This window comes from Marinobacter maritimus (genome assembly GCF_007671675.1).
GTDB classification, from domain to species: Bacteria; Pseudomonadota; Gammaproteobacteria; order Pseudomonadales; family Oleiphilaceae; genus Marinobacter; species Marinobacter maritimus.
This window is the reverse complement of record NZ_VCGW01000002.1, coordinates 343865-1081963: the sequence shown is the minus strand read 5'-3', so window position 1 is coordinate 1081963 and position 738099 is coordinate 343865. Positions and strand designations below refer to the sequence as shown.

The 738099-nt window shown below is 55.0% G+C and carries 698 protein-coding genes, 2 tRNA genes, 2 other RNA genes and 2 pseudogenes (1 of these 704 running past the window's edge); 351 read left to right on the top strand and 353 right to left on the bottom strand.

Annotation, left to right across the window (positions count from 1 at the left end; all coding sequences use genetic code 11):
• Nucleotides 1-135: 135 nt before the first annotated feature.
• The 3 genes and pseudogenes from FFI90_RS12195 to FFI90_RS12185 all read right to left on the bottom strand — a co-directional run.
• Nucleotides 136-456, bottom strand: a pseudogene (locus FFI90_RS12195) (DUF3010 family protein); the annotation flags it as partial.
• A 20-nt stretch (nt 457-476) separates the two neighbouring features.
• Entirely contained in the window at nt 477-821 is a 345-nt protein-coding gene (locus FFI90_RS12190; protein ID WP_144778258.1) for a PBPRA1643 family SWIM/SEC-C metal-binding motif protein, read from the bottom strand.
• Nucleotides 822-943: 122 nt separating this feature from the next.
• Nucleotides 944-1540: a pyridoxamine 5'-phosphate oxidase family protein gene (locus tag FFI90_RS12185; RefSeq protein WP_144778257.1), complete on the bottom strand. Its 597-nt coding sequence runs from the start codon at nt 1538-1540 to the stop codon at nt 944-946.
• Between the two features lie 92 nt (nt 1541-1632).
• On the opposite strand from FFI90_RS12185, the gene pdxR reads away from it, so the two are divergent.
• Together pdxR and FFI90_RS12175 are read left to right on the top strand one after the other, a co-directional pair.
• Complete coding sequence (gene pdxR, locus FFI90_RS12180) at nt 1633-3060, top strand: MocR-like pyridoxine biosynthesis transcription factor PdxR (protein ID WP_144778256.1); 1428 nt, start codon at nt 1633-1635, stop codon at nt 3058-3060.
• Between the two features lie 138 nt (nt 3061-3198).
• Nucleotides 3199-4341, top strand: a complete 1143-nt coding sequence (locus FFI90_RS12175) for a cytochrome P450 (RefSeq protein WP_144778255.1) — start codon at nt 3199-3201, stop codon at nt 4339-4341.
• Here the strand turns inward: FFI90_RS12175 and FFI90_RS12170 are convergent.
• The 3 genes from FFI90_RS12170 to FFI90_RS12160 all read right to left on the bottom strand — a co-directional run bounded on the left by FFI90_RS12170 (nt 4333) and on the right by FFI90_RS12160 (nt 7259).
• Nucleotides 4333-4701 carry a hypothetical protein gene (locus FFI90_RS12170; RefSeq protein WP_144778254.1) on the bottom strand — a complete coding sequence of 123 codons (369 nt, stop codon included), beginning with the start codon at nt 4699-4701 and terminating at the stop codon, nt 4333-4335. The two genes, FFI90_RS12175 and FFI90_RS12170, sit on opposite strands and share 9 nt — an antisense overlap.
• Before the next feature lie 16 nt (nt 4702-4717).
• Nucleotides 4718-5596: an alpha/beta fold hydrolase gene (locus tag FFI90_RS12165; RefSeq protein WP_144778253.1), complete on the bottom strand. Its 879-nt coding sequence runs from the start codon at nt 5594-5596 to the stop codon at nt 4718-4720.
• A gap of 190 nt (nt 5597-5786) precedes the next feature.
• Nucleotides 5787-7259, bottom strand: coding sequence for a DASS family sodium-coupled anion symporter (locus FFI90_RS12160; protein WP_246123518.1), 1473 nt, complete (start codon nt 7257-7259; stop codon nt 5787-5789).
• Between the two features lie 205 nt (nt 7260-7464).
• Between FFI90_RS12160 and FFI90_RS12155 the strand changes: the two genes are divergently transcribed.
• The 4 genes from FFI90_RS12155 (at nt 7465) to FFI90_RS12140 (ending at nt 12055) form a co-directional block, all read left to right on the top strand.
• Nucleotides 7465-8961 carry a M17 family metallopeptidase gene (locus FFI90_RS12155; protein WP_144778252.1) on the top strand — a complete coding sequence of 499 codons (1497 nt, stop codon included), beginning with the start codon at nt 7465-7467 and terminating at the stop codon, nt 8959-8961.
• A gap of 82 nt (nt 8962-9043) precedes the next feature.
• Nucleotides 9044-10051, top strand: coding sequence for a zinc-dependent alcohol dehydrogenase family protein (locus FFI90_RS12150; RefSeq protein ID WP_144778251.1), 1008 nt, complete (start codon nt 9044-9046; stop codon nt 10049-10051).
• Between the two features lie 119 nt (nt 10052-10170).
• Nucleotides 10171-10791 (top strand): flavin reductase family protein, encoded by a 621-nt coding sequence (locus FFI90_RS12145; protein ID WP_144778250.1) that lies wholly within the window; start codon nt 10171-10173, stop codon nt 10789-10791.
• A gap of 55 nt (nt 10792-10846) precedes the next feature.
• Nucleotides 10847-12055 carry an MFS transporter gene (locus tag FFI90_RS12140; protein WP_144778249.1) on the top strand — a complete coding sequence of 403 codons (1209 nt, stop codon included), beginning with the start codon at nt 10847-10849 and terminating at the stop codon, nt 12053-12055.
• Nucleotides 12056-12082: 27 nt separating this feature from the next.
• Here the strand turns inward: FFI90_RS12140 and FFI90_RS12135 are convergent, their stop codons facing one another.
• From FFI90_RS12135 to FFI90_RS12125, 3 genes are all read right to left on the bottom strand, one after another.
• On the bottom strand, nt 12083-13966 hold the full coding sequence (locus tag FFI90_RS12135; protein ID WP_144778248.1) for a monovalent cation:proton antiporter-2 (CPA2) family protein: 1884 nt from the start codon (nt 13964-13966) through the stop codon (nt 12083-12085).
• A gap of 5 nt (nt 13967-13971) precedes the next feature.
• Entirely contained in the window at nt 13972-14175 is a 204-nt protein-coding gene (locus FFI90_RS12130) for a hypothetical protein (RefSeq protein WP_144778247.1), read from the bottom strand.
• Between the two features lie 63 nt (nt 14176-14238).
• Nucleotides 14239-15339 carry a mandelate racemase/muconate lactonizing enzyme family protein gene (locus FFI90_RS12125; protein ID WP_144778246.1) on the bottom strand — a complete coding sequence of 367 codons (1101 nt, stop codon included), beginning with the start codon at nt 15337-15339 and terminating at the stop codon, nt 14239-14241.
• A 180-nt stretch (nt 15340-15519) separates the two neighbouring features.
• Between FFI90_RS12125 and FFI90_RS12120 the strand changes: the two genes are divergently transcribed.
• The 3 genes from FFI90_RS12120 to FFI90_RS12110 all read left to right on the top strand — a co-directional run bounded on the left by FFI90_RS12120 (nt 15520) and on the right by FFI90_RS12110 (nt 19538).
• Entirely contained in the window at nt 15520-16737 is a 1218-nt protein-coding gene (locus FFI90_RS12120; RefSeq protein WP_144778245.1) for a polyhydroxyalkanoate depolymerase, read from the top strand.
• A 155-nt stretch (nt 16738-16892) separates the two neighbouring features.
• A complete protein-coding gene (gene fabG / locus FFI90_RS12115; RefSeq protein ID WP_144778244.1) occupies nt 16893-17636 on the top strand; it encodes a 3-oxoacyl-[acyl-carrier-protein] reductase in 744 nt (247 codons plus the stop codon).
• Between the two features lie 93 nt (nt 17637-17729).
• The gene (locus tag FFI90_RS12110; RefSeq protein WP_144778243.1) at nt 17730-19538 is read left to right on the top strand and encodes a PHA/PHB synthase family protein; all 1809 of its coding nucleotides are present in this window, start codon (nt 17730-17732) and stop codon (nt 19536-19538) included.
• A 4-nt stretch (nt 19539-19542) separates the two neighbouring features.
• Here the strand turns inward: FFI90_RS12110 and FFI90_RS12105 are convergent, their stop codons facing one another.
• The 6 genes from FFI90_RS12105 to zapE form a co-directional block, all read right to left on the bottom strand.
• Nucleotides 19543-20805, bottom strand: a complete 1263-nt coding sequence (locus FFI90_RS12105) for a diguanylate cyclase domain-containing protein (RefSeq protein ID WP_144778242.1) — start codon at nt 20803-20805, stop codon at nt 19543-19545.
• Between the two features lie 40 nt (nt 20806-20845).
• Nucleotides 20846-21703 carry an ABC transporter permease gene (locus FFI90_RS12100; RefSeq protein ID WP_144778241.1) on the bottom strand — a complete coding sequence of 286 codons (858 nt, stop codon included), beginning with the start codon at nt 21701-21703 and terminating at the stop codon, nt 20846-20848.
• A complete protein-coding gene (locus FFI90_RS12095) occupies nt 21700-22581 on the bottom strand; it encodes an ABC transporter permease (RefSeq protein WP_144778240.1) in 882 nt (293 codons plus the stop codon). The genes FFI90_RS12100 and FFI90_RS12095 overlap by 4 nt, the downstream gene beginning before the upstream one ends.
• Nucleotides 22578-23729, bottom strand: coding sequence for an ABC transporter ATP-binding protein (locus tag FFI90_RS12090; RefSeq protein WP_144778239.1), 1152 nt, complete (start codon nt 23727-23729; stop codon nt 22578-22580). The genes FFI90_RS12095 and FFI90_RS12090 overlap by 4 nt, the downstream gene beginning before the upstream one ends.
• Before the next feature lie 33 nt (nt 23730-23762).
• Nucleotides 23763-24836 (bottom strand): extracellular solute-binding protein, encoded by a 1074-nt coding sequence (locus FFI90_RS12085; RefSeq protein ID WP_144778238.1) that lies wholly within the window; start codon nt 24834-24836, stop codon nt 23763-23765.
• A 102-nt stretch (nt 24837-24938) separates the two neighbouring features.
• The gene (gene zapE / locus FFI90_RS12080; protein ID WP_144778237.1) at nt 24939-26066 is read right to left on the bottom strand and encodes a cell division protein ZapE; all 1128 of its coding nucleotides are present in this window, start codon (nt 26064-26066) and stop codon (nt 24939-24941) included.
• Between the two features lie 301 nt (nt 26067-26367).
• On the opposite strand from zapE, the gene FFI90_RS20515 reads away from it, so the two are divergent.
• Both FFI90_RS20515 and FFI90_RS20200 read left to right on the top strand, forming a co-directional pair.
• Entirely contained in the window at nt 26368-26475 is a 108-nt protein-coding gene (locus FFI90_RS20515; protein WP_425463095.1) for a hypothetical protein, read from the top strand.
• Nucleotides 26476-26500: 25 nt separating this feature from the next.
• A complete protein-coding gene (locus FFI90_RS20200) occupies nt 26501-26896 on the top strand; it encodes a KUP/HAK/KT family potassium transporter (RefSeq protein WP_222120513.1) in 396 nt (131 codons plus the stop codon).
• Nucleotides 26897-26941: 45 nt separating this feature from the next.
• Here the strand turns inward: FFI90_RS20200 and FFI90_RS12070 are convergent, their stop codons facing one another.
• Nucleotides 26942-28822 (bottom strand): methyl-accepting chemotaxis protein, encoded by a 1881-nt coding sequence (locus FFI90_RS12070; RefSeq protein ID WP_246123516.1) that lies wholly within the window; start codon nt 28820-28822, stop codon nt 26942-26944.
• Between the two features lie 380 nt (nt 28823-29202).
• On the opposite strand from FFI90_RS12070, the gene FFI90_RS12065 reads away from it, so the two are divergent.
• Nucleotides 29203-31635 (top strand): response regulator, encoded by a 2433-nt coding sequence (locus FFI90_RS12065; protein WP_186317971.1) that lies wholly within the window; start codon nt 29203-29205, stop codon nt 31633-31635.
• A gap of 141 nt (nt 31636-31776) precedes the next feature.
• On the opposite strand, the gene FFI90_RS12060 is transcribed toward FFI90_RS12065, so the two are convergent.
• The 3 genes from FFI90_RS12060 to FFI90_RS12050 form a co-directional block, all read right to left on the bottom strand.
• Entirely contained in the window at nt 31777-32784 is a 1008-nt protein-coding gene (locus FFI90_RS12060; RefSeq protein WP_144778235.1) for a zinc-dependent alcohol dehydrogenase family protein, read from the bottom strand.
• A gap of 124 nt (nt 32785-32908) precedes the next feature.
• Nucleotides 32909-34123, bottom strand: a complete 1215-nt coding sequence (locus FFI90_RS12055) for a serine hydrolase domain-containing protein (RefSeq protein ID WP_144778234.1) — start codon at nt 34121-34123, stop codon at nt 32909-32911.
• 29 nt (nt 34124-34152) lie between these two features.
• Nucleotides 34153-34812 (bottom strand): DsbA family oxidoreductase, encoded by a 660-nt coding sequence (locus FFI90_RS12050; protein ID WP_144778233.1) that lies wholly within the window; start codon nt 34810-34812, stop codon nt 34153-34155.
• A 383-nt stretch (nt 34813-35195) separates the two neighbouring features.
• Between FFI90_RS12050 and FFI90_RS12045 the strand changes: the two genes are divergently transcribed.
• Both FFI90_RS12045 and FFI90_RS12040 read left to right on the top strand, forming a co-directional pair.
• Entirely contained in the window at nt 35196-35864 is a 669-nt protein-coding gene (locus tag FFI90_RS12045) for a glutathione S-transferase (RefSeq protein WP_144778232.1), read from the top strand.
• Between the two features lie 330 nt (nt 35865-36194).
• Nucleotides 36195-36692: a DUF2780 domain-containing protein gene (locus FFI90_RS12040; RefSeq protein WP_144778231.1), complete on the top strand. Its 498-nt coding sequence runs from the start codon at nt 36195-36197 to the stop codon at nt 36690-36692.
• Nucleotides 36693-36726: 34 nt separating this feature from the next.
• On the opposite strand, the gene FFI90_RS12035 is transcribed toward FFI90_RS12040, so the two are convergent.
• Nucleotides 36727-37332, bottom strand: coding sequence for a M15 family metallopeptidase (locus tag FFI90_RS12035; protein WP_144778230.1), 606 nt, complete (start codon nt 37330-37332; stop codon nt 36727-36729).
• Between the two features lie 146 nt (nt 37333-37478).
• On the opposite strand from FFI90_RS12035, the gene FFI90_RS12030 reads away from it, so the two are divergent.
• Both FFI90_RS12030 and FFI90_RS12025 read left to right on the top strand, forming a co-directional pair.
• Nucleotides 37479-38369 carry a haloalkane dehalogenase gene (locus tag FFI90_RS12030; protein ID WP_144778229.1) on the top strand — a complete coding sequence of 297 codons (891 nt, stop codon included), beginning with the start codon at nt 37479-37481 and terminating at the stop codon, nt 38367-38369.
• A 161-nt stretch (nt 38370-38530) separates the two neighbouring features.
• Complete coding sequence (locus FFI90_RS12025) at nt 38531-38728, top strand: hypothetical protein (RefSeq protein WP_144778228.1); 198 nt, start codon at nt 38531-38533, stop codon at nt 38726-38728.
• A gap of 20 nt (nt 38729-38748) precedes the next feature.
• Here the strand turns inward: FFI90_RS12025 and FFI90_RS12020 are convergent, their stop codons facing one another.
• Both FFI90_RS12020 and FFI90_RS12015 read right to left on the bottom strand, forming a co-directional pair.
• The gene (locus tag FFI90_RS12020; protein WP_144778227.1) at nt 38749-39204 is read right to left on the bottom strand and encodes a DUF4112 domain-containing protein; all 456 of its coding nucleotides are present in this window, start codon (nt 39202-39204) and stop codon (nt 38749-38751) included.
• A 33-nt stretch (nt 39205-39237) separates the two neighbouring features.
• Nucleotides 39238-39690: a GatB/YqeY domain-containing protein gene (locus FFI90_RS12015; RefSeq protein ID WP_144778226.1), complete on the bottom strand. Its 453-nt coding sequence runs from the start codon at nt 39688-39690 to the stop codon at nt 39238-39240.
• A gap of 112 nt (nt 39691-39802) precedes the next feature.
• Here FFI90_RS12015 and FFI90_RS12010 point away from each other — a divergent pair, with 112 nt between their 5' ends.
• The 3 genes from FFI90_RS12010 (at nt 39803) to FFI90_RS12000 (ending at nt 43335) form a co-directional block, all read left to right on the top strand.
• Nucleotides 39803-40384 carry an NUDIX hydrolase gene (locus tag FFI90_RS12010; protein ID WP_246123514.1) on the top strand — a complete coding sequence of 194 codons (582 nt, stop codon included), beginning with the start codon at nt 39803-39805 and terminating at the stop codon, nt 40382-40384.
• A gap of 128 nt (nt 40385-40512) precedes the next feature.
• Nucleotides 40513-41232 carry a substrate-binding periplasmic protein gene (locus FFI90_RS12005; RefSeq protein WP_144778225.1) on the top strand — a complete coding sequence of 240 codons (720 nt, stop codon included), beginning with the start codon at nt 40513-40515 and terminating at the stop codon, nt 41230-41232.
• 111 nt (nt 41233-41343) lie between these two features.
• On the top strand, nt 41344-43335 hold the full coding sequence (locus FFI90_RS12000) for a hypothetical protein (protein WP_144778224.1): 1992 nt from the start codon (nt 41344-41346) through the stop codon (nt 43333-43335).
• 73 nt (nt 43336-43408) lie between these two features.
• On the opposite strand, the gene FFI90_RS11995 is transcribed toward FFI90_RS12000, so the two are convergent.
• Together FFI90_RS11995 and FFI90_RS11990 are read right to left on the bottom strand one after the other, a co-directional pair.
• The gene (locus FFI90_RS11995; protein ID WP_246123513.1) at nt 43409-45910 is read right to left on the bottom strand and encodes a bifunctional diguanylate cyclase/phosphodiesterase; all 2502 of its coding nucleotides are present in this window, start codon (nt 45908-45910) and stop codon (nt 43409-43411) included.
• Complete coding sequence (locus tag FFI90_RS11990) at nt 45846-46688, bottom strand: tetratricopeptide repeat protein (RefSeq protein WP_186317970.1); 843 nt, start codon at nt 46686-46688, stop codon at nt 45846-45848. The genes FFI90_RS11995 and FFI90_RS11990 overlap by 65 nt, the downstream gene beginning before the upstream one ends.
• Nucleotides 46689-46965: 277 nt before the next feature.
• On the opposite strand from FFI90_RS11990, the gene FFI90_RS11985 reads away from it, so the two are divergent.
• Complete coding sequence (locus tag FFI90_RS11985) at nt 46966-47523, top strand: cytochrome b (RefSeq protein ID WP_144778222.1); 558 nt, start codon at nt 46966-46968, stop codon at nt 47521-47523.
• A 271-nt stretch (nt 47524-47794) separates the two neighbouring features.
• Complete coding sequence (locus FFI90_RS11980; RefSeq protein WP_144778221.1) at nt 47795-49888, top strand: TerB family tellurite resistance protein; 2094 nt, start codon at nt 47795-47797, stop codon at nt 49886-49888.
• Nucleotides 49889-49949: 61 nt separating this feature from the next.
• On the opposite strand, the gene FFI90_RS11975 is transcribed toward FFI90_RS11980, so the two are convergent.
• From FFI90_RS11975 to FFI90_RS11965, 3 genes are all read right to left on the bottom strand, one after another.
• On the bottom strand, nt 49950-51092 hold the full coding sequence (locus FFI90_RS11975) for an iron-containing alcohol dehydrogenase (protein WP_144778220.1): 1143 nt from the start codon (nt 51090-51092) through the stop codon (nt 49950-49952).
• Nucleotides 51093-51188: 96 nt separating this feature from the next.
• The gene (locus tag FFI90_RS11970) at nt 51189-51701 is read right to left on the bottom strand and encodes a hypothetical protein (RefSeq protein ID WP_144778219.1); all 513 of its coding nucleotides are present in this window, start codon (nt 51699-51701) and stop codon (nt 51189-51191) included.
• A 719-nt stretch (nt 51702-52420) separates the two neighbouring features.
• The gene (locus FFI90_RS11965) at nt 52421-54115 is read right to left on the bottom strand and encodes an Ig-like domain-containing domain (RefSeq protein ID WP_144778218.1); all 1695 of its coding nucleotides are present in this window, start codon (nt 54113-54115) and stop codon (nt 52421-52423) included.
• Nucleotides 54116-54579: 464 nt separating this feature from the next.
• Here FFI90_RS11965 and FFI90_RS11960 point away from each other — a divergent pair, with 464 nt between their 5' ends.
• The gene (locus FFI90_RS11960; RefSeq protein ID WP_144778217.1) at nt 54580-55020 is read left to right on the top strand and encodes a CopD family protein; all 441 of its coding nucleotides are present in this window, start codon (nt 54580-54582) and stop codon (nt 55018-55020) included.
• A gap of 32 nt (nt 55021-55052) precedes the next feature.
• Here the strand turns inward: FFI90_RS11960 and FFI90_RS11955 are convergent, their stop codons facing one another.
• The gene (locus FFI90_RS11955) at nt 55053-55532 is read right to left on the bottom strand and encodes a DUF2231 domain-containing protein (protein ID WP_144778216.1); all 480 of its coding nucleotides are present in this window, start codon (nt 55530-55532) and stop codon (nt 55053-55055) included.
• Between the two features lie 123 nt (nt 55533-55655).
• Here FFI90_RS11955 and coxB point away from each other — a divergent pair, with 123 nt between their 5' ends.
• The 5 genes from coxB to FFI90_RS11930 all read left to right on the top strand — a co-directional run bounded on the left by coxB (nt 55656) and on the right by FFI90_RS11930 (nt 60991).
• Nucleotides 55656-56285, top strand: coding sequence for a cytochrome c oxidase subunit II (gene coxB, locus FFI90_RS11950; RefSeq protein ID WP_246123511.1), 630 nt, complete (start codon nt 55656-55658; stop codon nt 56283-56285).
• On the top strand, nt 56278-58791 hold the full coding sequence (gene ctaD / locus FFI90_RS11945; RefSeq protein ID WP_144778214.1) for a cytochrome c oxidase subunit I: 2514 nt from the start codon (nt 56278-56280) through the stop codon (nt 58789-58791). The genes coxB and ctaD overlap by 8 nt, the downstream gene beginning before the upstream one ends.
• Nucleotides 58791-59147 carry a hypothetical protein gene (locus FFI90_RS11940; RefSeq protein WP_144778213.1) on the top strand — a complete coding sequence of 119 codons (357 nt, stop codon included), beginning with the start codon at nt 58791-58793 and terminating at the stop codon, nt 59145-59147. The genes ctaD and FFI90_RS11940 overlap by 1 nt, the downstream gene beginning before the upstream one ends.
• On the top strand, nt 59138-59947 hold the full coding sequence (locus FFI90_RS11935) for a cytochrome c oxidase assembly protein (RefSeq protein WP_144778212.1): 810 nt from the start codon (nt 59138-59140) through the stop codon (nt 59945-59947). The genes FFI90_RS11940 and FFI90_RS11935 overlap by 10 nt, the downstream gene beginning before the upstream one ends.
• A gap of 231 nt (nt 59948-60178) precedes the next feature.
• Nucleotides 60179-60991: an MOSC N-terminal beta barrel domain-containing protein gene (locus FFI90_RS11930; protein ID WP_186317969.1), complete on the top strand. Its 813-nt coding sequence runs from the start codon at nt 60179-60181 to the stop codon at nt 60989-60991.
• Here FFI90_RS11930 and FFI90_RS11925 read toward each other — a convergent pair.
• The 3 genes from FFI90_RS11925 to FFI90_RS11915 all read right to left on the bottom strand — a co-directional run bounded on the left by FFI90_RS11925 (nt 60889) and on the right by FFI90_RS11915 (nt 64188).
• A complete protein-coding gene (locus FFI90_RS11925) occupies nt 60889-61839 on the bottom strand; it encodes an adenosine deaminase (protein ID WP_144778349.1) in 951 nt (316 codons plus the stop codon). The two genes, FFI90_RS11930 and FFI90_RS11925, sit on opposite strands and share 103 nt — an antisense overlap.
• Before the next feature lie 110 nt (nt 61840-61949).
• The gene (radD, locus tag FFI90_RS11920) at nt 61950-63737 is read right to left on the bottom strand and encodes a DNA repair helicase RadD (RefSeq protein ID WP_144778210.1); all 1788 of its coding nucleotides are present in this window, start codon (nt 63735-63737) and stop codon (nt 61950-61952) included.
• A gap of 16 nt (nt 63738-63753) precedes the next feature.
• Entirely contained in the window at nt 63754-64188 is a 435-nt protein-coding gene (locus FFI90_RS11915) for a hypothetical protein (RefSeq protein ID WP_144778209.1), read from the bottom strand.
• Between the two features lie 685 nt (nt 64189-64873).
• Between FFI90_RS11915 and FFI90_RS11905 the strand changes: the two genes are divergently transcribed.
• Nucleotides 64874-65713: a type IV pili methyl-accepting chemotaxis transducer N-terminal domain-containing protein gene (locus FFI90_RS11905; RefSeq protein ID WP_186317968.1), complete on the top strand. Its 840-nt coding sequence runs from the start codon at nt 64874-64876 to the stop codon at nt 65711-65713.
• Nucleotides 65714-65765: 52 nt separating this feature from the next.
• Here the strand turns inward: FFI90_RS11905 and FFI90_RS11900 are convergent, their stop codons facing one another.
• Together FFI90_RS11900 and FFI90_RS11895 are read right to left on the bottom strand one after the other, a co-directional pair.
• Entirely contained in the window at nt 65766-66245 is a 480-nt protein-coding gene (locus FFI90_RS11900; RefSeq protein WP_144778206.1) for an FKBP-type peptidyl-prolyl cis-trans isomerase, read from the bottom strand.
• 84 nt (nt 66246-66329) lie between these two features.
• Nucleotides 66330-66608 (bottom strand): hypothetical protein, encoded by a 279-nt coding sequence (locus FFI90_RS11895; protein ID WP_144778205.1) that lies wholly within the window; start codon nt 66606-66608, stop codon nt 66330-66332.
• A 22-nt stretch (nt 66609-66630) separates the two neighbouring features.
• Between FFI90_RS11895 and FFI90_RS11890 the strand changes: the two genes are divergently transcribed.
• The 9 genes from FFI90_RS11890 (at nt 66631) to FFI90_RS11850 (ending at nt 73747) form a co-directional block, all read left to right on the top strand.
• A complete protein-coding gene (locus tag FFI90_RS11890) occupies nt 66631-66831 on the top strand; it encodes a hypothetical protein (protein WP_144778204.1) in 201 nt (66 codons plus the stop codon).
• Nucleotides 66832-66847: 16 nt separating this feature from the next.
• Entirely contained in the window at nt 66848-67132 is a 285-nt protein-coding gene (locus FFI90_RS11885; RefSeq protein ID WP_144778203.1) for a hypothetical protein, read from the top strand.
• A gap of 357 nt (nt 67133-67489) precedes the next feature.
• Nucleotides 67490-68464, top strand: a complete 975-nt coding sequence (locus FFI90_RS11880) for a TRAP transporter substrate-binding protein (RefSeq protein ID WP_144778202.1) — start codon at nt 67490-67492, stop codon at nt 68462-68464.
• A 72-nt stretch (nt 68465-68536) separates the two neighbouring features.
• On the top strand, nt 68537-69082 hold the full coding sequence (locus FFI90_RS11875; RefSeq protein WP_144778201.1) for a TRAP transporter small permease: 546 nt from the start codon (nt 68537-68539) through the stop codon (nt 69080-69082).
• Nucleotides 69079-70338 (top strand): TRAP transporter large permease, encoded by a 1260-nt coding sequence (locus FFI90_RS11870; RefSeq protein ID WP_144778200.1) that lies wholly within the window; start codon nt 69079-69081, stop codon nt 70336-70338. Before FFI90_RS11875 ends, FFI90_RS11870 begins: the two co-directional genes overlap by 4 nt.
• A gap of 10 nt (nt 70339-70348) precedes the next feature.
• A complete protein-coding gene (locus FFI90_RS11865) occupies nt 70349-71317 on the top strand; it encodes an asparaginase (protein WP_144778199.1) in 969 nt (322 codons plus the stop codon).
• An 84-nt stretch (nt 71318-71401) separates the two neighbouring features.
• Nucleotides 71402-72451: a tartrate dehydrogenase gene (locus FFI90_RS11860; RefSeq protein ID WP_144778198.1), complete on the top strand. Its 1050-nt coding sequence runs from the start codon at nt 71402-71404 to the stop codon at nt 72449-72451.
• Between the two features lie 87 nt (nt 72452-72538).
• Nucleotides 72539-73204, top strand: coding sequence for a FadR/GntR family transcriptional regulator (locus tag FFI90_RS11855; RefSeq protein WP_144778197.1), 666 nt, complete (start codon nt 72539-72541; stop codon nt 73202-73204).
• Between the two features lie 42 nt (nt 73205-73246).
• Nucleotides 73247-73747 (top strand): ureidoglycolate lyase, encoded by a 501-nt coding sequence (locus FFI90_RS11850; protein WP_144778196.1) that lies wholly within the window; start codon nt 73247-73249, stop codon nt 73745-73747.
• Between the two features lie 28 nt (nt 73748-73775).
• On the opposite strand, the gene FFI90_RS11845 is transcribed toward FFI90_RS11850, so the two are convergent.
• Nucleotides 73776-74417, bottom strand: coding sequence for a DUF1294 domain-containing protein (locus FFI90_RS11845; protein WP_144778195.1), 642 nt, complete (start codon nt 74415-74417; stop codon nt 73776-73778).
• Nucleotides 74418-74742: 325 nt separating this feature from the next.
• On the opposite strand from FFI90_RS11845, the gene FFI90_RS11840 reads away from it, so the two are divergent.
• Nucleotides 74743-75546 carry a DUF3750 domain-containing protein gene (locus FFI90_RS11840; protein ID WP_144778194.1) on the top strand — a complete coding sequence of 268 codons (804 nt, stop codon included), beginning with the start codon at nt 74743-74745 and terminating at the stop codon, nt 75544-75546.
• A gap of 142 nt (nt 75547-75688) precedes the next feature.
• Here the strand turns inward: FFI90_RS11840 and FFI90_RS11835 are convergent, their stop codons facing one another.
• Together FFI90_RS11835 and thpR are read right to left on the bottom strand one after the other, a co-directional pair.
• Nucleotides 75689-76021, bottom strand: coding sequence for a winged helix-turn-helix domain-containing protein (locus tag FFI90_RS11835; protein ID WP_246123509.1), 333 nt, complete (start codon nt 76019-76021; stop codon nt 75689-75691).
• A gap of 79 nt (nt 76022-76100) precedes the next feature.
• Nucleotides 76101-76604 carry an RNA 2',3'-cyclic phosphodiesterase gene (gene thpR / locus FFI90_RS11830; protein WP_246123506.1) on the bottom strand — a complete coding sequence of 168 codons (504 nt, stop codon included), beginning with the start codon at nt 76602-76604 and terminating at the stop codon, nt 76101-76103.
• Between the two features lie 205 nt (nt 76605-76809).
• Between thpR and FFI90_RS11825 the strand changes: the two genes are divergently transcribed.
• The 4 genes from FFI90_RS11825 to FFI90_RS20130 all read left to right on the top strand — a co-directional run bounded on the left by FFI90_RS11825 (nt 76810) and on the right by FFI90_RS20130 (nt 78554).
• A complete protein-coding gene (locus FFI90_RS11825; protein WP_144778193.1) occupies nt 76810-77361 on the top strand; it encodes a hypothetical protein in 552 nt (183 codons plus the stop codon).
• A 36-nt stretch (nt 77362-77397) separates the two neighbouring features.
• Nucleotides 77398-78012: a PEGA domain-containing protein gene (locus FFI90_RS11820; RefSeq protein WP_144778192.1), complete on the top strand. Its 615-nt coding sequence runs from the start codon at nt 77398-77400 to the stop codon at nt 78010-78012.
• Nucleotides 78013-78138: 126 nt separating this feature from the next.
• Nucleotides 78139-78285: a hypothetical protein gene (locus FFI90_RS20135; RefSeq protein ID WP_186317967.1), complete on the top strand. Its 147-nt coding sequence runs from the start codon at nt 78139-78141 to the stop codon at nt 78283-78285.
• Nucleotides 78286-78290: 5 nt separating this feature from the next.
• Nucleotides 78291-78554: a hypothetical protein gene (locus FFI90_RS20130; protein ID WP_186317966.1), complete on the top strand. Its 264-nt coding sequence runs from the start codon at nt 78291-78293 to the stop codon at nt 78552-78554.
• A gap of 4 nt (nt 78555-78558) precedes the next feature.
• On the opposite strand, the gene FFI90_RS11810 is transcribed toward FFI90_RS20130, so the two are convergent.
• Complete coding sequence (locus FFI90_RS11810; protein WP_144778191.1) at nt 78559-78807, bottom strand: hypothetical protein; 249 nt, start codon at nt 78805-78807, stop codon at nt 78559-78561.
• A gap of 108 nt (nt 78808-78915) precedes the next feature.
• On the opposite strand from FFI90_RS11810, the gene FFI90_RS11805 reads away from it, so the two are divergent.
• The 4 genes from FFI90_RS11805 (at nt 78916) to FFI90_RS11785 (ending at nt 81412) form a co-directional block, all read left to right on the top strand.
• Nucleotides 78916-79473, top strand: coding sequence for a hypothetical protein (locus tag FFI90_RS11805; protein WP_144778190.1), 558 nt, complete (start codon nt 78916-78918; stop codon nt 79471-79473).
• A 126-nt stretch (nt 79474-79599) separates the two neighbouring features.
• Complete coding sequence (locus tag FFI90_RS11800) at nt 79600-79986, top strand: nucleoside 2-deoxyribosyltransferase (protein WP_246123504.1); 387 nt, start codon at nt 79600-79602, stop codon at nt 79984-79986.
• Between the two features lie 296 nt (nt 79987-80282).
• Nucleotides 80283-81014, top strand: a complete 732-nt coding sequence (locus FFI90_RS11790; RefSeq protein WP_186317965.1) for a substrate-binding periplasmic protein — start codon at nt 80283-80285, stop codon at nt 81012-81014.
• 74 nt (nt 81015-81088) lie between these two features.
• Entirely contained in the window at nt 81089-81412 is a 324-nt protein-coding gene (locus tag FFI90_RS11785; protein WP_144778188.1) for a thioredoxin family protein, read from the top strand.
• Nucleotides 81413-81437: 25 nt separating this feature from the next.
• Here FFI90_RS11785 and FFI90_RS11780 read toward each other — a convergent pair whose 3' ends face one another.
• From FFI90_RS11780 to FFI90_RS11765, 4 genes are read right to left on the bottom strand one after another with little or no spacing between them, the layout of a single operon-like run.
• Complete coding sequence (locus tag FFI90_RS11780; protein ID WP_144778187.1) at nt 81438-81671, bottom strand: hypothetical protein; 234 nt, start codon at nt 81669-81671, stop codon at nt 81438-81440.
• 37 nt (nt 81672-81708) lie between these two features.
• Nucleotides 81709-82131: a DUF4174 domain-containing protein gene (locus tag FFI90_RS11775; RefSeq protein ID WP_246123501.1), complete on the bottom strand. Its 423-nt coding sequence runs from the start codon at nt 82129-82131 to the stop codon at nt 81709-81711.
• 47 nt (nt 82132-82178) lie between these two features.
• The gene (locus tag FFI90_RS11770; protein WP_222120511.1) at nt 82179-82490 is read right to left on the bottom strand and encodes a helix-turn-helix domain-containing protein; all 312 of its coding nucleotides are present in this window, start codon (nt 82488-82490) and stop codon (nt 82179-82181) included.
• Nucleotides 82491-82512: 22 nt separating this feature from the next.
• Nucleotides 82513-83205, bottom strand: coding sequence for a transposase (locus tag FFI90_RS11765; protein ID WP_144778184.1), 693 nt, complete (start codon nt 83203-83205; stop codon nt 82513-82515).
• 268 nt (nt 83206-83473) lie between these two features.
• Here FFI90_RS11765 and FFI90_RS11760 point away from each other — a divergent pair, with 268 nt between their 5' ends.
• Together FFI90_RS11760 and FFI90_RS11755 are read left to right on the top strand one after the other, a co-directional pair.
• Entirely contained in the window at nt 83474-83797 is a 324-nt protein-coding gene (locus tag FFI90_RS11760) for a type II toxin-antitoxin system RelE/ParE family toxin (protein WP_144778183.1), read from the top strand.
• On the top strand, nt 83794-84084 hold the full coding sequence (locus FFI90_RS11755; protein ID WP_144778182.1) for a helix-turn-helix domain-containing protein: 291 nt from the start codon (nt 83794-83796) through the stop codon (nt 84082-84084). The genes FFI90_RS11760 and FFI90_RS11755 overlap by 4 nt, the downstream gene beginning before the upstream one ends.
• 49 nt (nt 84085-84133) lie before the next feature.
• Here FFI90_RS11755 and FFI90_RS11750 read toward each other — a convergent pair whose 3' ends face one another.
• On the bottom strand, nt 84134-84298 hold the full coding sequence (locus FFI90_RS11750) for a metallophosphoesterase family protein (protein ID WP_425463103.1): 165 nt from the start codon (nt 84296-84298) through the stop codon (nt 84134-84136).
• A 66-nt stretch (nt 84299-84364) separates the two neighbouring features.
• On the opposite strand from FFI90_RS11750, the gene FFI90_RS11745 reads away from it, so the two are divergent.
• The gene (locus FFI90_RS11745; protein WP_144778181.1) at nt 84365-84652 is read left to right on the top strand and encodes a type II toxin-antitoxin system ParD family antitoxin; all 288 of its coding nucleotides are present in this window, start codon (nt 84365-84367) and stop codon (nt 84650-84652) included.
• A 316-nt stretch (nt 84653-84968) separates the two neighbouring features.
• Here FFI90_RS11745 and FFI90_RS11740 read toward each other — a convergent pair whose 3' ends face one another.
• Together FFI90_RS11740 and rho are read right to left on the bottom strand one after the other, a co-directional pair.
• A complete protein-coding gene (locus tag FFI90_RS11740; protein WP_144778180.1) occupies nt 84969-85274 on the bottom strand; it encodes a hypothetical protein in 306 nt (101 codons plus the stop codon).
• Between the two features lie 157 nt (nt 85275-85431).
• Nucleotides 85432-86592: a transcription termination factor Rho gene (gene rho / locus FFI90_RS11735; RefSeq protein ID WP_246123499.1), complete on the bottom strand. Its 1161-nt coding sequence runs from the start codon at nt 86590-86592 to the stop codon at nt 85432-85434.
• Nucleotides 86593-86604: 12 nt separating this feature from the next.
• Between rho and FFI90_RS11730 the strand changes: the two genes are divergently transcribed.
• On the top strand, nt 86605-87036 hold the full coding sequence (locus FFI90_RS11730; RefSeq protein WP_144778179.1) for a tautomerase family protein: 432 nt from the start codon (nt 86605-86607) through the stop codon (nt 87034-87036).
• A 78-nt stretch (nt 87037-87114) separates the two neighbouring features.
• Nucleotides 87115-87438: a thioredoxin family protein gene (locus tag FFI90_RS11725; protein WP_144778178.1), complete on the top strand. Its 324-nt coding sequence runs from the start codon at nt 87115-87117 to the stop codon at nt 87436-87438.
• Between the two features lie 83 nt (nt 87439-87521).
• Here FFI90_RS11725 and FFI90_RS11720 read toward each other — a convergent pair whose 3' ends face one another.
• From FFI90_RS11720 to urtE, 12 genes are all read right to left on the bottom strand, one after another.
• Nucleotides 87522-89156, bottom strand: coding sequence for a trypsin-like peptidase domain-containing protein (locus FFI90_RS11720; RefSeq protein ID WP_144778177.1), 1635 nt, complete (start codon nt 89154-89156; stop codon nt 87522-87524).
• Nucleotides 89157-89919: 763 nt separating this feature from the next.
• Nucleotides 89920-90081, bottom strand: coding sequence for a hypothetical protein (locus tag FFI90_RS20125; protein WP_186317964.1), 162 nt, complete (start codon nt 90079-90081; stop codon nt 89920-89922).
• Nucleotides 90082-90242: 161 nt separating this feature from the next.
• Nucleotides 90243-92780, bottom strand: a complete 2538-nt coding sequence (locus FFI90_RS11715) for a toll/interleukin-1 receptor domain-containing protein (RefSeq protein WP_144778176.1) — start codon at nt 92778-92780, stop codon at nt 90243-90245.
• A 169-nt stretch (nt 92781-92949) separates the two neighbouring features.
• Nucleotides 92950-93528, bottom strand: a complete 579-nt coding sequence (locus FFI90_RS11710; RefSeq protein WP_144778175.1) for a HupE/UreJ family protein — start codon at nt 93526-93528, stop codon at nt 92950-92952.
• 58 nt (nt 93529-93586) lie between these two features.
• Nucleotides 93587-94225 (bottom strand): urease accessory protein UreG, encoded by a 639-nt coding sequence (ureG, locus tag FFI90_RS11705; RefSeq protein ID WP_144778174.1) that lies wholly within the window; start codon nt 94223-94225, stop codon nt 93587-93589.
• Between the two features lie 39 nt (nt 94226-94264).
• The gene (locus FFI90_RS11700) at nt 94265-94966 is read right to left on the bottom strand and encodes an urease accessory protein UreF (protein ID WP_144778173.1); all 702 of its coding nucleotides are present in this window, start codon (nt 94964-94966) and stop codon (nt 94265-94267) included.
• A complete protein-coding gene (gene ureE / locus FFI90_RS11695; RefSeq protein WP_144778172.1) occupies nt 94950-95450 on the bottom strand; it encodes an urease accessory protein UreE in 501 nt (166 codons plus the stop codon). Before ureE ends, FFI90_RS11700 begins: the two co-directional genes overlap by 17 nt.
• A 20-nt stretch (nt 95451-95470) precedes the next feature.
• Nucleotides 95471-97174, bottom strand: a complete 1704-nt coding sequence (gene ureC, locus FFI90_RS11690; protein ID WP_144778171.1) for an urease subunit alpha — start codon at nt 97172-97174, stop codon at nt 95471-95473.
• Complete coding sequence (locus FFI90_RS11685) at nt 97171-97488, bottom strand: urease subunit beta (protein ID WP_144778170.1); 318 nt, start codon at nt 97486-97488, stop codon at nt 97171-97173. Before FFI90_RS11685 ends, ureC begins: the two co-directional genes overlap by 4 nt.
• 10 nt (nt 97489-97498) lie before the next feature.
• On the bottom strand, nt 97499-97801 hold the full coding sequence (ureA, locus tag FFI90_RS11680) for an urease subunit gamma (protein WP_144778169.1): 303 nt from the start codon (nt 97799-97801) through the stop codon (nt 97499-97501).
• A gap of 41 nt (nt 97802-97842) precedes the next feature.
• Nucleotides 97843-98778, bottom strand: a complete 936-nt coding sequence (locus tag FFI90_RS11675; RefSeq protein ID WP_144778168.1) for an urease accessory protein UreD — start codon at nt 98776-98778, stop codon at nt 97843-97845.
• A complete protein-coding gene (gene urtE, locus FFI90_RS11670) occupies nt 98775-99473 on the bottom strand; it encodes an urea ABC transporter ATP-binding subunit UrtE (protein ID WP_144778167.1) in 699 nt (232 codons plus the stop codon). The genes FFI90_RS11675 and urtE overlap by 4 nt, the downstream gene beginning before the upstream one ends.
• Nucleotides 99474-99879: 406 nt before the next feature.
• Here urtE and FFI90_RS11665 point away from each other — a divergent pair, with 406 nt between their 5' ends.
• From FFI90_RS11665 to FFI90_RS11640, 6 genes are all read left to right on the top strand, one after another.
• Nucleotides 99880-100461, top strand: a complete 582-nt coding sequence (locus FFI90_RS11665; protein WP_425463102.1) for a LemA family protein — start codon at nt 99880-99882, stop codon at nt 100459-100461.
• Complete coding sequence (locus FFI90_RS11660; RefSeq protein WP_144778165.1) at nt 100462-101247, top strand: TPM domain-containing protein; 786 nt, start codon at nt 100462-100464, stop codon at nt 101245-101247.
• Nucleotides 101248-101302: 55 nt separating this feature from the next.
• Nucleotides 101303-101920 carry a TPM domain-containing protein gene (locus tag FFI90_RS11655; protein WP_144778164.1) on the top strand — a complete coding sequence of 206 codons (618 nt, stop codon included), beginning with the start codon at nt 101303-101305 and terminating at the stop codon, nt 101918-101920.
• 191 nt (nt 101921-102111) lie between these two features.
• Entirely contained in the window at nt 102112-103107 is a 996-nt protein-coding gene (locus FFI90_RS11650) for a TRAP transporter substrate-binding protein (RefSeq protein ID WP_144778163.1), read from the top strand.
• Nucleotides 103108-103626 carry a TRAP transporter small permease gene (locus FFI90_RS11645; RefSeq protein WP_144778162.1) on the top strand — a complete coding sequence of 173 codons (519 nt, stop codon included), beginning with the start codon at nt 103108-103110 and terminating at the stop codon, nt 103624-103626.
• Nucleotides 103623-104885, top strand: a complete 1263-nt coding sequence (locus FFI90_RS11640) for a TRAP transporter large permease (protein ID WP_144778161.1) — start codon at nt 103623-103625, stop codon at nt 104883-104885. The genes FFI90_RS11645 and FFI90_RS11640 overlap by 4 nt, the downstream gene beginning before the upstream one ends.
• Nucleotides 104886-104934: 49 nt before the next feature.
• Here FFI90_RS11640 and FFI90_RS11635 read toward each other — a convergent pair whose 3' ends face one another.
• The 5 genes from FFI90_RS11635 to FFI90_RS11615 form a co-directional block, all read right to left on the bottom strand.
• Nucleotides 104935-105153: a VF530 family protein gene (locus FFI90_RS11635; protein WP_144778160.1), complete on the bottom strand. Its 219-nt coding sequence runs from the start codon at nt 105151-105153 to the stop codon at nt 104935-104937.
• 61 nt (nt 105154-105214) lie between these two features.
• Nucleotides 105215-106159, bottom strand: coding sequence for an aldo/keto reductase (locus tag FFI90_RS11630; RefSeq protein ID WP_144778159.1), 945 nt, complete (start codon nt 106157-106159; stop codon nt 105215-105217).
• Nucleotides 106156-107484, bottom strand: coding sequence for an NTP/NDP exchange transporter (locus FFI90_RS11625; protein ID WP_144778158.1), 1329 nt, complete (start codon nt 107482-107484; stop codon nt 106156-106158). Before FFI90_RS11625 ends, FFI90_RS11630 begins: the two co-directional genes overlap by 4 nt.
• 80 nt (nt 107485-107564) lie before the next feature.
• Nucleotides 107565-107885 carry an antibiotic biosynthesis monooxygenase family protein gene (locus tag FFI90_RS11620; RefSeq protein WP_144778157.1) on the bottom strand — a complete coding sequence of 107 codons (321 nt, stop codon included), beginning with the start codon at nt 107883-107885 and terminating at the stop codon, nt 107565-107567.
• 30 nt (nt 107886-107915) lie between these two features.
• Nucleotides 107916-108359, bottom strand: coding sequence for a YHS domain-containing (seleno)protein (locus FFI90_RS11615; protein WP_144778156.1), 444 nt, complete (start codon nt 108357-108359; stop codon nt 107916-107918).
• A 241-nt stretch (nt 108360-108600) separates the two neighbouring features.
• On the opposite strand from FFI90_RS11615, the gene FFI90_RS11610 reads away from it, so the two are divergent.
• From FFI90_RS11610 to FFI90_RS11575, 8 genes are all read left to right on the top strand, one after another.
• The gene (locus FFI90_RS11610; protein WP_144778155.1) at nt 108601-108804 is read left to right on the top strand and encodes a PLDc N-terminal domain-containing protein; all 204 of its coding nucleotides are present in this window, start codon (nt 108601-108603) and stop codon (nt 108802-108804) included.
• 19 nt (nt 108805-108823) lie between these two features.
• The gene (locus FFI90_RS11605) at nt 108824-109678 is read left to right on the top strand and encodes a YihY/virulence factor BrkB family protein (protein ID WP_144778154.1); all 855 of its coding nucleotides are present in this window, start codon (nt 108824-108826) and stop codon (nt 109676-109678) included.
• Nucleotides 109679-109755: 77 nt separating this feature from the next.
• The gene (locus FFI90_RS11600) at nt 109756-110493 is read left to right on the top strand and encodes a glutathione peroxidase (RefSeq protein ID WP_144778153.1); all 738 of its coding nucleotides are present in this window, start codon (nt 109756-109758) and stop codon (nt 110491-110493) included.
• A 228-nt stretch (nt 110494-110721) separates the two neighbouring features.
• Nucleotides 110722-111624: a hypothetical protein gene (locus FFI90_RS11595; RefSeq protein ID WP_144778152.1), complete on the top strand. Its 903-nt coding sequence runs from the start codon at nt 110722-110724 to the stop codon at nt 111622-111624.
• Nucleotides 111625-111802: 178 nt separating this feature from the next.
• Nucleotides 111803-112534: a DUF3348 family protein gene (locus FFI90_RS11590; RefSeq protein ID WP_246123497.1), complete on the top strand. Its 732-nt coding sequence runs from the start codon at nt 111803-111805 to the stop codon at nt 112532-112534.
• Entirely contained in the window at nt 112531-114237 is a 1707-nt protein-coding gene (locus FFI90_RS11585; protein ID WP_144778151.1) for a hypothetical protein, read from the top strand. Before FFI90_RS11590 ends, FFI90_RS11585 begins: the two co-directional genes overlap by 4 nt.
• A complete protein-coding gene (locus tag FFI90_RS11580; protein ID WP_144778150.1) occupies nt 114237-114884 on the top strand; it encodes an OmpA family protein in 648 nt (215 codons plus the stop codon). The genes FFI90_RS11585 and FFI90_RS11580 overlap by 1 nt, the downstream gene beginning before the upstream one ends.
• Complete coding sequence (locus tag FFI90_RS11575) at nt 114884-115504, top strand: DUF2894 domain-containing protein (protein ID WP_144778149.1); 621 nt, start codon at nt 114884-114886, stop codon at nt 115502-115504. Before FFI90_RS11580 ends, FFI90_RS11575 begins: the two co-directional genes overlap by 1 nt.
• Nucleotides 115505-115529: 25 nt before the next feature.
• On the opposite strand, the gene FFI90_RS11570 is transcribed toward FFI90_RS11575, so the two are convergent.
• Nucleotides 115530-116534 (bottom strand): GlxA family transcriptional regulator, encoded by a 1005-nt coding sequence (locus tag FFI90_RS11570; protein ID WP_144778148.1) that lies wholly within the window; start codon nt 116532-116534, stop codon nt 115530-115532.
• Between the two features lie 110 nt (nt 116535-116644).
• Here FFI90_RS11570 and FFI90_RS11565 point away from each other — a divergent pair, with 110 nt between their 5' ends.
• The gene (locus tag FFI90_RS11565) at nt 116645-117532 is read left to right on the top strand and encodes an alpha/beta hydrolase (RefSeq protein ID WP_144778147.1); all 888 of its coding nucleotides are present in this window, start codon (nt 116645-116647) and stop codon (nt 117530-117532) included.
• 13 nt (nt 117533-117545) lie between these two features.
• Nucleotides 117546-118499 (top strand): AAA family ATPase, encoded by a 954-nt coding sequence (locus tag FFI90_RS11560; RefSeq protein ID WP_246123547.1) that lies wholly within the window; start codon nt 117546-117548, stop codon nt 118497-118499.
• Nucleotides 118500-118603: 104 nt separating this feature from the next.
• Here the strand turns inward: FFI90_RS11560 and FFI90_RS11555 are convergent, their stop codons facing one another.
• The 4 genes from FFI90_RS11555 to FFI90_RS11540 form a co-directional block, all read right to left on the bottom strand.
• The gene (locus FFI90_RS11555; RefSeq protein ID WP_144778146.1) at nt 118604-119428 is read right to left on the bottom strand and encodes a sulfite exporter TauE/SafE family protein; all 825 of its coding nucleotides are present in this window, start codon (nt 119426-119428) and stop codon (nt 118604-118606) included.
• A gap of 114 nt (nt 119429-119542) precedes the next feature.
• On the bottom strand, nt 119543-121069 hold the full coding sequence (locus tag FFI90_RS11550) for a tripartite tricarboxylate transporter permease (protein ID WP_144778145.1): 1527 nt from the start codon (nt 121067-121069) through the stop codon (nt 119543-119545).
• Between the two features lie 2 nt (nt 121070-121071).
• A complete protein-coding gene (locus FFI90_RS11545) occupies nt 121072-121518 on the bottom strand; it encodes a tripartite tricarboxylate transporter TctB family protein (protein WP_144778144.1) in 447 nt (148 codons plus the stop codon).
• Entirely contained in the window at nt 121515-122492 is a 978-nt protein-coding gene (locus tag FFI90_RS11540; RefSeq protein WP_144778143.1) for a Bug family tripartite tricarboxylate transporter substrate binding protein, read from the bottom strand. Before FFI90_RS11540 ends, FFI90_RS11545 begins: the two co-directional genes overlap by 4 nt.
• A 183-nt stretch (nt 122493-122675) precedes the next feature.
• Between FFI90_RS11540 and FFI90_RS11535 the strand changes: the two genes are divergently transcribed.
• Together FFI90_RS11535 and FFI90_RS11530 are read left to right on the top strand one after the other, a co-directional pair.
• Nucleotides 122676-124304, top strand: coding sequence for an ATP-binding protein (locus FFI90_RS11535; protein WP_144778142.1), 1629 nt, complete (start codon nt 122676-122678; stop codon nt 124302-124304).
• The gene (locus FFI90_RS11530) at nt 124301-124996 is read left to right on the top strand and encodes a response regulator (RefSeq protein WP_144778141.1); all 696 of its coding nucleotides are present in this window, start codon (nt 124301-124303) and stop codon (nt 124994-124996) included. The genes FFI90_RS11535 and FFI90_RS11530 overlap by 4 nt, the downstream gene beginning before the upstream one ends.
• A 162-nt stretch (nt 124997-125158) precedes the next feature.
• Here the strand turns inward: FFI90_RS11530 and FFI90_RS11525 are convergent, their stop codons facing one another.
• On the bottom strand, nt 125159-125869 hold the full coding sequence (locus tag FFI90_RS11525) for a FadR/GntR family transcriptional regulator (protein WP_222120510.1): 711 nt from the start codon (nt 125867-125869) through the stop codon (nt 125159-125161).
• A 339-nt stretch (nt 125870-126208) separates the two neighbouring features.
• Here FFI90_RS11525 and FFI90_RS11520 point away from each other — a divergent pair, with 339 nt between their 5' ends.
• The 5 genes from FFI90_RS11520 (at nt 126209) to FFI90_RS11500 (ending at nt 131759) form a co-directional block, all read left to right on the top strand.
• Nucleotides 126209-126931 (top strand): ribonuclease activity regulator RraA, encoded by a 723-nt coding sequence (locus tag FFI90_RS11520; protein ID WP_144778140.1) that lies wholly within the window; start codon nt 126209-126211, stop codon nt 126929-126931.
• 120 nt (nt 126932-127051) lie between these two features.
• Nucleotides 127052-128017 carry a Bug family tripartite tricarboxylate transporter substrate binding protein gene (locus tag FFI90_RS11515; RefSeq protein ID WP_144778139.1) on the top strand — a complete coding sequence of 322 codons (966 nt, stop codon included), beginning with the start codon at nt 127052-127054 and terminating at the stop codon, nt 128015-128017.
• Nucleotides 128018-128077: 60 nt separating this feature from the next.
• Nucleotides 128078-128536, top strand: a complete 459-nt coding sequence (locus FFI90_RS11510) for a tripartite tricarboxylate transporter TctB family protein (RefSeq protein WP_144778138.1) — start codon at nt 128078-128080, stop codon at nt 128534-128536.
• Between the two features lie 3 nt (nt 128537-128539).
• Nucleotides 128540-130069, top strand: coding sequence for a tripartite tricarboxylate transporter permease (locus tag FFI90_RS11505; protein WP_144778137.1), 1530 nt, complete (start codon nt 128540-128542; stop codon nt 130067-130069).
• Between the two features lie 112 nt (nt 130070-130181).
• A complete protein-coding gene (locus tag FFI90_RS11500; protein ID WP_144778136.1) occupies nt 130182-131759 on the top strand; it encodes an aldehyde dehydrogenase (NADP(+)) in 1578 nt (525 codons plus the stop codon).
• Nucleotides 131760-131941: 182 nt separating this feature from the next.
• Here the strand turns inward: FFI90_RS11500 and FFI90_RS11495 are convergent, their stop codons facing one another.
• Nucleotides 131942-132730, bottom strand: a complete 789-nt coding sequence (locus FFI90_RS11495) for a hypothetical protein (RefSeq protein WP_246123493.1) — start codon at nt 132728-132730, stop codon at nt 131942-131944.
• Nucleotides 132731-132757: 27 nt separating this feature from the next.
• Nucleotides 132758-133519: a metallophosphoesterase gene (locus FFI90_RS11490; RefSeq protein WP_144778135.1), complete on the bottom strand. Its 762-nt coding sequence runs from the start codon at nt 133517-133519 to the stop codon at nt 132758-132760.
• A gap of 174 nt (nt 133520-133693) precedes the next feature.
• On the opposite strand from FFI90_RS11490, the gene FFI90_RS11485 reads away from it, so the two are divergent.
• Together FFI90_RS11485 and yddG are read left to right on the top strand one after the other, a co-directional pair.
• A complete protein-coding gene (locus tag FFI90_RS11485; RefSeq protein WP_144778134.1) occupies nt 133694-134425 on the top strand; it encodes an AraC family transcriptional regulator in 732 nt (243 codons plus the stop codon).
• Between the two features lie 90 nt (nt 134426-134515).
• Nucleotides 134516-135421: an aromatic amino acid exporter YddG gene (yddG, locus tag FFI90_RS11480; RefSeq protein ID WP_144778133.1), complete on the top strand. Its 906-nt coding sequence runs from the start codon at nt 134516-134518 to the stop codon at nt 135419-135421.
• Here the strand turns inward: yddG and FFI90_RS11475 are convergent.
• The 4 genes from FFI90_RS11475 to FFI90_RS11460 all read right to left on the bottom strand — a co-directional run bounded on the left by FFI90_RS11475 (nt 135418) and on the right by FFI90_RS11460 (nt 138368).
• A complete protein-coding gene (locus tag FFI90_RS11475) occupies nt 135418-136341 on the bottom strand; it encodes a M14 family metallopeptidase (protein ID WP_144778132.1) in 924 nt (307 codons plus the stop codon). The genes yddG and FFI90_RS11475 overlap by 4 nt on opposite strands.
• Before the next feature lie 67 nt (nt 136342-136408).
• Nucleotides 136409-136768, bottom strand: coding sequence for a VOC family protein (locus FFI90_RS11470; RefSeq protein ID WP_186317963.1), 360 nt, complete (start codon nt 136766-136768; stop codon nt 136409-136411).
• A gap of 189 nt (nt 136769-136957) precedes the next feature.
• Nucleotides 136958-137356, bottom strand: a complete 399-nt coding sequence (locus tag FFI90_RS11465) for an ACT domain-containing protein (protein WP_144778130.1) — start codon at nt 137354-137356, stop codon at nt 136958-136960.
• Between the two features lie 307 nt (nt 137357-137663).
• A complete protein-coding gene (locus FFI90_RS11460) occupies nt 137664-138368 on the bottom strand; it encodes a winged helix-turn-helix transcriptional regulator (RefSeq protein WP_144778129.1) in 705 nt (234 codons plus the stop codon).
• 172 nt (nt 138369-138540) lie between these two features.
• On the opposite strand from FFI90_RS11460, the gene FFI90_RS11455 reads away from it, so the two are divergent.
• Nucleotides 138541-139122, top strand: a complete 582-nt coding sequence (locus FFI90_RS11455) for an OsmC family protein (protein WP_144778128.1) — start codon at nt 138541-138543, stop codon at nt 139120-139122.
• A 91-nt stretch (nt 139123-139213) separates the two neighbouring features.
• Here the strand turns inward: FFI90_RS11455 and FFI90_RS11450 are convergent, their stop codons facing one another.
• From FFI90_RS11450 to FFI90_RS11430, 5 genes are all read right to left on the bottom strand, one after another.
• Nucleotides 139214-140044 (bottom strand): alpha/beta fold hydrolase, encoded by an 831-nt coding sequence (locus tag FFI90_RS11450; RefSeq protein WP_186317962.1) that lies wholly within the window; start codon nt 140042-140044, stop codon nt 139214-139216.
• A gap of 141 nt (nt 140045-140185) precedes the next feature.
• On the bottom strand, nt 140186-141745 hold the full coding sequence (locus FFI90_RS11445; RefSeq protein ID WP_144778126.1) for a winged helix-turn-helix domain-containing tetratricopeptide repeat protein: 1560 nt from the start codon (nt 141743-141745) through the stop codon (nt 140186-140188).
• Nucleotides 141746-141960: 215 nt separating this feature from the next.
• A complete protein-coding gene (locus tag FFI90_RS20510) occupies nt 141961-142380 on the bottom strand; it encodes a GFA family protein (protein WP_144778125.1) in 420 nt (139 codons plus the stop codon).
• Between the two features lie 241 nt (nt 142381-142621).
• Nucleotides 142622-142996: a VOC family protein gene (locus FFI90_RS11435; RefSeq protein ID WP_144778124.1), complete on the bottom strand. Its 375-nt coding sequence runs from the start codon at nt 142994-142996 to the stop codon at nt 142622-142624.
• 178 nt (nt 142997-143174) lie between these two features.
• Nucleotides 143175-143618 (bottom strand): Spy/CpxP family protein refolding chaperone, encoded by a 444-nt coding sequence (locus tag FFI90_RS11430; protein ID WP_144778123.1) that lies wholly within the window; start codon nt 143616-143618, stop codon nt 143175-143177.
• Between the two features lie 214 nt (nt 143619-143832).
• Between FFI90_RS11430 and FFI90_RS11425 the strand changes: the two genes are divergently transcribed.
• Nucleotides 143833-144534 carry a response regulator transcription factor gene (locus tag FFI90_RS11425; protein ID WP_144778122.1) on the top strand — a complete coding sequence of 234 codons (702 nt, stop codon included), beginning with the start codon at nt 143833-143835 and terminating at the stop codon, nt 144532-144534.
• Nucleotides 144531-145868, top strand: coding sequence for a HAMP domain-containing sensor histidine kinase (locus FFI90_RS11420; protein ID WP_144778121.1), 1338 nt, complete (start codon nt 144531-144533; stop codon nt 145866-145868). Before FFI90_RS11425 ends, FFI90_RS11420 begins: the two co-directional genes overlap by 4 nt.
• Nucleotides 145869-146056: 188 nt before the next feature.
• Here FFI90_RS11420 and FFI90_RS11415 read toward each other — a convergent pair whose 3' ends face one another.
• The 7 genes from FFI90_RS11415 to FFI90_RS11385 form a co-directional block, all read right to left on the bottom strand.
• A complete protein-coding gene (locus FFI90_RS11415) occupies nt 146057-146359 on the bottom strand; it encodes a type II toxin-antitoxin system RelE/ParE family toxin (RefSeq protein ID WP_144778120.1) in 303 nt (100 codons plus the stop codon).
• Nucleotides 146347-146604, bottom strand: coding sequence for a type II toxin-antitoxin system Phd/YefM family antitoxin (locus FFI90_RS11410; protein WP_144778119.1), 258 nt, complete (start codon nt 146602-146604; stop codon nt 146347-146349). Before FFI90_RS11410 ends, FFI90_RS11415 begins: the two co-directional genes overlap by 13 nt.
• A gap of 316 nt (nt 146605-146920) precedes the next feature.
• Nucleotides 146921-147289, bottom strand: coding sequence for a DUF3703 domain-containing protein (locus tag FFI90_RS11400; RefSeq protein WP_144778118.1), 369 nt, complete (start codon nt 147287-147289; stop codon nt 146921-146923).
• 83 nt (nt 147290-147372) lie between these two features.
• Entirely contained in the window at nt 147373-147774 is a 402-nt protein-coding gene (locus tag FFI90_RS11395; RefSeq protein ID WP_144778117.1) for a hypothetical protein, read from the bottom strand.
• A 24-nt stretch (nt 147775-147798) separates the two neighbouring features.
• The gene (locus tag FFI90_RS20120; RefSeq protein ID WP_186317961.1) at nt 147799-147969 is read right to left on the bottom strand and encodes a hypothetical protein; all 171 of its coding nucleotides are present in this window, start codon (nt 147967-147969) and stop codon (nt 147799-147801) included.
• Nucleotides 147970-148062: 93 nt separating this feature from the next.
• Nucleotides 148063-150807, bottom strand: a complete 2745-nt coding sequence (locus tag FFI90_RS11390; protein WP_144778116.1) for an AAA domain-containing protein — start codon at nt 150805-150807, stop codon at nt 148063-148065.
• A 13-nt stretch (nt 150808-150820) separates the two neighbouring features.
• A complete protein-coding gene (locus FFI90_RS11385) occupies nt 150821-151159 on the bottom strand; it encodes a hypothetical protein (protein ID WP_144778115.1) in 339 nt (112 codons plus the stop codon).
• A gap of 84 nt (nt 151160-151243) precedes the next feature.
• Here FFI90_RS11385 and FFI90_RS11380 point away from each other — a divergent pair, with 84 nt between their 5' ends.
• Complete coding sequence (locus tag FFI90_RS11380; RefSeq protein ID WP_144778114.1) at nt 151244-151771, top strand: retropepsin-like aspartic protease family protein; 528 nt, start codon at nt 151244-151246, stop codon at nt 151769-151771.
• A gap of 128 nt (nt 151772-151899) precedes the next feature.
• On the opposite strand, the gene FFI90_RS11375 is transcribed toward FFI90_RS11380, so the two are convergent.
• The 10 genes from FFI90_RS11375 to tkt form a co-directional block, all read right to left on the bottom strand.
• Entirely contained in the window at nt 151900-152235 is a 336-nt protein-coding gene (locus tag FFI90_RS11375; RefSeq protein WP_144778113.1) for a hypothetical protein, read from the bottom strand.
• A gap of 136 nt (nt 152236-152371) precedes the next feature.
• Nucleotides 152372-153022 (bottom strand): Thoeris type III anti-phage system protein ThcA, encoded by a 651-nt coding sequence (locus FFI90_RS11370; protein WP_144778112.1) that lies wholly within the window; start codon nt 153020-153022, stop codon nt 152372-152374.
• A 2-nt stretch (nt 153023-153024) separates the two neighbouring features.
• On the bottom strand, nt 153025-154185 hold the full coding sequence (locus tag FFI90_RS11365) for a Thoeris type III anti-phage system protein ThcB4 (RefSeq protein ID WP_144778111.1): 1161 nt from the start codon (nt 154183-154185) through the stop codon (nt 153025-153027).
• A gap of 4 nt (nt 154186-154189) precedes the next feature.
• Nucleotides 154190-154678 carry a TIR domain-containing protein gene (locus tag FFI90_RS11360; protein ID WP_144778110.1) on the bottom strand — a complete coding sequence of 163 codons (489 nt, stop codon included), beginning with the start codon at nt 154676-154678 and terminating at the stop codon, nt 154190-154192.
• 552 nt (nt 154679-155230) lie between these two features.
• On the bottom strand, nt 155231-156220 hold the full coding sequence (locus FFI90_RS11355) for a GGDEF domain-containing protein (protein WP_144778109.1): 990 nt from the start codon (nt 156218-156220) through the stop codon (nt 155231-155233).
• Nucleotides 156217-157266, bottom strand: a complete 1050-nt coding sequence (gene dctP / locus FFI90_RS11350; protein WP_144778108.1) for a TRAP transporter substrate-binding protein DctP — start codon at nt 157264-157266, stop codon at nt 156217-156219. The genes FFI90_RS11355 and dctP (FFI90_RS11350) overlap by 4 nt, the downstream gene beginning before the upstream one ends.
• A gap of 133 nt (nt 157267-157399) precedes the next feature.
• Nucleotides 157400-158464 (bottom strand): class II fructose-bisphosphate aldolase, encoded by a 1065-nt coding sequence (fba, locus tag FFI90_RS11345; protein WP_144778107.1) that lies wholly within the window; start codon nt 158462-158464, stop codon nt 157400-157402.
• A gap of 62 nt (nt 158465-158526) precedes the next feature.
• Nucleotides 158527-159687, bottom strand: coding sequence for a phosphoglycerate kinase (locus tag FFI90_RS11340; protein WP_144778106.1), 1161 nt, complete (start codon nt 159685-159687; stop codon nt 158527-158529).
• A 51-nt stretch (nt 159688-159738) separates the two neighbouring features.
• A complete protein-coding gene (locus FFI90_RS11335; protein WP_144778105.1) occupies nt 159739-160770 on the bottom strand; it encodes a type I glyceraldehyde-3-phosphate dehydrogenase in 1032 nt (343 codons plus the stop codon).
• Nucleotides 160770-162770 (bottom strand): transketolase, encoded by a 2001-nt coding sequence (gene tkt / locus FFI90_RS11330; RefSeq protein WP_144778104.1) that lies wholly within the window; start codon nt 162768-162770, stop codon nt 160770-160772. Before tkt ends, FFI90_RS11335 begins: the two co-directional genes overlap by 1 nt.
• Nucleotides 162771-163027: 257 nt before the next feature.
• On the opposite strand from tkt, the gene FFI90_RS11325 reads away from it, so the two are divergent.
• The 7 genes from FFI90_RS11325 (at nt 163028) to FFI90_RS11295 (ending at nt 170091) form a co-directional block, all read left to right on the top strand.
• Nucleotides 163028-164035, top strand: coding sequence for an ArsR/SmtB family transcription factor (locus FFI90_RS11325; protein WP_144778103.1), 1008 nt, complete (start codon nt 163028-163030; stop codon nt 164033-164035).
• Between the two features lie 116 nt (nt 164036-164151).
• On the top strand, nt 164152-165342 hold the full coding sequence (gene metK, locus FFI90_RS11320) for a methionine adenosyltransferase (protein ID WP_144778102.1): 1191 nt from the start codon (nt 164152-164154) through the stop codon (nt 165340-165342).
• A 62-nt stretch (nt 165343-165404) separates the two neighbouring features.
• Nucleotides 165405-166778 (top strand): adenosylhomocysteinase, encoded by a 1374-nt coding sequence (ahcY, locus tag FFI90_RS11315; protein WP_144778101.1) that lies wholly within the window; start codon nt 165405-165407, stop codon nt 166776-166778.
• A 13-nt stretch (nt 166779-166791) separates the two neighbouring features.
• Nucleotides 166792-167661 carry a methylenetetrahydrofolate reductase [NAD(P)H] gene (gene metF / locus FFI90_RS11310; RefSeq protein WP_144778100.1) on the top strand — a complete coding sequence of 290 codons (870 nt, stop codon included), beginning with the start codon at nt 166792-166794 and terminating at the stop codon, nt 167659-167661.
• Between the two features lie 145 nt (nt 167662-167806).
• Nucleotides 167807-168565, top strand: coding sequence for a transporter substrate-binding domain-containing protein (locus tag FFI90_RS11305; protein WP_144778099.1), 759 nt, complete (start codon nt 167807-167809; stop codon nt 168563-168565).
• Nucleotides 168566-168659: 94 nt separating this feature from the next.
• A complete protein-coding gene (locus FFI90_RS11300) occupies nt 168660-169331 on the top strand; it encodes an amino acid ABC transporter permease (protein WP_144778098.1) in 672 nt (223 codons plus the stop codon).
• A gap of 13 nt (nt 169332-169344) precedes the next feature.
• The gene (locus tag FFI90_RS11295; protein WP_144778097.1) at nt 169345-170091 is read left to right on the top strand and encodes an amino acid ABC transporter ATP-binding protein; all 747 of its coding nucleotides are present in this window, start codon (nt 169345-169347) and stop codon (nt 170089-170091) included.
• A gap of 541 nt (nt 170092-170632) precedes the next feature.
• On the opposite strand, the gene FFI90_RS11285 is transcribed toward FFI90_RS11295, so the two are convergent.
• The 3 genes from FFI90_RS11285 to FFI90_RS11275 all read right to left on the bottom strand — a co-directional run bounded on the left by FFI90_RS11285 (nt 170633) and on the right by FFI90_RS11275 (nt 172369).
• Nucleotides 170633-170923 (bottom strand): type VI secretion system PAAR protein, encoded by a 291-nt coding sequence (locus FFI90_RS11285; protein WP_144778095.1) that lies wholly within the window; start codon nt 170921-170923, stop codon nt 170633-170635.
• 228 nt (nt 170924-171151) lie between these two features.
• Complete coding sequence (locus FFI90_RS11280) at nt 171152-171640, bottom strand: DUF6632 domain-containing protein (RefSeq protein ID WP_342779371.1); 489 nt, start codon at nt 171638-171640, stop codon at nt 171152-171154.
• A gap of 129 nt (nt 171641-171769) precedes the next feature.
• Nucleotides 171770-172369 (bottom strand): LuxR C-terminal-related transcriptional regulator, encoded by a 600-nt coding sequence (locus FFI90_RS11275; RefSeq protein ID WP_246123491.1) that lies wholly within the window; start codon nt 172367-172369, stop codon nt 171770-171772.
• A gap of 311 nt (nt 172370-172680) precedes the next feature.
• Here FFI90_RS11275 and FFI90_RS11270 point away from each other — a divergent pair, with 311 nt between their 5' ends.
• The 4 genes from FFI90_RS11270 (at nt 172681) to FFI90_RS11255 (ending at nt 177268) form a co-directional block, all read left to right on the top strand.
• Complete coding sequence (locus FFI90_RS11270) at nt 172681-174030, top strand: adenosylmethionine--8-amino-7-oxononanoate transaminase (protein WP_144778094.1); 1350 nt, start codon at nt 172681-172683, stop codon at nt 174028-174030.
• A gap of 15 nt (nt 174031-174045) precedes the next feature.
• Nucleotides 174046-174780 carry a 16S rRNA (uracil(1498)-N(3))-methyltransferase gene (locus tag FFI90_RS11265; protein WP_144778093.1) on the top strand — a complete coding sequence of 245 codons (735 nt, stop codon included), beginning with the start codon at nt 174046-174048 and terminating at the stop codon, nt 174778-174780.
• A 104-nt stretch (nt 174781-174884) separates the two neighbouring features.
• On the top strand, nt 174885-176114 hold the full coding sequence (locus tag FFI90_RS11260) for a hypothetical protein (RefSeq protein ID WP_144778092.1): 1230 nt from the start codon (nt 174885-174887) through the stop codon (nt 176112-176114).
• Nucleotides 176115-176224: 110 nt separating this feature from the next.
• On the top strand, nt 176225-177268 hold the full coding sequence (locus FFI90_RS11255; RefSeq protein WP_144778091.1) for an HDOD domain-containing protein: 1044 nt from the start codon (nt 176225-176227) through the stop codon (nt 177266-177268).
• Here FFI90_RS11255 and FFI90_RS11250 read toward each other — a convergent pair.
• The 7 genes from FFI90_RS11250 to FFI90_RS11220 all read right to left on the bottom strand — a co-directional run bounded on the left by FFI90_RS11250 (nt 177246) and on the right by FFI90_RS11220 (nt 185320).
• Nucleotides 177246-178580, bottom strand: coding sequence for a YihY/virulence factor BrkB family protein (locus FFI90_RS11250; RefSeq protein ID WP_144778090.1), 1335 nt, complete (start codon nt 178578-178580; stop codon nt 177246-177248). The genes FFI90_RS11255 and FFI90_RS11250 overlap by 23 nt on opposite strands.
• A gap of 298 nt (nt 178581-178878) precedes the next feature.
• Nucleotides 178879-180144: a CsgG/HfaB family protein gene (locus FFI90_RS11245; protein ID WP_144778089.1), complete on the bottom strand. Its 1266-nt coding sequence runs from the start codon at nt 180142-180144 to the stop codon at nt 178879-178881.
• Nucleotides 180144-181550 (bottom strand): DUF6844 domain-containing protein, encoded by a 1407-nt coding sequence (locus FFI90_RS11240; RefSeq protein WP_144778088.1) that lies wholly within the window; start codon nt 181548-181550, stop codon nt 180144-180146. Before FFI90_RS11240 ends, FFI90_RS11245 begins: the two co-directional genes overlap by 1 nt.
• Before the next feature lie 20 nt (nt 181551-181570).
• The gene (lpoB, locus tag FFI90_RS11235; protein ID WP_144778087.1) at nt 181571-182173 is read right to left on the bottom strand and encodes a penicillin-binding protein activator LpoB; all 603 of its coding nucleotides are present in this window, start codon (nt 182171-182173) and stop codon (nt 181571-181573) included.
• Nucleotides 182174-182185: 12 nt separating this feature from the next.
• Nucleotides 182186-182578 (bottom strand): YcfL family putative periplasmic lipoprotein, encoded by a 393-nt coding sequence (locus tag FFI90_RS11230; protein ID WP_144778086.1) that lies wholly within the window; start codon nt 182576-182578, stop codon nt 182186-182188.
• A gap of 42 nt (nt 182579-182620) precedes the next feature.
• Nucleotides 182621-184129 (bottom strand): COG3014 family protein, encoded by a 1509-nt coding sequence (locus FFI90_RS11225; RefSeq protein WP_144778085.1) that lies wholly within the window; start codon nt 184127-184129, stop codon nt 182621-182623.
• 255 nt (nt 184130-184384) lie between these two features.
• Complete coding sequence (locus FFI90_RS11220; RefSeq protein WP_144778084.1) at nt 184385-185320, bottom strand: D-2-hydroxyacid dehydrogenase; 936 nt, start codon at nt 185318-185320, stop codon at nt 184385-184387.
• A 74-nt stretch (nt 185321-185394) separates the two neighbouring features.
• Here FFI90_RS11220 and tmpT point away from each other — a divergent pair, with 74 nt between their 5' ends.
• From tmpT to FFI90_RS11200, 4 genes are all read left to right on the top strand, one after another.
• Nucleotides 185395-186048 (top strand): thiopurine S-methyltransferase, encoded by a 654-nt coding sequence (gene tmpT / locus FFI90_RS11215; protein ID WP_144778083.1) that lies wholly within the window; start codon nt 185395-185397, stop codon nt 186046-186048.
• A gap of 263 nt (nt 186049-186311) precedes the next feature.
• Nucleotides 186312-188234 (top strand): PrkA family serine protein kinase, encoded by a 1923-nt coding sequence (locus tag FFI90_RS11210; protein ID WP_144778082.1) that lies wholly within the window; start codon nt 186312-186314, stop codon nt 188232-188234.
• Between the two features lie 73 nt (nt 188235-188307).
• Nucleotides 188308-189597: a YeaH/YhbH family protein gene (locus tag FFI90_RS11205; RefSeq protein ID WP_246123544.1), complete on the top strand. Its 1290-nt coding sequence runs from the start codon at nt 188308-188310 to the stop codon at nt 189595-189597.
• Entirely contained in the window at nt 189594-191153 is a 1560-nt protein-coding gene (locus FFI90_RS11200) for a SpoVR family protein (RefSeq protein ID WP_144778080.1), read from the top strand. The genes FFI90_RS11205 and FFI90_RS11200 overlap by 4 nt, the downstream gene beginning before the upstream one ends.
• 45 nt (nt 191154-191198) lie before the next feature.
• Here the strand turns inward: FFI90_RS11200 and FFI90_RS11195 are convergent, their stop codons facing one another.
• From FFI90_RS11195 to FFI90_RS11185, 3 genes are read right to left on the bottom strand one after another with little or no spacing between them, the layout of a single operon-like run.
• Nucleotides 191199-191930: an LrgB family protein gene (locus FFI90_RS11195; protein ID WP_144778079.1), complete on the bottom strand. Its 732-nt coding sequence runs from the start codon at nt 191928-191930 to the stop codon at nt 191199-191201.
• Nucleotides 191923-192297, bottom strand: coding sequence for a CidA/LrgA family protein (locus FFI90_RS11190; protein ID WP_144778078.1), 375 nt, complete (start codon nt 192295-192297; stop codon nt 191923-191925). Before FFI90_RS11190 ends, FFI90_RS11195 begins: the two co-directional genes overlap by 8 nt.
• Nucleotides 192298-192312: 15 nt before the next feature.
• Complete coding sequence (locus FFI90_RS11185) at nt 192313-193194, bottom strand: bile acid:sodium symporter family protein (RefSeq protein WP_144778077.1); 882 nt, start codon at nt 193192-193194, stop codon at nt 192313-192315.
• A gap of 174 nt (nt 193195-193368) precedes the next feature.
• On the opposite strand from FFI90_RS11185, the gene FFI90_RS11180 reads away from it, so the two are divergent.
• Entirely contained in the window at nt 193369-194823 is a 1455-nt protein-coding gene (locus tag FFI90_RS11180; protein ID WP_144778076.1) for a WS/DGAT/MGAT family O-acyltransferase, read from the top strand.
• Between the two features lie 17 nt (nt 194824-194840).
• On the opposite strand, the gene FFI90_RS11175 is transcribed toward FFI90_RS11180, so the two are convergent.
• A complete protein-coding gene (locus tag FFI90_RS11175; protein WP_144778075.1) occupies nt 194841-195470 on the bottom strand; it encodes a TetR family transcriptional regulator in 630 nt (209 codons plus the stop codon).
• A gap of 195 nt (nt 195471-195665) precedes the next feature.
• On the opposite strand from FFI90_RS11175, the gene FFI90_RS11170 reads away from it, so the two are divergent.
• Both FFI90_RS11170 and FFI90_RS11165 read left to right on the top strand, forming a co-directional pair.
• A complete protein-coding gene (locus FFI90_RS11170; protein WP_144778074.1) occupies nt 195666-196781 on the top strand; it encodes a ferredoxin reductase in 1116 nt (371 codons plus the stop codon).
• A 10-nt stretch (nt 196782-196791) separates the two neighbouring features.
• Nucleotides 196792-197871 (top strand): fatty acid desaturase family protein, encoded by a 1080-nt coding sequence (locus tag FFI90_RS11165; RefSeq protein ID WP_144778073.1) that lies wholly within the window; start codon nt 196792-196794, stop codon nt 197869-197871.
• 23 nt (nt 197872-197894) lie between these two features.
• On the opposite strand, the gene FFI90_RS11160 is transcribed toward FFI90_RS11165, so the two are convergent.
• Genes FFI90_RS11160 through FFI90_RS11150 form a run of 3 tightly spaced genes read right to left on the bottom strand, consistent with a single transcriptional unit; the run spans nt 197895 to nt 198993 of the window.
• Nucleotides 197895-198332 (bottom strand): RrF2 family transcriptional regulator, encoded by a 438-nt coding sequence (locus FFI90_RS11160; RefSeq protein WP_144778072.1) that lies wholly within the window; start codon nt 198330-198332, stop codon nt 197895-197897.
• Nucleotides 198333-198361: 29 nt separating this feature from the next.
• Nucleotides 198362-198730 (bottom strand): YbaN family protein, encoded by a 369-nt coding sequence (locus FFI90_RS11155; protein WP_144778071.1) that lies wholly within the window; start codon nt 198728-198730, stop codon nt 198362-198364.
• Nucleotides 198731-198777: 47 nt separating this feature from the next.
• Nucleotides 198778-198993 (bottom strand): hypothetical protein, encoded by a 216-nt coding sequence (locus FFI90_RS11150; RefSeq protein WP_144778070.1) that lies wholly within the window; start codon nt 198991-198993, stop codon nt 198778-198780.
• Nucleotides 198994-199241: 248 nt separating this feature from the next.
• On the opposite strand from FFI90_RS11150, the gene moaA reads away from it, so the two are divergent.
• The 3 genes from moaA (at nt 199242) to FFI90_RS11135 (ending at nt 203776) form a co-directional block, all read left to right on the top strand.
• The gene (gene moaA / locus FFI90_RS11145) at nt 199242-200234 is read left to right on the top strand and encodes a GTP 3',8-cyclase MoaA (protein ID WP_144778069.1); all 993 of its coding nucleotides are present in this window, start codon (nt 199242-199244) and stop codon (nt 200232-200234) included.
• Nucleotides 200235-200343: 109 nt separating this feature from the next.
• Nucleotides 200344-201972 (top strand): FAD-binding dehydrogenase, encoded by a 1629-nt coding sequence (locus FFI90_RS11140; RefSeq protein ID WP_144778068.1) that lies wholly within the window; start codon nt 200344-200346, stop codon nt 201970-201972.
• Nucleotides 201973-202045: 73 nt separating this feature from the next.
• Nucleotides 202046-203776, top strand: a complete 1731-nt coding sequence (locus tag FFI90_RS11135) for a thiamine pyrophosphate-binding protein (protein ID WP_144778067.1) — start codon at nt 202046-202048, stop codon at nt 203774-203776.
• On the opposite strand, the gene FFI90_RS11130 is transcribed toward FFI90_RS11135, so the two are convergent.
• The 14 genes from FFI90_RS11130 to FFI90_RS11065 form a co-directional block, all read right to left on the bottom strand.
• The gene (locus FFI90_RS11130) at nt 203773-204315 is read right to left on the bottom strand and encodes a nitrous oxide reductase accessory protein NosL (RefSeq protein WP_144778066.1); all 543 of its coding nucleotides are present in this window, start codon (nt 204313-204315) and stop codon (nt 203773-203775) included. The genes FFI90_RS11135 and FFI90_RS11130 overlap by 4 nt on opposite strands.
• Nucleotides 204316-204359: 44 nt before the next feature.
• Complete coding sequence (locus tag FFI90_RS11125; RefSeq protein WP_144778065.1) at nt 204360-205190, bottom strand: ABC transporter permease; 831 nt, start codon at nt 205188-205190, stop codon at nt 204360-204362.
• On the bottom strand, nt 205187-206119 hold the full coding sequence (locus tag FFI90_RS11120; protein WP_144778064.1) for an ABC transporter ATP-binding protein: 933 nt from the start codon (nt 206117-206119) through the stop codon (nt 205187-205189). The genes FFI90_RS11125 and FFI90_RS11120 overlap by 4 nt, the downstream gene beginning before the upstream one ends.
• Entirely contained in the window at nt 206119-207393 is a 1275-nt protein-coding gene (locus tag FFI90_RS11115) for a nitrous oxide reductase family maturation protein NosD (RefSeq protein ID WP_144778342.1), read from the bottom strand. The genes FFI90_RS11120 and FFI90_RS11115 overlap by 1 nt, the downstream gene beginning before the upstream one ends.
• Nucleotides 207394-207602: 209 nt before the next feature.
• A complete protein-coding gene (gene nosZ, locus FFI90_RS11110; protein WP_144778063.1) occupies nt 207603-209498 on the bottom strand; it encodes a TAT-dependent nitrous-oxide reductase in 1896 nt (631 codons plus the stop codon).
• 61 nt (nt 209499-209559) lie between these two features.
• Nucleotides 209560-211710, bottom strand: a complete 2151-nt coding sequence (gene nosR, locus FFI90_RS11105) for a transcriptional regulator NosR (protein WP_144778062.1) — start codon at nt 211708-211710, stop codon at nt 209560-209562.
• Nucleotides 211711-211835: 125 nt separating this feature from the next.
• Complete coding sequence (locus FFI90_RS11100; protein ID WP_144778061.1) at nt 211836-212237, bottom strand: ribonucleotide reductase subunit alpha; 402 nt, start codon at nt 212235-212237, stop codon at nt 211836-211838.
• A gap of 44 nt (nt 212238-212281) precedes the next feature.
• The gene (locus FFI90_RS11095) at nt 212282-213058 is read right to left on the bottom strand and encodes a Crp/Fnr family transcriptional regulator (RefSeq protein WP_246123489.1); all 777 of its coding nucleotides are present in this window, start codon (nt 213056-213058) and stop codon (nt 212282-212284) included.
• A 156-nt stretch (nt 213059-213214) separates the two neighbouring features.
• Entirely contained in the window at nt 213215-214021 is an 807-nt protein-coding gene (locus FFI90_RS11090; RefSeq protein WP_144778060.1) for a peptidylprolyl isomerase, read from the bottom strand.
• A 62-nt stretch (nt 214022-214083) separates the two neighbouring features.
• Complete coding sequence (narI, locus tag FFI90_RS11085) at nt 214084-214761, bottom strand: respiratory nitrate reductase subunit gamma (protein ID WP_144778340.1); 678 nt, start codon at nt 214759-214761, stop codon at nt 214084-214086.
• A 23-nt stretch (nt 214762-214784) separates the two neighbouring features.
• A complete protein-coding gene (gene narJ, locus FFI90_RS11080; protein WP_144778059.1) occupies nt 214785-215537 on the bottom strand; it encodes a nitrate reductase molybdenum cofactor assembly chaperone in 753 nt (250 codons plus the stop codon).
• A 10-nt stretch (nt 215538-215547) separates the two neighbouring features.
• Entirely contained in the window at nt 215548-217119 is a 1572-nt protein-coding gene (gene narH, locus FFI90_RS11075; RefSeq protein ID WP_144778058.1) for a nitrate reductase subunit beta, read from the bottom strand.
• A complete protein-coding gene (locus FFI90_RS11070) occupies nt 217116-220859 on the bottom strand; it encodes a nitrate reductase subunit alpha (protein WP_144778057.1) in 3744 nt (1247 codons plus the stop codon). The genes narH and FFI90_RS11070 overlap by 4 nt, the downstream gene beginning before the upstream one ends.
• A 129-nt stretch (nt 220860-220988) precedes the next feature.
• On the bottom strand, nt 220989-222257 hold the full coding sequence (locus tag FFI90_RS11065) for an MFS transporter (protein WP_144778056.1): 1269 nt from the start codon (nt 222255-222257) through the stop codon (nt 220989-220991).
• Between the two features lie 155 nt (nt 222258-222412).
• On the opposite strand from FFI90_RS11065, the gene FFI90_RS11060 reads away from it, so the two are divergent.
• The 4 genes from FFI90_RS11060 to FFI90_RS11045 all read left to right on the top strand — a co-directional run bounded on the left by FFI90_RS11060 (nt 222413) and on the right by FFI90_RS11045 (nt 226106).
• Nucleotides 222413-224272, top strand: coding sequence for a histidine kinase (locus FFI90_RS11060; protein ID WP_144778055.1), 1860 nt, complete (start codon nt 222413-222415; stop codon nt 224270-224272).
• Between the two features lie 19 nt (nt 224273-224291).
• The gene (gene narL, locus FFI90_RS11055; RefSeq protein ID WP_144778054.1) at nt 224292-224963 is read left to right on the top strand and encodes a two-component system response regulator NarL; all 672 of its coding nucleotides are present in this window, start codon (nt 224292-224294) and stop codon (nt 224961-224963) included.
• A gap of 70 nt (nt 224964-225033) precedes the next feature.
• The gene (gene ubiT / locus FFI90_RS11050) at nt 225034-225528 is read left to right on the top strand and encodes a ubiquinone anaerobic biosynthesis accessory factor UbiT (protein ID WP_144778053.1); all 495 of its coding nucleotides are present in this window, start codon (nt 225034-225036) and stop codon (nt 225526-225528) included.
• A 134-nt stretch (nt 225529-225662) separates the two neighbouring features.
• A complete protein-coding gene (locus FFI90_RS11045; protein WP_144778052.1) occupies nt 225663-226106 on the top strand; it encodes a hypothetical protein in 444 nt (147 codons plus the stop codon).
• Nucleotides 226107-226328: 222 nt separating this feature from the next.
• Here FFI90_RS11045 and FFI90_RS11035 read toward each other — a convergent pair whose 3' ends face one another.
• The 3 genes from FFI90_RS11035 to ubiU all read right to left on the bottom strand — a co-directional run bounded on the left by FFI90_RS11035 (nt 226329) and on the right by ubiU (nt 229479).
• Nucleotides 226329-227480 (bottom strand): methyl-accepting chemotaxis protein, encoded by a 1152-nt coding sequence (locus FFI90_RS11035; protein ID WP_144778051.1) that lies wholly within the window; start codon nt 227478-227480, stop codon nt 226329-226331.
• Nucleotides 227481-227570: 90 nt separating this feature from the next.
• Nucleotides 227571-228470 carry a U32 family peptidase gene (locus tag FFI90_RS11030; RefSeq protein ID WP_144778050.1) on the bottom strand — a complete coding sequence of 300 codons (900 nt, stop codon included), beginning with the start codon at nt 228468-228470 and terminating at the stop codon, nt 227571-227573.
• A 13-nt stretch (nt 228471-228483) separates the two neighbouring features.
• Entirely contained in the window at nt 228484-229479 is a 996-nt protein-coding gene (ubiU, locus tag FFI90_RS11025) for a ubiquinone anaerobic biosynthesis protein UbiU (RefSeq protein WP_144778049.1), read from the bottom strand.
• A 293-nt stretch (nt 229480-229772) separates the two neighbouring features.
• Between ubiU and FFI90_RS11020 the strand changes: the two genes are divergently transcribed.
• Nucleotides 229773-231800, top strand: coding sequence for a methyl-accepting chemotaxis protein (locus tag FFI90_RS11020; protein ID WP_246123488.1), 2028 nt, complete (start codon nt 229773-229775; stop codon nt 231798-231800).
• Between the two features lie 69 nt (nt 231801-231869).
• Here FFI90_RS11020 and hemN read toward each other — a convergent pair whose 3' ends face one another.
• The gene (gene hemN, locus FFI90_RS11015) at nt 231870-233288 is read right to left on the bottom strand and encodes an oxygen-independent coproporphyrinogen III oxidase (RefSeq protein WP_144778048.1); all 1419 of its coding nucleotides are present in this window, start codon (nt 233286-233288) and stop codon (nt 231870-231872) included.
• A 243-nt stretch (nt 233289-233531) separates the two neighbouring features.
• Here hemN and FFI90_RS11010 point away from each other — a divergent pair, with 243 nt between their 5' ends.
• Complete coding sequence (locus FFI90_RS11010; protein ID WP_144778047.1) at nt 233532-235064, top strand: cryptochrome/photolyase family protein; 1533 nt, start codon at nt 233532-233534, stop codon at nt 235062-235064.
• Between the two features lie 9 nt (nt 235065-235073).
• Here the strand turns inward: FFI90_RS11010 and FFI90_RS11005 are convergent, their stop codons facing one another.
• The 3 genes from FFI90_RS11005 to FFI90_RS10995 form a co-directional block, all read right to left on the bottom strand.
• A complete protein-coding gene (locus tag FFI90_RS11005; RefSeq protein WP_144778046.1) occupies nt 235074-236762 on the bottom strand; it encodes an HAD family hydrolase in 1689 nt (562 codons plus the stop codon).
• 259 nt (nt 236763-237021) lie between these two features.
• The gene (locus tag FFI90_RS11000) at nt 237022-237489 is read right to left on the bottom strand and encodes a universal stress protein (protein ID WP_144778045.1); all 468 of its coding nucleotides are present in this window, start codon (nt 237487-237489) and stop codon (nt 237022-237024) included.
• Nucleotides 237479-239080 carry a BCCT family transporter gene (locus tag FFI90_RS10995; protein ID WP_144778044.1) on the bottom strand — a complete coding sequence of 534 codons (1602 nt, stop codon included), beginning with the start codon at nt 239078-239080 and terminating at the stop codon, nt 237479-237481. Before FFI90_RS10995 ends, FFI90_RS11000 begins: the two co-directional genes overlap by 11 nt.
• Nucleotides 239081-239191: 111 nt before the next feature.
• Between FFI90_RS10995 and cadR the strand changes: the two genes are divergently transcribed.
• A complete protein-coding gene (gene cadR, locus FFI90_RS10990; protein WP_144778043.1) occupies nt 239192-239656 on the top strand; it encodes a Cd(II)/Pb(II)-responsive transcriptional regulator in 465 nt (154 codons plus the stop codon).
• Nucleotides 239657-239741: 85 nt separating this feature from the next.
• Nucleotides 239742-240389 carry a cation efflux transmembrane domain-containing protein gene (locus FFI90_RS10985; protein WP_144778042.1) on the top strand — a complete coding sequence of 216 codons (648 nt, stop codon included), beginning with the start codon at nt 239742-239744 and terminating at the stop codon, nt 240387-240389.
• Here FFI90_RS10985 and FFI90_RS10980 read toward each other — a convergent pair.
• On the bottom strand, nt 240358-241275 hold the full coding sequence (locus tag FFI90_RS10980) for an AEC family transporter (RefSeq protein WP_144778041.1): 918 nt from the start codon (nt 241273-241275) through the stop codon (nt 240358-240360). The two genes, FFI90_RS10985 and FFI90_RS10980, sit on opposite strands and share 32 nt — an antisense overlap.
• Nucleotides 241276-241465: 190 nt before the next feature.
• Here FFI90_RS10980 and FFI90_RS10975 point away from each other — a divergent pair, with 190 nt between their 5' ends.
• The 6 genes from FFI90_RS10975 to FFI90_RS10950 all read left to right on the top strand — a co-directional run bounded on the left by FFI90_RS10975 (nt 241466) and on the right by FFI90_RS10950 (nt 247063).
• The gene (locus FFI90_RS10975; protein ID WP_144778040.1) at nt 241466-241915 is read left to right on the top strand and encodes a c-type cytochrome; all 450 of its coding nucleotides are present in this window, start codon (nt 241466-241468) and stop codon (nt 241913-241915) included.
• Nucleotides 241916-241925: 10 nt separating this feature from the next.
• On the top strand, nt 241926-243341 hold the full coding sequence (locus FFI90_RS10970) for a cbb3-type cytochrome c oxidase subunit I (RefSeq protein WP_144778039.1): 1416 nt from the start codon (nt 241926-241928) through the stop codon (nt 243339-243341).
• 65 nt (nt 243342-243406) lie between these two features.
• Complete coding sequence (locus tag FFI90_RS10965; protein WP_144778038.1) at nt 243407-244375, top strand: 4Fe-4S binding protein; 969 nt, start codon at nt 243407-243409, stop codon at nt 244373-244375.
• Between the two features lie 11 nt (nt 244376-244386).
• Complete coding sequence (locus FFI90_RS10960) at nt 244387-246210, top strand: nitric oxide reductase activation protein NorD (protein ID WP_144778037.1); 1824 nt, start codon at nt 244387-244389, stop codon at nt 246208-246210.
• A gap of 1 nt (nt 246211) precedes the next feature.
• Nucleotides 246212-246811: a cytochrome c oxidase subunit 3 gene (locus tag FFI90_RS10955; RefSeq protein ID WP_246123487.1), complete on the top strand. Its 600-nt coding sequence runs from the start codon at nt 246212-246214 to the stop codon at nt 246809-246811.
• A gap of 12 nt (nt 246812-246823) precedes the next feature.
• Complete coding sequence (locus FFI90_RS10950; protein WP_144778036.1) at nt 246824-247063, top strand: cytochrome C oxidase subunit IV family protein; 240 nt, start codon at nt 246824-246826, stop codon at nt 247061-247063.
• Between the two features lie 75 nt (nt 247064-247138).
• Here FFI90_RS10950 and FFI90_RS10945 read toward each other — a convergent pair whose 3' ends face one another.
• The 6 genes from FFI90_RS10945 to FFI90_RS10920 all read right to left on the bottom strand — a co-directional run bounded on the left by FFI90_RS10945 (nt 247139) and on the right by FFI90_RS10920 (nt 251112).
• Nucleotides 247139-247471 (bottom strand): pentapeptide MXKDX repeat protein, encoded by a 333-nt coding sequence (locus FFI90_RS10945; protein WP_144778035.1) that lies wholly within the window; start codon nt 247469-247471, stop codon nt 247139-247141.
• 128 nt (nt 247472-247599) lie between these two features.
• On the bottom strand, nt 247600-247974 hold the full coding sequence (locus tag FFI90_RS10940; RefSeq protein ID WP_144778034.1) for a hypothetical protein: 375 nt from the start codon (nt 247972-247974) through the stop codon (nt 247600-247602).
• Entirely contained in the window at nt 247940-248728 is a 789-nt protein-coding gene (locus FFI90_RS10935) for a CbbQ/NirQ/NorQ/GpvN family protein (RefSeq protein WP_144778033.1), read from the bottom strand. Before FFI90_RS10935 ends, FFI90_RS10940 begins: the two co-directional genes overlap by 35 nt.
• A gap of 16 nt (nt 248729-248744) precedes the next feature.
• Complete coding sequence (locus FFI90_RS10930) at nt 248745-249434, bottom strand: PhnD/SsuA/transferrin family substrate-binding protein (protein ID WP_186317960.1); 690 nt, start codon at nt 249432-249434, stop codon at nt 248745-248747.
• Nucleotides 249435-249474: 40 nt separating this feature from the next.
• Nucleotides 249475-250722 carry a cytochrome D1 domain-containing protein gene (locus tag FFI90_RS10925; RefSeq protein WP_186317959.1) on the bottom strand — a complete coding sequence of 416 codons (1248 nt, stop codon included), beginning with the start codon at nt 250720-250722 and terminating at the stop codon, nt 249475-249477.
• A gap of 24 nt (nt 250723-250746) precedes the next feature.
• The gene (locus FFI90_RS10920; RefSeq protein ID WP_246123485.1) at nt 250747-251112 is read right to left on the bottom strand and encodes a c-type cytochrome; all 366 of its coding nucleotides are present in this window, start codon (nt 251110-251112) and stop codon (nt 250747-250749) included.
• A 225-nt stretch (nt 251113-251337) separates the two neighbouring features.
• Here FFI90_RS10920 and FFI90_RS10915 point away from each other — a divergent pair, with 225 nt between their 5' ends.
• The 11 genes from FFI90_RS10915 to FFI90_RS10865 all read left to right on the top strand — a co-directional run bounded on the left by FFI90_RS10915 (nt 251338) and on the right by FFI90_RS10865 (nt 260457).
• The gene (locus FFI90_RS10915; protein WP_144778031.1) at nt 251338-253062 is read left to right on the top strand and encodes a nitrite reductase; all 1725 of its coding nucleotides are present in this window, start codon (nt 251338-251340) and stop codon (nt 253060-253062) included.
• Nucleotides 253063-253099: 37 nt separating this feature from the next.
• Nucleotides 253100-253564, top strand: a complete 465-nt coding sequence (locus tag FFI90_RS10910; protein ID WP_144778030.1) for an Lrp/AsnC family transcriptional regulator — start codon at nt 253100-253102, stop codon at nt 253562-253564.
• Nucleotides 253561-254106 carry a siroheme decarboxylase subunit beta gene (gene ahbB / locus FFI90_RS10905; protein ID WP_144778029.1) on the top strand — a complete coding sequence of 182 codons (546 nt, stop codon included), beginning with the start codon at nt 253561-253563 and terminating at the stop codon, nt 254104-254106. Before FFI90_RS10910 ends, ahbB (FFI90_RS10905) begins: the two co-directional genes overlap by 4 nt.
• Before the next feature lie 28 nt (nt 254107-254134).
• Nucleotides 254135-254578, top strand: a complete 444-nt coding sequence (locus FFI90_RS10900) for an Lrp/AsnC family transcriptional regulator (protein ID WP_246123540.1) — start codon at nt 254135-254137, stop codon at nt 254576-254578.
• A 25-nt stretch (nt 254579-254603) separates the two neighbouring features.
• Complete coding sequence (gene ahbB / locus FFI90_RS10895; RefSeq protein ID WP_246123538.1) at nt 254604-255077, top strand: siroheme decarboxylase subunit beta; 474 nt, start codon at nt 254604-254606, stop codon at nt 255075-255077.
• 16 nt (nt 255078-255093) lie between these two features.
• Entirely contained in the window at nt 255094-256290 is a 1197-nt protein-coding gene (nirJ, locus tag FFI90_RS10890) for a heme d1 biosynthesis radical SAM protein NirJ (protein ID WP_144778026.1), read from the top strand.
• A 10-nt stretch (nt 256291-256300) separates the two neighbouring features.
• On the top strand, nt 256301-257164 hold the full coding sequence (cobA, locus tag FFI90_RS10885) for a uroporphyrinogen-III C-methyltransferase (protein WP_144778025.1): 864 nt from the start codon (nt 256301-256303) through the stop codon (nt 257162-257164).
• 47 nt (nt 257165-257211) lie between these two features.
• Entirely contained in the window at nt 257212-258705 is a 1494-nt protein-coding gene (locus tag FFI90_RS10880; protein WP_144778024.1) for a nitrite reductase, read from the top strand.
• Nucleotides 258706-258805: 100 nt separating this feature from the next.
• Complete coding sequence (locus tag FFI90_RS10875) at nt 258806-259507, top strand: Crp/Fnr family transcriptional regulator (protein ID WP_144778023.1); 702 nt, start codon at nt 258806-258808, stop codon at nt 259505-259507.
• A 91-nt stretch (nt 259508-259598) separates the two neighbouring features.
• Entirely contained in the window at nt 259599-259778 is a 180-nt protein-coding gene (locus FFI90_RS10870; RefSeq protein WP_246123483.1) for a hypothetical protein, read from the top strand.
• A 181-nt stretch (nt 259779-259959) separates the two neighbouring features.
• The gene (locus tag FFI90_RS10865; RefSeq protein WP_144778022.1) at nt 259960-260457 is read left to right on the top strand and encodes an acyl-CoA thioesterase; all 498 of its coding nucleotides are present in this window, start codon (nt 259960-259962) and stop codon (nt 260455-260457) included.
• Nucleotides 260458-260473: 16 nt separating this feature from the next.
• Here FFI90_RS10865 and FFI90_RS10860 read toward each other — a convergent pair whose 3' ends face one another.
• The gene (locus FFI90_RS10860; protein WP_144778021.1) at nt 260474-261037 is read right to left on the bottom strand and encodes a Yip1 family protein; all 564 of its coding nucleotides are present in this window, start codon (nt 261035-261037) and stop codon (nt 260474-260476) included.
• A gap of 118 nt (nt 261038-261155) precedes the next feature.
• Here FFI90_RS10860 and FFI90_RS10855 point away from each other — a divergent pair, with 118 nt between their 5' ends.
• Both FFI90_RS10855 and FFI90_RS10850 read left to right on the top strand, forming a co-directional pair.
• Nucleotides 261156-262316 carry an NnrS family protein gene (locus FFI90_RS10855; protein ID WP_144778020.1) on the top strand — a complete coding sequence of 387 codons (1161 nt, stop codon included), beginning with the start codon at nt 261156-261158 and terminating at the stop codon, nt 262314-262316.
• Nucleotides 262317-262572: 256 nt separating this feature from the next.
• A complete protein-coding gene (locus FFI90_RS10850) occupies nt 262573-264165 on the top strand; it encodes an MFS transporter (protein ID WP_144778019.1) in 1593 nt (530 codons plus the stop codon).
• A gap of 457 nt (nt 264166-264622) precedes the next feature.
• Here FFI90_RS10850 and FFI90_RS10845 read toward each other — a convergent pair whose 3' ends face one another.
• Together FFI90_RS10845 and FFI90_RS10840 are read right to left on the bottom strand one after the other, a co-directional pair.
• Entirely contained in the window at nt 264623-266128 is a 1506-nt protein-coding gene (locus tag FFI90_RS10845) for an MFS transporter (RefSeq protein WP_144778018.1), read from the bottom strand.
• Between the two features lie 43 nt (nt 266129-266171).
• The gene (locus FFI90_RS10840) at nt 266172-266633 is read right to left on the bottom strand and encodes a universal stress protein (RefSeq protein WP_144778017.1); all 462 of its coding nucleotides are present in this window, start codon (nt 266631-266633) and stop codon (nt 266172-266174) included.
• Between the two features lie 293 nt (nt 266634-266926).
• Between FFI90_RS10840 and FFI90_RS10835 the strand changes: the two genes are divergently transcribed.
• Nucleotides 266927-268249: an MFS transporter gene (locus FFI90_RS10835; RefSeq protein ID WP_144778016.1), complete on the top strand. Its 1323-nt coding sequence runs from the start codon at nt 266927-266929 to the stop codon at nt 268247-268249.
• Nucleotides 268250-268305: 56 nt separating this feature from the next.
• On the opposite strand, the gene FFI90_RS10830 is transcribed toward FFI90_RS10835, so the two are convergent.
• On the bottom strand, nt 268306-269658 hold the full coding sequence (locus FFI90_RS10830) for a hypothetical protein (protein ID WP_144778015.1): 1353 nt from the start codon (nt 269656-269658) through the stop codon (nt 268306-268308).
• Between the two features lie 225 nt (nt 269659-269883).
• Between FFI90_RS10830 and FFI90_RS10825 the strand changes: the two genes are divergently transcribed.
• A complete protein-coding gene (locus FFI90_RS10825) occupies nt 269884-270738 on the top strand; it encodes an ion transporter (protein WP_144778014.1) in 855 nt (284 codons plus the stop codon).
• On the opposite strand, the gene FFI90_RS10820 is transcribed toward FFI90_RS10825, so the two are convergent.
• Nucleotides 270694-271071, bottom strand: coding sequence for a SirB2 family protein (locus tag FFI90_RS10820; RefSeq protein WP_144778013.1), 378 nt, complete (start codon nt 271069-271071; stop codon nt 270694-270696). The genes FFI90_RS10825 and FFI90_RS10820 overlap by 45 nt on opposite strands.
• 126 nt (nt 271072-271197) lie before the next feature.
• On the opposite strand from FFI90_RS10820, the gene FFI90_RS10815 reads away from it, so the two are divergent.
• The 3 genes from FFI90_RS10815 to fabB all read left to right on the top strand — a co-directional run bounded on the left by FFI90_RS10815 (nt 271198) and on the right by fabB (nt 274338).
• A complete protein-coding gene (locus FFI90_RS10815) occupies nt 271198-272382 on the top strand; it encodes an NnrS family protein (protein ID WP_144778012.1) in 1185 nt (394 codons plus the stop codon).
• Nucleotides 272383-272605: 223 nt separating this feature from the next.
• On the top strand, nt 272606-273115 hold the full coding sequence (fabA, locus tag FFI90_RS10810) for a bifunctional 3-hydroxydecanoyl-ACP dehydratase/trans-2-decenoyl-ACP isomerase (protein WP_144778011.1): 510 nt from the start codon (nt 272606-272608) through the stop codon (nt 273113-273115).
• An 11-nt stretch (nt 273116-273126) separates the two neighbouring features.
• Nucleotides 273127-274338 (top strand): beta-ketoacyl-ACP synthase I, encoded by a 1212-nt coding sequence (gene fabB, locus FFI90_RS10805; RefSeq protein WP_144778010.1) that lies wholly within the window; start codon nt 273127-273129, stop codon nt 274336-274338.
• Here fabB and FFI90_RS10800 read toward each other — a convergent pair whose 3' ends face one another.
• Entirely contained in the window at nt 274339-274695 is a 357-nt protein-coding gene (locus tag FFI90_RS10800; RefSeq protein WP_144778009.1) for a helix-turn-helix transcriptional regulator, read from the bottom strand.
• A 160-nt stretch (nt 274696-274855) separates the two neighbouring features.
• On the opposite strand from FFI90_RS10800, the gene trhP reads away from it, so the two are divergent.
• The 8 genes from trhP (at nt 274856) to FFI90_RS10760 (ending at nt 282682) form a co-directional block, all read left to right on the top strand.
• The gene (gene trhP, locus FFI90_RS10795) at nt 274856-276175 is read left to right on the top strand and encodes a prephenate-dependent tRNA uridine(34) hydroxylase TrhP (protein ID WP_144778008.1); all 1320 of its coding nucleotides are present in this window, start codon (nt 274856-274858) and stop codon (nt 276173-276175) included.
• Between the two features lie 243 nt (nt 276176-276418).
• Nucleotides 276419-277867 (top strand): Fe-S cluster assembly protein SufB, encoded by a 1449-nt coding sequence (sufB, locus tag FFI90_RS10790; protein ID WP_144778007.1) that lies wholly within the window; start codon nt 276419-276421, stop codon nt 277865-277867.
• A 70-nt stretch (nt 277868-277937) separates the two neighbouring features.
• Entirely contained in the window at nt 277938-278711 is a 774-nt protein-coding gene (gene sufC, locus FFI90_RS10785) for a Fe-S cluster assembly ATPase SufC (protein ID WP_144778006.1), read from the top strand.
• A 12-nt stretch (nt 278712-278723) separates the two neighbouring features.
• Nucleotides 278724-280013, top strand: coding sequence for a Fe-S cluster assembly protein SufD (gene sufD, locus FFI90_RS10780; protein WP_144778005.1), 1290 nt, complete (start codon nt 278724-278726; stop codon nt 280011-280013).
• Between the two features lie 5 nt (nt 280014-280018).
• On the top strand, nt 280019-281272 hold the full coding sequence (locus tag FFI90_RS10775) for an aminotransferase class V-fold PLP-dependent enzyme (protein WP_144778004.1): 1254 nt from the start codon (nt 280019-280021) through the stop codon (nt 281270-281272).
• Between the two features lie 13 nt (nt 281273-281285).
• The gene (locus tag FFI90_RS10770; protein ID WP_144778003.1) at nt 281286-281639 is read left to right on the top strand and encodes a HesB/IscA family protein; all 354 of its coding nucleotides are present in this window, start codon (nt 281286-281288) and stop codon (nt 281637-281639) included.
• A 38-nt stretch (nt 281640-281677) separates the two neighbouring features.
• On the top strand, nt 281678-282220 hold the full coding sequence (sufT, locus tag FFI90_RS10765; RefSeq protein ID WP_144778002.1) for a putative Fe-S cluster assembly protein SufT: 543 nt from the start codon (nt 281678-281680) through the stop codon (nt 282218-282220).
• Entirely contained in the window at nt 282221-282682 is a 462-nt protein-coding gene (locus tag FFI90_RS10760) for a SufE family protein (protein ID WP_144778001.1), read from the top strand.
• 25 nt (nt 282683-282707) lie between these two features.
• Here the strand turns inward: FFI90_RS10760 and FFI90_RS10755 are convergent, their stop codons facing one another.
• Together FFI90_RS10755 and FFI90_RS10750 are read right to left on the bottom strand one after the other, a co-directional pair.
• Nucleotides 282708-283877 carry a flagellar assembly protein T N-terminal domain-containing protein gene (locus FFI90_RS10755; RefSeq protein ID WP_246123536.1) on the bottom strand — a complete coding sequence of 390 codons (1170 nt, stop codon included), beginning with the start codon at nt 283875-283877 and terminating at the stop codon, nt 282708-282710.
• Between the two features lie 91 nt (nt 283878-283968).
• Entirely contained in the window at nt 283969-284517 is a 549-nt protein-coding gene (locus tag FFI90_RS10750; RefSeq protein ID WP_144777999.1) for an LPP20 family lipoprotein, read from the bottom strand.
• Between the two features lie 263 nt (nt 284518-284780).
• On the opposite strand from FFI90_RS10750, the gene FFI90_RS10745 reads away from it, so the two are divergent.
• The 5 genes from FFI90_RS10745 (at nt 284781) to trmL (ending at nt 289832) form a co-directional block, all read left to right on the top strand.
• Nucleotides 284781-286034, top strand: coding sequence for a conjugal transfer protein TraF (locus FFI90_RS10745; protein ID WP_144777998.1), 1254 nt, complete (start codon nt 284781-284783; stop codon nt 286032-286034).
• A gap of 118 nt (nt 286035-286152) precedes the next feature.
• Nucleotides 286153-287274 carry a tRNA nucleotidyltransferase/poly(A) polymerase-related protein gene (locus FFI90_RS10740; RefSeq protein WP_144777997.1) on the top strand — a complete coding sequence of 374 codons (1122 nt, stop codon included), beginning with the start codon at nt 286153-286155 and terminating at the stop codon, nt 287272-287274.
• Between the two features lie 9 nt (nt 287275-287283).
• Nucleotides 287284-288030: a pteridine reductase gene (locus FFI90_RS10735; protein WP_144777996.1), complete on the top strand. Its 747-nt coding sequence runs from the start codon at nt 287284-287286 to the stop codon at nt 288028-288030.
• A 130-nt stretch (nt 288031-288160) separates the two neighbouring features.
• Entirely contained in the window at nt 288161-289339 is a 1179-nt protein-coding gene (locus tag FFI90_RS10730; protein ID WP_144777995.1) for an acetyl-CoA C-acetyltransferase, read from the top strand.
• Between the two features lie 7 nt (nt 289340-289346).
• Complete coding sequence (gene trmL, locus FFI90_RS10725) at nt 289347-289832, top strand: tRNA (uridine(34)/cytosine(34)/5-carboxymethylaminomethyluridine(34)-2'-O)-methyltransferase TrmL (RefSeq protein ID WP_144778335.1); 486 nt, start codon at nt 289347-289349, stop codon at nt 289830-289832.
• On the opposite strand, the gene FFI90_RS10720 is transcribed toward trmL, so the two are convergent.
• The 8 genes from FFI90_RS10720 to FFI90_RS10685 all read right to left on the bottom strand — a co-directional run bounded on the left by FFI90_RS10720 (nt 289769) and on the right by FFI90_RS10685 (nt 298005).
• Entirely contained in the window at nt 289769-290614 is an 846-nt protein-coding gene (locus tag FFI90_RS10720) for a heme ABC transporter ATP-binding protein (protein WP_144777994.1), read from the bottom strand. The two genes, trmL and FFI90_RS10720, sit on opposite strands and share 64 nt — an antisense overlap.
• Nucleotides 290614-291648, bottom strand: a complete 1035-nt coding sequence (locus FFI90_RS10715) for a FecCD family ABC transporter permease (RefSeq protein ID WP_144778334.1) — start codon at nt 291646-291648, stop codon at nt 290614-290616. The genes FFI90_RS10720 and FFI90_RS10715 overlap by 1 nt, the downstream gene beginning before the upstream one ends.
• Nucleotides 291638-292486, bottom strand: a complete 849-nt coding sequence (locus FFI90_RS10710; protein WP_144777993.1) for a heme/hemin ABC transporter substrate-binding protein — start codon at nt 292484-292486, stop codon at nt 291638-291640. The genes FFI90_RS10715 and FFI90_RS10710 overlap by 11 nt, the downstream gene beginning before the upstream one ends.
• Nucleotides 292477-293553 carry a hemin-degrading factor gene (locus FFI90_RS10705; protein WP_144777992.1) on the bottom strand — a complete coding sequence of 359 codons (1077 nt, stop codon included), beginning with the start codon at nt 293551-293553 and terminating at the stop codon, nt 292477-292479. Before FFI90_RS10705 ends, FFI90_RS10710 begins: the two co-directional genes overlap by 10 nt.
• A gap of 1 nt (nt 293554) precedes the next feature.
• Nucleotides 293555-294697, bottom strand: a complete 1143-nt coding sequence (locus tag FFI90_RS10700) for an HmuY family protein (protein ID WP_144777991.1) — start codon at nt 294695-294697, stop codon at nt 293555-293557.
• Between the two features lie 35 nt (nt 294698-294732).
• Nucleotides 294733-296742 (bottom strand): TonB-dependent receptor plug domain-containing protein, encoded by a 2010-nt coding sequence (locus FFI90_RS10695; RefSeq protein WP_246123479.1) that lies wholly within the window; start codon nt 296740-296742, stop codon nt 294733-294735.
• Nucleotides 296743-296933: 191 nt separating this feature from the next.
• Complete coding sequence (gene secB / locus FFI90_RS10690) at nt 296934-297437, bottom strand: protein-export chaperone SecB (protein WP_144777989.1); 504 nt, start codon at nt 297435-297437, stop codon at nt 296934-296936.
• 151 nt (nt 297438-297588) lie between these two features.
• Nucleotides 297589-298005: a rhodanese-like domain-containing protein gene (locus tag FFI90_RS10685; RefSeq protein ID WP_144777988.1), complete on the bottom strand. Its 417-nt coding sequence runs from the start codon at nt 298003-298005 to the stop codon at nt 297589-297591.
• A gap of 159 nt (nt 298006-298164) precedes the next feature.
• On the opposite strand from FFI90_RS10685, the gene gpmI reads away from it, so the two are divergent.
• The 4 genes from gpmI to FFI90_RS10665 all read left to right on the top strand — a co-directional run bounded on the left by gpmI (nt 298165) and on the right by FFI90_RS10665 (nt 303208).
• Nucleotides 298165-299712: a 2,3-bisphosphoglycerate-independent phosphoglycerate mutase gene (gene gpmI / locus FFI90_RS10680; protein WP_144778332.1), complete on the top strand. Its 1548-nt coding sequence runs from the start codon at nt 298165-298167 to the stop codon at nt 299710-299712.
• 20 nt (nt 299713-299732) lie between these two features.
• Nucleotides 299733-300872: a murein hydrolase activator EnvC family protein gene (locus FFI90_RS10675; protein ID WP_144778333.1), complete on the top strand. Its 1140-nt coding sequence runs from the start codon at nt 299733-299735 to the stop codon at nt 300870-300872.
• Nucleotides 300873-300980: 108 nt separating this feature from the next.
• Nucleotides 300981-302378: a S41 family peptidase gene (locus FFI90_RS10670; RefSeq protein ID WP_144777987.1), complete on the top strand. Its 1398-nt coding sequence runs from the start codon at nt 300981-300983 to the stop codon at nt 302376-302378.
• Nucleotides 302379-302392: 14 nt separating this feature from the next.
• Complete coding sequence (locus tag FFI90_RS10665; protein WP_144778331.1) at nt 302393-303208, top strand: divergent polysaccharide deacetylase family protein; 816 nt, start codon at nt 302393-302395, stop codon at nt 303206-303208.
• On the opposite strand, the gene hisF is transcribed toward FFI90_RS10665, so the two are convergent.
• The 5 genes from hisF to FFI90_RS10640 all read right to left on the bottom strand — a co-directional run bounded on the left by hisF (nt 303205) and on the right by FFI90_RS10640 (nt 306606).
• Nucleotides 303205-303978, bottom strand: a complete 774-nt coding sequence (gene hisF / locus FFI90_RS10660; RefSeq protein WP_144777986.1) for an imidazole glycerol phosphate synthase subunit HisF — start codon at nt 303976-303978, stop codon at nt 303205-303207. The two genes, FFI90_RS10665 and hisF, sit on opposite strands and share 4 nt — an antisense overlap.
• A gap of 14 nt (nt 303979-303992) precedes the next feature.
• The gene (hisA, locus tag FFI90_RS10655) at nt 303993-304730 is read right to left on the bottom strand and encodes a 1-(5-phosphoribosyl)-5-[(5-phosphoribosylamino)methylideneamino]imidazole-4-carboxamide isomerase (protein ID WP_144777985.1); all 738 of its coding nucleotides are present in this window, start codon (nt 304728-304730) and stop codon (nt 303993-303995) included.
• Nucleotides 304724-305365, bottom strand: coding sequence for an imidazole glycerol phosphate synthase subunit HisH (hisH, locus tag FFI90_RS10650; protein ID WP_144777984.1), 642 nt, complete (start codon nt 305363-305365; stop codon nt 304724-304726). Before hisH ends, hisA begins: the two co-directional genes overlap by 7 nt.
• A 58-nt stretch (nt 305366-305423) precedes the next feature.
• The gene (gene hisB / locus FFI90_RS10645) at nt 305424-306017 is read right to left on the bottom strand and encodes an imidazoleglycerol-phosphate dehydratase HisB (protein ID WP_144777983.1); all 594 of its coding nucleotides are present in this window, start codon (nt 306015-306017) and stop codon (nt 305424-305426) included.
• 127 nt (nt 306018-306144) lie between these two features.
• A complete protein-coding gene (locus FFI90_RS10640; RefSeq protein WP_144777982.1) occupies nt 306145-306606 on the bottom strand; it encodes an SRPBCC family protein in 462 nt (153 codons plus the stop codon).
• Between the two features lie 213 nt (nt 306607-306819).
• On the opposite strand from FFI90_RS10640, the gene FFI90_RS10635 reads away from it, so the two are divergent.
• From FFI90_RS10635 to FFI90_RS10585, 11 genes are all read left to right on the top strand, one after another.
• A complete protein-coding gene (locus FFI90_RS10635; RefSeq protein WP_144777981.1) occupies nt 306820-309036 on the top strand; it encodes an AsmA family protein in 2217 nt (738 codons plus the stop codon).
• Nucleotides 309036-310100 (top strand): A/G-specific adenine glycosylase, encoded by a 1065-nt coding sequence (gene mutY / locus FFI90_RS10630; RefSeq protein WP_144778330.1) that lies wholly within the window; start codon nt 309036-309038, stop codon nt 310098-310100. Before FFI90_RS10635 ends, mutY begins: the two co-directional genes overlap by 1 nt.
• 89 nt (nt 310101-310189) lie before the next feature.
• Nucleotides 310190-310462: an oxidative damage protection protein gene (locus FFI90_RS10625; protein ID WP_144777980.1), complete on the top strand. Its 273-nt coding sequence runs from the start codon at nt 310190-310192 to the stop codon at nt 310460-310462.
• 120 nt (nt 310463-310582) lie between these two features.
• Nucleotides 310583-310658 (top strand) — tRNA-Phe (locus FFI90_RS10620).
• Nucleotides 310659-310777: 119 nt separating this feature from the next.
• A complete protein-coding gene (locus FFI90_RS10615) occupies nt 310778-312028 on the top strand; it encodes a tyrosine-type recombinase/integrase (protein ID WP_144777979.1) in 1251 nt (416 codons plus the stop codon).
• 247 nt (nt 312029-312275) lie between these two features.
• Nucleotides 312276-314018 (top strand): type I restriction-modification system subunit M, encoded by a 1743-nt coding sequence (locus tag FFI90_RS10610; protein WP_144777978.1) that lies wholly within the window; start codon nt 312276-312278, stop codon nt 314016-314018.
• Nucleotides 314011-315270 (top strand): restriction endonuclease subunit S, encoded by a 1260-nt coding sequence (locus tag FFI90_RS10605; protein WP_144777977.1) that lies wholly within the window; start codon nt 314011-314013, stop codon nt 315268-315270. The genes FFI90_RS10610 and FFI90_RS10605 overlap by 8 nt, the downstream gene beginning before the upstream one ends.
• Nucleotides 315271-315288: 18 nt before the next feature.
• Nucleotides 315289-318429: a type I restriction endonuclease subunit R gene (locus FFI90_RS10600; RefSeq protein WP_144777976.1), complete on the top strand. Its 3141-nt coding sequence runs from the start codon at nt 315289-315291 to the stop codon at nt 318427-318429.
• Nucleotides 318430-318433: 4 nt separating this feature from the next.
• A complete protein-coding gene (locus tag FFI90_RS10595; protein WP_246123478.1) occupies nt 318434-319159 on the top strand; it encodes a M48 family metallopeptidase in 726 nt (241 codons plus the stop codon).
• A 36-nt stretch (nt 319160-319195) separates the two neighbouring features.
• Nucleotides 319196-319996 carry a HipA family kinase gene (locus FFI90_RS10590; protein ID WP_144777975.1) on the top strand — a complete coding sequence of 267 codons (801 nt, stop codon included), beginning with the start codon at nt 319196-319198 and terminating at the stop codon, nt 319994-319996.
• Nucleotides 319996-320820: a DUF3037 domain-containing protein gene (locus FFI90_RS10585; RefSeq protein WP_144777974.1), complete on the top strand. Its 825-nt coding sequence runs from the start codon at nt 319996-319998 to the stop codon at nt 320818-320820. Before FFI90_RS10590 ends, FFI90_RS10585 begins: the two co-directional genes overlap by 1 nt.
• A 138-nt stretch (nt 320821-320958) precedes the next feature.
• On the opposite strand, the gene FFI90_RS10580 is transcribed toward FFI90_RS10585, so the two are convergent.
• Nucleotides 320959-321240, bottom strand: coding sequence for a helix-turn-helix domain-containing protein (locus tag FFI90_RS10580; RefSeq protein ID WP_222120509.1), 282 nt, complete (start codon nt 321238-321240; stop codon nt 320959-320961).
• Nucleotides 321241-321377: 137 nt separating this feature from the next.
• On the opposite strand from FFI90_RS10580, the gene FFI90_RS10575 reads away from it, so the two are divergent.
• Nucleotides 321378-321728, top strand: coding sequence for a hypothetical protein (locus FFI90_RS10575; RefSeq protein ID WP_144777973.1), 351 nt, complete (start codon nt 321378-321380; stop codon nt 321726-321728).
• Nucleotides 321729-321803: 75 nt separating this feature from the next.
• Here FFI90_RS10575 and FFI90_RS10570 read toward each other — a convergent pair whose 3' ends face one another.
• The 3 genes from FFI90_RS10570 to FFI90_RS10560 are packed head-to-tail and all read right to left on the bottom strand — an operon-like array spanning nt 321804 to nt 323466.
• Nucleotides 321804-322355 carry a hypothetical protein gene (locus tag FFI90_RS10570; protein WP_144777972.1) on the bottom strand — a complete coding sequence of 184 codons (552 nt, stop codon included), beginning with the start codon at nt 322353-322355 and terminating at the stop codon, nt 321804-321806.
• Between the two features lie 31 nt (nt 322356-322386).
• Nucleotides 322387-322857: a RadC family protein gene (gene radC, locus FFI90_RS10565; RefSeq protein WP_144777971.1), complete on the bottom strand. Its 471-nt coding sequence runs from the start codon at nt 322855-322857 to the stop codon at nt 322387-322389.
• Nucleotides 322858-322914: 57 nt separating this feature from the next.
• Complete coding sequence (locus tag FFI90_RS10560; protein ID WP_144777970.1) at nt 322915-323466, bottom strand: recombinase family protein; 552 nt, start codon at nt 323464-323466, stop codon at nt 322915-322917.
• 353 nt (nt 323467-323819) lie between these two features.
• On the opposite strand from FFI90_RS10560, the gene FFI90_RS10555 reads away from it, so the two are divergent.
• From FFI90_RS10555 to FFI90_RS10535, 5 genes are all read left to right on the top strand, one after another.
• Complete coding sequence (locus FFI90_RS10555; protein WP_144777969.1) at nt 323820-326204, top strand: DEAD/DEAH box helicase family protein; 2385 nt, start codon at nt 323820-323822, stop codon at nt 326202-326204.
• A gap of 166 nt (nt 326205-326370) precedes the next feature.
• On the top strand, nt 326371-326757 hold the full coding sequence (locus tag FFI90_RS10550) for a hypothetical protein (RefSeq protein ID WP_144777968.1): 387 nt from the start codon (nt 326371-326373) through the stop codon (nt 326755-326757).
• 9 nt (nt 326758-326766) lie between these two features.
• Complete coding sequence (locus tag FFI90_RS10545) at nt 326767-327135, top strand: hypothetical protein (protein ID WP_144777967.1); 369 nt, start codon at nt 326767-326769, stop codon at nt 327133-327135.
• Nucleotides 327136-327193: 58 nt separating this feature from the next.
• Entirely contained in the window at nt 327194-327430 is a 237-nt protein-coding gene (locus FFI90_RS10540; RefSeq protein ID WP_144777966.1) for a hypothetical protein, read from the top strand.
• Between the two features lie 9 nt (nt 327431-327439).
• Nucleotides 327440-327622 carry a hypothetical protein gene (locus FFI90_RS10535; RefSeq protein ID WP_144777965.1) on the top strand — a complete coding sequence of 61 codons (183 nt, stop codon included), beginning with the start codon at nt 327440-327442 and terminating at the stop codon, nt 327620-327622.
• Between the two features lie 378 nt (nt 327623-328000).
• On the opposite strand, the gene FFI90_RS20115 is transcribed toward FFI90_RS10535, so the two are convergent.
• The 10 genes from FFI90_RS20115 to FFI90_RS10490 all read right to left on the bottom strand — a co-directional run bounded on the left by FFI90_RS20115 (nt 328001) and on the right by FFI90_RS10490 (nt 336007).
• Entirely contained in the window at nt 328001-328156 is a 156-nt protein-coding gene (locus FFI90_RS20115) for a hypothetical protein (protein WP_186317958.1), read from the bottom strand.
• Between the two features lie 113 nt (nt 328157-328269).
• The gene (locus FFI90_RS10530) at nt 328270-329223 is read right to left on the bottom strand and encodes a DMT family transporter (RefSeq protein ID WP_144777964.1); all 954 of its coding nucleotides are present in this window, start codon (nt 329221-329223) and stop codon (nt 328270-328272) included.
• Between the two features lie 2 nt (nt 329224-329225).
• Nucleotides 329226-330029, bottom strand: coding sequence for an ABC transporter permease (locus FFI90_RS10525; protein ID WP_144777963.1), 804 nt, complete (start codon nt 330027-330029; stop codon nt 329226-329228).
• Entirely contained in the window at nt 330029-330898 is an 870-nt protein-coding gene (locus FFI90_RS10520) for an ABC transporter ATP-binding protein (RefSeq protein ID WP_144777962.1), read from the bottom strand. Before FFI90_RS10520 ends, FFI90_RS10525 begins: the two co-directional genes overlap by 1 nt.
• 66 nt (nt 330899-330964) lie before the next feature.
• Nucleotides 330965-331960, bottom strand: a complete 996-nt coding sequence (locus FFI90_RS10515; RefSeq protein WP_144777961.1) for an ABC transporter substrate-binding protein — start codon at nt 331958-331960, stop codon at nt 330965-330967.
• Between the two features lie 291 nt (nt 331961-332251).
• Nucleotides 332252-332905 carry an NAD(P)H:quinone oxidoreductase gene (gene wrbA / locus FFI90_RS10510; protein ID WP_144777960.1) on the bottom strand — a complete coding sequence of 218 codons (654 nt, stop codon included), beginning with the start codon at nt 332903-332905 and terminating at the stop codon, nt 332252-332254.
• 7 nt (nt 332906-332912) lie between these two features.
• Nucleotides 332913-333377: a nucleoside deaminase gene (locus FFI90_RS10505; RefSeq protein ID WP_425463101.1), complete on the bottom strand. Its 465-nt coding sequence runs from the start codon at nt 333375-333377 to the stop codon at nt 332913-332915.
• Between the two features lie 68 nt (nt 333378-333445).
• Nucleotides 333446-334231, bottom strand: coding sequence for an ABC transporter permease (locus tag FFI90_RS10500; RefSeq protein WP_144777959.1), 786 nt, complete (start codon nt 334229-334231; stop codon nt 333446-333448).
• Nucleotides 334212-335000 (bottom strand): ABC transporter ATP-binding protein, encoded by a 789-nt coding sequence (locus FFI90_RS10495; RefSeq protein WP_186317957.1) that lies wholly within the window; start codon nt 334998-335000, stop codon nt 334212-334214. Before FFI90_RS10495 ends, FFI90_RS10500 begins: the two co-directional genes overlap by 20 nt.
• 2 nt (nt 335001-335002) lie before the next feature.
• Nucleotides 335003-336007: an ABC transporter substrate-binding protein gene (locus FFI90_RS10490; RefSeq protein WP_144777958.1), complete on the bottom strand. Its 1005-nt coding sequence runs from the start codon at nt 336005-336007 to the stop codon at nt 335003-335005.
• A gap of 430 nt (nt 336008-336437) precedes the next feature.
• On the opposite strand from FFI90_RS10490, the gene FFI90_RS10485 reads away from it, so the two are divergent.
• A complete protein-coding gene (locus tag FFI90_RS10485; protein WP_425463100.1) occupies nt 336438-337394 on the top strand; it encodes an isopenicillin N synthase family dioxygenase in 957 nt (318 codons plus the stop codon).
• Nucleotides 337387-338136 carry an alpha/beta fold hydrolase gene (locus tag FFI90_RS10480; protein ID WP_144777956.1) on the top strand — a complete coding sequence of 250 codons (750 nt, stop codon included), beginning with the start codon at nt 337387-337389 and terminating at the stop codon, nt 338134-338136. The genes FFI90_RS10485 and FFI90_RS10480 overlap by 8 nt, the downstream gene beginning before the upstream one ends.
• Before the next feature lie 55 nt (nt 338137-338191).
• Here FFI90_RS10480 and FFI90_RS10475 read toward each other — a convergent pair whose 3' ends face one another.
• Both FFI90_RS10475 and FFI90_RS10470 read right to left on the bottom strand, forming a co-directional pair.
• On the bottom strand, nt 338192-339178 hold the full coding sequence (locus tag FFI90_RS10475; protein ID WP_144777955.1) for an ABC transporter substrate-binding protein: 987 nt from the start codon (nt 339176-339178) through the stop codon (nt 338192-338194).
• On the bottom strand, nt 339175-340149 hold the full coding sequence (locus FFI90_RS10470; protein WP_144777954.1) for an isopenicillin N synthase family dioxygenase: 975 nt from the start codon (nt 340147-340149) through the stop codon (nt 339175-339177). Before FFI90_RS10470 ends, FFI90_RS10475 begins: the two co-directional genes overlap by 4 nt.
• A gap of 238 nt (nt 340150-340387) precedes the next feature.
• Here FFI90_RS10470 and FFI90_RS10465 point away from each other — a divergent pair, with 238 nt between their 5' ends.
• Nucleotides 340388-341752 carry an 8-oxoguanine deaminase gene (locus FFI90_RS10465; RefSeq protein WP_144777953.1) on the top strand — a complete coding sequence of 455 codons (1365 nt, stop codon included), beginning with the start codon at nt 340388-340390 and terminating at the stop codon, nt 341750-341752.
• A 57-nt stretch (nt 341753-341809) separates the two neighbouring features.
• On the opposite strand, the gene FFI90_RS10460 is transcribed toward FFI90_RS10465, so the two are convergent.
• Both FFI90_RS10460 and FFI90_RS10455 read right to left on the bottom strand, forming a co-directional pair.
• Nucleotides 341810-342805 carry a formamidase gene (locus tag FFI90_RS10460; protein WP_144777952.1) on the bottom strand — a complete coding sequence of 332 codons (996 nt, stop codon included), beginning with the start codon at nt 342803-342805 and terminating at the stop codon, nt 341810-341812.
• An 82-nt stretch (nt 342806-342887) separates the two neighbouring features.
• Entirely contained in the window at nt 342888-343577 is a 690-nt protein-coding gene (locus FFI90_RS10455; protein ID WP_144777951.1) for a GntR family transcriptional regulator, read from the bottom strand.
• 269 nt (nt 343578-343846) lie between these two features.
• Between FFI90_RS10455 and FFI90_RS10450 the strand changes: the two genes are divergently transcribed.
• From FFI90_RS10450 to hpxZ, 8 genes are read left to right on the top strand one after another with little or no spacing between them, the layout of a single operon-like run.
• Nucleotides 343847-345415, top strand: a complete 1569-nt coding sequence (locus FFI90_RS10450) for an ABC transporter ATP-binding protein (protein WP_144777950.1) — start codon at nt 343847-343849, stop codon at nt 345413-345415.
• On the top strand, nt 345412-346470 hold the full coding sequence (locus tag FFI90_RS10445) for an ABC transporter permease (protein WP_144777949.1): 1059 nt from the start codon (nt 345412-345414) through the stop codon (nt 346468-346470). Before FFI90_RS10450 ends, FFI90_RS10445 begins: the two co-directional genes overlap by 4 nt.
• Nucleotides 346471-346507: 37 nt before the next feature.
• Nucleotides 346508-347440 (top strand): ABC transporter permease, encoded by a 933-nt coding sequence (locus tag FFI90_RS10440; protein WP_144777948.1) that lies wholly within the window; start codon nt 346508-346510, stop codon nt 347438-347440.
• A 31-nt stretch (nt 347441-347471) separates the two neighbouring features.
• Nucleotides 347472-348533, top strand: a complete 1062-nt coding sequence (locus FFI90_RS10435) for a BMP family ABC transporter substrate-binding protein (protein ID WP_144777947.1) — start codon at nt 347472-347474, stop codon at nt 348531-348533.
• A complete protein-coding gene (locus FFI90_RS10430; protein WP_222120507.1) occupies nt 348530-349234 on the top strand; it encodes a cysteine hydrolase family protein in 705 nt (234 codons plus the stop codon). Before FFI90_RS10435 ends, FFI90_RS10430 begins: the two co-directional genes overlap by 4 nt.
• A 21-nt stretch (nt 349235-349255) precedes the next feature.
• Complete coding sequence (gene biuH, locus FFI90_RS10425; RefSeq protein ID WP_144777946.1) at nt 349256-349942, top strand: biuret amidohydrolase; 687 nt, start codon at nt 349256-349258, stop codon at nt 349940-349942.
• Nucleotides 349939-351789: an allophanate hydrolase gene (atzF, locus tag FFI90_RS10420; RefSeq protein WP_144777945.1), complete on the top strand. Its 1851-nt coding sequence runs from the start codon at nt 349939-349941 to the stop codon at nt 351787-351789. The genes biuH and atzF overlap by 4 nt, the downstream gene beginning before the upstream one ends.
• The gene (gene hpxZ, locus FFI90_RS10415; protein ID WP_222120506.1) at nt 351782-352177 is read left to right on the top strand and encodes an oxalurate catabolism protein HpxZ; all 396 of its coding nucleotides are present in this window, start codon (nt 351782-351784) and stop codon (nt 352175-352177) included. The genes atzF and hpxZ overlap by 8 nt, the downstream gene beginning before the upstream one ends.
• 236 nt (nt 352178-352413) lie before the next feature.
• On the opposite strand, the gene FFI90_RS10410 is transcribed toward hpxZ, so the two are convergent.
• The 11 genes and pseudogenes from FFI90_RS10410 to FFI90_RS10360 all read right to left on the bottom strand — a co-directional run bounded on the left by FFI90_RS10410 (nt 352414) and on the right by FFI90_RS10360 (nt 363642).
• Nucleotides 352414-352959 carry a (2Fe-2S)-binding protein gene (locus FFI90_RS10410; RefSeq protein WP_144777944.1) on the bottom strand — a complete coding sequence of 182 codons (546 nt, stop codon included), beginning with the start codon at nt 352957-352959 and terminating at the stop codon, nt 352414-352416.
• Nucleotides 352956-355259 (bottom strand): xanthine dehydrogenase family protein molybdopterin-binding subunit, encoded by a 2304-nt coding sequence (locus tag FFI90_RS10405; protein WP_144777943.1) that lies wholly within the window; start codon nt 355257-355259, stop codon nt 352956-352958. Before FFI90_RS10405 ends, FFI90_RS10410 begins: the two co-directional genes overlap by 4 nt.
• Nucleotides 355249-356073, bottom strand: a complete 825-nt coding sequence (locus FFI90_RS10400; RefSeq protein ID WP_144777942.1) for an FAD binding domain-containing protein — start codon at nt 356071-356073, stop codon at nt 355249-355251. The genes FFI90_RS10405 and FFI90_RS10400 overlap by 11 nt, the downstream gene beginning before the upstream one ends.
• 296 nt (nt 356074-356369) lie before the next feature.
• Nucleotides 356370-356531, bottom strand: a pseudogene (locus tag FFI90_RS20335) (ureidoglycolate lyase); the annotation flags it as partial.
• Nucleotides 356528-357550, bottom strand: coding sequence for an allantoicase (gene alc, locus FFI90_RS10390; protein WP_144777940.1), 1023 nt, complete (start codon nt 357548-357550; stop codon nt 356528-356530). The gene alc and the pseudogene FFI90_RS20335, both read right to left, overlap by 4 nt.
• Entirely contained in the window at nt 357547-358497 is a 951-nt protein-coding gene (gene puuE / locus FFI90_RS10385) for an allantoinase PuuE (RefSeq protein ID WP_144777939.1), read from the bottom strand. The genes alc and puuE overlap by 4 nt, the downstream gene beginning before the upstream one ends.
• Nucleotides 358494-359183, bottom strand: a complete 690-nt coding sequence (locus FFI90_RS10380; RefSeq protein WP_144777938.1) for a TetR/AcrR family transcriptional regulator — start codon at nt 359181-359183, stop codon at nt 358494-358496. Before FFI90_RS10380 ends, puuE begins: the two co-directional genes overlap by 4 nt.
• A 69-nt stretch (nt 359184-359252) precedes the next feature.
• Nucleotides 359253-360029: an outer membrane protein OmpK gene (locus FFI90_RS10375; RefSeq protein WP_144777937.1), complete on the bottom strand. Its 777-nt coding sequence runs from the start codon at nt 360027-360029 to the stop codon at nt 359253-359255.
• A gap of 62 nt (nt 360030-360091) precedes the next feature.
• Nucleotides 360092-361012 (bottom strand): ABC transporter permease, encoded by a 921-nt coding sequence (locus FFI90_RS10370; RefSeq protein ID WP_144777936.1) that lies wholly within the window; start codon nt 361010-361012, stop codon nt 360092-360094.
• Nucleotide 361013: 1 nt separating this feature from the next.
• Complete coding sequence (locus FFI90_RS10365) at nt 361014-362120, bottom strand: ABC transporter permease (protein ID WP_144777935.1); 1107 nt, start codon at nt 362118-362120, stop codon at nt 361014-361016.
• Entirely contained in the window at nt 362107-363642 is a 1536-nt protein-coding gene (locus FFI90_RS10360) for an ABC transporter ATP-binding protein (protein WP_144777934.1), read from the bottom strand. The genes FFI90_RS10365 and FFI90_RS10360 overlap by 14 nt, the downstream gene beginning before the upstream one ends.
• A gap of 237 nt (nt 363643-363879) precedes the next feature.
• On the opposite strand from FFI90_RS10360, the gene xdhA reads away from it, so the two are divergent.
• Genes xdhA through FFI90_RS10325 form a run of 7 tightly spaced genes read left to right on the top strand, consistent with a single transcriptional unit; the run spans nt 363880 to nt 371985 of the window.
• Nucleotides 363880-365343, top strand: a complete 1464-nt coding sequence (gene xdhA / locus FFI90_RS10355; RefSeq protein WP_144777933.1) for a xanthine dehydrogenase small subunit — start codon at nt 363880-363882, stop codon at nt 365341-365343.
• The gene (xdhB, locus tag FFI90_RS10350; protein ID WP_144777932.1) at nt 365336-367690 is read left to right on the top strand and encodes a xanthine dehydrogenase molybdopterin binding subunit; all 2355 of its coding nucleotides are present in this window, start codon (nt 365336-365338) and stop codon (nt 367688-367690) included. The genes xdhA and xdhB overlap by 8 nt, the downstream gene beginning before the upstream one ends.
• Complete coding sequence (gene xdhC, locus FFI90_RS10345) at nt 367690-368553, top strand: xanthine dehydrogenase accessory protein XdhC (protein ID WP_144777931.1); 864 nt, start codon at nt 367690-367692, stop codon at nt 368551-368553. The genes xdhB and xdhC overlap by 1 nt, the downstream gene beginning before the upstream one ends.
• The gene (uraD, locus tag FFI90_RS10340; protein WP_144777930.1) at nt 368550-369050 is read left to right on the top strand and encodes a 2-oxo-4-hydroxy-4-carboxy-5-ureidoimidazoline decarboxylase; all 501 of its coding nucleotides are present in this window, start codon (nt 368550-368552) and stop codon (nt 369048-369050) included. Before xdhC ends, uraD begins: the two co-directional genes overlap by 4 nt.
• Nucleotides 369047-369391, top strand: coding sequence for a hydroxyisourate hydrolase (gene uraH, locus FFI90_RS10335; RefSeq protein ID WP_144777929.1), 345 nt, complete (start codon nt 369047-369049; stop codon nt 369389-369391). Before uraD ends, uraH begins: the two co-directional genes overlap by 4 nt.
• Before the next feature lie 23 nt (nt 369392-369414).
• On the top strand, nt 369415-370779 hold the full coding sequence (guaD, locus tag FFI90_RS10330) for a guanine deaminase (protein WP_144778323.1): 1365 nt from the start codon (nt 369415-369417) through the stop codon (nt 370777-370779).
• Nucleotides 370780-370782: 3 nt separating this feature from the next.
• Nucleotides 370783-371985 carry a urate hydroxylase PuuD gene (locus tag FFI90_RS10325; RefSeq protein ID WP_144777928.1) on the top strand — a complete coding sequence of 401 codons (1203 nt, stop codon included), beginning with the start codon at nt 370783-370785 and terminating at the stop codon, nt 371983-371985.
• Nucleotides 371986-372046: 61 nt separating this feature from the next.
• Here the strand turns inward: FFI90_RS10325 and FFI90_RS10320 are convergent, their stop codons facing one another.
• Nucleotides 372047-373084: an isopenicillin N synthase family dioxygenase gene (locus FFI90_RS10320; RefSeq protein ID WP_144777927.1), complete on the bottom strand. Its 1038-nt coding sequence runs from the start codon at nt 373082-373084 to the stop codon at nt 372047-372049.
• A 537-nt stretch (nt 373085-373621) separates the two neighbouring features.
• On the opposite strand from FFI90_RS10320, the gene FFI90_RS10315 reads away from it, so the two are divergent.
• Nucleotides 373622-374983, top strand: a complete 1362-nt coding sequence (locus tag FFI90_RS10315) for an amidohydrolase family protein (RefSeq protein ID WP_144777926.1) — start codon at nt 373622-373624, stop codon at nt 374981-374983.
• Nucleotides 374984-375050: 67 nt separating this feature from the next.
• On the opposite strand, the gene FFI90_RS10310 is transcribed toward FFI90_RS10315, so the two are convergent.
• A complete protein-coding gene (locus tag FFI90_RS10310) occupies nt 375051-376118 on the bottom strand; it encodes a BMP family ABC transporter substrate-binding protein (RefSeq protein WP_144777925.1) in 1068 nt (355 codons plus the stop codon).
• A gap of 504 nt (nt 376119-376622) precedes the next feature.
• On the opposite strand from FFI90_RS10310, the gene FFI90_RS10305 reads away from it, so the two are divergent.
• Entirely contained in the window at nt 376623-378362 is a 1740-nt protein-coding gene (locus tag FFI90_RS10305) for a SulP family inorganic anion transporter (RefSeq protein ID WP_144777924.1), read from the top strand.
• A 1-nt stretch (nt 378363) separates the two neighbouring features.
• Here the strand turns inward: FFI90_RS10305 and FFI90_RS10300 are convergent, their stop codons facing one another.
• The 9 genes from FFI90_RS10300 to dctP (FFI90_RS10260) form a co-directional block, all read right to left on the bottom strand.
• The gene (locus tag FFI90_RS10300; RefSeq protein WP_281288116.1) at nt 378364-379566 is read right to left on the bottom strand and encodes a Bcr/CflA family efflux MFS transporter; all 1203 of its coding nucleotides are present in this window, start codon (nt 379564-379566) and stop codon (nt 378364-378366) included.
• Nucleotides 379567-379649: 83 nt separating this feature from the next.
• Nucleotides 379650-380093 carry a DUF4124 domain-containing protein gene (locus tag FFI90_RS10295; protein ID WP_144777923.1) on the bottom strand — a complete coding sequence of 148 codons (444 nt, stop codon included), beginning with the start codon at nt 380091-380093 and terminating at the stop codon, nt 379650-379652.
• A gap of 85 nt (nt 380094-380178) precedes the next feature.
• Complete coding sequence (gene glcF, locus FFI90_RS10290) at nt 380179-381387, bottom strand: glycolate oxidase subunit GlcF (RefSeq protein WP_144777922.1); 1209 nt, start codon at nt 381385-381387, stop codon at nt 380179-380181.
• 18 nt (nt 381388-381405) lie between these two features.
• Nucleotides 381406-382473, bottom strand: a complete 1068-nt coding sequence (gene glcE, locus FFI90_RS10285) for a glycolate oxidase subunit GlcE (protein WP_144777921.1) — start codon at nt 382471-382473, stop codon at nt 381406-381408.
• Nucleotides 382466-383938: an FAD-linked oxidase C-terminal domain-containing protein gene (locus tag FFI90_RS10280; RefSeq protein WP_144777920.1), complete on the bottom strand. Its 1473-nt coding sequence runs from the start codon at nt 383936-383938 to the stop codon at nt 382466-382468. The genes glcE and FFI90_RS10280 overlap by 8 nt, the downstream gene beginning before the upstream one ends.
• 24 nt (nt 383939-383962) lie before the next feature.
• Entirely contained in the window at nt 383963-384388 is a 426-nt protein-coding gene (locus FFI90_RS10275; protein WP_144777919.1) for a GlcG/HbpS family heme-binding protein, read from the bottom strand.
• Between the two features lie 20 nt (nt 384389-384408).
• Nucleotides 384409-385944 (bottom strand): TRAP transporter large permease, encoded by a 1536-nt coding sequence (locus tag FFI90_RS10270; RefSeq protein ID WP_144777918.1) that lies wholly within the window; start codon nt 385942-385944, stop codon nt 384409-384411.
• Nucleotides 385941-386645: a TRAP transporter small permease subunit gene (locus FFI90_RS10265; RefSeq protein WP_144777917.1), complete on the bottom strand. Its 705-nt coding sequence runs from the start codon at nt 386643-386645 to the stop codon at nt 385941-385943. Before FFI90_RS10265 ends, FFI90_RS10270 begins: the two co-directional genes overlap by 4 nt.
• A 105-nt stretch (nt 386646-386750) precedes the next feature.
• Nucleotides 386751-387887 carry a TRAP transporter substrate-binding protein DctP gene (gene dctP / locus FFI90_RS10260; RefSeq protein WP_144777916.1) on the bottom strand — a complete coding sequence of 379 codons (1137 nt, stop codon included), beginning with the start codon at nt 387885-387887 and terminating at the stop codon, nt 386751-386753.
• 270 nt (nt 387888-388157) lie between these two features.
• Between dctP (FFI90_RS10260) and FFI90_RS10255 the strand changes: the two genes are divergently transcribed.
• The 6 genes from FFI90_RS10255 to FFI90_RS10230 all read left to right on the top strand — a co-directional run bounded on the left by FFI90_RS10255 (nt 388158) and on the right by FFI90_RS10230 (nt 393393).
• The gene (locus tag FFI90_RS10255; protein WP_144778321.1) at nt 388158-388916 is read left to right on the top strand and encodes an FCD domain-containing protein; all 759 of its coding nucleotides are present in this window, start codon (nt 388158-388160) and stop codon (nt 388914-388916) included.
• Between the two features lie 155 nt (nt 388917-389071).
• The gene (locus FFI90_RS10250; protein ID WP_144777915.1) at nt 389072-389842 is read left to right on the top strand and encodes an ABC transporter ATP-binding protein; all 771 of its coding nucleotides are present in this window, start codon (nt 389072-389074) and stop codon (nt 389840-389842) included.
• Nucleotides 389843-389927: 85 nt separating this feature from the next.
• Entirely contained in the window at nt 389928-390704 is a 777-nt protein-coding gene (locus tag FFI90_RS10245; protein WP_144777914.1) for a transporter substrate-binding domain-containing protein, read from the top strand.
• 55 nt (nt 390705-390759) lie between these two features.
• Complete coding sequence (locus FFI90_RS10240; RefSeq protein ID WP_144777913.1) at nt 390760-391464, top strand: ABC transporter permease; 705 nt, start codon at nt 390760-390762, stop codon at nt 391462-391464.
• Nucleotides 391464-392192 (top strand): ABC transporter permease, encoded by a 729-nt coding sequence (locus FFI90_RS10235; RefSeq protein WP_246123475.1) that lies wholly within the window; start codon nt 391464-391466, stop codon nt 392190-392192. Before FFI90_RS10240 ends, FFI90_RS10235 begins: the two co-directional genes overlap by 1 nt.
• Before the next feature lie 163 nt (nt 392193-392355).
• Entirely contained in the window at nt 392356-393393 is a 1038-nt protein-coding gene (locus FFI90_RS10230; protein WP_246123474.1) for a succinylglutamate desuccinylase, read from the top strand.
• Nucleotides 393394-393406: 13 nt separating this feature from the next.
• Here FFI90_RS10230 and FFI90_RS10225 read toward each other — a convergent pair whose 3' ends face one another.
• Both FFI90_RS10225 and FFI90_RS10220 read right to left on the bottom strand, forming a co-directional pair.
• Nucleotides 393407-396433, bottom strand: coding sequence for an efflux RND transporter permease subunit (locus FFI90_RS10225; RefSeq protein ID WP_144777912.1), 3027 nt, complete (start codon nt 396431-396433; stop codon nt 393407-393409).
• Nucleotides 396433-397512: an efflux RND transporter periplasmic adaptor subunit gene (locus tag FFI90_RS10220; RefSeq protein ID WP_144777911.1), complete on the bottom strand. Its 1080-nt coding sequence runs from the start codon at nt 397510-397512 to the stop codon at nt 396433-396435. Before FFI90_RS10220 ends, FFI90_RS10225 begins: the two co-directional genes overlap by 1 nt.
• Nucleotides 397513-397674: 162 nt before the next feature.
• On the opposite strand from FFI90_RS10220, the gene FFI90_RS10215 reads away from it, so the two are divergent.
• A complete protein-coding gene (locus FFI90_RS10215) occupies nt 397675-398316 on the top strand; it encodes a TetR/AcrR family transcriptional regulator (protein ID WP_144777910.1) in 642 nt (213 codons plus the stop codon).
• A 15-nt stretch (nt 398317-398331) separates the two neighbouring features.
• Here FFI90_RS10215 and astB read toward each other — a convergent pair whose 3' ends face one another.
• From astB to FFI90_RS10185, 6 genes are all read right to left on the bottom strand, one after another.
• Nucleotides 398332-399672: an N-succinylarginine dihydrolase gene (gene astB, locus FFI90_RS10210; RefSeq protein WP_144777909.1), complete on the bottom strand. Its 1341-nt coding sequence runs from the start codon at nt 399670-399672 to the stop codon at nt 398332-398334.
• A 53-nt stretch (nt 399673-399725) separates the two neighbouring features.
• On the bottom strand, nt 399726-401204 hold the full coding sequence (astD, locus tag FFI90_RS10205) for a succinylglutamate-semialdehyde dehydrogenase (RefSeq protein ID WP_144778318.1): 1479 nt from the start codon (nt 401202-401204) through the stop codon (nt 399726-399728).
• Nucleotides 401205-401241: 37 nt separating this feature from the next.
• Nucleotides 401242-402294: an arginine N-succinyltransferase gene (gene astA / locus FFI90_RS10200; protein ID WP_144777908.1), complete on the bottom strand. Its 1053-nt coding sequence runs from the start codon at nt 402292-402294 to the stop codon at nt 401242-401244.
• Entirely contained in the window at nt 402288-403316 is a 1029-nt protein-coding gene (locus FFI90_RS10195) for an arginine N-succinyltransferase (protein WP_144777907.1), read from the bottom strand. Before FFI90_RS10195 ends, astA begins: the two co-directional genes overlap by 7 nt.
• 8 nt (nt 403317-403324) lie before the next feature.
• Entirely contained in the window at nt 403325-404539 is a 1215-nt protein-coding gene (locus FFI90_RS10190; RefSeq protein ID WP_144777906.1) for an aspartate aminotransferase family protein, read from the bottom strand.
• A 99-nt stretch (nt 404540-404638) separates the two neighbouring features.
• Entirely contained in the window at nt 404639-406090 is a 1452-nt protein-coding gene (locus FFI90_RS10185; protein ID WP_144777905.1) for an exonuclease domain-containing protein, read from the bottom strand.
• Between the two features lie 170 nt (nt 406091-406260).
• Here FFI90_RS10185 and FFI90_RS10180 point away from each other — a divergent pair, with 170 nt between their 5' ends.
• Complete coding sequence (locus tag FFI90_RS10180; RefSeq protein WP_144777904.1) at nt 406261-407388, top strand: DcaP family trimeric outer membrane transporter; 1128 nt, start codon at nt 406261-406263, stop codon at nt 407386-407388.
• Nucleotides 407389-407449: 61 nt separating this feature from the next.
• On the opposite strand, the gene FFI90_RS10175 is transcribed toward FFI90_RS10180, so the two are convergent.
• The 3 genes from FFI90_RS10175 to aceE all read right to left on the bottom strand — a co-directional run bounded on the left by FFI90_RS10175 (nt 407450) and on the right by aceE (nt 412493).
• Complete coding sequence (locus FFI90_RS10175) at nt 407450-407971, bottom strand: DUF2478 domain-containing protein (RefSeq protein ID WP_144777903.1); 522 nt, start codon at nt 407969-407971, stop codon at nt 407450-407452.
• Nucleotides 407972-408130: 159 nt separating this feature from the next.
• Nucleotides 408131-409816, bottom strand: coding sequence for a dihydrolipoyllysine-residue acetyltransferase (gene aceF / locus FFI90_RS10170; RefSeq protein ID WP_144777902.1), 1686 nt, complete (start codon nt 409814-409816; stop codon nt 408131-408133).
• 10 nt (nt 409817-409826) lie between these two features.
• Nucleotides 409827-412493 carry a pyruvate dehydrogenase (acetyl-transferring), homodimeric type gene (gene aceE, locus FFI90_RS10165; protein ID WP_144777901.1) on the bottom strand — a complete coding sequence of 889 codons (2667 nt, stop codon included), beginning with the start codon at nt 412491-412493 and terminating at the stop codon, nt 409827-409829.
• A gap of 640 nt (nt 412494-413133) precedes the next feature.
• Here aceE and FFI90_RS10160 point away from each other — a divergent pair.
• Nucleotides 413134-414498, top strand: coding sequence for a KamA family radical SAM protein (locus FFI90_RS10160; protein WP_144777900.1), 1365 nt, complete (start codon nt 413134-413136; stop codon nt 414496-414498).
• A 327-nt stretch (nt 414499-414825) separates the two neighbouring features.
• Nucleotides 414826-416808, top strand: a complete 1983-nt coding sequence (locus FFI90_RS10155) for a hypothetical protein (protein ID WP_144777899.1) — start codon at nt 414826-414828, stop codon at nt 416806-416808.
• A gap of 46 nt (nt 416809-416854) precedes the next feature.
• Here the strand turns inward: FFI90_RS10155 and FFI90_RS10150 are convergent, their stop codons facing one another.
• Together FFI90_RS10150 and trxA are read right to left on the bottom strand one after the other, a co-directional pair.
• On the bottom strand, nt 416855-418012 hold the full coding sequence (locus tag FFI90_RS10150) for a helix-turn-helix transcriptional regulator (RefSeq protein ID WP_144777898.1): 1158 nt from the start codon (nt 418010-418012) through the stop codon (nt 416855-416857).
• A gap of 163 nt (nt 418013-418175) precedes the next feature.
• Entirely contained in the window at nt 418176-419039 is an 864-nt protein-coding gene (gene trxA / locus FFI90_RS10145; protein WP_144777897.1) for a thioredoxin, read from the bottom strand.
• 165 nt (nt 419040-419204) lie between these two features.
• Here trxA and lon point away from each other — a divergent pair, with 165 nt between their 5' ends.
• Complete coding sequence (gene lon / locus FFI90_RS10140) at nt 419205-421655, top strand: endopeptidase La (RefSeq protein WP_144777896.1); 2451 nt, start codon at nt 419205-419207, stop codon at nt 421653-421655.
• A 19-nt stretch (nt 421656-421674) separates the two neighbouring features.
• On the opposite strand, the gene FFI90_RS10135 is transcribed toward lon, so the two are convergent.
• Nucleotides 421675-422169, bottom strand: a complete 495-nt coding sequence (locus FFI90_RS10135) for a MarR family winged helix-turn-helix transcriptional regulator (protein ID WP_144777895.1) — start codon at nt 422167-422169, stop codon at nt 421675-421677.
• 333 nt (nt 422170-422502) lie between these two features.
• Here FFI90_RS10135 and FFI90_RS10130 point away from each other — a divergent pair, with 333 nt between their 5' ends.
• The 8 genes from FFI90_RS10130 to FFI90_RS10095 all read left to right on the top strand — a co-directional run bounded on the left by FFI90_RS10130 (nt 422503) and on the right by FFI90_RS10095 (nt 430979).
• A complete protein-coding gene (locus FFI90_RS10130) occupies nt 422503-423615 on the top strand; it encodes a branched-chain amino acid ABC transporter substrate-binding protein (protein WP_144777894.1) in 1113 nt (370 codons plus the stop codon).
• 161 nt (nt 423616-423776) lie between these two features.
• A complete protein-coding gene (gene livH / locus FFI90_RS10125) occupies nt 423777-424700 on the top strand; it encodes a high-affinity branched-chain amino acid ABC transporter permease LivH (RefSeq protein WP_144777893.1) in 924 nt (307 codons plus the stop codon).
• Nucleotides 424700-425971: a high-affinity branched-chain amino acid ABC transporter permease LivM gene (locus FFI90_RS10120; protein WP_144777892.1), complete on the top strand. Its 1272-nt coding sequence runs from the start codon at nt 424700-424702 to the stop codon at nt 425969-425971. Before livH ends, FFI90_RS10120 begins: the two co-directional genes overlap by 1 nt.
• Nucleotides 425972-425977: 6 nt before the next feature.
• Entirely contained in the window at nt 425978-426733 is a 756-nt protein-coding gene (gene livG / locus FFI90_RS10115; protein WP_144777891.1) for a high-affinity branched-chain amino acid ABC transporter ATP-binding protein LivG, read from the top strand.
• 8 nt (nt 426734-426741) lie between these two features.
• Nucleotides 426742-427443 (top strand): ABC transporter ATP-binding protein, encoded by a 702-nt coding sequence (locus tag FFI90_RS10110; RefSeq protein WP_144778317.1) that lies wholly within the window; start codon nt 426742-426744, stop codon nt 427441-427443.
• 273 nt (nt 427444-427716) lie between these two features.
• Nucleotides 427717-428181 carry a DUF3015 domain-containing protein gene (locus FFI90_RS10105; RefSeq protein ID WP_144777890.1) on the top strand — a complete coding sequence of 155 codons (465 nt, stop codon included), beginning with the start codon at nt 427717-427719 and terminating at the stop codon, nt 428179-428181.
• Nucleotides 428182-428265: 84 nt separating this feature from the next.
• Nucleotides 428266-430131: an Lnb N-terminal periplasmic domain-containing protein gene (locus FFI90_RS10100; RefSeq protein WP_144777889.1), complete on the top strand. Its 1866-nt coding sequence runs from the start codon at nt 428266-428268 to the stop codon at nt 430129-430131.
• Nucleotides 430101-430979: an alpha/beta hydrolase gene (locus tag FFI90_RS10095; RefSeq protein ID WP_144777888.1), complete on the top strand. Its 879-nt coding sequence runs from the start codon at nt 430101-430103 to the stop codon at nt 430977-430979. Before FFI90_RS10100 ends, FFI90_RS10095 begins: the two co-directional genes overlap by 31 nt.
• Before the next feature lie 197 nt (nt 430980-431176).
• On the opposite strand, the gene pnp is transcribed toward FFI90_RS10095, so the two are convergent.
• From pnp to ftsH, 13 genes are all read right to left on the bottom strand, one after another.
• The gene (gene pnp / locus FFI90_RS10090; RefSeq protein ID WP_246123530.1) at nt 431177-433291 is read right to left on the bottom strand and encodes a polyribonucleotide nucleotidyltransferase; all 2115 of its coding nucleotides are present in this window, start codon (nt 433289-433291) and stop codon (nt 431177-431179) included.
• A 305-nt stretch (nt 433292-433596) separates the two neighbouring features.
• Nucleotides 433597-433866: a 30S ribosomal protein S15 gene (gene rpsO, locus FFI90_RS10085; protein WP_144777886.1), complete on the bottom strand. Its 270-nt coding sequence runs from the start codon at nt 433864-433866 to the stop codon at nt 433597-433599.
• A gap of 77 nt (nt 433867-433943) precedes the next feature.
• Nucleotides 433944-434873: a tRNA pseudouridine(55) synthase TruB gene (truB, locus tag FFI90_RS10080; RefSeq protein WP_144777885.1), complete on the bottom strand. Its 930-nt coding sequence runs from the start codon at nt 434871-434873 to the stop codon at nt 433944-433946.
• Nucleotides 434870-435316, bottom strand: coding sequence for a 30S ribosome-binding factor RbfA (rbfA, locus tag FFI90_RS10075; protein ID WP_144777884.1), 447 nt, complete (start codon nt 435314-435316; stop codon nt 434870-434872). The genes truB and rbfA overlap by 4 nt, the downstream gene beginning before the upstream one ends.
• Complete coding sequence (infB, locus tag FFI90_RS10070; protein ID WP_144777883.1) at nt 435316-437877, bottom strand: translation initiation factor IF-2; 2562 nt, start codon at nt 437875-437877, stop codon at nt 435316-435318. Before infB ends, rbfA begins: the two co-directional genes overlap by 1 nt.
• Nucleotides 437878-437894: 17 nt before the next feature.
• Nucleotides 437895-439388, bottom strand: a complete 1494-nt coding sequence (gene nusA, locus FFI90_RS10065) for a transcription termination factor NusA (protein WP_144777882.1) — start codon at nt 439386-439388, stop codon at nt 437895-437897.
• A gap of 54 nt (nt 439389-439442) precedes the next feature.
• A complete protein-coding gene (gene rimP, locus FFI90_RS10060; protein ID WP_144777881.1) occupies nt 439443-439904 on the bottom strand; it encodes a ribosome maturation factor RimP in 462 nt (153 codons plus the stop codon).
• Nucleotides 439905-440224: 320 nt separating this feature from the next.
• Nucleotides 440225-440309 (bottom strand) — tRNA-Leu (locus FFI90_RS10055).
• A 7-nt stretch (nt 440310-440316) separates the two neighbouring features.
• Nucleotides 440317-440694 carry a preprotein translocase subunit SecG gene (secG, locus tag FFI90_RS10050; RefSeq protein ID WP_144777880.1) on the bottom strand — a complete coding sequence of 126 codons (378 nt, stop codon included), beginning with the start codon at nt 440692-440694 and terminating at the stop codon, nt 440317-440319.
• 24 nt (nt 440695-440718) lie between these two features.
• Nucleotides 440719-441477, bottom strand: a complete 759-nt coding sequence (gene tpiA / locus FFI90_RS10045; RefSeq protein ID WP_144777879.1) for a triose-phosphate isomerase — start codon at nt 441475-441477, stop codon at nt 440719-440721.
• A gap of 76 nt (nt 441478-441553) precedes the next feature.
• Nucleotides 441554-442897 (bottom strand): phosphoglucosamine mutase, encoded by a 1344-nt coding sequence (gene glmM / locus FFI90_RS10040; RefSeq protein WP_144777878.1) that lies wholly within the window; start codon nt 442895-442897, stop codon nt 441554-441556.
• Entirely contained in the window at nt 442897-443727 is an 831-nt protein-coding gene (gene folP, locus FFI90_RS10035) for a dihydropteroate synthase (protein WP_144777877.1), read from the bottom strand. The genes glmM and folP overlap by 1 nt, the downstream gene beginning before the upstream one ends.
• A 116-nt stretch (nt 443728-443843) precedes the next feature.
• Nucleotides 443844-445787, bottom strand: a complete 1944-nt coding sequence (ftsH, locus tag FFI90_RS10030) for an ATP-dependent zinc metalloprotease FtsH (protein WP_222120504.1) — start codon at nt 445785-445787, stop codon at nt 443844-443846.
• 321 nt (nt 445788-446108) lie between these two features.
• Here ftsH and yhbY point away from each other — a divergent pair, with 321 nt between their 5' ends.
• Entirely contained in the window at nt 446109-446420 is a 312-nt protein-coding gene (yhbY, locus tag FFI90_RS10025; protein ID WP_144777876.1) for a ribosome assembly RNA-binding protein YhbY, read from the top strand.
• Between the two features lie 93 nt (nt 446421-446513).
• Here yhbY and greA read toward each other — a convergent pair whose 3' ends face one another.
• From greA to grpE, 7 genes are all read right to left on the bottom strand, one after another.
• A complete protein-coding gene (greA, locus tag FFI90_RS10020) occupies nt 446514-446993 on the bottom strand; it encodes a transcription elongation factor GreA (protein ID WP_144777875.1) in 480 nt (159 codons plus the stop codon).
• 4 nt (nt 446994-446997) lie between these two features.
• Nucleotides 446998-450216 (bottom strand): carbamoyl-phosphate synthase large subunit, encoded by a 3219-nt coding sequence (gene carB / locus FFI90_RS10015; RefSeq protein ID WP_144777874.1) that lies wholly within the window; start codon nt 450214-450216, stop codon nt 446998-447000.
• A gap of 89 nt (nt 450217-450305) precedes the next feature.
• The gene (gene carA, locus FFI90_RS10010) at nt 450306-451436 is read right to left on the bottom strand and encodes a glutamine-hydrolyzing carbamoyl-phosphate synthase small subunit (RefSeq protein WP_144777873.1); all 1131 of its coding nucleotides are present in this window, start codon (nt 451434-451436) and stop codon (nt 450306-450308) included.
• 439 nt (nt 451437-451875) lie between these two features.
• Nucleotides 451876-452676, bottom strand: a complete 801-nt coding sequence (gene dapB, locus FFI90_RS10005) for a 4-hydroxy-tetrahydrodipicolinate reductase (RefSeq protein WP_144777872.1) — start codon at nt 452674-452676, stop codon at nt 451876-451878.
• Nucleotides 452677-452700: 24 nt separating this feature from the next.
• Entirely contained in the window at nt 452701-453828 is a 1128-nt protein-coding gene (dnaJ, locus tag FFI90_RS10000) for a molecular chaperone DnaJ (protein ID WP_144777871.1), read from the bottom strand.
• 77 nt (nt 453829-453905) lie between these two features.
• Nucleotides 453906-455831 carry a molecular chaperone DnaK gene (gene dnaK, locus FFI90_RS09995; RefSeq protein WP_144777870.1) on the bottom strand — a complete coding sequence of 642 codons (1926 nt, stop codon included), beginning with the start codon at nt 455829-455831 and terminating at the stop codon, nt 453906-453908.
• A 103-nt stretch (nt 455832-455934) separates the two neighbouring features.
• Nucleotides 455935-456531, bottom strand: a complete 597-nt coding sequence (grpE, locus tag FFI90_RS09990; protein ID WP_144777869.1) for a nucleotide exchange factor GrpE — start codon at nt 456529-456531, stop codon at nt 455935-455937.
• Between the two features lie 245 nt (nt 456532-456776).
• On the opposite strand from grpE, the gene recN reads away from it, so the two are divergent.
• Complete coding sequence (recN, locus tag FFI90_RS09985; RefSeq protein ID WP_144777868.1) at nt 456777-458456, top strand: DNA repair protein RecN; 1680 nt, start codon at nt 456777-456779, stop codon at nt 458454-458456.
• A 95-nt stretch (nt 458457-458551) separates the two neighbouring features.
• On the opposite strand, the gene fur is transcribed toward recN, so the two are convergent.
• Nucleotides 458552-458962, bottom strand: a complete 411-nt coding sequence (fur, locus tag FFI90_RS09980) for a ferric iron uptake transcriptional regulator (RefSeq protein ID WP_144777867.1) — start codon at nt 458960-458962, stop codon at nt 458552-458554.
• 122 nt (nt 458963-459084) lie between these two features.
• Between fur and FFI90_RS09975 the strand changes: the two genes are divergently transcribed.
• Complete coding sequence (locus FFI90_RS09975) at nt 459085-459411, top strand: outer membrane protein assembly factor BamE (RefSeq protein WP_144777866.1); 327 nt, start codon at nt 459085-459087, stop codon at nt 459409-459411.
• Here FFI90_RS09975 and FFI90_RS09970 read toward each other — a convergent pair.
• From FFI90_RS09970 to FFI90_RS09960, 3 genes are all read right to left on the bottom strand, one after another.
• Nucleotides 459405-459698 (bottom strand): RnfH family protein, encoded by a 294-nt coding sequence (locus FFI90_RS09970; RefSeq protein ID WP_144777865.1) that lies wholly within the window; start codon nt 459696-459698, stop codon nt 459405-459407. The two genes, FFI90_RS09975 and FFI90_RS09970, sit on opposite strands and share 7 nt — an antisense overlap.
• Nucleotides 459698-460141, bottom strand: coding sequence for a type II toxin-antitoxin system RatA family toxin (locus FFI90_RS09965; protein ID WP_144777864.1), 444 nt, complete (start codon nt 460139-460141; stop codon nt 459698-459700). Before FFI90_RS09965 ends, FFI90_RS09970 begins: the two co-directional genes overlap by 1 nt.
• Before the next feature lie 74 nt (nt 460142-460215).
• On the bottom strand, nt 460216-461841 hold the full coding sequence (locus FFI90_RS09960; RefSeq protein WP_144777863.1) for a sodium-dependent transporter: 1626 nt from the start codon (nt 461839-461841) through the stop codon (nt 460216-460218).
• Nucleotides 461842-462019: 178 nt separating this feature from the next.
• Here FFI90_RS09960 and smpB point away from each other — a divergent pair, with 178 nt between their 5' ends.
• From smpB to FFI90_RS09940, 4 genes are all read left to right on the top strand, one after another.
• Nucleotides 462020-462499 carry an SsrA-binding protein SmpB gene (gene smpB, locus FFI90_RS09955; RefSeq protein ID WP_144777862.1) on the top strand — a complete coding sequence of 160 codons (480 nt, stop codon included), beginning with the start codon at nt 462020-462022 and terminating at the stop codon, nt 462497-462499.
• Between the two features lie 139 nt (nt 462500-462638).
• Nucleotides 462639-464057 carry a WS/DGAT/MGAT family O-acyltransferase gene (locus FFI90_RS09950; protein ID WP_144777861.1) on the top strand — a complete coding sequence of 473 codons (1419 nt, stop codon included), beginning with the start codon at nt 462639-462641 and terminating at the stop codon, nt 464055-464057.
• Between the two features lie 87 nt (nt 464058-464144).
• Nucleotides 464145-464507: a transfer-messenger RNA gene (gene ssrA / locus FFI90_RS09945) on the top strand.
• Nucleotides 464508-464606: 99 nt separating this feature from the next.
• Complete coding sequence (locus FFI90_RS09940; protein ID WP_144777860.1) at nt 464607-465263, top strand: SDR family NAD(P)-dependent oxidoreductase; 657 nt, start codon at nt 464607-464609, stop codon at nt 465261-465263.
• A 17-nt stretch (nt 465264-465280) separates the two neighbouring features.
• Here FFI90_RS09940 and FFI90_RS09935 read toward each other — a convergent pair whose 3' ends face one another.
• The gene (locus FFI90_RS09935) at nt 465281-466162 is read right to left on the bottom strand and encodes a LysR family transcriptional regulator (RefSeq protein WP_144777859.1); all 882 of its coding nucleotides are present in this window, start codon (nt 466160-466162) and stop codon (nt 465281-465283) included.
• 105 nt (nt 466163-466267) lie between these two features.
• On the opposite strand from FFI90_RS09935, the gene FFI90_RS09930 reads away from it, so the two are divergent.
• The 7 genes from FFI90_RS09930 (at nt 466268) to FFI90_RS09900 (ending at nt 474321) form a co-directional block, all read left to right on the top strand.
• A complete protein-coding gene (locus tag FFI90_RS09930; protein WP_144777858.1) occupies nt 466268-467707 on the top strand; it encodes an aldehyde dehydrogenase family protein in 1440 nt (479 codons plus the stop codon).
• A gap of 16 nt (nt 467708-467723) precedes the next feature.
• Nucleotides 467724-468701, top strand: coding sequence for a dipeptidase (locus tag FFI90_RS09925; protein WP_144777857.1), 978 nt, complete (start codon nt 467724-467726; stop codon nt 468699-468701).
• A 75-nt stretch (nt 468702-468776) separates the two neighbouring features.
• Nucleotides 468777-470333, top strand: a complete 1557-nt coding sequence (locus FFI90_RS09920; protein ID WP_144777856.1) for a BCCT family transporter — start codon at nt 468777-468779, stop codon at nt 470331-470333.
• 54 nt (nt 470334-470387) lie between these two features.
• The gene (locus FFI90_RS09915; RefSeq protein ID WP_144777855.1) at nt 470388-472139 is read left to right on the top strand and encodes a hypothetical protein; all 1752 of its coding nucleotides are present in this window, start codon (nt 470388-470390) and stop codon (nt 472137-472139) included.
• On the top strand, nt 472136-472903 hold the full coding sequence (locus FFI90_RS09910) for a DUF3726 domain-containing protein (RefSeq protein WP_144777854.1): 768 nt from the start codon (nt 472136-472138) through the stop codon (nt 472901-472903). The genes FFI90_RS09915 and FFI90_RS09910 overlap by 4 nt, the downstream gene beginning before the upstream one ends.
• 10 nt (nt 472904-472913) lie before the next feature.
• Nucleotides 472914-473315, top strand: a complete 402-nt coding sequence (locus FFI90_RS09905) for a RidA family protein (protein WP_144778315.1) — start codon at nt 472914-472916, stop codon at nt 473313-473315.
• Between the two features lie 118 nt (nt 473316-473433).
• Nucleotides 473434-474321 carry a chemotaxis protein gene (locus FFI90_RS09900; protein ID WP_144777853.1) on the top strand — a complete coding sequence of 296 codons (888 nt, stop codon included), beginning with the start codon at nt 473434-473436 and terminating at the stop codon, nt 474319-474321.
• A gap of 21 nt (nt 474322-474342) precedes the next feature.
• Here FFI90_RS09900 and FFI90_RS09895 read toward each other — a convergent pair whose 3' ends face one another.
• From FFI90_RS09895 to mqo, 3 genes are all read right to left on the bottom strand, one after another.
• Nucleotides 474343-476367 carry a hypothetical protein gene (locus tag FFI90_RS09895; protein WP_144777852.1) on the bottom strand — a complete coding sequence of 675 codons (2025 nt, stop codon included), beginning with the start codon at nt 476365-476367 and terminating at the stop codon, nt 474343-474345.
• 54 nt (nt 476368-476421) lie between these two features.
• Nucleotides 476422-477654, bottom strand: a complete 1233-nt coding sequence (locus FFI90_RS09890; protein ID WP_144777851.1) for an ATP-grasp domain-containing protein — start codon at nt 477652-477654, stop codon at nt 476422-476424.
• Between the two features lie 73 nt (nt 477655-477727).
• Nucleotides 477728-479221, bottom strand: coding sequence for a malate dehydrogenase (quinone) (mqo, locus tag FFI90_RS09885; RefSeq protein WP_281288115.1), 1494 nt, complete (start codon nt 479219-479221; stop codon nt 477728-477730).
• A gap of 470 nt (nt 479222-479691) precedes the next feature.
• Between mqo and FFI90_RS09880 the strand changes: the two genes are divergently transcribed.
• On the top strand, nt 479692-480675 hold the full coding sequence (locus FFI90_RS09880) for a calcium/sodium antiporter (RefSeq protein ID WP_186317956.1): 984 nt from the start codon (nt 479692-479694) through the stop codon (nt 480673-480675).
• Nucleotides 480676-480693: 18 nt separating this feature from the next.
• On the opposite strand, the gene msrB is transcribed toward FFI90_RS09880, so the two are convergent.
• The gene (gene msrB, locus FFI90_RS09875; RefSeq protein WP_144777849.1) at nt 480694-481119 is read right to left on the bottom strand and encodes a peptide-methionine (R)-S-oxide reductase MsrB; all 426 of its coding nucleotides are present in this window, start codon (nt 481117-481119) and stop codon (nt 480694-480696) included.
• A gap of 11 nt (nt 481120-481130) precedes the next feature.
• On the bottom strand, nt 481131-481805 hold the full coding sequence (msrA, locus tag FFI90_RS09870) for a peptide-methionine (S)-S-oxide reductase MsrA (protein WP_144777848.1): 675 nt from the start codon (nt 481803-481805) through the stop codon (nt 481131-481133).
• A gap of 256 nt (nt 481806-482061) precedes the next feature.
• Here msrA and FFI90_RS09865 point away from each other — a divergent pair, with 256 nt between their 5' ends.
• The gene (locus FFI90_RS09865) at nt 482062-483039 is read left to right on the top strand and encodes a metallophosphoesterase (protein WP_144777847.1); all 978 of its coding nucleotides are present in this window, start codon (nt 482062-482064) and stop codon (nt 483037-483039) included.
• On the opposite strand, the gene FFI90_RS09860 is transcribed toward FFI90_RS09865, so the two are convergent.
• The 4 genes from FFI90_RS09860 to FFI90_RS09845 all read right to left on the bottom strand — a co-directional run bounded on the left by FFI90_RS09860 (nt 483033) and on the right by FFI90_RS09845 (nt 488046).
• On the bottom strand, nt 483033-483515 hold the full coding sequence (locus tag FFI90_RS09860; RefSeq protein ID WP_144777846.1) for a CDP-archaeol synthase: 483 nt from the start codon (nt 483513-483515) through the stop codon (nt 483033-483035). The genes FFI90_RS09865 and FFI90_RS09860 overlap by 7 nt on opposite strands.
• A 26-nt stretch (nt 483516-483541) precedes the next feature.
• Entirely contained in the window at nt 483542-484945 is a 1404-nt protein-coding gene (locus FFI90_RS09855; protein ID WP_246123473.1) for a class II fumarate hydratase, read from the bottom strand.
• A 95-nt stretch (nt 484946-485040) separates the two neighbouring features.
• Nucleotides 485041-486561 (bottom strand): acetaldehyde dehydrogenase ExaC, encoded by a 1521-nt coding sequence (gene exaC, locus FFI90_RS09850; RefSeq protein ID WP_144777845.1) that lies wholly within the window; start codon nt 486559-486561, stop codon nt 485041-485043.
• Between the two features lie 69 nt (nt 486562-486630).
• Nucleotides 486631-488046 carry a WS/DGAT domain-containing protein gene (locus FFI90_RS09845; RefSeq protein WP_246123472.1) on the bottom strand — a complete coding sequence of 472 codons (1416 nt, stop codon included), beginning with the start codon at nt 488044-488046 and terminating at the stop codon, nt 486631-486633.
• Between the two features lie 330 nt (nt 488047-488376).
• On the opposite strand from FFI90_RS09845, the gene FFI90_RS09840 reads away from it, so the two are divergent.
• Nucleotides 488377-489300, top strand: a complete 924-nt coding sequence (locus tag FFI90_RS09840) for an alpha/beta hydrolase (RefSeq protein WP_144777844.1) — start codon at nt 488377-488379, stop codon at nt 489298-489300.
• A gap of 88 nt (nt 489301-489388) precedes the next feature.
• A complete protein-coding gene (locus FFI90_RS09835) occupies nt 489389-490138 on the top strand; it encodes a DUF8198 family protein (protein ID WP_144777843.1) in 750 nt (249 codons plus the stop codon).
• 32 nt (nt 490139-490170) lie between these two features.
• Here the strand turns inward: FFI90_RS09835 and FFI90_RS09830 are convergent, their stop codons facing one another.
• A complete protein-coding gene (locus FFI90_RS09830) occupies nt 490171-490449 on the bottom strand; it encodes a polyhydroxyalkanoic acid system family protein (RefSeq protein WP_144777842.1) in 279 nt (92 codons plus the stop codon).
• Nucleotides 490450-490575: 126 nt separating this feature from the next.
• Here FFI90_RS09830 and ubiE point away from each other — a divergent pair, with 126 nt between their 5' ends.
• The 15 genes from ubiE to FFI90_RS09755 all read left to right on the top strand — a co-directional run bounded on the left by ubiE (nt 490576) and on the right by FFI90_RS09755 (nt 500579).
• On the top strand, nt 490576-491358 hold the full coding sequence (gene ubiE / locus FFI90_RS09825) for a bifunctional demethylmenaquinone methyltransferase/2-methoxy-6-polyprenyl-1,4-benzoquinol methylase UbiE (protein ID WP_144777841.1): 783 nt from the start codon (nt 490576-490578) through the stop codon (nt 491356-491358).
• Entirely contained in the window at nt 491358-491999 is a 642-nt protein-coding gene (locus tag FFI90_RS09820; protein ID WP_144777840.1) for a ubiquinone biosynthesis accessory factor UbiJ, read from the top strand. Before ubiE ends, FFI90_RS09820 begins: the two co-directional genes overlap by 1 nt.
• Complete coding sequence (ubiB, locus tag FFI90_RS09815; RefSeq protein WP_144777839.1) at nt 491996-493639, top strand: ubiquinone biosynthesis regulatory protein kinase UbiB; 1644 nt, start codon at nt 491996-491998, stop codon at nt 493637-493639. Before FFI90_RS09820 ends, ubiB begins: the two co-directional genes overlap by 4 nt.
• 345 nt (nt 493640-493984) lie before the next feature.
• Nucleotides 493985-494230, top strand: coding sequence for a type II toxin-antitoxin system CcdA family antitoxin (locus FFI90_RS09810; RefSeq protein ID WP_144777838.1), 246 nt, complete (start codon nt 493985-493987; stop codon nt 494228-494230).
• Nucleotides 494230-494529, top strand: coding sequence for a CcdB family protein (locus FFI90_RS09805; RefSeq protein WP_144777837.1), 300 nt, complete (start codon nt 494230-494232; stop codon nt 494527-494529). The genes FFI90_RS09810 and FFI90_RS09805 overlap by 1 nt, the downstream gene beginning before the upstream one ends.
• A 117-nt stretch (nt 494530-494646) precedes the next feature.
• Nucleotides 494647-495120, top strand: coding sequence for a hypothetical protein (locus FFI90_RS09800; protein ID WP_144777836.1), 474 nt, complete (start codon nt 494647-494649; stop codon nt 495118-495120).
• Between the two features lie 114 nt (nt 495121-495234).
• Complete coding sequence (locus FFI90_RS09795; protein WP_144777835.1) at nt 495235-496521, top strand: PQQ-dependent sugar dehydrogenase; 1287 nt, start codon at nt 495235-495237, stop codon at nt 496519-496521.
• 63 nt (nt 496522-496584) lie between these two features.
• A complete protein-coding gene (locus FFI90_RS09790; RefSeq protein WP_144777834.1) occupies nt 496585-496896 on the top strand; it encodes a c-type cytochrome in 312 nt (103 codons plus the stop codon).
• Between the two features lie 104 nt (nt 496897-497000).
• The gene (locus FFI90_RS09785; RefSeq protein WP_071265697.1) at nt 497001-497333 is read left to right on the top strand and encodes a YnfA family protein; all 333 of its coding nucleotides are present in this window, start codon (nt 497001-497003) and stop codon (nt 497331-497333) included.
• A gap of 215 nt (nt 497334-497548) precedes the next feature.
• Nucleotides 497549-497965: a phosphoribosyl-AMP cyclohydrolase gene (hisI, locus tag FFI90_RS09780; protein WP_144777833.1), complete on the top strand. Its 417-nt coding sequence runs from the start codon at nt 497549-497551 to the stop codon at nt 497963-497965.
• Nucleotides 497966-497977: 12 nt separating this feature from the next.
• Nucleotides 497978-498307: a phosphoribosyl-ATP diphosphatase gene (locus tag FFI90_RS09775; RefSeq protein WP_144777832.1), complete on the top strand. Its 330-nt coding sequence runs from the start codon at nt 497978-497980 to the stop codon at nt 498305-498307.
• 91 nt (nt 498308-498398) lie between these two features.
• Nucleotides 498399-498632 carry a Sec-independent protein translocase subunit TatA gene (gene tatA / locus FFI90_RS09770; RefSeq protein ID WP_144777831.1) on the top strand — a complete coding sequence of 78 codons (234 nt, stop codon included), beginning with the start codon at nt 498399-498401 and terminating at the stop codon, nt 498630-498632.
• 11 nt (nt 498633-498643) lie between these two features.
• On the top strand, nt 498644-499066 hold the full coding sequence (gene tatB, locus FFI90_RS09765) for a Sec-independent protein translocase protein TatB (protein WP_144777830.1): 423 nt from the start codon (nt 498644-498646) through the stop codon (nt 499064-499066).
• Entirely contained in the window at nt 499063-499863 is an 801-nt protein-coding gene (gene tatC, locus FFI90_RS09760) for a twin-arginine translocase subunit TatC (protein WP_144777829.1), read from the top strand. The genes tatB and tatC overlap by 4 nt, the downstream gene beginning before the upstream one ends.
• Nucleotides 499860-500579, top strand: coding sequence for a 16S rRNA (uracil(1498)-N(3))-methyltransferase (locus FFI90_RS09755; RefSeq protein ID WP_144777828.1), 720 nt, complete (start codon nt 499860-499862; stop codon nt 500577-500579). Before tatC ends, FFI90_RS09755 begins: the two co-directional genes overlap by 4 nt.
• Nucleotides 500580-500586: 7 nt before the next feature.
• Here FFI90_RS09755 and FFI90_RS09750 read toward each other — a convergent pair whose 3' ends face one another.
• From FFI90_RS09750 to FFI90_RS09730, 5 genes are read right to left on the bottom strand one after another with little or no spacing between them, the layout of a single operon-like run.
• A complete protein-coding gene (locus FFI90_RS09750; RefSeq protein WP_144777827.1) occupies nt 500587-501507 on the bottom strand; it encodes a DUF808 domain-containing protein in 921 nt (306 codons plus the stop codon).
• A gap of 29 nt (nt 501508-501536) precedes the next feature.
• Nucleotides 501537-502760 carry an FAD-dependent monooxygenase gene (locus FFI90_RS09745; protein ID WP_144777826.1) on the bottom strand — a complete coding sequence of 408 codons (1224 nt, stop codon included), beginning with the start codon at nt 502758-502760 and terminating at the stop codon, nt 501537-501539.
• Nucleotides 502753-504051: a 2-octaprenyl-6-methoxyphenyl hydroxylase gene (gene ubiH, locus FFI90_RS09740; RefSeq protein WP_144777825.1), complete on the bottom strand. Its 1299-nt coding sequence runs from the start codon at nt 504049-504051 to the stop codon at nt 502753-502755. Before ubiH ends, FFI90_RS09745 begins: the two co-directional genes overlap by 8 nt.
• Before the next feature lie 4 nt (nt 504052-504055).
• The gene (pepP, locus tag FFI90_RS09735) at nt 504056-505375 is read right to left on the bottom strand and encodes a Xaa-Pro aminopeptidase (RefSeq protein WP_144777824.1); all 1320 of its coding nucleotides are present in this window, start codon (nt 505373-505375) and stop codon (nt 504056-504058) included.
• A gap of 26 nt (nt 505376-505401) precedes the next feature.
• Nucleotides 505402-506001, bottom strand: coding sequence for a UPF0149 family protein (locus FFI90_RS09730; protein ID WP_144777823.1), 600 nt, complete (start codon nt 505999-506001; stop codon nt 505402-505404).
• A gap of 171 nt (nt 506002-506172) precedes the next feature.
• Between FFI90_RS09730 and FFI90_RS09725 the strand changes: the two genes are divergently transcribed.
• Nucleotides 506173-506715, top strand: coding sequence for a ZrgA family zinc uptake protein (locus FFI90_RS09725; RefSeq protein WP_144777822.1), 543 nt, complete (start codon nt 506173-506175; stop codon nt 506713-506715).
• A gap of 2 nt (nt 506716-506717) precedes the next feature.
• Here FFI90_RS09725 and FFI90_RS09720 read toward each other — a convergent pair whose 3' ends face one another.
• Nucleotides 506718-507164 carry a DUF3299 domain-containing protein gene (locus FFI90_RS09720; RefSeq protein WP_144777821.1) on the bottom strand — a complete coding sequence of 149 codons (447 nt, stop codon included), beginning with the start codon at nt 507162-507164 and terminating at the stop codon, nt 506718-506720.
• 159 nt (nt 507165-507323) lie between these two features.
• Between FFI90_RS09720 and FFI90_RS09715 the strand changes: the two genes are divergently transcribed.
• The 6 genes from FFI90_RS09715 (at nt 507324) to FFI90_RS09690 (ending at nt 510816) form a co-directional block, all read left to right on the top strand.
• Entirely contained in the window at nt 507324-508040 is a 717-nt protein-coding gene (locus tag FFI90_RS09715; protein ID WP_144777820.1) for an ABC transporter ATP-binding protein, read from the top strand.
• Nucleotides 508037-509311, top strand: a complete 1275-nt coding sequence (locus tag FFI90_RS09710) for an ABC transporter permease (protein WP_144777819.1) — start codon at nt 508037-508039, stop codon at nt 509309-509311. Before FFI90_RS09715 ends, FFI90_RS09710 begins: the two co-directional genes overlap by 4 nt.
• A 124-nt stretch (nt 509312-509435) precedes the next feature.
• Nucleotides 509436-509642: a TIGR02449 family protein gene (locus tag FFI90_RS09705; RefSeq protein WP_144777818.1), complete on the top strand. Its 207-nt coding sequence runs from the start codon at nt 509436-509438 to the stop codon at nt 509640-509642.
• Nucleotides 509642-509938 carry a cell division protein ZapA gene (locus FFI90_RS09700; protein WP_144777817.1) on the top strand — a complete coding sequence of 99 codons (297 nt, stop codon included), beginning with the start codon at nt 509642-509644 and terminating at the stop codon, nt 509936-509938. The genes FFI90_RS09705 and FFI90_RS09700 overlap by 1 nt, the downstream gene beginning before the upstream one ends.
• 61 nt (nt 509939-509999) lie before the next feature.
• Nucleotides 510000-510179: non-coding RNA, 6S RNA (ssrS, locus tag FFI90_RS09695), on the top strand.
• A 4-nt stretch (nt 510180-510183) separates the two neighbouring features.
• The gene (locus FFI90_RS09690) at nt 510184-510816 is read left to right on the top strand and encodes a 5-formyltetrahydrofolate cyclo-ligase (RefSeq protein WP_246123471.1); all 633 of its coding nucleotides are present in this window, start codon (nt 510184-510186) and stop codon (nt 510814-510816) included.
• Nucleotides 510817-510829: 13 nt separating this feature from the next.
• On the opposite strand, the gene FFI90_RS20110 is transcribed toward FFI90_RS09690, so the two are convergent.
• Together FFI90_RS20110 and ilvA are read right to left on the bottom strand one after the other, a co-directional pair.
• Nucleotides 510830-511003 (bottom strand): hypothetical protein, encoded by a 174-nt coding sequence (locus FFI90_RS20110; RefSeq protein WP_186317954.1) that lies wholly within the window; start codon nt 511001-511003, stop codon nt 510830-510832.
• Between the two features lie 211 nt (nt 511004-511214).
• A complete protein-coding gene (ilvA, locus tag FFI90_RS09685) occupies nt 511215-512750 on the bottom strand; it encodes a threonine ammonia-lyase, biosynthetic (protein WP_144777816.1) in 1536 nt (511 codons plus the stop codon).
• 135 nt (nt 512751-512885) lie between these two features.
• Here ilvA and rpiA point away from each other — a divergent pair, with 135 nt between their 5' ends.
• From rpiA to ppa, 3 genes are all read left to right on the top strand, one after another.
• Nucleotides 512886-513566, top strand: a complete 681-nt coding sequence (gene rpiA / locus FFI90_RS09680; RefSeq protein WP_144777815.1) for a ribose-5-phosphate isomerase RpiA — start codon at nt 512886-512888, stop codon at nt 513564-513566.
• Nucleotides 513567-513700: 134 nt separating this feature from the next.
• Nucleotides 513701-514840 (top strand): acyl-CoA dehydrogenase family protein, encoded by a 1140-nt coding sequence (locus tag FFI90_RS09675; protein WP_144777814.1) that lies wholly within the window; start codon nt 513701-513703, stop codon nt 514838-514840.
• Nucleotides 514841-514962: 122 nt separating this feature from the next.
• Nucleotides 514963-515490 (top strand): inorganic diphosphatase, encoded by a 528-nt coding sequence (ppa, locus tag FFI90_RS09670; RefSeq protein WP_144777813.1) that lies wholly within the window; start codon nt 514963-514965, stop codon nt 515488-515490.
• Nucleotides 515491-515562: 72 nt separating this feature from the next.
• On the opposite strand, the gene FFI90_RS09665 is transcribed toward ppa, so the two are convergent.
• A complete protein-coding gene (locus tag FFI90_RS09665; RefSeq protein ID WP_144777812.1) occupies nt 515563-516615 on the bottom strand; it encodes a DUF2333 family protein in 1053 nt (350 codons plus the stop codon).
• Nucleotides 516616-516837: 222 nt separating this feature from the next.
• Between FFI90_RS09665 and FFI90_RS09660 the strand changes: the two genes are divergently transcribed.
• From FFI90_RS09660 to FFI90_RS09605, 12 genes are all read left to right on the top strand, one after another.
• Complete coding sequence (locus FFI90_RS09660; protein WP_144777811.1) at nt 516838-518451, top strand: GGDEF domain-containing response regulator; 1614 nt, start codon at nt 516838-516840, stop codon at nt 518449-518451.
• Between the two features lie 266 nt (nt 518452-518717).
• On the top strand, nt 518718-519158 hold the full coding sequence (aroQ, locus tag FFI90_RS09655; protein ID WP_144777810.1) for a type II 3-dehydroquinate dehydratase: 441 nt from the start codon (nt 518718-518720) through the stop codon (nt 519156-519158).
• 27 nt (nt 519159-519185) lie between these two features.
• A complete protein-coding gene (gene accB, locus FFI90_RS09650; RefSeq protein ID WP_144777809.1) occupies nt 519186-519647 on the top strand; it encodes an acetyl-CoA carboxylase biotin carboxyl carrier protein in 462 nt (153 codons plus the stop codon).
• A gap of 18 nt (nt 519648-519665) precedes the next feature.
• The gene (accC, locus tag FFI90_RS09645; RefSeq protein WP_144777808.1) at nt 519666-521012 is read left to right on the top strand and encodes an acetyl-CoA carboxylase biotin carboxylase subunit; all 1347 of its coding nucleotides are present in this window, start codon (nt 519666-519668) and stop codon (nt 521010-521012) included.
• Nucleotides 521013-521040: 28 nt separating this feature from the next.
• Nucleotides 521041-521937 (top strand): 50S ribosomal protein L11 methyltransferase, encoded by an 897-nt coding sequence (prmA, locus tag FFI90_RS09640; RefSeq protein WP_144777807.1) that lies wholly within the window; start codon nt 521041-521043, stop codon nt 521935-521937.
• 62 nt (nt 521938-521999) lie between these two features.
• Entirely contained in the window at nt 522000-523310 is a 1311-nt protein-coding gene (locus tag FFI90_RS09635; RefSeq protein ID WP_144777806.1) for a DUF3426 domain-containing protein, read from the top strand.
• Nucleotides 523311-523537: 227 nt separating this feature from the next.
• On the top strand, nt 523538-524533 hold the full coding sequence (dusB, locus tag FFI90_RS09630; RefSeq protein ID WP_186317978.1) for a tRNA dihydrouridine synthase DusB: 996 nt from the start codon (nt 523538-523540) through the stop codon (nt 524531-524533).
• Entirely contained in the window at nt 524530-524847 is a 318-nt protein-coding gene (gene fis, locus FFI90_RS09625) for a DNA-binding transcriptional regulator Fis (protein WP_144777804.1), read from the top strand. The genes dusB and fis overlap by 4 nt, the downstream gene beginning before the upstream one ends.
• 85 nt (nt 524848-524932) lie before the next feature.
• Nucleotides 524933-526513, top strand: a complete 1581-nt coding sequence (gene purH / locus FFI90_RS09620; protein WP_144777803.1) for a bifunctional phosphoribosylaminoimidazolecarboxamide formyltransferase/IMP cyclohydrolase — start codon at nt 524933-524935, stop codon at nt 526511-526513.
• A 34-nt stretch (nt 526514-526547) separates the two neighbouring features.
• The gene (gene purD / locus FFI90_RS09615) at nt 526548-527834 is read left to right on the top strand and encodes a phosphoribosylamine--glycine ligase (RefSeq protein ID WP_144777802.1); all 1287 of its coding nucleotides are present in this window, start codon (nt 526548-526550) and stop codon (nt 527832-527834) included.
• A 107-nt stretch (nt 527835-527941) separates the two neighbouring features.
• Nucleotides 527942-528889 carry an alpha/beta fold hydrolase gene (locus tag FFI90_RS09610; RefSeq protein WP_144777801.1) on the top strand — a complete coding sequence of 316 codons (948 nt, stop codon included), beginning with the start codon at nt 527942-527944 and terminating at the stop codon, nt 528887-528889.
• Nucleotides 528890-528990: 101 nt separating this feature from the next.
• Nucleotides 528991-530571 (top strand): cation:proton antiporter family protein, encoded by a 1581-nt coding sequence (locus FFI90_RS09605; protein ID WP_144777800.1) that lies wholly within the window; start codon nt 528991-528993, stop codon nt 530569-530571.
• Between the two features lie 2 nt (nt 530572-530573).
• Here the strand turns inward: FFI90_RS09605 and senA are convergent, their stop codons facing one another.
• Together senA and FFI90_RS09595 are read right to left on the bottom strand one after the other, a co-directional pair.
• The gene (gene senA / locus FFI90_RS09600) at nt 530574-531926 is read right to left on the bottom strand and encodes a selenoneine synthase SenA (protein ID WP_144777799.1); all 1353 of its coding nucleotides are present in this window, start codon (nt 531924-531926) and stop codon (nt 530574-530576) included.
• A gap of 49 nt (nt 531927-531975) precedes the next feature.
• A complete protein-coding gene (locus FFI90_RS09595) occupies nt 531976-533829 on the bottom strand; it encodes an SLC13 family permease (protein ID WP_144777798.1) in 1854 nt (617 codons plus the stop codon).
• 358 nt (nt 533830-534187) lie between these two features.
• Between FFI90_RS09595 and FFI90_RS09590 the strand changes: the two genes are divergently transcribed.
• Both FFI90_RS09590 and FFI90_RS09585 read left to right on the top strand, forming a co-directional pair.
• Complete coding sequence (locus tag FFI90_RS09590; RefSeq protein ID WP_144777797.1) at nt 534188-535579, top strand: sigma-54-dependent transcriptional regulator; 1392 nt, start codon at nt 534188-534190, stop codon at nt 535577-535579.
• Nucleotides 535576-536637, top strand: coding sequence for a transporter (locus tag FFI90_RS09585; RefSeq protein ID WP_144777796.1), 1062 nt, complete (start codon nt 535576-535578; stop codon nt 536635-536637). The genes FFI90_RS09590 and FFI90_RS09585 overlap by 4 nt, the downstream gene beginning before the upstream one ends.
• A 28-nt stretch (nt 536638-536665) precedes the next feature.
• Here FFI90_RS09585 and FFI90_RS09580 read toward each other — a convergent pair whose 3' ends face one another.
• The 7 genes from FFI90_RS09580 to dauA form a co-directional block, all read right to left on the bottom strand.
• Nucleotides 536666-537097, bottom strand: a complete 432-nt coding sequence (locus tag FFI90_RS09580) for a hypothetical protein (protein WP_144777795.1) — start codon at nt 537095-537097, stop codon at nt 536666-536668.
• 64 nt (nt 537098-537161) lie between these two features.
• Complete coding sequence (locus FFI90_RS09575) at nt 537162-537854, bottom strand: C39 family peptidase (protein ID WP_246123470.1); 693 nt, start codon at nt 537852-537854, stop codon at nt 537162-537164.
• Nucleotides 537855-537867: 13 nt separating this feature from the next.
• On the bottom strand, nt 537868-538218 hold the full coding sequence (locus FFI90_RS09570) for a hypothetical protein (RefSeq protein ID WP_144777794.1): 351 nt from the start codon (nt 538216-538218) through the stop codon (nt 537868-537870).
• A 53-nt stretch (nt 538219-538271) separates the two neighbouring features.
• Nucleotides 538272-539288: a hypothetical protein gene (locus tag FFI90_RS09565; RefSeq protein WP_144777793.1), complete on the bottom strand. Its 1017-nt coding sequence runs from the start codon at nt 539286-539288 to the stop codon at nt 538272-538274.
• A 380-nt stretch (nt 539289-539668) separates the two neighbouring features.
• The gene (locus tag FFI90_RS09560; RefSeq protein WP_144777792.1) at nt 539669-541261 is read right to left on the bottom strand and encodes an isocitrate lyase; all 1593 of its coding nucleotides are present in this window, start codon (nt 541259-541261) and stop codon (nt 539669-539671) included.
• A 203-nt stretch (nt 541262-541464) separates the two neighbouring features.
• A complete protein-coding gene (locus FFI90_RS09555; protein ID WP_144778309.1) occupies nt 541465-543411 on the bottom strand; it encodes a CASTOR/POLLUX-related putative ion channel in 1947 nt (648 codons plus the stop codon).
• 14 nt (nt 543412-543425) lie between these two features.
• Nucleotides 543426-545195: a C4-dicarboxylic acid transporter DauA gene (gene dauA, locus FFI90_RS09550; RefSeq protein WP_144777791.1), complete on the bottom strand. Its 1770-nt coding sequence runs from the start codon at nt 545193-545195 to the stop codon at nt 543426-543428.
• A 62-nt stretch (nt 545196-545257) separates the two neighbouring features.
• Between dauA and FFI90_RS09545 the strand changes: the two genes are divergently transcribed.
• Nucleotides 545258-546277, top strand: a complete 1020-nt coding sequence (locus tag FFI90_RS09545; protein WP_186317953.1) for a ChaN family lipoprotein — start codon at nt 545258-545260, stop codon at nt 546275-546277.
• On the top strand, nt 546274-546984 hold the full coding sequence (locus FFI90_RS09540; protein WP_144777790.1) for an SIMPL domain-containing protein: 711 nt from the start codon (nt 546274-546276) through the stop codon (nt 546982-546984). Before FFI90_RS09545 ends, FFI90_RS09540 begins: the two co-directional genes overlap by 4 nt.
• Before the next feature lie 36 nt (nt 546985-547020).
• On the opposite strand, the gene FFI90_RS09535 is transcribed toward FFI90_RS09540, so the two are convergent.
• Nucleotides 547021-548088, bottom strand: a complete 1068-nt coding sequence (locus tag FFI90_RS09535) for a beta-N-acetylglucosaminidase domain-containing protein (protein ID WP_144777789.1) — start codon at nt 548086-548088, stop codon at nt 547021-547023.
• 128 nt (nt 548089-548216) lie between these two features.
• Between FFI90_RS09535 and FFI90_RS09530 the strand changes: the two genes are divergently transcribed.
• From FFI90_RS09530 to FFI90_RS09505, 6 genes are all read left to right on the top strand, one after another.
• Nucleotides 548217-549263, top strand: coding sequence for an acyltransferase family protein (locus tag FFI90_RS09530; protein ID WP_144777788.1), 1047 nt, complete (start codon nt 548217-548219; stop codon nt 549261-549263).
• Nucleotides 549264-549448: 185 nt separating this feature from the next.
• A complete protein-coding gene (locus FFI90_RS09525) occupies nt 549449-550525 on the top strand; it encodes a TRAP transporter substrate-binding protein (protein ID WP_144777787.1) in 1077 nt (358 codons plus the stop codon).
• A 101-nt stretch (nt 550526-550626) separates the two neighbouring features.
• Entirely contained in the window at nt 550627-551172 is a 546-nt protein-coding gene (locus tag FFI90_RS09520; protein ID WP_144777786.1) for a TRAP transporter small permease subunit, read from the top strand.
• Nucleotides 551169-552464, top strand: a complete 1296-nt coding sequence (locus FFI90_RS09515; protein WP_144777785.1) for a TRAP transporter large permease — start codon at nt 551169-551171, stop codon at nt 552462-552464. The genes FFI90_RS09520 and FFI90_RS09515 overlap by 4 nt, the downstream gene beginning before the upstream one ends.
• A gap of 238 nt (nt 552465-552702) precedes the next feature.
• Nucleotides 552703-554028, top strand: a complete 1326-nt coding sequence (locus FFI90_RS09510) for an SAM-dependent methyltransferase (RefSeq protein WP_144777784.1) — start codon at nt 552703-552705, stop codon at nt 554026-554028.
• A gap of 11 nt (nt 554029-554039) precedes the next feature.
• Nucleotides 554040-555164, top strand: coding sequence for an NAD(P)/FAD-dependent oxidoreductase (locus FFI90_RS09505; protein ID WP_144777783.1), 1125 nt, complete (start codon nt 554040-554042; stop codon nt 555162-555164).
• 64 nt (nt 555165-555228) lie between these two features.
• On the opposite strand, the gene FFI90_RS09500 is transcribed toward FFI90_RS09505, so the two are convergent.
• Together FFI90_RS09500 and FFI90_RS09495 are read right to left on the bottom strand one after the other, a co-directional pair.
• Nucleotides 555229-555702 (bottom strand): Dps family protein, encoded by a 474-nt coding sequence (locus FFI90_RS09500; RefSeq protein WP_144777782.1) that lies wholly within the window; start codon nt 555700-555702, stop codon nt 555229-555231.
• Nucleotides 555703-555823: 121 nt separating this feature from the next.
• On the bottom strand, nt 555824-557266 hold the full coding sequence (locus tag FFI90_RS09495) for a dihydrolipoyl dehydrogenase (RefSeq protein ID WP_144777781.1): 1443 nt from the start codon (nt 557264-557266) through the stop codon (nt 555824-555826).
• 239 nt (nt 557267-557505) lie between these two features.
• On the opposite strand from FFI90_RS09495, the gene FFI90_RS09490 reads away from it, so the two are divergent.
• Nucleotides 557506-558177: a LysE family transporter gene (locus FFI90_RS09490; RefSeq protein WP_144777780.1), complete on the top strand. Its 672-nt coding sequence runs from the start codon at nt 557506-557508 to the stop codon at nt 558175-558177.
• Here the strand turns inward: FFI90_RS09490 and FFI90_RS09485 are convergent.
• Nucleotides 558122-559174: a 3-deoxy-7-phosphoheptulonate synthase gene (locus FFI90_RS09485; RefSeq protein WP_144777779.1), complete on the bottom strand. Its 1053-nt coding sequence runs from the start codon at nt 559172-559174 to the stop codon at nt 558122-558124. The genes FFI90_RS09490 and FFI90_RS09485 overlap by 56 nt on opposite strands.
• A 363-nt stretch (nt 559175-559537) precedes the next feature.
• On the opposite strand from FFI90_RS09485, the gene FFI90_RS09480 reads away from it, so the two are divergent.
• Nucleotides 559538-560326 (top strand): type II and III secretion system protein, encoded by a 789-nt coding sequence (locus FFI90_RS09480; protein WP_144777778.1) that lies wholly within the window; start codon nt 559538-559540, stop codon nt 560324-560326.
• Between the two features lie 3 nt (nt 560327-560329).
• Here the strand turns inward: FFI90_RS09480 and FFI90_RS09475 are convergent, their stop codons facing one another.
• Nucleotides 560330-560827, bottom strand: coding sequence for a J domain-containing protein (locus FFI90_RS09475; RefSeq protein WP_144777777.1), 498 nt, complete (start codon nt 560825-560827; stop codon nt 560330-560332).
• A 253-nt stretch (nt 560828-561080) separates the two neighbouring features.
• Here FFI90_RS09475 and FFI90_RS09470 point away from each other — a divergent pair, with 253 nt between their 5' ends.
• Nucleotides 561081-562196: an efflux RND transporter periplasmic adaptor subunit gene (locus FFI90_RS09470; RefSeq protein ID WP_144777776.1), complete on the top strand. Its 1116-nt coding sequence runs from the start codon at nt 561081-561083 to the stop codon at nt 562194-562196.
• Nucleotides 562196-565270, top strand: a complete 3075-nt coding sequence (locus FFI90_RS09465; RefSeq protein WP_144777775.1) for an efflux RND transporter permease subunit — start codon at nt 562196-562198, stop codon at nt 565268-565270. Before FFI90_RS09470 ends, FFI90_RS09465 begins: the two co-directional genes overlap by 1 nt.
• Before the next feature lie 62 nt (nt 565271-565332).
• On the opposite strand, the gene FFI90_RS09460 is transcribed toward FFI90_RS09465, so the two are convergent.
• Nucleotides 565333-566313, bottom strand: coding sequence for a helix-turn-helix domain-containing protein (locus FFI90_RS09460; RefSeq protein ID WP_144777774.1), 981 nt, complete (start codon nt 566311-566313; stop codon nt 565333-565335).
• Between the two features lie 153 nt (nt 566314-566466).
• On the bottom strand, nt 566467-568143 hold the full coding sequence (locus FFI90_RS09455) for a putative bifunctional diguanylate cyclase/phosphodiesterase (protein WP_144777773.1): 1677 nt from the start codon (nt 568141-568143) through the stop codon (nt 566467-566469).
• A gap of 279 nt (nt 568144-568422) precedes the next feature.
• Between FFI90_RS09455 and FFI90_RS09450 the strand changes: the two genes are divergently transcribed.
• The 5 genes from FFI90_RS09450 (at nt 568423) to FFI90_RS09430 (ending at nt 574218) form a co-directional block, all read left to right on the top strand.
• Nucleotides 568423-570039, top strand: coding sequence for a methyl-accepting chemotaxis protein (locus FFI90_RS09450; protein ID WP_144777772.1), 1617 nt, complete (start codon nt 568423-568425; stop codon nt 570037-570039).
• A gap of 85 nt (nt 570040-570124) precedes the next feature.
• Nucleotides 570125-570439 (top strand): DUF3301 domain-containing protein, encoded by a 315-nt coding sequence (locus tag FFI90_RS09445; protein ID WP_144777771.1) that lies wholly within the window; start codon nt 570125-570127, stop codon nt 570437-570439.
• A gap of 114 nt (nt 570440-570553) precedes the next feature.
• Complete coding sequence (locus FFI90_RS09440; protein WP_246123469.1) at nt 570554-571900, top strand: substrate-binding domain-containing protein; 1347 nt, start codon at nt 570554-570556, stop codon at nt 571898-571900.
• A 142-nt stretch (nt 571901-572042) separates the two neighbouring features.
• Nucleotides 572043-573338 (top strand): pyridoxal phosphate-dependent aminotransferase, encoded by a 1296-nt coding sequence (locus FFI90_RS09435; RefSeq protein WP_144777770.1) that lies wholly within the window; start codon nt 572043-572045, stop codon nt 573336-573338.
• 55 nt (nt 573339-573393) lie between these two features.
• Entirely contained in the window at nt 573394-574218 is an 825-nt protein-coding gene (locus tag FFI90_RS09430; protein ID WP_144777769.1) for an inositol monophosphatase family protein, read from the top strand.
• A gap of 424 nt (nt 574219-574642) precedes the next feature.
• On the opposite strand, the gene slmA is transcribed toward FFI90_RS09430, so the two are convergent.
• The 9 genes from slmA to FFI90_RS09385 form a co-directional block, all read right to left on the bottom strand.
• Nucleotides 574643-575230, bottom strand: a complete 588-nt coding sequence (gene slmA, locus FFI90_RS09425; protein WP_144778306.1) for a nucleoid occlusion factor SlmA — start codon at nt 575228-575230, stop codon at nt 574643-574645.
• Nucleotides 575231-575264: 34 nt separating this feature from the next.
• Nucleotides 575265-576074, bottom strand: a complete 810-nt coding sequence (locus tag FFI90_RS09420; RefSeq protein WP_144777768.1) for a thiazole synthase — start codon at nt 576072-576074, stop codon at nt 575265-575267.
• A gap of 84 nt (nt 576075-576158) precedes the next feature.
• Complete coding sequence (gene thiS, locus FFI90_RS09415) at nt 576159-576359, bottom strand: sulfur carrier protein ThiS (RefSeq protein ID WP_144777767.1); 201 nt, start codon at nt 576357-576359, stop codon at nt 576159-576161.
• Nucleotides 576360-576366: 7 nt separating this feature from the next.
• Nucleotides 576367-576756: a DUF423 domain-containing protein gene (locus FFI90_RS09410; RefSeq protein WP_144778305.1), complete on the bottom strand. Its 390-nt coding sequence runs from the start codon at nt 576754-576756 to the stop codon at nt 576367-576369.
• A 28-nt stretch (nt 576757-576784) separates the two neighbouring features.
• The gene (locus tag FFI90_RS09405; protein ID WP_144777766.1) at nt 576785-577585 is read right to left on the bottom strand and encodes a symmetrical bis(5'-nucleosyl)-tetraphosphatase; all 801 of its coding nucleotides are present in this window, start codon (nt 577583-577585) and stop codon (nt 576785-576787) included.
• Complete coding sequence (rsmA, locus tag FFI90_RS09400) at nt 577578-578441, bottom strand: 16S rRNA (adenine(1518)-N(6)/adenine(1519)-N(6))-dimethyltransferase RsmA (RefSeq protein ID WP_144777765.1); 864 nt, start codon at nt 578439-578441, stop codon at nt 577578-577580. Before rsmA ends, FFI90_RS09405 begins: the two co-directional genes overlap by 8 nt.
• Nucleotides 578442-579449 carry a 4-hydroxythreonine-4-phosphate dehydrogenase PdxA gene (gene pdxA, locus FFI90_RS09395; RefSeq protein WP_144777764.1) on the bottom strand — a complete coding sequence of 336 codons (1008 nt, stop codon included), beginning with the start codon at nt 579447-579449 and terminating at the stop codon, nt 578442-578444.
• Complete coding sequence (locus tag FFI90_RS09390; protein WP_144777763.1) at nt 579449-580804, bottom strand: peptidylprolyl isomerase; 1356 nt, start codon at nt 580802-580804, stop codon at nt 579449-579451. Before FFI90_RS09390 ends, pdxA begins: the two co-directional genes overlap by 1 nt.
• Nucleotides 580805-580904: 100 nt before the next feature.
• Complete coding sequence (locus tag FFI90_RS09385) at nt 580905-583283, bottom strand: LPS-assembly protein LptD (protein WP_144778304.1); 2379 nt, start codon at nt 583281-583283, stop codon at nt 580905-580907.
• 231 nt (nt 583284-583514) lie between these two features.
• Between FFI90_RS09385 and FFI90_RS09380 the strand changes: the two genes are divergently transcribed.
• The 3 genes from FFI90_RS09380 to FFI90_RS09370 are packed head-to-tail and all read left to right on the top strand — an operon-like array spanning nt 583515 to nt 586022.
• Complete coding sequence (locus FFI90_RS09380) at nt 583515-584561, top strand: aminoglycoside phosphotransferase family protein (protein WP_144777762.1); 1047 nt, start codon at nt 583515-583517, stop codon at nt 584559-584561.
• The gene (gene murU, locus FFI90_RS09375; protein ID WP_144777761.1) at nt 584558-585265 is read left to right on the top strand and encodes an N-acetylmuramate alpha-1-phosphate uridylyltransferase MurU; all 708 of its coding nucleotides are present in this window, start codon (nt 584558-584560) and stop codon (nt 585263-585265) included. Before FFI90_RS09380 ends, murU begins: the two co-directional genes overlap by 4 nt.
• Before the next feature lie 4 nt (nt 585266-585269).
• Nucleotides 585270-586022, top strand: coding sequence for a co-chaperone DjlA (locus tag FFI90_RS09370; RefSeq protein ID WP_144777760.1), 753 nt, complete (start codon nt 585270-585272; stop codon nt 586020-586022).
• Between the two features lie 13 nt (nt 586023-586035).
• Here the strand turns inward: FFI90_RS09370 and FFI90_RS09365 are convergent, their stop codons facing one another.
• Complete coding sequence (locus FFI90_RS09365; RefSeq protein WP_186317952.1) at nt 586036-586974, bottom strand: DUF3530 family protein; 939 nt, start codon at nt 586972-586974, stop codon at nt 586036-586038.
• Between the two features lie 90 nt (nt 586975-587064).
• Here FFI90_RS09365 and rpe point away from each other — a divergent pair, with 90 nt between their 5' ends.
• The 6 genes from rpe to trpC all read left to right on the top strand — a co-directional run bounded on the left by rpe (nt 587065) and on the right by trpC (nt 592628).
• Nucleotides 587065-587766, top strand: coding sequence for a ribulose-phosphate 3-epimerase (rpe, locus tag FFI90_RS09360; protein WP_144777758.1), 702 nt, complete (start codon nt 587065-587067; stop codon nt 587764-587766).
• Complete coding sequence (locus FFI90_RS09355; RefSeq protein WP_144777757.1) at nt 587763-588452, top strand: phosphoglycolate phosphatase; 690 nt, start codon at nt 587763-587765, stop codon at nt 588450-588452. The genes rpe and FFI90_RS09355 overlap by 4 nt, the downstream gene beginning before the upstream one ends.
• 196 nt (nt 588453-588648) lie before the next feature.
• Nucleotides 588649-590157, top strand: a complete 1509-nt coding sequence (trpE, locus tag FFI90_RS09350; protein ID WP_144777756.1) for an anthranilate synthase component I — start codon at nt 588649-588651, stop codon at nt 590155-590157.
• 15 nt (nt 590158-590172) lie between these two features.
• On the top strand, nt 590173-590751 hold the full coding sequence (locus FFI90_RS09345; RefSeq protein WP_144777755.1) for an anthranilate synthase component II: 579 nt from the start codon (nt 590173-590175) through the stop codon (nt 590749-590751).
• Between the two features lie 16 nt (nt 590752-590767).
• Complete coding sequence (trpD, locus tag FFI90_RS09340; RefSeq protein WP_144777754.1) at nt 590768-591796, top strand: anthranilate phosphoribosyltransferase; 1029 nt, start codon at nt 590768-590770, stop codon at nt 591794-591796.
• A 16-nt stretch (nt 591797-591812) separates the two neighbouring features.
• Nucleotides 591813-592628, top strand: a complete 816-nt coding sequence (gene trpC / locus FFI90_RS09335) for an indole-3-glycerol phosphate synthase TrpC (RefSeq protein ID WP_144777753.1) — start codon at nt 591813-591815, stop codon at nt 592626-592628.
• 29 nt (nt 592629-592657) lie between these two features.
• On the opposite strand, the gene FFI90_RS09330 is transcribed toward trpC, so the two are convergent.
• A complete protein-coding gene (locus FFI90_RS09330; protein ID WP_144777752.1) occupies nt 592658-593266 on the bottom strand; it encodes a DUF4202 domain-containing protein in 609 nt (202 codons plus the stop codon).
• Between the two features lie 63 nt (nt 593267-593329).
• Here FFI90_RS09330 and FFI90_RS09325 point away from each other — a divergent pair, with 63 nt between their 5' ends.
• Nucleotides 593330-594541 (top strand): GGDEF domain-containing protein, encoded by a 1212-nt coding sequence (locus tag FFI90_RS09325; RefSeq protein WP_246123464.1) that lies wholly within the window; start codon nt 593330-593332, stop codon nt 594539-594541.
• Here FFI90_RS09325 and FFI90_RS09320 read toward each other — a convergent pair.
• Complete coding sequence (locus FFI90_RS09320) at nt 594513-595130, bottom strand: glutathione S-transferase family protein (protein ID WP_144777751.1); 618 nt, start codon at nt 595128-595130, stop codon at nt 594513-594515. The genes FFI90_RS09325 and FFI90_RS09320 overlap by 29 nt on opposite strands.
• Before the next feature lie 343 nt (nt 595131-595473).
• Here FFI90_RS09320 and FFI90_RS09315 point away from each other — a divergent pair, with 343 nt between their 5' ends.
• From FFI90_RS09315 to FFI90_RS09300, 4 genes are all read left to right on the top strand, one after another.
• Nucleotides 595474-596442, top strand: coding sequence for an ABC transporter substrate-binding protein (locus FFI90_RS09315; protein WP_144777750.1), 969 nt, complete (start codon nt 595474-595476; stop codon nt 596440-596442).
• Between the two features lie 119 nt (nt 596443-596561).
• On the top strand, nt 596562-597596 hold the full coding sequence (locus FFI90_RS09310; protein ID WP_144777749.1) for an ABC transporter permease: 1035 nt from the start codon (nt 596562-596564) through the stop codon (nt 597594-597596).
• Nucleotides 597597-597605: 9 nt separating this feature from the next.
• Nucleotides 597606-598664 (top strand): ATP-binding cassette domain-containing protein, encoded by a 1059-nt coding sequence (locus tag FFI90_RS09305; protein WP_144777748.1) that lies wholly within the window; start codon nt 597606-597608, stop codon nt 598662-598664.
• A gap of 95 nt (nt 598665-598759) precedes the next feature.
• Nucleotides 598760-599599 (top strand): substrate-binding periplasmic protein, encoded by an 840-nt coding sequence (locus FFI90_RS09300; protein WP_144777747.1) that lies wholly within the window; start codon nt 598760-598762, stop codon nt 599597-599599.
• Here the strand turns inward: FFI90_RS09300 and FFI90_RS09295 are convergent.
• Nucleotides 599569-600546 carry an META domain-containing protein gene (locus FFI90_RS09295; protein ID WP_186317951.1) on the bottom strand — a complete coding sequence of 326 codons (978 nt, stop codon included), beginning with the start codon at nt 600544-600546 and terminating at the stop codon, nt 599569-599571. The two genes, FFI90_RS09300 and FFI90_RS09295, sit on opposite strands and share 31 nt — an antisense overlap.
• A gap of 175 nt (nt 600547-600721) precedes the next feature.
• Between FFI90_RS09295 and FFI90_RS09290 the strand changes: the two genes are divergently transcribed.
• The 7 genes from FFI90_RS09290 to FFI90_RS09260 all read left to right on the top strand — a co-directional run bounded on the left by FFI90_RS09290 (nt 600722) and on the right by FFI90_RS09260 (nt 607015).
• Nucleotides 600722-601462, top strand: a complete 741-nt coding sequence (locus FFI90_RS09290) for a glutathione S-transferase family protein (RefSeq protein WP_144777746.1) — start codon at nt 600722-600724, stop codon at nt 601460-601462.
• Nucleotides 601463-601561: 99 nt separating this feature from the next.
• A complete protein-coding gene (locus FFI90_RS09285) occupies nt 601562-602539 on the top strand; it encodes a sterol desaturase family protein (RefSeq protein ID WP_144777745.1) in 978 nt (325 codons plus the stop codon).
• Nucleotides 602502-603419, top strand: a complete 918-nt coding sequence (locus tag FFI90_RS09280) for an alpha/beta hydrolase (protein WP_144777744.1) — start codon at nt 602502-602504, stop codon at nt 603417-603419. The genes FFI90_RS09285 and FFI90_RS09280 overlap by 38 nt, the downstream gene beginning before the upstream one ends.
• Nucleotides 603403-604263 (top strand): molybdate ABC transporter substrate-binding protein, encoded by an 861-nt coding sequence (gene modA, locus FFI90_RS09275; protein WP_425463094.1) that lies wholly within the window; start codon nt 603403-603405, stop codon nt 604261-604263. Before FFI90_RS09280 ends, modA begins: the two co-directional genes overlap by 17 nt.
• Before the next feature lie 20 nt (nt 604264-604283).
• On the top strand, nt 604284-604961 hold the full coding sequence (gene modB / locus FFI90_RS09270; RefSeq protein ID WP_144777743.1) for a molybdate ABC transporter permease subunit: 678 nt from the start codon (nt 604284-604286) through the stop codon (nt 604959-604961).
• Nucleotides 604961-606040: a molybdenum ABC transporter ATP-binding protein gene (gene modC / locus FFI90_RS09265; protein WP_144778300.1), complete on the top strand. Its 1080-nt coding sequence runs from the start codon at nt 604961-604963 to the stop codon at nt 606038-606040. Before modB ends, modC begins: the two co-directional genes overlap by 1 nt.
• A 102-nt stretch (nt 606041-606142) precedes the next feature.
• Nucleotides 606143-607015, top strand: coding sequence for an alpha/beta fold hydrolase (locus FFI90_RS09260; protein WP_144777742.1), 873 nt, complete (start codon nt 606143-606145; stop codon nt 607013-607015).
• Here the strand turns inward: FFI90_RS09260 and crp are convergent.
• Nucleotides 607012-607653: a cAMP-activated global transcriptional regulator CRP gene (crp, locus tag FFI90_RS09255; RefSeq protein WP_096783948.1), complete on the bottom strand. Its 642-nt coding sequence runs from the start codon at nt 607651-607653 to the stop codon at nt 607012-607014. The genes FFI90_RS09260 and crp overlap by 4 nt on opposite strands.
• A 266-nt stretch (nt 607654-607919) precedes the next feature.
• On the opposite strand from crp, the gene FFI90_RS09250 reads away from it, so the two are divergent.
• Entirely contained in the window at nt 607920-608342 is a 423-nt protein-coding gene (locus FFI90_RS09250) for an OsmC family protein (RefSeq protein WP_144777741.1), read from the top strand.
• 170 nt (nt 608343-608512) lie between these two features.
• On the top strand, nt 608513-609307 hold the full coding sequence (gene speD / locus FFI90_RS09245; RefSeq protein WP_144777740.1) for an adenosylmethionine decarboxylase: 795 nt from the start codon (nt 608513-608515) through the stop codon (nt 609305-609307).
• Between the two features lie 15 nt (nt 609308-609322).
• Here the strand turns inward: speD and FFI90_RS09240 are convergent, their stop codons facing one another.
• On the bottom strand, nt 609323-610189 hold the full coding sequence (locus FFI90_RS09240) for a phosphoribulokinase (RefSeq protein ID WP_144777739.1): 867 nt from the start codon (nt 610187-610189) through the stop codon (nt 609323-609325).
• Between the two features lie 63 nt (nt 610190-610252).
• On the bottom strand, nt 610253-614005 hold the full coding sequence (locus FFI90_RS09235) for a DUF1631 family protein (protein WP_144777738.1): 3753 nt from the start codon (nt 614003-614005) through the stop codon (nt 610253-610255).
• Nucleotides 614006-614197: 192 nt separating this feature from the next.
• Here FFI90_RS09235 and FFI90_RS09230 point away from each other — a divergent pair, with 192 nt between their 5' ends.
• Entirely contained in the window at nt 614198-615301 is a 1104-nt protein-coding gene (locus FFI90_RS09230; RefSeq protein WP_144777737.1) for an aminopeptidase, read from the top strand.
• On the opposite strand, the gene argA is transcribed toward FFI90_RS09230, so the two are convergent.
• The 7 genes from argA to coaBC form a co-directional block, all read right to left on the bottom strand.
• On the bottom strand, nt 615275-616582 hold the full coding sequence (argA, locus tag FFI90_RS09225) for an amino-acid N-acetyltransferase (protein ID WP_144777736.1): 1308 nt from the start codon (nt 616580-616582) through the stop codon (nt 615275-615277). The two genes, FFI90_RS09230 and argA, sit on opposite strands and share 27 nt — an antisense overlap.
• Nucleotides 616583-616770: 188 nt before the next feature.
• The gene (gene argE, locus FFI90_RS09220) at nt 616771-617967 is read right to left on the bottom strand and encodes an acetylornithine deacetylase (protein ID WP_144777735.1); all 1197 of its coding nucleotides are present in this window, start codon (nt 617965-617967) and stop codon (nt 616771-616773) included.
• 25 nt (nt 617968-617992) lie between these two features.
• On the bottom strand, nt 617993-619246 hold the full coding sequence (locus FFI90_RS09215; RefSeq protein ID WP_144777734.1) for an acetylornithine deacetylase: 1254 nt from the start codon (nt 619244-619246) through the stop codon (nt 617993-617995).
• A gap of 41 nt (nt 619247-619287) precedes the next feature.
• Nucleotides 619288-620184, bottom strand: coding sequence for an acetylglutamate kinase (gene argB / locus FFI90_RS09210; protein ID WP_144777733.1), 897 nt, complete (start codon nt 620182-620184; stop codon nt 619288-619290).
• A 61-nt stretch (nt 620185-620245) separates the two neighbouring features.
• A complete protein-coding gene (locus FFI90_RS20410) occupies nt 620246-622906 on the bottom strand; it encodes a phosphomannomutase/phosphoglucomutase (protein WP_144777732.1) in 2661 nt (886 codons plus the stop codon).
• 91 nt (nt 622907-622997) lie between these two features.
• Nucleotides 622998-623459: a dUTP diphosphatase gene (dut, locus tag FFI90_RS09200; protein WP_144777731.1), complete on the bottom strand. Its 462-nt coding sequence runs from the start codon at nt 623457-623459 to the stop codon at nt 622998-623000.
• Between the two features lies 1 nt (nt 623460).
• On the bottom strand, nt 623461-624660 hold the full coding sequence (gene coaBC, locus FFI90_RS09195; protein ID WP_144777730.1) for a bifunctional phosphopantothenoylcysteine decarboxylase/phosphopantothenate--cysteine ligase CoaBC: 1200 nt from the start codon (nt 624658-624660) through the stop codon (nt 623461-623463).
• 173 nt (nt 624661-624833) lie between these two features.
• On the opposite strand from coaBC, the gene radC (FFI90_RS09190) reads away from it, so the two are divergent.
• From radC (FFI90_RS09190) to rpmG, 3 genes are all read left to right on the top strand, one after another.
• Complete coding sequence (radC, locus tag FFI90_RS09190) at nt 624834-625508, top strand: RadC family protein (RefSeq protein WP_144777729.1); 675 nt, start codon at nt 624834-624836, stop codon at nt 625506-625508.
• A gap of 217 nt (nt 625509-625725) precedes the next feature.
• Complete coding sequence (gene rpmB / locus FFI90_RS09185; RefSeq protein ID WP_071263340.1) at nt 625726-625962, top strand: 50S ribosomal protein L28; 237 nt, start codon at nt 625726-625728, stop codon at nt 625960-625962.
• Between the two features lie 11 nt (nt 625963-625973).
• A complete protein-coding gene (rpmG, locus tag FFI90_RS09180) occupies nt 625974-626129 on the top strand; it encodes a 50S ribosomal protein L33 (RefSeq protein ID WP_071263342.1) in 156 nt (51 codons plus the stop codon).
• A gap of 64 nt (nt 626130-626193) precedes the next feature.
• Here the strand turns inward: rpmG and FFI90_RS09175 are convergent, their stop codons facing one another.
• The 3 genes from FFI90_RS09175 to FFI90_RS09165 all read right to left on the bottom strand — a co-directional run bounded on the left by FFI90_RS09175 (nt 626194) and on the right by FFI90_RS09165 (nt 628501).
• Nucleotides 626194-627042 carry an endonuclease/exonuclease/phosphatase family protein gene (locus FFI90_RS09175; RefSeq protein WP_144777728.1) on the bottom strand — a complete coding sequence of 283 codons (849 nt, stop codon included), beginning with the start codon at nt 627040-627042 and terminating at the stop codon, nt 626194-626196.
• A 53-nt stretch (nt 627043-627095) separates the two neighbouring features.
• Nucleotides 627096-627731 carry a thiol:disulfide interchange protein DsbA/DsbL gene (locus FFI90_RS09170; protein WP_144777727.1) on the bottom strand — a complete coding sequence of 212 codons (636 nt, stop codon included), beginning with the start codon at nt 627729-627731 and terminating at the stop codon, nt 627096-627098.
• A gap of 161 nt (nt 627732-627892) precedes the next feature.
• The gene (locus tag FFI90_RS09165) at nt 627893-628501 is read right to left on the bottom strand and encodes a c-type cytochrome (protein ID WP_144777726.1); all 609 of its coding nucleotides are present in this window, start codon (nt 628499-628501) and stop codon (nt 627893-627895) included.
• 172 nt (nt 628502-628673) lie between these two features.
• On the opposite strand from FFI90_RS09165, the gene yihA reads away from it, so the two are divergent.
• A complete protein-coding gene (gene yihA, locus FFI90_RS09160) occupies nt 628674-629309 on the top strand; it encodes a ribosome biogenesis GTP-binding protein YihA/YsxC (protein WP_144777725.1) in 636 nt (211 codons plus the stop codon).
• Nucleotides 629310-629502: 193 nt separating this feature from the next.
• On the opposite strand, the gene FFI90_RS09155 is transcribed toward yihA, so the two are convergent.
• Nucleotides 629503-630183 carry a TetR/AcrR family transcriptional regulator gene (locus FFI90_RS09155; RefSeq protein ID WP_144777724.1) on the bottom strand — a complete coding sequence of 227 codons (681 nt, stop codon included), beginning with the start codon at nt 630181-630183 and terminating at the stop codon, nt 629503-629505.
• 188 nt (nt 630184-630371) lie between these two features.
• Between FFI90_RS09155 and FFI90_RS09150 the strand changes: the two genes are divergently transcribed.
• From FFI90_RS09150 to coaD, 4 genes are read left to right on the top strand one after another with little or no spacing between them, the layout of a single operon-like run.
• Nucleotides 630372-631817, top strand: coding sequence for a coniferyl aldehyde dehydrogenase (locus FFI90_RS09150; protein ID WP_144777723.1), 1446 nt, complete (start codon nt 630372-630374; stop codon nt 631815-631817).
• Nucleotides 631818-631828: 11 nt separating this feature from the next.
• Nucleotides 631829-632464, top strand: a complete 636-nt coding sequence (locus tag FFI90_RS09145) for a hypothetical protein (RefSeq protein ID WP_144777722.1) — start codon at nt 631829-631831, stop codon at nt 632462-632464.
• Between the two features lie 56 nt (nt 632465-632520).
• Nucleotides 632521-634113, top strand: a complete 1593-nt coding sequence (locus FFI90_RS09140; RefSeq protein WP_144777721.1) for a GMC family oxidoreductase — start codon at nt 632521-632523, stop codon at nt 634111-634113.
• Between the two features lie 45 nt (nt 634114-634158).
• Nucleotides 634159-634641, top strand: coding sequence for a pantetheine-phosphate adenylyltransferase (gene coaD, locus FFI90_RS09135; RefSeq protein ID WP_144777720.1), 483 nt, complete (start codon nt 634159-634161; stop codon nt 634639-634641).
• A gap of 54 nt (nt 634642-634695) precedes the next feature.
• Here the strand turns inward: coaD and FFI90_RS09130 are convergent, their stop codons facing one another.
• The 5 genes from FFI90_RS09130 to FFI90_RS09110 all read right to left on the bottom strand — a co-directional run bounded on the left by FFI90_RS09130 (nt 634696) and on the right by FFI90_RS09110 (nt 640842).
• Nucleotides 634696-635982, bottom strand: coding sequence for a DUF945 family protein (locus FFI90_RS09130; RefSeq protein WP_144777719.1), 1287 nt, complete (start codon nt 635980-635982; stop codon nt 634696-634698).
• 22 nt (nt 635983-636004) lie between these two features.
• Nucleotides 636005-638146 (bottom strand): polyphosphate kinase 1, encoded by a 2142-nt coding sequence (gene ppk1 / locus FFI90_RS09125; RefSeq protein WP_144777718.1) that lies wholly within the window; start codon nt 638144-638146, stop codon nt 636005-636007.
• 65 nt (nt 638147-638211) lie between these two features.
• Nucleotides 638212-639228 (bottom strand): porphobilinogen synthase, encoded by a 1017-nt coding sequence (hemB, locus tag FFI90_RS09120; protein ID WP_144777717.1) that lies wholly within the window; start codon nt 639226-639228, stop codon nt 638212-638214.
• A gap of 183 nt (nt 639229-639411) precedes the next feature.
• A complete protein-coding gene (locus FFI90_RS09115; RefSeq protein WP_246123462.1) occupies nt 639412-640437 on the bottom strand; it encodes a lipase secretion chaperone in 1026 nt (341 codons plus the stop codon).
• A gap of 174 nt (nt 640438-640611) precedes the next feature.
• The gene (locus FFI90_RS09110; RefSeq protein ID WP_144777716.1) at nt 640612-640842 is read right to left on the bottom strand and encodes a hypothetical protein; all 231 of its coding nucleotides are present in this window, start codon (nt 640840-640842) and stop codon (nt 640612-640614) included.
• Between the two features lie 267 nt (nt 640843-641109).
• Here FFI90_RS09110 and FFI90_RS09105 point away from each other — a divergent pair, with 267 nt between their 5' ends.
• The 4 genes from FFI90_RS09105 (at nt 641110) to panP (ending at nt 645830) form a co-directional block, all read left to right on the top strand.
• The gene (locus FFI90_RS09105; RefSeq protein WP_144777715.1) at nt 641110-641742 is read left to right on the top strand and encodes a TetR/AcrR family transcriptional regulator; all 633 of its coding nucleotides are present in this window, start codon (nt 641110-641112) and stop codon (nt 641740-641742) included.
• Nucleotides 641743-641744: 2 nt separating this feature from the next.
• On the top strand, nt 641745-643439 hold the full coding sequence (locus tag FFI90_RS09100) for an isovaleryl-CoA dehydrogenase (RefSeq protein ID WP_144777714.1): 1695 nt from the start codon (nt 641745-641747) through the stop codon (nt 643437-643439).
• Between the two features lie 195 nt (nt 643440-643634).
• Nucleotides 643635-643982, top strand: a complete 348-nt coding sequence (locus FFI90_RS09095; protein WP_144777713.1) for a DUF503 domain-containing protein — start codon at nt 643635-643637, stop codon at nt 643980-643982.
• Between the two features lie 171 nt (nt 643983-644153).
• On the top strand, nt 644154-645830 hold the full coding sequence (panP, locus tag FFI90_RS09090; RefSeq protein ID WP_144778298.1) for a pyridoxal-dependent aspartate 1-decarboxylase PanP: 1677 nt from the start codon (nt 644154-644156) through the stop codon (nt 645828-645830).
• A 65-nt stretch (nt 645831-645895) separates the two neighbouring features.
• On the opposite strand, the gene FFI90_RS09085 is transcribed toward panP, so the two are convergent.
• The gene (locus tag FFI90_RS09085; RefSeq protein ID WP_144777712.1) at nt 645896-646165 is read right to left on the bottom strand and encodes a hypothetical protein; all 270 of its coding nucleotides are present in this window, start codon (nt 646163-646165) and stop codon (nt 645896-645898) included.
• Between the two features lie 97 nt (nt 646166-646262).
• Nucleotides 646263-647822: an inorganic phosphate transporter gene (locus tag FFI90_RS09080; RefSeq protein WP_144777711.1), complete on the bottom strand. Its 1560-nt coding sequence runs from the start codon at nt 647820-647822 to the stop codon at nt 646263-646265.
• Nucleotides 647823-648037: 215 nt separating this feature from the next.
• Between FFI90_RS09080 and FFI90_RS09075 the strand changes: the two genes are divergently transcribed.
• The 3 genes from FFI90_RS09075 (at nt 648038) to FFI90_RS09065 (ending at nt 652300) form a co-directional block, all read left to right on the top strand.
• Nucleotides 648038-649126: a GGDEF domain-containing protein gene (locus tag FFI90_RS09075; protein WP_144777710.1), complete on the top strand. Its 1089-nt coding sequence runs from the start codon at nt 648038-648040 to the stop codon at nt 649124-649126.
• Nucleotides 649127-649216: 90 nt separating this feature from the next.
• Nucleotides 649217-649669, top strand: a complete 453-nt coding sequence (locus FFI90_RS09070; protein ID WP_144777709.1) for a flavodoxin — start codon at nt 649217-649219, stop codon at nt 649667-649669.
• 69 nt (nt 649670-649738) lie between these two features.
• The gene (locus FFI90_RS09065; protein WP_144777708.1) at nt 649739-652300 is read left to right on the top strand and encodes an EAL domain-containing protein; all 2562 of its coding nucleotides are present in this window, start codon (nt 649739-649741) and stop codon (nt 652298-652300) included.
• Nucleotides 652301-652306: 6 nt separating this feature from the next.
• On the opposite strand, the gene FFI90_RS09060 is transcribed toward FFI90_RS09065, so the two are convergent.
• The 3 genes from FFI90_RS09060 to FFI90_RS09050 form a co-directional block, all read right to left on the bottom strand.
• Entirely contained in the window at nt 652307-653161 is an 855-nt protein-coding gene (locus tag FFI90_RS09060; RefSeq protein ID WP_144777707.1) for an acyl-CoA thioesterase, read from the bottom strand.
• Between the two features lie 153 nt (nt 653162-653314).
• Nucleotides 653315-654469 carry an NAD(P)/FAD-dependent oxidoreductase gene (locus FFI90_RS09055; protein ID WP_144777706.1) on the bottom strand — a complete coding sequence of 385 codons (1155 nt, stop codon included), beginning with the start codon at nt 654467-654469 and terminating at the stop codon, nt 653315-653317.
• Between the two features lie 18 nt (nt 654470-654487).
• Nucleotides 654488-654655, bottom strand: a complete 168-nt coding sequence (locus FFI90_RS09050; RefSeq protein ID WP_144777705.1) for a rubredoxin — start codon at nt 654653-654655, stop codon at nt 654488-654490.
• A gap of 271 nt (nt 654656-654926) precedes the next feature.
• Here FFI90_RS09050 and FFI90_RS09045 point away from each other — a divergent pair, with 271 nt between their 5' ends.
• The 5 genes from FFI90_RS09045 (at nt 654927) to phoR (ending at nt 659198) form a co-directional block, all read left to right on the top strand.
• Nucleotides 654927-655484, top strand: coding sequence for a hypoxanthine-guanine phosphoribosyltransferase (locus FFI90_RS09045; protein WP_144777704.1), 558 nt, complete (start codon nt 654927-654929; stop codon nt 655482-655484).
• 28 nt (nt 655485-655512) lie between these two features.
• Complete coding sequence (locus FFI90_RS09040) at nt 655513-656052, top strand: chorismate--pyruvate lyase family protein (protein WP_246123524.1); 540 nt, start codon at nt 655513-655515, stop codon at nt 656050-656052.
• A 111-nt stretch (nt 656053-656163) separates the two neighbouring features.
• Entirely contained in the window at nt 656164-657051 is an 888-nt protein-coding gene (ubiA, locus tag FFI90_RS09035; protein ID WP_144777702.1) for a 4-hydroxybenzoate octaprenyltransferase, read from the top strand.
• A gap of 80 nt (nt 657052-657131) precedes the next feature.
• Complete coding sequence (gene phoB, locus FFI90_RS09030; protein ID WP_144777701.1) at nt 657132-657824, top strand: phosphate regulon transcriptional regulator PhoB; 693 nt, start codon at nt 657132-657134, stop codon at nt 657822-657824.
• Nucleotides 657825-657866: 42 nt separating this feature from the next.
• Nucleotides 657867-659198, top strand: coding sequence for a phosphate regulon sensor histidine kinase PhoR (gene phoR, locus FFI90_RS09025; protein ID WP_144777700.1), 1332 nt, complete (start codon nt 657867-657869; stop codon nt 659196-659198).
• On the opposite strand, the gene FFI90_RS09020 is transcribed toward phoR, so the two are convergent.
• Nucleotides 659195-660070, bottom strand: a complete 876-nt coding sequence (locus FFI90_RS09020) for a response regulator (RefSeq protein WP_144777699.1) — start codon at nt 660068-660070, stop codon at nt 659195-659197. The genes phoR and FFI90_RS09020 overlap by 4 nt on opposite strands.
• 286 nt (nt 660071-660356) lie before the next feature.
• Between FFI90_RS09020 and FFI90_RS09015 the strand changes: the two genes are divergently transcribed.
• From FFI90_RS09015 to rsuA, 4 genes are all read left to right on the top strand, one after another.
• Nucleotides 660357-661574: a lytic murein transglycosylase gene (locus tag FFI90_RS09015; RefSeq protein ID WP_144778297.1), complete on the top strand. Its 1218-nt coding sequence runs from the start codon at nt 660357-660359 to the stop codon at nt 661572-661574.
• 158 nt (nt 661575-661732) lie between these two features.
• The gene (locus FFI90_RS09010; RefSeq protein ID WP_186317950.1) at nt 661733-662449 is read left to right on the top strand and encodes a THxN family PEP-CTERM protein; all 717 of its coding nucleotides are present in this window, start codon (nt 661733-661735) and stop codon (nt 662447-662449) included.
• A 191-nt stretch (nt 662450-662640) separates the two neighbouring features.
• Entirely contained in the window at nt 662641-663669 is a 1029-nt protein-coding gene (locus FFI90_RS09005) for a metal-dependent hydrolase (protein WP_144777698.1), read from the top strand.
• Nucleotides 663670-663673: 4 nt separating this feature from the next.
• Nucleotides 663674-664366 carry a 16S rRNA pseudouridine(516) synthase RsuA gene (gene rsuA / locus FFI90_RS09000; RefSeq protein ID WP_144777697.1) on the top strand — a complete coding sequence of 231 codons (693 nt, stop codon included), beginning with the start codon at nt 663674-663676 and terminating at the stop codon, nt 664364-664366.
• 2 nt (nt 664367-664368) lie between these two features.
• Here rsuA and FFI90_RS08995 read toward each other — a convergent pair whose 3' ends face one another.
• Genes FFI90_RS08995 through ilvD form a run of 3 tightly spaced genes read right to left on the bottom strand, consistent with a single transcriptional unit; the run spans nt 664369 to nt 667574 of the window.
• Complete coding sequence (locus FFI90_RS08995) at nt 664369-664848, bottom strand: asparaginase domain-containing protein (protein WP_144777696.1); 480 nt, start codon at nt 664846-664848, stop codon at nt 664369-664371.
• Nucleotides 664849-664903: 55 nt separating this feature from the next.
• Nucleotides 664904-665851, bottom strand: a complete 948-nt coding sequence (gene pbpG, locus FFI90_RS08990; protein ID WP_246123460.1) for a D-alanyl-D-alanine endopeptidase — start codon at nt 665849-665851, stop codon at nt 664904-664906.
• A gap of 46 nt (nt 665852-665897) precedes the next feature.
• Nucleotides 665898-667574, bottom strand: a complete 1677-nt coding sequence (ilvD, locus tag FFI90_RS08985; protein ID WP_144777695.1) for a dihydroxy-acid dehydratase — start codon at nt 667572-667574, stop codon at nt 665898-665900.
• 133 nt (nt 667575-667707) lie between these two features.
• On the opposite strand from ilvD, the gene FFI90_RS08980 reads away from it, so the two are divergent.
• On the top strand, nt 667708-670107 hold the full coding sequence (locus FFI90_RS08980; protein ID WP_144777694.1) for a phosphoketolase family protein: 2400 nt from the start codon (nt 667708-667710) through the stop codon (nt 670105-670107).
• Nucleotides 670108-670110: 3 nt separating this feature from the next.
• Here FFI90_RS08980 and FFI90_RS08975 read toward each other — a convergent pair whose 3' ends face one another.
• The 7 genes from FFI90_RS08975 to cysZ all read right to left on the bottom strand — a co-directional run bounded on the left by FFI90_RS08975 (nt 670111) and on the right by cysZ (nt 679911).
• Complete coding sequence (locus FFI90_RS08975) at nt 670111-671853, bottom strand: alkaline phosphatase D family protein (protein WP_144777693.1); 1743 nt, start codon at nt 671851-671853, stop codon at nt 670111-670113.
• A 263-nt stretch (nt 671854-672116) separates the two neighbouring features.
• Nucleotides 672117-672692 (bottom strand): glutathione S-transferase family protein, encoded by a 576-nt coding sequence (locus tag FFI90_RS08970; protein ID WP_144777692.1) that lies wholly within the window; start codon nt 672690-672692, stop codon nt 672117-672119.
• 151 nt (nt 672693-672843) lie between these two features.
• Nucleotides 672844-673050, bottom strand: a complete 207-nt coding sequence (locus FFI90_RS08965; RefSeq protein ID WP_071265711.1) for a cold-shock protein — start codon at nt 673048-673050, stop codon at nt 672844-672846.
• A 235-nt stretch (nt 673051-673285) separates the two neighbouring features.
• Complete coding sequence (gene crcB / locus FFI90_RS08960) at nt 673286-673666, bottom strand: fluoride efflux transporter CrcB (protein ID WP_144777691.1); 381 nt, start codon at nt 673664-673666, stop codon at nt 673286-673288.
• 17 nt (nt 673667-673683) lie between these two features.
• Nucleotides 673684-676134, bottom strand: coding sequence for an acyl-CoA dehydrogenase (locus tag FFI90_RS08955; protein WP_144777690.1), 2451 nt, complete (start codon nt 676132-676134; stop codon nt 673684-673686).
• 125 nt (nt 676135-676259) lie between these two features.
• Nucleotides 676260-679145 (bottom strand): RNA polymerase-associated protein RapA, encoded by a 2886-nt coding sequence (rapA, locus tag FFI90_RS08950; RefSeq protein ID WP_144777689.1) that lies wholly within the window; start codon nt 679143-679145, stop codon nt 676260-676262.
• 16 nt (nt 679146-679161) lie between these two features.
• Nucleotides 679162-679911 carry a sulfate transporter CysZ gene (gene cysZ, locus FFI90_RS08945; RefSeq protein ID WP_144777688.1) on the bottom strand — a complete coding sequence of 250 codons (750 nt, stop codon included), beginning with the start codon at nt 679909-679911 and terminating at the stop codon, nt 679162-679164.
• A 97-nt stretch (nt 679912-680008) separates the two neighbouring features.
• Here cysZ and FFI90_RS08940 point away from each other — a divergent pair, with 97 nt between their 5' ends.
• The 6 genes from FFI90_RS08940 to FFI90_RS08915 all read left to right on the top strand — a co-directional run bounded on the left by FFI90_RS08940 (nt 680009) and on the right by FFI90_RS08915 (nt 685527).
• Nucleotides 680009-680413: a VanZ family protein gene (locus FFI90_RS08940; RefSeq protein WP_144777687.1), complete on the top strand. Its 405-nt coding sequence runs from the start codon at nt 680009-680011 to the stop codon at nt 680411-680413.
• A 524-nt stretch (nt 680414-680937) separates the two neighbouring features.
• Nucleotides 680938-682041 (top strand): tRNA 2-selenouridine(34) synthase MnmH, encoded by a 1104-nt coding sequence (mnmH, locus tag FFI90_RS08935; protein ID WP_144777686.1) that lies wholly within the window; start codon nt 680938-680940, stop codon nt 682039-682041.
• A gap of 137 nt (nt 682042-682178) precedes the next feature.
• Complete coding sequence (locus FFI90_RS08930; RefSeq protein ID WP_144777685.1) at nt 682179-683012, top strand: mechanosensitive ion channel family protein; 834 nt, start codon at nt 682179-682181, stop codon at nt 683010-683012.
• 171 nt (nt 683013-683183) lie between these two features.
• Entirely contained in the window at nt 683184-683738 is a 555-nt protein-coding gene (locus FFI90_RS08925) for an aminoacyl-tRNA deacylase (RefSeq protein ID WP_144777684.1), read from the top strand.
• Between the two features lie 85 nt (nt 683739-683823).
• Complete coding sequence (locus FFI90_RS08920; RefSeq protein WP_144777683.1) at nt 683824-685119, top strand: FAD-dependent monooxygenase; 1296 nt, start codon at nt 683824-683826, stop codon at nt 685117-685119.
• Nucleotides 685120-685161: 42 nt separating this feature from the next.
• Complete coding sequence (locus FFI90_RS08915) at nt 685162-685527, top strand: histidine triad nucleotide-binding protein (RefSeq protein WP_144777682.1); 366 nt, start codon at nt 685162-685164, stop codon at nt 685525-685527.
• A gap of 28 nt (nt 685528-685555) precedes the next feature.
• Here FFI90_RS08915 and phoU read toward each other — a convergent pair whose 3' ends face one another.
• From phoU to FFI90_RS08890, 5 genes are all read right to left on the bottom strand, one after another.
• Nucleotides 685556-686278: a phosphate signaling complex protein PhoU gene (phoU, locus tag FFI90_RS08910; RefSeq protein WP_144777681.1), complete on the bottom strand. Its 723-nt coding sequence runs from the start codon at nt 686276-686278 to the stop codon at nt 685556-685558.
• 32 nt (nt 686279-686310) lie between these two features.
• On the bottom strand, nt 686311-687159 hold the full coding sequence (pstB, locus tag FFI90_RS08905) for a phosphate ABC transporter ATP-binding protein PstB (RefSeq protein ID WP_246123457.1): 849 nt from the start codon (nt 687157-687159) through the stop codon (nt 686311-686313).
• Between the two features lie 64 nt (nt 687160-687223).
• Nucleotides 687224-688501, bottom strand: coding sequence for a phosphate ABC transporter permease PstA (gene pstA, locus FFI90_RS08900; RefSeq protein ID WP_144777679.1), 1278 nt, complete (start codon nt 688499-688501; stop codon nt 687224-687226).
• Nucleotides 688494-689882, bottom strand: a complete 1389-nt coding sequence (pstC, locus tag FFI90_RS08895) for a phosphate ABC transporter permease subunit PstC (protein WP_144777678.1) — start codon at nt 689880-689882, stop codon at nt 688494-688496. Before pstC ends, pstA begins: the two co-directional genes overlap by 8 nt.
• A 46-nt stretch (nt 689883-689928) precedes the next feature.
• Complete coding sequence (locus FFI90_RS08890; RefSeq protein WP_425463093.1) at nt 689929-690978, bottom strand: substrate-binding domain-containing protein; 1050 nt, start codon at nt 690976-690978, stop codon at nt 689929-689931.
• A gap of 195 nt (nt 690979-691173) precedes the next feature.
• On the opposite strand from FFI90_RS08890, the gene FFI90_RS08885 reads away from it, so the two are divergent.
• Entirely contained in the window at nt 691174-691578 is a 405-nt protein-coding gene (locus tag FFI90_RS08885) for an acyl-CoA thioesterase (RefSeq protein ID WP_144777677.1), read from the top strand.
• On the opposite strand, the gene FFI90_RS08880 is transcribed toward FFI90_RS08885, so the two are convergent.
• The 6 genes from FFI90_RS08880 to FFI90_RS08855 form a co-directional block, all read right to left on the bottom strand.
• Nucleotides 691579-692376, bottom strand: coding sequence for an ABC transporter permease (locus FFI90_RS08880; RefSeq protein ID WP_144778293.1), 798 nt, complete (start codon nt 692374-692376; stop codon nt 691579-691581).
• Nucleotides 692363-692971 carry an ABC transporter ATP-binding protein gene (locus FFI90_RS08875; protein WP_144777676.1) on the bottom strand — a complete coding sequence of 203 codons (609 nt, stop codon included), beginning with the start codon at nt 692969-692971 and terminating at the stop codon, nt 692363-692365. Before FFI90_RS08875 ends, FFI90_RS08880 begins: the two co-directional genes overlap by 14 nt.
• Nucleotides 692972-692978: 7 nt before the next feature.
• The gene (locus tag FFI90_RS08870; RefSeq protein WP_144778292.1) at nt 692979-693650 is read right to left on the bottom strand and encodes an SDR family oxidoreductase; all 672 of its coding nucleotides are present in this window, start codon (nt 693648-693650) and stop codon (nt 692979-692981) included.
• Between the two features lie 273 nt (nt 693651-693923).
• Complete coding sequence (arsJ, locus tag FFI90_RS08865) at nt 693924-695117, bottom strand: organoarsenical effux MFS transporter ArsJ (protein ID WP_144777675.1); 1194 nt, start codon at nt 695115-695117, stop codon at nt 693924-693926.
• A 1-nt stretch (nt 695118) separates the two neighbouring features.
• Nucleotides 695119-696123 (bottom strand): ArsJ-associated glyceraldehyde-3-phosphate dehydrogenase, encoded by a 1005-nt coding sequence (locus FFI90_RS08860; protein ID WP_144777674.1) that lies wholly within the window; start codon nt 696121-696123, stop codon nt 695119-695121.
• 45 nt (nt 696124-696168) lie between these two features.
• The gene (locus tag FFI90_RS08855; RefSeq protein WP_144777673.1) at nt 696169-696558 is read right to left on the bottom strand and encodes a metalloregulator ArsR/SmtB family transcription factor; all 390 of its coding nucleotides are present in this window, start codon (nt 696556-696558) and stop codon (nt 696169-696171) included.
• 166 nt (nt 696559-696724) lie between these two features.
• On the opposite strand from FFI90_RS08855, the gene arsB reads away from it, so the two are divergent.
• Together arsB and FFI90_RS08845 are read left to right on the top strand one after the other, a co-directional pair.
• Nucleotides 696725-697795, top strand: coding sequence for an ACR3 family arsenite efflux transporter (gene arsB / locus FFI90_RS08850; RefSeq protein ID WP_144777672.1), 1071 nt, complete (start codon nt 696725-696727; stop codon nt 697793-697795).
• A 117-nt stretch (nt 697796-697912) separates the two neighbouring features.
• Nucleotides 697913-698710: an undecaprenyl-diphosphate phosphatase gene (locus FFI90_RS08845; RefSeq protein ID WP_144777671.1), complete on the top strand. Its 798-nt coding sequence runs from the start codon at nt 697913-697915 to the stop codon at nt 698708-698710.
• 56 nt (nt 698711-698766) lie between these two features.
• On the opposite strand, the gene FFI90_RS08840 is transcribed toward FFI90_RS08845, so the two are convergent.
• From FFI90_RS08840 to FFI90_RS08820, 5 genes are all read right to left on the bottom strand, one after another.
• A complete protein-coding gene (locus FFI90_RS08840) occupies nt 698767-699168 on the bottom strand; it encodes an ArsR/SmtB family transcription factor (protein ID WP_186317949.1) in 402 nt (133 codons plus the stop codon).
• A gap of 78 nt (nt 699169-699246) precedes the next feature.
• Nucleotides 699247-700020: a type 1 glutamine amidotransferase gene (locus FFI90_RS08835; RefSeq protein ID WP_144777670.1), complete on the bottom strand. Its 774-nt coding sequence runs from the start codon at nt 700018-700020 to the stop codon at nt 699247-699249.
• Nucleotides 700007-701029, bottom strand: coding sequence for a permease (locus FFI90_RS08830; protein ID WP_144777669.1), 1023 nt, complete (start codon nt 701027-701029; stop codon nt 700007-700009). The genes FFI90_RS08835 and FFI90_RS08830 overlap by 14 nt, the downstream gene beginning before the upstream one ends.
• A 241-nt stretch (nt 701030-701270) precedes the next feature.
• Nucleotides 701271-703436, bottom strand: coding sequence for a DNA helicase II (gene uvrD, locus FFI90_RS08825; RefSeq protein ID WP_144777668.1), 2166 nt, complete (start codon nt 703434-703436; stop codon nt 701271-701273).
• A 132-nt stretch (nt 703437-703568) separates the two neighbouring features.
• Nucleotides 703569-705023, bottom strand: a complete 1455-nt coding sequence (locus FFI90_RS08820) for an NAD-dependent succinate-semialdehyde dehydrogenase (RefSeq protein WP_144777667.1) — start codon at nt 705021-705023, stop codon at nt 703569-703571.
• A 206-nt stretch (nt 705024-705229) separates the two neighbouring features.
• Between FFI90_RS08820 and FFI90_RS08815 the strand changes: the two genes are divergently transcribed.
• Entirely contained in the window at nt 705230-706243 is a 1014-nt protein-coding gene (locus FFI90_RS08815) for a histone deacetylase family protein (protein WP_144777666.1), read from the top strand.
• Between the two features lie 4 nt (nt 706244-706247).
• Here the strand turns inward: FFI90_RS08815 and thiI are convergent, their stop codons facing one another.
• A complete protein-coding gene (thiI, locus tag FFI90_RS08810; RefSeq protein WP_144777665.1) occupies nt 706248-707702 on the bottom strand; it encodes a tRNA uracil 4-sulfurtransferase ThiI in 1455 nt (484 codons plus the stop codon).
• 110 nt (nt 707703-707812) lie between these two features.
• On the opposite strand from thiI, the gene ppnN reads away from it, so the two are divergent.
• The gene (gene ppnN, locus FFI90_RS08805) at nt 707813-709195 is read left to right on the top strand and encodes a nucleotide 5'-monophosphate nucleosidase PpnN (protein WP_144777664.1); all 1383 of its coding nucleotides are present in this window, start codon (nt 707813-707815) and stop codon (nt 709193-709195) included.
• 25 nt (nt 709196-709220) lie between these two features.
• Here the strand turns inward: ppnN and FFI90_RS08800 are convergent, their stop codons facing one another.
• Complete coding sequence (locus FFI90_RS08800; RefSeq protein WP_144777663.1) at nt 709221-709556, bottom strand: c-type cytochrome; 336 nt, start codon at nt 709554-709556, stop codon at nt 709221-709223.
• Between the two features lie 218 nt (nt 709557-709774).
• Between FFI90_RS08800 and FFI90_RS08795 the strand changes: the two genes are divergently transcribed.
• Nucleotides 709775-710890 carry an enoyl-CoA hydratase/isomerase family protein gene (locus FFI90_RS08795; protein WP_144777662.1) on the top strand — a complete coding sequence of 372 codons (1116 nt, stop codon included), beginning with the start codon at nt 709775-709777 and terminating at the stop codon, nt 710888-710890.
• Between the two features lie 19 nt (nt 710891-710909).
• Here FFI90_RS08795 and FFI90_RS08790 read toward each other — a convergent pair whose 3' ends face one another.
• The 3 genes from FFI90_RS08790 to FFI90_RS08780 all read right to left on the bottom strand — a co-directional run bounded on the left by FFI90_RS08790 (nt 710910) and on the right by FFI90_RS08780 (nt 714221).
• Nucleotides 710910-711617 (bottom strand): ankyrin repeat domain-containing protein, encoded by a 708-nt coding sequence (locus FFI90_RS08790; RefSeq protein WP_144777661.1) that lies wholly within the window; start codon nt 711615-711617, stop codon nt 710910-710912.
• A 70-nt stretch (nt 711618-711687) separates the two neighbouring features.
• Entirely contained in the window at nt 711688-713844 is a 2157-nt protein-coding gene (locus FFI90_RS08785; RefSeq protein ID WP_144777660.1) for a tRNA(Met) cytidine acetyltransferase TmcA, read from the bottom strand.
• Nucleotides 713844-714221, bottom strand: a complete 378-nt coding sequence (locus tag FFI90_RS08780; protein ID WP_144777659.1) for a DUF2237 family protein — start codon at nt 714219-714221, stop codon at nt 713844-713846. Before FFI90_RS08780 ends, FFI90_RS08785 begins: the two co-directional genes overlap by 1 nt.
• A gap of 225 nt (nt 714222-714446) precedes the next feature.
• Between FFI90_RS08780 and FFI90_RS08775 the strand changes: the two genes are divergently transcribed.
• From FFI90_RS08775 to FFI90_RS08765, 3 genes are all read left to right on the top strand, one after another.
• A complete protein-coding gene (locus FFI90_RS08775) occupies nt 714447-716738 on the top strand; it encodes an ATP-dependent helicase (RefSeq protein ID WP_144777658.1) in 2292 nt (763 codons plus the stop codon).
• A 170-nt stretch (nt 716739-716908) separates the two neighbouring features.
• Nucleotides 716909-718114 (top strand): OmpA family protein, encoded by a 1206-nt coding sequence (locus FFI90_RS08770; protein ID WP_144777657.1) that lies wholly within the window; start codon nt 716909-716911, stop codon nt 718112-718114.
• A 95-nt stretch (nt 718115-718209) separates the two neighbouring features.
• On the top strand, nt 718210-718701 hold the full coding sequence (locus tag FFI90_RS08765) for a DUF4124 domain-containing protein (protein WP_144777656.1): 492 nt from the start codon (nt 718210-718212) through the stop codon (nt 718699-718701).
• Here the strand turns inward: FFI90_RS08765 and FFI90_RS08760 are convergent.
• A complete protein-coding gene (locus FFI90_RS08760; RefSeq protein ID WP_144777655.1) occupies nt 718658-719926 on the bottom strand; it encodes a methyltransferase in 1269 nt (422 codons plus the stop codon). The two genes, FFI90_RS08765 and FFI90_RS08760, sit on opposite strands and share 44 nt — an antisense overlap.
• On the bottom strand, nt 719923-721194 hold the full coding sequence (locus tag FFI90_RS08755; protein ID WP_144777654.1) for a D-amino acid dehydrogenase: 1272 nt from the start codon (nt 721192-721194) through the stop codon (nt 719923-719925). Before FFI90_RS08755 ends, FFI90_RS08760 begins: the two co-directional genes overlap by 4 nt.
• Nucleotides 721195-721373: 179 nt before the next feature.
• Between FFI90_RS08755 and FFI90_RS08750 the strand changes: the two genes are divergently transcribed.
• From FFI90_RS08750 to FFI90_RS08745, 3 genes are read left to right on the top strand one after another with little or no spacing between them, the layout of a single operon-like run.
• Nucleotides 721374-722183, top strand: coding sequence for a TatD family hydrolase (locus tag FFI90_RS08750; RefSeq protein WP_144777653.1), 810 nt, complete (start codon nt 721374-721376; stop codon nt 722181-722183).
• The gene (locus FFI90_RS20325) at nt 722180-722377 is read left to right on the top strand and encodes a DUF3391 domain-containing protein (RefSeq protein WP_246123454.1); all 198 of its coding nucleotides are present in this window, start codon (nt 722180-722182) and stop codon (nt 722375-722377) included. Before FFI90_RS08750 ends, FFI90_RS20325 begins: the two co-directional genes overlap by 4 nt.
• 14 nt (nt 722378-722391) lie before the next feature.
• Nucleotides 722392-722976 carry an HD-GYP domain-containing protein gene (locus tag FFI90_RS08745; RefSeq protein WP_246123453.1) on the top strand — a complete coding sequence of 195 codons (585 nt, stop codon included), beginning with the start codon at nt 722392-722394 and terminating at the stop codon, nt 722974-722976.
• A gap of 6 nt (nt 722977-722982) precedes the next feature.
• On the opposite strand, the gene FFI90_RS08740 is transcribed toward FFI90_RS08745, so the two are convergent.
• From FFI90_RS08740 to FFI90_RS08720, 5 genes are read right to left on the bottom strand one after another with little or no spacing between them, the layout of a single operon-like run.
• A complete protein-coding gene (locus FFI90_RS08740; protein WP_144777652.1) occupies nt 722983-723894 on the bottom strand; it encodes a LysO family transporter in 912 nt (303 codons plus the stop codon).
• Nucleotides 723894-724211 (bottom strand): DUF2288 domain-containing protein, encoded by a 318-nt coding sequence (locus FFI90_RS08735; RefSeq protein ID WP_144777651.1) that lies wholly within the window; start codon nt 724209-724211, stop codon nt 723894-723896. Before FFI90_RS08735 ends, FFI90_RS08740 begins: the two co-directional genes overlap by 1 nt.
• 41 nt (nt 724212-724252) lie before the next feature.
• Nucleotides 724253-724651: a response regulator gene (locus tag FFI90_RS08730; protein WP_144777650.1), complete on the bottom strand. Its 399-nt coding sequence runs from the start codon at nt 724649-724651 to the stop codon at nt 724253-724255.
• Nucleotides 724641-725792: a response regulator gene (locus FFI90_RS08725; RefSeq protein WP_186317948.1), complete on the bottom strand. Its 1152-nt coding sequence runs from the start codon at nt 725790-725792 to the stop codon at nt 724641-724643. The genes FFI90_RS08730 and FFI90_RS08725 overlap by 11 nt, the downstream gene beginning before the upstream one ends.
• A gap of 34 nt (nt 725793-725826) precedes the next feature.
• Nucleotides 725827-727479 (bottom strand): diguanylate cyclase, encoded by a 1653-nt coding sequence (locus FFI90_RS08720; protein WP_144777648.1) that lies wholly within the window; start codon nt 727477-727479, stop codon nt 725827-725829.
• A 102-nt stretch (nt 727480-727581) separates the two neighbouring features.
• On the opposite strand from FFI90_RS08720, the gene FFI90_RS08715 reads away from it, so the two are divergent.
• Both FFI90_RS08715 and FFI90_RS08710 read left to right on the top strand, forming a co-directional pair.
• Nucleotides 727582-729378 carry a sensor histidine kinase gene (locus FFI90_RS08715; protein ID WP_246123451.1) on the top strand — a complete coding sequence of 599 codons (1797 nt, stop codon included), beginning with the start codon at nt 727582-727584 and terminating at the stop codon, nt 729376-729378.
• Nucleotides 729365-731362 carry an ATP-binding protein gene (locus FFI90_RS08710; protein WP_144777647.1) on the top strand — a complete coding sequence of 666 codons (1998 nt, stop codon included), beginning with the start codon at nt 729365-729367 and terminating at the stop codon, nt 731360-731362. Before FFI90_RS08715 ends, FFI90_RS08710 begins: the two co-directional genes overlap by 14 nt.
• 55 nt (nt 731363-731417) lie before the next feature.
• Here the strand turns inward: FFI90_RS08710 and acnA are convergent, their stop codons facing one another.
• Nucleotides 731418-734186, bottom strand: a complete 2769-nt coding sequence (gene acnA / locus FFI90_RS08705) for an aconitate hydratase AcnA (RefSeq protein ID WP_144777646.1) — start codon at nt 734184-734186, stop codon at nt 731418-731420.
• Between the two features lie 292 nt (nt 734187-734478).
• On the opposite strand from acnA, the gene FFI90_RS08700 reads away from it, so the two are divergent.
• Nucleotides 734479-735933 carry a tetratricopeptide repeat protein gene (locus tag FFI90_RS08700; RefSeq protein ID WP_144777645.1) on the top strand — a complete coding sequence of 485 codons (1455 nt, stop codon included), beginning with the start codon at nt 734479-734481 and terminating at the stop codon, nt 735931-735933.
• A 211-nt stretch (nt 735934-736144) separates the two neighbouring features.
• On the opposite strand, the gene FFI90_RS08695 is transcribed toward FFI90_RS08700, so the two are convergent.
• A complete protein-coding gene (locus FFI90_RS08695) occupies nt 736145-737593 on the bottom strand; it encodes a rhomboid family intramembrane serine protease (protein ID WP_144777644.1) in 1449 nt (482 codons plus the stop codon).
• 193 nt (nt 737594-737786) lie between these two features.
• Between FFI90_RS08695 and FFI90_RS08690 the strand changes: the two genes are divergently transcribed.
• On the top strand, nt 737787-738099 hold the 5' portion of the coding sequence (locus FFI90_RS08690) for an OmpA family protein (protein WP_144777643.1). Its footprint extends 128 nt past the window's final position; 313 of the gene's 441 nt are visible here — the first part of the coding sequence; its start codon is at nt 737787-737789; its stop codon lies off the right edge, out of view.

Here is a 738099-nt window from a genome sequence, read left to right as displayed (position 1 = left end):
TAATCGGCTATTACAGTGCGCTGCGACCGCACAAATACAACGGCGGATTGCCGCCGAACGTGGCCGAACAGGCCTACTGGAAAACTCAAAAGATGGTGGCCTAAAACACTTGACCACTACAGCAAGTGTCGATTTGATGGTCGCAGGTGAGAGCAGAGAAACCTCTACATCCGCTACCGACATCAACTGAATAGCTGCCTCCAGCTTGAAGCTGATCGCACCACCGGCAAACTTGCCTTTGGGCATGCGTTCTTTGATCGCAACCTTCTTAACGCCGTTTTCCATCACAAACTCTGCAAACGACGCCTGAAACTGCTGCAGGTCTTCACGCGTATGATTTTTCTTGAGCGTAATTTTACGAATCTTGCTGGCCGGCAGGCTGAACTGCCCCGTGCCCTTGTTCAGAAGACACACAACGGCATCACTGCCACTCAACTCAACACCACAAATAAGCATGGGCATTCCTTTTCTGTGGATCAGCCACAGCACTTCTTGAATTTCAGACCACTGCCGCAGCTGCAAGGGTCGTTTCTTGAAGGCGTTTTGGCCTGAGTAATGGTTCCGCCCTTATTCAGAATAGCGGTAAGCTCTGCAACAGACTCGACGGCGCCCTCTCGGATATCAAGTGTGATATCCGCATGCAATTGAGCCTCTGCCACCAGCGCCTCAACCTCTTGCTGGCGGGCCTCGCTGGTCACTACAAGTTTCAAGGGGTGCTTTTTACTACCACTTTTTTGACTGGCGTTGGTCTGGAAGCCGCCATAGGCCGTGTGATGCTGGCGTGCATCCTGCCGGCCTTTAAAGAAAAATTTATCAGACATGCTGGAATCCTGACGAATTAATAGAGGGGCCGGCTGTTTGTAAACATGCACGCCACCCGGACGGCCATCTTTTAGCATGCTTGCGAGATTCGTTATATAGCGGATTGGAGAAATACTCTAACCTAGACCGCTTGCGTGCCATGCCACACAGGTATCGCCATATCTTCAGGCTCTTCACTGGGGCCACCGGTGCGGCTCTTGAACGCACCCTCTTCAATCGGCACACGGAACAAGGCCGTCGCTTTACGCTCTTTGGCGTTGGGCGAGCGAACCTGATCCCACCGCCCCGGCGCGAGCTGGTTAATAATAGATTTGAAGGCCTCGTCGAAGGCGACCTCATCCACCACTCGCTGGGCCTTCCCGAACAGCACTAGCGATGAGTAGTTTGCGCTGTGATGGTACGCGGACTTACTCATAACCCATTCTTCTGTCACTGCAAACGAGATACACAGGTGTGTACCGGATTCCAGTTGCTTGCACAACCGACCTCCGCTCAAGGCATGCAGATAAAGATCATCCCCCAAGCGCCAGGCTGTAAGAGGAATAATTCTGGGCTCACCGTCTTCCACAAACGCCACATGGCCCGTCTTTAACCGGTCAATCAAGGCGTAGGCCTCCGCGCGCTCATAGCTCGCACGTTGAGCGGCACGCTTCACCCGACTGCGGGGGCAACACGTAAGTGGAGATGCGGCGACAAGATCGGTTTCCTTGTTGGCCATAACAGGCTCCTTTAATAATGTAACCGCTATTAAAGAAAACATCTGATACCATCAAAAGATCCAGATCATGATTTCTTGTAGGGCCAGTTAAGGTGATTGACGATATCCGGCTGGATTCAGCCACACCCCTGCAACAGCAACTCTACCGGCAACTGTCGCAAAGGATCATCGACCAGCGTTATTTACCCGGCAGTCAACTGCCCTCGAGCCGACAGCTTGCAGCAGATCTTGGCGTGAGCAGGAATACGGTCAATGCTGTGTACGACCAGCTGAAAGCGGAGGGCTTTCTGCAAAGCCGCGCTGGTAAAGGTGTCTTCATAAATGAGGATATTTGCGCCGCCCTGAACCAGCCGACACAAGCGTTCACGCGCACTCCAGGCAACACTGCGCCTTTACCGCCCCTGCCTGTGGTGCCCCGACATAATCTGCGGCTCAGCGAGGACGCCAACCTGCCCTTCCAACCTGGGCTACCAGACCTCGACGCTTTTCCTATTCGTAGCTGGAACCGAATCCTGCATCATCAGGAAAGCCGCAGACTGCTCAGAGGGTACGACTGCATTCAGGGCTATCAGCCGCTTAGGCAAGCCATCGCAGGCTATGTGCAAGCCTCCCGCGGCGTGCGCTGTAAAGAGCACCAGATCATTATCACCAACGGGGCCCAACAGGCCTTGTCTCTGATTGCAGACGTTCTCCTGCAACCTGGCGACCGGATATTCTGTGAGAACCCGGGTTACCGGGGTGCCCGTTATGCGTTGAGCCGCCACGGCAATCCTCTGCTGCCAATACCACTGAGAGGCCAGGTGCTGGATGTAGACGTACTCGCCGATATGGGCCCCGCCAAACTGCTTTTCTGCACACCCACGCATCAGTACCCCATGGGCGGCATCCTCGACATTGCCCAACGCATGGCGCTGGTTCAGTGGGCACAGCGCAATCAGACCTGGATTATCGAAGACGATTACGACAGCGAGTTTCATTTCCACAACAAACCCTTCGCCGCCATTCAGGGGTTGTTCGACAACACGCCCGTTCTGTACGTTGGAAGCTTCAGCAAAACTCTGCTTCCCGGGCTCAGGATCGGTTATCTGATTGTGCCTGAACCCATGGTGGAGGCGTTCCTGTGGGCGAAGCGAGTTACCGGTGGGGAAACGCCGTTGCTTCCCCAGGCGACCATATCCGAATTCATCGAGAGCGGTCAGTTTGCCCGCCACCTGCGCCGCATGAGACAGCTCTACCGGGAGAAATGGACGTATTTCCAGAAGCTCGTATTGGAAGAATTGGGCGGGCTGGTCACACCCGTGGCAGAGAGTGCGGGCATGCACCTGGTTCTTGAGGGCGACTTCGACGATCTCGACCTCAGCCAACAACTCAGGGCCAAGGGCTTTGGCAGCACGCCGTTGAGCGCACATTTCATCGGCGAGACAACCCGAACCGGACTGGTGATGGGTTTTGCCAGTGCCAGCGAGCCTCAGATAGCAGCGGGGGTCTCGGCACTAAAGTCACTCCTGCTGAGAAACTGACTATATATGGCTACCGACCCCACCCCGACCTGCTATGGATAGCGCAAATCCCGGTCAATCTTGTTCTTTCGCAATGTTGATTTGAGCAGCTCCAGTTATGCTACGCAGGCAACGTATTGTGATGGCAAAGGAGTCAACATGACAGACCACATGCCGGATGACCTGTCCGCAGCCGGCCGTGACTTGAGGGCTTACACCGATGAGCTGCGCCCGAAACATCCTGTCGTGCGAAATACCAAGGGGGAATGGGTGCTGCTCCGGCACGCTGACGTTCTTGCCGCAGCGCAGGATCACGAGCGGTTCTCGAGCCAGGTCTCTCGCCACCTGCACGTACCTAACGGTCTCGATGGCGAAGAGCATACCCGTTTCCGGGAAGTAATCGAGCGACATCTCAGCTCCGACGCGCTGGAGCCGTTTATACCCGTCTTCAAGCAAGTCTCTGCTCAGCTGGTGGCGGAGCTGCCAAAAGGCGTGGTGCTGGACGCGGTAAATGACATCGGCGCTGTGTTTGCGGTGCGTGCCCAATGCGCATGGCTGGGCTGGCCAACCGAACTGGAATCGCAGCTGTTGGCCTGGATGAAACAGAACCACGTCGCCACGCGCTCCGGTGACCCCGCCCGGACAGCGGAGGTAGCCGCACAGTTCGATGAGATCATCCATTCGGTTATACAACCGCGACTGGCAGCCGGCAACAAGGCGCCCGACGATCTGACCACAAGACTGTGCCGGGAGACGGTGAATGGCCGCCAACTCTCGGAGCCCGAGGTGGTTTCCATACTGCGCAACTGGACCGGCGGCGACCTGGGGTCTATTGCACTATGTGTTGGCGTACTCATAGCCCATGTAGCTCAGCAGCCGGGGCTTGTGGAGCAACTGAGAGCAGCCGCTGATAATGAGGTGGAAGCGATCATTGATGAAGTGCTGCGCATGGACAACCCGTTTGTTTCCAACCGACGCGTCACCACCTGCCCCGTTCTTATTGCTGGCCGGGATATTCCGACTGGTGCCCGCATCAAACTGAACTGGACCTCCGCAAACCGCGACGAGAGCGTCTTCGGCAACAACGGCCTCGATCCTGAGCGAAATGCCGCAAACAACCTCGTTTACGGAACGGGAAAACATGTTTGCCCAGGCAGACTGCTGGCCACATGGGAGTTGCGAATCGCGCTACAGACCTTGCTGGCCTCGGTAAAAGCCATTGAGCTGGTGCCGGGCCAACCGCCAGAGCGGGAGGTGGCACCAGTCGGTGGGTATCATCGGGTGCCCGTGGTGCTAGCCTAGCGCGTTCGGCACAAGACAATTAATCAACGTAATCGAAACATCCCGAAAAACCGCATCCGAGGCCACAACGCTCGGAAAGCGGTCATACACTCCGCGCCGACAAGTTGAAGTGCGCGCTTCTGCGCTCTTGACGCAGCTGGAATGGGCCTCGGCACCCACTGCCTGGCCGGTAGCTTGTTCACAAAGCGAGGGCACTTGCGTAATCACCCAGTCCACGGTTGTACTCAGCGTTGCGGGATTCGACTTCAGGTTGGTAAACCGGCTTGCGTCCACCGCCTGCGGCTGTTCGCGGGTTTGATCCCATAGCACGAACAGCAGTGCAGCTGAAACCAGAGTGACAGTAACTATGGGAAATTTCATTCGAGTTATTGACACCCTATTTCACCGCCGGATCAGATTGAAAAAAGCCATTGATATGCCCGGCCACCTCTTCCGGCATCTCCTCATGCACAAAATGTCCCGCTTTCACCTGAACTACCTGAATATTCTCAAAGCAATCCTCAATGTGGTTCAGGTATTCAGGGATGATCACATGGTCCCGGTTGCCATAAATGTAGATACTCGGCATAGACCAAACGTGTTCGGCGAGGGTCGTCCAGCGTTTGGCATCATTGTTGAAAGTGCGATAATAATTGGCTGCTGAGGCCGGCGTGTCAGGGATGGAATACATACGCACGTATTCAGCAATGGCATCTTCCGGAACAGGGCGCACTGCACCTCTCAAAAAGTACCGGAGCCAGATTTCTTCATTTCCGGGGATCATCGCTTCGGCCATTCCGGGCGCTTGTTGGAAATGTTGGTACCAGTATGTGGCCCCGCCGCTCGATCGCACCTTTTCAGCAACCTCCATGTTACCTTTCAGGTTGTTGATCACTGCAATGTTCATGATCCCCAACCGGGTAACCCGCGCCGGGATCGCCAGAGCAACTTCCTGTGCAACGATACCACCCCAGTCGTGCCCCACTAGCTGAAATCGTTCTATACCAAGAGCATCCAGCATGCTGATAACATCCTGCGCAAGCTCTGCTTTGTGATAGTGCTTCTTACCGACCGTACGCTCGCTGTCTCCCAGCCCGCGTAGGTCCGGCGCTATGATGTGGAAGCCAGCGCCCAGATAACGACTGACATGTTCCCAGGAGTAGGAGCTTTCTGGCCAGCCATGAATCATTACCAGTGGAGTTCCACCAGCACCGGTGTCCCGGTAGGTAAAACAACCTCGGGACGTAGACAGTTCTCGGGGGGCGCTTAAAATCATAGAGCTGGTGATTCCTTGTTATCATTGTCAGGAGGCTGAGTGCCAGCGGCATACTGTGGACCAACCAGCCCACAGGTGCCTGACAGTAGGATAAACTACGGCTGAATCTGCTCAAAGTAACCCGTTAAGCGGTAATTGTTGGCAGCCGCAGTTTCCAGCACGTCAACGCATGCTCGACTGCAAGCACAACTCACCAGTAGCCCAATAGCTTCCACCAGAGACCACCCACCACAATCCAGATGATCAGATTAACAAGGCTCATCACAAACCCGGCTTTCCACCATTCACTCAGGCTCACGTAACCGGAGCCGAAGATAACCGGCGATGTGCCAGTGGCGTAATGGGTCAGCGTCATCATGATGGAGGACGTGGCGGCCATCATCAGCACAAAGGCCATGGGCGGTGCGCCAAGGCCCAGGCCAACCACAAGAAAGGCCCCCATCATCGCTGTGATGTGGGCCGTGGTGCTGGCAAAGAAGTAGTGCGAATACAGAAACACCAGAACAAGGAGTGCGGTCGAGGCGGGCCAAGCCAGGCCGGTGCTGACTATCCCCTCCTGAATGGCGCCAGAGAACCAGTCAATCACGCCCAGTTCGTTCAACTGGGTTGCCATCATCACCAGTGCACCGAACCAGACCAGCGTATCCCAGGCGCTTTTCTCGGATAGCGCATCCTTCCAGGTCAATACGCCGGTGACCAACAGAATCGACAGCCCGACAAAAGCAGTGGTAGTTGCATTCAACTTGTACGAGGCCCCGAAAATCCAGGCCGGTATGTCCGCCCAAAGCAGCAGCAGAACCACGAACACTCCCAGCATGATGCCTTCATCACGGGTCAGTTTGCCCAGCCGTTCCAGACGCTCACGGGCAAAACTGACGGCATCAGGTGTGGCCTTGATCTCTGGTGGATACATTAAATAGATCATCAGTGGCATCAGCGCGATGGCAACAAGTCCAGGCAGCAACATGGCAAGAGCCCAGGTCGTCCAGCTCAAGCTGATCGCAGAACCGGTGGCATCGGCAATCAGTTTGACCGTCAGTGGGTTGGGCGCAGTGGCCGTAATAAACATTGCGGAAGTGATAGGGTTGGCGTGGTAATTCACCAGGGCCAGATATTTGCCAATTTTGTTCGTATTCTCATTATCTGGAGTACAGCCATAGCTCTGGGCGATGGACAGCATGATAGGATGAATAATTGCGCCACCACGAGCAGTGTTACTGGGAGTAACCGGTGCAATCACCAGTTCCGAAAGAGCCAGACCATAACCAATACCAATGGTTCTTTTGCCAAAGATTGCGATAAAGTAGTAGCCAATGCGCTCGCCCAATCCGGTTTTTATTAACCCTCGGGAAATCATGATCGCTATCGCTATCAGCCAGATCAGCGAATTATTAAAACTGCCCAACGCATCGCGAATGGCCGTGCCGGGGTTGTCGCTGGTAACGCCGCTAACGGCTACCACTGTAATCGCAACAATCGAAATAGCGCCAATTGGCATAGCCTTGCCAATGATGGCAGCAATCGTTGCCACGAATATGGCCAGCATCAGCCAGCCCTGGGCAGAAACACCTTCCGGCGTGGGGATAAACCAGATTGCAATCCCTATGGCAATCGCAACAAGTGCAGGCAACAGATTGAAATCAGATTTGGAAGAGGGCTTCACGAACGTTCCTTGGGTGATGTTTGAAAATGACTCCATTCCTGTCAGGCGAAGGGTCCGGATAGAGCCGAAAGGAGTCATCACAGGCTAATCCCATATGTGCACCTCTGCAAACAATCCAGGTTCAGAACCGAAAGATGCCATTGCCCAGACTTAAAACAGCTATCCTTGGCCAAGTGCGTAATTAAATCCTTTTGGAGTACGCTCGATGATAAAACCTGAACTCCCGAAATTTCCGACGCTAAAACTGGATGTGAACCAGCGCATACCGGCCTCCTGGGACTTCGACATCGGAGTGAGCCTTATACTTTTGGTGCCTGAAGCAGACCACAGTGTCCTGACCAAGTCTCCCTGGGCGGACTTCCTTAAGTACCGTCTTGCCGATTTTCCGGCGGAATCCAATCCCATAGTAATTTCAGGCCCCAAAGGAACTCACACTGCTATAGCCTTTGTGAAGGAGGATGTCAGCGGATTCAAAGCTCTGAGCCAGGCGCGCAAACTGGTCGCCCCCCTGTTGGCTGAACGCACCCGGGGGATCAATGTAATATCGCTGCTTGGCAAGGCAAAGGTAGCCTGCGTTATGGCAGAAGCCTTGGTATCCGCAGCCTTTGCAGCACTTTTTCAACTTCCGAAAATTTCTGACGAAACCGCTGACAAACCTCTGCTGGCAGCCATGAACTTCTTCGGCGCATTCGATGGGGCTGACTTTCGCTACGCCAAGGCCACTGCTGAAGGCAATAACCTGGCCCGCTGGCTGACCCACCTGCCGGGGAATTACCTGACACCCGCGATTTATCGCGATTTCGCCGAAGCACTGGCTGCTGCCGAAGGCTGGGAAGTCGAGTTTTACGATCTGGGCCGGCTGGAACAACTCAAAGCGGGGGCTTTTTTATCCGTAGTTGAAGCCAGCCCTACCCGTGACGCCGGCATACTGCGGCTGAGTTACCGGCCCAAGGGTTCCGTAGAACAGCCGCTGGCCCTGGTCGGCAAAGGCATATGCTTCGACACAGGCGGTAGCAATCTCAAGGTAAGCGGCAGCATGTTGGGCATGCACGGCGACATGCAAGGCAGCGCTGTGGCGCTTGGGACTATGCTCGCCCTGACACGCCTCTCATTTCCCCATCCTGTGGACTGCTGGATGGCTCTGGCGGAAAACCATATCGGCCCCAAGGCGGTCAAGTGCAATGACGTCATTACCGCGCTGAATGGCACCACAATTGAGTTGATAAACACCGATGCCGAAGGTCGCATGGTGCTGGCCGACACCCTGGCCCTGGCCTGCCGCGAAAAGCCAAGAGCCATCCTCGATTACGCCACCCTGACCGGTGCCGTAATCTCGGCTTTGGGCCAGCGTATGGCCGGCGCAATCACCAACCGGCGACAGTGGGTGGAACCTATCATCCAGGCCGGGGAGCACTGCGGGGAGCGGGTCTGGCCCTTCCCCTATGAAGACGATTACGACGAAGATCTCAAATCTGATGTTGCTGATACGCTCCAATGTCGGACAGCAGGAGCAGGCGATCACATCTATGCGGCGCGTTTTCTTGGCAGTTTCGTGGAAAAGGACATTGACTGGGTTCACGTAGACATGGCCTCGAGCGGAACCCACAAAGGTGGCCTCGCGCACATTCCCACCGATCTTCAGGGCTTCGGCGTGCGCTTTGGCGTCGAATGGCTAAGCCGTATTGCCCAGGAGTCTCGGTAAACCCACAGGTCGGCTTGCCCTGCAACAACGTAATCTGTATGAAAATTCCATACAGAGACTGAGATAACTGGAGGCCATTGAAATGAAGCGCATTACTCTTTCCAAACCGGGCGGACTGGACCAACTGCACCTGGATGACGCCTCGCCGCCAGGCGAGCCGGGACCGGGGGAGATGCGCGTGCGCATCCATGCCTGCTCCCTTAACTTCCACGACTACGCGGTAGTTGCCGGAGCCATCCCGACTGAAAACAACCGCATCCCCATGGCCGATGGCGCCGGTGTTGTGGAAGCCGTCGGCCATGGCGTCACCGAATTCAGGGTTGGTGATCGCGTAGTGTCAACCTTCTTTCCCCAGTGGCTGAATGGGCCCGCGCCCATTGATAATTTCACTACCACTCCTGGCGATGGACAGGATGGTTACGCACGTGAGCAGGTGATCCGACCGACAAACTGGTTTACCCACGCGCCGAAGGGCTACAACCACGCCGAAGCTTCCACACTCACCACCGCCGGCCTGACTGCCTGGCGTGCATTGGTCATCAACGGAGGCCTGAAAGCCGGCGATACCGTCCTGACCTTGGGTACCGGTGGCGTGTCCATCTTTGCACTGCAATTTGCAAAAATGATGGGCGCACAAGTGATTTCCACTTCGTCCTCGGACCAGAAGCTGGAACGGCTCAGAGAGCTGGGTGCAGACCACACCATCAACTACAAAACGACACCGGCTTGGGGCGAGAAGGTCCAAAAACTGACCAATGGACAGGGGGTCGACCATGTCATTGAGGTTGGTGGCCCCGGCACACTGCCAGAATCCATTGATGCCGTGCGCATTGGTGGTCACATCTCGCTGATAGGCGTTCTTACCGGTCGGGCTGGCGATGTGCCAACCGCAAAACTGATGGCCAAACAGGCCCGCCTGCAGGGCCTGATTGTAGGCAGCCGGGCTCACCAGCAAGAGATGATTCGGGCGATCGAAGCCAACAACATGCACCCGATCCTTGATCGGTCCTTTGCACTGGAAGATATTGCTGATGCTTTCCGGCATGAGGAATCCGGCAAGCACTTCGGCAAAATCTACCTGGAGTTCTGACCCGGGCCAGCGAGAACAAACCCCGATGCTGTCACCACCTACCGTACAGCCGTTGGGCCAACGGGTTTATGGATTAAAAAACTCAATTAATGCCTTTGCAGCCACTTAAAGAGCGCTTTATGCCAGAAGATATCCATTTTTACGAACCCGCCAATGGCCACGGGCTGGCCCATGACCCATTCAACGCCCTGGTGGCGCCGCGCCCGATTGGGTGGATATCATCCAGAAGCCGTGACGGTGTGCTTAACCTGGCACCTTACAGCTTCTTCAATGCCTTCAATTACCATCCTCCCATCGTCGGATTCTCCAGCATTGGCTACAAGGACTCTGTCCGCAATGCCGAAGATACCGGTGAGTTCTGCTGGAACCTGGTGACGCGCTCACTCAGTGAGGCTATGAACAAAACCTGCGCCGCGGTAGGGCCGGAAGTTGATGAGTTCGCCCTCTCAGGCCTTACGCCAAAGCCCTCCCGGGTTATCTCGGTGCCGCACGTAGCGGAAAGCCCGGTAACCCTGGAGTGCCGGGTTACCCAGGTGCTCCAGCTTGCGGGCGCCGATGGGCAGAAAGTGGACACCTGGATGGTATTTGGTGAGGTGGTCGGTGTGCATATCGCGCAACACCTGCTTATAGATGGAATCTACGATACTGCTGCGGCAGAACCGGTAATGCGAGGCGGCGGACCAGCCGATTACTTTACAGTGGACGGATCACAAAAATTTCAGATGTATCGACCTGGTTAGATCCATGTAAACCAGAGACGGGCAAAGTAAGCCGGGAGACCTTAACCAGACCATCATGCACTCATCAACTAGCCACATAGATCCTCGCAGTCTATCAACAGTTCTGGCTTTTCTCGGCGCTGCCTTCGCGTTCAGCGTGGTGATGATCGGTACTACCATGCCGACTCCGCTCTACCCGATTTATCAGGATGCCTTCGGGTTTTCCCAGTTAATGATCACTATTATCTTCGCGGCGTACGCGTTCGGTGTAATTGCCGCACTGGTGACCACCGGGCGCTGGTCCGATCAGCTGGGCCGCAGGCCGCTGCTACTGGGTGGCCTGATGTGTTCGATTATCAGTGATCTGGTGTTCTGGCAAGCCGATGGGCTGGCGATGATACTTGCAGGCCGTGTACTTTCCGGCCTCTCCGCCGGCATTTTTACCGGTACCGCGACCGTGGCGGTGTTGGAGCTGGCTCCGCCACACTGGCGTGAGCGGGCAACGTTTATTGCCACCGCCGTGAATATGGGTGGGCTCGGCCTTGGGCCTATGCTGGCGGGTGCCCTTTCGCAATACCTGCCCTCGCCGCTGGCACTAACCTATTTGATACACATCGCGCTTGCCACGCTGGCTCTCATCTGTGTTTGGTGGGCACCAGAAACCGTAAAAAAGCCAACGCATCCCAAGCTTTCACTACAGCGCCTGAATGTGCCCGCCGAAGTTCGTGGCGTGTTTGTGCCCGCTGCCATTGCGGGTTTCGCGGGTTTTGCGGTGTGTGGTTTTTTCACCTCGATTGCGCCGGCAATGATGGGCAACGTGCTGGGTTATGATAATCGGCTACTGATCGGTTTTGTCGCAGGCAGCATCTTTATTGCCTCGACACTCGGCCAGCTTTTGCAGGGCAAATTGCCACTGCACCTGCGTTTACCAATAGGGTGCGCTACGCTCGTTGCTGGCGTTACGCCGGTAGCGCTCGGTATCCATGTGCAGTCGCTCGCCCTGTTCATGGCGGGCGCGGTTATCGCAGGCATGGGTCAGGGCATTGCCTTTCGCGCTGGCATGGGCGCCATTGCTGCGGCCAGCCCGCCAGCAGAGCGCGCGGCTGTCACCTCAACCTTTTTTACTGTGGCCTACATCGCCATCTCAGTACCGGTGATTGGCATCGGCTTAATGGCCAGCATGCTTAGCCTTAAAACAACCGGCGTGATCTTCTCCGTCTTCGTAGGCCTTATGGCAGCGCTGGCACTGTTTATTCTGCTAAGGCGTGGCCGCCATACAGATTGATCAAAAGATAAGCGCCTGCGGTGTTATTCATTTAGTGGGCGGCGTCCACACCGGGACATCCTCAGGCCTTGGCTCTTCCCAGTTCCGATGCATAGTGCTGCTTAGCGCCTCTTCAAGCTTCATGAACAGCTCGCCATAGCGCGGGCTGAAGTTAATGCCTTCCTCTATTTCTTTCCACGCCTCAAATAACTGCTCCTCGTGAGCCCGCTCATTTTCAACAAACGCCCAGGTCATCTGTTTCGCCCGCATCGGGTGCACGCCCACAGCCGTGAGAGCATGGCCACCAAGCTCCAGAGCAGAATGATAGGTCTCGCTCATCACATCGTCAGCACCCGCTTCCCGAAGCTGGTAGCCATGGCCACGGTCGAAGGCACGCGCCAGCACCCAGACACTCGGGAAGAAATGCTTTACATGTTTTACCATCTTTACGGCGCGATCCCGGTCATCAATCGCCACGACCAACAAGCGCGCCTGTTCAATACCGGCTTTTTCCAGCAGATCGGGGCGACTGGCATCCCCGAAGAAACTCTTGATGTTGATCCGACGAACGTTTTCAATCTGTTCGAGTTCGTGGTCGAGCACCACAATGGGAACGTTGTTGGCCCGCAACAAGCGGCAGACGATCTGTCCGAACCGCCCCACCCCGGCCACAATCACCGGTGCCTGTTCATCAATGGTGTCGGCCCCCCGGTCATCGTTGCTGGAACGTCGGTACCGTGGCAACACGATACGGTCGTACACAATAAACAACAGGGGCGTGAGGAACATGGATAGCGCAACAACCAGTGATAAAATCTGAGAGATGTCTGACGGAATCACATGGTTTTGCGCGCTATAGGTGAGTAACACGAAACCGAACTCACCCGCCTGCGCCAACCCCAGCGTAAACAACCAGCCGTTGCTGCTGCGAATCCCGAATACCTGTGCAAGGATAAGCAGAATCAGTGCCTTGACTACTATTACAGCCACGCCCAGAGAGACGACGGTGTCCCACTCCGCCACCAACACCTCGAAGTTGATTCCGGCACCCACGGTTATAAAGAATAGACCCAGCAACAGACCTTTGAACGGTTCGATGTTGGCTTCCAGCTCGTGGCGGAACTCACTGTTGGCTAACACTACACCTGCCAGGAAGGCGCCGAGGGCCGGCGAGAGATTTACCAGGCTCATGAGCGCGGCAATACCAATAACCAGCATCAGCGCCGTGGCGGTGAAAACCTCCCGCAGCCCGGACTTCACTACATAACGGAACAACGGACGGCTCAGGTAATAGCCGCCTACAATCACTGCAGCGATTGCGCCCACGACGACCAGAGCATGAGCCCAACCCGGCAGCCCGACAACCAGGCTCAAGCCCAAGTCATCACTGGGTATAGAACTAGAACTACCTTTCAAGCCCGGCAACGCCAACAGCGGAATCAGGGCAAGCATGGGGATAACAGCGATATCCTGAAACAGCAAAACTGCAAATGTATTGCGCCCGCCTTCCGTCTTCGACAACCCTTTTTCATCCAGAGTTTGCAGCACAATCGCGGTAGACGACAGCGCGAAAATAAGACCGACCGTAAGCGCCGTCTGCCACTGAAGCCCGAGCCACCAAGCCACCGCCATTCCGGCTGCCGCCGTCAGCGTTACCTGTAAACCGCCGAGCCCCAATAGACGAACCCTCATAGCCCATAGCGCCTTCGGGTCGATTTCCATACCGATCAGGAACAACATCATGACAACACCAAATTCGGCAAAATGCTGAATCGTGGTGGTTTCCTGCCCCACGAGGCCCATAACCGGCCCGATCACCACTCCGGCCACCAGATAACCCAGCACCGAACCCAGGCCAAAGCGTTTTGCTAATGGCACTGCGATTACGGCAGCCAAAAGATAAATAAACGCCTGGATGAAATAGGTTGTCATGCGGATCAGAGCTCCAGGAATCTGGGGGTGAGCATAAGTACAATACCCACAGCCACCAAAGCAAGCGTATTCGTTACCAGATACGGGTACAGAATCAGGGCAATACCACAATACCGGGCGACCAGATTTGACTGCCGCCTCCCGTAGATAAAATAACCGATGCCAATGGAGCTGAAAATCAGCCCCCAAATCAGGTTAGCAGTTTGCATAGCGTAAAAGTCTCCGGCGGAAAAAACCCAGCCGCTTCAACAGTGGTGTCAAAACTGGCCAACTTACTCATACACATCAAGCAGCGTCAGCTTCTCAAAATCCGGAACCACACCTAACCCTGGGCGATCACTCAGCATCATCCGGCCGGAAGAAACCTCAGGCGCTCCGGTTGCCAACTGGGAGGTATTGTAATTGTGGAGATCCGTTGTAGTCAGCAATGCTTTGGCCGGGGTGCTAGCCGCCAAGTGCGCGTATGCTGCCGTGGCTATACCGCTGCCCCAAGCATCTTCAATAGTCATGGCTATGCCGGCATCCACGCACACATCCCGGATGATCCGTGATGGCGTCAGACCTCCGGCCCTGCTGACCTTCAGGGCCATGGCGTCCATGGCATCGTCGCGCAAGGCACGTTGCACATCCGACAGGGAGTTCAGGATTTCGTCCAGTTTGACTGGGTGGCGGATTCGACGGCGAACCGACAGACACTCTTCATAACTGTAGCAGGGCTGCTCAAGATAAATCTCCAGGTCCTCAAGCGCCCGTGAAAACCGCACAGCTTCATCCTGCCGCCAGGCCCGGTTTATGTCGCACATCCAGATCTCGTCTGCCTGTTTGACCTTACCCAGAGTACGCACGAGATTGATATCTTCCTCAACACTGTGCCCAAGCTTGATCTGAATTCGGCGAAACCCTTCGGATCGAAACTGCCGTAGAGACTCTTCCATCTCTTCAGGTTCCGCCAATGGAACGTTCCGGTGCAGCGGCATCGACGGAGATAGCAGTCCGCCGAGCAAGGCATAAACCGGCAACCCGGCTTGCTTGCCCAACAAATCCCAGCAGGCAATATCAATGGCCGCCTTGGCAACCGCATGCCCTGTCAGAGCCTGATCCATGCACTCGTGGATGCGCGCGGTATGGGTGGGATCCTCACCTATCACACTGGGCGCCAGCAACGACAGGCAAGAGGGAACACCCTCAGAGAACGCCGCCATATAGTTGGGGCCGCAGGGGCAGACTTCTCCATAGCCCACCAACCCCGTGCTCGTGGTCACCTCCACCACTGTGCTGGTGAACACCCGGTGCGATCTTCCTCCGGCAAAGGCATACGCCTTACCTGTATAGGTTAAATCTGCGCTATACACCGCGATACTCTCGATACGCATGACGCACTTCCTTGATCAGCAACGCTCAGTATCTCTTGAGCATAGCCGTCGCAGGCTGGTGGCGCCGATATTTACAGCCACCCATTTCGACTTTCCGAAATCGTGTTAATGTAACAACAACGGTTTCCCTAAGGCCTACTGGGACGACGCCGCAACCCAGAACCCAAGCAGGACAATGCCATGATGTATTTTGCCCACGAGATAGGCCGCGCTGCGCTGAAACCAATGCGCATGCTGACCAGCGCCCAGAGCACCCTGCTCCAGCACCGCTTGAGCCCTCTATCCCGCATTCCCGGGGCACGCAGTATTGCGTCGGCCTACGGGGTGTTCAGAGACCTCACCCAGCGTTACCCTAAGCCTGCGTTCAATCTGCACACAACCACCTGTGATAGTGAGCAAGTTGACGTTCAGGAAGAAATTGTCTTGCGTAAACCCTTTGCGCAGCTAAAACACTTCAAGCGCAGCGTGACGCGGCCGGACGACCCGAAGCTGTTGATCATTGCGCCACTATCTGGCCACTTTGCCTCGCTGCTACGAGGTACCGTGGAAGCCATGCTGCCGGAACACGACGTGTACATAACCGACTGGCGTGATGCCTGCAAGGTTCCGTTGTCACAAGGCGACTTTGGCCTCGATGATTACATCGACTATGTCATGGAATTTGTCGATCACCTGGGGCCCGACACCCACGTTCTGGCTGTTTGTCAGCCCGTGGTGGCCGCCCTCGCCGCCACTGCTATCATGGCGGAGGATGGCCACCCTGCAGCACCTCGTTCCCTGACACTGATGAGCGGCCCCATAGACGGCCGCGTAGACCCCACCGCGCCGTGCAAACTGGCCACCAAACACAAGTTGTCCTGGTTCAAGCGCAACCTCGTGCACCCGGTGCCCGCGCCTTACCCCGGGGCCATGCGCAAGGTTTATCCCGGATTCCTGCAGCTGACCGGTTTTGTGAACATGAACCTCGGGCGCCACATCAAGGCCTACCGTGAGCTGTTCAGATCCATCCGCGATGATGAGACCGACAAGGTTAGCCGGCACCGCGACTTCTACGACGAATATCTGGCCGTAATGGATCTTCCGGCGACCTATTATCTGGACACCATCGAGCGTGTTTTCCAGGAGTTTCACCTTGCGCGGGGTTGCTTCAAGCACCGCGGACGCCTGGTGAACCCGGCCGCTATCCACAACACTGCCCTGATGACGATCGAAGGTGAAAAGGACGACATTTCCAGCCCAGGCCAGACGCGGGCGGCTCAGGATCTGTGCATCAATGTGCCGGACTCCCGCCGGTTGCATCACCTGCAGCCGGGTGTTGGCCATTACGGTGTATTCAACGGAAGCCAATGGCGTGAAAGCATTGCGCCTCGGTTACGGGACTTCATCCGTGCCGCATGACCGGTTTTTTACTTGCCGCCTTGAGATGTCGCGGGGCCTCTGCTAGCTTCAAATTAGGCCTGTCTATCAGCAGTCCCGCGCTCAGATGTGATGTTTTCGACGGACAACAATAATTAGACAAATTGAAGTATCAACATCATCCCAAGGAGAGTGTCATGCAAGACCTAAAAGGCAAGGTAGCCATCGTTACCGGTGGATCTCGTGGTATCGGCCGGCACATCGCACTTCAGCTCGCCCAACGCGGCGCCGACGTCGCAATCAACTACCGCTCACGGCAGTCCGATGCAGATGAAACCCTTAAGGAAATTGAAGCGAGCGGCGTTCGGGCAATAGCTATCAAAGCGGATCTCTCGAAGATGCCTGAGGCCCGCAGTATGATTAAGGAGGTTCACGAAAAGTGGGGCCGCATCGACATACTGGTGAACAATGCCGGTATCACCAAAGACAAATCCATGAAAAAGCTCACCGACGATGATTGGAACGACGTCCTCGATACCAATCTGGGGAGCGTTTACGCAACCTGCTCCGAAGTGCTGAACATCATGCTGGAGCAGAAATTCGGGCGCATCATCAATATTACCTCCTTCGTCGGTCAGGCCGGCAACTTTGGCCAGGCCAACTACGCCGCGAGCAAGGGTGGCATTATCGCGTTCACCAAAACCATGGCACTGGAAGTGGCGAAGCACAACATTACCGTCAACGCCATTGCCCCGGGTTTTACCGAAACCGAAATGCTGGCGCAGGTGCCTGAGAACATCCGCGAAAAGATCATTGCACGAGTGCCTATGGGCCGCTTTGGCCAACCCGAGGAAATTGCCCGCGCAGTCGTATTTTTGGCAGCGGAAGGAGACTACATCACGGGCCAGCAAATTAACGTGAATGGCGGCGTGTATATGTAATACCGGGCCACTGTAGGCGCAGCGAACAGCTGCGTCCGTTGCCGTTTCTAACAGACCCGCGACCAAGACGGCCGCGGAGTGGAGACAGTGAACATGTCAGAAAAGCCAATCAAAATCACGTCCCCTCCTGAACCCGAACCCAACTCAGTATCCCGTTCACTGATGCGTGCAAGCTTGCATGGTGGCAGCCTGCTAAAACGCTCGATTATGCGTCGATTGCGCCCCAACCCGCCCAACCCGGTCAGCGTCAAAAGCATGGCCAAACCCTTTGTTTCCCTTACCGGAAAGCTCGCAACGCAGCCGGACACTGTGATCCTCGCGCAGATGCGGCTTGTGAGAGACAGCACGCGACTCGGATGGGGCTTGCTAACCAGCAGCCTGAGCAGGAAGCCGTTGGCTGTGATTGAACCGGAGCGAGGCGATGGTCGCTTTCGCGACCAGAGCTGGGACGAAGTGATGGCGTTCAACGTCATCAAGCAGACGTACTTGCTCTCGAATCGCTGGATCATGGACACCATTGACGACGTGCGCGGCATGGACAAGCACACCCGGCGCAAAGTGCGGTTTTTCACTAGCCAGATAACCGATGCCCTGGCACCAAGCAACTTTATTCTCAGTAATCCTCAGGTACTGCGCGCGACAATCGAGTCCCGTGGCACGAACCTGTTAAAAGGCATGGCTAACCTGCTTCGTGATCTGGACGAGGGCGAAGGACCCTTGCCCTTTCGCATGTCCGACCCGGATGCCTTCAAGATTGGCGAGAACCTGGCCAATACCCCTGGCGATGTGGTTTACCAGAACGAGCTGATTCAGCTGATTCAGTACAAGCCCACCACAGACACCGTGCACCGTCGGCCTCTGCTGGTCGTTCCGCCCTGGATCAACAAGTACTACATCCTGGATCTGGGTGAAAAAAAGTCGTTCATCCGGTATTGGGTAGAACACGGCCACACGGTGTTCGTCATCTCCTGGATTAACCCGGGGCCGGAACTGGCGCACAAAAGTTTTGAAGATTACATGCTCGAAGGCCCTATCGCCGCCATGGATGCCATTGAGCAGACCACCGGCGAGCGTGAGATCAACACCGTTGGCTACTGCATTGGCGGCACATTGCTAGGTTGTACCCTGGCCTGGTTGGCGGCTCGCGAAGACGACCGAGTCAAAAGCGCGACATTTCTCAACAGCATGATGGACTTCTCGGACGTTGGCGATCTGGAGGTGTTCATTGATGAAGACGCCGTCAGCAAGCTCGAGAAGGCCATGAACAAGCAGGGCTATCTTGAGGGTGCCTCTATGGCAACCGCCTTCAACATGTTGAGGGCCAACAGCCTGATATGGTCATTCTTCGTTAACAACTATTTGCTGGGGCGCGATACCGCACCCTTTGACCTGCTGTACTGGAACTCGGACGCAACCCGCATGCCTGCAGCGATGCACAGTTTCTATCTGCGCAACATGTACATGCATAACCGACTGCGTGAGCCCGGCGGTATTGAGCTGGCGGGCACCCCGATTGATCTGGGAAAGGTCAAGGTGCCGAGTTATTTCGCATCCGCCATCGAAGACCATATTGCGCCTTGGGTTTCCTGTTACGAGGGTGCCCGCCGACTGGCCGGCCCGGTACGTTTCATACTCGGAGGCTCGGGGCACATCGCCGGCATCATCAATCCTCCAGACCGAAAGAAATACGGCTACCGCGTTAACGATGACAGCAGCCTCAAACCTGATGCCTGGCTAGCCGGCGCCAAAGAGTTCGAAGGTTCCTGGTGGCCAGACTGGGTCGCCTGGGCTGAAAAGTTTGGCGGTGGCGAAGTGAAAGCCCGCACGGCCAAGGAAGGGAAGTTGCCAGTGATCGAGCCGGCTCCTGGAGCCTACGTGCAGGGTCTGCAAGGGGCAAGCTAGTCAGTCAAGACGCAAGGCTCTCAGTGGAGTAAAAACGAACACTGTTCGTACCTGAGCTTTTGGCGGCATACATTGCCGTATCAGCATTTCGGATCAAATTAACGGAAGTGTGTCCATCGGCGGGGAACATGGCAATGCCGATGGACACTCCAACCTGGAGCACTTCGCCAAGAACCTCTACTGGCTCATTTATCGAGCTGACAATACGGTTCGCCACGCTGGTGATTTCATCTTGTCCCTGCGGATCGTTGAGGATGAATATAAACTCGTCGCCGCCCACACGGGCCACCGTATCTGACCCTCGCACCAACGCCTGCAAACGTCTCGCCACATCTTTTAACAGGTCATCCCCAACGTTATGGCCCAACTGATCATTTACGAGCTTGAACCCATCAAGATCCAGAAACATCAGTGCAAATTGGCTCTGTTCACGTTCGGAATGCAGAAGCTTCTGATCAATCCGGTCCATCAGTAACGTACGATTAGGCAGGTCGGTCAGGGCATCGTGAAACGCCAGATGCTTGATGTGCTCATCTTTACGCCAGAGCGCCGTAATGTCGCTGAATACCGAGACATAACGCATGGGTTTGCCGTCATCGTCAGGCACCATGCTTATGGTCATGCGTTGTAAATATAGTTCTCCGTCGTTGCGACGGTTCCATATCTCGCCATACCAGCGACCATTGGCTTTGATCTCCTCCCACATCGAGACATAGAACGCTTGGTCGTGTTGCCTGGACTGCAAAATACGGGGCGTTTGCCCGACAGCCTCGGCTGCCGTGTAACCTGTGATTTCAGTGAATCCCGGGTTTACAGACAAGATAGTTCCATCAACATCCGTGATCAGAACGCCATCGAGCGTGTTATCAAAAACGCACGCCGCCAGCTTGAGTTTCGCTTCGATTTCCTTGAGAAGCGTCACATCGTTGGCCTGAATGGAAAACCCGATAACCGCCCCATTGGCATCAATATCAGGAATGTAATGGCCGATAATATGCCCAAAACTTCCATCGGCTTTTTTCAGCGTACGCTCAAAGCGCTGTGGTACGCCATCCAGGGCTGCGCGAATATGGGGCTCATTCAGAGCAAACAACTGCTCGCTTACCAGATCCTGAAACCGGATTCCGATGATCTGTTCGGGCGGCATCCCGAACCACTCGCTGTATGCGGCGTTCGCATAGCGACAACGTAAATCTCTACCCCAATAGCCCATCATGTTTGGCGCGCTATCAATAATGGTTCTTATGAAGTGCTCGCCGTTGCTCATAATAAAGGCCCGCGACCAAACTGATAACAGCAAGTATGCATCACTGCTTAACCGGGCGCTGCGTAAACAAAGAAACCAGCGCCAGGCACGCAGACCCCACCATCAGCAGCACCGAAACCGCATTCAATACCGGCGTTGAACCTTCCCGCAGCCGATCAAACATGGCTATGGTAAGCGGAGCGTCGGAACCTACCAGCATCAGGGTGGTGTTAAAGTTTTCAAACGACATCAAAAATGCCACCACACCTGCCCCAAACAGAGCCGGCTTCAGAAATGGAAGAGTCACGGTTGCGATGGCCGTCAACCGGCTGGCGCCAAGGTTCATAGCAGCCTCCTCCTGGGTAATGTCGAATTTGCGCAGGCGTGCGGAAATCACCAGGGTAGCAATGGTGGTGATGAAGGCAAACTGGCCGAGAGTGACTAACACCAAGCCCGGCCGCAGAGCTTCGAAATCATAGTCAAACTGCACCTCAAACCAGTTAGCCACGGTACTGCTGAACACCAGAATAGAGACACCAAGTATCACCCCTGGCACTACCAGCGGCATCAGCATGAGCACATAGAGAAAGTTCTTGGCCGGGAACTGCTCTCGTTCGAACAAAAATGCATTGCAGGTCGCCAGCGCCAAGCTCGCCAGCGTGGTCACAATCGCCACCTGAACACTAACGCCAATGCTCTCAAGCAGCGCGTCATCATGGAACAAACCCAGCTTGGGCGCATTCTCACCCAGATACCAATCCAAGGTAAAGCCATTCCACGGCAACGACGGGAACAATGAATCATTGAACGAGAATGCCGCCACAACCAGCAATGGCGTGATCAGAAAGATAAAAAACAGTACCACGTAACACAGGTAAGACACCCGATAAAAACGGCTACTGGAAATAGAGGGAATCATGACATCACCCGTGTAAACGACTGCCTGGTGATTTTCAGACCCAGCCAGACAATAAGCGACGACAGTATCAGCAGCAAAATACCGAAGGCGGCACCCTGCTCCCAGTTAAAACGGGTAATGAACTGGGTGTAGATTTGCTCGGTAAACCACAAGCTGTCCTTGCCCCCCAGAAGCGTCGGAGTCAGGTAATTTCCGAGCGTCAGCATAAACACCACAATACAGCCGCTCATGATGCCGGGCATGGCATGGGGAATCACAATGCTCCTCATCACGTGCCAGCTGCTTCCGCCAAGGTCATAACCCGCTTCTATCAGGCTGTTATCAAGGCTGTCGAGTGTGGTGACGAGGGGTACCACCATGAACAGCATGGAGGTGTATATCAGCCCCACCATAATGGCGACATCGTTATACAGCATTTCAACAGGCTGATCGACGAGCCCCAGCCACTGGAGCGCGCCACTGATCAGCCCGGTTTCACGAAGTAGGATCATCCAGCCGTAGGTTCGTACCAGTTCGCTTACCCAGAACGGAATCAGGCACAAGATAAACAGAGCTATTTTGGGCCTGCCGGTAAGCACCTTCGCAATATAAAACGATACCGGAAAGGCAATAATCAACGTGAGCACAGTGGCAAGAATGGACATGACCGCAGTTCGAACAAAAGTATTCCAGTACAGCGGCTCGGTAAAAAATGCGGTGTAGTTGCTGAAGCTGAATTCGTATTGCCGTGATGCAATACGCTCCCGCAGAGACACCAGCACCATATCGATATGCGGCAGGATAATCAGCAAACCTAGCCAGAGTACAATAGGCGCCAGCAGCAACCAAAAACCAAGTCGGTATTGCGTGCGGTTGGCGTTGCTGGGCTCGGCGCTCATTGCACAGCCTCTGGCTGGGTCTCCGTTGCGACAGGGAAACAAAGGCACTGGCTGGCCTGCCAGCTCACATACACCGAACGGCCGGGCTCAAGGGCCTGATAGTCAGCGGTTTGTGGGAGTGCAACCGTGAGTACGGCACCTTCGGACGTTTCTACCTGAAGCTGGCTGCGAGCGCCATCAAACAACATGCGCAGAATGGTAACCTGCAGGCAGTTATCTTGCTCAGCCTCCGGTCTGGATGTGCTGATTTGCATCACCTCCGGCCGAATGAACAGAGTAACGGGCGAACCCAACGGCATTGGCTGCCCGCCGTGGCTCAATAGCCGCACGCCATGCTCGGTCACGATGGTAATGAGTTGGCCTGATTGCTCCTTCACTGTGCCCGCGTATTGATTGCTATCGCCAACAAAGCTCGCCACAAAGGCCGTTTTTGGCTGGTAGTAAAGCTCTTGCGGCGTACCTACCTGTTCAAACCGGCCTTTGTTCATCACCGCTACATGATCAGACATCACCAGTGCCTCGGACTGATCATGAGTGATGTACACAAACGTGGTTTTGAACTCCCGCTGCAGTCGTTTGAGCTCGATTTTCATTTGTTCCCGCAGCTTCAGATCCAGCGCGCCCAAAGGCTCATCCAGCAGCAGCACGGCCGGGTTCAGCACCAGACAGCGGGCTATTGCGACGCGCTGTTTCTGTCCGCCGGAGAGTTGATCAATACGCTTATCGCCATAGCCCGGCAGCTGAACCTTGGCCAGCACATCATCAATCAGGGTAGCGTGCTCGCGCTTGGGAACACCTTTGCGCTTCAGCCCGTAGGCAATGTTCTGGGCAACGGACATGGTGGGGAACAGCGCCAGATGCTGAAACACCATGTTAACCGGGCGCTTGTTCGGCGGCGTATGCAGTACGGAGCTGCCCTTGATGAGAATATCGCCGGAATCCGGTTGCTGGAACCCGGCCAGCATTCGCAACAGTGTTGTTTTACCGCAACCAGAGGGGCCAAGAATGGAAAAAAACGCGCCGCGGGGGATGCTGAACGACACCTCATCAACAGCAGCAAACTCACCAAAATGTTTGCTCAGCAGGGTGCAGGCAAGATCTTCCTGCACCCCCGCTCCGGCATCCAAAGCGAATGCTTGATCCGACATAGATAGCAACCCGTTGTGGAAAAACCGCCCTGCTCAGTTAGAGGCTTTTACCCGATCAAGTACCTTGCCTTCCATCTCTTCCAGGCCTGCTGGAACGGGCGGATACCAATTGATGTTATCGAGATCAGCTTGTGGGAAGCTCGCCTTGAACTGCGCCTTCAGGGTGTCATTGACGAATTCATCACTGCCTTTCGCGGCCGTAAAGTTACCCGCAGACTCAGTGATGCGGGCAGCAATTTCTGGCTGCATCACGAAGTTAATCCACTGGTAAGCGGCCTCTTCCGCCTTGGTTTTACGAGGCAGAACAAAGGTGTCGATCCAACCCAGAGCGCCGGACGTTGGCGCTACAAAAGTGATATCCGGGTTTTCCGCATTAAGCTTCCATCCGCCGGCATCCCACGCCATCGCCGCAGATACTTCACCAGAACGCATGAGGTTCAGCAATGCATCGCCGCCAGACCAGTAGGCCTTCACATTGCTTTTGCAGGCAATCAATTTTTCTTCCACCTTATCCAGGATGGCCTGGTATTTTTCTGTGTCGCCATAGGCTGCGAATGGGTCTTCACCAAGGGCAAAGGCAAAACCAATCAGCGTGGGCCGTTTAAGGCGATACGAAACGGACCCACTCAGCGAATCATCACAAAGGTCGGTATAATCCTTTACCGTGCCAGCCGCCTCGCGATTAACAATCAGCCCGCTGGTGCCCCAAACGTGAGGAACGCCGTACACCTCGCCCTCAAATTCCGTGTTCTTCCTGGTCGCGGCCATCATGGACGGGATAATCTTGTCCGCATCGATTTTGCTCAAATCCATCGGCTTGTAAATGTCAAAATCGGCTTGGGCACTCACGATTCGATCCTGGCTTGGCTGGGCCAGATCGAAGCCGGCGCCCCGCGTGGCGCGCAACTTCGAGATCATGTCTTCGTTATTGGAGAGGGTAATTTCAACTTCAATGCCCGTTTCTTTCTCAAACTGCTCGACCACATCCTGTGGCGCATAACCGCCCCACGTGAGCAGCCGAAGCGTTTCAGCCTGAGCCGAAACCGAAAACACCGCAGTTGCAGCAGTAACCATTGTCAGGTACTTGGATTGACGGAAAGATCTCATGTTATGGCCTGTCCTTGTGAGCGACGAGAAGCAATCTCGGGGAATTCATGACCTTAAATGTAGTGCGTTACAGATTTTTGACAAGGTACTGCATCGTTTCGCTCACTGACCAAAGCGCTGTAACTGCATTTCCCGCAAGCGACTCTGAGTGCGGCGGAATGGAAAGGCCAGTGCGCCCGTGCTGTAAAGCTCATCCAGCGGAACCGAAGCCTCCAGATACATCGGAATGCCCCGGTCGTAACACTCGTCCACCAAAGCAATAAACCGGCGTACACCGTCGTCCTGATGGGTTAACGCGGGCAGCTGCCGATCTCCCGCTTCAACCTGTGCTACGCCATCTTCGGTACCGCGAGCAATAGCCGCTTGTTGCCTGCCGCCCGTGAGCTGAGGCACCTCGCTTAAAAACACGTGCGAGAATCGGTCACAAAGCTCGATAAAATCCGGCGCTGCCAGTTTCTGCTCGCACAGATCGTCATAGCGACACCACAAAACGTGTGAGCTGCGCCGCACTACTGTAATTTCCCGATGCCCAAGCAACACGGGTTCACTAAGAATCTGCTCGCCCTCATTGAGCAATTCGTTAAACGCTGCTTTCAGAGCCCGGCGCTGGTTAACCCAATAGCGTTGTTTCCGTTCTCCCGGATGCAGGCGGTGATCCTGACCGCCATCCACACAGACTACCTGCATGTGTTGTTTGAGTGCCGCGATGGCTGGCAACAGGCGTTCACGGTTGAAACCACCCTCGTAAAGATCGTCGGGTGGCTGATTAGATGTGGCCACCAATACCAGGCCTTGCGCAATCAGTTGCTGAAACAAACCACTCAACAACACCGCATCGCCGATATCGCTGACATACAGCTCGTCCAGGCAAAGAACCCGCGCCTCAGCCGCCAACTCCTGCGCGAGTACGCAAAGCGGATCTTCCTGCCCGGTCAACTGAAACAGGCGCTGGTGTACCCAGCGCATGAAGTGGTGAAAGTGCTGCCTTCGTGCAGGCACGGTTAAAGCCTGATGGAAACGGTCCATCAGCCAGGTTTTTCCACGCCCCACCGGTCCCCAAAGATACACGCCTTGCGTGTCAGGCTGGCCTGCCTGCAATTGTTTATAGCAACGCTGCAAGCACAGGACCCCCTGATGTTGGGCGGGGTCATCTTTAAAGCTGGAAGTCAGTGCCTGCTGATAGGCTTGGTACGGGGAAAGCGCTGTTACCGTTGAACTGCAAGGCTTCATATTGCGGCTTTTCCTTCCAAAATAGCCATCTTGTTCCCCACATCCCATAGATGGACGAAAAGCACATCAAGAGAGTTAGTCGAACGGGGCGATCCAAAAAACTGAAAGCCATGCCCCAACGACTAAACTATTCTATAGAGAGTACCTGAATTCGAGAAGAAGGACGGGACATGTCTGAATCTGAAGCGGCATCGAAACCTGGTCGCTCTGTGGTCGGCCTGGCAGTACTGGGCATCGTTTACGCGATATAGGCACCAGCCCGATCTGCGCCTTGCGTGAGTGTTTTCGCGGGATCAGTCCCGTGCCCATCACCGAGGCTAACATTCTTGGCATCCTGCCCTCGATCTACTGGGCGCTTATCATCGTCATCTCGCTGAAATACACGTTTTTTTATTCTCCGTGCCAATAACCATGGCGAGGGTTGCATCTTCGCGTTGCCGGCCCTGTTGCTGAACTATTTTGGCCAAGGCGAGTGTTTTTCTGCTGATATTTCTGACAGTGGATCTGGCGCTTCTCAACACCATGCGGAAACCATCCCACGTGGTGGCTGGTTTCCCGTGGCCATGGGGGCCATTATCTTCACCGTAATTGCGACCTGGCGCCGTGGTACCGAGCTTCTGCTACAGTCCTACGAAGCCGATGCCATTACCATTGGAACCCTGCTCGGGCGCCCTGAACACAATCGACCCCAGCGCATGCAAGTCAAGGCATTCGGTCAAGGCCTGTATGAGCTCAAACTCAACTACGGCTTCATGCAGGGATTCAACATCCCATCGGATCTGCCCTATTGCATTGAACATCGCTTTACCGGATTCCTTCTCGCAGGGTGATTGAAATCGGGCTACCGTTGGGTATTTAATTGGCGCCAGTGCCAGTCAGACATTGAAGCGCCGTGTGCTTTCTGTAATCACGCTGGCCTGCTCAGACAAGCGCTGGTTCTGCATGCCAAGCTCTGCACCAATGGCCTGTGTTTCGGCACTTTGCCCGCGAATCTCTTCCATTTTTTTCGCGATGTCTTCCGTGGTGACGGAAATTTCCTCAACGGCGACCACGACCTGATCCATTTCTGAGTTTAGTGTATTGATGGATTGGGTCACCCCACCCATGGCGTCCGCAATCTGCGACGCGTGGTGTTCACCTTCTTTGGCAATCTCAAGCCCGTTATTCACCAAGGTGTCCATGCTGGCAGTTTGCAAGTTGAGCTCGTCGATAATAGATACAATATTGGTGGTGGCGGCAACGGTTTTTTGCGCCAGGGTGCGTACCTCGTCGGCCACCACTGAAAATCCGCGTCCGGCTTCACCAGCCCGAGCGGCTTCAATAGCGGCATTCAGCGCCAGCAGGTTGGTTTGATCGGCCAAGCTGTTAATGACGCCGATAATCCCGCTAACTTTGGAGCTGGCCTGATTGAGCAGTTTGACATGGCCATGGGTATCCTGAATAAGGCCCGACAACAGGCGCATGGAAGTCACGCTGTCTTCAACCACGCGAGCGCCGGATTGGGCCGAGTCGTTGGCAGATTGCGTAGACACCCCCACCTGCGAGGTGCGTTCGGCAACATCGTTCAAGGTGACGGATATTTGCTGACTGGCTGTGGCTGCCAGAATCGTCTGGGACTCAACCATTTCGCTGTTCTGCGCCAGTCGAACCATGGTTTTTTCAAGCTCGCCATGAACCTCGATCAAATCGTTTGTACCGGCAATAGACTCCCGCATAAGCATGCCTATGTTATCGATCATCTGATTGGTGGCACTGCCCAGAATGTTGAATTCATCGTTAGGGTTATCGCCGAGTGCCAGCTTCTTGGTAAGGTCACCTTCCGACACCCGCGACAGTAACTCACCCACCCGGTTGAGCTGGCTAACCAGAGCCCGTGAGATGAGGAACAAAACCAAAGCCAGCAAGGGTGCAAACAACAAAATGGAACCAACACTGACCACCTTGGCCGACGATTCGGCGTCTTCAGCGCTCTGGATGGTACGGGCAATGAGGCCAGACTGCAGGGCTTCACTTTGCGCGATGACATTCTGCTGCAGGCTTTTGCCGGCTTGCGCTGCGCTGCCTGAAGCGGCTGCGATTTGCCTCAGAATTGCATCAGTTTGGCTGAATACATCACGGTACCGCCTCGTAGTTTCGCCAACCACATTTTCCTGCCAATCGAATTGTATGACAACGTCTTCCAGCACCGTAATGGCTTGGCTTGCGCGTTCCGCCAGCGCAACATCGCGACTGTTAATGTAAGCATAGTTGCTGCTGTCGATTTCACGGATAGCGTCATCAACCAAGCTCAATGACAGTTCCCGGAGTTCTACCATAGCTTTAGCGAGTTCCTGGCGAACTCCCACGGCTTCTGACAGGCCGAGTGCATTCATCTGCTGGAGCCATTCCCGACGCATTGCCACATAGCGTTCGGTATCCGCCTTAATGGACTCGGCGAAGCGGATACTGTCGGGGTCGCCCAGCAGGTTGGCTTGGCGTTGCAGCGTTTCAGCATCTGACGCCAGGCTCTCCAGCTTTGCCAGAAGTTCGCTCTGATTATCTTCGGAGAGGTTGATAAGGTGGTTTTCTACAGCGTTCCATTTGGTGGCAAGATTCCCGGCCCTGTTTTCGTAACGGGATACCTCATAGATAGACTGGTAGGAAGATGAAACAGTTTCCAGCCCCCAGAAAACGGCGCCGGCAACAATTGTCAGCCCAATGAATGTTCCGATAGTGAGCATAAGGAACTTCTGACGCCAGGAAAGATTGAGCTTCACGGAAGAGTCTCCATTGTTATTAGTGAGTAAGCGTCAAGAACACGACATATAACCCAACGTTCCGATCCGGACAAATACTGAAATCGCCCTTGGGGCAAAAAGATATCGGCATCGTGAAGAATAACTTGAGCTTCTCCAACGACCTTGCTGACGTTTCGACGCTTTTCTGGACACGGATATTTCTGCGTCAGAAAAGGTAAGCCCAGTTTTCTCCGGAATAGAACGCAGTATGTTCAGGAAGCGAGCCGGATTATTGGCTCGGGGTAACTAAAAGGGGAAATTTGAGATACGCTTTATAATCTCCTGTCGGGCAAATGCGGCCATTTAATTATTGCCTAGACAACTCAAGGAGCAACTCGCGATATTCAAGAGGTGTAGTAATGGCTGAAGCCAACCCTGGGCAGAAGCTCCAGGAACTCAGAAGCAGGTACATTGCCGGCCTTCCCGATCGCGTGGGAGAACTCAGAGATTCCTGGAACCGACTCCTGCACGTCAGCTGGAATTCGAAGGCGCTGGAATTCATGTATCAAAGCGCCCACAAGCTGACCGGCAGTGGTGCCACCTTTCAATTTCCCGAGATCAGCAATACAGCACGGATACTTGAAGAACAGCTACAGGCGTTACTGGCGAAATCCGATGCCACCTCCACGGAGCGTCAGCACATAGAAAACTCACTGAAAGCGCTCGAACGAGCCACTGAAGAGGCCTCTCGCGCCGCACCCAACACGGAGATGACCGCATTTGCCTCGAAAGCCGATGTAGGGAGTCGTCAAACCTACCACATCGCCGTTATTGAAGACGATGAAAATCAGGCCGCTTACCTGAAGAACTGGCTGGAACAACAAGGTTATTGCGCCGAAACATTTGAGGACCCGGACACCTACACCCGGCGAACCGACGGTCAGTTTCATCATCTGATTCTACTGGACATCAGCTTTCCCCAAGGCGCTCTGGAAGGTATCGGCTGGCTGGAGCGCATGAAATACCAGGCGGGCAGCAATACCCCGGTGATTATAATGTCTGCCAGGAGCGACATGGTCGCCCGCATGCGGGCACTCCGGGCCGGTGCAGATATCTACCTGACCAAACCTGTCGACATGGGAGTACTCAAAAAGCGCATCCACCAATTGCTGGAGAACACCCCCTTAACACGGCCAAGGGTGCTCTGGGTGGACGACGATACCGACCTTCTCGGCTACTACGAAACCATGCTATCCGAGGAAGGCTATGAGGTAGAAGGTCTGAGCCAACCTGTGCGGGTCCTGGAACGCATCGAACAATTCCAGCCGGATGCCATTGTACTGGATCACGACATGCCTGGTTGCCAAGGCATAGAGCTGGCAAAAGTACTCAGGCAGGACGCCAACTACATGGCTATCCCGATTCTTTTCGTATCGGCCTCAACAGAAGCACGGGAGCTGCTCGAACAGCATAGCATTGCGGGCAACGATTTCTTCCGGAAGCCGCTGAATAATGAACGGTTCCTGAACTCACTGCACCGTCACCTGATAAACGCCAAACTTATTGCGGCACGCATCAACCTGGTCAGCCAACGCAAGGAATCCCGCAGTCTGCACAACCACGACTACTTCCTGACGGAACTTGTGGACCTGCTGGCCGGAATCGAAAGCGGCCGGGAAGATCAGGCGCACTACCTGGTGCAGGCAAATATAGACCGGCAGGAGTATCTACTGGCCCAGCATGGCGCCCGCGCCATGGCGAACCTGAGCGCACGGATGGAAAAACATTTCGCGCATCAACTCGCTGTTGGGGATTCGGGTTGTGCGCTTGGGAACGGCAGCTTCCTGTTTCGGGTGGCTGCGCCTGCTGCCGATGATGGCAGAGTCTTCCTTGAACGTTTTCATCACACCTTGAATAACCCAGCCTGGGCCATCGAGAATACCGCTGACGCAGTTACCCTGAGTCTCGGCGCGCTGACCCTGAATCATGCCCTGGACGAAGACAAGGCACTGATCGAGGTAAAAAAAGCCTGCAACAAGGCCCTGCAGTCCGGCAGCAATAAACTGATCTGGCAACAGGCGCCGGAACGGCCACCCGAGTCCAGATTGGATGATCGTATCAAAGAACTGATAGCGGCGCAGGCGTTCAAGCTTCACTACCAACCCATCGTCAACATGGAAACGGGCGACACCCTTTTTGAAGCACTGGTGCGACTGGTAGACGAAAACAACGCGGTGTATTTGCCCGGGCAATTCCTGCCGTGGTTACCTGGAGGCAATCGGGACCCATTCTACGCGCTGGATCGCTGGGTGATTCAGCACGCTGTAGAAGGCCTCACACATCTGGAAGGCAAAGCCTCCGCCAGCTATTCGGTATGCGTAAAACTGTCGTCCCCCATGGTTGATGTGGAACATCTGCTGACGGTGCTCAGTAGCGCGATACGCGAAAATCGCATTAAGGGCAATCGCCGCATCTACCTGGCGTTGTCGAGCCCGACCGTATTAAAAGATGTGCCGCGGGCCAAAAAGATAGCCAAACTGGTTCAAGCCATGGGCTGTGGACTAGTCATCGAACACGTTGCCACGGACACAGCCTCGGTAGACCTGATAAAGGAACTGGATTCGGTAGATCTCGTGAAGCTGGCGCCAACACTCGGCGCCAGCGCCCAACAAACTCCAGCGCTGAAGGACCTCTTGGGTCAACTCAAGGCCGCCCTCAGCTCCAGCCGGAAAATTGTAGTAACCGGCGTAGAGGATGCCAAAGCGCTGTCCTGGTTCTGGGAGCAAGGTATTCGCAACTTCCAGGGGTACTTCATCCAGGAACCGAAGGGGGCCATGAGTTACGAGCTATAGTTCGTTGTGGGCAAGGGCTTTTCCCTGCCGTAGCTTTGTCATCGCCAATCTGAATGTGCAGACCCGTCACGAGAAGCTCGATAACGCCGATGCCATATTAATGCTGGTAACGGGACTGACAGGAGGCGCTGAAATGGCCTCCTAGAACTCCAGACAGATCTTGCCAAAGTGCGCACCAGATTCTTCATAGCGGAACGCATCGGCAATTTCATCCAGAGTGAACGAGCGGTCAATCACCGGGTGCATCTTGTTGGCTTCAATGGCACGAATCATTTCCTGCTGCTGCGCCCTGCTGCCGACAATCAGGCCTTCCAGGCGCGCCTGTTTGGCCAATAGTTTAAGAGTGGGAACATCACCCGCAACACCAGTAAGAATACCAATCAGCGAGATATGGCCACCAATACGTACGGCCTCAATGGATTCCGGCAAGGTGCCTGGGCCACCCACCTCGATAACGTGATCGGCTCCCTGACCACCGGTCAACTCGAGCACACGCCGGCCCCAGGCAGGTGTGGTTTTGTAATTGATGGTGTCATCGGCACCCAAAGCCTTCAGGCGTTCGAGTTTTGCATCGGATGATGAAGTAGCAATCACTCGGGCGCCCATCATCTTTGCAAACTGCACGGCGAAAATGGAAACGCCGCCGGTGCCCAGGGTAAGAACTGTATCACCAGCTTTCAGATTACCGTTTACCACCAGTGCCCGCCACGCGGTAAGCCCGGCGGTCGTAAGCGTCGCAGCTTCTGCATGGCTATAGCCCTTCGGGGCATGGGTAAAACCCTGAGCCGGACCGACCACCTGTTCCCGGGCATAGCCGTCGACCCCATCGCCTGGCGTGGTGCTGAAATTATCAATCGGTGCTGGCCCGTCGAGCCAGTGGGGGAAGAAGGTTGAGACCACATGATCACCCACAGAAAACTCGCTCACACCTTCGCCGACCGCCTCAACCACGCCCGCTCCATCCGCCATCGGGATGCGGTTGTTCTCGGTTGGCAGGGCTCCGACAACCACCGCATAGTCGTGATAGTTCAGTGAGTTGGCGTGGATCCGCACCCGGAGTTCGCCAGGGCCTGGTTCGCCAGGCTCTTTGCCTTCGGTTACTGTGAGTTGGTCCAGTCCGAATGGACGAGATACCGTTGCGCGCTTCATGAGCTGGCCTCTGTTGCTGATTGGATACGCAAGGGTCTGGACATAGCGCGACCCTCTGGATGAGTATCTTTCAAGCTTTAATCAACGGGCTGCATGATGCAATGGTACTTGAGTACCCCTTAGGTCACACCAACGCTCCATTAACGATGGCCCGCAACTCCTGACGGATCGGATAAGACGACGAGGGGATCAATTGCGTCATGAAAATCACCACCAACTCTTCAACCGGATCAATAAAAAAGTTGGTGCTCGCCAGACCGCCCCAGCCGTATTCGCCAACAGATCCGTTGGTCTGGGATTTGGCAACGTCTGTCTTCACGGAAAAGCCGAGTCCGAAACCACTTCCGGCATAGGGTGTCTCGCTGAACGCACCCACGGAGAGGCCCGGCAAATCCTGATTACCAGGCAGGTGGTTGCTGCGCATGAATTCCAGGGTTTTGCGACCAATGATCCGCCGCCCCTTAAACTCTCCCCCCTGACATAGTGCCTGGGCAAAATGGAAATAGTCGTCGATGGTGGAAACCAATCCGCCGCCTCCAGACAAAAATCTTCCCTGGCGCCGGAAAGGTGAAGTCTCCGGATCGTCCTGAAGTTCGAACTGATCACCAGGCGCGTACTGATAACAGGCAGCGAAGCGATCAAGCTGATCATCACGGACGTAGAACCCGGTGTCGCGCATGTCCAAGGGGTCGAAAATGTGCTCGCGCAGATACTCATCGAAAGGCTGATCCGCCAGTAACTGCACAAGATACCCCAACACATCCGTGCTGACGGAATAGTTCCAGGCCGTGCCCGGTGAGAACTCAAGCGGCAATTCCGCCAGCTGATTGACCAGCGTCTCCAACGTCAGATTCCGGCTGCCATCAAGTCCCAATTCCCGATAAGCAGCATCAACGTTGGTGCGGTTCATAAACCCATAGGTCAGGCCAGACATGTGAGTGAACAGGTCACGAATGGTCATGGCACTGGTCGCAGGCGTGGTCATGAAATCCGGATAGACGCCGCTTTTATACACCCGCTTGTTTTTCCACGATGGAATGTACTTGTGCACAGGATCATCCAGCAAAAAACGCCCTTGCTCATAAAGCTGCATCATGGCGATAGAGGTGATCGGCTTGGTCATCGAGTAAATGCGAAAAACCGTATCCCGGCGAACCGGCTTATTGCGTTCCACATCCATCAGCCCCTGGGCGCTTACATAGGTAATCTCCCCTCGCCGAGCCACCAGTGTCAGTGCGCCCGGCAATTTCCCAGGCTGGATGTAGCGACGGTCAATGTGGTTTTCAATATTGAGAAGCTGGTCCGATGAGAGGCCAGCAACCTGATTGGAATCCGTCATAGGGGGCACCTTCCTGTGTTATTTTGACATTACTGCGTTTTCTGGTTCGATTCGTCGCCAATCTCTCGAAGCGCCTGAACCAGGGTTTCAGGTTCCTGAGCTCCGGAGATGAGATACTTGCCATTAATGATATATGCCGGCACCCCAGTAACACCCGCCTGCTGATATCTGGCTTCGTCTTCTCGCACCTCAGCCGCGTACTGGTCAGACTCCAGCACATCTTTGGCTTTAGCTGCGTCCAATCCCAGCGACTCAACGTATTTGAGCAAAACCTCGTGGTCGGAGACCTTCTCTGCCCTGCCGAAATAGGCGGCAAACAGCGCTTGTTTCATGCCTGTCTGCTGGCCTTGCTCGCCGGCCCATTTGACCAACCGGTGAGCATCGAAGGTATTACAGGTTAATCGCTCCTGCAGCTTCTCGAAGTTAAGGCCTAGCCCCTTCGCGATGATCATCATCTGATTCTGGGTTGCACGCGCCTCTTCCTCGCTCTTCCCATACTTTCGAGCCAAAGCGGGCAAAATAGCCTCACCCTCACCGCTGTGATCCGGGTTCAGTTCAAACGCATGCCATTCAATGCTGAACTCATACTCTGGCGCCAGCTGTTCCATGGCCAGCTCCAGCCGTGCATAGCCAATGGCGCACCAGGGGCAGGCAATGTCGGAAACAATATCGATATGTATCTTGTTCATAATAGATCCTGTCAGCTTTCTGAACGATTCTGCAAGCGGGCACCCTAAGGCGGCGCATGCCCACAACCTGATTGAGCTTCATGCGAAAAGAAACAACACTCTAACGATAAACCTATGACGACTGCGAGCAGCACCTTGAATGAATTCGCTGATGACCGATGCCCACAACTGAATCGTTACGCCTTCGGCTCCCCGGCAGAGTTCATCCTTTCCATTTGCGCAACGGATATCAAAACTGGCAAGCAGCTCAAGGAGGGAGCCCCACCTTTTAATGACCGAGCCAAAACAGCAGCGTCAACAAACACCGAGATGGTGAACCAAAACCTCATTTGCAGACTACTCTCTTAACCTGCCCACTCTTTTGAAACGAACGGAGTCTCTGCATGATCACAGTCCACCACCTGAATAATTCCCGCTCACAACGTATTCTCTGGATGCTGGAAGAGCTTGGAGTCCCGTACGAGATCCAGCGTTACGAGCGTGACCCGAAAACCATGCTGGCGCCGGCAAGCCTCAAGAAAATACACCCGCTGGGCAAATCACCAGTGATCACTGACGGTGATCTGGTAGTGGCGGAGTCCGGCGCTATTATTGAATACCTTGCCCACACCTATGGCAAAGACACCATGCTGCCAGAGGGCGGAGGGCAAGTGTGGCTTGATTACACCTACTGGCTGCATTACGCCGAAGGCTCATTGATGCCGCCGCTGGTTATGCGCCTGGTATTCGAAAAGGTAAAAACCAGCCCGATGCCGTTTTTTATCAAGCCCGTAGCAAAAGGCATTGCAGACAAAACCAATGAAATTTTTATCGGCCCAATGATCAAAACACACCTGGATTTTGTCGAATCCCACCTCGCGAAAAACACCTGGTTTCTGGGGGACAAACTCAGCGCAGCGGATATTCAGATGAGCTTTCCGCTGGAAGCGTCAGTGGCCCGTGGCATCGTCGGCAAAGCCCGGCCTCATATCACAGAGTGGGTAAAACAAGTGCACGCCAGGCCTGCATACCAGAATGCCCTTGAAAAAGGCGGAGAATACGATTTTGCTTGAGTAAAAAAGGGTTGTCGGGGCAAAGTGAAAACGTAACCAACTGATATTAACTCTCTGCTCTGCTCCCCCTGCTATAGTCAAAACTCCAACAATGATACCGGAGCGCGACATGACGCAGAGTATGGAGCTGACCGAGCAGGCTCTGGCCATAGCCTCGCACCTGGGCGAAGCAGCGGCGTGGGTTTGATGTTGTTTCTGGCAACCTCATTGGTGCTGTGAGCAGGCTGAAAGCGATGAAATATCGATCTGTCTCGATTTCCCACACTTTTATTCTGCCCCAAGCCCCCAATATATTAATGTGATTTCCACCACACCCCGCAGGACGTGACAATGAACGCCATTATTAAACAGTTCCTTTTTGTTTCGAGTATCTACCTACTGGCACCGACCGCTGGCGCTTTCAGCCTCAACGATGCCTTATCCGGCGGGGCACAAGCCCTCTCTTCAGCAACAGAAGTCAATGGAGAAGCCCAACAACTTGTCGGCACGCTCCAGGATCAGCTTGGCATCACCGAAACTCAGGCGGTTGGTGGCACTGGTGCATTATTACAGCTGGCGAAAAATGAGCTTGGCTCCAGCGCCATGGGCGCTCTGACCAACAACGCGTCGGGCTTGTCCGGTCTCTTGGGAGGAAACAGCGGTCTGGGAGAAAGCCTGTTCTCCAATATTTCGTCCATGAGTGGTGTGCAGTCAGCGTTCTCGGCGCTGGGCATGGACAGCGCGATGATCCAACAGTTTGTACCGATTATTATGGGCTTCCTGGGAGAACAGGGGGTTGGGTCTTCACTGCTTGGCCAATTACAAGGCCTGTGGGCGCCGGCCGGCTGAACTCCAGTACGCTGCAGTAGCATGCTGAAAAATTTCACGCTACGTAGGCCTCACCCTGCTCAAAGCGCGTCCGCACCCAGGCAATCTGGGTGTAGGCCGTCGCCAGTTGATAGTGCGGCGAATCCTTGAACGAGCGCCAACTGCCACCCCACACCAGCGGTCCGGCCGCGTATTCCGCAACCGCGTCATAATCACTCTGACTCGTTGAGTAGGAACCGCCTTCCCTGAAAATACCAATGTCCCACGCGATGCCAAAGTTATGATTGCTGTGCCCTCCCCGCGCTCGCGTAACGACCGGGCCGGGATTGCCGTAGCGCCCCTGGCGAAAGAGCTGATTCTGCTCGTGGTAAGTGCGGGTTCCGGAAATAATTTTTACGTTCACGCCCCGGCTTAGTGCCCGCGCCATAAACTTACGAGCCTCTTGCTGAGCCCGAATAGACAGAGAGGAAATCTTCTGTTCTGTGCGCCGGTCAAACGTGCCAAGCTCGCCCTTGAGCTTTTCATATTCGGTATCGAAAGCCGTAGAGGCCGCCTCAGAGAGGTGGCCCCATAACCCGTCCAGCGCGCCCCGATAAAAGCCTTCCGACTTCAGCAGTCGCTGAAAAAAGAGCACATCCTCACCAAACAATCTGTCACTCATTCTGAACCTCCCAGGCGATCATTGGTGGAAGCGATGCCCGACCACGAATTACCACTTTCCCTGGGCTGTACAACTTCAGAATAGATCATTTTTCATTCGGGATTGTTACACTCGCGGGAAGAACATCGAATAACAAGGCAACGGCTATGGATTTCGTCAGAACACCGGACACACGCTTTAAACAGCTGCTCGACTATCCTTTCGAGCCGAACTACGTTGATCTCGACAACCTGCGAATGCATTACGTGGATGAAGGGCCCGCGAATGCCAGCCCGATTCTCATGCTGCACGGGGAGCCTTCCTGGTCTTATCTCTATCGCCACATGATTCCCGTATGCGCGGCGGCTGGCCATCGGGTTATTGCGCCGGACCTTATCGGTTTTGGCAAGTCCGACAAGCCAACCTCCATTGAGGATTACAGCTACCAAACGCACATGGAATGGATGCAACAGTTCATCGATAAGCTCGATCTGAACAACATCACTCTGGTATGCCAGGATTGGGGATCACTGCTGGGCTTGCGGCTCGCCGCCGAAAACCCGGAGCGCTTCCGCGCCATTGTGGTCGGCAACGGCATGCTGCCCACCGGAGATCAGAAAACACCACCTGCGTTCAATATCTGGAAAAACTTTGCGCTACACAGCCCCTGGTTCCCCATTGGCCGAATCATCAACGTAGGCTCATTCCGCAAACTGGGTCCGGACGAACTGCGGGCATACGACGCCCCCTTCCCGAGCAAAAAACACAAGGCTGGCGCCCGTGCATTTCCTCGCCTCGTACCAGTGCGCTCAGACGACCCGGCGAGCGAAGCCAACCGCAAAGCCTGGGCCGTCCTTGAGCGCTGGGAAAAACCCTTCCTCACCACCTTCAGCAACGGCGACCCCATTACCCGTGGCGGTGCCGCGTACATGCAAAAACGGATTCCGGGTGCGAAGGATCAGCCCCATGTCACGCTCAAAGGCGGCCACTTCCTCCAGGAAGATTCGCCGGTGCCCTTTGCCCGGGCGATTAATGATCTGCTCGCCACTCTGCCCTGAGGGTCTCGCCTGCATCCCGGCTTTCAAGAGAGAAATGCGGCTCGCAACCTATCGTTCCGGCGCAGCCTGAAGCTGCTGGAGCACGATGACACGATCAACATTGACGGATCGCCCTGCGGCATGCCTGAATGTAAGGTATATCACTGGGCGGAGGAACAGACATGAAGTGGATCGTAGTTATCATTATTGGTGCTGCTCTGGCTTTTTGGCTTTATCAGGGCCGTCGCAGGAACAACATCGAAGATCCTGATATGAAGACATTCGAGAAAAAGGATTACTACCTCACACCGGATGACAACGCATCCGATGATCATTCACCCGGCGAAGACACCTCTGGTGACAATAACCCGCGCCACTGAGTTATTTCTTGGCTAATTTGTCAAAAAAACAGCATCAGACCAGCCGTAATAACTCCAAACAGGATGGACAGCCCGATCAAGGTCTTCCAGGGAAAGGGTGGCGGAGGCGGCTCCACGGCAAGTTGCTCTTCCAGATAGCGCCTCAGCAATCGGGTATTGCGGGTATTGGCTTTGTAAATGGCATCAAAGGCATCTCCCACCACGGGCACCAGGCCACCGACAAAATCGATACCCATATTGCGCAGGATAAGCAGCTTCACATCCTTGCTGGCCCCAGCCCGCTGAGCTTCGACCAACACATAGCCCGACAACACCAGGCCCGCGGCGTCGCCTACCACCGGTACCAAGCCGATAATGGCCTCAGCCCCGACCTGGAACCGAGTGAAGGGAATACCGATACTGCTATCGGTAAAGCGGCTGAACTTATCCAGCCGCTCAAGTATCGCCCGCTGCCGGGCTTCGGTAGGCTTTGCCATAACGTATCCCAATAAAATGCCAACCGTATTCACCTAAGCCAGCGCGGCCCGCACCTTCTTGCCCAAGTGACCCATTTCGACTCGACCAAGTACCTTTGGGCGCAGCTCGTTCATCACACGCCCCATGTCCTGCATGCCCTGCGCGTCGGTTGAGCTGATTGCCTCACGGATCAGACGGTCCAGATCATCCTCGGTAAGAGCTGCGGGCATGAATTCCTCAATAATCACCATTTCCGCCCGCTCTTTGTCGCCCAGTTCCTCCCGCCCGGCATCATCATATTGACGGGCGGAATCGCGACGTTGCTTGAGCATTTTGTCCAGCACCTTCAGCACGTCCTCGTCACTCAAGTCGCGGCGCTCATCAATCTCGATCTGTTTGACCGCTGCCTGAGCCATACGCAGAGTGACAAGCCGCAGTTTGTCCTTCTTGCGCATCGCGTCTTTTACAGCGCTACTCAGTTGTTCTTTTAATGATAATTCCGCCATTATTAGGCTCCTGTTCAGGGGGTTAAGATAACTGATTTCATATTGAGAAAGGTGTTAGGTTTAACGGAAAAGCTGCGCAGGTTCAATCGTGAACAACAAAGGACGACGCTCTGTGACACCCAAACGCTGGCAGCTTAACATGCGCCCCCGTGAGCTACCTTTCCGGCGCCGCCTTGCCCGAGCCTCTGTGGCTTTAATTTACAGACAGTCTGAAGACTGCGGCGTGGAATTGCTGTTTATCCAGCGGGCCCGCCGGGAAGGTGACCCCTGGTCCGGAGACATGGCTTTTCCCGGAGGCCGCATGCAACCAGAGGATGCTTCGCCCCGGGCGGCGGCTGAACGGGAAACCCGCGAAGAAACCGGAGTAGACCTGATTAGCCATGGCCACTTTCAGACCAGACTGTCTGACCTGGTTACCCGCCAACACAGCCGTTGGCTACCTATGGTCATCACACCTTATGTTTACGAGTGGCGTGGACCGCAGGCGGTATCGCCGAATCACGAAGTCGCGCAGATGGTGTGGATTTCCCTCGACTACCTTGCGGCAAAAGAGAACCAGAGCAAACTTCCCTGGCGCACACCTATCGGCACCTTAATGCTCTCCTGTTGCCGATATCAGGACTATTGCATATGGGGGTTGAGTTACAGCATGCTACAGGAGTTGCTGGCGCTGGACCTTGAGCGCGGCCCATGATTGGTAACTGGGTGATTTCCGGGAAACAGGATTTATGAATAGCTGGGGATTGTGGTGTGGTTAGAATAGCTTTGTCGGGAATACTCCTAACCACTACACTTTCATGCTCTTTGGTATGGGCGCAACCAATGAGCGTTGTGACCGAGCACTCCCCTCCAGGTGAGTACCTCGATGCAAACGGCCGTGTCACCGGTCCTACCGCTGAATTTGTACGTGAATTGATGAAGCGTGTTGGCGAGCCCGCTGACATCACTATGCTTCCCTGGGCACGGGGCTACAGGATGGCCCTACAGGGGCCGAAGGTAGCACTGTTTGAAACTGCCCGTTCAGAAATCCGGGAAGACCTGTTCAAATGGGTCGGCCCGATCAAACGCGTTACCGGCGGCTTTTTCGTCCGCAGCCGGGATGTTATTGCGATAGGAACAATGGAAGATGCGCGCAAGCTGGATGGCATCTGTGTCTACCGGGGAGGCGGAGGCGGGCAGGCACTGAAGGAACTGGGTTTTACCAATCTGGAACAACCCACCCGGCCGGCGCAATGTCTGGAGATGTTAATGCACGGTCGCGTTGATGCCTGGATTACCAGCGACATTGGTCGCCTGCCCTTGATAGCCGCAACGGATTACTCAGAGAGCGATGTGGTACTTGCCTATGCTACATCGACAAGGTACCTGTACATTGCCATGTCTCTGGATACACCAGACGCTACCGTTGCCCTCTGGCAAGAAACCCTCGACAAGATGAAACTGGACGGCACCTTTGCAAGATACCATCGGGGCACATACCCCGATGAAATGATCGAAGCGATTAGCCTCCCAGGACACCCCGATCTTCCTTGGACGGACTAGAGTAAAGCTGGCCGCTCCGGGAAGCAGCAAAAGGTACACCAACCTGCAGCCCCCCATGCGCTTTGAAAGGTCAGGTTGACATATCCTGAGGTTAGCTCAAGGATGGGTGATATGACCAACGCCAACCAAGAACCCGAAAACCGGAAAAACGGCGCGCCCGCCGAGTTCGTCAAATCACTTGATGCGGCTATCAACAGCCTTGATGAACTCAACGCCATCCACGGCGTCTCGCCGGTATTCGAGGTGATTGATGCTGCACGGCCCCTGATGTTCAGCCCCGAAGGTCTGGAGGCGCTTTACGAACGCGTGCCGGCCATTGAGTCGGCGAGGTTCTTTGGTGGGAGTGACTGGGACTATCCTCAGACACTGGTGCCTTCCCTGGCCGCACGCACAGTACGCCACGGCGATCCGGCCGCAACCATGGTTGAAAGCCTGAGCCAGATTCGCCTATTGGCGGTGGCCAAAGGCGACTACATCCACGCTTCTATCTCAGCCGAGCACGCCCATCACTTTCTCGCCCAGGTACTGGCGATGAATCTCGATCTGGTGGTTGGTGACCTCCAGGAAGCCGACCGGTTGCGGCCCGATCAGCTCGGCTACGCGGTGCAGAACCTGTATCACTATCTGCTCCGGCATCTGGGCTACGAAAACCTTCTGGAACATCTGGTGGCCGAGGTCTGGCGGATTCTGGCGCAACGGCCTGTCCAGGTAGAGGGTGTTAAACATATGGTGACCCAGATTGCAGTCTGCCTGGAAAAACCGGACGCACTGGGCGGCGACGTTGGCGACGACGCGCTGCAGCTGATCAACGCCGTGTTCAGCCCCACTGAAGGTTGTCGTGAAGACCCCGGCTTCGGTATCTACGCCGAACGACTGACGGAAATGGACGACGCCACTCTGCTGCAGGAGGCCATCGCCTTTGCCCAGGCCATGCACAGCACCGGCCTGGTATCGACCTACATGCCGGTATTCATACGCTACCTGCGCGGCCGCTGGAACGCCCTGATTCCCACGGCTTTGGGGCTGAGCCACACAGGTGCCGACGCCTTTCATTGCTACCCCGCGTTGATTCAAACGCTGATTGACGAGGCTGTGTTTCCCGAGACCAGCCAATGTACCTATGGCCTGGCCATGATGCTCGAGCGGGGTATTCTCTACTCGCCCTCGGTGGCACCTTCCCTGTGGCGCCAAATACGGCTGTCGCTCTGCGACGCTGCGGCGGAAAAAATTGTGGCCGTTTTTGGGAGCAGCCGCTCCCCCGAATGCTTTTTGCTCGCCGACGTGCTCAACGTACTCGGGCGCCCTCTGGGCATAGGACAAGGCAACTACCCCACCTGCCAGTCGACGCGCGCCCTGTCCATGTGGGCTTACAACATGCCGGCAGAGCTGCTTCGGATCCTTGCCTGGGCGGCGCGCGACGATGAAATCGTGATGCGCTTTGAAGGCAACAGTATTTCTTCGCGGGAACTTGGCACCGGAATGGCGGCCGAGCCGCCGGTGGATGTGGATGCAGTATCACTGCTAACCGTACCGCACCTGGATCGCATCTATTTTGAAATGGGCCGGCGCAGTATCGGGCGCGGAGAAGATCCGCACAAATGGGTCAACGCCGAATTCCACGGCGATCATGTCGGCCACGGATTTCGCATAGCCGTGGATGTTTTCACGGGTAGCCTGAAAGACTTCGAAGGGTTTATTCGGGATTTCTATGCGGCTTATCACCCTTTCTATAATGGCAACATTCCTGTCATCAGCCCACAACCGGCAGGTATTGCGGTGACTGACAGCGCCACGCGCTTTCTTGGCTGGCACGCCATCACCATACAACGGCTTGCGTTGGACCCGGACGAGGTTATGCGCGTCTATTTTTTCAACCCCAACAACGACAGCGGGCAAAACTGGGGCCAGGGAATCATCACCTCAACCCAGGGCCACGGCGAGCTTTACGGCGAAGCCTCGTTATCGGTGGCCGAGTTCGCCTCACGGCTGTATGTATTTCACTACGACCCGCTCGAAAAGAGGGAGCCAAGCGATGTCCCAACCGACGACGTCAACCGGGCCATGCAATTGGCCCAAAGCAGTTGGGCTTTGGGGCGCGAGTAATCCACCCAACTCCTGAAATAACGGGATTAAACGCTTCAGAAGAGCAACCCCGTGCCTTACCGGATTGAAGGCATCAGGCAGACCTGTCTTTTCCTGATCCAGTTTGCCCGTCTCGATGCAACAGCTCGGCCGCAGGCATCCCGAAGTACTCACCCTGCGAGAAATCAATGCCCAGCTCCACAACACGTTCCTGCACCGTTTCACTGTGTACAAATTCTGCCACCGTTTTGATACCCATGCTGCGGGCAAATTGCACGATTCCCTTGGTCACAAGAAACGCCGTGTGATCCTGCGCCAGATAGCGAATCAGGCTACCGTCGATCTTGATAAAGTCTACGTTCAACTTGCGCAGATGGGAAAAATTGGAATAGCCGGTGCCAAAATCATCAATGGCTATTCTGCATCCAAAGGCTTTCACTTTGTCGATAAACTGCAAAACGTCGCCGTAATTGCCGATGCCGTCGGATTCGAGAATCTCGAAAATCACCCGCTCACCAACATTGCTCCCCCGCAAATGTTCCAGTATCAGGGCAAGGGTTTCCGGATCTGTGATATCCACGTAGGACAAATTGATGGAAAACTCGTAAGGCTGAGTTGCAAACGCGGCAAACGACTTTTCCACCATGATTCGGGTGATCTGACGGTTAAGCCGGAGCTTATTGGCCACTTCGATGAACTGCCCGGCTGCGATCACGCCATGCTCGGGGTCTTCCATTCTCACCAGGCACTCATACTTGGTAAACGTGCCCTGCATGTTGTCGTGAATCGGCTGGAAGTGGGGGTGCAATGCGTTGGTCTCGATCGCCGCCTTGAGGCGCCGCGCCCAATAGATATTTTTCTCGTAGCCTTTTTCAACTTCCTGGCTTTGGTCATAAAACAGGTACTGGCGCATCTGGTCTCGCGCCTGCAGTACAGCAATGGTTGCCTGGTTAAGCAGGCGGTCCGGTGCGGCATCATCTTTACGCTCTCTCTGAAACGCAATGCCCGCGCTGGTGTCCAGGCTCAGCGCCTGCTGCTGCCAGATAACGCGTTGCGAACAAAGGAAGTCGGTCAATTCACTTGCAAACGTACGCACCCTGGACTCCGCAACACCGGGGCCCAAGAGCGCGAATTCATCACTGGACAGGCGGTACAGTTCGGGAGAACGCCCAAAGGGGTGCGAGTGGGTGCGAACAAACGAGCGTACCTGCTTGCGCATGGCCAAAAGCACGGCATCGCCACACTCATTGCCAAACAGACTGTTTATTTCCTTGAAGCGGTCCAGGTTCAGAAGGATGAGGCAGGCGTCTTGCCGGTCTTTCAGATCTCGCAACAGGCGCACACGATTGGGCAGCCCGGTCAGGGCGTCCGTGTAGGAGGCCTGCAATTCACGCATGAGCTGTATGATCCGATAAAGCAGGTAAAGACTCAGCGCCAGCAAAATCGAGCCTGTGATCAGCAGTATCCGGTAGTTGGTGTCGCGCATGGGTACCAGCACCCGGTCAATCTCATCCTTTGGAACGCCGGCACCATAGACCATACCGGCCGGCGTCGTGGCGTAATACAACTCATAGAGCCGCCCGCTGACCTCAAGCTGCCGTGTGCGCAGACGTTTTTCCGGGGCTTGGCCATCACCTGCCACTGATGGCGTAACCGGATCATTTCCGGAAAGATTCGCTGCCAGGATCGCATCAATAAGCTTTTGCTCCTGAACCGGATCTGCGTTTTGGCTGAGACTGGACAGGTTTCTGTTGTTGCGGTCGTTGAGAAAAGAAAAGCTGTTTTGCGTGACTTCCATGCGGCTGACCAGATCAACAACCTGATCTGAAGCCCAGTCGATGGTTGCAACGCCAATCATCTCCCCCTTGGCGCTAAACACTGGCTGAGCAAGAGTGAGAACCGCACGCCCGGTTGCCATGTCAAAATACACAGGAGACCAGTAGACAGATACACCCGGTTCGGGCTCAAAGGCGCTGTTACTGCCCAGAGTAAGGTCAAACCAGCGAGCCTGTTGGAAGTCGGTCGATTGTGATTGCATTCTGGGCTGGCCAACTCCGGCCTTAACCAGATAAGGAGCGTAGCGTTCACCGGCAGGCGCCACAATTCCCGGCTGGTACCAGAGACCTGCACCAGAAACCTCCGCCTCACTCTCAAGATGGTTCTGCAGGGTTTTTTCAAGCTGGCCCTGTAGTCGGCGCTGGGCGTCTGACGAGCCGGGCTGATTCTGCGATAGTCGGTAAAAGGTTTCGCCGATGGTCGCGAGCGTTGCTACCTGACGCTCCAGCGCAATCTGGCGGGCATCAATCCGGATCAGACCGGTGAAGAACACATCCCGGATCTGATTCCTGCGCAACTCGTACATCGCCTGTTGCGAGTAGCTCAGATTCAAATGAGATAACAGGAACATGCCAATAGCAAACAGCGCGATCAGCAAGAACAGCAGCCCCATGATGGAATGCATCGCGTAGCCGCTTCTCCAGAAGCCCAGATGCGGTCGCGCCCACCCGGACAAGACTGACCACGACAGCTGCTTAATGTGCATTGGATGCCGCAGGGGCTGAGTCCAGATTAGCCAGAGCGCGTTCAGCTTCGGCATGGCCGAGCCCTGCAGCAGCTTTGAACCACTTCACAGCCATATTCTTATCCTGCGCGACACCACGCCCCTGTGCGTACATTTCGCCTAGCAGATAAGCCGCCTGGCCGGATTCAGGCGCGGCCTGCCGTGCCCAGCGATAGGCTGACTCGTGATTACCCAGAGCATTCTCGATCTGGGCCATGCTTGCCTGCGCGCCAACAACGCCACCTTCGGCGGGGCCACGACAGGCCTTCAGGGCGCCACTGAAGTTGCGAATCCGAGTGAGCAGGTAGCAGTCGTTCATCTGGCCCGATACGGCAACTTTTTGAGGCTCGTTATCGCTTACCTCACTGTCATCGCTCAGCGATTCACTGACTGGCTGCCGAGTGGATTTTGGCGACTGCGGCATGGCCTCAAGCCGTGCTTCATAGGCTGCCACGTTCTGCGGACAGGAAAAATCATAGCCAAGACGATACCGCGCCAAGCCGGCTTGGGTAATCTCTCCCGTGTTATAACGCCGGGCAATAGCGGCACAACGGCGTTCACGCTCCTCCCTCACTTGCCCGAGCTGAGCAGTGCGGGCATGGTCACCCGCGTAACGCTGCAAATACTCTGTTAACGGATCAATATAAGGTTGGTCAAAAAGTGGTTGGATTTCCTGGTCAAAATCAGCCGCAGAATCCCTTTTCCCAATTTTGCTCAACGCATCACCGGTACGACTCAGGAAGTCACTGGTCTTTAAATTTCCGCAGCCTGCAATTAGCACTGCACTCATCATGATGACAAGCAGTCGATACATCGAACCCACCATGAGACCCAAAAGATTGCATACCCACATCGGGAAAAAGCCCGATTCAGTGAACTCTAGTTCACCTGTTCTCCGATGTCCTCGTTAAGATTGTAACGTATTGAAACCAGACCTCTTACGTGGCGAGCGTGCGCTTGAAGCGCCTTTTCCGAAAGGGTATAGCGAAAAAATCCGAGACCCAAGGTAGCGTTTTCTGCGGCGTTTTAATCAGCGCGATATCGCTTTAGTGACTAAACTGAATTGAACGGAAGGTTGTCAGGAGCGCCACATGCAAGCATTGGATCGCTATGTCTACCCGCACAGACTACTCCACTGGCTGTTGGCTGGCGCCGTTCTGCTGTCCTTGGCCAGCGGCTTGACGCTGGGTTTTCTGGGGTTTGAAGGCACAGTCGATCTGATGGGAAAAACACTGACCAACGTGCTGTATGGCAGCCATAAAACGCTGGGCGTGTTGATATTACTGCTGATGACGCTGCGTGTTATTACCCGCCTTGCCTTTGCGGTTCCAGACTATGTCCCCCCCTTGAACAGGTTCGAGAGAGTCGTCAGCACCAGTGTTCATCACTTACTCTATTTAGCGCTTATTATCATGCCGTTAATCGGCTGGACAGCCACCGCAAGCGGCGGCTTCCCGGTGGAGTTTTTCGTCTGGCAATTGCCAGGAGTCATTGGCAAGGATGAACAGTTATCAGAACAGCTCTTTATGCTGCATGGATGGCTGGGCTGGACCATTCTGGTTTTGGTGGTACTGCATATGGCGGGCGCGATTTTCCATTGGAAAATCAAGCGGGACAACGTTATGAAACGTATGAGCCTGTTTGATTAGGCAATAAACCTATCCAGTAGCCGCTTTATCGATACCCGCAGGTACGACCAGCAGCGCTGAAAACGAGGTGATTGCGAGCCTGGTCATTTCACGCTCTCCTCTATATTCATCAAGTCTCAGTTCAGTGGGAGAACTGGCGTATCCATATTTCTGGCTACGGGCTCCGCCAATGACGAGACTATCTATGCCTCAGCCGGTATTGGCCATGTCTTCTGGACCAATCTATGTCAGGGAGCTATCTTTATGACATAGGGGACAAAGGACGCGGGCTATGGATGGTTTTGTTTCTTCCAAGGCATTCGAGTTTGCCATTGGCGCGATCTTTGTTGCCTTCCACGCTTATGGTCGCTTCAACACGCCAAACTCCAATCGCAGTTCCACCACCCGCCTGCGTTTTGTTGCCTGTTTTGGACTTTACGCGGCAACCTTATTGGCAATCTATTGGATGGTTACGGTTGTGGCCTGGGTGTCGCCCGAAGTGCTGGAAAAGGTGCTGGTATTACTGGGCGACGCTGCGAGTACCGAATCGGAGGGACGGGATCTTTTTCGCAGTCCTATCACCACGGCTCTTATTTTCACGGCCCTATTGCCCAACTTCCCCATGTTGAAGAAAGCCGACCAACGGCTGCTGCAGATTTTTTGGGATCTGGCGGAAATTCCCGGCCACGCGGTAAAATTGGCGCACCGCATGTATCGCGCGCCCTATCATATCTTCCCGACCAAGTACGACCAGCTCGACCGGGAGGCCAAGTACTACGACATCCATATCAAGAAAGAATGTTTCGACGATCACGCATCGCCTGCATTTGCCTGGGCCACTGCCTGTTCCTTGCTGATGGAAATCAAGCACTGGCAAAGCGCCCACGATGTTCGCTACCAGCGCTTTATCCAGGCGCGCGAAAGTGAATATGAAACCCTGAAAATGCAATTTGCGACCATGAGTGCCCGGGTTTCGGCCTACTATCGCAGGGTGGACGAAATGGGCGGGCAACTGCAGCGTATCGAGCAGGACCTGCGAGAGACTCTGGTCAGTGATGGTCGTGATCTGTTCATAAAAATTTGCCGTTTGATGGCCCACGCTGTGCTCAGCGCCGAAACCGGCAACACTGCCCGGCGCAGAGCCATCGAGATGTTCGGGTTTGAGCTGGCCAGCGACGATGAGGAAAACCTCAGTGCAGCGCAACTGGTGAAGCTCATGAGCTTGATCATGCTGTCGTTCATGACGCTCTCCTTTGTCCGCTACAGCCTTGAGGGTGGTGTCAGCTCGCGGGTGATTGGCGAGATTATCTTCTTCGCATTCTTGATGGGCGCCAACTACGGTGTTTCGGCGTTTATAGGCATCTACCCCAAAGACCACTGGCGATTTGCCGATATTGAAGCAACCCACAGCCGGCCTTGGCTGGGCTATGCTGCATCCGGGTTGATAGCTGCGGGCGCCAGCCTGATAATTATTTCGGCGCTTCGATTTACCCGTTACACGTTTGAGGGGGTGGGATACGAAGTCGCTTTTGACCGACTGCTGATCGATTTATCCTGGTCCTACCCCTACTTGGTGGTGTCGTTTGCGGTGGGTTTTGGTGTCGCCTGGGTGTGTGATTCCGATTGGTGGGGCTCCTCAACTAAACGCAAGCGCCTTGCCGATACCGCATCGATGGGTCTTATCGTATTGGTGGCGACCTACATGGCTTACGCCGCCATGCATGGGTTCTATCCTTTTGAAGGCACCAAGGCACCAGCGTTTCAGAACAAAAGCCTGCAGGGCCTGGTGCACTACATTATCCAGGGCACCGTTGCGGCACTGCTGATCGGCGCATTGGTGCCCCACTGGTTCCGCAACAACCGTTACCACACCCCCACCCAGCGGGTGTCCCGATTTATTTCCCGCTACAGTCATGAGCTCAAAGTGGAATCGGGCAAGCTCGAGCGTGGCACGCTGAAGCAGGCGTTGACGGTAGCGGCGGCCGCGACCGCAATGGCCGATGGTTTACTGGATGACAGCGAACGAGACGTATTCCGAAGCTCGCTGACCAAAATGGCCGAATTCAACATGCTCGATTTTTCCATTGAAAGGGGCATGGAAGACATGATGAATCTGGTGGATCAGTGGCGCGAAGGCGACCGGGCGGAAATCGAAGCCGCCGCGCTAACGGCACTACGACAGTTGCGGGGCAAAGAAAAGCTCGGGGAGTTGATCATTCAGATCTGCGCCGCGATCGGTTACGCCGACGGCGTCTTCCAGGCACCAGAGCAATACATTCTGGAACGCATTGTGGAGGCACTGAATCGCAACCCGATGACCGAACTGACGGCCTGCGGCCTGGTTTACAATAAAATCGAGTCAACACCCCCAAGCGTTACTTCCTAAGCCGGGAGGGCGGTCTGCGTCGTCGGCGCCCAAAGCTGCTTAGGCCCGAAACAAACCTTGATCAAAACGACTGGCGCATGATGTTTTCGATGGTTGCCGTTGGCAACACAACGGGATTTGCTTTCATGGAAGAAGAGCTCGCGGCTGCTAGTGAGGCTGAAACAATGTGATCTTCCGTCACGCCAATCGAAGCCAGTCCGGGTAAGCCATTCCGGGTAATCCATTCACGAAAACGCGGTAATGCCTGGTCGGCAGACGTCTCAAATACTTCAGCAATCCAGCCAATAACATGATCAATACGGGCCTTCTGGTCGGCATTGACCACGCTGTCTCTATTAGCGGCAATACCCGCTGGCAATAGGGCGCCACAGATGGCGCCATGGGGGGCACCACATAATCCGCCCAACGGGCCTGCAATGCCGTGCACGACACCCAGCCCTGAGTTCGCGAGCGCGAGCCCGCCGAAGAGGCTGACCTGAGCCAGAGCGTCACGCGCGTCTTCCGATTCCCCATCCATCAGTCGCTTTAACGCCAGCAGCCCTTTGGGAATTGCTTCATTACACAGCATATCCGTGAACAGATTAGCGCGCGATGAAAGGTAAGGTTCGATGACCTGCGTGATCGCATCCAGCCCGGAGTGCAAGCTGACCTGCCGGGGGCAATTGTCCGTCAGTGCAGGGTCTACCAAGGCAAGATCAGGGAGCAACTGATTATCCCTGAGACTTACCTTACGCTGGGCTTCTGCAATATCGATAACCGCATTTCGAGTGACTTCCGCCCCCGTACCCGAGGTGGTTGGGGCCAGAATCAGCGGTAGGCGCCTGGCCGATAATGGCAGCCCGCTACCCACCACCTCCAAATGGCTCATCAAGTCCGTCTGGCTTGGCAACATGGCAGCAAGTACCTTGGCTGAATCCATAACAGACCCGCCGCCAATCCCGAGCACCAGATCGATGCCCAGTGATTTACCTTGATCAATGGCTGCCATCAGCGCCTTCAGGTCAGGCTCTTTTTCAACGGACAGAGTCTCGACGATATCGACCGTCTTGAGTGACTCGAAAACCTCAGAGAGCCTGTCTGGATTTTTACCGTGCACAATCAACGCGCGCGTACCCAGCTTTGTCGCCCGGTCGTTCAGTTGGGCTATGTGCCCCCGCCCGAACAGGATTTCAGTCGGAGTTACCAAGCCAAATGCGCCTAACATAGGAAATATCGCCCAGAAGATAGAAAGGGATGCCCCCTGTTTAGGGGAGGGAACAAAAAAACCCCGGGGCATGAGAGCCCGGGGTTCTCATGCCGATCAGAAGTTGTAACCGATACCTGCGCTGTATGCGAAGGCGCCATCATCGAAATTGTCGTCGGCGTCACTGGCGCTGTCAAAGAACACCTGATATTCCATCTGAACGGTGATGTAAGTTTTTTCCCGGACATAATACTTCACACCGACCTCGGGGCCGGCAAAGAAAGTTTCATCCACGTCATCACCATAGATACCACCGAGGTTGGCACCGACAAAGGGCTGCCAGCTACCACCGTCAAAGTGGTAATCGACAAAGCCCCGTGAGGCGCCCGACCAACTCGAATTGCTTTCCGAATCCGAAAAACCAAAACTTTGGCGTAAGCCAGCAGCGAGGTTGTCGGAGAAGAACTTGCCCACGTCAAAGCTGACGGCAGCAACGTTGTTATCAAAATCATTGTCACTTGAACCGCTACCGGTCAAAGCAAAAAGGCCATCACCGGACTCGGGTTCAGCCGAAACCAGCGCGGGTGAAAGTGCCAGGCAGATAATTGCCGCAGAGTGCATAAGTTTCATAGATTATTTCCTCGTACATTCCAGCTTTTATTTGAAGTGCTACTGGCTTTTTAAGCGACGGCTTGCGACTGCTCTCGCACTCCCGGTACCAAATGCCAGATCAGTGCCGGGACGAGCATTGCAACTGCGTTATAAAAGCATACGTCACACAGCAGGTTTGCAGAGGCGACAATGTAATTTGTAATAGTTCAGCTGTTTGGCATTAAGAGTAAATTCGATGAATTGAGTAGAGCGAACAGGTTCGGTCTGGCTAACTGGTAAAGACGAATTCGTTATTAAAACCTTCAGTGGTTTATTAAGAACAAACTGTAGTTACTAGTTAATACTGTTGATTATTATTTTTAATATATAATCAAACTCCTAAAATATTGTGACGCTTATAACGACACCAATATATGCCGTTACGACATAAGACCCAAACAGATATAAGTAGCCAAACACTGCCAAGCGGTACATCAGGCAAGGATAAAAAGCCGCCAGACATTAACGAAGATTAATTATCGACGATGGCTGGCCGGTGTACGCCTTGGCATTCCTTGTAAAGATTGCGACTCCCAAACGAACAGGCATGCTCTGACTACACGGTGTAGCTATCTGCGAAAGACCAGCTTGTGGCGCTGATTCTGGACACATTCGACATGATAAAATCGGGGCTACTTTAGCTAACAAGGTGTTATCCAAAAAATAAGTCTGCCCCGATTTTTTCCTTGGCGAGTTATCTAGTCGAAACGTTTGCTATAAATACGGGAATCTGAACCCAAGGGCCGCGTCCAATAAACAATCCCGGTGCCGTCAGAATCAACCGCTACCTGAACCGCGGTTTGGGGCACGGCTTGATCTGACGTAATGATTAAAGGTGCTTTCCAGCCGCTACCGACTGCGTAACGACCAGCGCGAACTTCAGACTTACCGTTTATGTCACGCCGCCACACCGCCAAAGCATTGCCGTCCACATCAAGCGCTAACTGGGGAGATTCCACACTGTCGCTATCGCCCGCACTAATGTTCTCAGGTTGGCTCCAGCTATCGCTTTGTTGCGAATAGCGACTGGCTCGATTCCGGTCGCTCATGCCATTATTTTTACGCCATACCACAAGCGCGTCGCCCTTTGGTGTGACCGCAACCTGCGGGCCCCTGGAAGTACCTTCGCCATCCGACTCAATCATCTGAGCGGTTCCCCACCCCTCGCCTGCCGAATAGCGATTAGCCCAGATATTCGGCGTTGGCCCTGAAGGCTGGTTCCAGACCACGATAGCATTGCCTTCCTCATCCATTCCGATCTGCGGTTCGGAAAGGCAGAGCCCCGGACCGACGATTTCCGCTGCTGTCCAACCGCTTCCTGGTGCATAGCGGCTGGCCTGGATAGCACAGTCGCTGGAACTGATCGCCTGTACCCACGTGGCAAAGGCGCTTCCATCGGCGGTTATCGTGAACTGTGCTTGACGCAATTCGAGCAATCCACTGGACACTATGGGGGTCTCGCCTCCCCAGCTGCCGTCTTGCTTGGAATAACGGTTGACCAGAACCAGAAAACCACCAGGAGGGCTATAGTTTCGCCCGGCACGAATGACCAGTGCATTGCCCTGCTCATCAAACCCAAGCAGAGCTTTCTCATTTTGTTGTAACAAGACAAGGTGTATCGGGGTGGCGCCAATTGTTACCGCTGTACCCCAGCCGCCAGCCTTTGTATAACGGTTAGAGCCAAGGGTATACGATCCGTTGTTGAAGTAGGTCTGCCAGACCGCGATAGCATTGCCTTCGTTATCGATGGCAATCTGCGGGTGTCTTTTACCTGCAGCATAACTGCCGTCGTCAAGATCCGCGGGAAGGCTCCAGCCCTCCTCTGGCGTATAGTGGCTACTGACAGGATTTCCATTATCCGTAACCCAGACGGCGAACGCTTCACCATCCGTACCCGTCGCCACCTGAACATCCTCGCTATTCCTTTCCTGAAAATTGAAGGATGTCGCGGTTTCGCCCCACACACCATCACGTACGGTAAATGACGACGTCACGGGGGAAGACAGCGCATTACCGGATAAATCCGCAATGGCGGCATCCAGAGTGAACTGGTAGTGGCCCAACAAACCAAGCCCCAATACAGGCGTCAGTGTGACAACATTGCTGGCACCATCAAACGTTACACCAGCAGGTACATCGGTACCGTTTCGGGATAAGCGAACGGTACGTTCACTGATACTGGTGCCCAGCATATCTTCGGCAAAAGCAGCTGTAATTTTGGTGTCCGGGCTGACGCCGGCGGCACTGTCAGCAGGCATTACACTGCTGACTTGCGGGTTCTCCGACGACGCTGTGCCGTCATTATTGTTGTCGTTACAACCGGACAACAAAAATAGCCCTGTCACCAGACAAAAAGACTTTAAAAACAGTGACCGATAATCGGACATAGACATTCTCTTCCTTTCTATCCTGAGTTCAGGGATTAGGTACAGCACGAATTGCTTTTAGGGCGGGGCCGTCAGCAACCGCACACAGACCGCCAATGCTTCAGCTCCTGCCAAGGGCTTTAGTATTTGAGAACGCTCTTTCGGCAAGAATTTCCGGACTGTAGAGAGGAAGTACACAAGGGGCAATTCAATTAGGTAACGGAATAGAAAGGTTGTGTTAAAAACAGCAGTCTGCCCGGATTTTTACTGCGCCTTCCGATAGCTACCCTGATAATCCCATGATCAATATGGGCCGTCTTGAGTGACGCGAAAACCTCGACTGGCCCAGGTTTCCAATCACGTAACCAAGTTCACTATGCCACGACACCAACCTGTTTCGTCGCATTTGACTTTGTTCCCCGGCAGGCTCAATGGTAAGGTTTTGAACGGGTTAAAGTAAAAACCACTGCAGCAGAGAGGTAGTCTTCACCTTGAACTGGCTCCTTATTCTTCATATCGCAGCTCTGCTCTTTTGGGCTGCCTTGCTGGTGTACCTTCCGGCGCTGCTGGCCAGAACTGTTTATACCGCCTCAGCTTCAGGTTCAGGAAGTCGAGCTGTGCTCCGAGAACACCTCCCCAGGTTGCTCTTTACCCATATCGCCACACCGGTTGCATTGCTTTCCATCATTGCAGGTACGCTAATATTTGTTGTCCACCACAATATTGGTATTTGGCTGATCGTCAAACTGACGCTGGTAGTGTTTCTGGTTATTAATCACACCCTGCTGGGATTGTTGATCCTGCGGGCAGAGACCGGTAATGGTAAGCACGTGCAACGGTGGTGTCTTGTCTCGGCTACGGTAACCTGCATGCTGATCGCAGCAGTGTTATGGACAGTGCTTGCCAAGCCCGTTTTCGGGAGTGGCGCATAATGTTCGAAAAGCATGCCAGGCTCACCGCCTCATCAAGGGCTGCGTCGGCGCTCCGCCATCTTTTCAGGGGAAACACCAACAGCGTGATCATAGACCAGCTCGCCCCCCAGCAAACTGGTGATGGTTATCAACACACCGGTAAGCAAAGAAAGGTAAAGCCCCCACGGCATAATAAGCTGTTCGGGCTCACCCACCCTGATGAACCAATTAAGAGTCGCAATGGAAAGCAGCATCACGGCCAGCAGCGCGTGACACCATGCAGTAATCAGGCGACGTATCTGTTCAACGATGATGAGATCCAACAACCCGACCGAGCCAGACATCCAACCACCTGCCATACCGATTACTGCAAGCCAGAGTCCTGCGCGAGCCCAGAAGAAATCACCGGTCATGACGTAGCCAATGTCTGTGGCGATGAGCAGCAGCAGAGCGGCCACCGGGAAATGGATCAGCATGGGGTGGATCGGGTGACCCATAATCGACATACGACTGACAATATGTTCCTTGGCCATGGTTGCCCTCAGAGCGTGCAGGTGCGAAACAGGAGTTGTCCTCCGCCAGAAATAAAAAGAGTAGCAGCCTTGAGTGTGGTTGGCACAGGTGGATTGTTGACCGGATGTCAGGGGGAGTTCTCCATGCTTTCTCCCGCAGGCCCTAACGCTCTCTCGGCAGCATGGTTGTGGTGGGGAATGTTTGGCTGGTTCACGTTGGTTCTCGTGGTAGTGATCGCACTTTGGCTTTATGCCATCAGGCGCGCACCGGAGCCCGTCTCGAAAGCCCGAGCCAGGCAGGTCCAGAACCGGTGGATTCTCTGGGGCGGCCTGGTGCTACCGATCACCAGTATGGCGGTGATTCTGGCGTTTGGTGTACCCGCCGGCCATCGAATGCTGCCGCTGCCGCTTGCAGAAGGGAAAGCGCTTCGGATCAACGTTACGGCACACCAATGGTGGTGGGAAGTGCATTATCCGGATTCAGACATTACGCTGAAGGACGAACTGCACGTTCCAGCCGGTGTCCCCCTTGACCTCCACCTTACCAGTGCTGATGTTATTCATTCGTTCTGGGTGCCACGCCTGGGAGGCAAGCTGGATATGCTGCCCGGACGGACCAATGTGCTGCGACTGCAAGCCGATGAACCCGGCACCTATCGTGGCCAGTGTGCCGAGTTCTGCGGCACCCAGCATGCCCATATGAAATTCACGATAACCGCCTACAGTCCCGAAGATTACCAGACATGGCTTCGGCAGGAGGCCGGCAATGAATAATCTGTCGGAGCAGGCCAACCGCGAACGGGAAGCACAACTGGAGCACGTGTGGGGCAATTTGCCAGGCTGGGGCGCTCTGGCGGCAGTCAACCATACGTCCATAGGATTCAGGTTCATGGCCACCGGGATGGCATTTTTCCTGATCGGTGGCGTTTTAGCGATGTTAATCCGCACGCAGCTTGCATTGCCTGAGCAGGACATCATTGGCGCAAGCCTCTATAACCAGATTTTCACCATGCACGGCACAGTGATGATGTTCCTGTTTGCGATCCCTGTACTGGAGGGGGTGGCGATGTACCTCGTGCCCAAGATGATCGGCACGCGGGATCTGGCATTTCCCCGGTTAAGTGCCCTGGGCTACTACTGTTACCTCTTTGGCGGCGTGATTATTCTCTCCAGCCTGGTGCTAGAGGTGGCCCCGGACGCCGGCTGGTTTATGTACACGCCTCTGAGCAGCAACACCTATTCGCCGGGCCCGGGTTCGGACTTCTGGCTGCTGGGCATCACGTTTGTGGAAATCTCTGCAATTTCTGCCGGCGTGGAACTGGTGGTGTCCATTCTGCGAACCCGTGCCAACGGCATGTCGCTCAACAAAATGCCGATCTTCTGCTGGTACATCCTAGCCATGGCACTGATGATCGTTTTTGGATTCCCACCTTTGATTCTTGGCAGTGTGCTGCTGGAACTAGAACGCGCGGCCGGGTTCGTTTTCTTTGAAATCTCCGGTGGTGGTGATCCGTTGCTATGGCAACACCTGTTCTGGATGTTTGGCCACCCGGAGGTCTACATTATCTTCCTGCCCGCAGCGGGGATCGTGTCTACGCTGATTCCGGTATTTGCCCGCCATCCGCTGGTGGGCTATCGCTGGGTTGTGCTGGGCATTATTACGATGGGGTTTATCAGCTTTGGCTTGTGGGTTCACCACATGTTTACGGTAGGCATTCCGCAACTGGCCCAGGCCTTCTTCTCGATCGCCAGCATGCTGGTGGCGATTCCCACGGCTATTCAGATTTTTGCATGGCTGGCCACATTGTGGCAGGGCAAAGTTGTGTTTCACCTACCGATGCTTTGGATCGCTGGATTCCTGATAGTGTTTGTGTGTGGCGGGCTGACAGGCGTGATGCTGGCATTGGTGCCCTTCAATTGGCAGGTTCACGACACGCACTTTGTGGTTGCTCACATGCACTACGTACTGGTCGGGGGCATGCTGTTTCCGCTAATCGCCGGTTTTTACTACTGGCTGCCTCATGTATCTGGCCGTATGCCCTCAGACAAAATGGGGCGCTGGGGGTTTTGGCTATTTTTCGGGGGCTTCAATATCACCTTCCTGCTGATGCATCTTACCGGGCTATTGGGCATGCCCCGGCGGGTCTATACCTATGAAGCGGGTCTGGGCTGGGACTGGCTCAACCTGGTGTCCTCCATCGGTGGCTTCATCATGGCGATCGGTGTAGCAGTGATCATTGTCGATATCGTGCTGCATTTTCGTTTTGGTCGCCGTGCTGAACAGAATCCCTGGGGCGCGGATACTCTGGAATGGGCAATCCCAATGCCGGTGAATGCCTATAATTTTTCCAGCATGCCGGATATCACTACCCGTCACCCAATGTGGGAGCGACCCGAACTGGTAGAAAGCATCGCGGCTGGTGAGCATGATCTGGCGGAAGTGCAGAACCTGCGGCGGGATATATACGGGTCAGACGCCGTCACCGGAAAAGTCAGAGAAGTCATTCACCTGCCCACCAACTCCTGGCTTCCCCTGCTAACTGCGGCTGTTCTGGCGGTGGTATGTGTCAGCTTGCTGGTTAAAGTCTATCTGATTGCTCTGGTAGCCGCTGTAGTAGCTCTGCTGCTGGTGCTTCGCTGGGGCTGGGAGAACGGTGCCCACCCCCGGGCCGCGCCGGTACGTGCCGATGATCCCGTGGACCCACCACTCCATTCCCGTACCTGCGACGGACCCGGGTTATGGGGCATGGTGATTAGTCTGATGGCCAATGGCACCCTCTATGTTTCGTTGTTGTTTGGCTGGTTCTATCTCTGGACGGCTGCGCCGCAGTGGTCGACGCCCGAAACCAGCCCACTGGCGCTAATTCCTCTGGCGGTAAGCGGAGCACTGCTGGCCCTCGCGGTGTCGATCTATCGTATTGCTGTATCAAGACTGCGTAAGGGCAACGATGGCAGCCTGAGCCTGCAACTTTGGGCAGTCTCGGCCATAGGGCTGACTCATTGGTGCTTATTGGGTTGGGTGCTGAAGACGTCATCATTGCAACCCACAGAGCTGGCCCATGATGCGGTGTTGGCGGTGGCGTTATATTACCTGCTGCTGCATAGCGGGCTTGCGGTGATTTTTACAGCACTACAGGCGTTGCGGGTGAAGCTGGGCTATGTTGGCGCCAGAGTGCCTTACGAACCCATCGTGATTCAGGCATTCTGGGTCTATACTCTGGGAGTTTTCTGGCTCAGTTTTGCCATGTTTTTACTACTACCGATGGCATGGGGTGCGTGATGAAACCATCCCCGTTTCATCCGGTAAACCTGGTATTGGGGCTGATCATCTGGGCGCTGTGGTTTGTACTGCTCTATGGTGGGCTGTCAGTCGGTTGTGCCTTTGTCCCGCCGGATACTGAGGCTGGCGCCTGGACCTGGATCAATGCCGCTTCTTTGATCGCTGCGCTCATTGTATCGAGTTATTTATTGGTCTGTGCCTATGGGTGTTGGAAAGCGCCTTCACTGGCACAGGCCACAGACGCGGAGCCCCTCAAAGCTTTTATCAGCAAAACATCCGCTGCTGTCTATCTTGTATCGGCGTTTGCATCGATGATGCTGGCCCTGCCTGGCGCTATCTTGCCACCATGTATCTGAACTGGCGCTGTGGGTCGTGGCTCGGTCTCGCTCTGCTTGGTCTGAGTACGCCGGCCTTTGGCCATAGTCCGATAACCAGTGAAGGTGCAGAGCAACTGACCGCCATGATCGGCTTGATCATCTTCAGTGCGGTCTGGCTGGCCTATCTGATCGGCGCACGACGGGTAGCGCCAAACTGGTCGCAAGCATTTGGCTTTCACAGCACCATGGTAATCAGTTTTCTCGCTCTCTGGGGGCCGCTGGACCACTGGGCTGAAAGCAGCGCTGCGGCCCATATGGTTCAGCACATGATGTTTATGGTGGTGATTGCGCCTTTATGGGTACTGACTCGACCCTTACCTCAACTTGCTGCCGGGAGCGGGCGGCTGCTGACACGGCTGTGGCAGCCCACGCTTAAACTGGTTCAACATCCGGTTTATATGGCGTACCTCCACGCTGTAATGATCTGGTTCTGGCACATTCCCCAATTTTACGTTCTGGCCCTGAAGAACCCTTGGTGGCATCTCATAGAGCACGGGTGTTTTCTGGTCACCGCTGGGCTATTCTGGTGGTCGGTACTTAAAAGCCCTCAGCGCACAGTGGGCTGGGCCTTGTTTGCAGTGTTGTTCACTCTGATGCACACCGGTTTTCTGGGCGCAATGCTCACCTTCGCTCAAAGCCCACTATACGGAGCCGGACGCAGCCTTCAGGACCAGCAACTGGCAGGGTTAATTATGTGGGTTTTGGGAGCTATACCGTACTTGCTTGGTTCCGGTTGGATAGGCTCGCGAATGTACCGGCAATTGCAGCACAGAGTATGAGCAACGCCATTCTCCACGTCAGCGAAGATGGAACCGATGCGCCTCAGTAACGCCCAACCCGACTGGCCTACAACCTCTATTTCTATCGAATGCATTAGACCTCTGGCCTGGAGGGCGTTGCGGGGTGGTTTACGCCAGTCTTCGCTCCCCCGGCTCCTACGTCATCCAACGCATGGACGCCACTGAGCCTCCAGCCTAGATTCTGCTATGGGCTTTCAGAGGGCACGAATCATGGAAAAAATTGGACATCTTGCATCTATTTGGCACTACCCGGTCAAAGGCATGGCCGGATCGGCGCTTTCTGGCGTTTTCATTGACAGTCGCGGAATCGAAGGCGATCGGCTCTGGGCGGTCCGGGACCTCAAACGGCGGGAAATTCAGAGCTGCAAATTCCGCCCGCAACTCCTCCAGTGTCGCGCCAGCTATTCCGGCCCAGAAAAGAAGGCCGTGCAGATCACTTTTCCCAATGGCGAACAAAGCCTGTGTGGTGAGGCCGGCACCGATCAACATATCTCGGAACTGGTGGGACACGATAGCGAACTCAGGACACTTGAACCCGAATCCAATGAGGCGTTCTACCGGCGCTACAAACAAGGCAATAAACACTGGTTGGACGAGCTCAAGAACACCTTTGCAAGAGAACCCGGCGAGCCGCTACCCGATCTCGATAACCTGCCGCCTGAGATGCAGGAGTACGTGTCCCGGCCAGGCACCTTTTTCCTGGTCTCGCCGCTGCATATTCTGACCACCGCCAGCCTGGACCACATGCGAGCCAACAATCCGGGTGCCGACTGGAACCTCGAACGTTTTCGCCCCAACATCGTTATCGAAACCGAGCCCGGTATTTACGGGCTTGCCGAACAAACGTGGCTGGGCCGCACATTGCGCATCGGTGAAACCGCTATCCAATGTCAGGGCCCGGCACCCCGCGCCATACGCCATCACACCAGCCGGGCATCCATACTGTTCTGCGCCAGCCGACGGGCCTGCTCTTCGGTCATCCCCAGGTCATCGCGCAACGCCACGAAGTTCTCCAGCACATAACCGCCGAAATAAGACGGGTCATCGGAATTCACGGTCACCTTCAGGCCGCGCTCCAGCAGCTCCAGAATGTTGTGGTGTGACATGTCAGGGAACACACACAGCTTGATGTTCGACAGCGGACAAACCGTGAGCGGAATCTGCAGTTCGGCCAGCCGGTCGAGCAATTTCGGGTCTTCTGCAGCGCGAACCCCGTGGTCAATCCGGTTCACCTTGAGCAGGTCCAACGCCTGCCAGATGTACTCGGGCGGGCCTTCTTCACCTGCGTGGGCAACCGCCAGGAAGCCCTCAGCCCGCGCCTTGGCAAACACCCGCTCGAACTTACTGGGCGGATGGCCCCGCTCGGAACTGTCCAGGCCCACCGCAAAGAACTGATCCCGGAACGGCATGGCCTGCTCGAGCGTCCGGAAGGCATCATCTTCAGGCAGGTGCCGCAGGAAACTGAGAATTAGCCCGCCGGATACCCCCAACTGCTCGCGGCCGTCGTGCAGGGCACCACAGATTCCATTGAGAGCCACTTCAAAAGGGATGCCACGCTCGGTATGGGTTTGCGGATCGTAGAAGGGTTCAACGTGCACCACGCCCTGGGCCTGGCACTTCTGCAGATAAGCCCAGGTGAGATCATAAAAATCCTGCTCGGTGCGTAGCACGTTGGCGCCTTTATAATACAGGTCCAGAAATTCCTGCAGATTATTGAAGGCATAGGCATGGCGCAGCGCGCCCACATCATCCCACGGCAATTCAATGCCATTACGACGGGCCAACGTAAACATTAGTTCGGGCTCGAGCGCGCCTTCCAGATGAAGGTGCAGCTCCGCTTTGGGCAAAGCTTTCAACCAGGCTTCGTTCATCGCAGTCTCCGGGAGAGATATATTGTAGAGCATCAAATCATCCCGGAAAGACACGCGCTCTTGCAAATGCCACAGTGATCAATGGGAAAACCAGAGCAGGAAGACAAGCTTTACACTTCATTAGCCTTACGATAGGCACCCATATAATCGAAAATCCGCTCCTGCACCTGCCAGTAATGCTTTTGTTTGCGGGCAATGACAAAATCCGGTGCCGGCAACAAGGCTTGTATCTCAAGCACCTCTTCAACCCTGCTGAACGCTTGCGGGGCTTGGCTGTTCGCTAAACGCCGCCCAAACAGTTTGTTAAAAACGTTGCGCTGTGCCGGTTTGCGGAAATCAAAAGACTCGCTGAGTTCTTCCCCGTCTTCAGCGTGATAGGTAATTCTCAGTTTGCTGTGATTGCCGTTCAAGGTGATCCCGGCACAGCGGATCACCATTGCATCTTTGAGCTTCAGAGCATCTTTTAGCTGATCATCCGGGTCGATAATCGCTTTTTTACACTGGTGACAGTTACGTGCCGCGATATCATTCTCGCCACCGCAGTGCGGGCACTCCTTGAAACGAAAACGGTAATCGCACTGCTCAAGGCGTGCGAGCCGCGCCTCTGGCTCACCCTCTTCAGCTGGCTCCAGCAGGCCCTGACAGCGGCGGCCGTAGTGTTCGATAACGTGACCCTCACTATCAGTTTTGCCCCAGAAAATATTGGCAAAACCACAGCCCGGACAGAACACCTGCACCGGCTCACTACCGGGGTTCGGTTTCTTCTCCCCCACTTCGGGGTGATGCAGATTGACACGGTTGCCCGCGTAATCAATCACCAGACAATCCTCTTTACCTTGGTCCAGACGAAGACCGCGGCCCACGATCTGCTGATACAGGCTGACCGACTGGGTAGGACGAAGAATGGCGATAAAGTCCACATGGGGCGCATCAAAGCCCGTGGTGAGTACGGACACATTCACCAGATACTTTAACTGCCGCTGTTTAAAGCGCTGGATCAGCGAATCCCGTTCATTCAAGTCGGTGGCGCCGGTAATCAAGGCTGTTTGGTGTTCCGGCAGATAGCCGGTGATCTCCCTTGCATGATCCACCGTTGCAGCAAAAATCATCACCGCCTTACGCTCAATGGCCAGCTCCATCACTTGCTCGGTAATGGCTCGGGTTACACGCTGATGTTTGCTCAACAGCTGGTTAACATCGTTTTCGGCGTATTCCCCAAAGCGGTTCCGAGGCAGCGCAGAGAAATCGTATTGCGCCACCGCCGCGTTAACCAGCTCAGGTCTGGTGAGATACCCCCTATTAATCATATAACTCAAGGGCAGTTCATAAATGCAGTGCACAAAGGGCTTATCCTGCTCGTCGCTATCATCACTACGGCCACGAACAAAGCCCCGGTAGTGATAGCGATAAATCCAGCCCATAGCCAAACGATAGGGTGTGGCGGTTAGCCCGAGCACTTTAAGAGCGTCATTCTGTTGCCGCAGCAGCTCAATGATTGTTTGGTACTGACTGCTCTCATCACCGCTGACCCGATGGCACTCATCAATGATGATCAATGAGTACTCATCTCTGAACTGGTCGAGATTGGCCGATACCGACTGCACACTGGCGAAGGTCACCTGATACCGGTTTTCCTTACGCTTCAACCCGGCGGAGAAGATGCCGGCGGTTAACCCGTAGCTCTGGTATTTGGCGTGATTCTGCTCAACCAGCTCTTTTACGTGAGTCAGCACCAGAATTTTTCGCTTGGCGATACGGGCCAACTCGGCAATGACCAGACTTTTACCCGCACCGGTCGGCAGCACGATAACGGCAGAATCATCCGATTTGCGAAAGTGTTTCAGCGTGGCATCAACGGCTTCGCGCTGGTAAGGCCGCAGTTTGAAAGGAGCATTCATTATAGGTCAATCAAGTTTAAGCCGGAAACTGCTGCCATCGGCAAAGCCCCAACGCTTGCGCCCTCAGATACTCACAAAACGCCTTCACATCGGGGTTTGTGAACTCACTGGAGATAAATTCACCCGGAATCAGCCCTTCATCCCATCGGGTTGTGACCAAAGTATGGGGGTGCGCTTCATCGTCGCCTGGATAAATCTGCACCACCGCTTGGGTCTGGTGAATATATAGATCGCGGAGTGCCTTGGAACAATGAAGGCTGGTGGGTTCGTAGTTGGTATTGCACTGGTAGCCTACCTCAGCGAAGAAATCGCTGGCGGCGGAGAACAGCGTGTCCGTGTTTAAAGCGGATGACGGCGCGGGATGAATGGATCTGCCAAGGTCGCTGGCGACATTGGTGCAGCCTGCGATTAGCGACAGGGATAGAATCATCAGCGATTTAAAATTTTTCATAACAGTACCTTACCCGATTAATGATACCCACCCGGCCCATGCGTGTGGCCATGCAGGTAGGCGTTCGGTTCACCGCCACGGGAGTTTTAGCGGCCCCAAAGCCACAAGCTCAAACCAGCAACCGCCAAAAAAAACACTATAGAATGTACTGCCAGATTTTTCCGGGTAGTTGGAGCAGGCTTTTGGGCGAAACTGAAGTAATCCCCACCAAAAAGCCCCACACCGCAGCTTTCACAGTAGTTTTTCGAGTAAGAAATCCTGAGCGCAGACGGCTCAAATCTCTTCCGACAGCTGTAACAACTAGGCTTGATCATTCCGGGCTCCAGGCAAAACAGGAGTGGTTGTATGACTTCCCAAGGAGTCAGTTTGGCAAGTTGTCGCCCTGAAAAACGGACAGGTTATGGACATTGCCTCCCGTCCTGGCCGGTGAAACCATGAAAGTGACTCCGTCCCGGTTTCTCACAAGCGCAAGGTAACACCGTTTTCATCGGTATGCTCCTGCCTGGCAGTTCAAGCCCCCTTGCGGCACTTTGAAGTTGGGGCAATCTCACCACGAAGCTGCCAATGATTATCGTCAAAGATGTGCCCCAGCCAGACGTGTAACCTCGTGTTCCCCAAATCCAGAATACAGACGATGCTCCTGGAATTAGAGCTAAGCTCTGCGCCATTCACGAAGGAACACGATATGCAAAGTAACTGTAGGGAGCGCAATCCATTGCCCGAGAACCCGTTACGAGCGATGATTTCGCCCTTCGCGACACTCGCAATAGTGATGATTATGCTTTTCTTGACGCCGACCATCGGCGCAGCAGACACACTGACTATTGACGCTGCAATCAACAAGGCTGGAATGCAACGGATGCTCACCCAGCGCATCGCCAAGTCCTACCTACTGGTTGGCCAGGAGGTGTCTACCGAGACCGCCCTGAAGCAACTGGACGCTAGTGTGGCTCTTTTCGAACAACACCTCGGAGAACTGGAAGACTTTTCACCTACGCAAGAAATTACTGCCTCCCTACAGGATATTCGCCGCTCATGGAATCAATTCCGCCAGTCGGCAATTAGCAAACCAGAGAATAGTCAGGCACTTTCCCTGATCAAACAGGCCTCTCGCTTGCTTGAGCTCTGTGAGAACAACGTTCAGTTGTTTGAAGCGTATTTGGGCAGCCGCAAGGGCGAACTGATTAACCTCTCTGGTCGCCAACGCATGTTGTCACAACGTATCGGTATGTTATACGTCGCGAAGAGTTGGCAAATCGACGACCAGACCGTTGAAGATGCGTTCGCACTGGCGCTGAAGGACTTTGACCATGCGCTGGACCTCCTGACCAAATCTTCCCTCAACACCGATGAAATCAACCAGGCCCTGAGTGACGTTGTGAGCCAATGGAAATTCTCGCGCTCAGGGTTCGAATTGAGCGAAAGCGGCCGCCATGTACCTTTTGTTATTCAAGTGACCACCGAATCCATTCTGAAGAAAATGGACGCGATCACCACTCTGTACGTGTCAATTGACCCGGGCTGAAAGGAAAAACCGGGCTCAAACCCATTTCCCAGATACCCTTGTTGTGCATCCTTCAATGATGCCCACCCGGCCCATGGGCGTGTCCGTGTGCTATCTCTTCCGGATCGGCAGCGCGTACTTCGAGGATTTCGACATCAAAGGTCAGGGTTTTACCTGCCATCGGATGGTTGGTGTCGACATCGGCAAACTTAAGGCCGACCTTGGCGACGATCACGTGGCGCGGGCCATGCTCTGTTTTTACCTGGGCAATCATACCCGGCTTCCAGCGTTTGGCACCCATCAAATGTTTGACCGGCACGCGCTGTATCGCATCAGTCTTACGCGGACCATAGGCTTTTTCCGGAGTGACCGTCACGCTGAACGTATCGCCGGCATCGCGATCTTCCAGGGCTTCTTCGAGCCCCCGGATAACGCCACCGTGGCCATGCAGGTAGGCGTTCGGCTCGCCACCACGGGAGCTTTCAACGACGTTGCCTTGATCATCACTAACGCTGTAGTGAAACAAGACAACGTGATTCTTTTCGATTGGCATAAGATTCTCTGCGACGGTTAAAAGTACGCCATTATAGCCGGCCGCGGCGCTGACTCCAGTTCAGATTGTATGCTGCATCGGAGGTCACGAGTCTGGTTGTGCCTGCGAGTTCGGATACACATGTTGGGCATTGAGCAGCTGGCAGGCGTAATTGAGACTGAGCTGGTATAGGGTTTCGTCACAACCTGCCACCGGCGAATCAATGAGCGTGGTATCCAGATCGAAACCAAAGCGATCGCCGGCGACCACCGACAGGATTTGCTGTGGATTGGCCACCAGCGGTGCTTTCCCGACTCGTCGCTGGTCGTAACGAAAAAAACCGTTTTCACTGATCAGCGTTTGAAAGGTGGCCACATGCGGCATGTGCAAGTTTCACGGATGGACAGTGCCAAAGCAGCGGTGCGAGCAAGCCAATGCTTCGGTAGTCCTGTTGCAGGCCGATCCGCGCCCATTGGATACCCTCAACCCCATCAAGGCCAACATCCAGCACTGGTCGATGCTGGCACGGGACACCCGAACAACGGCGCGTTGGCAAGACAAACTGCCGCTCTGGTTCCGCCCGACTGGCTGGCGATCGCTTCAATGAAGTAATCGATACCCCCATGGGGAAGAACCGGGTCAGTTGGGAAGTCATCAGCCGTTCGGAAGGAAACCATTGGCGCGTACTCGGCACCAATCTCGACAATGATGTCAGGATTGATTTGACCTACCGAGTGAAGAATACCAGCCCAAATACCAGCGAGTTCGAACATACTCTTTCGTACACCATGCCGGACTTCCGCTTGGTACTGGCCAATGTACTGCATTTCAAAGCTGCCATAGAGCAGAAATCGGAGCAGGCCCTGCAACGGCTGAAGACTGCGGCGGAACAACTACCGATAATTTAACATCCCTTTCTACCTTGAAATGCCCCCGAAAATGGCCGCCCGTTACGTCACTTTCATGCTTGGCCTGGGGGCCGACACCCATCGACATATACGGATATTTCCGCACCGCAATACGTATAGCCCGCAAAATCTCGTCTAAAACACTTGTCCGTGCATAGCCGATCAACTAGGATTCCATCTGGTCTGACCGGTTTGACCGGACAGACCAACCAACAGATCAAACCATTGACCGATGTGGCAAAAATTGTAAGCGACACTCTCAAGCCACTGAATTCGATATAAAAGTCAGCTTTCCCCGGCAGTAATTAGAGCAGCTGGTTGATCGCAGATAACGAGACAATCTAATAGGAGCTCTCAATGAAGCACGGATTTATTCCAGTAGTCTCTACTCTTGCCCTTTCTATGGCTCTGTCGTCCAACATGGCGTTTGCGCAGGACTATACACTCCGCCTCAACCACACAGGCGCCCCAAGCCACCACTATCAAACTATTACCGAACAGTTTGCCGCAGAAATCGCGCAAAAAACCGACGGTGCTGTTGAAATCCAGGTATTCCCCTCCGATCAACTTGGAAATCAGCTGGAATCGGTCGAAGGCACCATGATCGGCACCCTGGAAATGACTCTCGCCTCGGATACCGTGCTGTCTAACTGGGTACCCGATATGGGTATGCTCAACCTGCCTTTTCTGTTCGAAGACATGGATGAATACCTTGAGGCGGTTGAAGGCCCCGTTGGCGATATGCTGAGTGCACAGGTAGAAAATCAAGGGGCCGTTATCATCGGTTGGTGGGGAAATGGCATGCGCCATGTCACCAACTCCGTTCGCCCCATCAACAAACCAGAAGACCTTGAAGGCCTGAAGATCCGCGTTCCGGAAGGCAAAGTGTTCGTTGACACTTTCAAGACACTGGGAGCCGGTGCAACGGTGATGTCCTTTGGTGAACTGTATTCCGCGCTGCAACTGGGTGTTGTGGACGGACAGGAAAACCCGCCCGCTCACATCCTGACCCAGAACTTCAATGAGGTTCAGGACTATGTATCGCGTACAGGCCACATCCACATGGGCTCTCCGCTCATCATGAATGCAAACCTCTTCTACAGCATGCCGGAAGACATTCAGAAAACGCTGCTAGAGGTTGGTAGAGAGTATGACCGCAAGCACATTGATTTGATCGCGAACCTTGAAGCCGAGCAGTGGAAGGCCGTCGCAGAGCGTGGCATGAAGATCAATGACGTTGACAAGTCTCTGTTCCGAAAAGCCGTACAGCCTGTCTATGACGACGCCGCTGCCACGTTCAACCAAGACATCCTTAACCAGCTCACTCAGTAACTAACTCAGCAACTAGATCGCCAATAGAACCGTTGCCTAGCGGTTCTATTGGCATGATCGGGACCGGTTTTCATGGACAATACAGATCAACCATCCTCCTCTGGCATTCAAAAATTACTGATCTCACTTTGCGACAAAATTGCGGCCATCTGTCATGTTATTGCAGCCGTCTCTATTGGAGTGATGCTGTCGCTGGTCGTTATTCAGGTCGGATTCAGATATGTACTTAACACGCCAATAGGATGGACGCAGGAGATTTCCGTATTCTCGCTGATGCTTGCCGTCATGTCGGGGATGGCCGTTGCATTCTGGCGCGGCGAACACTTCAAGGTCTCGGTGTTTGTTGACAGCCTGCCCCCGGCACTTGCCAAAGTGGTAACGCTTGCTTCCCGGCTTATTACCATCACTTTTCTCTCCGTGATTGTGTGGTTCAGCTATGCGCTAGCTCTACGAGCCATGGTGCAGGTATCACCCACCACCGGAATACCGATGGGGTACGTCCAGTTTTTCCTGACGGGTGGCTGCCTTGTAGCGGCATTCCTGCTTGTTGTGAAAACACTACTCGGCCACGAAACCCTCAGTGACGAAAGTGCTGTCAGCGCGGAACAAGTATCATGATTGAGATTCTGATTTTCTCTTTTATCGGCTTTTTGATAATAGGATTACCTATTGCGATCGCCTTGGGCGCGGCCAGCACCCTTGCCATTTATTTCGGCAGCCATATTCCACTGCTGGTGGTTGCGCAGAAAATGTTCCAGGGGCTCAATAACTTCTCGTACCTGGCGATTCCGCTTTTCCTTCTAGCCGGCGCACTGATGTATGAAGCCAAACTGTCCGAGCGCCTTGTTGCCATGGCAGGCCGATTGGTAGGAAAGCGACCGGGCGGATTAGCCAATGTGGCGACAACGTCTTCTGCCTTCTTCGGGGCGATCTCCGGATCTGCACCGGCCACCACGGCAGCCGTCGGCACCGTTCTGATTCCCTCCATGAAAAAACTGAACTATACCGCAGCGGGTTCAGGAGCCGTGGTAGCTGCCTCAGGTGCGTTGGGACTGATCATTCCGCCGAGCATCACCATGGTCATCTATGGTGTGATTTCCGGGGTATCCATCGGCGGGTTGTTCATCAACGGAATTATTCCAGGAATATTGCTGACGCTGGCCATCTGTATGCTCAATTGGTGGCGTGGAAGAAAGAGCTTTGATGACATCAGCATTAACGATACGCCTCCCCCGCCAAGCGAGCGCCTCAAGAATCTGGCGGCGCTGTTTATGCCGATCATTATCATTGTGGGGATCTACTCGGGTGCCTTTACGCCAACCGAGTCAGCTGCGGTGGCCTGCATTTACGGGCTGCTCATCGGCATTTTCCTCTATAAAAGCCTGGGCATTACCGAAATAAAGCGTGCTTTCATGAGCACAGCAGCCACAACGGCCGTCATCATGTTCCTGATGGTCTGTGCCAATGCCTTTGCCTTTGTCATTACCACCGAGCGCGTGCCTCAGCTTTTCTCTGCCTGGGTGATGAGCATTACCACTGATCCAACCATGATCATGCTCATGATGCTGGCGTTGCTGATCGTGGTCGGTACCTTCCTGGATAACGTGTCGGCTCTGGTACTGCTGGTACCCACCCTGGTGGCGATTACCTCGGCTGCCGGTATTGACCCGATGTACTTTGGCGTATTCACCATCATTGCATTGGCCGTCGGACAGTTTACGCCCCCTGTAGGGCTCAACCTGTATATCGCGGCGAACATTGCCAATGAAACGGTGGAAAAGATCAGCTATGCGGTATTTCCATTCGTTGCCGTGTACATCGCAGCGCTGCTGATTTTCGTAGCCTTCCCAAGCATTCTCACTATTTTTTCCTGAAGATACAGATATGAAAAATACCGTAATACTGATTTCATTGGGCGGTACGATTGCGAGCCTGCCAAGTAGCTCGGGAAGAGCCATTGCGGGAGCCCTCTCCGGCAAAGAGCTCATGGAGAAGTTGCAGATTGAGAGCGATGGCCCGGTTGAAGTTATCACCCTCTTCCGAAAGCCCAGCAACGCCATCACCACGGCCGACCTGCTGCAGCTGAGAACGCTGTGTATTGGACTGTCGCAACGCGAAGATGTGGCCGGGCTGGTGGTATCCCAGGGCACGGACACTCTTGAGGATACGGCCTACTTTCTTGACACAAGTCTGGCGCTGCCAGACACCGCCGTGGTGGTCACCGGCGCCCAGCGCGTGCCCTACGCCCCCGGCTCAGATGCCGGCCCCAACCTTCGCGATGCACTGAAGGTCGCCGGCTCGCCGCAGGCACGGGGAGCCGGCGCTTTGGTGGTGTTCAATGAGGAAATTCATGCGGCAAATTCGGTTCGCAAACTCAGCAGCTATCAGCTCAACGGCTTTGGCTCACCGGGTATCGGGCCCATGGGCTTTGTCGATGGCGGTGAAGTCAGACTGTGCAAGCAGCTGCAGCGTTCGAACATAATTGTGCCGGGCGAGCAGTTGCCGCGTGTGGACATTCTTCCGGTTGCGGTTGACGCATCGCCCGCCCTGCTGGAAGCGGCGGTGGCCAGCGGTGCCAAGGGGCTGGTCATAGACGCCATCGGCCGCGGCCACATTCCACCAAGCTGGGTAGAACCGCTGAGATCTGCGCTGAACGCTGGCGTTCCCGTGGTAGTAACGTCTTCAACGCACTGGGGCCGGGTCGAAGAGGTGTATGAGTACTCGGGATCACTGGCTGAACAAGTCTCGATGGGCGCGGTCAAGGCCAATCACCTGAATGCCAGAAAGGCCCGGCTGAGGCTTATGTGCGCCTTGTCATGCAAGATGCCAATCGATCAATCGACATTTTCCTGACGATCTGGCTGCGCTACGCGCCCTTTCCTGGGTTGCCGAGGCCACCGTCAGCGTTGTCGAAAAACACAATGTTCAGGAGAGACAATGAATTCTTATGATATTGCAGTCATTCCCGGTGATGGCGTTGGCGTCGAAGTAACAAAGGCAACGCTTGACGTGCTCGAAGCGGCAGCCAGTAAGTTTGGCTTTAAACTGACGCCTACCCATTATGAATGGGGGTGTGAGTATTACCTTGAGCAGGGCCAGATGATGCCCGATGATGGACTGGCCCGCCTTGAGAAAAGCGATGCGATTTTTCTGGGCGCTGTAGGCTGGCCCGAGAAAGTGCCTGACAGCGTTTCACTGCACGGCCTGCTCCTGCCGATTCGCAAACAGTTTGACCAGTTCGTCAACGTGCGCCCGCATCGGCTGCTTAAAGGCGCACAAGGTCCGTTGAGGAAAACAGACTTCGATATCCTGTGCATACGAGAAAATACCGAAGGCGAATATTCCGGAGCCGGAGGCCGCGTGCATATGGGAAATCCGCATGAAGTGGCGGTGGAGACCTCCATATTTACTCGCCACGGGGTTGAGCGCATTCTCCGCTTTGGCTTCGAACAGGCTCAGCTACGCTCTAAAAAGCTGGCATCGGTGACCAAGTCAAATGCGCAAAAATATTCGATGGTATTCTGGGATGAAATCACAGATGAGCTGGCAGCCGAATACCCGGACGTAAAAGTTGAACGCTACCATGTCGATGCTGCGGCCGCTCGTATGATAACGCACCCCGAAAGCTTTGATGTGATCGTTGCTTCCAACCTGTTTGGCGACATTCTCAGCGATATCGGAGCGGCTATTCAAGGCGGCCTGGGGTTCGCGGCTTCTGCAAACATCAACCCTGGGCGGCAATTGCCTTCTATGTTTGAGCCTGTGCATGGCTCAGCGCCGGATATTGCGGGCCAGGGCAAGGCCAACCCGGTGGCTGCGGTTTGGTCCGGGGCGATGATGCTTGAGCATCTTGGCGAACGCCAGGCTGCAAATGCGATCATGACCGCACTGAATGACGTTTTGAGCAACAAGGATTACTGCACGCCCGATATGGGTGGAGCCGCTACCACGGCGGAATTGGCCGATGCTATGGTGAAATCATTGTAGTGGGTCGCATCCCCCGTTAGCACCTTGTTAGACTGGTGAAAATGAAATTACCTTTCCTGTGTTTTTGAGAGGCGTGAATACTTAACTATGCTCAACAATGCTATAGCAAAGCTTCTTCAGACCAAGATATTAAGCGGTGAGTATCCACCTGGAGAAGCGCTGCCAGGGCAGCGAGTACTAGCTGCAGAACTGGGCGTAAGCCGCCCAGCTCTGCGTGAGGCGCTGAGCGTTCTGGAGACACTGGGCCTGATCGACATTCGCCAGGCCCGAGGTGTCTTCGTTCCTGATCCCAAAAACATGGCGACCAGTAGCACCTGCGAAGTAAGCCGTCGCACCCGAGAGGTTTTCCAGTTTCGTTTGGCCGCAGAGCCCTATGCCGCGGCAATGGCCAGCCGGCTTCGCTCGAATGACGATCTGGAGCGCCTGAAAGGAACCTTGTACCGGATGCGCTACGCGCTTGATGAGGGGCAGCTGATTGATGCGGTCCAGGAAGATTTCAACTTCCATCACATCATCTTCTCCATATTGCAGAACTCGATTTTTACCGACACCAGACGGCGCACTGCGACAGACATCCACAGCGCTCAGTGCAAACCCTTGCGCAATAAAGAAGAAGTGATGAAGCCTCTGGAAGAGCATCAGCAAATCATTAACGCCATTCGGGACCAGTCGCCCGAACGCGCAAGTGCGGCCATGGCTTATCACATCCGCGCTGCAGCGATACGTGGTGGTTTGAGCAATGACGATATTTAACCATAAAATGACCGACCTGCGTTCACAAAGCGGAGAGCTCAGATGAGTGAGCAGTTATTGCAATTGACGGCCGAGCCGCTGACACCCGAGGCTTTCGTCGACTTTGGTGAGGTGATCGATCACCGCAGCGCCGATTATTTCATGATCAATAGTGGACGCACCCGGCGCTACCATGATCTGGCTAAGGTCGAGACATCAGGCGAAGAAGCAAGAACGCTGATCAGTATCTTTGTCACCCAGCCCGTAAAAATGCCACTGGAGCTGACCTTTCTTGAGCGTCACCCCCTGGGCAGTCAGGCGTTTGTGCCGTTGCACGGTGAGCGCTTTGTTGTCGTGGTGGCACCCGCAGGAGACGTGATCGACCCAGACCAGGTGCGCGCGTTCGTCACCGATGGCCAACAGGGCGTTAACTACCGCGCCGGAACATGGCATGCCATTCAATCCGTCCTCGATTGCGAGGGCACCTTTCTAGTGGTAGATCGCGGCGGCGCAGGACACAACTGCGAAGAGCATCCGCTGGCACTGCGGGTGACGCTGGGATAACCGGAACAGATCTATTTTCTGTTATCAGCTACCAGATAAGCGGCCGCAAAGAGTTCAACAAATCAAAATCCAATTGCTGTCGCAAAGTGCTCGCTTCCGGCGCCACAAGCAGCCAACCCAGCGCGCCCAGATTGGCGAGGACCGCCAGCCAGAAAACGAACTGATAGCTCCCCTTTCGCGTCTTATGCCGAAAAATCTGCTGGGCCATAAGCGCACCGGGCCAGCCGCAACAAAGCTCAAAGAGGTGCAACGTGTTCTCAGCCGTACGTTGTGCCCCCCGCTGCGCCGCCCGCTTATCGATCCAATACATCACAAACAACACCAGGCTCATCGCGCCATAGGCCGCCGAAATAGAGACCGGCATATAACCTCGCTGGAACAAGCCAGCCAGAGTGGTGAAAAACACCAGCACAACTGCCGCCGCTACCCAGACTCCCGGGGCAATACTGGCACCAACCTTTGCAGCTCCCGCATACTGGAACCGCCCCGCTCTCGGCCGGCCCTGGCTATCCTCCGCGATACTGTAAGTCACCTTGCGATCAGAAACCGGCCGGCCCCGGCCTGCATAACTGCTGATATGAGCAAATACGCGCTCACCGCCGCCCTCAGGAGTAATGAAACCAAACCCCTTGGCATCGTTCCAAACAGTGAGTAGTCCTTTCTGCTTCAATTCACATCCTCCTTGAACCAGGACAACTTGATCAGGCCCGCAATGACGGTAAGAGACAACAGATACCAGAGTGCAGCAATAAAGGGCGGGTAAACCGGGCTCAAATCCATTTCTCAGACATCCTTGTTATGCATCCTTCAATCAATCTGACGTGAAACATAAATCAGTCTTTGATTCGATGCCTTAGGACTTTTGTAACTCCTCGCGGAGCGTGAAAACCGGTTTTCCTGGGTAATGCTTCGCATTGATACTTGAGATTATATGAGTCGTATACTGATTGGGTTTTGACCACCAACCAATGCATGCAGCCCGAGGTACCCTTGAAATGATCAAACCCCTTCGATGGCTCATCAGAACCACAGTATTTTTGTTGGTTCTGCTGGCAGGCCCCGCACTAATTGCAGCCTGCAGCAGTCAATCTGGCCAGAGCTGGCGTGACACCGATCGCTCCAGCGCAGGCATTGCGCCACTACCGGGCGAGACCGAAGAAGCCATTGTGCAGGTTTACGGTGCCCGCGCTTATAATTGGCGCGGAAACTTTGCGGTCCATACCTGGATTGCGACCAAGGTGCGAGGGGCATCCACCTACGAAGTTCACGATGTCACTGGCTGGGGTTATAAGGCGGTGCGGTCCCGCCCCGGTGAGCCGGATACCGCCTGGTATGGCAACCCGCCGATGTTGCTGGCAGATCTACGTGGTGAGAAAGCGGAGGCCGCCATCGCCAATATCCGGACAGCTATCGACGCCTACCCCTTCCCGAATGAATACAAAGCCTGGCCCGGGCCCAACAGCAATACCTTTGTAGCTTGGGTAATCCGGCAGGTACCCGAACTGAATGTTGCACTGCCCAACATTGCCATCGGAAAAGATTATCTCGCTGACGGAGTATTTGCGAAAGCGCCCAGCGGCTCGGGCTACCAGTTCTCCCTCAATGGTTATTTCGGCCTTATGGCGAGTATCCGGGAAGGTGTTGAACTGAACATACTCGGCCTCAACATTGGCGTTGACCCTCTGGCTTTGGCCGTCAAATTACCCGGCATCGGGCACATTGGCCTGCGCGACCCCTGGATGGATCGCTCGACGTGGCACAAAGCTCCGGTTATGGAGCAGGTTTCAGACTCCAACTGAGAGGGACAAGTCGAACCTATTGAACCTCGTTCGCATCTACCGCCTCATGGCGGAGTTTGTGTATCCGGACCAGGTTCTCCAGTGCTTCTTCATTCATTGATGCTTCCTTTCAATAATATGTACTGTCCTTCCAAGACCTTCCTCAAAAAAGGGTTATTGTTAGCTCGACGTTTCTTTGTTCTGGACCGAGCAGTTTGGAGACAAGAGAAGACAACTCCGGAAAAACGGGCGAGTCCGGATTGGCCCTATATCGTTTCTGGCTCCCCTGCAGCTTCACTTGCACCAGGCCGCTATCCACCAGGCGCGCCAGTTCCCGCTGCACAGCCCCCGAACCTGCTTCCGCCTGCTCGATGAGCTCTTTGATCGAAAAGTCCCTTTCCTGACGTGCAAAGAACAGTCGCAGTACCTTTTGGCGGGTTTGTGAGAACAGGGCATCCGCTAACCCCGTGCGGTTCGATGTTGTTACTGCTGGCATGTTAACGGCACCCCCAAAACCCATTCTGGGTAACTACATACCCAAGATGGGCATCTTGAAACTGTTGGAGCCGAACTGCTTAAACCGGCAGCTCGCTCTCAAAACGCACAAACTGATCCACCTCAAACGACCCAAAAACCGTGCCCTCATACTCAGCCAGCAAGCTCTGAACCGAACAGGGCTGGCGCTTGAATCTGGCCAGGGTGATATGGGGACGGAATGCCCTGCTTTCCGTTGTTAATCCGAGGCTTTCCATCTGACTTTTAATCGCACTATGGAGGCTGGCAACGGGAGACACTGGCTGGACGCCTGCCCAGAGATTCCGGGCCGCGCAAGGCTGGCCGAAACTACCTAACCTCGCAACACTCAGCTCAAAAGGGGCCAGGGGAATAGGGTGAGCAACCTCGCACACTGATGATAGACACTCTTCCTTAACGTCACCAAGGAACAGCAAGGTGATGTGCATCTGCTCCACACTTTGCCATTTGGCACCAGACACCCCTGCTCTGACCTTCAACAGGCGAGCCTTGATCTGGGAGGGAATCTCCAACCCGAAGAATAGTCTGCGCATGGGTTTATTCATAATGACTCATCTTACGCACCATACCACTGGGAAACCGGGATAGATTTAATCCGTTTGCTCCCTAACTCCTTTGATTTCACAAAGTTTTACTCCGCCTACCCCCCAGTTTATAGCAAGCTCACCAACGCTCAGCTACCATGGTGCGCCGCTATGAACTCCGGCTCATCGGCAAGGAATATCCAAAATAATCAAGAAGGAATCTACCGTGCGAAACGCAAGGATTTTGGCAGTACTGGCTGCTCTGCTCTACCTCACCGGCTGCGCCTCCGGCGCCAAAATGGGCAACATGGTGTACGAGGGGCCAGTGAAGGCCTACGACACGGCCCTGGAAAACAATGTGACTGTCACCAACGTCTCCGGCGGCAAGGAAACAAACCCCGCATGGACCTCCGAGATCGACAACGATGCCTTTGCGGGCGCCCTGAAGCAAAGCCTGCAGAAACAGGGATTACTCTCTGGCTCCGGCCGGTATCAGCTCGAAGCTCTTCTGCTGGAAGTGGACCAACCCATGTTCGGGCTGGACTTCAAGGTAACCACCCACGTGAGGTACATCCTGACTGACAGCGATAACAACGGCACTGTGGTCCTCAACAAGACGGTTGTCGCCCCCTACACCGCCACCATTGGCGATGCCTTTGCCGCCATCAAGCGCCTGAGGCTGGCCAACGAGGGTTCCGGAAAAGCCAATATTCAGGGTCTGCTGAACAAGCTCAACGAACTACAAATCCAGTCCGGCGAGATCTCCTTCGCGCAATAACCTTTCTGGAATTAAGCACTATTAAATGGAAGAACCATGAAGTACTCGCTACTAGTCACACTGGCCGTCATCGCATTTCTCTCCTCCGGTTGCGCATCGGTCGTCTCCGGAACCGATCAGAAACTCACCTTCAATAGCGAGCCTGAAGAAGCCACCGTAACTGTTTCCGGCCGTGTGCTCGGTAAAACGCCACTTACCGTTCCGGTGGATCGGGGCTCCAACCAGCCCATTACCTTTGAGAAGGAAGGCTACAAGACCTACACCGCTCAGCTTTCCACCACAACCAACCCGTGGTTCTTCGGTAACATCGTGATTGGGGGGCTGTTTGGCTCCACAACCGATGGCGTTTCCGGTGCCATTCATGAGTTCTCCCCGGAACAGTACTTCGTCACCCTGAAGCCCGACACCCTGACGGGAATCTCGACCTCCAAGCCGCGACAGATCAAGGAAATCATCATCGCGTTCAGCGGCGAGTTTCGCCACCAGCTAGCAAGTGGCGGTGGTGAAAAGGTGGATACCATTGTGCAATTGCTGGGTATCGACGCCTCACAGGAAGACACCACCATCCGGGCACTAAACCAGCTTGCACTGGCGAACGAGAATGACCTTGAGCTGGCTAAAACGATTATTGAGGTTTACGACGTTCAGTAAAGGTCCATCCTGAAAACCGGTGCAAACCTTTTGGGGCAGACACAACCGAGCCACAAGAGATCTGTGCCGGTTTTCCGGTTACTCCCGCTACCCTGATCCTTTTTTTGGCGGCCCCCAGGTACGGATGTGCCCGACATCCAGGAACTTTGCCGGGAACACCTGGCACTAACGCTCCCGGATAAAAGCTTGATGCAGGTCTGTGACCGCTGTGTAAACCTTCTTTGCGGCCTGATAGAAGGGCCAGACGAAGAAGGCATCAAAGCGCTTCTGTAGGAAGCATGCAAGGGCACAGCGGGCCTGGAAGTCGCGGCATTGGTGAAACGAAACCTGCGGGACAACCAGGTAATGGGCCGGAGGTATTCACCCGCGCGTTACATCTCAGACTCCTGGGCGGCGATAACGTTCATCGGGGCATGGTGCTTGGAGCGCTATTGGAGCTTATCAGTGATAATGTGGCCACCCGCTGGTTTGATGAGTTAGTAAATTCTGAAGCGATCTACCGGGAGGCTGATGCGCTGTCTGGCTGCAACGGTTCAAAGTGAGCCATTACAGATTGGCTTCCCGCTCGATGAACATCCTGATGTACACCAGGTAACCCGAAAACAAAATAAGTGGCGCCGTATACCAAAGGCACGCCACATCTTTTTCCCTTTTTCTACAAGATTGCCCGGCAGCTCCCAGCGATTGTGCCACCAGATACTCACAAAACGCCTTCACATCAGGGTCCGCAAACTTCTTTTCAATGGACATCACTTTGGCTGCAACTCTATAAAAGAAAGCCACTATAGCTAGCATCAGCGCTGACTCCGGAAGAGAAGCGCGCCAGGCCTGTCCCGGCCATGGGCCTTATGCAATAATGATATAACAGAAAACCAAAAGATAATATTATTAGGAAATGCAAGCATGAAAAGGATGGTAATGTGCACCCTCGTTTCCGTATTGATGGCTGGCTGCGGAGGTGGGGGCAATGGAAGCAATCTGGAATCAGTCAACGAAGATACGGGATCGTCTGGGGAAGGCGAAGATAACGGTACCATAACACCAGGCGATCAGATCACAGCACTTGAGGGCACCTGGAAGAAGCAATGCGGAAACGTTGATGGGGAATCGCACTACGATATCGTAACCGTATCCTTTACCCAAGGCACATTTACCACAAGTATCGAGAACTATATCGATAGCGGTTGCACTACCCCGTTTCAGGAAGCCCCGAACCCTATCTCATCAGGTGTCTTCTCACTGGGTGAAGATGTATTGCTGAGTGAAGGCGTCACCGCTACCGAATTCAACACGCATGTTACTCAGTTCAATGGTGCCGACTTCGAAATTAATGAATACGATATCGTTTACATCAATAACAATGTTCTCTATGCAGGACTAGAATCAGGCAGTTCACCAGAGCTGCGACCAACCAGTCTCAACTATAACCGCCAATTCTATCGGCTGAACCAGGCTTATTGATCTCAACCGGGACAGATCTGTCCCGGTTATATACGACCAGCCTTAAGAGGCCCCTATGGCAAAGCCAAAACCATCCACCTCGCCGGCCCGGAAGTCTTCTTCTCAGCCAGCGAACACCAGTTCATCGTGGCCGAGAAAAAACGCCTCCTTCGGGAATACGGGTTTGAAGGCATAGACCCTCTGGATACCGAGCTGGCGTTTTCAGATGACCAGGCAAAACCTGATCGCGGGCATAGAACTTACAAGGCCAACAGTGAACTGTTGGACAGCTGCGATGCCATCATCGCCAACCTGACACCGTTTCGCGGCATCAGCGCCGACCCGGGTACCGTGTATGAGGTGGGCAACTCTTTGTGGCTGAGCAGCCAGGCGAACATCCGTTTTTCTCTGCAGAGCTTTTCCACTGCTGTGTTCAGGCGCTTACCTGTGCCCTCTCGATATCGGGTCAGGGAAACTAAATCTGTCCCGGTTTTTCCCAAGTCCAGGTCATACCCAAAGCGCGCCCGGCTTTGACAAGCGTTGTGATGGTTACACCAGTGTCCTTGTCATCAAGAAGGCGGTTAACCACCGTACGGCTGGTATGCATTTTTTGGGCAAGTTGAGACTCGCCAGAAAACCGGGACAGATCTATTTTTCTATTTCAGGGCTCCCCCCACCACGTCGGCTTGACGGAGCATCGCTGCCGGTGGCGTTCAACGGCATATCAGGAACGCGAGCGCCATTGCGCGCTCCTGCATCTCGGCTAAACTCTTTAATATTCGGTCTGGTTGCTACCGGCTGATCGTAAACACCTGATGGATGAAGTACGCATGCCTGCGCAACGTATCCGGCTCAGCCGAAGAAGGAACATCGGATTTGCGCTCGCCCTGTGGCTGTTTGTGCCCCTGTTTGCCTGCGCCCATGAGCTTGTTTTTTCATCCATTGAGAAGACGCCTATAACCTTCCTGGCTGAAAGCATGCTCAGCCAGGCCTACGGTGAACTTGGCTACGATATAAAAATGGTGTCCATGCCGTCCCGGCGATCGCTGAACATGGCCAACAGTGGGCGGGTTGACGGCGAGCTGTTCCGAATTGCCGGCATTGAAAAGGCCTTTCCAAACCTGGTTCCCGTGCCCTATCCACTGATGCGGGGACGGCTAATGGCGGTGACGCTGGGGGCTGGCATCACCGACTGGAATCCGCAGCAGTTATCGAACGCGGTGGTGGGCGTCCGCCGGGGCATTATTGTCGCGGAACGGGCCGCTCGTGGACTGAAGGCCATCGTGGTGAATGACTTTGATCAAATGCTGAATTTATTGAAACTCGGGCGGATTGATGTAGGGCTGGTAGCAGAGGTTCAGGGCGTCTCATCCATGAACGCAGAGCAGAGAGCACAGCTCGTTATGCTGGACAGGCCGGTTACCGAGTTCACCCTGTATCATTACCTGAATAACAAGCACCATGGCTTGGTCTTGCCTCTGGCACAGGTCTTCCGGCGGCTGACGGACAACGGTGAATTCGCCGCCATCGTGGAAGCAGCCCGGGATTCCCCGGGAACATAATTCTGTCGAGAAAACCGGGACAGAAAACCGGGACAGATTTATTTTCCAGACGGATAACCCAACAAGGAAACACCATGTCGTACACCAGCCGATATACACCCGAAACCCTGAGCCGTGATGAGCTGGACCAGAGCAAAGGCCTAATGGTGATCGAATTCGGCACCAACTGGTGCGGGATCTGCCAGGGTGCTCAGGCGGATATCAAGGCCGCAATGGACAATCACCCAGACATTCCGCATGTGAAGGCTGAGGATGGCAAAGGCCACAGATTGGGGCGGACGTTTGGCGTTAAGCTCTGGCCAACCCTGATTTTTTTGAAGGATGGTGAAGAAATAGCGCGGGTCGTCCGCCCAGAAGACAGCAGCGACATCGAAGATGCACTGCTGAAAATTCACTAAGGCCGGCGCCGTCAATTGCTGGCCTTTACTGCGTGGCCTGGTCAACCTTTTCCGCCTGCTTGGCCGCCTCATCCTCCATAAACTTCTTCATGTCCTCTTCAAACTTCGGCACATCGCCCGGGTTCGTCGGAACCTTTGGCGGCTTGCCGGTCCCCATTTCCGCGGCCTGTTCAGCGTGTGCTTCCTTACCCTTGTTCAGTTGCTGAGTCACCAACAGACCAACCACCAATACAGCGGCGAGCAAAAGGATCAGTTTCATAACGGTTTCTCATTCAGTGGTTACCGATCAGATTAGCTCAATCTGTGCGCATCTCACGAATGCGCATTGGCATCGAGTCCGTTCGGCGGAAAATAGCGTCAAGATCGAGACTGGGCTCGCGGCTTTTGATACCGCCGTCTTTTCCGATCAGCAGCACCCGCTCGTCAGAACGGACCTTTGCAAGCAGTTCGTTGACGTCGCGCTCAACACCACCGGACACCGTTGCCTGATTTGAAACCAGACCCGACCCGGTGTTCACGAACCAGATAATGTCACGGTCATTGAGTGCGGCACGGGCATCCGTGAGGGTTTCAACAGCGCCCTCCGTTTCAGGCGCTACCTGAACCAGGATCAGTCGGTTTTTCCATTGATAGTCGCCCAGATTGTTCATCTCCGCTCCGTAAGCCGTTAGCGAAATAAGCACGAGCAGCATTGCCAAAAACCGTCGGCCATTGTTCAAATCAGATCCTCCGCGAAGCATCAAAAAATAAATCCTCCCGGTTTTATTTAGGCCGCGCGAGGCGATCCAATATCCTCACCAGCCTGCAAAGTCCAGGTCATACCCAAAGCCCTCCCGGCTTTGACAAGCGTTGTGATGGTTACACCAGTGTCCGTCTCATCAAAAAGACGGTTAACCACTGTGCGGCTGGTGTGCATTTTCTGGGCAAGCTGAGACTTGTTCACGCCAGTCTGTCCCATTGCCTGCTGAATCTGCCACACGCTTACCCGCTTCAGCGCCTCAGCTTCTACTTGCTCAAGTGTGCCGTCAGCTTCAAGCAGATCATCGAGAGAGCTGCCAACGTGTTTGTTCCGGCACAACCGCGGCACAACCGGGACAGATCTATTTTTCCATTGCTGGTCTTCCCGGCTTGCGGGTTTCGATTCTGATACCGATACGGTTTTCAATTTCATCGACAAACTTGTTGCCGCCAGTCAGCTTGTTGCTATTGATCGCCGCGCCAATCAATTCATCTGCGGGAAAACCATTTTCCTCCTCAACAAACTGCCGGTAGGCCTCAAGCCTCATCTGGTGACAGCCTGCCAACGCCCGAAAAGTGCCTGGCTCATCGAGCCAATGGCATGCCGACAGCCCGATACGAGCAGAATAACTCGACCACTCATAAGACTCAGCTTTTTCCACCATGCCAGCTTTGACAGGGTTGAGTTCCACGTAACGACAACAAGCCAGCAGATAGGCGTCAGTATCAATCGGACTAATCTTGTAGCGTCCTTCCCAAAGCGACCCACTCCGTTTTTCCAGGGAATTCACGAAACGGGTCTGCCGACCAGCCAGACGCTTCATCAATTGAGGAATTGCGGTCACGTTGTCGTTGGCTTGAACGACCAGATGAACATGATTCGTCATCAGGCAGTAACTGAACACCTCGAGCTCATAAACCTGCTTCCATTCCTGGAGATTCGCCAGGTAGTACTCAAAATCACGGCGTTCGACGAACACCGGTTGGCGGTTATGACCACGTTGAACAATATGGTGGGGAAAACCGGGCACAATCACCCTGGCCTGTCTTGGCATCAGCTTCTCCTTGCTTTTGAAGCACAGAATCCGTTCTGTGCAGTGGAAGCCGATGTTAACCGAACCAGCGAGGCTGTTGGTAGTGACTCGAGTTGGCTTTCAGACACAGAAGTAGCTTGAAAATAAATCTGTCCCGGTTTTCCCGGTTTTCCTCATCATCGACTTTGAGATTTTCCATCCTCTGCATAAATAAATCCGTCGCGGTTTTTCAGGATATTTCCCATAGCTGGAGTTATCATATATGATAACTAAAAAATACGGAGCACCCATGGACTGGGACATTGAATTCTACAGAAAGGTAGACGAAGAATTGGCCGGGATGCCGCCCAAGATTCAGGCAAGAATGATCCGGCTAATGGAGTTGATGGAAAAGCACGGAGCGAACCTTGGGGAGCCACACACCAAGTCACTTGGTGATGAGTTGTTCGAGATCCGCGCAAAAGCCAAAGAAGGCATCGGGAGAGGTATTTTCTGCTATATGCAGGATAGGAAAATCATCATTCTCCATGTCTTTGTGAAGAAAGATCAAAAAATACCGAAGAAAGACTTAGAGCTAGCAAAAGAGCGTTTGAGGGAGGTCAAAAAGTTATGAGCTTCAAACAGTTTAAGCAGAAGGCACTTGAAAATCCTGAAGTGCGTAAAGAGTACGATGCCCTTCAGGAAGAATTTAGCCTGATCGACCAATTGATCACCATGAGAACGAAAGCGGGCCTTACCCAAGAGGATCTTGCAAAGAAACTGGGAACGAGCAAAAGCAACATCTCCAGACTTGAGCGTGGCCGAGGAAACCCTAGTTGGGGAACGCTCAGCAAGTACGCCGCAGCCTGCGGTTTTCGAGTGAAACTGGAAACCACAGAAAACGACCGAGCGTCCGCATAACCCCCCGGTTGATGCCCCTCAGTGTGTCCGTACTGGTTCTTAAAATTGATCAAACCGGCAGTTCGATAATTTCCCCAACCACACTGTCTTCTTTCACTTCCAGTCGCCCTACCGTAATTGGCAGCGTAAACCGTCGCGGCCCGGCGCCACCGGGATTGAAGTAAAGCACGTCGCCGGTCCACTCATTACGGGGTTTGTGGGAATGGCCGGCTATCGGTCATTTGCAGGCAACACCCCGTTGGCATAATATGCCAATAAGGTCATTTATAGGGTACTTGCCATGGCTACGAGAAACATCGTACTCACCGACCACCAGTCCGAAGTGGTTGACCGTCTGGTTGCTTCAGGCCGTTATCAAAATGCCAGCGAAGTTCTAAGATCAGGTCTCAGGATGGTAGAGGAAGCAGAATCCGCCTACCTCACGAAAATGAATAAGCTAAGGGATGCCATCGATCAGGGGCAGCAAGACGTTGATTCGGGAAAGATCCGCCAATTCACCAGCGATGCGTTTGCGAATTACCTTTCAGACAGGGCTACGCAGATAGCCACAAAAGCCAAGGACGTCTGAACTCGATGCAACCATGGATGGTTACTCTCTCAGATTCAGCTCTCGCAGATATAGATGACATTCTTGAAGCGACTCTGTTGGTGTTCGGCAGTATTCAACTCCAACGCTATTCCGCCCAGTTTCAATTAGCGATTAGAGAACTTGAAGCCGGTGGCCCAGATGCTGCCCTGCTCAAAGATCGGTCAGAGAGGTCATTATTCTCAGGGTGCTGCGCGAGAGAATGGACCCGGCAATCCACCTCTGATGTCGAGGAAAAATAAATCTGCCCCGATTTTCTGATTACTCCTGCGGATAGACCTGTCCCGGTTTCTGAGCGTCAGTATTCATTGAGAATGGAAATACCCTCGATCTCAGTCACTGTTTTGGCATCCGCCCGCTCAATGATTTTCAGAAGGGTGGATTGAATCGCTTCATCCTCCCGGGCGTCACCGCCACTTACAAACGTTTGCTTCTGGGGATCCGCACCCTCTTCCTCGGTAAATGAAATAACAACCGTGGCGGCTGTTTCCGGCGCTTTACCAGAGTCGTCTTTACCAAAATACTCAAGCGAAACTAACGGATAGCCGTGAAAGCCTTTCTTAACCTGCTTGGCAATACGCTTCTTTGCTTTGTCCAAATGCATAATAGGGCCTGTCGCTGCGATTGTTATCTGGGTGCCATATGAACGCCCAGTAGATACCATTCGCCAATTCTATGCCGTTGAATCCATCAAAAAATAGATCTGTCCCGGTTTTTCCGCATAACGACCTAACGAATGAGGTCATCACTCACACGCATCATCATCCTGGCCCGGGGATGTTTTTCAGAAGCTCGGCATTTGTGGGGTACTTCTCAAGCAGCTCAACCAACTTTTTTGTGCCCTCTAGCGGTTTAAGACCGCCAAGCGCCCGGCGCAATGCTCTTATTTTGTCTAAATCTTTTGGATCCAACAGCAGCTCTTCACGGCGTGTACTGCTTTTCGAAATATCCAGCGCGGGAAAGATTCGCTGATTTGCCACATCTCTCGATAAAACCAGCTCCATGTTCCCCGTGCCCTTAAATTCCTCAAAGATAACCTGGTCCATACGGCTGCCGGTATCCACCAAAACGGTTGCCAAAATGGTCAGCGAGCCGCCATTCTCAATGTTTCGTGCAGCGCCAAACAACCTCCGCGGAATCTCCATCGCTCGAGCATCCACCCCGCCAGACATAGTACGACCGCTGCTCTTTCGCTCCGCATTATGCACACGCGAAAGCCTCGTGAGAGAATCAATCACAATCATGACGTTCTCACCCTCGCCCGCTTGTTGGCGGGCGATATCAAGAAGCTCATCGGCAACGCGAACGTGATGAGCATAGCTTTCATCCGAAGAAGAAGCGTGTACCTCAGCCGGGACGCTACGCTTGAAATCGGTGACCTCTTCGGGTCGCTCATCTATCAATAACGCGTAAAGTTTAATCTCGGGATACGCCTTTCCCACCGCCTGGCAAATATGTTTTAAAACCGTCGATTTTCCAGACCCCGGCGGGGCAACTATCAAACCTCGCTGCCCCATTCCAATCGGCGTGATCAAATCCATCGCGCGCACCGTGAGTTTTTCTGAACCTGACTCCAAGCGAATCCCCGGCGTTGGATTGATGGCCACAGCATTTAAAAAACGTTTTTGTGGATCGGCCTCACCTTCCACCTCAACCATAGCTTCGGCTTCCTCAGCCACTGGTTTAGCGTCTTTATTTCGTTTTCGGGTTAAACCTAATGTCTTTCTCGTCATGATTGTTTGATAGCTCTTGTTTGATAGATATTTTTCGAAATGGGCTGATAACGTCAAAAAAACAGTGTGCACAAAATAAGTCTGTCCCGGTTTTTCATGCGCGTGCCCATGATCACAAGCGTTGCTATAGTGAAACAAGCCACCCCACTTTCCATCTTGGCCAGACCCATGCATACATGCAACGCTCATTAGGACTTCCCAATGCCCACTTACACTGTAACGGTCGCGAATCTTTCCCTGTCGCTGCAGCAGAAATCACAGATAGCGGAGGCCATCACAACGGCCCATCACACGCAAACCGGCGCGCCCCGTTTCTTCGCCCAGGTTCTGTTTTTTGCGACCAACGAGGGCGAGCACTTTGTCGGTGGCCGCGAAAACTCGGCGCCCCAGGTGTATGTGCACGGCCTGGTACGCGAGGGCCGCAATACCGAGGTCAAGCAGGCCCTGATGAGCCAGATGCTTGAAAAGGTAGTGCAAATCACGGGCATAACGGCTGAGGACGTCTGGATTTATCTGCAGGACATTCCAGCCACTCAGATGATCGAGTTTGGCCGGTTTCTGCCAGCGCCGGGCGACGAAGCCGAGTGGGAAAAGGAAATGACACCAGAGAAGCGTTCCGGGTTGCCCGATTAAAGGAGCACTAACACTCGACGACCTCAGAAAACCGGGACAGATTTATTTTCCAGACGGATAATCCAACAAGGAGACACCATGTCGTACACCAGCCGATATACACCCGAAACCCTGAGCCGTGATGAGCTGGACCAGAGCACGGGCCCAATGGTGATCGAATTCGGCACCAACTGGTGCGGGATCTGCCAGGGTGCTCAGGCGGACATCAAGGCGGCAATGGACAATCACCCAGACATTCCGCATGTGAAGGCTGAGGATGGCAAAGGCCGCAGATTGGGGCGGACGTTTGGCGTTAAGCTCTGGCCGACCCTGATTTTTTTGAAGGATGGTGAAGAAATAGCGCGGGTCGTCCGCCCAGAAGACAGCACCGACATCGAAGATGCACTGCTAAAAATTCGCTAAGGCCGGCGCCGGCAATTGCTGGCCTGCTAGGAACAATGCGGAAACTGGAAAATAAATCTGTCCCGGTTTTCTGTCCCGGTTTTCTAAGGAAAATGTACTGCCGAGACAAACGCATTTGTACCCTCAAGCTGTACATCCTCTCCATCTTTAGTGACTGAAACTCCCATCGCCGCCATACCGACCACTTGCATATAGACGTTTAACACAGGGCTACCACTACTACCCCCTTGGATAGGTGTATCGACTTCGATGTAACGATGGCTTGAAATATTTAGAGTGTTAATGACTGTACAGGGTGTTATGGCAACAGATTGATGCCCGGGTTGAAGTTGTGGAAACCCCGCGATGGAAACCTTGTACCCCGTATTCGTCTTAAGATTAGGCGCAACTTTCAACACAGGAAAGGAGCCGTCAACATTGATCAATTTTAACTCTGCAATATCAGAATTATTATTAATGTTAACGACCTCAGCGCTATATTTTTTACCAGGCTCATTAACCAAATAGAGTTTGCATTGAACCGGATTTCCAGCTTTGGCAAAGGTATGAGCACTGGTTAAGATTCGTTGGCCTCCGATCATGAATGCAGTACCCTGGACAAGCTCCTGATCCATATCAAGACCTGGGACACCCCCAAAGTCAACGACCCACACACACCTTTGCAAGCGAGCCCTATTTTTATAACTATAGAAATGGAGCTTTTGTTCTAACTCATCTTTTATTTCAGCAGGGCCAATAGGAGATTGGATATCCAGACCCAAATCGTTAAATTTTTGTGAAAGCGTTTGATAAACAGAGCCACCCCTTCCTTTCACCATACCGATGAAGGCTATACGACCATGAACTACATTTTCCAGCCTGCGCTCAGGGTCGCCTCCAACCTTTTCAAAAAACTTCATATTTGCGGACTCAACACCCTGTGACAACGAAAAAAGCATTGCCCTGGTTGTCCTAATATAACGCCTGTCGACATTGACGACTGAATTAACTTTCAATCCAGTAACTACTTGTCGCTGATCATAATACTGAACTCTCGTCTTTCTTATATTAATTAAAAAACCGGCGTTTTCAATAATATCGACCAGCTCAACACTTGGCTTAACAACTCCCTCATCAACGTGAAAAATAATACCATCTGTCTTCTTTTGGAAAGAAAAAGTAATATCATCCGCGTATCTCGAGTAACGTGCTTTATATTTTTTTGCTAACCTGGACAGTTTATGGTCTAAGCTTCGAGCAACCATATTCGATATTAGGGGCGAAGTTGGCGCACCTTGAGGTAGCCTTCCGTTTAAGCAACAAATGTGAGCGATTAGCTTTGCAGTGTCGTCTCTTAAATTATAAGGAGGAGCGACTAAAAGTCCTTTAACTCGTCCAAAGTGAATATAATCAAAAAAAGAATCTAAATCTAGATTGAAAACGCATTCTCTTTTTATATGCCTTTTAGCATTATCAACGATACCTCTTCCAGCAACAAAAGCTGTTGCAGCCGAATGGGGTCTATAAAGCTTTTCCAAATGATTTTTTAGCCGTTTTTGAATAATCTTTAATTTTGGATTTGGAGCCCGAATCTGGCGGCTACTACCATTCTTCTTTTCGATAGTGAACTTTGTATAGGAATATTCTAGGGGAAAGGAATACAGTGTATAATTAAGCTTAGAATGAGTTGTTCCAAGTAAGCTAGCCAAATCCGAAGGTGATGTGGTTGGTTGAATCATAAAAGCCCGGCTCAAGTTTCACATTACGCTTTACTCAAATTTGCCTGCAAAGCTGCTGCTAGCAACGTGCTGAGAGGCGATTTGTGGTAACGTCGTTGTCATTAAGCAGCATTTAAAACCGCCAAGATTAATCACGAGCCGGGTTGCCAGAGGATAGCAATAGTATGCAATGCCTTCAACCATAGTTTCACAGCCAAATACCGTAGCACATGAAATTTCTTAATCCTTCGACATGAGCTGCCCCTCAACTGCGTTTAAGCGCCGCATTTAGCGAGCCGACAAAACGAGCAAAGCGAAGTAGGTTACATTAAGGTCTTTGCCGCCAGTTCGCTTGTTGCTGCTGATCGCAGCCCGAATCAATTGATCTGTAGGCGAACCAGTTTCCTGCCTAACAAACTGTCGACAAGCCTCAACCCGCGGTTGGTGACTGCCTGCCATTGCCCGAAAGGTCTCTGGTTAATCCAGCCAATGGCATGCCGACAACCCTACACGAGCAGAATAACTCGACCACTCATAAGACTCAGGTTCGTTCACCATGTAAGCTTTGACAGGATTGAGTTCCACGCACCGACAACAGGCCATGAGATAGATGTCAAGATCAATCTGGCTAATCTCGCAGCGTCATTCCCCCGCGACCCGTTGCGTTTCTCGAGGGCATTCACGAAACGGGTCTTCCGATCTGCCAGGCGCTTCATCAATTAGGAATTGCGGTCACGTTGTCGTTTGTATGAACAACCAGATGAACATGGTTCGTCATCATGCGCTAACTGAACACCTCCAGCTCATATACCTGCTTCCAATCCTGGAGGTTCGCCAAGTAGTACTCAAAATCACGGTGTTCAACGAACACCGATTGGCGGTTATGACCGCGTTGAACAATGTGATGGGGAAAACTGGGCACGATCACCCTGGTTTGTCGTGGCACCAGTTTCTCCTTGCTTTTGAAGCATAGAATCCGTTCTGAGCTTTGAAGGCTGATGTTAGCCGAACCAGAGAGGCTGTTGGTAGTGACTCGATTCGGCTTTCAGGCACTGGATAAGCTGGAAAAATAAATCTGTCCCGGTGTTCGGTATGGACCTGCAGTTTTCAACCCTTGCCAAGCTTATGTTGGTCTAAGAATCGTTGCCCCTGTATAGAAATTCCTAATTTGGAGGAAAGCTTTTGTTTCTCCTTATAATCCACTGGAAACATATAGATATGCTGAACAACCATCTCTTTAAGAATTCGCACTCCAACTGGATTATCGTGCAAATACGACAAACTCTTAGCAAGAGATTTTACATCTAAAGCCTTATTAAATTGGAGTTCAATTGATTGTCTTATAAGCGTAAACGCTGGAGTCTGCTTTTCTTTTTCAAGAAGGAAATAAATCTCAAGCGCTTCTTTTGATCCAATAGATCCGGCCACCTTTCGAACGACTGAATTTATTACACCGTACGTCAAATGCAAATATGCATTTTCCGCCTGCTTTTCAATTTCACGATCCGAAATACCAGGAGATTCTGAAAGATGGACGGAAATCATTTTAACAATTTCTTTTTTTGCAGAATCGGAAATTTCTATAAAGTACTTCAAAAACCGAAGTCCAGTGCTTACGCCACAATCTGCCAATTCAAACAATGATGATCTAGTTAGTGTGGCGTGACGATTTCTAATAATCTGACCTGCTATCTCGATACCTTTAAATGCCTTATTAATATTTGCAAGTAAGTCATGAGGTTCGCCTTGCTCCACCTCCTCAATACGTTCCAACTTATCAAGATTTTCATTATGCTCATCTCGCTCTTTTTGAATCTCTCGTTGCTCTATGACAAGTTCAGGGATCTTTCTCATGAAATCGTTCATAAAGGCCAACTGTCCGCGTTCAAGTGACGTAGGCACATGAGTATCGAAAAGTTCACGCAACGTGGTTTTTATTTCATCAAGAACCCACGAATCCTTAGTATGGTGAGAGATAAATATCAAGATATTTGCGTAATCTTCTCTATGGAGGTTCTTTAATAAGCTTTCAACCGAACGCTTAACCTCACTAATTTCGGAGTACGACTCTGCAATCTTCTTCCCAACAAAGAAATAATAAAGGTAGGGATATTTAAAAGATAAAACCTGATCACGATCAGTTAAAATAGAGTTTGACCTTAATTTTGAAAAAGCATCATCAAAATCTACTGACAAAAACCTTTTAGAATAAGCATCAACGAAATACTCCACCTTTGCTTCGTCTAACCCGCCATCTTTCTGAAACACTTCCCACGCAAACTCGGTTAATATATTTATATACTTATCAAACTCATTCTTCTTGATACCTGCCTTATCAAAGGCTTGGTATATTAACTGCTGATAGCAATGTCCATAGGATGTCAGATCAAGATTTAGCTGACTATTCGCTTCAAACATCTGAAGAAGCATCAATATATATATTGGCCTTGGAGGAACAATATTTTTTTTAATCACCGTATCTAATCTAGCTTTGAGCTCATCACACTCTGAATACAAAGAGAAATCATCTATACTTTCTTCTTGACCAAGCGCTATCCATTTCCTTACAAGCTCCTCTCGCTTTTTGTTCCCTAATGATAGAACCTCACCATGAACATAGTCATGAAGACCCTTTATTTCACCCTGTACATAGCTAAACGAACTGTGACAGGTCATAACTATAAACCCAAACACAGAATTCAACTCTTCTATAAACTTGCCTGCATATTTGCTATTCAAACCAATTTCATCAATATTATCAATTAAAATAACGGCCTTACCAGAAGCAACTAAATCGCGATACGAATAACTTTCGTACTGCCAACCTAAAGACTTACTAATTACCCCAAACAAATCAGCTTTCTTTATCTCAAGAGCGTTCAAATATACAGGAATAAAATCATCTTCAGAGAACTTTGAGCACAATCGCTTTAAAATCGAGGTCTTACCTTGCTGCTCCTCACCAGACAATAGGTAGAATCCGGAATTTTTAACAACCGACTCAATACCTTTTATAGATACGATTTCTGAATCAGATGACTCATCAAGCTCTATATCCGGCATGACAAAAATGTCTGCCAGAGAAACCTTATCGACCTTTCTGTGAGTAAGCGCTATCTCTGTATCATCTAACCATGCTTTAAATGGAACGCTTGCTCTTACACCACCAGTTATTTCAGGCACATCTTGCTCTATGAATTTCGGCTCGAAATTCTCGATATGGCTTTTTAAACCATTTACAACGTCTAACCAAGCGCTGTCAGAATCGCTCCAGGTTGTTATTGGCTTTGCGTCTTTCGGTACTGCTTGGTACCGTGAAAATTCACAATCGTTCCAGTCACATGGCCTTACGAGAATGGCGATTATTTCGGCGACCCCCTCATCTTTCCTTTCCATGGCTCGCTTAAGCTCTACATCAAAACAATAATCTGATGCCAGAAAGCTCGGACTGATCAGCAACACGACAATATCAGCTTCCTCTAGATTACGATCAATCTCACCCTTCCATTCAGAACCTGGAACAATTCGCCTATCATGCCAGACGTCCACAACACCTCGTCTTTTTAAGACTGAAAGGTGATCTTCGAAATCCTCACGGTGGCTTTCATCTTTATGCGAATAACTAATAAATAGTTTTTTGCCCATCAATAACAACCTTTCCCTGTAAATGCTTTCCGTGCGGCTCTGACGCGCCTGGAGTTCGTCGTTTAGAATAGATCATCTTACTCGTCACTGCCTGTTTTTCGATGCAAAAAAGCTGTACGGTCATCCCGCACAGCTTTTTGTTTTAACTCTGTTTTCTAAGCCAAAGCCATTACGCAGCAGCCAGAAAAGCTCCAGTTGCAGCAACCACACCACCCAGCACCCGGCCAAATCGGTTATCAGCCTTCTGCATCAAAGCACCAAGCCCCCGACCGACAAACGTAAGCGCCAGTGTGGCAATGGAGAAGCCCGCCAGATAAGCCACCAACGCAGCGACAGCCGGCATTTCCGTACCGTGAGCAAAGCCGTGAAACACCATAAAGGCCGCAACCAGTGTGCCGCCTACAGCGGTCGGCAGTTTCGCCATGGTGGCAATCAGAATGCCCGCCAGCAGCACGGAGAGGGCAATGCCGGTTTCCACGCCCGGCAGGCTAAGGCCACTCCAGGCAATGCCGGCACCAAGGATCATACCGCCGATCACGAACAGGGGTGTGCTGTTTTTCAAGGTGGCGGATTGGCGCACGCTCCAGAAGCCGATGGCGGCCATGGCCAGCAGGTGGTCCAGGCCCAGCATGGGGTGTAACAGGCCGCTGGCGAAGCCGGTGCCTGCGTCGTGGCCGGCGTGGGCGGAGGCGGCAGTGGCGGTAACCATCAGGCCGGTGGCTATTAGTAATTGGGCAAATGCTTTCATGATGTTTCCCTATGTCTGGTTCGGGTCTTAATAATTCTGAGTCGTTATCAGTTTTCGCTTAGGCTGTCGCAGCCAGCTTTTCAGGACGTCGCTCCGGCAGCATTCCGCGCTCCAGAATAAAGCTGATAATGGTCTCCAGCCCTACCCCGTCATAAAGGTTGGCAAACACAAACGGCCGCTCGCCGCGCATCTTTTTAGAGTCCCGCGCCATCACGTCCAGCGAGGCATGCACGTATTCGGCGATGTCGATTTTGTTGATGATCAGCAGGTCGGATTTGGTGATGCCGGGGCCGCCTTTGCGGGGGATTTTGTCGCCGGCGGATACGTCGATCACGTACAGGGTGAGGTCACTCAGTTCCGGGCTGAAGGTGGCGGAGAGGTTGTCACCGCCGGATTCGACCATCACCAGTTCCAGGTTCGGGTGTCGGCTTTGCAGGTCGTCGATGGCCGCCAGGTTCATGGAGGCATCTTCGCGGATGGCGGTGTGCGGGCAGCCGCCGGTTTCCACACCGAGAATACGGTCGGCCGGCAGGGCGTCGTGCTTCAGCAGGAAGTCGGCGTCTTCTCTTGTGTAGATGTCGTTGGTGACCACGGCGATGTCGTAGTGGTCTTTCAGGGCTTTGCACAGCTGGCGCAACAGGGCGGTCTTGCCGGAGCCGACGGGGCCACCTACTCCAACTCTCAAACAATGTTTCATGGCGTGTTCTCCCTTTCTCTTGTAATCAGTGTTTGTTCTTCAGCTTCTGAAAAGCCGTGAATACTGGGTTTCGTGTAAGGCGCTGCCGAGGGCCAGGCCGGGCAGTATCGGGCCAAGCTCTTCGTCGTCCCGCTGCAGGGCGGCTTCCACAGCCGTTACCAACAGCGGGCGCATGTGTTCGGTGATGCGTTGCGCCGCGGTGTGGCCAAGGGGCAGCGCTTTGCAGGCAACTGCCAGCTGGTTTTCCAGCCAGGCCCAGGCGAAGCCGAGTAAGGTCTGGCGCTCGGGTACATTCCGGTGATGGGCGACCCAGGCGAACATGGTGATATAACCGGGTTCGTGCGGGATCAGGCTCACATCCGGCAGCAGGCCCAGGTTGCGCAGCAGGGTGACCAGTGCCGCGCCAAGGCGGGTGTCTTCGTCGTTCAGTTCGGCGGTTTCCCGGGTGGCGTGCAGCCAGTCGTTCCACTGTGCAATGGCTTCCGCATCCTGAGCAGCCCAGGCCGTTTGCAAGCGCATCAGCAAAGGCAACTCGCAGCGGCTCAGGCCATCTTCAAGCACGCCTTCCAGCCATTCCTGCAAGTCTGCTTCGTTTTCTACCCAGCCAAGCTCAAAGGCGCTCTCCAACCCCTGCGACCAGGCAAAGGCGCCGATGGGCAGCGCGGGGCTGACCAGTTGCATCAGGCCCAGCAATGCCAGGTCGCCCGATGGGGCGGCCGGGCTGCTAATGGGAGTGAGCATGGTGATGGCCGTGCCCGTGGCTGTGGCCGCTGTCGGCTTGTCCTGTCTGCGCATAGGCGCCCGGTTCGGGATCAAAGGTTGCCGTGTGGCGAACCAGTTCTGCGCCCAGGTGTTCGGCCAGTTCTTCCAGAACATGGTCGGGTGGAAAGCGAATCCAGCTGCCCTGTTTATCTTCACCGATGGCGAGGGATACGTGGCGGTTGCCAAGGTGATAGCACAGGCGGGCCAGCGGCAGGCCGGCTTCTATGCGGGCGGTTACCACGGGCTCTTCCGCTGCGCGGACCCGGATGATCTCGCCGGTTCTGGCTTGCAGCAGGTCGCCGTCTCGCAATACCGGGCCGCGATCCAGAAACAGGCCAACGTCCTGGCTGGTTTCGGTGGTGGTTCGCAACCGGCCCCGCATGCGCAGTTCGTAGGGCAGAGTCAGGTTGTCGTGGATTTCGGAAGTTTCCACATTGGTGATGCGTTTAATCAGTTCGAGCATAAGGTTCTCCGGCATCCGGCTCAGAATAGGTGGTAGCGCTGGGCCAGCGGCAGTTCCGAGGCCGGCTCGCAGGTAAGCAGTTCGCCGTCTGCATGCACTTCGTAGGTTTGCGGGTCTACGGTGATGTGTGGGCAGGCGTCGTTCAGTTTCATGTCGCTTTTGCGGACTTGCCGCACGTTGGTGCAGGCGGAGAGCGTGCTGTCCAGGCCCAGTTCTTTGCCAATGCCGGCTTCCAGCGCGGCCTTGCTGACAAAGGTCAGGCGGGTGGCACTGGCGGCTTTACCAAAGGCACCGAACATGGTGCGGTAGTGCACAGGCTGCGGCGTGGGAATCGAGGCATTGGGATCGCCCATGGGCGCGGCGGCAATCATGCCGCCCTTGATGATGCAGGCGGGTTTTACGCCGAAAAATGCCGGGTTCCACAACACCAGATCCGCCAGCTTGCCTACTTCCACCGAGCCCACATCGTGCGCGATGCCGTGGGTAATGGCAGAGTTGATGGTGTACTTGGCGATGTAGCGTTTGGCGCGGAAGTTGTCGGCGCCCAGGCTTTCATCTTGCGGCAGCAGGCCGCGCTGTACTTTCATCTTGTGCGCGGTTTGCCAGGTGCGACAGATCACCTCCCCTACCCGGCCCATAGCCTGTGAGTCAGAGGAGATCATGGAGATCACACCCATGTCGTGAAGGATGTCTTCTGCCGCTATGGTTTCCCGGCGTATGCGGGAGTCGGCGAAGGCAACGTCTTCCGGAATGTTGGGGTCCAGGTGGTGGCACACCATCAACATGTCCAGGTGCTCGTCGATGGTGTTTACGGTGTAGGGCCGCGTGGGGTTGGTGGAAGATGGCAGCACGTAGTCTTTGGAGCAGGCGGTGATGATATCCGGCGCGTGGCCACCTCCGGCACCTTCGGTGTGAAAGGTGTGAATGCAGCGGCCTTTGAACGCGGCCAGGGTATCTTCCACAAAGCCGGATTCGTTCAGGGTATCGGTATGGATGGCTACCTGTACGTCGTACTGTTCCGCCACTGCAAGGCAGTTGTCGATGCTGGCCGGGGTGGTGCCCCAGTCTTCGTGGAGTTTGAGGCCGATGGCACCTGCTTTTATCTGCAGCTCCAGTGCTTCCGGCAAGCTGGCGTTGCCTTTGCCCAGAAAACCGATGTTCATGGGCAGGCTGTCCACAGCCTGGAGCATTTTACCCATGTGCCAGGCACCGGGTGTGCAGGTGGTTGCGTTGGTGCCGGTTGCAGGGCCAGTGCCGCCGCCAAGCATGGTGGTAATGCCACTCATAAGGGCTTCTTCCACCTGCTGCGGGCAGATGAAGTGGATGTGGGGGTCAACACCGCCGGCGGTGAGGATTTTGCCCTCGCCTGCAATGATTTCGGTGCCCGGGCCTATAACGATATCCACCCCTGGCTGGGTGTCCGGGTTGCCGGCTTTGCCAATGGCGGCGATGCGGCCTTTCTGCAGGCCGACGTCGGCTTTCACAATGCCCCACCAATCCAGAATCAGCGCGTTGGTGATCACTGTGTCCATCACCGCATCGTCGCAACGCTGGCTCTGGCCCATGCCATCGCGGATAACCTTGCCGCCGCCGAATTTCACTTCGTCGCCGTAATGGGTGGCGTCTTTTTCTACTTCAATCCACAGCTCGGTGTCGCCCAGCCTTACACGGTCGCCGACGGTGGGGCCGTACATGTCAGCATAGGCCTGCCTTGAGATCTTCATTTCTGCGCCTCCAGCTTGCCCATTACATCGCCCCGAAAACCGTAAATCTCACGTCCGCCCGCAAAGGGAATCAGCGTGACCTGCCGCGACTGGCCCGGCTCGAAACGGATGGCCGTACCCGCCGCCACGTCCAGGCGGTAGCCTTTTGCCTGGGCACGATCAAACGTCAGGGCCGGATTTGCTTCGGCGAAGTGGTAGTGCGAGCCGATCTGAACCGGGCGATCACCGGTGTTGGCAACGTCCAGCGTGATGCGCGGGCGACCAGCGCAGAGTTCAATGTCGCCGTCTTTGAGTTGGTACTCTCCGGGAATCATGGGGCGCCCCTCATACAATTGGGTTGTGAACGGTGACGAGCTTGGTGCCATCCGGGAAGGTGGCTTCTACCTGCACTTCCGGAATCATGTCTGCGATGCCATCCATTACGTCGTCGCGAGTCAGAATCTCTGCGCCGCTGCTCATCAACTCTGCAACGGACAGCCCTGCTCTGGCGCCTTCCATGATCTCAGCGCTGATCAGAGCAATGGCTTCCGGGTAGTTCAGTTTCAGGCCGCGGGCCTTGCGGCGTTCAGCCAGCAGAGCGGCGGTAAACAGCATCAGTTTGTCTTTGTCTCTGGGCGTTAATTCCATGTCCTGTCACTCCGTTTATCGCTACGCAATTCGAATAGTGTTCAGGTCAGCCAGATGCGGGGAACGCTGGCCGGCTGGCCGGTGAGTCTTGGCCTGAGTAGTTCCCAGGCTTGCTGGCATAACGCCCAGGCTTCGTTTCTTTCCTGCCCCAGGTAGCGCAGCAGCACCACGCCCCGGCGGCGGGTGACGGCCCATCGGTGGTTGGCGGGAAGAGTCGCCCTGAGTTCCTCGATCGCGGCGGCTTCGTCTTCCAGCCCCACAACCCAGAGTGTGGCTTGCACAGTGGCACCGCCCTGCCCCCAGTGGCCTTTGAATCTGGGGTGGTGCGGGTCCATGAGCTGGCGTTCGAACCATAAAGGGCGACCGTTCATCAGAAGACTGAATCGCTGCTCCAGATAGCCGGATACGAATGGCAACTTGCTGGCCGGGCGGCCAAGTGCGAGAACCTCCCAGCCCAGGCATTTGGCACCGGTTTGCAGTTCGATGGATGTGGTCTGTTCGCCCCTGGAGCCGTCGAACGCGAGGGTTTCCTGTGGCAGGTATTCGAGAATGCCGTTGTTCGCGACCTGCAGGCGGGTGTGCTGCCCCCAGGCCACACCGTGGCTGTCAGCCTTATATAGCTTGGCCGCAGCGGGGGTGGTTAGCAGCGCGTGCGCACCTTTAGCCACCGAGGCATCAATACGAAGCTCGTCACCGCTGACCAGCCCGCCGGGCGGGTGCAACAGGTACACGTGGCAGCAGCCGTGGCGCCCTTCCGGGTAGAACGGCCGCTGCACCCTTAACGGGCCATGGTGTTTTCGGCGCGTCAGGCGGGTTACCGGCTTTTCCCTCTCTTCGCCTTTCGGTTTCTCGCTCGCGTCGTGTCTTGCTTCAAAACCCAGAGACAAACTGGCACCCCAGCGCCGCTCCTGATCAAAGCGATGCCCGGAGTCCTGGCCAGGTTTATGGAATGGCTCTATCTGCTGGAAAACCGTCATACCGTAAGGTGCTTCTCAATAAGCTCATCGGTCAGGCCTGCAATGTCACCCTCGGCCACTCGTCGCCCCTGATCAAGGATGGCAAAGCGGTCAGCGTATTTGCGGGCAAAAGGCAGCTTTTGCTCCGCCAGCAACACGGTGAGGCCGTCTTCCTCTATCAGCTTGCGGATAACCTTGCCAATCCGGGCGACGATGTTGGGCTGAAGGCCTTCCGCCGGTTCGTCGAGGATCAGCAGGCGGGGTTCGATCACCAGAGCCTGGCCAATGGCGAGTTGTTGTTGCTGGCCGTCGGAAAGCTCGCTGCCCCGGCGGTGGCGCATTTCCCTCAATTCCGGAAACAGCTCGTAGACTCGCGCGGGGATTATCTTGCTGTCGCTCTGGCGCAGACCCAGGCCGGAACGGAGGTTATCTTCCACGGTCAGCATCGGGAAGATCTGCCGGCCCTGGGGTACGTAGCCAATGCCGAGGCGGGCGCGGTCTTCGATGTTCTTTTGAGTGAGTTCCACGCCTTCGGCAAACGCGAGGGAGCCGCTTTTCACAGGTTCCGCGCCCACGATGCATTTCATCAGCGTGGTTTTCCCCGCCCCATTACGGCCCATCACACAGGTGCACTGTCCCCGGGGTACGTCAAGTTCCAGATTCCAAAGAATGTGGTTCTTGCCGTAATAGTGGTTGAGCCTGTCGATCCTGAGCATCACGCCTCCTCCCCGAGTTACACCTTGATCATGTCCAGGCGGGTTGTGCCGGCGATGATGTCCATCATGGTGGTTTTGCCTGTGCAATTCGTAGTAACACAAGCCACCACTGCACGAGCCGTTCCAGACCTGAATAACTTGCTTTTTATTCAAATGGTTACATCAAAAATCCGAAACACCTTGCGGCCCATAGCAGGCAGCGGTGGACCCAAAAACGTGCAGTCGAATGAGCGGCGCCCCACAATGGCGCAAGCTGGTTGGGGAGAGGATATGGGGCGGGCTGTATTGAAGTGGCTGAGTGTGAGACCCTTTCACACATTCGTGGCTCTTGGCTCAAGAGCCTTGTTCATCTTCAGGGAATCCCGACACCATGAAAACATTGCCAACCCTCACCTCCCTGCGCTCAATGCGGCAACTGGCTGCGCTGCTCATGCTGGCATTTCTTCTGACCGGTTGCGGCATCAACAACATTCCCACCTACGACGAAAAGGTTAAGTCCGCCTGGTCGCAGGTTGAAAACCAGTATCAGCGCCGCGCAGATCTGGTGCCTAACCTGGTTGAAACCGTCAAAGGCTTTGCTGCCCAGGAAAAAGAGACACTGACGGCGGTCATCGAGGCCCGCTCCAAGGCGACCTCCATTCAGGTTGACGAGAGCATTCTGAACAACCCGCAGAAACTCCAGCAGTTTCAACAGGCGCAGGGAGAACTCAGCAGCGCATTGAGCCGATTGATGGCGGTTTCCGAACGTTACCCGGATTTGAAATCGAACCAGAACTTTCTTGCGCTGCAATCACAGCTTGAAGGCACTGAAAACCGGATAGCCGTGGCCCGGCGCGACTTCATTCAATCGGTCGAACGCTACAACACCGAGATCCGCACCTTCCCCGGTAAAATCTGGCACAGCATTCTCTACAGCGATATGGAGCTGCGTGAAAACTTCGAGGCCACCGCAGAAAACGCCGATGAAGCGCCCACGGTGACGTTTTAAATGCAGTTTTCTTCGCGCCAGTCTGCGTTCCGCTCTGCGTTTTATTCCATTGCGGCCCTCCTTGCTCTGATCGTGCTGCCGGTATCAGCGGCCCTGGCTCAGTCCGCCCCGGAGTTCCCGGAACTGAGTGGCCGTGTGGTGGACAAGGCCGGGATGCTGAGCCCGGCCACCGAAACCCGGATTACCCAAATGTTCCAGGCGCACGAACAGGCAACCACGGAACAGGTTGTCGTGGTTACCGTGCCTGATCTTCAGGGCTACGCCATTGAAGATTACGGGTACCAGCTGGGCCGGCATTGGGGCATCGGCCAGAAAGGCGAGGACAACGGCGCTCTGCTGATCGTTGCCAAGCAAGAACGCAAGATTCGGATTGAAGTGGGCTATGGACTGGAGGGCCGTCTCACCGATGCGGCATCAGCCACTATCATCAATCAGATTATTACGCCTGCATTCAAGCAGGGGCAGTTTGAACAGGGTATTAGTGACGGCGCTGCGGCCATGGTGCAGGTTTTGGGTGGCGAGCCCCTGGCGGTACCGAGCCGGACTAACCGCGGGCCTCAGGAAAAGCCGAACCTCTCCCTCGTATCACTGTTTTTCTTCATCATAATGGCCGTGATTTACTTCATTGGCGGTGGCCGGGGGCGTGGCGGGCGTAGTGGCGCTGCGCTACTGGGTGGTGCGTTGCTTGGCGCAAGCATGGGTGGCCGGGGCGGCGGCTTCGGTGGTGGTGGTTTTGGCGGCGGAGGCGGTGGCTTCGGCGGCGGAGGTGCTTCCGGTGGCTGGTAACAGCAAAGCACTCACCGAAAAAACTGCCTACAACTTAATCAAGAAGCGATAACCCATGACATTATTGAACAAGCAAGAACAGGAACAGGTCGCGGCGGCCATCAGCGCGGTCGAGCGGGAAACAGACGCTGAAGTGGTTACTGTGCTGACGGCACAAGCCGATAACTACGCCTATATCCCTCTTCTCTGGGCCGGGCTCATCGCGCTTTTGGTGCCCGGCATCGTCAATTACTTTACCGGCTGGCTGGCCGCAGACATGTTGCTGCTCGGCCAGTGGGGCGTATTTATCCTGCTCAGCCTTGTGTTCCGGATACCCGGCATCAATACGCGGTTGATTCCTCGCTCCGTGCGCTACTGGCGCGCCTCCAACCTGGCCCGTCGCCAGTTTCTGGAGCAGAACCTGCACCACACGGCAGGTGCCACCGGCATGCTGATCTTCGTTTCTGAAGCCGAGCGTTACGTCGAGATTCTGGTGGACCGGGGCATATCCAGCGAAATAGACAATGGCGCCTGGGAAGCCATCGTTGCGACGTTCACGGAGCAGGTGAAACAGGGTGAGACGCTACAGGGCTTTATTACCTGCATCGAAGCCTGTGGCACACACCTGAAAACCAAGGTTCCCGCCACTCGCCAAAAAGATGAACTGCCGAACCATCTGATTGTATTGTCTTAGCAGACCTGAAATGGCGCACCGGGAGCCGGCGACAATTACCATGAGCCAGGCACCCGGCAACCCGTTTCAAGATCACCTTCTGCCAATCGATTTTCTGTTTGAAATCAACTAAGCTCGAAAGTCCCTTCCCTTTTTTAGCGGGAGTGCTTTTTTAGACTGCGTTATCGCCTGATTCATCAAGGAAAATTACAATGAAAAAGCTCACTTTGAATACGCTGACGCTCAGCATTTCGCTGGCTTTGGCCAGCACAGCTTTTGCATCCGACTTTACCGATATGGACCCTGTCACTCTGCGCTTGGCACACGTGGTCAACGAGCAGGATGGCTTCCATATTGCCGCCGTCAAATTTCAGGATTTGGTCGCAGAGCGCACCGAAGGTGCGGTGAGCATTGAGCTTTATCCCAACGCCTCACTGGGTGACGAGCGCACCTTGCTGGAAGGTATGCAGATCGGCACCGTCGATATGGGCGTGATCACCAACGGCCCGGTGGCCAACTTTGTCGAAGAAATGGCGGTTTTCGAGCTGCCGTTTTTGTTTCCTTCACCGCAAGCAGCTTATGCCGTGCTCGACGGGCCTATCGGCCAGGAACTGCTCGACAAGCTCTCCGAAGTTAACCTGAAAGGCCTGGCCTATGCGGAACGCGGCTTTCGCAACCTGACCAACAGCGAGCGGGCGGTCAACACTCCCGAAGATCTGGATGGCCTGCGCATTCGTGTGATGGAAAACCCTGTGTATGTGGACACCTTCCGTGCATTAGGCGCTAACGCCATTCCAATGGCGTGGACAGAAGCCTTGACCGCCATGCAGCAAGGCACCATTGACGGGCAGGAAAATCCGGTCAACGTGGTTCACTCCTTCAAGCTCAATGAGACTCAGAATTATATGACTCTCTCGCGCCATACCTATGCCCCGGCAATCTTTGTTATGGGCATGCCCGCCTGGAACAAGCTTCCGGACGCGGCTCAGGATGTGTTGAAGCAAGCCGCCCAGGAAGCCGCCGAGCATGAGCGCCAGGTAAACGCCGAAATGGAATCCAAGCAACTGGCGGAACTGCGGGCAGCTGGCATGCAGATCAATGATGAACCGAATATGGAAGCTTTCCAGTCTGCAGTAGAGCCGGTGTACGAACAATACGGCAAACAGTTCGGTGATTACCTGCCGCGCATTCAGGAGGCGCTCAAGTAAGTGACGACAGCAACTCAATCGCTGCTGAAGCCGCTAAAGCGTATTGAGCGCGGGCTGGACGCAATCCTCCAGCCCGTGGTTTTCGCTGCCATGGCGGCACTGATCGGGGTAATTACCCTGCAGATTGTCTCCAGGGTTCTGTTCAGCGCGGTCGGTTGGACTGAAGAGGTCAGTCGCTTTTTGCTGGTGTGGATCACCTTTTTGGCAGCCACTCTGGCTTTTCAGCGTGGCCGGCATATCGCCGTAACCTTTGCTGTGGATGCCCTGCCCGTGCGCCTGCGACAAGCCGCGCGCATTCTCGCTACGCTGGCTGTGCTGGCCTTTCTGGTGGCACTGGTGGTGATCGGCTATCGCTATATGCAAGTTCAGAGTTTTCAGAAATCCGCCTCATTGCGACTTTCCATGACCTACGTTTACGCCGTGATTCCGCTCAGCGCGGTCATAATGTGCTGGTATGCCCTGGTAGACGTAGTGGAGCTGATAGTGGACGGCGAACGTGTTGAGGATTCTGCTCCATGACGCTGCTTCTATTCGGCCTGTTCTTCGGGCTCATGCTGCTGGGTGTGCCCATTGCTCTGGCGATAGGTGCCAGCACTATGGTTGCGCTGAGCCAGGCCGGGGTGCCTTTGATGGTGGTCACCCAGCAGATGTTTCAGGGCATCAATTCGTTCGCCTTGGTGGCCATTCCCATGTTCATTCTGGCCGGCGACCTGATGGCCCAAGGCAAAGTAAGCGAAAGGCTGGTCAACTTCGCCGACTCCCTGTTCGGCTTTCTGCGTGGTGGTTTGTCGCTGGTCTCGGTAATGGCGGGAATGTTCTTCGCTGCGATTTCAGGCTCCGGAGCGGCAACTACCGCCGCGGTAGGATCAAGCCTGGTGCCGGAATTGCGCAAGAAAGGCTACGACCCTGCGTCTGCCGCGAGTTTAATTGCCGCAAGCGGCACCCTTGGCGTGGTGATCCCGCCTTCGGTGCCCATGATTATCTATGCAGTGATTGCCCAGCAGTCGGTAACCGAGCTGTTCCTGAACGGCTTTCTGCCGGGGCTGGCTATGGGGCTGGGGTTGATGGCGATTGCCATTACCCAGGCCTATAAGCGCCAATACCCCAAAGGCACACCGCTCTCCCTCGCCACCATCTGGCGTACGCTGAAAAGCGCCAGTTGGGGATTGATGACCCCGGTGATCATTCTGGGGGGTATATTTTCGGGCATCTTCACACCCAGCGAGGCGGCTGTAGTGGCAGTCAATTACGCTCTGCTGGTCTCGCTGTTCATCTATCGCGACCTAAAACTTGGCGATGTGTATCGCATCCTCATTCGCTCAGCCATTACCACCTCAGTGATCATGCTGGTGATCGCCACTTCGGCGGTGCTGAGCTGGACGCTCTCAAGCTGGCAGGTGCCCGGCGCCATTGCGCAAGCCGTGCTCTCTATTTCCACCAACCCTTACGTGATCATGCTCTTGGTCGTGGGGATAATCCTGCTGACTGGCGTGTTCATCGAAACCGCCAGCGCCTTGATCATCCTGACACCCGTTTTGCTGCCGCTGGTACTCCAGCTGGGAATCGACCCGATTCATTTCGGCATTGTCATCGTTGTGGGATTGGCAATCGGCATGATCACCCCGCCGGTGGCAATCAACCTTTACGTGGCCTCCTCAATCACGCAACTGCCTCTGGAGCGCATCACACGAGCAATCGTTCCGTACTTGCTAACCTTGATCAGCGTCCTTTTACTGATCGTGTATGTTCCGATTCTCGTCGGTTGGTCCGGGAGTTAGATACCGAATCCTTGAGTCTGAATATCGTAAACCAACCTGTTCCGGTCTTTTACACAAAGGTTGAGATATACAGAGCTTCAACCTTATCCCGGGCCCACTGGGTTTTACGTAGAAACTTCAACGAAGACTTGATCGACGGGTCGTTTTTAAAACATTTTATGTCGATTCGCTGGGCCAACCCTTCCCAGCCGTAGTGTTCTTGCAGCCTTGTCACAACGCTCTCAAGCGTAATTCCGTGCAATGGATAATTCGGTTGTTCAATACTCATGCGTTTAATACACCACTATGCATAGTTTAGGCCGCGACCGACCAGGAGTGCCGTCAGGATTTTACAGGCTCTCAATATGAGTAACCATACGCCTGCGCAGTTCCTCATCTGGCAGCGCACCCATGGCGGCGCCCATATTGTCGATCATGTGGCGGGCTTTGCTGGTCGCGGGTGTAGCGGCCGTCACCACGGGGTGTGAAAGCACGAATTTCAGGAAGAACTGGGCCCAGGAGTGGGCATCAAATTCTGCCGCCCAATCCGGCAGTTCCTTGCCTTTCACCTTGTCCCACAGGCGTGAACGGCCAAACGGCGCGTATATCAGCACCGCAATGCCTTTGTCTTTGGCAAGGGGCAAAATGCGCTCTTCCATGGCCAGGTTGTCGACGGCGTAATCAACGCCGATGAAATCAATGGGCTCGTTTTTCATCACCTTTTCCAGGCCCTCATATTGGCGCTGGAAAGTGGTCGTCACCCCTATGTAGCGTACCCGGCCGTCGGTCCGAAGCTCCTTTAACAGGCCAAGCTGGTTGGGAATGTCCGCCATGTTGTGCACCTGGATCAGATCAATGGGATTTTTGCCGATCCGCTCAAAGGAAGTTTCTACCTGGGCCCGGGCGTCGTCCATGTTAGCGGTACGGCCACCCCAGCCGGCCACGTTCAGTTTGGTCGCCCAGAATAACTTGTCGACGATGCCCAGTTCGTTGGCGATTTGCCCGGCGACTTCTTCAGACGCGCCGTAGCTCGGTGCCGTGTCAAATACCGAACCACCCTCTTTAACCAGCGCAGCCAGCACTTCCCGCAGGGCCTCAAAATCCTCGCGTCGGGCGGTACTGGAGAAGCTTGCGGAACTGCCCAGGCCGACACCCGGCAGGCGCTCGCCTGTGGAAGGGATGGGGCGGGTGATCAGTTCCAGTTTGCGATCTTCTGCCCACAGCAGGCCAGGTCTTATAGCAAGGCTGGCGCCGGCCGCCATGGCGAGTTTGAGATAGGTGCGACGGGATATCATGATGGCATTCTCCTTTCTTGTTCTGCACTGGTTCGTTCATAAACCAGCGCCTTTTGTTTCTGGGACCGGCCAAGCCAGAAGGCCAGAACCGCCCACATCAGGGCAAGTGGAACCGCAACCGCGGCAATGCCCGCCAGGCCCATTCCCAAACGGGCCAGAAGACCTTCTGTCTGGGCGCCAACCACATCACCGGAGCGATAAACAAAGGTATCGATAAACGCCTTGGCCTTATATTTTTCCTCACGACTGGCAACGGTATACAGGGTTTCCCGGGCAGGACGCATCAGCGCGCGCTGCACAGCCCTGAAGGAGGCCTCGAATACTACCAATGCCGCAAAAGACCCCACCATCGCAAGGCCAACAAAGCCCAGCGCAGCCGTCAGCGGCAGCAACGCCAAGGTCACCGAGACCCCGAGGCGCTTCATCAAATGGCCCGCAACCAGCGCTTGCATCACCAGAGTGGCGATTTGGGTTATCAGATCAATGCGGGCAAACAGTGTGGTGCGCAGGTCGGTACTTTCTCCCATGGCTGCCACCATATGTAGCCGGGTGAAGTAGATGAAGGTGGCCATCACGGCAAGAATCACCACATAGGCGGCAATGCCCATCAGGTAACGGGAACGGCACACCGCCCGCAGCCCCTCCCAGGCACTGCCGCCAATGCGCGCATGCTCGTCCACCGGGAGCGGGTCTTCCGGGCTTTGGCGTTGCGACGGCGAATGAGGCTGCAGGCGGGTAAGAACCAGGGCCGCAACCAGCGCCAGAACCAGAAAGCCGGTGGCCACCAGCAGCAGCGCCGGTGTGCCCAGCGGCTGGGCCAGACGCCCCGCTAACCAGGGCCCGAAAATGGCGCCCAAGGTGCCTCCAACCGCGATCAAACCGAAGAACCGTTTGCCTTGATCAAACGAAAAACGATCCGCCATCAGCGCCCAAAACACCATGGTTACAAACAGATTGAACACGCTGAACCATACGTAAAAAACCTGGCCGGTGGTTACACCGATCACATTGGGCGTCAGCGTCATCAGGCCGTAAAAAACCAGCAGGCTGGCACTGAAAAACAGATAAGTTGCAGAGATGAACATACGCCGGGGCAATCTACTGACCAGCCAGCCAAACACCGGGTTAACGGCCAGAGTAACCACTGCGGTACCAATGAACAGCCAGCGAACCGTGTCGATGCCACCCTGAATGCCAAGCGCCTCCCGGGCGGGGCGCAGCACCATCAGTGCAGTCAGTACACAGAAAAAATACAACACTGCCACAAAAACCGGCAGGACTTCGTGGCGGTGAAGGTTAAAAGCGTTCTGAAACGGGTGGCGCATGGGAGGGATCCTGATATGGGAGGGCAGTAACCTCTTTTTCCACCTTAGACCAAGGAAAACACAGTGCAAATTGTCACGGATTAGTACCGGTAATCTGGCGGGTTAACCACCCATTCCGGATCTTCAAACTCGCCAAGGGGCCGGATTTCACAAAAAGGCGCGGCACTGCGGATAATCGCAGCCACGTCGGGATTGTGCTTTGCCTCCATCGCATCCCGGCTGGTTTTGCTATCCCAGTGGGCAATGGCGATAAGCGTATCCGGATCACCAATCTTGCGGTGCAATTCCGTTCCCTGCGCACCCGGTGCACGCTGGATCAACTCGCTTGCCCGCACCCAGGCATCCGCGTAATCTTCGGCGGCATAGCCCTCCTTGATACGCACTTCGAAAATGTACTTCATGCATGCCTCCTCTATTGGAAACCGGAACTCCTATTCCAGTATCTTTGGCCATTTTTCATTCGCCAGACGAATAAAGCCTTCAGGATCTTCCAACCATTGATCGTGCACTGATTTGCTATAATTCAGGTACAGTCGCCCGTCTCTGACAGACCAGTGTTTCGGGTCGCCTTTGGTCAAGGTGCCCTGACTTATAGCCCAGGCACAATAGCCACCATACGCTGGTGCGTAGCGCTCTGGATCTTCTTTGAAGAGCGCAAGATTTTCGGCGTTCGCGAACCGCCAGGTAGCGCCTTTATACTCGATTGTGTGCCTGGTGGAGCCCTCGGCGGGGCCCTCTGCTTCGAAATAGCTTACCGTGTCGTACCCACCAACGGCGGTGTTGCTTAGCAGCCCGGTGTAAACAGGCGGCTCCGATGCCAGGGCGCTGCTGGTAAAAAGCAGAATGACAGTCACGAGTGCGAAAAGCCTGGCCATGTTGCATTCCTTCCAGTCGAAATGTGAACGATTGGACAGCACGGGTTGGATTTTGTTTCATCCAGCGTTTAAAGCAACACGCTGACCATACCCGCACCGGCCCAGCGCGCGCTCTCCGCATTGTTTGCACAACCCCGGACCCTATGCTTGTATTAACCTGACAGGTCAATTGAATGGCTCAGCCTTTCGCTCTGCTGTCCGCAGCAGGATCACCCGGTTCCGCTTTCGCCAGGAGAATTACATGAATAGTTTGTTCAGCAGTGTAGGCAATGTCTTCGGCGGCCTGCTGAGTCTGATTTGGCTGATCATCGTTATCCTGGCCATCATTAGCGTTACCAAAAGCGGAGCAGGCACGCTTGCCAAAGTGTTCTGGATCATCGTGCTGGTTTTCTTCCCCTTGGTCGGCTTGATCATCTGGTATCTTTTCGGTCCCAGGAGTTCGTAGTTTCGACAAGGTTCACCGAATGACAGGCAAAACCGATAAATCGCAGCCACCTATAGGCCCGGCTCGGCAGCTTCTGCAATTCTCCCACCGGGTTTTACGCAACTTTCTGCGCAATCATGGGGTACTGCTGGCGGGCGGGGTTGGCTACAACGTGCTGCTGTCGGCGGTGCCAATGCTTGCTCTGCTGGCGGTATTGCTTACCCGCGTGGTAAACGAAGAGCAACTGTTGGAAGTCATGGCAGTGCAGGCACAGCACTTTGCCCCGGCCAACGCCGGCCTGCTGCTGGATGCGGTAAGGGCGTTTATGGAATCAAGGGACATCATCGGTATTGTCGGCTTGCCAGTGATGCTGTTCTTCAGTTCGTTTGCTTTCCGTATGCTGGAAGATTCCATTGCGATCATCTTCCACCGGCCAGAAAACCCACGTCGCAGCTTCTGGGTGTCGGCCTTTCTACCCTACGCTTTCATCCTCGTACTGGGCGCCGGCCTGCTGGCCCTGACCCTGCTGTTCAGCGTAATCAACGCACTTTACGAAGCCCCGGGGCTAACTCTGTACCTGATCAGTTTCATTGGTGTGTTTGTTCTGTTCAGCGCTATCTATAAGGTTTTGCCCATTGTGCGCATCTCTCCACGGAGAGCCTTGGTGGGTGGCCTGGTTGCGGCCATTCTCTGGGAAACTACCCGCTTGCTGCTGATGTACTACTTCCTCAATATATCCTTCGTAAACGCAATCTACGGGTCACTGGCCACGATCATTGTGATACTGATCAGCCTGGAAATCGCATCCATTATCCTGTTGCTTGGGGCCCAGGTGATCGCGGAGCTGGAGCGGAGCGAACGGCTGGGCCTGCCCTGGTATGTCTCCCCGGACTGAATACAGTGTCCAGTGAGGTTTGATTGCGATACAGTCTCATGTTCGAAGAGACACCCACGAACTCCAAGGAGTTTAAAATGTTAAGTTCATCGGAAGGTAAGAAAGTCCCTCAGGTTACGTTTCCCATTCGCCGTGATAACGAGTGGAAATCGGTAACCAGCAACGAGTTGTTTACCGATCAAACAGTCGTTGTGTTCGCCTTGCCGGGCGCGTTTACACCTACCTGTTCAAGCACGCATTTACCGCGCTACAACGAGCTGGCGCCGGTTTTCAAAGAGCTGGGTGTAGATCGGGTAATCTGCCTGTCGGTAAACGACCCGTTCGTCATGCAGGCATGGGCTGAAGATCAGCACGCTGACAACATCGAGTTTATTCCTGACGGCAACGGCGATTTTACCCGTGAAATAGGCATGCTGGTCAGCAAGAGCGAAATAGGGTTTGGTGATCGCAGCTGGCGTTATTCAATGCTGGTCAAAAACGGCACCATCGAAAAAATGTTCATTGAACCGGACAAACCTGGCGACCCATTTGAAGTATCCGATGCCGACACAATGCTTCATTACATCAAGCCGGATGTGACCTTACCGGCACGGGTAAGCATATTCACAAAGCCCGGATGCCCGCACTGTACTCGCGCCAAAACGCTGCTACAGAAGAAGGGCTACAAGTATGAAGAGATAACTCTGGGCGCCGGCGGCCTGTCATACAGCACCTTGCAGGCAGTAACTGGCAAAGGCACAACCCCTCAGGTATTTATCGACGGCCAACTGATTGGTGGCGCCGATGAACTTGAAACCGTGATGGCCAAGCGGTGATCGGACAGGCTAGTTAAGCAATCAGCGGCGCTTTCATTAAAGCGCCCTTTTTTTATTCTGAAATATGGTCGGCAACCTTTCCTGCCGGGGTAGTACCCACGAACTGAACTAGTCTCTTAACTGGCACCCAAATTTAGTTGAACACTACACTCTATAAAGGTTTGGGAAATCAAATTTCCAAAGCTACCAATCCCTGCGCTTATGGGTACACGAACAGGATGTAGTCTAATGGATAAGGTCAACGAGAACATTTCTGCCAGAATTCATTTACTCAAAGCGAAGTTCGATAGCGGATCTGTTCAACAAAACCGCCTTCGAAAGCAATCCAAACTTATTCTCGGATTTGTTTGGGTTGCAGCGATTCTGTTAGTTGTAACGTTCACTCAAACCGTTGTATTCGCAATCAGCGAAAACTTTTGCATAACTGACTTCAACCCTCCAGTGTGGGCAGCCAACTTAAGCGAATTCCTTTCTCCGCTGGCCATCATGGTATCGGTACTCATGGCCGCATATTTGGCCTTGAACCAACTTAGTGAAAAGGTTAACAGGGACAAAGTTGAACATGCACACGACCTTTGCTCATCCGCCCCGGATATTAATATCGTTTTCGCCTCAATAGGCCCTCTCAACAATCACTTGGAGGAAGCATACAAAAACTGCCTGGAGGCCTCCCATTCGAAAGAAAGACTGCCGTTAAACGACGATCCATGGGACATCTTTGTCACTAAAATGGAACAAATGGCCGACGATTTCCCGTCTGCTATCAAATCAACTGCGCAGGCTTTATCGGCTGACCACAAAGAAGAAATCTATAAAGTTTTTGAGGCACTCGCTTTCTTTGACAAAACCGCCATCGCTATCTGTGATAAACATGCAGATGATCGAGTATTCTGGTCCCGATATAACCATGCCGGGTTTAGCATCTGGATTTACTCGTTCCCCATTATAATAAGCTGTTGGATCCTGCATATGAATAGCTACTATCTGAGCAACTCGAAGTCATTTGGGGAGCCATTCGAACACTTCGAGGCTTGGCTTCGGTATCACAGTGGCCAAGCCGGCAACGCGGAACTCGATGAGATGATGGATCGACTATCACGTATTCGGAAAAAAGTTCTGGAGGCACAATAACGCGCCGCGACAGATCACAATCTGATTGAGATCCGGAGTGCCATCCCTATCAAAAACTAATTGACGACCAAAGGCGTCTGCTCAAGCTGCCCTGACAACTCAGTCATTATCATTCACACCCCATACCCTTTAGAATAGTTGCCCCTGAAAGCCCGGAATTCTCACTGGTGTCCAACCTGTGCGCGATTATTCGATGACTCAAACACCCTCACACTCTGCCGGGGTTCCGCAGCATAAGTTGCTGCAACTGCTAGCCCAATCCGGAGCGCCACTTGCGGACGGCCCACTGCCTTGTTGCGGTGAACGGCTGGGACGCCTGTTCGGGCTTTCGAACACGCTGACTCTGGATTCGGCAATTGCCTTTCGAACGCGCCAATCCGGCATGAACCAAGGGCCGGCTATTGAACGGGTAACCCAGGAACTGGCCAACACTCGCAGGGCGCTGATACGCAAAATCAGCAGCTACGGTAGCGAAGTTGAGCCCACCGAGAGCGTGGATTTCGAGCCGTATCTGAACGCATGGCTCACCCTGCAGCGCAGAGTTGTCGCCGCCAGCCGCCAGCTTCGAGACAAAACCCGCAAGGTGATGAAAGACCACAACCAGAACCTGGCCCGGCTGGCCGAACTGGATTCCGCGTTTGACCAGGCTATGGCCGGATACTCCAGCCAAAGTTTCGCCCATATTCCGAAAGTGCTGGAGCAGCGATTCCAGGCACTATTCCCGGCACTATCCCAGACACAACAGACACCCTCTGAAGCCTCCCAGGAAACCGGCTGTGCGCCCGGTGACCGGCTCCACCGTTACTGCGAGGAAGCGCAGAATCTTTTACTTGCTGAACTGGATGTTCGGCTGGAGCCGGTGCTGGGGTTGCTTGAGGCCTGCCACAACGAGGTAACGAATTCTCCATGAGCAGACTTTTCTTCATTTTCGCTTTTGCCATAGGCCTGGCCGTAGCGGCATGGATTGGCCAGCGCTTTCTTGGCTCCGACCTTCTGGCCCTGTCCGTTACCGCCATCATTGCCCTGGTGTACGGGTTGGGCTTTGTTGAATTGATGGGGTTCCGCCGCACCACCCGGCAGCTTGCAGAGCGGCTTGATAGTGTTCCGCAGAGCCGTGAACAGCTGGAGGGTTGGCTCTCTGGCCTGCCAGAGCAAGTTCAGTTTGCAGTACAGAAACGGATTGATGGGCATTTTGCCGCGCTGCCCAGCCCGCAGCTAACGCCCTATCTTGTCGGCCTGCTGGTGATGCTCGGTTTACTGGGTACCTTTGCCGGCATGATCGTAACCCTGAGCGGTGCGGCATCTGCATTGGACGGCAGCACCGATCTCAGCGTGATTCGTGGCGCTCTCGCCGCCCCCATTGCCGGGCTAAGCCTTGCGTTTGGCACCTCCATCGCCGGCGTTGCGGCCTCCGCCATGCTGGGATTGGCCTCCACCCTGAGCCGGCGCGAACGGTTACAGGTTTCTCGCAAGCTGGATAAAACCCTGCGCAAGCGGTTGCACCACCTGTCGGCGGACTATCAACGCCAACAGGCATTCAAAGCTCTGGAATCACAAGCCGACGCCCTGCCCCAAATGGCCAGGGCCATGGAATCCATGACTGCCCGCATGGAGCAGCTAGGCCGGCAACTGGAGCAGTCCCTGACCCGCAACCAGCAGGAGTTCCACAGTACCGTTGGTGATCACTACCAGACCCTCGCGGACTCTGTTGCCCAGTCTCTGGGAAAAGCGTTGGAAACCAGCACTCGCCTGAGTTCTGAACGCATAGAGCCGATAGTGACCGAAGCCATGACAACCCTGCAGTCCAGTGCCGGAAAGCTTCATGAAAACTGGTCTGCTACCACCAGGCAGCAACTGGCAGAACTCACCACCCATCAGCAACAAGGCCTGGATTCGCTCATTGCCCGTATCAGCGAGCAACTCACTAAACTTCATGAGCAAGAAGCAACTCGCGGCGAAGCGGCCAATGACCGGCTGGCTCAGCTGGAAACTGCCGTCACCAAACACCTGAATGAACTGGGCTCCAGCCTGGAAGCCCCCATGACCCGCCTGATAGAAACCGCGTCGGAAACCCCGAAAGCCGCGGCAAAGGTGATCTCGCAACTGCAAAGCGAGATGGCCCGCAACAGCGAACGGGAAAACGAATTACTGGAAGAGCGCCAGCGGCTGGTGCAGGAGCTGGACAGCCTTCTCGAATCCCAGCGCAGCAATGCAGACAGCCAGCGCCAGGCCGTGGATTCTCTGATCAGCGGCGCGGGCGATACCCTCACAGGGATCAGCGAACGCTTCAATGTTCTGATTCAGAAGCAAAGCCAGCAGCTCGGCAAACTGGGCGAAAACATCACGGGCAGCAGCCAGGAAGTGGGCGCCCTCAGCGAAGCCTTCCTGGCCGCGGTGGAACTGTTCAGCGCTTCCAATACTCAGCTGCAGGAAAGCCTGACCAACATCCAGAAGGCTCTGGATAGCGCCGGAAACCGCCACGACGAGCAACTGGCCTATTACGTTGCCCAGGCCCGCGAAGTGATCGACCTCTCGGTCACGTCCCAGAAAGACGTAATTGATGCTGCTGCGGCCCTGCGAACCGGCCACGCCGAGACCGGCGGAGCTGGCTGATGGAATACCTGGAAGACGGCGAACAACAGTCCACGCCAATCTGGGCGATTTTCTCAGACCTGATGGCGGCTCTCGTGGGCATTCTGGTGCTGATACTGGTGTGGGTGATCGGCGTTCAGGTGGAACTCAGCCAGTCTCTGGAGGAAGAGAAAGCCAAGCGGGAAGCCGAGCAGCAGCGCCGTATTGCTCTGGAGCAAGCACTGGAAGATCCACTGACCAAAGGTCTGGTGACCTTCCAGAATGGCCGCATCGGCATTAGTGGCAATGTGCTGTTTGAGTTGAACTCGGATCAGCTGCAAGCAGACGGCGAGGAAGTGCTGGAAGCCCTCGTTACCCCGCTACAAACCTACCTGGCCCAGCACGAAGAATTGTTGATGATCAGCGGCTTTACCGATGACCTGCCCATGCACAGCGGCAACCGATACCAGGACAACTGGGGGCTGTCGGCGCAACGGGCACTGACGGTCACCCGAACGCTAATGGAGCTTGGCCTGCCTAACGACCGAGTATTCGCCGCCGCATTTGGCCCGCACCACCCGGCCGTGCCGAATATGGATGCCGAATCCCGGGCCCGGAACCGGCGCGTGGAGATCAGTACCGTGCCCCTGGTTCCCGAAACGCCCGCAAACGCCGGGGCCGAGAACTGATGACCACAACAGTTGAGACTGCCCCCCTGCACCCGCAACTGGAAGAACTCCGAAACTCCGGCGCGGACAAGGCAGACCCGGTTCGCTTCCGCTATCTGGAAGCTCTGGCTTTGCGCCTTCGCGCGAAAGGCCTGCAGCACAGCTGGCATTGGCAGAAGTTGGAGCAGGCTGTCGCCGATTATCAGACAAAATCTGCATCATCAGCCCAGCCCTCGCAAACCATTGAAGCACGCACCCCCTCACCGTTTTCAGATCTGCTGGACAGGCTGAATCAGACACCGGATACACCTTCAACGGAAGCCCGGTCAACACTGGAACAGCTGGTTTTCGGAACGCCCGAGGAAGGCTCAGCCGCTACGCAATACACTGCAACAGCCGGAAGGCTCCAGCCACTGAAAGCCATGGCCAGGGTATACGCCGGCCGGGGCGAGCAAGCGCTGCAGGAGCGTATTCGCCACGCTATCGAACACGCCCCAAAAGATGCCGGCCCCATAAACGCCCACCGACTGGTGAGCCGCGCAATGGCTGAAATGCAGAAGTTGTCACCGGAGTATCTGAACCGGTTTGTGAACTACACGGATACGCTGATGGCTTTGGAGAGGCTGGGGCGGAAGGGGTAGAACACCGCAACGCGCAGGTGAGCAACTAAGCTGCAGAGAGCGATACATAACTGAAGCGCTTGCGGTACTGCTCCATGGTGCAGCCCGCCATCCTTTTGAAAAGGCGCCGGAACGAGCTGGCGTCTTCATAACCCACACTCCAGATAATACGCGCAGTTTGCTCACGGCTGGATTCCAGCAAGTGTTTAGCAGCCTCAATCCGCAGGTGTTGCAGATAACCAATGGGTGTTTCTCCGGTGGCCTCCTTGAAGCGGCGCTTGAACGTACGGGTGCCAAGACCCGCAACGACCGCAACCTCATCAATGGTCACAGGATCGGCATAATGCCCTTCAAGCCAGGTTTGTGCCTTGCGAATGGCCTCATCCTGATGAGCCTTCTGACTGTAAAACGCCATATAGGGTGTCTGTTCCATTCGACGACCATCCAGTACCAACATTTTGCTGCAGGCAAGAGCGACCGAAGGCGAAGCAAACCTTTCCACCAGATGAACACACAGATCCACAAACGCCGAAGCCCCGCCGGCACAGATGATCTGGCCGTTATCCACCAGCAATTGGTCCGCATCCATACGGATGTGTGGATAACGGCTGCGGAACATTGGGGCGGCTCGCCAGTGAGTGGTGACCACCTGATCGTCAAGCAAGCCCGCTTCCGCCAGCACAAAACTGCCTGTGCAAACACTCGCAATCACCGTACCCCGTGCCGCGGCCTCCTTGAGCCAACCGTGCAGAGGGATCGCCGGGGCCAGTGCTTGATCGAGGCGACCTGCACCAACAATCGCTTCCATTGAGGATCCCACCACAATCAAATCTGCCTGAAAGGCGCCGCGCGAAACGGTCGGTGTAACCACAGCACCGCTGTAGCCGCGCACCGGCTCGTCATCCACGGTGATTATCTGGCAATCGAACAGCGGCTGGCGCCGAGCCGCCGGTTTGTTACCAACGAAATTGGCAACAGTAAAGAAATCCATTATTCCGTGCACACCGGAGGCATGACAGTTCGGCAAGGCAACAATCGCGACATGAAACATTAAAATGGCCCTTTTCGCATTTTATATGTCGAATATGACACTCCTGCTGACCGCACGCAAGCCCTAACCTGAAGCTGTAATCAACCAAAGCAGGAAGAAGGACTTTCACTATGAACTCACCACTGAACACCCAACCGTCGACCACTCAACAGCCTTCAGTTCGCCGTGCCGGTCTTTCAGCCACCCGACTGGCATTGCAGCTTTACGCTCGCGTGGCACCGCAGAAAGCAGGTCAACTGATAAATCGCATGGCATTCCGGCCATCACGCCTGCCAATGCCCTCTCGCTATGAATATATGCTGGACAACACAGACGCCTATACCCGGCTCCAACAGGGTGCCCACAGCATTCCGGTGTATTCCTGGGGCAAGGGGCCCGTCATTCTGGGCGTTCATGGCTGGGCCGGCGCAGGCATCCAGTTTGGTGCCTGGGTGAATCCGTTGGTAGAAGCCGGCTATCGCGTGGTGCTGTTCGACGCAACAGCCCATGGGCGTGCCCAGGGCAGCAGTACCGACCTGTTTGAGATGGCCGAGGTCACAGCGAAAGTGGCTGACAATGTCGGCGAGGTTCACGGAATATTGGCGCACTCCATGGGCTGTATAGCGGCTGCAAGAGCAATTAAGGACGGACTTCATGCCCAGCACCTGGTCATGTTGGCGCCCCCGCTCAGCTTAACGGCTGTGATGGACAATCTGGGGCGGCAATGGGGGTTAAGCCAGGACGTTCTCGACGTTCATCTTCGGCTAATGGAGGAGCGTTTCGGGAATTCGGTTTGGGATAAGCTGAATCTGGAAGCGCTATCCCGGTCGCTGACCCAGCGTGGCATGATCGTTATTGACGATGACGATACTTCGATTGCGCCAAATGAAAGCGAACGAATCTCTACTAACTGGCAAGCCGCCCAGGTACTACGCACGAGTGGCCTGGGGCATCACCGGCTGCTGTGGAGCCCACTGGTCATTGAAACCGTTCTTCAGGATCTGGGCCGGGCCGGATAACTTCACCCAAGGCATGAGAGAGGGCTCCGCGCCCGTTCAAGGCTCCGCCAGGAAACAGAACGCCCGCTTGCGATTGGGTTTTGTGGGTGAAGATTTCGGTTACGCCATATCTATGGGGGTGCCCGCGCCGCAGGGATTTGCGGGCTACCAAGACCCCTCCATGTTTCAGTTCGACCCGGAGATAAAGCGTGAATGCATCTGGGCTGGCGATGTTTGCCGGCCCAGCAGCTGCCTGATCGACCGAGTCGGGCCGGTGGTTAAAGTGCGCTCCGGTCAAAAGTGGGTCGTGTATAACGCCCACCTCAATTCTTACGAGAGCATTCTGAACGAAATCAGTGACCCGGTGGCGGTGCCAGAGGTTCATGCCGTTAGACAAACCATCCGTAACTGGCGCTTCTACGATCAGTTCCGAACCGATTCCCAATCTATTATTCGCACACCTCAGATAGGCACACGAACCCCAGTGCTTGATCATGACGGCCATAGCCTGGTTGCAGCACTGCGAACCATATACGAGATTGGCGACCGGCAGGCGCTGTATGGCGCGATAGAGGATGCGTTTCCAGGAGCAACGATTAACTTTACCGCAGATTCCGGCAACCGCTTCGTACTGCAATTTCTGCAGGACGGACTTTTGCGCCCCCTGAACCAGGCAGAGCGTTCAGATGGCACGCTTCGCTACCTGCTGTTGGTGGCGGCGTTGCTCACGCCCAGGCCCCCTTCCCTGCTGGTGCTCAATGAGCCCGAAACCAGCCTGCACCCGGACCTGCTACCAGCCCTCGGGCGCCTGATTATCCGAGCCTCGCGGGAGACCCAGGTTTGGGTGGTTTCCCATGCGCCACGGTTGGTTGCCACGCTGGAGCAAGATGGTGAGTGTAATTCTATTGCGCTGAACAAGGAGCTTGGGGAGACAATCATTCAAGGGCAAGGATTGCTGGATGCACCGCCGTGGCAGTGGGCTGATTGATACAGTTTATTAACTGTTGCCGCAGTGCTGAGCATCAAATCTTTCGCACGGAACTGGCAGAGCTGAGAGCATCAACCGGGCATGAACGCGAGAGCGTGTCGCTGTTAAAGCAACACGCTCACCATACCGGCACTGCTGACCACCAAAAGCACCACGCCCAACATGCGGAAAAACACCGGTGTCTCTGCCTCCAGAATGCGCTCGTGAAAACGCAACCCGATCAGATGCCCTATGGCTGCACAGGGCAGCAACCACAGGTGATGAATCAGCTGCAGGTCGAGCCCGACCCAGATGAATGCCGCCAGCTTGATCATTACCAGAATGAACCAAAGGCCAAACAGTGTATCGCGCAGTTTCTCCCGTGCCACGTGCTGTGCCGCAACGGCAATAATCAGCGGTGCGCCTATCAGCGAGGTGCCGCTGATGTATCCACCGGCCATCAACAGGGCCACATCCACGGTTTTACTACTGCTGCGGAACGGTCGATTAATGATATAGGACACTGAGTAAATCGCGACAATCACGAAGATAATTGCACTCAGCACATTTGGTGGCAGCGTAAACAAGCCAAACACACCAATCAGCTTGGGCACCAGCATAATGCGCAGCATTCGCCACAGATAGGGCCAGTCAACCGTGCCTTCCGGCGCATCTGCGTCGACATCAGGCCCGAAGCCGGTTAGTTTCTGGCCACTTTTACCGGCTTTTTTCTTGTGACTGCGGCGATTGTTCGTCCAGATGGTCAGCGATGAGAACACCAGCAGGTGCACCGCAATAATAGGCAGAAATACCAGCGGATCGTCTTTCACCAGCAATAGAAATGGCAGTGACAGCACCGCCCCGCCAAAGCCCAGCCCGGAGCGCACAAAGCCACTCCAGATGAAAATGAGCGCGATCAGGGCATACTGGAATAGGGAAAGGTCTGACATAAATTCCTGAGCGGTGAGAAAACTCGTTCAAGTTTAACGGGTTTCAAACTAAAAACACCGGGCAAAGCCCGGTGCATATTTTCTATATATGCGCCGAAGCGGCTTACCTGACACTCAATCGCTGACCGGCCCCTCCTTGATGGCATTGCGCATACGCCGGCGCAGCAAAGGCCCGAACACCGTCGGCAACACCAGGCCCAACCCGGCCACCAGCCACAAACCGATGGCCAAAGGGCTTGACCAGAGCGTTGTCCAGTCGCCATCAGAGAGGATCAGCGCGTGGCCCAGATTCTTCTCCATTTCAGGCCCCAACAGCAGGCCCAGAATAATGGGCACCATGGGAATATCCAGCTTTCGCAGAATGAACCCGCCAACCCCGAACACAATCATGAAGTACAGATCAAAGGTGCTGTGGCTAATGGAGTAAATACCCACAAACGCCACCATGGTCACAATTGGCAGCAGATACATCGGCGGCACGGATAACAGCCGCACAAACACTCCGATCATCGGAATGTTCAGCACCAGCAGCAACACGTTACCGATCAACAGCGCAGCGATCACACCCCACACAATGTCGGCGTTCTGGGTGAACATCAGTGGTCCTGGCGTGATGTTCAGGGAAATCAACATGGCCAGCAATACCGCTGTGGTACCACTGCCCGGCACACCCAGAGTCAACATCGGCACCAAAGCGCCAGACGCCGCACCATTGTTCCCCGCTTCCGGCGCCACTACGCCCCGAATATCACCTTCGCCAAAGCGGCCTTTTTTCCCCAACACTGATTTTTCCAGGGTGTAGCTGATGAAGCTGCCTAGCGATGCACCGGCACCCGGCAAGACCCCGGCGATAAAGCCCAGTAAGCCACCACGAAGCTGGGTAGGAAGTGTTGACACAACCTCTTTAAAGGTCAGCGTCAGCTTGCCCATTTCCACTTTGCTGCGGCCTTTGCCCATTCGTGCTTCTACAAAAAACAGCAGCTCGGATATGGCAAACAGACCGACAATCGCCAGAATGAAATCGATACCCTCATACAGCTCCAGCACACCGCCGGTGTAACGCTGGGTGCCAGTGGAAATGTCGATACCCACGGTAGAGATCATAATGCCCAGAGTTGCGGCAATGACCGTCTTCATCGGATTTTTGCCGGTTATGCCACCCAGTGTCGCGAATGCCAGCAAGAACAGTGCGAAGTACTCCGCCGGCCCGAAAGTTAGCGCAAAGCGTGCCAGCACAGGTGCCAGCATGATCAGCCCTATGGTACCGATCAGGCTGCCCGCAAAAGACGCAATCGCTGATATCGCCAAAGCGTCTGCCGCCCGCCCTTTTTGCGCCATGGGATAGCCATCCAGGCAGGTCATCATGGCCGGCTCGTCGCCCGGAATATTCAGCAGAATCGACGAAATCCGACCGCCGTACATCGCACCGGCGTACACCGATGTGAGCAGAATCATCGCGGTTTCAGGCGGCAACCCCAGGGTGAAGGCCAGAGGAATCAGAATGGCAACGCCATTCGCCGGGCCCAGGCCTGGCAGGCAGCCAATCAACGTGCCCACAAAGGCACCGAACAATGCAAACATCAGGTTGTACGGCGTCAACGCCACCGCAAACCCTTCCATCAGAAAGCCAATGGTTTCCATGGTCAAAAGCCTCCCAGCAAGCCATTGGGCAGGCTTAACGACAGCCCATAGTTAAACAACCCAAACACCACAACGGCGCTGATCAGGCCGGTTACAAACGACCCGACGACCGGCGCGCCCATGCGCCAGCTCAAGGCACCAACGGCCAGGGTGGTGGAGATGATAAAGCCCAGCGGCTCCAGCAGCAGCGCATAAACCACCAGAACGATGATTGAAATCACCAGCTCCAGGGCTGGCCTGCCCACAGGCCACTTGGCATCGGCATCTGGCTTGATCATCAGATACAGGCTGCCCACCACAAGCACGATCGCCAGCATGGTGGGGAAAGTTTCCGGCCCTACGCCCTCGGCACCGCCGAAGGGTTCGGGCCATTGTTGCGCTACCCAGCCATAGGCAACCGCCAACACCAGCAGGAACAAACCCAGAATACGATCGCCCATGCCGGTCATTTCAGCAGACCTATTTCCCGGGACAGATCTTCAATTTCCTGAACCTGATTGGTCACAAAACTTTCAAACTCAGCGGCTTTGGGATGGAACGGAATCAGACCGTTACTTTTCATCACCGCTTTCCACTCTTCGCTGGCGTAAAGCGTGTCGATCGATTCAACCCAATACTGCTGCGCTTCTTCAGGAGTATCTTTCGGCATATAAAATCCGCGCCAGTTCGGACCAAGCGCATCAATCCCCTGCTCTCGGGCAGTAGGAATATCGCCAAACTTACCCGGCAGTCGTTCCTCTGAAAGCACCGCCAGTACGCGCAGATCACCGGATTCCATAAAGCCGGTCGCTTCCGATACGTCACCAGTGAAAGCATCCACCTGGCCGCCCACAACCTGGGTCATGGCTTCGCCGCCGTTGTTGTAAGACAGGTAAGGAATGGACGGCAGTTTGTCAGCGCCCGCAGCCTTTGCCGCAATAAGCACTTTCAGGTGATCCCAGCCGCCACGCGCACTGCCGCCAGCGAATTTGACGCCGCGCGGATTCTCTTTTACAGCATCCATTAACTGGTTCAGGTCTTGATACTTCGAATCTTTACCGACTGCGATGATGCCGTAGTCTGCGCCCAGCGCGCCGATCCACTTCACCATGGACGCATCCATACCGGGAAACTGCTTTTGCGCCAACCGGGTGGTGGTGGCAGTCGACGCCGCGACGATCAGCTTGTCGTCGTTTTTACGCTTGCTGACAGTGTGCGCGTAGGCCACGCCACCGCCCGCACCGGCCATATTCACGGTTTGTACCGACCCTTCTACCAGGTCAAGTTGCTGCATAACGTTGCCCACACTGCGGCAGGTAAAGTCCCAGCCGCCGCCCGGATCGGCCGGTGCCAGGCACTCAACTTTGCCGCTGGGCTGCCAGGCCATGGCAGACATACTGAAGGTGGCCGCAGCCGCAAATGCTATTGTTGTTTTGATAAACATATACATTGCCTCTTTGTTGTTTCAGCAAACAGAGTAAAAGGCAATGCGTAGTTGCTGAAGCTTGCGGGCGTAACGCATTTAAAAAAACTACTGCGCATTTTGTGCATAAAGTTCACGGGCAAACTCGACGACGGTGACCTACCCTTTACCCACCCCACCAATGGACAACTTTGATTAAAACCTATGCCTGTAAAACGACGCACAAAGCTCAAAACCCGCATGATTCTCACCCTGGGCCTGGTGAGCGCACTGCAAGCGGGGTTTATCGGCGTATTTGCCGGCTATTACCTTAGCGAATCCCTGTACAGCGAAATTGGGCAGCGCGCGCTGATGGTTGCCAAAACCGTGGCGGCCAGCCCCGCCGTTATCCAGGGTATACAGGAACGGGACATTGACGCTCTCAATGCCCTTACCCGCAAAATGGCCACCACCAACGAAGCCCTATTTATCGTGATTGGCGATCACGACGCTATCCGCCTGGCCCACCCTTCTTCGGACCGCATCGGCTATTCAATGGCAGACGACGATGGCGATTACGGCCGCCGTGCACTGGTGGAGGGTGAAGGTTATGTGGCACGTGCTCTCGGCAATCTGGGCGAGTCCATGCGCGGTAAAGCGCCCGTGTTTGAGCCTGACAGCGGCAACATTATCGGCATTGTGTCGGTGGGCTATAGCCTGCGCCAGGTGGAAGCAACTGTGCAGCGCTATAATTTTGTGCTGTACGGAGTTCTGGGGGTGGTATTGCTGGTTAGCATTCTGGCGGCGGTGGTCATCGCCAGCCGTTTCAAGCGTGCTATTTTCGGCCTGGAACCGGAAGAAATTGCCAGCCTGTTTCAGGAACGCGACGCCACACTGCAATCGGTGCGCGAAGGCATTATTGCAATTAACCGCGACGGAATTATAACCACCGTGAACCGAGCAGCTCTGACCACGCTGGGCCTGAACACCGACACCCCGGTGGCCGGGCGCCCCATTCTGGAGGTGCTCCCGGAAAGCGATCTGATGTCGGTTATGAGCAGCGGCATACCGGATTTCGATCGTGAGGTATGGCTACGCAACCGGCAGATGGTGGTCAACCGGCTGCCCATGCGTCAAGGCGATGACATTATCGGCGTGGTCGCCAGTTTCCGCCTGCGCAACGAGCTGGATCAAGTGAGCCAGCAACTCACCCGCATTCAGCAATACGCCGACACCCTGCGTAGCCAGACCCACGAGTACTCCAACAAACTGCATACCATTGCCGGGCTGATTCAGCTAGGCGCCTATAACGATGCGTTGAAGCTGATCGGTAGTGAAGTCAGCAGCCACCAGGCGCTGATTCACCTGCTACTGGAAGCCGTGCCAGACCCTATTATTGCCGGCTGCTTGCTGGGCAAACACAATCGCGCCCGGGAAATGGGTCTGCAACTTGAAATAGACCCAGGCAGCCAAATGGCCGACCTGCCTGATAACCTGCCCCGTGAACAGCTCGTGAGTGTGCTTGGCAACCTGATTGATAACGCCCTGGAGGCCACCCGCCGCCACACCGGCGCGAACGGCCGGGTTCAACTGTCGATGACCGATCTGGGGCAGGAACTTATCTTCGAAGTAGAAGATCAGGGGCCCGGCATCGCCCCCGAGGTGCAAGACCGGATTTTTGAAAAAGGCGTGACCAGCAAGCCCGGAAATGAGCATGGCTTTGGCCTGCACCTTGTGCGCCAATTTCTGGACACCTGGGGCGGCTCAATTACCGTGGAAAACCTGAGCGATGCGGGTGGCAGCCGCTTCACATTATACTTACCAAAATCATTCACCGGCAGGAGCCAGCCTTGACCCCCATCCGACTGCTGATCGCCGAAGATGACCGTCAGATTGCGGAAATCCAGCGCCGCTTTATTCAGCGCCTGGGTCAGGTGGAGCTATGCGGCATCGCACACACCCTGGCCGACGCACGGGAACAGGCCGATGTGCTGCAACCCGACCTGATACTGCTGGATGTGTACTTTCCCGACGGCAGCGGCCTGGATTTATTGCGCGAGCTGCGCGCTGGCAACAGCAGCAGCGACGTGATTCTGATTACCGCCGCCAAAGAAGTAGACACGCTGCGCACCGCTCTGCGCGGTGGGGTGTTTGATTACATTCTGAAACCACTGGTGTTCGAGCGCCTGGAAGAAGCCATCAACCGCTACAGTGATCACTATGCTCGTTTGTCGGCATTAAAACACCTGGGCCAGGACGAAGTAGACGCCCTGCTCCCGCGCAACGCCGGCGACACGGGCAACGACAGCCAGCACCGGCTGCCAAAGGGCATTGATGTCATTACGTTGGACAAGATTCGCGAATTGATTGCCGACGGCAAGCCCTGGAGTGCAGAGGAGGTGGGCAGCGCCATGGGTGCATCGCGCACCACCGCCAGACGCTACCTGGAATACATGACCGGCACCGGCACTCTGGTGGCCGAGGTCAGCTATGGCAGTATTGGCCGGCCAGAGCGGCGCTACCGAATGCAGCGCCTACCTACCTGAACGCTGCCCCGGTATTCCCAGGGTAGATAGATGGCTTAGTCATGCCGAAATACTCGCCGGAACACTCCGCATGACCAGCTAGCCGCCAGTCAACGAAGTACACTGACCGGCGCCAGGTTAACTGCAGGGCCCTGTTCGACGTGCAAACAAGACATAAACAGGTTAGTCATCGGTTCCCTCAAACATCCTGATCCTGGCGCTATTCAGGTGTTTCTTCATCGCTAATTCTGCGTTCTCGGCATCGCCATCGATGATATATTTCAGAATCGTCTTATGCTCATCCTGAACCAGGGTCATGCGATTAACGTCAGTGGATTGCAGTGATAGCGTACGAGTGATGTTCATCCCCTCTTTAATATTCTCCCGTAACGATTTCATCACCGTCGAGTAATACTGATTATTAGAGGCCTCGGCAATGGCGAGATGAAACTCAAAATCTTCTTCGCTGGCAATTGCATGAAGTCGGTTTGCTTCATCAATTTTTTCTGCGGCTACAACGATGCGATTAAGTTGATCGGCCGTGCGCCGCACAGCAGCGAGACCCGCTGCACTGCCTTCGAGATTCGTGCGAAACTCAAAACACCGCTGAATACCGGAAATACTGGAAATCCTGGAAAATGAAAGGACTGCATCATCCGGGCGCTTAATGACGAAACTACCTGATCCCCGCCGTGACACAATCAGGTTGTCTTCTTTTAGTCGGGTTAACGCCTCCCGCAACACAGGTCGGGAAACGCTGTATTTTTCGCAAAGCTTGGCCTCACTAGGAAGCTTCTCGTTCGCCGGATACTCGCCACTAATAATTGCCACCAGAATTTTCTGGTAAGCCACTGACGAGAGCGACCGACTGATTTCTTGTTTGTGCATCTGCATAGTTATACAACCAAAACAGGGTAGAAAATGCCACAAGAGACAACTTTTAACAGCTCTGGTGACCAATATGGCTAACGATTCATTTACACAGGGACCATAAAATCTTCGTTCACAGTGCCTTTATTATCTATAAAATTGCGCAAACATCGCCGAACATTATCATTTTAAAACATTTTTCCGCAAGACAATTTCCTGAAGACCGCTTTCCTGAAGCCTCCTTCTATCGACTACTGCCTAATAGAATATTACAAAAACAACTAAGTTGTAAAAAGTTGTTTGATTTGTAAAATCCCATAACGTACAGTCAGGGTGTGTTCCATTCAGTCAAGGTAGATATGCATGACAACAAGCACTAAAAATATGCAGGTAAGTCAGAAAGTTATTGACGATCTTCGTCGCGTGTCGACAGCAACTCTGCACACTGCGCTGTTCAAAAGAGGTTTACGCAACACCTACATCCAGGGTGTCAGCCTCATCAACAACCAAAAACTAAAGATGGTCGGCCAGGCGTTCACCCTGCGCTACATCCCGGCTCGTGAAGACGTTGACACCGTTGCGGCATTCAAAAGCCCTGAGCACCCTCAGCGCCTGGCCGTTGAATCCGTCCCGGAAGGCATGGTGCTGGTTTCAGACTGTCGTCAGGACGCAACAGCTGCTTCTGCCGGGAGCATCCTTCTTACTCGATTGGAAGTTCGCAAGTGTGCGGGTTTTGTTTCCGATGCGGGCATCAGAGATTTCAACGATGCATCTGAAATGAACATGCCGATTTTTTGCGCCAAGCCAAGCGCTCCAACCAACCTGACCAAGCACCACGCCGTAGACATACAAGTACCGATCGGCTGCGGCGGTGTGATGGTTAATCCAGGCGATGTGTTAGTCGGCGATGGTGACGGCATCATCGTTATCCCTGTGGAAATTGCACAGGAGGTTTCAGAAGAAGCACTTGCAATGGAGCTCTTCGAAGATTTTGTGCTGGATAAAGTTCGGGCGGGAAGCAAAGTCATTGGGCTGTACCCTCCTAACGCAGAAACTCTGGAGGAGTACAACAACCAAAAGGCATAGTGGTCACCAGACCCATGAGGTGAAAGCAATAATCACAACGATATTCGCGCCTCGCTCTGAATAGATTGTCGTAAGAATTGAGTGCCTATAAATAACAATCAAACAAAAAGAGACATAGCCATGATCTTAAAAAGATTGAAAAACCAACTTGTTTGCGTCATCGGCGCTTGCCTGCTCGCCTCAACTGCAGCGGCGGCTGACTATCCTTCCCGCGATATTCGTCTCATCGTGCCCTGGCCTGCCGGCGGCGGCGCCGACGCCATATCACGAAAGCTCGGCAGTATTGCCGAGCAGCAAATGCCGGTTTCAATTTACATAGAAAACATCGCCGGTGCCGTGACCGCTTCCGGTTTGATGCAAATGACCCGTGCTCGCCCTGACGGTCACACCATCGGTGTGCTGACCTACGACAGCGTGATCACCCTTCCGCGCGGCAAAATGGTTCCAGGCTACTCGCTGGATAACATGACCCCGATTGCTCGAATCACAAGCGAAGCCGACGCTGTAGTGGTGTCGGAAAAGTCTGGCTTTACCGATTTCAAGCAACTGATTGAAGCCGCCAAAGCAAAACCCAATACCGTCCGCGTGGGCGTTGCGCCCAGAGGGTCAGGGCCTTTTCTTGCCGTCCGTCGCCTAGAGAAACAGGCTGGGGTCAAGTTTAACGATATCACCTACCCTGGATCTTCAAGCGCTGAGGCAGAAGCTCTGCTGTCCGGTGAACTGGATGCCGCGATTTCAAGCCTGGGCGACTTCAGCGGGGTCATAGAATCTGGCGATGTGAAAGGCGTGGTGGAGCTGTCATCGATGCAGAATCCATCGTTTCCTGATGTGCCCCCCATTAGCACTCTCGGCTACGATCTGGAGACCGGAAGCTTCATTTTGCTGGCTGCACCGAAGAACACGCCTGACGAATTCATTGCCTCACTCGAAACGTCGTTCAAGGATGCTTTTGAAAGCGACGAGTTTCAAACCTGGGTAAAAGGTGTAGGCGTAACGCCAAACTGGCTGGGCGCCAATGATGTGCAGACGTGGATTGATGACCTGCAATCTGAAACGTTCAAAGTTATGGACGAACTCGGTCTATAACGATGTGGCGCACATCCCCCTGCAGTGCTGACAGGGGGATGATACCCAGAGGTGCATGATATGTTTTATTTTTATAAAAAAATCATCTTTCAGTTTTTAGTTTTTATTGTTTCTGTCGGATATCTCGTCACTGCCTTCAATATTGGAAATCCAATGTTGGACGGCCGACTGCAGCCGTCTTTTTTTCCGCTGATCATCGGCTCACTTGCCGTGTTGTTCAGTGGGATACTCCTTTTTAAAGAATGGCTTCTTGTAAAAAGCGGAGCAGCGGATTCCGGTGATGAAAGCAGCCCATATGCGGCTCCGATCCTTGTTCTTCTGATCTTCATCTACATTCTTGCCTTTTCAGCGATCGGGTATTTCATCCCCTCAGCACTGTTTGTTTTTTCAATGATGCTGTTGTTTTCCGAAAAGAAAAAAATTGCCCAAAAGGCCGTCATTTCAATCGTGATCGCCACTTTGGGGTACCTCGTTTTCGAACTACTTTTCGGAGTTAGACTCCCGACCTTGAGGGGTTAACTTATGGAATTCATTATACTTGTAGCCAGCAGTTTCACGAAGCTGCTCGACCCTGTGGTACTGGCCTACGTAATCGCAGGTTTTATCATCGGCACTATTTTTTCCGCCATTCCGGGGTTGACTGCAACCTTGGCGCTGGCGCTGTTGCTACCGCTGACCTACAGCCTGGATGTCACCATCGCATTGATGGCCTGCGCCAGTATTTATATGGCGGGCATGTGTGGCGGCAGTATTACAGCGACCACCATTAATATCCCCGGGGCGCCCTCATCCATGATGACAGCCCTGGATGGCTACCCACTGCAGAAACAGGGCAAGGGCGCCCTGGCTCTGGGGCACGCCGCCATTGGTTCAATGGCTGGCGGAGCGATAGGCGCTATGCTGCTTATTGGTCTTGCGCCCTTCATTGCAGAGGCATCGTTACTGGTACAGACCACCGGGAAGTTTTCATTGTTAGCGTTTGCCATGGTTGTCATCGTCATAGCGCAACGCGGCAAGGTCATTAAAGCTGCCATGGCCGCATGCATTGGTTTAATGCTGGCGACCATAGGCCTGGATGCTATGGAGCCCGTTACCCGCTTCACCTTCGGATTCAGCAGCCTCACCGCGGGCATCGACCTGATGCCGGTCATTATCGGCACCTTTGCCATCAGTGAAATCCTGATGCAGGCCGGGGCAGCAAAAGAAGACCGCAAAATGACCGAAGCCATGAGCGCGGTTAAGATCAGACGCCGCGACTTCATCCCCCCGCTCTCATCCATTCGTGAAATCGGCCTTGCCTGCTATATCAAGTCGTCATTGATCGGCTACTCGGTCGGAACTCTGCCCGGTGCAGGTGGGTCGATGGGCAGCTTTCTCGCCTACGTTGAAACGGTACGCACTTCACCGAACCCTGAAAGCTACGGCAAGGGCAACCCCAAGGGGATTGCGGCATCCGAAAGCGCCAACAATGCGGTTTGCGGTGGCGCCCTGGTACCTATGTTGACGTTCGGTATCCCGGGTGATCCGATTACCGCCATCATGCTCGGCGTCCTGGTGATCAACGGCATTCAGCCAGGCCCTCAGTTAATGGCAGGGCAAGCTGACCTGATTGCACCGGTGCTCGCATCCCTCCTGTTCAGCGCGGTGGTATTGATTCCTTTAACACTGTTCCTGCTTGGGCCCTATTTCATCAAGATTGTTTCGATCCGCAAGGACATACTCTATGGCTCTATTGCCCTTCTTGCCGTGGTCGGCAGTTACGTAGCCACCTATTCAACTTTTCAGATGATGATGGCGTTGGTATTGGGTGTGCTGGCGTACTACATGAGAAAGAATGATTTCCCGGTGGTCACCATGCTGCTTGGCTTTATTCTTGGCCCCAATCTGGAAGAGTTTTTGCGCCGTTCGCTCGCTCTTTCCAACGGCAACCCGATGACATTCTTTACCAGCCTGGACAGCTTGTTCTTTGTCATTCTCACACTGGTTTTCGTCTACTTTCTCGCAATCAAAAAGCCACTTCAAAAACCGACGGGTGCAGCTCAAAGCGCCTGACGAAGTTATTTAGCCCGCCCTACCCGGCAGCACACTGCCGCCGAGTAGGGCTATTTGTCGATACGTTAGGATCCAATCCTTTTTCTGTTATGTGCAACGTAGGAGCAAGAATATGCACCCCAAAGGTCAGCAATTGATCGGCCAGGATACTTTTTTCGCAACAGGTGCTCCCATTCAGGCAGTCAACCCTGCCACCGGTGAGCGGCTTGAGCCGGCATACCCAAGTAGTGGTGCCGCCGAGGTCGAACGTGCATGTGCGCTAGCCGACTCGGCAAGCGTCGAGTTTCGAACATCCTCACTGCAACAGCGTGCGGCTTTTCTGGACACCATTGCAGATCAGATAGAAGCGCTCGGCGATGAACTGATCCAGCGTGGAATGCTTGAATCCGGCCTTCCAAGGGCACGCCTGGAAGGTGAGCGGGGCCGGACCTGTGGCCAATTACGCCTGTTCGCATCCGTGGTGCGTGAAGGTGAATGGTTGGATGTCCGTATCGATCCGGCTTTGCCAGAGCGTAAGCCCTTACCCCGAGTTGATTTGCGCCAGCAACATATCGCCCTGGGCCCTATTGTGGTGTTCGGTGCCAGCAACTTCCCGCTAGCATTCAGCGTCGCCGGTGGAGACACCGCGTCGGCCCTGGCTGCGGGTTGCCCGGTCATTGTTAAGGGACACTCCGCTCACCCCGGCACCTCCGAGTTGGTCGGCCTCGCGGTGCAAGCCGCAGCCAGGCTGTGCGAAATGCCAGAAGGTGTGTTCTCACTGCTGTTTGGTTCCGGCAACGAGATCGGTCAGGCGTTGGTATCAGACCCGCGGATCAAAGCCATCGGTTTTACCGGCTCACGCCGTGGCGGCATGGCATTGATGGCAACGGCTCAGGCTCGCCCTCAGCCGATACCTGTTTATGCCGAGATGAGCAGTATCAATCCGGTATTTTTATTACCCGAAGCTCTGCAATCACGCAGCCCGGCGCTGGCGGAGGGTTTTGTCGGCTCCCTGGCGATGGGAGCTGGCCAGTTCTGCACCAACCCAGGCCTGGTCATTGCTGTACGCAGCCAGGCACTTGATGAATTCGTGGCAGCAGCCAGCAAAAGCATCTCCGCTGTGGCGGCCCAGACCATGCTGACGCCAGGCATCCATGATGCGTATGTACAGGGCGTTAAAGCGCTGTCTGACAACGACAATGTTCGCTCGCTGGGCAACGGCGAGAATAGCGAAGCGCCAAACCAATGCCAGGCCTTCCTGTTCACCACTTCTGCCGAAGCGTTTATCAGTGACCTGAGCCTTCAGGACGAAGTGTTTGGCGCCTGCTCCGTCGTGATTGAATGCGACGACATAGCACAAGTGAAGCGTGTTGCAGAAAAGCTGGAAGGGCAGCTAACCGCTACCATACAGATGGACGAAGGTGACATTGAGCAGGCCAGGTTCCTGCTTCCCACCCTGGAAGAAAAGGCTGGCCGGGTGATGGCAAATGGCTGGCCGACGGGCGTTGAGGTATGCCACGCAATGGTTCATGGAGGCCCCTTCCCGGCAACTTCAGACTCACGCACCACTTCCGTTGGCAGTGCTGCAATTCATCGCTTCTTGCGCCCGGTTTGCTACCAGAACCTTCCTCAGGCGCTATTACCTGAAGCTCTCCAGGACGGCAATCCACTGAAGGTTTCTCAGCTAGTGGATGGCAAGCGACTAGTTTAAAAGCTTCTGCAGCGAGGCTTATTCTATAGGCCTCGCTTTTTTCAGACTCCCAATGTACACCTGACAAGATAGCCCGACACACCGCCGTATAACGCGGTGTACCCGTGGAAAAATCAATCCCACTTTGTAGGCCTTGATACCCGGAGTCTCTCGATCTGAGTATAGGTACTACGCAGGGGCTATTAATTCGCCCGAACAAAGACCCAGTTGGTCCCGACGTTGTCGCACACGATGACATCACGATCGATGGCTTCACACAGAGACAGGTTTTCCGGCAACTCATCGTGGTAGCGGGCTTTCACCCCCAGCGTTTTTCGATCCTGTTTGAGCAACTCGTAGGTTTGCCCCATACGCTCGGAAAAATCCACGCCGCTGCTTTCAAGGGTGTGAAAGGCGTTGTGGAACGCCGTGAAGCTCATGGTGTTTGCACCAAGGCCAATGGCCAGCATTTTGGGAATGTAGAGATCATAAGCGACCGAAAGATAGGATCGCACGGCTTCATCATCGCTACGTTCGCCATCAAAAGGCGCTATTTCCAGGCGGTTACCCGGTTCCAGCACGCCGTCGTCCAGTGATGCCAGTGTGCGATTGTCTACCAGTTCATAGGCCACTGTCGGGCACTGGATGAACTCGCCCCTCAACTGACAATCCGCCAACCCCAAGGCAACCGAAGGTTCAGAGCCGGATTCATTCGCGGGTCCTCCCGGTAGTGTGGTCGCCTCAGGTTCAGATTCCGGTTCAGGGCTGCCCGAAACCTCGGGTAATGCCAAGTTCAGACGCTTGGCAGGCTGACGTAACAGCAGCGCCTGAACCTTTGGATCATTACGCTTGAAATCCATCATAGAAGGCAGGCTTGCACCTCCACCGCGCTCTACAACCTCGCAGTATAGGCGCTCCAGATCCGACTGGGCTGACGCCAGACAAGCTTCATCGGCGCTGGCGGTCGAAATCCAGCCAGCGGCGAAAATCATGAACAGTTGTTTTGGGTAGGCGATGGCTCAGACCTCAATAATTCTGTCTGCGACAAACAACGGTGGCTCGTATTCTTTCGGATAGGCCCCCGGGTTGGCGAATATCCGGGTGCCCGCCACCTGCAGATCAACAGGCTCATGAACGTGGCCGTGAACCCATAGATCCATCTTCCCCATCAGCGCCCGCAAATCCGAAGCAAAGGCCGGCGACAGCGAATCCCCCTGATACTTTGGCGGAATACACTCTGGTAACGGCGCATGGTGGCTGATCACCACTCGCGGCCCCGGGAAGGGTTCGCTTAGCGCCACTTCAAGCCAGGCTATGGCATCTGCGTGCAGCCTCTGACTCCCTTCAGGGCTGAACACCTCGCCCGCTGGTTGTTCGATAATGCGGAAATCGGGCATAAACGCGAGCGCACGTCGTTCAGTCTGCGACGGATCATACTCGGGGTGGCCATTATACAGGTCAAAATCTGTCCATAATGTGGTGCCATGAAAGCACACGCCGCCAATGTTCACCGTGTCGTTATCAAGCAGGTGGATTCCCAGGCGCCTGGCTTCAGCACGCAATGCTTCCCGGGTGTCGGGCATGTTTGTTCCGTAGAACTCATGATTGCCCGGAACGTAGATAATCTCCTGCCCCGAAAAACGTTCCGCTGCCCATGCAAGGCCTTCCGTTGTGCGGTGAATGTCTCCGGCAAGGATAACCACATCTGCGGCCACATCCGGCAGGTCGCGACCTTCTTTGAAACACTCAACGTGCAAATCCGACAGTACTCGCAAACGCAAAATCACATCTCCTTGATAACCGGGGCAAATCTAACTCTCAGAGCCGGTGTTCCCGGCTCACCCCAAATTAGTGCCGTCAAAACAATACGCTGACCATACCGGCACTGCCAACCACCAACAACACCATTACCAGAAAACGGAAAATCACCGGCGCCATTCGAATATACTCCCTATATGGCCAAATCCGACGTTAGTCTCCATTTGCGAAGTTATGGTGATGAAGGAAAACACCATTCCCATGGGCACCACCAACTGGTGTTGCCTCTGCTGGGCAAATTATCACTGTTTGTAGACCAAACCGAGGGTGCCGTTGAGCGGAACCGGGCCGCTATTATTCCGTCCGGAAGTGACCACGGGTATTCCGCATCCGACCAAAATCGATTTCTGGTCGCTGATGTACCAGAGATTCTTGCCCCTGCATTGGAGCGGCTCCCCTTCTTTGTTGAGCTGGATTCGGCATTGCTTCACTACATCCAGTTTCTGCACTCTCAATTGGTAAACGGGGCAGGCTCATCTCACACAGAGCATCAGATGTTGCTGTTGTTAATTCAGCTTTTGCAGGAGCGCCACGGCGATAAGCTGAACCTGGATAGGAGAGTGTCGACAGCGAAACAGTTCATTGACGATAACTTCCACAAGAAAATTATCACCGCCGAACTCGCGGCTGTCGCCCATCTGAGTATCCGGCAGCTTAATGAGTTATTTCGCAAACAGATTGGCATGACACCTCACCATTATCTGACAGAGCTACGCATGCAGGAGTCCTGGCGGTTATTGGAACAGTCGGATCTAAATATTCAGCGAATTGCTGACTCCGTGGGCTATAGCTCGCTGTCGTCTTTCAGCGATCGCTTTTCCCGACACTTTGGAAAATCGCCCAGTCATTTCCGCCGAAAATCGAAATAATGCTGCCGTAATCAGAAAGCCGGCTACCCTCGACTGATCATAAACTTCGTCTCCTGAAGGTTATGAACTGATTGGTTTCAAGGGGAAGTCATGGCAACTATTATTGCGGCGACGTGGATAGGCTCCATCTCTGTATTTTTGTGGGGAACGCTTGCGCTGTTGACCAAGCTTTCCGGTGGGGAGATTCCGGAATTTCAGCTGATGGCGATGACCTTTGGCATCGCATTTCTGCTGATGTGTGTTCGCTGGTTCCGCGCTGGGCATAGTGGAATCCGGTATTTGCGGCAGCCACTTTTGGCCTGGTGCATCGGGGTTGGTGGTCTGTTCGGTTACCACTTTGCCTATTTCAAGGCCATGACGCTGGCCCCGGCGGTAGAAGTGAGCCTGCTTGCCTACCTCTGGCCGTTGTTTATCGTTCTGATGTCTTCCTTCTTACCTGGCGAGTCCTTGCGAAAACAGCACCTCTTGGGGGCGGTGCTCGCCCTAATGGGATGCTGGTTATTGATTGGAGGCAATAGCAACGGGTTTGCGTTAGGCAATCTCGACGGGTATCTGGTTGCCTTCAGTTGCGCGCTAATCTGGTCGTCATACTCTGTGTTGTCACGGCTGGTAAAAAACGTACCGACAGATGCCGTGGGCTGGTTTTGTGGTGTAACCGCTGTTCTGGCCCTACTGTGCCATCTGGTTTGGGAAACGACGGTGTGGCCAACGGGATGGGTTCAATGGACCGGCGTACTGGGTCTTGGCCTGGGGCCGGTGGGTATCGCCTTTTTCACTTGGGATTATGGCGTTAAGCACGGCAACATCCAGTTGCTTGGCACCCTGGCATACGGCGCTCCGCTCATTTCCGTGGTATTGCTGATCGTCGCGGGCTATGGCGAAGCCACCAGTGCCGTTATCGCCGCCAGTGTTCTGATTGTGCTGGGCTCCCTGATCGCCGGCAGGGCAAAGCGCCAGCCCTTGCCCGAAACTGAAACCGCTTCGTTCAATAGTTAACGATGCGCCAGCGCATAGTCGATTCCGGCACACACCGCAGCAACCTGCGCAGCATTACATTGCTCGGGGGTTGCACGGGGGCTGTCGGGATACACCTCGGTGGTGGTTTTGTAAGGTGCGCTAGTGACACTGGCACACAGGCCCAACTGCTTGAGCGGGTACTGGATAACGCCCCGAGCTGCCATCGGTGAGCCAAGGATCTCCCCGTTTTCGTCAGCCGGAGCGATATGAGTGACCATCTCCACCGCCTCAATCACCGCCAGCTGAAATTCTGAATGCGGGTTCTCACTGTCATCGACCAGATAAAAACCATCGGGAATCTCACACGACTCGAACGACTTGCCGTCGCGTGCCGCCAGCGCAGGGCGAAATTCGCTTTCATCCGTATCGGTGGTTTCGTGCAGATCCATATGCATCAGCGCACGCTCACGAACGGGCGCCACCAATCGCATCAGTGCCGCCGACTCCTCAGCCGCACTGTCATCCCGGAATGAGCGGTTCGGGTCGACCGCGTTCGGGTTCCAGCGATGGATGCGCTCATAGGCCCAAGGGCTGACACAGGGGGCAATCAGCAGGTTGGCGCGGCCTGCGTAATCCTCCGCACGCTGATCGACGAACTGCAATGCGCCATGAACACCACTGGTTTCGTAGCCATGTACCCCGCCCGTTATCAGCACGACCGGAAGATCGTCACGCCAGTCGCGGCTGCGAATTGCCATCAGCGGGTAAGTATCCGGACCATAATCCAGGCGCCCATATTCTTCCACGTCAAAGCGCGGACGCAGGCGCTCGATCACGCTCAACACTTCGGACTCGTAGCTGCGCTGGCGCGCCTGTCGCGACAACCACTCAGCGCGCTCCACGTCGCCCCAGGGAGTGCCTGGCGTACCAATGGGATAGAATGCGGGAGCCGTGTTCATATTGATTTTCTCCGGAATGCTTTCATATCACCTCTCTTTCCCGAAGCCGCCTACGGACCTCCAATTATCATGCATTTAGCTCTGACCAGACGGCGTATTCATTGCCATTCGGGTCGTTGAAGTGAAAACGGCGGCCACCGGGAAACGTGAATATATCCTGAACGATTGTCCCACCAGACAGCTTCACGTTATCGAGCGTGGCTTCCAAATCGGCACTATAGAGAACAACCAGCACACTTCCGTTGCCGGTTGTGGCCACATGGTCTGATTTGAAGAAGCCGCCATCCAGACCAGCGTTCTGAATTGCCACGTACTCAGGGCCGTAGTCGATAAACGACCACCCAAATGCATCACCAAAGAATCTCTTTGTTGCTTCGAGATCTCGTGAAGGCATTTCCACATAGTTGATTTTACCGGTCTCTTTCACAGGCTTCTCCATGATGCATAAAGCTATGAACCTCGGTGGCGTTGAACCAGGCCAAGGACTCAATTGTGACGCGCATGCTCAAGCGCGATTCCGCCAGCCGCTTTGACTCGGTGGAGAAAGCATTGCTTTAGTAGGGATAAGGTATCCCACCAGTGCAAGCTACCTTCCAGATCATTCTACGAACAGCAATTAGCGAGCAAACTCATCAAGAGCATCCATGGCTTTGTGTGCAGATTTGCTCTGAATAAAAATATGATCGTGGTAATAACCTGCCATTACGTTTGCACTAATTCCATGCTCGGCAAGTCTATTTGAGAATGCGGCTGTTAGCCCAACGGCATCAAGGCTTGAGTGAACCTTCAATGTAATGCCCTTAAAGACAGATTCGTAAGCAAGGTTTTTCTCATCAGCCCTGGGTTTCGGGATGACTAATGTAAGCCCTTCAGATTCGCAGATTGCCGCTATTGGTTCCAACTCGGAATAATCTCCGAATCGGGCATCCTGAAATGTGCAAAATACATACTCCCCATCCATTAGCTCGGGAGACATGGATTCGAGTAACTTTTCTAAATTTCTCTCGCCAGTCATGGTTTGTCTCGCTCGTTAACGCTTGCAATTGAGGCAGGTACGGTGACAAGAACAGCAACCCATGATGAGACTGAATCAGCGCTTAATTCAAGTTGAGTTTGAAAGCTCAGCCCCAAGACAATTCCACCGATGACGACCAATGGTAAAAGTAGCCCTGGGGTGAGCCAAAATCCACTTTCTTTTCCTCCATACACACATCCAGCTCGTCCCTATGCGGCTTGGTTGTGCACCATGCAGTGAAGCTCTCACTGAACCCGAATTCAGGGCCGTCAGGCCCGGCGGACTTTCCAGCCAAACAAAACTGTTATTAAACAGCAGCAACCCTCATCAACTCAGGATCACCCGGGCGAATATCACAGAATGGATTAATACCAAGCCAATCCGTCATTGTTTTTGCCAAATGTTTTTTGCCGTGTGCAGTGACGCGTTCGCTTTGCAATGCAGCCTTTAGCGCCAGGTCACCTTCCCATATTTCAACCATGGCACGCAGCGAGCTGCGGATATATAGGTCGACATCCAGGCCGGGATTTTCTGTACAGAGGTCGGCGGTTCCGTCACGCACGATAACCCACCAATTGTTGTATCTTTCTATGTCATTAAAGATGAAACAGAATACTGTCTCACCCTCAGGCAATTTATCGATCTGCAGGCGGCGCTGGATATCCCACATCAGAAATTCAACATCCAGCTCCTCATCACGCAGTTGCCCGCGAGCCCAGCGCATACCCCACACCGCAAGGTTTTCGATCAACGGTGCCAGTTCTTTGCCCGCCGGGGTCAGATAATAATCACGCCCGGTGCGGCCCTGTTTTGATTTGCGCACCACCACGCCCGCCTGCTCAAGTTCCTTGAGCCGCTTGGTTAGCAATGACGGGGAAATTCGTGACAAGCCGCGCTGAATATCACTGTAACGATGTGAACCCAGAAAGAGCTCCCGCAGAATCAGCAACATCCAGCGTTCACCAAGTAACTCGGTCGCCTTCGCAATCGGGCAGAACTGTCCATAGTCCATAAATCCTCACCCCAAGTTATTTTGAATCAAGGACAACCCACAATCAGGTTACTACAGATTTAGTAGCTGTTTACTACATTTTCAGTCGTATCAGTCGAACCCGTGGTTGCATAACCTTTTCATATCGACAGATCGCGTCGATAAACAACCAACCACGTTAGGAGCAATAATCATGACCAATACAGCCATCAAAACTGACCACATCGTAAACGGCATTGATACAGCCCGCATTGTTGAACTCGCGACCAAAATGTCGCAGGACGATAGCTACGGCAACTTCCGTTTCCGGGCTGACAACGAGTGGGTCAACGGGAATTTGAGCCGCACCGCAATCAAGGACTTCTATGCGGGCAACGACGAAAGGACCGAGCGCGCCCATGCACTCATCGTTGCCGCAGACCAGCCCGCGTTTCTGGCGGGAGACAACACCGCCCCCAACGCCGTTGAACACTATCTGAATTCGCTGGTGAGTTGCATTACCACCACTGTCGTTGCCCACGCATCGGTTCAGGGCTTTGCGATCCAGGCGTTCAATGCTTCGGCGGAAGGTGAGATGGATGCACGCGGTTTCTTCGGTGTTTCAGACGATGCCAACCGTGGCTTCAGCAAGGTTCGCGTCAACGTGAAAGCCAAGACGTCTGCCGATGAAGCAACCGTGAGAAAGCTGATGAGCTACTCTCCAGTATATGAGTTGGTATCCAAAGCCATTCCGGTTGACGTCCATATAACGGTAGAGCAATTAACCAGAGCTTGATCTATTCAATGCCTGCCAATCAGACTGAGGGAACACCTAGTGTTCCCTCAGTTTTTTGTTCCGCTGAAGTCAGGTTGACTCCAGCCTATTTTCAACCTCCGCTGGCCGCCAACCTGACCGATTGCGCCTCACTCTCTACCCGCTCAATAACCTCCAGTATGGCGTTGCCGACAATCTCGGAATGCGTCAGTGGCCCCATATGGCCCATGCCGGCCAGTTTCAAAAGTGAAGCCTGGGGGAATTGCAGCGTGAGTATTTCCGACATTCTTTTTGCGTGGGCGTTGGTTTGCTCACCCACGAGTAGATTGACGGGGCCCTGGTAACGGATGGCTGACAGCACATGGGGCTCAACCGAATAGGCTTCTCTGAAATCCTGGTGTACCACAGGAGCCAGCCTGGCCAGCCTGGCTCGGGCGTTATCCGACAACCGTGACCAGGCGTCTGCTTCGTGCCAGAAGTTAATAAAGGACTCCATTCCCACAGCGCCGGAGGTTCCCCGGACAATCTCCGATAATCCCAGGATATCGCCGAGCAAGCTTAGATCCTCCGGTTGGTCCGTGCCTCTCAACAGCGACGGTGACACCGGCTCGAACAGCGTCAGGCTTGTGATTTGGTGTGGAATTCTGGCGACGACCTCAAGAGCCACTGAGCCGCCAAAAGAATGGGCCACCAAGTGGGTTGGTCGCCCGGACTGTTCAATGGCGTCGATGATCGGCCAGGCTCGTTCTTCAAGGGTCGAGAGAGTGTCTGGTTCGGGCGTTTCATCAATGCCATAACCTGTCAGGTCGGGCGCGAACACCGCCCGCCGGGCCATGGATAGTGTCGCAAGCTGACGCCATAGTGATCCCGTACTGGCAGAGCCGTGAATTGCAGTAATGGGTAGCAAATCTTCGCGGTAATCAGAAAGCTGTGGAATGTGCATGATCATCTCCTGAGTCAGTGGCGTAAGGCAAACCATGGTTTGGGTCACCCTCAGGATGTATTACTGCAAAAAGGAAACGGCCAAGCTTGAAGAAAATCGGGGGAATTCTGTAGAACACTGTAGGTTGAACGTTAAAACCCGTCAGAGCCCCAACCGGGTGAGCGAAGACAGGATCAGAGTGCGAATATTGCCGGCGACAAACGGCAAGGCCTTGAAGAAATACTGGCTGTCGATGTCCGGGTGTCGGGCTTTAGCCCGATCGATCCATTTAGCCGCAGCAACAGGGTCCTGGGCCATTTCACAGGTCGACGCCGCGAGGATATCCATCACCACAATGGACTCTGGCTGCAGTGCGGCTTTTTCGGCCCAAAGCCGGGCATTGTCGATGTCTTCATCGGCCAGGTAGGAAAACGCCCTGATGCCATAAAACCCATAGAGAAATGGGTCCAGCGGGCTCAGGGAAATCGCCTGTTCAGAACTGTCATAGCTCCTGAGCTCGTTGCTGGTCATCAAGGACGCCAAGCCATGAGCGTAAAAACCCTGGGCGTAGTTGGGGTTTAGCGCGAGTGCCCGCTCTAACCAGGGCAAACTCGCCTCAGTATTGTCATGGAGCCAGTGGGTCCGGCCCATAGCGAAATTGGCCAAGGGGTCCAACCGGTCGAGTTCGATACTTTTCTCAGCGCTTCTGGTCGCATTCGCGATGGTGTCGTTCCTGTCGACGCCCGGGTAGAGATTGAAGGCGTTCTGAAACTCCGCAGAAGAGAGCCCGGCGTGAGCTCTCGCAAAGCCGGGTTCGAGTGAAACAGCGCGGGTAAAAAGAGCAACGGCCTTGCGATTATCAATCTCAGTGAATCGATACAGGTGAGCAATCCCCAGGTGGTAGGCCTCCCACGCATCCAGATTCTCAGGCGCTTTCAATTGAGCCAACTGAGCCTCGCTATCCGAAATGCGAAGCTCCAGAACACTGATCATTCGCTTGATAATGTCAGATCGCAGATCATGGATGTCATGGGCATTCACGAGAATTCGGTCGGCCCACACCACCGAGCCGCTGAGAATATCGGCAAGCTCAACGCTCAGAATCAGCTGCCGTCTTTCCTGCTCAATAAAACCGGACAGGCAGTAACGCACAGACGTCAATTGGCACAACGCTTCCAGCCCCGTTTTATCGCCGCCCACCCGAAACGAGCTTGATCTGGAAATTACCTTCAGCCACCGCAGCCTTGATAGCCCGGAAATAACATCGTGGGCAAGCCCCTGAGGCACGATTGAAAGCCCCTCATCCACAGGCTGAAAGGGCAGCACGATAATGGACGGGCGGGAATCTCCGGCGGTTTGATAAACGTCTTTTTCTGCGGCGGGTCCGCTGGTTTGAATCGACGGGCTGGAAGGAAAGGCATTCACCTCGCCAACAAACCGGAACCCGATACCGTGAACGGTTTTGATTAAACGCTGGGCGGTGCCATCGTCACCAATCGCCTGGCGTGCACTCTTGATGCGGCTGGAGATAGCCGCATCAGACATGATGCGCCCTCGCCAGATGCGCTCGATCATTTCATCCTTGGAAACAACTCTGTGCCGGTTTTCGATCAGCGTGTGCAGCACCGAGAAGACTTGCGGTTCAACAGCTACCAGTGTGTCACCCTGAAAGAGCTGATAGGTATCCGTATTGAGGCGGTAATTGTCGAAAGCAACAATCATGATGTCGGGCCTGAAAAATTATAGACGCTCTGTAAGGCTCAACCACGCTCGAAATTTACCGAGCTGAGTCATCGACTTCACTTTCCTAGACGATAGCGGATTAGGCCGCCGATTTCGACGTCATAGCCACTTGGACGGCGTCAGCCCCGAGGTCTTTGAACAGGCCTCCGTTTGAGGCTGGGGTGTCATGCTTATCGGAGGGAGTCCAGAACGTACTACAACAATTTGTTAAGTGATTCTAGGCTATCGGGCCCGCCATCCAACCGAACACACCTCTCCGAATCTTGTTCCCAAGGGGCTGCAGAATTTACGTGGAGATGTGCAGAAATACGTGATTCGATCAACTCGTCGAGCAAGCCTGCGGGAACCCAGACCAGATCAGTTCCCCTCAGTTTATTCGGAACCGGACTTCCACAATTCGAACAAATATCGCTTCGAAAGCCGCTGGGCTTTTGGAAAGACCTAATCTCACTCTCGCCTGATACCCAGCGGAAACTGTGCCCCGGTACAAACGTAGCGGTGTTGGCGGCGGCCCCGGTAGCTCGGCGACACAACGAGCAATGGCACTGATAGAGGTTCCGTATTTCGCCCTCAATCTCAAACTTCACCTCTCCGCAGAGACAATCACCGTTCATCGATCATTCCTTTGACAATTAAGCCCGGCTCACGCGCCAGTTTGGAGGCGGGAAGCGGCGGAAAATCGGTCGCTGTGCAGCCGATTGTTAAAGCCTGCCAAGCCAGTACTACAGACGTCGTCGGTCATGGGCAACCGCCAGAACTTGAAAGCCGTCGGGTTTCGCTGCCGGGTGAAAAGAATAGTATATTTGATAAAAGCTCAAGCCTTCCTCATAACATTCTCACCAGACACAGCCTGAACTATGCCATTGTCGAGCCCGGCTGCCATAGCTCGATTGGGTTTCCTTCCGGGTCAAACAGTTTAGCGAACTTGCCAATTGGGCTTTCATCCGTGTTCAGTGTTACTTCAATGCCTGCTTTTTCTAGTTGCGCCACCATTGCCGGTAAATCTTTAACTCTAAAATTTATCATCCAGGACTTGCCTGCATTGCCAAAATATTCGGTCTCTTGTTCGAATGGAGCGTAAACAGTTGGGCCTGCCTCTTGTATCCATGGAAGCTGATCAAAATTCTGCGGAACTGGAGAAACACCTAGATTTTCTTCATACCACTTCGACAGCATTTCTGGATCTTTAGCCCTGAAAAACACACCGCCAATACCTGTTACCTTTTCCATACTTGATTTCTCCTTAGCGCCTACCGCGGAGCACAGCAACGCCAAGTCGGGCGTCCTGCGGCTATCGGTCGCGCACTGGCGCGACTGGTTACAAAACCATTGCACCCTGCATACTCCTGCACGGCAGGCATGAAATGAGGGTCGATAACCTGATAATGCTGCATAACCGGTTCTTGCGTCAGTGTATATAACGATGTCCACGCTCATGACGCTTTTCCAACCATGCCATCAGGGTCTCCTTCTGTTCGGAGGTCAGGCTTGCATGCAGTTCGTTGATTTTTGGCAGGAGCGTTCTGAAGCTGCTATTGATCGCTTGCTGGTGTTGCTCCAGAGCCTCCATTATCCGAGCTTCATCCAATTGGTCGGATTTCAGTTCTTCAACGACCATGGTGTGTGTCGCTTCCCGTTTTTCGCTCATTGAATTGCGAATCTGTTGCAGATCTGCAAGCAGCAGGTTCCACTGATCGTTCTGCTGTTGGTCGAATTTCAGCTCATCGCTGACTTTTTCGGCCAGATAATCCATCCGCCCTTCTTCTCCGTGTCGGCAGGCAGCCAGACTGAGAGCAAACACAATTAATGAGAGCCAGATCAGAGGTTTCTTCAGAGTTGTTGCGCGTTTCATAACGATCTCCTGATAACTGTACCATCAGGCTCGTATTGAGCCAGTGGTACCATCATAGGAGCGACCCGCTTTGGCTTCTTTTCACCGGGGTATCAGACTGTATCAGTTTGTAACACCCTATCCCTTTGATTTCTTATCGTTTCCACGCCAATCCGCACAAACACGTTAATTAAGCCGATATGGACTCGGGATAGGGTCGGGCTATGATGCAGACATGAACGTGCTATTGATCGATGACGATATCAACCTTGCCAGATTGCTCAAGCAATATCTGGACGGCTATCAGTGGCAACTGCAACACAGCGTATTGCCTTCCGATGCCTACAGAAAGATCAGCGAATATCCACCAGACGCCATTATTCTGGATATTATGTTGCCGGAAGAGGATGGCTTTCAGGTATGTCGCCGTATCCGTGAACAATGGGATATCCCCATTATCATGTTGACAGCAAGAGGTGACGTTACAGATCGCGTGGTCGGACTGGAACTGGGCGCTGACGACTACCTCCCCAAACCTTTTGAGCCCCGGGAGCTAGTCGCGCGCATTCAGACCATCGTCCGCCGCCTGGAACGTGCCACAGGCCGCTCAGATCAACCTCAAAGAGGCTATTCGCTGACCTTCAAAGGCATCACGATCTGCCCGGCGACCCAAGAAGTGAACGTAGAGGGACAGGCCGTACAACTCACTACCTCCGAGTTTCGCCTGCTTCTGCTTTTTGCCTCTCACCCAGGCAGAGTGTATTCCCGGGATGACATCATGAACGAGCTTCGGGGGACAGAAGTAGAGCTATTTTCAAGATCCGTGGACATTACCGTTAGCCGCCTCAGACAGAAGCTGAAACAGAAGTCGAAGCGAACGTTTATTACCACCGTATGGGGAAGCGGCTATCGCTTTTCCGGTGAAGCAACAGCATGAAACAACATCAGCAACCCATTGCGGGTAAGCATTTACAACGTAAAGGGCTATACAGTCTCAGCGCCCGACTGACGTTGATATTTTTGCTGACAGGCCTTTTGCTACTTGCGCTGGTGTTGAGCGCATTCCGGTTTTCCGCCGAGGAACGTTCCCAGATACATTGGCGCAATATGCTGGTGGACTATGTTGTCACCATCAGCCAGGAAATCGCCCCGCCCTTTACCGCTGAACAAGCCCGCAAGCTGGCCCAACGCACCATGACAGAGGTCAGTATCCAGTCCGACGATGGCCATTGGGTTCCCTCTCCTCCACCTTTTGCCATGAAAGATGTCCGCTGGAATGACACGCGGGATCCCGAGCTCAAAACTGGACGGTGGCGGGGGTATTTTGCCCTTGCCCGCAAAACCGAGGGAGGCACCATATTAATCTACGACCGCCCCATTCATGGTCTTAACTTTCTGACACCCGGCACGCTGGTTTCCCTTGGCCTGATCATTCTGGTGATCTTTGCCTGCTTCCACTATGTCAAATCCCTATTGCGACCCATACACACCCTGACCGCTGCTGTTGATGCGGTTCGAGACGGCAACCTGAATGTTGAAGTCACGGTTAAACGGCAGGACGAGCTGGGAGTTCTGACGTCGACATTCAATAGCATGTCCCAGCAGATTAAACGCATGCTGGACGCCAAACACCAGCTCCTTATTGCCCTGAGCCATGAACTCCGCTCCCCCCTGACCCGACTGCGCATGGCCGCCGAACTGCTCCCCACATCGGAGAACCAGGAAGGCATGATTAACGATTGTCGCATTATGGAAACACTCATAGCCGATATCATGGAAGGAGAAAGACTTGAGGGTCACCACCGGGCATTGAATTGTGAGGATGTGGTCATATCCGACCTGATTAAAGCAACCATCCCAGATATCACTTCGAACCAAAAGGACAAGATTGCAATCATGCCCGGCCCCGAGATAACCGTTAGCGGTGATCCGGTTCGGCTAAAGCTGGTGCTCCGCAACCTGCTGCAGAACGCTCTGGACTACAGCAACGAAAAACCGGTCACCGTAACATGGGGCCAAACGACCGATAGCGTGGAAATCACCGTCACAGATCAGGGACCGGGGTTTTCAGAAGAGGATTTACAGCACATCGGAGAGCCTTTTTACAGGGCTGATCCGTCTCGCGGACACCATCAGGGTAATGGCATGGGTCTGTACTTGTGCAAATTGATTTGTATCGCCCATGGAGGAGAGTTGGGCGTAAGCAATGACCAGGCAACGGGTACCGATACCCCTACCGGCGCAAAAGTGACTGTGACGTTGCCCATCTGATGACCGATTGCACATAACGGATATCTGGCGGCAACTCGACCTGCCAGCCTTTCGCACAACATCCTCGCCGGACACTGCCTGCACTGAGCTGCTGCCGCGGCTCGGTTTTTCTACTTTAACGCTTTGGCTATGGGGCGTGATCTTGACGTAGCGAAGCGGAGACAAGGGCATCCGAGTAACGCGCCTGGTTAGCTGCTCTCAAGCATGTACGCACGAAGCTGCCGCTCCTCTCGCATAACATAGAGGACAAGAACCCGCTTCTCATCCTCACGGTAAAAAATGCGACACGGTGGAACCACTACTTCCCTGTATACCGAATTAGGAAGCTCTGGTGGAATCCGTCCGGATTGGGGAAAAGCTTCCAAACGCTCGGTTTTATCGAAAATTTCTTGGACCAGATGACTTGCGGCAACAGGATTATCCAGCGCAATGTACTCAGCGATGGCATCCAGTTCTTGAAGGGCGGGCTCCGTCCAGATTACTTCAGCCATTTACTCATTTTATCCCTGGCCTCACTTTGACTGTACGTTCTTCCCTCAAGTACAGCACGCTCTCCTCGTGAGAGCCCCTCAAGCAGCTCAAGCCGACGCTGCATGAACTCGTAATCCTGCACATCAACAAGATAAGCGGATGGCTTGCCATGCTCCGTGATCAATATCGGCTCTTTAGACAAGTGCAGCTCTGCCAGAATCTTTGTGGCTTGGCGCTTGAGATTCGTAACAAGCTCAACTTTCATGGGCTCACCTTAAATCAGACTAAAAGTGACACTATAGTATCACTTTCCAGGTGGGGGCAATTGTAATCCCCCTATAAAGACCGGTGGCGTACTAAAAATGGGGGGATTACCGAGGTTCTTTGCAAGGTAATTCTGCAAGTCTTTCTCGTACGCAAACTCTGGGCTACCTTCCTCTGCCAGCTCTTGAGCCTCTTCCTTTACTGCTTGCTCTGCACTATTCCCTGGATAAATTGGTGCCGGGTCACTCAGGGGTTGATACAAACGAAAATGCTTTGAGTCAACTTGGAAGAACAGGTCATCCGTGCGACTCGAATAGCTATACACCAGCCTTGGCTTTTCGAATCAAAGTGGCCAGTTCCGGCTCAATCGGCATTTTTTTGAATGGGCTGACATTAGTGCCACCAGTATTGCCCTGAGGAACCAAACCAAACGCAGTTTTCGTTGCGGCACCCAGTATCCGAAAACCCTGGCCGAACACTTCTCGGGCTGAGCGGCTTCGAAAAGCCCACCCCAACATCAATACGTGAACCTTAACGTGCCAATACGTTGATTCTTGCCCGATTACGTGCGCCCGCTCCAGATGGGCAAATTCTTGCTGTGCATCACCAGCGGAACCTGCACGCTTGGCTTTCGCCAACTCTGCCTCGACGTAAGGCGCTATTTGCCGTGAAAATTCAGATTGCATAAAGACCTCCTCGAAGGGATCTGGCGCCAACAGTTTGGGTCGCTGACATTAATCACTATAGTAGAACTCCATGGTAAGGCTCTCTACGCCCAACCCCTGAGCTTTGCAGCAATGTACGGTGCTAGAACGGTCGCCGCGAGGACAACAAGCCAGAGATTGCCACCTTCGAATGTGTAGGCCTCTAGCAGCTCCAGCCACGACTTGCCTTGCAGCAGTCCAAAGGAAAACTCGAAAATGAGCGTGAGTGCGAGCCACGCCAAGCCAATACCCCAGACCTGCACCGGTTGGCTTGGGTTCAGCCAAGGTAACGACAAATACGCCACACCAACTATCAAAAACGAGAGTAGCAGGCCACTCAGCATGAGCGCCGCCTGAGCGCCCAGTACAGGAACAAGTAAAAACTCGCGCAGTGATCCATTGGCAATTGCCAGAACGACGATTGCAAACCAGATAACGAGTGCCTTAAATGCGACTGTTATAAACATTGATTGGCCTGAACCCGTTACGAGTTAGTCTTTTTTATCGATCGTTACCTCAATAGTTTTGCTGTTACCCGCGAACCACTTCTGAATATACAAAGTGCCCACGATAGGAGCCGTGCCTTCATCAGGGATCTCCTTATAGCGCACACTGTTTTTTGTTTCCTTCTCGTACTCAAACATGACTATTTTTTTTGACATGAAATGCTCCTAATGGCGAGCGACGAATAGCCTTAAGGGCGCCCATCGATTGTGGCAAGGTTTTGCTAATTTTGTAATCGATGAATGTCCTTTTCAGTCGCTAACTTCCTGTGTATTAACGCGAGTGGTGCCGGTCACTGTAACCAAAAATTTTTCGATCTTTTCTTCAATATGGCTTTCAACTGTTTTCAGGCGAAGCAAAGGCAAGCCCCCTTTATGGAGGATGCTATTCTTGAGCGCATCCCATTGTTTCTGTTGGGGCTTGTCGTGGCCCCCGCCGTCCACCTCAATAACTGCCAGCGGTTTCTTACCTACCTTGAAGTAGAGCACAAAATCACAGGAGCTTCGGCCTTTCATAAACCCGCGCTCTCTGGCGGTCAAAGCTTCATTGCCAAGTGACACCAACTGATTCAAGGCTATCTGTGTATGGAAGGTTACCGCTTGATTCGCAGGCAACGAAAGATGCTTTCGCAGTATCTGAGCTACGATCTGTTCTGACTTAAATTGGGAATCGCTCGCCCTTAAAGACGACCTCAGTTTTCCCAGAGACTGGTCATACTCGGCGTATAACAAATCAAAAGCCGACACCACGGGTGAACGATGGATATTTTCTGTTTCATTCGCGTAATACTCGATATAGCGAATCAAAGCGGCAACAGGGCCATTTGCTGCACTGAATACATCATCACCAGTTACCAACGTAAACCGATTTTTTGCCCTGGACACAGCTACGTTAATCAAATGAGGATCATCCACAAACTTCAGATTTTTCTGGTTGCTGGCCTTCTTGTCCAATACGGTTGAAAACACAATTTCATCACACTCCCTGCCCTGAAACTTGTGGGTAGTATCCTTGACGAAACTGGCAGGCAGGTGCGATTGCGACAGTGCAACCTGTGCATTGTATGGAGCAATAAATCCTCGCTTGGAGGTCTCATCCCACTGGCTGCTTTCGCCCCGACCCAGCACGTGAAGCAACGAATCCAGCTCTCGCTGGTTTTTGTAGAGTCGGGTGTGATTCCCTTTGGCGGTTACGATCAGTTGCAAGGCATCTTCGCCCGCATCCCGTGTCATCGGAATAAGCACGTTGTCATAAAACTGCTGATTACAGAACTGGATGATTCTGGGGTGGCACCGATAATGCTCCTTCAGCAGGGTCACCGGAACGGTGTCGCCAAAGACATTGAGACAAGAGTCCAGCAGGCTGTATTTTTCGCAGTCATACCTTTCATCAGGCGCTGCTTTGCCAACCTTCGCGAAAATTGGGGGCAACTGTTTTCCGTCACCAACAATAACGAGGTTCCGGGCGCAACCCAGCGCAAGTATTCCAGGAATAATGTCCTGCTGGGACGCTTCATCAATGATGGCGTAGTCAAGAACCGTTCCAGGCTTAAGCGAGTTGATGATGGAATGCGTACTGCTGCCGATGATTGGATAGCGCTTCAAAAACGCATCGATCCGATCCCGGTAACCTTCCGAAGTAAAGACTTCCTCAGACCGTTTTCGTTGTTGAAGCTGATCTTTCAGGTAGGCCATCGAGGAAGTTGTTACGCCCGCCAAAAGTGCATCGAAATCACCTTTCCTCAAAGTGTCCTCACAGGAAGCCAGCTCAGCTTCCTTTTCCTGCAATGCCTTATCATAGTAGCCGAGCTGCAAAGAATGAACCGTAGCCTTGCGCTTATCGGAAGTGCTAAAAGGTTTGGTGCGAAAAATCCGGAAATTCAGCCACAGCTCTATTCTGTTCCTTATGCTGACGGGTTTGTCATCCAGCATAGTCAGATAAGCCATCAGGTCTGTGATCTTTTGCCTTGATAACCGATATTTTTCCAATGGGTCTTTTTTGGGCAAGTTCGGGTCAGCTTCCAGATTCTCCTGCCGCCATTGCAGTAGATGTTTCCGCTCTATCTTCAATTCATCGATTTCAGCTTGCAGTTTCGCCACTTCGTTCCGTGCATGCAGAAACTGCTTCAAATGTTCTACATCTGCCTCTATTTCCTGCAATAGCGGCGCAGGCGGGGACTCAGCTGATGGAACCTTGAGTGTGTTGGCAAAGAAATTTTTACGATTCTCACTGTTGCCGAGTTTGGCGACAAGAAATTCCAACCCTTCTTTGCCCAGCTTCTCATAGACGTTTTCAACGGCGGTATTATTATTGGAAAGAATGGCAACGGTTTCGTTCCGCAGCAGAATGTTGGCGAGGATATTCAATATCGTCTGGGTCTTTCCTGTGCCGGGAGGGCCCTTGATGATACTGACCTGCGAGGAGAAAACGCCCGCGACTGCCTCTAGTTGGCTTTCATTGATGCCAAAAGGGGAAATAAGTCTTTCTGCAGCTTCCCTTGGCCGGCTAACTCCTGTGCAGTATGAGTTCAACACAGTCTCTGGATTTGAAGGCAGGGCGTTCAGCTGGCGCAACACATTTTCCGCAATGGCGGCTTCTTCCCTGGGGTTTGCCTTCGCCCTTTCCAGCCTGGACTCGGCCACAGAAACGAAGTAACGGAAGATATCCCCATTCTTGAGCTTGGTTTTTCTAACCAGCCGAATGTTGTCCATATTCATAACGTAGGGTTTAGCGTTCACTGAATATTGGACAACTGCTTGCTTGTTACCATAAACCACCACTTTGTCGACGTGGCCGAACACGCTGCCGTTTTTCTTCACAAGGAGCGCGCCTTCTACTACTTCGGTGGGCGTGATCTCACATTCACTGAGCGGACGGGTATAGGATTTTCCTGAGGGGAAAAAGCAGGTCAGCTCCAGGCCTTGACGAGAATCCCGTATTTTCCAATCATTGATCTGCTTAGTCTTGTCTTGGCCGTTTACATGGATGCTGACCATGGCCCTCTCGATATTATTTGCTCTGAAAAAACTGATTGGAGCGCCTTGCAAGGTATGAAATGAACCAGGCAAGCAGCCATGCAACCACTACCCAAAAGATTACAAGCACAATGTAACCAAAAACAGTCGGGCTACACCAACCCCATCCACAGTGGCCATTATTCTGGAGCAACCAGGGCACTCCTGCACCATCGAGCATGTAAACCGGCATTACCTGGATAAGCCCCAAAACTGCATAGGGTGAGCTCAGCCAAGCCGGCAAATCACCCTGCCCAAGAACATAGGGGAGCCAGACCCCTGCATAGGCTACAGCGATTACCAAAAGCACCTTTACTGTTGTGCGCTCAAACATCTGTAACCTACCTGCCCCTGCTCTTGTGCTCGGAATGGGTTAGACTTCAAACAGCCAGCCGGACGCCCCGATAAAAGGAACAGAATGAGTAAACCTGGCACCATCAGACCCGAAACCCGATACCTTCTTTACTTCGCTGTTTTCTGGATTGTGTTCCTCACCGCTGCAACCTATTTACTCGGTAGCTGGGACTCCCGCAAAACCAACCCCAACCAGCAACTGGTCAGTCATACCCGCGATGGCGCCACCGAAATCAAACTGCAGGCAAACCGCCAGGGCCATTACCTCGCAAATGGCACAATCAACAACCAAAACGTGACCTTCATCCTTGATACCGGCGCGACAACCGTGTCTGTCTCAGAACACATCGCCCAAAAAGCAGGCCTTGTCCGGATGCAACCCAGCCTTGCACGAACCGCGGCTGGTACTGTACGTGTGTGGAATACAACCATTCCAGAACTCCGCATGGGCGATCTCACATTCAATAATGTACCCGGCACTATCAACCCGGAGATGGACCCGGACATGGTCCTGCTAGGCATGAGTGTACTTGGGCAACTCAACTTCTCCCAACAATCGGGCGTTTTGACCCTGAGCCAGGGAACACATTGAGATGGAGGGGAGCCTCTCTATCTCCATAACCTGGCGCCTGTCAGTGTCCGAGCCGTTTCAGAAGATGATGGTGTTCGGTGGAGGCAGCAAGTGCAAAATGAACTACAACTACTGGCTATGTGGTAGGGCTAATGAACACAAGGTTGCAGCGAAAACAAAAATAGCCCAAACCAAACATTACCCAACAATATCTGAAGCTTGATCGCATCCCGAGCAAATGCCGGAATATTTTGATAGCGGTATAAATAACCAATGACTACCCACTGCACTGCCAGCCATATCACAGAGAAATACAAAAAGCCTTTATGGCACTGAGTGTTGGGGGTCGTGTAATAGGCATACCACCAAGCCGATACTGCACCCGTAGCGATTAACACGAGAATCGCACACGACAAAAGATTGCGCCAACGCGGGTACTCCGTGCTTAAAAGCTTGTCCTTCGCTTCAGTCAAATTTTTCGGCATTCAAATCCCTTCATGAACTACCACATAACAGCGTATTATATTTTTTAGAGGCTGAGGTAGTGAAAACAGTCAAGACCACCCGCATTAAATTTTCTATGCCCGAATAAACTACGCCAATTACTCATTGATGATAAAGTCAATCGGGTCTCCAATAACGCTTTTCGATATCCTTTGGTTGAACGTCGGGGCTTAAGAATCTTTCTTCTTTTGCGGAGACCTCTAGTCTCCTATGAAAAAGCCCAACATAGTCTAAGTCGTTTAAAAGATCATCGCCTAGCTCCGCATTAATTTTCTCAGCTACTTTTAATGTGGCTCCACCCGTTGAAAGAACAGGAATAATGTCTTTTCCAGCCTGAAGTTGTGCGAAGAGCTCAAATTCATCGATAATCCCAGCCATCCCACCAATAAAAATAGCGGCTTTAAAATTATTATCAGAAAACATCCGTTCTCTCATGTGACGCAAACTTTTATCGCGGTCATTTTCTATATTCTCTGTGTATATAACATTTCCGAATTTCTCGTTATCTTGAGGAAACTGATCTTTAAAATAGAGTGATTGATAAAGCTTAACCCACTCGCCGTAATCAAGTCCCATTTCTTCCGCGACAAATTTTATCATAGGCGTTATAGCTGGATGCCCTCCCCAAACAAGTACTCTGCGCCCTAAAGTAACATGCACTAACGCTCTGACTGCGGAGGTGATCGCTACTGAATTAGACGTTTCTGCAAACTCGGGGGCACGCTTGGGATCAGGAACACTAGCTGATAAAAAAATTGAATCTTCCATTCTTATACCTCCCAGGCGGCAAGCATCCACCCTGCCTGAGTTATCTTAAGCCCACGAACAGCTTGAATATTATCTTCTAACCATTGCAAGTGTGCAGACCAGGTTTCTCTAATTCCAATATCATCGTAAACAAGTACGGGGATTTCTCTCTGATTAGCTACACGAGCCTTATTTGCAATATCATTTAAAGTCTCTGCTGTAGGCACTCCAACAACTGGATATGCCCAAATAGTTCTATCATCAATAAGCGTTATGGCAATTGCCCGATGAGCACCAATTCCTTTGAAACACGCACCAATTCTCTCAACATCCGCCCGAAGACGACCTGTAATAGACATATACCTAGCTGCAATGCTCCGACTCCGAACACTCTCCACTTTTAATACTATTTCATCCATTTTTTTGGACACAACTGGTCCGCAGTCTTTTTCTAGATCCTCCTTCTTTAAGTAAATGGTCTCAGCCAAGTCTGTCATTTTGTTTGGCTCATGATCAGGCCAAACGACTCGTAACACATGAATTTCCTTGGCACGAGCTCGACCGATTTCTTCACGGGTCCACCTACTTTCAAAATAGGTTGGTGTATCTAGCATCACTAGCACATCGGAGTCACATAGCCTGTGCCAAAGAACATCCTGAAAAGGATCTCCGGGCCGGATGTCATGCGTATCCAGAAAGACATCAAACCCTCTTGAAGTAAGAAGGTCGTGCATCTGCAAAGCAGCTTCGCGTGACTCCGTTCGGCGATAGCTTACAAATACCCGCCTCTGACGACGTAAAAGCCCAACACATTCAAGCATGATCGTCGCCAATTCTTCCATTTCTGGATCTTCTTTTTTGAGGCAGTATCCATTTGTAGCCCGCAAAAAGTCAGGAACAGAAGTAGAAAACTGTTCTAGATTTTCGACCACAGGAATTATCGGAACGCTCTCTGTAAATACCGATGAAGCGGCTTCTAAGTCGGTAGTGACGGCTCCGCCAAAGTAAACTGCTGCAAAAGCGGACGCTCTATTTCGACCAGCCAATGTTTCGGCATCATAGATTTTAACTTCGGCACCTATTGCAAGGCCGAATTCGGATATCATTTTACCAATAGTGTTAGTCAAGCGTTGCCGCTGTTCAGACGAAACATTACCTAGAATAGCAAACTCGTAAATAGACATCGCATTATCGACCTGCTGCCTTCGCAGCTTTTTCTATCCAAGAAGAAAGATTCTTGTATCCATCGTCATTTACCCAGTCGTAGGTTTCATACATTTCGGAGAAATATACTTTACGACCGTTCTTTTCTATGGACCAATAGTCCAGTGGGTTTTTGCCCTGAACATCAGAACCTTTTTGTGGATCTTTAATGCGATGAATATCTATTGCCAGCATGCCTTTTTTTAGCTTATAGCTTCGCTCTATTTCATGGCGCACCCATTTTCTATCATAGGTTTCAGCTCCAAAGAGGATGACAGTAACAGATGTTCCTTTGAGCTGTTGTTCAATCCACTCTTCAATACCACCAGCACGCCTCTTGGCTTCTTCAAACTCAGCTTTGTCGTAGAAAGGCTGCGCTTCTCCCTCTGGTCTGACAACCCAAGAATTCCGCACCTGAACGATTCGTCTAACGTCGCGTTCATAATGAAAACTAAAGAAAACTTTCCTAGCCATATATTCTTCTCCTACCTTTTTAGGTTTAGACTGCTATCTAACAGCCTGTCTGAATCAATTTCTTAATGACACCCTGAGACCGGAAATATAACAGCGTATTAGATAGAGCGCCTCATTATTGCAAAAACGTGACTTCCGCATTTTACGCAACCTGCGCTCTGCAACAGGAAGTTTTTATCTCAAACTATCAATAACTTAAATTCACCAACTTCCCGTACCCCGTAATCGCGTGACGTCTTCATTATTGCAATAACGACGAAGCATCGGCCTCTTGCGGTTTCGGGTAATCGCTCTAAGTTTTCTTCCGAACAGCACCGCATCACCCACAGGCAGAGCTGTGCCTAATAGGCGTAATAAGGAGAAGTATCCAGAATTGAAAAAAAGAGTTTGTATTCGTACTGAAGAGGTCATCGGCCATTGTCCCTGAAAAGCAGTACGTCCATAGCGTACAGCTTCCAACACTAGCCCATCCCCGAACTATTTGCCGTTGTCCTTTGCAATACTTTGTTAATTTGGGTGAAGAATATCGAGAAGGGAACCCGGAAGTGGAAATTACAGCCCCAGGCGTAGATCAGCAACACAAACAGTATTGCGGCCACTGTTCTTAGCTTGATAGAGAGCCTGGTCTGCTCTGTTAACCCAACTATCCAGAAGTTCACCGGGCGAAACTTCCGCGACTCCGAAACTGCAGGTAATGTTCCCGACCTGACCAAAAACCTGTTCAGCAATCGACAGGCGCAGCTTTTCAGCAACTTTTCGCGCTTCTTCAGCATCGCACTGAGGTAACAAGATGATGAACTCCTCCCCTCCCCAGCGCGCAAGAACATCACTGGATCTCAAGTTTTGAAGGGTCAACTCAGTGAGCCGAACCAGAACCTCATCCCCACCGTGGTGACCAAAGCGATCATTGATCTTCTTGAAGTAATCAATATCGAATATTATCAATGAAAGAGGCGTTCCATGACGCACTGTAAGCGAAACCTCCACTTCGGCTCTCTCTTCAAAATGCCGCCGATTGAAAGCTCCTGTAAGGGGATCCGTGGTTGCCAGCTTCGTCAGTGTGAGACTGGACTTCTGCAACTTCCGGTATGCAGACTTGATTTCAGCTATGTAGTTCGAGATCAAAGCGCGACCTACCAGTAGAAACACCACCAGATAAACTGGTAAAAACACGAAAACCAGACCAAGCTCTACCACCCTGATTCCGTATGTCTTGTCGACCGTGACCGAGCCCCCCATGAAAAACAATGCTAGTCGCGCGCACTGGACGACCAACTGCACTATCAGCAAAGTTTTAAGTGAATTCAGGGGAGGCTCACCCGAGCTTCGCTGAAGATGCAACACCATCACCTCCACCAAGGCCCAGCCCGCCAGACAAATAAACAGAATCAATAATAAAAGCTGGTGTTCCCTCTGTATGTCGAGCAAAGACAGAAGATCCAGGCTGAAATTCAGTGCCAGTATCAATGAGCTTAAAGCACCGACCATGCTGAGCGGGAGTTTTGCCCTTTGTAACCAGGGGGTTTGAACCAGCTCTCTCACTGACTAACTCCTGCTTTTCTCATGAGAACGGGTTCTACCAGTTCACGCCATTCGTCGGAGCAACCAGGGTAGAGCTGATCACAATGCTCAGCCCATCCTGGAAAGACGACCTCTTTAAAAGCCTGACGCAGCAATTGATAGTCCTGCTCACTCGGCTCAGCCTCAATCAGATTATAAGACGTGCCCTCACGGCAAGGCTGACCGGTATTGCACGCTGTAAACTGCACATGAAGCTGCTCAACAGACGCCCATACGGAGTCCACATAGGCTTTAAAGGCCTGCTCCAGGCTCTCCTGCTGATGGCTCGACAAGCGATTCCAGAGATTGAGATTAATGACATAGCCATTGATCCCCGCCTGCGTACGCAGGCGGAAAAAGTGGGTTGAGTACTCGGGCCAACCGGCCGCATTAGCCGAAGCTGCGCTACTGACAGCACAATCGATCAGCTCACGGCGCAGGCCCATTTGAACGTCTTCAAACGACATAATGACAGGTGACGCACCAAAATATTCTATAAGAGGCGAGAAGGTTTCATTGCCCACTCGCACCCTCAGCCCCTCAAGATCCTGAAGAGACTCAACCGCAGTTCGGCAGAAAAATACCTGAGGACCAAACGGCCACATACCCAGTAACTTCACATTAAAGCGATCCTGCAGCCGACGGTCGAGTGCCGGGGCATAGGCTTGCATGACCGCGTAGGAGGTCTCAATATCGACCGCTCCGCCGAACAGATCCACGCCGAGCAGTGCGGGTTCAGCCCAGGCATTCTGAAAAAAGCGCAGCGAAACCAGGTCAAGCGCGCCTTCTCTCAACATGATTAGCTGATGAGTGTCTTTGAATCCCAGGGTATCAACGGGCGTATAGCTAATTTCAAGCGGCAGGCCGGTCGTTTCTGCAAGGCCCTCAAAAAACTCTTGTTCCTCCATATGCACACTACCTGATGCATGCTGCTGACCAACAACCTGAACAGGAATACGGTCATATATTTTCCAGGCAATGGAAAAACCGGCAATCAAAATGATCGCTACTAGAACTCGAACCCACATATTACCAATTTCCTCAAAGTGTGCGCTGGCGAATCCTGTTTGCAGCCAAGTAGGCGTGCAGAATATGGAGGAATGAGCTCGGAGGGGAAGTCACAGCCCCGGGCAAGGCGCCCAGGGCTGTTGTACTGCAGTTTTACTTAACTTTCGGGTCCAGCTCACCAGACGCATAGCGCTCAAACATACGATCCAGATTGATCGGCTTGATCTTGCTCGCATTGCCAGCACAACCAAACGCTTCATAGCGCGCGATGCAGATATCGGTCATGGCTACCATGGTGGCTTGCAGGAATTTGCGCGGGTCGAACTCTGCGGGGTTCTGGGCCAGGAAGCGACGTACTGCACCGGTGCTGGCGAGGCGCAGGTCGGTGTCGATGTTTACTTTACGCACACCGTGTTTGATGCCTTCCACGATTTCTTCAACCGGTACACCGTAGGTTTCGGGAATCTCGCCGCCGTATTCGTTGATGACTTTCAGCCATTCCTGGGGTACTGAGCTGGAGCCGTGCATTACCAGGTGGGTGTCGGGAATGCGTTTGTGGATGGCTTTGATCTGCTCAATGGCCAGGATGTCGCCTGTGGGCGGGCGGGTGAACTTGTAAGCGCCGTGGCTGGTGCCGATGGCGATGGCCAGGGCATCTACGTGGGTCTTTTTCACGAAGTCTGCGGCTTCTTCCGGGTCGGTCAGCATCTGGCTCATGTCCAGGGTGCCTTCGGCGCCAATGCCGTCTTCTTCACCGGCTTGGCCGGTTTCGAGGGAGCCCAGGCAACCCAGCTCGCCTTCCACGGATACGCCACAGGCGTGGGCCATTTCTACGGTGCGACGGGTTACGTCTACGTTGTACTCGTAGTCCATGGGCGTTTTACCGTCTTCGCCCAGGGAGCCGTCCATCATGACGGAGCTGAAGCCCAGCTGGATGGAGCGCTGGCAGATGGCCGGGCTGGTGCCGTGATCCTGGTGCATTACCACCGGGATGTGTGGCCACTCTTCAATGGCCGCGAGGATCAGGTGGCGCAGAAAGGGAGCACCGGCGTATTTGCGGGCACCGGCGGAGGCCTGAACAATCACCGGGGAGTCGGTTTTGTCGGCGGCTTCCATGATGGCGCGCATCTGTTCCAGGTTGTTTACGTTAAAGGCTGGCACACCGTAACCATGCTCGGCGGCGTGGTCCAGCATTTGCCGCATCGAAATCAGGGCCATTTGGTTGTCTCCTTGGTTTTAGCTTTTAAAGTTTCAGTTTCAAAATTTTTTGGAACGAATGCTTAGGCGCCGCGTTCTTCCAGTACGGCAACCGCTGGCAGCACTTTACCTTCCACGAACTCCAGGAAGGCACCACCGCCGGTGGAAATATAGGAGATCTTGTCAGCTATGCCGTATTTGTCAACGGCAGCAACTGTGTCACCGCCGCCGGCCAGTGAGAAGGCGTCGCTGTCGGCGATGGCTTCGGCCAGGGTTTTGGTGCCGTTGCCAAACTGCTCGAACTCGAATACGCCTACCGGGCCGTTCCACAAAATGGTTTTAGCACTCTTGAGCAGTTCAGCGAACTGGCCAGCGGTTTCCGGGCCTACGTCGAGGATCATGTCGTCTTCGGTAACGTCGGAGATGTTCCGGATGGTGGCGGTGGCATCTTCTGCGAATTCGCTGGCAACCACTACGTCTACCGGCAGTGGGATGTTAACTCGGGAGGCGATGTCTCTGGCTGTATCCAGCAGGTCGTGTTCGCACAGGGACTTGCCTACCGGATGGCCGGCTGCGGCCAGGAAGGTGTTGGCGATGCCGCCGCCAACGATAATCTGGTCACACACTTTTTCAAGGGCGTTGAGCACGTCGAGCTTGGTGGAGACTTTGGCGCCACCAACAATGGCGACGACAGGCTTGGCCGGGTTATCCAGGGCTTTGCCCAGGGCTTCCAATTCTGCTGCCAGCAGCGGGCCGGCACAGGCTTCCGGTGCCAAACGTGCAACGCCGTGGGTTGAGGCCTGGGCGCGGTGGGCTGTGCCGAAGGCGTCCATCACGTAGATGTCGCACAGGGCCGCGTATTGCTTGGCCAGCGCCTCGTCGTCTTTCTTTTCGCCTTTGTTGAAGCGTACGTTCTCAAACAGCACCACTTCGCCGTCGGCCACTTCAACACCGCCGAGGTAATCCTTAATCAGGCGCACTTCCTGGCCCAGCACTTTGGTGAGGTGCTCAGCTACCGGCTTCATGGAGGAGGCTTCGTCGTACACGCCTTCTTCCGGGCGGCCCAGGTGAGACATCAGCATGACTTTGGCGCCGGCATCTTTGGCTGCCTTAATAGTCGGCAGGGATGCGCGGATACGGGCATCGCTGGAAATCACGCCGTTCTTTACCGGTACGTTGAGGTCTTCGCGAATCAGAACCCGCTTGCCGGCGAGGTTCAGGTCGGTCATTTTTTTGATGGCCATGATCTGGTTTCCGTTGTTTCGGGTTATTGGCAAAGAGTTCGGGGTTCGGCGCTAGCCCACTTTCTGAAGCCAGCTCTGGCTTACATCCAGCATGCGGCTCGCAAATCCCCATTCGTTATCGAACCAGCACAGTACTTTCACCATGGTGCCCCGGGTAACCCGGGTCTGGCCGCCGTCTACTACGCCGGAGTGGGAATCGTGGTTGAAGTCCGAGCTGGCCAACAATTCGTCGGTGTAGCCAAGAATGCCTTTTAACGGGCCATTCGCCGCTTCCTTAATCACACGGTTCACAGACGCCACATCGGTGGCTTGCCGCACATTGAACACCATGTCGATGGCGGACACGTTCATGGTGGGTACGCGCAGGGCTACCGAGCTGAAGCGGCCTTCCATGTGAGGCAGAAGCCGTTCAACGCCGCGCGCCAGCCCGGTATCCACCGGCACTATGTTGTGGAGTGCACTGCGAGTAAGGCGAAGATCCTGATGATGGTAGGAATCGATCACCGGCTGGTCGTTCATGGCGGCGTGAATGGTGGTGGTACTGCCCTGCTCCACACCGAAGGCTTTATCGAGCACGGTAATCACCGGCACCAGGCAGTTGGTTGTGCAGGAACCTGCGGCCACTATCCGGTCTGCTTCCGAAAGCTCGGCCTCGTTAATGCCGAAGACCACTGTGCGGTCGACATCGGATTCTGCTGGCTGGGAAAACAGTAACCGTTTTGCGCCTGCCTGCAGGTGCAGTTCGGCTGTTGCTCTATCCGAGTAGGCGCCAGAGCATTCCAGCACCAGATCGATACCCAGTTCTTTCCACGGCAGTTCTGCCGGGTCTGAATGGCGCAGCACGCGGATAGGATCACCGTTGATGATCAGGTCCCGCCCCTCTACCGCAATGCTTCCGGAGAACCGGCCATGGGTGGAGTCGTAACGGGTCAGGTGTGCAATCGTGTCGATATCGGAAAGCTCGTTAATCGCGACCACCTGCAGGTGATCGCGAAAACCGTTTTCGTACAGAGCACGCAACACGCACTGGCCAATACGGCCATACCCGTTGATAGCGATACGATAGGGCGCGTGGGCTGTCATCAGGCGTCCAGTAGCTCCGAGGCCACTTCCAGCACGTTCTCCACGGTAAAGCCGAACTCTTTGAACAGTTCGCCAGCAGGCGCAGATTCACCGAAGGTGGTCATACCCACAACGCGCCCGTCCAGGCCCACGTACTTGTACCAGTAGTCAGCAATCGCGGCTTCGATGGCAATGCGGTTAGTGACTTCTATTGGCAACACCTGTTGCTTGTACTCAGCGCTCTGGGCATCGAATACGTCAGTAGATGGCATGGATACAACCCGCACCTTGTTGCCCTGCTCTCGCAACTTGGCTGCGGTGTCTTGCGCCAGGCCAACTTCAGAACCGGTGGCAATCAGGATGAGATCTGGCTCACCTTCGCTATCCGTCAGCACGTAGCCACCTTTGGCCACGTCGGCCAACTGCTGCGCATCACGGGTTTGAGCGGGCAGATTCTGACGGGAGAAGACCAGGGCGGTTGGGCCGTCTGTGCGCTCAAGTGCGGACTTCCAGGCCACCGCAGATTCTACTGCGTCGGCCGGGCGCCAGGTGCTCATGTTCGGGGTAGTACGCAAGCTTGCGAGCTGCTCGACCGGCTGGTGAGTCGGGCCGTCTTCGCCAAGGCCGATGGAATCGTGGGTAAACACGAAGATGGAGCGCTGCTTCATCAGTGCGGCCATGCGCACGGCGTTGCGGCAGTATTCCATGAAGATCAGGAAGGTCGCGCCGTACGGCACGAAACCGCCGTGCAGGGCGATGCCGTTCATGATGGCGGCCATGCCGAATTCGCGCACACCGTAATAGATGTAGTTGCCGCTGGCGTCTTCTTTGGTGACGCCTTTGGTGCCGCTCCAGATGGTGAGGTTGGAGCCGGCCAGGTCAGCAGAGCCACCCAGCAGTTCCGGCAGCATCGGGCCATAGGCATTCAGGGAGTTCAGGGAAGCCTTGCGGCTTGCGATGGTCTCGCTCTTGTCCTGACATTCCTGAATGTAAGCCTGGGCTTTCTCAGAGAAGTCGGCGGGCAGATCACCGGCCATGCGGCGCTTCAGTTCGGCAGCCAGTTCCGGCTCGGCTTTTTCATACGCAGCGAAGGTTTCGTTCCAGGCGTTTTCTTCACTGGCGCCTTTTTCTTTGGCATTCCAGGCCTGGTAAATGTCGGTCGGAATCTCAAACGGGCCGTGCGCCCAACCCAGTGCTTTGCGGGTCAGTGCGATTTCATCATCACCCAGCGGTGCGCCGTGGGCAGATTCGCTGCCCTGCTTGTTGGGCGAACCAAAACCAATCACGGTTTTGCAGCAGATCAGCGTTGGCCTGTCAGTGGTGGTGCGAGCCACTTCCAGCGCAGAGCTGATGGCTTGGGCGTCGTGGCCGTCAACGCCGGCAAGCACCTGCCAACCGTAGGCAGCAAAACGCTGCGGGGTGTTGTCGGTGAACCAGCCGTCTACTTTGCCATCAATGGAGATGCCATTGTCATCGTAGATACAGATCAATTTGCCCAGACCCAGAGTACCCGCCAGCGAGGCCACTTCGTGGGAAATACCTTCCATCAGGCAGCCATCGCCTACAAAGGTATAGGTGTAGTGGTCAACAACGTTATGGCCCGGGCGGTTGAACTGAGCTGCCAGGGTTTTCTCAGCCAGTGCAAAACCCACAGCGTTAGCCAGGCCTTGCCCCAGTGGGCCAGTAGTGGTTTCTACGCCCGGGGTGTAGCCGTATTCCGGGTGGCCCGGGGTTTTCGAGTGCAGTTGGCGGAAGTTTTTGATGTCGTCAATGGAAACGTCGTAACCGCTCAGGTGCAGCAGCGAATACTGCAGCATGGAGCCATGGCCGTTGGAGAGCACGAAACGGTCGCGGTTGGCCCACTGTGGATTAGCCGGGTTGTGGCTCAAATACTCATTCCACAGAACCTCGGCGATATCCGCCATGCCCATGGGCGCACCCGGGTGGCCGGATTTGGCTTTCTGAACCGCATCCATGCTCAGCGCGCGAACGGCGTTGGCGAGATCTTTACGAGAGGGCATTGACGTTTCTCCAGTGTCTTTTCAAGGAAATAGGAAGGTAACCGGGCGTTTTTAACGGGCAATAGAAAGCCGCTCAAAAATATGGCGCGTATTTTCGCCGATTAGGGTGTGCCGGGGCAAATCGGCATTCAGCTTCTTTGGGAATATCCTGTCGGGGATTCCCGAAAGAGGTTGATTTCAAAGAATGATAAATCTATATCAAAAAACTTTGATATGGCTATTGATTGAACACCTCAACCCCCTTACACTCCGCAACCATGACAAGTTTGAACGCACACGCTAACCCCATATCCTCCGTGGACGTCCTTGCCCCGATCTTCAAGGCAAGCGGCGACCCGTTGCGCCTGGAGATACTGCGTGTGCTGCGGCGAGATACGTTTGGCGTGCTGGAACTGAGCCAGTTGTTCGACATGCGCCAGTCGGGCATGAGCCATCACTTGAAGGTGATGCACAAGGCCGGGCTGGTAGAGCCGCAACGTGAAGGCAACGCGATTTTTTATCGTCGCCCGCTGCACCTGGATAACGACAAGCCAACGGATCTGACCATTCGCCAGATTTTTGAAGCTGTGGATCGCGCGCCTTTACCCGTGCACCTGCAGGAAAAGATTGAATCCATCCGTAACCAGCGTGCAGATCAGTCGCAAGCGTTTTTCTCCCGGCATTCAGAGCAGTTTCGGGAGCAGCAGGAACTGATTGCGGCCTTCGATTTATACGCGGTGCCCGTGGCAGACATGATCCGCAAACGGACACGCAAGCGTCAGTGGCAAACCACTCTGGAAATTGGCCCCGGCGAGGGCGGCTTTTTGCCGATTCTTTCCGAACTTAGCGAACACGTTGTCGCCCTGGATAACAGCCGGGACATGCTCGCCAAGGCAACGCGCACCTGCATAGACGAGCGCCTTAATAATGTTGATCTGATAGAGGGTGTAACCGACACCTTGCTTGCCCGCGGCGATGCGTTTGACCTTGTGGTGGTCAATATGGTGTTGCACCACGTACCTAGCCCGGCGGACATTTTTCTGGATGCGGCAGCACTGATGAATAACGGAGGCTGCCTGATGGTTAGTGACCTGTGCCGGCACGACCAGAATTGGGCAAAAGAGAATTGCGGCGATCTGTGGCTGGGTTTCGAGCCGGAAGAGCTCACCGCCTGGGCCGCAGCGGCGGGCCTGAAGGCGGGTGAGCAGCTATTTATCGGCTTGCGTAACGGCTTCCAGATTCAGGTTAGGGAGTTCTGGAAAACCCAGTTACCGCTGAGGCAATAGAACCCTGAGATACCAGCCCTTCGCAGGGCATATCAAATAACTTTGATATTGTTGTAGGTAGTATTACTTACACATTAAACGACACGATTTCGAAACGCTCACAGAGGAGCAAACTTATGTCTGACTACAACGTCTTCACCTCCGAATCGGTCTCTGAAGGCCACCCGGACAAACTGGCTGATCAGATCTCCGACGCCGTTCTGGATTCCATCCTGACGGAAGACCCGCACGCCCGTGTGGCTTGCGAAACCATGGTAAAAACCGGGGTTGCCATCGTTGGCGGTGAAATCACCACCAGCGCCTGGGTGGATCTGGAAGATCTGGTTCGCGGTGTGATCAAAGACATTGGCTACACCTCCTCAGACGTGGGCTTCGACGCCGACACCTGCGGCATCATCAACATCATCGGCAAACAATCGGTGGATATCGCCCAAGGCGTTGATCGCCAGAAGCCGGAAGACCAGGGCGCCGGCGACCAAGGTTTGATGTTCGGCTATGCCAGCAACGAAACCGAAGTGCTGATGCCTGCGCCGATCACCTTCGCCCACCGTTTGATGGAACGCCAGGCCGAAGCCCGCAAAAACGGCATACTGCCATGGCTGCGCCCGGACGCGAAAAGCCAGGTAACCTGCCGCTATGAAAACGGCAAGGTTGTGGGTATTGATGCTGTCGTTCTCTCAACCCAGCACGACCCCGACGTTACCCAGGAAGATCTGAAAGAAGCGGTCATGGAACTGGTTGTGAAAAACGTGCTGCCGCCTGAGCTGTTGCACAAAGGCACCCAGTACCACATCAACCCCACCGGCAAATTTGTTATCGGTGGCCCGGTTGGCGACTGTGGCCTCACCGGCCGCAAGATCATCGTGGACACATACGGCGGCATGGCCCGCCACGGCGGCGGCGCCTTCTCCGGCAAAGACCCCTCAAAGGTCGACCGTTCTGCCGCTTACGCCGGCCGCTACGTTGCCAAAAATATTGTCGCTGCCGGCCTGGCCGACAAGTGCGAGATTCAGGTTTCCTACGCCATCGGCGTGGCACAACCAACGTCCATCTCCATAAACACCTTCGGCACCGGCAAAATCGGCGACGACAAGATCGCAGAACTGGTACGCCAGCACTTCGACCTGCGCCCGTATGCGATCACCAACATGCTCGATCTGCTGCACCCGATGTACCGGGCCACAGCAGCCTATGGTCACTTCGGCCGTGAGCCACAAGAGATAACCGTTGGCGGCAAGACCTTCACCACCTTCCCTTGGGAGAAGACTGACCGCGCAGACGCTCTTAAAGACGCCGCAGGCATCTAAATGATTTTCGGGCGTATTGATGATTTCAATCGCCAAAACAGAACTGACTGGAGAACACCAGAATGAGCAATTTCGAAGACTTCAAAGTCCGCGATATTTCCCTGGCAGGCTGGGGTCGCAAAGAAATCAATATTGCTGAAGGCGAGATGCCTGCCCTGATGGCTCTGCGTGACAAGTACAAAACGGAGCAGCCGCTGAAAGGCGCCAACATCATGGGCTGCATCCACATGACCATCCAGACCGCCGTGCTGATCGAAACCCTGATCGAGCTGGGCGCTGATGTTCGCTGGTCATCCTGCAACATCTTCTCGACCCAGGATCAGGCGGCTGCCGCTATCGCTGCCCAGAACATCCCTGTGTTTGCCTGGAAAGGCGAAACCGACGAAGAATACGACTGGTGCCTTGAGCGCACTGTCGGTGCTGACGTGGAAGGCTGGGAACCCAACATGATCCTGGACGACGGCGGCGACCTGACTGCCCTGCTCCACGAGAAGTACCCGGAAATTCTGGCCAACTGCCACGGTGTGACTGAAGAAACCACCACCGGCGTACACCGCCTGCAGGAAATGCTGCGCGACGGCAACCTGAAAGTTCCTGCCATCAATGTGAACGATGCCGTAACCAAGGCAAAGAACGACAACAAATACGGTTGTCGCCACAGCCTTAACGATGCCATCAAGCGCGGTACCGACCACCTGATGGCCGGTAAAAAAGCGTTGGTCATCGGCTATGGCGATGTGGGCAAAGGTTCCGCCGCTTCCCTGCGCCAGGAAGGCATGATCGTAAAAGTAACCGAAGCCGATCCCATCTGCGCCATGCAGGCATGCATGGACGGTTATGAAGTGGTTTCGCCATACCTGAACGGCGTGAATACCGGCACCGAAGCAGCCATAGATAAAGCTCTGCTGCAGAACACAGACATTCTGGTGACCACCACCGGCAACATGAACGTGTGTGATGCAAACATGCTCAAGGCCCTTAAAAACGGCGCGGTTGTGTGCAACATCGGCCACTTCGATAACGAAATCGATACTGCCTACATGCGCAAGAACTGGGAATGGGATGAGGTTAAGCCCCAGGTTCACGTGATCTACCGTGACAAGGCCACTAACGACCACCTGATCCTGCTTTCCGAAGGCCGCCTGGTAAACCTGGGCAACGCCACCGGTCACCCGTCACGGATCATGGACGGCTCTTTTGCCAACCAGGTTCTGGCGCAGATGTACCTGTTTGAGCGCAAGTTCGCAGACCTGCCGGAAGATGCCCGCGCCAAGGGTGTGTATGTTCAGGTTCTGCCGAAGCACCTGGATGAGGAAGTGGCCCGCGCCATGGTGGAAGGTTTTGGTGGCGTGATCACCAAGATGACTCCGGAGCAGGCGCAATACATCGGCGTACCGGTCGAAGGCCCGTACAAGCCAGAAAGCTACAAGTACTGATCGGAAAAACAAGATGCAATCCCAGAAACAGTTCAAACGCCGCTTCAGCTTTGAGTTTTTCCCGCCCAAGACAGACCAGGGCAAGGAAAAACTCCAGGTGGTACGCGATCAGCTAGCCGGGGTGAATCCGGATTTTTTCTCGGTCACCTTCGGCGCGGGCGGTTCCACCCGGGACCGCACCATCGAAACCGTGCTCAACCTGCACCAGCAGGGCATTTCCACAGCCCCACACCTCTCCTGCGTTGGTGGTACGCGGGCGGAGATTGCGGAGCTGCTGGACGTGTATAAAGAGAACGGCATCAACCGGATTGTCGCCCTCCGGGGTGACATGCCCTCCGGTATGGGCGCATCCGGCGAGATGCGTTACGCCAACGAGCTGGTTGCATTCATTCGTGAGCACAGCGGCGATCACTTCAATCTGGAAGTCGCGGCCTACCCGGAGTTTCATCCGCAGGCCCGCAACGCTGAAGAAGATCTTAAGAACTTCGCCCGCAAGGTGGAGGCTGGTGCCAACAGCGCCATTACCCAGTACTTCTTTAATCCGGAGAGTTACTTCTATTTCATCGACCGGCTGGAAAAGCTCGGGGTCACTATTCCGGTGGTGCCGGGCATCATGCCCATCGTGAACTTCTCCAGCCTGGTGCGTTTCTCCGACATGTGCGGAGCGGAAATACCGCGCTGGATTCGCAAGCAGCTTGAAGCCTATGGCGACGACACTGTAAGCATCAAGAAGTTCGGTGAAGAAGTGATCACAGAAATGTGTGAAAAGCTGTTGAAAGCAGGTGCGCCAGGGTTGCACTTTTATACTCTGAACCAGGCTGAGCCAAGTATCAGCATCTGGAAGAATCTCGGGATCAGTGGTCGGGAGAAGATTGCTTTTTGATTTCCTGCGCCCATCTGCGTAATAGTCTAAAGTGTACGTGATGCAGTTCCACTAATGCTCCCCGGGAGTCGCGGTCACCAGCAGTGAACTTCCCGGCCTGCCTTACCGGGCAAATGGAGCCTCATAAGAAAGAAAAGGAGAAAGCATGAGCACGAAATGGCTGAAGACACTGGGAACCGGCCTCGCACTTACCGTTGCGGCGAGCACCATAAGCGCTGAAACCTTGCGAGTGGCTACCGACCCCAGCTTTGTTCCATTCGAGATGTTGGATCAGGAAACCGGTGAAATGATCGGGTTCGACATGGAAATCATCGCCGAAGTCGCTCAGCGCGCGGGCTTTGATTACAAGCTCAACACCATGGACTTCAACGGCATCATCCCGGCCCTGCAAACAGGCAACGTGGATATCGCCATTGCCGGTATTACCATTACCGAAGAGCGTGAAAAAATCGTTGATTTCTCTGACCCGTACTACGATTCCGGTCTGAGAATTCTGGTTCGTAACGACAACAACGACGTTACAGAAGTGTCCAACCTTGAAGGCCTGAAGATCGGCTCCAAGATTGGCAGTACCAGTTACGATTTCCTGAAGAAAAACCTGGATGAGAACGACGGTGTAACCCCGTACCCAGGCAGCTCTGACATGTATATGGCTCTGATGTCCGGCGCAGTAGACGCAGTGTTCTACGATGCTCCGAACGTTGGTTACTTCGCCCGTACCAAGGGTGAAGGCAAAGTCAAAACCGTTGGCAAACTGTACGAAGGTCAGCAGTACGGCATCGCGCTTAAAAACGGCAGTGAGTGGGTTGACGAGGTTAATGAAGCCCTCGCCTCCATGAAAGAAGATGGAACCTATAAAAACATCTACGAAAAATGGTTTGGCCCGATGCCTGAAGGCATGTAAAGGCTGAAGGGGTCGCCAGGCCCTTTCTTTTTTGTAGCGCCGGGGCCTTGCGCCCCGGCGACTTCTGCCCCCAACCCCTGCGGAGACGCACACTGTGGATTCCCAGTTCCAATTTGACTGGCAAGCAGCCATCAACTCCATCCCTTTCCTTATAAAAGGGATACCCTACACACTGATGATTTCTTTTGGCGGCCTGGCTATTGGCTTTGCCTTGGGCATCATTTTTGGTCTGCTGAGCATCAACAAACAATGGTTTCTGAAATGGCCCGCAACGGCCTACATAGAAATCTTTCGTGGCACCCCGATTCTCGTTCAGGTTCTGTTTATTTTTTACGGCCTGCCGGACCTGATCGGAGGCCCCATCGACCCTCTTACCGCGGGTATTGCCGCGATTGCGCTGAACTCGGGCGCTTACATTTCTGAAGTGGTACGTGGTGGTGTTCAGTCCATCGACAAGGGCCAGGCAGAAGCCGGGCTTTCTCTGGGCCTCACTCGCTCTCAGACATTCTGGTCGATTATCTGGCCACAAGCCTTCCGGCGTATGATCCCACCGCTTGGTAACCAGGCCATTGTAAGCATCAAGGACACCTCTTTGTTCTCGGTTATTGGCGTGGGCGAGCTTGTTCGTCAGGGCCAGGTTTACATTGCCAGCACCTTCACTGCCTTTGAGGTGTATTTTGTGGTCGCGATTATGTATCTGGCCATTACGCTCTCACTGTCCCTGATTCTCCGCCTTGTTGAACGGCGCGGACTGGCCTCTGTCTGAAGGAACCTGACCCATGACTCAGATTGTACAAATGAAGGGCATGAACAAGTACTTCGGAAAACTGCATGTCCTTAAAGATATCGATTTATCCGTAGAGCAAGGCGAAGTGGTGGTTATTATCGGTGCCAGTGGTTCCGGTAAATCCACCCTGATCCGCTGCGTGAACGGCCTGGAAGAGTTCGAATCCGGCCGCCTGGAAGTCGACGGCCAGGCACTGGCCCCAAAAGGCGGCAACCAGCAATCCCTTGCGGAAATCCGCAAGGAAGTCGGCATGGTATTCCAGCAGTTCAACCTGTTCCCTCACCTTACGGTGAAAAAGAACATCATGCTGGCGCCCCAGAAAGTCAAAAATACGTCGCAAACCGTTGCGAACGCCACAGCAGAACGCCTGCTGGAGCGGGTTGGTATCGGCAGCCAGGCTGACAAATACCCCAGCCACCTCTCCGGTGGCCAACAGCAACGCGTTGCCATCGCCCGTGCCCTCGCCATGGAACCGCGTCTGATGCTGTTCGATGAGCCCACCTCGGCGCTGGATCCGGAAATGATCGGTGAAGTGCTGGACGTAATGCGCGAACTGGCAAAAGAAGGCATGACCATGATGGTCGTCACCCACGAGATGGGCTTCGCCCGCGAAGTGGCCGACCGTGTGATCTACATCCACGAAGGCCAGATTGTGGAGCAAGGCAAGCCGGACGACGTGTTCGACAACCCCCAGAACGAACGCACCCAAGCGTTTCTCTCTAGGGTGCTGGCGCACTAAGTCATAATGATTAAAGCCCCCGAATCGGGGGCTTTGTTGTTGAGCTAACGATAATCGTCAGGCGATAGCAGGCCCGGCGGAACGGTTCTGTTCTGCTTATCAGAAAGCCACCCCAGCACATCCGCCAAATGCCAGATTGCAGACGTACCTTCATGTAATGGAAGGGGAAAACTGGCCAAGTGAGTCTGAATAAGCTTGCGCATATTCTGGCGAGAGAATTCCAAGAGCCTCACGAGTGAAGTTCAGGCCCAACCGGCCTTGGACAGCCGTTCTTCGATTTCATCCTTAGCAATCGCTTCCGGAATCGCAAAGGTCAGTGAGAAGTCAAAATCACGATTCATGAGCGTCGTCTCCTGCACCATCTCGGCTCCCGGAACAATTATCCACAATGCGACGAGTCTACCGGGCATGACCGCTTCGCATTTCAATCCGCCACCCTTTAAATTCTGCGCAGGGTTGTCATAGGACAACCGTCATAAAAAACGGGGGCTGATCGTTTGATTTCCAGGGATACAACCCCCCAAGCGACTTCGGCGGTGCATCAATTCCCGATAACCACCGATCCCGAACCAATCGCCACGCCCCCACAGGAAATTGCGCTACCGGTCACCGCAGCCGGTATGCCGTTAATCATCACGGTGGCAGATCCGGCAGCAATTGCTCGCGGGTGTGGAGAATGTTTGGGTTTGGAGTGCGGCGCCAATGGGTCACCCACACGGGCTACCGGCTTGCCATCAATCAGCACATCAGGGGAGCCGGCAATTACCGGCGTAGGCGGGAAACCTTCGTGATCGGAGCCCAGGTCTCCGAGAAGCACAACAGCTTTACTCATGTCGCATCCTTTGCGTCAGATTTCGTCCTTGATGAACCATCGCCTTTAATCGAACAATTCTCGCCCCGGCGATGAAAGGCCCATCTTATACCGCCTGCTACTACTGGCCAAATCGTCTGAGCTCACAGTGTGACGCTGTCGAGCAGGCAGAAAGCCTCACCGAATACCGGCCAGGCCTTCACAACGCCATTGTGATCACACAGTCCAGTATCGTTCAGCTAGCAGTTCTCAGCTGGCCGGGGCTCCTTTGGGCATAAGATACCAAAGGATAATCGCTACGAGAAACAACGCAGGAACATCTCCCAACAGGTTTGCCCACTCTGTTTCATCGACGATCGCTTGCACGAACATAACCCCGCCGTGAACAATGCTCGACCAGATTGTGAACCATATCAGGCTCGCATTGGCTAGCGGAGCTTTCGCAGCCCGAATGAGGAAAACACCCAGGGTAGCGTACATCCCCATAATCATCTGTTCGTATTCGGGTTGCTTGGGCGTCCACGCCCAACCGGAAGGCCATACCCACATCATCATCAGATAGATTCCTGCGATGAAAAAAATGCCGATCGTCACAAGGGCTGCTTTCAGATATTTGAGTTTCAGTTCATCATTCATGAGATGCCTCCCTTCTGCTCCACGTGCCAGAGCGCCTTCACATCGGTCTTTCTGGTGAGCTGAAACCAACCGTGGGTCGATGATCGTAGTAGTTGTTTTCATGATCTGACTCCTTCAGTTTGAAGCTTGCGACTTCAAACTACTGCACAACAGAAGCCCAGAGCATGGGGCAGTTGTCCCGGTTGGATGGGAAGGTTTGAGTTTATACGGGACAAAAGTCCCTTATGGCGCTCAGTCTGCGCCAAAACCCTTCTCCCGAGCCTGCACAATCAGTTGTGCACGGGTCGGAATATCGAGATTGCCGCATATTGCGCAGATATGATTGCGTACGGTTTTTGCCGCGATAGACAGGGCCTGGGCGATTTCGGTATTTGACTGCCCTTGGGCCACGAGGTTGAGCACCACTCGCTGGCGACTCGTTAACTTGCCAACCCATGGAGCTGCCCAGCCCTCTTGTGCCTCCAGGCCATCGGCGAGAAAGCGGCGCAATTCACCAATGAATATTGGCCACGAACTGTCTTCAAGCTGCAGTATGTGGTTTGCGCCCTTCAGCGGTAAAAAATGTGCGTCAGGCAGTTGCGATGCCATGCTGCGCCCGAGCTCGAAGGGCACCATGGCATCACCTTCAACATGGGCAACCAGGGCCGGGATATGGATATGCGGGAGTACGTCACGTACGTCGATCTCGTGGAAACCGCGCCACAGTCGGACGGCATTCTCTGGTGAAGCCGTGGTTCTTTGCAGTTCGTCCCACCAGTCGATCTGCTTCAGGTCGTGGCGAGGAGATAAGCGGCGGGCAAACAGCTCACGGAATCCACATGAGTCAGCCAACCCCCGACACGAATGAGCGGAGGGCCGCTACCGGCAACAGCGTACGCAATTCGCACACCGTCCGATGTAGTACAGAAACTGATTCGCTGCCTCATATGCCACCGCCGCACTTTGGGTCAGTCTACGTCATGTGGGAAGCTCTGGTTCCGGGTAGGGCTGTTGTCAGTCTAGCAGACCTGAATACTGTGGCTGACACCCACCCCGGAGGCGTACATAGCACAGTAGTCAGTCGCCGCTGTTAACTGTATTATCGGCGTAGGTTAACAGCCAGAAGTCATCACTGCACAACGATCGTCTTACCGGAGCCCTCTATGCGCAATGCCGACCTCGTCGCCCGCGGCCTCAAATCCGTGTGGCACCCCTGCACCCAGATGAAAGACCACGAAACCCTCCCTCTGGTACCGATAAAAAAGGGCGAAGGCGTCTGGCTTGAGGATTTTGAAAACAACCGGTTTATCGATGCTGTCAGCTCCTGGTGGGTTAACCTCTTTGGCCACGCCAACCCCAGAATCAACGCTGCGATCCAGAAGCAGATCGGCGAGTTGGAGCACGTCATTCTGGCCGGGTTCACCCACGAACCCGTGGTCAACCTGTCCGAGCGGCTCATCGAGGTAACCCCTGAAGGCCTGAATAAGTGCTTCTACGCCGACAACGGCTCGTCTGCAATCGAGGCGGCACTGAAGATGAGCTTTCACTACTGGAAGAACGAGGGCAAACCCGGTAAGAAGAACTTCGTGAACCTGAGTAACAGTTACCACGGCGAAACCTTGGGCGCGCTAGCATTGGGCGATGTCGCTTTATATAAAGACACCTATCAACCATTGCTTATGGAAGTGTTAACCGCACCCTCGCCAGACGCCTACAACAAAGAAGAGGGCGAAACCGACGAGGCCTATGCTCTGCGCCAGTTCGAGGCCATGGAAAAGCTGTTGGCAGAAAAGCACGAGGAAATCTGCGCCGTTGTGGTGGAACCACTGATCCAGTGCGCCGGCGGCATGCGTATGCACCACCCGATTTACCACACCAAACTGCGCGAAGCCTGTGACCGTTACGGCGTGCATCTGATTGCCGATGAAATAGCCGTCGGCTTTGGCCGCACCGGCACCTTGTTCGCCTGCGAGCAGTCTGGAATCACCCCGGATTTCATGTGTCTTTCCAAAGGGCTTACCGCCGGCTATCTGCCGTTATCCGTGGTACTGACTACCGATACTGTTTACAACGCTTTCTATGATGATTATGAAACCCTCAAAGCCTTTCTGCACAGCCACAGCTATACCGGTAACCCCATCGGTTGTGCCGTGGCGCTGGCCACCCTCGATATTTTCCGTGACGACAATGTTATTGAGAACAACCGCCGGCTTTCGGCCTGTATGGCGGAATCTGTCGCTCATCTTTCCGATCACCCCAATGTCGGGGATATCCGCCAGCATGGCATGACTCTCGCTGTGGAAATGGTGAAAAACAAAGCCTCCAAAACGCCGTTTCACTGGCAGGAACGCCGGGGTGTTCGCGTTTATCAGCACTCTCTCACGCGCCAGGCCTTGCTTCGCCCCCTGGGTAATGTGGTTTACTTCATGCCGCCTTACGTCATCACCGAAGATCAGATTCGCCATCTGGCACAGGTCGCGACCGAAGGCATCAACATCGCCGTTCGGGACTGACCAAGGTAAACACGCATGCGCATCCCCAGAATCTACACCGATTCGCCACTGAGCGAAGGATCTCAGGCTGAACTTGACGAAAACGCCGCACAGCACGTTGGCCGGGTATTGCGCATGCAGCCAGGGCAGGAACTGAGGCTGTTCAACGGCGACGGCCAGGACTACCCTGCCACCATTACCGAATCGGGCAAAAAACGCGTGGAAGTGCTTGTAGGCGCCCCCGAAGCCAACCACACGGAAGCGCCGCTGAAAATCACCCTCGGCCAGGCTCTGTCCAAAGGCGACCGCATGGATTACGCCGTGCAGAAAGCCGTGGAAATGGGCGCCACCTGTATAGTGCCGCTCACCACGGAGCGCTGTGAGGTAAAACTCAAAGGCGACCGCGAAGATAAACGGCTGCGCCACTGGCAATCCATCGCGGTGAGTGCTGCAGAACAGTGTGGTCGCGCCCGGGTGCCCGAGATCCTGCCTGTTATGACTGTGGAGCAATGGCTGGAGCACAGCCGCAACTGCGACCTGCGCCTGGTCCTGCACCACCGCACTGAGCAGTCACTGAAATCCATGGCCAAGCCTGGCAACATAGCCCTGATGATTGGCCCGGAAGGCGGCCTGACCGCTGATGAAATTGCCCAGGCGGAGAAGGACGGGTTTTTGCCTGTAGCACTCGGCCCCCGTGTTCTCAGGACTGAAACCGCGCCGGTCGCAGCCATGGCTCTGTGTCACTGGCTGTGGGGAGACATTGGCCGTTAGACCGCGTTGCCGCTTCGAAGGGTCTGGCGAGTCATTGACAGACCCCCGCCTTCCACACATGCTCCATCCCGCAGACATAATCAAAAAAGTGAGTACGAGCCCGGATGACAAGCCTGTTTAGTAACCCAGAATTCTGGCAATACCTCAGCATCCCCGTTATTGCGGCCCTCATTGGCTGGACCACCAACTGGCTCGCCATCAAAATGACTTTCTTCCCGCTGGAGTTCGTTGGCAAGCCGCCGCTGCTGGGCTGGCAGGGCATTATTCCTTCGAAAGCCCGAAAAATGGCTGCCATCAGCGTCGACGCCACCATCTCCAAAATCGGCACCGTGCGGGAAATTTTTCAGCAGATTGACCCCAGAGTACTCGCCACCCACATTGTCCACTCCGTTGACCCTCGTATCGAAGAGTACGTCGACGAACTGATGCTCCGGGAACACCCCACGTTCTGGGAAAACCTACCCGCCTCGGCGCGAAAAATGGTCTATGACCGGGTGCGCAAATCCACACCGCAACTCGTTGATAATCTGGTAGACGATATATCCGACAACGTTGAAGATCTTCTTGATATCAAAAACATGGTGATCGAGCGCCTCGCCGCAGACAAACAACTCCTGAACCGTATCTTCCTGGAATGCGGCGACGCCGAGTTCCGCTTCATCGTGAACTCCGGCCTTTATTTCGGTTTTTTGTTCGGCCTGATTCAAATGACTGTCTGGTACTTTTATCAAAGCTGGTGGGTGCTGCCTTTCTTCGGCCTATTGGTAGGCTGGGCAACCAACTGGATTGCACTGAATGTTATTTTCCGGCCTTTGCACGCGAAAAAGATCGGCCCGCTCCGCATTCAGGGGCTGTTCCTGAAACGGCAGCCGGAAGTCGCCGAGTCCTTCTGCCACATAGTGACCCACGAAATCCTGACCGTTGGCAATATTATCAACGCCATCCTTGAAGGCCCCAAAGGCGACCGGGCCCGTAACATGGTGAAGAAACACATCAAGCCTCTGGTGGATGAAACCGCTGGCATGGGCAAGGCACTGACCCAGATGGCGTTTGGCCCTACCGGCTTTGCCACTCTCAAAAACCAGGTGGGCGAAAAAGCTATCGAGATATCGAAAACGTCGTTCAACAACCCGGTGTTTGAGACCGACCGCGCTCGGGCCGTTGAGTCGATTATGGTAGAGCGGATGATTGCCCTCTCATCCGAAGAGTTCCAGGACCTGCTCCGCCCCTGCTTTCAGGAAGATGAGATCAAGCTGATTCTGGTAGGTGCGGCTCTTGGCTTCGCAGCGGGTGTCTGCCAGCTTGTCTTGGTATTCGGTGGAGCTCTGGCGTAAACAGTTTGCTAGCCGCAAGGTGTTTAACCTGTGCAAGCCAGCGGCCGATCTCTATACTGCGTGGATACGGGTGCGTACTCTTTCACGACTGATTGACCGGGAGGTAGCGGATGTCAGGCTTCTTATCCTGGATTGCAGGTTTTTTCAAAAAAGCGGAACCGCCACCTCCTCCGGTTTCATCAGAAGCCCGGCTGTTTAATCCTGCCAAAACCACCGAGCAAGACAAAGCATCAGAAAACGCGCGGGAGCTTACGCTGCAGCTTGAGGAGAACCTTTTTTGCTGGCTTCTGGACACTGGGCCTTCAAACCTGCGAGCAGAGTTGGACCCGTCGAACGCCGCACTTCAGGAGCTTCATACCCGCCTTACAGAAAGCAAGATGGAAGAGGTGCCGAGGCGGCCCATGACGCTGCCCATGCTAATGAAAGCGCTCTCGGATGAAGGCGTCGACCGCCATAAGCTGACTCAGATTATTCTTGGCGATCCCGCGTTAACGGATCAGATCCTGCAGGTTGCCAACAGCCCCTATTTCCGCACCGGAGATTACACCATTGAGTCTGTGGACCAAGCCGTATTCATTCTCGGCATGGACGGCATCCGGAATGTGATCGCGGCTGCGGTTATGCGCCCGATGATGGCCGCCCGTAACAGCCGGGAAGCGCTGTTTGCCCAGAGGGCCTGGATCTGGGGCCTGACCTGCGCCCGTGCTGCCGAGTTTATAGCCAAGCTTCGCAATGAAGATGCGAGCGCATTTTTTACCGCCGGTTTGCTGCCAGCACTTTCCTATATAACGATTCGCAGGGAACTCCAGCGCATTTGCCGGGCACAGGCAGGGGCCGGAGAACCCGACGCCGCGCTGATTCGCCATGCACTTACACGCTACCAATGGGTTGCCTGCCAGCTGATTGCCAGCGAGTGGAACCTGCCACCCAAGTACCACGCTTACCTCATGATGGCAGAGCGCCCTGCCCCCGAGCAGGAACAGACCACTCTGAGCGACGGTATAGTGGTAGGCAGCCGCGAAGTTTTGCGCCATGCCCATCAGCGAAATCTGCCTGAAGAAGATCTGGGTAAAATCGTGCAGCTTACCCCGGAACAAACCCGTCGCGTGAGAGCGGCCCTGAAGGCGGGCCTCAGTGAGGGAGCCCGGGGTTAACCTCCGAGCTCGCACCGCCTTTCAGTAACGTCGCAAACGTAGTGGATTCGTTTTTGCGCTCGCCCTTGAGCAGTTCGACTGGAAATACCGGCGGCAAGCGGTCAACAACACGATCCTCATCGTGGCGCACCACCTCAAGCACATTACCGACCGTAATCAGATCAAGAGCCCGCCCAGGCACAAGCTGGTCGCCCTGCTTGCCCGCCAATGACAGCAAACCCGCACGAATCAGTTTGTCGCTGACACCGCGTGTTACCTCACCGGGAACCCGCAATGTTTGTTCGAGAGCCTCCTGCTGCGGCGCTTTCGCACCCTCGCTGAACGGGCGCGCTACGAGCCACATCATTGCCAGCGCAACCTTCTCCTGCAGTTCTGGCGATAATTGAACGTGGCTGCGCTTGGCAACAGCACCCGGGTTTTGCAGGTAGAACGCCAGGCTTGCCCCCAGAAGAAGGATCATCCAGTTCAGGTAGATCCAGATCAGCATGATAATGCCGATGGCAAAGCTGGAGTATATAGCTGCGTACTTGGCCGAGCCGGCCACAAAGGACGCAAACAGTATCCCGCCCGCCTGCCAGGAAACCCCGGCAACCAGGCCACCAATGAACGCACACCTGAGCTTGACTCGGGTATTGGGCATAAACACGTAAACAAACGTGAATGCACCCACCACAAGAAAGAACGGCGTAAAGCGGCTGGCCACAAGTATCAACGAACCAAATGGCTCAATGGCGATAAGCGTCTGCACAAAAGCGGACGAGAAAATGGTCGCACTGACACCAATAGCCGAGACCATCAACAGCGGCCCGACCATAATAACACTCAGGTAGTTGCTGAACCTCTGCGCAACGGAGCGCATTTCCGGCACCCGCCAGATCATATTGAACGAGCGCTCGATTTTCTGCACCAGCGACACAACGGTATATACCAGCAAAGCCAATCCAACGGAGCCCAGAACACCCACTTTCATGTTGTCCACAAAGCCCAAGATACGCTCGGCCATTTCGACGCCCTCGGGACCCATGGGCTGGAAGAACTGGAACAGGAACGGCTCCATGCGCTGATGCACACCCAAGGCTTTGAGCACCGAGAAACTCAGAGCCAGCAAAGGCACAATGCTGAGCAGCGTGGTGTAGACCAGACTCATGGCATGCAGCGTTAGCTGGCCGCTGATAACATCCCGTATCAGCGCATAAACGGAGCGCCCAACCTTGTACAGCCAAGTCCATGGCCAGCTACGGGGAGGGTTCGGGTTTGCCAGAATCCAGGTTTCTGCAGCCTGGAGGCGTTCTTTGAATTGGAAGGAAGCCACGTTAAATCCTGTTGTTCCTGTTTTGTTCAGATTATCAGTCAGATATCCGATTTCCACCAAGTATGACTGATTAAGCGCTTTTTGCGAGGCAGCGCTCTCAATACAGCCATATTGATATTCGACGACTTCGTGATTCCGCAATTCGATTGCAACAGTGAGCCTTCGAACGGAAGACTTTGATAAATACCGGAGGCGATCTGCCTAGCAGGAGGGACTTCGACATTCCACGAATGGTTAATGCAGGTGTCGCCTGACCCCCGCATGGCGGGTCAGGCATTCTGACAACTTCCTTTCTACATCAGCATGGATCAACAGGTAGGCATGTGCGCTTTCTGGTGCCACGCACCTTCTCCGCAGCGCTTTCGCTTGCGGACGAATAAGCACTACGACGCAAAACATGCCCGCTTCCCTCGACGCTTCCATCAATGACTTTGGCATACGCCATCTTAGGGGTACTGCGAGTGATTTCGACTGTGGCAATACGTTGTTCTTCCCGCCCAAGCCCACCCCGTGTATGGCTGTTCCGAACCACATCACCGAGCTTGAACACCTCCCAGGTATCGCCAACCGCCATGAGATTCCCGCCCATATTGACGACTAGCTCTCCACCTTGCTGTTTTTCCACTAACGGCGGCCAGACTGCATCAATGACTCTCAAGGCGACTTCACCGCCGATCCGGTCAAAGACCTTCTGAACCGAATGGCGGGTGCCATCGAGCGTCAAACCCAATGTCGTAGCCGTGGCATTCAAAGTCTGACTCCAGACAATTCCCCCCGTTGCTGGAACAACAACGCGAATCTCCAAAACCGCGGATCCGGTCGCGATGGTGCTTTTTTCACCGGTTAGAGTGCTGACTTGCTGCCTGGAACCCAGCGACAAATCCGCTATACGGGTCACTACCAGATATTCTGCACCGAGAGTATTACCCAGCATCGCTTTCTCGGACACCGGCACATCCGTGCCGGCCATGCGGTGGCGCTCGTTAGAGATCGCATCCTCACTATCTCTTGCCAGCACTGCAAAGCGCCGTGACTGGGTCAACGCATCGGAAATTGAGTGGGTAAAACGCCGGGAAACCTCCTCTGCCGATAACGGGGTTCGGTCGACTGTATAACTGCCGTGAGCCGTTTCAACCGGGTGGACTGCCATACGCCAACGGTTGTCTTGTGCAGATGATCCCGGCGCCTTGTACACGGGAACATCCACCTCAAGCCGTGCAAGTTTACCGCTGCCATCACCGGTATTTGTCACGGAAAGAATGCGGTAGCCTGAGATTAATCCGCTTGAAGCCACACGGGTTTCGCTCTTCTGGCCAGAGGACACAGTGGTACTGGACTCGCTACCATCGTTGTTGCGCTGGCTTACTCTTGCGAGTGCGCTGCGCACTTGCCGGCTTGCACTTATCTGCGCCCCACGCACCTGACGAACGGCTTCGCCCAACGCATTGTAAACCGCCTGTTCCCTGTCAATTCCGGTCGCCTCGGCAGCCACCGTGCGGATCTCGGTTGCAGCAAGTGCCGCAACCGGAAAAAGGCTTAACAAAACCAAAAGAAGTCCTTTCATTACCACTCTCCGAAGGAGCCCGTGCTTCGTGTTGTCCGCTTGGTTTCACCCTGGTTTTGACCAGATTCTGACACCGCAGGCTTTGCGGCCGCCTTTTTATTCAGGCCCTGAGCTTTGGCGGAGGTCTGCGGTGACCAGTACTTCACATAGCCAAGATAGGGATGGCCGGTAGCGGGATCAACAGCATTCCATTCGGCAATGGTCTGTACGCCCTGAAGGCGGGCGGTGGCTTCCGACTCAAGAATGTTATTAACCATCTTGCCAATGCCTTGGGTTGTTTTTATTTCGACCCTGCCATCGCCGCGGGTTTCTTTCACTTTCTGGTTCAGCTTGCGCTTAGTCGACTCTTTCTGGCCTTGTACCGTCATCGATGCAAACTGAGCAAGCCAGGCATCGGCCATCAGCTTTGCAGTTTCCTTGGACGCTTCGAGCTCGCTCGTAATCTCAAACTCGTCCATGGTTCCGCGCACCAGCTGGGGGCCCGCCATACCAAACGAAAGCAAACCGTAGCGGCCTTCGGCGTCAACCACGGGTTGGGCGCCGAAATAACCAAGCATGGGCACCCCTTCTTTTAACTGCGGCTTCAAGCGAGCCTGAATATCGTCTACGGGGATAGCCTGCCCGGGAGCAACATCACCCGTACGCAGTTGGCGACCAAACTCGTTAAAACGATTTGCCTTGACCACAACCACGCTCATGCGCCCGTTGTTAACCGGGCCGTCGCCGCCCACCTCTTCAATCACACCAAACACACCCACACCCGACAGCTGCCCCATCGCACGCCAGGTTGTTTCGGTAACGAACTCGTCGTAGATCATGTCTGTGCGTTCAGCAACGGTCATTTCAGGCAGGCTGGAGGGGTCTGTACCCAGCTCTTTCAGCAGAGCGTTCAGGCCTTGCACCGTTAACTCTGCTGCACGGCTCGCCACGGCCTTACCGAGTGCATCGAGGCTGGTGGTGTCGCGGACATCTTCCGGCAGATCATCTTTCAGAAAACGATCTGCCATGGATACGCCCACGGTTACGGCGTCTTGGGACACCAATTCACCCATGGCCTGAAGGAAGGCTTCTTCTGTTGCCAGAATCCGGGCTTCGCTGAAGGATATGCTGGTGGGGTCTGCGCTGATAGCCTGACTTGCGACAACCAGCGTCCCGCCACCCGGATTGTTTGCCGACTCGCCGCGGGCCCAGCCTCGGGCATCCAGAAACTCTTCAACTTTTTCATTGCCGGGATCTACCTCGGATACCGCCATGAACGGTGAAGGAGGTGTCTTTCGGGCGTCTTTTTCAGCAGCTTGAGCTTGCGATGAAAGATTTTCATCAGCAAGTACAGACGTTGAGATTGCGGGGGCAATAGAGACGGTACCGGCAATCAATAGCGACAACAGGGTTTTACGAAATGCCATGGTGATAATGCCTTGTTTTTTTACCAGGAAACGGAGCTATCAGAGCCGCGCTTGATGATGGGCGTTTCGCCTTCCCAGAAGGCCAGGCCAGAAGCAAGATCTGTCAGCGAAAGTTGAATGTAATACTCCACTTGCTGCTCTTTACCGACCCGGTGATTGCGTTGCAGGATTTTTCCGGACAAGCTGAGATCAGGCGCCTGGAGCGTACCTTTACGCTGCACACCAGATTGATCGAATTCCTCGGAATCGCGCAGCTCACGAGCTTTCATGCTCATTTCATCTTCAGCGCCATTGAGGCCGACCGCCGTGGTGGTAACAACTTTGCCTGATCGCAGCAGAGCCACACGGATTTTCTTGGTGAGCTGATCGGTATCAATACGCTGCATTGTGTCGTTAGTAATACGGCTTACAACCATGATGTACCGGCCGCCATTCGGGTTATTCACAGCTCCGCTCGCGAGCATGTCTTCCACGGAGTCAGTCGCCGCTTTTTCAAAATCCCGGTAATCCATGGTCATCGCGACAGGGCCATCGTCAGCAGCTGGATCAATGTAGCGGGTAGGCGCGGCACAGCCAGCAAGAACCGAAAGACTTAAAGAGATTGCAATGGTACGAATGAGCATTGGATTTTCCTTCTATTTAGGTTCGCGAAGATGCAACTGGTAACTGACGACTCGAGCATGGGGAGCTGTTGCCTTGAAGTAACGTGTCTGGCCGGTCAGCAATGAAGCCTTGCGATAACCTTCACCGACACCTTTAACCGTCATGCCAGTGGCATCAAACCAGGTAACTTTCCAGGCAAGCTCTGCATCAGACCTCGCCTCAACCGCAAACTGCACTTGCAGGAGGCTTTCGCCACCGGTCTGAGCCAGGCGCTCTTCAAAGAGCTCGGTCACATTCATGGTGTAGATGATTTCCGGATCTACCTTCAGCTCCTGCCTGTCGATCAACGAACTGGTGGTTTCGGGCTGAGCAGCGCAGCCCGCCAGACCAAGTACCAGCATGCTGGCAAACAATATCCTTTTCATAACGCACGTCCTGTCGTTTTGATGGGTTGTACCGGTTATCGATTATTGAATACCGGAAACCTGGGCGGACTCAGGCTGTTCCGGCAGGCGGGCAAACGCCGCCTTACTCCCACCCTGCAAATCCATTGTAATAACAGTAGCCGGGGCCAGTATTGTAGGCCGTTTTACATACACCAGGGTGAACGGCTGCTCTGGGATTTCCACTTTACCCAGGATCTCACCCCGATTATCCAACAGAGTCAGGCTTCCACTCTCCGGCCGGTCAATACGGGCCGCCTGCCAGTGATCGGGCATTGCCTGCCAGCCCCGCAGATCGGCCTGAGTGGTTGCGACCGCAAGTGCCGCAGCACCTAACTGGCCTAACGCTCCAAACCGCTCTGCTGCCTCATTCTGAATGACTGCTTTGATGACCGCTGAGGTTACCGCCCTGGTAAGTACGCCAGTAAACCGCTCTTTCATTTCGGTTCGAATAACCGTACCCATATCGGAAATCCGCTCAGTCTGGACAATTTCCCCAGTATCATTCACCACTCCGAGGCTTCCGGGCACGACTGCGCGCTGAGCGTACTTTGGCAGCGCAATACCTATATACGCGGGCGCCTGCTGATTCCCATGAAACAGCAACAGCGGAACATCAAAGCGCTCTTCCTGCAGAACCGGCCCCAACCCATTTTCATAAACGACCCAGACTTGGGCAGGCAAACCTGAAGGGCGTTGCTTGCCAGAAGCGAGGTTTATTGCCAACTCTGCATCGGCTTTCAATACAGAGCTTTCAGGGCTCATCTGCGCCACTCGTTTTAGCGAAGTAGCAGCGCGCTCATAATCCGCACCAGTTGTGGCATTAGCAAGGAAGTACATACCGTGAAGGTAGGTGCTTGAGGGAACGATGAATTCGGGGAAAACTGACCAGCTTGAAGCTGCTCCGTAATGATCCGTAATTGCCGCCTGAAACCCCTCACTTTCAAGACTGTCGCGTACCATTGAGGCTTTGCTTTCTTCATCCCGGGCCTCTTTCTCAAGCGCAGCCTGTTGTTCTGAGATTTCTTCACGGAAGTAGTCAACGGCTCGCCGGGTGCGTTCGTTGGCTCGGTTAAACTCAATCCGGGCGTACTCGTTATTGCCCGCCGCAAGGAACGCCAGTCCTTTATAGGTGTTGACCAGAACAGCCTCGGACATCAACGCCTCATAGTCGCGCTGCGAGTCGTTAACCATCACGGCCATAAATCCTTCTGCCGCGCTCTCCAGCACCCCCTCTGTATCCAGGTATTTCATCCCTTCTTCTGCCAGGTCGTATGCCTCGGCCGACTCCTCGTAATGCCCCGTCAGGCGGTACATCTCGCCCTGGTGTAGAAGCTCAAGCAGCCTGCCCTCAGAATCGACAGGCTTGCCTTCACTGACATTAAAACTCACCGCTTTCAAGGCTGATTCGTAATCGCCGGAGGAATAGGCTGTGTTGAATGATGCCATCTGATTGCGGTGTTGGTATGAGGAACACCCGGAAACAAGTGCTACCACTCCGAACGTCAGCACCAAACGTTTAAATGCTTTCACGCAGTTACTCCCTGAAGCTGCTGCTGGCCGGATTTTCCGCAAAGCAGGGCCAAGCCCTTTCTGTGCCAATATCCGCCGAGACATTACCAAATACTTACAGAGCCTTAACCTAAATTGAAAGCATCCTGTTTGATAGGAGTGCACCAATCTTTATTGCAACGTTTTACATTGCCTTCAACAAATCGCTACACGAACTGCAACCAGGAATTATTGACAGTTCGGAAACCGGCCAGATCATGAGGAACTTCTGCCGATTCACGAAATCGACGCGAGATTTTGCGCTGTGATGTCCACAATCCGCTGGCGCGCTTCGCGGCTGGCCCAAGCCGAGTGCGGCGTTATGATCAGGTTCGGAATATCACCCGCAAGCAGAGGGTTGCCATTGCGCGGTGGCTCCTCGGTCAAGACATCAAACCCGGCGCCGCCAATAACGCGGTTACGCAGCGCGTGGGCCAGAGCCTCCTCATCCACCAGACCACCACGGCTGGTGTTTATCACCAGGGCATCCGGCTTCATCATCTGCAACTCCCGGGCACCAATCAGGTTCCGGGTTTCGTCGGTGAGCAGGCAGTGAAGCGAGAGAACATCTACCTTGGGCAGGAGTTCCTCCAACGGGAGCCTGGCATAACCGTCGGTTTCACCTGCTGACTGCCCCGGGCGTGCGCCCAACAGAATATTCATGCCAAATGCCTTGGCCCGCTCGGCAACGCCTTGCCCGAGATCCCCGTAACCAAGAATACCCAGGGTACGGCCTTCCAGCTCCATAATCGGGTGATCCATCAGGCAGAACATGTCGCTTTGCGCCCAGCGCCCTGCCCGCACGTCGCGATCGTAATCCAATAGCCGTGTTGCCAATGCCAGCATCAGCGCCATGGTGTGCTGCGCCACCGTTGAGCGGCCGTAGTTGGTCACATTGAGCACCTGAATGCCATGTTCTCTGGCCGCATCCAGGTCGACATTATTCAACCCGGTAGCCACAACGGAGATGGTTTTCAGCTCCGGGCAGCTTTCAAAGTGCTTTCGCGTAAGCATAACCTTGTTCACCAGCACGGTATCAAAGCCCCGGATCCGCTCCGTCACCTGGGCCGATGTCGTGGCGCCATGCTTCACAACATCACCTGCAACGCGTTCGATAGGCGCCAGATCCACATCATTGCCAAGCGTGCTGGCATCCAGAAATACGGCTCTCATACTATTCTCCCTCATCAATACCGCCAGAGATTAAGGTAGACTGAGCCAAACGTCCAAACAAGAGACTGGAAATCATGGATCACGAATTCTGGCACGAGCGCTGGAGCAAAAAGGAAATCGGCTTCCACGAAGGCTCCGTCAATCAATTTCTTTACGACCACTGGCCAGAGCTCTCCGGCGGTGGCACTGAAGGCGTATTTGTTCCGCTATGCGGTAAAGCCCACGATATGTGGTGGCTGCATGACCGCGGCCACCCGGTTATTGGTGTGGAGCTGAGTGAAATCGCCTGCAAGGACTTCTTTGCCGAGGCTGGCGAAAAAGCCATGGTTCATCCCGGTGAGCCGTTCACTACCTTCCGACATGAAAACCTGGAGCTCTGGGCTGGTGATTTCTTCCAGCTGGTTCCCGATGACCTGAAGGACATCCGCCTGGTATACGACCGCGCCGCTCTGATAGCTCTGCCTGCCCCCATGCGTAAGGCCTACGTGGAACACATCACGGCAATCATTCCCGATGGCACCAGGATCCTGCTCATTACTCTGGACTATAAAACCAGAATTTCTCCACCGCCGTTCAATGTCAGCGACGATGAGGTCCGGGAGCTCTATTCTGCCGACTACGACATCGAGCACATCCTCACCAACACGCTTCCCAACGACCACATGTTTACGAAACGCAAAGGCCTGATCGGCGCAACCGAGAGCGTATTCCGGCTGACTAAACGATAGTGCTGTGTAGGCCGCTGTCGATAGCCCAGGGGCGGCAGCGGTAACATAATTTAATGAACCTTAACCGTTTAATGCCTGTCCAACTTCGTGACCGTGAACTAAGATCAAATTAAACCGACCGAAATCCGACACAGATCGAGAACGGTCGAAACTGTTGATTCCTTTCCATCCACAACTAACCGAACCGCCAGCATGGCGTCCGTAACTGCAACGGGGATATTGCGTGTATTAGAAGCTGAAGACCAGCAAGCGAGGGGCTACCCATGAGCATACTGCAGCAGTTCAAGAACCGGTATGAGAGCACCCAGGAAGAAGAGTACAGCCTCGAGGAATACCTCGAGATCTGCAAAAAAGATCCCACGGCCTATGCCACGGCCGCAGAACGATTATTGATTGCCATCGGCGAACCCGAATTAGTCGATACCTCCCGTGACACCCGCCTGTCGCGCATTTTTTCCAACAAAATCATCAAACGATACCCGGAATTCTCCGAGTTCTACGGCATGGAAGAAGCCGTGGAAAATATTGTGTCGTTCTACCGGCACGCAGCTCAGGGCCTGGAAGAAAAGAAACAGATCCTTTACCTGCTGGGTCCGGTTGGCGGTGGTAAGTCGTCATTGGCAGAGAAGCTCAAGTACCTGATGCAGAAGGTACCCTTCTACGCCATAAAGGATTCGCCGGTTAACGAATCGCCCCTCGGGCTATTCGATCCGGCCGAAGATGCCGGCATTCTGGAGGAGGAGTACGGCATTCCGTCCCGCTACGTGAAAAACATCATGTCGCCTTGGGCCGTCAAGCGCCTGCATGAGTTTGGTGGGGATATCAGCCAGTTCCGTGTGGTGAAAATGTACCCTTCTGTTCTTGATCAGATCGCGGTGTCCAAAACCGAACCGGGGGACGACAACAATCAGGACATTTCTGCGCTGGTAGGCAAGGTAAACATCCGCATGCTGGAAGATTATTCCCAGGATGACCCGGATGCATACAGCTTCAGCGGCGGCCTGTGCAAAGCCAACCAGGGTCTGATGGAGTTTGTGGAAATGTTCAAGGCGCCGATCAAGGTGCTGCACCCGCTGCTGACTGCGACCCAGGAAGGCAACTACAACACCACCGAAGGCATGGGCTCGGTGCCCTTTGACGGCGTTATTCTGGCTCACTCCAACGAATCCGAGTGGCAAACGTTCCGCAATAACAAGCACAACGAGGCCTTCCTTGATCGGGTCTACATCGTCAAGGTGCCCTACTGTGTCCGGGTAACGGAAGAAATCGAAATCTACAAAAAGCTATTGAAAAACAGTTCGCTGGCCGGCGCACCCTGCGCTCCGGATACGCTGGATATGCTCGCTCAGTTTTCCGTGCTTTCGCGCATCAAGGAGCCAGAAAACTCCAGCGTTTTCTCGAAGATGCGAGTCTACGACGGTCAGAACATCAAGGACACGGACCCCAAGGCCAAATCCATTCAGGAATATCGGGATGCAGCAGGCGTTAACGAAGGCATGGATGGCCTCTCTACCCGATTTGCATTCAAGATTCTCTCCAAGGTTTTCAACTTCGATACTACTGAGATCGCAGCCAACCCGGTGCACCTGCTGTATGTGATTGAAAAGCAGATTGAACAGGAGCAGTTCGCGCCAGAAATTCAGGAGCGCTACCTGCGCTTCATAAAAGAATTCCTGGCTCCGCACTACGTTCAGTTTATCGGCAAGGAGATCCAGACCGCCTATCTGGAAAGCTACAGCGAATACGGCCAGAACCTGTTCGACCGCTATGTAACCTATGCCGACCTGTGGATTCAGGATCAGGAATTCCGGGATCCGGAAACCGGTGAGATTCTTGACCGCTCCTCTATCAACGAGGAACTGGAAAAAATCGAAAAGCCGGCTGGCATCAGCAATCCCAAGGATTTCCGCAACGAGGTGGTCAACTTTGTGCTGCGGGCCCGGGCCAACAACCAGGGCCAGAACCCATCCTGGCTCAGCTACGAAAAACTGCGCAGCGTGATCGAGAAGAAGATGTTCTCCAACACCGAAGACCTGCTGCCCGTTATTTCGTTCAACCCCAAAGCCAGCCAGGAAGATCAGAACAAGCACAAACAGTTCGTCGAACGCATGGTCGATCGGGGCTACACGGAGAAGCAGGTGCGCCTGCTGGCAGAGTGGTACCTGCGAGTTCGCAAGTCTCACTAGCAGTGATGGCGGGCTCGCAAAACGAGCCTGCGATCTTTGCCCCGAACGTGCAAGTGGAGTGTGAATTATGGGTATGACCCACATTGTCGACCGACGGCTGAACGGCAAAAACAAGAGCGCGGTAAACCGGGAGCGGTTTTTACGCCGCTACCGGCATCACATCAAAAAGGCCGTTTCTGATGCGGTGCACCGGCGCTCAATCACCGACATTGAACGGGGTGAGAATGTCAGTATTCCCTCGCGGGACACAGACGAGCCCGTGTTCCATCATGGTCAGGGTGGTCACCGCGAAATGGTGCACCCGGGTAACCGGGATTTTGTAGCGGGAGACCGGCTGCCCAAGCCAGAGGGTGAGGACGGTCAAGGCCAGGGGCAAGGCCAGGCCAGCCCCGATGGCGATGGAATGGATGAATTTGCCTTCCAGATCACCCAGGAAGAGTTTCTGAACTTTCTCTTTGATGATCTCGAACTTCCGAACCTTGTGCGCAAAAAACTCAAGGATACTGAAACCTTCAACTACGTGCGCTCCGGGTTCAGCACTCAGGGTGTGCCCGCTAAATTGGATGTGATTCGATCTTTACGCGGCGCTCACGCTCGACGACTGGGTCTGAGCGGCGCCCGCAAGAAAAAAATCCGTGAACTGGAAGCCCAGCTCGCCGAACTCAGAAGCGCTCCCGCCGACCTGGATGCAGCGTTCAGCCATGAAGATCAGATCAAGGCACTGGAGGATGAAATCGCCCGCCTCAAGGCCAATGTAAAGCGGATACCCTTCATTGATGAAATCGACCTGCGCTACCGCCAGCACCTGAAGCAGCCCAAGCCGGCCACCAGCGCCGTCATGTTCTGCCTGATGGACGTATCCGGCTCCATGACCCAGATGCACAAGGACACCGCCAAGCGGTTTTTCATCCTGCTGTATCTGTTCCTGCGAAAAAACTACAAGAAAATCGATGTGGTGTTCATACGCCATCACACCAGCGCCAAGGAAGTGGACGAGGAAGAGTTTTTCTATTCCCGGGAAACCGGCGGCACCATAGTTTCAAGCGCCCTGAAGTTGATGCACAAAATTATCGAATCCCGCTACTCGCCGGCGGAGTGGAACATCTACGCCGCCCAGGCGTCCGACGGCGACAACTGGAATGACGATTCTCCCGTGTGCGGCAAGCTGCTGACCGACCGTATTTTGCCTCTGGTGCAGTATTTCGCTTATGTGGAGATTACGCCCCAGGATCACCAGATGCTGTGGTACGAGTACGAGCGGGTGCAGGAGCGTTTCCCCGAGAGTTTTGCCCAGCAGCAGATTTCCGACCCAAGTGAGATCTACCCGGTCTTCCGCTGGCTTTTTGAGAGGAAAGCGGCATGAGTGATGCCACCGATCGTCCGAACGGGCCGGGCAGTGAGGGCCCGGAAACTCGCACACCGGTTTCCACCGGCTCGGAATGGACTTTCGAGCTTATCGGAAAATACGATGAGGAAATTGCCAAATGCGCCGCCGAGTTCGGCCTGGATACCTACCCAAATCAGGTTGAAGTGATCAGTGCCGAGCAGATGATGGACGCCTACAGCTCCGTTGGCATGCCCGTAGGCTACAATCACTGGTCGTTCGGCAAGCAGTTTCTCAGCACATCCAAAGGTTATCAGCGCGGTCAGATGGGGCTGGCCTATGAGATTGTGATCAACTCCGATCCCTGCATTGCCTACCTGATGGAGGAGAATACTTTGCCCATGCAGGCGTTGGTGATTGCCCATGCCTGTTATGGTCACAACTCTTTTTTCAAGGGTAATTACCTGTTCCGCGCCTGGACAGATGCCAGCGCCATTATCGATTACCTCGTGTTTGCCCGGAACTATGTTTCTGAGTGCGAAGAACGCCATGGCGTAGACGCAGTTGAGCAAATCCTGGATTCCTGCCACGCGTTAATGAACTATGGCGTTGATCGCTACAAGCGGCCTGCGCCTATTTCTGCTGCGAACGAAGTCCTGCGCCAAGAGGAGCGGGAAGAGTACCTGCAGCGCAGGGTGAATGATCTTTGGCGCACTATCCCGAAAATGGACGAGGATGAAGACCCGGTAAAACGCAAAAAGCGCTTCCCGGACGAGCCTCAGGAGAACCTGCTGTACTTCATCGAAAAAAACGCCCCCTTGCTGGAAACCTGGCAACGGGAAATTATCCGGATCGTGCGCAAACTGGCTCAGTATTTCTACCCGCAACGCCAGACTCAGGTTATGAACGAAGGCTGGGCCACCTTCTGGCACTACACCCTGTTGAACCGGATGTACGAGAAGGGCCTGGTAACAGACGGCTTCATGCTGGAGTTCCTGCAAAGCCATACAGCCGTGGTGTACCAGCCCCCGTTCAACAGTCCGTGGTATTCCGGCATCAACCCCTACACCCTTGGCTTTTCCATTTTCATTGACCTGCGGCGGATCTGTGAAGCGCCCACCGATGAGGATCGCGAATGGTTCCCGGACATCGCAGGTACCGACTGGGTGAAAACCCTGCACTTTGCCATGGCCAACTTCAAGGACGAGAGTTTTATCCAGCAGTTCCTCTCGCCCAAAGTCATGCGGGATTTAAAGTTGTTTGCCATTGAAGATAACGACATGGAAGACAGCTACACCGTAACCGCCATCCACGACGAGCCCGGCTACCGCGAACTGCGCGAGAAACTGGCCCGCCAGTACAATCTGAGCTACCGGGAACCCAACATTCAGGTGTGGGGCGTGGATATTCGCGGTGATCGTTCACTGATGCTGCGGCACGTGCCCGTAGACAGGGTGCCACTTGGCAGGGATACAGAAGAGGTTCTACGCCATGCACACAGGCTTTGGGGCTTTGATGTGCATCTGGAAAGCGTGGAAGAAGGCCTTGTGGTGGAAGATTACCATTGCCCCCACGCGCCTCCACCAGACTCCTGATCGCGGCTGCAACAGATGCAGAATAAACTCGCAGTGCCGGTATGATCAGAGCAGCGTCTGAATCCAATCTACCATCCACGGCACCAAAAGCGCTGTCGCGAACGCAGACAGCGCCATTGCCAACCCGGAAAATGCCCCCATTCGATTGCTCACCTGGAACGCTCTCGCGGTTCCTATACCGTGGGCCGCAACGCCCATGGCAATGCCTTTTGCGGTGTCATCTTTCACGCCAATCCACTCAAACAGCTTGGTGCCCAATACCGCCCCGGTGATGCCGGTAATCACCACCAGCACCGCGGTCAGCGAAGGCAAGCCCCCGATCTTCTCGGATATGCCCATGGCCACAGGGGCAGTAGCGGATTTGGGCGCGAGGGACATCTGGATTTCTAACGATCCACCCAATAACCGCGCCAATAAAACAGAGCTGCCCGCCGCGATTCCAACGCCACAAATCAGCGATATCAGAACCGGCAACCACAACTGTCGCAATCTCGAAAACTGCTGATAGAGCGGAACTGCCAACGCCACGGTAGCGGGTCCCAGCAAAAAGTGCACAAACTGTCCGCCGGCAAAATAATCGCTGTAGGAGATACCGGAGACCATCAGCAAAGCGATCAGCATAGCCACCGATGTAACCACAGGATTGGCAAGCGGGCTGGAATTGGTTTTCAGGTAAAAACGGTACGCCAATCCATAGGCTACCAACGTGACTGTAAGCCCCAACAAAGGGGTCGTCGAGAGATAAACCCAAATGTCCTGCAGCCCCGGGTTATTCATCACTGTGCCCTCTCACGGGCTTTGCAAACCAGCGACTTGTTTGTTGCATGATCAACGCCGTGGCCACCATGGTTATAACCGTGCTGAGAAGCAAAGCGAGCGTAATGGGCAGCCATTCATCTGCAATCCGGCCAAAGTGCGTCATCATGCCTACACCCGCAGGAACAAACAGCAAGGACAGATGACTTAACAACGCGGTAGAGGCCTGCTCCACAGATTCCGGAGCCTGGCCACGAATCATCATGGTAACAAACAGCATCACCATACCGAGCACCGGCCCGGGAATAGGTACACCAAGAAGGCGCACAATTATTTCACCTGCCAGCTGATAGACAAGCAGCAGGGTAATACCATTGAGGAAGTGCATTGAGCAGTCCTATCCTTACTTGATGCCAGGGCTGGCACTGGGAATCATGCGCCGCCCATACATGGCCAGCAAGAACCCGATTGGAAACATCAGAACCCCGTATACGGCCGCAGGTATGGACATGGAACTGGATTCCAGCAGCGTCAGCGTCACCATAAGGGCAATCGTACCGTTTTTGACACCCAGTTCTACGGCTACGGCAAGCGACTCTCTCTGTGTCAGCCCAGTGACCCGCCCCGCAAGCAGGCCTATAAAAATACCCGCAGCGTTCAGCAAAATCGTTGCCGGCCCCGCCTGCTTCAGCAGCTCCCAAATCTGATCCCGTACTCCATAAACAAGTGCAAAAATCAGGAGGGCGAGCACAACACCGCCGAACACACTGACAATGCTCTCGGCCTTACGCGCTACCTCGGGTTTGCGGGCACGCACTGCCATGCCTATCGTCACCGGGAAGAGCACGATCCCGATCAGCATGCCGATGGTTTTCCACACCGGCAGCACAATGTTCTCTTCGGTGCCCATATAGAACTGCAGGGCGACGTTGGCAATCAGCGGCAACGTTAGAATGGTGATCAGGCTGGCGCTGACGGTCAGTACAATAGAAAGCGCAATATTACCCCGCGCAAGCAGTACGAAGAGGTTTGAGGTTGTGCCGCCGGGGCAGGCGGCGATGATCACCAGGCCAACCGCAATCGCCGGCGGGACCGACAGCGCAGAGGCCAGAGCAAACGCGACCAGAGGCATCAGAAGAATCTGAGCCACGGTGCCAACAATCATACCTTTGGGATAAACCGCTACCTGACGAAAATCGCGAACAGTCAGCGTCATGCCAATACCGATCATGATAATAAACAGTGCGATCGGCAGTCCTGCCGAGATTAGCGGGCTGGATTCCATAGTGCCTCCGGATGTCTTTGTTTTTATTAACTCATTCTACTGAAAGTAGCACAAGCAGACGGCTTCCATTTTTTTTACATCGAAGATCGTCTGCAAAGGAAGTAACAAGTATACTTGCAGTCAACAATTAAAAGACTTTCTGTCAAGCCCGACTCGGGCAGGGGTGCATAAGGAATGAAACGCCTGGGAACACTGGATGCCTCATGGCTCGCCGTAGAATCTGAAGACACGCCGATGCATGTGGGCAACATGCAGATTTTTTCATTGCCGGAAGGCGCCCCCGATACTTTTCTGCGCGATATGGTCGACAGCATGAAAGCAACCGGGGACATAGCTCCGCCCTGGTGTTACAAGCTGGCATGGTCTGGTTTTCTGGGTCGGCTGTTGGCTCCGTCCTGGAAAGTCGACAAGGATATCGACCTGGATTACCACGTGCGTCATTCTGCATTGCCCAAACCGGGTGGTGAAAGGGAACTCGGTATTCTGGTCTCCAGGCTGCATTCCAACCCTCTCGACTTCGCTCGCCCGCTCTGGGAGTGCCACGTTATTGAGGGGCTTGAGAATAACCGTTTTGCGCTCTATACCAAGATGCATCATTCAATGATTGATGGCATCAGCGGCGTGCGCCTGCTGCAACGGGTGCTTAGCACCGATCCAAAAGAGCGGGACATGTTGCCACCCTGGTCGATGAGGCCAGAACGTCGGCGGGGCAACAAAAGCGATGCGGAAGCGAGCATTCCTGCGGCCTTCTCTCAGGCCCTCGACGCACTCAAATTGCAGGCCGATATGGCCCCGACCCTCTGGCGGGCGGGCACCCGACTCGTGCACTCAGCGCGCCACCCGGAAGATGGCCTGACCCCACCCTTCAAAGGGCCAGTTTCGAAGATCAATCATCGCGTAACCGGCCAGCGCCGATTTGCCACACAGCACTACCAGCTCGACCGCATCAAAGGCCTGGCCCAAGCGTCTGGTTCATCACTGAACGACATTGTGCTTTATTTGTGCGGTACAGCACTGAGGCGCTTTTTGCTTGAGCAGGACGATCTTCCGGATACCCCTCTGACGGCGGGAATTCCAGTCAATATCCGGCCGGCGGATGATGAAGGCACAGGCACCCAGATCAGCTTCATGATCGCCTCTCTTGCAACCAACGAGGCGGACCCCCTTACCCGCCTGCAGAACATCAAATCCTCTACGCGCCGCGCCAAAGAGCACCTGCAGAAACTGCCGAAAAGTGCCCTCAATCAGTACACCATGCTGTTGATGTCGCCTTACATCCTGCAACTTATGTCAGGCCTCGGCGGGCGAATGCGCCCTGTATTCAACGTAACCATTTCCAATGTTCCGGGCCCTCAGGAAACACTTTACTACGAGGGTGCCAGACTGGAGGCCATGTACCCGGTTTCGTTGATTGCCCACGGCGGCGCACTCAACATTACCTGCCTGAGCTATGCGGGATCATTGAATTTCGGATACACCGGCTGCCGGGACACCTTACCCAGCATGCAGAAACTGGCGGTGTATACCGGAGAAGCTCTGGACGACCTGGAGAAGCTGATTCTTCCACCCAAACCCAAGGCCAAACCAAAGCCCAAAAAGGCGGCGGCGAACAAAAACGGTAAGGCCTGAGGCCGGCGGCTCAGCTTTCACGGCCTCCGGTTATCCCAGTGCTGCGCACCGACAAAGATGAGCTGAAGGAAGCGGGTTGTCCGCTTCCTTATTTGCTCTACCTGATACTCGTCATCGGCTGAAACACCCAGCAAATCCGTCAGGCTGAAAGCAACGCTGCGAACCACCAGATCGCAGGTCATCTCCAGATCCCCGTCGGTAAGGTGATCAGCCAGTTTTAGCCGTCTCAAATCGTTCGCCAACTCACTGGCGAAATAGCGCATTTCACTGCGAATACCTTCCTGTATAGCCCGACTCTCGCCGGCAAGCCCCTGCGCCATGAACAGGAAGAAACTGCGGTTGGCCTGAGCGTGGCTGATAAAAATGCCCACAGACTCGTCAATAAGCTTGTCCGCCTGCAGTACGTTCTCGCGTGCCTCTCGCATCATTCGCCGTAAGACCAGCCCGAGTTCGTCAACCAACTGAAGCCCAAGGTCGTCCATATTGCGGAAGTGCCGATAAAATGACGTGGGCACGACGCCCGCCTGGCGAGTCACCTCACGAATGCCCAAGCTGGCAAAATGCCGTCCCTTCCCAACCAGCGTCAGCGGTGCATTCATCAGCTTCTCACGGGTTTCACCGGGTTTGCGTTTTCTTCGTTCCGACATCGCCTGCCCATACCGCATTAATCATTTAAACAGGACTACAAGTGTACACATCCGAAAGGTTTATAGTATCGGATGCTTGTCATTTAATGCCAAAAAAACCATCCCCATTGTGCCTGGAAATGCCCATGTGTACAGTCGTACACAATATGTGCACAAGTGTACACATTTGATCAGGCCGCATAAGGGGAAAACATCATGCTGGCAAAAAACACTCAGACAAAAGCGTTGCACTGGCTTGGAAAGCAGCTTTTCAACCGGAATGATCCTGCTGCGTTCTTCGATCCGCTTCTGGAACAAATAAGCCCCATGTTGGTGCAGGGCCACACGCCCGCGCGCATCGAACAAGTGATTCAGGAAACCCCTGATACGCGAACATTTGTTCTGAAACCTGTTGCACGATGGGCGGGATTTCAAGCGGGGCAGCACATAAACATCAGCGTTGAAGTAAACGGGGTTCTGCGCTCACGCACCTTCAGCCTGTCAAGCTCGCCCGAACTCTGGGCTCAACAGGGGCTGGTCACGCTGACCATCAAGCGACTGCCGGGCGGCCTCGTAACAAACTGGCTGCACGATAAATTGGGTTGTGGCACGGTCATTGGTCTGGGAGAAGCATTCGGTGATTTTTTGCTGCCGCAGCCGCCACACCCTGTGCTCTTTATTGCAGGCGGCAGCGGGATTACGCCCGTTTTGAGCCATTTGGAAACCATGGTCGCCCAGGACTTCCGGGCCCCAGTCACCCTGCTCTATTTCGTGCGCACTCATAAAGACATCATAGCGGCCGAGCAACTAAAGGCCCTTGAAAGCCGCTACGGCGCTCTGACTCTGAGCATCATCGCTACCGATGAAAGCGACAAACCCCGCTATTTGAAAAGCCAGGATCTTGAAGCCGTACCCGGGCTTAAAGCCAGGCAGATCTTCCTGTGCGGTCCAATGGGGCTAATGGATCTGGCCAACGAGCTGTTACGCAAGCAGGGGGTTCGTGAACAGGATATCCACAGCACCTTTTTTTCTACGGCAGCTCCGGCGCTGAGCGCCGATCTGGAAAACCAGGCTCTGGGCGGCAAAGTGCAATTTGAAAAGAGCAATCTGCAAGCCAGCTCCGAGGGCGATGCCAGCTTACTGGAAATAGCTGAGGCGTCGGGCCTTAGGCCACGACACGGCTGCCGCATGGGCATTTGCCATCAATGCAGCTGCCGCAAGACAAGCGGCACAGTGATCAACCGGCTCACCGGCCAAACCTCCGGGCCAGGGGAAGAAAGCGTTCAGCTTTGTATATCCATTCCCCATGGCCCTGTAACCATCGACGTTTAAGGAGCAAAGCATGAAACAGCTGACCGAAGACCAGCTCCAGGAACTGGCGCAAGATCTCAACACCATTCGCGATGACGTTCTTGCAGATCTGGGAGAGCGGGACGCCAATTACATACGCAGGGTAATCCGGTTGCACCGCGCACTTGAAGTGGGAGGTCGGGTCATGATGCCGTTCGGTTTTATCCCTCCGGTTTTTGTAGCAGCAACTTTCTCGCTGGGCCTGTCAAAGATCATAGAGAACATGGAAATTGGCCATAACGTGATGCATGGCCAATATGACTGGATGAACGACCCCAGCCTGCACTCACAGACCTACGAATGGGACACCGCGTGTTCGTCTGATTCCTGGCGCCGCACGCACAATTACGAACACCACACCTACACCAACATCATCGGCAAAGATCGGGACTACGGCTACGCTCTGTTGCGCCTGAGTGATGACGAAAAATGGCACCCGGCCCACATTCTGCAGTTTTTCAACTACATCCTGCTGAGCGTGTTTTTCCAGTGGGGTGTGAGCTTGCATGAGCTGGAGTTCGAGCGGATACGCAGCAGGGAAATCCGCCTGCGTGACAAACTCCCGTTTCTGAGGGATTTCGTGCGCAAAGGTGGGCGCCAGGCGTTCAAAGACTATGTATTCTTCCCGCTTGTCACCCTGCCGGTGGCACCCATCGTGCTGGCAGGGAATCTCAGCGCCAACCTGATGCGCAACCTTTGGTCATCCACGGTAATTTTCTGCGGCCACTTCACTCAGGATGCAGAAACGTTCGAGGCAAAAGACTGCGAGAATGAAAGCAAAGGCCACTGGTATTTGCGCCAGCTAACCGGCTCTTCAAACTTCACCGGCAGCAAATGGGTCCACCTGCTCAGCGGGCATCTGAGTTATCAGATCGAACACCATGTTTTCCCGGACCTGCCCGCACACCGTTACCCGGAGATTTCCGAAAAAGTTCAGGCAGTATGTCGCAAGCACGGCATAGGCTACAACACCGGCAGCTTCAAGCATCAGTACGCGAGTGTGGTGAAAAGAATACTGACCTATTCATTGCCCGACCGGCTGCGCATGAAACTTACGAGTCAACCGGCCTGAGCCAGGCAGGAACATGAAGGCAATCAGGCGATCTGAAGCAGTCTTAATAACTGCGGCTTGTACTGATCCTTCATGACATCTTTCAGGGTGTACTTGTCGAGCACCGCAAGAAACGCGTGCAAGGCTTCACCGAACATGGGCTTGAGCCCACAAACCGGAGTGATTTTGCAGGCGTTTTTGTCGGAGTAACATTCTACGATACTGAGGTCATGCTCTGTTTCGCGCACCAGGATACCCACATTGATACTTTCGGGCTCCATGTGTAGACGCATTCCGCCTTTTTTTCCGCGGACTGTTTCGATATAGCCCTTCTTGTTGAGCTGGTGCACCACCTTCATCAGGTGGTTTTTGGAAATGTCATAGCTGTCGGCGATCTCTTGAATCGTCGTTAACCGATCACCCTGCTGCGCCAGATAGATCAGTACACGCAGCGAGTAATCAGTGTAGCGGGTAATGTGCATTTAACACTCCGGTTGTTCAATCATGGCGGTCAGTACGATGGACGGGTAACGATATAACTTGCGACGCAAACCATAAAAGTGCCCGAAACAGCCAGTACCATTCCTGCGGCGCCCAAAAATAAAAGAAGGCCCCAACTCAGGATCATCATGCTGCATGCCAGCACCTTCGCCGTTAACGGGATAACCCGATTACGACGCCAGTCTCTGATGGCTGGCCCGAACGAAGGATGCCCCTCAAGCCAGCGCGCAAATGCAGGGGAACCTTTGCTGGCAAAAAACGCGGCAAGCAGAACAAATGGCGTCGTTGGCAACAAAGGCAGCACCACACCGATAGCAGCGAGCCCTATGGATATATACGCAAGAATTCTAAAACCGGTTTTACCGGGTTGCGCGGCCATAGCCTGTACCTCAGCGCTGTTCAATCCAGCATTCATTCTACCGCTAATCAGTGAACAGGTCTTCCAAGGCGACTTAAAAACACGAGCCTGGCGACGTAGGAAATCTTGATACCTACCGCAAATAACAGCGTGCCAATATGAGCCAGCACCTGAATCATCATCGGAAAGCGCCCGGCAAGGGGGTACGCCATCAAAATCGTGGCAATCAGTCCAAGTAGCGACCAAACTATCGCACTATTTGCACGAAACAGCAGTTTTTCCATCTTATCCTCCAGTACAACGATCGTAGGATTTATTCTTTCGCCCGATAAGATATATTTTATAGCTATGTTTAGATCAAAAATCAACCACTCTCTGCAAAGTTTTACGAGCCCCTGACAAAAACGGCGACCGCCAAAGAGAATCGCGAGACTTACCCCGCGAGGGGTATCGGATTCACCAGTTGATTCTGCGATACTCGTTTCATTATCAATCCGTAAACGCGCTTTCAGCAGTTACAGGAAAGAAACCGATGTCACAGAGCAAGCTGACAGACCGCTTTGGTCGGACCGTCAATTACGTGCGCCTGTCCGTTACCGATCGCTGCGATTTTCGCTGCGTATACTGCATGGCGGAAGAAATGACGTTCCTGCCCCGGCAACAGGTCCTCACGCTTGAAGAAATCGCCCGGCTAGCCAAAACCTTTGTGTCTCTGGGTACCGAAAAAATTCGTCTTACCGGTGGTGAGCCGCTGGTGCGCAAAGACATTATTGAGCTTGTCCGGGAAATCGGAACCTACGGCTTGCGTGATTTCGCCATGACCACCAATGGTAGCCAGTTGCCCACCATGGCAGAGCCACTGCGCAAAGCTGGCCTGAAACGCCTGAATATCAGCCTCGACTCACTGGACCCAATCAAGTTCGCGAGCATCACCCGTACCGGAAAACTGTCGCGGGTGCTGGAAGGCCTAGATGCTGCCCGTGAAGCCGGGTTTGACGGCATTAAACTGAACACCGTGGTGATGAAAGGCGGGAATGATCACGAAGTTCCGGATCTGATCGAGTTTGCACGGAAGAAAAACGTCGACATTACCTTTATTGAAGAAATGCCTCTGGGTACCATTTCCGCGCACGATCGCGGGCAGGCGCTGTGCACCAGTGATGAAGTGCGTGACATCGTCCGCCAGCACCATGAGCTGATCCCGACACCGGAAGACTCCGGCGGCCCGGCCCGTTACTACCGGATGTCTGACAGCCCTATCAAGGTGGGCTTTATTTCGCCCCACTCCCACAATTTTTGCGCCACCTGCAACCGGGTGCGCGTAACGGTTGAAGGCAGACTGTTGCTTTGCCTTGGGAACGAGCACTCTGTCGATCTTCGGCGGGTTCTGCGCGGCTACCCGGTAAACGATGACAAACTCCGGCAAACCATTATTGACTCCATGGACCTGAAGCCTGAGCGCCATCACTTCTCCACCAATGGCGATGTTCAGATTCTTCGCTTCATGAATATGACCGGGGGCTAACCCCCGGCAATTCTCCAACCTTTGACACCCCTCATGGCACTGGTTTGATTTATCGTTAAGCATTAAGCTCTTGGATCAACTAACAATAAGAATGAGCTGATAACGAGCCATGCATACCTACAACAGTGAAGTCGTCGTGATTGGTGCCGGCCTGGCCGGAATTGCAACGGCACTGGAGTTGCTCGACCTCAACGTGCCGGTTGTGTTGCTGGATGGCGCGCCGGATGGCAAACCCGGGGGCCAGGCTAACGAAGCGTTTGGCGGCATGTTGCTGAGCAACACAGCTGAGCAAGCACGCAACAAGATAAAAGACTCCCCGGAATTACTGCTGACTGACTGGCACAATGCGGCCTGCTTCAGTGACGACGACCATTGGCCCAAACGCTGGGCTGAGCTCTATGCGGAACAGAACCGGCCAATGATCTACGACTGGCTGAAGCAGCGCGGCATCCGCTTTTTTCCTTCCGTGCAGTGGGTTGAGCGTGGCCTTTACGGCAACGGCAACAGTGTGCCCCGATATCATATTGCCTGGGGCTGTGGCCGAGGCGTGGTGCAAACACTATTACAACAATTGGAATCCCACCCGAACCTTGAACAGCTCACCTTTCTCAGCGGCCATCGTGTGAGCACTCTGTGTCTGAGCGATGGAAAGATCACCGGTTGCGAGGGCGTCATTACGGGCAATGACAACGAACCAGGCAGCCGGGCTTTTTCTGTTTCCGCTACTCACACGGTGGTCTGTACCGGAGGGATCAACGGTAACCTGGACAAAGTACGCCAACACTGGGATCCCTGTTACGGCCCGGCCCCTGCAAACCTGCTCAGCGGTTCCAGCCCGGATGCCGACGGTGCTATGCACGATGAAGTTGCCAGAGCCGGCGGCCAGGTCGTCAACCTCAACCAGATGTGGAATTACGCTGCGGGCGTTCGCCACCCGGAGCCCGCCTTTTCTGACCATGGCCTCAGTCTGATACCGCCTCGCTCGGCGCTGTGGCTGGATCAACATGGCCGTCGAATTGGCCCCATGCCGTTGATTACCGGCTTCGATACACACGATCTCTGCAAACAAATCGGAAACCTGCCCGGACAGATTTCCTGGCAGGTTATGAACTACCGGATTGCTGTGCGGGAGCTAGCTGTGTCCGGCACCGATACCAATCCGGACTTCCGTGATGGCAAACTGCTTCGCGTGGTCTGGAACACCTTGCGCGGTGGCGACCCGGCACTTATGGATTGGCTAATAAAACAATGCCCGGATGTTGTCAGTGCAAATACTCCCGAAGAGCTGGCGGCAAAGATGAATGAGGCCGCCGGCAACAACGAGGTCCGCGCCAAAGATATGATTCGCGATATACGTGCCTACGACAGCAACATAGCCCGGGGTAAAAAGCTGCAAAATGACGACCAGATACGACGGCTCGTTCAGCTACGGAACTGGCTGCCGGACCGTTTTCGAACCTGCAACCTGCAGCCCATAATCGACCCGGCCGCAGGCCCACTGATTGCCATTCGTGAACAACTGATCAGTAGAAAAAGTATGGGTGGCATGCAAACAGACACCCAGTCCCGTGTTCTCGACGCGGCTGGTGAGTCCATTCCCGGGCTTTACGCTGCGGGCGAGGCTACCGGGTTTGGTGGTGGAGGCATCTCCGGAATAAGGTCTCTGGAAGGTACATTTTTATCCAATTGTATTCTCAATGGCCGGCGGGCCGCTCAAAGCATCGCCGGCAAGCTTTAAAGCTGCAGCGCAATGAACCACCGCCCTGCAATAATCACCGCACAACCACAATAATAATTTTCAGGATATATCCATGAAGAAGACCGGCGCTACCCTCGTTCGTCACGCACTGGAGCAACTCGGCATACGCCACACGTTTGGCATTCCAGGTGTGCACACCACAGAAATCTATGATGAGCTGAACCGTTCTGAGAGCATCGAGCCGACGCTTGTTACCCATGAGTGTGGTGGTGCATTCATGGCTGATGCAATAAGCCGCACCGGTGCGGAACTGGGCACCCTGCTGATTGTGCCGGCTGCGGGCGTTACTCATGCCGCCAGCGGCATCGGCGAAGCCGGAATCGACGGCATACCCATGCTGATTATTTCCGGCGGGATTCATTCGCAATCCGGGCACCGCTACCAACTCCATGAGATGGATCAGCACACCGTGCTCAAGCCGATCACCAAGAAAACCTGGCGCATTGCCAGCCACCGGGAAATCATTCCGACGCTTTACGAAGCCTATGACCTGGCAATGGCTGGCGAGCCGGGCCCGGTCTTTATTGAAATCCCGGTCAACATCAGCAACTTTCTGGGCGATGTGGACGACATGCCTCTTTACCAGTCACAGCGCGCGCCAAAGCAGCCCGAGCAGTCACTGATTGACGCTGCCGCAGAGGCATTGGTACAGGCAAACCAACCGGGGATTTTTGCGGGCTGGGGTTCAGTTGATGCCCAGGCCGATCTGATTGAACTGGCAGAGCTGCTGGATGCACCTGTGTCAACAACCCTTCAAGGGCTTAGCGCCTTCCCGGGCAATCATCCGCTGCATACAGGAATGGGCATGGGTGACTATGCCGTGCCGGCAGCCAACAATGCCTTTGCCCAGATAGATTGCCTGCTGGCGATCGGAACACGATTCTCGGAAATCCCCACAGGAAGCTATGGCATCAACCCGCCGGAATGTCTGATTCACCTGGACATTAATCCCGAGGTGTTCAGCGCCAACTACCCTGCCAGCCATACCATTGAGGGGGACGCGAGAGTGACCGTGCCAGCGCTCCTGGAAGCGGTAAAAGCGCTCAAACCCTCTGCATCCAATACCGGCATTCGCGAGCAGATTGCCAATGACAAAGCCGCCTACAAAAAAGAATGGCGGGACTACGACAGCGGCGATCGGGTAAACCCGGAACTGTTTTTCAGCCACCTGCGTGAGCGCCTGAACGACGACGCGATTATTGTCGCTGACGATGGCAACCATACGTTTTTGGTGGCCGAGCTCATGCCCATACTGGGTGCCCGGAATTACATGTCTCCCAGTGACTTCAACGCCATGGGGTACTGTGTCCCCGGCGCTATCGGCGCCAAGCTGGCAAACCCCAAGCGTCAGGTAGTAGGCATTGTAGGCGACGGCGCATTGCTGATGACCGGTATGGAACTGGTAACGGCTGCACGCCTGCAAGTCGGGGTGATGATTTTCGTATTCAACGACGGCGAGCTCTCACAGATTGCCCAGGCGCAGCAAATCCCCTACAACCAGAAAACCTGTACTGTGCTTGGCACAGTGGACTATGAGGCTTTTGCCAAGGCCTGTGGCGTTGAGTTCGTTTCCCTTGTCGGGAACCCGAATATTTCTGAGAGCATAGAGATCGCTCTCCAGAAATCGGCGGCCGGCCGGCCCGTGCTGGTAGACGTGCGCATTGATTATTCCAAATCGACACGCTTCACCAAAGGCGTTGTGAAAACAAACCTTGGCCGCATGGCGACTCGGGACAAGGTGCGGATTGTCGGGCGGGCTCTCTGGAGAAAAGTCCGGCCCTAGTGCTGCATACCACCGTGCATATCACCAGCGGGCATCTCGGTATTGAGATGTTCCAGGGTGATTGCGTCATACTGCAAAACCTCGCCACCATGCTCCATCATGAAATCATGGGCAGCCGATTGGGTGGAGAACGATGCCAGTGTCTGGCCCATAGCACCTTTACGCTCTGAGCCAGCCACGTAAACCGCGTCACGGGCGTCAATCAGAGCCGCATCATCCGGGCTGGCCCATTCGGTCTGGCTCATGTCGTGAACGTACAGAGTGTGCTTACGCATGACGTTTTCTGGCTGCAGTGCCCAGGCGAACATATCCCGGGTGGAGCAGAATTTGTGGACGGTCTGCTCTTTCTCGGTAATGACTTCGCCTTTAGGCCCGGGGAAGCGGGTTATCGCCATGCCGCATACGTGGCACTCATCGCCGGATTCGATATGCACCGGTGCGGGCTTTTCGGCAACTTTTTCGGCTTCTCCGGAGCATCCGGCCAGGAATACCGCAAACATCAGCAATGCTGTCAGGAATTTTAAACGAACAGGTTTCATGGAGTTCTCCAGAACAAGATTGACCAGAATGAGACTGGCAAAAGTCAGATACGACGGCGACGGAACAATGCCCAGGCGCCGATTAAGGGAATAACAAACCAAAGCACCAGTGCCAGCCATAGCCCAGTCGGGCCAATGGGCAAGTCTGCACCAAGGCTGAGAACACCGCTTAACTGGCCGCCATCGCTGAAGGCGACAATATTGAGCAAACGGTAGATATCCGTGGGGTTTAGCAGCAGAAGCCAAGGCAGCAAATCCGGATTGAATTCTCCCTGGCTGGCAACCAGCGTGCCCAACAGCAGCAAATCGAAAATCAGCACAAAAAAGAACCAGATGGCCAAGGCCAAACCTGCAGCAACCGGCTTCTCACCCACCCGCACACTGACCACATACGCCAGTGAAATAAAGCTCCAGCCCAACAGCGTTGTGGAGATAATAAAGCGCAGCATGGCAACCGCCAGAGCGCCAACGGCAACGTCTTCTACCAGCAGCGCAATAGCAACGCCTGCCACGCCAAAGCCAATCAGGGTCGCAAGCGCCAATGTCAGCCCGTGACCGAGAAACTTGCCGAACAGCAACTGCGCGCGGCTAAGTGGATAGGTCATCAACAGCAACAGCGTGCCGCCTTCCTCTTCGCCCACAATGGCGTCGTAGGCCAGTAGCAAAGCAATAAGCGGGATCAGGAAGATACCCAGGCTGGCAAGGCTGGCAATCGTCGCCGGCGTGGAAGCATAGCCCACCTGACCGGACGCCGCCGCCCCAAACCAGGCAATGCCTACTGCCAGCGTGGCGAAAACCAGAGCGATGGCAATCAACCAACGGTTACGCAGGCTGTCGCTGAGTTCTTTGCGGGCGATGGTCCAGATACTGTTCATTGGGCACCCCCACGATGAGCAAGGCCACCGGAGCCGATAAAGTGCACGTACACATCTTCCAGTGTCGGCTGATAGATATTCAGATCACGCACCTCGTCAGATGCCAACAGGGTTTTAACCAAGGCCATTTTTTCCGTTGACCGGACATCCACGTGCAGCCGCCCGTTGTCACGCCGCATCATCAGGCCGGCAGAGGCCTGGGCGTTGTTCACAACCGCTTCCAGCGCAGCCACGCTGGTCTCCGGCTCGAGAGAGAGAGTTATCGGCATGTTTGCCTGCCGGCGCAGCGAAGTGAGATCTCCAACGGCTTTCAGGCTGCCATCGGTAAGAATTGCCGCTCTGTCTATGTAGGGTTCCACACCCGGAAGTACATGGGAGCAAAGGACAATGCCGGTGCCCTCATTGCGCAGTGTGCGCAACAAACGGTAAAGATCAGCCGTGGCAACCGGGTCCAGACCAACGGTAGGCTCGTCCAGCATCAAAAGGCGCGGCTTGCCGAGCAAAGCCTGGGCAAGCCCCAGACGCTGGCGCATGCCTTTCGAGTAGGTTTTAACCCGGGTATCCATGGCATCATCCAGCCCTACCTGGCCCAGAAGCTCAGGAACCTGGCGCAGATTTGCGCCCTTCAGACGGGCAAAATGCGCAAGGATTTCACGCCCGGTAAGCTGCGGGTAAAACATCACATTTTCGGGCAGATAACCGATGGACTGGCTGATTTTGGGATCACCTGCTTCACCATCCAACACCGACACCTTGCCCTGAGACGGCGCCATGAGGCCCAGAATCAGTTTGATACTGGTGGTTTTGCCAGCGCCGTTGTGGCCAAACAACCCGAGAACTTCCCCGGGCTCAAGGCGCAGATCAATGCCATTCAATACCAGCGCCTTATCGTACCGGTAGCTCACATTCTCAAGACGAAAACAGCTCATCAGGACTCCGGTTGTAATATTTTGGGTGGACTCATCAACGGGTGCGAATCAGTGACACCCGCAGCCTTGACCACTGGAAACGCCTCCTGGACCCAGCGCAGCGTATCCACTGCCGGGCTGAACATCAGGATCTTGGCTTCCGGATAAGTCCACAACAGACGATCAACGTTATCGTTAGGCTCGTATGGCAGATCACCGACGCCATTCTGATTGCGATCCCAACCCAGATAATCACTCCAGAAGTTACCCTCGCCGTCCTTCGACCACTCCTGAGTGCGCAGCGCCACATACTTCACCTGGCGCTGATTGTTGATAAACGCATTACGGAAAACCTCATTGTCTTCCGAACCGGCGGTCAGATGAATGCCCACACCGCTATCCCGGAACACATTGTTTTCGAAAGTATTGTACAAAGAGTTATAAATAAACACGGCCTTGCCTTCCGCGCCGGAAACCGACACCCCGGCAGTCTGCCCCTGTGACACTCCGAAAACCACGTTCCCCCGCAGCACCGACTGGGTTATGAAGTTCATCAGAATGCCGTAATTCTCATCGTTCTCGGACCGGTTGTTGATCACCGTAAGCCGCTTGCTTTGCATCAACGCATAGCCGGTACGGGTTCCCCGGGTTATATTGCCTTCCAGAAGATTATCCATGGAATACATATAGTGTATGCCGTAACGCAGATCCGTCATGGTGTTGTTGCGGATCTCATTCCCGTTAGCCGTCTCAATATAAATCGCATCTCGCGTCTGGCGAATATCATTCCCCTCAATCAACGCGCCGGTGGTATTGAACAGGTGAATACCATTACCACGATCATTCGGGCGAACAGTCGCATCACCGCGAATGGTATTGTTCAAAACCGTCACACCCGGTGTCGCATCCAGCCAGACACCGAAAGCTGTACCTTGCAAATCATTGTTCTCAACCGTCGCATTAACCGACTCTCGGCTAATGAAAATTCCCGCATTCATCTCATTCAGATCCGTACCCCAGTTTCGGATACGGCACCCGATAAGCGTTACACCTTCTGCAAGAATCTCCACCGCATTTCCCGTGCCGCCACCATCAATGAGCGTTTCCGGACCGCATGCAACAGTTACCCCCGGCACCCGAATGGCCAAAGGCGAAATATTTTCAGAAGGAAGCTCAAAGGTAGCGCCCGGCTCCAGATCATCCAGCTGCCGCTGAATATCGGCCTGCGCGGTCAGCGCGGTCAGCGATAGCAAAGCGACTGTCAGGGCCGCCCCTAAACGCAAAATGTGGTGCATCAAATCGGTTCTCAAACTAGCAGCTACTGCCAAAGTTGGGCAATACACAGGAAGAGCCACTTCCAAAACTGTGCGGAGCCATGGATGGCGGAGCCAAGCTTACATGGAAGTATTCACAGCGTGTTTTGGAAGTGGCTCTTCCTGTGTATTGCTTCTCAAAAGTCAGAAAAACCGGAGCCCCTTACGGAACTCCGGTCGAAACTCCTAAATCAGGCCTTCTCGACCAGCATCCGACCCGTCATCTCCATGTGCAGAGCGTGACAGAACCAGTTGCAGTAGTACCAGTTAACGCCCGGCTTATCCGCAATAAACGTAACCGAAGACGTCTGCTGAGGGCTGATCTCCATGCTCACACCGTGATTTACCATAGAGAAACCATGAGTCACATCCTCAATGGTATCCTGGTTAGTGACGTACACGGTCACCTCATTGCCCTGCTTCACCTTGAATTCTGTCAAGCCGAACATCGGCGCAACCGACGTCATGTAAACGCGAACCTTGTTGCCATCGCGAATTACCTTGTTGTCGGATTCCAGAGTAATGCCATCTTTCTCAGCCTGAGCACGTGCACTGGCAAAGAACGGATCGTCACGAGTATAGAGCTTTTTGGTCTTGATCTGATCACGACGAACCATAATGCAGTCGTGTGGCTCTGCGAAGGCAGGGCCGTCGTGAACCAGCTTCATCTCCTCACCGGAAATATCGATCAACTGATCGTTCTCCGCGTGCAGCGGGCCAACCGGCAGGAAGCGGTCTTTGGAGAACTTGGACAACACAACCAGCCATTTGCCGTCGGCATCACGGGATTCAGTCAGCGACGCATGGTTGTGTCCCGGCTGATAATGCACATCCAGCTTCTGGCGTAGGTAGTTAACCTTTTCACCGTTGTAGTGCTTGATGGCATCCGCAATGTTCCACTTTGCCACCTGGCTGTCGATAAACAGCGTGGTGTACGCGTTGCCACGGCCATCGTAGGTGGTGTGCAGAGGCCCAAGACCCAATTCTGGCTCTGCAACAACCACATCACGAAGCTCGATTTTGTCATCAAACACATCGTCCAGCTTATCGATCGCGATCACCGTACAGGTGGGCGACAGCTTACCGGCAGCAATAAAATACTTGCCGTCCGGTGAGGTGTTCACACCGTGCGGGTTCTTCGGCACCGGAATGTAACGGGTGAGCCTGGATTTGCCACGGCCATCGACCACAGGAACTTTGGAGTCACCCAAGGTTTTAAAGTCACCGTTTTTCACGGCTTCTTCTATACGCTCAACGTTGAACACGACCACCCAGTCGCGGTCGTTGCGCATGGTGCCCGCCAGATCCGAAGCTTTCTCCGAGTTGTAGCAGGTAGAGGCAGCGTACTTACCGGTGTAGTCGGCATCGGTGTTATCCAGGTTACCGTCTACAATCACCTGCCAGGCGACTTCCATGGTTTCCGCATCCAGTGCGTTGAACATGGTGTAGCTGTTCTCCATGGAGAAGTCGCTGCCGTCGTTCGGATGGGGAATCACGTATTCGGCATTGCAGAAGACGTACTTGGTGTGAGGCACTTTCTGCAGACGTAAGCCGTGAATTGCCTGTACGTTCGGAATATGAGTGATTTTGTCACACTTCATGATATCCAGACGGATACGAGCTACACGGGTGTTAGCCTTATCGTTGATGAACAGGTACTTGCCATCGTAACGCCCGTCGGTCATGGAAACGTGGGGGTGGTGACAGTCACCATTCAGAAACTTGTTGTCGTGGCCGAGAACGTCTTTGCTCTCGTTGGTGATACCCCAGCCCGTCGCTGAATCAACGTTGAAAACCGGGATCCGCATCAACTCTCGCATGGATGGAATACCAAGAACGCGCACTTCGCCCTGATGACCACCACTCCAGAAACCGTAGTATTCGTCCAGTTCGCCCGGCCCTACATGAATCTTGTTCTGTGCTTCCTTTGCCGCAGCGGCAAAGGACTCACGGGTCATTACAGCACCACCGAGGCCCGCAGCACCCACGGCGCCAGCCAGAGCCGTGGCGCCCAGGAACCGGCGACGGCTTAAGCCGTTTTCACCGTTTTCCGACATGTCCTTTTCGAACTCATTTGTCTTTTTCATACTGTCCAACTCCGTTATTGGTAATGGCGTTTCTATTTCTCTTTTTTTTGGTTTTGTACTGCTAGGTCACCTGAACCACCGGAATTTCTTCCGGATGGCCCGGTGCGTTGTGACCACGACGCTTGCCCCGCCGCTTGACGATCAGCGGTGGACATTTATGGTCATCGAAATAGGTCATCTGACAGTCCAGGCAATAATGGCATTCCTGATAGTTGATGGTGCCATCAGGATGAATAGCCTGAACTTCACACTCTTTGTCGCACAAGCGGCAAGGGTTGCCACATTCCTTGCGCCGCTTCAGCCAGTCGAAAACACGCAGTTTGGTAGGCAGCGCCAGTGCCGCTCCCAGCGGGCACATGTAGCGGCAGAAGACCTTGCGAGTAAAAACGTTCACTACAAGCAGCAGGACTGCGTAAGTCACAAACGGCCAACTGCGATCAAAGTGCAGTGTTATTGCAGTTTTGAAGGGTTCGATCTCCGCCATTTTTTCGGCGGTTGCGAGGGAGTCCAAAGAGACTCCGAACAGCACTAGCAAGATGATGTACTTCACCGCCCACAAGCGTTCATGGATGGGCCAGGGCACTGTGTATTGGGGCACCTTGAACTTGCGCGCTATCTCGTTGATCAGTTCCTGCAGGGCGCCGAAGGGGCACAACCAACCGCAGTAAACGGCTCGTCCCCAAAGCAGCACAATACCGGCCACAGCGGCCCAGAGCACAAAGATGATCGGATCAATCAGGAAGGTTTCCCAAGTGAAGCCGCTGACAAGGCTGTGGACAAACGCCAAGACGTTAACAATCGACAACTGCCCCAGGGCGTACCAACCAATGAAAAACAACGTGTAGGTAAGAAAAGCGTGGCGAATCCAACGAGTGATTTTCGGCTTCTTCACCAACCAGTCCTGGAAGAACAAAATCAATAGCAGTACACCGATACCAATGCCCAGTACGATCACCTGAAACTGCCGCTGATACCACACCTGGACCCACAGCGGCTGCTCTTCAAGCCACTCCTCTTCCGTCAGTACCGGTTCAGCTCGGGTGTAATATTGCTCAGGAAGTTGGTACTCCAACGGGAAGACCTGGAACTCGCTGTCCAGAGGGCCGGTCTGGCGCTTTACGGTCAATTCCAGCGTCCAGGGCGCGCCCGGGTCAAAGTTGTGCTGTTGCCGAATGATGAAAATCGCCATCTCTTTAAAGCTTGGGATTCCTTCGGCGTACACATCGCTGAGACGGAAAAAGTCGAGATCGCGGAAGTTGAACGTATCGCCGTATTGACGAATCTGGACCCGGTCAAAAATACCACCGCGCACATAGCCGGAACCTTTGAAGGAGTATTCGCCATTGGCCATAACCGCAATGGCTTGCTCTCCTTCCTTTAGTTCAGACATCAGCCAGTCATACTGACTTTCGCCCAACACATTCTGACCAATCGTCGGTGTATCCAGATACGCTGCATAAAGATCAATCAAAGGCTCATCACGTTCATCAGGTGCGGCTGTTTCGATGCCCTCCGCATCGGTGCCTTTAAAGGAATCATCTACCTGGCCCTTGGTGAGCAGCATGCGACGAATGGAGCCGTCGCCGGCCAGCTCCTCCCAAGTACGGGACTGAAAACCATCTTTGACCACATCCGCCGTTGGTGGGCGCTTGGTGCCACTGCCTTCCACCAGCCCGAGCTCCACACCCACGCGATGGGCCGTGCGCATGATAACTTCATTAACAACCATCACCGTTACCGTGGCCCCTGAGAGCCCATCAACGGCAACCTTGCGCTCGGTGGAGGTTCCCCCCACCGTTACGCGCTGATCGGCCTTCAAACCGGCGTACTGATCCGTAAATGCGTGGAGTTTACTCTCCGGGATGCCCACCAGAAGTATGGGCTCATCGTGATGAATCACTTTGGTAAAGCGGATCGAGCCTTCGGTATCCAGCACCACCATGGCGTTCAATGGTTTGCCGGAATAGGCAGGCGTCTGCACGAAATCGAGGGACTGGTAGGCGTAACCTTTCAGCTCGTCCCCGGCGTAAAGCTCCTGTATGGCGCGGTTGCCTTCCCGTGGTTCGAACCGGGTAACTTCCGGGAAGGCTTTCTGGATAACCTGGCGCCCGGCAACCGGCTCATATGCACTGACCGGCTCGGCCTGAACCTGAGGCACAAGTGACAGCAAAAAAGCGAAGAAACAAAACACATTGCGGAAAAAAACGTTCAAAGCAAGCTCCCGACAAAACCCACGAATCACCCGTGTCTTAGCCAAACAGCCTAAGTGATTGGCAGATAAAACAAATACCTCTTCATGGATATGGCTTATCGTAAAAGCCAAAGCGATCGTTTGGCTCAGCCCAGACTGACCGCGTTTCCGCTCTTGTCCAGAGGCAGGTAGTTGCTGACATGCCCCAGGCGAATCGATTCAACCATCATGGTCATTGGCTGCTGAGCTTCATCTGAAGAAGGCGCAGTACCCGCTCTACCAGACATGGCAGCAACAAACACAACATCCCATGACTGACCGGTGCTACGTGATTCTTCAACCAGGGCGGAAAACTCCGTGACGTCGTCCGGGGTCTTGTCGACACAGATAACCGGTGTAAGTGCACCGCCCTCACCCTGTTCAAATGCGGCTTTTTCTTCTGCAGAGGCGTCATCTGGAAGCTCGGCCCGACAGAACACAAACAGCAAACGTTGAGGCTCCTGTTCGGTGCGGGTCGCTTTGATAAGATCACTGTAGCTGCTAATCATTAATGCAATATCCTTTCTGAAAACGGCTTTCTACTGAAGAATAACTACTGGCTGATTTCGATCAATCGTTTGGGATCGGATATGAACAACTTGCTTCGGTTGACCCGCACCAGCCCATTGGATTTAAGATCCGCAAGAATTCGGGAAAAAGTTTCCGGCTGCATCGCAAGCCTGGACGCGACCAGACATTTTGGCAGAGGCAGCTCTACTTCCCCGCCTTCTGCGGCGCCGTTTGGCAGAAGGTCAATCAAATAACGGATCAGTCGATCACGGGCGTTTTGAACCGTCATGATTTCAAGGTCGTGGAACCTGGAAACAGCGCGCTGAGCATAGTGCCGGAGTGCTGCATGCGCGTAGTCCGAGTTTTTGTCCAGCATCTCCTGATAGGCCTTTACCGGAATCATCAGTACTTCACTGGATTTGAGGGCTTCGGCGTAGCAGGCATAGCGAGCTGGATCAGCGTAGATCATGACCTCCGCAAAGCAGTCACCCGGAGCTATGCTGTCGAGCGTACGATCAATCCCTGAGGAATCCAGGCGGTATAGCCGCAAGCGGCCAGACATGACGAAAAAGAAGTGGTGGGCAGGCATATCCTGTCGGTAAAGCAACTGATGATGCCCAAGGCGAAGACGACGAGACTGCAGAATGAGGTTCTGGAAGTCTGAGCCACTGAGCGTGTTAAACAGGGCATGATTACGCAGCGCCTCCAGCCCGCTTTCGTCGCCCGTCAGCTTGTTTGTCGCCACCAGAACCGGTTTGGCGTAGCGGGTTTCCGCAGATTGCATCGCCACCATTGTTATACCCTCTTTAATATCATGCATTCAAAATCATGTTTTATGATAATAGGAGGATGTTCCAGAAAAATCGCTCCCTCCATAGGGGTAGAATCGTGCATATTTCCGGAATATTGACCTAAATCAATAGATCCCTCTGCTACCAATACGCCAGATAAGACGCCCATATCAACGCAAGGTCATTTACTGCATTAAGGGCGAGTCCGGTATCTCAAGATCCACACCTTTTACACCTGTCTCAGCCGCCAACACCTGCAGGTACTGACGGAATGCACGCCGGGTAACACTCTCACTCAGGTACTGACGGATCTTGGGCTTTACATGCTCGTATGGCAGCTGTTCGCCATCAATACGCTGGTCCACGCGCACAATGTGCCAGCCATACCTGCTCTCGACCAACTCCGGGTTGAGGCCCTCTTTGAGCGTCAGAACCGGTCGCTCAAACTCTTCAACCGTCTGGCCCTTGCTGATCTGGCCGAGGCTGCCGCCCTGATGGCGGGACTCACAAACAGAATACTGCTTGGCCAGCGCCGCAAACTGGGCGCGACCTTCCAACAGGGAGGACAATAATTGCCTTCCGACCTCTTCCTGCCGCATGCGCTCTTGCACATCGTCTGGTGCAGCCGCCAGCAATATATGGCTTACAGCCATCAGCGTCTGGCTTCGAAAACGACTGGGGTTGGATGCGTGGAAACGCTCACAATCTTCATCGCTCGGTTGCGGTACATCCAGCTCCTGCTCGAGCACGCGCGCTAAGGTGGCTTCTTCGTCCAGATCTTCCGGCAATTTCAGGGCTTTTGCCTGTTGCAGCAAAAGTTCACGAATAACCAGACTCTTGGCGGCCTCGTGCCATGCCTCAGCAACCTCTTCGGCGGGGTGGTGCTGCATTTCCCGTGCAATATCCTCTTCGGATATCAGGGTTTCACCCACATACACTGGTGGAAACTGGTTTCTGGGCTTTTCGGCTTCACCGGTGGGGATCAGTTGCATGGTAAATCTCCGTAAATGTGTTCAGTGCTCCCCCCTCCCACAGAGGGAGAGGGGACTTTCAATTACGCCCGCTTCCGCACCACCTGGTATTTCCGTCCGAAATACTCCAGCGGCACACTCAGCATGTGCACCAGCCGAGTGAACGGGAAGAGTACAAAGATCGTCAGGCCCAGGAAGATATGGAGCTTGTAGATCCAACCCACGCCCGCCATATACTCGGCTGCGCCGCCCTGAAAGGTGAAGATGCTTTGTGCCCAGCCAGCCAGTAACAACATGGTGCTGCCATCAAGGTGTCCTAGGGTCGGAACTATCGTCGCCAGCCCCAGCAAAACCTGAACCATCAGAATAATGATGACCAGGTTATCGGCAGAGGTGCTGCTGGCGCTGACCCGCGGATCCGTCAGACGGCGGTGGGCCAGCATGACGCCTCCCACCAGGCACATCACCCCGGCAATACCGCCCACCACAATAGCCAGCACCTGTTTGGTGCCTGCAGTCATGAAAGGCTCGTACACAAAGTGCGGTGTCAACAGGCCAACCAGGTGGCCAAAGAAAATCACCAGAATACCCACATGGAACAGCACACTGGCCAGCACCAGGTTTTTCTTGCGCAGTATCTGGCTGGAGTGGGCTTTCCAGGTGAACTGTCCATGGTCGTATCTCGCCCAGGTACCAACAACCAGCACCACCAGGGCGATGTACGGATAAATCCCGAAAATCAGTGTATTAAGGTAAGACATCATCTTGGTCTCCTCCTGCGCCGTCAGGCGTCTCTCGCGGCGGCACGCGCCTGAGCGGGCGTTACATCCGTCATCAGATGATCACTGAGGTGAATGGTCTGTGTCTGTTCCATTTCACGGCGACGCTGGCCTACAACGCCACCGGTGTTGCAGGAGCTGCCCTGGTCATCCACAAACTTCACCATCTCTTCTTCCCAGACCTTGTCCAGAGCCTCGGGCGTATCATCGCGTTCTTCCGAGGCGACAATCTGGGCCAGTTCCTGGCGATCCGTCTTACGGCCAGAAAGCTCCAGCAGAGAGTCCATGGCGACATGGTAAAAGCTCTCGCGCTGGTACAACCGCTCACCCAACAAGCCAAGAATGTGGTGAATGTCTTCCAGCCAGTTCTTGATTTCTTCCCAAGGGCGCGTTGACAGATACTCCAGGAATAGCGGCAGGTAATCCGGCAGTTCTTTGGCGTCGATTTCCAGACCGTTGGCGCGATACTGTTCCATCAGATCAACCATCGCCTGGCCGCGATCACGGGATTCGCCGTGCACGTGCTCAAACAACAGCAGTGAGGTAGCGCGTCCCTTGTCGAAGGTGCCGGTATAGGCCTCTTCAAGGTCCAACAGCTCACCGTCACAAAGGCGCTCGATACACTGGAGCAGTTGCTCCTTGTTTTTTCGTGGCAGCCGGCTGTCCTCGAGGACAACCGCAACCAGGGCGTCTTTGGAGGCCTGAAGCTCCGCGGAGGGATACTCCAGAATCCGAGCCAATACTTTTAAAAGTTTCATAGTGGCCTCTTTATTCCTGCAACTGTTTCGGGTCGACCTGTTTCACCGTGGCCAGCTTTTTCACCATGGAGGTGGTCTGGCTGCGGCCGCCGAACATATTGAACTCGCTGTCGCTACCACTGCACCCGTCACCAAAGCTGAAGCCACAACCACCGCGCTCGCCGTGTGCGTCCGGGAAGGCTTCCTTCGCCAGCTCACGATGGCTGGTAGGAATCACAAAGCGGTCCTCGTAATTAGCAATGGCCAGATAGCGGTACATTTCATCAGCCTGAGCCTTGGTAAGGCCGGCTTCTTCCAGTGCTCGCAAATCTTCAACTCCGTCTACCGTTTCAGCACGCTTGTACAGGCGCATGGCCATGATGCGTTTGAGCGCACGTACAATCGGCTTCTCATCCCCTGCGGTAAGCAGGTTGGCCAGATACTTCACCGGGATCCGCAGGCTTTCAATCTTCGGCAGCACGCCGTCGAACTCAACCTTGCCGGCTTCTGCTGCAGACTGGATCGGGCTCAGAGGCGGCACGTACCAGACCATAGGCAGCGTGCGGTATTCCGGGTGCAGAGGCAGGGCCAGTTTCCAGTCCACCGCCATCTTGTATACCGGGCTGCGCTGAGCCGCTTCAATAACGTTCATCGGCACGCCGTCTTTTTTGGCTTGCTCAATGACTTTTGGATCGTTCGGATCAAGGAAGATTTCCAGCTGCTTCTCGTAAAGCTCGTGCTCACCCGGAGTGCTGGCCACTTCTTCGATGCGGTCGGCGTCGTAAAGCAACACGCCCAGATAGCGGATACGGCCTACGCAGGTCTCGGAGCACACGGTCGGCATACCGGCTTCAATGCGCGGGTAGCAGAAAATGCACTTTTCAGACTTGCCGGTTTTCCAGTTGAAGTAGATTTTCTTGTACGGGCAGCCGGATACACACATCCGCCAACCACGGCACTTTTCCTGATCAATCAGCACGATGCCATCTTCTTCACGCTTGTAGATGGCGCCACTTGGGCACGCCGCTACGCAGGTCGGGTTGAGACAGTGCTCGCACAGCCGCGGCAGGTACATCATGAATGTACTTTCGAACTGGCCGTAAATATCGGCCTGAATCTGGTCGAAGTTTTTATCCTTGCGACGTTTGGCAAATTCGGTGCCCAGAATTTCTTCCCAGTTCGGGCCCCACTCGATTTTCTGCATGCGTTTGCCGGAGATCAGCGAGCGTGGCCGTGCAACCGGCTGATGCTTGCTGTCGCCTGCGGTGTGCAGGTGCTGGTAGTCAAAGTCGAACGGCTCGTAGTAGTCGTCAATTTCCGGCAGATCCGGGTTGCCGAATATGTTCGCCAACACCCGGAACTTACCGCCAATGCGAGGACGGATTTTGCCGCTGGCATCACGCATCCAGCCGCCTTTCCACTTGTCCTGGTTTTCCCATTCTTTGGGGTAACCAATACCGGGCTTGGTTTCGACGTTGTTGAACCAGGCGTATTCCATGCCTTCACGACTGGTCCATACGTTTTTACAAGTCACTGAACAGGTATGGCAACCGATACACTTGTCCAGGTTCAGCACCATGCCTACTTGGGAACGGATCTTCATTTTACAGCCTCCTGAACAGTGTCGTTGCCCTCGCCATCAAGCCAGTCAACATTCTTCATTTTGCGCACCACCACAAACTCGTCGCGGTTGGAACCTACAGTTCCGTAGTAGTTAAAGCCGTAGGAGAACTGCGCGTAGCCACCAATCATATGAGTGGGTTTCGGGCATACCCGGGTAACCGAGTTGTGAATGCCACCACGGCTACCGGTAATCTCCGAGCCGGGAATGTTCACAATCCGTTCCTGGGCGTGGTACATCATCATCATGCCCGGCATAACCCGCTGGCTGACCACGGCCCGCGCCGAAATGGCCCCGTTTGCGTTGAACACTTCTACCCAGTCGTTGTCTTCCACACCTACATCGCGGGCGTCGTCTTCACTCAGCCACACAATGGGCCCGCCGCGAGACAAGGTCAGCATCAGCAGGTTGTCGCTGTAGGTGCTGTGGATACCCCACTTCTGGTGGGGTGTGAGGAAGTTAAGCGCCTTTTCCGGGTTGCCGTTGGGCTTGGCGTTCAGCAGCGGTTCGGCCGCTTTGGTGTTGATGGGTGGGCGATACACAAGAAGGCTCTCACCGAAAGCTCGCATCCACTCGTGATCAAGATAGAACTGCTGGCGACCGGTCAGGGTGCGCCAGGGGATAAGCTCGTGCACGTTGGTGTAGCCGGCGTTGTAAGACACGTGTTCATCTTCCAGTCCAGACCAGGTCGGGCTGGAGATGATCTTGCGCGGCTGCGCCACGATATCCCGGAAGCGGATCTTTTCATCTTCTTTATTCAATGCCAGGTGAGAGTGATCCAGCCCGGTGAATTCCGACAGTGCAGCCCATGCCTTGACGGCGACCTGGCCGTTGGTTTCCGGCGCCAGGGTCAGAATCACTTCCGCCGCATCAATCGCGCTTTCAATCTTCGGCCGGCCTGCGTTAGCGCCATCGATGTGCTTGTAGTTCAGGTCACCCAGAAACGTCACTTCTTTTTCAGTGTTCCAGTTGATGCCCTTGCCGCCGTTACCCAGCTTGTCCATCAGTGGCCCAAGCGCGGTAAAACGAGCGTAGGTGTTCGGGTAATCCCGCTCGACAGTAATAAAGTTCGGTGCTGTTTTGCCCGGAATCAGCTCACACTCGCCTTTCTTCCAGTCTTTTACATCAAATGGCTGACCCAGCTCTGCCGGCGCATCGTGCATCAACGGCAGGGTAACCACGTCTTTCTCGACACCCAGGTGACCTTCGGCCGCCTTTGAGAAGGACTTGGCGATGCCTTTGTAGATTTCCCAGTCACTGCGGGACTCCCACGCCGGATCGGTAGCAGCTGTCAGCGGGTGAATGAACGGGTGCATGTCTGACGTGTTCAGGTCGTTCTTCTCGTACCAGGTAGCGGTCGGCAGTACGATATCTGAATACAGGCAGGTGGTGGACATGCGGAAGTCCAGAGTCACCAGCAGGTCGAGCTTGCCTTCCGGTGCCTCGTCGTGCCACTTCACTTCCTGAGGCTTCAGGCCGCCGTCATGACCAAGGTCTTTGCCTTGCAGACCGCTTTTGGTGCCCAACAGATACTTGAGCATGTATTCGTGGCCCTTGCCTGAGGATCCCAGCAGGTTTGAACGCCAGATAAACATGTTGCGCGGATGGTTCTCCGGCGCTTCCGGATCTTCCGCCGCAAAGGCCAGTGAACCGTCTTTCATGGACTGGGTTACGTAGGCGGGCACGTCCATGCCGGCTTTTTCAGCTTCCGCCGCAATACCCAGCGGGTTGCGGTTCAGCTGCGGTGCTGATGGTAACCAGCCCATGCGCTCGGCGCGCACGTTGTAGTCGATCAGGCTGCCACCGAATTTCGACTTGTCCGCCAGGGGCGACAGGATTTCGTCTACGCCCAGTTTCTCGTAGCGCCACTGGCCAGAGTGCGCGTAGAAGAAGGACGAGCCGTTCATCTGGCGCGGCGGGCGCTGCCAGTCCAGACCAAAGGCCAGCGGCTGCCAACCCGTCTGCGGACGTAATTTTTCCTGGCCTACATAGTGAGCCCAACCACCACCGCTCTGGCCGATACAGCCACACATGATCAACATGTTGATCAGCGCGCGGTAGTTCATGTCCATGTGGTACCAGTGGTTCATACCGGCACCCACAATGATCATGGAACGACCCTTGGTTTTATGGGCGTTCTCGCCAAATTCACGGGCAATGCGAATCACTTTTTCAGCGGGCACGCCGGTGATTTTTTCCTGCCAGGCTGGCGTGTAAGGCTTGACCTGATCGTAGGAAGTTGCGCTGTCATCGTCACCCAGACCACGGCTGATGCCGTAGTTGGCCATCATCAGGTCATAAACAGTAACCACGTGGGCTTCGCCACCATCGGCCAAGTCTACTTTGCGGCTACCCAGCTTATGCGTCAGGGTGTCGCTGATTTCAACCGACTTGAAATGGTCGTGCTTGATACCACCAAAGTACGGGAAGGCAACGTCGACGACTTCATCGTGCTTTTCAACCATCGACAACTGTAGATTCACGTCTTCAGTTTTGGCTGTCTGCTTCAGGTTCCACTTGCCTTTTTCACCCCAGCGATAGCCGATTGAACCGTTAGGCGCGGTCAGCTGATTGGTGGTTTCATCAATGGCAATGGTTTTCCATTCCGGGTTGTTCTCTTCGCCCAGACCGCCCACCAGATCACTGGCGCGCAGGAATCGGCCGGGTACATAACGGCCATCTTCGGTTTTGTCGAGCTTCACCAGGTACGGCATGTCGGTGTAGCGACGTACGTAATCGGTGAAGTATTCGCTGGGATTATCGATGTGGAATTCTTTAAGAATGACATGACCCATGGCCATGCCCAGAGCCGCATCTGTACCCTGCTTGGGGTTCAGCCACTCGTCTGAAAGCTTGGAAACTTCGGCGTAATCCGGGGTAATGGCAACGGTCTTGGTGCCTTTGTAACGCACTTCAGTAAAGAAGTGGGCGTCCGGAGTACGAGTCTGGGGCACGTTGGAGCCCCAGGCAATAATGTAGCCTGAGTTATACCAGTCTGCGGATTCAGGAACGTCGGTCTGCTCACCCCAGGTTTGCGGGGAAGCCGGTGGCAAGTCGCAATACCAGTCGTAGAAGCTCAGGCACACGCCGCCAATCAGTGACAGGTAACGGCTACCGGCCGCGTAGGAAATCATCGACATGGCAGGAATCGGCGAGAAGCCGATGATGCGGTCGGGGCCGTGCTTTTTGGCAGTGTAAACGTTCGCTGCCGCAATCAGCTCGTTCACTTCGTTCCAGTCTGAACGCACAAAGCCGCCCATACCACGGCGAGGCTTGTACTCTGCGGTCTTCTTCGGGTCTTCCACAATGGAGGCCCAGGCATCTACCGGGTCGTTGAACTGGATGCGGGCGGCACGCCAAAGCTGCATGAGGTGCTTGCGCATCAGTGGGTACTTCAGGCGGTTGGCGCTGTACATGTACCAGGAATAGCTGGCGCCACGAGGGCAGCCACGGGGTTCATGGTTAGGCAGATCCGGGCGGGTACGGGGGTAGTCGGTTTGCTGGGTTTCCCAGGTGACCAGACCATTTTTGACGTAGATCTTCCAGCTACAGGAGCCGGTACAGTTTACACCGTGGGTGGAGCGCACAACCTTGTCGTGCTGCCAGCGCTGGCGGTAGCTGTCTTCCCAGTCACGATTCACATCGTGGATTTCGCCGTGGCCGTTCGCGAACGATTCGCGCTTTTTGCTGAAGTAGCTCAGCTTGTCGATCAAATGACTCATGGTCTCTCTCTCCATCTACCCGTCTACCGGATCGTTTTCCGATTTGAGACCATTGTGTGGGAGAACAACCCTGAAATCTGCGTGGTTACTACTACATAACCCACCCCTACCCCTGAGTGGGTACAGAGCCTATATCTCGGGCTGGAGAAGAGTCTGGCGCTCGTGGCGACGGCTGAAGCGGGCAAACATGAACTGGCAGATGCAAAGAAGGAGAAACAGAATCATGAACACGGCACTGCGCACACCCAACCAATGATTCACCGCGCCGAAAATGACGGGCAACAGGAAAGCCACAGAGCAGGCGCTGACCAATAGCAGCCCGGCAACAAAGGCTGCATTGTGGCGACTCTCAATAATAACCATTCTCTGCAAGCTACCCATGGCACACCCGAGCGCCATTCCGAGTACCACCACAAAGACACTCTCAACGTTCATAGGCAAAGCGAATTCGAATTTGATGGTTGTTTCCACCCCTCGAATAAACAATGTCATGGGCGGGTAAGACAGTATCACCAGAGCCACCAGGCCAATAACGAGAGACCGGCCGATGACTCTTGGGCTGCCATAACGATCAGACAATCCTCCACCCAGAATCTGCGCCAGAGCGCCAGGAATGATGAACCACTGTGCAAGCCTGGCGCCGGATTGCACCTGCAGCTCAAACTGCGAGGAAAGATAATCCGGAAGCCACAGCGCGAGAGCAAAAAAACTTCCTGCAATCACACCGAAGTAAGCACCCAGTTGCCAGACGCCTTGGCGCCTGACACGGCGGAACATGACTTTGACCGACGTTTCGGTTTCGAGATCTGCAATGGCATCTTCCGGATCCGTTAGCAGCAGCAGAAGAGCGAGCACAAGCAGGAGCACAATCAGATAGGCAAGCGGTACGCCATGCCAGGAGAAGGCCTCATGAAACAGCGGTACAAGATAGTAGGTAAACCCTGCCCCGGTAACACCCGCACCAAACACACCAAGCACAAGGCCAAGGTGATGGCGCTGGCAGTTGCTGGTTACAAACTGCATTCCAGCACTGTAGAACCCGCCGGCCAAGCCGAGGCCTCCCGCCGCCAGAAGATAGCCAGGGAAAGTATCCGTCGTCAGTAGAATCACCATGCAGACAGCAAGCCCGGCAAGGCAGATAAGCATAATACGGCGAGCACCCAATTTCCGGGCGGCGAGCCCGGCGGGAACGGCCAGCAGAGCACTGACAGCCATGGGCATGGCGAGCAGCAATCCAAACTGCAGATTGCTCAGACTGAGCTCCGCACGAAGATGTATTCCGGCAACCGCGAAAAGCGTCCAGCAACCTGCCGCGATTACAAATCCGGTTACGGCAAGCGGAAGAACCACGGCAAGCGATGCCAGCCGCTCATCTTCCTGATCCGCTTCTGACTCCATCCGTTACCGCCTTTGTGGACTGCTTCCAACACTAACTTTCAGTTTCGGCTTTTGCCCTGACGCAGGTCAAAGACTATGATGGGATACCGACCATTGGGGTAATTGACTATCCTCAAGGAGGTATTTGAGCCCGGCGACTGTAAAGACGAGATTCAATGAAATCCAGAAGCCCACTTGTTAACCGGATTGCTATCGTTGTTTGTGCCGTTGTGTTGACCTCCATTGTCAGCATGACCACAACGCTGACGGTCTCAAAAAGCATTGAAGGGAACGCCACAGCCATCAACCTGGCAGGCGCTCTGCGTATGGGCGCGTTCCGTTTGCTTTCTCACGTTGCCAGCCCGGAAGGGAGCAAGGCCGGCGAAAGCAGTATTCAGGACCTTGCGTCCCAATACGAACTCAGCCTTGAAGACGACAAGCTCACTCGCGCTATTCCGGCTACCGAAGATCACCAACTCGCTAAACAGTACCAATCCATCAGCATGTACTGGAAACAAAGCCTGCGCCCGAGATTGGAGAGCCACCCTCAAGGGGCGCCCATCAGCGCTGAGATGCTCGCAGTTACAGAAAACTATGTAGAGTCCGTGAATCAAATGGTCAGCATGCTAGAACGTCGTACTGAAGCACGAATCGGCCTGCTGCATCTAATTCAGATAATCAGCCTGGCGTTCTCCATCCTGATCATCATTGCCCTGTTCGTTGATCTGAGAAACCGGGTTCTCAAGCCGCTGCGTAAACTGGTCAGTATTGCCATAGCCGTTGGCGAACAGGATTTTTCACGTAAGGCAAACCTGCAGGGAAGTGACGAACTGGCGCAGCTGGGCAGCGCGTTTGACCAGATGAGCAGCGAGCTGGCCCTCACCTACTACGATCTTGAGGAACGTGCCCGCAGCAAAACCGAGGAGCTGGAAAAAAGTCATGCCGCCCTTCAGTTGCTTCATACTGCCAGCCGCAACCTTTTTTCCAATCATGATCTGTGCAGTGGCGCGGTTCCCATGCTGCAGGAACTGGAACAACTTCTGGGCATCGGCCCGATTCTGCTCTACCTCCACGATAAAGAGTCAACAGAACCCGTGCAGGCGGTTACAACAGCCTCGGCAGAACGCCCCTTCTACTGTCGTGACCACCACTGCAACGCTTGCCTGGTAACGTCGGAAGTCTATGACGAGCGCCCCATAGAAGAACACGACGGTCGCAGACTGTTGTTACCCATCCGGACCCCGAGCGGGCTCCTCGGCACTCTGGAGGTGTGGTACCCTGCTGACAAAGGTCTTTCTGACACGGCTCGCCGCCTACTGGAGACGCTCAGTGACCAGCTGGCTACCGCGATTTTCCTCGAACGGCAGATTACCGAACAGCAGCAGCTTACGCTGGCCGAAGAGCGCACGGTAATCGCCCGGGAATTGCACGACTCCCTGGCCCAGTCACTTTCTTACCTGAAAATGCAGGTAGCCCGTATGCGCCGGCTGAACATTGAGGGTGATCAGAAAATCCCTCATGACGCGATACTGGAAGAACTGAGCACGGGATTGAACAGCGCCTACCGTCAACTCCGGGAGTTGCTGGCGACTTTCAGGCTGAAACTGGATACGCCGGACCTGGCGACCGCTCTGCGCAAAACCATCGAGGAATTTTCAGAGCGGCTGGGTAAGTCCGTGGGGCTAAAGTACAACCTGCCGCCCCAGGCACTATCACCCAACGAGGAGATCCACACTCTACAGATTGTGAGGGAAGGTCTCGCCAACGCAGTCAAACATGCTGATGCTACCGAAATTTTTGTAGAGATATTGTTTGAGTCGCCCCAGGTAAAAGCAAAAATACGGGATAATGGCAGAGGCTTGCCCCAGGACGGTCAACCGGTCAATCATTACGGCTTGATTATCATGCAAGACCGCGCACGCACACTGGGCGGCCAGGTTGCCGTGCAGAATCATGAGAAAGGCGGTGTTGAAGTTATTTTGACGTTCGTCCCGAAAAGCCGGCACCTGATCCCAACTGAAACATCAAGCACGTAGACAAAGGAAGCGAAGTACCATGCCTGATAGACCGCCTGAGACACCCGCAAGCATATTGCTGATCGACGACCACCCACTGCTGCGTCAAGGTATCAAACAACTCGTCGAGATGGAGAGTGACATGGTTGTGGCTGGCGAGGCCAGTAATGCGACAGACGGGATTCGACTGGCGACCGAGCTCGAACCCGACCTCATTCTGATGGACCTCAACATGCCGGAAGTCAACGGCATTGATGCACTGAAAAAACTGCGGGAGCTCAACATAAGCTCCCGTATCGTGATGTTTACTGTTTCCGACCAGGAAGACGACGTAGTCGCTGCTTTGCGTGCCGGCGCCGATGGATACCTTCTGAAAGACATGGAACCGGAAGACATGATTGCCCAGCTACATCAGGCTGCAGTGGGCAAGATGGTTATCAGCGACCGGCTGACCACATTGCTTGCTGAGGCCCTGCGCTCCAACAAGCCACAACAGACATCACGACCGGATTTCGACAGCCTGACACCGCGGGAGAAAGATATTCTGCGGCTGATTGCAGAAGGCCTGTCCAACAAAATGATCGGCCGCAAACTGGACATCAGTGATGGCACCGTGAAAGTGCACGTAAAGCACCTGCTTAAAAAGCTCAGCCTGCGCTCACGTGTGGAAGTCGCCGTATGGGCGGTGGAAGAAGGTCTTCACAAGGGCTGAGCTATATCAAATCAAGTATTCACGGTTTTGGTTACTCTGGGCAGACCGAATTCACTGCCCGGAGTTGATTATGGCCTTGCCATCACTTGCCGCCTTCCCATGGCGCACTAACCCCTTGATCAGCGACACTCTGGCGCTGCTTTCTGAATATTTGCCTTCACCCTCTCCTTTGCTCGGAGCTATAGACCGCGCTGTTCCCATGCCTGTAAAACAACTGTTAGCCGAGGAGCCTCTGAACCGGATCTTTGCGGCCGCCATTGCAGATGGTGAATTTGACGATTTTGAAGGGCGTCGTATCCGTCTGGAAGTAAATGGTGGCCAACCGGGGGTCACCTTCGGCTTCTGGGCGGGCCGGCTCCGGGTACTGGAAGGCCCGGGCGAAGCCACCATTCGAGGTTCCCTCGCTGCGCTCAAGACCCTGGCTGAGCGCCAGCAGGACCCTGACCAGCTGTTTTTCCAGCGCCGCCTGGTAATTGAAGGGGATACCGAACTGGGGCTTGGGTTAAAAAACCTGCTGGACAGCCTGGAGTGGGACCTCAAACTGCCAAAATTGCTTTTATTCTGAAGCCTTCTGCCTCTGGAGCCATATAAACACCCTGCGAACCTGTGCGATGGTTTAGCAACAGACAAGCAAAACCTCAAAACAGAATCCTCTACGGATTTACCCAGTGAGCACGCAGAATGGACGGAACTCCAATAATGGCAATGGCTGAAAAACTCTGCCTCACCGCTGCCTTTGTTTTTTTTATGACGGGGCTGTTAACAGGCATCTGGAAATACTGGTGCATGGCAAATAGCCCGAAAGCAGCAGCACCACGGTACGTGGACATTGCCCATCGCAGCTCACTGATGTACAGCTTTGCGGCCTTGCTATTGGGCTGGTTTGCCAGCCACAGCGTGCACCCTGACTGGCTAAATACTCTGGGCGCAGTCTGTGCTCTGGGTTTTTTTGCCCTGGCTATCGGTACCTACATCGTCCATGGCGTGCTCCGCGACACCAGCAATCAGCTACGGAAACCCCATCGTCTGGGGGTCATGACACTACCCTCGTGGACTGTTCACAGTTTTATGGTTGCGCTGATCGTAGCTGAAGTAGGTGGCTCGCTGATTTTGGGAACCGGCGCCATGATGTCAATCTGGTAACTGCATTTGCGGCAAACAGACGATGGAGTTTTTAGATGGCAACCGGCATTGTGATCAGACAACTCAGAATCGGTAACCTGACAAAGCTTGGTGGTACCGACACCCTCACCGGTATTCATAAGCGGGAAATTGACTCGGCTTACCTGGGCGTAAATGGCCTGAACGATGACCAGCAAGGTGACAAGCGCCACCATGGCGGACCAGAAAAAGCCCTGCACCATTTTACCTCAGACCACTATGCGCGATTACGTTGTGAGCTTCAGGAGGGGCGTCGATTTGGCCCTGGCCTGCTGAAACAAGACGACGCAAACGCCCCATAACGTCCAGGTTGTTGGCTTCCATTAACTCCAGAGCTTTTAGAGAATCGTTTGAGCGACCTTCAGTGTGCGCGCACACAGCCTCTTTGGCGTATACATGCACCAGCCGATGAGGCTCTTCAATTGCGCGAAAGTTCATCTGGCCGGCGTACTGCTGGTTGCCGTCGCCTTTGTAATACCATTGCCCCAAACGGCACTCGGTTTCGCTCGGCAGGCTATCTACGGTTCTGTCGGAAAGTCCCGCTAAAATCTGGTACACCGTTAGTTTGATTTCCAGCTCTTCAAGATTGGCCAATTCGATTTCAGACAGCAACGCAGCGTTGCCCAAAGCCTCCGAGGACGCACTGGCCAAATCAATCAGTGTAAGCAGGCGGTCGCGTGCGCTTTCTGCCTCTGTGGACAAACTCTCCATTTCCTCGCTGTTACAACGGCTGGCTCTGGTAACACTTTGGGTTCGTGCCCGAATACGAGCGATGGCTCCTTCAATTTCCTTGGTGGCCTCCCCGGCCCGAGATGCGAGACTTCTGACCTCTGTTGCCACCACGCTGAACCCGCGACCATGTTCACCGGCCCGGGCTGCCTCAATACTCGCATTCAGTGCCAACAACGAGGTTTGGTCCGAAACGCCGTCTATCACATCCACCAGTGATGTGATGCTGCCGGTTTCATTTGCAAGAGATTCCATTTCCTGAGCCGAGCTGGCCGCACTGTTGCGGGCGCCACCCAGCCGTTGTACGAGCGACACCATTTGATCCCTGACTTGCCCGGATTCATCCCGGGTTCTCAGTGCTTCATTGCGACGAGAGCCCAGTAACAGTGACAACTCGCCAAACGACCCTTTGAGCTCGGTTAACGAGTTACCAAATTGGCCTAGCCCCGACATCAATCGTTGTCCAAGTTGCTGCTGAGCCGTAACTTCCTGCAACGCTCTGGTTTCCGCTTCAAGCCGAGCCTCGAGAAGGCGCCTGTCTTCGCCAAGCCTTGCCGCCCCCTCCTTAACCGCAGACAACTCCTGCTCAAGCGCTTCAATTTGTTTTTTGTACCGCCCAAAAAACATATGCGACTCCACCAATCAATTAGATTCATATTATATGAATCTTATAAAAAGAAAGGTGTACGGAAATGTAACAATACGCCCGGCGAGGGGCTATGCCTGGTTGATCACAAGATCCATCCCCGCTTTGCCATACCAGTAGCCATTGCAAGGCGGCGCCTCTACCAACTGCAATGGGTCAGTAGCTGGAACCTTTCCTCGACGCATCTGGTCATAGCGCCGAATGACTTCTTCCATACCCTGGTGCTCCGGGCTCAGGCGCACGGTGGATACGCCCATTTTCTTCATATCCGGCATTTCCCGCATCAGGTCATAACGGGAGCCAGACAAAGTTGAAATGCCATTCAAACGAAACAGCTCCTGAGATTCGCGGGAGCGCAACTCCATACCATCCGGATGCTGCAGGCAGCGGAATTCACAGTTGTCCTTCGGCAGATTGTAGTGCCGGGCCGTAAAGCAACGGGATGACCAGGCCAGCGGCAGAAAGCCCCAGGCGAACACCTCCGCAGGCAAATCCAGCCCGTCTTCGTTTAGTTCACCAATTAGTTTCTGCAAGGTTTCACGGCCCAGCTCTACCGGCAAACTCCACCCTTTCAACCCCTGTTTTGCCAGTAACTTCAGTGTTGCGCTGTTGTAGATGTTCATCGAAGGACCGGTCACGAACGGCAGTTTGTTCTGGGTCGCCAGTTGCAACGCACTTTGGTCGTTGGCCTCAACCAGATACTCCTGCTGGCTGCAGATTTTACGTAGCGCCCGCAAGTCCGCCTCGGATTCAATCAATGTTTGCGTTGAGAGCACGACCTGTTTGCCCGAGTCCTTGAGCACACTGGCAATCTCCAGCCAGTCGTTCAGTTTAAGCTCTCGACGGCGGGAACAAACCGTTTCGCCCAAATACACCACATCGACAGGCCATTCGGCGGCGTTGGCGTAGAAATCAAATACGGTTTGTTTGGACCAGAACCAGAGAATAGGGCCCAGAGAGAGCTTCATCATGGGTTGTTCAGCCTCATTTCCATTTGCGGTGATAGGCGCCGATAGTGGTCAAACCACCTTCAGACAAACCCGCCAGCGTGCTGTTCCAGGTCGGATCCACACGAAAATCCTCTGCGCCTGCGCCCAGCCTGTCCAGCGCCTGGCGCCAAGTGCGAGCAACATCGGCTATATAAGCTGGGCTGCGTTGACGACCTTCGATTTTCACTGCACTGATTCCCAGCTCTTTCAATTCGGGCAACAAATCCAGCGTGTTCAGACTGACGGGTTCCTCAATGGCGTGGTACACACTGCCCTCAACCTCAAAGCGGCCTTTACACAGAGTGGGGTAGCCAGCAGATTCGCCTTTACCATAACGATCAATAAGCACACCGTTCAGGCGGGACTCCAGCCCCTTCGGCGTTTCCTGCCAGCGCACAGCTTTAGCGGGAGAACAGGCGCCACGCGTATTGGGAGATTCATCAGTGAGATAGGACGATAGATAACACCGCCCTTCCGCCATAATGCAAAGACTGCCAAAGGCAAACACCTCCAGCTCTACCGGGCTGTGTTTTGCGACACCGCGCACCTGATCTATGGATAGCACACGGGGCAACACGGCACGACGGATATCAAAGTTGTCCTTATAGAAGCGCAGAGCCTCGTAGCTGGTGGCCGAGCCCTGGACTGAAAGGTGTCGGTGAACCTGCGGGTGCCGGTTGGCCGCGTATTCCAGTAACCCCATGTCCGCCAGAATAATTGCATCCACACCCAAGTCAGCCGCACGATCAACGGCGGTTTTCCAGCTTTCCCAGCCATCTGGCTGTGGATAGGTGTTGATGGCACAGAATACCCGGGCGCCTTTGCTGTGCGCGTACTCAATGCCCTCGCCTGCCCGCTTGTCGTTAAAGTTCAATCCGGCGAACTGGCGGGCATTGGTGCTGTCTTTGAACCCCAGATACACGGCATTGGCTCCGTTATCCACTGCCGCTTTCAGAGCCGGCAAACTACCGGCCGGACAAACAAGTTCCATGGCTGCCTCCACGTAAAAGTTGTACCGACCATACGCGGGGCGATCTTTCAGGGCATTGACCTTTGTCAGCAGAACCGTTGATACCCGGAATACTCCGAGCAGCTACCTATAAAGGAGTAACCCACGCATCATTACGTATAGACCGATAATTGCGTTGAAAAACGGGAGATTAACATTGAATAACAATATGTTACCGACATACATCTACCTCTTCGGGTACCTCGTTCTGTGAATGGTGCAGGCCAATGCGGTTGCCCACAATGAAGTCCATTTACAGATCTTGAGGACTCCCGATGAAAAACGCCATCAACAATCTCTCCATGCGGGGAAAACTCATCACGCTTGTGGTGCCGGCGTTGCTGGTGATCCTCTATTTAGCGGTTGAAAGCATCGCGTTGAGTACCGAGCAGCTAGGTGATATGGGCCAGTTACGATCACTGGTTCAGTTGGCTGATGTCGGCGACCCCCTGATCGAGACATTGCAGAAAGAACGCGGGCGGACTGCCGTGGTGCTGTCCACCGGAGCGGATCGCGATGCGGCGCCACGTGCCGAGCAGGCACTGAATAACCAGCGCCAACAAACCGATACGCGGCTCTCTGAGTACCGCACCCGTATTGGCACTCTCACACAAGAGGCCAATTTCAGCCCTGCCGTCAGTAACAGCATTCACTCTGTGGAGCGGGATCTGGCAACGCTGGGCCAGCTTCGCAGCAAGGTCGACAACCGCTCAATCAATGGCCGTGAGTCTGGCGCTCTTTATACGCAATTGATCACAGGGTTACTTGACCGGATCCCTCTGGTCATTTCGCGCTCTACCGATCCCGAGCTGACCCGTGACATCAACGCCTACTATGCGTTGGCGGAAGCGGCAGAGTCTGCCGGCAAAGAACGCGCAGCGGGGGCGGCTCTGATCAGCAGCGGAGACTTCGACCTACCCTCCATCCAGAAAATCGCCGGGTTTGAGGGTCACCAACAAGCCTTTATCCGCGAAGCTAGCGCCATGCTGCCGCCGGATTCCAGTCTGTTTGCCGCGCTGGAAGACCTGCCAGCCACGACTGAAAGCCGCAATCTGCAGGAAAAGCGCGACACCTTGTTCAGCAGTCCTTCCGGTATGTACGCCCTGGACTCTGCGGAATGGTTCGATATCACCACCGAGCGGCTAGGCAACCTGAACGACCTGCGCCAAGCTCTGCTGGATAACACATCGGGCGCTGCAGACCAAAGCCTCGCGCGCGCTCGCCAGGAGGTGTTTGCGACCTCTGGCATTGCCGGGGCTGCAATCATTATTGTCTTTGCGCTGATTCTGCTCATGGTCAGCGCAATCAACCGACAGATCAACAGCCTGCTCGTTGGTGTGCAGCACGCCATGGACAACAAGGACCTGACACAGCAGGTTCACATTTCCAGCAAAGATGAAGTCGGCACCATCGGACGCGCCATCAACGAACTGTTCGCCCGGTTTGGCGGTGCCCTCAAACACATCGACAGCGCCAGCGTGCAACTGGCAACGGCCACCGAAGAAACCAGCTCTGTCGCTGATCAGAACGCCACTCAAACCAAGACCCAACAGCAGCAAATAGAACAGGTCGCGGCCGCTACTGAGGAGATGTCGTCTACCTCAGAGCAGATTTCCCAAAATACCCAGCAAGTGGCTGATGCCGCTACGACGGTCATGGAGAGAAGCCGCGCGGGTGAAGAAGTCCTGCAAGGCAGCGTGCGCCGCATACGTTCCCTGGCCAGTTCGGTTAAAGATGTTAATGACGTTATTGAAGAACTGGAGAAACGTAGCGGCAGTATCGTGGAAGTTATGGATGTGATACGCAAGGTTGCTGACCAGACCAATCTTCTGGCCTTGAACGCAGCCATTGAAGCCGCCCGGGCCGGTGAACATGGCAGGGGGTTTGCCGTTGTTGCTGACGAGGTTCGTACACTGGCCCGCCAGACCCACGAATCCACTACTCAGATTGAAGACATTATCAATGGTTTTCAGGTGATCACTGAAAATGCCAGCCGTTCGATCATTGCCAGCCACGAACTGGCCAATGAAGCCAGCGCACAGTCTTCTGAGCTTGAGCAAACATTTGCTGCCATCCTTGGAGACGTAAACAGTATCTCTGACATGGCCACCCAGATTGCGGCGGCGTCCGAGCAGCAGGTGGCTGTAACTCGCGAGCTGGCCGCAAATATGGAATCTGTCAGTGAGGTAGCCACACTGACGCTGACCGGCTCCCAGGAGATCTCCCATGTTACGGGCGAACAGGCAAGACTGGCCCGGCAGCTTCAGGATCTGGCCAATGAGTTCAAGGTTTCAGCAGCCTGATCACGCTGCCGCGGGAGAGAGGTATCCGGGGCACGGGACGCCCCGGAGTTTACCCTGGCTGGAAGGAAGTCAGATGATGCGGGAAAACCGCTGGCTGGCACCTTCTTTGCGGTAAAAATCGAAGATCTGGCATATGGCACGGATCAGCAGCCGACCGGCCGGCTCTACTTGCAGCACCTGACCATTATCACCAATCAGCTCATCGGCAATCATCGGCCTGAGGCGAGCAAGTTCGTCCGCAAAGTAACCATCAAAATCTTCCTGCCACTGAGCAGCAAACTGCTGGCGATCCAGGCGGAACTGGCAAATGAGCTGGCCAATCACCCAGCGCCGAATGCGATCATCCCGCGTCAGGTTTACGCCTTTGGTAATGGCCAACTGGCCGGCGTCGATAGAGGCCTCCCAAGCGGGCAGATCGTGGTTATTCTGGAAGTAGGCATCGTCAGTCTGGCCGATCGCCGAGACACCCAGAGAAACCAGATCGCAGTCCGAGTGGGTGGTGTAACCCTGGAAGTTCCTGTGCAGCCGTCCGGCGCGCTGGGCCACGGCCAGGCTATCATCCGGCTTGGCAAAATGATCCATACCGATGTATTCGTAACCCGCCTCAAGCAGGCGGTTGATGGTGTTGTGCAAAATGGTCAGCTTTTGCTGCGGCGATGGCAGCGTGTCATTCTTGATTCGGGTTTGCGGATAAAACCGATCGGGCAGGTGGGCGTAGCTGAAAACAGACAGTCGGTCTGGAGACATTTCGAGCACCGCTTCCAGGGTATCTGCAAAGCTTTCCGGCGTCTGGTGCGGCAAGCCGTAGATCAGGTCAAGGTTGATGGAGCGGAACCCGAGCTGCCGGGCCTCGCTCAAAACCGCTTCCGTCATTTCCCGTGGCTGGATGCGATTAACCGCTTTCTGAACTTCCGGGTTCACATCCTGCACACCCAGGCTGATGCGGTTAAAGCCCAATTGCCAGAGTGTCGGCAGGGTGTCCTGATCCACTTCACGCGGGTCAATCTCCACGCTGTAATCACGCTCATCACCGCTTTGCAGGTTGAACAGCTCGGCGTAGCCGGCCATCAGTTCCTGCATGACATCTTTCGGCAGAAACGTTGGTGTACCGCCGCCCCAATGCAGCTGTTTTACCTGGCGATCCGAGCCAAAAAGCCTGGATTGCATGGCCGCTTCTTTCAGAACACGCTCTACATAAGGCATAGCCTTGTCACGCTTCTTGGTAATTACCTTGTTACAGGCACAGTAGTAACAAAGGTGTGCGCAGAATGGCAGATGGGTATACAGAGAAAGCGGCCGGTTGCTGGCTTTGCTGCGCGCTGCAGCTTCTACCATCTGCTCCACCGGGTAGTTCTGATTAAACTCCACAGCCGTTGGATACGATGTATAGCGCGGCCCGCTGAGATCGTAGCGCTTGATCAGCGCATCATCCCACATGAATTCCGGGAGGGTGGATTCAGCAGTCTGCGGTGCGGGTTTGGAAGCCATAATAAAAACTCTGAGCGTGTGATGTGAAAGATCAGCCGAGGAGCGGGACATTATATGCCAAGCGGGCTGCGCGCATCTTGATGCGAGTCATCCTGACGACCAGCTGTTGACAACTATCCGAATTTTATCATCTTGGGGCCTGAACCACCCTTGCGCACAAGGCGTATTCTGACTACCTACTTTGGGTAATGCCCCGCATGCCCCTCAGAACAAAAATCCGCCAGTCACTGGAGCGAACTCTTCATGGCCAATCTGATTCTGATCCTTGGCGATCAGCTAACAACCGATATCAGCGCTCTGGAAGGCGCCGATCCCAAGCGCGACAGAATTGTGATGGCGGAGGTACATGAGGAGGCGAGCTACACCAACCACCACAAGAAAAAGCTGGTGCTGCTGTTCAGCGCCATGCGCCACTTTGGGCAGCAACTGGAGCAGGATGGCTGGCGGGTTCACTATCAGCACTATCACCCAGACAACGAACATCAGAGTCTTGAAGCCGTTGTATCAACCCTGCTGGAAGATTTAAGCCCGGACACGATCATCACAACCGAGTGCGGCGAATGGCGCTTGCACAACCAGATCAATCAATGGCAAGAGCGCCTTGGTGTGCCAGTAGACACCCGCACCGATACCCGCTTTATCGCCAGCAAACGCGAGTTCGCAGACTGGGCCGAAGACCGCAAGCAACTGCGCATGGAGTTCTTCTACCGTGAAATGCGACGTAAAACCGGCCTGCTAATGACACCGGACGACAAGCCCGAAGGCGGCAGCTGGAACTTCGATGCCGACAACCGGCGCAAATGGAGCGGCAAGCCCCCCGCCCCGGCGCCATTCAGAATAGAGCCAGACACCATCACCCGTGATGTTATTGACTTGGTTGACCAACACTTCCCTGACCACTTTGGCAACACTGACGACTTTCACTTCGCAGTCACCCATGGGGATGCGCAAGAAGCCCTGAACTATTTTATCGAATTTACCCTCCCCTGCTTCGGCGATTATCAGGACGCTATGTCCGACACCGAAGACTGGCTGTTCCACTCGATTCTCTCGCCCTACATCAACTGCGGCCTGCTTGACCCTCTGGCCGTGTGCGAAGCCGCCGCAAGAGCCTGGTACGCCGGGCTGGCGCCCATCAATGCAGTTGAGGGGTTTATCCGTCAGATCCTTGGCTGGCGCGAGTTCGTTCGGGGTATCTACTGGTTGCACATGCCGGGTTACGCCAAGGAGAATCGCCTGGGCAATACTCGTTCCCTGCCCTGGTTCTACTGGACGGGCGAGACAAAGATGCGCTGCATGCACAAGGCCATCGACGCGACCCGGCGCAACGCCTACGCGCATCATATTCAAAGGTTGATGGTTACTGGCAACTTTGCTCTGCTCGCAGGTGTAAAACCGGAGGAAATCTGCGACTGGTATCTGGCCGTATATGCGGATGCTTATGACTGGGTAGAGTTGCCCAACGTGCTGGGCATGGTGATGCATGCCGATGGTGGCTATCTTGGCTCAAAACCCTACGCCGCCAGCGGCAAGTACATCCAGCGTATGTCTGACCACTGCGCCAATTGCCACTATAAAGTCAGCAAAAGCACCGAACCGGACGCCTGCCCGTTTAACTCACTGTACTGGCACTTCATCGACCGGCACCGGGCTGACTTTGAGGGCAATCCACGCATGGGCATGATGTACCGGAACTGGGAAAAGCAAAAGCCGGAAAAGCGCGAAGCCTTGCTCAAACGAGCCAATTACCTGCTTGAGCACCTGGAAGAGCTTTGAGCCAGGGCATCAAGGCGGCCCGACTTCGCAGGCAAGCACCAACGCCCAGAATTCCGAGAAATCATTCACCACCACATCCGGTTTATCCGGATGTTTGTGGGTGCCAGGGAAGATCCGGTTCAGCCACGGCAAGTCCCACTGCGCGCCATTAAAAAATACGGACGTCATGCCCGCGCGCTTGGCGGCAATAACGTCGGTGGTGCTGTCGCCGACGTACCAGACACTCGGGTCAGGCGGATAATCCAGCTTTTGCACCGCCAGCAAGAGCTGATCCGGGTGCGGTTTGCGCAGAGGAGTGTCATCGCCGCAAACGTCCGCATCAAACAACTCCACCCAACCGGTATCTTCAACAGCCGCCAGTTCGTGCTCGAAAAACTCCCGGTCACGATTGGTAATCACACCGACCTGAATGTCCAGGCGTCGCAGGCCTTCGAGCACCGCTCGGACTTTTGCCTCAAAGGCTTTTACGGTGCCGTAGTGATTACGGTAATGGTGATTGAACGCCTTGTGGGCAATCTGTTTTGCTTCCTGATCATCACCGAAGAGCACTTCAAAAATATCCGTGCGCGAGATCTTCCGGTCGGCCTTTACCTTGGGGTGAAGCTTGGCAAACTCACGCACATAAGCCACCAGTCTGGCGTCCTCAGGGGTTTTGCTGTCTTCAGGCGCCACCATTCGCGGCATTAACCCGAGCGTGTGGAAATCCGGGAACATGTCATCCACCGCGTGATACATGGCATCGAGAGTATCCACAAGCGTTGCGTGCCAGTCGAACAGTATCACCTCGGGCCGGATAAGCCGCACCACGGCAGGGTGCCAATCCGGCTCGATGCGTGGCTCGGGGCGGGCTGGCGGTGGAAAAGGGCTGGGACGAACTTCCGCCGGGGAGTGCAGGAATTTCTCCGGCTCATCCCGTTCAATCAGGGCAAGCAGATCCATCAGCTCTTCAAAGCTGTTCAACACCGCCAGAGGTTCATCGCGCCGGGTAAACCAGCTCCGAATACGGTCGGCCTCCCATTGAGCGCCGTTGTAAAAAATACCGGAAACTCCGGCACGGTCTGCGGTAAGCATGTCGACATAACTGTCGCCGATATACCAGGCGCGTTTGTCTGCAGGAAGATCGAGCTTTTCCAGCACCCGGCTGATCACCTGCGGATCAGGCTTGTATTCGGTAACGTCATCGGCGCAGACAGTGACCTCGAACAGGTTCTGCCAACGCCCCTCATCAACGGTTTTCAGCTCCCTGTCGAGAAACTCCCGGTTTCGGTTAGTCGCGACAGCCAGCCGCATACCCATGGACCGAAGCGCGCAGAGGTATTCATAGGCACCCGGCTGAAATGGCCGAACCTGTCCGAAGTAACGCCGGTACGCCTCGTTGTAGGCCTGATGGGCAACCAGCCTGGCTTTTTTGTTGTCGCCAAAAATCGCACTGAAAATGTCGGTTCGTGAGACCCTGCGCTCTGCGAGAATGCGCGGGTGCAAACGCCGAAAAATGCGAATGTAACGGACCAGCCTCGCATCGTCTTCCGTTCGGCACTGATCTTCAGGCAGCAGCTGATCCACCAGCCCAAGCTCCTCCAGTTGCGGCAACATATCTTCCATGGCGCTGAACATGGCGTCGTGGGTATCCACCAGGGTTCCATGCCAGTCGAATATCAGCACCGAGGGCGCAGACAGGCGCTCACTCAAGCGGTCCATAAACAATCCTTTGGCGTTTCGCAGCCGTATAGACGAACGTTATCCATCAGTTAAAACCATATTGGACCAATGCACAAAAAACCGCACCTGTCCGGACCGGCAAACAGGGCCCAGCAGGAGCGATTTGGCGGTGGCACCTACATCGCGCCGGTTCAGCGGCGACCAGGTGAAGGCAGAAGCAAAAAAGCTCCGAACGAAAACCAGCTTTCGCTGTTCGACGATGGCTTAGGATCTGAGCTGTTGAATATCAGACACCCCCTTAGCCCGCCGGGGGAGTGTCTCTGGTTTCTTCCGGCGCTTTCACCAGGGATGGCAAAATAAGTACCGCGCAGCAGGCGTTAACCGCCACATACTCAACCGTCGCCCGGCGCATTGGCCAGCGGCTGCTGGCGCCCTTGGACACCAGAACAAGCAGGTCTGCACCAATATTCACGGCCAACGCCAACAGCTTTTCTCCGGGAGTGCCGGCTATAACGTGCAGGCTGGCGCTGTACTTCATGGGCAGGTACTTGCGCGCCAGCAGGCTGAGGCTTTCCTTTACCTCGTTTTCACGGTCTTCCGGTGCGTCTGTGGTCACATGGGGAAAGAACCCGGCACCACCAGGGTTAAACACCGTGGCCAGGTGCAGTTCGCTGTCCTCACCCATCAGCCTCACACCTTCCTCCAGCGCCCGTTTGCCCTCGCCGTCGTCTTCATAATCTATGGCTAACAGTATTTTACGGTACATTCTGCCCCTCCTCTTTCTGCACTGCAGTGCCCTCCACCTCCGGGAAAACACGCCCCTGCACAAGTTCGCTAACGGAATACCCGCGATGGTCAGCTCTCAACGCCCGGAAAAGCGACACCGCCATAAAAATAAGCAATACACAGAACGGCAGCCCCAAAGAGGTAATGACGTTCTGCAGCGCATCCAGCCCGCCTGCAAGAAGCAGGGTTGCCGCAATCACTCCTTGGGCAACCGCCCAGAAAATCCTCTGACGCACCAGCGACGGCTGATCCTCCCGGCGCGTGAGCATATCGATCACCAGAGACGCAGAATCTGATGAGGTCGTGAAGAAAATAACGATAATGATGATGCTCAGCAACGAGCCCACTTCCGACAGTGGAAAGGCCTCGAGAAAGGCGAAAATGGCCACCGAGGGGTCCTGCTGAACCTGTTCAAACAGGGCTACCTGCCCGTTCATTTCCACGTTGATAGCGGAGAGTCCGAACACCCCAAACCACACCAGGGTAAACACCGTTGGCGCAAATAACACACCGGCGACAAACTCGCGGATAGTGCGGCCCCGGGAAATCCGGGCAATAAAAATACCCACATAAGGCGCCCATGTAATCGTCCAGGCCCAGTAAAACAGCGTCCACTGCCGCTGCCAGTCCGATTCGGTATACGTCTGCGTCCAGAACGCCAGCCATGGCAGTGCATCAAAGTAGTCGCCAACGCTCTGAACCATACCCTCAGCAATGAACACTGTGGGTCCCAGCACCAGCACAAACAGAACCAGCAGTAACGCCAACACAATATTGATCTGGGAAAGACGACGCACGCCCTTGTCCAGCCCCAACGCCACAGATGTGGCGGCAATACTGGTAATCACCGTAATGAGGAGCACCTGAACCCATCCTGTCGAGGGTGTTCCAAACAGGTAGGCCAGGCCACTGTTGAGCTGCAAGGTGCCAAGCCCAAGGGAGGTAGCCACCCCAAACAACGTACCCAGCACGGCAATTACATCCACCGTCCACCCCAGGGGCCCATATATACGGTCGCCAAGCAGCGGGTAGAACAGGCTGCTGATACGCATGGGCAGGTTATGGCGGTAGGCAAAGTAAGCAATCGCCAAACCGGGCATGGCGAATATCGTCCAGGTGTGCAGGCCGAAGTGATAAAGCGCTATGGTCATGGCGTCACTGGCGGCTTGTTCAGAACCGGCTTGAACACCGTCAAAAGGCGGGTTAGAAAAGTGCGATATCGGTTCCGCTACGCCCCAGAACATCAGAATGGTCCCGATACCTGCAGCAAACAGCATGGTGAACCAGGTGAGGTTGGAATAATCCGGCCGGGAATCGTCGGCGCCCAGGCGGATACTGCCATAACGGCTAACCGCCAGCCCCAGCAGGAACAGCAAAAGCGAGGTAACCGAGAGTATGTAGAACCAACCAAGGTTTTGCGCAACCCAGCCGGTCAGGGCGCCGAAAATATCCGCCACGGCCTGATCAAAAGGTATGGCCAAGGCAACAAACAGCGCCGCCACGCCAGCGGAAGTGAAAAACACACCCGGTATTGTCTGCAGTCCAAGCAAGCGTTGCAGGCGCTCCAGCAAGGTGAATCTCCCCGTTAATGTTCACAAGTGATAGGGTGACGTTCTACCATAGCCAAAACAGCCCGGTCCCGACACCGGCCAGATCAATAATAACGAGGAAGTACAGGCACGATGAAAATCGGTGAAATATCCAGGAGTTCGTCTGTGCCCGTGGAAACCATCCGGTACTACGAGAAAATCGGTTTGCTCCCCAAACCGGATCGGGATGCCAGCGGCTACCGCGCCTATCGCAACATGCACCTGGATCGCCTTTTATTTATCAAGCGCTGCCGCAATCTTGATATGGCCCAGGACGAGATTCGTGAACTGATCCGGCTCTCCGAAAGTCCCGAAGCAGACTGCCACGAAGTCGATGCACTTCTGGCCCGCCACCTGAATCACGTGCGTGATCGTTTGAAAGAACTCGCAAACCTCGAAAACACTCTGCAGCAACTACAAAAAGCCTGCTCGGATGCTGGCACGGTTAAGGAGTGCGGCATTCTGGGAGGGCTGAGCTCTGAACTGGAGGATCTGCACAACAAGCACAGCGACCACGAGAATCACGTGCCAGGCACTCACCGGCCAGGTAAAAATTAAGATTCTCTCACGACTGCTTGTTTGGTGTTGACCCTCTAGCAACTACAGGGTTTTTAATACCTACCTGCCTACTCAGGAGGTGTTTATGGCATGCAGTTGCTCTGGACCAGAACTGAAATCCCCTGCCCCGGGTTTTCGCCGCGCACTCTGGATTGCACTTTGGGTAAATCTGGCCATGTTTTTCGTGGAAGGTGTTGCCAGTTTGCAGTCCGGGTCTGTTTCTTTAATGGCAGACGCCATCGATTTCTTTGGTGATAGCGCCAACTACATCCTGTCGCTTTCGGTTCTGTCTATGGGCATGCTTTGGCGGGGCCGCGCGGCTTTGGTCAAAGGCATTACCATGGCCTTGTTCGGCACGGTTGTCTGGGCGCGCGCGCTCTGGGTGATGCAGCAAGGAACCACTCCCGAGCCGTTTACCATGGGATCGATTGGCCTGCTGGCTTTGATCGCGAACCTCTGCGTGGCGTTTTTACTTTTCCGGTTTCGGGACGGCGACTCTGATATGCGCTCGGTTTGGTTATGCAGCCGCAACGACGCCATCAGCAATCTGGCCGTCATGGCGGCCGCTCTGGGCGTCTTTGGTACAGGAAGCGCATGGCCGGACCTGATTGTCGCCGCCATCATGGGCACTTTGGCAATCACGGCCGGCGTCAGCGTAGTGCGCCATGCCCGAGATGATATTGCTGAGGCCAACCACCACCCTAGAACGCTAGCGAAATCATCACAGGGATAAACACCAGCGCAAAGATCGTCGACAGCATAACGGTGCCTGCAGCCTGCCGGGGAGAGGTGTCCAGCAAGGTTGCAATAACGACAGTATTGGCTGCGATGGGCGTAATGGAAATCAGGAAGATGGCCTTGTGCACCGCTGGTTCATAAATACCCAGGATCTGTGAATCCAGCCACCAGAATGCTGTTGCCAATAACGGCCAGGCCACAAACTTGCCGAAAAATGCCAGAGCGGTAAACCGCACGTTGCCCACTAAGCCACGGAAACTGCTGATACTCATACCAATGATCATCATGCCCAGAATGCTGTAGGCACCGCGCAGGTTGTCAAAAAGCGGCATAAACACCTCAGGAATGCCGATACCCGAAAGGTTGAGGGTCACGGCTGCAAGGAATGCATAAACCGAAGGCAGTTTTGCGACTCGCCACAGCGACTCTCTCAAATCATGCCGGCCGCGAGCGGCGAGGTAGAACCCCACCGAACTCTCAAACAGGGTGACGCCCAACATGCACACAATATAAATCGCCAGTCCTTCTTCCCCGAACAGCAGCAACGCGACCGGCACACCAAAATAACCGGTATTACCCGAGCCGACACACAGCGGAACAATGCTGGCACTGCCATCTGTCAGTACCCGCCGCGCGAACCTGAACTGCACAATGGCAAGCACCGACGCAAACCCGAACACCAGGAATGGCAGGAAGATCACTTCCGGTGAAAGCGGTGCCGCCATGACACCTGAAAACACCACCGAAGGCGTAACAATATAAAGCATGATGCCCGCAATGTGCTTACCGCTTGCCTCGAGATAGCGGCCGGCAACCCAGCCGAGTGCAACCGTGACATAGAGCGGAATCAGCTTGATAAACAACGCCAGCGCTGCGGCCATAATGACTCCGGGGCATCAAGATTCAGAGAAAACAAGTCGCGAAGTCTACCATCTACCCCTACGGAGGTAACTCCCCGGCGCAATAGTGTGATTCCCGACAATGCTTGATAATCATCAACAGCATTATGAATACATCTTTATATCCTAGTAGGGCAGTCAGGTATTCCACAACGACCGAGGAGAGAGACCAATGGCCGAACGCTTTACCAAAAGCATGGCCAGAAACATATATCTGGGGGGAAGTACATTCTTCATCCTGCTGTTTCTGGTTCTGACTTTTGATACTCAAGTACGGGCAATGCCCGAACGAGACAACAGGGATCAGCTTACCGAGCAGGTAGTCCGGGGCAAACATGTCTGGGAAAACAACAACTGCGTCGGCTGTCATTCCATTATGGGCGAAGGTGCCTACTTCGCGCCCGAACTCGCCAACGTATTCGACCGCCGTGGCGGTGGCAATAGCGAAGTCTTCAAGGCGTATATGAACGCCTGGATGAACGCCATGCCTACCAACGTGCCCGGCCGCCGGCAAATGCCACAATTTAACCTGACTGACCAGGAAATCGAAGATCTGTCGTCGTTCCTAGAATGGACGTCCAAGATCGACGATAACGGCTGGCCACCCAACATTGAAGGCTAAGGGGGTAGATATGAAATACGAATCTCAACGGGTCGCCATGCCCTACTTTATCTTCGCCCTGATTCTGTTTGCCGGCCAGATTGTGTTCGGGTTGGTTCTGGGCTTGCAATATGTCGTAGGTGATTTTCTGTTTCCGGAAATCCCCTTTAACGTTGCGCGGATGGTTCATACCAACCTGCTCATCGTCTGGCTGCTTTTCGGCTTTATGGGTGCAACCTACTACATGGTGCCTGAAGAAGCGCAAACCGAGCTTTACAGCCCGCTGCTTGCGTGGATTCTGTTCTGGGTCTTTGCCGTTGCCGGCACGCTAACGATTCTGGGTTACCTGTTCGTGGATTACGCCACTCTGGCTGATATCACCATGAACAAATTGTTGCCAACCATGGGCCGCGAGTTCCTGGAACAGCCGACGATTACGAAAATCGGTATAGCTTTGGTGGTGGTCGGATTCCTGTTCAACATTATGATGACCGCTCTGAAAGGCCGCAAAACCGTCGTCAATATTGTGCTGATTACCGGCTTGATCGGCCTGGCCGTGCTCTGGCTGTTCTCTTTCTATAACCCCGGCAACCTGGCCACCGACAAATACTTCTGGTGGTTTGTAGTGCACCTGTGGGTTGAAGGCGTATGGGAACTCATCATGGGCGCCATCCTCGCCTACGTGCTGATCAAAATCACTGGCGTAGACCGGGAGGTTATCGAGAAGTGGCTTTACGTGATCATCGCCATGGCACTGATTACCGGCATTATTGGTACCGGGCACCACTTCTTCTGGATTGGGCCACCTGAGTACTGGCTGTGGCTGGGCTCTATATTCTCGGCCTTGGAACCTCTGCCATTTTTCATGATGGTGCTATTCGCCTTCACCATGATCAACCGGCGTAAGCGCAATCACCCCAACAAGGCCGCTACACTGTGGGCCATGGGTACGGCGGTCATGGCTTTCCTGGGCGCGGGCGTGTGGGGCTTCCTGCATACTCTGGCTCCAGTAAACTATTACACCCACGGTACTCAGCTCACGGCAGCCCACGGCCATATGGCCTTCTACGGCGCCTATGTGATGATCGTGCTTACCATCATTTCCTACGCCGTACCGATCATGCGTGGCCGGCCTTATGGCAACAGCAATACGGCGCAGGTTGTGGAAATGTGGGGCTTCTGGCTGATGACCATTTCCATGGTCTTCATCACGCTGTTCCTGACCGGTGCAGGCATCCTGCAAATCTGGCTGCAACGCATTCCGGAGAGCGGTGAAGCCCTGTCATTCATGGCCACCCAGGACAACATCTCGCTGTTCTACTGGGCACGCATGATTGCCGGCTGCTTCTTCATGGCCGGGCTTGTGGTGTACTTCTGCAGCTTCTTTATCAAGGGCCAGGCGTCTTTCGACGAGGAAGTCCGCGGCGCGGCTATTCAAGACGTATAAGCCGCCGTCGTGAAACTCACCAGGGCCGGAACTCGTTTCCGGCCCTGCCTATCCGGAACTGAACTGTGACCGTGCAGCAAGCAAACCCCAAGGACACACTCCAGAGCAAGCGCCTGATCACTCGCGCTGCGTTCTTTGGGCTGTTCCTGCTGGCACCGGTTTTGAATATTTTTCGCTATGACTTAACGGAAGCCCGATTTGTTGTTCTCGGTTTTCCGCTTTCGTTCAACCTGAATCTCGACTGGGTGGTGCAGAGTTCCCCTGTGGACGTCGCCAGCCAGGTTCTGCTGTGGTTTATTCTCCCCATTCTTGTTCTGGTTCCCCTTGTGCTTTGGGTTGCCTGGAAATGGGGCCGCATCTACTGCGGTTGGCTGTGCCCACATTTTTCTGTGGTGGAAATCATCAACAGCCTGATGACCCGCATTACAGGCCGCCCGACACTATGGGAAGCCCTGAGGAAAGGCCGACGCGGCAAGGTCATTCACTGGGCGGGGCTGACATCCGTGTGCAGCCTGATTGGCTTTTCCTGGGCTCTGGCTATGCTTTCTTACCTGTTGCCACCCATCCCGTTATATACGGACTTGGTCACCGGCAACCTGGCCTTCTACCCAACGGTGTTTCTGGCCATAGCCACCACCGTTTTTACCCTGGACTTCCTGTTTGCACGCCACCTGTTCTGTAAATACGGCTGCGCCTTTGGCGTGGTACAGAGCATTGCCTGGATGACCCACGGCCGTGGCCATCTGGTTACTTTTGATACTACCCGTGCGGCGGCCTGCCGCGACTGCACCAAGGCCTGCGACGAGGCCTGCCCCATGCGGCTGCCCACTCGCAGCCACAAACGTGCAAAGTTTTCCTGCACCCAATGTCTGCAATGCGTGAGCGCTTGCCGTGAAGTGCAGAAAAACAACCCGGAAGGCAGCTTGCTGCACTGGCAACCCGGTGAGCCTAGCCGGCAGACGGTTCTCATCCCAATTCACCTGCTGGATACTAACCACCAGCCTGCCAGCAAACCCGCCCGGCAGCGGGCCTGAAGGAGTTCGAGATGGAAGAGTGGGTCGGCTACAAATGGCATGAATACATTACCCGCCAAGCTCTGGGCGAATTTCCCGAGCACGCCGTTTACCTGAAAGACGAAGCTCGCAGCCTGGGCATTGTGTTCCGCGCCTTCGGGGGCGACCCGGCACTCAGCCTGGTGACCGCAGAACCCCGGCACTTCCGCCTGCGTCGGAAGTTTTTGCACAAACTCGCGGGAACACATCGCAAATTTGAACTGGCCTGGCGGGACGACCAAAACCTGCGTCTGCCGGAGAGAATCGCCCGGTTCCCTTCCAAACAGTTGAACCGGGATCTCTATATCTGGCTTGCTGCTCTCGCGGCTTCGCCGGCTCCATCTGACAGCGACTGGTTCACCGGCAACCAGGCTCTGGTGCAGGGCGTTCTCGCGCGCTGGCCAGGGCTGGAAAAGGTTTACCAGCGCCTGGTCAAGCAAGTTTTGTACTGGCGCCCTGATCCCGAAAGCCTGACTGCTCAGGAAGCGACCCGCGAACAGGCAATCCGACAGGCCCTCATCCATCCGGGCAGTGTTCCTTCCCTGCCCGCCGCCGACAACGATCTATGGCCGGTCATTCTCTGGCTGTACCCCGCTCTGGAGCAAGGCAAAGCCAACGGGCAGGTAACCGGCGATGAGGATACCCAATCCAGCCCCGGCGGTCTTACCAAGAAAAACAAACGCAAACAGGCAGAACGGGTGGAAGCCTTCAATCGCGACCAGGGCCTGATGCTCTTTCGGCTGGAAAGCCTGTTCTCCTGGACCGAGTTCATTCCGGTTGACCGGGCGGGCGACGATACCGACGAAGAAGATGCCGAAGCCGTTGCGAATGATATGGACATAATCTCCGTATCCAACGACCGCAAGGAAACTTCATCGGCCATCAAGTTTGATCTCGACCTGCCCTCGGAGGAGCACGACGACCTGCGCCTTGGTCCGGGCATTCACTTGCCGGAGTGGGATTGGCGCAGCCAGAGTTATCGAGACGCATTCTGCTGCCTGCAGCCCATGCTGGCAAAAGACGCCGTGCCCGCTGAGCTTCCGGAAGCACTACGTCGGCCGGCAAAGCGTCTGCAACGGCAATTCAGCGCTCTGAAGCCTCTGAAGCAATGGCAAAAGCGGCAAATGGACGGCGATGAGCTGGATCTCGACGCCTGCCTTGAGCGGGAAGTTCAAAACCGGCGTGGCCAAGGGATTATTGACCAGAAATTGTTCCGCCGTTGCCAGCAAAGCCAGCGTGATCTCGCCTGTCTGGTACTGGCGGATGTGTCACTCTCGACCGAAACCTATATCAACAACCATCAGCGGGTGATCGACGTTGCCCGGGACGGACTGCAACTGCTCAGCGAAGCCCTGCAGGCCAGCCGCGATCCCTTTGCTCTGTTTGCATTTTCATCGCGACGGCGCGACCACGTGCGATTCCATCATCTGAAAAGCTTTGATGAAGCCTACACCAGCACCATTCGAGGCCGCATACAGGCACTGGAACCAGGGTTCTATACCCGCATGGGCGCCGCTATTCGCCAGGCGACCAAACTGCTACAGGCGCGCCACGAGCATCAGAAGATTCTGCTACTGCTGACCGACGGCAAGCCCAACGACCTCGACATCTACGAAGGCCGATACGGCGTGGAAGACACCCGCATGGCGGTGCAGGAAGCCCAAAAAGCCGGACTGACACCGTTCTGCGTGACTATTGATGACGAAGCGAGCGAATACCTGCCTTATGTGTTCGGCAGCAACAACTTCGTGGTGATTCGCGACCCGGCACAGTTGCCGTTGCAGCTCCCCAAACTCTATCTGAATCTGACGCACTGATATGAGCGATATGACTGACTTGGCTCTTGAGCCCGAACCGGAATCCGGTGCACGCCAGCTACCTGGCGATATCGCGGCATGGATATTCATCTTCGCCGAACTGGCCGTCTTCGGCATTATGTTTATCGGCTTCGCGGTCGCCCGCAGCCTGGATCCAGCCACGTTCCACGCCGGTCGCGAAGTTCTGCACCCGTTGATCGGGCTGCTTAATACGGCCGCACTGATCACCGCCAGCTACCTGGTCGCAACATCGGTTCATCAACTCCGTCACCGACGCTCTGGCGTGCAATGGCGCCTCTGGCTGGCTGTTGCGGTTTCCTGCATTTACACCGTGGGCAAAGTTTATGAGTACGTGAACCTTTATAGCCAGGGCTATAACCTGGGTACAGATACTTTCTTCATGTTCTATTTCTTTCTGACGTTCTTTCACTTCATGCATGTAATTCTTGGGCAGGTCATCCTGATCGTTCTGGCCGTAAAAGTCGGCAACGGTGACTACGATGGTTCGGATATGAACGGCATGGAATCCGGCGCTTCGTACTGGCACATGGTGGACCTGGTGTGGCTGGTGTTGTTTCCGATGATATACGTTCTCGCCTAGGGAGGGCTTACGATGCTGACGGTCTATTTTGCATTGATGATTTGCACCGCCTTGCCAGTGATCGCACTTAAGGCTGGAATTGGCCCTGAATTTCTGGCTTGGTTGGTTTTTGGACTGGTGATTGTGAAAGCTATGCTACTGGTGGACCACTTCATGGAGATGAAGCACGCACCGCGCGGGTGGAGGCTGATTGCCCAGTCATGGGCGCCTGTGGTGATTGTGGCAATTGCAGGGTTTCATACATTTACGTGAGCTATGGTCTGATCAGATCCGCCCGGAGCGCAGCCGGGCGGATGATATGCTTGAAACGCCAGACGACTGCCTATCCTATGATTTCCCCATACCGTCTTTCATGTGCTTATCTTTCTTCATATCGTCATGCATCATGCTGTCATCTTTTTTCATGTCGTCGTGCTTCATGCCATCGTCTTTTTTCATGTTATCTTTCATCATTTCGTCTTTCTTCATTTCATCTTTCTTCATTTCATCTTTCTTCATGTCGTCTTTCTTCATGTCGTCATGCATCATGCCGTCATCTTTCATCGTAGCACTGTGATTCGTGTTGTCGCTTTTACCCATCTCATCAGCATTGGCCAAGCTTACACCCATCCCGGCAACAGTAATCGCTGCCGCAAGAAACATTCGAGTCAGCTTCTTCATACACTTCTCCCGGTATTTGTTATTAGCCAGAGGCATCTGCCCCCGGCTCTAACAACCATCATGCACGTACCGGTTCACAGAGACTTAACGCAGAGCTAAAGAATTTATCCCGAAAAGATCACGTTGAGTCAGAGCCACTTGGTCGGAAAGTATGGCATTTTCTCCGACATCGCTTGCGCCAAGGAAACAATTCCCCAGAGCACAAAGCCCGTATGCAAGGCGATTGCCCAAACCAACGCAAATGTCCCGAAATGTCCCACATCACCGAAGAACATCCAGCTAAGAGCAACACCCGAACTGATCAGCACAAACCCAATCAGTGACATGAACATAGCGGCACGGGTGTGAGCCCGGCGCAGCTCATTGGTTTCGGAACTTTTCATAAACAGCCAGAGTAAAATCACGAAACCGATAACCGGAGTTGCCAACAAATTCAGCAAATACCAGACAACTGGCACTATCGCCCCGCTAGCGGGTTTCTTCCGGGCGCCCGAATACTGCATATACCACCTCCATCAATGAAATAACCGTTGCTTCGTCGTCTGACAATGGCTCGATCATGCCTGCGCGACAGGCTACCTCTGCTGGCAAACCAGCACGTATCAAAAGGGCCGTGTGTATCAATAACCGGGTTGATGCAGCCTCTTCCAGATCGTGATCTTTAAGATTACGCAGCGCTGTCGCAAGACTCACGAGCTGCTTGGCAAGATCACGGTCGCAACCGGATTCTTCCGTCACGATGGTTTGCTCCGCCTCTTCAGAGGGATAATCAAACCGCAGGGATACAAATCTCTGGCGAGTACTGGGCTTCATGCCTTTGAGCAGGCTCTGGTATCCCGGGTTGTAGGAGACCACCAACATAAAACCTGGTGCTGCGATCAGCAGTTCACCGGTGCGTTCTATTGGCAGCTCCCGGCGGTCGTCCGCCAGCGGGTGCAGGACCACGGTTGTATCTTTGCGTGCTTCCACCACCTCATCAAGATAACAAATGCCGCCTTCGCGCACCGCGCGAGTCAGCGGGCCATCTTGCCAATAGGTACCTTCCGGTCCGATCAGATGTCGCCCAACCAGATCGGCTGCGGTCAAGTCGTCGTGGCAGGCTACGGTATAAACCGGCCGATTGAGCTTCTCTGCCATATAACGGACAAACCGGGTTTTACCGCAGCCGGTGGGCCCCTTGATCAGAACCGGCAGGCCATTGTTGGCTGCGGCCTGGAACAGTTCTATTTCATTACCAACTGGCTGGTAAAACGTCATGTATTACAGTCCTCTGTTACTGATCATCAGTTCTGGCAAAGCCATGAACCCATTCTGGAAAAACCTCGAACGCCTGCTTGTCGTCCGCTCGCCTCAGATTACCAAGCGCTTCTTCGCAGGCCAGTGCCTGCTCACTCCACCCATTACCCCGGTACCAGCCTACTGACTTTACCGGGTCGCCGAGCCAGGTGATCACCAGATCCCGGCTTTCAAGAAACTGGCCGGCAAACCCCGCCTCGGAGGCCGCAGCATGAGTGTTGTTATGCAGCAAAAGTCCCAGTGCCGAGCTAAAGTCTCCAGATTCATAGAATCTTGCCGGGGCCGGATAGACACCGGCTGCCTCCAGTGCGGCAAGCGGCAGCGCCGATGCCAGCGGGTCCCGACCCGCAACTGTGGCCAGGTCCCGCTCCGCCAAATCGGAAACCGAACGGACTCCGGCCGTTCTGCGGGTGACCCAGACTGAGCGAGGCCAGTCGCCATCGCGGTTCTTCGCACTCAATACAACCGTGCCCTGACTGTCTTGAGCAGACAAGCTGAACATCAGTGCCGCTGCCTCGGGTTCGCGGTTAAAACGAATCTCGGCCAGGCATCCCTGCCTTGCCAAGTGCTGGCTGAGGCGGTAGCGCGCAACGTCTGTTACGCGAGTGACCGAATCAATAGTCAATACAATTGGCTGAAGCCCTTCGGCCGTTATCGCAGCCGGCATACATAGTAGAAGCGCCGTAAATGCCAGCGCTTGAGTGTGCCTATAACCCAAGTGCATGGGCCCGGCTGGTAAAGAAAATGCCGCTGGGTTTTTGCGCGTCCAGTTCTGCAACGGGTTCCAGAGTCGTTGTGTTGTAAACCGTAACCCGGTTGCTGTCTCTCGACGAGATCCAAACCTCTTCACCTCGGGGGGTAAACTCCATGTGCAGCACCGCTTTGCCAGGCTCCAGTGTGCGGATGATTTTACGGGTCTGGGAGTCGATCACCTGAACCACATCGTTTTTCGGGTGCGCAAAGCTCACCCAGATTCTTCGGTTATCGGGACTGGCCATCACGAAAACCGGCTGGCCTTGTACCGATATTTTGTCCACCAGTGACCAGTCATTCATATCAGCTACCAGCACTTGATGGTGCCCAACTGCCGGCACGAATGCGCGACCATCAGCAACAGTCCACCCCTCAAGGTGAGGCATTTTGTAGACGGGGAGTTGCTGTTCACCTTTGCCGTAATTGGGCAGAATTTCGGTAACTCCGGCATCCGTATCCCAGAGGTCCAGCATTGAAAGACCATCTTCGCCAAACAGGCCAGCAATGTAGTAGCGCCCGTCCGGTGTGATCATGGAATCATAGGGTGCTTTACCGGCCTCGAAACGGGTCACTTCGGGCTTGCTGCCTGCAACGCCATCCGGCATATCAAGAATCCAGATCTGCCCGGCATCAAACAGGCTGAACACAAAACGGTTGCCCGGTGCGTCTACCAGCCCAACGGTTTTGGAACGCGCGGTTTCACCATTTTCACGGATATAGGTAGCAGGGATATCGGCGATCAGCTCAAGAGTCTGGCTGTCAAAGACTTTCACCCCACCTGGCTCGTAGTTGGACACCGCAACGTAGCGGCCATCCTGGGAGATAGCGCCACCAATGCTGTTACCGGACTGGATCACCCTGCCAACAATAGACTGCGTAAGCAGATCCACTTTGGTAAGGCCACCATCACGGCCAAATACGAAGCCGTAACGCGCATCACGGGAATATACAATGGAAGCGTGAGACAGATCCCCCAGCCCTTCAATACGGCGGATCACACTGTGGGTAGTGGTGTTGATAACCAGCAAAGAACCGGTCGCCCGTTCAACAATAAGACCCAGGTCGCCGGTGCCCATCAAGCTGTCAGCCATCGCGTTCTGCGCACTATCATCAGAAACAGAAAGAGCCTGGCAACCGCTCAGCAACACCGAAAACAGTGACAATAACAACACGCGCTTTGCACAGCGGGTTATCCAAAACATCTGGTACATCCTCCGGGCTAATTGTCAGGGCGATACCAGCGTACCGGCCTTTAACTGATGACTGATCCAATCAATATCGGCGGGAGCCAACAAAGGCTTCCAGGGCGGCATTGCGGTGCCCGGGATGCCTTCACGAATTATGGCGGCTATGGCGTCTTCAGGCAGGTGACTCAGGTTTTCAGGCCTTAAGGGCGGGCCAAGCCCACCCTTAAGGGTCAGCCCGTGGCACGAGCCGCAGTCCTGCACAACAAAGTTTTCAAGATCAGCCAGGTGACGCGACGGTTCCAACTGCTCGTTTGCCAACAATGCCGATGGCGCCAAAACCAGCATCAATAACACCATTGTGGCGCTGGCCTGCAGCCTGATCTGACCCCTTTCGGAACGATTCACGACTCGCTTTCTCCCATGGCTCTGCAGCGGGTTTTCACATGGTGGTGCCGCCAGTCAAATTCATCTTTGATATTGGTTAAAAACACCGCCCGCCACAACAACTCTTTGGTTATACCCATGGGTGGGTACTCAGTGGACAAATAACATCTATATGATTTAAATCAATGTTCATCAGGGTAAAGAAGACAAACCTAACAACACTCTTAACTCAAAGGAGAGAACCTGATGAGAGCAACCCATTTATTCCTGAAACCACTGGCGCTTGCCGTGGCTGTCGCGTCGTTCGGCGTGATGACCGCAAGTGCCGCCCCGAAGAACGCCGACCCCGCCGAAACCGCCTATGAGGGCACTTCCAGCCCCATCGCTTCGGAGTCTGCCAAAGTTGTCCGCTCACCGGGCGCGCCAGACCTTACCGATGCAGAGTTTGAAAAATCCAAAAAGATCTTCTTCGAGCGTTGCGCCGGTTGCCATGGCGTGTTGCGCAAAGGCGCCACTGGCAAAGCTCTAACCCCGGACATCACGCAGGAAAGAGGCATTGACTACCTCAAGGCCTTCATCACATACGGCTCCCCCGCCGGCATGCCGAACTGGGGTACCTCAGGTGACCTTACCGAAGCAGAAGTCGAGATGATGGCCAAGTACCTGATGCACGAGCCACCCGCACCCCCCGAGTGGGGTCTGGCCGACATGAAAGAAACCTGGGAAGTGCTCATCGCCCCGGAAGACCGGCCCAACAAACAGATGAACGATCTGGACCTTGAGAACCTGTTCAGCGTTACTTTGCGGGACGCGGGTGAGATTGCCCTGATCGATGGCGAGTCCAAAGAAATCGTGGAAGTCATCAAAACCGGCTATGCCGTCCACATTTCCCGAATGTCCGCCTCCGGCCGCTACCTGTTCGTGATTGGTCGCGATGCGGCAATCAACATGGTTGACTTGTGGATGGAGCATCCAGACACAGTTGCCAAGATCAAGATTGGCCTGGAAGCACGTTCGGTAGAAACCTCCAAATACAAAGGCTATGAGGACAAATACGCGATTGCTGGCGCTTACTGGCCACCGCAGTTTGTGATCATGGATGGCGAAACTCTGGAACCGAAAAAAATCGTCGCTACCCGGGGCATGACCGTAGGTACCCAAGAGTACCATCCGGAGCCACGGGTTGCCGCTATCGTTGCGTCTCACGCGCACCCTGAGTTCATTGTTAACGTGAAAGAAACCGGCAAGATCATGCTGGTCAATTACGAAAACCTGGATAGTCTCAACACTACCACCATTGATGCGGCAAGATTCCTGCACGATGGCGGCTGGGACAGCAGCATGCGGTACTTCCTGACTGCGGCAAACCAGTCCGACAAGATCGCAGTGGTCGACTCCAAAGAGCGTGAACTGGAAGCCCTGGTGGATGTGGGCAAAATCCCTCACCCCGGCCGTGGCGCCAACTTTGTAGACCCGGAGCATGGCCCGGTTTGGGCTACCAGCCACTTGGGCGACCCGACCATCCAGATGATTGGTACCGATCCAAAAGGTCATCCTGACAAAGCCTGGAAAGTCGTTCGCACCCTCAATGGTCAAGGCGGCGGCTCACTGTTCATCAAGACCCATCCAAAGTCCAAAAACCTGTACGTCGATACTGCCCTTAACCCGGCAGAGTCGGTCAGCCAAAGCGTTGCGGTGTATGACATCGACAATCTGGAAGGCGGCTACGAAGTATTGCCAATTGCCGAATGGGCAAATCTGGGCGAAGGCCCCAAACGCGTTGTTCAGCCGGAATACAACGTGGCGGGCGACGAAGTCTGGTTCTCTGTATGGAATGGCAAAGAGCAGAAGTCGGCCATCGTAGTGGTGGACGACAAGACCCGTAAGCTGAAAAAGGTTATCGACGACGAGCGTCTGGTCACTCCGACTGGCAAGTTCAACGTCTACAACACTCAGCACGACGTCTACTAGAGAGCGCTAAGCCGCGCCGACCCGGAGGAGACGAGCGATGAGACTGGATCATACGGACCAGCAACTGATCAATCACTTTCAGCGGCATTTGCCGGTGTGTGAACGGCCTTATCTGGAGATGTCCCGGCAACTGGGCATTTCCGAACAGGAGGTCATTGAACGGTTGCAATCGCTGCAGTCTCGCGATGTCGTCGGCCGGGTCGGGCCGGTGTTTGAACACAGCCAGGCAGGTGCAAGCCTGCTGGCTGCAGTGGCGGCTCCGGACGACCAAATGGACATGGTAGCTGCCCGTATTAACCGTGCTCCGGGGGTGAATCACAACTACGCCCGAGAGCACGCCTACAATCTCTGGTTTGTCATGACCGCGCCGGATAACGAATTACTGGAAGAGCATCTAGACGAACTGGAACAGGAACTGAAATTGCCCATGCTGCGCCTTCCCATGGTGGAGGGTTATCACATTGACCTGGGCTTCGATATCGACTGGGACGCCTTGTCATGAGCCAACCATTTCCGGCAGATTATCTGGCCCCTGATTCCGCATCGCCAGCTTCAAGTGAAGTAAGTGCATGGGGGCTGCTGCGACTCCGGCAACAACTTGAACAGGGATTGCCACTTGCACCCAGACCCTATCTGGCACTTGCCGAGCGTACAGGTCTCACCGAGCAGGAAGTGATAAGTGCCATTACCCAGTGGCAGGAGCAGGGCCTGATAAAGCGCTTTGGGCTTGTGGTGAAACACCGCACCCTGGGCTACACCGCCAACGCCATGGTGGTCTGGAACATCCCTGATGAGCAGGTACAGGCATTGGGGAAATCCATGGCCGGCGTGCCATTTATCACCCTTTGTTACCAACGCCCGAGACGCCTCCCGGACTGGCCTTACAATCTGTTCTGTATGATTCACGGCACGAATCGCGAGCGGGTGCTGGCACAACTGGAGGGTCTGATCGCTGACCACAACCTTCAGCACATACGACATTCCGTACTGTTCAGCAATAAAGCCTACCGGCAGCGCGGAGGTCGCTATGTCAGCCACGATTGAATCCCGCCGCCAGGCCCCCGTTGCGGATCTGAGCCCGGTTGAGAAGGTTCTGATCAACCGCTTACAGCACGGTTTGCCGCTGGTGCCCCACCCTTACGCGGCAGTCGCAGAAGAACTCAATCTCAGCGAGCAACAAGTATTGAGCACGGTTAAAAACCTGCTCGCCGAGGGCGTACTGACACGCTTTGGCCCCATGTTTCACGCCGGCGAATTGGGTGGCGGCCTCACTCTGGCGGCCATGCGCATTCCCGAGGTGGATTTCGAGCGGGTTACCGAACAGGTAAACAGCTTTGATGAAGTCGCCCACAACTACCGTCGCGAGCACGACCTGAACATGTGGTTTGTACTGGCAACCGAAACCCAGGGCGCCATTGAAAATACCATCGGCGCCATTGAAGAAACCACCGGTTACCCGGTTTACAACATGCCAAAGGAGCAGGAGTTCCATGTCCACCTCCACTTCCCTGTCTGATACCGAAACACAAAACGGCTTCGCAATGACAGAGCGCGACCGCGAACTGATTCTTGCCACCCAGGCTGGCCTGCCACTGGTATCCGACCCCTGGGCTGAGCTGGGCAAGCAACTGGACATGAATGCGGCTGAGGTGCTCGCCCGCTTCCAGGCCATGCAGCAAGCCGGTGTGATACGCCGCGTTGCCGCAGTGCCCGATCACTATCGCCTGGGCTATCGCTACAACGGCATGACCGTATGGGACCTGGCTGATGATCGTATTGCAGAGCTTGGCGTCGCCATTGGTGAACTGCCGTTCGTGAGCCACTGTTATCGCCGTCCACGCCACCTGCCCTACTGGTCGTTCAACCTGTTTGCCATGGTTCACGGCACCACCCGGGAAGAGGTAGAAGATAAGGCCGCACAGATTCGTGCCGTGCTGGGCGACGCCTGCCAGCAGCACACCATTCTTTACAGCTCGGCCATCCTGAAGAAAACCGGCCTGCGGCTGCGCAAATAACGCAAGGGGAAGCACCATGTTCAGAATGACGCGCTATATAAAAAGCCTGATGAATCCGTTCCCGGTGAGAGCCATCCCCAAGCCCTCCGGCCCGGTGGTAATCTGGAACCTGATTCGCCGCTGCAACCTCACCTGCAAACACTGCTATTCAATTTCTGCAGATATTGATTTCAAGGGTGAGCTGAGCACTGATGAGGTCTATACCGTGATGGACGACCTCAAAGCTTATGGCGTTCCGGTGCTGATTCTTTCCGGCGGAGAGCCACTGATGCGGCCGGACATTTTCGAGATCTCACGTCGTGCCAAGGACATGGGCTTTTACGTGGGCCTGTCCAGCAATGGCACCCTGATTACTGAGGACAACATTCAGCAGATTGCCGACGCGGGATACGATTACGTGGGCATCAGCATTGACGGCCTGGAAGAAACCCACGACGAATTCCGCCAAAAAAAGGGCGCCTTTGCCGCCTCCATGAAAGCGGTCAAGCTGTGCAAAGATGTCGGTATTAAAGTGGGCCTGCGCTTCACCCTCACACAGGACAACGCAGTGCAACTGCCAGACATGCTTAACCTGCTGGACGAGCATGATATCGACAAGTTCTACCTCTCGCACCTGAACTACTCCGGTCGAGGCGGTCGCAACCGCAAGCGTGACGCCTGGTATGACATGACCCGGGATGCGATGAACCTGTTGTTCAACCATTGCCACGAAGAGCTGAAGCGCGGCATCGAGCGCGAATACGTGACCGGTAATAACGATGCTGATGGGCCTTTCCTGCTTCAGTGGGCCGCAGAACACTATCCGGATCAGGTGCCGGCCCTGGAGCAACGGCTGCTTAACTGGGGTGGCAACTCCTCCGGCCAGAACGTGTCCAACATCGACAACCTGGGCGTCGTCCACCCTGATACTTTCTGGTGGGACTACAACCTGGGAAACGTGCGCGAAAAGCCCTTTTCGCGAATCTGGTCAGAAGCAAATGATGAGCTAATGCAAGGCTTCCGGCAGAAACCACGGCCAGTGAAAGGCCGCTGTGCCCAGTGCCAATATCTGGCCATCTGCAACGGTAACACCCGGGTACGAGCCTACAATGTTTCCAGTGATTATTGGGAAGAAGACCCCGGCTGTTACCTCACCAACGAAGAGATTGGCGTTCTCGACATGCCCAGACGCATCGCCGCCGCGGCGATCGAAATCCCGGTCAACAATCTGTAAGGAACGCAGCATGACAGTCAGTCAGAGAAAGAAGTGTCTGGTGGAATTCCAGTTGGCGGAACAGCCCTTGCGAGCCGGTGAAGTTGCCATTGTAGGCGCAGGCCCCGGTGATCCCGGCCTGCTGACGCTCAGAGCCCTGATGCTGATCCAGCAGGCGGACGCCATCGTTTACGACCGGCTGGTGTCGCCACAGATCATGGAGCTGGTGAACCCGGGCGCCGAGCGAATCCACGTAGGCAAAGCCAGCGGCTGCCATTACGTGGCTCAGGAAGACACCAATGAACTTCTGGTTCAATTAGCGGTAAAGCAGCGTCGCGTGGTGCGGCTGAAAGGCGGAGACCCATATATTTTCGGCCGTGGCGGTGAAGAAGCCGAGTTTCTGGTGGATAACGACATCGATTTTCTGGTGGTGCCCGGCATTACCTCCGCAGCCGGCTGCGCCTCCTACTGCGGCATTCCCCTTACACACCGGGATTACGCACAAAGCGTGACCTTCATAACCGGGCACCGCAAAGCTGACCACTCCCTGGACCTGAACTGGAAAGTGCTGGCAGCGCCAGGCCAGACCTGCGTGTTTTACATGGGCCTGCATAATGCGCCCACCATAGTGCGGGAGCTGATGGCCAACGGCCTGTCCGGCGAATGCCCGGTGGCACTGGTGGAGCGTGGCACAACCCCGCAACAGCATATGGCCGTGACCACACTTGAAAATCTGGAAGAAACCATCCGCATGGAAGGCTTCCAGCCGCCTACCCTGATCATTGTGGGCGAAGTGGTGCAACTGGCAGAAAAACTCGCGCAACCGGCCCAGGCAGGCTGGAACAGTGCATTAATCGGGCCGGCTGCGGCCACGGCGACGCGACGGCCCGCATAAACGAAACAGACCTGAACACATTACCAACGCTCCAAACTGGAAACTCGATGCAACAGCCCCTGAAAATCCTGATGCTGACCGCAGGCCTGCTGGCCTCACCAATTATCGCTGCCAGCACCGATGCACAAACCGAAGCCCTGTATCAGCAGCACTGCGCAAGCTGTCACGGCAGCGACAGGCTCGGCGGCATGGGCCCCGCCTTGCTGCCGGATAACCTCTCGCGCCTGAAAAAAGACCAGGCTGAAGACGCCATTCGTAACGGTCGTCCCGCCACCCAGATGCTCGGCTTTGCCGATACTCTGAACGCCGAATCGATCACCGCCCTGGCGGAATATATCTACCAGCCGCCTGCACAAGAACCGATTTGGGGCAAAAGTGAAATTACCGCCAGCCATCTGTTACCCCACCCGGCAGGCTCACTCCCTGACAAGCCGGCTTATGACGCCGACATGATGAACCTCTTTCTGGTGGTGGAAATTGGCGACCACCACGTAACCTTGTTGGACGGCGACAGCATGGAGCCCATCCACCGCTTCGCCAGCCGCTACGCCCTGCACGGCGGCCCCAAATACAGCCCTGACGGACGCTATGTCTATTTCGGCTCACGGGATGGCTGGATTACCAAATACGACCTCTACAACCTGAAAGTCGTTGCAGAAGTCCGCGCCGGCATCAACATGCGCAACATCGCTGTCTCTGCTGATGGCGAACACGTAATGGCGGCCAATTATCTGCCCCACACGCTGGTATTGTTCGATGCGGAAAACCTCGACCTGCTGGAAATAATCCCCGTTGAAAACGACGCCAAAGAGAGCTCAAGGGTAAGCGCCGTTTATGCCGCTCCGCCCCGGAACAGCTTCATCGCCGCCCTGAAAGACATTCCGGAAGCCTGGGAAATCACTGTAGAAAACGACAAAGCCAAAGTACGCAGAATGCAAACCGACACCTGGCTTGACGACTTCTTCTTCGACCCTGGCTACGAACACCTTATCGGCGCTGCACGCGATGGCAAACACGGCCTGGTGATCAACATGGACACCGGAAAAACCACCGCCGACCTACCCCTGCCCGGCATGCCCCACCTGGGCTCCGGCATCACTTGGGACTACCAGGGCACACGGGTAATGGCCACCCCCCACTTCCGCTCGAACGCCGTTTCCATCATCGACATGGACACCTGGAAAGTGATCAAAACCCTGGAAACAGCCGGACCAGGCTTCTTCATGCGCAGCCACGAAAACTCACGCTACGCTTGGGTAGACGTTTTCTTCGGCCCCAACAAAGACAAAGTCCACGTTATCGACAAACAGACTCTGGAAATCGTAAAAACCCTCCAGCCTGCCCCAGGCAAAGTAGCCGCCCATGTTGAATTCGACCGCTACGGCAAAAAACTGCTACTGAGCATCTGGGACGAAGAAGGCGCCGTAATCGTCTACGACGCCGATACCCTGGAGGAAGAAAAACGAATCCCGATGAACAAGCCTTCGGGCAAATACAACGTGTGGAACAAAATCAACTACGAAGAAGGAACCAGTCACTGAGCCTATATCGAGTAGGTGAAAATGCCTTAATGATTTAAGTCATTTCCGTTAGCGCCTTTCTGTTAGGATAATTGACACATATTTCAACGGCACTAATGCAATGACCCGCACTCTCAAACCCAACGTGTCGTCCTCTCCCTGCATGCTGGGAGAGGACAATCCGGACATCATCCAGCAGGAGCCGGCCCCACAGTCCGTGGCCTTGCTCAACGGTCTGAGCCGTGTCTTCGGGATAAGGCTGAACGAAAAACAGGAGAATCCGGACACAAGGTTTTTGAGTGATCTGACCCGGTTGTTTCATCAACGCCGGGTGGATGCCGAAGCGCAAATGGAAAAACACGACACCCCCTGGGCCAACGTGTACCTGATCCAGCACGGCATTATGCGCCTGTTCCGTGAAGCGCCCAGTGGCAAAGTGGCGGTGCACCACTTCTTTACGGAAGGCGACATGGTCTGGCCGGTGTTCGGGCGCAGCCGCACGGTGCGCAACACGCTTTGCCTCACCGCAGTCACCCCCGCCACCGTTTGGGTTGCCGATTTTGCTGCCTTTCGATCGGCCATTCAGTCCCATGGCGAAGGCCTCTGGCCGCAGTTTGCAATGGCCCTGACCGAAGAGTTGGCGGAGCTGACCAGCATGCGAGAATTTCGCAAGCACACCATGTCGGCGAAAGAGCGTTATCAACTGCTGTGTGAAGAATATCCCGAGCTGGTAAGGCGCGTACCAGATAACCAGCTAGCCTCGTGGCTGGGCGTGGTGCCCGCAACCTTCTCCCGGCTCAAAACCGGTGCAATAAAGTACTGACAAACCGCGCACAATATCGTCACCAGCAGTCATTGCGTACAGGTGTACGCTGAAGTACCGTGTTGCCATAATCAACACGGATCCTTCCACAATGACGACATCACCAACGCCCACCCATCCGACTCACCAGCGAATAGAAGAATGGCTGAACAGCGCTACCCATGGCATCGGCGCACTGCTCAGCGTAATCGGCACCATCGCGTTGATCGTTGGCGGCAGTGCCTGCCATTTCAGCGCCATCTATTTTGGCGTGCTGCCTTACGCTGCATAATTGCAGCAGATACCGGAACGAGCTTTCGAACGCCGGCGACGAAGCCACACAAAAAGCCCTTTTCGAAAGGCTGTTGGCCAAGCACTATGAGCAGGGTAAAGCCAGGTGCAGGGCACGACCGGCGGCGCCCAATGATCGACACCTGGTAGGCACATTATTCTCAAGAACAAGGAAAGCAGCGATGACACAATCACAGGAAGCGCCTGAACAAGAGTACTCGGCTGATCAGCCGTTCAGGTATTTCATGCAGGTTCGGTACAGCGAATGTGATGCCCAACAAGTGGTTTTTAACGCCCGTTATGGGGATTATATCGATCTTGCAGCGACGGAATTTCTGCATCACCTGAGTGCAGACGATCCCTCGTCAGATAACGCTTTCGATTACCAGGTGGTTAAACTGACGATCGAGTGGAAGGCTCCTGCTCGCTATCGCGACAAGCTGGAAATATCAGTCCGCACAACTCACTTGGGCAACACGTCTTTTGCCTTGACCACGGATATCCGTAACGCGACTACTGGGGAGTTTTTGGCTACGGGGGAGATGATTGGTGTGGCTGTCCACCCCAGGACTCTCGGAAAAGTTTCCATACCTGAAGCCATAAAGTACGCCATGAAAAACGGCGGCCAAGGTCAGTCTGTTGATCATGCGGGACTTTTCACGGCCCCACAGACCATCTGACCTCAAACAGCCACAATCAGTATGCCCAAACCATAGCCAGCAGGAGAACCCAGGCGAGCAACGACGCCGCCATAACGGTATAGGTCGCGGACATGGTGAGAACGTCGTCCTGAGTGCGACCGCACACGGATCTCAGGCCTTGGTAAACCAGAGTGCACGACAGCGCCATCGCTGCCAGAACGACGATCACACTGAATGCCACGGAGGGCACGAGCAACGCCAGCGACGACAGCCACAGTGGAAGCGGTGCAATTGCGGCAAGCAGATAGGCGTTATTGTAACTGACTTCGAGTTTGTGACTTTCCGCCACCGCATGAATCAGCCACCCCATCACAAAGAACGTCAGCAGTTCTGCGAGAAAGAGAATGGTGGTAATGAAGCGCCATTCCTTACCTGCGAACCCCGCAATGAAGTCATCACCGTAATGGGTTCCGGCGTAGTAAAGCATCACGGGAGGCAAAAGCGACATGGGTACCACAATGAACCACGCGAGCATGGGTATGGACAGCTGCCTGCGTTGAAGTTCGCCCCAACCTCCATTGCTGGAAAACGGCAGTTTAAGCAAGCTTGAAACGTTCATGATGGATCTCCTTTGTCTCTGGCGGAGACATTTGCCTCACGGGACTGCGTCTGCAATATTATTATGGTTTTCATTTATTCTTTTTAGGCGCCTCACGCCAAACCGTCAATTGACCGGGATGATCTTGAACAAGTCAGACAACAGGCGTAAGCAAAAACCTCAGGCGTTTTGGCTGTTTTTCCCTGCCGCAAGCCTGCTGGCCGCGCTATCGGTTCCGCTTTCTGTGTGGGCAGTGTGGTCCGGAACCGGTTGGCCTGCGGGGCTGCTTGGTGCCGGGCATGGGCACGAATTGATTTTCGGTTTTGCGCTGGCCCTGGTGGCGGGCTACACCCTCGGCCCTCAAACTGCTGCAGTGCTTTATCCGCTGTTTGCCCTCTGGCTGGCAGCACGAGTTAGCTGGATTTTCTTTCCTGATGCTCTTCTGGCCCAGCTTCTGGGCCCTGCATTTGCCCTGCTGCTTGCCTGGCACGTGGTGCCGCGCTTCAACGCCGCAAAAAAATGGCGCAACAAAATGGTAGGCCCTCTCATTCTGTTGATCTGCCTGCTTGCCGTCGCTTTCTGGCTTTCTACGGCAGTGAGTTTGTCGCACACACCTTGGTGGCCTGGCCCATTCAAGCTCATGCATTCAGCCATCTTGGGGCTGCTGTTACTGATGACGTTTATGGGAGGGAGGGTCATTGCGCCGGCGGTCGCGGGTACATTGGAAAAGAAAGGCGTCCCACTGGAGGCACGCGTTCAGCCGCGCATCGAGGGCATGCTGATTGCTGTGTTGGGTTGCCCGGTTTTTCTGGTGGCGTTTCCCGCAACAAACACGATCACCGGCAGCCTGCTGGTGGTCGCGTCAGGGCTGATCATCCTGCGCACCCTGCGCTGGAAACTCTGGCTATGCCCGGAGCGACCGGACTTGCAGGTTTTGGCGGTGGGTTATCTCTGGCTCGCCGTTGGCGCACTTGCCACCGGTATTGCGTTGCTGCGCGGCACTGCGCTGGCCCCTTCGTTGCATCTCATTACCATCGGAGCATTGGGCACCTTATCTACCAGCGTGATGCTTCGTTTGGCCTGGCAACGAAGCCATCGCAAAGCCCCTGTTGCCGCGGAGGTCTTTCCCATCGCAGCACTGGTCCTTGGTGCTGCAACCTCTCGGTTTATGGCCGGCGAATCACCATTCAGCGAACCTGCGTTGCTATGGTTCTCGGCCAGCGTTTGGGTACTGGCCTATTTGTGGGTAGCTCTGAGGCTCTTCGTTCTCGCTAAGCATGCGAAAAACCGCAGGAAATGAGTGGCTACCTCTCCTGCGCCAATCGCCACGACGCTTACCCATTTGGTGATATTCCTTCTATATCTCGTTGAAAAACAGAGATTTAAACACCATGAACCCTTGCTTTCTGAAGGCCCTTTAATACACCCCCATCCCAACAACCTTTTCCTTGATATATGTCATGATTTAACAGGTGCTTCACTTTGCACAATGGCGTCGGGAAGCCCGGAAACCGCGCCCAACGCGGTCCAGGGCACGCTAACCGAGGAGTACTGTCATGGCTAAAACCAACGCCGACATCGAGCACTGGGATGTCGAAAGTGAAGAGTTCTGGGAACGGGAGGGCAAGCGTGTCGCCTCCCGCAACCTGTGGATATCCATTCCCAGCCTGTTAATGGGTTTTGCGGTATGGCTGATGTGGGGAATGATCACCACCCAGATGAAGAACCTGGGATTCGCCTTCAGCATTGAGCAGCTTTTCACACTCTCGGCCATTGCCGGTTTGTCAGGCGCCACGTTGCGGATCCCGGCGTCGTTCATGATCAAAATTGCAGGTGGGCGCAACACCATATTTCTGACCACCGCCCTGCTGATGATTCCTGCTGCCGGCACCGGCATTGCATTGATGAATCCGGATACGCCGTTCATCGTTTTCCAGGCTCTTGCATTGCTCTCCGGTATCGGTGGCGGCAACTTCGCCTGCTCCATGAGCAACATCAGCTCTTTCTATCCTAAAAGCAAACAGGGTTACGGCCTTGGCATGAACGCTGGCCTGGGCAACTTCGGTGTTACCACCATGCAGGTTCTGATACCACTGGTGATGACCATCGGCGTTTTCGGCGCCCTGGCCGGTGGCCCCCTGGAACTGCAGGCCCCCAGTGGCACCCTGATTGGTCGCATCGAAGCCGGCACGGACACCTGGATTCAGAACGCAGGTTTCATCTGGCTGGTTTTCCTGATTCCGCTGGCGTTCGCTGGCTGGTTCGGCATGAACAACCTGAAAGTCGTCACCCCGAACCCGGGCAGTCCGGTTTCGGCTTTCAGCAAAATTCTTGGGCTTTATGGCGTGGGCATGCTCGCGGCCATCGTCGGGGTCTGGGCACTTAGCATCATGAGCATGTGGCTGGCTCTGCCGTTGACCATCGTTCTGACTGTGGTTCTGCTGCGCCTGATCCCTGGCGACATCAAGCCCAACATCAAAAACCAGTTTGCGATCTTCAGCAACAAGCACACCTGGTCCATGACCGTGCTGTACATTCTGACCTTCGGCACCTTCATTGGCTTCTCTGCCGCTCTGCCTTTGTCCATCAGTGTTATTTTCGGCAACATGATGGACGTGGCCGCTGACGGCACCGTTACCCGAGTAGTGAATCCGGATGCACCAAGCGCTCTGACCTGGTCGTGGATCGGACCCTTGGTGGGCGCTCTGATTCGCCCTGTGGGCGGCTGGATTTCCGATAAGGTAGGTGGCTCCATTGTCACCCAGATTATCTCCGCCATCATGGTCGTCGCTTCCGTGGCCACTGGTTATGTGATGATGCTGGCCTACAACTCCACCGACCCCAACAGCCTGTTCGTGGTATTCATGATTCTGTTTGTCGTGATCTTCGCGGCCAGCGGCATCGGCAACGGCTCCACCTTCCGCAGCATTGGCTACATTTTTGACCAGCAGCAGAAAGGCCCCGTACTGGGCTGGACCAGCGCCATCGCCGCCTACGGTGCGTTCATTGCGCCCAAGTTGCTGGGGCAGCAGATTCAGGCAGGTACACCAGAAGTGGCGATGTATGGCTTCGCAGTGTTCTACGCTCTGTGTCTGGTGGTGAACTGGTGGTTCTACCTGCGCAAAGGTGCGTATATCAAGAATCCTTAAACGTTCCTCAAAGACACGCAAGTAAACAAAAAGCCCGCAGGGGGTAACTCCGGCGGGCTTTTGCTATGGGCCTTACTAAACAAGGCCGGCCTACCCGCACCAAGATTACCTGAACGTCTTAACCCCACCACCTCTACCAGAAATGCTCCTGCCTATGACCTTGTGTCTACAGCCTGTGACCGGCAGTCATACGCAGCGCAGGCTCCGCCCCACGGGCCATCCCAGCGGGCATGTAGCAACACCCATACCTCCCTGCACACCGACATGGGAGAGGCTCACACCTCATACCAGGAGCCCCGGATCGAGCCTCAACAATGGCTGCAAACATGTGGACCCACTACAAACAGACATCCAACCCATCAATACAGTCGGCGCAACCGGTACATAAGCACCCACAAAAAAGCCCCGCCGGGATCACTCCCGGCGGGGCTTGGGTTCGAGCTATATTACTTCAGCATCACGCCTTACCGAGTGCTGCCTGGCGCTTACGCTCTTCGTCTTCGATCTGAAGGTCTACAGAAGACACATTATACTCTTCAGCAAAACCGGACTCCGGCTCTTTCAGCCACATCAGGCACAACACCCAGCTGATAAAGGCGCCGCCAGCGATGATGAAGAAGAACTGGTTAGGTGTTACGAAGGTAAAGATAGTCAGATAAACCACCGCACCCACGTTACCGTAAGCGCCCGCCATACCGGAAATCTGCCCGGTCAGGCGACGCTTGATCGACGGGATAATACCGAAGGTTGCGCCTTCTGCGCCCTGCACAAAGAAGGAAGTGAATACAGTGATTGCCACAGCAATAATCAGCGGCCAACTGGAGTTGAGCAGGCCCATCAGTGCGAAACCAACCGCAATACCAAACATGTAACTGAGCATCACGAAGCGGCGGTTACCCATGCGATCGGAAACCATGCCGCCCATGGGGCGGGCAACCAGATTCACGAATGCGAAGGAAGCGGCAACCATACCTGCGGCAGCAGCGCTCAGGCTCCAGGTTTGCTCAAAAAACATCGGCAACATGGAGACCACCGCCAGTTCCGCACCAAAGTTGGCAAAGTAGGTACTGTTCAGCGCAGCAACACTGTTGAACGGATACTTGTCGTCTTCCGGAACACCTTTTTTCAGGATAGGCAGGTTCACCCGAAGAATCTGCGCTATTTGGTAGCACACGATCGCAACGATGACTACGTAGGCAATAATCGCACCGGTCACGCTCAGGTAGCCCATGTTTTCAATGCGCCATACCAGGATTGCCAGAACGCCAATCAGGGGAATGGTCCACAGAATCAGCTTTACCATATCGCCCCAGGTGCTGACCTCCAGCGCGGTCGCTTTACGCGGCTTGCGGTGAACGGTCCCTACCGGGCCGTCGGTAACAGCAAACCAGTAGTAAACGCCGTATAGCGCCATCACGATAGCGCTCTGGGCAATGGCCCAGCGCCAGCCGTCATCGCCGCCGTACATCTGCAGAGCAATGGTAGGCAGAGTCAGTGCCGCCGCTGCGGAACCGAAGTTACCCCAGCCTGCGTAGAAACCCTCGGCAAAGCCGATATCGCGGGGTTTGAACCACATGGCTGTCATGTGGATGCCCACTACAAAGCTGGCGCCGATGGAGCTGAGCACCAGTCGGCTGACCAGCAGCTGGGTCATGGTGTCGCCAAACGCGAAGGTGAGCGCCGGAATGGACATCAACACCATCAATATAGAGAACACCCGGCGCGGGCCAAAGCGGTCAAGAGCCATGCCCACAAGGATGCGCGCGGGGATCGTCAGTGCCACGTTACAGATAGCGAACAGGCGCAGGTCGTCCGGGGTCAGCCAGTCGACACTCTTGAGCATGCTGGACGCCAACGGCGCCATGTTGAACCATACGTAGAATGTGATAAAAAACGCAATCCAGGTCAGGTGCAGGGCCTTGATCTCTGGATTTTTGAAACCGAATACGTCTGCGACTTTCATTTAAGCCTCCGTGGGCTCTCAGCTCTTTCAGTGCCAGCAGCTGTTAGCAGCTGGGCAGGATAAGTAACGGGCACTGGACACGGCGCGCAAGAAACGAGCTGACCTTGCCGAACGTCATGTAATCCAGTTCGTCCACGAAGTAGTTCAGCGAACGGGCGATCAGGCCGCCGTCCACCTCTTCACTGTGGCGAGCGATAACAAGCATGCCGGGCCTGATCTTCTTCTCCGCGGCATAAAGCAGCATCTTGCGGGCATCGCCCTCCAGAAGCAGTGTTTCTGAGGCAACACCCTCTCTCTCGCAAACCACCTGTGCATCAACAAGATGCTGCTTCAACTCGGCCAGCTCCTCCTGGAACATGTCTTCGTTTCCGGCGGTGATGTCTCTCGGGTTTTCTGCTACAGCCACCAGGGCAATCTGCGGTTTCAGTTCGCGAAACATCGTAATCGTCTGGACCAGGGCCAGCTTTGCGTTCCTGGAGCCGTCGTAGGCAATCATAATTTTCATAGCAATCTCCAGTGGCGGTAATGCCACTCAAACGCAGCGCGCCAATTGATATTGGTCAGCATTAGCCCACACTCCACACCCATGCATAATTGATTAAAATCAAAAGGCACAGCAGGTACCCCACCAGTGCAATCAGGGCTGTACTCCCTCCCATAAAATCCCCGCCAACGCCTACCACCAAGCCATCCCGCTAGAGGTACCTCCATTGCCCTCACCCCAAAAAACCGGGTTTTGATATTGTTACAAAGACCATAAACACAGGTCGTTAAATGCAGACAAGGAACGCCACCACAATGATCTTGCCAACCAAACCACAGCAGCATCGAGCACTTGGCCTTTCCACACTGGCGTTCACGCTTTGCTTCGCGGTTTGGACGATTTTTTCCATTATCGGCATCCGCATTGCCGAAGATCTGGGCCTTTCGGACACTCAGCTTGGCCTGCTTATGGCCACTCCCATCCTGACCGGTTCAATCAGCCGGCTGTTCCTTGGTATCTGGACCGATCGTTACGGCGGGCGCTGGGTGTTTGGCATACTCATGCTGACCACTGCAGCCTGTGTTTACCTGCTGACCTTTGCCACTACCTATCCGATGCTTCTCGTGGGAGCCCTTGGCGTTGGCCTGGCCGGAGGCGCCTTTATCGTAGGCGTGGCCTATACCGCCGCCTGGTTTGAACCCGCCCGTCAGGGCACAGCTCTGGGCATCTTCGGCGCAGGCAATGTCGGTTCTGCTGTAACCAATTTCGGCGCGCCCTTTTTGCTGGTGGCACTGGGTTGGGAGGCTACTGCGCAGATTTATGCGTCGGTGCTGGCGGTTATGGGCGTTGTTTTTATCCTGCTGGCTAAAGAAGATCCGGTTTCTGCTGGTCGTAAAGACGACGAGCAGAAACGTTCGTTTATGGAGCAGATGGAGCCGCTGAGGGATCCACGGGTCTGGCGCTTTTCGCTTTACTACTTTTTCGTGTTCGGGGCTTTCGTGGCTATGGCGCTCTGGCTACCACACTATCTGATTGGCGTTTACGGTCTGGACATTCGAACAGCCGGCATGATCGCCGCGCTCTACACCATTCCGGCATCACTGTTCCGGATTCTGGGGGGCTGGATGTCCGACCGCTTTGGCGCGCGGCGTGTGATGTACGGGACATTTATCGCATCGGTTATCTGCACGTTCCTGTTGAGCTATCCGCCTACGGATTACGTGGTACACGGAATAGAAGGCGACGTACGCTTCAAGCTCGAAATGAGCTTGCCAGTGTTCGTGGTGCTGATTTTTACCCTGGGATTTTTCATGTCCCTCGGTAAAGCCGCCGTATACAAACACATACCGGTCTACTACCCAATGCATGTTGGCGCTGTCGGTGGCGTGGTCGGAATGATTGGCGGGCTCGGTGGTTTTATCCTGCCACTGACATTCGGCGCTCTGAATGACTTTACCGGTATCTGGCAGAGCTGCTTTATGCTGATGTTCATCATTGCTGCCGCGGCGCTGGCGTGGATGCATTACGCCATTCGTTCAGCTGAGCGCGTCGAGTGGGCCGCGAATAAGGAGCAGACCGACTTGCCGGAACTGGCGTCACCGCAACTGTTCTACCCGCTCAACCGGAAAAAGCCGTAACCGGATATTGCTCTGCCGCTGGCAGCCCTCTCCTTGACGGGCAGCCAGCCTTCCACTCATTCGTCATGGGGAATAGGATCCGGGTTCCGGTCCCAGCCCACCAGAGCGAGGGTTGCGACTACGCCAATCAACAAGCCTATCCAGGGCTCAAAGAAAGCAAGACAGGCGCCAATCAGAACCACCGTTCCCCTTGAGGTATTGTCCCTTGGAATAGACATGGCAATATAGGCGCAGGCAAAGCCGGTGAGAACCAGCGTCAGTGACAGCGCAATGCCCAGCAGCGGCTTAAGCCCGGTCAGCAGGGGCAGCAGGAAATAAATAAACGGCAAACCCATCAGGTAATAGGACGCCAGGCCGCTGTGCAGGCTATTCATTGCCGTAGGCCCCTGCTTCCAGCGCTGCACCACGATCACATGCACACCTGTCCACACGGCTCCCTGGGTCGGGAAGAAGGGTGCAACAATTCCCATGAGCGCGTTGCGAATCGACAAGGAAAAGTGGGTACGATTGAGATTTATGTCGATGTGCTCGTCTTTACGAGTTTTCAACCCTTCCCTTAACACCTCATTGCCGGTGACAAGGTCGCCGAAAAGTATGATGTAGGCGATCAGCGCCAGGGGAATGCTTTGTATCAGCATCTCGCGGGACGGCCAGCCATTGGCCAGCGGCGAAGCTTTCGCCATGGCCTCACCCAGAGGCGGCACAATAAATCCCCACTGGATATCGAAGTTCACTTCGCCCACCAGGGGCCCGATAACCGCCGCTGCCAGAAAACCGGGCAACAGGCCCAGCGATCCCAACATAAAGAAAAACCGGTTTCGCGCTTTGAGCTTCTGCATGGGAATCGAGAAAGTGAAGATCAGGCAGATACCGCAAGCAAGCGCGGTTGCAATGGGCTGTTCAAGCAGAAAACGCTCTGCATCATCAACGAAGACCCGCTTGAGCGCAGCAATCGCGGCGCCCAGTATAATGCCAGCCTTGAGGGTATCGGGTAACCAGATGACAAAACGACGACCCAGGCCAGTAATACCGAGAACCAGAACAAGCGATGCGAAAACCAGGCTTAGCGCCGTCATTGCCTGGAATCTGCTGGCCGGGTCATCATAGCCGCCGATCACAAAGGCCAGAATCAATGGCAGCGCTGGCGTTATCCATCCGGCGGCGTAGGGTTCACCAAACACGATAACAGCTGAAGCAATCAGAGAAGCATGAATCATCGACAGGGCAACGGCTTCTTCAAAGCTCAGACCGAAGAACGCTGTCATGACCGGAATCAACGCCAGGCCCGTGGCAGCAGAAACAAAAAGCCCCTGTAAAAACTCGGGCCAGCACAACCGCGTATGGTAGAAAGGAACGCGGAACGTGAAAGGCCCCCAGCGCCACCCGGCCAACTCAGGTCTTTCTTTCATGGAATGTCACTCGTTTTTGGAATTGTTATGTGTGCTCCGATTATGGAAAAGCTTGCAGCACCAAACGAATGAATAATTCTGATCCCGCTGCATAAATCATGTTTATTGTGCCCGAGGCGCTGCTTCTGCCACTGACAGCCTCCGGGCACCATTCAAGCTATCCTATTGCAGCGCAGCCCTTTAGAATTCAGCCCTCCCCCGAATGATCTGGAGCCTTTGTCTGCCATGTTGCCCCAACTAAGCCCCACTTCCGGTTTTAACCAGCTACACCGAATTGAGTCCAGTACGCTTTTTCAGGGCGTGGTCATCACGATTATCATTCTTTCCGCTTTAACCATTGGCGCCAAGACCTATGACCTGCCGCCCCTGGTAGAGCAGTCACTGAGCGTGATGGATACCGCTATCACGCTGTTTTTCCTGATCGAGATTCTGTTCCGCTTTGCGGCCAGCCCGGCCAGACGGCGCTTCCTGATGGACGGCTGGAACCTGTTTGACACACTCGTGGTGGTTGGCAGCCTTATCCCTCTCGACAACTCTGAAGCCGTCTTGTTGGGGCGGTTGTTGCGAGTCTTCCGGGTGTTGCGTCTGGTGTCGGTGGTGCCTGAGCTGCGGTTCCTGATCAATTCTCTGCTCAAAGCCATTCCGCGCATGGGTTACATCGCGCTTCTGATGTTTATCATTTTCTATATCTATGCGGCGATGGGCTCGATGTTCTTTGCCAGCGTTGACAATGAGCTTTGGGGCGATGTCGCGATATCGATGCTGACGCTGTTCCGGGTAGCCACGTTCGAGGACTGGACCGATGTGATGTACGCGACCATGGAGCAATACCCACTAAGCTGGATTTACTACCTGACCTTTATTTTTCTGACGGCGTTTGTTTTTCTGAACATGATGATCGGGGCGATTCTGGAGGTTATGAGCGAGGAACAAAACGCTCAGCAGGCCCGGCAGGCTCACGATGAGCGCGATGAAATTACGCGCCAACTTCGAGAGGTGCAGGGCCAACTGGCCGAGCTAATAAGCTACACCAAGTCAGAACAGAACGGGTTTGGTCATCGCAAGGTGAAAGATGAATGACACCTGGAGCAAGGCCAGAACGGCTGCAACAATACGCACGGGGCGTGATACGGTGACTCTCAACGCGAACAGCCCGGCAGCGATGTAGCCCAGCAACAACACGATTTTAGCCAGAATCCAGCCTTGTTCCAGCGGGTTCCAGCCGCCAACAAATAGCAGACTGATAGCTGCGACCAGCAGTACAGTGTCGTTGGCGTGGGGAATCCAGCGCAGCGGCGTCTGGCGCCAACCAGGCCTTCCCACGGCGTCCATCAGCAGTCTCAGCGTGAACAGGATGACCGTCAGGTAGGCTGTGGACATGTGGAGAGTTTTCAGGATCACGTATGTACTCATAAATCATTCCATTGTGAATCAAAACGATAGCGGCATTGTACGCAAAGATACCACCAACCGGGTATGTTATTTCTGGCCACATGCGTTTAACATATAACTAATATATATGTATTAGCAGGAACCAACATGCAGGCTATTCCTACATCCGCTCAGGCCGATTCCGCCAGTGTCAGCCAGCTTTTCGGCTATCCATTCCGCATTTTCTTTCTGTCGATGACGCTGCTGGCGCTGCTGGTCGTTCCTCTATGGGTTTTGCAGGTAACCGGTGTCATCAACCTGCCCCTCGCTATGCCGGGGCTGTTCTGGCACCAGCACGAGATGCTGTTTGGTTTTCTGTCTGCCGCTATCGCCGGTTTTTTGCTGACCGCCGTCTGCGTATGGACTCAGACCGAGCGTACTCACGGCTTCCGGTTGGTGTTGCTGTGGGGTGTATGGCTGGTCGGGCGCCTGCTTCTGGCCTTTGGTGCTGATTTGCCGGACTGGCTGGTTCAAGGTTTTAATCTGGCTTTCCTTCCGCTGGTAATGCTGGATGCCGGATGGCGTGTCTGGCACGCAAAGCAAAAGCGTCAGCTTATGATTCTGGTGGTTCTGGGCTTGCTGTGGCTGATGCAAATAGGCTTTGTTACCCGTCTGGACATGGCCTTCAGCCACGGCGCGTTAATTATGTCTATGGCACTTATCAGTATTGTGGGTGGGCGCATCACCCCCGCGTTCACAACAGGCTGGCTGCGCCAGCATGGGCTGGATGCCGCCGCCGTAAAAACCATTCCGGCGCTGGATATGGCAACGCTCTTCTCGATGATCTTGCTTACCGCATCGCTGGTGACAGGCTGGCAAACTCTCACGGGGATTCTGGCAATCTTAGCCGGCACGCTCATGCTCGTTCGCCTGGTCAACTGGAAAGGCTGGCTTGCTCGCAAGGAACCCCTGCTGTGGGTTCTTCATCTGTCCATTCTCTGGGTGCCGGTTTCTCTGTACCTTCTCGCGGGCACGCTTTTCGCGGGTTGGCCATCCAACGCCTGGAGCCATGCGGCGGGTACCGGCGCTATCAGCTGTCTTATTCTGGGAGTCATCGCCCGAGTGACTCTTGGCCACACTGGCCGGCCTCTGGTGCTGCCAAAAGGCATGGTTATCGCGTTTGTTGCCATTCAGATGGCAGCTTTGATCCGTGTGCTTACCGCGTTTGATTTTATTCCCTGGCATCCAGGGATCGGCAGCAGCAGCCTGCTCTGGATTTTCGCCTACGGCATGTTTCTGGTGCGCTACACCAAAATACTTGCAAGCCCCAGACCTGACGGCCGCCCGGGCTGAGGGGGGGGGGGGGGGCAGCGCAACTTATCTCTGATGCAATTTAAAAAGGGCAGGTTCGTGGAGAGCCTGCCCTTTTTTCTATCCTGAATTCCGCCTTTTGACGAACATTTGGCACTTGCAACTACACCGCTTAAACGTTAATCATCCACTAATGGTCAATAGCGACTCGCGAAATAACAGCTAAAGTGACAATAAATCATTCTGTAACAGAGACTATGGCACTATGAACCCGGATCATTTTGACAAAGAAGACCTGATTAAGTGTGGTCATGGCAAACTTTTCCCGGGCGCCACGCGGCTGCCCATAGATGAGATGCTGATGGTTGACCGCGTCACCCACGTGGGAACCGACGACGGCCTTTACGGAAAAGGCAGCCTGGTGGCAGAGCTGGACATCAATCCGGATCTCTGGTTTTTTAAAGTCCATTTTGTCGACGACCCCGTCATGCCCGGCTGTCTCGGCCTTGATGCCATGTGGCAACTGGTTGGTTTTTACCTAGCGTGGGACGGCAGCGAGGGCAAAGGTCGCGCACTGGGCGCCGGAGAAGTGAAGTTCACCGGCCAGGTTCTGCCCACAAACAAAAAAGTGCGCTACTACCTCGACATCAAGCGCGTGATCAAACGTAAACTCACGCTAGCCATTGCCGACGGACGCATGGAAGTGGATGGCAGAGAAATCTACACGGCTAAAGACCTGCGGGTTGGCGTATTCACTTCCACCGATGATTTTTAGGAGTTAACAAGATGCGGCGTGTTGTTATCACCGGTATGGGGATTGTCTCCAGCCTTGGCACTAACCAGAAAGAAGTAACCCGCTCCCTGAAGGAGTCCATCCCAGGTATCGGCTTCAGCGAAGAAGCCCGTGACAATGGTTTGCGCAGCCATGTATGTGGCCAGATCAATCTGAATTTGCCGGACTTGATCGACCGCAAGCTTCTGCGCTTCATGTGCCCGGCTGCAGGTTACACCTATCTCGCGGCCTGCGAAGCCATTGAACAGGCTGGATTGACCAAAGAGCACCTCACAGCTAACAGCACCGGCGCCGTTTTTGGTACCGGCGGCGCATCAACTGTTGAGCTTCTCGATGCGATCGACACCCACCGCGCCAAAGGCATTCGTCGCGTTGGGCCTTATCGCGTGCCCCGCACTATGGGCAGCTCAATCAACGCTACCATCGCAACGGCATTTGGCATTACTGGTATCAACTACGGCATTACCTCAGCCTGCGCCACCAGCGCACACGCTATTGGCCATGCTGCAGATCAGATTGCTCTGGGGCGTCAGGATGTCATGCTTGCCGGCGGCGGCGAGGACATCCACTGGACCCTGAGCCTGATGTTTGATGCCATGGGTGCGCTTTCAACCAAGTACAACGATACCCCTGAAAAGGCATCCCGCACCTACGACAAAGACCGTGATGGTTTTGTTATCTCCGGAGGCGGTGGCACCGTGGTGCTCGAAGCCTTGGAGCATGCCGAGGCTCGCGGTGCGAATATCATTGCGGAACTGGTTGGTTTTGGCGCTACATCAGACGGTGCCGACATGGTTGCACCCAGCGGCGAAGGCGCCATACGTTGCATGCAGCAGGCCATGAAAAACCTGGACGGCGAGATCAGCTACATTAACACCCACGGCACCAGCACACCGGCCGGCGATGTCACAGAACTGACAGCGCTGAAAACGACCTTTGGCGACAAGATACCGCCGCTAAGCTCAACCAAGCCTCTGTGCGGCCACGCTCTTGGCGCAGCCGGCGTTCATGAAGCCATCTACAGCATGATCATGCAGCGGGAAGGTTTTATAGCACCCTCAGCCAATATCGAGAACCTGGATGAAGGTGCTGAAGGTTATCCGATAGTACGCGAGCGCATGGATAACCAGAACCTGGATCTCGTTATGAGCAACAGTTTTGGCTTCGGCGGCACTAATGCAACCTTGGTGTTCAAGAAGTACTGATCAGGAAAGCCTGACAGAGCGATATTCAGCCGGCGAAGTGCCCATCCAGCGCTTGAATGCCCGGCTGAATGCGCTCAGTTCAGAAAACCCGAGCTGCTCGGCAATCTCCACCAGCGGCTTGGTTTTATCCTGCATGTAAGTCAGCGCCTGCTTACGGCGCACATCTTCCAGCAGACGGGCAAAGGTTAACCCTTCCCGCTTCAGTTTCTTGTGAAGCGTGTACCGGCTCATGTGCAACTGCGATGCCACCACTTCAACACCCACCTTGCCACGGGCAAGCTGAATACTGATCAGTGAACTCACTCTGTTACTCAGTGAAACCCGCACCACCTCTGGGCCCAGAGGCTCTAATCCCATTCTGTGATTCTCCTTATTCATGAATACTGACCCACTCAATCCGGCATACAGCGTACACATGTTAGCCGAAAATAATCAATAAGACGTTTGAGCGGGGTCAAGGGAAAGCGCAATAGCTTGCGGCAAAATAGCCAGCCACCGATTTATCCGGAGCACCCCAATGATCATCCCGGAACTGCTGGCACCCGCTGGCACTCTCGAGCACCTTGAAACCGCGTTCGCCTATGGCGCGGATGCGGTCTATGCCGGCCAGCCGCGCTACTCTCTACGGGTGCGCAATAACAGCTTCAAAGACACCGCGGCGCTGGGCGCAGGCATCCAACGCGCCCACACTCTGGGTAAACAGTTCTATCTGGTCTCGAACATAGCACCCCACAATGACAAGGTGCGCTCCTATCTGAGAGATCTGGAACCGGTGCTCGAATACAAGCCGGACGCTCTGATCATGTCAGACCCTGGCCTGATTATGCTGGTTCGGGAAAAGTGGCCAGACCAACCTATTCACCTGTCGGTTCAGGCCAACGCGGTAAACTGGGCGACGGTGGAATTCTGGCGTCGCCAGGGCATCAGCCGGGTCATTCTGTCCCGGGAGCTCGCCCTCGGTGAAATCCGGGACATCCGTGAGCGGGTTCCGCAAATGGAGCTGGAGGTGTTTGTTCACGGCGCACTGTGCATGGCCTATTCCGGGCGCTGCCTGCTCTCCGGCTATATGAATCACCGAGACGCCAACCAGGGTGCCTGCACCAATGCCTGTCGCTGGGACTACAAGGAAGTGCAGCATACCCACGACCACACCGGCGACCTGATTGCCACGTCAGACACCAGCGATGTGCATAGCTACGAGCCGAAAGAAATCCTTCTGGAGGAGCCCAACCGCCCAGGCAGCTTTATTCCCGCCTACGAGGATGAACACGGCACTTACATCATGAACTCCCGGGATCTGCGCGCAGTGCAGCACGTGGCGGAGCTGGCGGCAATGGGTGTGCACTCACTGAAAATAGAGGGGCGCACCAAAAGCACCTACTACGTGGCCCGCACCACCCAGGTGTATCGCCGCGCCATTGATGAAGCCGCAACAGGCAAGGCATTTGACATGAGCCTGATGAACGAGCTGGAAGCTTTATCCAACCGCGGGTACACCGAAGGGTTTCTGCGCCGCCACATGCCTCAGGAATACCAGACCTACGAAAGGGGCTCGTCCTATCTGGGCACACAGCAAGTGGTTGGCACTATCACCGATGATGACGGCAATTGGCTGACCATCAATGTAAAGAACAAGTTTGCACCTGGCGACCAGCTAGAACTGATCACGCCATCCGGCAATCTGTTGTTCGCGATACCGGTTATGGAAAATTTGAACGGCGTCGTTATGGATTGCGCCCCCGGCAGTGGCCACATTGTTCGCATACCCCGCCCGCCGCACACTCCCGATTCGCTGCAGCACAGCTACCTTACCCGCATTCTGCCACCCGAAGCCTGATACCCCATCAGGCCTGGAACTCCGTATAAACTCATACCCAAGCGCTCTGCGCCCGTCAGGCTTAGCCTCTGACGGGTGTATTGCGATATAATCGATTTTCCCATAATTTAATACCTGACTAATTTACTCTGGTATTGTACAATCCTGTACCAGAAGCATTAAATTAGCCTCCCGCAACCCACTCTGGTTGCCGGCAAACCAAAGGGCCTCAGAGCCCGCGAGAGAGAATACGGAGCGACGATCATGGCGACCACCGACCAAGAGGTGAACGAACTGATCAAACGGGAATACGAACACGGTTTCGTAACAGAAATCGAAGTTGATACGTTCGAGCCCGGTTTGAATGAAGACGTTATCGCCCGCCTTTCTGCCATCAAGAAAGAGCCGGAATTCATGTTGGAGTGGCGCCTCAAGGCCTATCGTCGCTGGCTTGAGATGAAAGAGCCTGACTGGGCGCACGTGGGCTACCCAAAAATCGATTACAACTCAATTTCCTACTACTCCGCTCCCAAGCGCAAAGAGGACATGCCCCAGAGTCTCGACGAAGTAGACCCCGAGCTCCTCAGGACCTACGAAAAACTGGGCATCCCTCTTCACGAGCGTGAGAAGCTCGCGGGCGTGGCCGTGGACGCGGTGTTTGATTCCGTATCCGTAGCCACCACGTTCAAAGAGCCACTGGCGAAAGCCGGTGTTATTTTCTGCTCAATCTCGGAAGCTGTCCGCGACTATCCGGAGCTGGTTCAAAAATACCTCGGTTCCGTAGTACCCCACACCGACAACTACTTTGCCGGGCTGAACGCCGCCGTATTCTCCGACGGAACCTTCGTTTATGTTCCCAAGGGCGTTCGCTGCCCCATGGAGCTATCTACCTACTTCCGCATCAACGCAGCAAATACTGGCCAGTTCGAGCGCACGCTGATCATTGCTGACGAAGGCAGCTACGTTAGCTATCTGGAAGGCTGCACCGCCCCCATGCGCGACGAAAACCAGCTGCACGCAGCGGTGGTAGAGCTGGTCGCACTGGACGACGCTCAGATCAAATACTCGACGGTACAGAACTGGTACCCGGGCGACGAGAACGGCAAAGGTGGCATCTATAACTTCGTCACCAAACGCGCGGCCTGCATCGGCAAAAACTCCAAGGTTTCCTGGACCCAGGTTGAGACGGGCTCGGCAATTACCTGGAAGTACCCAAGCTGCATCCTGCGCGGCGAAAACAGTGTCGGCGAATTCTACTCAGTAGCACTCACCCACAACTACCAGCAGGCTGATACCGGCACCAAGATGATTCATCTGGGTAAAAACACTTCCAGCACGATCATCTCAAAAGGGATTTCTGCCGGCAAAAGCTCCAACGCCTATCGCGGTCTGGTCAAGTTCGGCCCCCGCGCGGAGGGTGCGCGCAACTTCACCCAGTGCGATTCGCTGCTGATTGGCGACCGCTGCGGTGCGCACACGTTCCCGTACATCGAGAGCCTGAATAAATCCGCGATCGTGGAGCACGAGGCCACCACATCCAAGGTTAGCGATGAGCAGATGTTCCTTTGCCGCCAGCGTGGCATCGATCCGGAGCAGGCCGTTTCCATGATTGTGAACGGTTTCTGCAAAGAAGTTTTCAAGGAACTTCCTATGGAGTTTGCGGTTGAAGCCGGCAAGCTTCTTGAGGTGAGCCTCGAAGGGTCCGTCGGCTAAGGCGGCATGAACCCAAAGCATTGCATAAGCAAACAGAATTCAGACGGTTAAAATAGAGAGAAGCCTACAAATGCTGAGCATCAAAAACCTGCACGCCTCCGTTGGGGGGAAAGAGATCCTCAAGGGCATCAACCTGGAAATCAAAGCCGGGGAAGTACATGCCATCATGGGCCCGAACGGGTCAGGCAAAAGTACCCTTTCCCAGGTGCTCGCAGGGAACGACGCATTTGAAGTCACCTCAGGTGAAGTTACTCTGAACGGTGACAACCTGCTTGAGAAAGAAACCGAAGAGCGGGCGCGAGAAGGCGTGTTCCTGGCGTTTCAGTACCCCGTAGAGATTCCGGGCGTCAGTAACCTGCAGTTCATGCGCACATCTGTGAACGCCATGCGCCACCACAGGGGCGAGCCGGAAATGAACGCGGCTGAATTCATGAAGCTGGCGCGGGAAGTTTCAAAGCAGGTAGACCTGGATCCCGCATTCCTCAAGCGCGGCGTAAATGAAGGCTTCTCCGGCGGTGAGAAAAAACGTAACGAAATCATGCAGGCTCTCTTGCTGCAGCCGAAGCTGGCCATTCTGGACGAAACCGACTCGGGGCTGGACATCGACGCCCTCAAGGTAGTTTCAGACGGCGTGAATGCCTTACGCGCAAAAGACCGCGCAATCCTGATGGTGACTCACTACCAGCGCCTGCTAGATCACATCGTACCGGATTACGTGCACGTTCTGGCCGATGGCAAAATCGTGAAATCCGGTGGTCGCGAGCTGGCTCTGGAGCTGGAAGCGCGCGGCTACGCTTGGCTTGGTATCAAGGATGAAGCAACTGCAGCCAGCTCAGCCAACTAAGGAGATCGCGGAATGAAACCAGCACCAACTCTTCTTTCCACCGCGTTCCTGCACCCGGCTGGCCAAGCGCTACCTGGGCCCCTTCTCGCGTTGCGCAAGCAGCGCGGCGCTGCCTTGGTGGATATGCCTCTGCCGACGCGTAAAACCGAAAACTGGAAGTATTCCAGCAAGTACCTGAAGCTGACTGACGAAATGGCTACATCACTGCCAACCGACGGTAAGACCGGCAGCGCACTGGCCGTGCCGGGCTACAAGGTGGTTTTCATCAATGGCGTGATGGTGCCGGAAGCCAGCGAGTATCCGGATCTGAACAATATTCTTATCCAGCGCTTCGGCGACCTGTCCGATGCAGAAGCCAGCGAATTGGCTGAGCGTCTGGACACGACCCTCGACACCAAAGCCGTGCAGTTCGCAGGTCTGAACTCAGCACGCTTTGAAGACGGCCTGGTAATTCGCCTGAAGCCGGATGCCGTTCTTGATCAACCTCTGTTTATCATCCATGAGGTGACCGCAGACGCCAGCGGATCCGCCTTCCCACGCATTTTTGTGGACGCAGGTCGCAACAGCCAAATTACTTTGGTTGAAGAGTATATTTCCAGCGGCCAGGAAGCGGTTTTTGTAAATTCTGTAACCGAGTTTACCCTTGCAGAAGGTGCGAACGTTACCAACATTCGCCTGAGCATGGGCGGCGAGAACGTGCAGCACATCGGCGCCACTGGTGTAACACAGCAACGCAGCTCACGCTTTCAGAGCCACTGCGTAGGATTTGGCGGTCCCCTTCGTCGCCACGACCTGCAAGTGCGATTGGAAGGCGAAGGCGCTGAGTGCAAGCTCAACGGCGTAGTTGTGACCCAGGGCACCCAGCACTACGACAACCACACCACCATTGAGCACATAGCGGCCCATTGCGACAGTGAAGAAACTTATCGCAACATCGCGGCGGACAAGTCTCACGCTGTATTCAATGGCCGAATTCATATTCATCAGGATGCACAGAAATCCAACGCGAATATGAACAACAAAAACCTGCTGCTTTCCACCGGTGCAGAAATCGACACCAAGCCCGAGCTGGAAATCTATGCTGATGACGTAAAATGTGCCCATGGGGCAACCATCGGACAGCTCGACGAAGAGTCGCTTTTTTATCTGGTATCACGTGGCATCAGCCGCAGGGAAGCCAACGTACTGCTGACCATGGCATTCATCAACGAATTGGTAGCCCAGATCCCGGTGGACGCCGTAAAAGACACGGTACAAACCCGGCTTAATCAGTTCTTTGATCAAGCATTTCAGGAGGCCTGACCGGTATGACTGACCTGTCCGTGGTAAACACAGCGACCCTAAAGGCGTTTGATGTACAAACCATCCGCCGTGATTTCCCTATTCTCTCACAACAGGTGAACGGGAAACCGCTTGTGTATCTGGACAATGGTGCGTCGGCGCAAAAGCCACTCGCTGTTCTGGATGCCATGGACCGCTATTACCGGGAAATGCACTCCAATGTACATCGGGGCGCCCACACCCTGGGCGACCGTGCCACAGCGGCATTTGAAGGTGCCCGCGAAACAGTGCGCAGCTTTCTGAATGCACGCAGCACACAGGAAATCATCTGGACAAAGGGCACTACCGAGGCCATTAACCTGGTGGCAAATGGCCTGGCACCGAGACTTAAAGCCGGCGACGAAATTCTGGTAAGCCGCATGGAGCACCATGCCAACATCGTGCCCTGGCAGATGATCGCCGAACGTACCGGCGCAAAAGTGGTGCCGATTCAGGTCTCGCCAGAAGGCGAGCTGGATATGGATTCGTTCACCACCCTTTTGACTGAGCGTACCCGCGTACTGGCCATCACCCATGTTTCCAACGTTCTGGGCACCATCAATCCCGTTACAGCGATGGTGAGTCAGGCCAAGGCTCGCGGCGTCATTACCCTGCTTGATGGCGCGCAGGCAGTACCCCACTTTCAGCCGGACGTGCAAACACTGGATTGCGATTTCTACGTGTTCTCGTCCCACAAGCTGTTTGGCCCAACGGGCATTGGCGTACTTTACGGCAAAGCCGCGCTACTGGAAGAAATGCCTCCGTACCAGGGCGGCGGCGAGATGATTGAACGGGTATCCTTCGAGCGCACCACCTGGAATGTCCTACCCTACAAATTTGAGGCCGGCACACCGGCTATCGCCGAAGCCGTAGGCCTGGGCGCTGCTATCGACTACCTGAGCCACCTCGACAGAGCGGCAATGGAAACGGCCGAAAATGCGCTCCTGCAGCGCGCCAACCAACTGGTTGAAACTGTCCCTGGCATGAGCATTATCGGTACTGCAGCGCACAAAGTGCCTGTAATATCTTTTAAAATCCAGGGCTTGCACCCGAGTGACATAGGGACCCTACTGGACCAGCAAGGCATCGCCATTCGTACCGGCCACCACTGCGCCATGCCGCTGATGGATTTCTACGGAGTTCCCGGTACAGCCCGGGCCTCCTTTGCGTTTTACAATACACTGGATGAGGTGGAACAATTGTTTACCGCCTTACAGAAAGTCCAGCGCCTGTTTGCCTGATGGAGGAGACACCATGACCGCAGAAGTCTTCACACCGACCGTAGGCGTCACCATGACGCCAAGTGCCGTCAAGCACGTGCGCAAGCAACTCGACAAAGCATCGAGCGCCAAAGGAATTCGGTTGGCGATCAGAAAAAGCGGATGCTCCGGCTTCAAATACGAAACCCAATGGGTGGATGAAGCGTCGGACGACGACAGAATATTCCACATTGATGGCGTTGATGTGTTTGTGAAAGAGGAACACCTGTCCTTGGTGAATGGCATCGAGATCGACTTCGTTACCGAAGGCGTGAACTCCATGTTCCAGTTCCGCAATCCAAACGCCACCGCCGAGTGCGGGTGTGGTGAGAGCTTTACCGTAAGCTGATTCCGCCCCTCGCTGCGCCAAAAGAGGTTTAACCAGGCATGCAAGAACGTGAAGTCGTCCTGACCAAACGCGAGGTGGAAGCCCGCCTTGTTCCAACCGGAACGGAAATCATGATTCCGGTAGACAGCTTTGTAACCATCACGCAGTCACTGGGTGGCACTTTTACGGTTGCGGTTAATGGCAACCTCGCCCGCATCGAAGGCCACAACGCCGATGCTCTGGGCAAAAAACCGCTGGAAAGCAGCTTTGAGACGCCGGCAGACGGGTCCATCAACGAAAACCAGGTGTGGGAAGCCATACGCAACTGCTACGACCCGGAAATTCCGGTTAACGTGGTGGATCTGGGTCTGATCTATGAATGCCGGATCGAAAATAATACGGCTGAAGGCAACCATGTTTTCATACTGATGACTCTCACGGCTGCAGGTTGCGGCATGGGACCCGTTATTACTGAAGATGTGAAGGTCAAGGTTGAGCACGTACCCAACGTAGATAAGGTAACCGTTGAGCTTACTTTTGATCCGCCCTGGAACAACGACATGCTTACCGACGAAGCCAAACTCGAACTGGGAATGTTATAAATGCCAGCGACAGAACAGGATTTTATGGACAACCCGCTCGGGGAAAACCCGACGCTTGAGGACGTGCTGGACAGCTTCGAGTTTCTGGACGACTGGGAAGAGCGGTACGCATTTATTATCGACCTTGGCAAACAGCTGCCGGCGTTTCCGGACGATGCGCGAATCGAAGAGAACTATGTTCACGGTTGCCAGAGCCAGGTATGGCTGATTTCCCATTATGACGAAACCAGCGGAAAGCTCTATTTACTCATTGATTCCGATGCGCTGATCGTGCGCGGTCTTGCTGCACTGATCCTGGTTGCGCTTAATGGCAGGCCTCCCAGAGACCTGCTGGCAACGGACATCGACGAGCTGTTCGAACGATTGGACCTGTTCAATCACATATCCCCGACCCGCGGCAACGGTCTGCGCTCCATGGTCGGAAAGATCCGCGATATCGCAGCTGCTGAAGTGGCGGCCTGATCAAGCTCACCGGCCTTACGGTGAGCTACCAGATAATGGCAATGTCGTCGCGCTGAATGTTAACCTGCCCACCAACCTGGGGCATACGGCCGTTACTGAAGTCCGGATGAACATTGTTGAGCGTCACCTTCATCTGGCTGTCACTCAGCTCCGGCGTTCCTCCCAACGAATCAAAATACCGGGCACTGCGATACAGATTCAGTTCATCTCCCGGCCTTAAACCAGCTGTCGCACCTGATGCCAGCGTCACGAGTTGCCCGTCTACCCGGGTAATACGTGTCATAAAGGGCTGGCACGCAAGGGCTTCGGTTGTTGCCTGCGCCATGTCGCCGATAACACCGGCCACGGCCTCTCCGTAGTGTGTTTTCCGGAACCCTTCAGAGCCGAATCCCGCGGCACTGCCGGGGCCTGCATTCCAGTCGGCTGCGGTTTCAAAACGCTGCTGATAGACCGGCGAGCCACTGAAACCATCCAGAACCACCATATCCACCACAAAGCGACGGCGCATATCCGATGCACCGATGCCCCGCTTCATCTTATCGAGAACGGAAGAGCCCCAGGCGGCAGGATCTGCAACACCAACATCCCGGATAACGCCGGCCACTACAAATTGAACCCCCATTTCCCGCGCCACCTGAATCACATTCGTAAGGCGGTTACCGCCCTGCTGTACCGTCGGCGCATTCAGGAGGTCGGAAAACAAGTGCGTGCTGGTGGTCGAAAACACCTGAAGATTGCCGGTTTCCCGCAGGTCTTGCTGAAGCAATTGCGGCAGGATTTCGCCAGCATCATCAATGCGCCCCACCCTGGCCTGATCCGGATACAGCAGTGGGAATCCGGTAACCGCTATCCGCTTCTTCAACCGCCCGGCCTCTCCGCCATCGCAACTTGCCTTCCCGGCGGAGATATCGCCACGCACTGTCACACGAAGCAGATTGCCGCTACGGTGCTCATCAATAACTTTCACATTCCGTGCCCTGGCGCTTGAAGCCAGGCGCATTCTGGACTCTGTCAGAACACCGTTTTCCATGGTGTCGCTAGTGCTTACCTGAGCCTCATACTGCAGGGCAAGATCTCGCATGGCCGCGTTGCGCGCTTCAGCACGGGCAGAGGTAAGATCATCGTCATGGATATTGGCATGACCCACGCCCTCCAGAACAACGGCGTGAGCGCTGCTAGCCAGCATCAGCGGCATCAATGAACACCAAAGTGCCAATCGCACGCACTGCTTTATAAACCCGCGCATCGTTCCCTACCCGTTTGTTCGTTCACTTTGCCGCCCCTCCTCAATCCAGATAGTACAGAGAGTCGACGTTTCTGCTCTGCACATCACCAACACTGTCGTTGTACCGGGGCATGGGTATCGCACAAAGGTCCTGAACCTGATCAGAATCCACCTTGGCCACACAGGCACGGAAGCGTGGCTCCAGCTTTAATTCCATTACCGTCTCAATAACACCGTCGCTGTGCTCATTAACCGCGACCATTTTGGCCCCACGGATGTAGCTGTCCACGTAGGTGCGGAACACGTCATTACGAAGAACGAAATCGTTCACGGTAGCGCTGCCATAGATAACAGTGCCGTAAACCCGCTCTGCAAGGTTTCGGTATGCATCCATCTGCGATGCCCTGCGCGCCATCAGCCGTTTGCGAGTGTTCAGCCGGTCCGCACTGACATCCTCATAAGTACCGAAGCCACTGACTCGCACCGTAACAGGCTCAAACCTTACGTCTGATTGAGCGCTGTTTCCGCCGCTGTCCCGGTGGCCACCTACGGGGGCGCAGGCCGCCAGTGTAAATGCCAGAAAGGGGATTAGTATCCAGCGAATGATCATGCTTTTGTCTCCAGAGATCGTTTCAGCTAACCGTTTCCGGTATCCATGAAAGATTCGCGCCAGTTTTTCTAACACGCTGATTAAAATCGTTTTCTGGGCAAACGGAACAAAGCGGAGTGTGAAACCGGCAATAAACTGCCTCTGTTTACACATCAAAGACAAACCGTTACCGCTTATGTCATGTCCGGGTACCCATATTGCTCTAATCTTTCAAAAGTTTAGAAATCCAGCAATTCATATCTCTTTTTTACCAAGGTACCCAAATGCACCAATATCGCCTGTCCAGACTGTTCATTGCCCTGAGTTTATCCGTGGCCACCACTTCCGCACTTGCCAGCCCTCAGGCATTCATGTCTTCACGCTCATTCGCCATGGGTGGAACCGGCGTAGCTGTTGCTCATCCTTCTTCTGCCACCTCAGCCAACCCGGCCATGATGGCTGCTGACCACCACTCATGGTCAGATGACTTTGGCCTCGCCCTGCCATCCATCAATGTAAGGGTTGCGGATGAAGAAGAAACGATAGATCAGGTTGATGACATTCAACAGACAATTGATGAACTTGAGGCAGCAATCAACACCTCAGATACAACCGATGCCCAACAACTGGCCGGCCAGCTACGTGAGCAATTCGAAGATTTTGATAAGGACACCATGCGTGCCAATGCCGGCCTCGGTCTCGCTCTCGCCATTCCGGGAAAGACACTGTCCGTTGGTGTGTTCAGCAACGGGAACCTCACTGCTACGGTCCGGGGTGAGTACGACCAGAGCGATGACGCAAAACTTCGAGCTATCGAAAATGGAATATTGATACCGGGCGCTACCGACGATCTCCAATCGCGCGGCAGAGTTCTTGCGTCCGCAGTCGTCGAAGCAGGTCTCAGCTTTGCACATGCTTTGGAGCTAAATAACGGCAGAACTCTGCAACTGGGCATTTCACCAAAGTATGTCGAGCTGAGAACTTACCAATACACAGAAACCGTTTCCGGCTTCGAAGATGACGAATTCGACGGTGATCAGTATCAGACCAGCAAGAGTGGCTTTAACCTCGACATAGGTGCGGCTTACGCTTTTGGCGATGAAAAACAATGGAACGCCGGTGTCGCCGTTAAAAACCTGATCCCGATGGAGCTGGATTCCGCGGCAAGCCGCCCATTGCTCGGCGAGCAAGTAAGATCTCTCAAGCTCAACCCAACGGCAACCGTGGGCATCGCGCACAAGAGCCCCTACCACGTTGTTACAGCCGAAATTGACCTGACCAAAAAAGAAGCCTTCGGTTTTGAAGATGACACTCAGTGGCTTGCGCTGGGCGCCGAATTTGATGCCTGGCGCTACGCCCAGCTCCGTGCCGGTGTCCGTCATAACCTGGCCAGCAACGACGATAACGAAGGCATTGAGGAGAAAACCCAGTTTACTGCCGGCCTCGGGCTCAATCTGATGGGCGTACGTTTTGACCTCGGCGCCCTGTTCAGCAGTGCCGATGTAGGTGCGGCTCTGGAGTTGGGCACTTCTTTCTGACCCGGCTCTGAGGGTTATTTCTGGCGTCAGGCAAGCCCTACAGAATAACGGGGTTTGCCTGACCCGCCCAGGCAAAGGATAATTCCCGCACACTTCTTCGAAAGGAACCTGCCCCTTCATGCAAACCTATCTGGTTGGCGGAGCCGTACGCGATGAATTACTGGGCCTGGAAGTCGAAGACCGGGACTGGGTAGTCGTAGGCGCGACCCCGCAGCAGATGCTCGCCCGGGGCTTTACCCAGGTTGGGTCAGACTTCCCCGTATTCCTGCACCCCAAAACCCATGAGGAATACGCCCTCGCCCGCACCGAGCGCAAGCAGGGGCACGGCTATCACGGCTTCAGCGTATACAGCGCGCCGGATGTCACGCTTGAAGAAGATCTGCTGCGCAGAGATCTGACCATCAATGCCATGGCGCGCTCGGAACAAGGCGAACTGACAGACCCCTTTAATGGAAAAAAAGATCTTGAATCGCGAGAGCTGCGCCACGTATCCGAAGCTTTTAAGGAAGACCCGCTTCGGATCCTGAGGACCGCACGTTTTGCGGCGCGCTTTCAGCCTCTTGGCTTTCGCGTTTGCACAGAAACCATGACCCTGATGCACACCATGGTTACCGACGGCGAAGTGGAACATCTTGTGCCCGAACGGGTATGGCAGGAGATCCAGCGGGCCCTGCATGAAAACACCCCCTGCACCTTTTTCCAGGTACTGCGAGACTGCGGCGCACTCGACGTACTGATACCCGAACTGGCATCTGAAGCCGACTTCCACGCTGCAATGAATGCCCTCAACTGCGTTCACGCCAACGACGGTTCTGCAGCAGAGCGCTATGCTGCACTGCTCGGCAGGCTTGATGAGCGCACCTGCGTGGCACGATCGAAGGCGATGAAAGCACCCAATGACTGCCAGCAACTTGCCAGGCTGGCAGCAGCGTTTACGCCAGTGATCAAGCAACTCGACCCAGTCCAGCCGAGCGCAGGCACACTTCTTGAGTTACTGGAAAAGTCCGACGTCTGGCGCCGGCCCGAGCGCTTCTCACAACTGATACAGGTGCTGGGATGCAGCCTTGACCCTGTGGACCGACAACTTCTTGAAGCACTCGAGAAAGCCGTCGTTGCCGCGTCGGACGTTGATCCTCAAACATTAATAAAGCAGGGGTTTTCCGGCAAAGAACTGGGCGAAGCAATCCGGACCGAGCGCCTGGCGCGTATAGCTCAGGCAGCTTCCTGGTCACCAACCTGAGGAAACTCCATGCCCGCAAATACACCCGTTGCCCTGATTACCGGTTCGGCGCATCGCCTTGGCGCCCGCACCGCGCAGTTACTCCACAAACAGGGCTGGAATCTGGTGATCCACTACCGGAGCCGTGACACGCAGGCCCAAAACCTCGCAGAAACCATGAACCACCAGCGCCAGAACTCTGCAATCGCGCTGCAGGCCGACCTGAGCGAACTGGCAGAGACAAAGCGCCTTGGCCATGAGGCAACGTTATACTGGGGGCGACTGGACGCGCTGGTTAACAATGCATCGGTGTTCTATCCGAACCCGACTGAGCAGGTGACTGAAGACGACTGGGACAGCATCATGCACACCAACCTGAAGGCGCCTTTCTTTCTTCTGCAAGCGTGCCTGCCTGCGCTGCGTGAGAGCTCCGGCAGTGTCGTGAACCTCATCGATATCTATAGCGAAAAGCCGCTGGAGGAACATCCACTTTACTGCGCCAGCAAGGCCGGTCTCGCCGCCCTCACCCGCTCCTGGGCCAATGACCTGGCACCCGAAGTGCGAGTAAACGGCGTCTCCCCCGGAGCCATTCTCTGGCCAGAAGGCGACACAGCGGTTAATGCAGACTATCAGCGTAAAATTTTGGCGAAAACGCCCCTGAACCGCACTGGCACACCGGACGACATCGCCCGAACCATTATGTTTTTGCTAACCGAAGCTCCGTTTATTACCGGGCAGATTATTTCTGTGGACGGTGGGCGAAGCCTGAATATGTAACCACCGTGATCGCGCCGAGCTTTTGCCGGCCCCGCCTTTCCGGCTACAATAGGCGCAGTTTTCCATGAGATAAGGGTAAGGCTCTGTCTGCTTTGCCTCCAGCCGCACAACATTTAAACGGAGAAACCCCATGCGTGATGTCGTCATTGTTGCCGCCCGGCGTACTGCCATCGGATCGTTTGGCGGAGGCCTTTCCAGCCTGCGTGCGGATCAGCTTGGCACTGCCGTTATCAAGGCACTGCTGGAAGAGACCGGTGTCGCCGGCGACCAGATCAATGAAGTACTGCTCGGCCAGGTGTTAACTGCAGGCTCTGGCCAGAACCCTGCCCGCCAGTCTGCCATTAATGCCGGCATTCCGGCGTCTGTGCCGGCAATGACCATCAACAAGGTGTGTGGCTCCGGGCTCAAAGCTGTGCATATGGCTGCACAGGCTATCCGCTGCGGCGATGCCGACATGATTATCGCCGGCGGACAAGAAAGCATGAGCCTGGCCCCTCACGTCCTGCCCAACAGCCGCAACGGTCAGCGCATGGGCAACTGGACCATGATCGACACGATGATTACAGACGGCCTCTGGGACGCCTTCAGCGATTACCACATGGGCGTCACGGCTGAGAACATTGTCGAGAAATACGGCATCAGCCGGGAAGAACAGGATAAGTTTGCCGCAGCGTCTCAGCAAAAAGCTGTCGCGGCGCAGGAAGCCGGGCACTTCGAGGGCGAAATCGTGCCGGTATCGATCCCCCAGCGCAAGGGTGACCCGGTCGTTATCAGCAAAGACGAAGGGCCCCGCGCCGGTGTAACCAGCGAAGGCCTGGGCAAGCTTCGCCCGGCCTTCAAGAAAGACGGCACGGTGACCGCTGGCAACGCTTCCTCGCTCAATGATGGTGCAGCGGCCGTCATGGTGTGTAGCGCAGAGAAGGCCAAAGAGCTGGGCCTGACCCCGCTGGTGACCATCAAAGCCTACGCCAACGCCGGCGTAGATCCGACCATCATGGGCACCGGCCCGATTCCCGCCAGCCAGCGCTGCCTGAAACTGGCCGGCTGGGGGGTTGACGATCTCGACCTGATTGAAGCCAACGAAGCATTTGCCGCCCAGGCCATCTCCGTCAATCGCGACCTGGGCTGGGATACCAATAAGGTTAACGTGAACGGCGGCGCCATTGCTCTGGGCCATCCCATCGGTGCGTCTGGCTGCCGTGTTCTGGTGTCGCTGCTGCATGAAATGGTGCGTCGCGATGCGAACAAAGGCCTTGCAACCCTGTGCATCGGCGGCGGCATGGGCGTCGCCCTGGCCGTGGAACGCTGAAAGCCCAATGCTGAATGTGGTGCTGTACGAGCCGGAGATACCGCCTAACACCGGCAATATCATCCGGCTTTGCGCCAACACTGGTTGCCGGCTGCATCTGATTGAGCCTCTGGGCTTTACTCTGGAAGACAAACAGATGCGGCGGGCCGGGCTGGACTACAGCGAATACGCCACAGTAAAGGTCCATAAAAGCTATCAGGCGTTCCTCGACAGCGAGCAGCCCCGGCGCCTGTTTGGCCTCACCACCAAAGGCCAGCGTTACTTCCATCAGGTTGCCTATCAGGACGATGACTACCTGATGTTCGGGCCGGAAACCCGCGGCCTGCCGGAAAGCGTGCGCGAAAGTTTAGCAGCAGGCCACTGCCTGAAAGTACCCATGTGCCCCGAGAGCCGCAGCCTGAACCTGTCGAACACCGCTGCGCTGGTGGTCTATGAAGCCTGGCGACAGCTAGGGTTCAAAGGCGCAAACCTTGAAAGTGAAGGCTCGGCATAAGCCGATACCCGCGCATCATCCTGAGGTATCACCAGCGGATAGCCCTCATCCAACTCCAGAACCCTTGCAGACAACCCATAAACCGCCGCCAGAACCGCCTCGGTGAGTACCGCCGAAGGCTGGCCTGAGATATAGCTCTGCCCCTGGTGGAGCAACATCAACCGGTCTGCAAATCTGGCTGCCAGATTCAGATCGTGGGCAACCGCCAACACTCCAAAACCTCGCTGCTTCGCCAGCCGCCGAAGCAAAGAAAATACCTGTTGTTGGTGCGCAGGATCCAGAGCCGAAGTGCACTCATCGAGCAACAGTAACACTGGGCCAGCTGTACTCCATACCTGCGCCAGTACCCGGGCCAGTTGAACCCGTTGCTGTTCACCGCCGGACAAGCCCGGCGCAAGGCGATGTCGCAGGTGGGTTATGTCCAGCAGTTCCATCAATTCCGAAAGAACAGGCATGCTTTTTGATAGCGGCTCGGGCGGGCGTCCCATACGCACAATTTCCTCTACCGTCAGAGGGAAGTTAACCTCAACCCTTTGGGGCATAACCGCTCTGTGCCTGGCCAGATCGCGGTTCGACCAATTTGACAAAGCCCGCCCGACAAACATCACCTGCCCCGCGCCCATCTTGTGCTCGCCCGCCAACCCTTTAAGCAAAGTAGACTTGCCCGCCCCATTGGGCCCCAAAATGACGAGCATTTCGCCCGCATCCAACTGAAAACCAAGGTCGCGGACGATCGGCTTTCCGGAGAGATGAACACCCAAACCGTCGACGTGCAAAAGCATCACGCTATCCTCGTTCTCAATAGCAGCAATAGAAAAAACGGGCCGCCTATCAACGCCATCATCAATCCTATGGGCAGTTCTGCCGGTGCAACCACAACCCGCGCCAGGCAATCAGCCCCCACCAACAGTGTTCCACCAGCAAGCGCGCTGGCCGGCAATACGATCCGGTGCCCTGCGCCCAGGGTTTGTCGCACAAGATGGGGTACAACCAACCCGACAAAACCAATCAGACCACTAACCGCCACAGCAGCACCCACGCCGAGCCCGGCGATCAGTATGGCTGCGCGCTTGGTCCAATCGGTGTTGTAGCCAAGGTGGCCGACCACCTGTTCACCTAACAGAAAGGCATCCAGCGGCCGTGCCAAAAAAGGCGCTGCACACAACGAAAGCAAAAGCCAGGGTGCGGCCATGGCAACATCATCCCAGGATGCATGACCCAGACTACCCATGGTCCAGAATGTCAGTGAGCGCAGCTCTTCATCAGAGGAATAAAACGTCAGCAAACCCGTACCTGCGCCTGCGATGGCATTGATAGCAATCCCCGCCAGCAGCAAGGTTGCTACCGATGTTTGCCCCGCTCTCCGGGCGATGCGCCAAGCCAGAAGAACCGTACCACTGCCGCCAAAAAAAGCGGCAATAGGCAGTGCCCACACGCCAGCCAGGTCGAGCCAACCTCCCAACCAAGTGCCGCCCAGCACGATAACGGCAATAGCCGCCAGGGACGCCCCTGCCGAGACACCGATAAGCCCGGGGTCTGCCAGCGGATTGCGAAACAGGCCCTGCAGAATCGCGCCCGAAACGGCCAACACTGCGCCCACCAGAAAGCCAAGAACCAAGCGAGGGAGGCGCACATCGAAAAGCACCATGCTGGCAACCTCGTCATCAAGATCACCCATCCATACCGCCAGGATATCGGCTGTAGAAAGCGGATAGGCGCCGCTGCTGACGGAAACCACAGAGACCGCAAAAGCGGCCCCGAGAATCATCAGTAAAGCCGGCCCTTTTGCCAGCCGGCCGGCACCATCAATGACCATTACGGGCAACCCGGCCCACTTTAGCCAATACACCCGCAACCTCTTCCATGGCTTGCGGCAGCCGGGGGCCAAAACCCAGCAACAGCATGCTGTCTCCTACGTAATGCCGGCCCTTCTTCCAGGCATCCAGTGCTGCCAGTTGCGGCCACTCGGCAATATCGAACTGACCGGGGCGGGATTCTGCGATAACAATGGCATCTGGCCAGGAGGCCAACAGTGCCTCACGGTTAGCAGGCTTGTAGCCGCTCACCTCATCCATTGCATTGCTCGCGCCAAGAGCTTGAAGAAGCGCATCAGCTGCAGTATCCCGGCCTGCGATCATGACTCCATGATTCCCCGCCGCCATCAGGAATAGCACCCGCACCGGCGAATTTCCCGCCACTGCACCAATGCGTTCAACTCTTTGTTGCATGTCGGCAACCATAGCCTCCGCCTGTGCGTCTTTGCCAAGAACCCGACCAATCTCACGAATACGCGCCATGGTATCCTCTGGCGAACGGGCTACTGGCAACTGGATGACTTCCACTCCAGACCGCTTAAGTCGCTCCAGCGTTTTATCTGGCGCAGCTTCAACGGTTGTCAGAAGCACATCCGGCCGCAGCGCCAGTACGCCTTCAAAAGGCAACGCACGCAAATAGCCCACTCTTGGCAGCGATCGAACTTCCGGAGGGTAGTTACTGGTCGTATCCACTCCCGCCAGGCTGCCCGCTGCCCCCAAGGCATAAACCGTTTCTGTGATGCTGCCATCGGCGCTGACAATGCGCGGCTCCGCGGCTTCCGCCAGCGTTAGGCCGAAGAAACAAGCCGCGCACACCGCAACCACTACTCTCATGCGCATAAGGTGCGCTCCAGCTTTTCAATTTCACCCTGCCAATGAGTAGATTCGGGGTTGCCTGGTTTGCGATTTCCGAACAGTGTAATCACTATCTCGCCGTCTGCGTTGTAGCCTTCCAGCGACGTAATAGTGCCATCGGTCGACGGCCTGCGAACCACAAACCAGTCTTTGATGCCATCGGTATTCGCGTGCAGATTGAAGCCTTTATCCAGCACATTAATCCACGGGCCCATGCGCTTCACATTATCTACCGTTCCGGAATAGATCTGGACAATACCCGGGTTCCCGACGAAGACCATGATCGAGCAGTTGCTGGATTTTGCCTGCTCCAGAATTCTGTCCAGCGGTGAACGGATTTCCGGGGTGGTGGCTTTCAGGCGAGTAACCCACTCAGTACCAACAAGTTCAATTGCTGTCAGGCGGTCCACTTTGTTGCGCTTGAGCATGGCGTGAAAGTGATGCACATCCTTCAGGCCGGACCAGTGCTTGCGTAGCGCTGCCACATCAATTGTGCCCGCATCTGCGCGCGGCTCCCGCGCCGGCACCTCAGTCAGCTGTGGAGCCGGTAGGGGGTTGTCCAGATAGTTACCCAGCAACACATTCCAGGCGGCGGAATCTGTGGCATCCGTTTTATAGATTTTGTGCAGGGCCAAACCGTAAGCACTAAAGAACTGCAGGCTTTCGCGGATTATTTTGCCCGCGTTCTCAGTTACCAAATATCCGTGGGCCCAATGGTTCAGAAACACCCGGACATCAATGTCGCCCACCGCAAGCCCCATGGCTCCCTTACCTGCTACGGTGAATTTTCTGAATGTAGCGGTTACTTCATGCACCACCTGATCGTTGCGGGTAAGAATCATCACATCGCCCACATTATCCATTGCCGACATTAGTGCGCCAAACGCCGGTTTCAATGGCCGAACGCCGTCTTCGCGACTAAGCAGTAATTCCAGCTCACTAACACCAAGAGCTTCAGCTGCATTGCGAATTCGGAGCTTGGGCTGCTCTTCAAGCAGCCCCTGCCAGCGTTGCGCAAGTGTCATTTCCGGTTCAGTAACGAGTGCTTCCATTTCAGTTCTCCTCGCTTGTGAGAGTGACCTGTTTCCAGCGGATTTCTGGCTGACCACTGTTACCGTCGGCCCCGTAATAGTTGATAATTTGCATCGCATATATGGGGGCAGAGGCATCTTCGGAGTCACTGTCGATCAGATACACACGGAAGTTGGGCCGTAGTTTGTGGGCACCCTGAAGGTTGTAGGCATACCAACTGCTGCCTGCGAACAGACCGCCGGTAGCGTCGGGGACGTAAGCATGCTCAAGAGATTCGCCTGTAGCATTATCGATTGTTGCGCTTGTGTAGGCTGACAACTCTGCCCAGGAAATCGGCCCTAGCGCCCCGCCCTGCCCCGTGCCGGATGGCCCGCTGTTGGTCTTGATGTACCACTCCCGACCAGAAAAACCGATCAGCACATCCCATGCATCCGAGGTGGCACAATCAACAGCTGCGCCTGTATCAAAATCGAAACAGGCATCGCCGCCGTCGTATTCAGCGGGCTCCGTGAAGCTAACCGTTGAACCCGAAAATTGGGTAGTACCCGCTGCCTGAACTTCAAATTCAAGGTTGAAGCTCTCAATACCGCTTCCGGCCCTGGTGGGGAAATCAAAATCCACGACGCGCATGCGTGCATAGCTGTCGCCCTCGCCGGAGCGAACCAGATAGCCTATGTCGGGAACCTCCGAAATAACGCCCCCGGCACCGTATGCCGACCAGCCATCCCCAAATGCATAGACCACACCATCGGACGTCCAGCTTTCCGGCACGGGAAATGAATCCGCAAGATGGTCCAGCTCGCCATCCGCTGTCGCGCCAACAAACTTGTTCAGATCCGGGTCACCGGCGACATCATAAAAATCCGCCTGTTCATCCCCCACCGCGCCCGCAACGCTGCCATTGCCGGAATCCCCCGAGTTAAGCAACACGCTGGTGCGATTGAAGGCCAGGTGCCAGTCCCCATCACTGGCAACCGTCTCTCCTGTAGCCAGGTTCAGATACCGGGTTTCAGCCATGGCATCAATCACTTGCTGACTGTAATCGCTATCCCCTTGCCCCCCTTCGTCCGTTTCTCCAGCTATCTTGTTTTCACTGCCGCCGCCACACGCAGTCATCATCAGGCCAAGAGCGGGAGCCAGATACTTCAGTTTGTGCTGATCCATGTAAGGGTTCCTTATTGTTCAATCGAGGGTGACAGTCATTGGCTGCCAAGAGTCATTGAGAAACCGGTATAGAGAAACCTACCGGCAATGGGCTGGAAGTCGTCAGGGTCGGAAAAATCACGCTGCGCATCGGTAAGATTGTCAATGCCCGCAAACAGCTTCAGCTCAGGGAGAAGCCGGTAATTGAGTTTGAAATCGACAGCGCTGTAAGCGGGGGATTTTCTGCCCAGGGAGGAATCAACATACTCAGAGCTCTGGTTACGGGCTCTTACTGACCAGGACAAGCCGTGCACGCCTGTCAGACCATCTATAGAAGCCTGTAGCTGATGTTGTGGGCGTCGGTTGAGGTCAATACCCGTTGCTACATCTTCCGTTTCGGTCCAGGTATACCCGGCAGATACGCGCCAGCCTTTGGAGATTTCCCAACCTACTGTGGACTCGACGCCCCAGGTGCGGGCCTGATCAATGTTGCTGTAGCGGTAGACCTGAACATTGTCCGTGCGTGCATCCGTTGCCTCTTGGTCTGCAGCGGTCTGAATCAGATCATCGATATCATTGAAAAAACCGTTTACATCAAACCAGATCTTCTTTTCAAAATGACCGCCAATGCCAAGCTGATAGCTAACAGACGATTCAGGTTCAAGTTCCGGGTTACCGTTAACAATGTATCCCAGCTGACTGTGATCAAAACGATAGTGGCGCTCTTTGAGGTTAGGAACACGATAGCCCGAGCCCACGCCAGCGCGAATGAAGCTGTCAAAGCCCTCTCCATCTTCAAAACCGAGACGGGCATTAATCTTCGGCGCCAGGTGATTACCGAAATCAGAATCCCGCTGCCCACGCAGGCCGCTGACGATCTCCAGATTGTCCATTACGAACCAGGTATCCTGAGCCCAAAGTTCATAGCCCTCCCTGGAGAACTCTTCATTGCTGGCAAGCTCTGAGACACCATCCTTGTACTGTTCAAGCGTTTCACGCCTCAGATCTGCCCCAATCTGGACGCTATGCGCATCGCCCACTGCGGATTCGATATGCCCGGAAGCCTGGGAGAGTGAGATATCCGCCTCACGCCGGTCAAAGGTGCCGGCAACGGAAAACTTGGACGTATCATCGCTCAATTGCTCGTGTAGCAATGCCCAGTTCCCACGCAGCCCGTTACCGTTACCATGATCGCCAGACAGGGTGGTTCTGAGACGGCGCACATCTTCGTCTTTACCTTGATTAATGGTGCCGCCTGGAAGTGCGCTAAAGCGAGAACTGGAGCTTTCATCAAAAACCGAGCCAGTCCAGGACAGTTTATTGTTCCCGGCTGGCAACCAGTCCAGACGGACTGTGGCATCGTTGCGATCGTACTCGTCCCCTGGGCGGGCCCAGGTTTCCGGCTCCGGATCAATGCCATCAGAGTGCTGCGATGAACCGGACACCCGCACGCCCCATTGCTCATTGCCAGCAGATACCGCCGCGCGACCGCTGTAGCGGGCAGCATCCCACTTCTCGCCGGAGGGATTCTGGTCACCGTAAGTACCGGCATCTGCGGAGAACATCCCTGTGATTCCCGGCCCCACGCCACGGGTAATCACATTAACAACGCCACCCATAGCCGCACTGCCGTACTGGGCCGAAACAGCGCCTTTTACCACCTCAATCCGCTCAATATCCAGCATCGCAAGCTGGCTCACATCAATGGCCGAACCAGTTGTAGCGCTCAACGGCATGCCATCCACCAGCACCAGTACACGGTCCGCATCGATACCCTGCAACCACACTTCATACCCCGGCTTACCGTGTATTTCCCGCAACTGCAGGCCAGGTACGTTTATGAGAGCTTCTTTCAGATTCCGTGCGTGGGTTTTTTCAATCTCCCTGGCGGTAACAACCTCAGTACGCACCGGAGTATCAAGAACCGTTCGCTCGCTGCGCGTGCCGGTAACAACCAACTCATCCAGATACCCGGCGGCATACAGAGGTGCAGAGGCTACGGCCAATGCAAAGAATGTGAGCGGATACAAACCGGTAAACAGCCAACGATAAGTGGAAGATTTCAAAACAAACCTCTTAATCATAAATGCGAATACGAGTAATTCTTATTCAAGCATTAACTTAAATCAAGATTTTTATGGATGAGATTCATTTTTATTTAAAGCGGGAGACGCGGAGGGCGATAAAACCGAAGGGCCAGAAACGAAACAGCCCGGCGCTTGCCGGGCTGTTCAGGGGTCAGATCAGAGCGAAACGGTCAGTGCGTCTTCTGCTCTTCTCCGGCTTCCCCAGCAGCCTCACTCTGCTTGCGCTGGAGCGCCTGAGCGTAGATGGCATCGAAGTTGACCGGTGCCAGCATCAATGCCGGGAAGCTGCCCTTGTTTACGACACCGTCGATGGCTTCACGGGCATAAGGGAACAGAATAGTCGGGCAGTAAGCGCCCAGCATCTGACCAAGTTGTGGTCCTTCGATGCCGGCCACGAGGAACACACCCGCCTGTTGAATTTCGACAATATAAGCGACCTTCTCGTCGATTTTCGTTGTTACTGTCAGCGACAGAACAACTTCATACTGATTGTCACTGACTTTGGTGTGAGCGGTGTTCAGGTCCAGATTCACCTGCGGCTTCCATTGCTCCTGAAACACCACCGGTGAGTTCGGGGACTCAAACGACAGATCCTTCACGTAAATACGCTGAAGGGCAAACTGGGCCTGGTTCTGGTTATCACTGCCTGCAGCGGCTTGCTGATTCTCAGCCATGTTAAGTCCTTTCCCTTTTGTAGAGTCGATAGAGTGGGCTCAAGACCCATTGTTATGATTACATCTGCCGAAACAGTCTACTGTCTGGCGGCGCTCGGTTATGTGAAACAGTGCGGCAGATCGGTGCTCAGATCAACCTCTGAAGCAGCCTCTACTTCTTCACCAGCGGCAAGTTGCTGGCTTTCCAGTCACTGACTCCGCCATTCAGTCGCACCACATTGGCGTAACCTTCGGCATTGAGCTGCTTAACCGCCATGGCGGAATGCTGTCCCATTTTATCCGCTACGATGATCTGTTTGTCTTTGTGCTTTTTCAATTCAGCAGCACGACTTTTCAGACTGTTCAGTGGAATATTCACAGAGCCGGTAATGCGGCCTTCGCCAAACTCTTTGCGATCACGGATATCAACCACTATGGCCTCATCCCGGTTGATCAGGCTAACGGCGCCCTGGGCAGAGATTTTAGCACCACCGCGCCTGGACTCCAGCACCAGAATAGCGACCAGAAAGGCCACAAACAGCGAGGCGAGAACGTAGTGGTTAACGACAAATTCAAACAACCGATCCATGAGGTTACCCTGAAAATAAGTTTGGGCGGATTATACACAGCCTGCTCGCCGGACAGAAGGTGACCATACAGGTGACGACTGTGGCCTCAAAGTGCAAAAATGGATAAGCTTCACATCGACTTCTGTAAACTTACCGCTTTTCTACTTCCGGACTGAATGATGACAGCACTGCGCAAGCCGACAGCACTGATAATTCTGGACGGCTGGGGCCATCGTGATCCCGCCGAAGACAACGCCATCAGCAACGCCAGTACACCTTTTTGGGACAAACTCTGGAAATCCAGGCCCCGAACTCTCATTAATACTTCCGGTATGTTTGTAGGGCTGCCACAGGGCCAGATGGGCAATTCAGAAGTCGGGCACATGAATCTGGGCGCCGGTCGCGTCGTTTATCAGAGCCTTACGCGCATTGACAAGGATCTCGAAGAAGGCACGTTCAATCAAAACCCGGCCCTGTGTTCCGCGATAGACAAAGCCGTGGGTAATGGCGGCGCCGTTCATCTTATGGGCCTGCTTTCGCCCGGCGGCGTTCACTGCCATGAAAATCATATGTTGGCAGCCGCTGAGCTTGCCGCCTCAAGGGGCGCAAAAGAAGTGTATATTCACGCGTTTCTTGATGGGCGTGATATGCCTCCTCGCAGCGCTCGCCCGTCCCTGGAGAAGGCTGCCGCGAAACTGAAAAGCCTTGGCGTTGGCCGGGTGGCATCCATTGTCGGTCGCTATTTCGCTATGGACAGGGATAACCGCTGGGACAGGGTTGAAGCCGCATACAACCTGATGACTCTGGGTGAATCGGAATTCACGGCCGCCGACCCCGTTTCGGGTCTGGAGCAGGCTTACGAGCGAGGTGAAAACGACGAATTCGTAAAGCCAACCCGTATCCAAAGTGCTGGTGAGCCCGCGGGCAACATTAATGATGGCGATGCAGTTCTGTTCATGAACTTCCGGGCTGATCGTGCACGGGAAATGACCCGCACGTTTGTAGGCGAGGACTTTGACGGATTTGAGCGCAAAAAACACCCCAAGCTCGCCGATTTTGTAATGCTTACAGAGTATGCTGCAGATATTGAAACGTCCTGCGCCTACCCACCTGAGACACTGGTTAACGGCTTGGGCGAGTATATGTCCAACCTTGGCAAAACCCAGTTACGCATTTCTGAAACCGAGAAGTACGCCCACGTAACCTTCTTTTTTAACGGCGGGCAGGAAACACCCTTTGCTGGCGAAGACAGAATTCTGGTGCCCTCACCCAACGTGGCCACCTACGACCTGCAGCCTGAAATGAGCGCACCGGAAGTAACCGACAAGCTGGTAGAAGCCATAAAGAGCGGCAAGTACGACCTGGTGGTTTGCAATTACGCCAACGGCGACATGGTGGGCCACACCGGTAAACTGGACGCCGCCATCAAGGCTGCGGAATGTCTTGACCAGTGCGTGCAGCGCGTGGTCGAAGCGCTGGAAGAGGTCGATGGTCAGGCACTGATAACGGCCGACCACGGCAACTGCGAGCAGATGACAGATCCGAATTCTGGCCAGGTTCATACAGCACACACCATCGGGCCAGTTCCTCTGGTTTACACGGGCAGCCGAGCAGTAAAGCTGAGTGACGACGGCAACCTGAGCGATGTAGCACCTTCCTTGCTCGCGTTGATGGGTCTGGAACAACCGAAAGAAATGACCGGGCATAGCCTGGTCAAAATCGGTTGATTCAGAAGCAGGCCTTGCCATTGCGTCTGACGGCATTACTGGCGTTCGCACTCACGTTTTCACTGGGTGCGGTGCCGGCAGCATCCGAGCAAGAGGTTACTCCAGCCCAGATTGAAGCCCTCAAGGAACGCATAGAGGATATTGATGGCTGGCTGGCCGATGCCGAAAAGGACCGCTCCTCCCTGGAGCGGCAGCTGGCCGATGCCGAACGCAAGATCAGTCGGCTGACACGCGAGCGTCGGTCTCTGCGAGAGCAGGTCAAAAAACAGCAGCAGCGTCTTGCCGGGCTCCAGGGCGAAGAGCGGGAACTGACACAAACCCTGGAACGCCAGCGCGAAAGCCTGAAACAGCAGATCCGCACAGCATGGATGGAAGGTGACGCCTCAGCCGTAAAAGTGCTGCTCAACGAAATCAATCCGGACAACATTGCCCGGACCATGACCTACTACGAATATCTCAGCCGCGACACGGTCGGGCGCCTGGAAGCCTTCCAGAAAAGCCTGCAAGAACTGAAGGTTACTCAAGCTGCCGTTCAGAGTACCCGAGCCGAGCTTGCAAAAACCGAGGCCGGCGTTATCAAGCGCCAACAGGAACTGCAGGCCTCTCGCCAGGAGCGCCAGATAACTCTCGCGGCTCTCAACAAGGACATAAGCAACCGTCGCAGCGAGAAAGATGAACTTGAATCGGATCGTAAGCGATTGCAGAAGCTGCTTTCGGAAGTTCAACAAGCCATTGCCAGTATTCCATCGCCAAACGAGTCACAGCCCTTTCCGTCGCTCAGAAATAAACTGCCCTGGCCTGCAAAGGGCAAGGTCACAAGCCGGTTTGGCGACAAATACGCAGATGGCAAACTAAGCAGAAACGGACTGCTAATTCAGACCAGCGAAGACGCGGAAGTAAAAGCCATTCACTACGGCCGCGTTGTGTTTGCGAACTGGCTCCGGGGCTTTGGACTGATAACAATTATTGATCACGGCGATGGCTACATGACACTCTATGGCCACAGCAGCAGTCTGTTTACCAGCCCCGGCGACTGGGTTGCCGCCGGAGAGGCCATTGCTTTGGCTGGTCGCACCGGGGGCACAGAAAGCCCGGCGCTTTATTTTGAGGTGCGCCATAATGGCAAACCAGACAACCCGGGGCGCTGGCTGGGCAAATGAAGCCCGGCAGCAGGGCTGACAAACGCGCCCGCTGACGCCATACTGTCGGGAACAGGGAATTCTGCTCAGCTTTCCGCTCAACTATCGGAATAACCACGGGATATGTGAATGAAACGGGTCCAAAGCAAACTCCAAGCCTTACCTTTGCGCTCTGCCATACTTGCCGCCTGTTTCTTCACTCTTCCCGGACTGGCGTTCGCACAGGACAAACCGGCAGCGGGCTCCCAGGTTCTGGAAGGCATCCAGGATGGAGAGCGTGTTGAAATCACCCTGCCCGACCCGGAAAAACAATTGCCGCTGGACGATCTGCGCAAGTTCACCGAGGTCTTCAGTCGCATCAAAGCTGCTTACGTTGAAGAAGTAGACGACAGACAGTTACTGGAAAGCGCTATCAAAGGCATGCTCTCCGATCTGGACCCGCATTCCACTTATCTGGCACCGAAAGACTATGAAAAACTGGAAGAGAGCACTTCCGGCGAGTTTGGCGGGCTGGGGATTGAAGTGGGCATGGAGAACGGTTTTGTAAAAGTTATTGCTCCCATTGACGATACGCCCGCCGATCAGGCCGGCGTTCAGGCGGGCGATCTGATCATCAAACTTGATGAGAAACCCGTAAAAGGCATGAGTCTGGAAGAAGCTGTGCAGCTCATGCGGGGCAAGCCCGGCACCATACTTACCCTGACCATCATGCGCGACGGTGAAAGCGCACCCGTTGAGATTGACGTTGAGCGGGCTGTTATCAAGGTCACCAGTGTAAAAAGCCGCATGATCGAAAACGGCTACGGTTATGTGCGGCTGACACAGTTCCAGGCAGAGACCGGCGGACAGTTCACAAAAGCACTGAACAAGCTCAAAGCGGATCATGGCGGCGTGCTTGACGGGCTGGTGCTCGACCTTCGCAACAATCCGGGCGGGGTGCTGCAGGCAGCTGTAGCAACTGCAGACGCACTTCTGGACGAGGGGTTGATTGTTTATACAGAAGGCAGAATCCAGAGCTCTCGCCTTCGTTTCAGCGCCAAAGACGGCGATGTGATGGCAGGAACCCCCATTGTTGTCCTGATCAACGGCGGTTCCGCCTCTGCATCCGAAATCGTTGCAGGGGCTCTGCAAGACCATGAGCGGGCCGTGATCATGGGCACCCAGTCCTTTGGCAAGGGTAGCGTCCAAACGGTTATCCCGCTGGATGAAACCCACGCGATCAAAATGACAACAGCTCGCTATTACACACCCGACGGGCGCTCGATCCAGGCCACAGGCATCAAGCCGGATATTGAAGTGAAGCCCGCAGAACTGAAGGAACTGGATAGCCGCCCATTCTTTACCGAAGCCGATCTGAGCGGCCACCTGATTGGCCAGGATGAGGAAGTGGAAGGTAACAGTAAGCAGCCGACGCCGGAGAATCAGGTCGGCTCAGTAGCCGACCGAGACTACCAGCTGCACTCAGCACTGAATTTGCTGAAAGGGCTACACATTCTCAACCGCAAGGGAGCTGACACAGCACAGTGAAGGCGCTCTCTAATCTGACTCTGGTTAGCCTGGCACTGGCCGCCCTGACTAGCCTTGCCTCTGGCGGCGTCGCGGCAGATCCGGCGAAAAGTGATGTGCCCCCAACCATCGCCATCATTATTGATGATATGGGACATAACCTGCACGAGGGCGAGCGGCTTGCCAACCTGGACCAGCCACTGACCCTGGCGTTCCTGCCCTATCGCCGGCACACAGGTGTGCTTGCCCGCCTGGCGCACAGCCGCGACAAGGAGATCATGCTGCACGCGCCCATGGCCAACACCCGCAACTTTGGCCTTGGCCCTGGCGGGCTAACACCGGATATGGATGAGCAGAGCCTGACAACCACTCTGCGCCGCGCCCTGCAGTCCATTCCCTACGTACGCGGTGTGAACAACCATATGGGCAGCTTGCTGACTCAGCAGCTCAAGCCCATGGACTGGGTGATGAAAGAGCTCTACCGCTACCCGGTGTATTTTGTCGACAGCAGAACCATTGCTTCATCCATTGCAGGCGACGTTGCCGCAGCTTATCAGGTACCCACCCTGACACGGGACGTTTTTCTGGATCACGAGCAAACGGAAGAATTTGTAGACAAGCAATTCAAAGAACTGATTCGGCGGGCAAAAGAGAACGGCAGTGCGGTCGGTATAGGCCACCCACATACCGTGACCGTCGATTACCTCGAAAAACATCTGCCGCTACTTGATGAACAAGGCATTGCCGTTGCCACGGTGAGCGGTCTCTGGGCGATACGTAACAACAACCGCAGGATGTTTGCAGAAGGGGAAAAGCAGACCATTCGGCCTGCTTTCGCTAAAAAAGACTAATCCCGGACTTCAATTCCCTGAGCTTTCATGAAGGCCTTGGCCTCTGGAATCGTGTGCTCGCCAAAGTGAAAGATAGACGCTGCCAGCACGGCATCCGCGCCACCTTTGGTTACGCCATCCGCCAGATGCTGCAGCTCACCCACACCGCCTGAAGCAATTACCGGTACAACGACCGCATCGCTGATTGCACGGGTCAGATCAAGATCAAAACCGATTTTGGTGCCGTCCCTGTCCATGCTTGTGAGCAGAAGCTCGCCGGCACCCATATCTACCATCTTACGGGCCCACTCCACAGCATCCAGACCTGTTGGCTTGCGACCGCCGTGGGTGAAGATCTCCCAGCGCAGTTCCTCACCTTCGGTACTGACTTTCTTGGCATCAATAGCCACGACAATACATTGGCTACCGAAGCGATCAGCAGCTTCACGCACAAACTCCGGGTTGAATACCGCTGCGGTGTTAATGGCCACCTTGTCTGCGCCGGCATTCAGCAGATTGCGTATATCCGCGACAGTGCGAACGCCGCCGCCGACTGTCAGCGGAATGAAGACTTCGGACGCCATGCGCTCCACGGTTTCATAGGTGGTGTCGCGGCTTTCATGGCTTGCCGTAATATCCAGAAAGGTAATCTCGTCGGCGCCCTGCTCGTTATAGCGACGGGCCACTTCCACAGGATCGCCGGCATCCCGAATATCCACAAAGTTGACGCCTTTCACAACGCGCCCTTTGTCCACATCCAGACAGGGAATAATACGCTTCGCCAGTGTCATAAGTTCTACCTTGTTCAGCCTTTCATGGAGTCACAGAACGCCTGGGCCTCTGCAACATCCAGGGTACCTTCGTAAATAGCACGGCCGGTGATAGCACCGATGATGCCCTTGTGAGCGACCGGCGCCAGCCGCTTGAGATCATCCATATTGGTTACGCCACCGGAGGCGATAACCGGAATGCCACCTTCTTCTGCCAGAGCAGCAGTGGCTTCAACGTTTACACCCTGCATCATGCCGTCGCGGTTGATGTCGGTGTAAACAATCGCTTCAACGCCATCGCTGGCAAAGCGTTTTGCCAGATCGGTCGCCATCACTTCGGAGACCTCGGCCCAGCCATCTGTGGCGACGCGGCCGTCTTTGGCATCCAGCCCCACAATAATGTGCCCGGGGAAGCGCTTGCACATTTCAGTCACGAACTCAGGTTCTTTGACCGCTTTGGTTCCGATAATAACCCACTGCACACCGGCTTTGAGATAGGCTTCGATGGTTTCCGCCGAACGGATACCGCCGCCAATCTGTATTGGCAGATCCGGGTACTTGCGTGCAATGGCTTTAACGATTTCTCCGTTAACCGGCTCGCCAGCAAACGCACCGTTCAGATCCACAAGGTGCAAGCGACGGGCACCGGCTTCCACCCAGCGAGTGGCCATATCAACCGGGTCGCCACCGAAAACGGTGGAGTCTTCCATACGGCCCTGGCGCAAGCGTACGCATCGGCCATCTTTCAGATCAATGGCGGGGATAATCAGCATGTTCCATTCCAGTCAGTAAAGTTCTTGAGAAGTTGCAGCCCTGCCCTGGCACTTTTCTCCGGGTGAAACTGCACAGCAAAAATGTTGTCCCGGGCCACCGCAGCCGCAAGATCAACGCCGTAATGGCTGCGCCCGGCGATGTCTGCGTTAGCTTCTGCCTCAGCGTAGTAACTGTGCACAAAGTAGAAGCGATCACCATCTGGAATACCCTGCCAAAGCGGGTGCTCCATGGCGTGATAAACCTCGTTCCACCCCATGTGAGGCACCTTCAGGCGCTCGCCGTTTTCTACCAGGTTCTCGCCAAAAAAACGCACTTCAGAAGGGAACAGGTTGATACAGTCAACGCCACCGTTCTCTTCGCTACGGGACATAAGCGCCTGCATGCCGACACAGATGCCGAGGAATGGCCGATCACGGGACACTTCCCGTACCAGCGTATCCACGCCCAGCCGGCGAATCTCTGCCATGCAATCACGTATGGCGCCGACGCCGGGAAGAATCACCCTGTCGGCTTCGCGGATTTTATCCGCATTGTCGGTTACCAGAACCCTGGTATCCGGGGCTACATGCTCTACCGCCTTACGGGCAGAGTGAAGGTTCCCCATGCCGTAGTCGATGATGGCAACGGTTTTCATGGTTAGTACGGTGTCCTTATGTGACTAGGAGCAGCTGAAAGCGGCTAAGAGCGGTGGTCTACAACAGGCCTTTGGTCGACGGTGTAATACCCGCCATGCGCTCATCCATTTCAATGGCAACACGCAAGGCGCGGCCGAAGGCCTTGAACACGGTTTCGATCTGATGGTGGGTATTCTTGCCCCTCAAAGTATCGATGTGCATCGTCACCAGAGCGTGGTTAATAAAACCACGGAAGAACTCTTCAAACAGGTCCACATCAAATCCGCCCACGGTGCTGCGGGTAAAGGGTACTTCCATAATCAGACCCGGGCGGCCGGAAAGATCAATCACCACGCGGGAGAGCGCTTCATCAAGGGGCACATAGGCATGACCGTAGCGGCGAATACCTGTTTTATCGCCAACCGCCTGCTTAAAGGCCTGGCCCAGGGTAATGCCCACATCTTCTACCGTGTGATGATCGTCAATGTGCAGATCACCTTTGGAAACGATGGTGAGATCGATCAAGCCATGACGGGAAATCTGCTCCATCATGTGCTCAAGGAACGGCACGCCGGTATCAAAGCTCGATTTACCGGTGCCGTCGAGATTGATTTCAACGCTGATCTGGGTTTCAAGGGTATTTCGTTCTACCCGAGCCTTACGTTCGGCCATGGGGACTCCGTAGCAAATTGAGGTGGCACAACGCCGGAAAACTTCATTCCGGGATTATACCTTTTATGCCCTCAGGAGTCCCATAGCGGGGTTAATCGGCACGATAGCCAGTCTGCCTGCAAAAAAATCAGAAAGCCTTCTTCAAATTGTTCATATACGTATCCACCAGACCGTTGAACTCGTGCTTGATAACGGGGCTGATAGCGAGTTTCAGCAAGCCGGGCAATGGCAGTGTCAGTTCGGCGCTGGTCTGGAATTTCGCGGCCGTCGCCTTGTCGCCTTTTGCCGCCAACGTCCAGGATCCACGCACCAGACCGTTACCTTCTCCTTTCACCGGCTCCCAGGTAATTTTTCCAGCCTCCTTGTCCGAATAGTACTTGCTGGCGTATATGGACTGGATTGCGTGCTTGTCGATACCCACCTTTTCCATTTCCCAGCGGTAGATATTGTCGCCCAGATCGGTCAGTTTGTGGACTTTCGGAAAATGACTTGCAGAGCGAGGCACATCCGCCAGCAGCGCAAAAACCTCATCATAGCTACCCGGAATTTCAAGTTCCCGGTTCAGTTCAATCGACACAGTAATAGCCACAGCGAACTCCTTATTATGTTTATGCGAACCACTTTTTATCTTGAAGCGTAACAGTCGAGCCAGAAAACAATGGGTGCATTTTGGCCTAACACTACGGCATTGTCATACTCCCGCCCTGTTAATTTGTTAACCCTGCGTTATCCTTTAGCATATTCGCGCCCGGATTCGCTTTGAATCCTGAAAGCTCCCGCACCAAGAAAGGAAGCCTGAATCATGAAAGCCATACGTTATGCGCTGATCGCCATCGTTGCACTTGTTGTTCTCGCCATCGGCGCGATTGCTATTGCCATGGCCGTTATCAACCCGAACGATTACAAACCGCAAATCGAAAAAGTGGTTGAGGATAAAACCAACCTGGACCTGATTCTGGACGGCGATATCGGATGGTCTTTTATTCCACTCGGGCTTGAGCTGAACGATGTCGAGGCCACCCTGGATGGCGAGCGCCTGATTGCACTGAAACAACTGGTCGCACAGGTCGACTTCTGGTCTTTGATTGCCATGTCGCCGCAGGTCAGCACTTTCGTTCTGGATGGCCTCGACGCGCGCTTGACGGTTAATGAACAGGGTGAAGGCAACTGGACTCGCATCATGCCGGAGCCAGCAGACGGTGTCGCGCAGAAGGACAAACAGGACGTTGCCAGCGAGCCAGAACAACCAGCCACCACGGAAACCGGCGACGGGCAAGGCAGCAGTGAGCCTCTGAATTTCAATATCGAGAACGTCCAGATCAGCAATGCACAGGTACATTACAGCGACCTGCAAACCGGCCAGACGGTGACACTTGAAGATTTCACCGTAAACGCCAGCAACATTACTCTGGGCTCTGAATTCCCGCTTGAAGTTGGCTTTCGCGTAGAAACAACGCAACCACAGTTTTCTGTAGACGGGAGCATCCAGGCCCGCCTGGCGGCCAACGAAGCGCTGAACGACTTTGCCGTTTCCGGCCTGGACGCCGAATTCAAAATGAACGGCGAAGCTTTTGCCGGCAAATCGGTAACGGCCAACCTGGGCGGTTCCGCCAAAGCCAACCTGGAAAACGAAACGGCGACGCTGAGTGACTTCACCGCCAGCCTCGCAAACCTGACACTGGAAACCAATCTTGATGTTAAGGGCTTTGGCGACAAGCCAACCGTGCAAGGCAAAATAGCCATCGCCGAGTTTTCCCTCAAGGACCTGCTCGAAAACCTGGGGCAACCCGCCGTTGAAACGACTGATGAAAATGTATTGCAGGCTCTCGCGTTCTCGACCAGCATTGGCGGCGATGCGGGTAAGCCAGCGTTGTCAGATCTCGTGATCAAACTGGATGACACCACATTCAAAGGCTCCGGCAGCTATAACCTCGACAACGGCGGCATTGTATTTAATCTTCAGGGCGACAAGCTCAACGCAGATCGCTACCTGCCGCCAAAGGTTGAAGGCGAGACGGCTACGGAAAGTGCCAACGATGCTCCCGCACAGACGGCAGGAACGGCTCCGGAGGGCGACCTTCTGCCACTGGAAACCTTGCGCAGCCTGCTGCTGGATATCGATTTCGGGCTGGGCGAACTGACTGTAAGCAACCTGACCATCAACGAAATCAAAGCCAGCACAACTGCCAGCAACGGCTTGCTGAAAGTAGACGAGTTCAGCGGCAAACTTTACGAGGGCAGCTTTGGCGCCAAAGCCACCATTGATGCCCGCAGCGATACCCCGAAGTGGTCAATCAACTCCGATGTAAGCAATGTGCAGACTCTTCCAATGCTGGCTGATGTGGCGGAAGTCACCATGCTGTCTGGTGGTGCCAACCTCAAAATAAACGCCACCACCTCCGGGAACCGTATCTCGGTTCTGCGGGACAAGGCAGATGGGCAGATCAGCTTCAATCTTGCTGAAGGCCAGTTCCGTAATATGAACCTGACCCGCATGGCCTGCCAGGGTATTGCGCTGGTTAATCAGGAGCAGTTGACGACTGATGACTGGGGCGACACGACCCCGTTCAACGACATGCGCGGCACCCTGGAGATCAACGGCAACACTTTCAACAACACGAACCTGATCGCGTCGCTGGCAGGCATGAAGCTCGAAGGTAAGGGCACCGTTGATATGAAGCAGTCTCTGGTTGATTACGAACTGGGCTTGCGGATTGTTGGCGAAATTCATCGCGATAACGCCTGCCGGGTAACCGAATATGTCGAAGACGTTGTTATTCCGGTCGAGTGCCGAGGTGATTTCTCGGACGGCGCAGCCAGCCTGTGCTCCTTTGATGGCTCGCGCTTCCGCGACGCGCTGAAAGACATTGCAGCAAACGCCGCGCGGAAAAAGGCCAACGAAGAAGTGGACAAAGCCAAAGAAAAAGTTGAAGAGAAGGCTCGCGAAAAACTCGAAGAGAAGCTCGGCGAGGGTGCGGGCGACAAGGTAAAAGATGCTCTCAAAGGCCTGTTCAAGTGATAGCAGACAGGTTCGTTGAAAGCCTTCTGGAATGGTACGACCAAAACGGCAGGCATAACCTGCCGTGGCACCACAACCGCAATGCCTACCGGGTTTGGGTTTCCGAGATCATGCTTCAGCAAACCCAGGTTGCAACTGTTATCCCCTATTTCCAGGCCTTCATGGAACGCTTCCCGGATGTGCAGTCCCTTGCAAAGGCGCCGGTCGATGACGTGCTCAGCCACTGGTCCGGGCTGGGCTATTACGCCCGTGCACGCAATCTGCAAAAAGCCGCCGTGTCTGTTGTGGAGGATTTTGGCGGTACTTTCCCCGACACACAGGATGAGCTGGAAAGCCTCACCGGCATCGGCCGCTCCACTGCAGCCGCAATTGTTGCCCAGGCATACGGCAAGCGCGCAGCCATTCTTGATGGCAATGTGAAACGGGTACTGGCCCGCTATCACGCCGTTCCCGGCTGGCCCGGGCAAGCTCCCGTGCTGAAGAAGCTCTGGGAACACGCCGAGGCACATACACCGAACGAACGTGTACGGGACTATACCCAAGGCATCATGGATCTGGGCGCGATGGTATGCACGCGCAGCCGACCGGCCTGCAATGATTGCCCTCTGCAACAAGGCTGCACCGCATACGCCAGAGATGAGACCAGCCTCTACCCCGGCTCCAAACCTAAAAAAGCGAAACCTGAAAAAACCACCTGGATGGTCATACTGGAAGATCACGAAGGCCGGATCCTGCTGGAGCGTCGCCCGCCCAGCGGTATCTGGGGTGGCCTCTGGAGCTTACCGGAACTGGACCCGGCTTATGGTGCGGAGGAGCTCCAGGAAGCCTGTGAACAGAGCCTTGGATTTAACTGCGGAGAACCGGAGCTGATCAGCAGTTTCCGCCATACGTTTTCCCATTATCACCTCCACATCCAGCCGGCCCGGCTGGACGTGACCGGGCAAAATAACGTGAAGGATGATGCGCAGCAAAAATGGCTGCACAGGCACGAAGCACTGACCCTTGGCCTGCCTGCGCCAATCCGCACGCTGCTCACCAATCCGGAACAAACCACCCTGCTCTGATAACTCTGTCCCAATCACCCCGCGCCCACTCGCTCAACCGGCACTATCTGTTATCATCCAGCCACTTATCTATGACAACAGGAGCGATCATGAGCCGCACCGTTTTCTGCCGCAAACACCAGAAAGAGCTGGAAGGCCTGAACTTCCCGCCAATGCCAGGCGCAAAAGGCCAGGACATCTACGAGAACATTTCCAAACAGGCCTGGGAAGAATGGCAGCACGAGCAAACCATGCTGATCAATGAAAAACACCTGAGCCTGATGGACCCCAACACCCGTAAATACCTGCAGGCGCAGATGGAGCGTTTCTTCAATAACGAACCCTTCGACAAAGCCGAAGGCTACGTACCGCCGGAGAAATAAGACCGGTTTGATCAAAGCCTGATCAACCCTGAAAAGATTCAGAAATTTTCCGGGCCGGCCTTGACTCACCACACCGAAACCGGTTTAATAGCGCCCCGTTGCACAGCAGTATGGCAACTTGCCCGGATAGCTCAGTTGGTAGAGCAGAGGATTGAAAATCCTCGTGTCGGTGGTTCGATTCCGCCTCCGGGCACCATTTTTCCTTTAAAATCAATGACTTAGATTTTAAAGGAAAAACCTCAAGTCCTTACACAAGACTTACACACTCGCACACGTTAGAATTGAGCCACCCCTAGGCTATTGGACGTGTGTAAGATGGCATGTGAAACACCCCATCCCCTCGAAAATAAAATCCAGATGTACAAGCGCAACGAGACAGCGAATGTCTGGCAATACCGCTTTTACGTCACCCAACCAAACGGCAAACCATTCGATCACCGAAAATCAGCCCATTGCTCCGATTTTAAACAAGCTTGCATAGTCGCATTTGAGGACTTCCAGCGAGTAAGCGACAAAGTTGAACAGGGCGAACGTGTATCACTCACACCAGAAACTACCGTTCACGACTGCTACCGCTTTGCCCGAACCCAGTATCTGCAAGACATCGCACAAGGGTTTACACAAAAAAGTACATGGGAAACCCTAGAGAACTATTATCTCCGCGAAATTGACCCGTCTCTAGGCTCCAAGCCCATCAAGTCCATCAACCTAGAAACGTGGATGACCTACCGCGCCAAGGTAATTTCTGAAAAACCACATCTAGCACCCCGAACACTGGACTACATCAAAAGCGCGATGCGCATGTGCCTAAATGCTGGGGTGGATATGCAGGTGATTCATGAAGTCCCAGTATTAGAACGACATTCACGAGGCAGGAAACGAAAACCACGTAAACCCCTTGTGTGGTTCAACCTACGCGCACAGAAAATCTTACTGGACGCGCTAGACGAAAATGTTAAGAAAAAATATGAACGTAAACGCAAGAATGAAATTGAGCATGCAGAAAGCTTGCGCGACTACGTTCACCTTGCACTGTCTACCGGACTTCGCACTGAAGAACTGAGCACCCTCACCTTTAATGAAATAGAAAAAATTGAGAGAAACAGGCGGACAAAGGCTAAGCTTGCCATCATCCACCTTCATTCAAAGGACGGACGCAAAACAGATGGGCGTCGCTTTACCGGTGTAGACGGAAGCGGTCAAGTAGTTGAGAGAATCATGAAGCGGCGCGGATTAAACATAAGAGACAACTCCAATTCGCTTGTCTTCCCGTCCGATCACAAAAAAAAGTTCAATGAAATAGTAAAAAAACACAAAATACAGCACGACAAAAACATGAATCGTCGGAGCAGGAGCACGTTACGTCACAGCTTCATCTGTAATCAGATATGTGAAGGAATGAACCTTAATGAAATCGCACTAAAGGCAGGAAACTCCGTAAAAATTATAGAAAATCACTACGCGCGCGTACTTCAAGACACTGATATTGCAGAATACAAAAAGACAAAAGCCTTGATCGAACGAGAAAAAAACAAGGAAAAAGAATTCGATGCAGACTGGATTTAGGACTGTTTAGAGAATCTTTTAACTCCCCCTGCTCTGCCCCCATTGTTCGGCAACCTTGGTTCGCCGTTTACACACTTTTACGTTCAGCTTTTAACTTCTGCGCGACACTGCCTGTCGTTCGCACCCACTAGCCTGATCATTTCCACACATTGCCCGCATATGCCCACACAGCTACACTCAAAGGCATTTTTATCCTCATGGGCACCCACAACCACCCATGATCATTGCAGTAAATGGAACCTATTGAATGAGCCACAACATCACCCTGCAACAGCTAGAATCCTTCCTATGGGAAACCGCCGACATCTTGCGCGGCAACATGGATGCATCCGAATTCAAAGACTACATCTTCGGCATGATGTTCCTTAAGCGCCTGTCAGACGCATTTGATGAAGCCCGTGAAGGCGTGGTTCAGTATTACGTTGGCAAAGGTAAGACTGATGCCCAAGCCCGTGAACTGGCAGACGATGAAGACGAGTACGATAAGACCTTCTATATACCGCCCATTGCCCGTTGGGATGCGATCAAGGACTTGAAACACGACATCGGCGCGGAACTGAATAAAGCCACTGAAGCCATCGAAGAATACAACGCCTCACTGGAAGGCGTGTTGGTATCCATCGACTTCAACATCAAGAATAAACTTTCTGATAAAAAGCTGCGGGACCTACTCAGCCACTTCAGCCGTTACCGCCTGCGCAACGAAGACTTTGAACGCCCGGACCTACTAGGCACGGCATACGAATACCTGATCAAGATGTTCGCGGACAGCGCCGGTAAGAAAGGCGGCGAGTTCTATACACCATCCGAAGTGGTGCAATTGCTGGTGTCGCTGCTCAAACCCGAAGCGGGGATGCGAATATACGACCCCACAGCAGGCTCTGGCGGCATGTTGGTGCAGACCCGGAACTATCTGGCGACCCACGGTGAAAACCCGTCTAACCTGTCCCTGTTCGGTCAGGAGATGAACCTGAACACCTGGGCTATCTGCAAGATGAACATGTTCTTGCACGGGGTCTACAGTGCGGACATTCGCAAAGGTGACACGCTCGGTGATCCGCAGCATACCCATGGCGGTGAGCTGATGACCTTTGACCGGGTGATTGCCAATCCGCCCTTCAGCCTGAAGAAGTGGGGCAAGGAAGAAGCGGACAGTGATTCTTATGGTCGCTTCCCCTACGGCACACCCCCCAAGGATGCCGGTGATCTAGCATTCGTTCAGCACATGATCGCCAGTCTTAATTCTGAAGGCATGATGGGCGTGGTGATGCCCCATGGCGTTCTGTTCCGGGGTGCCAGCGAAAAAGCCATTCGCCAGGGCATTCTGAACGATGACCTGCTGGAAGCCGTGGTTGGCTTGCCCGCCGCCCTGTTCTACGGCACCGGCATTCCCGCCTGCCTGTTGATCATCAACAAAAACAAACCGGCAGAGCGTAAAGGTAAGGTGCTGTTCATCAACAGCGAACTGGAATACGAAGAAGGCAAGAACCAGAACAAGCTCCGCCAGCGGGACATTGAAAAGATCGTCCAGACCTTCGACGACTACGCAGAGATCAAACGCTATTCCAAAGTCGTCACCCTGGCTGAAATTGCCGAAAACGATTACAACCTGAACATCCGCCGCTACGCAGACACCAGCCCGCCCCCGGAAATCTTCGACGTGCGCGCCATCCTGCACGGTGGCATTCCAGTGCGGGAAGTGGAAAGCGAGTACATCCGGGAAGAAATTCTGGAAGACTTCGACGTGTCCACGGTGTTCGTAAAGCGGGATGGAGAGCCTTCAGCGCATGGAGAGTACTACGACTTCAAACCGGAGATCGATACCAAAGACGCCATTCGTAAAGTCGTGGGCGATACCGACGCCAAGGTAATCACCCAGCTGGAACGTTGGTGGGACAAGTACAGCGTGTCATTGAGCGAACTGGATGCACAGGTGGCGGAAGCTGAGCATGCGATGAAGGCGTATCTGAAGGAGCTGGGATATGAGTAATACAGTTCCAAACGACTGGGAAGCAGCGAGCCTTCGAGAACTCTGCAAATTTTCTGGCGGAAGTGCATTCAAAGAAAAATACCAAGGAAGACGAAGAGGCGAGTATCCCTTTATCAAAGTCAGTGATATGAATATTGATGGCAATCATCGTTTCATCACCAACGCAAATCATTGGATTGATCAGGCAACGAAGATTGAGGCTAAGATAAAGTTATTCCCCGCATCTTCGGTCGTATTCGCAAAAGTAGGCGCTGCACTTTTATTAAATCGACGTCGCATACTTACTCGCGAAACAGCTATTGATAACAACATGATGGCTGCAATACCCAACAGCGACGACAATAATTTCCTATATTACGTGCTTCAGGAAGTTGATCTCAGAGAAATCGTTCAAGGGGGTGCCGTACCATCTGTAAACCAAGCACAGATGGAGGATATACCAACTTTAATTCCCCCACTCCCCGAACAACAAAAAATCGCAACCATCCTTTCATCCGTCGATGACGTGATCGAAAAAACACGCGCGCAGATCGACAAGCTGAAAGACTTAAAAACCGGCATGATGCAGGAGTTGTTGACCAAAGGGATCGGGCATACGGAGTTTAAGGATTCGCCGGTGGGGCGGATACCCGAAAGCTGGGCTGTGGTGCCACTCAGCGAAATCGTGCAATCAAAAGTACTTGGGACCACCCTGAGGGGGCAAGGGGACCAGAACGTTTTACTTCTGAAAATGGGCAACCTTTTAAATGGCGAGGTCGTCTACTCAAAGCAAGAGTGGGTTTCATATTCTTCAGAAATCGAACCATTGCTACTTCAACATGGTGACTTATTGTTCAATACACGGAACACCCCCGAGTTGGTTGGAAAAAGTGCGAACTATGTCGGAATGTCAAATTCAGTTACCTATGACAATAACTTACTTCGACTTCGTTTTTACAATTCGATGAATTCGTTTTTCGTAGGCTACTTTCTGAATCTGCCAACGAGTCTTCAATCGTTAGCGCAGTTGGTGTCCGGAACAACAAGTGTTGCCGCTATCTACTGGAAAGATATGGCTAGCCTGCTGATCTCAGTCCCACCAAAAGTCGAGCAAGACCAAATTGTTGCGGCTATTGGGGCTATTTCCGCCAAAATTGATATAACTACAAGAAAATTAGCTGACTTAAGGCAGCTCAAAAAAGCCCTCATGCAAGACCTGTTAACCGGCAAGGTCCGAGTCAAAGTCGATCAAAAGGAGTCAGCGGTTGCCTGATACGGCACCCGCCCCGTTATGTTTCAGGATGAAGTCGAAAAAGTCGAACTGCCCGCCATTGATCAACTAACCCGCCTTGGCTGGACCTACGTGCCCGGTGCAGACCTTGCGCCGGTATTGCCTGTTGATGGCGCACCGGTTGGTGAAAGGGGCTACTACCGAGACGTGGTGCTGTCCAAGCGCCTGGAAGCTGCCGTGGTCCGGCTGAACCCGTGGATCAGTGACGAGAATCTGCGCAAAGTCATTCGCGAATTCACCCACCCCAATCATGCGGGTTTGATGGAATACAACCAGTCCATTTACGACCTGCTGGTGAACTACCTGTCCGTTGAACAGGACCTGGGTGCCGGTCGCAAGGGGCAGACCGTCAAGGTCATCGACTTCGACAATCCTGAGAACAACGAATTCCTGTGCACCAACCAGTTCAAGGTTGAAGGCATCAATCAGAACATCATCCCGGATATTGTCTGCTTCGTGAACGGCTTGCCGCTGGCGGTGATTGAGTGCAAATCGCCGTATGTTGCCGACGCGGTAGCCGAAGGCATTAACCAGTTGCGCCGGTACGCCAACCTGCGCACCCCGGAAGACGACGAAGGTGCCCAGAAGCTGTTCTGGTACAACCAGCTGATGGTGTCTACCTGCCGGGACCAGGCGAAGGTGGGCACCATCAGTTCCAGCGCCCAGCATTACGGCGACTGGAAGGATGCTTACCCGTATACCGATGCGGATATTAGGGCGATGGTGCAACAGCCCGCTACCACCACCCTTAGCAGTCACAAGGTAAGCGATATCCCATCACCTGAGTATCTGGTTGCAGCGGAGAAAATTGCGTCCGGTGTCGATCTTGATCCCGACATCCGTTCCGATGACGTTACCCCTCTGCAGCGATTACTTGCCGGTATGTTCAATCCCGCCAGCTTTCTGGACCTGATCCAGAACTTCGTCCTGTTTGAGCCGGAGGATGGTCGCCTGATCAAGAAGGTGGCGCGGTATCAGCAATACCGGGCAGTGAACAAGGTCATAGAACGCCTTAAGAACGGCACCACACGTAAAGAAAAGTCCGGGGTAGTCTGGCATACCCAAGGCTCCGGAAAGTCCCTGACGATGGTCATGCTGGCGGTGAAGATGCGCCGTGACCCGGAGCTGAAGCAGTACAAGCTGGTGTTCGTCACCGACCGCACCCAGTTGGACGGGCAACTGTCCAAAACCTTCCGCGATGCCCAGAATGAGACCATCTACAACGCTGGCTCCGTGGCTAAGCTGAAGGAACTGCTGTCCAAAGATTCTTCCGACATTGTGACCGCCATGGTGCAGAAGTTTCAGGATGCCGAAGCGGAAGGCGACTTTACCAACCTGAACCCCAGTGACAAGATCATTGTGCTGGCGGACGAAGCCCACCGCACCCAGTTTGGCGGGCTGGCAATGACCATCAATGCCGCCCTGCCCAACGCCCCGAAGATCGGCTTTACCGGCACACCGCTGCTGAAATCCCAGAAGATGGACAAAGCCTTCGGCGGCTACATCGACAAGTACAAGATCAACGAAGCCGTGGATGACGGTGCCACGGTGCGCATCATCTACGAAGGTCGCCAGGTTCAGAGCGATGTGGTGGGTGATTCACTGGACGCGCTGTTTGAAGAGTACTTCAAAGACAAAAGCGACGACGAAAAGCGGGAAATCAAGAAGAAGTATGGTGTGGAGCGCGCGGTACGCGAAGCCCCTGCCCGCATTCACTGGGTGTGTATCGACCTGCTGAAGCATTACCGGGAAAAGATTCAGCCCAACGGCTTCAAAGCCATGATTGTGGTGGGCAGCCGCCATGCTGCCACGGTATTCAAAAAGACCCTGGACGACTTGGAAGCGCCCCCTTCCGAAGTGATTATCTCCGGCACTCATAACGACCCGGCATACCTGAGCCAGTACACCGACAGCGCCCACCAAAAGCAGGTGATCAGGAACTTCACCAAGCCACTGGGTACGGATAAAGAGAAGGAAGACCCCACCAGTTTCCTGATCGTGAAGGATATGCTGCTGACCGGTTTTGACGCCCCCATTGCCCAGGTGATGTACATCGACCGGAGCCTGAAGGACCACACGTTGATGCAGGCAATCGCGCGGGTGAACCGGACCTACAAGGGCAAAGCCTGCGGTTACGTGGTGGATTACTATGGGCTTTCAGATTATCTGACCGACGCTCTGAACCAGTTCAGCAGTGAAGACGTGGAAGGCACCTACCACACGCTGAAGGATGAAATACCGCGCCTGAAGGCGGCTCACACCCGTGTGGCTGCGATCTTTGCCGGTGCTAAGGGCACGGATGTGGATGATTACGTCCTGCACCTGAAGGACGAAGACACCCGTCAGCAGTTCGAACTGGCATTCAAGAAATTCGCCAAGCAGATGGATGTAATTCTGCCGGATACTGCCGCCAAGCCCTTTATCCCGGACCTGAAGTTATGGGGTAAGGTTCAGAATGCGGCACGAAATCGCTACCGTGACCCCGGACTGAACATCAGCGATGCCGGGGCGAAAGTCCGCCAGCTGGTGGATGAGCACATCATCAGCACCGGGGTAGACCCAAAAATTCCACCCGTGGACCTGATGGCAGCGAACTTCAAGGAGACGGTGGAGCAGATCAAATCACCGGAATCCCGCGCCTCGGAAATCGAAAGCGCCATCAAGCACCACATTACCGTGAATCTGGACGAAGACCCCGAATATTATCGATCACTGAGTTTGCGGTTACGGGACATCATTGAAAAAACCAACGGCAAGTGGGATCAACAAGCGGAATTGCTGTTTGAATTCAGAAACAACATCGAAACAGCCCGAACACAAGCCGCTGACGATTTGGGACTGACGGATACGGAGTTCGCCTTCTACAACATTCTGATGTCAGAAGTGACCGCCCACAGTGGCGACGATGCCATCAGTGAAGCCGTACACGATGAAATCAAACAGACCAGCCAAGACTTGGTGGGCATGTTTGATGAAGCTACGCAAATTGTGGATTTCTTCAGCAAACTGGATGAAGTGAAGCGAATGAAGAAAGAAATCAAACGTGCGGTTCTGGATTGTTCGTTTGGTGATAAAGCCATTGTGACCGTGGTGCAGGATCGTTTTATGGAACTGGCACAAACCCGCTTCGGTGCCAAGTGAGCGCATGATAACGATGGCGAGTGATTCTGGTTCTGAATATCGCGACGGCAACGGCTTCATTGCCGAAGTTATCCGCACCAACCGGCGCAAATCGGCGGATATTCGGGTGGAAGAAGGTGCGGTATCCATTGTGGTGCCGGTCAACACCAGTGCGGAAAAAATTGATCAGTTGTTGGTTACCAAGCGCCAATGGATCAAAGAAAAGATTGCACTTCAACGGGAACTGAATCCTGCCAGCACCAAGCAGTATGTTTCGGGTGAGGCGTTTCCATACTTGGGGCGTAACTACCGGCTGAAGGTTGAAACGGGCAACTTCGCCCCCGTGAAGCTGTTGAATGGGCGTTTGGTGGTAACCCTACCCGGCGGCAACGAACAGCCTCATATGATCCGTAACGCCCTTGTGCGTTGGTACAAACGACAGGCTGAACAGAAGCTAACCGAGAAAGTTGAACGCTTCGCTCCGGTGGTTGGGGTGGAACATGCCGGTGTTGGGATACGCACTTTTAAATCCCGTTGGGGTAGCTGCACCGCCAAAGGCAAGCTGGAATTCAACTGGCTGATTATGATGGCACCCAACCGGATGGTGGATTACGTGGTAATTCACGAACTATGCCATCTGATACGCCATGATCACTCACCAGAGTTCTGGCGGGAGATGGCGCGGGTTATGCCTGAATACCAAAAGTGCCGGGAGTGGTTGCGGGATAAAGCGCCCCAGCTTACCATCTAGACCACAACAGCAAACCACAATTAAGGACTTACGGTAATGTCCAAGGAAGCAACGTCAAAAGCAACAGAACAGCACTCTTCAAATGCTGCTAATGCGGCACAAAGACTGCTTTTTCCGGTTGAGCTTACCGAGATATATAGAAATGATATCGGCACCGCTGATTGCCAGACGATTGGGACAGCAACCAACGGCAAGGACTATGCCATTAAAACGGTGAATGAAGGCAATGGACACATACCAAGCTCGGAACTATTTAGTTATGAACTTGCGCGCGAACTCCAGATTGCGACCCCAGAGTACAATATTATAAAAATGCGAGATGAATCCTTGGCTTTCGGGTCTATGTGGGAAGGGGGCGCTTTAGACATAAGAAATCAACAGGTCATTCTTGGGATTTTACAAGGGGAAATTATTGTTCGAGGCTTAAAAAGCTTTTTTAGCAAAGTCTACGCCCTTGATATTTTTATTAACAATATTGACCGACACTTTGGAAACTATTTGTTTCGCGGCGGCTACAATTCTACGATAGCCCTTGCATATGATTATAGTCGGGCTTGGTACGCCTTTGCACCCTTCGACTACCAATCAGCGAGTGATCCGGTTCAGAACACATACCGTTGTCATGTAACGATTAAGAAGTTTGACATGTTTGACAAGATAGTTACACAGAACACTCTTGACGAAATCTCTCGAATTCCAAAAGACACCATCGATCAAATATTATCACTAATTCCAGAACAGTGGCTTAACAGCAACGAAAGAAACGATTTCTTAAATTGGTGGGCTGATGGATCAATGCAGGAAAGGGTTGGCATACTTAAAGGGAGCGTAAACTAATGCATTGGTTTGATTTTACATTAATAAAATATATGCCAAACCCCAAAAGGGGTGAAATACTCAACATTGGCTTGGTGGTCTATCGTCCGACAGGCGTGGACGTTAGAGTCCTCAACGCTCCTGCCAAAGCCCGAATTCTTGATGGAGTGGCTAATTATGAGCACATCCTTGCAGTAAAAGAACTTTATAAGAAAGTGACTTCGGGAATCGAAAACTCTAAGCTGCAACATGAAACCATAAAGTCATTTAATGGGGGCGTATTTATATCAGAAAGATCAGCCTTCTCCATTGATGATATCGGTCAATATGAAAAAAAAGTCTCCGCACTATTTAACAACCTCGTAAAACCATTTTCATCGAGAGAGAAAGGTGAAGTTCAATCAAGGCTTCATACAAAAATAAAAAGCAGATTCAAGACAATGAAGGTTTTAGGAAAAGATCAGAGTGAAATAACAGAACACAAAATAATTCCTAATTACCCGATTGAAGGTGCACCGGGATTCTTTGCTGATTTCATGTTCAAAAATGGCAAGTATCATATATCTGAAGTAATTGACTTTAACGTCAATGACATTACAGCTAAATTTAAAGAAACAGCAATGAAGGTCATGACATTCGTTGAGGGAAAAAAGCGCCTTGGTGACGATACTGGATGTTACTTTGTTTACTCAGCCACATCGAAAAAAGAGTCTGAGATATTGCAGCATCTGAACATGGCTGAAGATTATAGTGATCGAGCCTTTAACCTTAATTCTCGTGAAGATGAGGCAAAATACTTCAGCTTAGTATCAGAGATGGCGGGTCAGCAAATTAGCATCCAATAATCAATTCTATATTGAAGTGGAAGCATCATTCGGATGACGCTTCCACTTCAACTTTCCGTGCCAGTTAAATTAAAAAATACCTAATAATTTATTTCTTAAATCGCGATTAGAAAATGACGATAAAAGCTACCATGCGTTTCAGCCTGAATTTTCATCAAGCCTAGTTCCTTTATTTTTCGAAAGCAGGGTGGGCACGTCCACCCCCAACTGCACAGCGATAGCCTCTACCACACCGAGTGTGACATTTCGCCCGCGACGCTCAATCAAGCTGATGAACGTTCGGTGCATTCCCGCCAGTTCCGCCAGCCTTTCCTGACTAAGCCCTTTTTCTTTTCTGTACCAGCGAATGTTGGTCGCCAGTGTATCCAGCAACTCCGGGCTGCAAGGCTTGTTTTTACTTTGCTGAGCTTCTTTCTGCAACTGTCGTTGACCTCAATCAAGGTGTCGAACAATTGCAACCTTCTGAACACTACTAATCTACAGACTACTATGTACGTTCGGAGTAACCTGCTACAGTTAGCTTGCTGTTTGAGCAGTATTTTCTAATAAGGAACGTCATGAAAAATATGAAAAAAGTCGTCTTGGCTGCTGGGCTGGCATCAACACTCTTGGCATCTGGTTGTTCTGCCAGTGATGCACCCCGAAAGACCGCTGAAGCGTTTTTGGGCGGAATGACCGCTGGCGGGTCTCCAGCGGAAGTCAGCATGTTCAAAAACTCCCCCCACTATAAGAACAGCGTTGAATGCATGACCCAGCATTTAGAGCAGTCAGGTTGGTCGGATGACGACTATGAAAAGTTCATGAAACATACTGATGGCACAGGTCAAGCAGACCGACTTACAGACAGTATGTCTGAAGCAGAAGCAATGCAGTTCATAGCTCCACTGATGCTTAGCCCCTGCATGTAAACGCACTTTTCAATTGAGGAATACGGATTAGGGTAAATTACTCAACGATCCTGTCCACTGCGCAGGTGGACAGGTTTACTGCGGTACGTCCAGTTCTTCCCACTTCGTTTTTGCAGCAACTGCGCATCCCCATTTTCCATTTCGAGTACCCGGCGGCTGGATGATGCGACTGTCCCCAGATAGTGAAAACGGATGACCATCATGATTTACGACTTCTCCGTTTTCATCAAAGAGCGGATTGCTTAGTTTTTTGACTTCCCCAATGGAACGCGGGCTTGTATCAATCAGCTTTCCATCTAACCCACCGGCATGAACAAAAAGGATAGAGTCTTGCTCAAACTCTGCACCCAGCTCACACAGTTTTTGTTCAAGGCAACCAGAATCAGCTATATCAACCACCAATAACAAAACGGCGTCTAGTTCTCTGGCATGATCCGACCCATGGCACTCAATATATGAACCGTTCACCTTCAAGGTGAAGTATCCGAGGTGGCGTAATTTGGCTATCAGCGACAAATTCCGTTTCGCATGGTCTTCTTCAGTATATTTTTCGCACCGTGCAGTGATGATTCCGGAATCGTGAACCTGCATATGCTTCCATGCTTGGTGAAGTGCGCTGTCGTTCATAGCTGTCTCCCTGTTATCAAGCTTTGGTTTACTACATCAACCCCAGTTCAGCAAACGAAGTGATGTCATGACCGACGATCAGGTGATCTAGCACCCTAACATCCACAAGCGACAATGCTTCTTTTAAGCGTTTGGTGAGTTGCTTGTCTGACTCGGATGGGTTGGTGATACCTGAAGGATGGTTATGGGCAAAAATGACAGCAGCTGCATTGTGTCGAAGTGCAGTTTTGACCACTTCGCGCGGATATACAGCTGCTCCATCAATCGTACCGGTAAACATTTCTTCGTAGGCAATGACACCATGGCGGTTGTCCAGAAACAGAACGGCAAATACTTCGTGCTCCAACTCAGAAAGCTTCAAACGTAGAAAGTTACGGGTGTCATTGGGGCTTTTGATGTAACTGGTTGGTTTCTTAATTCTTGAATCCAGAATGTCGAGAGCGTTCTGGATGATTGCACTTTCATGGATGAAGGATTGATTAATCGCGGTATTACTCAGCATAGGCGTCACCTAGTTACAGGAAGGAGTGTTTGCCGGTGATGCTGGATCACCACCTTTTTATGCTTTGGACGCGATTTTATACAAATACCCCCTGCTGACACCCCATCGCTTGGCAAGCTCCACTTTATTTGATGTGGTTTGAAATTCTTGCTGTATCTGCTCCACCTGCGCATCGGTGAACCGCGACTTACGTCCCTTGTACTTCCCCTCAGCTTTGGCGATAGCAACCCCTTCGCGTACACGCTGAACAATCAGTTCGCGCTCAAATTGTGCAATGGCGCTGACCATCGACAACATGAGTTGCTGGAATGGATCGTTGGATTCAGGTTGGAAGGTGAGGTTTTCTTTGTGGAAGCGAATGGTCGCACCGGCACCGGTAATGCGTTCCACAAGTTCCAAAAGGTCTTTTACGTTGCGCGCGAGTCGTGACAGTTCATGTACGTGCACCACATCACCGGCGCGGAGCGTCACCAGCATGGCTTGAAGTTGTGGGCGGTCGGTATGCTTTCCGGTCAGCTTGTCTTCAAATTCTCGGTCGGCTTGAAGTCCTGGCAACTGGCGGTCAGATTTCTGGTCGGTGGTTGAAACACGGCGATAAATGAACTGCATTAGGCATTCCCTATTCGGATGAATTCGCCATGTGTCATTTATAACTTTAGATTCATCGGAGAAGTGTCTACTTTACCCCAGAACAGGGTTTAATGCGACAGGTTTGATTGTGTACTCGCTGACTGTAGTCAACGATGACACCGTTTTCGGCGTACCGAATCGAAACAGATTAGGCGTTTAGCTTCATGTAAAAAGCCGGAAGTTGAATTCAGTCAATTTTAAAGTTGACTGAACTCAATTATAAACATTTGATTTAAAGCGATTTTTCTTTGACTTGCCTGGCATTCTCGGTCATGATTTTTTGACCGCGATAACAGCGGCAACCTAAAAAATAACAACAATAAAGGTGAGAAATGCCACATACAGACAATGTGGTGCGGATAGTATCTGCGCCATGCTCCAGCGGAAAAACCTATTCAACCTGCCAGCACCTGATGCAGCAACGAACACGCTGCAACAGGTTGTATGTTGCCCCCTCAATCAAGCTGTTAAATCAAACCGCGCTCGATTTGGAACAGCACGGCTTGAAGCCAGTTTTGATTACCAGTGAGACGGATAAGCACCATGTAATGGGTGCAATCATGAATCAAATAGCCTGTGCAGAGGAATCCGGCACGGTTTTACTGATCACATGGCAGAGTTATCAGAACCTACCCTTCTTTGAAAACCGGCAAAACTGGCAGGTCATCATTGATGAAGTCCCACAGGTGGATAATTTTTACGCCATCGATCTACGCCAGCACATGGATGAACTGACCCAATACGTCCAGCTGGGTGAAACGGTGAATGAAACACTGGCAACCGTCATCCCTGTTGATCCAGATATGCTCAAACGTCATTTGAACCGCCCGGATGACCTGACCAAAACAATCTATTCGTTCCTGAATGACGTGCTGACGCCCTGTCGGGACGTGTTTGTTGACTTGAAAACGTGGTCAGATTTCAGTGAACGTCGCAAGTTTGGCAAAAAGGGTTCCTGCACACGCATCTACTTTCTTTCGATGCTTAACCCCAAGTTGTTTGAAGGCAACACCCTGCTGGGTGCCAATATTGAAGACTCACTGCTCTACCAGTGGCTATTCAAATATCACGACACTGAATTCAAACGTAATCGCCAGATTTACCAAAACCTTCGATTCACTGAGCACCCACCAGAAACTGGTGAGCGGCTGCGCATCAACTACTTGCTCAAAGGGCGCGGATTCTCAAAGTACCTCGCTGGTAAAGAACTGGGTGAAGGCGGTCGCACGTGGATGGATGGGCTGGACAAAGCGGCACTGGATTACATTGGTGACCGTGAATTTCTGTATGCCATCAATAACGACTATACCGGAAAGCTTCGCGGGCACTCCAATGGAATTCAGATCCCGGTGATCTCTCATGGGTTAAATGAGTACATGAATCACAACCTCATTTATTTCCCAGTTGCTTTGAATCGCGCCCCACGACATCTGTCCATGTTGAATCAGCTAGGGCTGGATGACGAGATGATCAAAGATTCGACAATCCACGAAGTTATCTATCAGGCGCTGATGCGCACAGCCCTTCGTGATCCCAGCTCCAAGCAAGTGATTGAATGTATCGTCCCAGAGTATGCCGCCGCTGAGCGGCTGGCACGTGCCTTCGGCACGGTCTCAATGAAGTGGATAGGTGATCCGGAATTTGAGAAGAAGCAAGCCATAACCGCTCGTCAACTGCATCGGCAAGCCAATGCAGAAAAACGGCTTCGCCGTGTTTTGCCACATTTTGAGGAATTCCCTTTAATTCCTAAGGAATTACGCGAAAAGATGGCAGAACAGGATGCTCGCTCCGCACCGTTGTACGCAGTGACCTTTCATCCGACGATCTATGACACGGATACAGAGCAGTTTACATTGGACTACTTCGAGCCAAACGAGTTTGTGCGATTAATGCGCTCGTTCTCGAAAGATGTGATCAAAGATAAAACATCCAACTTTATGATCAACTCTACCGTTTTTTTGAAGCGGAATGGCGAAGACGAAGGTTTCCGGCAGAAGGTCAATTTTCTGGAATCATCGATGATGATCCTAGATTTCGACAATGGTGAACTTTCCATTGACGACTTCAACGACATATTTTGGAACAAAGCAGGACGCGGGAACAAACGGTCATTTCTGATTTTTAACAGTTTCAGCCGGAGTGAAAAACAGCCCAACCGCTTTCGAGTAATCATGCTGTACAAGCAACCGGCAACCAGTCTGGAAGCTCATCACGCAGTGTACGACTCTATCGTTTATCGTCTTGAACTGAACGGCTTTGATGAGGAAACATCTGGTCTGGATCGTGCCTGTCGCAACGGGGTTCAGTCCTTTTATATTCCATCAACGAATGCTGCGAATCCGGACTGGCACTACTTTAAGGCTTATGGCTGTACTACACGTGACGTAGAACGCCATGCTATCGATCCTGACAAATACTTGCGCACAGCAATCAAACCATCGACACAAGCGAAGGTGGTCAAGCTGGATGCCAAATCAAAAGAAATACACCACAAGTCGATTGAAGCGTGGAAAGCAGAGATTAACGCCATGATCAGTGGGCGTCGTGGTGTCGTATATTCATTCGCGGTCGCGTTGGTAACCCAGCACGGTTGCTCGCCTGATCAAGTGGAAAGCCATTTGTGGAGCTTGGCAACCGGTGACAACAATCTTATCAGCCACATTGAAGGTGCATTGGCAGCACTAGAAAAAGGGGGCTATTCGGCAAAAGCTGCTTAACCATGTGAAGGACGTTGGGACAACCAGTCGCTCAACGTCCGGTCACGTTCTCACAGCGGGTGATGCTTCCGTACTGAACTGAAACCCCAGTTAGGTTATAATGAGACCTGAGTTGCGATACCGGTTGGCAAAGAAATCTGGCAAGCCAACAACCAAAGGTACGCAAATGATTGCTTCTCAATTCCCCGCGATTCTGGTGGAACACGGGTTCACGCCCATCACCTACGATTTTGATTCAACGATTCTTGGTTTTCGCCACGACATCTACAACGCACTAATTTTCCGCAGTCCCGTATTTTCCGAAGATTCAAAAATCACATCACAACGTTTTTCGCCCGGAGCCTTTATTCGGGTCGAATTGCTAATCCATTCTGGTCATCTGGATTTGGATGTCGGAATTTCATTTTTCTTCCGACAGTGGTTCACCGAACTGCGTTATCAGCTTCCCATGTGTGAAATCTTCGACGTGCGCCGTGACGCCCTGACAGCCGATATACGGGTGTTAACGACCAGCGAACACAACGCCATGACATTCCTGTTTTCTATCAAGTGAGGTGCATCTATGAACCGCTTTAAAGCTGAAGAAGCCCGCAAGCGCCAGAAAGCCCGCGCCGGAAAGAATACCTCCGAAATTGAAGCGATTGATCGGGAAGACCGTCTGAAAGCCGAAATCGCTTCACTTGCGAGGAAAATTCATATCGATAAATTTCCGGAAGAATACGATTTTTACAACGATTCAATAGCGTGTGCTGCTGACCGCCGTCGAGGTATTAACCCAATATCAGCCGATCACGTTGCCAAGGTCGCGGAGAAGCGCCGTAACGAGGGTGTAACACCACTTGCCCCGAATGGTATGCCCCAATCTGACGACACTTGGGAAATCGCGTACAGCGAAGCTGAAGCTCGCTTGAATAACAAATCAGGAAGCTGATCAGGGGTAGGACTGACAGGGTGACCATAAATACACGGTCACCCCACGGAGAACACCCATGACACAAGCAAAAACCAAGAATTTAGTTATCACCAACCTCAAAGATGAACACCGGCAAGATTTTCTAGATTGGGCGGATGCCCTTGAACTCACGCGGGACCAGTTCTTTGTGGCACTGATGGTGAATGCTGGATTTGCAGATGGTGGGCTTGAAGCTTTTCTTCCAGATAAGGCTGCTTGTGAGGAATGGCGGGAGTTACTGGCACGACGGATGATTCAACTTGCAAATGCATAAGGAGAGTTTTTGATTAGCTTACTTTCGGTAACAGTTGTATTCATCTGGTTCGCGGTGTCGATGCTGTGTATCAGCAACTTCAATGAACACGTCTACAACAGCTGGGATGAATGGGATGCCCTGCCCATTTGGGTCAAGGGCATGTCCCTACTATTCGGACCGCTGCTATTCATCTGGTGGTGGGTTCGTTGAGTGTCTAATCAAAGATCGATGACCTGAAAGCACCTCAAGGCATTGTTGAATCAGCAAACCTTTGGTAAGGCACAAACAAATTGACGTAAATTAGCCCAAATTTTCCCAGTTATTTCACACAAAACTTACACAAACCCTTACACACACCAACGCTAAATTGTTGTTTTTTATTATAAACACGAGGATTGAAAATCCTCGTGTCGGTGGTTCGATTCCGCCTCCGGGCACCAATAATTCAATGACTTAGCCCGCCTTGTGCGGGTTTTGTTGTTTCTGAACCCTACGTTTTTCGGTTTCGCTTAAAAAGGCAGCAAGCACACGGCACTTGAAGGAATATCGAGGGAAAGCACAAACGAAGGATTTTCGTAAAACGACCTTTCAGGCAGCCTTGCGAAAATCCTCCATCCGTACGCTCTTGTCCCGATTGCGGCGGTATTTGGTTTTGTCTTCGACCACGCGCATCTGATACTTGGCGGTTCTGAGTTCCCGCCGCACAGCGCTGTCCCTGGTGGGCTCTGCCTTCTTTTTCGCCATAGTAATTCTCCACTGAGAGTTGGTTTACACGCTCAGATTATAGCACCTACCAATTTTTCACGAGTGTAAGGAGTAACACCCACTCTTTCACTGATCCTGAGAGCATATTCATATCACCTCAACAACCCAGATACCCTTGCTCTCGCCAGCCGCCAGTCGGTCAGCCCGACAAGGACAATCCCCAGGCCAATCATCAGGAACCCGAACACGTCGTGATAACCCGGCATCTCCCCCAGCAGGATGGCTGAAGAAATAAGCCCCACTGCCGGAACCGCTGCGGAGCTCAGAGACATGGTGACAGCGGGCAAGGATCGGATGGCCCCGATTTGTGCGGCCACACAGACGCCGGAAGCTAGAGCACCGCTGAACAGGATATTAACCAGAAAACCAGGCTCCCAGCGTATGCTGGACGGGTTTTCTATAATCAGGGACAAAGGTACAAGAAAGATCAGGGAGGACAGCAACTGCCAGGGAATAAGCGACAAGACGTTGCCATGCCATTGGTGTTTGCGAACATGTATCAGCCCCGCTGTCCAAACCAGCGTTGCCAGCACAATCAGCGCGCCCCCGAATAAAGTGCCCTCAGAACTCCAGTCAACATCCAGAGGATTAAAGATGGCCATCAGGCCCACCAGGCCAAGAGCCGTTCCGATTACCCTCGGAACCGTGAGCCTTTCGCCCAGAAACACCGCCGCAGCCGGAACCACCCATATTGGCGAGGTGTAAGCCAGTATGGCCGCCCTGCCCGCTGGCATGAATTGCATGCCCATGGTTACCAGCGTGATAAACCCCATGTTCTGGAGGAGGCCAACTGAAAAAACCACGGGGATATCCGCGCGATGCGGCATACGGAGAATGCCCATGGCACCGGCAATCACGAACATGGTAGCTGTTCCAATGAGCATCCGAAGGGTGGTGTACAGGAGCGGCGTGCTGTATTCGAGCCCCATTTTCATAACGGGAAAGTTGATTCCCCAAGTCAGAGCGGTGAAGGCCAGTAGCAGGTATCCGTTACGCCAGGCGTAGCCGGCGCCCGCCATGGGCAAGGATTCGGCGGGGCGCAACATGTTCAGTGTTCTACCTTGAGTGCACTTTCATGCCAGTTACGAAGAGCCCTGTCGGACATCCAGACCATAGCAGCAAATAGAATAATCCCGGTCAACGTGATCAGAATCAGCGCAGCAAACATCTTGGGAATCTGCAGGTTGTAGCCTGATTGCAGGATCATGTAGGCAAGCCCTGCTTTGGCACCACCGGTACCGGCAACAAACTCGGCAACCACAGCACCGATCAGCGCCAGCCCGGAGCTGATTCTCAGGCCACCAAAGAAATACGGCAGTGCACCGGGAATCCGCAAGCGTACCAGTTCCTGCCAGCGACTGGTCCGGTACATACGGAACATGCTCAGCAGGTTGGGATCAACACTGCGCAGCCCCAGCGTGGTATTGGAAATGATCGGAAAGATGGCAACGATCACCGCACAGATGGTCAGCGCCCAGGTAGTGTCATCTACCCAGATGATGATCAGAGGCGCAATGGCCACAACCGGCGTTACCTGCATCAGCACCGCGTATGGGAACAGGCTGACTTCAATCCACTTGCTTTGTACAAACAACAGGGACGCTGCAACACCCGCTATCACGGAAATCACAAAGGCCAGGAAGGTAACTTTCAAAGTCATCATCAAGGCACTGAACAGAGAGCTGAAGTCTGTCACCAGGGATTCAGCAATATCCACAGGGCTGGGCACCAGGTATTTAGGTACATCGAAAGCCATAACACTGATCTGCCAAAGCAGCAGAACCAGAACGCCTACCAGCAAGGGCGCAGCGATCTGGACAAATCGTTCATTCCGTATCAGTGGTGTACTCATTAGCAGTTCTCCTTGCTCTCACCCATTCCACTGGCACGTTCAAGAGCCTGCGATACCTGCCGGCAGTACCCGGCGAATTCCGTTGATATCCGGAAATCCGGAGATCTGGGATAAGGCTTGTCAATCTTGATGTCATCCACAATCCGCCCCGGACGTGCGGCCATCACAACCACCCGACTGGACAGATAAACTGCCTCATAGACGCTATGGGTAACAAATACGATGGTCCATCCGTTCTCTTTTTTGAGTTTCAGGACATCATCATTGAGCTTGTTCCGGGTCATCTCATCAAGAGCGCCAAATGGCTCATCCATCAACAACAAATCAGGCTCGGTGACCATAGCCCGGGCGATGGAAGCGCGCATCTGCATACCGCCGGAAAGTTCCCGCGGAAAGCTTTCGTCAAAGCCTTTCAGTCCCACCATCTCAAGAGCGTCATCGACTTTCTTTTCCGACTCCGAGCTACTCACATGCTCCAGATCCAGTGGTAGGCGCACATTCTTGCGTACCCGTGCCCAAGGCATCAGCGTGGCATTCTGAAAAACAAAAGCCAGCTTGCAGCCTTTGCTGCCAACCACATCATAATCCTGCTCCCACCATTTCACGGTGCCGGTGGTCACTTCACCCAACCCGGCCATGATGCGTAGCAAGGTGCTTTTACCACAGCCTGAAGGGCCAAGCAGGCTGACAAACTCTCCCTGCTTTACTGTAAGGCCTGCCCCTTTCAGAGCTACAGTGCCATTGCCATATATCTTATCAACGCCTTCCACCTGCAGAATCGGGCGGGACGGCGCACCCGCCTCAGCAACACTGGGTTCAGTTTCCGGTTCCGGCACCGGATTCAGCGGTGTAACCTTGGTAGCTGTCATCGTAATTTCTCCGTAGACAGCCGGGCTTGTTTCCGCCCGGCATCAGGGTATAGGGCTAACGGGTGCTTATGGCAGCACCGGCGCCTCAGGCAGGAACTCCAGCGTGTAAACATCGCTCATGTCGAGTTCGGCCGATGCCAGCCCAGCCTCTACCATGAAATTCTTGATCCTGGCCCAGCGCTCGTCAGTCATCACACCAATGCCCTTGGTTTGCGCATCGCCACTGGTAACAAGCTCATACTCCTTCATTTTTTCCAGGCCGTAAGCGAGCTGCTCCGGTGTCATTTCCGGGTTCTCCTGTATGATCAACTCATTACCTTTAGCCGGAGACTCAAGGTAGCTTTTCCAGCCTTCCATACTGGCCTGCACAAAGCGTTTGACCACATCCGGACGCTCCTCGATCATGTCCGTGGTGGTTTCAATGGTCGTTGCATAGGGAGGGTAGCCATAGTCAGACAAAAGAAAGACGTTAGGCTTTACCCCACCCTTCTCGATAGCAAATGGCTCAGAAGACAGATACCCCTGCTGCACAATGTTCTCGTCAGTCAGAAACGGCACTACACTGAAGGTGTATGCGTGAACCACATCATCTTCGAATCCGTACTCAGCTTTCAGCCACGGCCAGAACGTGGAGTGTGCAAAGGTCGCCAGATAGACAGGCAGGCCCTCTTCCTCGATCTGTTCTATAGATTCAACGTGTGGATGCGCAATCAGAGACTGGGGATCGCCCTGCATCGAGGCCGCTACCGTTTTCACAGGCAAGCCCTTCTCAACCGCGTTGATATTGCCGATGGAATACCCCATAAGCAGATCGTAACGCCCGCTCACCAATAGCTGGGTTCCGTTTACCTGCGGCCCTCCCATCTTGATTTCCACATCCAGGCCATAGTTTTTATAAATGCCGGTGGCTAGTGCCTGGTAGAAACCGCCGTGTTCGGCCTGGGCGTACCAGTTGGTTCCAAACACGACCTTGTCCAGTTCCTCAGCGGATACCGGGGAGAAAGCGACCAGGCCAGCTATTAAGAGGGAGCCAGCAGAGGCTGCTTTGAATTTACGCTTCATGGGTAGTCTCCTGAGTTCGAGGACGATATTTATTTAATTGACCACTTGATCAACTTTTTAAAGCAACCCTTATGCCACTCAGGAATTTAAATGAAAACTTTTTGTTTTCAGTAGGTTGAGAAGCCATAAAAGATCTTCAGGCGCACCACATTGGACCTGCTGTCACCCAACTGCTCTAGTTTTGTGCGCGTCAGAACCCGTGCCGCGCCAACGGCCCCGGCAAAAGAAAAACCGCCCGAAGGCGGCAAAGGGACACAGCATAACTCTCAGAATCTTACCGGTGCCTGAGCATCAGACTGAATAGGCAGCAAGCTCTACGGATGCCGGCTCAGGTTTGACCCAGCCAGCCAATCGGGCCACCCGGGCACCAAGAGCCCGAGCTATTGCCAGTTCATTATTATCCACTCCACGCGTGCCATCGAAGCCCGTCACTGTGGTGGCACCATAAGGGGACCCGCCCTTATCGGTATGCACCAACTCTGGAACACTATGTGGTACGCCCGCCAATACCATCCCGTGTTGCAAAAAGGGCAGCAGAAGAGTTAACAAGGTGACCTCGTTACCGGAATGCATGCCGCCACTGGACGTAAACGCCGCACCAACTTTGCCGATCAAGGCTCCCTGTCGCCAAAGTGGTGCCACCTCATCGATAAACGCACGAAGCGGCGTACTCATTAATCCATAGCGGGTGGGTGATCCCCAGACAATCCCCTGGGCCCACTCAAGATCTGCAGCTGAAGCCCGGGGCAGCTCTCTGTATTCCTTCTGGGCGGCAATGAAGTCGGGCCGCTCCACATTCACACTGAACTCCGGCTCGACAATCGCGACCCTGCACAGACGAACCTCAGCACCTTGCGAAACAACGCCATCGGCAATAGCCCGCGCCAGAGCCAGGGTGCTCCCATACCGGGAATCAACAATCACGGTTACACGGCTTTGAGTCATCACGTCTTCATGCTCCGTGGTTCTGCCAAAAGGTTTCGTGCACAGTCGCAGCTTCGTTTTCCAGGACCGGGCCTATGACTTCAACGGACCGCTGACCGGAAGCAAACACCTGTCGACAGGGCAGGTCCAGCGTCGGGTTTTCGGGATGATTACCGGTGATGATTTTCAGCCGATGCTCACTGAGCCCAAAGACCAAACGGCCCAATCCAGCCCAATAGGCCGCGCCGGCACACATACAGCAAGGCTCGGCGGAAACATACATGGTGCAGTTGGCAAGAAAATCCGGGCGCCAGGTTTTGCTCGCCCGGGTCATCAGTACCCGCTCTGCATGCCCGGTCATATCCTGATCTGGCAGGTAGGCATTGCCCTGCTCCATAAGAACATTCCCGTATCTGCCTGCCAGTATGGCAGCGAAGGGGTGAACGCCTTCTGTCGCCAGTTTATCGGCCAGCCCAATCACCTTGCGCATCATAGCCAGGTCGGTATCGTTCAGTTTTTCAAGTTCAGACATATCATTAATCTCGATTTATACCCGGAGCCTTATTTTTTAGGCAGACTCCAGGGGAAGAAAATTTGCTGTGTCCACTGCACAGACTTGAAGAGCAACAGGCTGACTACCGCCAGGAAGAACAAGCCCGCAAACGCCTGGGGAATCCGGAAGAACGAGGTGGAGAACTGAATGAAGTAACCCAGCCCCTCTTCTGCCGCAACGAACTCCGCAACCACTGCACCGATAATCGCAAGAGTGATCGCCACCCTCAGCCCGGTGAAGATGTACGGAATGGCATAAGGGATACGGATTTGCCAGGTCTCGCGGCGAGTAGGTGCGTCCAGTGACCGGCTCAGTTCTATCAATTCCGGCGGCGTCTCGTTAATTCCCGTAGCCGTAGATACCACCAGTGGGAAGAAGGTCAGCAGGCAGGTAATCAACACTCTCGATGGATCGTCCGACCCCATCAGAACGATGATCAACGGCGCTACAGCCACAACAGGTGTGGACTGGATAACCACCAGCAACGGATAGAGAGTGCGGGTCAGCAGTTCTGACCGCATCATGGCTATTGCGATGGGGACTGCAACCAGAATGGAAACCAGGAATCCCATCAAAGCCACTCTCAGGGTCGCCCACAAGTGAGTCATCCAGCGGCTGAACTCAACCTTGAAGAAGGCGTCAACAATAGCTGATGGCGCCGGCAGCACATACTCAGGCAGTGAGAATGCCCGGCACACCAACTCCCACAGCAGGATCAGGGCAACAAAAAACAACCAGGGCGCAGCTGCAAGCACAAGGCGCCTGGTTTTGGGATCAGGCTGCTTCAGGCTCATAAATGTGCTTCCTAAGACGTTCTGTAAGTTCTGCGAACCGAGGTTCGGAAATGGTATGCCTGGTCCGTGGACGGGGCAGATCAACATCCAGCATCTCCAACAGGGTTCCGGGCCGCTTGCTCATCACCAGAACACGGTCTGCCAGTAGCACCGCCTCCGCAATCGAATGAGTAATGAACAGCACGGTTTTGGGGTTTTCCTCCCAGATCCTCAGCAGATCAAAGCCAATCTGTTCCCGGGTCATGGCATCAAGTGCGGAGAAAGGCTCATCCATCAAAAGGATATCCGGGTTGAGCAAAAGCGCCCGGACAATGCCGACCCGCTGCTGCATACCTCCCGACAATTCGTCGGGCATTTTGTCGGCAAAGCTCTCAAGACCCGCCATCTCCAGCAACTCACCCGCCCGCTTCTCATCGTCATGGCTGTAACGGCCGTACTTGTGTTTGAGCGGGAACAGCACGTTCTTGCGAACATTCAGCCAGGGCAGCAACGTAGGCTTCTGGAAGACGATGCCCACATCATCCCTTGGCCCATCAACTGGCCGACCAAATACAGAGACTTCTCCTTCTGTCGGTTTCAGCAAGCCGGAGATCATCCGCAACAGCGTCGACTTTCCGCACCCGGAAGGGCCGACGACCGCTACGAACTCATGCCTCTGAATATCCAGATCGACGCCGGTCACCGCCATTGGCGTCGCCGGGTCCGGGTCGTACCTGTGCCCGACTCCGGAGAGCCTGACAAAAGAGCGGTTGGTGGCGGTTCCGGTCATACTTACAGCGCCTCAAGCAACGTACGATCGATAACGGTTTCCGGGTCCAGAGCATCTCCGGCCAGTTTTTCTGCCTGAGCCACACGACTCCAGGTCAGAGCCACACGTTCTTCTGTAAGTGCTCCCAGCCCATCACGCTCGCTGACATCGTTAACAATCAGCTTCATGGAATCGCCAATCTGGGCAACAGCCACATCAACATCAACCTCGGGCACCATGGTGTGCAGGGCTTCGGCGGCTTTGGTTGGATCGTCATGGGTAAGCTTCAGGGATTTGTCGTAAGCACGCATGAAACGCCGGGCCACGTCCGGACGCTCGCTCAGGAATTTCTCGGCGGCGACAACTGAGGAGGAATACAGTTCCAGCCCGGCATCAGACCAGGGCAAAACAACCAGCTTGTTGCCGGTGGTCTTGGCTTGATTGTCAAAAAGGGCGATATTGGTAACCCAGGCGATAATAGCGTCAGTGCCGCCGTTCATCAGCATTGGGCCAAGGGCACCCGGGTCCGCCTTGGTGAGCTGAACCGCATCTTCCTCCAACCCGTTGTCCTTCAATACCAGCGGCAGAAACGCGTTGGAAGAGGTAAACGGCGAGGTGGCAACCTTCTTACCTTCGATATCGGTCACCTTGCGGATACCACTAGTTTCAAGTGTAAAAAAGGCGTGAGGTGCGCGATTGAAGATGCTGTAGACAGCTTTCACTGGCAAGCTGCCATCCTGCGCTTTGGCGGCCATCAATGAAGCAATATCAGCGCTGCCTATGTCGGCTTGTCCGGTCGCAATTTTGGTGATGGCATCGGTGGAGCCTCGGCCATTTGCAATGCGGACTTCCAGCCCTTCGTCTGCAAAGAATCCTTCCTGCACACCGAGATAAACCGGAGACTTGTCGCCTCCCGGCAGCCAGTCCAACTGGTAAACAACTTTATCAGCAGCCAAAGCAGACTGGCTCAGCAGACCTCCAGCCAATGACGCTGCAATCAGAAACGAACGAGTGATACGTTTATGCATTTGCTTTCCCCTTCTACGGTTTATGCTCTGAATTTTTTGATCATTCGGTCAGGTTTTATTGAACAAAGCAAAGGCCAGGCCAGCTTGCCAACCCAGGCACAACAAACGTGACCAAAATTGGCGTTCACCTCTGAAAAGACTTCAATTAACGGGCCAGCTCAGGCTTTCATGCCGGCATACGAACAGAAGGCAACACCCACGGAAACACCCGCTTACCGAATCAAACTTGCGCCCGAATCCAGTGCAAAAGTGCACGAAGCGCCCTTATTTGAGGCCTTTCGACCGCGACCAACACCTCCCGAAACCCTCGAACATCAGAGCACTCGCGATTTACATGCCATTGAGCCGATACACATCACTGGCACGCTTTGTGAATTGCTGACCATATGGACAATATTATTAAAGAACCTGGAGTGACATCATGAGCGTCATTAACGAATCAGGGGCTTCGCTACCTGTTATCGATCTGTCGTTACTGGCCGGAACCGACCAGCAACGACAACAGTTGGCCCGATTGCTGGCCGACGTCTGCCTGCAGACTGGCTTTTTCTATGTCAGCCACCATGGAATTTCCGAGACATTGATCAGCCGGGTATTCAAGGAATCCCAAGCCCTGTTCAACCTGCCAGACGCGGAAAAAGAAGCCATCAACAAGAGCCTCTCCAAGGCCAACCGGGGATACGAACCTCTAAAAGGCCAGACTCTGGAACCGGGCTCTCCACCAGATCTTAAAGAAGGCTTCTACATTGGCCAGGAACTGGATGATTCAGACCCACGTGTTATGGCCGGTCGCTTTAACCAGGGAGCCAACCAGTGGCCCCATGCCCTGCCTGCGTTCCGCAACACTATGATGGAATACTTCGAGGCTCTGAATGCACTTAGTGGCCGGATCATGGAGGCCCTGGCCCTGTCTCTTGGGCTCGCTCATGATTTCTTCGAGGATTTTTGCCAGCAACCCATCTCCACCTTACGCCTGCTCCACTACCCGCCTCAGCCACCAAATCCGGCACCAGGGGAAAAGGGCTGCGGTGCCCACACAGACTTTGGCGGCATTACTGTGTTGCTGCTGGACGACAAGCCCGGATTGCAGGTCTGGGACGTGAAAGGCGACCGCTGGATCAATGCTGATCCAGTTCCAGGTACTTTTGTCGTCAACCTTGGCGACATGATCGCGCGCTGGACCAACGACCGCTATCGCTCCACCCTGCACCGCGTGGTCAACACCTCCGGTGCCGAGCGTTACTCGGTGCCTTTCTTCTTCAGCGGCAACCCGGACCACCAAGTCAGTTGCCTGCCTACTTGTCTGGCAGAGGGTGACCAACCCCACTACCCATCCACAACCGTGGAAGCTCACTTGATGGATATGTACCGGAGAACTTATGCCTGATACACAAATCACCGCGATTCTGATTCATGGCGCCTGGGCCGGCGGCTGGGTATGGGAGACCATTACACCTTACCTTGAGGAGCGAGGGTTCCGAGCCCTTGCGCCGGACCTGCCCGGATGCGGCGCAAGGCTGGGAAACCCCGCGGAGGCCTCGATTGAGCGGTGTGTAGCGGATCTCGAAAAACAGCTTGAAGAAATTGAAGGCCCACTGCTGCTGGTTGGCCACTCCGGCGGTGGCGCCGTGGCCACCCAGCTTGCTGAATCCATCGCTGAGCGAGTAATCGGCGTTGCTTATCTGGCGGGTATGATGCTGCCCTCAGGTACAGGATTCGGCGAAGTGGTAGGCGAAATGGTGAAAGAATTCCCCGAGGCCTCCGGCATTGGCCCTTTTCTGGAATGGGAGGCCGATGGCCTGGTGTCCCGGGTCCAGCCATCAGCAATCCGGAACATTTTCCTGCAAGATGTCAGCAAACAGGTGGCCGAGCAAGCCATCTGTCGATTTACCGCCCAGGCCGAGGGCAGCCGGGCACTGGTGCCCCGCTGGACGCAGGCCCGTTTCGGACAATTACCACGGCTCTATGTCGAAGCCCTGCAGGATCGTTCCGTAGTGTTGCCGGTTCAACGACGTATGCAGCAACTTGTACCCGGCGCCAAGGTAGTCTCCCTGAATACAGGTCACGTTCCCCAGGTAGCGGCACCCGAACCTGTAGCCGACGCTCTTGCAGAGTTCATATCTGGCTAGACCAACAAAAAAGGGCGACCGTTAAGGCCGCCCTTTTTATCTGTACCGTTATAACTCAGTCTGCATAAACCGCTTCGATAAACGAGGGATCAAACGCCTTCTCCCACTCCAGATCTTCCGGCAGGGTTTCCGCAGCAATCATGTCGTCAAAGAATGCCTTCCAGCGTTCAACGGTCATCATGCCATAGCGCCCACCTTCGGCGGCATCAGAAAGCAGCATGTTTTCTTCCTGCATTTTCGCATAGGTGTATGCGAGCAGTTCATCCTGCATCTCCGGGTTGTCTGCCTTGATCAGCGCATTAGCCGGCTCAGGATTTTCGAAGTAAGCCTTCCAGCCCAGTGCGGTTGCCGTCACCATTTTCTGCACGACTTCCGGGTTTTCCTCAATCATCTCACGAGTAGTATCCAGCGTAGCCGCGTAGGCTTTCCAGCCATAGTTGGCCAGCAACAGGCTCTTGCCTTCAACACCCGCCTGCTCCAGGAAGAACCCATCGTTGGTCACGTAGCCCTGCTGAATAGCCTGTTCGTCTCTGATAAACGGTGCAAAGCTGTAGTCATAAGCCTGAAGCTGTTCATCGCTATAACCGTATTCGGTTTTCAGCCAGGGCCAGTAGGCCACACGACCCGCCGTGGGCACGCGCATGGATTTACCTTTCAGATCCTCCAGTGAGTCGTTCCCTGCACCTTTATGCACCACGAGAGTTTGCGGATCTTTCTGGAAAAAAGCCGCCACTGTGACCAACGGAATATCCTCCTTCACAGCATTAAATGACTGCAGGCTGTACCCCATGATGAAATCCATCTTGCCGCCCATCAGCAACTGCACGTTGTTCACCTGAGGACCACCCATCTTGATGGTGACGTCCAGTCCCTGATCTTCGTAGAGCCCCATGGCTTTGGCCGCATAAAACCCACCGTGCTCCGCCTGGGCATACCAGGTGGTAGACACGGTAACGGGAATGAGGTCTTCCGCATAAGCAACACCGGAGATGGTGCTGAGCGACAAGATGATTCCGGCCACCAGGTTTTTGAGTTTGTTCATAGTGATTCCTCAGTTGCTGGGCTGGACGCCCCATAGGTATTGGTAAGCTTTTCATGCAGGTGCTGACCCGCTGAAATCGGACCGTAGATCGGTGGATTTTCTGCCGTTGCACAGCTATCAATGCAGGCTATTTCCGCCGATTTATTGGGGTGACAGAAAAAGGCGATGGAATACCGGTCTTTGAAACGGTTTTCCGGAGCCACATTCACCCGGTGAGGTGTCGAGCAAAAAACATGGTTGGTCCACCGGTGCATCAGATCACCCGTGTTAACCACAACCGTTCCGGGAATCGGTGTCGCCCTTAGCCACTCTCCACCGCGAGTACGGACTTCCAGTCCGCCTACCGAGTCCTGGAACAACAGAGTGATACTTCCGTAATCGGTATGAGCTCCGGCCCGGCTTTCTCCACCTTCAGGCTCAAACCATTCAGGCAGCGGTGGGTAGTGCAACAATCGCAACGTGTGATCATGCTCGTTGTGGGCTTCCATAAAGAAATCTGCAGGCAGATCCAGAGCAAGGGCAAATGCTTCCAGCACGTTACCTGCGGTCTGAGTACATTCCGCAAGGAACCCGCTCATTACTGCCTCAAACTGAGGCTGACCAGCTGGCCAGAGATTTTTAATCGCTCCCGGGCCTGAACGCTCCGGCGCCAGATTGAAAGCCTCTTTCAGATCCCCCGGGCGAGTGGGGTCCAGCTTCTCCCGCTTGATTCCAACATAGCCCCGGTTGCTCTCGGCATTTTGCCAGGCCACCTGTTGCTTCAGTTCAAGTGGCAGGCCAAAGAACGCCGTTGACGTAACGAATGCCTCCGCCAGCTTTTCTTCCGGCATGCCGCAGCCGGACAAGTAAAAGAAGCCCCACTCCTGGCTGGCCTGCCGCATCTGCGCCGCCACTGCCTTACGATCTGCTTCGGTTCCATTCAGGAACGGAGCGAAATCAATTACAGGTATTTCCAGTCCCTCATCCGCCATGATCTCTCCTGTTGCATTAATAATTAACTACCCATTTGGTCAATATATTTGCAACAGGCGTGCCACATAAAAAAACCTAAAAGCCTTGGCTTAGAAGGGCCTAATAGTCATTTTCTGCATCAAAAAAGTGCAACCTCCCTACTTTATGACCATTTAGTCAACATTTTAGGCAATAAAATAAGGCACCACTATTGCATGTGAACTGACTGCAAACTTTCGCAACGGGAAAATGCCTGCAATGACAGACACACTGTTACTGAAGAACGCTCGAGTCATCGCCACCATGGACGACGAAGAGCGTGAAATTGAAAATGGTTACATACTTGTCAGCGACAACCGGATTGATGCAGTAGGGACTCACGATGAGTGCCCGCAGAATGCCGGCCGCACAATCGATCTTAGTGGCCATGTGGTAATTCCAGGCCTCATCAACACTCACCACCACATGTTCCAGTCCCTGACCCGGGCTTTACCTGCGGCCCAGAACGGGGAACTGTTCGACTGGCTCAGCGCCCTGTTCCCGGTCTGGCGCAACATCACACCGGAAATGCAACGGGCGGCAAGCCGCACCGCCATGGCCGAACTTATGTTGTCCGGGTGCACTACCGCAGCCGACCACGCCTACCTGTATGTGAACGGCATCACTCTGGATGACAGTGTTCAGGCAGCCATTGAGATGGGTATCCGTTTCCACGCTGCAAGAGGCGCCATGAGCCTTGGTCAGAGCCAGGGTGGCCTGCCACCGGATGAACTGGTGGAAGCAGACGAGCACGCGATTCTCAAGGACATGCAACGAGTGGTTGAAACTCACCACGATTACAGCCCCGACGCCATGATCCGGGTAGCGCTGGCACCCTGCTCACCCTTCACCGTCACCAAAGACCTGATGCGCGAAGCGGCCACCATGGCAAGATCACTGAAGGTTGGCCTGCATACCCATACAGCGGAAAACTGGAAAGATCTCGCGTTCAGCATGGAGCGCTACGGCATGACACCTACAGAATTCTCCGAAGATGTAGGCTGGGTGGGTGAGGACGTATGGCACGCGCACTGCGTACATCTTGATGCACCCGGCATTGAATTGTTTGCCCGCACCGGTACCGGAGTCGCCCACTGCCCCTGCTCCAACATGCGACTGGCTTCCGGTATTGCTCCTGTACGGCAAATGCTGGACGCCGGAGTCAAGGTTAGCCTGGGCGTAGACGGCAGCGCGTCTAATGACAGCGGAAATCTTCTCGATGAAGCCCGTCTGGCCATGCTGTCCGCACGGGTAAGGGATCAGCAACCGAGTGCCATGACAGCCCGAGAAGCACTGCGTATAGCCACTCGTGGTGGCGCCGAAGTTCTGGGAAGGGGCAATGTTCTTGGCCGCATTCAGCCAGGTTACTGTGCAGACATAGTCGCCTTCCGCACCGACGACATTGCCATGGCCGGTGGCCAGAGCGACCCGCTCGCCTCTCTGGTTTTCTGCACACCTCCAAGAGTGCACTGGAGCATCATCAACGGCCGTGTGGTGATTGAGGAAGGGCAGCTGTGCACCCGGTCACTGCCCCATATTATTGAGGAACAGAACCGGATGGCGGCACAATTGGTGGGGGCATAACTAACACTGCAAGATCAGGAGGGCGCGCGCCCTCCTGACAATCGTACAAAGCCGGCATCAGTCAGATTGGTATTCCCGCTCAGGTGGCTCGAAGCCAAACCCTCTTCCATCGACCACGCTCACATCGCCATCCCAGGGCAGCCGGTACTGGCCACGCACCATATCCTGCATGAATGTATACGGGCAGTCGCTGGCGCCACCTTTCACAGCCACATAACCACGGTGACCCAGCTGATAAATGTTGTTTTCGACACCCCAATGGATACGAGCTTCATCCACCAGGTCCGGACGCACTTCTGCGGTGATGATCTCGTCGGCAAAGCCATTACCTTCTACCATCGGCTCACCATCAAAGTTGACCACCATACCTTCGCCCATGGAGTTAAAGGTGCCGTCACTGCCCGCCAGGCAAACATTGGCGGTCACCATCAAGTTGCAGAACGCATTGGCTTGATTGGTGATTTTCCAGGCATGCCGAATCGGCGCGGTGTAGCCTGCGGTACGCAGCATGATATTGGCGCCTTTATAGGCACACTCGCGAGCAACTTCCGGGAACATCCCATCATGACAGATAGCCAGCGACAGCCGACTGCCATTCGGGCCGTCGCAGACCGGAATACCAAGGTTACCGGGCTCCCAGGGTTCCACCGGCACCCAGGGATGCAGCTTGCGGTAGAACAGTCGAACTTCGCCGGTGTTATCGATGATTACACCGGTGTTGTAGGGGTTGCCCCCAGGATTGTTCTCCATGATGGAAAAGCACCCCCAGATATCGTGCTCCCGGCAGGCCGCCTGAAACGCAACCATCTCCGGGCCGTCGCGGTCACACATGATGGCCGGGTCGATACTCATGGAGAGGCCGTGCAGGCAATACTCAGGAAACACCACAAGATCCATGGCCGGTGATTGGCGGCGAGCCTTGCCTACCAACTCACACACGCGGCAGGTCTGAGTCGCCAGCTGCTCTGGCGTGGCCACGTCCGGTAGCTGCAGCTGAACCAGACCTATCACAACGCCATTGGGAGATTTATTCAACCCACCTAATCCACTCATACTGCCTCCAGTCTTGTCGGTTTCATTCGGAATGAAAGCTATTGAGCAGGAACCGTGCCATCAGATTGAGCGTCCGCCCGAACTACCCTTCCAATTCCCTCAAACGCCGACGGGTTTCCAACTGAGCCAGAGTCACTTCACGACTCTTGGCCTGACTTTCGTGAATATGAGCTCGCAGCACATTGGTGGCCGCAGACAGGTCGTTGGCAAGGATTCTCTGACAGATCTCATAATGTTCTTCGTAGGTTTTCATCACGCTTTCCGTATCGGGCAGCCCCAGGCGCCGAACAATCCTGATATGGTCATTCACACCCTTCAGGTACTGCACCAGCACCGTATTGCCGCTGAGGCTGGCGAGCCGGATATGAAAAGCCTCTTCGGCATCCTTGAAACATTCCGTTCCTTCGGAACCGTACATCAGCTTCCGCGGGTCCCAGTCGTCCGCAAGCTGTGCTAATTCCCGGTAGGGTACCCGCTGGCTTGTAAGCGCCACCCCTTCCAGCTCAAGCCCAACCCGCACGTCGTAGTATTCCGCGAGTTCAAACACATCGAGTTGGCGAATATAGCAACCGTGCTTGGGGCGAATGGTCAGATACCCTTCCACAGCCAGCCGTTGCAGCGCTTCGCGAACCGGTGTCCGGCTGACACCAAACCGTTGCGCCAACTCCGTCTCTGTGACCCGGCTACCCGGATACAACTCGAGAGTCATAATACCCTGACGCAGGTTGTCGTAGATGCGATCGGTGGTCCACTTCCGTGTTGATACAGTCATGCTTCGCTCCTTCCTTTTGTTGCATACATCATTAACTATAGCCGGATACTATTCAATCAGTTCCACCCCCATATCCACGTCCTCCTTCTGTGCATACCCGGACTTATTGCACCAAAATAAAACATTGTTTCGACCGATTTTCACTGTGGTTCCGGTTAGTTATTGAACGAACCGGAATACAAACATCTCAACCATGCGCCTCTCCTTCATATGGCATGATCCATGCAGTCTTGCATACAACAGAAATAAACGCGCAAGAGTCGTAAGTCATGAATATCCAGCTTTACAACATCACCAAGCGCTTCGGCGACGTTACGGCAAATGACGGAATCTCTCTGGACATTCGCGCCGGAGAGGTGGTTGCACTGCTCGGAGAGAACGGTGCCGGCAAAAGCACGCTCATGAAGATGCTGTTCGGCCTGTATCCTCCGGATGGCGGCGCCATTCTGATTAATGATCGGGAAACCACCATTGAGTCACCCCAGAAAGCAATGTCTCTGGGCATTGGCATGGTGTTCCAACAGTTCAATCTGGTTCCCGCGCTGTCCGTGCTGGACAACCTGCTACTGGCCTACCCGAAATCGCCCTTCTGGACCTTTCGCCGGCTTTTCCGTACATCTCCTCGCAAGGCCGTACTCACCTATCTGCAGGAGCTGGCACCAGGACTGGCACCAGACACGCTGGTGCGCGACCTTTCCGTAGGTCAGCGGCAACTACTTGAACTGGTCAAGGTGCTGAACCTGGATGCAAAGGTTCTGATTCTGGACGAGCCCACATCAGTACTACCGCCCCAGGAAGCAGAACGCCTGTGGGGACTTATCCGCAAACTGGCGGAGGCTGGCCGCAGCGTGGTGCTTATCACCCACAAGATGCAGGACGTGATGGCCTGTGCTCACCGGGTTGTCGTGATGCGGGCCGGTCGGATGGTTCAGACGATAGACCGTAAGCAGTGCACCGAATCCTCTTTGGTCAGCCTGATGATGGGGGACAGCAACCAGCGCTCCGCCATTGAAGTCACGCCTCGTGAAGCCTTCGCCAACCGGCCGCCCCGGATTTCCATCCGGGACCTCCATGCCCGTCACGGAGCACAGTCAGTGGAGAACATCCGACTGGATATTGCGCCCGGCGAAATTCTCGGGGTTGCCGGCGTTTCCGGCAATGGCCAGCACCTATTGGCAGACGCACTGGTGGGCCTGACCCCGCTGGCCAGGGGAGAAGTCATCATCGACGGCTATCTCCTGCAGTCCGCCAGTCGCCCCCCGAGCACCTCAGGCAGGGTTTCCTATATACCGGAACAACCGGCAGTCAATGCGGTCGCGGCGGATCTGTCGCTGACAACCAATGTGGCGCTCTCTCATTTTAGGCATCTCAGCTTTTTCCCCGCCTGGGCACCGGAAGAACAACTGACCCGGAACATTATCCAGCGCTATCAGGTACGCCCCGACAACCCGGCCCTGGCGGCAGGCCAACTGTCTGGCGGCAACCTCCAGAAACTGGTGGTGGGCAGAGAACTGGAGGGAGACAAAGACCTGATCGTCGCCGCCTACCCCACCATGGGGCTGGATGCCGGCGCTGCCCATGACATTTACCAGGCCCTGTTTGCCAAGGCAAACGAAGGCGCTGCGGTGTTGTGGATCTCGGAAGACCTGGACGATCTCATGTCTTACGCCCATCGCATTGCCGTGCTGCAGGGCGGCCGGATTTCCGGGATTTTCGACCCACGGGAATGCGACCGGCTCGACATCGGCCGAGCCATGACTGGCGAACCTCAGCCTGCCAGAACCCAACGACCACCTGAGCAGAAACCCGCCGACCCGCGAGTGAGGGCCGCATCATGACAAATGCAACCCAACTCCCTGTAACACTCGGCCTGCGATTGCTCAGGGGCCCGGCCGGTGCCGTTCTGGTCATGGCAACCATTTTCGTGGTGGCGACCCTGGCATTCTTTGCCATCAACGGCCGTGAAGCGGTTTCCCTGTTCCAGGAAATGGTCATGGGTGCCTTTGGCGACAGTTATTCCTTCAGTGAAACCTTGGTCAAAACCGCCCCTATCCTGCTGACCGCACTGGCAGTCGCTTTACCCGCCCGGCTTGGACTGATCAGTGTAGGTGGCGAAGGGCAACTCTACCTGGGCGCCCTGTTTGGCACCGGGGCCGTGCTGGCCGCGGTGGATCAACCGGGCTGGATATTGATGCCGCTGATGCTGGCCGGGGCGATGGCTGGCGGCGCGCTCTGGGGCGTTATCCCCGGGCTGCTCAAGACCCGTCTCGGAGTCAATGAAACCATATCCACCCTGTTATTGAACTACGTGGGCATCCTCCTGGTCAGCTTTGTGGTTCATGGCCCCTGGAAAAACCCTAACTCTCTTGGATGGCCCGCCACTATTGAGTTTCCGGCCGGGGCGATCATGCCGCAATTCTTCGACACCCGGGTCCACATGGGGCTGGTGTTCGGCATAGTAGCCGCCATCATCCTGCACATACTGGTAACCCGAAGCCGCTGGGGCCTTGGACTTCAAGTCAGCCGCAGCAACCCACGAGTCGGGGCGACCGCCGGCATTTCCTACGAACGCAACGTACTCATTGTCATGGCCGTGGGCGGATTACTGGCTGGCCTCGCCGGTATCGCCGAAGCCTCTGTGATCCAGAACCGTCTGCAGGATGGTCTGGCCAGCGGCTATGGCATGACCGGCTTTCTGGTGGCATGGCTCGCCGGACAGCATTTCCTGCGAATCATTCCTCTATCGGTGTTGATGGGCGGGCTGCTGGCCTCCGCTGACTCTCTGCAACTGTATGCCCAGCTTCCCAAAGCCAGTGCCGACATTCTTCAGGCGCTGCTGTTCATCATCGTGCTCGCCGTGGCAAGCCTGTGGGGCCGGCGTCGTGACATCTGAACGGCCCAAGGCCCGATAGCAATCCAAAGGACCCTGTATGGAATATTTTGCAACCGAACTCCTTACCCTCCTGTTCGCCGCCCTGCGCAGCGCTACACCCGTGCTCGCCGTGGTGCTGGGCGAGGCCATGACCCAGCGCAGCGGTGTGATCAACCTCGGCGTGGAAGGCCAGATGCTGCTGGGCGCAATGACCGGCTTCGCGGTGGCGTCCGTGACCGGCGACCCCTGGCTGGGCGTCATGGCAGCCTGCTTTGCCGGCATCGCACTATCGATGGTGCACGCCATACTTGTACTCGGGTGCGGCGCTAACCAGATTGCCAGCGGTGTTGCCGTGCTGATTCTCGGCGGTGGTCTCAGTGCCTACTATGGCACGCCTTTCGTAGGCGACAAGATTGACACCCTGGGCAACCTGAACCATACGTTCGTCAGCGATATCCCGCTGCTCGGCCAGTTTCTCGGCCCCATCACTCCAACTGTGCTGATCACCCTGCTCGCTATCCCGGCCATCTCCATTTTCCTGTTTCGGACCCGTACCGGCCTGCGCTGGCGCTCCACCGGCGAATCCCAGGACATCACCCGCAACCTCGGGCATAACCCAGTGCACTACCAGTTGGCCGCCATTGCCTTTGGTGGTCTGATGTCAGGTTTTGCAGGTGCCGCACTGGCGGTGGACTACACCGCAAACTGGGTCGAAGGCATGACCGCAGGCCGGGGGCTGGTCGCCGTCGGTCTGGTCATTGTTGCCCGCTGGAACCCATGGTATGCCTTACCTGCGGCCTTACTGTTTGGCGCCTCCGAAGCCCTCAACCTGAAACTGCAGTCGTGGGGCGTGAACATTTCTCCCTACCTGCTGGCAACCCTCCCTTACATGATCCCCTTGAGCGTGCTGATGCTCAGCTATCGCGGCCTCCGGGCAAGCGGTGGCGGCATGCCAGCCGGTCTCAGTGTGGTCTTCCAAAGTGCCCGATAACCAACCAGACATTATCAAACGGAGAATCACCATGAAAAAAGTAATCCGCACTCTACTCGCTACTTCTATCCTGGCAATCAGTGTCCAGGCCGCCGCAGAGACCAAGGTTGGCTTTATTTACGTTGGTCCGAAGTCTGACTACGGCTACAACTATGCTCAGGACCAGGGCCGGCTTTACATGGAAGAGCACATGGACGACGTGGAAACCCTGTACTTCGAGAACATCCCGGAGAACGCGGATGTACAACGCGTCATGGAACGCATGGTCCGTTCCGGTGTGGAAGTGGTTTTCCCGACCAGCTATGGCTATCTTGATCACGCGCTGAAGGTGGCCGAGAAGTATCCCGACGTTCACTTTGCCCACTCCGGTGGCCTCAAGACCTCCGATAACCTGATGACCTACTTTGCCGAGATCGACCAGGCCATGTACCTGGCGGGTGTCGCCGCGGGCCTTACCACCGGGACCAACCAACTTGGCTTTATCGCCGCGCACCCGATCCCGCAAGTACTGCGTAATATCAACGCCTTCACCCGAGGCGCCCAGAGCGTGAACCCGGAAGTCACCACTTCCGTGATCTGGACCTCCAGCTGGTCGGACCCAACCAGGGAAGCTGAAGCGGCAGAAGCCCTGATCAGCGGCGGTGCCGACGTACTGACCGGCCATGTGGACTCCCCCATTAACTATGTCCAGGTAGCAGAGCGCCGGGGTGTCTACTCCGTTGGCTACCATGCCGACGCGAGCCAGTTCGCACCGAAAGGCTGGCTGGTTGGCGCCATCTGGAACTGGGGCCCGATGATGGTAAATATCGTCAATTCCGCCAAAGACGGCAGCTGGAAATCCGAGCATCTGCGCGGCGACCTGCTGACCGAGGCCGCCAAGCTTAGCGACTTCGGCAGCGCCGTCAGTGAAGAGGACCAACAGACCGTACTGGACCGTCGGGAAGCAATCATGAACGAGGAGCTTCAGGTCTGGGCCGGCCCGGTGTTTGGTCAGGATGGGACAGTGATCGTCGAGGAAGGTGACACCATGACCCTTGAAGAAACCGAGAAGATGGACTTCCTGGTGCAAGGCGTCCAGGGGCGGCTTAAGTGAGCGAAGCGGCAACCTTCACGGTAGCAGATGCAAGGCCCTATGCATGGCCTTGCATCGCGCCGGTGGCGCCTCGACGACTGGCGCTGATCGTTATCGATATGCAGAAGGACTTCTGCGCCCCGGGAGGTTACATCGACTCCCAGGGGGTCGATCTGACTCCCGCGAGAGCCACCATCGATCCCATACAGCGCGTGCTGGCAGCGTTTCGCAAGCTGCCTGAGGCGCTGGTCATCCACACCCGTGAAGGCCATCGACCGGAGCTGGTCGACCTGCCCGCGAACAAGCAATGGCGCAGCGAACAGGTCTGTCCCGGCATCGGCAATGCCGGCCCTCTGGGGAGGATTCTGGTGCGTGGTGAACCGGGGTGGGAAATCATTCCGGAGCTGGCGCCAGCCCCTGGCGAAATCGTGATCGACAAACCCGGAAAAGGCGCTTTCTACGCCACCGACCTGGATCACATTCTGCGGCTGCGAGGCATTACTCACCTCATCGTCGTTGGCCTGACCACCGATGTGTGCGTACACACCACCATCCGTGATGCCAACGACCGAGGGCTGGAGACACTGATACTGCGGGACTGCACCGCCGCCACCGAAACCCGGCACCGGGACGCCATATTCACCATGACAGAAATGCAAGGCGGACTGTTCGGGGCCACGGCGACCTCTGAACAACTCCTTGAAGCCCTTTCCACCCTTTGACCGATTCAGGACCAATCAGCCATGACCAACACCCTGAACTCCCGTCCCTATAGCTGGCCTTGGGACAACAACCTGGGCAAGACCAACACCGCCCTGGTCATTATCGATATGCAAACAGACTTCTGCGGCAAGGGCGGCTATGTCGACACCATGGGCTATGACCTCTCCCTTACCCGAGCTCCTATCGAGCCCATCAGTCAGCTTCTTGCCCGCTTTCGTGCTCTGGGCATGCCAGTGATCCATACCCGTGAGGGCCACCGCCCCGACCTCAGCGATCTGCCGGCCAACAAGCGCTGGCGCTCCCGGCAGATCGGCGCAGGGATTGGTGATCCCGGCCCCTGCGGGCGCATTCTTGTTCGGGGCGAGCCTGGCTGGGAGATCATTCCGGAACTGGCTCCCCGCGTAGGCGAACCGATCATCGACAAGCCCGGCAAGGGCTCTTTTTATGCTACCGACCTCGAGCTGATCCTCAAGACCCGGGGTATCCAGAACCTGGTACTGACCGGTATCACCACCGATGTCTGCGTTCACACTACCATGCGCGATGCCAATGACCGGGGCTTCGAGTGTGTGCTGGTGGAAGATTGCTGCGGCGCCACTGACCAGGCAAATCATGATCACGCCATCAAGATGATCCAGATGCAGGGCGGCGTATTCGGTGCCGTTACCGATTCCAATAGCCTGTTCCAACGACTGGAGGCGTTATGAACGAACGATTTACACCACCTGTGAGGCTCGACATTGATCATCTCCAGCACCTGTACCGCTCCGGAGATATGACTCCCAGAGCACTGCTGGCGAAGCTAGACGACTATCAGACGGCTTTCCACGACCGGAACATATGGATTCACTACCTGACTCCGGAAGAGCGCGAACCCTTTCTGCAATTCCTTGATGGCGAATCACCGGAATCACTACCGCTGTACGGCGTACCGTTTGCCATTAAGGACAATATCCACCTGAAGGGGATCCCTACTACGGTGGCGAATCGGCATGTAAACATCCTTCCGGAGGACAGCGCGTTTGTAGTCAAACAGTTATTGGCCGCTGGGGCCATCCCCGTAGGCAAAACCAACCTGGATCAGTTCGCTACCGGGCTCAACGGCACCCGCTCTGACTTCGGACCCTGTGGCAATGCCTTTGATGGAGACTGGGTCTCCGGCGGTTCTTCCGCTGGCTCCTCCGTGGCGGTGGCACTGGGCATCGTCAGCTTCGCGCTGGGTACCGATACGGCAGGCTCTGGTCGGGTACCAGCAGCACTCAACCATATCGCCGGTCTCAAGCCCACCCTGGGAAGGCTGAGCGTTGAAGGCGTTGTACCCGCGTGCCAGACCCTTGATTGCGTATCGATCTTCGCCCGCACCATGGTTCAGGCCAATCAAGTTCTGACTCTGGCGGACAAGCACAACCCCGCCGATCCCTGGCAAAAAAACCACCAACCCCCCAGCCGTCTGATCGGCAAAATATTTACTTTCGGTATACCCCCGGCCGGGCAACTCGCGCTGGAGGAATACCAGGAAGCGAAAGGGCTTTTCGAAGCCGCAGTTGAACATCTCGAGGCCCTTGGCGGGAAAGCCGTGGAAATCGACTTTCGCCCTTTCTCCGAGGCCGCAGAGCTGCTCTATGATGGCCCTTGGGTTACAGAGCGACAACTGGCTATCAGCGAACTCGTAGACAATCCTGCGATGATCAACCCTGTGGTCCGCGATGTCGTGGCCAATGGCGACAAGCTCTCCGCAAGCGACGCATTTCGCGCCCAGTACCGGCTCGCGACACTGAAACAAGAGGCCGACCGTATCCTGGCAACGGTGGACACAATCATTACGCCCACCTGCCCCGGACCCTGCACCATAGCCGACATGATCGCTGATCCCGTGGTGCTCAATGCGCGCCTTGGAGCATTTACCAACTTCATGAACCTGCTGGACTACGCGGCGGTGTCCGTTCCTGCCGGGTTCCTGGCGAATAACATGCCGTGGGGCATCACCCTGTTTGGCCCAGCTTGGAGCGATACCGTGCTGAGCGCCCTGGCCAACGGACTCCACCAACGGGTAACGGAAACTGTTGGTGCCACCACTGACCCACTCCCAAAGGAGAGCCTCTCCCAAACGCCAAACACCCTGGATGTAGCGGTCTGCGGTGCTCATCTGGAAGGATACCCTTTAAACAGCCAGCTGACCGAACGAGGCGCCGTCCTGGTCAGGCAAACTCGCACTGCCCCCCACTACCGCTTCTACGCACTGGCCGGGGGGCCACCGTATCGACCTGGTCTGATCCGATCTGAGGGCACCGGTTTCGTCATTGAGGTGGAAGTATGGCGGGTGCCGGAAGACAGGTTTGGCACTTTTGTGGCCGGTATCTCTCACCCTCTGGGCATCGGCCAGCTAGAGCTTGAAGACGGCACCTGGTGCACCGGCTTTATCTGCGAACCCTGCGGCATGGAGGGTGCCACAGATATCAGTGCGACAGGGGGCTGGCGCCAGTACATGGCTAAGCCTTCCTCCGTACCTGCACCACCCACTACCCCATCATCCCCGGAGATCGATAATGACTGATCTGATCGTCAATGCACCCGACGCAGTAGCCAGCGTCACCTATGCCTTCGAGACCTATGAAAAGGCTCTGCTCGATAACGAGCTGGACGTACTTGACGGCTATTTCTGGAGTTCTGAATTCACGGTCCGCTTTGGCGTTGCCGAAAATCTCTACGGCGCTGACGCTATAGAAGCCTATCGGCGGCAATGCCAGCCAGTAGGGCCGGGACGGACCCTTCATGGCACGGTGGTAACTACCTTTGGTGACACCTTCGCCACCGTCAGCACTCAGTTCCGGGATGGCGAAACAGACAACTTCGGCCGCCAGATGCAGACCTGGGTCCGATTCGCTGAAGGCTGGAAGGTGGTGGCTGCCCACGTCAGTCTGATGCGAACACCCTCCGAATAACTATGTACTCCGGTGATCGACGACTCAGGGTTCACTTCCAGATCGCGTAACGTTCCCTGGCGGGCGGCCTGCCACCTCATCCGTGTCCAGGATGGTGACATTGCCATAGTCCGAGTGGGTACCTGTTTCCCCATCTTCCCGGTCCGTGCTGCCGGCAGTCGGTGGCTAGTGGAGCATTCTCAGAGTCGCAATCGGCAGGGTCAGGAGCCGGCGTTTACTGGCAAAGGCAGTGATCATCATTGTTCTTCCGATAGTGACGCGCCCTGGCCATCCGCTTCATCCGGATAGCCAGGGGCAGAAAGTTGATCAATGGCACGCCGCAGGCCGCCATAACCGGTACAACGACAGAGATTGCCAGCCACAGATTCCGTCAGATCCACCGTACTTCCCTGTCGGCGCTGCCTGATGCCCGCAACCAGAGAGACCGCAAAGCCCGGTGTGCAGTAGCCACACTGCAAGGCACTCTCACTTGCCAGTGCGTCGCGTACAGAGAGAAAATCGGGATCTTTGTTCAACCCCTCCACGGTTTCCACATGATGGCCTGGCAGCTGCCAGGCCATCACCAGACAAGACGGCACAGCACGACCATCCAGCAGTACCTGGCAGGCACCGCATCGACCTACACGGCACCCGGCCCGGGCTGAGGTGATCTGGCCAGATTCGCGCAGGATATCCAGCAAGGTCTCGCCACTCGGCGCTGACCGGGTAACCGCCTCTCCATTCAGCTCGAAACTGATGTTTTCTTGTGCCGGTGTTTCGGGTACCTGATAATGATCACTCATAGGGTTTGTTCCTTTGCAGCCATCGCCACCAGCAAGTCTCCGGGATCTACCGGCAGTCGCCGGACCCTGACACCGGTCGCCGCCTCAATCGCAGCGGTAATAGCCGGTGCTACTGCTTCAATACCCAGCTCACCCACGCCCCTTACCGGGAAAGGATCGTCCTCTGGTGTATCGTCCAGAACATCAACACGCTGGAGGGGGGCATCGTGGAAGGTGGGGATCAGGTACTGGTCCAGGTTGTCCGCCAGGTAGCTGCCGTCACGGGTTGTCATATCTTCGGTCAGCGCCATGCCCTGCCCCATCACAGCGGCACCCTCGATCTGCCCCAGATAACCGGGCGGGTAGATCACACGTCCGGCTGCCGTGACGTGGTGAAGATCCGTCACCCGAACCCGACCGGTGAGACGATCCACCGCAACCCGGGCCACAGTCGCGATCTGCAGTTGCAGATAACGGCCCACGGGTTGTCCACTGTCCGGCGCCACAGGGAAATCCTGACTGGCGCTGGCTGCCATTTCGTCAGGGCTGGCGCTCTCAGCCAGTTCCCGATAGCTCAACACCTGACGACCATTGAAAAATACGCCCCCCGGGCCGAAGGCCAGCCCCTCCTCCGGGTGGCCGCTCACGCGGGAGGCATGCCCACGCACAACATCCATCCAGCGGGGCAGAATACTGGCCAGTACACCGTGCACCAGTACGGTACTGCGAGAGGCACTGGTGGGCCCGGAATCCGGCCCTCGGGAGCTTCCAAGTAAAACTTCCACGTCAGCCTCCCGGCAACCCACCCCGTTACAGACAGACCGGATAATGGACTCAACAATGTTCTGGCCATAATCCGAGAATCCGAATTCCACGCAGATACGACCTGCCGGTGACAGGCTGATACGACCACCACCACTGTCAGGCAAGCCATCTCCCAAACCATTGCCTTGGGCGCCCATAGCCATACCAGTGCCGGTCAGCCAGCGACCAGTGTCCGTGTCAGGGCGGGACCAAAGAGGGGAAGCAACGGCCGCTGCCAGCACTCCAGCGGGCGGCGCAGTCCAGCGAACAGTCTGATTGCGGCTACCGGCGTCGCCCGGGGACCGCAGATTGATCCGGCGGAGGGCCGCGGGCTCAATACCAAGGCCGTGGGCCAGCTCATCCAGCTGTGATTCCACGGCGAAAGTGGCCTGATTGCCGCCAAACCCCCGAAAGGCACCACATACACCGTTATTGGTATAAACCAGGCGGCCGGACACACGATATGCCTCAATCCGGTACAGGGGCGCCGTGGCGTGATCCAGATAGTTTTCCAGCACGGCTGGCCCCAGACTGGCGTAGGCACCGGTGTCCAGAATCGCCTCTGCCTTGTGGGCCAGCAAACGACCTTCGGCATCACACCCGGTGGTCATTTTTACCGACACCGGGTGGCGCTTCATGCCCGTCCGGCAGGACTCGAACCGATCCAGATGGATCATCACCGGGCGCCCGGTTTTCAACGCGAGCAACCCGGCAGCCGGCTGCACTGTGAGTTCATCCTTACCACCGAACGCACCACCGGTGACCGTGGACTCAACTGTCACCTGTTCATGGGCGACACCAAGAATATCCGCCAGTTGTTCCGCATCCCGATGGCCAGACTGGCAGCCTACCCGGAATAATACACCGCCTTTGCCATCAGGGATGGCCACACCGCCTTCGGTTTCCATAAACGCGTGCATCTGGCGAGGGGTCTGATAATGATGTTCAACGATCACAGCACAGCGGGAGAAGGCGTCGTCAAGATCGCCGCATTCAAGTGTTTCCCGGGCCAGCAGGTTGCTGCCACCGTGTTTTTCATGGGAATTGTGGAGAGCAGTCTGCTGCTCGGCTAACGCTGCATCACTGACCACCGGAAGTGGCTGGTAATCCACCTCGATTGCATCCAGCGCTGCCCTGGCCTGCTCTGGAGTGTCCGCTGCCACGGCAGCAATCGCATCCCCTTCGTAACGAACCCGCTCATCACAAAACACCGGCTGGTCCCGGATCACGATGCCGAAGCAATTCAGGCCCGGCACATCATTCGCCTTGATCACCGCGTGCACACCGGGCATTTCCAGAGCCTTGGAGATATCTACCCGGGTGATCAGAGCGTGGGCGCAGGCACTGCGAAGGATGGCACCATACAGCAACCCGGAGAGGTCCCGCTGATCAGTAGCGTACGCCAGACGGCCTTCGATACGCTGAGCCAGATCCATCCCCGAGGTAGCATTACGGATCGAGTCTCCGTCCAGGGTCACCAGATTTCCGACGCCCCCCGGTGAATTTTCATGCGCCACGGGTCACCTCCATCAATCCAGACTCCAGCATCCGTCGCACTGCCAGCCTTAATCGGGTGTCATGCCAGCCCAGCGTTTCCAGCTCACTGTCCACCACTATCGCCAGATCCGTGAGTTCACGAATACCCTCATCTCTCAGCATGGCTTCGGTAACCATCAGCCGCCCGGGGCCTCCTTCACCACACACCGCCAGCTGCACCTGCAGGCCAGCATGGACACAGGCCACGGTCGCGCGGGTAGGACTAAAGCGCTCCCGATAGCCAAGTTTTTCCACAGAGACTCCCCAACCACGGCAGTCCGGCACGGTGACAGACCTGAGCAGGTCGCTGGCCGGCCGATCCTGAAACCAGCGGGCCAAAGGCCGGCGGTTACTCCCTTTGCCCTCCACAACGTCCACTTCAGTGCCCAGGGCAAGCGCGAGCGCTGACAGGTCCCCGCCAGCAAGCAGATTGCCGCCGACCGTGCCCAGATGACGCACACCGGGCCCCGCTACACGATTAATCAAACCGCTCAGTGGAGGAAGGTACAGAGCCGTCAAAGGGTGGCGGGCCAGCTCGTCCAGCGTGGTCAGCGCACCAATGCTGAGACCATCTTCCGTCTCCTGAATGCCGCGAAATCCCGGCCAGTCAGGGTTCAGCGCCACCAGATGCACGGGCCACTGCCGGTCACGTTCACAGGATGGCTGCAGCCAGGTGCCACCAGCGATGTAAGGCGCCCGGAACCGTTTGGCGAAACTGACCGCCTGACGGGGCGACTCCGGGCGCATAACCCGGACCGCCTGCCGTTCGGTAACCTCGTTGTTCACAGGTTCCACTCAAAAGGTTTCCTAAATGACATAGGCCTGCTGCATAACCTGAGGCTGTGCGATGAACGGACCCATCTGGAAGGTATACGGGCGAACCTGTTCATCGGTATAGCCTTACTTCTGCTTCAACCACGGCCAGAATGACTGGTGAGCATCCTGGGACAGCAGGATCGACTTGCCTTAGGTGCCAGTTGGTGCGGAAGATCACCTTCTCAAGGCCGTCCGCCCACACGGAGCTTGGCACTGCCAGTATGGCCAGTCCCGCTGCCACCAACATAGTCGCCACCCGACCGGGGCGTCTTGCCTTCGTCGACAAGCAGCTCCACTGTTGCCAGCGATTGGAACCGCTCGGTGCGGCCCTGGTTGATGGGAAAAGAGTCTGCACCGCCGGTATCAATCACTTCATGAAAGGGGGCAAAGGCCTCCCGTGTAAGAGGTTCCGCGACGATTGTCCGGGAATGATTCATGACGCCGGCTTCCCGAACAGCCTCACCCGGCTGACACCACCATCGGGAATCATATTGAAACGGATATGAGTAATCGCACCCAGATTCTTCAGATCGGTAAACTGGTGGATAGCGTCTGCGGTCAGCGGCTGATCATCCATCAACGTGTGCCAGAACATACTCTGGGTGATGAGTGCCTGGGCAGTACTCTCTCCAGCTTCGACACAGGCCGCCTGTACAGAACAAGCCGCAGGAAAATTACCTTTGAAGTGCGCTGTGTCCACCTCGATGTGTTCGGCAATACCTTTGTGACCCAGGGCCAGAATGCACCAGTCATTACCCGGCTCACGCCGTCGTCGTGTCTCCCAGCCATCACCCATGTTGATACCCCGGCCCGGCCGCAGAAGCTTGCGAGGCTGACCATAGTGGGCGTCACTCCAGGCCACCTGATCACCACCATGCTCCAGAGCAAGCAAATTAACCGGACCACCGTTCAGCAATGCAGACCAGTCACAGAATGGTTTGCCGTATATTCGCAGACGCGCCAGCCCTCCATCGGGAAAAATGTGTACCCGCACATGGCTCCACGGTTGATCCGATGCGATTTCGCAGAAGCGGTGGTCGTTGCCTCGCAATTCGGTTGCGGGCACCAGCGTTTGCCAGTCGCTGTTTTCGCCGGGCTCACCATCCGGACAGTAACACGCCTCCAGTGAGGCTGCGGGAGGGAAGTTTCCGGTAAAGAAACTGGTGTCAAAATCCACACCCATCAAAACGCCAGGTGTCGCCAGACGAATAACACACCAGTCATGTCCGGTAGTACGACGACGGCGGGTCTCCCACCCGTCCATCCATTTGCCATTGTCATCAAAGCGATCAGGGTAAAACATCGGCTGAGCAGGCCTCAGCATGCGCTCCCGGGATGCAAAAAATTCGTCAGTCACCTGCGTCACTTCCGCTCCCAGGCTGCCATCGGCCAGATTCAGTCCTTTACGGGTGAAGTCAGGCCCCTCGACAACAGGCGCCACTATTGCATCAGTCATTCTTTTACTCCGGTGTCAGCTGCCTGAAAGGGGTGTTGCTGTTTCCAGTGGCGGGCAATATCAATACGCCGGCACACCCACACCTGCTCGTGCTGCTGGATATAATCAAGAAATCTCTGTAATGCCCTGAAACGGCCTGGGCGCCCAACAACCCGGCAATGCAGGCCAACGGACATCATCTTCGGGGCGTCAGCACCTTCTTCATACAACACATCAAAACTGTCTTTCAGGTACTGAAAGAACTGTTCTCCCGAGTTAAACCCCTGAGGCGAACTGAAGCGCATATCGTTGGCGTCCAGAGTATAAGGCACAACCAGATGGGGCTTGTGTTCTCCATCACGGGTTTCAACCGTGGTCCAGAAAGGGAGGTCATCGCCGTAGTAATCACTGTCGTATTCCAGGCCGCCATGTTCCACAGCCAGGCGCCGGGTATTCGGACTGTCACGGCCGGCATACCACCCCAGCGCAGGTGCTCCGGTCAACCGGGCATGCTGTTCCAGCGCGAGTTCCATATAGCGGCGTTCCTCCACCTCACTCATATCCTGATAGTGGATCCAGCGCTGGCCGTGACACGCAATCTCGTGGCCATCGTCTATAAATGCCTGCACCACCTCCGGGTTTCTGGAAAGGGCCATAGTCACCCCGAATACTGTCAGGGGTAACTGACGCTTGCGAAACTCACGCAGTATGCGCCAAACACCGGCACGGGACCCATATTCGTAGAGGGACTCCATGCTCATGTGCCGCCCTCTGTATGCTTCGGCACCAATGATGTCGGAGAGAAATGTTTCAGAGTGCTCATCTCCATGAAGCACGCAGTTCTCTCCGCCTTCTTCATAATTCAGTACAAACTGAACAGCTACCCGGGCGTTTCCGGGCCAGCGGGCATGGGGAGGGTTTTCACCATAGCCCCGCATATCTCTCGGGTAGGAGGCATTCTCATTCATTTAGGGCTCTCAAGTCCGCACCCTCGCAAGATCACATCAACCAGGAAGTCAGCCGCATGATCAAAGTCACGCTTCTCATACTCGGCCTTGTTCTCGACCATCAGGATCTGAACGTGGAAGTCGGCATAATGTTGTGTGGATGACCAAATCAGAAAAATCAGCTGTACCGGATCCACCGGCGCCATACGGCCATCGTCTATCCATGACTGCATGACATCCGACCGGCCTCGGACCCACTCACGCATATTGGTGCGCAGATGTTCCATAAGAAATGGGGCACCCTGGATGATCTCCATAGCAAACAGGCGGGAGGATAATGGGTACTTTTGTGACATCTCGACTTTGGTCCGGATGAAAGCAGCCAGTGCCTCGGCCGGGTCATCCTCCGGACGGATTTCTGTGAACACCTTGTTCCAGCGCGCCAGAATGTCATCAAACATGGCGCTGTACATTCGCTTCTTGTTACTGAAATAGTAAAGCACGTTGGACTTTGGCAGCCCGGCCCGCTCGGCAATTTTCTGGATTGTGGCGCCTTTATAACCGTGGAGAGCGAACTCTTCCTCGGCAGCAACCAGGATTTTCTCCCTGTTGCGCACCCATATCCTGCCTTTCCGGTACTTTCTGCCTTTCTCGGCCCCAGCCCCGTTGTCCGAAACGGAGCTGTCTGCAACAGAATTCTTGGTCATGAGCCTCTCACTTGTTATCCATTTATTCAGGAGTCCGACAGTATGATTCTGCCGGACTCCTGCTCAGGATCAAAAGTGGAATTTCACCAGCGCGCTGACAGAGCTCTGGTCGCCGATCAAGTTATCAGCCAGGCCATACTTATTTTTCCAGTACTGGTACTCAACACCTGCGTAAAGAACACCCGGCGCGCCCCAGAAGTTACCCACGTCCATCTTGATCTGCGGGGTGAACTGGAATTCGGATTTATGATCTGATTCAGCAGAAGACCAATCGATATACCCATCGATGAGGAATTTGGTCGCACCAATATCGAACGGATATCCCCAGGTTACCGTTAACTGCTTGTCGTCACTGACCTGATCATTATCAACGTAGTAAACAGAGGTATTAAAATACATGAAACCTGGAAGATCCCATGCGAAACCGATACCGCCCATATAGTTATTTACCTGGGTACCGCCACCAAATTCATACTGAGCAGCCAGGCTTACGTCCTTGATCGGACCAAAGCTGAGGTCTGCACCAGTAAGCCAACTGCCGCTCAGGTTAGGCGCAAATTCGCCGTATACGTTGTCTGATCCTTCAACCGAACCCTGACCCTGGTCACGGTCGATGAAGAAGAAAGTGCTACCCCAGTTATGGGCGGTGGCATTTTCGAAGGTGAAATAAGTCGCCTCATATTCGAAGCCGCCGTCACCGCCGGCATCGAATTCAACACCCTCATACTGGTTGCTGTGCAGAATGGAGATACTGGATCCCCCGAAGAACTTCTCAGCGTGGGCAGCCGGGGCAAAAGAAGCGGCAGCCACACAGCCGGCGATCAGTGTTTTACGAAATGCATTCATGGTTAATCCTCTCAGGTTACATTTTTCAGTTTTTAGAGTTGGCTCAGTACGGATCGTTATTGTTAGGATCCCGGCCGGTATGGCTGGCCGAGGGAAAGTGGGGTATTCAATCGGGTTCGCACCGGGTTCCAGGACAGCAGAACCAGCATCAGGATGGTGACCACGTAGGGCAGCATGGCGAGCAACTCCGTAGAGCTTTTCCAGCCCAGCCCCTGCAGTACCAGGTGCAAAATGCTGGCTGCGCCAAAAAGATAGGCACCCAGAATCAACCGCTCTGGCCGCCAGGTGGCAAAGACCACCAAAGCCAGGGCTATCCAGCCACGTCCGGCTGTCATGTTCTCCGTCCAGAGCGGGGTATAGGCCAAGGACAGGTAAGCACCGGCAAGCCCGGCCATGCCGCCGCCAAACGCAACGGCAAGGTAACGCACAAGCAACACTTTGAGACCGTTGGCGTTAGCTGCCTCCGGATCCTCACCGATGGCCCGCAACAGCAAACCACCACGGCTATTGCGGAGGAAAAGCGCCACGACCGCGAAGGCTATAAAGGAGGTGTATACCAGCGCATCCTGATTAAAAAACACGCGACCCAATACAGGAATATCACTAAGGAGCGGTATGGCCACACGGCTGAAGCCATCGATGGATGAGCCCACGAAGCCGGCGCCGAGAAACGCGCTCAAGCCAGTACCAAATATCGTCAGAGCCAGGCCTGCCGCGTATTGATTCGCTGCCAGGGTCACTGCCATAAATGCAAACAACAACGACATGGCAATACCCGCCATAACGGCTGCAACGACCCCAACAAGCAGGCTCCCGCTGGAAAGGGCTGCCGCAAACCCGGCTACGGCACCCATCAGCATCATCCCCTCCTGACCAAGATTGAGAACCCCGGATCGCTCACAGATCAGTTCTCCAAGTGCCACCAGCAAAAGAGGGGTTCCGGCAACCACAGTCGCAGCCAGAACATTGGTCAACAGTTCCATCTCAAACCTCCTGCGGTGCAGCTGCAACGGCCGCACTCGTTGGTTGCGGAGCCGCTTTCTTCAGTCGAACCCGGTAGTGGATAAAGGCGTCGCAGGTCAGCAGATAAAACAGCAGCAACCCCTGAAACAATGCCGTCACAGCTTTCGGCATCTGCATGGCAATCTGCAGAATTTCTCCGCCAATGAAAGTCAGAGCCAGTAAGGCACTGGCAGCAACAATACCCACGGCATGCATTCGCCCAAGGAACACAACAATGATTGCGGTATAGCCATACCCGGGAGATACCTGCGGCACCAGCTGACCAATGGGGCCGGTTACTTCCGAGGCTCCCGCCAGGCCAGCAGTTGCGCCACCAACAAGAAAAGCGAACCAGGTCAGTTTACGAACGCGAAATCCAGCGAACGCAGCCGCCCGGTGGTCCTGTCCGATAACGTTCAGCTGAAAGCCGATGAAGCTACGGGCAAACAGAACCCAGACGGCCACCGTGGCCAGCAAGCCGAAGGCGAGCCCCAGGTGCAGACGGGTACCCTCAATCAACACCGGCAGCAGTGCCGAGTCGGAGAACATCGCCGACTGAGGAAAGCCGAAACCGTAAGGATCCTTGAGCGGGCCATGTACGGTGTACAACAACAAATTCAATGCGATGTAATTGAGCATGATGGTGGTGAGAATCTCATTACAATGCAGGTGGGTTTTCAGCCCAGCAGCAATAGCAGCCCAGATCATGCCACCCAGCACACCTGTGAGAAGCACCACTGGCAGCACCCAGAATCCATTCACAGCCGAGAGCTGCACCGCCATCACACTGGCGCCCAGAGCACCCATCAAAAAATGACCTTCAGCACCGATGTTCCACAGCTTGGCCTTGTAGCAAACAGTCAGGCCAGCAGCACACAGCAGCAGAGGTGCCATCTTCAGGCCGAGCTCGGCCAACCCGGGCAGGTCGCTGATTGGCGTTATAAAGAAAAATTTGAGGCCTTCTACCGGGTCTTTACCCACCACCATGAACAGAATGAATCCGGTGATAACTGTCAGAACCAGTGCCAGGAGCGGTGACGCCCAGCGCATCACCGACGAAGCAACGGGGCGACGTTCAAGCAACAGCATGAGCGACCTCCGTGGACTCAAATTCTCCAGCCATCCATTGACCCAGCTGCTCTATGTGCAGCTCTGACGTGGGGGCAAGTGGGGACAACCTGCCATCGCAAAGCGCACCCAGACGGTTACACAGCTGGTAGAGCTCATCCAGATCTTCAGAAATCAGCAGGATTGCTGCGCCTTCATCGCGGAGTTTTACGAGAGATTCGTGGATAGCAACGGCTGACCCCACATCAACGCCCCAGGTAGGATGGGAAGCCACTAAAAGACGAGGGTTTTGCAAAGCCTCACGGCCAATAATGTATTTTTGCAGGTTGCCGCCTGACAGGCTTCCTGCGGTGCTGTTTTCACCGGTACAGCGAACGCCAAATCGACGAATCACCTCGCGGGAAAATTCTCGCACCCGGCCAGACCGTATCAGGCCACGCTCAACCAGGCCCTGACCGGACGCAGTCAACAAGGCGTTATCCGCCAGGGACATATCAGGCACCGCGCCCCGGCCGAGACGTTCCTCCGGCACAATCGCCACACCCAGCTTCCTGCGTTGGTCGGGAAACAGGGTTTCGATATTCTGCCCACTCAGGCAGATCGTTCCTGCGTCGGCTCGAATCTCACCGGACAAGGCCTTGAGCAGTTCGTCCTGGCCATTACCAGCAACGCCGGCAATGCCTACGATTTCACCCTTGTGCAAGTCCAGGTTCACATTCCTTAGACTGGTGCCAAATGGATCCTTGCTCTTCCAGCCAAGGCCACTGACTTCCATCAGGGGCTCGCCCGGTTCCGCCGCAGTCACCCGGGTTGAAATCGGAGTGTCATCACCAACCATAAGGCGTGCGATTTCAGAGGCAGAGATTTCTGCAGGCTGACAGTCACCACTGACCCGCCCCTGACGCAACACTGTAGCCGTGTGGCAAAGGCTGCGAACCTCCTCCAGCTTGTGACTGATAAACAGAATGCTGCAGCCTTCCTTCGAGAGCGTCCTCAAGGTCGCAAAGAGGGAGGTAACTTCCTGGGGCGTAAGAACGGATGTTGGTTCATCCAGAATCAACAGAGTTGTTTCCTGAATCAGGCAACGAACAATTTCCACACGCTGTCGTTCCCCCACCGATAAAGTGCTGATATATCGCCTCGGGTCCAACTCCATACCGTATCGCTCGGAGACTTCGTTTATGCGCTGATTCAGTTGACTACGGTTGCGGGCTTCATCCGGCGGCAGGCTGAGTGCAATATTCTCTGCCACTGTCAGGGTCTCGAACAGGGAGAAATGCTGAAACACCATGCCGATACCCATACGGCGGGCCTGAGCGGGGTTATCCACTTGCACTGCATGGCCATTCCAGACAACCCGTCCCTCATCGGGCTGAACCACGCCATAAATCACTTTCATCAAGGTGCTCTTACCGGCGCCATTCTCGCCCAGAAGCGCATGAATCTCCCCTGCTTCCACAGTTAGATCAATGCCGTCATTGGCCCGGCATCCCGGGTATTCCTTGACGATGTTTTCAAGCTTCAGACGTATCGCCGCAGTCATACACAGCCCCATATTCGTTCGAATGCATTTGGCCTTTGAATTAATAAACTGACCAAACAATCAACATTTTGGGTACCAGCAATATACTTGCCAAAAATTAACACTCCATAAAATAGATTCATTAAACCAATTGGTCAGCTTTTTGCAGAAACCCTGCAAGAAACATTGAAGCGCTGGCCTGAAGGCAGGGGCCAGGGTTCCCGGAACACCGCAAATAGCCTGCTAACGGAGAGAGCTGTGATCGAATTTCTCTTAAACGGTCAAATTGAAAAACCTGACCATATCGACCCAAATTTGAGCATTCTGGAATGGTTGCGCACCAAAATGCGTCTTACCGGCACCAAAGAGGGCTGCGCCTCAGGTGACTGTGGCGCCTGCACAGTTATTACCGGCACCCCTGGTGAAAGCGGAGATATCCTCTATCAAGCGATAAACAGCTGCATCACTCCGATGGCCAGTCTGCACGGCAAGGAGCTGGTCACCATCGAGGCCTTTCAACAAGAGCCTGGCCACCCAGTACAAAGCTGCATGGTGGAGCAACATGGAGCCCAATGCGGTTTCTGCACGCCCGGCATCGTTATGTCGCTGACAGCGCTGCACGCCAACCGCAAAGAGGGGGGCACCAGTAACGATCAGATCCTTGAAGCCTTATCCGGCAACCTTTGCCGCTGCACGGGCTACCGCCCCATTGTTGCGGCCAGCCATCAGGCCATGGTGGAGGAATGGCAACCGGAACCGGGGCACCCGGCTGCAGGAATGGCAAACAGAGCTACCACCGCCCCCCTGGCAGGCATCCACCGGAACAGCTTTACACTGAACATGCCAGAAGGCAGCCGTTATGACGCACCGGTGAGTTTGCATGAGCTCCGCGCACTACGCCGCGAAGCCCCTTATTCACGCCTGGTGGCTGGCGGCACTGACCTGATGCTGGAGGTTACTCAACAACTCAACACACTGGACCACCTGATCAGCCTGGAGCGTATACCCGAGTTGCAGGGTTGTGTGTTGGACGACAATGAACTGGTGATCGGCGCGGCCACAACCTATCACCAGCTACGGGGCCCCCTGTGCGAGCTCTGGCCAGCCTTTGATGCCATGCTGGAGCGCCTGGGGTCTCTGCAGATCCGCAACCGCGGTACTCTGGGGGGCAACATCGCCAACGCCTCACCGATTGGTGATATGCCACCGCCTCTGATAGCCCTCGGCGCCACGCTGGTACTGGATGGACCGGAAGGCGAGCGAAAGCTGCCACTGGAAGAATTTTTCCAGGGCTATAAACAGACCAGCCTCCAGCCCGGGGAGTTCGTTCACTCCGTACGGGTGCCGGTACCTGAAGTAAATGAAGCTCTGTACATCTACAAGGTTTCGAAACGCCTGGACGATGATATTTCAGCGGTACTCGGAGCCTTCCACCTGACAGTCGATAACGGCGTGGTGCGTGCATGCCGCCTCGCTTTCGGTGGCATGGCCGCTATTCCTGCCAGAGCCCCCCATGCAGAAGCCGCCCTGACCGGTCAGCCCTGGAACGAAGAATCTCTCCAGGCCGCATTAACAGCTCTTGCGGATGACTTCTCGCCTCTAAGCGATGTCCGCGCCTCCTCCGGCTATCGACTGCAGGTTGCTGGCAACCTGTTACGACGTACCTTACTGGCGTCTACCTCCCTGCCCGGCGAACAACTGATGGTGACCGACTATGCGTAAACTCCCCCTGAACACGCCAGCTCCGGCGCACAGCGCCCGCGGGCTGGCTGGTCACAGCGTCAAGCACGACAGTGCCTGGAAACACGTCAGTGGCCAGGCGCGCTATATTGATGACATGCCCACGCCCGAGGGCATTCTCCACGCAGCTGTGGGCCAAAGCGAACAGGCTCATGCCCGCATAGTGTCCATGGACCTGGACGCGGTTCGCCAATACCCCGGTGTTATTGCAGTCATTACCGCCAAAGACGTACCCGGGCACCTGGATATCGGGCCGGTTTTTCCGGGCGACCCGGTTCTCGCTGATAACATCGTTGAATACATCGGCCAGCCGGTCTTCGCCGTCGCCGCAACTTCCCATGAAGCGGCCCGCAAGGCAGCGAAGCTGGCAAAGGTTGAGTACGAGGCCCTTGATGCCGTCGTAACCGTTACCCAGGCGCTCAACAAAGAATTCTTTGTTCGCCCCAGCCAGACACAACAACGAGGTCAACCTGACCAGGCGCTGGCACAGGCACCTAACCGCCTCAGCGGAGAACAGTTCGTGGGTGGTCAGGAACACTTTTATCTCGAAGGCCAGGCCTCGCTGGCCGAGCCTACCGAAGACCGGGGCATGTTCGTTCATACCTCAAGCCAGCACCCTTCTGAAGTTCAGAAGCTGGTGGCTGAAGTACTGGGGCTGCCCATCCACGAAGTTCATGCTGAGGTTCGCAGAATGGGTGGAGGTTTTGGTGGCAAGGAAACCCAGGCCGCACCTGTGGCCTGTATCGCGGCACTGCTTGCCAATGCCACCAACCGGCCGGTGAAATACCGTTTGTCCCGCCCGGATGACATGATCCAGACCGGCAAACGACACGACTTTTACAACACCTACGACATAGGCTTTGATGACGATGGCCTGATCCTCGGCGCTGACCTTATGGTTGCCGGGCGTTGCGGCAATTCCCCGGACCTGTCTGACGCCATAGTTGACCGGGCCATGTTCCACGCCGACAACGCCTACTACCTGGACCAGGCAAGGGTGACCGGTCACCGCTGCAAAACCCACACGGTATCCAATACTGCATTCCGGGGGTTCGGTGGCCCACAGGGCATGATGATCATTGAGCACGCCATGGACGATATTGCCCGTCATCTCGGCCGGGACCCACTCGACATCCGCAAACTCAACCTTTACCGGCCGGGCCGGGATACGACCCACTACGGCCAGACAATTGAACAACACGTACTCCCGGAACTCCTCGAGAAACTCGAAGCCAGCTCCGACTACCGAAAAAGGCGCAGTGACATTACTGCCTTCAACCAGTCCAGCCCGATACTCAAGCGTGGACTGGCTCTGACGCCGGTTAAATTCGGGATATCGTTCACCGCCAAGCACCTCAACCAGGCGGGCGCTCTGGTAAACATCTACACAGACGGCAGCATCGACGTAAACCACGGCGGTACCGAAATGGGGCAAGGGCTTTACATCAAGATAGCTCAGGTTGTCGCATCGGCTTTCCAGATCGACGTTGAACGCGTCAAGGTATCCGCAACCCGCACAGACAAGGTACCCAACACCTCGCCTACTGCAGCGTCATCCGGCTCAGACCTGAATGGCATGGCGGCGCTGGATGCGTGCGAAAAGATACTGGGCGGCCTGACAGAGTTTGCGTCCAGCCACTGGTCCGTAGCACCGGAAGACGTGACGTTCGCTAATAATCAGGTTCAGATCAACGACCTGAAGATACCTTGGGCAACGTTCATCCAGACGGCATATATGAACCGGATCCCCTTGTCTTCATCGGGCTTTTACGCCACCCCAAAGATCCATTACGACCCCAAGACGGGCACCGGGCATCCGTTTCTTTACTACTCGAATTGCGCAGCCTGTTCCGAAGTGGTGGTGGACACACTGACCGGGGAATACCGCGTACTGCGCACCGACATTCTTTTCGATGCCGGTCGCTCACTGAACCCGGAGATCGATATCGGCCAGATTGAAGGTGGCTTCGTTCAGGGTATGGGCTGGCTGACCACCGAAGAACTGGTGTACAGCGACGGCGGCAAACTGCTGACTACCGGCCCCGCCACCTACAAGATTCCTGCCGTATCCGACTGCCCACCGGATTTGCGCGTCGCCTTGCTAGAAAACAGCCCGAACCGCGAAGCCACTGTATTCCACTCCAAAGCTGTAGGCGAACCCCCTCTGATGCTCGGCATCGCTGTATGGAGCGCCCTTCGTGACGCGATCTCCAGCATCACCAACTATCAGTTCAGCCCCCCGTTGGATACACCTGCGACGCCAGAACGGGTACTGGCGGCGGTTACCGCCAGCCAAGCCTGGCACAACCAGCACAAGGAGACCGCCTGATGGAACGCCGGCTTAACTGGTACCAGGCCGTCGCCCAGTGTGAAGACAGGGGAGAACCCTATGTTCTGGTAACTGTGCTCGGAGTTACAGGCTCAGTACCCCGTGAGCCCGCCAGCAAGATGGTGGTCACAGGCGAGCAAAGCTACGACACCATTGGCGGCGGTCACCTGGAATACCGTATCTGCCAACAGGCCAGAGAACGTCTGGCCAGGCAGGATTTCATCAGCGAAATGGCCAACTTCCCCCTCGGAGCCAGCCTTGGGCAATGCTGTGGCGGCAGCGTATCGGTTCTTCTGGAAGCTCACCCCGGATGCGAACAGGAGTTGGTGATTTTCGGCGCTGGCCACGTGGCCAAGGCCCTGGTGACCGTTCTTGGCGGTTTACCCTGGCGAGTTACCTGGGTGGACGAACGCGCCGACCAATTCCCGGCAGACTGTCCGGGCAACGTCCGCATGCATCACACAGACGACCCGGCAGGCGATGCCCCCACTCTGTGTGCCGGCAAACAGGTACTGATCCTGACCCACAACCACCAGCTGGACTTCGAACTCTGCCGCACCTTGTTGAACTCAGGAGACTGCGCAGGCATTGGCCTTATCGGGTCTGCCACCAAGGCAGAGCGATTCCGTCAACGGCTGGAGCACCGAGGCTTCAGCGCCGCCGACATCAGCAGCATTCGCTGCCCGGTGGGGCGTACCGATGTGCCCGGGAAACGGCCTATGGAAGTCGCCGTTTCCATCAGTGCCGAACTACTGAGCCTGTCCGCCTTGCCTACCCGGACCACATCTGCCCGACGCGGGCTGCCCTGGAAAGAACTCAAGGGGCTGATCAAAAGCACCGAGACGGGAGACCTCTCAAAATGACCGCAAAAACACTCAACACCCTGCCCCGGGAGGAAGCAGAAAAACAGCTTACAAACTGCTGCGCTGCTGAAACCTGGGTAAAGGGCATGCTGGCCGGATTGCCCTATCGCGATCAAACCGCACTGATTACCCAAAGCCGTAACCTTTGGTCAAAGCTGACGAAACAGGACTGGCTTCAGGCCTTCAGCGCTCACCCGAAAATAGGCGATATCGACAGCCTGCGGGCGAAATACGCCAGCACAAAAGCGATGGCCAGCGGTGAGCAGGCAGGAGCCCGCCAGGCTTCGGAAGAACTTTTGAAACGACTCAAGGATGGAAACGACGCTTACCAGAAAAAATTCGGATTTATCTTCATTGTGTGCGCCACCGGCAAGTCCGCAGAAGAGATGCTGGGGCTACTGGAAACACGCCTGACTCATACCCGGGCACAGGAACTAGCCACCGCGGCAGCCGAGCAGGCAAAAATCACAGAACTTAGACTGGAGAAGCTGCTATGAGCCGTAACAGCCCCGTAACCACTCACATTCTTGATCTGGGGAGCGGCAAGCCCGCATCAGGAGTCAGCGTTTCTCTGTACCGCGTCACCGCACAGAGCGAAACATGCATCGCCAGCGGCATTACTGATGATGACGGCCGCGTAATGGACTGGTTCGACACATCTGTTGAAACCGGGCATTACCGTATCCGGTTTGCTACAGGTGAGTGGTACCACGCTCGCGGGCTGGAGACTTTCTTCCCCGAGGTTTGCCTGGACTTTCACATCAGTGATCCCGGCAGCCACTACCACGTCCCTCTGCTGCTGAACCAGTGGGGCTTCTCAACCTACCGGGGAAGCTGATGACTACCACGCTGGACACACAACTGCCCTCAGGCTGCGAAGCACATCGCGGTGCTATGCTTCATTTTCTGGACGACCCCGGAAATGACCCCGAACCCAGGCCAGGCACCTACGAATATTTCGAAGACGGCCTACTTGTCCTGAATCAGGGCAAGGTGCTGGCAAAAGGTCCTGCCAGCGAATGGCTGACCAAACTGCCTTCTGACGCCAAGGTTACCTGCTGGCAAGACGGCCTGATTGTTCCAGGCTTTATCGACACGCACGTCCATATGCCTCAACTCGGCGTCATGGCCAGCTATGGCACCCAGCTTCTGGACTGGCTGGAAACCTACACCTTCCCACACGAGGCCCGCTTCAGTGATGGCGACTGGGCCCGAACGGAAGCCAGAAGGTTCACAAATCTGCTTTTGCAGCACGGCACCACATCTGCACTGGTGTTCTGCACCTCGCATCCCGAGTCGGTAAACGCCTTATTCGAGGCGGCCGAAGAGCACGGCATGGGACTCACCGCCGGTAAGGTGATGATGGACAGGTACGCGCCGGAAAACCTGAAAGACACAACCGCCGAAAGCTATAGCGACAGCCTGGCATTGCTACAGAAGTGGCACCAACGTGGGCGCCAGTGCTACGCCATCACGCCCCGTTTTGCTGCAACGTCTACGCCGGAGCAGCTGACTCTGGCCGGCAAGCTGGCTGCCGAATACCCGGATGCCATGGTTCAGACCCATTGGGCCGAAAATATCGGGGAGATCACCTGGGTTCGTGAACTTTTTCCCGAGCGAACAAGTTACCTCGACATCTACGATCACTACGGGTTACTTGGCGACCATACCGTGCTGGCTCACGGTATCCACATCAATAATGAAGACCGCCAGCGACTGGCAGACACGGGGAGCAGCATTGCTTTCTGCCCCACATCCAACACTTTTCTAGGTAGCGGCTTGTTCGATTTCCGGGCTACCCGCGATGCAGACGTATCCGTTGGCCTTGCGTCGGATGTCGGCGGTGGCACCAGCCTTTCCATGCTTGCCACCATGGCCGAAGCCTACAAGGTCTGCCGTCTCCGCGACCAAACCATGACCCCCTGGCAAGCATTTTACCTGGCCACTCTGGGTAACGCCCGGGTTCTGCACCGGGATGAAGAGTGCGGCAACTTCGAGCGAGGGAAAATCGCAGATTTTGTCGTACTGGATCACCGGGCCTCCCCGATGCTTGCCATGAAGGAGCCCTTCATCAATAACCTTTCGGAAACACTTTTCAACCTGATGATCCTCGGAGATGACCGTGCCATTGCCGCCACCATCGTGGCTAGCCAGGTTCGGTACCAGCGGCCTGCCCTGCCTCAGCCCGATACATTGCCCACCCATTCTCATACTCAAGGAGCCTGACCCATGGAAGCTTATCTGAGCGAATGGCTATCCCTTCTCGTTCGCTGGTTTCATGTTATTGCCGGAGTCGCCTGGATCGGTGCCTCGTTCTACTTTGTCTGGCTGGACAACCATCTCCGGGAACCGCCGGAATGGAAAAAGCAGGAAGGCATCAAAGGTGACCTCTGGGCTATTCATGGAGGCGGCATTTACGAAATTGCCAAGTACAAGCTCAGCCCCAGAGAAATGCCCAAAGAGCTCCATTGGTTCAAATGGGAAGCTTACTCAACACTGCTCAGCGGCCTGGCATTACTGTTCGTGGTCTACTACATGGGCTCACCCGGCTACCTGATTGATCCTTCAAAAGCAGACATCAGTATCGGCACCGCCATTGCTATCGGCCTGAGCACCATTGTCGTGGTGCTGGCCATGTACGAAGCACTGATTCGAAGCCCGCTGGCAGACAACGGCAAGGCTTTTGGGCTGATTCTGTTCGCCATTCTGCTAGTGGCAGACTGGGGCCTGTTTCAGGTATTCACCGGGCGTGGTGCTTACATTCATGTGGGCGCCATTATCGGAACCATCATGGTCGCCAACGTCTTCCTGGGAATCGTTCCTTCCCAGAGAGCACTGGTAAAAGCAATTGAAAAAGGTGGTGATCCGGGCGCGCGGGTTGCCCGCCTGGCCATGCTTGCCAAGCTGCGGTCGACCCACAACAATTACCTGACATTGCCAATTCTGCTGATCATGATCAGTAACCATTACCCGTTACTTTATGGTCATCCCCATGGCTGGGCCGTTCTTGCCGCCATCGGGTTTATTGCCGCTTTTGCCAGGCATTACTTCAATTTGCGACACAGGGACATCAACCAGCCATGGATACTGGTAGTCGCCGCCCTGCTCATTGCAATTCTGATCTGGGCTATCGCCCCGGCACCGCTTACATCCGAGGCTAAGGATGGCCAGGCGGTAAGCGATGAAACAGCAAGCGCGATCATCAGTACACACTGTGTCGCCTGCCATGCCAGCGCCCCCAGCCATCCAGCGTTCCAGTCGCCTCCAGCAGGTTTCATGTTCGAGGAATTGTCACAGCTGAAAAGCCACGCAGGCAAGGTTCGCCAGGTAGCTGTTGACTCCCAATACATGCCGCTGGGAAATGTTACCGGCATGTCTGATGAGGAGCGCCAGCAGCTTGGGCAATGGCTGATGGCTAACCAACAAGAGTAAAAGAGCAAACAAAAAGGCCTCCATCAGGAGGCCTTATCTGGTTGGTGCTTTTACTTCGTGGCTATTGCTGCTTCATCGCTTGCGCTGCTTCCTCTGCCGCATCGAAGTTCGCCTGGATGCGCTGCAAAAGGTAATTGCGAGCTGTAATCGGCGGGTACTTCTTCTCAGGGCCCTGAATGATCTGATCCTTGTTGGCCTGGCAGAAGAACGCCATGCTATAGCGAGGGCCATTGTAGTCACCCGGCTTCGGCATCCGTACCCGGTGCAGCGTGGACTTCAGGCGATCATCACTCCAGCGCATCAGCATGTCGCCGATATTACAGGTAATGCGATCTTCCTTCGGAGTAACGGTAAACCATTCACGCTCATCACCCTTACCTTCAGCATCCTTACCCGGGCTCACCTGCAGGCCTCCCTGGTTCTCCTGCTGGAATACCATGGTCAGGCAGTCAAAATCCGTGTGCGCTCCCGCTCGCCAGATCGACGCATCGGGGGTCGTACCTTCCGGCAGCGGTAGATAATGCAGCAGGCGCAACGTGCTCTGATACTCCTCCGAGCTCCGGTCGTGGGCATGGGAAAAAAACTCACGGTCAAACCCCAGACGATCGGCAAAGCAAGACAACACTTTCATGCCCAGCTGCCAGGCTTTGTGCTCGAAATCCAGCATAACCCGATGAAACTCGGGCACCACTGTCTGATTAGGCCACAGGTCATCCATATGAGGCAGGGTGATCTGGTAAGACTCTTTGTCATCCGCAGTGCCGGTTGAGGGACGTACCTGCGACCTGAACTCCCAACCCGAGTTGAGGCCTTTTTTTAGCGGAAAACGCTGCTTCTCAGATTCGGGCAATGCAAAGAAACGTTCAGACAAACCGAAGGCCTGCCTGATCAACGTCAGATCAAGCCCGTGTTCTGATAGCTGGAAAAATCCGACTTCCGTGGCTGCGTGCCACAACTGCTCGGCGACTTCATCCCGACGTTGCTCGAAATCTGTCAGGTCTATCACAGGGACATCACACTCAATTTCCTTACCCATGCCACCGAAGGTGGTTTCCAGGTTCAGTTCTTTGAGGGCGTACTGTTCTTGAGGGTTGGTCATGGGGCCTCCAGGGCATAGCATCAGTAGATGAGCAGTGTTCGGAGGCAAACCAGCTTGAAAAACGGGCGGTCGGGCAAACTCACAGCCAGCGCCACCAATCACGCCAGTTGCGCATCCGATCAGCGACTGAGCAATGACCCGAAACCCCGTTTCATCAGAGGATCCCTGACAGCTTCTACTCAGGAGGGCAGGCCATCAATCTGTGGCCTGCTCCATGCAGTGAACTCAGCAGAATTCATGCCAGCATCCTTTGACAGAAAACCCTTCTCTTTCCCGCTTCTTCGGATATATCCATTAACGGGCACGCATCAGAAACGAACCAATCCGAGGCAAGGCCCAGATTTTTGCCCCATTTCAGCACCCTGTTGCAAAGAGTTTCTGGCCTTAACCATTGAGCTGACCAAGCGGTCAATAAATGGAAGGGTTCTTGCATTCGCTTCAAGGCTAAACACCAGCAAAAGAGTAGAAGCTGTCAGAGGCGCAGCAGATCAGTGCCAGCCTCGGGACATTGCTCTTGATAAAATGAAGGAGCAAGCATTGAACTACCTCATCCAGAACGCCCGGGCCATAGCGTCCGAAACAGACCAGCACGCCTGCGATATTCGCATTCGTGATGGCTACATTGACGAAATGGGGCGCAACCTGAAGCAAACGCCAGAGGACCCGGAAACCCTGATTGATGCCTCCGGCTGCGTCATCTGGCCTGGTCTGGTCAATACACACCATCACCTTGCCCAGTCCATCATGAAAGGCGTCCCCGAAGGGCTCAACCACAACCTTGGCGAATGGCTAAGCAGCGTGCCATATCGCTTCTGGCCCAAAGTAACACCAGACATCATGTATCACGCCGCACGGCTCGGTCTGTACGAGCTGATCCGGTCCGGCGCCACAACCTGTGCGGACCACCATTATCTCTATCACAGCACCACCACCCCTGAGCTCGAGGAGGCCGTCTGGCAAGCCGCAGAAGAGCTCGGAATCCGGATGGTGCTCTGCCGGGGCAGCGCGACGGAGACAGGATCGCACGAAGGCATGATTGAGCACGGCATAGCGCCGGAGAGCATTGAACAGATCATCGACCGCCTTGATGCGACCCTGAAGAAACATCACCAGCCCGGCCCTGATGCCATGAAAAAGCTGGTGGTAGCCCCCACCAGCCTGATTCATTCGAGTTCACCAGAAGGGCTGAAAGCCCAGGCTCGGTGGGCCAGGGAAAACAACCTGAAAATGCACTCTCATTTACTCGAAGTCGACTTCGACGAGAGCCAGGCCCGCAGCAAATATGGCATGAGTGCTATCGACTACGCTGAGGACTGCGAATGGCTCGGGCCGGATGTCTGGTATGCCCATCTTGTTCACAGTGACCCGCACGCGATCAGGCGCCTTGCGGCCACAGGCACAGGAATTGCCCACTGCCCCACCTCAAACTGTCGACTGGGCAGCGGCATAGCACCAGTCATTGATATGGAAGCGGCCGGCGTACAGATATCTTTGGGCGTCGACGGCTCTGCGTCGGCGGAGTCTGGCTCGATGCTTCAGGAGCTAAACCTGGCCTGGCTGATTCATCGTGCGGTGAAGGGCCCCAGGGCCACCACCCTGGAGCAGGTTCTGCAATGGGGCAGCTACAATGGGGCTGAAATGCTGGGTTTACACGATACTGGCACCCTGGAAGTTGGCAAGGCCGCCGACCTGGTCCTTTATGACATTGACCAACCACGATTCGCCGGTGTTCACAGTCCTCTGATGGCACCATTGATGTGCGGAGAACCCGTGCATGTGCGGGACAGCTTTGTTCAAGGCCGCCAGATCGTGGAAAACGGCGATATCGATGGGCTGGACGAAGCCGAACTGACCCGGAATGTTCAGGACAGTGTTTCGCGGCTACTACGCGAAGCCTGAGAATTTAAACGCAAAAAGCCGGCAGGATTCCCTCCTGCCGGCCCGGTTAACCTATTAAGCAAACAGCTTAATCAGACAAGGTTGCGGTCATACCTTCCACGTACCAATCCATTCCTGCCAGTTCTCCATTGGTCATGGAAACACCTGCAGGAACCCGCAATTCACCTGATTGGTCTTTCAACGGGCCGGTGAATGGATGGAACTCGTCATTTTTCAAGGCATCAATCACCGAATTGACCTTATCTTTCTGCTCACCTGAAAGGCGATCACTCAGGCCAACAATCTCGACGGTGTCCTCTGACATCCCGCCCCAGTAATCTTCAGGCTCCCAGGTGCCATCCATAACCGATTGTACGGTGTCGATATAGTAAGGCCCCCAGTTATTAACAACAGACAGCAGGTGCGCGTCTCCGCCAAATCCACGCATATCCGAGGCCTGACCTACACCCCAGTTACCGCGTTTGTCGGCTGCGATCAAGGGCGCCGGACTATCCGTATGCTGAATAATCACGTCGGCACCCTGATCCATTAATGCGTTGGCCGCATCGGCCTCTTTGGCGGGGTCGAACCATGTGTTCACCCACACAACTTTAAGCTCGATATCCGGGTTCACTTCCTTGGCGCCGAGATATACAGCATTGATATCACGGATGACTTCAGGAATCGGGAAGGATGCAATATAACCAAGGGTATCGGTCTCTGTTACCAGACCTGCAGCGGTGCCCGTCACATAACGCCCCTCATAGGTGACTGACAGATAGGTACCCAGATTCTCATCTCTTTTGTACCCGGTCGCATGCAGGAACGTTATGTCCGGATACTCCTTTGCGACCCGAGCAGTAGGGTTCATAAAACCAAAAGAGGTGGTGAAGATAATGTCGTTACCCGCTTGTGCAAGGCGTCTTATTGTACGCTCCGCATCCGCGCCCTCACTGACATTTTCAACGTAGGTTGTTGCTACCTTTTCCCCGAAATGATCCTCCAGCGCAAGGCGCCCCTGATCATGCTGGTAGCTCCAGCCGTGATCTCCGATCGGACCAACGTAGACAAAGCCAACTTTCATGGGGTCTTCTGCCAGAGCGTTCATAGGCAGAGTCAGTATCGCAGCGAGCAATAAACCAGACCTTAGTGTCATCAAACTTCTCCTTGCTGATTGCATCTCAGATAATTTCTGAAGTGAAAAGACTTCAAAAGGACTTTTGCAAAAAACTGGCCAACTGCTCAATTTTTATTGGGCATCTGATAGCCAGCACTTCCGGTATAGAAAACCAAAAACTTTTTCAGCAAGCACTTAGGTCCGGCAATGAAATGCGCCAATTAAGACGGGTGCCATAGCCGTGACAAATCTTTCGTCGATTTCTACGCTCACTTCATATCGAGCTCAGATGCCACCAAGCCTAAATGGTATTCGTTGTGGTTGGATGCGCTGATGAAAATCGCACGCAGCCACGATCCTGAGTACACAAAGGTTCTTTAAAACGCGTGGAAAGAAGTACTGACTCCGGGAATCGATCTGATCAGGGTGCCAACTGACAAGTTCGCCACACAGAGCGCATCGCCAGCAGCGCTGATACTTCTTGATTCAGTCCTTCTATTTCCACACACTTGCAGACCGGTCCCCAAGCGAAATGCTGCTTTTATGCTCTACAAATTATTGCCTGGTCTGCTTTGGCTGCAGGGATACACGGCTCATACGCTAAGACAGGATGTGGTATCGGGCCTTGTCATTGGCGTTATGCTGATCCCGCAAAGCATGGGCTATGCGGTGCTCGCGGGGCTGCCACCTGAGTTCGGGCTTTACGCCTCGATTTTTCCGCCGCTTTTATACGCGTTGCTGGGAACGTCCAACAAGATTTCGGTTGGGCCGGTGGCGCTGGATGCCATTCTCATACTTTCTGGCCTCAGCGTGCTGGCCAAGCCTGGCTCGGATCAATACCTGCAACTTGCGATCGAGCTGGCTCTGCTGGTGGGCTTGATACAGTTTCTGTTCGGGCTGTTACGGTTCGGGTTTATCGTCAACTTCCTCTCCTACCCGGTTGTTGTTGGCTACACCTCCGCCGCGGCCATTATTATCATCGGAAGTCAGCTCCAGAGCCTGACAGGCGTCCATTTGGATAGCGCCAATGTTCTGGATCTTTCCTGGCAGCTGCTGATGCACATAAACGATTGGCACGTCGTTACGGTGGGGATCGCGGTGACAAGCCTGCTGTTTATCTTTTTCTGCAAACGGCACCTGCCGAAGCTGCCTAACGCTCTGATTCTGCTTGTTGGTACCATGCTGCTATCGGGGCTGTTCCAGGCCGGGCAAGCTGGCGTAGAGGTTATCGACTCGGTACCACGTGGTTTTCCGGCGCTGCAGATGCCGTTTATCGACTTCGCGAGACTAGGTGATTTGTTGCCCGTGGCGTTTACCGTGGCCCTCATGGGGTTCGTGGGCACCATGTCGATATGCAAATCGCAGGAGTCGCCGAAGGACAAGCGCAGCGTACAGCCGAACCAGGAGCTGATAGCGCTTGGCCTGGCCAACGCCCTTGGCGCCATGTTCCGGAGCTTTCCGGTTTCTGCCAGCTTTTCACGCAGCGCCGCGCTGCGCGAGGCCGGCGCGCTGACGCAGGTTTCGGGCGTTGTTTCCTCAGCCCTGATTGCCATTACTGTTGTCTTTCTTACACCTCTGTTTACTGACTTCCCTCTACCCAAAGCGGTTTTGTCCGCAATCATCGTGATGTCGGTATTGGGACTGTTCAAGTACAGGGAGATGAAGATCCTGTTCCGGCAAGACAGAAAGGAGTTTCTGATCTTGCTGGTTACCTTCGTGATCACATTGATGCTTGGTGTTCAGCAGGGATTACTGGTGGGTGTTGCGGTATCACTGATGCTGGTTATTTATAACAGCACTACACCGCACATGACTGAGCTCGGCAAAATCGACGGAGAAGACCTTTATCGAAATATTCACCGCTTCGAAAGCATAAGTGTGCGTAAGGACCTTCTGATCTTCCGCTTCGATGCACCGCTGTATTTCGCGAACAAGGATTTTTTCAAATCGCGATTGTACAGCATGATGAAACGACGCCCCGAGGGTGCCCTGAAAGCCGTCATCATGGACGCGCAAGCTGTAAGCAGTATCGACAGTACCTCACTGATCATGCTTGAAAGCGTGATAGAAAACCTGCGGGAACAGGGTATCCAGTTATATCTGGTCAGCCTTATAGGCCCCGTTCGCGATACCCTCACACACTCTGCGGCTCTGCGCGAGTATGTGTTGGATGAGCATATGTTTCCTCAGATAACGGATGCGGTGCTGTACATTGACCAAGGTATCAGTTCGCGTGCCGCGATCGCCAGGCAGAGCAACGCGGCAAAAACCCGGAGAGGTTAGACTAAGCTCCGTTCGCCCCCTCTACCGCACCCGGCCCACCCGCAGCCAGTATTGCAGCGCCGTATATACAGGCCGCCATAACCAGCACAATAGGCATAAGAGCGCCACCAGCCAGAGTTGTCGAGAGCGCACTTATAGCACCTGCAATAGTGAACTGAGCCGCCCCGAGCATAGCGGCAGCGGTACCACCGAGGTGGGGAAAGAACTCTAGCGCGTTGGCCATGTTATTGGGAATGATGGCGCCCATGAATCCGACGGACAGAATAATGCAGGCAGCGATAACCCAGTATGGTGCTCCGGCCCAGGCACTAACCACCAGCGCGGTAACGGCTATGGCCTGGAGGAATACGCATGCTCGCAGTATCCGCACAGATTCGTAGCGGTTAAGCAGACGCCGATTGAGCAGGTTCAGGCTGGCCATGGCCACTATATTGGCAGCAAACAGCGCCGAGAAGGTGGCGTTTGATAGCTGAAACCACTCCTGATAGATAAACGATGCGTGTGTGATAAACACCAGCATGGCGCTGAAGCATAAGGCCTGCAGCCCGACAAACCTCATGGTTACGCGGTGCCGGAGCACAAACGCATAGTTGGTAATCAGCGTAGACACCGGGGTCGTGTCTTTTTGCCTGGACGGCAAACGGCGAAACAGAACAAAGTGCAGAACGATTGCCAGCAGCGCTCCATAGCCCGCCAGCATCAGGAAGATTGCGTGCCACTCGCTGAAGTAAAGCAACATGGAGCCAATTGACGGGGCTGCTGCCGGCGCTATAAACATCACAAGGCCAATAAGCCCGAACAGGCGAGCAGCATCCTGCCCGTTGGTCTGGTCACGAACGATAGCGGGCACGGATACCGCACAGAAGGCTCCACCAATCCCCTGCACAATCCGCCAGCCCAGCATCTCCGGGAGTGTTTGTGCCTGAGCAATCATAAACGCAGCAAAGGAAAATACCGCTAACCCGGTAAACAGGATCTGCTGCCGCCCGTAGCGATCTGACAAAGGCCCGCCCAGCAATTGAGCAAGTCCCAGGGCGCCGACATAGGCACTCAGCGTTAGCCCTACACCTCCGGGACCCAGGCCCAGCTCATCGGCAATTTCCGGAAACGCTGGCAAGTAGGCGTCAAGCGCCAACGGCCCCAGGGCAACGGTCATGCCCAGAAGAATGGCTAGCTGAAGATGCGATAAGGGTGTCGTTTTCAAACCGGCATCCAGATAAGAGTAACCAGACAGAACATGAAAAACCTTATATCGTTAGGGTGCTCATCACACGGCAGTCTACATCATCAGCGCAAAATACACTCACGGCTTAGTGATTGACTGAGTTTGCGCCGTTTGCGGCGCAGGTTATTCCCTTTGCTATTGCCATAGCCTGACCGGAGCTGAGACTGAACCTGCGCCAGTTTGCGCCGGTAGCTGGTGCAGGTTTTCTCCTGCTTTGCAGCTGCTTTTGCTTTGGACTTACTTCGCGTTGAATCACGCTTGCGGTCAGATACGAGCATACTCTGCACCTGCTCGCGTATCTCTGAAACACGCCGGTGTTGACCAAGATTATCCGCCATTGGCACGGTAACCGGGGCGGCGACTTCAACGGGCCGGTGGTTTTTATCGGGTGGCGGAGTGTCGGTGAAATGAACGACTCCGCTGGGGTCTGTCCAGGTGTAGATTCCGGCAGTAGCCGACGAGGCGAATATTAATAAAAAAACTGCAGTTGCCATAATCCCTGGCATGACTTCCCACTCCCTGTGGTGACGTTAATTGCCAGGGCAGTATAACGATTACCACCGGGAGTGTAAGGCGAGCTTGTGCTTCCGTTTACTGATCGAGCAGTTCAATCCAGTGCTGAACTGGCACTTGGGCTTTTGTTTCAAGGTGCATCTGGCACCCGACGTTGGCCGTTACGATACGATCAGGATTATCCACGGTTAATGCGTTGAGCTTGTTACTCAGCAGTTTCTGACTGAGTTCTGGCTGCAACACCGAATAGGTACCTGCCGAACCACAACACAGATGCTTTTCTTTGGTGACAGCCAGATTGATGCCTGCTTTGGTGAGTACCTGCTCCACGATGCCGTTCTGCTTCATGGCGTGCTGCAATGTGCAGGGGCAATGAAACGCCACTTTGCCAGGGTTGTTTTGCACCTTCAGGTTTTCAAGATCCTGCGCCAGCAAGAACCCGCCAAGGTCCGTGCACAACTGGCTGACTTTTTCAGCCTTCGCGGCATACATCGGGTCGTCTCTCAACAGGTGACCGTAGTCCTGCACCATGGCTCCACAGCCAGATGCCGTCGTCACCACAGCCTCCGCGCCAGACTCGATAGCCGGCCACCAGGCATCAATATTCTGGCGCATGCGATCGAGGCCTTTTTCGTGCTCTGAGAGATGGTAATTCACCGCGCCACAGCACCCGGCTTCCGGAGCTTCAACCATGGTAATTCCGAGCTTGTCCAAAACACGAGCCGCCGCCGCGTTGGTGTTCGGTGTCGCTGACGGCTGAACACAACCGGCCAGCGCCAGAACAATCCGGTTATGACTGGCGGCGGGCCAGGGGCTGGCCTTCTTTTTGGGCGGCACTTTGGCCCGCAGCTTGCCGGGCAAGATGGGGGCGAACGTCTGCCCGAGGCGCAGCAAGAATCCGAACAACACCCGGTTGGGCAGAACCCTCGCCAGCGCCCAGCGCATCCATTTGTCTTTCGGGGCACGGGGCAGCTCTTTGTCAATAAGGCCCCGGCTGATATCCACCAAACGACCGTACTGAACGCCAGAAGGACAGGTAGTTTCGCAACTACGGCAGGTGAGGCAACGATCGAGGTGTTCACGGGTTTTCTCGGTAACTTCGGCGCCTTCAAGGAACATTTTCATGAGGTAGATGCGGCCACGTGGGCCGTCTCGCTCGTCGTTCAGTTCCTGGTAGGTCGGGCAGGTTGCGGTGCAGAAACCACAGTGGACGCAGGCCCGCAGGATGGCTTCCGCTTCCTGTCCTTCCGTTGTGTTGGCAAATTGTTGAACCAGGTTTGTTTGCATGTTTTACCTGCTTTGAACTTACAACCAGCTGTAAAGGCGGCCGGGGTTAAATATTCCATCGGGGTCGAACGAGTTTTTCACTCGGCGCTGGATTGCTTTAAGCGCATTGGGTTGGCTGTGCATTACCTCACCGCTGCGATCGCCGCCCCGGAACAGGCTTACTTGTCCGCCAGCCGCACGTGCTAAAGGCTCCATATCGCCTAGCTCTCCTGCACCCCGGAACCAGCGCTGGGAGCCGGCCCAGTCGATGAACCATTTGCCCTCCATGGCGGGATTCGCAGCCGTGGAGTTCACGGAGAAGCGCCACAGTGGTGAATCGTCGTTGGCGAAGAATTCGTGTTGCATGTCCTGCACAGAGCGCCAGAAAGCCTGACCATTACCCATAACCTCACCGCTCCATTTTGCAGCGGTTGCTTCTACCGCCGATTTGGCACCGGAGAGGCGAAGGTAAACCTTGCCGTCGACCCAGCAGGCGGCGGTAATGGGTTTGGGTTCTGCGGCGCGGCTATTCATGTAGTGCAGCACTTCATCGATTGTCATGTCCTGCACCAGAGTCAGGCTCGCGGCCGGGCCGGGCATCACTTTCATGCTGATTTCGGTAATGACCCCCAAGGTGCCGAGGGCCCCAGCCTGAAGCCGGGAAACATCGTAACCGGCTACGTTTTTCATCACTTCACCGCCAAACCGAAGCTGCTCACCTTTACCATTAAGCAGGCGGATGCCAAGCACCTGATCCCGCACCGATCCGGCCCAGGGCCTGGCGGGGCCAGAGAGATTGCAGGCCAGCGTGCCGCCAATTGTCGAGTCTGGGCCAAAATGAGGCGGCTCACAGTGCATCGCCTGGCCTTGTTCGGCAAGCGCGGCTTCTATGTCACTCAGAGGCGTTCCTGCGCGAACCGTCATCACCAACTCAACAGGGTGATAATCCACGATTCCGGTATGCCCGCCTACGTTCAGAGTGCCGGCATCCGGGCTTGGCTCCCGACCCATAAAGGCTTTGGTACCGCCACCGACAATGTTGAGCTTCTCCCCGCCTGAGCGGGCCTGGAGCACTTGCTCCTGTAGTTGTTGCGAGATATCAGCCATGGGCGGCTTCCGTATGTTCATGCTTGTGTTGTTTGTACTCGAGCGAGCGGTATTCCTGGCAAAACTTCAGCGCGGGTACGCCTTTACCGGGGTTGAGAATGCCCGCCGGATCAAAGGCCGCTTTCACATCGTGAAACTGCTCCAACTCCTGATCACTGAACTGAATCGCCATCTGCCGAATCTTTTCCACGCCCACACCGTGCTCACCGGTAATGCAGCCTCCAACGTCCACGCACATTTTCAGGATGCTGGCCCCAAAGGCCTCTGTGCGCTCGAATTCTCCGGGTACGTTTGCATCAAACAAAATCAGCGGATGCAGATTGCCATCGCCGGCATGAAACACGTTAGCGACACGCAGGCCGAACTCTTCTGACATCTTTTCCATTTCTGCCAATACAAAAGCAATATGACGACGTGGAATCGTACCGTCCATGCAGTAGTAATCCGGGGAAATGCGGCCAACAGCCGGGAACGCGGACTTCCGGCCCAACCAGAGCAGCGCCCGTTCCTGTTCACTTTGTGAGGTGCGAACCGACGTGGCACCCAGTTTGCGAAAAACCGCCTCCGCCTCGGCAATATGCTCGTGCACTTCCTCTTCGGTGCCGTCCACTTCGCAGAGAAGGAGTGCTTTTGCTTCGCGAGGGTAGCCGGCACCGGCAAAGTCGTCGGCGGCCACAATAGCGTAGCCGTCCATCATCTCCAGACCGGCAGGGATAATGCCATGGGAAATAATGCCGCCAACCGCATCACCAGCCTTCTGTACGCTATCAAAACCCGCCATCACCACCTGCGCGACTTCCGGCTTGGGCAGAAGTCTTATCTTCACTTCCGTCACTATCCCAAGCAGGCCTTCCGACCCGGTCAGCAGGGCGAGAAGGTCCATGCCGCAGCCGTCCAGCCCATCGCTTCCAACCGTCACCACATCGCCCTCTGCGGTCACCATCTCCACACTGAGAATGTTGTGCACCGTCAGGCCGTATTTCAGGCAGTGAACACCACCCGAGTTTTCCGCCACGTTGCCACCAATGGTGCAGGCAATCTGCGACGAAGGATCGGGGCCGTAATAGAGGCCGTATTGCGCCGCCTCTTCGCTGATCGCGAGATTGCGAACACCCGGCTGCAAGTTGGCTGTTCTTGCCAGTGGGTCAATGTGCAGAATGCGGTTGAACTTCGCCAGCGAGAGCACCACGCCTTCTTTATTGGGCATGGCGCCCGCGCTGAGGCCTGTTCCCGCCCCCCGGGCAACGACCGGAACCCCATACTCATGACAGATCCGCATAATCCGCTGCACCTGAGTTACGGTTTCCGGTAGCACCACCAGCAACGGCATTTCGCAGTACATCGACATGCCGTCGCATTCGTAGGGCTTCATGGTTTCGTCATCGGTTATAACGAAGTCCGCATCAACAAACGTCCGGAACTGGTCAGCCAGTTCCGCCTTGCTGATTTTCGGTTTGGTTGTCATAAGATCTGCCTCAACCCGCCTGTCTTAGCCACGCTGGGTTTCGAAGTAGTCGATTCCCGCCTGGGCGCAATCCATATCCTGCTGTGGCGTGCCGGAACTCAGCCCGATGCCACCTACCACCTCACCGTCGATGGTCACCGGCAAGCCGCCGCCCACCGAGCTCAATCGCCCACCCACTTCGGTGTGAATACCAAAAGCCAGACTGCCCGGAACGTTGACGGCGTTGTAATCGTGCGTGGCTTTCTTTGCAGCGGCCGCCGTGAACGCTTTGTCCTGGGCAATCGTGACGCTTGTAATTTTTCCGCCATCCATACGCTCAAAGGCGATCAGGTTGCCGGACTCGTCCACAATGGCAATGCACATAGGCACACCAATTTCCCGGGCCTTTTCAGCGGCTCCTGCAATCAGCAGCCGAGCCTCGGGCAGATCCAGTCTTTTAATCGTTAACATATTCTTCATCTCCAAAAAAATCAGCCGTAAACCAACCCCGGCAACCACGTCACAACACCCGGAATAGCGATGCAGACCATCAGACCGAGGGCCTGAATGGCGAGGAACACCAGAGAAGATTTGAAAATAGTGCCCATGGATATTTCCGGCGGGCACACGCCACGTATGTAAAACAGTGCATAGCCAAAGGGTGGACTGAGGAACGACATCTGCATATTGACCAGATACAACACCCCGAACCAGAGTACTACATCATCCCCGTCTACCGGCGGCAAGCCGAAAAGACCTTCAAACGTCAACGCCTTCACGATCGGAATGAAGATTGGAACGGCCAGGAGCAGGATACCAACCCAATCCAGGAACATGCCCAGCACGATCAGCAGCCCCATCAGCAGAAACAGTATGCCGTAGGATGACATGCCAGTGCTGAGAATGGCGTCTGTTACGAATTGCTGGCCGCCCTGAAGAATGTAAAAACCGACAAATACAGAGGCCCCGAACATGATCCATAACACCATGGCAGAGGCTTTCGCAGTGGTTATTGAGGCTTCACGCAAGCCACCGATGCTGAACTTGCCGTGCATCATGGCGACCACAATGGCACCGAACGACCCGATACCCGCAGCTTCAACCGGTGTTGCAATACCACCGAACAGTAAGCCAAGAACCAGCGCCACAAGAATCAGGGGCGCAATCAGCCCTTTGAGCAAAAGCAGCTTTTCCCGTAGGGAAATGCGCTCTTCAATCGGAACAGGAGGCCCAAGACTGGGGTTCAGCCAGCTACGAATCAGAACATACGCGATATACAGGCTCGACAGCATCAACCCGGGTATTACAGACCCCAGATAAAGCTCACCCACGGATTGCTGGGCCACCACCGCATACAAAATAGCAAGGATAGAGGGCGGAATAAGAATGCCCAAAGTACCGCCGGCCATGATGGACCCGATAGCGATCTTGTGATCATAGCCACGCTTCAGCATCGCAGGCAGCGCAATGATGCCCATGGTTACAACCGCTGCACCGATCACCCCGACCATAGCAGCCAGAAGAGTGGAGGCCAGTATGGTTGCCGTCGCCAGGCCGCCGCTAAGGCCGCCCATCCATTTGTAGACCACACTGAACATTTCCTCGATCAGCCCGGCACGTTCCAGCATGGATGCCATGAAAATAAACAGGGGAATGGCCGCCAGATCGGAGTTGGTCATCATCGGGAAGATTCGGCTGGGCACGATGTTCAACATCATCGCGTCACCCACCAGATAAACGAACAGCACCCCAAGGCCGCCCGTCACGAAGGCCAGTGGCAAGCCCATCATAAGAGCCACGAAAAGCGAACCAAACATCAGGTATGTCAGTGGGCCAATTTCGACACTGGCAAGGCTGCCGGCAAACTTGAAGAGGAATTTCTCATCGCTGAACGGATCGTAGAACAGGATGTTGATCATCTCGACACAGATGATAAAACCGAATCCTACGGTGGCCAGGATCATCAGCCAGGTGCCGAGTTTACCCGACATAGTAGGGCCTGAAGCAATCGTTGGGCTGGTGCTCATGCGACACGCTCCTGTCCGAGGCGGATAAACAGAACAATATCCTTGATGAGTTTGGATATGCCTGCGAGCAGCAGCAAGGTAGAGCCCAGCATCATCATGCCTTTAACAGGCCAGTATTGAATGCCCCAGGTCTCAACCGTGGTTTCGTTCATGGAGTAGGAGTTCTCGAAAAAGGTCCAGGACGTGGTCATCAGTACCAGCGCGAATACAAAGAAAAACATCGAGGTAAAAATGTCCATGCCGATCCTGCCACGCACCGGCAAAAGGTTGTAAACCACATCCACGCGCACGTGGGCGCCATGGAGCATTGCAAACGCACCAGCCAGCAGGTATTGCATTCCCAGCAGGAGGAAACTGGCTTCATGCACCCAGACAGTCGGCTGGTTGAACAGATACCGCATGATCACTTCGAAAAAATAGAAAACAACAGCATTCACTGTCCAGAAGGCCACAAACTCGCCCGACTTCTCGCTGGTCCAGTCAACAATGCGGGTAAACCAGTTACCTTCAAACTTCAGGTAAATCAATGGATCATCTTCCTCTGACTGCAGCTCACCAGGCGTCATGCCAGGGTCGGCGGGCTCGCCGCCACGGGCGCGAGACCACCTGTGCCACGCCATCATGATCAGCGGCATCACTGCCAGCCAGCCCCAGTACAACCAGTGCGGCATTACAAATCCGAAGCCTTCTAGGTCAGACATTTTGTTACTACCTCAGCCAAAAAACAGGGAAGGTGGAACTCCTCTTTTCCGGAGCAGTCCCTGCCCTCCCCCACTATGCTTTTATTGTTGTCAGTTAACGCAGGCTTACTTGCCTTCGACGCCTTCCAGATCAGACTCGCTTACATAACCAACGGTGTCGTTCATCATGTACTCAAGCTGCATGTCGAAGATTGCCCGGGCATCCTCATCCTTGTTTGCCCACTTGTACCAGATGGGAATGGCTGCACGGCGGAACTCTGCGAGGTCTGCCTGGCTAAGCCGGGTTACCGTATCGCCGTCTGCCCTGAACTTCTTCATGGCTTCGATGTTGCGCTTCTGAATGGTGAGATAATGAATCTGAGAGTAATTGCGGACCTCATCTTCCACCAGTTTCTGCAGTTTCGGGTCCAGATTGTTCCAGTTCCGCAAGTTGACGGTAAGGTCCATCAAGTCCACCGGCTGGTAGATGGACATAACACCCGGAGGGCCGAACATGATGTAGTCGGTAACCTGGGAGAAACCCAATTCGTAGTTCACCGCAGGACCAACATAGTCCGCCGCATCAATGGTGCCTTTCTCCAAAGCCGGGAAAATATCAGAGCCCGGCAAGCTGACAGTAGACACACCGAACTGCTGGAACACTTCCGCAACCATCCCACCCGGCACGCGAATCTTCATGCCCTTAAGGTCGCCCAGGCTGTTAACCGGCTTTTTGGAGTGAATGATGTTGGAATCGTGCTGGATCGGACCAACGTAAAACAGGCCGAATTTTTTATAGATTTCGCGAGTCTTCTCCAACATTCCCAGAGAGTAGAACATGGTGTCCCACTGGTGCGGTTGATCCGGGCCCGCAGGATAAGAGGACAAAAAGACCGATGCCGGAATTTTTCCGGACCAGTAAAGAGTGAACGGGTTCATGCCTTGCAACACGCCATTACGTACTGCCTCAAACAGCGCGTTGTTATCGGCGGCAACGGCTTTAGCGGGGAAGGGCTTAAAAATCAGCTCTCCACCGCTTTTTTCCTCGATGCTCTCGCACCATTCTTCAAACAGATCATAACCGACGGTACCAGCATCCCAGACCGACTGAATCTTCCAGGTTGTTGCAGCGTGAGCCTGGCCGGCCCCCATCATCAACGCGCCAGCCAAGGCAGTGCCGAGGGCCGCTGTTTTGAGAAAACGCCTGCGCTGCGAAGCCGCGCCGGCTCCGCAATTATTGGTAATGGTCTTGCTCGGTTTCATTGAGACATCTCCGCTGAAATTGTTTTTATGTTTTTGTAGAGCTCAGAGCAACACCGGCATTACACCCGGCATCAGAAAGGATATTCGTAGGCGACACCGGTTTAGTCCAGCAAAGAGCACACTGGTCTGACCAGTTTCTGAATTTGCAAAAATGGACGAATGCTCCCCGATCAGCCATATTCAGAGGGCTTGCATGCAATTGGAAGCGAAGGCCTAATAACAACAATGGCAACAGGCACTGGTCAGACCAGTGAGCGCACAGGCAACAAGATGGCTATTTCACAGGAAATTTCCTACCGGCTGGAAAGGCTAATCCTCGACGGAGGCTTGGCACCGGAGCAAAAAATTCCTTCAGAACGACAGCTTGCGTCACGCCTGCGGGTATCGCGGTCGGTTATCCGTGAAGCGCTCCACGAACTTCAGGGGCGTGGTGTGATCGAAACCCGCCACGGCAAAGGCTCCTTTGTTTCCACCATGGTGCCCGGGTCGGGTGATCTTCGTGAGCAAGGCCCCTTGATGCATCTTTTCGAAGGGCATCCGCGAACGCTTTACGATCTCCTGGAAGTTCGAGAGCAGCTCGAGGGCCAGGCAGCCTGCCTGGCCGCGCAACGGGCGACCAGCCTTGACCGTCACCGGATAACCAAAGCCTTCCGCGCGCTGGAAGAAACAGACCCTCTGAGCAACGCTCGCCCGGACCACGGCTTTCACCAGGCAATTGTGGAGGCATCCCACAACCCGATTCTGGTTCACGTGCTGAACAGCCTCAAAAACATGATGCTTATGACCGTGCAGGCGTCGGTCGCCAATCTCAATCCACGTGCCGAGATGCGCAAAAAAATTGTGCTTCAGCATCGTCAGCTATACGACGCCATTATTTCCGGCAGGCCAGCCAGCGCACAAAAACTGGCTATGGCCCATGTGCGCTTCGTCAGCAAGTCCATGCGAGATCTGGAACAGGAAGGCAGCACATTGATCCGGGTTCCGGTTGAACAGGAGGCTGCTGGCGGCCATCAACACACCCAGGACTGAAACCGGCAAAATGCTTGCATTGAACACTCATTGCGCCACAATAAGCGGCGAAAATCGTCGCTGAAAAACCGTTAAACTGTGTGCACAAGGTATTGATTTCCAGCGCCACAGTCCGTAAAACAATCGCCTTTGAATGACAGCTTCAGGAGCCACGCATGGCGGACCAAGCGCCTTTGATCTGCAGGGACATATACAAAACCTTTGCCCAGCTTGAAGTACTCAAAGGTATCTCGCTGGAGACAAAAAAAGGCGATGTGATTTCACTGATTGGCAGTTCCGGTTCCGGTAAAAGTACCTTCCTGCGCTGCATCAATCTTCTGGAAACACCCACGTCGGGTGACATTATTGTGCACGGCGACCCCATACGGTTTACCAACAACCGCAAGGGTGAGCGGATTCCTGCAGACAACAAACAGGTCGAGCTCATTCGCGCCAAGCTGTCCATGGTGTTTCAGAGCTTTAATCTCTGGTCTCACATGACGGTGCTGGAAAACATTACCGAAGCGCCCATCAACGTTCTCAAGGTTCCCAAAAAAGAAGCCATTGAGCGCGCCGAAGCTTACCTGAACAAAGTCGGCATTTATGAGCGCAAGGATTATTATCCGGCGCAAATGTCCGGCGGCCAGCAGCAGCGGGCGGCCATTGCACGTGCATTGGCCATGGAGCCGGAGGTAATGCTGTTTGATGAGCCGACCTCGGCGCTAGATCCGGAACTGGTCGGAGAAGTACTGAAAGTTATGCAAAGCCTGGCAGAGGAAGGCCGCACCATGATCGTGGTAACTCACGAAATGGCGTTCGCAAAGGATGTGTCGACTCAGGTGCTGTTTTTGCATCAAGGCGTTATTGAGGAACAGGGAACTCCCGAGAAGGTGTTTGACCACCCCGACTCGGAACGCATGAAACAGTTCCTGGCTCCCAAGTTTTGATGTGCAGTGCTATCGTAACGGTTGTTGGATATAGAACTTCCACAAAAAATAACGCCCTCGAGGCGATCCACTGGAGAAGTGACACATGAAAAAACTGATGATTGCAGCAAGTTGTGCTCTCGCCTTTATGACTGGAAGTGTTCAGGCCCAGGACACAAGCATCGGGAGTTCCGACCCGAGAAGCCTGCGCATCGCATTCGACGTGCCTTACGAGCCTTTCGAATACAAAGATGAAAATGGTGAGCTGACCGGTTTCGAAGTCGAACTGGCCGAGGCCATGTGTGAGCAAATGAACGCGACTTGCAAGTTCGTGATCCAGGCATGGGACGGCATGATTCCCGGCCTGCTCGCTCGCAAGTTCGATCTGATCATGTCGTCCATGTCGATCACCCCAGAGCGTGCGGAGCGGGTTCTGTTCTCTGAGCCTTACTACAACACTCCGGGCGGATGGTTTGGTCCTGAAGGCTTCAACGCCGACGTTACCGATATGGACGCCATGAAAGGCAAAACCGTCGGTGTTCAGCGCGGCACCACAATGGACACCTATGTGACCGAGGAAATGAGCGGCGTAGTGACCATCAAACGTTACACCACTGCAGATGACATGGTTCTGGATCTGGAAGGCCAGCGTCTGGATGTGGTCTTTGTAGACTATCCGGTGGGCGAACAGACGGTACTCTCCAAGGAAGGCTTCAAAGAAGTCGGCGAGGCGGTCAAGCTGGGTGAAGGCGTGGGTGTTGCCATGCGCAAGCGCGACGCAGATATTGCCCGGGAAGTGAATTCTGCTCTTCGCACTCTGAAAGAAGATGGCACCTATGACACCATCATGCAGAAGTACTTCGCGTACGACGTAAAGATCTGAACACACAAGCCTCAGGGGTAGTCATCACGGCTACCCCTGATCACCGGACACTCCCATGTTTGATCTGAAAGGCTATGGGCCGGAACTGCTGAGCGGAGCAGTTGTCACCATAGAACTTGCCTTCCTGTCTCTTGCCCTCGCATTAGCCCTCGGGTTGATCGGCGCGGCTGCAAAGCTGTCAAACAGCCGTGTAGCGGTTGGCATCGCCACGGCCTACACCACGCTGATTCGTGGTGTTCCCGATCTGGTGATGATGCTGCTGTTTTACTACGGCGGTCAGGTGGGCGTAAACATGCTCTCCGACTATATTTGGGAAACCTACGAAGTCGATTTCTTCTTCCAGTTTAATCCGTTCATTTCCGGCGTGGTAACGATCGGACTGATCTTTGGTGCCTACATGACGGAAACCTTTCGCGGCGCCTTTCTTGCGGTTGAAACCGGCCAGATTGAAGCGGCACGCGCGTATGGATTCAGCAACTGGCATACCTTCCGCAGGGTAATGGTTCCGCAAATGCTGCGCCATGCTTTACCGGGTATCGGCAACAACTGGCAAGTGCTGCTCAAAACCACCGCGCTGGTTTCCATTATTGGCCTCACAGATATGGTGCGTGTGGCGGAGGAAGCAGCCAAGGCGGAGCGCATGCCGTTCCACTTTTTCATTCCGGTGGCGTTTGTGTATCTCGCCCTCACGGCAGGCTCAGAGCTGTTTATCAAATGGCTCGATAAACGAGCCAATGCCGGCGTGATTCAGGAGAGTTGATGATGCCACCCGACTTTATCGCTGCCTGGCTCAACAAGAACGACATTTTTACAGCCATGACCATCATGGAGTACTGGGATGGGATGGTTACGACCGTTCAGCTGGTGTTTCTGTGCCTGATCATCGGGCTTGTTTTTGCGGTTCCGCTGGCGATTCTTCGCACGGTTAAAAATCCGTTTGTGTCTGGCCCTGTGTGGCTTTACACCTACCTTTTCCGTGGCACGCCACTGCTGATTCAGCTATATATCATTTACTATGGCGTTGCTCAGATTCCCGGTATCCAGGAAACCTTCTGGTGGGAGATTTTCCGGGAGCCTTTCTACCCTGCTCTGCTGGCGTTCACTCTGAATACCTGTGCCTACACTACGGAGATTATTCGTGGTGCCATTATTTCAACGCCCCACGGTGAGATTGAGGCTGCGAAAGCTTACGGCATGAGCTGGTTCATGCGGATGCGGCGCATTGTGCTACCCAGTGCCGCGCGGCGGGCGGTACAGGCGTATTCCAATGAGGTGATTTTCATGCTGCACTCGAGTGCGATTGCGAGTGTGGTGACCATCGTGGATCTTACGGGGGCGGCACGAAATATTTACTCGCGATTTTATGCGCCGTTTGATGCGTTTATCTTTGTGGCGCTTTGCTACATGGCGCTGACGTTTATCCTGGTGTTCGCATTCCGCAAGCTTGAAAATCATTTGTTGCGGCATCAGCGACCAGCGGGTTCCTGATTAAAAGCATTGCCTGAAACAACGTGCCTGGGCAGGCGATTACGGTCTTTCCGGGAGACGCTACGAGCACATTCATGTGCGCTTGACTGAAGCCATCCATGGCTTCAGACACTCCCGGAAAGACCGTAACCGCCCGCCCTCCGAAATTTTTCGGTGAGTCTCCATGACAGCAACCGCACCAATGCATTTATTTGATGCCAGCCCTGATTGGTTAGCCCACACGCTTGCCAATGCCACAGCTGATCTCCCGGAAATCAAAACCACGCTTCCCGATGGCACCCGCATAAGCCGTAAAGCTGTTGGTGTGTTACAGCTCTTACCGCCGGCCAACCGTGAAAATCCGAACCAGGAAGCCTTGATTATGTCTGCCGGCATTCATGGCAATGAAACCGCACCCATTGAGGTTCTGAACGCGCTGGTCAGTGAGCTGCTGAATGGGGAGTGGCAACTGGCTTCCCCGCTGCTGCTGATTCTGGGGAACCCACCGGCGATGGTGGCCGGGGAGCGGTTTCTGGATGTGAATCTTAATCGGTTGCTCAACGGCGCTCATGGTAAACAGGAGTATGTTGGGTTGCCGGAAGCGGCGCGGGCGCAGTTTCTTGAGGAGGCTTGCCGTCAGTTTGCCATGGCGCATCCGCAAGCCTTGTCCCATTACGATTTGCATACGGCCATAAGGCCTTCCAAACGGGAAAAGTTTGCGCTTTATCCGTTTATTGAGGGCCGGCAGGTGCCGAAGGTGCAGTGTGATTTTCTGCTGGAAGCGGAGGTGGAAACGCTGTTGCTGCAACACAAGGCGGGAACCACATTTTCGTCGTTTTCATCCTCTGTGCTGGGGGCTGAGAGCTTTACAGTGGAGTTGGGCAAGGTCAGGCCATTCGGCGAGAATGATCTGCAGCGTTTTGAGGGGATCAAGAAGGCCCTTCGGCGACGTTTTTGTGGCGAGCCTTGCCCGGCCAAGCAGCCACCGTTTGACCATCTCACGGTGTTTGAAGTGGTTCATGAAATCCTGAACACCGGGAAGAATTTCCGGTTTCACATTCCGGACGATGTGGCCAATTTTACTGAATACCCACCAGGCACCGTCATCTGGGATGATGACAATGCCTGTTACCGGGTTGGTGCAACCGCAGAGGCAGTTGTGTTTCCGAACCGGGATGTGCCGGTTGGTCAGCGGGTGGGCCTGATGATCAGGCCCAGGTAAACCCGCCGGAAATCTAAGCCGGGGCGTTTTCCGGCTCGGCAACTTTCACCTTGATCAACTGCGTGCATACCGCCGGAATCACCAGCAGGGTCAGTACGGTTGAGGCCAGAAGCCCTGAGATAATCGCCCAGGCCATGGGCGGCCAGAGTGTGGAGCTGGAGAACGCCAGCGGCAGCAGGCCAGCCACAGTGGTTGCTGTAGTCAGCAGGATGGGCCGGGTTCTTTGCACAACGGCTTTGCGCATGGCTTCGTGTATGTTCTCACCGCTCTCCAGCTCTCTGTCCATCACATCAAGCAGCACGATGGCGTTGTTCACCACAATGCCTACCAGCGCGATCACACCCAGCAATGACTGGAATCCGAAGGGTGATCCCGAGAGCACCAGTCCCGGGAAAATACCCACCGTGGCCAGGGGCACGGTTAGCAGGATGATGCCCACACGCCGGAACGAATTGAATTGCAGCAGCAGGAAAAACAGCAACAGGAGTATGCCGATCGGGGCGGCTGTCAGCAAAGCACCGTTGGCGTCGCCGGAACCTTCGGCATCGCCACCCATTTCCAGACGAGTACCTTCAGGCAGAGGATTTTCTTCCAGTGCAAGATTAAGGCCGCTCAGTGCCTGACTGAAACTGTAACCGGTCAGCAGGTTAGCGGTAACGGAGTTAAGCCGGGCACCGTTTCGCAAATAACGTGCGGCTGGCTCCCATGCGGTTTCAACGCTGGCAACGGCAGACAGCGGAACCGCTTGTCCGAGATCGTTGTAGATATTCACTGAAAGCAGGCGCTCCAGAGGCAAGGTTGTACCTTCCTGCGACCTCAACACCAATGGAATCGGGTCTTTTTCCTGACGGTAGCGCTCAGCAACAACACCAAAGCTCTGGCCGTAGAGGCTCTGCGCCACGTCCGCCCTGGTAAGCCCGTATCTTGCAGCGACGGCATCGTCTACGTTGATCGCAATGCTGGGAACGCCAATGTCGAGATCGTGCCGGACATCCACGGTACCCTCCACTTCGCGCAACGCGCTGAACAGCTGTTCCACCGCGTGAATGCGCGCTTGCTCATCGGCGTGATAAACACGCACCTCCACCGGAGCAATGCTAGGCGGCCCCTGCCCGAGAATGCCTACGGTTACGTCCAGCTCGGGCATTTGTTCATTCACATGGGCACGAATCCAGCGGATCATTTCGGTGGTGTCTTCCAGCGTTGGCGTCGTTACCACCAGCCGGCCTCTGTTCGGAGCCTGGGGTGCACGCTGGAGGTTGTAATAGAACGCAGGGCCGGTGAAGCCCACAAAACGATGGATTTTCAGCGCGTTTGGGCGTGTACGTATGGCGTGTTCCAGGTCGGCAGCGGCTTCTGCGGTGCGCGACTGGTCCGTGCCTTCTGGCATGAAGAGTTCAACAATCACCTGGGGCCGGTCGGCGTTGGGAAAAAACTGCTGCGCCATAAACGGAGTCATGGCCAGACTCATTACAACCAACAAGGTACCGGCCGCGATCAGTCGCCGGGGGTGACGATAAACCAGTCCGCCGAGAAATCGGGCCAGACCAATCAACCGATCAGCCTCGGCATTTCGGCGAGGCTTGAGGAAGCGGGCGGCCAGCAGGGGCACCACGGAAACCGCCAGCAAATAACTGACGGACAGAGTAAGCATGATCATCACCGGCACGCCTCGGGTGAAGTCTGCCGCCCCACCTTTGGCAAGCAGCAGAGGCGCAAAGGCAGCCAGCGTGGTGCCGGTGGAGGCGCCAAGTGGCCCAGCGAGTTCGCTGACGGCTTTGCGTAGTGCGTCCAGGCGTCTCATACCCTCGTCCAGATGGCCCTGAATATTTTCAACAATCACAATAGCGTTGTCGATCAGGATACCCAGAGAAATCACCATGCCGATTACTGCAATCTGATGCAGTACGCCGCCGCCAAGGTCATAAAGCCCAACACTGATCAGCGCCACCATCGGCAGGATAGAAGCCACCAACAGCCCCATCCGGATGCCCATGCCGGTGAATACCACAGCCACAATAATCAGAACAGAGAGCACCAGGCTCCAAGCCAGGTTATCAAGGCGGTCAGAAACCTTATCGGGCTGGAAGAACATTTCGCGGATTTCGTAAGGCTTAAAGTCAGTACGAATTTGCGCAACCCTTTCCCGCACACGCTCACCAAAACGGATCGCATCGGTCTCGCCCTCTTCCATGATCAACGACAGCAATACAACCCGCTCGCCATCAAACCAGGTTTCCGGCTGGCGGGGCTCGGCGGGGCCGCGCCATACATCAGCCGCCGCTGCCAACGGCACCTGAGAGCCATCCGGAAGTTCAATGGGGGTAGCACGAATGGCATCAATATCGGCAAACTCGGTGTTGGGAAGCACGGACAAGCGACGACCATCCACTACCACAAAACCGCCGGGCGTAGTCTGGTTGCGTTGAGCCAGGGTTTGCAGAATCCGGGCCGGTGATATACCTAGTCGGTAAAGCGCGGCGTCATCCAGGGCAAGTGTAATTTGCTCGTCAGCATCCCCTTCCAGTTCAATACGGGAAACACCGGTAAGATCGGAGAGGTTCTGTTTGAGCCGTTCGGCCACATCCGTCAGCTCACTCACCGAAGGCGCGCCGCCAATGGCCAGCACAATGGCAGGGTTATCGATCAGTCGATCATCCAGAACCATCTGGCCGACGTCGCCCGGGAAGTCCTGTCTCGCACGCTCCATCGCCTGGCGGATACGATCCCAGGCCGGGTCCGTATCATAGATGTCATCGTTGAGGCGCAATCTCACAAGCGCCACGCCTGTGCGGGCTGTGCCCTGGGATATGTCTACTTCTTCCACCTGGCGCAGCTCGTCTGTCAGCGGCCTGAGCACCAATCGCTCTACCGCATCGGCGCTGGCACCGGGATAGCTCACCGAGATCAGCCCGGCCCGGTATGGGAACGACGGGTCTTCCTGCCGCGGCATGGTGCTATACGCAGCCAGGCCCAACAGACAAAGCATGGTAACCACCATGCCCAATAAACGTTGGAAGTTAAGCAGCCGGCGCGTCATTAACGCACCTCCACGGCATCACCGTCTGCGAGGCGGGTTATGCCCGCGTAAACCACCTGATCTCCTGGCTCCAGCTCACCTGTGCGCACAACAACGCGCTCGCCGACTACACGCTCAACGTCTATACGCACACGGCGTGCCACGCCATCGCGCACCCGAAATACCCTCATACCGTCCGCGCTGCGGATAACCGACAAGAGTGGAACGGTAAGTGCCGACTCGCGAAGCGGTGTAATACCTACTTCTACCGGTTCACCCGTATCCAGAGTGTTGACCGGCAGGCTGACCAGAACCGGGTGAAGTTCACCACGGATTGCACCTGCCTGCGCAATTTCGACAACAGAGCCGGTCACCGGAGCCTCAATGCGATTCTGCACAGACCACACGGGTAGCTCCTGATCTACCGACACATGAGCCAACAGGTAGGCCGGCACTCGCACTTCCACTTCCTTGCCTTCCGGTGAAGACAAGCGCATAACCGGCTGACCGGCAGCGACAAACTCGTCATTCTCGACCAGAAGCGCCTCAACACGTCCGCCAAACGGTGCTCGTAAAGTGCTTTCTTGCAGTAGCTGAGTAGCCTCCGAAAGCGAAGCCTGAGCTGTCGCAACGCTGGCTTTCAGAGAGTCGCGTCTGGCGGCGATCTGCTCCAGGTTCTGCTCGGAGACCACACCGCGCTTGTGCAGACGGCTGGACCGTTCCCATTCGCGTTTTGCCTGATTGTATCCGGTTCTCAGTTCTTCCAGCCTGGCTCTGGCTGAATCCCGAGCGGGCTCCAGCGCCGGGTTATAGACCCGGGCGAGTACATCTCCGGCCGCAACTGTCTGGCCCAGTTCTACCGCACGCTCTCTCAGTGTGCCGCTGACCTGGAACGTCAAGGTTGCCCTCTGGGTTGAACGCACGATCCCGGAAAACCTCAGGGTTATTTCCTGAGCTTCACCGCCGGTTACTTCTGAAACGCGCACGGACACCACATGCTCGCCAGGTGCCTCCTGCACATCATCGGCCATGCAACCGGAAAGAAACAGGCCGCTGGCAGCGAGAAAAATAAGGGCAACAGGGGTGCGGAATGGTGTCATAAGTTATCCTTTCGTCCTTGTTCAAGTTGTTGTCGATACCGCTTCCTGCGGAAATCAGGTTATTGGTTTCGACATAATGTCATTCTTTGACATTATGTCAATAATCGGCTTTTATTCTCCCACTGGCACTTGGCCGGCGAAAGACTCTGATGAGAGGACCGGATGACTGAAGTTCTGAAAACACGTCGCGAGCGGGAGAAGCAGGCCCGTTATAACGCTATTCTGGATGCTGCAGAGCACGTTTTCTCCGAGAAGGGTTACGAGCGCACATCCATGGATGACATTGCACGCATGGCCAGCCTGAGCCGGGCACTGCTGTATGTGTACTTCAAGGACAAGGCCGCTATTCAGCGAGGCATTATGCTCAGGGCCGGGCACAGCCTGTCTGAACGCTTCAGAAAGGCTAAAAACACCGCCGATACGGGGCTGTCGCAAATACGGGCTATGGGGGAATCCTACTACCGCTTCTACCTGGACGAGCCGGATTACTTCTCAGCACTCACCAAAGCTTCAACCGCCATGGCAGAGGCCGACGAGACCCAGACCATGGAGATGCTTTGCTCGAAATCAGAACTTATGGAGCTGATGATAGAGGCTATCGAGCTGGGGCTTGAGGACGGCACTATGAGCCGTCAGCGTATCAAAAGCCCGGAACAGACCGCTCTTTATCTGCGTGGGGCGTTGCACGGTGTCATTTTGCTATGCCAGTCGGAAACCAGTGAAAGCGACGTCAGCTTCCCCGCTGAGAATCTGATCCGGCACACTATGGATATGCTGACATCGTCAATCGCTGCCTCTTGTTGAGGCACTGAGAAGTTCCTAAATCTGGAAGTCGTAGATAGAACCCAAACCCAGAATGCCTGTCAGCTCATCCAGTGCTTTACGCACCTCATCCAGCAACATAGGGTCGGCAAGATCTTCGCGGGCAAGCTGATCACGGTAATGCGCTGCAACCCAGGTGGTCAGGCGCTCGTATAGCTTGTCGGTGAGAATCACGCCGCGATGCATGGCCTGCAGTTCGTCGTCATTCAGAACCACACGCAAGCGCAAACAGGCAGGGCCGCCTCCATTGCGCATGGATTGTTTCACATCAAACACTTCCACCGCCGTAATCGGCCCATCAGCCGCCAGGAGTTTATCCAGATACTGACTGACAGACGCGATGTCCCTGCACTCGCCGGGAACCGCCAGCAGCATGCCATCGGGCGTATTCAGCAGTTGGCTGTTGAACAGATACGAAGCGACTGCATCCTCGAGCGCCACCTCCGCACTGCTCACACGAACAGCCTCAAGTTCCGCCCCGGTAAGGCGTGCACGGATATCGGACAATACCTGTTCTTCGTTCAGAAACGCCATGTCGTGGTAGAACAGGGTGTTGCCATTGCCCACGGCAATAACGTCGTTATGGAATACACCGGCATCAATTGCTGCCGGGTTCTGCTGGGCAAACACCAGGTTCTGGTTTTTCAGCCCATGCAAGCGAGCTATAGCCTGCGAAGCCTCCAGTGTTTGACGGGCCGGGTATTTTTGCGGTGCAGGTGCTTGCTCGTTGAACGCAACCTGACCGTACACGAACAACTCCACCCCAGGCTCACCATAGCGGCCACACAGGCGAGTGTGATTGGCTGCACCTTCATCACCAAAATGGCTGACCGAAGGCAGCGCCGGGTGATGGGCAAAATAGCCATCGTCCGCGAAGATGGACTTCAGAGTGCGGCCGGTCACGGTATGCTCAATGGAGCGGTGGTACTTGGCGCTCAGATTGGCGGGCGTGAAATGCACACGGTGATCGGCGGTGTCGGCACTGGGTGAGACGGTGGCGGCATTGGCTGTCCACATGGAGGAAGCCGAAGACACCGCCGCCAGAATGGAAGGACTGGATTTTGCAGCCTGTTCCAGAACCTGTGCATCCGTACCGCTGAACCCGAGCGCTCTCAGCGATGGGATATGTGGGCGTTCATGGGGCGGCAAAATGCCCTGAACATAGCCGTGATCAGCCAGCCGCTTCATTTTTGCCAGCCCCTGAAGTGCCGCCTCACGGGGATTGGATACCGCATTCACATTGGATTTCGATGCCACATTACCCCAGGACAGGCCCGCATAATTGTGGGTTGGGCCAACCAGGCCATCAAAGTTTGCTTCTACCGCATGCTTAACCATGGCTTAGAGTTCCGTCCATCCGGATTCAGGGAATGAGGCTCAGAAACTGCAACTCAAGACTCAAAATTCAGGCCCGGCGCCAGGCTTCCAGGCACCTCGCTTTTGCTGGCCTCAAGAGACGCCATGGGCCAGGCGCAGTAATCTGCCGCATAGTACGCGCTGGCGCGATGGTTGCCGCTGGCGCCCACGCCACCAAAAGGCGCCGCACTGCTGGCCCCGGTTAGCGGGCGGTTCCAGTTAACGATGCCGGCCCTGGCTTCCTCAACCAGGCGCTCGTATAGCTTGCGGTCGTCAGAGAGAATACCTGCAGAAAGTCCGAAGCGGGTGTTATTGGCAAGTTCAAGCGCATCGTCAAAGCTCTTGTAGCGATGGATCGTCAGCAGGGGCCCGAAGAACTCTTCATCGGCCAACTCAAGCCCAGTCACATCCACGATGCCAGGCGAAAGGAGGCCGGTTCCCGGCTTGATCTGCTTCATTTCCAGCAGTGACTTTCCGCCTTTCTCCAACATCCCGGCCTGGGCGGCCAGAAGCTTTTCTGCCGCCTGGGCAGAAATCACCGAGCCCATAAACGGCTGAGGATCGGCATCAAATTCTCCCACCTGAATACGAGCAGACACAGCTACCAGGCGATCCAGAAATTCATCACCCTTTTTGCCTTTGGGGACCAGTAAACGCCGGGCACAGGTGCAGCGCTGACCGGCCGACAGAAACGCCGATTGCAGGGCGTGGTGTACCGCGCCATCTACATCTGCAACATCCTGAACAATCAGCGGGTTGTTGCCACCCATCTCCAGCGCAAGAATTTTTTCCGGCTGGCCACCAAGCTGCTGGTGCAGCATGTGGCCGACCGTTGAGCTGCCGGTAAAAAACAGACCATCAATCATCGGGTGCCCGGCAAGTGACTTGCCAGTATCGGCGCCCCCCTGAACCAGATTGATCACGCCATCCGGCAGGCCGGCTTTTTCCCAGAGCTTCACTGTCAGCTCCGCCACGCCTGGCGTCAGCTCACTGGGTTTGAATACCACCGTATTGCCCGCAAGCAGCGCAGGCACAATGTGGCCATTCGGGAGATGGCCGGGGAAATTATAAGGGCCAAATACTGCAACAACTCCGTGGGGCCGATGGCGCAACACCGCATGGCCCCCTGCCACGTCGGATTCGAAATGGCCAGTGCGATCGTTATAGGCTTTCACAGAAATGCCTATCTTGCCGATCATGGCCGCCACTTCCGTTCGCGATTCCCACAGAGGTTTGCCAGTTTCCAGACCAATCTGGTAGGCGAGCTCTTCTTTACTGGATTCCAGCAATTCACCAAAGGCTTCAACAACCGCCAGGCGCTCAGCAAAGTTCTTTCGACGCCATTTCAAAAAGGCTTCCCGGGCTCCACGCACCGCCGCATCCACATCCGCGAGGCTGCCGCCCGTGCCTTCCCAGACCGCATTGCCGGTAACGGGCTGAACCGACTCAAACGCTGGGCCATGGCCCTGAAGCCAAAGCCCGCCGATAAACAGTTCGCCTGTCAGGTTTGCCATATTCACGTTATCTCCCGTTACTGAATTTGTAAGGACTTCAACCTGCTGCCTTTGCCCTGTCTTTCAAGGGGGCCACACGCACCGGATCACCCGATTCAATCTGCAAGGCTTCCGCCACATCTGGCGGCAGGCTGACGGTATCCATGGCCACGCAACTCGCCGGCACCGTCGTTACCCGGAAATTACGGAACGAACGGTTAGACACCATCACCCTCTCTGCTGCGGGCACATCGAGGTTTATGGTTTTGCGGGTTACCATGGCGTGGCGATTCCGGCTGTCCCGAACCGTTCGAATTGTGCTTATGAACGCCTCGACCACCGGGCCACCATCAAAAATATCCACCATACCGTTAAAGTTAAACCCTTCCGCCTGCAGCATCTTGAGCGCTGGAGCCGTGTTGCCATGAACACGGCCGATAACCGAGCGCGCCGAATCTGGCAGCATGGGCAGGTATATCGGATATTTAGGCATCAACTCCGCAATAAAGGATTTGTTACCAAGCCCGGACAGCATGTCCGCTTCGGTAAATTCCATATCAAAAAACTTGCTGCCCAGGGCATCCCACAATGGGCTCTGGCCCTGTTCGTCCGATACGCCGCGCATTTCGGCAAACACTTTTTCAGAAAAGTGCTTGCGGAACTCATCCAGATACATGAACCGGCAACGCGACAGAAGCAACCCGTTGCCGCCGCCCTGATAGTCATCTGAGAGCAACAGTGAACATATCTCGCTGGTATCTGTCATATCATTCGAGAGATGCAGCGTTGGAGTTCGTACATGAACCCCCAGCTCCTTGGAGGCGTTTACGGTAACGCTGAGGCGGTAGTTGTAGAACACTTCGTCAAGACCCACACGCGCCTGAATGCCGCTAATACCTACCGCTTTTCCGGCTTCCGTATCCTCCAGCGCAAACAGGTAGAGGCCAGCTTCCGGGGCACAGCGCTGGTTGAAGGTTTCCCTGGCAAGATTGATCTTGCGCTGCAACAGGGCTTTGTCGGCAGGTAGCGTGGTAAGCCCCTTGCCGGCTTGCTGCGCCATGGCATAAAGATCGTCAAGATCGTTTTCCTGGAGCGGGCGGATGACTAGCATGGTGCTACCCTCACCTCATCACCGGCTGTCTTGCCCAACAGTTCCCAGACACTCACCGGCACCTTGAGCGTGCCTTCGAGCGTATCGGCAACCTGAGCCAGGGTACAGCGGAATTCGGCACCCTCACCTGCAGCAATCAGACAGGTATCGCCGCCATCTTCGCTGGCGCCATGAAGAGTTTTAGGCCGGCTGGTGACCAGCGTGTGCAACGCATCCGTTCGCGCTTCAAGCACCGGCCCGGCATCAAAGATATCCAGGTAGCAGCCAGCCTGAAACCCTTCCCGTTGCAGCAACTCGAGATTCGATACGGTCAGATCGTGAGGCTGGCCCAGCGCCGCCTGAGCAGATTCGGAAAGCAAGGTCACATACACTGGGTTCGGCGGCATGAGTTCGGCAATAAACGTTTTGCTGAGCACACCCGAGTGCTGATCAGCGGTGTCAAAATCCATATTGAAAAAGTGACGCCCCAGGCTGTCCCAAAAAGGGACACTGCCATCCGCAAGCTGAACACCCTGAATCTCAACCGCAATTTTCCGGGTAAACCAGTCGCGGTGCCCCGCGATGAACAGCACCCGGGCCCTGGAAAGAAGCTCAAATGCTTCGGTGTTACGCAGTTCAGGCGTTATGGAGAATGAACAAAGCAGCGTGTGATCGGTGAGCGCATGGCTGGGATAAAGAACATCAACCCGGCTGGAGATGCCAAGTTCGTGAGACGCATGGATAAGTGCGTCGCGGCGGTAGTTATAAAATGGCTGGCCATTACCTGCTCGGGCATCGATCCCTGCTGTGCCATGAACTCTGCCAGTGGCCGTGTCTTCAAGCACAAACAGGAACCGCTGTGGTTGCCCACCAACGATGGTTTTACCCGCCAGAGAGGCAAGCGAGTGTTCTATTTTTTCCGCAAGCGCTTCACGCTGTTTGGGCAGCGTGGAAGACAGGCGAGCCGTCTCTGAACCAGCCGTGCCCGCAATTTCCAGTATCTGGTTTACGTCACCCGGTAACGCTGCGCGTACCAGCCACATAAAAGCTCCTACGCCGTCAGTTTTTTTACCGCCGCCTCAAAGCGCTCAAGCGCTTCATCGATATCGGTATCGGGAATGATCAGCGAGGGCGCCAGCCGAATCACATTGGCGCCTGCGATCAGCACCATCACGCCTTCATCAAGACCAGCGTTCAGGAAATCCTTGGCTTTACCCTGCCATTTTTCGGTCAGTACACAGCCTAACAGAAGCCCTGCCCCACGAACCTCACTGAATATCCCGTAGCGCTCGCCGATATCCATCATGCCTTTGCGCAGATGGTCGGAACGGGCTTTCACACCCTTGAGGATGTCGGGCTGGCTCACCGTATCGATCACCTTCTGAGCGACGGCACAGGCCAGCGCGTTGCCACCATAAGTACTGCCATGGGTACCGACACCAAGGCTGGCCGCAACTTTTGCAGTGGTCAGCATGGCAGCAACCGGGAAGCCGCCCCCCAGGCCCTTGGCACTGGTGAGAATGTCCGGCACCACGCCGTACATCTGGTAGGCAAATAGATGGCCGGTGCGGCCAACGCCAGACTGCACCTCGTCAAAAATCAGCAGCGCATCGTTGTCATCACAGAGCTGGCGCAAGCCCTTGAGAAACTCGGGGTCGCCCGGCATCACGCCGCCTTCACCCTGAATCGGCTCTACAACCACCGCGCAGGTTTTTTCCTTCGAGACAAGTTTCTTTACCGACTCCAGATCGTTGAAGTCTGCATGATGGATGCCGCCAGGCGCGGGCTCAAAACCCTCAAGATATTTGGGCTGACCGCCCACACTCACGGTGAACAGGGTGCGCCCGTGGAATGCATTTTTAAAGGAGATGATTTCGTGTTTTTCCGGCCCTGTGTGTTCCCAGCTGTAGCGGCGCGCCAATTTGAAAGCCGCTTCGTTAGCCTCGCCACCAGAGTTGGCAAAAAACACCCGCTCAGCGAAGGTAAGATCACAAAGGGTTTTCGCAAGCCGCAGAGCCGGCTCGTTGGTCATCACATTGGAGAGATGCCAGAGCTTTTCTGACTGCTCCCGCAACGCCCCAACCAGCCCGGGATGTGAATGTCCGAGGCAGCTCACGGCTATGCCACCCTGAAGATCTATAAACTCGCGCCCGTCCTGATCCCATATACGGGAACCCTCGCCTCGTACCGGAATAATCGAACCGGGAGCGTAATTAGGTACCATGACTTCATCAAAAAGTTCGCGGCTGACAGGTTCGTTGTGCATAGATCTCTCTCAGGAAAGCAGTTAAGCCTATAAAAATAGTAGAGTTGCCGGCGCGGGCAAGTACGTAGGTGTGCGGATCAATAGCTCATAATACGCCACTCAGGGCATAAGCACATCCGGCTCTCCAACGGCAGGCAGTTCGATCAGGGAATGCGCCTTATTATCGGGCCCCATCAGTGCCTTGACCAGCAGCTTGTAAGAGTCGAGATCAAAGGTAACCGACTTGCCGCGCAGAGACAGATCATGCAGCTCCTGCTCATCATGCACAGTGGCGACATGCATCCAGTTATAGACCACCAGTATGTCAGACTGTATCTGATCCTCCCTGCGTTCGACAATCGCCACTGGCCCTTTCCAGGGCCAGGTCCGCAGCCGTAGCTCGTGGAAGGCAATCTGCACCCGGAGGTTATAGCGGGCAACATCTTCTACACCCTCACAGGCGCCTTTGCAGCGCCCCAGCGCACGTTGAAAACACGGGCCTTCGTGTTCAGGCTCAAGGCCGAGTAACCGGTTGCAAAGCTCGTTCTTCGCGACGATGCCGCTCAAGGCACGCTCGGCATCCCGTTTGCTTCGAAACAGCCCGAAGTAATTACCCAAGCGATGCGGCTCAATTTCCCGCACCAGTTTTGCCTGCAAATATCCGGAACCATTGGGCGCCAATTCGATGCTCACCAGGTTTTTCGCCGCACGGGAGCGACGGTTAAAAAGCGGGCTTAGCGTTTTGATCTGCCGAAGCTCCAGCAACAACGCCCCGAGTTCGCCGGCGGTTTCGGTGTATTCCACACGACGCAGGCTCTCGGAAATGCGCACGCCACGGCCGGTGTTATGGTCCCCAGAAAAATGCGAGGCCACCCGTTGTGCAATATTGGTGCTTTTTCCTACATATAAAAGCACGTCGTTTTCGCCGTAGAACCGGTAAACACCCGGGCTACGCGGCAGAGCTTTCAGGGTATCCAGAGGAAGGTGCGACGGAATGCTTGGCTGTTGTAACAGAGCGGCAACAGCCTCCTCCATTTGCGCGCTACCTTTTTCCGCCAACGCGTGGGTGAAGAACGCCAGCATTGCAGATACATCTCCCATGGCCCGGTGCCGCTGAACTTGAGCCAGCCCATGGCGCTCGATCAACGCATCCATATTATGTCTGCGAAACTCCGGGTACAGGCGCCGTGACAGCTTTACGGTGCACAGTACCCGCGCAGAAAATACGCGCCCCAACCTGCGGAACTCCGACTTTATAAAGCCGTAATCAAAACGCGCGTTGTGGGCAACGAATACCGTATCCCCAAGCTTTTCCTCAAGAACATCGGCTATGGATTCAAAAGATGGCGCATCGGAGACCATGGCATTTGAGATGCCGGTCAACTGCTCGATAAAGGGAGAAATACGAGTACCCGGATTGAGCAAGGTTTGCCACTCGCCCACGATCTCGCCTGCCCGCCAGAAACGGATTCCGATTTCTGTAATGCGGTCATGGGATGAGTTTCCACCGGTAGTCTCAATATCGAGAAACGCAAGCGTGGTGTTACTGAGGAGAGTACTTTTGGAGAACATGAAGCTATCTTAATACCGAAATATATCCGCAGATACCTGTATAGAAACAAAAACCCGTCATAGACCTTCGTCTAACTATTGTGCAAATTTATTTGAATTGTCATGAAATGGTAACTATCTTGACGGCGGGTCCTACAAAAATAATTGTCTAATGTGTGGAGACAACAACAATGCAAAGCAACAAATTGAGAATGGCCATTCGTGCGACGGCGGCTGCAGCCGTGCTGAGTATTGCTGGCCAAGCGAACGCTGTAAGCCTGAACGTTGGCGACGACGTTGAAGCCAGCATTTATGGTTATGCTCGCCTGAACATGAGCTACGATCTTAATGCTGACCGTGCAGCGAGCACTCGCTCCGGTAAGTTTAGCGGCGGTGATGACGACATCGAAGGGCACTTCGGCGCCGACGTGCAGCAGAGCCGTCTGGGCGTTAAAGTCAAGCATTCCTCCGGCGTTATGGTGAATATCGAAGGCGATTTCCGCGGCTCGGGCTCGAGTCCTGGAAGTCTGCGTATGCGTCATGCCTATGGTACATACAACGGGCTTCTGGCAGGCCGCACTTGGTCAAACTACACAAGCTTTGTGGGCAACACTCCAACTTTGGACTTTGACGGCCTGGCGGGCACCGCTGGCGCCCAAGACCGTGCCGAGCAGGTTCGTTATACCACTGGCGCTATGTCCTTCTCTATTGAAGATCCTAGCTCGCAAGCGACTTATGGTGGCACTGGCCGCACTTCCGCGCCTGCAATCACTGCCAGACTCGAAGACTCTACAGACGCACTGTCATACTCTGCAGCGGTTCTAGCAAACCAGATTACGTCAGATGATGGTGTAAATGACGACAGCGCCGTCGGGTATGCCGTGTTTGGCGCCCTCAAACTGAAACTGAGCGATATGTTTACGGTTCAGGGCGCAATTAACTACACAGACGGTGCAAATGGCTACCTGTGGCGCTCTGGCGACAACTACTATGGCAACAGTGCGTACCTTGACGGAAACAGCGTTGAAACCATCAAGGGTTACGGCGGCGCAGTCGGTGTCAGCATGAACCTTGGTGGTGGTCGTAGCATCAACCTTGGCTATGGCACGACAACACTGGATCTGGATGATGCCATCGCTGCAGGCGCGACAACCGACAGCCAAGCAGAGACCAACCAGCATGTTTTGTTCAACTACATGTGGACTCCGGTTAAGAACGTCATGATGGGCGTTGAGTACGCTTACCTTGATCAGGAAACCGTAGCTGGCGACTCTTCAGACGCGAATCGCCTGATGTTTGCAGCCCAGTACAACTTCTAAAACGTACTGTTAAGCAACGATAGATACGCCCCGGTTTTCCGGGGCGTATCTATTTCTCGCCTTACCTTTTCTTCAAAACCCCATCACACCACTGCAGTACAGCCACTTCAGAAAACGGCAGATCAACCGCTTCTCCACCACCGAACTCGTGCCACTGCTTCAGAAATTTACGCTTTACAACCGTCAGCACAGGTATACCCGCGTCCAGTAGCTGAAGAAACTCTGCACGGCACCCTTTGCCGTCAATTTCCTGCTGACCAAAACGGTTCACAACCGCCAGCCGAGGCGGGTCTTCCAGCAAAGCGCGCAGTACACCGGTGGCCTCTGCCAGCCCACGAGGGTCCAGGCAGCAGGATTGCGACGCTTTACCCAGGTTCTGTGCAATAGAGTACTCTTGCCCCGTCTCCAGATCCTGAAGCGCCATAGGCTCCCGCCGCAAACCCTGCGCATTTAATGCCATTACCAGCCCGGCTACTCTGTCGCCACGGCGGCTCAGGCTCGCTGCCAGTTCATGCAGCAACGCATCAACCGGCTGATCGTCGTTATCGGAGATAATAGCTGCAAGGTTCAGTTCTGTGCTCATACAAGTCCCCAACAGGAAAGTCCTGCCTACACTCCTGCCTATAATTACGGAAAAAGGGGGTGCAGATTGCTCTGCACCCCCTTATGCATTTCACACTTACGATCTTAGCTAGTTTAAGCCAGCGTCGGTTGCGCTGGATCAGAAACCTGCAACAACGACTTACAACAACAAGGTACGAATATCCCCAAGAACCTGGCTAAGCAGCGACGTGAACCGCGCCGCATCGGCCCCGTTTACCGCGCGGTGATCGTAAGACAACGACAGCGGCAGCAACAGCCTTGGCTGGAATTCACTGCCATCCCACACCGGCTTCATGGCCGCTTTGGAAACACCAAGAATCGCCACTTCCGGAGCATTCACGATGGGCGTAAATGCGGTGCCACCGATACCGCCCAAGCTTGTGATGGTAAAGCAGGCTCCTTGCATTTCTGCCGGTTTCAGCTTCTTGTCCCGGGCTTTCTGGGCAAGTTCAGCACTTTCGGCTGCCAGCTCCCAGAGGCCTTTCTTGTCCACATCGCGAATCACCGGAACCATGAGCCCGTTCGGTGTATCCACCGCAATACCAATATGAATGTATTGCTTGCGAATCACCTCTTTGCGCTCCATGTCCAGAGACACATTGAATTGCGGCAGTTCCGCAAGAGCTGTCGCACAGGCCTTGAGCAGGAACGGCAACGGCGTCATCTTCACGCCCTTTTTCTCACCGGCGGCTTTCTGCGATTTGCGGAACGCCTCCATATCAGTGATGTCGGCGTCCTCAAACTGGGTCACGTGGGGCACATTAAGCCAGCTACGCTGCATGTTAGCCGCCGTAACCGACATCATTCGTGACATCGCTTCTTTCTCGATGTCACCAAACTGGCTGAAGTCCGGCAGCTTAACGCCCGGAATACCGGAGCCTGTCGCCACAGCGCTGCCCTGCTGGGCCTGCTGCAGCTGGCTCTTCACGTAGTTCTGCACATCGTCTTTCAGGATCCGGCTTTTCGGGCCAGAGCCTTTGATGCGGGTCATATCTGCGCCCAGCTCGCGGGCGAGCTTACGCACAGCGGGGCCTGCATGAACGCTAGCGCCTGGCGGCGGTGGCTCACTGACCGCGCTCTGAGGCTGCGCCGCCGGTTCTTTCGGAGCGGCCTTCTCATCTGCTTCAGCTTCAGGCTTTGACTCCTGACCGGATTCGGCGGGCGCATCGTCCTGATCGCCACTCTCTTCAACATCATCGTCGCCGCCATCTTCGGCAACGGTCAGCTCAAGAAGCTTGTCGCCTTCGGACAGCTTGTCACCTTCGGCCACAAAAACCTTGACCACTTTGCCACCGAAAGGCGACGGGATTTCCATCGATGCCTTGTCGGACTCTACGGTTACCAGAGCATCATCGGCCTCAACAGTATCGCCCTCCGATACGTTGATTTCGATAACCGGCACATCTTCCATGCCGTCCAGAGGCGGAACCAGCACGACTTCCGTGCGTGAACCGCCAGATTTTTTCTTTGGCGCCGGTTTGCTCGCGTCCGGCTCAGCCCCACCTTTGGAGCTGGATTCCGCCTCAGTTTTTTCTTCGGCCTTCGCTTCCGGCTCGTCAGCAGAATCATCAGAACCGCTGGACTCGCCGCTGGAGTCAATCGTGCCCACCACATCGCCTTCTTTCACCTTATCACCCACCTTTACGGTGAGCTTGATGATCTTGCCTGCCCCGGGGGATGGCAATTCGACGGAGGCCTTGTCAGTCTCAACGGTCAGAATCGGATCTTCTGCTTCAACCGAATCGCCGGCGCTGACCAGAAGCTCAATAACCTCAACTTCGTCTGCCCCGCCGAGATCCGGGACCCTGATTTCCTGTTCGCTCATAGCGGTCTCCTTAAAGGTGCGCCGGGTTCGGTTTATTGCGATCGATTCCGTACTTGCGCATGGCTTCAAGAACCTGCTCTTGCTTGATCTCGCCGTCTTTAGCCAGAGCGGAAAGCGCCGCCAGGGCCACGTGGTAGCGATCAACCTCAAAGAAATCACGCAGTTTTTCACGGGTGTCGCTGCGACCAAAGCCATCCGTACCCAGAGTCAGGAAGGTTTTCGGGATGTACGCCCGAAGCTGTTCGGAATGCAGCTTGATGTAGTCAGTAGACGACACCACCGGGCCCGTCTGGTTTTCCAGACACTGGGTAACATAAGCCTTACGGCCTTTATCGTCAGGGTGCATGAAGTTCCAGCGTTCTACGTGCTGGCCATCGCGGGCCAACTCGTTAAAGCTGGTGATACTCCAAACATCGGAGCTAACGCCCCAATCGTCTTTCAGTAGTTCGGCAGCCGCATTCACTTCGTTCATGATGGCGCCGGAACCCAGCAACTGAACCCGCAATTTGGTTTTACCCTTGCCTTTGGCTTCAACAGAACTGAACTTATACATGCCCTTAATGATGCCTTCTTCACACCCTTTCGGCATCGCAGGCTGTACATAGTTTTCGTTTTCCATGGTCAGGTAGTAGAAGACGTTCTTGTTGTCTTCATACATTTCCTTCATACCATGGTGAATCACCACCGCCATCTCATAGGCGTAAGCCGGATCGTAAGATTTACAGTTGGGAATGGTGTTGGCCAGGATATGACTGTGACCATCCTGATGCTGCAAGCCCTCGCCATTCAGAGTGGTGCGCCCTGCGGTACCGCCAATCAGGAAGCCACGAGCCTGAATGTCGCCAGAAGCCCAGGCCAGATCGCCTACCCGCTGAAAACCGAACATGGAGTAAAATGCGTAAAACGGAATCAGCGGGAAGTTGTTGTTGCTGTAGGAGGTAGCAGCCGCCATCCAGGCCGCCATTGAACCGCCTTCGTTGATGCCTTCCTGCAGAATCTGGCCCTTTTTATCTTCACGGTAATACATGATCTGCTCGCGATCCTGCGGCACGTACTTCTGCCCTTCTGAGGTATAAATACCCAGCTGGCGGAACATGCCTTCCATACCGAAGGTACGGGCCTCATCCGGAACAATCGGCACAACCCGCTTGCCTACACGCTTGTCTTTAACCAGCGCACTCAGAATGCGCACGAACGACATGGTGGTGGAGATTTCACGGCCGTTGGAACCTTCCAGCACCTGCTTGAAGATATCCAGGTCAGGAATCTGCAGTGGCTGGCTGTCTTTACGACGCTTGGGATAGAAACCACCCAGGTCCTGCCGGCGCTTCTTCATGTACATCAGTTCGGGGCTGTCTGGCGCCGGGCGGTAATAAGGTACGTCGTCCAGCTCTTCATCTTTCAACGGAATGGCAAAACGATCGCGGAACGATTTCAGGGTTTCGGTATCCAGCTTTTTCAGCGAGTGAGCCGTGTTGGTGGCTTCGCCAGCAGCACCAAAACCGTAGCCTTTAATAGTGTGAGCCAGAATAACTGTGGGCTTGCCATTGGCCTCGGTTGCCGCTTTCTTATAAGCCGCATAAACCTTGTATGGGTCGTGGCCGCCACGGTTCAGTTTGTTGATGTCATCATCGGTCCAGTTTTCGACCATCTTCGCCAGCTTCGGGTACTTGCCGAAGAACTGCTTCCGCGTTGCAGCCGGGCCAGCATTAGTGAAGCTTTGCAGCTCGCCGTCGACCACTTCGTCCATGGCACGCTGCATGGTGCCGTCTTCATCCTGATCAAACAGCGGGTCCCACATGCGACCCCAAACCACTTTGATGACATTCCAGCCGGCGCCACGGAACGAGCCTTCCAGCTCCTGAATGATCTTGCCATTGCCACGCACCGGACCGTCCAGCCGTTGCAGGTTACAGTTCACTACGAAAATCAGGTTGTCCAGATTTTCACGGCCAGCTTTGGAAATACAGCCAAGGGTTTCAGGTTCGTCGGTTTCGCCATCACCAATAAAGCACCACACTTTGCGGTTTTCCATCTCGACCAGCTCACGGCTGTCGAGGTATTTCATGATGTGCGCCTGATAAATAGCCTGAATCGGACCCAGACCCATAGAAACCGTGGGGAACTGCCAGTAGTCCGGCATCAACCAGGGGTGCGGGTAAGAAGACAGGCCACCGCCGTCGACTTCTTCGCGGTACTTGTCCAGTTGCGGCTCGTCAAATCGGCCTTCGAGATAGGAACGGGCGTAAATTCCCGGCGACGCGTGCCCCTGAAAATACACAAGATCGGACTCGCGTTTTTCATCACCGCCGTGGAAAAAGTAGTTAAACCCTACATCGTACAACGTGGCTGCAGATGAAAATGTGGAAATGTGACCACCCAGATCACCCGGGCGTTTATTGGCCCGAACTACCATTGCCATGGCGTTCCAGCGAATCAAAGAGCGAATACGGCGCTCCATGAACAGATCACCCGGCATGCGGGCTTCCTGCACTAATGGAATGGTGTTGCGAAACGGAGTGGTAATTGCATAAGGCAACTCGGCGCCATCCCGGCTGGCACGCTCAGAAAGACGCTCAAGGATGTACTTTACTCGGTCTATACCTTCATTTTCGATCAGTGACTCAAGCGCATCAAGCCATTCACCGGTTTCAATCGGATCATCATCCTGGTACATCAAACCTCCCCCCTTCAAATCAAAAAAGTGCTACAGGTGCCGGGACCGGCATCCGCGCTTGCGATAACGATGAGCTGCGAAAATACAGCTTCTTGTCTTTAAACAACCTGCCGGGCGATGTTCCAGCCAATGGCAAAATTTATGTTTATAAAGCATAGAACAGCTTTCGCTGCCCTGCCCCGCAGATTGAGCCATTTATCGCCAGACAACTGCAGGACATATCAATCAAGGCCGGATTTCCGTAGTATTTTTACTACCTATTACTCAAAAACTTTGGCTGAAACGTGAAACCTTCCGACAAATCACAAAGATAATTACGATTAGTTACGCAATAATGCCTTTTTTTCGATATCCAAACAACCAGACTCCGACCAACGTCTTAGTACCTGCAGAACCTCTCTTTTCATTACCGTCCTAAACGATATCGATACAAAACCTGACAGCCATTCACGGCAATTAATATTGTTTTTCAGATAGTTAATAGCTTTACGCTTGCCGCCCCCAGTTTACTCTTCACATTTTTAATTAGACCTGAAACTAAACAATAATTTATGTATACTCCTCTGCCCATTTTTTGACCATCGGAGCGGCGCTTATTTGCCCTCCGCAATTTCAGACTCTTAATCACAGAGGGCGAACCATGAATTCAATCGTCACTTTTCCCAACCGGATTCCTACAGCTGAATTCGAGGAGCGACGCTTCAAGGTTTACACCGACCGCCAGTTAGACAAGATCGAGATCATTCAGAACCTCCCTGCAGAGACCTTGTTTGAAATGAGGGTCGTCGCCAGCGTGCTGCCTTTTCGGGTGAATGAGTATGTGATCAACGAACTGATCAACTGGGACAAGGTGCCCAACGACCCCATTTATCAGTTGGTTTTCCCCCAGAAAGGCATGCTCAAAGACGAGCACTTTGAGCGCATGGCCCAGATGCATCGGGACGGCGCCGAGAAAAAAGAAATTCAGGCCGTCGCCAAAGAGATCCGCGACGAGCTGAACCCTCACCCGGCCGGCCAGATGGAAATGAACATGCCGGAGCTTGAAGGCGAAGTGCTCGACGGCGTGCAACACAAGTACCGCGAGACCGTGCTATTTTTCCCGGCCCAGGGCCAGACCTGCCACTCTTACTGCACCTTCTGTTTCCGCTGGGCGCAGTTTGTCGGCGACAAAGATCTGAAAATGTCGAGCACCGAAGCGGACAAGCTGCATGGTTATCTGCAGGAGCACACCGAAGTAACCGATTTGCTGGTGACCGGTGGCGACCCCATGGTCATGAAAACCAAAAGTCTGGCTCAGTACCTTGAGCCTTTGCTACAGCCAGAGTTCGACCACATCCAGACCATCCGAATCGGCACCAAGGCTTTAACGTTCTGGCCATACCGCTTCGTGACGCACAAGGATGCAGATGAGCTGATCGATCTGTTTGCCCAGCTTGTGGACGCCGGCAAGCACGTTGCGATCATGGCCCATTACAACCACTGGCAGGAAATCACCACCGACATTGCCGAAGAGGCCATTCGTCGTATCCGTGCTACCGGCGCGGAAATCCGCGCACAAGGCCCCCTGATCAAACACGTGAACGACGATGCAGATGCCTGGGCCAAACTGTGGAAGAAAGAAGTACAGCTCGGCATCATTCCCTACTACATGTTTGTGGAGCGCGACACCGGCGCCAAGAACTACTTCGAAGTGCCGCTTGCAGAAGCCTTCAATATTTACCGCGAAGCCATGAAAAAAGTCAGCGGCCTGGCACGCACCGCGCGCGGTCCCAGCATGAGCGCCGGACCTGGCAAAGTGGAGGTCCAGGGAATTGCCGAAGTGAATGGCGAAAAGGTTTTTGTACTGCGTTTTCTGCAAGGCCGAAACCCCGACTGGGTGCAGCGTCCATTCTTTGCCAAGTACAGCAAGACAGCGACTTGGCTGCATGAACTGGAGCCGGCATTTGGCGAAGAAAAGTTCTTTTTCGAGGATGAGTTCGAAGCGATGAAGAAAGGGACCGGCTGAGGCTGCAACCAGACAAAGATAAAGCTTGAGAGGAAGGCCAGATGGAGGGATTCATCTGGCCTTCTCACTTTCGGCAGCCCTCACGGGCTGACAACAAGTGCTTGAACCCGAACTAAATGGTTAAAAAGAGTGAAATTGTGTTTCTTTATATATCCGGGCGTCTTCCACCGGACAGGCTAAAGCCAGTCCCCTGGCGGGCTCCCGCCCTGCTCTAAAGTTCATCCCCCAAGCCTTGCGATCTCAACACCCCCATATGGGGGCATGCGCAAAAAAAAACACGTGATAGCTTCATCGACTTCAACATTGGCGGTTCATAAGGAGTTTTCGGTGAAGATAATAAAACACATAGCAATAGCAGGCGCGCTGTCTTCTTCATTACTGCTTGTTGGTTGCGGAGGGTCATCAAGCAGCAACTCGGCACAAAACCCTCAAGCCAACTCACAAGACATTTCCGGCACAGCGACCGCTCCGGCAGGCGCAGTCGCACATTACGAGGCGCAAAACGCGCTCGAACTGGCACTGAACTTCTTCATTTCTCCCCTTGCGGCAGCCATTACGGGGCTTGATCCGATCAGTGGTGCCACAGTTGAGTTGATCCGGGTCGACAATTCCGGCAATCAAGTGGGTGATGTGCTGGCAACAACCGCCACGTCGATTACCGGGGACTACAATCTGACCCTGCCTCAGGGCGTCAATCTTGCGGGCAACCTTGTTGTCAGAATTACCGGTAGCAATGACACGCTCCGCGCTCAAGTGGTCGAGCAGGATGTAGACATTTCACCAGTATCCGAGTTTGTACTGCAGAAGTTCATCAGCCAGGGTGCCGCGCTGGATCAGCTTGCTGTAACCGATGTAGTAAAGCTATCCGGCCGGGTAGAGGAGTTTGATCTTACGCTATCAGGCTCAAACAATCTGGAGCAGGCTTTTACCGCACTGGAAGATAAACTAGGCGATTTTCTTGAAAGTGAAGTCGCTATCGTTACATCTACCAAAGGGGATGCTTCCGGCATTGCCGGCAACTATCGCAGCTCTGCACTCTCTTTCGGATTGCACGACAGCGACAGCAACAACTTTGGTACCTTCGCCAACGACCTATGGTCCAGCACGTTTACATTTGCAGATAACGGAAACGGCGCCGTCACCATTACACACCTTGCAGAAGACAGCTTTTACTACAACCTGTCTGGCAATGCACTGAACCAAAGCAGCGTTTACTACGAATCAGAAACAGAGTCGGTTGACGAAAGCTTTCCTGCAACCCTTACCTCCAGCGGCATATTGTCGATTGCCGGTGAGTTTGAAGAGGACATAGACGGCGATTTTGGTTGGCGCTTTCCTGGCATCAACTTAAACCTCTTGCGTGTCGCAGATACTGGCACGTTCTTCCTGATTTCAAACGAAGCCGCTGTGCGATACGCAACAGTTGATACCAATAACGATGACATCAAAGACGCTATAGATCCACAGAACAAGTTGGGGGACGAGGCCTTCCGTTCACTGGAAGTTTTTAGTCGGCAACCCGCCGCATTTACCAATAGCGACCTGACCGGAACATTCGGTCGGGTTTTCCTGGAGTCCTGGGTAACAAACGGCATCATTGAGGTTCAAACTGAAATCAATACATTAACCTTTGATGGCGCCGGGAATTACGATTACGGTACCGTCGCAGGCCACCTGATAGGCCTGACACCAGGGGGCGCCACCTACAACCCCATCACAGAGACTGCCGAAACCAACCAACCTATGGTCATTACCGCAGATGGCGACATCACGTCAGCCGGTGGCGAGCCATCCGACGGTTTCATTAACGACACCTTTGACCTGCTGGTATTCGCTGAAGCCGACGGCACCAATCAGCAGGAAGCTGAAACCAACAAAACGCTGCTGGTAAAACTACCGGAATCAGCCCCAACGGTTACGGGCAACGAGTACCGCATGCTGCTGATGTCCATGAAGCTGGACGCCGGCGAGGAACTGTTGATGACGTCAAGCAAGTTCAACACCTTCCTGACGATGGCATCGGAAACGAGTGGCACTATTGACGGCGCGTTTTTCGAAGTTCGCAAAACCGGCCTGGGCGGTAATCTTGACATCGCCACCGATACCGCCGAAAACCTCTCAGTCGACGTGAGTCTGGGAGGCGCGGGCATAAGCACCCTGACAGTCGGCGGAGAAGGCGGTGGTACGACCACTATGGAAGGTTTTTTCAACGAAAACGCCACTCTTGGTGTCTTCACGCTCAGCTACGCAGAAGCAAACGAAGACCCGGATGAACTGGGCATGGTTGTTCTGGTAAAGACCGGTAACTGACGTCACCGACGATAGGGCGCGTCTTTCATTGCGCGCCTTATCGCAATTATCGCAATAACGCCGAAAGAATCGTACTGATTAGCTGGCCTTGCCGGGTTTGCCCGGTTTTATGGAATATCTGCTTAAGATAACTTCGGATCGTAGCCTCGCTTTTACACCGTTTTTCGGCAATATCTTTGAGACTGAGCCCCGTAACAAGATCCTCACACACCTCCGCTTCTACCGGTGACAGAACAAAACACTCAGCTATCGCGGCAGCGCTGGGAAATACTCTCGAATCCGAGTCGATCAGCGTTATTAGCACTCCGCCTGTGAGCAATTCGTTGTACTCAAGAGGCCGGATAGTCATTACCAGCGGTGACCTGGCGTCGCGATTGATAATCAGTGTTTCCGGTCGTGCCGCTGCGCCCGTTATCGCGGCATCCGAGGCTCGTGTAATAGCACGGAAAAACATCTTCTGCGTGACTTCAGCCGGAAAACACAAACGCTCGGAGCGCATAGTCAGGCAGCGCTCACCTTCCAGCAACTGATTTCCGCGCTGGTTCGCAAGCACCACCATACCCCGGTTATTCAGAAGAAAGGCCGCCTCGGGAATCAACTCCGCTATTGCTGATAGCGACTGCTGCGTGCTCGGGTGCTGATGAAAGGTTTGCGCCAGACTGACAGTTTGCCGCACAAACGGCACCAGCCGGTTCATGGCACCAAGCTCCTCAGGGAAATACCGACCTTGAGCAACGGTTCGCTGCACAGTAAGCAGAATGATGTGTGTGGCAGACGAATCAACCACAAGCCATGCCGAATCAAGCATGCTCTGATCAGATTCCCAGCGACCATAATCATCACCAGGCGGGCCGTTTGCAATTAACGGTAAGGCAGAGTTGAACACACCTGGCTGCTGGTTGATGGCATGATTGGTAACCGCGTCATGCTCAATCATGTTGTTGTCCAGGTACCAGCCTACCATCTCATCAGAGAGCCCTGCGTGCCATATGTGTTCTATGGTTCTCGGCGCCCTGCGGATGAAAGAGAGTTGCGCAGCGCAGCCATTAACGGCCGAGGTCAGCATTACCAGGAAATCGTGGAAGCCAGCCTGATGCTGCAACGACTGGTAAAGACACCGGATCAGCTCAGATTCGTTAGGCAGAACTTCTTGAGGATTCGATACCCCATGAAGTGGTTGAGACTCCAGTGGTTGAGACTCCATGAAATCCCTCGTTCTTTTTTTTATGGAAGCACATTGCCTGTTTCAACAAGCCAAACTATAAAAGAATCTCTACCGATGTGAAGCAAAAATAGATATATCGAAGATCTCTGGCCCGGAGCGCCAACCATGCGCAATGGCATCGCCCTCGCTCCGGCTTGTGGAATTAATGCATCAGTGTATACAGCTTTCGCCGATAGGTGCGCACGTCCGGGTTGTTATTTCCAAGCTTCTCAAACAGCTCAACCAGTGTGGTTTTGGCCACTTCATCTTTATATTTGCTGTCAACCTGCATAAGCCGGATCAGCAGCTCCATGGCTTCGGCATTCTTTTCCGCCAGCACGTTGTGAAGTGCCAGGAGGTGCAAAGCATTCGGGTCTTTCGGGTCCTGTTCCAGAGCCATTTCCAGATCCTTTACAGGTGGCAGCTCCGCCGACTGCTTGAGGAACTTTATTCTGGCCGCCAACTGCTTTGCCTGCTGTTGCAGCTTCTCCTCCGGCGGCAGACTTTCCAGAACCTGTTCAGCGGTTTCGAGATCACCGGATTCAGCCTTCAGTTGGGCAAGGTCAATCAGCACCTTGAGGTTCTCTGGATCGTCCCGGTTCATTTCTGAAAGAATTTCCATGGCGCCTTCAATATCGCCCTCTTCCCAGATGCGATGGGCTTTCTCGTAAGGCGCCTCATCAGGCAGCTCGATGTGCTTTTCCAACACTTTGCGGATTTCACTTTCTGGCAAGGCACCGTTAAAACCGTCAACCGCCTGGCCATCCTTCACCAGAATAATGGTTGGCAGGCTACGCACACCCAAGCTGGATGTGAGCTGCTCCTGCTCATCCGCATTAACCTTGGCCAGCCGGAACGCGCCATCGTATTCGTTTGCCAGCTTTTCCAGCAGTGGCATTAGCTGTTTGCAGGGTGCACACCATTCGGCCCACACATCCACAAGTACGGGCGTGGAAGCAGAGGCATCCATAACGTCCTGTTGGAAATTTTCCATGGTAGCTTCAAATATATGGGGAGAACTGCTCATGTCTGGCACCTGAAACGTTCATTATGGTTTAAGGCGTTAATGGGGCGCCTGGTGTAATAATTCAAGAGCTTCACTCCAGAGCATTTACAACACCCAAGCTTGAAAATGCGGCTTTCGGCTCTAGTTAGTAATGAACCACTCCTCATACCAGGAAGCAGATACGGCATGAACTACGACAGCGACAAAGACCCACTGGAAGAACTCGAGGAAGACGTCACTGAATACATTGGCAAAAACGAACACAGCAAAGAGCTGGCCCTGCCTCAACAATCGTTGCCGAAGCGCATGTATGTACTGCCCGTATCAAATCGCCCGTTTTTCCCGGCGCAGGTACAGCCGGTTGTGGTCAATCAGAACCCCTGGCAGGAGACGCTCAAGCGCGTAAGCGAAACCGACCACAAAATGCTCGGGATCTGCTTTGTCGATGACCATCAGCCTGGCCAAAGCGTGCCGGCGAGCAACGAACTGGCGACCGTTGGCTGCGCTGTGCGCATTCATCATGCTCAGAATAAAGACGGCAATGTTCAGTTTATTGCCCAAGGCCTGCAGCGCTTCCGGATTGTGCAATGGTTACGCCGGAAGCCGCCGTATCTGGTAGAGGTCGAGTATCCGCAGGAGCCTGAGGAAGATGCAGATGAAACCAAAGCCTACACTCTGGCCATCATCAGCGCGATCAAAGAGCTCCTTCGCACCAACCCTCTGTATGGCGAGGAAGTAAAACAGTACCTCTCGCGTTTTGGCCCGGAAGACAGCTCTCCGCTGACCGATTTTGGCGCCTCCATGACCAGCGCGCCCGGCCCTGAGTTGCAAAGCGTTCTGGACACAGTACCCCTGCTTCCGCGCATGGAAAAAGTGCTTCTGCTGATGCGCAAAGAGCTGGAAGTGGCGCGTTTACAGTCTGAAATCAGCGAAGAAGTAAATGAAAAGGTGCAAAAACACCAGCGCGACTTCTTCCTGAAAGAGCAGCTGAAAGTGATCCAGCGTGAGCTGGGTATGTCGAAAGACGATAAAACGGCCGATGCCGAACGCTTTGAAAACCAAATGGCAGAGCTGAACCCTCCCGAGGCGGTGCAGGAGCGCTTCGACGATGAGTTGCAGAAACTGCGCATTCTGGAGCAGGGCTCGCCGGAATATGGCGTTACCCGCAACTATCTCGACTGGCTGACTCAGGTGCCCTGGGGCCAGCATTCCGAAGACCACTTTGATCTGGCGGAGGCTCGCCGTATCCTCGACCGGGATCACGACGGCCTGGGCGATGTGAAAGACCGGATTATCGAGTTCCTGGCAGAAGGGTCATTCAAAGGCGAAGTTAGCGGCTCAATCCTTCTGTTAGTTGGTCCTCCGGGCGTCGGCAAAACCTCTATTGGCCACTCAGTGGCGGATGCGCTGGGCCGCAAATTTTTCCGGTTCAGCGTTGGCGGCATGCGTGATGAGGCGGAAATCAAAGGTCATAGGCGCACCTATATTGGCGCCATGCCAGGCAAGTTTGTGCAAGCGCTGAAAGATACCAAAGTAGCCAATCCGGTCATCATGCTTGATGAAATCGACAAGATTGGTGCGTCCTATCAGGGCGACCCGGCCTCTGCCCTTCTGGAAACTCTGGATCCGGAACAGAACAAGGAGTTTCTGGATCACTACCTGGATGTCCGTATGGACCTGTCCAAAGTGCTCTTCATTTGCACGGCCAACCAGCTTGACACCATTCCCAGGCCGCTACTGGACCGCATGGATGTTATCCGCCTGTCTGGCTATATTGGTGAGGAAAAGCTTGCCATCGCCAAGCATCACCTCCTGCCGCGTTTGCTTAAGCGGGCGGGGCTTCTGAAGAAACAGTTCAACATTACCGACGCCGCCATGCGGCAGGTTATAGAAGGCTATGCCCGCGAAGCCGGTGTCCGGAACCTGGAAAAGCTGCTACACAAAGTCATGCGTAAGGGCATCGTAAAACTTCTGGAAGCACCGGATGAGCCGATAAAAGTAGGTGTATCCGATCTGCAGGAATACCTCGGACAACCCACGTTCCGGAAAGAGAAAGCGCTCAAAGGTGTCGGAGTGGTTACCGGGCTCGCCTGGACCGCCATGGGCGGTGCAACGCTTAGCATGGAAGCCACACGGGTTCACACCAGCCAGCGCGGATTCAAACTGACCGGCCAGCTTGGCGATGTCATGAAAGAGTCTGCAGAAATCGCTTACAGCTACGTTTCCTCCAACCTGAAACGATTCAAAGGCGACCCCGGCTTTTTCGACAAGTCCTTCGTGCATCTCCATGTACCGGAGGGCGCTACGCCCAAAGACGGCCCCAGCGCAGGCGTCACCATGGCCACTGCCCTGCTTTCTATCGCCCGGCGTGAGGCGCCTCAGCAAAATACCGCAATGACTGGTGAGTTAACGCTCACCGGACAGGTTCTGCCTGTGGGCGGCATACGCGAGAAAGTCATCGCTGCCCGCCGGCAGAAAATCAGCAATCTGATTCTGCCAGAAGCGAACCGCGGAGATTACGAGGAGCTGCCGGACTACCTCACGGAAGGCTTGACCGTTAACTTCGCCCGACATTACAACGATGTGTTCCAGGTGTGCTTCGGCAACAAGCCCAGAACGGGCTCGTCGGTACACTGAACCGGAGGGAAGAAAAGGCTCAGGCTTTTTCTTTCCAGCCATCGTCCTTCAATACCGGGCCTACATCCAGAACCGGCGAAGCATCAATGTCGTCTGCATCCATCATGTTGGCCACGCGCTGAAGGGACGCCAGAATCATATTCTGTTCCCACTCATGAAGGCTCTGGAATTTCTTTATGAAATCCTCCTGCAGGGGATTCGGTGCGCGAGACAGTATGTCTGCCCCACCCTCGGTCAGATGCGCGTGAACCTTTCGTTTGTCCTGCGTACTGCGAACACGATAGACCAGCTGTCGGTGCTCAAGGCGATCGAGGATGGTCGTAACCGTGGCCTGGCTGAGGCTGACCTTATCGGCGATCGTGCCTATAGTCACCTCTCCCAGATCCCGGATTGTTCTCATGATTAACAGTTGCGGGCCGGTGAGTCCGGCATTTTTGCTAAGGCGCTTGGAGTGAAGGTCCGTTGCCCGGATAACACGCCTGAGTGCCACCAGAACATGCTCATGATTGTTCACTGTAATAATGCTCCGCTGAAACTTCCCGATCTTTACTTACACCACTAATTATTAGAGGTTTTCGGACCCTGGAATGCAAGTAGCAGATTCTCCCACCCCATTCAGGTAAATCCAAGGCGATACTTCGTTCGATATCAATCTGGAAAAGTTGCGTGTCCACGAAAGCTTCCGCACACTGGTGTTCCCGGTCCATCCTGACAGAAAAGAAGTTTGAGCCGGAAAATGTTAAATATTCAACGAAGGCTCAGGCTAGCTTGACAAGGCTGGATACGTAGTGTTTGTTTAGCTTTCTGAGAACATAAGAATAACCCTGAACCTAACAGGACAGACACAATGACAACTTCACTGAAAAAACTCGTAACCGCCGTTAGTGCTTCCGTTGCCCTCATGGGCGCCGGCCACGCAGCCGCGGACATTCAGATTGGCATCGCAGGCCCAATGACCGGCCCCGTTGCACAGTACGGGGACATGCAGTTCTCCGGCGCTCGCATGGCCATTGAGCAGATCAACGCCAATGGTGGCGTGATGGGCGAGAAGCTCGTTGCTGTAGAATACGATGACGTTTGTGACCCCAAGCAGGCTGTAACTGTCGCAAACCGACTGGTCAACGATGGCGTCCGTTACGTGATCGGCCACCTTTGCTCCAGCTCGACCCAGCCCGCCTCGGATATTTATGAGGACGAAGGCATCCTGATGGTCACGCCCGCTTCAACCAGCCCCGAGATCACCGAGCGAGGCTATGAGCTGATCTTCCGCACCATCGGGCTCGACAGCATGCAGGGACCGGTTGCCGGCAACTACATCGCCAGCCAGAGCCCCAAGCGTGTTGCGGTCATTCACGATAAGCAACAGTACGGTGAAGGTATTGCAACGGCAGTACGTGACACTCTGAAAGACAAAGGCATCGAGATTGCCATGTTCGAAGGTGTTACTGCCGGCGACAAAGACTTCTCTTCCCTGGTCACCAAGCTCAAGCAAGCCGATGTGGATTACGTTTACTTTGGCGGCTATCACCCTGAATTGGGACTGATTCTGCGCCAGGCGCGTCAAGCAAACCTGGACGCCAAGTTCATGGGCCCGGAAGGCGTTGGTAACAAAGATATCAACACAATTGCCGGTGAAGCCGCTGAAGGTCTTCTGGTAACACTGCCACCAAGTTTCGACGAAAAAGCTGAAAACCAGAGCCTGGTACAAGCATTCGAAGCCAAGGGTGAGGACCCCTCAGGCCCGTTCGTTCTGACCTCCTACGCTGCTGTGCAGCTGGTTGCTGACGGTATCGAAGCTGCGGAATCCACGGATCCATTCGATGTTGCTGCCGCATTGCGCAGCGGCAGCTTTGAAACACCAATCGGCACGGTGCAATACGACAAAGCCGGCGACATGAAGTCATTTGAATTTGTAGTGTACGAATGGCATTCAGATGGCAGCAAAACTCCGGTAAACTAAGCCCAATCGTTAATAAACGGTAATCATGAGGACACCTTCTCACCGCGATCCGGGAGAAGGTGTTTTTCTAGGCTCCTGTTGATCCTGTCCCATTGCCAGCCCGGTTATCCCGTGTGTGGTGTGTTTCAGGGGAGGGAGCAGGCCTCCGGAGTCAAACAACAATGCAAGACCTCCTGTATTTCTCCCAGCAGCTCATCAACGGGCTAACGATCGGGAGCGCCTATGCCCTGATCGCCATCGGTTACACGATGGTTTACGGCATCATCGGCATGATCAACTTTGCCCATGGTGAAATCTATATGATCGGCGCTTACACGGCGCTGATTGCGATTACCGGCCTGACCGCTCTCGGTCTTGCCTGGCTCCCTCTGATTCTTGTCGTTGCGCTTTTGTGCGCGATGCTTGTTTCCAGCTCCATGGGTTGGGCCGTGGAACGTGTCGCCTATCGCCCCGTGCGTGGCCGTCACCGCCTGATTCCCCTGATCTCTGCGATCGGCATGTCCATCTTCCTGCAGAACTATGTGCATCTTGCCCAAGGCTCCCGCAACGTCGGTTTTCCCGCACTTATTGAGGGTGGGTTCAACTTTGGCTCTGACGGGAATTTCCAGATGTCGCTGTCGTATATGCAGATCACTATCTTTGTGACCACCCTGATTTGCATGACCGCGCTCTCGCTGTTCATTTCCCGTTCCCGTACCGGTCGCGCCTGCCGGGCAGTTTCCCAGGATCTGGGCATGGCCAGCCTGCTGGGCATTGACACCAACCGCATTATCTCGGCCACCTTCATCATTGGTGCAGCACTGGCGGCGGTTGCAGGCTTGCTTCTGGGCATGTACTACGGCTCGATTGACCCATTGTTCGGCTTTATTGCGGGGCTCAAAGCCTTTACCGCAGCCGTGCTCGGCGGCATTGGCAGCATTCCCGGCGCCATGCTCGGCGGTCTGATTCTTGGAGTGGCTGAAAGTATGACCTCCGGATATCTCAGCGGCGAATACAAAGACGTCGTCTCGTTCGGCTTGCTGATCCTTATTCTGCTGTTCAAACCTACGGGCCTGCTCGGCAAACCGGAGGTTGAAAAGATCTGATGGCTGCTAACAACTTCAGACATGCGCTGTTTTGCGCAGTTGTCACGCTAATAATCTCTATCCCTATCCTTGGGCTTAACCTGGAAGCCAAAGGCATCAACATCATCCTCACGGGAGCCAAAACCTCAACCTACGTTGCCATTGTTCTGGCGGCGGTTGCCGTGTTTGTTTTCCAGGCATACCGTGACTCGATCATGGGCTTACTGGGCAAGTTGCCCAATTTCAACCCGCTGGCAGACAAAGAACCCATGGAGCAATCCAAGCGGGTAAAGCTGGAGTCCTGGATACTGACCGGTATCGTAGTGCTTGCACTGTTCTGGCCGTTTGTCGTGTCACGAGGCTCGGTGGATCTTGCCACTCTGGTTTTGATTTACGTCATGCTGGCTCTGGGGCTGAACGTGGTCGTCGGTCTCGCTGGCCTGCTGGATCTTGGGTATGTTGCCTTCTATGCAGTGGGCGCCTACACCTTCGCCCTGCTGTCGCAATATACAGGCATCTCGTTCTGGATGGCTTTGCCCATTGGTGCGTTACTCGCAGGGCTGACAGGCATGATTCTGGGCTTCCCGGTTTTGCGCCTCAGGGGAGATTACCTGGCGATCGTCACCCTGGGTTTTGGCGAAATCATCCGCATCCTGCTTAACAACTGGACCACTCTGACCGGCGGCCCCAACGGAATAGGCGGTATTCCTGAACCTACGCTGTTTGGCATGGAGTTTGGCCGGCGTGTGAAGGAAGAAGGCAACACGTCGTTCCACGAAACCTTCGGCATTGCGTACAGCGGCGAGCACAAGGTCATCTTCCTGTACCTGATCGCATTGGTACTGGCTGTTATCACGGCCCTGATCATCCGCCGCTTTATGCGCATGCCGGTAGGCCGTGCCTGGGAAGCCTTGCGGGAAGATGAAATCGCTGCGCGCTCTCTCGGCCTCAGCCGCACCGCCGTCAAGCTCTCTGCTTTCACCATCGGCGCGTTCTTTGCGGGCTTTGCAGGCACTGTGTTCGCCTCCAAGCAAGGCTTCATCAGTCCGGAATCTTTTGTGTTCCTCGAGTCCGCCATCATCCTTGCGATTGTGGTTCTGGGCGGCATGGGATCACAGCTCGGCGTTATATTGGCGGCTATCGCGGTAACCATCCTGCCCGAGCTGGCACGAGAGTTTTCCGAATACCGCATGCTGATTTTTGGCGCTGCCATGGTGTTGATGATGGTCTGGCGACCACAGGGTCTGCTACCTATGCGCCGCATCCACATCACACTGAACAAGCAGGAGTGACAGACAATGCTTGAAGTACAGAATCTGTCCATGCGCTTCGGCGGCCTGCTGGCAGTAGACGGCGTTTCGCTGGACGTTCAGGAACGGGAAATCGTTTCCATTATCGGCCCCAACGGCGCTGGGAAGACCACCGTATTCAACTGCATGAGCGGCTTTTACAAGCCTTCCGGCGGAAAGATACTTTTCGAAGGCAAGGAAGTGCAGGGCACGCCGGATTACAAGATTTCCCGGCTGGGCATGGTCAGAACCTTTCAGCATGTTCGTCTGTTCACTCAGATGTCCGTCGTGGAAAACCTGCTGGTCGCCCAACACCGACACCTCAACACCAACATGCTGGCGGGGCTTTTGGGCACGCCCGACTACAAGAAGCGGGAACAGAAAGCGCTGGATCGCGCTGCTTACTGGCTGGAACGTGTCGGCCTACTGGATCTCGCCAACCGGGACGCAGGCAACCTTGCTTACGGCCAGCAGCGACGGCTTGAAATAGCGCGCTGCATGGTCACAGAGCCGAAACTGCTGATGCTCGACGAGCCGGCAGCAGGCCTTAACCCGGCGGAAACCAAAGAACTCAATCAGCTCATCGTGAGCCTGAAGGAGGACTACAACGTTTCCGTGGTGCTGATTGAGCACGACATGAGCCTGGTAATGGATATTTCCGACCGGATTAACGTCATCAACCAGGGGCGCCCCCTGGCCAGCGGTACTCCGGAAGAAATCCGCCAGAACGACGACGTGATCAAAGCTTACCTGGGCGAGGCCTGACTATGAGCATGCTTGTACTAGAAGATGTCCATACCCATTACGGCAAGATTGAGGCCCTCCACGGGGTCTCTGTTGAAGTAAACAAGGGTGAAATCGTCTCGCTGATCGGTGCCAACGGCGCCGGAAAAACGACGCTGCTGATGACCGTATGCGGAATGCCACAAGCCAGTTCGGGGCGCGTCGTCCTGGAAGGCCGGGATATCACCCATGAGCCTACCTCGCAGATTATGCGCTCCGGACTGGCGATAGTGCCCGAAGGCCGTCGCATATTTTCGGGCCTGACGGTTGAAGAAAACCTGCACATGGGCGGCTTCTTCAATACCAAATCCGAAATTCGCAAAAGCCAGGCTCACGTTTACGAATTGTTCCCGCGCCTGAAAGAACGTGAACATCAGCGCGCGGGCACCATGTCCGGAGGCGAGCAGCAGATGTTGGCGATAGGGCGGGCACTCATGAGCCGGCCCAACATGATTATTCTGGATGAACCATCACTGGGCCTTGCACCACTGGTGATCAAACAGATCTTCGAGATCATTGGCCATCTTCGGGAAGAAGGCATCACGGTGTTCCTGGTGGAGCAAAACGCGCACCAGGCGCTGCATCTCGCCGATCGTGGTTATGTGCTCGAAACCGGAAAAATCCGCCTGCACGATACAGGCAAGAATCTGCTCGAGAACCCGGACGTGCAGAACGCCTACCTGGGTGGCTGAAACAGCGCCCACGATACTACTGAACCGGAGCCTGCTCCGGTTTTTTTATGCCTGAACTTTACACTGCTGCCCGCTAAGCAGACCAAATAATCTCTTAAAATCAAATGGTCACCGAACTATAGACTTGCCACTTCCAAATCTGCACTATACTCAAGGCAACGGTCTTTGCGCTTTTTTCACGAGAAATCTGTCAGAGCCGTTCCCACACAGCCCGCAATTCAGTTGGCTGTGTGGATTTTGCGACGACTGTAAAAATATTCAAAGGAGTGGAAAATGAAAAAACTGATCGCAGGTGCAATTCTTCTGGGTGCTTCTTCCATGGCTTTTGCTCAACCGGGCTGCGGCGTTGGCGCCATGATCTGGAAAGGACAATCCGGTGTTGCTCCCCACGTACTGGCTGCAACAACCAACGGTACCTTCGGCAACCAGACATTCGGTATGACCTCGGGCACCCTGGGCTGCCAGACCAACGAGTCTGTTCAGTCAATGGCCATGTACATGGACAGCAACATCGATAAAGTAGCTCGCGACATGTCTCGTGGCAACGGTGAGAACCTGGAAACTCTGGCAGTTCTTCTGGGCGTTGAAGAAGCAGATCGCGGCGCTTTCCGCGACGTCCTGCAGGATAACTTCGCTGCTATTTTCCCAAGCTCCGAAACGACCTCCGGTGAAGCAGTGGACGCCATTGTCGCCCTGCTGGAAAAGAATGAGTCGCTGAGCAAATACGTAGCGGCCTGATAGCTGAACTGCAGGGATGCCCGAGCGCCAAGGATGGCGCGCTTTCCCCGTTTTATCACCTTCGACCGGAAATCGCATTTACCCATGAGCAACACGCTTCGCATTGGGCCAGCTGTGCTTTGGCTCATCATCAGCTTACCGCTGCAGGCTCAGGTACAGACGGCAGACAAACCTTTACACCTGGACCCTGCGTGGCTCACGCTCATTCACTACCAGCCTTCGCGACTTGGCGGTGGCTATACCAGCCAGGCCGATGATCCTGCGTTTTTTCTTAGCGAGAGCGGCAAGACCTCGCCGAAAGCAGAACTCGAAGCAACACTGGACGCGATCCAGCAGCCGGGAAACGGAAACGAACACGCCAGATGCCGATTCCCCGCAAGGGACGCCTGGCTTCGCGAACGCCTTGATCTCCCAGCAAATACAGCAGACTGCCCCGGTTACCAGGAATGGACGGAAACGCTGAATACCGAAAGCGTTACTTTGGTTTTTGCCGCCTCCTACCTGAACAGCCCCTCATCGATGTTCGGCCACACTTTCCTGAGGCTGGACCCACCGCAAGAAGACGAGCAAACAAACCTGCTGCTTGCCAATACGATTTCCTACGCCGCCGATGCCGCCGCCCACGACAGCGAGCTGCTTTTCGCCTACCGGGGAATTTTCGGCGGTTACCCGGGCATTACAACCGTGCAGCCCTACTACGAAAAAATCAGGCTCTACTCAGACATTGAGCACCGGGATCTGTGGGAATACACGCTGAATCTCGATCAGCAGGAAGTGGATTTTATGCTGGCCCACGCCTGGGAGATCCGCGACCGTAATTTTGATTACTATTTTTTTGACGAAAACTGCGCCTATCGCCTGCTCGCCCTTATCGACATCGCGCGCCCTGGAACCAATCTGCTGGATGAAGTCAGCACCCACGCCATACCATCCGACACAGTGCGCTGGGTCATCGACAAGGATCTGGTCAGTAAAGTGCATTATCGACCTTCAGCGGCCACCTCGGTTGCGCATAACCTTTCAACGCTATCCAGCTCGCATCAGACCCTTGCGGCGGCCATAGCCAATGGCTACGTAAAGCCAGACAGTGATGAAGTGCTTGCGCTCTCCCCACAGGAGCGCGCGCATGTGCTCGACGCCACCTACGACTACGTGCGCTACCAAAGCGAGGCAGACAGCTGGCCAAGAGAAATGGCCGCCCCCCTCTCTCACAATCTGCTGCGTGAGCGCAGTAAAATCGACGGTGTTGCGCCACGTGAGGAACCGCCTGAGCCGGAGGTACGTGACGACCAGGGCCACGATACGTTCCGTATCAGCTTGGGCGCCGGACAACTGGCCCATCGTGAGTTTACCCAGCTCACGTTCCGACCGGCTTATCACGATATCCTCGACCCGCCTGCCGGTTACCGAAGCGGCGCCCAGCTACAGTTTTTACGCGTAGACGCTCGCTATTACACCGACAACGACGAACTGCAACTGGAACAGCTCACGGGTGTGGAAATCCGCTCCCTGAGCCCCCGAAACGCATTCTTTTCGCCGTTGTCGTGGCAGGTGGGCTTTGGTGGCCGCCGCACCGACACCGGCGACAAAAGAGTTCTGGCGCCCTATCTGGAAGGTGGCGCGGGTGGCAGCTGGAGTCTCGGCCAACAAACTCAGGCATTTGCCATTGCGACGGCTGATCTGGAAATAGATGACGACCTGCGCCGTGGCTATGACGCTGCGCCCGGTGCCGACATTGGCCTACTGCACCAGAACAACCGCTTCAGCCTGACGGCCGGCGCCAAAACCAAAGCCTGGATTGTCAGCAGCCAACACCGGCAAGATCAGGTATACGCCAAAGGCAACTGGCACATCGGCCGTGAATTCAGCCTGTTCGCCGAATTCACCCGGGAAGATCACTACGACAGGTACCAGAGCACATGGCAAGCCGGACTACACGCTTACTTCTGAAAACCACCAGCCTGAAAACCCCCTTGCTGGTCCTGCTCGTCTCAGCCGCTGCGCTATTACAAAGCGGCTGCAGCAGCCTGTTCTTCTTCCCGGATAAAACGACCTACATAACGCCGGACAGGCTCAACCTGTCCTTCGAAAATGTATACCTCGACACGTCCGACGGCGAAACTCTTCACGGTTGGTGGCTACCCGCGCAAAGCCGACCTAAAGGAACTGTTTACTTTCTGCATGGCAATGCCCAGAACATCAGCAGCCATCTGCTCAACATCGCCTGGCTGCCCGCAGAAGGCTATAACGTCTTCACCATCGACTACCGGGGCTACGGCAAATCCACCGGCGCACCCGACATAGAAGGCGCCCTCCACGACTCCGAAACCGGTCTGCGCTGGCTGGTAAACAAACCTGACGTCCAAAACGCCCCCATCTTTCTCCTTGGCCAAAGCCTGGGTGGCGCCCTGGGGCTGACTCTCGCCAGCGAATGGGTACAAAGAAACGAAACCCCGGAGATAAACGGGGTCGTCCTCGACGGAACCTTCTCCGGCTTCCGCGGCATAGCGAAAGAAAAGCTCTCAGAGTTCTGGCTAACCTGGCCGCTCCAGATTCCCCTGAGCTGGACAATTCCAAATGAATACGAGGGCGTGGACCAGATAGCAAACATCAGCCCTGTGCCCGTTATGGTCATTCACAGCGTCCGCGACGGCATCATCCCCTTCCATCACGGCCAGTCGCTTTATGAGGCCGCCAGTGAACCTAAGCAGTTCCTGCAGACAGATACACCCCATGGGGCAACGTTCATCATTCCTGCTTACAAGAATTCGGTACTGGAATTTCTAAGGGATGACTGATTTCGCAGGTCGCAGGCATTGGTGAGGGCTTTTCAAAACTGTGCGGAGCCATGGATGGCGTAGACAAGCGTACAGGGAAGTATTCACAGCGTGTTTTGAAAAGCCCTCACCAATGCCTGCCATCTCCGAGTTTAAGTCCGGAAAACAAAAAACCCGCCAATCCAGAGGAAAGGCGGGTTTTTAGTAGCTGCTAGCTATCAGTCAGAGAAGTCCGTCGGCTGCTCGCCTTCTTTCACTTCCTTCATGGACAGCTTCACACGACCACGGTTGTCCACATCCAGAACCTTGACCAGAACCTCCTGACCTTCGCTAAGCTCGTCAGTCACGTTCTCGATCCGGCGGTCAGAGATCTGGGAAATGTGCACCAGACCATCCTTGCCAGGCAGGATGTTAACAAAGGCACCAAAGTCTACAATGCGCTCAACGCGACCCTTGTAGATAGCACCAACCTCAATCTCAGCAGTAATTTCCTTAACCCGGTTAACCGCCGCCTGGGCCGCTTCCATGTTATCTGCGTAGATCTTCACGTTACCGTCGTCATCCAGATCAATGGAAGCACCGGTCTCATCACAGATAGAACGGATCATGGAACCGCCCTTACCGATAACGTCACGGATTTTCTCAGGATTGATCTTGATAGTCGTGATGCTCGGAGCGCGCGGAGAAAGCTCGGTACGCGACTCGGAGATAACCTTGTTCATCTCAACCAGAATGTGCTGACGCGCCGCATGGGCCTGCTCAAGAGCAAGTTCCATGATCTCGTCAGTAATACCCTGGATCTTGATGTCCATCTGCAGAGCAGTAATGCCGTCTTTGGTACCGGCAACCTTGAAGTCCATATCACCCAGGTGATCTTCGTCACCCAGAATGTCAGTCAGAATGGCAAACTTGTCGCCTTCCTTGACCAGACCCATGGCAATACCCGCTACTGCCGCTTTCAGTGGCACACCAGCATCCATTAGCGCCAGACTTGAACCACAAACAGACGCCATAGAGCTGGATCCGTTGGATTCCGTAATCTCGGAGACCGAGCGAATGGCATACGGGAACTCTTCCAGAGTCGGCATAACCGCCATCACACCGCGTTTGGCCAGACGACCGTGGCCAACTTCACGACGGCCAGGGGTACCAACACGACCAGCTTCGCCTACCGAGTACGGAGGGAAGTTGTAATGGAACAGGAACGGATCCTTGCGTTCGCCTTCGAGTGCGTCGATTGTCTGCACGTCGCGGGAAGTGCCAAGAGTCGTCGTGACGATGGCCTGGGTTTCACCACGGGTAAACAGCGCAGAACCGTGAACGCTTGGCAGAATGCCCACTTCGATTTCGATCGGGCGAACCGTTTTGTTATCACGGCCATCGATACGCGGCTTGCCATCGATTACCTGCTGGCGAACAACGGTTTTCTCGACCTTTCCGAAATTCTTTTTGACTTCATCTGCGGAAGGCTGGCCTTCCTCTTCGCCAGCCAGCTTCTCAACGGCCGCCGTTTTGATCTCGCCAAGACGCGCGTAGCGGGCCATCTTGTCGTGAATGCCATAGGCTTCTTCGATAGCACCGGCAAACTCAGACTTGATCGTGTCCAACAGTTCGGTGTTTTCAGCAGCTGGCTGCCAATCCCAACGGGGCTTGCCATTTTCAGCAGCAAACTCTTTGATAGCGGCAACAGCCGTCTGCATTTCCTGATGGGCGAACAGAACACCACCGAGCATCTGATCTTCGCTCAGGCCTTTGGCTTCGGATTCAACCATCAGAACCGCGTCTTCAGTACCCGCAACTACCATGTCCAGCAGGGAAGTCTTCAGGTCTTCAAAACTCGGGTTCAGAAAGTAACCCCTCTCGTTGGTGTAACCAACACGGCTGGCACCGATGGGGCCAGCGAAAGGAATGCCGGAGATTGCCAGGGCGGCCGACGCAGCCAGCATGGCGGCGATATCCGGATCCTGCTGTTTGCTGGATGACATAACCGTGCAGATAACCTGCGTCTCGTTCATATAGCCGTTCGGAAACAGCGGACGAATCGGACGGTCGATCAAACGGGATGTCAGGGTTTCTTTCTCGGAAGGACGGCCTTCACGTTTGAAGAAACCACCGGGGATTTTGCCCACGGCGTAGGTTTTTTCGAAGTAGTTTACAGTCAGCGGGAAGAACGGCTGACCCGGCTTGGCATCTTTGGCACCAACGACAGTACCCAGAACCGAAATATCACCCACGGTGACAAGAACGGAACCTGTAGCCTGACGGGCAATACGGCCCGTTTCCAGAGTGACAGTTTCGCCACCCAGTTCAAATGATTTTTTACGCGGTTGCAGATCCACAACGAACTCCTGCGTTATCTGTTCAGAATGATTGAAGCGTGTCTCTGAAAGTACTCTGCCTGAAAGCTAACAGGCTGTTGCAAAACCCCGGCCAGGCAATTGGTACGCCTTATCTGCGCACCGCCCGGGCTTTCAACAACCTGCTATCAATTTCAGCTTTCCAATACGACAGGAAATCCCAGATTCACTGAAAATTCAATGCGGTGATGTAAAGCACAACCGGCAGGCCCCTGAGGAGCCCGCCGGCTGGTGGCCACACCGGAAAAAACCGGGGCGGCCTTCAGGTCGTAAGACCGGATTTAGCGACGCAGTCCCAGGCGCTTGATCAGCTCCAGGTAACGGTCAGCATTCTTCCGACGGAGGTAGTCCAGCAGCTTACGACGCTGGTTTACCATCCGGATCAGACCACGGCGGGAATGGTGATCCTGCTTGTTGATCTTGAAGTGGTCCTGCAGCTTGTTGATGTTGGCGCTCAGCAGTGCAACCTGCACTTCCGGGGAACCTGTATCGCCATCAGCTTGCTGATAATCATTAACGATCTGTGCTTTTTCATTGGCAGAAAGTGCCATAACTCACCTCATGGTTGCGATGCTGTCAAATCCGGCCGAACCGCGCATCTCTACAGCCCGGCTAAACAGCGGTCAAACTATCGTTTGCCGCTGCTACTTACCAGCCGACGGGGTACCAGTTCGGTTTCCTCGCCTTCCGGCAATGCTTCTGCCAGCCCTACAAAGCCTTCGTTGCCATAAATGCGCACGAAGCCGTCGTAAGCCCGGCCCGGTATTCTAACCGGTTGTCCGTTCAATATCGACACCAAAGGCTGCCCCGACAGGCGGTGCTCCGGGAACATGGAGAGCGCCGCATCAGGGGCAACAAGCAGGCCATCCAGGCTCTCACTACGCTCGCGCATTGCCTCGAGATCAGGCACTGCATGGACGTCAGCAAGAGTGAACCCGGCCGCCAACGTACGCCTGAGAGCAATTACATGCGCGCCGCAACCCAGAACCTCGCCGATATCTTCAACGAGTGAGCGAATATACGTACCTTTGGTGCATTTCACCGCGATATCCATTTCGTTCTCGCGCACATCCAGAAGGCGGAGCTCGTAAATGGTTACCGGGCGCGCCGGACGCTCTATTTCAATACCCTCACGGGCGTATTCGTAAAGCGGACGTCCGTTGTGCTTGAGCGCGGAATACATAGAGGGGACTTGCTGAATATTGCCACGAAATTGCTCAAGCACCGGCTCTAGCACCTCCGGCGACAAGTCTTCTGGTACCGGCTTTGTGGCAACCACCGCCCCCTCGCTGTCACCTGTTTCGGTGCGCTCGCCAAGCCGCGCGGTAGCGATGTAGGCCTTGTCGCTGTCCAGCATCATCTGCGAAAACTTTGTCGCCTCGCCAAAGCAAAGGGGCAGGACCCCTGTTGCCAGAGGATCCAGTGCACCGGTATGGCCAGCCTTGGCGGCACCATACAGGCGTTTAACCTCTTGCAGGATGCCATTTGAGGTGATGCCAAGCGGTTTGTCAATTACCAGAATACCACTGACATCACGGCCCTTACGTCTGCGACTCAAGGGTTTGACTCCGGATTACTTTGATTGTCGCTCTGGTTTTCACCCTGACTGTCGTCGTTCCGCTCAACGGCTGATTTATCACCAACCGCTTCCCGGATCAGACTGTCCATTCGGCGGCTGTAACCCTGAAGCGCGTCAAAATGAAATCGAAGTTGCGGTATCACTCGCAATTTCATGGCTCTTCCGACTTGGCCGCGAAGGAACCCAGCCGCCCGATTCAGTACCGAAATCGAATCCTTGACCTCGGGAGACTCAGCAGTGAGCTCTTCGGTGGTCAACAGCGAGACATAGATATCGGCGTAGCCAAGGTCACGACTGACCTTGACTGCGTTCACCGTCACCATGCCCAACCGCGGATCCTTGACCTCCCGCTGAATCAGCTGAGCAAGCTCACGCTGCATCTGATCGCCAATGCGATCAATACGACTGAACTCTCTAGGCATCAGGCCCCCGTAGATTCGAGTTTACGCTCGACTCTGATACGGTCGAAGACTTCGATCTGGTCACCGACCTTCACGTCGTAACCTTTAACACCGATACCACATTCCATGCCGTTGCGAACTTCAGGTACGTCATCCTTGAAGCGGCGCAGGGATTCCAGCTCGCCTTCAAAGATAACCACGTTGTCGCGCAGTACACGGATCGGCTTGTTCCGGTATACGTTGCCCTCGGTCACCATACAGCCAGCAACCTGACCGAACTTCGGTGAACGGAACACGTCGCGAACGTCGGCAATACCTATGATGTCCTCGCGGAACTCCGGCGCCAGCATGCCCGTCAACGCGGCTTTCACATCGTCCAGCAGGTTATAGATAATGCTGTAGTAACGCAGATCCAGACCTTCCTGCTCCACAAGACGCTTGGAGGCTGTATCCGCACGCACGTTGAAGCCGAAAATAACGGCGCTGGTGGCCATTGCAAGGCTTACATCCGTTTCGGCAATACCGCCGACGCCAGACGATACGATTTTCACTTGAACTTCGTCGTTACCCAGGTCTTGCAGCGACTTGGTGATCGCTTCCAGAGAGCCACGAACATCCGTTTTGAGAACAACGTTGAGGGTTTTGACCTCATCTTTGCCCATGTTCTCGAACAGGTTCTCAAGCTTGGCCGCTTGCGCTCGCTGCAAACGCTGCTCGCGCTCACGAATATGGCGGAATTCGGCCAGTTCTTTGGCCTTGCGCTCATCAGCTACGGCAAAGAACTCGTCACCGGCGTTTGGCGTGCCGTTGAGGCCCAGAATCTCGACCGGAATCGACGGACCGGCTTCTTTCACCTGTTTGCCAGCTTCATCCGTCATTGCACGAACCTTACCGAAGTAGGATCCCGCAACAACCATATCGCCCTGGCGCAGTGTCCCGTTCTGAACCAATACGGTGGCAACAGAACCGCGGCCACGCTCAAGGCTGGACTCAACCACAACGCCTTGTGCTGGCGCATCGGGAGAAGCCTGCAGCTCAAGGATCTCGGCCTGCAGCAATACGGCTTCCAGCAAGTTATCGACGCCATCACCTGAGTGAGCGGAGATTGGCACAAACTGGACATCGCCACCCCAGTCTTCAGGAATAACGTCAATCGCTGCTAACTCGTTCTTCACACGATCGGGATCGGCTTGTTCCTTGTCCATCTTGGTGATGGCGACAACGATAGGCACACCAGCCGAGCGTGCGTGCTGAACCGCTTCCTTGGTTTGCGGCATTACGCCGTCATCTGACGCCACTACCAGGATAACGATATCCGTGCACTGCGCACCACGGGCACGCATCGCGGTGAACGCCGCGTGGCCCGGCGTATCAAGAAACGAGATCATGCCGTGATCCGTTTCAACATGGTACGCGCCAATGTGCTGGGTAATACCACCGGATTCACCGGAGGCAACCTTGGTGCGCCGGATGTAATCCAGCAGTGATGTCTTACCGTGGTCAACGTGGCCCATCACACTCACAACAGGAGCGCGCTTGGCCTTTTCCTTACCTTCAACGCTGAACTCGCTGAGCACACCCTCTTCGAAAGCATCGTCACTGATGGGCTTGGCCTTGTGGCCCAGCTCTTCAACGACCAGAGTCGACGTCGCCTGATCCAGCGGCTGATTAATGGTTGCCATCACGCCCATGCCCATCAATGTCTTGATGACATCACCGGATTTGACGGCCATCCGCTGGGCTAGATCGCCAACGGTAATAATTTCTGGAACTTCTACTTCTCTGACCATTGGTTTGGTCGGCCTCTCGAAGCCATGACGCTTCTCTTTGGGTTTCTTTTTCGCACGCAGTGGTTTGCGCAATGTGGTGTCATCATCATCGTCAGAAATCACCACGGGCGCGTCCGCAGGGCGGTTACGTGGACCACGATGACCAGCCTGCTTCTTCTTGGGCTTGCCTTCTTCGGTTTCGTCGCCACGCTCACGAACTTTTTCTTTCTTTTTCTTCGGCTTCCGATCCTTGCCTTCGCCATCAGCTGGTGGCGGTATCGGCATATCTTCCGGAGCGGGAACAGGCTCTGGTTCTTCTGCTTTCTTCGGCTCAACCTTCTCGGCCGCTGCCTTGTCTTCAGCCACTGGCGCTTCTGCTTTCTCAGCGTCTACTGGAGCTTCTGTTCCGGCCTGAGGCGCCTGATCAGCCGCTACATTTACAGTCGGCTCTGCCTGCGGCTGTTCAACCTTCTGCTCTTCTTGCTGTGCTTCCGGCGTCTCTTCTTCCGCCTCAGGCGCAAGCTCCGCACGCTTTATATACGTGCGCCGCTTGCGCACTTCAACATTGACGGTCTTGGCCTTGCCAGCCTTGAGCGTGGTTGTCGTCTTACGCTTCAAAGTAATCTTGTTCGGCTCAGCGCCTGCTTCACCGTGGGTCTTTCTCAGATAGGCCAGCAACTGCTGCTTCTCATCGCTGGATACAGCGTCGCTTTCTGAGCGGGCTTTAAGGCCGGCTTCCACGATCTGCTTCAGCAAACGATCCACGGGAGCGCCTACATCATCGGCCAGTTGTTTTACCGTTACTTCAGCCATACTGGTCTCCTCCCGAATTAAGCCTGGTCTTCAAACCAGGGGGCGCGTGCAGTCATAATCAACTGTCCTGCACGCTCTTCATCCATACCTTCGATATCGAGCAAGTCGTCAACCGACTGCTCCGCCAGATCTTCCATGGTACGTACACCCATGCCGGCAAGCTTGAACGCCAGGCCACGGTCCATTCCGTCCATACTCAGAAGATCCTCTGCAGGTTCCGCGCCATCGAGGGCTTCCTCGCTGGCCAGTGCCTGATTCAACAGGACATCCTTGGCACGGCGGCGTAATTCAGTGACGGTTTCTTCGTCAAAACCGTCAATCGCCAACATCTCTTCCATAGGCACATAGGCGACTTCCTCAATAGACGTAAAGCCTTCGTCAATCAGCACTCCGGCAAACTCTTCGTCGATGTCGAGGTGGGTAGTAAAGTGCTCAACCAGAGTGTTGTACTCCTGCTCCTGGCGCTCACCCGCCTCTTCTTCGGTCATCACGTTCAGGGTCCAGCCCGTAAGCTCGGTAGCCAGGCGCACGTTCTGTCCATTACGACCGATAGCCTGCGCCAGGTTATCGGCTGCGACGGCTACTTCCATGGTGTGGCGATCTTCATCCATCACGATAGAAGCCACTTCCGCTGGGGACATGGCGTTAATGACCAGCTGTGCCGGGTTGTCGTCCCACAGCACGATATCGACGCGCTCTCCGCCGAGCTCGTTGGAGACTGCCTGAACGCGAGAGCCGCGCATGCCTACACAAGCACCAACGGGATCAATACGACGGTCGTTGGTTTTCACTGCAATCTTTGCACGTGAACCGGGATCCCGGGCCGCGCCGCGGATTTCAATCAACTCTTCTGCAATCTCCGGCACTTCAATACGAAACAGCTCGATCAACATCTGTGATGCAGAACGGCTCAGAATCAACTGAGGGCCGCGATGATCTGTGCGAATTTCGAGCAGCAATGAGCGTACCCGGTCACCCATGCGGAATGTTTCACGCGGGATCAGGTGCTCTCTGGGCAGCAAAGCTTCAGCGTTGGCACCAAGATCGACGATGACGTTATCGCGGGTAACCTTCTTTACGGTACCCGAGACCAGTTCACCAACACGATCGCGATAGCTATCTACAATTTTGCTGCGCTCAGCTTCACGAACTTTCTGGAAAATGATCTGTTTCGCTGCCTGCGCACCGATACGGCCGAAAGCAACAGACTCTGCTTTCTCCTCGTAGGTGTCACCAGGCTTCAGCGCAGGGTCAATTTCTTCAGCTTCCTGAAGCGTCAGCTCGGTACCCAACGCAGGAACGGCATCGTTGTCAACGATCAGCCAACGGCGGAAAGTATCGTATTCACCCGTGCGACGATCAATTGATACGCGCACATCCGACTCTTCGTCTTCGTAACGTTTTTTGGCAGCGGTGGCGAGTGCAAGCTCGATCGCTTCGAAAATTACATCCTTCTCGACGCCTTTTTCGTTCGAGACGGCTTCAACCACCAGCAAGATCTCTTTACTCATTGGATTGCCCTGCTCTGAAAATAAACTGTGCATCTACTGAGTTTTTCAAATAGCTCACTCGAATACCGGAATAATCTGGGCTTTTTCGATGCTGTCAAAAGGCAACAAATACTCGTGATCATCAACGACCACGACAATATCATCGCCCTCCACACCTTTAATAAGCCCCTGAAACTTGCGCCGGCCTTCAAATGCCATGCGCAAGCGGATTTGTACCTGGTGCCCCACAAATGCCTGATACTGCTCAGGCCGAAAAAGGGGGCGATCCATCCCCGGAGACGAAACCTCCAGTGTGTACTCGGTCTGGATGGGATCTTCCACATCCATCACGCCACTGATTTGACGGCTGACTTTCTCGCAGTCATCAATGCCGATGCCATTCTCGGCATCGTCTATAAAGACCCGCAGCATGGATTGATAGCCCTTGGAGCGATACTCGATGCCCCAGAACTCGTAACCCAGGCCTTCCACCACAGGCCGAAGAATGTCTTCCAGTTGTTTAAGCTTGCCTGACAAGTTAGGCGGTCTCCGTATTAAAATTTACCGGCCCCAAAAACAAAAAAAGGGCTGTTAATCAGCCCTTTTTACGCACCAGGGCCCGTTGCGCCAGGGCCCCTTAATCAAAAAGCCCCGATAACTGGGGCCTTTTGTTGCAAGAACTAGCAGAAAGCAAACCGGTAAACCGCTTCCTGCTGACAGACACCTGGCCTGCCAGAAACCCGACAACAAGAGATGTCTGGCTCCAATCTCCGCCGGAGTATAGAGACGCCGGACGAAGTGGTCAAGGACTGCTCAAAAAAACGGCCTGGAAGATCCAAGCCGTTTCTCTTCTTAATTGGTGCCCAAGGCCGGACTCGAACCGGCACGGCTTTCGCCACTACCCCCTCAAGATAGCGTGTCTACCAGTTCCACCACTTGGGCAACACTCTTACTCGAGCTCGGGGAGATCAGACTCCCCGCTCCCGGTTTCGCTCTTCGCAGCATCACCATTATCTGCAGCTCCCTCAGAAGGACCCTGGCGGGAGTCCGTCACTACCGGAATGCCTGCCTCGCCTGCCACTTCAGCACGCTGCTTGGCAAATACTGCCAGCGAAAAACTCGTTACAAAAAACACGATTGCGAGCAAGGTTGTCATGCGGGTCAGAAAACTGCCGCTACCCTGACTACCGAATACCGTCTGCGAAGCACCACCCCCGAAGGCCGCACCTGCATCCGCACCCTTGCCCTGCTGGATCAGCACCAGACCCACCAGCGCCACCGCGATCACCACGTGCACAACGACTACCAGTGTTTCCATCCAATCCATATCGAATCTCGCGAACCTTTAACTTTAGGCACTCGCCGGTAAGGACCGACAAATACTCATAAATTCTTTTGCGACCAGTGATGCGCCGCCAATTAAACCACCATCTACATCTGGCTCTGAAAAAAGAGCCGCTGCATTATCTGCTTTTACACTGCCGCCGTAAAGCAGTGAAATCTCTTCGGCAGGGGCGCCCATACTTTTCAGCACACCCCGTATAGCTGCATGCATAGCCTGAGCATCATCAGAGGTTGCCGTTTTACCGGTACCAATCGCCCAAACTGGCTCGTAGGCAACTACGATATTCTGCCATTCACCCGACGCCACTGACGACAAACCTGTGCGCACCTGGTTAGCAACGACTGCCTCAGCCTGCCCGGCCTCGCGCTCTTTCAGCGTTTCACCAACGCAGACAATGGCCGTTAAACCGCTGGAGACTACCAGCGACACTTTTTCAACAACCTGCTCGTCGGTTTCACCAAAGAGCTGACGGCGCTCGGAGTGACCAACAAGCGCGTAGCGGCAGCCTGCATCTCTGGCCATTTCCGCGGAAACTTCCCCGGTATAAGCTCCCGACTGCCACTGACCCACATTCTGAACACCAACTGACACAGTGTTTCGGGCCTGCTCCAATACATTCGCGACATAAATTGCAGGAGGAATAATAACAACCTCCACGCCGTTATCAAGAGACCCGGCTTCAGACCGGACATAACCCACCAGCTCATCCGAGAGGTCTTTCGACCCGTTCATCTTCCAGTTTCCGGCTACAATCTTGCGACGCATAACAGTTCCCGAATGTAAGGGAGGGCGCACTATACAGCAGTCCCTCAGAACAGACAACCGCCTGAAACCAACAAAATCAGGGCGTTGAATTTTCCACGATTTGCGCGAGCTTTTCAGCAATACGACGAATATCGTCCGCACTCTGACCTTCAGCCATTACGCGAATCAAAGGCTCAGTTCCCGACGCACGCAGCAGGATTCTGCCCGTGCTGCCAAGTTCCGATTCAGCCTTTTTAACCGCTGCAACAATATCCGCACGGCTGGAAGGATCAAACCGCTTTGCAACGCGCACATTGATCATCGTCTGGGGCAGCTTACTCATACCCTGCCGCAACTCGGCGAGAGTTTTGCCGGACTTGCCGATAGACAGCAGCACCTGAAGTGCGGACACGATACCATCGCCGGTACTGGTGCAGTCGCGGATGACCATGTGCCCCGAACCCTCACCACCGAGCACCCAGTTATTCGCCAACAGCCGCTCCATCACATAGCGATCGCCCACATTGGCGCGCTCGAACGAGATACCCATTTCCGTCAGCGCCAGCTCAACACCAAGGTTGGTCATCAGCGTACCCACCACGCCGCCTTTGAGGCGATCTTCGGCAAACCGCTGGGATGCAATCACATACAGAAGCTCGTCACCGTCAACTTCAGAACCGTCACGATCAACCATCAATACCCGGTCACCATCGCCATCAAAGGCAATGCCCAGATCCGCATCCTTCTCGATAACAGCCCTCTTGAGCGCGCCCAGATGAGTGGAGCCCACATTCAGGTTGATGTTAAGTCCGTTCGGCTCCGCACCAATGACAGAAACATTAGCGCCAAGCTCACGGAACACTTTCGGCGCAACGTGATATGTCGCACCATGGGCGCAATCGAGAACGATCTTCAAGTGATCAAGGGTGAACTCATTCGGCACAGTGCTCTTGCAGAACTCTACGTAGCGCCCCGGAGCGTCTTCTACCCGCGACGCCTTACCCAGCTCATCCGGACCGCAAACCTCGATCGGCTTGTCCAGCCAACGCTCGATTTCGGCCTCCAGGGCATCGTCAAGCTTGGTGCCGTCTGCGGAGAAAAATTTGATGCCATTATCATGATGCGGATTGTGGGAAGCACTGATAACGATGCCTGCGGAGGCACGGAAGGTGCGCGTCAGGTACGCGATGGCTGGGGTTGGCATAGGCCCCAAAAGCTTCACATCCACTCCCGCCGCCGATAATCCGGCCTCAAGAGCGGACTCGAACATGTACCCCGACAGCCGGGTGTCCTTGCCAATCAGCACACTGTTGCGCTGCCCGGCCCTTTTGAAAGCCTGCCCGGCAGCCCACCCCAGATGCAACATGAATTCCGGCGTAATAGGCGGCTCACCTACCCTGCCGCGTATTCCATCCGTGCCAAAATACTTTCTTCCGGCCATCAAACTGCCTCCTTTACAGCCGTCGCAATCTTGACGGCATCTACGGTTTCCCTGACGTCGTGCACGCGAATAATACTTGCACCCTTCATGGCCGATATTGTCGCGGCCGCAAGGCTCGCGGGCAACCTTTCATCAACTTCCCGGCCCGTTATATGGCCGAGCATGGATTTTCTGGACATACCGACCAACATTGGATGCCCCACGACCTGCAACTGCTCAAGCGAAGCAAGCAAACGCAAATTATGCTCAAGAGTTTTCCCGAACCCGAACCCGGGATCCAGAATTATATTGTGGGCCTCTATTCCAGCCTTCTCCGCGACGCGAATGCGCCCAGTCAAAAATTCACTGACTTCACGCAGCACATTCCGATATTCAGGATGGTCCTGCATGGTTTCAGGCTCGCCTTGGATGTGCATGATGCAAACCGGTATTGCCGCACGCGCTGAAGCATCCAAGGCGCCCTCCCTCTGCAGCGCTCTCACATCGTTAATCAGCCCTACGCCGAGCTCAGCCGACTGAGACATCACTTCAGGCGTGCTGGTATCTATCGAAACAATAACATCCAATTCCCTTACAAGCGCCTCAACGACGGGGCAAACACGATCCAGCTCTTCCTGAATTGATACCTTCGCCGCACCCGGGCGTGTGGATTCTCCGCCCACATCAATAAACGCCGCACCATCCACGACCATCTGGCGAGCTTTAAAAAGCGCTGCATCCAACTGGTTGTACCGGCCACCATCAGAGAACGAATCCGGAGTCACATTAAGAACACCCATCACGTGACAACGGGACATATCCAGGATTCGTCCGGCAAATTTCATTTCCATAACAAACCTTCTGGGCGGGCATGGCTTAGCGTGAAAAACAGCGTCTGGCAAAAACAAACGCCGCCCGTAATCGGGGCGGCGCAAGTGTCAGCTCGGGTCATCCAAAGCCTGAAGCCTCAGTGCTCTCCGGCTGGGCGACCAACATCCGGCCTTTGACCATCATCAGAAGGCTTGGCCCCTGCTGCGGGCTCCGAATCGTCAGCCTTGACGCCACCGGCAGAACCACTGTCATCCCAACCTTTCGGCGGGCGTGGAGTGCGGCCCTCCATGATGTCATCAATTTGGTGACGATCGATGGTTTCATACTTCATCAACGCCTGGGCCATGATATCCAGCTTATCCCGGTTATCGACCAGAATTTGCGTGGCCGTTTCGTAACAGGTATCAATGATGTTGCGAACTTCCTCATCAATACGCTGTGCCGTTTCGGGCGAATAGACAGTTTGAGCCTGTCCGGCAGAGCGGCCAAGGAACGGCTCTTCGCTGTCGGTATCGTATTGCAGCGGTCCAAGCTTCTCGGACAAACCCCAGCGGGTAACCATGTTACGAGCCAGACTGGTCGCACGCTCGATATCATTCGAAGCACCGGTGGTAACGCCGTCAAAGCCCAATGTCAGCTCTTCCGCAATACGACCACCAAACAGGCTGCAAATGGAGCTGATCAGGAAGCGTTTGCTGTGGCTGTACCTGTCTTCTTCCGGCAGGAACATTGTGACACCCAAGGCGCGGCCACGAGGGATAATGCTCACCTTGTAAACCGGGTCATGTTCAGGCGTCAGCCGACCCACAATGGCGTGACCAGATTCGTGGTAGGCCGTATTCAGCTTTTCTTTCTCGCTCATCACCATGGACTTACGCTCAGCGCCCATCATGATCTTGTCTTTCGCGAGCTCAAATTCTTCCATGGAAACCAGGCGCATATTTCTGCGCGCTGCAAAAAGCGCTGCTTCGTTGACCAGGTTCGCAAGATCTGCGCCGGAGAAGCCCGGCGTACCGCGCGCGATAAGTGCTGGCACTACGTTTTCATCCAGGGGCACCTTCTTCATATGCACCTTGAGAATCTGCTCCCGACCAATAATATCGGGCAGGCCAACAACGACTTGGCGGTCAAACCGACCTGGGCGCAACAACGCCGGATCAAGAACATCAGGGCGGTTGGTCGCAGCAATAACGATGACGCCTTCATTACCTTCGAAGCCGTCCATCTCAACCAGCAGCGCGTTCAGGGTTTGTTCACGCTCATCGTGACCACCACCCATGCCGGCACCACGATGGCGACCGACCGCATCGATTTCATCAATAAAGATGATGCAAGGGCTCTGCTTCTTGGCTTGTTCGAACATGTCACGCACACGTGATGCGCCAACACCCACGAACATCTCAACGAAGTCGGAGCCGGAGATAGAGAAGAATGGAACCTTGGCTTCACCGGCAATGGCTTTGGCCAGCAGGGTTTTACCGGTACCCGGCTGCCCCACCATCAAGACGCCTTTGGGAATACTGCCACCAAGACGCTGGAACTTGCTGGGGTCCCGAAGGAAGTCAACCAGCTCCTTAACGTCTTCTTTAGCCTCATCCACACCGGCGACGTCGGCGAACGTGGTCTTGATCTGATCTTCACTCATCAACTTCGCTTTGCTTTTGCCAAACGACATGGGGCCTTTGCCACCACCGCCGCCCTGCATCTGGCGCATGAAGAACACGAACAGTGCGATTATGATCAGAATCGGGAAAGCCGCGACCAGCAGCTGCGTCCAGAGACTCTGGCGCTCCGGTTCCTTGCCGATTACTTCTACTTGATTCGCCAGTAGATCGTCCATCAGCTTGTTATCCGCCACCTGCGGGCGAATTGTCTGGAATTGGGAACCGTCGCCACGGGTGCCCTGAATTTCCAGACCATCAATAGTGACTTTGTTGACTTGGCCCTGCTGAACCATTTCAACGAATTGGGAATAATTGACTTGCTGACCGGTGGTGGTGGGAGAGAAATTCTGAAACACCATCAACAGTACCGCGGCTATTATCAGCCAGAGAACCAGATTTTTTGCCATATCGTTCAAGGATCATCACCTGTGAATTGAAGAGCAGGCCATCGAAGGAACTACTCTTTACTGACACCTTACACCAATTATACGTCTATCCACCAGAAACGGCCTATCCGTTACGGCCACAGAAAAACGCAGCTGCGGATCAACCTGAAAGCGTTTAAGAACGCCGGATAAATCCCCATATTACTTGTATGTGGGCCTCATCTCGGAAATTACAACGCCTGCAGGGTGATCTGTATACAAGGTTGTCTGTTACAATCCGCCAATTATACGACGTTGCCAGCGAATATGCCGCTGACCTTTTGTTAATTGCACTGATAAAGAGATTACATCATGAGTCTTTCACCGGAACAGCGCCGGGAATACCGGGCCATTGCCCATCACCTGAAACCCGTCATTATTGTGGGCGACAAGGGCCTCACCGAAAACCTTCAGGAAGAACTGGAGCGCGCCCTGAACGACCACGAGCTCATCAAGATCAAAGTGGCAAGCCAGGACCGGGAAGCCCGCCAGGAAGCAATAAATGCTCTGTGCGAAGCCAGTGGCGCTGAAGTGGTGCAGACCATTGGAAAAATCGCCGTTATCATGCGCAGATCCAAGCAGCCCAACCCGAAGCTTTCCAATCTGCTGCGCCATAAAAACTGACGCCTGCAGAGCACCTGAATTAAAAAAACCGGCTATGCATAACACAGCCGGTTTTTTGCTCTCTGCGTGCTGGCAACGCCAACGCCGCTCGAATCAGATGTACTCCACCTTTTCGATTTCGTATTCCACGGTACCAGAAGGCACACGAATAGCGACTACATCGTCTTCACTCTTGCCGACCAGCGCACGAGCGATGGGTGACGAGATCGACAACTTGCCTTCCTTGATATCCGCCTCATCCTCACCGACAATCGTGTAGACCACCTGCTCATCCGTATCCATATTCAACAGATGAACCGTGGTACCGAAGATAACCCTGCCGGTATTCTCCATGGCCGTAACATCAATCACCTGAGCGGCAGATAACTTGCCTTCTATTTCCTGAATCCTGCCTTCAATAAAACTCTGCTGCTCCCGGGCAGCATGATATTCTGCGTTCTCTTTAAGGTCGCCATGCTCCCGCGCATCTGAAATTGCGGCGATAACCCGGGGACGATCCTCGGATTTCAGCTTCTGGAGCTCCGTACGAAGGCGGGTCTCACCCGCTTTTGTCATAGGTACTCTTTCACTCATAATCTTACTTCCCTGCGTGGAGGTCTTGCAGGCGGCGTACTGTGCGCTCCGGGCCAAACTTGATAGCCCGACAGAAGGCTTCGCCACCCGCCAATGTTGTTGTGTATGCTACTTTGGTCTGCAGGGCTGACTGGCGAATTTGCGCCGAATCAGACACTGCCTTGCGACCTTCAGTGGTGTTAATAATGAGCTGAACCTGTCCGTTCTTGATAGCGTCCACAATGTGAGGACGCCCTTCACCCACTTTATTTACCCGCGCTACTTCGATGCCTTCCGCGCGAAGAGCTTTTGCAGTGCCAGTCGTGGCAACAAGCTGGAAGCCAATATCGACCAGATCACGGGCAACCTGAATGGCGCCCGCCTTGTCCACGTCACGAACCGACATGAACACGGTACCGCTGGGAGGCAAACGCTCCCCGATGGCCAGCGAGGCCTTGGCAAACGCTTCATCGAAGCTGTCCCCAAGCCCCATAACCTCACCCGTGGACTTCATCTCGGGCCCAAGGATCGGGTCAACAGACGGAAACTTGTTGAACGGGAACACAGACTCTTTTACAGCGTAGTAACTCGGAACAACCTCTTCGGTAAAGCCCTGCTCTGCCAGAGAGGTGCCAGCCATAACACGCGCCGCCACCTTGGCCAGCGATACACCGATGGCTTTCGATACAAAAGGCACCGTCCGTGAAGCTCGCGGGTTAACCTCAATCACATAGATTTCATCATCCTGCCAAGCCAACTGCACGTTCATCAGGCCAACAACTTCCAGCTCAATGGCCATTTTCCTGACGGCCTCACGCATGGCGTCCTGAACCTCGGGCGGCAAGGTGTAGGGCGGCAAGGAGCACGCAGAGTCACCGGAGTGAATACCGGCCTGCTCAATATGCTGCATAATGCCACCGATGACCACATCCTTGCCGTCGCAAATGGCATCAATATCGACTTCAATGGCAGCGTTGAGGAAGTGGTCCAGCAATACCGGGCTGTCGTTGGACACCAGCACCGCACTGCGCATATAACGCACCAACTCGTCTTCACCAAAAACAATTTCCATGGCTCTGCCGCCCAACACATAAGATGGGCGAACCACCAGCGGGTAACCAATCTCGCTGGCTGCAACAATACCCTCTTCGAGGCTCCGGACGGTGGCGTTTTCCGGCTGCTTGAGACCCAGGCGCTGAATCATCTGCTGGAATCGCTCACGATCTTCTGCCCGGTCAATTGCATCCGGACTGGTTCCGATAATCGGCACACCAGCAGCTTCCAGACCCCGAGCCAGCTTCAGTGGTGTCTGGCCGCCGTACTGAACAATCACGCCTTTTGGATTCTCGACGTGGATGATTTCCAGCACGTCTTCCAAGGTAATTGGCTCAAAATACAATCTGTCGGAGGTATCGTAATCCGTTGATACCGTCTCAGGATTGCAGTTGATCATGATGGTTTCGTAGCCATCTTCACGCATGGCAAGCGCCGCGTGCACACAGCAGTAATCAAACTCAATACCCTGGCCAATGCGGTTAGGACCGCCACCAATAACCACAATTTTCTCACGATCGGTAGGCTCCGCCTCGCACTCTTCCTCATAGGTGGAGTACATGTAGGCAGTATCCGAGGCGAACTCGGCGGCACAGGTGTCCACACGCTTGTACACCGGGCGAATGTTCAGATCATGCCGTAACTTGCGCATGCTTGCTTCGGCTATGCCCAGCAGCTTCGCCAGCCGCGCGTCAGAGAAACCCTTACGCTTGAGACGGAACAGGGTGGCATGGTCGATATCCGCCTTGCCGGCGGTCTTTAACGCCTGTTCTTCACGAATAAGGTCTTCGATTTGCACCAGATACCAGGGATCAACCTTGGTGTACTCGAACACGTCATCCACACTCAACCCGGCCCGGAAAGCATCACCGATGTACCAGATACGCTCCGCACCGGGAACGCTGAGCTCTTTGGTAAGGGTTTCGCGGGAGCTTTCGGAGCTGAACTCTTCGAGCTGCTCATCGAAACCGTCTGATCCAACTTCCAGTCCACGAAGGGCTTTCTGCAGAGATTCCTGGAAAGTGCGACCAATCGCCATAACCTCACCCACAGATTTCATCTGGGTGGTCAGGCGGGCATCGGCCTGCGGGAATTTCTCAAAGGTAAACCTGGGGATCTTGGTAACAACATAATCAATACTGGGCTCGAAGGATGCCGGTGTCACGCCCCCGGTTATTTCGTTACGCAGCTCATCGAGCGTGTAGCCCACCGCCAGCTTGGCTGCCACTTTGGCAATCGGGAAGCCGGTCGCCTTGGAGGCCAGTGCGGATGAACGCGAAACCCTGGGGTTCATCTCGATAACAACCATGCGGCCAGTGTCCGGATTAATACCGAACTGTACGTTGGAGCCACCGGTTTCCACACCAATTTCACGCAGCACGGCCAGCGAGGCATCGCGCATGATCTGGTATTCCTTGTCGGTCAGCGTCTGGGCTGGTGCAACGGTGATGGAATCCCCGGTGTGAACGCCCATGGCATCGAAGTTCTCGATGGCACAGACGATAATGCAGTTGTCCGCCTTGTCGCGAACCACTTCCATCTCATACTCTTTCCAACCGATCAGCGACTCATCAATAAGCAGTTCGTTGGTAGGGGAAAGATCAAGACCACGGGTACAGATTTCTTCAAACTCGTCCCGGTTATAGGCAATACCGCCACCGGACCCACCCATAGTGAACGACGGGCGAATGATGCATGGAAAGCCAATTTCTTCAGCGACTTGCCAGGCTTCTTGCATCGTATGAGCAATGGAGGCGCGGGGGCACTCAAGGCCAATCGCTTTCATCGCCTTGTCAAAACGGCTCCGGTCTTCCGCCTTGTCAATGGTGTCGGCATTGGCGCCGATCATTTCCACGCCGTGCTCAGCCAGAACCCCGTGCTTTTCCAGATCCAGCGCACAGTTCAATGCAGTCTGACCACCCATGGTAGGCAGCAAGGCATCCGGTTTTTCTTTTTCAATGATTTTGGCGACGGTCTGCCAGGTAATCGGCTCGATGTAGGTGGCATCCGCCATCACCGGATCGGTCATGATGGTGGCCGGGTTCGAGTTAACCAGTATTACCCGGTAACCTTCCTCACGCAGGGCTTTACAGGCCTGAGCGCCAGAGTAGTCAAATTCGCACGCCTGCCCGATCACAATCGGGCCTGCGCCCAGAATCAGGATGCTTTTAATATCGGTCCGTTTTGGCATGTCTTGGTAAACCTGTCAGCAACGTTTAAATTCTTGCAGCGCAAAAAACGGCGCGTGCCTGGAATGGCGTATCTGTCCGTAAGCCGGTACTAACCCTTTCGGACGTCCATCAGACGGATAAACTCATCAAACAAGTGCGCAACATCACCGGGGCCCGGGCTCGCCTCGGGGTGCCCCTGAAAGCTGAACGCCGGCTTATCCGTGCGACGAACCCCCTGCAAAGTGCCATCGAACAGTGACTTATGGGTCACTTCGAGCACGGCAGGTAGAGAAGCTTCATCCACTGCAAATCCGTGGTTCTGGCTCGTGATCATGACGCTGCCGTTTTCAAGACGCTGAACCGGGTGGTTGGCGCCATGATGGCCGTGATTCATTTTCATGCTTTTCGCGCCACTGGCCAGCGCCAGAAGCTGGTGCCCCAGGCAGATGCCAAACACCGGAATCTCGGTTTCCAGCACGTCCTGAATCGCTTTGATCGCGTAGTCACACGGCTCAGGATCGCCCGGGCCGTTGGAGAGGAATATGCCATCCGGATTCATCGCCAGCACCTCTGATGCCGGGGTTTGCGCAGGCACAACGGTGATGTCGCAGCCCCGGGATGCGAGCATGCGCAGAATGTTGTACTTGACGCCGTAGTCCCAGGCCACAACCTTGAATTTCGATTCGCCACCTTCTGCGTAGCCCTCGCCGAGCGTCCACTCTCCCTGGGTCCACTTATAGGATTTTTCGCAGCTGACCACTTTGGCCAGGTCCATGCCTTCGAGCCCCGGGAACGCATTTGCGAGTTCTAATGCACGCTCTGCAGTGGCATCAGCACCGGCGACAATTGCGCCGCTCTGTGAGCCTTTATCTCGCAGAATGCGCGTCAGGCGCCGAGTATCTATATCGGCAATTCCTACAATGTTGCTGCTTCGCAGGTATTCGTCCAGCGCCCCGGTGCTGCGCCAGTTGCTGGCCACCAGAGGCAGGTCGCGAATAATGAGGCCGGCGGCCTGGATGCGGTCTGACTCAACATCTTCTTCATTCACTCCGGTGTTACCGATATGAGGGTAAGTCAGGGTAACGAGCTGGCGTGCGTAAGACGGATCGGTGAGTATTTCCTGGTAGCCGGTCATGGCGGTGTTGAACACCACTTCTCCGCTGGTTTCGCCGTCAGCGCCAATAGCGGTGCCGTAAAACAGGCTTCCGTCTGCGAGTGCAAGGATTGCGGGTGTGCTCAAGGCTTGTATCCTCATCGAGTGGCGTATCGGTTCGTCACGAACAGGAACGCAAGCGCAAATTCAGGTCGCAAAAAAGCGAGAGGGAGTAAAATCTCCGTCCCGCTTTTTGTTATCCGGGAACTTTTTTGTTCCCTGGGCTTTTCAAAGCCTACGCTTGGTGCAGTTAAACCGCCTTATTGTATGAAATTTGCGGTTTTGTGTCCATGCAAAATCTCACTTAGCTCAGGCACCGGCCGCGCACTGGGGTTATCTTCCGGGAAACGCTACAAGCACCCCTGCGGGGTCCGGCCAGCAATCACAGATTGCCGTCGTTCGGCTGCGCATGAAGCTTCGCTTCATAAACGCTTGCCTCACCCCTGTGCGCTTGACTCCGGCCATCCATGGCCTCCGACATTCCCGGAAGATAACCCCAGCCCGCCACCTCAGGATTGCCTAAAACTCATTTCAACGAAAGGACGTCCTGCATATCGTATAAGCCGGCAGGCTTGTCTTTCAGCCACAGAGCCGCTCGCATTGCGCCTTTGGCGAAAGTCATGCGGCTACTCGCCTTGTGAGTAATCTCAATGCGCTCGCCCTCGGTGGCGAACAGTACGGTGTGGTCGCCCACTACGTCACCGGCGCGAATGGTTTCGAAACCGATTTCCTTGCGGGTGCGTTCGCCGGTGAAGCCTTCACGGCCATAGACGGCGCACTCTTTGAGATCACGCCCAAGTGCATCAGCAACCACTTCGCCCATGCGCAGGGCGGTACCAGAAGGCGCGTCTTTTTTATGACGGTGGTGGGCTTCGATGATCTCGACGTCGTAGTCATCACCCAATGTCGCTGCCGCGGTGTGCAGGAGAGTGAGAACCACGTTCACGCCAACGCTCATATTGGGGGCAAAAACCACTGGCGCAGACTCCGCTGCGAGGGCTAACTGCTCTTTTTCGGCATCGGACAGGCCGGTGGTGCCAACAACCAGCCTTTTGCCGTTGGCTTTGCAGAATTCGGCGTTTTCCAGGGTCAGGTCCGGGAACGTGAAGTCGATGAGCACGTCGAAATCGTCTTTCACGTCGGCCAAGGTACCAGCCATCTTTACGCCGGTTTTCCCGATGCTGCTCATTTCGCCAGCATCGGCACCAATCAGGCTGCTGCCCGGCTCGACGACAGCGGCGCCCAGTTCCAGCCCTTCTGTGCCGTCAACCGCCTCAATCAGCACCTTTCCCATGCGCCCGGCGGCGCCGATGATTGCTACCCTCATGGCCTTTTCTCTCTATGAAGCTGATCAGAATTTCATTTCGTCGAAGAAGCTCTTAACACCCTCAAACCAGGACGTTTTCTTCGGCGCGTGGTTTGTGCCGCTGCTGCCATCAAGGGCGTCTTGAAACTCGTTCAACAGTTCTTTCTGCCGCTTGGTCAGATTCACCGGGGTCTCCACCGTTACGCGACACAGCAGGTCGCCGGAAGGGCCGCCTCGAACCGGGCTGACACCTTTATTCCGCAGCCGAAAGAGTTTTCCTGTCTGGGTTTCCGCAGGAATCCGGAGTTTCACGCGGCCATCCAGTGTCGGCACTTCCAATTCACCACCAAGCGCTGCATCAACAATGCTGATCGGCACTTCGCAATACAGGTTACGACCATCGCGGGTAAAGATGGAGTGCTCCCGCACCGACATCTGCACATACAGATCACCGGAAGGGCCGCCATCCACACCCATTTCGCCCTCGCCGGAGAGCCGGATACGATCACCGGTATCAACGCCCGGGGGTACTTTTACGGAGAGGGTCTTCTCTTCCTGCACCCGGCCCTGACCATGGCAGGACCTGCAAGGATTTTTGATAATCTGGCCCGCGCCCCGACATGTCGGACAAGCCTGCTGGACGGTAAAGAAACCCTGCTGCATGCGCACCTGCCCCATACCTTTACAGGTACTGCAGGCTTCCGGGCGTGAACCTTTTTCAGCGCCACTGCCGTCACAAACGTCGCACTCCCGATGCCCGGGTATTGTAATCTCGACGGTTTTTCCTTTTACCGCTTCCTCAAGGTCCAGCTCCAGTGTATAGCGCAGATCTGAGCCGCGAGTGTTGCGGCCGCGACCACCGCCGCCACCGAAAATATCGCCAAACACATCACCAAAGATGTCGGAGAAGTTACCACCTCCACCTCCGAAGCCGCCGCCGGCCTGGCCATCTACTCCGGCATGACCGAACTGATCGTAGGCCGCCCGCTTGGATTGATCCGCCAGAACTTCGTAGGCTTCGCTCGCCTCTTTAAACTTGTTCTCGGCATCTTTATCTTCCGGGTTACGGTCAGGATGGTACTTCATCGCGAGCTTTCGATACGCCCGCTTAACTTCTTTCTCATCCGCGTCCCGGGATATTCCGAGAATGTCGTAATAATCGCGCTTGGCCATGCTTTAAAACCCTGTTTTTTAAACGCGGAAAACGCGGAGTTGCTCCGCGTTTTCCAACTACCTGATGTACGTCAGATTTACTTCTTTTCGTCGTCTTTGACTTCTTCGAACTCGGCATCTACCGCGTCGTCAGCAGTCTGCGACTGAGCGTCGTCCTGACCGTCGGCCTGCTGAGCCTGGCCATCCTGATCTGCGTACATTTTCTGAGCCAGCTCACCTGAAACTTCGGTCAGCTTTTGGGTTTTGGCCTCAATGTCGTCTTTGTCAGAACCGGTCAGTGCCTCTTCCAGTTCTTTGATGGACGCTTCAATCGACTCTTTCTCGCTCTCACTAACTTTGTCGCCAGCGTCTTTCAGAGTCTTGCGCACGGCGTGAACCATGGCATCACCCTGGTTGCGGGCCTGAACCAGCTCTTCGAACTTGCGATCCTCATCGGCATTTGCCTCGGCATCACGCACCATCTTCTCGATTTCTTCGTCGTTCAGACCAGAAGAAGCCTTGATTACGATGGACTGCTCTTTACCGGTAGCCTTGTCTTTCGCAGACACATTCAGAATACCGTTGGCGTCGATGTCGAACGTCACCTCAATCTGCGGCACGCCACGCGGTGCGGGCGGAATATCTGCCAGATCAAAACGACCCAGTGACTTGTTCTGTGTCGCTTGCTTGCGCTCACCCTGAACCACGTGGATGGTTACCGCGGTCTGGCTGTCGTCTGCCGTTGAGAAGGTCTGCGATTTCTTGGTCGGAATCGTCGTGTTCTTCTCGATCAGCGGCGTTGCAACGCCACCCATGGTCTCAATGCCCAGAGACAGCGGGGTTACATCAAGCAGCAGTACGTCTTTTACATCACCGGACAGTACGGCGGCCTGAATTGCAGCGCCCATGGCAACCGCTTCGTCAGGGTTAACATCCTTGCGAGCTTCTTTACCAAAGAACTCTTTCACTTTTTCCTGAACCAGTGGCATACGGGTCTGACCACCAACCAGGATAACCTCATCGATCTCGCTGACTTTCAAACCTGAGTCCTTCAGTGCAACCTTACAGGGCTCCAGGCTGCGCTCGACCAGATCTTCTACCAGCGACTCAAGCTTCGCGCGGGTCAGCTTCACGTTCATGTGCTTGGGACCGCTGGCATCTGCAGTAACATACGGCAGGTTTACATCGGTCTGCTGGCTGCTGGAAAGTTCGATCTTGGCCTTCTCACCAGCTTCTTTCAGACGCTGCATAGCCAGAGAGTCGCCGCGCAGATCGATACCGCTATCCTTCTTGAACTGGTCGGCCAGGAATTCGATAATTTTCATATCGAAATCTTCACCACCCAGGAAGGTGTCACCGTTGGTTGCCAGCACTTCAAACTGGTGCTCGCCGTCTACATCTGCAATTTCGATGATGGAAAGGTCGAAAGTACCACCGCCCAAGTCGTATACCGCCACGGTGCGATCACCGCTCTTTTTATCCAGACCGTAGGCCAGAGCTGCAGCAGTTGGCTCGTTGATAATACGCTTTACTTCCAGACCGGCAATTCTGCCCGCGTCTTTGGTAGCCTGGCGCTGACTGTCGTTGAAGTAAGCCGGCACGGTAATAACCGCTTCGGTCACTTTCTCGCCCAGGTAATCTTCTGCGGTCTTCTTCATCTTCTTCAGAATTTCGGCAGACACCTGTGGTGGCGCCATTTTCTGACCCTTGACTTCTACCCACGCATCGCCGTTATCCGCTTCGGCAATTTTGTAAGGCACCATCTTGATATCTTTCTGAACAACGTCGTCCTTGAAACGACGTCCAATCAGACGCTTGATGGCATAGATAGTGTTGTGGGGGTTCGTCACCGCCTGGCGCTTGGCCGACTGGCCAACCAGAATTTCACTATCATCGGTATAAGCGATGATGGACGGGGTGGTGCGATCACCCTCTGCGTTCTCAATAACGCGAACTTTGTCGCCATCCATGATGGCCACACATGAGTTGGTCGTACCAAGGTCAATACCGATAATCTTGCTCATTGAGTCACTCCAGTTCTTCTGAATGCTGTACTGAATAGTTGCCCGGAAACATCTACTCCGGCTGCTGCTGTTTACAAGCTATATTGGCGCTTTAGCTGATTTTTCAAGCCTGCTCATCAATTTTTGGTGCATCCTGAGCCTTCGCTACCATCACCATTGCCGGGCGCACCACGCGACCGTTCAGCAGGTAGCCTTTTTGCACCACAGCCACCACGCTGTTCGGCTCTGCATCCGGCGCCGGAACCATAGACATCGCTTCGTGGTGCTGAGGATCGAACGGCTCGCCGATCGGGTTCAGCGGCTCAACATTGAATTTTTTCAGACTCGACTCAAGCAAACTCAGCGTCATCTCGACGCCCTGACGGATAGACGCCACAAGATCGCCGGCATTTCCCTGGTCTTCTGTGCTCTCAACCGCCTTTTCAAGGCTGTCTGCCACGGGCAACAGCTCTTTGACGAACTTCTCCAGTGCAAACTTGTGAGCCTTCTCCACGTCCATTTCTGCCCGACGACGGACATTCTGCATTTCTGCCTGAGACCGCAGCGCCTGTTCTTGAAACTCCTGCACCTGCGCTTTCAACGCGTCAAGTTCAGACGTCTCGCCCTGCTCAAGCTCCTGCTCGCCGGCTGTTTCTGCCGCCGCTTCAGCGGGCTCATTCAATTCCTCTACCTGCTCATTGCGGTTTTCGTCAGTACTCATGACTACTCCTGCCAGATCTTCGGTGGCCGGCTAAAACGCGGCCCATTAAACATAGGCTCCGGCCCCGCAGAGCCGGAAGTCTGTTATTGCGAACGGATATGGGGCTCACCGCTCAGGTTTCAACCACCAACACTTGTATTCCTGAAAAAATCCCACCCAGATGTTTGCAAAGCCGAAAATCCCTGTATATATTCACAGTCACTGTATGTACGAACAGTATATTTTGAAGAGCGGAGGTTATCTGCATGCTCACACAGCTCACGGTTTCCAATTACGCGATTGCCGAAAGGGTAGAACTGCAATTCGGCAAAGGCATGACAGCCCTCACCGGCGAAACGGGAGCGGGTAAATCCATTGTGCTGGATGCTCTCGGGCTTGCCATGGGCGGGCGCGCCGACGCCGGAGCAGTGCGCTATGGCGCCAAGCGTGCAGATATCACCGCAACCTTTGATGTCTCTGCCATCCCGGAGGCACTGCGATGGCTGGAAAGCCACGAACTGGACGACGACAACGACTGCATCCTGCGCCGTGTAATCAGTAAAGACGGGCGCTCACGGGCCTACATTAATGGCCAGCCCTGCCCGCTCGCGCACTTGAAAGATCTGGGCGGGCTACTGATGGACATTCACAGCCAGCACCAGCACCAATCTCTCCTGCGTAAGGAAACCCACCGCAAACTGATTGACGAATTCGCGCGCGCAGAAGACCTTGCCAGCGAGACCCGCGAAGCATGGCAGGCGTGGAACCAGATCCGCACAAAATTGCTCGAACGCCAGCAGAATGCAGAAGAATCTGAAGCCAAGCTGCAACTGCTGCGCTATCAGGTTGAAGAGCTTGACCGTCTTGCGCTGGAAAGCGGCGAGCAGGAGCAACTGGAACAAGAACAAGCGCAACTTAGCCAGGCCGATGCAATTCTTCACAGCAGCCATCAGGCAGCCCTGCTGTGCACCGAAGATGAAACCAATGCCGCAGGACTCTTACACCAGGCACTGCAACAGCTTGAGCAGCTGCCAGTTGAAATGCCCGCGCTGGCCGACACCATCCAGATGCTCAACGAAGCGCAAATCCAGATCAGCGAGGCTGGCGATAACCTCCGCCATTTTGTCGATGACTACGAAGCAGATCCCGCGCGCCTGACTGAAGTTGAAGACAGACTCAGCGCCATATACCAGATGGCACGCAAGCACCGTATCAGCCCCGAGGAACTCCCGGAGTTTCACAAGCGGCAAAGCGCAGAGCTGGCAGAGCTGGACGGCGGCGAGGGCAGCCTGGAGAAGTTGGAAGCGGAACTGGAAAGCCGGCGCGACGGCTTTAATGAACTCGCAGGCAAACTGTCAGGCATCCGGGCCAAAGCTGCAGGGCAGTTAGATCAGCGCATTGCCGGTGAGCTGGCCCAGCTGAGCATGCCCGCAGTTCAGTTTGTTACCCACCTGAGCCGCAACAACCAGGACGAGCCAGCACCCCACGGGCTCGAAGAAATCGAGTTTCTGGTAAGCGCCAATCCCGGGCAGCCAGCAAGACCTCTTGCCAAAGTCGCGTCCGGTGGCGAACTGTCCCGAATCAGCCTGGCGATCCAGGTAGTGGTTGCACAAACATCGACAACCCCGACCCTGATATTTGACGAAGTTGACGTGGGTATTGGCGGCGGCACCGCAGAGGTGGTTGGCAAATTACTTCGATCTCTGGGAGACAATGGCCAGGTTATCTGCGTAACTCACTTGCCGCAGGTTGCGGCCCAGTCTCACCAACATCTGTTTGTCAGCAAATTCACTCAACAGGACGCGACTTTCTCGAAAATCGAGTCTCTGGACGATCAGGGAAGAATCAGTGAAGTTGCAAGAATGTTAGGCGGCGTGGATATGACTGAACATACCATTGCCCACGCGACAGAAATGTTTTCCAAAGGACAGGCAACCCATCACTGACGTGATGGCAACCACTTCCCCCTCTCGACACTGAGAGCTATTGGGGCAGGCTTAACGGCCTGCCCCTTTTTTATGGGATTTTCGGCGCCGAGCGCTTAAGATTTTATGGGCTTAACGTAGAGAATAAGGCTGTGCTCTACTATTTCATAGCCATGCTCTTTGGCAATTTTCTGCTGACGCTCTTCTATCACGTCATCGACAAACTCAATCACCTGACCTGTCTGGGTGCAAACCATGTGATCATGATGATCTTCGCTTGCCATCTCGAATACCGCATGGCCGCCTTCAAAATTATGACGTAAAACCAGACCCGCCGTCTCAAACTGGGTCAATACCCGGTATACGGTGGCCAGACCCACATCATCACCCTGATCCAGAAGCCGCTTGTACACATCCTCGGCACTAAGATGATGATCCTTGGCGTTTTCCAGGATGTTAAAGATCTTCACTCTTGGCAGAGTTACTTTGAGACCGACTTTTCGTAGTTCGGCGTTTTCAGATGACATGTTACTATTCACTCTTTGGTGTGCCTCACGGCTTCCGGTATGATGAAGCCGCCATTTAACGGTTAACCCGTGCCACACCTGCCCTTGGCAGGCGATTTCAAGATAGAGGATTTCCTCCGGCGATGCAAAAGCTCACAGCTCTCATTCTCACTCTCATTCTGTCTGGTTGTGCTTTCCCGGGCGTTTACAAGATCAACGTCCAGCAAGGCAACATTGTTACCGAAGAAGAGCTAGCCAAGCTTAACGAAGGCATGCCACGAAGCCAGGTTCAGGCGCTGCTCGGCAGCCCTCTGATGCTGAACCCGGTTGACCCTTCCCGCGAATACTATGTGTACACTTTCCAGCGCCGCGGCGGTGATATCGAAGAACAGCGCATCATCGTTCACTACGACGCCGACCGCTACTCGCATCACGAAGCCGAGCTTCTGGAAGAAACGCCAGCCTACTGATCTGAAGCGGATTTCTTTTTGGCCCGGTTCAGGCGCGCCTGCTTCGGGTCAATCTGGAGCGGGCGATACAACTCCACCCGGTCTCCGTCGCGCAGCTCATGATCAGCGGGATTTTTAATTACCTTGCCGAATATCCCCATATCTATGGAATCTGCGTCGATTTCCGGGAAGATCGCGCAAATGCCTGACAATTTGACCGCCTCAACGGCAGTTGCACCCTCGGGCACCTGCACGGGGACGATTTCCTGCTTGTCTGGCCGGGCATACGCCACCTCAACCTGAGGCATCAGGCGCCTCCCTTGTATATGTCGTCTGCGCGACGGCAGAACGCGTCGACCATAGTGTTTGCCGCCTGATTGAATATCGGGCCAAAGGTCATGCGCGACAGCGAACCTGAAAACTCGAACTCCAGCGTCAGGATCACCTTACAGGCACTCTCATTGAGCGCCTTGAAGTGCCAGCGCCCCGTGAGATTTCGAAATGGACCGTCTACAAGGTTCATTTCAATGGCTTCTGGCATCAGTAGCTGGTTGCGCGTAGTGAGCTTATGGCGCACGCCGCCCTTGGCTATTTCCAACGACGCCATGATCTGTTCCGGGCCATCGTGGTGAATCTCGGCCCCTGCACACCAGGGAAGAAATTCCGGATAACGGGCTATGTCATTAACCAGGTGAAACATGCGCTCGGCAGAGTGCATAACCAGGGCTGTCTTATCAATCTGATGGGGCATTGGAACCGGTTGTCCTGCATACAAACACGCTTTAAAAATGATTGCAGGCGCTTATAGCGCCAATAAGGCTGCAATCAGACGCTATGATAAAGGATATCGTCGTCTTTAGGGGCATTTTCAGGGAGCGATCGCTGTTCATCGGGCTCACTTTCAGACGGCTGATCTGCTGGGAGCAACCCCCCGGGCTGCTCATCAACTCCGTCTTCGATTGCGTCTTTTGCGTCCGCCTCTGCGGCCTCAACGGGCGTCTCCCCCTCACCCCGAAAAACCATACCCGGCGCCTGCTCACACCAGAATGCCTTGCTGCCATTGTCGCAAAGGTTTGCCAATGAAGCCGCGGTGTAATGGATGCCGATATAAACAACTACCAAAGGTAACACCAGGCGCATCACCCAGAACCAGATTGTACCAAAAAGCTTCGGCGCCGTTCCGAGCATGGTTCTCGAAAGATTGCGTGTAAGACACCAACCGGTAAAAAGCGCAATGAGAATCGCCACCAGAGGAATCATCAATCCCCCGGTTGCCAGTTCCAGCCAGCGAAAAACGGTCGCCCCACCCACCCGGTATTCCGCCCACACGTTGAACGATAGCAGGGAGGCCAATCCTGCGAGCCAAACTGCCAGACCCACCAATACAACAGACAAGCCCCTAGGCGCGCCTGTCCATTCGCGAAACCAGCCAACAACCGGCTCCAGCAAAGCCAGCGCGGTCGACCATACGATCATTACCACCATAAGAAAGACCGTCGCGATAACGAACTGGCTTACAGGGAGCTGCGCAAGCGTAACCGGAAGCGAGACAAACAGAAGACTGAACCCGCGCTCGCCATCAAAAATATGGCTTTCCGTAGCCATGGAAAAAATCATCAACCCGGCCAGAATCGCCACCAATGTATCCATCAATACGGCGGCCAGAATGGATCGCTTCAGGCGTGTATCCGGCGTGGTATAGGCACCCAGAACAGCCCACACCCCCATTCCAAGACCAAGCGTGAAGAACGCATGGAATAGCGCGGCTCTTAAAGAGGCCCAAGTGAGATCTTCCGGGTGCATCTCAAGAATCTGACTGATCGCGCCATCAATCCTGCCGTGCCAGGCGGCAAGCCCAAACAACGCGAGCATAAGTAAAAGCGTGCCTGGCACCACAATTCTGAAGGCCCGCTCAAGCCCCCCAACCACACCTTGCCCGGACACCCAAAGCACCATGGCCAAAAAAAACGCATGCCAACCCATAAACTCGCGAAACGCTCTCGGGTCAGAAACAAGCCCGGCCAACACATCGGTGGCCTCTACTTGGCTCGCGCCCGAAAACCGGCCTAAAGCACCGAAAAAAACATAAGCCAGTGCGATGGCACCAAATACCGCAGAAAACGACAACACAACAAAGGCAGCCAGCACGCTTAACCGGCCCGCTGCCATCCAGACTCTTGAGCTTTTCGCACTGCGTATCAACCCATCCATCGCCAGCACGATGCCATGGCGAGCGTAGCGGCCAATCGAAGCTTCGGTAACCATCAGGGGCAAAGTGACCAGTAACAGACACCCGAGATAAAGCAAAATAAACAAGCCACCACCGTGCAGGCTTGCCAGATAGGGAAACTGCCAAAGATTGGCCAGACCCACAGTTGCGCCTACTGCAGCCCAGAAAAAGGTTGATTTTCGGGTAAACGACCCGATATGTGTCTGATACGGCGTAGGCATTTGCGCCCCTGAAAGAGTCTGGTCAGATAGTGTAGCCGAAGGACTCGATTACATACGAACCTGCAACGCCTTCGGCGGCCATTTCGTGACCAATCTGGCACTCCTGGGCTACAATGCGCGTTTTGCCGACCTGAGTCTGGTCGGCCCGTTCACTCGTCCGAACCCGGATAACTGATTCATGAGCAAGAAAAAAGCCGGTACGCCAAGCGGTACCATCGCCCTTAACAAGAAGGCGAAGCACGAATACCATATAGAAGAACGCTTTGAAGCGGGGATGGTTTTGCTCGGCTGGGAAGTGAAATCACTGCGAGCTGGCAAAGCACAGATCACCGACGCCTATGTTCTGCTGAAAGGCGGCGAGGCGTTCCTGCTGGGCGGGCACTTTGAGCCACTTACCACGGCGTCCACCCACGTTATTGCTGACCCCACCCGAACCCGCAAACTGCTGCTGCACGCCAAAGAGCTGGCAAAGCTGATCGGGGAAACGAGTCAGGCCGGACAAACCTGTGTACCTCTGGCGTTGTACTGGAAAAAGAACAAAGTGAAGTGCGAAATCGCCCTGGTGAAAGGCAAGAAGCTGTTCGACAAGCGCGCTACGGAGAAAGAACGCGACTGGGACCGCCAAAAGCAGCGCATCCTGCGTGAAGGAAATGCCTGACCGGTAGCCATTACAAGCGGCAATTTTTCTGACCCGAGTCATGGGCGAACTTCACCTTGTGTAGCATACTCTTCCTCTATGCGCCGTTTTCTACCCTGCTTATACTGCCGGGTTACGGCACACCTCAGAGGGAGGGGTTATGTCACCCAAGCGGATTCCGATGGCGGCTGTTGATCGCTCGTGGTTGCGTATGGACACCCCAAGCAATCCGATGATGATCTCAACGGTTCTGGTATTTGACAAACCCATTGCCCTCAACCGGCTGAGACACCTCCTTAATGATCGTTTCCTTCGCTTTCAAAGGTTCCGCCAGAGGGTTGTCGATGAAGGTGACAAGGTTTACTGGCAAGACGACCCTCTCTTCAATATCGACAACCACCTGCACCGGATTGCACTTCCGGGAAAAGCCGGTCAAGCAGAGCTTCAGGCCTTGACGAGCGATTTCAACAGCACATCTCTGGATCTGCGACACCCCCTTTGGCAAGTTCACTATATTGATAACTACGATGGCGGCTGTGCACTTCTGATCCGCATCCATCACTGCATTGCCGATGGTATTTCGCTGGTGCGAGTACTTCTCTCCCTGACCGACAAGACGCCGGAGCCCCGCAAGCAAACTACGCTTCCGCCCCGGCCTCGGCAGCAAAACAAATCCTCAACCATCAGCAAGTTTTTGCACCGCGCTCTGGATACTACTGAGACTGCAACGCACCAGGCCAGGCTGTTTATTCAATCCGTGCGTGAAGAACCCAACTACCCTTTGAAGCTGATTAGCACTGCCAGCGGCGTTGCTGCGGACCTGCTCAAACTGGGGCTCTCACCTTTCGAGCCGAAAACCTGCCTGAAAAGCCCGCTCTCAGGGCGCAAACAAGTTGCCTGGGCGGAACCGCTGGACCTGGCGGAAGTAAAAGCCTGCGCGAAAGCGCTGGGCGGTACCATCAACGACGCACTGCTCTGCGCGGCGACGGGTGCGCTGCACAGGCACTTCAAAGCGAGCAAGGAAGTTATTCCGGAGTGTGGTATCCGCGTCGCGGTGCCCTTCAACCTTCGGCCGCTCAACCAACCCATCGAAACCCTGGGAAACCAGTTTGGCCTGGTTCTGGTATGCCTGCCCGTGGAAATCGCTGACCCGGTAATGTGCTTCCGACAGGTTCAGGAAAACATGACCCGCCTCAAACAGTCCTATCAGGCTCAGGTTACCTACAGCCTGCTCGACCTGTTTGGGCGGGGCCCGGATATTCTGGAACGGAGAGCGCTGGATTTACTGAGCAACAAAGCCTCAGCAGTACTCACCAACGTGCCCGGGCCCAAGGAGCCGGTATATCTGGCCGGCAGCAAACTGATACAACCCATGTTCTGGGTTCCACAAAGTGGCAATATCGGTATTGGCATGAGCATTTTCAGCTACGCTGGCACCGTGCAATTCGGCATTACGGTAGACAAAGCCATTCACGCAGACCCGAATGCCGTGATGGGCTACTTCCGCGAAAGCTTCGAAGCCTTACGCCATGCGGCATTAGCGGGCCGGCACGAGAATATAAAGCGCCAGGCAAGCTGAAATACTGAGCCTTGCATGCTTGCCTTTGAGAAACAGCAACAAAGAAGCCTTGAAGTTAAGCGAGGCGCCCACATATACTGTGAGTAAGGGGACGACATGGCTTCGACGCTGGTGGCGAACCCTTGGGTGCATGTCGAGATGGCAGCCAATCTCGTTAATCCAAAGCTGCAACGCAATAGTCGCAAACGACGAAAACTACTCACTAGCAGCGTAAGCTGCTAGTCGTCCTGACTGGGTCGCCCGTAGCCCAGAGCTACATCTCAGGACGTCATCGCTTACGGGATGCTCCGTTATACAGAGTTCACTGTCTAACGGCTAAGATTTAAAGAACTCGCCTTTTGCACCCTGGCCTTCGGGTCGCAAGAGGTTAAATCAATAGAAGGACACAAGCATGTAGATCTCAAGGCACAGTGCTGGCGGACGCGGGTTCAATTCCCGCCGTCTCCACCAAACGACAAAAAGCCGCCCTCGGGCGGCTTTTTTAATGCCTGAAATAGTATCCTAAAGCTGCGCTTTCATTAGGCTCTATAGGGCCAAGGAGATTCTCAAATGTCGATACTCATTACAGGCGCCAACCGTGGCATAGGCAGCGCCTTAGCAGTGGAGTGGCAAAAGGCAGGAAAAAAGGTCATACAAACGGCCCGAAACTCCCCGGGCATGGAGCCGCTCGATGTCGCCGATCCCGCCAGCATCAAGCAATTTGCACAGCGTCTGGATGGGCGCCCAATCTCCACTCTGGTCTGCAATGCCGGCGTTTCTCTGGATAAATCCGACGATCTGGAAACGGGGTACGCACCGGAAGACTGGGCGCAATCTTTTGCCGTTAATGTAACCGGTGTCTTCCTGATGGTTCAGGCGATGCTGCCAAACCTACGGGCCAGCCAAGACGCCAGCGGGGTCGCGAAAATCGCCATCATTGCCAGCCAGATGGGATCACAGAACTCACCGGTCGGTGACCGGCTAATGTACCGCGCATCCAAAGCAGCAGCCATTAACCTGGGGCGGAACCTGGCAGTGAGTCTTGAAAGTGAAGGCATAGCGGTCGGCATCTATCATCCGGGATGGGTGGCCACAGACATGGGAGGCGACTCAGCGGAGCTGACCCTCGAAGAGGCCATACCAGGGCTGCGGAAACAGATCGATGAGCTCAGATTATCCGAGACCGGTTGCTTTAAATCCTGGGACGGTACCAACTGCGAGTTGTAAGCGCCCCGCAGGCGAAGTCAGTCAGCGCCCTGCTGCAACTTCTCAAGCAAAAACGCCTGCATCGCCTGCGCCGCTGGCGCGAGCGTTCTGTTGGCTGCTTTCACCAAACCTATCCGGCGCACTACCTCTGGATCGTGTAGTGGAATAAAGCGCAGATTGGCGTTGTATTCGGGAAAGGCCAGCCTTGGCAGGGTTGTAATTCCGGCGCCGGCTTCCAGCATTGCGATCAATGAAATCATGTTGGATATGTAGAAGGCACTGTTTTCGACCAGTTCAGCAGCGGCAGTGCTCATCAGCAGCCTGGAGGTGCCGTTGCGTATCAGTTTTTCGCCCTGCAGACTCTGCCAGCCCAACGTTTCAAGGGCCGCTAGAGGATGATCCTGGCGGCACACAACGCCGATTTTGTCCTCGAACAAATGGGTATACTCCAGATCTTCCTCGCGCTGCCAAAGGCTGGTAACACCAAGATCAACCTCTCCATGGGCCACCATCTGGCATACGTAGTAAGCGTTTTCATCGTGCAGGCTGATTTTTATATCCGGGTAGCGGCCAATGAACTCTGCCAGCAAAGCCGGCATGATTCGGCTGGCAACTGAGGGCACCGTGGCTATGTGTATATGCCCCTGGGTGCCCTCTGCCTGATTAACCACATCCTTCACCATCCGGTCGTGTACGCCAACCAGATCACGAAACCGGGGCATGCAGTATTCGCCAAAAGGCGTGAGCCTGGTTTTTGAACCCCGCTCAAAGAGGTTCTGCCCCAAGCGCTGCTCCAGTTCACGCACTGCCATGGAAAGTGCTGGCTGCGTTCTGTGCAGTCGTCTGGCTGCGCCGTGGAAACTGCCTTCCTCGACAACTGTGATGACGTACCGCAACTGCTGGATTTTCAGGTCTGACACGACGCCTCCAGATGATAAAGATAGCTTATCGTTTAATCTTTATTATTGATTATTCTTATTATGCCACCTTCGTTACCATGAGGGCATCGTAATAAGGAGACATTCATGACCAATTCTCACCCGCTTTATATCAATGGCCAATGGGTAACCGGCGACACCAGCATCACTAACGTTAATCCGTCAGACCTCAGCGATGTTATTGGTGAGTTCGATCAGGCCAGCGCCCAGCAAACCAACGAAGCCATCAGCGCAGCACAAAAGGGTTTTGCACAGTGGAGCAAAAGCGGCCTTGAGCAACGCTACAAGATTCTGATGGCGATTGGCGACCAGCTGATTGCGCGTCAGGAGGAGCTGGGTGAACTGCTGTCCCGCGAAGAAGGCAAGCCTTTGGCGGAAGGCAAAGGTGAAGTCTACCGTTCCGGTCAGTTTTTCCATTATTACGCGGCAGAAGTGCTGCGCCAGATTGACGAGCGTGCAGATTCGGTTCGACCGGGCGTGGAAATCGATATACGGCGTGAACCGCTGGGTGTCGTAGGCGTGATCAGCCCCTGGAATTTCCCCATGGCCACAGCCGTCTGGAAGATTGCACCGGCGCTGGCGTTTGGCAACGCAGTGGTATTCAAGCCGGCCAACCTTGTACCCGCCAGCGCATGGGCACTGGCCGAGATCATCAGCAAGCAGGATTTGCCCGCAGGCACCTTCAACCTGGTGATGGGCTCTGGTGGTGAAACCGGCGAAACCCTGATCAACAGCCCGCATGTGCAGGCCATTACCTTTACCGGCTCTCTTGAAGTGGGTCGCAGGGTCGCTTCGGCCACCGTGGGCAATCTGGTGAAATGCCAGCTTGAAATGGGCTCGAAGAATGCCCTGATCGTGCTCGACGATGCCGACCTTGATCTTGCCGTAGAAGCCGCGTTTAACGGTGCCTATTCCGGTAGCGGGCAGAAGTGCACCGCATCCTCTCGTCTGATCGTGACCGATGCCGTTCATGATGAGTTCGTTGCAAAACTGAAAGCCAGACTTGAGCAGGCCAAAGTTGGCCACGCGCTTGAGGCCGGCGTACAGATCGGCCCCATTGCCGACAAACGCCAACTGGATTCCAACCTGGCGTGGATTGAGCGCGCCAAAGCCGATGGCGCCACCCTTGCCTTCGGCGGCTCGCGCGTTGAAACCACAACTGATGGGTATTACATGGCGCCGGCCTTATTCACTGGCACCACGAACGAGATGGCAATAAACCGTGACGAAGTGTTCGGCCCTATTGCCTGCGTGATCCGGGTTGCCGATTACGAAACCGCACTGGCCACGCTTAACGATACTCAGTACGGGCTTACAGCGGGGATTATCACCAACTCCCTCAAGCTCGCCTCCGATTTCAAAGCGCGGGCTCAAACCGGTTGCGTGATGGTAAACCTGCCCACTGCTGGCACCGATTACCACGTACCTTTCGGCGGCCGTAAAAACTCCAGCTTTGGCCCCCGCGAACAGGGCCAGTACGCCCGCGAGTTCTACACTGTTGTTAAAACCTGCTACGTGCGGGCCTGATGTGAGGGCGAGCTCCATGCTGACTATTGATGGACTTCAGTATTCCAACTGGTCCCGTGAGATTTTTGAGCAGATGCGTTCCGGTGGAGTATCTGCCGTGCACGCCACGCTGGTGTACCACGAGAACACCCGTGAAACCCTGTCACGCTTTGGCGACTGGAACCGGCGCTTTGAACAACACAGCGATCTGATCATGCCGGTCTATGAGGCAGCAGATATTGAGCGCGCCCGTGAAAGCGGTCGCGTGGGAGTGTTTTTCGGCGCGCAGAACTGCTCACCCATTGAAGACGACATCGACATGATTGCGGTGATGCGCCGGCTCGGTCTGATGATCATGCAGCTGACCTACAACAACCAGAGCCTGTTGGCGACTGGCTGTTACGAATCCGACGACACCGGCATCACCCGATTCGGGCGTCAGGCGATTGAAGAGATGAACCGGGTCGGCATGATCATCGACATGTCGCACAGCTCGGAAAGATCCACGCTGGATGCGATAGAGCTATCGAATCGGCCGGTGATTATTTCTCACGCAAATCCCGCCTCGTTTCATCCGGCGAAACGTAACAAGTCTGACAGGGTACTAAAAGCCATAGCCGAAAACGGCGGGCTGCTGGGGTTCTCGGTTTACCCATTCCACCTCAAAGACGGACCAGACTGCACGCTGGAGAGTTTCTGCAACATGGTGGCCGATACCGCCGACCTTATGGGCATCGACCACATTGGTATTGGAACTGATTTGTGTCAAGGTCAGCCCCGCTCTGTGCTGGAGTGGATGCGTAACGGTCGATGGTCGAAGCAAATGGACTACGGCGAAGGCGACAAAAACAATGCCGGCTGGCCTGAACCGCTTACGTGGTTTCAGGACAATCGCGACTTCCCGGCAATTATTGAGGGGCTTCGGACAAAGGGATTTTCCGAAACAGAGGTAGAGAAAATCATGGGCCTGAACTGGCTGAATCAACTAGAAAGCGGCACCCGGACACTGAGCTGAGCGCACGTGGCAACAGCACTTAAGTTGCCTGGCAACAGTGAAAAACAACGGGGCCCAAACTTATAGGTAAGCGTTATGAAGGATAACAACCTCAAGTCAGGCGGTGACTACTCCATCGCCCAGCTTGGTGACCCGGTGGTACTGGCGCTCAGCGTGGGTTTCATTGTTCTGTTCGTCGGCTTCTCGCTGTTCGATCTCAAAGCCGTGGCCGACCTTATTGGCAACGGCTTTGCCTGGACCGCCAAAGTGTTTGGCACCTACTTCCAGATGCTTCTACTGGCTACCTTTTTTATTGCGATCGGGCTGGCCTGCACGCCTGCGGCAAAAGCCAGAATAGGCAATCTGGACAAACCGGAAATGAGCACGTTTCGCTGGCTCTCGATAATCATGTGCACTCTGCTTGCGGGAGGCGGCGTGTTTTTTGCTGCGGGCGAGCCGATTTATCATTTTGTTGTGACACCACCGGCCTTCACCTCAGAGCCCGGCACTGCAGCCGCAGTTTCTAATGCTCTGGCGCAATCGTTCATGCACTGGGGCTTCCTGGCATGGGCCGTTCTGGGCACGTTGGCTGCCATAGTGCTGGCACACGCCCACTACGTAAAGGGCAAACCACTACAGCCAAGAACCCTGCTTTACCCGGTATTTGGTGAGCGTGTAATGAGTGGCTGGCTTGGCAGTGTTGTCGATGCCTGCTGCGTTATTGCGGTGGTTGCGGGCACCGTTGGTCCTATCGGCTTTCTGGCTACCCAGATGAGCTTCGGGCTCAGCGAACTCTTCGGCCTGACCGACGGGCTGGGCACGCAAATGGCCATTCTGGTGGTTCTCGCCATTATTTACGTAACCTCTGCGGTTACCGGCATTCACCGTGGCATCCAGTTCCTGAGCCGGTTGAACGTGTTCCTGGCGCTGGCAGTTGCCGCCATCATTTTCATCTTCGGCCCCACTCTGTTCCTCACCAACACCTACTTCCAAAGTATCGGGCAGTACATGTCCTCCTTTATGGACATGGCGACCATGACCGCTGAAACCGCCCCCGGCTGGTGGATGCAGTGGTGGACGGTGTTCTTCTTTGCCTGGTTTATCGGTTATGCGCCGCTGATGGCGATCTTCGTTGCCCGCATCTCCCGTGGCAGAAGCATCCGGGACATGATTCTCGCAGTGGCCGTTATGGCACCCATTGCCACTACCATCTGGTTCACCCTGTTGGGCGGCTCAGGCATCTACTATCAGATGACTGGCGTGATCGACCTTGCTGAAGCCCTGAACAACTTCCGCTTTGATGTGGCCACCCTCACGGTTGCCCAGGCTCTTCCGGGCGGCGCGTTCATGGCACTGGCCATTCTGGTACTGACCACGATATTTGTTGCAACCACAGGCGATTCCATGAGCTATTCCATTGCGGTGGTAAGCTCAGGCCACGATGAACCGAACACCTTTGTACGGGCGTTCTGGGGTTTGGCTATGGCAGGCATGGCGGCCATCCTCCTGTATATGGGAGCGGGCCAGATAAGCGTACTTCAGCAGTTCATTGTGATAACGGCGATTCCGGTTTCACTGGTTCTGTTGCCCTCACTGTGGCTTGGCCCCAAAGCGGCTTATGCCATGGCGCGGGAGCAGAAACTCATCTCCTAGCAACCTGAAAATATTCGCCTGACAACAACAAAGTGAACAGGCAAGGGTGACATCATGATTTCAGCAACCTCTGCATCCGCACCGAACAACCTGCGCCCCGCGAGCGAGGTTATGAAGCTGGAACGACTTGGCAGCATGTTTGCCAGCAGGCTCAGCTTTGTAAGATCGCTGATGCGAAAAATGATCACAGAACGATGGCAGATTACGAACACGGTGTTTGATCTGGACTCCAAAGGCCACGGCCTTGCGGTCTACCGCATCACAACACCAGGCCACTGCTACCACTGTGTGATTTTTTCGCGGGACCTGGCACCGGAGCAACGCTCCGACCGGGTGATTGCAGAAGCCTGGGATGTCACCTTTGCCGTCGTTGAAGGTGAAGCAGAAGACTCTTTACTGGAGCAGATGGCTGCCAACGTGCCTTTACAGGAGGCGGGGCGGCAGCATCCGAGAGTTCTCGTGCTCTCACGCGCCAACAAAAGCCTGCGTAACTTCAGCCAGTTTGCAACCTCGCTGGCGACCGGCCAACAGCCGAACCCTGCGTGGCTGACCTCAGTGGGCTACCTTTACAGAACCACCGCAGTGTACGGTAACGGCAAATTCGGCATCGCCGACTTTGCCCGGCTTGAGCGCAATCCGGACTTTAACCGCCCGTTTGCGGCCCAAATGCTTGCCGTCTATGTACTGCGTCAGTTCTCGATTGAACAGCTCAATCACCTTGCAAGGGTACAGTCACCAGAACAGGCCGTACCCTTGCACCCCGAGCTGCAACGCTATCTCGGTGTTGGCAACTCGACAGGGCTAGGTATGGCGCCCTTTCTTATTAACCATCCGCAACTGATTCAGCAATGGGTTTACGGCAGAGAACGGGCACTCGCCAGTGCCAGGTTAGAACCTGCCAACGAGCAAACTCATACGAAGCTGCGCGCACTGATGGCCCGCGCGCTAAAACACCTGCAGCAGACCAGAACCGAAGACAGAGACCAGACGCTCCGCAACCAGGAAACCGTCGGTTCTGTGGCGGAGGTCATAGACTGGCTGGATCGCACTCCAGCTCACCATGCGCTATACGAAGAGCTTATCACCTGGGCCCACTCGCACTGTTCCCTGGAAACCCAGGAACTCATTAACACCATGCTGATAGAGCTTTACCCGGAATTACCGGACGGCCTTGAAGACGAACTCGGATGCCAGGAGTCCATGGATCTGCAGCCGGATATGAAAGCCCGGCAGTTGAAAGACCTGATTGAGCGCAAGTTTGACTGGGCCCTGAGTTACCGCGAAGACTGTCCAGACGATAATTTCTGGTTCTGGTATCGCTCCGCTGAAAAAGAAGAGCCCAGGCTGGGCATTCGCGGAGCCGAATCCGGAGCCGAAAAGGAAACCGCGCTGGCGGTTGGCCCCCGGATCAGCCGCTGCCACGCCAAGCTCGAGCGTTTTTTGCAGCGCAGCCCAAACGCCATGGTGGTGGAGTTTCTCATGGCACATCCGGAGCAGAAGGAGTGTGTGCGTCGAATTCAGACCCTCGGCGAAACACCTTACGGTGAAATTCGCGCGAATCTGTGGCACCGGGACATGAAACCGATGCACCTGCTGAGAACCAAACTGTCGTTCTTTGGCGCCAGCCGGTTTGATCCGAAATCCGACCGCTGGGTGCGTATTACCCTGTTTCAGGGGGCGCCGCTGTCTGCCGAGCTGAGCAACCACGAACTGTCGCCGGAAAAGCTGGATGACTGGGGTTTCCCGCTGGAGCCCGTCATCGAAGCCGGCGAAAGCGGTCAAACTTTACAAGGTGGCGCACTGTGAAAGTTTCATTCAACGAACTGCAGGGGCTATCCCGAAAAGCGTTCAGTGGTATTGGATTTGACGATGGCGATGCCAACGATGCGGCAGACGTAGTCGCCTGGATGGAGGCTCATGGGCTCGGCGGCATTACAGCGCTAAAAAAGGGCCTGGACTTCCTGCTTAACGAAGACAAGTCACAGCCCCCTGAGCTGGTCTACCAGGACGCGGACTTGTGCGTTGTGGATGCTCACAATAAAACGATACTGGGCCATGCCAGCCTGGCGATTGAACTGGGCTACGCAAAATGCAGGGCCCGGGGGCTTTCGGTCACCAAAATCCGCCATTGCCACAATCGCATGCTGATTGTGGGATATCTGTCGCGCATTGCCCGTCGTAACATGAGCGTAACGGCGTTCTGGCGCAATGCCCATGAGCCTCTGACAGAAATTCTGGTGAGTTTTAGATCCGGTGAGGCCGAACCGGAAATCTGTATGTACAGCCTGCCATCAACACCAGACGACACCGAACCCAATGATGGCATAACGCTGGTCATGGTGAACCATGTAAACCTGTTGCCAGACCTGAAACCTGACGCGCCGCTGAACAACCTTCTACGCCAGGATCGTGACGCCATGGCGAGCTGGCATGAGCGCTCACTGGTTGAAGGAATCGAAGTGGACACCGCACTGTGGGAACGACTGAAAACACTGGCAACAAAAATGCTGGTGGAAGCGTCCGACGATTCACGCCTGGGTGCTGGCGCCGGCACGAATGACACCGACTGAGGACACACACATGAACCCGTATCCGGTTAATACAAACTTGCCTGCCTCCAAATCACCCCTGGCCTGGGCGACCGTGGGCAATGGCATTCTGTTTACGGCACAGATTCCCATTGATGCTGAAGGCAAGGTTGTGGAGGGTGGCATCGAGCCACAGATCATCCAGACTCTGGCGAACCTGAAACACACTCTGGAAAGCGCCGGGAGCGGCGTATCCGACCTCACTCAGGTGGTTATTTACGTGACGGACCGGGAACACCTTGCTATCGTCAATCATGTATACGCAGATTTCGTATCACAGCCCTTCCCCAACCGGGCGGCGATTATTGTGTCCGGATTTGCCCGGGAAGAAATGCTGGTGGAAATCCTTGCCTATGCGGTTGTACCCCCACCAAAAGACAGCTACCCGTATTAACATTTCGGCTTTATCGGATGATAACAGCACGTAAGCTTGCTATCTTTAGCCCGTATCATCTTTGATTCCCCAGAAACCCGCCGGTTTCGGGGGAGCTTTTATCTGAAAGGATCGGGTTATGTCCAGCAAAGCGAAGCAATCCCAGAAACTGCTGCTGTTCAGGCTGTCTGGCTCTCGGCTGTTCGGGATTGGAACGCTGAAGATCCGTGAAATACTGCCCTACAAACCGCTGACAAAACTTCCGCACAGCCACCACGCTGTCGTGGGAACGACCAGTTTTCGCGGTTCTGCTGTACCGGTGATTGATATGGCCGCTGCCGTTGGCTATCCGGCTTTAACTCAAGAGGAGCAGCAGAAGTCGTCAATCATTATCACCGATGTCCAGCGTCAGGAAACCGGCTTTCTCGTGCGCGGCGTGCAGAAGATCATTGAAACGGACTGGAAGAAGGTAAAGGCGCCACCGGCAGCACTGGGCGAAAAAGCGTTTATAACCGGCCTGCTGGACGTGGAGGGCGACATCATTCAGCTGCTGGATGTCGAGCTGTTGCTGGCGAATGTCTACCCCGATTCGCTGAATACCGGCGATGTCGCGCTTACCGACGTACAGAGCGAAACTCTGCGAGCCCTCAATATTCTGCTGGTAGACGACTCCCGCATCGCTCGTAAGCAGCTGTGCGATGTGCTGGATGCGAAGGATATCCCCTATCAGGTCACCACCAACGGTGACGAAGCCTTGCAAGTTCTTCTGAAGGACAACGAGCTCGGCCAGCCGGTTGATATTCTGGTGAGCGATATCGAGATGCCAGGGCTGGATGGCTATGAGCTGACGTTCGATGTGCGTGACAACGGCGTGCTGAAGCAGCCTTACGTCATTCTGCACACGTCCCTGAATAGTGAGATGAGCCTTAGCTACGCCAACCAGGTGGGCGCCAATGAGGCGCTCACCAAGTTTGACGCAGACGAACTGCTGCATGCCATGTTAAGGGGCGCGCGCCAGCCGGGATAACCGACAGGCTTGCGAGCCAGCCTATTCGGCCTGCGGCGGCTCGGCCTGCAGCTCTTTTGCGGGCAGACGGTTCTCGCCCCAGCTTCGATAGACTCGCTCCATCACTCGCTGCAGCTCCTCTTCCCCTACATCCGCAGGCTCACCACGTTCTAGCGGATCGTAGTGAAAGATGTAGAGTCGGGAGGCAAACTGTTCTAACGGCAGAGACGCCTCACCGAATCTTTCGCCACAGCCCTCCGTGCCCACGTGTACATCATCGCCCCAGCTCTGGCCGCTGTCGTTGTTTGGATTGTAAAAATACACCCGCATCTCGCCTTCCGGGTCCAACGCCACCCGAAGAATCGTTATTGCGTGCCAGCCGATAAATCGCGCTGCCCTGTCCGTGACCGCAATACCGGCAGGCTGAGGATGTATGAGCGGCTGATTACCGTTGTAGTAGGGGTGGTAGCTGGCGTAGAAATGCCGGATAAACCCTTCCAGGTCATCCAGATTACCGGTGGCCACATCCACGTTGATTGCAAAACCTCGCCCCGCAGACCAGCCATGGAATTCCGGGTTCACCCATCTGTGTGGATCGCCTTCGCGCCCGATGCACATGCGGCCCATCTCGCCGTATATTCGGTCAAGGTGTGGTACTACCACCAGAGATACCGGATCCAGATCAAAGGTTACTTCCGAAGCCACGCCACCAAGGCTGCGCGCCGAGGAAACAGGCTGACCTTCAAAGTGCATGACAATTTCGTTGTCACGGGCGGCCCAAGCAACCATCTGCAACAGATAGTCCGGATCGTTGTAGGCCCACATGGAAAGCGCCCGGGCGGATTGGCAGGTCGGGTTGTTTCCCTGGCCAACGCCCAGCGGCTGTCCCAGAATATTCAGCACGCCCTGAATCAACCAGGCGCCGGCTTGCGGCTGATAGCCGTAGGCAAGCTGCAGGCGCTCACGGGCCTGCGGGCACAGGTTCAGCCGGGCCTGACGCCAGAGCGCAGGCGCTACGGGTGGCTGGTAGAGAATGCCCCGTTCCAGCAAGAGCGCCAGGCCGTATAGGCCCTGTGCAGTTTCGGGAAAAATACCCTCGGTGATCAGGGTATAAACAAGCTCCCGATAACACATCAGGCAGTCGCGACCTGTACTGGAAAGCCCCAGCGCTTCGCTGAGAAGATTATCCTGGCCTTCCAGAATGTAGCGTACAAAGGATGCATGGTAGGGAGAGACCAGGCCGGTGTCATGCATGGAGCGTGCAAACCCGGTGGCTTCATTTTGCAATGTTTGGGAATCCATGGTTTCCAGACGCTGCTGGTAAACCACGGTCCCCGGATCCTCACTGCAGCCTCGAGTCGGGCCGTAAAGGCTGGAGATCAGCCGATCTGCTCCGCGCCCCGCACTGCCGAGATCGGCTTCTGGCTCCGCCCGGCAAATAGCAATCTGAGTGATCATCTTGCGCACGCCAGCTACCTGAATTGGCCGCTGCTGCAGAATTCGCCAGATTTCTTCAATCAGGCTATCGATAACATGTTCGTAACCAATGTGCCGAGCTACGTGCTGCACGGCGTGTTGGCTGATGAGCGCCAGCTTGCCCTGTTCGCGCTCAGCTTCGCCGGTCATGCCAAACAGCAGACCAAGGTTGATTGCGAGAACCTGAGTCAGGTAGTGGTGGGCCTGCTCGGCCGACACCGTGGGGTGCGAATACATGCCGCGAGCAACCGCCAACAGGCGAAGCTCACTGAGCGCTTCAATAACCACCGTGTCTGTATTCTTGCTTTGCAGAGCGTAGGTCGTTAATGAGGGGAGCAGAATCCCCGGCTCCGCCCAGTCGGTGCCAGTAAAAACCCCGGCGTTTTCCAGGCGTTCTGCTCGCGCTTCCACGATTGCGCAGCCTCCCGGCTGCAGCAGTATCCTGCGGACAAGATCAAATACCTGCGGCAACTTTCCAAGCTTGGCGAACGACCGGCTTTCTTCCAGAACCCGAATCGAATCATCCAGCTTTGTCGCCAATTTTTCCAGATTCACAACAGGAGCTGCATTGCCCGATTGTTGATCGTTCAAACGATGTTCCTCAGGGCCTGAGCCAGGCCCTATAGTTGTTAATGCATCGCCCGATTATACATAGAAATCCAGATCTTCCTGATGTTTCAGCAGATCACGCATAACGTACGGATCCTCACCGAAGAAATACACCAGGCCCCAGTGAGTGCCGAATGCTGTGCGCTTGGTGACGGTTTCTTCAACCGGCGGCGTCAGCTCATGGGATTCAAAATACTCATGATTCTCGGTCTCTTCGGGAATCTCGAGCTTGCTGACAACCCTGCGTCGTGGGTACACACCAAAGCAGCCCGCATAGCCCTTGGCATCCTCCACCTCTTTCGGGAAGAAAGCTTGGATTTCTTCCTGCGTGGTTTTGGGATCGAAAGCCAGAATAAGCCCCTGGTATGCGTTAAAACCATAGGCCTTTTCAAGCAGTTCGAAAACCTTGAACCCGGGTGGCCGGTAAGCCACTTCACCAAAGTACATGGTGCTGTCGCTGGTCACGAAGTATTCCGGGTGAACAAAGCCGAAATCAATATCGAAGGTCTTGATCAGTTTTTCGATTTCACCGCGAATCTGGTCACGGTACTTTTCAAGATCCGGCGTGGCGGGCACGAAAACAGAGTAGCCCAGAGTGACGTACTCGGAGATGTTCAGGAATGCGATTTTGCCATTATGGATCCAGGCCTCTACGGCAAACTCCCAGCCATCAAGGTGCGACTCCATAAGCACGGGGAACTCTTCATCCGGAATGGAATCCACCTCGTCCGGTGTGCGGATTACCCGGTGGCCGAGACAACCGGCCTTATCGAAGGCTTTCAGGTGAATCGGGTCGTTGGGATCGCCATCAAGCTTGAGCAGTGTCTGGTTAACGCGCTTGAGGAAGCGGATGACATCGCCTTTGTCGTGGGCCTCTTCAAAAATGCCTACACGAATACCGCCAAGCTGGGCACGGCGCTTCATCAGCGCTTTGTCACGCAACAGCATGGCTTGGCCAAACAATCGCGGTTTGTCCATCAACACCGAGTTAATCGCGCCGGCCCACTCAACGGTTTCTTCAAACAGGGGGATGGAAACATCCACTCCCATATCCTTGAGGGTCTGCGCAATTTCTACGGAGCGGTCGTTGAGGCGCTCAAAGTTCCAGGGCACGTAGGGAATGTCATGCTCTTCGCAGTACGCCTCTGCCCAATCCGGGGCAACAACCACGTAGCGGCGATCAAATTTGTCTGCAGCCTCTACGGCATTCAGGCTCCAGCCAAGAAGTGCGACATACCCCTTTTCCGGGTCATATTCTTGCTCGCTCATCGGCTATCTCCTTATCTCAATATGTCCCTTTACCCTACGCCGATGAGTGAAAATCGCAAATGTCAGCCCAGCTTCAGCGCAACTTCAAGGTAGCGAGCGTTCTTTCTCGCACCTTCGTCAGCAGCGCTTCATCGTCCACCAGAGACTGGCCGTAGGAAGGCACCATCCGCTTCATGCGCGCCTGCCATTCAGCCGTTTTGACACTATCCGGGAAGCAACGTTCGATCACGCTGATCATCGCATTAGCGGCTGTAGAAGCACCAGGAGACGCCCCTAGCAAGGCCGCCAGGGTGCCGTCTTTTGAAGCGACAATTTCGGTACCAAATTCCAGCTTTCCGCCGCCGCCTTCAGCCTGTTTGATAATCTGAACTCGCTGGCCGGCATTACGCAGTTCCCAGTTGGCTTCCTCCGCTTCCGGGAAAAAGTTACGTAGCGCTTCAACACGGTCACTGTGAGACTGAAACACTTCGCCAATCAGATAGCGAGTAAGGTCCATGTTGCTTTTGCTCACCGACAACATCGGCTTGAGGTTGGTTGTGCGCACCGAACCAAACAAATCAAAGATGGAGCCCTGTTTGAGAAAACGGGTGGTAAAGCCGGCAAATGGGCCAAACAACAGAGCCGGTTCACCATTGATAATACGGGTATCCAGATGCGGTACCGACATGGGAGGCGCACCAATAGGCGCCTTGCCATATACCTTGGCGTGATGCTGAGTTACCACCTCGGGCTTGCGGCACACCAGCCATTGACCGCTAACGGGGAAGCCACCATAGCCACGCGCCTCGTCAATGCCGGATTTCTGCAGCAGCGGCAGTGCACCGCCGCCAGCGCCGAGGAACACAAAACCGGTTTCCAGTTTGGTCTGTTCACCTGTGTGCTGGTTTTTCACCCGAATCTTCCAGCGGCCATTATCGCGCTGATCTATGTAATGCACCGGGCATCCCAGCATCAACTCAAAGTTGGGCTGGCTTTGCAGGTAATCGACCATGTTTCGAGTCAACGAACCGAAATCCACATCCGATCCGTGGCGGATACGGGTGGCGGCAACGCGTTGCATCGGATCCCGGCCCTGGACCACCAGCGGCATCCAATCTTCCAGATCCCTTGGCGACTCGGTGTATTCCATGTCGCGGAACAAGTGATGGGCGCTCAAACGCTCATGACGACGTTTGAGAAAAGCCACATCTTTTTCACCCCAGACAAAACTCTGGTGCGGTGTGCGATTAATGAATTTAGAAGGCTCCGGCAACAGCCCCTGCTCTACCAGGTGCGACCAGAACTGCAGAGAAACTTCATATTGGGCATTGATTTGCAGCGCACGCTCGATGGCCACATCGCCGTCTTCAGTCTCGGGCGTGTAGTTCAGTTCGCAGTACCCTGCGTGTCCGGTTCCTGCGTTGTTCCATCCATCCGTGCTTTCATGAGCAACGTGATCAAGACGCTCCAACATGACGATTTTCATGGACGGATCGAGTTGCCTTAGCATCACACCGAGAGTGGCGCTCATGACACCACCACCGACCAGCACTACGTCTGCCTGTTTAACGGCCATTGGTTTTTTCACCCTAGCTAGTTTTGAGCCTTTGACCCCTCCACGATCAGCAGAGGCGGTTGTCGGATGCGGGCGAGTCGCGAGGTAAATGGCGATGCCCTGTGCGTCCGTTCTGAATGTGCGCGCAATTATCCGGATTTTACGAAAATAATAAATTGCGATTGTGAATCGTTGCGGGTCGGCGTACGACCTTGAGGCTGCATTCTTTATTTACGAACAATGAGTTGAGCCAGCTTATAGGTAATCACACGGACACATTGTGCAACAAGCTTTTGGGGCATTTTCTCGCCTTTGACCCGCAATATCACCGCAACTTTAGTCTCATGCCCGTGACCGCCCCGGATCATAACACTTCAGCCGAAAGGTGCTGACCTTAACCGCCCATATGCGGTATCTTGCACACCTTCCTGGTGCCTACGCCCTTGGATCCACAGGGTTAGCGCCGGATTTATTTGCAGAAGGTATCTGACTGAGGCTTATCTATGGGAATGGCTATTGGCGCAATCATCGCCGGCCTTGTATTGCTGGTCTGGAGCGCAGACAAATTCGTGGAAGGCGCTGCTGCCACCGCCAAACATCTGGGCATGCCCGCGCTGCTTATCGGCATGGTGATTATCGGGTTCGGCACCTCGGCTCCGGAACTGGCTGTGTCTGCCATGGCGGCCGCCGATGGCAACCCGGGGCTTGCACTGGGTAACGGTTACGGCTCCAACATTACCAACATTGCGCTGATTGTGGGCCTGACTGCGGTGATAGCACCCATCGCGGTACATTCCCAGGTACTCAGGAAAGAGCTCCCCCTGCTTGTGGTGCTGACCCTGATTGCAGGTGCGCAATTACTGGATGGCGAGCTGTCACGATTTGATGGCTGGGTATTGCTGGGCGTGTTTGCCGTGGTAATGGGTTGGTCGATCTTCCAGGGCATGCGAGGCAAAGCCGACGCGATGGCCGTAGAAGCCAATGCCCAGATGACCGACGAACTGATGGCGATGAAAACAGCCATCATGTGGCTGGTTATTGGCCTTATTCTGCTTGTTGTCAGCTCTCGCCTGCTGGTCTGGGGCGCCGTCACTATTGCGCAAAGCCTGGGTGTCAGTGACCTGGTGATCGGCTTGACCATCGTGGCAATTGGCACGTCGCTACCAGAACTGGCTTCAGCTCTCGCCGCCGTGCGAAAGAACGAACACGACCTGATACTGGGCAACATCCTCGGCTCGGGCATCTTCAACACGCTTGCCGTTGTCGGGTTGGCAGCTGTTATCGAGCCGCTGTCGGTGGATCCGGAAGTGTTGTACCGGGATTGGTCTTTGATGCTCGCCCTGACGCTTGGCTTGTTGGTTATGGGTTTCGGGCTGACTGGCTGGCGCAAGGTCATCAGCCGGTTTGACGGCTCGATTCTGCTATTGGTTTACGTTGCCTACACAGGCTATCTGCTTTCTACCGTTGTTGCTGCCAGCACGAGCTGACAGCAACAACGGTCTGCATTAACTGTTTTCCTGGAACACCAGCGCAATGGAGTTCAGGCAATAGCGCTGCCCCGTAGGGGGTGGGCCGTCGGGAAACACATGCCCAAGATGGCTTTCACAGCGAGGGCAACGCACCTCTGTGCGGGCCATACCAAGGCTTGTATCTTCAATGTAGCGGATGTGTTCCTTGTCGAACGGCTGGAAAAAACTGGGCCAGCCGGTACCGGAATCAAATTTCGCGTTTGAGCTGAACAGCGGAAGATCACAAAGCCTGCAGTGATAGACACCGGCAAGTTTATTGTCCAGCAAAGTCCCACAAAACGGGTGTTCTGTTCCGTGATTCAGCAACACCTGGCGCTCTTCAGGTGTCAGGCTGGCTGCTTTCTCTTCTACCTGCGCCTCGGTCAGTGGCGTCAGGTCATATCCTGCAGCAGAACTGCTCATTATTCATCTCCTCAGGCCAGGTTTTCCCCGGAGTTGGAATCGACATTGGAATTGACGACAGTGTATTCCGGTTTGAGCCGGTCACTGAAGCCATCAATAAGTTTTTCCATTTTAGGCGCCGCCACTGCCATGATGTATGGCTGGTAAGGATTCCGGGCGGCGAAATTCTGATGATTCGCCTCGGCCGGGTAAAAGGCTTCCAGCGGCTCCAAAGTAGTTACTACAGACTCGGAATAGACTCCTGCCTCATCGAGTTGGCGAATATAAGATTCTACAACCCGTTTTTGCTCGGGGGTTTCGTAAAAAACGGCCGAGCGATATTGCGTACCCCGGTCATTACCTTGCCGGTTCAGCTGAGTCGGATCATGGGCAACCGAGAAAAACACCCGGAGTAGCTCACCAAAACTGACCCGGGCGGGGTCGTAGTGCACATCCACCACCTCCGCATGGCCGGTAGTGCCGGTGCACACGGCTCCGTAGTTAGCCGTTTCCTGCAATCCGCCAGCGTAGCCAGACTCCACGCGGTTTACGCCATCCATTGCCAGAAACACGGCCTCCACACACCAGAAACAACCACCCGCAAGCACGACTCTTTGCTCACCTTCTTCGGCTGGCAGATCCTGCTCGGGCTCCGGGAAGCGGCTACGGGCTACGTTCAAGCCGGGAATACTGCAAGATGATGGCATAAAGACCTCTACTACGGATGTGAATGTCTACTGGCTACAGATTGTGGCTGCTAACCCACCATTTTTCCAACTGGAACTGTGATGGTAGTCGGAGCGCACTCTGCCTCCTTGTTAGAAAACTGAAATGGAAAAAGTTCCCGGCCACCTGCAGGAACAATGTAGCAACCGGGTTGCATCCCTTCTGTTGCCTACCATAATGAGAAAGAATGTATTGAAAAACGATGCAATGACCCGATGCAAGATCAGAGGACGACCGATGACCTCACCGGCCAGAAAACCGGAACACCAGGATGAACTTCTGGAGTACCGCCTGAGCCTGAGGCTTGGGCCGGTTCATGCTCGCCAGCGGCTGGGCATTGAGCGCGAAGCCGAAACCAGAGTGTTTGGCCGGGATCGCGCCTCGTTTCATCTTGAAAACCTGACATCCGCACCCGGGTTTATCCGCTTCTGCCTCAGAATTTCGGGGCTTCTGGGTCGCGGGCAGGCTAATAGCCTGCGCTTGGACACGGTCCATAATCGCTTTCTTCTGCCAGACTTGCCCGCGAGCTTTGAGGGTTTCCGCATCCTCCACCTGACGGATCTCCATGTGGATATGGATGAGGCGAACCTGCAAGCAGTTATACGACAGATTTCTTCGCTGGATTACGACCTGTGTGTGCTCACCGGCGATTACCGCAAAGAGACCTGGGGGCCTACCGAGCCCGCCCTTGAGGGCATGGCACGGCTGCGAGACGCAATCCGGGGGCCGGCCTACGCTGTACTTGGTAACCACGACAGCGTGCGTATGGTGCCCGCTCTGGAAGACATGGGCTACGCTCTGCTGATGAATGAGATGGTGCCGATAGAGCGGAGCGGTGAACACCTGTATCTCGCTGGGGTTGATGATCCGCATTTCTACAAGGTTCACAATCTGCACCGCGCCGGCGATGACATTCCCCCGGGTGGTATCAGCCTTCTACTCAGCCACTCACCCGAAATCTGGCGGGAAGCCTCCCACGCCGGCTACGATATCTTCCTCTGCGGACACACCCATGGCGGCCAGATCTGCCTGCCCGGCCGCATTCCGCTCACACTGGACGCCGACTGCCCGCGCCATCTCGGCCGCGGCTATTGGCGAGCGAACGGCATGCAAGGTTACACCTCGCCCGGGGCAGGTACTTCAGTGGTTAACGTGCGGCTTAATTGCCCGCCGGAGGTGACTATTCATACCCTCACACGAGGCCCGTCTCAGTGAGGCTGGCGCCGGATCCCCAAACGATAAAGCAGAGGCGATATCCACATATTGGATAGCGTGAAGAGCACAACAATCAACAGCGCAGCCCAGGCTCCTATCAGCCCCCAGCCCATCGCCAATAACACAGGCAAAGCTGCCTCGGGCACCTGATCCAACCACGACATGCGCTCGCTGGGGGTGAGCCCCAACCGGCGCTTGATGAAACTGCTGAGCAGGTCTCCAATGAGTGCCAGCACACCGAACAGCAACCCGAACAGAAATCCCTGCCCAGCAGCCAAGGCAAACAGCGCACAGCACAGGGCACCGGAAACGATCCCCCTCCAGGTTTTGCTTTTGCCTAGCAGCGGGCGACCATCAAACCATGTCCGCCCGGCATCCACCGGTGCCGACCAGCGGTGCCGTAAAACCTTTGCGGCAACCACTGGCGCACCATTGGCCAGGACCAACATCACAAATAATTTCAGGGATATCAGCAATCGCCGCTACTCCTGATCCGTTTATTTCAGGTGCCCCCGCCTTGAGTCAGCTTGAGCGGATCCATCAGTTCCTCCAGCCGTTCCCGGCTGAGACCACTTCTCTCTTCTGCCACATCAATTACCGGTCTGCCGGTTTTATAGGCTTCCTTGGCAATGTCCGCTGCCAGGCTGTAGCCGATTTCCGGATTCAACGCTGTCACCAGCACAGGATTGCGGCCTACGCTGGCATCCAGCGTTTCTGTATTCACGGTAAAGCCCCGGATAGCCTTGTCTGCCAGTATGCCGGTTGCGTTTGCGAGCAGGTCGATCATATCCAGCAGGTTGCTGCCGATCAGCGGCAACATCACATTAAGCTGAAAGTTACCAGACTGCCCGGCAATGGCATTGGCGCTATCCAGGCCCATTACCTGCGCGCCTACCATGGCGACTGATTCGGGAACAACCGGATTTACCTTGCCCGGCATAATACTGCTGCCCGGCTGCAGTGCCGGCAGGCTGATTTCCGCGAGCCCATGAATCGGGCCACTGTTCATCCAGCGCAGATCATTGGCAATTTTGGTGAGCACAATCCCCAGGCCACGCAATTGCGCTGAGAGCGCAACCGGGCCATCCACCGAACTCAGCCCTACAAATTTGTGATCCATAGAACGGAACGAGTAACCGGTGTTTGCCTTCAGGAACTTCACAAACTGGCTGGAAAACTCAGGCAACGCATTCACGCCTGTGCCGACGGCAGTGCCGCCCTGGGGCACTGCCAGCAGTTCAGTTGCCGCCGCTTCAAGGCGTTTTTCAACCGCAAGAACTTGCTCCCGCCACGTGCGCAGTTCCTGGCCCAGGGTAATCGGCATGGCATCCATGAGGTGGGTGCGGCCGGTTTTCACCTGAGTGGAGAAGAGCGCTTCACGTTCGTAAATAACCCCACGCAGGTGCGTGAGCGCGGGAATAAGCCTCTCTGTCACACCAATGACTGAACTCACGTGGATGGCCGTAGGAATCACATCGTTGGAGCTCTGGCTCATGTTTACATGATCGTTTGGGTGCACCTCAACGCCGTTGTTAGCAGCAATGGCCGCAATCACCTCGTTCACATTCATGTTGGTGCTGGTACCAGAGCCCGTCTGGTAGCGATCAACCGGGAACTGATCGGAAAATTCTCCACGAATAAGCGCCCGACAAGCGTCCGTAATAGCGTCGCCGCGGCTGTTATCCAGGAGCCCCAGACTGGCATTGGCCTCTGCCGCCGCCTGTTTGACTCGGGCCACCGCCGAGATGAAAGCCGGCGGCATGGGCTGACCACTGACCGGAAAGTTATCAATCGCGCGCTGGGTCTGGGCTCCCCAAAGTGCGGCGGCGGGTACGTGGACATCGCCCAGACTGTCGGTTTCTACCCTGGTTTGAGCATCTATGCCCATGGCTCTGTTTTCGCTCATGGCTCCTCCTGTACTGTTTATGAGTCAGGATGGCTTACTACGCATCAAACGGTGCGACAGACCAGCCTTTCCTCAGGCCGCCTGTCGCAGCCAGGTCAGAAAAAACCTAGCGGGTTGATGTCATAGCTGGTCAGCATACACTTGGTCTGCTGATAGTGCTCCAGCGCCATCTTGTGGGTTTCACGGCCCACGCCGGATTTCTTGTAACCACCAAAGGCCGCGTGTGCCGGGTATGCGTGATAGCAGTTCATCCACACCCGGCCCGCCTGAATGTTACGGCCCACACGATAGGCACGATTGGTGTCGCGGGTCCATACACCGGCACCCAGCCCAAATTCCGTATCGTTGGCAATCGCCACCGCCTCTTCTTCGGTTTTGAACGTGGTCACACCTACAACCGGGCCAAAGATCTCCTCCTGGAATACCCGCATGGCGTTCTCACCCTTGAACAGGGTGGGCTGAACATAGAAGCCGTCTTTGAATTCGACATCCATTTCTTCCTTGCCGCCGCCGGTGAGAACAACAGCCCCTTCCTGTTTGCCAATCTCAAGGTAGGACATGATCTTGTCGTACTGCTCTTTGCTGGCCTGGGCACCCACCTGCACGTCGGTGTCCAGCGGATTGCCGCGTTTGATGGCCTTGGTGCGCTCAACAACCTTCTGCATGAATTCCTCAAACATGTCTTCCTGCACCAGAGCGCGGGATGGGCATGTGCATACTTCACCCTGGTTGAAGAACGCCAGAACCAGACCTTCGACACACTTGCTCACGAACTCCGGCTCCGCTCTCATAACGTCAGAGAAATAAATGTTGGGAGATTTACCGCCCAACTCAACCGTTGAAGGAATGATGTTTTCCGCCGCGCACTTGAGAATGTGCGAGCCCACGGGTGTAGAGCCCGTGAAGGCGATCTTGGCGATGCGCTTACTTGTCGCCAGAGCCTCGCCAGCCTCGATGCCGTAGCCGTTAACAATGTTGATGACGCCCGGTGGCAGCAGGTCACCAATGACCTCCATCAGCACCAGGATACTGGCAGGCGTTTGTTCTGCCGGCTTGAGCACGCTGCAGTTACCAGCCGCCAGGCAGGGGCCAAGTTTCCACGCAGCCATCAGTATCGGGAAGTTCCAGGGGATGATCTGTCCGACGACGCCAAGGGGTTCATGGAAGTGGTAAGCCACGGTGTTGTGATCAATTTCACCCATGTGCCCTTCCTGGGCCCGGATGCAGCCGGCAAAATAACGGAAGTGGTCTGCCGCCAGCGGAATGTCGGCGTTCAGGGTTTCGCGCACCGCTTTGCCGTTATCCCAGGTTTCTGCGACCGACAGCTTTTCAAGGTTGGCCTCAATGCGATCGGCAATTTTGAGCATGATGTTGGAGCGCTCTGCCGGAGACGTTCTGCCCCAGGCCGGTGCAGCCTTGTGCGCAGCATCAAGAGCCAGATCGACATCCTCAGCGGAGGAGCGCGGGATCTCGCAGATTACAGCACCGGTTACCGGGGTTATGTTTTCGAAATACTCGCCTTTAACCGGTGCAACCCACTCGCCGCCGATGTAGTTTCCGTAACGGGATTTGAAAGAAACGACGGAACCGTCTTTTCCAGGTTGTGCGTATATCATGGTCGTCACCTCTTGTTGGATTTGTAAATGACAACGCGGTCATTCGCGTTCACTCATTCACTGTAGACCTCAAACAACAATAGGTGAACCACCCGGGAGCTCTGACAACTCCTGCAGACAATCTTCCAGGAACGCCTCGGGGTCATCCAATACGGCTTCATCTGCCACTACACCAAACTGCACCTGCCCGGCATAACTGACAATGCTGACGCCCAGCCCTATATCACCGGCCTGAGGCACCCAGAACATCTGCTCCGCAATTCGGCAACCGGCGATATAGCGCGCCTCAGGTGTACCGGGCACGTTCGATACCACGGCACTGGCTTTGCGGTAAAAAACATCCGAAAGCGGCTGGCGCAGGGGTTCAGGAATGAGGGATGAACAGCACGCCAGGCCCCAGGCAATTCCGGGCTGCCAGCTCTTTTTCAGCCGACGGGTTTCCTGCTTGATTCGGTAGAGGCGCTCCAGAGCGCTCTCTCCGTCCACAGGCAAAGGTACAAACACCGTACCGAAGTAATTGCCGAGAGAATCCGGCTCGGGCTGCAGGTCATCCGGCAAACGGCTGCGGATATCAACAGGAACGGCCGCGTGCATTACCGCATCTTCCAGAGTCGCCCCGGAAATCCCGAGGCGCGGGCGAACCGCTGCCGCCACACAGCTAAGCAGAACGTCGTTGATGGTTACATTTGTTGCTTTGGCGATTGATCTGAACCGTTCAATAGGAACCGGCGCAGACCACCGGCAATGCCGCCGGCCCAGCAGTGGGCGCTTGAGATCAGACGGCGTATCCTCTGGCTCTGCCAGAAAATCACTGAATTCATTCACCAGTTTCAAGCCGTTGCGGGCCACTTGGTCCAGCAACCCGCCAGCCTGCTCACCCTCGCCTACCGGATTCCGGAGGTGCTTTTCAGTGTCCGTTTCCGGTGCAAAACCACTGGCAACCAACTGTTCAATCCGGCCTTTGGCCGCCGATATCCAGGGTGCCAGATCCCCGGTTTGCCGGGCTCCATAAACCGCTGGATGTTGCTGTGGTGAGGCGGGGCACAAACGGTCAAAAATACCCGTAAGGGATACGCCATCGGCATAGCAATGATGCACCCGCAACAGCAATACCGAGCCACCCTCGGCGTTCGGCGCAAGCCAGAATTTCCACAGCGGGCGGTAAAAAGGCAGGGGTTGGTTCAGACGAGCGGACACCCACTCCTGAAGGGAAGATTCCGTGAAGCGGTCGAGCACCACATCCAGGTGATGCCTGAGATCAAAAACCGGATCCGGCTCCCACCACCACGCTGGCGCACGCTTGACTGGCATGTACCGGAAGCGCTCCCACGCCATCCAGTAAACCCGTAAAAACTCCCTGAGCCGGGGCGCGGTGAGACCATCCACCCGCATCATGACGGTAATGGTCATAGGGTTCCGGGCGTTCTCCAGAGCCAGCCAGGCTGAATCCGCAGGAAGCATGAGGTGCGTTTGTTCTTGGCTCAATCCCGAACGTCCCCGGAAGTGGTGGAGTAAAAAACACAGTGCCCGGCATTGTGCCAGACATCCTCTAACGGCTCCACAAAGCCACGGGCAACGACATGTTACAAAAATTTACACGTTGACATCCCTTCACTTCTATACTGGTTATAAGGCTTGGTGTAATAGTTATTAAACGCCACGGCGAATACCGATTGGCCGCAGCAAAGCAGTAAATGCGTTGCCAGCGCCAATACCGATCGGGTCGAACAGGAGTACAACTGGGTTACCAGCACAACCAGGTCAAACGACCAAACACCAAAAACAAGTTATCGCCGTGCTGGGAGTGGAGGCAATATGAAAGCAAGCCATATACGCAAGCTGATCAAACCGATCGACCATGCCTATTCAGAAATGTTCTCAGGGCGGGTCTTTCGTGTTGGTGAAGGCGCAGTGTCTGTTCGCAATCACAGCGGCGAGGCAGAGCATACCGTTATAGGCGTACATGGCTTTCTGGAAAACCATTGCTACTTCACTCAAACCTACGACGCCCCAACCACAGAACTGATCCTGCTGACCTGCAGCAACTACCATATACCGGTAAACGGCGTAACACCGGAAACGCCGGAATGGGAAGTGCCAATCAAACACCTGGAAGGCACCATTGAATACGATGCCTGCATTCTGAACCAGGCGTTGACAAACTTGCCCAGCACCCGACATGTGCGCATTCACGGCCATTCACGGGGTGGCGCCGTGATTCTCGAGGCGATTAAACAACGGCCAGAACTCTACGAAGACGTAGAAGTAGTGCTTGAAGCGCCGGCACTGCCACAGGGCAAGATTCACCCGCTGGTGTCCGCCATTCTGGAGCCCGTCAGCCATGGCATGTGGCCGTGGGTGATCCGCCTGATTAACAGCGCACCCGCGTCTGCCTACGGGCAAACATTTTTTGGAAAAATGAACCCGCGCAAGAAACAGCTACTCGGCAAGCTGTTTTACGCAACCCGCGACCACCTGACCATTGTTCGCAATATAGAGAACATTCTCGACTGGATGGAACGCACCGATCCTGACGTATACCGGCATGTGCGTCATGGCACCTTCCTGATTGCCGGCGTAGACCGTATTCTGGATCGCCCGGCCATGCTTGCCAGCGCGCGCAGGAGCCCGACCAGCATGCGCATTATCGAGACCCAGGCACCAAGCCACTTCGTTACGCTCGACAGCAAGGAATGGCTGCCCGACTTTGAATCCCTGCCTGTTGCCGCACACGGCTGAAGCCCAGGGTTACTGCACCCACGCTTATCCTCCGGTAAACTACCCAGCTAAATTCAAATCCCTACACAGATCTACCGGAGCTGGTCCCATGTATCGTGAGCGCCTTGTTGGCACGGAAGTGCGCTCAAAAAGCGCCCGCCGCTTGCAGCAGCTGTTACTGGACTACCACGACTTCAGGCATTACAGAGCGGACCACAGGCTGCTCGACAGCGCACTCAGCGTGGCAGACTGGCAGGCCAGGCGACTGAAACAGACCCACCAGGACCTGTACCAGCACCCCGGCTATCGGGATGGGTTGGAATTCCTGCTCACCGATCTTTATGCCCCCGCCAACATGACCCGGCGCGACGACAACATAGACAGGGTCTTCCCGAAGATGGTCAAGTGGCTGCCAGACCATCTGCTGGAAACACTTGCCGGGCTCGTGGAGCTGAACCTGATTACCCAGCAACTGGATCTTGAGCTGGCTGAACTGCTTGATGAGTGCGGCATGCATGCCAGAGTGATCACCGCTGAGCACTACTGTGAGGTGTATCGCGCCAGCCAGAAACTGGAACAACGCAAACATCAGGTGATGCTGGTTGCTGATGTGGGGCAGCAGCTCGACCGTTATGTGCGCAACCGCACCCTGGGTTGGCTGCTATCAATGAGCCGTACACCCGCAGAAATGGCTGACCTGAGCGATCTGCACGATTTTCTTCACAGAGGGTATTCGGCGTTTCGCAGGATGGACAAGGTGAACGTGCTGATCGACCGGCTGGTAACCCGGGAGCAGCGGGTTATGGCCAACATTCTCAGCGGTCACCCGGAACCGTTTGTGCTCCCGGACGACCTTTAAAAACGGGTTCCCGCTTCTTTTTGAAAGCAGGATCAGGCCTTCAGAATCTGGTCCAGCTGACTGTGAATCTCTTGCTCAATCCGCGATTTGAAAGGCCGCAACAGCATACCCAGCTCCAGATGCACGTTGAGGTCGTCGCTGGTAATCTTGAGGTGGCCTTTTACCCCGGAACGTTTGAACTTGAGATGATCACCCTCCCACTGGTAATCGAGCTCGAACTTGCTGGAGAGATCCTTGGCAAGCGCTTCTGCCGCTTCGCGGGCATGTTCTTTATCAAGGGTGTGGGCGCGATGTACATCGATTACGGACATGAGTCAGTTTTCTCTTCAAAATTGAAAGGTTTTACAGTGTAAGGCGGTATTTAACGTCTAGCCACCCTTGTAGCAACCCCGCCAAGCGTTAGAATACGGGGTTCAGATTCTGACAGGACATGCCCCATGAGCGATCAACAAACGCCAGCCAGTTCCGGCAACGGCCAGGACGACGTCACACATTTCGGTTTCCGGGATGTACCCAAGAGCCAGAAGGCAGGCCAGGTCGCCGAAGTTTTTCATAGCGTAGCGGGCAAATATGACCTCATGAACGATCTGATGTCCATGGGGATCCACCGGTTGTGGAAGCGCTTCACCATTGAGCTTTCCGGCGTGCGCCCCGGCCATCAGGTGCTGGACATCGCTGGCGGCACCGGCGACCTGACCATGAAATTTTCGGACCTGGTTGGGCGTGACGGCAAAGTGGTTCTTGCCGACATCAACGCCTCCATGCTGCAGGTTGGCCGTAGCCGCCTGACCGATCGTGGTTATGCCGGCAACATTGAATACGTGCAAGCCGATGCCGAACACCTGCCTTTTCCGGATAACAACTTCAACGCAGTATCCATTGCCTTTGGCTTGCGTAACGTGACCGACAAGGATCAGGCACTGCGGGATATGACCCGCGTATTGAAACCCGGCGGCAAACTGATGGTGCTGGAGTTTTCCAAGCCCTCCAACCCGCTGCTCAGCAAAGCCTACGACACCTACTCCTTCACTGCTCTGCCGCTGATTGGCCAGCTCATCGCCGGCGACAGTGAGAGTTACAAGTACCTGGCCGAATCCATCCGTATGCACCCGGATCAGGATACGCTCAAAGGCATGATGGAAAACGCGGGCCTGGTGAACTGCAAGTACTACAACATGACCGGCGGCATTGTTGCCCTGCACGTGGGAATCAAACCCTGATGTTTCCTGGCCCGACCCTGCTTACGGCAATAACAGCCATAATCGAGCGGGCACTGAACCACGCGCTTGAACTGGATCCTGCTGGCCAGCAAGCGCTGCTGAAGGCGCTTGAGGGGCCGGTACAGTTCCGCATTACCGATCCAATCTCCCTTACCTGCTCTTTACACAGGGTTGGCGACAGTGTGCAGGTACGCAGCCAGCCCGCAGATCACCCATCACTTGAAATCAGCGGCAAACCGTTGGCCTTCGCTGCACTGGCTACGGGCGACAGCCGCGTGTTCGCAGACAACCGCCTCGAAGTCGTTGGCGATACCACCCTCGCACACCAGTTCCAAAGAGCGCTGGACCAGCTCAACCCGGACTGGGAAGCTGCCATGGCAAGGCACATTGGCGACGTACCCGCCCACTTTATCGGCAAGCGCATTCGCAACTCAGTGAGCTGGAGCCGCCAGGCTTTCAGCACCCTGAACGCCAACATCGAAGAATACGTGCATGAAGAAAGCCGTGCCCTACCCGGCCGACGCGAACTGGAAGCCACGTTCGAGGATATCGATGCCCTCAGCCTGCGCACAGAACGCCTGGAAGCACGCTTGAACCAGATCGAAAGCCGCAGCAATACTGACAAACCGGAGACTCCGTGACCCGCCTGCAAAGAATGTTCCGAATCTCCTGGGTATTCTGCCGCTACCGGCTCGACATATTTCTCCCAATAGCGGAGCTTCCCGGGCCATTGAAGCTATTTTTCCTGCTGGCACCCTGGCACCTTTTCCCACAGCCCAAGCTTGATCGTGGTGATCGCCTGCGCCTGGCTCTGGAAGAGCTCGGGCCGGTGTTTGTGAAGTTTGGCCAGATTCTGTCTACGCGCCGTGACTTGCTGCCCGACGACATGGCCGATTCGCTCAAAACCCTGCAGGATCGCGTACCACCGTTCCCCAGCGATGTCGCACGCAACATTATTGAAAAATCCCTTGGCGCGCCGGTATCCGAATTGTTCAAAGAGTTCAGTGCAGACCCCTTGGCTTCAGCCTCTGTGGCACAGGTCCATGCCGCGACTCTGCTGAACGGCCAGGAAGTAGTGGTCAAGGTGCTGCGCCCTGGCATCGAGAAAGTGATCCACCAGGATCTTGCCCTGATGTACCTGATGGCAAACCTGCTCGAGAAATACTGGACGGAAGGCAAACGCCTGCATCCCGTAGACGTGGTGGCAGACTACGATTCCACCATTCACGACGAGCTGGACCTGCAGCGGGAAGCCGCCAATGCCAGCCAGCTGCGCCGTAATTTCGACAATTCCCCGCTGATTTATATCCCCTTCATCGACTGGGATTACACACGCAAATCCGTGATGGTGATGGAGCGCATCCACGGCATTCCCATTGCCGATGTTCCGGCCCTGAAAGCGGCGGGCGTGAACCTGAAGGTGCTGGCGGAAAAAGGCGTTGAAATCTTCTTTACCCAGGTATTCCGCGACAGCTTCTTCCACGCAGACATGCATCCGGGCAACATTTTTGTCGACGTTTCCAATCCCGCCGATCCGAAATACATCGCCATTGATTTCGGCATTGTCGGCACTCTGGCGCCGGACGACCAAAGCTACCTTGCACGCAACCTGCTCGCCTTCTTCCGCCGGGACTACCGGCAAGTAGCCCAACTCCACATTCAGTCCGGCTGGGTGCCGCCAGATACCCGGGTGAATGAATTTGAAGCCGCCATCCGAACGGTATGCGAGCCGATTTTTGAAAAGCCCCTGAAAGACATTTCCTTTGGCCACTTCCTGCTTCGCCTGTTCCAGACGGCTCGCCGGTTCAACATGGAAGTGCAGCCGCAGCTGGTTTTACTGCAAAAAACCCTGCTTAACGTGGAAGGCCTGGGGCGCCAGCTTTACCCGGAGCTCGACCTGTGGAGCACCGCACAACCCTTCCTGGAAAGCTGGATGCGCAAGCGAATCGGGCCGGCGGGGCTGATCAAATCCTTGCAAACCCACCTGCCCTCATGGCTGGAACAATCTCCTGAAATGCCACAACTGATTCACGATGCCCTGCTGCAGCTGCGCGGCGCCGGCCCCACAGAGAAACAGAACCAGGACACCCTGGCACTGCTTCGGGAGCAACAACGCAGAACCGACCGACGCTGGCGCCGCGGGATTACCATCGTGGCACTGATTGCTGCAGCCGTTATAGGCACCCAGCCAGAAGCTCATGAATGGGCAAAGAATGCTCCACTGTGGACTTGGGCACTGCTTGCGGGTGCAGGAGTGCTGGTTATGCGTGGCAGCCACTGAAATACACATTGATGCTGCAGTAACTCGCAAAAATACTTGTGCGAACCTCGGCGCCTGGCCGAGGTTCCTAGCCCCTCACAATTTTGGCTCCCGGCCTGACGCTGTTTTTCGACTGTGTTATTGCGAGCATGGATCGCAGAGGCCAAACGGTTGCATGGCAGTGGCAACTGAGGTGGGCGGGTAATCCCCCCATCTGCGCTAAGGGGTTGGCACCGGTGATAGCGACGCTAAGCCACTGACCCGGAAATTCTCTTACGCCAGCACCAAAGCTTGCCATCGCGCAGGGTTGATGGGCAAAGAATATGCGCATAATATTGGTGTGTCATTTCTTCCGAGGACTGAACCATGCAAGCTTCTGAAGCCACCAAATCCATACGAAAGCCAACAAACCTATCGCTGGACAGCGCCCTTCTCAAAGAGGCAAAAGTTTTGGGAATTAATGTCTCGCGGTCAGCAGAAGCTGGGATCGCGGAGGCTGTGAAACTTCATAAGCAGGCGAACTGGCTGAAAGATAATGCCAAAGCCCTCGCAAGCTCGAACGCATACGTCGAGGCTAACGGCTTGCCTCTCACAAAGCATCGCCAACTCTGATGGCTCGTTTCGATGTCTTTGAAAATAACGGTGGGGCTGGCTTTCTACTGGACGTTCAGTCAGACCTTCTCAGTGGTTTGAACACCCGAGTTGTCGTGCCACTGTTGCCCAAAGCCTCGGCACCGTCCCCTGCTCAGAGGCTGAATCCTGTATTTAGCATTGAGGGTCAAGAGGTAGTCATGGCTACTCAGTACATGGCTGCTGTGTCCGAAGGTGAATTGCGTTCTGGCGTTGGTAGCCTTGCTGAACAACAGGATGAAATTTCCGTAGCGTTGGACATGCTGTTTTCAGGTTTTTGATACAAGGCCCTCTTTAAATTGGACATGCGGTACTGAGACTATGAGATGTATCCCGGTTCGGAGTCTAGTTAACAAGCCGCGTGAACCGGGCGCTAAAACTTTCTAGAAGGAGGCATCATGCCAAGGATGACATTACCTAGCCTGTTCGTTCTATCCACACTCCCTGGTTTCGTACTTGCCGGGCCGCCAACCGCAGATGATTATTTGGCGAGCAAACCATTGCTTCTGGAAGTCCGGTACTGCGAGTGCCAGGCCACTAAACCAGATAGCCCTCCATCAGATCTGTTGCCAGATTTTCTCAAAAATTCAAACCTTTTGCAGGCTTCCGTTTCCGGCAAAGATGAGGGTTTCCTTTCGTCCCAGGAGTTTTCCATGGGCTATGAGTTAAGGCCTGTCGAAGACTCGCCCGGAACATTTAATTTCAACTACGCTGGAGAGTATGTAGCAAGTAGCGGTGACAATTCCGGCTACGGGAATCTGGCGTTGAAGGAGGGCCAATGGGTTACTCTTTTTGGCTCACATCACGAAAATGAAACTGGCTCGCAACATACCGGTGTCGCGGCAAGGTTGGTCAAGATGGGTGGCTCCTGATCGTAAGTTTTGACAGTGCGCGCTGACTAAAAATTGACCATTCTCAATGTAGATCTACACTCATCTCATGGCGTAACAAAATGTAACGACAACAACAATCAAGGGGCAACCATCATGAGTCATAAATCATCCCTTCGTTCACTCAGCGTGGCGGCTGCCTCGGCCGTTTTGGTGAGTTTGCCGCTGGCCCTGCAGGCTAAAGCGCCTGAGGTAAGCCAAGATGTGTATTTGGACGGACTGGAAAGCCCGTGGGATCTGGCCTTTATGCCCGACGGCACCATGTTCTTCACTGAAAAGTGCAAGGGCCTCTCAGTTCAGTTGCCCGATGGCACGGTGAATAACCTGTTGGGTATGAGCGGTTCCGAAGGCTATGCCATGACCACTGACGATCTGTTCTGCTCCGGCCAGGCCGGCATGAACGGCGTTACGCTGGACCCAGATTTTGCGGATAACCACACCATCTACGTCTATTCCGCTTATCGCGTAGGCGACAACCCCGCTTCCAATCGGGTGTTACGACTGAAGGTGGGCGGTGACCTGGCCACCGTGTCTGATCGCACCGACATAGTGAAAGACATCCCCTACAAACAGGCGCCCACGGATCATCCGTTCGGTGACTCCGGCGCCCACAACGGGGGTCGCATTCGCTTCAGCCCGGATGATGGCTTCCTTTACGTTACAACGGGCGACAACCACAACAGTAGCCTGCCGCAATTCGGGGACAACCTGGGCGCCAAGGTCTTGCGCATTGACGGCAATGGCGACGCGGCCCCCGGCAATGCCGATGCCACACCGGAGGGTTTCGACCCGCGCATATTCACCTACGGTCACCGCAACGTTCAGGGCATCGCATTTCACCCGGAAAGCCACCAGCCGATCGTCACCGAACACGGTCCCTGGCATTCTGATGAAGTAAACGCCTTGGTGCCGGGTGGCAACAGCGGTTGGGACCCGCGCCCAAACATGGCAGGCCGGGGAGATTGCCCGGATGATTACTGCGGTTACCAGCCGAACCAAAACGAGGGAATGGACCCCGAGGAGCGCTCGGCCTACATGCCCATGACCGACCTTGAAACGTATCCGGATGCCATGAAGCCGCTGTGGAATAACAACGGCTACTCCCAGGGCATAAGCAGTGCTGCCTTTCTGGACGGTGAGCAGTGGGGTGACTGGAACGGCCGCTTGGTAGTCAGCTTTATGGGGATCGGTTTTGGTGGTACACCGGTAGGCCAGCGTATCAACGTGATTGATCTGGGGGCCGATGGGCCAACCGTTCAGGACATCACCGAAATGCCGGTACCGGCGGGTTCTGCCCGTTTCCGCGGCCTGGTGATGGGGCCGGATGGCGCGCTCTATGTTACCGTTGATGAAGGCCAGGTTCACCGGTTTACTGTTGAGTGATTATCTGACTGACTGCACTTCCCTCGGGCAGTGCAGTACCCACCAGAAGTAGAAGGACACTTTATGAAGCGAACAATGCTGTTTGCGTTGGCTTGTGCTATAGGTCTGGCCCAGGCCCAAGCGGCAGATACGGCAGCAGGCAAGAGCCTATACGCCAGCAACTGCGCTCAGTGCCACGGGCCGACCGCCAAGGGTATGGCCAGCTTTCCTGCTTTGGCTGGAAAAGATGCAGACTACCTCCAGTCTCGGCTGGAAACCTATCGCGCGGGCGAGAAAGTCGGGGCGAACTCCAGCCTGATGATTCCCAATGCGCGGAACCTGAGCGACGACGACATAGCTAACCTTTCGGCTTTCCTCTCCAACAACGCCCAGTAGTTCCTGCCTTGTTACAACCGCCACCCCTGTGTTCCGGTTCACCGGATGCGCGCAGGGATGGCTTGTCTATTTTTTCAAAGGTTACTACCAAGGGGTCAGTTTTGTTGCCTGAGTTGAAAACGGTTGGGCTTTTCCTTGTTACAGCGTTGGCGGAAATTGTTGGCTGTTATTTGCCGTACCTCTGGCTTCGCGAGGGCAAAACTATATGGCTTTTGGTGCCGGGCGCGCTGAGTCTTATGGCATTTGCCTGGCTACTGTCACTGCACCCCACCGCTGCTGGCAGGGTCTATGCTGCGTATGGTGGCGTTTATATTTTTACGGCAATACTTTGGCTGTGGGCCGTTGATGGCGTGAGGCCAACGGCATGGGATTTGGTTGGTTCAGGTGTTGCGCTAGTGGGTATGGCTATCATCATGTTCGGGCCGCGAACCACATAACATTGGTTAACTCACGCGTTAGACCTTGGAGTAATGTCCAGATGCTGACATCCACCGAACTGCACTCCTGCGTTTGAACCAAGAGAAGCTGTTGTTAATCACGAAGGCATTGACGGCCGGTTCTGGTAGCATTGCGCATACAAACAGGAAGCCTTCACAATTCCAGGTTTCAAGCACTACAGGCGGCTTCGCTTCAGAGCTCAGGATTCATAAAAATGAAAGATTTGCCCGATACTGTAAACAACTCAGACTGGCTTGAAGCCATTCGCTGGACGACAGACGGCCTGGTTCCGGCAATCGCCCAGGATGCGGCCACCGGCGACATCCTGATGATGGCATGGATGAACCGGGAATCACTTCGCCTCACGGCTGAAGAGGGTCAGGCCGTGTACTGGTCGCGATCACGAGGTAAACTCTGGCGCAAAGGTGAGACGTCGGGGCATCAGCAGGTTGTTAGGGATATTCGCCTGGACTGTGATGAAGATGTGATCTTGCTGAAGGTCGAGCAAAAAGGCGGCATTGCCTGTCATACGGGCCGGCGCAGCTGTTTTTACCGCTCCCTGAAGGACAACCGATGGGAGAGCGTTGAGCCCGTTATTAAAGACCCTGATGCCATCTATGGCAGCAATTGAGGAGTGTGTGCGTTGAGTGATGTCCTGGAAAACCTGGCTCGGGTTCTGGAAGCCCGCAAAGCAGCCGACCCCGAAAAATCCTACGTCGCCAGTCTCCATGCCAAAGGCCTGAACAAGATATTGGAAAAAGTCGGCGAAGAGTGCACAGAGACATTGCTGGCCGCCAAGGATGCCGAACACTCTGGAGACACCCGTGCGGTAATCAGCGAAACTGCGGATCTCTGGTTTCACAGCATGGTGATGCTTTCCAGCCTGGGCCTGTCCCCGAAGGATATTCTGGACGAGCTGAACAGCCGGTTTGACCTGTCCGGCCTGGAAGAGAAAGCGTCCCGAGACCAGTAAGGCAGCAATACCTCTTTGGAGGGTTTCCGCCAACAGCCTCCGGTAACGTACAATACCAACGAACAGAAACATTTAAACGAGGACCCCCGAAATGGGTATCAGTATCTGGCAACTTCTTATTGTACTGGGCATCGTCATTCTGCTGTTCGGAACCAAAAAACTGCGCAACATTGGTACCGACCTGGGCGGAGCCATTCGCGGCTTCAAAAAGTCCATGAGTGACGAAGACACCAAATCGGAAGACCCGGACTCTCTGGAAGGCCAGGCCGACGAGCAAACCCGTCAGGCGGCTGACGAGAAGCCCAGGGACAAAACCAAAAGCTGAGACCAGACAGAATGTTTGATATCGGCTTTCTTGAGCTGCTGATCTGCGGCGTTATTGCTCTGTTGGTGCTTGGTCCCGAACGGCTACCCACCGCTGCCCGCGCGGCCGGGCGGTGGGTTGGTGGTGCCCGGCGCATGGTCAGCCAGTTTACCTCAGAGCTCGACCGGCAGCTGAAAGCCGATGAGCTCAGAAAGGAACTTCGCGACGCGGGTGATGTTGGCCTGGATGACGTTCAGAAAACCGTGCGTGGCGCTTTGGACGAAGCCAAGAAGTACGAACACATGATCATGTCGGACAAACCCGCGAGCAAACCGACAACAGACAAACAGGCTATGACTTTCGATAGCCCGAAAAGTGAGACAAAAACAGACTCCGGTGAGAACCCATTGGCTCAGCCAGACGTCGCGCAAAAACCCTCGGACAAGTCTTCATGAATGCAAAAACGGAGGGTAAAGGCCCGGACTACAAGGACACTTCGGCCGGCCACCCGGAAATGCCTCTGGTTGAACATTTGCTGGAACTTCGCAACCGCTTGCTGAAAATGGTTCTGGCTGTGGTGATCTGTTTTGCGGCCATTTACCCCTTTGCCAACGAACTGTATCTATGGCTGTCTGAGCCTATCCGATCACTACTGCCGATCGGGCAAACAATGATCGCAACGGACATCACCTCGCCGTTTTTTGCGCCTCTTAAACTGGCGCTGTTTTTGTCAGTTTTTGCAGCTATTCCGATCATTCTTTACCAGCTCTGGAGCTTTGTTGCACCGGGGCTCTATGCCCATGAAAAACGCCTGGCGTTTCCGCTGCTGTTTACCTCCGTCATCCTGTTCTATCTGGGCGCTGCGTTTGCGTATTACGTGGTATTCCCTCTGGTGTTTGGCTTTTTCACGGCCATAGGCCCCGAAGGTATTGTTGAACTGCCAGACATCAGCAGCTACCTGAACTTCGTGTTGAAGATGTTTTTCGCCTTCGGGATCGCCTTCGAGATCCCCATTGCCACCATTCTGCTAATCCTCAGCGGCGCAACAACACCGGCAGATCTGGCGGCGAAACGGCCATACGTGGTGGTGGGGTGCTTCGTGATCGGCATGATGCTGACACCGCCAGACATCATCTCCCAGACACTTCTGGCTGTGCCCATGTGGATTCTGTTCGAGCTCGGCATTTTATTTGGCCGTCTGGCCGTGCGTGAAGTATCGGAGCCGGATGCCGACGAGCCATCCTCTGAATGAACCTGGCCTTACTGTTTAATGAGGACTTTGTTGCGCCCGACCGCGTGGTGCTGCGGGGCCGCCGGCTTGAACACATCCGGTCTGTACTCGGCGCATCCACAGGAGATCAGCTTCCAGTTGGCCGAGTAAACGGCCTGATGGGGCTTGGAGAAGTGATAAAGCTTACGGATTCTGAAGCTGAATTGGTTGTTGTGCTTGATCAGCAACCACCGCCCCTCCTACCCCTTACGCTTATCCTGGCCATGCCCCGGCCCAAAATGTTCCGCCGTATTCTGCAAACCAGCGCGACACTGGGTATCAAGGACATTTGGCTGATCAACAGCTACAAGGTGGAAAAGAGCTTCTGGCAGACGCCTTGGCTGTCGGATCAAAACCTGAGGGAGAACCTGACCCTCGGGCTTGAGCAGGCAAAAGATACGATCATGCCTAGTGTGCACATTCGCAAGCTGTTCAAACCCTTCGTGGAAGATGAGCTGCCCGCCCTGCTGAACGGCAAACAAGCCCTGGTAGCACACCCGGGCACTGCTATGCCCTGCCCCACGCACCTGAACACGCCCTCTGCGCTGTGCATAGGGCCGGAGGGTGGCTTCACTCCTTACGAAGTGGGTAAGCTGGAAGAAGCTGGATGCCAGAGCGTTCATCTGGGGCCACGCATTCTGCGGGTGGAAACGGCCGTGCCCGTTCTCGTCAGCCGGCTATTTGACGCCTGCCTGTAATGTAAATTCAGGAAGCGTTTGACCTCGCTTCCCAAATCCGCAGTACAGGCGTAAGCACCGCCACCAGCAACGCACCCGACAGCAGGCCGAACAAGCCATTGGCCAGCATAGGAATCAGTGTTGCCGAGAGGCCACCAAAATCCGCAGCAAAGTGTTCGATAGCTTCATAAACCGGCGGGATACCGTGCACAAGGATGCCACCGCCCACCAGGAACATGGCAAGAGTGCCAAATATGGATAAGGTTTTCATAAGATAGGGGGCAAGCCAGAGAATGCCATTGCCTAACCGTTGAGCCAGCGCACTGTCTTTCTGGCTCAGGTAGAGGCCTACGTCATCCAGCTTCACGATACCTGCCACCAGGCCGTAGACAAATACCGTAACCCCCACTGCCACCACCGAGAGCACCGCAAACTGCATCCCGATGCTCGCCGCCGCAACCACTCCGAGAGTGATGGCTATAATCTCTGCGGACAGAATGAAGTCTGTTCGGATAGCGCCTTTTATCTTTCGCTTTTCCAGGACTTTCAGATCCACATCAGGCTGCTTCAGAGCCTCGCGCAGCTGCTTTTTGTTCTTTTCATTTTCCTCTGCATGCAGAAATTTATGTGCCAGTTTTTCTGCCCCTTCAAAGCACAGGAAGGCACCGCCGAGCATTAATAACGGCGTAACCAGCCAGGGCACAAAAAAACTGATCGCGACGGCGGCCGGCACAAGAATTACCTTGTTCACCATCGAGCCTTTGGCAACTGCCCAGACGACAGGCAACTCCCGGGCCGGCTTTACACCGGTTACCTGTTGCGCGTTCAGGGCGAGGTCGTCCCCGAGAACACCGGCTGTTTTCTTGGTTGCGGCTTTGGTCATCAGGGAAACATCATCGAGCAGTGTCGCAATGTCGTCGATGAGCATGAGCAGACTGGTTCCTGCCATCAGTGCAGATCCTTTATTGTGGTAGCCGTTTAAAGAATAAGGCCCATGGCCTCAGCGGCAATCCGGTTTTTAACCGGGCCAAGCCCGTCAAGCCAACGCATGCCGGTATTTCTCAGCCATCTCAGCGGCAGCTCATCACGCCCAAACAATTGTTTGAAACCTTCCATGGCAGCCATCATAGCCAAATTCTCGCCCTTGCGACGGCGCTGATAGCGCGCCAGCACCAATTCGTGAGCGGGGCTCAAACCGGTGCCTTTTGCTTTCGCCAACTCCTCCAGCATAACCCGGACATCGCCGTACCCGAGGTTAGCGCCCTGGCCCGCAAGCGGGTGAATGGTATGAGCGGCATCACCCACCAGCGCAAAACCGGGAGCAATATAATCTTTGGCATGGCGCTGCCTGAGCGGGAAGGCAAAACGCTGGGACACGGCTTCAACGGCGCCGAGTTCTCGTTCGATCGCCCGTTCCAGTTCAGCCGCATAGGTTGCATCATCCAGAGCCATCAGGCGGCGAGCTTCTTCGGTATCCTGCGACCAAACGATGGAGCAGAAGTGCTCATCACCGCTTTCCGTTGCCAGCGGCAAAAACGCCAGCGGTCCGGTTTGAGAAAACCGCTGCCAGGCGGTGTATCGGTGACTTTGGGCCGTGCGCACGGTGCACACAATCGCTTGCTGATCGTAATCCCATTCACGGGTAGGCAATCCTGCCCATTGCCGCAACCGGGAGTTGGCGCCATCCGCCGCGATCACAAGGCAGGCCATCAGTGTGCGGCCATCCGCAAGCTCAATACTGCGATGGTCACCAGCCTGCGCACAGCTAGTAACCTGCACACTATCAATCAGCTCAACATCGCTGGTTTCAACAACCTCGAACAAGGCCCGGACCAGGCTGCGGTTTTCAACAATCGTACCCAAGGCGCGGGCCTGCAATTCGGCCGCATCAAAATGGATACGCCCGGTGCCGTCTCCGTCCCACACGGTCATACCCTGATAGGGACAATGGCGACCGGCCACGACACCCTGCCAGGCACCCAGGGATTCCAGCAACTGCTGGCTTGCTACGGAGATGGCGCTGACACGGGGCTCAAAATCCGCCACACGCTCAACAGGAGATGGAGCCTGCAGCAGAGTGTCGCGGTCTCCGCCTTCGATCAATCCAACCTGCCAACCCTGACGGGACAGGCCAAGAGCGAGAGCTGTGCCGGTCATGCCACCGCCGACCACGAGAATATCGAACACTCTGGCATCACTCATGTTCTGAGGTCTCGAGCTGATCGCGAATTGGCTTTTCATTGAATCCAGGCTTGTTGATGACGGCACGGCGCCCGCCGGTGCCCATAGCGTTGCGCGCAAACAGGCGTTTGGCTCCGGGCAGAAGATCCAGGCCAATCAGCCCTGCGTCCCTTGCTGCCGCCACTGGTGCCGGGGATTGGCCAAAGATACGGATCAGTGAATCCGAAAACTGCACGGTCTGCCGCCAATCCGGTCGATGCAACTCGTGATAACGGCGCAAAATCTGAAAGTCACCCGCTGGCTGGCCTTGCTCAGCCGCCAACCGGAACTGCTCTACCAACGTCATCAAGCCCCGCAGTGCGAGATTGAAGCCCTGTCCGGCAACCGGGTGCAAGGCGTGTGCAGCATTGCCTACAAGCGCGACACCCGGCCTTACTGGCTCATCGACTGTGGTCAGCGTCAGGGGATAATAGTTGCACTCGCCTATCCGGGTGAACCGCCCCAGCCGCCAGCCAAAGCGCTCCTGAAGCCGCTGGCATTTATCGCTATCTGGCATGGCCAGAACCGCTTCGAGCTCCTGGTCGCTCAACGTCCACACCAGTGCGGATTGATGCCCTGCCCGGGAGGGTGAGCCGTGTGGCAACATCGCCATGGGGCCAGCGTCGGTGAAACGTTCGAATGCAGCGAACTGATGACTGTCGCTGGTGGACACGTTGGCAATCAGCGCATTCTGGCCATAGTTGTGATGGCTTGGCTGGAAGCCGAGTTTTTCTCTCAACCCGGAACGGCCACCGTCTGCGACAATCAGGCATTGCGCCGTTACAGTGCGGACCGCATCGCCGGTCTTCAGGGTAACACCCACGCCCTGTTCGGACGGCGTCATGTCCGTGACTTCAGCGGGCGCCTGCCACTGGATGTTTGTTTCGAGCAACTCCCGCATCAGGCAAAGGCCCATCCAGCGGTTATCCACCACATAGCCCAAGGCTTGCTGTTCATACTCTTTGGCATTCAGGCGAGTGGCACCGAAACGCCCCCGATCAGACACATGAATGTGCTGAATGGGCGTCGCATGTTCCGATATCCGCTGCCAAAGCCCGAGCTCTTCAAAAATCAGTCGCGAGCCCCAGGCTAACGCAGTGGACCGTGCATCATAACTGGGCTGATAGGCATCCGGCAGGGCATCCGCAGACAGTGGAAATGCCTCAGCCACGGTTACCCTCAACGCAGGAGCAGCCTTGGCAAGCGCCAGTGCCAACGTAGCACCCGCCAGCCCTCCGCCGGCAATGATCACATCGGTATCGGAGTGTTTCACAGGCTCATCCCGCCATCAGTGCTTCGATCTCTTCAATGGTCTTGGGCACGCCGTCGGTTAATACACGGTGCCCCTCTTTGGTAACCACTACGTCGTCTTCAATACGAATACCGATACCGCGCCACTTTTCATCGACATCCGTATTGCCCGGTGCGATATACAAGCCGGGCTCAACCGTGAGCGCCATGCCCGGCTCAAGCAGCCGCCATGCGTCACCAATTTTATAGTCGCCCACATCGTGCACATCCAGGCCAAGCCAATGACCCGTGCGGTGCATAAAGAACGGCTTGAAGGCTTCGCTGGCAATGGCGTCGTCAACCGTGCCTGACAAAATGCCCAGGTCAATCAGGCCGCCGGTCAACACTCTCAACGCTGCCTCATGGGGGTGGTTCCAGTGATTGCCGGGGCGCACTGCATCAATGGCCGCGTATTGAGCCTCCAACACCACGTCGTAGACTGCCCGCTGTTCAGGGCTGAATTTGCCGTTGACCGGGAAGGTGCGGGTAATGTCGGAGGCGTAGCATTCTACCTCACAGCCCGCATCGATCAGCACCAGATCACCGTCATTCAGGGGCGCGGTGTTTTCGATGTAGTGCAAAATACAGCCATTGGCACCGCCACCAACAATGGATGGATAGGCCGTGGAGCGGGAGCCGTGATCCATAAACGTATGGATCAGCTCGGCCTCAAGGTTGTATTCGTAACCACCCTTGCGGGCACGCTTCATGGCACGGCAATGGGCTTCTGAGCTTATCTGACCTGCTTTGGCCATGGCCTTGATTTCGTTGGCGCTTTTGTACAGCCGAAGATCGTGAAGAAGATGCTCCAACGCCACGAATTCACCCGGAGGATGCGCACCGCTTTTCACCTTGCTGCGGATAACCTTGACCCAGTCCATCACCCGGGTATCGAAGCCCTGATCCTTGCCCAGCGGGTAATACACCCGGCTGCGACCTTCAATCATGCCCGGCAGAATGTCGTCGATATCCGCCACCGGGAAAGCATCGTCCAGGCCGTAGCGCTCAATCGCGCCCTCAGGCCCCACCAGAAAACCATCCCACAGTTCCTTTTCAGGGTTTTTCTCTTTGCAGAACAGCACCGACTCTCCGTGCTCACGGCCAGGGATCAGTACCAGTACCGCCTCAGGCTCACCAAAACCGGTCAGGTACTGGAAATCGCTGTCCTGGCGGAAAGGGTGCAGCACATCGCGGTTACGAACGCGCTCCGGCGCGGCCGGAATAATGGCAATACTGTCCGGCGCCATGCGCTCCATCAGTTTGCTACGGCGCTCGGCGAATTCCTTGACGGGTATAATGGACGGCATAGGTTCTCCCGCATTGTTTGACATGATCAGTGCAGCGTTGGTGCTTGCGACGCCGGTTTTTCCGGAGGGTTGAACTCGGTGAATACGGCCAAAGCCCCGAGCCGGATGTACTCGGTTATTTCCACCAGCTGCTGCTCGCTTTCCTGGTCTGATTCCTGTTCTTCAGAAACCTGACTGATAGCCACCATATCTTCAATAAGCTCGCGAATCTCATCCGGCGCTTCGCCAAGAGACTCCCCGGCAGACAAGGCCATGCCCTCGAGAAAACCACGCACCCAGGCCACAAGGGCTTCAAGGCGTTGATCGATGGCATAATCATCGTCAGGCAACAGGGGATGAAAGCTCATATCCGCTGACTTCAAAAACACCAGCACCCGTTCGTACGCTTCGTTCATGAAGACGGACAGGTCATCGGCCTCCGCAGCTGCACTTTCAGGCAACCCCATGTGTTCGCAAACCATGGCAAGCCATTCGTCTTCCTCAATGCGGGAACCAGCAGCCAGACGGCCACAAAGGGCACCATGAAGCTCGGAAGGATGGCTGAACGCTTTGTGGGCAGTAAAAACATTCGCCCAGCGCTCGAATTCAGCGGCATGCGCCGCGCTGGCAGTGTCGGTTTCTGACATGAACCAAGACAATCCTGTGTTGTGAAGTTAGGGCTCTATCCTAGCATTCAGGTGTCTTCAAGACACTCTTCGCGCGCTGCTCACACAATCACGCGGCATACGCCTGTTGATTTTCGGCGAGCAAGAGAACAATATGTTATAACATATCAATAAACTCTCAGGGACGAAGGTATGCTCTTCAAAAAATTTCTGGCCTTATCCATCGCCTCAGCGCTGACCAGCACACAGTCAATCGCGGCAGACAACCCCGGTTCACACCAACATGGCCATGCCGAAATGCAACTTGCCATCGGCAACGGTCAGATTGAGATACTGCTCATGTCACCGGCTGGGAACATGTTTGGGTTCGAACACCATCCACGCACACCAGAGCAACATCAGATTGCAGAGCGCGTCAGCCATTGGCTGAGCGAGAATCCGCTGGTTAACACTCTGAAATCAACCTGTGAGATACAGGCCAGCACCATTCAGCATGAGGTTGCAGGCGGTCACGATCATGACAGGCACAGCCACGATGAACAGGGTCAGCACGCCGACATCACTGTCACGCAGACTCTGAGCTGCATCGGGCTGGACAAGCCAGCATCACTGACAACGCCTGTCACCAAACACTTTCCGGCTCTGGAACAACTCGACATTGCCTGGGCCGGCCCGAACGGGCAAGGTGCAACCCGCCTGGGGCGTGGGGAGAGCTCGTTCAAACTTGAGCGCTGAAGCTATTCCTCATAAGGTTCGACCGCTTTTGCTACCATGGAATATGAAGACGTACCGACCGCTGTTTCCGTTCGGTCTATGACAAGCGTGCCCTTAACCCACACGGGATCGTACAGGGCATCGAGTTTGAACCCCTGCTTATACTTGATATGGATGATCTGGTTGGGCGGCGGAGGCGGCACATGAATGCAGGCACCGTAATAAGGCACCAGGAAAAACTCCAGAATGCGCATGTCTTTGGTTGTCTTCAGGGGCACCACAAATCCGGGGATTCGGCCTTCAATATCAGCCATCTCAGGAACAACCCTGCCGGTCATGATCTCATCTGGCAGCAAAGGTGGGCCGTCACCCTCATGCACCACGTCTGGCATATTTTCGAGCAGGGCCAGATCCTCGGCAGGCATCAGCTCCAGCCAGTCGATTTCGCGCGGTTCCGAGTAAGCTGACATGGGAAAGCTCAGCAAGAAAACCAATAGAGCCAGGAGCAGCGCCCCGGCAGGGCAACGTAAAGATTGGAACATTAGCAAAGCTCTCCGAAAAGCCAGATAGCCAGACACGCGTCGGCGAATGTAAGCCAGACATAATACACGGGGCAGACAACGATCAACATGAACAGACAACCAGAATCCGGTGCGCGTAGCTCCGAATATGTACCTGCAGCACTCGAAGTCAAAAATCTCACCTTTTGCTGGGACAGCCAGCACCCGCCACTCGCGTTCCCGGACCTCAGCCTACCCCGGGGAGAACATCTGTTCCTTCACGGCCCAAGCGGTACTGGCAAAAGCACCTTCCTGAGCCTACTGGCCGGAATGCTCGCGCCAGCGACGGGCTCAATCAGATTACTGGGCGCTGACATCCACAAGCTTGACGCGGGTAAACGTGACCGCTTCCGGGCGGACCACATCGGTGTGATATTCCAGCAGTTCAATCTGGTGCCCTACCTCACAGCCGAGGCCAATGTGTCACTGCCATGCAGGCTCTCGCAACGCCGAAAAACTACCACCGGCAAAGCTCCCACGCCGGCAGCTCAGAGATTGCTGACGGCCCTGGCCATTCCGCAAAGCCATTGGCAGCGGAAAGTCACCCAGCTCAGTATTGGCCAGCAACAGCGCATCGCTGCAGCACGGGCATTGATCGGAGCCCCGGAGATTATTCTGGCGGACGAGCCCACATCCGCACTGGACAGCGACAACCGCGACCGCTTCATCAACCTGCTGCTGACCATGGCAGAAGAGCGCAATACCTCCGTGCTGTTTGTCAGCCATGACCGTTCCCTGGCCAGGCACTTTCACCATCAACTCCAACTTGAGCAGGTGCCCGCATGAAGGCTCGCCTGGCAATTTCATTGGCAGGTGCAAGCCTTTGGCACCGGCGCAAAGTGTTGGCTCTGGTGTGCCTGACTCTCACCCTGAGCGTTACCTTGCTGCTCGGCATCCAGTATCTGCGCACAGAGGTGAAGCAATCCTTTACCAGCACCATCAGCGATACCGATCTGATCATCGGCGCCCGCAGCGGCCAGCTCAATTTGCTGCTGTATACGGTGTTCCATATTGGGGACGCCACCAACAATATCCGGTGGTCGACCTTTCAGGAGCTCGAACAAGACACGCGCATTGATTGGCTGATCCCCATTTCTCTGGGTGACAGTTACAAGGGTTTCCGGGTTGTAGGCACAAGCAAAGACTTCGGAGAGCACTTCCGGGTTGGTCGTGGGCAGCCCCTGAATCTGACTGACGGCCAATGGTTTGATGGAGTTTTCGATGTAGTTCTGGGCGCAGGTGTTGCCAGAACGCTAAACCACCGCATAGGCGATGAAATCATACTTTCTCATGGTGGCGGGCGCACCAGCTTCTCGAACCACAAGGATACGCCCTTCACGGTAACCGGCACTCTTGAAGCCACGGGCACGCCTGTGGACCAGGCTGTCTATATCAGCCTGCAGGGCATGGAGGCCATGCATGTAGGTTGGGAGTCGGGCGTTGCCATACCCGGTCGCACATTGACGCCCGAGCAGGCAGAGGGCCGGGATTTTTCACCCAGCGCTATCACTGCTGTTTTCGCCGGACTGGATCACAAAATACTGACATTTCGCGTGCAACGTGAACTTAACCAGTACGCAGGAGAGCCCCTCTCTGCCATTTTGCCAGGTGTCGCGCTAAGCGAGCTTTGGCGCCTGATGAGCCAGTTCGAGCGGGCGCTGCTGGGCATTACCGGCTTTGTGGTAATTACCAGCCTGATCGGACTGGTCGCAGTGCTGCTCACGCTGCAAACCCAGCGAGCGCACGAAATAGCGATTCTGCGCGCTACGGGCGCGTCTCCCGGCCTGATCGCAAGTCTCTACCTTATCGAATGTCTGGGCCTTGCCGTCGTAGCCTGCGTGACGTCGCTTGGGTTGAGCGCTTTTGCGATTTCAATGCTTGGCCCTTGGCTGTTGACGAACTACGGGGTTCAGATACAGTTGCGCCCACTGAATATTGAAGAATGGGCTTTGTTGATATCCGTGCCCCTGGCCGCAGTACTGGTGGCTCTGGCGCCGGCACTCAGTGCCTGGCGACATAGCCGTTACCAAGGTTTTGGGAGCCCCGGTGAAGCGTGATCCGGGTCTCACCCGAGAGCCAAATAACAGTAAGCAGCCATCTCATGACATGCCTGTAAATTGACCGCTATGGCGCGCGCACTTATAGTTAGTCGCAATAACTTCAACCTATGCTGAGCACGTCATGGAACAGTCCGAAGTACAAGCATTAGCGGACAAGCTGGACAAGCTGATCGAACACTGCCAAAAACTGGAGCAGAGCAACGCAAACTTCAGGCAGTTGCAGGATGACTGGAACCGGGAACGGTCCCAGCTTATGCACAAAAATGATCTTGCAAAAAACAAGATCGAAGCCATGATCGGCCGCCTTCGGGCGCTGGAGCATCATTAATGTCCAAGCAATCCACTACTGTTGAGGTGAAAATTCTCGATAAGGAGTACCTGGTCGCCTGCCCGGCAGAAGAACAGGAAGCCCTTATTCGCGCTGCCAGGCATCTGGACAGCAAAATGCGTGAAATACGCACCGGCGGCAAGGTGTTCGGAACTGAACGTATTGCCGTGATGGCGGCCCTGAACATGACCCACGAACTGCTTGAACGGGATACCATGTCAGATGCCACCAGCACTCTGCTCAAAGCCATGGACAACAAGCTGGAAGGCGCTCTCGGGGAACACTCAAACCATTGAACCTAGGGAGATTCCCCGATAGGTGTTGCAATCGGCCCCGGGTCTGGCCCTATAATGAATCTACTTCCTGGGCTGTTCGCTGGTCGGATTCGTCCTCGAGCCGATGCGCTTTACCCAGGTGGCTACTCTAGGGCATTGTGAGCACGTCCCCGCAAGGGGAAAGCCTAATATGTCACAGCGGCCACCGACCTTGAACTTTGGGTTCAAGGGCTACATCCGATAACGGCAGCCCGGGAAGCTTCATTTTGAGCCAGACTACCGACTCACACCCTTCTGAACCCGATTTACCCCTCTTGTCTCGCAACGAACTGCGCAAAAAACTGCGTCAGCAGCGGCGTATGCTGTCGCCCCTGGAACAGGAACAAGCCTCGGCTTCCCTTGCTCTGAACCTGATCAAGAATCCGGACTTACACAGAGCCAGACACGTAGCTATCTACCTGCCCAACGATGGCGAGATTGACCCGCACCCCTATATGGCTATGGCTCGGCGCAAAGGTATTCACCTTTACCTGCCGGTGCTGCACCCGATTCATCCGGGCAAACTGGTTTTCAGCCCCTACTACGATGGCGTTGAATTGACAGCCAATCGCTTTGGCATTCCCGAACCCGCATTCAGCAGTGGACTCAGGCGACCCGCCTGGGCGCTGGACGCCGTGTTGTTCCCACTGGTTGGGTTTGATGAAAACGGTGGGCGGCTGGGAATGGGAGGCGGATTCTATGATCGAACTTTTGCGTTCAGCCGTCAGCGGCCAAGGCTGGCGCCGAAACTGATTGGCCTGGCGCACGATTTTCAGAAAGTGAAAAAACTGCCGGTAGAACCCTGGGATGTGCCGCTGCACAGCGTGGTGACAGACAGGCAGCTTTATCGGGTCAAATAGCTCAGGGGAAGCTTTAGCGGGCCAGCGGGGATTTGGTCATCTGTACGGAGTCTGCAGCAACAGAACTTTTCACCACGGCCGCGGAGGGCTTGTCTTCCGACGCCTGAAGCGAAGTAAACCCGGTGATAACAAGGCCGACAGCAAAAATCAGCACAATTGCCCGGATAATATCAGGCTTGCCACCCATGACGCGTATTCCTGTTCCAGATAAGGTTAATTCTGCGGGAAATCAGTTAGCTATTCTTGTTTCCAAGAATTTGACGAAAGACTAACACGCATCCTGACTTTTACAATTTTTGACAGATTAAAGTTCAGTAAGAAAGCTGGCGGGGCATTCAGAAAAATGGTCCGCAGGGGCCAACCCGGAAGCGAACTTCCGGGCAGACCGTATTTGCAGGCTAAGGCCGCTTACCGTTCCCAGCTCCAAGGAACAGTTGATAGGCTTCGTTGTCCGTCATGTTTTCATAACGGAAACCCACTTTTTCAAGCATCGCTTCAAAGTCTTTTACTTCGTCATCATCTACCTGTGCACCCAGCAGTACCCGACTGTATGCCGCACCGTGATTGCGGTAATGGAACATGGAAATATTCCAGCGCGTGCCCAGCGACATCAGGAATTTCAGCAGGGCTCCCGGGCGTTCCGGAAACTCAAACTGGAATACCTTCTCATTGGCAATCGTGAGCGCATGGCCGCCAACCATGTGGCGAATGTGCTGTTTGGCCATATCGCTGTCAGTCAGGTCGAGAACTGAGTAGCCGTTTTCACGAAGATCCTGCACCAGTTCGTCCCGACCCAAGCCACCGGCCTGCACCTGAACACCCACAAAAATGGTCGCCTGACCTGCATCGGCGTAACGATAGTTGAATTCGGTGATGCTGCGTTTATGCAAGCCGTTGATAAAGGTCTTGAAGGCCCCCGGCTTCTCGGGAATGGTCACCGCAAGAATAGCCTCACGCTTCTCGCCAATTTCCGTGCGTTCGGAAATGTAGCGCAGGCGATCGAAATTCATGTTGGCGCCACTGAGGGTGGCGATCAGGTTTTCATTCTCGATCTTTTCCCTCTCGATGTACTTCTTTATGCCAGCAACACCCAACGCACCGGCAGGCTCTGAGATCGAGCGTGTGTCTTCGAAGATATCCTTGATGGCGGCGCAAATTTCGTCGGTGGAGACGGTGATCACCTCATCCACGTGGTCCTTGCAAATCTCCCAGGGATATTTCCCGATCTGCTTTACCGCCACTCCGTCCGCAAAAATACCCACTTCGTCCAGAATCACGCGCTTGCCTGCTTTCATGGCCGCCTGCAGGCAATTGGAGTCGTCAGGCTCCACGCCGATCACCTTGATTTCGGGGCGCAGATACTTGATGTACGCAGCCATGCCGGCGATCAGGCCGCCACCGCCCACACAAATAAACACCGCGTGAATAGGCTTGCTGAACTGCCACAGCATCTCCATGGCAACGGTGCCCTGCCCGGCGATCACATCCGGATCGTCGTACGGTGGTATGTAGGTGTAGCCATGCTTCTCAACCAGCCCTTGGGCGTGAGCAGCGGCTTCATCAAAGGCATCACCCTTGAGCACAACCCGCGCGCCATGGTCCCGTACCGAGCGCACCTTGATCTCCGGCGTGGTCTGCGGCATAACAATAACAGCCTTGATTCCCAGCTCTTTAGCCGCCAGTGCCACACCCTGAGCATGGTTACCGGCAGAGGCACAGATAACCCCCTTGGATTTCTGCTCTTCTGACAACTGGACAATCCGGTTGTACGCGCCGCGAATCTTGAAGGAAAACACCGGCTGAAGGTCTTCCCGCTTGAGCATAATATTGTTGCCAAAGCGCTTGGACAGGCTGCGGGCTTCAGTGAGGGGTGTTTCAATGGCCACGTCATAGACGCGCGCATCGAGAATCTTCTTGATGTAGCGTTGCGGCATGTTGGTTCCGGTTGCTGATGGATGGTCGGGGAAAACGGACAGTGTAGAAAGTTTGCACCACAGCCGTCTATAAGCCCAGCGTCCTTAAGCGCTATAATGGCCCCGAACTCACAAGATTTTTACCCGGAGTGCCCGATGACCCAGGACGAACTCAAGAAAGCCGTTGCCAAAGCCGCCGTGGATTACATTGCCCCTCGTTTGGAGCGCGACACTGTTATCGGCGTTGGCACAGGAAGCACGGCCAACTTTTTTATCGACATGCTTGCCGATCTGAGAACCGAGTTCGACGGCGCTGTTGCCAGCTCTGAGGCGACGGCTGAGCGCCTGAAAAGCCACGGCATTCCGGTTTATGACTTAAACAGCGTTGGCGACCTGGAGTTCTACGTAGACGGTGCCGATGAAACCAACGAGCGCCTTGAACTGATCAAAGGTGGTGGTGGTGCGCTGACCCGCGAGAAAATTGTTGCGGAGGTCGCCAGGACCTTTATCTGCATAGCTGACGAGTCCAAAAAGGTGGACGTGCTGGGCGACTTTCCTTTACCGGTAGAGGTTATTCCCATGGCCAGGAGCCACGTTGGCCGTGAAATCGTCAAGTTGGGCGGCGACCCGGTATACCGGGACGGCTTCACGACCGACAACGGCAACATTATTCTGGATATATACAACATGGACATTTCCCGCCCGATTCAGGTTGAGGAACGATTGAACAGCATTGTGGGCGTGGTCACCAACGGGCTGTTCGCCCGCCGCCCGGCTGACCTGCTGTTGATCGGCACCAGCACCGGGGTTGAGAGCATTCCCCGAAACGGTACCTGATCCCGACGGCGCGACAAAAAGCTGGCATCTCAGGCCAGTTTTTTTGTCTCCACCTACACCCTGACCAAGCGCTTGCTTGGTATCCGAAATTGCGCGACACTACCTCGCATAAATTCTGAACAGGGTGGCTCATCGTGTCCGATTACTTCAACGATACTCATGAACAGGCACGTTTGAGTGCGCGCAAATTCATCACCACGCACGTTCTTCCCCATATCGATGAATGGGAAGAAGTCGGTGAATTTCCTCGTGAAATCTTCAGAAAGGCAGGTGACGCCGGGCTGCTCGCCGTCGGCTTTCCGGAAGCACTGGGAGGCGTGGGGGCCGGCGATGTGTTTTTGAAAGTTGCAGTTTCCGAAGAACTGATGCGCTCCACCTCCGGTGGTTTCGTTGCCAGTTTGGGCTCCCTGGATATTGGCCTGCCACCCGTTGCCAAGTGGGCAAAGAAAGAAGTGCGCGAACAGATCGTCCCCTCGGTACTCAGTGGTGAGAAAATTTCCGCACTGGCCATTACCGAACCCGGCGGCGGCTCTGATGTAGCCAGCCTGAAAACCCGTGCGGTGAAAGATGGCGATCACTATGTTGTGAACGGCAGCAAAACGTTTATTACCAGCGGTACCCGCGCGGATCACTACACGGTTGCCGTGCGCACTGGCGGCGAAGGCCACGGCGGCATCAGTTTGTTGTTGATCGACCGTGACACCCCGGGTTTCTCCACGGGCAAAAAGCTGCGGAAAATGGGCTGGTGGGCCAGCGATACGGCGGAACTCTTCTTTGAAGATTGCCGAGTGCCTGCTGATCGACTGATCGGCGCGGAGAACGCAGGCTTTATCGCCATTATGAGCAACTTCCTGTCGGAACGCCTGATGCTGTCAGTAATGGCGTACATGACGGCCCAGATTGCCTACGAAGCCGCAATGGAATACGCCAAGCAGCGAAAAGCGTTCGGGCGCAACGTTGCAGGCTTCCAGGTAACCCGCCATAAGCTTGTGGATATGGCGACTCAAATCGATGTAGCCCGCGAGTATACCTACCGCTGCGCGGCCCTCATGCAGGCAGACAAGAACCCCATCACGCAAGTGGCCATGGCCAAGAACTTTTCAGTAGAAGTGTGTGAGAAAGTGACTCGCGAGGCAGTACAGATCTTCGGCGGCATGGGCTATATGCGGGAATCGGTAGTTGAGCGCCTGTACCGGGATGCGAAAATTCTTTCTATTGGCGGTGGTACCACTGAAATCATGAAAGAGCTGATTGCCAAGCAGATCCGACTGTAGGCTGCACAAAAAGCCAAACCCGCAGACGAAGGTTTAGTTTCGAATGATTGTAGAGTCCCGTATAATTGCGCTCACTTTTCAAGCACAGTTAAACGAACCTCACATATCAGGAAGGATCGCACATGCAATTCGACAACATCCCCGCAGGCAAAAACCCGCCTGAAGATATTTACGTTGCCATCGAGATTCCGGCTAACAGTTCTCCGGTCAAGTACGAACTGGACAAGGACATGGGCGCTTTGCTGGTAGATCGATTCATGGCTACTCCCATGTTTTATCCTGCAAACTACGGGTTTATTCCCCACACTCTGGCTGATGACGGCGACCCACTGGACGTTCTGGTTGTTACGCCTTACCCGCTTCAGGCCGGTTCAGTGATTCGCTGCCGCCCGGTAGGCGTCCTGAACATGGAAGACGAAGCCGGTGGTGACGCCAAGCTGGTCGCAGTGCCCCATAGCAAGCTGACCAACGCCTATCAGGATGTGAAGGAAGTCGAAGATCTGCCAACGCTGCTGCGCGACCAGATCCAACACTTCTTTGAAAACTATAAAACTCTTGAGCCAGGCAAGTGGGTCAAGGTGCAGGGCTGGGACAATGCGGACGCTGCCAGGAAAGCTATCGTCGAGTCGATCAACGCCTACAAAGGCTGAGTCGATCGGCACCAAATAAAAAACCGGGCCCTCTCATAGCGGCCCGGTTTTTTTATGCCTGCACAGGAACCTTTAGCCCCGAGACAGCAGATCCCTCATGTCACTGATCGCCGCATTGGCGCGGGACAGGTAGGCCGCCATTGTCAGTGAATGGTTCGCCAGAACACCAAAACCGCTACCATTCAGAATAACCGGGCTCCACATTTCGCCTTGGGCACCTTCAAGCTCAATGATCACCTGTTTGACGCTGGAAATAGCGTTCTTGTCCTGAAGTACCTTGCGGAAATCCACTTCAATCGCGCGGAAGATGTGCAGCAAGGCCCAGGAGCTGCCCCGGGCTTCGTAAAACACATCATCAATTTTGGTCCAGTCGGTTTTTATATCCCCGCCACCTGTTTCTTCATTCAGAGGGTTGTCTGAATCAACATTGGCGACGGCTTCTGACACCGATGCTTTGCCAACGCTTTCACCGAGAGTGCGCGAAAGGCTGCCCAGGCGGGTTTCCAGATCACCCAGCCAGTTGCCAAGGTTATCGGCTCTTGCATAGAACTGCGCATTGGCCTGCTCCGGGCTGGAAAGCCGGTTGAGGTAGCGCTTCAGCGCGGTAATGCCTCGGCGGTACTCGGCCTCTGTCGATGGAATGGCCCAGCTTGCGCTGTCAAAATGAAATTGCGGCTCGGCAATGATCAGATCCGGATCTTCCGCCGACTGGCTCTGGGAGCGGCTGATGTCCTTGCGCATGGCGCGGGACAGATCTCGCAACTGAACCAGTACACCGTATTCCCAGTTGGGCATGTTATCCAGCCAAAGGCCCGGCGGGAATATATCGTTGGTGATGTACCCGCCCGGCTTGTCCAGAAGGGTTTCGGCTATGCGGATCATCGTAACAGTCGTGGCAAAACCGGTTATGGGCTCTCTCTGCATCTCATTGGCGACGGCACGGGTGTGTTCGCGTACAGAGAAGGATTCCGGCTCACTGCTCCAGTACATTCCCACCACTACCGCCACTATGAGATAGACCAGCAGAACAACCGCTAAAAATTTGCCAATCACGCCGTTGTTGCCAGCGTAATCCTGAGCATCATCTTTCTTGTCTCTGAAATACTGTCTGATTTTGCCTGGCATATTACGTTGAGCCCCTTGTCTGTTTATTGGCTGTGCAAACGGTCTATACCGATCCTAACCTATGGTGCCCTCTATATACACCGCAGAAGTGACAAACAGTTACACAGTGCAACCTTCGCCGACAACTCAAAACACTATAGACTCCGGAAACATATTAAGGTTGGGAAAATCGTCCATACCGCAAAGGACGGCCCATAAAGAAAAGAGACAGGCCGGAGCACAATGAACGACGCAAGCCAGAAAGAAAAACTCAGGCAACATTTTGCACGCCGCGTAACAACCCAGGCGCGGGTTGTGCTGGACACCTGGCAAAAAATTCACACGAATAAGGGTTCCTTTACCGCCCACCGCGAAGAGCTAAAGTCTGCCTCCGACAAGCTTGTGCGCTACGCGCAGCGGTTTGAGATGGCAGGTCATGCCGAAGCTGGCAACACCGTTCTCGGGATCCTCCGCGACTGGCCTGCCGATACAGCTCTGGACGATGCAACCGAGCGGCAGCTTCAGGATGCCATTGACGCGCTTGCACGCAGCACCTTGCGGCGAACGGATCAACGCAACACCGAAGCCCCTCACCAGTTCCGGCGCACACCGGTTTACATCGCGCTAGCAAACGCCGAGATGGCAATCAGATTAATTCGCCAGCTCGAGTTTTTCGGCTTCCGTGCATCAGCTTTCGATTCTGCCGAGGAACTGACCGAGGCCTGCGCGCTCCATAAACCCGAAACCATTTTGATGGACGTGAATTTTGGTGGCAGGCCGAATGCGGGCATCGCCACGATTGAACATTTGCAGGAGCGGCACGACACGCCCATCCCGATTATTTTCATGAGCGACGAAGACGGCACCATTCAGACCCGCCTGCGGGCCTCCCGCTGTGGCGGTGAAGAGTTTTTCTACCCGGCGGTTGATCCGGGCCAGCTTATCGAGAAAATCGAAACCTATACCCACGGCAACGCCGTTGAACCCTATCGGGTACTGGTTCTGGACGACTCCAGGGCACAGGCAAAGTTCATGGAAACTGTTTTGAAGCGCGCGGGAATGACCGCACACATCATTACCGACCCCATGGAAATCGTTGATGCGCTGGACATGTTCTCCCCGGAAATCATCATTCTCGACATGTACATGCCTGGCTGCACCGGCATGGAGATTGCCCGGGTAATCCGTCAGCAGGACCGGCTTCACAGCGTGCCCATTATTTACCTCTCAGCCGAAGACGACGTTACCAAGCAGTTGCACGCCATGAGCCTGGGCGGCGATGACTTTCTGACCAAACCCATTGATCCCAAGCACCTTATCGCAACGCTCCATAACCGCGGCCGGCGCGCGCGCTCCCTGCTCGCCCTGATGATCCGTGACAGCCTCACCGGCCTTTACAACCACACCCACACGCTGCATCTGCTGGATCAGGAAATCGGTCGTGCACGACAGAAGAACCAGCCACTGTGCTTTGCGATGATCGATATCGACTATTTCAAACGGGTAAACGATACCTTCGGCCACCCCATTGGCGACCGGGTTCTTCGAAGTCTCTCGATGTTCCTCAAGCAGCGCCTGCGTAAAACCGACCATATCGGCCGGTATGGCGGTGAGGAGTTCGCGATTATCCTCCCCGACACACGTCCAAGCGATGCCCGCAATGTTCTCAACGAAATCCGCGAACGCTTTTCGGAACTCCAACAACCTGCAGGTGACAGGGAATTCAACGTGACCTTCAGTTGCGGTATAGCCGCCTGGAATAATGAATCGTCCCAGACGCTGTGCGAGCGCGCCGACCGCGCTCTCTACGCCTCCAAAGAACATAACCGCAACTGCGTCACGCTTGCCGATAATTGAAAGACGAAGTAACGGGTCGGGTGGCCGTGACAGGTCGCCCGTATGAAACCATCGTCGTATAGAAGTCCTCCCTACCGTTCACGACAATGATTGCTATCATTAGATAGGTTCCGGTTCGGCTTTCACGTTCTTTTTTGTGCGATCCGGGGCCATGAAGGATCATTGTCAAAAAATGTTGATCTGAAGAATAAAAGCACACACCATTGGTGGAACATGCCGTTAAATTCGGCGATCCTGTTAATAAAGAGACAAAGGCAAACACATCCATGTCGACAATTCTCGTGCTCCATGGTCCAAACCTGAACATGCTCGGAACCCGCGAGCCTGAGGTTTATGGCCACGAGACTCTGGCAGACATCGATGACCGGTTGCGGAATAAGGCAGCAGATCAAGGGCACCACTTGTTGCATCTTCAATCCAACGCTGAATACGAACTGATCGAGCGGATTCACGAGGCGCGGGCAGAAGGTGTGGATTTCATCATTATCAATCCTGCTGCCTTCACCCACACCAGCATTGCCTTGCGGGATGCCATACTGGCTTCAGGAATTCCATTTATAGAAGTGCATCTTTCAAACGTGCATGCGCGAGAAACATTCCGCCATCACTCCTATTTTTCCGATATCGCCGAAGGCGTTATCTGTGGACTGGGCAGCCAGGGGTACGACCTCGCGCTTCAGGCCGCCATGCAACGAACTCACCGATAGACCTGACAACACGGGACTGGATTGACTATGGATATTCGCAAAATCAAGAAACTGATCGAACTGCTCGAGGAGTCTGACGTCGAAGAGCTTGAGATTCACGAGGGCGATGATTCTGTTCGCATCTCGCGTCGTCGTGAACAGGTTTCCGGCGGCCAGTACATCAGCCACTATGCACCACCGCAGCCCCAGTATGCTCCGGCACCGGAAACCCCGGGACCAGTTCAGGAAGACAGCTCGCAGCAGACAGTTCACAGCGGGCACGCGCTGCGTTCTCCCATGGTTGGGACTTTCTACCGGGCGCCTTCTCCCACAGCCGATTCTTTTGCAGAAATCGGCCAACAGGTTAAAGCCGGCGATGTTGTCTGCATCGTAGAGGCCATGAAAATGATGAACCAGATTGAGGCCGACAAGAGCGGTACGGTCACAGAAATTCTGGTTGATAACGGTCAACCTGTAGAGTTTGACCAGCCGCTGTTAATCATTTCCTGAACCCGGTGATAGCTACTCATGGCCATGTTAGAAAAAGTTCTGATCGCAAACCGGGGTGAAATAGCCCTCCGGATCTTGCGTGCCTGTAAAGAGCTCGGCATCAAAACCGTAGCGGTTCATTCACAGGTTGACCGTGATCTGATGCACGTGCGTCTGGCCGATGAATCCGTCTGTATCGGCCCCAACAGCCCTTTGGAAAGCTACCTCAACATTCCAGCCATTATCAGCGCGGCTGAAGTGACGGATTCAGTAGGCATCCACCCGGGCTACGGCTTTCTTGCCGAGAATGCCGACTTCGCTGAACAGGTCGAAAAAAGCGGCTTCCGCTTCATCGGTCCCCGAGCCGAAACCATTCGCCTGATGGGCAACAAGGTTTCGGCCATTAACGCGATGATTCGCGCCGGAGTTCCCACTGTCCCGGGCTCAGACGGTCCGCTGACAGAGGATGACGAGCGCACCCTGCAAGTTGCTCGCCGAATTGGCTATCCGGTTATGATCAAGGCGGCCTCCGGCGGCGGCGGCCGTGGCATGCAGGTGGTTCATTCCGAAGCTGCGCTGCTCAAGGCCGTCCAGATTACCCAGACCGAGGCCCGGAATGCCTTTGGCGACCCCACGGTTTATCTGGAAAAGTTTCTGGAAACCCCACGCCACGTGGAAGTTCAGATTCTGGCGGACATGCACGGCAACTGCATCCACCTGGGTGACCGTGACTGCTCCATGCAGCGTCGCAATCAGAAGGTGATAGAAGAAGCGCCCGCTCCGAACATCAATGCGGAATCCCGCGAGCGCACACTCAAGGCCTGCGTGGATGCCTGTAAGGAAATCGGCTATGTCGGCGCTGGCACCTTTGAGTTCCTGTATCAGGATGGCGAGTTCTTCTTCATTGAAATGAACACACGCGTGCAGGTGGAGCACCCGGTCTCCGAAATGGTTACCGGTGTTGATATTGTTCGCGAACAATTGCGCATTGCAAGCGGCCTGCCGCTTCAGTACAAGCAGGAAGATATACACATCAGCGGTCACGCTATGGAATGCCGCATCAACGCGGAAGACCCCGATACCTTTGTGCCCAGCCCCGGCAAAGTGAAGCACTTCCATGCCCCTGGCGGTTATGGCGTGCGGGTGGATTCACACCTCTACAGCGGTTATACGGTTCCGCCGTATTACGACTCACTGATTGCCAAGCTGATTACCTGGGGCGACGATCGACAGATAGCACGGAGGCGAATGAAGAACGCCCTTGATGAGCTTTTGATCGAAGGAATTAAAACCAATCAGCCTTTGCATCGGAAACTGGTGCGCGATGGCGGCTTTAAAACGGTAGACTTCACCATTCACTACCTTGAGAAACTGATGCGGGACTAGCCTTCTGCATCACATTGCAGGAAAAACTATGCCCTGGATACAACTTCAGATCCCGGCTGATCCCGATACTGCGGATCAGCTTGAGGATCTGCTTATGGAGATGGGCGCTGACGCCGTCTCCATGGAAGACGCCGCAGATCAGCCTCTCTACGAACCCGATCACGGCACCACCCCCTTGTGGAGTCAGACCACCGTTACCGGGCTCTTTCAGTCAGACCGGGATATTGACCAGCTGTGTACGGATGTGCGCGATGCCTGGCACCAGCAAACCCAGCAATCCCTCGCCAACATTGACGTAACTCTGGTCGAAGACAAGGACTGGGAAAGAGCCTGCATGGACGACTTTCACCCACTGCAGTTCGGCAAGCGCCTGTGGATCGTACCCAGCTGGCGTGAAGCACCCGATCCTGATGCCGCCAACCTTATGCTTGATCCCGGCCTCGCCTTCGGGACGGGAACACACCCGACCACGGCCCTCTGCCTTGAGTGGCTGGACGGGCAGGATGTAACTGGCAAACAGATTACCGATTACGGCTGCGGCTCGGGAATACTGGGTTTGGCGGCACTGCTTTTGGGAGCGAACCACGTGGTTGGCGTAGACACCGACCACCAGGCTCTGGAAGCGAGCCGGGAAAACGCCAACCGTAACGGCGTAGACGAAGCCAGGCTGGATCTTTATCTTCCCGAAAACGAGCCCGATACCAAATCCGATGTAATGCTGGCGAACATTCTGGCGCAGCCTCTGATCGGCTTGGCACCGCACCTGGCAACACTCACAAAGCCAGGGGGCGACCTGGTGCTTTCAGGCATTCTGTCGAATCAGGCCCGCGAGGTGATGGCCGCCTATGAACCCTGGTTTATTATGGATGAGCCAGAACAGCGTGAAGAGTGGATACGCCTCACAGGACGACGTAACGACAGATGACGAAGGCTGTTTTAACAACTAAACTCCCAGACTCGTAGTTCAGTCGCTTTCAGGAACGAAGCATGCCCCAGAGTAGCCTGCAGACCCAGTGCCCCAAATGTCGTACCCGGTTCCGGGTTACCGATGAGCAACTTGGCATTGCCAAGGGCAAAGTGCGCTGTGGACACTGTATGGATGTCTTTAATGCGGTCGAGCACCAGGTGGCAAACGCCGCGGCCAAGACGCCAGGAGCAAGCTCTGAGACCAGCAACCGTGCGCCAGCAGAGGCTTCCCCGCGAGCCCCATCAGACCAGCCTTCGCCCGAGCGCTCCGCCACTGGCTTCGCAAGCGATATAACAGACGAAAACTTCATCTTCGCTGACAACCCGGAGGAAGATGCCGAAGAGGGCCGTTATGCCGGCACCAGACTGACGTTTTCCGATGATGAGTTGAGTGATAGCTTTCGTGGCTTTGACGACCGGGATTCGTCTGCACGGGATCATACAGATGACGACGATCTCGCCGAAAACGTTGATGAAAGCTGGGCCGAAGCGATTCTTCAGGAAGACACCACACCTGCCCAACCCATACCGAAAGCAGACACAGAGAAGCCGCAGACAACACCCGAGCCAGAGCCCAAACCGGAACCACCGCAGAAACAAAAGTCTTTCGCTGAGCCTGCAGGCTCCGGCGCTACCAGCGGCGGCGAACCGACCAACGAGCAGCCCGGGGAAGAAGCATCAGACTTTTATATTAACGAACGGCCCGATCCTGCATTTGAGTCCTTTGCCAACGAACATGGCGGTGCATCAGACTACGAGAGCACGCAACAGGATGAGCCCTTCACAGCAAGTGGGCAGTTTGGCGACCTCAGGCATGACCCTGTATCGATAGGTGGCAACAATAAAAGCTTGCTGCGCACAGTGGTCTGGTCAGTGATTGTGCTTGGCCTTGTGGGAGTTCTGATTGCACAAATAACCTGGTTCCAGTTTGATCGGCTATCTGCGGTACCGGAGCTCCGCCCGTTTTATGAAAAGGGCTGCGAGCTGGCTGGCTGTGAACTGAAGCCTTTGATCAACGTTGGCGCCATCCAGAGCCGCAAACTGGTCGTACGTACCGACCCGGAAAACCGCAGCCAACTGATTGTCGATGCAGTCATTGTCAACCAGGCGGACTTTCAGCAACCCTTCCCGGCCATTGCCCTGACCTTCTCCAACCTGAATGGCGACGTGGTTGCTCAAAGCGTTTTCACACCTGCGGAATACCTTGCGGGCGAGGGCGAAGAGCTCGATATCATGCCGGTGCAAACACCGGTTCGCATTGCGATAAGTATTCGCGACCCTGGCCGGGATGCCGTCAATTACAACATCAGCTTCCGGCCCTACGCGCCTTGAGACTGTTTGGCGATGATGACCTGGCGGACACGCCAGTCGCCACCTAGTAGAGCAAAAGTCAACCAGAAAGAGCGAAAAATAATCAGTTTTTTCGCCTCACTGCCCCTTCAATCACAGCCCCCCCGGCGGTATCATTAGCGCCCTTCGGAACTGGCATCGGTTATTTATTAAACAACCGCCCCACTCCGGCTTATGCTCAATCTGCCGTGATACGGATTCAGACCATGTTGCCAATGGCAAAAATCGGGCCGTACACCCTGCCCAATCCGCTGATTGTTGCACCCATGGCGGGTGTAACAGACCGCCCCTTCCGGCTGCTTTGCCGCAGAATGGGCGCAGGCTTGGCAGTGTCTGAAATGGTTATCGCTGACAGTAAGCTCTGGCATACACGCAAATCCAGAACCCGTATGGATCATAGCGGTGAGCCAGAGCCCAGATCCGTGCAGATTGCCGGCGGTGACCCGGAAATGCTGGCCAACGCGGCCCGCCTGAACGCAGAGTCTGGAGCCCAGATTATCGACATCAATATGGGCTGTCCGGCCAAAAAGGTGTGCAACAAAGCAGCCGGCTCAGCGCTGATGAAAGATGAGAATCTGGTGCGGAAAATACTGGAAGCAGTGGTTAATGCCGTTGATATTCCGGTCACTCTGAAAATGCGAACCGGCTGGGATCAAGACAATCGCAACGCACTGACGATTGCGCGTATGGCAGAAGATAGCGGCATTCAGGCGTTGGCGATTCACGGCCGTACCCGGGCCGACAAGTACAACGGCGATGCCGAGTACGACACCATTGCTGAGGTAAAATCCAGCATAAGCATTCCGGTGTTCGCCAACGGTGATATTACATCACCCGAAAAGGCCCGTCGGGTTCTGGAGCATACCGGAGCCGATGGCCTGCTCATCGGCCGAGCGGCGCAGGGAAGCCCATGGATTTTCCGGGAAATACTGCATTTCCTTGAAACCGGTCAGCACCTGCCAGCGCCCCCACTGAGCGAAGTAGAACAGATTTTAAGTGAACACCTTGACGCCCTGCACAGCTTCTACGGAGAGCTTATGGGCGTGCGCATTGCCAGGAAACACGTGGGCTGGTATCTGCAGTCCCACGACCCCGGCAAACAGTTCCGCAATCGCTTCAATACATTCGACGAAGCGTTAGAGCAGAAAGACAGTATCCGACAGTATTTTTCAGGTTTACGAAATGGAGAGGAATTCGCAGCATGACCGCTGAGACTTTGGCAAACAACACCCTGAACGCCCCGGCCAACGATGATATTAACCAACTGCAAACGGTGAACAGCAGCGGCAACACCGTTACCCTGCGCGATAACGTTGAAGTGGCCCTGAAAAACTACTTCACTCAGCTTGACGGTGCGCCCGTTACCGAAGTGTACCAACTGGTGCTTTCCGAGGTAGAAGCACCGCTGCTGGAGCAGGTAATGAAGTACACCCGCAACAACCAGACCAAGGCATCCACCATGCTCGGCCTGAACCGCGGAACCCTGCGCAAGAAGCTGAAGCAGTACGGCCTGCTATAATCGAAGCACCCTGACTTGATGAGGGCCTCCCGGACACCCTTCGCGAGGCCCTCGTTCGTTCACCCCAAGTGAAGAATGTGACCCCATGGCAAACCAGGCTAATACCTCCGTTCGTCGCGCACTGATCAGCGTCAGTGATAAATCCGGCATCGTCGAGTTCGGGCGCGCCCTCACCGGCCGCGGTATCGAACTGCTCTCCACCGGGGGCACCTTTCGCCTCCTGCAACAACACAGCGTTCCTGTTACCGAAGTCTCTGACTACACGGGCTTTCCGGAGATGATGGACGGCCGGGTAAAAACCCTGCATCCGAAAATACACGGCGGCATTCTGGGTCGCCGGGGCACAGACGACGCAATCATGGGCGAGCACGGCATCAACCCGATTGATATGGTTGTAGTGAACCTGTACCCATTCGAATCCACAGTTGCCAATCCGGACTGCGATCTTGCCACCGCTATTGAAAACATCGACATCGGTGGCCCGACCATGGTTCGTGCAGCGGCGAAGAACCACGCCGACGTCGCCATCGTGGTCAACGCTTCAGATTACGACCGCGTTCTGAAGGAGCTGAATGATAACGATGGCCAGCTGAGCCACAGCACCCGCTTTGATCTGGCGGTAAAAGCCTTTGAGCATACCGCAGGCTACGACGGCGCCATCGCCAACTACCTGGGTGGCCGCACCGCCGATAATGACAACGCCGATTTCCCGCGTACGTTCAACAGTCAGTATGTGAAAGTTCAGGACATGCGTTACGGTGAAAACCCACACCAGCGCGCAGCATTCTATGCCGAACGCAACCCGAAGGAAGCCAGTATTGCCACGGCAAAGCAGCTTCAGGGCAAAGAGCTGTCCTACAACAACGTAGCGGATACTGACGCCGCCCTGGAGTGCGTGAAGCCGTTTGCAGACCCGGCCTGCGTGATCGTCAAACACGCCAACCCCTGTGGCGTGGCAATTGGTGCGGATATCCTCCAGGCCTATGACCTGGCTTTTGCCACCGATCCCACCTCGGCCTTTGGCGGCATCATTGCCTTCAACCGGGAGCTGGACGCAGAAACCGCCAAGGCAATCATTGAGCGCCAGTTTGTGGAAGTCATTATTGCGCCAACCATCGCGCCTGAAGCGATAGCGCTGGTTGCCACCAAAAAGAATGTACGCTTGCTGGCCTGTGGAGACCTCGGCGGTGAACGCGCCCAAACCATGGACTTCAAGCGCGTAACCGGCGGCCTTCTGGTTCAGGATCGCGACCTGGGCATGGTCGCCATGGCCGACGTAAAAGTCGTGACCAACCGCCAACCAACCGAGCAGGAGCTGAACGACCTGCTGTTCGCCTGGGAAGTGGCTAAATACGTGAAGTCCAACGCCATCGTTTATGCCCGGGCGGGGCGTACCATCGGTGTTGGCGCAGGTCAGATGAGCCGCGTTTACAGCGCCCGCATTGCCGGTATTAAAGCCGCCGATGAAAACCTGGAAGTGAAGGGTTCGGTTATGGCGTCAGATGCCTTCTTCCCGTTCCGGGATGGCATTGATGCAGCCGCCGAGGCCGGAATCACAGCCGTTATACAGCCGGGCGGCTCCATGCGTGATCAGGAAGTGATCGACGCCGCCAACGAGCACGGCATTGCCATGGTATTCACCGGTATGCGCCATTTCCGGCACTGATACGACACTTTGTAAACGTATAGGGTAGCGAGATATGAACATTCTGGTAATCGGCAGCGGTGGGCGCGAGCACGCACTGGCCTGGAAGGCGGCACAGTCTCCGGAGGCAGATACAGTTTTCGTAGCACCAGGCAACGCCGGAACCGCCCGCGAGCCGGGCGTTAAGAACATCAGTATTGACGTGCTGGATCTTGAAGGCCTGGCCAAATTTGCCACTGAGAACAACGTCGGCCTTACCATCGTTGGCCCCGAAGCACCTTTGGTGGCGGGCATAGTGGATCTCTTTGAAGAACGTGGCCTGCGCGTATTCGGCCCTAGCGCCGGCGCGGCGCAACTGGAAGGCTCCAAGGCGTTCACCAAGGATTTCCTTGCCCGCCAGAATATTCCTTCTGCTGCCTACGGCAATTTCACTGACGTAGACGAAGCCTTGGCTTACGTTCGCAAACAGGGTGCGCCCATTGTCGTCAAGGCAGACGGCCTGGCCGCAGGCAAGGGCGTGATCGTAGCCATGACTCTGGAAGAGGCTGAGAATGCCGTCCGCGACATGCTGGCAGGCAACGCTTTTGGCGACGCCGGCAGCCGTGTTGTTGTTGAAGAGTTCCTCGACGGAGAAGAAGCCAGCTTTATTGTGATGGTGGATGGTGAGCATGTGCTTCCCATGGCCACCTCTCAAGATCATAAGCGCGTAGGCGATGGTGATACTGGCCCGAACACCGGCGGCATGGGGGCCTACTCTCCTGCCCCTGTGGTAACCGCTGATGTACACGAGCGCATCATGAATGAAGTCATTTACCCGACGGTTCGTGGCATGGCAGCCGAAGGCCATCCCTACAAGGGGTTCCTGTATGCAGGCCTGATGATTGACACCTCTGGAGCACCCAGGGTTATCGAGTTCAACTGCCGCTTTGGCGACCCGGAAACCCAGCCCATCCTGCTGCGTATGAAGTCCGACATAGTTGAGCTCTGCCAGGCCGCCATCGACGCCAATCTGGACCAGTGCAGTTCCGATTGGGACGAGCGCGCCGCGGTAGGTATTGTTCTGGCAGCGGGGGGCTATCCCGGCAGCTATAACAAAGGCGACGCCATTTCCGGCCTGCCGGAAACCGACATTGAGGGCGAGAAGGCATTCCACGCGGGAACCACCCTTACCGGCAACCAGGTAGTCACCAGTGGCGGTCGGGTACTCTGTGCAACCGCACTGGGCAACACCGTGACTGAAGCCCAGCAACGGGCTTATAAGCTCGCTGAAAAAATACGCTGGGATGGCGCATTTTACCGCAACGACATTGCGTATCGTGCCATCGCACGGGAAAAATCGTAGCGACGCTCTGCAAGCTAAAGCCCGGCCAATGACCGGGCTTTTTTATAGGGTAAGGTGAGTGCATTCACCCAATGGGTGTAAAAAACAAACAGCCAGGAACCGCCCCAATGCTGCAGAAATTCCCCTTCACCGCCGCTTTTCTACTTGTATGCATGCTGCTTGTAAGCGCGTGCTCACGCCATGCCATATACGAAACCGCCATTAACCTTGAGCGCTCCGCTGCCGGGCTTGAAGCTGCCCAAATTACGGTGGGCGAACTGGACATCGCTTACCTGCGGAACTCAGAAGCCAACAATGGAGACACGATTGTTCTGGTTCATGGGTTTGGAGCCAACAAGGATAACTGGACTCGTATCGCGCGGGAGCTCACCGATGATTTCAACGTGTATGCCATAGACCTCCCGGGCCACGGCGAGAGCAGCAAACCGCTGGACCTGGGTTACAGGCTGGAGGAGCAGGTTGGCCATCTTGATCGCATTCTCGAGGCACTGGGCATAAACGGCATGCATATGATGGGCAACTCCATGGGCGGCGGCATTACCGCACTCTACGCTGCCACCTACCCCAACAAGATCAAAACGGCTGTTCTGTTCGATCCTGCGGGCATTCTCGATTATGAAAACGAGATGGTCGATATGGTCCTCGCTGGTGACAACCCCCTGATTCCCAGCAAACCTGGTGACTTCAAGCGTTTGATGGACTTTGCAATGGAAGAGCAGCCCTTCGTTCCCTGGCCGATCTTGAGTGTTATGGAAGAAAAAGCCATCGCCAATCAGAAGGTGAACAAAGTGATCTTTGCCGCCATAAAGGAAGTCGGCTTCACATCGGATTTCCGCAACACCATCAAGCGCACCCAAGTCCCCGTCCTCATCGTCTGGGGTAAAGAGGACCGCATACTTGACTACCGCAACGGAGAAGCCTTTCTGGAGGCAATTCCCGGAGCCCGACTGGAGATCCTGGAAGGGATTGGCCACGCACCGATGATTGAGGCGCCGGAAGAATCGGCCCATCTGTTCCTTGAGTTTGCCAAAACCCACAGATCAAAAGCCGGGTAAGGAGAACTTGAACGAAGTTCTGTTGTTATCGACTTCAACGGTCAGATAAAACAAGGTAGCCTTGAAAGGAATGTGACCCGCTACCCCTGAAAGAATCTCTCATGCCTGAAGCTATCTGGATTTCTTTGGCGTTTGCCCTTGGCTTGGTGATCAAGACCATTGGTTTGCCGCCGTTAATCGGTTACCTGGGCGCGGGTTTCGTTCTCAGCGCTATTGCGGCCAACCCATCCATTCCTATCTATCCCGAACCTACAGCGGCACTCGCCCACATCGCGCACCTGGGTGTTCTGCTCATGCTTTTTACTGTAGGCCTGAAGCTCAAACTGAGATCGATTATCAGCCCGGAAGTGATCGGCGGCAGCCTGTTACACTTTGGCATCACCTGCCTGGTGTTTACGCCCGGTCTTTACCTGCTATTGGATATCACCTGGTACGTGGCCTTCATGCTGGCCGTTGCCCTGTCGTTCTCATCTACCGTGCTGGCCGCAAAGGTGCTGGAAAACAAGCGCGAGCTCAGAGCCTTCCACGGTCGGGTATCCATCGGCATCCTGATCATTCAGGACCTGATTGCACTGCTTGTCATGAGTCTGGCAGCCGGCCAGACGCCTTCGCAGTGGGCACTGATCGTATTCGGTCTGCCACTGCTACGGCCACTGTTGTACAAGCTGCTGGATGCCAGTGGCCATGACGAATTGCTGGTTCTGCTGGGCATGTTGCTGGCACTGGTTATTGGCGGCATGGGTTTTGAAGCGGTCGGGCTCAGTTCGGAACTCGGCGCCCTGATCTTCGGCGCCATTCTTGCTAACCACCCCCGCAGTCAGGAGTTGGCAAAATCTCTGTGGAGCGTGAAGGAAATCTTTCTGGTTGGCTTTTTTTTGCAGATTGGCATAGGTGGCCTGCCCGATACCAATGCCATCATCTTTGCCGTAGTAGCTGCGCTGGTACTGCCCCTCAAGGGGATTCTGTTCTTCTTCCTGATGTTGCTGTTCCGCCTGCGCGCCCGCAGCGGTTTTCTCACCTCGCTGGCGCTCACCAACTACAGTGAGTTCGGACTGATTGTCGCCAGCATTGCGCTGCCCGAATGGCTGGTGCCTCTGGCGATTACGGTCGCGCTATCCTTTCTGGTTTCCGCTCCGCTAAACCGGGTCGCACACCCACTATATGAACGCTTGAGCCACCGTCTTGTACGCTTCGAAAGTCACAGACGGCACCCCGATGAGCTACCCGTTTCCCTTGGCGATACCCGCGTTCTGGTGATGGGAATGGGGCGAACCGGCACGGCGGCATATGATTGGTTGCAAACCTCAGAAGCAAGACTGATGGCACTGGATTCTGACTTGCCAAAGGTTGCACGGCACCAGGCCCTGGGGCGCAACGTTGTCTATGCTGATGCCGAAGACAACACCTTCTGGGAAGCGCTCCACATGCCATCCGTGGAAGCAGTTATTCTTGCCATGAGTGATATAGAAGCGAAACTGATCGCAGCAAGAATGCTGCGAAAACTGGGTTTTACCGGCTACATTGTCGCCCACACCATGTACGCCGATGAAGCCGAGCGCATTCGTGAAGCGGGCGCCGACGATGCTTACCTGACCATGAGCGAAACCGGCGTGGCTCTGGCTAGCCACCTTCTCGACGAGATTCCGGCAATACCGGAACTGGCGTCTGAAAAAGCCAGCTGAACTCAGCTACCGGTCAAAGCGCAAGTTCGGAACCCGGTGTAAACGTCATTTCTTTGGGGCAGATAAGCCTGCCGATAAGTGCCACGGATCAGACTGGACGAGGTCGCGCAGCTGCCTCCGCGGCTGACCTTGTGATCACCGAACTGAAGCGTGGACATGAACGGATACATGTCTATGCAAAAGCCATCGTAGGGGAAAAACTGACTGCTGGTCCATTCCCATACCGTGCCGATCATCTGCCGGCAACCGAAAGGGCTATCGCCCGCCGGGTAATCAGAAACCGGGTTCTGGGCCATTCCGTTGGCGTTCATATCGGCGTGATTGGGCTCTGGCGACTGATTACCCCATGGATACCTCTGAAGTGGATCACCCTTGCGGTTAGCAAGCGCCGCAACCTCCCATTCCTGCTCGGTAGGTAGCCGCCGCCCCGCCCAGTAACTATAGGCTTCGGCCTCCCAGTAGCTGACGTGGATTACCGGTGCATCCGGATTCAATGGCTGCCATTGGTCGAATAGTTTTTCCTGCCACTGACCATCGTGCCTGCGCCAATATAACGGGTGCCGCGGCGCCATCATTCTGGGCTCCACTTCCCCGTGAACCAACGCTACGTCAGTTTCTGTTCTGAGCCATTTCTGGCCTCCAAAAGACCACAGCTCGGGTTTTTGATAACCACCGCTCTCCACAAAGGCCATAAACTCCTGATTGCTGACCAGACACCGGGAAATCGCAAATTCATCCAGGCTCACTTCGTGCCGGGGCTTTTCATTGTCGAATGCAAAGTCGGCAGTCGCATACTGCGACGAGTCGCCTGGCATGCCAATCAGCCAGTGACCCGCGGGCACAACCGCATCCTGTTTCAGGAGATCGTTTGAAGAACCGGCGGCGGGGCGCGGGAAATTTGCCCCGGGGGGTGGAGCATAACCGACAGTCTGACGGCACCACACCAGCGATTCTATGTGCATGTTCTGATGAAATATGGCGTAGCGACAAAGGTAGAGTTCGCGATCGCTCAGTGGCCTTCGCTCAATGCGCTCCGCCATCTTGTCGTAGACATGATCGAAGTAGGCCAGAGTACTTTCAAGGCCGGGAAACAGATCACGGCGCCAGCGATCCTTGTGATCGATGTGAAACGAATCCCAGAGATCGTCCATAGCGGGGTCGAAGCTATCATCACCATCAAGAAGGTTGAAAACGAACACTTCATAGAAAAAAGCCGCATGCCCCATTTCCCAAAGCGGCGGATTGACGCCCGGGTGATAAGGAACATCCAGCTGCTGGTTATCCAGCGATGTGATGAACTCACGTGTTCGCCGCCGCGTCAAAGCAAGCTCCGCCAACAATTCAGCTTTCTGCATCGGCTTCGCCTCCATCACGATTCCTCACGTTTGGTTCATTCATATTTTATCAGGTCCAGACCAGCATGATCACAGGCACAGCAACAACCGTAACGATTGCGGTCAGGGGTAAGCCCAAGCGCCAATAATCACCAAATTCATAACCCCCAGGCTCCATAACAAGGGCGTTGGATTGATGACCAATGGGTGTCATGAAAGCGCAGGAGGCGCCAACCGCAACTGCCATCAATACTGCATCAGAGGGCATCTGCAGTTCACTGGCCAGGCTCAGGGCAATAGGCGCGACCACAATGGCCGCGGCTGCGTTATTTACTACGTTGGATAACAGCGCTGTGCCCACCAGTATCATCACAAGCACCGAAGCAACTGACAGGTTCTCACCCAGCACCAACATCTGAGAGGCTATCAGAGCTGCGCCTCCAGTGGTTTCCATGGCCTGGCCAACCGGTATCATGGCCGCCAGCAAAACGATCACCGACCAGTCAATTGCCTTGTAGGCCTCCGCCGCCGACATGAGGTTCACGAGTACCATGGCAACCGCCCCGGCCACCAGAGCAACGGGGGCTGAGAGCAGGCCTGTCACAATAACCGCAATACTGGCCAGAAAGATGCCGGTTGCCATCGCAGTGTTTCGGGTAGAGCCCAGTCGCAACCCTCGCTCAGCCAGCGGCAGACAGCCAAGCTCTGCCAGGGTGCCGCTGAGGGAGTCTTCAAAGCCCTGAACCAGCAATATATCACCGGCATTGAACCTTATATCGCCAAGGCGTCGCTTTAGCCGGTAACCCAGCCGTGCCACGGCAACAATGTTGAGCTGGTTTCGCTCCCGCAACTTCAGCCGGTTAGCGGTCTGTCCTACCAAAGAAGACTCTGGAGCAATAACCGCTTCCACCAGGAACAGCTCGCCTTTTGCTATACGGGCTGAAGCATCGTCGTTGTCTTTGCCATCGCTCTCACTGGCGCCGTTAATGCTGTCTTCTTCGCTTGTTTCATTTTCGTTTGTTTCTTCATCTTCAGCTGCCTGATGGGCCAGCTCAAGCTTCGTTTTATCGAGAAACACCTGCAAGCTGGAAGTATCGGCTTCAACCAGCAGCAAATCCCCCTCACGCAGAATTTGATAGGTGGAAGGAACAGCCTGTAACTTCTCGTCGCGAATCAGTGCCAGGACAACAATATCTGCTTCGTCTCCCGCGATAGCCAGTAGGTTGTGCAAGGTGGCGCCTGCATGGACTGAATCCTTTGGCAGGCGAAGTTCCGTCAGATATTCGCCAACACTGAACAGCTTCGCATCGGCCGAATTCTGTTCACGGCGGGGCGTTAAACGCCAACCGACCAGCGTAATGAAAACTATTCCAGCGAGCGTAATGGCTACGCCGACCGGCGCAAAATCGAACAACCCAAAGGTGCCGCCTTCACGATAGGAGGCAATGATGATATTCGGTGGCGTGCCTATAAGCGTCATGGTGCCGCCAAGCAAAGACCCGAACGCCAAGGGCATCAACAGCATTGAAGGCGAGCGCCCCGCTTCCCGCGACATCCAGATTGCGACCGGCATCAGCAACGCCAGCGCACCCACGTTGTTGATAAAGGCGGAGCAAAGAGCCACCACGCTGGTCAGCGTGAGCACCTGAAGCGTAGGCCGGTGACCAATCTTCCCGAGCAGGCGCGCAATATTGTCCACCACGCCACCATTCACCAGCCCCTGACTGATTACCAGAACAGCAGCCACGGTAATCACGGCGGGATGACCAAAGCCGGCAAACAGTTCTTCCGTTGGCACCAGCCCGGTAATGGCGACCGCCAGCAAGGCGAGCATGGCTACCACATCAAACCGCACGCGGTTCCATACAAACATGGCAAGGGTGATTCCGAGCACCGCAAATACAATGCCTTGCTCGATACTCAAGGGCAGTCTCCTGTTCTTTAATCAGGTAACAGAATATAGCAAAGCCAAGACAAAGTAGTGCAAGTGCGCGCTCTCAGGTCAATACAACAGGCACCCTGAAAACGTCAGCCTTCTATACAGTTTTGTGTCGCGAAAAATACATGCAATTCGCAGGTAACTGTATAACCGTATCTATATGCCGTCTGGTACAGATCCTGCACACAGAATAGCAAACCAAAATGATACTCTTGGCTGTATAGAGCAGCCATGGTGGGCCAAACAGGGCAGTGGCCGGGCTCTTCGCAGTACCGGTTAAGCAACGTAATCCTGAGCGGCTGGCAGTCCCATTTCCGAGGCACAACTCCTGTGGAGGTTTGCCATGATGGAAAAGCGACCGCTTGTTTGGTTGTCAGCGGCAAATAGCAACAACAGCATACGAAAGGAACTGGAAGCAAACTGGAATCTGATCGATTTCAATCTTGATGAGCCGGTACCCCTTTTTACTCACGTTCCGGATGAGGCCCGAGTTGGCGTACTGGAACTCCCAAACCTCTCACAAGACAGCACGCCCTGGCCGGACAGCTGGCTCGAAATGCTTGATCTGAGCTACTGGGTCGCTATCGCGCCCCAGCAACCTCTCAGCGGAACGCGCGCTGCAAGACTCATCGTGCGCTACTGTTCCGATTTTCATACATTGCCTGTGGACTATAAGCGCCTCAGTACAGTGCTCGGGCACTTGTGGGGTATGGCGACGATTCTGGAGCCTGCCGGCAGCCTTGTTAACGATGATTACCAGAATCTCGCTTTATTGGGGGACTCTCAGCCCATCCAACATGTTCGCAATTTGCTCCGTCGTTTTTCGAAAACCCTGGAACCGGTGTTAATTTCCGGTGAGAGCAGCACCGGGAAGGAGGCGGCTGCCCGCTTCCTTCATTCGCACTCGGCCCGCGGAGCAGGCCCCCTGGTTATCATTAACTGCGCAGCCTTGCCCATCACACTCACCCAGAGCGAGCTGTTCGGGCATGAAAGAGGAGCCTTCACCAGCGCTCTGAGTTCGCGCCAGGGACGGCTTGAACAGGCGAATGGCGGCTCGGTAGTATTCTCCGGCATCAATGAACTTCAGCTCGAACAACAGTCTGCACTCCTGCGGTTTCTTCAAGAAAGTCTGGTTGAGCGAGTGGGCGGTAGCGCCCAGATACCGGTTGACTGCAGAGTTATTACAACCACGAGCGAGCCCTTGGCGGACCTTATTGACCTCGGGCGATTTCGAAGTGATGTTTACTTCCGGCTTGGCAGTCTTGAAGTAAAGCTCCCTACTTTAAAAGACCGGCGGGAGGATATACCGATCCTTGCCCGCTCACTGCTGGAAGCAACGTGTCAGGGAGCAGAGCCAAAACAGCTTAGCAGAGGGGCTAATCAGAGCCTGCTAAACCACTCTTGGCCCGGCAACCTCCAGGAATTACAGAACCGCCTGCGACAGGGGTGGTTGCTAAGCGACCGGCCTGTTATCGAAGCGTCAGATCTCGGGCTCTCCCTGCCCGTCCCAGGTTCTGATGCAGCCGCTAATCTCAGCCTCAAAGAGTTTCGGGCCCGGGCCGAGAGGCAGGCGCTGCGGTGCAGCCTCAGGCTGGCAAACCACAACATGTCTGAGGCTGCCAGACTCCTCAACATATCGAGGGTGTCACTGTACCGACTTATGGAGAAGTACGACCCACGTCCGCATAACCGACCTACGCGACAACGGCCTCACCGAAAGGGGGAATTAACATGAACATCCAAGCTCGACTCCTACTCACCCTATGCGTTAGCCTGGCTCCCGTAACGAGCATCGCAAAACCTGAAAACAATGAGGAGGGCCTCGCATCCGCCCAAGCAGAGGAATATAAAGAGCAAGCCTCGGATATTGCCTCCATTACCTCCGACCGGGGCATTGTCACCCAACCCGGCCGATTCACCATTGAACCCTCATTTTCTCACGCCCACAGTAACGCAACGCAGGTCGCGGTGGAGGGCTACACCGTGATTCCTGCGCTGCTGATAGGGTTGATAAATATTTCAGAAGTCCAGAGGGATATTTTTGTCGGGGCCCTGTCTCTTAAATACGGTTTTACCAGTAGATTTGAAGCCGCTTTGCGGGTGCCTTACCTGAGCATCCAGGAGGACCTTCGGGAACGACAGGCATTTGAAGGAACCCCGGTAGATACACTGCGAGAGTCTTCAGGAGAAGGCCTGGGCGACGTGGAGCTGTCCGTACGCTACCAACTCAATGACGGCCTGGAGGGCTGGCCTTATGTCATTGGCTCCTTACGGGTAAAAGCGCCGACTGGGGACAGCCCATACGACGTCGATCAACAGGTTATTAACGATAGCCAGGGCAACCCTATCGGAATTGAGCTTGAAGAACGACCAACAGGCTCAGGATTCTGGTCCTTCGAGCCGGGTGTGTCATTCATCTACCCGTCGGACCCTGCAGTTCTCTATGGCAACCTCAGCTATGTTTTTACTTTGAAGGACGAAAAGGGCTTTGAGAACGGTAATACGGTTGATCCGGGCGATGTAATCAGGTTCGGTTTTGGTATGGGTTTCGCCTTTAATGAACGGACGTCTTTCAGCCTCGGCTATGATCACTCGGTTATCCGAAAGACCACTTTCGAACGCGACATAGACCTGTTCAGCGCTAACTTTGACAGCATCCAGATCGGTTCATTGGCATTCGGGCTCTCTCAGCGGCTAACACGCAGCACAACGCTGAGCCTTACCGTCAATGTCGGGGTAACAGAGAATGCTCCGAACACTGAGATCACCCTGAAACTGCCGATCAGTCTCTAGGACCTTGCGGGCGTTTACACTCAGATGATCAATGCCCAAGAAACTGTAGGATGGGTGCCCGCAGGTTATCGGGCATACGATAGCCTGCCCCCAGATTGTTCAGTTCAATATTCAGTTGTCGCGCATTCTGGATAACGGAGCTATTCAGGTCATTCTGGATCAGCGTCATCCACCCGCCATCGTTTGCGGTGGCTGAGACAAGTGCCTGCCCGTTCTGCCCGGAGTTGATGATACCAAGCACAGTCTCCACCTTATGAGGCATAGCCTTACCGCTGACCAACTGATTCAGGTTCGGGATGGTCAGGCGATTGATCGCCAGGGTTTCGCCGTTCACCGAAACCACTTGCTCAAGCCCGATCGAAATCTCCAGATTGTCCAGACTGAAACCGCCCCTGTGTGTGGCAAGCTCATCGTCGCTCAGAGCCGGAGCTGAAAATATTCCATCGGCCAATGCGGGCATTCCCGCAATTCCTAGAGCAACGACCAGTCCTGTAATTGCACATCGCGGAAGGCTAACCATGGCGTTACCACTCCCTTGTTGATGGCCAATATGGCAGCGTATGACCGAGTGATGGTCCTTCCTGTCCTTTGAAAAGCGGTGCCCGGACAATCTGCGGCCAGTTTCCATCGGTAAGGAACTTGCTACGCCCCTGCGGTATATCGCTGCGAATAACAAAGGCTGCGCCATTCCAGTAGTCTTCAAACTCCACTCTGGAATAGGCTTTCAGTCCGCGAGCGGGGTCGCCAACAAACACCTCATTCTCACTGACCCCCTTGATGACAACAAAGTGTCGGAAACCGTTCAGATTCAAAAGCACAATGACCGGCAGGCGAACCTTGTCCCGCAATCCCGTCAGCGGCATGCGGAAACCATCAGCCTGATACCCTTCAGATTCCAGAAACCGTTTCATATCCAGCATGGAGAAGCCTTCCCTGCGAACCTTTTCCGGATCTGCCAAAGAGAACATTCCGGAGAAAACTTCCTGCTCCGTGACCTCGTGATCGTAATGGTAGGTCAGTAGCGATGCGATCGCGGCAGAACCACAGCTGAAGTCGTATTGCTGCTGCATAACCGAGCTGAAACGCTGTTCCTTGAAACTGCGAACCTCCACCTGAAGCCCGCCACTCAGCCCCGGCAACATGACGGTACCCGCAAACGCAGTGGACCAGAGCATCGCAACGCCCGCTATTGATATAACAAGCCTTCGCTTCACCATGGCCCACCTCCTGTCAGCGATTGATAAGAATGTTGACCTGAGTGCTATCCTGAATCACCACCTGGTTACCGGTGTTCTGGATGACCGTCGCAATACCACTCATATTCCCGAATGCCTGGTCCGAGATCATGTTGTTGCCGGTCATTGAAGGACCCGACAACGTATTTCCTGTAACCACCGCGCTCTGTTGATTGTCATTGAGCTGCACCTGGACAGGAACCCCCTGGCGACCGCTGGATTGCTCCAGCTGATCCGCAGTCATCGGGGGCTGATTCATCCATTCTTCGGCGGCCGTTGTTGCAGCTGGCCCCATGACAGCGAATAAACAGGCGACCCTCAGGATCCTTCTGATGACGTTAGTCATGACACGCCTCCCGGCAGGAACCGGGCCACACCCTGAGGTGCGGCCCGCCTTGCTCACTGGGTGCCGCCACCACCTGCGGACAGGTTGGACATAACACTCACGTTGGCCTGGGTAACACTACCCACGCCGGCGTTTTGGGCAAAGGCGCCAACACCCGTGAAGTTGGCAGAACCTCCGGAGATCTCGTTGGAAGCACTGACATTGGTGTAGGAATAGTCACCGTTGGCATCGCCATAGGTCACAGTGCTTCCACTGACAGTGCCATCAAGATCAGCATCGTTCATGAACACCTCCAGCGAGACATTCAGCTCTGTAACACTGTTGTCAGAGGCGTCACTGCTGTCGCTGTTGTAGGAGTCCGTGGCGTTGGTGGAGTTATCTGAACTGTCGCTGTTACCACTGTCAGCGATCTTGAACGAATCGGTTACAGCGGTGCTGTTGTCAGAGTTATCGGAGTTGTCCGAATTATCCGAGTTGTCTGAATTATCCGAGTTATCAGAGTTGTCGGAGTTATCAGAGTTGTCCGAGTTGTCCGGATTGCCACTGTCGGCAATTTTGAACGCATCGTTCACATTTGTGCTGTTGTCTGAATTGTCCGAGTTGTCGGAGTTGTCGCTGTTATCGGAATTGTCAGAGTTGTCGGAGTTATCCGAGTTGTCAGACATATCGTTCCCACTGTCAGCAATCTTGAACGAATCGGCAACGTCCGTGCTGTTGTCCGAGCTGTCGGAATTATCCGAGTTGTCGGAGTTGTCGGAAGCGTCGGAATTATCCGAGTTGTTTGAAGCATCCGTATTGCCGCTGTCGGCAATCTTGAACGAATCAGCGACATCCGTGCTGTTGTCTGAGTTGTCCGAGTTATCAGAGCCATCCGAGTTATCGGAGCTATCGGTGTACGTGGAGTTGTCGTTCCCTGAATCGGTATTGCCCGACTGATCGTTGTTGGCAGTTGAGGTATTATCCGCATTGGTATTCGGATCCCCGTCTCCCCCCTGATCCGCAAAGGCGAAACCGGAAACACCCAGACTCATTGCAATGGCAGCTGCTAGCAATCCCTTCCTGGTTTTCATGATGTCGTTTCCTTTTAGGTTATTGGCTTTTAAGGGATCCGACCCAACCCGCTAGCCTTCGGGTAAGCCAAGGTCCAGACCCGCAAGACAAACGCTGCCATTCTCGTGCCAGAACAAGGCAGCAAAGGCTAAGCTTATATTTTTAATGAACTTTTAGAGTTTTACTGAAAGCAAACCAGCATTTGCGGAGGCAGGAACTGTTTCAGGGATGAAACAGTGTGGATGCCGAGAAAGTAGAGAATCGAAGGTTTGTGCCGCAGTTTCAGGCACATACATAAATCCGGCAGTGTAAAAAACAAAAACCCCGCAAACTGACTCCAGCTGCGGGGTTTTGTGCTCCCGGAACAAGTCCGGGAGCAGGAGCATTATCAGCCGTTCGATTAACCGAACTGATTCATGGTGTTGTCTGAACCGCCGGCCTTCAGCGCAGCATCACCTGCGAAGAATTCCTTGTGGTCGTCACCAATGTTGGAGCCAGCCATATCCTGGTGCTTAACAGTAGCAATTCCCTGGCGGATTTCTTCACGCTGTACGCCTTTAACGTATGCCAGCATTCCTTCTTCGCCGAAGTAGCCTTTGGCCAGGTTGTCGGTAGACAGGGCCGCAGTGTGATAAGTCGGCAGAGTGATCAGGTGGTGGAACACGCCGGCTTCACGGGCAGCATCACGCTGGAAATTGGCTGTCCACTCGTCGGCCAGCTTGCCCAGCTCGGTGCTGTCGTATTCTTGGCTCATCAGCTTGGCGCGGTCGTAGGCAGAAACGTCCTTGCCTTCTTCCTGCATTGCGTCGAATACCTGCTGACGGAAGTTCAGTGTCCAGTTAAAGGACGGGCTGTTGTTGTAAACCAGCTTGGCATCGGGAACGACTTCCTTGATGCGGTTTACCATGGCAGCGATCTGGCCAACGTGCGGCTTCTCGGTCTCAATCCACAGCATGTCAGCGCCGTTCTGCAGGCTGGTGATACAGTCCAGAACAACACGGTCTTCACCAGAACCTTCTTTGAACTGGAACAGGCCAGATGCCAGACGCTTGGGCTTAACCAGCTTGCCGTCCTGCTTGATCACAACGTCGCCGTTGTTGATATCCGCAGCGTTTTCGATCACGTCGCCGTCGATAAAGCTGTTGTACTGGTCACCCAGGTCACCTGGCTCATCAGTTACAGCGATTTGCTTGGTCAGGCCAGCTCCCAGCGAGTCCGTACGGGCAACGATAACACCGTCGTCAACACCCAGCTCAAGGAACGCCAGACGTACAGCATTGATCTTGGACAGGAAGTCTGCGTGAGGAACGGTTACTTTACCGTCCTGGTGGCCACACTGCTTCTCGTCAGACACCTGGTTCTCGATCTGGATGCAGCAAGCACCAGCTTCGATCATCTGCTTGGCCAGCAGGTAGGTGGCTTCGTCGTTACCGAAACCGGCATCGATGTCGGCGATGATCGGTACAACGTGAGTTTCGTGGTTGTCGATCTGCTTGATCAGTTCTGCTGCTTTGGCATCGTCGCCAGCTTTTTCAGCGGCTTCGAGATCGCGGAACAGGTGGTTCAGTTCCCATGCATCAGCCTGACGCAGGAACGTGTACAGCTCTTCGATCAGACCCGAAACGGCTGTCTTCTCGTGCATGGACTGGTCAGGCAGCGGACCGAATTCCGAACGCAGAGCAGCAACCATCCAGCCAGACAGGTACAGGTAACGACGCTTGGTGGAACCGAAGTGCTTCTTGATGGCAATCATCTTCTGCTGGCCGATAAAGCCGTGCCAGCAACCCAGGGACTGCGTGTACTGCGACGAGTCATTGTCGTAGTTCGCCATGTCTTCACGCATGATTTTTGCAGTGTACTTGGCGACATCCAGACCGGTCTTGAATTTGTTCTGGGCGCGCATACGTGCAGCGTGCTTGGGATTGATAGCGTTCCAGGTCGGGTTTTGCTTCAGGATGGAAGCAATGGTATCGACGTCTTTTGCGTAAGGCATGATCTCGATCCTTAGTGTGTTGATGAAGTGCATTAATGACAGAGGCCCGGGCACACTGCCAGGCTGCTTGACCGTATTGTCACGTACTCTAATTGCTCAGGATTTATAATTGAAATTTATATAATCTATTTTCAGCATTCCCCTTATGAATAGTGGTCGACAACCATTTTGCGGCGACTGAACAGCTTTACCCGAGCGGTGTCTCAGGACTGACACAACACCACCAGCCGGTCTCCGGCCTGCAACTCCAGGTATTCTCTGCGCGGAGGATTCATCAACAGATGCCTGCCACGAGCGTCGGCAGAAGCCCGGAAAACCCCAAGTGCCACTTCGCCTTCTTGAGCCAACACCTTTTCCAGTAGGTGAAAGTCCGTGCTCGCCGGTAGCGAATAGTCGTCAGGATCGCGAAACTGGATCTCAGCGCCGCCAACGGTAAACAGCTCGTCCAGTACCGCTCTGAGTTCCCGGCGCAACGCCACTTGAGCAAGTATATGACTGAGGATCATGGGGCTGATGAGCATTTCGCTCTGGTGGCCATAGAGCAGGTGGCGGTTGTCCGGATCGCTCAGCTCCATAATCAGCTGCGGGCGACCCGGCGCCTCAGCCAGTATGTCTTCAAGTTGCAGGTAGCCAACCATTGTCCGTGCATCGGCCTCTTCTCCAGAGGCCAACCGGTCGCTACTTAGCAATATAATGGTGTCGTAACCGGCGGGGTTGATCCGGCGCAATTCATCCTCAACCATGTAATCAGCTTCGATATGACTGTAGCCGTTGAGAAGTTTCCCGGCCGCATAGCGGCTAAGCGCATTCTCTCGTTCGGATACTGACACAACGGAAACAATATCCAGCACAGGCTGCCCGGGGCCATAACTTGCTACCTCAGCCATCAGGCTGGGCACCCTGCGATTCCACCCAAGCAATAGAATGCGATGGCCTGCAAGACCTTCTCCGCGCACAGAGCGTTTCGCTTCTCTACGATTTATCTTGGGTAGTGCCTGGGCTTTTGGATCCGCGTCCGTTTCGGAATAATCACGAGCCATCATAACAACCCGATCCTCCGCCTCTATAAGGGTCTCAGAGGGTGCCGCCAAACGAATATCCCAACTCTGTCCGTTGCTGCGAAGCAAGCCAAGAACGATCACGCTCGGGCGCTCGGCAGCGAGCTCTCCAAGGGAAAGGCCCGCTACCGATTCTCCACCACGAACGTAAATCTCATTACCTTCGCCCGCCGTGAGCAACTCGTTGTAGATTTCAGACAATCCCGGATGCAGCACGTTTTGCACCATCAGGCGGCTGATAGTGGCATTGCCTGCGACCACCTCAATAGGCCCGGGGTAGGCTCGCTCAACCACCGGAAGCTTACGGACATCCTGAATCTCTGCGACCACAAAAGGCAGTGGCGCTTGGTACTGCCTTGCCTGGGCCGCAATCGACAGCAGGGCTTTAACGGTTTCTACATCAGAGGTTATCAAGCTTCCTGCTTCGTAAACCGCACTGGGCACTATCACTGCAGCAGCATCAAGGCAGGCGACCCGATGCAAGGCATCCGGTTGAATGGCAGAGCCAGAGCGCAGGATAATCTGCCGGGCGCGGTGCCCAATACCAGGTTCATTACGCAGCTCATGGACCTGTTCCGCAGAGGCTTCTTCCGACAACACCACCAGGTTTAATCTCTGAGTGTCGTGTTTTTCCAGAAACCGTCGCATACGGCCAGATGAGCCCAGCAGTTCGGCAAGCAGCGGCAACGTCTGGCTGGTCCAACCCAGCACAACCACGTGTTTTTTCAGGGTAACGGGCGTCAGCCCACGCTCAAGTTCTGCCATTTTGGCAATCAGCCAGCGGGTAAGAATGGCCACCAGGGTACCCATGAACACCACATAACCGCTGATGGTCAGCAGCGTTGAGACAAAGCGCTGCCAGGTGCCCACGTCATCACCCAGATAGCCGGGGTCCGTGAGGCGCAGAAACGCCCACCAGACAGCAGATCCGGGGTCATCAAAATCGCCGCCCTGAGGCACCACCAGCAGTCCACCGATGAGTGAAATCAGGCCGATAAAAACACCCACCACCACCAACTGGAAGCCGGCACCTTTTACCAGCTGTCGCTCAACAACAAACTTCACTCGGTCGACTACACGAAAAGGCAGCATCGCGGGTTTTTTCATCAGTTTGCTCCGGTGGGCGTTGAGGGCGTGGTGTACTGCCGAGCCATGGATGGCAAAGGCAATGCCAGAGCTTCCTGCAGTGACGGCGAAAACTGCAGCACGCCTTCAATCGGCCCAAGGCCGCCGCGCGCCAGCGTGCGCTGAGGTTGGGACTGCAGGTCTGCAATAACAATACGGGTGCCGTCTCTCCTGCAGGTAGCGATCAGTTTGTTAAGCGACGACAGGCCGCCAGCATCAAGCACGGTAACGCCATCCATATACAGAATGAACCCGTCAACGTTCCGGGACAGCGCCGCAAGCTCACCAAAAATCCGGTCGGCGGCCGCAAAAAACAAAGGGCCATTGATTTTGAACACGCGCCAGCCCGCCGGCAGGTTTTCTTCGCTTACCCGTTTGCCGGTGGTGATATCGGTTACCTTGGTCATCTCCGCCATTTCGCGCATGAACAGCACGGCGGCCAACAGAATGCCGGTGGTGATGGCGATAACCATATCCAGGGCGACCGTCAGCGAGAAGCAGGTCAGAAAGACCCACACATCGCTGCGCGGCGCGGTCTTCAACAAGCGCACGGCCTTGGGCGCTTCGCTCATATTCCAGGCTACCATGATCAGCAGAGATGCCATGGCTGGCATGGGCAAGTAGGCCAGCACGCCGGCCAGTGATACCAAGGCCAACAGAACCACTACGGCATGAATCATGGCTGCAACTGGCGATTCCGCACCGGCACGGTAGTTTGCGGCAGACCGGGCTATGGCGGCCGTGGCGGTAATGCCCCCGAAAAACGGCACCACAATATTGCCGATTCCTTGCCCCATCAGTTCGCTGTTGGCGCTATGGCGTTTCCCGGTCATGCCGTCAAGCACTACGGCGCAAAGCAGAGATTCGATAGCGCCAAGCATGGCGATGGCGAAAGCCGCCGGTAAGAGTTCGCGCACCATGTTCCAGGAAAGCCCGATGGCCTCGCCACTGGCATTTGCCTGCTCCCAAGGCCAGGCAAACTCGGGGAGGAACGGCGGAATGCCTGCGCCCGTGCCACCGCCCGGCAGTAGATAGCTGAACCTCGACCCTATGGTATCCACCGCAGCGCCATTCGCGTTCAGCCACATCGCCAGCAAGCTTCCAATCACAACCGCCGGAAGGTGAGGTGGTATTGGCGTTTTCAGGCGCGGCCAGGTCAGCATGACCGCAAGCGTAACCACAGCAACCAGCGCGCTCATTGTATCCAGCGCGGGAAAGCTCTGTGCCAGCACCGCCAACTTGTCCCAGTAGTGCTCCGGCATCGTCTCAACAGGCAAACCAAAAAAATCTTTTACCTGCAGAGTTGCGATCACCACCGCAATACCGCCGGTAAACCCGAGGGTGACCGATTCTGGAATATATTCGATAAAGCGTCCCAGCCGCATGAGCGCCATGATAATCAGCAAAACACCAGACATCAGAGTCGCCAGCAACAGACCTCCGAGGCCATAGGTCTGGGCAATGGGGTAAAGAATAACGACAAAGGCTGCCGTGGGCCCGGAGACACTGAAGCGACTCCCCCCGGTCAGAGCGATAATAAAGCCAGCAATAAACGCCGTGTACAGGCCGTACTGGGGCGCCACACCGCTTGCAATCGCCAGGGCCATAGCCAGCGGTATTGCAATAATACCCACCGTAACGCCCGCCATGAGATCCCGCAGAAAGCGGCGGCTGTTGTAGGGCTGGTCAATGCAGGCTTCACGGAAAGCGTGGGCAATCCGCAACGAGAAAAGGTGGGCGCGATGGGACATAATGGCCTCGTGTCTGGGAATACTTACAAGTAGCGAGGCCGTATATCATATATAATTTTGCCATGAAAAAGTTGTCCATTGCCGTGCTTGCGTTATTAATCAGCAACCTTTCCGGGTGTGCGACCATGATCCATGCCAGCGACAGCAACTCCGAGGCCAGACCACAAACTCTGTATGAAACGCACCTGATTGACGCCGAAAATAGCAAAGTGCTGAGCGTCGATTCGCTTGTTCAACGCATTGCTTCGGCCGATGTGGTTGTGATTGGTGAATATCACGGCCACCAGGCTGCGCATCTGCTGCAATCACAGATCCAGTTTGCGCTCTACCGCCAGCAACCGCTGCAAGTTCTGTCCATGGAGCAGTTTACCTTCGACAATCAACACGCCATTGATGCCTACCTGAACGGTAAAACCGGCGAAACAGAAATGATTGAAGACAGCAGCGCCTGGGACAACTACCGCGCTTCCTATCGACCGCTTGTGGAATTTGCTCGCCAGCACGGCCTGCCGGTGATAGCAGCCAACGCGCCCGCAGCCATCGTGCGATGCGTGGGTCGAACAGGCCCAGGTTATCTGGCAAGGCTGCCTACTGCTGACCGGGCGCAGTTTCCGGACAATGCGTTTATGGACACTCCGGCCTACCGTGAAAAGTTCACTGCCACTATTTCCAACAGCCACGGCGCGGCGGATGACGCCATGCGCGAGCGCATGAACAACACCTATAAAGCTCAACTGCTACGGGATAACACCATGGCAAATCGAATACTCGCTGCCCGCGGCGCGCATCCCGGCCACCAGATCGTCCACACCACGGGTACTTTTCATAGTGAAGGGCACCTCGGTACAGTTGCCATGCTCAGACAACGGGCGCCGGAGCTTTCAGTTACGGTTATTTCACCGGTAGTGTGGCCAGCGGATGAAGAAAATGCGCCGTTTTATGAGAACCGCAACAAAGGCGACTTTCTCTACTTCATCCAGCCTCTGCCGGAGGAGTTCCTTGATGAAGAACGCGAACACAAGGCGATGTCCGCAAGATTCCGACGCCCCACTGAAGATACCTGCCAGGGAGATTCTCCATGAAAGTCATTGTTGCCCTTATTCTGGGTTTCAGCGCCATTATTTCAGCCTCACTAATCAGTGACGGCCTGACCGATCTGCGCACCGGTGATCGCTACGTAACTGTGAAAGGTGTGGCGGAGCGGGAAGTGAGTGCCGACCTGGCCCTCTGGCCGATTCGCTTTGTAGCCACCGGAGCCAGCCTTGGCGAGGCTCAGGAAAAAGCACGCAGCAGCCGCAATGCCATCATGGCGTTCCTGAAACTGCAGGCTATCAGCGACAGCGCAGTCGAACTGCAGCGTCTGGATGTTACCGACACCCGCGCCAATCCCTATCAGGACAACAACAGCGAGCAGAAATTCATCATCAGCCAGACCTTGATGGTGCGCAGCGATGATATTGAAAAAATCCGTCAGGCCGCACAAGCCGTAAGCGAACTGGTTGATTCCGGCGTGGTGCTGTCTTCTGACTATGGCCCGAGTGGCCCGACCTATCTGTTTAACGGGCTAAACGACATCAAACCCGCCATGATCGCCGAGGCCACCGCTTCCGCACGCGAAGCCGCCAGCCAGTTTGCCGAGGATGCCAAAACCGGGCTGGGCGATCTGCGCCGGGCCAATCAGGGAGTGTTCCAGATACTTGCAAGGGATCAGGCCCCGGGGATTTCCGAGCAACAACATCCTGTGAAGACGGTTCGAGTGGTTTCTACCGTTGAGTATTATTTACGGTAATAGTCCTTGAGGTAACAACCTTGAAAGAGCAGTCGCTTATTGGGTCTGCACCATCTCGTCGGTTACCTGATACTCCCCCACCAGCCAGCGCAGTATTTCGCTGGCTGCCGGGTGGTCATAGGCATCGTAGGTACGCATCAGGCTTTGCCGTTTTTCCTCGTTGATGCGCCCCAGGCCGACATCCTGTAACACCAGTAAATCCGCATGGAGCTGGTCTGCCAGCTCTCTCCCAAGGATTTCTTTTGCAGCGTTGCGGAATGCCTGCCCATACTGGTATTCCGGCCCCTGACGATAAGACTCAGCCAGTGTTATTGCAGGAATCGAGGTCAATGTTGGCTGCAGCGCCGGGTTGATGCCATGGCCAGACAGATAGGCTCCGTTTGCCGAAGGGCGGCCGGTAAAGCCACGCAGATGCAGATGCTGTGACATGCGATCACCATCGTTCACCGGGTAGTTGTCCCAAAGCACAGGCTTACGCCCGAGCCGCTCACCCACGCGCTTGAGGTGACCGGGAGAGACCTCTCTGGAGCAGACCTCCTCGCCCGTCCAGAATACCTGAATATCATGGTCCAGCCGGCGACCGAGGGTTTCCAGATACGCTGTTGGTCGCTCGCCGAACACACGGTCCAGTACCGGGTCGTCAGAATAGTAACTGGGGCACATTGAAAGATAGTGCGCCTGAGTGCGCTCACGGACCCAGTGCATGATATCCGCCTGGGTTTCTGCAAGTGCAGGGGTATCCGCACGCATGTCGTCAAACAGGATGGCCAGTTCATCAATCCCTATGCGGTCAAGCATCTCCAGTTTCGCGACAAGCGCGGAGCGGGCAGCATCGTCAAAGCGGTTAAAAATTTCGAAAGGGCTAAGCCCGATACCAAAACGCAGGCCCTGCTGGCGGCAAAATCGACCAAATTCTGCCAGTTCCGTAACCATCGCCGGCGGGTGAGGCTCCTGCCAGCGCCGGCGCAAAAAGGCATCAGCTTTGGGCGCATATAAATAGAAACCGTAGCCATGGGGCGCCAGTGTGCGCACCAGTTGTTTCCGCTCCTGCCAGTTCCATACTGGCCCGTAAAAGCCCTCGATAATCCCCAGCAGTGTGCTCATGGCGCTCTTCCTGTAATAGCCCGGTGTATTACCACATGGTATATCTGCGGCAAGCGAATGGTATATCACATCTGTATTGCCAGCCTTCGAAGCAGGCTAATATAGATGAAACCCCAACGGAAACTGTTATGAACCCTTCCCAGGCCCGACTGGGCAGTCTTGATGCATTGCGAGGTCTCGCGGCTCTTGGCGTCGTGCTTTTTCATTACCTGCCCTACTACGACAAGCTTTTTGGACACTCATTCGAAATACCTCAGCTGCTGACGGACACCCTGCTGTTCGGCCGTTACGGGGTGCACCTGTTTTTCATTCTCAGTGGTTTTGTTATCTTCATGACCCTTGAGCGCACCCGCAATGCCGCCTGGTTTGGGCTGGCACGTGGAGTGCGGCTGCTCCCGGCACTGTGGACCGGGATTATTCTTACCTTTGTTTCTGTGCACCTACTCGGCCCCGAAAGCCGTGCCGTCAGTCTTGAAACCGCCTTTCTGAACGCAACATTGTTGCATGAATACCTTGGCGCAGAGCATGTAGATGGCGCTTACTGGAGCCTGGTGGTCGAAGTGACCTTTTACAGCTGGATGGCGCTGCTGTTCTACACCCTGCGCGGCTGGTCTCGGCTTCGTGTTGCCTTCTGGGTCTGGATGCTGGTGAGCTATGCGGGTGTGATCTGGTGGAAACAGATACCAGTCAGCCTGGAGCTCCTGATCAAGGACCTGATGTTTGTTAAATACGCTCCGCTGTTCATTGGTGGCATGCTGATCTATCGCATTTACCGATATGGCCGACCGGCAGCTGGCGATGCCCTGTTGCTAACACTGGCTGTTTGCCACGGCCTCGTTGCTTACAAATTCCCTTACAGCCTCTTCGTTCTGGGCTGTTTCACGGTATTTTCCCTGGCCGTGGCAGGTCGCCTGAACTGGCTGGCCAATGCACCCATGCTCTGGCTGGGCAGTCTTTCCTATAGCCTTTATCTGGTGCATCAGAATATTGGCTACGGCGTGATTAGCTGGAGCTACAACGCAGGCCTGCCCGGCTGGCTAGGCATCTGTCTTGCTCTTGGTATGGCGTTGTTTCTCGCCTCTGCGATTCACTACGGCGTTGAACAACCGGCGTTGCGGTGGTTCCGGAGCTGGCGTAGCCGAGCTGAAACAGCCAGGACGCTGGAAGCAACATGATGTTCTGCGGTTAGTCCGCCAGATAAGCCGCAAGAATGATCTTTGAATGCACCTACGACCTATGTCGTAGGGCGCACGTTTTTTCATTTCACTGGTCAAGAATAATTGATAATGTGAACCAGTTGCATGGTATTCCCCACGGAATACTCGCTCGACCAAAACAATGACAAAAGGACACAAGAGCAATGAAAATCCGTTCCGTTTTCTCCGCGGTGGTACTCGCTGTGGCAGCAACCTTTGCCTCCACGCAGGCACTGGCTCAGGATACATTTACTCTCAAAATGGCAGAAACCTGGGGCCCGAACTTTCCGATTTTCGGCGACACCACCAAGAATTTCGCCAAATCCGTCGAGGCCATGTCCAACGGGCGTCTGAAAATCCGTATCGATTCAGCCAACAAGCACAAGGCTCCCCTGGGTGTGTTTGATATGGTCAAGGCCGGCCAGTACGACATGGGCCACTCCGCGTCCTACTACTGGAAAGGCAAGGTTCCCGAGACTCTATTCTTTACTAGCATGCCGTTTGGTATGAACGCCATTGAACAGTACGCGTGGTTTTACCATGGCGGTGGCATGGAGCTGATGCAGGAAGTGTATGCACCGCACAACATACTGTCGTTCCCGGGCGGCAACACCGGCGTTCAGATGGGCGGCTGGTTCCGCGAGGAAATCAAATCGCTGGAAGACCTCCAGGGCCTGAAAATGCGCATCCCGGGCTTCGCCGGTGAAGTTTTTGCTGAAGTGGGCGTAAACCCTACCAACATTGCTCCGGGAGAGCTTTACACAGCTCTTGAGCGCAACACTATTGATGCAGTTGAGTGGGTAGGCCCGGCTCTGGATCTTCGTCTTGGCTTCCAGCAGATTGCAGACTATTACTACACCGGATGGCACGAGCCTGCGACAGAGCTTCAGTTTCTCGTGAACAAGAAGGTTTGGGAAAAGCTGCCGGCTGATCTGCAAGAAATCATGCGCGTTGCCATGCGTACTGCGTCCTACGACATGCTGGTAATGTCACAGCATGCCAATGCGGAAGCCTGGGCCAACATCAAAAAAGATTATCCAAACGTGCAGATCAAGCAGTTCCCGCAGGATATCTTCCAGGCCATGTACGATGCCAACAAAAAGCTGCTGAAAGAAGTCTCTGAGAACAACGAACAAGCAGCCCGGATCGTAAAATCCCAAGAGGATTACCTGGAGCAAAGTCGCGCTTATACAGATATTTCTGAGCGTGCATACCTGAACACCATGGGTACAATCGAGTAAGATAGGGACTTGAATGGAGCCGGGATCGCTCTGAAGGTGATCCCGGTTTTGTTGTTTATAGCAATAGCAGAATCGCCAGGCCATCTGGCGGAGGAATGGGAATGCAGTGGATTATTAAGCTGGATGATGGCCTAGCCCGTTTGTCCTATCTTTGTGGCTGGGTAGCCTGTGTCGCAATGCTGCTGATGGCCGGTAACGTTTTTTACGACGTTGTTGCCCGTTACGCGTTCAACGAAGTCTCCATTGGTATGCAGGAGATGGAGTGGCACCTATACTCGATAGTCTTTCTGCTTGGCATCCCCTACGCCCTGCGTACCGATGGCCATGTGCGGGTCGACGTGTTTTACACCCGCTGGAGCAACAAAGCCAAAGCGTGGATCAACCTGACAGGCGCCCTGCTTTTCGTGGTGCCGTTTGCCTATCTGATTGGCATTTACGGTTACGATTTCGCGCTCGACTCCTACAGCATGGGTGAAGGCAGTGGTGACCCGGGCGGTTTGCCCCATCGCTGGCTGATTAAATCCGTCATTCCTGTCACTGCGTTTTTTATCGCCATCGCGGGCCTCAATATGGCGACATTCGCCCTGCGCGTCATGTCGGGTGAAAAACAGTACGAAGGTGAGAACAGCGGAGGGGGCCTCGCATGATCGGTATGATTATGTTCCTCGTCGCCCTTTTCATGTTGATGCTGGGCTTCCCTGTCGCCTTTACTTTTGGCGGCGTTGCATTGTTCTTCGGCGTATTTGCAGAAGGTATGGACCTGTTTGCCTTCATGCCGTATCGCATCATGAGCGTTATGCAGAATACCGTTCTGATGGCAGTGCCTCTTTTTATCTTCATGGGCGTCATCCTGCAGCGTACTCGTCTCGCCGAGCAGCTTCTGACCTCCATGGGCCGCCTTTTTGGTGGTCTCCCGGGCGGCCTGGCTATCTCTACCATTCTGGTAGGCGCCCTGCTTGCCGCCTCCACGGGTGTTGTAGGCGCAAGTGTGGTTGCCATGGGCCTGATCTCTCTGCCTGTCATGCTTGCCCACAAGTACGACAAGCGCTTGGCAACCGGCACCATCTGTGCCGCAGGCACGCTGGGCCAGATCGTCCCTCCTTCAATCATTCTGATTATTCTGGGCGACGTTCTGGGCCTCCCTGTAGGTGATCTGTTCAAGGCAGCCGTCGGACCTGGCGTGGTTCTTATCGGGTTATATGTTGCCTACATCCTGATCATGACCCGCTTCAAGCCCGAGACCGCTCCGGCCATGCCGGAAGACAGCAGCATTTCCCGCAAAAAAGAAATCATGAATGCGCTGCTGGCGATCATTCCACCGCTGGCGTTGATCGTCATTGTGCTTGGTTCTATCTTTACCGGCATTGCGACACCTACAGAATCCTCCGCGCTGGGGGGCATCGGCGCCATTGTTCTGGCCATCATCTATCGTCAGTTCTCATTCCAGATGGTTTGGGAAGCTTCAAAAGATACGGTCAAGGTAACCGCCATGGTGTTCGCCATCCTGATCGGTGCAACCGCCTTTTCGATGGTCTTCAGCTACACCGGTGGCGATTACCTGCTGGAAGAGTGGATGCTGGCGTTACCTGGCGAAAAATGGGGCTTTATCATCCTCGCCATGCTGGTGATTATGATACTGGGCTTCTTCATTGATTTTGTTGAAATCTCTTTCATCATCGTGCCAATTCTGGCGCCAGTTGCTGAGGCGCTGGGCATCAACATGCTCTGGTTTGCCATTCTTATCGCCATGAACCTGCAAACCAGCTTCCTCACGCCGCCTTTCGGGTTCTCTTTGTTCTACCTCAAAGGGGTCGCGCCACCGGAAGTGCGAACGGTGGACATCTACAAGGGGGTGTTGCCATTCATCCTCCTGCAGGTGCTCGTACTGGCACTGATCGTGATATTTCCTGAATGGTTTGGCATGAGCTCCTCTTACTGACCTCCGCTGCAGCCGGGTCATATGACCCGGCTGCACAGCCTATCTCCCCCTGACTGCCTCTTCCTTGCACTTTTTCGACACCTGATTCACGCCGATGTGCGACATACCTGACAAAATCAGAACGTTTTCTATACTAAACGGACAACCGGCAATTCTCAGACGGGTATTCGGGACAAGCCCTCGCGTGCAGACGCCAGCCTGGACAGCAATGTCAGGGTAAAACAAGGGAGCAAAATCCGTGAACCAGAAAATCGCCCGGAAAAATACCAAGCAATCCGGGCTTACTGAACAATCTGATAAATCACACATCCTCAACCTGCCCCTGCAGGACACTCACGTTGACCGTGAACCCCATACCTATGAGCGCTGGCTGGTAGCCAAGCTGGTGCGCATGGCGGGATCTCCACCGATTCGTTTCCGGCTATGGAACGGCGACGTGATTGAGCCCCACGGCAAGCCGGCCCGTTTTACCCTGCATCTCACTGATCCAAAAGCACTGTACACCCTGGTTACTAACCCCAACCTGGCCTTTGGCGACCTATACAGCGCCGGTCGCCTGGGTATCGAGGGCGACCTGCCCGACCTGATGGAAGCACTTTACCGGGCCATTCATCAGGCCCGCCAGAAATGGCCACGATGGCTTGAAGCCCTTTGGCGAAACCACGCTCCGAGATCAACAGGCCTGTCGGAAGCACAGGAAAACATTCACCACCATTATGACCTCGGCAATGATTTCTATCGGCTCTGGCTCGACCAGGCCGAAATGCAATACACCTGCGCCTACTATGAGCGGCCGGAATTGACCCTTGAGCAGGCACAACAGGCAAAGCTGGAACACGTATGCAGAAAGCTCAGACTCAAGCCCGGCATGACGGTGGTTGAGGCCGGGTGTGGCTGGGGCGGATTGGCGCGTTACATGGCCCGAAATTACAGAGTAAGCGTCCACGCCTACAATATTTCCCGGGAACAGGTCGCATACGCCCGCGAACAAGCCCGCGACCAGGGCCTGGATAATCTGATTGACTATATTGAGGACGATTACCGCAACATTCAGGGTCAATACGATGCGTTCGTCTCGGTTGGCATGCTGGAGCATGTGGGCAAGGAGAATTACCTTGAGTTATCAGAACTGATCAAGCGCTCACTGAAGCCGGATGGCTTGGCGCTCATTCACAGTATTGGCCGTAACCGACCCATGCTGATGAATGCCTGGATTGAAAAGCGCATCTTCCCCGGGGCTTATCCACCCAGCATTGGAGAAATCATGACGCTGTGTGAGCACGGTGATTTTTCCGTCATCGACGTGGAAAATCTGCGACTGCATTACGCCCGCACCCTCAGCGCCTGGATGGAGCGCTTTAATGCCGCGGAAAACGTAATCTCTGACATGTACGACGAGCACTTTACTCGGGCCTGGCGCATGTACCTGGCCGGCTCTATTGCCGCCTTCCGGGCGGGATCACTGCAGCTTTTTCAGGTTGTGTTCACCCACGGCGATAACAACCGGTTGCCTGCGACCCGGCAGGATCTCTACAACCTTCCCGCCGCGCCCCAAGACACATGAGGTTACCGCACATGGAAGCTTATGATGTGATTATCGTGGGGGCAGGCCCGGCGGGATCCACCTTGGCAAAGGCCCTGGAGAGCAGCGGAAAGCGGGCTCTGCTGATCGATAAACAGACGTTCCCCCGGGATAAAACCTGTGCCGGCTGGGTAACGCCCACGGTCATGGAAACCCTGAAGATTAATCTCACCGACTACAGCAACGGTCGAACGCTGCAACCCATACGACGTTTCCGTATTGGAATGATGGGGCAAGCCGCGATTGAAAATAATCATGGCCGCGTAGTCAGCTATGGTATTCGGCGCTGTGAATTTGACGATTACTTGCTTGGCCGTACAAACACTCCAAAACAACTTGGCACTCCGGTCAAAAACATCACACGAAGAGACGGTAACTGGCTGATTGACGATACCTGGTCAGCGCCACTGCTGGTCGGCGCCGGAGGGCACTTTTGCCCGGTTGCGAGACTGACTGGCGATGGCCCTGGAAGCCATGAAACCATTGTGGCGGCCAAAGAGATAGAGTTCGAAATGACTCACGAGCAGGCAAGGGCCTGCAAAGCCCGCGGAGACACGCCGGAGCTTTGGTTTTGTCGGGATCTCAAAGGCTATGCCTGGGTCTTTCGCAAGGGCAACTACCTGAACGTTGGCCTTGGGCGGGAAGACAACCACAAGTTGAGCACGCATTTACAGGACTTTGTGGCAACTATGAAATCCGCCGGTCGACTTCCTGAGGATCTGCCCGATCGCTTTAAAGGTCATGCCTATTTGCTTTACCATCACGCAGGGCGACCGCTGGTAGACGATGGCCTGTTGTTGATTGGTGATGCTGCTGGGCTTGCCTATACCCAAAGCGGAGAAGGTATTCGCCCGGCTATTGAATCGGCTCTACTGGCAGCTGATGCGATCCGGCAGGCACCGGATTTTTCTGCCACCTATCTGCAAGCATACGGTGATGCCATAGCGGAGCGTTTTGGCCATCGTGGATTCGTAGCAGAGGAAAACTTTCAGATACCGGACTGGATCAGAATGCCGCTGGCGAGCACCTTGATGCGGTCCCACTGGTTCACGCGCAAAGTGGTGACTGAAAAATGGTTTCTGCACCAAGAGGTACCGGCCCTGGCAGCAGGTACCTAGTAAACAGCATTTTGACCAGATAAAAAAAGGCGGCCAATTGGCCGCCCGATAAACATTTCAGGGCTTAGTGGCCCAGGTAACTGCGATACATCCAGACCGTTTTTTCCTGCTGGGATATGTAATCGCTCATCAGCGCAACCGTACCCTCATCACTCGCATCGCCGGCAAGGCGCAGCAAGTCCCGCTGTTTGCCAATCAACTTGGCAAAACTGTCGACTATGTTGTTCATGGCTGCTTTGCCATCAGCAACGTCTTTCTGCTCAGGGATTTCCGAGCGCTCAATGTAAGTACTGTAAGCATGGGAAGGGCGATGTCCCAGCGTCAGAACGCGCTCTGCGATTTCATCAATCTTGAGCAGCAAGTCGTCGTACAACTCCTCAAATTTCACGTGAAGCTCAAAGAAATTATCGCCCTTGATGTTCCAGTGATAACCGCGCACATTCATGTAAAAAATTTGATAGTTAGACAGCAAATCGTTAAGAGAATCGGCCAGTTCTACGGTTTTTTCCTTATCCAGACCAATAAAATTCTTACTCATTGTATGCCTCCTTCGTGGCTGTAAATTTCAATCTGGGGCCAATATAGCGAAGGCCCCGGGTATCCGGGAAGTTGGGTTTTCCCATGGCTGCCATAGCGCAGATCAATCTTCGGTGAAAAGCCTATACGCCAGGGCCACAGTCGGTGCAGTCACCCTCGGGAACTGGCCCTATGTTGAGGTTTCGGTTCAGGTCTCTCAGCGCCGTTCTCACGCCCTCTTCAATAACCGGATGATAAAACGGCATTTCCAGCATTTCACTGACCGTCAACCGACGTTGCGCGGACCAGGCCAACAGGTGGGCTATGTGCTCGGCTGCCGGGCCAAACATCTCGGCACCCATGAACAACCCGCTACCATGCTCGCCGTATACCCGAAGCAAGCCGCTGTTTTTGCCGATCACCCGGCTACGGCCCTGATTCTCAAACGATACCTCGCCCACTGCGAAGCGACCGCCACAGCGCTTATCCACCTCATCAATCGTCAAACCCACACTGGCTATCTGGGGGTCAGTAAAAACCACTGCAAGGGGCGTGCTCCTCAGGCCCACGCGAACATCCGGGTAAGACGCCGCATTATTTCCGGCAATGCGTCCTTCGTCGGCGGCTTCGTGCAACAGCGGCAGATTGTTGTTGGCATCACCGGCAATAAAGATATGGCTCTGGCCGCAGCGCAGCGTGTACGGGTCGAACAACGGCATGCCTTTTTCATCCAGCTCGATATCCGCATTCTGTATATCCAGACCGTCAACGTTAGGCCTGCGCCCCGTGGCCGCGAGCAGATACTCAAATGTTTCGGTTTTTTCACCACTGCTACCGTCGGTGAATGTGACAGCCACCCCACCATCAATTCGCTCAACCCGCTTCACCTCGCCTTCCGGATCTAACGGAAATTCTTCGTTGAAGCGCTTGAGTGCGTATTCACGAATACTGTCGTCCTGGATCGGCCCAACAGCTCCGCCCACTCCGAACATTCTTATTCGGACACCCAGGCGGCTGAGCGCCTGACCCAGCTCCAACCCGATCACCCCTGGCCCGAAAACCACGACAGACTCCGGCAAATCCTGCCATTCGAAAATATCATCGTTCACCACCAGGCGGTCTTTTGCTTCTTTCAAAAAGCCGGGGATATTGGGGCGTGAGCCAGTTGCAATGATGATCCGCTGGGCGTTAATTTCGATTTCGTTGTCGACAATCAAGCGGTTAGGGCCAGCGAAGCGGGCGTGGCCCCGGATTTTGTGCTCTTCGGGAAACTTTTCGACAGAGCCTATAACCGAACTGACAAACCGGTCTCGCTCCGAGCGCACCCGCGCCATCACACGCTTGCCATCCACAGAGATCTTGCCCGCAGACACCCCGAACAGGTCTGCCTGCGACATCTGCCAAGCGCTGTCTGCAGCAGCAAGCAGCAGCTTACTCGGCATGCAACCCACTCTCGCACAGGTAGTGCCGTAATGGTCACCCTCAATCAGCACAACCTTGTCCGTAACCTTTCGCACACTGCTGTAGGCCACCATTCCGGCCGTCCCTGCACCGATAATGGCTACATCAACTTTGCGCTTATCCATAAAACAGTCTCCAGACCGATATTCCCGAAAGTCGGGAACGTGGGTGAAACGATAAATCCTGTATACGCCAGTATAGGGGCAAGAATTAGTTTGTGCGGTACGTGAAAAAAACGGCGATGGGATTTATGCTGACAGTCTTGAATTAATTCTGACAGTCTCTGAGTTCTTATCCATAAGCCTTTACCCGTAAAGCCTGTATGGCCAAGCCCAAACATAGAAATATTGAGAGAAACTTGCGTATGAACAGTTACTGGCCCGAATTTCTCACTGTGGCATTGGTGCATCTGCTCGCCGTTGCCAGCCCGGGGCCGGATTTCGCCGTGATGCTCCGGCAGGCATTGTGTCAGAGTCGGAAAAACGCGCTGCTCACAGCGTTCGGTGTTGGCGCCGGCATTCTGGTGCACGTTAGCTATTCACTGCTGGGTATTGGTTTGATCATTCAGCAGTCAATTCTGCTTTTTACCATACTCAAAATTGCCGGTGCTCTTTACCTCACCTGGATTGCAGTCCAGTGCCTGAGGGCCCGGGCAGGTGGCATTCATGTAGAGACCGAACCTGTGATTCTGCAGTCTGGATTTGCCGCCCTGCGCCTGGGATTTTTGACCAATGCACTGAACCCGAAAGCCACGCTGTTCTTTGTTTCGCTGTTTTCGGTCGTTATCAGCCCGGGCACGCCCGTCGCAGTTCAGGCTGGCTATGGCTTTTACATGGCGCTGGCGACAGGGGCCTGGTTTTCACTGGTTGCCGTATTTTTCACACTGCCCGCCGTTCGCAAAGGCTTCAATCGTTTTGGTCACTGGCTCGACCGGCTAATGGGCGGGATTTTGCTGCTGTTAGCCGGCCAACTCCTGCTCTCTACAGTGAGCGGATCAGAGCCTCTGTCTGATCCCAGTCCAGGCACGGGTCGGTAATGGAGCAGCCGTATCGCAGATCATCGCCGTCGTCCTGTCGGCCAGCTTCCAGGAAGCTTTCCAGCATCAAACCGCGAATGCCATCGCTACCCATCCGCTTCTGCCGCATGACTTCACGGGCCACATCGATCTGCCGTTCCGCCTGCTTGCAGGCGTTATCGTGACTGCAATCTACCATGATTGCAGCACACAACCCTGAACCAGACAGACTTTGCGTAGCGTGCTTTATGCTCACTTCGTCGTAATTGGTAAGGCCCCGGCCACCACGCAGTACAAGGTGAGTGTCCGGATTGCCCCGGGTGCTGACCATAACCGGTGCACCATTGCTGGAAACGCCCAGGTGATGATGCGGGTGCGCTCCCGATTTCATGGCATTAATCGCAACGCTGATGCCACCGTCGGTACCATTTTTAAACCCGGCCGGCATGGGCAAGCCGCTGACCATTTCGCGATGGATCTGGGACTCGGTTGTGCGGGCTCCAATCGCAGTCCAGCTCACCAGATCACCGAGATAATCCATAGTGAAAGGGCTCAGGGCCTCGGTCGCAAGCGGCAACCCCATCTCGGCCAGGTTCAGAAGCAAACGGCGTGAGCGCAGCAGGCCTTCGTTGAGGTCACCGGTTCCTGTGCGCTCCGGATCGTACAGCAAGCCCTTCCAGCCCACTGTGGTTCTCGGTTTTTCCAGGTACGCACGCATAACAATGAGAAAACGGTCGCTGACCAAATCTGCCAGTGCCTTGAGCTTTTCGCCATACTCCAGCGCGGCGACCTCATCATGGATTGAGCAGGGCCCGACCACTATCAAAGTGCGATCATCCAAGCCGTGCAGCAGGTTCCGGATCGCTTGCCGGTGCCTGTCCACCTGCCGGGCAAGCGGTTCCTCGACTGGCAAGCACTGCCGCAGTTCAGACGGCGTTGGCAGTGCAGTTTCCTGCCTGTGCGTTGCAGCGGCGCTCCGCATCTGGCTCTCTCCGGCTGTTTTCAAAGGCATGTTCATATCTGTGTTCCCGTTTCCCTGCGTCAGAATCTAAAAAGCCCCGGCTGGGCTACCAGTCGGGGCTTTCTGAGTCCGACAGCAGCCTGGCTTTCCCCGGGCTGCCATCCTCGTTATTCGTTTGGTGAAGATGTTATGGGCGGCCCTGGGACTGGCTAAAATAAAAGCCATAACCAAACCACCAAAAAAACACAGCAGCGACTGCCGCCACCGGCTTTTGGCCGAAAGCTTGCAGAACATTCAATTGACAGATCGCTTGTGTCGTCTTCATGCTTAACAATATACCCCCCGGGTTTTCAACTTGGCAACCCGCAAACCGGACTTTTAGCAAACTAACCGGACTTTTCGGGACATTGGGATCCAGAAATGACACTGAATCGACAGCCTTACCGCTCCCTGCTCTTGTTCATCCTCGTGTTGGCACTCATCGCCGCCACAGGTTCTGCACACGCTGAGTCCCGGGCTTACCAGCTCAAGAATCGACCCGGTACCGATGTGGCCGTGCAGGTGCGCGAGCTCTACCAGGGCGAGCCAGTATCCGTCACCGCCCGGGGGCAGCAGCTTGTCGTTCGCGGCAACCAACAATTGCTGGATGAAATCGGCACCTTGATAGAAACCCTGGACGTGGCACCGGCGCAGCTACGGATAACCGTCAGGTCTCAGAGTGATATCGGCGGCAAACGGGGCGGCGGTGGCGTTACCACAACACGAAACGAACTCGGTGTGACCGTGGAACGCAAGGTCATTAGCACCGGTGGCTCACAAGAGCGAAGCCTGATGGTAATGGATGGCCAGTCTGCTCATATTACCTCCGGCCAGGTGCGGACATTGCCTTTCGCGCTGCGCGGAGGCAGAAACCCTGCAGCGATCTTTGAGCAGGTGGAAACGCGAAGCGGGTTTGTGGTCAGCCCGCAGGTGATTTCAGACCGGGCTGTGGAGCTGAACATTGTGTCTTTTGAAGCCGACCCTGCGGAACTGGAAGGTTATGAAACCCAGGCTGTGGTGACCATTCGCCAGGTAGAGCCCGGCCAATGGGTGTCTCTGGGCAGCACGTCGACCCATTCCACCAGCAGGCAGTCGGGCATTGCCTACAATGTTAACAGTAGCCGGTCAGACAACCGGAGTTTCGAAGTGAAGGTCGACGTTATTCACTGAAGCTCACGCTCTGTTGCGCAGCAATACGCTTTTGGCCTCGTTAATCTTTGCTGCAAGATAATCGCTCCCGCCCCTGTCCGGATGCATTTTTTGCATCAGGCGGCGGTGAGCCATAATAACATCTTCCCGTGAACACGCTGCCGTCACGCCCAGAATCTCGCAGGCTTCACGTTCAGACATATCATTGTTGTGCACCGGACCATGTTGCCGCTGGCCTGACTCATCCGGGTTGGCACCGTCCGAACCAGAAAAGAAGCCCTTCAGACCAGGCACAAACCGGGCAATCTCCGGCAGCTTTCGCAACAGCGGAATCAGTGCGGCCACAGCCGCTGTCAATGCGTGCACGCGACCGGTCAGGACCATAAATACCAGCAAGGCACCACCAACAACGAGAACGACTTTCCAGGTTGCGGCCTTCTTTCTTTCTGCTGACAATCCGCCCCATTGTTTCAGAACCACAAAGACGGCGATCGTCAACGCGATTCCCAATATCCAGTGCATGGTTGATCCTTTAGTAAGGTAAAATCGTAATTCTGGCACCTGAACTGGTGATAATACCAGCGACAAGTACCTACAAACCGGTGACAACTACACACTGAATTTTGTAGGATGCTATGCTTTGTCGTTGATCAATAATTTCCGCATCCATACAGTCTGTTGTTATGCACCGATTCGGCGAGGAAACACAGCAAGACTGTTTCTTCACTGCTCAACGCAAACCCCGGACCAGACAGAGATTTCCAGGACCTGAACTATGCGCACTGCTTCCCGCTTCCTGATCGTAATCGTTTTCCTTGGCGTGGTGCTTGGCGGCATCTTTGGCTACAAGTTTTACCAGTTTGGACAAATGGAAAAACAAATGTCCCAACCACAGCCGCCTGCACAGATTTCCGCCACCGAAGCTCGCACTGAGAGCTGGACCCCGTCCATAAAAGCGGTGGGAAGCATCAAGGCCATCAACGGCATCGAGGTCGCCAACGAGGTTCCTGGCGTTATCGAAAGCATTAACTTCGAATCCGGTGACATCGTCAAGCGGGGCGACATCCTCATTCGTCTTAATACCGCAATTGATGAAGCCGCTGTACGTACGCGCCGAGCAGAAGCCCATCTGGCGGAGCAAGAGTTCAAGCGCATCTCTGACCTGCTGCCACGGCGAGCTGTTTCCCAGTCCCAATACGACGAATCCAAGGCAAACTTCGACGCCGCACGTGCCCGCGTTAATGAAGCAGACGCTCAGCTTAGCAAAAAAGTGATCCGCGCACCGTTCGATGGCACCCTGGGCATTCGCATGGTGGATCAGGGGGAATACATTGCCACAGGCACGCCGATTGTTGAAATCAACATGCTCAACCCGATTTACGTGGACTACACCCTGTCCGAAAAGAACCTGCAAGCCGTTGACCGAGGCTATTCTGTCGTCGCTACCGTTGCTGCCGTGCCCGATCAGGAATTCAAAGGCCAGGTCAGCGCCATCAACACCTCGGTGAATCCGGAAACGCGCACCGTTCGCATTCGCGCTACGCTGGACAACCCGGAGAACCTGCTGCGACCGGGCATGTTTGCAACCATACTGACCAAGCAGCCAGAAGATAACGAAGTTGTTACCATCCCCCGCACCGCCATTTCCTACAACACCTACGGGGATTTCGTGTTTGCTATTGAGGAAAATGAAGGTGGTGATCTGATTGTCAATCGCCGCACCATTACCGCAGGCCAAACGCGGGATAAGCGGGTGGCAGTTCTCTCCGGTCTTGAAGCAGGCGAGAAAGTCGTTTCCAAAGGATTGCTGAGGCTTCGTGCCGGACAAAAAGTTACCATTCAGGATGGGGACAAGGACGAAGAAAAGCAGCCGCGGGAGGCATCTGAGTAATGCGATTCACCGACATTTTCGTCCATCGCCCCGTACTGGCGACGGTAGTCAGCCTTCTTATCCTGTTGCTCGGTGCCCGGGCCGCCATGGAAATGGAAATCCGGCAATACCCGGAACTCGAGAGCACCACGGTTACGGTCACAACGGCCTACCCCGGAGCCAGTTCAGACCTGATAAAAGGTTTTATTACCACGCCCCTGCAACAGGCTATTGCTGAAGCCAGCGGCATCGACTACCTGACATCCACCAGCTCTCAGGGCACGTCCACCATTGAAGCGAAGATGGTCCTGAACTACGACGCCAACGCAGCTCTAGCCGAAATCCAGGCAAAGGTGGCGAGCCAGCGAAACGTCCTCCCAACAGAGGCGCAAGACCCGGTTATAACCTCCACTACCGGTGATTCAACGGCGCTGATGTACATCGCTTTTTACAGCTCAGAGATGGCTGTTCCAGAAATCACCGACTACCTGACCCGTGTGGTGCAGCCCAGACTGCAAGCCCTCTCTGGCGTTGGTAAGGCAGACCTGCTTGGCCGCAAGTTCGCCTTGCGCGTCTGGCTCGACCCGGAACGTCTCGCGGCGGTGGATATGACGCCTCAGGAAGTGGTGGCCAAGCTGCGCGCCAACAACTATCAGGCCGCCGTTGGCAATACCAAAGGTGCCTACACAGAAGTCAGCATGACCAGCGATACCGATGTGTCGGATCCGGATGAGTTCCGCAATCTGGTGGTCAAGCAGGCTAACGATACCCAGATCCGGCTTCAGGACATTGCCCGGGTAGAGCTGGGATCGGAAACTTACAGCGCGCTGGCCCTCTACAAGGGCCAGCCGGCGACTTACGTTGCAATCGAACTGGCCCCCGGCGCCAACCCACTGACAGTGGCGGGCCTGGTAAAAGGCGATCTTCCGGACATCGAAAGCCAGCTTCCTGGCGATCTGAACGTGCGTCTGGCCTACGACGCATCGGACTTTATTGAAGATTCGATCAACGAGGTGATCTCCACCCTGCTGGAGGCCATGGGGATCGTACTCGTCGTAGTATTCCTCTGCCTGGGGTCGATCCGGGCCTCAATTGTGCCGTCTGTCGCCGTTCCTCTGTCGTTGATTGGCGGGGCCTTTTTCATGCTGATGTTCGGGTTCTCCCTCAACCTGCTTACGCTGCTATCCATGGTACTGGCTATCGGCTTGGTGGTAGACGATGCGATCATCATGGTAGAGAACGTACACCGACATATTGAGCAGGGCGAATCGAGACTTGAGGCTGCACTGCACGGTGCCCGGGAAATGGCGGTGCCAATTATTGCCATGACCACAACGCTGGTGGCGGTCTATGCACCGATCGGCTTTATGGGCGGCCTGGTTGGCTCATTGTTTACAGAGTTTGCATTTACTCTGGCCGGCACGGTGGTGATCTCTGGCATCGTTGCACTTACGCTTTCTCCAATGCTGTCCGCCAAGGTACTCAAGCCCCACGGCAATCCGGGTAAATTCGAGAGACGGGTAGAGCACGCGTTCAACGGCCTTGCTTCGGGCTATAAATCTGCTCTGGGCTCACTGATGCAAACCAAGTCTGTAGTGGTCTTTTTTGCACTCGTCGTACTGGGCTCCATCTATTTCATGGCAATGATGAGCCAGAACGAACTGGCTCCTACAGAAGACCAGGGCATCCTTTTCTATCAAGGCCTCGGACCGCAGACATCCACTCTGGATTATCTGCTTGAGCATGGCGACGAAGTTCAGGAACGCATGAGTTCTGTACCTGGCTACTCCGAAGACTTCATGATTGTAGGTATCACTGCACCCAACGCCGTGTTTGGCGGGTTCAAACTGGCACCCTGGAGTGAACGGGAGGTAAGCCAGTTTGAGGTCCAACCCCAACTCGATGCAGAACTCAAGAACGTAACAGGATTGCAGACAGCCGTCTTCCCAAGGCCATCCTTACCCGGGTCGGGTGGTGGCCTGCCGTTCCAGTTCGTGATCACTACGGGCAACAGCTACGAGCAGCTCGACCAGGTGGCTGATGAATTGCTGGGCAAAGCGATGGGCAGTGGTAACTTCATGTTCCTGCAGAAGTCCATTAACTTTGATCGCCCGGTGACACGCATCCAAGTTGATCGCGACAGGGTCGCCGACCTTGGGCTTTCCATGCAGGACGTTGGCCAATCGCTTTCCAGCATGCTTGGCGGCGGATACATAAACCGCTTCAGCATGGAAGGCCGGTCCTACCAGGTCATCCCGCAGGTAGACCAGAAGTTTCGACTGGATGAACAAGCGCTGAACGATTACTACATCCGCGCAGGCAATGGCACACTCGTGCCGCTGGGCAGCGTGGTGAGCTTCAGCCACGATGTGGAGCCCTCAAGCCGCACACAGTTTAACCAGCAAAACTCTCTCACCCTGCAAGGGGTCATCATGCCAGGTATAGCGGCAGGCACGGCCATGGACTTTGTCGAGCAAGCTGCAAATGACGTGTTCCCACAGGGATTCACTTACGATTACACAGGCGAAAGCCGACAGTTGGCAAACCAGGGTAGTGCCTTGATCGTCACGTTCTTCCTGTCCCTGCTGGTCATCTATCTGGTGCTTGCGGCTCAGTTCGAAAGCTGGCGTGATCCGTTTATCATTCTGGTTTCGGTTCCCATGTCGGTAGCCGGCGCAATGGCATTTATCGTGCTTGGTTTTGCAACCATGAACATTTACACACAGGTGGGCCTGATAACGCTGATCGGGGTTGTCTCCAAGAACGGCATACTGATCGTGGAATTTGCCAATCAGCTGCAAAAAGAACGTGGACTGGGCAAAGTCGATGCGGTTATTGAAGCGGCCGCCATTCGTCTACGGCCAATCATCATGACGTCTCTGGCCTTGATCTTCGCTATGGTGCCGCTGCTGATCGCATCCGGCCCGGGTGCGGAAAGCCGCTTTGCGATTGGCCTGACAATCAGTGCCGGCTTGGGTATCGGCACCCTGTTCACCGTGTTCGTGCTGCCAGCGTTCTACATTTTGCTGGCCCGCGATCACAATGCGGGAACAGAGACAGCGGCTGAGTCTCAACCGGTGCCAAAACACTCGTAACCGGTAGCAACGTAATAAAAAACCCCGCTAACGTTTGGTTGGCGGGGTTTTTTTAGCTTCAATTACCTCTGAGTCAGCATTTCACAGGTCAACTCGCCCGCGTTCATATCGGCTTCATAGAGATGTTGGCGACACCGCACTGTCTTGCTGGGCAATTCGCCAAAATGCTCCCGGTAAAGTGCCGCAAAACGACCCAAATGGGAGAAACCCTCATCCGCGGCATACCGGGATATATGAGGCTCCCTGGCTTGGCAATCCACCAAACGGCGTCGAACCCGGATAAGGCGTTGACGCTGGTAAAACCGGTAGGGTGTCAATCCCGTGCTGCGTTTCATCAGATAGTATAGGTTACGCTCGCTGGCACCTGAGTAACTGGCAAGCTCCTGCAGGTTAAATTCCCAATTCGGATTCTGTTCGATTTTATCGATTGCTCGTTGCAGGCGTCGATCCGGAGGCGACGTATCCAGAACCTCCGTTATCTGGCCCCCGGCCTGCAACTTTGCCAGCTGACCAAAAAGCTCACGGGTAAGTGCCTTGGCATGCGCGTCGTCGATATAGAACCGGGTGCTTTGGAGATAGCGTTTTATCAATGGCGCTATGGCGGGCAATTGTTGGTACGTCCCGGCCAGCAGGTTTGTCTCAGCCAACTCAAGGGTTGGCTTCAGAACAATAAGCCGGCTGTTTTCTGCGAGCCTGAGATCAAATTCATCTCCTGAACGAACCCAGGTCGGCACGCTCAGTGACTGCCAGGCACCGTCAGAAGACGAGATTGAAATGTCTCCACCAGAAGCAAATAACAGGAGTGGAATCGATGCCCGGCAATGGCCGGCTTCCATCTGTTGAGCAACGTGCAGACAAATAACCTTGCCCGCGCTGGTAGTTAACCAGGCCAATCCGCCTACCGGTTTGGTAACCTGGTACGACCGGCAACCGGTAAATGAAAGGCCGGATATCAAACCAATTGTTCGGAACCACGGTTGGCAGAACACCCGATCAATACGGATATAGGCGTCCAGTTCAGATTTTGTGATTGCGTTTCGCATAAATCCCGTAAATCAAGGAGTTGGTACGCGCCTTCGTGCGCCACGCGCCATCTGTAACAACCTGTATTAATTTGTTTTAATTTAATACAGTTCGCCTCCTCGACATGGCCGCTTATTGCAAATCGTGCAAAATACGAGCCCCAGATTAACAATTTATTGACATAGATCAAGAACCGTCTTCTTCACCTGTTGCCAGGGCTGCGGTCGGGCCATTAAATACCCCTGCCCTCGCTGGCAGTTCAGCTCCTGCAGTTCCTGGTATTGAGCCTTAGTTTCGATACCCTCAGCCACAACCTCCAGCTCCAGGGCATCTGCAATCCCCAAAATGGCGGACACAATCCGGGAATCGGAATCCTGCGTACCCAGGCGACGGATAAACTGCCGATCTATCTTGAGGACCTGTACCGGCAGGTTCTGCAAATACGCCAGCGAAGAATAGCCTGTGCCAAAGTCATCAATGGCTATCCCCACGCCCTGATTTCGGAGTTCCTTGAGCGTTTCCAGGCACTGCCTGGTAAGGTGCATGATATGGGTTTCGGTAATCTCGATCTCCAACTGCCAGCCAATTTTCTCGATACGTGCCAGCAGGGGGCCTATAACGAGGCCAAGCCGGGCATCGGTGATCTGGCGAGCTGAGATGTTAATTGCCAATCGGAACGAAGCGGAGATTTCCGGCGGCACTTCCTGCAAATCTGCCAGTATCTGGCGCACCAATTGCTGTGTCATTTCGTGGATCTGCCCCCGACGCTCGGCCAGAGGAACAAACACAGCTGGCGAAACCGAACCGAACTCCGGATGGTCCCAACGCAACAGGGCCTCCATACCCACAGCCTGCCCGGAGTGGAGGTCGTATTGAGGTTGGTACATCACATGAAACTCGCCAGGCGAGGTTTTCAGGGAAGCGACCAGGGCCTCTGAAAGTTGTTGCTCACGACGACCTTGCTCATCATCGGCCTCGCTGTATATCCGGTAGCAGGCCCGGCCGGCCAGCTTCGCCGCATACATGGCACGATCTGCTTTCTGTAATAACTCCGCGCCACTTTTCCCATGTAAGGGGTAAACGGCGGCGCCTATCGACGCCGATAAAAAATACTCCCGTTGGCCCACGATCACCGGGGCACGAAAAGCCTGAATCAAGCGCTGACCAACGTCCTCCAACTCATCGAGATTTTGCAGCTCCACAATAACCGCGAACTCGTCACCAGATAATCTGGCGACCACATCAACTTTGCGCACCACACTCCGAATGCACATCGATGCTTGCTTCAATACACCATCACCGAATTCATGCCCATGGAGATCATTGACTGACTTGAAAAAATCGAGATCAATGAATAAAACAGCAAAGCGGGCACCATCACAGGAATGCTGGCTCACCCGAGCTTTCAAGAACTCCTGAAACAATGAACGGTTGGGCAGCTCGGTAAGAGGGTCATAGTAGGCAAGCGAAGCCAGGCGCTCATCCGCCCCGGTTCTTTCGCCCATATCCATAAACATGCCCACGTATGCATGCCGCCCTTCGTACTCCATCGGATAAATGCTGAGCCATTGAGGATAGACCTCGCCACTTCTTTTCCGGTTCCAGATCAGCCCCTCCCATCGCCCTTTGTTAGCCAGGGTCTGCCACATGGTCTGATAAAATTCCGGCGCATGCAGTCCCGAGCTAAGGATTGAAGGGGGCTGACCCACTACTTCATCGCGCTCATACCCGGTCACCAAGCGAAACATACGGTTCACATAGGTAATTCTCGGCTCTTTGGTGACCAACATGATGGCGCGTGGGTATTGATCCACCAACGCCCTGAAATCTTGCTGCTGCTCAAACTGCATGAGTGATCTGCCCCCGTCATTTCAACCCGTAATCTTTGGGCTGCGTACCATCAGCATACAAGGAAGTCCGCATTCAACTATCCAGATTACGCAAAACAGGGTTTCCGAAATTGAATAATGAAGCCCTGCTCATCTTTTGCGTTATATGGATACCACTCAAAGCTCCTTTCATCGCAAACTGGTCTTTAATCAGGTTCGCTGCTGTGCTCGCGCGCCTTGAACTGCGTGCCTTGCACGCCTGCACAGCAACAATACAATGAGATCCAAGCAGAGTGAGATATGCGCAGAAACGAGCCGGTTACCCAAAAAGAACGGACCTATCCCGACGACTTCAACCTCATCACCACCACCGACCTGCAAGGCAAAATTACCGCTGCCAATGACGCTTTCTCAGAGGTTTCCGGTTATACCGCAGAGGAACTGATTGGCCAGGACCATAACTTCATACGGCACCCTGACATGCCGCCCGGAGCATTCGGGGATCTGTGGCAAACGATCAAGAACGGAGATTCCTGGCGCGGAATGGTCAAGAATCGATGTAAAAACGGTGACCATTACTGGGTAGATGCCTTCGTGACCCCAATTTTTAGCGACGGCCGCGTCGTTGAATACCAGTCGGTACGCGTACTCCCCGATCGGGCGCAGATCAAAAGGGCTGAAATGGCTTACGCCGCTTGGAATCGCGGCGACATATCGCGGCGGTTTCTCGCCATAAGCCCTGCTCTGCCCTGGAAGCTGCTATGCCTCTACGCAGTGGTTGCCACAGGCCTCCTGGCTTTGGGTCTGGCTACTATGCCCTTCCAAAGCCTGGCCCTCCTTCAAGGGCTGTTAGTTGTGGCTTTTGTGACTCTGCATTGGCTGACACGCCCAATGGTTCTGAGCGCAAGAGCCGTTTGTGGCGATGCTCACCCGGCCATGCCATGGATCTATACCGGCCGCCGTGATGAGAGCGCATGGATAGAGTTCGACCGGCAAAAACGCAACGCCATACTGCGGGCAGTATCGGCTCGAATGCACACGAACGTTGGTCAGTTGCACGGCAACAAGCAACGCACCATCGAGTGGGTATCGCATTCCGTTGCCAGCATTCGCAGCCAACGTGAAGATATCCAGAACATCACCCGGGCATTCGACGAACTGTCGCGCAGCGTCAAAGGCGTGAGTGAGCTGACAAGCCGCACCCATGGCGCAACCATGGATGCCACCAAGTCTGCCGAACACTGCCAGCAACAGATGCAGATAATGAATGACGACCTGTCGGGTCTGGAACGTCAGCTTTTCGCAGCAAACGAACGAATAACCACTCTCTCGGAAAAGAGTGACGCGATCGGTCTGGTGCTTGATGTAATTTCTGATATTGCAGAGCAGACCAATCTGCTCGCGCTCAACGCAGCTATTGAAGCGGCGCGAGCCGGAGAGGCTGGTCGCGGCTTTGCCGTTGTAGCCGATGAAGTTCGAGGGTTGGCCAAGCGCACCCATGAATCAACCCGCAAGATCGAGGAAATTATTGGCGCTCTGCAAAACGAAACCCACGGCGTGGTCGACGTTATAGAACGTGGCGCGAGCGCCTGCAAACAAACTACCTTTATGGGAGGGGAGGCCAGCAAGGCACTTTCCTCTACCCTCAAAGACATTGAGATCATTACCAGCTGCACCCACGAAGTGGCCGGCGCCACGGAGGAACAATCGGCCCTCAGCCTGCAGGTGCAGCAACAGGTGGACCGCCTGCTCGCACTGGGTGACGAGTCCGTACGGAGCGGCGAAAGCGCCCGTCAGGAATCGGAAGATCTCGGTGACAGCGTGGATCAGGCCCAACTGCTCACCAGTCACTTCCTGAAAATGCTTTCTGCCCCGCTACCAGCACCAAACCGGGCTAGAGCCCAGGAAAAAGCATAGCGATTCCCCGCACTCTCACAATAAGGTAGTCTGGCGCTCTGACCCGCTATTTCTTTCGGAAGATCGCCGCTATCGTGTTGTTATCATGACTCTGGGAACGCTGTTCTGGTTGTTTGTTGCAGCCTTTTTTATCTGGTACTGGTGGCGCGCCAAGGCCATCAAGGACTCGGTGCTCCAGGCGGCCCACCGCTACTGCAAAACCATGGACGTCATGCTGCTTGATGATGCCATCTATCTGCGGGGCATATGGTTCAGGCGGGATGACCAGGGCCAGATCCGCGTGTGGCGTCGCTTCATGTTTGACTTTACGTCTACCGGCGAAGAGCGATACAGCGGCAGGGTTATCATGCTCGGCCCGCGAATACTGCATATGGAACTGGACCCGCATCGTTTTCCCTGACCCCCAGGAGTGGCTTGTTCCATTGTTGCGACTGCCTATAGCCACTGAAACATTCCCGCAATAATTCTGCCTCATTCTTCCCGCAACACTGACTGTTTGTTGCCATGAGGTTTTATGATGAAACAACGCCACTCACTCCAGGCGCTGCAGAGTGCTCTGTCCGGGGTGCTCTGCCTGCTTTTGATTTTTAGTGCACCTGCTGGCCACGCCGAAGACATGGAGATTCACGGCTCCAATACAATTGGCGCAAAACTGGCCCCCATGCTTGTCGAGGGCTTCCTCGAAAGTCGCGGCAGCGATCCGATCCGAACCCTTGGCAACGGCAAGCACAACGAGACGCTTCTGGTTGGGAACCGGAGTGGTACGCCCCTTCGAATCCTGGTCGCCGCTCACGGTTCCAGCACCGGCTTCAAGGCACTGGACGCCGGAAACGCCGATGTATGGGCGTCATCCCGGTCAGTCAAACCGGTGGAAGTGCAGCAAATGGCAGGGCGCGCCAACCTTGGGAATCTCCAAAGCGAGCATGTGATTGCGATCGATGGCCTCGCGGTACTGGTTCATCCTTCAAATCGAATCAATCAACTAAGTACCCACACACTGGCCAGAATATTTTCAGGCGAGATCCGCAATTGGTCAGAGGTCGGCGGCGCCGACTTGCCCATTAACCTGTACGCGCGGGATGATCGTTCTGGAACCTGGGACACCTTTAAGAGCCTGGTTCTGGGCAAGGATTACCCGCTCCACGCTTCCTCCAAGCGCTATGAATCGAACGACCAACTCTCAGACGATGTGAGTGCCGACCCCGGAGGCATTGGCTTCTCCGGGCTGGTCTCGGTACGCAATAGCAAAGTACTGGCGATTTCTGATGGCGAAGCTCCCGCAATGAAACCATCCAGGCTGACTGTTGCCAGTGAAGACTACCCGCTTTCCAGACGTTTGTTCATGTACACACCTGGCGATGTCACAACAGCCGTAGCGAAAGACTTTGTCGAATTCGTATTGGGTGCGGAAGGCCAGGCCCTTGTCTCCAGATCAGGATTTATTTCCCAGAATCTACGTGCCGTCAAACCCAACTTGGCCGATAGCACACCCACCACGTTCAAGTTGCTGACCCAGAACTTCAGTCGACTGACCGTTAACTTCCGATTCTCCGAAGGGCGCACCAAGCTGGACAACAAGGCGCAAAGAGATCTGACACGAGTTGCTGAGTTTCTCTGCAGGGAAAGTCGCAAAGCCGATGACTTATTGCTCATTGGCTTTGCCGATCAGCAAACCAACGAGTTACGAGCCCAGATGATTTCAGAATTACGCGCACTTTCAGTGCGTAAGGCACTTTCTGATCTCAACGTCCATGATGTTCATTACACCGGTTATGGCCACTATATGCCTGTGGGCATGGCCGGCGGCACGAGCGGCCAGAAGCGCAATGGGCGAGTAGAAGTCTGGGTTCGCGATCGCTAAGGCCAATTGGAGATTCGGCCGTAGCCAGGCACAGTGATAGCGCGCCGGTGCGGCTTCGGCAATCACCTATCCGCAAAGCCCACACAGATATGTTTGGGTTTCCTATACTGTCGGGGCCACTCTCAACAAACAGACCGGGACAATGGATATCCACAACGACCAACGCTTCGCAATCAACCTGAATGTACGCGGCATTCAACCCTCCGCCACCCTTCGGATCAACGAACTGAGCAACCAGCTTAAATCTGAAGGCAAGGACATCATCAAGCTCGGGCTGGGGCAGTCACCCTTCCCTGTTCCAGAACGCGTAGTGGATGCGCTCAGGCACCACGCCCACGAAAAAGACTACTTGCCAGTCAAGGGGCTCAAGAGCCTGCGTGAATCCATTGCCGGTTACATCAACCGCAGTGAGCGCATGCGGTGTACCTGGGAGGATGTACTGATTGGTCCGGGCTCCAAGGAGCTGCTGTTCATTCTGCAGCTGGCCTATTACGGCGACCTGCTCATTCCGCGCCCGAGCTGGGTTTCCTACGCCCCCCAGGCCCGTATTATCGGTCGTTCCGTGCACTGGCTGCCCACCCACGCAGAAAACAACTGGCAGCTCACCGCTGAGGAGCTGGACATCGTTTGCCGGGACGACGTTTCCCGCCCGCGTATTCTGATCCTGAACTACCCGTCGAACCCGACTGGTTGCACCTACACAGACGACCAACTGCTGGCCATTGCGAACGTGGCCCGCAAATACAGGATCATCCTGCTTTCCGACGAAATCTATGGCGAAGTGCACTTCGAGGGCAAGCATAAGTCCATCGCACGCTACTATCCGGAAGGCACCATCATCAGCACCGGGCTTAGTAAGTGGGCAGGTGCCGGTGGCTGGCGTCTGGGCACCTTTATCTTCCCGAAGGAACTACGCCCCCTGCAGGACGCCATGGCGATCATCGCCAGCGAAACCTACACGGCTACCAGCGCACCCATACAGCACGCCGCAATCACTGCCTTTAACGGAGGCGACGACATAGATGAGTATTTAAAACAGTCCCGCCGTGTGCTGAAGGTGGTTGGTGAGTATATGCACCGGCGCCTGAGTGAGATGGGCGCGGTGGTGCAGAAGCCCGAAGGCGCGTTCTATCTGTTCCCGAACTTCGACAGCTTCCGCGACCAGCTTGCCAAAAAAGACATCAAAACCAGCCAGGCATTTTGCCAATCGCTGCTGGAAAACACCGGCGTAGCCATCCTGCCCGCCAGCGACTTCGGCTTCGTGCCTGACCACCTCGGCGCGCGCCTGGCATTCGTAGACTTCAACGGCGCCGAGTCGCTGCAGCTGGCCGGCGGAGACTATGCCGATCAGGAGCTGGCTGACGATTTTGTCGACAAGGCATGCCCCCGCCTGGTGGAAGCCATGGACAAGATGGAGGCCTGGCTGAACAGCCTTTGATATTGTCATGCTAAACTGGCGCCCTCACTCTTGGAAAGATTCGAACGGGGGCGCCATGTCTGATTCTGTTTTCCTGCGGGACATTACCGATTTCGCAGAAGATCTGGCCCGGGAGGCCGGAAAGCTGATTCGCCGGGAGCGTGATCACAGCTCCCTCCGTACTGACTACAAATACCAGGCCGAGCTGGTCACTCACGCTGACATCATGGCCGATGAGTTCATCACCAGCGCCATCCAGAAGCGTTTCCCGGATCACCGCATCCTGTCTGAAGAAAACACACCGGATCTCAGCCAAGCCGAGAATCTCGAAACACCTCTTTGGATCGTTGATCCCATTGATGGCACGGTAAACTATGCCTATGGCCACCCGCAGGTCGCGGTGTCCATTGCCTACGCAGAAAACGGCCGAGTGCAGGCTGGCGTGGTACACGCGCCCTTCCCGAACGAAACCTTCCGCGCCACCAGGGGCGATGGTGCGACACTCAACGGCAAGCCTATTATCCATAGCGGCGCTACGGTTCCGAGAGACTCCCTGTTTGCAACCGGTTTTCCTTACACCAAGGATAATCTGGCACCTTTGGTGAGCCGTTTGGACGCGATGATTCACCAATGCCGCGACCTGCGCCGTATCGGTTCCGCGGCTCTGGATATCTGCTGGGTAGCTTGCGGTCGACTGGACATCTACTACGAAAACGTCAGCCCCTGGGATTTCGCCGCTGCCCGCCTGATCGCGCTGGAAGCCGGCGCCACAGCTGGTCACTTCAGCGAGGTTCCTCAGGGTTACCCTGCCGACCTCTGGGGTCGCGATATCCTGATTTCGGCACCTGCTATCTGGGAGTCTGTTCGCCAGATTCTTCGGTCTGCTTCCGGGTATGAGTGAGGCTTGGGCTTTGGGAGTTTTCTTCTTTTTAGCCTGATGGTTTCGGAGTGGGCACGGTCAGGAAGGCCCTGTCCCGGAACCGCTACAAGCACGTCCGTGTGCGCTTGACGTAGGCCATCCATGGCCTCCGACATTCCGGGACAGGGCCTTCCTGACCGCGCCATCTAACTGACGTAAAATCTCATCAAAAAAAAACCAGACATCCTTCCGTTTGTCTGAACAGAAGTTAGAGTAAGACGGAAAGAAACGAGATATATCTGAGTTGCCTGAAAGAGGTTGGTGGGATCGGTCTGCACAGAATGTTGGAGGCCAAGGATGGCCGGAAACAAGCGCACATGGACGTGCTCGTAGCGGTTCTGTGCAGACCGATCCCACCAGCCTCCAGCACCAAAACCCGAAGGCTACCAGTAGAAAACCACCAAATTCAGCCCCACAGAGCCTCAGCAACCAACCCCCAACTCTCGTCGAAATCGGCCGAGGGCAACCGTGAAAACGATGAGCGAATGAACCGCTGAATCCGGCCTTCCATGAACACCAGAACAAAGTCAGCACCCCGGGTAGCACTGGTGCGTGGCCGCAAACCCTGGCGGATTTCGCCTTCTTTCAGGGTTTGCCGAAGCTGGGTTTCCAGGCGTTCGAAAAACTGGGAAGCACGCCTGCGTAGCGTCTCGTTTTCGCCGACCAAGGCATCGCCGGTGAGCACACAACACAACCCCGGATTGCGCTCGGCGAACACAAGAACCAGATGCACCAACTGCTGCAAACGAACGCGCACATCTTCCTGCTCCTGCAGGATGACCTGACAGCGGGAAAACACAGCTTCTTCTGCAAACTCCAGAAGCGCCTCGAACATTTTCCGCTTGCTGGGAAAGTGGCGGTATAACGCCGCCTCGGTCACGCCAACGGATTTGGCGAGAACCGAGGTGGTGATTCTGGCTCCTGGATCGTTTTCCAGGAGTTCCAAAAGGGCGTGGAGAATCACCTCCCGGCGACTGGGCTTCTGATCGGTTATGGCCATACTGCAGCGCTCTTAATCAGAATTTAAATCAGAAGAAGGTGCCATCGAGGGGCGACGACGCACTCGCATAAAGTTTTTTGGGCATCCGCCCTGCGAGATAGGCTTCACGGCCTGCTTCAATAGCCAGGCGCATGGCGTTGGCCATTTTGACCGGGTCTTTGGCCTGGGCTATAGCGGTGTTCATCAGTACGCCGTCGCAGCCCAGCTCCATGGCGATCGTGGCATCGGAGGCCGTGCCTACGCCAGCATCCACCAGAACGGGCACCTTGGCGTTTTCAACGATCAAACGGATGTTATAGCGATTCTGGATGCCCAGGCCCGAGCCGATGGGTGCGCCCAGTGGCATGATCGCGATGCAGCCCATTTCCTCAAGGCGCATGGCCAGTAAGGGATCGTCGGAACAATAAACCATGACCTTGAAGCCGTCGTTGATCAGTTCCTCTGCAGCCACAAGGGTTTCCGGCATGTTCGGGTACAGGGTCTTGTGTTCGCCCAGCACTTCCAGCTTGACCAGATCACGACCGTCGAGCAGCTCGCGCGCCAGTTTGCAGGTGCGCACAGCGTCTTTGGCGGTATAACAGCCGGCAGTGTTGGGCAGGATGGTGTAGCGATCCGGGGAGATGACGTCCAGAAGGTTGGGCTCATCCGGGTTCTGTCCGAGGTTGGTACGGCGAACCGCTACGGTCACGATGTCGGCTCCGCTCATTTCAATAGCTTGGCCGGTTTCCGTCAGGTCACGGTATTTGCCCGTGCCGACCAGCAGTCTTGACTGGTAAATTCGACCAGCAATTTCAAGAGGTTTGTCTTCTGGCAACTGAATCTCTGGCGTGTCGGTCATAGTGTTTCCGGGTTGGTAAAACGTAATGATGTAAATTCTTGAAGACGTGTATCGCGGCCAGGCTTTCGACCGACCAGGCCGGGGTTAACCACCTCCGATCGCGTGTACCACCTCAACACGATCACCGTTATTGAGAGCGAATTCTGCGTGTTGGCTGCGGGGGACTATGTCTTCGTTAACCTCTACCGCCAGCCGTTTGCCCGCAAGGGCCATTTTTTCCACCAGTAAGGTAACCGTGGCTCCTGCGGGGAGATCCATGGCTTCACCATTTACCTGAACCTGCATAGCGTTCTTAACCTCTGTCTTGATTCACTTGATGGCGCGCACCAGCCGCCAGCAACAATGCCCACCCAATCATAAAGCATACGCCGCCGATGGGCGTAATCGGGCCGACCCAGCGCATGTCGGTCAATACCAGTGTATACAAGCTGCCACTGAACAGCAGGATGCCCGCCAGAAAGAAGCTGACAGCCAGCCCCAGCAGACGTCGTGAAAGACCAAAACCAGACAACACGGCAACCAGCATCAGTGTGATGGCGTGATACATCTGATAGGTAACCGCCGTCTGGAATACCTCCAGGCTGCGTTCGCTCACCAGGTTACGCAGGCTATGAGCACCAAAGGCACCAGCCATGACCGCCGTAAGAGCAAAAAAAGCACCAGTAACGATGGGCAGGCGCATAAGGCCTTGGCCCCGCAGTTTTACGGTTTCAGCAGTCACAGTGGATCTTTTCTCCGGTATCCAGATTCATCATCGTGAGCGCACCACCCCAGACGCAACCAGTGTCCAGGCCAATAAAACGCTCTTTCCCGGTCTCGCCCTCGATAGCCGCCCAGTGCCCGAAGATAACTCGCAGGTCGTCAGGGCGGGGAAATTCAAACCAGGGCGAAAAGCCCTTGGGCGCACTGCCAGCGTGCTCTTTCGTGGTGAGCTCCAGCCTGCCATCCCGGGCAATAAAGCGCATTCGAGTGAAATAGTTGGTGATCACCCGCCAGCGGTCCATACCCGTGAGGTTTTCATTCCAGCCTTCCGGTTTGTTGCCGTACATCAGCGTGAAGTATTCCGGAGCATGCTCCCCACGAATCACATCTTCCACTTCCCGGGCATGGGCGAGAGCCTGCTGAATGCTCCAGATATGGGGCACCCCGGCATGGGCCATCATGATGTTGCGTTCAGAATCGTGCACACACAGGTTCTGCTGACGCAGCCAGTTCACCAGCTTGTCGCGATCCGGAGCCCGCAGTATTTCTGCGAGAGTGTCCTTGCGCTTTGGCGCATGGCCGCCAAGAGCCACCGCCAGCAGGTGCAGGTCGTGGTTGCCAAGAACTACCACGGCTGAATCACCCAGGCTTTCAATGTAGCGCAGGGTTTTCAGGGATGACGGCCCACGGTTTATCAGATCACCCGCCACCCAGAGGCGATCACGGGAAGGCGAAAAATCCACTTTGGCAAGCACATCTTTCAAGCGATCGTAACAGCCCTGAATATCGCCTATGGCGTAATCAGTCATGGCTGTCTCCGCTTGCGTCTCCTGCACTAGCTTCGGCGCCCGAAACACAGCCTTGCTCACTGCCTTTTTCGGCTATCAGCATGTCTGCGATGCTTACGTAGTCCGCCAGGCTGAGATTTTCCGGTCGCAAGCCGTCATTGATACCCAAAGCCTGCAACTGATCAACCGTTACCAACCCTCCCAGAGCCTTGCGCAGGGTCTTTCTGCGAGCGTTAAACGCGGTTCTGACCACGGCCTGCAGTGTGCCGAGATCCTTTGCCGGATAAGGAAACTCTGTATGGGGAACCAGACGCACAATGGCGGAGTCCACTTTCGGAGCCGGCCGAAATGCGCTGGGGCCCACTTCAAACAACGGCTGAACCTTGCAGAAATACTGGGTCATGATGCCCAGCCGGCCATAGTTGTTGTCGCCGGGCACTGCGGCCATCCGCTGCACCACTTCCTTCTGCAGCATGAAGTGCATGTCTTGCACCACGCCTGACTGGGCCAGCAAATGGAAAATCAGCGGGGTAGAGATGTTGTAGGGCAGGTTGCCAATAATGCGCAGAGGCTTCTCGTCCACAAGCTGGTTGAAATCAAATTTCAGTGCGTCGGCTTCGTGGATGCGGAAGTCGGGATAGTTGAAAAACTTGGTGCGCAGCACGGGAATCAGGTCGCGATCCAGCTCCACCACTTGAAGCTTCGGATTAACCGCCAGAATCTCCTCGGTTATTGCGCCAAGGCCGGGACCGATTTCCACAATGGCATCGTCCGGCTTCGGGTGAATGGCGCGAATGATGCGCTCTATCACGCCCGGATCGTGAAGGAAGTTCTGGCCGAACCGTTTCCTGGCCTGATGGCCGGCTTTTTTGCTCACTCAGGTTTCTCTCTTTTTAGCGTATTTGAGGGAGCGCGCCATTTGCTCGCCCACTCGAATGGCGGCGTGCAGGCTACCCGAATCCGCTTTGCCTGTGCCAGCCAGATCCAGTGCGGTGCCGTGGTCCACCGATGTACGTACAATGGGTAATCCCAGAGTAATGTTTACAGCACGACCAAAACCCTGAAATTTGAGAACCGGCAGGCCCTGATCGTGGTACATGGCCAGGGCAGCATCGGCGTTGTCCAGCCAGTGCGGCGTGAACAGTGTATCTGCCGGTAAAGGGCCTATGAGATCTATACCTTGCCCACGAAGCCTCTCAAGCGTGGGCTCAATCACCTCAATTTCTTCCCGCCCAAGATGGCCTCCCTCACCCGCGTGGGGGTTCAGGCCCGCGACAAGAATTCTGGGCCGCGCAATGCCAAAAAACTTCTTCAGGTCGGCGTTCAGAATGCTGGCAACCTGAGTCAGCCGCTCTGGCGTAATCGCCGCGGAGACATCCTTGAGGGGTAAGTGAGTTGTTACCAACGCCACCCGCAGTTCTTCTGAGGCGAGCATCATGACCACCCGCTCTACGGAACAAAGCTCCTGAAGGAACTCCGTATGGCCGCTGAATTCAATGCCCGCTTCGTTGATAACACCTTTGTGGACCGGTGCGGTAACCATGCCGTCAAAGTCGCCCTCAAGGCAGCCTTTGGCGGCAACGGTGAGGGTGTCCAGCAGATAGCGGCTGTTCGCAGTATCCAGTTTGCCCGCCTGAAGAGATACACAGCCCTCAACGTGCAAAACAGAAAGCTCGCCCGCCCCCTTTTCAGGCTTCATGCCCGGTTTCCAGGAGTGCAGCGTCACGTCGAGGCCCAGCAACCGGGCCCGTTCCTCCAGCAGTGGCTGGCTGGCAACGACCACCATGCCAGCATCACGCTGGCCGGTCGCCAATTGCAGGCAAAGCTCGGGGCCTATGCCTGCGGGTTCACCAGCAGTCAGAGCCAGAACAATCCCGTCACTCATTATTCTGCAGCTTCCTGCGCGTCGCCGGGTTCGTCTTCATCGGCGTTCTGTTCATACTCGCCCTTGAACTCGATAAAGGCTTCATCACGGATTTCCCGGAGCCAGTTCTGCAGTTCGGTTTCAAACTTGCGGCGATAAATTGCTTGGCGGGCCTCGGCCTCCTTCACGTCGCTGCTTATGTCTTTCTGGCGGCGCTCCTCAACCTGAAGAATGTGCCACCCAAACTGCGAGCGGAATGGCCCCTTAATCTCGCCTACTTCTGCTTCCTGCATGGCCTGTTCAAACGCCGGCACCATTTGCCCGGGACTTACCCAGCCAAGATTGCCGCCGTCAGAACCAGACACGGGGTCGTCCGAAAACTCGCGAGCCAGCACGGCAAAATCATCCCCGTCCTGAAGCTGCTGCGAGAGTTTCCGGATGGCGGCCTCTGCTTCAGTATCCGTCACAGCTTCAGACGGCCGGATCAGAATATGGCGCACGCGGTTCTGCTGGATAACCTGCTTCTGCGAGCCTCCGCGTTTGTCCATTACCATGACCATGTGGAAACCGCTGTTGTTCTCCAGAACCTCTGAGGGTTCGCCAACCGCCAGCCCCGGTACAATCGGCGCAACCAATGACGGCAACTGGCGCTCACTGCGCCAACCCATATCGCCGCCTTCGAGCGCGTTGCTGGCATCGGACTCAGCAACAGCCACCTCGCGAAAATCACGGCCGTTCACTATAGCCGCGCGGAGTTTTTCCGCCTTCTCGCGGGTTGCATCTAAAGCGGCATCATCAGCCGGGTTGTCCAGCTCGATAAAAATGTAGGCAAGCCGGTATTCCGCATCGGTACCACCACCAGACTCCAGCGCCTGCAGGTAATTTTCAACCTCGCGCTCGGTCACGCGAACACGGTTGCCAACCAAACGCTGCTGCACCCTACTGGTGAGCATTTCCTGGCGAATCTGCTCTCTGGCCTGGCGATAGCTTACACCCTCTGCAACAAGCTGGTTTTCAAACTCGGGCAGGCTCATGCCGTTGCGCTCGGCAATGTTGGCCAGGGTTTCGTTCAGCTCGTTATCGCTGATGCGCATCCCCATCTTGTCCGCCATCTGTAGCTGAACCGATTCGGTGATCAGTTGTTCCAGAACCCGCTCTTCAAGAAGGCGGCGCGGCGGCAAGCCGGTGCCCTGGGCACTGAGACGCCCGGTGATGGTGTTGATCCTTGCTTCCAGTTCGGTCTGGAGGACTACGTCGTCATCAACAATCGCCACTACCTGATCGAGTAATTTGCGCTCAGCCTGGACCGAAAAAGAAAGCGCCACTGCCAACAGCATCAGCAGTGTCATTAAACCTTGGCGAATCGTCGCCTTCATAATCACCTCTTAATGAAGATATAAGCCTGCGAACAGGGTACCGGAAGGCACGGTTGTCGTCAGGGGGGTAACATTAAGGAGCACCAACAAGGAACGCCAATCAGGGAGTTCCATAGCGGCGCTGCTCGCGCTCATCGAAACCGTAAATGGCTTCGGAGATCGACGTTGAAGATCCTCCGCTGCCGCCCAGGCCTTTTAGCTGAATCTGGAACAGTATACGGCTGTCCAGCTCTTCATCATCGGTCAGATAATTCTGGTGCACCACCTGAACGCTCCAGCAGCAGTTGTTGTACTCGATTCCGGCAAGAGAGCCTACAGTGCGATCCAAGTCCGAATCGTACACCCAGCGGCCGATCAGACTAACACGGTCCGTTGCAGGAATAACCGCTGCAATATCCGACTGTTCCAGCTCGTCCTTGCTGTAAGTATGACCAACACTTGCCAGATACCGGTAGTCCTGTGAGTGGAAAATCAACTGGCTCCGGCCCTCTTCGGTATCACCGGTGTCCGGATCCCAGAGCCCAGAGGACCGGATTTGCAAATTCTGTAACGGATTAAGCACCACTTCCCCGGCGAGCGGCGAGCGACTGCGGGTGCCACCACCTTCACCGAACAGTGTTACCTCACGGTCCTCGAAATACTGGATCTGGCCCACACTGAAGCGCGCCCGCTCGGCGCCGGTAACCAGATCATTGAACCGGCTGGTCAAAGCCACTGTCAGCTGATTGGCATCGCCTACCCGGTCACCCCCAACAAAACGATCTGGCCGGAACAACTGCTCAAAGCGAAAGGTCTGCAAGGCAGTATCAAACGCCGGAATATCGTTCTGATCCGCCTCTGCGTCCGCCCAGGCGTAATAAAGCCGGGGCTCAAGGGTCTGGTTGTAGGGCACATCGAACAGGGTCGACTGACGATCAAAATACAGCCCGTTGTCCCACTCCACCACGGGGACCGTGCGATCAAACCCACCGTCATCAACGTTGTAATCTTCCAGCTCATAACGGGTGTAATCCAGGCTAACCGACGGGCGGCTGAAGCCCCAGAGCGCCCGCATCGGTATGGCCAGTTCGGGGCGGGCCCGAAAGCGCTGGCCATTGGCTTTGTCGATGCCGGTCAAGGATTCGTTATCCCTGTAAAACCAGGTGTACTGACTCTCTATTCCGGCTTCCAGCCAGCCAGCCTCAGCCACTCCACCATAAATGACTTCCGGTAGTTGTGCGTAAGGCTTGTCGACCTCAGCAATACTGTCGCTAATCGTTTGATAATCATTGAGATAAGCGTCGAAATACTGATTGGCCGTTTGGTAACGTACTCCGCCACGACGCTGCAGGTGCGTAGTCTGATTGATCTCCAGACTGCGATTCAGATCACTAAGGTAGTCATCGTCACTGACCACGGAGAAATCGCCGTAACCGTTCCAGCCGTTGCCCAGAACAGCGCGCGTGGACGCGTCCAGGGCCCAGCGCTGGCCGGATTCACCAGGGTTTTCGTCTGTGTATGCGGAATCATCGTTGATATAGCCGAGCTGTAGCGTCGTCTGACCGAAACGACTGAGATACCGGCCTTCGGCCTCGTTAAACAGGCCGCGGCCGTGAATGTACTGGGGCGTGAGCGTCGCATCGTAGTGAGGGGCCAGGTTCAAATAATAGGGTGCGGCCAGAAACGCTCCGCTGCCGGCACTGGAGGAACCGAACTGCGGATACAGAAAACCGGACTTGCGGCGGTCATCAATGGGAAAGCTGGCATAAGGCCAGTAAAACACCGGGACATCCAGAACCTCAAGGCGAACGTGCCTTGCGGTGCCGAAGCCTTCGGTCTGATCAAGCTCAATCTCGGACGCGACAATAGCCCAGTCGTTCTGTTGTGGGCCACACGTAGTGAGCATGCCATCACGAATTTCTACTCTGGAATTATTCACCCGGGAGAGACTTCCGGCACGGCCCCGCATTTCAGGACCATGCAGCAGGAAGGTCGCGGTGTTGATATCAAAGCGCCCTGAATCCACGCTGTATTCGGCGTAATCCCCGGTTAACAAAAATCCTTCACCACGGCTGACCAGTGGGCCCTGGACAGATACCTGACCGATGTTTTGTTTGTAACGGGCTTCAGATCCGGTCACCTGAAAGCTACCCTGGCGCACCCGGACATCGCCTTCGAGGTATAATTCCTGGTCAATTTCGTACCGGGCATTCAGCCCGCTGGCCTGCAACGGAACTGCACCGTCAGCGCCTTCACCAAAAACACCGGAACCGTCTTCTCCGGCGCTGGAGGGCAAATAGCCTCCCTCGCAAAACGCCGGCAACGAATTTCTGACCGCCTCCGGAAGCTGGTCTTTAGGGCGCCAGTCCAGATCGGCAGCCGACGGCGCTTCCTCACCTGCAGAAAAGCCGGCACCCGACATCAGGGCGAAGGCAACAAGCAGGCTCGCAAGCCGGCGTTGCAATGTGCCGTTCTGCGCCTGCAGACAGTTGTCGGACATTGGCACGGTAGCAAGATTCCTGTTCCGGGTGCATAAGGGGATGTGGACGGCGCAACGGGGCACGAATACACAAACGACAGCGCCCTAGTTTACACATGCCTCTGAAGCTTGTTAACGGAAACGGCGACGGATAAACGAAACTCCGCTGCAAAACCGTTTTACCCTCTTTATACTCGTCTGCTAACTTCTGCTCTAAGCTCACTTACTTTTATCAGGATAACCGCCCGAGTCATGGACAACCGCCTGCAAATGCTGACCGCTTGGGTCAGACAGCTTCCCGGCTTCGAAAATGCCGATGCCCGGCCCGTTTCCGGCGACGCCAGTTTCCGGCGCTACTTCCGGGTTTGCAAAGCGGATATCAACGGCAATGACACGCCATTCATTGTTATGGACTCCCCTCCGGAACAGGAAGACTGCAGGCCTTTTATCCACGTTGCCAAGCATTGGCACCTTACAGGCATTAAGGTTCCGAAAATATTTGAAGCTGACCCTGCACACGGTTTTCTTTTACTGGAAGATTTTGGTGACCAGCTAATGCTGGACCAACTCAACCCCAAAACCGCAAGCACGCTTTACCGTAGCGCGCTGGACGAACTCGTGCTTATACAGCAGTTGCCCGCCTCGCCTGACTACCCAATGCCAGTTTATGATACAGCGCTGCTTAACCGTGAAATGGCGCTGTTCCGGGACTGGCTGCTGGAAGGTTACCTTGGGCTGGTACTGAGTAACACCGAACAATCCATGTTTGATACAACGTTTGCGCTGCTTCGGGAGAGCGCGCTGGCCCAGCCTCAAGTAACCGTGCACCGGGACTACCATTCCCGGAACCTTTTGGTACTTGAGCAAAGCAGCCGCCCGGGTGTTATCGATTTTCAGGACGCGGTAACCGGCCCGGTTACCTACGACGTGGTTTCGCTACTCAAGGACTGCTACATTCAATGGCCCGAAGAGCAGACTGCCCAATGGCTGGAAACGTTCCGTGAACAGACCCTGGATGCAGGCTTGCACCGGGCCGACAGTGACACCTTCCGCCAGTGGTTTGAGCTGATGGGCATGCAGCGCCACCTCAAGGCCGCCGGTATCTTTGCCAGATTGGCCATGCGTGACGACAAGCCGCGCTATCTGGGGGACATCCCCCGCACCGTAAGTTATCTGATTTCCGCCAGCAAACGGCAGCCAGCCTTGAGGCATTTTCACGACTGGCTGACAATGGTCGCTGTACCGCGAATCGAAAACCTGATTGGCCCTGTTCCGGGCCAGGAGCACTTGGCACTGTGAAGGCGATGATTCTTGCTGCCGGCAAGGGCGAACGTATGCGCCCCCTTACCCTTACGACCCCCAAGCCTCTGCTCAACGCTGGCGGTAAACCGCTCATTGAATATCATCTGGAACGCCTCCACCGTGCCGGTTTTCGGGATGTGGTCATCAACCACGCGTGGCTGGGGGAGCAGATCGAATACACTCTGGGCAACGGAGAGCGGTTCGGGCTTTCACTGCACTATTCACGTGAAGGCGAACCGCTGGAGACCGCAGGCGGTATTGTCCGCGCCCTGCCGCTGCTGGGCACCGCTGACACCGACTGGTTTATGGTTATAAACGGCGATATCTGGACCGACTTTGACCTGACCCGACTCCAGCCACCGGCATCCGGCGAGCCGTCTGCCGTGGATGCCATTCTGGTGATGGCAGACAATCCGGTGCACCATCGCCAGGGCGACTTCTGCCTGAACGACAACGGCACACTGTATGAAGAATGTGCCGGGAAAGAAGGCGAGAAACTGACTTTCACCGGCATCAGCCTTCTGCATCGCAAGCTGTTTGACGGTCTGAGTGACCAGGCAGGCAAGCTCGCGCCTGTTCTGCAGGCAGCAATGGCCAAAGGCCGGGTCGCCGGGCTGTACCATCCTGGCCTCTGGGTAGATGTAGGAACGCCTGAGCGGTTGCGGACGCTTGATCAGCAATTGGCCATTCAGGAGCTGTAGCGCAATGCCAACCCATTCTGCGCACCCAGCCCTGTCGCCGCGAATGGAAGCCGCTTTCTCCGGCCTGCTGAAAAAGCTCTCAGTCGCTGATCACCAGGCACAAAAGCTGATGGGCCAGACTCGCCTGCCGCGCTGGTGTCGGCGCCCCCTGTTTTTCTTTCTGGGCTATATCGCGAAAGCGGAAGGGCGTGTGTCAGAGCAGGACATCGGTTTCGCTGAAAGCCTTATCACGGCGCTGGCGCTATCCAAAAGGCAAAGACGCAAAGCCATCAGCAGTTTTCAAAAAGGCAAAGCATCGGAACAGATTCCATCCTTCACGGGCCTCACATTAAGGCTCAGCCACCGCATCTCGCCTGCGCCGGCCCTGAAAGTGGCCATCTGCCTGTGTCACGCAGCTCAGCTCAGGGGCCGGCCGGCCAAGCCCCGCCGCTACCGGTGTGAGGATACCATTGACCAGATTGGCCTGCCGGTCACCATCAGCGAAGATATATTCGACAGCTACGCCAGCCGTGTTTGGGGTGATTTCAGCGATGCACCCTCAAAGCCGGCTACACTCGAACAGGCTTTCGCCCTGCTTGGGGTCACCCGACGAGACCCACTTACGGCAGTCAAGCGCGTTTACCGAAAGAAAGTATCCGAGTGCCATCCGGACAAGCTGGCACAACAGCAACTCAGCGGCGCAGAGCTCGCGCTAGCCAAAGAGCGGCTTCTGCGTTACCAGCAGGCATGGGAGCTGATCAGGCGACATCAACAATAGCCCACAACAAGCGCTACTCTGGCTTGAGCCAGGCCGAAATTCTGCCCGCAAGCGCCTTTCCGTCTCGCGACACAAAGGGCGCGTAGGACCCCATAGACTGAACACTGAACCCTGGCACCCTGGCGCGCTTCAGCCCGGCCTCGCGCTGCTCTCCTGTGTCGGACAGCGAAAGCTCCAGAATACGCGGCACGGACGCTTTCTCCAGTGTTGCGGCCAGCCGGCTGGCGTCATGGGGGTAGAATTTCGGCCCGACCCAGATCAGGGCTGGAGGTGTTTCCAGTTCCACCGCATAGGCAACGACATGATTGCCTCCTCGTCCAATACCGATCACACCGATAAGCTCGTATTCACGCTTTCCAAGTTCGGCGGCGCCGGCCACAAGCTCCTCGCGGATATGCTCCCTGTAGGCGACTTCCAAATCATCCACAGCGTCTGGCGCCATGACATCTATTGTGGCCGGGCTGCCGGTATCCGGGCTGGGTTCTTCGGACTGCAGCTCTGGCGTGGGTCGCGGACGCTCCATAATTTGTTCAAGGGCCGCCGATGGTGGCTCCAGACCAAGCGCAAGCACGGCAAACTTCCGGTGCGCCAACTCCCTGGCCAGAGTGCCTGCCAACCCCGATTCTGCATTTTCACCTTCATCCGCCAGAATGATCAGCGCGCCTCTGGCGGGGGGCTCCATCTCGGGCCAGAACAGCGCCAAGGTGCGGGAGTCGTCCTCAAGATCAAGCCAGAGTGCTGCATCCGGAAATCTCTGGTTCAAGCCCCACTCACCCAACCCGGACGACACGACTCCGCGCACTTCGTTCGCCGGCGACTGAGCGGGCGTTTCCGGCGCCTTATTTTCCTTGGCAGCCGCTGGCAAAACGCTGCCCGCTAATGCCAAAGCCAGCAACCAGCCAGCTGGGCGCCTGCGGTAGCCGTTTCGGCTTATTGTTCTGAATCGGCGCACAGTTCCTGCTCCTCTGGCTACGAAAACACGCTCTTGTGCTGTTAGACTGTCATTATTATCAATGGCTGCCAATTGTTTGCGAGAACCGTGATGAATCCTTATCTGATTGCCCCGTCCATTCTGTCTGCCGATTTTGCCCGCCTGGGCGAAGAAGTGGATAACGTTCTGTCCGCCGGCGCAGACGTGGTGCATTTCGACGTGATGGACAACCATTATGTGCCTAACCTGACCATCGGGCCGATGGTGTGTGAAGCATTGCGCAAGCATGGTGTTACCGCACCTATCGACGTACACCTGATGGTATCGCCGGTGGACGACCTGATTCGCATGTTTATTGACGCCGGTGCCAGCTATATCACCTTCCATCCCGAGGCGTCCCGGCACATTGATCGCTCCCTGCAACTGATTCGCGAGGGTGGCTGCAAGGCCGGACTGGTTTTCAACCCGGCCACTCCGCTGCATCACATGGATCACGTGATGGACAAACTCGACATGGTGCTGATGATGTCGGTGAATCCTGGCTTCGGCGGCCAGAAGTTCATTCCCGGCACCCTGGACAAGCTGCGGGAAGCCCGCAAGCGCATTGATGCCAGCAACTACAACATCCGGCTGGAAATCGATGGCGGAGTAAAAACAGACAACATCCGTGAAATTGCTGAAGCCGGGGCAGATACCTTTGTCGCGGGCTCGGCTATTTTCAATACCGACGATTACAAAGCCACCATCGATACGATGCGCGTGGAGCTTGAACACGCACGCATGGCACTGGGCCACACGGTTCCGGGCCAATGAGCCTGGCCGGCCTGTTTAACGCCCGCTGGCCGGGTGTTGCCCTGTTTGATCTCGACGGCACCCTGGTAGACAGCGCGCCGGATCTCGCAGCTGCCGTTGACCTGACGCTTGAGCAGTTGGGGCGCAAGCCAGCCGGGATCGAACAGGTACGCCAATGGGTGGGTCACGGCTCCCCCATCCTGATGCGACGGGCCCTGGCCGGCAAGGCGGACTGGAAGCCAGCAACGAACGGTGACGAAGCCCTATTCAACGATTCGCTGAAACTCTTTTACCAGAACTATCAGCAACTCAACGGCCAGCATTCAACGGTCTTCGCCGGTGTTGAGGCCTGCCTTGAAACACTGAGTGGACGTGGCTGCCGCATGGCCGTTGTGACAAACAAACCTGAACAGTTTGTGAGCCCTCTGCTTGAGCAGATGGGCTTGGAACATCATTTCGAACTGGTGGTTGGCGGCGATACGCTGAGCACGAAAAAACCGGATCCTGCGCCGCTGCTCCATGCCATGGAAGCACTTCAGGGTAGCCGTGGCACCACTGTGATGGTGGGCGACTCGGCGGCAGACGTCAGTGCCGCCCAGGCAGCGGGCATTCCCTGTGTAGCGGTCACCTATGGCTACAACTTTGGCCGTTCAGTACAGGCACTGGGAGCAGACGCTGTGGTTGATTCCCTGAGCGAGCTTTTGTAACCTCTCAGGTCTTGAACGTTAATTCTTTTCAATTCGGGAGATTCCTGCCGTGCAGGGACTGAATCTGACTGCAGCGCGAGGCATCCTCACAACCCGCGCAACACGATGGTGGCGATGGCGTACCGGCTGAAAACACTCAGCCAGGCATCAAGCGAGCGCCTGCTCGAACGCAGATCAGATTCCAGGAAGCCCGACCATGAACTCCGAACAATTCCGCAAGCTGGCACACGCCGGCTTCAACCGTATACCCGTGTACCGCGAAGTACTTGCGGACATGGACACCCCTTTAAGCACGTACCTCAAGCTGGCCAGCGGGCCTTATTCTTACCTGTTTGAATCGGTACAGGGCGGCGAAAAATGGGGCCGTTATTCCATCATCGGCCTGCCTAGCCAGGAAGTGCTCAAAGTATATGACCACCGCATAGAGATTCGCCGGCACGGCGAGTTGGTGGACCGCCGGGGCGAGTTGGTAGAGAGCGCTGAGGTAGACGACCCACTTGCGTTTGTTGCCAGCTATCAGGAGCGCTTTAATGCGCCAGACCTGGAGGAATTACCCCGCTTCAACGGCGGTTTGGTCGGCTACTTTGGCTACGACACAGTGCGCTATATCGAAAAGCGCCTTGCAACCAGCTGCCCCCCGGATCGCATTGGCACGCCCGACATACTACTGATGGTATCCAATGAACTGGTGGTGTTCGATAACCTGCGCGGCAAGCTGCATCTGATTGTGCACGTAGATCCGGCCGATGAAGGCGGTTACGAACAGGCTCAACTAAGGCTCGACGAACTCGAACAGCAACTGCACCGGAAAACCGCCAACACTCCGAAAACACCGGAACATCTGCGCGGCAAAACCGTCGACGAAAGCGAGTTTGTGTCCGGTTTCAGCCAGGAAAAATTCGAGGCCGCCGTCGATAAAATCAAAGACTACGTGCTGGATGGCGACGTCATGCAAACCGTCATTTCCCAACGTATGTCGATCCCTTTTGAAGCTCCGCCGCTGAATCTGTACCGCTCGCTAAGGGTACTCAATCCGTCACCTTACATGTACTTCCTTGATCTGGATGATTTCCATATTGTCGGCTCATCGCCGGAAATCCTGGCGCGTATGGAAGACCGGGAGGTCACCGTGCGCCCCATCGCCGGTACCCGCAAACGCGGCGCCACCGACGCCGAAGACCGGGCCCTGGAAGCCGAATTGCTGGCCGACCCGAAAGAAATCGCCGAACACCTGATGCTGATTGATCTGGGTCGCAACGATGCGGGCCGCGTGTCGGAAACCGGCACCGTTAGGCTAACCGAGAAAATGGCGGTAGAACGTTACTCCCACGTGATGCACATAGTGTCCAACGTAACCGGTCAGGTAAAAGACGGCACCAGTTGCCTCGACGTACTCAAGGCCACCCTGCCTGCCGGCACTCTGAGCGGCGCCCCGAAAACCCGAGCCATGGAAATCATTGATGAACTGGAGCCGGTAAAGCGTGGCGTCTATGGCGGCGCCGTGGGCTACCTTTCGTTCAACGGCAACATGGACACCGCCATCGCCATCCGCACCGCCGTGATCAAGGACAAAACCCTGCACATACAGGCCGGTGCCGGCATAGTGGCCGATTCGATACCTCGCCTTGAGTGGAAAGAAACCATGAACAAGGGCCGCGCCATCTTCCGCGCGGTCGCAATGACCTACAACGATTTTGACCACTGAGGCGAGGGAAATATCATGCTATTGATGATCGACAACTACGATTCCTTCACCTACAACGTGGTGCAGTATCTCGCTGAGCTGGGCGCCGATGTGCAGGTGCACCGCAACGACGAAATCACTGTGGAGCAGATTGAGGCACTGAATCCCGAACGGCTGGTAATCTCTCCCGGCCCGTGCACACCGAATGAAGCCGGGGTTTCCATGGACGTTATCCGGCATTTTGCCGGCAAGATCCCCATTCTCGGTATCTGCCTGGGCCATCAGGCTATCGGCCAGGTATTCGGCGGCAAGATTATCCGCGCCGGTCGAGTGATGCACGGTAAGGTTTCACCGGTTTACCACCACAGCACCGGCGCGTTCCGCGGCCTCAACAACCCGTTGCAGGCCACCCGCTATCACAGTCTGGTGATCGAGCAAGCCAGCCTGCCGGAATGCCTGGAAGTAACCGCCTGGACTCGCAACAGCGACGGCAGCGTGGAAGAAATCATGGGGGTGCGCCACAAAACCCTGGCCGTCGAAGGGGTGCAGTTCCACCCGGAATCGATCATGAGCGAACAGGGCCACGAACTGCTGCGCAACTTCCTGCGAACCTAATAAAAAGGCAAAGCCAATGAACATGAAAGACGCACTGAACCGGGTGGCCGAAAACCTCGATATGTCCCGGGAAGAAATGAAACAGGTAATGAGCATCGTCATGAACGGCGAAGCCACCGACGCCCAGATCGGCGCCCTGCTGATGGGTCTGCGCATCAAAAGCGAAACCGTCGACGAAATCACCGGCGCCGTGGAAGTCATGCGTGAGCTGGTCTCCGGCGTAACCATCAAAGCCGAACCTTTGGTGGATATCGTAGGCACAGGCGGTGACGGCGCCAACCTGTTCAACGTATCCTCAGCCTCCGCTTTCGTTGTCGCCGCCGCCGGCGGCTTTGTCGCCAAACACGGCAACCGTGCTGTTTCTTCCAAAAGCGGCAGCGCCGACCTGATCGAACAGGCGGGAATCAACCTCAACCTCACCCCGGAACAGGTTGCCCGTTGTGTAGAGCAGATTGGTGTCGGCTTCATGTTCGCCCCGGCTCATCACGGTGCCATGAAACACGCCGTTGGCCCGCGCAAGGAAATGGGCTGCCGTACCCTGTTCAACATCCTCGGCCCCATGACCAACCCGGCGGGCGTCAAACGCCAGTTACTGGGCGTGTTCAGCAGAGCCCTGTGCCGCCCCATGGCCGAAGTACTGCAAAAGCTGGGTTCCGAACACATCATGGTGGTGGCCTCCAAAGACGGCCTCGACGAAATCAGCCTGGCTAGCGCCACCCACGTGGCTGAGCTGAAAAACGGCGAAATCACAGAATACGACATCACCCCGGAAGATCTCGGCATCAAAAGCCAGACCCTGGTAGGCCTGTCTGTTGATACCGCCGAAGAATCCCTGAACCTGATCAAAGCCGCCTTCGGCCGCGGCCACGACGAAATGGCGGAAAAAGCCCGGGACCTGATCGCCCTCAACGCCGGCGCAGCCATCTACATTGCCGGCCTGGCCCCAACCGCTAAAATGGGCGTGGAAATGGCCCTGGACGCCATGGGCTCAGGCTTGGCCGCCGGCAAACTGGCAGAACTGGCAGATTTTTCCCATTGTTTCTGAGTCAGGAAAAAATTTAATGAGCACGCTCAACGATAAAACCCCAACGATCCTGCGCAAAATCGTTCACAGAAAATGGGAAGAAATCGAGACCCGCAAGCTTACCGCCAGCCTTGAGGATCTCAAAGCCCGCGCTGGCGACCAGCCCGGCACCCGCGGCTTTACCAATGCTCTGCGCCAACGCATCGAAGCCGGCACGCCCGCGGTCATCGCCGAAATCAAAAAAGCCTCTCCCAGCAAAGGCATACTCCGGGACCCCTTTGAGCCCGCCGAAATCGCCGAAAGCTACGAAAAAGGCGGCGCCGCATGCTTGTCAGTACTTACTGACCACGACTTTTTCCAGGGCCACGAAGACTACCTGATAGCCGCACGCAACGCCTGCAGCCTGCCGGTTATCCGCAAAGACTTCATGGTTGCGCCTTACCAGGTTTACGAAGCCCGCACTATCGGTGCTGACTGCATACTCCTGATCGCTGCCTGCCTTACCAAAGACCAGATGCAGGAGCTGGAAGGCACGGCCCACGAAATTGGCATGGACGTGCTGGTAGAAGTGCACAACAGCGAAGAAATGGACGACGCACTGACGCTGACCACACCGCTGATCGGTATCAACAACCGCGACCTGCACAGCTTCGCAGTGTCACTGGAAACCACCTTCAACCTGCACCAGCGCATAGGCAAAAACCGGCTGGCGATCACCGAAAGCGGCATCATGACGCGCGCCGACGTGGAAGCCATGACAGGCCACGGCATTTACGGATTTCTGGTGGGCGAATCCTTCATGCGCGCTGATAACCCGGGCGCGAAGCTGCAAGAGCTGTTCTTCCCCCAATAGCCAGATACAAAACCCGCACCCGGGGCGAATCAGGCAGGATCCGCCAACGCTTCCTGCATCAGCAGTTGCAAATGTTCAGGCAGCTTCGTCGATAACGCTAAAGCCCGCTCATGGGCACGCGGCGACATTTTGCCCCAGGTGCGCCGTACAATCCTCAGCCACTTCTCCCGCTCGTATTCGGCGTTGTCCGCATAAAACTGTGCAAAATACTTTTCCAGGAACACCATGCAGGCAACATCTTCGAGCAACTGGGTGTCTGCGTCTTTACGCAACTCCCGTTTGGTCAGAATCACCTCAACACGCTCGCATTCACTCGCAGGATAGCCGCAGTCCGCCATAATCTCAGCGGCCCTGTGGCCGTGCATACGGCCGCAGGCCTGGCGCCATTCGTAATAGGATTTTCGGCCTTCCGGGTAATCGCTGCGGGGCATTTTCCAGCGTTCGATGTGCTGGGCGCGACAGGCAATCTGCATCCGTTCTGAGGGCGCAGGCTCCAATTCGTGCAGCCAACGAGTCATGTGCAGGCTGTAAACGTACTCTCGGGGCAAGCGCTCGTCTGCCACAGTCTCCTTATTTGGATCTGCGCGGTTTGCACTGTCAATCGTATCCAGAGCACACGTGAGGGATGCTCGCTCCATACCGTCTCCTTTAGCGGCACAATTACCCCGCAGGGGATATTGCGCCGGGCGTCGTATTATCTGATGATTGAAACTACTGGCAGCCGGATTATGACGATGGTGAGATTTTCAGACCTCAAACCGCCATATAAAAAGGTACCACCTCAATGGCTTCCCGCTTATGAAGCCCACATCCGGATGGTGGAACGCCAGGTCGCCGTTGTTGCCGCCTGGGTTCTCCTGATCACTGTGATTTTCTACCAGTTTACCCATGAACTGCGTCTCGCCCTCCGTCCGGATCTCTGGCTTACGGAGCTGGCCTTCCGGACACCGGTTCTACTGAGCGCTTTACTAACGCTGCTTTCCCATTATACCGGTAAGCCCATGTGCCGAAGCCTTTACTTGCTCAGGGCCATGGGGCTTTCAGTCATGACCATGATACTTGCACTGTTTCTGGTTCACTACAACGGGGTGTCTGCCGACACGTATCAGATCACCAATGGCATGGTCATCAGCTTTTTCGGGGTTGCGATTCTGTCTGTTAGGGGCTGGAGAGAATGGTGGCTGCTATTTGCCCTGCCTTTAGCGATTTTCGCGCTCGTCGCCCAGGCACGGCGCCTTGCTCTGACAGAGATACTGCCTTTCATATTCGACCCACTGGTCATGATGCTTATCGGCATAGTAATGAGTGAAGCGCTGAGACAGCTCAGAGCAGGAGAGTTTCTTGCCCGGCAACAGCTCCGGGAGCAGGCCACTACCGACCAGTTGACCGGGTTACTGAACCGCAGGGCCATGCACCACTTGCTTGAAAAAGAGCATGCCCGTGCACGGCGGTACGGAACGAGGTACAGTCTGATCCTCGGGGATCTCGACCGGTTCAAGCTCGTGAATGACCGTTACGGCCACAATGTCGGGGATATAGTACTGCAGGAAACCGCGCGCAGGTTGGGTAGCCAGATGCGCGCGCAGGACGTTTTATGCCGCTGGGGTGGTGAGGAAGTCCTGATGCTTTTACCCGAAACCGGCCTGGAAGGCGCCATGCAAGTGGCTGAAAAAATTCGTTTATCTCTCGCCGACGAGCCCATTCTGGCAGGCGAGCACAGTATTCCGCAAACCATCAGTCTTGGGGTCACCAGTTGCTTGGGGCGCCATGACATTGTCAGCGCCATCAAACGAGCTGATGATGCTCTTTACCGGGCCAAGGAAAACGGCCGCAACCGCTCTGAGGCCGTGGCCTCCCCATGTTCTGAGCAGGACTTGCCAAACATCAGGCCTGCGCGGACGGGCGCGACTTGATGCGGTCATACCATGCCTGAAGGTGAGTATGCTCGGGCAGAATACGGATACTTACCACGCGGGCGAACGCCACCGTGGTAAAGGCATTGATGTCGACAGCGGTAAACCGGTCGCAGCAGATGTATTCCCGGTCGGCGAGGTGATCATTGAGGAACGCCATAAACTTGTTGACGCTCTTCCCGCAATCCTCGCCCCATTCCTTGATGGGATTCATCCTGTCTTTGAAATAGCCGCTGGTGTGCTGGAAACACATGCCTGTCGGCGTAAAGAAGTAGAACTCGATCCACCTGACCCACTGCTCAATTGTTGCTTTCTCAAGCGGGGTGTCGCCCAAGAGGGTCGGCGCCTCCGGATAGCTTTCCTCAAAGTAACGGCAAATGGCCATGGTCTCGGAGATGCAGGTCCCGTCATCCAGTTCCATTACCGGCACTTTCTTCATCGGGTTACGCGCCACGTATTCCGGCGTCAGGTTTTCACCTTTCTGCAGATCAATCTCAATGAACTCAGCCTTATCAAGCAACCCCTTCTCCGCCATAAACATGCGTACACGACGAGGATTCGGTGCAGTTTTCGTTTCGAAAATCTTCATTGTTATCAGCTCCGTTCAGGAATAAGCAGAATGAGTCAAGGTGACAGACAACCGAGAGATTGGCTCGAAAAAAGGGTTGCGTCAAGCAACTGACGAGAAGCCTCGCAAGCTTATTCAATACGTCTTCATAAATGGCCCATTTTCGTTAAAACCTTGTAACTGAGCTCAGGATCCTTATGCTTATGGCTACGTGGTAACCGAGACGAGTCGTTTTGCCCTACTCCCAGCATTGCCAGAAAACCGCAAACCAGAGAGCCTTTCCCGGTTACCTCACATCAGTCATAAAACAATTAGCAAAACAACTGATACCAGAACTCACCAACCCTCGAACGGAGAAGTGACTATGCGAAAGCTTACGTCTGCCGCACTGCTATGTGCGCTATCGGTGCCCGCCATGGCACAAGCCAACTGCGGTGAAGTATCAATCACGGAAATGAACTGGGCCTCCAATACAGTGGTCACCAACGTAGCCAAGTTCATTATGGAGCAGGGCTATGGCTGCGATGTGTCGGTTATCCCTTCAGACACCGTACCTGCGGTAACGTCCGTAGCGGAGAATGGCGAACCGGATATTGTCACCGAACTGTGGTTGAATTCTGCCGGTGAGTCTTATCTTCGCCTTGAGAAAGAGGGCAAAATCGAAAGGCTCGGAAAAGTGCTTGATCCCGGCGGCGTGGAAGGCTGGTGGATTCCCACTTATCTGGCCGAGAAACACCCCGAGCTGAAAACGATCGAAGGTGTGATGGCCAACCCCGAACTGGTGGGCGCGCGCTTCAACAACTGTCCGGATGGTTGGGGCTGCAGAGTTGTCAGTGACAACTTGATTCGCGCTCTGGATCTGGAAGACGCCGGCATCAAGGTGTTCAACCACGGCTCCGGTGAGACCCTTGCCTCTTCAATGGCGTCTGCTGTTCAGAAAGAAGAGCCATGGTTCGGCTACTACTGGGGCCCGACCGTGCCACTGGGCAAATATGACATGACCCGGGTAGAGCTTGGCGAATACAAGCCGGAGGTTCACCAGAAGAACCAGACTGCCAACGCGGACAACCCCGGTGTATCCGAGTTCCCGGCAGCAACCGTTCTTACCTCTGTGACCACCGACTTCAAGGACCGCGAACCGGAAGTGACAGAGATGCTCAGCAAAATGACATTTAAAACAGACACCATGAGCGCGCTTCTGGCCTGGATGGACTCCAGTAACGCATCCGGTGAAGAAGCTGCGGTTTATTTCCTGAGCAACAACCGTGATGAATGGTCTGGCTGGCTGAACGATGACGCCAAGAAAAAACTTGCTGCCATTCTTGAAAACTGATTAACCCGCCCTGGCCCGGGAGCAGTATCTGCAAGGATATGCCCCGGGCACATCTGATAGTGACAGCAACCGAATTCTGTTGCGGATGGCTCCCCATGCGCAGAAGAGGCTAAACGCAAATGGCAACCTACGACTCCCTGTTTTCGGCACTTGGGTTAAAAGAATGGTGCGCGGAAGGTAAAGAAGACGGCCCCATGTCGATGGCCGACCTGCTCGCCAAAGCCAAAGGCGATAATGCAGAACCGGAATCCCTGTGGGACTTTCCATTCCCATCGATGGATTCTCTCAACGACTCCTGCGCTGCATTTCCACAATCCAGAGAACTCACCAAGGGCCTGGAACAGGGCTTTCTTGCCGTAAAAGACAATCTCAGCCTGGTGCTTGATCCACTGACTCAGCCGCTGAGCTGGGCCCTTGATGGCGCCCTGTACGGCATGCTCACCACACCCTGGTGGATCATAATCCCGATTATGTTAGTCATTGTTTTTCTGGTCACCAAATCCTGGAAACTGGTGCTGTTTGTGGGCGCCAGCATTTGCCTGTTGGCCTTTATCGACTACTACGAATACGCCATGCAGACGCTTGCCATTATTTTTGTCTGCGCTTTCCTCTGTGTCCTGCTTGGCGTACCCATAGGCATCGCCATGTCCAGAAGCAACACAATGCAGCGGCTGACGATTCCGGTGCTCGACATGCTCCAGACGCTACCCCCATTCGTTTACCTGATTCCGCTGATCTTCCTGTTCAGCGTGACCGAATCCAAGCTATACGGTATCGCCATTATTCTGTACGCCATCGTGCCTGTAGTGCGGCTGACCAATCTTGGCATCCGGCTGGTGGACAAGGATGTGATCGAAGCGGCGGATGCGTTCGGCATGACGCCCAGCCAGAAACTGTTCAAGGTCCAGATACCCCTGGCTCTGCCCAACATCATGGCTGGCGTAAACCAGACCATCATGATGAGCCTCGCCATGGTTGTTATCGCATCACTGGTTTCGGCTCCCGGCCTCGGTGTGCTGGTGCTTCGCGGCATTCGAAATCTGGAGCTGGGTGTTGGCCTGGTTTCCGGCCTCGGCATTGTGATCCTGGCCGTCATTCTTGACCGTGTGACCAAAGCTTCTCTGGCACGCATCAACGCCAGCCAAAATCAGTGAGGACAGCACGTGGCAAATGAGATAAAGATTTCCATCAAGAACCTTTACAAAATTTTCGGTCCGACACCGGATGTGGCACTTGAATATGTAAAACGGGGCATGAACAAGGCCGATCTGCTGGATCAGCAAAACCATGTCCTGGGGCTCAGGGATATCAACGTGGATATCCTCGATGGCAAGATCACCGTTATTATGGGGCTTTCGGGTTCTGGCAAGTCAACTCTGATCCGCCACCTCAACCGTCTGATTGAACCCACCGCCGGAGAAGTCCGCCTTGATGGCGAGGATGTTCTCGACCTGGACGAAGAACAACTCCGTCAGCTCCGGCGGGAACAGATGTCCATGGTGTTCCAGAAGTTCGCATTGCTGCCGCACAAAACAGTGCTCGAAAACGCCGGCATGGCCCTCAACATTCGCGGTTCCACCGTCGCGGATTTTGAAGGCGAAGCGGTAAAGTGGCTAGCGAGGGTGGGACTTGAGGGCAACGAAAACCAATATCCCCATCAGTTATCCGGTGGTATGCAGCAACGGGTGGGCATAGCCCGTGCGCTGGTGTCCAACTCCCCGGTCATGCTGATGGACGAAGCCTTCTCTGCGCTGGATCCGCTGATCCGGTCCGACATGCAGGATCTGCTGCTGGAACTGCAGGGCGAGCTTCAGAAAACCATTGTGTTCATCACGCACGATCTGGACGAAGCACTGAAGCTCTCGGATCATCTGGTCATTCTCAAAGATGGCGAAGTCGTTCAGCAAGGTGACCCACAGGACATCCTGCTCAACCCCAACGATCCATACATTGTCGCCTTTATAAACGATATCAATCGTGCGCGGGTGCTCAGGGTGCGCTCCATCATGAATCCTGATGTCGAGAGCGATACAGATTATGCAGGTGACATTTCCGAGAAGGACAACCTTGAAACCGTGCTTTCCCGCTCAGGTGGCGACACGGACCTGATATTCAGGGTGATTCGCAACGGCGAGGCAATAGGCAGCCTCAGCATGAAGGATCTGACTCGTGCACTGGTTCCGACAGATGCTTCAACCACGAACAGCGCCAGTAAGGAATAATTAGCCGTAACCGATGCAAAGAGCCGGGCGTGAGCTATTCTCTCAGTGCACGCTCGCCTTCGTAGTACCCTGACATCACTAATGCGGCTTCAACCATGCCCCGAGCAATCCTGATTGCATTGTTCATTAGCCTTGCCGGCTGCTCACCGCCAGAAGAGCAGCCGGTCAGCTACCCTGCGCAAACCACTCATCCATCGGATAAAACCCGGCCTGCAAGCCGGAGTGAATTCACCATTGTTATTGCCGCAGACCCTTGGTGCCCCCACAACTGCGTGGCTGGCGCTGCCCGCGAGGGCTACACCATAGACACGGCAAGAGAGGTCTTTGCTGCAGCGGGATACGAAGTCGAATACCTGAATGTAAGTTGGGCGCGGGCCATTCAACTTGCCAAAGAAGGCCGCATAGACGCAATAACAGGCGCGTTTACAGGGGGCGCTCCGGGGTTCGTTTTCCCCCGGGAGGCCATTGGAGTCTCACGTACAAGTCTGTACACCAATGCTGCCAGCCATTGGGTTTACCAAGGCATTGAATCCCTGAAAGGACAAACCCTGCTTGCAATTAACGGCTATTTCTATTCACCGGAACTGGGTGCTTACATCGAACGTAATCTGGACGACCAGAACCGCGTGTGGATACTGTCCGGGCCGGCGCCACTTAACCGCGCTGTGAGCCTACTTGAACGGCACCGGACAGACGTTTTTGTGGAAGATGAGTTTGTCATGAACTGGGCACTGGAGACCCGAAGCGATCTGACGCCGCCGCGCAACGCCGGCGAAATATACGAAGCACCTATCTTTATTGCGTTCTCGCCAGCCAACCCGAAAGCCGCAGAACTCGCCCAGGTGCTGTCGGATGGCACCAGAGAACTGCGGCAATCGGGGCGGCTCAGTGAGATACTGGCCAGCTACGGATTGCCCTTGTTCTCCGTTGATTGAAACGCGGTGATCTCCTCGCCTGTCGAGGTTGTCAGCACCAGCTGTCCGTTGCGGCCAATCGATGCACGTTTTACCTTCGACATGAGCTCCAGAAAGCGATCTTCCTGGTTCATCAGGGCCGGCGCGCAGGCCATTTTAGTTGAAAACATATAGTCAAAGCTCATCCCTTCAGCAGTGCGCTCATACTGGCCTCCGTAGCGATTACAAGAGGCACGGCCAGCAAGGCGGTTTTCATCCAGAAACTCAACAGTCATCCGGGAGCTATCAATAATGCCGGCGCCTGCCAGGTCTTCAACAACCCACTCGGCTCCGCGGAACAAGCGCTCAGGATCACCACCACAGCCCTGGAAGACTTCACCGTTCAGTTCCAGGCGAACCTGCGCCGGGAACTGGGCTCCAGACATAGTGTCTTCACACAGCTGATGCGCCACCTTAAGCGTCAGTTCCTGCCCATCCAGCTCACCACGTAATTCGCGGCCATGGCGGCTAGCGACGGTCGTTTCCAGCGCGACCTTTTCAGGCTCACCGGTATCATAAGGGCGATTCAACACCAACTCCTTATGCGCTAAACGGACGTGCCAGAAAGGCTCGTTGCCAGTGGCCTCAAACGGCATTTCCAGCGCACCGTCCTGCAAGCACTCCGGGTATTTCTGTCCTTTTACGCTGAACAGCGCTCGCTCGCCTTTACTCCAGAAGTAGGTTTCATCATCTTCCGGCGCTACATAACGCGCTCCGGAAGCGCTCACTGCCTGTTTTAGCACAAGGCGCTGGCCCTGATAGTCAACGTCAAGCTGGTCGCCGTTTCCAACACTGGTCGCAGCGACGCTCAACTGGCCACACTGATAGCTGCCTGACGTCGCCGGCGAATCCGGCCCGGTGGCGCAGGCAGAGAGAAAAAGCCCACTGGCTGCGACGACAGACGTCACCAAGATCCGTTTCAGGTACATGGACACACCTCGGCATTAAAACGTGAATGAATGTCGGCATCTTAAAGGCAAGCCTTGAGGAAAACCAATTGCAGAAGCCCTGGAAGCGTTAGAATCACGCAACGCATACAGCCATGCTGCTTTTTATCCCTCCAACCGACGGTTATGCTAAAGATCATCACACAGGAGACAAAGCATGGCTCTCAGGCTTTATCAGTTCGCCATATCCCACTACTGCGAGAAAATCCGTTGGGCACTGGATTACAAAGAGCTCAGTTACGAAACCACAACTCTGTTGCCAGGCCAGCACATAAAAACCGTGAGGAAGCTGACGCGGGGTGCAGGCGCCTCAGTACCGGTATTGGAGCATGATGGTGAGGTAATCCAGGGGTCGTTCGACATTCTCGATTACCTTGACAGGACCTTCCCTGACAAGCCGCTCACCCCAGCGGATGAACCTGCAAGAACGCAAGCATTGGAGTGGGAAAAGCGCCTGGACGCAGAAGCCGGCCCCGCCGTCCGCTGTTACTCCTACCACCATTTCCTGCAGCGCCCGAAAATAGTGGTGCCACTACTCGCGGCGGGGACGCCTTTCTACAATCGCATACTGCTCAGCCTCGCCTTCAGCCGGGTAAATGAAGTGATGCGAAAATGGATGAAGATCAACGAAAAAACCGCCGAAGAATCCCGAAAGGCGATGGAAGGTCTGCTTGTCGAACTGGCGGAAATCTACAGCCGGCAGCCGTTTCTGGGGGGTGATTCCTTCTCTCGTGCCGACCTGACGGCTGCCGCACTTTTTGCACCGCTGTTTCAACCTGAAGCCTACCCGGTACCCTGGCCAAAGCCGGCGAGAATCCCCAAGGAAGTCAAAGATTGGCTCACCCAATGGCAACCGCAACTGCAGGTGCTTGGAAAATTGTACAGTGACTACCGATAACTCGTTGGCGTAAATCGCTACCCCCAGTGGCGTGATACGACTGCCCCCATCCCGCGAGCTCGTGCCAGAATACAGCGGAATATAGAAGGGGGAAAGCTTATGTCACTAACGGACATGATGTTAGCGGTACTTGAGGAAAGTGGCCTGCTGGCACTCTGGCAGGCGATTTCCCCTTGGCTGGCACTGGATGAACGGCAACTTATATTTGTTGTCGCCACACCGGTTTTTCTTGCCGTAGCGGTTTTCGAGTATCTGAAAATACGACACAACCCGAATCTGATGGATACCCGGGAAGCCATCCGGAACTTCACCCTGGGGGCGGGTTACCAGGTCACCGAGCTATTGTTTGCCGGCATTATTGCCTTTCCGGTTTACGCTCTATGCTACCACTACCGTCTTTTCGAGCTGGAGCTGAACTGGCTGACCGGTTTGCTTACCTTTTTGGGCGTGGATTTTTGCTTCTACTGGATGCATCGTGCCAGCCACCGCATGCGATGGTTCTGGGCCGCCCACGTTGTTCATCATTCCTCCGAGCGAATGAACTTTTCCACGGCAATGCGCCAGAACGCCACCAACGTTTTCAATGGAGGCTGGGCCTTTTACCTCCCCCTGGCTCTGCTGGGCTTTAATCCGGTATGGATAGGCATCACCTACGCACTGTCTCTGGTCTATCAGTTTTTTGTTCACACCACATTGGTTGGGCAACTGCCGGGCTGGATCGAACAGGTTTTCAACACCCCGAGTCATCACCGGGTTCATCATGGCCGCAATCCGGATTATATTGACCGCAATTACGGCGGCACTCTGATTATCTGGGATCGCCTGTTCGATAGCTTTACGGAGGAAGACGCCAAGGTACCGGTTGATTACGGAATTACCCGCCCTGCGCCGTCCCAAAATCTGTTTGTGCTCTGGACTCACGAATACGTGGATCTGTTCCGCGACATGGCCCGCCCCGGTGGACTAATGTCTCGGCTGAGCCACCTTTGGAAACCGCCGGAATGGGAACGCCCGGCCCCACCTGCTCCCGGAGCGCTGCATGCAAGAGCAACCCCTAAGTCTGAACGGCCAGAATAATCATGTGATAACGGGCACGATTTTTTGTCCGAAAACGCCTCGTTCAGCTCTGGTTATCGCCCACGGTATGGCGGAGCATGCGGGGCGTTATGCTGATTTCGCCCGTTGGCTGGCCAAGCAAGATATTGCCGTTGTTACTTTGAATCATCGGGGCCACGGCCCTGAATGCCCGCCCCATCAGCTTGGACATTACAGCGATACTGACGGCTGGGAAAAGGTGGTCGACGATCTGCACCAGGTACTGCTCGATGCACGGGAACGTTTTCCTGGCATACCTCTGGCCTTGCTTGGGCACAGTATGGGGTCGTTCATCGCCCAGAGCTGCGCGCAGCAGCATCCTAACTCACTGGACTGCCTGATACTAAGCGCCAGCAACCGTATCTCCCGACCCCACTTATGGGTCTCTGGAATCTTGATCAGGGGAATTCGTCGGCTATACGGCCAACATCACCGAAGCCCAACCATTGCCGGAATGACCTTTGGCAAGTTCAACCGCCTGTTCCGCCCCAACCGCACTGACTGCGACTGGCTAAGCCGGGATACCGCCCAAGTAGACCAATATGTAGCGGATCCGCTGTGTGGGTTCGAATGCACCGCCGGGCTGTGGCATGATTTTATTCAGGGTATGCTTACCATTAAACCTTCGCTTTGGCGCCAGACCCTCCCCGTTCACCTGTTTTCCGGCTCGGACGATCCGGTTGGGGAAATGGGCAAAGGAATTACCCGGCACGCTCAGCACATCCAGAGGGCAGGCGTGCGGGAAACAAGTTTGCGGTTATTCGAAGGGGGCAGGCACGAGATGCTGAATGAAGCCAATGCCGAAGAAGTCCGGGAACATGTATTCTCGCTGCTTGTCACGGAGAATGAGTTCGATAACTGAGAAGCCGCCCGCCCTGGCCCTGAGGCAACCATACCAGGCACATCGCTATACACATCCGGATACAAAAAAGACGCCCATGCACTTACCCAGGAAACGTTTTCACCCAGCAGCAGCCCTGTGCCTGCTACTGGCGTTCAGCAGCATGGCTCACGCTGTCGATGTTCGGATTGCTGTGGCTGCCAACTTTACCGACACCACCCGCGACCTGATTGCAGCATTTGGTGAGGCAACCGGGTTGGAGGCCGTTGCCAGTTTCGGCTCCACTGGCAAGCTTTATGCACAAATAGAACATGGTGCGCCGTTTGACGTGTTTCTTGCCGCCGACAGCCATCGCCCGGAGTTGCTTGAGAAGAGTGGTCAAGGCGTAGCGGGCACCCGGTTCACCTATGCCAAAGGAAAGCTTGCGCTATGGAGCCCGGTACGCGACACATTTGAGGATCCAAAGGTATGGCTTGAATCCGGAAAATTTGCTCGCTTGGCGATTGCGAACCCTAAAACAGCGCCTTACGGTCTCGCAGCTCAGGAAGTGCTCACCCAAATGGGCCTGTGGGAATCGTTGCAGGATCGCCTGGTGCGTGGCGACTCTATCGCCCAGACCTTCCAGTTTGTCGCCACCAGCAACGCCCAATCCGGTTTTGTCGCTCTCTCGCAGGTGCGCGCCTGGGACGAAAAAGGCGGCTCACTGTGGGTGATTCCGCAAGCCTACTATTCCCCCATCAAGCAACAGGTTATTCTTCTTACCCGCAGCGCAACTAAAAATGCGGCGCACCAGTGGCTTGAGTTCCTGCGCGGCGACGAAGCCCGAAGCATCATTGAAGAATCTGGCTATGAAACCGAACGCTGAGAAGTAACCCGGCCGATACCATGGACATATACTGGGAGCCCGTCTGGCTCACCCTGAAACTCGCAGGTTTTACCACCGCCATACTTCTGGTACTGGGAACGCCTATTGCCTGGTGGCTGGCCCGGAGCAGCCATTGGATAAGGCAGCCTATTGCGGCAATTGTTGCTCTGCCGCTGGTATTGCCCCCCACCGTTCTCGGGTTCTACCTGTTGGTTCTGATGGGGCCAAAAGGCATGGTCGGTCAGCTCACCGAGCAGCTGGGCCTGGGTTTGTTGCCCTTCACCTTCGAGGGTCTGGTGATTGCCTCGGTCATCTACTCCCTGCCGTTCACCGTTCAGCCCCTGCAAAATGCATTCGCCTCAATCAATCAGCAGTTACTTGAGGTCGCATCCACGCTTCGGGCGTCACCCGGAGATCGTTTTTTCTCCGTTGTACTCCCCCTGGCCCGCTCCGGTTTTTTAACCGCTGGCGTGCTCACCTTTGCTCATACCATCGGCGAGTTTGGCGTTGTGCTGATGATTGGCGGCAACATACCCGGTGAAACCAAGGTGCTCTCAGTGGCCATCTATGACCATGTAGAGTCTCTGGAGTACACCCAGGCCCACTGGTTGGCGGCTGGCATGGTTGTCTTTTCTTTCGTCGTGCTCGTGACGCTCTATTCGCTCAACGGCCGGCTGCAATCCGGGTTGGTGAAATGATGGGGACAACGGGGATACAGGCACGATTCGCCTGCAAAGTCGGAACATTTACACTGGATGTCGATCTGGACCTACCGGGTAGCGGGCTCACCGCTCTGTTCGGGCACTCGGGCTGCGGTAAAACAACGCTGCTGCGCTGTATGGCAGGCTTACAAGTAGCGATTGGCGCCATGCGTGTTAACGGTGACGAGTGGCAGAGCGAATCCGGAAGCCGCCCTGTTCACCAGCGGCCTCTTGCTTACGTGTTTCAGGAAACCAGCCTGTTCCCTCACCTTTCGGTAAAGCGCAACTTGATGTACGGATACCGACGCATTCCACAAAGCGAACGCCAGATATCCTTCGATCAGGCTATTGAATGGCTGGGGCTCGCACACCTGCTTAACCGTATGCCCGAAAAGCTCTCAGGTGGGGAGCGCCAGCGAGTCGCGATTGCCCGAGCACTGCTCACAAGCCCTAAACTCCTGCTGATGGACGAGCCCCTGTCTGCACTCGACCAGAAGAGCAAACAGGAGATCATGCCCTACCTGGAAGCTCTGCGGGACAACCTCGCCATTCCCATGCTCTATGTGTCTCACTCCACAGCGGAAGTTGCACGACTGGCGGACCACATTGTAATGCTGGACAAGGGGCAGGTAATTGCCCAAGGTCCACTGCAACAGATTATGGCGCGCACAGATCAACCCTTTGGGCTGGAGGAGGACGCCGGGGTCATTCTCGACGCCACTGTCTCAGAACGTGACGAACGATGGTACCTCTATCGGGCTGATTTTGCAGGGGGCCATCTATGGCTACGTGCCGATGAGAACCTGGCTATCGGTCAAAGAGTTCGCTTACAGATACTTGCAAGGGATATTAGCTTGGCCCTAAGCGAGCAGGCCGATCAAAGCATCCAAAACATCCTGTCCGCCACCATTAATGAAATAGCCTCAGACGTGAGCCCTGGGACCTCGATGGTGCGATTGCTGGCGGGGCAAACACCGTTTCTGTCTCGCCTGACCAGCAGAGCCGTGCACACTCTGGCAATTGAGCCCGAACAGCAAGTCTGGATGCAGATCAAGTCCGTCGCTATCGTCGACTGATCAACCGGACCGGCTTATGGCCCTATTGGCCAAAGCCCCGCCTGCCTCTGACAAGTAAGCTTCTTCGCATAAACCGTTCAACTCCTTGATCCCGGACTTGTAATGACGTTCAGCACTCACCGTGTCACCAGCGGAAAAATTTGCCTGCACGCCGTAACCCAAGGGAACCCGGACGGCGTACCTCTGGTTTTGGTCCACGGATACCCGGACAACCACCGCGTCTGGGACAAAGTAGTTGACGCTCTGGCGCAAGATTATTTTCTCCTACGCTACGATGTCCGAGGTGCCGGCCTTTCCGACAAACCGGTTCGTACGCGGGATTACCGGTTAGCGCTACTGGCGGAAGATCTTGAAGCTGTCGTGGATCAGTTACTGCCAAACCGCCAGTTTCATATACTTGCCCACGATTGGGGCTCTATACAGAGTTGGGAGTCTGTCGGCTCAGGTCCATTGCAGGGGCGAATTCTTTCCTTTACGTCCATTTCCGGCCCTTGCCTTGATCATATTGCAGCCTGGTTAAGGGCGCAGGCTTCAAACCTTACCGGTAGCGGGTCAGTCCGAGTTGCCAAACAACTACTTAAATCCTGGTACGTTTTTCTGTTCCAAGTGCCAGCCATACCGGAAGCCGTTTGGGGTATGGGCCTTTACAAACAGTGGCCAGCTTTTCTGAAGAAGCGGGAGGGCGTTGTAGATGCCCGTTTCAGCAGGTTACAAAAAGATGACGGGCGCTTTGGTATGCATCTGTATCGGGCTAATGTCATACCTCGTCTGCTCAGGCCTCAACCAAGGTTCGCAACCTGCCCAGTGCAGCTAATTATTCCGAAGCATGACAACTATGTGAGCGCAGACTTGCTCTGTCATTTAAACCAGTGGGTGGAAAAACTAACCCGAGTGCAGATTGATGCACCGCACTGGGCGCCTCTTACAGAGCCAGAGACTATTGCCAGTGCGGTACACAGCTTTATTCACCCTTAGCGGGTGCCGAAAACCACCATGGTTTTGCCTTTAACTCTTACCAGCCCCTGATCTTCGAGAGTTTTTAAAACCCGGCCCACCATCTCGCGCGAACAGCCTACAATGCGGCCAATTTCCTGACGGGTGATCTTGATCTGCATGCCATCAGGGTGCGTCATGGCGTCTGGCTCCTTGCACAGATCCAGCAAGGTGCGGGCAACCCGACCAGTTACATCCAGAAATGCCAGATCGCCAACTTTGCGGGTAGTCTGGCGCAGCCGCGAAGCCATCTGCTCGCCAATAAAATAGAGAACTCCGAGATCCTGCTGGGCAATTTCCCGGAATTTGGGGTAGCTTATCTCAGCTACCTCACATTCGGTTTTAGCCTTCACCCAGGCGCTGCGGGAATCCATATTGTCGAACAGCCCCATCTCACCAAAGAAGTCTCCGGCATTGAGATAGGCCATGATCATCTCGCGACCATCATCATCCTCAATGATGACCGTAACGGAACCCTTGACGATGTAAAAGAGAGAGTCGCTTTTGTCGCCCGCGTAAATAATGGTGCTCTTGGCCGGATACCGGCGGCGATGACATTGCGAAAGAAAATAGTCGAGATGCTTGGTTTTCTGCTCAACCGGCTTGACGATAGTGGCCATAGTGCGAGTCGTGCCTCCTCAAATACTGGCGGGTTCCGATGTTTGTTGTTCACCCGGCTTTCCATGCGGGTTCGGTTGTTTTTGCTACAAAACAGAGCAACTTATAGCAAGAAGGCCTGCTTCGAGCAACTGGAAACAGTATACAAGATGTATCTGGAATGTCTGTCGCCACCTGTCAGCAAACCCGGGTTATGCTAGCATCCTGATCCAACAGCTTACCTCGGGGCCTGCTGACGCCAGCCCTGTTTAACAGGAGAACACCCTTCATGAAAGCAACCGTCGACTGGACAGGCAACGCCAGCTTCCGGGTTACCAGTGGTACCGGACACTCTGTGCAACTGGATGGCCCGCCCGATCACGGCGGCGAAAACCTCGGCCCCCGCCCGATGGAAATGCTGCTGATGGGTCTTGGGGGATGTTCATCCTTTGATGTCATGAACATTCTGAAAAAAAGTCGTCAGGACGTCACGGCCTGCCACGCCGACCTGGAAGCAGAACGAGCCGATGCAGTTCCGTCGGTCTTCACGAAGATCCATCTCCATTTTGTGGTGACCGGCCACAACCTCAAGGAAAATCAGGTAAAACGCGCCGTAAGCCTGTCAGCCGAGAAGTACTGCTCCGCCTCGATCATGCTCGAAAAGGCAGGGGTGGAAATCAGCCACAGCCATGAAATCCGCAGCGCAGAGTAAGCCTTGCTCACAGTACTATTCAATACCCGGCGGGGCGTGCATAATACCGCCCTTTCTCCGCCGGTCTGCGCAAAAGGTGAACAACCTGGTCAGTAGTCGGTGGCGGCCTATGCAGGGCGTGCAACCGCCGCTCTGACGTCATTCATCTCCATAATCCGGAGGGGCTGAGCATGGAACCAAAACTCCAGTTGCACGGTTTCAATAACCTGACCAAATCCCTGAGCTTCAACATCTACGACATCTGTTACGCGCAGACCGAAGAGCAACGCGCAGGTTACATTGATTACATTGACGAGATGTACAACGCAGAACGCCTTACCCAGATCCTGACCGACGTGGTCAAGATCATCGGTGCCAACGTTCTCAACATCGCCCGCCAGGATTACGAGCCCCACGGTGCATCGGTTACCATGCTCATTGCCGAGCATGAGCTGACCAGTGGCGAAGAGCCAGACAACGAAGAATCACCCGGCCCGCTTCCCGACACCATCGTAGCCCACCTGGACAAGAGCCACGTGACGGTGCATACCTACCCCGAAAGCCACCCACATGAGGGCATCAGCACCTTCCGGGCAGACATCGACGTGTCTACCTGCGGCCTGATCTCACCATTGAAGGTACTGAACTACCTGATCCACAGCTTCGATTCCGATGTGGTTACGGTTGACTATCGTGTACGCGGATTTACCCGGGATATAGACGGCACCAAACACTATATTGATCATGACATCAACTCGATCCAGAACTATCTGACCGAAGATACGCAGAACGCCTATCAGATGATTGATGTGAACGTTTATCAGGAAAACCTCTTTCACACCAAAATGATGCTCAAGGCGTTCAACCTGGATAATCATGTGTTCGGAGAGAATGCCGACGAACTGGACCCGGAAGTGGCACAGTCCATCGAAGATCGTTTGCGGCGCGAGAAGCTGGAGATATTCTACTCGCGCAACGTGGAGTAAAAACGCGCGGCAGAATCAGGCGAAGGATTTCTGGGCAATCAGGCGCTGCAACATGGGTCTCACGATCAAATCCATGGCCAGCGCCATTTTTGGCCCCGGAATGACCAGAGTGTCGTGGCGTGACAAGGTACTGTTCGGTATTGCTTGCAGCAGGTAGGAAAAATCAACTTCAGAGGCATCCCGGAAGCGAATCACCAACATGCTTTCATCTTCCGTAGGCACATCCCGGACCACAAACGGGTTGGACGTGTCCACCAGAGGGATGCGCTGGAAGTTGATATGGGTATGTGAAAACTGCGGCACGATATCGTGAACATAATCGTCCATTCGATTGATGATTGTTGCGACCACCGCTTCCTGACTGTAACCCCGCTGATAGGTGTCCCGGTGTATTTTCTGAATCCACTCCAGATTTACAATGGGTACCACGCCGATCAGCAGATCCACATACTGCGCGATATTAAACGCCTCACTCACCACGGCACCGTGCAGACCTTCGTAGAATAACAGGTCGGTATCGGGGTCCAGCGAGCCCCAGGCCGTAAACGTACCCGGCTTGTGGCCTTCAGCCTGCAATCCGCGATCTTCATCGTGAACATACTGTCGATATCGACCGTTGCCTGATTGACCATAGTCGTAAAACAGCGCCTCCAGCTTATCGATATGGTTGGCCGCGAGAGCAAAATGGTTACGCTCACCAAATTGACCCTTGGCGGCCAATCGAGCCATCTGCTCCCGGTTATAACGGTGAAAACTGTCTCCGCTGACCATCGCAGCGGTCAGCTCCTCACTCGTAAACATGCGCCGGAAAATCTGGCCTGTGGTGCTTGTGCCGGCACCGGATGAGCCGGTAACCGCAATAATGGGGTGACGTTTCGACATGGCTGAAGCGCGCCGTGGTTTGAATGAAAATTGAATACGGGTTAGATAAGAACCGGGTTAACCTCAGGCAAGGCTGTCGAGCGAACGGGGGTTCTCGATCACAAAGCCCTGAGCGTAATCCACGCCCAGCTGTCTCAGTGTATCCAGCACGTCGCGTGATTCAACCTGAGCTGCAATCACTTCCCGATCCATATAGTGCGCCATATCCACCATGGATTGCACCATAGCCCGATCGGTTTCGCTGGTGCTCAGCTGGCCGGTGAACGCGCTATCAATTTTGATCATATCAACCGGTAGCGAGCGCATGAATTCGAACGAGCTTGGGCCGCTGCCGAAATTTCCGAGGCAAAACCTGCACCCCAGCTCTTTCATCTCAATAATAAAGTCGGCCACCGCCTGCACATCATTGATCGCGGACGCTTCGGTTATTTCGAACCAGAGGCGCTCGATAGGTGCGTCTTTTTCACTCAACTTTTCATAGATGTATTCAAGTAGCGATTGGTCGTTCAAAGAGTATCCGGACAAATTGATGCACACGCCACCAAGATGGCGAGGGTCCGGTGCCTTTACCCGCAACCAGTCCAGCAAATGCCCAACTACCCAGCGATCAACGGCCTGCATGCGGTCATACCGCTCTGCCATGCGTACAAAATCCCGGCCGGTAATCAGCACCCCGGAATCGTCGTACATGCTGATCAGCACTTCATACTGGGTTGCCATCCGGGCACGTCCGTGTAAAGGAATAATCTTCTGACAGCGCAACAACATCCGCTCTTCGTCGAGATCACCAAGGCTGGCAACCTTGGCCGCTATCTGCTCCTGACGGGCCTGATCACCAGCATCCAGGGAATAAACAGAAATCTTGCCCAGCCCTTTATGCTTGGAGACCTCCAGGGCCTGCTCAGAGGCTCGCAGCCAGCGCTCAGCGCTAACCAGCCCAGGCAACTCCGGAACAACCCCGACACTGGCTGACAACCGGTAACTTCTGCCACCGTATACGAATTCGGCCTTCTCGACGGCCGCAATCAGATTAAGGGCCGCATCGTCTGCATTCTCAGACGGCACCAGCATGCCAAATTCATTCCCGGCAAGCCGCGCCAGAGGCATTCCATCACCAACATGATCGCGCAGCAGATCCGCAACACTTTTCAGGGTGTCGTCACCGGCCTGATACCCGGCCGTGTCGTTCAACAGGCGGAACTTGCGCAGATCCAACCGCAACAAGGAGCGCTCGTCCTCACGCCGGGCCAGCTGCTGGTCGAGCATGCGCTCAAACTCGCGACGCCCAAGGAGCCCCGTCAGTTCGTCATGAGTAGAAGCCCAAGACAGCTGGTCATAGACCTTACGAACCATTCGGTCGATACTTTCATCCACCAGCGGCCGCTCGTATTGGCCATCGGGCACAATAATACCCTTTCGCATATGACGCGCCAGAGCTTCGAGCTCAAGCTCCACAACCCGCATACCCTGATGATTCACAAAAACAAACCGGCTGAACCCACGGGCCACCCAGACCAACCGGATATACTGTGGCTCGTCAGGTTTTTCCTGATCCCGCAGCCAGTCCCCAGTACGAAGCTTCTGGGCCCGGTTTATCCAACGTTGAAGGCTGCGTTGCTCACGCTCCGACAACGACTGTTTGAGGTCTTTATCAGTCGTCGTCGCAGGCACCTCCACCATTTCCGGTGGTTTGTCAGGACTGCGCACCAAAAACTGCTTCAGTTCATCACGTATCTGTGAGGACGGCATGTGATTACTGGAAATAGATGCGAGGCCGTCCTGAATAACCCGGAGCAGTTCCGGCAGATTCACTGAACTGTCACGGTCTTCAGCAAACGCCAGTAGCGAATCAACCACCGATAGGTAATCTTGCCAAACCTGGCTGTCCTGTCCCTGACGTATCCAGGTCAGTGACAGCAAATCCCGCCAGCCACCATCAAGCAGGCTGAGCACGGCTTTTGGTATTTTGCGTCCCGCCAGTTTCCGGTTCAGCACCTCGGCTACTGCAGATTTGGACTCGGCAACTTTCTGGGCGCCCTCCGCCGCGGCCGTTACCCGCTCCACATTTCGGCGGTATACCAGGTTCTGGCGATCAATCAGGCTGTCAAGCTCCTGAACTGTCTGCTCAAAAACCCCGGTATCCTGCTCAAAGTCTGTGGTGATACGCTGGACAAGCTCATCGACCCGGCGCTGAACCACCGGGTTGAGCCGGCCGCCCTTAACGCCAAGCTGCGCCAGCCGGTTCATAACGCCTCTGACGGGGCTGTTCTCGTCATCAAAAAATGCGGGGTCGCGCATCACCACTTTCAGAACCGGCACTTCAAGCTGGCGCATCCGGTCCTGGGCGTATTCGCTGAGTTTCGGACTCTCGGTTACAGACTGAAAGAAACGATCGACAACATCCAGCGTACCCTGCTGTTCGTCATCCAGCTTTTTTGCACCGCTCTCGCGAACTTTTTCGACTACCCGCTCCCGCAGTGGGATAACGTTGCTGGCACCGTCAACCGGTTCTGCCTGGAGCTGTTGAAGCTCGCGTTGCAACTCGCCCGAAGACATGGGTTTGGCATTGACCGGAAATGACGCCGGCTCAGTACCGCCACGCGTTGCACGGCTGTCAGCGAGCGTTCCCAGCAAATTCCGTACGGTCGCAAAGGCTGACTGCGCTGCCTGAGCATAACTCCGGAATTCATTGCCCGAGCGTGCCTTTCCAGGCCCCGTATCGCGGTTCTTTGGTGTGGGCTGTGGCTTGCCAGGAGCTGGCTCGCTCGGACTTTGAACCGGTTGACTCTGCTCTGCCGCCGGCTTGCTCTGAGGGCTAGTGACAGCCTGCTCACTCAGATACTTACTGAGATCCAGTTCCGGCAACACGCCATGGCGAATGAGGATATTGTTCAGTTCTTTATACAGAGGCCCCAAGTGGAACAGCACGGACTGTTCAAACACTTTAAGGCAGATTTTTTCAACCTCTCGGGAGGCTTTGAGCTGGCTCAGGCCCGCGTGAAACGACTCGCACACAAGTGACGGGCCAAGCGGATTATGATGCCCGGTTGCGTTGGCAATGCCCAGCTTGTCCAGGCGCAGCTTGAGCTGAAGCAGGTCTTTACGGTATTGGGTGTCGGCTTTTGTAACCATCACCCGGATCGTCAGCCAGTCTTCAAACTCGCCCTTGTCCACCATCGAAAGCTCGGAGCCGGGAAAACCTTTAGGGGCCGGTTTTAGCGGAGATTCAAGGCTACGAGCTATCTGGTGCCATATAACCCGCTGCCGCGCCTGAACCTGGCCCGAAAAATCCATCAACTCATTAGCCTGCTGGTCGTTCGTAGCTTTCTGTGCTGCCGCTTTCAGGGCTGTGGCCATCTGCACAAAGCAGACGTCCATGAGTGGTTCTATGTGCTGGATAACCGCACGGGCAGACTGGTGCAGCACAAACTGGACACGTTCACTCGGGGCGCGCAACGAGGCGCGATCCTGACTGTGGGAACCGCCGCACTGCTGTAACATGGCGGCGACTGCTTCCGGGTTCGTACGGGTGAAATTAACGCCCATGGCGCCGTCAATACGCCTGACCATACTGACATGGAGTTCATGGCGCTTTTTTCCATCCGGACCGCGAAAGCGCACAATCAGCTCGGGTGGCGTGGCGGAAGCAAAGGCCCGATCAAGTTTGCGTGATGTTTCACCGGAATAGCGTACAAACAGGCCCTCGGGACAAAAATCCGCAATCTGACATGGCCACGACTCGCCGGTACCCAGATCAATCTGGGCGGCAAGTTTGATGGGTTTACGGGGGCTGTTGCGCCGCTCTCTCGGATCCATGAACTACCTGATATTGCACAAAGCCGGAAGGGGCCGGATACTCTGCCCGCTAACGGCTAACGTCCCTGAAAAATAGTGGTCGCTGCCACCTTCTGTTATGAAAAGCGTGACCGTGCTTGTAACCGTTATTATGAGTGTACTATAGCGACTATCCCGGGGCACACAAACCCCACCGTCTTAACGTCGTAACCTATGAAGCAGCTTAGTCAGATCTATACAGTTTTGCTACTGATAACGTGCCTGAACGGTTGCACTTCCATCAGCTACTACACTCAAGCCATTTCGGGCCACTTGGCGCTGACGATGGCGGGCAAACCGGTAGACAGCTATATCGCCAGCCACGAAACACCGGATGGACTCCGAAACAAGCTGATTGTGTCCCGCCAGGCTCGCCACTTTGCAACTGAACGCCTCGATCTGCCAACGGGTAATGCATTCAAAGACTATGTGGCTCTTGATCACTCCTGGGTGGTGGTTAATCTGGTCGCCGTGCCGGAGTTTTCGCTACAAGCACACCAGTGGTGCTATCCGGTGCTTGGCTGCCAGGCATACCGGGGGTATTTTCATCTTGAAGACGCTGAGCTGGAAGAGCAACGCTTCCAGGCCAAAGGCTACGACACCTTCATCGGCGGTGTAACGGCGTACTCGACACTGGGGTGGTTTGACGACCCACTCCATTCCGGTTTTACCAATCTGTCCGATGACCGCATGGTGGCCCTGATGTTCCACGAGCTGGCTCACCAGGTTGTCTATATCAAAGAAGACACCGGCTTCAATGAGAGCTTTGCCACCGCGGTGGAGCTGGAAGGCCTGAAACTCTGGCTGGCACATCAAGGGGAGCCATCAGTATTCGAACAGGCACTTGTGCGTTTCGAGTTGCGCAACAAAACCTATGCACTGGTAGAGTCCGCAAGCGTTGATCTGAAGAATCTGTACCGGCAGCAGGGCATCCTTTCTGACAGCCGTCTTCGCAAGCGCAAACGGCTCATTTTTGAAGAGCTGAATGCGTCTTACGAAGGGCTGCTTGACGACGAGAACCAAAGAACAGAGTCAAGAGGCAACAGGGAAGAAATAAAGGGGCCCTTCGGGACGCCACCTGTCGCCTTCAACAACGCTCGTATCGCTCTGTTCAAGCAATACAATCAGTATGTGCCCGCCTTTCGCCAGCTACTCAAACAGTCAGACTACGACTTCCCGACGTTTTACCGTGCCGTGAAATCCCTTTCCCGACAACCTGATGGACAGCGTCAGCAAATGTTGCAGGACCTTTCAGAGCGGTTTAAAGAACACTTTTGAATTGCGCTGTGTATTGTAGGCAGCAAGCTTTGGCCCGGGCAATGCCTGCACCGTGCTGGGTTGGAAACCGCGCTCACGAAACCAGTGCTCAGTTTGTGTGGTGAGCACGAACAGCTTCTGAACACCCTGACTGCGGGCATGCCTTTCGATCATCAGCAGAATCTCGTCGCCACGACCGGCGCGGCGATAGGCGGCATCCACAGCAAAGCAGGACAATTCTCCGGCGCCCTCATCCGGATAGTTGTGCAAAGCGGCGCAACCGACAATGGTGCCATCACGCTCTGCGACAACAAAGTGTTCGATATCAGTTTCCAGCATTTCCCGCGACCGCCGCACCAGAATGCCCTGCTCTTCCAGTGGTTCAATCAGCCCCAGAATTCCACCGATATCCTCGGCCCGGGCCTGCCGGATCTGTTCGTAGTGATCACCACTGACCAGCGTGCCGGTTCCGTCGCGGGTAAACAGTTCTTCCAGCAGGGCGCCATCATTTACGTAGCTGATAATGTGCGCTCGTCTAACGCCCTTCACGCAGGCGTCACAGGCGGCCCGTAGCAAATCGGCGTCGTGCCCGGTGACGGTTCCATCCGCCAGCCGCCCCGGCGCCTCGCGTGCTGAAAGCTCTCTGATAAGCGAGCCGTCCCGCTCAAGCAGCCCCTCATCATCGATAAACACAATAAGTTTTTCCGCCTGCAGCGCCGCCGCCACTTGGCTACCGACATCTTCGTACAGGAGATTGAAGGTGTCGCCGGTGGGTGAATAGCCCAAAGGGGGCAGTAGGACAATATGTCCCTGCTCCAGCAGCTTCTCGATACCGGCCACATCAACCCGCCGCACCTTGCCGGTATAACCAAAATCGATGCCGTCCAGCACACCAACAGGTTTCGCAGTCACATAGTTGCCACTACTTACCCGAATGCGCGCATTGTGCATGGGCGAATTCACCAGCCCCATGGACAACTGGCTTTCGAGGTATGCGCGCAGGCCACCAGTTGCTTCCATGACCAGCGGCAAATGGTCTTCGGGGGTTATCCGCAGACTGCGGGCAAACGTCGATTCCAAACCGGCGCCATCCAGGCGGCGCTGAATTTGCGGCCGCGCCCCGAAGGCGACAACCAGGCGCACGCCCAGACTGCTCAGTAGCGCAATGTCATGAATGATGTTGATGAAATTTTCATGCTCGACCGCATCGCCCGGAATGGTCAACACAACCGTACGGCCACGGTGCGCATTGATATAAGGTGATGAATGACGGAATGAATGCAGCCAGCCGTTCGATTTCAAGTTTTGTTCCCCAGTCCGTATTTTTTGATGCGCATACCAGTTTACTCCAAGAGCGCTGCCGGGCACCCACGCCAAAACCGTGGAGCGCCAGGGATGGCGCGACCGAGCCCTACAGGGACGTATTCACGGGCGTGTTTCGAAGTGGGCGCCCGGCAGCGCTCAGCCCGGAATCTGGCACGCAAGGATACTTAAAGACAAAACTGCCGGATAAGACCCCTGAGAATCTTCACCGTAGGCTCAAGCTGCGACAGTTCTATGAACTCGTCTGGCTGGTGGGCCTGATCAATCGAACCCGGGCCCAGAACCAGGGTTTCCATACCAAGCTTCTGCAGCCAGGGAGCCTCGGTCGCAAAGGCAACCGCCTGGGCAGTATGGCCAGTAAGCGTTTCACAGGCTTTAACCAGCGCGGCGTCCGCTGACGTTTCAAAGGGTGGCACGCCGTCAAACAGCGGTTCGAATTCCATAGTCAATTCGCGCCGCTCAGCCACCGGTTGAATTTTGTGCAGAATGTCCTGACGCAGATTTTCCATGCTCATGCCGGGCAGCGGGCGCAGATCAAAGTGCAGCTCGCAGCGGGCGCAAATGCGGTTCGGGTTATCACCACCGTGAATGCAGCCAAGGTTGAGTGTTGGCACCTGAACGTCAAAATTCGTGTTGCGGTACTGTTGTTGCCAGTCTGCGCGCAGTGTCAGAAGTTCACCAAGGGCCTCGTGCATGCCCTCCAGAGCATTACGCCCCAGCCCCGGATCGGAGGAGTGGCCAGATTGCCCTTCAAACGTTAACCGCTCCATCATAATGCCTTTGTGCATACGCACTGGCCGGAGACTGGTGGGCTCGCCTATGACCGCATAACGGGCTTTTGGCTGGCCAGCTTCCGCGAGCGCTCTGGCCCCGTTCATGGAGGTCTCTTCATCCGCTGTCGCGAGAATGATCAACGGTTGCTTCATGTCTGCGGCTGTAAACGCCTTGGCAGCCTCGATTGCCAGGGGAAAAAAGCCTTTCATGTCGCATGTGCCCAGCCCGTACCAGCGGTTGTCGCGTTCGGTCAGGGTAAAGGGGTCGCTTTGCCAGCGCTTGTCATCAAAAGGCACGGTGTCCGTGTGGCCAGATAGCACCAGGCCGCCAGAACCGCTACCCAGAGTGCCAATCAGGTTGTACTTGCCGGGCATCCCGGGCACAGCCAGAACTTCAACGCAGAACCCCAAGGCTTCCAGCCACTCCCCAAGCGTTCGCACCACAGGCTCGTTACTGTGATCCCATTCTGCGGATGCGCTGCTGATAGACGGCAGCGAAATCAGCTGGGTCAGCATCTCACGCACGCCCGGCACGGTGTCTGCCCTACTGGTACTTTTACGGCCGCCAGTATCGTCGCTGAACTGCTGCATTGTCTCTCCTTGTCCGGCTTGAACGCTATTTTGCCTGGCCCCGTCGCCAGACCTCAAACGCTGTAATAGCACGGACAGCTATAGGATAGGCCACCTCACCTCCTGCAACCTTGCGGGCAACTTCCAGCTGCCGCTCGGTAACACTCGCAAGTCGGCCATCCACCACATTCCCGTTCGAGAGTGACACCCGGACCTTGCGATTGATCCACATGGCCGCCTGTTCAAGATCTTCGGTATACCAGCGGGTAATATCCGGGCTTTCCCGAGGCACAACCGGCTCAAGGGCTTCTTTTGGTGGTTCAGGAACAACCGGCTCGGCTTTGCGAAGAAACACATCTGGCACCATAGCGCCATTGTATTGCAGCGCCCAGGCCACAGCACCATTCGCACGTTCATTCTCTGAGCGCACCGGTATACCCAGTGTGTCTGAGCTCGGCTGCACAGAGGCTGTTATTTCCCCACCCTCAAGTAGCCACTGCCGGTAAAGCGCCAGTAACTGATCGCTGGCACGCCAGCCACGCGCCTTCAATCCGGCCTCGAAGCCGGCCAGGGCACGCCCTGCCCACTGAACCGGATCCAGACCGGCTTCGCGGGCGCAATAGGCCGCCACTCGCCGCATAAGCCCGCCATCTCGCAATGTAACTTCAAGGGGCTGGGCCGAGCTTGTCAGTGTCGCCTCTGGCGATGCCAGATTAATTCGTGCCTCTGGCCAGCTAAGCTCCAGACTGCCGGTATTTGCGGAGTTCAGCTCAAGGTGAACGCGATCTGGCGTCTGATTTACAATTAGCTCGCCGGACAAACCGGTTATGCCCATGCGTAACAAATCACCACTGCCGAGCTGCTGACGTGGATCGGGTGCGCAGGGAAGCGCGAACAACGCCGCCTTCTGACGCCGGGTAACTCCCTCTGCAGTCACCCAATTCCGGAACATGGTTGCCTCAAGGGCCAATGCCAGCCCTTCTGCCCGCATAGTCCAGCTGGCCGGTATATCTGAAGGGGTCGCTAACGCCGTTAACAGGGCAAGGGGCGAACCGGCATCAAACTCTGCCCGACCGATAACCAGCGGTTGGGTCAGCTCGAAATCCTGCCAGGATGCACCCGATAGCACCAAGCGGCCCTCGACGCCGGAAGTGAGCCTGCCGCGCTCCAGGACTCCGCTTTCGCCAAGCGCCTGACGCGCTTCTGACATGCGCTGATCCGCCAGCCACCAAACGCCTGCCTTAAACGCGGCAAAGCCGAGCAATGCAGCCAGAATCAGAATTGTGAGCAGACGTTTCATCCGGAAAATCCTCAAGCAGCGCCGTCAGTTGCGGAAAATCGTTAGTTACGGGAAATAAGTGTTCCGACACCCTCATCCGTAAAGATTTCCAGCAGGCACGCATGAGCCACCCGGCCATCAATAATATGGGACGTTCGCACCCCATTCTCTACCGCGCTCAGTGCGCAGCGGATCTTTGGCAGCATTCCGCCATGAATGGTGCCGTCTTCAATCAGATCATTCACCTGTTGTGCGGTCAGCCCGGTGAGCACTTTGTCTTGCTTGCTTTTGAGCCCGGATACGTTGGTCAACAGCATCAGCTTTTCGGCCTTCATGGCCTCGGCAACCTTGCCGGCAACCAGGTCTGCGTTGATATTGTAGGATGCGCCATCAGGACCCACTCCAATCGGCGCAATCACTGGAATCACGTTGCTGCGGGTGAGCATATCAATCACGTCAACATTGATGCTGGCCACCTCGCCAACGCGCCCGATATCAATAATCTCAGGGCGCTCCAGCTCCGGCGAACGATCCACAACTTCCAGTTTTCGGGCGCGAATGAGGTTGGCATCCTTCCCGGTCAGGCCTATGGCGGTTCCGCCCTGGGCATTGATCAGGGACACAATTTCCTTGTTCACCTGGCCACCCAGCACCATTTCCACCACATCCATGGTTGCCGCATCGGTAACACGCATGCCGTTCACGAAGCGGGACTGGATATTGAGGCGCTGCAAAAGCTCGCCAATCTGGGGGCCGCCACCATGAACAACAATCGGGTTTATGCCAACCAGCTTCATAAGCACTACGTCACGGGCGAAACTGCTTTTGAGTTCCTCGTTTTCCATGGCGTTACCGCCATATTTGATAACGACCGTTTTCCCGGTAAACCTCTGAATGTACGGTAAACCCCGGCTCAGAACTGTTGCCACCTGCATTGCTGTTTCACGATCCAGCGTCATCTTGTTGCCTTAATAAATCAGAAATTAAAATCGGGAGCCTGAGCCGCCTGCAAGGCTGACATCAGAAGTCCGCCACGAGATCCGGCGCTGCCTTCTGAAGCTGAGCCCGGAAAATATCTTTTATCCGTTCCAGAGCCTCTTTGGTTTCAGCTTCAAAGCGCAACACCAGAACCGGTGTGGTATTGGACGCGCGGCACAAACCCCAGCCATCGGCGTAATCCACACGAATGCCGTCAATAGTGCTGATATTACCGTCACCAAAGTCTCCCACATTGCCCAACTGTTCGATAATGCTGAACTTGCTGCTTTCGGTTACTTCGACGTTAAGCTCAGGCGTGCTGATATCCTCCGGGAAGTCTTCGAACACGTCGTCACTGTGGCGATCTTCGATGCCCAGTATTTCCAGAAGTCTGGCAGCGGCATAGAGCCCGTCATCAAACCCGTACCAGCGTTCTGTGAAGAAAAAATGGCCACTCATCTCGCCCGCCAGCAAGGCGCCGGTTTCCTTTATTTTTGCTTTCATCAGGGAATGACCGGTTTTCCACATGATGGGGCGCCCGCCGGCTTCGGAAATCACGCTGGCAAGCCTTCGGGTGCATTTCACATCGTAAAGCACATCGGCACCAGGGTTTCGTGACACCACGTCCCGGGCGAATAGCATCAACAGACGGTCCGGCCAGATAATCTTGCCGGAATTGGTCACCAGACCCAGCCGGTCACCGTCACCATCGAATGCAATGCCAAGATCCGCACCTTCTGCTTTAACCCTCGCGATCAGGTCAGCAAGGTTAGCAGGCTTACCGGGATCCGGATGGTGGTTCGGGAAGTCGCCGTCAACGTCGCAATACAGCGGGATCACTTCGCAACCAAGCTCTTCGATCAGAATGGGGCCCAGCTCACCCGCAATACCGTTGCCCGCATCCACCACGACCTTAAGGGGCGCGGCGACGGCGATATCACCCACGATACGGTCAAGATAAGCCCTGCGAACATCTTCAGTAGACTGAGTGCCACGCCCGGCAGCAAGGTCACCGGTTTGAACCCGACGGTAGAGCGCCTGAATAGCCTCGCCAGAGAGCGTTTCGCCGCCCAGCATGATTTTGAGGCCATTGTAGTTGGCCGGGTTGTGGCTGCCCGTCACCATGACCCCCGACCCGTTTTCAAGGTGATGAGTGGCAAAATAGAGTACCGGCGTGGGCACAGCACCCACGTGGATGACGTTACAGCCCGACGCCATAACGCCACGGGCGAGGGCATCTGCCAACTCAGGGCTTGAGTGACGACCGTCGTAACCAATGCATAGCGATGCCAGCCCGCGACTGATAGCTTCTGAGCCTACAGCCATGCCAATCCGTTCAACAATGGACGAAGACAGAGTCTCACCAACAATCCCACGGATATCGTAGGCCCGGAAAATAACCGGTGACATTTCTATTCCTGACTCATCCGTCTCCTCAACCCCCGGCATCTCGCCACCGGAAAAGAATGAACTGTCACGATTGCCGCTACCAAAGCCCAGAACATCCTCGTCACCATCCAGCATATCGATATCGGGCAGTTCCTTGTCCTGAAACAAGGGCTCGGCATCCGTCGTTTCCGTCGTTTTTGTGCCCTTCGAGGACTTTGGTCGGGCATTTTCAGCCGCTTTGGTCACGCGCTTGTCCACCACCTGCGACAGTCGGTACAGAACCTCGCCAGCAGAGGAAACCATGTCCCACTGGAAGCTGGGCAGCTTCTGACGCTCTCCGCCAAATACTTTATGCGCCCATTGAATCAGGCTGGTCACTTCAAGACGCAGCCCTTTCTGAGCACGGATAAGCAACCACCAGACCAGCATCGCTGCCACCAAGACTGGCACGCCCACCAACAAAGCTACCATCAGTATATTAACGGGAGGCTCTGGCAAGACGCCTGGTTTATAGCTGACAGTCCAGTCCGGATTCACGAGAGCCCGGACTTCCGTGGCGCTCGTGCCGGCTCCAGCGCCACCTCCCTCGTTAACGAAGGTACGGGAGGCTCCCGAAACCGTCTGAACCAGCGCAAGCTCCCCGCCAAGCCGTGTATTTACAACAGAGAGCAGCGGCTGGAGCAGCGCGGCATCGAAGACCACAAGAAGGCTGCCTACGACGGCCTTGCTGGCCGGGTTCCGCACAGGAGCAGCCATCTGCATGTACCAATTATTTTCCCGGGGAAAGGCGTCCGGATAGAGGGGCTGACCATTTTCTGCCCGACGTGCCAGTTCAAGCCCGGCAAAGCCCAGCAAACCGTTTGCACCCCCGGTCCTTGGAATCTGGCGATAAGGGAAAAGAAAAGCCGCCTTGACGCCTGGCATTGCCGTTAACAGCTTCTGCTCGACTGCCCCCGAATCAGCACGCTCTATCAACGTATCCACCACGTGAGGCTGGGTCGCCAGACCGTTTACGTTCTGCTGCACCAGCTCAAGGTACTGGTTTATGCGCTGGGCGGCTGCATCGGCCTCAGCGGTTTTCCAGGCTTTGAAGCGCTCTTCTGTGGCAGGTTGCAGCACCAGAAAATGCATCAGAGCAATCGCCGCCACAGCAGCCAGCAAAACCACTAATGCCTGGCTGAGGGCAGTTGATCCAAGGTGTTTGCGTTTTGACCCTGCGGGTGCGCGGGTCTTTGTCTTTGTTTTTGGTTCTGCTTTGTCAGCAGGCTGCTCATCAACAGACGCTTCGGGAGCTTTCTTCCTACCCAGTTTCATAGTTCATCCTGCAATTATTTTTTTGCCCTGGACAAGCACTTAACGGCAAAGTATAGACGCGGCAATAGGTTTCTGCGCTATGGTATAACGGTTATCGGGTACCTGTAGAGCCAAACCCGCCTTCGCCCCGACTGCTGGCATCAAACTCGGAAACCACTTCAAAATCGGCTTGAACAACAGGCACCAGAACCAGCTGGGCTATCCGCTCGCCGACATCAACCGTAAAGTCGGTGTTACCCCGATTCCAGCAGGAGACCATCAACTCGCCCTGGTAGTCCGAATCAATCAGCCCCACCAGATTACCCAGCACGATACCGTGTTTGTGGCCGAGCCCGCTTCTGGGCAAAATCATGGCTGCCAGCGACGGATCGGCGATGTGGATGGAAAGCCCGGTCCGGATTAACGTCGTATCGCCTGGCGCCAACGTTAGTGGCTCATCCAGACAAGCCCGCAAGTCCAGGCCTGCAGAACCTTCAGTGGCGTATTCCGGAAAAGCGATCTGGTTGCCGATCCGGTCGTCGAGAATGCGTACCTGTAAATTTTTTCTATTCATATCAATCCTGCTTCAGGTGTTCGCTAATAAGCGCCACGAGACGCGATGCAATAGCTTTTTTGGTATCGGGCCCTATCGTCTCCTGCCCGCTCGGCCAGAATACTGTTACGGCATTATTTTCACTGTTGAACCCCAGCCCTGGCGCAGATACATCATTGGCAACAACCATGCGCAAGTTTTTGCGTTGCATCTTGCCCTTGGCATAGCGGGCGACATCTGAGGTTTCAGCAGCAAAACCAACGGTGAACGGCGCATCCGGACGCCCGGCAATCGTTGCCAGCGTGTCCGGGTTGCGTATCAATGGCAGCGCCATGGACTCGCTGGATTTCTTTATCTTGTCGCTGGCAAAGCTCTCGGGCCGGTAATCCGCAACCGCAGCCGTCGCGATGAACAGATCACAGCCTTCGTCGACCGCTCCTGTGGAGGCCTGCAGCATATCCTCGGCAGTCACGACGCCACGAACGTCAATGCCCGCTGGTGCCGGCAAATTGACTGGCCCACTGACCAGAACAACACGGGCACCTGCATCCCGGGCGGCTGTGGCCAACGCGTAGCCCATTTTGCCCGAACTGTGGTTGCTGATATAGCGCACCGGGTCTATCGGCTCGCGGGTTGGGCCGGCGGTGATGACGACACGCTTACCTGCAAGCTCGCCAGCACCGGCCTGCCTGTTCATGATCAGCCCGGCGATGACCGCAGCCTCAAGCATGCGCCCGGGCCCATTATCGCCGCAGGCCTGGTCGCCCTGGTCCGGGCCCCAGAGCGTAATCTGTGGATCGTCCTCAAGCAGATGGATGTTGCGCTGGGTGCGCCAATTACTCCACATTGCCTGATTCATCGCAGGCGCCAGGGCAACAGGGGCCTCAGTTGCACAACAGACCGTAGTCAGCAGGTCGTTGGCCATACCCTGAGCAAGCCGAGCAATAAAATCTGCAGAAGCCGGGGCAATGACGACCTGATCAGCCCACTTCGCCAACTCTATATGCCCCATGCCGGCTTCGGCTTCCGGATCCAGCAGGGAGGTGCGCACAGGCTCGCCGCTGAGCGCCTGAAAGGTCAGGGGGGCTACGAAGGCTTCGGCACCCTGTGTCATGACAACCCTCACCTCGTAGCCGGCTTTTTTCAGCAGGCGCACAAGCTCGGCACTCTTATAGGCTGCAATGCCGCCGGTTATACCCAGCAGAATTTTCCTGACCGCCATACAGACTCCGTATCCGCTTAAAAAGAAAGGCTTATAAGATAGCATGCCCTGACCATACCGACAGCCCGCAAGGCCACCCGCTCGTTTACCATTTGTTACTTTTTGAAGTAGTCTTTGTAAGTGAAAAGCGCAGGATGCGCCAAACCTCTCCAACGATATGCAAGGAAGCCCATATGACCGACCCCGCCTGGCCCATGGACGAACGCCCCCGTGAGCGACTGCTTGCCCACGGCTCCGAAAGCCTTTCAGATGCCGAACTACTGGCTATTTTTCTACGCACTGGTACCACAGGCATGCCCGTTATGGACCTTTCGCGTTTTCTGTTGCAGGAGTTTTCCGGCTTACGTGGACTGCTTACTGCATCCCGCAGGCAGTTCTGCAGTGTAAAGGGGCTGGGTGCTGCGAAGTACGCTCAGGTACAGGCCGCATTGGAAATGGCACGACGTGTAATGGATGAGCCATTGCGCCAAGGTGATCCGCTGCGCTCACCGGAAGATACCCGGCGTTTTCTCACAAGTCGACTCGGCACCTACCCTCATGAAGTCTTCGCGGGCCTGTTTCTGGACAACCGACACCGGATTATTCAGTATCGGGAGCTGTTTCGCGGCACTATTGATGGCGCTGCTGTATACCCGCGGGAAGTCGTCCGGCAGGCACTGGAGGACAACGCCGCTGCTGTCATTTTCGCCCACAATCACCCTTCCGGGGTGGCCGAACCCAGCCAGGCCGACATCTCCCTGACCAAACGCCTGAAGGAAGCGCTCGGGCTGGTGGATATCAGGGTTCTTGACCATATGGTGATTGGCCACGGTGAGGTAATATCCCTCGCGGAACGTGGATTAATGTAGGTCGTCAAAAACAGATGTCGGAAAACTGGCCAAATTCCCAACAATTTTTTGCGTTGGGGGGCTGGTTCTGGTATAAAAGCGTCCCTTTCTGGCGGCGTCTGGCGAGCAGCGTTCAGTTTAGAGGCGCAAACGGGGGCGTAACCGTTCCTTGGCAACCAGAGACGCATTAAAATCGAATTCGCATTTATTAAGACCAATGCTCAGGTCGGAGGCAAGTATGTCCAGAGTTTGTCAGGTAACCGGTAAACGTCCGGTTTCCGGTAACAATGTATCTCACGCGATGAACCACACCCGTCGTCGCTTTCTGCCCAACCTGCAAAGCAAGCGCTTTTGGGTTGAGTCTGAAAAGCGTTTCGTAAGGCTGCGCACGTCTACCAAAGGTATGCGCATCATCGATAAAAATGGTATTGACGCTGTATTGGCCGATCTTCGTGCCCGCGGCGAGAAAGTATAAGGAGCCGCATCATGCGCGAAAAAATCAAGCTGGTATCTTCAGCAGGCACGGGTCATTTCTACACGACCATGAAGAACAAGCGTAACACCCCGGAAAAAATCGAGATCAAAAAGTACGATCCGGTTGTCCGTAAGCACGTTGCGTACAAGGAAGCGAAGATCAAGTAATTGATCTGCGCTCACAAAAAAACCCGACCAGCGAGTCGGGTTTTTTTGTGAGCGCAGAAGAACCTCACGGCGTTACGGGCACCGAGACATCCAGCGCGATAGGCAAGTGGTCCGACATTGGATAGCTGACCACTCCGGAACTGTGCACCTGGAGGCTCGGACTAACCAGAATGTGATCCAACGCTTTCTCCGGGCGCCAGCTGGGGAAGCTGTGGGCATCCGCAGGTAGCGGGATCAGGTCGGTCTGCTTCAGCGGCGTGTTGGTAAGCAGTTGTTCTGCGTGAGCGTTCATATCGCCCATCAACACCACATGCCGGTAATCGTTGATCAGATCACTGACAAAGCCCAATTGGCGCTGCTGGGCGGATTTGCTCAGGGACAGGTGCATCATAACCAGCACCAACGGGTCTTCCGGGTTGCCGTATTTCGCCACAATTACACCCCGGCCGGGAATCAGTCCGGGCAAGCGGTGCTCTTTCACCCCCAGCGGCCTGAACCGGCTCAGCAGACCGTTGCTGTGCTGGGCAAACTGCCCCAGATTGCGATTGAGTTGCTGATACCAGTACGGGATTCCAGCGGCCTCGGCCAGGTACTGCACCTGATTGATGTGTCCGCTGCGCAAACTGCCGCCATCGCACTCCTGCAAAGCCACTACATCGTAGTTGCTGAGCAGGGTGGCAATCCTGTCCAGGTTCTCAAACCGGTTGCGATGGGGCAGCACGTGCTGCCAGCTGCGGGTCAGATAATGCCGGTAGGCCGATGTGCTGATGCCCACCTGAATGTTGAACGTCAGCAAACGAATGCGACCGGCGGTTGCAAAATCCGGAACATGGTCCAGACCCGACGAGCTGCCGCGGGCAACATCCGCGGCCTTCTGGCTCTCATTCCATTGACGTCGTAAACGCTTATACATAGCCACCCACATCCATCGGAATAACGCTCAGCCCACCCACTGCGCGCCAGCGTTTATTCGCTTGCGGCGTGTTCCCGGGCAACCAGATAATCAACAACCTCCAGCACCCCCTCAAGGCTACCCGCCATGGAGGCGCTGACTGTGTACTTGCCATTGACAAGCATAGTCGGTGTGCCGGTAACGCGCGCACCCCGGATTTTTGCCTGCGCCTGCTGCATGCGGGCATTCACACCGAAGCTGTTATAGCTATCAAGAAACTCCTCGCGATCTACACCGTAGCCGGCCACAAACTCCGCCAGAGACTCGCCATCATTTAACGGCCGGCGCTCACCTGCCAGGGCATCAAACAGAGCATCGTGCAGTTTATCCAAAGCATTGATGGCCTCAAGCGCATAAAAGGCCCGGGCGTGCGGCTCCCAGGAGCTACCAAGAGCCGCGGGAATTCTCACGTAGTCTACGTAGTCCGGAGCTTTTGCTTCCCAGCTTTCAGCCAATGGTTTGAAGTTATAGCAGTGCGGGCACCCGTACCAGAACACCTCCACCACCTCAACGCGTGAGCCGCTGTCTGTGCGTACCGGGGTGTCCAGTTTCTTGTAATGCGTGCCTTCCTTCCATTCGGCCGCATTGGCCTGGCCGAATATGGCAAGGGCTGACAACAGCAGGACGACCGTTCTGAGCGCTCGGAACATGAAATATCTCCAGGTTTTTGTGATGTTGTTACTTATATGAATGACGTTACCGGGGAATTATGACCCGTCGAGCCTGAAAAGTTCCATCGTTCGTGGATTACAGGTTCGAAAAACAAAAAACCCCGCACATGGCGGGGTGTGTCTGGCACCGAGTAAGTGAATCAGTTCAGGCCGGAAATATAACTGGCAACGGCTTCAATCTCTGCATCGGTCAATCTGGACGAAACATCCATCATGATAGCCGCATTAGAGCCATTCGCCCGGGTACCGTCGCGGTAGGCATTCAGCTGCTTGACCAGGTACTCCGCATTTTGTCCGCCAAGGTGTGGATACCCGGCCGGCCCATTACCCTTGCCCTGCGGGCTATGGCAGCCGGCACAGGAGGGAACGCCAGAAGCCATGTTACCACCGCGGTACAGAGCCGCGCCTTTTTCTACCAACTCTGGGTCTGCCTGGCTGACGCCCATGTCCTGTGCAGCAAAATACGCGGCCAGATCCTGAAGATCCTGGTCGGATTTACCGTCCAGCTGCCCGGTCATCTCGGGAATGGAACGGGCGTTCTCCTGAATGGCCACCAACTGGTCATACAGGTACCTCTCACCCAGTCCTGCGATTTTCGGATAGGCGCCCATAATCGGCTTCGCTCCACCCTGGCCATGACACGCCTGACAGGCTGCCGCCGCTTGCTTGCCCGCTTCAGGATCCCCTGCTCCGTGCGCCATGGCAGTAAGGCCAACGCCGAAAACAAACCCTGCGATCAGTTTCTTCATGCTCGCTCCGCTTCTCTCATCTCGAAATATTAATGGTTTGCAGCCGGCAGGCGCTGTTCAGTCAGGCTCAAAACCAGGGCTGACAGCGGTTACGCCAAGCGTACCGCCAGGAATTGGTGTAGCATTATACATTAATCCCTGATAACTGAAATCCAAAGGAAAGCCAACCGCTGTGGACTCTGATCTGACTCAAAAAAGCATCTCTTTTAATAGCGCACGCTTCCTGGTCAGCGCGCCACGATTGGAGGACTGCCCGCCTGATACCGGCGCCGAAGTCGCCTTTGCCGGACGCTCGAATGCGGGAAAGTCCAGCGCCATGAACGCCATTACCGCAAACGGCAAGCTGGCCCGAACCAGTAAAACGCCAGGGCGCACACGTCTGATCAACTTTTTTTCCCTGAACCGTGAGCATGCCCGGTTGGTGGATCTGCCAGGGTACGGTTACGCGAAAGTATCCCGGGACATGAAAGACGACTGGCAAAAACATCTTGGGCACTACCTGAACGACCGCCGATGCCTGCGCGGCTTGGTCCTGGTAATGGATATCCGCCATCCGCTTACCGACTTCGATCAAATGATGGTGGAATGGTGCGAGCATAACAAGCTGCCACTGATGATTTTGGCAACCAAAGCCGACAAACTCAAATTCGGGCAGGCAAAAACCAGCATGCTGAACATTACCCGAAAGCTTGAGGCCTTCAGCTGTGTTGAACACCTGATCATGTTTTCATCCACCTCAAAACTCGGCGTTGATGAGTGCCGGGCAGCGCTGATTAATTGGCTGGAAGATGAAAAAATGCGGGAATAACACAGAAAAAACCGGCCTGAGAAAAACAGGCCGGTAAAACGTCAGGGTTTGCGACGTGTTAAAACCTGAAAACTCACTCAGGAGGCGCCAGAAATGTCCGGATTTCCAACACCCAGTAATGTGACAGTTTCGCCTGCCAAAGGTTCCGGAAAAGCCTGATCTGCACGTTTTTTGCTCTCAAAAAGCAGCCCACTCAGCTTACAGGGGCCTCTCGCTTCTCTTCCTGATTCGGCATTGTTGGCCGGTACTGTTCCCTCAGCGACATTACTTGTTCACGGTAAGCGGGTGTCAGGTATGGAATCTCAAGCGTCAGAACCTGATAAATGCCCTGCTTCAGTTCGTGAAGGCTCAGGCTGGCGGAGGCTTTAGCCGCATGAGCTGTCTTCAGATATGCCATCCAGTTAGTGATCACAAGCCAGACGTTCAGTGACATGGCTCCGCGCAAGGATTCGGGCTGTGGCTCGATGATGCCTGAATCTGCCAGTTTCTCGAATATCCGGCTTATGGCCGAGAGGCACCGGTTGGTAAACTCCCGATAGTCACTGCGCAAGCGCGGATCTCTGTCCAGCAGGTATTCCAGATCCCGGTGGAAAAACCGGTAGCTCCAGAGCCCATCAAATACCGACTCCAGATAAAACGTCATGTCGTCCAGCGTCATGGGACGGTCTTCCGGGATATCCAGATAGAAATCTACCAGCTTTTCATATTCCTGGAATATCTCGTAAATGATGTCCGACTTGTTACGAAAGTGGTAATACAGATTGCCCGGCGAAATCGCCAGATACGCAGCGATATGATTTGTTGTGACATTCCGTTCGCCCAGATCGTTAAACAATTCCAGACTGGACAGCAGTATCTTGTCTCTGGTTTTCATAAGCTCATCAGTAATCGTTGTTTTACAGCTCACAGATGGCCTGATTCGCCATTGGGCTCCGCTTGACTCCCTAGAGTATATACTCTAATAATACTCCTCAGTGCAAATTGAGCGTTTTTTCACCACCACACGCCGACACAAAACAACAGGTCGCCGCCGCAAAGCGACGGCTCCGACAGGAGGACATCATGGGTGCAAGCGTTGTTCAGCTCACTGAGAGCAAAGACCATATTCAACATACTCATCAGGTGTTCAAAGATCAGAAAAATGCATTTCACGATAATCCCACACCGTCGCTGAGCGAGCGCCAGGACAACCTGAAGCGCCTCAAGCAGGCCTTGCTGACTTATCAGGACCGCCTTCTTGATGCTATTGACCGGGATTTCTCATGCCGATCGAGGGACGAGTCCCTGATTGCCGAAGTGATGCCGTCCATCCAGGGGATCAACTACACCCTGAAAAACCTTGAAGGCTGGATGAAACCTTCGCGCCGTCACGTATCCATATTGTTCCAGCCCGCCAGCAACAGGGTCTGCTACCAGCCGAAAGGTGTTGTGGGCATTATTGTGCCGTGGAACTACCCGCTATACCTCGCAGTCGGGCCACTGATTGCCTCGCTTTCGGCGGGTAATCGCACGATGATCAAGATGTCCGAATTCACGCCTCACACTTCAGCTTTGTTCAAAGAGCTTATAGAGGCGACCTTCCCGGAAGATCTGGTGGCTGTCATCAATGGTGAAGCAGATGTTGCCGCAGATTTTTCAGCGCGACCGTTCGACCACATGCTGTTTACCGGCTCCACGTCCGTTGGCAAACTGGTAATGCGTGCCGCTTCCGAAAATCTGACACCGGTTACACTGGAGCTCGGCGGCAAATCACCGGCTGTTGTTTCCCCGGACGTACCTTTGGAAGATGCCGCTCAACGCATCGCTTTCGGGAAGGCATTCAACGCCGGCCAGACCTGCGTAGCGCCAGACTACGTACTCTGCCCTAATGACCGCACACAGGCGTTCGTAGACGAGTTCCGCACCCAGTTTTCGGAAATGTACCCGTCGTTGCGCGATAACGACGACTACACGGCTATTGTCAATGAGCGCCAGTACAAGCGCTTGCAAGGCTACCTGGAGGATGCCAGAGCCAAGGGTGCCGAGCTGATCGAGATGAACCCGGCACATGAAAACATGGGCGACGGCACCCACAAGATCCCGGTAACACTGGTACTGAAAACCACGCCGGACATGAAACTCATGCAGGATGAAATCTTCGGCCCTATCCTTCCGATCGTGAGCTATAGCAATCTCGATGAGGCCATTCAATACATCAATGATCGACCGCGACCGCTGGCTTTGTACTTTTTCGGCTACGATCGCGACCAGCAGCATCAGGTCATCGACAACACGCTCTCCGGTGGCATGTGCATTAATGATTCTCTGATGCACGTCGCTCAGGACGATCTGCCTTTCGGTGGTGTAGGCGACTCAGGCATGGGTCACTATCATGGCAAAGAAGGCTTCCTGACTTTTTCGCACCAGCGCGCCATTTTTTCCAAGCAGAAATTCAACAGTGGAAAGTTTGTCTACCCTCCTTACGGAACATCCTTCCACAAAATGGTTTACAAGTTCTTTATCCGTTGAGCGAGCCATCTATGCCAAACCACCTTAGCCCATCCGAAGGATTGGACTCTGTATCCCTGAACCGGCGCAGCTTTCTGCGCACCGGTCTGGGTGGCGCCCTGTTTCTGGGCACTGTCAGTGTAACCGCCGGCCTGAGTGGCTGCGCGACAGCACCGGCCGACAGGCTCGGCGCCGTTGAAACACGCATGGATGCCCGCTACCAGTTCCAGTTTTTGACAACCGGGGATATCGAACTGTTTGAAGCTCTGCTTCCTGCCATTCTTGGCTCTGCACTTCCGGAACAACCCAACGCCAAACGCATGACTGTTGCAGGAACGATCGAGCGCATTGACGCCGGCATCCACAAATTCGGGCCAGCCAACCAGAAAGAGCTGCGGCAACTCTTCGACCTGCTCAACTTCGGTCTCACCCGGGTGACCATTGCCCGAGTCTGGCCTTCCTGGCGCAATGTCACCACAGAGCAGGCCGACGCGTTTCTGGAACGCTGGCGCTCGAGCAGCATCGGGTTGTTCAATAACGGCTATATGGCGCTCACCAAAATCAGCAACGTGGCATTTTACGGCTACCAGGAGAACTGGGACCTTTCCGGTTATCCCGGGCCGCCTGAGTGGGCAGTGCAAGTCCTGCCACAATTCCGCAACGTGTGAACTTCAGCCTGCTGCTTTAGCTTGCTGTTTTAGTCTAAATTAGGGATCCACCAACCATGTCGTTCACCGATCGTATTGCCCAAGGCCTGGAATCCGGCTGGAAAGTCACCGACGGCGCCACTCTTACCGAAAACCAGACTGTAGAAGCTGATGTCGTTATCGTCGGCACCGGCGCCGGTGGAGGCACCACGGCTGAAATTCTCTCCAAAAGCGGCCTTTCGGTTATCCTGGTGGAAGAAGGCAGGCTGTATTATCAGAAAGACTTCAAAATGGACGAGCTTACGTCCTACGCAAATCTGTATCAGGAAGGTATGAGCCGCACCACCAAAGATGGCTCCATTGCCATTCTGCAGGGCCGATGTGTGGGTGGCTCAACCACAGTCAACTGGACCAGTAGCTTCCGCACGCCAGACGCAACTCTCAATTACTGGAGCAAACGCTTTGGCCTCGATGCACTGAGCCCGGACGCCATGGCGCCCTGGTTCGATGGTCGGGAAGCGCGCCATTCCATGTCGCCCTGGGAGGTGGACCCGAACCTCAATAACGACATCTTGCGCCAAGGCTGCGAAAAGCTGGGCTACAGCTGGCAGATTATCCCGCGTAATGTAAAAGGTTGCTGGAACCTTGGATACTGCGGCGTAGGTTGCCCAACGAACGCCAAGCAAGGCGCGTTGATGACCACGATTCCCGGCGCGCTGGACCATAACGCCCGTTTGTTCCATGGCTTGCGTGCCGAACGCCTCGTAATGAACCAGGATCGCATCGACTCTCTGAAGGCCAGCGCCATGGCCAGTGATGGCATTACTCCGTCGGGCATCACGGTAACGCTGAAAGCCCGGCACTTTGTGGTCGCAGCAAGCGCTATAGGTTCACCTGGCTTGCTGCTGCGCTCTGAGCTGCCCGACCCTTATGGGCGCGTTGGCAAGCGATCATTTATTCACCCGGTTAACGCCAGCGTTGCACAAATGCCCAAGTTGGTAGATCCGTTTTACGGCGCGCCACAGTCTGTCTATTCCGACGAATTCAATTTCAGCAACGGCGTGGATGGCGATGTAGGTTACAAACTTGAAGTGCCACCACTGCATCCGGCCATGTCTGCGGGCGTTGTCCCGGGCCACGGCGATACACAGGCTAAAAATCTGGCGCGCCTGCCCTGGATGCAGTCTGTTATCGCACTTTTGCGGGACGGCTTTCACGAGGACAGTCCTGGCGGCACTGTATCGCTTCGTGATGATGGCAGTCCGGTACTGGATTATCCGATCACCGATTACCTCTGGAAGGGCATCCGCAATGCCTTTTATACCATGGCCGAAATCCAGTTTGCGGCTGGCGCCGACCGGGTGCGTCTGATGCACCTGGACTCCGACTGGTATTCCAGCTGGGCCGACGCCAAAGCTGCTATTGACGGCTTATCCATGGAGCCTCACCGGGTTCGCCTGTTCACCGCGCACCAAATGGGTGGCTGCGGAATGGGAAGCAACCCGGAAGAATCGGTGGTCAACGGGTTTGGCGAGCATCACCACGTCAGCAACCTCAGTGTGCATGACGCTTCCGTGTTCCCGACCAGCATCGGCGCCAATCCACAGTTATCGGTGTACGCGTTGGCTGCAAGAAACAGCACCCGCTTGGCACAGCGTCTACAGAAATAGCCGAAATGCTGATAATGTGGATGCCTGTTAAAAAAGGAGCTGTGCATGCCTAAAGTCATTTACCCGGGCACCTTTGACCCCATCACTAACGGCCACACTGATCTTATTGAGCGTGCCGGGCGCATGTTTGATGAGGTTGTTGTTGCCGTCGCCTACAACTCGAAGAAAAAACCACTGTTTAACGTGGAAGAACGCTGCGAACTGGTTCGACAGGCCACGACCCACATTCCGAATGTCACCGTTACCGGCTTCAGTTATCTGCTCGCTGATTTCGTCCGCGATCAGGGCGCAACTGTGATTATCCGGGGCCTGCGGGCGGTTTCCGATTTCGAATACGAGTTCCAGCTTGCGGATATGAACCGCCGCCTGGCGCCGGAATTGGAAAGCGTGTTCCTGACACCGTCCAACCACCTTTCCTACATTTCCTCAAGCCTGATTCGGGAAATTGCGTCTCTGGGGGGCGATGTGTCCGAGTTTGTTGACCCGGCTGTGGAAACAGCCCTGAAAAAGAAGTTCAGCGAAACCTGAAACGCCCGCCGATAATAAAAAAGCCCCGGTCGGGGCTTTTTTATTGCGAGGACACTAAAACAGAGGCGGCAACGGAATTTCCTGACCGTTAACATCAACAACCATGTCGTTCAGCCTTGCGGCCAGCACCAGCCTGTCTCCCTCCGGCACCAGAAATCCCTGTTTGATCAGAGGCGCAAGCTGCATTCTGACTGCGGGGTAATTTTCTGCGAGTACCAAGGGCACGCTCAGATTCATTTCTCCGGTTAACTGCTGCATCACCATGAGCATTTCTGCTTTCTGATCTGCCGACAGCTCGGGATGGGTGATCATCAGGTTGCCCGTGACCTTGCCTTCAGGCGTATCCAGTACCAACTCCGGGAGTCCGACTGAAAACCCGGCAGCCGATAAATCGCGTGCGGCCGTATTCACCGCACCCATAGCCGCGATCTGCCGCTCAAAGGCTCCCTGGCTATCGGCATCAGGTGCCAGGGCCATGCCCTGAAGCTCTGCCATGCTGGTTGTCAGCGCACTCCAGCTTGCGACATCCAGGTTTTCAAGGGCGAATACCACTTTGTGCGGGCCATAGGCCTGGTCTTTATAGCGAACTTTTCCAGCCTCAATTGATAAACCGGAATTCAGACGCTGCCCGTCAGCATCTGCCTCGGCACTACTGTGCGCCCGCAAACCTTCTATCGTTAGCGGCTGCGCTTCGGGAGACTTCAATGCAACAGAAGCCATCGACGCTTCCGCAGTTCCCGTCCAGATATCTCCCTCCAGATGGGTCATCTTGTGCTCAACCCGGAAATCATCAATACGCATGCTCATATCGGGGCCAGAGAAACTCAGTTGTGGCCAGACGACCAGCGCTTCGGCTTGAGACCCGGCATCGCTGATTTCAATTCGCGCAACGCCACCGCTGGTTCTGAGCGAATCGCCACTTTCAGGATTATTGATCGCGATTGCCGGAGCTTCCAGCTCAAGCACGGCCGTACCCCAAAGTCGCGTTTCCAGAGTCAGCCTGGGGCGCTCCTGAAACCAGTTAGCGCCTTCAGGCGCCCAACCCTCAACCGGCTTGAAATCGATAAAGCTGCCAGTCACGCCATGCGTCACTTTGGCACGATACGCAATCGGGCGAGTCTCCCCGCTCTCAGGATTCAAAACCGTTACAACCCCTCCCAGCTCCGACCCAAAAAAGCCACGATCATAATGGTCTGTTTGCATCTGAACGAATGGCTGCGCCTGATTCAGTTCACGAGTAACCTCTTGCCATTGCTGCTCGGTAACGTAGCCCACTGCCCAAGGCATTGCGCCGGCGAAAACCAGTACACCAGCGCCGGCAATTATCCACTTTGCTTTCAAGAATACTCTCCGTCTGAAAATGTCAGGATTTGCCGGTCAGGCGTTCCAGCAATACCAATTGCGATGCCACACGTTCTTCGCCTTCAGTGGGCTGATTTTGAATGTAACCACCGTCCGGCTGCAACATCCAGGACTGGCAATTATCGGCAAGGTACGTATCCAGGTCTTCGCGCACGCGCTCTATAAGCTCCGGATCTTCAATTGGAAACGCCGTCTCAACCCGGCTTAGCAGGTTACGTTCCATGCAATCTGCGCTTGAGCAGTAAACTTCGGGGTTGCCATCATTGCCAAAATAGTAGGCCCGGGTGTGCTCCAGGAAGCGCCCGACGATGGATCGCACCCTAATGTTGTCCGAAAGGCCGGGAACCCCGGGCCTGATGCTGCAGATGCCGCGAACAATCAGATCCACTTCGACGCCCGCTTGCGACGCCCGGTACAGGGCCTTGATTAGCTGAATTTCGGTTAACGCATTGATCTTGATAATAATGCGCCCTTTATCCCCCAGTTCGGCTTCACGGTCGATGAGGCTGAGCAGTCTCTTATGGAGCGTAAACGGTGCATGGAACAGCTTCTTGATCTTCAGCGCCTTGCCCATGCCGGTTAACTGCTGAAACAGCTTGTTAACGTCGTCGCCGATAGACTCGTCACAGGTCATATAGCTGTAATCGGTATAAAGCCGCGCATTGACCGCATGATAATTGCCGGTTCCCAGGTGAACATAACGGCGCAGGCGGCCTTCCTCGCGGCGCACAATCAGGATCATCTTGGCGTGGGTTTTATAGCCCACCACGCCATAAACCACGATGACGCCGGCTTCCTGCAGCCGGCTTGCCAGCTCCAGATTCTCCGCCTCGCTGAATCTTGCCCGCAGTTCAACAACAACTGTGACCTCTTTGCCGCGCCTTGCTGCGTCTGCCAGGGCCTCAACTACCTCCGAATTGGCGCCGGTACGATAAAGCGTCTGCCGGATCGCCAGAACTTGCGGATCCTTCGCGGCCTGGCGCAGCAAATCGACTACCGGGCTAAAATTCTGAAAAGGATGGTGCAGCAGGATTGGCCGCTTGCGAATGGCATCAAACAGGGTTTCCTTACTACGGATCTGCTTCGGTATGGTGGGCGAGAAGCTGGAATACGACAGATCCGAGCGGTCTACCAGCGTGTTAACCGCCATAAGCCGCGTCAGGTTAACCGGCCCGTTTACCTGATACAGGTCCCTCTGCCCAAGGCCAAACTCCGTCAGCAGAAACTGCACCAGTTCCTGCGGGCAGTTGTCCGCCACCTCCAGACGCACGCCGTCACCAAAGCGACGGCTGAGCAGCTCGCCGCGAAGTGCGGATGCCAGGTCTTCAAGGTCGTCTTCCAGCTCCAGATCGGCATTGCGTGTGAGGCGGAACTGATAACAACCCTTGACCTCCATGCCCGGAAACAGCTCGTCGGCGTGCGCGTGGATCATTGACGACAGGAACACCAGATTCTCCCCGCCATTGCAAACTTCATCCGGCAGGCGCACCAGCCGGGGCAACGAGCGCGGGGCTGGCACGATCGCCATGCCAGTCTCGCGACCAAAGGCATCCTTACCGTCCAGTTCAACAATAAAGTTAAGACTTTTGTTCACCAGGCGCGGAAACGGGTGTGACGGATCCAGCCCGATCGGGCTCACCACCGGCAGAATCTCTTCTTCGAAATAGTTGCGCACCCACGCCGCCTGCTCCTGCGTCCACTCCCGACGGCGCACGAAGTGGATATTTTCTTTTTCCATCTCCGGAATCAGGACATGGTTCAGAATGTCGTACTGCTCATCGATATACTCATGGGCAACACGGCTGATCTCACTCAACGCCTGTTCCGGCATTATGCCGTCAGCACCGAGGGTCTCACGGCCATACTTGATTTGCTGGCGCAGACCAGCCACTCGTATTTCAAAAAACTCATCCATGTTGCTGCTGAAGATACAGCAGAAAATCAACCGGTTAATCAGAGGATGGGTGGTATCAAGCGCCTGCTTCAATACCCGGTAATTGAACTGGAGTTGGCTTAGCTCACGGTTGAAGTAGTTTTCACTGGCGTCCAGATTGATCACTTCACCCACCGGCGGGAGATCCATGGGAGCCGGTATGCTCTGCTCCCCTTCCGCTGTCAGATTCCTGGCGATTTCCGTTGTCATGGCCTTCAGTTCCTGTCTGATTTACCGCCGGCCATTCCCCGGCGGCGACGAGTCCGTAAACGGTTTCAGCGCCGCTGATCCCGCATCAGGCGGGCAGCACGCACTGCAAAATACGTAAGAATGCCATCGGCTCCAGCGCGCCGCATAGCCATCAGGCTTTCCATCATGACCGCATCACCATCAAGCCAACCGTTCTGTTCTGCTGCCATGTGCATGGCATACTCGCCGCTGACCTGATACACAAACGTTGGCACCTGCAACTCGGTTTTCACCCGATGCACGATATCCAGATATGGCATGCCGGGCTTGATCATCACCATATCCGCGCCTTCGGCCAGATCCATCATCACTTCATGAATCGCCTCGTTGCTGTTAGCCGGATCCATCTGATAGGTCGCCTTGTTGCTCTTACCCAGGTTTGCTGCAGAGCCAACTGCATCCCGGAACGGCCCGTAATAGGCAGACGCGTACTTGGCAGAATAGGCCAGAATACGGGTATTTACATGCCCTGCCGACTCCAGCGCCTCGCGCATGGCAGCAACGCGACCGTCCATCATATCTGAAGGTGCAACAATATCGGCACCGGCGTCCGCATGGGACAACGCCTGGTTCACCAGCGCCTCCACGGTGATATCGTTCAGCACGTACCCATCGTTATCGATGATGCCATCCTGGCCATGTGTGGTGAACGGATCCAAAGCCACATCGGTGATTACACCCAGCTCCGGGCAGGCCTTTTTCAGGGCTCGAACGGCTCGCTGCGCCAGCCCGTCAGAATCCCAGGCCCCGGAGCCAGAAAGGTTTTTCTTCTCCGCCGGAACCACGGGGAACAGCGCCACTGCGGGAATGCCAAGTTCCACCAGCTCCGCCGCCTGCTCAACCAGCAAATCAATACTCAAACGATCAACGCCCGGCATGGATAGCACCTGCTCACGCTGATTTTCACCTTCAAGGACAAAAACCGGGTAGATCAGATTTTCCGGCGTCAGCTGGTTTTCTCTCACCAGTCGGCGAGAAAAATCGCTGGCACGGTTGCGACGCAAACGGGTAGCGGGGAAAACGCGGGGTGTTGAGAGCGACACAGAAAACCTCCTGAACGGAACTGCAAAGAGTTGGATCGAAAATCACGGCGCAGTGGCTGCGTCGCTTGCACCATCATACACCGCCGGGACCGCTGGTTGCAGGCTGCTTCTGGATACAGATAAAGATTCCGAGCAGTAGCAAGGCGCCAGAAGCCCACAGCAGGGATTGTTCCGATGCCCCTGTTACTGAATGGAATCCAGCGCTTTAGCGCGAATACGTTCAGTTTCACTGAAGTACTTCTCGCGCAGCCGGGCCAGACCTTCCTCGCGCTCGGGCGCGGCCAGACCGGAGGCCTTCAGCGCGTCACGCTCCTTTGCATAAGATTGCCAACGCTGCTTCCAGTCCTTCTGCTCTGCATCCAGCTCCTCCAGTCTTTGCGCGGCCTGGTCTCCAAACTCCTCCTGCCGCCATGCGCGCAACGCTTCCGGATCGTTTGCCAGTGTTTCACGTGCCTCTTCGTAGCGTGAGAACTTTCGGGTCTCCTGACGGGCCAGCCGCACAGGTTCTGGCAAAGCCATTTCCGCTTCGGCAAGAGCGTCTTCTCTCTCTTGCTCAGTCAGGCTCTCGTCCTCTTCAAGGTTACGTTTTTGGAGCTGATAATGATCTATCGCCTCCTCGTCAGCAAAGAAGGCCTCAGCGGTATCCGCGTCCATCCAGGTTCTTCGCAGGGCCTGAATTTCCGCCATGCGGCGTTGAATCTCATCGGAGCCGCCGGCTCCTGTATCTCCATAAGCTGCCTCCAGATCTGCGAGCGCCAGTTTGTAATCCAGATATCGGCCCAATGTATCGATTGCCTGGCCTCGTGCTGGCTCATCCAGAACAGAGAGCGCAAGCCGGATTCGAACTACCAGTTGCGGCAGTGCTTCCTCTCCCAACGCAGACAGATAGTATTCAAACAGCTGCCGCAACTCGCCCGTAGGGACAAGATTGCCAAAACGGTCTGTTTTTGCCCAACCACCCGGTTCTGACGTTCCAGCCAGAGACGCTGGCGGCTGGTCCGGTATGGTGAACTCTGCCGATTCAACTACCATTTTTGAAGGCAATTGCTCGCGCACTGATGAAAAGCCGACCGCATCCGCCTTTGCAGGGCGATCAGAGTTACGGGTGGAGACAGGTTGATCCCGGGCGCCGTCGGCAAGCAGCCAAAGTGCAATGGCAACTGCTATGATCACCGGTATGGCAAAAAAGAGTCTGGAAGTTGGTTTCATGGTAACAGGCAGGTCCGGTGAATCGATGATGGCTTGGCCGCACTCCCGAGCGCCGGGAGAGAGACGAAGAACGGGACTGTACACGGACCATGATAAGCAGAACCTGAGTGCTATACCGAGACAGACCGCAAAAACAGGCCGGGATTCACCAACCCCGGCCTGTAAAGACAACGCTCAAAGAGCGCGGTTGTTAAAATCTGCCTCTACCTTGCGCGGGTAATCAGCCCTGAAAGATGTCTCAACTTCCTGAATTCTGCCTCCTTGGCTCAGGAACGCTTCGATATCCTGCTGTAACTGCGCCCGAACCCGTGCCCGGCCTGCAATCGAATGGGTATCATCAGTCTCATTGCTTGAATTAACCCAGTTCCCGGATTGCTCCAGGTTGCTTTCGTCGAGCTCACTCATGATTTTCTCCTTCAACGAAAACAGCGTTACAAGTGCTACGCCTATTCCGGACGCCGCACTCCGTATCGACTAGCCACTACTGCGGCAACGTCTTGGCGTCTTTATAATCTGCTTTCGATTACAGCGCTATTTATAAACAACGGATTTTTTGTAAATTTTTGTAACGTGATATAACCTGATGAATTCCAATGGCAAAATACAAGCGTTCAATGGCACTTGCATTGACACAAAGAATGAATAATGATTCACTAATTGCAGGGAGCCGAAATGGCTTATCGTGAAACGGAAAAAATGCGTCAGCGAAAAGCTGCGGCGCGCCAGAGGATCGCAGAGTGCACCTATCAGTGCGTTGCTGAAGGCGGCTTTCGCAATGCGAGAATCACCCGTGTTGCACAGCTCGCAGGTGTGGCTACAGGAACGATCTACCGCCATTACGAGTCAAAAGAGGACTTGTTTGCCGAGATTTTCCGCAAGGCCACACAGCGCGAAGTGGACAAGGTGGCGGAAGCACTGGCAACACCGGGAATCGCTACGGCACGATTGGAAAAAGCATTACGGCAGTTTGCCGAGCGCGCATTGAAAGCCCCTGTTATGGCTTGGTCACTCATTGCTGAGCCGGTAGACCCGAAAGTTGAAGAGGAACGGCTGGCGTACCGGAAGGCATACGCCAGTCTGTTCGAACAAGCGATTCGCGAAGGCATCGAAGAAGAATGCATTCCGGATCAGGATGCCCGGCAGAGCAGCACCTGCCTGGTAGGCGCTATTGCGGAAAGCCTGGTTGGCCCGCTGTCACCGGCCCAGGCCGAACAGGCAACCGCAGACGATACTGACAACAACGACCCGCTGGTCAACACCATCATCCGCTTTTGCATACAGGGGTTGACCGGCGCCAGGAGATAGCCATGAACGCCTCGCAACCCCGGCCCGGAATACCTACAGATAGTGATCGCTATCTGGCGGCTACCCACGAAGTGGTCAACCAACCACCCGCGTTGGAAAACTACAACCTGTATGAACAGGATGTCGCTCTTCAGGAAGCCGTGAAGCGCGAAGGGGCGGGAAAGGCAGAAAGTGAGCTAAAATCCTTTGGTGCCTTTGCTGGCGACGCCGAAACCATTGATCTGGGTTTTCGCGCAAATAACAACAAGCCGGCGTTCAACACCCACGATCGCTTTGGCCATCGCATCGACGAAGTAGACTTCCACCCCTCGTACCACGAACTGATGCGCGTAGCCTTCGAAAACGGTCTGCACAGCAGCCCCTGGACGAACCCGTGCAAAGGTGCACATGTAACCCGCGCTGCAAAATACTACATGCACTCCCAAGTGGAAGCTGCACATTGCTGCCCGGTAACCATGACCTTTGCGGCCATTCCATCCATCCGTAAACAACCGGAACTCGCATCGCTCTGGGAATCCCGGGTCCTGGCCAACAGCTACGACCCCCGCAATATCCCCGACAGCCAGAAAAACTCCGTAGCCATCGGTATGGCGATGACCGAAAAACAGGGTGGTAGCGACGTTCGCGCCAACAGCACCCTGGCCTATCCCACTGGGGCCAATGGCCCGGGCCAGGCTTATGAGCTGATCGGCCACAAATGGTTTGTCTCCGCCCCCATGTGCGACGCCTTTCTGGTGCTGGCCCAGGCACCCGGCGGCCTGTCGTGTTTCCTGATGCCACGCTGGCGCCCGGACGGCACCAAAAACCCCTGGCAGATACAACGCCTGAAAAACAAAATGGGCAACGTAGCCAACGCCTCCAGCGAAGTGGAGCTGCGCGGCGCGCTGGCCTGGATGATCGGCGAAGAAGGCCGTGGCGTTCCCACGATTATAGAGATGGTCGCCATGACCCGCTTCGACTGCATGATTGGCAGCTCCGCCGGCATGCGCCAGGCCGTGGCCCAGGCTACGCATCATTGCCGCCACCGCAGCGCCTTCGGCAACCGCCTCAGCGACCAGCCTTTGATGCAAAACGTGCTTGCCGACTTGGCCCTGGAAAATGAAGCCGCCCTAACCTACACCATGCGTATCGCTCGCGCTCTGGACAACCAGGATCAGGAACACGAACGCCTGCTAGCCCGCCTTGCGACACCTGTAGGCAAATACTGGATCTGCAAACGCACGCCCAACCACGCCTACGAATCCATGGAATGCATCGGTGGCAGCGGCGTAATGGAAGACTGCATCATGCCCCGCCTGTTCCGTGAATCCCCGGTGAATGCCATCTGGGAAGGCAGTGGCAACGTCCAGTGCCTGGACACCCTGCGCGCCATCCAGAAAGAGCCGGAAACCCTCGACGCCTTCTTCCGGGAAGCCGCCGAAGCCAAAGGCGCAGACCGCCGCTTTGACCAGTTCCTCGCGCAACTGCAAAACGACTTCGCCGACATCAGCGATTTCCAATACCGCGCCCGCAATCTGGTAGACCGCATGGCCTTGGTACTGCAAGCCTCCTTGCTATTACGCAACTCCGATAAAGCCGTCGCTGACGCCTTCTGCGCCTCCAGGCTGCAGTCCAACGGCGGCATGAACTACGGCAACCTGCCCTCAGGCATCGATGCTGCGGCTATTATCAAGCGGGCGACGCCTGTAGTAGGCTAGTGTTTATGCCCACCAAGGCGTAAAGATACCCATTTGGTAGACTCCACTTGAATTGTTCGGGAACCGGCGGGGCAAGGCTGTTCAAAACTGTGCGGAGCCATGGATGGCGAAGCCCAAGCGCCACATGGATGTGCCGCAAGGAGCGTGTTTTGAACAGTCTGCCCCGCCGGTTTCAGCACCAAAGCCGGAACACCCATGTCTGAAGCACTCAGAAAACTGCTCAAAGAAGGCAATGCGCCTCAACACAACACCGCGATTACACCGCACGTGGGCATACTCACCCTGCACTTCCAACTCTACGGCTGCGAAGACCTCAAAGCCAAGCGCAAAGTCTTCACCCCGCTGAGAGCTGTGTGGGGCAAAGAACCCGACCTGGCCGTAGCGGAAACCGCTGACCTCGAAGCCCTCGACTGCGCCACCTGGACAATCGCTGCGCTAGGCACCTCCTCGCAGCAGATCACCCAGCGCCTGGACCAAGTGGAGAAAGCCATAGAGGAAAAGGTCGATGCAGCCATACTGGACATTCACCGTGAGATTCTCTGAAAAAGCGCTGTGGCACAACATCGAAGCAGGCCGTATACTACGCCACCTCAGGGATGCCAGTGTGCCTGTAAGCTACAGGTGACAAGTAACCAATGCCGGAATCAGACCCCGGCTGTATCCGTCGGGCATCCGGAACCGGCCCTGCGGATGACCACTGATTGTGTGGTATCTATGACCGGCAAGAAAAAAACGGCCCAGGCCTCAATTGAAGCCATGTATCGTGTGTTCACCGTGCCCGAGGCACCGGAGTCCACGCTCAGCCGTATTGACCAGAACATATCCCGCAACCTTGCAGGCTTCCTGCAGGAGCATATCGTTGCGGTTGAGCGGGATCTTGCAGACGTCGAGAAAAACTTCTCCGACTACGCCATCCCGGAGAAACCCGTGTTCGTTTCCGAGCAGGCGCAATTCCTGCTCGACAAACTGGTTGCCAACTCCGTTCATACTGCATCTCCGGCCTTTATCGGCCACATGACCTCAGCGCTGCCCTATTTTATGCTGCCGCTGTCGAAAATCATGATTGCCCTGAACCAGAACCTGGTGAAAACCGAAACCTCCAAGGCCTTTACGCCCATGGAGCGACAGGTTCTGGGCATGATTCACCGGCTGGTGTATGAAGAAGACGGCGCCTTCTACCGCAAGTGGATGCACGACCCCCGCTACGCCCTCGGGGCTATGTGCTCCGGTGGCACCGTCGCTAACCTGACCGCACTCTGGGTTGCCCGCAACCGTGCCTTCCCGGCCGAAGGCAGCTTCCGCGGCCTGCATCAGGAAGGCCTGTTTCGCGCCCTGAAATATTACGGTTACGAAGGCGCGGCCATCGTGGTGTCCCGCCGAGGTCATTATTCTCTGGCCAAAGCGGCCGATGTGTTAGGCCTGGGCCGTGAATCGCTGGTGGCTGTCGATACAGACGACAGCAACAAGATCCAGACCGACGCCCTGCGCGACAAGTGCCTGGAATTGCAGAAACAGAAAATCAAGGTTTTGGCGATTTGTGGCGTTGCCGGCACCACCGAGACCGGTAACGTAGACCCGCTCGACGCCATGGCAGACATTGCCCGGGAATTCGGCGCGCACTTCCACGTAGACGCCGCCTGGGGCGGGCCCACACTGTTCTCCCGAACCTACCGGCATCTGTTGCGAGGCATCGAGAAAGCTGACTCCGTCACCTTTGATGCCCACAAACAGCTGTATGTACCCATGGGTGTTGGCCTGGTGGTATTTAAAGATCCGAGCCTGGCCAGTGCAGTTGAACACCATGCCCAATACATTATCCGCAAGGGCTCCCGCGATCTTGGCACCACCACCCTGGAAGGCTCGCGCCCTGGCATGTCCATGCTGATTCATTCGGGCCTGAAAATCCTGGCCCGGGAAGGCTACGAGATACTGATTGACCAAGGCATTGAAAAAGCAGCCACCTTCGCCGATATGATCGAAGAGCAGCCAGACTTTGAGCTGGTTACGCGCCCGGAACTGAACATTCTCACCTACCGTTACTGCCCGGCCAATGTGCATCAGGCACTCGCATTGGCGGACCCGCTTCAGGCAGAAAAACTCAATGCCTGCCTGAACAGAGTCACCAAGTTTATCCAGAAAGCGCAACGGGAGCGCGGCAAGGCCTTTGTTTCAAGAACCCGATTGGAACCTGCCCGTTACTACAAATTCCCGTGCATTGTGTTCCGGGTTGTTCTGGCTAACCCCCTGACCACACCAAAGATTCTGGCGGATATTCTGGAAGAGCAGCGAGAGCTTTCAGGAGAAGAGGGAATTCAGGACGAAATAAGGATATTGCATCAGATGGCGAATGCGGTGCTGAAGCAGCATGAGCAGGGTCAAAGGCAGGCCTGAATTTTTTTTACGACCCGCCCTGACTCAAAACTAATCTCTAACTTCGGCGCTCGAGGGCGATTAACTCAGTAAAGCGCCTCTTCATCGTCCAGCACTTCATGGATGATATCCAGAAACATGCGATCCGCTTCGCTCCACTTTTCCGGAATACGGATGGTGGTGTTGGCACTGATCTCCCGGGCGATCAGTTCGTCAGAATCAGCCTCTGAACGATACTTTCGGGCAATATCTATCGACTTTACCGCGATCGTCGGATCACTTAGTACCTTCTTGATGAACACTCTCAGCTCATCAATCACCCTGGCCTGACGACGGCTTTCAACCGGTGTACTCATAACTCACCCTCCGGGCAAATGAATTCTCGGGAAGCCTGCAGCTCCCTCGGCATACGCCTAGTATGACCAAACCCGCGCATTACAACCAGCCAGTGTCTCAGACAAAGAGCCCGCGCAGGGTGAAAAACAAGATAGCCGCCATAATTGCTGAAGCGGGCACTGTGATAATCCAGGCTGCCGCTATACGCACCAAGTGCGAGCGTTTGACCATTTCTTCTTTGTAGATCTTCTTGAGCCGCTTTCGGTCCGACTTGGTCAGGGGCACCTGCTTCTTTTTCTTCGCCCGCTTCAGGAGCTTTTCCATTTCCTCAACGGAGGCATTGCGAAAATCATCCAGAAACGGCTTGAGGCGCTCCCGATCGTCTTCATCGCGTTCTTCCATGATTTTATGCAATTGAGTGGCGTAGTTGGACTTCAGATACTCACGCAGGAAGCCAACGCCGAAAACACCGCCAATGGCAATGTGTGTGGAGCTCACAGGCAAGCCAAGTTGTGACGCCAGAATAACTGTCAGTGCCGCCGACAAGGCAATACAGAAGGCACGGGTTTTATCCAGCTCGGTAATCTCGCTGCCCACGGTCTTGATCAGGCGAGGGCCAAACAACATAAGGCCGACTGTCAGCCCCAGAGCACCAATCATCATGACCCACAAGGGAATACTTGATGCAGTCACTACTGCACCGTTGGATAGCGCATCATTGATCGCCGCAAGCGGGCCAATGGCGTTGGCTACGTCATTCGCACCGTGGGCGAAGCTCAACAGCGCAGCTGCAAATATCAACGGCCAGGTGAACAGGGTATTCACGCCGCCAACGCTGTTTTCCATTGTCGCTGCCCGGCGCGCGGCCAGCGAGCGCACAACAAAAAATGCAATAACAGCGGCGACCAGGCCAACCAGGGAGGCCTGAAGAAAGTCTACCTTGATGATTTGCTTGACGCCCTTGATCATCAGGTAAGTGCCGAACGCCCATGCCATGATGGCAACAAGCCAAGGCACGAACGTACGGGCGGCGGGTATCACGTTTTTTCGGTACAGCACCGTCTTGTTGATGGTGAACAGCAACAGAGCCGCCAAGGCACCGCCAAGTACCGGAGAAATAACCCAGCTCGCGGCAATCTTGCCCATAACGCCCCAGTCCGCAATGCCCCAGCCTCCCGCAGCAATACCTGCGCCGAGCACACCACCCACGATGGAGTGCGTGGTGGATACCGGAGCACCCATCCAGGTCGCCAGGTTGAGCCAGAGCGCACCCGCCAGCAGCGCGGCGGTCATCAACCAGACAAAGGCGCGGCTGTCCTCCAGATTTGTTGGGTCAATAATGCCACCTTTGATGGTGGAGACCACATCACCGCCGGCAATCAGCGCACCGGCCGATTCAAAAATGCCCGCAAGAATAACGGCGGCGCCCAAAGAAAGGGCTCCTGAGCCAACGGCAGGGCCAACGTTGTTCGCAACATCATTAGCACCTATATTGATAGCCATATAGCCGCCGATGACAGCAGCGGCCATTAGCAGCGTGCTGTTGGGCAACCCTTCACTGAAGGAGCCGACAACCAGCCAGACGCCCAGCAGAAACAACAGGCTGAATCCGACTCGGTATCGTTCGGTAGAGTTGCTGGTGAGAAGGGTATCCAGGAATCCGCTTGAACGGGCCATAACAGAAAGGGTCTCATTTGGTCTGAATGGAGAACGAACCGATGTGTAGCGCGCAACTATAAATTTTTTGCCCCTAAATTGAAACAAATGTGCGAGAACGCGAACCGGTCACACGATACACCGGTGATGGACGCATACATACCGTTACCTAACTCACAATAAGCAAAATGACAGAATACTGCACAATAAGTGCAGCGCATTCACACAGAGCCGTTATGACCATAGATTCATCCTCTGGCTATCAAGCCGCCCGGGAACGCGAAGATGCCCAGGTTTCACGGGTACTTACATGGCTATCGCTTGCCGCTATTCTGTTTCTTATCGGCATTGCTTCAAAAGCCTGGTATTCCGGCCACACTAGCCACGCCATCACTCTGTGGGCATTTGTCGTTCCGCTGCTGGCAAACATGGCCTGGTTTGCGCACAGGGGCAACCGTGTGGCGCAAAAAGGCGGATTGCTGATTATTGCGAGCATACTTTTCACCTACCTGATTGCCTCAGGCGGCGAGGGCAATACCGGCCCGCTCTGGTTTTACGTCTTCCCGCCCCTGCTATTTTTCCTGACAAACCTGAAGACCGGAACCATGATTCTGCTGTTGGTCTACCTGCTGGCCCTTATTGTGTTCCAGTTCCCAAACTTGCCGTTTGTGCTGGCAGAGTACGACAGTGACTTCAAAATCCGGTTTTTTGCCTCTCTGACCTTTGAATCATTTTTCTGTTTTATCCTGGAAGCAAGTCGACTGAAGGCCCGTAACGAACTTCTTGACCTGGCCTTGATTCAGGAACATGCCGCCAAAACAGATGAACTTACCGGGCTTTCAAACCGCCGGGACATACTGAACCGGTTGGCGGAAGAGTTTTCACGGTTCCAGCGTTCCGGACATCACTTTTCCGTTACCCTGATTGACCTGGACCTGTTCAAGAACATCAACGATCAATACGGCCACAACGCTGGCGATGCGGTCCTGAATCAGTTTGCCGAGCTTGTGCGGACCGTCATCCGCCAGACAGATGTTGCGGCTCGCTGGGGTGGCGAGGAATTTCTTTTGCTGCTACCGGACACCTCCCTGATTCCGGCACTCACCCTGGCTGAACGCTTGCGCAGCGAAGTCGCAAAACACAGTTTCCGCTTTCAAGGGCAGGAATTACCCGTCACCATGAGCGCGGGCGTCTGCTCTATTTCACAGACCGACTCCATCGACAGCATGCTCCGGCAGGCAGACTCGCAGCTTTACAGCGCAAAAGCAGCCGGTCGCAACCGGATTGCGCCTCGGGTTCGCAGCCAGGACACGCATTCAAAATGAGCCAAAGGCTTGAGGCCATTTACCTTCGTCGCTATGATCAGGCACCTCGATAAACTCGGCAATCCGCGCTTGCGATGAACAGGTAACCCCATGACAGACATTCAAATTCTGGTAGGCAGCGTCTACGGTGGTGCACTGATGACCGCCAGAGCGATCAAGCAGGCGCTCGACGCTGACGGCTACTCGGTGTCCGTTCTGGAGAACCCGGAGCTTGGCGATATAACATCGGATACAGCTCCTCTGCTGGTCTGCACATCGACGACAGGCCAGGGCGAGGTTCCAGGCAACTTGCTGCCTTTCTACGTAGCCCTGCGAGAGCAGTTGCCACAGCAGCCAGGCCGGCCATTCGGTATCATTGTGCTGGGAGACAGTTCTTACGGCGACACCTTCTGTGGGGCCGGCGAGCTGATGGAAGAGGCTCTATACGAAACATCGGCCCACAAGATTGGCGAAACTCTTTGCATTGACGCACTGGAGACCATGGAACCCGAAAGCGAAGCTTTGCCATGGGTGCGTGAATGGATATCGACCGTGTTGAAATGAGTACAGCTTGAGTCGCTATTGGCGACAGCTCATACTCTCTCTCACAGCAACAACGACGACAATCGGTGAATGGTGACAAGATCCCAATGGTCTCGCGTTCTGGCAGCACTAATGCTGCTTCTGTCCTTGGCGTTTAACTGCCAGGGAGCCGAGGCGTTACGCTCCCCCAGCATTGAGTTCTTGCGCATAGCGCCCGACGTTCAGATTTCCGCAAAAGAAGCACTGACCTCCAGCGACTGGCAGCCCCTTGAAACCAGCAGCCCGAATTTCGGCTACACCCGCGATGCGGTCTGGTTCCGTTTTAGCATACCCGCAAACCGCCAGGTTGACCTGCTTGAAGTTGCCTATTCTCAACTTGATCACATCGCGTTTTATCTTTTTGACGACGGCAAGCTGGCCCAGGTAGTGGTTACCGGTGACCGCTACCCCTTCACCCAACGCCCCATTCTCAATCGTCACTTTCTGTTTCCGTTCAGCCCGGACGCAAAAGGGGGCCGGCAAGTTCTTCTGGAGGTGCGTACCGAAGGCACGCTTCAGGTTCCGATGACCTTCTGGAACACTCAGGAATTTTTCGAACATGCGTCCGTTGAGGAGCAATTGCACGCCGTTTACTACGGCATACTGATCAGCGTTATTTTCTTCAACCTGTTTGTCTTTTTTGCATTGCGGGAACCCGTTTATCTACTTTACGTGTTATCCACGCTCGGTTACCTGCTACTCATTGGCAACATGAACGGCACAGCATTTCAGCTGATCTGGCCCGCAAGCCCGGAAACACAGAACCACGCCATGCTGCTCACAATCCCCTTGGCTGTGATGTCCACACTACTGTTCTCACGCTCTTTTCTAAGGCTCAAACAAACCGGCCCTGCCCTCAACCGGGTTGTACTTGGTTTCGTTGCCCTGAACGCCACCATGGTGGTAATCACCGGCGTTATGGAATACAGCACAGCCATCCGGTTAACCGTTGCCATGGCCATCCCCAGCACCTTATTGCTCACCGTGATCGGTCCGCTACAGTGGTTTCGAGGCAAGCCTCAGGCAGGCTATTACACCATAGCCTGGGGCGCACTATCCCTTGGCAGTGCCATCACAGCAGCCAACAAGTACGGGCTTCTTCCCAACAATTTCATTACTACTTACGGCATGGAAATCGGTTCGGCCTTCGAGGCAATTTTGCTCGCCCTGGCCCTGGCAGCGCGACTGTATCAGGAACGACAGGGAAAGCTGGAGGCACGAGAGGCGGAATTGGCAGCCATGGCTGCGAGGCGTTCAGCCGAACTCAAACTGATCGAAAGTGCACTGCACAATCCTCTTACGGGGTTACCCAACCGTGCCAGCTTTGAGATGCAAGTAAGCGACCTGATTCGCCAGTCCCCGGATACACGGCTCGGCGTTGTGGTGATTCATCTGAACAACCTTCAGTCGGTCACCAAAACTCTGGGGCATCAGAACAGCGATCGCATACTGGAGCTGGCCTCGCGGAACATGAGTGCCATCATGCGTGAGCTCCCGGGTATTATCTCTTTAGGGCAGCATAATGGGCGCAACTTTTTTCTGGCGTCTCTCGACTCGGAGACCTTTGCCTGTGTACTGGATGCAGGTGTTGCTGAAGATGCACCTCGCACCGTTGTCGCTGCTTTGGATGCCGTTCGCAGCCCAATCGACTTCCTAGGCATGCAAGTGCCGTTAAATGCCCAGGTAGGCGTTGCTATTTCCCCGGTAAACGGCACAGATTCCACATCGTTGATCCGCCGAGCGATTATAGCCGAGGGTTCTGACCGCGCCCGTGAGCGCGGAATAGCCTATTACAAACCTTCTCGCGATTCCTACAGTGCGGGCAGGCTGACAATGGTCTCAGAGTTGCAGCAAGCACTTGCGAACGACGGGCTCAAGCTCCACGTGCAGCCAAAGCTGGATTTGAAAACCGGGCGAATTGCTGGCATGGAGGCCCTGATTCGCTGGCCAGGCCGGGATCAGCCCGTAGGTGCGGATGAAATCATCGTTCTGGCAGAGCAAACAGGGCTGATCAAACCGCTGACCCGCTGGGTGCTGGAGCAGTCTCTGAAGCTGCGAAGCAGTCTTCTTGAAACCGGACACGTCGTCGACCTCTCGGTCAATATCTCACCCAACAATCTCCGGGAGCCGGACTTCCCGCTGTTCGTGAAGCGACTAATGAGCGACCACCCACAGCACAGTGGCGCAATCATCTTCGAGGTGACCGAAACATCGATGATGCAGGATCCTGTCAACGCCCTTAAAGCACTTAACTCACTCGCGAATGCAGGTATTCCCGTTTCCATTGACGACTTCGGATCCGGTTACTCGTCACTTTCCTACATCAAGCAACTGCCGGCGAGTGAAATCAAGATCGATCGATCACTCATTACCGACCTGTCTACCCGGGAGGAAGACCGGGTTATTGTCCAGACCACCATCGACATGTGCCACAGCCTCGGCTACCTGGTGGTGGCGGAAGGCGTCGAACACCAAGTGACTGCGAACATGCTCAAGGAAATGGGATGCGACATGATTCAGGGCTATCTGTTGAGCCGACCTTTGCCGATTGAAGACATGCTGGTCTGGCTCACCGAAAGGCGCGAGGCGGTCTTGAATCACGCGCCCGACTGACAGCTTTCAACGCTGGCGAATGAGCGCCTCCTGAGTTGTCGATGCCACCAGAACGCCGGCCTGATTAAAAAAGTTGCCGCGATTAAAACCTCGCCCGGAAGAAGCACTTGGGCTGTCCTTGTCATAAAGCAGCCAATCCTCCATACGGAAATCCCGGTGAAACCAGATAGCATGATCGAGGCTCGCGATCTGCAGCCCCTTGTTCATGAATGACACTCCGTGGGGGTTGAGCGATGTCCCCAGGAACGAAAAATCCGATGCATAGGTAAGTAAGCAGCGGTGCAGGACAGGATCATCCGGCAATGTCCCAAGAGCACGAATCCAGCTCTGTTTAAGAGGCGGACGCTTTTCAGGCTGAAGCGGGTTCACGGGATTCACCGGGCGAATTTCGATGGGGCGGTCACGGGTCATGATTGCCTGCAGTTTCTCTGATACCTGCGACGCCATCAATTTGCCCCACTCCTGCTCAGAGCGCAGGGTTTCAGGGTCTGGCGCATCGGGCATTCCTGCCTGATGCTCGAAACCTTCTTCAGCAACGTGAAACGACATGGAGCCGGTCAGGATCTCCTTTCCATCTTGGCGGGCGATGACCCTGCGAACAGAAAAGCTCCGCCCGTCGCGCACCCGCTGAACCTCGTAATCGATGGGCATATGCTGATTACCCGGGCGCAGAAAATAGGCATGCATGGAGTGGCAGAGGCGGTCTTCAACCGTGTGACTTGCAGCCATCAGCGCCTGCCCAAGAACCTGACCTCCAAACACGTGAGGGAACCCGAGATCCTGGCTGTCGCCCCGGTAGTGATCATCGCCATTGGGGGAAAGATACAGCAATTCCACCAGTTTTTTTGTAACGTCAAGCATGCCTGCTCCTGTTAATTCGTTAGCTCACGAAGGAGTTTCTACCCCAAGCGCAGACAGTTCGCAATGAAAAGCCGCCGCCACCCACTCTTTATTATCCAGGGGGGGGCGGGCTGAGCCAGCTCAAATGAAAAAACACCCAGAGATGTTGGGTGCTTACGAGTGAATGGGTGGCACAACCTTGGACAACGACTGCTTTTCCAGCGCAAAGCGGCCAGTAACCGCGAATCCCAGCACATCACCCTCCGCGTTTCTGAACAGGGCTTTTACATGGGTGCCATCCTGCTCGGTTTCCCAGCTACCCTCAGCATCTGACGGCGGGGGGCAGACGGCCGCAGGACAGCAAGGTGTTTTAATCATCACCGGCATGGCTCCATAGCTCACTTCGGTGCGTTCACCGGTCAGCGTTTTTGCCAGCGCTCGGGCACAGGCCATCAGAGGTAAAACATAGAGCAGCACATGGCCGTCAACCTCTGCGCAATCGCCCAAGGCAAAGACATCCTGAGCCGAGGTTTCCAGCGCACGGTTCACCCTGATTCCCCGGCCTGTATCAATTCCTGCTGCGCGAGCCAGTTGCGCCCGGGGCCGCAGGCCCACCGCCGAAATCACCAGATCCGCTTGTATCTTTTCACCATTTGCCAGGTGCAGAGTTACACCCGTTTCCGCCGGTTCAATCCGCTCAACTACCGTTTCCAGATGAAAACGCACACCCAGAGATTGCAGTTCTGTCTGCACCGCATTGGCGGCGACGGGCGGCAGCAGGCTCGGCATGACGGCATCGGAAGGGGCGATCACCTCTACCTCGTAGCCACCATTGCGCAAGTCGTTCGCGAACTCGCAGCCAATAAGCCCCGCACCCATAATGGCCACGCGATTTCCCGGCTTGAGCGCCTTACGGAATGCACGATAATCGCCAAGATCGTTGATCGGAAATACCCGTTCCAGACCATCACCTGGCAAGCTCAGGCGAATGACGTCCGCACCCCAGGCGAGGACCAGTTTGCTGTAAGGCTGGCTCTCGTCCCCCAGCAGTAGCCTGCGACCCTCCGTGTCTATACCGGTCACCGTGGTATAGGTGCGCAGCTCCAGATTCAGCTGCTCTGCCATGGCCTCAGTATCAGCCTGGGCCAGGCCGTCTGCACCTTTGCCTTTGGTAAATCCGGTGGACAGCATAGGCTTGGAGTAGCTTACGCCATCATCAGCGGTCACCATCACAATCCGGGCGTCCTTGTCCTGCTTGCGGATTTCGCGGGCCAGGGAGTACCCCGCCAAACCGGTTCCGACAATAACGATGGGGGCCTGTTCTGTCATAACCATACTCCGTCCGGATCAGCTGATCTCGATCATTTCAAAATCTTCCTTGCCCACGCCGCAATCGGGGCAAACCCAGTCCTCGGGTACATCGTCCCATGTAGTACCAGGCTCTATACCGTCCTCAGGCCAGCCTTCTGCTTCATCATAGACCAGGCCACACACCACGCACTGCCACTTCTTCATAAACAATCTCTCCACCACATTTTGTGGCCGCAATATTAATTGTCGAACAATACTTCAATCAAGTGCTTTTTTCCCACTGACAAACCCTTGCGTCCGCCGCGCCGATTCGCTTATGAGCACCGCAGCGCCATAATACCCGGCACACCCGGATTGACCAATGCCGGTGAAGACGCAGCCAATACGCTTTTCTGCCAATTGTCCACCTTACACCCCCTCCCCTCCGCCGACCCTCTCCGGTATAATCGCCGGTTTTATGACAGGACCGACCGTTATGACCGATACCGTCGCCGAAATGAATCAGGTTATGGCCGAAGCTGATTGCCTGGTTGATGAACAGCAGGTGCAGGCTGCCATCCGCAATCTGGCCGACGACATTACCGGCCGCCTTAAAGACAGCAACCCTCTGCTGCTTTGTGTAATGAACGGCGGACTGATCTTTACCGGCCAGCTACTGCCCCGGCTCAAGTTCCCGGTGCAGGCAGAATACCTTCATGCCACACGCTACCGGCAGGAAACCACCGGCGGTATTCTCGAATGGAAGCTTCAGCCAGAAGCCGACATGAAAGACCGCGTTGTACTGATCGTTGACGACATTCTCGATGAAGGTACAACCCTGTGCGCCATCGCCGACTATTGTCTGGCCCACGGTGCAAAACAGGTACTGACAGCCGTGCTGGTTGACAAACAACATGATCGCAAGGCCCGCCCGGACCTGAAAGCGGATTTCACCGGCATGAATGTTGAAGACCGCTTCCTGTTTGGCTACGGCATGGATTACAAAGGCTACTGGCGCAACGCGCCCGGGATATACGCCGTCAAGGGTCTCTGATATCAACACCTGTGAAAACAACACCAGCCTGATCATTCCGCCAACCGATTGGTACCGGTCTTTCGCAGCAGCCGGGCTCCGCAATCCGGACGTTCACGGCCCGGCGCGATACTGGCTGCAAGTGGAAGGGTCTTTTACCCGGGCGCTGCAGAACCGGTGCACAAGCTCATTTCACGTGGAAGTGCAGCGGGAAGGCTTTGCTGCACCCACTCTTGAAGAGGCCAGGCGCCTCAGGATTCCGTTGCGCCAACTTGCCTGGATCCGCGAAGTACACCTCTGCGGTGACGGCAAACCCTGGGTTCTCGCGCGCACAGTTATTCCTCTTGCCTGCCTGGCGGGCGAGGGCCGGCGCCTTCTTCATCTTGGCAGCAAACCCCTGGGCGCTTATCTGTTCAGCAGCCGAGGCTGGCATCGCGGGCCCCTTGAAACCGGGCTTTGCAATCATCAGGGCCTCGAATCTTCGAAAACCGGCATGCCTGAGATTGCACGCCGCTCGCTGTTCAACAACAAAAAGAGCGCTCTGCTCGTAGGTGAATACCTGCTACCGATTCTTTACCGCCAGAACTGACAAACCATCAGAGAAGCGCTCCGGCTTTCACCCTGGCCCAAGCACTGGCTATAATCCCTGCACTTTCATTATCCAGTCCTTCTTTTTCAAATACCCAAAACGGATAGATCCATGCTGACTGATGCCGTGCCAGAACACATACGGAGCCGTCTTGCCGATTACGCACAGCTGCTGCGAATCAACCGCCCTATTGGCACACTGCTCCTGCTCTGGCCTACTTATTGGGCGCTCTGGCTTGCCGGGGACGGCAGTCCCGGCATTGGCAACATCATCGTCTTCACGCTGGGTGTATTTTTCATGCGCGCCGCCGGTTGCGCCATTAACGATTTTGCCGACCGGGACTGGGACAAGCACGTCGAACGCACCAAAGACCGCCCGTTAACCACCGGCCGCGTAAACGCCTGGGAGGCCGTCGCGCTGTTTGGCGGCCTGTGTATCGTCTCGCTTCTCATGGTCGTGCTGTTCACCAATACGCTCACTCTTTACCTGTCCTTTGGTGGCGCACTTCTGGCTTTTATTTACCCCTTCACCAAACGCTATACCCACTTGCCACAGCTGTTTCTCGGCGCCGCCTTCTCCTGGGCCGTCCCCATGGCGTGGGCCGCCGAGGCCGGCGAACTCAGCCAGATCACATGGCTGCTGTTCACCGCCAACGTGCTCTGGACTGTCGCTTACGATACGTTTTATGCCATGGTTGACCGCGACGACGACCTCAAGGTCGGTATTAAATCCACGGCCATCCTCTTCGGTGATGCCGACCGCGTCATCATTGGCGCACTTCAGACCATGGTGGTGCTCATTCTCATTATTGTGGGCCACCGTGTTGAACTAGGAACCTTCTACTATCTGGGGCTGGTTGCCATGGCCTGCCTGTTTATCTACCAACAGTTTCTGGCCAAGGACCGCGAACGCGATGGTTGCTTCAAAGCATTCCTGAACAACAACTGGGCAGGATTTGCCGTTTTCGTTGGTTTGGTCGTCGATTTGATTATTTCCTGATAACACCTGTCACATGGTTGTAACACTGGGGCGTTGTAATAAGTCCGCAACAAATCAAGGTCTGATACAGGTTATAGCTTATGTCTGGAAAAACCGTCCTGATTGTCGACGACGAACCCGCCATCCGGGAAATGATTGCAGTCGCCCTGGAGATGGCCGATTACGAGTGCCTGGAAGCTGCAGACGCCCGTGAGGCCCACGCCCTGATTATAGACAGGCAACCGGATATCATTTTGCTTGACTGGATGCTCCCCGGCACCAGCGGCATCGAGCTCGCCAGGCGCCTGAAAAAAGAAGAAACTACCGCAGACATCCCCATTATCATGCTCACCGCCAAAGTCGAGGAGGACAACAAGATCCGCGGTCTGGAAGTTGGCGCTGATGATTACATCACCAAGCCATTCAGCCCCCGGGAACTTGTCGCACGACTGAAAGCCGTGCTTCGCCGGGCAACGCCTCCCGGTATCGATGCACCCATAGAAGTCGACGGGCTGACACTGGACCCCTCAAGCCATCGTGTCGCCGCCAACGACAGCTTTCTGAACGTAGGGCCTACCGAGTATCGCTTGCTGCAATTCTTCATGACGCATCAGGAACGAGTGTATACCCGCTCACAGCTCCTGGATCAGGTGTGGGGCGGCAACGTTTACGTCGAAGAGCGAACCGTTGATGTACACATCCGGCGCCTGCGCAAAGCTCTCGGAGAACGCCACGACTATCTGATTCAGACCGTGAGAGGCGCCGGCTACCGGTTTTCCACCCAGCCAGCCTGACAGGCTGCTGCAACCCACGAAGATATTTCAAGGCAGGTTTTAATGCAGCAAAACTGGTCGCGACACCTGCGCTACACACTTGCCGGCCTCACAGGCACCACTCTTGCCGGCCTCTATTTGGGATATCCTGTTTACGGACTGACCGCCGGGCTAGGGTTCTATCTGCTGTGGACTCTCAACCAGACCCGTCGACTGGCGCAATGGCTGGCAGACCCGGATGCCAACGATGAAGCCCCCCAGAGTCTGGGCATTTGGGGCGATCTGTTCGACAAGCTGCACAAGCTCAACCAGAACTATCTTTTAACCCGTGACCAGCTACGGGCCAGGATCGACCGCATACAGGAATCCACCAACGCCATGCGTGATGCCGTCATCATGACCAACGCCCGTGGTGCCATGGAGTGGTGGAACGGTTCGGCAGAACACCTGCTGGGGTTCCGTCGTAACACGGATCAGGGCCAGTACATCTATAACCTCATCCGCACACCGGCCTTCAAATCCTACTTCGACGCCAAAGATTACCGTGAGCCGCTGGAGCTGCATTCACCCGCCAGACCCCATATTCATCTACAAATCCAGATCAGCCTGTTCGGAGAGGAAGACCGTCTCATCGTAGCCAAAGATGTCACGCGACTGCATCAACTGGAGCAGATGCGCCGGGATTTTGTGAGTAACGTTTCCCACGAAATGCGGACTCCGCTTACTGTGATCAGTGGCTACCTGGAAACCCTTGCGGACAACGCTGATGAATTGCCATCCAAATGGCGACGAGCCATCAATACGATGGCTACCCAGTCTTTTCGCATGGAGACGCTGGTTACCGATCTCATTCTGCTATCCCGGATCGAAACCGGCGAACAGACTGTGAGTGATACTCCAACGGATGTTGATCGATTGGTTCGACAGATCTGCCAGGACGCGCGAACACTCAGCGGTGAAAAGCAGCACGAGATCATTTTCGAGGCAATTGACCCACATTTGCTTAAAGGCGATGAAAACCAGCTACGTAGTGCATTCTCCAACCTGATATTTAACGCGGTAAAATACACGCCTGCCGGCGGCCGGATTACCGTCGCCTGGTTCGCCAACACTGAGGGGGGACACCTCTCGGTAAAAGATACAGGCGCCGGTATCGATCAGGTTCATATCCCCCGGCTCACGGAACGCTTTTACCGTGCCGATCCCAGCCGGCATAAAGACACCGGGGGAACCGGTCTGGGGCTGGCCATCGTCAAGCACGTGCTGATCAATCATGATGGCAGTCTGGAAATACACAGCCGCCTCGGTGAAGGCAGCGAATTTGTCTGTCACTTCCCCCCGGAACGAGTGCTTGAGAATCCTCAAAGTCATACGATGGGTGTGGGTGATGCTTAACGCTTACCAGCTCTGAAACGCGCAACAAACCGGGACAGATCCTCAAGCTTTTTCGGATCCTCGTCCACAAAGCGGATGGTTACGCTGACGAAGTCTGTGTCCTGACGTTTGTCCACGGCCTGCAACTGGTGCACATAGCCGTTCAGCCTTGCCATCTGCCCATCGCCGATCTCTATATCAACCACCGCCTGATCCAGGATGCCCGGAAACGCCTGCTCCCGCTTCGCAATCACTCGTACTTCCGTCAGGTTGATATCCTTGACCGCTGATCTCAGCGTACTTTCGGCAAAACGAATCGAGGCCAGGCTCATACTGCCTTTTGAAACTGCCGGTTTTGAGCCTTCCGCAGATGGTTGGGCAGAGGCTCCAGGCGCAGGTTGAGTCGCAGCGGTCGGCAAGGGCTCACGTTTTTGCGTTAGCAAAGCCGCCGACTCTTTGAGAGCATCGGTCGGCCCAGCCATGGATTTGCCGTTTTGGTCCATGGCAGTTTTGAGGGTCCCCCCCATCACCTTGATGATTTTCTTGCTCAGGCCTTCCGGACTGAAAGGCTTGCCCAGATACTCAGACACACCCTCTTTCACAGCCTCGATCACATGATCTTTGTCGCCTCGACTGGTAATCATGATAAAAGGCACTTTCTCGTACTGGGGCTGCTGACGCATCCATTGCAACAGCTCGAGGCCAGACATCTCCGGCATCTCCCAGTCACACAGAATCAGATCAAAGCTCGCCCGGGACATAAGCGACTGCGCCCTCCGGCCATTCTGCGCATCGGTGGTTTCTATCACCGGAAAGCGCTGGCGTATCGTCCGCTTAACCAGATCTCTTACAAAACTGGCGTCATCAACCACCAGCGCTTTCAGCGTTGCCATGTTCCGAACTCTTGTAAAGGTTTCGCTCAACTATAGAACAAAGGCCCGCCGGGAAAACCTGCAAGCTACAAAAAACCACAAACTTCAAACGTAAACGCAGATAGCGACACCCTTTCACAAGGCCCCGCATGCACCAGGTTAAAGAACTGTCACTCCCGGTGGCCTCGTTAAGTATTTCCCTGACCCCAAAACACGCTACCATGGGATCAAGCATCATCCACACCGTTTACCCTGATCGAGGTTTCACGTGCTGACCAAGCTTGCAAGGATTCTGCCCAACCGGCATATGGCGTGCCGTCTTTCTGTATCCGCCATTCTGGCTATCGCCACCCTGCCTGCAATGGCTAAAGTGGCAGACAGTGAGGCCGTTCTGGAAGCATCCGATGGCTTCGAAGAGTGCAAGCTGCAATTGCAGGAAAAAGCCATTGCGGCCGGAGTCAGTGCGAAAACGGCTCAGGAGGTCATGACCAGGGTCGAGCACGTAGACCGGGTAATCGAGCTGGACCGCAGACAGCCCGAGTTCACCACCACGTTTGCAGACTACCTGAACCGTCGGGTTAACGATGACAGGGTGAACAAGGGCCGTGAGCTGATAAAAGAGCACAGCGCTCTGCTGGAACGGGTTACCGAGGCAACGGGCGTTCCCGCAGCCTATCTTGTTGCCTTCTGGGGGCTGGAAACCAACTTTGGCAGCTATTTCGGCAAAATGTCCGTGCCGGATTCGCTGACAACACTGGCCTGTGACGCCCGCCGCAGCAAGTTCTTTACCGAACAGCTGATTGCCGCACTGCGGATTATTGATGAAGGCGCCATACCGGCAGAACAGATGGAAGGATCCTGGGCTGGCGCCATGGGCCACGTACAGTTCATGCCCACCGTGTTTCTGAAACATGCCGTCGACGCCGATGGCGACGGGCGCCGTGATCTCTGGAACAGCCTGCCAGACGCCATGATGTCCGCCGGGCGTTTTCTCGAGTCCATGAACTGGGATGGAGATTATCGCTGGGGCCGAGAGGTGCTGCTGCCAGAGAGCTTTGACTACTCTCTTGCCGACGGTCGCCGCCTTGAGTTGAGCAAGTGGCGGGAACTGGGCATTACTGATGCATTCGGCAAAGCCCTTGCTCGGGAAGATATTACCGCTGCGCTGATTGTTCCTGCCGGCCATCAAGGGCCTGCCTTTCTCGCGTATCACAACTTCAAGGTGATCATGGGCTGGAACCGTTCGGAGTTTTACGCCATTGCAGTGGGCCACCTCGCAGACCGCATTGCCGGCGCCGGGCTGCTCCAGAATCCACCCCCAGTAGATACACCCGCACTCTCACGAGACACAGTGCTTGAACTTCAGGCTGCTCTCAATGAACGCGGATACGATGCCGGCAAACCGGATGGAATTACCGGACCCGCAACCCGCTCAGCTATCCGCAAGTATCAGCATGATAACGGGATGATCGCTGATGGCTTCCCGGGACAAGAGTTGCTTGATGACCTTGGAGTAAACAACTAACCAGACCTGTCAGTTTTCTTTACACAGAAACCAAGCAAAGACAGCAAGTAATTGTTATTAATAGATATTATTAGTTGGCACGAAACTAGCTTAGAAGTAGCGAGTTGCGACACAAAATGAATTGTGTCATTTCATCATTTAAAGCTAGGAGTAAGGCCATGAAGATGTTGGCGAAAGGATCCCTTGGTGCACTGCTGCTGACAGCGGCCATGAGTGTTGCGGCATTTCCGGTTGATGTGACATCCATTGACGGCGTTTTTGAAAACGCTCTGAAGAGCAACGGCAGTTTGGCCGATGGGAACAACACCAGCACAATCAGCTGGGGCGACACCGGTAGTCGCTGGAATCCAAAGCCGCAAAGCAGCTACAGCTTTACAGGCGCATCCCCTCTGCCAATGCAGATTATTGATGATTCTGTTTTCAGCCTCGGCTCACTGACCCACATAAACGAACAAGTCACCGGACCAACACTGACATCCACTGATCTCGCCGTAACACTTGGCTTTTCAGGCTTTGGTGAAACCAGCACATCGAATGGTGAGTTTGTATTTTCACACACCGAAACTGTTGACAACGGTGTATACCAATCTTGCTTCCTGTTCTGGTGCTGGAATGAAAACGACGGCCCGGTTAATGACGTGATCTCGCAAACTGGCGCTACGGTTACAAGCTCTAGCTTCGTTCTTGGCGGATTTGAGTACACATTGGAACTGCTTGGCTTCAATGCTGATGCCAGCACTCCCGAAGACACTATTCGTCAGTACGAGCTATTCGCAAAACTGAACGCAACGGCAGTCCCAGAGCCCGGCACCCTGGCCCTGCTCGGCTTGGGCCTGGCTGGCCTTGGCATGGCACGTCGCCGCAAAGCCGCGTGATTGACTGAGACACCAACAGGAACGCCATAATCCTGTAGTGCACATAGTACAAAACCGACACCCCGCGCTTTCAACAAGCCCGGGGTGTCGGTTTTTTTAACACCTGTTTTATTGGCAATTCTTTCTCCCCGTGATCTGAATCCCCATTCCGCGCATAATACTTACCATCACTTTCTACTTTTACGGAATTCATGGACTCAATCACTCAGGCAGCTCTTGGCGCCTCAATAGCAGGCCTTGTGGCAGGCAAGGCTCTCGGGCGGCCGGCTCTTCTGACCGGCGCACTGCTGGCCACGCTTCCCGATCTCGATGTGCTGATTGATTACGGAACGGCGGTTGCGAATTTCACCCAACACCGCGGCTTCAGCCATTCGCTGTTCGTCCTTGCACCCCTGTCGCTGTTACTTGCGGCCTTGCTCTGGCGCTGGAAGCCGGAACCGGGATTCCCGCGCTGGCTGCTGCTGACCGCCCTGGTGCTGATGACCCACCCCCTTCTGGATACCTTTACCACCTATGGCACCCAACTGTTCTGGCCGGTTGGCAGGCCTCTTGCGATTAGCAGCATCTTCATCATTGATCCGCTGTATACTCTTCCCCTGCTCGCAGGCTGCGCGGCCTTCCTGATTCGCCCTCCCGCATTGCGTGCCATAACGGCTGGTCTGCTTCTGTCCACTGCGTACCTCTGCTGGTCTTTTGTTGCTCAGCAGGTTATTACCGAGCGCGTGCAACCTGCACTCGCAAAAGCCGGCCTCTCTGACGCCCGGCTGCTGGTACAACCTATGCCATTCAACACGGTACTCTGGCGCGCCACTGCGATCACTGACCAGCAGCGAGTTGAAATTGTTACCGGCTTTCTGGATGATGACGCTCCCTTAACGCTCGAGTACTTCCGCCGCCAACCGACGCTCGCAAACTCCGTAGCACAGCTGCCGGAAGCCCGCCGGCTGGAATGGTTTACCCGGGGCTTTCTCGACTACAGAGCAACCAATGGCGAAATCACCGCAACCGATGTTCGCCTGGGCATCCCGGGAGCTCATCCGTTTTCTTTTGTACTGGCCTATGAACAGGATGGTAGCCTTACACCGGCTAATGGTGAACGAGCGCCAAGGCGAGCCATGAATAGCGGGGCACTACCGTTACTCTGGGCCCGCACGACCGGAGCCATTCCAGTGCTGTGCCTTGCCAGTTTTGCGACGCCGGCCCCCGGCGAGGAGTGCTAAAACCATGCGTCTTGATCAGTTTATTGCCACAAGCTCAACACTTTCACGCAAAGAAGCCAGGCGCGCCATACATGCTGGTAACGTCGAGGTAGACGGTGAGGTCTGGAAGGGTACCGGTAAACATTTGCCAACCGGAGCTCAGGTCATGCTGGAAGGTGTGCGGCTAACTCTGCCGGGTGAGCGTTATCTGATGCTCAACAAGCCCGCAGGAGTCATCAGTGCGACGCGCGACAGCGACCACCCCACAGCGCTGGACCTTCTGCCAGCAGAGCTGACCAGCAAGCTTCACATTGCCGGCCGGTTGGACGCCGATACCACCGGTTTGCTGCTGCTGACAAGCGACGGCCAATGGTCCCACAGGATCACCTCGCCGAGAGTAGACTGCCCGAAAACCTACCGGGTGAGCCTGAGCACGCCCCTTTCAGAGTCGGCCATTAAAGAGTTGAAAACGGGCGTTATGCTCCATAACGATGCAAAGCCGACAAAGCCTGCACAGGTAAAGATTCTGGAGCAAAAGCTGATTGAGTTAACGATTTCAGAAGGGCGCTATCATCAGGTCAAGCGCATGCTGGCCGCGGTGGGCAGTCATGTAGAAGCTCTGCACAGACAAAGTATCGGAAGCATTACACTGGACCCGGCGCTGGACCCCGGCGATTATCGGGAGCTGACAGAACAGGAAGTCGCCTCGGCCTGCTAAGTTCAGGTGCGCTCGAAGCGCTGGGCTCTCAGGTTTTTCCTTACGGTTCCTGCCTCGAACACTTCTCCGTTCATGGCAACATAGACTCCAGGCGGCAAAAGTTGCACGGCTGCCCAGGCAAAGCCAATATTGAAAACCGCATCACTGCGGCGCATGCGGGCAGGCTGCATGGCCCCGGTGAGAACAATGGTTTTGTCATTCAGCGACGACAGTGCCTGGGCAGTTTCAGCCATGGTGTCAGTACCATGCGTAATCAGAATGCGGTCGCTGTCGCAGCCTGAGACAGCCTCAAGAACCTGCGTACGATCCCCATCGGTCATTTCCAGACTGTCCTTACGCAACAGCCCCTGAAGAATATAACCCTCGTGGATATTGGATTCTGCCAACAGTTCCGGCACCAGAGACTCACCGATTTCAAACTCGCTGTTGGCGTCAAAGTACACCTTGTCGATGGTGCCGCCCGTCGTAAAAATCCGGATCATGGAGTCTCTACCCTGCTCAAGGTGTCGCGTGCTTCCGCACGGGTTTTATTAAGGCTTATTTCAGTGCAGTCGTCGTGCTGTGGCCCACGACGGAGTTATAGGCAGCGTTCTTTTCCAGTGCATATTTCCGCGCGACGTTCGCCACTTTTCCACGTGCGCCGGTATCCAGCCAGCGTTTGATACGCCCGGCGTCTCCCATGGGTGACCGGGTTCCCAGTGAGTCCAGCAGAACCGTAACCACCTGTTTGCCGTTCATATTGGAGACCATCACCAGGCAGCGACCAGCCTCCGACAGATAGCCGGTTTTGCTCAAGCCTACACCCCAGCTGTCACGATGCACCAGAGCGTTGGTATTGCCAAACGACAAACTGTACCGGGGCTTACGGAACTGGCCACGGAAATAATTGGTTGTGGAGTACTCCCTGATCTCAGGATACTCGGCAGCCGCATTGACAAGCTTTACCAGATCCCCGGCGGTTGAGAGATTCGCTGCCGAAAGTCCCGTCGGATCCACAAACCGGGTGCCCGTCATGCCAAGCGCTTTGGCCTTGGCGTTCATGGCCGCCACAAACCCGTCAAAGCCATCCGGGTGACTTCGGGCAAGCGTGTAGGCCGCAAAGTTTTCTGATGACATGAGAGCAATGCGTAACACATCTGCACGACGCATCTGCGAGCCTATCCGGATACGGCTGTAGGCGTTGGCCGCCGCGGACGTATGGCGTTTCAGGAAAACCAGCCATTCATCCAGCGGCGCGCCAGACTCCAGGACCACCAGTGCTGTCATCACCTTGGTAATAGAGGCAATGGGGACAGGCCGGTCCGCGTTTTTACCAAACATCAGATCATTGCTACCTGCCAGGGCCACAGCCGCATTCACGGATGCCAGGTTCGGGCCTTGAATATCGACGTCAACTTTACCGGACTCTTTGGAGTGGGCGCAAACCACCATCGGCAGACTGAAAAAAAGCCACAACAGAATCTTCGCCATCTTCGTTCTGAACATCGATTACACTCTTGGTGAACTGTTAATATTTGCGACTTCTAATGCTCTACGGCAGATCGGTAACGGCACCCGTGGATGCGGAACTTACGGTGCGGGCGTATTTTGCCAGCACTCCGCGGGTAAAGCGTGGCTCGGGCGCTGCCCAAGCGGCACGCCGGCGCTCCAGTTCTTCAGGGGATATATTCAGCTCAATGCTGTTGGCAACCGCATCAATGGTAATTGTATCGCCATCCTCAACCAGCGCAATGGGGCCACCGTTTGCGGCTTCCGGCGTAATGTGACCGACAACAAAACCGTGGCTGCCGCCGGAAAAACGACCGTCTGTAATCAGCGCCACATCGTTGCCAAGCCCTTTACCCATGATTGCCGACGTCGGCGTCAGCATCTCGCGCATACCCGGGCCTCCTTTGGGCCCTTCGTAGCGGATAACCAGCACATCACCGGCAACGACCGTCCCATCCATAATTCTGTCCTGGGCCTCTTCTTCAGAGTGGAATACCCGGGCGCGACCGGAAAAGTGAGTACCTTCCTTTCCGGTAATCTTCGCCACCGAGCCCTCCGGAGCGAGGTTGCCGTAGAGAATGCGCAAATGGCTGTCGGCCTTGACAGGATTGTCAAAGGCATGAATGATGTCCTGTGCCTCAGGGTAAGGCGCAACATGCTTCAGGTTTTCCGCCATCGTCTGCCCGGTTACGGTCAGACAGTCCCCGTGCAGCAAGCCCCGCTCCAGCAACATCTTCATCAGGGGCTGAATACCGCCAATCGCCACCAGTTCTGACATCATGTAATGCCCGCTCGGGCGCAGGTCTGCCAGCACAGGCACGCGCTTACCAAGCTCGACAAAATCTTCCAGACTCAGCTCAACATCAACGGTGCTGGCCATGGCCAGAAGATGGAGCACCGCGTTGGTTGAACCGCCCAGGGCAATCACAACGGTAATGGCATTTTCAAATGCCTGACGGGTCATGATATCCGAAGGCTTGATATCTTTGTCCAGAAGATTCAGAACCGCCGCACCGGCGGCTCGGCAATCGTCCGTCTTGGTGTCGGATACCGCATTCTGAGCTGAGCTGCCGGGCAGGCTCATGCCCATGGCCTCAATCGCGGATGCCATGGTATTGGCGGTGTACATGCCGCCGCAGGAACCGGGGCCTGGAATGGCTGTTTCCTCGATTTGCTTTACCTCGATCAAGTCAAGGTCACCCCGGGCGTGAGCGCCCACCGCCTCGAAAACCGAAACAATATCCGTGTGGTTTTCACCGGGCATGATGGTGCCGCCGTACACAAACACCGATGGCCGGTTCAGGCGGGCAAGACCCATCATGCAGCCCGGCATATTCTTGTCACAGCCGCCGATGGCGACCAGCCCGTCAAATCCTTCGCAGCCAGCGACGGTTTCTATGGAGTCTGCGATGACTTCGCGGGAAACCAGAGAGTACTTCATCCCGAGAGTGCCGTTGGCAATGCCGTCGGAAACGGTGATGGTGTTAAAGATCAGTGACTTGCCACCCGCCGCATCGGCACCCGCCGAGGAGGCTTCTGCCAGCTCGTGGATGTGCATATTACAGGGCGTCAGGTTGCTCCAGGTTGAAGCAATACCAATCTGGGGTTTGCGAAAATCTTCATCGGTGAAGCCGACGGCCCGGAGCATCGCACGGCTGGCGGACTTGCCAATACCGTCCACCACAGGGGCGGAATAACGGCGGCGCTTGTCATCGGTCATCGGTCTCTCCTCATAAAAAGTGTTCACAAACTGCGTTTGGTGTCAGAAGCAGGTCTGACTGACCTGTATCAAACGATTTTCGGGCTGCGTGTCTTAAAATCGCATTCAAATAATCAAGCCGTGGAGGCACGCCATGTCATCACCCACTTCGCCATCAACGGCTTGCCCTGAGTATGAACTCTGGCGCCGCGGCTATGGCGTGATCCAGCACACCGCTACCACCTGCGATCACGTACAGGCGCTCGCTTCACGCCTTGTGGCTGCCGGGCTTCAACCCGATACTGCAACCGTCTATCGCAAACTGGCAGATCTCGACCGGCTGACCAGCGCGGGTCTGTGGCTGGTTGTGCACATGACTTATGCCACACGCGTTGACAGCTCTGGCGCCCCGCTGGCGGCACGGGATTTCAAAAGCAACCCTGAAGGCCATACCGGCGGAGCACTGAATATGGTGCCCGCTTACGCGGCATACATGGCTCTCAATAACCTGACCGGGCGAACCCGAAGCTGGCTGATGGGCCAGGGGCATTGCGTGGCAGCCATCGACGCGCTGAACGTACTGACCGGTAATCTGCTCCCGGAACAGCATGAACGTTATACAGGAACAGGCGGGCTGTCACGAATGGTAGCGGATTTTTACAGCTACCAGCAAAAACCGGACGGCAGTATGGCGGCGCCATTGGGTAGTCACGTGAACCCATACACGGCGGGCGGCATTATCGAGGGCGGTTATCTGGGCTTTGCAGAACTCCAGTACGCCCATATGCCATTGCCTGGTGAGTCACTGGTAGCGTTTCTTTCTGACGGCGCCGCTGAAGAGCAACGCGGTAGCGACTGGATCCCCCGCTGGTGGCGGGCGGCCGACTGTGGTCTGGTAACGCCGATCATGATTGCCAACGGTCGCCGCATTGAACAGCGCACCGAGCTGGGTACACGGGAAGGGCTCGAACGCTTCGAGGCGCATCTGGCAGCCCGGGGCTTTGATCCCTTCCGGTTTGATGGCCACGACCCGGCGGCGTTTGTGTGCGCCCTGACTGAAATGGAGCTCTCTCTTCAATATCGGGGCGACCGTGCGCTGGAAGGCGAACAGGATTACCCGATTCGTATTCCCTATGGCATTGCGGAAACCGTCAAAGGCTTTGGTTTTTACGGCGCAGGCCTGAACTCTGCCCATAACCTGCCGCTGCCGGGGAACCCGCGGATGGATGTGCGCTCCCGGGAGCTGTTTCAGGAACATGCCGCTCGCCTATGGGTCGATCCGGAAGAACTTGCACACAGCGTGCTGAACCTGAAGGAACACGAACAGCAGGCTCGCCCTCTGGAGCGCGACCACCCACTGGCAAAACGCAATCCGCCAGACATCGTTATTCCAGCCATTCCCGCGCGCCACGATCCGGTTTCCCCGATGCTGGCAGTGGATAGCTTTTTCCGGGCTCTTGTTGCGCAAAACCCTGACCTCCGGGCCCGAGTGGGCAACCCTGACGAGCTCGCGAGCAATCGCCTGACCGGTGTTCTGGAAGATCTCAAGCATCGGGCGAACGACCCCGAAAACTCATCGGAATCGGTGCACGGAAAAATCATCACCGTGCTCAACGAAGAAGCCGTTGTATCCGCCTGTCTGGCGAACAAGGCAGGGCTCAACCTGGTTGCGAGCTACGAAGCCTTCTGCGTAAAAATGCTTGGCGCCATCCGGCAGGAACTCATTTTCTCACGCCACCAGAAAGCCGTTGGTCGCCCGGCGCGCTGGCTGGGCATGCCGGTTATTGCCACTTCCCATACCTGGGAAAACGGCAAAAACGAACAGTCCCACCAGGACACAACTTTCTGTGAAAGCCTGCTGGGAGAAATGGGCGATGTGTCGCGGGTCATCTTCCCTGCTGACTACAACAGTACCCTGGCAGTTCTCCCATCAGTTTTCACGGGGCGAGGAAAAATCAGTTGCATGGTCATTCCAAAAAGGGAACGGCCTTGCGTTTTTGATACTCACGAAGCGGAAGCGCTTGCCCGGCAGGGCGCATTGGTGGTTGACGAGGATACGTCCGGAGGAGAGCCAATATTGCTCATTGCAAACGGCGCCTACCAGCTATCCGAGGCGATTCGCGCCTGCGAGCGCCTGCGCGAAACCGGCACGTCGTTCCGCCTGGTCTACCTACAGGAGCCGGGGCGTTTCCGCGAGCCAAGGGACACTCTGGAAGCGAAAAGTTGCATGTCCGTGTTTGAGCGCGAGCGCCTGTTACCGAATCGACTGCACCGCAGAGTCGCGCTCACACACATGCGACCTGAAGTATTCCGCGGACATCTTCACCCGCTATTCCCGGATCCGGGCCGAAGCAGAGTCCTCGGCTATGTCAACCGGGGCGGCACACTGAACGAGGCCGGTATGCTGTTTACCAACCGTTGTTCCTGGGCCCACGCTCTGGCGGCCTGCGCCAGTGTTCTGGACAAGCCTCCCGGAGAGTGGCTGTCCAGCGCCGAACTGGCCGCAGTGGAGGGCCGCGGTGACCCAACCCTGATCACCCGCGGCCTGCGCTGACAATCAGACGGGCGCCGGCTCCACACGCCGGTTGCCTGCACCAGGCCGGACGATGCGGCTCTCGCTGCGCGCCGTGTCGATGGCGTAGTCCCGGGATTTGATGGTATCAACGAAATACCAGTCGGCCCGGGCTTCCTGGGCTGTAAAAGTCACCACCATATAACCGCGCTGATTGATATTCAGATAGTCCAGATCATCCACCAGAAGGCCGATTCCCTGCTCGGCGCCAGCAATCTGGTTCTCTGGCAGCTCGAGATACTCTTCAAGGCCCGGCGAAGAAACCGACGATGCTGCGAACTCCACGCCAATCTGGTCGCCATTAATATCTTTCAGGTTGTTAGCCCAAGCGTTATGTGTGTCGCCGGCCAGTACCACAAGATTCTTGTTCAACTGCTTTGCGGTGCCCAAGACCACTTCGCGCTCATACTGGTAACCGTCCCACGCATCAAGGTTGTATGGGGCAACGGTGTTTATCCGAGCCAACTCTGTTGGTGTCAGGGAGGGGTCATTTTGCAGCTGCCTATACTTGAGTGCTGCAAGCTCCCCAAGTTGTTGGGGCAAACCGTTAAAGTCCTCTGTTGCAATTTTGACGAGCAACTCTGCCGGCAGGTTCATTCGCCCCATCAGTATTTGCTGCCCCAACACTTGCCAGGTAGCTGAGGAATACCCCATCGAGGCTTGCAGCCAGAGCAGCTGCTCTGCTCCGAGTAAAGTACGGTTCGTACTTCCGACATCGGCTATGAAACGGGCCTGATCCAGCCCGGTGGCCGTGAAATAGTCCAGATAGTCCAGTTGCTCATCCCGGCCCATATGGCGGGTGTCCAACATATGCAGGGCCACCAGGTCGCCAAACTGGAAAGTGCGGAAAATAGCTTCATCGTTGCCCTCGATCACCGGGCGAATAGGCATCCACTCAAAGTACGCCTGCAACGCCTCAAGCTTCCGCGTGCCATAATCGCCTTCACCATCATTATGGTTGCTGGCGCCATTTTCCCAGGCATCGTTGGCTATCTCATGGTCATCCCAGACCACGATGAACGGTACTTTGCTATGCAGGGTCTGTAGATCGCTATCGCCCCGATAGATGCCGTAGCGGCGCCGGTAATCATTAAGCCTGATCAGCTCAAGGTTGTTGTCCGCAGGGAATGTACGCCCCAGCGCAGCCGCGTCTGCTGCGCCATAGCTGCCAGCCTCACTGCTGTATTCGTAAATATAGTCACCCAGATGCACGACTGCATCCAGATCATCGCGCTTACTGATTTCACGATAGACGTTGAAATAGCCCGCCGGGTAATTGGCGCAAGAAACCACCGCCAACCGCACAGAGTCGACGCTACCTTCGGGTAAGGTCAGGGTTGTGCCGACGACCGACTGGCTGTCGGACGTATGGAACCGGTAGTAGTAGGTTTGACCTGCGGAAAGGCGCCGCACATCGACTTTGATCGTAAAATCGTGTGCCCTTCTAGCGTCTGCAGTGCCGGAATGAACAAGGTTCTCAAACTCCCTGTCTGTTGCGACCTCCCAAGCGACGCTCACGGCTTTATCAAGATCTTTATCTGGCACCACTCGAGTCCAGAGAACGACACCGTCCGCCAGAGGGTCGCCACTGGCAACCCCATGGGTAAACGTCGTTGAGCGCTTGTCATCACTGTCCAGTACACAGCCAGCCAGGCCTGTAGAGATGACCACCGCACCCATACCCATGGCGGACGCTTTCAAGAAATCCCGTCTCGTCAGTCTTTTCATTATTCTTTTCCCTGTAAATTCCCGGTATCAGGCAATCGTCGCCCGAAACATTGCAGCGTGCACCTTAAAGGCGCCTGCGTAGAAATTAGTCCGCTCAGGTCAAAAACGCACTGCCAAATTACGACAACACGATGTCCAATTGCGACAAACTATCCGTTGGGAGAAGGGTATTCAGACAGGAAAAGCTGGAAAGAGTAGGGATTAACGACAACTACCGCATGACAAGGTACCCGGAAAACCGGGCACCTTCGGGCATATCGCGCTTATGAATTACGCGGATCTGTTTCGGCAACCCAGGGGTTGGTTTTCCGGCTGTCCCGGAAGGCAAGCAGGCTCTCGATACCGGCGAAGTGAACCAGATCACGAAATTCCAGCCAGTCCACCAGGCAATAGAGGCACATTGCCGGGTAGTTCCAATCTTCAAACTGACCGTCTTCCACCTGCGCGGCGAGCGTGCGCATGGTGGTCATGATGCGCTCGCGCTGCAAATCAAAAAACAATACGCCCGGGGTGTCTACATCCAGCCCGGAGCGTTTGGCCAGAAGCAGAATGACGGCTGAGTCGTTGGCGCCATCAATCAGGGTGAGCTGGTTCTGCTGATCCCAGGTAAGTGGGTCTTTGCCTTGCTTGGCGCTGATATAACGGGAAATAATTCGGGAGTCGTAGATTTCCTGACCATCGTTTTCCAGAACCGGTATTTTAAGCGCCGGATTGGTCCGCCTGATTTCATCCCGGTCTGCGCCGTAAATATCGAGATTAACGAAGTCGTAACGCTCTTCGTCCAGCAAAATTCGGATGCGCCGAACATAGGGCGAGGTACTCGATCCAATCAGCTTCATAAGCTCTCCGGTTGTTTAACCCAGTAATACTCAGTGTCCGGCTGAAATGTATCACATCAAGGCCCCGGCGCATGAAATTAACAGGTCCATTCCAACAAAAAAAGGCAGCCGAAGCTGCCTTTTTGGCGGTTACTACTCTATCCGAACGGGATTAGAGAGGAGTAACGTTCTCCGCCTGAGGACCTTTCTGGCCCTGGGTAACGGTGAACTCAACTTGCTGGCCTTCGGCCAGAGTCTTGAAACCGCTGCCCTGAATAGCGCTGTAATGAACAAAAACGTCCGGGCCGCCTTCACGAGTGATAAAGCCAAAGCCTTTTGCTTCGTTGAAGAACTTAACAGTACCGGTAGTAGTAGACATACTTAAACTTCCTGAAATCAATCATATTATCTGCTGCCATTCACTGAATGTGGCTGGTCAGCGTTTTACGGAAATACAGAACTCGCGGAATCAAAAACAGGACGGTCACTACTAACTGCGGAGTACGTCTTATTCATGAAATGCTTTACTGAATCTTTCCTTCCAAAACACTCTACTACTGAATAACCGGCTTGCCAAGTAGATTTGAAACAAATCCTGTACGTAAAGTTACCAGTCAGCCCTTCACAAGACCAAAGAAGTAAATACCCAACGCCGTCATCAGAATGGAGCCAAGGACATGAACCAGAATACCGGTTACCGCCATGGCCCATTTACCCTCTTGAATCGCAGCAAACATCTCAAGGGAAAACGTGGAGAAGGTTGTCAGGGCACCGCACAGACCGGTGATGGCAAACAGGCGCCACTCGGGCGCCAGCGCACTGGAATGACTGAAATACCCGATCAGCAACCCAACCAGCCAACCTCCTCCGAGATTGGCTGCAAGCGTTCCCAGGGGAATGGCGTGATAGCTTGTATTCAGCCATAGCCCCAACAACCAGCGCAGATTGGCGCCGAGAACGGCGCCAGCGCTAACGGCAAGGATCGATAGCCACATGTTCGCCAATCACCATTTTATGCCGGGTTGTGATCAATCAACGTTTCCTTGTTCCGGGCAAACTCGTCAAACGGAAAGTCGTCTACACTCAGCATTTCCAGAACAACAACTTCATACTCGCGCATGAATTCAGCTTCTTCCCTGGTGTATATCCCCGCTTCCAGCGCCGCTTCGAAGCGCTCTTCCGGGTGCAGTGCGGTCATTGGCAATTCGCCTTTGGCGTAGGCTTTGGTTGCTTTGCGGTAGAGTTGCTCGGCTTTGTCATAGTCTTTCAGCAGATCATTATAACGAGCCACGGGGTTTTCTACATCGCCTTCACCTTCTGTGGTCCAGGTGCTAGCAAGCAGCTTGTGACGGATAGGCGTATCTGTCGAGATAAACCGCGCAAGCTTGCGCGCCTGATCGTCATGGGGATTACCCCAACTCCGGCCCAGAGGTAGGGTAACTGCGCGCAGAATCAAAGCAACCGCGCGATTCGGCAGATTTTGCAGGAAGCCATCCAGCGCTTCTTCTGTGCGATGCAACAACAAGCCAAGGCTGTACTGCATCACTTCTTTTTCACCTTCCACCGGCTGGGTTTCGTGCCAGTTCTTGAGAACCATGGAGGCCAGATACAGGTTGGACAGCATATCGCCGAGACGAGCAGATATCAGCTCACGCATTTTTAACTCGCTGCCAAGCGTGGTCATGGCCGCATCCGAGCAAAGACCGAAAGCAGCACTGAAGCGTGCAACTGCCTGGGCGTATTTGCGGCTGGCGCTGTCAAACGGTACGTCTGCGCAACCGAGACCAAGCCCCTGAGTGAACGCACGTGCAGCATTCCCGAAAATCAGGCCTGCATGGCCGAAGAAGGCATCGTCAAATGCATGAATGTCGTCGTTATCTTTCGCAGCCAGTTCTTTCAGCACGTAAGGATGACAACGGATAGCGCCCTGGCCGAATATCATCAGGCTGCGGGTCATGATATTTGCACCCTCTACCGTAATGGATACCGCAGCACCGCTGTAGCCAATACCTAGATAGTTACGTGGGCCTAGCGTCACTGTTTTACCACCGTGAACATCCATGGCGTCCGTCAGGATTTCACGCTGGAATTCGGTCAGGTGATACTTGAGGATGGCTGATGGGACAGCGGGTTTCTCGCCCTTGTCGATCATGTTTGCAGTGTGGTTAACCGCAGATTGTGCAATATAGGTTTTTGCGGCGATGCGGGCCAAAGGCTCCTGCACACCTTCCATATCCGCCACCGGGGTGTTGAACTGTCGACGGATGCGGGTGAAACCACCCGCAGTGCCAACGGCGTAAGCGGCAGAACCCGCCGCGCCGGAGGGCAAGGTGATACAGCGGCCGACAGAGAGACACTCAACCAGCATACGCCAGCCCTGGCCGGCCATTTCCATGCCGCCAATAATGTAATCCAGCGGGATAAAAACATCTTTCCCAATGATCGGACCGTTCAGGAATGGGCTACCGATGGGGCAATGACGGCGGCCAATTTCCATACCCTTGGTATCGCGGGGTATCAGTGCACAGGTAATGCCATAGTCTTCGGTATCGCCGAGCAGGCCGTCCGGGTCAAACATACGGAACGCCAAACCAACCACGGTTGCGATGGGCGCAAGCGTAATCCAGCGCTTTTCAAAATCGAGCTTGATACCAACCACTTCCTTGCCGTCGATCATACGCTTGCACACAATGCCGGCATCCGGCAATGAGGTGGCGTCTGAGCCCGCACGGGGGCCGGTCAAACCAAAGCAGGGAATTTCGCGACCATCAGCCAGGCGCGGCAAATAGTGATTCTTCTGTTCATCAGTACCGTACTTGAGCAGCAATTCACCGGGACCGAGAGAGTTGGGTACGCCTACTGAAACCATGAGCATTTCATTGGCTGCAATTTTCTGCAGTACCGCCGTCTGAGCCTTGGCGGAGAAACCCAACCCACCGTACTCTTTCGGGATAATCATCCCGAAAAACTTTTCTTTCTTGAGGAAATCCCAAAGTTCTTTCGGAAGATCGGCGCGCTCGACAGCAATATCCCAGGCATCGCACATGGATATGGCCTGAACGCATTGATTGTCCACAAACGCCTGCTCTTCTTCGCTCAAACCGGTATGGCGGTTGATCAGCAGGTTGTGCCAGTCGGGCCGGCCGGTAAACAGTTCGCCGTCCCAGCCTACCGTGCCCGCTTCAAGGGCTACCTTCTCGGTATCAGAGACTTTCGGGGCAACCTTTTTAAACATGGCGAAGACACGTGGCGTGAGCCAGTTCTGGCGCAACCCCGGCAATCCGGCCGCAGCCGTAATAGCGGCGCCGATAAAGAGAACCAGGGCCAGCCATCCGGATGCAAACATCATCGACAGCAAGCCAACCACAATCATCACACCAATAGCCGGCTTGGCACCGGATTCACGTCGCATGACCACCAGCAAGGCTGTCAGCGCCACCAGAAACAGGATAAAAGTCATCATAAGCTCTCTCTGTCATCCATGGTTTGAAACTTCAAATACTTACGTTTACGGTATCTCATCGGATGAATACTGGCTAGCGAGCGCAGCAGCTCCCAACGGTTAACCGTTTCACAGAATGCACATTCTCAGGCCGTGACAATAACCCGGATACCTTCCAGCGCCAGACTGGCGCGCCCGATTGCTTCACGGGCGGCGTCCAGCTGGTTTCGGAAGTAGTCAATTTCATCTTCGCGAATAGCCGGGTTTACTTTTTTCAGGGCTTCCAGCCTGCGAATTTCCGGCTCAAAGTTTGCCTCTAACTGCGCCAGTGCCTTTTGCTTCATAGGCTCCAGATGCGGTGCAGACAGTTGTTCAACATGGTCCACCATGGTTTCGACCTGAGGCCGGATCTGCGGCACAACTGCCTGCGCGGTGCGCCGGCGAATGTTCGAACAAAGATCGTTCAGGCGATCATGGGGCAATGCTGCGGAAAGCTCTTTGCCGTTCACATCGACCAACAGCCGCAGAGGCGAGACCGGTAGATAGCGGGTCAACTGCAGCGCTTCCGGGGCCGGACAATGCACGGTAAACAGGGCCTCCATCAGCAAAGTACCCGGTGGCAGGGCCTTGACCGACAGGCTGGCCAGCGCTGCCTTGCCCAACCCGGAGCTGGTCACCGAGTCCATCACACCGGTTACCATCGGGTGCTCCCAGCTCATGAACGCAATGTCTTCGCGCTCCAGCGCATGCTGTCGATCCCAGGTGACGGTTACCCCGTCTTCCGGCAGCTCCGCAACGTGGCCGGCCTGGTACTGCTCTCCGGGGCGCAGAATATCGGCGTATTCCGAGTGATCCTCCACTTCCACGCCAAGAATATCGAAGGCTTCCATCATGTAATCGCGTACCTGAACAGAGCTCTCTTCCTCCTCAATACCGGCAATCAGCGTATCGGCTATATCGCGGCGACAGGAGTTGAGCTCGATCAGTGCGTCCCGGCCGTTCTGTAGCAGCGTTTTCAACCTGCCGGCCTCGGTGGCAGACGCCTCAACGAGACCATCCAGCACGGAGGTATCGCCGGCCAGAGCACTTTCCCACTGCTCGCTGACCTTTTCCTGCACCGCCACGCCGACGGCACAGCTTTCGGAAAACGCATTCAGCCCTTCCTGGAACCAGCGGTACTGAACCTCCTGCGCGGTATTGCGAAGATAGGGGATATGGATATCAATGGTTTCAGTCTGCCCAATCCGGTCAAGCCGCCCAATACGCTGCTCAAGCAAGTCCGGGTTAGCCGGCAAATCAAACAGCACCAGGTGGTGCGCGAACTGGAAATTGCGGCCTTCGCTGCCAATCTCCGAGCAAATAAGCGCTTGGGCACCCTGTTCATCGTCGGCAAAGTAGGCGGCGGCGCGGTCACGCTCCACGAGGCTCAAGTGCTCATGGAATGCAGCGCTGCGAATGCCTGCCCGGAGTTGAAGATAGCTCTCCAATGCCATAGCGGTTTCAGCCATGGCACAGATGACCACGACTTTGGCGGGCCGCAGTCCTGCCAGATTTTTCTCCAGCCAGGCAACTCTCGGGTCATCCGCGAGCCATTGTTCCTCCGGTACGGACTGCTCTGGCGCCAACCCCGGGTAACCAAATTCCTGGCCCTGATACATGGCGGGACAGTCCAGGGGCGCGGCATTGGCACGTCGCTCGGGGAAGCCTTGAATCGCCGCCCGGGTATTACGGAACAGAACGCGCCCTGTGCCGTGACGGTCGAGTAATGCATCAATGATAGGCTGCCGCGGCGAATCCCCCTTCAGCAACTGCGCCAACTCGCTGCCCAGCCAGGCTTCCAGCGCATTGCGATCTTCCTCAAGGATATCCGATCCTTCATCCTGCAGGCGCCGCACGACGCCGTTAATCGCTTCGTACTGCTGCTCTTCTTCCTGAAACGCCTGCAAGTCGTGAAAGCGCGCGGGGTCGAGTAGCCGGAGGCGAGCAAAGTGGCTGGCTACACCCACCTGCTCCGGCGTTGCCGTGAGCAATAACAGCCCTTCGCTGGTTGCCGAAAGCTCCTCCACTATCTGGTATTCGGGGCTGACACTTTCTGTACTCCAGGCCAGATGGTGCGCTTCATCTACAATCATCAGGTCCCAGCCGGCACTCAAGACATCCTTCCGGGCTTTCTCACTGTTCACCAGAAAATCAAGGCTGCAAAGCACCAACTGGTCGCTTTCAAAGGGGTTAACAGAGGAGTCACCCCCAAAGATGTGGTCCATCAGAGCATCGACATCGTCTTCGCTGTCTTTCAGGGCGTCGTAACGGCTTTGGTCAACAATCGAAAATCGCAGATTGAAACGCCGGAGCATTTCAACAAGCCATTGATGTATAAGAGAATCTGGCACCACAATCAAGGCTCGCCGGGCTCGCCCTGTCTGCAGTTGATAGTGCAGAATAAGACCTGCTTCGATGGTTTTACCCAAACCAACTTCGTCTGCCAGGAGCACTCGTGGCGCATGACGTTTGGCCACTTCGTGAGCAATGTAGATCTGGTGCTGCAAGTGTTGAGTGCGGGCACCAATCAGGCCCCGGGCGGGAGAGGCCCGCAACCTGTCCATGTGTTGCACTGTCGCAAACCGAAGGCGGAAGGCACCGTTACGATCAAACTGCCCGGCGAAAAGGCGCTGATGGGGTGCAGAAAAATTAACGGAGCCGGCGAGTTTTACCTCGGATATCTGCTCAAGGTCCCCCTCAGGTTGCTCGCCATCTTCTCTGTCAGCATCGGCGTGATACAGCAGCACGCCACCAATGTCCTCGACAGCGCGCACACGATACTTTGCACCGTCGAAGGTCTCGATTTCCTCGCCAATCTGGTAAACGATGCGAGAAAGCGGTGCATTGTCAATGGCGTAGGTGCGTTCTTCGTCAGCTGCAGGGAACCCCAGGGTTACCCGGCGGCCGGAAATATCTGTGACTATGCCCAAGCCCAGCGACGTATCACTGTGACTTACCCAGCGCTGGCCAATAACAAATTCCGATGCGTCCAAAAAGCCTCCCGACTTATTAATTTCGTGTTGCGCCGTTCTCGCGCACCCAATAAGCGGTCGCGCCACAAACAGCGGCAGGGACCACAACAAGATTCAGAACCGGCACCATGGCAGCCAGTGCCACCGGCAGCCCGAAGCCCAACGCAGACAGTCTGGTATCGCCTAGCAGCTGACGCAGTGCCTTGAAGCTCACTTTGTGATTGTCTGCGGGGTAGTCAACATACTGCAGTGCCATCATCCAGCTGTTGAATAAAAACCACAGCACTGCAGCAACAAGGTTAACCACCGGGATCAAACCGATAATAAACAGGCCAATGGCCCGCGGCAGGTAATAAACAATTTTCTGCACTTCGCGCCAGAGTGACCGGGGGATGTCTTTTACGATAGTCGCCCAGCCGTCGTCCGGGCTGACTTCCTGGCCGGTAAGGTGCTTCTCGGTGAGCTCCGCAAGGTAACCGTAAAACGGGGAACCAATCAGATTTGCAACAATCACAAAACCGAAAGCCAGCATAAGCAGAATCACGGCGCCATAAAGGATCCAGAACAGCCAGTCCAGCGCCTGCAACCAGGCCCAATCGGGCAGCCAGGACATCGCAGTGGCAATCAGGATGCCAAACAGTTCACCCATGAAGTAGAACAGCAGTCCAAAGAGGAGAACATTGATCACAAGCGGAATGACAACAAACAACCTCAGGCCGGGTTGGCGTATCAGGCGGAAACCCTCCCCCAAGTAGCCCAGGCCACGAAAAAAATTTCCTCTGAGCATCGCCGTATAATCCTCCGCTTCAATGACAGTGACGGGGCGCAAAGCATATCATGTTGAAAACCTTCACACAGCCAGAGAACTCTGACGGATTTCACCAATGGCAACACTGAAACATCAACTGACAACCTTGCTGCACTTCCGGCCCTTGTGGCGCTTTGCGCTTCTGATATCGGTGGTCGCTATTGGTTTTCTGGCAACGACCAGCAGCAACTATCCCATACCGTCCGCCCCTAGCGACAAAGTGAACCACCTGATTGCGTTTATCGAGCTCACCATTCTTACCCGGTTGGCCTGGCCGGAGCTGCGCAGTATCTGGTATGCGCCGGCCCTTCTGGCATTTGGGCTGGGCATAGAGATTGTGCAGGCCAACCTGCCGTACCGGGATTTCTCTCTGGCAGACGTGGCCGCCGACGGCGCAGGAATACTGATTGGCCTCCTGCCGTGGCCGGGCTTACGTAAAGTCGCCAGAAAAGACTTGAGAGATTCGCCCGGATCCGTGTGAGACATATCGCACATTGCTGTGAGATCTTGTAGTGATTTAACGTACGCGGCAGCGATTAACGCCGCTCGTCAAACCCTAATACCCTGATACTATTAACCTTTATTAATCTCAGAAAAATGACGCGCCATGCAGACGTGCATGGTTCCCACGTTTCCGTATCACCGGTTGGTATAGTGATTTCGTCAAGGATGACAGGGAAAAGGACGACGCACCGGATGCACCCCGGCAAGGAATGCAGGGAGAAGCAGGAATACAGGGATATCTGGCTTAAGGGATAACTATTCGGATCGCTGGCTAGGAAGCCGGCACCACGGAGTGGGCCAAGGATTCGCGACAGGGCTGTAGCACTCAGCGCAAGGATGCGCCGACCTGTTCCGGTAAAGGGCAGCCTCAGGGTTGCCCTTTTTTATTCCGGATTTTCCTTGAATTTCTGCGCAGTCTCCCCTGAAATCAAGTCCACAAAGCAGGGAAACCTCGCATCCGTTATACTGCCGCCTTATTCTGGCAAGCGATTGAGCCCTGAAATGGCAAGCAGACCCGATACCGAAGACTACCTTTCCCTGTTCCTGAATGATGCACCCCTGCTGGATGTACGAGCACCAGTAGAATTCGCCAAAGGTAGCTTCCCGGCGGCAGAAAATGCTCCGCTGATGAACGACGAAGAGCGGCACCGGATAGGCATCTGTTACAAGGAAAAAGGTCAGGATGAAGCAATCCGGCTGGGCCATCAGCTGGTTTGCGGTGACATCAAGGCCCAACGTATTGAAGCCTGGAAGCGGTTTATAGCGCGCCATCCCGAAGGCTATCTGTTCTGTTTTCGCGGCGGCTTGCGATCCAGACTTACGCAGCAGTGGATCCGGGATGCGGGTATTGACTTCCCCCTCGTCAAAGGCGGCTACAAAGCTCTGCGCCGATTCCTGATCGACAGTCTCGACAACCTCGTTGAATCCGGCGATTTCCGCATCCTCAGCGGGCGTACAGGAACCGGCAAAACCCGTGTATTGCAGCAACTCCCGAACCCGGTTGATCTGGAAGGACTGGCAAACCACAGGGGCTCCAGCTTCGGGCGTCAGGTAACACCCCAGCCATCACAGATTGATTTCGAAAACCGTCTTGCTGTCGCCATGCTGAAGGCCCGTCATTTAAAGAATGGACCCGTTTATCTGGAAGATGAAAGCCGCCTGGTTGGTCGCTGTGCCATGCCGGATGCGATGAAAGAGCGAATGGCCCAGGCACCCCTGCTTATTCTTGAACAGTCACTGGAAGATCGCACGCGCATTATCCGCGAAGACTATGTAGAGGCGATGTCAGCAGATTACATCAACCGTGATGGTGAGGAAGCTGGCTGGCTGAACTTCCGTGACTACCTTCTCGAGGCTTTGGGACGCATAAGCAAGCGCCTGGGTGGTGAGCGCTACAGCCAGCTGCGCAGCGTTATGGAACAGGCGCTGAAGGAACAGGAGCGCAATGGCGATGTCCACGCCCACGACGCCTGGATTCAACCTCTGCTGCAGGACTATTACGACCCGATGTATGATTATCAGCTCAGCAAGAAGCAGGGGCAAATACTTGTCCGTGGCGGCACAGATGCGGTCATCGGGTGGGCCAGTGACAATGCCTTTGCGTAGACAGTACTTACCTTAATAGTGGCTCTGATGTACCCACATCATTTTGTCTGCTATACAGGCCTTGAACACACCCTGCCGCTCCAGAGTTATACTGACGGCTTGATAAATAAGAAACAGGAATTGACAAGGAAACCCTTATGGAAGATTTACTAAGCGCTGACGGGCGCGCCGCTGAATATATCGACCAGGCCATTGCGCTGGTCATGACCTATGCCCCGAAAGTTTTGTTGGCCATCATCACGCTGATTATCGGTCTGTGGCTGATCAATCGCTTTGTGGGAGTACTGGACGCAAAGCTTGGCAAGAAAGATCCGACGCTGAACAAATTCCTGTGTGGACTGATTGGCGCCATTCTCAAGATCCTTCTGCTGATCTCTGTCGCCTCTATGGTTGGCATTGCCACCACTTCCTTTATTGCCATTATCGGTGCTGCAGGTTTGGCTGTTGGTCTCGCACTTCAGGGCAGCCTTGGGAACTTCGCGGGCGGCGTACTGATTCTGATTTTCAAGCCGTTCAAGGTAGGTGATGTTATCGAGGCGCAGGGGTTCCTGGGTTCCGTAATCGAAATCTCCATTCTGTATACCATCGTTAACACCTTTGACAACCGTCGGATTGTGATACCAAACGGTGATCTCTCCAACTCAAGTCTGACCAACCTCAGCGCCTACGACACACGTCGTTGCGACATGAAATTCGGGATCGGGTACAGCGACGACATCGACAAGGCGAAGAGTATTTGCAAACGCCTTATCGAAGAAGATGAGCGCGCACTCACGGATCCGGAGCCACTGATTGTGGTGGGGGGTCTGGGTGAAAGTTCTGTTGACCTTACCGTTCGCGCATGGACAAAATCCGGAGACCTGTGGCCGTTTTACTGGGACATGCAGGAGCGCGTGAAAAAAGCGTTTGATGCCGAAGGTATCTCCATTCCCTTTCCTCAGCGCGATGTACACATGTACAAAACCGAGTGAGATAGCAATCGGTATCGAGTAGATACAACCCGTTACTCGCAAACTGCTAAACCTCAGCTAAGCTGACGATAATGGTGGGGCGTGACAGCCCCGCCAGAACGTCGCCGGAGCAGACCAGACACTGCGCCAACCGCTCCGGATTGCTGTCATTGCTGGTAGGAGGCCGTCACTGTGCCGATACAGCAGTTGAAAGAATTTCTTGATGAGGCAAATGTTGAATACATGAGCCTCACTCACCCTCCCGCGTTCACCGCTCAGCAGCTTGCTCACCACGTAAAAATTGCGGGTGACAAGGTCGTCAAAACCGTCATTATCGAACTCGATGGAAAAATGGCCATGCTGGTCATGCCCGCAACCTGGCGTGTTCGCTGGGAGAGCCTTTCGCGCATTCTGGATACCGACTTTGTCGACCTTGCCGACGAGCAGGAGTTTCAGGATCGCTTCCCGGATTGTGAAGTCGGCGCCATGCCGCCCTTCGGCAACCTGTTCGGAATGACCGTGTACTGCGCCGAGCCGCTGACAGAACAGCCGGAACTCGCCTTTGCCGCAGGCAGCCATACCGAAACCCTGCACATGAAAACCCGGGATTTCCTGAACCTGGTTCAGCCCATGGTGCTTCACCGGGGCTTCATCAAGCCCGGGGCACAGAAGCCTGCCTGGCTGACAAAAAACCGACGCCAGCCCGGAGAATCATCTGAACAACAGGTATCCGGCATGATAGGTTGATCATGATTTCATAACCGGCTTGACTCCGGTCGCTTGTCTGATCCTTGCCATCGCGTAAACTGTGGGCATCAGACAGGAATCCGATATGACTCAAGCTTTTGATATTGTGATTGTCGGCGCCGGCATGGTCGGCGCCGCACTTGCCACCGGCCTCGGACGGGAGGGCTTCAGTGTCGCGATGGTTGATCGCGCCCCTGCGCCCAAATTCGACCCGGGCTCAGCCCCCGATATTCGCGTATCAGCTCTGAGCGCAGGCAGCGAGCGTTACCTGCAGAGCCTGGGCGCCTGGGATCACATCCTCAACATGCGCGCAACGCCCTATCGCCGCCTCGCAGTGTGGGACGAAACCCGACACCCCCTGAGCAACCTGCTGCCGAAAACGTCAAACCAGGTGGTGTTCGATGCCGCCGGGCTGAACACCTCTCACCTTGGTCATATTGTTGAAAACTCAGTAACCCAGCAGGGCCTTTGGCATGCGGCGAAAGCAGAACCCTCGGTTACCATACTGGCCGGCAATGGCGTCACTGGCATTAACCAGACAGGTGAGCAGGCAAGAGTTGCGCTTGAGAACGGCGAGGAACTGACCGCCATGCTGGTTATTGGCGCCGACGGTGCGCAGTCGCGAGTGCGGGACATGGCCGGCATTGGCGTTACCCGCAACCAGTACGGCCAACAGGCCATGGTTATTTCCGTGCGTTACCAGGGGCCGGTGCAAGACATCACCTGGCAAGGATTTTACCCCTCTGGCCCCAGAGCCTTCCTGCCGTTATACAGCGCAGGCTCAGATCACCCCGGAGAAAGCCGCGCTTCGCTGGTATGGTACGACTCGCCAGAAGAAATCGCCCGCCTTAAAAGCCTGAGCAATGAAGCACTGATAACGGCAATACAGCAGAGCTTTCCAACCGAGCTGCCGCACCTTACCCATATTGAAGATCGCGCCAGCTTTCCCATCGCCCGCCAGCACGCCAAACACTACTCGGTGGGTCGCATTGTACTTGTGGGGGACGCCGCCCATACCATTAATCCGTTGGCGGGACAGGGCGTAAACCTTGGTTTTCAGGATGCCCAGTGCCTGCAAAGCTTTCTGAAAGAGGCAAGGCGGGCAGGCAAAGATCTGGCCGAAGCCTCAGTACTGGCCAGCTATGAACAACAGCGGCGCCCGGCGAACCGGCGCATGATGTACGCCATGGATGCCTTCTATCACCTGTTCAGCAACCGGATTCCGCCGCTTCATCTGCTTCGGAATCTCGGTCTGGGCACCGCCCGCGCTCTGCCCTTTGCCCGGAACCGGGTGGCACGCTATGCCATGGGCATCGACGATGAGCTGCCAGCTGTTGTCCGGCAGCTGGCAGCCCGGCTGCCGGGCCTGAACCAGCTTTAAGTGTCTGAACAATCAAACCACAACAAATAAGAGGAAATCAGGATGTCCGAAACCATTTTCACCAAAATCATCAACCGCGAAATCCCGGCGGATATCATTTATGAAGACGATATCAGTCTGGCTTTTCGCGATATCAATCCGCAGGCGCCGGTGCACTTGCTGATCATCCCGAAAAAAATGATCGCGACCATTAATGACATCGAAGAGATGGATCGCGAGCTGGTTGGCCACCTTTACTGGGTAGCGGCCAAGCTCGCGAAAGAGATGGGCTTTGCCGACGACGGCTATCGCACCGTGATGAACTGCGGCGAAAACTCCGGTCAGACCGTGTTCCACATTCATCTTCATCTGCTGGCTGGCAAGCCGTTCGGTTGGCCGCCTTATACCGATAAAATGAAACAGGCCTGAGTGGTCGGGGGCAAAGATCAAGTGGGGCCTAGCGCCCCACAACCCGCTCCGCTTCTTCCATTGGTGTGTGGCGTACATCTTCACCCTTGACCATAAAGATCACGTTCTCGGCAATGTTGCAGGCGTGATCGCCTACCCTCTCCAGCGCCCGCAGAACCCACATCACCGACATACAGCGGGGGATATTTCGGGGGTCTTCCATCATGAAGGTAAGCAGAGTGCGGGCGGCAGCCTGATATTCCTCATCCACTCGTTTGTCTTCCTTCATGACTCGCAGAGCCTGTTCGGAATCCAGTCTCGCAAAGGCATCCAGCGAGTCGTGGAGCATGCCCATCACATGGGCACCGATATTGCGCACTTCCACATAGCCTTGGGGCGCCTGTCCTTCCTCGGTGAGCTTGATCGCAAACTTGGCAATCTTTTTGGCTTCGTCGCCCACCCGCTCCAGATCCGCCACCATCCGAATCACTGAAATCACCAGCCGCAGATCCCGGGCGGTGGGCTGGCGACGAGCGATGATGAGCATAGCTTCCTCGTCAATATCCATCTCCATCCGGTCCACCATCTTGTCTTTGGCCCGGATTTCTTCGGCCAGATACCCATCCCCGTCAATCAACGCCTTTACGGCGCTGTCGATCTGGGTTTCCACCAGGCCACCCATTTTCAGGAAACGGGTTTTCAGGGCCAAAAGCTCATCGTTGAATCGGTTGGAGATATGATCTCCGTATACGTCGTCTTTTTTCGCAACCATGGTGTTTCTCTCCCCTGTTCTTTGCACCCGGATCAGCCAAAACGACCGGTAATATAGGATTCCGTCAGTTCATGTTCCGGCATGGTAAATACCTTGCTCGTGTCGTTTACTTCCACAAGATGCCCCAGGTGGAAGTACGCAGTGCGGTTGGAAACCCGCGCGGCCTGCTGCATGGAATGAGTCACGATCACAATGGTGTAGCTCTCGGATAACTCGGCAATCAGCTCCTCAATTCGCGCTGTCGCAATGGGATCCAACGCCGAACAAGGCTCATCCATCAGCACCACTTCCGGGCTGACGGCGATGGCTCTGGCGATACACAGCCGCTGCTGCTGGCCACCGGACATTCCGGTGGCCATAGCATCAAGGCGATCCTTGGCCTCATTCCAAAGGCCGGCCTTGCGCAGGCTGTTTTCCACGATATCGTCCAGATCCGACTTGCGGTTGGCCAGGCCATGAATACGGGGGCCGTAGGCGACGTTATCGTAGATAGATTTCGGGAACGGATTCGGCTTCTGGAACACCATGCCCACACGGGCCCGTAGCTCCACCACGTCACGTTTGGAGTCATAAATATCCTGGCCGTCCAGCTGCAGCGAACCTTTTATCCGGCAGCTATCAATGCTGTCGTTCATCCGGTTCAGGCAGCGCAAAAAGGTTGATTTGCCACACCCCGAAGGCCCGATAAACGCAATAACCTCATTGCGGGCAATATCCAGGCTGATGTTTTTAATGGCCGGAGTTTCACCGTAAAACACTTCCACGTTCCGCAGCTGGAACTTGGGATCATCCGAAAGCGGAACACCGACGGTTTTGCCTTCTTCAATTACCGTATCTGCCGGGCGCTCAATCGGAGCTTTTTTCGGGTCTGCTTCAGGCATATCTGACTCTTTGATAGCTGTTGGATTCATAGTGCTCGAAATTGCGCTCATAAGTGTTGCCTCTTTACCAACGGCGCTCAAGGCGCTTACGCAGCCATATGGCGAACGCATTCATGGTGATCAGGAAGGCGAGCAGAACCATAATGCCGGCGGAGGCCAGCTCCACGAAGCCCTGCTCGGCACTGCCGGCCCAGATGAAAATCTGCACGGGCAATACGGTGGCGGAACTGAAGAACCCGTCAGGAATCTCGACAATGAAGGCCACCATACCAATCAGCAACAAAGGCGCAGTTTCGCCCAGCGCCTGCGCCATGCCGATAATGGAACCGGTCAGCATACCGGGCATGGCCAGGGGCAACACGTGATGCAGGACCACCTGCATTTTTGAAGCGCCTATACCCTCTGCCGCCTCGCGGATCGACGGCGGCACACTCTTGATCGCCGCACGGCTCGAGATAATGATGGTGGGCAGTGTCATCAGCGCCAGCACCAGGCCACCCACTACCGGCACCGACCGTGGCATACCGAACAGGCCGATAAACACCGCCAGCCCGAGCAACCCGAAGATGATGGAGGGCACTGCAGCAAGGTTGTTGATGTTAACCTCAATAAAGTCCGTAAGGCGGTTACTGGGTGCAAATTCCTCAAGATAAACCGCCGCAGCTACACCCACCGGGAAGGCGATAACCAGTGTGATGCCCATGGTCAGCAAAGAGCCGATCAAAGCGCCCAGAATGCCGGCGTTAGAGGGCTCCCGGGAGTCGCCACTGGTGAAAAACACATCGTTGAAACCCGTATCGACAACGCCTTTTCCAAGCAGTTCGTCCGTCCAGCGCTGCTGCTGCTCTGTCAGGCGTATGGAGTACCCGGGGTCGCCCGCATGCTTTACGTAAACCGACACCGTATCGTGGGCCGGAAACTCAATGGTGCGAGTGCTGCCCAGCCAATCCGGATTCTCCATCAGCAGATCACGCACCTGATTGCTGGCGTAGCTGCCTGTCATCCGGCTGAGCTCACGCTTATCCGCCCGGCTCGTAGCCTGTGGGAAATACCCTTGCAAGGCCTTGATGATAGGCGCCTGAAAGTCCGCCATGGCGACCTGCTCCGGATCCGAGGCGTCGTTCAGGTACATCAGCTCCCCATCCAGGTGCACCTCAAGGGTAACCGTGGTTTTGATGAAGCCTGTGTACCCCTTGCTGACAATGTCGGTAAACAGGATCACCAGCGAGAACAACGCAATCGAAATAGCGGCTATGCCATAAAAGCGGAAGCGACGTTCCTTGCGATAGCGACGCTTGAGTGAGCGGCGGACAAGCTCCGCCTGTGAGCCTGGGTTAGTCATATTGTTCCCTGTATTTACGCACAACTTTCAGTGCGATCACGTTCAGCAGCAGCGTTACGATGAAGAGCATCATGCCCAGTGCGAATGCAGCCAGCGTCTTGGCGCTGTCGAATTCCTGGTCACCAGTGAGCAGGGTGACAATCTGTACCGTGACGGTGGTCACCGAATCCAGAGGATTGGCGGTCAGGTTTGCAGCCAGGCCGGCGGCCATAACCACAATCATGGTTTCGCCAATCGCGCGGGATGCGGCAAGCAGGATGCCGCCCATAATGCCGGGCAGCGCCGCCGGAAAAATCACGTTCTTCATGGTTTCAGACTGGGTGGCGCCCAGCGCCAGAGAACCGTCCCGAAGGGCGCGCGGAACCGCGTTGATCACGTCGTCCGACAGCGATGACACAAACGGGATAATCATGATGCCCATCACCAGTCCGGCCGCCAGTGCGCTCTGGGAGGAGGCCTCAAGGCCGAGCATAAGAGCCAGATCACGGATGAACGGCGCTACCGTGAGCGCTGCAAAAAAACCATAAACCACGGTGGGCACGCCTGCCAGCATTTCCAGCAGGGGCTTGACCACCGCGCGAACCGGCCTGCTGGCATATTCGGAAAGATACACCGCCGACAGCAGGCCCACCGGCACAGCAATCAACAGGGCAATCGCAGAAATCATCAGAGTGCCGGTAAACAGCGGGATAATGCCGAACGCGCCCTCAGACCCTATCTGATCCGCCCGAAGTGCGGTTTGCGGACTCCAACTGGTACCAAACAGAAACTCGCTCATCGGCACCTTGCCAAAGAAACGGACGGTTTCAAAAATAACCGAGAAAACAATACCGATGGTGGTGAGAATCGCAACGGCGGCGCACACAAAAAACAGGCGCTGCAGCGTACGCTCCACACTTTTGCGAGCGTTGATGTGCGGTGCTACTCGTGTCCAGGCGAAAGCGCCGCCAAGAACAGCAATAAGAATCACCAGTAACGCTTTGAAGCGGCTGCTTTGCTCACGCAGCTCCTGCAACAACGCCGCCGCGCCCGATATGCCATCCGGAACCATAGCCGGGTCCAGTTTGCCGGCGGCCAGATTACTGATCTGGGAAAGCGTCAGGCTGGCGTGCCCCGCCGATTGCGGTGCCAACTCTGCGGGCAAGGAGGCCATCACAACGTCCTGAATGACTTTGCCTTCAAAGGCTGCCCAGGTGCCCAATATAATCAGCGCCGGGATTGCGCACCAAAGTGCGGCTCTGGCGGCATAGTAAGCCGGCAGAGCCTTGAGGTTACGAATGCCGCCCAATGGCGCTGCCACAGCCCGGGAGCGCATATAAGCGAACCCGTAAGCCACTGCGGCAAGCACCAGAACCAGGGGCAATAAATCAGCTGTCTGCATTACTATCTCCTCGATTCATTGCCCCTTCTCCTTCCCCGCTCGGGGATTAAAGCTCATTACCCGTCATTGGCTTGAGTTCCCTGACCGCTTTCGCTGTCTCCATGCGTACACTGCGGGGGTTCGGGATCAGCCCAACATCTACCAGGTAGCCGTTGTCGCCCCAGGCACCTTCGCTGGTGAACTCCTTGGCATACTCCTGGACACCCGGAACAACCCCGGCGTGAGCATTTTTGATATAGAAAAACAGGGAGCGGGCCACCGGGTATTGCTCATCGGCAATCGTATCCGGGGTGGGCTCTACACCGTTAATGGTTGAGGCCTGAATTTCACCGCTGTTTTCCATCAGAAAGCTGTAACCGAAGATACCCAGCGTGTCTTTGTCCTGGGCAAGGCGCTGAACGATCAGATTATCGTTTTCGCCGGCTTCAACAAACGCGCCGTCTTCACGCATGTTGTGGCAAACACCGCGCATTTCTTTCTTTTCCATTGCCTTGATGAACCCAAAGGTCTTACAACCACCTTCCATCGCGATTTCAACAAAGGCGTCACGGGTACCGGATGTAGGAGGCGGCCCCATCACTTGAATGTCTTTGCCAGGCAAGCTGGAATCGATATCGCTCCATTTCTCGTAAGGGTTAGCAACGAGCTTGTCACCGCCTTTGGGATCCGGAACGTCCTTGGCCAGAGCCAGGAATACTTGACGCAGGCTCAGGTTCATCTGGTCAGCTTCCCTGGAGTTGGCGATTACAATGCCATCAGCGCCGATTTTTACTTCGGTAATGGCCTCGACACCGTTGTTCTGGCACATCGCGAACTCACTGGATTTCATCCGGCGGGAAGCGTTGGTGATGTCCGGATGCTGAGTACCAATGCCGGCACAAAACAGCTTGAAGCCACCGCCCGATCCGGTTGATTCAAGCTTGGGGGTCGGGAAGTCAGAGTTGCGACCGAAGCGTTCGGCTACAACTGTGGCGAAGGGGTACACCGTAGACGAACCCACAACGTTCACCGTGTCACGGGCAGCGGCGGGGGCAGAAACCATGGATAAGCTGCCGGTCAGGGCAACGATAGCAATAGCTGAATTCGTTTTAATCACGTTGAATCTCCATCAGTCACTTATGTTGTGTACAGCACCGGTTTACTGATGGGTGAAGGCTAAATGTTCTGTGTGACATCTTTGTTACACCGCCTGAAATATTCTATATAAGCTCCGAATAAACTTGCAGCCCCGAGCTGGGCCGTTAACATGCTAGGAAAATAATTCCAGAGATTAAAAATAAAGGCTGGCTTCATGACTGCGTACGATGACGACAAACCCAAGCCCCGTGGCGATCTGACCCTTCAGGTAGTGCCTCTGCCACAGGATACAAACGCCAACGGCGACGTGTTCGCTGGCTGGTTAGTCAAACAGATGGATATTGCCGCCGCCACCATGGCGGGCCGTATTTCTCTGGGCCGCAACGCTACGGTGGCGATGGACAGAATGGAGTTTCTCTCTCCACTACGAGTCGGCTCCCAGGTCAGCTGTTACTGCCAGCTGGTAGACATAGGCCGCAGCTCCATGAAGATCAATGTAGATGTCTGGACCCTGGATCGCACTGCCAAAAACCCCCGCAAGGTTACGGAAGGCCGGTTCGTATACGTTGCCATTGATGAGCACGGGCGTATTCGGGAAGTGCCTGAGCAACATCAATAATCAGGATTTTGTCAGCCGGTCCAGCCGCAACCGCTCGCGCTCGTCGAACAGGCGTCGTCCACCCCAGGATACCGCCATCAACGCACCAAACCCGGTGCCGGCGGTAATGATCAGCATCACCAGAATCTGATATTTCACCGCCACCGCCGGCGGGCTACCGGCCAGAATCTGACCGGTCATCATGCCCGGAAGGCTGACAATGCCAGCCGCCGCCATGGCGTTGATCGATGGCATCATGCCGCTGCGCATGGCCTCCCGGCGAATGCCTTCCAGGGCTTGCTGCCAGGTTTGCCCCAGCATCAACCGGCTTTCAATTACCGCACGCTGCCGCCAGACGGACTCATTCAACCGGTCCAGAGCCAGACTGACACCGGTCATGGTATTACCCAGCATCATGCCCAACAGGGGGATAGCGTATTGCGGGGCATACCAGGGCTCCGGGCCGATCACCACCATCAAGGCCAGCACCGTGACCGTAAAGGACGACACAAACATCGCCCCGGTGCCGATGCCGAAGGCCCACCAGCCTCGAAGCCGCCGGCTCTGGCGAACGACCACTTCCCGGCCTGCCACCAGCAGCATGATCGTGGCCAGCAGGGCAATCCAATAAAACGCAGAAGACGCAAACAAGGCTTCCAGCACCAGCCCGATCAGGGCCAGCTGGATCACCGTCCTTATGGCGGCAATCAACAGGCTGCGGGTGATACCAAGCCGGCTCAAATGGCCGGTCGCCGCCAGAGCCAGCACCAGCAGAGCCGCCAGCCCGAGCTTCCACCAGGCCAGATCAATCACTTCCATGGACAGGCTCCAGTCGGGCTCGGTGAATACGGTAATGGGCGTTGGCCACACGTTGAATCTGGGCCGGGTCATGGGCCACCCATAGGGTAGCGAGCTGCCGCCGCCGGATTTCTTCGAGCAGCCAGGTTTCAATGGCCCTCGTGGCCTCGCCATCGAGGTTGGCGGTAGGCTCGTCCAATAACAACGCCAGAGGTTGCAACGCAAGAGCCCGCCATAGCGCCAGCCTCTGCCGCTCCCCGGAAGACAACCGGCTGACCGACCAAGCCATCACCTCCGATGGAAACCCCAGTGCCTCGGGCACGTTTTCACCGGCCTTATAGGGAAAGTGAGCACCCACGTCATCAAACCACCACTGGCTGTCCGCCGGCACCATAACAACCCGGCTTCGCCACTGGTGTGCCGGCATATCCAGTTGGTCGGCGCCATTATGGGAAATCGCGCCGTTGTGTGGCTCCAGGTCGGCTACCGCTCGCAGCAAACGGCTCTTGCCACTGCCGGAGGGGCCAGACAAGCAAACTACCTGCCCGTCGGGCACCGCCAGTGACACCTCACTTAGGGCGCCAACGCTGACATTTTCCAGCAAAAGGCCGGTCAAAAGCGGCTCACCACGGCAATTCCTCACCGTTGCTGTGCCAGAAGGAGCCGGTATTCTCCAGGCTCAGTTGGGCAATGCGTTCCGCCAGTCCCCGGGCGGACTCTTCCGGAGTAATCAGACCGCCAAAGCTCACCATGCGGGTCTTAACATAACCAGGGTGTAGCTGCGCCACGGCAATCCCCTCAGGTTTCAAGTCCATCGCCATGGATTTACCAAACGCATTCAATGCCGCCTTTGAGGCGCGATAGCCGTAGCGACCCCCGGAATCGTTATCCGCAATGGAGCCCATACGGCTGGTGATATTGGCGATCTTGCTGCCCTGCCTCATCAACGGGATTAGTGCCTGGGCCACACGCAGCGGTGCGTAGGCATTGATTTCCATCTGAGTGCGGATGGAATCGAAATCGATGCTGCCCAACTGCTCATCCTGCAACAGACCGGCATTGTTAATCAGCAGGCTGATATCTTTGCCCACCAGCCCGGCCTTCAGTTTTGCTATGCCCTCATTGGTGGTGACGTCTACCCCTTCGATTACTTGCGCGGCCACGCTCGCCAGTTCTTCGGACGATTGCCGACACACGCCAATCACTTCATGCCCGTCACCCGCATAATGGCGTGCAAGTTCCAGACCTATGCCGCGATTGGCACCGGTGATTACGACTACGTTGGTATCCGACATCAGAAACGCCTCCATTCCGAGCAGACTCATTGCTTAATTGGATCATCCTTACCTATTGGCAAGGTCGTCCTTATCCGTAATGGTGACACCATAACGTTCAACCTGACCAGAGCGCGACAACACAGACCCTGAACCCGGGAACTTCAGGCAGTTAATCGCATTGGCGCCAGACTTTGCTTTCGACGACGGCGAGCTCAGATATCGCAGCAGCGGCTACCTCCAGGTTGAAGCGGGTGCCGGTCTGGTGCTGCGCTTCTGAAGCATTTCCCGCTGTCAGGCCAGGGTTTCATGCCTTTGGGGAAGCATCAATGATAGCAGCGAAGCCATGGCCACAAGGCCCGCAGAAATCCACAAGCAGGCTTCCAGGCCGTAATTCTGATAGACCCAGCCAGACAATATCGTCCCCAGTAGCCGACCCGCAGCGTTGGACATGTAATAGAAGCCCACATCCAGCGACACGCCATCGCCGCGGGCATAACTGACGATCAAGTAGCTGTGCAGAGAAGAGTTAATGGCAAACAAGACGCCAAACAGCAGCAGACCACCGATAACCACAACTTGCGGCGGCCAACCCGCCATCAGGCCAAGCGCAATGGCAGCGGGAATCAGTGCCAGAGCAGCGGCCCAGAACACAGCCGGCTGTTTGCTTTCCAGATTGCCGGTAATCCGGGGCGCAAAGGTCTGGACAAAACCATAACCAATGACCCAGGTGGCCATAAAGCCCCCGACTTTCCAGAAATCCCAGCCAAATACCGTGTGCAGATACACCGGCAGGGCCACCACGAACCAGACATCCCGGGCGCCGAACAGAAACATGCGGGCGGCGGACAGCACGTTGATGGCGCGGCTTTTCGAAAGGATTTCACGAAACTTCGGTTTGGCTTTGCTCTTGCCAAGCTCCTGCTTGAGCAGAAACAAACTGGCCAGCCAAACCAACCCGAGAGCCGTCGCCATGATGAGCACCGCGCCTGTAAAACCGACTGACATCAGCAACACGCCGCCCAGGAAAAAGCCCACGCCTTTCAGCGTGTTCTTGGAACCGGTCAGGATGGCCACCCACTTGTACAGGGTACCCTGCTGTTCATCCGGCACCAGCAGTTTGATGCCGCTCTTGGCGGACATCTTGTTCAGATCCTTGGCAATGCCGGACAAAGCCTGCGCCGCCATCACCCAGGGTACGGTCAGCAGGACCGCTGGAACGGCCAGCATGGCCAGCGCCGCAATCTGCAGGAACAGCCCTATATTCATGGTGCGATTCAGGCCCATACGGGCACCCAGATAGCCACCCACCAGGTTGGTCACCACCCCGAAGAACTCGTAAAAAATGAACAACAGGGCGATTTCCAGGGGCGAATAACCCAACTGGTGGAAATGCAGCACCACCAGCATGCGCAGGGCGCCGTCCGTCAGGGTGAATGCCCAGTAATTGCCGGTGATCACCAAATACTGACGGATGGCAGCTGTCATATCAGGCAGAACCTACCTTGCGCACCAATTCTGCAGTCCGGTTGGCGTAACCCCATTCGTTGTCGTACCAGGCGTAGATCTTTACCTGTGTGCCGTTGACCACCAGCGTGGACAGGGCATCGACGATGGAGGAGCGCGGATCGGTCTTGTAGTCGATGGACACCAACGGGCGCTCTTCGTAACCCATAATACCCTTCAGTTCGCCCTCGGCGGCTTCTTTCAAAAGCCGGTTCACAGTGTCGCGATCTGTTGGCGTTTCCACTTCAAATACACAGTCGGTCAGCGAGGCGTTGGTGAGCGGTATCCGCACTGCATGGCCATCCAGTCGCCCTTTCAACTCCGGGAAAATCTCGATAATCGCCGTGGCAGAACCGGTGCTGGTGGGGATCAGCGAACTGCCGCAGGCACGCGCCCGGCGCAAGTCCTTGTGGGGTGCGTCAAGGATGGTCTGGGTGTTGGTCAGGCTGTGAATAGTGGTGATAGAACCATGTTTGATACCGAGCTTCTCGTGAATGACCTTAACCACGGGCGCCAGACAGTTGGTTGTGCACGAAGCTGCGGTAAGGATGCGGTCATTGGCCGGATCGAAAATATGCTCGTTGACGCCCAATACGATGTTCTTGGCCCCAATTTCCTTCACCGGCGCGGTAGCCACGACGCGTTTCACGCCCTGATCCAGATATGCCTGCAGCACCGCCACCTTCTTGTTCACGCCACTGGCTTCAATCACCACGTCGCAGCCGGACCAGTCGGTGTCACCAATGGCCTTGTTGTGGGTAACCGTGATGCGCTTGCCTTCGATCACCATCTCACCACCACTGGCCGAAGCTTCATGGCTCCAGGGACCGTGAACACTGTCGAAGTTCAGCAGGTGTGCCAGGGTATGAGTGTCTGCCCCGGGATCATTGATGGCCACAAATTCCAGTTCCGGCCAGCCCCAGGAAGCCCTCAGTGCCAGGCGGCCAATGCGGCCAAATCCGTTAATGCCTACTTTGATCTTGTTCATGGCGGTCTCCTTGCGAGATTGGCAATCCGTGTTTCCGATTAATGATCAGGGGCACTGCACAGCCGGGCGTTCAGCCATGGCCCGCAACTGCACCAAGGGAGTTTCGATCAACGCCTCATTGTTCCGGGCAGTTTCATCCAGCACCCGCAACACCCACGCTGGTAGCCGGGGGTTAAGATAATAATAGACCCACTGACCACGGCGCTCCGTTTCCACCAGCCCCAAATCCCGCAGAATGGCCAGGTGACGGCTGACTTTAGGCTGGGACACCTCAAAGGCTTCCGTCAGTTCGCACACGCACAGCTTGTTTTGATCCCGGATCAACAAAAGTGCCGCGAGCCGCAACTCATCACCCATGGCTTTGAAAAGAGTCACCGGGTCGTAGTCTGCCGGTTTCGGGCCGGCTTCATTTTGCTGCAGAACGCTTCTTTTCATAAAGTCTTCCGCTATTCACACTGCCGCATATTCGATTTGCCATATATGCATTTTTAGCGATAATAGGTAGGGAACGTTACAAAGTAAAGACACAAGAATTACGCAAGCCTGTTATCGGCCTGACCGGCGTTCTCAATGCTGGCAGCAAGGAGCTTTGGGGTAAACAATGACCAGCAATGCAGAAACCACCAGACCTGAAGGCGCCAGCGGCGGCATGGATCTGTTCGGGAGATACCTGTCGGTCTGGGTGGCCTTGGCTATCGTCACTGGTGTGGCCTTGGGCCAGCTTGCACCAGTGGTACCAGAGACACTGTCCCGCTTCGAATACGCTCAGGTATCTATCCCTATCGCCATCCTGATCTGGGCAATGATTTTCCCGATGATGGCGCAGATTGATTTCAGCGCCATCGTGAACGTGAGAAAAGAGCCGAAAGGTCTGGCCATTACCACCGTCGTGAACTGGCTGATCAAGCCGTTTACCATGTTCGCCATCGCATGGTTCTTCCTGATGGTGCTGTTTGAACCGTTTATTGCACCGCAACTGGCCAGCGAATATCTGGCTGGCGCAATTCTGCTGGGCGCCGCTCCCTGCACCGCCATGGTGTTTGTCTGGAGTTACCTCACCAAAGGCGACGCTGCCTATACCCTGGTGCAGGTATCCCTGAACGACATCATCATGCTGTTTGCTTTCGCACCTATTGTAGTTTTCCTGCTGGGCATCTCAGACATTCAGGTGCCCTGGGATACCGTGCTCTTGTCCGTGGTACTGTACATCGTGATACCGCTCACTGCCGGATACCTGACCCGCCGGACCCTGATTGCCCGCAATGGCGTGCACTGGTACGACGAGGTATTTATGAAGCGCCTGAGCCCGGTAACCCCGGCGGCGTTGATTGTCACTCTGGTGCTATTGTTTGCTTTCCAGGGTGAGGTAATCCTGAACAATCCCCTGCACATTGTGTTGATTGCCGTACCACTGATCATCCAGACCTTTCTGATCTTCTTCCTGGCCTACGGCTGGGCCAGGCTGTGGAAGGTTCGCCACTGCATTGCCGCCCCCGGCGCCATGATCGGCGCCAGCAATTTCTTTGAGTTGGCCGTCGCTGCCGCCATTGCGCTGTTCGGCCTGCAATCCGGGGCTGCCTTGGCCACTGTGGTGGGCGTACTGGTGGAAGTACCCTTAATGTTGATCCTAGTGCGCATTGCCAACAACACCAGAGGGAAATTCCCGGCCTGAGGCTTCTGTATAGCCTCAGGGCGGTGGCCCAAGGCTATGCATCTGTTCAGCCAACCACCACCCTGCTAACATCCTGCCCAACTTTGTGACGCACCGAACCCCAACGGAATTCTACGAATGGACTTTCTCCAGGCTCTTTTCCTTGGTCTCCTCCAGGGACTGACCGAATTTTTGCCTATCTCCAGCTCTGCACACCTTATTCTGGTTCCGGCCTTCTTTGACTGGGTAGATCAAGGCGTAGCCTTTGACCTTGCAGTGCATATGGGCACTCTGCTGGCGGTGGTCCTCTACTTCCGCAACGACGTGTTCAGTATCGCGCGGGACGGTCTGATTTCCATAGGCCAGCGACGTGTCATCGGACAGGGGGCGCTGGCGCTGTACCTTGTGATAGGGACAATTCCCGCAGGTCTTGCCGGACTGGCGTTGCTGGATCTCATCGACAATGAATTGCGCGCAGTGGAGATCATCTTTGCCACCACACTGATCTTCGGCCTGTTACTGGGCATTGCAGACTGGATGCCCAAGCGCCAGCGCACGATGGACACACTAAACTGGAAAGACGCGGTACTGGTGGGAGTTGCACAGGCACTGGCACTCGTGCCCGGCACATCCCGCTCGGGCGTGACCATAACGGCCGGTCTGTTCCTGGGCATGTCCCGGGAGACAGCCTCCCGGTTTTCGTTTCTGCTGGCCATACCGATCATCGTACTGGCGTCTGCCGTCAAGCTTCTGGAAGTGGCAACATCGGAGATTTCGGTCGATTGGAGTGCTTTTCTGGTTGGCGGCGTAACTTCATTTTTAATCGCCATTACCGCCATCCACTTCTTCCTGAAATGGCTGAATAAAGTAGGCATGTGGCCTTATGTGATTTACAGGATTGTTCTGGCGGGGGCTATTTACGCACTGCTAATGTAAAGCCTGTCCGCCTGGGCAATAAACTCTCTATTACCCGTTACACTGAGCTTTGTTGGCTAGCCCTGGTCCTGAATAATGGCGGCCCATTCCTGACTATCAGGCCCAACGACGCATTGGCCTCTCTCGCGCAGTTCCAGACGCAGGCGGCATTTTTTTATTTCGTTTTCGAATTCGTGCTCGGGGATACTCTTTACCGCCGCCAGCAGTTTGACATGAAAACGCGTTCCCTCCCTGTTGAGGGTATAAAAAACCCACTTTCCTTCCTTTTGTGCAGTCACCAAGCCGGCTTTCTGCAGAATTTTCAGGTTACGCGAAACGTTGTAGTGCGTTTCACCAAGAACATCCATCGCTTCGGCTACGCAAATCCGCTCATCGATTTGGACCAGCAGCCAGAACAGCCGCAAACGATTCGAGTCCGCGATAGCTTTCAACCCTTCTACATAGCGATCATCCATCATTATGCTTCCAAACCTCCATTGGTTCGGATCTTAGGCCATTAGCACCAGAGCGGCAATCCGGCGAGCCTAATCACTGCTTCATCCTGACCAGAGCCCGGTTGACCGCCCCAGCAGAAAGCCATTGAGCATCTGGCAGACAGCTTCACTATCATCAGCACCCAGCATTCCAAGGCGCGCCTGGGCAACAGTCTTCTCATCGAATCGGGATTCAGCAATCTTCAGAAACTCAGCAAAAAAATCAGGGGTGAACTCCGGGTGCCCCTGTATTGTCAGGACCCTATCTGTGTGGCCCATCAGATAATAGGGACAGAATTCGCTACCCCCAAGATGCTCAAAACCTTCAGCAGGCGTTACAACCTGGTCGCGGTGCATTGCATATAGCGCAACAGGCTTTTTGTGCGACAGGCCAGCTATCTGGCGACGCAGGTGTATCGGATATATTCCCAACCCCCATCCAGCATCTGCCCGATCAACGCGCCCGCCTAAAGCCTGATGAATCATCTGATGACCAAAGCAGATCCCCAGCAGTCGCCGTCGCGCACTGTGAGCGTGACGGATAAAGGAGCCCAGTCGGTCAATCCAGGGTTCCCGGTCGAACACACTGGCCGGGCTACCACCGACCAGATATGCATCTGCCTCCATGACATTATCGGGCAACTCGCCTTTCCAGGCATGCCAAGTCCTGACCTCAAACTGCGCGCTTTGTAGTTGAAGCCGCTCAATCAAACATCCAGCATAGTTATCAAACACAGGTTGCAGGGCTGTGTGCACATCACCACACAACAACAGACCGATACGTACCGACCGTTGTTGTGACTGTGCCAAGCCGGTTCGCATTTCAAAAGACGACACTGAAAACGACCCCTCCGACTATGGCCAGAGCAATAACAGTAATCACAAAAGCCACAACCGCTTTTGGCTTAAGCACCGAAGAGATAATCGCGATTTCGGGCAAGCTGGCACCCGTTCCTCCAATCAGCAGAGCCATAGCGGCGCCCATACCCATACCTTTCGCGATTAGTACCTGCAGCAGAGGAATAGCCATCTCGATGCGCAGATACAAAGGCACGCCAATAGCCGCTGCTACAGGGATGGCATACCAGTTGTCATCGCCAATATATTCCTCAACAAGCTCCGCGGGGAGAAACGCTGCAGATAGTGCACTGATGACGGCGCCAATCAGAACATAAGGAATAATGCGCTTGAACAGTGCCCAGGCGAAACGCATAGCAAGCCGCATCCGCTCCTTGTGAGTCACAACGGCATCGCTGGTGTAGGGCGCACAAGCCGTGGCCATACACTGTTGCAGAGCCTCCGTACCGGAGCGGTCGTCTATTGCATTGTTTTCGCCCTGGCAGGATGACGCCGTGACAGCGACGGCTGCAGCCGGTGAACTGCTGCAACTGCTTACTGGCACTTCAGAAATGCGACGAAAAGAGTTTCTGAGTGGTGTCAGACCAATTACATAGCCAGCAAGGATGGCCCCGGCAAGCGTCAGAGCGAAATACAGGAGTGCAACTTCCCAACCGAACACGGCGAGGACCAGGCCAACAACTACGAAATTACATAAAGGTGCGGAGATGAGAAAGCCGAAGACCATTCCCATCGACGCTTTCATTTCAATCATACCCATGACGACTGGAACCATGGATGCACTGCAAAAGGGTGTAAGTGTACCCAGCAGAGCGCCCACCAAAGGCCCCCGTTTTTCATGCTTTGCCAGTTTTTTCTGCAGCTTTTCCTGCGGGATATATTCACGGATAATGCCCGTCAGAACCACAACTACAGCAATTATAAGAACGAGAGTACCACCCACATGGAGCAGCTCCTGTAGAGCTACCGCCCAATTATTCTTCTCCATAAACTTTCCTGAAATTAAATGACAACTTTATAAATGCACATACGCGCATTTATGCATATGTTGTAATTTAACCAATTCCCCCACCTCTGGCAAGAGATAGACAGATACCAGGCCAGAGACGTCATCATTATGCAAAGGTGTGTCGGCAAGGTGGCGCTCGTTTTGGCAACAGGGGCTGGCTAAACGAGCACTTTAGTTTTGCTAAAATGGATGGTGTTGGAACGAAAGCCCGCTATTATCTCTAGCAGGCTTCCAGGGGTGCATAGGCAAGCACCAGCCATTTTGCACCTTCATCGAAATTCACTTGTACCCGCGTGTGGTGCCCGCTGCCTTCGGCATTCAGAACAACACCTTCCCCAAACTTCGGGTGCCGAACTCTTTGCCCCAGGCTGAAACCGGACTGCTTTGCAGAGTCCTGACTGAACAACCCTTCGTTTGGCCGCTGGGCCATCGCCGGGCGGGTCACCGTGTTGCGCAACCGCACTTCCTGCAGACAATCGCTGGGGATCTCCCGCACGAAACGGGAGAGCGCATGAAACTTCTCCTGTCCATACAGCCGGCGGGACTCAGCGTAAGTGATCACCAGCTTTTTCATGGCCCGAGTGATGCCCACATAGGCCAACCGTCGTTCTTCCTCCATGCGCCCTGGCTCTTCCAGAGACATGCTGTGAGGGAATAACCCCTCCTCCACGCCGGCCAGAAACACCAGCGGGAACTCCAGGCCTTTGGCGGAGTGCAAGGTCATCAGCTGTACGCTGTCTTCGTGATCTCCGGCCTGGGATTCGCCGGCATCCAATGCTGCCTGTGCAATAAATTCCGAGAGCGGATCAACGCCTTCTTCCACTTGAAAGTCTGCAAGAGCGTTAACCAGCTCCTCCAGATTCTCAACCTTGGCCTGTGCTTTTTCGCCCTTTTCGCTGGCGTGGTAGTCCTTCAGGCCGCTGGCTTCGATCGTTTCCTTCATAAGGCCGTGGAGCGACGCGTCCTCTGCTATGGCGGACAATTCTTCAATGATATCGATAAATTTTTGCAGCCCGGTTTTCGCCCGGCCTTTCACCTGCCCGGCCTCCAGCAAACGCTCAGCTGACTCCCACAGGGACACGCTCTGGTTGCTTGCGTATTCACGCAGCTCCGCCAGGCTTTTGGCCCCGATACCCCGGGTCGGCACGTTCACCACCCGTTCGAAAGCGGCATCATCCCGGCGATAATGCACCAGCCGCAGATAAGCCAACGCATTGCGGATTTCCTGGCGATCATAAAAGCGCAGACCGCCATAGACCCGATAAGGAATACCCTGGCGCATTAGCGACTCTTCCAGCACCCGGGACTGGGCGTTGGAGCGGTACAGGATGGCGGACTCGCTGCGCAGATTGCCCTCATCAACCCAGCTGGAGATGCTGTCAGCGATGTAGTTGGCTTCATCCTGCTCGTTGAATGCGGCATACAGGCTGATGGGCTCGCCTTCCACGCCATCCGTCCAGAGTTCCTTGCCCAGCCGGCCCTGGTTGTTGGCAATTACGGAGTTGGCGGCTTTCAGAATCAGCTGTGTAGAACGGTAGTTCTGCTCCAGTCGCACCAGCCGGGCGTTGGGAAAGTCACGCTGGTACTGCTGGATGTTCTCGATTTTTGCGCCACGCCAGCCGTAGATGGACTGATCGTCATCGCCCACCACCGTCAGCGGAACACGGTTACTGGCCAACACCTGCAGCCAGGCGTACTGGATGGTGTTGGTATCCTGAAACTCGTCCACCAGAATGTGCTGAAACCGCTGTTGGTAATGGGCCAGCAGCTCCGGCCGATGTAGCCACAATTCGTGGGAGCGCAGCAGCAACTCGCCAAAATCCACCAATCCGCTCTGTTGGCAAAGCTGCTCGTAGCGGCGGTACACCTTCAGCATGGTGGAAGTGAAGTGATCCCCCGGGTTTTCCTGAATGTGGTCGGCCCGCAAGCCTTCGTCTTTCTGGCTACTGATAAACCACTGGGCTTGCCTGGGCGGGAACTGGCTTTCATCAATCTTTGCTTCCCGCATAACCCGCTTTACCATGCGGAGCTGGTCGTCGCTGTCCAGCACCTGAAAATTCTCTGGTAACCCGGCATCTTTCCAGTGCGCTCTCAGCAATCGGTGAGCAATACCATGAAACGTGCCAAACCATAGGCCGCGCGAGGGAATGTTCATCATCTCTTCGATGCGGTAGCGCATCTCTTTAGCGGCTTTGTTGGTAAAGGTGACCGCCAGAATCCCAGTGGGCGGAACCCTATCCACCTGCATCAGCCAGGCAATCCGGTGTACCAGCACCCGGGTTTTACCACTGCCGGCACCGGCCAGCACCAGCAGATGATCGTTCTGTGCCGTAACCGCCTCACGCTGGGCATCATTCAGGGAATCAATAATGTGGGAGACATCCATAGGGAACACTTTCGCTACTGGTTAAATGAACAGGTCGGAAGTATATCAGCTGTGATGGGCGCCTGCTTTCCTGCCCTGAAAAACAAAGAAGGCGAGCCGTGGCTCGCCTTCTTTTCCAGCACATCGAAGAGATCAGAACCCGCGAGGCACCGTCTGCGCTTCAACAAACTCGAACAACCCCTCATGCCCGCCTTCGCGACCTGTGCCGGAAGCTTTCATTCCGCCAAACGGCGCTTCAGGCGTGGGCCCGGTGCCGGTATTCCAGCCAACATGCCCAAACCTCAAGCCGGCAGCAACCCGCTGTGCGCGCTCCACATCGGCGGTAAACACATAGGAAGCCAGGCCAAACTCGGTATCGTTGCCGGCGTCGATCACTTCGTCTTCGGTCTGGAAACTTGCCATCGGCACCAGCGGCCCGAAGGTTTCTTCCCGGAAGCAGCACATATCCCGCGTTACACCGGAGACGACCGTCGGCGGGAAGAACAGGTGGCCATCGCCCAGATCACCTGGCTGTTTACCGGCAACCAACGATGCGCCTTTGCCAAGAGCGTCCTCCAGGTGGCGCCTTACCTTGTCGAATCCCGCTTTGTTGATCAACGGGCCAATGTCGACATCACCTGCAATGCCGTCACCCACGGTCATTTTATTCACGCGCTCTGCGAGCTTTTTGCCAAAGGCATCCATCACTTTTTCGTGAACAAAAACCCGGTTTGCACAGACACAGGTTTGCCCGCCACCACGGAATTTGTTGGCAATGAGGTTGTCGGCGGCAGCGTCCAGATCGGCATCTTCAAACACAATAAACGGCGCATTACCGCCCAGTTCCAGGGCGAGTTTCTTGATCTGGTCAGCAGTATCCAAAATCAGCTTGCGGCCCACTTCAGTGGAGCCGGTAAAGCTCAGCATGGGCACGTCCGGGCTTTCACACAGCACCTTGCCGATCACGCTGGCTTTGCCCATGACCAGGTTCACCATGCCATCTGGCAGATCCACATGCTTATCCATGAGCGTGAACAACGCAATCATGGTGAGCGGCGTTTCGCTGGCCGGCTTGATCACAGAAGGGCAGCCCGCTGCCAGGGCGGCAGAGAGCTTTTTGGCGATCATGCCAATGGGAAAGTTCCAGGGCGTGATCAGCGCAGTAACACCGACTGGCCGATAGTGCACTGTCCAGCTGCAGTCCTTGGGGGTTTCCGGAAGCGTGTGAGCATCCAGCGCCTGAATGTGTTTGGAGCAGTAATCAAAAAAGCCGGCAGCGTAATCCACCTCACCCTGAGCTTCGTTCAGCGGCTTACCGTGCTCCATGCATAGAATCCGACCGACTTCTTCCCTGTTTACCTTAAGCGCATCGCGGATATCTTCCAGCCATTTTCTGCGGGTTTCGATGGAGTAGAGGTTTGTCAGGCGAAGCGCAGACTTACCCGCCTCGACCGCCGCTTTCACTTCGTCTTCAGGCATGGAGGCAACCTGTGCAATTACCTCACCCGTTGCCGGGTTGTAAACATCAAAGGTGCTGCCCTGTTCGTTGTCGGTCCAGCGACCGCCGATGTAGCCAGTCAGCTTTTCCAGCAGTGGTGACTCGATCATTTCGGCTCCTGTTATGTCAGTAATTGCACCTGAGACGGTGCACGGTTGCGTAGTTTGAATCTGTCTTCCATAGTGGATGCTGAATCTCTACCTGTAAAGTCGATAGCCCGGCTTTTGACCATCCTCTGTCTGAGCCTATACTCCCAGTCGCCACAGTTGAATACAGCGCCTATATCAATAGAACCGGAAATCCAGGAGTTCGGATAATGAAAGCATATTTCCATCCCGCGCAAGATAAGCACTCGCCCCGAACCTATTTCACCAGGGGCCAGATGCGTCAGCCTCAGGAAGTACCCGATCGCACCAACGAGATGCTGGAAGGCCTGAAAGAAATGGGCATATCGGTGCTGCAGCCTTCCGATCATGGTGCGGGCCCGATTTCCAAGGTGCACGACCTGGGGTATCTGCGCTTTCTCGAATCAGCCCACCGACGCTGGATGAAAATGGACGACTGGGGGGAAGAAGTAATTTCCAATATTTTTGTGCGTTCCCCGAATCACCTGACCGGCATTCTTGCCGAAGCGGCCCGATACCAGGCCGATGGCAGTTGCCCCATTGGTGAGCACACATGGAATGCGGCTTATTGGTCGGCCCAGACTGCGCTAGGTGCTGCCGACGCAGTGATGGCAGGCGATCGCACAGCCTACGCCGTCTGCCGGCCACCGGGTCACCATGCTCGCAAGGATGCCGCCGGTGGCTTCTGCTATCTTAACAATGCGGCTATTGCAGCCGAGCATATGAAATCCCGGTTCCCCCGGCTGGTCATTCTCGACACCGACATGCATCACGGCCAAGGCATTCAGGAAATTTTCTACGATCGCAGTGATGTGCTCTACATATCCATTCACGGCGATCCGACCAATTTCTATCCTGTGGTTACCGGCTTCGAAAATGAACGCGGCGAAGGCGAGGGTTACGGCTACAACATCAACATGCCCATGCCGCACGGCTCATCTGAAAGTGATTTTTTCGAGAAGGTGGACGAGGCCATGGCGGCCATCCGGCTGTTTCAGCCAGATGCGCTGATTCTGACTCTGGGTTTTGATATTTACAAAGACGATCCCCAGGCCAAAGTATCGGTAAGCTCGGAAGGATTTTGCCGGCTCAGCACCCACATGCGCCAGCTTGGCCTGCCCACGCTGGTCGTTCAGGAGGGCGGCTACGATCTGGACACCCTGAGCGAGAACGTTCAGCAGTTCTTCAAAGGGCTGGCCGGCTGAGGCACTACAAGGCGGGCGCGTAAACTCTGATGTTTTCGTGCCCGTCAGCCTTCAGGTGGACGGCATGCATACGGCTCATGGTGCCGTGCTCACAATACAGCAGATACTGACGATTGGCCGGAAGCTCTCCGATGTGTCGATTCAACTCGTAGAATGGAATCTTCAGAATCTCGTTACCGGTTAGCTGCAGAGGAGATTGCTCGCCTTCCGCCGGATGGCGCACGTCGATAATAATATCGCTGACAGCGGGCGTTTTTACCAGCTCGACCTCTTCGGGCGTCGTAAGGGTGCTCAGCAGCTCGCTGACCGGGGTATCTTCACGGGCCTCAATGGCGTGAGCAAGAATCTCGGGATCCATTGCCGCCTCATCAGCTTCCACCCGGCTCAGTTGTGCTCGAGTAGAGGGTTTTTGGGATATCACACCGCAGTATTCCGGCATAGTCCGGGCGAAGGGCTCTGTGCCGATGTCCCGGGCAATACCAATAATGGTTTCCTTGTCCATGGCAATCAGTGGCCGCAGAACCACCTCGTCGCTGGCCCGATCCACGACATTCAGGTTGGTCAGGGTCTGGCTCGACACCTGACCTGCAGCATCTCCGGTTACCAGAGCAACCGCGTTGTTGTTCCGCGCAATCTCACTGGCCGCCTTCAGCATCTGCCGCTTGAGTACCACACCCCAGTGTCGGTGACCGACCGATCGCATGATTTCTTCTACCACTCCGTCAAACGGCACGGAGATAAACTTGGCGCCGTGAGACGCACCGTAGCGCTCCCACAGATAGTGAACCACCTGCCGCACACCCACCTCGTGCGCCACGCCACCCAGGTTGAAAAACACGAAGTGACTGCGCAGGCCGCGGCGCAGCATCAGATAAGCTGCTACCGACGAATCATACCCACCGGACATCAGCGTCATTACGTTCTCGACACTGCCCAGTGGATAGCCGCCCAAGCCACGATGTCTACGCCGGGCAATGTGAAACTGATCACCTCGCACCTCTATGCGCACCTCCACCTCAGGTGACTTCAGATCAACACGGGCATTGGCAACAGCCTGCATCAACGCGCTTCCTGTCAGCCTTTCAAGATCGATGGAGCGAAAATCGTGTTCCCCATGACGTCTGACCCGAACCGCGAAGCTTTTCCCGCCGAGGCGATCAGCAAAGGCTGCAACGGCTTTCTGAACAATGTCATCAAGGCTGACAAACGGAAACGCCGCAATCTCCTGAATAGTCGAGATGCCGGGGATGTGCAGAAGCGCATCAACCACAGGGCCGGCCAGCCCTCTGCCGTCCGGCATCTCAACATCGACTCTGTCCCAGCTGCCCTCCACAACAATGTCGTGATCCAGGCGCGCCAGAAGTTTACGAATGTTCTGTCGTAAATGGCGCATCTGTCGACGACGAACAGGCTTGCTCTTGATTGCAACTTCCGGGGCGGGACGAATAAGCAGTTTCATAAATCGGCGTTTGGTCGGATGGTGTATGATTTGAAAGGCGCTTAGTGTAGCGTTTTGGCGCTATGCCTCAAAATCGGGTATTACCGCAACACTCAGGAGTTTTTCTGTTCATGACCGCACCCACCATCAATGCTCTTGTCTCACCAGAGGGCAGCCTGGAAATACTGTCCAATCACGAAGTCAGTTTGCTCAAAGACAGAAGCGAAGGCGGTTTGTACCGGCTGTTTCGGCAATGCGCCCTGGCCGTTCTGAACACAGGTGTCGTGACCGATGACTGCCAGGACTTGATGGAAGCCCATACGGATTTCGATATACGTCTGATACCACAGCCCAGAGGCCTGAAGCTCGAGCTGATCAATGCGCCAGCGCACGCGTTTGTGGATGACGAGATGTTGCGTGCTATTCGTGAGCATCTGTTCTCGGTTCTGCGGGATATAGTTTATACCCACTCCACGCCGCAATTTGCCCGGATTCTGAAAAGTAATGAGCCGGACGACCTTACCAACATGGTGTTTCACATTCTGCGCAATGCGCGGGTGTTGCAGCCCGGCCGCCAGCCTGACCTGATTGTGTGCTGGGGTGGACATTCCATAAGTCATGAAGAATACCAGTACAGCAAGGAAGTGGGCCACCAGCTTGGCCTGCGCGAATTGAGCATTTGCACTGGCTGTGGGCCGGGCGCCATGAAGGGCCCGATGAAAGGCGCTACGATCGCGCACGCCAAGCAGCGAATTAAAAATGGCCGCTACATTGGCATCACCGAACCGGGCATCATCGGTGCTGAAGCACCCAATCCGATCGTGAACGAGCTGGTGATCATGCCGGATATCGAAAAGCGCCTGGAAGCCTTTGTACGTTGCGGCCATGGCGTAGTTGTCTTTCCGGGCGGCGTAGGTACTGCAGAGGAAATCCTTTACCTGCTCGGCATACTTTTGCACCCTGATAACGCCGACCTGCCTTTCCCGGTGGTTTTCACCGGCAGGCCGGAAAACGCTGAATACTTCGAGATGATCGACAAGTTCATCCGTAACGCCCTGGGAGACGAAGCCGCCAGCAAATACCAGATCATCATTGATGATCCCGTGCGGGTGGCGCAGGCCATGAAAAAGGGTATGAGGGAGGTCGAAACCTTCCGCCGGGCCATGCAGGATGCTTACTACTTCAACTGGATGCTGAAAATCGATCCGGTATTCCAGCTGCCCTTTGAGCCGGATCACGAGAACATGCTTGCGCTGGAATTACACCGTGATCAACCGGTTCACCTCATTGCCGCTAACCTGAGAAAGGCATTCAGTGGCATCGTGGCAGGTAACGTAAAGGAAGGTGGGATCCGGCAAGTGCAGGAGAAGGGGCCTTTCGAGATCTCAGGAGATCCGACCCTGATCAAGCCTCTGGAGGCCATGCTGGAGCAGTTTGTCGCCCAGAACCGAATGAAACTGCCTGGCACCTCTGCATACCGCCCGAGCTACCGAATCATCAGTACAGCAGCCTGAGCTGCTGTACTGATGCGCCTGGCGTTTACTTGCCGCCAGCCGGCAGGCTGGCGTAGTACGCTGCGAGGTTGGCGATGTCTTCGTCGCTCAGCGCCGCTGCCTGGCCCTGCATGATGGCTGCCTGACCACCACTGCGCTGCTTGTTCTTGTACGCCTTGAGGGATGAGACCAGATACTGCTCGTGCTGGCCCGCCAGATTAGGGTACATCGGAATCTGGGCAACCCCGTTCTGGCCATGGCAAGCTGCACAAACGGCTGCTTTTGCCTTACCAGCTGCGGCATCGCCGGCAGCAGAAGATACCGCAGGAACCGCGGCGCTCAATGCAAAAAGCCCTGCAACAGCATAGTGTTTAAATTTCATTATGATTAACCTCTCATCATCGTTTTAAGTTATTCAAACCGGCGTTCGAAACCGGACAGCAACTGGCAGAAACTTATATCACAGACATGCCACAGAACAAATGCCATAGATCAATGCGCCTGCTTCGACGTTCGTACTCTTCATTTTATGTCCGGTTGACGACATAGTACGAACAAAGGTCACATCAGAGATTATTTTACCGTCCGGAGAAACCATTAATGTCTGTAGAGGTTCAGGAACTCCCCTGCCGCGAAGGCCATATCGGCTTATTGACTCTGAATTCCCCCGCGACACTTAATGCACTCTCTGAGGGGATGATTATCACGATCAGGGACACCCTGGAGCGCTGGGCTGCCGATGATCGCATCTGTGTTGTTGTCCTCCGGGGAGCCGGAGAAAGGGGCTTTTGTGCGGGCGGCGACATTCGGGACCTGTACCTGGCCTTGACCAGCCCCGAAAAAAACCCGGAGAGCCCCGAAGAGGCATTCAGTGTTTTCAGCCACGAGTACGAGCTTGACTACACGCTGCACGTGTTTCCCAAACCCGTTGTTGGTATCGGGCACGGTATTATTATGGGTGGAGGCCTGGGCCTGTTTTCCGCGTGTCGCTTCCGGCTATTAACACCGGACGCCACTCTGGCTATGCCGGAGATCTCCATCGGCCTGTTTCCGGACGTTGGCTCAAGCTGGTTTCTGAACCGACTGCCGGGGCGTCTGGGGTTGTTTTTGGGCCTGACCGGTGCACGCCTGAACACAACCGACGCCTTGCGCGTGGGGCTGGCGGATATGGCCTTGCCAACCAGTGATCACCAGGGCCTATTGTCGCGGCTGCAGGAAGAACGCTGGAGTGGGCAAAGAGCATCTGACGACAGCCGCCTGTTCCGCTTGTTGAATCAGCTTGAGTCTCAGGATTATCGCACGTTGCCCGCCAGCCATCTGGAGGTGCACGAACGGGATATTGCACGGCTGTGCGCCGGAACCAGTTTGCCGGATATCGTCGATCAGCTGCTTACTGCTCGCGTCGACAGCGAGTGGTGGAACACCTGCATGAAAACGCTGAAGGGGGGCTGCCCGGTATCGGCATGGCTGATCTGGAATCAGCTCAAGAAGGCTCAGCAAATGTCATTGAAAGATGTGTTCCGGATGGAACTGGCTATGGTCTGGGAGTGCGCCCGCAGGCCCGACCTGACCGAGGGCATCCGGGCCCGGCTGATCGATCGCGACCAGAACCCGAAGTGGTCTTTCTCCCGCCTTGAGGACGTGCCAGAAGCGGTTATCGACGCCCACTTCCTGCCCGTGTGGAACGATCAGACAGACCCCATGCAGCTGGAATAGCAACCAGTAGACATCCTTTTTACAGTTCAGCTCCAGCCTGTACCAGCAACATCTCCAGATCCTGATGGTTGTTGGCACGGGCGACGTCCAGAGCTGTGGTGCCGTCCTCAGAACGAAAACCTGCATCGGCCCCGGCAGCCAGTATCATTTCAGCCGTTAGCAGATCGCCTGTGGCGACAACTTTCATCAGCAGTGACTCGCCCCCCTGGCTGACATTAACGTTAGCCCCAGCAGCCAGCAGCACTTTCACCACCGACAACTGGCCTCGTTCAGCAGCCCGCATTACCGGTGTATAGCCCTGCATATCCGTAGCATTCACTCTGGCACCTGCTGACAGAAGCAAACGCACAAGCCGGCGGTCGCCCTGCTCTGACGCCTTCATCAACGGTGTTACCTGATCGCTTTCTGCAAGGTCAGGGTCCGCTCCCTTGGTTAACAGATACCACGCAATCCGGTCTTCCCGTGCATGGACAGCGGCCATCAGGGGTGTGCCGCTTCCTGTCAATGTGTTCAAGGGCGCACCCGATTTGGTCAGATCGCTTACGGCCTCAAAATTTCCTTGCGCCGCAGCTTGATAGAGCTCTGAGTCTGATGCGCTCTCAGCCTGCTGACCCAGGTTGGCCGAAGCCTCTGAAGAAGCACACCCGGGAAGGACAGCAAACGCTGGCACGAGCAGCAGGGCGGATAGCAGAATAGAGTGCGGGTAGAAGCCGGTTCCCTTGGCCATAACGAACAGTCTCTGTCAGATAAGTGGTGTCTATTCTGAACAGATGGCCGTCACAATTAAATCGAGCGGGTCACATCTCCGGCCCGTTTTGCAGAAGATCCCGGACCACACCGCGCAAACAATCCTCACCATCGCGCTGGCCAACGCACAGCCCCTCTCTTTGCAGCTCGGGCCAATTCCAGCCCTGCAACACGGCACGGCACCAGACTACTGCCTCTCCATGCTCGCGAAGCCAGCTCATAACGCCGGGCACCTGGCTCAGATCCCGCAGTACCGGCAGCATCAGTCGAAAACCTCGGTGGCCGCCACCAAAGTTCTGCAGATCCCGGATATCCGCTGCATCTGGCGGGGCCCCTGATGACAGATCCGATGTCATACTCATTAACAGTTCGGGCTCCAGATCTCTCCAGTTCAGTGGCACAAGAGCCAGCCAGTGCCTCGCCAGCCGCGCCTGTATCTGCGAAACCAGAGACTTTCCTCCTGCACTGTGGGCAAGGACCATCTGTACCGGATATTCCCCGCTGGTGGCTTCCTGCTGCAGCCCGATACGCACAAACACCAACCTGCAAGATGCCCAGAAAGCGTAAAGATCAGAACTGCCGCCAAAACTGGTGCCCGTAAAGTCCAGCCCCTCCTGTTCCCCAAAGGCAGTCGCAGCAGCAACCAGGCTGCACCCAATGCCTGAGCGCCTGGCGTGCGCTGTAACCGCAATCCGGATAATCCTCAAACCGCGCTGACTGGCTGCTTCCGGAAAACCGCTGTGGCTGGCAAGAGACTGGGGCAAAAGGTGGCCACGAACCCGGCGCTTGCCGCTGGCCACCTGTTCTGCCAACTCACTGCTTAGCCCGCCCTCTACGGCGCCCCAGAGCACTCCAACGGTTTCGCCGTTTATGAGGGCGCGCCAACTTCTCGCTGAAGGATCATCCATCCATTGCCGAAGGTCGGCGGGTGTTGTCCGGTAATGCGCGTTTACCAACAGGCCGAATGCATCAGCAAGTTCCGCCTCGGAAGCCTGGGCAGGCCGCCAGGGTTCGATCACGACTTCGGACGCCCCGGTTTTCGGCAACTCAACCGGGTCATGATCGGCACCCAGCAGAAACAGATCCGATATCAAAGGTTCCAGTGGATCTCCTTCGGCCCAGCGTACCGGTTGGGAAAGCGTTTGTGCCTGCCACTGCGGCGTTGCCTGGTCGAGAATCTGGCGGAAGCGAATGGCAAACCCACGCCCGGCACCTTCATAACCATGCACCGTTGATACAAAAGTCACCCGTGGCCAGCCCAGAAGAACACGTTTCAGCAGGGAGACCGGAATAGCCGCCGCTTCGTCCACCAGGACCACCTCAGCCTCCGGTTTTTCCCGCAGCAGATCCCGGACCGGTAAAAAACGCAGTAGCGCACCAGAGGCTGTTTCTATCCGGTCGTTACCCGTTTTCAGCACCTCGTCACCAAGGCTTTCCAGAGCATGCGTGAACAAGGCGCTTACATTTTCTCTTGAGGGCGCAGTTACCAGAATCTGCCTGCGGCCCTGTTGCAGCAATCGGGCGGCAGCCATGCCCAGCGCAGCAGACTTACCCCGCCCCCGATCCGCCGTCACCACCAATGGCCGCCGCCGGCGCCCCAGCCCGAACGCCACAAGTTTACGAATCAAATTCTGCTGATCGGGCGTTGTGGCGACCCTGAACTCAGTGGTTGGCGAAGGTAATTCCGGAAGGGTCAGTGCCTCTGGCGAGCCAGGACGCACCCGGATTACCGAAGAATCTGCCGCCAGAATACTCGCCATGCGTTCAGCGAAAGGGTGGGCCTGACCATGATCCAGACCGGTTCTCGCGTAATCCGGATCAGCAAAATGCCCCCACTCCTCCAGTGAAGGCATCATCCAGAACAACAACCCACCCGCTGTCAGCGTGCCCGAAAGCGCCGCAAAAGCATCCGGCGGATTACCCCGCCAGCCATCCCATACAATCAGCGGTGTTTCACGACCCAGCCACTGCCGAGCCTTCGCCGGTTCAATGTTGATAAGGCGAGTGTCCGGAGCATCACCAGCCTCTCCAACCCAGAGTCCGCCTTCCAACTCCAGAAACGGCATCAGTGCCTGCAGCCACTGCATGGAGAGATCACGTGCGCCTTCCAGCAACACCAATCGCCGTTTTCCGACAGCCGCAAGGCCAGATTGCAGTGAGCGCCAGGCATCGACATCCAGCGCCTGCGTTACTGTTCCAGAGCTCATTAACTTAGATCTACACCCTGGGCTTTCAGATTTTCAAGGGCACAATGCTCCAGCGCCGCCTGATGCGTGGCACGCAGCCGCACTCTGGGCGCGCTGCCCGCTTCAAAAGCTTCATGCCAACGAGCAGCACACAGGCACCAGCTGTCTCCGGCCTTCAAACCCGGGAACCCGAAAGCCGGCACGGGTGTGCTCAAATCATTACCGCGGGCTTTGGAGAACTCCAAAAACTCGTCGGTCATCACCACGCATACGGTATGCGACCCATGATCATCCGGCCCCGTATTGCAGCAGCCATCGCGATAGAACCCGGTTTCGGGGTCAGTGCCGCAAGTTTCCAGCTTTTCACCTAGCACATTTATTGATTTTTCAGTTTGCATATCTATTATCTCTGACTTTGAGAGTTAGCAACGAGGCAGAACCTTCTCCAAAATACGCTGTAAATACATCCATGTACGCTCGGCTCCGCCATCCATGGCTCCGCACGATTTTGGAGAAGGTTCTGCCTCGTCGCTCTCCAACTAATGAGGTGGATTCGCTAAATCAATCAATCATGTTAACGGCACAGGTACCCGCGCTACCAGTTGGCCAGTACAATAGCATCTATGCCAACCCATACCCCCGAATCCCCCGCCCTGGATCTGCCTGATTTTCTCACCGACGAGCAGCGGGCGATTGTTACCGCTGGCTACGAGCACTCGGTAATCACCGCTGTGGCGGGCAGCGGCAAAACCTCCACGCTGGCCTGGCGCATTCGCTACCTGCTGCAACAGGGCCATGACCCGAGCCGCATGCTGGTGCTTATGTTCAACCGCAGTGCCCGGGTTGATTTTGAACGCAAGCTGCAACAGATTTGTCACCAGAGCGGGCTGGCGCTGCCAGAGATACGCACCTATCACGCCATGGGGTTGCGACTGTATAAACGATTTGTGCAGGAAGGCTACCTGCCGGGGTTCTCCGAGAAAATCCTGACCGAGCAGGAAATCAGTTTTCAGGCCTGGCTGTTAACACGGCGGCTGGCGCCGGAAGATCTGGCTGATGAGATCCGGCGCAACAAGAAAGATTTTGTAGAGACAGCAACAGGGTTCATCGATCTCGTAAAAACCACCCTGTCGCCGGCCGAAATCGTCTTCGAAGAGCTGGGCTACTCGGAAAAACACCGCTACCTTATCGACCTGTTTCACAGCTTTGAACAGTGGCGTAAGGGGCAAAGCAAGATCAGCTTTGCCGACATGCTTTACGAACCAGTGATGGCCATTCATCAGAACCCGCCGCTACAGAGGCTGGTGGGCAACAAAATGGATCTGATTCTCGTTGACGAGTACCAGGACACCAACGAGATTCAGCATTTGCTGCTGCGCTATGTTGCCGGCGACCGGGCCCGGGTAACGGTGGTGGGGGATCCGGATCAGACCATTTACGAATTCCGGGGCGCGAAGCCCGAGTTTATTCTCAAACGCTTCAGCGACGAGTTTGAAAGCCCGCTGGAACAAACGCTGAGCTTCACCTTTCGTTATGGCCACCGCGTTGCTCTTTTGGCCAACCACCTGATTTGCCACAACACCGGCCGCAAGGATGTCCTTTGCCAATCCCATCCCTCCACCCCAAGCACGGAAATCACCCTGCACCGGGCTGAAAACGACGCCGATGCCGTGCTGCAGATTCTTGGCCAGAAAGCAGACGATGCACTTCCGATTACGCTGGCGGATACAGCCATTCTATTCCGGGTCTGGAGCCAGAGTGTGCCCATTGAACTCAGGTTGCTCGCACGGCAGATCCCCTATCGCATTGATGCGGGCAAAGGGGCACTGTTCAGTCGTGAGGTGCAGGCCATTACGGCTCTGCTAAAGGTCGTTTCCGGAACGCTGGAAAAGCTGCCAGAGGAGGATCGGCTCGAGCTGGCCCGACTGCTTCTGCGCTTCCCTCACGTGGGCCTCAAGGAACCGGAGCTGGAACAGCTGGCACGCTTTCTTGCAGCGTTTGCCACCGATTGGCACGAGCACCTGCTGGCACTGGATTTCGGGGCCCTGGCGCCCATGGCGGCGCGCAAACTGCGCAAATTGGGTGAAGTTCTGGAACAGTTGCGCGGCTATTCAGGCTCCGTTGCAGGGCTGATCACAGTCTATGCGGAGCACACAGATCTTTACGAAGGTGTTCGCAGTCTGGCGCTGACTCATGACAACGCGGAGGAACGCATTGATACCATTCACGGCTTCCGCGAGTACCTGAAAAGCCTGGATGTGAATGCCTCAGGCGCTCTTGCGCATCTCAAAGCACTTCGGCAACAGGCCAGTGAGAAAAAGGGGGGCGGGGGCGTTCTGCTCTCTACCATTCATCGAACCAAGGGGCTGGAGTGGCCACAGGTAATCATCCCGGGGCTGCAAGAGAAATACCTGCCCCACAGCCCGAGACCCCAGGACGACGCCCGAGCCTCCCTGGAAAGCGAGCGCAGGCTATTGTACGTCGCCATGACCCGCACCCGGAATAAGCTGCACCTGATCACCCGGCCAGTGAGCAGGCAGCCCCATCTGGACGGCGATCAGGGCCCCAGTCGGTTTGTGGAAGAATTCTGTTTTGAGCTGGCCAATGAGTTCGGGCGCTGGTTGGATAAACGGACATCGGATACCCGTCATTCACTGAAGCTGGAAGCACCAATAACGCCGGTGAGCGTGCGGTACGCAGCTCGCGAGGATGTCGCTCTGGAAGGCGAGGTTCAGACGAGTGACAGCAGTACTGCACTTTTGTGGCAACAGCCTCGCCTCAATCACGCCATTTTCGGAACAGGGACAGTGATTGCAGAAGACGAGAGCTCATTCGAAGTGCACTTCGGCAGCGGCGAAAAACTCAACTTCAGTAAAAAGAGCGCGCATCTATATTTCAGCATTCCACGTCAGTAAAGTGTTGCCACGGGTGGCAAATACTTCAGCAACACCTAAATTTCCCAATGTAACCGTTAATATATATTCTTTGTTTTTTGTAATCCTTTCGCTTAGATTGCGCGTAAGCATCTACTTGATCAAGTGAACACTCAGTAGCCATACAACGATAATCGAACAGGAGGTTCTGCATGAACATCATGCGTCCCATAGCGATGGCCGCCATCGCCAGTACTTTTGCGGCCCCAGCCCTGGCTGAGCGCCAGGAAACGGTTTACATCAACCCTTTCGCCGCCTACCAGCTTTTTGACGATGACCGTGACCTGAGTGAGACAGGAACGTTTGGCGTTGGCCTGGAATACCGGTTCAAGCCGAACTGGGCGATTGAGACAATGTATTCCCGGGCCGATGCAGATCGCAAGTACGTCTCCGGATCATCAGACTTTGAAGAAATCCGCGTAGACGGCATCTACTACTTTGCTGATCAGGACAAAGCCTGGAACCCATACGTTTCTCTGGGTGCCGGCCATGCTGACTTTGGCGTAAACGATGCCAGCGGCGTGCGTACCGCAGGCACCAACCACGATGAAACACGCGTTAACGTGGGTACCGGTTTCCGCTACAACGTAAGTGACGCGATCTCCGTGCGTGGTGACTTGCGCGAATTCCACGGCATCGACGAAAGCACCTTTGATACTCAGGTTGCTCTGGGAATCAGCTTTGCATTCAACCGCACGGTTGGAAGCGCAGCACCCATGGCCCCGGCGGATACCGACAATGACGGTGTACCCGATTCCCGTGATCAATGCCCGGGCACTCCCGCTGGCGCATCGGTGGACAGCACTGGCTGTGAGCCGGATGCAGATGGCGATGGCGTAGCCGACGTACGTGATGCATGCCCTGACACCCCGCGCGGTGCAGAAGTTAACAGTCGTGGCTGCGAACTCGACAGCGATAACGACGGTGTCGTCAACAGCCAGGATCTGTGCCCGGACACTGCCGCCGGTGCAAAAGTCGATGAAACCGGTTGTGAAGGTATCACCGAGACCGTCGATACTTTCACCATTGAGGTTCAGTTCCCGACGAACAGCTCGGTGATAGGCCACGCCTTCGATGATGAAATCCGTCGCGTTGCAGATGCACTTAAGGACAATCCGGGAACCGTTGTGGAAATTGCCGGCCACGCCGACAACACAGGCAAAGCCAGCTATAACCAACGCCTGTCACAGCGTCGTGCCGAAGCTGTAGCAGCACGTTTGACTGGCCCACTGGGTGTAGACCCTGCAAAAGTGAGCGCCAGAGGCTATGGTGAATCGGAGCCAGTTGCCTCCAACGACACTGCTGCAGGTCGTGCCGAGAACCGCCGGGTTGAAGCCCGCATTCAGGTTCTACGCTAATACAACCTGAGCGAACGCAGACGTAGGTGAAATCAGGAAAGGCGCCCTCGGGCGCCTTTCTTTTTGGCAGCTTTCGCAGCAGTAGGGAACAGACCATGCCGAGATTATTGATAAGCCTGGCGTTTCTACTCGCGTTCATCACGCCCACCCAAGCTCAGGTATTCCGATGTATCGGTGCAGACGGCAACACGGTTTTTTCCGATTCGCCTTGTGGCGAAGATGCCGAAGCCATTCAGCTCAGGGATAATCGCATTGGAGGCAGTTTCAATCAGAATCTACCAGCGCCGGAAGCGGCTGAACCAGAGCCAAAAGAGAATTCTGAAAACGCCTCTGACACCGCATCGGGAGCGGAAACCTGCCGTTTTATCAACTCAACGGATCTGCGCCGATATCTGATTCGGGAACAGGTTGTGGAGGGCATGACCCGGGAACATGTACGTCGGGCGTTCGGCAACCCACCGGAAACTTACGGCGGCCCTCAGGAAGTCTGGATTTATCAAACTCGATATTACGGCGCACTTTACGAGCTGACCTACGTTTACTTCAAAGATGGCTGTGTCGAACGCGTGGAGTACCGCAAACCCTGACCGCATCCAGCAACAAATTCCTGGGCGTCAGCGACCGGGCGCAAAAATGGCCAAGCCGCACCCTGTACCCCTGCTCTTCAAGATAAACGGCGTAGTCCAGAACCATCCACAGCTCTAACGGCCGGCGAAACACATGCCTGAGGAGCTCATAGCGACGCACTTCAGCGTGGCGCTGTATGCCGTGGGCAAGCCAGTAATCAAAATCGGTGTTTTCAGGCAGGCGAAGCTGCTTTTTCTCGGCTGCCCAATGGCAGAAGGCGGAAAACCCTTTTCGAATCAGCCGTGGAGAACACGAAGGCAGCTGCAGGTAATGGTCGTCGCCCCGAACGGCGCGCTGCAAGCCATCAAAGCCCAGGCGCCACTGGCTTAGCGTTTGCGTTTGCGCTCTGACCCCAGCCGGCGCCGTTACGGTTTCCCGCACCGCGAGGCGCAGATCATCGCTGTGTGGTTTCAATCTGTTGTCGTAGGCCGCTGCACGCTCGGAGAGAACCTTATAGATGCCATCCTTGGTCTTGTGGAAAGTCTTGTGATAACAACAGGGCGAAATGCTCAGTCGCGGCAATGCAGCAGCAGCGCCTCGTCTCAGCAACTGTCGGTGAAGATCGCCACACGCATGCAGGGCGACGCCATGAGTGGCGCCTGGAATGGACAGGTTCTGCGCCATCACATCCTGACAGTGGATCTGAACGGAGTCTCCAAAGCGCGCGGCGAGCCGGTTGCCGCTGAGCACCAGTTGCGGGTCCCATTCATAGCCTTCAGCACGCTTCTGGCTATGGGCAGCAAGCGTTCGCGACAAATGCCCCTTGCCGCTGCACCAGTCAAGAGTGGCGTGCTGTAGCGGTCCAAGCGCTGCCGCAAAGGCCCCCGCCTGCTCCCGCTTACGCCCGGGCATGTCTGTTGCGCGAACTTCCGGGAGCGTCGCTGCCACGACATCCGCGAGCCCGGGTGACAACTCGGGCAAACCAGTCAATCGCTCATACAGGGCCAGTTCGGGAAGGAATCGGGCCGCATGTTTTGCCATTACGCCGGGCGCATCCACCAGCTCATCACACTCAGCATCGGTGAGTTCTTTCACCATACGCGCCAGCCCGGGGTAGCTTTGAGCCCAAGCTGGTCTTGGTTCTGTAAACGGTGCTGCCTGCCAGATGGACCGGTGCAACAGCAGCCAGTCATTGAGCGTTTGCCAGCGCGAATAACAGGATTCCGCTGGCTGGAGAGCACTCACTCCTGATAGCGTCCCGGACGGAAGGCATCCAGGCAAACCGCCGGTTTTTCACCGTCAATCACCTGGGCGATCACATCCGCACTGCCCGCTGAGAAGGTCCAGCCAAAGGTGCCGTGTCCGGTATTGAGATAGAGATTGTTGCGCGGCCCGCGCCCGATAATGGCAGGGCCATCCGGCGTCATTGGGCGAAAGCCGGTCCAGGTTTCCGCGGCACTCAGGTCTGCACAACCCGGGTAGCGGGATTCCACGGATTTCCGGATGGTAGCAATACGCGCTTCGGGAATATCACGGTTGAAATCGGCCAGCTCCACAAAGCCGGTGGAGCGCAAACGGTCACCCAGGCGCGTCGATACGACTTTGTAGTTGTCGTCATGGATCGTGGAAACCGGCGCCCTTTCCGGGTTTTTCAGCGGCACAGTAATGCTGTAGCCTTTGACCGGGTATATAGGCAGTTTAAGGCCCAGAGGCCGAACCAGCTCCGGAGACCAGCAACCGGCACTGATCACAAACGCGTCCGCAGCCAGGGTTTCCTGTTGGCCATTTTCGTTGCGCAGTATCACCGCTTCGACAGCCTGACTGTTAGCCTTCAGCCGCTCAACCTGAACGCTGTAACGGAACTGAACGCCTTTGTCTTCGCAAGCCTTGGCAAGCCCCTGGGAAAACAGGTGGCAGTCGCCTGTGCCGTCGGTATCGTAACTCAGGGCGCCATACAACGGGCCGTTGCGGGCCATGCCTGGCTCTGCTTCGTATACCTGCTCAGGCGTCAGCAGTCGGGAGGCGATGCCCATTTCATTCAACAGCTGCTGCGTGCCCCGGTAGGCTTCCAGCTCGTCAGGCGTGCTGGCAAGGTGTAACAAACCGCGATGCCCGCCATCAAACGCGAGATCCAGCTCGTCTTCCAATTTTAGAAAGCGCTCACGGCTATGAATGCCAAGGCGAAGCATGGCGCGCTTGTTGAAACCGAACAGGCCAGGCGACCAGGCATAGCGCAGCGTCGAAAACATGAACTGCACGGCGTCCAGCGAAGGCGGCATACGCAGTTTCAGGGGGCCGTCCTGTTTGAACAGCCAAGGCAGTGCTTTGAATACCATGCTGGGGTCTGCCCAGGGGTAAACCACGCCGTAAGAACGCTGCGCCGCGTTGCCTTTGCTGGTCTCATTGCCGGCGATGCTATGGCGTTCAAGCACCATGACCTGGTGACCACGACGGCTCAATTCAAAGGCTGTGGTTACACCCACAACGCCACCACCAATAACGACAACGTGCATCTGCACCTCCATCCCGAATTAAATGTGAGCCGCGACATTCATCAAGGGAACCCTTTACCGATGAATGTAGGCCAATAAACAGACAGCTGGTAAGCTTGTCCTCTTGAGCCTAAGCGTAGCAGCCAAACTAAAGAGTAGCCGTCGAATTGTCCGCCTGAATCGGAGCCTAGCACCTGCCCATGAGTAAAAAACGTCGCGAGATTCCCGTATTCGATCACCCGATCATAGAAACTCACTGTCACTTGGACTACCTCAAGGAGCGTCCTCTCGAAGAAACCCTGGAGCAGACGCAAAAGGTGAACATTGAGCGCGTGATTACCATCGCTGTCGCACCAGGCAATCTGGCGCAGGTACGTGAACTAAGCACAAAGGCTCCGTGGCTTTACGGAACACAAGGCGTCCACCCGCACGAGGCGGAAAGTTACAGCGATGCCGTTGAAGCTGAAATCCGCGCTCACACCCGGGACGACAAGATCGTTGCGGTGGGCGAGATAGGGCTGGATTATTTTTATGACAACGCTGATCGCTCCATCCAACGCGAGGTATTCCGGCGCCAGCTTCAGATTGCCTGCGACAGCGACCGCCCGGTGGTTATCCACAGCCGTGATGCAGACGAGGATACCATCGCCATACTCAAAGAGTTCGAACGGTCCCTCGATCGCCGTGGCGTCATCCACAGCTTCACATCGGGGCCGGGTCTTGCAAGATATGCACTGGATCAAGGCTGGAATCTCGGCTTTAATGGGATTACGACCTTCAACAAAGCTGAAAACGTGCGGGATATTGTTCGTATGGCGCCCATCAGCCAGATTCTTCTGGAAACCGACGCTCCGTTTCTAACACCCGTGCCTTATCGTGGCCGCGAAAATGCGCCTTTCTATTTGCCATTTGTAGCGGAAAAGATCGCCGAGGTGAAAGAACTGCCGCTGGAAGACGTTATTGTCCAAACCTACAACAACAGCCTGAGAACGTTTTTCCCCATGCAATGATCAAACGCATCCCCATATCCGCCCTGAAAGTCGGAATGTACATCACTGACCTCAACAACGACTGGATTCCCCATAACACCCAGCGCAGGCTCGGTATTATCAAACGCGAGGAAACCCTCGAAAAAATCCGCAAGATGGGAGTGCAGTTTGTTTATGTTTTGGCGCCCTGCTGCACGACCTTGGCAAGATACTGACCCCCGACGGGGTATTGCACAAGCCAGGGCGCCTGTCACCGGAAGAGTATGAAGTCATGAAACTTCATGCCCGGCATTCCCACGATATTCTGTCTGCAACCGAGGGCATCGGTGAACTCACGGTGATCACCGCAGCCCAGCACCACGAACGCATGGATGGCACCGGCTATCCGGAAGGCCTCAAAGGCGAGGAGATTTCCGTTTACGGCCGCATGGTAGCCATTACCGATGTGTACGACGCAATTACCGCCGACCGTGTTTATCACCGGGCCATGACGCCCACCCAAGGCCTCAAGAAACTTCTGGAATGGAGCGGAAATCACTTGGACCCGGCACTGGTCAAGCAGTTCATCCGTTGTATCGGCTTATACCCGGTAGGATCACTGGTTTTGCTCGACAGCGGCCGGCTCGGCGTTGTGATTGAAATCAACGAGGTGGATCAGCGGCTGCCTGTTGTAAGGGTGATGTACCACACCAAATTCCGGATGCCGATTACTGTTGCAACCATTGACCTTTCGAAAGCAGGCAATCAGGACTGCATTTTGCGCGCCGTCGATCCCGATGAGTATAAAATTGACGTACGAAAGTTTCTTTCCTGAGCCTGGCTAGCCAAGAGACAGAAAAACACCCATCAGAACCGGCGACAGAAAGGACAGCAGAAACCCTGAGGCGATAGCAACCGGCACACAGCTCAAACCGCCGTTACTGCGTATAACCGGGAGGGTGAAGTCCATGGCGGTGGCCCCACCATAACCAATGGCCATGGCAGGCCGGCTGCCAATAAGCAGCGGAATAATGGCCAGCGCAATAATCTCACGCAGCACATCGTTAAGAAATGCCACACCGCCCCAGGCAGGACCAAGGGCTTCCCCAATCACGATTCCGGAGAGCGAGTACCAGCCAAACCCCGAGGCCAGGGCGAGTACATCATGCCAGGGCAGGCCCAGCACAGGAAACAGCAGCACGCCCGCCAGCAAAGAGCTGAGCACAAGCACCAGCGCAATGCCCAACCCCTGAGTGTTCATCAGCAGCTTACGCAGGGAAAGCCCGGCATTGCGCAATTGCAGGCCAATCAGAAACAGCAAGAGCATGAGGGACCAAGTGGCCAGTTGTTCCGCCTGTGGCAGTTTTGGCAGCAGGAAATAGCCCGATAGCACGCCTGCCAGCACTGCGAGCATAGGCTTCAGCGCGGCCATGAACAGACGCAGGTAGCCCGCGCCCGCCGAGCCCGTGTCTTTGGTTACAGGCGTCATCGGCTTCCAACGGTGAAGCAGCCACAGCCCAGTCATATTGGCCATGAACAGAACCACGACAAGAGCAGACATATGGCCAGCCATGGTTCCAAGCTGGCTCGTTAACCCTTCCATCTGACCCAGGCTAAAGCCCAGCAGCGCCAGAATGAAATACACCAACGCTTCAACGGAGTAATGAATAACCGTCATCAGGCGGCGGTTTTTCAGCGACAAGGCAAAGCCCAGAAACAATGGCGCAAGAATCAGCAAGGCACCTGTCAGCATCAATGCACCGAGGCGTCAGAACGATCCTGAACCAGTACCCAGGGCGCTATAACCACAGCCCAGAGTTCTGCATTGCGGTCGTACCAAACGCGGGCGAGGTCGGGTGATACATCCCCTACGTCGCCGGCGGCTAGCCATTGCTCAAAAAGCGTTCGATTATCTGCCACCAGTTCGCAAGCCACATCCAGCAGATCCAGGCCTGCGCCCACGCGCACCACCTGCCCCCGGGCGTAGTAGGTTTGCAGCTCGTGCCAGCGTATACGGGAGGTTTCCAGATTGAGTCTGGCTTTGGTTTCATCGTTATTGCGGGAGGACATGGCAACCTTTTCGGGTAGTGACAGTAAAAACCGGCAAGAGCTTAACTGATCGCACAGGCTTCGTTCCAGATTTCCCTTATCTGGTCGGCCAGTGTCAGCGGATCAAACGGCTTGGGAATAACACCTGAGGCACCTTGTGCAAGATAACCTTGAACTTCGTCACTCTGCACCTTCGCGGTCATGAACACCGCCGGTGTGGCGGCATAGTCCGGCAAACGCCGGATAGCTTTCAGGGTCGTCGGGCCATCCATGCCCGGCATCATGACATCCAGAACAATAAGCTGGGGTTTACACCGGTCAATCTGTTCCAACGCCTGCTGCCCTGATTCACAGGCCGTCAGTTCAAACCCGCCAATAGCCTCCAGAGCGAGCTCCGCTACTGCGCGGATATCCGGCTCATCTTCAATCATCAGAATCCGCTTAAGGCCTTTATCTGGCATCGTCCAGTCCCTTCTGTTCGTGCTCAATCCCAAGCCTTCGCAATAATGTGCGACACTCCGGGCCCTCGATCTGCTCCGCAGCCATCAAAGCAGCGGCACGCATAACCAGTTTCGATCGGCTGACATTGCTTCGGCTCAAAAAGTATACGGCACCAATCAATTCCCTGAGATCCAGCGGTAAACGCCATTGCACCTTGATGCGATTGCCCAACTTTTCTGCCCAGTAGGTAATGGCGGAGTCAATCTGTTCAAACTCCGGCGGCTCACCACTCTCGTCACACTGGTTCTGCAGCACTTTCAGGGCCGCCAACTCTCCGGCCTTACTTAGCAATCCTGCCGTGTAATACGGCGCAGGGTTTTCTCCCACCTTTTTCGCCAGCGTGCGGGCTGCCTCAGCAATTCGCAGCGCCTGCTCCTGCTCAAGGCGCGCGCGTTCAGCCAAGCGCGGGCAGGCCAGCTTACCGGCGATATCCAGAGATAAAGCAAGTGCCTGATTCAAAGCCATGGCAACGCCAATCGTGCTGATCGCCTCTCTGGGTGTTTTGACCGCCGTTCCGGAGCGTCTGAACGACGCGCTGTTGGCGACATCCAACATTTTGGCACTCAGGGCCGGCACCTGCTTCCATCGCTCTGCAAGCATGGTTGCATCCAGTTCGTCGCGTTTCTCCATTAGGGCAAGAACGTCGCCAGTGTCAATCTGACCCGGCAACTGGATCGCTGAATTACAGGCAGCCTCCATTTTCTCATACAAGCTGCTCCCCCCTCTTTTCTGTGCGGTCAAAGTCGGCATCAGCTCCGTGAGCCGCTTATGCAGCGCATCCACCTGGAATGGCTTGCTGATATAGCCACTAATCCCCAGATGAGCGGCAGCGAGGATAGAATTACGGTCAGCACGACCGCTGATCATGAGAACAGGCGTGTCAGCACTGGTCCTTCTGACCTCTCGAATCAAATCCAGCCCGGAGCCATCGGGCAGGTTCCAGTCGGTAATAATCAGATTTGCGGGTTGTTGCTGCCAGCTGCGGAGCGCCTGCTCCAACAGACCGAAAAGACCTATTTTGACGCCCGGGCAGGCGCTTGCCACGATAGTCCCCAGCAAATCGCCTATCATTTCATCGTCTTCAAGAATCAATACATGCATCGTGCCACTCTCAAATCGCGACAAGCACTCACGGTTAGTCTCCTGACGCCACAGTAACGCCGTTGCGCCCTGCGCGTTTGCGTTGATAGAGAGCCCGATCTGCGGCCTCGATAGCCTGTTCACCGGACTCATAGGCAGTCAGTAAGGCAACGCCAGCGCTAAAGGTCACTGAAAATTCTTCGTTGCCAGCATTGAACACCAGCCGCGCAAAATCCTGACTCAGTGCTTCAAGTACCTCAACGGTTTTCTCCAGTGAGCACTCGGGTAACACAATGACAAATTCCTCACCCCCGTAACGGCCGATAATGTCCGTCTTGCGCAACCGGTGGCGGAGTAGATTGGACAAGGCTTTGATGACCATGTCGCCGGTCCCGTGACCGTAGGAATCATTCACTTGCTTGAAATGATCCAGATCCAACATGGCAACCGCCGAATCATGCCCTGTGCGGGCAGAACGCGCGTATTCCCGGTTCAGCTCTGTTTTAGCAAGAGCGTGTTTCAGCAGGCCAGTGAGACTGTCCAGTGATACCAGTTTGCCAAGTTGCCTCGCGCGGTAGCACCGGATTCTAGCCGTGCGTAGTAAAAACTCATCGGATACCGGCTTGGTGACAAAATCATCACCACCGCGTGCAAGCACATCCAGTTGCAAATCGCGATCTTCTTCAGACGAAAAGAAAATAATAGGCAAGCTGAGCCACTCTGCCTGAAACCGCAACATCCGAGCGAGAACCGGTCCGTCGTATGGACCCATTTGAACGTCCATTAACAGAATATCCGGCCGGAACTCTGACAGCTCCGACAGCAAGCGTGAAGGGTCGCCCACGGCCCGCACCAGCAGCCCACCACTGGTGAGTACCAATCGGTAGTGCTCCAACAGCTCGCTGTCATCATCAACAATCATCACTCGACCGGTAAGCGTGGTCAGCCCCTCAGCAAGGAGCTGTTCTATACGGTCTGCAAGAGCGGGAATATCCTGGGGCTCATCAATGCAGGCATCGACGCCCAGATTTGCCAGACGGTAACGGGTGGTAAAGTCATGGGCCTCGCTGAAACAGATCACAGGGTGATCGTGCAGCCTGGGCAACCAGTGCCCCCCCTCATCCTGCAGCAGAACATCTCGGACAATCACCAGGTCAACATCGTCCATGCTGTCTGACCACGCCTGACCATTGCTCAGAATGCGCAACCGATAACCATAGAGTGCAAGGCCCCTCAATATCTGCTCGGCAAGTGCAGGGTCCGGTTCGAGAATCAACAGCACAGACGTGTTATCAGCATCTGCGGGCCGCGGCTGATGCCACTGGGTTGAGACGGGTTCGACTGTGCCCAAAAATTTGCCAAGACCGACAATATCACTCTCATAGCCTGCAGCCAGCAAATGCTTTAACTCAAGCTGGACAGGTTCGCTGTCAGCACCCGCAGCGACGCGATCGGCAAGGGGTTTTATGGCAATTTCGAGCTTGCGGGCCTGCTCGCCGAGCTGAGTGAAGCCCAAGGTACCAGCCGAGCCAGCCAGCCTGTGCAGGAGCTGATAAGCGGCGATCAGGTCTTCGGTAGCGCCTGGGTGCCGGGATGCATTAAAGATACTGGCGACCAATCCTTCAATTTCACGTATCGTTTTATCGCGAAAACGATTCCGAAGGGTTTCCAGTTTTCTTCGTACCTCGGAAGAGGGACTTTGAGGCATAAAGACTCTTGGCGATTGGAGCGTGCAAGCGCTGTGAATTCCGATTCAATTACTGTTCAATCAAAGCAAGTTTTCCGGAAAATATCCAGACAGGAGCATGTTTTGAACCATTTATCTCTGGGCACACGCCTTGCCGTGATTATCATCGTCGGCAGTGTGGCAATCGTTGGCTCTGTAATCTATGCCGCTTACGGCGCTTTGCTGGAGGACTTTGAAAAAAACCTTGCAGCTCAACAGGTAAACGAAACAGCCCATATTTCGAGCCTCGTTAGCCAGAAACTTGAGCTTCGCACCAGCGCCTTGGCTCAGTTTGCCACAATGCTGGGAAACGGGGGCCAGTTATTGGCTCCGGAAGAACTTACAAAACTCCTGCAAAAACAGCAAAAACTGAGAGAGTTGTTTCCCCATAGTCTGACTATTTTGTCTCCGAACGCCATATTGATTGCCGAAAATATTTATGTGCCCGGCAGAGTAGGAACCTATTATGCCGACCGGCCTCACTGGCAAAGGGCCATAAACACCCGCCGCCCGGTAATCAGTCGCCCCATTATAGGCCGGGCAACGGGCCTGCCGCTGATGGTTTTTATTGCGCCCATAGAGACAGATACCGGAGAACTCCTAGGTTTTCTCTCAGGTACCCTGCAAATCGATCAGTCGCTTCTGATACCGGCACACATTCGAAGTGATGCCAGTAAAGACGCTATTTTCCTGGTGGTAGATACAGCGAACTTCCTATTTGTAGAGGGCGCGGATGAAGGCAAAACGATAGAGTACCTTCCAGCGCCGGGAGAGAACTTACTGATTGATGCGGCCCTCTCAGGCATCCGTTTTGGCGAGGTCAAGGCTACCACCGGTGAAACACTGATCTATGCAACCAGCCATCTCCAACGCCTGGGATGGCTGTTTATCCGTGCTGTTCCCAAGTCCCTCGCTACCGCCCCCGCAGAGCAGGCTTTCAGCCGGTTTTGTCTGACCAGTATCGGATTAACCGTCGGCATATTATTGCTGACATACTTGGCATTGCGCTCAACAACCGCATCTCTCACACAGATGACCCGTCGAATACGGTCCATGATTCGGACACCGGAATCTTCCCGGCGCCTCAAAGAGCAGGGTGCTCCTGAGGTACGCGACCTGGCACAGGCATTTAACCAGCTGATGGATGAGCGTGATGCCACCAACCAACTCAAAGACAACTTTGTTTCCAACGTGAGCCATGAATTGCGGACACCGCTGACCTCCATAAATGGCGCCTTGCGTTTGCTCCAGGCCGGTACAACCGGCGAACTCCCTGGGCCCGCCAGGGAGATGACAACCCTGGCTTTACGCAACGGAGAACGCTTGCAACTGCTGATCAGCGACATGCTTGATTTCAACAAACTGTCCAGCGGCAAAATGCGCCTCAGCTTCCAGCCTGAAAACCTGCAAAAACTGTTTGCAGATACGATCAGCGGCAACGAAACAATGGCGCAGGAGTTCGGCGTCAGGCTCGCCGCTCTGAACACACCCGCCATAGCTCTGCAGACTGACGGTCACAGGTTGCGGCAAATCCTGGACAATTTCGTCAGCAATGCCATCAAGTTTTCACCGAAGCAGGGCCTGGTGACACTTCATGCTGAAAAAACCGATCAGAGCCGGCTCCGAATCACCGTCAGCGATCAGGGCAAAGGCGTACCTGAACGATTTCAGAGCCAGATTTTCGAACGTTTTGCCCAAGCAGAAACAGGTACGACCCGCGCAACTAATGGCACCGGCCTTGGCCTGGCGATCAGCCGCCAGCTTGCAGACCTGCTGAACGGGAGTACCGGCTTCTACAATAAGAATGGGGCACATTTTTGGGTTGAGCTGCCCATGAACAGCGTCAGTTCGCCAGAGGAGCGTTATCATGAGAGCACCTGAGCTTCCAGCCAATGAAAGCGCAAGGCAAGCAACACTGGATCAATTGCGGATTCTCGACACTCCTCCGGAAGCGCGCTTCGATCGGCTGACGCGAATGGCAGCACGACTGCTGAATGTGCCCATCGCCCTCATTTCATTGATAGACCGAGACCGACAATGGTTTAAATCCTGTGTCGGGCTGGATGTCAGCGAAACCCCGAGGAGCATTTCTTTCTGCGGCCACGCCATTCTCGACAGGCAACCGCTGGTGATCGAAGACACATGGGAAGATGAGCGTTTTTGCGATAACCCACTGGTGACCGGCACCCCAAACATCCGGTTTTATGCGGGCACACCTCTGCACAGCGCAGACGGCCAGGCGCTCGGCACTTTATGCGTTATTGACCGCAAACCACACACGCTGAGCGAGGAAGACAGACAGTCTCTGCGGGATCTGGCTGACTGTGCCGAAGAACAGATCAGCGCCCGTGAACTGGCCATTCACTACCGCGAGCAGGAACTGCAACAACAGAATGAATCCCTGGTCATGCTGAAACAGCTAGCGGATATGGTACCCGGAGGCCTTTATCAGTTCCGCCGCTATCCTGATGGGCATATGAGCTTTCCTTTCAGCAGCGTGGGGATTGAGCGAACGCTTGGCGTGACCCGCAAGCAAGCCCGGGACAATGCGGTAGAGTTGTTCAAGATTATCAACCCCGATGATCTGCCCGCCGTAGAAGCTTCGGTTAATGAGTCTGCACGTCAGCTGAGCACCTGGTCGATCCAGTTCCGGGTCCGAGGGAAAGAGGGCAGGTGGCGCTGGATTGAGGGCCATTCCACACCACAAAAACTCTCTGATGGCAGCATAATCTGGCACGGGTATCTTGAAGATATCGATGACAAAAAAAGCGTAATGCTCAGCCTGAAGGAAAGTGAGCTGCAGCTTCGTCGCCTGTTTGAATTGGCGCCCAATGGTATTCTTCTTTCGGACTATCTGACGTCAGAAATCATCGATGTGAATGCGGCCATGCTCGCATCGACCGGTTACAGCAAGGACGAATTCCTGAAGCTGGACTACCGCAAACTGCTTACTCCTGACCATGTAACACGGCGCGCCGACGCTCTGAACCAGCTAAGGACGACGGGATATTTTGGCCCCATAGAGCAGAACGTGATCAATCGCGAGGGAATCACCTACCCCGTTATTCTGCACAGTATGCTGATACGTGACTCATCAGAGCGCAAATTGCTCTGGGTGCTGATGGAGGATATTTCCGAACGCAAAAAGATCGAACGTATGAAAAACCAGTTCGTCTCGACCATCAGTCATGAGCTGCGTACACCACTAACATCCATTACGGGCGCCATCGGTCTGCTCGCCAGCGGCGCCGCCGGGAATCTTCCGGAAAAAGCTCGGGATATGATGGCAATCGCCAAACGCAATGCCCAACAATTGACCAGGTTGATCAATGATCTGCTGGACATGGAAAAGCTGGTAGAAGGCATGCTGGACATCAAGCTGGAACGACAGCCTCTGCAGCCGCTGCTTGAACAGGCGGTCGCAACAAATCAGTCTTACGGCGCGCAACGTAAAATCACCATCGATCCAGTGTCCGACATTCCCGGAAGCGATGTATTTGTTGACGGCCAACGGCTATTACAGGCGCTAAACAACCTGATCTCCAATGCTATAAAGTTCTCGCCGGACAACGGGCGTGTCTACTTGTCTGCCTGCCATGAGTTATCAGAAGGAAAACCGACGGTTCTTATTGGCGTGGAAGACAACGGACAAGGGGTTCCGACCGCCTTTCGGGATCAGATCTTCCAACGTTTTGCCCAGGCAGACAGTTCTGACACCCGCAGCCGGGGTGGAACCGGTCTTGGGCTCGCCATAACGCGAGAACTGATTACGGCGATGGGGGGCGAAGTGGGTTTCGAGTCTTTGCCCGGTCAGGGCGCCACTTTCTGGATACGCTTGCCGGTCGCACACAGCGATAGGCCATAAAAAACGGCAACCCTTCAGGGGCTGCCGTTTTTGGTGAATCAGAAAAGCAGTTGGCTTAAGCAGACTTGAGCATCTCGCGCACTACATAGTGCAGGATACCACCATGGACGAAATACACGGCCTCATTCGCCGTATCGATCCGCGACTTCAAATCACAGGTTGCAGTGGAACCGTCCTTGTAGGTTACCGTCATGGTCAGCGTCTGACCCGACGTAATCTCGTCAGACAATCCGCTGATGCTGATGGTTTCCTCACCCGTCAGCTTGAGACTCTTGCGATCCGTGCCTTCCGGGAATTGCAGCGGCATCACACCCATACCTATCAGATTGGAGCGGTGAATCCTCTCGTAAGACTCAGCCACTACCGCACGAACGCCCAGCAACCGAGTACCCTTGGCAGCCCAGTCGCGACTTGAGCCGGTCCCGTATTCTTTGCCGGCAATCACAACAAGGGGTGTTCCCTGCTCCTGGTACTTCATGGCAGCATCGTAAACCGGCATTTGCTCCCCGGTGGGTACAAACTTCGTGAAACCGCCTTCAACACCATCCAGCATTTCATTGCGGATGCGCACGTTGGCGAAGGTGCCGCGCATCATCACCTCGTGGTTACCCCGACGAGAGCCGTAGGAGTTGAAGTTTATCGGCTCAACCCCCCGTTCTTGCAAGTATTTACCAGCAGGGCTGTCAGCGCGGAAGGAACCTGCAGGGGAAATATGGTCGGTGGTGACCGAATCTCCCAAAAGCGCAAGAATATTAGCATCGCGGATATCTTCCACCGGCTCAGGTTCCGGGCCCATGCCTTCAAAGAAGGGTGGGTGTTGGATGTAGGTGGAGTCATCTGACCACTTGTATACCTTGGTTTCCGGGACTTCTATCGCTTGCCAGGTGGCATCGCCATCGAACACCGCAGCGTATTCGGTGCGGAACATGTCGGTTTTGACCTTTTCCACAGCCTCGGCCACTTCCTGTTGGCTGGGCCACAAGTCCTTCAGATACACCGGGTTGCCGTTCTGGTCTTTACCCAATGGATCTTTCTGCAGGTTCAATCGCACGTTTCCGGCCAGTGCATAGGCTACAACCAAGGGCGGTGATGCCAGCCAGTTGGTTTTTACCAAGGGGTGAATACGCCCTTCAAAGTTACGGTTGCCTGACAGAACCGAGGCCACCGTAATATCGCCATCGGCAATGGCTTTTTCAACCGCATCCGGCAGCGGACCTGAGTTGCCGATACAGGTTGTGCAGCCATAACCCACCAGATCGAAACCCAGCTTGTTCAGGTCTTCCTGGAAGCCACCTGCGTTAAGGTACTCCGTAACCACTTTCGAGCCGGGCGCCAGTGAGGTTTTTACCCAGGGCTTGGTTGTCAAACCCTTGGCCACCGCTTTCCGGGCGACCAAGCCGGCAGCCATCATCACGCTGGGGTTGGACGTGTTGGTGCACGACGTGATAGCGGCAATCACGACCGCGCCCGGGTCAAGACGTGTCTGCTCACCGTTCATTTCCAGCGGCTGGCTCGACGGGTGATGGTAGCTGTCATCCACACCCACCGCTGTCTGGCCACCTTCTGATTCCAGATTGCTTTCACGGCTGTCGGCCGCCTCCGGCACGCCTTCGGCCGTCGACATCAACAGCTCAAACGTTGATTTCATGTTCTTCAGCGCGACCCGATCCTGCGGCCGCTTCGGCCCGGCCATGCTGGCTTCCACTTCGCCCATGTCGAGCTCGAGGGTGGCCGTGTATACCGGCTCATGACCGGGCTCGCGCCAGAGTCCCTGGGCTTTGGCATAAGCCTCAACCAGTTCAATCTGCTCGTCGTCGCGGCCTGTCAAACGCAGGTATTTGAGGGTTTGCTCATCCACCGGGAAAAAGCCACACGTTGCGCCATATTCCGGAGACATATTGGCGATAGTGGCACGGTCTGCCACTGGCATGTCTTTAAGACCGTCGCCATAGAACTCAACAAACTTTCCAACCACACCTTTGTTGCGAAGCATTTCGGTAACGGTCAGCACCAGATCTGTGGCAGTGATGCCTTCACGCAATTTACCGCTAACCTTGAAGCCCACCACTTCCGGTATCAGCATGGATACCGGCTGTCCAAGCATGGCCGCTTCGGCTTCGATGCCGCCGACACCCCAGCCAAGGATGCCCAGGCCGTTAATCATGGTGGTATGGGAGTCTGTACCAACCAGCGTGTCCGGGTAGGCTATGGTTTTATCGCCCTGCTTCTTGTGCCACACGGTTTTACCAAGATACTCCAGGTTTACCTGGTGACAGATACCCGTTCCCGGCGGTACCACGCGGAAGTTATCAAAGGCTTGTTGGCCCCAACGCAGAAATTCATAGCGTTCCTGGTTGCGTTCCATCTCAATGGCTACGTTTTGCCCAAAAGCAGAAGCCGTGCCGAACTCGTCAACCATCACCGAGTGATCAATCACCAGATCCACAGGAGACAGCGGATTGATCAGCGCAGGATCGCCGCCCGCCTTTTTAACGGCCTCACGCATGGCGGCCAGATCAACCACACCGGGCACGCCGGTAAAGTCCTGCATCAGAACCCGCGCTGGGCGGAACTGAATTTCAGTGTCCGAGCGTTTGTCTTTCAGCCACTGCACCATGGCATCAACATGGCTTTGATCCACGGTTACGCCATCTTCGTTGCGCAACAGGTTTTCCAGAAGCACTTTCAGTGAAAAGGGTAGCCGGTTGATATCACCGAGAGATTCCGCCGCTTTGGGCAGGCTGTAGTAATGGAAGGTCTTGCCACCTGCACTCAGGCTGGTCAGGGTATTCAGGCTATCTTTGCCAAGGCTATCATTCGACATATTGTGCCTCCGTTATTCGTCATAATCCGAGCACTTTTACAACTTCTGCTTCGAACCCAAACAAGCAGGCTGGCGTAAAAGCCAGGGAATGTGAAGTCCTGTATAACTATTGCACCGTTTGGCCAGAGTTCAACCATGATCCTGTGAATGTCCGGAATTCGCGCGCTGAATACAAGGCCGCAGCTCCATTAAGACGGGCTGCAGACTGCTATGACAGAAGAGGCTGTGATCCACCCGGACATCTGGCATCATTATCACTCCCTTCTCTGATGGATCAGGACAAGCACCTAACGTGAAACACGATTGCCACTACCACCCAGGTGACCCTGCCAAATGGCACTGCGGCGAATGCCAGATTCATTTCTGCAGCAGCTGTATGCCTGATGCCGACATTCGTCAACGCAAGGCATTGTGTCCAAGCTGCAGCAAAGCCATGCGGTATCTGGGAGCTGCGACGGAAGTAACACCTTTCTGGAACCGGATCGGCTCTTTTTTTCGTTACCCGTTCCACTCTGATCCACTGATCGTCATCGCAATCTGTACGCTGGTGCCCCTGGTTGCGCCCGCCAACCTGATCGGGATCCTGATCTGGTTGGTGCTGGCTCTGGCGCTGTTCAAATACACCTATGCGGTCATCAACCACACAGCCGAAGGTCACCTGAAGCCGCCTTCAGTGTCTGTCGCCTTTACTGGCAGCGGGTTTAACATCGTTATTCTTCAACTGCTGGTGTTTATTTTGATGGGCGGGCTGGTCGGCGCCGCCGCGATGCTGGGCGGCCCGTTGCTCATGCTTCTGGCGCTGGCTTTTGTGGTGCTGGCACTGCCGGCCAGCATTATGGTGCTAGCCATGGAGCGATCCGTGGGGGCCGCGGTAAATCCGATGAATCTGGCGGTACTGATTTCCCGCATCGGCACCCCCTACTTTCTCCTTTACGGCTATCTGATTCTGCTCACCCTGGCCTCCGGCGTGGCCCAGGATTTTGCTCACAACCACTTTCCCTTCTGGTTTTCACAACCTTTATCCGGCTTTCTGAACAGTACCTTCACTCTGATTCTGTTCAACATGCTGGGCTACCTGTTATTTCAGTATCAGGAGGAGCTGGGATTCGCCTCGGATATTCAGGGGGAGACTGCGAATGTGGATATGGGCCAGAGGGATCGCAGTACCCGCTTTGATGCAGACCTTGATATGAACCTGAAAGACGGCAATTACGACCGGGTTCAGGGCATGCTGACGGAAGCACTGAAGCGCAACCGGGACGATGCACTGCGTATCGGGCAGCTCTACCAGCTCCTGATTGCCCGTAACGATACGACTGAACTTTACCAGTACCACCCACGAATTCTGGGCTGGTTGGCCGACCGGAACGACGGCGAAGGCATAGCTTCGTTGCTCGGCAGGCTTGAAACGGCGGAACCGGGTTTCAAACTGGATGATCCGGAGCTGGCCGTGCGCTGCGCCCGCTGCCTGTATCAGCGCGGGCAATACAAACCGGCCGTACGGCTGCTGCAGGACTTCCATAAACGCTTCCCGGACAGCGATGAACTGGCCCCAGCCTACCTGCTGATTGCGCAAAGCCTGGCTAACGGCCTGAACCAGTGGGAAAAGGCGACGGCTTTCCTGACGTTTATCCAGAAGCGCTGTGAAAAGCACCCACTGCACGAACAAATTCCGGTTTTTCTGGAGCAGGCTGAGAAGCGGGAGCTTCTCAAAGGCCCCCGGGCTTCGTTTGTGATTCAGGACTGAGGGAGAAAGGCCTGTGAGAGCGGAGCTCCCCAAAACACGCTGTGAATACGTCCACGTATGCTCGGCTCCGCCTCTCGCTGCTTCATGCTCCTGCGTCGCAGCGAGAGTCCTGGGCAGGCCATCCCTGGCCAGCCCGAGAAGAGCTTTGCGCTCTTCTCCCATGGCTCCGCACGGTTTTGGGGAGCTCCGCCCTCACAGGCCCCCGGCTGCGTCAATTCGCCTGAAGCAACTGCCGATAATGGCGAGCCTTGGGCTCCATCTGCAATTTCTCGAACTCTTCTGCGAGTAACCGGCAAGCCTCATTGGTCAGCAACAGATCATCAGCACTACGCAGGCGCTCAAACGCCTTTTCTGCAGCTTTCAGATCATGTTGCTTGAGGCTGGCGAACAACACCCGGTTGTGATCCTCTGCGGCAAGCGGGTGGTAACTTTCCCCTTTGCTCAGGTATTCCTGCCAGACCGCAATCATTTGTTCCGGCTGCCGGCGGCTCAGGTTGCCGTTCATCAGCTCGCGGGTAAGGGACAGGTACTCGGGTAAGTCCGGGCGCAATTTGGCGAGGTTATACAGGTGCTCTAGCAAAATCGGCCTGTCCGGATAGTGTTCACGCAACGCCTCGAACTGACGCCGGGCCAGATCAAAATCCATGCGCCCCAGACTTGCCATGGCTTGCGCGTAGCTTGTCGTAAAGCGATCGTCCTGCTCGTCTTCTTCCGGCTCAAAAAATTCCTCGCGCACCTGCAGCCAGCTTTTGCCCAGCAGCCATACCAGCCCAGCGCCCGCCAGCAGGCCACCAGCGTGGGCCATGTAGGCAACGCCGGTCGCACCGGCAAACCAGTAATCGTAGATTTCCTTGCCCAGCCACACTGGGAGTATGGCCAGCGCGGGCGCTCGGAAGTAGTTGAAATACACGCCAAGAAAATAGAAGAAGCGGATTCTCTGCAAACCATAGATGGCTACGTACATGCCCATGAGCCCGGATATTGAGCCAGACGCGCCCACAAGCGGAATATGACTGCCGAGCGAGAAAACGGTGAAAACCACGCCAGACAAGGCGCCGCACACCAGATAGGCAAGCAGGAAACGACCCGGGCCAAGCGCTTTTTCAACGGTAAAGCCAAGCAGGAACAGAAAGACCAGGTTACCAATAATGTGTCCCCAGCCGCCGTGAAGGAACTGGTAGGTAACCAGGGTGTACAAAGACAGTTGTGCGGGGATCAGGCCAAGCTGCTGGGCGCTCAAGCGCTGGATGTAGGTTTCTTCAATGAGGGTGCGTTGTTCCAGCCAACGCACCCGATCAGCCGGGGCCCAGATCACGTCGCGATTCTGCAGCAAGTACTGGTAGAACTCACGATCCATAAGCAGGCTGACCGCCAGCCAGAAGTCTTCGTCTTCAGCTCTCAGTTTCTGAAATCTCTGCAACTCGAAAACCAGCTCATCTTCGCCTTCGAACCGGATTTTCCGTTGCAGGTAGTCCTCATAGGCAGGACCTTCCAAAAGCGGCAAGCCGAAATCCACGTAAGTATCAACCGCCTGTTCAAGTTTTCGGCTGTCTCCACCCTGGTAAAACAGGAAAACCAGAAGGCAGGTGAACATCAACCCGAGGGTTACCCAGGGCGGGCGCTTCCAGTTAACAGCATTCTCGGCAGGAATAATCAGCATGGGCGGTCACAATTCATCATAATCTGTCCCTGAAAAACTGTTTTCTATCATACCAGTGTCTTATTTTCGCGCTTAAATGATTTTCAGCGTGGATGTCATGTCGACCATCCGCCAATTGCCGTTATTTCTGTCTCGGCCAATAGTGGGCAGGAATAACAAGAAAAACCAGAGACCTGGAACAAGGATATTGCAGATGACCGTACTCGTATTGGACAACCCGGAGTTGATCGCCAAAGCTGTTGTGGCATCCGGCTTTAATGCAGCCGCCCTGACGGCTGAAGCCCGCCCCCCACACCGGATGAGGTTTCATTACGGTTTCAACAAGCACGCACTGGACAGTTCAGACAAAGCAATCATTCTGCAACACGCTGTCTACCTCAGACAGCACCCGACCGTCAGCGTCCGGATTCAGGGCCACTCTGATAATTTTGGCGCCGAGGACTATAACCGCTTTTTGTCGAGGCTTCGGACCAACGCTGTCGCCAGATTTCTGATTAAAGAGGGGA

What these genes read in the sequence shown, in the direction of transcription:
- FFI90_RS12190 (WP_144778258.1), bottom strand. Translation starts at nt 821, where the DNA reads ATGTCTGATAAATTTTTCTTTAAAGGCCGGCAGGATGCACGCCAGCAT.
- FFI90_RS12185 (WP_144778257.1), bottom strand. Translation starts at nt 1,540, where the DNA reads ATGGCCAACAAGGAAACCGATCTTGTCGCCGCATCTCCACTTACGTGT.
- FFI90_RS12175 (WP_144778255.1), top strand. Translation starts at nt 3,199, where the DNA reads ATGACAGACCACATGCCGGATGACCTGTCCGCAGCCGGCCGTGACTTG.
- FFI90_RS12170 (WP_144778254.1), bottom strand. Translation starts at nt 4,701, where the DNA reads ATGAAATTTCCCATAGTTACTGTCACTCTGGTTTCAGCTGCACTGCTG.
- FFI90_RS12165 (WP_144778253.1), bottom strand. Translation starts at nt 5,596, where the DNA reads ATGATTTTAAGCGCCCCCCGAGAACTGTCTACGTCCCGAGGTTGTTTT.
- FFI90_RS12155 (WP_144778252.1), top strand. Translation starts at nt 7,465, where the DNA reads ATGATAAAACCTGAACTCCCGAAATTTCCGACGCTAAAACTGGATGTG.
- FFI90_RS12150 (WP_144778251.1), top strand. Translation starts at nt 9,044, where the DNA reads ATGAAGCGCATTACTCTTTCCAAACCGGGCGGACTGGACCAACTGCAC.
- FFI90_RS12145 (WP_144778250.1), top strand. Translation starts at nt 10,171, where the DNA reads ATGCCAGAAGATATCCATTTTTACGAACCCGCCAATGGCCACGGGCTG.
- FFI90_RS12140 (WP_144778249.1), top strand. Translation starts at nt 10,847, where the DNA reads ATGCACTCATCAACTAGCCACATAGATCCTCGCAGTCTATCAACAGTT.
- FFI90_RS12135 (WP_144778248.1), bottom strand. Translation starts at nt 13,966, where the DNA reads ATGACAACCTATTTCATCCAGGCGTTTATTTATCTTTTGGCTGCCGTA.
- FFI90_RS12130 (WP_144778247.1), bottom strand. Translation starts at nt 14,175, where the DNA reads ATGCAAACTGCTAACCTGATTTGGGGGCTGATTTTCAGCTCCATTGGC.
- FFI90_RS12125 (WP_144778246.1), bottom strand. Translation starts at nt 15,339, where the DNA reads ATGCGTATCGAGAGTATCGCGGTGTATAGCGCAGATTTAACCTATACA.
- FFI90_RS12120 (WP_144778245.1), top strand. Translation starts at nt 15,520, where the DNA reads ATGATGTATTTTGCCCACGAGATAGGCCGCGCTGCGCTGAAACCAATG.
- fabG (WP_144778244.1), top strand. Translation starts at nt 16,893, where the DNA reads ATGCAAGACCTAAAAGGCAAGGTAGCCATCGTTACCGGTGGATCTCGT.
- FFI90_RS12110 (WP_144778243.1), top strand. Translation starts at nt 17,730, where the DNA reads ATGTCAGAAAAGCCAATCAAAATCACGTCCCCTCCTGAACCCGAACCC.
- FFI90_RS12105 (WP_144778242.1), bottom strand. Translation starts at nt 20,805, where the DNA reads ATGAGCAACGGCGAGCACTTCATAAGAACCATTATTGATAGCGCGCCA.
- FFI90_RS12100 (WP_144778241.1), bottom strand. Translation starts at nt 21,703, where the DNA reads ATGATTCCCTCTATTTCCAGTAGCCGTTTTTATCGGGTGTCTTACCTG.
- FFI90_RS12095 (WP_144778240.1), bottom strand. Translation starts at nt 22,581, where the DNA reads ATGAGCGCCGAGCCCAGCAACGCCAACCGCACGCAATACCGACTTGGT.
- FFI90_RS12090 (WP_144778239.1), bottom strand. Translation starts at nt 23,729, where the DNA reads ATGTCGGATCAAGCATTCGCTTTGGATGCCGGAGCGGGGGTGCAGGAA.
- FFI90_RS12085 (WP_144778238.1), bottom strand. Translation starts at nt 24,836, where the DNA reads ATGAGATCTTTCCGTCAATCCAAGTACCTGACAATGGTTACTGCTGCA.
- zapE (WP_144778237.1), bottom strand. Translation starts at nt 26,066, where the DNA reads ATGAAGCCTTGCAGTTCAACGGTAACAGCGCTTTCCCCGTACCAAGCC.
- FFI90_RS12065 (WP_186317971.1), top strand. Translation starts at nt 29,203, where the DNA reads ATGGCTGAAGCCAACCCTGGGCAGAAGCTCCAGGAACTCAGAAGCAGG.
- FFI90_RS12060 (WP_144778235.1), bottom strand. Translation starts at nt 32,784, where the DNA reads ATGAAGCGCGCAACGGTATCTCGTCCATTCGGACTGGACCAACTCACA.
- FFI90_RS12055 (WP_144778234.1), bottom strand. Translation starts at nt 34,123, where the DNA reads ATGACGGATTCCAATCAGGTTGCTGGCCTCTCATCGGACCAGCTTCTC.
- FFI90_RS12050 (WP_144778233.1), bottom strand. Translation starts at nt 34,812, where the DNA reads ATGAACAAGATACATATCGATATTGTTTCCGACATTGCCTGCCCCTGG.
- FFI90_RS12045 (WP_144778232.1), top strand. Translation starts at nt 35,196, where the DNA reads ATGATCACAGTCCACCACCTGAATAATTCCCGCTCACAACGTATTCTC.
- FFI90_RS12040 (WP_144778231.1), top strand. Translation starts at nt 36,195, where the DNA reads ATGAACGCCATTATTAAACAGTTCCTTTTTGTTTCGAGTATCTACCTA.
- FFI90_RS12035 (WP_144778230.1), bottom strand. Translation starts at nt 37,332, where the DNA reads ATGAGTGACAGATTGTTTGGTGAGGATGTGCTCTTTTTTCAGCGACTG.
- FFI90_RS12030 (WP_144778229.1), top strand. Translation starts at nt 37,479, where the DNA reads ATGGATTTCGTCAGAACACCGGACACACGCTTTAAACAGCTGCTCGAC.
- FFI90_RS12025 (WP_144778228.1), top strand. Translation starts at nt 38,531, where the DNA reads ATGAAGTGGATCGTAGTTATCATTATTGGTGCTGCTCTGGCTTTTTGG.
- FFI90_RS12020 (WP_144778227.1), bottom strand. Translation starts at nt 39,204, where the DNA reads ATGGCAAAGCCTACCGAAGCCCGGCAGCGGGCGATACTTGAGCGGCTG.
- FFI90_RS12015 (WP_144778226.1), bottom strand. Translation starts at nt 39,690, where the DNA reads ATGGCGGAATTATCATTAAAAGAACAACTGAGTAGCGCTGTAAAAGAC.
- FFI90_RS12005 (WP_144778225.1), top strand. Translation starts at nt 40,513, where the DNA reads ATGAGCGTTGTGACCGAGCACTCCCCTCCAGGTGAGTACCTCGATGCA.
- FFI90_RS12000 (WP_144778224.1), top strand. Translation starts at nt 41,344, where the DNA reads ATGACCAACGCCAACCAAGAACCCGAAAACCGGAAAAACGGCGCGCCC.
- FFI90_RS11995 (WP_246123513.1), bottom strand. Translation starts at nt 45,910, where the DNA reads ATGCCGAAGCTGAACGCGCTCTGGCTAATCTGGACTCAGCCCCTGCGG.
- FFI90_RS11990 (WP_186317970.1), bottom strand. Translation starts at nt 46,688, where the DNA reads ATGTATCGACTGCTTGTCATCATGATGAGTGCAGTGCTAATTGCAGGC.
- FFI90_RS11985 (WP_144778222.1), top strand. Translation starts at nt 46,966, where the DNA reads ATGCAAGCATTGGATCGCTATGTCTACCCGCACAGACTACTCCACTGG.
- FFI90_RS11980 (WP_144778221.1), top strand. Translation starts at nt 47,795, where the DNA reads ATGGATGGTTTTGTTTCTTCCAAGGCATTCGAGTTTGCCATTGGCGCG.
- FFI90_RS11975 (WP_144778220.1), bottom strand. Translation starts at nt 51,092, where the DNA reads ATGTTAGGCGCATTTGGCTTGGTAACTCCGACTGAAATCCTGTTCGGG.
- FFI90_RS11970 (WP_144778219.1), bottom strand. Translation starts at nt 51,701, where the DNA reads ATGAAACTTATGCACTCTGCGGCAATTATCTGCCTGGCACTTTCACCC.
- FFI90_RS11965 (WP_144778218.1), bottom strand. Translation starts at nt 54,115, where the DNA reads ATGTCTATGTCCGATTATCGGTCACTGTTTTTAAAGTCTTTTTGTCTG.
- FFI90_RS11955 (WP_144778216.1), bottom strand. Translation starts at nt 55,532, where the DNA reads ATGGCCAAGGAACATATTGTCAGTCGTATGTCGATTATGGGTCACCCG.
- coxB (WP_246123511.1), top strand. Translation starts at nt 55,656, where the DNA reads ATGCTTTCTCCCGCAGGCCCTAACGCTCTCTCGGCAGCATGGTTGTGG.
- ctaD (WP_144778214.1), top strand. Translation starts at nt 56,278, where the DNA reads ATGAATAATCTGTCGGAGCAGGCCAACCGCGAACGGGAAGCACAACTG.
- FFI90_RS11940 (WP_144778213.1), top strand. Translation starts at nt 58,791, where the DNA reads ATGAAACCATCCCCGTTTCATCCGGTAAACCTGGTATTGGGGCTGATC.
- FFI90_RS11935 (WP_144778212.1), top strand. Translation starts at nt 59,138, where the DNA reads ATGTATCTGAACTGGCGCTGTGGGTCGTGGCTCGGTCTCGCTCTGCTT.
- FFI90_RS11930 (WP_186317969.1), top strand. Translation starts at nt 60,179, where the DNA reads ATGGAAAAAATTGGACATCTTGCATCTATTTGGCACTACCCGGTCAAA.
- FFI90_RS11925 (WP_144778349.1), bottom strand. Translation starts at nt 61,839, where the DNA reads ATGAACGAAGCCTGGTTGAAAGCTTTGCCCAAAGCGGAGCTGCACCTT.
- radD (WP_144778210.1), bottom strand. Translation starts at nt 63,737, where the DNA reads ATGAATGCTCCTTTCAAACTGCGGCCTTACCAGCGCGAAGCCGTTGAT.
- FFI90_RS11915 (WP_144778209.1), bottom strand. Translation starts at nt 64,188, where the DNA reads ATGAAAAATTTTAAATCGCTGATGATTCTATCCCTGTCGCTAATCGCA.
- FFI90_RS11905 (WP_186317968.1), top strand. Translation starts at nt 64,874, where the DNA reads ATGCAAAGTAACTGTAGGGAGCGCAATCCATTGCCCGAGAACCCGTTA.
- FFI90_RS11900 (WP_144778206.1), bottom strand. Translation starts at nt 66,245, where the DNA reads ATGCCAATCGAAAAGAATCACGTTGTCTTGTTTCACTACAGCGTTAGT.
- FFI90_RS11895 (WP_144778205.1), bottom strand. Translation starts at nt 66,608, where the DNA reads ATGCCGCATGTGGCCACCTTTCAAACGCTGATCAGTGAAAACGGTTTT.
- FFI90_RS11885 (WP_144778203.1), top strand. Translation starts at nt 66,848, where the DNA reads ATGGGGAAGAACCGGGTCAGTTGGGAAGTCATCAGCCGTTCGGAAGGA.
- FFI90_RS11880 (WP_144778202.1), top strand. Translation starts at nt 67,490, where the DNA reads ATGAAGCACGGATTTATTCCAGTAGTCTCTACTCTTGCCCTTTCTATG.
- FFI90_RS11875 (WP_144778201.1), top strand. Translation starts at nt 68,537, where the DNA reads ATGGACAATACAGATCAACCATCCTCCTCTGGCATTCAAAAATTACTG.
- FFI90_RS11870 (WP_144778200.1), top strand. Translation starts at nt 69,079, where the DNA reads ATGATTGAGATTCTGATTTTCTCTTTTATCGGCTTTTTGATAATAGGA.
- FFI90_RS11865 (WP_144778199.1), top strand. Translation starts at nt 70,349, where the DNA reads ATGAAAAATACCGTAATACTGATTTCATTGGGCGGTACGATTGCGAGC.
- FFI90_RS11860 (WP_144778198.1), top strand. Translation starts at nt 71,402, where the DNA reads ATGAATTCTTATGATATTGCAGTCATTCCCGGTGATGGCGTTGGCGTC.
- FFI90_RS11855 (WP_144778197.1), top strand. Translation starts at nt 72,539, where the DNA reads ATGCTCAACAATGCTATAGCAAAGCTTCTTCAGACCAAGATATTAAGC.
- FFI90_RS11850 (WP_144778196.1), top strand. Translation starts at nt 73,247, where the DNA reads ATGAGTGAGCAGTTATTGCAATTGACGGCCGAGCCGCTGACACCCGAG.
- FFI90_RS11840 (WP_144778194.1), top strand. Translation starts at nt 74,743, where the DNA reads ATGATCAAACCCCTTCGATGGCTCATCAGAACCACAGTATTTTTGTTG.
- FFI90_RS11835 (WP_246123509.1), bottom strand. Translation starts at nt 76,021, where the DNA reads ATGCCAGCAGTAACAACATCGAACCGCACGGGGTTAGCGGATGCCCTG.
- thpR (WP_246123506.1), bottom strand. Translation starts at nt 76,604, where the DNA reads ATGAATAAACCCATGCGCAGACTATTCTTCGGGTTGGAGATTCCCTCC.
- FFI90_RS11820 (WP_144778192.1), top strand. Translation starts at nt 77,398, where the DNA reads ATGAAGTACTCGCTACTAGTCACACTGGCCGTCATCGCATTTCTCTCC.
- FFI90_RS20130 (WP_186317966.1), top strand. Translation starts at nt 78,291, where the DNA reads ATGCAAGGGCACAGCGGGCCTGGAAGTCGCGGCATTGGTGAAACGAAA.
- FFI90_RS11810 (WP_144778191.1), bottom strand. Translation starts at nt 78,807, where the DNA reads ATGCTAGCTATAGTGGCTTTCTTTTATAGAGTTGCAGCCAAAGTGATG.
- FFI90_RS11805 (WP_144778190.1), top strand. Translation starts at nt 78,916, where the DNA reads ATGAAAAGGATGGTAATGTGCACCCTCGTTTCCGTATTGATGGCTGGC.
- FFI90_RS11790 (WP_186317965.1), top strand. Translation starts at nt 80,283, where the DNA reads ATGCCTGCGCAACGTATCCGGCTCAGCCGAAGAAGGAACATCGGATTT.
- FFI90_RS11785 (WP_144778188.1), top strand. Translation starts at nt 81,089, where the DNA reads ATGTCGTACACCAGCCGATATACACCCGAAACCCTGAGCCGTGATGAG.
- FFI90_RS11780 (WP_144778187.1), bottom strand. Translation starts at nt 81,671, where the DNA reads ATGAAACTGATCCTTTTGCTCGCCGCTGTATTGGTGGTTGGTCTGTTG.
- FFI90_RS11765 (WP_144778184.1), bottom strand. Translation starts at nt 83,205, where the DNA reads ATGCCAAGACAGGCCAGGGTGATTGTGCCCGGTTTTCCCCACCATATT.
- FFI90_RS11760 (WP_144778183.1), top strand. Translation starts at nt 83,474, where the DNA reads ATGGACTGGGACATTGAATTCTACAGAAAGGTAGACGAAGAATTGGCC.
- FFI90_RS11755 (WP_144778182.1), top strand. Translation starts at nt 83,794, where the DNA reads ATGAGCTTCAAACAGTTTAAGCAGAAGGCACTTGAAAATCCTGAAGTG.
- FFI90_RS11745 (WP_144778181.1), top strand. Translation starts at nt 84,365, where the DNA reads ATGGCTACGAGAAACATCGTACTCACCGACCACCAGTCCGAAGTGGTT.
- FFI90_RS11740 (WP_144778180.1), bottom strand. Translation starts at nt 85,274, where the DNA reads ATGCATTTGGACAAAGCAAAGAAGCGTATTGCCAAGCAGGTTAAGAAA.
- rho (WP_246123499.1), bottom strand. Translation starts at nt 86,592, where the DNA reads ATGAGCGTTGCATGTATGCATGGGTCTGGCCAAGATGGAAAGTGGGGT.
- FFI90_RS11730 (WP_144778179.1), top strand. Translation starts at nt 86,605, where the DNA reads ATGCCCACTTACACTGTAACGGTCGCGAATCTTTCCCTGTCGCTGCAG.
- FFI90_RS11725 (WP_144778178.1), top strand. Translation starts at nt 87,115, where the DNA reads ATGTCGTACACCAGCCGATATACACCCGAAACCCTGAGCCGTGATGAG.
- FFI90_RS11720 (WP_144778177.1), bottom strand. Translation starts at nt 89,156, where the DNA reads ATGATTCAACCAACCACATCACCTTCGGATTTGGCTAGCTTACTTGGA.
- FFI90_RS11715 (WP_144778176.1), bottom strand. Translation starts at nt 92,780, where the DNA reads ATGGGCAAAAAACTATTTATTAGTTATTCGCATAAAGATGAAAGCCAC.
- FFI90_RS11710 (WP_144778175.1), bottom strand. Translation starts at nt 93,528, where the DNA reads ATGAAAGCATTTGCCCAATTACTAATAGCCACCGGCCTGATGGTTACC.
- ureG (WP_144778174.1), bottom strand. Translation starts at nt 94,225, where the DNA reads ATGAAACATTGTTTGAGAGTTGGAGTAGGTGGCCCCGTCGGCTCCGGC.
- FFI90_RS11700 (WP_144778173.1), bottom strand. Translation starts at nt 94,966, where the DNA reads ATGCTCACTCCCATTAGCAGCCCGGCCGCCCCATCGGGCGACCTGGCA.
- ureE (WP_144778172.1), bottom strand. Translation starts at nt 95,450, where the DNA reads ATGCTCGAACTGATTAAACGCATCACCAATGTGGAAACTTCCGAAATC.
- ureC (WP_144778171.1), bottom strand. Translation starts at nt 97,174, where the DNA reads ATGAAGATCTCAAGGCAGGCCTATGCTGACATGTACGGCCCCACCGTC.
- FFI90_RS11685 (WP_144778170.1), bottom strand. Translation starts at nt 97,488, where the DNA reads ATGATTCCCGGAGAGTACCAACTCAAAGACGGCGACATTGAACTCTGC.
- ureA (WP_144778169.1), bottom strand. Translation starts at nt 97,801, where the DNA reads ATGGAATTAACGCCCAGAGACAAAGACAAACTGATGCTGTTTACCGCC.
- FFI90_RS11675 (WP_144778168.1), bottom strand. Translation starts at nt 98,778, where the DNA reads ATGACGGTTTTCCAGCAGATAGAGCCATTCCATAAACCTGGCCAGGAC.
- urtE (WP_144778167.1), bottom strand. Translation starts at nt 99,473, where the DNA reads ATGCTCAGGATCGACAGGCTCAACCACTATTACGGCAAGAACCACATT.
- FFI90_RS11665 (WP_425463102.1), top strand. Translation starts at nt 99,880, where the DNA reads ATGCGGCAACTGGCTGCGCTGCTCATGCTGGCATTTCTTCTGACCGGT.
- FFI90_RS11660 (WP_144778165.1), top strand. Translation starts at nt 100,462, where the DNA reads ATGCAGTTTTCTTCGCGCCAGTCTGCGTTCCGCTCTGCGTTTTATTCC.
- FFI90_RS11655 (WP_144778164.1), top strand. Translation starts at nt 101,303, where the DNA reads ATGACATTATTGAACAAGCAAGAACAGGAACAGGTCGCGGCGGCCATC.
- FFI90_RS11650 (WP_144778163.1), top strand. Translation starts at nt 102,112, where the DNA reads ATGAAAAAGCTCACTTTGAATACGCTGACGCTCAGCATTTCGCTGGCT.
- FFI90_RS11640 (WP_144778161.1), top strand. Translation starts at nt 103,623, where the DNA reads ATGACGCTGCTTCTATTCGGCCTGTTCTTCGGGCTCATGCTGCTGGGT.
- FFI90_RS11635 (WP_144778160.1), bottom strand. Translation starts at nt 105,153, where the DNA reads ATGAGTATTGAACAACCGAATTATCCATTGCACGGAATTACGCTTGAG.
- FFI90_RS11630 (WP_144778159.1), bottom strand. Translation starts at nt 106,159, where the DNA reads ATGATATCCCGTCGCACCTATCTCAAACTCGCCATGGCGGCCGGCGCC.
- FFI90_RS11625 (WP_144778158.1), bottom strand. Translation starts at nt 107,484, where the DNA reads ATGCGCCACCCGTTTCAGAACGCTTTTAACCTTCACCGCCACGAAGTC.
- FFI90_RS11620 (WP_144778157.1), bottom strand. Translation starts at nt 107,885, where the DNA reads ATGAAGTACATTTTCGAAGTGCGTATCAAGGAGGGCTATGCCGCCGAA.
- FFI90_RS11615 (WP_144778156.1), bottom strand. Translation starts at nt 108,359, where the DNA reads ATGGCCAGGCTTTTCGCACTCGTGACTGTCATTCTGCTTTTTACCAGC.
- FFI90_RS11610 (WP_144778155.1), top strand. Translation starts at nt 108,601, where the DNA reads ATGAATAGTTTGTTCAGCAGTGTAGGCAATGTCTTCGGCGGCCTGCTG.
- FFI90_RS11605 (WP_144778154.1), top strand. Translation starts at nt 108,824, where the DNA reads ATGACAGGCAAAACCGATAAATCGCAGCCACCTATAGGCCCGGCTCGG.
- FFI90_RS11600 (WP_144778153.1), top strand. Translation starts at nt 109,756, where the DNA reads ATGTTAAGTTCATCGGAAGGTAAGAAAGTCCCTCAGGTTACGTTTCCC.
- FFI90_RS11595 (WP_144778152.1), top strand. Translation starts at nt 110,722, where the DNA reads ATGGATAAGGTCAACGAGAACATTTCTGCCAGAATTCATTTACTCAAA.
- FFI90_RS11585 (WP_144778151.1), top strand. Translation starts at nt 112,531, where the DNA reads ATGAGCAGACTTTTCTTCATTTTCGCTTTTGCCATAGGCCTGGCCGTA.
- FFI90_RS11580 (WP_144778150.1), top strand. Translation starts at nt 114,237, where the DNA reads ATGGAATACCTGGAAGACGGCGAACAACAGTCCACGCCAATCTGGGCG.
- FFI90_RS11575 (WP_144778149.1), top strand. Translation starts at nt 114,884, where the DNA reads ATGACCACAACAGTTGAGACTGCCCCCCTGCACCCGCAACTGGAAGAA.
- FFI90_RS11570 (WP_144778148.1), bottom strand. Translation starts at nt 116,534, where the DNA reads ATGTTTCATGTCGCGATTGTTGCCTTGCCGAACTGTCATGCCTCCGGT.
- FFI90_RS11565 (WP_144778147.1), top strand. Translation starts at nt 116,645, where the DNA reads ATGAACTCACCACTGAACACCCAACCGTCGACCACTCAACAGCCTTCA.
- FFI90_RS11560 (WP_246123547.1), top strand. Translation starts at nt 117,546, where the DNA reads ATGAGAGAGGGCTCCGCGCCCGTTCAAGGCTCCGCCAGGAAACAGAAC.
- FFI90_RS11555 (WP_144778146.1), bottom strand. Translation starts at nt 119,428, where the DNA reads ATGTCAGACCTTTCCCTATTCCAGTATGCCCTGATCGCGCTCATTTTC.
- FFI90_RS11550 (WP_144778145.1), bottom strand. Translation starts at nt 121,069, where the DNA reads ATGGAAACCATTGGCTTTCTGATGGAAGGGTTTGCGGTGGCGTTGACG.
- FFI90_RS11545 (WP_144778144.1), bottom strand. Translation starts at nt 121,518, where the DNA reads ATGACCGGCATGGGCGATCGTATTCTGGGTTTGTTCCTGCTGGTGTTG.
- FFI90_RS11540 (WP_144778143.1), bottom strand. Translation starts at nt 122,492, where the DNA reads ATGTTTATCAAAACAACAATAGCATTTGCGGCTGCGGCCACCTTCAGT.
- FFI90_RS11535 (WP_144778142.1), top strand. Translation starts at nt 122,676, where the DNA reads ATGCCTGTAAAACGACGCACAAAGCTCAAAACCCGCATGATTCTCACC.
- FFI90_RS11525 (WP_222120510.1), bottom strand. Translation starts at nt 125,869, where the DNA reads ATGCAGATGCACAAACAAGAAATCAGTCGGTCGCTCTCGTCAGTGGCT.
- FFI90_RS11520 (WP_144778140.1), top strand. Translation starts at nt 126,209, where the DNA reads ATGACAACAAGCACTAAAAATATGCAGGTAAGTCAGAAAGTTATTGAC.
- FFI90_RS11515 (WP_144778139.1), top strand. Translation starts at nt 127,052, where the DNA reads ATGATCTTAAAAAGATTGAAAAACCAACTTGTTTGCGTCATCGGCGCT.
- FFI90_RS11510 (WP_144778138.1), top strand. Translation starts at nt 128,078, where the DNA reads ATGTTTTATTTTTATAAAAAAATCATCTTTCAGTTTTTAGTTTTTATT.
- FFI90_RS11505 (WP_144778137.1), top strand. Translation starts at nt 128,540, where the DNA reads ATGGAATTCATTATACTTGTAGCCAGCAGTTTCACGAAGCTGCTCGAC.
- FFI90_RS11500 (WP_144778136.1), top strand. Translation starts at nt 130,182, where the DNA reads ATGCACCCCAAAGGTCAGCAATTGATCGGCCAGGATACTTTTTTCGCA.
- FFI90_RS11495 (WP_246123493.1), bottom strand. Translation starts at nt 132,730, where the DNA reads ATGATTTTCGCCGCTGGCTGGATTTCGACCGCCAGCGCCGATGAAGCT.
- FFI90_RS11485 (WP_144778134.1), top strand. Translation starts at nt 133,694, where the DNA reads ATGGCCAAATCCGACGTTAGTCTCCATTTGCGAAGTTATGGTGATGAA.
- yddG (WP_144778133.1), top strand. Translation starts at nt 134,516, where the DNA reads ATGGCAACTATTATTGCGGCGACGTGGATAGGCTCCATCTCTGTATTT.
- FFI90_RS11475 (WP_144778132.1), bottom strand. Translation starts at nt 136,341, where the DNA reads ATGAACACGGCTCCCGCATTCTATCCCATTGGTACGCCAGGCACTCCC.
- FFI90_RS11465 (WP_144778130.1), bottom strand. Translation starts at nt 137,356, where the DNA reads ATGACTGGCGAGAGAAATTTAGAAAAGTTACTCGAATCCATGTCTCCC.
- FFI90_RS11460 (WP_144778129.1), bottom strand. Translation starts at nt 138,368, where the DNA reads ATGGACTATGGACAGTTCTGCCCGATTGCGAAGGCGACCGAGTTACTT.
- FFI90_RS11455 (WP_144778128.1), top strand. Translation starts at nt 138,541, where the DNA reads ATGACCAATACAGCCATCAAAACTGACCACATCGTAAACGGCATTGAT.
- FFI90_RS11450 (WP_186317962.1), bottom strand. Translation starts at nt 140,044, where the DNA reads ATGCACATTCCACAGCTTTCTGATTACCGCGAAGATTTGCTACCCATT.
- FFI90_RS11445 (WP_144778126.1), bottom strand. Translation starts at nt 141,745, where the DNA reads ATGATTGTTGCTTTCGACAATTACCGCCTCAATACGGATACCTATCAG.
- FFI90_RS20510 (WP_144778125.1), bottom strand. Translation starts at nt 142,380, where the DNA reads ATGAACGGTGATTGTCTCTGCGGAGAGGTGAAGTTTGAGATTGAGGGC.
- FFI90_RS11435 (WP_144778124.1), bottom strand. Translation starts at nt 142,996, where the DNA reads ATGGAAAAGGTAACAGGTATTGGCGGTGTGTTTTTCAGGGCTAAAGAT.
- FFI90_RS11430 (WP_144778123.1), bottom strand. Translation starts at nt 143,618, where the DNA reads ATGAAACGCGCAACAACTCTGAAGAAACCTCTGATCTGGCTCTCATTA.
- FFI90_RS11425 (WP_144778122.1), top strand. Translation starts at nt 143,833, where the DNA reads ATGAACGTGCTATTGATCGATGACGATATCAACCTTGCCAGATTGCTC.
- FFI90_RS11420 (WP_144778121.1), top strand. Translation starts at nt 144,531, where the DNA reads ATGAAACAACATCAGCAACCCATTGCGGGTAAGCATTTACAACGTAAA.
- FFI90_RS11415 (WP_144778120.1), bottom strand. Translation starts at nt 146,359, where the DNA reads ATGGCTGAAGTAATCTGGACGGAGCCCGCCCTTCAAGAACTGGATGCC.
- FFI90_RS11410 (WP_144778119.1), bottom strand. Translation starts at nt 146,604, where the DNA reads ATGAAAGTTGAGCTTGTTACGAATCTCAAGCGCCAAGCCACAAAGATT.
- FFI90_RS11400 (WP_144778118.1), bottom strand. Translation starts at nt 147,289, where the DNA reads ATGCAATCTGAATTTTCACGGCAAATAGCGCCTTACGTCGAGGCAGAG.
- FFI90_RS11395 (WP_144778117.1), bottom strand. Translation starts at nt 147,774, where the DNA reads ATGTTTATAACAGTCGCATTTAAGGCACTCGTTATCTGGTTTGCAATC.
- FFI90_RS20120 (WP_186317961.1), bottom strand. Translation starts at nt 147,969, where the DNA reads ATGTCAAAAAAAATAGTCATGTTTGAGTACGAGAAGGAAACAAAAAAC.
- FFI90_RS11390 (WP_144778116.1), bottom strand. Translation starts at nt 150,807, where the DNA reads ATGGTCAGCATCCATGTAAACGGCCAAGACAAGACTAAGCAGATCAAT.
- FFI90_RS11385 (WP_144778115.1), bottom strand. Translation starts at nt 151,159, where the DNA reads ATGTTTGAGCGCACAACAGTAAAGGTGCTTTTGGTAATCGCTGTAGCC.
- FFI90_RS11380 (WP_144778114.1), top strand. Translation starts at nt 151,244, where the DNA reads ATGAGTAAACCTGGCACCATCAGACCCGAAACCCGATACCTTCTTTAC.
- FFI90_RS11375 (WP_144778113.1), bottom strand. Translation starts at nt 152,235, where the DNA reads ATGCCGAAAAATTTGACTGAAGCGAAGGACAAGCTTTTAAGCACGGAG.
- FFI90_RS11370 (WP_144778112.1), bottom strand. Translation starts at nt 153,022, where the DNA reads ATGGAAGATTCAATTTTTTTATCAGCTAGTGTTCCTGATCCCAAGCGT.
- FFI90_RS11365 (WP_144778111.1), bottom strand. Translation starts at nt 154,185, where the DNA reads ATGTCTATTTACGAGTTTGCTATTCTAGGTAATGTTTCGTCTGAACAG.
- FFI90_RS11360 (WP_144778110.1), bottom strand. Translation starts at nt 154,678, where the DNA reads ATGGCTAGGAAAGTTTTCTTTAGTTTTCATTATGAACGCGACGTTAGA.
- dctP (WP_144778108.1), bottom strand. Translation starts at nt 157,266, where the DNA reads ATGTGGGTTCGAGTTCTAGTAGCGATCATTTTGATTGCCGGTTTTTCC.
- fba (WP_144778107.1), bottom strand. Translation starts at nt 158,464, where the DNA reads ATGGCCCTGATTTCGATGCGGCAAATGCTGGACCACGCCGCCGAGCAT.
- FFI90_RS11340 (WP_144778106.1), bottom strand. Translation starts at nt 159,687, where the DNA reads ATGGCCATCAAAAAAATGACCGACCTGAACCTCGCCGGCAAGCGGGTT.
- FFI90_RS11335 (WP_144778105.1), bottom strand. Translation starts at nt 160,770, where the DNA reads ATGACAGCCCACGCGCCCTATCGTATCGCTATCAACGGGTATGGCCGT.
- tkt (WP_144778104.1), bottom strand. Translation starts at nt 162,770, where the DNA reads ATGCCCTCTCGTAAAGATCTCGCCAACGCCGTTCGCGCGCTGAGCATG.
- FFI90_RS11325 (WP_144778103.1), top strand. Translation starts at nt 163,028, where the DNA reads ATGACAAGTTTGAACGCACACGCTAACCCCATATCCTCCGTGGACGTC.
- metK (WP_144778102.1), top strand. Translation starts at nt 164,152, where the DNA reads ATGTCTGACTACAACGTCTTCACCTCCGAATCGGTCTCTGAAGGCCAC.
- ahcY (WP_144778101.1), top strand. Translation starts at nt 165,405, where the DNA reads ATGAGCAATTTCGAAGACTTCAAAGTCCGCGATATTTCCCTGGCAGGC.
- metF (WP_144778100.1), top strand. Translation starts at nt 166,792, where the DNA reads ATGCAATCCCAGAAACAGTTCAAACGCCGCTTCAGCTTTGAGTTTTTC.
- FFI90_RS11305 (WP_144778099.1), top strand. Translation starts at nt 167,807, where the DNA reads ATGAGCACGAAATGGCTGAAGACACTGGGAACCGGCCTCGCACTTACC.
- FFI90_RS11295 (WP_144778097.1), top strand. Translation starts at nt 169,345, where the DNA reads ATGACTCAGATTGTACAAATGAAGGGCATGAACAAGTACTTCGGAAAA.
- FFI90_RS11285 (WP_144778095.1), bottom strand. Translation starts at nt 170,923, where the DNA reads ATGAGTAAAGCTGTTGTGCTTCTCGGAGACCTGGGCTCCGATCACGAA.
- FFI90_RS11280 (WP_342779371.1), bottom strand. Translation starts at nt 171,640, where the DNA reads ATGAAAACAACTACTACGATCATCGACCCACGGTTGGTTTCAGCTCAC.
- FFI90_RS11270 (WP_144778094.1), top strand. Translation starts at nt 172,681, where the DNA reads ATGCGCAATGCCGACCTCGTCGCCCGCGGCCTCAAATCCGTGTGGCAC.
- FFI90_RS11265 (WP_144778093.1), top strand. Translation starts at nt 174,046, where the DNA reads ATGCGCATCCCCAGAATCTACACCGATTCGCCACTGAGCGAAGGATCT.
- FFI90_RS11260 (WP_144778092.1), top strand. Translation starts at nt 174,885, where the DNA reads ATGACAAGCCTGTTTAGTAACCCAGAATTCTGGCAATACCTCAGCATC.
- FFI90_RS11255 (WP_144778091.1), top strand. Translation starts at nt 176,225, where the DNA reads ATGTCAGGCTTCTTATCCTGGATTGCAGGTTTTTTCAAAAAAGCGGAA.
- FFI90_RS11245 (WP_144778089.1), bottom strand. Translation starts at nt 180,144, where the DNA reads ATGAAAGGACTTCTTTTGGTTTTGTTAAGCCTTTTTCCGGTTGCGGCA.
- FFI90_RS11240 (WP_144778088.1), bottom strand. Translation starts at nt 181,550, where the DNA reads ATGGCATTTCGTAAAACCCTGTTGTCGCTATTGATTGCCGGTACCGTC.
- lpoB (WP_144778087.1), bottom strand. Translation starts at nt 182,173, where the DNA reads ATGCTCATTCGTACCATTGCAATCTCTTTAAGTCTTTCGGTTCTTGCT.
- FFI90_RS11230 (WP_144778086.1), bottom strand. Translation starts at nt 182,578, where the DNA reads ATGAAAAGGATATTGTTTGCCAGCATGCTGGTACTTGGTCTGGCGGGC.
- FFI90_RS11220 (WP_144778084.1), bottom strand. Translation starts at nt 185,320, where the DNA reads ATGAGAGCCGTATTTCTGGATGCCAGCACGCTTGGCAATGATGTGGAT.
- tmpT (WP_144778083.1), top strand. Translation starts at nt 185,395, where the DNA reads ATGGATCACGAATTCTGGCACGAGCGCTGGAGCAAAAAGGAAATCGGC.
- FFI90_RS11210 (WP_144778082.1), top strand. Translation starts at nt 186,312, where the DNA reads ATGAGCATACTGCAGCAGTTCAAGAACCGGTATGAGAGCACCCAGGAA.
- FFI90_RS11205 (WP_246123544.1), top strand. Translation starts at nt 188,308, where the DNA reads ATGACCCACATTGTCGACCGACGGCTGAACGGCAAAAACAAGAGCGCG.
- FFI90_RS11200 (WP_144778080.1), top strand. Translation starts at nt 189,594, where the DNA reads ATGAGTGATGCCACCGATCGTCCGAACGGGCCGGGCAGTGAGGGCCCG.
- FFI90_RS11195 (WP_144778079.1), bottom strand. Translation starts at nt 191,930, where the DNA reads ATGAATAACCCGGGGCTGCAGGACATTTGGGTTTATCTCTCGACGACC.
- FFI90_RS11190 (WP_144778078.1), bottom strand. Translation starts at nt 192,297, where the DNA reads ATGCACTTCCTCAATGGTATTACCCTGCTGCTTGTCTATCAGCTGGCA.
- FFI90_RS11185 (WP_144778077.1), bottom strand. Translation starts at nt 193,194, where the DNA reads ATGGAATCCAGCCCGCTAATCTCGGCAGGACTGCCGATCGCACTGTTT.
- FFI90_RS11180 (WP_144778076.1), top strand. Translation starts at nt 193,369, where the DNA reads ATGAAACGCCTGGGAACACTGGATGCCTCATGGCTCGCCGTAGAATCT.
- FFI90_RS11175 (WP_144778075.1), bottom strand. Translation starts at nt 195,470, where the DNA reads ATGTCGGAACGAAGAAAACGCAAACCCGGTGAAACCCGTGAGAAGCTG.
- FFI90_RS11170 (WP_144778074.1), top strand. Translation starts at nt 195,666, where the DNA reads ATGCTGGCAAAAAACACTCAGACAAAAGCGTTGCACTGGCTTGGAAAG.
- FFI90_RS11165 (WP_144778073.1), top strand. Translation starts at nt 196,792, where the DNA reads ATGAAACAGCTGACCGAAGACCAGCTCCAGGAACTGGCGCAAGATCTC.
- FFI90_RS11160 (WP_144778072.1), bottom strand. Translation starts at nt 198,332, where the DNA reads ATGCACATTACCCGCTACACTGATTACTCGCTGCGTGTACTGATCTAT.
- FFI90_RS11155 (WP_144778071.1), bottom strand. Translation starts at nt 198,730, where the DNA reads ATGGCCGCGCAACCCGGTAAAACCGGTTTTAGAATTCTTGCGTATATA.
- FFI90_RS11150 (WP_144778070.1), bottom strand. Translation starts at nt 198,993, where the DNA reads ATGGAAAAACTGCTGTTTCGTGCAAATAGTGCGATAGTTTGGTCGCTA.
- moaA (WP_144778069.1), top strand. Translation starts at nt 199,242, where the DNA reads ATGTCACAGAGCAAGCTGACAGACCGCTTTGGTCGGACCGTCAATTAC.
- FFI90_RS11140 (WP_144778068.1), top strand. Translation starts at nt 200,344, where the DNA reads ATGCATACCTACAACAGTGAAGTCGTCGTGATTGGTGCCGGCCTGGCC.
- FFI90_RS11135 (WP_144778067.1), top strand. Translation starts at nt 202,046, where the DNA reads ATGAAGAAGACCGGCGCTACCCTCGTTCGTCACGCACTGGAGCAACTC.
- FFI90_RS11130 (WP_144778066.1), bottom strand. Translation starts at nt 204,315, where the DNA reads ATGAAACCTGTTCGTTTAAAATTCCTGACAGCATTGCTGATGTTTGCG.
- FFI90_RS11125 (WP_144778065.1), bottom strand. Translation starts at nt 205,190, where the DNA reads ATGAACAGTATCTGGACCATCGCCCGCAAAGAACTCAGCGACAGCCTG.
- FFI90_RS11120 (WP_144778064.1), bottom strand. Translation starts at nt 206,119, where the DNA reads ATGAGCTGTTTTCGTCTTGAGAATGTGAGCTACCGGTACGATAAGGCG.
- FFI90_RS11115 (WP_144778342.1), bottom strand. Translation starts at nt 207,393, where the DNA reads ATGCACCACATTTTGCGTTTAGGGGCGGCCCTGACAGTCGCTTTGCTA.
- nosZ (WP_144778063.1), bottom strand. Translation starts at nt 209,498, where the DNA reads ATGAAAAAGACAAATGAGTTCGAAAAGGACATGTCGGAAAACGGTGAA.
- FFI90_RS11100 (WP_144778061.1), bottom strand. Translation starts at nt 212,237, where the DNA reads ATGATTAGCAGCTACAGTGATCTTATCAAAGCGACCCGCACCGAACAG.
- FFI90_RS11095 (WP_246123489.1), bottom strand. Translation starts at nt 213,058, where the DNA reads ATGCATGATATTAAAGAGGGTATAACAATGGTGGCGATGCAATCTGCG.
- FFI90_RS11090 (WP_144778060.1), bottom strand. Translation starts at nt 214,021, where the DNA reads ATGCAACTGATCCCCACCGGTGAAGCCGAAAAGCCCAGAAACCAGTTT.
- narI (WP_144778340.1), bottom strand. Translation starts at nt 214,761, where the DNA reads ATGTCTTACCTTAATACACTGATTTTCGGGATTTATCCGTACATCGCC.
- narJ (WP_144778059.1), bottom strand. Translation starts at nt 215,537, where the DNA reads ATGAAACTTTTAAAAGTATTGGCTCGGATTCTGGAGTATCCCTCCGCG.
- narH (WP_144778058.1), bottom strand. Translation starts at nt 217,119, where the DNA reads ATGAAGATCCGTTCCCAAGTAGGCATGGTGCTGAACCTGGACAAGTGT.
- FFI90_RS11070 (WP_144778057.1), bottom strand. Translation starts at nt 220,859, where the DNA reads ATGAGTCATTTGATCGACAAGCTGAGCTACTTCAGCAAAAAGCGCGAA.
- FFI90_RS11065 (WP_144778056.1), bottom strand. Translation starts at nt 222,257, where the DNA reads ATGGAGTCAGAAGCGGATCAGGAAGATGAGCGGCTGGCATCGCTTGCC.
- FFI90_RS11060 (WP_144778055.1), top strand. Translation starts at nt 222,413, where the DNA reads ATGAAATCCAGAAGCCCACTTGTTAACCGGATTGCTATCGTTGTTTGT.
- narL (WP_144778054.1), top strand. Translation starts at nt 224,292, where the DNA reads ATGCCTGATAGACCGCCTGAGACACCCGCAAGCATATTGCTGATCGAC.
- ubiT (WP_144778053.1), top strand. Translation starts at nt 225,034, where the DNA reads ATGGCCTTGCCATCACTTGCCGCCTTCCCATGGCGCACTAACCCCTTG.
- FFI90_RS11045 (WP_144778052.1), top strand. Translation starts at nt 225,663, where the DNA reads ATGGCAATGGCTGAAAAACTCTGCCTCACCGCTGCCTTTGTTTTTTTT.
- FFI90_RS11035 (WP_144778051.1), bottom strand. Translation starts at nt 227,480, where the DNA reads ATGTTTTTTGGGCGGTACAAAAAACAAATTGAAGCGCTTGAGCAGGAG.
- FFI90_RS11030 (WP_144778050.1), bottom strand. Translation starts at nt 228,470, where the DNA reads ATGATGAAGCTCTCTCTGGGCCCTATTCTCTGGTTCTGGTCCAAACAA.
- ubiU (WP_144778049.1), bottom strand. Translation starts at nt 229,479, where the DNA reads ATGGAACTTGTTTGTCCGGCCGGTAGTTTGCCGGCTCTGAAAGCGGCA.
- FFI90_RS11020 (WP_246123488.1), top strand. Translation starts at nt 229,773, where the DNA reads ATGAAAAACGCCATCAACAATCTCTCCATGCGGGGAAAACTCATCACG.
- hemN (WP_144778048.1), bottom strand. Translation starts at nt 233,288, where the DNA reads ATGGCTTCCAAACCCGCACCGCAGACTGCTGAATCCACCCTCCCGGAA.
- FFI90_RS11010 (WP_144778047.1), top strand. Translation starts at nt 233,532, where the DNA reads ATGGCCAATCTGATTCTGATCCTTGGCGATCAGCTAACAACCGATATC.
- FFI90_RS11005 (WP_144778046.1), bottom strand. Translation starts at nt 236,762, where the DNA reads ATGGACCGCTTGAGTGAGCGCCTGTCTGCGCCCTCGGTGCTGATATTC.
- FFI90_RS11000 (WP_144778045.1), bottom strand. Translation starts at nt 237,489, where the DNA reads ATGTACCGTAAAATACTGTTAGCCATAGATTATGAAGACGACGGCGAG.
- cadR (WP_144778043.1), top strand. Translation starts at nt 239,192, where the DNA reads ATGAAAATCGGTGAAATATCCAGGAGTTCGTCTGTGCCCGTGGAAACC.
- FFI90_RS10985 (WP_144778042.1), top strand. Translation starts at nt 239,742, where the DNA reads ATGGCATGCAGTTGCTCTGGACCAGAACTGAAATCCCCTGCCCCGGGT.
- FFI90_RS10980 (WP_144778041.1), bottom strand. Translation starts at nt 241,275, where the DNA reads ATGGCCGCAGCGCTGGCGTTGTTTATCAAGCTGATTCCGCTCTATGTC.
- FFI90_RS10975 (WP_144778040.1), top strand. Translation starts at nt 241,466, where the DNA reads ATGGCCGAACGCTTTACCAAAAGCATGGCCAGAAACATATATCTGGGG.
- FFI90_RS10970 (WP_144778039.1), top strand. Translation starts at nt 241,926, where the DNA reads ATGAAATACGAATCTCAACGGGTCGCCATGCCCTACTTTATCTTCGCC.
- FFI90_RS10960 (WP_144778037.1), top strand. Translation starts at nt 244,387, where the DNA reads ATGGAAGAGTGGGTCGGCTACAAATGGCATGAATACATTACCCGCCAA.
- FFI90_RS10955 (WP_246123487.1), top strand. Translation starts at nt 246,212, where the DNA reads ATGAGCGATATGACTGACTTGGCTCTTGAGCCCGAACCGGAATCCGGT.
- FFI90_RS10950 (WP_144778036.1), top strand. Translation starts at nt 246,824, where the DNA reads ATGCTGACGGTCTATTTTGCATTGATGATTTGCACCGCCTTGCCAGTG.
- FFI90_RS10945 (WP_144778035.1), bottom strand. Translation starts at nt 247,471, where the DNA reads ATGAAGAAGCTGACTCGAATGTTTCTTGCGGCAGCGATTACTGTTGCC.
- FFI90_RS10940 (WP_144778034.1), bottom strand. Translation starts at nt 247,974, where the DNA reads ATGCAGTATTCGGGCGCCCGGAAGAAACCCGCTAGCGGGGCGATAGTG.
- FFI90_RS10935 (WP_144778033.1), bottom strand. Translation starts at nt 248,728, where the DNA reads ATGACGTTTTACCAGCCAGTTGGTAATGAAATAGAACTGTTCCAGGCC.
- FFI90_RS10930 (WP_186317960.1), bottom strand. Translation starts at nt 249,434, where the DNA reads ATGCCGGCTGCGATAACGGCCGAAGGGCTTCAGCCAATTGTATTGACT.
- FFI90_RS10925 (WP_186317959.1), bottom strand. Translation starts at nt 250,722, where the DNA reads ATGTTTTGGATAACCCGCTGTGCAAAGCGCGTGTTGTTATTGTCACTG.
- FFI90_RS10915 (WP_144778031.1), top strand. Translation starts at nt 251,338, where the DNA reads ATGAGAGCAACCCATTTATTCCTGAAACCACTGGCGCTTGCCGTGGCT.
- FFI90_RS10910 (WP_144778030.1), top strand. Translation starts at nt 253,100, where the DNA reads ATGAGACTGGATCATACGGACCAGCAACTGATCAATCACTTTCAGCGG.
- ahbB (WP_144778029.1), top strand. Translation starts at nt 253,561, where the DNA reads ATGAGCCAACCATTTCCGGCAGATTATCTGGCCCCTGATTCCGCATCG.
- ahbB (WP_246123538.1), top strand. Translation starts at nt 254,604, where the DNA reads ATGACAGAGCGCGACCGCGAACTGATTCTTGCCACCCAGGCTGGCCTG.
- nirJ (WP_144778026.1), top strand. Translation starts at nt 255,094, where the DNA reads ATGTTCAGAATGACGCGCTATATAAAAAGCCTGATGAATCCGTTCCCG.
- cobA (WP_144778025.1), top strand. Translation starts at nt 256,301, where the DNA reads ATGACAGTCAGTCAGAGAAAGAAGTGTCTGGTGGAATTCCAGTTGGCG.
- FFI90_RS10880 (WP_144778024.1), top strand. Translation starts at nt 257,212, where the DNA reads ATGCAACAGCCCCTGAAAATCCTGATGCTGACCGCAGGCCTGCTGGCC.
- FFI90_RS10875 (WP_144778023.1), top strand. Translation starts at nt 258,806, where the DNA reads ATGACCCGCACTCTCAAACCCAACGTGTCGTCCTCTCCCTGCATGCTG.
- FFI90_RS10870 (WP_246123483.1), top strand. Translation starts at nt 259,599, where the DNA reads ATGACGACATCACCAACGCCCACCCATCCGACTCACCAGCGAATAGAA.
- FFI90_RS10865 (WP_144778022.1), top strand. Translation starts at nt 259,960, where the DNA reads ATGACACAATCACAGGAAGCGCCTGAACAAGAGTACTCGGCTGATCAG.
- FFI90_RS10860 (WP_144778021.1), bottom strand. Translation starts at nt 261,037, where the DNA reads ATGAACGTTTCAAGCTTGCTTAAACTGCCGTTTTCCAGCAATGGAGGT.
- FFI90_RS10855 (WP_144778020.1), top strand. Translation starts at nt 261,156, where the DNA reads ATGATCTTGAACAAGTCAGACAACAGGCGTAAGCAAAAACCTCAGGCG.
- FFI90_RS10850 (WP_144778019.1), top strand. Translation starts at nt 262,573, where the DNA reads ATGGCTAAAACCAACGCCGACATCGAGCACTGGGATGTCGAAAGTGAA.
- FFI90_RS10845 (WP_144778018.1), bottom strand. Translation starts at nt 266,128, where the DNA reads ATGAAAGTCGCAGACGTATTCGGTTTCAAAAATCCAGAGATCAAGGCC.
- FFI90_RS10840 (WP_144778017.1), bottom strand. Translation starts at nt 266,633, where the DNA reads ATGAAAATTATGATTGCCTACGACGGCTCCAGGAACGCAAAGCTGGCC.
- FFI90_RS10835 (WP_144778016.1), top strand. Translation starts at nt 266,927, where the DNA reads ATGATCTTGCCAACCAAACCACAGCAGCATCGAGCACTTGGCCTTTCC.
- FFI90_RS10830 (WP_144778015.1), bottom strand. Translation starts at nt 269,658, where the DNA reads ATGAAAGAAAGACCTGAGTTGGCCGGGTGGCGCTGGGGGCCTTTCACG.
- FFI90_RS10825 (WP_144778014.1), top strand. Translation starts at nt 269,884, where the DNA reads ATGTTGCCCCAACTAAGCCCCACTTCCGGTTTTAACCAGCTACACCGA.
- FFI90_RS10820 (WP_144778013.1), bottom strand. Translation starts at nt 271,071, where the DNA reads ATGAGTACATACGTGATCCTGAAAACTCTCCACATGTCCACAGCCTAC.
- FFI90_RS10815 (WP_144778012.1), top strand. Translation starts at nt 271,198, where the DNA reads ATGCAGGCTATTCCTACATCCGCTCAGGCCGATTCCGCCAGTGTCAGC.
- fabA (WP_144778011.1), top strand. Translation starts at nt 272,606, where the DNA reads ATGAACCCGGATCATTTTGACAAAGAAGACCTGATTAAGTGTGGTCAT.
- fabB (WP_144778010.1), top strand. Translation starts at nt 273,127, where the DNA reads ATGCGGCGTGTTGTTATCACCGGTATGGGGATTGTCTCCAGCCTTGGC.
- FFI90_RS10800 (WP_144778009.1), bottom strand. Translation starts at nt 274,695, where the DNA reads ATGGGATTAGAGCCTCTGGGCCCAGAGGTGGTGCGGGTTTCACTGAGT.
- trhP (WP_144778008.1), top strand. Translation starts at nt 274,856, where the DNA reads ATGATCATCCCGGAACTGCTGGCACCCGCTGGCACTCTCGAGCACCTT.
- sufB (WP_144778007.1), top strand. Translation starts at nt 276,419, where the DNA reads ATGGCGACCACCGACCAAGAGGTGAACGAACTGATCAAACGGGAATAC.
- sufC (WP_144778006.1), top strand. Translation starts at nt 277,938, where the DNA reads ATGCTGAGCATCAAAAACCTGCACGCCTCCGTTGGGGGGAAAGAGATC.
- sufD (WP_144778005.1), top strand. Translation starts at nt 278,724, where the DNA reads ATGAAACCAGCACCAACTCTTCTTTCCACCGCGTTCCTGCACCCGGCT.
- FFI90_RS10775 (WP_144778004.1), top strand. Translation starts at nt 280,019, where the DNA reads ATGACTGACCTGTCCGTGGTAAACACAGCGACCCTAAAGGCGTTTGAT.
- FFI90_RS10770 (WP_144778003.1), top strand. Translation starts at nt 281,286, where the DNA reads ATGACCGCAGAAGTCTTCACACCGACCGTAGGCGTCACCATGACGCCA.
- sufT (WP_144778002.1), top strand. Translation starts at nt 281,678, where the DNA reads ATGCAAGAACGTGAAGTCGTCCTGACCAAACGCGAGGTGGAAGCCCGC.
- FFI90_RS10760 (WP_144778001.1), top strand. Translation starts at nt 282,221, where the DNA reads ATGCCAGCGACAGAACAGGATTTTATGGACAACCCGCTCGGGGAAAAC.
- FFI90_RS10755 (WP_246123536.1), bottom strand. Translation starts at nt 283,877, where the DNA reads ATGCCGCTGATGCTGGCTAGCAGCGCTCACGCCGTTGTTCTGGAGGGC.
- FFI90_RS10750 (WP_144777999.1), bottom strand. Translation starts at nt 284,517, where the DNA reads ATGATCATTCGCTGGATACTAATCCCCTTTCTGGCATTTACACTGGCG.
- FFI90_RS10745 (WP_144777998.1), top strand. Translation starts at nt 284,781, where the DNA reads ATGCACCAATATCGCCTGTCCAGACTGTTCATTGCCCTGAGTTTATCC.
- FFI90_RS10740 (WP_144777997.1), top strand. Translation starts at nt 286,153, where the DNA reads ATGCAAACCTATCTGGTTGGCGGAGCCGTACGCGATGAATTACTGGGC.
- FFI90_RS10735 (WP_144777996.1), top strand. Translation starts at nt 287,284, where the DNA reads ATGCCCGCAAATACACCCGTTGCCCTGATTACCGGTTCGGCGCATCGC.
- FFI90_RS10730 (WP_144777995.1), top strand. Translation starts at nt 288,161, where the DNA reads ATGCGTGATGTCGTCATTGTTGCCGCCCGGCGTACTGCCATCGGATCG.
- trmL (WP_144778335.1), top strand. Translation starts at nt 289,347, where the DNA reads ATGCTGAATGTGGTGCTGTACGAGCCGGAGATACCGCCTAACACCGGC.
- FFI90_RS10720 (WP_144777994.1), bottom strand. Translation starts at nt 290,614, where the DNA reads ATGCTTTTGCACGTCGACGGTTTGGGTGTTCATCTCTCCGGAAAGCCG.
- FFI90_RS10715 (WP_144778334.1), bottom strand. Translation starts at nt 291,648, where the DNA reads ATGGTCATTGATGGTGCCGGCCGGCTGGCAAAAGGGCCGGCTTTACTG.
- FFI90_RS10710 (WP_144777993.1), bottom strand. Translation starts at nt 292,486, where the DNA reads ATGCGCATGAGAGTAGTGGTTGCGGTGTGCGCGGCTTGTTTCTTCGGC.
- FFI90_RS10705 (WP_144777992.1), bottom strand. Translation starts at nt 293,553, where the DNA reads ATGGAAGCACTCGTTACTGAACCGGAAATGACACTTGCGCAACGCTGG.
- FFI90_RS10700 (WP_144777991.1), bottom strand. Translation starts at nt 294,697, where the DNA reads ATGGATCAGCACAAACTGAAGTATCTGGCTCCCGCTCTTGGCCTGATG.
- secB (WP_144777989.1), bottom strand. Translation starts at nt 297,437, where the DNA reads ATGGCTGAGAATCAGCAAGCCGCTGCAGGCAGTGATAACCAGAACCAG.
- FFI90_RS10685 (WP_144777988.1), bottom strand. Translation starts at nt 298,005, where the DNA reads ATGGATCGGTTGTTTGAATTTGTCGTTAACCACTACGTTCTCGCCTCG.
- gpmI (WP_144778332.1), top strand. Translation starts at nt 298,165, where the DNA reads ATGACAGCACTGCGCAAGCCGACAGCACTGATAATTCTGGACGGCTGG.
- FFI90_RS10670 (WP_144777987.1), top strand. Translation starts at nt 300,981, where the DNA reads ATGAAACGGGTCCAAAGCAAACTCCAAGCCTTACCTTTGCGCTCTGCC.
- hisF (WP_144777986.1), bottom strand. Translation starts at nt 303,978, where the DNA reads ATGACACTGGCGAAGCGTATTATTCCCTGTCTGGATGTGGACAAAGGG.
- hisA (WP_144777985.1), bottom strand. Translation starts at nt 304,730, where the DNA reads ATGCTGATTATCCCCGCCATTGATCTGAAAGATGGCCGATGCGTACGC.
- hisH (WP_144777984.1), bottom strand. Translation starts at nt 305,365, where the DNA reads ATGAAAACCGTTGCCATCATCGACTACGGCATGGGGAACCTTCACTCT.
- hisB (WP_144777983.1), bottom strand. Translation starts at nt 306,017, where the DNA reads ATGGCCGAACGTAAGGCTCGGGTAGAACGAAATACCCTTGAAACCCAG.
- FFI90_RS10635 (WP_144777981.1), top strand. Translation starts at nt 306,820, where the DNA reads ATGAAAGCCATACGTTATGCGCTGATCGCCATCGTTGCACTTGTTGTT.
- FFI90_RS10625 (WP_144777980.1), top strand. Translation starts at nt 310,190, where the DNA reads ATGAGCCGCACCGTTTTCTGCCGCAAACACCAGAAAGAGCTGGAAGGC.
- FFI90_RS10615 (WP_144777979.1), top strand. Translation starts at nt 310,778, where the DNA reads ATGGCATGTGAAACACCCCATCCCCTCGAAAATAAAATCCAGATGTAC.
- FFI90_RS10610 (WP_144777978.1), top strand. Translation starts at nt 312,276, where the DNA reads ATGAGCCACAACATCACCCTGCAACAGCTAGAATCCTTCCTATGGGAA.
- FFI90_RS10605 (WP_144777977.1), top strand. Translation starts at nt 314,011, where the DNA reads ATGAGTAATACAGTTCCAAACGACTGGGAAGCAGCGAGCCTTCGAGAA.
- FFI90_RS10600 (WP_144777976.1), top strand. Translation starts at nt 315,289, where the DNA reads ATGTTTCAGGATGAAGTCGAAAAAGTCGAACTGCCCGCCATTGATCAA.
- FFI90_RS10595 (WP_246123478.1), top strand. Translation starts at nt 318,434, where the DNA reads ATGATAACGATGGCGAGTGATTCTGGTTCTGAATATCGCGACGGCAAC.
- FFI90_RS10590 (WP_144777975.1), top strand. Translation starts at nt 319,196, where the DNA reads ATGTCCAAGGAAGCAACGTCAAAAGCAACAGAACAGCACTCTTCAAAT.
- FFI90_RS10585 (WP_144777974.1), top strand. Translation starts at nt 319,996, where the DNA reads ATGCATTGGTTTGATTTTACATTAATAAAATATATGCCAAACCCCAAA.
- FFI90_RS10575 (WP_144777973.1), top strand. Translation starts at nt 321,378, where the DNA reads ATGAAAAATATGAAAAAAGTCGTCTTGGCTGCTGGGCTGGCATCAACA.
- FFI90_RS10570 (WP_144777972.1), bottom strand. Translation starts at nt 322,355, where the DNA reads ATGAACGACAGCGCACTTCACCAAGCATGGAAGCATATGCAGGTTCAC.
- radC (WP_144777971.1), bottom strand. Translation starts at nt 322,857, where the DNA reads ATGCTGAGTAATACCGCGATTAATCAATCCTTCATCCATGAAAGTGCA.
- FFI90_RS10560 (WP_144777970.1), bottom strand. Translation starts at nt 323,466, where the DNA reads ATGCAGTTCATTTATCGCCGTGTTTCAACCACCGACCAGAAATCTGAC.
- FFI90_RS10555 (WP_144777969.1), top strand. Translation starts at nt 323,820, where the DNA reads ATGCCACATACAGACAATGTGGTGCGGATAGTATCTGCGCCATGCTCC.
- FFI90_RS10550 (WP_144777968.1), top strand. Translation starts at nt 326,371, where the DNA reads ATGATTGCTTCTCAATTCCCCGCGATTCTGGTGGAACACGGGTTCACG.
- FFI90_RS10545 (WP_144777967.1), top strand. Translation starts at nt 326,767, where the DNA reads ATGAACCGCTTTAAAGCTGAAGAAGCCCGCAAGCGCCAGAAAGCCCGC.
- FFI90_RS10540 (WP_144777966.1), top strand. Translation starts at nt 327,194, where the DNA reads ATGACACAAGCAAAAACCAAGAATTTAGTTATCACCAACCTCAAAGAT.
- FFI90_RS20115 (WP_186317958.1), bottom strand. Translation starts at nt 328,156, where the DNA reads ATGGCGAAAAAGAAGGCAGAGCCCACCAGGGACAGCGCTGTGCGGCGG.
- FFI90_RS10530 (WP_144777964.1), bottom strand. Translation starts at nt 329,223, where the DNA reads ATGTTGCGCCCCGCCGAATCCTTGCCCATGGCGGGCGCCGGCTACGCC.
- FFI90_RS10525 (WP_144777963.1), bottom strand. Translation starts at nt 330,029, where the DNA reads ATGAGTACACCACTGATACGGAATGAACGATTTGTCCAGATCGCTGCG.
- FFI90_RS10520 (WP_144777962.1), bottom strand. Translation starts at nt 330,898, where the DNA reads ATGACAGCTACCAAGGTTACACCGCTGAATCCGGTGCCGGAACCGGAA.
- FFI90_RS10515 (WP_144777961.1), bottom strand. Translation starts at nt 331,960, where the DNA reads ATGAAGCGTAAATTCAAAGCAGCCTCTGCTGGCTCCCTCTTAATAGCT.
- wrbA (WP_144777960.1), bottom strand. Translation starts at nt 332,905, where the DNA reads ATGACTCAAAGCCGTGTAACCGTGATTGTTGATTCCCGGTATGGGAGC.
- FFI90_RS10505 (WP_425463101.1), bottom strand. Translation starts at nt 333,377, where the DNA reads ATGATGCGCAAGGTGATTGGGCTGGCCGATAAACTGGCGACAGAAGGC.
- FFI90_RS10500 (WP_144777959.1), bottom strand. Translation starts at nt 334,231, where the DNA reads ATGAGCCTGAAGCAGCCTGATCCCAAAACCAGGCGCCTTGTGCTTGCA.
- FFI90_RS10495 (WP_186317957.1), bottom strand. Translation starts at nt 335,000, where the DNA reads ATGACCGGAACCGCCACCAACCGCTCTTTTGTCAGGCTCTCCGGAGTC.
- FFI90_RS10490 (WP_144777958.1), bottom strand. Translation starts at nt 336,007, where the DNA reads ATGCATAAACGTATCACTCGTTCGTTTCTGATTGCAGCGTCATTGGCT.
- FFI90_RS10480 (WP_144777956.1), top strand. Translation starts at nt 337,387, where the DNA reads ATGCCTGATACACAAATCACCGCGATTCTGATTCATGGCGCCTGGGCC.
- FFI90_RS10475 (WP_144777955.1), bottom strand. Translation starts at nt 339,178, where the DNA reads ATGAACAAACTCAAAAACCTGGTGGCCGGAATCATCTTGTCGCTCAGC.
- FFI90_RS10470 (WP_144777954.1), bottom strand. Translation starts at nt 340,149, where the DNA reads ATGGCGGATGAGGGACTGGAAATACCTGTAATTGATTTCGCTCCGTTC.
- FFI90_RS10465 (WP_144777953.1), top strand. Translation starts at nt 340,388, where the DNA reads ATGACAGACACACTGTTACTGAAGAACGCTCGAGTCATCGCCACCATG.
- FFI90_RS10460 (WP_144777952.1), bottom strand. Translation starts at nt 342,805, where the DNA reads ATGAGTGGATTAGGTGGGTTGAATAAATCTCCCAATGGCGTTGTGATA.
- FFI90_RS10455 (WP_144777951.1), bottom strand. Translation starts at nt 343,577, where the DNA reads ATGACTGTATCAACACGGAAGTGGACCACCGATCGCATCTACGACAAC.
- FFI90_RS10450 (WP_144777950.1), top strand. Translation starts at nt 343,847, where the DNA reads ATGAATATCCAGCTTTACAACATCACCAAGCGCTTCGGCGACGTTACG.
- FFI90_RS10445 (WP_144777949.1), top strand. Translation starts at nt 345,412, where the DNA reads ATGACAAATGCAACCCAACTCCCTGTAACACTCGGCCTGCGATTGCTC.
- FFI90_RS10440 (WP_144777948.1), top strand. Translation starts at nt 346,508, where the DNA reads ATGGAATATTTTGCAACCGAACTCCTTACCCTCCTGTTCGCCGCCCTG.
- FFI90_RS10435 (WP_144777947.1), top strand. Translation starts at nt 347,472, where the DNA reads ATGAAAAAAGTAATCCGCACTCTACTCGCTACTTCTATCCTGGCAATC.
- biuH (WP_144777946.1), top strand. Translation starts at nt 349,256, where the DNA reads ATGACCAACACCCTGAACTCCCGTCCCTATAGCTGGCCTTGGGACAAC.
- atzF (WP_144777945.1), top strand. Translation starts at nt 349,939, where the DNA reads ATGAACGAACGATTTACACCACCTGTGAGGCTCGACATTGATCATCTC.
- hpxZ (WP_222120506.1), top strand. Translation starts at nt 351,782, where the DNA reads ATGACTGATCTGATCGTCAATGCACCCGACGCAGTAGCCAGCGTCACC.
- FFI90_RS10410 (WP_144777944.1), bottom strand. Translation starts at nt 352,959, where the DNA reads ATGAGTGATCATTATCAGGTACCCGAAACACCGGCACAAGAAAACATC.
- alc (WP_144777940.1), bottom strand. Translation starts at nt 357,550, where the DNA reads ATGACTGATGCAATAGTGGCGCCTGTTGTCGAGGGGCCTGACTTCACC.
- puuE (WP_144777939.1), bottom strand. Translation starts at nt 358,497, where the DNA reads ATGAATGAGAATGCCTCCTACCCGAGAGATATGCGGGGCTATGGTGAA.
- FFI90_RS10380 (WP_144777938.1), bottom strand. Translation starts at nt 359,183, where the DNA reads ATGACCAAGAATTCTGTTGCAGACAGCTCCGTTTCGGACAACGGGGCT.
- FFI90_RS10375 (WP_144777937.1), bottom strand. Translation starts at nt 360,029, where the DNA reads ATGAATGCATTTCGTAAAACACTGATCGCCGGCTGTGTGGCTGCCGCT.
- FFI90_RS10370 (WP_144777936.1), bottom strand. Translation starts at nt 361,012, where the DNA reads ATGGAACTGTTGACCAATGTTCTGGCTGCGACTGTGGTTGCCGGAACC.
- FFI90_RS10365 (WP_144777935.1), bottom strand. Translation starts at nt 362,120, where the DNA reads ATGCTGTTGCTTGAACGTCGCCCCGTTGCTTCGTCGGTGATGCGCTGG.
- FFI90_RS10360 (WP_144777934.1), bottom strand. Translation starts at nt 363,642, where the DNA reads ATGACTGCGGCGATACGTCTGAAGCTTGAAAACATCGTCAAGGAATAC.
- xdhB (WP_144777932.1), top strand. Translation starts at nt 365,336, where the DNA reads ATGCGTAAACTCCCCCTGAACACGCCAGCTCCGGCGCACAGCGCCCGC.
- xdhC (WP_144777931.1), top strand. Translation starts at nt 367,690, where the DNA reads ATGGAACGCCGGCTTAACTGGTACCAGGCCGTCGCCCAGTGTGAAGAC.
- uraD (WP_144777930.1), top strand. Translation starts at nt 368,550, where the DNA reads ATGACCGCAAAAACACTCAACACCCTGCCCCGGGAGGAAGCAGAAAAA.
- uraH (WP_144777929.1), top strand. Translation starts at nt 369,047, where the DNA reads ATGAGCCGTAACAGCCCCGTAACCACTCACATTCTTGATCTGGGGAGC.
- FFI90_RS10325 (WP_144777928.1), top strand. Translation starts at nt 370,783, where the DNA reads ATGGAAGCTTATCTGAGCGAATGGCTATCCCTTCTCGTTCGCTGGTTT.
- FFI90_RS10320 (WP_144777927.1), bottom strand. Translation starts at nt 373,084, where the DNA reads ATGACCAACCCTCAAGAACAGTACGCCCTCAAAGAACTGAACCTGGAA.
- FFI90_RS10310 (WP_144777925.1), bottom strand. Translation starts at nt 376,118, where the DNA reads ATGACACTAAGGTCTGGTTTATTGCTCGCTGCGATACTGACTCTGCCT.
- FFI90_RS10305 (WP_144777924.1), top strand. Translation starts at nt 376,623, where the DNA reads ATGCTCTACAAATTATTGCCTGGTCTGCTTTGGCTGCAGGGATACACG.
- FFI90_RS10295 (WP_144777923.1), bottom strand. Translation starts at nt 380,093, where the DNA reads ATGCCAGGGATTATGGCAACTGCAGTTTTTTTATTAATATTCGCCTCG.
- glcF (WP_144777922.1), bottom strand. Translation starts at nt 381,387, where the DNA reads ATGCAAACAAACCTGGTTCAACAATTTGCCAACACAACGGAAGGACAG.
- glcE (WP_144777921.1), bottom strand. Translation starts at nt 382,473, where the DNA reads ATGGCTGATATCTCGCAACAACTACAGGAGCAAGTGCTCCAGGCCCGC.
- FFI90_RS10280 (WP_144777920.1), bottom strand. Translation starts at nt 383,938, where the DNA reads ATGACAACCAAACCGAAAATCAGCAAGGCGGAACTGGCTGACCAGTTC.
- FFI90_RS10275 (WP_144777919.1), bottom strand. Translation starts at nt 384,388, where the DNA reads ATGTTAACGATTAAAAGACTGGATCTGCCCGAGGCTCGGCTGCTGATT.
- FFI90_RS10270 (WP_144777918.1), bottom strand. Translation starts at nt 385,944, where the DNA reads ATGAGCACCAGCCCAACGATTGCTTCAGGCCCTACTATGTCGGGTAAA.
- FFI90_RS10265 (WP_144777917.1), bottom strand. Translation starts at nt 386,645, where the DNA reads ATGTCTGACCTAGAAGGCTTCGGATTTGTAATGCCGCACTGGTTGTAC.
- dctP (WP_144777916.1), bottom strand. Translation starts at nt 387,887, where the DNA reads ATGAAACCGAGCAAGACCATTACCAATAATTGCGGAGCCGGCGCGGCT.
- FFI90_RS10255 (WP_144778321.1), top strand. Translation starts at nt 388,158, where the DNA reads ATGGCTATTTCACAGGAAATTTCCTACCGGCTGGAAAGGCTAATCCTC.
- FFI90_RS10250 (WP_144777915.1), top strand. Translation starts at nt 389,072, where the DNA reads ATGGCGGACCAAGCGCCTTTGATCTGCAGGGACATATACAAAACCTTT.
- FFI90_RS10245 (WP_144777914.1), top strand. Translation starts at nt 389,928, where the DNA reads ATGAAAAAACTGATGATTGCAGCAAGTTGTGCTCTCGCCTTTATGACT.
- FFI90_RS10240 (WP_144777913.1), top strand. Translation starts at nt 390,760, where the DNA reads ATGTTTGATCTGAAAGGCTATGGGCCGGAACTGCTGAGCGGAGCAGTT.
- FFI90_RS10235 (WP_246123475.1), top strand. Translation starts at nt 391,464, where the DNA reads ATGATGCCACCCGACTTTATCGCTGCCTGGCTCAACAAGAACGACATT.
- FFI90_RS10230 (WP_246123474.1), top strand. Translation starts at nt 392,356, where the DNA reads ATGACAGCAACCGCACCAATGCATTTATTTGATGCCAGCCCTGATTGG.
- FFI90_RS10225 (WP_144777912.1), bottom strand. Translation starts at nt 396,433, where the DNA reads ATGACGCGCCGGCTGCTTAACTTCCAACGTTTATTGGGCATGGTGGTT.
- FFI90_RS10220 (WP_144777911.1), bottom strand. Translation starts at nt 397,512, where the DNA reads ATGACACCATTCCGCACCCCTGTTGCCCTTATTTTTCTCGCTGCCAGC.
- FFI90_RS10215 (WP_144777910.1), top strand. Translation starts at nt 397,675, where the DNA reads ATGACTGAAGTTCTGAAAACACGTCGCGAGCGGGAGAAGCAGGCCCGT.
- astB (WP_144777909.1), bottom strand. Translation starts at nt 399,672, where the DNA reads ATGGTTAAGCATGCGGTAGAAGCAAACTTTGATGGCCTGGTTGGCCCA.
- astD (WP_144778318.1), bottom strand. Translation starts at nt 401,204, where the DNA reads ATGGCAAACCTGACAGGCGAACTGTTTATCGGCGGGCTTTGGCTTCAG.
- astA (WP_144777908.1), bottom strand. Translation starts at nt 402,294, where the DNA reads ATGCTAGTCATCCGCCCGCTCCAGGAAAACGATCTTGACGATCTTTAT.
- FFI90_RS10195 (WP_144777907.1), bottom strand. Translation starts at nt 403,316, where the DNA reads ATGTGGCTGGTACGCGCAGCGTTACCGGGTGACGTAAACCAGATACTG.
- FFI90_RS10190 (WP_144777906.1), bottom strand. Translation starts at nt 404,539, where the DNA reads ATGCACAACGAACCTGTCAGCCGCGAACTTTTTGATGAAGTCATGGTA.
- FFI90_RS10185 (WP_144777905.1), bottom strand. Translation starts at nt 406,090, where the DNA reads ATGTTCTCCAAAAGTACTCTCCTCAGTAACACCACGCTTGCGTTTCTC.
- FFI90_RS10180 (WP_144777904.1), top strand. Translation starts at nt 406,261, where the DNA reads ATGCAAAGCAACAAATTGAGAATGGCCATTCGTGCGACGGCGGCTGCA.
- FFI90_RS10175 (WP_144777903.1), bottom strand. Translation starts at nt 407,971, where the DNA reads ATGAGCACAGAACTGAACCTTGCAGCTATTATCTCCGATAACGACGAT.
- aceF (WP_144777902.1), bottom strand. Translation starts at nt 409,816, where the DNA reads ATGAGCGAACAGGAAATCAGGGTCCCGGATCTCGGCGGGGCAGACGAA.
- aceE (WP_144777901.1), bottom strand. Translation starts at nt 412,493, where the DNA reads ATGTACCAGGATGATGATCCGATTGAAACCGGTGAATGGCTTGATGCG.
- FFI90_RS10160 (WP_144777900.1), top strand. Translation starts at nt 413,134, where the DNA reads ATGAATTCAATCGTCACTTTTCCCAACCGGATTCCTACAGCTGAATTC.
- FFI90_RS10150 (WP_144777898.1), bottom strand. Translation starts at nt 418,012, where the DNA reads ATGGAGTCTCAACCACTGGAGTCTCAACCACTTCATGGGGTATCGAAT.
- trxA (WP_144777897.1), bottom strand. Translation starts at nt 419,039, where the DNA reads ATGAGCAGTTCTCCCCATATATTTGAAGCTACCATGGAAAATTTCCAA.
- lon (WP_144777896.1), top strand. Translation starts at nt 419,205, where the DNA reads ATGAACTACGACAGCGACAAAGACCCACTGGAAGAACTCGAGGAAGAC.
- FFI90_RS10130 (WP_144777894.1), top strand. Translation starts at nt 422,503, where the DNA reads ATGACAACTTCACTGAAAAAACTCGTAACCGCCGTTAGTGCTTCCGTT.
- livH (WP_144777893.1), top strand. Translation starts at nt 423,777, where the DNA reads ATGCAAGACCTCCTGTATTTCTCCCAGCAGCTCATCAACGGGCTAACG.
- FFI90_RS10120 (WP_144777892.1), top strand. Translation starts at nt 424,700, where the DNA reads ATGGCTGCTAACAACTTCAGACATGCGCTGTTTTGCGCAGTTGTCACG.
- livG (WP_144777891.1), top strand. Translation starts at nt 425,978, where the DNA reads ATGCTTGAAGTACAGAATCTGTCCATGCGCTTCGGCGGCCTGCTGGCA.
- FFI90_RS10110 (WP_144778317.1), top strand. Translation starts at nt 426,742, where the DNA reads ATGCTTGTACTAGAAGATGTCCATACCCATTACGGCAAGATTGAGGCC.
- FFI90_RS10105 (WP_144777890.1), top strand. Translation starts at nt 427,717, where the DNA reads ATGAAAAAACTGATCGCAGGTGCAATTCTTCTGGGTGCTTCTTCCATG.
- FFI90_RS10100 (WP_144777889.1), top strand. Translation starts at nt 428,266, where the DNA reads ATGAGCAACACGCTTCGCATTGGGCCAGCTGTGCTTTGGCTCATCATC.
- FFI90_RS10095 (WP_144777888.1), top strand. Translation starts at nt 430,101, where the DNA reads ATGGCAAGCCGGACTACACGCTTACTTCTGAAAACCACCAGCCTGAAA.
- rpsO (WP_144777886.1), bottom strand. Translation starts at nt 433,866, where the DNA reads ATGGCACTTTCTGCCAATGAAAAAGCACAGATCGTTAATGATTATCAG.
- rbfA (WP_144777884.1), bottom strand. Translation starts at nt 435,316, where the DNA reads ATGCCTAGAGAGTTCAGTCGTATTGATCGCATTGGCGATCAGATGCAG.
- infB (WP_144777883.1), bottom strand. Translation starts at nt 437,877, where the DNA reads ATGGCTGAAGTAACGGTAAAACAACTGGCCGATGATGTAGGCGCTCCC.
- nusA (WP_144777882.1), bottom strand. Translation starts at nt 439,388, where the DNA reads ATGAGTAAAGAGATCTTGCTGGTGGTTGAAGCCGTCTCGAACGAAAAA.
- secG (WP_144777880.1), bottom strand. Translation starts at nt 440,694, where the DNA reads ATGGATTGGATGGAAACACTGGTAGTCGTTGTGCACGTGGTGATCGCG.
- tpiA (WP_144777879.1), bottom strand. Translation starts at nt 441,477, where the DNA reads ATGCGTCGCAAGATTGTAGCCGGAAACTGGAAGATGAACGGGTCGAAA.
- glmM (WP_144777878.1), bottom strand. Translation starts at nt 442,897, where the DNA reads ATGGCCGGAAGAAAGTATTTTGGCACGGATGGAATACGCGGCAGGGTA.
- folP (WP_144777877.1), bottom strand. Translation starts at nt 443,727, where the DNA reads ATGGAAATGAAATTTGCCGGACGAATCCTGGATATGTCCCGTTGTCAC.
- yhbY (WP_144777876.1), top strand. Translation starts at nt 446,109, where the DNA reads ATGAGTCTTTCACCGGAACAGCGCCGGGAATACCGGGCCATTGCCCAT.
- greA (WP_144777875.1), bottom strand. Translation starts at nt 446,993, where the DNA reads ATGAGTGAAAGAGTACCTATGACAAAAGCGGGTGAGACCCGCCTTCGT.
- carB (WP_144777874.1), bottom strand. Translation starts at nt 450,216, where the DNA reads ATGCCAAAACGGACCGATATTAAAAGCATCCTGATTCTGGGCGCAGGC.
- dapB (WP_144777872.1), bottom strand. Translation starts at nt 452,676, where the DNA reads ATGAGGGTAGCAATCATCGGCGCCGCCGGGCGCATGGGAAAGGTGCTG.
- dnaJ (WP_144777871.1), bottom strand. Translation starts at nt 453,828, where the DNA reads ATGGCCAAGCGCGATTATTACGACATTCTCGGAATATCCCGGGACGCG.
- dnaK (WP_144777870.1), bottom strand. Translation starts at nt 455,831, where the DNA reads ATGAGCAAGATTATCGGTATTGACCTTGGTACGACCAACTCATGTGTG.
- grpE (WP_144777869.1), bottom strand. Translation starts at nt 456,531, where the DNA reads ATGAGTACTGACGAAAACCGCAATGAGCAGGTAGAGGAATTGAATGAG.
- recN (WP_144777868.1), top strand. Translation starts at nt 456,777, where the DNA reads ATGCTCACACAGCTCACGGTTTCCAATTACGCGATTGCCGAAAGGGTA.
- fur (WP_144777867.1), bottom strand. Translation starts at nt 458,962, where the DNA reads ATGTCATCTGAAAACGCCGAACTACGAAAAGTCGGTCTCAAAGTAACT.
- FFI90_RS09975 (WP_144777866.1), top strand. Translation starts at nt 459,085, where the DNA reads ATGCAAAAGCTCACAGCTCTCATTCTCACTCTCATTCTGTCTGGTTGT.
- FFI90_RS09970 (WP_144777865.1), bottom strand. Translation starts at nt 459,698, where the DNA reads ATGCCTCAGGTTGAGGTGGCGTATGCCCGGCCAGACAAGCAGGAAATC.
- FFI90_RS09965 (WP_144777864.1), bottom strand. Translation starts at nt 460,141, where the DNA reads ATGCCCCATCAGATTGATAAGACAGCCCTGGTTATGCACTCTGCCGAG.
- FFI90_RS09960 (WP_144777863.1), bottom strand. Translation starts at nt 461,841, where the DNA reads ATGCCTACGCCGTATCAGACACATATCGGGTCGTTTACCCGAAAATCA.
- smpB (WP_144777862.1), top strand. Translation starts at nt 462,020, where the DNA reads ATGAGCAAGAAAAAAGCCGGTACGCCAAGCGGTACCATCGCCCTTAAC.
- FFI90_RS09950 (WP_144777861.1), top strand. Translation starts at nt 462,639, where the DNA reads ATGTCACCCAAGCGGATTCCGATGGCGGCTGTTGATCGCTCGTGGTTG.
- FFI90_RS09940 (WP_144777860.1), top strand. Translation starts at nt 464,607, where the DNA reads ATGTCGATACTCATTACAGGCGCCAACCGTGGCATAGGCAGCGCCTTA.
- FFI90_RS09930 (WP_144777858.1), top strand. Translation starts at nt 466,268, where the DNA reads ATGACCAATTCTCACCCGCTTTATATCAATGGCCAATGGGTAACCGGC.
- FFI90_RS09925 (WP_144777857.1), top strand. Translation starts at nt 467,724, where the DNA reads ATGCTGACTATTGATGGACTTCAGTATTCCAACTGGTCCCGTGAGATT.
- FFI90_RS09920 (WP_144777856.1), top strand. Translation starts at nt 468,777, where the DNA reads ATGAAGGATAACAACCTCAAGTCAGGCGGTGACTACTCCATCGCCCAG.
- FFI90_RS09915 (WP_144777855.1), top strand. Translation starts at nt 470,388, where the DNA reads ATGATTTCAGCAACCTCTGCATCCGCACCGAACAACCTGCGCCCCGCG.
- FFI90_RS09905 (WP_144778315.1), top strand. Translation starts at nt 472,914, where the DNA reads ATGAACCCGTATCCGGTTAATACAAACTTGCCTGCCTCCAAATCACCC.
- FFI90_RS09900 (WP_144777853.1), top strand. Translation starts at nt 473,434, where the DNA reads ATGTCCAGCAAAGCGAAGCAATCCCAGAAACTGCTGCTGTTCAGGCTG.
- FFI90_RS09890 (WP_144777851.1), bottom strand. Translation starts at nt 477,654, where the DNA reads ATGAGCGAGCAAGAATATGACCCGGAAAAGGGGTATGTCGCACTTCTT.
- FFI90_RS09880 (WP_186317956.1), top strand. Translation starts at nt 479,692, where the DNA reads ATGGGAATGGCTATTGGCGCAATCATCGCCGGCCTTGTATTGCTGGTC.
- msrB (WP_144777849.1), bottom strand. Translation starts at nt 481,119, where the DNA reads ATGAGCAGTTCTGCTGCAGGATATGACCTGACGCCACTGACCGAGGCG.
- msrA (WP_144777848.1), bottom strand. Translation starts at nt 481,805, where the DNA reads ATGCCATCATCTTGCAGTATTCCCGGCTTGAACGTAGCCCGTAGCCGC.
- FFI90_RS09865 (WP_144777847.1), top strand. Translation starts at nt 482,062, where the DNA reads ATGACCTCACCGGCCAGAAAACCGGAACACCAGGATGAACTTCTGGAG.
- FFI90_RS09855 (WP_246123473.1), bottom strand. Translation starts at nt 484,945, where the DNA reads ATGAGCGAAAACAGAGCCATGGGCATAGATGCTCAAACCAGGGTAGAA.
- exaC (WP_144777845.1), bottom strand. Translation starts at nt 486,561, where the DNA reads ATGATATACGCACAACCTGGAAAAGACGGTTCCGTCGTTTCTTTCAAA.
- FFI90_RS09840 (WP_144777844.1), top strand. Translation starts at nt 488,377, where the DNA reads ATGAAAGCAAGCCATATACGCAAGCTGATCAAACCGATCGACCATGCC.
- FFI90_RS09835 (WP_144777843.1), top strand. Translation starts at nt 489,389, where the DNA reads ATGTATCGTGAGCGCCTTGTTGGCACGGAAGTGCGCTCAAAAAGCGCC.
- FFI90_RS09830 (WP_144777842.1), bottom strand. Translation starts at nt 490,449, where the DNA reads ATGTCCGTAATCGATGTACATCGCGCCCACACCCTTGATAAAGAACAT.
- ubiE (WP_144777841.1), top strand. Translation starts at nt 490,576, where the DNA reads ATGAGCGATCAACAAACGCCAGCCAGTTCCGGCAACGGCCAGGACGAC.
- FFI90_RS09820 (WP_144777840.1), top strand. Translation starts at nt 491,358, where the DNA reads ATGTTTCCTGGCCCGACCCTGCTTACGGCAATAACAGCCATAATCGAG.
- FFI90_RS09810 (WP_144777838.1), top strand. Translation starts at nt 493,985, where the DNA reads ATGCAAGCTTCTGAAGCCACCAAATCCATACGAAAGCCAACAAACCTA.
- FFI90_RS09805 (WP_144777837.1), top strand. Translation starts at nt 494,230, where the DNA reads ATGGCTCGTTTCGATGTCTTTGAAAATAACGGTGGGGCTGGCTTTCTA.
- FFI90_RS09800 (WP_144777836.1), top strand. Translation starts at nt 494,647, where the DNA reads ATGCCAAGGATGACATTACCTAGCCTGTTCGTTCTATCCACACTCCCT.
- FFI90_RS09795 (WP_144777835.1), top strand. Translation starts at nt 495,235, where the DNA reads ATGAGTCATAAATCATCCCTTCGTTCACTCAGCGTGGCGGCTGCCTCG.
- FFI90_RS09790 (WP_144777834.1), top strand. Translation starts at nt 496,585, where the DNA reads ATGAAGCGAACAATGCTGTTTGCGTTGGCTTGTGCTATAGGTCTGGCC.
- hisI (WP_144777833.1), top strand. Translation starts at nt 497,549, where the DNA reads ATGAAAGATTTGCCCGATACTGTAAACAACTCAGACTGGCTTGAAGCC.
- tatA (WP_144777831.1), top strand. Translation starts at nt 498,399, where the DNA reads ATGGGTATCAGTATCTGGCAACTTCTTATTGTACTGGGCATCGTCATT.
- tatB (WP_144777830.1), top strand. Translation starts at nt 498,644, where the DNA reads ATGTTTGATATCGGCTTTCTTGAGCTGCTGATCTGCGGCGTTATTGCT.
- tatC (WP_144777829.1), top strand. Translation starts at nt 499,063, where the DNA reads ATGAATGCAAAAACGGAGGGTAAAGGCCCGGACTACAAGGACACTTCG.
- FFI90_RS09755 (WP_144777828.1), top strand. Translation starts at nt 499,860, where the DNA reads ATGAACCTGGCCTTACTGTTTAATGAGGACTTTGTTGCGCCCGACCGC.
- FFI90_RS09750 (WP_144777827.1), bottom strand. Translation starts at nt 501,507, where the DNA reads ATGGCAGGAACCAGTCTGCTCATGCTCATCGACGACATTGCGACACTG.
- FFI90_RS09745 (WP_144777826.1), bottom strand. Translation starts at nt 502,760, where the DNA reads ATGAGTGATGCCAGAGTGTTCGATATTCTCGTGGTCGGCGGTGGCATG.
- pepP (WP_144777824.1), bottom strand. Translation starts at nt 505,375, where the DNA reads ATGCCGTCCATTATACCCGTCAAGGAATTCGCCGAGCGCCGTAGCAAA.
- FFI90_RS09730 (WP_144777823.1), bottom strand. Translation starts at nt 506,001, where the DNA reads ATGTCAGAAACCGACACTGCCAGCGCGGCGCATGCCGCTGAATTCGAG.
- FFI90_RS09725 (WP_144777822.1), top strand. Translation starts at nt 506,173, where the DNA reads ATGCTCTTCAAAAAATTTCTGGCCTTATCCATCGCCTCAGCGCTGACC.
- FFI90_RS09720 (WP_144777821.1), bottom strand. Translation starts at nt 507,164, where the DNA reads ATGTCAGCTTACTCGGAACCGCGCGAAATCGACTGGCTGGAGCTGATG.
- FFI90_RS09715 (WP_144777820.1), top strand. Translation starts at nt 507,324, where the DNA reads ATGAACAGACAACCAGAATCCGGTGCGCGTAGCTCCGAATATGTACCT.
- FFI90_RS09710 (WP_144777819.1), top strand. Translation starts at nt 508,037, where the DNA reads ATGAAGGCTCGCCTGGCAATTTCATTGGCAGGTGCAAGCCTTTGGCAC.
- FFI90_RS09705 (WP_144777818.1), top strand. Translation starts at nt 509,436, where the DNA reads ATGGAACAGTCCGAAGTACAAGCATTAGCGGACAAGCTGGACAAGCTG.
- FFI90_RS09700 (WP_144777817.1), top strand. Translation starts at nt 509,642, where the DNA reads ATGTCCAAGCAATCCACTACTGTTGAGGTGAAAATTCTCGATAAGGAG.
- FFI90_RS20110 (WP_186317954.1), bottom strand. Translation starts at nt 511,003, where the DNA reads ATGGGTGGCAAGCCTGATATTATCCGGGCAATTGTGCTGATTTTTGCT.
- ilvA (WP_144777816.1), bottom strand. Translation starts at nt 512,750, where the DNA reads ATGCCGCAACGCTACATCAAGAAGATTCTCGATGCGCGCGTCTATGAC.
- rpiA (WP_144777815.1), top strand. Translation starts at nt 512,886, where the DNA reads ATGACCCAGGACGAACTCAAGAAAGCCGTTGCCAAAGCCGCCGTGGAT.
- ppa (WP_144777813.1), top strand. Translation starts at nt 514,963, where the DNA reads ATGCAATTCGACAACATCCCCGCAGGCAAAAACCCGCCTGAAGATATT.
- FFI90_RS09665 (WP_144777812.1), bottom strand. Translation starts at nt 516,615, where the DNA reads ATGCCAGGCAAAATCAGACAGTATTTCAGAGACAAGAAAGATGATGCT.
- FFI90_RS09660 (WP_144777811.1), top strand. Translation starts at nt 516,838, where the DNA reads ATGAACGACGCAAGCCAGAAAGAAAAACTCAGGCAACATTTTGCACGC.
- aroQ (WP_144777810.1), top strand. Translation starts at nt 518,718, where the DNA reads ATGTCGACAATTCTCGTGCTCCATGGTCCAAACCTGAACATGCTCGGA.
- accB (WP_144777809.1), top strand. Translation starts at nt 519,186, where the DNA reads ATGGATATTCGCAAAATCAAGAAACTGATCGAACTGCTCGAGGAGTCT.
- accC (WP_144777808.1), top strand. Translation starts at nt 519,666, where the DNA reads ATGGCCATGTTAGAAAAAGTTCTGATCGCAAACCGGGGTGAAATAGCC.
- prmA (WP_144777807.1), top strand. Translation starts at nt 521,041, where the DNA reads ATGCCCTGGATACAACTTCAGATCCCGGCTGATCCCGATACTGCGGAT.
- FFI90_RS09635 (WP_144777806.1), top strand. Translation starts at nt 522,000, where the DNA reads ATGCCCCAGAGTAGCCTGCAGACCCAGTGCCCCAAATGTCGTACCCGG.
- fis (WP_144777804.1), top strand. Translation starts at nt 524,530, where the DNA reads ATGACCGCTGAGACTTTGGCAAACAACACCCTGAACGCCCCGGCCAAC.
- purH (WP_144777803.1), top strand. Translation starts at nt 524,933, where the DNA reads ATGGCAAACCAGGCTAATACCTCCGTTCGTCGCGCACTGATCAGCGTC.
- purD (WP_144777802.1), top strand. Translation starts at nt 526,548, where the DNA reads ATGAACATTCTGGTAATCGGCAGCGGTGGGCGCGAGCACGCACTGGCC.
- FFI90_RS09610 (WP_144777801.1), top strand. Translation starts at nt 527,942, where the DNA reads ATGCTGCAGAAATTCCCCTTCACCGCCGCTTTTCTACTTGTATGCATG.
- FFI90_RS09605 (WP_144777800.1), top strand. Translation starts at nt 528,991, where the DNA reads ATGCCTGAAGCTATCTGGATTTCTTTGGCGTTTGCCCTTGGCTTGGTG.
- senA (WP_144777799.1), bottom strand. Translation starts at nt 531,926, where the DNA reads ATGCAGAAAGCTGAATTGTTGGCGGAGCTTGCTTTGACGCGGCGGCGA.
- FFI90_RS09590 (WP_144777797.1), top strand. Translation starts at nt 534,188, where the DNA reads ATGATGGAAAAGCGACCGCTTGTTTGGTTGTCAGCGGCAAATAGCAAC.
- FFI90_RS09585 (WP_144777796.1), top strand. Translation starts at nt 535,576, where the DNA reads ATGAACATCCAAGCTCGACTCCTACTCACCCTATGCGTTAGCCTGGCT.
- FFI90_RS09580 (WP_144777795.1), bottom strand. Translation starts at nt 537,097, where the DNA reads ATGCCCGCATTGGCCGATGGAATATTTTCAGCTCCGGCTCTGAGCGAC.
- FFI90_RS09575 (WP_246123470.1), bottom strand. Translation starts at nt 537,854, where the DNA reads ATGGTGAAGCGAAGGCTTGTTATATCAATAGCGGGCGTTGCGATGCTC.
- FFI90_RS09570 (WP_144777794.1), bottom strand. Translation starts at nt 538,218, where the DNA reads ATGACTAACGTCATCAGAAGGATCCTGAGGGTCGCCTGTTTATTCGCT.
- FFI90_RS09565 (WP_144777793.1), bottom strand. Translation starts at nt 539,288, where the DNA reads ATGAAAACCAGGAAGGGATTGCTAGCAGCTGCCATTGCAATGAGTCTG.
- FFI90_RS09560 (WP_144777792.1), bottom strand. Translation starts at nt 541,261, where the DNA reads ATGCCTTACGCAAAAGACGTCGATACCATTGCTTCCATCCTGAAGCAA.
- FFI90_RS09555 (WP_144778309.1), bottom strand. Translation starts at nt 543,411, where the DNA reads ATGCTGCCTTTTCGTGTAGTCGACCGAGTGAAGTTTGTTGTTGAGCGA.
- dauA (WP_144777791.1), bottom strand. Translation starts at nt 545,195, where the DNA reads ATGTCCCATCGCGCCCACCTTTTCTCGTTGCGGATTGCCCACGCTTTC.
- FFI90_RS09545 (WP_186317953.1), top strand. Translation starts at nt 545,258, where the DNA reads ATGAAAAAGTTGTCCATTGCCGTGCTTGCGTTATTAATCAGCAACCTT.
- FFI90_RS09540 (WP_144777790.1), top strand. Translation starts at nt 546,274, where the DNA reads ATGAAAGTCATTGTTGCCCTTATTCTGGGTTTCAGCGCCATTATTTCA.
- FFI90_RS09535 (WP_144777789.1), bottom strand. Translation starts at nt 548,088, where the DNA reads ATGAGCACACTGCTGGGGATTATCGAGGGCTTTTACGGGCCAGTATGG.
- FFI90_RS09530 (WP_144777788.1), top strand. Translation starts at nt 548,217, where the DNA reads ATGAACCCTTCCCAGGCCCGACTGGGCAGTCTTGATGCATTGCGAGGT.
- FFI90_RS09525 (WP_144777787.1), top strand. Translation starts at nt 549,449, where the DNA reads ATGAAAATCCGTTCCGTTTTCTCCGCGGTGGTACTCGCTGTGGCAGCA.
- FFI90_RS09520 (WP_144777786.1), top strand. Translation starts at nt 550,627, where the DNA reads ATGCAGTGGATTATTAAGCTGGATGATGGCCTAGCCCGTTTGTCCTAT.
- FFI90_RS09515 (WP_144777785.1), top strand. Translation starts at nt 551,169, where the DNA reads ATGATCGGTATGATTATGTTCCTCGTCGCCCTTTTCATGTTGATGCTG.
- FFI90_RS09505 (WP_144777783.1), top strand. Translation starts at nt 554,040, where the DNA reads ATGGAAGCTTATGATGTGATTATCGTGGGGGCAGGCCCGGCGGGATCC.
- FFI90_RS09500 (WP_144777782.1), bottom strand. Translation starts at nt 555,702, where the DNA reads ATGAGTAAGAATTTTATTGGTCTGGATAAGGAAAAAACCGTAGAACTG.
- FFI90_RS09495 (WP_144777781.1), bottom strand. Translation starts at nt 557,266, where the DNA reads ATGGATAAGCGCAAAGTTGATGTAGCCATTATCGGTGCAGGGACGGCC.
- FFI90_RS09490 (WP_144777780.1), top strand. Translation starts at nt 557,506, where the DNA reads ATGAACAGTTACTGGCCCGAATTTCTCACTGTGGCATTGGTGCATCTG.
- FFI90_RS09485 (WP_144777779.1), bottom strand. Translation starts at nt 559,174, where the DNA reads ATGAACATGCCTTTGAAAACAGCCGGAGAGAGCCAGATGCGGAGCGCC.
- FFI90_RS09480 (WP_144777778.1), top strand. Translation starts at nt 559,538, where the DNA reads ATGACACTGAATCGACAGCCTTACCGCTCCCTGCTCTTGTTCATCCTC.
- FFI90_RS09475 (WP_144777777.1), bottom strand. Translation starts at nt 560,827, where the DNA reads ATGCACTGGATATTGGGAATCGCGTTGACGATCGCCGTCTTTGTGGTT.
- FFI90_RS09470 (WP_144777776.1), top strand. Translation starts at nt 561,081, where the DNA reads ATGCGCACTGCTTCCCGCTTCCTGATCGTAATCGTTTTCCTTGGCGTG.
- FFI90_RS09465 (WP_144777775.1), top strand. Translation starts at nt 562,196, where the DNA reads ATGCGATTCACCGACATTTTCGTCCATCGCCCCGTACTGGCGACGGTA.
- FFI90_RS09460 (WP_144777774.1), bottom strand. Translation starts at nt 566,313, where the DNA reads ATGCGAAACGCAATCACAAAATCTGAACTGGACGCCTATATCCGTATT.
- FFI90_RS09455 (WP_144777773.1), bottom strand. Translation starts at nt 568,143, where the DNA reads ATGCAGTTTGAGCAGCAGCAAGATTTCAGGGCGTTGGTGGATCAATAC.
- FFI90_RS09450 (WP_144777772.1), top strand. Translation starts at nt 568,423, where the DNA reads ATGCGCAGAAACGAGCCGGTTACCCAAAAAGAACGGACCTATCCCGAC.
- FFI90_RS09445 (WP_144777771.1), top strand. Translation starts at nt 570,125, where the DNA reads ATGACTCTGGGAACGCTGTTCTGGTTGTTTGTTGCAGCCTTTTTTATC.
- FFI90_RS09440 (WP_246123469.1), top strand. Translation starts at nt 570,554, where the DNA reads ATGATGAAACAACGCCACTCACTCCAGGCGCTGCAGAGTGCTCTGTCC.
- FFI90_RS09435 (WP_144777770.1), top strand. Translation starts at nt 572,043, where the DNA reads ATGGATATCCACAACGACCAACGCTTCGCAATCAACCTGAATGTACGC.
- FFI90_RS09430 (WP_144777769.1), top strand. Translation starts at nt 573,394, where the DNA reads ATGTCTGATTCTGTTTTCCTGCGGGACATTACCGATTTCGCAGAAGAT.
- FFI90_RS09420 (WP_144777768.1), bottom strand. Translation starts at nt 576,074, where the DNA reads ATGACCGACACGCCAGAGATTCAGTTGCCAGAAGACAAACCTCTTGAA.
- thiS (WP_144777767.1), bottom strand. Translation starts at nt 576,359, where the DNA reads ATGCAGGTTCAGGTAAATGGTGAAGCCATGGATCTCCCCGCAGGAGCC.
- FFI90_RS09410 (WP_144778305.1), bottom strand. Translation starts at nt 576,756, where the DNA reads ATGCGCCTGCCCATCGTTACTGGTGCTTTTTTTGCTCTTACGGCGGTC.
- FFI90_RS09405 (WP_144777766.1), bottom strand. Translation starts at nt 577,585, where the DNA reads ATGACTGATTACGCCATAGGCGATATTCAGGGCTGTTACGATCGCTTG.
- pdxA (WP_144777764.1), bottom strand. Translation starts at nt 579,449, where the DNA reads ATGAGTGACGGGATTGTTCTGGCTCTGACTGCTGGTGAACCCGCAGGC.
- FFI90_RS09390 (WP_144777763.1), bottom strand. Translation starts at nt 580,804, where the DNA reads ATGAAGGCGACGATTCGCCAAGGTTTAATGACACTGCTGATGCTGTTG.
- FFI90_RS09385 (WP_144778304.1), bottom strand. Translation starts at nt 583,283, where the DNA reads ATGTCCGACAACTGTCTGCAGGCGCAGAACGGCACATTGCAACGCCGG.
- FFI90_RS09380 (WP_144777762.1), top strand. Translation starts at nt 583,515, where the DNA reads ATGGACAACCGCCTGCAAATGCTGACCGCTTGGGTCAGACAGCTTCCC.
- FFI90_RS09370 (WP_144777760.1), top strand. Translation starts at nt 585,270, where the DNA reads ATGCCAACCCATTCTGCGCACCCAGCCCTGTCGCCGCGAATGGAAGCC.
- rpe (WP_144777758.1), top strand. Translation starts at nt 587,065, where the DNA reads ATGAATCCTTATCTGATTGCCCCGTCCATTCTGTCTGCCGATTTTGCC.
- FFI90_RS09355 (WP_144777757.1), top strand. Translation starts at nt 587,763, where the DNA reads ATGAGCCTGGCCGGCCTGTTTAACGCCCGCTGGCCGGGTGTTGCCCTG.
- trpE (WP_144777756.1), top strand. Translation starts at nt 588,649, where the DNA reads ATGAACTCCGAACAATTCCGCAAGCTGGCACACGCCGGCTTCAACCGT.
- FFI90_RS09345 (WP_144777755.1), top strand. Translation starts at nt 590,173, where the DNA reads ATGCTATTGATGATCGACAACTACGATTCCTTCACCTACAACGTGGTG.
- trpD (WP_144777754.1), top strand. Translation starts at nt 590,768, where the DNA reads ATGAACATGAAAGACGCACTGAACCGGGTGGCCGAAAACCTCGATATG.
- trpC (WP_144777753.1), top strand. Translation starts at nt 591,813, where the DNA reads ATGAGCACGCTCAACGATAAAACCCCAACGATCCTGCGCAAAATCGTT.
- FFI90_RS09330 (WP_144777752.1), bottom strand. Translation starts at nt 593,266, where the DNA reads ATGGAGCGAGCATCCCTCACGTGTGCTCTGGATACGATTGACAGTGCA.
- FFI90_RS09325 (WP_246123464.1), top strand. Translation starts at nt 593,330, where the DNA reads ATGATTGAAACTACTGGCAGCCGGATTATGACGATGGTGAGATTTTCA.
- FFI90_RS09320 (WP_144777751.1), bottom strand. Translation starts at nt 595,130, where the DNA reads ATGAAGATTTTCGAAACGAAAACTGCACCGAATCCTCGTCGTGTACGC.
- FFI90_RS09315 (WP_144777750.1), top strand. Translation starts at nt 595,474, where the DNA reads ATGCGAAAGCTTACGTCTGCCGCACTGCTATGTGCGCTATCGGTGCCC.
- FFI90_RS09310 (WP_144777749.1), top strand. Translation starts at nt 596,562, where the DNA reads ATGGCAACCTACGACTCCCTGTTTTCGGCACTTGGGTTAAAAGAATGG.
- FFI90_RS09300 (WP_144777747.1), top strand. Translation starts at nt 598,760, where the DNA reads ATGCCCCGAGCAATCCTGATTGCATTGTTCATTAGCCTTGCCGGCTGC.
- FFI90_RS09295 (WP_186317951.1), bottom strand. Translation starts at nt 600,546, where the DNA reads ATGTACCTGAAACGGATCTTGGTGACGTCTGTCGTCGCAGCCAGTGGG.
- FFI90_RS09290 (WP_144777746.1), top strand. Translation starts at nt 600,722, where the DNA reads ATGGCTCTCAGGCTTTATCAGTTCGCCATATCCCACTACTGCGAGAAA.
- FFI90_RS09285 (WP_144777745.1), top strand. Translation starts at nt 601,562, where the DNA reads ATGTCACTAACGGACATGATGTTAGCGGTACTTGAGGAAAGTGGCCTG.
- FFI90_RS09280 (WP_144777744.1), top strand. Translation starts at nt 602,502, where the DNA reads ATGCAAGAGCAACCCCTAAGTCTGAACGGCCAGAATAATCATGTGATA.
- modA (WP_425463094.1), top strand. Translation starts at nt 603,403, where the DNA reads ATGAGTTCGATAACTGAGAAGCCGCCCGCCCTGGCCCTGAGGCAACCA.
- modB (WP_144777743.1), top strand. Translation starts at nt 604,284, where the DNA reads ATGGACATATACTGGGAGCCCGTCTGGCTCACCCTGAAACTCGCAGGT.
- modC (WP_144778300.1), top strand. Translation starts at nt 604,961, where the DNA reads ATGGGGACAACGGGGATACAGGCACGATTCGCCTGCAAAGTCGGAACA.
- FFI90_RS09260 (WP_144777742.1), top strand. Translation starts at nt 606,143, where the DNA reads ATGACGTTCAGCACTCACCGTGTCACCAGCGGAAAAATTTGCCTGCAC.
- crp (WP_096783948.1), bottom strand. Translation starts at nt 607,653, where the DNA reads ATGGCCACTATCGTCAAGCCGGTTGAGCAGAAAACCAAGCATCTCGAC.
- FFI90_RS09250 (WP_144777741.1), top strand. Translation starts at nt 607,920, where the DNA reads ATGAAAGCAACCGTCGACTGGACAGGCAACGCCAGCTTCCGGGTTACC.
- speD (WP_144777740.1), top strand. Translation starts at nt 608,513, where the DNA reads ATGGAACCAAAACTCCAGTTGCACGGTTTCAATAACCTGACCAAATCC.
- FFI90_RS09240 (WP_144777739.1), bottom strand. Translation starts at nt 610,189, where the DNA reads ATGTCGAAACGTCACCCCATTATTGCGGTTACCGGCTCATCCGGTGCC.
- FFI90_RS09235 (WP_144777738.1), bottom strand. Translation starts at nt 614,005, where the DNA reads ATGGATCCGAGAGAGCGGCGCAACAGCCCCCGTAAACCCATCAAACTT.
- FFI90_RS09230 (WP_144777737.1), top strand. Translation starts at nt 614,198, where the DNA reads ATGAAGCAGCTTAGTCAGATCTATACAGTTTTGCTACTGATAACGTGC.
- argE (WP_144777735.1), bottom strand. Translation starts at nt 617,967, where the DNA reads ATGCAGCAGTTCAGCGACGATACTGGCGGCCGTAAAAGTACCAGTAGG.
- FFI90_RS09215 (WP_144777734.1), bottom strand. Translation starts at nt 619,246, where the DNA reads ATGAAACGTCTGCTCACAATTCTGATTCTGGCTGCATTGCTCGGCTTT.
- argB (WP_144777733.1), bottom strand. Translation starts at nt 620,184, where the DNA reads ATGACGCTGGATCGTGAAACAGCAATGCAGGTGGCAACAGTTCTGAGC.
- FFI90_RS20410 (WP_144777732.1), bottom strand. Translation starts at nt 622,906, where the DNA reads ATGAAACTGGGTAGGAAGAAAGCTCCCGAAGCGTCTGTTGATGAGCAG.
- dut (WP_144777731.1), bottom strand. Translation starts at nt 623,459, where the DNA reads ATGAATAGAAAAAATTTACAGGTACGCATTCTCGACGACCGGATCGGC.
- coaBC (WP_144777730.1), bottom strand. Translation starts at nt 624,660, where the DNA reads ATGGCGGTCAGGAAAATTCTGCTGGGTATAACCGGCGGCATTGCAGCC.
- radC (WP_144777729.1), top strand. Translation starts at nt 624,834, where the DNA reads ATGACCGACCCCGCCTGGCCCATGGACGAACGCCCCCGTGAGCGACTG.
- rpmB (WP_071263340.1), top strand. Translation starts at nt 625,726, where the DNA reads ATGTCCAGAGTTTGTCAGGTAACCGGTAAACGTCCGGTTTCCGGTAAC.
- rpmG (WP_071263342.1), top strand. Translation starts at nt 625,974, where the DNA reads ATGCGCGAAAAAATCAAGCTGGTATCTTCAGCAGGCACGGGTCATTTC.
- FFI90_RS09175 (WP_144777728.1), bottom strand. Translation starts at nt 627,042, where the DNA reads ATGTATAAGCGTTTACGACGTCAATGGAATGAGAGCCAGAAGGCCGCG.
- FFI90_RS09170 (WP_144777727.1), bottom strand. Translation starts at nt 627,731, where the DNA reads ATGTTCCGAGCGCTCAGAACGGTCGTCCTGCTGTTGTCAGCCCTTGCC.
- FFI90_RS09165 (WP_144777726.1), bottom strand. Translation starts at nt 628,501, where the DNA reads ATGAAGAAACTGATCGCAGGGTTTGTTTTCGGCGTTGGCCTTACTGCC.
- FFI90_RS09155 (WP_144777724.1), bottom strand. Translation starts at nt 630,183, where the DNA reads ATGAAAACCAGAGACAAGATACTGCTGTCCAGTCTGGAATTGTTTAAC.
- FFI90_RS09150 (WP_144777723.1), top strand. Translation starts at nt 630,372, where the DNA reads ATGGGTGCAAGCGTTGTTCAGCTCACTGAGAGCAAAGACCATATTCAA.
- FFI90_RS09145 (WP_144777722.1), top strand. Translation starts at nt 631,829, where the DNA reads ATGCCAAACCACCTTAGCCCATCCGAAGGATTGGACTCTGTATCCCTG.
- FFI90_RS09140 (WP_144777721.1), top strand. Translation starts at nt 632,521, where the DNA reads ATGTCGTTCACCGATCGTATTGCCCAAGGCCTGGAATCCGGCTGGAAA.
- coaD (WP_144777720.1), top strand. Translation starts at nt 634,159, where the DNA reads ATGCCTAAAGTCATTTACCCGGGCACCTTTGACCCCATCACTAACGGC.
- ppk1 (WP_144777718.1), bottom strand. Translation starts at nt 638,146, where the DNA reads ATGACAACGGAAATCGCCAGGAATCTGACAGCGGAAGGGGAGCAGAGC.
- FFI90_RS09115 (WP_246123462.1), bottom strand. Translation starts at nt 640,437, where the DNA reads ATGAAACCAACTTCCAGACTCTTTTTTGCCATACCGGTGATCATAGCA.
- FFI90_RS09110 (WP_144777716.1), bottom strand. Translation starts at nt 640,842, where the DNA reads ATGAGTGAGCTCGACGAAAGCAACCTGGAGCAATCCGGGAACTGGGTT.
- FFI90_RS09105 (WP_144777715.1), top strand. Translation starts at nt 641,110, where the DNA reads ATGGCTTATCGTGAAACGGAAAAAATGCGTCAGCGAAAAGCTGCGGCG.
- FFI90_RS09100 (WP_144777714.1), top strand. Translation starts at nt 641,745, where the DNA reads ATGAACGCCTCGCAACCCCGGCCCGGAATACCTACAGATAGTGATCGC.
- FFI90_RS09095 (WP_144777713.1), top strand. Translation starts at nt 643,635, where the DNA reads ATGTCTGAAGCACTCAGAAAACTGCTCAAAGAAGGCAATGCGCCTCAA.
- panP (WP_144778298.1), top strand. Translation starts at nt 644,154, where the DNA reads ATGACCGGCAAGAAAAAAACGGCCCAGGCCTCAATTGAAGCCATGTAT.
- FFI90_RS09085 (WP_144777712.1), bottom strand. Translation starts at nt 646,165, where the DNA reads ATGAGTACACCGGTTGAAAGCCGTCGTCAGGCCAGGGTGATTGATGAG.
- FFI90_RS09080 (WP_144777711.1), bottom strand. Translation starts at nt 647,822, where the DNA reads ATGGCCCGTTCAAGCGGATTCCTGGATACCCTTCTCACCAGCAACTCT.
- FFI90_RS09075 (WP_144777710.1), top strand. Translation starts at nt 648,038, where the DNA reads ATGACCATAGATTCATCCTCTGGCTATCAAGCCGCCCGGGAACGCGAA.
- FFI90_RS09070 (WP_144777709.1), top strand. Translation starts at nt 649,217, where the DNA reads ATGACAGACATTCAAATTCTGGTAGGCAGCGTCTACGGTGGTGCACTG.
- FFI90_RS09065 (WP_144777708.1), top strand. Translation starts at nt 649,739, where the DNA reads ATGGTGACAAGATCCCAATGGTCTCGCGTTCTGGCAGCACTAATGCTG.
- FFI90_RS09060 (WP_144777707.1), bottom strand. Translation starts at nt 653,161, where the DNA reads ATGCTTGACGTTACAAAAAAACTGGTGGAATTGCTGTATCTTTCCCCC.
- FFI90_RS09055 (WP_144777706.1), bottom strand. Translation starts at nt 654,469, where the DNA reads ATGACAGAACAGGCCCCCATCGTTATTGTCGGAACCGGTTTGGCGGGG.
- FFI90_RS09050 (WP_144777705.1), bottom strand. Translation starts at nt 654,655, where the DNA reads ATGAAGAAGTGGCAGTGCGTGGTGTGTGGCCTGGTCTATGATGAAGCA.
- FFI90_RS09045 (WP_144777704.1), top strand. Translation starts at nt 654,927, where the DNA reads ATGACCGATACCGTCGCCGAAATGAATCAGGTTATGGCCGAAGCTGAT.
- ubiA (WP_144777702.1), top strand. Translation starts at nt 656,164, where the DNA reads ATGCTGACTGATGCCGTGCCAGAACACATACGGAGCCGTCTTGCCGAT.
- phoB (WP_144777701.1), top strand. Translation starts at nt 657,132, where the DNA reads ATGTCTGGAAAAACCGTCCTGATTGTCGACGACGAACCCGCCATCCGG.
- phoR (WP_144777700.1), top strand. Translation starts at nt 657,867, where the DNA reads ATGCAGCAAAACTGGTCGCGACACCTGCGCTACACACTTGCCGGCCTC.
- FFI90_RS09020 (WP_144777699.1), bottom strand. Translation starts at nt 660,070, where the DNA reads ATGGCAACGCTGAAAGCGCTGGTGGTTGATGACGCCAGTTTTGTAAGA.
- FFI90_RS09015 (WP_144778297.1), top strand. Translation starts at nt 660,357, where the DNA reads ATGGCGTGCCGTCTTTCTGTATCCGCCATTCTGGCTATCGCCACCCTG.
- FFI90_RS09010 (WP_186317950.1), top strand. Translation starts at nt 661,733, where the DNA reads ATGAAGATGTTGGCGAAAGGATCCCTTGGTGCACTGCTGCTGACAGCG.
- FFI90_RS09005 (WP_144777698.1), top strand. Translation starts at nt 662,641, where the DNA reads ATGGACTCAATCACTCAGGCAGCTCTTGGCGCCTCAATAGCAGGCCTT.
- rsuA (WP_144777697.1), top strand. Translation starts at nt 663,674, where the DNA reads ATGCGTCTTGATCAGTTTATTGCCACAAGCTCAACACTTTCACGCAAA.
- FFI90_RS08995 (WP_144777696.1), bottom strand. Translation starts at nt 664,848, where the DNA reads ATGATCCGGATTTTTACGACGGGCGGCACCATCGACAAGGTGTACTTT.
- pbpG (WP_246123460.1), bottom strand. Translation starts at nt 665,851, where the DNA reads ATGTTCAGAACGAAGATGGCGAAGATTCTGTTGTGGCTTTTTTTCAGT.
- ilvD (WP_144777695.1), bottom strand. Translation starts at nt 667,574, where the DNA reads ATGACCGATGACAAGCGCCGCCGTTATTCCGCCCCTGTGGTGGACGGT.
- FFI90_RS08980 (WP_144777694.1), top strand. Translation starts at nt 667,708, where the DNA reads ATGTCATCACCCACTTCGCCATCAACGGCTTGCCCTGAGTATGAACTC.
- FFI90_RS08975 (WP_144777693.1), bottom strand. Translation starts at nt 671,853, where the DNA reads ATGAAAAGACTGACGAGACGGGATTTCTTGAAAGCGTCCGCCATGGGT.
- FFI90_RS08970 (WP_144777692.1), bottom strand. Translation starts at nt 672,692, where the DNA reads ATGAAGCTGATTGGATCGAGTACCTCGCCCTATGTTCGGCGCATCCGA.
- FFI90_RS08965 (WP_071265711.1), bottom strand. Translation starts at nt 673,050, where the DNA reads ATGTCTACTACTACCGGTACTGTTAAGTTCTTCAACGAAGCAAAAGGC.
- crcB (WP_144777691.1), bottom strand. Translation starts at nt 673,666, where the DNA reads ATGTGGCTATCGATCCTTGCCGTTAGCGCTGGCGCCGTTCTCGGCGCC.
- FFI90_RS08955 (WP_144777690.1), bottom strand. Translation starts at nt 676,134, where the DNA reads ATGATGACTTTTATCCTGTTTCTGGTGGCGCTGACAGCCTTGCTGGTG.
- cysZ (WP_144777688.1), bottom strand. Translation starts at nt 679,911, where the DNA reads ATGCTCAGAGGAAATTTTTTTCGTGGCCTGGGCTACTTGGGGGAGGGT.
- FFI90_RS08940 (WP_144777687.1), top strand. Translation starts at nt 680,009, where the DNA reads ATGGCAACACTGAAACATCAACTGACAACCTTGCTGCACTTCCGGCCC.
- mnmH (WP_144777686.1), top strand. Translation starts at nt 680,938, where the DNA reads ATGGCAAGCAGACCCGATACCGAAGACTACCTTTCCCTGTTCCTGAAT.
- FFI90_RS08930 (WP_144777685.1), top strand. Translation starts at nt 682,179, where the DNA reads ATGGAAGATTTACTAAGCGCTGACGGGCGCGCCGCTGAATATATCGAC.
- FFI90_RS08920 (WP_144777683.1), top strand. Translation starts at nt 683,824, where the DNA reads ATGACTCAAGCTTTTGATATTGTGATTGTCGGCGCCGGCATGGTCGGC.
- FFI90_RS08915 (WP_144777682.1), top strand. Translation starts at nt 685,162, where the DNA reads ATGTCCGAAACCATTTTCACCAAAATCATCAACCGCGAAATCCCGGCG.
- phoU (WP_144777681.1), bottom strand. Translation starts at nt 686,278, where the DNA reads ATGGTTGCGAAAAAAGACGACGTATACGGAGATCATATCTCCAACCGA.
- pstB (WP_246123457.1), bottom strand. Translation starts at nt 687,159, where the DNA reads ATGCCTGAAGCAGACCCGAAAAAAGCTCCGATTGAGCGCCCGGCAGAT.
- pstA (WP_144777679.1), bottom strand. Translation starts at nt 688,501, where the DNA reads ATGACTAACCCAGGCTCACAGGCGGAGCTTGTCCGCCGCTCACTCAAG.
- pstC (WP_144777678.1), bottom strand. Translation starts at nt 689,882, where the DNA reads ATGCAGACAGCTGATTTATTGCCCCTGGTTCTGGTGCTTGCCGCAGTG.
- FFI90_RS08885 (WP_144777677.1), top strand. Translation starts at nt 691,174, where the DNA reads ATGACTGCGTACGATGACGACAAACCCAAGCCCCGTGGCGATCTGACC.
- FFI90_RS08880 (WP_144778293.1), bottom strand. Translation starts at nt 692,376, where the DNA reads ATGGAAGTGATTGATCTGGCCTGGTGGAAGCTCGGGCTGGCGGCTCTG.
- FFI90_RS08870 (WP_144778292.1), bottom strand. Translation starts at nt 693,650, where the DNA reads ATGTCGGATACCAACGTAGTCGTAATCACCGGTGCCAATCGCGGCATA.
- arsJ (WP_144777675.1), bottom strand. Translation starts at nt 695,117, where the DNA reads ATGACAGCTGCCATCCGTCAGTATTTGGTGATCACCGGCAATTACTGG.
- FFI90_RS08860 (WP_144777674.1), bottom strand. Translation starts at nt 696,123, where the DNA reads ATGAACAAGATCAAAGTAGGCATTAACGGATTTGGCCGCATTGGCCGC.
- FFI90_RS08855 (WP_144777673.1), bottom strand. Translation starts at nt 696,558, where the DNA reads ATGAAAAGAAGCGTTCTGCAGCAAAATGAAGCCGGCCCGAAACCGGCA.
- arsB (WP_144777672.1), top strand. Translation starts at nt 696,725, where the DNA reads ATGACCAGCAATGCAGAAACCACCAGACCTGAAGGCGCCAGCGGCGGC.
- FFI90_RS08845 (WP_144777671.1), top strand. Translation starts at nt 697,913, where the DNA reads ATGGACTTTCTCCAGGCTCTTTTCCTTGGTCTCCTCCAGGGACTGACC.
- FFI90_RS08840 (WP_186317949.1), bottom strand. Translation starts at nt 699,168, where the DNA reads ATGATGGATGATCGCTATGTAGAAGGGTTGAAAGCTATCGCGGACTCG.
- FFI90_RS08830 (WP_144777669.1), bottom strand. Translation starts at nt 701,029, where the DNA reads ATGGAGAAGAATAATTGGGCGGTAGCTCTACAGGAGCTGCTCCATGTG.
- uvrD (WP_144777668.1), bottom strand. Translation starts at nt 703,436, where the DNA reads ATGGATGTCTCCCACATTATTGATTCCCTGAATGATGCCCAGCGTGAG.
- FFI90_RS08820 (WP_144777667.1), bottom strand. Translation starts at nt 705,023, where the DNA reads ATGATCGAGTCACCACTGCTGGAAAAGCTGACTGGCTACATCGGCGGT.
- FFI90_RS08815 (WP_144777666.1), top strand. Translation starts at nt 705,230, where the DNA reads ATGAAAGCATATTTCCATCCCGCGCAAGATAAGCACTCGCCCCGAACC.
- thiI (WP_144777665.1), bottom strand. Translation starts at nt 707,702, where the DNA reads ATGAAACTGCTTATTCGTCCCGCCCCGGAAGTTGCAATCAAGAGCAAG.
- ppnN (WP_144777664.1), top strand. Translation starts at nt 707,813, where the DNA reads ATGACCGCACCCACCATCAATGCTCTTGTCTCACCAGAGGGCAGCCTG.
- FFI90_RS08800 (WP_144777663.1), bottom strand. Translation starts at nt 709,556, where the DNA reads ATGAAATTTAAACACTATGCTGTTGCAGGGCTTTTTGCATTGAGCGCC.
- FFI90_RS08795 (WP_144777662.1), top strand. Translation starts at nt 709,775, where the DNA reads ATGTCTGTAGAGGTTCAGGAACTCCCCTGCCGCGAAGGCCATATCGGC.
- FFI90_RS08790 (WP_144777661.1), bottom strand. Translation starts at nt 711,617, where the DNA reads ATGGCCAAGGGAACCGGCTTCTACCCGCACTCTATTCTGCTATCCGCC.
- FFI90_RS08785 (WP_144777660.1), bottom strand. Translation starts at nt 713,844, where the DNA reads ATGAGCTCTGGAACAGTAACGCAGGCGCTGGATGTCGATGCCTGGCGC.
- FFI90_RS08780 (WP_144777659.1), bottom strand. Translation starts at nt 714,221, where the DNA reads ATGCAAACTGAAAAATCAATAAATGTGCTAGGTGAAAAGCTGGAAACT.
- FFI90_RS08775 (WP_144777658.1), top strand. Translation starts at nt 714,447, where the DNA reads ATGCCAACCCATACCCCCGAATCCCCCGCCCTGGATCTGCCTGATTTT.
- FFI90_RS08770 (WP_144777657.1), top strand. Translation starts at nt 716,909, where the DNA reads ATGAACATCATGCGTCCCATAGCGATGGCCGCCATCGCCAGTACTTTT.
- FFI90_RS08765 (WP_144777656.1), top strand. Translation starts at nt 718,210, where the DNA reads ATGCCGAGATTATTGATAAGCCTGGCGTTTCTACTCGCGTTCATCACG.
- FFI90_RS08755 (WP_144777654.1), bottom strand. Translation starts at nt 721,194, where the DNA reads ATGCACGTTGTCGTTATTGGTGGTGGCGTTGTGGGTGTAACCACAGCC.
- FFI90_RS08750 (WP_144777653.1), top strand. Translation starts at nt 721,374, where the DNA reads ATGAGTAAAAAACGTCGCGAGATTCCCGTATTCGATCACCCGATCATA.
- FFI90_RS20325 (WP_246123454.1), top strand. Translation starts at nt 722,180, where the DNA reads ATGATCAAACGCATCCCCATATCCGCCCTGAAAGTCGGAATGTACATC.
- FFI90_RS08740 (WP_144777652.1), bottom strand. Translation starts at nt 723,894, where the DNA reads ATGCTGACAGGTGCCTTGCTGATTCTTGCGCCATTGTTTCTGGGCTTT.
- FFI90_RS08735 (WP_144777651.1), bottom strand. Translation starts at nt 724,211, where the DNA reads ATGTCCTCCCGCAATAACGATGAAACCAAAGCCAGACTCAATCTGGAA.
- FFI90_RS08730 (WP_144777650.1), bottom strand. Translation starts at nt 724,651, where the DNA reads ATGCCAGATAAAGGCCTTAAGCGGATTCTGATGATTGAAGATGAGCCG.
- FFI90_RS08725 (WP_186317948.1), bottom strand. Translation starts at nt 725,792, where the DNA reads ATGCATGTATTGATTCTTGAAGACGATGAAATGATAGGCGATTTGCTG.
- FFI90_RS08720 (WP_144777648.1), bottom strand. Translation starts at nt 727,479, where the DNA reads ATGCCTCAAAGTCCCTCTTCCGAGGTACGAAGAAAACTGGAAACCCTT.
- FFI90_RS08710 (WP_144777647.1), top strand. Translation starts at nt 729,365, where the DNA reads ATGAGAGCACCTGAGCTTCCAGCCAATGAAAGCGCAAGGCAAGCAACA.
- acnA (WP_144777646.1), bottom strand. Translation starts at nt 734,186, where the DNA reads ATGTCGAATGATAGCCTTGGCAAAGATAGCCTGAATACCCTGACCAGC.
- FFI90_RS08695 (WP_144777644.1), bottom strand. Translation starts at nt 737,593, where the DNA reads ATGCTGATTATTCCTGCCGAGAATGCTGTTAACTGGAAGCGCCCGCCC.